This window comes from Mycobacterium sp. TY815, assembly GCF_030755135.1.
GTDB lineage: Bacteria > Actinomycetota > Actinomycetes > Mycobacteriales > Mycobacteriaceae > Mycobacterium.
In genome coordinates, this window is the sequence record NZ_JAUFRX010000002.1 from 459114 (window position 1) to 1374122 (window position 915009).

793 protein-coding genes, 6 tRNA genes, 3 rRNA genes, 17 pseudogenes and 2 riboswitches (1 of these 821 cut by a window edge) are annotated in these 915009 nt (G+C 67.0%); of the genes and pseudogenes, 372 read left to right on the plus strand and 447 right to left on the minus strand.

Features of this window, described 5'->3' with window-relative positions:
• On the plus strand, nucleotides 1–1316 hold the 3' portion of the coding sequence (locus tag QXK92_RS21715) for a class I adenylate-forming enzyme family protein (RefSeq protein ID WP_306245116.1). Its footprint begins 208 nt before the window's first position; only the last 1316 of its 1524 coding nucleotides appear in the window; the start codon falls outside the window, past its left edge; it ends in the stop codon at nucleotides 1314–1316.
• On the opposite strand, the gene QXK92_RS21720 is transcribed toward QXK92_RS21715, so the two are convergent.
• The 6 genes from QXK92_RS21720 to fabG form a co-directional block, all read right to left on the minus strand.
• On the minus strand, nucleotides 1292–1651 hold the full coding sequence (locus QXK92_RS21720) for a hypothetical protein (RefSeq protein WP_306245117.1): 360 nt from the start codon (nucleotides 1649–1651) through the stop codon (nucleotides 1292–1294). The genes QXK92_RS21715 and QXK92_RS21720 overlap by 25 nt on opposite strands.
• Nucleotides 1652–1717: 66 nt before the next feature.
• On the minus strand, nucleotides 1718–2398 hold the full coding sequence (locus QXK92_RS21725; RefSeq protein ID WP_306245119.1) for a GntR family transcriptional regulator: 681 nt from the start codon (nucleotides 2396–2398) through the stop codon (nucleotides 1718–1720).
• Nucleotides 2399–2402: 4 nt separating this feature from the next.
• Nucleotides 2403–3596, minus strand: a complete 1194-nt coding sequence (locus tag QXK92_RS21730) for an acyl-CoA dehydrogenase family protein (RefSeq protein ID WP_306245121.1) — start codon at nucleotides 3594–3596, stop codon at nucleotides 2403–2405.
• A gap of 14 nt (nucleotides 3597–3610) precedes the next feature.
• Nucleotides 3611–4813 (minus strand): CoA transferase, encoded by a 1203-nt coding sequence (locus tag QXK92_RS21735; protein WP_306245122.1) that lies wholly within the window; start codon nucleotides 4811–4813, stop codon nucleotides 3611–3613.
• Nucleotides 4810–6051, minus strand: coding sequence for an acetyl-CoA C-acetyltransferase (locus tag QXK92_RS21740; RefSeq protein WP_306245124.1), 1242 nt, complete (start codon nucleotides 6049–6051; stop codon nucleotides 4810–4812). Before QXK92_RS21740 ends, QXK92_RS21735 begins: the two co-directional genes overlap by 4 nt.
• Nucleotides 6048–6812, minus strand: coding sequence for a 3-oxoacyl-ACP reductase FabG (gene fabG, locus QXK92_RS21745; RefSeq protein WP_306245126.1), 765 nt, complete (start codon nucleotides 6810–6812; stop codon nucleotides 6048–6050). The genes QXK92_RS21740 and fabG overlap by 4 nt, the downstream gene beginning before the upstream one ends.
• 88 nt (nucleotides 6813–6900) lie before the next feature.
• On the opposite strand from fabG, the gene QXK92_RS21750 reads away from it, so the two are divergent.
• The 3 genes from QXK92_RS21750 to QXK92_RS21760 all read left to right on the plus strand — a co-directional run bounded on the left by QXK92_RS21750 (nucleotide 6901) and on the right by QXK92_RS21760 (nucleotide 9344).
• Nucleotides 6901–8070 (plus strand): acyl-CoA dehydrogenase family protein, encoded by a 1170-nt coding sequence (locus QXK92_RS21750; protein ID WP_306245129.1) that lies wholly within the window; start codon nucleotides 6901–6903, stop codon nucleotides 8068–8070.
• Nucleotides 8071–8186: 116 nt separating this feature from the next.
• Nucleotides 8187–8624 carry a hypothetical protein gene (locus QXK92_RS21755; protein WP_306245131.1) on the plus strand — a complete coding sequence of 146 codons (438 nt, stop codon included), beginning with the start codon at nucleotides 8187–8189 and terminating at the stop codon, nucleotides 8622–8624.
• A 12-nt stretch (nucleotides 8625–8636) separates the two neighbouring features.
• Entirely contained in the window at nucleotides 8637–9344 is a 708-nt protein-coding gene (locus QXK92_RS21760; RefSeq protein WP_306245133.1) for a TetR/AcrR family transcriptional regulator, read from the plus strand.
• On the opposite strand, the gene QXK92_RS21765 is transcribed toward QXK92_RS21760, so the two are convergent.
• On the minus strand, nucleotides 9345–10412 hold the full coding sequence (locus tag QXK92_RS21765) for a phosphotransferase family protein (RefSeq protein ID WP_306246396.1): 1068 nt from the start codon (nucleotides 10410–10412) through the stop codon (nucleotides 9345–9347). It abuts the gene before it with no gap.
• Between the two features lie 82 nt (nucleotides 10413–10494).
• Nucleotides 10495–11115 carry a TIGR03085 family metal-binding protein gene (locus QXK92_RS21770; RefSeq protein ID WP_306245135.1) on the minus strand — a complete coding sequence of 207 codons (621 nt, stop codon included), beginning with the start codon at nucleotides 11113–11115 and terminating at the stop codon, nucleotides 10495–10497.
• 121 nt (nucleotides 11116–11236) lie between these two features.
• Between QXK92_RS21770 and QXK92_RS21775 the strand changes: the two genes are divergently transcribed.
• Nucleotides 11237–11455: a DUF3072 domain-containing protein gene (locus QXK92_RS21775; RefSeq protein WP_306245136.1), complete on the plus strand. Its 219-nt coding sequence runs from the start codon at nucleotides 11237–11239 to the stop codon at nucleotides 11453–11455.
• On the opposite strand, the gene QXK92_RS21780 is transcribed toward QXK92_RS21775, so the two are convergent.
• The 3 genes from QXK92_RS21780 to QXK92_RS21790 form a co-directional block, all read right to left on the minus strand.
• Nucleotides 11452–12678: a fatty acid desaturase gene (locus tag QXK92_RS21780; RefSeq protein ID WP_306245138.1), complete on the minus strand. Its 1227-nt coding sequence runs from the start codon at nucleotides 12676–12678 to the stop codon at nucleotides 11452–11454. The two genes, QXK92_RS21775 and QXK92_RS21780, sit on opposite strands and share 4 nt — an antisense overlap.
• Before the next feature lie 27 nt (nucleotides 12679–12705).
• Nucleotides 12706–13836: a ferredoxin reductase gene (locus QXK92_RS21785; protein WP_306245140.1), complete on the minus strand. Its 1131-nt coding sequence runs from the start codon at nucleotides 13834–13836 to the stop codon at nucleotides 12706–12708.
• A gap of 127 nt (nucleotides 13837–13963) precedes the next feature.
• Nucleotides 13964–14046: transfer RNA gene (locus QXK92_RS21790), tRNA-Leu, on the minus strand.
• Nucleotides 14047–14228: 182 nt separating this feature from the next.
• Between QXK92_RS21790 and QXK92_RS21795 the strand changes: the two genes are divergently transcribed.
• On the plus strand, nucleotides 14229–14612 hold the full coding sequence (locus QXK92_RS21795; RefSeq protein ID WP_306245141.1) for a hypothetical protein: 384 nt from the start codon (nucleotides 14229–14231) through the stop codon (nucleotides 14610–14612).
• A complete protein-coding gene (locus QXK92_RS21800; protein ID WP_306245144.1) occupies nucleotides 14609–14959 on the plus strand; it encodes a DUF3817 domain-containing protein in 351 nt (116 codons plus the stop codon). The genes QXK92_RS21795 and QXK92_RS21800 overlap by 4 nt, the downstream gene beginning before the upstream one ends.
• A gap of 19 nt (nucleotides 14960–14978) precedes the next feature.
• Here QXK92_RS21800 and rdgB read toward each other — a convergent pair whose 3' ends face one another.
• The 10 genes from rdgB to clpS form a co-directional block, all read right to left on the minus strand.
• Complete coding sequence (gene rdgB / locus QXK92_RS21805) at nucleotides 14979–15575, minus strand: RdgB/HAM1 family non-canonical purine NTP pyrophosphatase (protein WP_306245146.1); 597 nt, start codon at nucleotides 15573–15575, stop codon at nucleotides 14979–14981.
• A 68-nt stretch (nucleotides 15576–15643) separates the two neighbouring features.
• Nucleotides 15644–16423, minus strand: a complete 780-nt coding sequence (rph, locus tag QXK92_RS21810) for a ribonuclease PH (RefSeq protein ID WP_306245148.1) — start codon at nucleotides 16421–16423, stop codon at nucleotides 15644–15646.
• 129 nt (nucleotides 16424–16552) lie between these two features.
• Entirely contained in the window at nucleotides 16553–17332 is a 780-nt protein-coding gene (locus QXK92_RS21815) for a cyclic nucleotide-degrading phosphodiesterase (RefSeq protein WP_306245150.1), read from the minus strand.
• Nucleotides 17333–17402: 70 nt separating this feature from the next.
• Nucleotides 17403–18218 carry a glutamate racemase gene (gene murI / locus QXK92_RS21820; protein ID WP_306245152.1) on the minus strand — a complete coding sequence of 272 codons (816 nt, stop codon included), beginning with the start codon at nucleotides 18216–18218 and terminating at the stop codon, nucleotides 17403–17405.
• Nucleotides 18215–18874 (minus strand): rhomboid family intramembrane serine protease, encoded by a 660-nt coding sequence (locus tag QXK92_RS21825; protein WP_306245154.1) that lies wholly within the window; start codon nucleotides 18872–18874, stop codon nucleotides 18215–18217. Before QXK92_RS21825 ends, murI begins: the two co-directional genes overlap by 4 nt.
• A 40-nt stretch (nucleotides 18875–18914) precedes the next feature.
• On the minus strand, nucleotides 18915–19205 hold the full coding sequence (locus tag QXK92_RS21830) for a MoaD/ThiS family protein (protein WP_306245155.1): 291 nt from the start codon (nucleotides 19203–19205) through the stop codon (nucleotides 18915–18917).
• A gap of 23 nt (nucleotides 19206–19228) precedes the next feature.
• Entirely contained in the window at nucleotides 19229–19669 is a 441-nt protein-coding gene (locus QXK92_RS21835; RefSeq protein WP_371934577.1) for a Mov34/MPN/PAD-1 family protein, read from the minus strand.
• Entirely contained in the window at nucleotides 19653–20690 is a 1038-nt protein-coding gene (locus tag QXK92_RS21840) for a P1 family peptidase (RefSeq protein WP_306245156.1), read from the minus strand. The genes QXK92_RS21835 and QXK92_RS21840 overlap by 17 nt, the downstream gene beginning before the upstream one ends.
• 25 nt (nucleotides 20691–20715) lie before the next feature.
• Nucleotides 20716–21297 (minus strand): DUF2017 domain-containing protein, encoded by a 582-nt coding sequence (locus tag QXK92_RS21845; RefSeq protein ID WP_306245158.1) that lies wholly within the window; start codon nucleotides 21295–21297, stop codon nucleotides 20716–20718.
• A 9-nt stretch (nucleotides 21298–21306) separates the two neighbouring features.
• Nucleotides 21307–21612 carry an ATP-dependent Clp protease adapter ClpS gene (gene clpS / locus QXK92_RS21850; RefSeq protein WP_055579620.1) on the minus strand — a complete coding sequence of 102 codons (306 nt, stop codon included), beginning with the start codon at nucleotides 21610–21612 and terminating at the stop codon, nucleotides 21307–21309.
• 54 nt (nucleotides 21613–21666) lie between these two features.
• Here clpS and QXK92_RS21855 point away from each other — a divergent pair, with 54 nt between their 5' ends.
• A complete protein-coding gene (locus tag QXK92_RS21855; protein WP_306245159.1) occupies nucleotides 21667–22965 on the plus strand; it encodes a nicotinate phosphoribosyltransferase in 1299 nt (432 codons plus the stop codon).
• A gap of 4 nt (nucleotides 22966–22969) precedes the next feature.
• Nucleotides 22970–24949 (plus strand): ATP-dependent DNA helicase, encoded by a 1980-nt coding sequence (locus tag QXK92_RS21860; protein ID WP_306245162.1) that lies wholly within the window; start codon nucleotides 22970–22972, stop codon nucleotides 24947–24949.
• A gap of 80 nt (nucleotides 24950–25029) precedes the next feature.
• Here QXK92_RS21860 and QXK92_RS21865 read toward each other — a convergent pair whose 3' ends face one another.
• On the minus strand, nucleotides 25030–27609 hold the full coding sequence (locus tag QXK92_RS21865; protein ID WP_306245164.1) for a glycosyltransferase family 1 protein: 2580 nt from the start codon (nucleotides 27607–27609) through the stop codon (nucleotides 25030–25032).
• Nucleotides 27610–27867: 258 nt separating this feature from the next.
• Between QXK92_RS21865 and QXK92_RS21870 the strand changes: the two genes are divergently transcribed.
• Both QXK92_RS21870 and glgB read left to right on the plus strand, forming a co-directional pair.
• Nucleotides 27868–29955 carry an alpha-1,4-glucan--maltose-1-phosphate maltosyltransferase gene (locus QXK92_RS21870; protein WP_306245166.1) on the plus strand — a complete coding sequence of 696 codons (2088 nt, stop codon included), beginning with the start codon at nucleotides 27868–27870 and terminating at the stop codon, nucleotides 29953–29955.
• Between the two features lie 6 nt (nucleotides 29956–29961).
• A complete protein-coding gene (gene glgB, locus QXK92_RS21875) occupies nucleotides 29962–32157 on the plus strand; it encodes a 1,4-alpha-glucan branching protein GlgB (protein ID WP_306245168.1) in 2196 nt (731 codons plus the stop codon).
• Nucleotides 32158–32243: 86 nt separating this feature from the next.
• Here glgB and QXK92_RS21880 read toward each other — a convergent pair whose 3' ends face one another.
• Together QXK92_RS21880 and QXK92_RS21885 are read right to left on the minus strand one after the other, a co-directional pair.
• On the minus strand, nucleotides 32244–33191 hold the full coding sequence (locus QXK92_RS21880; protein WP_306245169.1) for a tetratricopeptide repeat protein: 948 nt from the start codon (nucleotides 33189–33191) through the stop codon (nucleotides 32244–32246).
• Between the two features lie 176 nt (nucleotides 33192–33367).
• Complete coding sequence (locus QXK92_RS21885; protein WP_306245170.1) at nucleotides 33368–34549, minus strand: acetyl-CoA C-acetyltransferase; 1182 nt, start codon at nucleotides 34547–34549, stop codon at nucleotides 33368–33370.
• A gap of 82 nt (nucleotides 34550–34631) precedes the next feature.
• Here QXK92_RS21885 and mce point away from each other — a divergent pair, with 82 nt between their 5' ends.
• Nucleotides 34632–35090, plus strand: a complete 459-nt coding sequence (gene mce, locus QXK92_RS21890) for a methylmalonyl-CoA epimerase (protein WP_306245172.1) — start codon at nucleotides 34632–34634, stop codon at nucleotides 35088–35090.
• Nucleotides 35091–35097: 7 nt separating this feature from the next.
• Here mce and QXK92_RS21895 read toward each other — a convergent pair whose 3' ends face one another.
• Both QXK92_RS21895 and nucS read right to left on the minus strand, forming a co-directional pair.
• Nucleotides 35098–35379 (minus strand): hypothetical protein, encoded by a 282-nt coding sequence (locus QXK92_RS21895; protein WP_306245173.1) that lies wholly within the window; start codon nucleotides 35377–35379, stop codon nucleotides 35098–35100.
• 1 nt (nucleotide 35380) lies between these two features.
• Nucleotides 35381–36043, minus strand: coding sequence for an endonuclease NucS (gene nucS, locus QXK92_RS21900; RefSeq protein ID WP_306245175.1), 663 nt, complete (start codon nucleotides 36041–36043; stop codon nucleotides 35381–35383).
• Nucleotides 36044–36170: 127 nt separating this feature from the next.
• Here nucS and QXK92_RS21905 point away from each other — a divergent pair, with 127 nt between their 5' ends.
• The 6 genes from QXK92_RS21905 (at nucleotide 36171) to QXK92_RS21930 (ending at nucleotide 43777) form a co-directional block, all read left to right on the plus strand.
• Nucleotides 36171–37817, plus strand: coding sequence for an adenylate/guanylate cyclase domain-containing protein (locus tag QXK92_RS21905; RefSeq protein WP_306245177.1), 1647 nt, complete (start codon nucleotides 36171–36173; stop codon nucleotides 37815–37817).
• A 161-nt stretch (nucleotides 37818–37978) separates the two neighbouring features.
• On the plus strand, nucleotides 37979–38299 hold the full coding sequence (locus QXK92_RS21910; RefSeq protein ID WP_306245179.1) for a hypothetical protein: 321 nt from the start codon (nucleotides 37979–37981) through the stop codon (nucleotides 38297–38299).
• Between the two features lie 56 nt (nucleotides 38300–38355).
• A complete protein-coding gene (locus tag QXK92_RS21915; protein WP_306245180.1) occupies nucleotides 38356–39981 on the plus strand; it encodes an adenylate/guanylate cyclase domain-containing protein in 1626 nt (541 codons plus the stop codon).
• 99 nt (nucleotides 39982–40080) lie between these two features.
• Nucleotides 40081–41718 carry an adenylate/guanylate cyclase domain-containing protein gene (locus QXK92_RS21920; protein ID WP_306245182.1) on the plus strand — a complete coding sequence of 546 codons (1638 nt, stop codon included), beginning with the start codon at nucleotides 40081–40083 and terminating at the stop codon, nucleotides 41716–41718.
• 80 nt (nucleotides 41719–41798) lie between these two features.
• Entirely contained in the window at nucleotides 41799–43283 is a 1485-nt protein-coding gene (locus QXK92_RS21925) for a DNA-3-methyladenine glycosylase 2 family protein (protein WP_306245184.1), read from the plus strand.
• Nucleotides 43280–43777 carry a methylated-DNA--[protein]-cysteine S-methyltransferase gene (locus QXK92_RS21930; RefSeq protein WP_306245186.1) on the plus strand — a complete coding sequence of 166 codons (498 nt, stop codon included), beginning with the start codon at nucleotides 43280–43282 and terminating at the stop codon, nucleotides 43775–43777. The genes QXK92_RS21925 and QXK92_RS21930 overlap by 4 nt, the downstream gene beginning before the upstream one ends.
• Before the next feature lie 131 nt (nucleotides 43778–43908).
• On the opposite strand, the gene rrf is transcribed toward QXK92_RS21930, so the two are convergent.
• The 4 genes from rrf to murA all read right to left on the minus strand — a co-directional run bounded on the left by rrf (nucleotide 43909) and on the right by murA (nucleotide 50662).
• Nucleotides 43909–44022: ribosomal RNA gene (gene rrf, locus QXK92_RS21935) — 5S ribosomal RNA — on the minus strand.
• 95 nt (nucleotides 44023–44117) lie between these two features.
• A 23S ribosomal RNA gene (locus QXK92_RS21940) occupies nucleotides 44118–47227 on the minus strand.
• A 273-nt stretch (nucleotides 47228–47500) separates the two neighbouring features.
• A 16S ribosomal RNA gene (locus QXK92_RS21945) occupies nucleotides 47501–49030 on the minus strand.
• Together the 16S, 23S and 5S rRNA genes form the textbook arrangement of a ribosomal RNA operon.
• Before the next feature lie 378 nt (nucleotides 49031–49408).
• The gene (murA, locus tag QXK92_RS21950) at nucleotides 49409–50662 is read right to left on the minus strand and encodes a UDP-N-acetylglucosamine 1-carboxyvinyltransferase (RefSeq protein ID WP_306245188.1); all 1254 of its coding nucleotides are present in this window, start codon (nucleotides 50660–50662) and stop codon (nucleotides 49409–49411) included.
• Between the two features lie 83 nt (nucleotides 50663–50745).
• Here murA and QXK92_RS21955 point away from each other — a divergent pair, with 83 nt between their 5' ends.
• Nucleotides 50746–51333 (plus strand): cob(I)yrinic acid a,c-diamide adenosyltransferase, encoded by a 588-nt coding sequence (locus tag QXK92_RS21955; RefSeq protein WP_306245190.1) that lies wholly within the window; start codon nucleotides 50746–50748, stop codon nucleotides 51331–51333.
• Nucleotides 51334–51405: 72 nt separating this feature from the next.
• Here the strand turns inward: QXK92_RS21955 and QXK92_RS21960 are convergent, their stop codons facing one another.
• The 15 genes from QXK92_RS21960 to rpmE form a co-directional block, all read right to left on the minus strand.
• On the minus strand, nucleotides 51406–51849 hold the full coding sequence (locus tag QXK92_RS21960; protein WP_306245191.1) for a DUF2550 domain-containing protein: 444 nt from the start codon (nucleotides 51847–51849) through the stop codon (nucleotides 51406–51408).
• Nucleotides 51850–51857: 8 nt separating this feature from the next.
• Nucleotides 51858–52223: a F0F1 ATP synthase subunit epsilon gene (locus QXK92_RS21965; RefSeq protein ID WP_306245193.1), complete on the minus strand. Its 366-nt coding sequence runs from the start codon at nucleotides 52221–52223 to the stop codon at nucleotides 51858–51860.
• 57 nt (nucleotides 52224–52280) lie between these two features.
• Complete coding sequence (gene atpD / locus QXK92_RS21970) at nucleotides 52281–53732, minus strand: F0F1 ATP synthase subunit beta (protein WP_306245195.1); 1452 nt, start codon at nucleotides 53730–53732, stop codon at nucleotides 52281–52283.
• A gap of 22 nt (nucleotides 53733–53754) precedes the next feature.
• Nucleotides 53755–54666 carry a F0F1 ATP synthase subunit gamma gene (locus tag QXK92_RS21975; protein ID WP_306245197.1) on the minus strand — a complete coding sequence of 304 codons (912 nt, stop codon included), beginning with the start codon at nucleotides 54664–54666 and terminating at the stop codon, nucleotides 53755–53757.
• A gap of 6 nt (nucleotides 54667–54672) precedes the next feature.
• Nucleotides 54673–56337: a F0F1 ATP synthase subunit alpha gene (gene atpA, locus QXK92_RS21980; protein WP_306245199.1), complete on the minus strand. Its 1665-nt coding sequence runs from the start codon at nucleotides 56335–56337 to the stop codon at nucleotides 54673–54675.
• 59 nt (nucleotides 56338–56396) lie between these two features.
• Nucleotides 56397–57737 (minus strand): F0F1 ATP synthase subunit B/delta, encoded by a 1341-nt coding sequence (locus QXK92_RS21985; RefSeq protein ID WP_306245200.1) that lies wholly within the window; start codon nucleotides 57735–57737, stop codon nucleotides 56397–56399.
• A gap of 7 nt (nucleotides 57738–57744) precedes the next feature.
• Entirely contained in the window at nucleotides 57745–58275 is a 531-nt protein-coding gene (locus QXK92_RS21990) for a F0F1 ATP synthase subunit B (RefSeq protein WP_306245202.1), read from the minus strand.
• Between the two features lie 9 nt (nucleotides 58276–58284).
• Nucleotides 58285–58530 carry a F0F1 ATP synthase subunit C gene (locus tag QXK92_RS21995; RefSeq protein WP_003406686.1) on the minus strand — a complete coding sequence of 82 codons (246 nt, stop codon included), beginning with the start codon at nucleotides 58528–58530 and terminating at the stop codon, nucleotides 58285–58287.
• Nucleotides 58531–58575: 45 nt separating this feature from the next.
• Complete coding sequence (gene atpB, locus QXK92_RS22000; RefSeq protein ID WP_306245203.1) at nucleotides 58576–59328, minus strand: F0F1 ATP synthase subunit A; 753 nt, start codon at nucleotides 59326–59328, stop codon at nucleotides 58576–58578.
• Nucleotides 59321–59827 (minus strand): ATP synthase subunit I, encoded by a 507-nt coding sequence (locus QXK92_RS22005; RefSeq protein ID WP_306245205.1) that lies wholly within the window; start codon nucleotides 59825–59827, stop codon nucleotides 59321–59323. The genes atpB and QXK92_RS22005 overlap by 8 nt, the downstream gene beginning before the upstream one ends.
• Nucleotides 59828–60054: 227 nt before the next feature.
• Nucleotides 60055–61263 carry a UDP-N-acetylglucosamine--decaprenyl-phosphate N-acetylglucosaminephosphotransferase gene (gene rfe, locus QXK92_RS22010; RefSeq protein WP_306245207.1) on the minus strand — a complete coding sequence of 403 codons (1209 nt, stop codon included), beginning with the start codon at nucleotides 61261–61263 and terminating at the stop codon, nucleotides 60055–60057.
• A gap of 148 nt (nucleotides 61264–61411) precedes the next feature.
• Entirely contained in the window at nucleotides 61412–62092 is a 681-nt protein-coding gene (locus QXK92_RS22015; protein ID WP_306245208.1) for an L-threonylcarbamoyladenylate synthase, read from the minus strand.
• Nucleotides 62085–62945 (minus strand): peptide chain release factor N(5)-glutamine methyltransferase, encoded by an 861-nt coding sequence (gene prmC / locus QXK92_RS22020; protein ID WP_306245209.1) that lies wholly within the window; start codon nucleotides 62943–62945, stop codon nucleotides 62085–62087. Before prmC ends, QXK92_RS22015 begins: the two co-directional genes overlap by 8 nt.
• On the minus strand, nucleotides 62942–64018 hold the full coding sequence (gene prfA, locus QXK92_RS22025) for a peptide chain release factor 1 (protein ID WP_306245211.1): 1077 nt from the start codon (nucleotides 64016–64018) through the stop codon (nucleotides 62942–62944). Before prfA ends, prmC begins: the two co-directional genes overlap by 4 nt.
• Nucleotides 64019–64105: 87 nt before the next feature.
• On the minus strand, nucleotides 64106–64339 hold the full coding sequence (gene rpmE, locus QXK92_RS22030; RefSeq protein WP_055580753.1) for a 50S ribosomal protein L31: 234 nt from the start codon (nucleotides 64337–64339) through the stop codon (nucleotides 64106–64108).
• 255 nt (nucleotides 64340–64594) lie between these two features.
• Here rpmE and QXK92_RS22035 point away from each other — a divergent pair, with 255 nt between their 5' ends.
• A complete protein-coding gene (locus QXK92_RS22035; RefSeq protein WP_306245214.1) occupies nucleotides 64595–65161 on the plus strand; it encodes a hypothetical protein in 567 nt (188 codons plus the stop codon).
• On the opposite strand, the gene rho is transcribed toward QXK92_RS22035, so the two are convergent.
• The 6 genes from rho to argS form a co-directional block, all read right to left on the minus strand.
• Nucleotides 65158–67140 carry a transcription termination factor Rho gene (gene rho, locus QXK92_RS22040; RefSeq protein WP_371934578.1) on the minus strand — a complete coding sequence of 661 codons (1983 nt, stop codon included), beginning with the start codon at nucleotides 67138–67140 and terminating at the stop codon, nucleotides 65158–65160. The genes QXK92_RS22035 and rho overlap by 4 nt on opposite strands.
• Nucleotides 67141–67398: 258 nt before the next feature.
• Nucleotides 67399–68358: a homoserine kinase gene (gene thrB / locus QXK92_RS22045; protein ID WP_306245216.1), complete on the minus strand. Its 960-nt coding sequence runs from the start codon at nucleotides 68356–68358 to the stop codon at nucleotides 67399–67401.
• Nucleotides 68358–69440, minus strand: a complete 1083-nt coding sequence (gene thrC, locus QXK92_RS22050; protein ID WP_306245218.1) for a threonine synthase — start codon at nucleotides 69438–69440, stop codon at nucleotides 68358–68360. The genes thrB and thrC overlap by 1 nt, the downstream gene beginning before the upstream one ends.
• Nucleotides 69437–70771: a homoserine dehydrogenase gene (locus QXK92_RS22055; RefSeq protein ID WP_306245220.1), complete on the minus strand. Its 1335-nt coding sequence runs from the start codon at nucleotides 70769–70771 to the stop codon at nucleotides 69437–69439. The genes thrC and QXK92_RS22055 overlap by 4 nt, the downstream gene beginning before the upstream one ends.
• A 3-nt stretch (nucleotides 70772–70774) precedes the next feature.
• Entirely contained in the window at nucleotides 70775–72193 is a 1419-nt protein-coding gene (gene lysA, locus QXK92_RS22060) for a diaminopimelate decarboxylase (protein WP_306245222.1), read from the minus strand.
• On the minus strand, nucleotides 72190–73842 hold the full coding sequence (argS, locus tag QXK92_RS22065) for an arginine--tRNA ligase (protein WP_306245224.1): 1653 nt from the start codon (nucleotides 73840–73842) through the stop codon (nucleotides 72190–72192). Before argS ends, lysA begins: the two co-directional genes overlap by 4 nt.
• Nucleotides 73843–73957: 115 nt before the next feature.
• Here argS and QXK92_RS22070 point away from each other — a divergent pair.
• Nucleotides 73958–74030: transfer RNA gene (locus QXK92_RS22070), tRNA-Arg, on the plus strand.
• Between the two features lie 240 nt (nucleotides 74031–74270).
• Entirely contained in the window at nucleotides 74271–74756 is a 486-nt protein-coding gene (gene rimI / locus QXK92_RS22075) for a ribosomal protein S18-alanine N-acetyltransferase (protein ID WP_306245225.1), read from the plus strand.
• A 2-nt stretch (nucleotides 74757–74758) separates the two neighbouring features.
• Here the strand turns inward: rimI and QXK92_RS22080 are convergent, their stop codons facing one another.
• From QXK92_RS22080 to QXK92_RS22090, 3 genes are read right to left on the minus strand one after another with little or no spacing between them, the layout of a single operon-like run.
• A complete protein-coding gene (locus QXK92_RS22080) occupies nucleotides 74759–75058 on the minus strand; it encodes a hypothetical protein (RefSeq protein WP_306245226.1) in 300 nt (99 codons plus the stop codon).
• Between the two features lie 26 nt (nucleotides 75059–75084).
• A complete protein-coding gene (locus tag QXK92_RS22085; protein WP_306245227.1) occupies nucleotides 75085–75936 on the minus strand; it encodes a virginiamycin B lyase in 852 nt (283 codons plus the stop codon).
• 7 nt (nucleotides 75937–75943) lie between these two features.
• Nucleotides 75944–76792, minus strand: a complete 849-nt coding sequence (locus QXK92_RS22090) for a DMT family transporter (protein ID WP_306245229.1) — start codon at nucleotides 76790–76792, stop codon at nucleotides 75944–75946.
• A 95-nt stretch (nucleotides 76793–76887) separates the two neighbouring features.
• Between QXK92_RS22090 and QXK92_RS22095 the strand changes: the two genes are divergently transcribed.
• The 9 genes and pseudogenes from QXK92_RS22095 to QXK92_RS22135 all read left to right on the plus strand — a co-directional run bounded on the left by QXK92_RS22095 (nucleotide 76888) and on the right by QXK92_RS22135 (nucleotide 83747).
• Nucleotides 76888–77412 (plus strand): hypothetical protein, encoded by a 525-nt coding sequence (locus tag QXK92_RS22095; protein ID WP_306245231.1) that lies wholly within the window; start codon nucleotides 76888–76890, stop codon nucleotides 77410–77412.
• Between the two features lie 233 nt (nucleotides 77413–77645).
• Nucleotides 77646–77921, plus strand: coding sequence for a DUF732 domain-containing protein (locus QXK92_RS22100; RefSeq protein ID WP_371934307.1), 276 nt, complete (start codon nucleotides 77646–77648; stop codon nucleotides 77919–77921).
• 161 nt (nucleotides 77922–78082) lie between these two features.
• Nucleotides 78083–78427, plus strand: a complete 345-nt coding sequence (locus QXK92_RS22105; RefSeq protein ID WP_306245235.1) for a helix-turn-helix transcriptional regulator — start codon at nucleotides 78083–78085, stop codon at nucleotides 78425–78427.
• Nucleotides 78424–78750 (plus strand): annotated as a pseudogene (locus QXK92_RS22110) (hypothetical protein); the annotation flags it as partial. The gene QXK92_RS22105 and the pseudogene QXK92_RS22110, both read left to right, overlap by 4 nt.
• A gap of 166 nt (nucleotides 78751–78916) precedes the next feature.
• On the plus strand, nucleotides 78917–79402 hold the full coding sequence (locus tag QXK92_RS22115) for a hypothetical protein (RefSeq protein WP_306245237.1): 486 nt from the start codon (nucleotides 78917–78919) through the stop codon (nucleotides 79400–79402).
• A gap of 398 nt (nucleotides 79403–79800) precedes the next feature.
• Nucleotides 79801–80787: an alpha/beta fold hydrolase gene (locus tag QXK92_RS22120; protein ID WP_306245239.1), complete on the plus strand. Its 987-nt coding sequence runs from the start codon at nucleotides 79801–79803 to the stop codon at nucleotides 80785–80787.
• Between the two features lie 65 nt (nucleotides 80788–80852).
• Nucleotides 80853–81584, plus strand: a complete 732-nt coding sequence (locus tag QXK92_RS22125; protein ID WP_306245240.1) for a DUF998 domain-containing protein — start codon at nucleotides 80853–80855, stop codon at nucleotides 81582–81584.
• Nucleotides 81581–82423: an alpha/beta fold hydrolase gene (locus QXK92_RS22130; protein WP_306245242.1), complete on the plus strand. Its 843-nt coding sequence runs from the start codon at nucleotides 81581–81583 to the stop codon at nucleotides 82421–82423. Before QXK92_RS22125 ends, QXK92_RS22130 begins: the two co-directional genes overlap by 4 nt.
• A 154-nt stretch (nucleotides 82424–82577) precedes the next feature.
• Nucleotides 82578–83747: an SPFH domain-containing protein gene (locus tag QXK92_RS22135; RefSeq protein WP_306245243.1), complete on the plus strand. Its 1170-nt coding sequence runs from the start codon at nucleotides 82578–82580 to the stop codon at nucleotides 83745–83747.
• A 1-nt stretch (nucleotide 83748) separates the two neighbouring features.
• On the opposite strand, the gene QXK92_RS22140 is transcribed toward QXK92_RS22135, so the two are convergent.
• Complete coding sequence (locus tag QXK92_RS22140; protein WP_306245245.1) at nucleotides 83749–84048, minus strand: hypothetical protein; 300 nt, start codon at nucleotides 84046–84048, stop codon at nucleotides 83749–83751.
• Here QXK92_RS22140 and QXK92_RS22145 point away from each other — a divergent pair.
• Together QXK92_RS22145 and QXK92_RS22150 are read left to right on the plus strand one after the other, a co-directional pair.
• The gene (locus tag QXK92_RS22145; protein WP_306245247.1) at nucleotides 84026–85183 is read left to right on the plus strand and encodes a hypothetical protein; all 1158 of its coding nucleotides are present in this window, start codon (nucleotides 84026–84028) and stop codon (nucleotides 85181–85183) included. The genes QXK92_RS22140 and QXK92_RS22145 overlap by 23 nt on opposite strands.
• A gap of 3 nt (nucleotides 85184–85186) precedes the next feature.
• A complete protein-coding gene (locus QXK92_RS22150; protein ID WP_306245249.1) occupies nucleotides 85187–85693 on the plus strand; it encodes a hypothetical protein in 507 nt (168 codons plus the stop codon).
• Here the strand turns inward: QXK92_RS22150 and QXK92_RS22155 are convergent.
• Entirely contained in the window at nucleotides 85683–86645 is a 963-nt protein-coding gene (locus tag QXK92_RS22155; protein WP_306245250.1) for a 2-hydroxyacid dehydrogenase, read from the minus strand. The two genes, QXK92_RS22150 and QXK92_RS22155, sit on opposite strands and share 11 nt — an antisense overlap.
• Before the next feature lie 71 nt (nucleotides 86646–86716).
• Here QXK92_RS22155 and QXK92_RS22160 point away from each other — a divergent pair, with 71 nt between their 5' ends.
• The 5 genes from QXK92_RS22160 to QXK92_RS22180 all read left to right on the plus strand — a co-directional run bounded on the left by QXK92_RS22160 (nucleotide 86717) and on the right by QXK92_RS22180 (nucleotide 89790).
• The gene (locus QXK92_RS22160; protein ID WP_306245252.1) at nucleotides 86717–87070 is read left to right on the plus strand and encodes a VOC family protein; all 354 of its coding nucleotides are present in this window, start codon (nucleotides 86717–86719) and stop codon (nucleotides 87068–87070) included.
• A 192-nt stretch (nucleotides 87071–87262) separates the two neighbouring features.
• Nucleotides 87263–87979: a thioesterase II family protein gene (locus QXK92_RS22165; RefSeq protein ID WP_306245254.1), complete on the plus strand. Its 717-nt coding sequence runs from the start codon at nucleotides 87263–87265 to the stop codon at nucleotides 87977–87979.
• A 51-nt stretch (nucleotides 87980–88030) separates the two neighbouring features.
• A complete protein-coding gene (locus tag QXK92_RS22170; RefSeq protein WP_306245256.1) occupies nucleotides 88031–88561 on the plus strand; it encodes a M15 family metallopeptidase in 531 nt (176 codons plus the stop codon).
• A gap of 7 nt (nucleotides 88562–88568) precedes the next feature.
• Nucleotides 88569–89351: an alpha/beta hydrolase gene (locus tag QXK92_RS22175; protein ID WP_306245258.1), complete on the plus strand. Its 783-nt coding sequence runs from the start codon at nucleotides 88569–88571 to the stop codon at nucleotides 89349–89351.
• A 103-nt stretch (nucleotides 89352–89454) separates the two neighbouring features.
• The gene (locus QXK92_RS22180) at nucleotides 89455–89790 is read left to right on the plus strand and encodes a DUF732 domain-containing protein (protein WP_306245261.1); all 336 of its coding nucleotides are present in this window, start codon (nucleotides 89455–89457) and stop codon (nucleotides 89788–89790) included.
• Nucleotides 89791–89852: 62 nt separating this feature from the next.
• On the opposite strand, the gene QXK92_RS22185 is transcribed toward QXK92_RS22180, so the two are convergent.
• Together QXK92_RS22185 and QXK92_RS22190 are read right to left on the minus strand one after the other, a co-directional pair.
• Nucleotides 89853–90317 carry a hypothetical protein gene (locus QXK92_RS22185; RefSeq protein ID WP_306246401.1) on the minus strand — a complete coding sequence of 155 codons (465 nt, stop codon included), beginning with the start codon at nucleotides 90315–90317 and terminating at the stop codon, nucleotides 89853–89855.
• A gap of 116 nt (nucleotides 90318–90433) precedes the next feature.
• The gene (locus QXK92_RS22190; RefSeq protein ID WP_306246403.1) at nucleotides 90434–90919 is read right to left on the minus strand and encodes an NUDIX hydrolase; all 486 of its coding nucleotides are present in this window, start codon (nucleotides 90917–90919) and stop codon (nucleotides 90434–90436) included.
• A gap of 118 nt (nucleotides 90920–91037) precedes the next feature.
• Here QXK92_RS22190 and QXK92_RS22195 point away from each other — a divergent pair, with 118 nt between their 5' ends.
• Both QXK92_RS22195 and QXK92_RS22200 read left to right on the plus strand, forming a co-directional pair.
• Nucleotides 91038–91394, plus strand: coding sequence for a VOC family protein (locus QXK92_RS22195; protein WP_306245263.1), 357 nt, complete (start codon nucleotides 91038–91040; stop codon nucleotides 91392–91394).
• 142 nt (nucleotides 91395–91536) lie between these two features.
• On the plus strand, nucleotides 91537–93276 hold the full coding sequence (locus tag QXK92_RS22200; protein WP_306245265.1) for an NAD-binding protein: 1740 nt from the start codon (nucleotides 91537–91539) through the stop codon (nucleotides 93274–93276).
• On the opposite strand, the gene QXK92_RS22205 is transcribed toward QXK92_RS22200, so the two are convergent.
• On the minus strand, nucleotides 93277–94155 hold the full coding sequence (locus tag QXK92_RS22205; RefSeq protein ID WP_306245266.1) for an LLM class flavin-dependent oxidoreductase: 879 nt from the start codon (nucleotides 94153–94155) through the stop codon (nucleotides 93277–93279). It lies immediately after the preceding gene.
• Nucleotides 94156–94194: 39 nt separating this feature from the next.
• On the opposite strand from QXK92_RS22205, the gene QXK92_RS22210 reads away from it, so the two are divergent.
• Entirely contained in the window at nucleotides 94195–94608 is a 414-nt protein-coding gene (locus QXK92_RS22210) for a VOC family protein (RefSeq protein ID WP_306245268.1), read from the plus strand.
• A gap of 110 nt (nucleotides 94609–94718) precedes the next feature.
• Nucleotides 94719–95105, plus strand: a complete 387-nt coding sequence (locus QXK92_RS22215; protein ID WP_306245270.1) for a VOC family protein — start codon at nucleotides 94719–94721, stop codon at nucleotides 95103–95105.
• Here the strand turns inward: QXK92_RS22215 and QXK92_RS22220 are convergent.
• The 3 genes and pseudogenes from QXK92_RS22220 to cysD (QXK92_RS22230) form a co-directional block, all read right to left on the minus strand.
• On the minus strand, nucleotides 95102–95581 hold the full coding sequence (locus QXK92_RS22220) for an RrF2 family transcriptional regulator (RefSeq protein WP_306245272.1): 480 nt from the start codon (nucleotides 95579–95581) through the stop codon (nucleotides 95102–95104). The genes QXK92_RS22215 and QXK92_RS22220 overlap by 4 nt on opposite strands.
• A 35-nt stretch (nucleotides 95582–95616) precedes the next feature.
• Complete coding sequence (gene cysC / locus QXK92_RS22225) at nucleotides 95617–97461, minus strand: adenylyl-sulfate kinase (protein WP_306245274.1); 1845 nt, start codon at nucleotides 97459–97461, stop codon at nucleotides 95617–95619.
• Nucleotides 97461–98458: pseudogene (cysD, locus tag QXK92_RS22230) on the minus strand (sulfate adenylyltransferase subunit CysD). The gene cysC (QXK92_RS22225) and the pseudogene cysD (QXK92_RS22230) overlap by 1 nt, the downstream one beginning before the upstream one ends.
• A 135-nt stretch (nucleotides 98459–98593) precedes the next feature.
• Between cysD (QXK92_RS22230) and QXK92_RS22235 the strand changes: the two are divergent.
• The 4 genes and pseudogenes from QXK92_RS22235 to QXK92_RS22250 form a co-directional block, all read left to right on the plus strand.
• Nucleotides 98594–98671: pseudogene (locus QXK92_RS22235) on the plus strand (PaaI family thioesterase); the annotation flags it as partial.
• Between the two features lie 158 nt (nucleotides 98672–98829).
• Nucleotides 98830–99315 (plus strand): RimK/LysX family protein, encoded by a 486-nt coding sequence (locus tag QXK92_RS22240; RefSeq protein ID WP_306245279.1) that lies wholly within the window; start codon nucleotides 98830–98832, stop codon nucleotides 99313–99315.
• Complete coding sequence (gene rimK, locus QXK92_RS22245) at nucleotides 99312–100217, plus strand: 30S ribosomal protein S6--L-glutamate ligase (protein WP_306245281.1); 906 nt, start codon at nucleotides 99312–99314, stop codon at nucleotides 100215–100217. Before QXK92_RS22240 ends, rimK begins: the two co-directional genes overlap by 4 nt.
• Nucleotides 100214–101224 (plus strand): succinylglutamate desuccinylase/aspartoacylase family protein, encoded by a 1011-nt coding sequence (locus tag QXK92_RS22250; RefSeq protein ID WP_306245282.1) that lies wholly within the window; start codon nucleotides 100214–100216, stop codon nucleotides 101222–101224. The genes rimK and QXK92_RS22250 overlap by 4 nt, the downstream gene beginning before the upstream one ends.
• A 40-nt stretch (nucleotides 101225–101264) precedes the next feature.
• Here the strand turns inward: QXK92_RS22250 and QXK92_RS22255 are convergent, their stop codons facing one another.
• Nucleotides 101265–101756 carry a carbonic anhydrase gene (locus QXK92_RS22255; protein ID WP_306245284.1) on the minus strand — a complete coding sequence of 164 codons (492 nt, stop codon included), beginning with the start codon at nucleotides 101754–101756 and terminating at the stop codon, nucleotides 101265–101267.
• Nucleotides 101757–102713: 957 nt separating this feature from the next.
• On the opposite strand from QXK92_RS22255, the pseudogene QXK92_RS34130 reads away from it, so the two are divergent.
• The 6 genes and pseudogenes from QXK92_RS34130 to QXK92_RS22280 all read left to right on the plus strand — a co-directional run.
• Nucleotides 102714–102932 (plus strand): annotated as a pseudogene (locus tag QXK92_RS34130) (PE family protein); the annotation flags it as partial.
• A gap of 1509 nt (nucleotides 102933–104441) precedes the next feature.
• Nucleotides 104442–105857 (plus strand): annotated as a pseudogene (locus tag QXK92_RS34135) (PE family protein); the annotation flags it as partial.
• Between the two features lie 268 nt (nucleotides 105858–106125).
• Nucleotides 106126–107103, plus strand: a complete 978-nt coding sequence (locus QXK92_RS22265) for an ABC transporter permease (RefSeq protein ID WP_306245286.1) — start codon at nucleotides 106126–106128, stop codon at nucleotides 107101–107103.
• Entirely contained in the window at nucleotides 107100–107990 is an 891-nt protein-coding gene (locus tag QXK92_RS22270; protein WP_306245287.1) for an ABC transporter permease, read from the plus strand. The genes QXK92_RS22265 and QXK92_RS22270 overlap by 4 nt, the downstream gene beginning before the upstream one ends.
• Nucleotides 107987–109822 (plus strand): ABC transporter ATP-binding protein, encoded by a 1836-nt coding sequence (locus tag QXK92_RS22275; protein ID WP_306245288.1) that lies wholly within the window; start codon nucleotides 107987–107989, stop codon nucleotides 109820–109822. Before QXK92_RS22270 ends, QXK92_RS22275 begins: the two co-directional genes overlap by 4 nt.
• A gap of 25 nt (nucleotides 109823–109847) precedes the next feature.
• The gene (locus QXK92_RS22280) at nucleotides 109848–111482 is read left to right on the plus strand and encodes an ABC transporter family substrate-binding protein (protein WP_306246405.1); all 1635 of its coding nucleotides are present in this window, start codon (nucleotides 109848–109850) and stop codon (nucleotides 111480–111482) included.
• On the opposite strand, the gene QXK92_RS22285 is transcribed toward QXK92_RS22280, so the two are convergent.
• The 4 genes from QXK92_RS22285 to QXK92_RS22300 form a co-directional block, all read right to left on the minus strand.
• Complete coding sequence (locus QXK92_RS22285) at nucleotides 111472–112713, minus strand: alpha/beta hydrolase (protein WP_306245289.1); 1242 nt, start codon at nucleotides 112711–112713, stop codon at nucleotides 111472–111474. The two genes, QXK92_RS22280 and QXK92_RS22285, sit on opposite strands and share 11 nt — an antisense overlap.
• An 81-nt stretch (nucleotides 112714–112794) precedes the next feature.
• Entirely contained in the window at nucleotides 112795–114375 is a 1581-nt protein-coding gene (locus QXK92_RS22290; RefSeq protein ID WP_306245291.1) for a GMC family oxidoreductase, read from the minus strand.
• A gap of 64 nt (nucleotides 114376–114439) precedes the next feature.
• A complete protein-coding gene (locus tag QXK92_RS22295) occupies nucleotides 114440–117070 on the minus strand; it encodes an AAA family ATPase (RefSeq protein WP_306245292.1) in 2631 nt (876 codons plus the stop codon).
• Nucleotides 117067–118215 carry an exonuclease SbcCD subunit D gene (locus QXK92_RS22300; protein WP_306245294.1) on the minus strand — a complete coding sequence of 383 codons (1149 nt, stop codon included), beginning with the start codon at nucleotides 118213–118215 and terminating at the stop codon, nucleotides 117067–117069. Before QXK92_RS22300 ends, QXK92_RS22295 begins: the two co-directional genes overlap by 4 nt.
• Nucleotides 118216–118491: 276 nt before the next feature.
• Here QXK92_RS22300 and QXK92_RS22305 point away from each other — a divergent pair, with 276 nt between their 5' ends.
• Complete coding sequence (locus QXK92_RS22305) at nucleotides 118492–118968, plus strand: histidine phosphatase family protein (protein WP_306246407.1); 477 nt, start codon at nucleotides 118492–118494, stop codon at nucleotides 118966–118968.
• Nucleotides 118969–118975: 7 nt separating this feature from the next.
• On the opposite strand, the gene QXK92_RS22310 is transcribed toward QXK92_RS22305, so the two are convergent.
• Nucleotides 118976–119518 (minus strand): DUF3558 domain-containing protein, encoded by a 543-nt coding sequence (locus QXK92_RS22310; RefSeq protein ID WP_306245296.1) that lies wholly within the window; start codon nucleotides 119516–119518, stop codon nucleotides 118976–118978.
• Nucleotides 119515–120048, minus strand: coding sequence for a DUF3558 domain-containing protein (locus QXK92_RS22315; RefSeq protein WP_306246408.1), 534 nt, complete (start codon nucleotides 120046–120048; stop codon nucleotides 119515–119517). Before QXK92_RS22315 ends, QXK92_RS22310 begins: the two co-directional genes overlap by 4 nt.
• A gap of 209 nt (nucleotides 120049–120257) precedes the next feature.
• Here QXK92_RS22315 and QXK92_RS22320 point away from each other — a divergent pair, with 209 nt between their 5' ends.
• From QXK92_RS22320 to QXK92_RS22380, 13 genes are all read left to right on the plus strand, one after another.
• The gene (locus QXK92_RS22320; RefSeq protein ID WP_306245298.1) at nucleotides 120258–122006 is read left to right on the plus strand and encodes an ABC transporter ATP-binding protein; all 1749 of its coding nucleotides are present in this window, start codon (nucleotides 120258–120260) and stop codon (nucleotides 122004–122006) included.
• Nucleotides 122003–123904, plus strand: a complete 1902-nt coding sequence (locus tag QXK92_RS22325; protein ID WP_306245299.1) for an ABC transporter ATP-binding protein — start codon at nucleotides 122003–122005, stop codon at nucleotides 123902–123904. The genes QXK92_RS22320 and QXK92_RS22325 overlap by 4 nt, the downstream gene beginning before the upstream one ends.
• An 80-nt stretch (nucleotides 123905–123984) precedes the next feature.
• Complete coding sequence (locus QXK92_RS22330) at nucleotides 123985–124731, plus strand: LppX_LprAFG lipoprotein (RefSeq protein WP_371934579.1); 747 nt, start codon at nucleotides 123985–123987, stop codon at nucleotides 124729–124731.
• 29 nt (nucleotides 124732–124760) lie between these two features.
• Nucleotides 124761–125129 carry a DUF4189 domain-containing protein gene (locus QXK92_RS22335; RefSeq protein WP_306245303.1) on the plus strand — a complete coding sequence of 123 codons (369 nt, stop codon included), beginning with the start codon at nucleotides 124761–124763 and terminating at the stop codon, nucleotides 125127–125129.
• A 117-nt stretch (nucleotides 125130–125246) separates the two neighbouring features.
• On the plus strand, nucleotides 125247–125957 hold the full coding sequence (locus QXK92_RS22340; RefSeq protein WP_306245305.1) for a C39 family peptidase: 711 nt from the start codon (nucleotides 125247–125249) through the stop codon (nucleotides 125955–125957).
• Nucleotides 125958–126297: 340 nt separating this feature from the next.
• Nucleotides 126298–127458: an ATPase/transcriptional regulator EmbR gene (gene embR, locus QXK92_RS22345; protein ID WP_306245307.1), complete on the plus strand. Its 1161-nt coding sequence runs from the start codon at nucleotides 126298–126300 to the stop codon at nucleotides 127456–127458.
• Between the two features lie 372 nt (nucleotides 127459–127830).
• Entirely contained in the window at nucleotides 127831–129666 is a 1836-nt protein-coding gene (locus QXK92_RS22350) for a serine/threonine-protein kinase (protein ID WP_306245309.1), read from the plus strand.
• Between the two features lie 79 nt (nucleotides 129667–129745).
• Nucleotides 129746–131434, plus strand: coding sequence for a serine/threonine-protein kinase (locus tag QXK92_RS22355; RefSeq protein ID WP_306245310.1), 1689 nt, complete (start codon nucleotides 129746–129748; stop codon nucleotides 131432–131434).
• Nucleotides 131435–131481: 47 nt separating this feature from the next.
• The gene (locus QXK92_RS22360; protein WP_306245312.1) at nucleotides 131482–134073 is read left to right on the plus strand and encodes an ATP-binding cassette domain-containing protein; all 2592 of its coding nucleotides are present in this window, start codon (nucleotides 131482–131484) and stop codon (nucleotides 134071–134073) included.
• A gap of 143 nt (nucleotides 134074–134216) precedes the next feature.
• On the plus strand, nucleotides 134217–134939 hold the full coding sequence (locus QXK92_RS22365) for an LppX_LprAFG lipoprotein (RefSeq protein WP_306245314.1): 723 nt from the start codon (nucleotides 134217–134219) through the stop codon (nucleotides 134937–134939).
• 45 nt (nucleotides 134940–134984) lie between these two features.
• Nucleotides 134985–135374, plus strand: a complete 390-nt coding sequence (locus tag QXK92_RS22370) for a DUF4189 domain-containing protein (RefSeq protein ID WP_306245315.1) — start codon at nucleotides 134985–134987, stop codon at nucleotides 135372–135374.
• Nucleotides 135375–135440: 66 nt separating this feature from the next.
• Nucleotides 135441–137990 carry an ATP-binding cassette domain-containing protein gene (locus tag QXK92_RS22375; protein ID WP_306245317.1) on the plus strand — a complete coding sequence of 850 codons (2550 nt, stop codon included), beginning with the start codon at nucleotides 135441–135443 and terminating at the stop codon, nucleotides 137988–137990.
• 118 nt (nucleotides 137991–138108) lie between these two features.
• Nucleotides 138109–140019, plus strand: a complete 1911-nt coding sequence (locus QXK92_RS22380; RefSeq protein ID WP_306245319.1) for a sensor domain-containing protein — start codon at nucleotides 138109–138111, stop codon at nucleotides 140017–140019.
• Nucleotides 140020–140032: 13 nt separating this feature from the next.
• Here QXK92_RS22380 and QXK92_RS22385 read toward each other — a convergent pair whose 3' ends face one another.
• Both QXK92_RS22385 and QXK92_RS22390 read right to left on the minus strand, forming a co-directional pair.
• Nucleotides 140033–140593 (minus strand): hypothetical protein, encoded by a 561-nt coding sequence (locus tag QXK92_RS22385; RefSeq protein WP_306245321.1) that lies wholly within the window; start codon nucleotides 140591–140593, stop codon nucleotides 140033–140035.
• 384 nt (nucleotides 140594–140977) lie between these two features.
• Complete coding sequence (locus QXK92_RS22390; RefSeq protein ID WP_371934290.1) at nucleotides 140978–142105, minus strand: adenylate/guanylate cyclase domain-containing protein; 1128 nt, start codon at nucleotides 142103–142105, stop codon at nucleotides 140978–140980.
• A gap of 33 nt (nucleotides 142106–142138) precedes the next feature.
• On the opposite strand from QXK92_RS22390, the gene QXK92_RS22395 reads away from it, so the two are divergent.
• Nucleotides 142139–142639: a DNA-deoxyinosine glycosylase gene (locus QXK92_RS22395; RefSeq protein WP_306245325.1), complete on the plus strand. Its 501-nt coding sequence runs from the start codon at nucleotides 142139–142141 to the stop codon at nucleotides 142637–142639.
• Here QXK92_RS22395 and QXK92_RS22400 read toward each other — a convergent pair.
• Nucleotides 142634–144022: an amidase gene (locus tag QXK92_RS22400; protein WP_306245326.1), complete on the minus strand. Its 1389-nt coding sequence runs from the start codon at nucleotides 144020–144022 to the stop codon at nucleotides 142634–142636. The two genes, QXK92_RS22395 and QXK92_RS22400, sit on opposite strands and share 6 nt — an antisense overlap.
• 157 nt (nucleotides 144023–144179) lie before the next feature.
• Here QXK92_RS22400 and QXK92_RS22405 point away from each other — a divergent pair, with 157 nt between their 5' ends.
• Both QXK92_RS22405 and QXK92_RS22410 read left to right on the plus strand, forming a co-directional pair.
• The gene (locus tag QXK92_RS22405; protein ID WP_306245327.1) at nucleotides 144180–144608 is read left to right on the plus strand and encodes an HIT family protein; all 429 of its coding nucleotides are present in this window, start codon (nucleotides 144180–144182) and stop codon (nucleotides 144606–144608) included.
• A 150-nt stretch (nucleotides 144609–144758) separates the two neighbouring features.
• Nucleotides 144759–148727, plus strand: coding sequence for a diguanylate cyclase domain-containing protein (locus QXK92_RS22410; RefSeq protein WP_306246410.1), 3969 nt, complete (start codon nucleotides 144759–144761; stop codon nucleotides 148725–148727).
• A 17-nt stretch (nucleotides 148728–148744) separates the two neighbouring features.
• Here the strand turns inward: QXK92_RS22410 and QXK92_RS22415 are convergent, their stop codons facing one another.
• Genes QXK92_RS22415 through QXK92_RS22425 form a run of 3 tightly spaced genes read right to left on the minus strand, consistent with a single transcriptional unit; the run spans nucleotide 148745 to nucleotide 151758 of the window.
• Entirely contained in the window at nucleotides 148745–149776 is a 1032-nt protein-coding gene (locus QXK92_RS22415) for an LLM class flavin-dependent oxidoreductase (RefSeq protein WP_306246412.1), read from the minus strand.
• Between the two features lie 39 nt (nucleotides 149777–149815).
• Nucleotides 149816–150934, minus strand: a complete 1119-nt coding sequence (locus QXK92_RS22420) for an FAD-binding protein (RefSeq protein WP_306246414.1) — start codon at nucleotides 150932–150934, stop codon at nucleotides 149816–149818.
• A 2-nt stretch (nucleotides 150935–150936) separates the two neighbouring features.
• Nucleotides 150937–151758, minus strand: a complete 822-nt coding sequence (locus tag QXK92_RS22425) for a uracil-DNA glycosylase (protein ID WP_306245330.1) — start codon at nucleotides 151756–151758, stop codon at nucleotides 150937–150939.
• A 60-nt stretch (nucleotides 151759–151818) separates the two neighbouring features.
• Between QXK92_RS22425 and QXK92_RS22430 the strand changes: the two genes are divergently transcribed.
• On the plus strand, nucleotides 151819–153066 hold the full coding sequence (locus QXK92_RS22430) for an MFS transporter (protein ID WP_306245333.1): 1248 nt from the start codon (nucleotides 151819–151821) through the stop codon (nucleotides 153064–153066).
• Here QXK92_RS22430 and QXK92_RS22435 read toward each other — a convergent pair.
• Nucleotides 153063–153647 carry an SHOCT domain-containing protein gene (locus tag QXK92_RS22435; protein WP_306245335.1) on the minus strand — a complete coding sequence of 195 codons (585 nt, stop codon included), beginning with the start codon at nucleotides 153645–153647 and terminating at the stop codon, nucleotides 153063–153065. The genes QXK92_RS22430 and QXK92_RS22435 overlap by 4 nt on opposite strands.
• A 143-nt stretch (nucleotides 153648–153790) precedes the next feature.
• On the opposite strand from QXK92_RS22435, the gene QXK92_RS22440 reads away from it, so the two are divergent.
• The 3 genes from QXK92_RS22440 to QXK92_RS22450 all read left to right on the plus strand — a co-directional run bounded on the left by QXK92_RS22440 (nucleotide 153791) and on the right by QXK92_RS22450 (nucleotide 157056).
• Nucleotides 153791–155110, plus strand: a complete 1320-nt coding sequence (locus QXK92_RS22440; RefSeq protein WP_371934308.1) for an FAD-binding oxidoreductase — start codon at nucleotides 153791–153793, stop codon at nucleotides 155108–155110.
• Between the two features lie 114 nt (nucleotides 155111–155224).
• Complete coding sequence (locus QXK92_RS22445; RefSeq protein WP_306245339.1) at nucleotides 155225–156466, plus strand: cytochrome P450; 1242 nt, start codon at nucleotides 155225–155227, stop codon at nucleotides 156464–156466.
• A complete protein-coding gene (locus tag QXK92_RS22450; RefSeq protein ID WP_306245341.1) occupies nucleotides 156466–157056 on the plus strand; it encodes a TetR/AcrR family transcriptional regulator in 591 nt (196 codons plus the stop codon). The genes QXK92_RS22445 and QXK92_RS22450 overlap by 1 nt, the downstream gene beginning before the upstream one ends.
• A gap of 69 nt (nucleotides 157057–157125) precedes the next feature.
• Here the strand turns inward: QXK92_RS22450 and QXK92_RS22455 are convergent, their stop codons facing one another.
• From QXK92_RS22455 to QXK92_RS22475, 6 genes are all read right to left on the minus strand, one after another.
• On the minus strand, nucleotides 157126–161886 hold the full coding sequence (locus QXK92_RS22455; RefSeq protein WP_306245343.1) for a PE family protein: 4761 nt from the start codon (nucleotides 161884–161886) through the stop codon (nucleotides 157126–157128).
• A gap of 301 nt (nucleotides 161887–162187) precedes the next feature.
• The gene (locus tag QXK92_RS22460) at nucleotides 162188–162898 is read right to left on the minus strand and encodes a siderophore-interacting protein (RefSeq protein WP_306245345.1); all 711 of its coding nucleotides are present in this window, start codon (nucleotides 162896–162898) and stop codon (nucleotides 162188–162190) included.
• An 88-nt stretch (nucleotides 162899–162986) separates the two neighbouring features.
• Complete coding sequence (locus QXK92_RS22465; RefSeq protein ID WP_371934580.1) at nucleotides 162987–168095, minus strand: PE family protein; 5109 nt, start codon at nucleotides 168093–168095, stop codon at nucleotides 162987–162989.
• Entirely contained in the window at nucleotides 168092–168904 is an 813-nt protein-coding gene (locus tag QXK92_RS34140; protein WP_371934581.1) for a PE family protein, read from the minus strand. Before QXK92_RS34140 ends, QXK92_RS22465 begins: the two co-directional genes overlap by 4 nt.
• 127 nt (nucleotides 168905–169031) lie before the next feature.
• Nucleotides 169032–170168, minus strand: coding sequence for an acyltransferase (locus QXK92_RS22470; RefSeq protein ID WP_306245347.1), 1137 nt, complete (start codon nucleotides 170166–170168; stop codon nucleotides 169032–169034).
• Entirely contained in the window at nucleotides 170165–171880 is a 1716-nt protein-coding gene (locus QXK92_RS22475) for a DEAD/DEAH box helicase (RefSeq protein ID WP_306245349.1), read from the minus strand. Before QXK92_RS22475 ends, QXK92_RS22470 begins: the two co-directional genes overlap by 4 nt.
• A gap of 72 nt (nucleotides 171881–171952) precedes the next feature.
• Here QXK92_RS22475 and QXK92_RS22480 point away from each other — a divergent pair, with 72 nt between their 5' ends.
• Complete coding sequence (locus QXK92_RS22480) at nucleotides 171953–172546, plus strand: LppP/LprE family lipoprotein (protein ID WP_306246416.1); 594 nt, start codon at nucleotides 171953–171955, stop codon at nucleotides 172544–172546.
• Between the two features lie 10 nt (nucleotides 172547–172556).
• On the opposite strand, the gene QXK92_RS22485 is transcribed toward QXK92_RS22480, so the two are convergent.
• Complete coding sequence (locus QXK92_RS22485; protein ID WP_306245352.1) at nucleotides 172557–176549, minus strand: PE family protein; 3993 nt, start codon at nucleotides 176547–176549, stop codon at nucleotides 172557–172559.
• 410 nt (nucleotides 176550–176959) lie between these two features.
• Entirely contained in the window at nucleotides 176960–177364 is a 405-nt protein-coding gene (locus QXK92_RS22490) for a hypothetical protein (RefSeq protein WP_306245354.1), read from the minus strand.
• Between the two features lie 160 nt (nucleotides 177365–177524).
• Between QXK92_RS22490 and QXK92_RS22495 the strand changes: the two genes are divergently transcribed.
• Nucleotides 177525–180929, plus strand: coding sequence for a TM0106 family RecB-like putative nuclease (locus QXK92_RS22495; protein ID WP_306245355.1), 3405 nt, complete (start codon nucleotides 177525–177527; stop codon nucleotides 180927–180929).
• 3 nt (nucleotides 180930–180932) lie between these two features.
• Here the strand turns inward: QXK92_RS22495 and QXK92_RS22500 are convergent, their stop codons facing one another.
• Nucleotides 180933–182642 (minus strand): MFS transporter, encoded by a 1710-nt coding sequence (locus tag QXK92_RS22500; RefSeq protein ID WP_306245357.1) that lies wholly within the window; start codon nucleotides 182640–182642, stop codon nucleotides 180933–180935.
• 196 nt (nucleotides 182643–182838) lie between these two features.
• Here QXK92_RS22500 and QXK92_RS22505 point away from each other — a divergent pair, with 196 nt between their 5' ends.
• Together QXK92_RS22505 and QXK92_RS22510 are read left to right on the plus strand one after the other, a co-directional pair.
• On the plus strand, nucleotides 182839–183603 hold the full coding sequence (locus QXK92_RS22505) for a hypothetical protein (protein WP_306245359.1): 765 nt from the start codon (nucleotides 182839–182841) through the stop codon (nucleotides 183601–183603).
• A gap of 193 nt (nucleotides 183604–183796) precedes the next feature.
• Entirely contained in the window at nucleotides 183797–187585 is a 3789-nt protein-coding gene (locus QXK92_RS22510) for a multifunctional oxoglutarate decarboxylase/oxoglutarate dehydrogenase thiamine pyrophosphate-binding subunit/dihydrolipoyllysine-residue succinyltransferase subunit (protein ID WP_306245361.1), read from the plus strand.
• A 31-nt stretch (nucleotides 187586–187616) separates the two neighbouring features.
• Here QXK92_RS22510 and QXK92_RS22515 read toward each other — a convergent pair whose 3' ends face one another.
• Entirely contained in the window at nucleotides 187617–190877 is a 3261-nt protein-coding gene (locus QXK92_RS22515; protein WP_306245363.1) for a LuxR family transcriptional regulator, read from the minus strand.
• 252 nt (nucleotides 190878–191129) lie between these two features.
• On the opposite strand from QXK92_RS22515, the gene QXK92_RS22520 reads away from it, so the two are divergent.
• The gene (locus QXK92_RS22520) at nucleotides 191130–191954 is read left to right on the plus strand and encodes an SDR family oxidoreductase (RefSeq protein ID WP_306245364.1); all 825 of its coding nucleotides are present in this window, start codon (nucleotides 191130–191132) and stop codon (nucleotides 191952–191954) included.
• On the opposite strand, the gene QXK92_RS22525 is transcribed toward QXK92_RS22520, so the two are convergent.
• The 3 genes from QXK92_RS22525 to QXK92_RS22535 form a co-directional block, all read right to left on the minus strand.
• Nucleotides 191951–192805, minus strand: coding sequence for a glycine betaine ABC transporter substrate-binding protein (locus tag QXK92_RS22525; protein ID WP_306245366.1), 855 nt, complete (start codon nucleotides 192803–192805; stop codon nucleotides 191951–191953). The two genes, QXK92_RS22520 and QXK92_RS22525, sit on opposite strands and share 4 nt — an antisense overlap.
• On the minus strand, nucleotides 192802–193983 hold the full coding sequence (locus QXK92_RS22530; RefSeq protein ID WP_371934291.1) for an NADP-dependent malic enzyme: 1182 nt from the start codon (nucleotides 193981–193983) through the stop codon (nucleotides 192802–192804). Before QXK92_RS22530 ends, QXK92_RS22525 begins: the two co-directional genes overlap by 4 nt.
• Before the next feature lie 166 nt (nucleotides 193984–194149).
• Nucleotides 194150–195139: a malate dehydrogenase gene (locus QXK92_RS22535; RefSeq protein ID WP_306245368.1), complete on the minus strand. Its 990-nt coding sequence runs from the start codon at nucleotides 195137–195139 to the stop codon at nucleotides 194150–194152.
• Nucleotides 195140–195326: 187 nt separating this feature from the next.
• Here QXK92_RS22535 and corA point away from each other — a divergent pair, with 187 nt between their 5' ends.
• A complete protein-coding gene (gene corA / locus QXK92_RS22540) occupies nucleotides 195327–196427 on the plus strand; it encodes a magnesium/cobalt transporter CorA (protein ID WP_306245370.1) in 1101 nt (366 codons plus the stop codon).
• A 97-nt stretch (nucleotides 196428–196524) separates the two neighbouring features.
• Here corA and QXK92_RS22545 read toward each other — a convergent pair whose 3' ends face one another.
• The 6 genes from QXK92_RS22545 to QXK92_RS22570 are packed head-to-tail and all read right to left on the minus strand — an operon-like array spanning nucleotide 196525 to nucleotide 201922.
• Nucleotides 196525–197094, minus strand: a complete 570-nt coding sequence (locus tag QXK92_RS22545) for a suppressor of fused domain protein (RefSeq protein WP_306245372.1) — start codon at nucleotides 197092–197094, stop codon at nucleotides 196525–196527.
• The gene (locus tag QXK92_RS22550) at nucleotides 197091–198263 is read right to left on the minus strand and encodes an ABC transporter ATP-binding protein (protein WP_306245374.1); all 1173 of its coding nucleotides are present in this window, start codon (nucleotides 198261–198263) and stop codon (nucleotides 197091–197093) included. The genes QXK92_RS22545 and QXK92_RS22550 overlap by 4 nt, the downstream gene beginning before the upstream one ends.
• Nucleotides 198264–198267: 4 nt before the next feature.
• A complete protein-coding gene (locus QXK92_RS22555) occupies nucleotides 198268–199101 on the minus strand; it encodes a carbohydrate ABC transporter permease (RefSeq protein ID WP_306245377.1) in 834 nt (277 codons plus the stop codon).
• Entirely contained in the window at nucleotides 199091–199960 is an 870-nt protein-coding gene (locus QXK92_RS22560; protein ID WP_306245378.1) for a carbohydrate ABC transporter permease, read from the minus strand. The genes QXK92_RS22555 and QXK92_RS22560 overlap by 11 nt, the downstream gene beginning before the upstream one ends.
• A gap of 39 nt (nucleotides 199961–199999) precedes the next feature.
• Nucleotides 200000–201406: an extracellular solute-binding protein gene (locus tag QXK92_RS22565; RefSeq protein WP_306246419.1), complete on the minus strand. Its 1407-nt coding sequence runs from the start codon at nucleotides 201404–201406 to the stop codon at nucleotides 200000–200002.
• Nucleotides 201407–201922, minus strand: a complete 516-nt coding sequence (locus tag QXK92_RS22570; protein WP_306245380.1) for a general stress protein — start codon at nucleotides 201920–201922, stop codon at nucleotides 201407–201409.
• 173 nt (nucleotides 201923–202095) lie between these two features.
• On the opposite strand from QXK92_RS22570, the gene QXK92_RS22575 reads away from it, so the two are divergent.
• From QXK92_RS22575 to QXK92_RS22595, 5 genes are all read left to right on the plus strand, one after another.
• A complete protein-coding gene (locus tag QXK92_RS22575; protein ID WP_306245381.1) occupies nucleotides 202096–202800 on the plus strand; it encodes a DUF4190 domain-containing protein in 705 nt (234 codons plus the stop codon).
• Between the two features lie 253 nt (nucleotides 202801–203053).
• Entirely contained in the window at nucleotides 203054–204361 is a 1308-nt protein-coding gene (locus tag QXK92_RS22580; protein ID WP_306245383.1) for a magnesium transporter MgtE N-terminal domain-containing protein, read from the plus strand.
• Nucleotides 204358–204876, plus strand: coding sequence for a DUF1003 domain-containing protein (locus tag QXK92_RS22585; RefSeq protein WP_306245385.1), 519 nt, complete (start codon nucleotides 204358–204360; stop codon nucleotides 204874–204876). Before QXK92_RS22580 ends, QXK92_RS22585 begins: the two co-directional genes overlap by 4 nt.
• A gap of 116 nt (nucleotides 204877–204992) precedes the next feature.
• Nucleotides 204993–206420, plus strand: a complete 1428-nt coding sequence (locus QXK92_RS22590) for a lytic transglycosylase domain-containing protein (RefSeq protein ID WP_306245386.1) — start codon at nucleotides 204993–204995, stop codon at nucleotides 206418–206420.
• 45 nt (nucleotides 206421–206465) lie between these two features.
• The gene (locus QXK92_RS22595; RefSeq protein WP_306245389.1) at nucleotides 206466–207617 is read left to right on the plus strand and encodes an Mrp/NBP35 family ATP-binding protein; all 1152 of its coding nucleotides are present in this window, start codon (nucleotides 206466–206468) and stop codon (nucleotides 207615–207617) included.
• Between the two features lie 17 nt (nucleotides 207618–207634).
• On the opposite strand, the gene tatB is transcribed toward QXK92_RS22595, so the two are convergent.
• The 4 genes from tatB to sigE form a co-directional block, all read right to left on the minus strand.
• The gene (tatB, locus tag QXK92_RS22600; RefSeq protein WP_306245390.1) at nucleotides 207635–208036 is read right to left on the minus strand and encodes a Sec-independent protein translocase protein TatB; all 402 of its coding nucleotides are present in this window, start codon (nucleotides 208034–208036) and stop codon (nucleotides 207635–207637) included.
• Nucleotides 208037–208142: 106 nt separating this feature from the next.
• A complete protein-coding gene (locus tag QXK92_RS22605; protein ID WP_306245391.1) occupies nucleotides 208143–209654 on the minus strand; it encodes a S1C family serine protease in 1512 nt (503 codons plus the stop codon).
• A gap of 164 nt (nucleotides 209655–209818) precedes the next feature.
• The gene (gene rseA, locus QXK92_RS22610; protein ID WP_306245392.1) at nucleotides 209819–210205 is read right to left on the minus strand and encodes an anti-sigma E factor RseA; all 387 of its coding nucleotides are present in this window, start codon (nucleotides 210203–210205) and stop codon (nucleotides 209819–209821) included.
• Nucleotides 210206–210359: 154 nt separating this feature from the next.
• The gene (gene sigE, locus QXK92_RS22615) at nucleotides 210360–211127 is read right to left on the minus strand and encodes an RNA polymerase sigma factor SigE (protein WP_306245394.1); all 768 of its coding nucleotides are present in this window, start codon (nucleotides 211125–211127) and stop codon (nucleotides 210360–210362) included.
• A gap of 203 nt (nucleotides 211128–211330) precedes the next feature.
• On the opposite strand from sigE, the gene QXK92_RS22620 reads away from it, so the two are divergent.
• Complete coding sequence (locus QXK92_RS22620; protein ID WP_306245396.1) at nucleotides 211331–212005, plus strand: O-methyltransferase; 675 nt, start codon at nucleotides 211331–211333, stop codon at nucleotides 212003–212005.
• Between the two features lie 3 nt (nucleotides 212006–212008).
• Here QXK92_RS22620 and QXK92_RS22625 read toward each other — a convergent pair whose 3' ends face one another.
• Both QXK92_RS22625 and QXK92_RS22630 read right to left on the minus strand, forming a co-directional pair.
• Nucleotides 212009–213772: a PE domain-containing protein gene (locus tag QXK92_RS22625; RefSeq protein WP_306245397.1), complete on the minus strand. Its 1764-nt coding sequence runs from the start codon at nucleotides 213770–213772 to the stop codon at nucleotides 212009–212011.
• Nucleotides 213773–213867: 95 nt separating this feature from the next.
• On the minus strand, nucleotides 213868–214470 hold the full coding sequence (locus QXK92_RS22630) for a TetR/AcrR family transcriptional regulator (RefSeq protein ID WP_306245399.1): 603 nt from the start codon (nucleotides 214468–214470) through the stop codon (nucleotides 213868–213870).
• 25 nt (nucleotides 214471–214495) lie between these two features.
• On the opposite strand from QXK92_RS22630, the gene QXK92_RS22635 reads away from it, so the two are divergent.
• Nucleotides 214496–215260, plus strand: a complete 765-nt coding sequence (locus tag QXK92_RS22635; RefSeq protein ID WP_306245401.1) for an SDR family NAD(P)-dependent oxidoreductase — start codon at nucleotides 214496–214498, stop codon at nucleotides 215258–215260.
• A 16-nt stretch (nucleotides 215261–215276) separates the two neighbouring features.
• Here the strand turns inward: QXK92_RS22635 and QXK92_RS22640 are convergent, their stop codons facing one another.
• Nucleotides 215277–217427 carry a PPE family protein gene (locus QXK92_RS22640; protein WP_306245403.1) on the minus strand — a complete coding sequence of 717 codons (2151 nt, stop codon included), beginning with the start codon at nucleotides 217425–217427 and terminating at the stop codon, nucleotides 215277–215279.
• Between the two features lie 182 nt (nucleotides 217428–217609).
• Here QXK92_RS22640 and QXK92_RS22645 point away from each other — a divergent pair, with 182 nt between their 5' ends.
• The 5 genes from QXK92_RS22645 (at nucleotide 217610) to QXK92_RS22665 (ending at nucleotide 223251) form a co-directional block, all read left to right on the plus strand.
• Nucleotides 217610–218248: a TetR/AcrR family transcriptional regulator gene (locus QXK92_RS22645; RefSeq protein ID WP_306245405.1), complete on the plus strand. Its 639-nt coding sequence runs from the start codon at nucleotides 217610–217612 to the stop codon at nucleotides 218246–218248.
• The gene (locus QXK92_RS22650; RefSeq protein WP_306245407.1) at nucleotides 218238–219167 is read left to right on the plus strand and encodes an ABC transporter ATP-binding protein; all 930 of its coding nucleotides are present in this window, start codon (nucleotides 218238–218240) and stop codon (nucleotides 219165–219167) included. Before QXK92_RS22645 ends, QXK92_RS22650 begins: the two co-directional genes overlap by 11 nt.
• A complete protein-coding gene (locus tag QXK92_RS22655; RefSeq protein WP_306245409.1) occupies nucleotides 219164–220792 on the plus strand; it encodes an ABC transporter permease in 1629 nt (542 codons plus the stop codon). Before QXK92_RS22650 ends, QXK92_RS22655 begins: the two co-directional genes overlap by 4 nt.
• A complete protein-coding gene (locus QXK92_RS22660; protein WP_306245411.1) occupies nucleotides 220789–221463 on the plus strand; it encodes an isoprenylcysteine carboxylmethyltransferase family protein in 675 nt (224 codons plus the stop codon). Before QXK92_RS22655 ends, QXK92_RS22660 begins: the two co-directional genes overlap by 4 nt.
• 108 nt (nucleotides 221464–221571) lie before the next feature.
• Complete coding sequence (locus QXK92_RS22665) at nucleotides 221572–223251, plus strand: CocE/NonD family hydrolase (protein WP_306245413.1); 1680 nt, start codon at nucleotides 221572–221574, stop codon at nucleotides 223249–223251.
• A gap of 46 nt (nucleotides 223252–223297) precedes the next feature.
• Here QXK92_RS22665 and glgC read toward each other — a convergent pair whose 3' ends face one another.
• On the minus strand, nucleotides 223298–224512 hold the full coding sequence (gene glgC, locus QXK92_RS22670; RefSeq protein ID WP_306245415.1) for a glucose-1-phosphate adenylyltransferase: 1215 nt from the start codon (nucleotides 224510–224512) through the stop codon (nucleotides 223298–223300).
• Between the two features lie 168 nt (nucleotides 224513–224680).
• Here glgC and glgA point away from each other — a divergent pair, with 168 nt between their 5' ends.
• Nucleotides 224681–225844 (plus strand): glycogen synthase, encoded by a 1164-nt coding sequence (glgA, locus tag QXK92_RS22675; protein ID WP_306245416.1) that lies wholly within the window; start codon nucleotides 224681–224683, stop codon nucleotides 225842–225844.
• 24 nt (nucleotides 225845–225868) lie between these two features.
• Here the strand turns inward: glgA and QXK92_RS22680 are convergent, their stop codons facing one another.
• The 7 genes from QXK92_RS22680 to QXK92_RS22710 all read right to left on the minus strand — a co-directional run bounded on the left by QXK92_RS22680 (nucleotide 225869) and on the right by QXK92_RS22710 (nucleotide 231704).
• Nucleotides 225869–226036, minus strand: coding sequence for a DUF3117 domain-containing protein (locus QXK92_RS22680; protein ID WP_003406247.1), 168 nt, complete (start codon nucleotides 226034–226036; stop codon nucleotides 225869–225871).
• Nucleotides 226037–226212: 176 nt separating this feature from the next.
• On the minus strand, nucleotides 226213–226806 hold the full coding sequence (locus QXK92_RS22685) for a DNA-3-methyladenine glycosylase I (protein ID WP_306245419.1): 594 nt from the start codon (nucleotides 226804–226806) through the stop codon (nucleotides 226213–226215).
• The gene (locus QXK92_RS22690; protein WP_306245421.1) at nucleotides 226803–227168 is read right to left on the minus strand and encodes a DivIVA domain-containing protein; all 366 of its coding nucleotides are present in this window, start codon (nucleotides 227166–227168) and stop codon (nucleotides 226803–226805) included. Before QXK92_RS22690 ends, QXK92_RS22685 begins: the two co-directional genes overlap by 4 nt.
• Before the next feature lie 39 nt (nucleotides 227169–227207).
• Complete coding sequence (locus QXK92_RS22695; RefSeq protein ID WP_306245423.1) at nucleotides 227208–228155, minus strand: glucosyl-3-phosphoglycerate synthase; 948 nt, start codon at nucleotides 228153–228155, stop codon at nucleotides 227208–227210.
• On the minus strand, nucleotides 228152–228976 hold the full coding sequence (gene folP / locus QXK92_RS22700) for a dihydropteroate synthase (protein ID WP_306246421.1): 825 nt from the start codon (nucleotides 228974–228976) through the stop codon (nucleotides 228152–228154). Before folP ends, QXK92_RS22695 begins: the two co-directional genes overlap by 4 nt.
• A 351-nt stretch (nucleotides 228977–229327) precedes the next feature.
• Nucleotides 229328–231100: a long-chain-acyl-CoA synthetase FadD6 gene (gene fadD6, locus QXK92_RS22705; RefSeq protein ID WP_306245425.1), complete on the minus strand. Its 1773-nt coding sequence runs from the start codon at nucleotides 231098–231100 to the stop codon at nucleotides 229328–229330.
• Nucleotides 231101–231146: 46 nt separating this feature from the next.
• Entirely contained in the window at nucleotides 231147–231704 is a 558-nt protein-coding gene (locus QXK92_RS22710; protein WP_306245427.1) for a TIGR00730 family Rossman fold protein, read from the minus strand.
• A 63-nt stretch (nucleotides 231705–231767) separates the two neighbouring features.
• On the opposite strand from QXK92_RS22710, the gene QXK92_RS22715 reads away from it, so the two are divergent.
• Entirely contained in the window at nucleotides 231768–233894 is a 2127-nt protein-coding gene (locus QXK92_RS22715; protein WP_306245430.1) for a GTPase domain-containing protein, read from the plus strand.
• On the opposite strand, the gene dapE is transcribed toward QXK92_RS22715, so the two are convergent.
• Nucleotides 233891–234955 (minus strand): succinyl-diaminopimelate desuccinylase, encoded by a 1065-nt coding sequence (gene dapE / locus QXK92_RS22720; protein WP_306245432.1) that lies wholly within the window; start codon nucleotides 234953–234955, stop codon nucleotides 233891–233893. The two genes, QXK92_RS22715 and dapE, sit on opposite strands and share 4 nt — an antisense overlap.
• 79 nt (nucleotides 234956–235034) lie before the next feature.
• Between dapE and dapD the strand changes: the two genes are divergently transcribed.
• On the plus strand, nucleotides 235035–236024 hold the full coding sequence (dapD, locus tag QXK92_RS22725) for a 2,3,4,5-tetrahydropyridine-2,6-dicarboxylate N-succinyltransferase (protein ID WP_306245434.1): 990 nt from the start codon (nucleotides 235035–235037) through the stop codon (nucleotides 236022–236024).
• On the opposite strand, the gene QXK92_RS22730 is transcribed toward dapD, so the two are convergent.
• Nucleotides 235985–237289 (minus strand): MFS transporter, encoded by a 1305-nt coding sequence (locus tag QXK92_RS22730; protein ID WP_306245436.1) that lies wholly within the window; start codon nucleotides 237287–237289, stop codon nucleotides 235985–235987. The genes dapD and QXK92_RS22730 overlap by 40 nt on opposite strands.
• Nucleotides 237290–237407: 118 nt before the next feature.
• Nucleotides 237408–237911, minus strand: coding sequence for a MarR family winged helix-turn-helix transcriptional regulator (locus QXK92_RS22735; protein WP_306245437.1), 504 nt, complete (start codon nucleotides 237909–237911; stop codon nucleotides 237408–237410).
• Nucleotides 237912–237986: 75 nt separating this feature from the next.
• Between QXK92_RS22735 and QXK92_RS22740 the strand changes: the two genes are divergently transcribed.
• Nucleotides 237987–238232 carry a hypothetical protein gene (locus QXK92_RS22740; RefSeq protein ID WP_306245438.1) on the plus strand — a complete coding sequence of 82 codons (246 nt, stop codon included), beginning with the start codon at nucleotides 237987–237989 and terminating at the stop codon, nucleotides 238230–238232.
• An 87-nt stretch (nucleotides 238233–238319) separates the two neighbouring features.
• Here the strand turns inward: QXK92_RS22740 and QXK92_RS22745 are convergent, their stop codons facing one another.
• The 6 genes from QXK92_RS22745 to QXK92_RS22770 form a co-directional block, all read right to left on the minus strand.
• The gene (locus tag QXK92_RS22745) at nucleotides 238320–239723 is read right to left on the minus strand and encodes an acyl-CoA synthetase (protein WP_306245440.1); all 1404 of its coding nucleotides are present in this window, start codon (nucleotides 239721–239723) and stop codon (nucleotides 238320–238322) included.
• Nucleotides 239724–239733: 10 nt separating this feature from the next.
• Nucleotides 239734–240546: a triacylglycerol lipase gene (locus QXK92_RS22750; RefSeq protein WP_306245442.1), complete on the minus strand. Its 813-nt coding sequence runs from the start codon at nucleotides 240544–240546 to the stop codon at nucleotides 239734–239736.
• Between the two features lie 2 nt (nucleotides 240547–240548).
• The gene (locus tag QXK92_RS22755; protein ID WP_306245444.1) at nucleotides 240549–241457 is read right to left on the minus strand and encodes an alpha/beta fold hydrolase; all 909 of its coding nucleotides are present in this window, start codon (nucleotides 241455–241457) and stop codon (nucleotides 240549–240551) included.
• A gap of 114 nt (nucleotides 241458–241571) precedes the next feature.
• The gene (locus tag QXK92_RS22760) at nucleotides 241572–241781 is read right to left on the minus strand and encodes a hypothetical protein (protein WP_306245445.1); all 210 of its coding nucleotides are present in this window, start codon (nucleotides 241779–241781) and stop codon (nucleotides 241572–241574) included.
• 88 nt (nucleotides 241782–241869) lie between these two features.
• Nucleotides 241870–244113, minus strand: coding sequence for a CaiB/BaiF CoA-transferase family protein (locus QXK92_RS22765; RefSeq protein ID WP_306245447.1), 2244 nt, complete (start codon nucleotides 244111–244113; stop codon nucleotides 241870–241872).
• Nucleotides 244110–245603 (minus strand): aldehyde dehydrogenase family protein, encoded by a 1494-nt coding sequence (locus QXK92_RS22770; RefSeq protein ID WP_371934292.1) that lies wholly within the window; start codon nucleotides 245601–245603, stop codon nucleotides 244110–244112. Before QXK92_RS22770 ends, QXK92_RS22765 begins: the two co-directional genes overlap by 4 nt.
• A gap of 165 nt (nucleotides 245604–245768) precedes the next feature.
• Here QXK92_RS22770 and QXK92_RS22775 point away from each other — a divergent pair, with 165 nt between their 5' ends.
• The 12 genes from QXK92_RS22775 (at nucleotide 245769) to QXK92_RS22830 (ending at nucleotide 256984) form a co-directional block, all read left to right on the plus strand.
• Nucleotides 245769–246944: a cytochrome P450 gene (locus tag QXK92_RS22775; protein WP_306245448.1), complete on the plus strand. Its 1176-nt coding sequence runs from the start codon at nucleotides 245769–245771 to the stop codon at nucleotides 246942–246944.
• 4 nt (nucleotides 246945–246948) lie between these two features.
• Nucleotides 246949–248151 (plus strand): acyl-CoA dehydrogenase family protein, encoded by a 1203-nt coding sequence (locus QXK92_RS22780; RefSeq protein WP_306245450.1) that lies wholly within the window; start codon nucleotides 246949–246951, stop codon nucleotides 248149–248151.
• Complete coding sequence (locus QXK92_RS22785) at nucleotides 248148–248690, plus strand: MaoC family dehydratase N-terminal domain-containing protein (protein WP_306245452.1); 543 nt, start codon at nucleotides 248148–248150, stop codon at nucleotides 248688–248690. Before QXK92_RS22780 ends, QXK92_RS22785 begins: the two co-directional genes overlap by 4 nt.
• Nucleotides 248690–249097: a Zn-ribbon domain-containing OB-fold protein gene (locus QXK92_RS22790; protein WP_306245454.1), complete on the plus strand. Its 408-nt coding sequence runs from the start codon at nucleotides 248690–248692 to the stop codon at nucleotides 249095–249097. Before QXK92_RS22785 ends, QXK92_RS22790 begins: the two co-directional genes overlap by 1 nt.
• 2 nt (nucleotides 249098–249099) lie before the next feature.
• Nucleotides 249100–250215 (plus strand): acyl-CoA dehydrogenase family protein, encoded by a 1116-nt coding sequence (locus QXK92_RS22795; RefSeq protein ID WP_306245456.1) that lies wholly within the window; start codon nucleotides 249100–249102, stop codon nucleotides 250213–250215.
• On the plus strand, nucleotides 250212–250664 hold the full coding sequence (locus QXK92_RS22800) for a MaoC family dehydratase (protein ID WP_306245458.1): 453 nt from the start codon (nucleotides 250212–250214) through the stop codon (nucleotides 250662–250664). Before QXK92_RS22795 ends, QXK92_RS22800 begins: the two co-directional genes overlap by 4 nt.
• The gene (locus QXK92_RS22805) at nucleotides 250664–251833 is read left to right on the plus strand and encodes a lipid-transfer protein (protein ID WP_306245460.1); all 1170 of its coding nucleotides are present in this window, start codon (nucleotides 250664–250666) and stop codon (nucleotides 251831–251833) included. The genes QXK92_RS22800 and QXK92_RS22805 overlap by 1 nt, the downstream gene beginning before the upstream one ends.
• A gap of 8 nt (nucleotides 251834–251841) precedes the next feature.
• Nucleotides 251842–252468, plus strand: a complete 627-nt coding sequence (locus tag QXK92_RS22810) for a TetR/AcrR family transcriptional regulator (protein WP_306245462.1) — start codon at nucleotides 251842–251844, stop codon at nucleotides 252466–252468.
• Between the two features lie 143 nt (nucleotides 252469–252611).
• Nucleotides 252612–254918: a xanthine dehydrogenase family protein molybdopterin-binding subunit gene (locus QXK92_RS22815; protein ID WP_306245464.1), complete on the plus strand. Its 2307-nt coding sequence runs from the start codon at nucleotides 252612–252614 to the stop codon at nucleotides 254916–254918.
• Nucleotides 254915–255463, plus strand: a complete 549-nt coding sequence (locus tag QXK92_RS22820) for a (2Fe-2S)-binding protein (RefSeq protein ID WP_306245467.1) — start codon at nucleotides 254915–254917, stop codon at nucleotides 255461–255463. Before QXK92_RS22815 ends, QXK92_RS22820 begins: the two co-directional genes overlap by 4 nt.
• Entirely contained in the window at nucleotides 255460–256446 is a 987-nt protein-coding gene (locus tag QXK92_RS22825) for a xanthine dehydrogenase family protein subunit M (RefSeq protein ID WP_306245469.1), read from the plus strand. The genes QXK92_RS22820 and QXK92_RS22825 overlap by 4 nt, the downstream gene beginning before the upstream one ends.
• A 4-nt stretch (nucleotides 256447–256450) precedes the next feature.
• Nucleotides 256451–256984: an NTP transferase domain-containing protein gene (locus QXK92_RS22830; RefSeq protein WP_306245471.1), complete on the plus strand. Its 534-nt coding sequence runs from the start codon at nucleotides 256451–256453 to the stop codon at nucleotides 256982–256984.
• Nucleotides 256985–256986: 2 nt separating this feature from the next.
• On the opposite strand, the gene QXK92_RS22835 is transcribed toward QXK92_RS22830, so the two are convergent.
• Nucleotides 256987–257955 (minus strand): proline dehydrogenase, encoded by a 969-nt coding sequence (locus tag QXK92_RS22835; RefSeq protein WP_306245472.1) that lies wholly within the window; start codon nucleotides 257953–257955, stop codon nucleotides 256987–256989.
• Nucleotides 257955–259586: an L-glutamate gamma-semialdehyde dehydrogenase gene (pruA, locus tag QXK92_RS22840; RefSeq protein ID WP_306245475.1), complete on the minus strand. Its 1632-nt coding sequence runs from the start codon at nucleotides 259584–259586 to the stop codon at nucleotides 257955–257957. The genes QXK92_RS22835 and pruA overlap by 1 nt, the downstream gene beginning before the upstream one ends.
• A gap of 83 nt (nucleotides 259587–259669) precedes the next feature.
• Between pruA and QXK92_RS22845 the strand changes: the two genes are divergently transcribed.
• The 6 genes from QXK92_RS22845 (at nucleotide 259670) to QXK92_RS22870 (ending at nucleotide 265874) form a co-directional block, all read left to right on the plus strand.
• Nucleotides 259670–261238 carry a CdaR family transcriptional regulator gene (locus tag QXK92_RS22845; RefSeq protein ID WP_306245476.1) on the plus strand — a complete coding sequence of 523 codons (1569 nt, stop codon included), beginning with the start codon at nucleotides 259670–259672 and terminating at the stop codon, nucleotides 261236–261238.
• Between the two features lie 95 nt (nucleotides 261239–261333).
• The gene (locus tag QXK92_RS22850) at nucleotides 261334–261786 is read left to right on the plus strand and encodes a DUF4190 domain-containing protein (RefSeq protein ID WP_306245477.1); all 453 of its coding nucleotides are present in this window, start codon (nucleotides 261334–261336) and stop codon (nucleotides 261784–261786) included.
• A gap of 96 nt (nucleotides 261787–261882) precedes the next feature.
• Nucleotides 261883–262686 (plus strand): Stf0 family sulfotransferase, encoded by an 804-nt coding sequence (locus QXK92_RS22855; protein WP_306245479.1) that lies wholly within the window; start codon nucleotides 261883–261885, stop codon nucleotides 262684–262686.
• Complete coding sequence (gene cysD, locus QXK92_RS22860; protein WP_306245481.1) at nucleotides 262683–263597, plus strand: sulfate adenylyltransferase subunit CysD; 915 nt, start codon at nucleotides 262683–262685, stop codon at nucleotides 263595–263597. Before QXK92_RS22855 ends, cysD (QXK92_RS22860) begins: the two co-directional genes overlap by 4 nt.
• The gene (gene cysC, locus QXK92_RS22865; RefSeq protein ID WP_306245483.1) at nucleotides 263597–265513 is read left to right on the plus strand and encodes an adenylyl-sulfate kinase; all 1917 of its coding nucleotides are present in this window, start codon (nucleotides 263597–263599) and stop codon (nucleotides 265511–265513) included. The genes cysD (QXK92_RS22860) and cysC (QXK92_RS22865) overlap by 1 nt, the downstream gene beginning before the upstream one ends.
• 70 nt (nucleotides 265514–265583) lie before the next feature.
• Nucleotides 265584–265874 carry a hypothetical protein gene (locus tag QXK92_RS22870; protein WP_306245484.1) on the plus strand — a complete coding sequence of 97 codons (291 nt, stop codon included), beginning with the start codon at nucleotides 265584–265586 and terminating at the stop codon, nucleotides 265872–265874.
• A gap of 21 nt (nucleotides 265875–265895) precedes the next feature.
• Here QXK92_RS22870 and QXK92_RS22875 read toward each other — a convergent pair whose 3' ends face one another.
• The 4 genes from QXK92_RS22875 to fdxA form a co-directional block, all read right to left on the minus strand.
• Nucleotides 265896–267191 (minus strand): alpha/beta hydrolase fold domain-containing protein, encoded by a 1296-nt coding sequence (locus QXK92_RS22875; RefSeq protein ID WP_371934582.1) that lies wholly within the window; start codon nucleotides 267189–267191, stop codon nucleotides 265896–265898.
• Nucleotides 267192–267242: 51 nt separating this feature from the next.
• On the minus strand, nucleotides 267243–269621 hold the full coding sequence (locus tag QXK92_RS22880; protein ID WP_306245486.1) for an APC family permease: 2379 nt from the start codon (nucleotides 269619–269621) through the stop codon (nucleotides 267243–267245).
• Between the two features lie 96 nt (nucleotides 269622–269717).
• Complete coding sequence (gene dapC, locus QXK92_RS22885) at nucleotides 269718–270803, minus strand: succinyldiaminopimelate transaminase (protein ID WP_306245488.1); 1086 nt, start codon at nucleotides 270801–270803, stop codon at nucleotides 269718–269720.
• 14 nt (nucleotides 270804–270817) lie between these two features.
• Nucleotides 270818–271144, minus strand: a complete 327-nt coding sequence (fdxA, locus tag QXK92_RS22890; protein WP_306245490.1) for a ferredoxin — start codon at nucleotides 271142–271144, stop codon at nucleotides 270818–270820.
• 188 nt (nucleotides 271145–271332) lie between these two features.
• On the opposite strand from fdxA, the gene QXK92_RS22895 reads away from it, so the two are divergent.
• The 3 genes from QXK92_RS22895 (at nucleotide 271333) to QXK92_RS22905 (ending at nucleotide 274064) form a co-directional block, all read left to right on the plus strand.
• A complete protein-coding gene (locus tag QXK92_RS22895; RefSeq protein ID WP_306245491.1) occupies nucleotides 271333–271482 on the plus strand; it encodes a hypothetical protein in 150 nt (49 codons plus the stop codon).
• A complete protein-coding gene (locus QXK92_RS22900; protein ID WP_306245493.1) occupies nucleotides 271479–273515 on the plus strand; it encodes an NADPH-dependent 2,4-dienoyl-CoA reductase in 2037 nt (678 codons plus the stop codon). The genes QXK92_RS22895 and QXK92_RS22900 overlap by 4 nt, the downstream gene beginning before the upstream one ends.
• A gap of 216 nt (nucleotides 273516–273731) precedes the next feature.
• Nucleotides 273732–274064, plus strand: a complete 333-nt coding sequence (locus QXK92_RS22905) for a hemophore-related protein (protein WP_306245495.1) — start codon at nucleotides 273732–273734, stop codon at nucleotides 274062–274064.
• A 231-nt stretch (nucleotides 274065–274295) separates the two neighbouring features.
• Here the strand turns inward: QXK92_RS22905 and QXK92_RS22910 are convergent, their stop codons facing one another.
• Nucleotides 274296–276932, minus strand: a complete 2637-nt coding sequence (locus tag QXK92_RS22910) for a bifunctional FO biosynthesis protein CofGH (RefSeq protein ID WP_371934583.1) — start codon at nucleotides 276930–276932, stop codon at nucleotides 274296–274298.
• A gap of 210 nt (nucleotides 276933–277142) precedes the next feature.
• Here QXK92_RS22910 and QXK92_RS22915 point away from each other — a divergent pair, with 210 nt between their 5' ends.
• Nucleotides 277143–278018 carry a PE family protein gene (locus QXK92_RS22915; protein WP_306245499.1) on the plus strand — a complete coding sequence of 292 codons (876 nt, stop codon included), beginning with the start codon at nucleotides 277143–277145 and terminating at the stop codon, nucleotides 278016–278018.
• A 7-nt stretch (nucleotides 278019–278025) separates the two neighbouring features.
• Here QXK92_RS22915 and QXK92_RS22920 read toward each other — a convergent pair whose 3' ends face one another.
• Nucleotides 278026–278487, minus strand: a complete 462-nt coding sequence (locus QXK92_RS22920; protein ID WP_371934294.1) for a hypothetical protein — start codon at nucleotides 278485–278487, stop codon at nucleotides 278026–278028.
• A gap of 103 nt (nucleotides 278488–278590) precedes the next feature.
• A complete protein-coding gene (gene mshB, locus QXK92_RS22925; RefSeq protein ID WP_306245501.1) occupies nucleotides 278591–279490 on the minus strand; it encodes an N-acetyl-1-D-myo-inositol-2-amino-2-deoxy-alpha-D-glucopyranoside deacetylase in 900 nt (299 codons plus the stop codon).
• An 84-nt stretch (nucleotides 279491–279574) separates the two neighbouring features.
• Here mshB and QXK92_RS22930 point away from each other — a divergent pair, with 84 nt between their 5' ends.
• Entirely contained in the window at nucleotides 279575–280189 is a 615-nt protein-coding gene (locus QXK92_RS22930; RefSeq protein ID WP_306245502.1) for a TetR/AcrR family transcriptional regulator, read from the plus strand.
• A 23-nt stretch (nucleotides 280190–280212) separates the two neighbouring features.
• Here the strand turns inward: QXK92_RS22930 and QXK92_RS22935 are convergent, their stop codons facing one another.
• The 9 genes and pseudogenes from QXK92_RS22935 to QXK92_RS22975 all read right to left on the minus strand — a co-directional run bounded on the left by QXK92_RS22935 (nucleotide 280213) and on the right by QXK92_RS22975 (nucleotide 295236).
• Entirely contained in the window at nucleotides 280213–281328 is a 1116-nt protein-coding gene (locus tag QXK92_RS22935) for a PE family protein (RefSeq protein WP_306245504.1), read from the minus strand.
• 235 nt (nucleotides 281329–281563) lie between these two features.
• Nucleotides 281564–283699, minus strand: a complete 2136-nt coding sequence (locus QXK92_RS22940; RefSeq protein WP_306245505.1) for a PE family protein — start codon at nucleotides 283697–283699, stop codon at nucleotides 281564–281566.
• A 226-nt stretch (nucleotides 283700–283925) separates the two neighbouring features.
• A complete protein-coding gene (locus QXK92_RS22945; protein ID WP_306246429.1) occupies nucleotides 283926–285824 on the minus strand; it encodes an ABC transporter family substrate-binding protein in 1899 nt (632 codons plus the stop codon).
• A gap of 23 nt (nucleotides 285825–285847) precedes the next feature.
• The gene (gene typA, locus QXK92_RS22950; protein ID WP_306245507.1) at nucleotides 285848–287737 is read right to left on the minus strand and encodes a translational GTPase TypA; all 1890 of its coding nucleotides are present in this window, start codon (nucleotides 287735–287737) and stop codon (nucleotides 285848–285850) included.
• A gap of 70 nt (nucleotides 287738–287807) precedes the next feature.
• Nucleotides 287808–288545, minus strand: a complete 738-nt coding sequence (gene narI, locus QXK92_RS22955; protein WP_371934584.1) for a respiratory nitrate reductase subunit gamma — start codon at nucleotides 288543–288545, stop codon at nucleotides 287808–287810.
• 6 nt (nucleotides 288546–288551) lie between these two features.
• Nucleotides 288552–289205: a nitrate reductase molybdenum cofactor assembly chaperone gene (narJ, locus tag QXK92_RS22960; RefSeq protein WP_306245509.1), complete on the minus strand. Its 654-nt coding sequence runs from the start codon at nucleotides 289203–289205 to the stop codon at nucleotides 288552–288554.
• Nucleotides 289202–290824 carry a nitrate reductase subunit beta gene (narH, locus tag QXK92_RS22965; protein WP_306245512.1) on the minus strand — a complete coding sequence of 541 codons (1623 nt, stop codon included), beginning with the start codon at nucleotides 290822–290824 and terminating at the stop codon, nucleotides 289202–289204. Before narH ends, narJ begins: the two co-directional genes overlap by 4 nt.
• A pseudogene (locus QXK92_RS22970) lies at nucleotides 290825–294465 on the minus strand (nitrate reductase subunit alpha).
• Nucleotides 294466–294852: 387 nt separating this feature from the next.
• Nucleotides 294853–295236 carry a (deoxy)nucleoside triphosphate pyrophosphohydrolase gene (locus QXK92_RS22975; RefSeq protein WP_306245514.1) on the minus strand — a complete coding sequence of 128 codons (384 nt, stop codon included), beginning with the start codon at nucleotides 295234–295236 and terminating at the stop codon, nucleotides 294853–294855.
• 27 nt (nucleotides 295237–295263) lie between these two features.
• Here QXK92_RS22975 and QXK92_RS22980 point away from each other — a divergent pair, with 27 nt between their 5' ends.
• Nucleotides 295264–295545 (plus strand): 4a-hydroxytetrahydrobiopterin dehydratase, encoded by a 282-nt coding sequence (locus QXK92_RS22980; protein ID WP_306245516.1) that lies wholly within the window; start codon nucleotides 295264–295266, stop codon nucleotides 295543–295545.
• Nucleotide 295546: 1 nt separating this feature from the next.
• Here QXK92_RS22980 and QXK92_RS22985 read toward each other — a convergent pair whose 3' ends face one another.
• Nucleotides 295547–296785 (minus strand): mannosyltransferase, encoded by a 1239-nt coding sequence (locus QXK92_RS22985; RefSeq protein WP_306246433.1) that lies wholly within the window; start codon nucleotides 296783–296785, stop codon nucleotides 295547–295549.
• Nucleotides 296786–296977: 192 nt separating this feature from the next.
• Here QXK92_RS22985 and QXK92_RS22990 point away from each other — a divergent pair, with 192 nt between their 5' ends.
• Entirely contained in the window at nucleotides 296978–297775 is a 798-nt protein-coding gene (locus QXK92_RS22990) for a hypothetical protein (RefSeq protein WP_306245518.1), read from the plus strand.
• Nucleotides 297776–297827: 52 nt separating this feature from the next.
• Nucleotides 297828–299006, plus strand: coding sequence for a hypothetical protein (locus QXK92_RS22995; protein ID WP_371934585.1), 1179 nt, complete (start codon nucleotides 297828–297830; stop codon nucleotides 299004–299006).
• Between the two features lie 96 nt (nucleotides 299007–299102).
• Here the strand turns inward: QXK92_RS22995 and QXK92_RS23000 are convergent, their stop codons facing one another.
• From QXK92_RS23000 to QXK92_RS23015, 4 genes are all read right to left on the minus strand, one after another.
• Complete coding sequence (locus QXK92_RS23000; protein ID WP_063892814.1) at nucleotides 299103–299249, minus strand: hypothetical protein; 147 nt, start codon at nucleotides 299247–299249, stop codon at nucleotides 299103–299105.
• Entirely contained in the window at nucleotides 299246–299857 is a 612-nt protein-coding gene (locus tag QXK92_RS23005) for an HhH-GPD-type base excision DNA repair protein (RefSeq protein ID WP_306245520.1), read from the minus strand. The genes QXK92_RS23000 and QXK92_RS23005 overlap by 4 nt, the downstream gene beginning before the upstream one ends.
• A 111-nt stretch (nucleotides 299858–299968) precedes the next feature.
• Nucleotides 299969–300160, minus strand: a complete 192-nt coding sequence (locus QXK92_RS23010; RefSeq protein ID WP_306245522.1) for a DUF5302 domain-containing protein — start codon at nucleotides 300158–300160, stop codon at nucleotides 299969–299971.
• Nucleotides 300161–300202: 42 nt separating this feature from the next.
• Nucleotides 300203–300646: a PPOX class F420-dependent oxidoreductase gene (locus QXK92_RS23015; protein ID WP_306245524.1), complete on the minus strand. Its 444-nt coding sequence runs from the start codon at nucleotides 300644–300646 to the stop codon at nucleotides 300203–300205.
• A 55-nt stretch (nucleotides 300647–300701) separates the two neighbouring features.
• Between QXK92_RS23015 and QXK92_RS23020 the strand changes: the two genes are divergently transcribed.
• Nucleotides 300702–301217 carry a DUF1697 domain-containing protein gene (locus QXK92_RS23020; protein WP_306245526.1) on the plus strand — a complete coding sequence of 172 codons (516 nt, stop codon included), beginning with the start codon at nucleotides 300702–300704 and terminating at the stop codon, nucleotides 301215–301217.
• Nucleotides 301214–302047 (plus strand): class I SAM-dependent methyltransferase, encoded by an 834-nt coding sequence (locus QXK92_RS23025; RefSeq protein ID WP_306245528.1) that lies wholly within the window; start codon nucleotides 301214–301216, stop codon nucleotides 302045–302047. The genes QXK92_RS23020 and QXK92_RS23025 overlap by 4 nt, the downstream gene beginning before the upstream one ends.
• A gap of 15 nt (nucleotides 302048–302062) precedes the next feature.
• Here QXK92_RS23025 and QXK92_RS23030 read toward each other — a convergent pair whose 3' ends face one another.
• Nucleotides 302063–302428, minus strand: coding sequence for a GntR family transcriptional regulator (locus tag QXK92_RS23030; RefSeq protein WP_306246436.1), 366 nt, complete (start codon nucleotides 302426–302428; stop codon nucleotides 302063–302065).
• Between the two features lie 37 nt (nucleotides 302429–302465).
• Between QXK92_RS23030 and QXK92_RS23035 the strand changes: the two genes are divergently transcribed.
• On the plus strand, nucleotides 302466–303188 hold the full coding sequence (locus QXK92_RS23035; protein WP_306245531.1) for an NAD-dependent deacylase: 723 nt from the start codon (nucleotides 302466–302468) through the stop codon (nucleotides 303186–303188).
• Between the two features lie 96 nt (nucleotides 303189–303284).
• On the opposite strand, the gene QXK92_RS23040 is transcribed toward QXK92_RS23035, so the two are convergent.
• From QXK92_RS23040 to QXK92_RS23050, 3 genes are read right to left on the minus strand one after another with little or no spacing between them, the layout of a single operon-like run.
• Complete coding sequence (locus QXK92_RS23040) at nucleotides 303285–303914, minus strand: bifunctional 2-polyprenyl-6-hydroxyphenol methylase/3-demethylubiquinol 3-O-methyltransferase UbiG (RefSeq protein ID WP_306245532.1); 630 nt, start codon at nucleotides 303912–303914, stop codon at nucleotides 303285–303287.
• On the minus strand, nucleotides 303911–304609 hold the full coding sequence (locus QXK92_RS23045; protein WP_306246438.1) for a TetR/AcrR family transcriptional regulator: 699 nt from the start codon (nucleotides 304607–304609) through the stop codon (nucleotides 303911–303913). Before QXK92_RS23045 ends, QXK92_RS23040 begins: the two co-directional genes overlap by 4 nt.
• A 1-nt stretch (nucleotide 304610) precedes the next feature.
• Nucleotides 304611–306974 carry an MMPL family transporter gene (locus tag QXK92_RS23050; protein ID WP_306245534.1) on the minus strand — a complete coding sequence of 788 codons (2364 nt, stop codon included), beginning with the start codon at nucleotides 306972–306974 and terminating at the stop codon, nucleotides 304611–304613.
• Between the two features lie 256 nt (nucleotides 306975–307230).
• Here QXK92_RS23050 and QXK92_RS23055 point away from each other — a divergent pair, with 256 nt between their 5' ends.
• A complete protein-coding gene (locus tag QXK92_RS23055; protein ID WP_306246515.1) occupies nucleotides 307231–307362 on the plus strand; it encodes a hypothetical protein in 132 nt (43 codons plus the stop codon).
• A 176-nt stretch (nucleotides 307363–307538) separates the two neighbouring features.
• On the opposite strand, the gene QXK92_RS23060 is transcribed toward QXK92_RS23055, so the two are convergent.
• Together QXK92_RS23060 and QXK92_RS23065 are read right to left on the minus strand one after the other, a co-directional pair.
• Nucleotides 307539–308291, minus strand: coding sequence for a 3-hydroxyacyl-CoA dehydrogenase (locus tag QXK92_RS23060; protein WP_065050124.1), 753 nt, complete (start codon nucleotides 308289–308291; stop codon nucleotides 307539–307541).
• A 43-nt stretch (nucleotides 308292–308334) separates the two neighbouring features.
• Nucleotides 308335–309411: a CaiB/BaiF CoA-transferase family protein gene (locus QXK92_RS23065; RefSeq protein ID WP_306245536.1), complete on the minus strand. Its 1077-nt coding sequence runs from the start codon at nucleotides 309409–309411 to the stop codon at nucleotides 308335–308337.
• Between the two features lie 106 nt (nucleotides 309412–309517).
• On the opposite strand from QXK92_RS23065, the gene QXK92_RS23070 reads away from it, so the two are divergent.
• Both QXK92_RS23070 and QXK92_RS23075 read left to right on the plus strand, forming a co-directional pair.
• The gene (locus QXK92_RS23070) at nucleotides 309518–310330 is read left to right on the plus strand and encodes an enoyl-CoA hydratase (protein WP_306245538.1); all 813 of its coding nucleotides are present in this window, start codon (nucleotides 309518–309520) and stop codon (nucleotides 310328–310330) included.
• A 69-nt stretch (nucleotides 310331–310399) separates the two neighbouring features.
• Complete coding sequence (locus QXK92_RS23075; protein ID WP_306246439.1) at nucleotides 310400–311770, plus strand: DUF2867 domain-containing protein; 1371 nt, start codon at nucleotides 310400–310402, stop codon at nucleotides 311768–311770.
• Here QXK92_RS23075 and QXK92_RS23080 read toward each other — a convergent pair whose 3' ends face one another.
• Nucleotides 311771–312496, minus strand: a complete 726-nt coding sequence (locus QXK92_RS23080; RefSeq protein WP_306245541.1) for a CPBP family intramembrane glutamic endopeptidase — start codon at nucleotides 312494–312496, stop codon at nucleotides 311771–311773. It lies immediately after the preceding gene.
• On the minus strand, nucleotides 312493–313641 hold the full coding sequence (locus QXK92_RS23085; protein ID WP_306245543.1) for an NAD(P)H-binding protein: 1149 nt from the start codon (nucleotides 313639–313641) through the stop codon (nucleotides 312493–312495). Before QXK92_RS23085 ends, QXK92_RS23080 begins: the two co-directional genes overlap by 4 nt.
• Before the next feature lie 125 nt (nucleotides 313642–313766).
• Here QXK92_RS23085 and QXK92_RS23090 point away from each other — a divergent pair, with 125 nt between their 5' ends.
• The 3 genes from QXK92_RS23090 to QXK92_RS23100 are packed head-to-tail and all read left to right on the plus strand — an operon-like array spanning nucleotide 313767 to nucleotide 316425.
• On the plus strand, nucleotides 313767–314909 hold the full coding sequence (locus QXK92_RS23090) for a type III polyketide synthase (RefSeq protein WP_306245546.1): 1143 nt from the start codon (nucleotides 313767–313769) through the stop codon (nucleotides 314907–314909).
• Complete coding sequence (locus QXK92_RS23095) at nucleotides 314903–315412, plus strand: isoprenylcysteine carboxyl methyltransferase family protein (protein WP_306245547.1); 510 nt, start codon at nucleotides 314903–314905, stop codon at nucleotides 315410–315412. Before QXK92_RS23090 ends, QXK92_RS23095 begins: the two co-directional genes overlap by 7 nt.
• Nucleotides 315409–316425: an NAD(P)/FAD-dependent oxidoreductase gene (locus QXK92_RS23100; RefSeq protein ID WP_306245548.1), complete on the plus strand. Its 1017-nt coding sequence runs from the start codon at nucleotides 315409–315411 to the stop codon at nucleotides 316423–316425. The genes QXK92_RS23095 and QXK92_RS23100 overlap by 4 nt, the downstream gene beginning before the upstream one ends.
• Here the strand turns inward: QXK92_RS23100 and QXK92_RS23105 are convergent.
• The 3 genes from QXK92_RS23105 to QXK92_RS23115 form a co-directional block, all read right to left on the minus strand.
• Nucleotides 316422–317225 (minus strand): crotonase/enoyl-CoA hydratase family protein, encoded by an 804-nt coding sequence (locus tag QXK92_RS23105; protein ID WP_306245550.1) that lies wholly within the window; start codon nucleotides 317223–317225, stop codon nucleotides 316422–316424. The genes QXK92_RS23100 and QXK92_RS23105 overlap by 4 nt on opposite strands.
• On the minus strand, nucleotides 317222–318370 hold the full coding sequence (locus QXK92_RS23110) for an acetyl-CoA C-acyltransferase (RefSeq protein WP_306245551.1): 1149 nt from the start codon (nucleotides 318368–318370) through the stop codon (nucleotides 317222–317224). Before QXK92_RS23110 ends, QXK92_RS23105 begins: the two co-directional genes overlap by 4 nt.
• A gap of 170 nt (nucleotides 318371–318540) precedes the next feature.
• Nucleotides 318541–318891 carry a nuclear transport factor 2 family protein gene (locus tag QXK92_RS23115; RefSeq protein WP_306245553.1) on the minus strand — a complete coding sequence of 117 codons (351 nt, stop codon included), beginning with the start codon at nucleotides 318889–318891 and terminating at the stop codon, nucleotides 318541–318543.
• 89 nt (nucleotides 318892–318980) lie between these two features.
• On the opposite strand from QXK92_RS23115, the gene QXK92_RS23120 reads away from it, so the two are divergent.
• Both QXK92_RS23120 and QXK92_RS23125 read left to right on the plus strand, forming a co-directional pair.
• Complete coding sequence (locus QXK92_RS23120; RefSeq protein WP_306245555.1) at nucleotides 318981–319799, plus strand: MerR family transcriptional regulator; 819 nt, start codon at nucleotides 318981–318983, stop codon at nucleotides 319797–319799.
• The gene (locus tag QXK92_RS23125) at nucleotides 319796–320557 is read left to right on the plus strand and encodes an SDR family oxidoreductase (RefSeq protein WP_306245557.1); all 762 of its coding nucleotides are present in this window, start codon (nucleotides 319796–319798) and stop codon (nucleotides 320555–320557) included. The genes QXK92_RS23120 and QXK92_RS23125 overlap by 4 nt, the downstream gene beginning before the upstream one ends.
• A gap of 3 nt (nucleotides 320558–320560) precedes the next feature.
• Here QXK92_RS23125 and QXK92_RS23130 read toward each other — a convergent pair whose 3' ends face one another.
• The 9 genes from QXK92_RS23130 to QXK92_RS23170 all read right to left on the minus strand — a co-directional run bounded on the left by QXK92_RS23130 (nucleotide 320561) and on the right by QXK92_RS23170 (nucleotide 330906).
• Entirely contained in the window at nucleotides 320561–321778 is a 1218-nt protein-coding gene (locus tag QXK92_RS23130) for an RNA polymerase sigma factor (RefSeq protein ID WP_306245559.1), read from the minus strand.
• Nucleotides 321779–321794: 16 nt separating this feature from the next.
• Nucleotides 321795–322145 (minus strand): YciI family protein, encoded by a 351-nt coding sequence (locus QXK92_RS23135; RefSeq protein WP_306245561.1) that lies wholly within the window; start codon nucleotides 322143–322145, stop codon nucleotides 321795–321797.
• 93 nt (nucleotides 322146–322238) lie between these two features.
• Nucleotides 322239–323723 (minus strand): aldehyde dehydrogenase family protein, encoded by a 1485-nt coding sequence (locus tag QXK92_RS23140; RefSeq protein ID WP_306245563.1) that lies wholly within the window; start codon nucleotides 323721–323723, stop codon nucleotides 322239–322241.
• A 110-nt stretch (nucleotides 323724–323833) separates the two neighbouring features.
• Nucleotides 323834–325051, minus strand: a complete 1218-nt coding sequence (locus QXK92_RS23145) for a cytochrome P450 (protein ID WP_306245564.1) — start codon at nucleotides 325049–325051, stop codon at nucleotides 323834–323836.
• Nucleotides 325051–326052 carry an SDR family oxidoreductase gene (locus QXK92_RS23150; protein ID WP_306245566.1) on the minus strand — a complete coding sequence of 334 codons (1002 nt, stop codon included), beginning with the start codon at nucleotides 326050–326052 and terminating at the stop codon, nucleotides 325051–325053. The genes QXK92_RS23145 and QXK92_RS23150 overlap by 1 nt, the downstream gene beginning before the upstream one ends.
• Nucleotides 326045–327187, minus strand: a complete 1143-nt coding sequence (locus QXK92_RS23155) for a spirocyclase AveC family protein (protein ID WP_371934309.1) — start codon at nucleotides 327185–327187, stop codon at nucleotides 326045–326047. The genes QXK92_RS23150 and QXK92_RS23155 overlap by 8 nt, the downstream gene beginning before the upstream one ends.
• The gene (locus QXK92_RS23160) at nucleotides 327165–328283 is read right to left on the minus strand and encodes an ABC transporter substrate-binding protein (RefSeq protein WP_306245569.1); all 1119 of its coding nucleotides are present in this window, start codon (nucleotides 328281–328283) and stop codon (nucleotides 327165–327167) included. The genes QXK92_RS23155 and QXK92_RS23160 overlap by 23 nt, the downstream gene beginning before the upstream one ends.
• A gap of 85 nt (nucleotides 328284–328368) precedes the next feature.
• The gene (locus QXK92_RS23165) at nucleotides 328369–329205 is read right to left on the minus strand and encodes a CbbQ/NirQ/NorQ/GpvN family protein (RefSeq protein WP_306245571.1); all 837 of its coding nucleotides are present in this window, start codon (nucleotides 329203–329205) and stop codon (nucleotides 328369–328371) included.
• A 48-nt stretch (nucleotides 329206–329253) separates the two neighbouring features.
• A complete protein-coding gene (locus QXK92_RS23170) occupies nucleotides 329254–330906 on the minus strand; it encodes a nitric oxide reductase activation protein NorD (RefSeq protein ID WP_306246442.1) in 1653 nt (550 codons plus the stop codon).
• A 143-nt stretch (nucleotides 330907–331049) separates the two neighbouring features.
• On the opposite strand from QXK92_RS23170, the gene QXK92_RS23175 reads away from it, so the two are divergent.
• From QXK92_RS23175 to metE, 5 genes are all read left to right on the plus strand, one after another.
• Nucleotides 331050–332204 carry an acyl-CoA dehydrogenase family protein gene (locus QXK92_RS23175; protein WP_306245573.1) on the plus strand — a complete coding sequence of 385 codons (1155 nt, stop codon included), beginning with the start codon at nucleotides 331050–331052 and terminating at the stop codon, nucleotides 332202–332204.
• A complete protein-coding gene (locus QXK92_RS23180) occupies nucleotides 332201–333286 on the plus strand; it encodes an acyl-CoA dehydrogenase family protein (protein ID WP_306245575.1) in 1086 nt (361 codons plus the stop codon). Before QXK92_RS23175 ends, QXK92_RS23180 begins: the two co-directional genes overlap by 4 nt.
• A gap of 220 nt (nucleotides 333287–333506) precedes the next feature.
• Complete coding sequence (locus QXK92_RS23185) at nucleotides 333507–334769, plus strand: TetR/AcrR family transcriptional regulator (RefSeq protein WP_306245576.1); 1263 nt, start codon at nucleotides 333507–333509, stop codon at nucleotides 334767–334769.
• A gap of 17 nt (nucleotides 334770–334786) precedes the next feature.
• Entirely contained in the window at nucleotides 334787–335434 is a 648-nt protein-coding gene (locus QXK92_RS23190) for an SDR family oxidoreductase (RefSeq protein WP_306245578.1), read from the plus strand.
• A gap of 51 nt (nucleotides 335435–335485) precedes the next feature.
• Nucleotides 335486–335688, plus strand: a riboswitch (cobalamin riboswitch).
• Nucleotides 335689–335835: 147 nt separating this feature from the next.
• On the plus strand, nucleotides 335836–338115 hold the full coding sequence (gene metE, locus QXK92_RS23195) for a 5-methyltetrahydropteroyltriglutamate--homocysteine S-methyltransferase (protein WP_306245580.1): 2280 nt from the start codon (nucleotides 335836–335838) through the stop codon (nucleotides 338113–338115).
• A gap of 50 nt (nucleotides 338116–338165) precedes the next feature.
• Here the strand turns inward: metE and QXK92_RS23200 are convergent, their stop codons facing one another.
• Both QXK92_RS23200 and QXK92_RS23205 read right to left on the minus strand, forming a co-directional pair.
• Entirely contained in the window at nucleotides 338166–339467 is a 1302-nt protein-coding gene (locus QXK92_RS23200; RefSeq protein ID WP_306245582.1) for a cytochrome P450, read from the minus strand.
• 349 nt (nucleotides 339468–339816) lie between these two features.
• On the minus strand, nucleotides 339817–341547 hold the full coding sequence (locus QXK92_RS23205) for a DUF3556 domain-containing protein (protein WP_306245584.1): 1731 nt from the start codon (nucleotides 341545–341547) through the stop codon (nucleotides 339817–339819).
• A 116-nt stretch (nucleotides 341548–341663) separates the two neighbouring features.
• Between QXK92_RS23205 and QXK92_RS23210 the strand changes: the two genes are divergently transcribed.
• Nucleotides 341664–341885, plus strand: coding sequence for a hypothetical protein (locus QXK92_RS23210; protein ID WP_306245586.1), 222 nt, complete (start codon nucleotides 341664–341666; stop codon nucleotides 341883–341885).
• 7 nt (nucleotides 341886–341892) lie between these two features.
• Here QXK92_RS23210 and QXK92_RS23215 read toward each other — a convergent pair whose 3' ends face one another.
• The 3 genes from QXK92_RS23215 to prpD all read right to left on the minus strand — a co-directional run bounded on the left by QXK92_RS23215 (nucleotide 341893) and on the right by prpD (nucleotide 346125).
• Nucleotides 341893–343368, minus strand: coding sequence for a cobyric acid synthase (locus QXK92_RS23215; protein ID WP_306245588.1), 1476 nt, complete (start codon nucleotides 343366–343368; stop codon nucleotides 341893–341895).
• 88 nt (nucleotides 343369–343456) lie between these two features.
• Entirely contained in the window at nucleotides 343457–344581 is a 1125-nt protein-coding gene (locus QXK92_RS23220) for a bifunctional 2-methylcitrate synthase/citrate synthase (RefSeq protein WP_306245590.1), read from the minus strand.
• The gene (prpD, locus tag QXK92_RS23225; protein WP_306245592.1) at nucleotides 344578–346125 is read right to left on the minus strand and encodes a 2-methylcitrate dehydratase PrpD; all 1548 of its coding nucleotides are present in this window, start codon (nucleotides 346123–346125) and stop codon (nucleotides 344578–344580) included. Before prpD ends, QXK92_RS23220 begins: the two co-directional genes overlap by 4 nt.
• Before the next feature lie 119 nt (nucleotides 346126–346244).
• Between prpD and QXK92_RS23230 the strand changes: the two genes are divergently transcribed.
• Both QXK92_RS23230 and QXK92_RS23235 read left to right on the plus strand, forming a co-directional pair.
• Nucleotides 346245–347675 (plus strand): short-chain fatty acyl-CoA regulator family protein, encoded by a 1431-nt coding sequence (locus tag QXK92_RS23230; RefSeq protein ID WP_371934297.1) that lies wholly within the window; start codon nucleotides 346245–346247, stop codon nucleotides 347673–347675.
• A 120-nt stretch (nucleotides 347676–347795) separates the two neighbouring features.
• On the plus strand, nucleotides 347796–349148 hold the full coding sequence (locus tag QXK92_RS23235) for an FAD-dependent oxidoreductase (RefSeq protein ID WP_306245596.1): 1353 nt from the start codon (nucleotides 347796–347798) through the stop codon (nucleotides 349146–349148).
• Here the strand turns inward: QXK92_RS23235 and QXK92_RS23240 are convergent.
• From QXK92_RS23240 to QXK92_RS23250, 3 genes are all read right to left on the minus strand, one after another.
• Nucleotides 349145–350326 carry a PPE family protein gene (locus QXK92_RS23240; RefSeq protein WP_306245597.1) on the minus strand — a complete coding sequence of 394 codons (1182 nt, stop codon included), beginning with the start codon at nucleotides 350324–350326 and terminating at the stop codon, nucleotides 349145–349147. The two genes, QXK92_RS23235 and QXK92_RS23240, sit on opposite strands and share 4 nt — an antisense overlap.
• Nucleotides 350327–350426: 100 nt before the next feature.
• A complete protein-coding gene (locus tag QXK92_RS23245; protein WP_306245599.1) occupies nucleotides 350427–351722 on the minus strand; it encodes a PE family protein in 1296 nt (431 codons plus the stop codon).
• 24 nt (nucleotides 351723–351746) lie between these two features.
• On the minus strand, nucleotides 351747–353474 hold the full coding sequence (locus QXK92_RS23250; RefSeq protein WP_306245601.1) for a PPE family protein: 1728 nt from the start codon (nucleotides 353472–353474) through the stop codon (nucleotides 351747–351749).
• Nucleotides 353475–353824: 350 nt separating this feature from the next.
• Here QXK92_RS23250 and QXK92_RS23255 point away from each other — a divergent pair, with 350 nt between their 5' ends.
• Together QXK92_RS23255 and QXK92_RS23260 are read left to right on the plus strand one after the other, a co-directional pair.
• The gene (locus QXK92_RS23255) at nucleotides 353825–357082 is read left to right on the plus strand and encodes a LuxR C-terminal-related transcriptional regulator (protein WP_306245603.1); all 3258 of its coding nucleotides are present in this window, start codon (nucleotides 353825–353827) and stop codon (nucleotides 357080–357082) included.
• A 107-nt stretch (nucleotides 357083–357189) separates the two neighbouring features.
• Nucleotides 357190–359931: a PE family protein gene (locus tag QXK92_RS23260; protein ID WP_306245604.1), complete on the plus strand. Its 2742-nt coding sequence runs from the start codon at nucleotides 357190–357192 to the stop codon at nucleotides 359929–359931.
• A gap of 9 nt (nucleotides 359932–359940) precedes the next feature.
• On the opposite strand, the gene QXK92_RS23265 is transcribed toward QXK92_RS23260, so the two are convergent.
• Nucleotides 359941–360450 (minus strand): DoxX family protein, encoded by a 510-nt coding sequence (locus QXK92_RS23265; RefSeq protein ID WP_306245606.1) that lies wholly within the window; start codon nucleotides 360448–360450, stop codon nucleotides 359941–359943.
• 99 nt (nucleotides 360451–360549) lie between these two features.
• Between QXK92_RS23265 and QXK92_RS23270 the strand changes: the two genes are divergently transcribed.
• A complete protein-coding gene (locus QXK92_RS23270) occupies nucleotides 360550–362172 on the plus strand; it encodes a pyruvate, phosphate dikinase (RefSeq protein WP_306245608.1) in 1623 nt (540 codons plus the stop codon).
• Nucleotides 362169–362774 carry a MarR family transcriptional regulator gene (locus QXK92_RS23275; RefSeq protein ID WP_306245610.1) on the plus strand — a complete coding sequence of 202 codons (606 nt, stop codon included), beginning with the start codon at nucleotides 362169–362171 and terminating at the stop codon, nucleotides 362772–362774. Before QXK92_RS23270 ends, QXK92_RS23275 begins: the two co-directional genes overlap by 4 nt.
• Before the next feature lies 1 nt (nucleotide 362775).
• Here QXK92_RS23275 and QXK92_RS23280 read toward each other — a convergent pair whose 3' ends face one another.
• Together QXK92_RS23280 and QXK92_RS23285 are read right to left on the minus strand one after the other, a co-directional pair.
• Nucleotides 362776–363999 (minus strand): wax ester/triacylglycerol synthase domain-containing protein, encoded by a 1224-nt coding sequence (locus tag QXK92_RS23280; protein ID WP_306246444.1) that lies wholly within the window; start codon nucleotides 363997–363999, stop codon nucleotides 362776–362778.
• Between the two features lie 17 nt (nucleotides 364000–364016).
• Nucleotides 364017–364934: an alpha/beta fold hydrolase gene (locus QXK92_RS23285; protein ID WP_306245612.1), complete on the minus strand. Its 918-nt coding sequence runs from the start codon at nucleotides 364932–364934 to the stop codon at nucleotides 364017–364019.
• Between the two features lie 181 nt (nucleotides 364935–365115).
• Between QXK92_RS23285 and QXK92_RS23290 the strand changes: the two genes are divergently transcribed.
• Together QXK92_RS23290 and QXK92_RS23295 are read left to right on the plus strand one after the other, a co-directional pair.
• Nucleotides 365116–366237, plus strand: coding sequence for a PPE family protein (locus QXK92_RS23290; RefSeq protein ID WP_306245614.1), 1122 nt, complete (start codon nucleotides 365116–365118; stop codon nucleotides 366235–366237).
• Complete coding sequence (locus tag QXK92_RS23295; protein WP_306245616.1) at nucleotides 366237–366836, plus strand: TetR/AcrR family transcriptional regulator; 600 nt, start codon at nucleotides 366237–366239, stop codon at nucleotides 366834–366836. The genes QXK92_RS23290 and QXK92_RS23295 overlap by 1 nt, the downstream gene beginning before the upstream one ends.
• Nucleotides 366837–366838: 2 nt before the next feature.
• On the opposite strand, the gene QXK92_RS23300 is transcribed toward QXK92_RS23295, so the two are convergent.
• The gene (locus QXK92_RS23300; RefSeq protein ID WP_306245617.1) at nucleotides 366839–367312 is read right to left on the minus strand and encodes a VOC family protein; all 474 of its coding nucleotides are present in this window, start codon (nucleotides 367310–367312) and stop codon (nucleotides 366839–366841) included.
• 101 nt (nucleotides 367313–367413) lie between these two features.
• On the opposite strand from QXK92_RS23300, the gene QXK92_RS23305 reads away from it, so the two are divergent.
• The 4 genes from QXK92_RS23305 (at nucleotide 367414) to QXK92_RS23320 (ending at nucleotide 370948) form a co-directional block, all read left to right on the plus strand.
• On the plus strand, nucleotides 367414–368286 hold the full coding sequence (locus QXK92_RS23305) for an SDR family NAD(P)-dependent oxidoreductase (RefSeq protein WP_306246446.1): 873 nt from the start codon (nucleotides 367414–367416) through the stop codon (nucleotides 368284–368286).
• A 123-nt stretch (nucleotides 368287–368409) separates the two neighbouring features.
• Entirely contained in the window at nucleotides 368410–369477 is a 1068-nt protein-coding gene (locus QXK92_RS23310; protein ID WP_306245619.1) for a dihydrodipicolinate reductase, read from the plus strand.
• Nucleotides 369474–370094, plus strand: coding sequence for a TetR/AcrR family transcriptional regulator (locus tag QXK92_RS23315; protein ID WP_306245621.1), 621 nt, complete (start codon nucleotides 369474–369476; stop codon nucleotides 370092–370094). The genes QXK92_RS23310 and QXK92_RS23315 overlap by 4 nt, the downstream gene beginning before the upstream one ends.
• Nucleotides 370091–370948, plus strand: a complete 858-nt coding sequence (locus QXK92_RS23320) for an alpha/beta fold hydrolase (RefSeq protein ID WP_306245623.1) — start codon at nucleotides 370091–370093, stop codon at nucleotides 370946–370948. Before QXK92_RS23315 ends, QXK92_RS23320 begins: the two co-directional genes overlap by 4 nt.
• 124 nt (nucleotides 370949–371072) lie before the next feature.
• Here QXK92_RS23320 and gnd read toward each other — a convergent pair whose 3' ends face one another.
• Entirely contained in the window at nucleotides 371073–372095 is a 1023-nt protein-coding gene (gene gnd, locus QXK92_RS23325) for a phosphogluconate dehydrogenase (NAD(+)-dependent, decarboxylating) (RefSeq protein WP_306245625.1), read from the minus strand.
• A 136-nt stretch (nucleotides 372096–372231) separates the two neighbouring features.
• Here gnd and QXK92_RS23330 point away from each other — a divergent pair, with 136 nt between their 5' ends.
• Nucleotides 372232–373059: an adenylate/guanylate cyclase domain-containing protein gene (locus tag QXK92_RS23330; protein WP_306245627.1), complete on the plus strand. Its 828-nt coding sequence runs from the start codon at nucleotides 372232–372234 to the stop codon at nucleotides 373057–373059.
• Here QXK92_RS23330 and QXK92_RS23335 read toward each other — a convergent pair.
• Nucleotides 373008–373217 (minus strand): hypothetical protein, encoded by a 210-nt coding sequence (locus QXK92_RS23335; protein WP_306245629.1) that lies wholly within the window; start codon nucleotides 373215–373217, stop codon nucleotides 373008–373010. The two genes, QXK92_RS23330 and QXK92_RS23335, sit on opposite strands and share 52 nt — an antisense overlap.
• A gap of 32 nt (nucleotides 373218–373249) precedes the next feature.
• Here QXK92_RS23335 and QXK92_RS23340 point away from each other — a divergent pair, with 32 nt between their 5' ends.
• A complete protein-coding gene (locus QXK92_RS23340) occupies nucleotides 373250–373945 on the plus strand; it encodes a guanylate cyclase (protein WP_306245631.1) in 696 nt (231 codons plus the stop codon).
• A gap of 2 nt (nucleotides 373946–373947) precedes the next feature.
• Here QXK92_RS23340 and QXK92_RS23345 read toward each other — a convergent pair whose 3' ends face one another.
• The 5 genes and pseudogenes from QXK92_RS23345 to QXK92_RS23365 form a co-directional block, all read right to left on the minus strand.
• Complete coding sequence (locus QXK92_RS23345) at nucleotides 373948–374469, minus strand: OsmC family protein (protein WP_306245633.1); 522 nt, start codon at nucleotides 374467–374469, stop codon at nucleotides 373948–373950.
• A 326-nt stretch (nucleotides 374470–374795) separates the two neighbouring features.
• Nucleotides 374796–375337, minus strand: a pseudogene (locus QXK92_RS23350) (hypothetical protein); the annotation flags it as partial.
• 280 nt (nucleotides 375338–375617) lie between these two features.
• Entirely contained in the window at nucleotides 375618–376451 is an 834-nt protein-coding gene (locus tag QXK92_RS23355; protein ID WP_306245634.1) for an alpha/beta fold hydrolase, read from the minus strand.
• Nucleotides 376451–376804 (minus strand): VOC family protein, encoded by a 354-nt coding sequence (locus QXK92_RS23360; protein WP_306245635.1) that lies wholly within the window; start codon nucleotides 376802–376804, stop codon nucleotides 376451–376453. The genes QXK92_RS23355 and QXK92_RS23360 overlap by 1 nt, the downstream gene beginning before the upstream one ends.
• Nucleotides 376805–376981: 177 nt before the next feature.
• Complete coding sequence (locus QXK92_RS23365) at nucleotides 376982–377941, minus strand: helix-turn-helix domain-containing protein (RefSeq protein ID WP_306245636.1); 960 nt, start codon at nucleotides 377939–377941, stop codon at nucleotides 376982–376984.
• A gap of 454 nt (nucleotides 377942–378395) precedes the next feature.
• On the opposite strand from QXK92_RS23365, the gene QXK92_RS23370 reads away from it, so the two are divergent.
• Nucleotides 378396–378785, plus strand: coding sequence for a DUF732 domain-containing protein (locus QXK92_RS23370; protein WP_306245637.1), 390 nt, complete (start codon nucleotides 378396–378398; stop codon nucleotides 378783–378785).
• A 238-nt stretch (nucleotides 378786–379023) separates the two neighbouring features.
• Here QXK92_RS23370 and QXK92_RS23375 read toward each other — a convergent pair whose 3' ends face one another.
• From QXK92_RS23375 to ychF, 3 genes are all read right to left on the minus strand, one after another.
• Nucleotides 379024–380265 carry an HNH endonuclease signature motif containing protein gene (locus QXK92_RS23375; protein WP_306245638.1) on the minus strand — a complete coding sequence of 414 codons (1242 nt, stop codon included), beginning with the start codon at nucleotides 380263–380265 and terminating at the stop codon, nucleotides 379024–379026.
• A 126-nt stretch (nucleotides 380266–380391) separates the two neighbouring features.
• Nucleotides 380392–380790 carry a VOC family protein gene (locus tag QXK92_RS23380; RefSeq protein ID WP_306245639.1) on the minus strand — a complete coding sequence of 133 codons (399 nt, stop codon included), beginning with the start codon at nucleotides 380788–380790 and terminating at the stop codon, nucleotides 380392–380394.
• 110 nt (nucleotides 380791–380900) lie between these two features.
• Complete coding sequence (gene ychF, locus QXK92_RS23385; protein ID WP_306245640.1) at nucleotides 380901–381974, minus strand: redox-regulated ATPase YchF; 1074 nt, start codon at nucleotides 381972–381974, stop codon at nucleotides 380901–380903.
• Nucleotides 381975–382058: 84 nt separating this feature from the next.
• Between ychF and QXK92_RS23390 the strand changes: the two genes are divergently transcribed.
• A complete protein-coding gene (locus tag QXK92_RS23390) occupies nucleotides 382059–383315 on the plus strand; it encodes a DUF6542 domain-containing protein (RefSeq protein ID WP_306245641.1) in 1257 nt (418 codons plus the stop codon).
• A 5-nt stretch (nucleotides 383316–383320) separates the two neighbouring features.
• Here QXK92_RS23390 and QXK92_RS23395 read toward each other — a convergent pair whose 3' ends face one another.
• Complete coding sequence (locus QXK92_RS23395; RefSeq protein WP_306245642.1) at nucleotides 383321–384334, minus strand: 4-hydroxy-3-methylbut-2-enyl diphosphate reductase; 1014 nt, start codon at nucleotides 384332–384334, stop codon at nucleotides 383321–383323.
• A gap of 89 nt (nucleotides 384335–384423) precedes the next feature.
• Between QXK92_RS23395 and QXK92_RS23400 the strand changes: the two genes are divergently transcribed.
• Genes QXK92_RS23400 through QXK92_RS23415 form a run of 4 tightly spaced genes read left to right on the plus strand, consistent with a single transcriptional unit; the run spans nucleotide 384424 to nucleotide 387662 of the window.
• Complete coding sequence (locus QXK92_RS23400; RefSeq protein WP_306245643.1) at nucleotides 384424–385035, plus strand: lipid droplet-associated protein; 612 nt, start codon at nucleotides 384424–384426, stop codon at nucleotides 385033–385035.
• Nucleotides 385032–386282 (plus strand): exodeoxyribonuclease VII large subunit, encoded by a 1251-nt coding sequence (gene xseA, locus QXK92_RS23405; protein WP_306245644.1) that lies wholly within the window; start codon nucleotides 385032–385034, stop codon nucleotides 386280–386282. Before QXK92_RS23400 ends, xseA begins: the two co-directional genes overlap by 4 nt.
• A complete protein-coding gene (locus tag QXK92_RS23410; protein ID WP_306245645.1) occupies nucleotides 386272–386517 on the plus strand; it encodes an exodeoxyribonuclease VII small subunit in 246 nt (81 codons plus the stop codon). The genes xseA and QXK92_RS23410 overlap by 11 nt, the downstream gene beginning before the upstream one ends.
• Nucleotides 386518–386570: 53 nt before the next feature.
• On the plus strand, nucleotides 386571–387662 hold the full coding sequence (locus QXK92_RS23415) for an NAD-dependent epimerase/dehydratase family protein (protein WP_306246448.1): 1092 nt from the start codon (nucleotides 386571–386573) through the stop codon (nucleotides 387660–387662).
• A gap of 7 nt (nucleotides 387663–387669) precedes the next feature.
• Here QXK92_RS23415 and QXK92_RS23420 read toward each other — a convergent pair whose 3' ends face one another.
• A complete protein-coding gene (locus QXK92_RS23420; RefSeq protein ID WP_306245646.1) occupies nucleotides 387670–389205 on the minus strand; it encodes a carboxylesterase/lipase family protein in 1536 nt (511 codons plus the stop codon).
• A gap of 75 nt (nucleotides 389206–389280) precedes the next feature.
• Complete coding sequence (locus QXK92_RS23425) at nucleotides 389281–389877, minus strand: TetR/AcrR family transcriptional regulator (RefSeq protein ID WP_306245647.1); 597 nt, start codon at nucleotides 389875–389877, stop codon at nucleotides 389281–389283.
• 124 nt (nucleotides 389878–390001) lie between these two features.
• On the opposite strand from QXK92_RS23425, the gene QXK92_RS23430 reads away from it, so the two are divergent.
• From QXK92_RS23430 to QXK92_RS23445, 4 genes are all read left to right on the plus strand, one after another.
• Nucleotides 390002–391378, plus strand: a complete 1377-nt coding sequence (locus QXK92_RS23430; RefSeq protein ID WP_306245648.1) for an aromatic ring-hydroxylating dioxygenase subunit alpha — start codon at nucleotides 390002–390004, stop codon at nucleotides 391376–391378.
• The gene (locus tag QXK92_RS23435; protein WP_306245649.1) at nucleotides 391375–391899 is read left to right on the plus strand and encodes a hypothetical protein; all 525 of its coding nucleotides are present in this window, start codon (nucleotides 391375–391377) and stop codon (nucleotides 391897–391899) included. Before QXK92_RS23430 ends, QXK92_RS23435 begins: the two co-directional genes overlap by 4 nt.
• Nucleotides 391896–392369 carry a hypothetical protein gene (locus QXK92_RS23440; RefSeq protein ID WP_306245650.1) on the plus strand — a complete coding sequence of 158 codons (474 nt, stop codon included), beginning with the start codon at nucleotides 391896–391898 and terminating at the stop codon, nucleotides 392367–392369. Before QXK92_RS23435 ends, QXK92_RS23440 begins: the two co-directional genes overlap by 4 nt.
• 62 nt (nucleotides 392370–392431) lie before the next feature.
• The gene (locus QXK92_RS23445; protein ID WP_306245651.1) at nucleotides 392432–393550 is read left to right on the plus strand and encodes an AI-2E family transporter; all 1119 of its coding nucleotides are present in this window, start codon (nucleotides 392432–392434) and stop codon (nucleotides 393548–393550) included.
• Between the two features lie 90 nt (nucleotides 393551–393640).
• Here the strand turns inward: QXK92_RS23445 and QXK92_RS23450 are convergent, their stop codons facing one another.
• The 3 genes from QXK92_RS23450 to QXK92_RS23460 form a co-directional block, all read right to left on the minus strand.
• The gene (locus tag QXK92_RS23450; RefSeq protein ID WP_306245652.1) at nucleotides 393641–394234 is read right to left on the minus strand and encodes a PE family protein; all 594 of its coding nucleotides are present in this window, start codon (nucleotides 394232–394234) and stop codon (nucleotides 393641–393643) included.
• A gap of 235 nt (nucleotides 394235–394469) precedes the next feature.
• A complete protein-coding gene (locus tag QXK92_RS23455; RefSeq protein WP_306245653.1) occupies nucleotides 394470–395267 on the minus strand; it encodes a dienelactone hydrolase family protein in 798 nt (265 codons plus the stop codon).
• Nucleotides 395268–395289: 22 nt separating this feature from the next.
• A complete protein-coding gene (locus QXK92_RS23460; RefSeq protein ID WP_306245654.1) occupies nucleotides 395290–395934 on the minus strand; it encodes a DUF4245 domain-containing protein in 645 nt (214 codons plus the stop codon).
• Nucleotides 395935–396009: 75 nt separating this feature from the next.
• On the opposite strand from QXK92_RS23460, the gene glpX reads away from it, so the two are divergent.
• From glpX to QXK92_RS23475, 3 genes are all read left to right on the plus strand, one after another.
• The gene (gene glpX / locus QXK92_RS23465) at nucleotides 396010–397086 is read left to right on the plus strand and encodes a class II fructose-bisphosphatase (RefSeq protein WP_065048844.1); all 1077 of its coding nucleotides are present in this window, start codon (nucleotides 396010–396012) and stop codon (nucleotides 397084–397086) included.
• Between the two features lie 26 nt (nucleotides 397087–397112).
• The gene (locus QXK92_RS23470) at nucleotides 397113–398528 is read left to right on the plus strand and encodes a class II fumarate hydratase (RefSeq protein ID WP_306245656.1); all 1416 of its coding nucleotides are present in this window, start codon (nucleotides 397113–397115) and stop codon (nucleotides 398526–398528) included.
• Nucleotides 398529–398624: 96 nt separating this feature from the next.
• A complete protein-coding gene (locus tag QXK92_RS23475) occupies nucleotides 398625–399650 on the plus strand; it encodes a hypothetical protein (RefSeq protein WP_306245657.1) in 1026 nt (341 codons plus the stop codon).
• Here the strand turns inward: QXK92_RS23475 and QXK92_RS23480 are convergent.
• The 5 genes from QXK92_RS23480 to glyA form a co-directional block, all read right to left on the minus strand.
• Nucleotides 399619–401079 (minus strand): adenylate/guanylate cyclase domain-containing protein, encoded by a 1461-nt coding sequence (locus QXK92_RS23480; RefSeq protein WP_306246450.1) that lies wholly within the window; start codon nucleotides 401077–401079, stop codon nucleotides 399619–399621. The genes QXK92_RS23475 and QXK92_RS23480 overlap by 32 nt on opposite strands.
• A gap of 52 nt (nucleotides 401080–401131) precedes the next feature.
• The gene (locus tag QXK92_RS23485; protein ID WP_306245658.1) at nucleotides 401132–402007 is read right to left on the minus strand and encodes a polysaccharide deacetylase family protein; all 876 of its coding nucleotides are present in this window, start codon (nucleotides 402005–402007) and stop codon (nucleotides 401132–401134) included.
• Between the two features lie 127 nt (nucleotides 402008–402134).
• Entirely contained in the window at nucleotides 402135–403436 is a 1302-nt protein-coding gene (locus QXK92_RS23490; RefSeq protein WP_306245659.1) for a PhoH family protein, read from the minus strand.
• Nucleotides 403437–403666: 230 nt separating this feature from the next.
• Nucleotides 403667–404494 carry an acyl-ACP desaturase gene (locus QXK92_RS23495; protein WP_306245660.1) on the minus strand — a complete coding sequence of 276 codons (828 nt, stop codon included), beginning with the start codon at nucleotides 404492–404494 and terminating at the stop codon, nucleotides 403667–403669.
• A gap of 154 nt (nucleotides 404495–404648) precedes the next feature.
• On the minus strand, nucleotides 404649–405929 hold the full coding sequence (gene glyA, locus QXK92_RS23500; RefSeq protein ID WP_306246452.1) for a serine hydroxymethyltransferase: 1281 nt from the start codon (nucleotides 405927–405929) through the stop codon (nucleotides 404649–404651).
• 133 nt (nucleotides 405930–406062) lie between these two features.
• Between glyA and coaA the strand changes: the two genes are divergently transcribed.
• The gene (coaA, locus tag QXK92_RS23505) at nucleotides 406063–407001 is read left to right on the plus strand and encodes a type I pantothenate kinase (RefSeq protein ID WP_306245661.1); all 939 of its coding nucleotides are present in this window, start codon (nucleotides 406063–406065) and stop codon (nucleotides 406999–407001) included.
• A gap of 6 nt (nucleotides 407002–407007) precedes the next feature.
• On the opposite strand, the gene QXK92_RS23510 is transcribed toward coaA, so the two are convergent.
• The 9 genes from QXK92_RS23510 to QXK92_RS23550 all read right to left on the minus strand — a co-directional run bounded on the left by QXK92_RS23510 (nucleotide 407008) and on the right by QXK92_RS23550 (nucleotide 432131).
• Complete coding sequence (locus QXK92_RS23510) at nucleotides 407008–408705, minus strand: PE family protein (protein WP_306245662.1); 1698 nt, start codon at nucleotides 408703–408705, stop codon at nucleotides 407008–407010.
• Between the two features lie 280 nt (nucleotides 408706–408985).
• Nucleotides 408986–409399, minus strand: coding sequence for a hypothetical protein (locus QXK92_RS23515; protein ID WP_306245663.1), 414 nt, complete (start codon nucleotides 409397–409399; stop codon nucleotides 408986–408988).
• 148 nt (nucleotides 409400–409547) lie between these two features.
• On the minus strand, nucleotides 409548–410642 hold the full coding sequence (locus tag QXK92_RS23520) for a methyltransferase (protein WP_306246454.1): 1095 nt from the start codon (nucleotides 410640–410642) through the stop codon (nucleotides 409548–409550).
• 29 nt (nucleotides 410643–410671) lie between these two features.
• Complete coding sequence (locus QXK92_RS23525; RefSeq protein ID WP_306245664.1) at nucleotides 410672–412042, minus strand: hypothetical protein; 1371 nt, start codon at nucleotides 412040–412042, stop codon at nucleotides 410672–410674.
• A 121-nt stretch (nucleotides 412043–412163) separates the two neighbouring features.
• Nucleotides 412164–416624 carry a PPE family protein gene (locus tag QXK92_RS23530; RefSeq protein WP_306245665.1) on the minus strand — a complete coding sequence of 1487 codons (4461 nt, stop codon included), beginning with the start codon at nucleotides 416622–416624 and terminating at the stop codon, nucleotides 412164–412166.
• A 93-nt stretch (nucleotides 416625–416717) separates the two neighbouring features.
• On the minus strand, nucleotides 416718–420389 hold the full coding sequence (locus QXK92_RS23535; RefSeq protein ID WP_306245666.1) for a PPE family protein: 3672 nt from the start codon (nucleotides 420387–420389) through the stop codon (nucleotides 416718–416720).
• Nucleotides 420390–420482: 93 nt separating this feature from the next.
• The gene (locus tag QXK92_RS23540; RefSeq protein WP_306245667.1) at nucleotides 420483–425087 is read right to left on the minus strand and encodes a PPE domain-containing protein; all 4605 of its coding nucleotides are present in this window, start codon (nucleotides 425085–425087) and stop codon (nucleotides 420483–420485) included.
• Between the two features lie 81 nt (nucleotides 425088–425168).
• Nucleotides 425169–430838, minus strand: a complete 5670-nt coding sequence (locus QXK92_RS23545; protein WP_306245668.1) for a PE family protein — start codon at nucleotides 430836–430838, stop codon at nucleotides 425169–425171.
• A gap of 504 nt (nucleotides 430839–431342) precedes the next feature.
• Entirely contained in the window at nucleotides 431343–432131 is a 789-nt protein-coding gene (locus tag QXK92_RS23550) for a (2Z,6E)-farnesyl diphosphate synthase (RefSeq protein WP_306246456.1), read from the minus strand.
• Between the two features lie 145 nt (nucleotides 432132–432276).
• Between QXK92_RS23550 and QXK92_RS23555 the strand changes: the two genes are divergently transcribed.
• Complete coding sequence (locus QXK92_RS23555) at nucleotides 432277–433017, plus strand: hemolysin III family protein (protein ID WP_306245669.1); 741 nt, start codon at nucleotides 432277–432279, stop codon at nucleotides 433015–433017.
• Nucleotides 433018–433067: 50 nt separating this feature from the next.
• Here the strand turns inward: QXK92_RS23555 and QXK92_RS23560 are convergent, their stop codons facing one another.
• From QXK92_RS23560 to mca, 4 genes are read right to left on the minus strand one after another with little or no spacing between them, the layout of a single operon-like run.
• The gene (locus QXK92_RS23560) at nucleotides 433068–433451 is read right to left on the minus strand and encodes a nuclear transport factor 2 family protein (RefSeq protein WP_306245670.1); all 384 of its coding nucleotides are present in this window, start codon (nucleotides 433449–433451) and stop codon (nucleotides 433068–433070) included.
• Nucleotides 433452–433464: 13 nt separating this feature from the next.
• The gene (locus QXK92_RS23565) at nucleotides 433465–435477 is read right to left on the minus strand and encodes a thioredoxin domain-containing protein (protein WP_306245671.1); all 2013 of its coding nucleotides are present in this window, start codon (nucleotides 435475–435477) and stop codon (nucleotides 433465–433467) included.
• Nucleotides 435464–435757, minus strand: a complete 294-nt coding sequence (locus QXK92_RS23570; protein ID WP_306245673.1) for a hypothetical protein — start codon at nucleotides 435755–435757, stop codon at nucleotides 435464–435466. Before QXK92_RS23570 ends, QXK92_RS23565 begins: the two co-directional genes overlap by 14 nt.
• A complete protein-coding gene (mca, locus tag QXK92_RS23575; RefSeq protein ID WP_306245674.1) occupies nucleotides 435754–436623 on the minus strand; it encodes a mycothiol conjugate amidase Mca in 870 nt (289 codons plus the stop codon). Before mca ends, QXK92_RS23570 begins: the two co-directional genes overlap by 4 nt.
• Before the next feature lie 105 nt (nucleotides 436624–436728).
• Between mca and QXK92_RS23580 the strand changes: the two genes are divergently transcribed.
• Together QXK92_RS23580 and greA are read left to right on the plus strand one after the other, a co-directional pair.
• Complete coding sequence (locus tag QXK92_RS23580; RefSeq protein WP_306245675.1) at nucleotides 436729–437175, plus strand: DUF4307 domain-containing protein; 447 nt, start codon at nucleotides 436729–436731, stop codon at nucleotides 437173–437175.
• 212 nt (nucleotides 437176–437387) lie between these two features.
• The gene (gene greA, locus QXK92_RS23585) at nucleotides 437388–437882 is read left to right on the plus strand and encodes a transcription elongation factor GreA (RefSeq protein ID WP_065137229.1); all 495 of its coding nucleotides are present in this window, start codon (nucleotides 437388–437390) and stop codon (nucleotides 437880–437882) included.
• Between the two features lie 83 nt (nucleotides 437883–437965).
• On the opposite strand, the gene QXK92_RS23590 is transcribed toward greA, so the two are convergent.
• The 4 genes from QXK92_RS23590 to QXK92_RS23605 form a co-directional block, all read right to left on the minus strand.
• On the minus strand, nucleotides 437966–439120 hold the full coding sequence (locus QXK92_RS23590) for a cystathionine gamma-synthase (protein ID WP_306245676.1): 1155 nt from the start codon (nucleotides 439118–439120) through the stop codon (nucleotides 437966–437968).
• 105 nt (nucleotides 439121–439225) lie between these two features.
• A complete protein-coding gene (locus tag QXK92_RS23595) occupies nucleotides 439226–439960 on the minus strand; it encodes an RDD family protein (RefSeq protein ID WP_306245677.1) in 735 nt (244 codons plus the stop codon).
• Between the two features lie 89 nt (nucleotides 439961–440049).
• Nucleotides 440050–441444, minus strand: a complete 1395-nt coding sequence (locus QXK92_RS23600) for a cystathionine beta-synthase (RefSeq protein WP_306245678.1) — start codon at nucleotides 441442–441444, stop codon at nucleotides 440050–440052.
• Between the two features lie 52 nt (nucleotides 441445–441496).
• Nucleotides 441497–442564, minus strand: coding sequence for an alpha/beta hydrolase (locus tag QXK92_RS23605; RefSeq protein ID WP_306245679.1), 1068 nt, complete (start codon nucleotides 442562–442564; stop codon nucleotides 441497–441499).
• Between the two features lie 223 nt (nucleotides 442565–442787).
• Here QXK92_RS23605 and QXK92_RS23610 point away from each other — a divergent pair, with 223 nt between their 5' ends.
• The 3 genes from QXK92_RS23610 to QXK92_RS23620 all read left to right on the plus strand — a co-directional run bounded on the left by QXK92_RS23610 (nucleotide 442788) and on the right by QXK92_RS23620 (nucleotide 446116).
• Entirely contained in the window at nucleotides 442788–443720 is a 933-nt protein-coding gene (locus QXK92_RS23610; RefSeq protein WP_306246458.1) for an SGNH/GDSL hydrolase family protein, read from the plus strand.
• Between the two features lie 44 nt (nucleotides 443721–443764).
• A complete protein-coding gene (locus QXK92_RS23615) occupies nucleotides 443765–444982 on the plus strand; it encodes an acetyl-CoA C-acetyltransferase (protein ID WP_306245680.1) in 1218 nt (405 codons plus the stop codon).
• Nucleotides 444983–445249: 267 nt separating this feature from the next.
• The gene (locus tag QXK92_RS23620; RefSeq protein ID WP_306245681.1) at nucleotides 445250–446116 is read left to right on the plus strand and encodes an endonuclease domain-containing protein; all 867 of its coding nucleotides are present in this window, start codon (nucleotides 445250–445252) and stop codon (nucleotides 446114–446116) included.
• A 304-nt stretch (nucleotides 446117–446420) separates the two neighbouring features.
• On the opposite strand, the gene QXK92_RS23625 is transcribed toward QXK92_RS23620, so the two are convergent.
• Nucleotides 446421–447260 carry a Bax inhibitor-1/YccA family protein gene (locus QXK92_RS23625; RefSeq protein WP_306245682.1) on the minus strand — a complete coding sequence of 280 codons (840 nt, stop codon included), beginning with the start codon at nucleotides 447258–447260 and terminating at the stop codon, nucleotides 446421–446423.
• Between the two features lie 250 nt (nucleotides 447261–447510).
• On the opposite strand from QXK92_RS23625, the gene QXK92_RS23630 reads away from it, so the two are divergent.
• From QXK92_RS23630 to QXK92_RS23640, 3 genes are read left to right on the plus strand one after another with little or no spacing between them, the layout of a single operon-like run.
• Nucleotides 447511–448572: an enoyl-CoA hydratase/isomerase family protein gene (locus tag QXK92_RS23630; protein ID WP_306245683.1), complete on the plus strand. Its 1062-nt coding sequence runs from the start codon at nucleotides 447511–447513 to the stop codon at nucleotides 448570–448572.
• Nucleotides 448573–448583: 11 nt separating this feature from the next.
• On the plus strand, nucleotides 448584–449357 hold the full coding sequence (locus QXK92_RS23635) for an enoyl-CoA hydratase (RefSeq protein WP_306245684.1): 774 nt from the start codon (nucleotides 448584–448586) through the stop codon (nucleotides 449355–449357).
• Nucleotides 449354–451096, plus strand: coding sequence for an alpha/beta-hydrolase family protein (locus QXK92_RS23640; protein ID WP_306245685.1), 1743 nt, complete (start codon nucleotides 449354–449356; stop codon nucleotides 451094–451096). The genes QXK92_RS23635 and QXK92_RS23640 overlap by 4 nt, the downstream gene beginning before the upstream one ends.
• A gap of 67 nt (nucleotides 451097–451163) precedes the next feature.
• On the opposite strand, the gene QXK92_RS23645 is transcribed toward QXK92_RS23640, so the two are convergent.
• Both QXK92_RS23645 and QXK92_RS23650 read right to left on the minus strand, forming a co-directional pair.
• Nucleotides 451164–451577: a rhodanese-like domain-containing protein gene (locus QXK92_RS23645; RefSeq protein ID WP_306245686.1), complete on the minus strand. Its 414-nt coding sequence runs from the start codon at nucleotides 451575–451577 to the stop codon at nucleotides 451164–451166.
• Entirely contained in the window at nucleotides 451577–452146 is a 570-nt protein-coding gene (locus QXK92_RS23650) for a cysteine dioxygenase family protein (protein WP_306245687.1), read from the minus strand. Before QXK92_RS23650 ends, QXK92_RS23645 begins: the two co-directional genes overlap by 1 nt.
• Before the next feature lie 103 nt (nucleotides 452147–452249).
• On the opposite strand from QXK92_RS23650, the gene QXK92_RS23655 reads away from it, so the two are divergent.
• Entirely contained in the window at nucleotides 452250–452684 is a 435-nt protein-coding gene (locus tag QXK92_RS23655; protein WP_306245688.1) for a lipoprotein LpqV, read from the plus strand.
• Nucleotides 452685–452778: 94 nt separating this feature from the next.
• On the plus strand, nucleotides 452779–453828 hold the full coding sequence (locus QXK92_RS23660) for a patatin-like phospholipase family protein (protein WP_306245689.1): 1050 nt from the start codon (nucleotides 452779–452781) through the stop codon (nucleotides 453826–453828).
• Nucleotides 453829–453874: 46 nt separating this feature from the next.
• Here QXK92_RS23660 and QXK92_RS23665 read toward each other — a convergent pair whose 3' ends face one another.
• From QXK92_RS23665 to QXK92_RS23695, 7 genes are all read right to left on the minus strand, one after another.
• The gene (locus QXK92_RS23665) at nucleotides 453875–454744 is read right to left on the minus strand and encodes a patatin-like phospholipase family protein (RefSeq protein WP_306245690.1); all 870 of its coding nucleotides are present in this window, start codon (nucleotides 454742–454744) and stop codon (nucleotides 453875–453877) included.
• The gene (locus QXK92_RS23670; RefSeq protein WP_306245691.1) at nucleotides 454741–455622 is read right to left on the minus strand and encodes a class II glutamine amidotransferase; all 882 of its coding nucleotides are present in this window, start codon (nucleotides 455620–455622) and stop codon (nucleotides 454741–454743) included. Before QXK92_RS23670 ends, QXK92_RS23665 begins: the two co-directional genes overlap by 4 nt.
• A 3-nt stretch (nucleotides 455623–455625) precedes the next feature.
• Nucleotides 455626–456102 (minus strand): SRPBCC family protein, encoded by a 477-nt coding sequence (locus tag QXK92_RS23675; RefSeq protein WP_306245692.1) that lies wholly within the window; start codon nucleotides 456100–456102, stop codon nucleotides 455626–455628.
• Nucleotides 456102–457172: a dihydrodipicolinate reductase gene (locus QXK92_RS23680; RefSeq protein ID WP_306245693.1), complete on the minus strand. Its 1071-nt coding sequence runs from the start codon at nucleotides 457170–457172 to the stop codon at nucleotides 456102–456104. Before QXK92_RS23680 ends, QXK92_RS23675 begins: the two co-directional genes overlap by 1 nt.
• Before the next feature lie 99 nt (nucleotides 457173–457271).
• The gene (locus QXK92_RS23685; RefSeq protein ID WP_306245694.1) at nucleotides 457272–458903 is read right to left on the minus strand and encodes a fatty acid--CoA ligase; all 1632 of its coding nucleotides are present in this window, start codon (nucleotides 458901–458903) and stop codon (nucleotides 457272–457274) included.
• A 109-nt stretch (nucleotides 458904–459012) separates the two neighbouring features.
• Nucleotides 459013–460182 (minus strand): YncE family protein, encoded by a 1170-nt coding sequence (locus QXK92_RS23690; RefSeq protein ID WP_306245695.1) that lies wholly within the window; start codon nucleotides 460180–460182, stop codon nucleotides 459013–459015.
• A 415-nt stretch (nucleotides 460183–460597) separates the two neighbouring features.
• On the minus strand, nucleotides 460598–460936 hold the full coding sequence (locus QXK92_RS23695; protein WP_306245696.1) for a helix-turn-helix transcriptional regulator: 339 nt from the start codon (nucleotides 460934–460936) through the stop codon (nucleotides 460598–460600).
• A 138-nt stretch (nucleotides 460937–461074) separates the two neighbouring features.
• On the opposite strand from QXK92_RS23695, the gene QXK92_RS23700 reads away from it, so the two are divergent.
• On the plus strand, nucleotides 461075–462940 hold the full coding sequence (locus tag QXK92_RS23700; RefSeq protein ID WP_306246460.1) for a heavy metal translocating P-type ATPase: 1866 nt from the start codon (nucleotides 461075–461077) through the stop codon (nucleotides 462938–462940).
• Here the strand turns inward: QXK92_RS23700 and QXK92_RS23705 are convergent.
• From QXK92_RS23705 to QXK92_RS23735, 7 genes are all read right to left on the minus strand, one after another.
• The gene (locus QXK92_RS23705; RefSeq protein WP_306245697.1) at nucleotides 462933–463697 is read right to left on the minus strand and encodes a DUF427 domain-containing protein; all 765 of its coding nucleotides are present in this window, start codon (nucleotides 463695–463697) and stop codon (nucleotides 462933–462935) included. The two genes, QXK92_RS23700 and QXK92_RS23705, sit on opposite strands and share 8 nt — an antisense overlap.
• Nucleotides 463694–463969, minus strand: a complete 276-nt coding sequence (locus QXK92_RS23710) for a DUF6295 family protein (RefSeq protein WP_306245698.1) — start codon at nucleotides 463967–463969, stop codon at nucleotides 463694–463696. The genes QXK92_RS23705 and QXK92_RS23710 overlap by 4 nt, the downstream gene beginning before the upstream one ends.
• Before the next feature lie 7 nt (nucleotides 463970–463976).
• A complete protein-coding gene (locus QXK92_RS23715) occupies nucleotides 463977–464435 on the minus strand; it encodes a dienelactone hydrolase family protein (protein WP_306245699.1) in 459 nt (152 codons plus the stop codon).
• A 26-nt stretch (nucleotides 464436–464461) separates the two neighbouring features.
• Complete coding sequence (locus tag QXK92_RS23720; protein ID WP_306245700.1) at nucleotides 464462–466051, minus strand: esterase-like activity of phytase family protein; 1590 nt, start codon at nucleotides 466049–466051, stop codon at nucleotides 464462–464464.
• 55 nt (nucleotides 466052–466106) lie between these two features.
• Nucleotides 466107–466889 (minus strand): hypothetical protein, encoded by a 783-nt coding sequence (locus tag QXK92_RS23725; RefSeq protein WP_306245701.1) that lies wholly within the window; start codon nucleotides 466887–466889, stop codon nucleotides 466107–466109.
• Nucleotides 466890–467059: 170 nt separating this feature from the next.
• Nucleotides 467060–468400, minus strand: a complete 1341-nt coding sequence (locus QXK92_RS23730; protein ID WP_306245702.1) for a hypothetical protein — start codon at nucleotides 468398–468400, stop codon at nucleotides 467060–467062.
• Nucleotides 468390–469541 carry a sulfotransferase gene (locus QXK92_RS23735; protein ID WP_306245703.1) on the minus strand — a complete coding sequence of 384 codons (1152 nt, stop codon included), beginning with the start codon at nucleotides 469539–469541 and terminating at the stop codon, nucleotides 468390–468392. The genes QXK92_RS23730 and QXK92_RS23735 overlap by 11 nt, the downstream gene beginning before the upstream one ends.
• A 99-nt stretch (nucleotides 469542–469640) precedes the next feature.
• On the opposite strand from QXK92_RS23735, the gene QXK92_RS23740 reads away from it, so the two are divergent.
• Nucleotides 469641–470669 (plus strand): TIGR03617 family F420-dependent LLM class oxidoreductase, encoded by a 1029-nt coding sequence (locus QXK92_RS23740; protein ID WP_306245704.1) that lies wholly within the window; start codon nucleotides 469641–469643, stop codon nucleotides 470667–470669.
• Here the strand turns inward: QXK92_RS23740 and QXK92_RS23745 are convergent.
• The 20 genes from QXK92_RS23745 to QXK92_RS23840 form a co-directional block, all read right to left on the minus strand.
• Complete coding sequence (locus tag QXK92_RS23745) at nucleotides 470658–471122, minus strand: MarR family winged helix-turn-helix transcriptional regulator (RefSeq protein WP_306245705.1); 465 nt, start codon at nucleotides 471120–471122, stop codon at nucleotides 470658–470660. The genes QXK92_RS23740 and QXK92_RS23745 overlap by 12 nt on opposite strands.
• Nucleotides 471123–471193: 71 nt before the next feature.
• Entirely contained in the window at nucleotides 471194–471538 is a 345-nt protein-coding gene (locus QXK92_RS23750) for an MmpS family transport accessory protein (RefSeq protein WP_306245706.1), read from the minus strand.
• A gap of 180 nt (nucleotides 471539–471718) precedes the next feature.
• Nucleotides 471719–472174: a type II toxin-antitoxin system Phd/YefM family antitoxin gene (locus QXK92_RS23755; protein WP_306245707.1), complete on the minus strand. Its 456-nt coding sequence runs from the start codon at nucleotides 472172–472174 to the stop codon at nucleotides 471719–471721.
• Nucleotides 472175–472251: 77 nt separating this feature from the next.
• Nucleotides 472252–473802, minus strand: coding sequence for an MCE family protein (locus QXK92_RS23760; RefSeq protein WP_306245708.1), 1551 nt, complete (start codon nucleotides 473800–473802; stop codon nucleotides 472252–472254).
• Nucleotides 473796–474941 carry a virulence factor Mce family protein gene (locus QXK92_RS23765; protein ID WP_306245709.1) on the minus strand — a complete coding sequence of 382 codons (1146 nt, stop codon included), beginning with the start codon at nucleotides 474939–474941 and terminating at the stop codon, nucleotides 473796–473798. The genes QXK92_RS23760 and QXK92_RS23765 overlap by 7 nt, the downstream gene beginning before the upstream one ends.
• Nucleotides 474938–476488: a virulence factor Mce family protein gene (locus tag QXK92_RS23770; RefSeq protein WP_371934594.1), complete on the minus strand. Its 1551-nt coding sequence runs from the start codon at nucleotides 476486–476488 to the stop codon at nucleotides 474938–474940. Before QXK92_RS23770 ends, QXK92_RS23765 begins: the two co-directional genes overlap by 4 nt.
• Before the next feature lie 29 nt (nucleotides 476489–476517).
• Nucleotides 476518–477939, minus strand: a complete 1422-nt coding sequence (locus QXK92_RS23775; protein ID WP_306245711.1) for a virulence factor Mce family protein — start codon at nucleotides 477937–477939, stop codon at nucleotides 476518–476520.
• Nucleotides 477936–478976, minus strand: coding sequence for a virulence factor Mce family protein (locus tag QXK92_RS23780; RefSeq protein ID WP_306245712.1), 1041 nt, complete (start codon nucleotides 478974–478976; stop codon nucleotides 477936–477938). The genes QXK92_RS23775 and QXK92_RS23780 overlap by 4 nt, the downstream gene beginning before the upstream one ends.
• On the minus strand, nucleotides 478973–480280 hold the full coding sequence (locus QXK92_RS23785) for an MCE family protein (protein ID WP_306245713.1): 1308 nt from the start codon (nucleotides 480278–480280) through the stop codon (nucleotides 478973–478975). Before QXK92_RS23785 ends, QXK92_RS23780 begins: the two co-directional genes overlap by 4 nt.
• Before the next feature lie 5 nt (nucleotides 480281–480285).
• Complete coding sequence (locus tag QXK92_RS23790; RefSeq protein WP_306245714.1) at nucleotides 480286–481146, minus strand: ABC transporter permease; 861 nt, start codon at nucleotides 481144–481146, stop codon at nucleotides 480286–480288.
• 1 nt (nucleotide 481147) lies between these two features.
• Nucleotides 481148–481924, minus strand: a complete 777-nt coding sequence (locus QXK92_RS23795; protein WP_371934595.1) for an MlaE family ABC transporter permease — start codon at nucleotides 481922–481924, stop codon at nucleotides 481148–481150.
• A gap of 447 nt (nucleotides 481925–482371) precedes the next feature.
• Nucleotides 482372–483043, minus strand: coding sequence for a TetR/AcrR family transcriptional regulator (locus QXK92_RS23800; protein ID WP_306245716.1), 672 nt, complete (start codon nucleotides 483041–483043; stop codon nucleotides 482372–482374).
• A 134-nt stretch (nucleotides 483044–483177) separates the two neighbouring features.
• Nucleotides 483178–483495, minus strand: a complete 318-nt coding sequence (locus tag QXK92_RS23805; RefSeq protein WP_306245717.1) for a hypothetical protein — start codon at nucleotides 483493–483495, stop codon at nucleotides 483178–483180.
• A gap of 141 nt (nucleotides 483496–483636) precedes the next feature.
• Complete coding sequence (locus QXK92_RS23810; RefSeq protein WP_306245718.1) at nucleotides 483637–484005, minus strand: hypothetical protein; 369 nt, start codon at nucleotides 484003–484005, stop codon at nucleotides 483637–483639.
• 192 nt (nucleotides 484006–484197) lie between these two features.
• Nucleotides 484198–484932 carry a hypothetical protein gene (locus tag QXK92_RS23815; protein WP_306245719.1) on the minus strand — a complete coding sequence of 245 codons (735 nt, stop codon included), beginning with the start codon at nucleotides 484930–484932 and terminating at the stop codon, nucleotides 484198–484200.
• A complete protein-coding gene (locus QXK92_RS23820) occupies nucleotides 484929–485855 on the minus strand; it encodes a vWA domain-containing protein (protein ID WP_306245720.1) in 927 nt (308 codons plus the stop codon). Before QXK92_RS23820 ends, QXK92_RS23815 begins: the two co-directional genes overlap by 4 nt.
• On the minus strand, nucleotides 485852–486823 hold the full coding sequence (locus QXK92_RS23825) for a hypothetical protein (protein WP_306245721.1): 972 nt from the start codon (nucleotides 486821–486823) through the stop codon (nucleotides 485852–485854). The genes QXK92_RS23820 and QXK92_RS23825 overlap by 4 nt, the downstream gene beginning before the upstream one ends.
• Nucleotides 486814–487287 carry a hypothetical protein gene (locus QXK92_RS23830; RefSeq protein WP_306245722.1) on the minus strand — a complete coding sequence of 158 codons (474 nt, stop codon included), beginning with the start codon at nucleotides 487285–487287 and terminating at the stop codon, nucleotides 486814–486816. Before QXK92_RS23830 ends, QXK92_RS23825 begins: the two co-directional genes overlap by 10 nt.
• Entirely contained in the window at nucleotides 487277–488143 is an 867-nt protein-coding gene (locus QXK92_RS23835; protein ID WP_306245723.1) for a DUF58 domain-containing protein, read from the minus strand. Before QXK92_RS23835 ends, QXK92_RS23830 begins: the two co-directional genes overlap by 11 nt.
• Nucleotides 488144–488152: 9 nt before the next feature.
• Complete coding sequence (locus QXK92_RS23840; protein WP_306245724.1) at nucleotides 488153–489154, minus strand: MoxR family ATPase; 1002 nt, start codon at nucleotides 489152–489154, stop codon at nucleotides 488153–488155.
• Nucleotides 489155–489209: 55 nt separating this feature from the next.
• Between QXK92_RS23840 and QXK92_RS23845 the strand changes: the two genes are divergently transcribed.
• Complete coding sequence (locus QXK92_RS23845; RefSeq protein ID WP_371934586.1) at nucleotides 489210–490517, plus strand: sorbosone dehydrogenase family protein; 1308 nt, start codon at nucleotides 489210–489212, stop codon at nucleotides 490515–490517.
• Between the two features lie 17 nt (nucleotides 490518–490534).
• Here QXK92_RS23845 and QXK92_RS23850 read toward each other — a convergent pair whose 3' ends face one another.
• Nucleotides 490535–491101: a dihydrofolate reductase family protein gene (locus QXK92_RS23850; RefSeq protein WP_306246462.1), complete on the minus strand. Its 567-nt coding sequence runs from the start codon at nucleotides 491099–491101 to the stop codon at nucleotides 490535–490537.
• 170 nt (nucleotides 491102–491271) lie between these two features.
• On the opposite strand from QXK92_RS23850, the gene QXK92_RS23855 reads away from it, so the two are divergent.
• From QXK92_RS23855 to QXK92_RS23885, 8 genes and pseudogenes are all read left to right on the plus strand, one after another.
• Entirely contained in the window at nucleotides 491272–492525 is a 1254-nt protein-coding gene (locus QXK92_RS23855) for a hypothetical protein (RefSeq protein WP_306245726.1), read from the plus strand.
• 123 nt (nucleotides 492526–492648) lie between these two features.
• Nucleotides 492649–493194, plus strand: a complete 546-nt coding sequence (locus QXK92_RS23860; RefSeq protein ID WP_306245727.1) for a hypothetical protein — start codon at nucleotides 492649–492651, stop codon at nucleotides 493192–493194.
• Nucleotides 493195–493205: 11 nt separating this feature from the next.
• Nucleotides 493206–494543, plus strand: coding sequence for a serpin family protein (locus tag QXK92_RS23865; protein WP_306245728.1), 1338 nt, complete (start codon nucleotides 493206–493208; stop codon nucleotides 494541–494543).
• A 38-nt stretch (nucleotides 494544–494581) separates the two neighbouring features.
• A pseudogene (locus QXK92_RS34145) lies at nucleotides 494582–494707 on the plus strand (zinc-ribbon domain-containing protein); the annotation flags it as partial.
• Nucleotides 494708–494881: 174 nt separating this feature from the next.
• A complete protein-coding gene (locus tag QXK92_RS23870) occupies nucleotides 494882–496321 on the plus strand; it encodes a DUF6777 domain-containing protein (RefSeq protein ID WP_306245729.1) in 1440 nt (479 codons plus the stop codon).
• 98 nt (nucleotides 496322–496419) lie between these two features.
• Complete coding sequence (locus QXK92_RS23875) at nucleotides 496420–497241, plus strand: hypothetical protein (RefSeq protein WP_306245730.1); 822 nt, start codon at nucleotides 496420–496422, stop codon at nucleotides 497239–497241.
• 438 nt (nucleotides 497242–497679) lie between these two features.
• Nucleotides 497680–497991, plus strand: a complete 312-nt coding sequence (locus tag QXK92_RS23880) for a hypothetical protein (protein ID WP_306245731.1) — start codon at nucleotides 497680–497682, stop codon at nucleotides 497989–497991.
• Nucleotides 497992–498193: 202 nt separating this feature from the next.
• Entirely contained in the window at nucleotides 498194–498898 is a 705-nt protein-coding gene (locus QXK92_RS23885; protein WP_306245732.1) for a hypothetical protein, read from the plus strand.
• Nucleotides 498899–499114: 216 nt separating this feature from the next.
• Here QXK92_RS23885 and QXK92_RS23890 read toward each other — a convergent pair.
• A tRNA-Leu gene (locus QXK92_RS23890) sits at nucleotides 499115–499188 on the minus strand.
• Between the two features lie 362 nt (nucleotides 499189–499550).
• Here QXK92_RS23890 and QXK92_RS23895 point away from each other — a divergent pair.
• The 6 genes from QXK92_RS23895 to QXK92_RS23920 all read left to right on the plus strand — a co-directional run bounded on the left by QXK92_RS23895 (nucleotide 499551) and on the right by QXK92_RS23920 (nucleotide 505201).
• Complete coding sequence (locus QXK92_RS23895; protein WP_306245733.1) at nucleotides 499551–500432, plus strand: PE domain-containing protein; 882 nt, start codon at nucleotides 499551–499553, stop codon at nucleotides 500430–500432.
• A 52-nt stretch (nucleotides 500433–500484) separates the two neighbouring features.
• Nucleotides 500485–501672 carry a PPE family protein gene (locus tag QXK92_RS23900; protein ID WP_306245734.1) on the plus strand — a complete coding sequence of 396 codons (1188 nt, stop codon included), beginning with the start codon at nucleotides 500485–500487 and terminating at the stop codon, nucleotides 501670–501672.
• Nucleotides 501673–501791: 119 nt separating this feature from the next.
• A complete protein-coding gene (locus QXK92_RS23905) occupies nucleotides 501792–502088 on the plus strand; it encodes a WXG100 family type VII secretion target (RefSeq protein ID WP_055581207.1) in 297 nt (98 codons plus the stop codon).
• Between the two features lie 32 nt (nucleotides 502089–502120).
• Nucleotides 502121–502405 (plus strand): WXG100 family type VII secretion target, encoded by a 285-nt coding sequence (locus QXK92_RS23910; RefSeq protein ID WP_055579135.1) that lies wholly within the window; start codon nucleotides 502121–502123, stop codon nucleotides 502403–502405.
• A gap of 488 nt (nucleotides 502406–502893) precedes the next feature.
• Nucleotides 502894–503667, plus strand: a complete 774-nt coding sequence (locus QXK92_RS23915) for a response regulator transcription factor (protein WP_055581208.1) — start codon at nucleotides 502894–502896, stop codon at nucleotides 503665–503667.
• 7 nt (nucleotides 503668–503674) lie between these two features.
• Nucleotides 503675–505201 carry a cell wall metabolism sensor histidine kinase WalK gene (locus QXK92_RS23920; RefSeq protein WP_306245735.1) on the plus strand — a complete coding sequence of 509 codons (1527 nt, stop codon included), beginning with the start codon at nucleotides 503675–503677 and terminating at the stop codon, nucleotides 505199–505201.
• On the opposite strand, the gene QXK92_RS23925 is transcribed toward QXK92_RS23920, so the two are convergent.
• Complete coding sequence (locus tag QXK92_RS23925) at nucleotides 505198–505902, minus strand: DUF6611 family protein (protein WP_306245736.1); 705 nt, start codon at nucleotides 505900–505902, stop codon at nucleotides 505198–505200. The two genes, QXK92_RS23920 and QXK92_RS23925, sit on opposite strands and share 4 nt — an antisense overlap.
• A gap of 297 nt (nucleotides 505903–506199) precedes the next feature.
• Here QXK92_RS23925 and kdpF point away from each other — a divergent pair, with 297 nt between their 5' ends.
• The 6 genes from kdpF to QXK92_RS23955 are packed head-to-tail and all read left to right on the plus strand — an operon-like array spanning nucleotide 506200 to nucleotide 514217.
• The gene (gene kdpF, locus QXK92_RS23930) at nucleotides 506200–506289 is read left to right on the plus strand and encodes a K(+)-transporting ATPase subunit F (RefSeq protein ID WP_306245737.1); all 90 of its coding nucleotides are present in this window, start codon (nucleotides 506200–506202) and stop codon (nucleotides 506287–506289) included.
• Nucleotides 506289–507959, plus strand: coding sequence for a potassium-transporting ATPase subunit KdpA (kdpA, locus tag QXK92_RS23935; protein WP_306245738.1), 1671 nt, complete (start codon nucleotides 506289–506291; stop codon nucleotides 507957–507959). The genes kdpF and kdpA overlap by 1 nt, the downstream gene beginning before the upstream one ends.
• Complete coding sequence (gene kdpB, locus QXK92_RS23940; RefSeq protein ID WP_306245739.1) at nucleotides 507959–510064, plus strand: potassium-transporting ATPase subunit KdpB; 2106 nt, start codon at nucleotides 507959–507961, stop codon at nucleotides 510062–510064. The genes kdpA and kdpB overlap by 1 nt, the downstream gene beginning before the upstream one ends.
• A gap of 1 nt (nucleotide 510065) precedes the next feature.
• Nucleotides 510066–510968, plus strand: a complete 903-nt coding sequence (locus QXK92_RS23945) for a potassium-transporting ATPase subunit C (RefSeq protein ID WP_306245740.1) — start codon at nucleotides 510066–510068, stop codon at nucleotides 510966–510968.
• A gap of 10 nt (nucleotides 510969–510978) precedes the next feature.
• A complete protein-coding gene (locus QXK92_RS23950) occupies nucleotides 510979–513540 on the plus strand; it encodes a sensor histidine kinase KdpD (protein WP_306245741.1) in 2562 nt (853 codons plus the stop codon).
• Nucleotides 513537–514217 (plus strand): response regulator, encoded by a 681-nt coding sequence (locus QXK92_RS23955; protein WP_306245742.1) that lies wholly within the window; start codon nucleotides 513537–513539, stop codon nucleotides 514215–514217. Before QXK92_RS23950 ends, QXK92_RS23955 begins: the two co-directional genes overlap by 4 nt.
• 78 nt (nucleotides 514218–514295) lie before the next feature.
• Here the strand turns inward: QXK92_RS23955 and QXK92_RS23960 are convergent, their stop codons facing one another.
• The 9 genes from QXK92_RS23960 to mfd form a co-directional block, all read right to left on the minus strand.
• Complete coding sequence (locus QXK92_RS23960; RefSeq protein WP_306246464.1) at nucleotides 514296–514556, minus strand: hypothetical protein; 261 nt, start codon at nucleotides 514554–514556, stop codon at nucleotides 514296–514298.
• A gap of 263 nt (nucleotides 514557–514819) precedes the next feature.
• The gene (locus QXK92_RS23965) at nucleotides 514820–515350 is read right to left on the minus strand and encodes a TetR family transcriptional regulator (protein ID WP_306245743.1); all 531 of its coding nucleotides are present in this window, start codon (nucleotides 515348–515350) and stop codon (nucleotides 514820–514822) included.
• A gap of 511 nt (nucleotides 515351–515861) precedes the next feature.
• On the minus strand, nucleotides 515862–516812 hold the full coding sequence (locus QXK92_RS23970; protein ID WP_306245744.1) for a Ppx/GppA phosphatase family protein: 951 nt from the start codon (nucleotides 516810–516812) through the stop codon (nucleotides 515862–515864).
• A complete protein-coding gene (locus QXK92_RS23975; RefSeq protein ID WP_306245745.1) occupies nucleotides 516803–517294 on the minus strand; it encodes a DUF501 domain-containing protein in 492 nt (163 codons plus the stop codon). Before QXK92_RS23975 ends, QXK92_RS23970 begins: the two co-directional genes overlap by 10 nt.
• Entirely contained in the window at nucleotides 517287–517973 is a 687-nt protein-coding gene (locus QXK92_RS23980; RefSeq protein ID WP_371934587.1) for a septum formation initiator family protein, read from the minus strand. Before QXK92_RS23980 ends, QXK92_RS23975 begins: the two co-directional genes overlap by 8 nt.
• 1 nt (nucleotide 517974) lies before the next feature.
• Nucleotides 517975–519264, minus strand: coding sequence for a phosphopyruvate hydratase (eno, locus tag QXK92_RS23985; RefSeq protein ID WP_306245747.1), 1290 nt, complete (start codon nucleotides 519262–519264; stop codon nucleotides 517975–517977).
• A 53-nt stretch (nucleotides 519265–519317) separates the two neighbouring features.
• Nucleotides 519318–520049 carry a lytic transglycosylase domain-containing protein gene (locus tag QXK92_RS23990; protein ID WP_306245748.1) on the minus strand — a complete coding sequence of 244 codons (732 nt, stop codon included), beginning with the start codon at nucleotides 520047–520049 and terminating at the stop codon, nucleotides 519318–519320.
• Nucleotides 520050–520236: 187 nt separating this feature from the next.
• Nucleotides 520237–521295: a nucleoside triphosphate pyrophosphohydrolase gene (locus tag QXK92_RS23995; RefSeq protein WP_306245749.1), complete on the minus strand. Its 1059-nt coding sequence runs from the start codon at nucleotides 521293–521295 to the stop codon at nucleotides 520237–520239.
• Entirely contained in the window at nucleotides 521295–524951 is a 3657-nt protein-coding gene (mfd, locus tag QXK92_RS24000; RefSeq protein WP_306245750.1) for a transcription-repair coupling factor, read from the minus strand. The genes QXK92_RS23995 and mfd overlap by 1 nt, the downstream gene beginning before the upstream one ends.
• 107 nt (nucleotides 524952–525058) lie before the next feature.
• On the opposite strand from mfd, the pseudogene QXK92_RS24005 reads away from it, so the two are divergent.
• Nucleotides 525059–525838 (plus strand): annotated as a pseudogene (locus tag QXK92_RS24005) (diaminopimelate decarboxylase); the annotation flags it as partial.
• A gap of 14 nt (nucleotides 525839–525852) precedes the next feature.
• Here QXK92_RS24005 and QXK92_RS24010 read toward each other — a convergent pair.
• The gene (locus QXK92_RS24010) at nucleotides 525853–526131 is read right to left on the minus strand and encodes a hypothetical protein (protein WP_306245751.1); all 279 of its coding nucleotides are present in this window, start codon (nucleotides 526129–526131) and stop codon (nucleotides 525853–525855) included.
• Nucleotides 526132–526233: 102 nt separating this feature from the next.
• A complete protein-coding gene (locus tag QXK92_RS24015; RefSeq protein ID WP_306246466.1) occupies nucleotides 526234–526827 on the minus strand; it encodes a TetR/AcrR family transcriptional regulator in 594 nt (197 codons plus the stop codon).
• A gap of 166 nt (nucleotides 526828–526993) precedes the next feature.
• Between QXK92_RS24015 and QXK92_RS24020 the strand changes: the two genes are divergently transcribed.
• From QXK92_RS24020 to QXK92_RS24040, 5 genes are all read left to right on the plus strand, one after another.
• Nucleotides 526994–527065, plus strand: a tRNA-Gln gene (locus QXK92_RS24020).
• A 150-nt stretch (nucleotides 527066–527215) separates the two neighbouring features.
• A complete protein-coding gene (gene glmU / locus QXK92_RS24025) occupies nucleotides 527216–528679 on the plus strand; it encodes a bifunctional UDP-N-acetylglucosamine diphosphorylase/glucosamine-1-phosphate N-acetyltransferase GlmU (protein ID WP_306245752.1) in 1464 nt (487 codons plus the stop codon).
• 73 nt (nucleotides 528680–528752) lie between these two features.
• A complete protein-coding gene (locus QXK92_RS24030; RefSeq protein ID WP_306245753.1) occupies nucleotides 528753–529733 on the plus strand; it encodes a ribose-phosphate diphosphokinase in 981 nt (326 codons plus the stop codon).
• A complete protein-coding gene (gene arsC, locus QXK92_RS24035) occupies nucleotides 529734–530090 on the plus strand; it encodes an arsenate reductase (glutaredoxin) (RefSeq protein ID WP_306245754.1) in 357 nt (118 codons plus the stop codon).
• A 17-nt stretch (nucleotides 530091–530107) separates the two neighbouring features.
• Nucleotides 530108–530749, plus strand: a complete 642-nt coding sequence (locus QXK92_RS24040) for an LpqN/LpqT family lipoprotein (protein ID WP_306245755.1) — start codon at nucleotides 530108–530110, stop codon at nucleotides 530747–530749.
• A gap of 173 nt (nucleotides 530750–530922) precedes the next feature.
• Here QXK92_RS24040 and QXK92_RS24045 read toward each other — a convergent pair whose 3' ends face one another.
• From QXK92_RS24045 to QXK92_RS24060, 4 genes are read right to left on the minus strand one after another with little or no spacing between them, the layout of a single operon-like run.
• Complete coding sequence (locus QXK92_RS24045) at nucleotides 530923–534261, minus strand: LuxR C-terminal-related transcriptional regulator (RefSeq protein ID WP_306245756.1); 3339 nt, start codon at nucleotides 534259–534261, stop codon at nucleotides 530923–530925.
• 58 nt (nucleotides 534262–534319) lie between these two features.
• Complete coding sequence (locus QXK92_RS24050) at nucleotides 534320–534763, minus strand: nitroreductase family deazaflavin-dependent oxidoreductase (protein ID WP_306245757.1); 444 nt, start codon at nucleotides 534761–534763, stop codon at nucleotides 534320–534322.
• 54 nt (nucleotides 534764–534817) lie between these two features.
• Nucleotides 534818–538123, minus strand: coding sequence for a LuxR C-terminal-related transcriptional regulator (locus QXK92_RS24055; RefSeq protein ID WP_306245758.1), 3306 nt, complete (start codon nucleotides 538121–538123; stop codon nucleotides 534818–534820).
• A 48-nt stretch (nucleotides 538124–538171) separates the two neighbouring features.
• A complete protein-coding gene (locus tag QXK92_RS24060) occupies nucleotides 538172–541480 on the minus strand; it encodes a LuxR C-terminal-related transcriptional regulator (protein WP_371934588.1) in 3309 nt (1102 codons plus the stop codon).
• A gap of 140 nt (nucleotides 541481–541620) precedes the next feature.
• Here QXK92_RS24060 and QXK92_RS24065 point away from each other — a divergent pair, with 140 nt between their 5' ends.
• The 6 genes from QXK92_RS24065 to QXK92_RS24090 all read left to right on the plus strand — a co-directional run bounded on the left by QXK92_RS24065 (nucleotide 541621) and on the right by QXK92_RS24090 (nucleotide 547563).
• Complete coding sequence (locus tag QXK92_RS24065) at nucleotides 541621–542856, plus strand: cytochrome P450 (RefSeq protein WP_306245760.1); 1236 nt, start codon at nucleotides 541621–541623, stop codon at nucleotides 542854–542856.
• Between the two features lie 4 nt (nucleotides 542857–542860).
• Nucleotides 542861–543730: an oxidoreductase gene (locus tag QXK92_RS24070; protein WP_306245761.1), complete on the plus strand. Its 870-nt coding sequence runs from the start codon at nucleotides 542861–542863 to the stop codon at nucleotides 543728–543730.
• 231 nt (nucleotides 543731–543961) lie between these two features.
• Nucleotides 543962–544627, plus strand: a complete 666-nt coding sequence (locus tag QXK92_RS24075) for a 50S ribosomal protein L25/general stress protein Ctc (protein WP_306245762.1) — start codon at nucleotides 543962–543964, stop codon at nucleotides 544625–544627.
• Between the two features lie 6 nt (nucleotides 544628–544633).
• Nucleotides 544634–545209: an aminoacyl-tRNA hydrolase gene (gene pth / locus QXK92_RS24080; protein ID WP_306245763.1), complete on the plus strand. Its 576-nt coding sequence runs from the start codon at nucleotides 544634–544636 to the stop codon at nucleotides 545207–545209.
• A gap of 34 nt (nucleotides 545210–545243) precedes the next feature.
• The gene (locus QXK92_RS24085; RefSeq protein ID WP_306245764.1) at nucleotides 545244–546212 is read left to right on the plus strand and encodes a hypothetical protein; all 969 of its coding nucleotides are present in this window, start codon (nucleotides 545244–545246) and stop codon (nucleotides 546210–546212) included.
• Between the two features lie 88 nt (nucleotides 546213–546300).
• Nucleotides 546301–547563, plus strand: a complete 1263-nt coding sequence (locus QXK92_RS24090; RefSeq protein ID WP_306245765.1) for an SLC13 family permease — start codon at nucleotides 546301–546303, stop codon at nucleotides 547561–547563.
• Between the two features lie 155 nt (nucleotides 547564–547718).
• Here QXK92_RS24090 and QXK92_RS24095 read toward each other — a convergent pair whose 3' ends face one another.
• The 6 genes from QXK92_RS24095 to QXK92_RS24120 form a co-directional block, all read right to left on the minus strand.
• A complete protein-coding gene (locus tag QXK92_RS24095; RefSeq protein ID WP_306245766.1) occupies nucleotides 547719–548666 on the minus strand; it encodes a DUF302 domain-containing protein in 948 nt (315 codons plus the stop codon).
• Between the two features lie 155 nt (nucleotides 548667–548821).
• Nucleotides 548822–550456, minus strand: coding sequence for a fatty acyl-AMP ligase (locus QXK92_RS24100; RefSeq protein WP_306245767.1), 1635 nt, complete (start codon nucleotides 550454–550456; stop codon nucleotides 548822–548824).
• A gap of 249 nt (nucleotides 550457–550705) precedes the next feature.
• Nucleotides 550706–551668 carry a 4-(cytidine 5'-diphospho)-2-C-methyl-D-erythritol kinase gene (locus QXK92_RS24105; protein WP_306245768.1) on the minus strand — a complete coding sequence of 321 codons (963 nt, stop codon included), beginning with the start codon at nucleotides 551666–551668 and terminating at the stop codon, nucleotides 550706–550708.
• A gap of 60 nt (nucleotides 551669–551728) precedes the next feature.
• Entirely contained in the window at nucleotides 551729–552685 is a 957-nt protein-coding gene (gene rsmA, locus QXK92_RS24110) for a 16S rRNA (adenine(1518)-N(6)/adenine(1519)-N(6))-dimethyltransferase RsmA (RefSeq protein WP_371934310.1), read from the minus strand.
• A complete protein-coding gene (locus tag QXK92_RS24115; protein ID WP_306245770.1) occupies nucleotides 552649–553776 on the minus strand; it encodes a resuscitation-promoting factor in 1128 nt (375 codons plus the stop codon). Before QXK92_RS24115 ends, rsmA begins: the two co-directional genes overlap by 37 nt.
• A 216-nt stretch (nucleotides 553777–553992) precedes the next feature.
• Nucleotides 553993–554847 carry a TatD family hydrolase gene (locus QXK92_RS24120; RefSeq protein ID WP_371934301.1) on the minus strand — a complete coding sequence of 285 codons (855 nt, stop codon included), beginning with the start codon at nucleotides 554845–554847 and terminating at the stop codon, nucleotides 553993–553995.
• Nucleotides 554848–554897: 50 nt separating this feature from the next.
• Here QXK92_RS24120 and metG point away from each other — a divergent pair, with 50 nt between their 5' ends.
• The 3 genes from metG to QXK92_RS24135 all read left to right on the plus strand — a co-directional run bounded on the left by metG (nucleotide 554898) and on the right by QXK92_RS24135 (nucleotide 557659).
• Nucleotides 554898–556466: a methionine--tRNA ligase gene (metG, locus tag QXK92_RS24125; protein WP_306245771.1), complete on the plus strand. Its 1569-nt coding sequence runs from the start codon at nucleotides 554898–554900 to the stop codon at nucleotides 556464–556466.
• Nucleotides 556467–556635: 169 nt separating this feature from the next.
• Nucleotides 556636–557001, plus strand: a complete 366-nt coding sequence (locus tag QXK92_RS24130; protein WP_306245772.1) for a PAS domain-containing protein — start codon at nucleotides 556636–556638, stop codon at nucleotides 556999–557001.
• A 106-nt stretch (nucleotides 557002–557107) separates the two neighbouring features.
• A complete protein-coding gene (locus QXK92_RS24135) occupies nucleotides 557108–557659 on the plus strand; it encodes a serine acetyltransferase (RefSeq protein WP_306245773.1) in 552 nt (183 codons plus the stop codon).
• 2 nt (nucleotides 557660–557661) lie between these two features.
• Here QXK92_RS24135 and QXK92_RS24140 read toward each other — a convergent pair whose 3' ends face one another.
• Together QXK92_RS24140 and QXK92_RS24145 are read right to left on the minus strand one after the other, a co-directional pair.
• Nucleotides 557662–558372: a TetR/AcrR family transcriptional regulator gene (locus QXK92_RS24140; RefSeq protein WP_306245774.1), complete on the minus strand. Its 711-nt coding sequence runs from the start codon at nucleotides 558370–558372 to the stop codon at nucleotides 557662–557664.
• A gap of 139 nt (nucleotides 558373–558511) precedes the next feature.
• Nucleotides 558512–559189 carry a TetR/AcrR family transcriptional regulator gene (locus QXK92_RS24145; RefSeq protein ID WP_306245775.1) on the minus strand — a complete coding sequence of 226 codons (678 nt, stop codon included), beginning with the start codon at nucleotides 559187–559189 and terminating at the stop codon, nucleotides 558512–558514.
• Between the two features lie 409 nt (nucleotides 559190–559598).
• On the opposite strand from QXK92_RS24145, the gene QXK92_RS24150 reads away from it, so the two are divergent.
• The 11 genes from QXK92_RS24150 (at nucleotide 559599) to QXK92_RS24200 (ending at nucleotide 572128) form a co-directional block, all read left to right on the plus strand.
• Complete coding sequence (locus QXK92_RS24150) at nucleotides 559599–559898, plus strand: PE family protein (protein ID WP_306245776.1); 300 nt, start codon at nucleotides 559599–559601, stop codon at nucleotides 559896–559898.
• 18 nt (nucleotides 559899–559916) lie between these two features.
• Nucleotides 559917–561074 (plus strand): PPE family protein, encoded by a 1158-nt coding sequence (locus QXK92_RS24155; protein ID WP_306245777.1) that lies wholly within the window; start codon nucleotides 559917–559919, stop codon nucleotides 561072–561074.
• Between the two features lie 227 nt (nucleotides 561075–561301).
• A complete protein-coding gene (locus tag QXK92_RS24160) occupies nucleotides 561302–562102 on the plus strand; it encodes a glucose-1-phosphate cytidylyltransferase (protein WP_306245778.1) in 801 nt (266 codons plus the stop codon).
• Entirely contained in the window at nucleotides 562099–562755 is a 657-nt protein-coding gene (locus QXK92_RS24165) for a PIG-L deacetylase family protein (RefSeq protein ID WP_306246470.1), read from the plus strand. The genes QXK92_RS24160 and QXK92_RS24165 overlap by 4 nt, the downstream gene beginning before the upstream one ends.
• Before the next feature lie 7 nt (nucleotides 562756–562762).
• Nucleotides 562763–563614, plus strand: coding sequence for a WecB/TagA/CpsF family glycosyltransferase (locus QXK92_RS24170; RefSeq protein WP_306245779.1), 852 nt, complete (start codon nucleotides 562763–562765; stop codon nucleotides 563612–563614).
• Nucleotides 563615–563631: 17 nt separating this feature from the next.
• Entirely contained in the window at nucleotides 563632–565137 is a 1506-nt protein-coding gene (locus QXK92_RS24175) for a sugar transferase (RefSeq protein WP_371934311.1), read from the plus strand.
• Nucleotides 565138–565139: 2 nt separating this feature from the next.
• A complete protein-coding gene (locus tag QXK92_RS24180; protein ID WP_306245781.1) occupies nucleotides 565140–566663 on the plus strand; it encodes a flippase in 1524 nt (507 codons plus the stop codon).
• Nucleotides 566660–568627: a glycosyltransferase gene (locus QXK92_RS24185; protein ID WP_306245782.1), complete on the plus strand. Its 1968-nt coding sequence runs from the start codon at nucleotides 566660–566662 to the stop codon at nucleotides 568625–568627. The genes QXK92_RS24180 and QXK92_RS24185 overlap by 4 nt, the downstream gene beginning before the upstream one ends.
• Before the next feature lie 53 nt (nucleotides 568628–568680).
• Nucleotides 568681–569934, plus strand: a complete 1254-nt coding sequence (locus QXK92_RS24190; protein ID WP_306245783.1) for a class I SAM-dependent methyltransferase — start codon at nucleotides 568681–568683, stop codon at nucleotides 569932–569934.
• Nucleotides 569931–571043, plus strand: coding sequence for a transferase (locus QXK92_RS24195; RefSeq protein ID WP_306245784.1), 1113 nt, complete (start codon nucleotides 569931–569933; stop codon nucleotides 571041–571043). Before QXK92_RS24190 ends, QXK92_RS24195 begins: the two co-directional genes overlap by 4 nt.
• A gap of 11 nt (nucleotides 571044–571054) precedes the next feature.
• Nucleotides 571055–572128 carry a glycosyltransferase family 4 protein gene (locus QXK92_RS24200; protein ID WP_306246473.1) on the plus strand — a complete coding sequence of 358 codons (1074 nt, stop codon included), beginning with the start codon at nucleotides 571055–571057 and terminating at the stop codon, nucleotides 572126–572128.
• Here the strand turns inward: QXK92_RS24200 and QXK92_RS24205 are convergent.
• The 7 genes from QXK92_RS24205 to QXK92_RS24235 form a co-directional block, all read right to left on the minus strand.
• The gene (locus QXK92_RS24205; RefSeq protein ID WP_306245785.1) at nucleotides 572080–573450 is read right to left on the minus strand and encodes an HNH endonuclease signature motif containing protein; all 1371 of its coding nucleotides are present in this window, start codon (nucleotides 573448–573450) and stop codon (nucleotides 572080–572082) included. The genes QXK92_RS24200 and QXK92_RS24205 overlap by 49 nt on opposite strands.
• A 45-nt stretch (nucleotides 573451–573495) precedes the next feature.
• Nucleotides 573496–574359, minus strand: a complete 864-nt coding sequence (locus QXK92_RS24210; RefSeq protein WP_306245786.1) for an FkbM family methyltransferase — start codon at nucleotides 574357–574359, stop codon at nucleotides 573496–573498.
• Entirely contained in the window at nucleotides 574356–575429 is a 1074-nt protein-coding gene (locus tag QXK92_RS24215; RefSeq protein WP_306245788.1) for a glycosyltransferase family 4 protein, read from the minus strand. The genes QXK92_RS24210 and QXK92_RS24215 overlap by 4 nt, the downstream gene beginning before the upstream one ends.
• On the minus strand, nucleotides 575429–576874 hold the full coding sequence (locus QXK92_RS24220) for an O-antigen ligase (RefSeq protein ID WP_306245790.1): 1446 nt from the start codon (nucleotides 576872–576874) through the stop codon (nucleotides 575429–575431). Before QXK92_RS24220 ends, QXK92_RS24215 begins: the two co-directional genes overlap by 1 nt.
• 32 nt (nucleotides 576875–576906) lie before the next feature.
• On the minus strand, nucleotides 576907–578412 hold the full coding sequence (locus QXK92_RS24225) for a polysaccharide biosynthesis tyrosine autokinase (RefSeq protein ID WP_306245793.1): 1506 nt from the start codon (nucleotides 578410–578412) through the stop codon (nucleotides 576907–576909).
• Between the two features lie 165 nt (nucleotides 578413–578577).
• A complete protein-coding gene (locus QXK92_RS24230) occupies nucleotides 578578–580197 on the minus strand; it encodes a hypothetical protein (protein ID WP_371934312.1) in 1620 nt (539 codons plus the stop codon).
• Nucleotides 580198–580284: 87 nt separating this feature from the next.
• Nucleotides 580285–582147 (minus strand): bifunctional diguanylate cyclase/phosphodiesterase, encoded by a 1863-nt coding sequence (locus tag QXK92_RS24235; protein ID WP_306245797.1) that lies wholly within the window; start codon nucleotides 582145–582147, stop codon nucleotides 580285–580287.
• A gap of 284 nt (nucleotides 582148–582431) precedes the next feature.
• Here QXK92_RS24235 and QXK92_RS24240 point away from each other — a divergent pair, with 284 nt between their 5' ends.
• From QXK92_RS24240 to QXK92_RS24260, 5 genes are all read left to right on the plus strand, one after another.
• Complete coding sequence (locus QXK92_RS24240) at nucleotides 582432–583226, plus strand: FkbM family methyltransferase (protein WP_306245800.1); 795 nt, start codon at nucleotides 582432–582434, stop codon at nucleotides 583224–583226.
• Between the two features lie 107 nt (nucleotides 583227–583333).
• On the plus strand, nucleotides 583334–584530 hold the full coding sequence (locus QXK92_RS24245; RefSeq protein ID WP_306245802.1) for an NAD(P)/FAD-dependent oxidoreductase: 1197 nt from the start codon (nucleotides 583334–583336) through the stop codon (nucleotides 584528–584530).
• The gene (locus tag QXK92_RS24250) at nucleotides 584527–585432 is read left to right on the plus strand and encodes an RNA polymerase sigma-70 factor (protein WP_306245805.1); all 906 of its coding nucleotides are present in this window, start codon (nucleotides 584527–584529) and stop codon (nucleotides 585430–585432) included. Before QXK92_RS24245 ends, QXK92_RS24250 begins: the two co-directional genes overlap by 4 nt.
• Before the next feature lie 44 nt (nucleotides 585433–585476).
• Nucleotides 585477–586733 (plus strand): aminodeoxychorismate synthase component I, encoded by a 1257-nt coding sequence (locus tag QXK92_RS24255; RefSeq protein WP_306245807.1) that lies wholly within the window; start codon nucleotides 585477–585479, stop codon nucleotides 586731–586733.
• Nucleotides 586734–586881: 148 nt separating this feature from the next.
• Complete coding sequence (locus QXK92_RS24260; RefSeq protein ID WP_306245809.1) at nucleotides 586882–588237, plus strand: hypothetical protein; 1356 nt, start codon at nucleotides 586882–586884, stop codon at nucleotides 588235–588237.
• Between the two features lie 25 nt (nucleotides 588238–588262).
• On the opposite strand, the gene rsmI is transcribed toward QXK92_RS24260, so the two are convergent.
• Nucleotides 588263–589126, minus strand: coding sequence for a 16S rRNA (cytidine(1402)-2'-O)-methyltransferase (gene rsmI, locus QXK92_RS24265; RefSeq protein ID WP_306245811.1), 864 nt, complete (start codon nucleotides 589124–589126; stop codon nucleotides 588263–588265).
• A 24-nt stretch (nucleotides 589127–589150) separates the two neighbouring features.
• Here rsmI and QXK92_RS24270 point away from each other — a divergent pair, with 24 nt between their 5' ends.
• Entirely contained in the window at nucleotides 589151–590743 is a 1593-nt protein-coding gene (locus tag QXK92_RS24270) for a dolichyl-phosphate-mannose--protein mannosyltransferase (protein WP_306245813.1), read from the plus strand.
• 75 nt (nucleotides 590744–590818) lie between these two features.
• On the opposite strand, the pseudogene QXK92_RS24275 reads toward QXK92_RS24270, so the two are convergent.
• Together QXK92_RS24275 and arcA are read right to left on the minus strand one after the other, a co-directional pair.
• Nucleotides 590819–591666 (minus strand): annotated as a pseudogene (locus QXK92_RS24275) (hypothetical protein).
• Nucleotides 591667–591823: 157 nt separating this feature from the next.
• Nucleotides 591824–593032: an arginine deiminase gene (gene arcA, locus QXK92_RS24280; RefSeq protein WP_306245815.1), complete on the minus strand. Its 1209-nt coding sequence runs from the start codon at nucleotides 593030–593032 to the stop codon at nucleotides 591824–591826.
• An 81-nt stretch (nucleotides 593033–593113) separates the two neighbouring features.
• Between arcA and QXK92_RS24285 the strand changes: the two genes are divergently transcribed.
• Entirely contained in the window at nucleotides 593114–593722 is a 609-nt protein-coding gene (locus QXK92_RS24285) for an alpha-ketoglutarate-dependent dioxygenase AlkB (protein WP_306245817.1), read from the plus strand.
• Here the strand turns inward: QXK92_RS24285 and QXK92_RS24290 are convergent.
• Genes QXK92_RS24290 through QXK92_RS24300 form a run of 3 tightly spaced genes read right to left on the minus strand, consistent with a single transcriptional unit; the run spans nucleotide 593719 to nucleotide 596099 of the window.
• Nucleotides 593719–594378, minus strand: a complete 660-nt coding sequence (locus QXK92_RS24290; RefSeq protein WP_306245819.1) for a DUF5642 family protein — start codon at nucleotides 594376–594378, stop codon at nucleotides 593719–593721. The genes QXK92_RS24285 and QXK92_RS24290 overlap by 4 nt on opposite strands.
• 22 nt (nucleotides 594379–594400) lie before the next feature.
• Nucleotides 594401–595066 carry a DUF5642 family protein gene (locus tag QXK92_RS24295; RefSeq protein WP_306245821.1) on the minus strand — a complete coding sequence of 222 codons (666 nt, stop codon included), beginning with the start codon at nucleotides 595064–595066 and terminating at the stop codon, nucleotides 594401–594403.
• Between the two features lie 37 nt (nucleotides 595067–595103).
• Entirely contained in the window at nucleotides 595104–596099 is a 996-nt protein-coding gene (locus tag QXK92_RS24300) for a GNAT family N-acetyltransferase (protein ID WP_306245822.1), read from the minus strand.
• A 145-nt stretch (nucleotides 596100–596244) separates the two neighbouring features.
• Here QXK92_RS24300 and QXK92_RS24305 point away from each other — a divergent pair, with 145 nt between their 5' ends.
• Nucleotides 596245–596991: a class I SAM-dependent methyltransferase gene (locus QXK92_RS24305; protein WP_306245824.1), complete on the plus strand. Its 747-nt coding sequence runs from the start codon at nucleotides 596245–596247 to the stop codon at nucleotides 596989–596991.
• Nucleotides 596992–597073: 82 nt separating this feature from the next.
• Here QXK92_RS24305 and QXK92_RS24310 read toward each other — a convergent pair whose 3' ends face one another.
• Nucleotides 597074–597865: a DUF4239 domain-containing protein gene (locus QXK92_RS24310; protein WP_306245826.1), complete on the minus strand. Its 792-nt coding sequence runs from the start codon at nucleotides 597863–597865 to the stop codon at nucleotides 597074–597076.
• 74 nt (nucleotides 597866–597939) lie between these two features.
• Between QXK92_RS24310 and QXK92_RS24315 the strand changes: the two genes are divergently transcribed.
• Nucleotides 597940–598482 (plus strand): hypothetical protein, encoded by a 543-nt coding sequence (locus QXK92_RS24315; protein ID WP_306245828.1) that lies wholly within the window; start codon nucleotides 597940–597942, stop codon nucleotides 598480–598482.
• Here QXK92_RS24315 and QXK92_RS24320 read toward each other — a convergent pair.
• Both QXK92_RS24320 and QXK92_RS24325 read right to left on the minus strand, forming a co-directional pair.
• Nucleotides 598474–600417: a SpoIIE family protein phosphatase gene (locus QXK92_RS24320; RefSeq protein WP_306245830.1), complete on the minus strand. Its 1944-nt coding sequence runs from the start codon at nucleotides 600415–600417 to the stop codon at nucleotides 598474–598476. The two genes, QXK92_RS24315 and QXK92_RS24320, sit on opposite strands and share 9 nt — an antisense overlap.
• A 52-nt stretch (nucleotides 600418–600469) precedes the next feature.
• A complete protein-coding gene (locus QXK92_RS24325) occupies nucleotides 600470–601426 on the minus strand; it encodes a helix-turn-helix transcriptional regulator (protein ID WP_306245833.1) in 957 nt (318 codons plus the stop codon).
• A gap of 161 nt (nucleotides 601427–601587) precedes the next feature.
• Between QXK92_RS24325 and QXK92_RS24330 the strand changes: the two genes are divergently transcribed.
• From QXK92_RS24330 to QXK92_RS24340, 3 genes are all read left to right on the plus strand, one after another.
• Nucleotides 601588–602169 (plus strand): TetR/AcrR family transcriptional regulator, encoded by a 582-nt coding sequence (locus QXK92_RS24330; RefSeq protein ID WP_306245835.1) that lies wholly within the window; start codon nucleotides 601588–601590, stop codon nucleotides 602167–602169.
• Nucleotides 602166–602990: a hypothetical protein gene (locus QXK92_RS24335; RefSeq protein WP_306245837.1), complete on the plus strand. Its 825-nt coding sequence runs from the start codon at nucleotides 602166–602168 to the stop codon at nucleotides 602988–602990. Before QXK92_RS24330 ends, QXK92_RS24335 begins: the two co-directional genes overlap by 4 nt.
• A 185-nt stretch (nucleotides 602991–603175) precedes the next feature.
• Nucleotides 603176–605668 carry a PE family protein gene (locus QXK92_RS24340; RefSeq protein ID WP_306245839.1) on the plus strand — a complete coding sequence of 831 codons (2493 nt, stop codon included), beginning with the start codon at nucleotides 603176–603178 and terminating at the stop codon, nucleotides 605666–605668.
• An 18-nt stretch (nucleotides 605669–605686) separates the two neighbouring features.
• On the opposite strand, the gene QXK92_RS24345 is transcribed toward QXK92_RS24340, so the two are convergent.
• The 6 genes from QXK92_RS24345 to QXK92_RS24370 all read right to left on the minus strand — a co-directional run bounded on the left by QXK92_RS24345 (nucleotide 605687) and on the right by QXK92_RS24370 (nucleotide 611047).
• Complete coding sequence (locus QXK92_RS24345) at nucleotides 605687–606496, minus strand: sulfotransferase (RefSeq protein ID WP_306245841.1); 810 nt, start codon at nucleotides 606494–606496, stop codon at nucleotides 605687–605689.
• 199 nt (nucleotides 606497–606695) lie between these two features.
• A tRNA-Ala gene (locus QXK92_RS24350) sits at nucleotides 606696–606768 on the minus strand.
• A gap of 50 nt (nucleotides 606769–606818) precedes the next feature.
• Nucleotides 606819–607886 (minus strand): gephyrin-like molybdotransferase receptor GlpR, encoded by a 1068-nt coding sequence (glpR, locus tag QXK92_RS24355; RefSeq protein WP_306245843.1) that lies wholly within the window; start codon nucleotides 607884–607886, stop codon nucleotides 606819–606821.
• A gap of 257 nt (nucleotides 607887–608143) precedes the next feature.
• Nucleotides 608144–608797: a GNAT family N-acetyltransferase gene (locus tag QXK92_RS24360; protein WP_306245845.1), complete on the minus strand. Its 654-nt coding sequence runs from the start codon at nucleotides 608795–608797 to the stop codon at nucleotides 608144–608146.
• A 14-nt stretch (nucleotides 608798–608811) separates the two neighbouring features.
• Nucleotides 608812–610092 (minus strand): gephyrin-like molybdotransferase Glp, encoded by a 1281-nt coding sequence (gene glp, locus QXK92_RS24365; protein WP_306245847.1) that lies wholly within the window; start codon nucleotides 610090–610092, stop codon nucleotides 608812–608814.
• A gap of 43 nt (nucleotides 610093–610135) precedes the next feature.
• A complete protein-coding gene (locus tag QXK92_RS24370) occupies nucleotides 610136–611047 on the minus strand; it encodes a UTP--glucose-1-phosphate uridylyltransferase (protein ID WP_306245849.1) in 912 nt (303 codons plus the stop codon).
• Between the two features lie 101 nt (nucleotides 611048–611148).
• Between QXK92_RS24370 and QXK92_RS24375 the strand changes: the two genes are divergently transcribed.
• From QXK92_RS24375 to mscL, 4 genes are all read left to right on the plus strand, one after another.
• Nucleotides 611149–611742, plus strand: a complete 594-nt coding sequence (locus tag QXK92_RS24375) for a 5-formyltetrahydrofolate cyclo-ligase (RefSeq protein ID WP_306245851.1) — start codon at nucleotides 611149–611151, stop codon at nucleotides 611740–611742.
• A gap of 75 nt (nucleotides 611743–611817) precedes the next feature.
• Nucleotides 611818–612150, plus strand: a complete 333-nt coding sequence (locus tag QXK92_RS24380) for an FmdB family zinc ribbon protein (protein ID WP_306245853.1) — start codon at nucleotides 611818–611820, stop codon at nucleotides 612148–612150.
• A gap of 62 nt (nucleotides 612151–612212) precedes the next feature.
• On the plus strand, nucleotides 612213–612881 hold the full coding sequence (locus QXK92_RS24385) for an SAF domain-containing protein (protein WP_306245855.1): 669 nt from the start codon (nucleotides 612213–612215) through the stop codon (nucleotides 612879–612881).
• Nucleotides 612882–612946: 65 nt separating this feature from the next.
• The gene (gene mscL / locus QXK92_RS24390) at nucleotides 612947–613411 is read left to right on the plus strand and encodes a large-conductance mechanosensitive channel protein MscL (RefSeq protein ID WP_306245857.1); all 465 of its coding nucleotides are present in this window, start codon (nucleotides 612947–612949) and stop codon (nucleotides 613409–613411) included.
• Between the two features lie 6 nt (nucleotides 613412–613417).
• Here the strand turns inward: mscL and QXK92_RS24395 are convergent, their stop codons facing one another.
• From QXK92_RS24395 to rpmF, 5 genes are all read right to left on the minus strand, one after another.
• Nucleotides 613418–613963, minus strand: coding sequence for a molybdenum cofactor biosynthesis protein B (locus QXK92_RS24395; protein ID WP_065045409.1), 546 nt, complete (start codon nucleotides 613961–613963; stop codon nucleotides 613418–613420).
• Nucleotides 613963–615426 (minus strand): S1C family serine protease, encoded by a 1464-nt coding sequence (locus QXK92_RS24400; RefSeq protein WP_306245860.1) that lies wholly within the window; start codon nucleotides 615424–615426, stop codon nucleotides 613963–613965. The genes QXK92_RS24395 and QXK92_RS24400 overlap by 1 nt, the downstream gene beginning before the upstream one ends.
• Nucleotides 615427–615541: 115 nt before the next feature.
• On the minus strand, nucleotides 615542–617098 hold the full coding sequence (locus tag QXK92_RS24405) for a HAMP domain-containing sensor histidine kinase (protein ID WP_306245862.1): 1557 nt from the start codon (nucleotides 617096–617098) through the stop codon (nucleotides 615542–615544).
• Nucleotides 617098–617784: a two-component system response regulator MprA gene (gene mprA / locus QXK92_RS24410; RefSeq protein WP_055576902.1), complete on the minus strand. Its 687-nt coding sequence runs from the start codon at nucleotides 617782–617784 to the stop codon at nucleotides 617098–617100. Before mprA ends, QXK92_RS24405 begins: the two co-directional genes overlap by 1 nt.
• A gap of 261 nt (nucleotides 617785–618045) precedes the next feature.
• Nucleotides 618046–618219 (minus strand): 50S ribosomal protein L32, encoded by a 174-nt coding sequence (rpmF, locus tag QXK92_RS24415; RefSeq protein ID WP_055576903.1) that lies wholly within the window; start codon nucleotides 618217–618219, stop codon nucleotides 618046–618048.
• A gap of 263 nt (nucleotides 618220–618482) precedes the next feature.
• Between rpmF and QXK92_RS24420 the strand changes: the two genes are divergently transcribed.
• The 9 genes from QXK92_RS24420 (at nucleotide 618483) to QXK92_RS24460 (ending at nucleotide 629610) form a co-directional block, all read left to right on the plus strand.
• Nucleotides 618483–620165 (plus strand): acyclic terpene utilization AtuA family protein, encoded by a 1683-nt coding sequence (locus QXK92_RS24420; protein ID WP_306246476.1) that lies wholly within the window; start codon nucleotides 618483–618485, stop codon nucleotides 620163–620165.
• Nucleotides 620162–621310, plus strand: a complete 1149-nt coding sequence (locus QXK92_RS24425; RefSeq protein WP_306245865.1) for an acyl-CoA dehydrogenase family protein — start codon at nucleotides 620162–620164, stop codon at nucleotides 621308–621310. The genes QXK92_RS24420 and QXK92_RS24425 overlap by 4 nt, the downstream gene beginning before the upstream one ends.
• 49 nt (nucleotides 621311–621359) lie before the next feature.
• Nucleotides 621360–622955, plus strand: a complete 1596-nt coding sequence (locus QXK92_RS24430; protein WP_306245867.1) for an acyl-CoA carboxylase subunit beta — start codon at nucleotides 621360–621362, stop codon at nucleotides 622953–622955.
• Nucleotides 622956–622960: 5 nt separating this feature from the next.
• On the plus strand, nucleotides 622961–624943 hold the full coding sequence (locus QXK92_RS24435; protein ID WP_306245869.1) for a biotin carboxylase N-terminal domain-containing protein: 1983 nt from the start codon (nucleotides 622961–622963) through the stop codon (nucleotides 624941–624943).
• Nucleotides 624940–626106: an acyl-CoA dehydrogenase family protein gene (locus QXK92_RS24440; RefSeq protein ID WP_306245871.1), complete on the plus strand. Its 1167-nt coding sequence runs from the start codon at nucleotides 624940–624942 to the stop codon at nucleotides 626104–626106. Before QXK92_RS24435 ends, QXK92_RS24440 begins: the two co-directional genes overlap by 4 nt.
• Nucleotides 626106–626891, plus strand: a complete 786-nt coding sequence (locus tag QXK92_RS24445) for an enoyl-CoA hydratase family protein (RefSeq protein WP_306245873.1) — start codon at nucleotides 626106–626108, stop codon at nucleotides 626889–626891. The genes QXK92_RS24440 and QXK92_RS24445 overlap by 1 nt, the downstream gene beginning before the upstream one ends.
• An 84-nt stretch (nucleotides 626892–626975) precedes the next feature.
• A complete protein-coding gene (locus QXK92_RS24450; protein WP_306245875.1) occupies nucleotides 626976–627578 on the plus strand; it encodes a DUF1707 domain-containing protein in 603 nt (200 codons plus the stop codon).
• A gap of 101 nt (nucleotides 627579–627679) precedes the next feature.
• Complete coding sequence (locus QXK92_RS24455) at nucleotides 627680–627970, plus strand: WXG100 family type VII secretion target (RefSeq protein WP_306245877.1); 291 nt, start codon at nucleotides 627680–627682, stop codon at nucleotides 627968–627970.
• On the plus strand, nucleotides 627967–629610 hold the full coding sequence (locus QXK92_RS24460) for an alpha/beta hydrolase (protein WP_306245879.1): 1644 nt from the start codon (nucleotides 627967–627969) through the stop codon (nucleotides 629608–629610). The genes QXK92_RS24455 and QXK92_RS24460 overlap by 4 nt, the downstream gene beginning before the upstream one ends.
• A gap of 10 nt (nucleotides 629611–629620) precedes the next feature.
• On the opposite strand, the gene QXK92_RS24465 is transcribed toward QXK92_RS24460, so the two are convergent.
• From QXK92_RS24465 to QXK92_RS24495, 7 genes and pseudogenes are all read right to left on the minus strand, one after another.
• Entirely contained in the window at nucleotides 629621–631594 is a 1974-nt protein-coding gene (locus QXK92_RS24465) for a VWA domain-containing protein (RefSeq protein WP_306245880.1), read from the minus strand.
• Complete coding sequence (locus QXK92_RS24470) at nucleotides 631587–632969, minus strand: ATP-binding protein (protein WP_306245882.1); 1383 nt, start codon at nucleotides 632967–632969, stop codon at nucleotides 631587–631589. Before QXK92_RS24470 ends, QXK92_RS24465 begins: the two co-directional genes overlap by 8 nt.
• 461 nt (nucleotides 632970–633430) lie before the next feature.
• A pseudogene (locus QXK92_RS24475) lies at nucleotides 633431–633931 on the minus strand (PPE family protein); the annotation flags it as partial.
• 170 nt (nucleotides 633932–634101) lie between these two features.
• Nucleotides 634102–635667 (minus strand): bifunctional phosphoribosylaminoimidazolecarboxamide formyltransferase/IMP cyclohydrolase, encoded by a 1566-nt coding sequence (gene purH, locus QXK92_RS24480; protein WP_306245884.1) that lies wholly within the window; start codon nucleotides 635665–635667, stop codon nucleotides 634102–634104.
• On the minus strand, nucleotides 635664–636293 hold the full coding sequence (purN, locus tag QXK92_RS24485) for a phosphoribosylglycinamide formyltransferase (protein ID WP_306245886.1): 630 nt from the start codon (nucleotides 636291–636293) through the stop codon (nucleotides 635664–635666). The genes purH and purN overlap by 4 nt, the downstream gene beginning before the upstream one ends.
• A gap of 104 nt (nucleotides 636294–636397) precedes the next feature.
• Entirely contained in the window at nucleotides 636398–637702 is a 1305-nt protein-coding gene (locus QXK92_RS24490) for a DUF6350 family protein (RefSeq protein WP_371934589.1), read from the minus strand.
• Between the two features lie 81 nt (nucleotides 637703–637783).
• The gene (locus tag QXK92_RS24495) at nucleotides 637784–638692 is read right to left on the minus strand and encodes a DUF5336 domain-containing protein (RefSeq protein WP_306245888.1); all 909 of its coding nucleotides are present in this window, start codon (nucleotides 638690–638692) and stop codon (nucleotides 637784–637786) included.
• A 167-nt stretch (nucleotides 638693–638859) separates the two neighbouring features.
• On the opposite strand from QXK92_RS24495, the gene QXK92_RS24500 reads away from it, so the two are divergent.
• Nucleotides 638860–639708: an LLM class F420-dependent oxidoreductase gene (locus QXK92_RS24500; protein WP_306245890.1), complete on the plus strand. Its 849-nt coding sequence runs from the start codon at nucleotides 638860–638862 to the stop codon at nucleotides 639706–639708.
• A 115-nt stretch (nucleotides 639709–639823) separates the two neighbouring features.
• On the opposite strand, the gene QXK92_RS24505 is transcribed toward QXK92_RS24500, so the two are convergent.
• Nucleotides 639824–641350 carry an acetyl-CoA acetyltransferase gene (locus QXK92_RS24505; protein WP_306245893.1) on the minus strand — a complete coding sequence of 509 codons (1527 nt, stop codon included), beginning with the start codon at nucleotides 641348–641350 and terminating at the stop codon, nucleotides 639824–639826.
• A 146-nt stretch (nucleotides 641351–641496) separates the two neighbouring features.
• Between QXK92_RS24505 and QXK92_RS24510 the strand changes: the two genes are divergently transcribed.
• The 3 genes and pseudogenes from QXK92_RS24510 to QXK92_RS24520 form a co-directional block, all read left to right on the plus strand.
• Nucleotides 641497–642921, plus strand: a complete 1425-nt coding sequence (locus QXK92_RS24510; RefSeq protein WP_306245896.1) for a PE family protein — start codon at nucleotides 641497–641499, stop codon at nucleotides 642919–642921.
• Nucleotides 642922–643085: 164 nt separating this feature from the next.
• Nucleotides 643086–644411 carry a PE family protein gene (locus QXK92_RS24515; protein WP_306245898.1) on the plus strand — a complete coding sequence of 442 codons (1326 nt, stop codon included), beginning with the start codon at nucleotides 643086–643088 and terminating at the stop codon, nucleotides 644409–644411.
• 107 nt (nucleotides 644412–644518) lie between these two features.
• Nucleotides 644519–645934 (plus strand): annotated as a pseudogene (locus tag QXK92_RS24520) (PE family protein); the annotation flags it as partial.
• A gap of 69 nt (nucleotides 645935–646003) precedes the next feature.
• On the opposite strand, the gene sucD reads toward QXK92_RS24520, so the two are convergent.
• Nucleotides 646004–646906 carry a succinate--CoA ligase subunit alpha gene (sucD, locus tag QXK92_RS24525; protein ID WP_306245902.1) on the minus strand — a complete coding sequence of 301 codons (903 nt, stop codon included), beginning with the start codon at nucleotides 646904–646906 and terminating at the stop codon, nucleotides 646004–646006.
• 19 nt (nucleotides 646907–646925) lie between these two features.
• Nucleotides 646926–648089, minus strand: a complete 1164-nt coding sequence (sucC, locus tag QXK92_RS24530; RefSeq protein WP_306245904.1) for an ADP-forming succinate--CoA ligase subunit beta — start codon at nucleotides 648087–648089, stop codon at nucleotides 646926–646928.
• Nucleotides 648090–648380: 291 nt separating this feature from the next.
• Here sucC and QXK92_RS24535 point away from each other — a divergent pair, with 291 nt between their 5' ends.
• Nucleotides 648381–649442 carry a M23 family metallopeptidase gene (locus QXK92_RS24535; protein ID WP_306245906.1) on the plus strand — a complete coding sequence of 354 codons (1062 nt, stop codon included), beginning with the start codon at nucleotides 648381–648383 and terminating at the stop codon, nucleotides 649440–649442.
• A 3-nt stretch (nucleotides 649443–649445) separates the two neighbouring features.
• Complete coding sequence (locus QXK92_RS24540) at nucleotides 649446–650087, plus strand: hypothetical protein (protein WP_371934303.1); 642 nt, start codon at nucleotides 649446–649448, stop codon at nucleotides 650085–650087.
• Between the two features lie 76 nt (nucleotides 650088–650163).
• Here QXK92_RS24540 and pcrA read toward each other — a convergent pair whose 3' ends face one another.
• Entirely contained in the window at nucleotides 650164–652497 is a 2334-nt protein-coding gene (pcrA, locus tag QXK92_RS24545; RefSeq protein ID WP_306245909.1) for a DNA helicase PcrA, read from the minus strand.
• A 52-nt stretch (nucleotides 652498–652549) separates the two neighbouring features.
• Nucleotides 652550–654544, minus strand: coding sequence for a PPE family protein (locus QXK92_RS24550; protein WP_306245911.1), 1995 nt, complete (start codon nucleotides 654542–654544; stop codon nucleotides 652550–652552).
• 343 nt (nucleotides 654545–654887) lie between these two features.
• Here QXK92_RS24550 and QXK92_RS24555 point away from each other — a divergent pair, with 343 nt between their 5' ends.
• The 3 genes and pseudogenes from QXK92_RS24555 (at nucleotide 654888) to pgi (ending at nucleotide 657663) form a co-directional block, all read left to right on the plus strand.
• A complete protein-coding gene (locus QXK92_RS24555) occupies nucleotides 654888–655202 on the plus strand; it encodes a chorismate mutase (RefSeq protein WP_306245914.1) in 315 nt (104 codons plus the stop codon).
• Between the two features lie 38 nt (nucleotides 655203–655240).
• Nucleotides 655241–655879: pseudogene (locus tag QXK92_RS24560) on the plus strand (alpha/beta hydrolase-fold protein).
• Nucleotides 655880–656001: 122 nt separating this feature from the next.
• The gene (gene pgi / locus QXK92_RS24565; RefSeq protein WP_306245915.1) at nucleotides 656002–657663 is read left to right on the plus strand and encodes a glucose-6-phosphate isomerase; all 1662 of its coding nucleotides are present in this window, start codon (nucleotides 656002–656004) and stop codon (nucleotides 657661–657663) included.
• A 77-nt stretch (nucleotides 657664–657740) separates the two neighbouring features.
• Here the strand turns inward: pgi and QXK92_RS24570 are convergent, their stop codons facing one another.
• The 7 genes and pseudogenes from QXK92_RS24570 to cobF all read right to left on the minus strand — a co-directional run bounded on the left by QXK92_RS24570 (nucleotide 657741) and on the right by cobF (nucleotide 664583).
• Complete coding sequence (locus QXK92_RS24570; RefSeq protein ID WP_306245917.1) at nucleotides 657741–658490, minus strand: SDR family oxidoreductase; 750 nt, start codon at nucleotides 658488–658490, stop codon at nucleotides 657741–657743.
• 16 nt (nucleotides 658491–658506) lie between these two features.
• Nucleotides 658507–658974: a zinc finger domain-containing protein gene (locus tag QXK92_RS24575; RefSeq protein WP_306246478.1), complete on the minus strand. Its 468-nt coding sequence runs from the start codon at nucleotides 658972–658974 to the stop codon at nucleotides 658507–658509.
• A 153-nt stretch (nucleotides 658975–659127) separates the two neighbouring features.
• A pseudogene (locus tag QXK92_RS24580) lies at nucleotides 659128–659370 on the minus strand (DNA-formamidopyrimidine glycosylase family protein); the annotation flags it as partial.
• A 24-nt stretch (nucleotides 659371–659394) separates the two neighbouring features.
• Nucleotides 659395–660885, minus strand: a complete 1491-nt coding sequence (locus QXK92_RS24585; RefSeq protein WP_306245919.1) for a PE family protein — start codon at nucleotides 660883–660885, stop codon at nucleotides 659395–659397.
• A 120-nt stretch (nucleotides 660886–661005) separates the two neighbouring features.
• The gene (locus QXK92_RS24590; RefSeq protein ID WP_306245921.1) at nucleotides 661006–662652 is read right to left on the minus strand and encodes a PE family protein; all 1647 of its coding nucleotides are present in this window, start codon (nucleotides 662650–662652) and stop codon (nucleotides 661006–661008) included.
• Nucleotides 662653–662779: 127 nt separating this feature from the next.
• Complete coding sequence (locus tag QXK92_RS24595) at nucleotides 662780–663655, minus strand: PE family protein (protein WP_306245923.1); 876 nt, start codon at nucleotides 663653–663655, stop codon at nucleotides 662780–662782.
• A gap of 139 nt (nucleotides 663656–663794) precedes the next feature.
• Nucleotides 663795–664583: a precorrin-6A synthase (deacetylating) gene (gene cobF / locus QXK92_RS24600; protein ID WP_306245924.1), complete on the minus strand. Its 789-nt coding sequence runs from the start codon at nucleotides 664581–664583 to the stop codon at nucleotides 663795–663797.
• A gap of 126 nt (nucleotides 664584–664709) precedes the next feature.
• Between cobF and QXK92_RS24605 the strand changes: the two genes are divergently transcribed.
• From QXK92_RS24605 to QXK92_RS24620, 4 genes are all read left to right on the plus strand, one after another.
• Nucleotides 664710–665615, plus strand: coding sequence for a diiron oxygenase (locus tag QXK92_RS24605; protein WP_306245926.1), 906 nt, complete (start codon nucleotides 664710–664712; stop codon nucleotides 665613–665615).
• A 212-nt stretch (nucleotides 665616–665827) separates the two neighbouring features.
• Complete coding sequence (locus tag QXK92_RS24610; RefSeq protein ID WP_306246480.1) at nucleotides 665828–666769, plus strand: DUF4873 domain-containing protein; 942 nt, start codon at nucleotides 665828–665830, stop codon at nucleotides 666767–666769.
• A 260-nt stretch (nucleotides 666770–667029) separates the two neighbouring features.
• Nucleotides 667030–667794 carry an STAS domain-containing protein gene (locus QXK92_RS24615; RefSeq protein ID WP_306245928.1) on the plus strand — a complete coding sequence of 255 codons (765 nt, stop codon included), beginning with the start codon at nucleotides 667030–667032 and terminating at the stop codon, nucleotides 667792–667794.
• Nucleotides 667795–667848: 54 nt separating this feature from the next.
• Nucleotides 667849–668718, plus strand: a complete 870-nt coding sequence (locus QXK92_RS24620) for a TIGR03619 family F420-dependent LLM class oxidoreductase (protein WP_306245930.1) — start codon at nucleotides 667849–667851, stop codon at nucleotides 668716–668718.
• A gap of 3 nt (nucleotides 668719–668721) precedes the next feature.
• On the opposite strand, the gene QXK92_RS24625 is transcribed toward QXK92_RS24620, so the two are convergent.
• Nucleotides 668722–669537 (minus strand): enoyl-CoA hydratase/isomerase family protein, encoded by an 816-nt coding sequence (locus tag QXK92_RS24625; protein WP_306245932.1) that lies wholly within the window; start codon nucleotides 669535–669537, stop codon nucleotides 668722–668724.
• Nucleotides 669538–669593: 56 nt separating this feature from the next.
• Here QXK92_RS24625 and QXK92_RS24630 point away from each other — a divergent pair, with 56 nt between their 5' ends.
• Nucleotides 669594–670511, plus strand: coding sequence for a class I SAM-dependent methyltransferase (locus QXK92_RS24630; protein ID WP_306245934.1), 918 nt, complete (start codon nucleotides 669594–669596; stop codon nucleotides 670509–670511).
• Here the strand turns inward: QXK92_RS24630 and QXK92_RS24635 are convergent.
• The 3 genes from QXK92_RS24635 to QXK92_RS24645 are packed head-to-tail and all read right to left on the minus strand — an operon-like array spanning nucleotide 670503 to nucleotide 676350.
• The gene (locus QXK92_RS24635) at nucleotides 670503–672119 is read right to left on the minus strand and encodes a PE-PPE domain-containing protein (RefSeq protein ID WP_306245937.1); all 1617 of its coding nucleotides are present in this window, start codon (nucleotides 672117–672119) and stop codon (nucleotides 670503–670505) included. The two genes, QXK92_RS24630 and QXK92_RS24635, sit on opposite strands and share 9 nt — an antisense overlap.
• A complete protein-coding gene (locus tag QXK92_RS24640) occupies nucleotides 672116–674053 on the minus strand; it encodes a fumarylacetoacetate hydrolase family protein (protein ID WP_306245939.1) in 1938 nt (645 codons plus the stop codon). Before QXK92_RS24640 ends, QXK92_RS24635 begins: the two co-directional genes overlap by 4 nt.
• Nucleotides 674050–676350: an ATP-dependent DNA ligase gene (locus tag QXK92_RS24645; RefSeq protein ID WP_306245941.1), complete on the minus strand. Its 2301-nt coding sequence runs from the start codon at nucleotides 676348–676350 to the stop codon at nucleotides 674050–674052. The genes QXK92_RS24640 and QXK92_RS24645 overlap by 4 nt, the downstream gene beginning before the upstream one ends.
• A gap of 24 nt (nucleotides 676351–676374) precedes the next feature.
• On the opposite strand from QXK92_RS24645, the gene QXK92_RS24650 reads away from it, so the two are divergent.
• From QXK92_RS24650 to QXK92_RS24665, 4 genes are all read left to right on the plus strand, one after another.
• Nucleotides 676375–677328, plus strand: coding sequence for a carbohydrate kinase (locus tag QXK92_RS24650; RefSeq protein ID WP_306245943.1), 954 nt, complete (start codon nucleotides 676375–676377; stop codon nucleotides 677326–677328).
• A 4-nt stretch (nucleotides 677329–677332) separates the two neighbouring features.
• The gene (locus tag QXK92_RS24655; protein ID WP_306245945.1) at nucleotides 677333–678274 is read left to right on the plus strand and encodes a Ku protein; all 942 of its coding nucleotides are present in this window, start codon (nucleotides 677333–677335) and stop codon (nucleotides 678272–678274) included.
• 47 nt (nucleotides 678275–678321) lie between these two features.
• Nucleotides 678322–679446, plus strand: coding sequence for a phosphate ABC transporter substrate-binding protein PstS (pstS, locus tag QXK92_RS24660; RefSeq protein ID WP_306245947.1), 1125 nt, complete (start codon nucleotides 678322–678324; stop codon nucleotides 679444–679446).
• 263 nt (nucleotides 679447–679709) lie between these two features.
• Nucleotides 679710–681821 carry a serine/threonine-protein kinase PknD gene (locus QXK92_RS24665; RefSeq protein WP_306245949.1) on the plus strand — a complete coding sequence of 704 codons (2112 nt, stop codon included), beginning with the start codon at nucleotides 679710–679712 and terminating at the stop codon, nucleotides 681819–681821.
• Between the two features lie 6 nt (nucleotides 681822–681827).
• Here the strand turns inward: QXK92_RS24665 and pstA are convergent, their stop codons facing one another.
• Genes pstA through pstS (QXK92_RS24680) form a run of 3 tightly spaced genes read right to left on the minus strand, consistent with a single transcriptional unit; the run spans nucleotide 681828 to nucleotide 684838 of the window.
• Nucleotides 681828–682739, minus strand: a complete 912-nt coding sequence (pstA, locus tag QXK92_RS24670) for a phosphate ABC transporter permease PstA (protein WP_306245951.1) — start codon at nucleotides 682737–682739, stop codon at nucleotides 681828–681830.
• Entirely contained in the window at nucleotides 682736–683707 is a 972-nt protein-coding gene (pstC, locus tag QXK92_RS24675; protein WP_306245952.1) for a phosphate ABC transporter permease subunit PstC, read from the minus strand. Before pstC ends, pstA begins: the two co-directional genes overlap by 4 nt.
• Before the next feature lie 12 nt (nucleotides 683708–683719).
• The gene (pstS, locus tag QXK92_RS24680; RefSeq protein ID WP_306245954.1) at nucleotides 683720–684838 is read right to left on the minus strand and encodes a phosphate ABC transporter substrate-binding protein PstS; all 1119 of its coding nucleotides are present in this window, start codon (nucleotides 684836–684838) and stop codon (nucleotides 683720–683722) included.
• Nucleotides 684839–685036: 198 nt separating this feature from the next.
• Between pstS (QXK92_RS24680) and QXK92_RS24685 the strand changes: the two genes are divergently transcribed.
• The 10 genes from QXK92_RS24685 (at nucleotide 685037) to QXK92_RS24730 (ending at nucleotide 693566) form a co-directional block, all read left to right on the plus strand.
• Nucleotides 685037–685279 (plus strand): hypothetical protein, encoded by a 243-nt coding sequence (locus QXK92_RS24685; RefSeq protein WP_306245956.1) that lies wholly within the window; start codon nucleotides 685037–685039, stop codon nucleotides 685277–685279.
• A gap of 524 nt (nucleotides 685280–685803) precedes the next feature.
• Nucleotides 685804–686226 carry a PIN domain-containing protein gene (locus QXK92_RS24690; RefSeq protein WP_306245958.1) on the plus strand — a complete coding sequence of 141 codons (423 nt, stop codon included), beginning with the start codon at nucleotides 685804–685806 and terminating at the stop codon, nucleotides 686224–686226.
• A gap of 123 nt (nucleotides 686227–686349) precedes the next feature.
• Complete coding sequence (locus tag QXK92_RS24695) at nucleotides 686350–687141, plus strand: SDR family oxidoreductase (RefSeq protein ID WP_306245960.1); 792 nt, start codon at nucleotides 686350–686352, stop codon at nucleotides 687139–687141.
• Between the two features lie 10 nt (nucleotides 687142–687151).
• The gene (locus tag QXK92_RS24700) at nucleotides 687152–688231 is read left to right on the plus strand and encodes a diacylglycerol kinase (protein ID WP_306245962.1); all 1080 of its coding nucleotides are present in this window, start codon (nucleotides 687152–687154) and stop codon (nucleotides 688229–688231) included.
• Between the two features lie 95 nt (nucleotides 688232–688326).
• Nucleotides 688327–689034, plus strand: coding sequence for a flavodoxin family protein (locus QXK92_RS24705; protein WP_306245964.1), 708 nt, complete (start codon nucleotides 688327–688329; stop codon nucleotides 689032–689034).
• Between the two features lie 70 nt (nucleotides 689035–689104).
• A complete protein-coding gene (locus QXK92_RS24710; RefSeq protein WP_306245966.1) occupies nucleotides 689105–690340 on the plus strand; it encodes an Nramp family divalent metal transporter in 1236 nt (411 codons plus the stop codon).
• Nucleotides 690341–691411 carry a poly-gamma-glutamate hydrolase family protein gene (locus QXK92_RS24715; RefSeq protein WP_306245968.1) on the plus strand — a complete coding sequence of 357 codons (1071 nt, stop codon included), beginning with the start codon at nucleotides 690341–690343 and terminating at the stop codon, nucleotides 691409–691411.
• Nucleotides 691412–691417: 6 nt separating this feature from the next.
• Nucleotides 691418–692242, plus strand: coding sequence for an LLM class F420-dependent oxidoreductase (locus tag QXK92_RS24720; RefSeq protein WP_306245970.1), 825 nt, complete (start codon nucleotides 691418–691420; stop codon nucleotides 692240–692242).
• 49 nt (nucleotides 692243–692291) lie between these two features.
• Nucleotides 692292–692364 (plus strand) — tRNA-Arg (locus QXK92_RS24725).
• Nucleotides 692365–692612: 248 nt separating this feature from the next.
• Entirely contained in the window at nucleotides 692613–693566 is a 954-nt protein-coding gene (locus tag QXK92_RS24730) for a Rieske 2Fe-2S domain-containing protein (RefSeq protein WP_306245972.1), read from the plus strand.
• Between the two features lie 145 nt (nucleotides 693567–693711).
• On the opposite strand, the gene QXK92_RS24735 is transcribed toward QXK92_RS24730, so the two are convergent.
• The 3 genes from QXK92_RS24735 to QXK92_RS24745 form a co-directional block, all read right to left on the minus strand.
• Nucleotides 693712–694470, minus strand: coding sequence for a YoaK family protein (locus tag QXK92_RS24735; protein WP_306245974.1), 759 nt, complete (start codon nucleotides 694468–694470; stop codon nucleotides 693712–693714).
• Nucleotides 694471–694591: 121 nt separating this feature from the next.
• A complete protein-coding gene (locus tag QXK92_RS24740) occupies nucleotides 694592–695752 on the minus strand; it encodes an acyl-CoA desaturase (protein ID WP_306245977.1) in 1161 nt (386 codons plus the stop codon).
• Nucleotides 695753–695761: 9 nt separating this feature from the next.
• Complete coding sequence (locus tag QXK92_RS24745) at nucleotides 695762–696862, minus strand: ferredoxin reductase (protein ID WP_306245978.1); 1101 nt, start codon at nucleotides 696860–696862, stop codon at nucleotides 695762–695764.
• 84 nt (nucleotides 696863–696946) lie between these two features.
• On the opposite strand from QXK92_RS24745, the gene QXK92_RS24750 reads away from it, so the two are divergent.
• From QXK92_RS24750 to QXK92_RS24780, 7 genes are all read left to right on the plus strand, one after another.
• Entirely contained in the window at nucleotides 696947–698149 is a 1203-nt protein-coding gene (locus tag QXK92_RS24750; RefSeq protein WP_306245980.1) for a CdaR family transcriptional regulator, read from the plus strand.
• A 101-nt stretch (nucleotides 698150–698250) separates the two neighbouring features.
• Nucleotides 698251–698481 carry a hypothetical protein gene (locus tag QXK92_RS24755; protein ID WP_306245982.1) on the plus strand — a complete coding sequence of 77 codons (231 nt, stop codon included), beginning with the start codon at nucleotides 698251–698253 and terminating at the stop codon, nucleotides 698479–698481.
• 180 nt (nucleotides 698482–698661) lie between these two features.
• Nucleotides 698662–698838 (plus strand): hypothetical protein, encoded by a 177-nt coding sequence (locus tag QXK92_RS24760; RefSeq protein ID WP_306245984.1) that lies wholly within the window; start codon nucleotides 698662–698664, stop codon nucleotides 698836–698838.
• A 56-nt stretch (nucleotides 698839–698894) separates the two neighbouring features.
• Nucleotides 698895–700073, plus strand: coding sequence for a PPE family protein (locus tag QXK92_RS24765; protein WP_371934596.1), 1179 nt, complete (start codon nucleotides 698895–698897; stop codon nucleotides 700071–700073).
• 298 nt (nucleotides 700074–700371) lie between these two features.
• Nucleotides 700372–701601 carry an acetyl-CoA acetyltransferase gene (locus QXK92_RS24770; protein WP_306245987.1) on the plus strand — a complete coding sequence of 410 codons (1230 nt, stop codon included), beginning with the start codon at nucleotides 700372–700374 and terminating at the stop codon, nucleotides 701599–701601.
• A gap of 1 nt (nucleotide 701602) precedes the next feature.
• Entirely contained in the window at nucleotides 701603–703129 is a 1527-nt protein-coding gene (locus tag QXK92_RS24775; protein ID WP_306245989.1) for a carotenoid oxygenase family protein, read from the plus strand.
• Nucleotides 703130–703133: 4 nt separating this feature from the next.
• Complete coding sequence (locus QXK92_RS24780; RefSeq protein ID WP_306245991.1) at nucleotides 703134–703607, plus strand: VOC family protein; 474 nt, start codon at nucleotides 703134–703136, stop codon at nucleotides 703605–703607.
• 21 nt (nucleotides 703608–703628) lie between these two features.
• On the opposite strand, the gene QXK92_RS24785 is transcribed toward QXK92_RS24780, so the two are convergent.
• Together QXK92_RS24785 and QXK92_RS24790 are read right to left on the minus strand one after the other, a co-directional pair.
• Nucleotides 703629–704147 carry a VOC family protein gene (locus QXK92_RS24785; protein WP_306245993.1) on the minus strand — a complete coding sequence of 173 codons (519 nt, stop codon included), beginning with the start codon at nucleotides 704145–704147 and terminating at the stop codon, nucleotides 703629–703631.
• A gap of 24 nt (nucleotides 704148–704171) precedes the next feature.
• On the minus strand, nucleotides 704172–704768 hold the full coding sequence (locus QXK92_RS24790) for a hypothetical protein (protein WP_306245995.1): 597 nt from the start codon (nucleotides 704766–704768) through the stop codon (nucleotides 704172–704174).
• A gap of 135 nt (nucleotides 704769–704903) precedes the next feature.
• Between QXK92_RS24790 and QXK92_RS24795 the strand changes: the two genes are divergently transcribed.
• On the plus strand, nucleotides 704904–705554 hold the full coding sequence (locus QXK92_RS24795) for a TetR/AcrR family transcriptional regulator (RefSeq protein WP_306245997.1): 651 nt from the start codon (nucleotides 704904–704906) through the stop codon (nucleotides 705552–705554).
• A gap of 10 nt (nucleotides 705555–705564) precedes the next feature.
• Here the strand turns inward: QXK92_RS24795 and QXK92_RS24800 are convergent, their stop codons facing one another.
• The 9 genes from QXK92_RS24800 to QXK92_RS24840 form a co-directional block, all read right to left on the minus strand.
• Nucleotides 705565–705993 carry a hypothetical protein gene (locus QXK92_RS24800; protein WP_306245998.1) on the minus strand — a complete coding sequence of 143 codons (429 nt, stop codon included), beginning with the start codon at nucleotides 705991–705993 and terminating at the stop codon, nucleotides 705565–705567.
• A gap of 36 nt (nucleotides 705994–706029) precedes the next feature.
• Complete coding sequence (locus QXK92_RS24805) at nucleotides 706030–706803, minus strand: VOC family protein (protein ID WP_306246000.1); 774 nt, start codon at nucleotides 706801–706803, stop codon at nucleotides 706030–706032.
• Nucleotides 706804–706874: 71 nt separating this feature from the next.
• On the minus strand, nucleotides 706875–707348 hold the full coding sequence (locus tag QXK92_RS24810) for an SRPBCC family protein (protein WP_306246002.1): 474 nt from the start codon (nucleotides 707346–707348) through the stop codon (nucleotides 706875–706877).
• 5 nt (nucleotides 707349–707353) lie between these two features.
• Nucleotides 707354–707533: an antitoxin gene (locus tag QXK92_RS24815; RefSeq protein ID WP_306246004.1), complete on the minus strand. Its 180-nt coding sequence runs from the start codon at nucleotides 707531–707533 to the stop codon at nucleotides 707354–707356.
• Between the two features lie 64 nt (nucleotides 707534–707597).
• Entirely contained in the window at nucleotides 707598–708506 is a 909-nt protein-coding gene (locus QXK92_RS24820; protein ID WP_306246006.1) for an amidohydrolase family protein, read from the minus strand.
• A 19-nt stretch (nucleotides 708507–708525) separates the two neighbouring features.
• On the minus strand, nucleotides 708526–710910 hold the full coding sequence (locus QXK92_RS24825) for a cation-translocating P-type ATPase (protein ID WP_306246008.1): 2385 nt from the start codon (nucleotides 710908–710910) through the stop codon (nucleotides 708526–708528).
• Nucleotides 710907–712490: a serine hydrolase gene (locus tag QXK92_RS24830; RefSeq protein ID WP_306246010.1), complete on the minus strand. Its 1584-nt coding sequence runs from the start codon at nucleotides 712488–712490 to the stop codon at nucleotides 710907–710909. Before QXK92_RS24830 ends, QXK92_RS24825 begins: the two co-directional genes overlap by 4 nt.
• Nucleotides 712491–712525: 35 nt before the next feature.
• A complete protein-coding gene (locus tag QXK92_RS24835; RefSeq protein ID WP_306246012.1) occupies nucleotides 712526–713644 on the minus strand; it encodes an MBL fold metallo-hydrolase in 1119 nt (372 codons plus the stop codon).
• Nucleotides 713645–713649: 5 nt separating this feature from the next.
• Nucleotides 713650–714384 carry an enoyl-CoA hydratase gene (locus QXK92_RS24840; RefSeq protein WP_306246015.1) on the minus strand — a complete coding sequence of 245 codons (735 nt, stop codon included), beginning with the start codon at nucleotides 714382–714384 and terminating at the stop codon, nucleotides 713650–713652.
• Nucleotides 714385–714412: 28 nt separating this feature from the next.
• Between QXK92_RS24840 and QXK92_RS24845 the strand changes: the two genes are divergently transcribed.
• The gene (locus QXK92_RS24845; protein ID WP_306246017.1) at nucleotides 714413–715909 is read left to right on the plus strand and encodes a carboxyl transferase domain-containing protein; all 1497 of its coding nucleotides are present in this window, start codon (nucleotides 714413–714415) and stop codon (nucleotides 715907–715909) included.
• Here QXK92_RS24845 and QXK92_RS24850 read toward each other — a convergent pair.
• Nucleotides 715894–716439: a TetR family transcriptional regulator gene (locus QXK92_RS24850; RefSeq protein WP_306246019.1), complete on the minus strand. Its 546-nt coding sequence runs from the start codon at nucleotides 716437–716439 to the stop codon at nucleotides 715894–715896. The two genes, QXK92_RS24845 and QXK92_RS24850, sit on opposite strands and share 16 nt — an antisense overlap.
• Before the next feature lie 98 nt (nucleotides 716440–716537).
• Between QXK92_RS24850 and QXK92_RS24855 the strand changes: the two genes are divergently transcribed.
• Nucleotides 716538–717665: an NAD(P)/FAD-dependent oxidoreductase gene (locus QXK92_RS24855; protein ID WP_306246021.1), complete on the plus strand. Its 1128-nt coding sequence runs from the start codon at nucleotides 716538–716540 to the stop codon at nucleotides 717663–717665.
• Between the two features lie 3 nt (nucleotides 717666–717668).
• On the opposite strand, the gene QXK92_RS24860 is transcribed toward QXK92_RS24855, so the two are convergent.
• The gene (locus QXK92_RS24860) at nucleotides 717669–718721 is read right to left on the minus strand and encodes a PPE family protein (protein WP_306246023.1); all 1053 of its coding nucleotides are present in this window, start codon (nucleotides 718719–718721) and stop codon (nucleotides 717669–717671) included.
• Nucleotides 718722–718842: 121 nt separating this feature from the next.
• Here QXK92_RS24860 and QXK92_RS24865 point away from each other — a divergent pair, with 121 nt between their 5' ends.
• The 5 genes from QXK92_RS24865 (at nucleotide 718843) to prrB (ending at nucleotide 724140) form a co-directional block, all read left to right on the plus strand.
• Nucleotides 718843–719466 carry a TetR/AcrR family transcriptional regulator gene (locus QXK92_RS24865; protein ID WP_306246025.1) on the plus strand — a complete coding sequence of 208 codons (624 nt, stop codon included), beginning with the start codon at nucleotides 718843–718845 and terminating at the stop codon, nucleotides 719464–719466.
• A gap of 104 nt (nucleotides 719467–719570) precedes the next feature.
• Complete coding sequence (locus QXK92_RS24870) at nucleotides 719571–720185, plus strand: TetR/AcrR family transcriptional regulator (RefSeq protein ID WP_306246027.1); 615 nt, start codon at nucleotides 719571–719573, stop codon at nucleotides 720183–720185.
• A gap of 94 nt (nucleotides 720186–720279) precedes the next feature.
• Nucleotides 720280–721953, plus strand: a complete 1674-nt coding sequence (locus QXK92_RS24875; RefSeq protein ID WP_306246029.1) for an FAD-binding dehydrogenase — start codon at nucleotides 720280–720282, stop codon at nucleotides 721951–721953.
• Between the two features lie 119 nt (nucleotides 721954–722072).
• Complete coding sequence (gene prrA / locus QXK92_RS24880) at nucleotides 722073–722774, plus strand: two-component system response regulator PrrA (RefSeq protein WP_036364553.1); 702 nt, start codon at nucleotides 722073–722075, stop codon at nucleotides 722772–722774.
• A 25-nt stretch (nucleotides 722775–722799) separates the two neighbouring features.
• Nucleotides 722800–724140: a two-component system sensor histidine kinase PrrB gene (prrB, locus tag QXK92_RS24885; protein WP_306246482.1), complete on the plus strand. Its 1341-nt coding sequence runs from the start codon at nucleotides 722800–722802 to the stop codon at nucleotides 724138–724140.
• Nucleotides 724141–724180: 40 nt separating this feature from the next.
• Here prrB and QXK92_RS24890 read toward each other — a convergent pair whose 3' ends face one another.
• The 3 genes from QXK92_RS24890 to QXK92_RS24900 are packed head-to-tail and all read right to left on the minus strand — an operon-like array spanning nucleotide 724181 to nucleotide 727150.
• Nucleotides 724181–724867, minus strand: coding sequence for a hypothetical protein (locus QXK92_RS24890; protein ID WP_306246483.1), 687 nt, complete (start codon nucleotides 724865–724867; stop codon nucleotides 724181–724183).
• On the minus strand, nucleotides 724867–726108 hold the full coding sequence (locus QXK92_RS24895; protein ID WP_306246031.1) for a hypothetical protein: 1242 nt from the start codon (nucleotides 726106–726108) through the stop codon (nucleotides 724867–724869). Before QXK92_RS24895 ends, QXK92_RS24890 begins: the two co-directional genes overlap by 1 nt.
• A 13-nt stretch (nucleotides 726109–726121) precedes the next feature.
• A complete protein-coding gene (locus QXK92_RS24900) occupies nucleotides 726122–727150 on the minus strand; it encodes an OmpA family protein (RefSeq protein WP_306246033.1) in 1029 nt (342 codons plus the stop codon).
• 99 nt (nucleotides 727151–727249) lie between these two features.
• On the opposite strand from QXK92_RS24900, the gene QXK92_RS24905 reads away from it, so the two are divergent.
• Together QXK92_RS24905 and QXK92_RS24910 are read left to right on the plus strand one after the other, a co-directional pair.
• Nucleotides 727250–727513, plus strand: coding sequence for a DUF2630 family protein (locus QXK92_RS24905; protein WP_306246035.1), 264 nt, complete (start codon nucleotides 727250–727252; stop codon nucleotides 727511–727513).
• A 9-nt stretch (nucleotides 727514–727522) separates the two neighbouring features.
• Nucleotides 727523–729073: an NAD(P)/FAD-dependent oxidoreductase gene (locus QXK92_RS24910; protein ID WP_306246037.1), complete on the plus strand. Its 1551-nt coding sequence runs from the start codon at nucleotides 727523–727525 to the stop codon at nucleotides 729071–729073.
• A gap of 148 nt (nucleotides 729074–729221) precedes the next feature.
• On the opposite strand, the gene QXK92_RS24915 is transcribed toward QXK92_RS24910, so the two are convergent.
• Nucleotides 729222–730514: a citrate synthase gene (locus QXK92_RS24915; RefSeq protein ID WP_306246039.1), complete on the minus strand. Its 1293-nt coding sequence runs from the start codon at nucleotides 730512–730514 to the stop codon at nucleotides 729222–729224.
• Between the two features lie 194 nt (nucleotides 730515–730708).
• Here QXK92_RS24915 and QXK92_RS24920 point away from each other — a divergent pair, with 194 nt between their 5' ends.
• Complete coding sequence (locus tag QXK92_RS24920; RefSeq protein ID WP_306246041.1) at nucleotides 730709–733897, plus strand: AAA family ATPase; 3189 nt, start codon at nucleotides 730709–730711, stop codon at nucleotides 733895–733897.
• Here the strand turns inward: QXK92_RS24920 and QXK92_RS24925 are convergent.
• On the minus strand, nucleotides 733886–734665 hold the full coding sequence (locus QXK92_RS24925) for an acyltransferase domain-containing protein (RefSeq protein WP_306246043.1): 780 nt from the start codon (nucleotides 734663–734665) through the stop codon (nucleotides 733886–733888). The genes QXK92_RS24920 and QXK92_RS24925 overlap by 12 nt on opposite strands.
• Nucleotides 734666–734731: 66 nt before the next feature.
• The gene (locus tag QXK92_RS24930; protein WP_306246046.1) at nucleotides 734732–737347 is read right to left on the minus strand and encodes a LuxR family transcriptional regulator; all 2616 of its coding nucleotides are present in this window, start codon (nucleotides 737345–737347) and stop codon (nucleotides 734732–734734) included.
• Between the two features lie 190 nt (nucleotides 737348–737537).
• On the opposite strand from QXK92_RS24930, the gene QXK92_RS24935 reads away from it, so the two are divergent.
• A complete protein-coding gene (locus tag QXK92_RS24935; protein WP_306246048.1) occupies nucleotides 737538–739103 on the plus strand; it encodes a PE family protein in 1566 nt (521 codons plus the stop codon).
• A 399-nt stretch (nucleotides 739104–739502) separates the two neighbouring features.
• On the plus strand, nucleotides 739503–739742 hold the full coding sequence (locus tag QXK92_RS24940; RefSeq protein WP_306246050.1) for a hypothetical protein: 240 nt from the start codon (nucleotides 739503–739505) through the stop codon (nucleotides 739740–739742).
• On the opposite strand, the gene QXK92_RS24945 is transcribed toward QXK92_RS24940, so the two are convergent.
• Together QXK92_RS24945 and pdxH are read right to left on the minus strand one after the other, a co-directional pair.
• Entirely contained in the window at nucleotides 739702–740976 is a 1275-nt protein-coding gene (locus QXK92_RS24945) for an MFS transporter (protein WP_306246051.1), read from the minus strand. The two genes, QXK92_RS24940 and QXK92_RS24945, sit on opposite strands and share 41 nt — an antisense overlap.
• Before the next feature lie 56 nt (nucleotides 740977–741032).
• Complete coding sequence (gene pdxH, locus QXK92_RS24950) at nucleotides 741033–741659, minus strand: pyridoxamine 5'-phosphate oxidase (protein WP_306246485.1); 627 nt, start codon at nucleotides 741657–741659, stop codon at nucleotides 741033–741035.
• Between the two features lie 106 nt (nucleotides 741660–741765).
• Between pdxH and QXK92_RS24955 the strand changes: the two genes are divergently transcribed.
• On the plus strand, nucleotides 741766–742887 hold the full coding sequence (locus QXK92_RS24955) for a citrate synthase 2 (protein ID WP_306246052.1): 1122 nt from the start codon (nucleotides 741766–741768) through the stop codon (nucleotides 742885–742887).
• Nucleotides 742888–743023: 136 nt separating this feature from the next.
• Here QXK92_RS24955 and QXK92_RS24960 read toward each other — a convergent pair whose 3' ends face one another.
• The 4 genes from QXK92_RS24960 to QXK92_RS24975 all read right to left on the minus strand — a co-directional run bounded on the left by QXK92_RS24960 (nucleotide 743024) and on the right by QXK92_RS24975 (nucleotide 745529).
• Nucleotides 743024–743557 (minus strand): PE family protein, encoded by a 534-nt coding sequence (locus tag QXK92_RS24960; RefSeq protein ID WP_306246053.1) that lies wholly within the window; start codon nucleotides 743555–743557, stop codon nucleotides 743024–743026.
• A gap of 142 nt (nucleotides 743558–743699) precedes the next feature.
• Nucleotides 743700–744452, minus strand: coding sequence for a sterol desaturase family protein (locus QXK92_RS24965; RefSeq protein ID WP_306246054.1), 753 nt, complete (start codon nucleotides 744450–744452; stop codon nucleotides 743700–743702).
• Nucleotides 744453–744462: 10 nt separating this feature from the next.
• Nucleotides 744463–745074 carry a TetR/AcrR family transcriptional regulator gene (locus QXK92_RS24970; RefSeq protein ID WP_306246056.1) on the minus strand — a complete coding sequence of 204 codons (612 nt, stop codon included), beginning with the start codon at nucleotides 745072–745074 and terminating at the stop codon, nucleotides 744463–744465.
• A 122-nt stretch (nucleotides 745075–745196) separates the two neighbouring features.
• Nucleotides 745197–745529, minus strand: a complete 333-nt coding sequence (locus QXK92_RS24975; protein WP_306246058.1) for an SDR family NAD(P)-dependent oxidoreductase — start codon at nucleotides 745527–745529, stop codon at nucleotides 745197–745199.
• 210 nt (nucleotides 745530–745739) lie between these two features.
• Here QXK92_RS24975 and QXK92_RS24980 point away from each other — a divergent pair, with 210 nt between their 5' ends.
• On the plus strand, nucleotides 745740–746192 hold the full coding sequence (locus tag QXK92_RS24980) for a VOC family protein (protein WP_306246059.1): 453 nt from the start codon (nucleotides 745740–745742) through the stop codon (nucleotides 746190–746192).
• Nucleotides 746193–746209: 17 nt separating this feature from the next.
• On the opposite strand, the gene QXK92_RS24985 is transcribed toward QXK92_RS24980, so the two are convergent.
• Both QXK92_RS24985 and QXK92_RS24990 read right to left on the minus strand, forming a co-directional pair.
• Nucleotides 746210–747904 (minus strand): FAD-dependent oxidoreductase, encoded by a 1695-nt coding sequence (locus QXK92_RS24985; RefSeq protein WP_306246061.1) that lies wholly within the window; start codon nucleotides 747902–747904, stop codon nucleotides 746210–746212.
• A gap of 19 nt (nucleotides 747905–747923) precedes the next feature.
• Complete coding sequence (locus QXK92_RS24990) at nucleotides 747924–748961, minus strand: diiron oxygenase (RefSeq protein ID WP_306246063.1); 1038 nt, start codon at nucleotides 748959–748961, stop codon at nucleotides 747924–747926.
• 204 nt (nucleotides 748962–749165) lie between these two features.
• On the opposite strand from QXK92_RS24990, the gene serC reads away from it, so the two are divergent.
• Both serC and sepH read left to right on the plus strand, forming a co-directional pair.
• Nucleotides 749166–750296 (plus strand): phosphoserine transaminase, encoded by a 1131-nt coding sequence (gene serC, locus QXK92_RS24995; protein WP_306246065.1) that lies wholly within the window; start codon nucleotides 749166–749168, stop codon nucleotides 750294–750296.
• A gap of 178 nt (nucleotides 750297–750474) precedes the next feature.
• Nucleotides 750475–751254 carry a septation protein SepH gene (gene sepH / locus QXK92_RS25000; RefSeq protein ID WP_306246066.1) on the plus strand — a complete coding sequence of 260 codons (780 nt, stop codon included), beginning with the start codon at nucleotides 750475–750477 and terminating at the stop codon, nucleotides 751252–751254.
• Between the two features lie 14 nt (nucleotides 751255–751268).
• Here sepH and QXK92_RS25005 read toward each other — a convergent pair whose 3' ends face one another.
• From QXK92_RS25005 to QXK92_RS25015, 3 genes are read right to left on the minus strand one after another with little or no spacing between them, the layout of a single operon-like run.
• The gene (locus QXK92_RS25005; protein WP_306246068.1) at nucleotides 751269–751553 is read right to left on the minus strand and encodes a DUF2537 domain-containing protein; all 285 of its coding nucleotides are present in this window, start codon (nucleotides 751551–751553) and stop codon (nucleotides 751269–751271) included.
• A gap of 9 nt (nucleotides 751554–751562) precedes the next feature.
• Nucleotides 751563–752387, minus strand: coding sequence for an RNA methyltransferase (locus QXK92_RS25010; RefSeq protein WP_306246071.1), 825 nt, complete (start codon nucleotides 752385–752387; stop codon nucleotides 751563–751565).
• Nucleotides 752384–752815, minus strand: a complete 432-nt coding sequence (locus tag QXK92_RS25015) for a MarR family transcriptional regulator (protein WP_306246073.1) — start codon at nucleotides 752813–752815, stop codon at nucleotides 752384–752386. The genes QXK92_RS25010 and QXK92_RS25015 overlap by 4 nt, the downstream gene beginning before the upstream one ends.
• Before the next feature lie 80 nt (nucleotides 752816–752895).
• Here QXK92_RS25015 and QXK92_RS25020 point away from each other — a divergent pair, with 80 nt between their 5' ends.
• Nucleotides 752896–753165 (plus strand): DUF2530 domain-containing protein, encoded by a 270-nt coding sequence (locus QXK92_RS25020; protein WP_306246074.1) that lies wholly within the window; start codon nucleotides 752896–752898, stop codon nucleotides 753163–753165.
• A 14-nt stretch (nucleotides 753166–753179) separates the two neighbouring features.
• Nucleotides 753180–753635 (plus strand): SRPBCC family protein, encoded by a 456-nt coding sequence (locus QXK92_RS25025; protein WP_306246076.1) that lies wholly within the window; start codon nucleotides 753180–753182, stop codon nucleotides 753633–753635.
• A gap of 777 nt (nucleotides 753636–754412) precedes the next feature.
• Here QXK92_RS25025 and QXK92_RS25030 read toward each other — a convergent pair.
• Nucleotides 754413–755189: pseudogene (locus tag QXK92_RS25030) on the minus strand (DUF3027 domain-containing protein); the annotation flags it as partial.
• A gap of 157 nt (nucleotides 755190–755346) precedes the next feature.
• On the opposite strand from QXK92_RS25030, the gene QXK92_RS25035 reads away from it, so the two are divergent.
• Entirely contained in the window at nucleotides 755347–757014 is a 1668-nt protein-coding gene (locus QXK92_RS25035; protein WP_306246487.1) for an MFS transporter, read from the plus strand.
• A complete protein-coding gene (locus QXK92_RS25040) occupies nucleotides 757011–757496 on the plus strand; it encodes a DUF2771 domain-containing protein (protein ID WP_306246078.1) in 486 nt (161 codons plus the stop codon). The genes QXK92_RS25035 and QXK92_RS25040 overlap by 4 nt, the downstream gene beginning before the upstream one ends.
• Nucleotides 757497–757508: 12 nt before the next feature.
• On the opposite strand, the gene QXK92_RS25045 is transcribed toward QXK92_RS25040, so the two are convergent.
• Nucleotides 757509–758513: a glutathione S-transferase family protein gene (locus QXK92_RS25045; RefSeq protein WP_306246080.1), complete on the minus strand. Its 1005-nt coding sequence runs from the start codon at nucleotides 758511–758513 to the stop codon at nucleotides 757509–757511.
• Nucleotides 758514–758678: 165 nt separating this feature from the next.
• A complete protein-coding gene (locus tag QXK92_RS25050) occupies nucleotides 758679–759098 on the minus strand; it encodes a cold-shock protein (protein WP_055580606.1) in 420 nt (139 codons plus the stop codon).
• Nucleotides 759099–759261: 163 nt separating this feature from the next.
• Here QXK92_RS25050 and QXK92_RS25055 point away from each other — a divergent pair, with 163 nt between their 5' ends.
• The 4 genes from QXK92_RS25055 (at nucleotide 759262) to QXK92_RS25070 (ending at nucleotide 762309) form a co-directional block, all read left to right on the plus strand.
• Nucleotides 759262–759651 carry a YccF domain-containing protein gene (locus tag QXK92_RS25055; protein ID WP_306246082.1) on the plus strand — a complete coding sequence of 130 codons (390 nt, stop codon included), beginning with the start codon at nucleotides 759262–759264 and terminating at the stop codon, nucleotides 759649–759651.
• The gene (moaA, locus tag QXK92_RS25060; protein WP_306246084.1) at nucleotides 759648–760715 is read left to right on the plus strand and encodes a GTP 3',8-cyclase MoaA; all 1068 of its coding nucleotides are present in this window, start codon (nucleotides 759648–759650) and stop codon (nucleotides 760713–760715) included. The genes QXK92_RS25055 and moaA overlap by 4 nt, the downstream gene beginning before the upstream one ends.
• Complete coding sequence (locus tag QXK92_RS25065) at nucleotides 760708–760986, plus strand: MoaD/ThiS family protein (protein WP_306246086.1); 279 nt, start codon at nucleotides 760708–760710, stop codon at nucleotides 760984–760986. Before moaA ends, QXK92_RS25065 begins: the two co-directional genes overlap by 8 nt.
• A 215-nt stretch (nucleotides 760987–761201) precedes the next feature.
• Nucleotides 761202–761409: riboswitch (cyclic di-AMP (ydaO/yuaA leader) on the plus strand.
• A gap of 9 nt (nucleotides 761410–761418) precedes the next feature.
• On the plus strand, nucleotides 761419–762309 hold the full coding sequence (locus QXK92_RS25070) for a transglycosylase family protein (protein WP_306246088.1): 891 nt from the start codon (nucleotides 761419–761421) through the stop codon (nucleotides 762307–762309).
• 31 nt (nucleotides 762310–762340) lie between these two features.
• Here QXK92_RS25070 and QXK92_RS25075 read toward each other — a convergent pair whose 3' ends face one another.
• Genes QXK92_RS25075 through QXK92_RS25090 form a run of 4 tightly spaced genes read right to left on the minus strand, consistent with a single transcriptional unit; the run spans nucleotide 762341 to nucleotide 763952 of the window.
• Nucleotides 762341–762766 (minus strand): molybdenum cofactor biosynthesis protein MoaE, encoded by a 426-nt coding sequence (locus tag QXK92_RS25075; protein ID WP_306246090.1) that lies wholly within the window; start codon nucleotides 762764–762766, stop codon nucleotides 762341–762343.
• A complete protein-coding gene (locus QXK92_RS25080; RefSeq protein ID WP_371934590.1) occupies nucleotides 762763–763254 on the minus strand; it encodes a molybdenum cofactor biosynthesis protein B in 492 nt (163 codons plus the stop codon). Before QXK92_RS25080 ends, QXK92_RS25075 begins: the two co-directional genes overlap by 4 nt.
• Complete coding sequence (gene moaC, locus QXK92_RS25085; RefSeq protein WP_306246094.1) at nucleotides 763239–763751, minus strand: cyclic pyranopterin monophosphate synthase MoaC; 513 nt, start codon at nucleotides 763749–763751, stop codon at nucleotides 763239–763241. Before moaC ends, QXK92_RS25080 begins: the two co-directional genes overlap by 16 nt.
• A 9-nt stretch (nucleotides 763752–763760) precedes the next feature.
• Entirely contained in the window at nucleotides 763761–763952 is a 192-nt protein-coding gene (locus QXK92_RS25090) for a hypothetical protein (protein ID WP_371934305.1), read from the minus strand.
• A 72-nt stretch (nucleotides 763953–764024) separates the two neighbouring features.
• On the opposite strand from QXK92_RS25090, the gene QXK92_RS25095 reads away from it, so the two are divergent.
• Both QXK92_RS25095 and QXK92_RS25100 read left to right on the plus strand, forming a co-directional pair.
• Entirely contained in the window at nucleotides 764025–766283 is a 2259-nt protein-coding gene (locus QXK92_RS25095) for a helicase-associated domain-containing protein (RefSeq protein ID WP_306246096.1), read from the plus strand.
• An 83-nt stretch (nucleotides 766284–766366) separates the two neighbouring features.
• Complete coding sequence (locus tag QXK92_RS25100; protein WP_306246098.1) at nucleotides 766367–768016, plus strand: DNA repair helicase XPB; 1650 nt, start codon at nucleotides 766367–766369, stop codon at nucleotides 768014–768016.
• Between the two features lie 71 nt (nucleotides 768017–768087).
• Here QXK92_RS25100 and QXK92_RS25105 read toward each other — a convergent pair whose 3' ends face one another.
• Nucleotides 768088–769233 (minus strand): thiolase family protein, encoded by a 1146-nt coding sequence (locus QXK92_RS25105; RefSeq protein WP_306246099.1) that lies wholly within the window; start codon nucleotides 769231–769233, stop codon nucleotides 768088–768090.
• Between the two features lies 1 nt (nucleotide 769234).
• The gene (locus QXK92_RS25110; protein ID WP_306246490.1) at nucleotides 769235–769663 is read right to left on the minus strand and encodes a Zn-ribbon domain-containing OB-fold protein; all 429 of its coding nucleotides are present in this window, start codon (nucleotides 769661–769663) and stop codon (nucleotides 769235–769237) included.
• Between the two features lie 146 nt (nucleotides 769664–769809).
• Between QXK92_RS25110 and QXK92_RS25115 the strand changes: the two genes are divergently transcribed.
• Nucleotides 769810–771705 (plus strand): serine/threonine-protein kinase, encoded by a 1896-nt coding sequence (locus tag QXK92_RS25115; RefSeq protein WP_306246101.1) that lies wholly within the window; start codon nucleotides 769810–769812, stop codon nucleotides 771703–771705.
• Nucleotides 771706–771709: 4 nt separating this feature from the next.
• The gene (locus tag QXK92_RS25120; RefSeq protein WP_306246103.1) at nucleotides 771710–773593 is read left to right on the plus strand and encodes a serine/threonine-protein kinase; all 1884 of its coding nucleotides are present in this window, start codon (nucleotides 771710–771712) and stop codon (nucleotides 773591–773593) included.
• Here the strand turns inward: QXK92_RS25120 and QXK92_RS25125 are convergent.
• Nucleotides 773590–774573 carry an LLM class F420-dependent oxidoreductase gene (locus tag QXK92_RS25125; protein WP_306246105.1) on the minus strand — a complete coding sequence of 328 codons (984 nt, stop codon included), beginning with the start codon at nucleotides 774571–774573 and terminating at the stop codon, nucleotides 773590–773592. The two genes, QXK92_RS25120 and QXK92_RS25125, sit on opposite strands and share 4 nt — an antisense overlap.
• A gap of 138 nt (nucleotides 774574–774711) precedes the next feature.
• Between QXK92_RS25125 and QXK92_RS25130 the strand changes: the two genes are divergently transcribed.
• On the plus strand, nucleotides 774712–775575 hold the full coding sequence (locus QXK92_RS25130; protein WP_306246107.1) for an LLM class F420-dependent oxidoreductase: 864 nt from the start codon (nucleotides 774712–774714) through the stop codon (nucleotides 775573–775575).
• A gap of 75 nt (nucleotides 775576–775650) precedes the next feature.
• On the opposite strand, the gene QXK92_RS25135 is transcribed toward QXK92_RS25130, so the two are convergent.
• The 3 genes from QXK92_RS25135 to QXK92_RS25145 form a co-directional block, all read right to left on the minus strand.
• Nucleotides 775651–777795 (minus strand): 3-hydroxyacyl-CoA dehydrogenase NAD-binding domain-containing protein, encoded by a 2145-nt coding sequence (locus QXK92_RS25135; RefSeq protein WP_306246109.1) that lies wholly within the window; start codon nucleotides 777793–777795, stop codon nucleotides 775651–775653.
• Nucleotides 777796–777810: 15 nt separating this feature from the next.
• Entirely contained in the window at nucleotides 777811–779022 is a 1212-nt protein-coding gene (locus QXK92_RS25140; protein ID WP_306246110.1) for an acetyl-CoA C-acetyltransferase, read from the minus strand.
• 114 nt (nucleotides 779023–779136) lie between these two features.
• A complete protein-coding gene (locus tag QXK92_RS25145) occupies nucleotides 779137–779298 on the minus strand; it encodes a hypothetical protein (RefSeq protein WP_306246112.1) in 162 nt (53 codons plus the stop codon).
• Between QXK92_RS25145 and QXK92_RS25150 the strand changes: the two genes are divergently transcribed.
• Entirely contained in the window at nucleotides 779288–780460 is a 1173-nt protein-coding gene (locus QXK92_RS25150) for a pyridoxal phosphate-dependent aminotransferase (protein WP_306246113.1), read from the plus strand. The genes QXK92_RS25145 and QXK92_RS25150 overlap by 11 nt on opposite strands.
• Here the strand turns inward: QXK92_RS25150 and QXK92_RS25155 are convergent.
• From QXK92_RS25155 to QXK92_RS25170, 4 genes are read right to left on the minus strand one after another with little or no spacing between them, the layout of a single operon-like run.
• A complete protein-coding gene (locus QXK92_RS25155; protein WP_306246116.1) occupies nucleotides 780429–780896 on the minus strand; it encodes an SRPBCC family protein in 468 nt (155 codons plus the stop codon). The two genes, QXK92_RS25150 and QXK92_RS25155, sit on opposite strands and share 32 nt — an antisense overlap.
• A 38-nt stretch (nucleotides 780897–780934) precedes the next feature.
• The gene (locus tag QXK92_RS25160) at nucleotides 780935–781390 is read right to left on the minus strand and encodes an SRPBCC family protein (protein ID WP_306246118.1); all 456 of its coding nucleotides are present in this window, start codon (nucleotides 781388–781390) and stop codon (nucleotides 780935–780937) included.
• A gap of 57 nt (nucleotides 781391–781447) precedes the next feature.
• A complete protein-coding gene (locus QXK92_RS25165) occupies nucleotides 781448–782527 on the minus strand; it encodes a CaiB/BaiF CoA-transferase family protein (protein WP_306246120.1) in 1080 nt (359 codons plus the stop codon).
• Between the two features lie 6 nt (nucleotides 782528–782533).
• Complete coding sequence (locus tag QXK92_RS25170; protein ID WP_306246122.1) at nucleotides 782534–782977, minus strand: SRPBCC family protein; 444 nt, start codon at nucleotides 782975–782977, stop codon at nucleotides 782534–782536.
• A 66-nt stretch (nucleotides 782978–783043) separates the two neighbouring features.
• On the opposite strand from QXK92_RS25170, the gene QXK92_RS25175 reads away from it, so the two are divergent.
• Nucleotides 783044–784711 carry an alpha-keto acid decarboxylase family protein gene (locus tag QXK92_RS25175; RefSeq protein WP_306246124.1) on the plus strand — a complete coding sequence of 556 codons (1668 nt, stop codon included), beginning with the start codon at nucleotides 783044–783046 and terminating at the stop codon, nucleotides 784709–784711.
• On the opposite strand, the gene QXK92_RS25180 is transcribed toward QXK92_RS25175, so the two are convergent.
• The 8 genes from QXK92_RS25180 to QXK92_RS25215 form a co-directional block, all read right to left on the minus strand.
• On the minus strand, nucleotides 784706–787390 hold the full coding sequence (locus QXK92_RS25180; RefSeq protein WP_306246126.1) for a cellulose binding domain-containing protein: 2685 nt from the start codon (nucleotides 787388–787390) through the stop codon (nucleotides 784706–784708). The genes QXK92_RS25175 and QXK92_RS25180 overlap by 6 nt on opposite strands.
• 132 nt (nucleotides 787391–787522) lie before the next feature.
• A complete protein-coding gene (locus QXK92_RS25185; RefSeq protein ID WP_306246128.1) occupies nucleotides 787523–787741 on the minus strand; it encodes a (2Fe-2S)-binding protein in 219 nt (72 codons plus the stop codon).
• Nucleotides 787742–787753: 12 nt separating this feature from the next.
• Complete coding sequence (locus QXK92_RS25190) at nucleotides 787754–788383, minus strand: fatty-acid--CoA ligase (RefSeq protein WP_306246130.1); 630 nt, start codon at nucleotides 788381–788383, stop codon at nucleotides 787754–787756.
• 8 nt (nucleotides 788384–788391) lie between these two features.
• On the minus strand, nucleotides 788392–789015 hold the full coding sequence (locus tag QXK92_RS25195) for a twin-arginine translocation pathway signal (protein ID WP_306246132.1): 624 nt from the start codon (nucleotides 789013–789015) through the stop codon (nucleotides 788392–788394).
• Nucleotides 789012–789887, minus strand: coding sequence for a hypothetical protein (locus QXK92_RS25200; RefSeq protein ID WP_306246134.1), 876 nt, complete (start codon nucleotides 789885–789887; stop codon nucleotides 789012–789014). The genes QXK92_RS25195 and QXK92_RS25200 overlap by 4 nt, the downstream gene beginning before the upstream one ends.
• Nucleotides 789888–790234: 347 nt before the next feature.
• Complete coding sequence (locus tag QXK92_RS25205; RefSeq protein WP_306246136.1) at nucleotides 790235–791674, minus strand: FadD3 family acyl-CoA ligase; 1440 nt, start codon at nucleotides 791672–791674, stop codon at nucleotides 790235–790237.
• Nucleotides 791671–792861 carry an amidohydrolase family protein gene (locus tag QXK92_RS25210; protein ID WP_306246138.1) on the minus strand — a complete coding sequence of 397 codons (1191 nt, stop codon included), beginning with the start codon at nucleotides 792859–792861 and terminating at the stop codon, nucleotides 791671–791673. The genes QXK92_RS25205 and QXK92_RS25210 overlap by 4 nt, the downstream gene beginning before the upstream one ends.
• Before the next feature lie 106 nt (nucleotides 792862–792967).
• On the minus strand, nucleotides 792968–793387 hold the full coding sequence (locus QXK92_RS25215; protein WP_306246140.1) for a lipoprotein LpqH: 420 nt from the start codon (nucleotides 793385–793387) through the stop codon (nucleotides 792968–792970).
• A gap of 131 nt (nucleotides 793388–793518) precedes the next feature.
• Here QXK92_RS25215 and QXK92_RS25220 point away from each other — a divergent pair, with 131 nt between their 5' ends.
• Nucleotides 793519–794283 carry an enoyl-CoA hydratase/isomerase family protein gene (locus QXK92_RS25220; protein WP_306246141.1) on the plus strand — a complete coding sequence of 255 codons (765 nt, stop codon included), beginning with the start codon at nucleotides 793519–793521 and terminating at the stop codon, nucleotides 794281–794283.
• On the plus strand, nucleotides 794280–794705 hold the full coding sequence (locus tag QXK92_RS25225) for a hypothetical protein (RefSeq protein WP_371934591.1): 426 nt from the start codon (nucleotides 794280–794282) through the stop codon (nucleotides 794703–794705). The genes QXK92_RS25220 and QXK92_RS25225 overlap by 4 nt, the downstream gene beginning before the upstream one ends.
• Here QXK92_RS25225 and QXK92_RS25230 read toward each other — a convergent pair.
• Nucleotides 794621–795317: pseudogene (locus QXK92_RS25230) on the minus strand (TetR/AcrR family transcriptional regulator). The gene QXK92_RS25225 and the pseudogene QXK92_RS25230 overlap by 85 nt on opposite strands.
• A gap of 204 nt (nucleotides 795318–795521) precedes the next feature.
• Between QXK92_RS25230 and QXK92_RS25235 the strand changes: the two are divergent.
• Nucleotides 795522–796793 (plus strand): cytochrome P450, encoded by a 1272-nt coding sequence (locus tag QXK92_RS25235; RefSeq protein ID WP_306246145.1) that lies wholly within the window; start codon nucleotides 795522–795524, stop codon nucleotides 796791–796793.
• A gap of 5 nt (nucleotides 796794–796798) precedes the next feature.
• On the opposite strand, the gene QXK92_RS25240 is transcribed toward QXK92_RS25235, so the two are convergent.
• The 4 genes from QXK92_RS25240 to QXK92_RS25255 are packed head-to-tail and all read right to left on the minus strand — an operon-like array spanning nucleotide 796799 to nucleotide 799199.
• A complete protein-coding gene (locus QXK92_RS25240; RefSeq protein ID WP_306246147.1) occupies nucleotides 796799–797083 on the minus strand; it encodes a cytochrome C oxidase subunit IV family protein in 285 nt (94 codons plus the stop codon).
• Nucleotides 797084–797671 (minus strand): cytochrome c oxidase subunit 3, encoded by a 588-nt coding sequence (locus QXK92_RS25245; RefSeq protein ID WP_306246149.1) that lies wholly within the window; start codon nucleotides 797669–797671, stop codon nucleotides 797084–797086.
• Nucleotides 797668–798423 carry a hypothetical protein gene (locus QXK92_RS25250; protein ID WP_306246151.1) on the minus strand — a complete coding sequence of 252 codons (756 nt, stop codon included), beginning with the start codon at nucleotides 798421–798423 and terminating at the stop codon, nucleotides 797668–797670. The genes QXK92_RS25245 and QXK92_RS25250 overlap by 4 nt, the downstream gene beginning before the upstream one ends.
• A complete protein-coding gene (locus tag QXK92_RS25255; protein ID WP_306246153.1) occupies nucleotides 798420–799199 on the minus strand; it encodes a hypothetical protein in 780 nt (259 codons plus the stop codon). The genes QXK92_RS25250 and QXK92_RS25255 overlap by 4 nt, the downstream gene beginning before the upstream one ends.
• A gap of 165 nt (nucleotides 799200–799364) precedes the next feature.
• Between QXK92_RS25255 and QXK92_RS25260 the strand changes: the two genes are divergently transcribed.
• Both QXK92_RS25260 and QXK92_RS25265 read left to right on the plus strand, forming a co-directional pair.
• A complete protein-coding gene (locus QXK92_RS25260; RefSeq protein WP_306246494.1) occupies nucleotides 799365–799877 on the plus strand; it encodes a TetR/AcrR family transcriptional regulator in 513 nt (170 codons plus the stop codon).
• Between the two features lie 59 nt (nucleotides 799878–799936).
• Nucleotides 799937–800224, plus strand: a complete 288-nt coding sequence (locus tag QXK92_RS25265; RefSeq protein WP_371934306.1) for a hypothetical protein — start codon at nucleotides 799937–799939, stop codon at nucleotides 800222–800224.
• 13 nt (nucleotides 800225–800237) lie between these two features.
• Here QXK92_RS25265 and QXK92_RS25270 read toward each other — a convergent pair whose 3' ends face one another.
• Nucleotides 800238–800642, minus strand: coding sequence for a hypothetical protein (locus QXK92_RS25270; RefSeq protein ID WP_306246155.1), 405 nt, complete (start codon nucleotides 800640–800642; stop codon nucleotides 800238–800240).
• A 175-nt stretch (nucleotides 800643–800817) separates the two neighbouring features.
• Between QXK92_RS25270 and QXK92_RS25275 the strand changes: the two genes are divergently transcribed.
• The 3 genes from QXK92_RS25275 (at nucleotide 800818) to QXK92_RS25285 (ending at nucleotide 802650) form a co-directional block, all read left to right on the plus strand.
• Entirely contained in the window at nucleotides 800818–801540 is a 723-nt protein-coding gene (locus QXK92_RS25275) for a hypothetical protein (RefSeq protein WP_306246157.1), read from the plus strand.
• Nucleotides 801541–801599: 59 nt separating this feature from the next.
• Nucleotides 801600–802061, plus strand: coding sequence for a twin-arginine translocation pathway signal (locus QXK92_RS25280; RefSeq protein WP_306246159.1), 462 nt, complete (start codon nucleotides 801600–801602; stop codon nucleotides 802059–802061).
• A 73-nt stretch (nucleotides 802062–802134) separates the two neighbouring features.
• Nucleotides 802135–802650 carry a hypothetical protein gene (locus tag QXK92_RS25285; RefSeq protein ID WP_306246498.1) on the plus strand — a complete coding sequence of 172 codons (516 nt, stop codon included), beginning with the start codon at nucleotides 802135–802137 and terminating at the stop codon, nucleotides 802648–802650.
• 10 nt (nucleotides 802651–802660) lie between these two features.
• Here QXK92_RS25285 and QXK92_RS25290 read toward each other — a convergent pair whose 3' ends face one another.
• The 10 genes from QXK92_RS25290 to QXK92_RS25335 form a co-directional block, all read right to left on the minus strand.
• Complete coding sequence (locus tag QXK92_RS25290; protein ID WP_306246161.1) at nucleotides 802661–804298, minus strand: MCE family protein; 1638 nt, start codon at nucleotides 804296–804298, stop codon at nucleotides 802661–802663.
• On the minus strand, nucleotides 804298–805566 hold the full coding sequence (locus QXK92_RS25295; protein ID WP_306246163.1) for an MCE family protein: 1269 nt from the start codon (nucleotides 805564–805566) through the stop codon (nucleotides 804298–804300). Before QXK92_RS25295 ends, QXK92_RS25290 begins: the two co-directional genes overlap by 1 nt.
• Nucleotides 805563–806972 carry an MCE family protein gene (locus tag QXK92_RS25300; protein WP_306246165.1) on the minus strand — a complete coding sequence of 470 codons (1410 nt, stop codon included), beginning with the start codon at nucleotides 806970–806972 and terminating at the stop codon, nucleotides 805563–805565. Before QXK92_RS25300 ends, QXK92_RS25295 begins: the two co-directional genes overlap by 4 nt.
• The gene (locus tag QXK92_RS25305; protein ID WP_306246167.1) at nucleotides 806969–808051 is read right to left on the minus strand and encodes an MCE family protein; all 1083 of its coding nucleotides are present in this window, start codon (nucleotides 808049–808051) and stop codon (nucleotides 806969–806971) included. The genes QXK92_RS25300 and QXK92_RS25305 overlap by 4 nt, the downstream gene beginning before the upstream one ends.
• Nucleotides 808044–809075, minus strand: coding sequence for an MCE family protein (locus QXK92_RS25310; protein ID WP_306246169.1), 1032 nt, complete (start codon nucleotides 809073–809075; stop codon nucleotides 808044–808046). Before QXK92_RS25310 ends, QXK92_RS25305 begins: the two co-directional genes overlap by 8 nt.
• Nucleotides 809072–810331: an MCE family protein gene (locus tag QXK92_RS25315; RefSeq protein ID WP_306246171.1), complete on the minus strand. Its 1260-nt coding sequence runs from the start codon at nucleotides 810329–810331 to the stop codon at nucleotides 809072–809074. The genes QXK92_RS25310 and QXK92_RS25315 overlap by 4 nt, the downstream gene beginning before the upstream one ends.
• 19 nt (nucleotides 810332–810350) lie before the next feature.
• Nucleotides 810351–811196, minus strand: a complete 846-nt coding sequence (locus QXK92_RS25320; RefSeq protein ID WP_306246173.1) for an ABC transporter permease — start codon at nucleotides 811194–811196, stop codon at nucleotides 810351–810353.
• Between the two features lie 43 nt (nucleotides 811197–811239).
• Nucleotides 811240–812046, minus strand: a complete 807-nt coding sequence (locus tag QXK92_RS25325; RefSeq protein ID WP_055580562.1) for an ABC transporter permease — start codon at nucleotides 812044–812046, stop codon at nucleotides 811240–811242.
• Between the two features lie 277 nt (nucleotides 812047–812323).
• Nucleotides 812324–813529, minus strand: a complete 1206-nt coding sequence (locus QXK92_RS25330; protein WP_306246175.1) for a CaiB/BaiF CoA-transferase family protein — start codon at nucleotides 813527–813529, stop codon at nucleotides 812324–812326.
• Nucleotides 813526–815052, minus strand: coding sequence for an aldehyde dehydrogenase family protein (locus QXK92_RS25335; protein ID WP_306246177.1), 1527 nt, complete (start codon nucleotides 815050–815052; stop codon nucleotides 813526–813528). Before QXK92_RS25335 ends, QXK92_RS25330 begins: the two co-directional genes overlap by 4 nt.
• Before the next feature lie 254 nt (nucleotides 815053–815306).
• Between QXK92_RS25335 and QXK92_RS25340 the strand changes: the two genes are divergently transcribed.
• From QXK92_RS25340 to QXK92_RS25350, 3 genes are read left to right on the plus strand one after another with little or no spacing between them, the layout of a single operon-like run.
• Entirely contained in the window at nucleotides 815307–816026 is a 720-nt protein-coding gene (locus QXK92_RS25340) for an SDR family NAD(P)-dependent oxidoreductase (RefSeq protein WP_306246500.1), read from the plus strand.
• Between the two features lie 14 nt (nucleotides 816027–816040).
• Nucleotides 816041–816235 (plus strand): ferredoxin, encoded by a 195-nt coding sequence (locus tag QXK92_RS25345; protein ID WP_306246179.1) that lies wholly within the window; start codon nucleotides 816041–816043, stop codon nucleotides 816233–816235.
• Nucleotides 816236–816255: 20 nt separating this feature from the next.
• On the plus strand, nucleotides 816256–817614 hold the full coding sequence (locus tag QXK92_RS25350) for a cytochrome P450 (protein ID WP_306246181.1): 1359 nt from the start codon (nucleotides 816256–816258) through the stop codon (nucleotides 817612–817614).
• Nucleotides 817615–817687: 73 nt separating this feature from the next.
• Here QXK92_RS25350 and QXK92_RS25355 read toward each other — a convergent pair whose 3' ends face one another.
• Both QXK92_RS25355 and QXK92_RS25360 read right to left on the minus strand, forming a co-directional pair.
• Entirely contained in the window at nucleotides 817688–818863 is a 1176-nt protein-coding gene (locus QXK92_RS25355; RefSeq protein ID WP_306246183.1) for an acyl-CoA dehydrogenase family protein, read from the minus strand.
• Nucleotides 818847–819845, minus strand: a complete 999-nt coding sequence (locus QXK92_RS25360) for an acyl-CoA dehydrogenase family protein (RefSeq protein ID WP_306246184.1) — start codon at nucleotides 819843–819845, stop codon at nucleotides 818847–818849. The genes QXK92_RS25355 and QXK92_RS25360 overlap by 17 nt, the downstream gene beginning before the upstream one ends.
• A 97-nt stretch (nucleotides 819846–819942) precedes the next feature.
• Here QXK92_RS25360 and QXK92_RS25365 point away from each other — a divergent pair, with 97 nt between their 5' ends.
• From QXK92_RS25365 to QXK92_RS25375, 3 genes are read left to right on the plus strand one after another with little or no spacing between them, the layout of a single operon-like run.
• Entirely contained in the window at nucleotides 819943–820443 is a 501-nt protein-coding gene (locus tag QXK92_RS25365) for a nuclear transport factor 2 family protein (RefSeq protein ID WP_306246502.1), read from the plus strand.
• Nucleotides 820440–821537: an NAD(P)-dependent oxidoreductase gene (locus QXK92_RS25370; protein WP_306246186.1), complete on the plus strand. Its 1098-nt coding sequence runs from the start codon at nucleotides 820440–820442 to the stop codon at nucleotides 821535–821537. Before QXK92_RS25365 ends, QXK92_RS25370 begins: the two co-directional genes overlap by 4 nt.
• Nucleotides 821534–822514 carry an NAD-dependent epimerase/dehydratase family protein gene (locus QXK92_RS25375; protein WP_306246188.1) on the plus strand — a complete coding sequence of 327 codons (981 nt, stop codon included), beginning with the start codon at nucleotides 821534–821536 and terminating at the stop codon, nucleotides 822512–822514. The genes QXK92_RS25370 and QXK92_RS25375 overlap by 4 nt, the downstream gene beginning before the upstream one ends.
• A gap of 46 nt (nucleotides 822515–822560) precedes the next feature.
• On the opposite strand, the gene QXK92_RS25380 is transcribed toward QXK92_RS25375, so the two are convergent.
• Nucleotides 822561–823196, minus strand: a complete 636-nt coding sequence (locus QXK92_RS25380) for a nitroreductase family protein (RefSeq protein WP_306246190.1) — start codon at nucleotides 823194–823196, stop codon at nucleotides 822561–822563.
• A gap of 105 nt (nucleotides 823197–823301) precedes the next feature.
• On the opposite strand from QXK92_RS25380, the gene QXK92_RS25385 reads away from it, so the two are divergent.
• The 8 genes from QXK92_RS25385 to QXK92_RS25420 all read left to right on the plus strand — a co-directional run bounded on the left by QXK92_RS25385 (nucleotide 823302) and on the right by QXK92_RS25420 (nucleotide 830044).
• Entirely contained in the window at nucleotides 823302–824432 is a 1131-nt protein-coding gene (locus tag QXK92_RS25385) for a phosphotransferase (RefSeq protein ID WP_306246192.1), read from the plus strand.
• A 200-nt stretch (nucleotides 824433–824632) separates the two neighbouring features.
• On the plus strand, nucleotides 824633–825025 hold the full coding sequence (locus tag QXK92_RS25390) for a DUF4189 domain-containing protein (RefSeq protein WP_306246194.1): 393 nt from the start codon (nucleotides 824633–824635) through the stop codon (nucleotides 825023–825025).
• Nucleotides 825026–825114: 89 nt separating this feature from the next.
• Nucleotides 825115–825495 (plus strand): carboxymuconolactone decarboxylase family protein, encoded by a 381-nt coding sequence (locus QXK92_RS25395; protein WP_306246196.1) that lies wholly within the window; start codon nucleotides 825115–825117, stop codon nucleotides 825493–825495.
• Between the two features lie 4 nt (nucleotides 825496–825499).
• Nucleotides 825500–826384 (plus strand): NAD(P)-dependent oxidoreductase, encoded by an 885-nt coding sequence (locus tag QXK92_RS25400; protein ID WP_306246198.1) that lies wholly within the window; start codon nucleotides 825500–825502, stop codon nucleotides 826382–826384.
• Nucleotides 826385–826497: 113 nt separating this feature from the next.
• Nucleotides 826498–827595, plus strand: a complete 1098-nt coding sequence (locus QXK92_RS25405; protein ID WP_306246200.1) for an amidohydrolase family protein — start codon at nucleotides 826498–826500, stop codon at nucleotides 827593–827595.
• Nucleotides 827596–827627: 32 nt separating this feature from the next.
• Nucleotides 827628–828773 (plus strand): amidohydrolase family protein, encoded by a 1146-nt coding sequence (locus QXK92_RS25410; protein WP_306246202.1) that lies wholly within the window; start codon nucleotides 827628–827630, stop codon nucleotides 828771–828773.
• Nucleotides 828774–829166 (plus strand): Rieske 2Fe-2S domain-containing protein, encoded by a 393-nt coding sequence (locus QXK92_RS25415; RefSeq protein ID WP_306246204.1) that lies wholly within the window; start codon nucleotides 828774–828776, stop codon nucleotides 829164–829166.
• A gap of 11 nt (nucleotides 829167–829177) precedes the next feature.
• Nucleotides 829178–830044 carry an alpha/beta fold hydrolase gene (locus QXK92_RS25420; RefSeq protein WP_306246206.1) on the plus strand — a complete coding sequence of 289 codons (867 nt, stop codon included), beginning with the start codon at nucleotides 829178–829180 and terminating at the stop codon, nucleotides 830042–830044.
• A gap of 5 nt (nucleotides 830045–830049) precedes the next feature.
• On the opposite strand, the gene QXK92_RS25425 is transcribed toward QXK92_RS25420, so the two are convergent.
• A complete protein-coding gene (locus tag QXK92_RS25425) occupies nucleotides 830050–830523 on the minus strand; it encodes a hypothetical protein (protein ID WP_306246208.1) in 474 nt (157 codons plus the stop codon).
• Between the two features lie 27 nt (nucleotides 830524–830550).
• Between QXK92_RS25425 and QXK92_RS25430 the strand changes: the two genes are divergently transcribed.
• The 7 genes and pseudogenes from QXK92_RS25430 to QXK92_RS25455 all read left to right on the plus strand — a co-directional run bounded on the left by QXK92_RS25430 (nucleotide 830551) and on the right by QXK92_RS25455 (nucleotide 836291).
• Nucleotides 830551–831813, plus strand: a complete 1263-nt coding sequence (locus QXK92_RS25430) for an NADH-ubiquinone oxidoreductase-F iron-sulfur binding region domain-containing protein (protein ID WP_306246210.1) — start codon at nucleotides 830551–830553, stop codon at nucleotides 831811–831813.
• Nucleotides 831810–832106, plus strand: a complete 297-nt coding sequence (locus tag QXK92_RS25435) for a ferredoxin (protein ID WP_306246212.1) — start codon at nucleotides 831810–831812, stop codon at nucleotides 832104–832106. Before QXK92_RS25430 ends, QXK92_RS25435 begins: the two co-directional genes overlap by 4 nt.
• The gene (locus QXK92_RS25440) at nucleotides 832103–833767 is read left to right on the plus strand and encodes an OB-fold domain-containing protein (RefSeq protein ID WP_306246214.1); all 1665 of its coding nucleotides are present in this window, start codon (nucleotides 832103–832105) and stop codon (nucleotides 833765–833767) included. Before QXK92_RS25435 ends, QXK92_RS25440 begins: the two co-directional genes overlap by 4 nt.
• Nucleotides 833768–833788: 21 nt before the next feature.
• Nucleotides 833789–833864, plus strand: a pseudogene (locus tag QXK92_RS34150) (hypothetical protein); the annotation flags it as partial.
• The gene (locus QXK92_RS25445) at nucleotides 833864–834784 is read left to right on the plus strand and encodes an alpha/beta hydrolase (RefSeq protein ID WP_306246216.1); all 921 of its coding nucleotides are present in this window, start codon (nucleotides 833864–833866) and stop codon (nucleotides 834782–834784) included. The pseudogene QXK92_RS34150 and the gene QXK92_RS25445, both read left to right, overlap by 1 nt.
• A 116-nt stretch (nucleotides 834785–834900) precedes the next feature.
• Nucleotides 834901–836106 carry a cytochrome P450 gene (locus tag QXK92_RS25450; RefSeq protein WP_306246218.1) on the plus strand — a complete coding sequence of 402 codons (1206 nt, stop codon included), beginning with the start codon at nucleotides 834901–834903 and terminating at the stop codon, nucleotides 836104–836106.
• The gene (locus QXK92_RS25455; protein WP_055580544.1) at nucleotides 836103–836291 is read left to right on the plus strand and encodes a ferredoxin; all 189 of its coding nucleotides are present in this window, start codon (nucleotides 836103–836105) and stop codon (nucleotides 836289–836291) included. Before QXK92_RS25450 ends, QXK92_RS25455 begins: the two co-directional genes overlap by 4 nt.
• An 87-nt stretch (nucleotides 836292–836378) precedes the next feature.
• Here the strand turns inward: QXK92_RS25455 and QXK92_RS25460 are convergent, their stop codons facing one another.
• The 7 genes from QXK92_RS25460 to QXK92_RS25490 form a co-directional block, all read right to left on the minus strand.
• A complete protein-coding gene (locus tag QXK92_RS25460; RefSeq protein WP_306246220.1) occupies nucleotides 836379–836567 on the minus strand; it encodes a ferredoxin in 189 nt (62 codons plus the stop codon).
• 10 nt (nucleotides 836568–836577) lie between these two features.
• Nucleotides 836578–837855, minus strand: a complete 1278-nt coding sequence (locus QXK92_RS25465; RefSeq protein WP_306246222.1) for a cytochrome P450 — start codon at nucleotides 837853–837855, stop codon at nucleotides 836578–836580.
• A 101-nt stretch (nucleotides 837856–837956) separates the two neighbouring features.
• Nucleotides 837957–838460: a hypothetical protein gene (locus QXK92_RS25470; RefSeq protein WP_306246224.1), complete on the minus strand. Its 504-nt coding sequence runs from the start codon at nucleotides 838458–838460 to the stop codon at nucleotides 837957–837959.
• Nucleotides 838457–839065, minus strand: a complete 609-nt coding sequence (locus tag QXK92_RS25475) for a TetR/AcrR family transcriptional regulator (protein WP_306246226.1) — start codon at nucleotides 839063–839065, stop codon at nucleotides 838457–838459. The genes QXK92_RS25470 and QXK92_RS25475 overlap by 4 nt, the downstream gene beginning before the upstream one ends.
• 97 nt (nucleotides 839066–839162) lie before the next feature.
• Entirely contained in the window at nucleotides 839163–840311 is a 1149-nt protein-coding gene (locus tag QXK92_RS25480) for a thiolase family protein (RefSeq protein ID WP_306246228.1), read from the minus strand.
• A 93-nt stretch (nucleotides 840312–840404) separates the two neighbouring features.
• Nucleotides 840405–841571, minus strand: a complete 1167-nt coding sequence (locus QXK92_RS25485; RefSeq protein WP_306246230.1) for an acyl-CoA dehydrogenase family protein — start codon at nucleotides 841569–841571, stop codon at nucleotides 840405–840407.
• Nucleotides 841572–841660: 89 nt separating this feature from the next.
• Nucleotides 841661–842959 (minus strand): amidohydrolase family protein, encoded by a 1299-nt coding sequence (locus QXK92_RS25490; protein ID WP_306246232.1) that lies wholly within the window; start codon nucleotides 842957–842959, stop codon nucleotides 841661–841663.
• A 304-nt stretch (nucleotides 842960–843263) separates the two neighbouring features.
• On the opposite strand from QXK92_RS25490, the gene QXK92_RS25495 reads away from it, so the two are divergent.
• Genes QXK92_RS25495 through QXK92_RS25525 form a run of 7 tightly spaced genes read left to right on the plus strand, consistent with a single transcriptional unit; the run spans nucleotide 843264 to nucleotide 848916 of the window.
• On the plus strand, nucleotides 843264–843815 hold the full coding sequence (locus QXK92_RS25495) for a carboxymuconolactone decarboxylase family protein (RefSeq protein ID WP_306246234.1): 552 nt from the start codon (nucleotides 843264–843266) through the stop codon (nucleotides 843813–843815).
• A gap of 2 nt (nucleotides 843816–843817) precedes the next feature.
• A complete protein-coding gene (locus QXK92_RS25500) occupies nucleotides 843818–845113 on the plus strand; it encodes an aromatic ring-hydroxylating dioxygenase subunit alpha (RefSeq protein WP_306246236.1) in 1296 nt (431 codons plus the stop codon).
• Nucleotides 845094–845420 (plus strand): hypothetical protein, encoded by a 327-nt coding sequence (locus QXK92_RS25505; RefSeq protein ID WP_306246238.1) that lies wholly within the window; start codon nucleotides 845094–845096, stop codon nucleotides 845418–845420. The genes QXK92_RS25500 and QXK92_RS25505 overlap by 20 nt, the downstream gene beginning before the upstream one ends.
• Before the next feature lie 3 nt (nucleotides 845421–845423).
• Nucleotides 845424–846638 carry an amidohydrolase family protein gene (locus QXK92_RS25510; protein ID WP_306246240.1) on the plus strand — a complete coding sequence of 405 codons (1215 nt, stop codon included), beginning with the start codon at nucleotides 845424–845426 and terminating at the stop codon, nucleotides 846636–846638.
• Nucleotides 846622–847041 carry a nuclear transport factor 2 family protein gene (locus tag QXK92_RS25515; RefSeq protein WP_306246242.1) on the plus strand — a complete coding sequence of 140 codons (420 nt, stop codon included), beginning with the start codon at nucleotides 846622–846624 and terminating at the stop codon, nucleotides 847039–847041. The genes QXK92_RS25510 and QXK92_RS25515 overlap by 17 nt, the downstream gene beginning before the upstream one ends.
• Nucleotides 847038–848126 (plus strand): acyl-CoA dehydrogenase family protein, encoded by a 1089-nt coding sequence (locus QXK92_RS25520; RefSeq protein ID WP_306246244.1) that lies wholly within the window; start codon nucleotides 847038–847040, stop codon nucleotides 848124–848126. Before QXK92_RS25515 ends, QXK92_RS25520 begins: the two co-directional genes overlap by 4 nt.
• A 1-nt stretch (nucleotide 848127) precedes the next feature.
• Nucleotides 848128–848916, plus strand: a complete 789-nt coding sequence (locus tag QXK92_RS25525) for an acyl-CoA dehydrogenase family protein (protein ID WP_306246246.1) — start codon at nucleotides 848128–848130, stop codon at nucleotides 848914–848916.
• A gap of 120 nt (nucleotides 848917–849036) precedes the next feature.
• On the opposite strand, the gene QXK92_RS25530 is transcribed toward QXK92_RS25525, so the two are convergent.
• On the minus strand, nucleotides 849037–850212 hold the full coding sequence (locus QXK92_RS25530; RefSeq protein ID WP_306246248.1) for an acyl-CoA dehydrogenase family protein: 1176 nt from the start codon (nucleotides 850210–850212) through the stop codon (nucleotides 849037–849039).
• 210 nt (nucleotides 850213–850422) lie between these two features.
• Between QXK92_RS25530 and QXK92_RS25535 the strand changes: the two genes are divergently transcribed.
• The 4 genes from QXK92_RS25535 to QXK92_RS25550 all read left to right on the plus strand — a co-directional run bounded on the left by QXK92_RS25535 (nucleotide 850423) and on the right by QXK92_RS25550 (nucleotide 854201).
• Nucleotides 850423–851076, plus strand: coding sequence for a TetR/AcrR family transcriptional regulator (locus QXK92_RS25535; RefSeq protein WP_306246249.1), 654 nt, complete (start codon nucleotides 850423–850425; stop codon nucleotides 851074–851076).
• Nucleotides 851077–851294: 218 nt separating this feature from the next.
• Nucleotides 851295–852497 carry a cytochrome P450 gene (locus QXK92_RS25540; RefSeq protein ID WP_306246251.1) on the plus strand — a complete coding sequence of 401 codons (1203 nt, stop codon included), beginning with the start codon at nucleotides 851295–851297 and terminating at the stop codon, nucleotides 852495–852497.
• Nucleotides 852498–852515: 18 nt separating this feature from the next.
• On the plus strand, nucleotides 852516–853355 hold the full coding sequence (locus QXK92_RS25545) for a mycofactocin-coupled SDR family oxidoreductase (protein ID WP_306246253.1): 840 nt from the start codon (nucleotides 852516–852518) through the stop codon (nucleotides 853353–853355).
• 9 nt (nucleotides 853356–853364) lie between these two features.
• Nucleotides 853365–854201 (plus strand): SDR family NAD(P)-dependent oxidoreductase, encoded by an 837-nt coding sequence (locus tag QXK92_RS25550; RefSeq protein WP_306246255.1) that lies wholly within the window; start codon nucleotides 853365–853367, stop codon nucleotides 854199–854201.
• A gap of 3 nt (nucleotides 854202–854204) precedes the next feature.
• Here the strand turns inward: QXK92_RS25550 and QXK92_RS25555 are convergent, their stop codons facing one another.
• The 6 genes from QXK92_RS25555 to QXK92_RS25580 all read right to left on the minus strand — a co-directional run bounded on the left by QXK92_RS25555 (nucleotide 854205) and on the right by QXK92_RS25580 (nucleotide 861950).
• The gene (locus QXK92_RS25555) at nucleotides 854205–855014 is read right to left on the minus strand and encodes an SDR family NAD(P)-dependent oxidoreductase (RefSeq protein WP_306246257.1); all 810 of its coding nucleotides are present in this window, start codon (nucleotides 855012–855014) and stop codon (nucleotides 854205–854207) included.
• A gap of 82 nt (nucleotides 855015–855096) precedes the next feature.
• Nucleotides 855097–857475, minus strand: a complete 2379-nt coding sequence (locus QXK92_RS25560; protein ID WP_306246260.1) for a CaiB/BaiF CoA-transferase family protein — start codon at nucleotides 857473–857475, stop codon at nucleotides 855097–855099.
• Nucleotides 857472–858440 carry an enoyl-CoA hydratase/isomerase family protein gene (locus QXK92_RS25565; protein ID WP_306246262.1) on the minus strand — a complete coding sequence of 323 codons (969 nt, stop codon included), beginning with the start codon at nucleotides 858438–858440 and terminating at the stop codon, nucleotides 857472–857474. The genes QXK92_RS25560 and QXK92_RS25565 overlap by 4 nt, the downstream gene beginning before the upstream one ends.
• A gap of 3 nt (nucleotides 858441–858443) precedes the next feature.
• Nucleotides 858444–859562, minus strand: a complete 1119-nt coding sequence (locus QXK92_RS25570) for a Xaa-Pro peptidase family protein (protein WP_306246264.1) — start codon at nucleotides 859560–859562, stop codon at nucleotides 858444–858446.
• Nucleotides 859552–860796 carry a Xaa-Pro peptidase family protein gene (locus QXK92_RS25575; RefSeq protein WP_306246266.1) on the minus strand — a complete coding sequence of 415 codons (1245 nt, stop codon included), beginning with the start codon at nucleotides 860794–860796 and terminating at the stop codon, nucleotides 859552–859554. The genes QXK92_RS25570 and QXK92_RS25575 overlap by 11 nt, the downstream gene beginning before the upstream one ends.
• Nucleotides 860793–861950: an amidohydrolase family protein gene (locus QXK92_RS25580; RefSeq protein WP_306246268.1), complete on the minus strand. Its 1158-nt coding sequence runs from the start codon at nucleotides 861948–861950 to the stop codon at nucleotides 860793–860795. Before QXK92_RS25580 ends, QXK92_RS25575 begins: the two co-directional genes overlap by 4 nt.
• Before the next feature lie 245 nt (nucleotides 861951–862195).
• Between QXK92_RS25580 and QXK92_RS25585 the strand changes: the two genes are divergently transcribed.
• Entirely contained in the window at nucleotides 862196–863404 is a 1209-nt protein-coding gene (locus QXK92_RS25585; protein WP_306240110.1) for an IS110 family transposase, read from the plus strand.
• 23 nt (nucleotides 863405–863427) lie between these two features.
• Here the strand turns inward: QXK92_RS25585 and QXK92_RS25590 are convergent, their stop codons facing one another.
• From QXK92_RS25590 to QXK92_RS25620, 7 genes are all read right to left on the minus strand, one after another.
• The gene (locus QXK92_RS25590; protein ID WP_371934597.1) at nucleotides 863428–864660 is read right to left on the minus strand and encodes a cytochrome P450; all 1233 of its coding nucleotides are present in this window, start codon (nucleotides 864658–864660) and stop codon (nucleotides 863428–863430) included.
• Between the two features lie 15 nt (nucleotides 864661–864675).
• Entirely contained in the window at nucleotides 864676–864870 is a 195-nt protein-coding gene (locus QXK92_RS25595; RefSeq protein ID WP_306246272.1) for a ferredoxin, read from the minus strand.
• Nucleotides 864867–865538: a TetR/AcrR family transcriptional regulator gene (locus tag QXK92_RS25600; RefSeq protein ID WP_306246274.1), complete on the minus strand. Its 672-nt coding sequence runs from the start codon at nucleotides 865536–865538 to the stop codon at nucleotides 864867–864869. Before QXK92_RS25600 ends, QXK92_RS25595 begins: the two co-directional genes overlap by 4 nt.
• Nucleotides 865539–865584: 46 nt before the next feature.
• Nucleotides 865585–865995, minus strand: a complete 411-nt coding sequence (locus QXK92_RS25605) for a hypothetical protein (RefSeq protein ID WP_306246504.1) — start codon at nucleotides 865993–865995, stop codon at nucleotides 865585–865587.
• A 5-nt stretch (nucleotides 865996–866000) separates the two neighbouring features.
• Nucleotides 866001–866825: an SDR family oxidoreductase gene (locus QXK92_RS25610; RefSeq protein WP_306246276.1), complete on the minus strand. Its 825-nt coding sequence runs from the start codon at nucleotides 866823–866825 to the stop codon at nucleotides 866001–866003.
• A gap of 62 nt (nucleotides 866826–866887) precedes the next feature.
• The gene (locus tag QXK92_RS25615) at nucleotides 866888–867706 is read right to left on the minus strand and encodes an alpha/beta hydrolase (RefSeq protein ID WP_306246506.1); all 819 of its coding nucleotides are present in this window, start codon (nucleotides 867704–867706) and stop codon (nucleotides 866888–866890) included.
• Between the two features lie 210 nt (nucleotides 867707–867916).
• Nucleotides 867917–868726 carry an SDR family NAD(P)-dependent oxidoreductase gene (locus QXK92_RS25620; protein WP_306246278.1) on the minus strand — a complete coding sequence of 270 codons (810 nt, stop codon included), beginning with the start codon at nucleotides 868724–868726 and terminating at the stop codon, nucleotides 867917–867919.
• Nucleotides 868727–868811: 85 nt separating this feature from the next.
• Between QXK92_RS25620 and QXK92_RS25625 the strand changes: the two genes are divergently transcribed.
• The 3 genes from QXK92_RS25625 to QXK92_RS25635 all read left to right on the plus strand — a co-directional run bounded on the left by QXK92_RS25625 (nucleotide 868812) and on the right by QXK92_RS25635 (nucleotide 873231).
• A complete protein-coding gene (locus QXK92_RS25625) occupies nucleotides 868812–871604 on the plus strand; it encodes a LuxR family transcriptional regulator (protein ID WP_306246280.1) in 2793 nt (930 codons plus the stop codon).
• Nucleotides 871605–871726: 122 nt separating this feature from the next.
• Nucleotides 871727–872497, plus strand: a complete 771-nt coding sequence (locus tag QXK92_RS25630; RefSeq protein WP_306246282.1) for an SDR family oxidoreductase — start codon at nucleotides 871727–871729, stop codon at nucleotides 872495–872497.
• An 11-nt stretch (nucleotides 872498–872508) separates the two neighbouring features.
• Nucleotides 872509–873231: an SDR family NAD(P)-dependent oxidoreductase gene (locus tag QXK92_RS25635; protein ID WP_306246283.1), complete on the plus strand. Its 723-nt coding sequence runs from the start codon at nucleotides 872509–872511 to the stop codon at nucleotides 873229–873231.
• A gap of 8 nt (nucleotides 873232–873239) precedes the next feature.
• Here QXK92_RS25635 and QXK92_RS25640 read toward each other — a convergent pair whose 3' ends face one another.
• Both QXK92_RS25640 and QXK92_RS25645 read right to left on the minus strand, forming a co-directional pair.
• Nucleotides 873240–874115 carry a PPE family protein gene (locus tag QXK92_RS25640; protein ID WP_306246285.1) on the minus strand — a complete coding sequence of 292 codons (876 nt, stop codon included), beginning with the start codon at nucleotides 874113–874115 and terminating at the stop codon, nucleotides 873240–873242.
• A 233-nt stretch (nucleotides 874116–874348) separates the two neighbouring features.
• Entirely contained in the window at nucleotides 874349–874957 is a 609-nt protein-coding gene (locus QXK92_RS25645) for a LuxR family transcriptional regulator (RefSeq protein WP_306246287.1), read from the minus strand.
• On the opposite strand from QXK92_RS25645, the gene QXK92_RS25650 reads away from it, so the two are divergent.
• From QXK92_RS25650 to QXK92_RS25660, 3 genes are all read left to right on the plus strand, one after another.
• Nucleotides 874956–875579, plus strand: a complete 624-nt coding sequence (locus QXK92_RS25650) for a serine hydrolase domain-containing protein (RefSeq protein ID WP_306246289.1) — start codon at nucleotides 874956–874958, stop codon at nucleotides 875577–875579. The two genes, QXK92_RS25645 and QXK92_RS25650, sit on opposite strands and share 2 nt — an antisense overlap.
• Nucleotides 875580–875991: 412 nt before the next feature.
• On the plus strand, nucleotides 875992–878748 hold the full coding sequence (locus QXK92_RS25655) for a PE family protein (protein ID WP_306246291.1): 2757 nt from the start codon (nucleotides 875992–875994) through the stop codon (nucleotides 878746–878748).
• A 132-nt stretch (nucleotides 878749–878880) separates the two neighbouring features.
• A complete protein-coding gene (locus tag QXK92_RS25660) occupies nucleotides 878881–880515 on the plus strand; it encodes a multicopper oxidase family protein (protein WP_306246293.1) in 1635 nt (544 codons plus the stop codon).
• A 1-nt stretch (nucleotide 880516) separates the two neighbouring features.
• On the opposite strand, the gene QXK92_RS25665 is transcribed toward QXK92_RS25660, so the two are convergent.
• From QXK92_RS25665 to QXK92_RS25680, 4 genes are read right to left on the minus strand one after another with little or no spacing between them, the layout of a single operon-like run.
• The gene (locus QXK92_RS25665) at nucleotides 880517–881287 is read right to left on the minus strand and encodes a glucose 1-dehydrogenase (protein WP_306246294.1); all 771 of its coding nucleotides are present in this window, start codon (nucleotides 881285–881287) and stop codon (nucleotides 880517–880519) included.
• 20 nt (nucleotides 881288–881307) lie between these two features.
• Complete coding sequence (locus QXK92_RS25670; RefSeq protein WP_306246296.1) at nucleotides 881308–882075, minus strand: glucose 1-dehydrogenase; 768 nt, start codon at nucleotides 882073–882075, stop codon at nucleotides 881308–881310.
• A complete protein-coding gene (locus tag QXK92_RS25675) occupies nucleotides 882075–882872 on the minus strand; it encodes an SDR family oxidoreductase (protein ID WP_306246298.1) in 798 nt (265 codons plus the stop codon). The genes QXK92_RS25670 and QXK92_RS25675 overlap by 1 nt, the downstream gene beginning before the upstream one ends.
• A complete protein-coding gene (locus QXK92_RS25680; protein WP_306246300.1) occupies nucleotides 882869–883825 on the minus strand; it encodes an alpha/beta hydrolase in 957 nt (318 codons plus the stop codon). The genes QXK92_RS25675 and QXK92_RS25680 overlap by 4 nt, the downstream gene beginning before the upstream one ends.
• A gap of 120 nt (nucleotides 883826–883945) precedes the next feature.
• On the opposite strand from QXK92_RS25680, the gene QXK92_RS25685 reads away from it, so the two are divergent.
• Nucleotides 883946–885349, plus strand: coding sequence for a wax ester/triacylglycerol synthase family O-acyltransferase (locus QXK92_RS25685; protein ID WP_306246302.1), 1404 nt, complete (start codon nucleotides 883946–883948; stop codon nucleotides 885347–885349).
• A gap of 21 nt (nucleotides 885350–885370) precedes the next feature.
• Here QXK92_RS25685 and QXK92_RS25690 read toward each other — a convergent pair whose 3' ends face one another.
• Genes QXK92_RS25690 through QXK92_RS25725 form a run of 8 tightly spaced genes read right to left on the minus strand, consistent with a single transcriptional unit; the run spans nucleotide 885371 to nucleotide 894482 of the window.
• On the minus strand, nucleotides 885371–886192 hold the full coding sequence (locus QXK92_RS25690; RefSeq protein ID WP_306246305.1) for an alpha/beta fold hydrolase: 822 nt from the start codon (nucleotides 886190–886192) through the stop codon (nucleotides 885371–885373).
• Complete coding sequence (locus QXK92_RS25695) at nucleotides 886189–887178, minus strand: cyclase family protein (RefSeq protein ID WP_306246307.1); 990 nt, start codon at nucleotides 887176–887178, stop codon at nucleotides 886189–886191. Before QXK92_RS25695 ends, QXK92_RS25690 begins: the two co-directional genes overlap by 4 nt.
• Nucleotides 887178–887990 carry a coniferyl-alcohol dehydrogenase gene (locus tag QXK92_RS25700; RefSeq protein ID WP_306246309.1) on the minus strand — a complete coding sequence of 271 codons (813 nt, stop codon included), beginning with the start codon at nucleotides 887988–887990 and terminating at the stop codon, nucleotides 887178–887180. Before QXK92_RS25700 ends, QXK92_RS25695 begins: the two co-directional genes overlap by 1 nt.
• Nucleotides 887991–888010: 20 nt before the next feature.
• Entirely contained in the window at nucleotides 888011–889315 is a 1305-nt protein-coding gene (locus tag QXK92_RS25705; RefSeq protein WP_306246311.1) for an LLM class flavin-dependent oxidoreductase, read from the minus strand.
• Between the two features lie 2 nt (nucleotides 889316–889317).
• Entirely contained in the window at nucleotides 889318–891042 is a 1725-nt protein-coding gene (locus tag QXK92_RS25710) for an FAD-binding protein (RefSeq protein ID WP_306246313.1), read from the minus strand.
• Entirely contained in the window at nucleotides 891042–891959 is a 918-nt protein-coding gene (locus tag QXK92_RS25715) for a 3-carboxyethylcatechol 2,3-dioxygenase (protein ID WP_306246315.1), read from the minus strand. The genes QXK92_RS25710 and QXK92_RS25715 overlap by 1 nt, the downstream gene beginning before the upstream one ends.
• Nucleotides 891907–893619: a bifunctional 3-(3-hydroxy-phenyl)propionate/3-hydroxycinnamic acid hydroxylase gene (locus QXK92_RS25720; RefSeq protein ID WP_306246317.1), complete on the minus strand. Its 1713-nt coding sequence runs from the start codon at nucleotides 893617–893619 to the stop codon at nucleotides 891907–891909. Before QXK92_RS25720 ends, QXK92_RS25715 begins: the two co-directional genes overlap by 53 nt.
• On the minus strand, nucleotides 893619–894482 hold the full coding sequence (locus QXK92_RS25725; protein ID WP_306246319.1) for an alpha/beta fold hydrolase: 864 nt from the start codon (nucleotides 894480–894482) through the stop codon (nucleotides 893619–893621). The genes QXK92_RS25720 and QXK92_RS25725 overlap by 1 nt, the downstream gene beginning before the upstream one ends.
• A gap of 115 nt (nucleotides 894483–894597) precedes the next feature.
• On the opposite strand from QXK92_RS25725, the gene QXK92_RS25730 reads away from it, so the two are divergent.
• Both QXK92_RS25730 and QXK92_RS25735 read left to right on the plus strand, forming a co-directional pair.
• Nucleotides 894598–895263, plus strand: a complete 666-nt coding sequence (locus tag QXK92_RS25730; protein ID WP_306246321.1) for an IclR family transcriptional regulator — start codon at nucleotides 894598–894600, stop codon at nucleotides 895261–895263.
• Nucleotides 895264–895277: 14 nt separating this feature from the next.
• The gene (locus QXK92_RS25735; protein WP_306246323.1) at nucleotides 895278–896912 is read left to right on the plus strand and encodes an FAD-dependent oxidoreductase; all 1635 of its coding nucleotides are present in this window, start codon (nucleotides 895278–895280) and stop codon (nucleotides 896910–896912) included.
• Here the strand turns inward: QXK92_RS25735 and QXK92_RS25740 are convergent.
• Nucleotides 896902–898119: a sensor histidine kinase gene (locus QXK92_RS25740; protein WP_306246325.1), complete on the minus strand. Its 1218-nt coding sequence runs from the start codon at nucleotides 898117–898119 to the stop codon at nucleotides 896902–896904. The genes QXK92_RS25735 and QXK92_RS25740 overlap by 11 nt on opposite strands.
• 95 nt (nucleotides 898120–898214) lie before the next feature.
• Here QXK92_RS25740 and narL point away from each other — a divergent pair, with 95 nt between their 5' ends.
• The gene (narL, locus tag QXK92_RS25745) at nucleotides 898215–898868 is read left to right on the plus strand and encodes a two-component system response regulator NarL (protein WP_306246327.1); all 654 of its coding nucleotides are present in this window, start codon (nucleotides 898215–898217) and stop codon (nucleotides 898866–898868) included.
• Nucleotides 898869–898889: 21 nt separating this feature from the next.
• Here narL and QXK92_RS25750 read toward each other — a convergent pair whose 3' ends face one another.
• From QXK92_RS25750 to QXK92_RS25770, 5 genes are all read right to left on the minus strand, one after another.
• Nucleotides 898890–900104, minus strand: a complete 1215-nt coding sequence (locus QXK92_RS25750; protein WP_306246329.1) for a sensor histidine kinase — start codon at nucleotides 900102–900104, stop codon at nucleotides 898890–898892.
• A 13-nt stretch (nucleotides 900105–900117) separates the two neighbouring features.
• On the minus strand, nucleotides 900118–901320 hold the full coding sequence (locus QXK92_RS25755; protein WP_306246508.1) for an MFS transporter: 1203 nt from the start codon (nucleotides 901318–901320) through the stop codon (nucleotides 900118–900120).
• 127 nt (nucleotides 901321–901447) lie between these two features.
• Nucleotides 901448–902689 (minus strand): MFS transporter, encoded by a 1242-nt coding sequence (locus tag QXK92_RS25760; RefSeq protein ID WP_306246510.1) that lies wholly within the window; start codon nucleotides 902687–902689, stop codon nucleotides 901448–901450.
• A gap of 509 nt (nucleotides 902690–903198) precedes the next feature.
• Entirely contained in the window at nucleotides 903199–903501 is a 303-nt protein-coding gene (locus QXK92_RS25765) for a PE family protein (protein ID WP_306246332.1), read from the minus strand.
• 355 nt (nucleotides 903502–903856) lie between these two features.
• Nucleotides 903857–910537 carry a PPE domain-containing protein gene (locus QXK92_RS25770; protein WP_306246334.1) on the minus strand — a complete coding sequence of 2227 codons (6681 nt, stop codon included), beginning with the start codon at nucleotides 910535–910537 and terminating at the stop codon, nucleotides 903857–903859.
• A gap of 735 nt (nucleotides 910538–911272) precedes the next feature.
• On the opposite strand from QXK92_RS25770, the gene QXK92_RS25775 reads away from it, so the two are divergent.
• The 3 genes from QXK92_RS25775 (at nucleotide 911273) to QXK92_RS25785 (ending at nucleotide 914940) form a co-directional block, all read left to right on the plus strand.
• Nucleotides 911273–913228, plus strand: coding sequence for a PPE family protein (locus QXK92_RS25775; protein ID WP_306246513.1), 1956 nt, complete (start codon nucleotides 911273–911275; stop codon nucleotides 913226–913228).
• 45 nt (nucleotides 913229–913273) lie between these two features.
• Nucleotides 913274–913966, plus strand: coding sequence for a TetR/AcrR family transcriptional regulator (locus tag QXK92_RS25780; RefSeq protein ID WP_306246337.1), 693 nt, complete (start codon nucleotides 913274–913276; stop codon nucleotides 913964–913966).
• Nucleotides 913967–914370: 404 nt separating this feature from the next.
• Nucleotides 914371–914940, plus strand: coding sequence for a TetR/AcrR family transcriptional regulator (locus tag QXK92_RS25785; RefSeq protein WP_306246339.1), 570 nt, complete (start codon nucleotides 914371–914373; stop codon nucleotides 914938–914940).
• The last annotated feature ends 69 nt before the right edge of the window (nucleotides 914941–915009 follow it).

Genomic DNA, 915009 nt, shown 5'->3' on the forward strand with positions numbered 1-915009 from the left:
CCGTCGCGGTGACCCGCATCGGCGCGGTGCTGGTGCCGCTGAGCACCCTGCTGCGGCCCGCCGAACTGCTCGTGCAGCTGAAGACGGCCGCGGTGCAGGTCCTGGTGAGCGTCGACGAGTTCCGTGGGCACCGCTACCTCGACGCCGTCCACTCCGCCTCGTGTGCCGAACTTCCCGCGCTACACGATGTCTGGCCGGTTGACCTGCTGGATCGGGCACCCGCGGGCGGACCGGCCCGCCGGATCGTCGAAGCGATGGCGCAGGCGGTGACCCCGGCGGACCCACTCGCCATCATCTTCACCTCGGGCAGCAGCGGTGCGCCCAAAGGCGTCATCCATTCGCACGGCAACGCCCTAGGCGCCGTGCGATCAGGCTTATCAGCGCGCTGCATCACCTCGGACACTCGCCTGTATCTGCCCATGCCGTTCTTCTGGGTAGGCGGCTTCGGCAGCGGAATCCTGTCCGCTCTGCTGGCCGGCGCCACCCTGGTGACCGAGCAACGGCCGGAGCCGGCGACCACGCTGCGGCTACTGGAGCGCGAGCGTGTGACATTGTTTCGGGGCTGGCCCGACCAGGCCGAAGCGCTGTCGCGGCACCCGGACCGGGCTGATGTCGACCTCTCCGCGCTCAGGCCAGGCAGCCTGGAGGCACTGTTGCCCGTCGAGCAACGTGCGCCGGCCGGCGCGCGGGCGACGTTGTTCGGCATGACCGAGGCATTCGGACCGTACTGCGGCTACCCCGCCGACACCGACCTGCCCGTACCGGCGTGGGGTAGTTGCGGAAAGCCATTTCCCGGCATCGAGATTCGCATCGTCGATGTGGACTCAGGTCAGCCGGTCGCAGCCGGGACCGTTGGCATGATCGAGCTCCGGGGACCGCACATGCTGCGCGGGATCTGCCGGCGCAGCCGGGAAGACGTGTTCACCGCCGACGGCTACTACCCCACCGGTGACCTGGGCCGGCTCGACACAGACGGATTCCTGCACTATCACGGTCGATCCGATGACATGTTCAAGGTCAGCGGCGCCACGGTCTATCCCGGCGAGGTCGAACGGGCGCTACGCACCATCGCGGGTGTCGACAACGCCGTCGTCACCGGGGTGGACGGTCAGGTGGGCGCGGCGGTGCGCTGCAGTGGCCTCGACACCCGGCAGTTGCGGGATGCGGCACGAGAAGTGCTGAGCGCGTTCAAGATACCGACCGTCTGGCTGCTGCTGGACGCTGATGACGACCTACCGCGCGGCGGTACCGGAAAGGTTGACATCTCCCGGCTGCGTGAGCTGCTGATTACTCAGGGCACCCGCGTCCATGGCTGACAGTTCTGCGACTCGAACGCCTTTACCGAGGTGTTGATGTTCGCGAACATCGGGCCGACAGAGATATTCGTCTGCAGCACGTGCTCCTTGTTCGCATCGGGTGTGCTGTAGGTGAACCACGCGCACATCGAGTCCTGGGTCGGCACGTTGTTGATCCACACCCCGAACGTGGAAGCCGAGCCGGCGGTGCGGTAGAGGCCGGGCGCGATGTCGGTTCCGACCACGAACACACCGTTGCCCGGGATGGGATCCAATGGTTCGGCACCGGCCGGCGGCGCCAGCGCGACCGCTGACACGCAGGTCATGAGCACCGCGGTGGTGTGCAATACGCGCATTGACGTCCCCTGTCCTGCGACCCGTACCGGCAGCGTATGTCCTGCCGCCACGCGAGGACAAGGCTGTCAGTGTTCGCCCCGCACCACCACACCCCGTTCGATGAGGTGGTCGATCAGCGGAATCGCGCTGGCGGCCAGGTGTTCTGACATGGCAGCACGGGCCTGCTGCTCGTCGTGCCTGCCCAGCGCGTCGAGCACCCGCCGATGGTCCTTTACCGCCTGGTCGGGCCAGTGCTCGATCATCGGGAACAACGACTCGGGTGCGTAACGGGTGATCTGCGACATCAGCTGCGCCAGTTTCGCCGAGTCCGCGGCGATGTTGATGGCGCGGTGGAACTCGTGGTTCAGCCGCACCGTGCGCTCGTCGTCGTCGGCGGCGTAGGCGGCTTCGAGCTGGTTCTGGATATCTTGGAGTTCACGCAACTGATCGTCGGTGATGTTCAGCGCGGCGCGCGCCGCGAGCTCCCCGCCGACGTGGGCCTGAACGTTGGCTACATCGGCAAGGTCACGCTGGGTCAGCGGCAGCACCACGAAACCGCGGCGGGGTTGTTGGGCGACAAGGCCTTCCGCCCGCAACGCGAACAGCGCCTCACGCACCGGCGTGACACTGATGCCCAATTCCATGGCCAGCTGGTCCAGCCGCACATACTGGCCGGCGGCGTAGGTACCCTCGAAGATCCGCTTGCGGACGAAGCTCGCGACATCCTCGGACAGCTGCGGACGCGCGCCGAAGTCGGGAACCGTCATGGCGTCACACCCGGTACTCGTCGAGCAGGCGCTTGCTGATGATGGACTTCTGGATCTCGCTGGTGCCTTCTCCGATGAGCAGGAACGGCGCATCCCGCATCAGCCGTTCGATCTCGTATTCCTTGGAGTAGCCGTACCCCCCGTGGATACGGAAGCTCTGCTGGGTGACCTCCGAGCAGAACTCGCTGGCCAGATATTTCGCCATTCCCGCGGCTACGTCGTTACGTTCCCCGGAGTCCTTCAGCCGGGCGGCATTGACCATCATCAGATGAGCCGCTTCGACTTTGGTGGCCATCTCGGCCAGTTGGAACGCGATGGCCTGGTGGTCGGCGATCGGCTTGCCGAACGTCTGCCGTTGCTGGGCGTAGCGGACGGCCAGTTCGAAGGCGCGCAGGGCGATCCCACAGGCGCGGGCCGACACATTGACCCGGCCGACTTCGATGCCGTCCATCATCTGGAAGAAGCCCTGCCCCGGCTTCCCGCCCAGGATGTCGTCAGCGCTCGCGCCGTAGCCGTCGAAGATGAGCTCGGTGGTGTCGATGCCCTTGTATCCGAGCTTGTCGATCTTGCCCGGGATGATCAGGCCGGGCACCACTTCACCGAAGCCCGTTGGCTTCTCGACGAGGAACGCCGTCAGGTTGCGGTGCGGCTTGTCCGCTCCTTCGTCGGTGCGCACCAGGACGGCGACCAGCGTCGAGCTACCCCCGTTGGTCAGCCACATCTTCTGGCCGTCGATGGTGTACGTGCCGTCGGAGTTGCGGGTGGCGCGGGTGCGGATCGCGGCCACGTCCGAACCCAGTTCCGGCTCTGACATCGAGAAGGCGCCGCGGGTTTCGCCGGTGGCCATCCGCGGCAGAAATCGTTGCTTCTGCTCGTCGGTGCCGTGCTGGCGCAGCATGTAGGCAACGATGAAATGGGTGTTCAGCACACCCGATACGCTCATCCAGCCGCGGGCCAGCTCTTCGACGCACAGCGCGTAGGTCAACAGAGACTCCCCCAGGCCGCCGTACTCCTCGGGGATCATCAGGCCGAACAGTCCCATGTCGCGCAAGCCGTCGACGATCGTCTGGGGATAGGTGTCGCCGTGCTCGAGTTCCTGGGCGTTGGGAATGACTTCCTTGTCCACGAATTGGCGCACCGTTGCCACGATTTCGGTCTGGATGTCGGTGAGACCGAGGGTCTGGGCGAGCTTGGTCATGCGGCGAATTCCTCTCAGCCTGCAATGGTTTTGGCGTCGGCGAGCCGAGCGATGTCGTCGGCGGTCAAACCCAGGTACTCCGCCAGCACGCCGGTGGTGTCCGCGCCGAGCGCCGGCGCGGGTGCACTGGCGGGGTGCACGCCGTCGAACGCGGCCGGCATCGCCGGGACCAGATAGTCACCGACCCCCGGCTGGTGCATTCGGGAGAAGAGCGGATTGGCAGTCACTTTCGGATCGGCGGCGACCTCGGCGAAGGTGCGGTACCTTTCGTGCAGCACCGTGGTGGCGGCCAGCGCCGCGCTGATCTGCTCGGCATCGTGGTCGGCGAACCAGGTGGCGAACAGGCCCGAGAGCACGTCGCGGTACCGGTAGCGGTCTCCCTCGGACCCGAAGTCCACGTGCAGCGCCTCGGCCAATGCGGCTACGGCCGCACCGGTGCCGGTCACCTCCACCAGGTCACGAAAATGGCGTCGAGTCAACAGGACAACCATGAACCTGGCTCCGTCCCGGCTGACGAAGTCCTGACCGTACTGGCCGAAGATGGAGTTGCCCACCCGAGGCCGCTGGGTCCCGAGCACCTGGGGTTCGGTCAGCAGGCCGAGGTTGCCTGCGGTGGCCAGCGCGACATCCTCGAGCGCGATGCTGACGCGGGCGCCCTCGCCGGATTGGTTCCGGCGGTGTACCGCCGACACCACGGCGAGCGCGGCGTACAGACCGCAGCTGACGTCCCAGGCTGGCAATACATGGTTGATCGGGCCGGCGTGCTCGGCCGGACCGGTGACGAGGGGGAAACCCACAGCAGCGTTCACGGTGTAGTCCACCCCGGTGGACCCGTCCCTTCGGCCGAGCAGCTGCACATGTATCACGTCGGGACGCTGGGCCGCCAGGGCGTCATACCCCAGCCACGTCATTCCCGCGGCGTTGGTGACGACAATTCCGTCGGACTCCACGACCAGGCGCTGGACCAGCTCCCGGCCCTGGTCCGAGCGCAGATCGACGGTGACCGAGCGCTTTCCTTTGTTCAGCCCGGTCCAGTAGATCGAGGTGCCGTCGTCGGCCAGCGGCCAGCGCTGCACGTCCGCGGCGCCGCCGATCGGGTCGATGCGAATGACGTTCGCGCCCAATTGGTTCAGTGTCATGCCGCACAGCGGCGCGGCGACGAAGCTGGACACCTCGACGACGGTGATGCCGACCAGCGGCAGCGCGGGACGGCTCATGTCACCCTCTCGAAAACGGCTGCCAGCCCTTGGCCGCCGCCGATGCACATGGTCTCCAGCCCATAGCGCGCCTGGCGGCGGTGCAGTTCGCGCGCCAGGGTGGCCAGCATCCGTCCGCCGGTGGCCCCGACCGGATGTCCCAGCGAGATTCCGGAGCCGTGCACATTGGTCCGGTCCTGGTCGCCGGCGCCGAACTTCCATTCCCGCATCACCGCGAGAGCCTGGGCGGCAAAGGCTTCGTTCAGTTCGATGAGGTCGATGTCGTTCAGCCGCAGGCCGGCCTTGGCCAGCGCGACCTCGGTGGCCGGCACCGGGCCGATGCCCATGATCTGGGGCGCCACCCCGGCCTGGCCCCATGACACCAGCCGCACCAATGGGCTCAGGCCAAGCTCGGCCGCCTTCTCGGGGGTGGTGACCACGCACATCGATGCGGCGTCGTTCTGCCCGCTGGCGTTGCCCGCCGTGACGGTGGACTCGGGATCCTGTTTGACGAGAACTGGTTTCAGTGTGCTGAGTGACTCAACGGTGGTGTCGGCGCGCGGGTGCTCGTCGGTGTCGATGACCTCTTCGCCCTGACGGGTGCTCACCGTGACCGGAATGATCTCGTCGGTAAGGATGCCGTTCTGCTGTGCCGCGACGGCGCGCTGGTGTGACCGCACCGCGAGCTCGTCCTGTTCGCGGCGCGAGATGCCGTACTGGCGGCGCAGATTCTCGGCCGTCTCCAACATGCCACCGGGCACCGGATAATGACGGCCACCGGCGGTGGTGCGTCCGCGGGCCAGCCCGTCATGCACGCGGACGCCGGAACGCGCTGCGCCCCAGCGCATATCGGTTGAGTAGAAAGCTACGTTGCTCATGCTTTCGCAGCCACCGGCGATCACCAGGTCGTTGTCGCCGGAGCCGACCTGCAGGCACGCCTGGATCACCGCCTGCAGGCCCGAGCCGCACCGCCTGTCGACCTGCATTCCCGGTACCGTCACGGGCAGGCCTGCGTCCAAGGCCACCACCCGTCCGATGGCGGGTGCCTCGCTACTGGGATAGCAGTGGCCGAGGATGACATCCTCGACGGCGTCGGGGGCAACGCCGGTGCGCTGCAGCAGACCTTCGAGCACCGCGACCCCGAGGTCAACCGCGCTCAGCGACTTCAACATTCCGCCGTAGCGTCCGATCGGTGTCCGGACGGGCTCGCAGATCACCGCATCCCGCCGAGAGGTCCCCTGCCTCGCGCCACTGGTCACAGGTGTCGGCCCCCGGTGATCTCCATGACGGTGCCGGTCATGTACGACGACAGGTCCGAGGCCAGGAACAGAGCGACACTGGCCACCTCGCTGGGTTCACCCGCGCGGCCCATCGGAACTTCGGCGACCTTGGAGTCCCAGATGCGCTGCGGCATGGCCTCGGTCATCGCCGAGCGGATCAACCCGGGGGCAATCGCGTTCACCCGGACACCCAGGTAGGCAAGCTCTTTGGCGGCGGCTTTGGTCATCCCGACGATGCCGGCCTTGGCAGCCGAGTAGTTGGTCTGGCCGATCATCCCGACCTTGCCCGACACCGACGACATGTTGATGATGGCCCCGCGCTTGTTTTCCCGCATGATCGCGGCAGCCAGCCGGGTGCCGTTCCAGGTGCCCTTCAGGTGCACGTTGATGACCTGGTCGAACTGCTCTTCGGTCATCTTGCGCATGGTCGCATCACGGGTGATCCCGGCATTGTTGACCATGATGTCCAAGCCGCCGAACCGCTCGACGGCGGTGTCCAGAAGTGCTTGCACCTCATCGGCTTTGGTGACATCACAGCGCACGGCCACCGCGACGTCGTCGCCGCCGAGCTTCTGGGCCGCCGCCTCGGTGGCTTCCAGATTCACGTCACCGAGGACCACGCGGGCACCCTCGGCGACGAATCGCTCGGCGATCGCGAACCCGAGTCCTTGCGCCGCCCCCGTGACCACCGCGGTTTGACCGTCCAGCAACGACACCTGAATCACGCACCCCTTCGTCATGCCCGCAGCCGGGCCCGAATCTCGCTATATCGTATTTCATATATGATATAGCCAGCGTTGCCAACCGGCCCGGAAGGAGCTCCTCACCATGACTTCAGAGGTCGCCGAGGTCCCCGACGAGGATTTTCAGGAGATCCTGGCGCAGACCCGCCACTTCATCCGGACCGCCGTCGTCCCGCGCGAACAGGAGATCCTCGATGACGACCGGGTGCCCGATGATCTGCGTGACCAGGCCAAGAAGATGGGCCTGTTCGGCTATGCGATCCCGCAGGAATTTGGCGGCCTCGGCCTGAACCTGGTCCAGGACGTCGAGATGGCGATGGAGCTGGGGTATACGTCGCTGGCGCTGCGCTCGATGTTCGGCACCAACAACGGCATCGCCGGGCAGGTCCTGGTCGGCTTCGGTACCGACGAACAGAAGGGCCGCTGGCTGGAGTCGATCGCATCCGGCGACACGGTGGCCTCCTTCGCGCTGACCGAACCCGGAGCCGGATCCAACCCGGCCGGGTTGAAAACGAAAGCGGTTCGCGACGGCCAAGACTGGGTGATCAACGGGCAGAAACGCTTCATCACCAACGCGCCCGTCGCCGACCTGTTCATCGTCTTCGCCCGGACCAGGCCCGCCGACGACCAGGGCCCTGGAATCGCCGTCTTCCTGGTTCCGGCCGACGCGCCCGGCGTGGAGGTGGGCGTGAAGGACGCCAAGATGGGCCAGGAGGGCGCCTGGACCTCTGACGTCAGCTTCACCGACGTCCGCGTCGACGACACCGCGCTGATCGGCGGCAATGAAGACATCGGCTACCGCGCGGCCATGACCTCGCTGGCACGGGGACGGGTCCACATCGCCGCCATTGCGGTGGGTGCGGCCCAACGCGCCCTCGACGAATCCGTGGCCTACGCCGCGACCGCCACCCAGGGCGGCACGCCGATCGGCAGCTTCCAGCTGGTGCAGGCGATGCTGGCCGAGCAGCAGACCGGGGTGCTGGCCGGACGCGCCCTGGTCCGCGACACCGCCCGTCAGTGGGTGGACAACTCGGATCGGCGCATCGCGCCGTCGGCGGCCAAGCTGTTCTGCACCGAAATGGCCGGCAAGGTGGCCGATCTCGCGGTGCAGGTGCACGGCGGCAGTGGCTACATGCGCGGCGTCCCGGTGGAGCGCATCTATCGGGACGTACGGCTGCTGCGACTCTATGAGGGCACCAGCGAGATTCAGCAACTGATCATCGGGTCCAACCTGGTCAAGGCGGCACAGCGGTAACGGCCGCTTGTCCTCACCGGAGAATCGTTTCCACTTTTAGACCGCTGGTCTAAAATATTAGACCAGCGGTCTAAAACCGGCCGCGGTTTATCAGCATGGGGACAGCAGTGATCACAATGAACAGCCTCGCGAACCTGACCGACAGTAGCCAGCGCACCCGCTCCTTTGCGCGCGTGCTCGGACCGTTCATCGCCGTGGTCCCGGCCATCGTGGCCATCAGGGCCGCCGAACTCGACGGCCTCTTGTCGACCTTCGCCAAAGACCCCATGTGGCCATGGGCGACGGGCGCCCTGCTGTTCTTCTGCGGGCTGTTCATCGTTGCGTTCCATCAGTATTGGCGCAGCCTCGCCGCGGTGATCATCTCCCTGTTCGGCTGGTTTCTGCTGTTGCGGGGTTTCGCGTTGCTCGCCATGCCGCAATTGATCATCGACGCCGCCGAAGCCTCCACCCGACCCTCGGGTTCCGCCATCACCCGGGTGCGGATCGGATTCGGGCTGCTCGCAGTGTGCGGTCTGTATCTCGCCTACGTCGGCTGGGCGAAGAAGTCCGACTGATCCGCCACCACGATGCCACGCGTCGTCAAGCAGCGAAGCGTCCGACAGGCCGAAGTGCTCGACCAGGCACTGGCCCTGTTTCTCGAACGCGGCTACGAGAACGTCAGCCTGAACGATCTACTCGCCACCGCAGGCACGTCCAAAGGCGCCTTCTATCACTACTTTCCGTCGAAGGAGGCACTGGTCGAAGCGCTCGCCCGGCGCAGTGCCGAGGAAGCGTTCGAGGCGTTGCGCCCGGTGTTCGCCCAGCCGGGCACCAATGCGCTGGAACGGCTCAATGCCGGACTCGCGGCGAGCTACCAGGTCAAGATGGCCATGGGAGCCCCGGAACAGATCGCGGCGATGAGATCACTGCTGACACCGCAGAACCGGCCGCTGTTCCAGAGAATCGTCGCAATCTGGGAGGACCTGTTCCGTCCGGTTCTGACCGAACTCATCACCGACGGGGTGCAGCAGGGCGTGTTCGACACCTTTGATCCCGAGGGTGTCGGTGACATGATTCAGGGGTTCGCTGCCAGCATGGACACGCACGTCATTCGCATCATGGACGCACCGGACACGAGGACTCGCCGCCGGGCCATCGATGACGCGGTCAAGCGGCTGAAACTGTATGGCGTTGCGACGGACCGGATCCTGGGGCTGCCCGATGGGTCGACGGTGGTGCTTGACCGCAAGCAGGTAGTGCAGATGGTCGCGCCCCTCGCGAAGCGCCCGTCCTGATCAACCGATCAGGTCCAGCGTCCCCAGGTCGCGAATCGCCTGACACCCCCGGGTGAGCATGGTCAGCACCATGTCGTCGCCGCGGTCGGTCGACGAGGCGAATGCGAATCCCAGAGCTGAAATCAACGGTGCTTGAACGACTCCCAGCCGATAGTCACGCCAGCAGGCGTCGCGGTCGTAGCCGGAGACGCCGTGGCCGAGCAGCGCCAGGTGATAGTCATCGACCAGGCTTTGCTCGATGACCGGCCGCAATTGCGAGTCGAGGCTGGTGGCCGTGAAGTACGCGAGATCTCGCGCCGGAAGTCCGATCCCGAGCGTCTGCCAGTCGACCACGCAAACCCGGGTGCGGCCGGGGTCAAACAACAGGTTGTCCAGACGGTAGTCACCGTGCAGCAGCGCATACCGGTCGTGCTCGGCAAGTAACCATGGTGTCACCAGACGCATTGTGTCGCGGAAAGTCTCACGGTCCTGCTCGGTCATCCGGTCACCGAGCTTGTCCAGCGTGATGTCCGCGCTCATCTGCGCCACGTCACCGAGCCCCTTGGCCGACTCCTCGTCGGGGCGCCCGAAAGCGATGCCGGGCAGATCCAGCCATCTCGGGTCACACCAGGTGGGTCCGTGCAGGCCGGCCAGCGCGGTCACCGACAGGCGTGCCTCCCGCTCACCGCAACCCACGATCTGGTCGCCCTGCACCGCGGGTGCCTGATCAGCCAGCAACAGCGCGTATTCCATTGCGTCGTCGGTGATCTCACAGTAGAAACACTCGGGCACGGGGACCCGCACCCGGTCGGCCACGGAGTTGTAGAACGAGCACTCGCTGCGGTAGCCGAACACCACCCGATCCCGCACGGCGTCATCCTGAGCCGGCAACTTGATGACGAACGTCAGCGGCAACCCTGCGGGGTCCGACCGATACGTGGCCGTTACCCGGTAGGTGGCCCCGGTTTGTCCGGTGCCGATCGCCACCACCTCGGCGTCGGCAACCTCGACGGAGGTTCCGCGCGCGCTGAGCACCGTCGACAGCCACTCCGGCGTCACATCGGTGGGGTACCGCGGGATTGACAACAGGGCACTCACCACACGCCTCCAGCCAGGTTACGAACTACCTAGGAGACTGTAAGGCATACGGCATCGGCTTCCGTACTCCGCGCTAGAAGCCCTTGGGAGCCTCCCGGACGGCCCGCACCGCTGATTCGTCGCCCTCGAAGTCGACCCGGGCGGCCCGGCCCACCGCGAACAGCAGCAGTTCCTCGGGTTCACCCGTGACCGTGACGGCCGGTCCGTTTCCCGCGGTCAGCAACGTCTTGCCCTCGGTGGTCCGTAACGCGACCCGCCCGGGAACCTTCGCCAGCGTGAGGCGCCCCATCAAGGGGACAGTCCGGGCGAGCCGGTTTTTCAGGCCGGGTTCGAGCTTGCGGGGCTCCCAACTCGCGCCGGCGCGACGAACGTCCTCGTGGTGAATGAACATCTCGGCAACGTTGATCACCGGGTCCAGCACCTTGAAGGGAGAATAAGCCGGCGGGCCGGACGCGACCTTGCCCACCAGTTCGTCCCAGCCCGTGTGCTCGGCGACCTCGTTCTGCACCTTTTCGGTGTGCCCGGCGAAGAACGGTATGAGGATGCCCGGGGCGGCGTCCAACCGGTATTCCCTGATCACCAGGTGTGCCGCCAGGTCGCGGGTTGTCCACCCCTCACACAGGGTGGGCGCCTCGGGCCCCACAGCACGGATGGTCTCCACCAGCGCGGCTCGTTCGCGTTGTGCAATGGACACAGGATCTCCCGTCGGGTTCAGGGCGGATTGCGCACACGTTCCTGTGATCGTATCGACTGACCGCCGGCGGCAGGTTTCGAAAGTTTGTGCGATGGCTATCCGGGGTGCGGAGGTGACAGACATGAGCAACAACGAAGCAGTGCAGGCCCCCCAGGAGAACCCGGAGAAGGACCCTGCGGACTGGGTGACCGGCGATGAACCGATGACCGGTCCCCAGCGCAGTTATGTGCAGACCTTGGCCCAGGAGGCCGGCGCGGATGTTCCCGACGACCTGACCAAAGCGCAGGCATCCCAGGTGATCGAGGAATTGCAGCAGCGGACCGGTCGCGGCACAAGTTAGGCCGCCGCGGAACGCAACTCGCGCAAAGCGGTGCGCAAACCGCGGCGCCGGCCTGTCTCGGGATCAACGAAGCTCTCCTTCAGGCCGGCGCGTACGCGAAATTTCAACTCCGAACGCGTCTCCGGCGCGTCATCGGAAGTCGCCTTGAGCATGCTATCCGGCAACGCGAGCTTCAGAATCGTCCAGAACGACTGAAAGTATTGGCGGCCAAGGGATCCCGTCGTGTAGGGCAGATCGTATTTCTCGCACAGCTCGCGCACGCGTACCGAAATCTCCGCATACCGGTTGCTGGGCAGGTCCGGGAACAAGTGGTGCTCGATCTGATAGCACAGGTTGCCGCTGACGAACGCCATCACCGGTCCGGCATTGAAGTTCGCCGATCCCAGCATCTGGCGCAGGTACCACTCTCCCTGCGTCTCGTTCTCGAACTCCTCCTTGGTGAACTTCTCTGCGCCGTCCGGGAAGTGGCCGCAGAAGATGACCATGTACGACCAGTAGTTGCGGATCAGGTTGGCCACGACATTGGCCTTCATGGTCTGCTTCCAGTTGCGCCCGGCCAGCGCCGGGAACACCAGATAATCTTTGCCGGCCTGCTTGGCGACCTTCGTGCCGATCACTCGGAGGTCCTTGCGCGCCTCGGCCCAGGTCTTCTCCTTCTTGCGGAGCTTCTTCGACTCGATGTGGTGCAGCGCGACGCCCCACTCGAACAGTGTGCCGAGCAGGATGTTGTAGATCGGGTTGCCCAGATAGTAAGGCTCCCAAGGCTCGTCACGAGTGACCCGCATGATGCCGTAGCCGACGTCGGCGTCCAGGTCGACGACGTTGGTGTACTTGTGGTGGACGAAGTTGTGGGAGTGCTTCCATTGCACGCTCGGGCAGGTGGTGTCCCACTCCCATTCGGTGGAATGGATTTCGGGGTCATTCATCCAGTCCCATTGCCCATGGATGATGTTGTGGCCGAGCTCCATGTTCTCGATAATCTTTGCCATTCCGAGCATTCCGGTTCCGGCCAGCCACGCGAACTTGTTTCGGCTGGCGAACAACGCGATTCGGCCGCCGGCGGCCAGCGCGCGCTGCAGTTGAATAGAGCGTCGGATGTAGCGCGCGTCGCGTTCGCCGCGGGACTCTTCCACTTCGGCACGGATCGCGTCCAGCTCCTGCGCAAGCTGCTCGACGTCCTCGGCGGTCAGGTGGGCGTATTCCTTGATATCGGTGATGGCCATTGTTCCTCTATTCCTCGGAAGATTGAGTCAGATCTTGAGCGTGCAGTCGCCGGAGGCGGTGGAGATGCAGGTCTGGATGCGGTCGCCTTCCCGGTGTTCGGTTCCCGACCGGAAGTCGCGGACATGCCCCGATTCCAGCGGCAGTACACAGGTTTGGCAGATCCCCATACGGCAACCGAAGGGCATCTGAATGCCTACCTGTTCTCCTGCGTCCAGAAGCGATGTGGCGCCGTCGATTTCGACCGTCTTGTCCGAGACCGAGAAGGTGACCGTCCCACCTTCGCCACCTTTGTCGGTAGCGGCGATCGTGAAGCGCTCCATGTGCAGCTGATCTCCGAGATCGGCTTTCTCGTAGAGCTTCTCGGCGTCATCCAGCAGCGCGGAGGGACCGCAGACCCAGGCGGGGCGTTCTTTCCAGTCGGCTGCGATGTCGGCCAGCTCGTCCAAATTCAGATGACCCTGAGTTCCGGTGAGTTGCAGATGCAGCCGGTAACCAGGCTGGGATCTCTCGAGTTCGCGCAACTCGTCGTGGAATATCACGTCCGATTCACTCGGCGCTGAATGAATGTGGACGATGTCCGCCTGCTGTCGGCGCGACTGAAAGGTTCGCAACATGGCCATCACCGGCGTGATGCCGCTACCGGCGGTGATGAAGAGGATCTTCTCCGGCGGCGGCTCGGGCAGCGCGAAATCCCCCTTGGGAGCCGCCAGTCGCACGATGGTGCCGGGTTTGACGCCGTCCACCAGGTGCGTGGACAGGAAACCTTCGGGCGTGGCCTTCACCGTGATGGTGATGTGCTTGTTGTCCCGGCGGGGAACCGAGGTCAGCGAGTACGACCGCCAGTGCCAGCGACCGTCGATGCGCAGACCGATGCCCACGTATTGACCGGCCTGGTAATCACCGGAGAACCCCCACCCTGGCTTGATCGTCACGGTCGCCGAGTCTTCGGTTTCCGGTTGTACACCGACAATCAGGCCCCGCAGCTCGCGCGCCGACCAGAGCGGGTTGAGGAACTTCAGGTAGTCGTCGGGGAGCAGGGGCGTGGTCGCCCGGGCAGCGAGCCCGCGTGCCACGTTCGCCCACGGCGTTGACGCTGTTGACACGCCTTCTGCAGGCGCTTTACTCCATTGCAGGACACTGCGAAGTGTCGAAGCCATAGTTCGTCCCGGGGGTGTCGGAAGGTTCCGTGAAACGGTTGAAGCACGGTAAGTAGCCAACTTCCCGATCTGGGCTTTCAATAAACACTCGTTCGCTGAAATGAGCGAACCGCTTAGCAGTTACGAGTGCGGGCGGAGGGACTCGAACCCACACGCTCTAAGAGCACCGGCACCTAAAGCCGGCATGTCTGCCAATTTCATCACGCCCGCTGCGTCGGTCGATCGTACCGCTCCGGATTTCGACCAGGCCGCCACGCGGACACCGAGCTTGAACCGACGGCGGAAATTCGGCGAAAATTCGGCAAGAATCTCGCCCCTGGTTCACGCCCGGCGACTGCGCGGCACGCTCGAGGACTTCGTGGCCGAAAACTCGTACGCGGTACCGTCGTAGGGTGTCCACCCCGGTCCGCACGAGGCGCAGACGGCCCGCAGCCATCGCGCTCGTTATCTTCGCTGCCTGCGGCTGCCTGGCGCTGGGCTGGTGGCAGTGGACCCGGTTTCAGTCGGTGTCGGGGACCTACCAGAACCTCGGCTACGCCCTGCAATGGCCGATGTTCGCCGCGTTCTGCATCTATGCGTACCGCAAATTCGTCCGCTACGAAGAGGCGCCGCCGGCCCCCCGGGACACCGTCACCGAGATTCCTCCCGGGCTGCTTCCCGAGCGACCGAAGCCCGCACCCCAACAGCCTGACGATCCCGCGCTACGCGAGTACAACGCCTATTTGGCCGAACTCGCCAAAGACGATGCTGAACAGCAGAAAAGGACGACCGCATGAGCACACCTGAGACGCCCGAACGCAGCGCTTCGGCGTTCCCCGCCGACAAGATCCGCTCCGCGTTGTTGGCTTACCGGGTGATGGCGTGGACGACCGGTATCTGGCTGATCGTCTTGTGCGGCGAGGTCGTTTCGCACCTGGTGTACCACCGCGAGGTCCGGTGGATCGAAGTCGTACACGGCTGGGTGTATTTCGTCTATGTGCTGGCTGCGTTCAACCTTGCGATCAAAGTTCGGTGGCCGATCGGTAAGACCATCGGCGTGCTGCTGGCCGGCACCATTCCGCTGCTCGGGATCATCGTCGAGCATCGGCAGACCAAAGAGGTCAAGGCCAACTTCGCGGTCTGAGCGGTCTGAGGGCTCTGACCTACAGGGTCCGCAGCGCCGGCAGCAGCAGGGCCAGCGCGCGACCACGGTGTGACACCGCGTCTTTCTCTGCCGCGCTGAGTTGCGCTGCAGTGCGGCCATCCCCTTCAGCGGGAAGAAACACCGGGTCGTAGCCGAAGCCCCCGTCGCCGCGCGGCTCGTGCGCGATGGTGCCGGGCCACTCGCCGCGGACCACGACCTGCTGTCCATCGGCGACCAGCGCGCAGGCCGAGACGAACGCTGCGCCGCGCCGCTCGTCGGGCACGTCGCGCATCTGCGCGAGCAGCAGTGCGGTGTTGGCGCCGTCGTCGCCGTGATTGCCCGACCAGCGTGCGGACAGCACGCCGGGCATGCCGTTCAGCGCGGCGACTTCCAATCCGGAGTCGTCGGCGACACTCGGCAGGCCGGTCGCGGCGAACGCGTCGCGCGCCTTGGCCAGCGCGTTGTCTTCAAACGTCGCACCGGTTTCCGGTGCCTCGTCGAAGGGCGGCACATCATCCAGCGATACCAGCGTCACCCCGGACAACCCGGCGCCGTCGAGCACCCGCTGCAACTCGGCCAGCTTCTTGCGGTTGCGGCTGGCCACCAGCAGCCGCAAGCCCGGCGGAGCCGGGCGCTGGGGGCACCGCCCGCTTGCGGGGGACGGGTCAGCACCGTCCGGCATGCTCAGCTTCCGAACGCTTTCGATGCCTTCGGCCCCTCGGGCAGCACGCCGGGGTACGGCAGCGCCAACGCCTCGCGCTGGGCGGCGAATAGCTTGTCGCATGCGCCCAGCGCCATGTCGAGCAGTTTGTCCAGGGTCGAGCGCGGGAAGGTCGCGCCCTCGCCGGTGCCCTGCACTTCGACCAGCGTGCCAGTGTCGGTCGCGACAACGTTCATGTCGACCTCGGCGCGCGAGTCCTCCTCGTAGGGCAGATCGACGCGGACCCGGCCGTCGACCACACCGACGCTCACCGCGGCGATCGCGCAGGACAGCGGGCGCGGGTCGGAGAGCTTGCCGGCCGCCGACAGGTAGGTGACGGCGTCGGCCAGCGCCACATAGGCACCGGTGATCGCCGCCGTCCGGGTCCCGCCGTCGGCCTGCAGCACGTCGCAGTCGACAGCGATGGTGTTCTCGCCCAGTGCGCCCAGGTCGATGCACGCCCGCAGTGACCGGCCGACCAATCGGCTGATCTCCTGCGTACGTCCGCCAACGCGGCCCTTGACGGATTCCCGGTCCGAGCGGGTGTGGGTGGCGGACGGCAACATCGCGTACTCCGCGGTGAGCCAGCCCAAGCCCGATCCCTTGCGCCAGCGCGGCACCCCCTCGGTGACGCTGGCGGTGCACATGACCTTCGTGCCGCCGAATTCGATCAGCACCGAACCCGCCGGGTGGTCGGTGAATCCGCGGGTGATGGTTACCGGGCGAAGCTCGTCGTCGAGGCGGCCGTCTTCTCGTTTGGACACAAGGTCCACCCTATCGCCGGGCCTCTGGTGCGCTCGGACGGCACTGAGTGTGCGGGCACTGCTTTCGGTGCGCGCTCACCGCGGCGATAGGTCGAAAATCGCGCGGTCACGGCACACTCGGTGGCACTCTCAGCCGGCGCGCCGGACTTCGATCGTCTCGCCGGGCACCACCGCGTGCACGGGCCCGTCGAACTCGGCCTTGGCCTCGCTGATGACATCCTCGCGAGAGGTCCAAGGCGGGATGTGCGTCAGCAGCAACTCCCGCACGCCGGCCGCAGCCGCGGCCCGACCGGCTTCGGTGCCCGACAGATGAAGGGCGGGCGGATTTTTCGGCGAGTGCGTCCAGGAGGCCTCGCACAGGAATACATCGGCGCCGCGGGCCAGTTCGACGAGTTGGTCGCATTCCCCGGTGTCCCCGCTGTACACCAGCGAGGCCCCGCTCGGGTCGGTGAAACGCAGGCCGAACGACTCGGTGGGGTGCGCGACGACCCGCGGCAGCACGCTCAGGGCGCCGATGTCGACCGCCTCGCCGTCCACCCAGTGGCGAACGTCGAAGATGTCCGAGCAATCGTCGATTTCGCCACCGTAGGGGGACGACGCCGCCCCCAGCCGCGACCACGTGTCGCTCGGCCCGTACAGCAACGCCTTGCCGTTGGGTTTGGCGGTCGGGTGATACCGCCGCCACACGAAAAGACCGGGCACATCCAGGCAGTGGTCGGCGTGCAGATGCGACAGCAACACGTGGACCGAACCCGGATCGGCATGTCTTTGCAGTGCGCCCAACACCCCCCCGCCGAAGTCGATGACAAGCGGCGGAGTGTCCGGTGCCCGGAGTAGATAACCCGACGCGGGCGAGTCCGGACCCACGACGCTGCCAGAGCATCCGAGCACGGTTAGTCGCACGGACACCACTGTGCCATGCCAGTTAGCACGATGGGGAAAACATCGCCGCATTGGGCCATCAGAATCGTCGGCTTTTTCACGAGACGGGAGCCTGTCGGGCGGGTTCGACCCCCACCACCGCGGGCCCGAGGAATCGGGAGGCGAGTTTGGTGAACGCCTCGAGGTCACCGGTCGCCTCGAAGACCCGCGTGGCCGGCGGTCCCTCGTGCGGACGCAACAAGTCGCGTTCGGTGAGCACGCGCAGCACTTGCTTGGCGGTCTCCTCGGCGCTGGAGACCAGAGTGACGTCCTCCCCCATCACGAGTTGGATCAGTCCGGACAGCAGCGGGTAGTGCGTGCACCCCAACACCAGCGTGTCGACCTCGGCGCGCTGCAGCGGTTCCAGATAACCCTCGGCCAGACCCAGCACCTGCCGACCACTGGTGACGCCGCGCTCGACGAAGTCGACGAACCGGGGGCAGGCCACCGCGGTGATCTCGGTGTCGCGCGCGGCGGCGAACGCATCCTGGTAGGCGTGGGAGTTGATCGTCGCCCGCGTGCCTATCACCCCGATGCGGCCGTTGCGGGTGGCGGCCACCGCGCGGCGCACCGCCGGCAGGATTACTTCGACGACGGGCACGTCGTACCGTTCCCGCGCATCCCGCAGGCAGGCGGCGGAGGCGGAGTTGCACGCAATCACCAATGCCTTGACGCCGCGGCTGACCAGATCGTCTCCGATGGCCAGCGCGTGGGCACGGATCTCCGGGATGGGCAGCGGTCCGTACGGCCCGTTGCCGGTGTCGCCGACGTAGATGATGTCCTCGTCGGGCAACTGGTCGATGATCGCCCGCGCGACCGTGAGTCCTCCGACACCGGAATCGAAGACTCCGATGGGAGCCAGGGGCGAACTCATGTCTTCAGGTGCGGTGCGCCCAGGGCCCTCTTCCGCTCGCGGGCCTTGCGTTCGGGAGCCGACAACAGATAGGCCGCCACCACGCCGGCGATCGCGCCGCACAAGTGGCCCTGCCAGGACACGCCACCGCACACGCCCAGGACGGGCAGGGCGCCGAGCAGCACACCGCCGTAGACGAACAGCACGACCAGGCCGATGATGATGTCCCACACTTTGCGCACGAAGATGCCGAATACCAGCAAGAAGGCAAGCCAGCCGAAGATCAGCCCCGATGCGCCGATGTGGTCGGTCGGGCCGCAGCTGCTGCCGACGTTGCCGATCAGCCAGGTCCCGAAGCCACCCAGGATCCAGATGATCGCGGTGGCCCACACGAACCGGGACAGTCCGGCCAGTGTCATCAGGAAGCCCAGCACCAGCATCGGCACCGTGTTGGCGATCAGATGCTGCCAGTTCGCGTGCAAGACCGGGGCGAAGACGATCCCCCACAGGCCGTCGGTGGTCAGCGGCCGGATGCCGTTGCGGTCCAGCCGGCCACCGCTGAGTTGATCGATCAGCTCAACGACATAGAGCAGGGCCACGAAGGTGATGATCGTCGTCGCGCCGATCACCCAGCCCGGCTTCTTGTTCGACTGGTTCGCCGGCGCCGGTTTGTTCATGCGCCGATCCTCCTCATCGCCCTGGGTCCAAAGGTCCAGGCTACCGGTAGACCTCGCCTTGACCGCCCGCGACCGCAGGCAGGATGGTGACCGAGTCGCCGTCCGCGACGGCGGTGTCCAGACCGCCGGAGAAGCGCACATCCTCGTCGTTGACGTAGATGTTCACGAAGCGGTGCAGGCGGCCGTTATCGATGAGCCGATCCGAGATGCCCGCGTAGTTGGCTTCCAGGTCTGTGATGACGGCACCCAGCGTGTCGCCACTGGCCGAGACGCGCTTCTCGCCACCGGTGTGGGGTCGCAGGATGGTCGGAATGGAGACGGTGACGGTCATGCTGGCCTTTCTGTCGCGTGGGCTCAGTACTGCTCGACGATGTCAACAGGTTCCTCGCTGACGACACCGTTGACAATGCGGTAGCTGCGCAGTTCGTGCCGGTGCGGGTCTCGGGTGGACACCACCACATAGTGCGCGCCGGGTTCGGCCGCCAGGTCGATATCCGTGCGACTCGGATACGCGTCGCTGCCGGGGTGGGAGTGGTAGATGACGACGGGGCCCTCATTCGCGCGCTCCATGGCCTGCCACACCTCGAGTTGCTGGCCGGAATCGAATCGGTAGAACGTCGGCGACCGTTCCGCGTTGACCATGGGAATGTGTCGCTCCGGACGGTCCGAGCCGTCGGGACCGGCCAGTACACCGCAGGCTTCGTCGGGGTGGTCCCGGCGGGCATGGGCGACCATCGCGTCGACGAGATCGGCACGGATCACCAGCACCGCGATGCCTTCACCGCCGGAACGCACCCGGCAGCACGTCGCGGTACGCCGGTATCGCGGCCACCGATTCCGCGGCGATGACTCCGTCGAGCACCGCCCGGGCCAGGCAGTCGGCGGCGGCCGCGCCCACCGTGGTGAGCAGACCGGTCTCCGGCGACAGCGCGGCCGGGGTCTTGGCGGACGGTGGCACCTCGACGGCGCCGGTCGCCAGGGCGAAGACGGTGTCGCCGTCCAGGGGGGTGTGAGCGGGCCGCAGCGTCCGGGCCAGACCGTCGTGGGCGGCGATCGCGACGCGACGGCACCCCGCGGGGCTGAGCGCCGCATCCGTGGCGACCACGGCGATCGTGGTATTCAGCTCGCTCAACGGGGACGGTAACTGCGCCAGCGCCGCGATCTGCTCGGACGGCGGTGGCGTCAGCGCGAACTGGTCGGTCAACTCCGCCATCCACGGCAGGCCGGTCGCTGGGTCGACGGCTTCGCCGGCCGCGTTCACCACGGCCAGCGCCCCGACGGTGATGCCGGAGGGAAGCGTGACCGACGCGGTCCCGACGCCCCCTTTCAGCACTCCGACGCGCGCCCCGACGCCGGCGCCGACCGTCCCGACGGCGACTGGCGCCGCGTCGCCGGAGCCGTCGGCCGCCACGCATGCGGCGTAGCCGAACTCGGCCGTCGGCCGGCAATCCCAGGCTCCGACCGGAAGATCGAAGATCACCGCCCCTGGGACGATCGGCACCACACCGTCACCCATCGCGACGCCGCGCTGACGTTCCTCCAGCCAGCGCATGACGCCGTCGGCGGCGGCGAGCCCGAACGCACTGCCGCCGGCCAGCAGCACCGCGTCGACGTAGCGCACGCTGTTGACGGGGTCGAGCAGGTCGGTCTCTCGCGTTCCCGGCGCACCGCCGCGGCAGTCCACGGCGCCCACCGTGCCCGGGGGCGGCAGCACCACGGTGACGCCGCAGGCCCACCCGCCCCCGAGGGACGCGTCGGGGTCCAGCCGGTGGTGATGGCCGACGCGGATTCCGCCGACGTCGGTGATGGAGTTCATCTGACCGTCTTGCCTTTTACAGGGGTCATCGTGGCCCCATCAGCACCAGCACCAGATACTCCTGCAACACCGTCAGCCACTGATAGACGTCGAAGTGGGCGGCCAGCGGGTGGTCGGCGGGCAACCGCTCCGGGCCTTGCGGCCCGATCTCGAGCATGACGCCCAACGTCAGCCGCAGATCGTTGACGGCCGAAATCCAGGCGTTGGCGCTCTCCTCGGTCAGCTCGAACCTGCCGCCGTTGACCGGCAACGTATCCAGCAACTGTTGCGCCGCAACCCGTTTGGCCTCGATGATCTCCGGCTCGTGCAGACTGCGCAGCGCCGAGTTCAGGGCTTCGGAGGCCTCCAGAGTCAGTGGATCGCCGTCGTCGTTGCGATAGAAGTCCGGTAGCAGGCGCCCGAGTGTCGCGTCCGCCGGACGCTCGGAATGTCCGGTCTTGATACCGGTGATCTCTTCGAGTTCGTCAGCCGGCGACGTGGCCTGCCGCTCGTCGAGCAGGCCGGCCATCGCACTCACCAGGTTCTGCAGCAGAGCCGCCTCGTGCGGGGCCAGCGACGACCGGAAACGAGGTCCGTTGCGGGTTTCGACGCGCTTCCATTTGCGCACTATCAGAACTCAGCGGTCCTGCTGCATGGTCGCCCACAACCCGGCGGCATGGAGCTTGGACACGTCGACCTCCATGGACTCCCGACTGCCTGACGACACCACGGCCTTTCCTTCGTTGTGCACCTGCAGCATCAGCTTGGTGGCGTGCGGTTCGCTGTACCCGAACAACTTCTGGAAGACATACGTCACGTAGGTCATCAAGTTGACCGGGTCGTCCCAGACGATGGTCACCCATGGACTCGTCGTAGCTTCGACCGGAGCGGATTCTCGTTGCCCGGTGCTGCCCGGCTTGGCCGGCGCGATCGCTACAACCATGGCGTAAGGATACCGAGCCAGGCCGGTATTGCAGCCAGCCGATACCTTTGCGATGTGAACGACTCGGTACTTGCTGGGCTGCTGACCGACAAATACGAGTTGACCATGCTGGCCGCGGCCCTGCGCGACGGTACCGCGCACCGGCGCACCAGCTGGGAAGTGTTCGCGCGGCGGCTTCCGGCGGGCCGGCGCTACGGGGTGGTCGCCGGAACCGGCCGGCTGCTGGAAACCTTGCCGCAGTTCAGGTTCGACGGCGACGCCTGTGCGTTGCTGTCGGAGTTCCTCGACGCCGACACGGTGGAGTATCTGCGGGACTTCCGCTTCCGCGGGGACATCGACGGGTACGCCGAGGGCGAGCTGTACTTCCCGTACTCCCCGGTGTTGACGGTGCACGGCAGCTTCGCCGAATGCGTGCTGCTGGAAACCCTGATCCTGTCGATCTTCAACCACGACACCGCGATCGCGTCGGCGGCCGCGCGCATGGTCAGCGCGGCCGGCGACCGCCCCGTGATCGAAATGGGTTCGCGGCGCACCCATGAGCAGGCGGCGGTCGCATCCGCGCGGGCCGCCTACATCGCAGGATTCGCCGGGACATCCAACCTCGAGGCGCAGCGTCGATTCGGTGTGCCGTCGGTGGGAACCGCCGCGCACGCGTTCACCATGCTGCACACCACCGATCAGGGCCCCGACGAGTTGGCGGCGTTCCGCGCGCAGGTCGCGGCACTGGGGCCGGATACCACGCTGCTGGTCGACACGTACGACGTCACCACCGGGGTGGCCAACGCCGTGGCCGCCGCCGGTACGGCGCTGGGTGCCGTCCGCATCGACTCCGGGGACCTGGCGGTGCTGGCCCACCAGGTGCGTGCCCAACTCGATGAGCTGGGTGCCTCGAAGACCCGCATCGTGCTGTCCAGCGATCTCGACGAGTTCGCCATCGCGGGCTTGCTCGCCGCTCCGGTGGACAGTTACGGGGTGGGCACCTCCCTGGTCACCGGCTCGGGTGCGCCGACGGCGAGCATGGTCTACAAGCTGGTGGAGGTGGACGGCATCGCGGTGCAGAAGCGCAGCAGCCAGAAGGAGTCGCACGGCGGCCGCAAAGCGGCGCTGCGGTTGTCGCGGCCGACGGGCACGATTACCGAGGAGGTCGTGCATCCGTTCGGGCGCGCGCCGTCGGTCAGCGAGCCGCACCGTGTCCTGACCACGGCGCTGGTTCACGGCGGCGAGGTCCTGATGGACAGTGATTTGACAGTGGCGCGGAACTTGGTCGCCGCCGGGCAGCGCAGCCTGCCGTGGGAGGGACTGGCCCTGTCGCCCGGCGATCCGGCGATCCCGACGCGAACCATTCCGGCCTGAACCGATGACCGAGTCCGTCCCGGCGTTGCTGGCGATCGCGGTATCGGCGCTCGGCGGCAGCGAGCGCAGCGGTCAGGTGGAGATGGCCACCGAGGTGGCGCGCGCCTTCGACACCGGCGAGCACCTGGTTGTGCAGGCCGGCACCGGCACCGGAAAGTCGTTGGCGTACCTGGTTCCGTCCATCGTCCGGGCAATCGAGGACGACGCACCCGTGGTCGTGTCGACCGCCACGATCGCATTGCAGCGCCAGCTCGTCGACCGCGACCTGCCCCGGCTGGCCGATTCACTGGCCGGCGCGCTGCCCCGGCTACCGACCTTCGCGCTGTTGAAGGGCCGACGAAACTATCTGTGCCTGAACAAGATTCATAACGGTAGCGCCGGGGACGACACCGACGACCGGCCGCAGGAGGAACTGTTCAACCCGATGGCGGTCACGGCGCTGGGCCGCGACGTGCAACGGCTGACCGAGTGGTCGGCCGAAACAGACTCCGGTGACCGTGACGACCTGAAGCCCGGTGTGCCGGACCGGTCCTGGTCGCAGGTCAGCGTTTCGGCGCGGGAATGCATCGGGGTGGCGCGCTGCTCGTTCGGCGCGGAGTGTTTCTCCGAGCGCGCACGGGCGCGGGCCGGAACCGCCGATGTCGTCGTCACCAACCATGCGCTACTGGCGATCGATGCCGTATCGGACTCCGCGGTGCTGCCGGAACATTCCTTGCTGGTGGTCGACGAAGCGCACGAACTGACCGACCGGGTGACCTCGGTGGCCACCGCCGAGCTGACGTCGGCGACCCTCGGGGTGGCCGCACGCCGCGTCGCCCGACTGGTCGGCCCGGAACTGGTCCATCGCCTGGAGGCAGCCTCGGCCACCTTCTCCTCGGCGATCCACGACGCCGCGCCGGGCCGTATCGACCACCTCGACGACGAGCTGGCAACGTACCTGACCGCATTGCGCGACGCCGCCAACGCGGCCCGGTCGGCGATCGAGAGCACCAGCGACGCGCGGGCGGCGGCGGCACGCGCGGAAGCCGCCTCAGTGCTGATCGAGATCTCCGACACCGCGGCGCGGATGCTCGTTTCGTTCGGTCCGGCCATCCCCGATCGCACGGACATCGTCTGGCTGGATCACGAGGAGATCCGCGGTACGCCGCGCGCGGTGCTGCGCGTGGCGCCCTTGTCGGTGGCCGGCCTGCTGGCCGAGAAGGTGTTCTCGCGTGCCACGACCGTGCTGACATCGGCGACCCTCACCGTCGGCGGCGCTTTCGACGCGATGGCGCAGGCCTGGGGCCTCACCGAAGCAGATACGACGTGGCGGGGTATCGATGTGGGATCGCCGTTCAGCCACGCCAAGTCGGGGATCCTTTACGTCGCCGCGCATCTGCCGCCGCCCGGTCGGGACGGCACCGGCTCGGCCGAACAACTCAACGAGATCGCGGAGTTGATCACCGCCGCGGGCGGTCGCACACTGGGGCTCTTCTCGTCGATGCGCGCGGCGCGGGCCGCCGCCGAGGCCATGCGTGAGCGGCTGGCCACCCCCGTTTTGTGTCAGGGCGACGACAGCACCTCGGCACTGGTCGAGCAATTCGCCGAGGACCCCGAGACATCGCTGTTCGGGACGTTGTCACTGTGGCAGGGCGTCGACGTCCCGGGTCCGTCGCTGTCCCTGGTGCTGATCGATCGCATCCCGTTCCCCCGCCCCGACGACCCACTGCTGAGCGCGCGCCAGCGCGCGGTGGCCGCCCGCGGCGGCAACGGATTCATGGCGGTGGCGGCCAGTCATGCGGCGCTGTTGCTGGCGCAGGGTTCGGGCCGGCTGCTGCGCCGGGTCTCTGACCGCGGTGTGGTCGCGGTGCTGGACTCGCGCATGGTGACGGCACGCTACGGCGACTACCTGCGCGCGTCGCTGCCGCCGTTCTGGCAGACCACCAACGCCCAGCAGGTCCGCGCCGCGCTGACGCGTTTGCGCGAATCCCCGCCGCCGCGCTGACTCGCTTGGCGCGAACAGAGGCGAAATCGCACGATTCTCCGTGGCTAGAGTGCGATTTCGCGTCTGCTCGCGGTGGAGACTCAGGCCAATGTGACCAGGCCCAGCTCGCTGCTGGCGGCCAGCATCGGGTGACGCGGCAGCACCCGCACCGTGTAACCCAGCGCCCCGGCCAGGGGCAACGGCGTCGTCGTGGAGAAGACCTGGTTGCCACCCTCGGCGCTGCCGGTATAGGTCATCTCCACGGTCAGCGGGTCGAGCAGCTCGTCGCCGCTGTCGACCCGGCCCAGCACCGCCTGCACCGTCACCTCATCGGGCGCCAGCCCCGCTAACTGGACGGTCGCGGTCAACGTCAGTTTCGACCCGAGCAGCGGAGTGTCGGGCAGTCCGGTGCTGTCGACATCGGTGACGACGATCCGGGGCCACGCCTCCTCGGCCCGCCGCCGGTATGCCGTCAACTCACGAGCCGGCTCGAACGCGTCCGCGATGGTGCTGCGTCGCGACTGGGCCGCCGGGGTGTAGTAACGCTCGACGTAGTCGGTGACCATCCGGGAGGCCAGCACCTTGGGGCCCAATGTCTGCAGGGTGTGTCGCACCATCTCGATCCAGCGCGGCGGCACCCCATGCTCGTCGCGTTCGTAAAACTTCGGGGCCACCGCCTGCTCCAGCAGGTTGTAGAGCGCGGTGGCCTCCAGGTCGTCACGCCGGTCCTCATCGGCGACACCGTCGGCGGACGGTATCTCCCAACCGTTTTCGCCGTCGTACCACTCATCCCACCAGCCGTCGCGGATCGACAGGTTCAGGCCGCCGTTGAGGGCGCTTTTCATGCCCGACGTGCCGCAGGCCTCCAGCGGCCGCAGCGGGTTGTTCAGCCACACGTCGCAGCCCCAGTACAGCAACCGCGCCATCGACATGTCGTAGTTCGGCAGAAACGCGATCCGGTGCCGCACCTCCGGCCGGTCGGCGAACCGCACCACCTGCTGGATCAGCGCCTTGCCGCCGTCGTCGGCGGGGTGCGACTTGCCGGCGACTATCAGCTGAATCGGGCGTTCCTCGTCCAGCAGCAGGCGCTCCAGCCGGCTCGGGTCGCGCAGCATCAGGGTAAGCCGCTTGTACGTCGGGACTCGCCGGGCGAACCCGACCGTCAGCACATTGGGATCGAATGCCTTTGCGATCCAACCTAACTCGGCTTCAGATGCGCCCCGCTCAAGCCACGACTGCCGCAGCCGCGCCCGAACGTCCTCGACCAGCAGCTCGCGCAGCTGGGACCGGATCCACCACAGATGCCCCGGGTCGACCTGCTGCAGCCGCAACCACACGGCGGGCTCGCTGAACGAGTCGGACCCCGCCAGCTCGCGGCCCAGTTGCAGCCACTGGGGCGCAGCCCAGGTACGCGCGTGCACGCCGTTGGTGATCGACCCGATCGGCACCTCGGCGGGGTCGAAGCCAGGCCAGAGTTCATTGAACATCTCCCGGCTCACCTCGCCGTGCAACAACGACACCCCGTTGGCCCGCTGCGCCAAGCGCAGCCCCATGTGGGCCATGTTGAACTTCGCAGGATCCTCCTCGGCGCCCAGGGCGAGGATCCGCTGTGTCGGTACGCCCGGCAGGAGCGTGGTCACGCTGTCGCCTTCGTCGTCGAAGTACCGCTGCACCATCTCCACCGGGAACCGGTCGATGCCGGCCGGGACCGGGGTGTGTGTGGTGAATACCGTGCTGGACCGCACCACCGTCACAGCGGTGTCGTAGTCGAGTCCCGCCTCGGTGACCAGCTCGCGGATGCGTTCGGCACCGAGGAAGCCGGCGTGGCCCTCATTCATGTGGAACACCTCGGGGGCCGGGCGACCCTCGATCGCAGTGAACGCACGGATCGCCCGCACCCCGCCGATGCCGGCCAGAATCTCCTGCTTGATGCGGTGTTCCTGATCGCCGCCGTACAGACGGTCGGTGACGCTGCGCAGATCATGCTCGTTCTCCGGCACATCGGAATCCAGCAGCAGCAGCGGCACCCGGCCGACCTGCGCCACCCACACCCGCGCCCGCAGCCGCGCGGAATCCGGCAACGCCAATTCGACCAGCACCGGGTCACCGGTGGCGTCGGTCAGCAACCGCAATGGCAATCCCTGCGGGTCCAGCGACGGGTAGGTCTCCTGCTGCCAACCGTCGGCGGTCAGGGACTGCCGGAAGTAGCCGGAGCGGTAATACAGGCCGACCGCGATCAGCGGCAACCCCAGATCCGAGGCCGACTTCAGATGATCACCGGCCAGGATCCCGAGGCCACCGGAATAATTCGGCAGCACTTCCGCGACGCCGAATTCCATCGAGAAATAGGCGATCCCGGTGGGCATCACGACCCCGGCCGCTTCCTGTTGCTGATACCAGAGCGGACGGGTCAGATAGTCGTTCAAGTCGGCTGCGAGTTCGTCGAGCCTACGCAGGAAATCCTCGTCGGACGCCAACTCGTCGAGCCGCGCAGGCTTGACGGCGCCCAGCACCGCAACCGGGTCCTTGCCGCATTTGAACCACAAGTCCGGGTCGATGCTCGCGAACAGGTCCTGCGTGGGTTTCTCCCACGACCAGCGCAGGTTGGTCGACAGCTGGTCGAGCGCAGCCAGGCGGTCAGGAAGGTGGGCGCGGACGGTAAAGCGGCGGAGGGCTTTCACGCATCTCAACCTTAGTGCGGTTTTCGCTGCGTGCAGCGTTCCGTGGCCTGCACGTGCCGAGTGTGCTTCAGCACCCGCCGGTGTAGCAGGACACTAGGGTGGGTATGGGGCGCAAAGAGGCGACAGACATCGAGCTGACGAATAACACCTCAACGACGACCGTGCGGCCGCCTGGGGTGACGAATCCGGAACGCCCCGGCGACGACGCGGCGCAACGACGGGCCGCCGAAGAGCCGGGAAATCGAATGGAGTGATTGGGTGCCCGGTCGTATCGAGATCGACGACGTTCAGCCCGTGGTCTCGTGTGGTACGTATCCTGCCAAGGCGGTGGTCGGTGAGGTGATTCCGGTCAGCGCGGCGGTGTGGCGCGAGGGGCACGAGGCGGTGGCGGCGACCCTGGTCGTGCGCTACCTCGGCAGCCGCTACCCCCACGTCGCCGACGCGCGCGGGATGAAAGCCGTGCAAGCCGCCGCCGAGCAGGAGACTGGGGGCGTCGAAGTCGCCGAGAAGGTCAAACCGCGGCAGTTTCCGATGACGATGGGCCTGGAGCCATACGTGTTCCACGGACAATTCGCGCCGGACAGGGTGGGATTGTGGACTTTCCGGGTAGACGGATGGGGTGACCCGATTCATTCCTGGCGCCACGGACTGGTCGCCAAACTCGATGCGGGCCAGGGCGAAAAGGAACTCTCCAACGATCTGCTGGTGGGCGCCGCACTGTTCGAACGCGCCGCCACCGGCGTCCCGCGCCAACAGCGGAACCCGCTGCTCGATGCCGCCGCGGCTCTGCGCAAGCCCGGTGATCCGTTGACCCGCACCGCGTTGGCACTGGCACCCGACGTCGAGGACCTGCTCGACCAGTTCCCGTTGCGCGAGTTGGTCACCCGTGGCCAGCAGTACGGCATCTGGGTGGACCGGACCCTGGCTCGTTTCGGGTCGTGGTACGAGATGTTCCCCCGCTCCACCGGCGGCTGGGACGCCGAAGGCCGCCCGGTGCACGGTACGTTCGCCACTGCCGCGGCGGCGCTGCCCCGGATCGCCGATATGGGATTCGATGTGGTTTACCTGCCGCCGATCCACCCGATCGGCAAGGTGCACCGCAAGGGGCGCAACAACAATCCGACCGCCGCCGCGGGCGACGTGGGATCGCCCTGGGCCATCGGCAGCGACGAGGGCGGCCACGACGCCATCCACCCGGCGCTGGGCACGATCGACGACTTCGACGACTTCGTCTCGGCTACAAGAGAATTAGGCATGGAGGTGGCGCTGGACCTGGCGCTGCAGTGCGCCCCGGACCACCCGTGGGCCCGGGACCACCGCCAGTGGTTCACCGAACTGCCCGACGGCACCATCGCCTACGCGGAGAACCCGCCGAAGAAATACCAGGACATCTATCCGCTCAACTTCGACAACGATCCCGCCGGGCTCTACAACGAGGTGCTGCGGGTGGTGCGTCACTGGATTCAGCACGGGGTCAAGGTGTTTCGGGTGGACAACCCGCACACCAAGCCACCGGACTTCTGGGCCTGGCTGATCGGCCAGGTGAAGGCCGTCGACCCCGATGTGCTGTTCCTGTCCGAGGCGTTCACCCCGCCGGCCCGCCAGTACGGGCTGGCCAAGCTGGGCTTCACGCAGTCCTACAGCTACTTCACCTGGCGCACGGCGAAGTGGGAGCTCACCGAGTTCGGCAACGACATCGCCAAGCTCGCCGACTTCCGGACGCCGAATCTGTTCGTCAACACCCCGGACATCCTGCACGAGGTGCTGCAGCACAACGGTCCGGGCATGTTCGCCATCCGCGCGGTGCTGGCGGCAACGATGAGCCCGGCGTGGGGGGTGTACTCCGGCTACGAGCTCTTCGAGCACCGCGCGGTGCGCGAAGGCAGCGAGGAATACCTCGACTCGGAAAAGTACGAATTGCGGCCCCGCGACTTCGCCGGCGCGCTGGCCGAAGGCCGGTCGTTGGAGCCGTTCATCGCCCGGCTCAACGAGATTCGGCGGCTGCACCCGGCTCTGCAGCAGCTGCGCACCATCCACTTCCACACGGTGGACAACGACGCGCTGCTGGCTTACAGCAAGTTCGACGCGGAAACCGGCGACTGCGTGCTGGTGGTGGTGACGCTGAACGCATTCGGGCCCGAAGAAGCGATTCTGCACCTGGACATGGCAGCACTGGGCATGGAGCCCTACGAGCGCTTCTGGGTGCGCGACGAGATCACCGGCGAGGAATACCAATGGGGGCAATCCAATTACATCCGCATCGACCCGGGGCGCGCCGTCGCCCACGTCATCAACATGCCGCTCGTACCCGAAGAATCCCGAATCACGCTGCTACGCAGGAGGTGAGGGCAAGTGAATCACACCGATGAACTCGCCAATACGCATCTGGCGCCCGATCCCGCCGAACTGGCCAGCCTGATAGCAGGTACCAATCACAACCCACACGGCATTCTAGGCGCGCACGAATACGGCGACCACACCGTCATCCGGGCGTTCCGTCCGCACGCGGCCAGCGTCGTCGCCCTCGTCGGCGAAGACAGAGTGCCCCTGGAGCACATCGATTCTGGGGTGTTCGCCGTCGCCCTGCCGTTCGCCGACCTCGTCGACTACCGGCTCGAGGTGACCTATGACGGGTCCGAACCGCACACGGTGGCCGACGCCTACCGGTTCCTGCCCACCCTGGGCGAGGTCGACCTGCACCTGTTCGCCGAGGGACGCCACGAACGCCTCTGGGAGGTGCTGGGCGCCCATCCCCGTTCGTTCACCACGCCCGACGGCACGGTCAGCGGCGTGTCGTTCGCGGTGTGGGCACCGAATGCCAAGGGCGTCAGCCTGATCGGCGAGTTCAACGGCTGGACCGGTACCGACGCCCCGATGCGGACGCTGGGTTCCTCCGGCGTCTGGGAGCTGTTCTGGCCCGACTTTCCGATCGACGGCCTGTACAAGTTCCGGGTGCACGGCGCCGACGGCGCCGTCACCGATCGTGCCGACCCGTTCGCGTTCGGCACCGAGGTGCCGCCGCAGACCGCGTCGCGCGTGACGGTGAGCGAGTACACCTGGAACGACCAGGAATGGCTGCAGCAGCGCGCCCAGCGCAACCCGGTTTTCGAGCCGATGAGCACCTACGAAGTGCACCTCGGCTCGTGGCGTCCCGGACTCGGGTATCGAGAGCTCGCCGAGCAGCTAACCGAATACGTTGTCGAACAAGGGTTTACCCACGTCGAACTGTTGCCCGTCGCCGAGCATCCCTTCGGCGGGTCCTGGGGATACCAGGTGACGTCGTACTACGCACCCTCGTCCCGCTTCGGCACTCCGGATGAATTCCGGACGCTGGTCGACGCTCTGCACCAGGCCGGCATCGGCGTCATCGTTGACTGGGTGCCGGCGCACTTCCCGAAAGACGCATGGGCACTGGGGCGCTTCGACGGAACCCCGCTCTACGAACACTCCGACCCCAAGCGCGGCGAGCAATTGGACTGGGGTACCTACGTTTTCGACTTCGGACGTCCGGAAGTACGGAACTTCCTGGTGGCCAATGCCCTGTACTGGCTACAGGAGTTCCACATGGACGGCCTGCGGGTCGATGCGGTCGCGTCGATGTTGTATCTGGATTACTCGCGCCCCGAGGGGGGTTGGACGCCGAACATCTATGGCGGTCGGGAGAACCTGGAGGCGGTGCAGTTCCTGCAGGAGATGAACGCCACCGCGCACAAGGCCGCGCCCGGTATCGTCACCATCGCCGAGGAGTCGACGTCGTGGCCGGGCGTCACCCGGCCGACCAGCCTTGGCGGGCTGGGCTTTTCGATGAAGTGGAACATGGGCTGGATGCACGACACGCTCGACTACTTCAGCCGCGACCCGATCTATCGCACCTACCACCACCACGAGATGACCTTCTCGATGCTGTATGCGTTCAGCGAGAACTACGTGCTGCCGCTCAGCCACGACGAGGTGGTGCACGGCAAAGGCACGTTGTGGGGGCGGATGCCCGGCGACAACCACGCCAAAGCGGCCGGGCTGCGCAGCCTGCTCGCCTACCAGTGGGCCCACCCCGGCAAGCATTTGCTGTTCATGGGCCAGGAGTTCGGCCAGCGCGCCGAGTGGTCAGAGGAACGCGGCCTGGACTGGTGGCAGCTCGATGAGCAGGGTTTCTCCAACGGCGTGCTGCGCCTGGTCCGGGACATCAACGGGATCTACTCGAGTCACCCCGCACTGTGGAGCAGGGACACGACACCCGAGGGCTATTCGTGGATCGACGCCAACGACTCGGGCAACAACGTGCTGAGCTTCCTGCGCTACGGCAGCGACGGATCGGTGCTGGCGTGTGTGTTCAACTTCGCCGGAGCTGAACACGGCAACTACCGCCTGGGCCTGCCCCAGGCTGGCCGCTGGCGCGAGGTGCTCAACACCGACGCGACGGTCTACAACGGTTCGGGAATCGGCAACCTCGGCGGCGTCGACGCCACCGACGACCCGTGGCACGGTCGCCCCGCATCAGCGGTGCTGGTGTTGCCACCGCTGTCCGCGATCTGGCTCGAACCCGCCTAGGCCCGGCTCCCCCTTGGCGAGCAGACACAAAATCGCCCTGGAACGCGCGTTCCAGGGCGATTTTGTGCCTGCTCGCGGAAAACCTGTCAGTACAGCGCGTTGGCCAGGTTGCGGCGGCCGGCGACCACTTCGGGGTCGGCCGGGTCGAAGAGTTCGAACAGCTCGATGAGCCGGGTGCGCACCCTGCTGCGGTCATCGCCCGACGTCCGGCGGATCAGTCCGATCAGACGGTCGAAGGCGCCGGTGACATCCTGGCTGAGGATCTGGACGTCGGCGGCGGCGAAGGCCGCATCGATGTCGTCGGGGGCCGCATCGGCCGTCGCAACCGACTCGGGCGGATGCGCGGTCGCGCGGCTGAGGAATCCGATCTGGCGGATGGCTCCCTTGGCTTCCACGCTGCCGGGGTCGGACTCCAGGACTGCCTCATAGGACCGTTTAGCCGCGTCGAAGTCGCCGGCCTCGAGTTCCTGACGCGCCTGCGCGACCACCGGATCGACTTCCTCCGGCTGCCCGGAGCCGGAGCCGCCCCGGAGCTTCCCGGCCGTGGCGTCGAGCAGCGAGTCGATCCAGCGCCGCAACTGATCAGCCGGCTGCGGCCCCTGGAAGCTGGAAACCGGTTGCGCCGCCGCCAGAGCCACTACGGTCGGGACCGCCTGCACGCCGAAGATCCGGGCTATGCCGGGCGCGGCGTCGACGTTGGCCGCGGCCAGCGCCCACGTGCCGTTGTCGTCGGCGGCCAGGCCGGCGAGCGTCTCGAGCAGGTCGACGCACACCTCGCTGCGGGGCGACCACAGCAGCACCACGACCGGGATCTCGTCGGACCGGTTGATGACCTCGTCCTCGAAATTGGCCTCGGTGACCTGAATGATGCCGGGACCACCGGAGCCGCCGGGACCGCCGGAGCCACCAGTACCACCCGGGCCACCGGAGCCGCCCGGAGGCGCACTGGCCTTCTGCTGTGCGCGTTGCTTGAGACCGGACAGGTCGACCGCACCGGCCAACGCAGGCCCGATCGAGGGTCGGGGACGTGTCACGGTCTCAAGTCTGTCACGCCGTCAGGACCTGCTCGCGGCGACCTCCTGCGCGGAAGAAAAGTAGCCGGAATTCGGCTTCGCATGCCCTCGGGCCGGAGCTATGACCAATCTCACAGTAATGCCGACAGTATCCGCCACGGCACCATGCCAGCAAACTCGCCAGCCGGGCGGGCCGGTTACCCGGCCCGCAGAATCAGTGCGTCACCCTGCCCGCCGGCGCCACACAGCGCCGCGACACCGTAGCCCGATCCACGACGCGCCAATTCCAGCGCAACGTGCAGCGTGATGCGTGCTCCCGACATTCCAATGGGGTGCCCGACGGCAATCGCACCGCCGTTGACGTTGACGATGTCCGGGTTGACGCCGAGTTCCTTGGTCGAGGCCAGAGCCACTGCCGCAAAGGCCTCGTTGATCTCCACCACGTCAAGCTGGTCGACCGAGATCCCCTCGCGGGCGAGCGCCTTCTTGATGGCGTTGGCGGGCTGGGACTGCAGCGTGGAATCCGGCCCGGCCACCACGCCGTGTGCGCCGATCTCGACCAGCCAGGTCAATCCGAGCTCCTGAGCCTTTTCCTTGTTCATGACCACGACCGCGGCCGCACCGTCGGAGATCTGCGATGCCGAACCGGCCGTAATGGTGCCGTCCTTGCGGAACGCGGGTTTGAGCACGGCCAGCGAGTCGGCGGTGGTGTTGGCCCGGATGCCTTCATCCTCGCTGAACTGCAGCGGATCGCCCTTGCGCTGCGGGATCTGCACTGGGACCACCTCGTCGGCGAACACGCCGTCTTTCCATGCGGCAGCGGCCTTTTGGTGCGACTGCGCCGCGTACTCGTCCTGTTGCTGGCGGGTGAACTTGTCGACGTCGTTGCGCTGTTCGGTCAGCGCGCCCATGGGCTGGTCGGTGAACACGTCGTGCAGGCCGTCGTAGGCCATGTGGTCGAGCACCGTGACGTCGCCGTACTTGTAGCCGGCCCTGCTGTCCATCAGCAGGTGCGGCGCCTTGGTCATCGACTCCTGGCCGCCGGCGACCACAACGTCGAACTCACCGGCGCGAATCAGCTGGTCAGCCAGGGCGATGGAGTCGATTCCGGACAGGCACATCTTGTTGATGGTCAGGGCCGGGACGTCCCAGCCGATGCCGGCGCCCACGGCCGACTGACGCGCCGGCATCTGCCCGGCACCAGCGGTGAGCACCTGCCCCATGATCACGTACTCGACCAGCGATGCCGGCACGTTGGCCTTTTCCAGCGCGGCCTTGATCGCGATGGCACCGAGGTCGCTGGCACTGAAGTCCTTGAGTGAACCCATCAGTTTGCCGATGGGCGTCCGAGCCCCAGCAACGATCACCGACGTCGTCATGAAACCTCCTAAACGGCACGGGAACGGCTGATCGGGCCAACCCGGAGAAGCGGATTCTTTCTGATGAGGTTACCGTTATGTAATGACGACCGATCAAGTTGACGCCCGTCCTACTCTGGCTACGTCACTGGTGACAGGACTCGATCACGTCGGCATCGCAGTCGCCGATCTTGACGCCGCGATCGAGTGGTACAACGACCACCTCGGCATGATCCTGGTGCACGAAGAAATCAACGATGACCAGGGCATTCGCGAAGCGATGCTGGCCGTCCCGGGTACCAGCGCCCAAATCCAGCTGATGGCGCCGCTCGACGAGACTTCGGTGATCGCGAAGTTCATCGACAAGCGCGGACCGGGCATTCAGCAGCTGGCCTGCCGGATCAGGGACCTGGATGCCATGTGCGAGCAGCTGCGCTCCCAGGGTGTGCGGCTGGTGTACGAGAAGCCCCGCCGCGGCACCGCGAACTCGCGCATCAACTTCATCCACCCCAAGGACGCCGGCGGAGTCCTGATCGAGCTGGTCGAGCCCGCGGCGCACTAGCTTTTCTTCAGGACCATTTGCGGGTAGGACCGCGAGTGGCCCGATTGGTCCAACACGGCGTGTGCCAGTGCCTGCGGTCGTCCACGGCCGCTGCCGCCCCTACCGGCCATACCACCACATGGGAAGTGCCGGAGCGGATTTCGTGGTCGCAGCCGGGGCACCGGTAGGTCTTGACGGCGCGCGCCGCGGGAATCGGGCGAACCTCGTACTCGTAGCCGTCGGCTCCGGTCTCGACCCGCGCCGGTAGCCGCAAGGGCTGCCGGGGTGGCGGTCTGCGACGCCGAGCCATCTCAAAACAACCGGTACTCGTCGCTGTCCATTCCGCGCATCTTGTCGTAATCCAGTGTCAGACAACGGATTCCACGGTCAGTAGCCAGCGTGCGGGCTTGCGGCTTGATCTGCTGGGCGGCGAACACGCCCTTGACGGGCGCAAGGACGGTGTCGCGGTTCAGCAGTTCCAGGTAACGGGTGAGCTGCTCGACACCGTCGATCTCGCCACGCCGCTTGATCTCCACAGCCACCGAGCCGCCCTTCTCGTCCCGGCACAGCAGGTCGACCGGTCCGATGGCGGTCATGTACTCCCGGCGGACCAACGTGAAACCCTCGCCCAGCAGGCCGACGTGTTCGGCGAGCAGCGCCTGCAAGTGCGCCTCGACGCCGTCCTTGACCAGACCTGGGTCGACGCCCAGATCGTGGCTGGAGTCGTGCTCGACGGCCTCGACGGTGATGCGCAACTGTTCACCGGTCTTGTTCTCGACCACCCACACCGGGCCCGGCTCTTCGGTCAGCCAGCACGGCGGGCTCATCCAGTTCAATGGCTTGTACGCGCGGTCGTCTGCATGCACGCTGACCGAACCGTCCGCCTTGAACAACAGCAGTCGGCGCGCGGACGGCAGATGCGCGGTGAGACGGCCAACGTAGTCGACGGTGCACTGGGCGATGACGAGACGCACCCGACCACCTTAAAACGTGCCCGGGAGGTAGGTCGCGAGCGTGCCCGCGCGGTCAGCCGCGAGAGTGCCCGGCCACCCCGACGAAATGTGACCTATCCCGCAAACGAAGAACTAGGCTGTCGCCACCATGTCGACCACGCGCACTCCCGAGAAGGGCCCGTCGCTCTGGGGCCGGTTCGTCGAGCGGGTAGCCCCTCGGGGTGAGCGGCGGTCGGCCAAGGAGGCGTATGGCACCTGGTTGCTGGGCCAGGTCACCGAATCTCAGTCCCGCCGGCGCCGGCGCATCAAGCTGATCGCCTGCCTTTACAGCTTGCTGGCGAATCTGACCGGCGTCGGATTCGTCGTGCTGATCCTGTGCCTCGCGTTTCCGGCACCCAACATCTATATCGACGAATCCCGTTGGCTCACTTTCGGATTGGCGCCGATGTGCGCGATGCTCGGCGCTACCGTGTGGATCACCGCACGGATTCTCACCGAATCCAGCCGGTGGGCGGTCGAGGAACGTGAGCCCACCACGGCCGACGGGCGAAAGACGCTGGTGGCCCCGTTCCGGGTAGCAGTCGTCCACTTCATTCTCTGGAATATCGCGGCCGCGTCGCTGGGTGCGCTCTACGGGACCATCGACCGCGTGTTCTTCTCGATCGTCTATCTGACGGTCGCGATCTGCGGCGCTCTGGTCGCAACCAACAGCTACCTGGCAACGGAGTTCGCGTTGCGGCCGCTGGCGGCGCAGGCACTGGAGGCCGGCCGCACGCTGAGACGGTTCAACCCCGGCATGATGACCCGGACGATGAACGTCTGGCTGGTCGGCTCGGGTGTGCCGCTGGCCGGCAACGCCCTGATATCGGTGATATCGCTGGTGGTCGGGGACCTGACCGAGACCCAGTTGGAAATCGCGGTACTGATCATCTCGCTGGCCACGCTGGTCTTCGGATACATCGTCATGTGGATCATGTCGTGGCTGACCGTGACGCCCGTCCGAGTGGTGCGCGCGGCGCTCAAACGTGTCGAGGAGGGCGACCTGGACGGCGAGCTGGTCGTCTTCGACGGAACCGAAATCGGGGAATTGCAGCGGGGTTTCAACGCCATGGTCGACGGGCTGCGCGAGCGCGAGCGGATCCGCGACCTGTTCGGCAGACATGTCGGCCGCGAAGTCGCCGCCGCCGCGGAGCGGGAGCGGCCCAAGCTCGGCGGCGAGGAACGCCACGTCGCCGTGGTGTTCATCGACATCGTCGGGTCCACCAAGCTGGTCCGCAGCCGGCCACCGGTGGACGTCGTCGATGTGCTCAACAAATTCTTCACGATCGTCGTCGAGGAGGTGGACTGCCGCCAGGGGCTGGTCAACAAGTTCGAGGGTGACGCATCGCTGGCGATTTTCGGCGCCCCGAATCATCTGGATTGCCCCGAGGACGCCGCACTGGCCACCGCACGAGCGATCGCCCATCGGATGGCCACCGAGATGTCGGAGTGCCAGGCCGGCATCGGCGTGGCGGCCGGAACCGTCGTGGCCGGCAACGTGGGTGCCAAAGAGCGCTTCGAGTACACGGTTATCGGGGAGCCCGTCAACGAGGCGGCCCGACTGTGCGAGCTGGCGAAGTCCCACGACGACAGGTTGCTGGCGAGCTTCGAAATGCTGTACAGCGCAAGTGAAGACGAGCGCGCTTTATGGTCGCCCGGCGGAACGGTGACCCTTCGTGGCCACGACCAGCCAACGCAGCTGGCTCATCTCCTTCACCCGACCCGGCCGCAATCGCTGTCTCGCGAATTAGGCTGACGCCGCCGTGTCGAACGAAGAGGTCCCAGCAACGCGTACCGGGAAGCGCCTGGCCACTTCCTGGAAAGGCTGACCCGTCAAGGTGCCCGGCCGAACATTCCCGCCTACGTTCTTCGGTGCTCGGGCACGTCTCGGAAGATCAGGCCTGCCGGCAGGTTCGCATGTTCGCCATCGTGGTCGACGAGGTCGACGAGGTCGACCGAAACTGCCGGCTGGACAACAAGTTCGAAGGTGATCCCGCGCGGGAGATCGTGGCAGGCAACGTCGGCGCCCATGAGCGATCCGAATACACGGTGATCTGCGGCCGGTCCACCAAGCAGCCCGGTTCTGCTCACTGGCGACGTAGCACTACCCAGATACTGTTGACGAACTCGGCGACAGTACAGAGCGCAAACGAAACCGAAAGTCGCCTTGGGGATTTAGGCGAGACGGTGACGCGGCGCAGCCATGATGATCCCATTCAGCTGGTGCATCCCTGCTGAATCATTTCCCGCTCGCTCTACCCAAAAACGTGTCAACCCGGCTAGGCTCCGCCACCATGACAGCGAGGGATAACGCTGCCCAGCGCCTGACCAACGCGCTCGGGACCGTGACGCGTTACGGCATCCCCCCACCCGAAACGACATCGTATGGCTCCTGGCTGTTGGGTAAGCGGTCGGACAGTGAGCACACGACACGCATCCGCTTGCAGGCAATGCTGACTCTTGTCGTCGCGGTTGCGAACCTCATCGGAGTCGGCGTAATGCTGACACTGATTGTGTCGGTGCCGGTGCCGCCCGCCAGAACCAAGATCCAGCCCTGGATCGAGTTTCTCGTCGGACCGTTCTACCTAGCGGCCAGCCTCGCTGTGGGCGGTATCTGGCTTACCTCGCGGATTGTGCGATCACTGCGGTGGGCGATTCAAGGAGACACACCCACCCTTCGCGATCAGCGGAACACGCTACTGATTCCGTGGCGACTCGCCGTTTTCCACCTCGTCTTCTGGGGAATTTGGACAGCCCTGCTGACCTACGTCTACGGGATTTACAACTCGTTGCTGATTCCCCGAATGCTTTTCGCGACAGGCATATCCGGCCTTGGTGTCGCCACCGGCTGCTACCTGTTCGCTGAGTTCGCGCTGCGCCCGGTGGCCGCCCGCGCACTGGAGGCGGGACCGCCGCCGCGCCGGCTGGCCTCGGGAATCATGAGCAGGACGATGACCGGCTGGCTCATCACGGCCGCGGTTCCCACGGTCAGCGTGTCGCTGTTGGCGATCCTCGATCTGACCTTGCGCGATATCACCGGCGCCCAGTTTGTCAGGTGGGTGATCCTCGTGACGGCACCGACGCTCCTCTTCGGATTCGTCCTCATGTGGGTGTTGGCCTGGCTGACGGCCACGCCGGTGCGGGTGGTGCGTGCGGCTCTCAAACGCGTCGAGCAGGGTGATCTGCACAGTGACATGGTGGTCTTCGACGGGACCGAATTGGGTGAACTGCAGCGCGGATTCAACAACATGGTCGACGGTCTGCGTCAACGTGAAAGTGTGCGCGACCTGTTCGGCCGGTACGTCGGCCGGGAGGTGGCGGCCGCGGCCGAACGGGAACTGCCGAAGCTCGGCGGCGAGGAGCGTCACGTCGCGGTGGTGTTCATCGACATCATCGACTCCACCAAGCTGGTCACCAGCCAGCCTCCGGCCGAGACCGTCGCGCTGCTCAACAGGTTCTTTGCCATCATCGTGGAGCAGATCAATGCTTTCCAGGGACTGGTGAACAAGTTCGCGGGCGACGCGTCACTGGCCATCTTCGGAGCCCCCAACCACCTCGCTTGCGCCGAAAATTCAGCGCTCGCCGCCGCGCGTTCAATCGCCGACCGACTGGTGAACGAAATTCCAGAACTCAAAGCCGGAATCGGGGTGGCCGCAGGCCAGGTCGTTGCAGGCAATGTGGGCGCCAACGAGCGTTTCGAGTACACCGTGATCGGCGGGCCGGTGAACGAAGCCGCGCGGTTGTGCACCCTGGCCAAGAAGTACCCCGGATATCTACTGGCATCTTCGGACGCCGTGCGTGGAGCTGACGAAAACGAGTCTGCCCGTTGGCGTTTGGGCGAGTCGGTGGTGCTTCGCGGATACGACCAGCCCACCCGGCTGGCCTCGCCAGTACAGCCGGCGCAAAGAACCGGCTGCTGATTCCTTAATCCCGGCCCGTCCTGCTCAATCGGCACCGACGGTGCCGGAGCGGGCCCGGCGTCATCGGGATCGCCACGCAAGAATTAGGCTGACCTCACCATGTCGCCCAACACGGCCCCCAGGAAAAGCGTCGCGCAGCGTCTGGGCCGGGTCCTCGAGAAGGTGACCCGACAGAGCGGTCGACTGCCGGACACTCCCGCATACGGTTCCTGGCTGCTCGGGCGGGTCTCTGAAGACCAGCACCGTCGTCGGGTCCGCATCCAGGTCATCATGACGGTCCTCATCGTCGCCGCGAACCTGATCGGTATCGCCGTCGCGGTTCTGCTGGTGACGGTGGCGGTGCCGGTGCCCAGCGTGTTCGACGACGCCCCGCTCTGGATATCGATCATCGCGGTCCCGGCGTACATCGTCGCGGCGTTGGTCGTGGGCGCTTACACAATCACCCGCGGAACGGTGGAAGCGCTGCGCTGGGCGATCGAGGAACGCAAGCCGACCGACCGGGACGAGCGCAACACCTTCATGGCGCCGTGGCGCGTCGCGGTCGGCCACCTCATTCTGTGGGGCATCGGCACGGTGCTGACGACCATCCTCTACGGCGTCGCGAACACCATGTTCATCCCCCGCTTTCTGGTCGCGGTGAGCTTCTGCGGCCTGCTCGTCTCCACCGGCAGCTACCTGCTCACCGAGTTTGCCCTGCGACCCGTCGCCGCCCAGGCGCTGGAGGCCGGGCCGCCGCCGCGGCGACTGGCCCCGGGAATCATGGGCCGGACCATGATGGTGTGGCTGCTCGGTTCCGGGGTGCCGGTCGTGGGCATCGGCCTGATGGCGTTCTTCGAGATGACCCTGCAGAACCTCACGCAGACGCAGTTCGCGGTCGGGGTGTTGATCATCTCGGCGGCTACCTTGATCTTCGGGTTCATCCTGTTGTGGATTTTCGCCTGGCTGACCGCGACACCGGTGCGGGTGGTGCGCGCCGCGCTCAAGCGCGTGGAGCAAGGCGACCTCCGCGGCGACCTGGTGGTGTTCGACGGCACCGAACTCGGGGAATTGCAGCGGGGTTTCAACGCCATGGTCGACGGACTGCGCGAACGCGAGCGCGTCCGGGACCTGTTCGGCCGGCACGTCGGACGCGACGTGGCACTCGCGGCCGAACGCGAGCGACCCAAGCTCGGCGGGGAGGAACGCCACGTCGCCGTTGTCTTCATCGACGTCATCGGCTCGACCAAGCTGGTGACCAGTCGTCCACCCGTGGAAGTCGTTCATCTGCTCAACCAGTTCTTCACGATCGTCGTCGAGGAGGTCGACCGTCACCACGGGCTGGTCAACAAGTTCGAGGGTGACGCGTCGCTGGCCATCTTCGGCGCACCCAACCATCTGGACTCTCCCGAGGACGAGGCCCTGGCCTGTGCGCGGGCCATCGCCGACCGGCTGGCCGACGAGATGACCGAACTACAGGCCGGCATCGGGGTGGCGGCCGGAACGGTGGTGGCCGGCAACGTGGGTGCCAAAGAGCGCTTCGAGTACACGGTCATCGGTGAGCCCGTCAACGAAGCGGCCCGACTGTGCGAACTGGCGAAGTCTCGTCCCGGAAAGCTGCTGACCACCGAGCAGACCCTGGACGGCGCCGGCGAGGAAGAGGCCCAGCGGTGGACGCTGGGTAAGAGCGTGAAGCTCCGTGGACACGATCAGCGCACCAAGTTGGCGTCTCCGGTGGAACCGGCAACGCCACGCCGCTGATTCCGGCCGCCGACGCCCAGCCAGACATTGATGTCGGTTTTCCGCCAGTCTCGTCGCCCCAGGGGTGTAACTGTGGAAGCGTGCATGAGGATTTCGAACGCTGCTACCGGGCGGTCCAGGCCAAGGACGCCCGGTTCGACGGCTGGTTCGTCATCGCAGTCCTGACCACCAGGATTTATTGCCGGCCCAGTTGTCCGGTACGGCCGCCGTTCGCGCGCAACGTGCGATTCCTGCCGACGGCCGCGGCCGCCCAGCGTACGGGTTTCCGGGCCTGCAAGCGGTGCCGTCCGGACGCGTCTCCGGGTTCTCCGGAATGGAACATGCGCGGTGACGTCGTTGCGCGGGCCATGCGACTCATCGCCGACGGCACGGTGGACCGCGAAGGTGTGACAGGACTGGCCGCCCACCTGGGCTACACCACCCGCCAGCTGGAGCGGTTGCTGCAAGCCGAGGTCGGAGCCGGTCCGCTCGCGCTGGCCCGCGCGCAGCGGATGCAGGCCGCCCGGGTGTTGATCGAGACCACCGATCTGCCGTTCGGCGACGTGGCGTTCGCCGCCGGGTTCTCCAGCATTCGGCAGTTCAACGACACCGTTCGGCTGGCGTGTGACAGCACGCCATCGGAGTTGCGCAAGCGTGCCGCGGCGCGCTTCGGTACCGCCACGTCAGCCGGCGTGCTGTCGCTGCGGTTGCCGGTCCGGACGCCGTTCGCCTACGAAGGTGTCTTCGGACATCTGGCTGCCACTGCGGTGCCCGGATGTGAAGAGGTGCGCGACAGCACTTATCGGCGCACTCTGCGGCTCGCCTGCGGCAACGGTGTGGTGTCGCTGACGCCGGCGCCGGACCACGTGCGGTGTCTGCTGGTACTGGACGATTTCCGGGACCTCGCCGCCGCGACGGCCCGGTGTCGACGGCTGCTCGATCTCGACGCAGATCCCGAAGCCGTCGTGGAGGCGCTCGGCGCCGATCCGGAACTTGGTCCTGTCGTCCGCAAGTCGCCGGGTCAGCGGATACCCCGGACCGTCGACGAAGCCGAATTGGCCGTGCGGGCGGTATTGGGTCAGCAGGTATCGACCAAGGCCGCCCGCACCCACGCCGGCCGGCTCGTCGCCGCCTACGGTCAGCCGGTGGAGGACGCCGCGGGTACCTTGACCCACACGTTCCCCTCCGTCGAGCAACTGGCCGACATCGATCCGGTCCACCTGGCCGTCCCCAAGTCACGTCAGCGCACGGTGAGCGGGCTTGTGGACGCTCTCGCGGCCGGCAGCGTCACCCTGGATCCCGGATGCGATTGGACGCGGGCACGCAGCCAGCTGCTGGAACTGCCGGGAATCGGGCCCTGGACGGCGGAAGTGATCGCCATGCGCGGGTTGGGTGATCCCGATGCGTTCCCGGCCAGTGACCTGGGGCTGAAGCTGGCTGCCGAGCAGCTGGGCTTGCCGAAGCACGAGCGCACGTTGCTGGAGCACAGCGCCCGCTGGCGGCCATGGCGTTCCTACGCCACCCAACATTTGTGGTCCACCCTCGAGCATCCGGTTAACCATTGGCCACCCAAGGAGGTCGCATGATTCGCTTTCGCACGATCGACAGCCCGATCGGTCCGCTCACCCTGGCCGGCCGCGACGGAGTGTTGACCAATCTGCGGATGGTCGACCAGACCTATGAACCCAGCCGCGCGGACTGGACTCCGGACGACAGCGGGTTTACCGAGGCGGTGCACCAACTCGACGCATATTTCGCCGGCGAGTTGTGCGATTTCGATGTGCCGCTGGACCTGCGTGGTACGGAGTTTCAGCGGCGGGTCTGGGAGGCGCTGCTCACCATTCCTTACGGCGAAACCCGGTCTTATGGACGGATCGCCGAACAGATCGGTGCGCCCGGCGCTGCGCGTGCTGTCGGATTGGCCAACGGACACAACCCCATCGCCATTATCGTGCCGTGTCACCGCGTCATCGGGGCGGCCGGAAAATTGACCGGTTACGGCGGCGGACTGGATCGCAAACAAACGCTGCTCACTTTGGAGAAGCGGCGGGCGCCGGCCGACCTCACGCTGTTCGACTAATCCCCGCGCGAGCCGACGCAAAAGCCCCCTTTTCGATGTCGAATCGGGGGCTTTTGCGGCTACTCGCGCATGATAGCGCGTCTCTTAGAATGCAAAAACACCCCCAAATGAATGGGGGTGTTTTTGTGTATGTTCGGCGGTGTCCTACTTTTCCACCCGAAAAGGGCAGTATCATCGGCGCTGACAGGCTTAGCTTCCGGGTTCGGGATGGGACCGGGCGTTTCCCTGTCGCTGTGGCCGCCGTAACTCTATTTAAATTTGTGTTGGTGGGGGGTGTGGTGTCGCGACAAGTCTGTTTTACCAGATTCGTCGTGACGAGATAGTGGTTGCGATTGGTTGTGTTGGTAAGTTTTCGGCCGGTTAGTGCCAGTTCCCTGCACTCATTACTGAGCTTCCAGGTCTGGCCTATCAATCCAGTGTTCTGCTGGGGGCCTTATCCCTCCTAGAGGGTGAGAAACCTGATCTTGGAGAAGGTTTCCCGCTTAGATGCTTTCAGCGGTTATCCTGTCCGAACGTAGCTATCCAGCGGTGCTCCTGGTGGAACAACTGGTGCACTAGAGGTTCGTCCGTCCCGGTCCTCTCGTACTAGGGACAGGTTTCCTCAAGTTTCTGACGCGCGCGGCGGATAGAGACCGAACTGTCTCACGACGTTCTAAACCCAGCTCGCGTGCCGCTTTAATGGGCGAACAGCCCAACCCTTGGGACCTGCTCCAGCCCCAGGATGCGACGAGCCGACATCGAGGTGCCAAACCATCCCGTCGATATGGACTCTTGGGGAAGATCAGCCTGTTATCCCCGGGGTACCTTTTATCCGTTGAGCGACACCCCTTCCACTCAGAGGTGCCGGATCACTAATCCCGACTTTCGTCCCTGCTTGACTTGTAGGTCTCGCAGTCAAGCTCCCTTGTGCATTTACACTCAACACCTGATTGCCGTCCAGGTTGAGGGAACCTTTGGGCGCCTCCGTTACATTTTAGGAGGCAACCGCCCCAGTTAAACTACCCACCAGGCACTGTCCGTGAACCGGATATACGGTTCGACGTTAGGTGTCCAATACGATCAGAGTGGTATTTCAACAACGACTCCACCTCAACTGGCGTCGAGGTTTCACAGTCTCCCACCTATCCTACACAAACCGTACCGAACAACAATACCAAGCTATAGTGAAGGTCCCGGGGTCTTTTCGTCCTGCCGCGCGTAACGAGCATCTTTACTCGTAGTGCAATTTCGCCGAGTCTATGGTTGAGACAGTTGAGAAGTCGTTACGCCATTCGTGCAGGTCGGAACTTACCCGACAAGGAATTTCGCTACCTTAGGATGGTTATAGTTACCACCGCCGTTTACTGGGGCTTAAATTCTCCGCTTCACCCTTGCGAGTTAACGGGTCCTCTTAACCTTCCAGCACCGGGCAGGCGTCAGTCCGTATACATCGTCTTGCGACTTCGCACGGACCTGTGTTTTTAGTAAACAGTCGCTTCTCACTGGTTTCTGCGACCGGCTTCCGCTCCCACCGAAAAGGTGTTCACGATGTGCCGGCCCCCCTTCTCCCGAAGTTACGGGGGTATTTTGCCGAGTTCCTTAACCATAGTTATCTCGTACGCCTTGGTATTCTCTACCTGACCACCTGTGTTGGTTTGGGGTACGGGCCGTGTGTGAACTCGCTAGAGGCTTTTCTTGGCAGCAGAGGATCACCGAATTCGCCTCAATCGGCTATGCGTCACCTCTCAGGATTTAATGAGCGACGGATTTGCCTATCGCTCTCCCTACGGGCTTGCCCCAGTATTACCACTGACTGGTACGGCTACCTTCCTGCGTCACCCCATCGCTTGACTACTACCAACCGGGGTCCCACGCAGCCGGTCACCGTCGCACCCCGAAGGGATTGATCAGCGACCATTTGGGTGGTTAGCACAATTGATTCATCACGGGCGCGCACACACGGGTACGGGAATATCAACCCGTTGTCCATCGACTACGCCTGTCGGCCTCGCCTTAGGTCCCGACTCACCCTGGGCGGACTGGCCTGGCCCAGGAACCCTTGGTCTTTCGGCGGGCAAGGTTCTCACTTGCCTATTCGCTACTCATGCCTGCATTCTCACTCCCCCATCCTCCACCTACGGTTACCCGACGGCTTCGCTGAATGAGGGACGCTCCCCTACCCACACCTACTTACGTAGATGTGCCGCGGCTTCGGCGGTGTGCTTGAGCCCCGCTACATTATCGGCGCACAATCACTTGACCAGTGAGCTATTACGCACTCTTTCAAGGGTGGCTGCTTCTAAGCCAACCTCCTGGTTGTCTCTGCGACTGCACATCCTTTTCCACTTAGCACACGCTTTGGGGCCTTAGCCGGCGATCTGGGCTGTTTCCCTTTCGACGTACGGAGCTTATCCCCCGCCGTCTCACTGCCACGCTTTACACCACGGCATTCGGAGTTTGGCTGACGTCAGTAACCTAGTAGGGCCCATCGGCCATCCAGTAGCTCTACCTCCGTGGTGAACCACGCAACGCTGCACCTAAATGCATTTCGGGGAGAACCAGCTATCACGGAGTTTGATTGGCCTTTCACCCCTACCCACAGCTCATCCCCTCAGTCTTCAACCTAAGTGGGTTCGGGCCTCCACGCGGTCTTACCCGCGCTTCACCCTGGCCATGGGTAGATCACTCCGCTTCGGGTCCAGAACATGCCACTACACCCCTTACGGGGATACGCCCTATTCAGACTCGCTTTCGCTGCGGCTACCCCACACGGGTTAACCTCGCGACATGTCCCTGACTCGCAGGCTCATTCTTCAAAAGGCACGCCATCACCCCACGAGGAGGCTCTGACGGATTGTAGGCGCACGGTTTCAGGTACTCTTTCACTCCCCTCCCGGGGTACTTTTCACCATTCCCTCACGGTACTAATCCGCTATCGGTCATCGAGAAGTATTTAGGCTTACCGGGTGGTCCCGGCAGATTCACAGCAAATTCCACGGGCTCGCTGCTACTCGGGAGGTTGATCAAGGCAGGTGTCGAGTTTTCGCGTACCGGGCTCTCACCGTCTGCGGCAGGCCGTCCCAGACCACTTCCGCTAACTACGACACTTTTTTACTGCCTCCCAGCCAGGTAGAGCTGAGAAGATCATTCCCACAACCCCGCACACACAACCCCTACCCGGTATCACATGCATGCGGTTTAGCCTTTTCCGCGTTCGCTCGCCACTACTAGCGGAATCACAATTGTTTTCTCTTCCTACGGGTACTGAGATGTTTCACTTCCCCGCGTTACCTCCCGCACCCTATATATTCAGATACGGGTAACACGACATCACTCGTGCTGGGTTTCCCCATTCGGAAATCCTCGGATCAACGCTCGGTTGACAGCTCCCCGAGGCATATCGCAGCCTCCCACGTCCTTCATCGGCTCTCGATGCCAAGGCATCCACCATGCGCCCTTAGACACTTACAAACACTACAAAAACCAAAGAATAAAATTGCACAAAAAGAACACGTTGCCGCGAACGGCAACGCATACATTTTGATGCTCGCAACCACTATCCAGTTCTCAAACACCACACCCCACCACCAAGATGGAGGGACAGCACCCGAGGGTGTTGCCTCAGGACCCAATAGTGTGTCTGGCTTAGCTTGTTGTCGTGCACCCGGTCTTCGTCCACTACAGACGATGACCCCTCACGGCTCGCACTCCACCAATTGGAGTGCTCTTCGTGGTGCTCCTTAGAAAGGAGGTGATCCAGCCGCACCTTCCGGTACGGCTACCTTGTTACGACTTCGTCCCAATCGCCGATCCCACCTTCGACAGCTCCCTCCCAAAGGGTTAGGCCACTGGCTTCGGGTGTTACCGACTTTCATGACGTGACGGGCGGTGTGTACAAGGCCCGGGAACGTATTCACCGCAGCGTTGCTGATCTGCGATTACTAGCGACTCCGACTTCACGGGGTCGAGTTGCAGACCCCGATCCGAACTGAGACCGGCTTTAAAAGGATTCGCTTAACCTCGCGGCATCGCAGCCCTTTGTACCGGCCATTGTAGCATGTGTGAAGCCCTGGACATAAGGGGCATGATGACTTGACGTCATCCCCACCTTCCTCCGAGTTGACCCCGGCAGTCTCTCACGAGTCCCCGGCATTACCCGCTGGCAACATGAGACAAGGGTTGCGCTCGTTGCGGGACTTAACCCAACATCTCACGACACGAGCTGACGACAGCCATGCACCACCTGCACACAGGCCACAAGGGAACCGACATCTCTGCCGGCGTCCTGTGCATGTCAAACCCAGGTAAGGTTCTTCGCGTTGCATCGAATTAATCCACATGCTCCGCCGCTTGTGCGGGCCCCCGTCAATTTCTTTGAGTTTTAGCCTTGCGGCCGTACTCCCCAGGCGGGGTACTTAATGCGTTAGCTACGGCACGGATCCCAAGGAAGGAAACCCACACCTAGTACCCACCGTTTACGGCGTGGACTACCAGGGTATCTAATCCTGTTCGCTCCCCACGCTTTCGCTCCTCAGCGTCAGTTACTGCCCAGAGACCCGCCTTCGCCACCGGTGTTCCTCCTGATATCTGCGCATTCCACCGCTACACCAGGAATTCCAGTCTCCCCTGCAGTACTCAAGTCTGCCCGTATCGCCCGCACGCTCACAGTTAAGCCGTGAGATTTCACGAACAACGCGACAAACCACCTACGAGCTCTTTACGCCCAGTAATTCCGGACAACGCTCGCACCCTACGTATTACCGCGGCTGCTGGCACGTAGTTGGCCGGTGCTTCTTCTCCACCTACCGTCAATCCGAGAAAACCCGGACCTTCGTCGATGGTGAAAGAGGTTTACAACCCGAAGGCCGTCATCCCCCACGCGGCGTCGCTGCATCAGGCTTTCGCCCATTGTGCAATATTCCCCACTGCTGCCTCCCGTAGGAGTCTGGGCCGTATCTCAGTCCCAGTGTGGCCGGACACCCTCTCAGGCCGGCTACCCGTCGTCGCCTTGGTAGGCCATCACCCCACCAACAAGCTGATAGGCCGCGGGCCCATCCCACACCGCAAAAGCTTTCCACCACAGGACATGTGTTCTGTGGTCCTATCCGGTATTAGACCCAGTTTCCCAGGCTTATCCCGATGTGCAGGGCAGATTACCCACGTGTTACTCACCCGTTCGCCACTCGTGTACCCCGAAGGGCCTTACCGTTCGACTTGCATGTGTTAAGCACGCCGCCAGCGTTCGTCCTGAGCCAGAATCAAACTCTCCAAACAAAAACCCCTCGATAACGAGGTGAATTTACAATCAGAGAAAATCTGATCTAACAAAAAGACACCAAAACTGGCATCAATGATTTGCGACTACACCCACACACGGGGAGTGCTAGGTGCAGTCAAAAAAACAACAACAAACAATTCACCAAACACACTATTGAGTTCTCAAACAACACTTCTTGCACTGTTTTGCCCTGTTTTGGGGCAACCCTGCCAGCTTAATATTTCTCCGGCCGGGGTGTCAACTCGATCGTGAACTTCTCGGGAGAGGCTCGCTTTCGGGCAACCCTGCCAGCTTAGTACTGATCTGGCTTGGTTGTCAACCCCTGGTTTTGATCTTCTTTGGGAGATGATCACGCCTCGGGGCGTTGACTCGGGTTACTGTACCCGCTCGATCTCCGCTCCCAAAATCGCCAGGTTCTCGACGAACAACGGGTAGCCCCGATCGATGTGAAAAACGTCGTGGACCTCGGTTTCTCCGTCTGCGACCAGACCCGCGAGCACCAAGCCGGCTCCGGCCCGAATGTCCGAACACCACACCGGAGCGCTCGACAACTGCGGCAGCCCGCGCACCACGGCGTGGTGTCCGTCGGTGCGGGCGTCCGCACCCAACCGGATCATCTCCTCGACGAACCGGAAACGCGCTTCGAACACGTTCTCGGTGATCATCGAGGTGCCGTCGGCGATCGAAGCCAGCGCAATTGCCATGGGCTGCAAGTCCGTTGGGAAACCCGGGAACGGCAGCGTCGCGACGTTGACCGCCTTCGGGCGTTCGTACTGAACCACCCGGAAGCTGTCGTCGGTCTGGGTGACGGTGGCACCCGCGTCGTGGAGCTTGTGCAGCACCAACTGCAGGTGGGACGGATCTATTCCCGTCACCGTGATGTCCCCGCGGGTCATCGCCGCGGCGATCCCCCAGGTCGCGGCGACGATTCGATCCCCGATGACGCGGTGCTCGGTCGGATGCAGTCGCGGCACGCCGGTAATGGTCATCGTCGGCGAGCCGGCGCCTTCGATCTGGGCGCCCATCTGGTTGAGCATCGTGCACAGGTCGACGACGTCAGGTTCGCGTGCGGCGTTGTGAATGATCGTGACGCCTTCGGCGACCACCGCGGCCATCAAGATGTTCTCGGTGGCACCTACGGACGGGAACTCGAGCTGAATCTCGGCCCCGCGCAAGGTTTCTGCCTCGGCAACGACGCAGCCGTGCTCGATATTGCACTGTGCACCCAGCTGCCGCAGGCCCGCTTGGTGCATGTCCAGGGGGCGGGATCCGATCGCATCGCCGCCCGGAAGCGCGACTCTGGCCTTCTTGCACCGGCCGACCAGCGGGCCGAGCACACACACAGAAGCCCGGAACTGTCGCACTGCCGCGAAGTCCGCGTCGTACTTGGGTTCATCCGGCGAGGTGATGCGGGCCACGTCGCCGTCCAGCTCGACGGTCGCGCCCAGGCCGCGCAGCACTTCTGCCATCAACGGCACGTCGAGAATGTCCGGGCAGTTCGTGATGGTGCTGGTGCCTTCGGCCAGCAACGTCGCGGCCATGAGCTTCAGCACGCTGTTTTTGGCGCCCCCAACTGCGACTTCGCCTGACAACCGGTTGCCACCAGTCACCATGAATCGCTCCGCCACCCGGGTCAGTCTAGTGAAGCGCTATCGCATTGTCAGTCAGCCGACCCGCATTGGAGTGACCCGACCCAGGTACCGTTTCGCCCATGGCAGTCCATCTGACCCGCATTTATACCCGGACCGGCGACGACGGCACGACGGGATTGAGCGATTTCTCACGAGTGGCCAAGACCGACCCGCGATTGGTGGCCTATGCGGATTGTGACGAGGCCAACTCGGCGATCGGGGTGGCGGTCGCGCTAGGTGCTCCGACGGAGCAGATCGCGGACGTGTTGCGGCAGATTCAGAACGACCTGTTCGACGCCGGTGCGGACCTCTCGACACCGGTGGTGGAGAACCCCGAGCATCCTCCGCTGCGCATCACACAGGCCTACATCGATCGGCTCGAGGGTTGGTGTGATACCTACAACGAAGGCCTGCCGGCGCTGAATTCCTTTGTGCTACCTGGTGGTTCGCCGCTGTCGGCGCTGCTGCACGTGGCCCGCACGGTGGTGCGCCGGGCCGAGCGGGCGGCTTGGGCCGCGGTCGATACGCACGCCGACGTCAGTGCCCTGCCCGCGAAGTACCTCAACCGGCTCTCGGACCTCTTGTTCATCCTGTCGCGGGTGGCCAATCCCGACGGCGACGTGCTGTGGCGACCGGGCGGCGGCGCCAGGGAGGGCGAGCAGACGTAAAGTCCCTTCATTCCGGCCCGGAATGGAGGACTTTACGTCTTCTCGCGAGTCAGAGGTGCGCCGCAATCCCCGTCACACGCTGCGGCGGCGAGCGCGCGGCGAGGGCCGTGACTCCAGCCACGACATGAACGCCGTCAAAGCGCCTCTGTCCAGAGCGATCTCGTATCCCAGGCGCCGTTCCTGGGTGGTGTCGCGCAGCTCCAGCACCACGATTTCCTCGGTCATGATGTCGAATTCGTCGCCGCGCGGCGCACGCCTGGCCACGACCTCCACCCCGCGCCGGCTCAGCCGGCGGTCCGGCCACAACCGCAAGCTCGACAGCCGGTAATACGCCGCTTCACCGCCGCGGTAACGAATCACACCGTGGCGCCAGCCGTGCCCGCCGACTGCGGGGATATCCCGCATGATCGCAGCAGTACCGCCCCGGCGCAGCTTCCACAGCCGGAAACTCAGAGCGAGAACGGCCGCTCCCAGCAGGACGACGAGCGCGACCATGCCGACCATGGGCGCGCTCATCGTCGGAATCAGTCGAGCGCGCCGACGGCGCGCAACCTGGCACGCCCTCGGGCCGCGACCTGGGGGTCGTCCGATTCGGAATCCTGCCGGGCAGCGCTCTCGTCGATGTCCTTCTCAAACTCCGCAGACTCGGCGAGAACGCTGACGCCCTCTTCGGTCACGGTGAGGAAGCCACCGTCGACCGCGATCCGCAAATCGTCCTTGCCTTCGCGTTCGACACGAACCATCGCGTCGTCGACCAGCTGGGCGACCAGCGGGATGTGGTGGGGCAGGATGCCAATCTCTCCCGCGGTGGTGCGGGTGAAGAGGAACGTCGCCTCGCCCGACCAGATCTCCCGGTCGACGGCCACGATCTGAACGTTCAATTCAGCCATGCCACACCACCTTCGTATCTTTCCCGGTCAGACCCGGAGTCTTTCTCATAGCTGAAGTCATAGCTTGACGTCGAAGGTCTCGGCCTTCTTGGCCAAGTCGTCGAGGCCACCGATGAGGAAGAACGCCTGCTCAGGCACGTGGTCGAAGTCGCCCTTGGCGAGCCGGTCGAACGCCTCGATGGTCTCCTTGACCGGAACCGTCGAACCCGGCTGGCCGGTGAACTGCTCGGCCGCCATCATGTTCTGCGACAGGAACCGCTCGATGCGGCGCGCCCGGTTGACCAGCTGCTTGTCCTCCTCGGACAGCTCGTCGATACCGAGAATCGCGATGATGTCCTGAAGGTCCTTGTAGCGCTGCAGGATTCGGATGACTTCCTGCGCCACCCGGTAGTGCTCGTCGCCCACGACGCTGGGGTCGAGGATGGTCGAGCTCGATGCCAGCGGGTCCACCGCGGGGAAGATGCCCTTGGAGAACACCGACCGGGAAAGCTCGGTGGTGGCGTCCAGGTGGGCGAACGTGGTGGCCGGCGCCGGGTCGGTGTAGTCGTCGGCGGGCACGTAGACGGCCTGCATCGAGGTGATGGACCGGCCACGGGTCGAGGTGATGCGCTCCTGCAGTTCACCCATCTCGTCGGCCAGCGTCGGCTGGTAACCCACGGCGGACGGCATACGACCGAGCAGGGTCGACACCTCCGAGCCGGCCTGGGTGAACCGGAAGATGTTGTCGATGAACAGCAGCACGTCCTGGCCGGCTTCGTCGCGGAACCACTCGGCCATGGTCAGCGCGGACAGTGCGACCCGCATACGGGTGCCGGGCGGCTCGTCCATCTGACCGAACACCAGAGCGGTGTCCTTGAGCACGTCTGCTTCCTTGAGCTCGACCCACAGGTCGTTGCCCTCACGGGTGCGCTCCCCCACGCCGGCGAACACCGAGGTACCACCGAAGTTCCGGGCGATACGGTTGATCATCTCCTGGATGAGCACGGTCTTGCCCACGCCGGCACCACCGAACAGGGCGATCTTGCCTCCACGCACGTAGGGAGTCAGCAGGTCGACGACCTTGAGGCCGGTTTCGAGCATCTCGGTGCGAGGCTCGAGGTCTTCGAATTTCGGCGGCTTCCGGTGAATCGACCAGTGGTCGAAGTCTTCTCCGTAGCCTGGGTCGTCCAGGCAGTAGCCCAGTGCGTTGAAGACGTGGCCCTTGACCTGCTCGCCCACCGGCACCGAGATCGAGGCTCCCGTGTCGGTGACCTCGGTCCCGCGCACCAGGCCGTCGGTGGGCTGCAGCGAAATGGTGCGCACCAGGTTGTCACCGAGGTGCTGCGCCACCTCCAGCGTCAGCGTCTTCTTCAGCGATTCGAACGGGATGTCGGCGTGCAGCGCGTTGAACAATTCCGGAATGGAGCCCCGCGGAAACTCGACGTCGACGACGGGGCCGGTGATCCGAACCACGCGCCCGTTGGTGTCGGAGCCCGACTTCTTGTCAGTCTTCTCGTCTACAGCAGTCATATTTTTTCGCTTCCTCGTGGGCTTACTTGGAGGCGTCGGCGAGCGCGTTTGCGCCACCGACGATTTCGCTGATCTCTTGGGTGATCTGGGCCTGCCGCTCGCGGTTGGCTTGCAACGTCAGGTCCTTGATGAGGTCGTCGGCGTTGTCCGTCGCCGATTTCATGGCGCGCTGGCGCGACGCGAGTTCCGAAGCCGCCGATTCGAGCAGGGCCGCATAGACCCGGGTGGTCAGGTACCGCGGCAGCAGCGCCTCGAACAGCGTCGTCGCGTCCGGCTCGAACGAGTACAGCGTGTGCGGGCCGGTGTCTTCTTCGACGTACTCCACCACCAACGGCGCAATGCGGTGGGCGACAGCGGTCTGCGACATCATCGACTTGAACTCGGAGAAGACGATGTGCAGTTCGTCGACGCCCTGCCCCTCCTCGTCCTCGTCGTCGCCGGTGCCGGCCATGAACGCCTCGACCAAGGTCTCGGCGATCTCCGAGGCGTTCTCCACCTGGGGCTGCTCGGAGAAGCCGGTCCACGACTCTTTGATGTCCCAGTTGCGGAACGAGAAGTAGTTCAAGGCTTTTCGACCCACCGTGTACAACACCGGGTCCTTGCCCTCTTCCCGCAGCAGCGAAAAGAGTTCCTCGGAGCGACGGAAGATGCTCGAGTTGTAGGCGCCGCACAGACCGCGGTCGGACGACACCACCAACACACCGGCCCGCCTGGGGTTCTCCCGCTCGACGAGCAGCGGGTGGTCCAGTGCGGCCTCGGCGGACAGCGTGGTGAGCATCGACGTGATCTGAAAGGCGTAGGGGCGGGCCGATTCCAGCCGCGCCTGCGCCTTTCCGATGCGCGATGTGGCGATGAGCTCCTGGGCCTTGGTGATCTTCTTGATCGACCCCGCCGACTTAATTCGTCCGCGTAGTTCGCGAAGTGTGGCAGCCATTGTTAGCTACTTCTTGTCCTTCTTGGAGTCCTTTTTGGGCTTCTCCTTCTTGACCTTCACCGACTCCTTGCCGAGTTCCTCTTCGTCCATCGCCTCGACGTGCTCGTCAGGAACCACCGACTCGCCAGAGCTGGCCGCGAAGCCCTTCTTGAACTTGTTGATGATCTCGGTGAGCTTTTCCTCGTCTTCCTCACCGAGCTTGCCGCTGCTGCGGATGCCTTCGAGGAACTTCTCCTCGGAGGCTCGCATGTGGTCGAGCAGCTCGGCTTCGAAGCGCTTGACGTCCTCCACCGGCACCGAGTCGAGGTGACCGCCGGTGCCCAGGAAGATCGAAACCACCTGCTCCTCAACGGGCAACGGGGCGAACTGCGGCTGCTTGAGCAACTCGACCAACCGCTCACCACGCGCCAGCTGCTTCTTCGACGTCTCGTCCAGGTCGGACGCGAACGCGGCGAAGGATTCCAGCTCGCGGTACTGCGACAGGTCCAGACGCAGCGAGCCCGCCACCTCTTTCATCGCCTTGATCTGGGCGGCACCACCGACTCGGGACACCGACACACCGACGTTGATGGCCGGCCGGACACCCTGGTTGAACAGGTCGCTCTCCAGGAAGCACTGTCCGTCGGTGATCGAGATGACGTTGGTGGGGATGTAGGCCGAGATGTCATTTGCCTTGGTCTCGATGATCGGCAGACCGGTCAGCGAACCGCCGCCGAGCTCGTCGGACAGCTTGGCGCAACGCTCCAGGAGCCGCGAGTGCAGGTAGAACACGTCGCCCGGGTAGGCCTCGCGGCCCGGCGGACGGCGCAGCAGCAGCGAGATCGCGCGGTAGGCCTCGGCCTGCTTGGTCAAGTCGTCGAAGACGATCAGAACGTGCTTGCCCTCGTACATCCAGTGCTGGGCGATGGCCGAACCCGTGTAGGGCGCAAGCCATTTGAAGCCGGCCGAATCGGAAGCGGGTGCCGCGACGATAGTGGTGTAGTCCATCGCGCCGCCTTCGTCCAGCGCGCGCCGGACGGAAGCGATGGTGGTGCCCTTCTGGCCGATTGCGACGTAGACGCAGCGGACCTGCTTCTTCTCGTCGCCGGTCTCCCAGTTCTGCCGCTGGTTCAGGATGGTGTCGACACAGACGGCGGTCTTGCCCGTCTTGCGGTCACCGATGATCAACTGCCGCTGGCCACGCCCGATCGGGGTCATGGCGTCGATGGCCTTGATGCCGGTCTGCAGCGGCTCTTTCACACTCTGCCGCTCGACCACCGACGGGGCCTGCAGTTCCAGCGCACGGCGGGTGTCGGTCTCGATGTCGCCGCCACCGTCGATCGGCTGACCGAGGGGGTTGACCACACGACCCAGGAAGGCATCGCCGACCGGCACCGACAGCACGTCACCGGTCCGCTTGACCTGCTGGCCCTCTTCGATCTTCTCGAAGTCACCGAGGATAACGGCGCCGACGCTGTGCTCGTCGAGGTTCAGGGCGACGCCGAGGACTCCACCGGGGAACTCCAACAGTTCCTGGGTCATCACGGACGGCAACCCTTCGACGTGCGCGATACCGTCTCCGGCATCCACCACGGTGCCGACTTCCTCGCGCGAGGTGTCGGCGGTGAAGGACTCTACGTATTCTTCGATGGCGCTCTGGATGGCATCAGCGGAGATTGTCAACTCGGCCATGGCTTTTCGTCTTCCTACTTCGTTGTGTTGACTAGGTCGGGTTTCCGTCGGGCTTTGAATCAGTCAGGCAACTGGGCTTCGGCAGCGGCCAACCGTGACTTGAGCGTGCCGTCGATCACCTCGTCGCCCACCGAGATGAGCAGACCGCCAAGCAGGTCGGAATCGACCTGGAGCTGGACCGCCACCGGGTGGCCGTAAATGCGGCTGAGCACCTCACTGAGCCGGGTGCGCTGGGTGTCGCTGAGTTCTGCGGCAGCACTGACCTGCGCCACCACTTCGCCGCGGCGGGCTACCGCCACCTGGGCGAGCAGCAGTACGGCTTCTTCGGCCGGCACACCCCGCAGCAGCTCGACCGTCTGGGACAGCAGCGCGAGCGAAACCGGGTTCACGTCGCTGCCCGAGCTGTCGAGTACCTTGCGCAGCAACCCGACTCGCCGGTCCGCGTCGGTCGTGTAGTCACCGAGCAGAATCCCGAGCCGCGGCTGTGCGTCGAGGATGCGGGAGAACCGGAACAACTGGTCTTCGACTTCGTCGACGCTGCCGTCCTTCTCGGCGACCGCGAGCAGCGCCTGGCGCGAGACGTGCTCGATGGCGTCGACCAGGTCTCCGTTCGCCGACCAGCGCTCGGACACCGCGGTCCGCAGCACGTCGAGGGTGGGGTCACCGACTTTGCCCTCGAGCAGCCGCTCGATCAGTTTGACCCGGGGTGACGCGTCTTCAGCCGGAACGGTGAGGTAGCGGGTGACCACGACCTCCTGGTTCAAGATCTTGGCCACCGACACCAGTTCGTCGGACAGAGTGGTCAAGCCCTTGTTGTCGAGATCTTCGGCGAGCGAGTTGAATCGGTCCACCAGATTGCTCACCGCGCGCCGGCTGGCCGAACGCATCCTGGCCAGCACCGGGTACTCGACCTCGACCGGTTCGGGCGCCATGTCGTCGAGTTCATCGAGGAAACGATCGACCGTCGATGCCTGCTGCTGGGCGTCGGCCACGTAGCTGCGCACCAAATCGCTTGCCTGGCGCACCGATTCGTGACCGAGCTCCAGCCGGAGCTGGCGGGTCAGCTGCGCCCGCAGCAGTTCGGTCTGACGGGCTCCCTGGGCCTTGATGCGTTCCGCCTCGCTCTCGGCCTGGGCCCGCATCTGTTCCTCGATGCGCTCCGAGTCGGACTTGGCCTCTTCGACGAGCTGCGCAGCCTCTTCCTTCGCGGCTTGCACGGCCTTGCTGTGCGCCGTGGTCGACTCGGTGAGGCGCTTGGCTGCCTTCGCCGAGTCTTCCAACTGCTGGCGCACAGTCTCCTGGCGGGCAGTCATGAGCCGTCGGACCGGCGGAACGACATACCGCCAGACCAGCAGCACGATGGCCGCGAACCCGATCAGCTGTCCGATAAATGTCGACATTTAGTGGCTACCTCGTCGCTTTCGAAGTCGCTTCTGAGGTCGATGGGCTGACTTCGACGCCGAGCACCCGAGAGGCCAGGGTCGCCGAGATGGTGCCGACGTTGGCACGCAGATCAAGTTCCACGGCGTCGCGCTCCCGCTTCAATTGCTCGTTGGCCTGGGCCAGCATTTCTGCGACCTGCTGCTCGGCGTCCGCCCGCGCGTCGTCGATGACCTTGCGACCCTCTGTCCGCGCGTTGTCGCGGAAGGCGCCCGCTTCGACACGGGCTTCTTTCAAGGCCTTCTCGTAGTCGGCTTCGGCGGCGGCGAACTGCTCGGCCGCCTTCTTGCTGTCGGCCTGGGTCTTGGCGACCATGGCGTCGCGTTCCTTGAGCACCTTCAGGATCGGCGGCACCACGAAAGTGCCGATCACTCCGAGCACCACCAAGAAGATGGCCAGCACGAAGAAGAAGGTGCCGTTCGGGATGAGGAAGTTGCTTTGGCCGCCTTCCTCTGCTGCGAAACTCACAGCCGAAGCAAGAGAGGTCGGGTCACCCATCACAGCGAATTACTTGACGGGCGTGGCGAAGACGAATAGCGCCATGAACGCCAGGTTGATGAAGTACGCGGCTTCGACCAGACCGACCGTGATGAAGAACGGGGTGAACAGACGTCCCTGTGCCTCAGGCTGACGGGCGACACCGGAGATCAGCGCGTTACCGGCAACACCGTCACCGATACCGGCACCGATGGCGCCACCGGCCATGATCAGTCCACCGCCGATGAGGGCGCCGGCTGCGATAGTGGGGTCCATTTTTATCCTCCTTGATAACTCTGGTAGCGGTTTACCAGGATTTTTTTAGTGGTGGTCCTCTTCTAGTTCCATCGCCTGGCTGAAGTAAAGGATCGTCAACAGCGCGAAGATGAAGGCCTGGATGGCGCCGACGAAAAGGTCGAACGACTTCCAGATCGCGTTCGGCAGCCACATCACGTACGGCGGGAAGAGCGCGATCAGCGCGACCAGGATGCCGCCGGCGAAGATGTTGCCAAAGAGTCGCAGCGACAACGAAATCGGCTTGGCCAGTTCCTCGACGACGTTGATCGGGGCCAGGATCGCCACGTGGCCCTTGAGCACCTTGATCGGGTGCCCGACGATGCCGCGGCGCCAGATGCCGGCCGCGTGGTAGCAGACGAAGACGAACAGGGCCAGCGCCAGCACGTAGTTGATGTCAGCCGCAGCCGACGAGAGCAACTCGGTGGTCTTGCCTTCTTTGTCGGTGTACTGCAGCGGCAGCACCGACAGCCAGTTGGAGATCAGGATGAATACGAAGATGGTCACTGCGAGCGGCAGCACGAACGGCGCGATCCGCATGCCGATGGCGGACTCGACCTGGCTGCGCATCTGGATGGTGATCGCCTCGAAGAACAGCTGCACACCGCCGGGCACGTCGGTCGACGTGACCTTGGACTTCAGGTAGAACGCCAGCGCGATCACGATCAGCGCGGCAATCGCCGTCGACAGTATGGTGTCGGTGTTGACTGTCAGACCAAACCAGGTGGCGGTGTGGTGCTCGCCGACCTCGATCTGAGCGGCCAGGATCGACTCAGTCATCGCCGGCGCTCCTCCCTTCCGTGCCTTCTGATCCAGTCACTACTGCACCCTCTTGTGCACCCGCTTGGCCCTCGAGCGGGCCGTCGGCCTCGCCGGTCCGCAGCTTCTTCCAGACCGGCAGCGCGGTCGATGCCACCAGTAGCACCTGGAAGAGTGCCAGGCCGAACACCACGCCCAAACCTTCGGGCCGGAATATGAAGGCGATGATCAGCGCCAGGATGGTGATGATCGCGACGCGGGAGGCCGAATTGATGGCCATCGACCGCTTCAGCGGGTGATCGCGCGCGGTGATCGACTCCACCGAGCGCCGCACCATGAGCGCGTTGAGCAAACCCAGCAGCAAACCGATACCAAAGAACGCCCCGACCACCGGATGACCGGCGTAGCCGGCGACCAGGGTCGCCACCGCCGTCACTCCCAAGCTGATGAGGAACAGCCGTACGGGACGGAACGCAACAGCGGGAAACACCAACGGCGCGTCCTGCGCTGGTGTCGTCACTGCAGCACCTCAATCCAAGGTTGGTGGAGCGGAAACCACGCGATCGACTGATCCGTGGCCCGCCGAGCGTATCGCAAGGGTCACGCTGGATTTACCCAAGGGGTAGCTCCCTGTGTCGGTCTAGCGCCGGCGGCACCGGAAACCCATCCGACGGGCCGGGGAACCGGCAACCCGCGAGGTTTATTTCGGGGTTCTACCAGCACCGTACCACACGGAAGCCCGATCTACTACTGATCGTCGTAGTAGTCGTCGCGGCGGCGCAGCAGCGGAATCACCGTCGCGACGCCCGCGACGGCGATTGCTCCGAGCATCACTGCCGCGGTGTGGCGGGGGTCGAAAAAGATCGTGCTCGCGGCGCCGAAGGCGACGATCCCGACCCACAAATAGATGAGCAGCACCACCCGGCGATGGGAGTGGCCGATCTGCAGCAGCCGGTGATGCAGGTGCATTTTGTCGGGCGTGAAGGCACTGCGTCCCGCGCGCGTGCGCCGCACGATCGCCAGTAAAAGGTCCAGCATCGGCACGAACATGACAGCCACCACCAGCAGGAACGGTGACAGCAGAGCAAACACGTCGCGAGCGCCGTAGGCGTTCTGCGAGATCGGGCCGGCGGCGGTGGTCGAGGCAGCGGCCAACATCAGGCCGATCAGCATGGATCCGGAGTCGCCCATGAAGATGCGGGCCCGGTGGAAGTTGTGCGGCAGGAAGCCCAGGCAGGCACCCGCGAGGACCACCGAGATGACCGCGGGCGGGTAGTAAAGCACGTCGCCGCCGTGGTCGCGCAGCAGACCCACCGAGAACATGCAGATGGCCAGGGCAGTGATGAGCCCGAGCCCGGCCGCCAGCCCGTCCAGGCCGTCGACGAAGTTCATCGCGTTGACGATCGAAACGGTCAGGGCCAGCGTCAGCAGGATCGACGAGGCCTGGTCCAGCACGATGGTCCCCACGCCGCCCACCGGGATGTACAGCACGCTCCAGGCCACTCCCATGGTGACGAGCACGCTGGCGGCGGTGATCTGGCCGGCGAACTTGGTCAGCGCGTCCAGACCCCACCGGTCGTCGATCAGACCGATGCCCATGATCACCGCGCCGGCGACCAGCACGGCCGGCATGCCGGTGGAATAGACGAAGCCCCGGGTGAGCGCCGGCAGTTGCGAGGCCAGAAAGACGGCCGAGCCCACGCCGAGGAACATCGCCAGGCCGCCCATCCGGGGCGTCGGCGTCACGTGCACGTCGCGCTCGCGGGGGTAGGCGACGGCACCGAGGCGGGTGGCGAGCACGCGCACCGGACCGGTCGCGAAATAGGTGATGATGGCGGCGGTCAGGCCGACCAGAGCGAGCTCACGCAGCGGAACTCCGGCGCTGCGGTCGGACAGAGCGAGCAAACCGCCGGCAAGGCTGGCCACATCGCTGGACACGTCGAGACCGTACTTCACCAACCTGAGAGCGCTCGCCTTCGGTCGTCCCGTTTGGTCGTCCCCGTGGTCGCCCCGTTTGGTCGTAACCGGCCGCCTCGCGCCGCCTGGAGCCGTCTTCGGTCGCCGAACGTGAACTCAGGGTGAGATTCGGGCCGGATTTTCGCCGTCAGTTCACTTTCGGCGACGGAGGGGCCGGCTCAAGCAGGGTGGCTGCGTCGACGCCCAGCACGTCCGCCACGCGAGCGGTGCTGACGGGCCCCTCCCGCAGGATGCGCGGGGTGCTTCCGCTCAGGTCCACGATCGTGGAGGCGGCTTGTTGCGCGGCAGGTCCGCCATCGAGATAGACGTCGACGCGGTCGCCGAGCTGGCGCCGCGCCTCCGCGGCGTCGACAGCGGCGGGCTGGCCGGAGACGTTGGCGCTGGAGACCGCCATCGGGCCCACCTCACGCAGCAATTCGATGGCAACCGGATGCAACGGCATCCGCAGCATCACGGTGCCGTGCGCGTCGCCGAGATCCCATTGCAGCGACGGCGCCTGCAACACAACCAGGCTCAGTGCGCCCGGCCAGAACGCCCGGACCAGGTCGCGCGCCCCGTCCGGCATGCCGTAGACCAGGCCCTCGATGGTGTGCCACGAGCCGACGAGCACGCCCACCGGCATGTCGCGACCGCGACCCTTGGCCGCCAGCAGCGCGTCAACCGCGCTGCGGTCGAAGGCGTCGGCCCCGAGCCCGTAGACGGTGTCGGTGGGCATCACGACCAGCCGGCCGGCCTTGAGCGCCCCCACCGCGGCGGTGATTCCGCGTGCCCGCCGGTCGGGGTCAGCGCAGTCGAAAACCTCAGCCATCCAGCGCCACTCCCCCTTCGAGCCTCTGTGCCGTCACGAACCTCGGGCGTCCGGCCAGATCGTTGCGGGCTTCGACGTGGTGGAAAAGTCCAGTCTCGGCAAGGCACGCCACGGTCAGCGCCGATGTGGTGTCGTCATGCTCGACGGCGAACAGGCCGCCGGGGCGCAGCCACCTCGCGGCGCGCGCGGCGACGGCCGGTATCACCGCCATGCCATCCGGGCCGCCGAACACAGCGTGTGACGGATCATGTTGGGACACTTCGGGTTCCAGTACGGCATCGTCGGGAACGTAGGGCGGGTTCGAGACCAGCAGGTCCACCCGGCCGTCGAGTTCGGACAACAGACCGTCCGTCGCGATGTCGGCGCACACCAGTTCCACGCCGGTGCCCTCGGCGTTACGGCGGGCGTAGTCCAGGGCCGTCTGGGAGTCGTCGATCCCGATGACCCGGGCGTCAGGCCACCGCCGCGACAGCGCAACGGCCAGGGCGCCGGAGCCGGTGCACGCGTCGACGATCATCGGCTGCGCCGGAAGTGATTGCGCCGCAGCCCATTCCAACATCGATTCGGTCTCGGGACGCGGGATGAAAACGCCCGGACCGACGTGCAGCAGCACGGGCCCGAAGCCGACCGTCCCGATGAGGTGCTGCAGCGGGACTCGCCGGGAGCGCTCGCGCACGGCGTGGCGGAAGCGTCCGAAGAAGTCGTCGTCCGGTGTCTCCAGGAAGCGCAGCCGGCCGCGGTCGGTGCCGGCCAGATGGGCGGCCAACTCTTCGGCGTCCCAGCGCGCGGAGTCGATTCCCGCGTCGGCCAGTTGCGCCGCAGCGGAGTCGATCGCCTGCAGGAGGGGGCTCACGTCGCCTGTTGTAGCCGAGCCTGCTTGTCGGCTTCGCTCAACGCATCGAACAACGCGTCCAGGTCCCCGTCGAGAACCTGGTCGAGGTTGTGCGACTTGAAACCGATCCGGTGGTCGGTGATGCGGTTCTCGGGGAAGTTGTACGTCCGGATGCGTTCGCTGCGGTCGACGGTGCGGATCTGGCTGGCGCGGTCCGCCGAGGCGTCGGCGAGTGCCTGCTCCTCGGCCAGCACCTGCAGGCGCGCGGCGAGCACCTGCAGCGCACGGGTCTTGTTCTGCAGCTGCGAGCGTTCGTTCTGGCAGGTGACGACGATCCCGGTGGGCAGGTGGGTGATCCGGACCGCCGAGTCGGTGGTGTTCACGCCCTGCCCGCCTTTACCCGAGGATCGGTAGACGTCGATCCGCAGGTCAGACTCGTCGATCTGCACCTCGCCGACTTCTTCAGGCTCGGGGTAGACCAGCACGCCGGCAGCCGACGTGTGCACGCGTCCCTGCGACTCGGTCACCGGTACCCGCTGCACGCGGTGCACGCCGCCCTCGAACTTCATCCGCGACCACACCCCGTCGGCGCTGTCGCCCTTGCTCGCGATGGCCAGTGTCGCGTCCTTGTAGCCGCCCAGATCCGAGGTGGTCTCGCCCAGCACCGTCACTGTCCAGCCGTGCCGCTCGGCGTAGCGGATGTACATCCTGGCCAGGTCGGCGGCGAACAGGGCCGACTCCTCGCCCCCTTCACCGGATTTCACCTCGAGCACGATGTCGTCGGCGTCATGCGGGTCACGAGGCGCCAGCATGTCGGTGAGCTGGGTGTCCAGCTCGGCGACGCGTGCCTCCAATTCAATGACCTCGTCGGCGAACGAGGAGTCGTCGGCGGCCAGTTCGCGTGCAGTCTCCAGGTCTTCGCGCGCCGACACCAGTTTGCGGTGGGTCGCGACGATCGGTGCCAGCCGCGCGAAGCGGCGCCCCGCTTTGCGCGCTTCGTCGGGCTTGCTGTGCAGGTCGGGATCGGCCAGCGCCTGCTCGAGTGCCGCGTGCTCGGCGAGCAGGACGTCAATCGTCTGCACCGGCTGGCTCATGGTCACCTCCCTACTGACTGCTCTGCCCCGAACGCGAACCGACGCCCGGCCTGTGCAGATCGCACAGTTCGGGCGTCGGAAAGGCAGCTATTTGTCGGCCGCGGCTTTGTCCGCGTTGCGCTTGCCGTAGCGCTTCTCGAAGCGCGCGACCCGGCCGCCGCTGTCGAGGATCTTCTGCTTGCCGGTGTAGAAGGGGTGGCACTGCGAGCAGACCTCGGCCACGATCCGGCCACCGGGCTTGGTGCTGCGGGTGGTGAAGGAGTTCCCGCAACCGCAGACCACGGTGGTCTCTTCGTACGCGGGATGGATGTCAGTTTTCATGCTGTCCTCTTCATCGTCTGCCACTCGGAACCCTGATCGGTCCGGCGGCCCAACACGAGCTTCGTGAACCTGAAGTGGTTCCGAGTGATCGACCGTCGATTATGCCAGGTCAACCGCTGCCAGCCTAAACGCCGGGGTGGGTGTCCATATTCCCGCTGCTCCGCACGGGACGCCCGCCGCACTCGCCCGGGCCTGTGCCATCCGATCCACCGTCAACCGTTGCCAACAGCCGCCGGCGTGACGTAAGAGAAGCTGATGAAACTGCGGCTGCCCACCATCGCCGGCCTGTTCGCCATCGGGGCCGTCGCCGGCCTCATCGGCGACCACGGTCATGTCGTCACCGCGACTCTCGAGTACCTGCCCGCGGCGCATCGTGTGCCGTTCGTCTGGACGAGCCCGATCTGGTTTCCCGTCCTCGTCGGCATGGCCACCATCCTGTCGGCCGAGCTGCGGTTACACCTCGGGACGGCGCGCACCTCCGTGACCGCACGCCAGGGATTCGGCGGGGTCGCTGCTGTCGTCGGCGCCTACGCCTTCACCGCGTTGGCGCACACGGCGCCGGTGTTCGTGACAACGGTGCTGATCAGCACGATGGCAGCGATCACCTGGTCGGTGCTCGGCGATCGCGCCGCGATCGTATGCGGGGTAGCGGCCGCAGTCGTCGGTCCCGCGGCCGAAGCCGCCCTGGTGGCCGTCGACGTGTTCCGCTACACCCACGGCAACGACGGCCTGCTCGGCGTCGCGCCGTGGTTGGTACCGCTGTACTTCGCCTTCGGCGTGGTGGCGGCGCTGCTCGCCGAGATAGCTGCCGAACCGACCTAGTCGTTGTCCATGTTGCCAGGTGTCGTCTTGGACACCTGCACCAGGAACTCGTAGTTGGTCTTCGTCTTGCGCAGCTGCGACATCAGCAGGTCGATGGCCTGGTGGGAGTCCAGACCCGACAGCACCCGGCGCAGCTTGTGCACGATGCCGAACTCGTCCGGGGAGAGCAGCAGTTCGTCCTTGCGGGTGCCCGACGGGTTGACGTCGACCGCGGGGAAAACCCGGCGTTCGGAGATCTTGCGGTCCAGCTTGAGCTCGGCGTTACCGGTGCCCTTGAACTCCTCGAAGATCACGGTGTCACCGGTGGATCCGGTCTCGACCATCGCGGTCGCGATGATGGTCAGCGAGCCGCCCTCTTCGATGTTGCGGGCCGCGCCCAGGAATCGCTTCGGCGGGTACAGCGCGGTGGAGTCGACACCACCGGACAGGATCCGGCCCGAGGCGGGCGACGCGTTGTTGTACGCGCGGCCCAGGCGGGTGATCGAGTCCAGCAGCACCACAACGTCCTTGCCCTGCTCCACCAGGCGCTTGGCGCGCTCGATGGCCAGTTCGGCGACCGAGGTGTGGTCTGACGGCGGCCGGTCGAACGTCGAGGCGATGACCTCGCCCTTCACCGAGCGGGTCATGTCGGTGACTTCCTCGGGCCGTTCGTCGACGAGCACGACCATGAGGTGGCACTCGGGGTTGTTGCGGGTGATCGCGTTGGCGATGTCCTGCAGGATGGTCGTCTTACCGGCCTTGGGCGGCGACACGATCAGCGCACGCTGCCCCTTGCCGATCGGCATGATCAGGTCGATGACCCGCGTGGTAAGGCGATCGGGCGTGGTCTCCAGACGCAATCGCTGGTTCGGGTACAACGGCGTCAGCTTGCTGAACTCGGGCCGCTTCTTGGCGTCCTCGATCGATCCGCCGTTGATGCTGTCCAGGCGCACCAGCGGGTTGAACTTCTGCCGCTGGTTGGGCTGTTCGCCGTCCTTGGGCACGCGTACCGCGCCGGTCACCGCGTCACCGCGGCGCAGGCCGTTCTTGCGCACCATGTTCATCGACACGTAGACGTCGTGCGGTCCGGCCAGGTAACCGGAGGTGCGAACGAACGCGTAGTTGTCCAGGACGTCGAGAATTCCGGCGACCGGTTGAACGACGTCGTCCTCACGCAGTTCGGATTCCCCGGCCTCGCCGGTGCGCTCGCCGCGCCGGCGGCGGTCACGGAAGCGGCGTCCCCGCCGGCCCTGCCGTCCATCGCCGTCGTCGTCGGCGCCGCCTCCGCCGCGCTGCTGGTCACCGCTCTGATCGTTGCCCGAGTCGGCGGAGCGCTCGTCGTTCTTGGCGTCTTTCTGGCCCCGCTCGCCCTGGCCGCGCTCGTTCTGGCCGCGCTCGCCCTGGCCGCGCTCGTTCTGACCACGCTCGCCCTGGCCGCGCTCGTTCTGACCACGCTCGTTCTGACCGCGCTCGCCTTTGTCGCGGGCGGGCTCTTTGTCGGCGTCGCCTTTGTCGCGGGCCGGTTCTTTGCCGGCGTCCTCGGAGTTCTCACTCTTGTTGCCGCCGGCCGATCCGGCCTGGCGGGACGCGCCGCGGCGTTCCCGGCGGGGCGGCTCGGCAGCGTCCGGCACCTCCGCGGGCGGCGCCTCGGGGGCGATCACCTGGGCGGTCGGGGTCTGGGCAGCGGTGTCATTCTGGGCCGGCGCATCGGCTTTGGCCGATTCCTGCACCGACTCGCCGGCACCGGAGGACTTGCCGTTCGCCTGTCCCGTGCTCTGCTGGATGGCGGCGATCAGCTCGCTCTTACGCATGCCCGACGTCCCCTTCACGCCGGCCCGATTGGCCAGTGCGCGCAGTTCGGGCAGCACCATGGTCGCCAGCGAAGCGGACGGCGCATTGGATTTGACGTCCGAGACATCGGAAGCGTCTGAGTTCACGGAGTGCGACACCTTGTCGGCGTCGGTGCTTTCGCCAGCCGTGATGAGGTCCGTATCAGTCACGGATTTCCTTTCTTGCCCCGCTGATCAGGTCAAGCGGGGATTCCTGCATCAGGTCAAGCATTCAGGCAAATTGCTGAGTGCGCCCAATAATCGACTCTGAAACGGTGATCGAACAGCGAACCGCGTTCACGAGAAGAATTGGTGGTTGTCTCAGCGTCAAGGCAGTTTGTGCAGAGCAGATGCTGCAATTGCTGGACGGGTCCGAGGATAGCCCGCTTCCTGGCCGGAAGCAAGCAAACCCGCCCGCCACGCTGTGGATCAACCTGCGACGGTTACGCCTGGTTTCCAGCGAACTCCGTCGCCCACCGCCATCTTCCTGATCATGAATCCATTCGCGGTTCCGTACTCGACCACTTCAGCAGGCAACTCCGGCTCGGTGCCCAGCGCGATCAGCGAAGGACCAGCCCCGGATAGCGTTGCCGCAATCTTATGACGCCGCAGCAGCCGCAAATATTCCGCGGACGACGGCATAGCCGATGCACGTTGTGGTTGGTGGAGCACATCTTCGGTGGCGGCCATGAGCAGATCCGGCCGCTGGGTCAGCGCCACCACCAGCAACGCGACGCGGCTGATGTTGAATCGCGCATCCTCGTGGCTGACCTGGGCGGGCAACAACACCCGGGTCTCCGCCGTCGACGATCGTTCCTCGGGAATCGCAGCGAACAGGTGGATGTCGGGATGAAGACGCAGCGGGACTGCGGAGTAGTCCGGCCGGCCGCTGGTGCGGTCGGCCCAGGAAACCACGGCGCCACCCAACACGGCAGCCGACGCGTTGTCGGGGTGCCCTTCGAACTCAGATGCCAGCTGGATCAGCTGGGTTTCACTGAGCGGAGCCGAATCCGTTTGAGCCACAAGGCCGTTCACCACGGCCAGGCCACTCACCACGGCCGCGGCTGAGGACCCCAGGCCACGGGAATGCGGGATGTCGTTGCGGCAGCGCACCGTCAACCCGGCCGCGCACACGCCGGCGGCTTGCAGGCCACGCTGGATGGCGCGGACCACGAGATGCTCGGGCCCCAACGGAACCTGGCCGGCCCCTTCGCCTTCGACCGTGACCACCAGCCCGGAATCCGTTGTCTCGACCACGATCTCGTCGCACAGCTGCAACGCCAGACCCAGGCTGTCGAAACCCGGGCCCAGATTGGCGCTGGAAGCCGACACCGTCGCGCTGGCCACCAGCCCCGCGGGCAGAACCGAGCCCGCCGAACCGGTTTCCACTAGCCCAACCCCAGCTGCTCTACGACGAGGACCGGGTCCACCGGCAGCGGAGACACGTGCGGCATGTCCTTGAGCGCGGTGTCGGGATCCTTGAGGCCGTTACCGGTGACGGTGCACACCACCGTCGAGCCGCGCTCCACCCAGCCGTCCTCGACGGACTTGAGCAGGCCGGCGATGCTCGCCGCCGACGCCGGCTCGACGAAGACGCCTTCGGCGCTGGCCACCAGGTGGTACGCGGCCAGGATCTCCTCATCGGTGGCGGCCAGGAAACGTCCGTTGGACTGCTGCTGCGCCTCGACCGCCGAGGTCCACGACGCCGGGGCGCCGATGCGGATGGCGGTGGCGATGGTCTCCGGGTTGGCCACCGGTTCACCGTGCACCAGCGGCGCGGCGCCGGCCGCCTGGGTGCCCAGCATCCGGGGCAGCTTGTCGATGATGCCGTCGCGGTGGTACTCGGTGTAGCCGCGCCAATACGCGGTGATGTTGCCGGCATTGCCCACCGGCAGCGCGTGAATGTCGGGCGCCGTCCCCAGCGCGTCGACGATCTCGAAGGCGGCCGTCTTCTGCCCCTCGATGCGGACCGGGTTCACCGAGTTGACCAGAGAGATCGTCGGGAAGTCGTTGGTCATCTTGCGGGCCAGTTCCAGGCAGTCGTCGAAGTTGCCGTCGATCTGGATGATCTTGGCGCCGTGCATGACAGCCTGCGCCAACTTGCCCATGGCGATCTTGCCGGTCGGAATCAACACCGCGCAGGTGATGCCGGCACGCGCGGCGTATGCGGCGGCCGATGCCGAGGTGTTTCCGGTCGACGCGCACAACACCGCTTTCTGGCCGCGGGCCAGTGCGTCGGTGACGGCCATCGTCATGCCCCGGTCCTTGAAGGAGCCGGTGGGGTTGAGGCCCTCGACCTTGAGATGGACTGTGCAGCCGGTCTTCTCGGACAGCCGCGGTGCCGGGATCAGCGGGGTACCGCCTTCGAGCAGGGTGACCGGGGTCCAGTCGTCGCCCACCGGCAGCCGGTCCCGGTAGGCCGCGATCAGGCCCGGCCAGGGCTGGTGAATCGCCGTTCGTGGGGCGCTCATTCGTCGGTCCCTTCCAGTCGCAGCACGCTTTCGACGCTCTGCACCACGTCCAGGTCAGCCAGTGCGTCAACGGTCTCCGACAGCGCGGCGTCGGTGGCCCGGTGGGTGACCACCACGATCCGGGCACCCACCCGTTGACCGCCCTCGTCGACGACGCCTTCCTGGCGCACCTCGGCGATGCTCACCTCGCGCTTGCCGAATTCGGCTGCCACCGCGGACAACACGCCGGGCTTGTCCGCGACGTTCATGCTGACGTAGTACCGGGTTTCGATGAATCCCATGGGGGCCACGGGAAGGCGAGCGTAGCGGGACTCACGCGGGCCCCGGCTGCCGAGCACCCGGTTGCGCGCGGCCATCACCAGGTCGCCGGTGACGGCCGACGCGGTGGGCGCACCGCCGGCGCCCTGGCCGTAAAACATCAGCCGCCCGGCTGCCTCGGCCTCGACGACGACGGCGTTGAAGGCACCGTTGACCGACGCGAGCGGATGCGTCAGGGGCACCAACGCGGGATAGACGCGGGCTGAAACCCGCTGCTGCCCTTCGTCAGTGGTGATGCGCTCGCAGATGGAGAGCAACTTGATGGTGCAGCCCAGCGACTTGGCCGACTCGAAGTCTTCCGGGGTGATCTTGGTGATGCCCTCGCGGTAGACGTCGTCGGCGGTGACGCGAGTGTGGAAGGCAATGGACGCCAGGATCGCCGCCTTGGCCGCGGCGTCATACCCCTCGACGTCGGCGGTGGGGTCGGCCTCGGCGTATCCGAGGGCACTCGCGTCGGCCAGTGCCTGCTGGTAATCGGCTCCGGTGCTGCCCATCTCGGACAGGATGTAGTTGGTGGTGCCGTTGACGATGCCGGCCACCCGCAACACCGTGTCGCCGGCCAGCGACTGGGTCAGCGGCCGGATGACGGGGATCGCTCCGGCGACCGCCGCCTCGAAATACAGGTCGACGGCCTCTCTTTCGGCGACCGCTGCGAGTTCGCCACTGGCGACGGACATCAGCGCCTTGTTCGCCGTCACGACGGACTTGCCGTGTGCGAGAGCGGTCAGGATCGCCTTGCGGGCGGGTTCGACGGGACCCATCACTTCCACGACGATGTCGACGTCGTCGCGGCAGGCGAGTTCCTCGATGTCGTCGGTGAGCAGTTCGAGCGGCACGCCCCGGTCGCCGCCCAGGCGGCGCACTCCGACGCCACGCAATACCAACGGGGCGCCGATGCGGCCTGCCAGATCGTCGGCACTTTCGTTGATGATGCGTACGACTTCGCTGCCGACCACGCCCAACCCAAGTACCGCCACGCCGACGGCCTTTACGTCCTTGTCGTTACCGGGCACGGTTCACCTCACTTCCAGACTCAGCAGATCGTCGACCGTCTCGCGGCGCAGGATCAAGCGGGACTCCCCCGCTTTCACCGCGACCACCGCCGGGCGGCAGATCATGTTGTAACGACTCGACAGGGAATAGCAGTAGGCGCCGGTCGCGGCCGTGGCGACCAGGTCACCGGGCCCGACGTCGTCGGGCACCCACGCGTCGCGCACCAGGATGTCGCCGGTTTCGCAGTGCTTTCCGACCAGCCGGGCCTGGGTGGCAGGTGCATCGCTGAGCCGCGAAACCAGGCGGACGTCGTACTGGGCGTCATACAGGGCGGTGCGGATGTTGTCGCTCATGCCGCCGTCGACGCTGACGTAACGCCGGTTGGCGGTCGCACTCACGTCGACGTCCTTGATGGTGCCGACTTCGTAGAGCGTGATGGTGCCCGGCCCGGCGATGGCACGTCCGGGTTCGACCACCAGCCTCGGCGTGGGCAGGCCCACGGCCGCCGATTCGTTGCGGACAATGGCGCTCAGCTTCTCCGCCAGCTCGGCGATCGGTGGCGGGTCGTCCGGTGCAAGGTACGAGATCCCCAGGCCGCCACCGAGATCCACTGTCGACACCTGCGCGGTCTTGTCGACGCCAAATTCGGCGACGATGTCGCGCAGCAACCCGATGACCCGGTGTGCGGCGATTTCGAAGCCGGCGACATCGAAGATCTGCGACCCGATGTGGCTGTGCAGCCCGACCAGCCGCAGGTTGTCGGCGGCGAACACCTGCCGCACCGCGGCCATGGCCGCGCCGCTGGCCACCGAGAGCCCGAACTTCTGGTCTTCGTGTGCGGTGGAGATGAATTCGTGGGTGTGCGCCTCCACGCCGACGGTGAGCCGGACCAGCACATCCTGGACGATTCCGGCCTCGCCGGCGATCGCGTCGAGCCGCTCGATCTCGATCAACGAGTCCAGAACGACATGGCCGACGCCGGCTTTCACCGCCGCGGTCAGCTCGGCCACGGATTTGTTGTTGCCGTGCAGGGTGATTCGTTCCGGCGGGAAATCCGCGTTCAGCGCGACGGCCAGCTCGCCGCCCGAGCACACGTCAAGCGACAGGCCTTCCTGCTCGATCCACCGGGCGATCTCGGTGCACAGGAACGCTTTTGCGGCGTAGTGGACGTTGGCGCCGCCGCCGAAGGCCGCGGCCGTCTCCCGGCAGCGGGACCGGAAGTCCGCTTCGTCGATGACGAACAGTGGAGTGCCGTACTCCCGGGCAAGGTCGGTCAGCTTGACACCGGCGATCTGGACAATCCCGTCGTCGCCGCGAACGGTGTTGCGCGGCCACACATTCGGTGCCAGGCGCAACAGCTCTTCGGGCGACTGCGGGCGCGGCGGGCTGTTGGCCGGCCGGGTCTCCTCGGCGTGCCGGGGTCCGGCGGGGTGGACGTTCACATTCTCTCCGGGGCGCTGACTCCGAGGATGGCCAGTCCGTTGGCGACGACCTGGCGGGTGGCCTGGCACAGCGCCAGCCGCGCGGTGTTCAGGTCGGTGGGTTCTTCGTCGCCCTGCGGCAGGATCCGGCAGGCGTCGTAGAACCGGTGGTAGTCGCCGGCGAGATCTTCCAGGTAGCGGCAGATGCGGTGCGGTTCGCGCAATGCGGCCGCGGTCTTGAGGACCCGCGGGAATTCGCCGATGGTGCGCAGCAGCGTGCCCTCTTTGTCGTGGCTCAGCAGTTCCAAGTGCGCCGTGTCCGGGATGAGGCCCAGTTCGGCAGCGTTGCGCGCCAGCGCGGAAAGCCGGGCGTGCGCGTATTGCACGTAATAGACCGGGTTTTCGTTGGACGCCGAGGACCACAGGGCCAGATCGATGTCGATCGGGGTGTCCACCGAGGAGCGGATGAGGCTGTACCGGGCGGCGTCGACGCCGATGGCCTCGACCAGGTCGTCGAGGGTGATGACGGTGCCCGCCCGCTTGCTCATTTTCACCGGTTGGCCATCGCGGACCAGGTTGACCATCTGCCCGATCAGCACCTCGACGGTGGCCGGGTCCTCGCCGAAGGCGGCCGCGGCGGCCTTCAGGCGCGCGATGTAGCCGTGGTGGTCGGCGCCGAGCATGTAGATGCACAGGTCGAACCCGCGTTGCCGCTTGTCCAGGTAATAGGCGAGATCACCGGCGATGTAGGCGGGGATGCCGTCGCTCTTGATCACGACGCGATCTTTGTCGTCGCCGAAAGCGCTGGTGCGCAACCAGGTTGCGCCGTCCTTCTCGTAGATGTTGCCGGTATCGCGGAGTTTCGCGATGGCCTGCTCCACCCGGCCGCTGGTGTGCATCGAGTCTTCGTGGGTGTAGACGTCGAAGTCGGTGCCGAACTCGTGCAGCGATTCCTTGATGTGGGCGAACATCAGGTCGACGCCGATCTGACGGAACGTCTCGTGCATCTCGGCGTCGGGCAGGCTCAGCGCCTCGGGTGCCTTCTGCAGGACCTGAGCGGCGATGTCGTTGATGTAGGTGCCCGCGTAGCCGTCCGCCGGTGCGGGCTCACCCTTGGCCGCGGCAACCAGCGAGTTCGCGAACCGGTCGATCTGCGCGCCGTGGTCGTTGAAGTAGTACTCACGGACCACCTCAGCGCCCTGGGTGGTGAGCAGCCGGCCCAGCGCGTCGCCGACGGCGGCCCAGCGGGTGCCGCCGATGTGGATGGGTCCGGTCGGGTTCGCCGAGACGAATTCCAGGTTGACTTTTTGGTTGTCGAGGACGTGGGAGTGGCCGAATTGGTCGCCTGCGTCGATGACGTCGTTGACGATCTTGGCCTGCGCCGAGGCCTCGAGGCGCAGGTTGATGAAGCCAGGGCCGGCCACCTCGGCCGAGGCGATGCCATCGGCCTGCGCCAGCGCTTCGGCGAGACATCCGGCCAGCTCACGAGGGTTGGCGCCGACCTTCTTGGCCAGTTGCAGGGCCAAGTTGGACGCATAATCGCCGTGATCAGGATTACGCGGACGCTCCACGGTGACCGTCGGCGGCAGTGCGGACACGTCGAGGTCGTGCTCTGCAAGCACCGCGGTCGCGGTGGTTTTGAGCAGCTCAGCGAGGTCGGCGGGGGTCACGAGCGTCCATCCTATTGGCTGGGGTGCCCGCGCCCCGAATCCATTACCGGTGCTCGGTTGGTCACCGGGATGCGCTACTCTGGCGGGGCCCAATGGCGCAGCGTTCCGCTAGTGCGCCCCCGTAGCTCAGGGGATAGAGCGTCTGCCTCCGGAGCAGAAGGCCGCAGGTTCGAATCCTGCCGGGGGCACCCACCGTCGACCAACGAACCGACGACGTTGATCGCGAACCCGTTCGCGCCGTTTCCGTCCGCAATCTCCACCCCGCTCATCGCGATCTGGACGAAGCGCATCCACGTCAGAACAAAGGCGCAAGACCGCCTCCATGACCGTGTGCTCTACTTCGAGAAGCAAGCTGCCGACGACAAGAAGGCCGTGTTGAAGTCGTTGATCTCGATCCCAAGCTCTCGACGTCCGGCCGTCGCGAGCCGATGACCGAGCCCATGGAGCCGGTGGTGATCGGTGCGCTGTTACCGGCCGACGTCGACAGATGCGCCGAGTTGGACGCCGTTTTATTCGCCGGTGAACAGCCGTGGTCGGCGGCCGTCTTCGCCCGCGAACTGGCCAGTGAGGACAGTCTTTTCGTCAGCGCGCGCACGGGCGGGACGCTGATCGGCTACGGCGGAATCGCGTGTTTGGGTTCCACGGGTTTTACTGGTGTGTCGTTCTACGAGGTGCGCAATATCGGCGTGGACCCCGCATTCCAAGGGCGCGGCGTCGGCCGCCGCCTGTTGGACGAGCTGCTGACGTTCGCCGGGGGCGGCGCGGTGTATCTGGAAGTTCGCTGGGACAACGAAGCGGCTATCGCGCTGTACCGCGACGTGGGATTCGACCAGGTGGGCGTCCGTCCGGGGTACTACAACGGCGTCGACGCGTTGACGATGCGGCGCGAGCCGCGGGCGTGCACGCAAACCTAGCTCTACTGTCGCCGGTAGCGCCGAACGGGCACATGGCCCCTGACTTTGACTTCGACGTCGGCGCCGGCTCCCCCGACTTCCTTCACGGTGAACGTGTACAGATCACCCAACGGGCTACCGAGCATGGGCTCCCCCAGCGTCTCGACAAACCACTGGACTCCGGGCTGGTCGCACGGCGGCCTCGATGCCCTGTTCTCGTCGAAGTGCCATTTCACATCCGGGTTGCCCACCGGGAATTCGATGTTGTCGTCGCGCCGGATCTCCGCGGCGGGAATGGTGTCAAAACCCTGGCCCATGGTCACCGCTACGAGATTAGTCGTGAGGGCCCTCAGACCGTCGGCAACCGCATCACATACCCCGCCTCCAGCGCCGCCCACAACGCACCGTCCGGTCCGATCGCCAGGCCGTGCGGCTCGCTGCCGGCAGGCAGGTCGATCAACGACACGTCACCATCAGCGGTCACCCCCGCGATCTGGTCGGAACCCCACAGGCTCACCCACACGCCACCGGTTGGATTGGCGATCACCGCATGCGGTTTGCCCGGCAACTCCAGTTCCTGGATGGCGTCGTCGATCGGGATACGGCCGAGCTTGCCGGCCCGGATCTCGGTGAACCACACGGCGTCGTCGTGGGTGGCAGCGATGCCGACGGGCCCGGCGCGCGGTGTCGGCACGTCGCGCAGCGTCACACCACCCGACGGCTCCAGCCTGCCGATCGCATTGGCCTCGTTGAGCGTGAACCACAGCGCGCCGTCCGGGCCGGCGGTGATCATCGACGGTGTGCCGCCCGGGAACGCTACGTCGGTGACCACCCCGTCGACACCGATCCGGCCCACCACTCCGGACGTCATCGCGGTGAACCACAGCGCCCCATCGGGTCCCGCAACGAGGCCGAATGGTGCACTGCCACCGCGCAATTCGAATTCAGAGAGATCACCACCGGTGGTAATCCGCCCGATCCGATCGTCACCGTTACGGGTGAACCACAGTGCGCCGTCGGGTCCCGCAGCGATGATCGACGGCTTGCTCTCCGGCGCAACGGGATACACGTCGAGGCCCCCGCCGCCGGTCACACGGGCGATCTCGCCGCTGTGCACCAGCGTCACCCACATTGCGCCGTCCGGCCCCGCGGCCAGCGCGTACGGGCCACCCGCGACGGCCACATCCAGAATGCGACTCATCGGAGACCTAAACCGTTTCCGGACTGGGTGTTTCGCCGAACCGGGCCAACACCAGCGTTGCCGCCACCGCAATCCCCAAACCCGCGGCCACCATCCATCCGAGACCTTCTCGAGTTTGGTCGCCGAGCCAAACCACGCCGATGATGGCCGGCAAGACGGTTTCACCGACCACCATTCCCGCCACCGCTGTGGTCACCGATCCACGATGCAGCGCGGAGGTGAGCAGCAAGAATCCGGCGATTCCGCCGACGGCACTGGCGTACAAGGCCGGGTTCGCATAGAAGGCGGCCTTGGTGGGATCGATCGAGTCGATCAGGTTCACGCCGACCTCGACAAGGCCGAAGCCGGTGCCGGCGCTGAGCCCGAGGGCGAGTGCGCGCGGACGGTCGGGCAACCGGCCCGCGGCGGCCCCGGCGATGAAGACCAGTGCTGCGACGGCCAACAGCGCCCACGCCAGTCCCTGGGGGCCGTGCCCTTCGCCCTCCGGCCCGGCCGCGATGCCGAGCATCGCCAGGCCGGCACATACCACCCCGACAGCCGTCCATTCGGCTCGTGACAGCCGCACCGACAGCATCCACGCGGCCACGATGGCCGTGACCGCGATCGAGGCGGCCAGCGCAGCAGCGACAACGTAGATCGGCACCAAGCGCAGCGCCACCACCTGGAACGCAAAACCGAGTCCATCGAGACCCACACCTACCAGGTAGCGCCACTGCCGCAGGGCACGCATCAGCAGGACTGCGTCGACGCCGGACCCGCTGCCGGCTTCCACCGACCGCGCTGCCGCGGCCTGCAACACCGACGCAGTTCCGTAACAGACGGAGCAGGCCAGGGCGAACAACAGTCCGATCAGCACCTACCGACGATACGAGAAGGAAGGTCGCACCTCTTGCATTGGTTTGCCTCAGAGCACACGATCAGGTGGGGCGCAATTGAACGAAGGCAGCCACCATGAGTATCTGTCGCATTCTTCTAGCGGCTATTTCCGCGACCATTTTGGGACCGGCGGCCGCCCTGGCCACCCCTCTCGTTGCCTCGGCTTCGGCGTTGGCTGACGGCATGTACCGGTTCGATTTCGACGGGAGTAAGCAGACGATCGACGGCGTACCGAAGCCGACCGGCGCGTATTCCACCGTGATCGCGATGCGCTCCGCGTGCCCACCCGCCGGGTGCGTCGCGACGGCATGGGACACCTCGATCGGCCCGACGTGGCCGCAGCCGCCCGAGGAGGGTGCGCTGGTGTTCCGCGAGAACCGAGGCCAATGGCTAGCGACCAGATGGAAGATGTTCACCTGCAACAACTCCATGAAGCAGGGCACCGAGACACTCTCATTCCAGGTGAAACCGGACGGAACCTTCGTGGGAGTAAGTACGCAGTCGGAGGCGCCGTGCGCCCCGATAATCATCCCGTTCGTCGCGACGCGCGTGGGCGACATTTCGCCGGATGTCCAGGTCGCCGACCCGAACTCCGCATAAGCTCTGCCGCACAACAGGATTCGCAGCCATCATCCGAACGGCCACCACTCAGGCCGCAGTCGGATCGATGCGGGTTGGCAGCGCGGGGCGTAGTCCCCAGACGACTCGATGATGCGCCGGCTGAGCACTTTTTTTCTTCCCCTCGCGATCCGGCCCCGAGACGCCCATACTTTGCTGGTAGCAAACACCCCGACAGAAGGAGGGCGAGCGTGATTTCGCTTCGCGGACTACGCCTGCTGTGTATCCCTGCCGTTGTCGCCACGGCTTTTTCCCTCAGTAGCGGCATCGCCCTCGCGGACGATGACGCCTATCTGGCCCAGATGGGCAAGCTGGGATTCTCCGGTGACAAAGACACGATGATCGCGCTCGGACACGCTATTTGCGCTGACCGCAGCCAGGGTTACACCCCCGACCAACTGGCCCAGGTCGTCCAGACGAAATTCAGCAACGCTACCTACCAGGACGCCACCGCGGCCGTAAGCGCGGCGGAATCGGCTTATTGCCCCTGAGTGGGTAACGGCCGGCGAGAGCCGGCCGAAGGTTCGCATGTCGACTGAAGGCGGCAAACGTTCAACGGTTCATTGTGCGGTTGCTGTGGTTGGCAGGTGGTAGTCAGCCCGCGCGGAGACACAGAATCCATTGATACAGATTTTGCTGTACTATCTCGGGCATGGCGACGCTAACCCACGTCGACGCCTTGGCCCGTCTCGGTCACGCGCTCTCTGACAACACTCGAACGCGGATCCTGCTACGGCTCAGTCGCGAGGCGGGCTATCCGGCCGAGCTGGCCGATGCCCTCGGCGTGTCCCGCCAGATCCTGTCGAACCACTTGGCGTGCCTACGGGGATGTGGTCTCGTTGTCGCGGTCCCTGAAGGCCGTCGCATGCGATATGAGCTGGCCGATCAGCGCATCGGCCGGGCGCTCGACGACTTGATGGGGCTGGTGCTCGCAGTCGATCCTGACTGTGTCTGCCCAGGCACCAACGGCAGCGGCTGCAATTGCGGGTGCGAATGACGACAGCCGAGCGCCGACAAGTGCTTTCGCGCCGCATCCGGTGGTTCGTAGCCACGACGATCAGCTACAACGTCGTTGAGGCGATCGTCGCCATCGCGGCCGGCACAGTCGCCGACTCGACGGCTCTGATCGGACTCGGGCTCGACTCGGTGATCGAGGTGTCATCCGCTGCCGCGGTGGCCTGGCAGTTCGCCGGCCGTGACCACGAAGCGCGCGAACGAATCGCGTTGCGCATCATCGCGTTCTCCTTCTTCGGGTTGGCCGCCTATGTGACAGCCGAATCGATCCGTTCCCTGCTGGGCGCAGGCGAAGCACGGCCGTCCCGCCCGGTGCGCAGGCACACGACTGCTGCGACGACTGAGTTTCACGCATAGTGATCTGAATCGGAAACCGCCGAGCCGCTGCGCGCTCGCCGGCAGATATTAATTTTCTATGAGCCTATTGTAAAAATATTCTGACCTGGTCTTTCACCGATACCCTTCAGCCATAGTGTCCAACGGCAAGGAAGCCGTGGCGGGAGGGGAAACGGTGCGCGTCAACTTGCCGCTAGCAGCAATTGCATTATCATCAGGCACCCTGATCGCCATATCTCCGGCAGCCGGGGCCGAAGTCCCCGCCACCGAAGGCGTCTACGCCTACATGGAGGGGCCCGTCCCAGCGGGCACCTGGACCATCAGGACGACGTGCACGCCGCAGTGCGTAGCCCACGTGACGACGTCCCCCGGTCATGGTTTCTCTGCCCCCTTGGTCGACGGCCGGCACCTGGTGACGCGGACGGTCCCTGACGGCGTGACATGTCCGTTGTACTTCCTCGGCGACAACGGGTCCTCATGGGGAGGCGGCGCGCATCCCGTAACCGTCCGCCAGTGGTGGGACCCGGCCACGCTCGAGGGTGGCGTGGACTTCCTGAGCAGCCCCGCACCCTGCGGCATCCCCAACCCGCGCAACTCCTTCACCCTGGTCAGGGTTGGATAGCGTCCCTCGCAGGCTGGCCCAGCCGCATCGTCACTTCGCACGGGTCAGGCTGGGCCGCAAGGCGCTCAGCACAGCGCGACTGGGTTCTTATACGCGTAGGCCCCTATAAGCCGCCGCATGCCGTCGAGCCTGTAAACCTGCAGCGAAAGTGCGAGTAGAGCTCTGCAAATCTGCAGGCTCGACAAAGCCAAGCCACCGCCGGCCGGCGTCGGCGGCCGCATGCCGTCGAGCCTGTAAACCTGCAGCGAAAGTGCGAGTAGAGCTCTGCAAATCTGCAGTCTCGACAAAGCCAAGCAGCCCCTCGCCCCGGCGCTTCAAGAATTCTCCAAGAGCCCCCCGGCAAGCTTCTCCGCAATACCCCGCCTCGGCGGTGGAGACGACGCAAAGGGGACGAGACAATGACCAACCGTTCACGCCGCCACCTACGGCCCGTACGGGATGTCACCGCGCCGGCACTGCAGTTCCGCACCATCCACGGCCACCGGCGCGCCTTCCGTATCGCCGGGTCCGGCCCGGTCGTCGTGCTGCTGCACGGTGTCGGCGACAGCTCGACGACGTGGGAACCGGTGCACGCCAAGCTTGCCCAGCGATTCACCGTCATCGCGCCCGACATGTTGGGCCACGGCGAATCGGACAAGCCGCGCGCCGACTACTCGCTGGCCGCGTTCGCCAACGGCCTACGCGACCTGCTGACGGCCCTCGAAATCGACCGGGTCACCCTCGTCGGGCACTCTCTCGGCGGCGGCCTCGCGGCCCAGTTCGCTTACCAATACCCGCAATTCGTCGAGCGGGTGGTGTTGGTGAGCGCCGGCGGCGTCACCACGGAGGTGAGCGCGGCCCTGCGCTTCGCGGCGATGCCCATGGGCGCTGAGATGCTCTCTGCGCTGCGACTGCCCGGCGCGGTCCCCGCTCTGGGCCTGGTCAGCCGCGCGGTCGGTCACGTCGCCGGCTCCACCCGGCTGACCCGTGACGTCGCCAGCCTGCCGCGACTGGTGGGCGGGTTGCGCAAACCCGGCGCCGTCGAAGCGTTCGCCCGCACCCTGCGCGCAGTCGTCGACACCCGCGGCCAGTACGTCACCATGCTCGACCGCACCTACCTGATGCACGACCTTCCCGTCCAGATCATCTGGGGCGAGGACGACCTGATCATCCCGGCCCACCACGCCCGGGTGGCCCACGAACAGATCCCCGGCTCGCGCCTGGAAATCTTCGAGGAGTCCGGCCACATGCCGCACGGTGACCACCCGGACCGTTTCGTGGAGGTCGTCCAGCGCTTCATCGACTCGACCGCTCCCTACGAGCACCAGCCGGAGCTGATGCGCAAGGCACTGCAGACCGGTGTCCGTCAGTACGCCGACGTCGACGCGGAATCCGACCTGGCATAGCGAAACACGGCGCGCCAGGTTCCCGAAGACCCGCCGCAACGTGCCGACCACGGCATGATGGCGGTATGGCAGTGCGGCCACGCTCCGCCCTCGTGGCGGAGATCAGTCACGAGTCGTTGTCCGCGCTGCGATGGATCGCCTCAGCCGGTTCGGTGGCCGGCGCCGTGCTGTATTCGAACTGGATCCTCGAGAACTACCTCACCCGCAGTCTGCTGCCGGATCCGGACATGTACATCAGCGAACTCTCCGCGGCCGACCAACCGTATGGCGAGTGGTTTCGCATCTGCGACCGGGCCTGTGCCGTCGTCCTGGTCGTGGCGACCGTCGCTGCGCTGATCGGCGTCCGGGGCAGCCGGTGGAGCAAGGCAGGCTGGGGCGCACTCGGGGTCTTCGCTGTGGCGACGGGCCTGGACAGCACGGTGTGGACGCTGGTGTGCGCGCCGAGTTCGGATGCCGCGTGCGCGGCCCGCGAGGCCGCAGGGACCGTGCCGCTGAGCCACCAGCTGCACTGGCTCAGCAGCGGGATGGCGCTGGCCGCCGCGATCGCGTCGCTGTTGGCATTTGCGATCGCCGACTACCGGGAAGGCGCCTCAGCCCCGATCTGCCGCACCGGACTGCTCACCCTGACGGCGTTGGTCGGCACCGCGATCTGGACCGGCGTGGCGATCCTCATCGACCACACGGACGTCGTGGGCATGGTGGGCGTCGCGCAGCGGGCCGAGCTGGTGGCGTTCGCCTCCTGGCTGATCTACGCCGCCCTGCGCACCGCCCGGGTACCCAGCGCAACCGGCCCGTGAGCCACGGCGCCGATGTCGAGGTCGGCGGCTACCGGGTACGCATCCTCGTCGACGGCGACAGCGGTCCGGTGGTGGTGTTGTGCAGCGGCCTGGGCGGGCGCGCGCTGCACTGGAGCGACACGGTGGCGGACCTGGCCGGCGACCACACCGTGCTGCGCTTCGACCGGCCCGGCACACCGGTGACCCCACCTCCGTTGCCGACGGTGCAGGCTGAGGCGGACAGGATCGCGGCCGTCCTGGACGCCGTACCGGGCGCCGAACGCGCCGTCGTGGCGGGACACTCGGTCGGCGGCTTCTACGCCGAAGCATTCGCGCGTCTGTACCCGCACCGCACCCGCGCCGTGCTGTTGCTCGATTCCAGCATCGCCACCGAGCGCCGCCGGCCCGCGCTGCCGTTACCGGCCAAACTCACCGCCGCCCACGCCGGTGCGGCGCTCCTGCGCACGCTGCACCTCGACGAACCGGTGGCCGGCGTCGGCCTCGCGCTCGCGCAGCGGCGACGGCCGGGCGGGCTCGACGCGCCCATGCGTGCCCAAATATGCAGTGCAGCAAGTGATCCCGAATTTCTGCCCGCGCTGTTCACCGAATATGTCGGATACCACGAGCTTGCGGCCGAGCTGTACCACCTGCGGATCCGTCATCCGCTGCCACCGGTGCCACGCATGGTGGCGACCGCGCACACGGGTTGGCGCACCCGGCGCTGGCGCGCCCAGCAGCTCGAGCTGGCCGCAGATCTCGGAGCAGACCACGTCACCGTCGCCCCGGCCGGGCACCTGGTGATGATCGAACGGCCGCATCGCGTCGCCGGCCTCATCCGGACCCTCGCGCGCGGCGCCTAGCCGGGCTCCAAGAATTTTCCAAGAACTCTCCTGGAATGTTGTCGTCGGCCACCCGCTGCGGCGGAGCAGGGCTTTGCCGTAACCGCCAGCTGAACAACCGCGTCGCCGCGTAAGATTCGCCGAGATATCGAAGGCCGAGGAGGGGACCGACACCATGGGCATGCGCGACATGATCCGGGGCGAGTTCGTCGACATCATCGAATGGCTCGACGACACGAACACCACCTTGGCATGGCGGTTTCCACGGTATGAGAACGAGATCAAGAACGGTGCCCAGCTGATCGTCCGGGAAGGCCAGCGGGCGATGTTCGTCTACCGCGGGCAGCTGGCCGACCAGTTCACACCCGGCCACTACACCCTCACCAGTGAGAACATGCCGATTCTGGGCACGCTGCAGGGATGGAAGTACGGGTTCAACAGCCCGTTCCGCTCCGAGGTCTATTACGTCAACACCCGCCCGTATCCCGACTTGCGTTGGGGCACACCGCAACCCGTGACCGTGCGGGACCCGGACTTCAAGATGGTGCAGGTGCGGGCCAACGGCACCACGGTGGTGCGGGTGACCGACCCCACCGTCTTCCTGCGCCAGGTGCTGGGCACCCAGAGCGTGGTGGACATGGATCAGATCACCGAGCTGATCCGCCGCAACATCGCCCTGGCGTTCAACGACATGGTCATGGGCAGCGGCCTGGGCGCGATCGACCTGCAGGGCCGCCAGGTGGAGTTGTCGGACAAGCTGCGCGAGTTCGTGGCGCAGCGGGTGCAGGGCTTCGGACTCGGGATCGACGCCGTCACCATGACGATCTCGCTGCCGGAAGAGATCCAGCAGGCGATGACCCGCGGCGTCGCACGCGGCCTGGAAGAGAGCAGCTTCCTGAACAACGTCGGCGACCTCAACCGTTACGAGCAGGCCCGCCGGGCGGACGCGATGCTGGCCGCGGCCCAGAACGAAGGTGGCGGCGCAGCCGGCTCGGCCATCCAGGCCGGGCTCGGTGTCGCGCTGGGCGCGCAGATGGCCAATGCCGCTCAGCCGCAGGCCCAACCACAGCAATTCGCGGCCACCCAGCAGCCGATGCAAGGGGCACCCCCGCCGCTGCCCACCCAGCAGCTCTTCCACTTCGATCAGGGTGGTCAACCCGCTGGCCCCTACCCCGTCAGCGCGCTGCGGCCGTTCGTCGCCAGCGGTCAGCTGACCCGCGACACCGTGGTGTGGACCGAGGGCATGGCGAACTGGGCGCCGGCGTCCAGCGTGCCGGCCCTGCAGTCGTTGTTCAGCACCCCGCCCCCGCTGCCCGGCACGCCGCCTCCGCTTCCGCAGCAATGAGTTACGACCCGGGCGACCCGCGCCCTCCCCATCCGCAGCCGCCACCGTTGCCTCGCCCCCCGAGCGGTCCGCCCCCGCTGCCGCCCCGGAACGCGGGACCACCGCCGCTGCCGCCACGGCCCGCAGCTCCGCCGCCGTTGCCGCCACGTCCGGCCGGTCCCCCGCCGTTGCCGCGGCCGCAGGCCAGTCCGCCGCCACTGCCGCCACGCCAGGCTCCGGCGCCCGCCCCGGCCCCGCCGCCCGTGCGCCCCTTCGCCGGTCCCCCGGCCGGCCCGGCGATGTTCCACCAGACCGAACGCACCCTCACGTACCCGTGCGCGTCCTGCGGCGGGCAGCTCAATTTCGACATCGCCAGCCAGAAGATGCGCTGCCCCAGCTGCGGGAACTACTCCGACATCACCGCGCCGAATACCCCGGTCAGATCGCGGGAATTGCGTGGCGCGATGCACCAGCTGCGCGAGTCGCAGCGCGGCCAGGAGGGCCCGAGCGTCTCCGGCATGCGCGAAGTCAAGTGCCAGAACTGCGGTGGCACAACAGAATTCGCCGGGAGCCTGACCTCTACCAAATGTCCCTACTGCGCGACACCGATCCAGCGCGACGATGTGCACAACGCTCCGGCGCGGTTGCCGGTGGACGGGGTGGTGCCGTTCCGCATCGACGAGAAACAGGCCCGCCAGCTCATCGAAAAGTGGGTTACCAAGCGCTGGTTCGCGCCCACCGACTTCAAGAAATACCGCGAGATCGGCGCCTTCTCCAGCTTGTACACCGCCTACTTCACTTATGACGCCAACACCGACACCTGGTACGAGGGAGAGCGCGGCGAGGACTATCAGGTGCGGGTGGGCACCGACAGCGACGGCGACCCGATCTACGAGACCCGCACGTCGTGGTATCGCGTTGCCGGACAAGTGAATAACGTGTTCGCCGACCTGCCGGTGCTGGCCAACGACAGCGAGAACCTCAACCGCAAACGAATCAAGCAGCTCGAACCGTGGCCGGTGGAGCAGGCACGGTCCTACTCCCCCGAGTTCGTCGCCGGCCACCTGTGCCGCACCTACGACAAGGATGCCGAACAGGCGCTGCCGGAGGCGCAACAGGAGATGGAGCAGGCCGTCGAGCGGACGGTGCGATCCGACATCGGGGGTGACCATCAGCGGATCCACCAGCTCCGCACCAACTGGAACTACCTGGGCTTCAAGCACATTCTGCTGCCCATCTGGCTGCTGACGGTTATGTACAGCAACCGCCCGTTCCAGGTCGCCATCAACGGCCTGACCGGGGAGGTGGCAGGCGATCGGCCGTGGAGCAAGGTCAAGCTGGCGATTGCCATCACCTGTGCGGTCCTGGTCGTGATCCTGGTGATCGCGATCTGGGCGTACTTCCATTCGCACGGCCATCATTCGAGCCGAACGCCCAGCCGCGTCCACCGGAGGTAATCGATGGAAATCGTCGTAGCGGTGATCCTGATCCTGTTCCTCCTCGCAGGGGTTGCGGCGGCGGCTGTCGCGGTGGTCCATCACCGCCAGCAGCGGGCGATCACCGACGCCAACCAGCTGATCCCGGGCCGGCCCACCCGCGCTCCCCGATCGTGGGCGGTCTCGCACGACCCCGAAGCGCGGCTGCACCGCAGACTGCGCGACGCCATGACCGCCCTGTACGCCGTCAACGCCATCGACACCGGGACGACGATCGTGTTGCGCGCCGACCTGGAACAGACCGCACTGGACCTCGACGACCACCTGGTCGCCGTCGCCCAGCTCGCACCCAGCCACCGCGACGAATTACTCGCGACCATCACCGCGACGGTGGAGTCGATCGAGGCCGCGGTGGCGCGCTACGCCACCGCCGCAACCATGCCCGACGCCGGCACCCTGGAAGCCGACCTCGCCACCGTCCAGCAGCATCTCGACGTCACCCGAGAGGTGCAGCGCAGGCTCACCGCCTGACCGGGCGCAGCACGGGTGTCACCAGCTCACCGGTGCTCAGGTAGCTGTCCAGGTTGCGGATCGCCAGCAGCGCCATCGCCCGGCGGGTGCGGGCCGTCGCACTGCCGATGTGCGGAAACAGCACCACGTTGTCCAGGCTGCGCAATGCGGCGGGCACGTGCGGCTCGTCGGCGAAGACGTCCAGGCCTGCCCCGGCGAGACCGCCGCTGCGCAGCAACTCCACCAGCACGTCCTGGTCCACGACGATGCCCCGGGCGATGTTGATCAGATAGCCGTCCGGACCCAACGCCTGTAGGACGGCCCGGTCAACCAGGTGATGATTCCCACCGTCACCGGTGGTGGCGACGACCAACACATCGACCGACTCGGCCAACTCCACGGCCGATTCCGCATACCGGTATGACGAGCCGTCGATGCGGTGGCGGTTGTGATAGGCGATGGCACAGTCGAATCCACGCAGCCGGGTCGCGATCGCCGACCCGATGCGCCCCAGGCCCAGGATCCCGACCTGAAGGCCGCTCACGTCGCGCGCGTAGCCGAACGGCCCGTCGCTCGCCCACCGCCCCGCCCGCACATAGCGGTCCGCGGCGCCGAAACGGCGCAGCGTCATGAGGATCAGCCCCAGCGCGGTGTCGGCGACGGTGTCGGAGAGCACGTCGGGGGTGTTGCTGACGCCGATGCCGCGACGCTCGGCCGCCTGCAGGTCGATCGCGTCCACCCCGGCCCCGTTGTTGACGATCGCTTCCAGATTGGGCAGGGCCGCGATGGTCTCGGCGTCCGCGCCGGGGCCACCCGAGGTCACCAGCACCCGGATCTCGGCGGCGTGCTCGGCGAGGAACGCGGCCCTCTCCGGACCGGCTGGGAGCGTGGCGAATTCGTAGCGTTTGGACAGTTCGCTGCTGAATGTCGGCTCGAACGGGCCGATCCCGAGTACCTCACGCGATTTCTGCACCCTGCCATCTTGTCCCACGCCCCTGGCGGTGCGGTTTACCGTTAGCGGCACGACGATTCCCGGAGGTGGCGATGAGCACACAGGAAGTACGGATGATCGTGTTGTCGACGGACGATCTGGACGAATCGATCCGCTTCTACTCCGAAAACCTGGGAATGGCGGTCAAGTTCCGCGACGGAGACCATTTCGCGGCCCTCGACGGCGGATCGATCACGCTGGCACTCGCCACGGCGGTGGACCACCCCATCCCCGGGCAGGTCGTCGTCGGCATCAAGACCTCGGACGTTGACGCGGCGGCCAGGGCCATCGAGGCCAGCGGCGGCGGAATCGTGCGGGCGCCCTATGACGACGCGCACGAGCGCCGCGCGGTGGTGTACGACAACAAGGGCAACGGTCTGGTCTTCTACAGCCCACTGTCCCGGTAAGTTTCACCCGCGGAGCGGGTCTGCTTGGGGGTAAGCCGATCGAAAGCGGCCTGTCGGCGGGCGTCCCCAGCCTCGAACTCGTGCGCGTGCTCGAGGCCACCAGCGTCGCCCGGCTCCGCTATCGAGTCATCCGGTAACGCGCAAGATTCCCGCAAGAATCCGCCAAGGATCCGTTGAGGTCCGTCCCCGATCGTGAGCTTCACCAGCCACGAGAAGAAGGCGACGACCATGAGGATGTTCTGTTTCCACCACGCCGGCGGCGGCAGCCTGACATTCAAAGCCTGGCAGAAGGCCCTCGCGCCGGCCGTCGAGGTGATTCCCGTCGAGATCGCCAATCGCGAGCGGTTCGCCACGATGCGCGATCTGGTCGACGAGGTCAACGAGCAGCTGCGCCCCTACCTCGACGAGCCGCACATGTTCTTCGGACACAGTTTCGGCGCGCTGCTCGCCTACCGGCTGGCGTCGGTGCGGGCGGCGGCGGGCCTCACGCTGCCCCGCGCGGTGTTTCTGTCCGCCTACGCCCCTCCCCACCTCCCGCCGCCGCTCCATCTGGTGGACGGACTCGACGACGAGCAACTGGTGACGTTGTTCTCCGACCTGGGCGGCTGGCCCAGCGGGTTGACCCGCTGGCCCACGCTGCACGAGCGGGCCGTCAGCACCACCCGCCACGACCTGAAGCTGTGCGCGACCGACCGGGAGGAGGACACCGCCGGGCTGCCCTGCCCGATTCACGTGTTCGGCGGCAGCGAAGACCCACTGGTCAGCGAATCGGACCTGCGCGAGTGGCGCTCGCGCACCACCGCGGACTTCTCGGTGCAGATCCTGCGTGGCGGCCACTTCTACCTGCGCGACCGCCAGCCGTTGTTCGAGACGCTGAAGCCGCTGGTCTCGACGGTGCTGGCCGCGTGAGAGAGCGGCCCAGCTTGACGCGTGTAGCGGGAATCGCCAAGGTACAAGGCGATGATTCGGAAATGGCTTCTGTCGGCGGCTGCGGGTGTGATGCTCGCCGCCGTCGCCCCGTCGGCGCCGGCCACGGCCGCGCCCGGCGGCGACGACACCGCTGGCGGATGGGTGCCCGACGGTCAGGAACTCAGCACCTTCGACATGGCCGACCCGGCGGTCAACCGGCTCACCCCGGCGCTGTTGCAAGCGATCCAGCAGGCCGCGCGCGGCGCCAAGGCCGACGGCATCACGCTGGGCCTCACGTCGGGTTGGCGCTCGCCGGAGTTCCAGCAGCAGTTGTTCAATGACGCCGTCGCCCGCTACGGCAGCGCGGCCATCGCCAGCGAATACGTCGCCTCCCCCGAGACCTCCAAACACGTCATCGGCCACGCCGTGGACGTCGGGCCCACCGTCGCCGACACCTGGCTCATCCGCAACGGCTCGGAATACGGGCTGTGCCAGATCTACGCCAACGAGATCTGGCATTTCGAGTTGGCCTCCGACTACGGCGGTACCTGCCCGCCATTGCGGCCCAACGCAGCGGGCTGACAACCGCATGCTCGACGTCATCGACAAGGGTGATCCCACCGACGAGCATCCCGTGCCGCTGCTGTTCGTTCACGGCGCCTGGCATGCGGCGTGGTGTTGGGACGAACACTTCCTCGACTACTTCGCCGGCCAGGGATACCGCGTGGTGGCCCCGAATCTGCGCGGCCATGGCGGAAGTTCCGGCGCCCTGCGGGGGGCCCGGATCCGGGACTACGTCACCGACGTCGCCTCGGCAGCGGAGTCTCTGCCGAGGGCCCCGGTGCTGATCGGGCATTCGATGGGCGGCTTCGTGGTGCAGCACTACCTGACCCGGCACGCCGCCGCCGGGGCCATCCTGCTGGCCTCGATCCGGCCCACAGGCGTGCTGCGGGTGACCGGGCACATCGCCCGCCGCCACCCCGTCACGTTCGCCAAGGTCAACGCCCAGAGGCGGCTGGGACCATTGGTGAGCACACCCGACCTGGCCAGAGAGCTGTTCTTTTCCCCCGGGATGCCCGAGGCGGACGTCGTCGCCTATCAGCGGCGACTCCAGGACGAGTCCTACCGGGCTTTCCTCGACATGCTCGCCCTCGACCTGGTCGACACCGAACGGGTGAAGCGGGTGCCGTTGCTGGTGCTCGGCGCCGAGCATGACGCCATTGTCACAACACGCGAAACCCGTTCTATTGCAACAACGTACGGAACCGAGGCGGAAATATTTCCGGACCTGGCCCATGACGTGATGCTGGAGCCCGGGTGGCGGGGGGTGGCCGAGAGAATGCGGCGCTGGCTCACGGCGCACGCCCTCTAGGTCAGCATCAAGAATCTATTGAGAACTTCACAAGCCGTGCGCAAGAAGCTTGGTTCAACGCAAACCAGCGTCCACCACCACCCTCAGTAGCACGGAGATAGCAATGTTCACTCGTCGTTTCACCGCTTCCCTGGCCGGCACCGCTCTGACCGCCGCCACGCTCGGACTGGCCGCCCTCGGCCTGGCCGGCACCGCTGGCGCAAGCACGGTCGACGACGCCTTCATCGCGCAGATCAAGGCTGACGGGATCACCCCGCCCAGCAGCTCGCGAGCGATCAGTGAGGCGCACGCCGTCTGCAGCGCCCTCGACGCCGGGCAGTCCAGCAAGCAGGTCATCAGCGGAGTGGCCCAGCGGACCGGCCTGAGCAGCAGCGGCGCCCACACCTTCGCCGTCGACGCCGCCAGCGCCTACTGCCCGCAGTACGTCACCACCACCTGACCCCTCACCCGAATCGCCGCCTCACAGATCCTGTGGGGCGGCGATTCGCTGTGCGGCGTGGGTCAGGCGCGAAACGCCGCCACCGGCATCTCGACGCTGCCCTGGCACGGACCGCCGGCGATGTCGGTGTGCCAGGTGCCGCGCAGCGACCCGTCGGACTGCGGGGTGTAGAACGCCCACGATGTGGCCGGAGCCCAGACTTTCGGAACACCTTCGCCCATGTAGCAATCCCATTGAAAGTCGAAGCGCTCGACCCACCGGGAGCCGTCCCAGGTGTAGTGCGACGGCACCGAGATCGTCGGGTTGTTGGGCTTGGGCCCGTTGTTGGCGGTGGCGACACACGTGGCGGCCGAACACGCCGTCGAGAAGACATAGTCTGCGCTGAAGCTGGCTTCGGCCTGGGTTGCGGCCACGCTGGTGCCGGTCTTGCTAGCCGCGTACCGCACCAGCGAGTATTTGCCGTTCCACGACGGTGTCGCCGCGTGTGCCGCCGGCACAGCGACCACCGCGGCGCACCCGACAAGCATTGCGAACAGCCATCCCAGACGCACCGCGTCCATGGTGCCGGTTCGATGACGCGACGGGATATCGGCGCGGATACGATCCCCGCTCGGTCCAATTAGAGCCCGGTCGCGCCGTGCATTCATCGCCCCAGCAACAGAAACAGGCCGTAGGCGGCGATCGACTGCGCGTCGGCGATGACACCGTCGCGCATCATCTGCTCGACCTCTCCGCGCGGGAACCAGGCGCTGCGCATGTCCTGTTCCTCGTGCTCGCGGTCAGCGTGCCCCTCGGTGATGCCGGTCGCCAGGAACACCCATCCGCGCTGACTGCTCATTCCAGGCGCGACGTCGAGCTGCCCGAGTGCCTCGAACGACGTTGCCCGCAGCCCCGTCTCCTCCCGCAACTCCCGCTCGGCAAGCGCGGCGGGTTGCAGGTCCGCCAGATCGGGGGCGGTGCCCTGCGGAAACTCCCAGCGGCGCGCGCCGACGGGATACCGGAACTGCTCGACCAAGCGGAACCGCGTTCCGTCGTAGGGCATGACGAGCGCATAGGTCGGCTTGTCCACAACGGCATAGATTCCCGGGCTGCCGTCGGGCCGGCGGATGTCGTCTTCGCGGAGCACCATCCACGGGTTGCGGTAGGCCTCGCGCGAGGCGACGGTTTCGATGAAAGGCACCTTGACAGTATTGGCGCGGCATCAATTCGTCGTGCCGCGGGTAACGCCTGAGGGAAAGGAGCTGACGATGTTGACGTTCGACGAGATCTGTATCGACGCGGCGGATCCCACCACCCTCGGACAGTGGTGGGCGCAGGCGCTGGGGTGGCCACACGAGATCGACGAGGAGGGTGACGTGCGGCTGTCGGCGCCGCACGGTGAGGGCCCGAGCTGGATGTTCCTGCGCGTCACCGACGAGCGAGTCGTCAAGAACCGCATTCACTTCGACTTCCGTCCCGACGACCAGGAGGCGGAGGTTGCCCGACTGCTCGAGTTGGGTGCGCGCCATGTCGACATCGGTCAGGGCAGGCAGAGCTGGGTGGTGCTCGCCGATCCGGAAGGTAACGAGTTCTGTGTGCTGGCGGCCGGCCGGGACGACGATTAAACGCTGCGATTGCGGCCTGCGGCGCACGGGTTCAAGATGAGTTCCGGTCGACGCGCAGGCGCGTCGTGCTGGCGTTAACCGGCGCGGTGATCGATAGTCAGTTCAAGCCGGCCGACGCCCATTTCACCGGGAGTGGGTGTTAATGCGGGACAACTCATGGCGGAGCGGGCGGGACATGGTGCGCCACATCATCGTCAGCGGTGACGACGCGTTGGCTGCGACGATCATCGAGGAACTCAACAAGGTCGGCGCCAACGTCGCGATGCTGACCGGCGAAAACTTGGCCGGCGTGGACCTCAGCAATGCCGACGCCGTGGTGTGCGTCGGTGACGACGACGCCAAGAACCTCGAAATCGCTTTGCTCGCAAGGAAAGCCAACCCTCATGTGCGGGTGGTTGCCCGGCTGGCCAACGATGTTTTGCGCGAGGCGATGGCCGCAGACAACGGCCCGGGCGCAATCCTGGACGTCGCCGACCTCGCCGCGCCCTCGGTGGTCGAATCGGTGCTGGCCTATACCGCGCACCCGTTCGAGGCGGCCGGCATCCACTTCGTGGTCTCGGGGTCCGAAGCGCCGCGCGACGCCACCTTGCGCGAAATCTACGGCGACCTGGCGCCGGTAGCGGTGATCGGCGGCAAGAACTCCCCTGCTCCCGGTGAGGTGGTGGCGTGTCCCGGCCGCGACCTGCAGGTCCACGCCGACGACTGGACGGTGATGATCGGCACCGCCGAGGAGGTCACGGCCCGCGGCCTTCAGGTTCCCCGCCCGGTGCCCACCCGCTCCGGCCGGCCCCGGATGCACCGCGGCATGGATGCCGTGCGCACGGTGCGTGACGAAGTGAACCCGATGTTCTACCGGGCGCTGGGAGCGGCGCTGGGTCTGCTGGTGGTGTCGACGGTGGTGCTGCGCTTCTGCTACCGGATGCCGGGCATGAACTGGATCGACGCCCTGTACTTCACCACCGAGACCATCGCGACGGTGGGTTACGGCGACTTCAGCTTCGCGAACCAGCCGATCTGGTTGCGGCTGTTCAGCATCATGTTGATGTTCGCCGGCGTCACCACCACCGCGTTGCTGGTGGCCTTCGTCGCCGACCTGTTGTTGTCGCGCCGTTTCGTCCGCTCGGCCGGGCGCTCCCGGGTGCGCCACATGCGCAACCACATCATCGTCGTCGGGCTGGGTTCTTTCGGCAGCCGCGTGGTCAGCGACCTGGTCACCGCCGGATGCGACGTCGCCGTGATCGAACTCGACGAGAACAACCGGTACCTGGCCTCGGCAGCCGAACTCGATGTCCCGGTGATCTTCGGCGATGCGACGCTGCGCCAGACACTCGAATACGCCGGGATCGAGAAGGCCCGCGCGGTCGCCGTGCTGACCCAGGACGACATGGTCAACATCGAGGTGGGCATCGTCCTGCGGGAGATGCTGAACGCCCGTCCGCACCGCAAAATGCACCACAAGCACGTCCCGCTGGTGCTGCGGGTGTACGACCGCTCGCTGGGATCCGCGGTGGCCCAGCGGTTCGGGTTCAACCACGTCCGCTCGACGGTCGATCTGGCGGCGCCCTGGTTCATCGGCGCCGCGATGGGGCTGCAGGTACTGGGGACGTTCTCCGTCGGGCAACGCTCGTTCATGGTGGGCGGGATGTGCGTCGCCTCCGGCAGCGAACTCGACGGCAAACCCATGCACGAGCTCTCCACGCAAACCCGCGTCATCGCGATCACCGGGCCCGACGGGCAGGTCAAGCTGCATCCGCGCCGCGACGCGCGCCTGGAAGGCGGCGACACGGTCTACCTGGTCGGCCCGTACCGCGAACTGCTGGCCACCCTGCGCAAGGGACTGCCGACAGGTCAGTCCGCCGTTAGCGAAGCGGCCGCGGGCTGACTACAACGCGGCGATCACGTCGGCCGCGCGGCGCACCTGCTCGATGTCCGAGCTGGTGGGAATGAGCTGCACTTCGTGCGTGCCGATGTCGGCAAACCTCTTGAGCACCGCGACCAGTTCGTCCTCGCTGCCCGCCCAGCCGGTCATCGGCGCCATGGCGTCGACGTACTCGGCCGGGATCCAGTTCATGTAGCGCCGCAGGTGCCGATGCACCTGGCCGCGGGCCTCGTCCGCCGGGCCGAACGCGAACCAGAACGACGTCGCCAGGTGGGGTTCCGGTTTGCCGGCCTCGGACCAGGCCGCACGGGCCACGTCGAACAGCTCGTTCTGCTTGGCCACGTCGAGGTCCAACGTGGTGCCGGCCATTCCCTCGGCCCAGGCGGCGGCACTGCGCACGGTCTTGGGTCCGATGGTGCCGACGTGCAGCGGCGGCCCACCTTGCTGCACCGGCGAGGGTCCGACCGGCCGCACCGAGTCGGTGGTCTTCTCCCCGGCCCACACCCGCTTCATGACGGCGACCCGTTCGGCCATGCCGCGGATCGTCTGCGTCTTGGGATCGGCGCCGACGGCGTTGTAGTCCTCGTGCCGGCCGCCCACGCCGATTCCCACCGTCAGCCGACCACCACTGAGCATGTCGCCGGTGGCCAGGCCCTTGGCCAGCATCACCGGGTCGTGCAACTGGGGCACGATCACCGTCGTGACCAGCCGCACCCTTTGCGTCCATGCCGAGATGGCGCCCAGCAGCGTCAGGCTGTCCGGATTGTCGAAGGCGATGCGCTCGCCCCAGCACAGCGACGAGAACGGGCCCTCGTCGATCGTCTGCGCCCACTGGCGCAGCAGCGCCGCGTCCAGGTCCGGCTCCATCACTGGCATCGTCATACCTATCTGCACGTAAGTGATTCTGGCAGCATGGGATGGATGGCCTTAACGAGCACGTCAATTGCCCACGTCCGGCTCACCGTCACCGACATCGAGCGGTCGCGGCAGTTCTACGAGAGTGTGTTCGACTGGCCGGTGCTCATCGAGGCTCCCGACAATGCCGACGAAGCGACCCGGCGCCGGTTGGGCTTTCTGTTCGGCGGCGTCATCTACGACATGGGAGGCGGCCTGCTGGGTCTGCGGCCGGTAGCCGATGACCGCTTCGACGAGAACCGGTGCGGTTTGGACCATATCGCGTTCCGCGTCGGCAGTAAGGCCGAATTAGACTCTGCCGCAGAACATCTCGATGAGCTCGGCATTGCCCACGAGCCCATCAAGGACATCGGGCCGTCGTACATCCTGGAGTTCCGCGACCCGGACAACATCGCTTTGGAGCTGACGGCGCCGAAGTAGGTCACGGGTCGATCCCTCGGGGCGCGAGCGTGCGCAAAATGCCAGAGCCAGCGGCGTGTCGCTGTGCATCTGTGCACGCTCGCGGCGCAGCGGGGACACTGGCGAGAACCATGAGTATCAGTTTCAACCACACCATCGTCGCGTCGCGCGACAAGCGAGAATCCGCCGGGTTCCTGGCCGAATTGTTCGGCCTGCCCAGTCCGACGTCGTTCGGCCCGTTCCTGGTCGTCGCCCTGGATCACGGCGCCAGCCTGGACTACGCCGACGTCGCCGACGGCGAGGAGATCCGGCCGCAGCACTACGCGTTCCTGGTTTCCGAGGAGGACTTCGACGCGATCTACGGCAAGATCAAAGACCGCGGCCTGGCCCACTGGGCGGACCCACGCGCCCAACGACCCGGCGAGATCAACACCCGTGACGGCGGGCGCGGCGTGTACTTCCGGGATCCGTCGGGGCACGCCATGGAGATCCTGACCCGGCCCTACGGCTCGGGCTAACCGCGCGCGGCTCCGTGCCGCTGGCTCTCCTGATCGCGGTAGTCATCGGCCATTCGCGCGACATGCTCGGGCAGGGCGCCGTTGGCGACGTCGGCCACGGTCGTCTCTTCCAGCACCGACCGCATACTGGCGCGCAGCGCCCGCCACACGTCGGTGAGCGCGACGGTCGGCCCCGAATAGGGCAGGTCGCCCAGTCCGATGTCGCGGACGCTGGCCAGCGGCCCGTCGATGCACCGCAGGACGTCGGCGATGCTGATCTCGGTTCCGGGGCGCGCGAGCTCGTAGCCGCCCTCGCGTCCGCGGTGGCTGCGCACCAGGCGGTCGGTGCGCAGGTTGGTCAGGATGTCCACGAGAAACTGCGGCGGGATGCCCTGAGCCTGGGCCAGCTCGTCGGTCTTGACCAGGGTGCCGCTGGGAACCGTTGCGAGCTGGACCATCGCCCGCACGGCGTATTCCGCCTTGGCCGACATCCGCATGCCCTGGATTGTGCCAGCCTCGGCAGCCGGGCTCCTTAGGCGCGCACTTCCAGCATGTCGATCACGCTCTGCGCCTGCTCTTCGACGCTGCGGTCGGCGGTGAGCCGCAAATCGGGGTTCTTGGGCCGCTGGTACGGGCTGTCGATCCCGGTGAAGTGCGTGATCTCCCCCGCGCGCGCTTTGGCGTACAGCCCCTTGGGGTCGCGCCGTTCACACTCTTTGAGCGGGGTGTCGCAGAACACCTCGAAGAACTCGAAACCGGCGTCGGCGTGCACCTTCCGGGCCATCGCCCGGTGTTCTGCCAGCGGGCTGATCGCCGGCACCAGGACGATCTGACCGGAATCCGCCAGCAAGGTGGCGACATGCGCCAGCCGGCGCAGGTTCTCAGCCCGGTCGGCCATGCTGAAGCCCAGATCGGCGTTCAGGCCGTGCCGCAGGTTGTCACCGTCGAGAACGTAAGCGGGAATACCCTTTTCGAGCAGCTTCTGTTCGACCAGCATGGCCACCGACGACTTGCCCGCACCGGACAAACCGGTGAGCCAGACCGTCCTGCCCTGTATCGCCCGATCGCCGGCGGTGACCAGCGACTTGTGCCGCACCGTGTTCGGGCTCGCCTTCTGGGCCGCGACATCGCGCAGCACCATGCCCGCGGCGACCGTGCCGTTGGTGTCGGGATCGATGAGGATGAAGGACCCCGTGCTGGCGTTGCGCGAGTACTCGTCGAGCAGCAGGGGCACCTGGGTACGCAGCGAAATGCGACCGAGTTCGTTGAGTTTGAGCGCCGTCGCCGTCTTGTCACGGTGCAGGGTGTTGACGTCGAGCCGGTAGTCCAGTCCGGTGATCCGCGCACGGGTCGTCCGGGTGGTGTGCTTGATGACGTAATCGCGGCCGGGTTCCAGCGCCGACCCGTCGGCCATCCAGCACACGGTCGCGTCGAACTGCTGGGTGACCCTGGGCTGGTTGTTGGTGCGGGCGATCATGTCCCCGCGCGAGATGTCGATGTCGTCAGCCAGGCTGATCGAGACGGCCATCGGCGGAAATGCTTCTGCGACAGGACCATTCGGTCCTTCGATGGCGGCGATCCGGGTGGTCTTGCCGACGGGAAGCACCACCACCTCGTCACCGGGGCGCATCACGCCGCTGGCCACGGTGCCGGCGTAGCTGCGGTGGTCCTGGTGCTCGAGGGTGTGCGGGCGGATCACGTATTGAACGGGGAACCGCACGTCCACCAGGTTGCGGTCACCGGCGATGAACACCTCTTCCAGGTGAGACAGCAACGCCGGCCCCTCGTACCAGGGCGTCTTGTCGGACTTGGTCACCACGTTGTCGCCGTGCAGTGCGGAGATCGGGATGGTGGCGACATCCTGCACGTCCAGCCGCGCCGCGAAGGCGTGGAAGTCGTCCCGGATCGCCTCGAATTGTTCTTTGTCCCAACCGATCAGGTCCATCTTGTTGACGGCCAGCACGATGTGCTGGATGCCCAACAGCGACGCCAGGAACGCGTGCCGCCGCGACTGCTCCAGCAGGCCGTGCCGCGCGTCGACGAGCACGATCACCAACTGAGCGGTGGAGGCGCCGGTCACCATGTTGCGGGTGTACTGGATGTGGCCGGGGGTGTCCGCGATGATGAATTTCCGCTTGGGAGTGGCGAAATAGCGGTAGGCGACGTCGATGGTGATGCCCTGCTCGCGCTCGGCGCGCAGGCCGTCGGTGACCAGTGCGAGGTCGGTGTACTCGTGACCGCGGTCCTTCGACGTCTTCTCGACGGCCGCCCACTGGTCCTCCATCACCGCCTTGGAGTCGTAGAGCAGCCGCCCGATCAGAGTGGATTTGCCGTCGTCGACCGAGCCTGCGGTCGCAAGGCGCAACAATGTCGTCATCAGAAGTACCCCTGCCGCTTCCGGTCTTCCATGCCGGCCTCCGATATCCGGTCGTCCGCCCTGGTGGCTCCGCGTTCTGTCAATCGTGACACCGCGGTCTCGGCAATGACCTCCGACACGGTGGCGGCTTCGGATTCCACGCATCCCGTGCACGTGACGTCGCCGACGGTGCGGAACCGCACCGAGGTCTCGAACACCTTTTCATCGGCGCGCGGCTGCAGGTGCCGGTGCACCGCCAGCAGCATCCCGTCGCGCTGAAACACCTTGCGGCGGTGGGCGAAATAGATCGACGGCAACTTGACCTTCTCCGCGCCGATGTAGGACCAGATGTCGAACTCGGTCCAGTTGGACAGCGGGAAGACCCGGATGTGCTCACCCTTGTGGTGGCGCCCGTTGTAGAGGTTCCACAGTTCGGGCCGTTGCGCCTTGGGGTCCCACTGGCCGAACTCGTCCCGGAAGCTGAACACCCGCTCCTTGGCCCGCGCCTTCTCCTCGTCGCGGCGAGCGCCGCCGAACGCCGCGTCGAACTTGTTCTCCGCGATCGCGCGCAGCAGCGTGACGGTCTGCAGCGGATTGCGCGACGGGATGGTCTCCACCACCCGGCCGGCATCGATGTCGTCCTGCACCGACGCCACCACCAGGCGCACCCCGGCTTCGGCGACCAGCTCGTCGCGGGTCTGCAGGACCTCGTCGAAGTTGTGTCCGGTGTCCACGTGCATGACCGGGAATGGGAGGCGGCCTGGCCGAAAAGCCTTGAGTGCCAAGTGCAGCATCACGATGGAGTCCTTGCCGCCGGAGAACAGCAGCACGGGCCGCTCGAACTCGGCGGCCACTTCTCGGATGATGTGAATCGCCTCGGCCTCGAGCGAGCGCAGGTGGCTCAACTCGTACTGACCGGCGGCGGGGGCGGCTTTGACGTCAGTGGTCATCAGCATCGTTTCCCGGTTAAGTTGGTTGGATTGACCAGATTTACTGTTATTAGAAGATATAGAACCAGCCCGGATTGCCGGTGTCAACGGTTAGTGCCCCGGGCGAGCTGGGGCACCTTCCCGTGGCGAGCAGACGCGAACTCGCACAGGTTGGCGACAGATCGTGCGAGTTCCCGTCTGCTCGCGCCCGGTGCGCGACCATGGGCAACTGCGAGGCCGAGATCGTGGACCCCCAGGGCGCGCTGCTCGCGAAGGCGCTGACGGTCTACAAGGTGGGCTGACGCCGGCCCGGTGGGGCGAGGACGCGCCGCAGGAAAGCGACCGGGGCGCCCCGCTTCGCGTCCGTACGGGTGATAGATTCCGGCTTCTACGCCGACGCCGATCGCGCGACCCTCGGCGCTCCTGTCCAACACGTTTCCGGTCGGAGTCTCACAGGTCCATGGCGGGCAATATCGATAACGGGGAATGCGCGCTGCTCGGATGGCGCGAGTGGGTGTCGCTTCCCGACCTGGGGATTGAACACATCAAATGCAAGGTGGATACCGGTGCGCGGACCTCCGCGCTGCACGCGTTCTTTGTGGAGCCGCTAGTCGAGAACGGGCGGCGACGGGTGCGATTCGGGATGCGCCCGCTGCAGCATGACGCGAGCGTCGAACGCATCTGCCTCGCCGACGTTTTGGACGAGCGCATGGTCGCGGATTCGGGCGGGCACCGGGAGCGGCGCTTCGTCATCGAAACCACGGTCGAGGTGTTCGGCGAGCGCTTCCTCGCCGAGATCACCCTCACCGACCGAGAAACCATGCGTTTCCGGATGCTGCTCGGGCGAACCGCGCTGCGCGGACGCTTCCACGTCGACCCGGCCCGCTCCTATCTGTCAGGACGACCGCGCCTGGGCGCCGACCGGCTGCCGAAAGAACAATCATGAGAATCGCGATCCTGTCCCGCAATCCGAAGCTGTACTCCACCCGGCGGCTGGTCGAGGCCGCAGAGCAGCGCGGCCACGACGTCGTGGTACTCGATCACCTCAAGTGCTACATGGACATCGCCTCGCACGATCCGGCCGTCCACTACCGCGGCGAGGAGCTCGAGACCTTCGACGCGGTGATTCCCCGGATCGGCGCGTCGGTGACGTTCTACGGTTCGGCGGTGGTGCGTCAGTTCGAGATGATGGGCACGTACTGCCTCAACGAGTCGGTCGCGATCACCCGGTCACGCGACAAGCTGCGCTCGCTGCAGATCCTGGCGCGCGCCGGAATCGGGCTGCCGGTCACCGCCTTCGCGCACTCCACCGACGCCACGTCCGAGCTGATCGAAATCGTCGGTGGCGCGCCGCTGGTGGTCAAGCTGCTGGAGGGCACCCAGGGCAAGGGCACCGTGCTGTGTGAGACCCGTTCTGCGGCCGAGGCGATCATCGAGGCCTTCCGGGGGCTGCAGGCGAACTTCCTGGTTCAGGAGTACATCAAGGAGGCGCACGGCGCGGACCTCCGCTGCTTCGTGATCGGCAACAAGGTGGTCGCGGCGATGAAGCGCCAGGCGAAGCCCGGCGAGTTCCGCTCCAACCTGCACCGCGGCGGCGCTGCCTCGCTGATCCGGCTCACCCCGGAGGAGCGCTCGACCGCGGTGCGCGCCGCGCAGCGCCTGGGCCTGAACGTCTCCGGCGTCGACATCCTGCGCTCCAACCACGGTCCGGTGGTTCTCGAGGTCAATTCGTCGCCCGGCCTCGAAGGCATCGAAGAGGCGACCAAGCGCGACGTCGCCAAGCTCATCATCGAATTCATCGAGAAGCACGCCCGGCACGGCAAGACCAACACCCGGGGTAAAGGTTGAGCACCGACGTGGTGATCGGCGGCGAGTCAATCGCCCCGGGCACGCGCGCCACCATCGAGCTGCCGATCCCGCAGCTCTACACCCACACGCCACTGACCATGCGGGTGCAGGTGGTGCGGGGCCGGCGGGACGGCCCGCGGCTGTTCGTGTGCGCCGCGGTACACGGCGACGAGCTGAATGGAGTCGAGATCATCCGCCGCCTGCTACGCCGGCCGGCGCTGGCGAAGTTGCGCGGAACGCTGATCGCGATCCCGATCGTGAATGTGTATGGGGTGCTTCACCACTCGCGGTATCTTCCCGACCGGCGCGACCTGAACCGCTCGTTCCCCGGCTCGGGGCGGGGGTCGCTGACCGCCAAGCTCGCCGACCGGTTCATGACCGACATCGTCGCCAATTGCACCCACGGGATCGACCTGCACACCGCGGCCATCCATCGCGACAACCTTCCGCAGATACGCGGCAACCTCGACGACCCCGAGACCCTCGCGCTGGCACGCAGCTTCGGGGTGCCGGTACTGATCAACGCCGCGGTCCGCGACGGCTCGCTGCGCGAGGCGGCCGCAGCGTTAGGGATCCCGACGCTGCTCTACGAGGCCGGCGAGGCGCTGCGCTTCGCCGAGCTGGCCATCCGCCCTGGGGTACAGGGCATCGTCAACGTGATGCGTGCGCTCGGCATGCTCCCGTCGTCACGCCGGCACCGCGCCGGCGCCGAGCCGTTCGTGGCGCGCTCGAGCGCCTGGGTGCGCGCGCCGGAGAGCGGCATGTTCCGCGCCGCGAAGCCGCTCGGTGCCCGGGTCGCACGCGGCGAGCAGATCGGCACGATCAGCGATCCCTACGGCGACGCCGAGATCGCGGTGAGCGCGGACCATTCCGGGCTGGTGATCGGGCGGAGCCAGCTGCCCATCGTCCACCAGGGTGATGCGCTGTTCCACGTCGCGCGTTTCGAGCACGTCGTCGAGGTGGCGCAGCATGTAGAGGACTTCCAGGCCGCGCACGACGACGGCTGATCGACGCCGCTTGCGCGCAGGACCCTCGCGAGCAGCCGCGCTATAGGGTGACCTCTTCGAGCTTGCCGGTCGCGACGTCGAAGATGAACCCGCGCAACGACTCGTGCTTGGTGACGAAGGGACTGTTCTCGATCCGGCGCAGCGACTGGCGGACGTCCTCGGCGATGTCCGGGAAGGCCTCGGCCGCCCACGGCGGCTTCACGCCGGTCTCCTCCTGGATGCCGCGCTTGAACTCGTCATCGGTGAAGGTGAGCATGCCGCAGTCGGTGTGGTGGATCAGGATGATCTCTTTGGTCCCCAGCAGCCGCTGGGAGATCGCCAGCGACCGGATGGCGTCGTCGGTGGCCACCCCGCCGGCGTTGCGGATGACGTGCGACTCCCCCTCGTTGATCCCGAGCGCCCGGTACACGTCGAGACGGGCATCCATGCACGCCAGCACCGCGACGTGTTTGCTCGGCGGCAGCGGCAACGGGCCCTGGAAGCTGCTCGCGTAGTTGGCGTTGTTGGCCAGGTAGTCGTCGGTTACGGTCACGCAAGTCTCCCGGATATCGCAGTGCGGAAATTCGCCAGGCAGAGCGAGGCGCGAGGAAGCCTAACAATAGGCACCCAGCGTTTCACTGGTCAAAATCACCGCGCGCATAACGCGCACTCACTGATTCGTCCGTGGACACCGTCCCCCGGGCACTTCGTGCAGATCCGCAGCGATGACCGAACCCCTTTGCCGTCGTGCATGCCATCCAGTCGCGCGTCGGCATATTCACGCCACGGCCGTCCGGGCGTTGCAGGCGGGGCGCAACTCCTCGATCAACATCACCGGTGCCAACCCGAACCGTCCCAGGGGCCGTCCCCGACACCCAGAGATCCTGATTGATCTCAGCTTTTAATCCGATTACTTAGCCGAGTGCCGAAGCTCAGGCGGAAATACGCGGACTGGGGGTCGCTTCGTCGCGGCATGGGACGCAAGCTGATAACTGCCTTGATTTGACGCAGCGTGGGCTGGGATGGGGCAATTTGGATAAATCGAATTGGTATGGCGCATCACATTTTCACCCCAGCCGTGCTTGCATCGCCTTGTGCCGATATGCCACGCGATGATTCGCGCGGTTCAATTCCGGAGGAGGTCCGGCGGCCGCCTCTTGCGCCTCTTCCGCCACCGCGTTGGCGGCAGCTGACCGAGCTGCCGACGTGACCGAAGGCCTGATAGCCACTGCACGCGCCCTCGGTGGACGACGCTGTCAGACCGCCGCCTTCGCCGGATCCGCAACACCGATCGAGGCACGGCGTCATGATTCGCCTCACTGCGGCACAAACGCGCGTCAGATGATGCAAATTTGTGCGCGCCAAAACAAAAAGAATTCGAATTAGGCGAACCCGATTATAACGTTTGCATAACACCACCGTTAGTTGTTCCCTTGTCTGCACCATCTGGATACCCTGGGTCAGCTTGTCTGCCTGCGTTTACCAAACCCAAAAAATGAGGGGTCGCCGAATGTCCTACGTAATCGCCACGCCAGAATTGTTGACATCGGCCGTCGGGGATTTAGCGAATATCGGGAATGCAATCGGACAAGCCGCCGCTTCGGCGGGTGAGCCGACGATTTCAGTACTTACCGCCGCAGCCGATGAGGTGTCGGTCCAGATAGCGGCACTGTTCACCACACACGGTCAGTCTTTCCAGACAGTCAATGCCCAAGCCGCAGCGTTTCACGCGCAATTCGTGGCGGCCTTGCAGTCGAGCGCCAACGGATATGCAAGTGCCGAGGCCGCTTCGCAGAGTCTGCTCGGCGTGGTCAACGCACCTACCCAGGCGTTGCTGGGCCGACCGCTGATCGGCAACGGCGCCAACGGCGCCGCGGGCACCGGCGCGAACGGCGGCGACGGCGGGATCTTGATCGGCAACGGTGGTGCAGGCGGATCGGGTGCTAGTGGCGCCACGGGCGGGGCCGGAGGCCGCGGCGGTGCCGCAGGATTGCTGTTCGGCACGCCCGGCAGCGGCGGTGCGGGCGGCCACGGAGCAGCCGGGTTTGGCGGTGCCGGCGGTCAAGGCGGGGCCGCTGGGCTATTCAGCGTCGGCGGAGTTGGCGGCGCCGGCGGCGTGGGCACCACCGGCGGGACCGGCGGCGCGGGCGGCGTCGGCCTGTTTGGCGACGGCGGAGCTGGCGGCGAAGGAGGGTACAACTTCACCCCTGGCGGCAGCGGCGGAAAGGGCGGCGCCGGCGGGGCGAGCATGTTCGTCGGCAACGGTGGAGCGGGCGGCCTCGGCGGTGGCGGGCAGGCGACCGGCGGCGCGGGCGGGCAGGGCGGCAATGCCGGCGCGTTCTACGGCGATGGCGGCGTTGGCGGCGCCGGCGCTGCCGCCGCCAATGCGCCCGGCACTACCGGCGGAGCCGGTGGTGCCGGCGGCAACGCCGGCTTATTCCACGGCGACGGCGGCTCCGGCGGCGCCGGCGGGGTCGCCGGAGCCGCCGGTGGAGCCGGCGGGTCCGGTGGCAACGCCGCCACGCTCTCCGGCACCGGCGGGACCGGCGGCGCCGGTGGCACCAGCTTCGGCATCGGCGGGGCGGGCGGACTCGGCGGGAAGGCCGGCGCACTGTTCGGCACCGGCGGAGCTGGCGGAGCAGGAGCCTTCGGCCAAGTCAACGGCGGAGCGGGCGGCGCCGGCGGCAACGGCGGCACGCTGCAGGGCGACGGCGGCATTGGCGGCGCCGGTGGTGTCGGCGCCACAGGTGCCGGCGGCAATGGCGGCAGCGGCGGCAATGCCGCAACCCTCTTCGGCACCGGCGGGGACGGTGGACACGGCGGCTTTGGCAATACGAGCGGTGGGGCGGGCGGCCGCGGCGGCAACAGCGGCGGCCTTGCCGGCTCCGGCGGAGCCGGCGGAAACGGCGATAGCGGCGCAGTCAGCGGCGCCGGGGGCGCCGGCGGCAACGCCGTTGGCCTGTTCGGTGACGGCGGCACCGGCGGCAACGGCGGTCTGGCCGGGAGCGGCGGGGGTGGCACCGGCGGGGCCGGCGGCAAGGCCGCGTTGATCGGCAATGGCGGCGACGCCGGCGCTGGTGGCGAAGGTGGCCCCTTTGCCGGAGGTAACGGTGGCCGGGGCGGCGACGCACAACTCATCGGGTTGGGCGGCAACGGAGGCAATGCCGGGCCGGGCACCCCGGCCGGCACTACTGGGGCCAACGGCGCCGCCGGGATCGCCACCTCGAATAAAGCTCTGCTCGATGTCATCAACGCACCCACCCAGGCACTGCTCGGACGCCCACTGATCGGTAATGGCGCCAACGGGGCACCGGGAACCGGTGCCGCGGGCGGAGACGGCGGAATCTTGATGGGCAACGGCGGAGCCGGAGGTTCCGGGGCGATTGGCGTTGACGGTGGGGCTGGGGGCAGGGGCGGATCCGCCGGACTGTTCTCCGGCACGGCTGGGTTCGGCGGCGACGGCGGTACCGGGGCCGGTCTAGGTGGCGCCGGCGGCCAGGGCGGGGCCGGCGGGCTATTCAGCGCCGGCGGCTCCGGCGGGAGCGGCGGAGTTGGTGGCGGCACAGGTGGAGCCGGCGGCAGCGGCGGTAGCGCGCTCTTGGCCCACGGCGGGCACGGCGGCACCGGAGGACCGAGCCTTGGCACCGGCGGTGCCGGTGGAAACGGCGGGGCCAGCCTTATTTCCGGCAACGGCGGGACCGGCGGCGTCGGCGCCCTCGGCGGATCCGGAGCCGGCGGAGCCGGCGGAGCCGGCGGCAACGCCGGTCTGTTGTCCGGTAACGGCGGCGCCGGCGGAACAGGTGGCAGCGCACCCGCCGGCACCGCCGGAGGTGCCGGCGGCCACGGCGGTAACGCCGGCTCGTTCTCCGGCACCGGTGGTGCCGGCGGCAGCGGCGGCGCAGGCCAGACCGTCGGTGGGGCAGGAGGAATCGGCGGTGATGGCGCCGCCCTGTCCGGTACCGGCGGGGCTGGAGGAGCGGGCGGCCTTGGACTTAACACTGGCGGGGTCGGCGGCGCCGGAGGCTCCGCGAACTCATACTTCGGCAGCGGCGGGGCCGGCGGGGCAGGCGGTGTCGGCGTTGGTGCAGGCGGCGGTGCCGCTGGCGGCAACGGTGGCAATGCGGGGACGTTCTATGGCACCGGCGGGGCTGGCGGGGTCGGTGGCGGTGCCACCACCGGCCTCGGCGCGAACGGCGGACGCGGCGGTAACGGCGCCCTGCTCACCGGCAACGGCGGAAGCGGCGGAAGCGGCGGTTACGGCTTAGTCGCTGGCAGCGGCGGCAACGGCGGCGGCAGCGGCATCTACGGGAACGGCGGTGCCGGCGGGAACGGCGGAGTCGGCGGTGTTGGCGGAGTCGGCGGTGCAGGTGGCACAGCCATCGGCCTCCTCGGCGACGGCGGGACCGGGGGCGCCGGGGGCGCCGGCGGCGTCTTGAGCGGCTTCGGCGGCGGCGGCGGGCGGTCCGGACTGTTCGGTGATGGCGGGAACGGGGGCGCGGGCGGGAATGGCATCGGGGCGGTGCCCGGCGGCAAAGGCGGCTTTGGCGGCAACGCCATTGTCCTAGGCACCGGCGGCAACGGAGGAAACGGCGGAACCGGTACGCCGCCAGGTCCGTCCGGCATCAACGGCCCCGACGGGGTGCTGCAGCGGTAGATCAGGACAACCGGACTGCCACCCTGTCGCTCACTGGGCAACCGGGCGGAGTGGGAGGGGGCTACGGCCCCCTCCCACTCCCACGTGTCAGCTTCGGCGGTGGCCAACGGCAGCACGGCCATCCGCCGCCGTGCTACCGCCCTGTGGAAAGCCGCAGGAAGGTTGGGGGCAGGTCTTGCCAACACCGATGCGTTCGTGGACGCGGGCGGCGACAGGCTCTCCGCCGCAGGGATCGTTACCCTGTCCCAATGCGGCAGGGTGGTAGGGCGTGACGCGTTTTCTGCTGCGCCGGCTGGCGAAGTACGTCGTGCTGCTGGCGCTGGCGTCGTTTCTGACCTTCTGCCTCACCTCGGTAGCGTTCTCGCCGCTGGAAAGCCTGATGCAGCGCAGTCCGCGGCCCCCGAAAGCGGTGATCGACGCCAAGGCTCACGACCTCGGCCTTGATCGGCCCATCCCGATCCGGTACGTGAACTGGGTATCCCACGCCGCGCACGGTGATTTCGGCAAGACGATCACCGGCCAGCCCGTCGGCGTCGAGTTGGGACGTCGCATCGGAGTGACCCTGCGATTGCTGCTCGTCGGCTCGGTGCTGGGCACGCTGCTCGGAGTGACGCTCGGAGCATGGGGCGCGATACGCCAGTACCGGCTCAGCGACCGTGTCGTCACCGTCACCGCGCTGCTCATCCTGAGCACGCCGACCTTCGTCATCGCCAACCTGCTGATCATGGGGGCGCTGCGAACCAACTGGGCTTTGGGCGTTCAGCTCTTCGACTACACCGGCGAGACGTCACCGGGTGTGATCGAGGGCAGCTGGGCCGCGGTCGCTGACCGGTTGAAACACTTGATCCTGCCCACGCTGACCCTGACGCTGAGCGCCGCGGCCGGCTACAGCCGCTACCAGCGCAATGCGATGCTGGATGTCCTCGGTCAGGATTTCATCCGCACCGCCCGCGCCAAAGGCCTGACGCGTCGCCGCGCACTGGTCAAACACGGGCTGCGCACCGCGCTGATCCCGATGGCGACGCTGTTCGCCTACAGTGTCGCCGGTCTGGTCGGCGGCGCGGTGTTCGTCGAGAAGATCTTCGGCTGGCACGGCATGGGTGAATGGACCATCCGCGGCATCGCCACCCAGGACACCAACATCATCGCGGCGATCACGCTGTTCTCCGCCGCCGTCACGTTGTTGGCGGGGCTGTTGTCCGACATCCTGTACGCCGCGCTGGACCCACGGGTGCGGGTGTCATGACCGCGGTCGAGACCACCGAATTCACCTCGCGCCGCACGCTGGTGCTGCGCCGGTTCCTGCGCAACCGGTCGGCAGTGGTGGCGCTGGCGTTGCTGGTGCTGCTGTTCATCGGCTGCTACGCGCTGCCACCGCTGCTGCCCTACTCCTACCGCGACCTCGATTTCAACGCGCTGCTGCAACCGCCCAACGCCCGGCATTGGTTGGGCACCAACGCAATCGGCCAGGACATGCTGGCGCAGACGCTGCGCGGAATGCAGAAGTCGATGTTGATCGGCCTCTGCGTGGCGGTGATCTCGACCGGTATCGCCGCCACGGTGGGATCGATCGCCGGCTACTTCAAGGACTGGCGCGACGGGCTGCTGATGTTCGTGGTCGACCTGATGCTGGTGGTGCCCAGTTTCATCCTGATTGCCATCGTCTCACCGCGAACCAGGAACTCGGCCAACATCATGTCGCTGGTGTTGCTGCTGGCCGCCTTCAGCTGGATGGTCAGTTCCCGCATGGTGCGCGGCCTGACCATGAGCCTGCGCGAGCACGACTTCATCCGCGCCGCACGGTATATGGGCGTGTCCAGTCGCAAGATCATCGTCGGCCACGTGCTGCCCAATGTGGCGTCCATCCTGATCATCGACGCCACCCTCAACGTCGGGTTCGCCATTCTGGCCGAAACCGGCTTGAGCTTCCTGGGTTTCGGCGTCCAGCCCCCCGACGTGTCGCTGGGCACCCTGATCGCCGACGGCACCCAGGCCGCCACTACCTTCCCGTGGGTCTTCCTGGTTCCGGCCGGGGTGTTGGTGCTGATCGTGTTGTGCGCCAACCTGACCGGCGACGGGCTGCGGGACGCGCTGGATCCGGGCGCCCGGACCCTGCGACGGGGTGCCGAATGAGTTCGCTGCTGGAAGTCGCCGACCTGGCGGTCACCTTCCCCACCGACGGCGTCCCGGTCACCGCGGTCCGCGGCATCAGCTACCACGTCAACCCAGGCGAAGTGGTGGCGATGGTCGGCGAATCGGGATCGGGCAAGTCGGCCGCGGCGATGGCGGTGATGGGCCTGCTGCCGGAGTACGCGACAGCGAGCGGCTCGGTGCGGCTGCAGGGCACCGAACTGCTGGGGCTGGGCGACGACGGGATGTCGCGGTTTCGCGGCAAGTCGATCGGAATGGTGTTCCAGGACCCCATGTCGGCGCTGACCCCGGTGTATACCGTCGGCGATCAGATCGCCGAGGCGATCCGGGTGCACCAGCATGACGTCGGCAAGAAGGCCGCCCGCGAGCGCGCGGTGGAACTTCTCGAACTGGTCGGTATCTCCCAGCCTGCGCAGCGGGCGCGCGCCTTTCCGCACGAGCTGTCCGGCGGGGAACGGCAACGGGTGGTGATCGCGATGGCGATCGCCAATGACCCGGACCTGCTGATCTGCGACGAACCCACCACCGCGCTGGACGTGACCGTGCAGGCGCAGATCCTCGAGGTACTCAAGAAGGCGCGCGACGTGACCGGCGCAGGTGTCCTCATCATCACCCACGACCTCGGTGTGGTCGCCGAGTTCGCCGACCGGGCTCTGGTGATGTACGCCGGGCGGGTGGTCGAGTCGGCCGGGGTCGGCGACCTCTACCGTGACCGTCAAATGCCCTACACCATCGGATTATTGGGCTCGGTGCCGCGATTGGACGCCCCGCAGGGCACCCGGCTGGTGCCCATCCCCGGCGCGCCGCCGTCGTTGGCGGGGCTGGAGCCGGGGTGCCCGTTCGCGCCGCGCTGTCCGCTGGCCATCGACGAATGCCGTTCGGGCGAGCCAGAATTGACCGAGGTGGGGCCGGAGCATCGGGCGGCCTGCATCCGCACCGACAAGGCCGCCGGGCGCAGCGCGGCCGAGATCTACGATGTCGCCACCGAACAAGCGGTCGCCGCACCCGACCACTCGACCGTCGTCGTGCGGGTGCGGGATCTGGTCAAGACCTATCCCCTGACCAAGGGCGTGGTGCTGCGCCGCACCGTCGGCGAAGTCCGGGCGGTCGACGGCGTCAGCTTCGAACTGCACCAGGGGCGCACGGTGGGCATCGTCGGCGAGTCCGGTTCGGGCAAGTCGACCACGCTGAACCAGATCCTGGAACTCACTGCGCCGCAGTCGGGTTCGATCGAGGTGCTGGGCACCGATGTCAGCACGCTGCGCCCGGCCGGCCGCCGGTCGTTGCGCCGCGATATCCAGGCGGTGTTCCAGGACCCGGTGGCATCGTTGGACCCTCGACTGCCCGTCTCCGAGCTACTGGCCGAACCGTTGCGCGCCAACGGATTCAGCAAAGGCGACAGCAATGCCCGGGTAGCCGAGCTGCTCGACATCGTGGGCCTGCGCCGCGCCGACGCCAACCGTTATCCCGCCGAGTTCTCCGGCGGACAGAAACAGCGCATCGGGATCGCACGCGCCCTGGCCCTGCAGCCCAAGATCCTGGCGCTCGACGAACCCGTGTCGGCCCTCGACGTTTCCATTCAGGCCGGGATCATCAACCTGCTGCTCGACCTGCAGGATCAGTTCGGTCTGTCCTATCTCTTCGTCTCCCACGATCTTTCGGTGGTGAAACATCTGGCGCATCAGGTGGTGGTGATGTTCCGCGGCGCGGTGGTGGAGCAGGGCGAAAGCCGGGAGGTGTTCGGCAATCCGCAACACGAGTACACGCGCCGGCTACTGGGCGCGGTGCCGCAACCCGAGCCGGGCCGTGCGTAGCCGGGCGGGCCGGGTCGCGGTGGCGATGCTGGCGGCGGTGTTGGTGTTGTCCGGGTGCTCGACCGGCGGCCAACTGACACCCGCCGGCCGCGGCGCCGTCGGCACCGCGAGTGACCTCAACCCGCAGAACCCGCAGACCCTGCAAGAGGGCGGCAACCTGCGGCTGGCCCTGATCGACTTTCCACCCAACTTCAATATCCTGCACATCGACGGAAACTCCTCGGAGACCGCCGGGATGATGAAGGCCACGCTACCCAGCGCCTTCACCATCGGGGCCGACGGCTCGGCGACCGTCAACACCAACTACTTCACCAGCGTCGAGCTCACCGGCACCAACCCGCAGGTCATCACCTACACCATCAATCCCAAAGCGGTCTGGTCCGACGGCAGCCCCATCACCTGGCGCGACATCGCCAGTCAGATCCACGCCACCAGCGGCACCGACAGCGCCTTCGAGATCGCCACCACCAATGGCGCCGACCGCGTCGCCTCGGTGACCCGCGGCGTCGACGACCGCCAGGCGATCATGACTTTCGCCAAGCCTTACGCCGAGTGGCGTGGCATGTTCGCCGGCAACGGCATGCTGCTGCCCGAAAGTGTGACCGCCACACCCGAGGCGTTCAACAAAGGCTGGCTCGATGCGCCGGGGGTGACCGCCGGACCGTTCATCATGAGCACGCTGGATCGCGCCAAGCAGCGAATCGTGTTGACCCGCAACCCCAGATGGTGGGGCACCCAGCCGCGGCTGGACTCCATCACCTATCTGGTGCTCGATGACCCGGCCCGGCTGCCGGCGCTGCAGAACAACACGATCGACGCGACCGGGGTCGCCTCGCTCGACCAGCTCATCATCGCCGAACGCACGAAGGGCATCTCGATCAGGCAGGCACCGGCGCCGGTGTGGACGCACTTCACCATGAACGGCGCCAAGGGGTCGATCCTGTCCGACCAGTCGCTGCGCCTGGCGGTCAGCGAAGGGATCGACCGGCGCACCATCGCCAACGTTGCCCTGCACGGACTCACCCGCGACCCGGTGCCGCTGAACAACCACATCTTCGTGGCCGGGCAGGAGGGCTATCAGGACAACAGCATCCCGTACGACCCGCAGCGGGCCGCACGCGAACTCGATGCCCTGGGCTGGAAACTCAATCCTGAGGCCGGGTTCCGCGAGAAGGACGGTCGGCAACTCGTGGTGCGGATGCTGTTCTACGACGCCCAGAGCACCAAAGCGGTCACCCAGATCGCCCAGCACAGCCTCGCCGAGATCGGCGTCAAGCTGGATCTGCAATCACGTTCCGGCAGCGGCTTTTTCCGCGACTACGTCAACGTCGGCGCGTTCGACATCGCGTTGTTCGGCTGGGTGGGCGACGCGTTCCCGTTGTCCGGGCTCACCCAGATCTACGCGTCCAACGGAGACAGCAACTTCGGCAAGATCGGCAGCCCGGAGATCGACGACGCGATCGAGCGGACGTTGAGCGAGCTCGACCCCGGGAAGGCCCGGGCGCTGGCCAACGACGTCGACCGGCTCATCTGGGCCGAAGGATTCAGCCTGCCGCTGATCCAGTCCCCCGGCCCGGTGGCGGTGCGCAGCAAGCTGGCGAACTTCGGCGCCCGCGGGTTGGCGGACCTGGACTACACCGCGATCGGGTTCATGCGCTAACGCGGTGCAGCAGCGGCGGCACCGCCGCCTCCACGGTGGCCGCGACGTCAATTGCCTTCCACAGCACGCGCATCGGCAGCCGGGGCGGCAGCGTGTCCAGCTCCTCGGCGCGTCCGGCCAGCCCGTCGACCTCGCCGCGGCACACCGCCCCGGCGATCGCCAGCGCGGCCGGCTCCCGGAAATCCAGCGCACTGTGCGCCATCGTGGGCAATTGCAGCAGCTGCGCGTTGGGCAGCAGCGACATCGCCCGTTCGGCCACCGCCAGCGGCGTGATCAGGTCACGCCCGCCGGCGATCACCACGGTGGGCCAGTCGAATCTCGGCAGTTCGGCTATCAGATCGTACGGCTCGGCTTCGAATTCGGCTGTCTTGACCAGTGTTTCGCGCACCGCCGCGGCCGGGTCGAGGGGCAGTCCGTCGGGTTCGGCGGCGTAGTCGAGCTCGCGGAAGGCGATGCGGCTCACCAGGTCGGATTCGTACCGGTAGGGCACCTTCTGGTTCACGCTCATGGTGGTGAAGCGAACCAGCGCCCGCCACAACATCCTGCGCCCGGTGAGCAGCAGGTCGAGCTGATGATTGAGCATCGGCGCCCCGCCATAGCCGTACACCGTCGCGGCGACCTGCCCCGCGGACGGGGTCATCACCCCGGCATCGACCAGACGCCGGATCTTGGGCGCCAGCTCCGCGGTGTCGGGGCTGTCGCCGGTCAGCAACACACCCCGGATCGCGTCGCGCACCGCGACGATGTCGCGCGCGGACAGCACGGGTGAGTCCAGGACCATCGCGTGCACCCGCGCGGGATGACGGACACCGACACCCGCGGCGATGTAGCTGCCGTACGAGGAGCCGTAGATGACCGCCGAGTCGACGTGCGCGTCGTCCAGCACGGCAGCGACGTCGTCGACCACCTGCTCGATGGTCATTGCCTCCGGCGGCAGGTCGGCGCCCGCGTCATCGTGGCGCGACATGCCCAGCCCGCGGTGCTCGATCATGATGATGTCCAGACCGGCGGCGGCGGCGCGGCGGCGAAATCCCTGGTAGAGCCGCAGAGATGCCACCCCGGGACCGCCCGGGATGACCACCAGCGGGTGCGCCGACTTGTGGCCGGTGCGGACGTAGAACAGGTCGAATTCCTCGTCGCTGCCGGGGGTTACCGGACGGCGCACCGGCCGCACCCCCGGCCACTTGGCCAGTTTGTCGTGCACCCGGCGCCGTTTGGCGTTCATGGTCATCGGAGGCAGCCCGTCATGCGTGCCATCATGCGTGCCATTGTGCACAGATCAGCAGTGCCCGGCACGTCGGTTGGCTGTGCGTTAGCTGCGGATCAGATCGGCGGCCTTCTCCCCGATCAGCACTGAGGGAGCATGGGTGTGCCCGCGAATGGTGCTGGGCATCACTGAGGCGTCGGCGACCCGGAGGTGGTCGACTCCCCGCACCTTGAGCTGCGGGTCCACCACGCTGGCGTCGTCGCTGCCCATCCGGCAGGTGCCCATCGGGTGGTAGAGGGTGTGCGAGCAGAGATTCAGGGCCTGTTCGAGGGTCGCGTCGTCGAGTTGAGCACAGTTGCGTGGCCGCACCACCGGGCCGAGCACGTCGCGCAGCGAGGGGGCCTGGGCCAGTTCCGCGCAGATGCGCAAACCCACCATCATCGCCTCGCGATCCCGGGGGTCGGAGAGATAACGCGGATCGATGAGCGGCTTGTCGTAGGGATCGCCGGAGCGCAGCGTGATCTGGCCGCGGCTTTCGGGGGCCACCAGGATGGGCCCGAAGACGACGCCGTGCCCGGCCGCGGGCTGCAGCGCCTCGTCGTAAAAGGGCGCCGGGGCGAAGATCAGTTCCAGGTCGGGCAGCTCGAGATCGGGCCGGCTGCGGACGAATCCGTACGCCTCGCCCACATTGGACGTGAGCATGCCGCGCCGCCGCAGCAGGTAGTTGATCAACTGTTTCGGCTTCTCGGCGGCGAACAGGCTGCCGTCGTCGACGTCGAAACCGACGGGCGTCACCAGGTGGTCGATCAGGTTCTGACCCACCTCGGGTGCGTGGTGCACGACCTCGATGCCGTGCTCGTCCAGCTGGTCACGGTCGCCGATGCCGGAGAGCATGAGCAACTGCGGGCTGTTGACGGCTCCGCCGCAGAGCACCACTTCGCGACGGGCGTGCACCACGTGACTGTGGCCGGCGCGCTGGTATTCCACGCCGACTGCGCGGGTGCCCTCGAAGATGATGCGGGTAGCGGTGGCGTCGGTGAGCAGGGTGAGGTTCTTGCGGCTCATCGCCGGCTTGAGGTAGGCGTCGGACGTGCTGAACCGGGCGCCGCGGCGCTGCGTGACTACGGTTTCGCAAAACCCTTCGGGTGATGACGAATTCGGGCGCGCGGCGGGGTAGCCGCACTCGCGTGTGGCGGCCAGCCAGGCCGCGGTCAGAGGGCGGGGACTGCGCTGGCGGGAGATGTGCAGCGGACCGGTGACCCCGCTGTCGTCACCGCTGACGAAGTGCCAGGCCGCGGTGACGTCCTCGATGCGGCGGAAGTATTCCAGCGCGGCGGAGCCCGACCACTGCTCGTCGGCGCGCCGGGCCCATTCGTCGTAGTCCGCGCCGAAACCGCGCACCCACATCATTGCGTTCATCGATGAGCAGCCACCGAGGACTTTCCCACGGGGCCAATAGATTTGGCGTCCGTCGAGCTCGGGTTGGGGTTCGGTGAGGTAATCCCAGTCGACCTCGGTGCGGAACAGCTTGGAGAAGGCGGCGGGGATTCCGATGAATCTGTTGGTGTCGCCCGGCCCGGCTTCCAACGCCACCACCTCGGTGCCCGCATCAGCGGTGAGCCGATTGATCACCACGGCCCCGGCCGAGCCGGTTCCGATCACTACGTAGTCAGGCTGAATGTCCATCGCCCATCCGTGTGCCGCAGATCCTCACCATGGGCCCGAGTGTATTCCCGCGTGACCGCGATCACTATGCGTTCAGATCGATGCGATGCGCACCCGTGACACCGTCGTATCTGGTAGGGCTGCACGTCAACACGATCACCTGTCCGTGCGCACCCACGCTGTCGAACACCTCGCCCATCTTGGCCAACCGATCGGGGTCGGCGAATCCCAGGGCGTCGTCGACGATGACGGGGACGGTGTCCTCCTTGGCGACCAGTGCCGCGCCCGCCAATCGCGCCAGAATTCCGAGTTGCTCTTTGGCGCCGCCCGACAATGACTCATACGGCACGGTGACGCCGCCCAAGGTTCGGTTGAGGATTCGCAGGTCACTGTCGACGTCGATCTCGAACGTCGGACCGAACACCGGGCGCCCGAGCCGCTGCAGTTCGGCGCGATAGGGCTCGACATACCGCTTGCGGGTGTTGTCGCGATGACGGCACATCACCGACCGCAGCAGCTGTGCGGCCCTGGCCCGGTCCCCCACCCGGGCGTGCTGGCTGGTGGCCTGTTCGAGCTCCGTCTCGGCGGCGTCGAGCCTTCCCTTTCTCCCCTCGCTGCGCAATACCGCGAGCTCGATGGTGATCTCCTGCAACGCGGCCTGCACGGCATCGCGGCGCTCGCGCAGCGCCTCGGCCTGCTGCTGCGCCTCGGCGAGTTCGGCGGCGATCCGGTCCGGATTCGCGGCGGCCAGGACCTGGTTCAGCTCGGCCAGACGCAGCTCGGCGGTATGAGCCACATGACGCTCGGCCTCGGCCTTGGCCGCCAGCGCATCGTCGCTCAACGTCGCCCGCTCACCGGCCAGCCTGGTCACAGCGGCATCGAGTTCGGCGCGTTGAGTAGCGGCGTCGTTACCCAATATCGCAGCCCGCGTGCTGATTTCGGCGAGACTGCGCGTGGCGGCTGTCGCGATCTCGCGCCGGTGTTCGCACTCTTTCTGGGCTATCGAGCGAGCCGCCTCAGCGGCCTCGCGTTCGGCCCGGGCGCTACCGGTGTCGGTGGCGAACAGGTCGGGCTCGGCCGGTTGCCCGGCCTGCAACTGCGCCAGCCTGACGCGCAGTTCGGCGGCGTTCTCATCGCCGCACAGCCCGGCCAGCGTCGCGGTGAGGCGGTCGCGGGTACTGCACAGCTCGCGTCGCCGCTGATGAACCAACCGTGCCGCCGCAACGTCCGCCACCCCGCCCGCTTCCAGGGCTGCGGCGAGTTCCTGTTGCGCGGCAACATATCTGGCTCGGACGTCGAGGGCGCTCGTGCCCGGGGTGACTCGGGCGGTCAGCACACCGGCGACCTCCACGTCGGTGGGACCGGTGGCGGTGATCGACCAGCTGTGACCGGCCGGCAGCGGGACTCGCTGATCACCGACGGCAAGTTCGATATCGGCGGTAGCGGTGAATTCCACCACCGCGGAGACCATCTCGAGCTGATCGCCGGCCCGGTCGACGGACGCGGCAGCCTGTTCGATGCGGTGCAGCATCTGGTCGGTCAGCACGATTCCGGAGAGCTCCTGACGGATCGGATCGAGGTCACGTTCGAGTCCGTCGATCTTGGCCAGGCGGGCGCTCACCCGGTCGGCTTCCTCGCGCTCGGCGATTCTGTCGAGGGCCCGGCGCGCAGCTTCGGTGCGCTCCTGCGCCGCGGCCAGAATCGCGACAGCCTCGTGCGCCGCGGCGTCGCAACCCGCGGCTTCACGGGCCGCCGCCGCCTGTTGACTGACGGCCTCTTCGGCTTCGGCGACCAGCGCGGCGATTGTTGCCACACGGGAGTCGATTTCGGCGATCAGTGCGACACGGCCGGCATGCGCGGCGGCTGAGGCGGTGCTGTTTGCGGCGGCAGCGGCAGCGATCAGCGTGGCCTCGCGCACCTCGTCGGTGAGCGCCTTGACGCGATCGGCGGCGGCCAGCGCCGCGGTCAGCCGCGGCCCGGTGGCCGCACACTGGCGGGCCAGCTCGGCCGACTGCCGCGTCAACTCGGCGTGGCGATGCACCCGATCGTCGACCTCGGCCATTGCCTTCGCACACTCCGCCGCCGCGGCTTGGGCGTCTGCCAGACGAGTCCGCGCGGCAGCCCACTCCCCGGTCGGGCGGCCGGTAGCGGTGAAATAGCGCGCATATTCGGCGTCGATCCGCTCGATCAGCAGCGGCTCGGTGCCCGACAGCGCGGCGTCGCCAACCGATTGCGAGGCGGCGACGTCGAGAGCACGCGACAACGCGTCGCAACCCGACAAGTCCACCGCGGCAGTCGACGACGATTGCAGCACCCGCTGCGCGCGCCACAGCCCGGTGTCGACCGTCTCGGCCAATATGGCGCGGACCCGCTCGTGCGCTTCGTCGCCGGTGAGTTGTTCGCGACGCGGCGCCAGCACCGTCAATTCGGTCTCGCACTTCTTGTGGAACCGCTTGCGATAGACGAAACGGTAACGACCACTGCTGATTTCGGCTGTGATCTCCGAGCCGACGTCGGCATTGGCCGGCTTGACCTGCTTGACATCTTTCTTCGTCGAGCGGTCCTTGGATTCCAGCAGCAGATCCAGCGCCTCGATCATCGAGGATTTGCCGATCTCGTTGGCGCCGTAGACCACCACGACGCCGTGATCGGGAAATTCGATCTCGCGGTGGGCGATACCGCGGTAGTTCGCCAGGACCAGCCGGTGCAACTTCATGCCGCACCCCGGTCAGCCAGACGCAGCAGCAAGGCCAGCGCCGCTTGGGCGTCGGCGGCATCGTCGGTTCCCGCACGCGCCGTTGCCACCAACTCCTCGACCGCCGAGGCCGCGAATCCGCCGATGCCGAGGTCGTCGAACTCGCCGTCGGCGGGGATGACGGCCAGATCGGTGTGCCGCTCCCACAGCCCCAGCCAGGCGAACAACCGGGAGTACCTGTCCAGGCAGGCATCGAGCGCCGCGCGGTCGGTGACTTTCAGCGACCCGGTCAATGCCAGGCGCACCACGGTGCGGTCCTTGTCGGGCATCAGGTCCAGATTCACGTCCAGATCGGCGATGCAGCGGCTGGTGTCGACCTGGTTGCGCAACGTCAGGAAACGCCACCGGCCGATGTGCCGGGCCTGGACGCTGACCGGGCGCCGCGGATCGGCCTCGTCGATGTCGACGATCAGCACGTGGCCGGGGTTGGCCTCCACGTCGTCGTAGTTGGTCACCTCCGGTGACCCGGAATACCAGACCCGGCCACTGCCGCCGACCTGGGTGAGCGAATGCTTATCGCCCAGCGCGACGTAGTGGATGACGTTGTCCGACAATGCTTTCTCGACGTTAGCGAGCCGGATTAGCGACGGCTTGTCACGGTCGGGGTCGAGCATGTCCACGCCGCCGTGGGCGACCAGGACCCGGGTGGTGCCGTCGACAGCAAGGCCGTCGAGGACTTCGGCGACCAGATCGGTGGTGGGCGCCTTGGACCGCCACGGCGCCGCGACGATCTGCACACCGGGCCGGATGTCGTGGACGCCGGCCCGGTCCAGCACAACCACGTTGTCCGGGCATTCCGAGGTGAACAGCGCGCCGGTGTAGACCGACGACGCGTCGAGCGGATCGTGATTTCCCGGCAGCAGGTAGACGGGAATACCGATGGCGCGCATGGCTTCCAGGGACTGCCCGATCACCTGCGGCGCGAGCTGGTTGTGCTCGAACACATCGCCGGACACGACGACGAATTCCGCGCCCACCTCCGTGGCCAGCGCGCCGAGGGCCGCCACCGCGTCGCGGCGGGCTGCCGAATAGCGGGGCTGGGCGTCACCGGCAAGGAAGTGGCGGGTCATGCCCAGTTGCCAGTCGGCGGTGTGTAGGAACCGCATGCCGTGACCCCCTTCTCAGTGCGTGGTTGGCGTTGCACCGGGAGTGTATGGCTGGGTGCCGACAAGCCCTGGGAACTCGCGCGGAGGGTCTGGGCCTAGTGAGCGGACGCAACCTCTTGCGTCACTCTTATCCCAGCTGCAACCGCAGGTCGGCACGACCGTGCACAAATGTACGCAGACACGCCGCCGCGGTTGGCATTTTGTGCACCTTCGCCACCGCAGCGACTCGTGACTAGATACCGTGGGCCGGTGGACGAACGGCGCACCTTGATCCTGATGCGACACGGGAAGTCGGCCTACCCCGACGGGGTCCCCGACCACGAGCGACCGTTGGCGCCGCGAGGTGAGCGTGAGGCCGGACTGGCCGGCGACTGGCTGCGCGCCCACGCGCCGGCCATCGACGCCGTGCTGTGCTCGACGGCCACCCGCACCCGAGAAACCCTGGCCTGCACCGGCATCGACGCCCCCGTCCGGTTCGTCGGGCGACTGTACGGCGCAGCGCCCGGCACGGTGATCGACGAGATCAACCGGGTCGACGACGACGTCACCGCCCTGCTGATCGTCGGGCACGAACCGACGACATCGTCGTTGGCGCTCATTCTCGCGGACACCCAGACCAGCAACATCGCTGCGGCGGAAAACATCTCGGAGAAATACCCGACGTCGGCACTCGCGGTGCTGCAGGTGTCGGGAAGCTGGTCGTCAGTGGAACCCGGCAGCGCCGCTCTGATCGACTTCCACGTGCCGCGATAGGGCGGTGCTAGGCGTTGGTCGCCAGGGTCAGCTCCATCAACTTGAGGGCCTGCCCACACGCGTCGATACCGGGCGCCTGCGGATTGATCCACCAGCCGACCACCCCCGCGGCGTCGCTGGCCACGCCACACGCGCCGTTGGGATCGTTGGGCCGCATCACAATCGAGTCGATTCCCTGGATCGAGCGGGTCTCGATCTGATACTTCAACCCCTCGGCGACCTTACGCTCGTTGCTCAAACTGCCCTGTTCGAACCAGAACCGGGTGATGTCGATCAGCCCGGCCGGGTTGGCCGCCTGCCAGCGGCAGATGGCTCCGACGAACGTGCTCTGAATATCGAGCGGATCGGCGCCCACGGTCTTGGCCAGGATGTCGGTGGTCAGGACCTCACATTCCTTGAGCAGGTTCGGATACTGCCGCTCGGAATTGTCGTTGCGCGGCACACCCGCGCCGCCGGCCTTCATGGCCTTGCCGTCGACCGATTTGGAACATCCGGTCAGGACCATCAGTACCGCGATCAGCACCGTCACGGCACGCATCGGCCGGCTCATTTCGAATTCGCTATCGATTGGCGGGCCAGCTCTTTGGCGATATCGCAGGCCGGCGGAAAGGGCTTCTGGCTGAAGCTGACCGACCACTCGATGAAGTCGTCGGAGAATTGGATTCCGACCTCACACAATGAGTCGCCCAGACTCGGTTCATTGCCGACGGCGATGAACCCGCCGTGACCGTTGATGTTGATGTCCTCGACGCTGGCACGCGAGAGTTCCTCGGTTTTGCGTTCCCGACCGATCGGGCTGCCGCGGTACCAGGAGAAGGAGAAGTGCGGTCCCGAGATGCCGCCGCCGGCCAGCCACTGGCAGCCCACGGAGTTCTTGGCGGTGTTGACCAGCCCGGCGATCTTGGTCAGCTGCGTCACCGTCTCGTCGGTGACGCCGCCGCACTGCGGGAAGAAGGGGCCGTGCTTGCCCTCGGCGCCGTTCGACGACGACGGAACTGGCCCGCCGGGCTTGTCGTCGCCGGAATTGGAGCAACCCGTGACTCCACCCAGCAGAGTCACCGAGGCGCCAACGGCCACGATTCGCGCCGCCCACTTACGCCGCACTGGGACCCACCCCATTACCCACCCATCTCTTGGGCCGCTGCCGCTCCACACGATGCACTGTAGCCGCAGCCCTGCTGGTCAACCACCGACACGCCACCTGATCAGGCATTTCGCCACAACGCGCAGGTCCGGCCGGGTCTGTTGGTGCGCAGCACTACATCCACCGGGTGTGACACAGTTACCCCATGCTCCTGGCACTGCTGCGCCAGTACATCCTGCCGTATCGCGCATTCGTGGCGGTGTTGATGGTGCTGCAGTCGATCAGCACCCTGGCTTCGCTGTACCTTCCCACCGTCAACGCCGCGATCATCGACGACGGCGTCTCCAAGGGCGACACGACCACCATCATGCGGTTGGGGGTGGTGATGCTGGTGGTCACCGGCCTGCAGGCGGCGTGTGCGGTCGGTGCCACCTACTTCGGCTCGCGCACCGGAACCGGGTTCGGCCGGGACCTGCGCGCGGCCATGTTCGACCAGGTGCTGCGTTTCTCCGAGCATGAGACGGCCCGCTTCGGGGCGCCGTCACTGTTGACCCGCAGCACCAACGACGTCCGGCAGATCGTGTTCCTGGTGCAGACGAGCGCCACCGTGCTGGTGACCGCGCCGATCATGTGCGTCGGCGGCGTCATCATGGCCATCCACCAGGAGGCGGCGTTGACCTGGCTGTTGCTGGTCAGCGTTCCCGTCATGGCAGCCGCCAACTACTGGATCATTTCGCACATGCTGCCGATGTTCCGCAGCATGCAACGCCTGATCGACGGGATCAACCGGGTTATGCGCGATCAACTCTCCGGTGTGCGGGTGGTCCGGGCGTTCACTCGCGAAGGTTTCGAGCGCGACCGGTTCGCCCGGGCCAACATGGCGCTGTCGAATGCCGCACTGGGCGCCGGCAACTGGCAGGCACTGATGCTGCCGGTGACCACCCTGACCATCAACCTGTCCAGCGTCGCGCTGATCTGGTTCGGCGGTCTGCGCATCGACGCGGGCCAGATGCAGGTCGGATCGCTGATTGCGTTCCTGGCGTATTTCGCCCAGATTCTGATGGCGGTCCTGATGGCGACGATGACGCTGGTGGTCCTGCCGCGGGCGTCGGTGTGCGCCGAACGCATCACCGAAGTGCTGGACACCGAACCCGCGATCACCAGCCCGCCGCAGCCCCGGTTCCCGGCGCATCCGATCCGTGGCCTGGTTCGTCTGGACGGCCTGACCTTCACCTATCCGGGCGCTGATTATCCAGTGCTGCAAAACATCTCATTGACCGCCCGGCCCGGTACCACGACCGCGATCGTCGGCAGCACCGGTTCGGGCAAATCGACGCTGGTGTCGCTGATCTGCCGCCTCTACGACGCCACCGCCGGCACCGTCACGATCGACGGCATCGACGTGCGCGACTATGACACCGAGCGGCTGTGGGCAGCGATCGGTCTGGTACCCCAGCGCGGGTACCTGTTCACCGGCACCGTCGCCGACAACCTGCGCTATGGGGCGGTGCCCGGACAACCCGTCACCGACGAGCAGATTTGGGAGGCGTTGCGCATCGCTGCCGCAGCGGAATTCGTGCGTCCGCACGGGCTGCAGATGCGCGTCGCCCAGGGCGGGATCAACTTCTCCGGCGGCCAGCGTCAGCGGTTGGCGATCGCGCGGGCCGTGATTCGCCGCCCCGCGGTCTACCTGTTCGACGACGCGTTCTCGGCGCTCGATGTGCACACTGACGCCCAGGTGCGCAAGAGTCTGCGCGAGGAGGCCGGCGAGGCGACCATCATCATTGTCACACAAAGGATTTCGACTGCCGCCCAGGCTGACGAGGTGATCGTGGTCGACAAGGGCGGCATCGTCGGCGCAGGCAGCCACGAAGCGTTGCTGACCGGGTGCGCCACCTACGCCGAGTTCGCCGCATCCCAATCGGTGAGCGCCGCAGTGGGAGGCGTGCAGTGAGCGCCCCGATGAGCGCACGCCCCCGCGGCGCGGCCCCGGCGCCGCCCAACATGCGCTCGCGGGACTTCTGGGGATCGGCGCGCCGGCTGCTGGGACGACTGACTCCGCATCGCGGGTTGAGCGTCGCCGTCATCTCGCTCGGGATCGTCGGAACCGCTATCGGCGTGGTCGTGCCCCGAATCCTCGGACACGCAACCGATCTGCTGTTCAACGGCGTGATCGGCCGCCGGCTGCCGCCGGGCATCAGCAAGGCCCAGGCGGTGGCGGCGGCCCGGGCACGCGGTGACAACGCCTTCGCGGACCTGTTGTCCGGGATGAACGTGGTGCCCGGCCATGGAGTGGACTTCGGCGCGGTGGGACGCACCTTGCTGCTGGCACTGGTGCTGTATCTGATTGTCGCCGCGATGCTTTGGGGCCAGGCGCGGCTGCTGAACATCACCGTGCAGCGGACCATCACCAGGTTGCGTGCCGACATGGAGGACAAATTGCACCGCCTGCCGCTGTCCTACTTCGACCGGCAACAGCGCGGCGAGCTGCTCAGCCGGGTCACCAACGACATCGACAACATGCAGACCTCGCTGTCGATGACCATCAGCCAGCTGGTGACGTCGATTCTCACCGTGCTCGGCGTGCTCGTCATGATGGTGTGGATTTCGCCGCTGCTGGCACTGATCACCGTGTTCACGGTTCCGCTCTCCCTGTTGGCAACCCGCGCGATCACCCGCCGTTCCAAGCAGCTGTTCATGGCGCACTGGACCAGCACCGGACGTCTCAACGCCCACATCGAAGAGACCTACAGCGGCTTCACGGTGGTCAAGACGTTCGGCCACCAGGCCGCCGCGCGTGCACAGTTCCACCAGCTCAACGACGATGTCTACCGGGCCAGCTTCGGCGCCCAGTTCTTCTCCGGATTGGTGGCGCCGGCAACGGGTTTCATCGGCAACCTCGGTTACGTCGCGGTCGCCGTCGTCGGTGGCCTGCAGATCGCCGCGGGGCAGATCACGCTGGGCAGCATTCAGGCGTTCATCCAGTACGTGCGGCAGTTCAACACCCCGGTGGGCCAGGTCGCCGGGATGTACAACACCCTGCAGTCCGGGGTGGCCAGCGCGGAGCGGGTGTTCGAGTTGCTCGACGAGCCGGAGGAGCCGGCCGACCGGCAACCCACGCCGGTTTCGCCGGGACCTGGACGGGTCGAGTTCGAGCACGTGAGTTTCGCTTACCGGCCTGACCATCCGGTGATCCACGACCTGTCGCTGGTGGCCGAGCCGGGCAGCACGGTCGCCATCGTGGGTCCGACCGGCGCCGGCAAGACGACGTTGGTGAATCTGCTGATGCGGTTCTACGACGTCGATTCTGGCCGGATACTGATCGACGACGTCGACATCGCGACCCTGAACCGCCAGGCGCTGCGTTCCCGCATCGGCATGGTGCTGCAGGACACCTGGCTGTTCGACGGGACGATCGAGGAGAACATCGCCTACGGTCGCCCCGACGCCAGCCCGGCCGAGATCGTGGCGGCGGCACAGGCGGCGTATGTCGACCGGTTCGTGCACACGCTGCCGGCCGGCTACCAGACTCCGATCAGCGGGGGCGGCGGCAACATCAGCGTCGGCGAGAAACAACTGATCACCATCGCCCGGGCCTTCCTGGCCCGCCCGCAGCTGCTGATCCTGGACGAAGCCACCAGCTCCGTCGACACCCGCACCGAACTGCTGATCGCCCGGGCCACCCGCGAACTTCGTCGCGATCGCACCAGTTTCATTATCGCCCATCGCCTTTCGACTATTCGCGACGCCGATCGCATCGTCGTCGTGCAGGGCGGCAGGATCGCCGAACAAGGCAGTCACACCGAACTACTGGCACGCCGCGGCGCCTACTACGAAATGACCCGGGCCTGAGCCAGACTGCTCAGACGGCTCTCCACATCGACCCCGCCTCACTAAGCTCGGTGGTCGGCCGTCGGGCCAGACAATAGGAGATGTCGATGAAGCCTCGTCTCTACCGGCAACTGATCGCCGCAGTCGCTGTCGCGTTCGCCGTCGTCCTCACCGTCGGTGGATGCGGAAGCAAACCGTCGAACGGCGCCAAGAGTCCCGGCAGCACGGCCAACGCCACCAGTGGAGAGGCGGCGACCCTGCTCAAGCAGGCCGCCGAGGTGATGCGCAAGACCACCGGCATGCACGTCGCCGTCGCAGTCGACGGTGATGTGCCCAACATGCGAGTGACCAAGCTCGACGGCGACGTCTCCAATACGCCACAGACGGTCGCCAGGGGCGTGGCCACGGTACTGGTGGGCAGCAACGCCGAAGAAGCCCAATTCGTCTTCGTCGACGGGCACCTCTACTCCGACCTCGGACAGCCGGGGACGTACACCGACTTCGGCAACGGCGCCTCGATCTACAACGTCTCGGTGCTGCTGGATCCCGACAAAGGCCTGGCCAACCTGCTGGCCAACCTCAGGAACGGTGCCGTGGCCGGCAGCCAGCAGGTGAACGGCGTCGCAACCACCAAGATCACCGGCAACTCGTCAGCGGCCGACATCGCCACACTGGCCGGCACCCGGGTGACCGACGAGACCGTCTCGACGGTGCCGACCACCGTGTGGACCGCGTCGGACGGTTCCTCTCACCTGGTGCAGATCCAAATCTCCCCGACCGCAAACACTTCGGTGACGCTGACCATGTCCGACTGGGGCAAACAGGTCACCGCGACCAAACCCGTCTAGCCCAGGCTCTCGGAAAGGTAGGACTTCCCATGACGACGACCAACCGTCGACGGCGATTGGCGGTCGCCGCCGCCCACGTGGCTGCCGCCGCCGCCCTTGCCATCACGCTGGCGCCCACCGCCGCGGCGGCCGACTCTTACGGTGCGATCGCCTACTCCGCCAACGGTTCCTGGGGACGATCGCACGCCTACCCCACCAAAGCCGCCGCCGAAGCGACAGCCGTGAAGTCCTGCGCCTACCCCGACTGCAAGGTCCTGACCACCTTCACCGCGTGCGGGGCCGTGGCGGCCAAGGACCACGAATACAAGGGCGGCACCGGGGCGGACCTGAGCGCTGCGATGAAAGACGCCTTGAGCAAGCTGCCGGGCGGTTACATCGACACCTGGGCCTGCAACTGAAGCCTCTGGCCGTAGGTCACTCCAAGAATCCGTAGAGATAACAAAAAGGCCACCATTCGATTCTTTGTTCAGCACGGCTTCCGCAGAAGGCGGAGCACGAGAGCAAAGGACACGAGCATGAAGAGCCTCAAGGTCTCCTCGATCGCGAAGACCGCCCTGCTGGCCGCCGCCGCCGGCGTCATGGCGCTGGGGTTGGCCGGCCCGGCCGAGGCTGGCACGGGCACCATGTACGGCGACCCGACCGCCGTCGCCAAGTACTGGGTTCACCAGAACTACGACGACTGCGCCATCATGTCCAGCGCCGATGTGGTCGGCCAGATCACCGGCAAGCTGCCCTCGGAGCGGTCCATCATCAAGGTCGCCCAGTCCACCCCGAGCGCAACGCACCCGGGCTCGATCTACGTCAAGCCCGCGGACAAGAACGACCCCAACTCCGGCATGGGCACCGACCCGGACGACCTGCCGACCCTGTTGGCGCACTACGGAATCCACGCGACCAACACCGACGCGGACACGGCCGGCAAGACCGGTGTCGCCACCGGCATGGAAGCCCTCGAGCAGTACCTCGGCAGCGGTCACGCCGTCATCGTCGGACTCAACGCCGAGATGATCTGGAACCAGCCGATCGAGAACACCGGTAAGGACGGGCAGCCGCGCGCCGACCACGCCGTGGTGGTGACCGGTGTCGACACCGGCAAGGGCATCGTGCACCTCAACGACAGCGGCAGCAAGAACGGCAAAGACGAGCAGATCCCGATGGCCGTGTTCGTCAAGGCATGGGCCACCAGCCACAACTTCATGAGCGTCACCCAGGAGACGCGCAAGTGATCTGATGCCTCCGCGGGCAGCCGACCAATCCGGTTGACTGCCCGCTTTGGCGTGCTGATCCGCCGATCATATTGTGCTTCAGCATGATTGCCGTGCGTTCCGGAAGATCGCATTGGCGCGAACGGCTTTTCAATCGATCGACGAGAGCTCGGCGGTTAGCGACGTGCACCAGCCGGGAGGGCCGGATCCGCGAACTTCACCCGTGCATGACGCACAATAACAAGCTGTACGGCACCCAGGGTTTACAAGACCGACAACGATGAAGACACAATAATGAAGGAACAAGGTCCCGTGCCGGCACTTCTAATCGGAGGGCACAGGCGACCGCGGAGGACCCGGAATGGCTGGTAGCGCGATGATGGACACACATCTCGAGTTCGGTGTGCTCGGACCGCTGGAGATGAAGATCGACGGGGGCTTGGTCTCCCTCGGCACCCCCAAGCAGCGTGCCGTGCTGGCCATGCTGGTGATCAACCGGAACCGGCCCGTCGGAGTCGACACGCTGATCACCGCCCTGTGGGACGAGTGGCCCCCCTCGGGTGCGCGGGCCAGCATCCACTCCTACGTGTCGAACCTGCGCAAGCTGGTCGGCGCCGCCGGCGTCGATCCCCGGCTGGTGCTGGCCGCGGCACCACCCGGATACCGGCTCACCATCCCCGAAAACACCTGCGATCTCGGGCGGTTCATCGCCGAGAAGACCGCGGGTGTCCATGCCGCCGCCGCGGGCAGCTTCGAACAGGCCAGCCGGCATCTGTCGGCGGCGCTCAAGGAATGGCGCGGACCGGTGCTGGACGACCTGCGGGACTTCCCGTTCGTGGACTCGTTCGCCACCGCCCTGGTCGAGGACAAGATCATCGCGCACACCGCCAAGGCGGAAGCGGAGATCGCCTGCGGACGGGCATCGGCGGTGATCACCGAACTCGAGGCGCTGACCGTCGAGCACCCGTACCGGGAGCCGTTGTGGGCGCAGCTGATCACGGCGTACTACCTCACCGACCGCCAATCCGACGCCCTCAACGCCTACCGCCGGGTGAAGACGACGCTCGCTGACGACCTCGGGATCGATCCGGGCCCGACGCTGCGGGCGCTCAACGAGAAGATCCTGCGCCAGGAGACCCTGGACGTGAAGCAGAACGCCAAGGTGACCGCCGTAGGAACGGTCACCGTGCTGGACAAGCGCACCATGGCCGCCACTCAGAAGGTGGCAGCGTACCTGCGCGACGTCGCCACCGGGCGCGACTACCCGCTGCGTTCGGCGGCGACCCGGATCGGCCGCCTCAGCGACAACGACATCGTCCTGGACAGCGCGAACGTCAGCCGCCACCATGCGGTCATCGTCGACACCGGGACGAACTACATCATCAACGACCTGCGGTCCTCCAACGGTGTGCACGTGCGGCACCAGCGGATCCGCACCGCGGCCACCATTCACGACGGCGACCACATCCGGATCTGCGACCACGAGTTCACCTTCCAGATCGCCGCGCACACCCAGGCCTGAGCCGGTGGCCGGCCGGCACGTGAATGTGGCTGGCTCACAAGCACTTTGATGCGCATTGAGGCGGGTCGCGGCTGCCCGCGCCGGCCGGTACGGCAGCGAAGTGACCAGCGGCCACATCAGCGGGGGCATTACCATTCGCCGCAACCGTTTTCGCGGTCAACGGCGATTGCGTTCCTGTCGGAGCCGACCGGTACCGTCACCCCCACAGGAAAATGTGCCGTTTTTCGGGTCGGTGTGTTGGCAGTCTTATTGGCAAGCGCCCACCGTCCCGATTACCGTCATGGTTGCTGAGGCCGGTGGTTGCGCTCCATGCGATACCTGAAGGCTGTTGATAGTGTCGGCGGGATTCGGGTTGGTTGAGGAGGATCAGCGATGAGCGAGGCACCAGACTCGCGGGTGGGCTCGATGTTCGGGCCCTACCACCTCAAGCGGTTGCTGGGCCGCGGCGGGATGGGCGAGGTCTACGAGGCCGAGCACACCGTCAAGGAGTGGACGGTCGCCGTCAAGCTGATGACCGCGGAATTCAGCAAGGACCCGGTGTTCCGCGAGCGGATGAAGCGCGAAGCCCGCATCGCCGGTCGCCTGCAGGAACCCCACGTCGTGCCGATCCACGACTACGGCGAGATCGACGGCCAGATGTACCTCGAGATGCGCATGATCGAGGGCACCGACCTCGACAGCGTCCTCAAGCGTTTCGGTCCACTCACCCCGCCGCGCGCGGTCGCGATCATCACCCAGATCGCCTCGGCACTCGATGCCGCCCACGCCGCCGGGGTCATGCACCGCGACGTCAAACCGCCCAACATCCTGGTCACCCGCGACGACTTCGCCTACCTCGTGGACTTCGGCATCGCCAGCGCCACCACCGACGAGAAACTCACCCAGCTGGGCACCGCCGTCGGCACCTGGAAATACATGGCGCCCGAACGGTTTTCCAACGACGAGGTGACCTACCGCGCCGACATCTACGCGCTGGCGTGCGTGCTCTACGAATGCCTCACCGGCAGCCCGCCATATCGCGCCGACAGCGCGACGACGCTGGTTACCGCGCACCTGATGGACCCGGTGCCGCAGGTCAGCGCCGCGCGTGCGGGCATCCCCAAGGGTTTCGACGCGGTCATCGCCCGCGGCATGGCCAAGAGGCCTGAAGACCGCTACGCCAGCGCGGGAGACTTCGCGCGGGCCGCGCACGACGCGCTGAGCGACCCGGACCAGGACCACGCCGAGGACATCCTGCGCCGCAGCCGTGAATCGACGCTGCCGGGCACCGCGGTGGCGCCGTCGGTGCCCACCGGCGGTCAGCAGCCGGGCACGCCGCCGCCTCCGCAGTACTCGCCGCCGCCGGCGTACGGCGACCCGATCGGCTCGGGGCCGATGCAACGACAGTCGCCGACGAATACGCCGTCGTGGACTCCCGCGAGCGGCCCCATTCCGGCGAGCGGCCCGATCCCTGCCCAGGGCCAGCCCACCCAGGCGCCGCAGTATTTCGGGCAGAGCGGTGGCTGGGGCGGTACGCCGTCCGGTCCGCAGCAGCCCGGCGGCCCGCCGAACTGGAACCAGGGTGGTCCGCCCTCGGGCGGCAAACGCAGTCCCTGGCCGATCGTGGCCGGTGCCGCCGCGGTCGTCGTGGTGCTGATTCTCGCGGGGGTCGGCATCTGGTTGGCCACCCGGCCGAGCGACAACACACCGGCGAGCGACACGAGCACGTCGGCCACGGCCACCTCCGGCAAACCGACCACCACCAAGAGTTCACCTTCGACCACCACTTCCGGTGGTGACCCGCAGAGCAGGCTGCTCTCGATGCTGCCCTCCGGCTACCCCACCGGCACGTGCACACCGACCACACCGAAGCCGAACAGTGTGTGGACCGGCACCATCGCGATGGTCGACTGCGGGCAGAACACCAACCAGGGTGGTCCGAGCCGCGCGATCTACGGGCTGTTCCCCAACCTCGATGCGCTGAAGCAGGCCTTCAACGACGACATCGCGGCGGTTCAGTTGGCGAACTGCCCCGGCGAGGGACCCTCGCCGGACGGCTGGCACTACGACCGGGACCCGACGGTCACGGCCGGGATGATCGCCTGCGGCACGTACAAGAACCACCCGAACGTGATCTGGAGTAATGAGGGCAAGCTCATGCTCAGCGACGTCTTCGGGGACCCCGCGACCATCGACGACCTGCACAACTGGTGGGCCAAGTACGGCTGACCGAAGCCGCGCGAGAGACTGCCGATCAGCCGCATAAGCGTCCAATGTTCAAGCGGCACAACGCTACTGGATGGCCGCGATGAGCGAGGCGCCAGGCTCGCGGGCTGGGTCGACGTTCGGGCCGTACCACCTCAAGCGGTTGCTGGGCCGCGGCGGGATGGGCGAGGTCTACGAGGCCGAGCATTCGGTCAAAGGCTGGACCGTCGCGGTCAAGCTCATGTCCGAAACCGTGAGCAGCGACCCGGTGTTCCGCGAACGGATGAAGCGTGAGGCACGCATCGCGGGGCGACTGAAGGAACCGCACGTCGTGCCGATCCACGACTACGGCGAAATCGACGGGCAGATGTTCCTCGAGATGCGCCTCATCGAGGGTACCGACCTCGACAGCCTGCTTACCCGCTACGGCCCCTTGCCGGCGCCGCGCGCCGTCGCCGTCATCACCCAGATCGCCTCGGCGCTCGACGCCGCCCACGCCGCCGGAGTCATGCACCGGGACGTCAAACCGCCGAACATTCTGGTCACCCGCAAGGACTTCGCCTACCTCGTGGACTTCGGCATCGCCAGCGCCACCACCGACGAGAAGATCACTCAACTCGGCACCGCGGTGGGCACGTGGAAATACATGGCGCCCGAACGATTCTCCAGCGACGACATCACTCACCGGGCCGATATCTACGCGCTGGCCTGCGTGCTGTTCGAGTGCTTGACCGGCAGTGCGCCATACCCGTCCGACAATGCCGGGGTACTGATCAGCGCCCACATGATCAACCCCATCCCGCGCCCCAGCGCCGCGGGACCCGATGTCCCCAGGTCCCTGGACGCCGTCGTCGCACGCGGCATGGCCAAGCGGCCGGCGGACCGCTACGGCAGCGCCGGTGAGCTGGCGCGGGCCGCGCACCAGGCACTCAGTCACCCCGACCAGGAAAACGCCGCCGCCATCGTGCGCCGCAGCCAGGAATCCGCCATCCCGGAAGGGCTACTGAATCCGCCTCCGGCGCAGCGATTTTCGCCTCCCGGCCCGGTCGCGCCGGTGCGGCCGCCGGCGCCCCTTCTGGCCGGTCCACCAGGTCCCCTGAACCCTCCGGCGCCGGCCCCGGCATCTACCGGCCCATGGCATCCCACCAACCCGCCTGCGCCACCACCCGGCCGCAGCCCGTGGGCGATTGTCGCCCTCGTCGCCGCCGTCATCCTGGTGGTCATGCTGGGCGGTATCGGCATCTGGGCACTCAACAAGGACGACGACAAACCGCAGACCTCCGCAAAGCGGACCACCACCACCCGGGCCACCACGTCGACCAGCACCCGGACCACGACGGCGCCGTCCACTACGGCACCGCCGCAGGCGCAGACCCGGTTGATGAGTCTGCTCCCGGCGGGCTATCCCGCCGGAGCCTGCACGCCGGACACCAAAACGATGCCGGGAGCCCTGGTCTCGGTGTCGTGCGGGCAGAACACCGACCCGAACGGCCCGAAAGTCTCTGCCTACGGGCTGTTCCCCGACGTGGCGTCGCTCAAGAGCGCCTTTACCGCATTCACCGGCACCTTCAGCCTTCAGCAGTGTCCGGGCGGCAAAGCGTCCCCCGGCAATTGGTGGCATACCCAGGATCCGAAAACGGTCCTGGGGCAGATGGCTTGCGGTATCTACAAGGGCAGCGATCCGCAGGTGATGTGGAGCAACGAACAGACGCTGGTCTATGCCCTCGTCGGTGGGAAGCAGCAGGTGCCCAGCCTCGACCAGCTCTACAAGTGGTGGGCCAAGCACTCATAGGCCGATCGCCGTAGCATCACGGACCGCGGGAGTAACGGAGGCGTGGGATGGGCGTGGTGACGGGGTTGGTGGTGCGTGGGGGTGGGGGTAGTTGGCGGGTGGGTGCGGGGCGGGTGTGGACGGTGGGGCGTTCGGGTGAGTCCGATATTCAGTTGGACAATCCGCGGATCTCGCGGGTGCATGCGGTGTTGGAGGCCACCGAGTCGGGGTGGGTGTTGTCCAATCGCAGTAGCAACGGCATGTATATGGGGGGTGAGCGGGTCGAGCAGGTGGTGGTGGGTGAGCGGCCGGTGACGGTGGTGCTGGGGTCGCTGAGTTCGGGTGAGCGGCTGCACTTCGAGCCCGGCGGGCCAGGCGAGGCGGGCGAGGCGGGCGGTCCGGGCGAGGCGGGCGGTCCGGGCCAGGCGGGTGAGCCGGGCGGTCCGGGCGAGGCGGGCGGGCCGGGGCAGGCGGGCCAGGCGGGGCCGGTGGGGATCGGGGAGGCGACCACCACGGTGGCCCCGCTGCCGCCGCTGGCGCCGGTCCCGGCCAACGCGCAGCAGACCACTGAGATCGCGGTCCCGCCGCTGCCCAACGACGAGCTGGGGCTGGGGGCGCCCACCGGTTCGACCACCTCCCTGCGCACCCCGACCGCCGTACACGCCATCGACCAGCAGACCGTGAGCATCGGCCGGGCACCACAGAACACCGTGGTCCTGCACGACCTGCTGGTCTCGCGCCGCCACGCCCTGCTGCGCCGCAGCACCACGGGCTGGGAACTGATCGACAACCACTCCGCCAACGGCACCTACGTCAACGGCACCCGCATCACCCGCGCCCTGATCGGGCCCCACGACATCGTGGGCATCGGCCACCAACTGCTGCACCTGTCCGGCGACCGCCTCGTCGAATACGTCGACACCGGCGACATCTCCTATGAAGCCGCCCACCTGCACGTCGAAACCGGCCACGGCCCAGGCAAAGGCAAGGTCCTGCTCGATGACGTCAGCTTCGTGCTGCCCCAACGCTCCCTGCTGGCCGTCGTCGGCCCCTCCGGGGCCGGCAAATCCACCCTGCTGGGCGCCCTGACCGGGTTTCGCCCCGCCACCACCGGCACCGTGCGCTATGACGACCGCGACCTCTATGACAACTACCCCGAACTGCGCCACCGCATCGGATTCGTGCCCCAAGACGACATCCTGCACACCCCCCTGACCGTGCGCCGCGCCCTGAACTACGCCGCCCAACTGCGCTTCCCCCACGACGTCTCCACCACCGAACGCCGCCAGCGCATCGAGGAAGTCCTGACCGAACTCGGCCTCAGCGCCCACGCCGACCAACGCATCGACTCCCTGTCCGGTGGGCAACGCAAACGCACCAGCGTCGCCCTGGAACTACTGACCAAACCCTCCCTGCTGTTCCTGGACGAACCCACCTCCGGACTGGACCCCGGCTACGAGAAATCGGTGATGCAAACCCTGCGCACCCTGGCCGATGACGGCCGCTCGGTGGTCGTCGTCACCCACAACATCGCCCACCTCAACATGTGCGACCGCCTGCTGGTCCTAGCCCCCGGCGGACGCCTGGCCTACTTCGGCCCACCCCAACAAGCCCTGCCCTACTTCGGCTGCACCGACTTCGCCGACCTATTCATCCTGCTCGAAAACGACACCACCACCGACTGGCCCACCCGCTACACCAACTCCCCCCTGCACGCCGCCTTCACCCCCACCCCCCAACCACCCACCACCCCCACGACCACGACCACGACCACGACCGGCAAACCCAAACCCAAAGCCCAACAAAGCCCCCCAGCCCAATTCAGCATCCTGTGCCGGCGCTACCTCGCCGTCATCGCCGCCGACCGCCAATACACCCTGTTCCTACTCGCCCTGCCCCTACTCCTCAGCCTGTTCACCTACGCCGTCCCCGGCGACGCCGGACTCTCTTTGGCCGAGGCGATCACCCAGCAATCCAAGCAACCCACCCAGTTGCTTGTGCTGCTCATCATCGGCGGGGCGCTGATGGGCTGCGCCGGCTCGATCCGGGAAATCGTCAAGGAACAGGCGATCTACCGGCGCGAACACGGCATCGGACTCTCCAGCGGCGCCTACCTGGCCTCCAAACTCGCCGTCCTGGGCGCCATCGCCACCACCCAGGCACTGATCCTCGGATTCCTCGGCGTCGCCTTCCTGCCCCCACCGGACGACTCGCTGCTGGTGCACTCCGGCAGCCCCGACATGCTCCGCCATATCGGCTCCGCCGAGGTCGCGGCCGCCGTCGTCGCCGTGACCGTGGTTTCGATGATCCTGGGCCTGCTGATCTCGGCGCTGATCAGCAACGCCGACCGCGGCATGCCCCTGCTCGTCCTGGTGGTCATGGCGCAGCTCGTCCTCTGTGGCGGCATGTTCGCCGTCAACGACCGCGTCCCGCTCGAACAACTCTCCTGGCTCTCCCCCTCCCGCTGGGCCTACGCCATGGCGGGCTCCTCGCTCGGGGTGAACTACATCCGCCTCACCGACCCCGATCCGATGTGGACCCACGACCGCGCGCACTGGCTGACCGGGCTGGGGATGTGTGCGGCGTTGGGTGTGGCGATGGTGATACTTCTCGCGGCACGACTGCGCAGTATCAACCGGCAGCGCAGGGCCCGCCGGTAGGCAAGAGAGTTTGCTTCGGCCCCCAGAATGAGGTCTGGCCAAGTGAAACCGGCAGCCTTACGCTATTCGCTGGCTTTGGTGCGTCCTCCAGATGTGTTTGCCCCGTGGCGACGTTCCGGTTGCCTCGAACGAAGGAGATGTCTATGAAACTGAAGCTCTGGTCCCGGGCCGCCGCAGCGGTCGCGGTGACGGCGCTCGTGCTCACCGGCTGCGGAAGCCCGAAGAACAACAGCTCCGGCAGCGGATCCAACGCACCTAACGTCGACGCCGCGAGCACCGTCAAGCAGGCCGCCGAGGCCATGCGCAAAGTGACCGGAATGCACGTCAGCCTCACGGTGCAGGGAGCGGTACCCAACCTCGAGGTGACCAAGCTCGACGGCGACGTGTCCAACACTCCGCAGACCGTGGCCAACGGCACCGCGACGTTGACCGTCGGAAAGAGTCCCGTCGACTCGAAGTTCGTCTTCGTCGACGGCCACCTGTACTCCGACGTTGCCGAGCCCGGCAAATTCACCGACTACGGCAACGGAGCGTCCATCTACGAGGTCTCCACGCTGCTCGATCCCGACAAAGGCCTGGCCCACCTGCTGGCCAATCTGCAGAACCCCAAGGTCGGCGGCAGTGAGCAGATCAACGGCATCGCGACCACGAAGATCACCGGAACGTCGTCGACGGACGACGTCGCCACGCTGGCCGGGTCGCGCCTGAGCCCGCAGAACGCGCCACCCACTCCGACCACTGTGTGGATCGCCTCGGACGGCTCCTACCACTTGGTCAAGATCGAGATCACCCCGGTGGAGAACGGTGCGGTGTCGATGACCATGTCCGAGTGGGGCAAGCAGGTCACCGCAACCAAGCCGGTCTAGCACTTCCCGAAACCCCGTCTTCTTCAGTCGCCGAAAGGAAACATCATGGGATTGACCGCTTTTCAGGCGCGGTTTCCGGGCGCAGCGGCGGTCGTACTGACCAGCGCCGCGGCGGTGACGGCGACGCTGATCGCGCTGGCCCCCGCTGCGAAGGCCGACGGCAACTACGGCGCGATCGCGTACTCGCCGTCGGGCCAGCTGTTCGGCCGGACCAAGGACGCCCCGTCACGCGCCGCCGCGGAGAGCGCAGCGATGGGGGCGTGCGGCAAGTCCGACTGCAAGGTTCTGGTCTCCTTCTCGGAATGCGGCGCGGTAGCCGAGAACAACGCCGGCGACCACGCCGGAGGCTACGGTTCCACCCTGTTGGCCGCCGAGCAGGACGCCATGCGGCGGCTGGGCACTGCGGGGTGGATCGGCACCTGGCTCTGCAACTGAAGTCGATGCGCTCGCCCGCCCGGGGGCTCGCCGGGGCGGCGTAGTCGGTGTGAGCGGAGGCGTGGGATGGGCGTGGTGACGGGGTTGGTGGTGCGTGGGGGTGGGGGTAGTTGGCGGGTGGGTGCGGGGCGGGTGTGGACGGTGGGGCGTTCGGGTGAGTCCGATATTCAGTTGGACAATCCGCGGATCTCGCGGGTGCATGCGGTGTTGGAGGCCACCGAGTCGGGGTGGGTGTTGTCCAATCGCAGTAGCAACGGCATGTATATGGGGGGTGAGCGGGTCGAGCAGGTGGTGGTGGGTGAGCGGCCGGTAACGGTGGTGCTGGGGTCGCTGAGTTCGGGTGAGCGGCTGCACTTCGAGCCCGGCGGGCCAGGCGAGGCGGGCGGGCCGGGCGAGGCGGGCGGTTCGGGCGGGCCGGGCCAGACGGGCGAGGCGGGCCAGCCGGGTGAGCCGGGGCCGGTGGGGATCGGAGAGGCGACCACCACGGTAGCCCCGCTGGCGCCGGTCCCGGCCAACGCGCAGCAGACCACTGAGATCGCGGTCCCGCCGCTGCCCAACGACGAGCTGGGGCTGGGGGCGCCCACCGGTTCGACCACCTCCCTGCGCACCCCGACCGCCGTACACGCCATCGACCAGCAGACCGTGAGCATCGGCCGGGCACCACAGAACACCGTGGTCCTGCACGACCTGCTGGTCTCGCGCCGCCACGCCCTGCTGCGCCGCAGCACCACGGGCTGGGAACTGATCGACAACCACTCCGCCAACGGCACCTACGTCAACGGCACCCGCATCACCCGCGCCCTGATCGGGCCCCACGACATCGTGGGCATCGGCCACCAACTGCTGCACCTGTCCGGCGACCGCCTCGTCGAATACGTCGACACCGGCGACATCTCCTATGAAGCCGCCCACCTGCACGTCGAAACCGGCCACGGCCCAGGCAAAGGCAAGGTCCTGCTCGATGACGTCAGCTTCGTGCTGCCCCAACGCTCCCTGCTGGCCGTCGTCGGCCCCTCCGGGGCCGGCAAATCCACCCTGCTGGGCGCCCTGACCGGGTTTCGCCCCGCCACCACCGGCACCGTGCGCTATGACGACCGCGACCTCTATGACAACTACCCCGAACTGCGCCACCGCATCGGATTCGTGCCCCAAGACGACATCCTGCACACCCCCCTGACCGTGCGCCGCGCCCTGAACTACGCCGCCCAACTGCGCTTCCCCCACGACGTCTCCACCACCGAACGCCGCCAGCGCATCGAGGAAGTCCTGACCGAACTCGGCCTCAGCGCCCACGCCGACCAACGCATCGACTCCCTGTCCGGTGGGCAACGCAAACGCACCAGCGTCGCCCTGGAACTACTGACCAAACCCTCCCTGCTGTTCCTGGACGAACCCACCTCCGGACTGGACCCCGGCTACGAGAAATCGGTGATGCAAACCCTGCGCACCCTGGCCGATGACGGCCGCTCGGTGGTCGTCGTCACCCACAACATCGCCCACCTCAACATGTGCGACCGCCTGCTCGTGCTGGCCCCCGGCGGACGCCTGGCCTACTTCGGCCCACCCCAACAAGCCCTGCCCTACTTCGGCTGCACCGACTTCGCCGACCTATTCATCCTGCTCGAAAACGACACCACCACCGACTGGCCCACCCGCTACACCAACTCCCCCCTGCACGCCGCCTTCACCCCCACCCCCCAACCACCCACCACCCCCACGACCACGACCACGACCACGACCACGACCACGACCGGCAAACCCAAACCCAAAGCCCAACAAAGCCCCCCAGCCCAATTCAGCATCCTGTGCCGGCGCTACCTCGCCGTCATCGCCGCCGACCGCCAATACACCCTGTTCCTACTCGCCCTGCCCCTACTCCTCAGCCTGTTCACCTACGCCGTCCCCGGCGACGCCGGACTCTCCCTCACCAAAGCCATCGAGAAGATGTCGACACAGCCGGGTCAACTGCTGGTGTTGCTGGTCATCGGCGGGGCGCTCATGGGCTGCGCTTGCTCGATCCGGGAAATCGTCAAGGAACAGGCGATCTACCGGCGCGAACACGGCATCGGACTCTCCAGCGGCGCCTACCTGGCCTCCAAACTCGCCGTCCTGGGCGCCATCGCCACCACCCAGGCACTGATCCTCGGATTCCTCGGCGTCGCCTTCCTGCCCCCACCGGATCAGTCGGTGGTCGTGCCCTGGCCCCGGTTCGAAGTGGCGCTGGCGGTGGTGGCCGTGACGCTGGTGTCGATGATCCTGGGCCTGCTCATCTCGGCGCTGATCAGCAACGCCGACCGCGGCATGCCCCTGCTCGTCGTTGTCGTGATGGCCGAACTCATCCTGTGCGGCGGCATGTTCCCGGTCAAAGACCGCATCCCGCTCGAACAACTCTCCTGGCTCTCCCCCTCCCGCTGGGCCTACGCCATGGCCGCCTCGACGGTCGACCTCAACGATCTGCGGCGGACCGCCAGCGGAGATCAGGATCCGATGTGGGATTACGACGTCAGTAGCTGGTTGATCGCCGCGGGAGGATGCGCCGCGCAGGCGCTGCTGCTGGTGCTGCTCATCACGGTGCGACTGCGCCGTATGGGACCACAACGACGGGCAAGGAAATAACACGGCCGGGTCGCACCGAATAGGCTGGTGGTCGCCCCAACCTGCGTTTTGCGGTTGACGGCCCTACCTGGAGGTGGTTGATAGTGTCGGCGACGTTGGTTGATTGGGAGGATCAGCGATGAGCGACACGCAGAGCTCGCGGGTGGGAACGATGTTCGGGCCCTACGAACTCAAGCGGTTGCTGGGCCGCGGCGGGATGGGCGAGGTCTACGAGGCCGAGCACACCGTCAAGGAGTGGACGGTCGCCGTCAAGGTGATGACCGCGGAATTCAGCAAGGACCCGGTGTTCCGCGAGCGGATGAAGCGCGAGGCCCGCATCGCCGGTCGCCTGCAGGAACCCCACGTCGTGCCGATCCACGACTACGGCGAGATCGACGGCCAGATGTACCTCGAGATGCGCATGATCGAGGGCACCGACCTCGACAGCGTCCTCAAGCGCTACGGACCGTTGACGCCGCCGCGCGCGGTCGCGATCATCACCCAGATCGCCTCGGCGCTCGATGCCGCCCACGCCGCGGGCGTCATGCACCGCGACGTCAAACCGCCCAACATCCTGGTCACCCGCGACGACTTCGCCTACCTCGTCGATTTCGGCATCGCCAGCGCCACCACCGACGAGAAACTCACCCAGCTCGGCACCGCCGTCGGCACCTGGAAATACATGGCGCCCGAACGGTTTTCCAACGAAGAGGTGACCTACCGCGCCGATATCTACTCGCTGGCGTGCGTGCTCTACGAATGCCTCACCGGCGGTCCGCCGTACCGCGCCGACAGCGCCGGTTCACTGGTCACGGCCCACCTGATGAACCCCGTCCCGCAAGTCAGCGCCGCCCGCGCCGGCATCCCGAAGAGCTTCGACGCGGTCATCGCCCGCGGCATGGCCAAGAAGCCCGAAGACCGCTACTCCAGCGCCGGTGATCTGGCGCTGGCCGCCCATGAGGCGCTCAGCTCGCCCGACCAGGACCACGCCGAGAACATCCTGCGCCGCAGCCAGGAAGCCACCCTGCCCGGTCCGCCGACCGCGTCGTCCAAACCCACCATGCCCGCGGTGACTCCGCCGCCGCGCCAGGGTCCTCCGAGCACGCCGCCGCCCGCATCCCGGCCGTCGGCGCCGCAATACGGCGGCGGGCCCGGGCAGTCGGGTCCCATGCCGCAACAGCGGCCGCCCAATCAGCCCGGACACCCGGCCTGGAACCCGGTCAGTGGCCCGGTGTCAGGCCCGTCCCCCCAGTACCACCAGAGTGGCGGCTGGGGCAGCGGACCGCCCAGCACCCCGATAGCTTCCGGGCCCATACCGGCGGCCTGGAACCAGGGGCATCGGCCGCCGCCGCAGCCGGGCAAACGCAATCCGTGGCCCGTCATCGCCGCCGCGGCCATCGTGGCTGTCCTGGTCGTCGGTGCGGTGGTCATCTGGATAGCGACCCGCCCCGATCCGGCGCCCAAGGTGAAACCGATCGCCGAGGACCGGTTGAGCTCGATGCTGTTGTCGTCGTCGGAGATCAACTCGGTGATGGGGTCGTCGACGATGCAACCGGGCAAGCCCATCACGACGGTGGACTCCTCGCCGGTGACGCTGTCGAATCCCGACTGCCAGGGTGCGATGTACGGCAGTCAGGGGCCGGTGTACGCGGGCAGCGGATACACCGGGCTCAGCGGGCTGGTGTCGTCCGAGCCCGGCGACAACTACGACCACTGGGTAAACCAGGCTGCCATCGCCTTCCCGACCGCCGACAAAGCCAAGTCTTTCCTGCAGTCCTCGCTGAGCAAATGGAAAGGCTGTGCGGGCAAGACCGTCACGGTCACCAACAAAGGCAAGACCTACCGGTGGACGTTCTCCGAGGTGCAGGGATCCTCACCCAGGATCACGGTGGTCGATGCCCAGGAAGGTGCCAACGGCTGGGAATGCCAACGCGCGATGGAAGTGGCCAACAATGTGATCGCCGACGTCAACGCCTGCGGCTACCAGATCACCGACCAGGGCGCGCAGATCGCCGACAAGATCGTCGCCAAGGTCAACAAGGAGAAGTAGCCACCCGACCGGGCTAGCCGGGCAGGTCAGGCCCCTGTGCGCGGAGGTCGTCGACCGCCGACATGGCCTCGCGCAGCTTGGCCAGCCACTCCTCGGTGTGCTCGCCGACCAGCTTGACCGACCAGGCCAGCGCGTCGGCGCGCGATCGCGCGACACCCGCGTCCACCAGCGTGTCGAGCACCTGGCGTTCGGGTTGCTTGAGACGCGTCATGACCGGTACTGCGATGTGGGTGAACAGGATCCGTTCGCCATTCACCTCGACGCCCCAGGAAACCTTGCGTCCGTAGCGTTCCTGCGCTTCTTCGGCGATGGCCATCCGCTCCGGCCGGGTGTCTTCGCGGAACCGCGAGACGCGTCCTTCGGCGCGCGCGGAGCTCTCGTCGGCGACCGCCGGCAGCGTGCCGACGACGGTGATCTCTTCCCGGTCGACGATGACCGTCGGGTCGCCTTCGAACCATGCTTCGGGCAGACGGCCGGCGAACCACTCGGGTGCGCCGCTGGCGTCGGGTTGCTCGGCTTGCTGCCAGCCCCCGGGGCGCCCTTGGCGGCGCCCGTGGTGATGATGGAGTTTCATGATTACATGATTACACCGTTGCACAGGAAAGCACGGTGATTTCGCCCCGGGCGAACGGTCAGCTTGGGCGAGCACTTGCTCCGGACGGCCTTAAACCGTTGCCATCAGCCATTCGCAGTTGTATTTTTAGGAGCGAAGCAGGCCCGGAAGTGACCGAATTTCAAGCGCCGGAAGAAGGGTGAAAAACGGCCGCGTAAGACCCGCATTAGTCGGAGTCGACAGCGCCCCAACGAGTCACGCCGGGCCTGCCCATGTGCCGGACATTTCAAGCCCTGTGGCGAACCCTACGGTGAACCCTGTGGCGAGCAGACACAAAATCGCACGAAAGCGCTTGGCGCCGTGCGATTTTGTGCCTGCTCGCGGAAGGTGCCCAAGCTCGCGGGGCTAGGAGGCGCGGCGGACCCGGAAGAGTTTGGTTTCGCCCTTGATCCCCTTGAGCCGGCGCGCGCCGGCGAACGACCACTGGAACCCGGCCTCGTCGCCCACGGCGTCGCACACCGCGTCGGTCGCCAGCACGGTTCCCGGGCGCGCGACCCCGGTGACCCGGCTGGCCGCGTTGACCGGGCTGCCGAACCAGTCACCCGCGCGGCTCACCGCCATGCCCGCTGCGACGCCGGCGCGGAGCCGGGGGAAGTCCTCGTCGTTGTCGACTATGTCGACCAGCTTGAGAACGGTGTCGAGCAACGGCGCCGGGTTGGGGCAGACGAACATCACCGCGTCGCCGATCGTCTTGATGAAGCGCACCGGCGGTGCCGAGAGGTCCCGGGCCAGATCGGCCAGCCGGCCGGCGAGCTGACTCAGTTCCTCGGGCGAGACCACTTCGCCCAGCTTGGTGAACCCGACCAGATCGGCGAAGGCGACCGCGACGGGCCGGGCGCCCGGCAGCGGCTTACCGGCGGCGCGTTCACCGGCGTTGACGGCTTCGGACTCCATCATGTGCCGCAACTGCAGGAACAGCATCTGGTGGATCATCGGGCCGAGCAGCGGCGCGATCTGGTTGATCAGCGCCTTGGATCCTTGCGCGATCTCCACTTCGGTGGCACCCGGCCGGATGATCGCCGCCAGTGCGGTGTACCTCATGACCTCGGCCGCATGGGACAGGCCCTCGGCGAGCACGCGCACCACGGCCACCACCTGATCGGGGTTGAGCCCCAAGTCGACGAACCGCTGGGCAAACGCCGCCGCCTCGCCGTCGGCACGCATGTGCACCACCGCGTCCGGGTCGTCCACCCGCGCCAGCCCGATGGCCCGCTGAACCCGTTGCAACAGTTCGGGATCGATGCCGTAGGTCTCGCTGATCTCCCGCGCCGAGACGTAGGTGCCGTCGTCGCCGATGATGTGGCGGGATGCCAGCAACAGGGGTGGATTGGTGGTGCGGATCTCCTCGGCGGTGACGCCCTGTTCGAGTAGCCAGCGCACCAGATCGGCGCGCTCGGCTCGTGCTTGACCTTCCAGCCCACCCAGCAGGTCGTCGAGGTCGCGGTCGTCCGCTTGATCGGTCACTGAGTCCACGTTAGAGCGTGGCCCGCGTCATCATGTGAGGTGATGACCGAACCGCTGCTCGACGGGCTTGGCCCGGTGATCGACGACCGCGCCCGGGTGCTGATCCTGGGCTCGTTTCCCAGTGTCCGCTCGCTCGCCGACGGCCAGTACTACGCCAATCCGCGCAACGCGTTCTGGCCGATAGCGGCGCAACTGTTCGAGTTCGACTGCGCAGCAGCCTATTCCGATCGACTGGCGGCGTTGCAGGCCCGCGGGGTGGCGCTGTGGGACGTGTTGCACAGCTGTCGGCGGGTGGGCAGCGCAGATGCCTCGATCGATCCGAAAACTCTGGTGGCCAACGACTTTGACCGGTTGTTCGCCGCGTATCCGAGGCTTGACCGGGTGTACTTCAACGGCGCTGCGGCAGCCCGGCTGTTCGCACGCCTGGTTCAGCACCCGGCGACCGTCACGCTGCACCGGTTGCCCTCGACCAGCCCGGCTCATGCCGTCCCGTGGGCGGTCAAACTCGTCGCCTGGGCCACGCTGATCGAGGCGGGCTCATGACACCGGCGGTCGCCGGTGAGCCCACGGCCGGGCGGCTTCGATCTGCGCGGACAACGACAGCAGCGTCGCCTCGTCGTAGGGCCGGCCGACCAGCTGCACCGACATCGGCAGCCCGTCGTCGTCGAAATCCCACGGCACCACGGCCGCGGGCTGGCCGGTCAGATTCCAGATCTGCTGGTAGGGAACCCGCTGAGCAACCAGCAGCAGCGTCGACACGCCGCCGCGCCGCTGATAGGCGCCGATGCGCGACGGTCCGGCCGCCGTGCCCGGTGTGATGACGACGTCGACGTCGTCGAAGATCGCCTGGATCCGGGCGCTGAGACCCGATTCGGCGGCCCGCAACGCGGCCATCGTCCGATCGGAGAAGAACGAACCGAGGCGGGCGATGGCGCGGGTGCGCCGTTCCAGCCGCTCGGGATGGGCCTGAGCGTCGGCGTCGTCGCTGATGCCGCGCAGGAACCGCGGCAGGTAGTTCGCATACAGCGAAGGCGGATACACGGGGTCGCGCTCGATCACCTCGTGGCCGAGATCGCGCAGCAAGGCGCCGGCCTGCTCGACCGCCGTCAGCTGCGCTTTGCCGACCCGTACCGGCATCGGAGTCGGGACCTTGGTACTCAACGCAATTCGCAGCTGACCGGGCTGTCGAGTGGCGGCAGCGGCAAACTCGCCTTCGGGGCCGGGCACCGTGTTGGTCGCGTCGAGCAGCAGCGCCGCATCCAGGACCGACCGCGCGATCGGGCCGTTGACACTCAGCCCCTGCCAGGCGTCGTCGTGCGGCTCCAGCGAGACCCGGTCACGCTGCGGCTTCAGCCCGAACAGGCCGCACCAGGTGGCCGGGATGCGGATCGAACCGCCGCCGTCGGACCCCAGGGCGAGCGGTGCCAGGCCCGCTGCGACGGCAGCGGCGCTGCCGCCACTGCTGCCGCCCGGTGTGCGCCGCGGGTTCCACGGGTTGCGGGTGGCGCCGAAGGTCAGCGACTCGGTGAAGGGCATGATCATCAGCTCGGGGACCGAGGTCTTGCCGATGATGACCGCGCCGGCCGCGCGCAGCCGGCGCACCACTTCGGCGTCGTCAGTGACGGCCGGCCCGTGCGCGCCGGTGCCGTAGGTGGTCACTTCGCCGGCGACGTCGACGTCGTCCTTGATCGCTATCGGCACGCCCAGCAGCGGGCGCCGCTCGCCGGCGTCCAGGCGCTGCTGGGCGATCTCGGCTTCCTCGCGCGCAGCGTCGTAGCGCACCACCCGGTAGGCGCGCAGGTCGCTATCCAGCCTCTCGATACGGTCCAGATAGAGCTCGAGGAGCACCGGGGCATCGATGTCGCCGTCGGCCAGCATTCGCGCCTGCTCGGCCGCTCCGGCGAACGCGAGATCGCGAGCGTCCACTGCCGCAGCGTATCTCGCGGGCCGGGAGGTGCTGATGGTGGTGGTTGTCTCGCCGAACGTGAAGCCACGGCGAAAATCGGGCTGGATTTTCGCCGTCAGTTCACGCTCGGCGCGGGAGCGCGGTCAGGCGCAACGTGCCGCCCAGTACCGTGGCGGGATGTCCTGCGTATTCTGCGCGATCGTCGCCGGCGAATCCCCGGCCATCCGGATCTACGAAGACGACAGCTATCTGGCGATTCTCGACATCCGGCCCTTCACCCGAGGCCACACCCTGGTGATTCCCAAGAAACACAGCGTCGACCTGGACGACACCCCGCCGGAGACCCTGGCCGGAATGATCACCCTCGGCCAGCGCATCGCCCAGGCGGCCAAGACGACCGAACTGGCCGATGCCACCAACATCGGCATCAACGACGGTCGCGCTGCATTCCAGACCGTTTTCCATATTCACCTGCACGTACTTCCCCGACGCAACGGCGACAAGTTCTCGGTTGCCAAGGGAGTGCTGGTACGCCGGGACCCCGACCGCGAAGGCACCGCGCAGATCCTGCGCGAGGCCCTGGCACGCATCGAGGCGAGCAGCTAGCCGCAACCCGGGTGTTGGACCCGCGCCGGTAGTGCCGACCAGACAGCGCGCCGCAGTTTATTCTGTGTGGGCGTGCGGTGAAGCTCCTAGGTCCTTCGCCTGCCTCAATGCATGTGCGAGCTGGAGCGGCGAATGAAGCGCTGGACGGGGATGCAGTGCCCGTTCACCGGGCTGACCCTGGGAGTCACCTCGTCCGTCGTCGGCGGTTACTGCCTGGCAGCCGCTCTGGTCATCGCGTCCTCGATCTGGGGCTGGCAAGGCCCCTATGCCACCCGTCCGGCCGTACAGGTCGTGACGGTGCTGCGCCTGGCCTTCGCCGCCGGCTGCGCCGGCCGCGCGGCGCGGCATGCGACCGGACGCCGCCGCGGTGGCTGGGTGGCACTGGTGGTGGCGCTGGCCGGCTGGGCTGCCGGGGAGATCATCTGGTCGGTATACGACGTGCGGCCCGAACTCGAGCACGCCAGCCATCCGGCCGCCGCGGAGGTCGTGCTGCTCCTCTATCCGCTCGGAGCGTTCACAGCGATGCTGCTGCTGTCCAATCCGCCCGGTGGTCACAATCTGTGGCGACTGGTGCTCGACGGCGTCATTGTTTCCATGTCGCTGTGGGTGGCTTCCTGGGTGTTCGTTCTCGACAAGCTGCTGAGAACCGACAGCAGTTCACGTTTGGTGACAGTGGCCCATGTCGCGGCCGACGTCGTGCTCATGACGACCGCGATTCTGCTGTTGTCACGGGATCGTCCGGGCAGACGGCGCAGCGTGAACCTGTTCGCCAGTGGCGTCGCAACGATCATGCTGGCGGACATGCTGGTGCTGTTCCAGACCGGGGTCGGCAGCTATCACACCGGTGGAGTGGTCGATGTGAGCCGTGTTGCCGGGTTGGGCCTGATGGCACTCGCCGGCCTGGTCAGCGTCCAAGAGCCAGCGGTGGTGAATACGAGTCCGGATATCAATTCGCACACCCGGTTATGGCTGCCCTACCTGCCGTTATTGTTGGCCGCCGCAGTCGGTTTGGGCAACGCGGTGCGATTCATCCGGCACGGGCCGTTGGTGGTCGGCCTGGGCATCCTGGTCGTCGCGGTGCTGGCCCGGCAGTTCGTGGTGCTGGTGGAGAACCAGAGCCTGTTGACCGAGGTGGCCGAGGAGGCTTTTCGCGACAGCCTGACCGGCCTGGCCAACCGCGCCAACTTTCTGCACAAGCTGGAACAGGCCGTCGCCCGGCGCAGCGAGGACTCCGCACCGATCGCCGTCATGTGCCTGGACCTGGACAACTTCAAGTCGGTCAACGACGCGCTCGGCCATCCCGCCGGTGACGAGCTGCTGGTTCGCGTCGCCGGCCGGCTCACCACCACCCTGGGCGAGCAGGGCACCGTCGCGCGCCTGGGCGGTGACGAATTCGCGGTACTCATCGAAGGCCCGGTTGAGGAGTCCCACGCGGCGGCCCAGCGTGTTCTCGAATCCTTCAATGCCGCAATCGTTGTCGACGGCGTTCCGTTGGCGGTCCGGCCCAGCATCGGCTTCACGGTGGCCGCCGCCGAATCCAAACACACCGTCGACGAACTACTCCGCCATTCCGATCTGGCGATGTATGCCGCCAAACGCGAAGGTGGGCAATGCATCCGAAGCTTCGTGCCGGACCTGCCGCTGCCCTACGCACTGCCAGAGCTCAACGACGAGTCGATGCTCGCCCTGAAAACCAGCCTGGAGCATGGGTTCGACGCCGGTCGTCTCTATCGAAGCACCAACTCCGCCAGCCCTTCGGTGCTGGCACGCGCGATCAAACCGCTTGCCGCCACTGCAAAGTCGGCGTCAGACGACCTTCGCGACCTACCGCACAGCCTCCGATGGCCCCCGACCGCTGTCCGAATCAGTTTGGCGGCGTTGACGATCGGTGTGCTGGTTTTCGCGTCGTCGTGCTTCCCCGACCCGCGCGCCGACCACTCCCCATTCTTCGCCAACGTCTTCTATCCGATCCTGAATTTCTCTGCGGCCGCACTGATCGCGTATCGCGCCTACCGGGTGCGGGCCGATCGGGTTGCCTGGAACCTGATCGCATTCGGTACCGCGGTCTCGGCGCTGGGCGACGTCGTCTACGCCAAGTGGGTTCCGGACGGCCAGTCACCGTCGATCGCCGACGCGGCCTATCTCGCCTTCTACCCATTCATCTATGCCGGCCTGCTGCTGTTGATGCGCTCGCGCCTGAAGCGGGTGCCGCTGCCGGTGCGGCTGGACTGCGTGGTGTGCGGGTTGGTGATGGCCTCGGTGGCCGCCGCCCTGACCGCAGGGCCCATCCACGCGGCCGCCACCAAAGCGCCGGCCACCGTGCTGGTAGGGCTGGTCTATCCGTGGCTGGACCTGGTACTGGTGGCGCTGGCTGCCGGAATGCTGCCGATCCTCGGCTGGCGCCACGAATTCCGTTGGGGCCTATTGGTGATCGGGTTCGTGCTGTTCGCCGCCGCCGACACCGCCTACCTGTTCGAGACGTCCGCCGGGTCGTACCGCGTGGGCACCATGCTCGACGCGTTCTGGCCCACGTCCTTCCTGCTGATCGCGGTTGCCAGCTGGACGGCGTGGTGTTCGACGCCCCCGATGCCCAGACGCTCGTTCGGGTCTTACGTCGCTCCGGTGGCCTGCACCATCGTCGCGCTGGCGGTCACCGCCCTGAGCGACGAGTCGCGGACCGCACCGGTGCTGGCCGCACTGAGCCTCATCGCGGTCGCGGCTCGATTCTCGGTGACTTTCCGCGAAGTCAGCATCATGGCCGAAACCCACAAGCAGGCCATGACCGATCAGCTGACCACTCTGCCGAACCGGCGCTCGCTGGCGACCACGCTGACCGCCGTGCCCCTCACGCCGCCACCGGCCATCGGGCCCGCGCTGGGCACCAGGGGCCCGGCTCGCCGAGCGCTCCTGCTGTTGCAGCTGCACGAGTTCGACGAAATCGCCGACAGCGTCGGGCACCGCTTCAGCGACGACCTGCTGAGCCAGGTCGCGAATCGCCTGAGCCAGAACGTGCGACGCGAGGACCTGCTCGCCCGTGCGGGTGACGACGAGTTCGCGATCCTGCTCGCCGAGGGCGCCGACCTGATCGCCGCACGTGCTCAGGCGGGTCGGCTCCTGGAGACGTTGAACGAACCGTTCACGCTGGATCCGATGACCGTGCAGGTCGATGCCCGGATCGCCATCGCCCTGTTTCCCGATCACTGTGACCATCCGCAAGAATTGCTCAACCGCGCCGAGATGGTTCTTCCGCACGCGAGGTCCGCCAAGAGCAGGATCGCGGTGTACGACGCGGCGTACGAGCTGTATCGCGACAACGATCCCAATATCGTCGAGGAGTTACGCGCTGCGCTGGCCGACGGCAACGAGCAGTTGACCTGCCACTACCAGCCCAAGATCAATGCGGGCGACGGCAGCGTGCACAGTGTGGAGGCGCTGCTGCGCTGGCACCATCCCCAACGCGGTTTGCTGTTGCCGGAGGAATTTTTGCCGGCCGCCGAGCGCGCCGGGTTGATGCGCAAGGTGGCCAACCGCACCGTCAACCTGGCCCTCGAGCAGACCCGGAGCTGGCGCGAACAGGGCGTGGCGCTGACCGTGGCCGTCAACCTGTCGACGACCAACCTGTTGGACCTCGACCTCGTCGGCACCATCGAGCAGCTGCTGCAGACCCATCGACTGCCGGCCGACGAGCTCATCATCGAGATCACCGAAAGCACGCTCGTCGACTCCGCGCGGTCGCGCAACACCGTGGCCGCGCTGCAGCGCCTGGGCGTCCGGATCTCGCTTGACGACTACGGCACCGGATGGTCGTCGCTGGCCCGCCTGCAGGACGTGTCGGTCGATGAGCTCAAGCTCGACCGGGTCTTCGTGGCGCGCCTGGCCCAGGATCCACGCTCGGTGGCCATCGTGCGCTCGACAGTGGCGCTGGCCGAAAGCCTCGGCGCGGACCTGGTGGCCGAGGGCGTCGAAGACGAGGCGACGTTACGGGCCCTGCGGCAGTACGGCTGCACCATCACCCAGGGCTTTGTGCACAGCCCTCCGATGCCGGCCGGCGACCTGTTGCAATGGATCGCCGAACACGCACCGGACGTGGCACCCGAGCAGGCCGTGGTCAAGGACTAGTGCCGCGCGGCCACCGTCTAAAACAGCTCTTTGGCCAGCAGTTCCAGCGTGGCCACCCGGCCCGGCGCTGTGGTCGGATCGGTGCCGCGGCGAGCCGATGCCACCGGGTGCACCATCACCTCGTCGACGTCGAACCGCTCGGCCAGGGCACGCACCTGATCGGCTGCCTCGGCGGGTGAGCCGACGACGGCCCGCCTCATCCCGCTGTCCACGATGTGCTGCTGTTGTGGCGTGAGCGTTGCCTGGTGCGCCTCTTCGACGAGCTGCACCGGACCCAACGGCTGCCCGGTACGCAACCGGGCCATCATCTGCAGGTTGGGCAACATCAATTCCCTTGCCTCCTGCGATGTTTCGGCCACCACAGCGTTCACCGTCAGGAAGGTGACCGGCTCGGAGGCGAGATCGCCGGGCCGGAAATGCTTGCGGTAGTAGTCCAGTGCCTCTTCGGTACCCTGCCCGGAGAAGTGATGGGCGAATACGTACGGCAGCCCCTTGGCGGCGGCCAGTCGCGCCGAGTACATCGACGACCCGAGCAGCCACAGCCGGGGTTCACTGGCGGCGGCCGGCGTCGCCTTGAGGGTGTAGTCCCCCGAACGCAGCGGCACCCGCACGCCGCGGGGACTCATCAAAGCCACCACGTCGTCGAGGTACTCCGGGAAATTCTCGATGTCGCGATCGTCACGCCCGCCGCGCAGGGCGTAGGACGTGACGGGGTCGGAGCCGGGGGCGCGGCCGATGCCGAGGTCGATACGACCGGGCGCGGCGGCCTCCAGCAGGGCGAACTGCTCGGCCACCGCCAGCGGCGCGTGGTTGGGCAGCATCACCCCGCCCGAGCCGAGGCGCACTTGGTCGGTCTGCGCGGCCAGGTAGGCGAGAAGGACGGGCGGGCTGGTGGCGCCCACCGAGGGCATGTTGTGGTGCTCGGCGACCCAGTATCGCGTGAAGCCCAGCCGGTCGGCGGTCTGCGCCAGGGATACCGTGGCGGCAAGAGCGTCGCTGGTGGACTGGTCACTGCGTACCGGGACCAGGTCAAGGACGGAAAGACGCACGGTCGGCACAACGCGTCTTCGCCGGGAGATGTTCCCGGGCTAGTAGTTCAGCAGCGTGAACGAGTTGACGATGAGGTCGAACTGTTCCTGGGTGATGGGGGCGCCGCCGGGAATGTTGTCGCTGGCCAGGAACTGGGTGCGCTGCGTGTAGGGATGAAAGCGCTTGAAATAGTTGGCGAATCCGAGCCCGTGATCGATGCGGGCCAATTTGAGTTCACCCGCCAGCACCGTCGCACCCAGCAACGCCAAACTGGTGCCCTGGCCGGACAGCGGCGAGGCGCAGTGCGCGGCATCACCCACCAGAGCAACCCGGCCGATGGACCAGTGGTCCATCACGATCTGCGACATCTCGTCGAAGTAGAAATCCGGGGCCTCACGCATCAGCTTCAGCAGCTGCGGACGGACCCAGCCGTCGTCGGCCATCCGCCGCTCCAGTTCGGCGAACTGAGCTTCGGTGTCGCGGTAGTCAATTCGCAGTTCGGGGTCCATGAAGCCGAGCATGGCCCGGGCCTCGGAGTTGCGGCGCGCACTGTAGATCCCGGCCATACTGTGGTCGCCGTAATGCCACTTCTGCCAGTAGTCCAGATCCAGGAAATTGGGCACGGTGAAGATCGCGGCAAAAGTGCCGAGCCGCTTGATGAATCGCTCTTCCGGCCCGAAAACCAGCCTGCGCACGTTGGAGTGCAAACCGTCCGCCCCGATCACCAGGTCGAAGCTGCGCGGCTCGGCCGTCTCGAATGTGACGTTGACGGCCGGACCGAGGTTCTCCAAAGTCTCGATGGTGTCGTCGAACAGGAACTCGGTCTTCAATTTCGTTTCGTCGTAGAGCAATCCGACCAGATCGTCGCGCAACAACTCGATGTCCGGGTTGTTGATCGGCCCACCCGTCGGCGTCGACTTGGTGTCCTCGGACAGCACATTGCCGTCCCGGTCGACCACCGACGACCCCTGGATATTCGTCTTGCAGTCCTCGGCGGCGGCCCGCAGTCCCATGCGATCGAGCACCTCCAGTGCCGGACCGCGCACGTCGATCGCCTGACCGCCCGGACGCAGCCCGGGGTAGCGCTCCACCACCGTCACCGCATAGCCGTTGCGCTGCAGCCAGTACGCCGCGGTGAGTCCGGCCACACTGGCGCCGGAGACCAGAACCGATTCCACCATTACTTGATTCCTGCCAGCTTCTTCGCGTCTGTGAAAACCTCGTCGAGCATTGCCGGAGTCAACCTACCCGTGAACATGTTCTGTTGGCTCGGGTGGTAGCAGCCCAACACCCGCAGGCCCGACGGGAGCTGCGCGACGACGCCGTGGCCGAACTTGGGCTTGAGCGTCCCGCCCGTCAGGCGCAACGCGATCTGCCACGCGAACCCGCCGAGCGCCACCACCACTCGGACATGCGGGGCCACCAGCCGCCACTCAGCATCCAGCCAGGGCGCGCAGGTATCCCGCTCCGCGGGGGTCGGAGCGTTGGCCGGTGGTGCGCAGCGGACCGGCGCTGCGATGCGAATGTGCTTGGTGCGCAACCCGTCCGCGGCGTCGACGCTGGTGGGCTGATTCACCAGCCCGGCCCGGTGCAGCGCCGCGTACAGCTGGTCGCCGGAGCGGTCGCCGGTGAACATCCGGCCGGTCCGGTTGGCACCGTGCGCGGCGGGGGCCAGCCCCACGATCAGCACCCGCGGCCGCTCCGATCCCCAACCCGGCACCGGACGCCCCCAGTACGGCTGATCGGCAAAGGCGCGTCGTTTGACCTGGGCGACCTCCTCACGCCAGGTGACCAACCGGGGGCAGGCCCGGCACACGCTGATCGCGGCGTCGAGTTCGTCGATCGACCCGGCCGCGCCCGCCAGCGCGGCGACCTCGGTGGCATCGGCCGCCACGGGCGTCCGCGGCGTCGCCTTGTCACCCGGCCACCCGGATCCGGGTGGCACCGGCGACGCGTAACTTCGGCCGGTATTGGGATGCATGAGCACACGACCATCCTGCACGCCGGAGAAATTCGGTGGTTTCTGCTACGCCATTGGCATTAGATTCAGCCGCGATATCCCATGACCGATAAAAGCCGCGGCCCGGCGTTTCTGCTTCTGTTCGCCACCTTGATGGCGTGTGCGGGTGATGGCATCTCGATCGTCGCATTTCCTTGGCTGGTGCTGCAGCGCGAGGGCAGCGCGGGTCAGGCGTCGATCGTGGCCGGCGCGACAACGCTGCCGCTGTTGTTCTCCACGCTGCTGGCGGGCACCGCGGTCGACTATTTCGGACGGCGACGGGTGTCGATGGTGGCCGACACCCTGTCGGGGGCCGCGGTGGCCGCCGTTCCGGTGATCGCGTGGGCCTACGGCGCGCAGGCGGTCAACGTGGCGGTGCTGGCGGCGCTGGGTGCGTGCGCGGCGGCATTCGACCCGGCCGGGATCACCGCTCGCCAGTCGATGCTGCCGGAGGCGGCCGCCCGGGCGGGCTGGTCGCTGGACCGGGTGAACAGCGTCTACGAGGCGATCCTGAATCTCGCCTTCATGGTCGGTCCGGGCATCGGCGGGCTGATGATCGCCACGGTGGGCGGCGTCAACACGATGTGGATCACCGCGGGGGCCTTCGCGCTGTCGATCGTCGCGATCGCGCTGCTGCGCCTGGACGGCGCGGGCAAGCCGGTACACACCAGCCGGCCAGACGGGCTGCTGTCGGGGATCTCCGAGGGGCTGCGGTTCGTCTGGAGTCTGCGGGTGCTGCGCACGCTGGCGTTGATCGACCTCACCGTCACGGCGCTGTATCTGCCGATGGAGAGCGTGCTGTTTCCCAAGTACTTCAGTGACCGCCACCAACCGGGTCAGCTGGGCTCGGTGCTGATGGCGCTGTCGCTGGGCGGTCTGATCGGTGCGCTGGGCTATGTGGGGCTGGTGAAGCGGTTGTCACGCCGGGCCATCATGTTGACCGCAGTACTGACGCTCGGGGTAGCGGCCGCGTTCATCGCGCTGTTGCCACCGCTGCCGGTGATCCTGGTGCTGGTCGGCCTGGTAGGTCTGGTGTACGGGCCGATTCAGCCGATCTACGCCTACACGATCCAGACCCGCGCACCGGCGCATCTGCGCGGCCGCGCCGTCGGGGTGATGACGTCGCTGGCCTACGCCGCAGGGCCGTTGGGGCTGTTGTTGGCCGGCCCGTTGACCGATGCCGCGGGGCTGCAGGTGGCGTTTCTCGCGCTGGCGCTGCCGATCCTGGTGACCGGCATGTTCTGCGTGCGGCTGCCGTCGTTGCGAGAGCTGGACCAGGTGCCCACCTCCGTCCAAGCACGGTCGGTCTAAGTCCCGAGAATCCGGCGCTTCTGCTGCTCGAATTCGTTATCGGTGAGCACCCCGCGGTCCTTGAGCGCCGCCAACCTTTCGAGTCGGTCGAGAACGTCGGGTTCGGGGGACGGCACGTGCATGGCCTGCATCGCCTGCTCCTGCATTTCGGCCGCGCGGCGCATCATTTCGGCGCGTAAGCCCCCGGGATCGGCCATGGCCTGCCGGATGACGTCGCCCATCGGCATACCCATGACCGAGGCGCCGCCAAGGTCGGGGCGGTTGGCGGTGATGGCGTCGATCGCCGTCTCGGCAACCGGCTGGTGATTCAGCTCGATGCGGTTGTGGTCCTTCGGGTCGTAGCGCACCGCCACCCGGGTGCCCGGCCGCGGCCACATCGATTGTGGCAGCTGCGTTTTCAGGGTCGCTTCGAAGGACAGGTCCTGCTCGGGTGTGACCCGCAGCCGCAGTGTCCAGCGCACTTGGGTGTTGCTCACCAGGTTGGGGTTGCCGACGGTGACCGAGACGACCGACTGCTCGGCCTGCAGGACGTCCGCGAACGCGCGCACACCGACTTTGTCGAGCTTGCGTTGTCCGAACAAATCGAAGCACCCATCCCTAGCACTGCAGCACCGCTCAAATTTACGCCTGTGAGCTGCCGCGCTCCGCCGGTTCCGGCGACCGTAGGATCGATCCGGTGAATACCGGTTTGCTGGAGGCGCTGATCGCCGAACTTCCCGAGGGAATGGTGGTCACCGATCCCGCTGTCACCGAGGGTTACCGGCAGGACCGCGCCCTGGACCCCTCGGCGGGCAAACCGCTGGCCGTGGTCCGCCCGCGCCACACCGAAGAGGTACAGACCGTGGTCCGGTGGGCGGCCGCGCACAAGGTGCCCGTGGTGACCCGCGGAGCGGGCAGTGGCCTGTCCGGCGGTGCGACGGCGGTGGACAACGGCATCGTGCTGTCGACGGAGAAGATGCGTGACATCGCCATCGACCCGGTGACCCGCACCGCGGTGTGCCAGCCGGGGCTGTTCAACGCCGAGGTGAAGCAGGCCGCCGCCTCGTACGGATTGTGGTATCCGCCGGATCCGTCGTCCTACGAGATCTGCAGCATCGGCGGCAACATCGCCACCAACGCCGGTGGTCTGTGCTGCGTCAAGTACGGCGTGACCACCGATTACGTGCTGGGCATGCAGGTGGTGCTGGCCGACGGCAGGGCCGTCCGGCTGGGCGGTCCGCGCCTCAAAGACGTTGCGGGACTGTCGCTGACGAAACTGTTCGTCGGCAGCGAAGGCACGTTGGGCATCGTCACGGAGGTGACGCTGCGGCTGCTGCCCGCACAGAACGCGTCGAGCATCGTGGTGGCCAGCTTCGCCTCGGTCGAGACGGCGGTGGACGCGGTGCTGGGGGTCAGCGCGCGACTGCGGCCGTCGATGCTGGAGTTCATGGACCAAGTGGCGATCAACGCCGTCGAGGACACCTTGCGGATGGACCTGGACCGTTCGGCGGCGGCCATGCTGGTCGCCGGCTCGGATGAACGTGGCCGGGCCGGCACCGAGGATGCCGAGGTGATGGCCGCGGTGTTCGCCGAAAACGGTGCAACAGAGGTGTTTTCGACCGATGACCCGGACGAGGGTGAGGCGTTCGTGGCTGCGCGGCGGTTCTGCATACCAGCGGTGGAGGCCAAGGGATCGCTGCTGCTCGAAGACGTCGGGGTGCCGTTGCCTGCCCTGGGCGCGCTGGTGACCGGCATCGCCCGGATCGCCGACCAGCGGGACCTGATGATCTCGGTGATCGCCCATGCCGGGGACGGGAACACCCACCCGCTGCTGGTGTTCGACCCGGCCGACGCGGCCATGGCCGAACGCGCCCAGCTGGCCTACGGCGAGATCATGGACCTCGCCGTCGGGCTGGGTGGCACCATCACCGGCGAACACGGGGTCGGCCGATTGAAGCGGCCGTGGCTGGCCGACTACCTGGGGCCCGACGTCATGGACCTGAACCGCCGTATCAAGGCTGCCCTGGACCCCGACGGCATCCTCAACCCCGGGTCGGGCATCTAGCGCGTGTGCTGCGGTGCGCCCACTGTGAATCCTGCGACGGATCCACCGCGTGTCGCGTCGTCAGATTCACTGTCGGCGGTTGACACGGTTGACGGTGTGTCGTACCAATAAGACATGACTGCGGTTATGTCTCACGAGGCCCCGGCGACGTTCCAGTTGGCCACCGCCGAAAGCTGGTCCAACCCGTGGCCGATGTACCGGGCGCTGCGCGACCGCGACCCGGTGCACCACGTCGTGCCGGCGGGGCATCCCGACCACGACTACTACGTGCTGTCCCGGCATGCCGACGTGTGGGCGGCCGCCCGTGACCATGGGACGTTCTCCTCGGCCGAAGGCCTGACGATCAACTACGGCGACCTGGACATGATCGGGCTGCGCGACAACCCGCCGATGGTGATGCAGGATCCGCCGGTGCACACCCAGTTCCGCAAGCTGGTGTCGCGGGGTTTCACCCCGCGACAGGTCGAGGCCGTCGAACCCACGGTGCGCGAGTTTGTCGTCGAGCGCATCGAGAAGATCCGGGCGCGGGGTGCGGGCGATATCGTCGCCGAGCTGTTCAAGCCGTTGCCATCCATGGTGGTCGCGCATTATCTCGGTGTGCCGGAACAGGATTGGGCCCAGTTCGACGGATGGACCCAGGCCATAGTCGCGGCCAACACCGCCGAAGGCGGGATCGTGGGCGCGCTGGAAACCGTCGGCGACGCGGTGGGGACGATGATGGCCTACTTCACCGCGCTGATCGAGCGACGGCGGACCGAGCCCGAGGATGACACGATTTCGCATCTGGTCGCCGCCGGAGTCGGTGCGGACGGCGACATCGCCGGCATCCTGTCGATCCTGGGATTCACCTTCACCATGGTCACCGGAGGCAACGACACCGTCACCGGAATGCTCGGCGGCTCAATGCCTTTGCTGCACGAGCGGCCCGACCAGCGTCAGCTGCTGGTCGACCGGCCCGACCTGATCCCCGACGCCGTCGAAGAACTTCTGCGGCTCACCTCGCCGGTGCAGGGCCTGGCGCGCACCGTCACGCGCGATGTCACGATCGAGGGCACCACCATCCCGGCCGGGCGCCGCGTGCTGCTGCTGTACGGTTCGGCCAATCGCGACGAGCGCCAGTATGGCGAGAACGCCGCCGAACTCGACGTCACGCGCCGGCCGCGCAACATTCTGACCTTCAGCCACGGCGCGCACCACTGCCTGGGGTCGGCGGCGGCGCGAATGCAATCACGGATCGCCCTGGGCGAATTGCTCAGCCGATGCCCGGATTTCGAGGTGGACGCGGCCAACATCGTCTGGTCCGGTGGTCACTACGTGCGGCGCCCGCTGTCGGTTCCGATCCGGGTCCGCGCCTGATGGCAGGTGATTGGCTGGGCGAACGACGCACCGAAGTCGCGGCGGACCGAATTCTGGACGCCGCCGAGCAACTGTTCACCGAACACGACCCAGCTTCGGTCGGCATGAACGAAATCGCCAGGGCCGCAGGCTGTTCCCGCGCCACCCTGTACCGGTACTTCGACAGCCGGGAGTCGTTGCGCACCGCCTACGTGCACCGCGAGACACATCGGCTCGGCCGGGAGATCCTCGCCTCGATCGAGCGTATCGACGACCCGCGGGAGAAGCTGGTCGCCAGCATTGCCGCCACCCTGCGCATGGTTCGCGAAAACCCTTCGCTGGCAGCCTGGTTCGGGTCCACCCGGTTACCGATCGGCGGAGAGCTGGCTGGACAGTCGCAGGTGATCACCGCCCTGGCCTCCGGATTCCTCAACTCGCTGGGGCACTCGCCAGGCCCCGTCGACGCCGCGGACGTCGAGCGGCGCGCCCGGTGGGCGGTGCGGGTGATCATCTCGATGCTGATGTTCCCCGGCCGCGACGAGGACGACGAGCGGGCGATGATCGAGGAGTTCGTGGTCCCGGTGGTGGCCCCGGTTTCGGCTCGTCGTTGAGGCCTCCCGGCTCCATTCCCGCAGAGGTTCAGGTTGTATGAGGTATCGCTCGAGCGCCGGCGGGTGAGGTCACGGGTTGTTGGCGCCGGCGGACCCGGTGGTTCCGGGAGTCCCGGTAACTCCGCCGTTGCCGCCGGTGCCGCCGGTGCCGCCGGCACCGCCGCCGACATTGAGCTTGCCGCCGGTCCCGCCAACACCGCCCTTGCCGCCGTTGCCGGTGCCGCCGACTCCGGGGGCGCTCCCGTTGCCGCCGTTGCCGCCGGCGCCACCGATCGAGGTCTGGTTGGTGAAGGTGCTGCCGTCATTGACACTGACAAGGCCGACACCGCCCGTACCACCAGGTCCGCCGAGCGCTCCACCGGTGCCATTGCTGCCGCCGTTGCCCCCGGTACCGCCCGTCGCGCTACTACCGGTGATACCGCTGTTCGAGGTTGCTGAGACGGTTCCGGCGCCGCCGACCCCGCCCGCGCCCGCGCCGGCCCCGCCGGCGCCGCCGGCCCCGCCCGTCGCAGAACTGTTGCTCACGGTGCCGATGCTGGTTGCACTGCCGGCAGTGATAGTGGCGGAGCCACCGGCCGCACCTCCCCCGCCGTTACCACCGGTGGCGCTGCTGGCGCTGATGTAGCTTCCCGCGCTGGTAGCCGTCAGAGACGCCGAGCCACCGGCGCCGGTGTCCGAGCCGTTCCCGCCGGTTGCGGAGCTGCCCGATACCTGAGCGCCGTTGCCGACGGTGACGGTCGCGCCGCCGCCCGCCTTGCCGGCCCCGGCGTTCCCGCCGGTGAGATGCGTATCGGCGACAGCGCCGCCCCCGGTGGCATTGATACTGGCCCCACCACCGGCGGCGCCGGCGGTGCTGCTGCCTGATGCCACGGAGCTGTCGGTGACGGTACCGCCATTGGTGACGATCTGACTGGTGTTGCCCTGGCCGCCGGTGAAGCCGTTGCCTCCGACCGCGCTGCTACCGGTGATGACGTCCCCGGCACCCTTTGCCGAGATGGTGCCCGATCCGGCATTGCCGCCGTTGACGCCGTTCTGGCCCATTCCGCCGTCGCCGCCCGCAGCGGTGCCTTCGGCGATGCTGTTGACCCCTCCCGCACTGATCACACCGGGGCGGCCCAGGCCGCCGGTAACGGCGGCGCCGCTGCCGCTGCCTCCGTCGCCGCCGCTACCAGTACCGCTGGCATGAGATCCGGCACCCAGCGTGACCACCTGCCCGAGGGACCCGGCACCACCGGTTCCGCCGTTGCTGCCCGCGCCGCCGGTGCCACCGTAGGTGTAGCCGCTGGACACCGAGTTGTCTCCGGTTGCCAGCACGACGGCCTGGCCGCCCAGACCACCGCGGCCGCCGGTGGTCGCACTGCCACCGGCCCCACCGAGGGCCTTGCCGCTGGCAGTGCTGTTGGCGCCGCCGGCGTAGTAACCCGTCTGGATCCAGCCACCGCTACCGTTGCCGCCGATGCTGCCGGCACCGTCGGCCGCCCCACCGGCACCACCGATACCGGTGCCCATGGCCTCGCTACCCGTGCGCTGGGCAAAGACCCCGCCCTGCGAACCGGCCCCGCCGGTACCGCCGTTTGTACCCGCACCACCGTCACCACCGGTGCCGGTGCCGGTAGCCGTGCTGCCGGAGGCCGTCGCGGAAACCTTGCCCTCGCCCCCGGCACCACCGATACCCCCGTCGCTACCCGCGCCGCCCTCGCCCCCGTGCGCATTGGCGCCAGTGACGGTGCCCCCGCCGCTGGCATTAAGAGTCCCGTTACCACCGGCGCCACCGATCCCACCGTTGATGTCGCCGGCACCGGCGTTACCGCCAACTGCGCTGCTGGCGCTGATGGAACTGCCGGTGCCGGTAGCGGTCACGGCGGCATTCCCACCGACACCGCTGTCTGAGCCGGTTCCGCCGGTCACGGTGGTGTTCGAGACAGTTGCCCCGCCGCTGTCCGTCACCGAGGCGGTACCACCGGCCCTGCCAGAACCGGCGTCACCGCCGGTGACGTGGGTGCCGCTGACGGCGCTGCCCGAACCGCCGGTCACGCTGATGTTCGCGCCGCCTCCGACGGCGGCTGCGGTGTTGCCGCCGGCGATGGCCGAGCTGTCGGTAATCGCGCCTCCGCTGGTGTAGAGCTGCGCACCGTTGCCGTTGATTCCTGTGATGCCGTCACCACCGGTCACGACGCCGCCGGTTATGGAGTCCCCCGCCCCCTTCACCGAGATGGTGCCCGAACCCGCATTTCCACCATTGACGCCGTTCTCGCCGATCCCGCCGGTGCCGCCGGTCGCGGTGCCCTCGGCGACGCCGTTCGCACCAGCACCCGAGGACTGTCCCGCACTCACGATGCCGCGACCACCATTGCCGCCCGTGATGCCGGCGCCCGTGCCGGCGCCGCCGCCACCCCCGGTAGCAGTGCCGCTGGCTTGGGTTCCGGTGCCCATGGCCACTACCTGTCCCAGTGAGCCCGCGCCGCCGGTGCCGCCGTTGGAGCCCGCGCCGCCGGTGCCGCCGTAGGTGTAGCCACCGGCCACCGAGTTGTCTCCGGTCGCCAAGACAACGGACTGACCGCCCAGACCACCACGGCCGCCGGTGGTCGCACCGCCACCGGCCCCACCGAGGGCCTGACCGCTGGCAGTGCTGTTCGCGCCCCCGGCGTAGAAACCGGTCTGGATCCAGCCGCCGCTACCGTTGCCGCCGATGCTGCCGACACCGTCGGCCGACCCACCAGCACCACCGATACCGGTGCCCGTGGCCGTGCTACCCGCACGCTGGGCGAAGACCCCGCCCTGCGCACCGGCCCCGCCGGTTCCCCCGTTGCTGCCCGCACCACCCTCACCGCCGGTGCCTGTGCCGCTGGCCGTACTCGCAGCGGCCGTCGCGGAAACCTTGCCTTCACCCCCGGCGCCGCCGATACCGCCGGTGCTGCCCGCTCCGCCGTCACCGCCGGTGGCGATGGCGTCGACGACGGTGCCACCGCCACTCGCGTTGAGGGTGCCGGCACCTCCTGCACCGCCGACACCACCGCCGACGTCGCCGGCGGCACCGCTCCCACCCTTGGCGGCGCTATTACTGACCGTGCTGCCTGCTCCGTCGGCGATGACGCTCGCAGCACCACCGGTGCCGCCGTGACCGCCGGACGCGGTGGTCGTTCCTGCGCCACCGGCGCCGCCCTGACCGCCGGTGGCGGTACCGCTGGCGACACCACCGTTGATGCTTTCAACCCGGGCGCCACCGCCACCGCCACCGCCACCGCCGCCGTGACCGGATGCGGAGGCGGTGCCCTCACCGCCGCTGCCGCCGGTGCCTCCTGCGCCCGCGGTCGCGCCGGTACCACTGACGGCCCCGCCGCCGCCCGCACCACCCAGACCGCCGCTGCCGCGGACGACACCCGACCCCCCGTCGCCACCGGTACCTCCACGGCCACCGTCGCCGTTGCTGACGAGCGAGGCGAAGGAGCCGCCCGCGCCGTCACCGCCGTTCCCACCCTGGCCGCCGTTGCCGAGGGCTCCCCCGCTGCCCCCGCTACCGCCGTTGCCGCCGTTGCCGCTGCTGACCGGAGAGGCGAAATCACCGTTGGCGCCCGTGCCGCCCCGACCGCCGTCACCACCGCTGGTGGCGGCAGAACCACCGCCGCCAACCATGCCGGCGGTCCCGGTGCCGGCCGCGCCACCTGTGCCTGCAGCGCCGCCGAGGCCGCCCGTCGCATGGGCGACGCCGGCGTTACCGCCGTTGCCGCCGAGGCCGCCGGTACCAAGACTGAGGGCAGAGCTGAAGTCGCCGGTCGCGCCAATACCGCCAGTTCCGCCGACTCCGGCGCTGCCGCCCGTGCCGCCGTTTCCGCCGCCACCGTTGGCCCCCAGGGAGCCGAACCAGCCGCCGGTGCCACCACCGCCGCCGGTCCCACCATTGCCCGCGGCGCCACCGTTACCGCCGTTACCGGCGTTACCGCCAATGCCGTCGCCGCCGCCGGCAAACGTGCCGGATACGCCGTCGCCACCGGTGCCGCCCGTGCCACCGGACCCGCCAACGCCGCCGGCTCCGCCCGCTCCCCCGGCCGCGAACAACGCCCGTCCGGCTCCCCCGGCGCCGCCAAGGCCGCCGGTCCCGCCACCGCCGCCGTCGCCGCCATGCAGCCCTAGGCCGGGGGTGACGCCTACGCTGCCTGCCCCGCCGGCCCCGCCTGCACCGCCGGCTCCACCGCTGCCGTAGAGCCATCCGCCGGCGCCTCCTGCGCCGCCAGTTCCGCCGGTCCCGCCATTTGCGCCACCCGCGCCGGCCCATCCTGCTCCGCCGACCCCGCCGGCCCCACCGCGGCCGATCAGGCCGGCCGACCCCCCGGCCCCACCCGTGCCGCCGGTGGTGCTCGCCGCCGTGCCGGCCACGCCGGACCCGCCTGCGCCCCCGTTGCCCCAGAGCCAGCCGCCATCGCCGCCCTTCTGACCGGTGCCCGCGGTTCCGTTGACGCCGTCGCCGATCAGCGGGCGTCCGGTCAGGAGCTGGCTAGGCGCGTTGACCACCGCCAGAATGTCCTGCTCCAGCGTCTGCAGCGGCGAGGCGGCTGCTGCCTCCGCCGCCGTGTAGGCGAGGCCGGCAGAGCTCAGTGCCTGCACGAACTGTTGATGAAACAATGCTGCCCGGGCACCGAGCGCTTGGAACTCCTGACCGTGCGTTCCGAACAACGCCGCGATCGCCGCAGACACTTCGTCGGCGGCCGCGGCTGCCACCTGCGTGGTAGACCCCGCTGCCGTCGCGTTCGCCGACTGCACTGCCGACCCGATACTGGCTAGATTCGACGACGCCGCGAACAACGCGTCAGGCGAAGCAATGAGGAAGGACATCTGCGCTCCCACACCTTCGGATGACGTCGGACGACTTGTAGCCGTCGTCCCACTTTTCAACGGGACAGAGTATTACCAAGGGCATGCGGTAGCGCTTGAAATGGGACAATCTGGCGCGTTATTGGACTCTTAAAGGTCTTTTGTTCGGGAATTACGGCACTTCCCGACCTATGTCCCGCCAATCAGCTGCTACTAGTGCATGTCCGGTCCCGCAGACCGCAGTTTGGAGTCAGACAGCCGCATTCCCCGCCAAAACGCAGAACAACGGTTGGGCAGGCGCATCAACTGCTGCTCTTGCCGGTCAGGCCACCCAGTAGGCCTGTGACTTGATGGATTTCCGCGGAATCCCGAAGTCCTCCCGCAGCACCTTGACGACCGAGCGCGTGGTTCTGCTGTCGCAGGCCACCCACCCGAAATGCTCACCCCCGTCGCACGCCGCCGACCGCACCGCCTCCAGCAGCGCCCCGCCATTGCGGTCCACCCAGGTGACATCGGCCTCGCGCGCCACCGGCAGGCGCTTGTCGTCGTCGCAGCCGGCCTCCAGGAACACTTGTGCGGGAGCATCGCCGATCGCCGCGAGCAGCGAGTTGATCGCGGGCAGTGAGGCGCAGTCGCCGACGATGATGTACCCGGCCGGGCGCGGCTCGGGGACGGCGAACTTACTGCCCATCACCGTCGCCTCGATGGTGTCGCCGGGCTGGGCGGCCCGTGCCCAGTGGGATGCGATGCCGTCGTGCAACGCGAACTCGATGTCGAAGGTGTCGGCGTCCGGGTTCGGATTGACCAGCGTGTAGCCGCGCTGGTGCGATTTGTCGCCGTCGGCGAACCACAACCGAATCCACATCGTCGGGTGCACCTCGTGGGCGGCGAGCAACCCGCCCCCCTCGAAGCTCAATCGGTGGTAGTGGTCGCTGATTGCTTCCCGACCAGTCACAGTGAGCCGATAGTCCCCCGCTCGCAGCAGCTTCAGCACCGCCCCGGCAAAGCCTCGAGACGTCTTGTGTTCGCTCAACTGTCCTGACCCTTCGTCACCATCTCGTCCAACTTAGGTTAGGGTAACCATTCCAGTCGGATCGAACCCGGGTGAGACGAACCGGGGTCTAGGCAGAGCCGGCACCTCCGGAACCACCGGAGCCGCCGGCGCCGCCGGAACCTCCCGTGGAGTTGCCGACCCCGGTCGGGGCGTCGCCGGTCTTGCCGGCAACCCCGTCACCGCCACCAGCGCCGGATTTACCACTGGAACCGCTTCCGCCGATTCCGCCGGTACCACCGGTGCCGCCGTTGCCGCCGAATCCGCCCAGGTTGCCACCGGTTCCGTTGCCGCCGGTACCACCGGTGCCGCCGGTACCACCCTGGCCGCCGGTACCGCCGGTGCCTGCCGTGTTCGCTCCGCCCGCACCGCCGGCACCGCCCTTACCGCCGTGACCGGCGTTCGCGGCGGCTCCGCCGCTGGCCGCGCCGGCCGCCCCGGCCCCGCCGGCGCCGCCCTGGCCTCCGGTGCCGCCGACGCCGGCGGTGTGGCCGGCGGTGACCGTGGCACCACCCACCCCGCCGCCGCCACCCTGGCCGCCGGCTCCGCCGACGCCCGCGGTCCCTCCGGAACCGCCGGTGCCCACGGCGCCGCCTGCGCCACCGACGCCACCGTTTCCGCCGGACCCGCCCGCGCCCGCGTTGTTGCTGCCGTCATCAGCGAAGCCGGCACCGCCGCCACCGCCCTGGCCGCCGACCCCGCCGATTCCGCCCTTGCCGTTGGTGGCACCGACGACCGCGGTACCCCCGGTGCCGCCGGCGCCGCCCTGCCCGCCGACGCCGCCAGCCGACCCCGCCCCGCCGGTCGCCCCGACGGCGCCGATTCCACCGGCACCTCCGGCGCCACCGGCACCGCCTGCGCCCGCGGTGTTGCCGGTCGTGGTGGTCGCGCCACCCTGGCCGCCGACGCCGCCCTTGCCGCCGGCCCCTGCCGTCCCCGCGCTACCCCCCGAACCGCCCGTTCCCGCCGCACCACCGTCGCCGCCGACCCCGCCGGCGCCGCCGGTTCCACCGGAGCCCGCATTGTTGGTGCCGCCGTCAGCTGAACCGGCACCACCGGAACCACCCTGACCGCCGGTACCCCCGACGCCGCCTTTGCCGTTGGTAGCCCCGGTCACCGCGGCACCACCGGAACCGCCGGCGCCGCCCTGCCCACCGACACCACCGGCCGAGCCCGGAGCACCGCTCGCGCCCATGGCCCCCGCACCACCGGCACCCCCCTGCCCACCGACACCGGCGGTGTGCCCGACGGTCGCCGTGGCCCCACCGACGCCACCGATCCCGCCCTTGCCGCCGGCCCCCGCCGCGCCCGCGCTGCCACCGGAGCCGCCGCTGCCCAGCGCGCCACCGGCACCGCCGACGCCCCCGGTTCCACCGGTTCCGCCCGCGCCCGCGTTGTTGCTGCCGTCATCAGCGAAGCCGGCCCCACCGGCACCACCCTGACCGCCGGCGCCGCCGATGCCACCGTTGCCCCGGGTGGCGCCGGTCACCGCACCACCCCCGGTACCGCCGGTGCCGCCCTGCCCGCCGACACCGCCTGCAGATCCGGCCCCGCTGGCCGAGCCCACCGCGCCGACGCCGCCGGCGCCACCCTGGCCGCCGTCGCCGCCGGCACCCGAGGTGTTACCAGCGGTGGTCGTGGCTCCACCCACGCCACCGTTACCGCCCAGGCCACCGGCCCCGGCCGCCCCCGCGATACCGCCGGAGCCGCCGGTTCCCGCCACACCGCCCACGCCGCCGGCACCGCCGGCGCCGCCGGTTCCGCCGGAGCCCGCATTGTTGGTGCCGCCGTCAGCTGAACCGGCACCACCGGTACCACCCTGACCGCCGGTACCCCCGACGCCGCCCTTGCCGTTGGTAGCCCCGGCCACCGCAGTACCACCGGAACCGCCGGCGCCGCCCTGCCCACCGACACCACCGGTCGAGCCCGGAGCACCGCTTGCACCCACGGCTCCGGCGCCACCGGCACCACCCTGCCCACCGACACCGGCGGTATGTCCGACGGACGCCGTGGCCCCACCGACGCCACCGACGCCGCCCTTGCCGCCGGCCCCCGCCGCGCCCACGGTGCCACCGGAACCGCCGCTGCCGACCGCACCACCGGCACCGCCGACACCGCCGGTTCCACCGGTTCCGCCCGCGCCGGCGTTGTCGCTGCCGTCATCGGCAAACCCGGCACCGCCGGAACCACCCTGGCCGCCGGCTCCTGCGGCGCCGCCGCTGCCGTTCGTGGCACCGGCCACCGCACCGCCGCCGGCGCCACCGGTGCCGCCCTGCCCACCGACTCCGCCGGTAGACCCGACGCCGCCGGCCGTACCCGTCGCTCCCGTCGCGCCCTGACCGCCGGCCCCGCCGGCGCCACCGGCACCAGCGGTGTGCCCCGTGGTGGTTGTCGCACCACCCACGCCGCCTCCGCCGCCCTTGCCTCCTGCGCCCGCGGTGCCGGCGCCGCCCCCGGCACCGCCGCTCCCCGCTGCACCGCCCACGCCGCCGGCACCACCGGTCCCGCCGGTTGCGCCCGCGCCCGCATTGTTGCTGCCGTCATCGGCGAATCCCGCACCGCCGACACCGCCCTGACCACCGGCACCCCCGGCGCCGCCGACGCCGTTCGTTGCGCCTCCCACCGCACCACCACCGGTGCCGCCTGCCCCGCCCTGCCCCCCGACTCCGCCAGCGGCCGCCGCGCCTCCGACGACGCCGGCGGCCCCGGTCCCGCCGTTGCCGCCCTGGCCGCCGGCACCGCCCGCACCGCCCGCCTTGCCCGCGGTGGCCGACGCGCCGCCCCCTCCGCCATTACCACCGGCACCGCCGGCGCCGCCGACGCCCGCGGTGCTTGCGGTGCCGCCGCTGCCCATCGCGCCGCCGACACCACCCACACCGCCGTTACCACCGGCGCCGCCGGCGGTCGGGGCGTTGACCCCGTCGTCAGCAAACCCGGTGCCGCCCTGACCGCCGGCGCCGCCGGTACCGCCCACGCCCCCGGCGCCGGCCGTGCCACCGGCACCCGAGTTTCCGCCGGCCCCGCCCTGACCACCGGCCGCGCCGTTGCCGCCGGTGCCGCCGTTCAGGCCTGCGGTCGTGCTGTTCTGCCCCTGCAGGCCGGCGCCGCCGGTACCACCGGCACCACCCTTGCCGCCCGTGCCATAACCGCCGTCCACGCCCGCCGCGCCGCCAGTACCGGCCTTGCCGCCGGCACCCGCGGCACCGCCTGCGCCGCCGGTGCCGCCCGCCGTGGCCGCGTTCACTCCGTTATCAGCAAACCCGGTGCCGCCCTGGCCACCCGCACCGCCGGTACCGCCGACTCCCCCGGCGCCGGCCGTGCCGCCGGTACCCGAACCACCACCGGCGCCCCCGTGACCGCCGGCACCACCATTGCCGCCGGTGCCGCCGTTGACGCCAGCGGTCGTGCTCGTCTGACCCTGCAGGCCGGCGCCGCCGGTCCCGCCACCACCACCCTTGCCGCCTGTCCCGTAGGTGCCGTCGACACCCGCCGCGCCACCACTACCGGCCTTACCGCCGGCTCCCGCGGCACCACCCTGGCCGCCGTCCCCACCGGCCGTCGCCGCGTCGACACCGTTGTCAGCAAACCCGGTACCACCCTGGCCACCCGCACCCCCGGTGCCGCCCACACCGCCGCCGCCAGCCGTGCCACCGGTACCCGAACCACCGCCGGCGCCCCCATGACCGCCGGCACCACCATTGCCGCCGGTGCCACCGCTGAGGCCCGCGGTCGTGCTGGTCTGCCCCAGCAGACCGGCGCCCCCGGTACCACCGGCGCCACCCTTACCGCCCGTGCCGTAACCGCCGTCCACACCCGCCGCGCCACCGGTACCGGCCTTCCCGCCGGCACCCGCGGCACCACCAGTACCCCCGTCACCACCGGCGGTCGCGGCGTTGGTCCCGTCATCAGCAAACCCGGTACCGCCCTGGCCACCGGCCCCACCGGTACCGCCCACACCTCCGGCGCCGGCCGTGCCACCGGTACCCGAACCACCACCGGCGCCCCCGTGACCACCGGCGCCACCGTTCCCGCCGGTACCACCGTCGAGACCCGGCGTCGTACTGGTCTGCCCCAGCAGACCGGCACCGCCGGTACCACCGGCGCCACCCTGACCGCCCGTGCCGTAACCGCCGTCCACACCCGCCGCGCCACCAGTACCGGCCTTCCCGCCGGCACCCGCGGCACCACCTGTACCCCCGTCACCACCGGCGGTCGCGGCGTTGGTCCCGTCGTCAGCAAACCCGGTACCGCCCTGGCCACCGGCCCCACCGGTACCGCCGACACCCCCGGCGCCGGCCGTTCCACCGGCAGCGGAATTGCCGCCCGCACCGCCCTGACCACCGGCTGCCCCGTTGCCGCCGGTGCCGCCATCGAGGCCCGCCGTGGTACTGGTCTGACCCTGCAGGCCGGCGCCGCCGGTGCCACCGGCACCACCCCTGCCGCCCGTGCCGTAACCGCCGGCGAGACCACCGCCGCCGCTACCCGCACCGCCGCCGGCACCCGCGGCACCACCAGTGCCGCCGGTGCCGCCGACCGTGGCGGCGTTCAAACCGTCATCAGCAAACCCGGTGCCACCCTGGCCACCGGCCCCACCGGTACCGCCGACACCGCCACTGCCACTGGCGCCGCCGGCGATGGCGGCGCCCCCGACACCACCCTGGCCACCCGCGCCACCGTCTCCACCCAGACCACCGTTGAGGCCGGCCGTCGTACTCGTCAGCCCCAGCGCGCCGGCGCCGCCGGTGCCGCCCTGGCCACCCTGTCCGCTCGCGCCACTCGCCCCGGCGGCGCCGAACAACCCGCCGGCTCCGCCGGCACCCGCTATGCCTCCGCTTCCGCCGGTGCCACCGGTTCCGCCGGTACCCGCGTTGCCCACACCGACACCGCCGGTGCCGCCCTGGCCGCCTTGGCCTCCGGCGCCGCCGGCGCCTCCGGTTCCCCCGATCAGCGACTGAACCGCGCCCCCGAGCCCACCGGCTCCGCCAGTGCCACCGTGACCTCCGATTGCGCCGCCCGGACCCGTTGCGCCGATGCCACCCGCGCCGCCGGCTCCGCCGTCACCCGCGGAACCACCGATCAGTGCGGAAACCGCTCCACCCGAACCGCCGGACCCGCCGTCGAAACCGCCGGCCGCGCCGGCCCCGCCGGCACCGCCTGCCCCACCGCTGCCGTAGATCACCCCGCTGTTTCCGCCGGCACCGCCCGCACCACCGGCACCGGTGACGCCCGCGCCACCGGCGCCGCCGCCACCGCCGTTGCCGAAGAATCCTGCGGACCCACCGACACCCCCGGCAGCGCCGGCACCACCAACGCCCCCGGTGCCCCTGCGCCGTAGAAGAACGAACCCGCACCGCCGCGGCCCCCGACCGCGCCGGCGCCCCCGATGCCGCCGTTCCCACCGGTGCCGAACAAGAAGGCGGCCGAGCCCCCGTCACCGCCTGCCGCTCCGGTACCACCGGCGCCGCCGGCGCCCCCACTGCCGAAGAAGATTCCAGCCGCGCCGCCGGTACCTCCGGCCTGGCCGGGGGCTCCGGAACCGCCGTTGCCTCCGTTGCCGAACAAGATTCCACCGGCACCGCCGGCTTGCCCGGTACCGGCTGCCCCGTTGGTGCCGTCGCCGATCAGCGGGCGGTTCAACAGGAACCTGGTCGGGGCGTTGATCACCAGCAGAATGTCGTCGAACACCGTTTGCAGTGGGTTGACACTGGCCGCCTCGGCCGCCCAGTAGGCGTTGCCCGCACCGGTCAGGGCCTGCACGAATTCGTTGTGGAATGCCGACATCTGCGAGCTGACCAGCTCATAGTCTTGGGCGAAACCGCCGAACAGCCGCGCTATCGACTCCGACACCTCGTCGGCCGCCGCGGGCAACACCTGGGTGGTTGCGGCGGCTGCCGCCGCGTTGGCCTGGCTGATCGTCGCGCCGAGCCCGGCCAGGTCCGCGGACGCCGCCGCAAAGGCCTCAGGCACAGCGATCAAGTAGAAGGACATCCGGGCTCCCCTGGCGTTCGACGGCACCAACAGCTCACGATCGTTGCAGAACTCTACGCGTGTCTGATACGGGGCTTAGCCGGAACACGAAAGACCATGAAAACGCCAAGATTTCGCTGCGGCAGACCTATCGAACCCGGGTGAACCGGTGTAGCAGCCAGGCGAACGGGATGGTCACTACGACAGTGGCGACGAACAGGTTGAGCATGGGGCCGGTGTACACGTGCGCCCGGACGATGTACACCATCGCGAATTCCATTGTCATGAAGTGGATCAGGAAGATTTCGTAGGAGATCTCACCGAGCCACACCATCGGCCGGCTGGCCAGCACACGCGAGTACCAGCCGTGGTCACCCAGGGCCAGCGGCGCCACCGCCAGCGTGGCGATCACCGCGTAGAACCCCGTCTTCCACAGCGCTTCGGGCAGCGATGCCGGCGACGTGGTGGGCGCGCCCGCAATCGGAGTGGAGACGATGAAGTAGCAGATCACCGCCAGCGGGATGGCTACGAACGCATAGCAGCGAGCCTCCATCTGCTGCAGCACGGTCAGCATCATGCCGCCCAGGAACCAGGCCAGATACGTGGGCAGCCACAACCGTGCGCCGTCGGGGAAGAAACGGTCGATGTGCACCAGTACCAGCCAGCCCGGGCTGACCAGGGTCAGCGCCGCGAGCGCGGCGAGCACCAACTTCGGCTGCCACCGTCGCCGGCTGAGCAGCACCAGCAGCAGGTAGGCGAGCAGCGGCAGCGTCACGTAGAAGGCCGCCTCGACCGCCAGGCTCCACATCTGGGTCAGGCCCTGGTGCAGGTACTTTCCGAGGTATCCGTCGGTGTAAATCTGTGTCAGGGTGAGGTTTCGGATCAGACCCAGCCACGTGTGCCCGGGATTGGGCCCCGCCTCGCGGTAGTGGTAGAGCACATACGCGATCAGCACGGTGACGACGTAGGCGGGCATGATGCGGCGCACCCGGTTACGCGCGTAGCGCCTCAGCGATGGCCACGGGCTGCCGGTCGCTGCGGATTTGACCCACGGGCGAAACAGCAGATATCCGGACAGCACGAAGAAGATCGGCACGCCGATCTCCAAACGGGCGCCGACCAGCCCCCAGTATCCGTGCGTGTATTTCCCGGTGGTGTAAGCCGCGTGGGTGCCGACCACCAGCAGTGCGGCGACAGCACGAACGCCGGTCAGCGAGGCAACCCGGTCGACGCCCGCGGTCTGCTCGAGGCCGCCTTGGGCGTCCTCGGCCTCCGACACCGTCATACGTCACGCTTCCGGCTCGGCTTTCCTTTGCCGGCGGATTGCCGCGGGGTCCGGGCTTTATCGGAGCGCCGGTCCGGTCGCAGGTTGATCAGCACGCCCGAGATCCGGGTCTGTTCAAGCTTTTTCAGCGTGGCCCGGGGCAGCTTCGCCGGAAGTTCGACCATCGAGAAGTCCGGCCCGATGGCGATATGACCGAAATCGCTGCGGTGCAGTCCACCCTCGTTGGCGATGGCGCCGACGATCGCGCCCGGGCCGATTCGGTGCCGCTTGCCCACGTCGATGCGGTAGGTCGTGAAAGGCTTTGTCTGCCTTGGCCTTTCGGGCCGATCCTGCCGGCTGCGTTGCTCCCGGCGCTCCGGCGGGGGTTCCGGCGCCATCAGGAACTCCTCACCGTCGCGCGACTGCAACGCCAGCGCCGCCGCGATGTCGGCCATCGGGACGTCGTGTTCGCGTTCGTAGTCCTCCACCAGCCGGCGGAACAGTTCGATGCCGGGGCTGCCCAGCGCATCGGTGATCGAGTCGGCGAACTTGGCGACCCGCTGGGCGTTGACGTCCTCGACGGAAGGCAGCTCGGCCTCGGTCAGCGTCTGGCGCGTGGCCTTTTCGATCGCTTTGAGCAGGTGCCGCTCGCGCGGTGAGACGAACAGCAGCGCGGTGCCCGACCGTCCGGCCCGTCCGGTGCGGCCGATGCGGTGCACATAGGACTCGGTGTCGTGCGGGATGTCGTAGTTGAGCACGTGCGAGATGCGCTCCACGTCCAGCCCGCGGGCGGCGACGTCGGTGGCCACCAGGATGTCGATCCCTTTCAGGCCGCCTTCTTTGAGGGCCGCGATCGTTCTCTCGCGCTGGCCCTGCGGGATGTCGCCGTTGATGGCCGCGGCGGAAAAGCCACGCGCGCGCAGCCTTTCGGCCACCTCCTCGGTGGCCTGTTTGGTGCGCACGAAGACGATCATCGCCTCGAACGGCTCGACCTCGAGCACCCGCGTCAGCGCGTCCATCTTGCGCGGGCCCGCCACCTGGATGTAGCGCTGCGAAATGTTCTCGGCAGTCGCCGTTTTCGCTTTGGCGGTGACTTCCAGCGGGTCGTGCAGATACTTGGCGGTGAGCTTGCGGATGGCCGGCGGCATGGTCGCCGAGAAGAGAGCAACCTGCTTGTATTCCGGTGTTTCGGACAGGATGCGGTCGACTTCTTCGGCGAAGCCCATCGTGAGCATCTCATCGGCCTCGTCGAGCACCAGGTAATCCACGCGCGACAGATCCAGCGTCCCGCGTTCCAGGTGGTCGATGACGCGCCCCGGGGTGCCGACCACAACCTGGGCGCCGCGCTTGAGCCCGGCCAGCTGCACCGCGTACGACGACCCGCCGTAGATCGGCAGCACGGTGAGGTGCCGCTGCGCGCCGTATCGGCTGAACGCCTCGGCCACCTGCAGGGCCAGCTCCCGGGTCGGCGCGAGCACCAACGCCTGGGTCGCCTTGCTGGTGGTGTCGATCTTGGACAGGATCGGCAGCGCGAACGCCGCCGTCTTGCCGGTGCCGGTCTGCGCCAGGCCCACCACGTCGGACCCGGCCATCAGCGCGGGAATCGTCGCCGCCTGGATACCCGTCGGAGATTCGTAGCCCACGGCAGCGATCGCGCGCACCACATCGGGGTGAATCTGCAGGTCGGCGAACGTCGTCACGGGCGTTTCGGGGGAGTTTTCCGGGTTTTCCATCAGGAGATGAAGTCTAGAGCGTGCGGTCCGGGCGGCCATGCCTGCCGCACCCGTGAGCCGGGTGACGGTACGGTGCCCGGTGTGTGGACCCTCCCCTTCCGTGCCGGGCCGCTGACGGTCGTGGCCGCCGTTGCGGCGGTGACGCTGACCGCGTGCGGCTCCGGGGACTCGACGGTCGCCAAAACGCCGCAGGCCACCAAACCCACCTCGGCCGCGATGACGGCAGGGCCCGCCGGCCCGCCGCCCGGCACGGCAGCCCCACCCAGTACCAGTGAGGCGCCGGCGGATCCGTGCGCGGTCAATCTCAGCTCGCCCACGATCGCCAAAGTCGTCTCGGAGCTGCCCCGCGACCCGCGCAGTCAACAGCCCTGGAATCCAGAACCGCTGGGCGGCAACTACAACGAGTGCGCGCAGCTGTCCGCGGTGATCATCAAAGCCAACACCAACGGCGACAGTCCGACCACCCGGGCGGTGCTGTTCCACCTCGGCAAGTTCATCCCGCAAGGCGTGCCGGACACCTACGGATTCAACGGCGTTGACGCGGCGCAGAGCACCGGTGACACCGTCGCGTTGACCTACGCCAGCGCGGTCGGTCTGCCGGCCACGGTGAAGTTCCGCTGGAATGGCAGTGGAGTGGAGATCATCGGCAACTCGTCGGGTCGCTGAGCATCAGGACCTACGGGATGTTGGGGGCGTCGGAGCCAGGTGTCCCGATGGAGCCGTCGGCGCCGCCGGTCCCTCCGGGCCCGCCCGCGTCGGCGACATAGACGCCGCCGGGAGTGTTCGTCGGGGTGGACTCGCCGCCGAGTCCGCCGATGCCCCCGGTGCCGGGGTGCAGGGTGTCGACATAGGTGCCACCGTTGCCGCCGGCACCGCCGTCGCCTCCCTGGGCGGTGGTGTCGGTAGAGGTGCCACCGCTGTCGGCGTAGACCTTGCCCCAACCGCCGTGGCCACCGTCGCCTCCCCTGGCCAAGCCATTGTTGAGGCCACCGTCACCGCCGTCACCGCCGATCGCGGTGCCATTGACAACCTGACCGGTGGGGTCAGCGGCATCGACATTGACCGACGTCCATCCGTCACCACCGTCGCCACCGTTTCCGCCATATCCGATGCCACCGTCACCGGCAGTCGCAGTACCGCTGACGATCGTGTTGTCCACACCGGTCACCTGGCCCCCGCCGCCGCGGCCGCCGGTTGCACCGGCGGTGGTAGCCGCGCCACCGTCGCCGCCGAAGGCGGTGCCGTCAGCCACTCCGCTACCGGTGGACAGCACCACCGCGTAGTTGCCGTTGCCGCCGTGGCCGCCGCCGCTGGCGTTACCACCATCGCCGCCATATGCGGACCCGGTTGCGTGACCACCGGATTGGCCGGTGTACCCGGCCTGGATCTCACCGGAGCTGCCGTTGCCGCCGATGCTGCCGGCGCCGGTGCCAGTACCCCCGGCGCCGCCCTTTCCGAGGCCGTCGGCGTAACCGTCGATGTAGGCGTTGGTATCGCCGATGCCGCCGTTGCCACCGACGCCGCCGTTGAGACCGTCACCGCCCGCGCCGCCGGTACCTATGCCGCTGGCGTGGCCGTTGGCACCCCACGCGTAGATGGCACCCTCCCCACCGGCACCGCCGGTGCCGCCGACAGTCGCATTGCCGCCGTCTCCGCCGTGGCCTGTGCCGCTGGCGCTGCTCCCCGGCGCGATGGCCTGTACGTCACCGTATCCGCCACTTCCCCCGGTGCCACCGGTGTCGCCGGCGCCGCCGTCGCCGCCGATCGCATGGCCGCCGGCCACGACACCGCCCTGTTCGGCCACGACGTCGGCGGCGCCGCCACCGCCTCCGGTGCCGCCGCCGGTGCCGAGCCCGGCGTTGCCGCCCACAGCCGTGCTACCGGCGACGCTGCTACCGACACCATCGGCGGTGATGCTGGCGTTACCACCCATCGCGGTCGTGCTGTTCTGCCCACCGGTGGCCCCGCTTGCCGAGATGGTGCCCCCGTTGGTGGCGCTCACCGTCGCCGCCGTCCCGATCTGCCCGCCCACCGCGTCACCGCCGGCAGCAGTGCTGTCGAGGACCGTGCCATTGACCGCCAGCACCTGACCCGTCCCACCGGAAACAGCGGACGTGGAATCACCACCGGTAGCGGTACTGCCGGTGATCACCCCACCGCTACCGGCATCACCGAACGTCCCGGAGAACACATAACCCTGACCACCCAAAGCACCCACACCGCTGCTCGAGTCACCACCGACACCCCCAGTGGCGACACTGTCGGTGGCGATGCTGCCCGTCGCATTGGCCACGATCCTGCCCTGACCCCCCGACCCACCGGTGCCACCGGAAGTCCCCGCACCACCATTGCCGCCGGTCGCCGTCCCACTGGCCTGACTGTTCTGACCGAACGCCTGCACATTGCCGATCGTGCCGTTACCACCGTGACTGCCCACACCGGTACCAGTGCCACCATCGCCACTTTGACCCGTACCGCCGGCATAAGCACCGGCATTGAAGGCACCTACCTGACCGCTACTGCCGTTGCCACCGACACCACCGAGCACACCGGCACCACCGTCCCCGCCTAAGCCACTGCCGTCGGCCACCGCACCGATACCACCGGCGACCACACTTCCGATACCGCCGTTACCGCCATGGCCACCACCGCTCGCATCACCACCGGCACCGCCGGTGCCAAACCCGCTGGCCGCCCCACCATCACCGCCAATACCCGGCCGCACAAAGCCACCCTGGATATTGCCGCTACCACCGTTGCCACCCACACTGCCCACACCATCGGCATCGCCACCCTGGCCACCCAGGCCCTCACCCGACGCGCTGCCACCAGCACCACCCTGCAAACCAGCACTGACCTCCGAAGCACCACCATGACCACCCACACCACCATTGACCCCGCCACCACCGGCACCACCAGTCGCGGTCGCATCCAACACCGACCCACCCAGGTCGGCCACCATATTGGCGTCACCACCCGCACCGCCGGTGCCGCCGCTGACACCGCCAGCGCCGCCGGCGCCACCGTGAGCACCGCTGTTGGCGGACACGATGCTGCCCGCGCCGTCTGCCGATACCGTGCCTGCACCGCCGGTACCACCGACTCCGCCCGTGGCGGCGGTGGTACCAGCCCCACCGACCCCACCTTGACCGCCATGTGCCGTGCCGAGGACGCTGCCGCCGTTGGTTTGCTGGACGAGGGCGCCGCCGCCTCCGCCGCCACCACCGCCGCCGTAGCCGGCCTGCGTGACAGTGCCCGCAGCTCCTGTCCCACCGGTCCCGCCGGCACCCTCGGTCGCACCGACCCCGAGGGCGAAGCCGTCGCCGCCTGCGCCGCCTTTGCCGCCGGCGCCGAACGCGCCGCCGTCGGTTCCGATACCACCCATTCCTCCGGTGCCGCCCGCGCCACCAGCCTGCGCGACGCCGCCGACGACACCGTTCCCGGCGCCGCCCCTGCCACCGACACCACCCGTGCCGCCGGCACCGCCGCCGGTGCCATTGATGCCGTGACCACCCGTCCCGCCGGTGCCACCAATACCACCAGCGGTACCGCCGCCGGGTAAGGCCGCGAGCTGACCAGCACCCCCAGCCCCGCCCGTGCCGCCGGTACCGCCCACACCCGCACCGCCGGCAGCGCCGTCGGTTCCGAAGAAGGCCGCAGACCCCCCTGCTCCGCCGACACCTGCGTCACCACCAGCCCCGGCGTGCCCACCGGTACCGCCGGCCATGCCGATCCCGGCGCCACCGGTACCGCCGGCGCCGCCCATGCCGCCACTGCCTCCTGCGCCGCCGGCTCCTGCAGCGGACATCAGGCCCCAGCTACTACCGCCGGCACCGCCAGTACCGCCAATCCCCCCAGCGCCGCCGGCTTCCCCGGTAGCGCCGGCGAGCGTCGCATCGGCGCCGGTGTAACCGGTACCGCCGGTCCCTCCGCCGCCGCCCTGTCCTGCCGCCCAACCGAACGGCGCTCTGCTGGTACCACCGACACCCCCGGTACCGCCGGCACCGCCGGCGAATGTGGGTCCGCCGACGCCGCCGACGCCGCCCGCACCGCCGGCACCGCCGAGGCCGCCCAACCAGCCGCCGGCGCCACCGTGACCACCGACGCCACCGGCCGCACCCGCGGCACCTACCCCGCCGGCCCCGCCCGCACCGCCATTGCCGAACAGACCGGCATCACCGCCGGCACCACCCGCGCCGCCGCCGGCCGTCCCGGACCCGCCGCTACCCCCATTGCCCCAGAGGATCCCGCCTGCTCCACCCGCCTGGCCGGTCCCAGCCGCGCCGTTGGCGCCGTCACCGATCAAAGGCCGACCCAAAAAAGCATTGGTGGGTGCATTGATAAGCCCCAGGATGTTCTGCTCCAGCGTCTGCAGCGGCGTAGCGGCAGCGGCATCTGCGGCGCCATACATCAACCCGCCCGAGGTCAAGGCGCGCACGAACTGGTCGTGGTAGGCCGCAACTTGGGAACCTAACGCCTGATATTCCAGGCCATGACCGCCGAATAACGCGGCAATCGCCGCGGAGATCTCGTCCTCAGCAGCGGCCATCAGCTCGGTCGTGGCGCCGGCAGCGGCGGCATTGGCTGCGCGGATTGACGATCCCAAACCGGCCAAATTCGTGGACGCCGCAGCCAGCTCAGCCGGAACAACCAACACAAAAGACGACATCGGAGGCCCCCTAGGTAACCGACGGGGGAATCCCCGAATCCCCCACTAGATTCGGGAACATTACGCGCCGCATTTTCCTTTTCCAACGAATTTATACAAACTTGACTGAATCAATTTTGGAGCGCCAAATCCGTTCGGCCGCAATGTAGTTACATCTCCGCGCGCACAGGAAATTCACGCTTCCGAAAATTAGCTGGGCAAATATTTAAGCTGACTTAAATTAATAGTTAAGCAGGATTAATAGTCACCTAGGACATCACACTATTTTTGCCATAGGCCAACGGCAGACAACATCCTCGATCCCGGCCGTCGACGACCCGCGGCAGGACACCGCACAACGAGAGAGGCCCGCCGAAGCGGGCCTCTCACGTCTCTCTCCTTCCAGCCTTTCCAGCAGGTCATTCCGGGGTCTACGGGAGATTCGCGCCGTTCGGAGCAACGATGATCGTTCCATCCAGGTTCTGGTGGACGGTGGCGTCGATGTTCGCCGCACCACCGGCCCCGCCGAGGACACCGGTGCCGTTGCCGCCGTGGCCACCGGTGGCGATGGTGTTGTTCGCTGACGGGAATGGAGCGGTCCCGGCAGGGAGCGTCGCCGAGATGTGGCCGAGACCGCCCGTGCCGCCAGTGCCGCCGACGTTGATGCCACTGCCGCCGGCACCGCCGGTCGCCGCTGCACCGGAGGCGGAGGTGTTGTCACCCAGCGCGAAGATCTTGCCGTCTCCGCCGGTACCGCCTCCGCTGGCGGCGCCACCGTCACCACCCGTCGGGTGTGGGACGACGGTGACAGTGCCCCGGCGAAATGGCCCACCCAACCGAGAATTTCGTTTCGCGGATATTTGCGCTCAATTAAAAATGAATTAATTAACGCGCCGGGAAATTCCTCAACGCTTCGACCGCGGGGCGGCCGGTTGCTATGACTGGCGGGCCCCTGCCGCCGTCGCACTGTCACACCCCTCGCCTACCGTTGCACCTGTGTTCGTCTCGGCCGGCACCATCGTCTACAGCGCATCGGATCTCGCGTCCGCGGCGCGGTGCGAGTACGCCCTGCTGCGCGATTTCGACGCCAAACTCGGGCGCGGCCCCGCCGTGGCGGTGGAGGACGAATTGCTGGCCCGCACGGCGGTTCTCGGCGGCGACCACGAGCGCCGCCGGCTGGACCGGCTGCGCGCTCAGTTCGGCGACGAGGTCGCCGTCATCGGCCGGCCCGCCTACACTCACGCCGGCCTGACGGCGGCAGCCGAAGCAACCAGGCGCGCCATCGCCGCCGGCGCCCCCGTCATCTATCAGGCAGCCATGTTCGACGGCCGGTTCGTCGGTTTCGCCGACTTCCTTGTCCGCGACGGCGAGCGGTATCGCGTCACCGACACCAAGCTGACCCGGTCGCCCAAAGTGACCGCGCTGTTGCAGCTGGCGGCATACGCCGACGCGCTCAGCACGGCGGATGTCGCGATAGCCCCTGAGGCCGAACTGGAACTCGGCGACGGCACGGTGGTCCGCTATCGCCTGAGTGACCTGATTCCGGTCTACCGGACGCAGCGCGCACAGCTGCAGCAGCTGCTGGACGAACATCACGCCACCGGTCGCGCGGTGCGCTGGGCGGACTCCGGAGTGCAGGCCTGCTTCCGCTGCCCCCTGTGCACCGAACAGCTGCGCGCCGTCGACGACCTGCTATTGGTCGCCGGCATGCGAGTCACTCAGCGTGAGAAGCTTATTGACGCCGGCATCACCACCATCGGCGAGCTGGCCGACCGCGATCGACCCGTCCCGGGACTGAGCCCGCAAGCTCTCGGCACGCTGACCGCTCAGGCCAAAATGCAGATGCGGCAACGCGATAGCGGTACCGCGCAGTTCGAGGTGGCCGACCCGCAGCCGCTGGCACTGTTGCCGGAACCGAACCCGGGCGACCTCTTCTTCGACTTCGAAGGCGACCCGCTGTGGACCGCCGACGGCAACCAGTGGGGATTGGAGTACCTGTTCGGCGTCCTGGAAGCGGGGCCGGCCGGCACGTTCCGTCCGCTGTGGGCGCACGACCGCATCGGCGAGCGCGCGGCGCTGAAGCAGTTCCTGGCGCTGGTGGCCAAACGCCGCAAGCGCTATCCCGACATGCACATCTACCACTACGCGGCCTATGAGAAGACGGCGTTACTGCGCCTGGCCGGCCGCTACGGTGTCGGCGAGGACGAGGTCGACGACCTGTTGCGCAACGGGGTACTCGTGGACCTGTATCCCTTGGTACGCAAGAGCATTCGGGTCGGCGCCGAAAGCCTCAGCCTGAAGGCCCTGGAGCCGCTCTACATGGGCTCCCAGTTGCGTTCGGGTGATGTCACCACCGCTACCGACTCGATCACCTCCTATGCGCGGTACTGCGAACTGGTAGCCGGCGGCCGCGCGGACGAGGCGGCGACGGTGCTCAAGGAGATCGAGGAGTACAACCACTACGACTGCCTGTCCACCCGCAAGCTCCGGGACTGGTTGTTGATGCTGGCCTGGGAATCGGGCGTCACCCCGATCGGCGTGCAGCCGGTCACCGAGCGGGACACCATCAAAGACCACGACCAGCTGGCGGTGACATTGGCGAAGTTCACCGGTGACGCCGCTGCCGACGACCGCACGCCTGAGCAGACGGCGGTCGCCCTGATCGCCGCCGCGCGGGGATACCACCAGCGCGAGGACAAGCCGTTCTGGTGGTCGCACTTCGACCGGCTGAACTACCCGCTCGACGAATGGTCGGACAATACAGACGTTTTCGTCGTCGAGGCCGTCTCCGTGGTCGCCGACTGGCACATACCGTCGCGGGCCCGCAAGCCACAGCGCCGGCTGCAGCTGCAGGGCGAGCTGGCCCGGGGTGATCTGAATCCAGAGATGTTCGCGCTCTACGAACCGCCGGCTCCGGCAGGCATGGCTGAGGATCCCGACCGCCGGGGCGCCGGGCGCGCCCAGGTCATCGGTGTGGACGACCCCAGCCTGCCCGCCACAGTGACGATCCTGGAACGAACGGGCAAGGACGGCAACACCTTCGACCAGGTTCCCGTCGCCTTGACACCCGGACCGCCGGTGAAGACGACAGCGATGCGCGAGTCCATCGCGTCGACCGCGCACGCCGTCGCCACCGCACTGCCCGCCCTGCCCCGCACGGCCCTGACCGACCTGCTGCTGCGGCGCAGGCCACGCACGCGTGGGGCCGGCGCTCTGCCGCGCAGCGGCGACTCGGTCGCCGACATCACCGCCGCGACGCTGAGCCTCGAGTCGTCCTACCTGGCGGTGCACGGGCCACCCGGTACCGGCAAGACACACACCGCCGCCCGGGTGATCAAGACCCTGGTCACCGAACACCATTGGCGCGTCGGCGTGGTCGCGCAGTCACACGCTGCGGTGGAGAACGTGCTGGACTGTGCAATCGACGCCGGCCTGGATCCGGCTCTCGTCGCCAAGAAGGCGACCCGCGGCGCGCGGTGGCAGGAGATCGACGCCAGCCAATATCGCGCTTTCATCGCCGACCATGCGGGCTGCGTAATCGGCGGCACCGCATGGGATTTCGCCAATGCGCAGCGGGTAGAGCCGGGCTGCCTGGACCTGCTGGTGATCGACGAGGCGGGCCAGTTCTGCCTGGCCAACACCATCGCCGTCGCGCCGTCGGCCACCAACCTGTTACTGCTCGGCGATCCGCAGCAACTGCCGCAGGTCAGTCAGGGCACTCACCCGGAGAAAGTGGATATCTCCGCGCTGGAATGGCTCGTCGACGGACAGCAGACGCTGCCCGACGAGCGCGGGTACTTCCTGGACCTGTCCTACCGCATGCATCCGGATGTGTGCGCCGCGGTCTCGGCGTTGTCCTACGAAGGCCGGCTGCGATCGCACGCCGAACGCACCACCGCGCGACGCCTGGCCGACTACGAGCCCGGCGTGCACGTATTTCCTGTTCGCCACCAAGGCAATTCGATCGACAGCCCGCAGGAGGCGGCCGCCATCGTGGCCGAGATAAGGCGCATGCTAGGCCGCCCGTGGACCGACGAGCACGGCACGCGGCCGCTGGCCGCCGCGGATGTGCTGGTGCTGGCGCCGTACAACGCCCAGGTGACCCTGATCCGTCACCAGCTCTCGGAGGCCGGTCTGCCGGGGGTCCGGGTCGGCACCGTCGACAAATTTCAGGGCGGGCAGGCACCGGTCGTCTTCATCTCCATGACGGCGTCCTCGATTGACGAGGTACCGCGCGGCATCTCATTCCTGCTCAACCGCAACCGGCTCAACGTGGCGATCAGCCGGGCGCAGTACGCGGCGGTGATCGTGCGATCGGAGTTGCTGACGCAGTACCTGCCCGCAACCCCGGCCGGCCTGGTGGACCTGGGCGCGTTCCTGGCGCTCACCAGCGGGCGGTGACCGTCAGATTCGGCCGGCGACCGGGTCGTCGGGATCGGACTGGGGCGAATACTCGGCCCCCGGGCGCACACGAACCCGGGAAGCGCCGTTGCGGCGGGGCACTGCGACCAGCGGTTGGGTGTTGACGTCGTAGGCAGAGTCCGGCTCCCGGCGAAGGATGTATTCGACGTAACCGTCGTCGTCGTCCAGGTCGTCGTCCGACTCGTCGGCCAGCGCGTAGCCGGCCAGGTCGTCCACTTCGCGCCGGCTCAGAGCCGAACTCACCGCGCCGACCAGGAACAGCGACGCGACGATCCCGAACAGAGCGATGAACGCAGGCAACAGCATCGACTGTGACATCGCAGCCGAAAAGGGCTCCCGCACGAAAGAGGGCAGCTGCAGGGCCGCCTCCTCTCCGTTCGATACACCCGCGCCCCCCGGCATCTCGGCGTTGATCCGCCACGTCATGAACGCGGCCATGCCCGCGCTGCCCAGCACCGCGCCCAGCTGCCTGGTCGCGTTGTAGACGCCTGAGCCGGCGCCGGCCTGCTCGATCGGCAGATTTCGGGTGGCGGTGGCGGCCAGCGGTGACCAGACGAACGCCATGCCCACCCCGATACCGACAAACGGCAACACCAGCCGCCAGACCGGGGTGCCCGGCTCCAGCTCCATCGCGAGCCACGTCATCGAGATCGCCAGCGCCGAAAACCCGAAACCCAGCACCGGCACCGGGTGCACCCTGTCGATGATGAGCCCGACGAGCGGCGCGAGCAGGCCGCTGCTGATCGCCACCGGCGCGATCAGCAGGGCAGAGCGCGTCGGAGACAAGCCGCACACCGACTGGGCGTAGAAGGTGAGCGGCAGCATCATCGCGGTCGTCGCGAACGAGATGATGGCCACTCCGATGTTGCACAGGCTGAAGTCCCGGTCGGCGAACATGTTCAGCGGCACCAGCGGTGCCCGCCGGTTGACCGACTGCCAGTAGATGAATGCCGTCATGAACCCGACGCCGGCGACCAGCACTGCCCAGATCCACGGCTTCCAGTCCGCCGATTCACCTTCCTGCAGCCCGAACACCAGCAGGAACATCCCCACGCCGGACAGCGCGACGCCGATCAGGTCGAAGCGCTGCGTGCGGAAGGGCAGGACCGGAATCAGCCAGATCGCCAGCGCCAGCGCGACCACGCCGACCGGCACATTGACGAAGAAGATCCACTGCCAGCCCAGGCCGTCGACCAGCGTCCCCCCGGCCAGCGGGCCGACCAGGCTGGCGACACCGGCCGTGGCCCCCCACATGCTCATCGCGGAGCCGCGGTGGTTCGCCGGGAAAATCCGGGTCAGCATCGACAGCGTCTGCGGGGTGAGCAGCCCGGCCCCCACCCCCTGCACCACGCGGGCCGCGATCAACATCGCCGCACTGCCGGAAAGTCCGCACCACACCGATGCGAAGGTGAAGACCACCAGGCCGATCACATAGAGGTTCTTGGGGCCGTACCGGTCGCCCAGTCGGCCGGCGACCAGCAACACCACCGCGTAGCCCAGCAGGTAGGCGCTGGTCACCCAGACCACCGTGGCGTATCCGATATGCAGCGCGGTCATGATCGTCGGATTGGCCACCGCGACGATCGTCGAGTCGAGCATGATCATGAAGAAGCCGAGCATCATCGCCCACAGCGCCGCCCAGGGGCTTCCGGAAAGGCTGTCCCCGGCCACCCGGCTCGTCGCCGTGCTCATCAATCGCACCTCGTTTCGGCTCCCGCATCGGGTCACGCGAAGTCCAGCCCGCATTATTCCCGCTGCGTTACCCGCCATGCTCTCCGGCCACGGCGGAGCAGGGCCGACGGCAGGATTATGTGAAGCTTTTCTGCCCGGCACTCATCTTGCGGGACGCGCGTTAGCCTGAAGAGACGCCGTCCCGAAGAGAGGCACTATGAGCGCTCGACGAAACAAGTCGGTACCGGACCAGCAGGCAGCCGAAAACGGAGGTTCCGGAGGCCGGCCGAAGGCATCCAGCAGGGCATTGGCCCAGATCATCGAACGCAGTTCGCGCATCCAGGGCCCGGCCGCCGAGGCGTATGTGGCACGTCTGCGCCGTGCGCACCCGGGCGCCAGCCCGGCCGAGATCGTGACCAAGCTGGAGAAGCGCTTCGTGGCCGCGGTGACGGCCAGCGGCGCGGCGGTGGGTGCCGCCGCGACGTTGCCCGGAATCGGCACCATCGCCGCGCTGTCGGCAGCGGCCGGCGAGACCGCGGTGTTCCTGGAAGCCACCGCGCTGCTGGTGCTGGCGCTGGCCACGGTGTACGGCATCCCTCTCGACCATCGGGAGCGGCGCCGCGCCCTGGTGCTGGCCGTGCTGGTCGGCGACAACAGCAAGGCCGCCGTGGCACAGGTGATCGGCGGCGGGCGGACCAGCGGGGGCTGGGTGTCGGAGAGCATGGCCTCGCTGCCGCTGCCGGCCGTATCGAAGCTGAACAACAGCCTGCTCAAGCGCTTCGTCAAGCGGTTCGCGCTCAAGCGGGGCGCCCTGATGTTCGGCAAGCTGCTGCCCGTCGGCATCGGAGCGATCATCGGCGCCATCGGCAACCGGATGGTGGGCAAGAAGCTGGTCCGCAATTCACGCTCGGCCTTCGGCCCGGCGCCGGAGCGGTGGCCCGTCACCCTGCATGTGCTGCCGCCCGTCCGGGATGCCAGCTGAACCGGATGCCGGCTAAAGCGCTTGGTCTCTCTCGCGGATCGCGGGCAAAGCGCTAGCCTTTATGGGTCAGAAACGGTCGGTACCCTTCACCGACCACCGAGGGGTGTGAGGCGCCCCGCCACCCGGGGCGCCAGGAGTGGCAGGCGTTCGCCAAAACGCTTGCAGGACACAAGAATTGAGGCGAACAGCGGCCGTGGCCAACATAAGTTCTCCATTCGGGCAAAACGAGTGGCTGGTCGAAGAGATGTACCGCAAGTTCCGCGACGACCCCTCCTCGGTCGACGAGAGCTGGCACGAGTTCCTGGTTGACTACAACCCCGAGCCGTCGGGCGAGGCGGGCCAGGACGGTCCCACGGCCACCAAGACCAAGCCCGCCGAGGCCAAGCCCGCCCCCGCCAAGCCGGCGCCAGCAGCTCCGGCCAAGCCGACGGCCGCCGCACCCGCGGAAACCAAGCCGGCAGCACCGGCGAAGCCCGCCCCGGAGCCGGTCAAGCCGGCCAAATCCACCGCCGCCGGCGCATCCGGAAACGGCGCACCCGCGCCGGCCCCGGCAGCCCCGAAGGCCGCACCTCCCCCGCCCGCCGAAGGCGACGAGGTGCAGGTGCTGCGCGGCGCGGCCGCGGCTGTCGTCAAGAACATGTCAGCGTCGCTGGAGGTGCCGACGGCGACCAGCGTGCGGGCCATTCCGGCCAAGCTGCTGATCGACAACCGGATCGTCATCAACAACCAGCTCAAGCGGACCCGCGGCGGCAAGATCTCGTTCACCCACCTGCTGGGCTATGCGCTGGTGCAGGCGGTCAAGCAGTTCCCGAACATGAACCGGCACTACACCGAGGTCGACGGTAAGCCGAACGCCGTCACCCCGGCGCACACCAACCTGGGCCTGGCGATCGACCTGCAGGGCAAGGACGGCAAGCGTGCCCTGGTGGTGGCCGGCATCAAGCGCTGCGAAGAACTGCGCTTCGCCGAGTTCGTCTCCGCCTACGAAGACATCGTGCGCCGGGCCCGCGACGGCAAGCTCACCGCCGAAGACTTTGGCGGCGTGACGATTTCGCTGACCAACCCCGGCACCATCGGCACCGTGCACTCGGTGCCGCGGTTGATGTCCGGCCAGGGCGCGATCATCGGCGTCGGTGCCATGGAATACCCCGCCGAGTTCCAGGGCGCCAGCGAGGAGCGCATCGCCGAACTGGGCATCGGCAAGCTGATCACGCTGACCTCGACCTACGACCATCGCATCATCCAGGGCGCCGAGTCCGGCGACTTCCTGCGCACCATCCACCAGATGCTGCTCTCGGACGACTTCTGGGACGAGATCTTCCACGAGCTGAGCATCCCGTACCTGCCGGTGCGCTGGAGCACCGACAACCCGGACTCGATCGTCGACAAGAACGCCCGCGTGATGAACCTGATCGCGGCGTACCGCAACCGCGGCCACCTGATGGCCGACACCGACCCGCTGCGGCTGGACAAGACCCGGTTCCGCAGCCACCCCGACCTCGAGGTGCTGACCCACGGCCTGACCCTGTGGGACCTCGACCGGGTGTTCAAGGTCAGCGGGTTCGCCGGTGCGGAGTACAAGAAACTGCGCGACGTGCTGGGCCTGCTGCGCGACGCGTACTGCCGCCACATCGGTGTGGAGTACACCCACATCCTCGACCCCGAGCAACTGCGCTGGCTGGAAGAGCGGGTCGAGACCAAACACGTCAAACCGACTGTGGCACAACAGAAGTACATCCTGAGCCGGCTCAACGCCGCCGAGGCCTTCGAGACGTTCCTGCAGACCAAGTACGTGGGCCAGAAGCGCTTCTCGCTCGAAGGCGCCGAAAGCGTCATCCCGATGATGGACGCCGCGATCGACCAGTGCGCCGAGCACGGCCTGGACGAGGTGGTTATCGGGATGCCGCACCGCGGCCGGCTCAACGTGCTGGCCAACATCGTCGGCAAGCCGTACTCGCAGATCTTCAGCGAGTTCGAGGGCAACCTGAACCCGTCGCAGGCGCACGGCTCCGGTGACGTGAAGTACCACCTGGGCGCCACCGGCGTGTACCTGCAGATGTTCGGCGACAACGACATTCAGGTGTCGCTGACGGCCAATCCGTCCCACCTGGAAGCCGTCGACCCGGTGCTGGAAGGTCTGGTGCGCGCCAAGCAGGACCTGCTCAACCACGGCGACACCGACAGCGAGGGCGAGAAGGCCTTCTCGGTGGTGCCGATGATGCTGCACGGCGATGCGGCGTTCGCCGGCCAGGGTGTCGTGGCCGAGACGCTGAACCTGGCGCACCTGCCCGGCTACCGGGTCGGCGGCACCATCCACATCATCGTCAACAACCAGATCGGATTCACCACCGCACCGGAGTACTCGCGGTCCAGCGAGTACTGCACCGACGTCGCCAAGATGATCGGCGCGCCGATCTTCCACGTCAACGGCGACGACCCGGAGGCGTGCGTGTGGGTGGCCCAGCTGGCCGTCGACTTCCGGCAGCGGTTCCACAAGGACGTCATCATCGACATGCTCTGCTACCGGCGGCGCGGTCACAACGAGGGCGACGACCCGTCGATGACCAACCCGTACATGTACGACGTCGTCGACAACAAGCGCGGCGTGCGCAAGAGCTACACCGAAGCCCTGATCGGCCGTGGCGACATCTCGCTCAAAGAGGCCGAGGACGCGCTGCGCGACTACCAGGGTCAGCTGGAACGGGTGTTCAACGAGGTCAAGGAGCTGGAGAAGCACGGCGCCCAGCCCAGCGAATCGGTCGAGTCGCTGCAGATGATTCCGGCCGGCCTGGACACCTCGGTGGACAAGGCGCTGCTGGCCCGCATCGGCGACGCGTTCAAGGCGCTGCCCGAAGGTTTCACCGCGCATCCGCGGGTGCAGCCGGTGCTGGACAAGCGCCGCGAGATGGCCTACGAGGGCAAGATCGACTGGGCCTTCGGCGAGCTACTGGCACTCGGTTCGCTGGTGGCCGAGGGCAAGCTGGTGCGGTTCTCCGGCCAGGACACCCGCCGCGGCACCTTCTCCCAGCGGCACTCGGTGATCATCGATCGCAGCAACGGCGCGGAGTTCACCCCGCTGCAGCTGCTGGCGGTGAACAAGGACGGCACCCCCACCGGCGGCAAGTTCCTGGTCTACGACTCGCCGCTGTCGGAGTACGCCGCGGTGGGCTTCGAATACGGCTACACCGTGGGCAACCCGGACGCCGTGGTGCTGTGGGAGGCGCAGTTCGGCGACTTCGTCAACGGCGCCCAGTCCATCATCGACGAGTTCATCAGCTCCGGTGAAGCGAAGTGGGGCCAGTTGTCGACGGTGGTGCTGCTGCTGCCGCACGGGCACGAGGGCCAGGGTCCCGACCACACCTCGGGGCGCATCGAACGCTTCCTGCAGTTGTGGGCGGAGGGTTCGATGACGATCGCCATGCCGTCGACCCCGGCCAACTACTTCCACCTGCTGCGCCGCCACGCCCTGGACGGTGTCAAGCGGCCGCTGATCGTGTTCACGCCGAAGTCGATGTTGCGCAACAAGGCCGCGGTCAGCGACATCAAGGAGTTCACCGAGATGAAGTTCCGCTCGGTGATCGAGGAACCGACTTACGACGAAGGCGACGGCGACCGGAGCAAGGTCAGCCGGATCCTGATGACCAGCGGCAAGCTCTATTACGAGCTGGCCGCCCGCAAGGCCAAGGACAAGCGCGACGACGTGGCGATCGTGCGTCTCGAGCAGCTCGCCCCACTGCCGCGACGCCGGCTCGACGAGACGCTGAACCGGTACCCCAACGTCAAGCAGTACTTCTGGGTGCAGGAGGAGCCGGCCAACCAGGGCGCCTGGCCGTCGCTGGGGCTGACCCTGCCGGAGGTGCTGCCGGAGCGGCTCAGCGGGATCAAGCGGATCTCGCGGCGGGCGATGTCGGCGCCGTCGTCGGGCTCATCGAAGGTGCATGCTGTGGAGCAGCAGGAGATCATCGACACCGCGTTCGCGTAGCGGCGCGTGGGGGGGCCCGCTTTCGGGGACGTCACGCCCCGTGGTTGACCGCCTGCTGCACGAGCTGAACACGCGACGCGATGCCGAGCTTGGCATAGATGTGAGTCAGGTGCGTCTGCACCGTCCGCGGCGAGATGAACAGCCGGGTGCCCACGTCTTTGTTGGACAGTCCCTCGGTAACCAGCCGCGCGACGTCACGCTCCGAAGGGGTGAGTGCGTCCCAACCGGCGGCCGGCCGTTTACGGCCGGTCTGCCCGCGCTGTCCGTAGCCGATCGCGTCCTCGCTCGACATCGACGCCCCCTCGGCCCAGGCCCCGTCGAACTCCGGTTGACTTAACGCATCGCGCACGGTCTGGACGGCGATGTCGTAGGCGGCCTGGTCAATGACGAACCTGACCGAACCCTGACGCTGCCGCGCAGTCTCTGCCATCCCGAACAGTCGCGCCGCCTGGACATGAGCACCGGAATCGCAGCTCAAGATGGCGAGGCATTCGAAGATCTCGGGAACGTCCAGGTGCGCCCCGCTGTCTTCGGCGGAGGCGAGTGCGTCGTAGGCGTCACGCTCGGCCTGTTCACGCCTGCCTTCAGCCATCGCGACCCGTGCGCGCGTGAGCAACGCGACCACCAGGTGCCGGCCACTGGTGACCTGCACCGCATGGTCGCTCCAGCGGCGCGCCGTTTCGAGATCACCGCTGGCCAGGGCAACCTGTGCGTGGATGGAACTCCGTGCCGCGGCCGTCCGCGGGACGGCCAAGGCGAGATTCCGGGACGATTCCTCACTGGCGGCTTTGGCTGTTTCAACGTCTCCGGCCGCCAGCGCCGCCCGCGCCAGCGCCGAATAGCCCATACCGGCGTAGTAGCCGCCCAGTTTTGCCGCCTCCAGCGCGCCATCTGCGGCGGCGAGCGCTTCTTTGAGCTTCCCTTGGTGTGCCAGCGCGTAGGTCAGGCCCTGCAGGCCGTTGGCCCGGTGCATGACCTCGTGAGATGCCTCTGCTTCGTCGACCAGAGCGGTGAATTGTTCGACGGCAACGGCCAGCTCCCCCCGCATCATCAGCGCGAACGCCAGGCACCAGCGACACCACATCGACGCGGTTCGGTACCCGATCTCGTCGGCGAGATCGAGCCCCTCGCTCCCCGCTTCCCCGGCAGCAACGGGGCAACCCGCCAGGAGCGCGTCGACGGCTTGCAGCGTGAGAATCTGACTCAACCGCCAGCGATCCCGCACTCCCCGAGCGAGATCGATCGCCTCGGCGAAGAACGTCGCCGCCTGCTCGGCGCTGACCACGACCATCGTGATCAAGCCGTGGACGGTGAGCGCCCAGCACTGCAGACCCGGGTTGCCGAGCTTGCGCGCGATCTGCAGCGCGAGCTCGGCCTGCTCCATGCCCGACCCCACGTCGACAAAGACGTCGAGCAGCGCCTTGTCGGCCAACGCCCGGGCTTGCACGGCGGCGGAGACCTGCTGCTGTGTCCAGCGCGGAGACCCGAAGACGCTGCCGAACCAGGCGCGTCCCTCCCCGACGCGGCCGCGCTCGATCCACACCGGCAGCAGCGACGACGCGAGCGTCAGGGCCACGTCGAACTCGGCACGCTCGCTGCTCCACAAGAAAGCCGCCCGCAGGTTGCCGAGTTCGATCTCCGCCCGGACGACGCGACGTGCGTAGTCCGGTCGCGCCGGGTCCTCCAACGAGGCGGCCATCGCCACGTAGTAGTCCCGGTGCCGTTGCCGCACCCGGTCCAGCTCGCCGGATTCGGCCAGCTTCTCCAGCGCGTAGTGACGGACCGTTTCCAGCAGGCGAAAGCACGTCCGCCCGCCCTTGTCTTCGGCCACGACCAGCGATTTGTCGACCAGCAGCGTCAGTCCGTCGAGGACCTGGTGCCGCTGAAAGTCCCCCGCCGCCGCCTGCGCAGCGTCGAGGCTGAAGCAACCCACGAAGACACCGATGCGACGGAACAGCGTCTGTTCGGGCCCGGTCAGCAGCCGATAGGACCAGTCCACCGAGGCCCACAGCGTCTGTTGCCGGGGAGCCGAGGTGCGTGCACTGCCTGTCAGCAACCGGAACCGGTCACTCAGCCCGTCGGCGATCTCGTCGAGGGTGAGCGCCCGCACCCGTGCCGCCGCCAACTCGATGGCCAGTGGCACACCGTCCAGGCCGGCGCAGATTCTCGACACCGTGGCAGCCTCGTCCTCGTTAAGGCGAAAATCCGGCCGAGCTCGCCGTGCCCGGTCGTTGAACAATTCGACCGCTTCATCGGCCAGCGACAGCGGCGGGACGCGCCAGTTCACCTCTCCGGCGATTCGCAGCGGCTCACGGCTGGTGGCCAGCAAACGCACCTCCGGGCAGCCGTCCAGAAACGCAATCGCCACTGCGGCAACCGCATCGAGCAGATGCTCACAGTTGTCCAACACCAGCAACGCGTCACTGTCGGCGAGGTAACGCAGCGCGCTGTCCAAGGTGGGACTGCCCGGCTGGTCATGAAGCCCGAGTGCCCGCGCAACCGCGATTGCGGCCAGTTCCGGCTCGCTGACCGGGGCCAAATCCACGTACCAGGCAGCGCTGAACTCTCCAGCCAGCTGCGCCGCCACCTCCGCCGCGAGCCGCGACTTGCCGACACCGCCGGTGCCGGTGAGCGTCACCAGCCGGTTGCCGGCCAACAACCCGCGGATCTGCTCGATCTGCGCGCCGCGCCCGACAAAGCTCGTCAACGGGGTAGGAAGCCAGCGTGCAACAGCGTCACCGAAGCTGCGCAGCGGCGGGAACTCGACACGCACGTCCGGATGACTCAACTGCACCACGCGCTCCGCACGCGGTATGTCGCGCAGCCGGTGGGTTCCCAGGTCGGTCAACCACGCACCGGCCGGAAGGCGATCGAGGATCAGGCTTTCCGTGGCGGCCGACATCACCGTCTGGCCACCATGGGCCAGATCACGCAGACGTGCCGTCTTGTCCACCGTGAGACCGGCATCGTTGGTGCCGCCACGCGCCCGAACCTCGGCGGTGTGCAGCGCGATGCGCAACTCGATGGGGCTCAGCGGCGCTCGCTGCAAGTCGAGCGCGGCGGCCACGGCGTCGGAGGGGCGGGCAAACGCGAGGATCAACCGTCCGGCCTCGCCCTGCTCCAGACGCCGCACGTCCCCGTAGGTGTCGATCACGTCGCACACGGCGTGATCGAGACGGGCCACGGCGGAGTTCATGGCCTGCGCATCCGTGCGCCATAGCCGGGTCGAGTCCGCCGCCTCAGCCAGTAGCCACGTCACCGTCCCGAACGGCAGCGGCTCGCCTACTTTCACAGTGCTTCACCCGTTGCATTCGTGCTCGTCAGGCTCCTGCGATCGTCGACGACGATACCGCAGACCTGCGCGCGACCCGTGCTTCGGAGGGACGCACTCTGCGGCGGTTCAGGCGTGCGCGAGGCAAGGGAGGGCGAGGTTTAGAGCCTTTACGTCCGACTTTCGGAACTCTGACACGTGGCACCCACTGATACCTCGGACCACCGGTACCGGCTAATCTCGACGCGGAGCTTCGGACAAGGGAGGGTGCTCATGGAGGGGTTCGCGGGCAAGGTCGCCGTGGTAACCGGCGCGGGGTCGGGAATTGGGCAGGCGCTGGCCGTCGAACTGGGCCGCTCCGGTGCCAGCCTGGCGATCAGCGACATCGACACCGAGGGACTGGCCGACACCGAGGAGCAGCTCAAGGCGATCGGCGTGCAGGTCAAGGCCGACCGGCTCAACGTCACTGAGCGCGAGAGCTTCCTGCTGTATGCCGACGAGGTCAAAGAGCACTTCGGCAAGGTCAACCAGATCTACAACAACGCCGGCATCGGGCACACCGGCAGCGTGGAAGTCGAGCAGTTCAAGGACATCGAGCGGGTGATGGATGTCGACTTCTGGGGTGTGGTGAACGGCACCAAGGCGTTCCTGCCGCACCTGATCGCCTCCGGCGACGGGCACGTCATCAACATCTCCAGCGTGTTCGGCCTGTTCTCGGTACCCGGCTATTCCGCCTACAACGCAGCCAAGTTCGCGGTCCGCGGCTACACCGAGGCACTGCGCCAGGAGATGCGCCAGAGCGGCCACCGCGTCGGCGTCACCACCGTGCACCCCGGCGGCATTAAGACCGCGATCGCCCGCAACGCCACCGTGGCCGAAGGGCTCGACCGCGACGAGCTGGCCCAGTTGTTCGACAAGCGGCTGGCCAATACCAGCCCGCGCAAGGCCGCCAAGATCATCCTCAACGCGGTACGCAAGAACAAGGCGCGGGTGCTCGTCGGTCCCGACGCCGTCGCGCTGGACATGATGGTGCGGGTGACCGGCTCGGGTTACCAGCGGATCGTCGAACTGGTCACCGGCCGCATCATCCCCAGCTAGCGTCCCAGCGGGTGCTCGCCCAACCACCCGTCGGCCACCACCTGCGGGTCGGCCCCGGCAGCGACCTTGCGGCGCAGGTCGGCCAGCGCGGCGGTGTCGAGCACCCCGGCAATCTCGTTGACTGCCAACAACTGTCGGGTACTCAACGCGTTGCGCCGGTACAGCGGCACCACGTTCTCGGCCTGGACCAATGAATCTTTGCTGCTGTCAGCCAACGCGATCAGGTCCGGCGGAATGCCGGGGTCGGCCGAGGTTGCCCACGCCACGGTCAGTTCGCCGGCCCGTAGTGCGGCGAACATCGTTGTGCCGTCCGGGAATTCGCGCGGGGCGGGCAGCTTGCACGAGCCCACCGGCGAGGGTGCCGGCCGTCCGGTGACCGCACCGACCGCCAGTCCGTCGCAGTGCGTGAGCAGCAGGGTCAGATCGCTACCGCCCCAGGCCGCTGAGGTCGCGGGCGTCACGATCAACGTCGGCTTGTCCTCGGCAGCGGTGGCGTAATCACCGGCGGCCACGCCTTCGGGCAGCGCGGCGTTCATGGCTTGGTACACCTGCTTGTCGGCCAGCTCGGAGGCACCCGGCTGCAACTGACGCAGCACCCGGCCGGTGTAGCCGGGAACGACCGTGAACGCACCGGAGTCCAGTTTGGCCATCGGGTCCGCGGCCGCCTCGGCGTGCGACGGAAACCCGTACGACCGCAAGGCCGAAACATACAGTGCGGCAAGTAACTTCGAATCCCCGTCCAGAGCGGATCCGACCGCCAGATCCGGGTGCCGGCGGCCGTCTTGGCCCGAACACCCGGCGACGATCAGCACCAGGCCGAGCAGCAGCGCGGCCAGCCTGCCGATGCTCACACCCAGTGGGAGTCTTCTGCGGCCAGCGCCACGGCGGTAGCCACGGCTTCTCCGACGCGCCGGTCCAGCGGGCTCGGCACGATCCGGTCGACGGCGAGGTCTTCGCTGGCCACCGAATAGATCGCCTCGGCCGCGGCCACCATCATCTTCTCGGTGATGCGGCGCGCCCCGACGTCCAGCGCGCCGCGGAAGATGCCGGGGAACGCCAGCACGTTGTTGATCTGGTTCGGGAAGTCGCTGCGCCCGGTGGCCACAACTGCCGCGTACTTGGCCGCGACGTCGGGATGGATCTCGGGGTCCGGGTTGGACAGCGCGAACACGATTCCGTCGGGTGCCATGGTCGCGATCAGCTGCTCGGGGACCAGTCCGCCGGACACCCCGAGGAAGACGTCGGCGCCGTCGAGCGCCTCGACCATCCCACCGGTGCGACCGCTCGGGTTGGTGCGCCGGGCCAGGTCCACCTTGACGCTGTTCATGTCGTCACGGCCGTTGTGCACGATGCCGCGCGAGTCCAGCACGGTGATATCCGAAACCCCGCTTGCCAGAAGAAGATTGGTGCAGGCCACGCCGGCGGCCCCGGCGCCGGAGACCACCACCCGCAGCGAGGTCATGTCCCGCCCCAGCACCTTGGTGGCGCCCATCATCGCCGCCAGCGAGACCACCGCGGTGCCGTGCTGGTCGTCGTGCATCACCGGGCAGTCCAGCGCCTCGATGACCCGCCGCTCGATCTCGAAACAGCGCGGAGCCGAGATGTCCTCCAGGTTGACGGCGCCGAACGTCGGCCGCAGCCGCACCAGGGTTTCGACGATCTCGTCGGGATCCTTGGTGTCCAGCACGATCGGGATGGCGTTCAGCCCGCCGTACTCCTTGAACAGCGCGCACTTGCCTTCCATCACCGGCAACGACGCCTCTGGGCCGATGTCACCGAGGCCGAGTACGGCGGTCCCATCGCTCACCACGGCGACCAGCCGGTTGGCCCAGGTGTAGCGCGCAGCCAGGGTGCGGTCCGTGGCGATCGCACGGCTCACCTGTGCCACGCCCGGGGTATAGGCGATCGACAGCGCGCGCTGGGTGTCGAGCGGAGAGGTCAGGCCTACCGAAAGCTTGCCGCCTTCGTGTGCCACGAAGATTTCGTCGTCCGTGACGATGACTTGGGAGCTCTCGAGGGTTTCGGACACGGCACTCAGACTACTCAGCCCGGCTATCAATCCAGAATCGCTATCGGAACGGGCATGGAAATCCCATTTCCGGCCGCGGCAGCTAGCTGCGCGAGCAGACGCAAAATCGCCTGGGAGCTGGCGCTCCCAGGCGATTTTGCGTCTCTTCGCGGCAATCCGCGGCGACTCAGATCAGCTTGAGCTCTGTCACGGCGCTGCGCTCGTCGGCCAGCTCCGCGGTGGACTTGTCGATCCGGGCACGGGAGAAGTCGTCGATCTCCAGGCCCTGCACGATCGACCAGTCGCCGTCCTTGGTGGTGACGGGAAACGACGAGATCAGGCCCTCCGGCACGCCATAGGACCCGTCGGAAACCACGGCCATCGAGACCCAGTCGCCGTCCGGGGTGCCCTGCAGCCACGAGCGGGCCGCGTCCACGGTGGCCGATGCTGCCGAGGCCGCCGAAGAGGCGCCGCGGGCGTCGATGATGGCCGCGCCGCGCTTGGCGACGGTCGGGATGAAGTCGTTCTCGATCCAGTCCTGGTCGTTGACGACCTCGGCGGCGTTCTTGCCGCCCACCTCGGCGTGGAAGATGTCGGGGTACTGGGTGGCCGAGTGGTTGCCCCAGATCGTCATCTTCTTGATGTCGGTGACCTTGGCCCCGGTCTTGCGGGCCAGCTGTGAGATCGCCCGGTTGTGGTCCAGCCGGGTCAGCGCGGAGAACCGCTCGTTGGGGATGTCGGGGGCGTTGGTCATCGCGATCAGCGCGTTGGTGTTGGCCGGGTTGCCGGTGACGCCGATGCGCACGTCGTCGGCGGCCACCGAGTTCAGCGCCTTGCCCTGGGCGGTGAAGATCGCGCCGTTGGCCTCCAGCAGGTCGCCGCGCTCCATGCCCGGGCCACGCGGCCGCGCGCCGACCAGCAGAGCGAGGTTCACGCCGTCGAAGATCTTGTTGGCGTCAGCGCCGATCTCCACGCCGGCCAGCAGCGGGAACGCGCAGTCGTCCAGTTCCATCACCACGCCCTCCAGCGCCTTGAGTGCCGGCTCGATCTCCAGCAGCCGCAGCTCGATCGGACGGTCCGGGCCCAGCAGCGAGCCGCTGGCCAGGCGGAACAACAGGCTGTAGCCGATCTGCCCGGCGGCACCGGTGACGGCGACCTTGAGAGGACTTGCGCTCACGTCGGTTCTGCTCCTTTGAGTAAGACTGGTTCGGGTCGAAACTAGCGCACCGCCGCCTCTGCGAAATCGCCGGTCCGCCGGGCAGCTGGGAAGTAGCTGCTGACAGCACCGTTACGTCTCTTTTTGTTCGGCCCGGGCGCGTACGATGACCACCGCCTACAGACCGGCGCCGTGATTGGAGGTGGATGTGTTCCCAGGGTTTGACGCATTGCCCGAAGCTCTCCGCCCCGTCGCGCGAACTCGCCAGCAGCATGTGCATCCGGTGCCCAATCCACCGGCCCAGACGTTGGTCGACTGCGGCGTCTACGTCGACGGACGCCGGCTGCCCGGAAAGTTCACCCCCGCTGACGCGCTGGCGAAGGTCCGCGACCTCGAGCAGGACGGTCAGGAGGCTTTCGCCTGGATCGGGCTGCACGAGCCGGACCAAGCGCAGATGCAAGAGGTGGCCGATGCGTACGGTTTGCACCCGTTGGCCGTCGAGGACGCCGTGGTCGCCCACCAGCGCCCCAAGCTCGAGCGCTACGACGATTCCCTGTTCCTGGTGCTCAAAACCGTCAACTATGTGCCGCACGAGTCGGTGGTGCTGGCCCGCGAGATCGTCGAAACCGGGGAGATCATGATCTTCGTCGGCGCCGACTTCGTGGTGACCGTCCGTCACGGCGAGCACGGCGGCCTGCACGAGGTCCGTAAGCGGATGGATTGCAACCCCGAGCATCTGCGACTGGGCCCGTATGCGGTGATGCACGCGATCGCCGACTACGTGGTGGACCACTACCTGGGCGTCACCAGCCTGATGGAAGACGACGTGGACGCCATCGAGGTGGTCGCCTTCGCGCCGGGCAAGAAGATCGACGTCGAGCCGATCTACCTGCTCAAGCGCGAAGTCGTGGAGTTGCGCCGGTGTGTGGCGCCGCTCTCGAATGCCTTCCAGCGCATGCAGGTCGAGAATAAGGACCTGATCAACAAGGAAGTGCGCCGCTACCTGCGCGACGTCGCCGATCACCAGACCCAGGCCGCTGAACAGATCGCCAGCTACGACGACATGCTCAACTCCTTGGTGCAGGCCGCGCTCGCCCGGGTCGGGATGCAGCAGAACATGGACATGCGCAAGATCTCGGCCTGGGCCGGTATCGTCGCCGTGCCCACCATGGTCGCTGGGATCTACGGCATGAACTTCCACTTCATGCCCGAACTCGACTCACGGTGGGGCTACCCCTCGGTGGTCGCCGCCATGGTGGTGATCTGTGTGGCCCTCTACTTCAGTTTCCGCCGCCGCGACTGGCTTTAGCGGCTCTCGCCCGTCCCGCCGCCCGTCGCGACCGTGAATTACCCGACGCTCCGGCGGCATGTCGCGTCGCGCGATTCACACTCGACGGTGCGCCCGCTCAACTGGGCTGCGCCGCAGGACGATTCGGGTCCAGCACGTCCACTCCATCATTCCGCCAGGCCTCGCGCATGGCGGCGGCGCCTTTGAGCCGGACCCAGGCCGCTTCGTTGGCCGTGATGGGTGTGGCGGACAGGAACTGCACCGGCTCGCGCGGCGGCTCCAGCGCCAGATCGGGAACGTCGCTGTGCCCCAGCAACACCGCGGTGAACGGAGCAGGCTGCCACAACGGCGCCCCCAGGTCGATCAGCGCATCGGGCACCAGCACCAGACCGTCCACCGCCGGCGTGGCGGCCAGGATCGCCATGGTGCGTACCAGCCCCTTGATCGGACCGGGGTCACGCAGGGCCAGAACCACTTCGGCGCGCGGGCCGCGTAGGTGGTCGGTGATCATCTCGGTCGGGTCGGTCATCGGGTAGCGCGAGCAGCCCAGCGAAACATAGTGCACCACCGGCTGATCCCGGAAACGCAGCACCTCGATCGGCTCCGCACCAAGGAAGGTCACGCTCGCCGAATCGGGCTGGGCGCCGAAGTGGTCGCGCAGGTGGGCGCGGACGTCGTCGAGAATCACTGCGCGGCCGGCACCGTCAGGTTCACACCGGAGTCGGCGTCGAACACAGCGAGTTTGCCGGGATCGAACGCCAACTCGATCGGTTGCCCGGTCGCCGCTTTCGACTCGGCGGGAACCCTTGCCACAAAACGGTTCTCATGTACTTCCGATTCGGCGGCCACCTCGTCCAGCCGGGCCGAATGCACCTGCGGACCCGCGGTGGTGAAGTACACGTACTTGTCGGAGCCCAGCGACTCGACCAGGTCGACGGTGACCTCGAAGGTCAGCGAGCCGATCCGCTGGTAGCCGTCGATCAGCGCCGCGTCGTGGATATGCTCGGGACGCAATCCCACGATGACGTTCTCCGGTTCGGGGTGTCCGGCGATCACCTGCTGCACCTCCGGCGTCAACGTCACCTCCCCGAACGACAGCCTCAATCCGAACGACGTCAGCGTGGCCGGGAAGAAGTTCATCGCCGGTGAACCGATGAAGCCGGCCACGAACAGATTCGCGGGCCGCTCGTAAAGCTCGGTGGGCGTGCCGATCTGCTGTGCGATACCGCCATGCATCACCACCACCCGATCCCCCAGCGTCATGGCCTCGGTCTGGTCGTGGGTCACGTAGACGGTGGTGGTGCCCAGCCTCTTCTGCAGGCGCGCGATCTCGCCGCGCATCTGTACCCGCAGCTTGGCGTCCAGGTTGGACAGCGGCTCGTCCATCAGAAAAGCCTTGGGCTGGCGCACAATCGCCCGGCCCATCGCCACCCGCTGGCGCTGACCGCCCGACAACTGCGAGGGGCGACGGTCCAACAGGTCTGTCAGGTCCAGGATCCGGGCCGTCTCCTCGACCTTCTGCGCGATATCGGCCTTCTTCATCTTCGCCAGCGTCAGTGGGAACGCGATGTTCTGCCGGACCGTCATGTGCGGATACAGCGCATAGGACTGGAACACCATGGCGATGTCGCGGTCCTTGGGCGCTTTCTCGTTGACCCGTTCACCGCCGATGCGCAACTCACCCGAGGTGATATTTTCCAGTCCGGCAATCATGTTCAGTGTGGTGGTCTTCCCACAGCCGGACGGCCCGACCAGAATCAGGAACTCGCCGTCGGCGATGGTGATGCTCAGATCACGCACCGCGGTATGCCCGTCGGCGTAACTCTTGTTGACGTGTTCCAGCACAATCTCGGCCATCGCGCTATCCCTTCACAGCGCCGGAGGTCAACCCGGCAACAATGCGTCGTTGGAATATGAGAACGAAGACAATGATCGGAATCGTGATCACGATCGCACCCGCGGCGATCGACCCGGTCGGCTCTTCGAATTGGGAGCTGCCGGTGAAGTTCGCGATCGCGACCGGCGCCGTAATCGCTGCCCGGGTGGCCGTGAGCGACAAGGCGAGCAGCAGGTCGTTCCAGGCGAAGATGAACACCAGGATGGCCGCCGTCACCAAGCCCGGGGCCGCCAGCGGGACGATCACCTTGACGAACGCCTGGGCAGGCGTGGCGCCATCCATCTTGGCCGCTTTCTCCAGGTCCCAGGGGATCTCGCGAAAGAACGCCGACAGCGTATAGATCGCCAGCGGCAAAGCGAAGGTGATGTAGGGCAGGATCAGCCCGGGCCAGGTGTTGAACAACCCGACGGCGCGTTCGATATCGAACAGCGGCGTCACCAGCGAGATCGCGGGAAACATCGTGATCAGCAGCGTCATTCCGATCAGGGCGCGCTTACCCGGGAAACTCAACCGGGCCACCGCATAGGCCGCCATCGCGCCCAGCACCACCGCGATCACGGTGGTGGTCAACCCGATGCCGATCGAATTGACCAGCGCCGAGGAAAAGAAATCACCACGGAAGATGCCGCGATAGTTGTCCAGCGTCACCGATGACGGAATCAGCTTGCCGTCCTTGACCATTGACGTCGGCTTGAGCGACAGGCTAAGGATCCACAGCACCGGCAGCAAGGCATAGCCGACCACCAGCATGTCGATCACGACCCAGAACGTCGCGCGCTTGACGGGGTCACCGGACATCTAGGTCGCTCCCCGGAGCCGATGCGCCGAACAGCTTGATGAAAACCAGCGCAATGATGCCCACGCACAGGAAGATCAGCACGCTGATCGCCGAGCCCAGGCCGAGGTTGAAGCCCTTGAACAGATTGTCGTAGCCCAGGATCGACACCGACCCGGTGTTGTTGGCGCCGGCGGTCAGCACGTAGATGTTGTCGAAGATCCGGAACGCGTCCAGCGTCCGGAACAGCACCGCCACCACCACCGCGGGCTTGATGATCGGCAGGGTGATCCTGGTCAGCCGCCGCCAGGCATCCGCGCCGTCGACCTGTGCCGCCTTCAACAGGTCCTCGGGCACCAGCGCCAATCCGGCCAGCAATAGCAGCGCCATGAACGGGGTCGTCTTCCACACCTCAGCGATCACCACCACACCGAGCGACGGAATCTGTTGCGTCAGTGGCGCACTCCCGCCAGGTAGCAGATTGGCGAGGTAACCGGTGCCCGGCGTCCAGGCGTAGTACCAGCTGTAGGACGCGACGACCGTGACGATGCCGTACGGGATCAGCACCGCGGTGCGTACCAGTCCCCTGCCGATCAGGGTGCGATGCATCACCAGCGCCAGGGACAGCCCGAGCACGAATTCCAGCGTCACCGAGACGACGGTGATCGCCAGCGTCACGGCCAGTGCGGTCCACCAGTACCGGTCGGTCAGGATCGTCTGGTAATTGCCCAGTCCGACGAACGCGGTGTCCTCGGGAGTGGCCAGGTTGTTGCGCTGCAGGCTCAGCCATATCGCATAACCGATGGGGTAGGCGGTCACCGCGAGCATCAGGGTCACCGCGGGTGCGACGAGCAGGTACGCGAGCCGCCGTTCAGACGACATGGCGCCGTTCCTCATCGCTTCGCGCTGCATGGTCGCCGTTCACGGCAGCAACCCTTTGCCGTCGATCGCCTTCTGCACCTGCACGACGAGTTCGTCGGCCGTGCGTTCCGGGTCGATCGCCGTGATCGGACTCACCACCGAAGCCAATCGGATCGACACCGCTTGGTACACCGGAGTAGCGGGGCGCACCGCGGCATCGGTGAGTTGCTGGCGGATGATGCCGTACATCGGGTACTTAGCCTGGAACTGCGGATCGGAATACAGCGAGGTCCGTACCGGAGGCAGTCCGCCTTCGATCGCGATGTACTTCTGGTTCTGCAGGTTGCGTATGCAGCGGACTGCTTCGAACGCTTCACGCCGGTGCCCGGTGGTGCTGGCCACCGCCAGATTCAGCCCGCCGATCGTGACTTTGGCCGGTTGGCCGGCCGCCACCCCGGGGTAGGGCGCGAAACCGAACACCCGCTGACTGGCCGCGTAGGCCAGGTTGAACTGCTCGTCGCTCGGCGTGAACGTACCGGCTCCGTTGACGCTGCCGGCCAGGGCGGGGTCACGGTTCAGCGGCAGGAACGCCACACCGCCTTTCACCGCGTTCTCCAGCATCGAGGCAAAGACGTAGGGCCAGTTGACCTCCAGCGCCGCCTTGCCCTGTTCGACAGCCAGCCGCGCCGCGCCCTCGTCGCTGCGGGTGATCGACGGGTCTGCCCCCGGCGCGGTGGCCACCGCCTTCAGGATCTGCAGCGCGCTCACCGTCGCGGCGCGGTGTTCGGGGGTGTCGGTCAGGGTGACGCGCTTGCCGTCTTCGGAGAGCACCTGCCCGCCCGCGCTGACCAGCAGGGTGTTGAACCAGACCACCAGCCCCTCGGCCTCGTTGGCCTGCACGGCGATCCAGCTGGGCTCACCCGAGGCCTGCAAGCGGCCCGCCTCCGCCACCATGGCAGCCCAGTCGCGCGGCGGTTGACGCACCAGATCCGTTCGGTACCAAAGCAATTGGGTGTTAGTGGTGACGGGGGCACCGTAGACGCGATGATTCCAGGTCGCCGTCTTCAGCGGACCCGGCAGGGTATCGGCGGTGGCGTCGGACTCGGTCAGTCCCGTCGGATCGTCGGACAGCGGCAGCGCCCACCCCGCTTCGGCGAACTCGGCGGTCCACACCACGTCCAGCGCCATCACGTCCAGGGTGTCGTCGTGCCCGGTCAGTCGCCTGGCAAGTTGCAGCCGTTGCTGGTCGGGCGATCTGGCCAGGCTCACATGCTCAATGCGGTACCGGCCGGCGGCCTGTTCCGAACACCGTTGGGCGACGGCGGTGAACGTCGCTGCGTCGGTGGCCGGCGTGTAGAAGCTGATCACCAGACCGTGACCGCCCGACCCGCAGGCCGAGAGCACCGAGGCGGTGGTCAACGCCGCCAGTGCGGCCGCCCCCCACCGCCGCACGCGACGGTTCACCAGTCAGATCGCCAGACGCGCCAGCAGATCTCGCGCTTTCTCGGCGTTCTGGGGGTCGCACAGCACGTCATATCGGCCGGCGACCAACTGCATGGTCGAGCTGAAGTCCCTGGTGCCCCGGGCCATGGCGTACGGCACGGCCGACGTGATCAGCCCGAAGAAAACCCCGGCGACCAGGCCGGTGATCAGCGCGCCCCACGGGTTCGGGCTGAAGAAGCCGAGCACCAGGCCGATGAACAAACCGAGCCAGGCACCGCTGAGCACTCCGCCGCCGAGCACCTTGCCCCAGGTCAGCCGGCCCGTGACGCGTTCCACCTGCATCAGGTCCACCCCCACGATGGTCACCTGCTGGACGGGAAACTCCTGATCGGACAGGTAGTCGACGGCACGCTGCGCCTCGGCGTAGGTGGGGTAGGAACCCACCGGCCAGCCTTTGGGCGGCGTCGGCAGCCCGGGCACATTTCGTCGACCCGCAGCCCCGCTGGCGGGTGGTTGTCCGGGTTGGAATGGGCTAGTCATCGGTACCTCATTCTCCTCCTGCCCGCCTTTACGCAAGCCATCGTTCCACCTACGCATCCGGGGCGCACTATCCATACCCCCGCGGGCCGCACATTTCACCTGGCCGGAGCGGGGCGCCTGCGCGCTGCATCGACGCCGTACCCACTGCCGGCCCATACGCTACGTTCATCTCCATGACAGCTCCCGGCGACTCCTCCGGCCAGGACAACGACACCGCGCAGCCCGCCCCGTCGGATCAGACGCAAGCCGCTGAGCAGCCGGTATCCGACGCTCCGTGGGTCGCGCCGTCGTCGTCTCCGGCAGCGGAGTACCCGCCACCTGCGGTCGACTACCCGCCCACTCAGGAGGCGCCGCTCCCCGGCTACCCGCCCGACTACCAGCCCAGCCCGGCGCCCGGCTACTCGCCCAACCCGGCGCCTGGCTACCCGCCCAACCCGGCACCCGGGTACCCGCCCAACCTGGCGGCCGGCTATCCGCCGCCGACTCCGCCGTCCGGCTACACACCGCCGCCGTACGGCGCCGCGGCCCCGGGTTATGGCAATCCCCCGCCCTTCTCGCCGCCGCCCCCGCCGATGCCCGGCCCGTACGGCTCGCCCCCGGCCGGTTACTACCCGGGTCCGGACTACTACGGCGGCGGGTACGGGTCCATGCAGACCGGCACCAACACGATGGCGATCATCGCGCTGGTCTGCGGCATCGTCGGCGTCTTCTGCTGTGTCGGCTCGATCGCGGGCATTGCCTGCGGCACGGTGGCGATCAACCAGATCAAGCAGACTCGCGAAGACGGCTTCGGCCTCGCGGTGGCCGGCATCGTGATCAGCGCCGCGACTCTGCTGGTCTATTTCATCGCACTGATGTTCAGTCTCGGCTCGCACTGAGTTAGGCGCCGGCCGGTCCTCCGGTGGCGACCCGCCGCGCAACCTGATGGTGGCGACCCGCCGCGCCCGGCTCCGCCGGGCTTGCGATCGCCACGCAACCTGATGGTCGCGACCCGCCGCGCCCGGCTCCGCCGGGCTTGCGATCGCCACGCAACCTGATGGTGGCGACCCGCCGCGCCCGACTCCGCCGGGCTTGCGATCGCCACGCAGCCCCAACCTGCCGCCTCCACACCCGCTGCCTACGCTCTCTCCTATGGCGTCGGTCAACAGGGTGTACGTGGCACGGCTGCCGCGCATGATGGTGCTCGGCCCGCTCGGCGAATCCTTCGGGCGCGTCCGCGACGTCGTGATCAGCATCAGCATCGTCCGCCAGCAACCACGCGTGCTCGGCCTGGTCGTCGATCTCGCCACCCGGCGCAGCATCTTCATCCCGATCCTGCGGGTCGCGGCGATCGAACCGGACGCGGTGACACTGCGGACCGGCAACGTGTCGCTGCGCCACTTCGAGCAGCGCCCCGGCGAGGTGCTGGCGATGGGACAGGTGCTCGACACCCCGGTGCGGGTCAACGACCCTGACCTACCCGACCTGGCCGGTGTTGACGTCGTGGTCACCGACCTGGGTATCGAGCAGACCCGGACCCGCGACTGGGTGGTGACCAGGGTGGCGGTACGCACCCAACGCCGGCTGGGACGTCGCGGACCAGTGCACGTCGTGGACTGGCAGAACGTGCAGGGATTGACTCCATCGGCCCTGGCCATGCCGGGTCAGGGCGTGGCGCAGTTGCTGGACCAGTTCGAGGGACGGCGGGCCGTCGACGTCGCCGACGCTATCCGGGGGCTGCCCACCAAGCGCCGCTACGAGGTGTTCAAGGCGCTCGACGACAACCGGCTGGCCGACATCCTGCAGGAGCTGCCCGAACTGGATCAGGCCGAGGTCCTGGCGCAACTGGGCACCGACCGCGCGGCCGACGTGCTTGAGGAGATGGATCCCGACGACGCCGCCGACGTGCTAGGGGTGCTCAACCCGACGGACGCCGAGATGTTGCTGACCCGAATGGATCCCGACGACTCCGACCCGGTGCGGCGACTACTCAAGCACTCTCCTGACACGGCAGGCGGGCTGATGACGTCCGATCCGGTCGTGCTCACCCCGGACACCTCGGTCGCCGAGGCGCTGGCCCGACTCCGCGATCCTGACCTGACCCCCGCGCTGGCCTCGATGGTGTTCGTGGCACGCCCGCCGACCGCCACTCCCACCGGCCACTACCTGGGCTGCGTGCACCTGCAGCGACTGCTTCGCGACCCGCCGTCCGAACTGGTCGGCGGCATCGTCGACACCGATCTGCTGACCCTGTCGCCAGAGACCCAGTTGGGTGCGGTCACAAGGTATTTCGCCGCCTACAACCTGGTGTGCGGTCCGGTGGTCGACGACCAGAACCATCTGTTGGGCGCGGTGACGGTGGACGACCTGCTCGACCATCTGCTGCCTCATGACTGGCGCGTGGACGTTCAGCAGCTCGATCCCGCCGGCAGGCCGCCACGGACCGGAGATGCCGTATGAGCAAATCCCAGACGACGCGACGGCTGTACACCCCGCGTACCTCACGCCGCTACACACCGCGGTTGGACCCCGAGACGGTGGGACAGTTCACCGAGTCCATCGCACGGTTTTTCGGCACCGGGCGCTACCTGCTGCTGCAGACGATCGTGGTGATCGTGTGGATCGCGATCAACATGATCGCCATCCAGTGGCAATGGGACCCGTACCCCTTCATCCTGCTCAACCTGGCGTTCTCCACCCAGGCCGCCTACGCCGCGCCGCTGATCCTGCTCGCCCAGAACCGGCAGGAGAACCGCGACCGGGTCGCCCTGGAAGAGGATCGTCGCCGCGCGGCGCAGACCAAGGCCGACACCGAATACCTGGCCCGCGAACTGGCCGCGCTGCGGTTGGCCATCGGCGAAGTTCCCACGCGTGACTACCTGCGTCACGAACTGGAAAGCCTGAAAAACCTGTTGGCGGACGTGCAGACAGCGGTGTCCGACGGTGCTGGGCGCCGTGCTAAGAAAACCAGCTGAGAATGAAGTCGCCCATTGCATTACTCCCGTGACGAGAGTTATGTATGGTGATCTAGTTCACGAAGCTAACAACTGGTCAGTTTCCCGGCGGCTCACAGAATTTGAGGACGGTCGAGGTGCATATTGGGGGACGCTGGGCTGACAACCCGGCCGTCGCGAAGGTGCGACAGACGGCACTTCGCGTCACCCGCACACCGGTTTTCGGCGTCGCCATGATCTCGCCGCTGATCTTCGCCAGCGCGGTCGGTGCCGCAGCGCCGTCACTGCACGGCAAGAATCAACCGCACCGCGCCGCGATCACACCGGTGGCCGCGGTCGGCCCAGCTCCGCACACCGACCTCTCCGGCCCCACCGTCATCTCCATCCAGCGGGTGCCGACCAGCTTCCACGTCGCCGCGGCCACCAGTTCCGCGCCGCCGCCCCCCACCGTCGTGAATACCCCTGGCGCACTGGGGATTCCGATCATGGCGCTGTCGGCCTACCGCAATGCCGAGCAGAAGATGTCGACCGCGCAACCTGGCTGCGGAGTCAGCTGGAACCTGCTCGCCGGCATCGGACGCATCGAGTCGGGCCATGCGGGTGGCGGCGCCGTCGACGCCCGCGGCACCGCGACCAACCCGATCTACGGTCCGGCACTGGACGGCACGCTGCCCGGCAACGAGGTCATCGTGCAGCGGGACCAGGGCAACCGGGTGACCTACGCCCGCGCCATGGGTCCCATGCAGTTCCTCCCGGGCACCTGGGCGCGCTATGCCGTCGACGGTGATGGCGACGGCATCCCCGACCCGCAGAACCTGTTCGACGCCACCCTGGCCGCCGCCCGGTACCTGTGCAGCGGCGGGCTGAACCTGCGCGATCCGCAGCAGGTGATGGCCGCGATCCTGCGCTACAACAACTCGATGTCCTACGCCCAGAACGTGCTGGGCTGGGCCGCCGCCTACGCCACCGGCGTGGTTCCGGTCGACCTGCCGCCGATCACCGGTCCCCCGCCCCCGATCGGCGACGCGCACCTCGAACACCCCGAAGGCCTCGGGCCGAACCTGCCGATGAATGTCACCGGATTGGGTGTCGGCGACCCGATGGGCCAGCACATGCCGCTGATCGACTTCGGGCAGCCACAGATCGTCGCGCAGTACCCGAACCTGTACCAGAACCCGCAGGCGCCGATGTGGCCGTGGATGCCGCCGGCCCAGGTGCCGCAGCCGGCTCCGGTGGCCACTCCGGGCTGCACCCTGATTTGCATCAGCTCGCAAACCCCTGACTCGCTGCCACCGGGCGCCGGCCCCATCCCCAACGGCGGGATCGTCATCGCTCCCGCCGCACCCCCGGCTCCCCCGGCCGCGCCGGCGTTCCCCGACCCGTTCGCCCCGCCACCGATGCCTCCGGCCGCGCCGCCGGCGCCACCCGCACCAGCGGCCCCCGCACCCGCCCCGCCGGCACCGGCGAACCGGGCACCCAACGGCGCACCGACGCCCAAGCCCGCCGGCCCGGCTCAGCCCAGCCCGCCGGCACCCGGAGAACCGGTACTGGCCCCGGTCAGCTGACCGTCGGCGAAAGCCTTGCGGCCGAGCCGCCTAGACTCGGCGTTGATGTCCGCAACCCGAGATGACGCAACCGATCTGACCACGGCTATCCGCTCAGCGCTGGGCAAGGTGATCGACCCTGAACTACGCCGCCCCATCACCGAACTGGGGATGGTCAAGAGCATCGATCTGGGCGCCGACGGAAGCGTGCACGTCGAGATCTATCTGACCACCGCAGCCTGCCCGAAGAAGAGCGAAATCAGCGAGCGGGTGACCCAGGCGGTCACCGACGTTCCGGGTACCGGCACGGTGCGGGTGAGCCTGGACGTGATGAACGACGAGCAGCGCACCGAACTGCGCAAGCAGTTGCGCGGGGATGCCGCCGAACCCGTTATCCCGTTCGCCCAGCCCAGCTCACTGACTCGGGTCTACGCGGTCGCGTCGGGCAAAGGGGGCGTCGGCAAGTCGACCGTCACGGTCAACCTGGCGGCCGCGATGGCCGCACGAGGCCTGTCCGTCGGCCTGCTGGACGCCGACATCCACGGCCATTCCATCCCCCGGATGATGGGCACCACCGACCGGCCCACCCAGGTGGAGTCGATGATCCTGCCGCCCATCGCCCACGAAGTGAAGGTCATCTCGATCGCGCAGTTCACCAAGGACAACACCCCGGTGGTGTGGCGCGGGCCCATGCTGCACCGGGCGCTGCAGCAGTTCTTGTCGGACGTGTACTGGGGCGACCTGGACGTGCTGCTACTCGATCTGCCGCCCGGCACCGGCGACGTCGCCATTTCACTCGCCCAACTGCTGCCCAACGCCGAGATCCTGGTGGTAACCACGCCGCAGCTGGCCGCCGCCGAGGTGGCCGAGCGGGCGGGCAGCATTGCGATCCAGACGCGCCAGCGCATCGCCGGTGTGGTGGAGAACATGTCCGGGCTGACCCTGCCCGACGGCTCCACGATGCAGGTGTTCGGCGAGGGTGGCGGCCGGCAGGTCGCCGAGCGGCTGTCGCGTGCGGTGGGCGCCGACGTGCCGCTGCTGGGCCAGATCCCGCTGGACCCCGCGCTGGTGGCCGCCGGCGACACCGGCGTGCCGATGGTGCTCAGCACACCGGACTCCGCGGTGGGCAAGGAGTTGGGCCGCATCGCCGACGTGCTGTCGTCGCGCCGTCGCGGCCTGGCAGGCATGTCCCTGGGCTTGGACCCGACCCGCCGCTAGGTGGCGCGAGCGGACGCTCAGGTGGCGTCGGAGTCGAACGGGGTGCGTTCGGGCGGGGCAGACGCGGCCGGCGGCTGCGGCGGCTGGGCAGGCGGCTGCTGGGCCGGGGGCTGCGGTGCCGGTGCGTCGAAGTTGCCGGTGAAGATCGAGTCGTCACCGTCGAGTAAGTGCTTGGTCAACGCCGCGCGGGGGGTCATCCCGCGCAACTTCTGCAGTTCGCTGAGCTGGCCGCGGATGTCGTCGAACTCGGGCCCCATGTCCTCGCGAAGCTGGTTGGACACACCGCTGAGGTAGTCACGCGCCTGCCGCAGGGCGCCGGCCGTCCAGCGAATCGCACCGGGAAGCCGCTCCGGGCCGAGCACCACCAGCCCGACCACCACAAGGACGAGCATCTCCCCCCAGCCGATGTTGGCGAACATCAGGTTGGATGGTGCTGACCCGCAGCGCCCGGCTGCGCCGCGCTTGCGATCATTACGGTTGGATGGTGCTGACCCGCAGCGCCCGGCTGCGCCGCGCTTGCGATCATCACGAGCTGGTGTCGGGGTCGGGTTTGACCGTCAGCGTCACATGACGCCCGTCGCGGACCACCTCGATCTGCGCGTCCTGGCCGATGGTCAGCTGCCGCACGGCGACGACGGCTTCGTCGGAGTCGGCGACCTTCCGGCCCCCGATCTTGACGATCACGTCGTTCTCCAGTATTCCGCCCTTTTGCGCGGGTCCCCCGGCCTTCACGTTGGCCACCTGCGCGCCCGAGGCGATCGCGTTGCTCACCGACCGGGTGCTGATGCCCAGCGTCGGGTGCACGATCTTGCCGTCCTTGATCAGCGTCTCGGCGACCAACTTCATCTCGTTGACCGGGATCGCGAAACCCAGCCCGCTGGCGCTGTCGGACAACGATTTGCCCGCACTGTTGATGCCGATCACCTGGGAGTCCATGTCGATCAGTGGCCCACCGGAGTTGCCGTGGTTGATCGAGGCGTCGGTCTGGATGGCGTCCAGGACGGTGTCGGTGTCAGAGCCCTCGCCCGACAACGGAACCGGGCGGTGCAGCGCGCTGATGATGCCGTGCGTGACGGTGCTGCGCAGACCCAACGGGGCACCGGCCGCGATCACCTCGTCGCCGACCCGCACCTTGTCGGAATTGCCGAGCCGCGCCACGGACAGGTTGTCGACGTTGTCGACCTTCAGGACGGCCAGGTCGGTCTTGGGGTCGCGGCCGACCAGGCTGGCGGGCACTTCCTTGCCGTCGTTGAAGACCACGGTCGTCTTGAACTGGCTGGGGTTGTTGGCGGCTTCGGAGATGACGTGGTTGTTGGTGACGATGTAGCCACGACCGTCGATGACGACGCCGGAGCCCTGCATCCCCTCCTGGTCGCTCTTGGACTCGATCGTCACCACCGAGTCGGCGACGGCGGCCGCGACCTTGGTGAACCGCCCGGCCGGCTCTTCGGCATTGCCCGCGGTGGACAGCGTCACCTTCGAGGTGGTGAACGCCTCGACCACTTCGGCGGTCTTGCGGCCGATCACCCCACCGATCGCACCGATCGCCAGCGCGATGATGAGCAGCACGGCCAGCGCGAGATACGACACCTTGCCGCCGAACAGCACATCGCGGACGCCGAGCTTGCCGCTGTGGCGCAGTTCGCCGTGGGTGACGATCGGAGGCAGCGCCGGAGTTCCCAGCGCAGCGGCCGCGTCCGGATCGCGCCAGGGATCCTCGGGCTCGTCGGGCTCACCATTCTTCTCGCCGGCCAGCGCAGCGGCATCGATCGGATGACGCTGCAAAGTCTCGGTGCCGCCGAACGGACGACCGAAGGCCTCGGCGAGCACCGGGTCGGACGGCTTGTCGTGCGGCCGGAACTCGGACTGGTCCCGATACTTCTGCGGACGCACCCGATCGGCGACGAAGGAACCCTGCTGCCCGGCCGGACGTCCGAACGTCTGACGCGAGCCAGGGTCCACCGGCGGCCGGTAAATGGGACGCGGCGCCAGCCGTTCGGTTTCCTGGCCGCTGTTGTTGCCTTCGTCGGAGCTCACGGTTCCTCTTCTAGATCCGTTTCGGGGCCCGGCACCGGGCCGGCCGTATACGCAGCGAAGAACCGCACGGCCCTGGAAGTTGTGCTGTCCACCCTAGTATCCACGGATCCCCGCCGGTCGGCATGAACCCACGCGAGGGCCCGCGCAGGCACCCAAACCCCAAGCTAGCGGCGCTTCCGGTGATCATCGCGCTCGGCAAAGTCATCCGAGAGCGGCAGGGTTTCCTCGTGTGGGTAGTGCGGAATTTCGGACAGCAACCCGAGCAACGAGCTGGGAATGCGGATCGGGTGGGAGTCGCGCAGCGCAGCCCGCGCGCGGCTGTGGTCGTCCACCTCGGCCGCGCACTGGGCGCAGAGCGAGAGATGGTGCGCGGCGCGCAGGTGTGCGTTCATCCTCAGCTCGCCGTCGACGAACGCGGCGATGGCCTCGATGGAGAGGTGCTCCGTGGAACCGAAGCGGCGCGGCGCACCTACCGGGGCATCGCTCTGGGAGGCGAATTGGGCGGGTAGCCACGAGAACGCACGCCGGAACACATCTCCCCGGTCGGCCATTACCAGCTCCTTCCGCACCCTATTGAGCCATTTGTATCTCGAATGTAGCGCGGTGTGCTGCTTGATAACCATGATCGGACCTTTAAACCCCGGAATTTGGGATCAGTTGGCAACCGTGCAGTGGCCGAAACGATGATCAGCCTGCGCCGGTGACTCAGCTGGCCGACCGCATCGAGCGGTCGTCGTGCAGGCCGAGTTCGGGATGAGCGGCCAGGTAGTCGCGGAGCGCTTGGCGCCCCCGGTGAATCCGGCTGCGCACGGTGCCGAGCTTGACGCCCAGGGTGGCGCCGATCTCCTCGTACGACAGGCCTTCGATATCGCACAGCACCACCGCGGCGCGGAACTCCGGTGGCAGCGAGTCGAGCGCTGCCTGCAAGTCCGGACCGAGCCGCGAGTCGTGGTAGATCTGCTCAGGGTTGGGCTCGTCGGCCGGCACCCGGTCGTAGTCCTCGGGCAGCGCCTCCATGCGGATGCGGGCGCGGCGCCGGACCATGTCGAGGAACAGATTCGTGGTGATGCGGTGCAGCCAGCCTTCGAAAGTGCCGGGCTGGTAGTTCTGCACGGACCGGAACACCCGGATGAAGGTTTCCTGCGTCAGGTCCTCGGCGTCGTGCTGGTTGCCCGAGAGCCGGTAAGCCAGCCGGTAGACGCGGTCGGCGTGCTGACGCACCAGTTCGTCCCAGGACGGCATGGTGGCCTTGTCGCCGGTCGCGTCGAAAATCGCGGTACCAAGCAACGCGTCAGATGATTCCACCCAGTCGCTCTCGGCAACCTGTTGCGGGTGCGACATGGTGGTCGGGCTCAAAGTAGTGATGGTCAATTCCTCCGGCTTTCCCCTGCCATCCAGGGTCGGCATTTCCTCACTCGCCGAAACACGAAGTTCCCATCCCGTATTCCCGCTCCAACCTCCGCCGCGTTCCATACGGCCTACCGTCGCGTACCCGAGTGTGGGCCAGGTATGAGCAGTCTGAGCTTTAGCTGAGAAACCATACTGTTACCTGGGTTGTCCAGGGGTTATGGAGTTTGCTATGAGGTGCGTCGCCCGGCCGGGTCCGGGCGTGTCGGCGCCGGTTCCCACGGGCGCGCCTGAGCGACGCCTCCGGCGGTTGGGCATACTCTGCGGACATGGAGGGCACGTCCAACAACAGTGACGAGACTGGCCACGCGACTCGGAGCAGGGCGGATTCGCTTGTGGCGCACGCCGAAGAGTCGATATCGGAGGACGCGATCCTGGCCGGCACCCGGGAACGCGCCGTCGACAGCGGCGCCGGCGCGGTCACACCCGCGGTGGGAGCGCTGCTGAGCCTGCTGGCGAAGCTGAGCGGCGGCAAGGCGGTTGCCGAGGTCGGCACCGGGGCGGGCGTGAGCGGGCTGTGGTTGCTGTCGGGCATGAGCGACGACGGCGTCCTGACCACCATCGATATCGAACCGGAATATGTCCGGCTGGCCCGTCAGGCGTTCGCCGAGGCGCACATCGGACCGTCGCGCACCCGGCTCATCAGCGGGCGCGCTCAGGAAGTGCTCACCCGGCTCGCCGATGACTCCTACGACCTGGTGTTCATCGACGCCGATCCGATCGACCAGCCGGAGTACGTCGTCGAAGGCGTCCGTCTGTTGCGATCCGGCGGAGTCATCGTCGTGCATCGCGCGGCACTGGGCGGGCGGGCCGGCGATCCCGAGGCGCGGGACGCCGAGGTGGCAGCCGTCCGTGAGGCGGCCCGGTTGATCGCCGAGGACGAACGGCTGACGCCCGCGCTGATACCGCTGGGTGACGGCCTGCTGGCCGCCGTCCGCGACTGAGCGTCAGGCGCCGAGCAGGGTTTCGGCGACCGCGAACGGGAAGTGGACGGTCGCGGTCGCGACTTCGCGGACGCCGTCGCGAACCGCGTTAACGATCGTCGCCGGGTTGCCGGTCAGCAGGGCCGCCCCGACGTCGTAACCCGCGTACTGCGGTGCCGTGACGAAGTTGCGCACGTCGACGAACAACTGGGTCGGCAGGTCCGCCGGCCCCACCGGGGCGCCGTTGTAGCTCACCATCGTCCAACCTGTTGCGGGGCTGCCCTGGACCACGACGACACCGGTGTTCGGCAAGCTCCGGGTGAGCAGGAACAGCGGGTTGGGGTTGTCGACCATCATCATGGTCCCGGTCTCGATGGTCAGGGCGCTGGAATAGGCGACGACGGCGTGGCTGGGAGCCGACGCGCCGACGTTGTACATGGTTTGCACCGCGGAGTCGAAACCGGCGGCGAAGTTGAGCCCGGTCGGGTTCGTCGACAGCGGGGCCAGCATCGGGAACGCCGGCAAGCCGAGAGTCCACACCAGCGGGCCGCCCAGATACAGCAATCCCGCCGGAATCTGCGGCAGGTCCTCGAACAATCCGGCGTTGATCTCGTTGAGACCGGGCAGCACGACCGCGGCCGGCTGTCCCAGGTAGGCCACCAGCGCCGCTGCCGTTTCCTGGGTCCTGATCATCTGCGAGTCGAAGATGCCGGCGAAGATGCCCTGGCCGTTGAGCACATTGGCGACGTTGGCCGCTTGCAGCACGCCCGTTGCGTCCAGCGGCGGGCCGGGCACGGCTGTATCGAGAATGCCTGCCACGTTGCTGGCCGTCTGGCCGTGCCGCACGAACTCGATGGTCACCAGTTGGTCGTTGAGGACGGGGACGGTGGAACCGCCCAAGCCGATGAACAGACCCGGGAATCCGCGGGCGCCGCTGGCCCCGGTGGGGGTGCCGGCCCCGCCGGCGCCGCCGTACCCGCCGTCGCCGAACAGCAACGCCTGGCCGCCGGCCCCGCCGGCACCGCCGGGATCGCCCAGGAGCAACGCCGCACCGCCCAGCCCGCCCCGGCCGCCATTGCCCATCAGCAGGCCGCCGACACCCCCGGCGCCGCCCGCGCCACCGGCCCAGCCCGTCCCGCCGGTGCCACCCGTACCGATCAAACCGGCATTGCCGCCAATTCCACCGTTCAGCGGCAGCACACCCCCGGTCGGTGAATAGCCGGACCCGCCGTCGCCGAACAGCAAGCCGCCCGCTCCACCGTTGGGGCTGAGCGCGGTTCCGGCGACGCCGTTACCGATCAGGTCGCGCCCTAACAACGCCTGAGTGGGTGCGTTGATGATCGGGTCGACCGCCTGGCCGAGCGGGCTCGCGATCCAGGTCTGCCCGGCTTGGTGAATAGGCTTGTAGATAAGGGCCTGGAATGCGCCCGAGGTGATTTCGTTGAGTGCTTCCAGCGGAGCGGAGGCGGCACCCCCACCGAGCAGTGTGGCCTCCAACTGCGCGAGGATCGCCGCTTCGGCGCCGCCGTAGGAGGCCGCGGCGGCGCCGAGGTTCCGCACGAATTCCTGGTGGTACACCGCCGCCTGCGCCGCCGCCGCCCGGTAGTCGTTGGCGTGCGTTCCGAACAAGCTCGCGATCGCGACGGACACCTCGTCGGCAGCGGCCGCGGCCAGTCCGGTGGTGGGGATCGCCGCGGCCAGATTGCCGGCTCCGACCGCCGCTCCGACCTGCGCGGCATCCGCCGACGCAGTTTCGATCATGTCCAGTGCCGCGACCACAAATGACATTTCGCTACTCCTCGATGCGTAATTCGGCCCGACCGACATCTTGGCACTGGATACGGAAAAAAGTCGGGAAATCGGCGGAGTTTTGGCCGTCGCCGTCAGGAGCCGCGCAGCCCCGCGATCCCGGTGTCCAGGGCCGCTTCCAGATACGACAGGTCGCCGGTGGCGAGCATGATGCCGACGCCGCCCTGAATTCCCGCCAGCAGTGCCGCCGCGGCCTGGTCCGGGTCTACGCGTGCGGACACCTTGCCGCTGTTCTGCATCGAGCGGATTCCGGTGGCGATCGCATCGTGCCATTGCGAGATCAGCTCGACGGTGACGGCCTGTGCGCCAGGGGTGGTCCGGCCGATCTCCGACATCAGCACCGCGATCGGGCAGTTCTGCCCCTGACGGCGGTAGCGGTCCACCACGGCGTCCCGCCATCGTTGCCAGGCCGCCCAGGAGGTCAGGGCTCCCAGGTGTGGTTGCTGGTCTTCGATCACCATCGCCGACTCGTATGCGGCGACCGCCAGCAGCAGCTGGTCCTTGCCTTCCGGGAAGTAATGGAACAGCTGGCTCTTGGACGTGTGGCTGCGGGCCATGATGTCGTCCAGCGTGGTCATCGCGATGCCGTGGGCCCGGATCTCGCCGGCCGCGCCCTCGATGATGCGCTGGCGGGTGGCCCGGCCCTTCGCGGTCAATTTCTGGACTTGTGAGTCCATTTCGAAAACGGAACTCTGTGGACTCATGAGTACAAACAGTACGCAGTTATCCGAACGCACGGCATTGGTCACCGGTGCCACCGCCGGTCTGGGCGCCGCCATCAGCCGTGCGCTCGCCGCCCACGGCGCGCATGTGATCGTCAACGGGCGCAACGCTTCCCGTGGCGAAGCCGTCGTCAATGACATCGTCGCGTCAGGCGGACGCGCGACCTTCGTCGACGGCGACCTGGGAGCGGGCACCGACGGGATCGCGGGCATTGCCGAGCGCGCCATGAAAGCCGCCGACGACCACCTCGACATTCTGGTGAACAACGCCGCCACCCTGCTGATGCCCACCGCCACCGCCGATATCAGCGAGCAGGAGTTGACCGATGCGTTTGCCGTCAACGTGTTTGCACCCTTCCTGCTGACCGGCCTGATCGCGCCGCAGATGGCCCGGGCGGGCCGGGGTGCGATCGTCAACATCGGTTCCATCACCGGCCTGCGCGGGTCGGCCGGTTCGGCCGTCTACTCCGGCACCAAAGCGGTTCTGCATTCCTTCACCAAGTCGTGGGCCGACGAATACGGACCGGCCGGGGTGCGGGTGAACGCCGTCGCGCCCGGACCGATCGCCACTGAACGCGCGCTCGAATTCGCCGACAATGTCGGGCCGATGCTGGCGCGCATCCCGTCGCGCCGGATGAGCACTCCGGCGGAGGTGGCCGCTGCAGTGGTGTTCCTGAGCGGCAACGACGCCGCCAACATCCACGGCACCATCCTCAGCGTGGACGGGGGATGGGCGGCAGTGTGAGCCCATCCCCTGCGATTCAGGCGCGGTTGAAGAAGCCGGACTGCCCGACGCCCGCGTTGAACGCACCCGAGTCCGCACCCGGACCGGTATTGCCCACACCCGAGCTGTGCTGGCCGGTGTTGAAGAATCCCGTGTTGTAGTAGCCGGCATTGCCGAAGCCGATGTCGTGGTTGCCCGCGTTGAAGAAGCCCACCTTCAGTCCACCCGCGCCGCGGTTGAAGAATCCGGTGTCAGTACCGGCGTCGCTGGCGTTGAAGAAGCCCGCGTTGTCCTCACCGCCGCCGGAGTTGCCCCAACCCGAGGCGTAGCCACCGGCGGATGTGTTGTTCAGACCCGAGTTGAAGTTGCCGAAGTTGAAGAAGCCGGAGTTGCCCGTGCCCGAGTTGCCGAAGCCCGAGTTGCCGGTGTGAATACCGGTGCCGCCGAAGCCTGTATTGACGTCACCCGAATTGAACAGACCGGTGTTGGTGTCACCGGAATTGAACAGACCCGTATTGGTGAAGCCGGTATTGAAGAAGCCGGTATTGCCGGCCAGTCCCAGGAAGCCCTGACCGAACACGGGATCCGTACCGCTGCCCCCGGCGTTGAAGCCGCCGGTGTTGCCAATGCCGGTGTTGGACCAACCGACGTTGCCGAAGCCGGCGTTGAACGAGCCCACGTTGTGATTGCCCGCGTTGAACAAGCCCACGTTGTGGCCGAACAGCGAAGTACCGCCGGAGTTGAACGCCCCCAAATTGCCGTTGCCGGAGTTGGCCAGCCCCATATTCGTACTGCCGGCGTTGAACGACCCGGTGTTGAAGCTGCCGGCATTGAACAACCCGGTGTTGGTGCTGCCGGAATTTCCGAGGCCGAAGCTAGTGGCACCGGAATTGAGCAGCCCGACGTTATGGACGCCGGTATTGCCGAAGCCCAGGTTTGCGCTGCCGGAGTTGAAGAATCCGGAGTTGCCGGCGCCGGAGTTGAACAGGCCGGTGTTGGCGCTGCCGGAGTTGAAGCCGCCGAAGCCGATCTGGTTGTCGCCGGTAAGCCCGATGCCGATATTGCCGTGCCCGGTGTTGGCGAGCCCCAGATTGCCGTCGCCGGTATTGGCGAAGCCGGCGTTGAAGCTGCCGTTGTTGCCCAGCCCGAAATTCCAGGCGGCGTTATTGGCGTTGAGCCCTCCGATGCCCATCTGGTTGTTGCCGGTGAGACCGATACCGATGTTGTTGTTGCCGACATTGCCCAGACCGAAGTTGTTGAGGCCGATGTTTCCGATGCCGGTGTTGTAGCTCCCGAGGTTGTTCAGGCCCACGTTGAAGGCAGAAGCCGTTCCGGTTACCGCCCCGGCCAAATTCCCGTTTCCGAAACCGAGATTGCCGGTGCCGACGTTGCCCAGTCCGACATTGAACTGACCGATGTTGCCCAGTCCGATGTTGTAGGTAGCCGCACCGGGATACGGCGCGCCGGCCGCGCCCAGAGTCGCGTTCCCGTTGCCGGCACCGATATTGAACGAGCCGTAGTTGCCCAGGCCGAAGTTTCCGGTGCCGTTCCCCGGGCCGCTGTTGCCCGCGCCGACGTTGAAGCTTCCGACGTTGCCGCCCCCGACGTTGAAGTCTCCGATATTGCCGATCCCCAGGTTGAGGCCTTGATTGAGGCCCACGTTGAGGCCCTGTGCGAGCTGCTGAAACGGTGCCAGCTGCGCGGCGGCGGCGGACACCCCGGCGTGGTAGCCCGACATCGCGGTCACATCCTGGGCCCACATCTGTTCGTACAGCGCCTCCGCAGCCGCAATCGCCGGTGCGTTGAAGCCGAAGATGTTCGACCGCACCAGCGAAACGAACTGAGTCCGATTTGTCGCCACCAATTGCGGATGCACCGTTGCCGCACGCGCCGACTCGAATACCGCAGCCACCACATTGGCCTGACCGGCCGCCGCTTGGGCGTGGGCCGCCGCCGTGCTCAACCATGACGAATACGGCGCGGCCGCGGCGGCCATCGCCCTCGAGGCGGCGCCCTGCCAGGACGCCTGCACCACATCCGACGTCACCGAGTTGAAGGACTCCGCTGCCAACGCCAACTCGGCGGCCAGCCCGTCCCAGGCCGCCGCCGCTGCCAACATCGGCCCCGAGCCTGCCCCGGAGAAGATCTGCGCCGAAGTGATCTCCGGCGGCAACATCAAGAAACTCATCACGCCCCCACGAATTTTCGGGCCGACTTATTCGCCCCTGGCCGCTGCCCCCGCACGACCCGGGACAAACCGTACCGAAAAGCAGAGTGCTGCGGACCATTTCGCGTGATCTCCGGTCCGTCCACGTCTAGCTGGGGCCTACCCCCTTGACCGCGGCTGAACGCTCGTTTAGTGTACTGAACATGCGTTCAGCCGATCTGACTGCCGTGGCCCGGATTCGCGATGCGGCCATCGCGCAGTTCGGTGAGCACGGATTCGGCGTGGGAGTGCGCCGCATTGCCGAGGCAGCGGGCGTGAGCGCGGCTCTCGTCATTCACCACTTCGGTTCCAAAGAGGGCCTGCGCAAGGCTTGCGACGAATACGTCGCCGAAGAGATCCGCAGCAGCAAGTCAGAGGCGATCCAGTCCAACGACCCCGCCACGTGGCTGGGACAAATGGCCGAGATCGAGTCCTACGCACCCTTGATGGCCTACTTGGTGCGCAGCATGCAGTCCGGCGGCGAACTCGCAAACATGTTGTGGCAGCGGATGATCGACAATGTCGAAGCATATCTCGAGGAAGGCGTGCGGGCCGGCACCGTCAAGCCGAGTCGTGACCCGCAGGCCAGGGCCCAGTACCTGGCCATCACCGGTGGTGGCGGCTTTCTGCTATACCTCCAGATGCATTCCACCCCAACGGATTTACGCACAGTATTGCGCGACTACGCAAACGACATGGTGTTGCCCGCCCTCGAGGTGTATTCCGAGGGCCTGATGACCGACCGCACCATGTACGACGCGTTTCTCGCAGCGGAGAACCAAGGAGGGTCACATGACAACTAGCCACCAGGCGCCCATCGATGTTCGCGGTCTCACCAAGAACTTCGGCAGTGTGCGGGCACTCGACGGCCTCGACCTCACCGTGCACGAAGGCGAAGTGCACGGCTTCCTGGGACCCAACGGCGCCGGCAAGTCGACGACCATCCGCATCCTGCTCGGTGTGGTCAAGGCCGACGGCGGCGCGGTGCGGCTACTGGGCGGGGACCCGTGGACCGACGCCGTCCAGCTGCACCGCCAGATTGCCTATGTGCCCGGGGATGTCACACTCTGGCCGTCGCTGACCGGCGGTGAGACCATCGATCTCCTCGCACGGATGCGGGGTGGCATCGACCAGCGGTTGCGGGCTGAGCTCATCGAGCGCTTCGAGTTCGACCCCACCAAGAAGGTGCGCACCTACTCCAAGGGCAACCGGCAGAAGGTTTCGCTGATCTCCGCGTTCTCGTCGCGGGCCCGGCTGTTGCTGCTCGACGAGCCGACCAGCGGGCTGGATCCGTTGATGGAAAACGTCTTTCAGCAATGCGTCGCCGAAGCACGCGACCGGGGCGTCACCGTTCTGCTGTCCAGTCACATCCTGGCCGAGACCGAAGCGCTCTGCGAGCGGGTGACCATCATCCAGGCGGGCAGGACGGTCGAGAGCGGGTCACTGGAATCGATGCGCCACCTGAGCCGGACGTCCATCAAAGCCGAATTGATCGGCGACCCGGGCGATCTCTCCCGGATCAAGGGCGTGGCGGACGTCAGCGTCGAAGGCAACACGGTGCGCGCCCAGGTCGACGGCGAAAGTCTCGGCGAACTGATCCGGGTGCTCGGCGACGCGGGCGTGCGCAGCCTCGTCAGCCAGCCGCCCTCACTGGAGGAACTGTTCATGCGCCACTACAGCACCAACGGCGACCGCGACGCGAAGGAGGTGGCCGCGCGATGAGCACCGCGCATGCAGACCGGCCAACCGTTGTGCCGCAACGTGGTTCGCTGCTCGCGGGGACATTCGGATTGTTGCGGCTCTACCTGCGCCGCGACCGGGTCGTCTTGCCCCTGTGGGTGCTGCTGCTGTCGCTCCCGTTGGGAAGCGTGTATATCGGCAGCATCGAAAAGGTCTACTCCACCGCGGCCGAGCGAGCCGGGTTTGCGGCGTCGATCATGGCAAGTCCCGCGCAGCGCGCGCTCTACGGCCAGATCTACAACGACGGGCTCGGCGCGGTCGGCATCTGGAAAGCCGGGATGTTCCACACGCTGATCGCGGTCGCGGTGATCCTCACCGTGATCCGCCACACCCGGGCCGACGAGGAAACCGGTCGCGCCGAACTGATCGACTCGACCGCGGTAGGCCGGTACGCCAGCCTCACCGCCGCGCTGTTGTTGGCGTTCGGCGCCTGTGTGGCAACCGGTTTGATCGGCGCCGCGGGGCTGCTCGCCACCGACGTCGCGCCGGGCGGTTCGGTGGCGTTCGGCGCGGCGCTGGCCGCGTCCGGGCTGGTCTTCACCGCCGTGGCGGCGGTCGCCGCGCAGCTCTCGCCCAGCGCCCGGGTGGCCCGGGGCTTTGCGTTCGCGGTGCTCGGCGCGGCATTCACGCTGCGCGCGGTCGGCGACGCAGGCTCGGGCGCTCTGTCGTGGTTGTCTCCGCTGGGCTGGTCGCTGCAGGTGCGTCCGTACGCCGGTGACCGCTGGTGGGTGTTGCTGCTGCACCTGACGACGACGGCGGTGCTCACCGCCCTCGCGTACCGGCTGCTGGCCAGCCGCGACGTCGGTGCCGGACTGTTCGCCGAACGCAGCGGCCGTCGTACCGCCTCAGCGGCGCTCGCGGGAGTGTTCGGCCTGGCGTGGCGCCTCGATCGCGGCGCACTGGTGGTGTGGACGGTCGGGCTGTCGTTGTACGGGCTCCTGATCGGCAGCGTCACCCACGGGATCGGTGACGAGCTGGGCGGCGCGGCCGGACGGGATATCCTGGCGCGACTGGGTGGAACCAGCGCGCTGGAAGAGGGATTCATCACCGTCGGGTTCGGCATGCTGGGCATGATCGCGGCCGCATTCGCGATCTCGTTATCGCTGCGGGTGCACCAGGAGGAGACCAGTCAGCGCGCCGAAACCCTGCTCTCCGGATCGATTTCGCGCACCCGCCTGCTGGCAAGTCATCTGCTGATGGCACTGGGCGGGTCAACGTTGGCCATCATGCTGGCCGGTGCGGCCGGCGGGCTGGCCTACGGCATGGCCGCCGGCGACGTCATGGGCAAGCTGCCCACCGTGGTGGGCACCGCGGCCGTGCAACTGCCCGCCGTGTGGCTGCTGTCGGCAGTGACACTCGTATTGTTCGGCCTGACACCGCGATTCACATCCGGCGCGTGGGGTGTGCTGGTCGGATTCGTCGCGCTGTACCTCCTCGGTTCCCTCTCGGGATCGCCGCAATGGATGCTCGACCTCGAACCGTTCGCGCACACCCCGCGCGTGGGCGGGGATTTCACCGCAGTGCCGCTGCTGTGGCTGCTGGCCATCGACGGCGCATTGATTGCGCTGGGCGCCATGGCTTTCCGTCGGCGGGACCTGCGGTCATGAAAACGGTCGTCAAAATAGTCGCGTCGCTGCTGTACGGGGTGGTTCTCTACAGCGTGCTGGTGTTCGTGCCGGCCGGGACGTTGCATTACTGGCAGGGGTGGGTGTTCGTCGCAGTCGCGATGGGCGCGACAACGGTGTCCACCGTCCGGCTGGCGGTGACCAACCCGGCGGCGTTGCGGCGACGCATGCGGGGTGGACCGCGCGCCGAGGGCCGGACCGTGCAGAAGGTCCTCGTGACCGGTTTGTTCCTGGCGTCCATGGGGGTGATGGCATTCAGCGCGTTCGACCACCGAATGGGCTGGTCCTCCGTCCCGGCGTGGGTGTCGGTGGTCGGCGACGTGATGATCGCCGCCGGACTGGGTGTGGCCCTGCTGGTGGTGATCCAGAACAGTTATGCCGCGGCAACGATCACGGTCGAGCAGGGGCAGACCCTGACCTCCGACGGCCTGTACGGGATCGTCCGGCACCCGATGTACAGCGGGTCGCTTGTCATGATGCTGGGCATCCCGTTGGCCCTCGGCTCGTACTGGGGGCTGCTGATCGTGCTCGCGGGTGTCGCGGTGCTGGTGCTGCGGATCCTCGACGAGGAGAAGCTGCTCAACACCGAGTTGGCGGGATACCGCGAATACACCCGGCAGGTGCGCTACCGCCTGGTCCCCCACGTCTGGTGACGGGCGCCCCGGTGGGCCGAGCAGACGCAAATTCGCGCTGGAACAGGCGTTCCAGCGCGAATTTGCGTCTGCTCGCGCGGGGCACCGCGGCGCGTCTAAGGTAACGGCGTGGCCAGAGACCCGGCACCCGCCCTCGACCGGCCCTGGCGGCGGCCCGACGCCGCGAAGTATGCGCGGCAACGGCTTCGCAGTATCGCCCGGCCGCCGGTCACCGTCACCGATCCGCCGTCGGACATCGTCGTCGACCGCGACATCGAAGTGCCGACCCGCGACGGAACTGTGTTGCGGATCAACGTCTTCCACCAAGGTGAGCGAACGCCACGGCCCGTCCTGCTGAGCATCCACCCCTACGGCAAAGACGACCTGCCCCGGCGCCGGCGCAACCGCTGGACGTTCTCTCCGCAGTTCCGCGCGCTGCGTCAACCCGGACCGCTGACCTTCTCAGCCCTGACCGGATGGGAAGCCCCCGATCCGGCGTGGTGGACCGGGCAGGGCTTCACGGTCGTCAACGCCGATTCGCGCGGATGCGGGCACTCGGACGGCACCGGCAAGCTGCTGTCTCATCAAGAGGCCGAGGACACCTACGACCTGGTGCAGTGGATCGCGGACCAGCCGTGGAGTGACGGCCGGGTCGTCATGCTGGGCGTCTCGTACCTGGCCATCAGCCAGTACGCCGTCGCCGCCCTGAACCCGCCCGCGCTCCGGGCCATCTGTCCGTGGGAAGGACTCACCGATCCCTACCGCGACCTGACTTTTCCCGGCGGGGTCCGAGAGTTCGGCTTCACCAGATTGTGGTCATTCATGGTGAATCGGACCCGGCAAACCTACAGCCTGAAGGAACTGCAGGAAGAGCATCCGCTGCGCGATGACACGTGGCGAGCGCTGACGCCCGATCTGCCGGCCATCACGGCACCGATGCTGGTCTGTGGCAGTTTCTCGGACAACAATCTGCACACCCGCGGGTCGATCCGGGCCTTCACCCAGGCCGGTTCCAGCTTCACGCGGTTGTACACCCACCGCGGCGGCAAGTGGCGGGAGTTCTACTCCGAGCACGCGCTGAGCGAGCAGCTGCGGTTCTTCCGGACCGCGCTGGACGGCGCACCGGTGTCGCGCAGTGTGCGGCTGGAAGTGCGCGAGGACCGCGACACCATAGTCTCGGTGCGCGAAGAGAACGAATGGCCGCTCGCCCGGACCCGCTGGCGACGGCTGTATCTGTCCGCTGCCGGAGCCCTGTCCCCCGAGCCGCCCACCACTGCGGGCAGCATTACGTTCCAAACCCACTCTCGTGCAGCATCATTCAACTGGACGGTGCCACAGGACATCGAGTTGAGCGGCCCGATGGCGGCGCGGCTGTGGGTGCAGTTGGACGGCTTCGACGACGCCAACATCTTCGTAGGCGTGGAGAAGTGGCGCGACGGGCGCTACGTCGGGTTCGAAGGTTCGTACGGCTTCGGCCGCGATCGGGTCAGCACCGGCTGGCAGCGGGTGTCGTTGCGCGCAATCGACCCGGAGCTCTCCACGCCGTGGGAGCCGGTCCCGGCCTGCGACCGAGCGCAGCCGGTGCGTCCGGGTGAGGTGATCGCACTGGACGTGGCGCTGGGCCCGTCGGCGACCCTGTTCCGCGCCGGTGAGCAGCTGCGGTTCGTGGTCGGCGGACGCTGGTTGTTCCCGCGCAACCCGCTCACCGGCCAGTTCCCGGCGGCCTATCCCGATCCGCCGCGCGGTCTGGTGACTTTGCGCTGGGGCCCGCGCTATGACGCGCACCTTCTGATCCCCGAGATCCCCTAGGCGGCGCCACTGCCCGGCGAGCGAGGGGTCCGGTGCCGCGCGTCCGCTAGATCCAGACGCCCTTGCCCACCGCGACCACGCCGCCGGCGCTGATCGCGAAACGCTCCCGGTCCTTCTCCAGGTCGACGCCGACCATCTCGCCGGGCCCGACGACCACGTTCTTGTCCAGGATCGCGTGGCGCACCACCGCGCCGCGGCCGACACGGGCCCCCGGCATGATCACGCTGCCCTCGACGATCGCGCCGTCGTCGACCACGACGTTCGACGACAGCACGGAGTTACGCACCGACGCCGCCGAGATGATGCTGCCGGCACCCACCACGGATTCCTGCGCCGAGCCGCCGTTGACGAACTTGGCCGGCGCCAGGTTCTCCGACTCCCCGCGGATCGGCCAGCGCTTGTTGTACAGGTTGAACACCGGGTGCACCGACACCAGATCCATGTGCGCGTCGTAGAACGCGTCCAGCGTTCCCACATCGCGCCAGTAGGCCCGGTCGCGGTCGGTGGCACCGGGCACCTCGTTGTCGCTGAAGTCGTAGACGGCGGCCAGCCCGTCCTCGACTAGTCGCGGGATGATGTCGCCGCCCATGTCGTGGTCGGAGTGGTCGTCGTCGGCGTCCGCGCGGATCGCGTCGATCAGCACCTTGGTGGTGAAGATGTAATTCCCCATCGACACGAACGTGCTCGACGGGTCGTCGGGGGTGCCGGGCGGATCCAGCGGCTTCTCGATGAAACTCCGGATCCGGCCCGACTCGTCAGAGTCGATGCAGCCGAAAGCGCTCGCCTCGGTCCGCGGCACCCGGATGCCGGCCACGGTTGCGCCGGCCCCACTGTCGATGTGGAACCGCACCATCTGCTCGGGGTCCATCCGATACACGTGATCGGCTCCGAAGACCACGATGTAGTCCGGGTCTTCGTCATGGATGAGGTTGAGCGACTGGTAGATGGCGTCGGCCGAACCCGTATACCAGCGCGGCCCGAGGCGTTGTTGGGCGGGAACCGGAGTGATGTACTCCCCGGCCAAACCCGACAGACGCCAGTTCTGCGAGATGTGACGGTCCAGCGAGTGCGACTTGTACTGGGTGAGCACACAAATCCGCAGATAGCGGGCGTTGACCAGGTTGGATAGCACGAAGTCGATCAGCCGGTAGGCCCCGCCGAAGGGAACCGCGGGCTTGGCGCGGTCGGCGGTCAAGGGATAAAGCCGTTTGCCCTCACCACCGGCCAGCACGATGCCGAGCACGTGCGGCGCTTCCCTCATGGCACAAACCTATCGGCAGCCACGAACCGCTGCCACCGGTAGGTCCCCGAATGTCCATTGGCTAGATAAACGAATATTTAAATAAGTTGGCGCAGTTCCAGCCCTTTCCGGCGCGCTCGTCAGCAGCCCGCCCTGCGGGCTGCATCGTCGCCGAACTACGGTTCGGGTATGCGGGTGGCGATGATGACTCGGGAATACCCTCCGGAGGTCTACGGCGGAGCCGGCGTACACGTCACCGAACTGGTATCCCAATTGCGCAGGCTGTGCGCTGTCGACGTGCACTGCATGGGAGCCGAACGCCCCGGCGCCTTCGCCCACCAGCCGGATCCCCGCCTGCGCGGTGCCAACGCGGCCCTGTCCACCCTGTCGGCGGACTTGGTGATGGCCAACGCGGCCAACGCCGCGACCGTCGTGCACTCCCACACCTGGTACACCGGCATGGCGGGCCATCTGGCCAAGCTCCTGTACGACGTCCCGCACGTGCTGACCGCTCATTCACTGGAACCCCTGCGGCCGTGGAAGGCCGAGCAACTCGGCGGCGGCTACCAGGTGTCGTCTTGGGTCGAGCACACGGCCGCACTGGCCGCCGACGCGGTCATCGCCGTCAGCTCGGGCATGCGCGACGACATTCTGCGGGTGTACCCCACCATGGACCCCAACGCGGTGCACGTGATCCGCAACGGAATCGACACCGAGTTCTGGCACCCGGCCGGTCCCGTCCACACCGGCTCGGTGCTCGCCGAGCACGGGGTTGACCCGAACCGGCCCATTGTCGCGTTCGTCGGGCGCATTACCCGCCAGAAAGGCGTCCCTCACCTGGTGGCGGCGGCGCATCAGTTCAGCCCAGAGGTTCAGTTGGTCCTGTGTGCCGGCGCTCCCGACACCCCGGAAATCGCGGAGGAAGTGCGCTCGGCGGTCGCCAGGCTCGAACACAGCCGCACCGGGGTGTTCTGGATACGCGACATGCTGCACAAGACGAAGCTGCGCGAAATACTCACGGCGGCAACAGTTTTCGTCTGCCCGTCAGTGTACGAGCCGTTGGGCATCGTGAACCTGGAGGCAATGGCCTGCGCGACGGCGGTGGTGGCCTCCGACGTGGGCGGTATCCCCGAGGTGGTTGCCGACGGCGTCACCGGGTCATTGGTGCATTACGACGCCGACTACCCGGCGGCGTTCGAGGCGCGGCTGGCCGAGGCGGTCAACGCACTGGTCGCCGATCCCGACCGGGCGCAGCAATACGGCTACACGGGTCGTCAGCGCTGTATCGAGGAATTCTCGTGGGCCCACATCGCCGAGCAGACGCTGGACATCTACCGGAAGGTGTGTGCCTGAGCGGACGGGTGAACCGTCCGCGGGTCAGCTGGTGACGCCCTTCAACTCGTCGCCCAGCGCGGCAGCCTCGTCCGGCGTCAACTCGACCACCAGGCGACCGCCACCTTCAAGTGGTACCCGCATCACGATGCCGCGCCCCTCTTTGGTTGCTTCAAGTGGACCGTCACCGGTCCGGGGCTTCATCGCCGCCATCGAGCGCTCCCTCCAGATTCGAGCTGGCCCGCACCCGCGGACCTGGTCGGCGCCGAGCACGCCCCGCCAGTGGATTTCCAGCCATACCCGACATTGAACTGCCAAATCACCCCACCATTGTTCCCTATCGGGGAGACCAGGTGCACTTAGACCCGCTTGTGAGGCCAACCTGAGGCCTACCTGAGTTGTCCAGAACCGCCCGCCGGCACCCAGCACGTGCTGATGTGATCGTCGACCATGCCGGTCGCCTGCATCAGTGCGTACGCGGTGGTGGGGCCGACGAATCGGAAGCCGCGACGCTTCAACTCCCGTGCCATCGCCGTGGATTCCGGGCTGGTAGAGGGAATTTCGGACAGCTCGGCAAACCGGGGGCGGGGCGGCGGCGCGAACGACCACAGCAGGTCGGACAGGTCTTGGGGCGATCCCAGATCCAAGGCGGCACGCGCGTTGGCAATCGTCGACTCGATCTTTGCCCGGTTGCGCACGATGCCGTCGTCTTCGAGCAGCCGCTGCACGTCGGCGTCGGTGAAGCGGGCGACCTTCTCGATGTCGAAGCCGTGAAACGCGCGCCGGAAGTTCTCCCGCTTGCGCAGGATGATCAACCAGGACAGCCCGCTCTGGAACGCCTCCAGGCTCATCCGCTCGAACAGCGCCGTGCCGTCGGTGAGGCGGTGGCCCCACTCCTGGTCGTGATAGTCGCGGTAGAGGTCGGCATCGGGCCCCGGCCGCACGACGGCCCAACCGCAGCGGACCAGGCCGTCCTCGCTCATGTCGGCCCGGAGCGGTCTACCGCGACGACGTCGACGTCGGAGGCGTCCACGTCGTCGGCCGGTGGCGCCTCGGTTCCGGAGGCTTGCAGAGCGGCCACCTGGCCGCGCAGCGCCTCCAACTCGCGGGCCAGCCGGTCCAGCACCCAATCGACCTCGCTGGTCTTGTATCCGCGCAGCACCTGGGTGAACTTGACGGCCTCCACGTCCGCAGCCGTGACGCCGTACGCCGGCAGCACCGTCGCCGTCGTCGCCCGCGGCAGGGGCGGCAATTGCTCGCCGCGACCGAAAAGCAGGCTGGCGATGCCGAACAACACGACGGCCACGAGGATCAGAACCACCAGGTAGAGCAATACCAACGCCACGAGACTCGATCTTGCCCTAAAGCACTGACAGGGCGGCGATCAGCAGGGTCTGAGCACGCTCATCGGCGGGCGATCTTCCAGCGAAACCGGCAGGGTGTGCGGGGTATAGCCGTCACCGACCGGGAAGAACTGGGTCAAACCGACACCCGAGTCGGGAATGCCACAACGCGACAGCAACGTCGCGATCACCTGCCGGCTCATCACGCCCAACTCCTCCAGCGGCCGGTTGCGGTGTGCCCGTACGCCCAGATTGACCTGGGCGATCGCGTCGAGTCCGAGCCGGTCGAAGGTGTCCACCAGCAGCCCGATCTCCACGCCGTAGCCCGGCGCGAACGGCAGCGACGTCAGCAGCTCCCGGCTGGCCGCATACTCCCCACCCAGCGGCTGCAGCACCCACCCCAACTCCGGACGCAGCGCTGCCAGCAGGGGCCGCGCCACCAGCTCGGTGACCCGGCCGCCCCCGGTGGAGCCCGCGTCTCCGCTCGCGTCGCCGATCTTCAGCGGCCGCCGGTAGAACCCCTTGACCAGGTGAATGCCCTCACCGGTGAGCAGCGGCCCGACCAGGTTCGGCACGAACATCGGATCCGGGTCGATCAGGTCGGAGTCGATGAACACGACGATGTCCCCGCTGGTGGCCGCCAGTGAACGCCACAAGGCCTCGCCCTTGCCGGGCCGGGGCGGCAGCTCCGGCACCGCCTGCTCGCGACTGACGACGCGCGCTCCCGCCGCGATAGCCCGGATCTCGGTGTCGTCGGTGGACCCGGAGTCCAGCACGATCAACTCGTCGACCAGCCCGTCGACCAGCGGCGAGATGCTGTCGATGACGGAGCCGACGGTCTCTTCCTCGTTGAGAGCCGGCAGCACGACCGAGATCGTCCGGTCGGCCTTGGCCGCGACCAGTTCGCTGACGGTCCAGCACGGCCGATTCCAGCTCCGGTCGGCGAGGTCGCCGACGAGATCAGCCCCGACCAGCTCGGATGCCGTCATGCCAGTCCCCTCACCGTGCGCGCCGGCGGGCGGGTCCCCTGAATCGAGGCCACCATCTCCAGCACCCTCCTGGTCGCCGCCACCTGGTGGACGCGGAACATGCGGGCTCCGGCGGCGGCGGCCAGAGCCGTCGCGGCCAGCGTCCCTTCGAGCCGTTCGGTCACGTCCACGCCCAGAGTCTCCCCGACGAAGTCCTTATTACTCAAAGCCATGAGCACCGGCCACCCGGTCTTAACAAGATCGGCCACGTGCCGCAACAGGAGCAGACCGTGGAAGGTGTTCTTGCCGAAGTCGTGGGCCGGGTCGATCAGTACCCGGTCGCGGGCTACTCCGGCCGCGACGGCCCGCTCGGCGGCGGTGGTGACCTGGCGAATCACGTCGTCCACCACGCCGCGGGTAGTCGTACCGTAACTCACCCGGAACGGTCGGGTGCGCGGTAGCGCTCCCCCGGTGTGCGCGCACACCAGGCCCGCGCCGAACTCGGCGGCCACCTCCTGCAGCTGAGGGTCCACGCCGCCCCAGGTGTCATTGATGATGTCCGCGCCTGCCGCGCAGGCCAGCCGGGCCACCTCCGACCGCCAGGTGTCGACGCTGATCAGCTGGTCGGGATAGGCGCCGCGCAGCCATTCGACAAAGGGCACCAACCGCTCGATCTCGGTGCCGGGATCGACCGTCTCGCCGGGACCCGCCTTGACCCCGCCGATGTCGATGACGTCCGCGCCCTCATCGACGGCACGGTGCACGGCCTCGCGCGCTGCGTCGTCGGCGAATGTCGCGCCCTTGTCGAAGAACGAATCAGGGGTGCGATTGATGATCGCCATGATCAGGGCGCGATCGCCCGCGACCGGGCGACCGCACAGGGTCTGCTGGCCGGCTGACGCCGGCGACGTCGAACGCACGCTTCCATAGTGCCCGCTCAATTCCGGTTGCCGGCGTCGAGTGTGCGGTGGCTGCATCGCGGGTGGGCTCACCGCGGCAAAATCGCGATTTCAGCGCTGCAGCCGCACACTCGATGCGGCCAGAGCACACTCGCCGGCGCGCTCCCCCAGCGCTGTCAGCCCTGCGGTCGCTTACCGGCCCCGCCCGATTCGCCGGCGCGCTCCCCCAGCGCTGTCAGCCCTGCGGTCGCTTACCGGCCCCGCCCGATTCGCCGGCGCGCTCCCCCAGCGCTGTCAGCCCTGCGGTCGCTTACCGGCGGCGACCTCGGCGGGGTATTCGTCGTAGAACGGCACGAAACCGTCTTTGCGGCCCGCCAAGACATACAGCGGGTCGTCCACGTCTGAGCCGTACGCCTGCTTGCGCAGCTCCACCTTGCGGCTCTTGAACGTCGTGGTGTGCTCGAGCGACTCCACCAACCGCACGAACAACGGCAGCGCATACGCCGGCAGCTTGTCGTACACCGCGCGGGCCAGCGAATGACCGTCGAATTCGGCACCCTCGCGCAGCTTGATCGCGGCCATGCCGGCACGGCCGCCGGTGTCGGGCACCTCCACGCCGAAAACGGTGCACTCCTCGACATTGGGATCGGTCGCGACCGCGGCCTCGACCTGCGTCGTCGCCACGTTTTCACCCTTCCAGCGGAAGGTGTCGCCCAGCCGGTCGACGAAGGCGGCGTGGAACATACCCTGCGGGCTCATCACGTCGCCCGTGTTGAACCAGCAGTCGCCTTCTTTGAAAGCGTTGCGCACCAACTTCTTCTCGGTCGCCGACTTGTCGGTGTAGCCGTCGAACGGCTGCAACCGGTTGACCGGGCTCAACAACAGTCCGGGTTCGCCGGCGGGCACGCGGCGCACCCGCCCGTTCTCGTCGCGGACGGGTTCACCGGTGTCCGGGTCGTACTCGACATAGGCCAGCGGCATCGGCGAAATTCCGGTGCTGCGAGCAACGTTGAAGACGTTGATGAACGCCGTGGTGCCCTCGCTCGCGGCGTAGAACTCGCAAACCCGGGCGATGCCAAAGCGTTTGGTGAACTCCTCCCAGATATCCGGACGCAGGCCGTTGCCGGCGATGACGCGGATCTTGTGCTTGCGGTCGGTCGGCTTGGCCGGCTGGTTGAGCAGGTAGCGGCAGACCTCGCCGATGTAGATGAACGCCGTCGCGCGGTGTTCGATCACCTCGTCCCAGAACCGCGACGCGGAGAAGGACTTACCCAGCGCCAGCGTCGCCCCGGAGTTGATCACCGACGACACCGCGACCGTCAGAGCGTTGTTGTGATAGAGCGGCAGACAGCTGTACAGCGTGTCCGAACTCTTCAACCGCAGCCCGAGTCCGCCGAAGGCGCCGAGCGCCTTGAGCCAGCGGTAGTGCGTCATGACGCTGGCCTTCGGATAACCCGTGGTGCCGGAAGTGAAGATGTAGAACGCAGTGTCCTTGGCCCGCACCGCAGTCGACGTCGCCGGGTTGGTGGCCGGGGCGGTGGTGGCGAACCGCGCCAGGTCTTCCACGGTCAGCACGTCACCGACCGAACCGCCGGATTCGCTGACGGCACTCACCAAGTCGGACTCGGCGATCAGCACCTTGGCATCCAGCAGACCCAGGCTGTGCGCCAGCACGTCACCGCGCTGGTGGTAGTTCAGCATCCCGGCGACCGCACCGCACTTGACCACGGCCAGCATCGTCAGCACCGCGTTCGGGGAGTTGCGCAGCATGACGCCGACGACGTCGCCCGGCCCCACCCCGCGCGCGGCCAGCACGGCGGCATACCGGTTCGCGGTGGCGTTGGCCTCACGGTAGGTCAGCTGTTGATCCCCGAACCGGAGGAAGACCCGGTCGGCGTACCGAGCGGCGCGGTCCTGGAACACCGAGGCGATCGACGTCTTGGAACTGGGCCGGGCCAGCAGGCCGCTGACCCCACGCGCGATCGACGGCGCGTCGGCGATGAGGCCTGGCACCTGCAGGGCGATGTCGGTGAGCTTGACTCGTGCGCGTGCGCCTTGATCGGACACGTGATCCCTCGCTATCCCTGGCTTCGTTAAAAACCCACTTCGCCCGTCAGCCGGGCGCGCACGCGTTGAGCGCATCGCCGACTTTATCGACCACCATCAGCCGGTCGACGGCGGCCTGTGAGATGTAGCCGCTATCGATCAGTCCGTAAACCCAGGCGCGCACACCGTCGTAGTGTCCCCACGGGTCCAGCAGCACGATGGGCTTGTCGTGCACGCCGAGATACCCCTCGGTCCATGCGCTCAGCAATTCGTCCAGGGTGCCGACGCCGCCCGGCAAGGCGATGAACGCGTCGGCACGCTCCTCCATCACCTGCTTGCGCTCTCGCAGCGTGTCCGTGACGATCAACTCATCCGAATCATGGTCGGCCAGTTCACGTTCCAGCAACATGGTGGGTATCACCCCGACGGTCCAGCCACCGTGGGCCCGGGCCGCCGACGCCACCGCACCCATCGCCGAGACGTGGCCGCCGCCCCACACCAGCGTCCAGCCCCGCTCGGCTATGGCGGCTCCGAGCGACGCCGCGAGCTCCATCAACTCCGGGTGCGTCGGCGAGGCGGCGCAGTACACCGCGACCGTCCACCGGCCGCTGGTTGCGGAAGGCATATCCGAAACGTAGACCAACCCTGCAGAGACTGCGTACCGAACGCGGGCCATAGACTCGCAACGGTGCCGATTCGTTGGAACGTCCCCCAGCACACGGCCGCTTTACAGCGGCTCACCGCCGCATTGGCCGAACAAGGTGGCGCCGTCGTTCTTGGCCCCGACGGCGTCGGCAAGTCAACCTTGGCACGCTTGGCCGCTGAGGAGTTCTGTGCGCAGCACCCGGGCACGACAACCCGCTGGGTCATCGGCACCCCGGCCGAGCGCGTCGTTCCGTTCGGCGCCTTCGGGCATCTCATCGGGATCGCCGACATCGGCAAACCGGCCGCGTTGTTGCGCGCCGCCCGCACCTCGCTGACCCGCGCCGCACAGCAGGGCGATCTGCTCCTGATCGTTGACGAGGCCCACGACCTCGACATCCTGTCGGCCACCCTGGTCTACCAACTGGCCCTCACCCGGGCAGCACGGATGATCGTCACCGCCCGCGCCGACGCGGCCCCTCCGGCGATCGCGGCGTTGTGGACTGACGGTCTGCTCGAGCGCATCGACCTGGAGCCCCCCGGTGGGGTAACGACGCCGGCCGAGGTCGACGAGTTCCTCGCGGAGTTGCCGGGGCCGGCACGGTCGGTGGTGGAATTCCTGTCCATCTTGGAACCACTGACCCTCGACGATCTCAACGTCCTGGCCGGCGACGGTGCGGTCAGCCAGGCCGAGGAGTTGGGAGCGGCCGAGACCCGGGTGCGCAACCACGACGATCAGCGTCCTGTGGTCTACACCGCGCACCCGCTGTTCGCCGTGCGCGCGCGGGCGGCCCTGGGCGCCGACGGAATACGACGCCGGCGCACCGAATTGGTCAGGCTGCTGGCGCAGCATCCGGCCGAGCACCTCAGCGACCGGCTCCGGTTGGCGTCGTTGGCGCTGGATTGCGACGCACCCCAACCGGTGGCGGAGGTGACCGAGGCCGCGCAACAGGCGCTGCGTCTCGGCGATCTACTGCTGGCCGAACGGTTGGCCCGTGCTGCCGTGAATCAATCCAGCGCAGTAGATGCGCATCTCGTGCTGGGTCAGGCACTTGCGTGGCAGGGACGCGGCCGAGATGCGGGCGCGGTACTGGCGGCAGTGGATCCGGCCGCGCTGTCGGAGTCGGAGTTGATGGCGTGGGCGGTGCCGCGGGCCGCCAACCAATTCTTCATGCTCGGTGAGCCCGAGAAGGCTACAGCTTTTCTGCAGACCACCCGCAGCCGGCTCACCGACCCGGCGGCCCGCACCGTACTGGACGGGTTGAGTGCCACGTTCGCGATGAATGCCGGAAATCTGCAGCGCGCAATGACTTTGGCTAACGAAGTGCTGTCCGGATCCTCGGCGAGCGACATGGCGGTGTCCTGGGCGGCGAGCGCGGCCGCATTGTCCTCAGCCCGGATGGGCCGCTTCGGTGACGTCGAGCGACTGGCGGGACAGGCTGCGGCCGCCGAACATCCCGGCCTGTTGCGGTTCACCATGGGTTTGAGCCAGGTCACCTCGCTGCTGATGGCGGGCGAGGTGGCCCAAGCGCAAACACTGGCGCAGCAGTTCACCGACTTCGCCGAACTGCAACAACCGGGCCGGGCTATCGGTGAAGTGCTGTTGTCCTATGTGCTGTTGGCCAAGGGCGAATATGAAACCGCAGCAACGCTTTTGGAGCCTGCGGCAGCCGCGTTGGAACGTACCGGCTATTCGTGGGGCCCGTTGTCGCTGATGCTCCTGACGATAGCGATCGCCCGCCAGGGCGACATCCCGGGCTCGGCAAAAGCGTTGCGGCGTGCGGAATCCCGGCACGGGACGAAGTCGGCTCTGTTCACCCCCGAACTCGGGATGGCGCGCGCCTGGACCCGCGCGACGGCACGCGACCAGACCGGCGCGGTCACGGCGGCACGCGAGGCGGCCCGTGCGGCCGAACGGGCCGGACAGTCGGCTGTGGCACTGCTCGCCTGGCATTGCGCCGTGCGACTGGGTGACCGGCGTGCAGCGGAACCCGTCACCCGGCTGGTCACTGAAATCGATTGCCCGGTAGGGCATCTCGTGTCCAGGCACGCCAGCGCCCTGGTTGCCGGCGACTCGGACGCTTTGACGGCAGCGGCTGACGAACTGGCCGCGATCGGGATGGGTGGCGCGGCCGCGGATGCGGCGGCGCAGGCCAGGCAGTTCAGTCGCTAGCCGGTCAGATACCCCCGGAGCATGTCCACGGCCGCGGTGATCGCCGCGACCGGCACCCGTTCGTCACGCTTGTGTGCCAGGTTCGGGTCGCCCGGTCCGTAGTTCAGCGCCGGAATGCCCCGCGCGGCGAACCGGGAGACGTCCGTCCAGCCGTACTTCGCCCGGACCTGCCCGCCGGCGGCTTCGACCAGAGACTTCGCCGCCGGCGCCGACAGACCCGGCAAGGCACCGGCCGCGGAGTCGGTCAGTTCGATCGACACGGCCAGTCCGTCGAGCACCTCGTGCACGTGCTGCAACGCGGCCTCCGGCGAGCGGTCCGGCGCGAAGCGAAAATTGATCGTCACCGAGGCGGCATCGGGAATCACGTTGCCTGCCACTCCCCCGTCGATCCGGACGGCCGAAAGGCCCTCGCGATAGACGCAACCATCGATGTCAACACTGCGCGGCCGATAGGCGGCCAGCCGGTCCAGCACCGCACCCAGCTTGTGAATGGCGTTGTCCCCCAACCAGGATCGCGCCGAATGCGCGCGGCTACCGGCGGCACTGACGACCACCCGCAGCGTGCCCTGGCAGCCCGCCTCGATGAAGCCGCCGGTGGGTTCGCCCAAAATGGCGACGTCGGCTGCCAGCCAGTCCGGCAGCTCGCGCTCCAGTCGGCCCAAACCGTTTGCCGCCGACTCGATTTCCTCGCAGTCGTAGAACACCAGTGTGAGGTCGTGCGCCGGTTGCGCGACCGTGGCGGCCAGGTGCAGGAAGACGGCGTCACCCGCCTTCATGTCCGAGGTGCCGCACCCGTGCAGTTCGCCGTTCTCGATGCGGCTGGGCAGGTTGTCGGCCACCGGGACGGTGTCCAGATGTCCGGCCAGCAGCACCCGCGACGGCTTGCCGGATGCCGTGCGCGCCAGCACCGCGTTGCCGTTGCGAATGATCTCGAACCCGGATGTCTGGGCGCGCAGCGCAGCCTCGACCTCGTCGGCGATGCGCGCCTCGTCGCGCGACTCGCTGGGGATATCCACCAGCGCCGCGGTCAGCTCAACAGGGTCTCCGCGCAAATCCAGCACGGGTTCAGCCTAGTCCGGCGAGCTGGGGGGACCTCCCAATGGCGAGCAGACGCGGAATCGCACTCGAGCGAGCTCGAGGATGCGATTCCGCGTCTGCTCGCCAGTCCCAGTACCCTTAGCGGTCGTGACTGGAGCTGCAGGCATCGGCCTGGCGACCCTCGCTTCCGACGGATCCGTCCTGGACGCGTGGTTTCCCGAACCCGAGCTGATCGAGTCGGAGACCACCGCCACCGCGCGGCTGGCATTGTCGGATCTGCCCGCGGTGCTGGGCGCGCTCGTCGGCCGCGACGACGACCGTCAGACCGAGACGATCGCGATCCGCACGACCATCAGCTCGCTGGACGAACCGGCCGCCGACGCCTACGACGCCTACCTGCGGCTGCACCTGTTGTCGCACCGCCTGGTGGCGCCGCACGGGCTGAACGCCGGCGGCTTGTTCGGGGTATTGACCAATGTGGTGTGGACCAACCGGGGCCCCTGCGCGGTCGAGGGCTTCGAAGCGGTGCGGGCGCGGCTGCGCCGGCTCGGACCGGTGACCGTCTACGGCGTCGACAAGTTCCCCCGGATGGTCGACTACGTGCTGCCTTCCGGCGTGCGCATCGCGGACGCCGACCGCGTGCGGCTCGGCGCGCACCTGGCCCCGGGCACCACCGTGATGCACGAGGGCTTCGTCAACTTCAATGCCGGGACCTTGGGCGCGTCCATGGTGGAGGGCCGCATCTCGGCGGGTGTCGTGGTGGGCGACGGCTCCGACGTCGGCGGCGGCGCCTCGATCATGGGCACGTTGTCCGGCGGCGGCGAAGAAGTCATCTCCATCGGCAAGCGCTGCCTGCTGGGCGCCAATGCCGGACTGGGCATCTCACTGGGCGACGACTGCGTGGTGGAGGCCGGGCTCTACATCACCGCAGGCACCAAAGTCACCACGCCCGACGGGAAGACGGTCAAGGCCCGGGAACTGTCCGGCGGCAATAACCTGCTGTTCCGCCGTAATTCGCTGACCGGCGCGGTCGAGGTGGTGTCCCGCGACGGTCAGGGCATCGCGCTCAACGCGGAGCTGCACGCCAACTGAGCCGGCTCCGCCAGGACCGTCCCGCTGGTTTCCGGCAGCAGGTACGTCGCGGCCAGGCTGACCAGCGCCAGCGTCGCCATCATCAACCCGATCGCCCAGCTGCCGTAATCGGAAAGCAGGGGCCCGGCGAGCAGCGGGGGCACCGCACCGCCCAGGATGCCGGCGAGGTTGATCGAGAGCGCGGTGCCCGTGTAGCGATACCGGGTCGCGAACAGCTCCGGGACGAACGAGGTAACGGGACCGAAAACGGCGCCGTCGACGGCGAACAACCCGGCGATCGCCACCGCGTACAGGGTGACATTGCGCGAGTCGATGAGCGGCATCACCAGCAACGCCCACGGCACACCCACCGCCCAGCCCACCAGAATGACTCGGCGGCGCCCGAAACGATCGCACAGCACCGAGGTGAGCGCTGCGGCCGCAATGCAGGTGAGCCCACCGAGTGCGCCCACCAGCAGAGTGACATTGCGCGAGTAGCCCAGATGCGTGACGGCATAAGCGGTCAGGTAGGTGCTGGCCAGATAGACCAGGCCGAAGCAGCCCAGCACGCAACCGGCGGCCAGCACGATCTCACGGCGCTGCAGGCGTAGCACCTCCGCGAATGGCGTTGCGCCAGCTGCATTCCGGGGCGTCTGCTGGGCGAATACCGGAGTCTCCCCGATGTTCAGGCGCACGTAGAGCGCGATGGCGATCAGTACCCCGCTGAACAGAAACGGGATGCGCCATCCCCAGGTCATAAACGCCGAACTGCCTTCTCCGATGGTGAAATTCACGCCGAGGAAGGTCAGACTTGTCAGCACCAGCGCGATTCCGCCACCGATCACCGTGAACATGCCGTACCGGCCGCGCTGGCCGGCGGGAGCCGTTTCCGCGCTGAGCAGCGCCGATCCCGCCCACTCCCCGCCGACGGCGAAACCCTGCAGCAGTCGCAAGGTGATCAGGATCAGCGGGGCTGCCACCCCCACCGTCGCGCTGCCGGGAACCAGTCCGACTGTCACCGTGGACAGGGCCATGATCAACAGAGTGGCGACCAGAGTCCTCTTGCGGCCCAACCGGTCTCCGAAATGCCCGAAGACGGCGGCACCGAGCGGCCGGGAGAGAAAGGCGGTCGCGAATGTTCCCATCGACGCGACGGTGGCCATGGCCGGGCTCAGATGCGGATAGAACACGGTGGGGAACACCAGTGCCGCGGCCGTTCCGTAGATGAAGAAGTCGTAATACTCGACCGCCGAGCCCACCAGACAGGCCAGGGCAACCCGTCTCATGGGCGAAACGTAGGGGTCAACAAATGATCGACGCACAGCGTCTGAGACTAGGGCGTCAAATCCCCTCTACCGCCGTGAAAAAGCTGCGAAGATGCTGGTTCTTCGGGATAGATCCCGGCTATCCCCAGAGCTTGGGCGACCGGTAGACGTTGCTGGGGTCGTAGTCGATGCCGGCCGTGGACACGTCGCCGACCGCATGCAGTAGCCGCTCCAACTCGGCCAGGCCGGTGTCGCCGATACGTTCGGCGATGGCGTTGTCGAGGTCGGCCGCGGCGCGCCGCCGCGCGGTGACGTACTCGATTGCCTTCGGCGTCAGTACGACCACCTTCTCGCGCTGGTCTGTGGCCGACACCTCGGTCTCCACATAGCCGTCGCGGCGCAACTCTCCCACCACCTTGCTGGCCGCCTGCCGTGAGACGTCGAACTGCCGCCCCATCTCCGATATCGTCATCGGCCCCGGCTGCGCATAGAGGGCGAACACGTAGTTCATCGCGAAGCGCCGCTCCGGAAAGCCCGCTTCTTCCATGTCCTTGTCGATCCGAGTGACATAGCTCCACCAGGCCATCCGCATGCCCTGGCCAAGCTCGGTCTGAGGCGATCGCGGACTTTGCTCGTCAACCACCATTGACAAGGTACCGGACCCCCTCTTATAGTCGTAACTGTCAACCATGGTTGACGATCACGAAAGGAGCATGAGATGTCGAAGATCCGCGTCATGTCGGCCGGGGTGTTGTGTGCCGCCGGCCTCTCCCTGGCGGCTGCTCTGGCAGGACCGGCTGTGGCGACCGCCGCCCCGGGACAGCCCAATGTGGGCCCGATCCACTCCCCGGTGGGTCCGATGCGGCCCACCCCGCCGCCGACTCACCCGATCTACCACTACACCGACGATCTGACTCACCCGGTCTGGTCGGTCACTCATCCCTTCTGGGCGATGGTTCCGTAACCACGCACTCGTGCGTCGCCGGGGCCGCACACATCGCCGACAAACCGTTTCGCGGTAGCTGTGCGCACCCCCGGCGGCCGGCGGGCATCAGCCTTCGGCCAGCAGTTGCTTCTTGAGCACCTTGCCCAGCGCGTTACGCGGCAGCGACTCGACGAAACGTACCTCACGTGGTCGCTTGTGCACCGAAAGCTGTTGCGCGACATAGTTGATCAGATCATCGGCAGCGGCGGAGCCGACGACGTACGCGACGATCCGCTGCCCCAGATCCTCGTCCGGCGGGCCGACCACCGCGACTTCCTCCACACCGGGATGACCGAGCAACACGGTCTCGATCTCCCCCGCGCCGATCCGGAATCCGCCGGACTTGATCAGGTCGACGGACTCGCGACCGACGATGCGGTGCATGCCGCCGCCGTCGACGACCGCCACGTCGCCGGTGCGGTACCAGCCGTGCGGGTCGAACGCCTCGGCGGTGGCCTCCGGACGGTTGAGATAGCCGTTGAACAGCGTCGGACCCCGAACCAGCAGCTTGCCCACCGTCTCTGCGTCGTGCGGAACCGGTTCGCCGTAGTCGTCGATCAACCGGGTCTGCACGCCCCGCAACGGCAGGCCCACCCAGCCCGGACGCCGTTCCCCGTCGGCGCGCGTCGACAAAGTGATCAGTGACTCCGAGGCACCGTAGCGTTCGATCGGCCGGTGCCCGGTCAGCTGCTCGAGGCGCTCGAAGACCGGCACGGGCAGCGCGGCGCTGCCGGAAACCAGTAGGCGCGCCGGGCGCAGCGCCTCGGCGGCCGCACCGTCGGCGACCACCCGCGACCACACCGTCGGCACCCCGAAATACAGCGTGCCTCTGGCCGCGGCGTAGCCGTCCGGTGTCGGTTTTCCGGTGTGCACGAAGCGGTTTCCCACCCGCAGCGATCCCAGCAACCCCAGCACCAGGCCGTGGATGTGATAGAGCGGCAACCCGTGCACCAGCACGTCGTCCGGTGTCCACTGCCAGGCTTCGGCGAGCGCGTCGAGGTCGGCGGCGATCGCCCGCCGGCTGACCTGCACGCCCTTGGGCAGCCCGGTGGTACCCGAGGTGTACACGACCATCGCCACCGAATCCGGTGACGGCTCGGCATACCGGTGCCAGGACCGCGCGTGCAGCCGCACCGGTATGTGCGGCAGACCCTCCGGATCGTCGGGCGTCGGCCCGAGCCACGCCTGGGCGCCGGAGTCGGTGAGCATGTGGCGGCGTTCAGCCACCCCCACGTCGGCCGGCACCGGCACCACGGGCACACCCGCGATCAGGCATCCGGTGATCGCCAGCACCGTCGATGCGGTCGGCGCGGCCAGCACCGCCACCCGGTGCGCGCCGGCCACCCGTTCGGCCACCGACGTCGCGGCACCGACCAGGTCGCTGCGACTCAGGGTGAACCCGTCGATCCTGACCGCGTCGGGGATGTCGGTGGCGGCAACGGCCGAGGGGTTCAGCGACGTCAGCAACACGTCTGGGACGTTACCTGTGCGGCTCGGGGAACAACGGGCGCAGTGCCGCCGGCGGCCGGAAGGGGGCCCAGCTGCCGGCCGGCTGTGCGAGCCGGTCCGCGATGGCCCAGATGGTGGCCGGGTGGTGGCCGTAGCCGATGTGGCTGCTGAGCACCGCGATGTTCTCGGCGCGGTCGGAGGTGGCGTCGACACACGTCTGCCAGGCGACCATGCCGTCGTAGCGCGAATAGATCGAGGTGGCCGGCACCAACAGAGGCTCGTTTTCCATGGACAGCGGCAATTCGTGCCGCTCCGCGTGCAGACGCGCGAACAGGTTGAAGTGGCGGGCGGCGCGGGACTGGCCTTCGTGCTGCATGCGGTACGGGCTGCCGAGCGTGATGACCTGCCGCACCGCCGCGGGATTGCGGCGGGCCAGCCTGCGCGCGAAGATGCCGCCCAGGCTCCAGCCGATCAGGCTGACCGGAGTGTCGTGCCGTTGGTGCAACTCGTCGAGCAGCGCGGACATACCGGCCACCACCTTGGTGGTCGGCCCGACGTTGACGCCCAGCCCCCAGCCGTGTGCCTGATAGCCGAGGCGAGTGAGCAGGCGCCGCAATGTCCAGGTGGTGCCGTCGCCGGCAAGCAGTCCGGGCAAGACCAAAACGGGATGTCCGTCGCCGGTCGGTAGCTTGCGCCGTAACGGCAGGGCGGCGACCAACTGGCCGTATTCCACGACGGCGCGCGGGATGTCGGTGAGCCAGAGTCCCAGCCCGGGGGCTTCGGCGGTGGCGTGACCCGACCAGGCGGGACGGTCGACGCCCGGGTCGGCGGCTTCGGTCAGCATGATCAAGCCTCCTCGTCCCACACCTTCATCAGCGTGGCCAGAATCTCCTCGCCGCGGCCGAGTCCGGCGAGGTGACTCTCGCCGGGCAGGTGGAACAGCTCGGCGTTGGGCAGGCGGGACACGACGTGCTCGCCGTGGGAGAACGGGATGATGTGGTCGTGGTCGCCGTGCCACCAGCGGACCGGGACCGTCACCTCCTCGAGCCGGAAGCCCCAGTCGCGGGCGAAGACGATGACGTCGTTGAACGGCGCGGCGAGCTGCTTGCGGCTGCCGTTGAGCAGATCGTCGAGGAACATCGCCTTGAATTCCGGCCGGGTGAGCAGATGGCGGTCGGCTTCGGGCGAGAGCAGCGCATAGACGTCCAGCGCCGGGGAGGCGATGGGGCGAGCGGCGCGGATCATCAGGCTCGCGCCGAGCCGCAACGGGTTACCGCCCAGCCGCAGCAACGGCGCGACCCGCAGCCCCAGGTTCATCAGGCCGCCGCTGATCGCGTCCGGCCCCTGGGTCGGCGCCACCCCGCCGAGCACACCGGCGGCCACCACCCGGTCGGCCAGCCCGGCGGCGCACGCGAGGGCGTACGGCCCCCCGCCGGACAGCCCGACGACGGCCATCTTGTCGATGCCCAGGGTGTCGGCGATGGCGCGCAGGTCGTCGGCGAAGGCCGAAACGGCCTCGTACTGGTAGGGCGTCGACGAGCCGATGCCGGGCCGGTCGACGCCGATCAGGCGGATGTTGTGGTGGTCGGCGTAGACCCGGGCCTCGGTCGGGATCTGCCGGCGGGCGCCGGGTGTGCCGTGCAGCCAGAAAACGGCGCGTCCCTGCGGCGCGCCGAACTCGGCGAAGCCGATCTGCCGGTCTTCCCCGACGGCGATGCTTCCTTCGATCTTGGGACGGGCGATCGCGACAACCATGCCGTGCAGCTTGTCATGCGGATGGGGCGCGATGCACCCCTTTCGAGCGGTTTCGGGACGTGATATCCGATACACTCTCGCATCGGATCACGGATTTGTGCAGCTCAAAGGGTTTCAGTCGTTGGCCAGGTAGACGACGCGGTACCACTGCCGGGGTGGGTGCCCGCCGGTGTCCGCCTCGTCCAGCGGGGTGGCCGACGCCAGCCTGATGTCCGTCAGCTGCGGGTTCTGCATGCGGATGTAGTCCTCGAGCTGGGCGTCCCGCGCGTCTTCACCGAGGGCACTGTCCGCGACCGCCCTGCCCTCGCACCTCTTCCACGTCACTCCGTCACGGTAGATGGCGCCGTCACGGCAAACCGCGCCGACCGTGAAGCTGGCTTCACGCCCGGCAGCGCGAACGGCAGGCTGAGTGTCAGTCGCCGGGCAGCCGCTCCCCGATGACCCGTTGCGCGCGCAGGGCGGCGAGCTCGTCGTCGGACAGGCCCAGCCCGCGCAGGATCTCGTCGTTGTGCTGGCCCAGGGTCGGCGCACCGGCGCGGTGGTGGCTCGGCGGCCCGGGCGTGATGCGAAACGGCCACCCCGGATAGCGCCGCGGTCCGGTGACCGGGTGGGTGAACTCTTGGTAGAACCGCCGCGCGTCGAGTTGGGCGAAGTCGTACATCCGGTCGCCGGTGGCCAGCTCTTCGGCCGGGATACCCTGTGCGCGAAGCGATTCGACGATGTCGGCGGAGTTTCGGGTACGCGTCCACCCGGCGACGAGGTCGTCGAACATGTCGTGGTCGAGCAGGCCTTCGTCGGGCAGCGACACCGCGACCCACACGTCCTCGTCGATCGTCGGGTACACGCCCTGCAGGTAGCCGCGCAGCCGGTTGCCGGGGCGCGGCAGCACGACACCGTTCATCGAATACTCGATCACCGGTTCGGGGGTCACGCACGCGGCGACCTCGATCTGGGCGATCTCGATCAGCTGCCCCTCGCCGGTCCGGCGCCGGTGCTCCAGCGCGGCCAGTAGTGCCACCCCGGCGTGCACACCGACGACGGGGTCGGCCGGACCCTGCAGGTTGCACGGCGGCCCCTCGGCGTAGCCGGTGGCTGCTGTCATCCCGGATGCCTGTTCGATGTTGAGTGCCCACCCGACGTAGTCGCGCCAGGGCCCTTCCAACCCGAAGCCGGGCATCCGTACCGCGATCACGTCCGGCTTGATCGCGATCAGGGACTCGTAGTCCAGCCCGAACTGTTCCACCACGCGCGGCGAGAAGTTCTCGACGACGACGTCGGCGTCGGCGGCCAACCGGTGAGCGATGTCGCGTCCGCCCTGTGCGGTGAGGTCGAGGGTGATGTCTTTCTTGTTGAGATTGGTCGCCTGCCACAGGGCGCTGCGCTCGTACCAGTCCTCACCTTCGAAGGGGTAGGCGCCCGAGTAGCGGTGCCCATCGGGACGCTGAATCGACTCGACCTTGATGATGTCGGCTCCGAAGGCGCCCAGATAGCAGGTCAGATAGGCGCCGGCCCAGAAGGTGCTCAGGTCGAGCACTCGCAGTCCGGCAAACGGCATGGAACCCGTTGCGGGCGGCCAGGGTCGGCCGCTGCCCGACCACCGCGCCCGGCCACCGGGCCGCGGTGCCGGTTCGGGTTGCGCCACAGGGGTTTTGGACATCCGGAACGGCGCACCGGGACGCCGGAAGCCAGCGGTCTCGATGAAGAAGCCGCGCTTGGCGTACTGCGGGCAGTCCAGCACGGTGGCGCCGTCGTGGACCGGTGCGGCCGGTATGCGCATCGCCTGACACAGGTCGACGGTTTCGGCGACGGTGCGCTGTATCAGCAATGGCTCTGCCGCGGCGAAGAACTCGGCGCGTTCGGGACCGCCGAGCATGATCGCGATCTGGTGTTCGCCGTACTCCGGTAGCCCGAGCATCGCGCACACGTCGAGCCAGTGCTGCCCGGTCAGGCAGTTGATTCCCACCCAGCCGTCGGCCGCCCGCACCACGCCCAGCATCGGCGCGGACCGCTGATTCGGGGGCAGCCCCAGACTGCGCATCCGCTCGGACATCAGCATCGGGTAGGGCAACGTCGAGAGCAGCGCTTCGAACTCCGATACGTCGACCACGCGGCCGTCAAGCCGCAACGCCGTCAAGGCCCCCAGCGCGGCGTAGGCCCCGGCGACGTACTCGGAGATCCGGGCACCGGCCTGCACCGGCGGGCGGTCCGGGTCGCGGGCGCTGATCCACCCGGACACCGCCTGCATGGTCAGCGGGGTCGCGGCCCGATCACGCCACGGCCCGGTCCGACCGAAATGAGAAATGCTGACCTGCAACGCTTGTGAGGGCTCCAGCCCGAACTTCTGCAGCACTCCGGGCGGCAGGTTCTCGATCAGGACATGCGCCCCCGCGACGAGTTCGCGGGCGCCCGCCTGCCCATCGGGCGTGGCGAGATCGAAAGTGGCACCGCGTTTGCCGGCGTTGAGATACTCGAACAGACCACCGTGGCGGCCGGCGGCGGGCTCGGGGAACGGCCCCCAGAGCCGTAGTGAATCACCCTCGGGCGGTTCGATTTTGATGACCTCAGCACCGAGGTCGGCCAAAAGCTTTGCGGCGTAAGGACCGGAGATTCCGGTCGCGATTTCGACGACGTGCAGCCCCGTGAGGGGACCACTCACGCGGGCACTCCGATAGCCATCTGTTCCATGTACTGATACACCCCGCCGATTCCGCCGCCCTCCCGACCCAGGCCGCTGAGCTTGAAACCGCCGAAGGGTGCGGCGCCGGGGCCGCAGCCGTTGACCGCAACCTGCCCCGTGCGGATGCGGCGGGCCACGCTGACCGCGCGGTCCAGGTCGCCGCCCCACACCGAACCGGACAGGCCGTAACGAGAGTTGTTGGCGATGGCGACCGCATCGTCGTCGTCGCGGTAGCGCAGCACGCTCAACACCGGCCCGAACACTTCCTCCTGGGCGATCGCGGAATCGGGCTTGACGCCGGTGAGGACCGTCGGCTCGAAGTAGAAGCCGGTGTCCAGGCCAGCCGGCCGTCCGCCACCGGTGGCCAGCTCGGCGCCCTCGCGCAGCGCTCCGGCGACGTGCGCCTCCACCCGGCCGCGCTGGGCGTCACTGATCAACGGACCCATCTGCACATCGAGATCGGCGGGATCCCCGACCTTGACGTCCCGGGCCAGTCCCACCAGCCGCTCGACGACCTCGTCGTGCAGGGAATCGGGCAGCAACAGCCGGCTCTGCAGAATGCAAGCCTGGCCGGAATGCATTGAGCAACAGTCGAACAGCATCTTCTGCAGCATGTCGTCGGTGACGTCGGCGTCGTCGAGGACGATGCACGCCGACTTGCCACCGAGCTCCAGCAGCAGCCGCTTCAACGAGTCCCCGGCGGCGGACATCACCTGGCGGCCGACGACCGTGCTGCCGGTGAAACTGACCATGTCGATCCGCGGATCGGTGGTGAGCAGCTGGGCCGCCTCGAGTCCCGACGGGGTGACCACATTGACCACACCCGGCGGAAAGTCGGTGTGCTCGTCGATGAGTCGCGCGAGGGCGAGCCCGGCCAGCGGGGTCAGCGGTGACGGCTTGAGGACAACGGTGTTGCCCGCAGTCAGCGCATGGTTGAGCTTCATGACGTTGAGCAGGTGCGGGAAGTTCCAGGGTGTCAGGACCGAGACGACGCCGAGTGGCACGTGGCGCAGCACCGTCTTCCCGGCGCCGATCCCGGTGACGGTCTCATCGGCGAGCTGGGTGGCGAGTTGCGCGGCATGCATGGACATGAACGCGGCACCGTCGATCTGCATCATCCGTTCGTTGGCTGTGCAGCCCCACTCCACCTGGGACAGCGCGAAGAAGTCGTCGGCATATTTGAGCAGCGCGTCGCCCAGTTGGCTGAGACAGTTCGCGCGCTCCTGCGCACTCATGGTGGCCCACGGCCCCTCGTCGAACGCCCGGCGCGCGGCACCGACAGCATCACTGACCTGACCGACGCTCGCGTCCGGTGCGGTGGCGATGACCTGTTCGGTGGCCGGCGAGATGTCGTCGTAGCGGCCGTCTTCGGGTTCCACCCAGGTGCCGTCGATGTACAGCTGATAGGTGTCGATCAGTCCACTGGGCGGTAGTTCGGCCATCTGCTTCCTCACCCCAACGTCGGTCATCTATCAACCTGGTGTACACCCGCCGGGACCCGTGGTCAATGATCCCCATGATGAATTGCAGGCGATTTCAAGGCGTTGTCTTGCTGTTGACAGCGCAGCGCGACCCAGAGTAGACACGAACCACAGGACACTTTGTGGCAATGTGTCGGATTGCAGGGAGGCGCTGTGCTCACCGATGTTCCCCTGCACTCCCCCGATTTCTACGCCGGCGACCCCTACCCGGCCTACCGGGAGCTGCGCGCGACCTCGCCCGTGCACTGGAACAACGACACCGGATTCTGGGCGTTGTTGAAGTACGAGGACATTCGCTACGTCTCCGGCAACCCCGCGCTGTTCACCTCGACCAAAGGCATCTCGATACCGGATCCGAACGTGCCGAACCCGGTGCAGGAGGGCAACCTCATCTTCACCGACCCGCCGCGGCACCGGCAGATGCGCAAGCTGATCAATTCCGGTTTCACCCGGCGGCGCGTCGCGGTCCTCGAACCGAAGATCCGCGAAATCGTGGGCGGCATCCTCGATCGGATCGAACCGGGCTCGGTGTACGAGTTCGCCGAACAGATCGCCGCCCCACTGCCCACCCGGATGATCGCCGAGCTCATCGGCGCCCCCGCCGAGGATTGGGAGCAGTTCCGGGCCTGGTCGGACGCCGCCACCGGCACGGCTGATCCCGAAATCGAACTCGACGCCTTCGTGGCCATCGGCCAGCTCTTCGAATACTTCCAGAAGCTCATCGCGGCACGGCGCGTCGAACCGCGCGACGACCTGCTGTCAGTGCTGGCCGATGCCGAGATCGACGAGCACCGCCTGACCGACGAGGACCTGCTGAACTTCTCGTTCCTGTTGCTGGTTGCGGGAAATGAGACCACCCGCAACTTGATCGCGCTGGGCACCCTCGCGTTGATCGAGCACCCCGACCAGTGCCGCCTGCTGATCGAGGACCCGACGCTGATTCCCGGTGCGGTGGAGGAGATGTTGCGCTGGACCAGCCCGGTGGTCAGCATGTCGCGGGTGGCGACCGCCGACACCGAGATTCGTGGCCGGCTGATCCGCGAGGGTGAGGTGGTAACCATGTTGTACGGGTCCGCCAACCGCGACGAGGATGTCTTCGGCGCTGACTCAGAGGACTTCAGGGTGACGCGTCACCCCAACCCCCACATCGCGTTCGGATGCGGCGAACACTCCTGCATCGGAGCGCAATTGGCACGGCTGGAAGCGACGGTCTTCTTCCAGGAGTTGCTGCGCCGCTATCCCCGGCTCGAGCTGGCGGGTGACGTCGACCGGATGAAAGCCACCATGGTGCCCGGGGTGAAGCGGATGCCCGTTCGGCTGGGGGCCTGAGCCGGTGCACCTGGAATACACGCCCGAGCAGGAGCAGCTGCGTGCGGAGATACGGGCCACGCTGGAACAGGTGATGACGCCCGAGCGACTGGCAGCGATCGGCGAGAACATCGAGGGCGGACCGGCGGTGCGCGACACCGTGCGTGCACTGGCGCAGGCCGGCCTGCTCGGCGTCGGCTGGCCGAAAGAATATGGCGGACGCGGCTTCTCGGCGATTGAGCAGTTCATCTTCTCCGAGGAGGCCCGCCGGGTCGGCGCGCCGATCCCGCTGGTGACACTCAACACCGTGGGCCCGACCCTGATGCAGCAGGGTACCGAGGAGCAGAAGCAGCGGTTTCTGCCCGCGATCCTGGACGGCAGCGTCGAATTCGCGATCGGCTATTCCGAACCCGGAGCCGGCAGTGATCTCGCGTCGATACGCACCACCGCCGTCCGCGACGGTGACGAATACGTGATCAACGGCCAGAAGATGTTCACCAGCGGCGCCGCCTACGCCGACTACGTCTGGCTCGCCGTCCGCACCGACCCGAATGCCAAGAAGCACAAGGGCATTTCGATTCTTATCGTGCCGACCTCGTCGCCCGGGTTCTCGTGGCAGCCGCTGCACACCATGCCCGGCATCTCCACGTTCTACACGTTCTACGACAACGTCCGGGTGCCGGTGAGCGCACTGGTCGGTGAGGAGAACCAGGGCTGGCAGCTGATCACCACCCAGCTCAACTTCGAACGCGCCGCGCTGGGCAACCTCGGGGCACTGGAGCCGCTGTGGGAGAAGACGCTGCAGTGGGCCCGCGAGACCGAACTCGACGGGGGGCGGGTCATCGACCAGCCCTGGGTTCAGCTCGCGCTGGCCCGGGTGGAAGCTCAGGTCGCCGCCTACAAGCTGGTCAACCTGCGGGTGAACGCGGCCTTGACGAAGGGCATTCTGAATATGGGCGAAGCGTCGGCGGCCAAGGTGTTCGGCACCGAGCTCACCCAGCAGGTCGCCCGGCAGCTGCTGGAGGTGTTGGACGGCAACGGGATACGTCGCGGCAAGCAGGCGCCACTGCGGGGCGCGCTGGAATCGGCGTACCGGCAGGCGGTGATCAACACATTCGGTGGCGGTGCCAACGAAATTCAGCGTGACATCATCGCCATGGCCGGCCTCGGCATGCCGCGGGCCCCGCGTGATCTTCGAGCAACCGAGAAGTCAGGAGGAACTCAGTGACCGACGCTGAGCTACAAGCCAAGGTGCGGGCCCTGGTCGGCCAACCCACTGGAGGCACCGGAAAGGCCCAGCTGGCGCCCGATCCGGTCAATCAACCGATGATCCGGCACTGGGCGCACGCGCTTGCCGACTTCAATCCGGTGTACCTCGACCCGGATTTCGCGGCGACGTCACGGTTCGGCGGCATCGTGTCGCCGCCGGTGATGCTGCAGACCTGGATCATGCCGTCGCCGAAGCTGGAGGGGATCGGCGAGCGCGGCGGCGCCCCGGTCGAGATCGCCGCGAACCCGACGGCGTTTCTGGATGAGGCCGGATACACCAGCACCGTGGCCACCAACTCCGAGTTCGAGATCGAGCGTTACCCGCGGTTGGGCGACGTCATCAGCTCCACGGCGGTGTACGAGTCGGTGTCGGAGGAGAAGACGACCGCGCTGGGCACCGGCTTCTTCCTCACCTGGCTGACCACCTATACCGACCAGCACGGTGAAGTGCTGGGCCGGCAGCGATTCCGGGTCCTGCGATTCAAGCCGGCCAACTGATGGCCACCCGACTGCCGCCAACGGTCAGCCCGGACTCCGAGTTCTACTGGAACGGGTTGCGGGACAACAAGCTGCTGATCCAGCGCTGCAGCGGCTGCGGCACCCTGCGCCATCCGCCCCGGCCGATGTGTCCGCACTGCCGCTCGCTGGAATGGGAGGCGGTCGAGTCGTCGGGCCGCGGCACCGTCTACAGCTATGTGATGCCGCACGAGCCCCGATTCCCGTTCTTCGAATACCCCTACGTGGTCGCCCTGGTGGAACTCGAGGAGGGCATCCGGGTGGTGTCGAACCTGACCGACGTTGAGCCCGCCGAGGTCACTGTCGGTATGCCTGTCGAGGTGTACTTCCAGAGTTTCGACGGGGCCAGTGGAGACCTGGTGTTGCACCAGTTCCGGCCGAGCGGCTAGTCATGGACTTCACCTTCACCGAAGAGCAGGACACCGTAGCCAAGCTCGCCCGCGAACTGTTCGAGCGCCGCGCCACCCCCGAGCGGCTGACCGAACTGGAGGCCGGAGTGCGCTTCGACCAGGCGCTCTGGAAGGAACTGGCGGCCGCCGACCTACTCGGCACCGCTCTGCCGGAATCAGTGGGCGGCAACGGCGGCGGCTTTGTGGAACTCGGAGTGCTGCTGGCCGAGGTCGGGTGGGGCGTGGCCGCGGTGCCCGCCTATGCGACCTTGGTTCTGGGCGCCGATCCCATTGCACGCCAGGGAAATCCGGAGCAGCAGCGCCGCCACCTGCCCGGTGTCGTGGCCGGCGACCGTATCCTGACGGCGGCTCTGGCCGAACCGGGACGCTCCGATCCGAGGTTTCCGGCCACCACCGCCCGGCGCGATGGGACGAGTTGGCGCCTGGACGGTGTGAAAGAGCTGGTACCCGCCGCGCAACTGGCCGACACCATGCTGATCCCGGCTGTGACCCCGGACGGCGATACGGCGCTCTTCCTGCTGGCCACCGACAGTCCCGGTGTCGACGTCCGTCCCGTGCCGACCACCAGCGGCGAACCGCATGCCGATGTATTCCTCGACGGCGCAGTGGTTTCCGGGCAGGACCGGCTCGACGGCGACATCGAGTCGCTGCACACCCGCGCCCTGGTCGCCCTGTGCGCCATCCAGCTCGGCGTCGTCGACCGGGCTCTGCACATCGCGGCCGGCTATACCAGTGAGCGTGAACAGTTCGGCCGGCCGATAGGCAGCTTCCAGGCCGTGCAACAGCGCATGGCCGACGCCTTCATCGACGTCGAAGCGATCCGGTGGACCACCTGGCACGCGGCGTGGCTGCTCGCCAACGGCCGCCCGGCCGACCGCGCCGCCCACATCGCCAAGTTCTGGGCAGCCGAGGCAGGCGCCCGGGTGGCCGCCACCGCCCAGCACGTGCACGGCGGCATCGGGATCGACACCACCTATCCCCTGCACCGTTATTTCCTGTGGGCCAAGCACAACGAACTGACCCTCGGCCCGGCGTCCCAACAGCTTGCCCACCTGGGCGCGACGTATGGCGCGACCTATCCGGAAGGACCCGCATGACCGCCACCCACACCCGCACCACAACCCTGCGCTGGCAGGACATCTCCGAGGGTGACGAGGTCACACCCATGGACATCCCGATCACCACGACGATGATCGTCGCGGGCGCGATCGCCTCGCGGGACTTCATGCCCGTGCATCACGACCGCGACTACGCCAACAAGCAGGGGTCGCCGAACCTGTTCATGAACATCCTGACCAGCAACGGCTACTGCGTGCGGTTCCTCACCGACTGGGCCGGACCCGAGGCGATGGTCACGAAGTTGTCGATTCGCCTTGGCGTGCCGTGCTTTCCGGACGACCCGTTGCGCTTCACCGGGACGGTGACGGGCAAGACCGAAGGTACCGGGGGCGAGAACTTCGTCGAAGTGACGTTCCAGGCCGCCAACAGTCTCGGCAACCACGTCTCCGGCACCGCGATGCTCAGCCTGCTGGACGGAGCCGCCTGATGAGCAGTGCCCTGCCCGGCGCGGCGGCCATCGTCGGGATCGGCCAGACGGAGTTCTCGAAGGAATCCGGGCGCAGCGAACTGCAATTGGCGTGCGAAGCGGTCAGCGCGGCGCTCGATGACGCCGGGCTGGCGCCCAGCGACGTCGACGGCATGGTCACGTTCACCATGGACTCCAGTGACGAGATCGAGATCGCCCGCAACGTCGGCATCGGCGACCTCAGCTTCTTCAGCCGGGTGCATCACGGTGGTGGCGCCGCTGCGGGCACGGTCGTACACGCGGCGATGGCGGTCGCCACCGGCGTTGCCGACGTCGTGGTGTGCTGGCGTGCCTTCAACGAACGCTCCGGCTATCGTTTCGGCGGCAGCGGTCGCACCGACCTGGGGACGCCGCTGTTCATGGCGCACTACGCGCCGTTCGGATTGCTCACGCCGGCAGCATGGGTGGCGATGCACGCGCAGCGGTACATGTCGACCTACGGGGTCACCAACGAGGATTTCGGCCGCATCGCCGTCGTCGACCGGGCGCACGCCGCCCGCAACCCCGACGCGTGGTTCTATGAACGCCCCATCACCCTGGAGGATCACCAGAATTCGCGCTGGATCATCGAACCGGTGCTGCGCCTGCTGGACTGCTGTCAGGAGAGCGACGGCGGCGTCGCGATGGTGATCACCAGCGCCGAACGCGCGCGGGACCTGCGTCAGCCGCCGGCCATCATCACCGCGGCGGCCCAGGGTGCGGCCGCCGACGGCGAAATGATGACGAGTTATTACCGCGACGACATCACCGGGCTGCCCGAAATGGGCGTCGTCGCCGAGCGGTTGTGGCGTGATTCGGGGCTCAAACCGGCCGACATCCAAACCGCGTTCATCTACGACCATTTCACCCCGTTCGTGTTCACCCAACTCGAGGAGCTGGGCTTCTGCGGACGCGGCGAGGCCAAGGACTTCGCCACCATCGAAAGGCTGTCGCTGGGCGGCGATTTCCCGATCAACACCAACGGCGGGCTGCTCGGTGAGGCGTACATCCACGGCATGAACGGCATCACCGAAGGCGTCCGCCAGGTGCGCGGCACGTCCTACAACCAGGTGCAGAACGTCGAACACGTTCTGGTCACCTCGGGTACCGGTGTGCCCACCAGCGGCCTGATCCTCGCTGGGGCCGATTAGGTGCGGTCATGACCCAGGCGTCCACTTCAGCTGCGGGAACCGATACCCGGGAGGTCATCCTCGACGCCGCGTACGCCTGTTTCCGCAAGCAGGGCCTGCTCAAAACGACGATCGTCGACATCGCGAGGGAGGCCACCGTCTCCCGCAGCACCATCTACGAGTACTTCCGCGACAAGGGTGCCATCCTGGAAGCCTGCGCCGAGCACGCCTCCGAGCAGTTCTACCGCGAGATGTCGCGGGCCATGGCCCGGGGCGCTTCACTGGAGGAAAAGCTCTCCAACGCAGCGGTATTCGTCACCCAGGCGCGCCGCGCCATCGCCTCCGAGGAGTACTTCGACGAAGACGCGATCAGCCTGCTGCTGACCAAGGACGCCGCCCTGCTGCTGCGCGAATGCGTCGACTTCTTCGCGCCGTACCTCTCGGCCGCCAAACTCACCGGCGAGGTACGCAAGGACCTCGACATCGAGGCAGCCGGGGAATGGTTCGCGCGCATCCTGTTCTCGCTGTTCAGCACCGCGTCGCCGATTCGGGATATGGACGATCCCGGCGTGGTGGCCGCGTTCGTCAGCGCCTTCGCGGTACGTGGCTTCGCCGGCGATCGCCCCCGGCCGCGCCGGGTCACCGAAGGCCATTGACCCGCCTGCAAGCTTCTCGTGCAGTCGCACACCCTGACACCCCGTCGTACCCTGTTGGGACACGTTCGGCAGGATCCTTGGCAACGTGGCGGATGCGGGACGGCTGATCCAGAACCGGCTGCAGCACGGGAGGGGTGAGCAGCGTGTCAGAAACGGCGATCGGTCGCCCCGTCGACAGGGTGGACGGCGTCGACAAGGTGACCGGGGCGGCCCGATACGCTGCCGACACGGACGTAACTGGGCTGCGGTACGGCGTGCTCGTGCAGGCGGGCATCTCGCATGGCCGGGTCACTCGAGAGTCGCTGGAGTCCGCGGCCGCCGCCGCCAGTGCCGCGCCCGGCGTGGCCTGTGTCCTGACGCCGCTGAATTGCCCTGCATTACAAGCCGTTCCAGGTGATATCAGCTGGGATCTGCCGGTGGAGCGTCGCCCGCCGCTGGCAGATCTCACGGTTCAGCACTACGGCCAACACATGGCTCTGGTGGTTGCCGACACATGGGAGAATGCCACACTCGCCGCGTCCTCGATGCAACTGGAATACCGCGAACTTCCAGCAACACTCACGGCGCAGCAGGTGGTGCTCGATAACCCGGAACCCGCACGCGGCGGCGGTGACGCCATGATCCGCACCGGCTGGTATCGGCCCGACCATTTTGTGAAACTGCCGGAGGAAAAGCTTCAGGACCGCCGCGGCCCTGCAGACGAGCCGAACACCGGGACCCGGATCAGCGCGCGGTTCACGACACCCGAGAACGCACACTATCCGATCGAACTCGCGTCCTGCATCGCATCCTGGGAGGGCGATCGGCTGACGATCCACGACAGCACGCGCTGGATAGCCGGCGAACGTCGGGTCCTGGCAGCGCATCTCGGAATCTCCACCGACCAGATCCGGATCATCTCGCCGGTAGTGGGCGGCGCATTCGGATCGAAGAGCTTCCTGTGGATGCATGTGGTGCTGTGCGCGCTGGCCGCGAGAATGGCACGCAGCCCGGTCAAGCTGGTACTGAGCCGCGACCAGATGTTCACCTCGACCGGGCATCGTCCGCCCACCGAACAGGATTTGCGACTGGTCGCTGACGACAGCGGCCGGTTGGTCAGCATCGAGCACCACACCCTGACCACCACCTCGACCGTCGCGCACTTCTGCGAACCGGCGGGACTGTCCACCCGCTTCCTGTATCAGTCGCCGCGGCTGGTGGTCTCCCACACCGTCGGCAGAACTCACACTCCGACACCATGTTTCATGCGAGGGCCGGGCGAGGCTCCCGGTCTGTTCGCGCTCGAGGTGGCGATGGACGAGCTCGCCTACGCGCTCGGGACGGACCCGGTGCACTTGCGGTTGCTCAACGACGCACCCCAAGACCAGGCAACCGGCAGGTCGTGGTCTCAGCGCCATCTACTGGACTGCTATCGCCAGGGCGCCGAACGGTTCGGCTGGCCGTCACGACCCGTGTCGCCTCGTTCACTGCACCGCAATGGAATTCAGGTCGGGTGGGGTATGTCCACCGCCACCTATCCCGGGCGCAGGATGCCGGCGGGCTGCCGCGTCACCACCGACCGCGATGGTCATCTGATCTTCGCTTCGGCCACCCACGAGGTGGGCAATGGCGTGCGAACGGTCATGTGCCAGCTCGCCGCGGATGCCTCGGGCATGCCGCTGGACCAGGTGTCTTTTGTATCCGGAGACTCCTCTTTCCCGGAAGCGCCGTACAGCGGCGCATCGCAAACCACCGCGACCGTCGGTTCCGCGGTCTACGAGGCCGCGCAAGAGTGGAAGCAACGCCTGCTCTCGCTGGCCGTGACGGATCCGCAGTCTCCCTACTTCGACTGCAATCCGGGCACTCTCGACGTCAGAGCGGGAGCGGTGGTCAGTTCGGACGCGGCGATGCGTCCCATGCAAGTCACCGCGCTACTGGCCACCGCGTCGCCTGAGCTGCTGGCGGGTTTGGACTTCGTGCGGGTCAGCGATGGAGGTCCCACGGACGGGCCCGTCCCGCAGTCTTTCGGTGCTCACTTCTGCGAGGTCGAAGTCGACGAACAGATCGGCCGCGCGACGGTCACACGATGGGTCGGGGTGATGGACTGCGGCACGGTCATCAACCCGAAACTGGCTCGTAGCCAGGTGATCGGGGGAATCACCTTCGGACTCGGCATGGCGCTCATGGAACACGTGCCGTACGACCCGGACACGAATCACGCATTGGGCGAGTATTACGTCCCGACCCACGCGGACGTCCCTGATTTCGACATCTCTTTCATCGACAGCGCCGATCGCCAGCTCGATGCGTTCGGGGCGCGGGGCATCGGCGAGATCGGCATATGCGGCGTGCCCGCGGCGGTAGTCAACGCCATCTTCCATGCCACCGGCCGACGGCTGCGCGACCTGCCGATCACCCTGGAAAACCTGATGTCCCCGTTCACCTCCGAGGTCGAAGAGGTCCGCCGATGACTCCTGCCGCTCACCCGCACCCCATCGAGTTGACCGTCAATGACACCCCGCACACCGTCGCCGCCGACATCCGGTCCACCCTGCTCGACCTGCTTCGGGAACACCTGCACCTCACAGGCACCAAGAAGGGCTGCGACCACGGGCTCTGCGGGGCCTGCACGGTAGCGATCAACGGCGAACGCGTACTGAGCTGCCTGACACTGGCGGCAACGATCGACGGAGCCGACGTCACGACCATCGAGGGCCTCGCCGATGGCGACCGGTTGCACCCGCTGCAGGAAGCGTTCATCGAGCACGATGGATTCCAGTGCGGATACTGCACATCCGGGCAGATCAGCTCCGCGCACGCACTGCTGCGCGAACATGCCCGCGGCGACCTGTCGGTGGCCTCCTTCGACGAAACTCCGGCCGACATCGCCGAGGGCCCGGAGCGGCTGACGCACAACGAGATTCGGGAACGTATGGCGGGCAATATCTGCCGCTGCGGCGCGTATCCCAATATCGTCGCCGCGATTGCCTCCTGCCTGGACGGCCGCGATCGATGAGAACGTTCGAGTTCTACCGTGCCGCTTCGACACAGGACGCCATCGCCCGCGCCGCGACCGGCGCAACGTACTACGCGGGCGGGACGAATCTCCTCGATCTGATGAAACGGGGAGTAGAAGAACCCGCATCCCTGGTCGACATCGGCAGGCTGGATCTGCGCCACATCACCACAACTGAGCGCGGCGGCGTGCTGATCGGCGCCGGCACCACCAACAGCGCCATCGCCAATCATCACCTGATCCGCAGCCACTATCCCGTTCTGTCCCAGGCGATCCTGTCCGGCGCCACCACCCAGCTGCGGAACATGGCCACCGCCGGCGGCAATCTCATGCAACGGACCCGCTGCGCCTACTTCATGGACCCGGCGTTCCCTGCCTGCAACAAGCGGCAGCCCGGCTCAGGGTGCGCGGCACTCACCGGCTTCAACCGTGAACACGCGCTGTTCGGTGCCGGCGACACATGCGCCGCCGTGCACCCGTCCGACATGGCCGTCGCGTTGGCGATTCTGGACGCAGTCGTGCATGTCGAGTCGCCCGCGGGGACCCGCGTCATCCCGATCGGAGAATTCTTCCGGCTGCCGCACGATGACCCGCAGCACGACAATTCGACACGGCCGGGCGAACTGATCACCGGGATCGAGCTTCCTCCCTCCCCCTACGCGCAGAACTACTGGTATCTCAAGGTGCGTGATCGACACAGTTACGCGTTCGCCCTGGTATCGGTCGCTGTCGGACTCGCCGTCGTCGACGAGACGGTCGAATCCGTATCGATCGCCCTGGGCGGGGTGGCCGCCATGCCTTGGCGCGTAACGGAAGCCGAGGCGGCCCTGACGGGGAAGGCGCCCGTTGCGGAGCACTTCCTGGCGGCCGCCGAGCTTGCGCTCGAAGGCGCAGTCCCGCTGAGCCAGAACGGCTTCAAAGTGGATCTGGCCAAGCACAGTGTGATGCGGGCACTTCACCGCGCGGCAAACCGCACCGGATGACGCGATGCCTGTCATGACGCTGGGGGTGGTCCTGGCGGCAGGCGCCGGCAGCCGTTACGGCTCGCCAAAAGCCCTCGCCGAGAACTGGCTGCAACGCGCCGTCTCGGCGCTGGCCGCCGGTGGTGTCGGCGAGGTGCTGGTCGCGCTCGGCGCGGCCGACGTGCCCGTCCCCCGCCCGGCGACGCCGTTATGGGTGCCCGATTGGGCCGACGGCCTGTCTGCAACAGTCGCCGCCGCGATCCATGCGGCGCAATCCAAACCCGGTGTCGAGGCGTTGCTGCTGCACACCGTTGACACTCCCGACGTGGGACCCGCCGTCATCGAGCGGGTGCTGAGGTCAAACGCCGCCGGGCTGACGCGCGCGGTGTATCGGGGACGCCCCGGCCACCCCGTCGTCGTCGGGAGAGCGCACTGGCACGCGCTGCTCGACGAGCTGTCCGGTGATGTCGGCGCGGGGCCGTTCCTCGAGGCTCACCCCGATCTGGTGCGGGTGGAGTGTTCCGACCTCGCGAGCGGCGTGGACATCGATGCGCGTTGAGCTCAGTGACCTCGTTCGGCCAGGGCCCGCAGGAAGAAGCCGAGATTGGCCGGCCGCTCCGCCAACCGCCGCATGAAGTAGCCGTACCACTCGGTGCCAAACGGCACGTACACCCGCACCCGGTTGCCCGCTGCAGCCAGTCGCAACTGCTCGTCGTCGCGGATTCCGTACAGCATCTGGTACTCGAAACCGTCTGTATTACAGCCGAATTCGTGGGCCAGGGCCGGTACCGCCGCGATGATCGCCGGGTCATGTGAGGCCACCATCGGATACCCGCGACCGGCCATCAGCACCCGCAGGCAGCGCAAGTAGGACTCGCTGACGTCGGCAGCGGCCCGGTAGGCCACCGAAGCCGGTTCGTCGTAGGCACCCTTGCAGAGTCGGACGCGTGCTCCCACGGCGGCCAGCTCCGCACAGTCACCCTCGGTGCGACGGAGGTACGCCTGGAGAACCGTGCCGAGCCAGGGGAAATCGACCCGCAGATCACCCGAGATCGACAAGGTCGAATCGGTGGTGGTGTGGTCCTCGGCATCCACCGTCACCCAGGCGCCGATCGCTTCGGCCCGCTCGCAGATGGTGCGGGCGTTGTCCAGTGCGACCTTCTGCCCGTCACGTTCCAGCGACTGCCCCAGCGCCGAGAGCTTGACCGACACTTCCAGCGGCCGCACCCCCTCGGAAACGCAGTCACCCCGGCGCCCCAGCGCATCGAGCAGATCCAGGTAGGCCTGCACAGTGGCCGCCGCGTCGTCGACGTCGGTGACGTTCTCACCCAAGTAGTCGATGCTGAGGCAACGTTCGGAATCCCTCAGCGCGGCAACCACGTCCAGCACACCGCCCAACGTGTCCCCCGGAACGAACCTGCGCACCACCCGGCGGGTGAGCGGCGAGCGTTCCACGGCGCGGCGCAACCCGTCGGCGCGGCCTGCCGCCAGCATCGCCGGGCGCAGCGTGTGCGCGAATACCCCGGCCATTACTCTGCCGCCATGTGCGGGTAGGCGTGGTCGGTGGCCGGGACGAAGGTCTCCTTCACCGTGCGTGCCGACGTCCAGCGCATCAGGTTCAGAGGCGAGCCGGCTTTGTCGTTGGTGCCGGACCCGCGTGATCCACCGAACGGCTGCCGGCCCACGACGGCGCCGGTCGGTTTGTCGTTGACGTAGAAATTGCCTGCGGCGAAACGCAACCGGTGCTGGGCGGTCAGGACGGCGCGGCGATCGTCGGCGATCACCGCTCCGGTCAACGCATAGCGCGATCCGGTGTCGATCACATCGATGATCCGCTCGTACTGGTCATCGGGATACACGTGCACCGCCAGCAGTGGGCCGAAGTATTCGGTGGCGAACGCCTCATCGGTGGGATCGTCGGACAGCAGCACGGTAGGTCGCACGAAATAGCCGTCACTGTCGTCGTATTCGCCACCTGCCGCGATTGTCACGCCTGCGGCACCCTTGGCCCGCTCGATGGCGTCAACGTTCATGGTGAAGGCTCGCCGGTCGATCAGGGCGCCGCCGAAGTTCGACAGGTCGGTGATGTCGCCGTAGCGCAACGAACCTACGGTCCCCAGGAAATCGTCGCCCATCTGCTGCCACACCGAATGGGCGATAAATGCGCGCGATGCGGCCGAGCACTTCTGACCCTGATAGTCGAAGGCACCACGAATCAGCGCCGTAGTCAACACATCCGGACGCGCCGACGCGTGAGCAAGCACGAAGTCCTTTCCGCCCGTCTCTCCCACCAGACGCGGGTAGCTGTGATAACCGCCGATATTCGCGCCGACCTGTTGCCACAGGTGCTGGAATGTCGCCGTCGACCCGGTGAAGTGGATGCCGGCCAACCGTGGATCGCGCAGTGCCACATCCGATACGGCCAGGCCGTCCCCGGTCAGGAGGTTGATCACGCCGGGCGGCAACCCGGCCGCCTCCAACAGTTGCATGGTGAGGTAGGCCGACAGCGTCTGGGTGATGGACGGCTTCCAGATGACGGTGTTGCCCATCAGCGCCGGAGCGGTCGGCAGGTTGGCGGCGATGGACGTGAAGTTGAAAGGAGTTATGGCATAGACGAAGCCGTCCAGCGGACGATAGTCGCTGCGGTTCCACTCACCCGGCCCGCTGATCGGCTGCTGCGCCAGGATCTGCCGGGCGAAGGCGACGTTGAACCGCCAGAAGTCGATCTGCTCGCACGGCGCGTCGATCTCGGCCTGGTACACCGACTTCGATTGACCCAGCATGGTGGCGGCCGCGATCTTCTCCCGCCAGGGCCCGGCCAGCAGGTCCGCCGCCCGCAGGAACACCGCGGCGCGTTCGTCGAACGGCGTGGCCGCCCAGTCGGCCTTGGCGGCGGTGGCCGCTTCGATGGCGGCGCACGCGTCCGCGTGCACGGCATTCGTCAGCGTCCCCAGGGCCGCGGCATGTCGGTGCGGCTGCACGACCTCGATCCGCTCGCCATCGCCCATCCGGTGTCTGCCGGCGATCACGTGCGGCAGGTCGATCGGGTGGTCGGCCAGCGCCGCCAGTTCGGCACGCAGTCGCGCACGTTCGGGCGAATTCGGGGCGTAGTCGTGGACCGGCTCGTTGGCCGGCAACGGCACCTGTGTGATTGCGTCCATTCCGCCAGGATGCCCGGCGCGGGCTGCCCTTTGATTGGCCGATCAGCCAAGCTTCGGCCATATCGCTAGTAAGATCCGACAATATGGGTATCGGCCTGGGGCAACTGTTGCTCGCGCTGGACGCGACGATGGTCACGCTGGTGCGAGCACCCCGCGGTCTGGATCTGCCGGTGTCCTCGGCAGCCCTGATCGACTCCGACGATGTGCGCCTCGGGCTGGCGCGGGCCGCCGGCTCGGCCGACGTGTTCTTCTTCGTCGGGGTGACCGGTGACGAGGCGGCACGCTGTATCGGCAGCCAGGTCAACAGCCCGGTGGCGGTCTTCATCAAAGAGCCGTCGGAGGCGCTGGTGACCGCGGCCGTGCGGGCCGGCGCGGCTGTGGTGGCCGTGGAGCCCCAGGCGCGTTGGGAGCGCGTCTACCGATTGGTGAACCACGTCCTGGAGCACCACGGCGACCGGGCCGGCCCGCACGAAGATTCGGGTACCGACCTGTTCGGCCTGGCGCAGTCGCTCGCCGACCGCATTCACGGCATGGTCAGCATCGAAGACGCCCAATCACACGTGCTGGCTTACTCGGCCTCCAGCGACGAAGCAGACGAGTTGCGCCGGCTCTCCATCCTGGGCCGTGCCGGCCCGCCCGAGCACCTGCAGTGGATCGGGCAGTGGGGCATCTTCGACGCTCTGCGGGCCGGCGGCGACGTGGTACGCGTCGCCGAGCGTCCCGAGTTGGGACTTCGCCCCAGACTTGCGATCGGGATCCATCGGTCGGAGCCGCCGACGTTCGCGGGCACCATCTGGGTGCAGCAGGGTTCGCAGCCACTGGCCGACGACGCCGAGGAGGTCTTGCGGGGTGCCGCGGTCCTGGCCGCCCGGATCATGGCCCGGCTGGCGGCACGGCCGTCACCGCACGCTCAGCAGATGCAGCAACTCCTCGGACTCGGTCAGGGCGAGCCCGGTGATCTGTCCGCCGTCGCACGCGAGCTGGGGCTGCCAGCCGACGGGGCCGGCGCGTTGATCGGCTGGGACACCATCGGCGACACCGACCGGCAGTCCCGGCTCGCCGAGGTTGTGGCGTTGAGCGCCAGTGCCTTTCGGCCCGATGCACAGGTAGCGTCGAACGGTTCGCGCATCTATGCGCTGATTCCGCAGATCTCGAAGACCCGGTCGGTCTCCTCCTGGGTGCGCGGCACGATCAGCGCGCTGCGAACGGAATTGAACGTCGAAATGCGGGCGGTCATCGCGGCACCGGTCAACGGCCTGGCCGCCGTGGCGGCAGCTCGCTCCGAGGTGGACCGGGTGCTGGACAGCGCAGCACGCCACCCCGACTCATTCGGCCGGGTGACATCGCTGGCCGAGGCGCGCACCACGGTGTTGCTCGACGAAATCGTCACGCTGGTCGGCGCCGACGAGCGACTCGTCGACCCCCGGGTACGCGAGCTTCACGCACGCGACCCGGTGCTGACCGAGACACTGCGGGCCTACCTGGACTGCTTCGGCGACATCGGCGCAGCGGCGAGCTGGCTGCAGGTGCACCCCAACACAATCCGCTACCGGGTGCGCCGTATCGAGCAGTTGTTGGGCACGTCGCTGGCGAATCCCGATGTGCGACTGCTGTTTTCGCTGGGCATCCGGGCTACCGGGCGGCCGGCCTAGGCCACTACCCACAAGGTTCGCCGCAACCCTGCCCGCGCGGGGTAGAGTTTGGGACGCTCAGCGAGAGAAGGTGCGCAAGCCGTGTGGAGGTCACCGTGACGGAACAACCGCCGAATTGGCCGCCGCCGGAGTACCCACCGCCGAACCCCGGCGGTTACGGGTATCCGCCACCGAACTATCCACCACCGGCACCCGGTGGCTACGGCTACGGCTATCCGCCACCGGTCTACTCGGCGCCCAGGACCAACGCGCTGGCCATCGCATCGCTGGTGACCTCGTTGGCGGGGTTCTTCACCTGCGGCATCGGGAACATTCTGGGCCTGATCTTCGGCGTGGTCGGCCTAGTCCAGATCAGACGGTCCGGCGAAGGGGGCCGCGGACTGGCGATCGCCGGAGTCGTGATCAGCGCGCTCACATTCGTGGGCCTGTTAATGGCACTCATCATCGGAACCGTCAACCGCCACGCACGCGAAGAATACGATTACAGTTCCCAGCCCGCTGTGGTCGAACAGTGGTCCGCGCCGGTCGATCTCATGTCCTGCCACTGAGGCCCACGCGGCGGCCCGCGCCGGCGCAATAGTTATTCTCACGGTGAAGGTAACCGCAAGTGTTGCACCGGATTTCCGTGCGGTTAGGCTTCGTTGGTGGCCGATCATCCGTCGTCGTACCTGGTGCTGGCATCCCAGCGCAGCGGCAGCACCTTACTGGTCGAATCCCTGCGCGCGACGGGTGTGGCCGGTGAGCCTCAGGAGTTCTTCCAATACCTGCCTACCACCAGCCAATCCCCGCAACCACGCGAGTGGTTCGCCGGGGTCGAGGACGAGTCGATCCTGAAGCTGCTGGATCCGTTGGACGAGGGCAAGCCCGACCTGGCACCGCCCGAGATCTGGCGCGACTACATCCGCACGGTGGGCCGCACGCCCAACGGGGTGTGGGGCGGGAAACTCATGTGGAACCAGACGCCGTTGCTGCTGGACCGCGTGGCCGGCCTCAAGGAACGGTCGGGCGATGGCTTGCTGGCCGCCATCCGCGACGTGGTGGGTGAAGATCCGCTGCTGATCCACATCCACCGCCCCGACGTCGTATCCCAGGCCGTGTCGTTCTGGCGGGCCGTACAGACCCGCGTGTGGCGGGGCAGGCCGGACCCGGTTCGCGACGCGCGCGCCACCTATCACGCCGGCGCGATCGCTCACGTCGTGCGGATGCTGCAGGCGCAGGAGGAGGGCTGGCGGAACTGGTTTGCCGAGGAGAACGTCAAGCCGATCGAGATTTCCTATCCGGTGTTGTGGCGCAACCTGACTGAGGTGGTCGGCAACATCCTCGAAGAACTGGGCCTAGACCGGCGACTGGCACCCGAACCGGTGCTGCAAAGGCAGGCCGACCAACGTTCCGACGAGTGGGTGGACCGCTACCGGGCGGACGCCGAAAGAGAGGGGCTACCAACGTGACGCTCACGGATACAACTCACGTCGACGAGCTGCGCCTGCTGGAAGCCGAGGCGGTGCACATCATCCGTGAGGTCGTCGCCGAGCTGGAGCGACCGGTGCTGCTGTTCTCGGCAGGAAAGGATTCCATCGTTCTCCTTCGGTTGGCGGAGAAGGCTTTTCGTCCGCTGCCGCTACCCTTTCCGGTGATGCACGTCGACACCGGACACAACTTCCCCGAGGTGATCGAGTTCCGCGACCGCAGGGTGACCGGCCAGGGGCACAAACTCATCGTGGCCTCCGTTCAGGAGTCCATCGACAAGGGGCGCGTGCCGGACCCCGGGCCCAGCGCTTCCCGCAACCGTGCCCAGACCCGCACGCTGCTCGATGCTCTCGAGGAGGGCGGCTTCGATGCGGCATTCGGCGGCGCCCGTCGTGACGAGGAACGCGCCCGCGCCAAAGAACGCATCCTGAGCTTCCGTGACGAGTTCGGCCAGTGGGATCCGCGGGCGCAGCGCCCGGAGCCGTGGAGTCTCTACAACGGCCGGATCAAGAAGGGCGAGCAGGTCCGGGTGTTCCCGCTGAGCAACTGGACCGAGATCGACGTCTGGCGTTATATCGAGCTGGAAAACCTTGAAATACCGTCGATTTACTACGCACACGAACGGGAGGTGTTCGAGCGCGACGGCATCCTGCTGGCGGTCTCGGAGTACACCAGCCCGATCGACGGTGAACGAGCCGCGGTGGAATGGGTGCGCTACCGCACCGTCGGCGACCTGACCATCACCGGGGCGGTGCGCTCAGAGGCCACCGACATCACCCGGGTCATCAGCGAGATCTCGGCGGCGACGGTGTCCGAGCGCGGTGAGACCCGCGCCGATGACCGCACGTCGGCCGCTGCGATGGAAGACCGTAAGCGAGAGGGGTACTTCTGATGACCACCACCGAAGAGGCCGGAAAAGCCTCCCCGGGCCGGGGTTTGACGCGGCAGCTGCTGCGCATCGCCACCGCCGGCTCAGTGGACGACGGCAAGAGCACCCTGATCGGGCGCTTGCTGCACGACACCGACAGCTTGCCGCTGGACCACCTGGAGGCGGTGACCGACGAGGAGGGCGTCGCCGACCTCGCGGCCCTGTCCGACGGGCTGCGGGCCGAGCGCGAGCAGGGCATCACCATCGACGTCGCCTACCGCTTCTTCTCCACCGAGAACCGCAGCTACATCCTGGCCGACACCCCCGGGCACGAGCGCTATACCCGCAACATGTTCACCGGTGCCTCCAACGCGCACGTGGCGATCCTGCTCGTCGATGCGCGGGCCGGCGTGCTGCGCCAGACCCGCAGACACGCGCGGATCGCAAAACTGTTGGGTATCAAGCACTTCGTTGCCGCAGTCAACAAGATCGACCTGATCGACTTCGACCAGGACGGCTTCGCCGAAGTCGAGAAGGAACTGGGCCACGTCGCCGCGCGGCTCGGCGAAGTGGACCTGACGGTGATCCCACTGGCCGCCAAACTGGGCGACAATGTCGTGCACCGTTCCGACAACACGCCGTGGTACAGCGGGCCCACCCTGCTCGAATATCTGGAGACCGTGGAACTGGTAGCCCCACAGGCCGAGGCGTCGCGCCTACGCCTGCCCGTCCAGTGGGTCTCGCGGCCCACCGCCGAGGTGCGCCGCCGCTACACCGGCCGTCTCGCGGCCGGGACGCTCAGCGTCGGCGATCCGGTGATCTCGCTGCCCGCCGGCACCCGCTCCACGGTGACGGCGCTGGATACCCTCGACGACGAACGGACGACAGCTGTTGCCCCGCTTTCGGTTTCGATCGAACTCGCCGATGACATCGACGTGGGCCGGGGCGACGTGTTCATCAGCGGCGCCGAGGACGCGGTGCCGCCGGTGCTGGCCCGTGAACTCGACGCCATCGTGTGCTGGTTCGTCGATTCCCCGCTGCGGGCCGGTGATCGGCTCGCCCTCAAGCAGACCACCAAGAGTGTGCGGGCAACCGTGCAGGAGCTGCACTCCCGCCTGGACCCGGAGACCCTGGACGAGCTCGACGGTCCAGTTGAGTTGGTACTGAACGACATCGGCACAGTCACGCTGCGCACCAGCTCGGTGGTCCTGGCCGACCCCTACGACGAGAACCGGGACAGCGGCGCCTTCATCCTCATCGACGAGACGACCAACGACACCGTCGGAGCCGGCACCATCGTCGAGGCCAGGGAGGTCAAGCCCGGTAGCCACCAGCGCACTGACATCCGTTGGCACCCATCGGCTCTGGATCGCAAGCACCGCTGGACCGCTACCGGCCAACCAGGAGCGACGATCTGGTTCACCGGCCTGCCGGCGTCCGGCAAGTCCACCGTCGCGGTAGCCGTCGAACGCGCACTCGTCGAATCGGGCCGGGTGGCCTACCTGCTCGACGGCGACAACCTGCGCCACGGCCTGTCCGACGACCTCGGCTTCTCCCCCGGTGACCGTGCCGAAAACATCAGGCGGGTCGGGCATTTGACCCGTCTGCTGGCCGACGCGGGTGTGGTGGCGCTGGCGTCCCTGGTATCGCCGCTCAAGTCGGACCGGGAAACCGCTCGCGCCCTCAGCGTGGCCGCCAAGCTGCCGTTCCTGGAAGTCCACGTGGCCACGTCGCTCGCGGAGTGCGAAAAGCGGGATCCCAAGGGGCTTTACGCGCGGGCCCGCAGCGGTGAACTCAAAGGCCTGACCGGAGTCGACGCGCCCTATGAGCCGCCGGAGAGCCCCGACCTGGTGCTGGACACCACCAACGCCGACATCGACGAACTCGCCGCGCAGGTCATCAGCCTGCTCGACGAGGTCAGCCCCCGGCCGCCCCGGTAACAGTTCCCCAAAAACTCCGGTTCAGCGGTAACGTCGGTGGTAACCAACCGGTCCGCCGACGGGAGAAACCATGAGGCACCGCATCGTCGCAGGGCTGGCCGCTGTGCTGATGGCCGGGGGACTGATCGCCGCGGCGCCGCCGGCCAGCGCCGGCTGCCAGTACGGCGGCGGCTTCCTCAGTAAATGCGACGGACCGATCCAGCCTGACGGCACGTGGCAACGGTGCGTGGCGGTGACCCGGCTGGTTCCCAACGGCGCCAGTTCGTATCTGGTGCCGGACAAGCGCTGCGACGTGATGGGTCCCGGCCAGAACCCAGGCGATGTCGCCTTCGGCGACCCGCCGACGCACATCGACGACTGAACCGGCCGGCGCCCGATTCCGCTAACCGACGCGCCGTCCGTCACGCGACACGGTGACCCGGTCGCGCGCGTAGACCTCCGCCAGGAACTGTTCGACGGCGACCGCCGTGTGCGCCGCGCGGGCCGAGCCGAAGATGTCGAAAGCGTGCTGCGCCCACGGCATCTCGGCGTATACCACCGGATTGCGGCTCACCTCACGCAGCCGTGTGGTGAAGGCGCGCGCCTGCTCGACCGGGATCAGCGAGTCGTTGGTGCCGTGCAGCACGAAGAATGGCGGCGCATCCTCGGAGACGTGGGTGATCGGCGAGGCGAGCCGGAACGGCTCGGCAATCTCGTTGCGGCCCAGCTTGAAAACCCGTTTGGCCATCATGGCCGGCATCATCGGATGCACCGCGTCGTCGCGGGTGAAGTCGTAGAACCCGTAGAACGGGATCGCGGCCTGTACCCGGGTGTCCGCCTCCTCGAAGCCGACCTGAAACCGCGGCTCGTTAGGAGTAAGTGCCGCAAGGGAAGACAGATGTCCCCCGGCTGACCCACCGGTGATCGCAATCCATTCCGGATCGCCGCCGTACTCGGCGATGTTCTCCTTCGTCCAGGCGATCGCCCGCTTCACGTCGACGATCTGGTCGGGCCAGGTCGAGCGCGGGCTCAGCCGATAGTTGACCGACACGCAGATCCAGCCGAGTTCGGCCAGGTGGCTCATCAGGGGGTGGGCCTGTCCCCGCTTGTTGCCCACCATCCAGGCACCGCCGTGCACCTGCAGCAGCACCGGTGCGGGCTCGTCGCGGTCGAGGTCAGGCCGCCGCCAGATGTCGAGATGATTGCGCGACCCGAATTCTCCGTAACTGATGTCGACGTCGTGGGCGTAATCGCGCCAGATGCGCAGCATCCGCGCCGGGCCGGGCTTCTTGGCGGTGGCGCCGTCGGGCGCCGGCCGCTTCCACAGATCGCCGGCCCCGGTGCGCCGGTCTGGTCCCAGGCCCTCGTCCAGCGCAGCGGTCAGCACCTCGTCGGCGGACCGGCCGCTGCGGTGCAGCCCGAGGAGCCCGAGCCCGGACACGGTCGCCAGCAACCAGCTGACCAGGCGTGTGCGGCGCGGCACCTGAGGAGTTACCGCCGCGAGCGCGGCAAACTGTGCAGCGAGCGCCGGCACCGGGAGCTCGGTTGCGAACAGGCCGTAGCCGAACGCATGCCCTGCCAGGTAGCCGCGCTTGCTCACCGGTCGGTAGCCGTTGACGGCGAACAACAGCCCAGCCAGAGATACCAATATCGCCGCTATCCGCTTCATCGACTTGTCCTCCCCGTCGACCTCGGGCATCACCCGCCCGATGCTTCTTTAACTAACCTAACTGCCCGGCTTAAGGCACCTTTAACCGGTTTCCCCCGCCTCGCCGGCGCCGCCGGCGTCGTGTGTCTCCGGCGGCTGCTGCAGCACCTGATAGGCGGGGTCGACCATGGTGATCGGCCGGTTCCCGGTCTGCCGGGCCTTGCCGGTGATCCGCAGCACCTGGCCGGGCTGAATGTCGCCGCCGCCGTGGCCGGGGCGGAACGTGACGGCAAGGTCGCCGGTATCGTCTCCGATCACGATCCGCCGCAGCGTGTGCCGCCGCTCGCTGACGTCCTCGACCTCGCGCACCCGGCCTTCGATCGTGGCGCGTTGCCCCGGTACCAGCCCGGCGACCGTGATCACCGAGTCGGGCCGCTGCGGGTGTTCGTATGCCTCGACGTTTCGGTCCTCGCCCTGGGACACCCACGCTTCGATCTTGTCCAGCCGACGGGCGAGCCGCTGCTCGAAACGGTCGGGATAGGCCTCCTTGATCCGGGATTCCACGTCGTAGGGCACGATCGTCGCCGCCGCATCGGGGATGAGGCTCACCGCGCGGGCGATCTTGTCGGCGGTGCGGTCGTGCAGCAGCCGCCCGAGCAGCGGCGCATAGGTCCGGCGCGGCAGCAGCACCGTCACATTGGTGTCGGGATGCTCCTTGCTCGTTTTCGCCACCAGGATCTGCGCGGCGCGGTTGATCCGCCGGTCCGGGCAGTCCACGATGCGCAGCCGGGTATCGAGACCGAAGTCATCCCAGCGCTTGCGAAGGTGTGCGGCATGGGCCGCGTCGACCATGAAGTGCACCGCGATCAGCTCGTCGGCCCGTAATCCTTTGCCATATCGCAGTCCTTCGATCACGGCGAGGTCGACCGAGTTCACCAGGATGTACACCCGGTGCCGGGCGTACTTCACCATTTCCGGTCTATCGGTGCGGAACATCTCGAGAATGGCTGCCTCGGCGCGGTATTCGCGGTTGAGCCGGATCAGCATGAAGACCAGCAGCGGGAACACCACGACCACCAGCCAGGCGCCTTCGGTGAATTTGGCGACCGCGAAGATGCCGACCACGATCGTCGACAGAATGCCCGCCGAGAGGTTGATCGCCAGCCGGTGTCGCCAGCCGGGTTCCCGGTGGGTCAAGTGATGTTTGGTCATCCCGTAGCCGGCCATCGAGAAACCGGTGAACACGCCGATCGCATAGAACGGCACCAGAGCGTTGACCGAACCGCCGGTGGTCACCAGCAGCACCACCGAGAGCGCGGTGAGCGCGATGATGCCGTTGGAGAACACCAGGCGGTGCCCGCGCTTCATCAATTGCCTTGGCAGGAAACGGTCTTCGGCGACAAAACTGGCCAGCGCCGGGAAGCCGTTGAAGCTGGTGTTGGCGCCGGTGAACAGAATCGCCGCGGTAGACGCCTGCACCAGAATAAAGAAGACGTTCCCGATCATGCCGTTACCGAAGACCGCCCGCCCGATCTGGGACAGCACCGAGGGGTACTCGGTGAGATACGGCGTGGCGTGGGTGGCGTAGGCGAGATAGGCCACGCCGGCCAACAGGAACCCGAGAATGCACGCCATCGCGGTCAGCACCCGACGCGCGTTGCGGCCCTGCGGTTTCTGGAACAGGTCGACCGTGTTGGAGATCGCCTCCACGCCCGTCAGCGACGACCCGCCGTTGGCGAAGGCACGCAGCAGCACCAGGATCGTCGCGCCCATCACCAGCCCGTTGCCCTGGTGAACCGGGACCGTGCCGGGCAGTCGTCCGGGGTCGTAGACCGGCAATCCCCAGAACAGCTGGCGGACCACGCCGACCACGATGGTGCCGGCGACCATGACGATGAAGAAATAGGTTGCGGCGGCGAAAGGTGTTCCCGCTTCCCGCATTCCGCGCAGGTTCAGATAGCAGATGAGGATGACCACACCGATGGTGATCTCCAGGCTGTACGGTCCCAGGGCGGGAAGCGCCGAGACGACAGCGACCGTTCCGGCCGCCGATTGCACCGCCACGGTGACCACGTAGTCGATCAGCAGCGCCGCGGCCGCGATCTGCGCCACTCGCGGACCGAAGTTGTCCCGCGCCACGATGTAGGAGCCACCCGCCCGGGTGTAGGCCATCACCACCTGGCGGTAGGACGCCGCGACCAACATGAGGATCAGCAGGATGACGCCGGTGACCGGCAGCAGGAGCGCGAACGCGGCCAGTCCGGCGTTGGGCAGCAACTCGATCAGGATCTGTTCCGGGCCGTAGGCGGTCGAGGAGATCGCATCCGGCGACAGCGCACCCAGCGCCACTCCGTTCGATAACCGCTCACCGGCCAGCTGCTCGGTGATCAGCGGCTTGCCCAGAAACACTCGCTTGAGGACGTCGCCGACGGTCAGCGGGATACGCAACCTGCTCACCGACTTGCCCGCCGGACTAGCCAAGTCCACACCCCCTGCCTCGTTGCTCGCCGAGCAGACACAAAAGCGCCCAAAAACCGCCGATAAAAGGTGATTTTGTGTCTGCTCGCGCTAGAAAGGCTAGCCCAGGCGGGCGGCGGCGGCGTTGATTCGCTCGTCGGTGGCAGTCAGCGCGACGCGGACGTGCCGCGCGCCGGCGGGACCGTAGAAATCGCCGGGCGCCACCAGGATGCCGCGTTCGGCGAGCCACTCGACGGTGTCCCGGCAGTCCTGGCCACGGCTGGCCCACAGATACAAACCGGCCTCCGAGTGGTCGACGGAGAAACCCGCGGCCCGCAGCGCCGGCAGCAGTACGGCACGACGCCGTGCATACCGCTCGCGCTGCACCTTCTCGTGGTCGTCGTCGTCCAGGGCGGCCACCATCGCGGCCTGCACCGGCGTCGGCACGATCATCCCGGCATGCTTGCGCACCGCCAGCAGTTCGGCGACCACATCCCCGTCTCCGGTCACGAAGCCGGCCCGGTAACCGGCCAATGACGAACTCTTCGACAGCGAATGCACCGCGAGCAGCCCGGTATGGTCGCCGTCGCACACCGAGGGGTGCAGCACCGAGAGCGGTTCGGCCTCCCAGGCCAACCCCAGGTAGCACTCGTCCGAGGCCACCAGCACGCCGCGTTCCCGGGCCCACCCCACGACCTTGCGCAGGTGGTCGATTCCGAGCACCCGCCCCGTGGGATTGCTCGGCGAGTTCAGGTAGATCAGCGCCGGGGACTGCGGCCCGAGTTGGGTCAGCGAATCGGCCCGGATCACCTGCGCCCCGGCCAGTCGCGCACCCACGTCATAGGTGGGATACGCCAGTTCCGGCACGACGACCACGTCAGCGCCGCCCAGCCCCAGCAGGCTCGGCAACCAGGCGATCAGTTCCTTGGTACCGATGACGGGCAGCACCGCGGACTCCGGCACGCCGGTGATACCGAACCGGCGGGACAGTGCCGCCACGGCCGACTCCCGCAACTGCGCGGTACCGGCGGTGGCGGGATAGCCCGGCGCCGCGCTGGCCGCGGCCAACGCCTCACGGATCAGTGGCGCGACCGGGTCTACCGGGGTGCCGACCGACAGGTCAACGATGCCGTCCGGATGGGCCGCGGCAGTGGCCTTCGCCGCGGCCAGAGTGTCCCAGGGGAACTCCGGCAGCGACGCCGACACGTGCTGTCGCGCGCTCAGTCGTCCTCGCCCTGCGGCGGCAGGTCCTTGACCACTTGCGGGTCGTTCTCGGTCATGCCGACCTTCGCTGCGCCACCCGGCGAGCCCAACTCGGCAAAGAAGTCGGCGTTGATCTGGGTGTACTGGCTCCACTGGTCCGGCACGTCGTCTTCGTAATAGATCGCTTCGACAGGGCAGACCGGTTCACATGCTCCACAGTCGACGCATTCGTCGGGGTGGATGAACAGCATCCGGGCGCCCTCGTAGATACAGTCGACCGGGCACTCTTCGATGCACGCCTTGTCCTTGATATCGACGCAAGGCTGGGAAATCACGTACGTCACGGACGTCTCCTCAACGTGTCCTCCATGAACGGGCTGCGGGTCGCGTCACCCCAGGGGCTTCGAGGGTGAGCGTTCGGTTACTGATACTAAACGTCGCACATACAACTCCGGCAATTGGCACGCCCGTCGCCCCCACACCGCGGAGAACGACGTTGCGTCCCCGCGTCCGCCGCCCTTAAGGTTCGCGGGTGGCGCTGCCCCGCGCAATCCTGGTTTCGCTCAGCGAACACGCCGGTTCGGGCTCCGGACTGGCCAGTCTTCCCTACCGCTCGATCTCCACCGCCTCCGGTCCCACCATCGGGGTCGACGCAGCGCGGGCGGAGCGCGCCGGGCCATGACGCAGTACCCGCACTTGTCCGCCCCGTTGGATCTCGGCTTCACCACCCTGCGCAACCGGATCACGATGGGTTCGATGCACACCGGGCTGGAGGACCGGGCCGCCCACACCGACCGGCTCGCCGCGTACTTCGCCGAACGGGCCCGCGGCGGTGTCGGCCTCATCATCACGGGCGGCTACGCGCCCAACCGCACCGGATGGCTGCTGCCGTTTGCCGCGCAGCTGGTTTCCCCGGCCGAAGCGCGGCGCCATCGGCGTATCACCAGGGCAGTGCACGACGAGGGCGCCAAGATTCTGTTGCAGATCCTGCACGCCGGCCGCTACGCCTACCACCCGCTGTCGGTGAGCGCATCGTCAATCAAGGCGCCTATCAACCCCTTTCGCCCGCGGGCGCTGAGCGCACGCGGCGTCGAGTCGACCATCGCAGACTTCGTGCGGTGCGCCCGGCTGGCCCGCGAGGCCGGATACGACGGCGTCGAGATCATGGGCAGCGAGGGATATCTGATCAATCAGTTCCTGGCCCCGCGCACCAACAATCGGACCGATTCCTGGGGCGGTTCGCCGGCCAACCGGCGCCGGTTCGCGGTGGAGATCGTGCGCCGCACCCGCGCCGCAGTCGGGCCTGACTTCATCATCTGCTACCGGCTGTCGATGGCCGACTACGTCGACGATGGGCAGAGCTGGGACGAAATCGTGGCGCTGGCACAGGAAGTGGAGGCCGCCGGCGCCACCCTCATCAACTCCGGGTTCGGTTGGCATGAAGCGCGAATCCCGACGATCGTCACCTCGGTGCCCAACAGTGGCTTCGCCGACATCAGTAGCGCCCTGGCCGAACAGGTCGGAGTTCCGGTCATGGCCTCCAACCGCATCAACATGCCGCAGGCCGCCGAGCGGATCCTGGCCGAGACCCACGTGCAGTTGATCTCGATGGCACGGCCGTTGCTGAGCGACCCGGACTGGATGCTCAAGGCGCAGTCTGAGCGGGAGAACGAGATCAACACCTGCATCGCCTGCAACCAGGCCTGCCTGGACCACGCCTTCGCGAAGAAGGCGGTGTCGTGTCTGCTCAATCCGCGCGCGGGACACGAGACAAAGCTGGTGCTGTCGCCGACACGGCGCGCCCGCACGGTGGCTGTTGTGGGCGCCGGACCGGCCGGGCTCGCCGCCGCGGTCGGCGCCGCGCAACGAGGACACCAGGTCACCCTGTTCGACGCCAACGATTTCATCGGCGGCCAGTTCGACCTGGCCCGCCGTATCCCCGGCAAGGAAGAGTTCAGCGAGACCATCCGGTACTTCTCGACCATGCTCGGCAAACACCGGGTCGACGTCCGGCTCGGTACCCGGGTCACGGCCGCCGATCTCACCGGATGCGGACCCGGATACGACGTGATCGTGCTGGCCACCGGCGTCGCGCCGCGCCGGCCGAGCATCCCGGGCATCGACCACCCGAAGGTACTGACGTATGCCGAGGCGATCACCGGTATCCGGGCGGTCGGCCGATCGGTCGCGGTGATCGGCGCGGGGGGCATCGGGTTCGACGTCAGCGAGCTGTTGGTCACCGATCAGTCGCCGACGCTCAACCTCGAGGACTGGCGAGCCGAGTGGGGCGTGCTCGACCCGGGCGAAGCCCCCTCCGCGCGCGGGGGGATCACCACAGCCGTGCCGGCGCCCCCGGTTCGCGAGGTGTACCTGCTGCAGCGCACGGCCGGGCCGCAGGGCAGACGACTGGGCAAGACCAGTGGGTGGGTACACCGGGCGTCGCTCAAAGCAAAGGGCGTCCGCCAACTTTCCGGGGTGCGCTACGAGCGCATCAGCGACGACGGCCTGCACGTCAGCGTCGGCGCGAACCGGACCCGGTTGCTGCCGGTGGACAACGTGGTGCTGTGCGCGGGCCAGGAGTCGGTGCGCGACCTGGAAGGCGAATTGACCCGGGCCGGCGTGCCGGCGCACGTCATCGGCGGCGCCGCGGTGGCCGCAGAATTGGATGCCAAGCGCGCCATCCGGCAGGGCACCGAACTGGCGGCCCGGCTGTGACCGGTGCCCGGGGACCCGATTTCGCTCACCGCGAAACGGCGGTTTACACGGTTCTGACCTGGGAATAGTTACATCCGCACAAAGCCGTGCGATATCAATTTGCGTAGGAGCAAGTCCAGGGGGCCTGGTAGCCTTGACCGCAGACGGCAACCGCTGGGCAGATGTCGTCGCCGTTGAAGCTAGCGGTGCAAAAAGTTTGGGGAAGGTGTCCACACAATGAGGCTGTCGTTTATCGGAATGGGTGTCGCCGCTGGCGCCGCCGCCATGTCTTTGGGTTTGGGAGCCGGCGTCGCCTCGGCAGACCCGTTCGACGGAGTCGTCAACACCACCTGCACGTACCCGCAGGTGATCGCCGCGCTGAACGCAACCAACCCGGGTGCCGCGGCGCAGTTCAACTCGTCGCCGATCGCGCAGAGCTACCTGCAGCGGTTCCTGGCTTCGCCGCCGCCCGCTCGGGCGCAGATGGCAGCCCAGCTGCAGGCTATGCCTGGGGCTGCGCAGTATATCGGCGTTGTCGGTGAGGTCGCCGGAGTCTGCAACAACTACTGAGATCGACCCGCGAGCGTAACGCCGCGGCGCTACTCCTGCGGGAGTGGCGCCTGCGTTACGCTCGCGGTTTTTTTGGCGCCTGATCGGTAGCCGCTCAGCGAGCGGCGCGTCCGGCGCACAGTCTGCGGACCGACTCGACCGCAAGCTCCGCGACGGGTCCCGTGGGCCAACCTCAGAGCATCAACCGCCGGCGCGGCACGGTCGCTGCCGGAGTATTCGCTGACGCGCCGGCTAGGCGACCAACGTGGCGTACGTCGTCGTGCGCTGACGCGCCGGGCGGCCGATGCCCTCCGCGATCGCGGCCAGCTCGGCCGCCGATTTCGCCGATCCGTGTTCAGAGCCGGCCATCCGCGAAATGGTCTCCTCCATCAGCGTGCCGCCCAAGTCGTTGGCACCGCCGTTGAGCATGACCTGGGTGCGCTGCACGCCGAGCTTGACCCAGCTGGTCTGAATGTGCGAGATGCGCCCGTGCAGCATGATTCTGGCCAACGCGTGCACCGCGCGGTTGTCGCGGTGAGTCGGTCCCGGCCGCGCGGCCCCGGCCAGGTAGAGCGGCGAATTCTGGTGCACGAACGGCAGCGGCACGAACTCGGTGAAACCGCCCGTGCGGTCCTGAATGCCGCGTAGCACGTTGAGGTGCCCGACCCAGTGCTTCGGAGTGTCGACGTGGCCGTACATCATCGTCGACGACGACCGCAGACCCACTTCATGTGCGGTGGTCACGATCTCCACCCACAACGACGTCGGCAGCTTTCCCTTCGTGAGTACCCACCGCACCTCGTCGTCCAGGATCTCCGCGGCGGTGCCCGGAATGGTGTCCAAGCCCGCCTCGCGAAGTCCGGTCAGCCAATCGCGGATGCTCAGCCCGCTCTTGGTCACGCCGTTGGCGATCTCCATCGGGGAGAACGCGTGCACGTGCATCGAGGGCACCCGCGCCTTGACCGCCCGCACCAGATCCGCGTAACCGGTGACCGGCAACTCGGGGTCGATACCGCCCTGCATACAGATCTCGGTGGCCCCCGCGACATGGGCCTCCCAGGCCCGGTCGGCCACCTCCTGCGCCGACAGGGAATACGCGTCGGCGTCCCCCTTGCGCTGAGCGAACGCGCAGAATCGGCAGCCGGTGTAGCAGATGTTGGTGAAGTTGATGTTGCGGTTCACCACGTAGGTCACGTCGTCGCCGACCACCTCGCGGCGCAGCGAGTCAGCCAGTGCGGCAACGGCTTCCAGCGCGGGGCCGTCAGCGGTGGCCAGGGCGAGGTACTCGTCGTCGGTACAGCCGCCCGGGTCGCGCTCGGCCGATCGCAGCGCCGCCAGGACATCGGTGTCGATCCGTTCCGGTGCCCGGGAGGCCAGTTCGTGGACACGCGACCGGATGGACTCCCAGTCTCCGAAGGCACTGTCGAGGTCGCTGCGGGCCTCGGTGTTGCGGCCTTCGGTGTCGATAGCGGCGCCGAGGTCCACCCGGCCCGACGACGCGACCTCGTCGGGTTCCTGCCACGGCAGACCCTGAGGATTAACATCGCGGGCCAGCCCGGTAGCCGGATCGGCAAGTGCCACAACATGTCCGCGTACGCGCGGATCGATCCACGCCGCACCCGCCTGCACATACCTGGGCTGCGCGGTCAGTCGCTGCACCAGGTCGTACCCGGCCTGCTCGGTGACGGCGGCCAGGTCGTCCAGGGCCGGCCAGGGCCGTTCGGGGTTGACGTGATCGGGTGTCAGCGGCGAGACGCCACCCCAGTCGTCGACACCGGCCGCGACCAGTGCCAGACATTCGTCGCGGGACACCAGGTTCGGCGGCGCCTGGATGCGCATTGCGGGTCCCAGCACCAGCCGGGCCACCGCGACGGTCGCCAGGTAGTCCTCGATGCCGGCGTCGGGCACGTCCGCCATCGCGGTGTGTTCCTTGGCCCGGAAGTTCTGCACGATCACTTCCTGAATGTGGCCGAATTCCTTGTGCGACTTGCGAATCGCGTGCAGCGTATCGGCCCGCTCGGCCAGCGTCTCGCCGATTCCCACCAGCAGCCCCGTGGTAAACGGAATGGACAACCGGCCGGCGTCGGTCAACGCGCGCAACCGCACCGCCGGGTCTTTATCGGGACTGCCGTAATGGGCCAGACCCTTGGTCTCGAACAATCGCCGTGACGTCGTCTCCAGCATCATTCCCATCGACGGTGCCACCGGCTTGAGACGAGACATCTCCGACCAGGTCATGACGCCGGGGTTCAGGTGCGGCAGTAATCCGGTCTCTTCGAGCACCCTGATCGCCATCGCCCGCACGTAGGACAGGGTCGAGTCGTAGCCCCGCTCGTCGAGCCATTCGCGGGCCTGCGGCCAGCGGTCCTCGGGACGGTCACCGAGGGTGAACAACGCTTCCTTGCAGCCGAGCTCGGCACCGCGGCGGGCGACATCGAGAATCTCGTCCGGTTCCATATACATGCCGATGCCCTGGGCGCGCAGCTTGCCCGGGACGGTGACGAACGTGCAGTAGTGGCAGGTGTCCCGGCACAGGTGAGTCACCGGGAGGAATACCTTGCGCGAGTAGCTGATCGGCAACCGGCCGTTGGGCACGCGACGCCCCGCCGATTCCAGGCCGGCGTCCCGGACCCGCGCCGCACTGGCACACAGGTCGGTCAGGTCGTCGCCGCGTGCCGACATCGCGACGGCAGCCTCGTCGAGGTTCAGCACGACCCCGTCCCGGGCCCGGCGCAACACGCGGCGCAACGCCGAGCTACTGACTTTGGGTGGCACGACGGGACTGGGCAAAACCGTCGGCTCCGGTGGCCCCGGTGTTACTGGCACGTTGGTGTAACTTCCCCGCTCTCCGATTTCATCCGCACGTCCCACCCTGTGAGACCGTTCCATGCCGCGAGAATCCTCTGTATCCCCGGTCCCCCGCAACAGTAGCGGCAGGCGGCGGCCGGCACGCGACTGACTAACGGGGGCGGGGCCCCGGGGGCCATTTGACCAAGTAGCGCAACTACCGGCGGCGATCGGGATAAAATCGGTGCCTGTCCGCCCAGCCTGACCATGGCTGGGCATCGTCGACCCGGTATCGAATAGGAGGTGAGTGGGATGTCCTTCATGCACGCGGATCCGGAGGCGCTGAAGGCGGCCGCCTCCAGCATTGCCGGCATCGGCTCCGAGATCAGCTCGGCCAACGCGGCGGCGTCACTGCCCACCACCGGCGTGGTGGCCGCCGCCGCGGATCAGGTGTCCGCCCAGGTCGCGGCGCTCTTCTCGTCGCACGCACAGGGATACCAGCAGCTCAGCTCGCAGATTTCGGCGTTCCACGAGAAGTTCGTCCAGGCCCTGGGCACCAGCGCCGCGTCCTACGCCAACGCCGAGAGCAGCGCGGCACAGACCCTGGCCAATGCGGTCAATGCCCCGGCTCAGCAACTGCTGGGACACCCGTTGACCGGGCCGGCAGCGCCGAGTCTGGCCGCGGCGGCCGCCCGGGCGGCGACGCAGGTGCAGGGCGTGTTGCAGGGCGTCGGGGCCGGCAACCTGCTGGGCGCGCTGGGCCTGACCCCGACCGGCGGTATCGGCAGCGTGGCCGCCACCAGCGCGCTGCTGGGTCCGATGGCCGCGCAGGCGGCACCGGCGGCGGTGATACCCGTGTCGTGGGCTACGGCCATCGAGAACTTCTACAACTTCGTCGAGCCGTACGTGGCGTACGGCTTCAACCTGGCCTCCTACCTGGTCGGCTGGTTGCCGTACGTGGGGATTCTGGCGCCGCAGATCAATTTCTTCTACTACCTCTTCGAGCCGATGGTCCAGGCCGCCCTGTTCAACTCGCTGGATTGGCTGAGTGGAACGATCAGCTTCAGCCAGGGCCTGGCCAACTTCTGGTCGGTCACGTCGGCGTCGATCAACCAGTTCATCAATACCGAGATCTACTGGTTCCTCAGCTTCTTCCCGCCGCTGCCACCGTTCCCGCCGCTGCCGTAACTCCGGCTCACGGATGGGCCCGGCGGCGCCACAGCACCCACACCGGGGGCACCACGCCGAGCACGATCAGCACCAGGGCCGCGTAGGCCATCACACCCTGGCCCCCCAGGATGATGTCGCCGCCGGGACCACCCAGGCTCGCTACGGCCACGGTGAGCAGCCAGGTCCACAGCGGGAGCGCGGCCATTCTCGGTGAGGTGGTCCATCGGCTCGCGGCCCACACCAGGGCGGCGTTGACCAGTCCACTGATCAACGCGCTGATCGGGAAGGGAACTGAGCCGATATAGGAGGGCAGGAGCAACGCCCCGGCCAGCGCGGAGAGCACCCCATCGACGGCCAGCAGCGCCAGGACAACAAAACGTATCGCCGGATCTGTCGCGCCGGTCTCCTCACTCAAGACGGCGCGTGGCTGGGTGTCGGTCAGGTTGGGACGCTGTCGATCTGCGAGGCGATGGAACCGAGTACCCACTGCAGGCTGTCGAGTCGGTCCTGCCAGTGCTGCAAGTTAGGGTCCAGATCGGGGTCCATGCGCGTTCCTTCCTCTTCCTTTTCGAGGCGGCCTGAGCTAAAGCCTAGTTGTCAGACCCGGTGATGCCCAGACCGGCAAGCAAATCCGTTTCCCACCCGCGTTCGTCGCGCTCCCCCGCCGCACCCGCGACGAGAATGTAGTGCTCGTGCGAGAGGATAGGCAGGGCAAGGTTATTCGACAGTGCGCAGGCCCGCCCGGTTGCGCCGACAGTGAGCTGGGTGGCGTGCGCGGCGAGCGCGGCGACCTTGGCTGCGTGTGCGTCCGCACCGGCCTCCACCACGGCGTTGATGTCCTCGTCGGGGAAGGTGAAGGGAATGTCCTCGGGCGGCAGTGTCCACTCGGGTCGCAGGTCTTCGGGGACGAGTGCCCGCAGGCCGGCGGCAATCGCGTTACGGGCCAGGACCGTCCAGTAGAACTTCGGCACCGGCCACGGGTCGCCGGGGAAGTCCTCCGCGTGGCCGGCCGCGGCCACGGCCGAGGTGGTGATCGCGTGAGTGCGGATGTGGTCCGGATGGCCGTAGCCGCCGTTGGGGTCGTACGTCACCACCACGTGCGGGCGCAGCTCACGGATCAGCGCGACCAGGGCGCCGACGGCTTCCCGCTCGTCGGCGTCGACGAATCGGCGCGGGCTGCGCGGCTCGGTGCCGGCCATGCCGGAATCGCGCCACCGTCCCGCACCACCGAGATACACAGGGCCACGGACGCCCAGCGCGTGCAGCGCGCGGCTGAGTTCGCTGATGCGGTAGCCACCGAGTTGGTCGGCATGGTCGACGGCGAGTTGCGCCCACCGGTCCCCGACCACCTCACCCTCCTCACCCAGGGTGCAGGTCACTACGTGCACCTGCGCTCCGCGCGCGGTGTAATGCGCGATGGTGGCGCCGTTGGCCAGGCTTTCGTCGTCAGGATGTGCATGAACGAACAGCAGCCGCGGCGTCTCAGGCATGGACGAACCCTACCGCCGACTGGTCGTCAAGCCGAAAAACCGCCTTCGGCAGCCGATAGGAACGCTTACGGCTACTATCGACCAATGCCGCAGGGGACCAAGACCACACCCGGCGCCGGCCGCAGCCGGCGGCGCGGCGAAGTGCTCGAACGGGCGCTCTACTCGGCGACTTTGGCCGAGCTGGCCGCGGTCGGGTACGGCGGTCTGACCATGGAGGGCATTGCGGCACGCGCACACACGGGCAAAGCAGCCCTGTACCGGCGCTGGGCCAGCAAGCATGACCTCGTGCAGGCCGCCATGACACACAACGTGCCGCCACTACCGGAGCCACGCCCCAGCCGGTCGACCCGGGAGAACCTGCTGGCGGTTTTCACCGCCCATCGTGATGTGTTGGCGGGCAAGACGGATTTCCCCGGTCTCGAGATCATCAGTCAGCTGATTCACGAGCCCGAACTGCGCGCGATCTTTGTCGATGCGGTGGTGGTCCCGCGCGTGAAGATCGTCGAGTCGATTCTGCAGACCGCGGTTCACGACGGTGACATCGATGCGGCGACGATTACCCCGCTGACCGCGCGGATCGGGTCGGCCCTGATCAACCAGCACTTCATGCTGACCGGAACGCCGCCGACCCGCCGCGAACTGGCACTCATCGTCGATACCGTGATACCCCCGAAAGCCTCTGCAACGCGTGTGAATTGACATGCGCTGCCGAGTCAGGCGTCCTAGGTACCGGTGATCAGACCGGCCAGGTCCAGGCCGGCCGCCATGCTCTGATCGAAAGCACCCAGCAGGCCTCCGATCTGGCCACCGTTGAACGGCTGAGCCGCGGTACCGAGCAACAACCCCGAGTTGAAGTTCACCGGCACCTGCGCCCCGGAGAACAGGTTGAACGCCTGCTGACCGGCACCCAGCAACATGTTCCCGACATTGAAGCTGCGGTTGAGGAAGCCGTTCAACGCGCTGTCGGTGTGGAAAACCTGCTGCTCCCAGGCGACCTCGTTGGTCACCAGATTCTGGTTGAAGGTGGTCTCGCCGTTCACCAGATTGGTGTTGAAGTTGATCTGGGCCGTTTCGATCTGATGCAGGAAGCTGGCCGGCGAACCCAATAGCGACTGCGCGGGCGCGGGAAGCACGCTCAGCAGCGCCTGCCCGGGCGGACTTCCCACGAACAATCCGGCGAAGTTCGCACCGGCCGCCAGGGTTTGATCGAATGCGCCCAGCGGGCCACCGATGGCGCCACTGTTGAAAACCTGTGCGGCACTGCCGGTCAACAGGCTCGACGTGAAACTGGCCGGAACTTGAGCGCCCACAAGCGCATTGAATGCCTGCTCCCCGGTGCCCACTAACAGATTCCCGGCGTTGAAGCCACGATTGATCACGCCATTGAGCGCGGTGTCGCTGCCGAAAATGCTTCTTTCCAAGGCGAGTTCGTTGGCCACCAACGCGTTGTTGAACGACAGTTCGTTGGCCACCAGGTTCGAATTGAACGCTATCTGCGCCTGCTCCAGCTGCTGCATCGGAGACGTCGCCGCGGCAATCGCCTGCAGCGGTGACACATTGGCGGCTTCGGCGCCGGCGAAGGCAGCCCCTGCCGATCGCATGGTCTGTACGAACTGTTCGTGGAACCGCGCGGCCTGGGCGTTGAGAGTCTGGAAAGCCTGGCCATGTGCGCCGAAAAGTGCTGATATGGCTGCGGATATCTCGTCGGCGCCGGCCGGCAGCACCGATGTCGTCGCCGCGGCCGCGGACGATCCGGCCGCGCCGATCGACGAACCGATGCCGGCCAGATCGTTTGCCGCAGATGCCAGATACTCCGGCATGATGGTCAAAAAGGACATCGAACACCTCCCCGTTCCTGCGCGACGGCCTTCCCCGTTCGGCCGCCTGAATCGCCAGGATGTGCCGATCGTAAGCAGATCAGGATTCAGTGCTTAAGCGTTTACTATGAATAGAGCGGTTGCCGCGCCTAACAATTCGTGGCGCGGACATTTATTCGCATTACGCACCTTTCAACACCGATCGGCCCGCCACCACAGGTGACGGGCCGATCAGGGGATGTACTCAGCGCAGCTGCTATAGGTTCGTGTCGATATCTCCACCGATGGTGCCGCCGACCGTGCCGCCGATGGTACCGGTGCCGGTGAGGACGCCCGTCAGTGTGGCGTTGATGTTGGCGAGCAGGCTGGGCAGACCGCCGGTGAGCGTCACCTGGATCGGGGAGAAGAGACTGCTCAGCACCGCCGCGTCGAACAACCACTTCTGCTCGAACGCGCCGAGCAGGCCGCCTGCGGTGACGCCGCCGAAGACGTCGCCCGGAGCGGTGACCAGCAAGCTGCCTGTCAGGTCCACGGCCGGGGCGCCCAGCAGGGCATTGACGACTCCCTGCGGTGTACCGACCAGGAGCAGGTTCAGGCCGTTGAAAGCGTTGTTCACCGCCCCGTTGAGAGCACCGCCCGTCCCGAACACCATTGTCTGGAACAACTGCTCATTGGCCACCAGGTTGGCGTTGAACGCCAGCTGGCTGTCCACCAGTCCCTGCAGGCTGGCGGGGGTGAGGTTCAGCTGCGCCAGCAATGACGTGTCGAGCCCCGGCACACCGCCCACCGCCGTGTTCAGCGAAAGCAGCTGGTGGGCAACGCCGGTCAGACCACCACCGATCGGGAAGTCAGGCGCCTCCAGCGCGCCGTTGACGATCAAGCTACTGGTCAGGCCCGCCGCCGGCGCACCGATGACCGCATTGACCAGCTGCTCACCGGTGCCCACCAATAGGTTGCCCGCATTGACGGCATATCCCAGTGGCCCGGCCAGCGCCGGTGCCCCGAACAGCGCGACCTCGTTGGCGACAAGCGCTTCGTTGAAGGCGATTTCGTTGCTGACCAGCCCGCCCAGCATGCCGCTCTGCAGCTGCTCGAAGCCGGCCAGGCCCGTCGTCGGAAGCGCCGCCACAGCATTCACCAGGGCGGTGACGCCGGTGGTGTCGCCGTTGAAAGCTCCGCTCAGCGCGGCACTGACCTGCCCACCGAGCGCGGGCAGGCTGAGATTCAGGTTGGCCAGACCGGTACTGATGTTGCCGGCCAGCGTGGCGCCGGCTTGCGTCAAGGCGGCGAAGTTCGGCACCGCGAAGTTGAAGTCCGGCAACGCGAAGTTCGGCAACGCGAAGTTGAAGTTCGGCAGCGCGAAGTTGAAGTTCGGCAATGCGAAGTTGCCCGACAGCGCCCCGTTGAGCGCGGCGCTGAGCTGTGTGCCCAACCCGGAGAAGCCGCCGGTGATATCGGCAACCAGCGCAGGCAGATTCGCGGTGAAACCGCCGGTCAGAGCGGGCAGGGTGATGTCGAAGCTCGGCAGCCCGGTCAGCGCGGCACTGAGGTTGGCTGCCAACGTGCCGCCGGTCTGGGCCAGGCCGGCCAGGCCAGAACTCAGGCTGGTCGCCAGCATCCCGCCAGTCTGGGCGAGACTGGTGAGACCGGCATTCACGTTGGCCGCGAAGGCATTACCCAGAGTGCTGAAATCAGGCAACCCGCCACTGAGGCTGCCCGACAGGGCAGCGTTGAGCTGAGCGCCCAGGCCGGACAGCGCGCCGCTGAAAGCGCCGGAGAACAGTCCGGGCCCGACATTGGCGTCAAGGGCACTGTTGATGACCAGACTGGTATTGAAGTTGGCCGGAACCTGTGCTCCGAGAAGCAAATTGACGGCCTGCTGACCGCCACCCACGAACGAGTTCGCAAAGTTCAAGCCGGTGTCGACAGCATTGGACACCGCGTTCCCGCCGCCGAAGAGAGCCTGCCGCAGCGCCACCTCGGTACCCACCAGCGACTGATTGAAGGACACCTGGGCATTGACGATGTTGGCGGTGAAACCGGCCCAGGCCTGGCCCAGCCCCTCAAACGACACGCTCGGGGCGGCCAGCCCGTTGACCAATGCCTGCACCGTATTCGCTTCTGCCGCAGCATAAGCGCCGGCACCCGCGGTCACGGCTTGCACGAAACGTTCGTACGAGGCCGCGACCTGCGCGCTGACCTGTTGATACCCGGCTGCGTTCTCTGAGAACAGTGCGGCGATCTGCACCGACACCTCGTCGGCAGCCGCGGATAGCACGCCCGTTGTCGACGCAGCTGCTGTCGCATTGGCGGCGCCGAGCGCCGAACCGATACCGGACAGATCTGCGCCGAACGCCGACATTATTTGTGGCTCGACAAAAACGAATGACATGGACCGACCCCTCACCGCAAGATTGCTGGCTTACCCCGGCCCGATCAGGTGCCCTCTACCCCCGACCGAAGCGTATCGCGGGGGTTGACCGGAGCATGCGATTTTCAAACGTAGATTTTTGTAACAATTTGTTGCGCGCCCGATTGGCCGGTCTCCACTAAGGCGAGCACCATGCGAGCAGTTTCCAGATCGTGCCGAAATGATCTGTATGGCATGGATTTCGGGGTTATTGCCCGGTCTTCACCCACTGACCGGCATCACCGACGATGCCGACCGGCACCGCTCCGGTCAGGCTGACGTTCTGCACGCTGGGTCCCGCTCCCACGATCGTGGTGTCCTGCAGGATCGGCAGCACGGTCGACATATTCCACAGGCGCGGCTCCACCGCGGTGATCACGTCGTTGATGTTCTTCGACCCGTTGAGGGCGGCGTCGATGTTCGATTCGACGCTGCGGTCGCAGATCCCAGTGAGGTTCGACGGTGCTTTGACCAGTGCACCGGGTTCGGGCTGGCGACTGGGCGTCGTCGGCACAGACGTGGTGTCCGGTGCCGCCTGCGTCGTGGCGGCTGCGGATGTCGGGGACGTAGTAACGGTAGGGGCCGTCGGTGCCGGTACCTCGGTCGCCTGCAGTGCCGGGCATCCGAACCGAGAAGCCAAGGAGGTGGCCAGGTTTCCGCCGGCCTGATGCCAACCCACCAACGCGTCCACCTGGTGGTTGTTCAGCGCGTCGCGGTAGAGCGTCACCGGATCCAGCGCCAGCACACTCGCGGCGATACCGACGTTGCGAAGCTGGTCTGCGGCGGTATTGGCCACGGCCACCGACGTCGGGTCGTTGACCGCCACACCGATCACCAGCGATAACTGTTTGCCGTCCTTGCTGATTCGGCCCCGGATCACTTCCGGCGGTCCGGTGCTCACCGGCGCGGTCGTGGAATTGGGTGCCGGGGAAACCGATGTGCTGCTTTCGATCTGGAAGCCGGCGGCCTCAAGCAGGCCCATGGCGGCGGTGGTGCTCATGGCGGGCGGCGCGGTGGGCACATAGCCGGGGTCACTGGGCGAGCGGATCTGCGCCTGGGCCAGGGTGACGGTGTTGTCGCTACCGGCCCCTACCGCGGCGAGCAGGTCGACGTCGACCAACCCCAGGATCGCCTTGCGGACCTGCGAGTCGGCCAGTTTCGGCTCGTTCGCCCGCAGCGTCAACTGCATCACGCGGGGCGTCACGATGCGGGCGGTCCGCACATCGGGGATCGCCGACAGCTGAGCGAACGCGGCCGAACCCCCGTGCACCTGAGCCACCTGGGTGTCGCCGTTGCGCACCGAGTCGGCCAGCGCTGCTGGAGCGCCGGCCCGCCGGAACTGGATGAGCGCCGGCTTGGCGGGCGGCCCCCAGTAACGATCGTTGCGGGCGATCAGGATCTCGTCGCGCTGCGGATCGATGTTCTCCACCCGGAACTGCCCTCCGGTAACCGGCAGGGCACGCGCCAACCCCGAGGAGAACCCGCCCGGCACGTCCTTGACGATGTGTGCCGGCAACAGATTGTTGAACAGTTCCCGCCACGCCGGGTACGGCTGCGCGAACGTGACAACGGCTTGCTTGCCACCCTCGAGCGACTGGACATTGGTAATGAGGTCATAGCCGGCCGGGTCCACCACCCCGGGCTGACTGACCATCTGCCGCCACAGATACCAGAAGTCGTCCGCCGCGATCGGGGCGTTGTCGGTCCACTGCGCCTCGGGCCGGATCTTGTAGGTGACCGTGAACGGGTTCTCGCTCGTCACGTCCGCGGACACCAGCAAGGTGGGGTCCATCTCCCAGCGCGAACCCGTCGACGAATTGGGGTCGGGCACCGGACGGAACGCGCTGGGCAGCACCAGGGCGCTGATCGCCGCGTTCACCGGCGACAGGTCCGACAACAGGTGGGGGTTGAAACCGGCCCCGATCGAGTCGATACCCATGATGATCTGGCTGGGATGCTGCGGCGGCGGCGGCGTGTTGTGGGGCGTGTCCGTGCTCTGCGGCGCCGGCGGCGGGCTGACCGTGCACCCCGACAACACCAGCCCGATGGCCGCGACCAGCACGCCGATAGCCACCAGGACGTGGCGGGCTCGATGCAGCACGCCAATCAGGGTATCGACGCGCACGTGGCCTACCCGCGTGCCTTGGCGCGCGAGCGGCTGCGGGCGCGGGAGGTGGCGTCCAGCTCGACCTTGCGCACCCGGACGATCTCCGGGGTCACCTCGACGCACTCATCCTGCGCGCAGAACTCCATGGCCTGCTCGAGGTCGAGCTCGAGCGGCTTGGCCAGGGTCTCGATGACGTCGGCCGTCGACGACCTCATATTGGTGAGCTTCTTCTCCCGGGTGACATTGATGTCGAGATCTTCGGCCCGTGGATTGATTCCGACGACCATGCCCTCATAGGTGTCCTGGCCCGGTTCGACGAAGAACTGGCCACGGTCGGCGAGCTGAATCAGTGCGAAGGGGGTGATGACGCCGGCGCGGTCGGACACCAGTGAGCCGGTGTGACGGGCCCGGATCTCACCGGCCCACGGGCGGTAGCCGTCAAACACCGCGTTGGCGATGCCGGTGCCGCGCGTCAGGGTGAGGAAGTCGGTGCGGAAGCCGATCAGGCCACGGCTGGGCACGATGAAGTCCATCCGGACCCAACCGGCGGCGTGGTTGGTCATCTCCTCCATGCGCCCCTTGCGGGCGGCCATCAGCTGAGTGATCGCGCCGACGAACTCCTCGGGGCAGTCGATGGTCATCGCCTCGTACGGCTCGTGCAGCTTGCCGTCGATGGTCCGGGTGACCACCTGCGGCTTGCCGACCGTCAGCTCGAATCCTTCGCGACGCATCGTCTCGACCAGCACGGCCAGCGCCAGCTCGCCGCGACCCTGCACCTCCCAGGCGTCGGGCCGGCCGATGTCGACGACCCGGATCGACACGTTGCCGACCAGTTCGGCGTCCAGCCGGTTGCGGACCATGCGTGCGGTCAGCTTGTGCCCGGAGACCTTGCCGGCCAGCGGCGAGGTATTGGTGCCGATGGTGACCGAGATGGCTGGTTCGTCGACGTGGATCCGCGGCAGGGCGTGGGCATGGTCTGGGTCGGCCAGGGTGTCGCCGATCATGATCTCGGGCAGCCCGGCGACGGCCACGATATCGCCTGCCACGGCCTCGTCGGTGGGGCTGCGCTCGACACCTTCGGTGGCCAGCAACTCGGTGATCTTGGCATTGGTGATGACGGGCACTCCGTCCACCTCGCGCATCCACGCCACCTGCTGGCCCTTGCGCAGCTTGCCGTTATAGATGCGGATCAGGGCGAGTCGGCCGAGGAAGGCCGATGCGTCGAGGTTGGTGACCAGCGCCTGCAACGGCGCCTCCTGGTCACCTGAGGGGGCCGGGATGTGCTCCATCAGCACCTCGAAGAGCGGATCGAGGTTGTCGCCGGCCGGGGCCTCACCGTCGGCGGGCTGCTCGGTGCTGGCGATGCCGGCGCGCCCGGAGGCATACAGCGTCGGGAGGCCCAGCGCGTGCTCCGCCGCCGCAGCCGCTTCGGGGTCGAGGTCGGAGGCGACGTCGAGCAGCAGGTCGTGACTGGCGTCGACCACCTCGCCGATCCGGGCGTCGGGCCGGTCGGTCTTGTTGACGACGAGGATCACCGGCAGATGCGCCTGCAGCGCCTTGCGCAGCACGAACCGGGTCTGCGGCAACGGGCCCTCGGACGCGTCGACCAGCAACAGCACCCCGTCGACCATGGACAGACCGCGTTCCACTTCGCCGCCGAAGTCGGCGTGGCCGGGGGTGTCGATGACGTTGATCACGGTGAGCGTGCCGTCCGCGTTGTGACGGTGCACGGCCGTGTTCTTGGCCAGAATGGTGATTCCTTTTTCCTTCTCCAGGTCACCGCTGTCCATGATGCGTTCCTGGGTGTCGTCACCACGGTGGGTCAGCGCACCGGACTGCCGCAGCATCGCGTCGACCAGGGTTGTTTTGCCGTGGTCGACGTGGGCGACGATGGCGACATTGCGGAATGGCACGTCGGTGATTGTGGCAGCGGGGCCGGTTAATAGCGAACCGGGCAGGTCACCACCGGCCCGGCCGGCGTGCTCACCAGCCCCGTCGGCGCGGTGCCGAACCGACCAATTGGTGTTTCTCCGCCGTGTCTCGGCTGCGGTAGACGATGTAGGGCCGGAACAGATAGCCGATCGGCGCGCTGAACGCGTGCACCAGCCGGGTGAACGGCCACAGCGCGAACAGCAGCAGCGCGATGAGCACGTGGATCTGGTAGTACGCGGCCGCCTGCACCATCAGATCTCCGCGCGGGTCGAGTAGCCAGATCGACCGGAACCATATGGACACCCGCTGCCGGTAGTCGTGCAGTTCACCGAAGTGTGTGAGGCCCATCAGCGTGCAGCTCAAACCCGCCACCAGTGCGCACACCAGTACGAGGTACATCAGTTTGTCGTTGCGGGTGGTGGCCAGGGACACCGCCGCGCGGGTGCGCCGCCGATAGATCAGCAGCCCGATGCCCAGCAGGGTGGCGACGCCGGCCGGCACGCCGAGCAGCACCGCTTGCATGTGATAGAGGTGATCACTCATCCCGACCGCCCTGGTCCAGGACTCGGGAATGAACAGCCCCATCACGTGGCCCATGATCACCGCGAGGCTGCCGAAGTGGAACAACGGGTTGGCGATCGACAACAACCGCGACTCGTAAAGCTGCGACGAACGGGTGGTCCAGCCGAACTTGTCGTAGCGGTACCGCCACCAGGTGCCCACCACCGCGATGGAGAGCACCACATAGGGAATGTCGTCCCAGAAGATCTCCAGCAATTTCAGGTGCACCCGACGTCAGCCTCCCTCGGCGCGCCGCGGCGGCACGGTCAACGTAAACGGTTGCAGTCCAACGGATTCGACGGGCGGCCCGGCGGCGGCAAGCCGCCGCGCCCGGCTCGACTCCGCTTCGGTGCCGGCCGGCAGCGTCCCGCACACCGCCGCCACGGTGTGCGCATAAGGCGATCCGGCGTCGGCCAGCGCGCCGCGGAGCACCTCGATCGGGACACGGTGCTCGTGCAGCAGGCGGCGGCCGGCTTCGGCATCGACGGTGGCCGCGAACTCCAGCACCACGGGCAGGAAATCCGGCGCCTCCGAACGTGGCGGCTCGACGCCGGCCTGCCGATATGCCGTTGCAAATGCCAGCATCTCGCGGCCGCGGTTGCGGGTGTCCCCCGCTGTCCAGTAGGTGAGATACATGGTGGCCCGCCGCCCCATGTCGAACGTTTCGACGTAATGCGCCGCGGCGGCCATTGTCGAGCGGGAACGCAACGCAGCGGCTGTCCGGCCCAGCAGCGCCGCCGCGGTGCCGCTGAGATGACTCAGCAGCTCGTCGACCATGTCCAGCCGCGCTGGGTCATCGGGATAGGCCAGCAGCAGGGAGGCCCCCTGCCACACCAGGCGGTCTCGCATGGTGTCGGCGGACGCGCGGGCACGGGACAGCAGCTTCATCGGTGGACCGGCCCGGCTTCCGGGAACAAGCTCTCGGGCCTGCCTCTGCCGTCCCAGTTCAGCAGGTTTGTCTGTCGCCGCCGCAGCGCGTGGAAGGTCTCCACGGCGACCGGGACAGGGTGGCCGCTGCCCTCGCCGAACGGACCTGACTCATACATTCCCGGTCCGCCGTCGAACGACAGCGAACATCCCATCTCATCGGATGCGGCGCCCGGGTGCAGATCTGGCGCGTATGCCGTCGGAATCACATACCGCTCTTCGTATTTCGCGATGGCGAGCAGGCGGTACATGTCGTAGATCTGCTCTTCTGTCATCCCTACCGCATGGGCGATATGCGGCTGGGTCTGACGGCCCAGATTGACGTCACGCATGTATGAGCGCATCGCCGCCAGCCGCCGCAACACGCCGGCGACCACCTGCGTGTCACCGGCGGTGAACAGCTCCGCCAGGTACTCAATGGGGATGCGCAGTGCGTCCAGGGCACCGAACAAGTTGCCCAGATCCTCGCCATCGTGACCGTCGTGGCTGACCGCGTCGACCACCGGGGACAGCGGCGGGATGTACCACACCATCGGCATCGTCCGGTATTCCGGGTGAAGGGGGAGCGCGACTTTGAAGGTGTTGATCAGCGCGTACACCGGCGAGCGCTGCGCGGCCTCGATCCACTCCTGCGAGATGCCCTGCGCTCGGGCACCGGCGACAACCTCGGGATCGCCGGGGTTCAGGATGATGCGGCGCTGCGCTTCATAGAGGTCGGTGTCGCTTCGCACCGACGCCGCCTCGAGCACCCGGTCGGCGTCGTAGAACACCAGACCGAGGTAGCGCAACCGGCCCACACACGTTTCCGAGCACACCGTCGGCAATCCGACCTCGATGCGCGGGTAGCACAGCGTGCACTTCTCGGCCTTGCCCGTCTGGTGATTGAAATACACCTTCTTGTAGGGACATCCGGACACACACATGCGCCAGCCCCGGCAGCGGTCCTGGTCGACCAGGACGATGCCGTCCTCGGTCCGCTTGTACATCGCACCGGACGGACAGGACGCCACGCATGACGGGTTCAGACAGTGCTCGCAGATCCGCGGCAGGTAGAACATGAAGGTCTCTTCGAGCTTGAGTTTGACCTCTTGGTTGACCTTTTTCAGGATGGGGTCGTCCGGCACGATCTCCGTTGAACCGGCCAGGTTGTCGTCCCAGTTCGAACCCCAGGAGACCTTCAAAGGCTGACCGGTGAGCGCGCTGCGCGGGGCGGCGGTGGGAAAGGTGTCCCCCGCCGGCGCCCGGGTCAAATTCTCGTAGTCGTAGGTCCAGGGCTCGTAGTAGTCGGTGATGGTGGGCAGGGTGGGGTTGGCGAAGATGCGCAGCAGCTTCTGGAATCGGCCGCCGTCGCGCAATCTCAGCCGCCCCTTGCTGTCACGCAGCCACCCACCGCGCCAGCGGTCCTGGTCTTCGTAAGTGCGCGGATAGCCCACTCCGGGGCGGGTTTCCACGTTGTTGAACCACACGTACTCGGTGCCCGGACGGTTGGTCCAGGCCTGCTTGCACGTCACTGAACAGGTATGGCAGCCAATGCATTTGTCGAGGTTCATCACCATCGCCAGCTGCGCCATGACTCTCATCTAGTAGGTCACCTCCTGGCTGCGGCGGCGCACCATCGTCACCTCGTCACGCTGATTGCCGGTGGGCCCCAGATAGTTGAACCCGAACGTGTGCTGGCCATAACCACCGGCCAGGTGGCTGGGTTTGATCCGCACCCGGGTCAGCGCGTTGTGGTTGCCACCACGCTTGTTGTTGGTCTCGGTTCGAGGCGTATCGACGGTGCGCTCCTGCACGTGGTAGACGAACACCACACCGTCTGGCATCCGGTGTGACACGATCGCGCGGCACACGAAGATGCCGTTGGCGTTGACCGCCTCGACCCAATCGTTGTCGCGCACTTCTATTTTCGCGGCATCACCGGGACTCATCCACATGGTTGGACCGCCGCGGGACAGGGAAAGCATGTACAGGTTGTCCTGATATGTGGAGTGAAACGACCACTTCGAATGGGGCGTCAGATAGCGCACGGTAAGCCCGATCCCGTCACCCCCGAGCTGAGGCTGATTGAACAACCGCGCCATATCGAGCGGCGGCCGGTAGACGGGCAACTGCTCGCCGAGTTCCTCCACCCAGTCGTGGGCGAGGTAGAAATGCATTCGCCCGGTCAGCGTATGGAACGGCTTGAGGTGTTCGATGTTGATCGTGAATGGCGCGTAGCGACGTCCACCGGTCTCGCTGCCGGACCATTCCGGGCTGGTGATCACCGGCACCGGACGGGCTTGGGTGTCCGCGTAGCTGATGCGTTTGTCCTCGCTGCCCTCAGCCAGTTGCGCCAGCCGTGCCCGGTGCGCTTTTCCAGTTCCAGGAACCCTTCCACCGCGAGTCGGCCGTTGCACGTTCCCGACAGAGTGAGAATGGCGTCTGCCATCCGGTGGGCGCTGGTCAGCGCCGGGCGCCCGGCTGCGACACCGGAATTCATCACCCCGAACTTGGCGGCCAGCTCGCTGCACTCACGGACCGGGTAGACCGTACTGCCCTTGACCGTCGTGCCGAACGTCTCGACTAGCGGCCCCAACGTCACCCATTTGTCGTAGGTGGCCCCATAGTCACGCTCCACCACGGTGAGCCTGCCCATGGTGCGGCCCGGCACCGGAACCTCGCCGGTACTCAGCCAATCACGCTGCGTGCCTTCCGGATACGCCATCGCGTCCGGACTGTCGTGTTGCAGAGCGGTCATCACCACATCGGTGCGCGTACCCAGATGTTGTGTGGCCAGCACACTGAAGGCGCGTGCAATCGCGGCGAATGCGTCGTAGTCCGAACGGGTTTCCCACGGTGGGTCGATCGCCGGACTGAACGCGTGCACATACGGGTGCATATCCGTGCTGGACAGGTCATGCTTCTCGTACCAGGTCGCCGCGGGCAGCACCACGTCGGACACCAGCGTCGTCGACGTCATCCGGAAGTCGATCGACATCATCAGATCCAGCTTGCCCTCGGGCATGCCGGCACCGGGCGCCTCGGCCTGCACGTTGGAGTCGGTGCCCAGCAGATGCCGCAGGAAGTACTCCCCGCCCTTGCCCGACGAGCCGATCAGGTTCGCGCGCCACACGGTGAGCACCCGCGGCCAGTTGGCGGGGTTGTCCGGATCGCCGGCCGCCAGGTTCAGGGTCCCCCCGCTCAGTTGTTCGGCGACGAACTCAGCGATATCGCGGCCGTCCGCCTTCGCCTCATCGGCGACGTCGAGACTGGACCGATCGAATTGCGGGTAGAACGGGCTCCATCCCATGGCCGCCGCCGATTTGAGCAGATCCATGGTGTGCCTGCCGTCGAAGCGCCCGCGTCCCACCGGACTGGCCAACTTGTCGGCCGAGTACTCGTCGTAGCGCCACTGGTCGGTGTGGGCGTACCAGTACGAGGCGCCGGGAACCTGCCGCGGCGGCCGCACCCAGTCACCGGCGTTGGCCATGGTCTGCCACCCCGTCAGTGGCCGGACCTTCTCCTGGCCGACGTAGTGGGCCCAGCCGCCACCGTTGCGCCCCATCGATCCGGTCAGCATCAAAAGCGCCAGCACCGCGCGGTACATCACGTCGCTGTGGAACCAGTGACAGATCCCTCCGCCCATGATCACCATCGATCGACCGCCGGATTCCTCAGCGTTGCGGGCGAATTCCCGGGCGACGCGGACGGCCTGCACGGCCGGAACCCCGGTGATGGCCTCCTGCCAGGCGGGGGTGTTCGGCCGGGCGGGATCGTCGAAGCCGGTCGGCCAGTCGCCGGGAAGGCCCCCGCGGGCGACGCCATAGTGCGCCAGCATCAAGTCGAACACGGTGCACACCAGATGCGTGCCGACACGGCGCACCGGCACCCCTCGCGACACCGTCTCACCGTGACCGTCGACGGTGTCGAAACTGGGCAGGTCCACCAGGACGGCCCCGTCGCCACCGTCGACGCTCAGCGCCGGTATCACCGCGCCCAGGTCCAGGTTCCACTTCCCGACGCCATCCTCGCCGAAGCGGAAACCCAGCGACCCGTGCGGTATCACCACGCGTCCGGTGACCTCGTCGAGCAGCGCCGGCTTGAAGGCCGCGTTCTCGACTTCCCGGCCGATGTCGGCAGCGGTGAGGAACTTCCCGGGCACAAACGTGTCGTCCCGCTGCTCGAGCTTGATCAGAAACGGCAGATCGGTGAAGCGCCGCACGTAGTCGGTGAAGAACGGAACCTGCTTCGTGACAAAGCATTCGGTGAGAATGACGTGTCCCATCGCCATGGCCAGTGCCGCGTCGGTACCGGCGGCGCAGCGTATCCACTCGTCGGCGAACTTGGTGTTGTCGGCGTAGTCGGGGCTGACCACCACCACCTTGGTCCCGCGATAACGCACCTCGGCCATCCAGTGCGCGTCGGGAGTGCGGGTGATCGGCACGTTGGAACCCCACATCACCAAATACGAGGCGTCCCACCAGTCTCCGGACTCCGGCACGTCGGTCTGGTCGCCGAAGACCTGCGGAGATGCCACCGGAAGGTCGGCGTACCAATCGTAGAACGAGGTCATCACGCCGCCGATCAGCTCGATGAACCGCGATCCGGCGGCATGGCTGACCATGGACATGGCAGGTATCGGTGAGAATCCCGCGATTCGGTCCGGGCCGTAGGTCTTGATCGTGTGAACGTGCGCGGCGGCGATCATCTCCGTCGCCTCAGCCCAGCTCACCCGGATCAAACCGCCTTTGCCCCTGGCTTTTTGGTAGCGACGGCGCCGCTCGGAGTCGGCCTGAATGTCTGCCCACGCCAGCACAGGGTCACCGAGCCGTGCCTTGGCCTCCCGGAACATCTCCACCAGCACGGCGCGGGCATACGGATAGCGCACCCGCGTCGGCGAATAGCTGTACCAGGAAAAGGACGCACCCCGGGGACATCCGCGCGGCTCGTATTCGGGACGGTCCGGGCCCACCGACGGATAGTCGGTCTGCTGCGTTTCCCAGGTGATGATCCCGTCCTTGACGTAGATCTTCCAAGAACATGACCCGGTGCAGTTGACCCCGTGGGTGGACCGGACGACCTTGTCGTGGCTCCATCGATCGCGGTAGAACACATCGCCTTCGCGCCCCCCGCGGCGGGTGACGGTGCGCAGGTCCGCGGAGAACTCCCCGGGTGTGAAGAATCGCCCGCTGCGCTCCAGGATTTCCTCGAGGTGCCCACCGATATGTGGCGTGGCAGTCAAGAGATTCAGGCCTCCTACTCACTCGCGGCGCGCCGCCGGGTGTGAACCGGCCGGGGCGGCCGGCAATTCCAAACCAGGGGTAGGTCAGGGTCCTTCAATCCCCAGTTGACGACGCGTACCTTCCGAGACGCTGTGCGTTCACCGAAATGCGGCTGTGAGTAGGCATCAAAGTTGCTGTGTGCGTCTTCGATCGGCGGTCTCGTTACCGCCGTGGCGTTCGGCCCCCGCATCGCATGGTCGGCAATGCCCCGACCCGATCGAGCAGCGCACACCCGCCGCGGCTGCCGGCCCAATGGCCAGGATTTCGCGGTAGCCTAAAAGCGTTGTCATCCAATCGAATCGGCCAGGCCACGGGTCTGCAACTGCGAGGTGCTCGACGACGGCTCGTCAGAGCGCAGCCGCCAGATCGGGGAGCCACGCGCGATCGGCCGGTACCCAGTCGACGTCATCGAGCTCGGCGGCCGTCACCCAGCGCAAGGCCTGGTGATCGCGCGGGTGCGGTTCGCCGCTCACCAGGCGGACCCGATAGGCCCGCAGGGTGATGGCCTCACCCAGAAGAACGTCACCGCCGAGGCGCTCCCCAACGGTGGTGTCGATTCCGAGTTCTTCAGCCAGCTCGCGGGCCAGCGCAGCGGGCTCGGTTTCACCCTCGGCCACCTTTCCGCCCGGAAGTTCCCAGCAGCCGGCCAACTCCGGGGGCCGGATGCGTTGCGCCACCAGGACCGCGCCACCGCTGATGATGGCACCGGCGACGACGATCTGGGTCGGCATGGCCACTGACGGTATACCTTCGGAGTTATGGCTGTTCTCACCGATGAGCAAGTTGACGCCGCACTACCGGACGGTTGGGAGCGCGCCGATGGCGCGTTGCGCCGCTCAGTCAAATTCCCGGCATTCTTGGCCGGCATCGACGCCGTGCGCCGGGTGGGCGAGCACGCTGAAGAGCAGGATCACCATCCTGACATCGATATCCGTTGGCGGACCGTGACTTTCGTGTTGGTCACGCATTCCGAGGGTGGGATCACGCAGAAGGACCTCGATATGGCGGGTGAGATCAACGGGATCGTCGCCGCGGGGTAAATCAACGGGGCTCGGCGACACCCGCACGCCGGCGTGAACCCCGAGCCGTTCGCGTCGTAGCCACCCAACCCAGCGTCGCCAGCGCCGCGACCACATACACCGATCCGGCCCAGGCCAGGTACCACGGGCGGCTGATCACCCAGATTGTCGGCTGCTCGAAGCTCAGTAGCCACGGCACGCCGATCACGGTGAGCACCAGCCAGCCCCAACCGAGCACTCGCGCTGCCAGACGCTCGCGCAGCGGCCCGTGAATCAGCCACACCATCAGCGGGACCAACCACACCCAGTGGTGCGTCCAGGAAATGGGTGAGAGCAGCAGGCCGAACAGTTCGACTACCAGCAGCCTGCCCAGAGCATCAGAGTTGTCCAGCGCACGCCATGCCAGCACGGCAACGACGGCCGTGACGACGAGCGCGGCCAGCACCAGCGGTCCGTATCCGGCGTCGTAGCCGACAATGCGCGAAATCGCGCCCCGCCAGGACTGGTTGAACGAGGTGGCGATCGGCCCCACCCGGTGCGCGTCGCCGAGCAGGTCGGTGAAGTAGTAGCGGGCCTGATCGCCGACCACGAACAGCGACACCCCGATCGTGAGCAGGAACACCGCCAGCGAGAACAGCGCTGCCGACCAGCGGCGCGCGCCCAGCAGATAGATGCCCGCGACAGCCGGGGTCAGCTTGACCGCGGCGGCCAGACCCACCAACGCCCCGGACAGCCACCATCGCGTCGTGTACACCGCCCACAGCACCGCGAGCACCAGGAACACGTTGATCTGCCCGTAGTCGAAGTTGCTGCGCAGCGGTTCGATCCAGATGCCGACCGCGGTCCACAACATCGCGGCCGGGCGGTCCGCGGCGGTGCCGATCAAGCGTTGACTGACTCGCACCACGCCGTACAGCGCCGCCACGATCGCGACGTCCCAGAGGAACGCCAGCACCCCGAACGGCACGAAGTGAAGCGGGTAGAGGAGCACCGCAGCAAACGGCGGATAGGTGAACGGCAGCGGGAAATCCGGGGTCTGGTCGGCGTAGACATAGCTGTACAGGGTGCCGGGATGATCCAGTGCCGCGGCACCGCCAACGTAAACGTGCAGGTCGACGAAGTTGGCCCCATTCGGCGCCAGATAAGTCCACGCGAACCGTGCGGCGATGCTGAGAACCAAAAGTGGCAGCGCCAACGTCTGCAGCAAGCTGCGACGGCGCCGGGGAGTTACTGCCGCATCGGCGGCCGAAGTCGTGTCTATCGGCCCGACTTTACCGACCCGGCAGCGCGCCGAGCCTTTTGTAACGGCGCGAACACGATTCCCAGGTCGCCGGTCACCGCCCTCACTCGTATCGGTAACGATCGCATAAATGCCACACGTGTCACTTGAGTCACTTCTGTACCAAGCTAGCTTCGGCTCTGGGACCAGTCATCGATCAACTCAGGGAGAGTCATGCCAACCATGTGGACTTACGTCCGAGCCGCCGCCGTCCTGGTCGGCTCATCCGCCGCGCTGCTGACCGGCGGCATCGCCCACGCCGACCCCGCGCCCGCTCCGGCCGAGACCAACATTCCTCAGCAGCTGATCGCCTCAGCGGCCAACGCTCCGCAGATTCTGCAGAACCTGGCGACCGCGCTGGGTGCCACCCCGCCGGCGCCTCAGGGAGTGCTTCGTTCACCTGACCCGGCGCCTGCCGCTCCGGGTGGGTTGAACCTGCCTTCCGTCCTGCCCGGTGCAACCGCTCCGGCTCCGGCGGCCGCCCCCGCGGCCACGCCGTCCATCCCCGGCGTGAACGCCCCGCTTCCCGGCCTCACCGCTCCCGCCGCCCCGGCCGCCCCGGCCGCGCCGGCGTCGGTTCCGTCGATCCCCGGCGTGAACGCCCCGCTGCCCAGCCTGGCCGCACCGGCCGCTCCGGCCGCACCCGCCGCGCCGGCGTCGGTTCCGTCGATCCCCGGCGTGAACGCACCGCTGCCGGGCCTGACCGCGCCGGCAGCTCCGGCGGCACCCGCTCCCGCGTCGCTTCCGATCCCGGGAGTCACCACCCCGATCCCGGGTGTCACGGCTCCTGCCGCTCCTGCCGCGCCCGCTGTGCCCGCGACGCCTGCCTCGTCGTTGCCTGGTTTGGCGACCGCGATTCCGGGGCTCGCCCAAGCCGCGTTGCCGGCTATCACCTCAGGTATTCCGGGTCTCGCGGGTGCCGGTGCTCCCGGCGCGAGCGGTCCGCAGACCCTGCTCGCCGCACTGCCCTGAGTCCGGTAATCACCGACGGCTGACCTACCACCAACAACCGGGAGAAAACACCGTGGCAAGCACTTGGAGTCTGTCCAAAGGTTTGGCCGCAGTCGTCGTCACTTCGGCTGCCGCGCTCATGCTCACCCCGAGCGCGGCAGCCGACCCGGCGCCGACGCCGCCCAACCCCGCTCAACAGCTACCGGGGCTGCCGGCGTTGACCGAGTTGAGTCCGATAATCCAGCAGGCAGCCGGTAATCCGGCGCAGGCGACGCAGCTGCTCATGGCCGCGGCGCAGGCTTTCACCCACAATCCGACCGCTCCCAGCGAGGCCAAGAACGTCGCCGCGTCGGTCAACCAGTTCGTCGCCGACCCGGGCGGTAGCCCGCACTTGAGCACCCAGGTGCCGCCCGGCGGCACTCCGCCCGAGGGCGCGCCGGTGCCGCATGTCCCGCCGCCCGGCGTCGAGCCCGGCTCGCTTCCGCATCTGCCGACGGGCGTCGACCCGCATCACGCGGCGGGTCCCGCACCCGAGGGCGACGTTCCCTCCGTGGTCAATCCCCGGCCGGTCGATCCGCCCCCTCCCGGCCCGGAACCGGCGCCCCGCGCGGTGCCCGCGCCCGCTGCCGCGCCGGCGGCGTTACCCGCACCTGCTCCGGCCGCTGCCCCCGCTCCTGCTCCTGCTCCGGCCGCCGCGCCGGCACCGGCTCCGGCCGCTGCCCCCGCCCCAGCACCCGCACCAGCCGCCGCCCCGGCACCAGCACCCACACCAGCCGCTGCCCCCGCACCGGCACCTGCGCCCGGTGCGGCGCCCGCGGCCGCAGCTCCGGCTTTCGGTCCTGACGCGCCGCCCACCCAGGACTTCATGTACCCCTCGATCGGGACGAACTGCCTTGGAGACGGCACCAACGCCCTGGCAACAGCGCTTTCGGTGGCGGGACCGGCTCCGATCCCGACACCGGGACCAGGTCCCGGCCAGACCGCTTACGTGTTCACCGCGGTCGGTACCCCTGGGCCCGCGGACGTGCAGCGCCTGCCGCTGAATGTCACGTGGGTCAACCTCACCACCGGGAAGTCAGGCAGCGCCACGCTCAAGCCGCGCACCGATATCAACGGTGAGGGCCCCACGACGCTGACCGCGATCGTGGACACCGGCTCGGGCAGCATCATGTCGACAATCTTCGGGCAGGTCACCACCAAAGACCGTCAGTGCCAGTTCATGCCCACCATCGGCTCGACGGTGGTGCCTTAAAGGCATAGCGCTGCCGCACCGGCCCGCGAGCGTGCGCGGATGTACATCGGCCACGGCGTGTCGTTGTACGAATGCGCACGCTCGCGGCGCGCGGCGTCAGTACGCCATGAACAGGATCGCGTCCCGGTCGTAGTCCAGACCCGGGTGCACGCTGGCGAGGTGGGCCTGAGTCAGCTCCACCAACTCGTCCTCATCCTTGCCGACGATGGCTTCGCCGCACGGACACGTTATGTGTGTCTTCACGTTGCCGCCTTTCCCTTCCCAGAGGCTTTCCCCGAGGCTTTCCCCGAGGCAGCAGCCTTCATCTGCTTCTTATACGACCGCACCTGACTCAGCGACTCGGCATCGACGATATCGGCAATCGACATGTGCGTGCCCGCCTTGCCGTACGCCCCCGCGGCGGCGCGCCAACCGGTGGGCGTCACGCCGTATTGCTTGCCGAGCAGCGCGAGGAAGATCTGCGCCTTCTGCTCGCCGAAGCCGGGCAGTGCCTTCAGCCGCCTCAGCAACTCCTTGCCGTCCGGGTCTCCGGCCGTCCACAGCGCCGCGGTGTCCCCGTCGTAGCGGTCGACGATAATCTGCGCAAGCGTCTGGATGCGCTTGGCCATTGACCCCGGAAAGCGGTGAATGGCAGGCTTTTCCGAGCAGAGCGCCGCAAACTTGTCCGGGTCGTGATCGGCGATCTCGGCGGCGTCGAATCCCCCCATCCGATCGGCGATCTTCTTGGGGCCGGCGAATGCCGTTTCCATGGGAACCTGCTGGTCAAGCAGCATCCCCACCAGCAACGCAAAGGGATTGGATTCCAGCAGCGCGTCGGCGGCCGGGTCTTGAACAAGCTGCAGTTTCGCCACGCAGCCAGTTTAGATCGGCGTGGCGGGCGGGCCTTCGGAGCGTCGCCGGGCACTTGGACCCGGTTCGCCGACAGCTCGAATTCGGTTCGCCGACAGCGCTATTCGAGTCGGCTAGCCGCTCTTGCGGCGGAACTCCCGGCGGTTACCGGCTGCGCCGTGCGCCCGCGACTGCTTGCCGCCGCTGTCCTTGTGGTCGGAGCCGCCGGACGACTTCGCCAGCTTGCGTTCGAGGGCTTCGCGGAACTTGCGCTTGTTCTCGTCCTCTGGCTGTTCAGACGATTCCGGGGCGTTCGTTTCGGCCATACCGGCAGCCTAATGGGTGAGGCGGCAAGCCGGTACGCAATATCACCGGCGGCCCGGTGGCATCCCGTACACATGCGAGATCGGCATGGTCAGCAGCACCCGCCGATCGGTGACCATGGCTTCGCGGTATTCATCCCAATCCGGGTGCTCACCAGCGATGTTGCGGTACAAGGCAATCAGGGCCTCAACGGTGTCGTCGCCGGGCGCCATGGCCGGCGGAGTCAGTTCCGCAGTCCCTTCCGCGACCGCATACGACCACCCGTCATCGGCATCGACCAACAACGATGCACGCGGGTCACGCCGCAGATTGCGGGTCTTGGCGCGCGGCTCGGTGATCGACACCTGCAACACCAGACCGCGGGCGTCGAAGTAGTACTGCACGTTCGACAGCTGCGGCCGGCCGTCGCGCTTGATGGTGGCCAATACTCCGATCGAGTTGCAACTGATCACGGCCAATAGCTTGTCGTCGAAGACGTGGCGTCCCATGCCGAAAGCCTACGTCGCGTTGCATCGTTGTTTGAGGGCCTGCTGGAATCGACTCATGACCAAGTACGCGGCATTCCTGCGCGGTGTCAACGTGGGGGGCGTCAACCTGAAGATGGCCGAGGTGGCCGACGCACTGACCGACGCCGGATTCACCAACGTCCGCACCATCCTGGCCAGCGGCAACGTGCTCATGGAGTCATCGGCCAAGGTCGCCACAGTGCGCACAAAGGCCGAAGCCGCGCTGCGCGAGAAATTCGGCTACGACGCGTGGGTGCTGGCCTACGACCTGGACACCGTGCGTGCGATCGACGACGGCTATCCCTTCGAGCGCGAGGTCGAGGGCTTGCAGTCCTACGTCACCTTCGTCACCGACGCGGACATTCTCGACGAACTGGCGCGACTGAGCCCAGGCCCTGACGAGAAGATCCAGCGCGGCGAGGGCGTCATCTACTGGCAGGTCCCCAAGGGCAGCACCCTGGACAGCGGCATCGGCAAAACGATGGGAAAGAAGCGCTACAAGTCCTCGACCACGTCGCGCAATCTGCGCACCCTGGCCAAGGTGCTCGCATGAGCGACTCCCCGTCCGGGTCCCACAAGGTCGCTCTGACCGGCGTCTCGGAAACCGCGCTCCTGACCCTCAATGCCCGCGCGACCGAAGCGCGCCGCGGCGACGACCGGCTCATCGACGACCCGATGGCGGTGCAGCTGGTCGACTCCATCGATTTCGACTTCGCCAAGTTCGGCCCCACCCGTCAGGACATCGCAATCCGGGCGCAAGCCTTCGACCGCGCCGCGAAGGCTTACCTGAGTGCTCACCCGGCGGCCACCGTGGTGGCGCTGGCCGAAGGCCTGCAGACCAGCTTCTGGCGCCTGGATGCCGCCCTCCCCCAGGGTCAGTTCCGTTGGCTGACAGTTGATTTGCCTCCGGTCATCGATATCCGCAAGCGGCTGCTGCCGTCGTCACCGCGGATATCGGTGCTCGCCCAGTCGGCGCTGGATTACAGCTGGATGGACTCCGTCGACTCCTCGAACGGGGTGTTCATCACCGCCGAGGGACTGCTGATGTACCTGCAACCCGAGCAGTCGCTTGGGCTGATAGCGGAGTGCGCGAAGCGATTCCCCGGCGGCCAGATGCTCTTCGACCTGCCGCCGCGCTGGTTCAGTGTGTTCAGCCGGCTGGGCATCCGCACCTCACTGCGTTACAAGGTGCCGGCGATGCCGTTCAGTCTGTCGCCCGCCGAGGCGGCCGATCTCGCCGCGACGGTGCCGGGCGTCACCGCGGTCCACGATGTGCGGCTGCCGAAGGGGCGCGGGCTGATCTTCAACACCGCGCTGTCGGCGGTGTATCACGTTGCGCTGCTCGATCCGCTGCGCCCGAACCTGACGCTGCTGGAATTTTAGGACGACGCCGGAGTTCTAGTCGTCCGGCACGTTGGTCAGGTAGCGCATGGCGTCGGACTTCGTGAGCCCCAGCGCCCGAGCAACTTCCACGTATTCCTTGGCCGCCGCCGCCATCGCTGCATCGGTGGGGTCGAAGCGGGAGATGAAAGTGCCGAAACGCCCGCGAGTTTCGACGATCGCCGCAGATTCCAGCTCACGGTAGGCGCGGGCGACCGTGTTGGCGGCCACCCCCAGCTGGCCCGCCAAGTCGCGCACCGTCGGCAGCCGGGTGCCCGGCGGCAACGAACCGGTCCGGACCCCGTCGATGACTCCGGTTCTGAGCTGGTCGAATATCGGCTTGCCCGCCTTCACGTCGACCTTCAATAAATCGCGCAACTCCACATAACCAGTATTGCCCACACGCGGCTATCTTTGTGGGATGCGAGTGACGGTGCTGAGCGGCGCGGGTATCTCGGCGGAGAGCGGCGTCCCGACGTTCCGTGACGACAAGAACGGATTGTGGGCCCGCTTCGACCCGTACGAGCTCTCCAGCGTCCAAGGCTGGGAACGTAATCCCGAGCGCGTGTGGGGCTGGTATCTGTGGCGCCACTACCTGGTGGCCGACGTGCAACCCAACGCGGGGCACCGGGCCATCGCGGACTGGCAGCAACATCCTGACGTCACTTCCGTCACCGTCGTCACCCAGAATGTCGACGACCTGCATGAGCGGGCCGGCAGCACCCCGGTACACCACCTCCATGGCAGCTTGTTTGAATTCCGTTGCGCGCGTTGCGGAATGGCATACACCGACCCGCTCCCGGTGATGACGGAGGCCGCTATCGAGGTGGAGCCACCGGTGTGCCGCTGCGGCGGCCTGATCCGGCCCGACATCGTCTGGTTCGGCGAAGCGCTGCCGCAGGGACCGTGGCAGAGTGCGCTCGACGCGACCGAGAACGCCGACGTGGTGGTGGTGGTCGGCACGTCGTCGATCGTCTATCCGGCGGCCGGGTTACCGGAGATGGCGCTGGCCCGCGGCACCGCGGTGATCGAGGTCAACCCCGAAGCCACTCCGCTGTCGCAATACGCCACGCTCTGCGTGCGGGAGCCGGCCAGCCAGGCGTTGCCCGGGCTGTTGGAGCGACTGCCCGCGCTGTTCAACTAGGTGCCGCACGCCGTGTCGGCCGCGAAGGTGAGGCGGACGACGCCACTGCGGCGTGTCGCGTCGGAGAATTCCCGCTCGGCGATTGACCCGGGGGCGCTACGGGCGGTGCGCCCGGCCCAGCGCCAATTCCGACACCGGCAGTGGCGCCCACGCCGGCAACGTCCACTCCCGCCGGGCCCGGTGCACTTCGAATCCAGCGTCGACGATCGCCCGCTCGGTCTCGCGATGTGTGTGGCAGTTGCCGAACATCCTGGGCCAGAACGTCGCATCGGCAAACTGCTGAAATCGGCCGCGGGCACCGGCGCTGGCGACGTGCTCCAGGTACCGCAACTCGCCGCCCGGCCGCAGCAGCGAGTGCAGCCGTCGCAGCACGCCCAGCTGGTCGTGCACCGAGCACAACACCAGCGAACAGACCACGGCGTCGAACGGCTCCACGTCGCCGAGCTGCTCGGCGGTCTCGTGGGTCACCTCCACCGGGATCGGCGCCTCGGCCGCCGCTTGTCTGGCGATGTCCACCAGTCGCCTCTCGGGCTCCACGGCCAGGACGTGTGTGACGGCATCCGGGTAGTAGGCGAAGTTGGTCCCGCTGCCGGCACCGATTTCGAGCACCCGACCCGCCAGGCCGGCCAGATTCTCCCGGCGCAGCACCCGGACCGATTCCGCTTCGTGGGCGGCGAAGACCGGCCACACCCGAGCGAAAAAAGGATTGTCGACACTCGGCGTCATGTTTGCGCCTCCCCTGCGGGGCGCTGCTCGAGCACCCAGTCCACCAACTGCCGGGACGTCGCGTCGGCGCCGACGAGCCCGGCAACCATATGACCGCACAGTACCGCGCCCAGAACCCGCTGAGCGAACGCATCGACGTCACCGAAGGGCAAGTGCGGCTTGGCGATCAGAATCGCGGCCACGCCGTGCGCGGCGGTCCACAGTTCCAGGGCGATCATGGTTGGGTCTTCGGCGCGGTAGACACCCTCGTCCATCAGCGACTGCACCGACACACGCATGTGCTTGAACGCCGAACTGTCCAGTGCCATATCGACATTGCTTCCGGGGCGCCATTCGCCCATGGTGGCGAGCCGGTAGAGCTCCGGGGTCTGCAGCGCGAACCGCACGTATGCCATGCCCTGGGCGCGCAGAACCTCGACGGTGCACGCGCGCCCTACCGCCGCCCGCTCCATCGCCTCGTCGAGGCGTGCCAGATAGCGCGCGCACACCGCATCCAGTAACGCGTTCTTGTCCTGGAAATGCAGGTAGATCGACGGCGACGTGACCCCGACGCGTTGTGCGACCGATCGAATCGACACCGCCCGCGCTTGCCCGGTCTCCAGCAGCAATTCCGTTGCCGCATCCAGGATTTCGTGCCGAAGCCGGTCGCCCGACCCGCGCGGGGCGCGCTGGCGGCGCAGCCCGTGCACGGACACGTCAACCACGGCGCGTCACCGAGGCGTGCACGTCGCGCCCGTTGCGCTGGGACGGCATCTTGGCGGTGTCCGCCTCGCTCGGCACCCGGTGGCCGGCAGGCTCGGCGGGCTCCTCGAAGTGGCCGCCCTCGCTGATGCCGAACCGCTCGTGGACCCACGCCAGCGGCTTGGGCGCCCACCAGTTCCACCTGCCCATTACGTGCATGAAGGCCGGGACCAGGACCATCCGAACCAGGGTGGCGTCGGCGAATACCGCAAGAGTCAGGCCCAGTCCGAACATCCGCATAAAGGACACGTGCGCCGCGATCAGCGCCGCAAACGACATGGACATGACCAACGCCGCAGCGGTGATCACCCGGCCAGTACGAGCCACGCCGAGCGCCACGCTCTCGTCGTTGGCGGCGTGCGCCTGTGCCGGGCTCGGTGTGGCGGGCCGGGCGGCCCCGGACGCCAGCCAGTACTCCCTGATCCTGGAAACCAGGAACACCTCGTAGTCCATCGACAGCCCGAAGGCGATGCAGAACAGCAGCACGGGCATATTCGCGACGAGCGTGCCGCTCGGCGTGGTCCCCAGGGCGCCGAGGTGGCCATCCTGGAAGATCCACACCAAGGCGCCGAACGCAGCGCTCAGCGAGAGCATGTTAAGGATCAGAGCCTTCAACGGCAGGACCACGCTGCCGGTCAGCAAGAACAGCAGGACGAAGGTCACCACGGCCATCAGCCCCAGGACCAGGGGCAGGCGATCGGTCACCGCGTCGACGCTGTCCCGGTTGACCTGCGCGACGCCGGCCATCTCCACGCTGCGCCCGCCCGGCCCGGCCACCTGATGCAGCCGCTTGAGCTGGTTGTCCGAGGCTTGTGAAAACAGCGGCGCGGTGCTGCTCACGGTCAGCAGGGCGCTGCCGTCAGCCATCCCGGTAGCCCCGACCGGCGGGCCGGATGGCTTGCCGTTGATGAACGTGCCGGTCGGCGCCGACACCGCCGACACGTCGGGCACCAGGGACAGCCCAGCGGCGTACTGGCTCAGATCGTCCGGCGTCAGGCCGCGGGCGTCGGGAACAACGACCGGCACAGCCGTCGCCGAGTCGCGCGCGAAGTTGTCACGCAGCTGGTTGCCCACCTGGTGCGACGAGGCCGAGCTGGGCAGCACCCGGTCGTCCGGGAATCCCCATTTCACCGAGAGGAACGGCAGCCCCAGGAGCAGCAACAGCGCCACGACGGCCGAACCGATCGGCAGCCAGTAACGCATCACGAACTTGCTCGAGCGGTACCAGAACAGCTGCTCGACCGGCTTGTGCACCGGCTCGGGGCGCCGGAAAACCCGGCGCAGCAGGCGCCGCACGTCGAATGCATCGATCCGCGGACCCATCAGCACGATCGCGGCCGGAGTGATCACGATGGACGCGGTTGCCACGAAAGCTACCGTCGCCACACCGGCGTACGCGAATGACTTCAAGAAGTACATCGGGAAGGCGACCGTCGCTGCCATGGACAACGCCACCGTGACCGCCGAGAACAGCACCGTGCGACCGGAGGTGGCCATGGTGCGGATCAGCGCCTGTTCCCGGTCGCAACCTTCGGCCAGCTCGTCGCGATAGCGGCTGATGATCAGCAACGTGTAGTCGATGGCCAGCGCCAGTCCCAGGGCGGTACTCAGGTTGAGGGCGAATATCGAAACCTCGGTGGTGAAGGTGACCAACCGCAACACCGACATCGACCCGACCACGGCCAGCGCACCCAGCGCCATGGGGAGCGCCGCCGTCAGCAGCCCGCCGAACACCCATACCAGCACCAGGAAACTGAACGGGATGGCGATCATTTCCATCACGAGCAGGTCGGCCTGGTTCTGTTTGTTGATCTGCGCGTATTCCATCGCCGATCCGCCCGCCTGAACGGTGACGCCGTCGTGGTCGTGAACGAACTGGTCGGCCAGGGTCTGGGCGTTCTTCTGCGCGTCGTTTTCACCGCCCTTGAGGTTGACGACGATCAACCCGGACTTCCCGTCCTTGCTGATCAGATCGGCGGCGGCTTCCGGTGGCGCGGTCCAGGGCGAGGTCGCGTTGTAGACCAGAGGCGACTTCGCGAGCTGTTCGACCAGATCGGTGCCTGCGGTACGGGCCTGATCGCCACGGGCTCCGCCGGGCGCAGTGACCAGGATCAGCATCTGCTGGCCACTCTGGCCGAACTTGGCGGTCAGCTGAGTGATGGCACGTGCCGACTCGGAGTTGGGATCCTGAAACCCGCCCGGTGACAAGCTGTTGGCGACCGGGATGCCGAAGACCGCGGCGGCGATGAAGACCAGAAGGGCGATGCCGATGATGCGTCGCGGTGCCGCGATGGCCAGTCGAGCAATCCCCTGCAGCATGTCGTGTCCCTCCGGCCGGCCAGCGCGCGCCATCCCGGGCAACCGCACACTATCGGCGCTAACTTAGCAACGCTAACTTACAAGTGTCAAACAAGACCCCTGCAGTGACACGGCCGCAGGTAGGCGATGGTTCAACGGGGCGCGAAATGGGTAATCTCGCGCAGCTCGGCGGCACCCTACCCACCGGTAAGAATTGCCACCAATTTCCGAATCGTGACTCACTGATTCCTTAATGCTGGCTCTTACGCTCAGTGTCATGTGGATCGACGACACCAATGCCGATGTCATCAAGGCTGACTTCGAGGCTCTCTACCACGGCGACATGCTCGTCGAGGGTGAGTGTTCAGAGCAGTTCGAAGAATGGCAACCGCTTCCTACAGCGAGCTGAGGTAACACCATGGGCGTAATTGCACGATTGTTGATGGCCGAACCCACCGTTTCCCGATGGTTTCGTCGATAGCCACCTAGTGGTTCCGATGTAAGCCCCCCGCGACCGCGGGGGGCTTCTTCGGTTTCTGGGGCACGTTCTCGACAAGCCACGGGTGGCTGTCTTGGCCCCGAGGCTCAGCGCGGCGCCATCCGGATGGCACCGTCGAGCCGAATCACCTCGCCGTTGAGCATCGGGTTCTCGATGATGTGCACGGCCAGCGCACCGTACTCGTCCGGGTCGCCCAACCGCGCGGGGTGCGGAACCTGCTTGCCCAGCGACTTCTGCGCTTCCTCGGGAAGCGAGCCCAGCAGCGGGGTCTTGAACAGTCCCGGCGCGATGGTCACCACGCGAATGAGTTCGCGCGAGAGGTCCCGCGCGATCGGCAGCGTCATGCCCACCACTCCGCCCTTGGACGCCGAGTAGGCGGCCTGGCCGATCTGGCCGTCAAAGGCGGCGACCGAGGCGGTGTTGATGATGACGCCCCGCTCTTCTCCCACCGGCTCCGTCTTGGCGATCCGCTCCGCGGCGAGGCGCAGCACGTTGAACGTGCCGATCAGGTTGACCTCGACCACCTTCTTGAAGCCCTTGAGCGGGAAAGGTCCGTCCTTGGACAGCGTCTTGATGGCGTTGCCGATGCCGGCACAGTTGACGTTGATGCGCACCGGGCCCAGGGACTCGGCCAAATCGAGCGCCTTGGCAACCCCGTCCTCGTCGGTGACATCGGTCTGGGCGAAGTGCGCGCGGTCGCCCAGCTCGGCCACCGCCTCCTCACCCCGCAGATCCAGCACCACGACTTGCGCGCCGGCGTCGAGCAGCCGCTTCGTGGTGGCCAATCCCAGGCCTGAGGCTCCCCCGGTGACGACTGCGACGGCGTCCCTGATCTCCACGCCAAAACCCCTTCCATTGTCCCAACCTACTGGTTGGTTGGGACTATACCCAGTCGGAGAGAACCGCTTCGATGTCCCCCACCGCTTCGGCCGGGTGCGGTGTCTCGGCCGGGGTGCGGGAGAAGCGCGGGGCGGGCATCGGCTGCAGATGACCATTGACCTCGTAGAACGTGTTGCGCTCGGTGATGTGGGGTTCGGTGTGCGCTTCGCCGAACGCCAGCACCGGCGTCACGCACGCGTCGGAGTCGGCGAACACCTTGGCCCAGTGGTCGCGGTCGCGGCTGCCGAAAGCTTCGACCAGGCGCGCCCGCAACTCGGGCCAGCGCGCGACGTCGTTCTGCGGTGGCAGGGTGGCCGGGTCCAGCCCCAAGCCCTCGAGCATGGCGGCGTAGAACTGCGGTTCGATGGCGCCGACAGCGACATAACGCCCGTCGGCGCATTCGTAGGTGTCGTAGTAGGGCGCACCACCGTCGAGCATGTTGGTGCCGCGCGCGTCGGTCCACATGCCCGAAGCCCGCATCTGCCACATCATCTGGATGAGCACGCTGGAACCGTCGACCATCGCGGCGTCGACCACCTGCCCCTTGCCCGAGGTCTGCCGCTCCCACAGCGCCGACAGGATGCCGAGCAGCAGGAACATCGAGCCGCCACCGAAGTCGCCGACCAGGTTCAGCGGCGGCACCGGCCGCTCACCGGCCCGTCCGATCGAATGCAGGATGCCGTTCAGCGAGATGTAGTTGATGTCGTGACCGGCCTGCTGGCTGCGCGGGCCGGTCTGCCCCCAACCGGTCATCCGCCCGTAGACCAGCCGTTCGTTGACCTTGGCGCAGTCCTCAGGCCCCAGGCCCAGCCGCTCGGTAACTCCTGGGCGGTAGCCCTCGATCAGCACGTCAGCCTTCGCGACCAGCTTGAGCACCAATTCGCGGCCTTCGGCGGATTTGAGGTCGGCGGTGACTATGCGCCGGTTGCGGCTCATCGAATCCTTGACCGGGCCACTGGGACCGGGCCGGTCGACCCGCACCACGTCGGCGCCGAGGTCGCCCAGGATCATCGCGGCGTGCGGGCCGGGCCCGATCCCCGCCAGTTCGACAACACGTAATCCACTCAGCGGTCCCGCCATGGGTGCACCGACCTTTCGTCTGCTCTGACGCCCTAACAACCGGTTGATTGCATCTTCGCAGCCGCCTCGGGCGACCGTGCAGCCCGGGTCGCTTACTGTGAATCGCATGTCCGAATCTGGAATTGCCGCTCTCGCCCCTGTCGCGGGCCTCGACGTCGACCTGACCGACGGCGTGCTGTCGTTGACGATCAACCGGCCCGACAGCCTCAACTCGCTGATCATTCCGGTGATCACCGGCCTGGCCGACGCAATGGAGGCCGCCGCCACCGACCCCGCGGTGCGGGTGGTGCGACTCGGCGGCGCCGGTCGCGGCTTCAGCTCCGGGGCCGGCATCAGCGCCGACGACATGTCCAGCGGCGGCGGCGTCCCGCCGGACGAGATCATCCTCGAGATCAACCGGCTGATCCGGGCCATCACCGCACTGCCGCACCCCGTGGTTGCCGTCGTACAGGGACCTGCGGCCGGCGTCGGCGTCTCCATCGCACTTGCCTGTGATGTCGTATTGGCTTCTGAAAAAGCGTTTTTCATGCTTGCGTTCACCAAGATCGGGTTGATGCCCGACGGTGGGGCCTCGGCTTTGGTCGCTGCCGCGGTCGGCCGGATCAGGGCGTTGCGGATGGCGTTGCTGCCCGAGCGGCTCACGGCGACCGAGGCGCTGTCGTGGGGTCTGGTGAGCGCGGTCTACCCCGCCGACGACTTCGACGCCGAGGTGGCCAAGGTGGTCACCCGCCTGCTGACTGGCCCCGCGGTGGCGTTCGCCAAGACCAAAGCCGCGATCAATGCGGCCACACTGACCGAACTCAGCCCCACCCTGGACCGGGAGTTCGACGGTCAACGAGGCTTGTTGCAGGCACCCGACTTCAAGGAGGGCACCCGGGCATTCCAGGAGCGCCGCTCCCCCAATTTCACGGACTCCTGAGTTGCAGGATTACCAATCCGTTCTGGCGTCTACTCCGAATAATTGGTGACTGTGAGCGAACGGGGTCCTGTGGCGGCTGAACCGATTCATTGCTTGGTGACCGGAGCGACCGGTTACATCGGCGCGCGGCTGGTGCCGCGCCTGCTTGACGAGGGCCATCGCGTGCGCGCGCTGGCACGCAACCCCGGCAAGCTCGACGACGTGCCGTGGCGATCCGACGTCGAGGTGGCGCGCGGCGACCTCGGCGACGTCGACTCCCTCATCAAGGCATTCGACGGGATCGACGTCGTCTACTACCTGGTGCATTCCATGGGCGGTGGAGCGAAAGACTTTGCCGCCGAGGAAGAACGCGCGGTACGCAACGTGGTGACGGCCGCCCGCCGGGCCGGGGTGCGCCGGATCGTCTATCTGAGCGGTCTGCACCCCGAGGACAAAGAGCTGTCTCCGCACCTGCGGTCCCGCAAGGCGGTGGGCGATCACCTGATCGACTCTGGAATCGAAACCGTGGTGCTGCAGGCCGGTGTGGTCGTCGGGGCGGGTTCGGCGTCGTTCGAGATGATCCGGCACCTGACCGACCGGCTGCCGGTGATGACCACCCCGAAGTGGGTGCACAACAAGATCCAGCCGATCGCGGTGCGCGACGTGCTGTACTACCTCGTCGCGGCCGCAACGGCGCCGGTGCCGTCCTCGCGCACCTGGGACATCGGCTGTCCCGACGTACTGGAGTACGGCGACATGATGCGGATCTACGCCGAGGTGGCGCGCCTGCACAAGCGCTACCTCATCGTGGTGCCGTTCCTGACGCCGACGATCGCCAGTCTGTGGGTGGGCACCGTGACACCGATTCCGCCCGGTTTGGCACGCCCGCTGATCGAGTCGCTGGAGTGCGACGCGGTCATGCACAACTGCGACATCGACTCGATCATCGAGCGACCCCCGGGCGGGCTGACGGGATACCGGCGCGCCGTCGCGGTGGCCCTCAATCGCGCGTTCGCCGGCCTGCCCGATCCGACCTGGGACTCGCTGGACTCCGAGCCGGCCGAGCTGTTGCCCAGCGACCCGGATTGGGCCGGCGAGATCATCTTCGACGACGTGCAGTCAGCTGCGACCTCAGCCGGGCCCGATGAACTGTGGAAGGCCGCGGAAAACGCCGCCAACCGCGGCCGGTGGTATTCGTTTCCGCTGGCGCCGCGACGGCGCTACTCGGCCACCCGGTGGAGCGTCGCGGCGAGCGAACCGGGCGAGAAGCTGCGGCTGCGGGCGGAAGTGCGCGCACCGGGACAAGCCTGGCTGGAGATCACCACCGCGCCGGGCAGGTACACGCAGCGGGCAATCTTCTACCCGCGCGGCATCCCCGGCCGGTTGTACTGGTTCCTGTTCCGGCCGCTGCACATGGCTGAACTCCGCAAACTGGCGCGCGACGTCGTCGCCGGCCAGTAGCTACAAAACGCCGAACATCGGCGGCAGCGCCAGCACCATGATCAGGCCCCAGACGAAGTGGGTCAGCATGGGCGCCAGCACGCCGCCGGTGGCACGCCGGGACAACGCGTTCACGGTGCCCAGGATCACCCCGGCGAACCCGAGCATCGGGTTTCCGCTGGCCATGGTCGCGGCGACGTACAACACCGTCGAGATAACCACCGGATGGTGCCGGCCCAGCGCCGTGTAGAGGGCGCCGCGGAAGAACACCTCCTCGGTCACCCCGTTGACCACGGTGATCAGCACGATCAGCAGGAACGGCCCCTGGTGTGCGTACTGCAGCACGCGGGTGATCCACGTGTCGATCGGCTGGATCTCCCGGACGATCAGGCCGCCCACCACGAAGATGCCGCCGAGGATCAGACCGATCGTGGTGCCGGTGATGACGGGACGCTGATTGCGGCCACGCCAGCAGATGCCGCCCAGGTGCAGGGGTCCGGAGGCGAACGCGCCGAGCAACCACACGGCGGCCAGCGCCAGCGTCAGCCAGTAGAAGCTGGCCTCGCCCGGCCGGGTCCGCAGCGAGATGCCCAGTATCGCGGCCCCGAGCACCAGCGTGATCGCGACGACGATGCGGCGGCGAAGCACGACGCCGGGCGGTTCATGATGCGGCACCGCGACTTTGACCATCGCGCGGCGGATCTCCTGGAAGGCGCTGGTGCGGTTGGGGGTAGCAGTTTGGGTCATGCCGTGCGGATCCTCGGGGTGAGCGTTAGCAGGATGTCCAGGCTGGTACGCAACGCACCGGCAAGGGGGCCGGGGACGATGTTAACCAGTCGGAGGGTGGGCCGCACGATGGGCGGCGTGACGGTCCGGGCGAGCCGGCGGATGCGTAAGGCGTCCCCGCCCGCCCATATCGGGTCGCTGTCGGCGAGATGGTGCGGGTCGGCCAGCGCGCTGACCGGGCGGGGCGGGTGATCGGTGTGGCCCGACAACGCCAGCGAAATCGCCTCATCGATGCCCAGCAGGCCGCCCGGCGGGTCGGGCACCTTGTTCTGCAGACCGCTGCCCGACGCGCGCATCGGATGGTCGAGCGACTCCACCAGGTCCCCGGCCAGGCCCCTGGGCACCGGCAGCGCTATCGCCGCGAACAGCGACGCGATCGAGGTGTCGATGCCAGGGACACGGCATGCGGCATGCCATCGGCCGGAAATGTGCGCGTATCGCTTGAGCAGGTCGCGGTAGGAGGTTGTTTCGGGGCCGCTGATGTCGTAGGCGCCGGCCGGGACCTTGTCCGGGTCGGCCGCAGCCACCAGGTAGTGCAGGACGTCGCGGATCGAGATCGGATCGAGCGGGTTGTGCATCCAGCTCGGCATCGGCATGACGGGAAACCGGTCACCGACGTAACGCAGGATCTCGAACGACGTCGACCCCGCTCCGATGATCAGTGCCGCGCCCAGCCACACCAGCTCCGGGCCGTTGTCGACGGAAAGGGACTCGGCCACCTCGGCACGGCTGGTCAGATGTTCCGACAGCGCTTCGTCGTCGGGTACGAACCCGCCCAGGTAGACGATGCGGCGCACCCCGGCGTCGCGGGCCGCGGTGGCGACGTTGGTGGCCGCCGCATTGTCGGCTTCGCGGAAGTTCGCCTGACCGATCCCGTGCACGAGGTAATAGACCACCTCGACGGGGCCGGCCGCGTCGAAAGCGGCCCGCGCCGACGCCGCATCCGCCGCGTCCAGCTGGACCGCCGTCACGTCGTCTGACCAGCCAAAGCGCTTGAGGCTGCTCGGGTTTCGGCTGGCGGCCACTACCTCGTGACCAACGTCCAGCAGTGCTGTGACCAGACGTGAACCCACATACCCGGTGGCGCCTGTCACCAGAATCCGCATATTCCCAACCTAACTGTCGCGTTCGGGGTCGTTGTAAGGGCCGAAAGCCCCGCGTTGCAGGGCAACTGTCCCCAGTCAGGTACCCCAACCCGGGCCTCGGCAAATCGGTGCAGGTCAACGGGTCGGTGAACCGCGACGACAGCGGCACCGTGACTGGCTACATGAGCATTACCTCAGGGGGAGATTCGGCACGTCCCGTCACACAGCTTTCCGTTGCCGAGAACACGCCATCAGTCGCGGGGGTTGCCGTGCAGTTCCCGCAGCACCTCAACAGCCAAGAGGACACCATCGCGGCACTGACCGACTTCGCCGGGCCGGAGTTCCGGCGTTTCGCCCTGAGCAGCGGCGTGCAAGCTCGGCACACGGCTCTGCCGCTCTCGCGCTACGCCGACCTCAGCGGGTTCAGCGAAGCCAACGACACCTTCATCGGGGTGGCACTTGATCTGGCCGAACAGGCGCTGCTCCGGGCGCTGGACACGGCCGGGGTGCGCCCGTGCGACGTCGACATCGTCTTCTCGACGACCGTCACCGGACTCGCGGTGCCGACCCTGGAGGCGCGTCTGGCCAAACGAGTGGGACTGCGCCAAGACGTCAAACGTGTCCCGCTGTTCGGCCTGGGATGCGTCGCGGGCGCGGCCGGCGTGGCCCGGATGCACGACTATCTGCGGGCATTTCCGGACCAGGTCGGCGTGCTACTGGCGGTCGAGTTATGTTCTCTGACGATTCAGCGCGAAGATAGCTCCGTGGCTAATCTTGTCGCATCCAGCCTGTTCGGTGACGGCGCGGCCGCCGTAGTGGCCACCGGTGCCCGCCGTGCGACATGTCGGGCCGCTCATGGCCCACAGGTCCTGGCCACCCGCAGCCGCATCTATCCCGACACCGAAGAGGTGATGGGCTGGAAGATCGGCAGTGACGGCTTCCGGATCGTGCTGTCGGCCGATGTGGCGACGGTCGCCGAGAAGTACCTGGGCGAGGACGTGCGGACATTCCTCGCCGACCACGGGCTGACCCCGGAGGACGTTTCGACGTGGGTCTGCCACCCGGGCGGGCCCCGGGTGATCGAAGCGGTGGAGAAGGGATTGGGACTGCCCGGCGATGCCCTGGATTACACTCGGAAGTCATTGCGCAGCAACGGAAACCTGTCGTCGGTGTCGGTACTGGACGTGCTCGCCGCCAATATGGCCGATCCCCCGCCGGCCGGGTCGATCGGACTGATGATCGCGATGGGGCCGGCATTCTGCTCGGAATTGGTACTGCTCCGATGGTAGGTCCTTATTACCTCCTGATCCTGGCGGTCGTGCTGGAACGGCTGGCCGAGCTTGCGGTGTCCCGTCGAAACGCGAAATGGTCATTTGCCCAGGGCGGCAAGGAGTTCGGTCGGCCGCACTACGTCGTCATGGTCATCCTGCACACCGCCCTGCTGGTCGGCTGCCTGGTGGAACCGTGGGCATTGCACCGCCCGTTCATCCCGTGGCTCGGCTGGTCGATGGTGGTGGTACTGGCACTCTGCCAGGGGCTGCGCTGGTGGTGCATCACGTCGCTGGGCAAGAGGTGGAACACCAGGGTGATCGTGCTGCCGCACGAACCGCTGGTGAAGAAGGGCCCCTACCGATTCCTGCACCACCCGAATTATGTTGCGGTGGTGGCCGAAGGCATCGCCCTGCCGATGGTGCACACCGCATGGCTGACCGCGATCATCTTCACGCTGGCCAACGCCGCGCTGCTGACGGTCAGGTTGCGCGTGGAGAACTCGGTGCTGGGTTACGCATGACGGACTACGACGCAGACCTGCTGGTGGTCGGGGGCGGCCCCGGCGGCCTGGCCACCGCGCTACATGCACGCGCACAGGGGCTTTCGGTGATCGTGGCCGAACCCCGGGAGGGCCCCATCGACAAGGCGTGCGGGGAAGGACTGATGCCCGGCGGCCTCGCCGAGCTCACCTCACTCGGCGTCGACCCGGTCGGCATGCCCTTTCGCGGAATCGCGTATGCCAACCAGCATCGCCGGGCCGAAGCGTTGTTCCGCACCGGCCCGGGCCGCGGGGTACGGCGCACCACGTTGCACGCGGCACTGGCGGCACGCGCCAAAGAGGTTGACACCGAGTGGATCCGGACGAAGGTGAGCACCGTCGCGCAGGACTCTTACGGTGTGTCGGCGGCGGGCGTGCGGACCCGGTGGCTGGTGGGCGCCGACGGGTTGCATTCGGCGGTGCGCCGCGCCGTCGGGATCGCCGCGACGCGCGGCACCCCGCGTCGCCACGGACTGCGCTGGCACTACCGGGTGCCGGCCTGGTCGGAGTTCGTCGAAGTGCACTGGTCGCGCTGGGGCGAGGCGTACGTGACGCCGGTGGAACCGGATCTGGTAGGCGTCGCGATCTTGTCCCGCCAGCGCCCGGAGCTCGACTGGTTCCCTTGGCTGGCAGCGCATTTGGACGGGGCCGACCGCACGCCGGCGCGCGGCTGCGGGCCGTTGCGGCAGGTGGTTTCCCGGCGCGTGGCAGGCCGGGTGCTGCTGGTCGGCGACGCCGCCGGGTACGAGGATGCGTTGACCGGTGAGGGCATCAGCCTCGCGGTCAAGCAAGCCGCCGCGGCCGTCGGCGCCCTCGTCGACGACGCCCCACAGGCCTACGAGCGTGCCTGGCACCGGGTGACCCGCGATTACCGGCTACTCACCCGGGGTCTGGTACTGGCCAGCACCCCCCGCGTGGTGCGCCGGGCGCTGGTGCCGGCCTGCACGGCGATGCCGCCCCTGTTCCAGTGGGGCGTCAACGTGCTCGCCTCCTAGCGCGCCTTCCACACCGGATCGCGCTTTTCGGCGAACGCCAGCGGCCCTTCCCGGGCGTCCTCAGACCTGATCAGCGAACGCATTTCGCGCATCGTGCGGTCCCAGCCCACTTCCTCGGCGGTGATCACGCCCTCGTCAACGCCGTAGGCGATGCGCTTACTGGCCTGCACCGACAGCGGCGCATTGACGGTCACCCGGGCGGCCAGGGTCAGGGCGGCATCCAAAACCGTGCCCTCCTTCACCACCTGGTTGATCAGGCCCCACTCGTAGGCGTCCGACGCCGTCAGTGGCTCGCCGGTCAACAGCAGCTCCATCGCGACCTTGTGCGGCAACTGGTCCATGATCCGGAACACGCCACCGGCAGCGGCGATCAAGCCGCGTTTCACCTCGGGCAAACCGAACTGGGCACGCTCGTCGGCCACCACCAGGTCACTGGCCAGCGCCAGCTCGGTGCCGCCGCCCAGTGCCGTCCCGTTGACCGCGGCGATGGTGGGCTTGTCGATGAAGTGGTGCACGTAACCGGCGAATCCCCACTCCGGACGATCCGGGTGGTAGATGTTCTCCCGGCGCGAGATCGCCTTGAGGTCGGCACCGGCGCAGAACGACTTGTCGCCTGCGCCGGTGATCACGACCGCCCGCACCTCGGGATCCTGCTGGGCTTCCTCCAGCGCATTACCGACCCCGATGCTCACCGCGCCGTTGACCGCGTTGCGGGCCTCCGGCCGGTTGATGGTGATGATCATGACGTTGCCGCGGCGCTCGACCAGAGCGCCGGGCGCTTCGTTGGGAACGTGGGTCACAGGAGCTCTAAAATGGTGGCGTTGGCCTGCCCGCCGCCCTCGCACATGGTCTGCAAGCCGTAACGAATTCCCTTGTCCCGCATGTGGTAGAGCAGTGTGGTCATGATGCGGGCACCGGAGCCGCCGAGGGGGTGGCCGAGGGCGATCGCCCCGCCGTTGGGGTTCAGCTTGGTCTCGTCGGCACCGATGTCCTTGAGCCAGGCCAGCGGAACCGGCGCGAACGCCTCGTTGACCTCGTAGGCGCCGATGTCGCCGATGGACAGGCCGGAGCGCTTGAGCACCTTCTGAGTGGCCGGGATGGGCGCGGTCAGCATGATCACCGGGTCCGCCCCGGCCAGCGTCGCGGTGTGCACCTTGGCGATCGGCTTCATGCCCAGTTCCTTGGCCTTCTCCGCAGACATGAAGAGCAGCGCCGCCGAGCCGTCGGAGATCTGCGAGGAGTTGCCCGCGTGGATCACGCCGTCCTCCTTGAAGGCGGGCTTCAGCGAGGCCATCTTCTCCATCGGGGTGCCGCGGCGGATGCCCTCGTCCTTCAGAACCACGTTCCCGTCGCCGTCCTTGATGCCCACGATCTGGTCGTCGAAAGCACCGGCATCCTGTGCGGCAGCGGCCTTTTCGTGCGAGTCCAGGGAGAACTGGTCGAGGTCGAGGCGGGAGAAGCCCCACTGCTCGGCGATCATCTCGGCGCCGATGCCCTGGTTGGGGATCTTGCCCTCGTAGCGGCTCAGGAAGTTCTCCGGGTAGGGGCGGCCACCGTTGGCCAGCGAAGCGCCCATCGGGGTCCGTGACATCGACTCCACACCACCGGCGACCACCACGTCGTAGTGGCCGGCCACCACACCGGCCGCGGCGAAGTGCACCGACTGCTGGCTCGAGCCGCACTGGCGGTCCACGGTCACCCCGGGCACCGATTCCGGCCAGCCGGCGGTCAGCAGCGCCGTCCGGCCGATGTCGAGGGCCTGCTCGCCGGCCTGCATCACACAGCCCCAGATGACGTCGTCGACGAGCTCGGGGTCGATGCCGGCTTTGGTGACCAAACCGTTGAGGACCTGCGCGGACAGCTCGGCCGGGTGCACCCCGGACAGTCCTCCGTTGCGCTTTCCGATGGGGGAACGCACTGCCTCGACGATGACGGCTTCAGCCATGAGATGTCTCCTTTGACAATAAGTAATTCCTTAGATTGTCAACCATCCGGTTGGGAGGGCGCGGGGCGGGGTGTCATTTAGCTATAGAACCTATGCATCCGGCCCGGTCACAGCGCCGGCGGCCCGTCCTTGTCGAACTCTTCGAGCAACCGCACCGGACGGAGGCACGTTCAGCCGCGATTGAAGACGATGAACAGGCCGGTGATCAAATCGTCTCGAGCGACGATGTAGTTGGTCAGAACCAGTTCGTCGGGTAGGCCCGTCTTGTCGAAGTCACCGTCGTAGCGGGCCCGAAGTACGGTCAGCCCGGAGCGGTCATCGGTGTCCAACACCTCCATGGTCACGCGGTCACCGACGATCTCCGCGGCCACCCAGCCTTCGATGGCAGCCGCGGTGGCGAATTCGCGCTGGTTGTCGTTGACGACCGCATCGGGGGCGAACGTCCGCATGACGGCGTCGATGCTGAAAGCGTTGACAGCTGCGACGTAACGTTGAGCGACGGAGTGCGTGTGAGTAGTCATGCACCAACCGTGGGCGCCGACGCCGCGGGAGAGTCAAGGCGGTTTGGCGGCCTTGACTCTCCCGCAACGGGAGACTTCACAATGAGCCCATGACCACCGGCATATCGATTGGCGACTTCTCCCGGATGACGCAGTTGCCGGTCAAGACGCTGCGCCACTACCACGAAGTCGGTTTGCTCGAACCGCATCGTGTCGATCCGGCCACCGGCTACCGGTACTACAGCACCGACCAGGCGCCGACCGCCCAGGTAATCCGACGCCTACGCGACCTCGGGATGCCGTTGGCCGACGTTCGCGCCGTCCTCGTCTCCGCACCGGCCGACCGGAACGCACTCATCAGCGCTCACCTGGCACGCCTCGAAGACCAGCTCGCCGCAACGCGGAGCGCCGTGGAATCGCTGCGGGCGATTCTCGATGCCCCGGCTCGCGATTCGCGGATTGAACACCGCACCGTCGCCGAGACCCCCGCCGCCGCGATCACCGCGACCGTCGATCGCGACGATCTGCTGCCCTGGTGGCAAGGTGCGGTGGGCGAATTGCGGGCGACGGTGCAGGCTGACCGTCTGCTCGCTCCGACCGGGGTGCCCGGGTCCTTGTTCGACTTCGACATCTTCGCCGGTGACCGGGGCGGTACGACCGTGTTCATCCCGGTCTCCGGGGCGGTGCGAGCGGTCGGGCGAGTGAGGCCGATGACCATTCCGGCAGCCGAATTGGTGGTCATCTCACACCGCGGTCCGCACGACGACGTCGACGTCCACTACAGCGTGCTGGGCGAGTACGCGACGCGCCACGAGATCAGCGTCGAAGGCCCGCTGCGCGAGTACTACGACCGGTTCGCCTGGGACACTGACGATTCCGCGGACTGGTTGACCTCGCTGTGCTGGCCGGTGTTTCGGGCCGACGCATGACCACGCTGCAGGGCCGGCGTGCGGTCGTCACCGGGGGCACTAAGGGGACCGGCGCCGCGGTCACCGCCTGGCTGCGTTCGCGGGGAGTGCGCGTCACCACGGTGGCTCGTCAACACAGCTCGGACACCGACGATTTCATCGCCGGCGACCTTTCGTCGCCGGCCGGAGTAGAGCAGGTGGCCGCTCGGATCCGTGAACGCGGCGGACTCGACATCCTGGTGCATGTGGCGGGCGGATCCGGTGCACCCTCGGGCGGCTTCGCCGCACTCGACGATCGACACTGGACCGACGAGCTCAACCTGAATCTGCTGGCAGCGGTCCGCCTGGACCGTGCGTTGCTGCCCACGATGATCGAAGCGGGCGCGGGGTCCGTCGTGCACGTCGGCTCGATTCAGAGCAGGATGCCGCTTTTCGACGGCACCCTGGGGTACGCCGCGGCCAAGGCCGCGCTGCGCGCGTACAGCAAGGGTCTGGCGAACGAGCTGGCGCCCAAGGGTATTCGCGTCAATACGGTGTCGCCGGGGTTCATCCAGACCAACGCCGCCGAGGATCTCATCACCCGGATCGCCGCCGCCGGCGATGGCGACCGCGACGCCGCCCTGCAATCGATGATGAACGCGCTCGGCGGCATTCCTCTCGGTCGGCCCGCACGCCCCGAGGAGATAGCCGCGGTCGTGGGCTTTCTCATCTCCGATGCCGCGGCCGCGGTGGTCGGTGCCGACATCGTGGTCGACGGCGGCACCGTAGCGACCGTGTGAGACTCAGATATTTGCCTGCCACTCGGCAATCCGCCGCTCGCGGTACCGGCGCTCGGGCTCGGCGACCGCCTCGGTGAGTGACGCGCGCGTCGCCTCCACCGCTTCGGCGAATCTTCCTTCCCTGGAAAGCAATTCGCCGCGTACGGCATACCAGCGCTGGTCCGGTTCCAGGGGCGCCAGTGCCTGCAATCCCGCTGCGGGCCCGTCTCGTTCAGCGATCGCGACGGCTCGGGCCAGGGCGACGGGAGCACTCGGCCGCACCGACAGCAGCAGGTCGTAGAGCCGGACGATCTCGGCCCAGTCGGTGGCGTGATAGGACGCGGCCCGGGCGTGCTCCGCGGCGATCGCGGCCTGCAGCTGATAGGGGTCGGCGACTCCCCCGGTGCGCCGCAACGAGTCGTCGAGCAGCCCGAGCGCTTCGGTAATCGCGGCGGTATCCCACAGTGTGCGGTCCTGGTCAGACAGCGGAATCGGCTCGCCGGCCTCGTCCAGGCGCGCGGCCCGGCGCGCCTCGGTCAGCAGTTGCAGTGCCAGCACGGCCATCGGCGCGGGCTCGTCAGGCATCAACTCGTGCACCAGGCGGGCCAGTCGCAGCGCCTCCCGGGTTCCGTCGACGTCGGTCAGCCGGTCACCGCCGGCCGCGGTGTGGGCGATCGTGTAGGAGGTGTGCAGCACCGCGCACACCGCCGCCAGGCGCGCCGGCAACTCGTCGTCTGCCGGCACCCGATACGGAATCGCCGCCGCAGCAATCTTTTTGCGGGTCCGGGTGAGGCGCTTGGCAACGGCCGCCTCACTGGTCAACAACACCGCCGCGATCTGCGCCGGCGACAGGCCGCACAGGGTGCGCAGCGCGAGGGTCACCTGCGCCTCCAACGCGAGTGCCGGGTGACAGCAGGTGAAGATCAGCCGCAGCCGGTCGTCGGCCACCACGCTGTCCGGCGGCAGGTCGGGAACCGACAGTTCCACGCTGGCACGCTCCTTCTGCGCCCGGGCGCCTTCCCGGCGCAGCAGGTCGATGGCGACCCGGCGCGCGGTCACCGTCAACCAGGCGCGCGGTTCGGCAGGCACCCCGGTGCGGGGCCAGTCGCGCATTGCCCGCAGCGCGGCCTCCTGCACCGCGTCCTCGGCGAGCTGTAGCGATCCCACCGTCCGGATGAGGGTCGCCAGGATGCGCGTGCCCTCCATCCGGACGGTTTCGGCGAGTGCAGCGTCGGTATCCATCAACCGACCGGGGGCATCAGCCGCCGAATTCGATGACCGGACGCACCTCGACGGCCCCGTCCCAGGCGGCCGGGATGTCGGCGGCGATGCGCAGGGCCTCGTCCAGGTCCGCCGCCTCGATCAGGTAGAACCCGGTCAGCGCTTCTTTGGTTTCGGCATAGGGCCCGTCGCTGGTGACGACGTCGCCACCACGCGCGCCACTGACGCGCACCGTGGTCGCGGTACCGGTGGGATACAGGGCGGCTCCGCCCCGGATTGCGGCCCCGTGGTCTTGGCCGAATTTCATGTATTCGGCCATGTCGGCGGCCTGTTCAGGGGCCGACCAGTCGACGTCCCTGGTGTAGGTGAGCGCGGCGTATTGCGGCATGGTGTCCTCCTGTACCGATCATGATGCGGGCATTTCCCGATCTCACCAACAGGACGATTGCCGCGATACCGAAAAGGACACTTGGCCCGAAAATTATCCGACCGGGTAGCCCACCGATTTGATCTCGGTGTACTGGTCGAATCCGGCGATGCCGTTCTGGCGTCCCACGCCGCTCTGCTTGTAGCCGCCGAACGGCGTGTCCGCGCCGTAGGGGGCGCCGCCGTTGACGCCGATGAAGCCGGCCTTGATGCGGCGCGCCACCGCCAGTGAGTGCTCCAGCGAACCCGACATCACATTGCCCGCCAGGCCGTACACGCTGTCGTTGGCGATGCGGATCGCGTCCTCCTCGTCGTTGAACGGGATGACCGACAGCACCGGCCCGAAGATCTCCTCCTGGGCGATGGTCATGGAATTGTCGACGTCGACGAAAAGCGTTGGGCGGACGAAGAATCCCTTGTCGAAGCCGGTGGGCGCGTCCGGTCCGCCGACCAGGGCGGTGGCCCCCTCCTCGACGCCCTTGCGGATGTAGCCCATGACGCGGTCGCGCTGACGCTCGGAGATCACCGGGCCGCACAGGGTTCCGGGGTCCTGGGGATCACCGCAGGTGACGTTCTCGTAGATGCTCTTCAGAATCGCCACGCCCTCGTCGTAGCGCGAGCGCGGCAGCAGCATCCGGGTCGGGTTGGCGCAACCCTGGCCGGCGTGCATGCACGGTGCGATGCCGATCGCGCAGGCCAGGCCGAAATCGGCGTCCTCGAGCACGATGGTGGCCGACTTGCCGCCGAGTTCGAGGAACAGCCGCTTCATCGTCGCGGCGCCCTTTTCCATGATCCGTTTGCCCACCACCGTGGAGCCGGTGAACGAGATCAGGTCGACCTTCGGAGAGAGCGTAAGCTCCTCTCCGACAAAGTGATCGGACGCGGTGACGACGTTGACCACCCCGGCGGGGATGTCGGTCTTCTCGGCGATCAGCCGGCCCAGTCGGGTGGCGTTGAACGGGGTGTTGGGCGCCGGCTTGAGCACGACCGTGTTGCCGGTGCCCAGCGCTTGGCCGAGCTTGTTCAGAGTCACCTCGAACGGGAAGTTCCACGGCACGATCGCGCCGACCACGCCCACCGGCTCCCGCCACACCTTGATGGACGTGTTCGCGCCGGTCAGGCTGATGACCCGGTCGCCGAGGTCGGTCTCCCAGGCGTACTCGTCGATGAGCCGGGCCGGGTACTTCAGCCCGTCTTGGAGCGGGGCGTCCAGCTGCGGGCCGAAGGTGATGGCGCGCGGCGAACCGACCTCGAGGATGAGTTCCTCGCGCAGCTCCTCCTTCTCCTCTTCGATCGCGTCGTGCAGCTGCAGCAGGCAGCGCTTGCGCAGCTCCCGGTTGGTCGACCAGTCGGTCTCGTCGAAGGCGCGCCGCGCGGCGTCGATGGCCCGGTGCATGTCCTCCTTCGAAGCGTCGGCGACCTCACCGAGCGACTCCTCGGTGGCCGGGTTGATGTTGGTGAACGTGCCCGCCTGGCCGTCGACGAGCTTGCCGTCGATCATCATCTTCGGCTCGAACCGGACCTTTACAGTGTCAGCCATATTTGTTCAGCTCTCTTTTGACAAGGCGCTGGTGAGAGCGCCGGGACGTAAACGGCCACCCGCTAGACACTAACTCTACGGTGAGCCTTACCGGAAAGCACCCGGTTGGTCTACTGCGGATCGAACAGCACCGGTACCGAGGTGGGCGACCGGAAGACCTGTCCGCGAATGTGGGGGTCGTCGGCGTCGGGATCCAGCCGCAGGTTCGGCAGCCGGTCCAGCAACAGGTTGATCGCGGTGCGCATCTCCAGCCGGGCCAGGTGCATGCCCAGGCACACGTGTACGCCGTGACCCCAGCCCAGGTGCGCCCGCGCCTGCCGGTGGATGTCGAAGGTGTCCGGGTCGGGATAACGATCTTCCTGACGGTTCGCCGAACCCAGCATCGGCATCACCGTGGCGCCGGCCGGGATCGCCACCCCGCCGAGTTCGGTGTCGCGGGTGGCCACCCGGGTGATGGTGAGCAGCGGCGGCTCCCAGCGCACACCCTCTTCGATGGCCTGCGGCAGCAGCGACCGGTCCGCGCGGATCGCGTTAAGTTGCGCGGGATCGGACAGCAGCGCCAGCAGCAGACTGCCCAGCGCGCGGTACGTCGTCTCGACTCCGGCGGGCAGCAGCAGCCGCAGGAACGAAAAGATCTCCTCGTCCGCCAGCTTTTGTCCGTCAATCTCGGCCGCGGCCAGGGCACTGATCAGATCGTCTTTCGGTTCGGCGCGCCGGGCTTCGAGGATGGGTGCGAAGTATTCGCACAACGCCGCCGCGGCCGCGAGCCCACGTTCCGGGTTCATCAACCAACTCAGTAGCGAGATCGACCACCGCTGGAACTGGGGGTAGTCCTGCTCGGGCAGGCCCAACAGGCCGGCGATGATCTGACTCGGGTAGTCGAAGGTGAACTCCTTGACCAGGTCGGCTCGGCCGTTGGGCGCGAAGTTGTCGATCAGGCTGTTCGCCACCCGGGCCACCAGTTCGTCCTGGTACCGCGCCAATGATTTCTGCGAGAAGGCTTTTGACACCAGTGACCGCAGTCGGCCGTGCACCGGCTCGTCCATTCCGAGCATCACGTGTTCGCCGAGCACCGGGCCGAATGCGGCAATGACGGCGGCCGAGGAGAACGTCTCGTTGTCGCGCAGCATCTGCTGGACGTCCTCGTGGCGATACACGATGAACATCGGCAGCGACTCCTCGTGCGGAAGCGCCCCGGAGGTCTCGAGGCGCTGCACGGGTTCCTCGCGGCGCAACCGGGCCAGCTCCGTGTACGGGTCGCGGACGTCACCGGAGATGGCGTCGTCGAAGGCGCCGAAGTCTTCCAGATCGTCGAATAGCTGTTCCATTACTGCCTTTCACTCCCCTTGTTACGCTTCGCCACCAACGACGCCACCCGCTGCAGTAGCGGCTGCGGCACCACGCGTGCGGTGAATACCATCGCCCGTTGCGCAGTCGTCAACGGATATGCTCCGCCCCGCATCGAACCCTGCTTTGGTATGCCCAACACCAGCCGGGAGGCATGGTGCATGCCGGCGGCGGGCAGGATCCTGTTCAGCGCCAACAACATTGAGGCATCCAGGCCCACCCCGCGGCGACGGAACGGCTTAGTGTCGCCGAGCGCCGTGAGCAGCCCGTCGGTGAACCGTTCGGGTGGTCTGGCCAGTTTCATCGCTAGCCGCCCACGGGTGTTCATGGTCTGGTGCACGCGGGCGTACGGTCCGCCGAGATCGCGGTTGTCGGTGGTGCCGGCATCGGTGATGATCTCCGTGTCGTAGGTGCCGGCCACCAACACCGTGACGCCCAGACCGAATGGAGCGATCTCGCATGCCATCGACTCGCCCCAGCGCTCAAGGGCCCCCTTCGCCGCCGAGTACGGGGCGGTAGCCGGTTGGCCCCGAACCCCGGCAGCGCTGGATACCAGCACGATGCGACCCACACCCGCTGCCCGCATCGACGGCAGCAGCGCCTGGGTCAGCAGGACGGGGCCGAGGACGCTGGTGGCGAACATCCTCTGCCACAACGCCCTATCTGTCTCCTCGACCACTCCCGCCGCCGAGATGCCCGCATTGTGCACCAATGCGTAGGGTGTCCCGACGGTCTCTTCGATGGCCTTGGCGGCGGCCGTGATCGACGCGGGGTCGGTGAGGTCCAGCTGCACCGGGACCAGCCGGTCCAGCCGGTCCACGTCTTGGGCCGCGCCGGTTGCCTGCTGTAGCAACGGGAGTGCGCGGTCCGGGTCGCGCATGGCCGCGACCACCCGCCACCCCTCGCGGTGCAGGCGCACTGCCGAAGCGAAACCCAGCCCGCGCGATGCACCGGTGATGACGACGGTGCGGGGCTCAGTCATGCTTGGCCGCGCAAGGGCCTTCGCCCGCCGGCGGCGGGTCGACGTGCGGCCGGCCGTCGGGCATTCCGCTCATCCAGGTCGACCAGATGCCGACCGAGTAAGGGCCCGGCGCCCCTGCGCGCTCGTAAAATCCCTGTGGGTCATAGACTTTGGCTTCCGGATAGGGCCATGGGCAGGCGACGGAGGTGGCCGCCTTGGTGGCCTTGATGACGGCGAACCACGCGCCGTAGGCGAAATAGGACACGTTGATGATGGCGAACATGACCACGAACGTTCCGAGCACCGGGCGGCTGGGAAACAGCCTGGCCTTCGCGGCGAGCTTCTCGGCCACCGATTTGCCGGTGTCGTCGCGGTAGCACAGGATTGCGGCGGGAACCATCACGAACGTCACCGAGAACGATTCCCAGATCAGCGGGAACTGAAAGGTGGTCCCAGTGAACACCGAGCCCCAGGGAATCACCTGCGAGTAGATGTACATGCCCATGTGGACGAGCTGAATTTCCAGGAACGCGTCGAAGACGAAGCCGATCGCGCACGTCAGCAGACCCAGGCTGAGCAACGGGTGGCGCGACACGAAATGCTGCGGCCCCTTGCTGGCCTGCCACCTGCGCAGGATCCAGACGGCCGGGAAGTACGGGCCGAAATAGAACGTGACGTAACCGAACACCACGAAGGGTTCCACGGTCGGCGACAGCGACACCAGCGGCCAGGACTCCGGCCAGTGCGTGAGGTCGGGGTTGTAGACCGCGAACGGCGCCCAGTTCATGATCGGGTCCTGCCACACGATCAGCGTGGTGCACAGGAACATCAGCATGACCGGACTGCCCGGGTTGCGCCGCCATCCCCTGATGAAGACCACGAGCAGGACGATCAGCATCGCGATGGTGGAGATCTCGAGGAAGGTGATGTAGTCCAGGCCGAAGACGAAGCGCACGGGGCGCGGCCGCCCCTGCACATTCGGATTCGCCACTCGCGGATCGAGCGCCGTGCGGCAGTTCGCGAGGAAGAACAGCGCAAATGCGGCCAACGCAACCGCGGCAATCCAGCTGCCCCAGTTAATGTTCCGGCGCCGCAGGTCGGGCTCGGCGGTCTTCACCGGTGCGGCCATGTCGTCATCCGTCCTCTCCGAAGCGATCGACCAGGTGCGAGTTGACCCCGTCAGCATCCAGCGTCCGCGCGACCAGATAGCCCGCCCCCATCCAGGCCCGGCGGGTCCACTTGCCGAACGACACCCGCGTGCCGGGCGCCCCGGCCGCGGCCGGCATCATCTTCACCCGCTCGAGCGCCTCTTTGACGCCGCGTGGACTGAGGGGGTGCGCGTCGGCGAACGCGCGCACCAACGTCTCGGCCACGTCGCGATTGACCGGCGGCACACAGTATTCGGGACGGCGTCCGTCGTATCTATTGGCGTAGCGGTCCAGGAATTCCTGCCCGACCTGATTCGCCTCGTCATACTGATCCACGCCGATCCAGCCCATGAACGCGTTCCACATGATCGGGTTCACCCAGGCGTTCTGGAAGGCGGTGGTGGTGAATCTCGGGGGATCCCAATCGACGGCCTGCAATGCCGGGTTGATGAAGACGATCCCGAATCCGAACCCGAGATGAACGATCGCTTCAGCCTTCGCGTCGTGCAGGGTGCGCACGGCGTCGTTGATGTCCTGGGCGGTCTGCGCGATCGGCGCCTCGGCGACGATCCGAATACCTTTGCGCCGCAAAGCGTTCCGGAGATTTCTCAGATAGCTCTCACCGATCAGGTTCTGCTCGACCAGAACTCCGATCTGGGTGAACCCGCGTTTCGCCACCAGGTCCGCAAGGAAGATCGGCTCGTCGGTCATCGAGCCCTGCGGGAACGCGAATGTCCACTCACCCAGCCAGTCGTCGGTGCCCGTCACACTGATCGCCGGAACCTTGAACCGCTCCTCGATCGCCTCCCGGGTGGGGACGCAATTGTCGGTGATGTGCGGGCCGAACACCACCAGGCATCCTTCGTCGACGAGGTCGCCGAACGCGTCGATCACCGCCTTGACCGATCCCTTGGGCAGGCCCTCGACTTCGCGGTAGATCATCTGCACCGGGCGGTCCAGCTGACCGTTGGCCAGGGCCTCTTCGAAGACCAGGTCGAAGCAGCGGGTGAAGTCCGCCAGCATCTCCTCGGGAAAGCCGGGCGGCAGCGTGAAGTCCATCAGGTAGCCGACCTTGATCGGCTCTGCACTGCTCTCGTAGGACATCCGGCCTCCCCAGCTCACCGACTCCCCGGAGGGTGTAAAACCTAATATTTGTTCAGACGCTAGCGGTGGTCCTCAGTAGCGTCAATCATCGGCCATCCTCGCCCAGGTAGAGCTCGATCATCTCGTTGAGCGCCCTGCTCACCGCCGGGTCGTCGGTCAGCGGCCCGGCGATGGCGGCACGGGCCGCCTCGGACCGGCTCAGCCCTTCCGCGATCAGCCGGCCCGCGGCGATCAACACGCGGGTCGAGGCAACCTCACGCAGACCGCCGGTTTCCAGACGACGAACGGCCTGGCCCAGGCGCACCAGCTCAGCCGCGGTCCCATGGTCCACACCAGCTTCGTGCGCCACGATGCCCTGTTCGATATCGGCTGGCGGAAAACCGAATTCGAGAGCCACCATGCGCTGGCGGGTGGAGTCCTTGAGATCCTTGAGGACACTCTGGTAGCCGGGGTTGTACGACACCACGAGGCCGAATCCCGGCGCCGCATCCAGGGTGACGCCGAGGCGCTCGATGGGCAGCTGACGCCGGTGGTCGGCGAGCGGGTGCAGCACCACGGTGGTGTCCTGCCTGGCCTCCACCACTTCGTCCAGGTAGCAGATCGCACCCTCGCGCACCGCTCTGGTGAGCGGACCGTCCACCCACACCGTTTCCCCGCCCTGCAGCAGATAGCGACCGACCAGGTCCGCGGTGGTCAGATCGTCATGGCACGCAACGGTGATCAGCGGCCGGCCGACGTCGTGAGCCATCGCCTCGACAAACCGGGTCTTGCCGCAACCCGTCGGCCCTTTGAGAAGCAGGGTCAGGTTCTGCCGGTAGGCGGCCTTGAAGACGGCCTCTTCGTTACCGACCGCCCGGTAGTACGGCCGCGCCCGGTCCGCCCCGGGCTGGGCGTGGTGAACGAGCGCGGTCTCGTGGGCCATGACTTCCCTTCTGCCGTTGCCCGGAGACTAACCGGAACAGATGTTTGTTTACAACTCTGGCGCACCGGCGAAGGACTTCCGGCGGGCCTCTGCGGAGCGCAGTGCGGACCGGAACAGCGGCCCGATCACACCGGCAAGTTGATCCGGGCGCGCGACGATCGCGTGCGCGGTGTCGCCGAACACCCGGCGCAGGGACGGCCCGCCGGTTCCGACGGTCAGGCACACGCAACCGGTTCCGCGACGCCGGCTTTCGGTCAGCGCGCGGCGCGCGTCCGCTGCACCGTAGGGGCGCTCGTAGCCATGGTCGAAGGCGAGCCCGTCGGAGACCACCACCAACAACCGCCGCGAAGTACCGCCCCGTGATTCCAGCACCGCCGAGCCGTGCCGGACAGCCGCGCCCAGACGCGAATACGCGCCGGGCTGCAGGCTGTTCAGTCTCCTGATCACCCGGGCGTCCAGACGGTCGTCGAAGCGCTTGACAGCAAGCATGCTCACCGCTGCCCGGCCCTGCGAACAGTAGGCGTAGACCGCCACCCGATCACCCAGATCATGCAGTGCCACAGTCAGATTGGCGACGACCGCGCGCTGCTGTTCGTGCACCGTCCGGCCCAGCGTTCCCGGCTCGGCCGCCGACCCCGACACATCGAGCAGCAGCAACACCGACAGGTCGCGCCGCCGTCGCAGGCTGTCGAAGTACACCGCCTCGCCGGGGACCGAGCCGGCCAGCATCCCCACCCGCTCTTCGACCGCGGCGTCGATATCGATGTCGTCGCCCTGCGACTGACGGTGACGGCGGTGCAATCCCATACCCAGCCGCGACAATGGCCGCCGCACGGCGATTGCATCGTCGATTGCCTGGTTTGCCGTCGCGTCGATGGTCGGTTCGGTCTCTCGCACGGTGCACCAGGCGGGGCGGTAGCGCCGGCGGGTGACGTCCCACTCCGGGTACCGGACACCGTCCGGCGCGGCAGGGCGGTCGTCGACCTCCTTGCTCCGGGTCGCGGCCAGTGACCAGACGGCGTGCGATCCACGCCTGCCGGAGTTGGTCCGGTGCGTCGGGCTGTCCGCGCCGGGCGGTCCGCCACCGCTACCGGTCTTGCGCGCGGAGGAAAGCATCTTCTTCAGCCAGGTACCGATGAAACCTCCGCCACCGACCGGGCTGGTAAACGGATCGTCGAAGTCCTCGGTCTCGCCGTCATCGAGCTCGTCGAGCTGCCGCCTGCCGTCTCGTCGGGGCGTGTGTTGCGGACTCGACGAATCCTGTTGGGCGGACTGCCGGTCACGGAGAGCCAACACCTTCGACGGGCGGATCACACCGAAACCCGCCACCTCGTCGATCGCCGCGGATCCGCCGGCGATGCGCAGCGACCGTTGCGGGCAGTCGGTGTGGCCGGCGACCTCGGCATCGCCCAGGTCCGTCAGGATGCCCGGCAGCAGAGCGGCATTGGCGACCAGGGCACGGTGGCCCTCGATCGCCAGATAGCGCCTGGCCAGCCGACGGTGCCGCGCCAGGGACCGCATCACGTGGCTGTCCAGGCTGCCCGCGGCAATCAGCGAGGCCTGCACCGCGACCGCCTCGAGCCCTGCCCGCTGTCCCGCAGTACCGTCCACGAAGATCGTCTGGCCGTCGGTCCAGGCGGGTGCGCCCGGCTGGGTGTGTGCCACGGCGACGGGCCTGCCTGCCCATGCGGAAGCCAACATGCCCAGCGCCTGCTGCCGGTGAGCCTGCGGGTCGTCCACGCGCCCACCTCCGAACGACCGGCCGGATTGACCAAATATCTGTTCCAACGTAAAGTTCGGCTTGGCTGCAGTCAATCACGCGCAGACGGGGTTCGAACGCAAACGTGGATTTCTCCTATCCGGCCGAGGTCGAGCGGTTCCGTGCTGAGCTGCGTGTGTGGTTGTCGGCCAACCTGACCGACGATCTGATCGCGGCGCGGCGACCCTCCGGCCGCGACGAAGCGGCGTTCGACAAGCTGCGCGCCTGGAATGCGACCATGGCCGACGCGGGCTGGGCGGCGGTCTCCTGGCCCGTCGAGTACGGCGGCCGCGGTGCGACGGTGCTCGAACAGCTCGTCTACACCGAGGAGACGACGCGGGCCCGAGCGCCGTTGCCGCTCAACGTGATCGGCATGAACAACATCGCACCGGCGATCATGCAGTACGGCACCGAAGCACAGAAGACCACGCTGCTGCGCCGGATGATGCGGGCCGACGACATCTGGTGTCAGGGCATGTCGGAACCCGAGGCCGGATCGGACCTGGCCGCCCTGCGCACCCGGGCGGTGCGCGATGGCGACGACTTCGTCGTCACCGGGCAGAAGATCTGGACTTCGCTGGGACACAAGGCCAAGTGGTGTCAGCTGTATGTCCGCACCGATCCCGACGCGCCCAAGCACAAAGGCATCTCCTGCCTGATCGTCGACATGACGCTGCCCGGCATCGAGGCCCGTCCACTGGTAACCCTCAATGGCGACGCCGATTTCGCCGAGGTCTTCTTCCACGATGTGCGGGTGCCCGTCGATGCGCTGCTCGGCCCGCTCAATGGCGGCTGGCAGGTGGCGACCACCACCTTGAGCCATGAGCGCGCCGGAGCGGCCCGCCTCTACGCGGAGTTGGAACTGCGGCTGGACGAATTGGTGGCCGACTTCGCCGATGTCGGCGATGCCCTGACAGATCCGGTGGTGCTGAGACGATTGGGTGAGATCGCGGTCCGCATCAAGTATCTCGAAGTCCTGTGCCAGCGGTCCATTTCGGCGGCGCTGCACGGAGGTCCGGAAATCACCGCGTTCGGGTCGGCGAGCCTGGCCAAGACGGTGTGGGGCGAGATCGGCCAGGAGCTTGCCGCGCTGGCGTTCGACGTGCTCGGCACCCGCGGGGTGCACGGCAGGTGGAGTGACTACCGGCTGACGTCGCGATCGCTGACCATCGCCGGCGGCACCACCCAGATCACCAAGAACATCACCGCACAGCGGGTCCTGGGGTTGCCGCGCAAATGAACCTCGAACTGGACGACGAGCGAATCGCGCTGCGGGACACGGTACGACGCTTTCTTGCCGAGCGGGCATCGATTGCGGGCCATGTGCGCCCGATGCTCGACGATCCCACCGGCACCACCGATGCGGTGTGGAGCGGCCTCGCCGATCTCGGAGCGACCGGGGTACTGGTGCCGGCCGAACTCGGCGGCGCCGGCATGACGATGGTCGACGCGGGCATCGTCGCCGAAGAACTCGGCGCCGCCCTGCATCCCGGGCCTTGGTTGTCCACGGCGGTGGCGGCGACCCGGCTGTTGACCGCCACCGGTGGCCAGGCGGGCGCCGACATCCTCACCGCAATCGCCGACGGCACCTGCACAGTCGCTGTCGCCGGGTTGGCCGAGCAGACAGAAAGGCCCCGCGTTTCGGCACGAAACGGGGCCTTCAGTGTCTGCTCGGCACCGGTGGCCACGCCGGACGCGGCGGCTGCGGATCTGCTCCTGGTTTTCGACGGCACTGCGCTCTTCGCCGTCAGGGCCGACGACACCGGTGTCTCGGTGACCGCCGAGCCCGGTATCGACCCGACCCGCAAGCACTTTCGCGTCGCTTTCGCCGATGCCGGCGCCCAGCGACTGGGCGCCCTGTCCCCCGACGACGTCCAGGCGGTCACCGAGGATGTGCTGATCGCCGCGGCCGCCGACGCCCTGGGTGCCGCCAGTGCCGTCATGCACATGGCGATCGAATATGCCAAGACGCGCAGCCAGTTCGGAGCACCCATCGGTTCGTTTCAGGCGGTCCAGCACCTGTGCGTCGACATGTTCGAGACGGTGGAACTGGCCCGCAGCGGCGTGATCCACGCTCTATGGGCGGCGGGGAACTCACCCGGCGAACGTCAGCTGGCCACCATCCGGGCGAAGGCCTTCGCCGGACGGCTGGCCACCGTCGGCGACACCGCAATCCAGGTTTTCGGGGGTATCGGCTACACCTGGGAGCACGACGCCCACCTCTATCTCAAGCGCCTGTTGAGCTGGAGCTCGTTGCACGGCGGACCGGACCGGTATCTCACCGAAGTCGGTGCGCGGCTCGCCAAGAAGGCACAGCGGTGACCGCTTCCCTCGACTTCGCGGGACAAGTCGCGATCGTCACCGGGGCGTTGACGTCGGCGTCTGAGCATGGAGCGCTCTAGGATGTGGCCCACAGCCCCGTCGGCTTCCTCAGCAGCGCGTTTGGCGCGGCAGGTCTGATAGCCTCTACCAAAGATTTGGTTCAGCAGGAGGACGACTTGCGCACGTTGCCGGCACCGCTGTCCTTCGCTGCCGACCGGCCATGACCGACAGCGCAACCGAAACCGGAACGCGCCGAACGGAGATACTCGAGACCGCGGCGTCGTTGATCGCCTCGTCGGGTCTGCGCACCTCGCTGCAGGAGATTGCCGACGCGGCAGGCATTCTCCCCGGCAGCCTGTACCACCACTTCGAGTCCAAGGAAGCGATCCTTGTCGAACTCATCCGCCGCTACCAGGCCGACCTCGCCCGGATCGGCGAGCGCGCCCAGGCCAAGCTGGACGAACCGGACTCGCGCCCCCCGGCCGAGAAGATCATCGAGCTGGGATCGGCGATCGCCAACTGTGCGGTGCGGCATCGGGCCGCGCTGCAGATGTCCTTCTACGAGGGCCCGAGCGCCGATCCCGAACTGATGAAGCTGACGCAGCAGCGGCCCGTCGCCATCCAGGAGGCGATGCTGCAGACGCTGCGTGCGACGCGCTGGAGTGGCTACATCAAAGCCGACATCGACCTCCCGACGCTGGCCGACCGGATCTGCCAGACCATGCTCCAAGTGGGACTCGACGTCATTCGGCACAACTCCTCCGCCGACCAGGTAGCCGCCCTGATGTGCCGGATCATCCTGCAGGGGTTGGCGTCCCGGCCCCCTACCGACGGGGCACTGGACCGCTCGAAAGCGTTCGCCGCCGCGGGCTCCGTCATCGCCTCCTGGGCCGACGACAGCGAAGCCGACCCACGCGACAAAGCGGCACACCTGCGGGCGGTGGCACGAACAGAGTTCGGCCGCAAGGGATATGAAGTCACCACGATCCGGGACATCGCATCGGCCGCGGGCCTGGGAACGGGCACCGTATACCGCGTAATCGGGTCCAAGGACGAACTCCTGGCGTCGATCATGCGTTCCTTCGGCCAGAAGGTGGAAGCGGGCTGGGTGGACGTGCTGCGCTCCCCGTCCACGCCGATCGAGAAGCTGGACGCGCTGAGTTGGGTCAATGTCAATGCGCTCGACCAGTTCTCCGACGAGTTCCGGATCCAGCTCGCCTGGATGCGCCAGTCACCCCCGAACACCGCCAACCCCGGCTGGTTGTACACGACTCGGCTGCGTCAAATGAAATCGCTTCTCTCCGAGGGTATTCGGTCATCGGAAATCCGGGTCGACGCGCCCGGCATCACGATGCTGGCCCGCAGCATCATCGGCATGCAGTGGATACCGGAGAACATCCTGCGCGCGATAGGCACCCGCTCGTCGCTCATCCTGGCTCGTGACACTGTCCTGCGCGGAGTAGCGATCCGCGCCAAGCCGTAGCGGGGTAGCGTCGAATTATGGCGCACATCATTGTCATCGGCGGCCACGGCAAGGTCGCCCTGCATCTGGCCCGGATCCTGACTGGGCGCGGCGATCAGGTCAGCTCGGTATTCCGCAATCCCGACCACGCCGACGAGGTCGCGGCCACCGGAGCCACGCCGATCACCGCCGATATCGAGCACCTCGACACCGACGCCCTGGCAGACCTGCTGAGCGGGCACGACGCGGTCGTCTTCACCGCCGGCGCGGGCGGTGGTGACCCGGCACGGACATACGCGGTGGACCGCGACGCCGCCATCCGGGTGATCGACGCCGCCGGCCGGGCCGGCGTCAGGCGATTCGTGATGGTGTCCTATTTCGGCGCGGGCCCCGGACATGGCGTCTCGCCGGAGAATTCGTTCTTCCCCTACGCCGAGGCCAAGGCCGCCGCCGATACCCACCTGCGCGCCAGCGACCTCGATTGGACCGTGCTCGGGCCGGGACGACTCACCCTGGACCCGGGCACCGGACACATCGCGGTGGGCAAGGCCAAAGGCGAGGTGTCGCGGGAGGATGTGGCGGCCGTCGTCGCGGCCGCGCTAGCTGAGGACGCGACGATCCGCCACACGATCGACTTCAACAACGGGGACGTACCGATCGCCGTCGCGGTGGCGACCGCGCGGTAACAGACGCGCCGCACGGGGTAGCCTGGGCCTCGCAACTGGTCTGCAGGCGCCCCCGTGGCGTCGGCATCGAGCAAGGCACACGCGCCTTGTGAGAGGGAACCCGGTGAGAATCCGGGACTGTCCCGCAGCGGTATGCAGGAACGACCGCCGTCATCGGCACTGGTCCAATCGGACTGGGAAGCGACGGCCAGTAGGGGCACCTTTGCGGTGCGCGCCTGTGAGTCCGAAGACCTGCCAGCTGTGCCGGGCGCGCCGCGCCTGGCGGCACATCGCCTCGTGGAATGGGCGTTTGGCCGGCCAGCTGTGGTGGTACGCGGGCTCTGGAGAGCACATGCGCATCGCCCCGACTGTCGGCTGCGCGTCCGCGGGCGGTGTCCATACCGTCGAATGAAGGACCGCTCGTGACCGCTCCAGCTAGTTTTCCGAAATTCACCGCAACCATCACCGGAACCCCCCGGATCGGCCCGCGCCGCGAACTCAAGCGCGCGACCGAGGGATACTGGGCCGGCCGAACCAGCCGCTCCGACCTGGAATCCGTCGCTGCCACGCTGCGCCGCGACACCTGGGCCGACCTGGCCGCCGCCGGCCTCGACTCGGTGCCGATCAACACCTTCTCCTATTACGACCAGATGCTGGACACCTCGGTGCTGCTGGGAGCCCTGCCGGCCCGGGTCGCCGGGATCTCCGACGATCTGGACCGCTACTTCGCCGCCGCGCGGGGCAATGACGACGTCGCCCCACTGGAGATGACCAAGTGGTTCGACACGAACTACCACTATCTCGTTCCCGAAATCGGTCCCGCGACCCGATTCTCGCTGCACCCCGACAAGGTGCTCTCCGAGCTGAAAGAAGCTCAAGAGCAAGGCATTCCGGCGCGTCCGGTGATCATCGGGCCGGTCACCTTCCTGCTGCTGAGCAAGGCGGTGGACGGCGGAAGCCCACCGGTCGAGCGGCTGCAGGAGCTGGTGCCGATCTACTCCGAACTGCTCTCGCTGCTCGCCGGCAACGGCGCTCGGTGGGTGCAGTTCGACGAGCCGGCGCTGGTCACCGACATCTCCCCGGACGCACCCGCGCTGGCCGAGGCCGTCTACAACGCGCTGGGTGCGGTGGCCAATCGCCCGGCCATCTACGTCGCGACGTACTTCGGCGACCCGGGTGCCGCGCTGGCGGGGCTGGCCCGCACACCGGTCGAGGCGATCGGCGTCGACCTCGTCTACGGTCCTGACACCGCGCTGGCGGCAGTACCGGAGTTGGCGGACAAGACGCTGGTGGCCGGGATCGTCGACGGCCGCAACATCTGGCGCACCGATCTGGACGCGGCCCTGGGCAGGCTGGCGACGTTGCGGAATTCGGCTGCAGCCGTGGCGGTTTCAACGTCGTGCTCAACGCTGCATGTCCCGTATTCGCTGGAAGCTGAGACCGGTCTGGATGACAACCTGCGCAGTTGGCTGGCATTCGGGGCCGAGAAGGTGCGCGAGGTGGTGGTGCTGGCCCGGGCGCTGCGGGACGGCCGCGAGGCGGTGGCCGACGAGATCGCGGCCTCCAACGCGGCCGTGGCCTCGCGCCGGAAAGACCCACGGCTGCACAATGACGAGCTCCGGGCCCGCATCCAGTCGATCGTCGCGTCCGGCGTCCACCGCGGCGACCCCGGCGAGCGTCGCGCCAGCCAGGACGCGCGGTTGCAGCTGCCGGTGCTGCCGACCACGACGATCGGTTCCTACCCGCAGACCTCGGCGATCCGCATCGCGCGGGCCGCCTTGCGCTCTGGTGAGATCGACCAGGCCGAGTACGAGCGCCGGATGAAGCAGGAGATCGCCGACGTGATCGCACTGCAGGAGCAACTGGGCATCGACGTGCTGGTGCACGGTGAGCCCGAGCGCAACGACATGGTGCAGTACTTCGCCGAGCAGCTGGAAGGCTTTTTCGCCACCGACAACGGCTGGGTGCAGTCCTACGGCAGCCGCTGTGTGCGTCCGCCGATCCTGTTCGGCGACGTGGTACGCACCCACCCGATGACGGTCGACTGGATCACCTACGCGCAGTCGCTGACCGACAAGCCGGTGAAGGGCATGCTGACCGGACCGGTCACCATCCTGGCGTGGTCGTTCGTCCGCGACGACCAGCCGCTGGCCGACACCGCCAACCAAGTGGCGCTGGCGATCCGGGACGAGACGGTCGACCTGCAGTCCGCGGGCATCGCCGTGATCCAGGTGGACGAGCCGGCGCTGCGGGAGCTGCTGCCGCTGCGCCGGGCCGATCAGGACGAGTATTTGCGTTGGGCCGTAGGCTCTTTCCGGTTGGCCACCTCTGGTGTCGCCGATTCGACCCAGATCCACACTCACCTGTGCTACTCGGAGTTTGGTGAGGTGATCGGCGCGATTGCCGATCTGGACGCCGACGTCACGTCCATCGAGGCGGCGCGCTCGCACATGGAGGTGCTCGACGACCTGAACGCCATCGGCTTCTCCAACAGCGTGGGCCCGGGCGTCTACGACATTCACTCGCCGCGGGTGCCGAGCACCGACGAGATGGCGGCGTCCTTGCGGTCTGCGGTTAAAGCGGTTCCGGCGGAACGTATTTGGGTTAACCCGGACTGTGGCCTGAAGACCCGGAATGTCGGGGAGGTGACCGCATCGCTGCGGAACATGGTGGCCGCTGCGCAGCAGGTGCGCGCGGAGTAGGGCGGGCTTGGGGGCACGCCGCTTGAGTGGAGGCGTGCCCCCGCCCGTGGCTAGCTCCGGCTGCGCAAATCGGTGCATGCGGCGATGTCGACAAACAAACCGGGCCAGGGCCGCAGCGCCGCGATGTTGCGAGCCTCGATGCGTTGTGCGGGTAGTCGGAGCGTCGTTCTTGCGACGAGTCGGGCGATCATTGCGGTCATCTGGGTGATCGCCATCGCCGAGCCGATGCAACGATGCACACCACGGCCGAACGGGATGAATTCGTAGGGCGTCGGTTTTCGGTAATCGGGTGCGCTGGAGTCCCAGCGTTGAGGACGGAATTGCCATGGGTCGGGCCACAACTCGGGAAGCCGGTGGGTGACGTAGGCGCTGAACACCAGGCGGTGCCCCGCTCGGATGGGGTGCCCGTCGAACCACAAGTCACGCTTGACTTTTCGTGCGGAGTTCGTCGTGCATAGCCGCACCGTCTCGTGCACGACGCCGTTGATGTAGGTCAGCTCCCGAAGGGCGGCCGGGCTCGGTGGGCCCCCGGCCAGTACGCGGCGCACCTCCGCGGCGGCGGTGTCCCAGGCGCCTGGGATGGTCAGCAACGCGTAGATCGCCCACGCGATCGCGCCGCTGGTGACGTCGTAGCCATCCGCGATCAGGGAGACAATCATGTCACGAATCTCTTTGTCGCTCAGCGATTCACAACGACCATCGCGGCCGTTGACCATCGTCGTCAGCATGCCGTCGTCGACTCTGGGCCGCAGGCGGCAATCGGCGATTGCGGCGTCGACGAGTTGGTCGATCCGTTCGCGAGCGGCCATCGCCCGTCGCGACAAGGGCGACCCGAGCCGGCGGTGTAGTCGCCGCTTCCTCGGGTCCAGATTGGTCAGGTCGATCAGAGGCTGAAGTTGTTCACCGAGGAAGTCGGCATGGTCAGCGATGCGCGGGCCGAACAGACACTCGGCGGTATTGCGCCGGACCACCGAACGCAATTGCTCGTAGATTTCGACCCGCGCCCCGGGCCGCCAGGTGTCGATGACCGCGTCCGTGTTGTCCACGATGGTGTGCACGTAATCCCCGACCCGCCGGTGTTGCAGCGCCGGGATCGCGAAGCTTCGCCGCCGGCGGTGGTCGGCGCCGTCGCTGACGATCAACGCCGTCGGGCCGTCAACCGGGATCAGCGCTTCGAACGCTTCCTTCCAACTGAAGGCATCGGAATGGGTGAACACGAACTCGTTGGCCTCGGCGCCGAGCAGGATCACCGTATTGCGTCGGCGGACATGGATAACGGGGCCTTGCTGCCGGTAGAGCGCCAGCAGCGCGTCGCATGGCGGAAACGCAAATAGCCGAGGCTGTTTCTCCACGTCGGCTCCCTTGACGGACATCAACCTGCGGCAGGCTACCGCTCGACTGTTGAACGTGGTAATCTCCGCTATACGAATCTATCAGATTCACTATGCGGATCAAGAAGGAAAATTTCAGCCATGACTCACGAAGTTCTGTTCTCCGAGGACGAGGCGGCGTATGCGATGCCGCAAGCCACATTCAACGCGTACAACTGCGAATAGACTCCACCGCTGCGGCTCCCCGGCGAGCAGACGCAAAGTCGCGTTCCGGCGCGCCGGAACGTGCGATTTTGCGCCTGCTCGCGCCCTAACTGGACCGCTCGCGCCCTAACTGGACCGCTCGCGCCCTAACTGGACCGCTCGCGCCCTAACTGGACTCCACCACGACGGGGATGTCGTCGGCCCAGGGCTGCCGCGTCACCATGTCGGCCACCCGGACGTAGCCGTGCTCGAATTCGCCTGTGGCAGCGTCGACCAACCGGTAGCGCTGGATCTGGCGGTGGATCGGTTGCGCGTCCAGCAGGACGACGCGCACCTCCCCCGGCTCGAATCGGCAGCGCCGTTGCATCGCGGCGATCAGTTGCTCGTTGTGCATATGGCCGTCACCGAAGTTCCAGCCGATGGCGGTGCTGCAGATGCGTTCACCGTCGGTGATGACATAGTCGTCCTCGTTCTGTCCGGCCATCGCGCGGTGCGCCAGCGTGAACAACGCGCGGCCGTGAGTGTTCATGGCGCGGAACGCATATCCCAGATACATCGGGATCTGCGCGCGATCCTTGCCGTAGAACCGCTCCAGCTGAGCCTGCGGCATGCTGGCGATCGCGACGATGCCGCGGGCGATCTTCTCACTCGCCGACGGCTTGATGCACCACAGCGTCGTGTCCCAGTTGCCGGCGTAGTAGCGCATGCCGGGCAGGAAGGAGATCTTGCGCGGGAACATGTTGCCCAGGATCACCGTGCCCACCAGCACGGTGAACAGAATGGCAACCGGTGCGAGGTTTTGCACGTCGCTGATGCCCAACTTCGCGTGGCCCACGAACAGCGCGAAGACGCCGAAGATCATGAACACGTTCCATTCCAGCGGCACTCCCATCGGAATCGCGGTCAGGATGCCCAGGTGGAAGCACACCATCACAATCGCAGCGACGGTGGTCGGCCACCCGCCGTGCGAGAAGAACAGGGCGAGCGGCACGAACATCTCGATGAAGGTGCTGACGTGAGCGAACAGCCGCGACAAGAGCCCGGGCCGAAGGTCGTCGGGAAACTTCTCGAAGAACATGCGCTTGATGAACCGCGGCCGGAACAAGGGGTTGTTCGACATCATCGTGGAGATCACGAACGGAAAGTGCTTGTTGAGTTTGGACGTCGCCGCGCCCATCCAGATCACCAGGAATACCAGTTTGGCCGCGACGATCATGTCGATGGCGTTCCAGGCGCCGAACAGGAACGTGACGGTCAGCGACCCGTACACCTCACCGCGGGCGGCCAGGAAGATCACCTTGTCGCGCAGCCCGGCAGCGGCCAGCACCAGCAGGATGGCCACGATCTGCCACGTCGGCAGCAGCCCGACCTGAGTGCCGAGCGCCGGGATCGGCCCGGTGCCGTCGGTGAACAGCGCGGCCGTCAGCAACACCAGCAGCAAGGCATAAAGCGCGACGTCCACCGGCTTGCGCTTGGTGCCGAAGGTCAGCGGGACGCGATCCGGCCAGGGTGGCAGCCGGATGGTGCCGAACCGCAGCCAGTAGAGAATCGAGCCCATCGGCGGGAAGAACCGGTTGTTCAGCGGTCCGAAGCCGCAACCCAGCCCGACCACCTCGAACAGCATCGTGTACAGCACGACCTTCTCGAAGACGATCGGCTCGGCGTACCAGGCCCGAACATTGGTGAACCCGTCAATCCCTTTGGTGGTCAAGACGATCAGCCAGGCAACCAGGATGTACAGCAGAATCTTGACGACGTAGAACAGGTGCATCACCACTGGCGTGCCGAAGCCCACCTCGGCCCAGTGCCGGGCCATCGGGCGGATCTTCTCGCTGCGGGTGCCCTTGCTCCACTCGGCGATGTCGACCTCGGGCAATTGGGGCTTGAGAAATCCCATGGTTTCACAGATTAGAACGTGTTCTAGCTATCTGCCCAGCCCCCCGCTCCGAATCCGTGGTCAGCGGCTGCCACGAGCGATAACGTGAGGTGAAGGTGCCGAAGGGAGTGGGGAGCATGCGTGCAGCCCGATACCTGAAAAGGGCGGTCGCCGGGGCCGCCATACCAATCGCATTCGTCCTCGGCAGCGCCCCCGCGCAGGCGCAAGCGCCGTCCCCGGGTGATGCGTGCACGGTGCTGCACGCCACCACCCAGGACGCCGACGGCAAGACGATGTGGTGCAACCCGACCATGACGGGCAGCCACAGCCTGGTGTGGCAGTACGGCGGACCTGGCTAGACGATCCTCACGGTGCGCCGGGCGCCAGGAACGGCAGGGCCGGCGGGCAACCACTGCGCGCCAGTTCGAGCACCGCGTCGACGTCGAGGTGACGTTCGATCAGGTCGCCGAGCAGATCCAAGCGCCGCTGGCGGGCGACCGGGAAGCTCACGGCCGACGGTGTGAGCCCGAGCGTCTCGCACAGGAACGCCCGGCGCAGTGCGTCGCCTTCCAGCGAGCCGTGCCACATGGTGCCGAACACCTGGCCGTCGCGGACGCCGCCGAGAAACTCCTCCCCCGCGTGGCCCCGGGCGATCCTGCCGTGATGGATCTCGTATCCCGACGCCACCACGCCGAGTCCCTCACCCTGCGGTAGCCGCAGCACCTTGTCGGCGCCGAACACCGTCTCCACGTCGAGCAATCCCAGGCCGTCGACCTCGGCCACCGCCCCTTCGACACCGTGCGGGTCGCGAATCGTGCGGCCCAGCATCTGAAATCCGCCACAAATGCCGAGCAGTGGCTTCCCCGCGGCGGCGTGTGCGAGCACCGCACGGTCCAGTCCCCTGGCCCTCAGCCAGGCGAGGTCGGCGATCGTGGCACGCGTGCCCGGCAACACGATCAGGTCGGCATCGCCCAACGCGCGAGGGTCGGAGACGAACACCACATCGAGGTCGGGTTCCAGGCCCAGCGCGTCGACGTCGGTGAAGTTGCTGACCCGGGGCAGCCGCACGACGGCCACCCGGCGGGCACCGGTGGCGGCCGTTCGTCTGCCTTCCAGATCCAGGGCGTCCTCGGAGTCCAGCCACAGGTCGGGATGCCACGGCAGCGTGCCGTACACCTGCCGCCCGGTGACCCGTTCCAGGTCGCGCAGACCCGGCGTCAGCAGTGCGAGATCGCCACGAAACTTGTTGACCACGAACCCCGCAACCAGCGCCTGGTCCTCGGCAGACAACAGGGCGACGGTGCCCAGAAATGCCGCGAACACCCCGCCGCGGTCGATGTCACCGACCACGACGGTCGGCAGCTCCGCGTGCCGCGCGAGGCCCATGTTGACGTAATCGCCTGCGCGCAAGTTGATTTCGGCCGGGCTGCCGGCACCCTCGGCGACGACGACGTCGTACCGGGTGGCGAGGTCGTCAAAGGCGCGGTGTGCCGCCTCGCCCAGTGCCCGCCGACCGTCCAGCCAGTCCGATGACACGACCTCGCCCCACGGTCTGCCCATCAGCACGACGTGGCTGCGCTGATCGGCGGACGGTTTGAGCAGGACCGGATTCATGGCGGGTTCGGGTGGGACTCCGGCCGCAAGAGCCTGCACCCATTGCGCCCGGCCGATCTCCACGCCCGCGCCGTCCGGCCCCGCGCAGACCATCGAGTTGTTGGACATGTTCTGCGCCTTGAAGGGCGCGACCCGCACCCCGCGCCGAGCCAGCGCGCGGCACAGCCCGGCCGTGACAGTGGTCTTGCCGGCGTCGCTGGTCGTGCCCGCTATCAGCAGACCCGGCACCGGGTGGCCCCTCGGGAAATCGTTGTTGTGCTCACCGCCCGCTATGGTCTCACCGCCCGGGATCAACGCCCCTGTCGGACTCTGGCAATCACCTCAGGGCACGCTGAGGCGGTCCCACATACTCGCTGAGCGGGCGGATCAACGCGTTCGACGCGGTCTGCTCCATGATGTGGGCGGTCCAGCCGGTGATCCGGCTCATCACGAAAATCGTTGTGAAACAGGCGATGTCGAAGCCCATCAGGAAGTACGCCGGACCGGTCGGGAAGTCGAGATTCGGCTTGATGCCGGTGGCGGCCGCCATGCCCTGTTCGAGAACGTGGTAGATGTCGAGCCAGCGCCGGCCGTCACGCGCCGCAGCCACCCGCTCCAGCGCCTTCTTCATGGTCGGCACCCGCGAGTCGCCGTTGCGGTACACCCGGTGGCCAAAGCCCATGATCTTCTCTTTGCGGGAGATCCTGTCCTGCAGCCAGTCCGCCGCTTGGTCCGCGGTGCCGATCTGCAGCATGTCGTGCATCACGGCCTCGTTGGCGCCACCGTGCAACGGACCCTTGAGCGCGCCGATGGCGGCCGTGACGGCGCTGTAGATGTCGGACCCGGTGGAGGTGACCACGCGTGCGGCAAACGTGGAGGCGTTGAAGCTGTGCTCGGCATAGAGCACCATGGACTGCTCGAAGGCATCGACGATCACCTTCTCGGGCACATCCCCGAAGCACATGTGCAGGAAGTTCTGCGCGTAGTTCATGTGGCTGTGCGGGGCAATGGGTTCCAGGCCGCGCCGGCGTCGCATGTCGGCTGCGACGATGGTCGGGAGCACCGCGTACATTCGCACGGCCTTCGCGTAGTTCGCCTCCGCGCTGCTGTCGTCCTCCTGCGCGTCCTCGGCGCCGAGGTAGCTGATCACCGTGCGCACCACGTCCATCGGATGACAGGTGTCCGGCTGCTTGACGATCAGTGACAGCAGCGAGCGATCCAGCCGGCGGTTGGCGCGTTCTCGCTGGATGAACAGGGCCCGCTGTTCCTCGTCGGGCAGCTCACCGTGCCACAACAGATACGCCACCTCCTCGAAGCTGCAGCGGGAAGCGAGATCCTGGACCGGGTAACCGCGGTAGGTCAGCGAGTTCGTCTCGGGCACCACTTTGGAGATGGCGGTGGTGTCCACGACGACTCCGGCAAGGCCCTTGAAGATTCGCGGCCGCTCTTCGATCGTGCTCATGGCGTGACTCCTTGCCGGGTGAATGTGTTGACGCCGGAATCGAAGATCCCCGGCGGGACTATCGGCGCCCTGTTCAGCACGTCAGGATTGGCGATCAAGTTCAACGCGCCGAGTCCGCCGGCCTGCAGTTCGGGCAAGCCTTCGACCACGGACAGAAACCGTTGCCGCTCATCGTCGTCGATCACACCCCCGGCCAGCTCGGTGAACTTTGCCACGTACTGCTCACGCCCGAAAGGCCTGGCGCCCAACGGGTGTCCATCGGCAACGCCGATCTCGTCGACGATCACCTCGCCGCTGCGCAGCGTGACCTCCGCGCGGGCGCCGAACGCTTTCTCCGCGGGGTCGTCCGAGTGGTAGCGGCGGGTCCATTCGGGATCTTCGCGCGTCGAGATCTTGTGCCACAGCTCGACGGTGTCCGGCCGGTGCGACCGCTCCGGGGCGTAGGACCGTTCGTGATGCCAGGCGCCGTCCTGCAACGCCACCGCGAAGATATACATCACGGAGTGATCCAGGGTCTCGCGGGACGCATCGGGATCCATCTTCTGCGGATCTCTTGCGCCGGTACCGATGACGTAGTGGGTGTGGTGGCTGGTGTGCAGCACGATCGTCGCGACCTGCTCGAGGTCCCCGATCCGCTCCCGCAAGCGGCGGGCCAGGTCGATCAGCGCCTGGCTCTGGTACTCGGCCGAGTGCTCCTTGGTGTAGCTGTCCAGGATGGCGCGCTTGGGCTCCCCCGGCTCGGGCAGCGGCACCCGGTAGGTGTGCTCGGGACCCGAGAGCAGCCAGGCGATCACGCCGTCCTCGCCCTCCCAGATGGGTGCCGGGGCGCCTTCCCCGCGCATGGCGCGGTCGACGGCCTCGATCCCGACCTTGCCTGCCCAGGCGGGAGCGAACGCTTTCCAGCTGGAGATCAGGCCCTTGCGAGACTGGCGGGTGGACGTCGTCAGGTGCAGGGCCTGGCCGATGGCCTGATAGATAGTCTCCTGGTCCAGCCGCAGCATCGTCCCCAGGCCGGCGGCCACCGACGGGCCGAGGTGCGCGACGTGGTCGATCTTGTGCTCGTGCAGGCAGATTCCCTTGACCAGGTCGATCTGGATCTCGTAGGCGGTGGCCAGGCCGCGGATCAGGTCGGCGCCACCGATACCGAGGTGCTGGGCGACCGCCACCAGGGGCGGGATGTTGTCACCCGGGTGGGAGTAGTCGGCGGCCAGAAACGTGTCGTGGAAGTCCAATTCGCGCACCGCCACGCCGTTGGCCCAGGCGGCCCACTCCGGGGAGTAGCTGCCCTCGACGCCGAAGACTCTGGCGCCGTTGACCGCAACGGGATGCGCGAGCGCTTGGGCCCGTGCGGTGGCGACCGGCCGCCTGATCACCGAGGCCGCCGAGACGGCGGCGTTGTCGATGATGCGGTTGATCACCATGGCTTCGGTGTCCGGGGGTACGGCGACTGGGTCGGCCGCAACGTCGGCGATCTTGGCGGCCAGGTGTTCGCGGCGGGGGAAGTCGTCGGCGCTGCGCCGCGCCCTGACGTCGTGAATGCGCATAACACGCACAGTACGCAGCCACCCAGCTGCGGTAAATCCACTGTAAGAGCGTAATTTTGCGTCCTTGGACTTCATGGTTTGCGAATGTTGTGAACGATGGCTGGCGTACTGTGTCCACCGTGGCGAAGACCTTCGCCGGCGCTCGTTTGCGGCGGCTACGCGAAGACCACGGGTTGACCCAGGTGGCACTGGCGCGTGCGCTGGGGTTGTCGACCAGCTACGTCAACCAGATGGAGAACGACCAGCGCCCGATCACCGTGCCGGTGCTGCTGACGCTGACAGATCGGTTCAACCTGCCCAACACCTACTTCGCGCCCGATACGGACGCCCGGCTGATCGCCGACCTGAGCGAGGTGCTGGCCGAGGGACCTGCCACGGCCGCGCAGATCGAGGAACTCGTCGCGCGAATGCCGGCGGTCGGTCAGACGCTGGTCAATCTGCACCGACGACTGCACGACGCCACCAGCGATCTGGAGGCTCTGCACGGTCGGGCCAACGTCGATTCGTCGACGACAGCACAACAACCGATGCCCTTCGAGGAAGTCCGCGACTTCTTCTACGACCGCAAGAACTACATCGCCGAACTGGACGTCGCGGCCGAGCGAATGTTCGACGAAAACCGTTTGCGCGTCGGCGGACTCGACGTTCAGCTGGCCTCACTGCTCTCCGCAGAGCTGGGCGTGACCGTCGTCATCGACGACGGAGAGATGCTGAGCCCCAACGCCAAGCGGCACTTTCGCCCGGAGTCCGGGAGGCTGCATGTAGCGCGTTGGCTGCATCCCGGACAGCGCGCCTTCCAGCTGGCAACCCAGATCGCCTTGCTGACCCAGAATTCGTTGATCAGCGGGATCATCGCCGCCGACGATCAACTCAGCGACGACGCACGCGGCGTGGCCCGCATCGGCCTGGCCAACTATTTCGCCGGGGCGCTGTTGTTGCCGTACCAACGGTTTCTCGAGGCAGCCGAGTGCGTGCGCTACGACATCGACCAACTGGCACGCCGATTCGAGGTGGGATTCGAGACCATCTGTCATCGGCTGTCCACCTTGCAACGCCCCAGTGCGCGCGGTGTGCCGTTCATCTTCGTCCGTGCCGACATCGCCGGTAATATTTCAAAGCGACAGTCGGCCACTGCTTTTCATTTTTCACGCGTGGGCGGAAACTGTCCGTTGTGGGTGGTTCACCATGCGTTCGCCCGGCCCGGTCAGTTCCTGACGCAGGTCGCTGAGATGCCGGACGGGCGCACCTATTTCTGGGTGGCCCGAACCACCACCACCGAACCAAGTCGGTACCTGGGTCCTGACCGGAGTTTCGCCGTCGGGCTCGGCTGCGACGTGGCCCACGCCGAAAAGCTAATCTATTCAGTGGGAATCGATCTGGCCGACGCCGAGGCGACGGTTCCGATCGGCGCGGGTTGCAAGATCTGCGACCGCCCCGCCTGCTCGCAACGGGCCTTCCCCTATCTGGGCACTCCGGTGCATGTCGACCCGCATGTCAGCACCGACCTCCCCTATCCACCGGTGACCACCGGTCAGACCTCCGTCGGCTGAGTTTCATTCGGCGACAGGCAAACCCGCTGACAGAAGCGTCAATATCGCGGAATCGTTTCGGCGGTGCCGGGATCGGTGTAGCTTGCTGCTGGGGCGGCACGGCGTCAACGAGGAGCCAGCATGACAGATGTCGACTATTGCGTTGTCGGAGCCGGCTTCGCGGGACTGACGGCCGCGCTGCGCCTGAAGCAGGCGGGTCACTCGGTGGCACTGCTGGAGGCCCGCGACCGAGTCGGCGGCCGTACCTTTACTGTGACCCGCGACGACGGGGTATGGATCGATCGCGGGGGTGCCTGGATCGGACCGGGCCAGGACCGCATCTACGCGCTGATGCAGGAATTCGGCGTGCGGGAATACAAGCAGCACAACGACGGTGACGCCATGATGATCGTCGACGGCAAGAAGCGCCGCTACGGCGGGAAGCTGCCGTGGACGATGAGTCCGTGGGCGGTCGCCAACCTGGGCATCGGCCTGATGAGCATCGAGCAGATGTGCAAGTCGATTCCGCGCGAAGCACCGTGGGAGGCCGAGGAGGCCGCCGAGTGGGACCGGATGAGCATCGGTGACTGGCTGGAGCGCAACGTACTTTCCCGGCCGGCCCGCGAGATGTTGGACATGGTGCTGGGCGGTACGTACACCTCGACGGCTTCCGAAGTCTCGTTGCTGTGGATGTTGTTGCAGATGTCTTCGGCGGGTGGACCGACCTTCGTCATCTCCGGCAAGGGCGGCTCGCAGGATGCCCGACCCGTCGGCGGGATGGGCGCCATCTACCGCCCGATGGTGGCGGAACTTGGCGACGCACTCCACCTGTCGCGGCCGGTGCGGACCATCATTCAGGACACCGACGGCGTCACCGTCCAATCCGACGGATTTTCCGTGCGCGCATACCGCGCCATCGTCGCTATCCCGATGGCCATCGCCAGTTCGATTGTCTATGAACCGGCACTTCCTGCGGACCGCGCCTTTCTGAATCAGCGCATGCCCAGCGGCGCCGTCATCAAGACCTCCGTCATCTACGACGAACCGTTCTGGCGTACCGACGGGTTGTCGGGCCAGACCACCGCGCCGGGAACACCGGCCACACTGACCATCGACGCATGCACCGATACCGGCAATCCAGGGATCCTGTGCGCCATCACCGAGGGGCCCGCCGCGCGCCGCCTCTCCGACCTCAGCGACTCCGACCGCAGAGCCGCCATCATCGGCGAACTCGTCGAGCGGTTCGGCGAAAAAGCGCGTACGCCAGTGGAATACCACGAGCAGAACTGGTCTCTCGAGCACTATTCCGGCGGCGGGATGATCAGCCACACCCCCACCGGCGTGCTCACCGAATACGGGCACGCGCTGCGCGTGCCCTGCGGGCGGGTGCACTGGGCCGGCACCGAAAGCTCAGCCGTCATGTGCGGGTGGATCGACGGCGCGATCCGCTCCGGTGAGCGCGCCGCGGCCGAAGTGGTTGCGGCGCAGACCTAGCCGACCCCGGTACGCGGAATCACGCTGGGCCGGTTCTGCGTCACGTGCGGACTCGCGCCGCCGCGGCCCGTCATCCCGCCGGGCATTCCGGCACCCGCGGCGCCGGCGCCCATCGGCATCGGCATCATCGGCATCCCGCCGCCGGTGGGAGATCCCGTCGGCACGGAGGCAGCGCTGGGTATCGCACCCAAGCCGTGCATCGCCGAACTGGCCATGCCCTTGGGCGCCGATCCTTCCCATGTCGGCGGCACCGACATGGCACCCACCATCCGCGCCTGACCCAGGCTCCCGGACATGCCTGCCCCCAGGCCGGCACCTCCGCCGAGTCCCTTCATCGCCGGAGCGGTGTCCCCGACGAATTTGGTCGCGTCGGCCACACCCGTTGTGGCACCTGCCAATCCGGCTGTGCCGGCAGTGGCCGACTGCCCCGCCTGCATGAGCGGGCCGATCATCATGCTGGCCGGCATGGCGCCCAGCTGGGCCACCGACGCGATCGACTGGATCGGCAGAGCCGACGCCGCCGACTGCACCCCTGCCACCAATCCAGGCGCTGCCGACATCACGCCTTGCAAAGCCGGGCTGATCGCGGCCGACGCGGTGCTCGCCAGGCCGGTGACCTGAGCACCGATATTGGCGGCCAGGCCGGCCAGATCGACCGGCGGGACAGCGAACGGTGTCAGGCTCGCGGCCACCGCCGTCGCACCACCGTGGTAACCGACCATTGCCGCGACATCCTGCGCCCACATCTCCGCGTAATCGAACTCATTGGCCGCAATCGCCGGCGTGTTGAACCCCAGGAAATTCGTCGCGATCAACGTCATCAACGACACCCGGTTGGCCGCTACCACCGCCGGATGCACCGTCGCCGTCAACGCGCCCTCGAACGCCGTGGCGGCCTCTCGCGCCAGTAGTGCCGCCGTGTCCGCCTGACCGGCCGCCGTCGTCATCCAGTCCTGGTACGGCAACGCCGCGGCCGCCATCGCCGCCGACGCCGGCCCCGCCCATGGCCCACCGGTCAGACCTGTGATCACCGCGTTGAAGGACGACGCCGACGCGGCCAGATCCGCCGCCAAACCGTCCCAGGCCGCCGCCGCCGCATGCAGCGGACCCGGTCCCGCCCCGCCGAAAATCCGCAACGAGTTGATTTCCGGCGGCAACCACGCAAAGTCCAAAATCATCACAACCCCAACCCCCGCGAGCGGTATCTCACTACTGTCGCCACTTGTCGCCTCGCACGGTCATAGATTCAGCGGACTTTCAGCAACATCCCAGGCCGTCTCAAGGCAGTCCCGCCCCGCCGCCGATCGCCGCCGCAAGCTGTTCAGGCAGGAAGGTCAACAGGCCCGGCACGATGCCACCGAAGCTCGTACCGAAAAGTGGGATCATTCCGGTCATCCCGAAGATCTCCACTGTCAGCGACGCGGTTTGAGCTGGAGTGAGTATCCCGCCAAGGGGCACGTTGGTGGTCGTGGTCAGTTCTCCGAGTGAGACCGAAAGTGGCAGAGTGGCCTGGCCGTTGAGAAAACCGTTCAGCACCGTCGCGGGTGCGTCGAACAGCGCGGCGCCCGCGCCCAGGACGTCGCCGGTCTGCAGCGCGCCGAGTACGGCGTTCGCGCTGGGGCCGACCGCGTTGAACGTGGTGACGACCGGACCGATCGCTTCCAGGCCCAGGACCAGTGGCAGGCCCACCTGCAGGTCGCCGGTGACCAGGTCCAAGGTCTGCGAGGTGTCGGTGACCGTGGTGATCACATTGGTGAGATGCTGCGAGATCTGGGCGGGAATCGACCCGGCGGGGAGCAGGTCGGTGACGTTTTGCGCCATCTGGCCCGGGATGGCGAGAATCGGCAACAGGTCAGCGATGGTGCCCGTCGGGGTGATGTTGATCAGCATCGTCTCCATGTCCTGGTTGGCCACCAGGCCGGTCAGGAACAGGTTTCCGAATCCGGTCGCGACGCCGCGTGCCGCTCCCGTCACGTCGCCCGTCGCGAGCTGCTGCGCGGCGGTCTGCAATGTCGCCGGAAGGGCGTTCGCGTTGGCACTGAAGTCCAGGGCGGCGTTGCTCAGCGCGGTGGAAACCGTTTGGCCGTAGCCGATTTGCTGATTGACGATGGTTTGCAGAACAGCCGCCGGGTTGGCGGGTATTGCGAGCGGGGTGCCGAGTGCTGTGGCGATCGTCTGCCCGAAGCCGGTCTGATTGCTGACGAACTGGCGCAGCACCGGCGCTGGATTGGCGGCGACAGCGTCGTGCAGGATCTGCAGGTTGGTGGTTGTTTGGGTGAAAAGTGTTTGATAGGAGGACCATTCGGCACTCGCGTAGGCCGCCGCGGCGGTGTCGAGCGATCGGGTGAAACGCTCGCCGAACGCGAGCGCTTGAGCATGGACGGCTTGGAACTCGGCACCGAAACTGCCGAACATCGATGCGATCGCCGTGGAGATCTCGTCCTGGGCGGCGGCCGCGATCCCGGTTGTCGGGTCGGCCGCGGCGACGGCGGCCCCGCTCAGCGCGGCCCGGATGCCCATCAGATCCTGCGCCGCGCCCTGCAGTAGCTCGGGCGCCGCGGTCACATACGACATGTGAACCCCCCTCGAATGATTGAGTTAGTTGAAGAGACCCGACTTCGCATCGCCCTTGTTGAAGAACCCCGAGTCGTCGTTGCCGGAGTTGCCGATGCCGGAATTGAACACGTTCGAGTTGCCGATGCCGATGTTGTCGAAACCGATGTTCCCGATGCCGGCCAGGAAACTTCCGTGGTTGTTGAAGCCGACATTGTTGCCGTTGCCGGAATTGCCGAAGCCGGACTCGAATGCCAGACCGGTGTTCATGAATCCCGAACTGCCGCCGCCGGTGTTGAAGAACCCCGACGAGTCCAGGCCGGTGGTGCCGAAGCCGGAGTTCTTGACCCCGGCCGGTGTGATGACGCTGCCGAAACCGGTGTTGAGGTTGCCCGAGTCGAAGCCTCCGGTATTGCTGCGGCCGGAATTGGCCCAACCGGTGTTGATATCACCGGCATTGAAATCACCGGTATTCAGCGAGCCGGCGTTCATGCTTCCGGTGTTCTGGAATCCGGAGTTTCCGTAGCCCAGATTCTGCGAGCCGCCATTGCCGATGCCCATGTTGTTCGCACCCGCGTTCCCGGCGCCGAAATTGTTGAAGCCCGCGTTGAGCGCGCCGGTATTCCCCTGGCCCGCGTTGGCGAAGCCGGTATCGAAGCTGCCCGAGTTCTCCAGGCCGAAGCTGTGGTTGCCCGAGTTGAAGATGCCGACGTTGCCGGTGCCCGAGTTGAAGAACCCGATATTGCCGGTGCCCGAGTTGCCGAAACCGAAGTTTCCGGTGCCGGAGTTGAGTGCGCCGATGCCCACCTGGTTGTCGCCAGTGAGGCCGAAACCGATGTTGTTGTTGCCGGTGTTGCCGAATCCGATGTTGTGGTTGCCGGTATTGGCCAGCCCTACGTTGTTGCTACCCCGGTTGCCGATGCCCATGTTGGCGTCGCCGCGGTTGCCGTTGCCGACGTTGGAACTGCCTAGGTTCCCGTTTCCGAGGTTGGCGTTGCCGAGGTTGCCACTGCCGATATTGGCCTGGCCCGAATTTCCCGCACCGGTATTGCCCAGGCCCGAGTTGCCGCTGCCCACATTCTGATTGCCCCGATTGCCGTCGCCGACGTTGCCGTTGCCGGAGTTGCCGCTGCCGAAGTTCACATCACCGAAGTTGCCGTTGCCGACGTTGCCGCTGCCGTGGTTGCCGCCGCCCAGGTTCGGGCCGCCGATGTTGCCCAGCAGCGCCTGTACCTGAGCCAGACCGGGCAGATTCGGCAACGTCTGCTGCAGCGGTGCGAGTTGCGCGACGGCTGCCGCCGCCCCGCCGTGGTAGCCCACCATCGCCGCCACGTCCTGGGCCCACATGTCCTCATAGGCAGCCTCGGCCGCGGCGATCGCCGCTGCGTTCTGGCCGAACAGGTTTGAAAGAACAAGCGAGACAAAGTGATTGCGATTCGCCGTAACCATTCCCGGATGGACCGTGGCCGCCACCGCCGCCTCGAACGCCGACGCTGCGGCCCGCGCCTGCCCGGCCGTGCCCTGCGCCTGGGCCGACGCCACCGACAGCCACCCGACATAGGGCGCGGCGGAACGGGCCATCGCGGTCGCCGCCGGACCCTGCCACAGCTCACCGGTCAGCCCTGACGCAATCACCGAAAAGGAACGCGCCGCCGTGTCGAGTTCGCCGGCCAGTGCGTCCCATGCCGTCGCAGCCGTCAACATCGGCCCCGGCCCCGCACCCAGATACATCCGCGCCGAATTGATCTCCGGCGCCAGCACCGCGAAATTCATGTCCCGTCGTCCCTCCTTGCGGAGTCCCACGATGCGCGGCGGTGGCTGAAGGAACGTCGGTTACAGGGCGTAAACCGGCGCCTCGGGGGGTCGTACATCGGGCGGGGTGAGGGTCGTACGGTGTGCGCGGCCCCACCGCGAGCGACCGCAAAATGCCACCCGCGGCGGCATGTCACCGGCAACACGCGGGCGCTCGCGGATCGGGGGCAGGACACCCGGCGGCGCGCAGGAGCCCCGCGGCCGGATAGCGAACTTTTTGCACCCATGTTGAACCGTGACCGGCCTGCGTGCGTGACACTGGGAGTCACCGGCACGGCATGAGGGCAGTGTGAATCGGGTTTGAGATGTGCGTGAGCGAGTTCCTGCCGACGAGAACAGTGACCCTGTTGCTCGCCGATGCCGAGCGCTCGGCGCCGCCGTGGGACGACCTGCCCGAGACGAGCGCAGGCGACCGGGAGCGCGTCCACAACACCGTCTCGGACATCATCGCCACCCATAGCGGGTTGGGTCCGGTCACACCACATGCCGAAGACAGCAGTGCCGACTCGTTCCTGGCCGTTTTCGCCCGGGCCACCGACGCACTCGCCTGTGCGATCGATTTGCAGCAGGCGCCGTTGGCTCCGATTCAACTGCGGGCCGCGGTGCACACCGGCGAGGTGCAGGTAGCCGGTTCTGGCACCTACACGGGTCCCACCGTCGACCGCGCAGCGCGGCTGCGAGATCTGGCACACGGCGGCCAGGTGGTGGTCTCGGGCACCACCCACGACCTGGTTGTCGACCACCTCCCGGACGATGTCTGGCTGGCCGACCTCGGCACCCATCAGTTGCGCGACCTGCCCCGTCCCGAGCGCGTGACGCAGCTGTGCCACCCCGACCTGCGCATCGAATTCCCGCCCCTACAGATTGCCAAAGATACTGCGCCACTTAATGTTCCAGCGCAGTTGACGCGCTTCGTCGGCCGCGCCGCGCAGATCAACGACGTACGCAAGTTCCTTGCCGACAACCGGCTGGTCACCCTCGCAGGTACCGGTGGTGTGGGCAAGACCCGGCTTGCGGCGCAGATCGCCGCGCAGGCGGCCACCGAGTTCGGCGGCGGCGTGTGGTTCGTGGATCTGGCACCGGTCAATCAGCCCGAGCTGATGCCGGTGGCCGTGTTGCGCGCGCTGGGATTGCCCGACCAGCCGGGCCGGTCGGCACTCGACACGCTGTTGCGCTACCTCGGCAACCGGGACGCGCTGGTGGTGCTGGACAATTGCGAGCACCTGATCGATGAATGCGCCGCGGTGGCCCGTGCGCTGTTGGGCGAGTGCCCGCGGCTGACCATCCTGGCCACCAGCCGGGCACCCATCGGGATACCCGGCGAGCTGACCTGGCGGGTTCCGTCCCTGTCACTCCCCGACGAAGCCCTCGAACTATTCGTCGACCGCGCCCGGCTGGCCCGGCCCGACTTTGCTATCACCGCGTCCGACGCCGCAGCGGTGCAGGATATCTGCGGCCGACTGGACGGCCTGCCGTTGGGAATAGAGCTCGCGGCCGCGGCCGTGCGGGTGATGTCACTCGGCGAAATCCTGGACGGGCTGCGCCACCGCTTCCGGCTGCTCACCGACGGCGGTGCCGCCCGTCGCCGCCAGACCCTGGGCGCATCGGTCGACTGGTCGCACGCCCTGCTCACCGAGCCCGAGCGGATGCTGTTCCGCCGGCTGGCCGTGTTCAGCGGAGGCTTCGACCACGAAGCCGCGCGGGCGGTCTGCGCGGACGATCAGCTGGCGCCGCATCAGGTTTTCGATCAGCTCGCCCTGTTGGTGGACAAATCACTGGTGCTGGCCGAGAACACCGATGACCGCACGCGCTTCCGGATGCTGGAAACGGTGCGGCACTACGCGACGGAACGGCTGCACGAATCCGGTGAGGCCGAGGCGCTGCTCGCCCGCCATCGAGAGCACTACGGGCGGATGGCCGCGCTGCTGGACAGCCCCACCGATGGCGAGCACCAGCGCCGGATCGAACAGGTGGAGCGCGAGATCGACAATCTGCGCGCGGCTTTTGCCGGCTGCCGGGGCAACCACGAACTCGAGCCCGCCCTGGAACTCACGTCGGCGCTGCAGCCGCTCTGGCTGACGCGCGGGCGCATCCAGGAAGGGCTCGCATGGTTCGACGGGGCGCTCTCCGACCGCTCCGCCCTGTCCGCTGTCTCGGCAGTGGTGCGCGGACGGGCGCTGGCCGACAGGGCAGCCCTGGACGCCTCGCGCAGCGTTCACGACAACCTCGAACAGGCGCAGCAAGCGGTCGCGATCGCGCGTGAGATCAACGATCCGGCCCTGCTGGCGCGCGCGCTCACCTCGTGCGGCGCGATCAGTTCCTACAGCGCCGAGGCGGCCCGCCCGTATCTGTCGGAAGCGATCGGCATCGCCCGGGATCTCGGCGACCGGTGGCGCCTGACGCAGATCCTGACGTGGCAGGCATACGGCGCGTTCTATGCCGGTGACCCGACCGGCGGGCTTGCGGCTTCCCGGGAGGGACGCGACCTCGCCGAGGAGATCGGCGATCAGTTCCACGCCCGCTCGTGCCGCTGGACGCTGGGCCTGGCGCAGATGATGAAAGGTGCTCTCGCCGAAGCGATCACACAATTCCGCGCCGTCACCACCGATGCCGATGCGGCGCACGACGTGCTGTTCAGGTGGGGCAGCCGACTCGCGCTGTGCAACGCACTCGCGTTCCGCGGCGACACCCAAGCGGCCAAGGCCGCAGCACAGGCATCTCTGGCGGCCGCTGCGGACCTGTGGCCGCACAACCAGGGCTTCAGCTATGCGGTCCTGGCGACCGCGGCCGTGGCCGCCGGTGACGTCCCGGCCGCCGCGACGGCCAGCGAGGCGGCCCGGGAACTCCTGAGCGTGCAGGGTGAGCTGGCCGGCGCCAATACCAACCCGATGGCCGAAGTGGCCTTGGCACGTGGCGATCTGATCACCGCGGGACGCTGGGCCGACCAGGAGGTCGCGGCGTCCTCGGGCTGGCATCTGGCGCGGGCGTTGACGACGCGTGCCCGCATCGCAATCGCCAAAAATGAACCGGATCAGGCCGAACGCGACGCCCACAAAGCGCTCGCCGGCGCGGCCGAGTATCAGGCGCACCTGGCCGTGCCGGACATCCTCGAGTGCCTGGGCCGGCTGGCCGCGGACGGCCAGGGCCATCGGGATGCAACGCGACTCTTCGCCGCGGCCAACGCTATTCGTCACCGTCTGGGTTGCGTCCGGTTCAAGGTCTACGACGCCGACTATCAGAACACCATCACGAATCTACGGGAAGCTCTGGGCGACAATGGGTTTGGTGAAGCGTGGCGGGAAGGCGCCGGCCTCTCCCTGGACGACGCCATCGCCTACGTGCGGCGCGGGCGCGGCGAACGCAAACGCCCGTCCAGCGGCTGGGCGGCACTGACCCCCACCGAGCGCGATGTGGTCCGCCTCGTCGCGGAGGGCCTGGCCAACAACGAGATTGCCGCGCGGCTGTTCGTTTCCCGCCGGACGGTGCAGACCCACCTCACACACGTGTACGCCAAGCTGGGCATCAGCTCCCGGGTACAGCTCGCCCACGAAGGTGTTTCCCACGGCTGACGCCGATATACGACCCCTGCGCCGCACGATCTACGTCCTTCGACCGACGTTCTGCACCGCACCCTCGCGCACTGTCGAGTCATTCCTCGAGGTTCAGGAGTGCAGAAATGTCGTTCGTATCGGTAGCCCCGGAGATGGTGGCGGCAGCGGCCGCGGATGTGCAGAGCATCGGAACGGCGCTCAGTGCCGCCCACGCGGCGGCAGCGGGCCCGACCGTCGGGGTGTTGGCGGCCGGGGCCGACGAAGTGTCCGCGGCCATCGCCGCCCTGTTCTCCGGCCACGGGCAGACCTATCAGGCGCTCAGTGCCGAGGCGGAACTGTTCCATCAGCAATTCGTGCAACTGCTCAACGCCGGCGGCGCCATGTACGCGAGCGCGGAGGCGGCCAACCTCAATCCGCTGCAGAGCCTCCTCGACGGCATCAACGCCCCCGTCCAGGCCGCCACCGGTCGTCCGCTGATCGGAAACGGCACCAACGGCGCGGCGGGGACCGGACAGAACGGCACCGCCGGCGGGTGGTTGATCGGCAACGGCGGCGCCGGCGGGTCCGGCAAAGCCGGTACCGACGGCGGGGCCGGCGGTAACGGCGGAGCGGCGGGACTGATCGGCCTGGGCGGCGCCGGCGGAGCGGGCGGGGCCGCGACCACGGGAACCGGCGGCACCGGTGGTCAGGGCGGGGCCGCCGGCCTGTTCGGCAGTGGCGGCTCCGGCGGCGCCGGCGGCGGATCGATCCAAGGGGCGGGCGGGGCGGGCGGCGCAGGCGGCAACGCAGGACTGCTGTTCGGGGCGGCCGGAACGGGCGGTGGTGGCGGCGTCACGCAGAGCTCGTCCGCACCCGGTGGCGCTGGCGGCGCGGGCGGTGCGGGCGGGCTGTTCTCCACCGGCGGCGCCGGAGGTGCCGGGGGATTCACCGAGGGCGGCGCCGGCGGGGTCGGCGGCGCCGGTGGGGCCGGCGGGGCCGGCGGGATGTTCGGGGCGGGGGGCACCGGCGGAGCCGGCGGCGAAAGCCTGGGCGGCAAAGGCGGACTCGGCGGCGCCGGCGGGGCGGGCACCATGTTCGGTGCCGGCGGTACCGGCGGCAGCGGCGGACACGGCGCAACAGCGGGAGGCGCGGGCGGCGCCGGCGGCGACGCCGGGATGCTCAGCCTCGGGGCAGCGGGCGGGGCCGGCGGCACCGGCGGGGAGGGCGTCACCCCGGGCGGACTCGGCGGGGCCGGCGGAGCCGGTGGCCGTGGCGGCATGTTCTTCGGCGACGGCGGCGCGGGCGGCAATGGCGGCTTTGGTGCCATGAACGGCGGGAAGGGCGGGGCGGGCGGCAACGCCGGCATGCTGACCGGCTCCGGCGGAGCCGGCGGCACCGGCGGGGCGGGCAACACCACACTGGGCGGCGCGGGCGGCGCCGGCGGCAACGCCGGGATGGTGGGCAACGGCGGAAACGGGGGCAGCGGCGGCGCCGGCGGTACGGGGGCCGGTGGCACCGGCGGGGCCGGTGGCAACGCGGTGTCGATCGGCGACGGCGGGAACGGCGGCAACGGCGGGACCGGCACCACCCTGGGCAAGGCCGGCCCCGGCGGCATCGGTGGGCAGCTGCTCGGGCTCGACGGGTTCAACGCCCCCGGCAGCACCTCACCGCTGCACGCGATGCAGCAACAAGTTCTCAACGGGGTCAACACGCCGGTTCAGGCGATCACCGGGCGCCCGCTGATCGGCAATGGCGCCAACGGGGCGGCCGGGACCGGGGCGCCCGGCGGCGACGGTGGGATCCTGTTCGGCAACGGCGGCCTCGGCGGTTCGGGGGCGGTGGGCTCCACCGGCGGCAACGGCGGCGCCAGCGGGGTCCTGTTCGGGTCGGGCGGCGCCGGCGGAGCCGGCGGACCATCGGCGGCCGGCAATGGCGGGGCCGGCGGCAACGGCGGGTCGAGCCTGCTGTTCGGCTCCGGTGGAGCCGGCGGCGCGGGCGGGAAGACGTCGGGCACCGGCACCACAGGCGGGGCGGGCGGCGCGGGCGGCAACGCCGGCGGGCTGTGGGGTGCCGCCGGGACCGGAGGGGCCGGTGCCGGCACCGGCCGGGGCGGAGCCGGCGGCGCAGGTGGCAACGGCGGGCTGTTCGCCAACGGTGGTGCCGGAGGGTACGGCGGGTTCGGCGGCATCGCCGGGACCGGCGGCGCCGGTGGAACCGGTGGACTGTTCGCCGCCGGGGGCGACGGCGGGGCCGGTGGGTCCGGCACCACCCTCGCCGGGACCGGCGGGAGCGGCGGCAACGGTGGGCTGTTCGGCGCCGGCGGCATCGGCGGCGTCGGCGGTTTCAACCTCTCCGGCGTCGGCGGAACCGGCGGATCAGGGGGCAACGCCGGCATGCTGAGTCCCGGGGCGGCCGGCGGCACCGGCGGCACCGGCGGAGCCGTGTTCAGCGGCACCGGCGGAGCCGGTGGCAGCGGTGGTAGCGGCGGACTCGTCTTGGGCGGCGGCGGAGCCGGCGGCAGCGGCGGCGCAGGCGTGTTCAACGCGAACGGTGGCGCCGGCGGCAGCGGCGGTAGCGCCGGAATCCTCAACGGGTCCGGAGGCACCGGCGGGGCGGGCGGCGCGGCCGGGCTCAGCGCCCTCACCAGCGGCGGGGCCGGCGGAACCGGCGGCAAGGCCGGGCTGATCGGTGACGGCGGCGACGGCGGCGCCGGTGCGGACGGTCACGGCGGCGCGGGAGGGGCCGGCGGAAACGGCGGCAACGCGGTCCTGATCGGCGACGGGGGCAACGGCGGCAACGGCGGCACGGGCACGCCTCCCGGCAAACCCGGCACCGGCGGCAAGGCCGGCTTGCTGCTGGGCCGGGATGGCAATATTCAGACGGCCTGACCCTGCGGGCTACCCGGCTTGTTTGGCCGGCGGCCGGTAGAAGATCAGCAACTGGCCGACAGCCCCGGCCAAACCCAGGCCCACCGAGATAGCCAGACCCTGCCAGCCGTCGAACCAGTTCTTGCCGAAGATCAGGTGATCCAGGCTGAGCTTCCCGGCACCCAGGGTGGCGACGACCACCGCGGTCACCGCCAGCACCAGGTTGTACTCCCAGCCCTCCTTGACGATGAAGAACCCGTTGACCCGGTGCACCGTCCACGCCGCCACCAGCATCAGCGAGACGAATCCGGCCGCGGGAATCGGCGTCAGCAACCCCGCCGCCAGCCCCAGCCCGGCCGCCGTCTCGGTGGTGGCGGCGACGGTGGCGTGGAACTTGCCGGGCTTCATCCCGATGCTTTCGAACCAGCGCGCGGTACCCGGTATCCGCCCACCACCGAAGAATTTGTTCAACCCGTGCGCGGCCATGGTCAGACCCAGCACCAGCCGCAGGATCAGCAACGCGACGTCATAGGGAGTCATACCGTCAAAACTAACGGGTAAGCAACAGCGGCGAGCAGCCGAGCCCGGTGATCGGTATGGGACCATTGCGGCGTTCCGGCAACGACGAGGGGGTGAATCTTGGCTGGTGTGGCGCACGGCCGGCACTCCCCCGCGCGCACGCTGACGAACGCTGTCGTCGCGCTGGACGGCCGATCGAGCCATCCGCGGGAAATCCTCGGCAACAAGGGCCACGGAATCGACACCATGCGCCGTCACAACCTGCCGGTGCCCCCCGCATTCTGCATCACCACCGAGGTGGGCCTGCGCTATCTGACCGACCCCGGGCCCACCATCGATGCGATCTGGGCGGACGTGCTCGATCGGATGCGCTGGCTGGAAGAGCAAACCTCGCGCACCTTCGGACGAGGACCGCGTCCACTCCTGGTCAGCGTGCGCTCCGGGGCCACCCAGTCGATGCCGGGCATGATGGACACGATTCTGGACCTCGGCATGAACGACGACGTCGAACGTGCACTGGCCGAACAGGGCACCGTCGAGTTCGCCCGCGACACCCGCCGCCGGTTCACCGCGATGTACCGGCGCATCGTCGGGGCCGACGCGGACCCGTCCGACGACCCGTACACCCAGCTGCGCACCGGCATCGAGGCCGTATTCGCCTCCTGGAACTCTCCGCGGGCGCTGGCCTACCGCGATCACTACAGCCTCGACGAACGTCAGGGCACCGCGGTGGTGGTGCAGGCGATGGTGTTCGGCAACCAGGCGGCCAAGTCGGGCGCCGGCGTGCTGTCCTCGCGCAACCCGATCACCGGAGCCAACGAGCCCTTCGGCGAATGGCTGCCCGGCGGCCAGGGTGACGACGTGGTGTCCGGCCTGGTCGACGTCGAACCGATCACCGCGCTGCGCGACGAACAACCCGCCGTTTTCGACGAGCTGATGGACGCCGCCCGCACCCTCGAGCGACTCAATGCCGACGTCCAGGAGATCGAGTTCACCGTCGAAGACGGCAAACTGTGGCTGCTGCAGACCCGGGGCGCCGAACGTTCGGCGCACGCTGCCGCGCGGCTGGCGCTGCAACTCCGCCATGAGGGACTGATCGATGACGTCGAGACGCTGCGGCGGGTGACCCCGGCCCACGTCCAAGCTGTGCTGCAACCGTCACTGCAACCCGAAACCCGGCTCAGCGCACCACTTCTGGCCCGAGGTCTGCCCGCCTGTCCCGGCGTGGTGACCGGCACCGCCTACACCGACGTCGACGAAGCTCTCGACGCCGCCGACCGGGGCGAGCCGGTCATCCTGGTCCGCGATCACACCCGGCCCGAAGACGTGCAGGGCATGCTGGCCGCACAGGGCATCGTCACCGAAGTGGGCGGGCCGGCCAGCCACGCAGCCGTCGTCAGCCGCGAACTCGGCCGCGTCGCGGTGGTGGGTTGCGGCCAGGGTGTCGCCACTTCGCTGGCCGGCCGGCAGATCACTGTCGATGGGTACGAAGGCGAAGTGCGAGAAGGGATTCTGAGTCTGACGGCATGGTCGGAAGACGACACGCCGGAGTTGCGTGAGCTGGCCGGGATCGCCCTGCGCGTCAGCCCGCTGCGTGCGCACGCGAGCGGCGACCATCCGCGCCTCGACGACTACTCCGACGAGGCCTTGCAGGCGGCCATGGCCGCCGGACACCTCGACGTCGTCTCGGCAACGCCGCTGATCACCATGCTCAACGCGATACGGTTGCGGGCCGGCTCATGACGGATCTGCCCGTGCTGCAAGCTGTCCGCCTGAAAGGCCGGGTCAGCCCCGCCGACCTGGCCCGGACCCTGGATGCCGATGACGCTGAGACCGAGGCTGCGGTGCGCCGGCTGGTCGACGCGGGCCTGCTGATCGCGGGCCCCACCGTGCGGATCAGCCCCGACGGGCGCGCCCGCCTCGCCGAGTTGCTGGCCGCTGAGCGGCAGGACGTCGAGTCCGCGACGATCGACGCCGCCTACCACGAATTCCGCTCGGTCAACGCGGATTTCAAAGCCCTGGTCACCGACTGGCAACTCCGCGACGGCCAGCCCAACGATCACCGGGACGCCGAATACGACGCCGCGGTGCTGGCCCGCCTCGACGACGTGCACCAGCGGGTGACGCCGATCATCGCGGCGGTCGCCGCGCAGCTGCCCCGCCTGCGCGGCTACCCGGTAAAACTCGCCGCCGCGCTGACAAAGGTGACGAACGGCGAAATCGCTTGGCTGACAGGGCCACTCATCGACTCCTACCACACCGTGTGGTTCGAGCTGCATGAAGAGCTGATCCTGGCCGCCGGTCTGACCCGCGAACAGGCGGCCCGATCGGGCGACGCGCAGTAACTCACAGCGCAGCCTCCAACCGCCGCAGATACCCGTCGATGTCCGGCATCGCCGACTCCGCCGCATGCACACTGATCGCGATGATGTCACCGATGCCGTGCACGCCGTGGGTCAGACCCATCACCGGCGAAAGGGCCGGATAGCCCGCCGTCAACACCACCGGCACATCGCCGAAGCTGAGATCGGCGGCGCCGCGGTGCACGCTGGACACCACCGTGTTCCCCGATACCTGCTCGGGGCGCACCTCGACATCGAATTGGCTTACACCCCAACGCAACAGCACCGCCGGCACGGCGGCGAACGCCGCGTCGGAGGCGCGCGTCGCCGGATGCTCGAAACGGCGCCGGCCATTGGCCAGGTCGGCGGCGATGCGCTGCACTCTGTCGTCGTGCCCGAGCGCCGGGTACAGCCCCACCACGATGTTCCCGAAGTGGTTGAAGCCCAACGGCACACCCGGCTTGGCCATGGGTACCTCCGCAGCCAGCGACGCCGCCGACTCCCCCAACACGTCGGACAGCGCCGTGGATATGGCGGACAGCGCCGCAACCGTGACCGTCGGGCCGTTGAGTTGCCCGCGGCGGCGCACCACCGTGCGCATCATCCGGGTGCCGCCCGGTGCGGAATTGGTGGCCAGCAACGGCCGCGATCCCAGTCCCGGCGCCAGAGATCCGCCGGCGGTGTCACGGACGAACCGGCGGTGCGCCCGGGCCGCGAGCACGCCCCGCCACGGCAGGAAGCCCGCCCGCGTCCGCACGGCCGGCACCGGATCCTGCCGGCCGAACAACCACGCCGCCATGGCCGACGCCCGAGCGCCGTCGGCCAGCGCATGCGCGGCCTGCAACACGGCAACGATGCCCCTGCCCTGAACCCCCGGGATCCCGCTTACGGATGTGAAAACATGTAATTGCCAGGGTTTTTCGCGGATGTCCAGTTGGTGACCCGCCAACCCGGCGACAGCGTCCAGGCAGCCCGCCCAGCCGTTGTCGGGTAATTCGTGCCGGGTCACCCGCCCGGCGTCGACCGGCGCCCGCACCCACCTCGGATACGTCAGCGGGCCACCTTCCTCGGCCACCAGCCCCAACTCCGGGCAGGCGCGGGCCCGGCGCACCACCTGCGACACCGCGGCGTCGAGGTCGGCGGGTTCGCCGCCGAAGGCATAGAGCAGGAACTCGTCGTTGGGGATCTTGGCCGACATCCAGTAGAACTGCGCGTCGACGGCGGCCATCCGCTGCCCGGCGGCCACTAGGGCTTTGCAGCGCCGGGTGAGCCGATGAAGGACAGGACCGACTCCGCGACCTGGTCGGGCTGCTCGAGCTGCAGGAAGTGACCGGCGTGCGAGACGATGGACACCTCGCTGCCGGGCGGCAGGATGGGTTCGACCCAGTGCGCGAACGCCGCGGTCATGCAGCCGTCGTCGCGCCCGTGCAGATATAGGGTCGGCAGCTTCGGCGGCTGGGTCCAATACCGGTGCAATTCGGCGTACTGCGCCGGCGGCCGCGTATTGCGGATCGTGGCGCGGTAATAGCCCAGCGCCGCGCGCCAGCTCTCCGGCGTTCCGATCGCGGCGTCGACATGACGCAGGTCCTCCTCGGCGTGGTAACCGGGCGACCACCGGCGCCACAGCAGCGGCACCACCCATGAGGCGGATCGTTCCGGCAGCAACGGCAGCTGGAAGTAACTGATGTACCAGCTGCGCAGCAGCTGGCGGGAGAGTTCGGCGGCCAGCCGGCCACGGTCGTCGAGCCGGCCCAGCGGCCGGAACGCGCCCGACGGCGGCACCGACATGATCACCGCTTTGGCGAACGGGCTGTCCGGCATCGCGGCCAGCCCGGTGGCGGCGATCGCTCCCCAGTCGTGACCGATCACCACATCGCGCTCGGAGCCGCCGGCGGCCGTCCGGACCCGTAGCGCGTCGTGCATCAGGGCGCCCACGTGGTAGCTCCCGTCCACCGGAATGGACGAGGGCGCGTACCCCCGCATGAATGGCGCCACCACCCGCCAGCCGGCCTCGGCCAGTCGGGGCGCAAACTTGCGCCATCCGTACGCGGTATCGGGAAAACCGTGCAGGCACAACGCAATCGGGCCGTCGGCGGGGCCCCAGGTCAGAGCTTTGAGGTCACCGTTGGGGCCCTTCACGTCGATCCACCGTGGTTCAGACAACTCGACTCCTGTTCGCCGTGTACAGCCCGCACCGTCCAACGTAACCGGCCGCACGGGGGACAAGAAGCCCGTCGATCGGGGGACACGAATTTCCTCCCCCGGTGTAGCCGCTCGGCCGACAGACTGCAGCCCCTCGTCACGGGAGCCTTAGTGCAAGGGCGCAGAGGGAGGAGCAGCAACGATGATGTTCGCCGCCTTACCACCGGAGATCAACTCCGTTCGTATGTACACCGGGCCGGGTCCCGGCTCGATGCTCGCCGCCGCGGCGGCCTGGGAGCAGCTGGCCGCCGAGCTCGAATCGACCGCAGCCTCATTCGACGCGGTGATCACCGACTTGATCGCTGACCCGTGGCTGGGCGCCGCCGCGACGACGATGGCCGCCGCCGCGGTGCCGTACCTCGGATGGCTCACCGCCACCGCCGGGCAGGCCGCTCACACCGCCGGCCAGGCCAAGGCGGCCGCCGCAGCCTACGAGGCGGCCTACGCGATGACCGTCCCACCGGCGCTGGTCGCCGCCAACCGCGCTCAGCTCGCGGCGCTGACCGCCACGAATTTCATCGGCCAGAACACCCCGGCCATCGCCGCCACCGAAGCCCAGTACGGCGAGATGTGGGCGCAGGACTCAACGGCGATGTACATCTACGCCGCCGCCTCGACGGCCGCCGGCAGGCTCGCACCCTTGACCGCACCGCCGCGGCCGGCCAATCCGGCCGCTCCGGCTGCGCAGGCGGTCGCGCAGGCCGGCGCGACCTCGGTGACGGCCGAGATCATGAACGCGTTGTCGCAGCTGATCGAGGCCATCCCCACCGTGCTGGGCGGCATCGGGTGGAGCGGGCTGCCCGATTGGGTGAGCGACCTGCAGACGATGATGAGCATTTTCGGCACACCGTTCTTCGCCACGACCTCACTGGCGGGCCTGGGGATGTCGATGATGTCCACCCTGAAGGGCCTGGCCCCCGCGGCAGCCGCCATCGGCGGCCAGATCGCCTCGTCGGTGGCGCCGGCCCTCACCGCGAGTTCGGCGTCCCTGCCCGGCGCGGTGTCGGCCGGCCTGGGCAAGGCGGCCGGCGTCGGGGCGCTGTCTGTACCGCGCGCCTGGACGTCGGCGGCACCGGTGCTCTCCGGGGCCACCGCGCTGCAGGGCAGCCCCGCCGGTGCCACGGTCCGTGCCCTGGACAGCGTCCGCCCCGAAGGCCTGCTGGGTGGGTTGCCGCTGACACAGATCCCCGGCCGGACGATGACGACATCCGAATCCCGGCTCGAACTCCCCACCCTGCGAATCCTCCCGGAGGCGGTTGGCTGATGGCAGACATGACTTCGTCAGCACGGGCCCGCCGCTGGGCCAAGACCGACGAGACCCAGCGCCGGATACTTGACGCGGCGACCCAGGTATTCGCCAACAAGGGCTTCACCGCCGCGACGATCGCCGAAGTGGTTTCCGGCTCGGGAGCCAGCATCGGCAGCATCTACCACCATTTCGGCGGCAAGAGCGAACTGTTCATGGCGATCTTCGAGCAGATGGCCGATACCGTCGACCGACGTATCCGGGCCGCGTTGAGCGGACCCGGCTCAGCCACCCAGGACCGGCGCCGCCTTTTCCAGCTGCACGTGCGGGCCTACCTGGCCGGGATGTGGGAAAACCGCCACGCGGCGCGGGTGCTGTCGTCCGGAGATACTCCCCCGGGTTTCGAGGTAACCCGTCGCAAGCGCCTGGCATCGGTCCTGCACAACTGGATGGAAGCGCTCGACATGGACACCTCACCGCGTCAGCAGCTGATGGTCCGCGTCCTGATCGCGACGGTCGCCGAGTCGACGCTGATGGTCATCGGCTGCGACGACCCGACCGAGGTGCCGCCGATCATCGACGCCACGATCGAATGGATCGACCAGATCACCGAGTGAGCTCACACGGCCGCGGCGGCCTGCTCCAGCTCGGCGACGACGATCTTTCGCATCCCGTGCATGGCCTTGGTGGCCGCGGTGGCGCGGGCCGGGTCGGGATCGGACACCAACTCATAGAGCCGGTCCGGAATGATCTGCCAGCTCAGCCCGAAACGGTCCTTGAGCCAGCCACATTGCGATTCCTCGCCGCCGTCGGTCAGCCGCTGCCAGTAGTAGTCGACCTCGTCCTGGTCCTTGCAGTGGACGGTGAAGGACACCGCCTCGCTGAAGGTGAACGCCGGCCCCCCGTTGATGCCGATGAACCGGATCCCGTCCAGGACGAACGTGCCGCTCAGCGCCGTCCCCGGTTCGTAGGGTCCGGCGTCGGTGCAGCGGTTGATCTGCTCGACCTTCGAGTTGGGGAACACCGAGGTGTAGAACTCGGCCGCCTCCTCGAGGTTGTTGTCGAACCACAGTGAGGGCGTGATCGCCGGCATGAACGTCTCCTAGCTGTCGGGGTCTGTGCAGGGATAGACCACCCGCGGACGGTGAACTCACCGCACTTGCCCAGAAAGATTACGGATGTAATTATCTGGTGGTGGGGTTGCTGGACGGCAAAGTCGCCGTCGTCACCGGGACCAGTCGTGGCGTGGGCGTGGGCATCGCACATGAGTTGCTGCGGGCAGGGGCCACCGTCGTCGGGTGCTCCCGATCGCCACTGGACCAGTTGCCCGGCCTCAGCGGCCCCGACGCGGAGCCGGATTGGACCCGGCGCTGCGCCCAAATGGTCTGCGATCAAGGCGATTACCGCGCCATCGACGCTTTCGTCAGCCAAGTCGTGGACCACTACGGCCGCATCGACATCCTGGTCAACAACGCCGGAGGCACGGTACCCGCCCCGCACGTCGAAGACATTCCCGAACTGGTGCAGCGTCTGCAGGGCGCGCCGCGCAGCACCGACGATTTCGAACGCACCGCGTTGTTCCACGCCTTCGCGGTTCAGATGAACCTGATCAGCCCGTTGTGGTTCGCCATCCGCGTCTACCGGCAGATGAAGACACAGGACGGCACGGGGTGCATCGTTAACATCTCCAGCGGCGCCGGGCACCCAGCTGGCGCGCCCACGCTGGTGTCCTACGGCGCGGCCAAGTCCGGGCTCAACCATCTGACACGTTCGCTGGCTCAGGAATGGGGCCCGAAGGTGCGGGTCAACTGTGTGGCGCTGGGACCGACCATCACCGAGAACTTCCGCGCCTTCGTGCTGCCCAAGGACGACCCGACCGGCACCGAATATTTCGCGAAGGTCCCGATGAAGCGCGGCGGTGAGCCCGCCGAAGTGGGTCGCACCGTTGTCTTCTTAGCTTCGGGCACAGTCGATTTCATCAACGGCACCACCATCGAGATCGACGGCGGCATGCTGCCGGGAGTGCTCTATGACGCGGGCCTGAAGACGATCACCGACCTGATGTGAGGAGCATCCCGTGACATATGACCGTGCCGATTTCGACGCGTTCTGGGAGGACTGGCAGCCCGGTCACTACCGGTCCTGGTCCGAGATGAGCGCACCGCTGTGGCCGGTTCTCCAGGTGCTGTCATGACTCGCGTCATCCAGTACTCGACCGGAAACGTCGGCCGGCACGCCCTGCGCATGCTCATCGAGCGGCCCGACTTCGAACTGGTGGGTGTACACGCCCGCAGCCCGGACAAGGTGGGACGCGACGCCGCCGAACTGTGCGGGCTGACAACGCCATCAGGCGTCACGGCCACCGATGACATCGATGACCTACTGGCACTGAACGCCGACTGCGTGGTCTACACCTCGCAGGCCGAGACCCGGCCCAAAGAGGCCATCAAGGAGATCAGCCGCTTCCTGCGCGCCGGCACCAACGTGGTCGGCTCGTCGTTCGTGTGGATGGTGGCCCCCGAGCAGGCCGGCGACTGGCTGCGCGATCCGCTGCAACAGGCCTGCGCAGACGGCGACGCGACGCTCTACATCAACGGCGTCGACCCGGGCTATTCCGGTGACACGCTGGCCTACACGGCGTTGAGTCTGACGGAACGCGCCACCAGTGTCACGGTGCAGGAGATCTGCGACTACGCCAGCTACGACGATGCCGAATTCACCGGTGTCAGTTTCGGTTTCGGCACCGACCCGGATCACACGCCGGTCATGTTCCTGCCCGGCGTGCTGACGTCGATGTGGGGTGTGCAGGTGCGCAGCCTGGCGCAAGACCTGGGAGTCGAACTCGACGAGGTACGGGAGCGGTGCGAAAAATGGGTGACGCCCGTACCGATCGACTGCACGATGATGCATGTCGATCCGGGACAGGTCGCCGCGGTGCGGTTCGGCGTCGAAGGCCTGCGCGGCGGCGAGGTCGTCATCACCATGGAGCACGTCAACCGCCTGGGCCCGGACACCGCACCGGACTGGGCCTATCCCCCCGACGGCCGCGCCGGCGTGCACAGGGTGATGGTGACCGGCAGTCCGGGTGTGGAGATCAACACCCACCTGGGCGGCGAGATCGACCACAACGAGGGCGGCGTGATCGCCACCGCCGCGCGCGTGGTCAACCTGATCCATGCGGTGTGTGCCGCTCCCAGCGGCATTTTGGCCGCCCACGATCTGCGGCCACTCGACCACCTCCGCGGCGTGATGCGTTGACAGCCCCGCGCCGACCCGCCAGCGGTGGACAGGCCCGCGCCGAACGCAGCCGCCAGGCCGTCATCGACGAAGCCGTCCGTTACATCCTCAAGGAGGGCTTCGCCCCGCCCAGCGTGCGCCAGATCACCGAACGCGCCGGATTGACCTGGGGCGTCGTGCAATACCACTTCGGCGATCTCAACGGGATTCTGATGGCGGTGCTGGACAAGGGTTTTGCCGACCTTTTGGAGACTCTCGACCAGCTGCCCGCTCAGGCCGCGCAGGTCTCGCCACAGGACCGCCCGGCTTTCGTCGTCGACGCGGTGTGGCGGGCGTTCTCAAGCCCGACCTCGATGGCGGCGCTGGAGATCCTGATCGCCACCCGCAGTGCGCGTACCGACAAGGCCAACGCCCACCTCGCCGCCATGACAGCCCGGATGACCGAGATCGGCGAACATCTGGGCAGCGGGATCGCCCCGGCCCAGGCGACCCGGCTGGGCAATCTGATCTGGGCCACCATCCGCGGGCTGGTGGCCGTGCAGCTGACGTGGCCCAGGCCGTTGGACAGCACCCGGGATCGAGCGATGCTCGCCGAAGTCATCACCGCGTACCTGGCCTCAACCCAAGGAGATTCATGACCATGACAGGCAGCCCCGAGACAGTGGAATTCGCCGGGGTGGACGGGATCACGCTGGTCGCCGACGAATGGAACCGCGGTGCCGCTGATGGTCGGCCCACCATCTTGATGCTGCACGGCGGCGGCCAGAACCGGTTCTCCTGGAAGAACACCGGGCAGGTGCTGGCCGACGACGGCTACCACGTCATCGCCCTCGACACCCGCGGCCACGGCGACAGCGACCGCGCACCGGACGCCGACTACGACGTGGAGACGCTGACCGCCGACGTCATGCACGTACTGGAGGCGATCGGGCGACCGGTGGTGATCATCGGCGCCAGCATGGGCGGACTGACCGGGATCCTGGTCGCCGACCGGGCCGGGGCGCAGCGGGTGACGAAGCTGGTGCTCGTCGACGTGGTGCCCCGGTTCGAGAAGAACGGCAGCGCCCGCATCCGCGAGTTCATGATGACCAACATCGACGGCTTCGAGTCGCTGGAGGACGCCGCCGAGGCGGTCGCCGCCTACCTGCCGCACCGCACCAAGCCGCGCAGCCCCGAGGGCCTGAAGAAGAACCTGCGGCAACGCGACGGACGCTGGTACTGGCACTGGGATCCCGCGTTCATGACCAAGCCCGGCGACGATCCCGAGTTGCGCACCGAGGGTTTCGAGGAAGCCGCCGCCAACCTGGCCATCCCGGTGCTGTTGATCCGCGGAAAGCTGTCCGACGTCGTCAGCCTGGAAGGCGTTGAGCATTTCCTGTCCCAGGTACCGCGTGCGGAGTTCGTCGAGCTGTCCAACGCGGGGCACACCGCCGCGGGTGACGACAACGACGCGTTCAGCGACGCGGTGGTGGCCTTCGTCGAACGGGCCTAGGCCCGGAGCGCCGGCCCCGTCCCCCTCACCCGCCACCTCACGTTCGCGCCGACTGTGAACCTCACGACGCGACACGCCGGTTGCAGCGTCGCGTATTTCACGCTCGGCGGCGGAGAAGAGGGACTCAGTTGGCCGGTTTCTCCGCATGGCCGCCGAACTGCTTGCGCATGGCCGACAGCGCTTTATTGGCGAAGTCGTCGAGGTCGCGCGACGCGAAACGGGACTGCAGAGCGGTGGTCAGCACCGGCGACGGCACCCCCTCGTCGATGGCCGCGATGGCCGTCCAGCGGCCTTCGCCCGAATCGGAGACCCGACCGGAGAACTCGGCGAGGTCGGCCGAATCGTGCAGCGCGATCGCGGTGAGATCCAGCAGCCACGAACCGATCACGCTGCCGCGGCGCCACACCTCGGCGATATCCGGGATGTCGAAATCGTATTGGTAGCACTCGGGATTGGACAGCGGAGCGGTCTCGGCGTCACCCTCCTGGATGCGAGTGCCGATGTCGGCGTTGCGCAGGATGTTCAGGCCTTCGGCAAGCGAGGCCATCATCCCGTACTCAATTCCGTTGTGCACCATCTTGACGAAGTGCCCCGCCCCCGCCTGGCCGCAATAGAGATAACCCTTCTCCGGCTGGGCCACCTCACCGTCACGACCCGGCGTGCGCGGCGCGGCGTCCACGCCGGGCGCGACGGTGGCGAAGATGGGTTCGGCGTGCTCGAAGGCATCCGGATCGCCACCGATCATCAGGCAGTAGCCGCGCTCCCGCCCCCACACGCCGCCGCTGGTACCGCAGTCGAGTAACCGAATATTGTTCTTCGCCAACGACTTTGCGTGCTTCATATCGTCGCGGTAGTAGGAGTTGCCACCGTCTATGACGATGTCGCCGGCCTCCAGCGTATCGGCCAGTTCCTCGATCACCCCGGTCGTGATCGTGCCTGCGGGCACCATCACCCAGACCACCCGTGGCGCGGTGAGCTTGTCGCGCAACTCCGCGAGCGAGGAAACCCCGGTGATGCCGTCCTCACCCGCCATCGCCTCGACGGCCTCGGCGCTGTGGTCGTAGACCACACATTCGTGCCCACCGGTGACCACACGGCGCACGATATTGGCACCCATCCGACCGAGACCGATCATCCCGAGTTGCATCTTGTTGCGTCTCCTTCAAGTCCTTGATGGTCCGGTTACTTGAGGTGGTGCTTCCCCGCGATGGGCGAACTCAACCCTAAACACTGCGTTATCGGCCGGACAAGGCTGCTGAACTGCGGCCTGTCAGGATGGGGGTATGGGTGATGCGCTGCATGTGGCGGTCTACGTGCTGGCCGGCATCGCGGTGATCGAGGCGGGGGGCCTGATCGCGCTGTGGCAACTACTCGAGCGCAGCCGACGGGAAGTCGAGGAACTGCAGCAGCGCGCCGACGTCCGCAACCGGCTGTGGACCGGTGGCCGCGAGGCCGTCAAAACGGTCTGGAACACCGCGAACCTGATGCGCAAGGAGGGATTCGGCGCCGCCGTGCGCAGCTCGATCGAGGACCTGGCCGACTGGGCCGAGGTGGAACGGCCCGACCTGGCCAGGGTCACTCCGGACGGCAGAGTGGTGATTTTGTTCTCCGACATCGAGGAGTCCACCGCGCTCAACGAGAAGATCGGCGACCGCGCCTGGGTGAAACTCATCGGCGCCCACGACAAGCTGATGCACCAGCTCGTGCAGCGCCAGTCCGGCCATGTCGTCAAGAGCCAGGGCGACGGATTCATGGTCGCCTTCGCGCGCGCCGAGCAGGCGGTGCGTTGCAGCATGGATCTGCAGAAGGCGCTGCGTAAGGAAGCAAAACGTAAGCGGCATCCGGAAATTCGCGTCCGCATCGGCATTCACATGGGCCGATCGGTGCGTCGCGGCGATGACCTGTTCGGCCGCAACGTCGCCATGGCCGCCCGCGTGGCCGGCCAGGCCGTCGGCGGTCAGATTCTGGTGAGTGAGCCCGTGCGGGATGCCGTCCGTGACTGCGAGGGCATGAGTTTCGACGACGGACGCGAGGTGGAACTGAAGGGATTCTCCGGCAGTTACCGCTTGTACGCGGTGGAAGCCGAACCCGACGCCGAGCGGGAGCCGTAACCCTCCGCGTCGGAATCGGCCAGCCGCTGGTGCAACCGCGCCCGGATCTCGTCGGGCGTGTAGGCACGCCGTTTCCGTTGGTCGCGCACCACCAGCGCACCACCGGCGACGACGCCCGCCACTCCGGCCAGTCCGATCCACTTCCAAACGTTGCGCATCGGCACAGGCTATCCCCCTCTAGAGTGCTTGCGTGAACTCCAGCACGCTCACCCTGGATCAAGCGCTCGAAGAAACCCGGACCGGCGACCTGTGGCTGTTTCGCGGCGGTTCGGGACCCGACCGCGCGATCCAGACACTGACGAACGCACCGGTGAATCACGTCGGTATGACGGTGGCCATCGACGACCTGCCGCCGTTGATCTGGCATGCCGAGCTGGGCGACAAGCTCGTGGACATGTGGACGGGCACCAACCACCGCGGTGTCCAGCTCAACGACGCCCGGGATGTCTTTCTGCAGTGGACCGGGCGCTACCAACAGCGCTGCTGGCTACGGCAGCTGGCGCCGCACGCCAACCACAAGCAGGAGAACGAACTGCTGCGGGTGATTGCGCGGATGGACGGCACCGCCTTCCCGACCACCGCCAAGCTGACTGGCCGTTGGCTGCGCGGCCGGTTACCCACCATCAACGACTGGTTTCGCGGAATACCGTTGGTAGAGAACAAGGTTCGAGAGCACACCGAGCGCCGCAGGACGGAGCGGCGCAAAATGGGCCTGGCGACGGCGTATTGCGCGGAGACGGTGGCCATCACCTACGAGGAGATGGGGCTGCTGCGCACGGACAAGGACACCAACTGGTTCGACCCCGGAAAGTTCTGGAGTGGTGACACGCTGCCGTTGGCGCCGGGCTATGAACTGGGCAAGGAGATCGCGGTAATCGCCCCCTGAGCTCAGCCGATTTCGACTCGGGTCACCACCGGAGTCGGGTTGCGGGTCAGATCCAGCACCGGACAGTGCGCGTCCACCGCGTCCTGCAGCTCGCGGTAGCGCTCGGCGGTGTCCGGTCCGCTCACCCGTACCACCACCCGGACTTCCTGGAAACCGGCCCGAACAGTCTCGGCGGCGTCCCCCAAGCCGAAGAAGCCACGCACGTCGAGGTCGCCTTCGGCGCGGGCGGTGATCGAGTCCACCGCGATGCCCAGCTTTTCCGCCCAGAACCGCCACGTCACGATCTGGCAGGACAGCAGCGAGGCGAGGTAGTACTCCACCGGGTTGGGCGCTTTGGCTTCCCCGCCCAGCGGCGGCGGCTCGTCCACCTCGACGTGATACCGGCCGAGCGTGACGGTGCTGGCGACAGCGTCGTGGGCCACAGCCGTCGCCTCGAAGACGGCGCGCGCCTTGGTGGAGTCCGCACCGACCGCATTCGCGGTGGCCTCGATGATGTCGCCCAGATGGGTAACCGAAGTCGTCACAGCAGCAGTCCTTCCCGTCGCCGCAAAGCTACCGTGCCGCGGCGCGGCGATCGACGGTCCGGCTCGCCCTGAACCGAACATCTAATTGCGACGCATACTTCCGGCCGGAAAGTGGTATTCAGATCGAATAATTCCCGACCCGGGAGTTTGCTGAATTGAATGACGCAAGCCACACCCGTCGCGCATTGTGATCTGATCCACAAATGCGCGCGCCGGATGTGGCTGCGGTTTTTCAGTAAATGTGTGATCTGGGTCGCAGGACCGGTTTACGAATCTGCCATTGCCGGGTCGGCGGGCGGAGCGGGCTCGGGAGCCTGCTCGGGCGCCGGCGGCGCGGCGTCAGGCGCCGGGGGAAGCATTTCCGGTGCCGGGTCGGGAGCGACGGCATCGACCAGTTGCACCGGCGCGTCCGGAGCCGGCAGACCCTCAGGAAGGTCGAGGTCCTCGACCGACAGGAACATGTGGTGAGTGAATTGTGGCTGGTAGGCACCGCCGCCACCGATGCGGACACCACCGCCCTCACCACTGGAGACGGGAGTTCCGTCGGGCAGGGTCACGGCGGTGTGGCCGCCGTTCCAACCGATCACCACTGCGTTGGGAGCGGTGCCGTGCTGGAAGCCGCGGGCCGCCAGCGCAGCCTCCTCATTGCCAGTATTGAACCGGCTTCCGAAAACCGGTCGATCGGCTGCCGCATTTGCGACCCACGACGCGAGCCCTGAACAGTCGGTCCCGGCAGGAGAATCGCCACCCGGAATGTACGGGGTGCCGGAGACCTGATTAACGAGTGCCAACAGCGTTGCTAGAGCAATCATGGCCAGAAACCTACCGACCATATGCATAGGAAATCAAAATTTGTGGCACTAATCACGCGAATTCGAATAGGCCCATTGACCTGCGTATACCGCGTCTATGTCACACGATAATCTAGAAAGTGGAACAGAAGTGATTACTGTGAATGCAGCTATTCAATGGCAAATTACGCTACCAACGACTCTGACCTGCTGAACAGCTACGATGATCTGGTTGACAATGGCATAGCAATCTCCATATTCCACATTCAATGCATAGGAACGTCCGATACTCACTGCCACCCCGGTTACATTCCGGTCTCAGACGTGGCCCAGGCCACAAATTCGAGCCGCCGGGCGCTACGGATGCCGGGCCCACCAATCGAGCAGCAGCTCGGCGACCGCGTCGGGCTGCTGGTCCGGCATCCAGTGGGACGCACCGGCGAGCACCTCGAACCGGTAGTGCCCGGTGACGTAGCGGCCAGATCGGCGAGCGGCAGCTTCCAGGATGTACTTGTCGCGATCGCTCCAGACGAACATGGTCGGAACAGTCACCCGGCCGGTCCGGCCGGACAGCGGCGCGGCCCGATACCAGTTCAGGGCGGCCGTGTAGGCCCCAGGTTCCGTCATGGCCCGCACGTCGCGTTCGGCGAGCTCAGCACGCTGGCCACCCGCATGCAACATGCGTGACAACCTCGCGCCTTTGCCATTCTTTCCCAGGTAGAACCGCTCGGGCAGGCGCGGCAGCAAGAACGCGTAGGCGTACCAGGACGCTAGGCCCTGGCGGCCGGTGACCATCGCCGTCTGCAGCGCGGTCGGGTGAGGCCCGGACAGGGCGCACAGTGTGCGGACCCGATCCGGAAGTTCCGCCGCGACGGCCCATGCCACCAGCGCACCCCAGTCATGGCCGACCAGGTGAACGTCCTTGGCGCCGCTGGCATCGATCAGGGCGCCGACGTCGTCTACGAGTTCCGGCATCCGGTAGTCCCGACGGCGCGTTGGGCGCGCCCGCGGGGAGTAGCCACGCTGGTTCGGGGCCAGGCAGCGGTAACCATGTACGTGGAGCCGCGGAATGAGCTCGTCCCATGCGGCATTCGTCTGCGGGTGGCCGTGCAGTAACACGACCACCGGCCCCTCGGCGGGACCGCGGTCAACCACGTCGAAAACGAGGTCTCCGCGCCGAAACTCCTCCATCAGTCGCGATGGGAGACGATGTTGAGGACGTTGCCGTCGGGCGCCCGAACAAAGAACCGGCGCACGCCCCACGGTTCGGTCGTCAGCGGATGAACGATGTCGTAGCCCCGTTGCCGGGCCTCCTCGTAGGCACCCTCGACGTCGTCGGTGTGAATCGAAGCGACCGAATCCTCTGCGGCGGTTGCGTCCCCGGTCACCAACTGCACGTTCGCTCCGGAGTCGGGGTCGGTGTAGCGGGCGACCCAACCCATGTTGAACTCCTCGTCGCTGAGCCCGAGATAGTCCGTGTAAAAGCTCTTCGTCGCCTCGATGTCAGCGACCCGAAGATTGGGCGTGATGCGCTTTGACCGCATGCATTCTCTCCTCCCGACCGGGCGGCTCTCGGTGGGCCGCCGGGAGGGTCGTCATGCGAGCCACCAATGTCGCTGCGCGCGTTGGCATATCGCGTCCGAACCCATTCCTCGCATCGTTCCCCCGATGAAACCTGTGCCTTTCACTGTAGTGAACCCGGGGATCGCGCGGCGTGGTCGCTAGCGACGAAGCGTGACTTGCGGGCTCTCCCCGTACTCGCGGCGGTAGGAGGCAGCGAAGCGACCGAGATGGGCGAAGCCCCACCGGGCGGCGACCGCGCTCACGGTGCACGTTTCACTGCTGGCTTCAAGAAGCTCGAGGTGTGCATGATGCAGGCGGACCCGGCGCAGGTACTCCGTTGGTGTGCAGTCACGGTGCTTGCGGAACATGTACTGCAGCGCCCGGGGCGTGATGCAGGCGGCACGCGCGATGTCGACCAGCGAAATGTCGTTGTGTGCGTTGTCGTCGATGAACGTGATCGCGCGCCGCAGCAGGACCGGCGTCGAGTCGTGGCGGTCTTCGATTGTCGGCTCGAGCACCGCGGTGTGCGGAAACGTCGCCAACATGCTCGCCGCGAGAAATCGCCGCACCGCACCGACGATCAGCAGGCTCTGCGCGACGTGCGAGTCCGCGGCGACGTCATTGCAGACATGGTCGACGGCATGGACGAGAAACCGGTTGGCCTCAGGCGTCACCGCGGCATTCGCGGTGAGTCGAACGGGTGCGCCATCGTGGGAGGCGATGTTGGAAGCAACTTCTCCGAGCGCACTCCGGGCGATGGACACCAGAACGTAGTGGCAGTACGAGACCGTGCCGAACATCGGCAGTGCCTCGAGGGCGCCGGCCGCGGCCACCTCGCCGGGACCGAACAACCTGGGCTCGAGGCCCGGTTGATCCACCGACATTGCCCCGGAGTAGACCCGTCCGAGCAGGATCGTGTCCAACGGCTCCATCTGGTAGGTCACGTCGAGGCCGAAGTTGACATCGTCCACGAGCGTCGAACACAGCTGAGATCGCGTGATCCGGGCATGCACGTTGGTCTCATCGGCGGGACGTACCAGTCGCACATGCGAATAGCTGGCAGTTACCGCGTGTTCGACTTCACCGAGGTCGCTTGTGTCGACCACCACGGTGCTCATCTGCGATAACCCGTCAAGCGGTGTGGTTGTACACCCCGTAAAGCCGTCGGCGCCGGCGTTAGCCAGCACTCGGCGGTCTGTTGCATTGGCCCATAGTATCCACCGCAGTCAATTGCCGGTGGCTCGTCCGCGGCGCGGGCGGGGCGCAGTTGCGGGACTACGTCGCTGCAGCAACGGGTTTCACCCAAGCGCACGCCGGATTTCGGCGTCGTTTAGCTCGCAGCAACCTGCTCGGGCTCCGCTTGTTCCGCCTTGCAATCGCTTGCCTCAGTAGCGCACCGACCAAGCCCGCCCGAAGCGTCGGCGCGGTCCCCGTAGACCACCGCTGATCTGAAGCGCCGCGGGACAAAAGCGATGGATCTGCCGGCAGGGCCGTGCTCCGGTAAAATCCCAGGAAATCGTGTTGCGCCTGCGGGTCGTCGGGCGTACGGAGTCAACCAGGGAGGGGCACGCCATGCTGGCGAGAGCCATCGCGTTGTTAGTCCTTTCCGTCGGGTTCGCCGCACCGGCCTCCGCGGACTCCACCGACGACGCGTTCATCATGAACCTCAACACCTCCGGCATGAATTTCGGAGCTCCCGACAAGGCCATCCAGGTGGCAAAAACGGTGGTCTGCGGCTCGCTCAAGGACAACCCCAGCACCACCAACGCAGAGCTGACCACCAAGGTCACCAACGCAACGAACTGGCCGGCTCTCAACGCCGCCTACTTCACCGGTGCCGCGATTCAGGCCTACTGCCCGCAGTACGGCTCCCTCACCCCGCCCAGTGTGCCCAGCAAGGTTCCCACCGCCCCCAGCACGGCTCCGCCGACTCCGTCGACGTCTCCCGTTCAGAGCGCGTAGGCGCGTCAATCTCGCTGCCTCCGAACCTGATTCAGAGGGCGAGGGTTCTCGGCGACGATCGCATAGCGGCCAGGTGGCCCTCCGCCGAGACACCCGGCGGGCGTCGTCGTCTTGCTTTCGTCTGAGCAGGCTGGGGCCCGACAGCACTTCGTGACGCCAACGGCTGCATGCACTTACCAGCGAGAGATCACCCACCGGCCGGCACAGTTGGCCGCCCTGGCGCGCACCAGAATTCACCCTAGCTATTGGTGGGTGGTGGTTGGGGTTCGAAGGGGGTGTACCACTTCCATTGGGCGCGTTCGCCGCTGGGCCCGCGGTAGGGCGGGACCTGGGGTGGGGTGCTGGTGGGTGGGCGGGCCAGGGACCCGGGGCGCAGGATGTCGCCGTCGCGGTCGGTCACGGTCAGGTGCTCGGCGTCACCGGAGATGGTGATCTCCCCGCGGTGATGCAACCGATGGTGATACGGGCAGACCAGGATCAGGTTGATCAGCTCGGTGGGGCCGCCGTTCTCCCAGTGCCGGATGTGATGGGCGTGCAGGCCGCGGGTCGCCCCGCAACCGGGCACCGCGCAGCAGCGGTCGCGGTGTTCCAGCGCGCGGCGCAACCGCCGGTTGACCGTGCGGGTGCTGCGCCCGGCCCCGATCGGCCGGCCCTCGCGCTCGAACCACACCTCACAGGTGGCATCACAAGTCAGGTACTGGCGCTGGCCCTCACTCAACAACGGGCCTAGGTGCAGCGCGCCCGCGGGCTTGTCGACATCGACGTGCACCACCACCGTGGTGTGCGCGGCGTGCGGACGCGCGGCGGCCTCGGCATCCCAACCCGCCTCCACCAGCCGCAAGAACGCATCCAGCGTGTCCGGCATCGGCGGTGCGGACTCCGACTCACCGCGTGCGGCGCGATCACTCTTCCATTCGGCGACCAGGGCCTCCCGATGCGCGCCCAGCGCCGCCTCAAACGTCGCCGCCTCGGTGTGCGGCAACGTGATCCGCCAGCACGTGGACTCCTCGGTGGCGGTCTTGACGATCGCCGGCTGCCGGCGCGGATCAGGCTTAGGCCGCGGTTCACACTTGATCGCGGTGCGCAGCTGATTGACCGAGGCATGCCTAGCCAACTGCTCATAATGGGCATCCGAGCCGTCCCCAGCCCGCGCCGCGATCACCCCCACCTGATCCAGCGACAACCGCCCCTCCCGCAGACCCGCCACACACCGCGGAAACTCCGCCACCCGATGCGCCACCGCCGTCACCGTCTGCGCGTTCGCCGGCGAGCACCCCAACTTCCACGCCACCACCGCCGCCACCGACCGCGCCCCCGTCATCCCACACAACCCGTCACGATCCAACTCCGCGACGATCTCCACAATCCGCCCATCAATCGCGTTGCGCTGCCCCGCCAACTCCGCCAACTCCTCAAACAACACATCCACACGCTTCACCGCAGGCCTCTGAAAAGAGCCCGCCAAGGCCGTCACCGACATAACCCCATCCTCCCAGCGAGGTACGACAAACAGCCCGCCGCCGAATCGCGGCAGTCGCCAATTGCCAAGCTGAACAACGTATTCACCGCTTCATGCCACCAGCGGACCCGCTGGCATCGTTCGGTGTCACATCCCGAACTTGGCGCGCGCCGCATCAGTCACCGGGGTGAAAAGGTTAACGAGATTTCCGTCGGGATCCCTGAACAACAGCGCACGGTTTCCCCACGGCATCGTCGTCGGTTCGGTGACCAACTCGGAGATCTGCCCGCGAAGCCGCTCGTACTCGGCGTCGACGTCGTCGACGATGAACTCGACGATCGCGCTCCGATTGGCCGCCGGCTCGGCAGATCCCTGCCCGAACAAGGGAACGGTCTTGTCACTACCGATAGCCAGCGCTGCGACGGGTGTCGGAATTTCCGCGAAGAGTTCGTTGCCCCAGATGGCGGTGACGCCGGTGACCATCTCATAGAAGGCGACCATTCGTTTCACATCTGCAGTGATGACGCGGATCGAAACCAATCTCATGGGACCTCTACTCACGGACGCCACCGGATAACCGGCGGATGGGCTCAGTGAGCTGAACGCTAGTTACACACCCCGACAAGCCGGTCCACGTCACATCTTCGCCAGCCGGCTCAGACGTTGAACCGGAACTCCACGACGTCCCCGTCGGCCATCACGTAGTCCTTGCCTTCCATCCGGACCTTGCCGGCCGCCTTGGCCGCCGCCATCGACCCGGCCGCGATGAGGTCGTCGTAGGAGACGATCTCGGCCTTGATGAAGCCCTTCTCGAAGTCCGTGTGGATCACGCCGGCCGCCTTGGGCGCGGTGTCGCCCTGGTGAATCGTCCAGGCGCGCGCCTCCTTCGGGCCCGCGGTCAGGTAGGTCTGCAGCTTCAGCGTATGAAATCCGGTGCGCGCCAACGCATCCAGGCCGCGCTCGGTCTGGCCGATGGACTCCAGCAGTTCCGCCGCGGACTCGTCGTCGAGTTCGATGAGCTCGGATTCGATTGCGGCATCCAGGAACACGGCATCCGCGGGTGCGACGAGCTCGCGTAACTCGGCGATGCGTGCGGCATCGGTCAACACCGACTCGTCGGCGTTGAACACGTACAGGAACGGCTTGGTGGTCAGCAGGTTCAGCTCGCGCAGCAAAGATGTGTCCACCTGCGCAGCAAACAGCGTCTTGCCGCTGTCGAGGATCTGCTGTGCCGCGACGGCGGCCTCGTGCACCGGTTTGCGCTCCTTGTTGGTGCGCGCTTCCTTCTCCAGCCTGGGCAGGGCGCGCTCCAGCGTTTGCAGGTCCGCCAGGATTAGCTCGGTCTCCACGATCTCGATGTCGGAGCGGGGGTCGACCTTGCCGGAGACATGCGTCACATCGTCGTCGGCGAACACCCGCACCACCTGACAGATCGCGTCGCATTCGCGGATATGGGCGAGGAACTTGTTGCCCAGTCCGGCGCCCTCCGACGCCCCTTTGACCAGCCCGGCGATGTCGGTGAAGGTCACCGGCGCCGGCACGACGCGAGCAGATCCGAAAAGCTCTGCCAGCTTGTCCAGGCGCGGATCCGGCAGCGAGACCACACCCTCGTTGGGTTCGATCGTTGCGAACGGATAGTTGGCCGCCAACACGTTGTTGCGGGTCAGCGCATTGAACAAGGTCGATTTTCCGACGTTGGGCAGACCCACGATTCCCAGGCTTAGGCTCACGGGAAACCAAGTTTAGGGGGCACGCCAGCGATCACTGTCCAGCGATATACGGGCCTTTGGCCGGACAGCCGGTACGGTCATTATGTGTCAGCGCAGCGGGAGAGAGCGGCGGTGGAGGCAAGCCACCGCTCCATCGTGCCCAGCATCCCAGGTGTGCCGTGGTGGGCGGCGGTTCTCATCGCCGTTGGAGCAACGGCTTTGGGGTACGCGTTCGACGCCGGCCACAAGGAGCTGACCCACACTTTCGCCAGCCTGTACATCGCCGGCTGCGTGGCGGCCGTCCTGGCGGTACGGCAGGCGGCCGTGTTCACCGCGGTCATCCAGCCGCCACTGATCCTGTTCTGCACCGTGCCCGGCGCTTACTGGCTGTTCCACGGCGGCAAGGTGGACAAATTCAAGGACCTGTTGATCAACTGCGGTTATCCGCTCATCGAGCGCTTCCCGCTGATGCTGGGCACCGCAGGATTCATCCTGCTGATCGGCCTGATCCGCTGGTACCTGGGCAAGAACAGCCGGACCGCCGTCGAAGGCGCGGATGCGGCGACGAAAGACACCCCGGCGGATCGGCCGCCCTTGCTCAGCGGGTTCGTCGCCAAACTGAGCTCACTGTTGGCCGGCGACTCCTACGACGACCCCGACGCGGACGCGGCGCCGGCCCACTCGAAAGGCCGCGCCGCCCGCACCAGCCGGACCACCCGGAGCACCAGCCGCTCGGCGCAGCGCCCGGCCCGCACCCGGTCGCGGCACGCACGACCGGAGGACGCCTACGAACCGGGCGGGGAACGTCCGCGCCGCAGTAGCCGCAGGAGCACGGTTCCGCCTGCCGACACCACCGAGTACGACCGGTCCGACGTGCCGCCGCGGCCGCGTCGCCGGCGCCCGGACGGCGATTCGGACCTGGGGGCACACCCGCCCCGGGAAATGCGCCGCGAGCCGCACCCGCGGCGCAGCCCCTATGAGCGGCCGCGCTCGACCGAAAGGCCGACTGAGCGGTCCTACGAGCGGCCTGAGCCCCGCAGCAGCCGGTTCAACCCGTACGAAAGCTACGAACGGCCTCAGCCCTCCCAGCCCTCCGAACGTGGTGAGCGCCGCAGCCGCCACGAGCGCCGCGGGAGCGGCTACGAGCCCTACCCGCCCTATGAGCCGCCGTACGAGTCGCGCAGCAGGCGCACCAACGGGTCTAACGGCGCCAATCCGACGCACCACCCGATTTCCCAGGTTCGCTACCGCGGCGAGGCTCCGCGCAGCGAACCGCGCGACGAACGCCGTGACGAACCGCGTTCGGACCGCCGGAGCCGGCCGCGCACGCCGCGCCGCCCGCAGCCGGAGTCCTGGGAGTAGGTCGGCTACGCGCGCGGCCGGGCCGGCCGGATTTCCCGGGGCAGCGCGAACACCAGCGTCTCGTTGGCCGTCGTCACCGGCTGCACCATGTCGTAGCCGTACTCGGCCAACCGCTCCAGCACTCCGCTGACCAGCACTTCGGGTACCGACGCCCCGGACGTCACGCCGACGGTGGTGACGCCGTCCAGCCAGGCCGGGTCGATGTCGTCAGCCCAGTCCACCAGGTGCGCCGCGCGCGACCCCGCATTCAGCGCCACTTCGACCAGGCGCACCGAGTTCGACGAGTTACGGGACCCGACGACGATCACCAGCTCGCATTCGGGCGCCATCGCCTTGACCGCGACCTGGCGGTTCTGCGTCGCGTAGCAGATGTCGTCACTGGGCGGATCCTGCATCTTGGGGAAACGCTGCCGCAGCCGCTCGACGATCTCCATGGTCTCGTCGACCGACAGGGTGGTCTGGGAGAGCCACACCACCTTGTCCTCGTCACGGATGGTGACCTTGTCGACGGCCTCGACACCGTCGACCAACTGCACATGGTCGGGAGCTTCCCCGGCCGTGCCGACGACCTCCTCGTGACCCTCGTGACCGATCAACAGGATGTCGTAGTCGGCACGGGCGAAGCGCTTGGCCTCGTTGTGCACCTTGGTGACCAGTGGGCAGGTGGCGTCGATGGTCTGCAGGTTGCGTTCGGCAGCGGCCTCGTAGACCGTCGGGGCGACGCCGTGCGCGGAGAAGACGACGATGGCGCCCTCCGGGACCTGGTCGGTCTCCTCGACGAAGACCGCGCCCGCCCTGGCCAGCGTGTCCACCACATGCCGGTTGTGCACGATCTCGTGCCGCACGTAGACGGGAGCGCCGTGCTTCTCCAGCGCACGCTCCACCGTCTCCACGGCCCGGTCCACCCCCGCGCAGTAGCCGCGTGGCTCGGCCAGCAGCACCCGCTTGCGATCCGGCGTGCCCTCGGAAGCCACCGAACTCACCGCACCGGGAATCCCCATGTCAATAGTCGGCGCCATGCCCATCAGGGTACGTTCCACCGACACGGATCCGCTATTTCATGGCCGCCAGCTTGGAGTTAGCCGCTGCTTGAGGCAGGCTGGGACGCATGGCTACTGCACCGTACGGGGTTCGGCTGCTCGTCGGCGCGGCAACAGTCGCCGTCGAGGAGACGATGCGGCTCCCGCGAACCATCCTGATGTACCCGATGACGCTGGCCAGCCAGGCGGCGCACCTGGTGATGCGTTTTCAGCAGAACCTCGCCGAGCTGGTCATCAAGGGTGACACGACACTGGAGAACATCTTCCCGCCCAAGGACGAGCAACCCGAGTGGGCCACCTTCGACGAGGATCTGGAAGTTATCGACGGCGGCGCCGGCGGGTTCTCGAGCATTCCGGTTGACGGCGTCGAGGAACGCCGCGCCGAGGGCCGGTTCGCGTTGTACTCGGTGTCCGACACCGCCGAGTCCGGCTCCCCGGATGCCCCGACCCAACCGGTCTCGACGCGCCAGAAGTCGGCCGCGGCGGCTAGCGTCCCGGCACCCGCGGTAGCTAACGAACTCGACTACCCCCAGCTCACTCTGGCGCAGTTGCGCGCCCGCCTGCAGTCGCTGGATGTCGCCGACCTCGAAGCCCTGCTGGCTTACGAGCAGGCCACCAAGGCCCGCGCACCGTTCCAGACGCTGCTCGCCAACAGGATCACCCGCGCGACCGCGAAGTGAGCGGCGCCGTCGCTAACTCGGCTGAGAATCCGTTCCCGGTTCGCGCGGTCGCCATCCGGGTGGCGGGCTGGATCGACAAGCTGGGCACGGTCTGGGTGGAGGGCCAACTGGCCCAGATCAACATGCGGCCCAACTCCGGCACCGTATTCATGGTGTTGCGCGACCCGGCGGCCGATATGTCCCTCACCGTCACGTGTTCGCGTGATCTGGTGCTCAACGCGCCGGTGCGTCTGACCGAGGGCACCCAGGTGGTGGTCTGCGGTAAGCCGTCCTTCTATACCGGCCGCGGCACATTCTCGTTGCGGCTCAGCGAAATTCGCGCCGTCGGTGTGGGTGAGCTGCTGGCCCGCATCGAGCGGTTACGCCGGCTGCTGGACGCCGAGGGTTTGTTCGACCCCCGACTCAAGCGCCCGATCCCGTTCCTGCCCAACATGATCGGGTTGATCACCAGCCGGGCCAGCCACGCCGAGCGAGATGTCACGACGGTGGCCGAAGCACGCTGGCCCGCAGTGCGATTCGCGATCCGCCACGCCGCCGTGCAGGGGGTGAACGCCGTCGCGCAGGTCGTCGAGGCGCTGCGCGAACTCGACGGGCACCCCGAGGTCGACGTGATCGTGATCGCCCGTGGCGGCGGCAGCGTGGAGGACCTGCTGCCGTTCTCCGACGAGACCCTGTGCCGGGCAATCTCGGCCTGTCGCACACCGGTGATCAGCGCCGTGGGGCACGAGCCGGACAATCCGCTCTGCGATCTGGTGGCCGACCTGCGCGCCGCCACCCCGACCGACGCGGCGAAGAAGGTGGTCCCCGATACCTCGGCCGAACAACGCCTGATTGCCGACCTGCGCCGGCGCAATGCCCAGGCGCTGCGCAACTGGGTGTCCCGGGAGGAGCGGTCGCTGGCCCAGTTGCGCAGCCGTCCGGTGCTGGCCGACCCGCTGCGGATGGTCACCAGCCGCAGCGACGAGGTGCACCGTGCCCGAACCGCGCTGCGCCGCGACATCAACCGCATGGTCGCGGTGGAGACCGAGCGGGTCGGCCACCTGAGCGCGCGGCTGTCCACCCTGGGCCCGGCGGCCACTCTGGCCCGCGGCTATGCCGTGGTCCAGGTCCTGTCCGAAGACCCGTCACACGAGGACGGGCAGATCCTGCGTTCCGTCGACGACGCGCCGGCCGGCACCAGGCTGCGGGTGCGGGTCGCCGACGGCGCCGTCACCGCGGTGAGTGAAGGGCGTTCCGATGGTTCCTGACGACCAGCAGAAGGCGTCGCCGATTACGCCTATTAGTCAGCTTGGCTATGAAAATTGCCGAGATGAGCTAATCGAAGTGGTGCGACTTCTCGAGCAGGGCGGGCTCGATCTCGACGCGTCGCTGAAGCTCTGGGAAAGGGGCGAGCAACTAGCCAAACGGTGCGAAGAGCACTTAGCTGGCGCCCGCCAACGCATCACCGACGCCCTGGCCTCCGGCGACGCCGCGGAAAGCTGACGTCAGCAAAACTCGTCCGCTAACTTGGTTCCGAACTGGAACACGTTTCAGTTATTCTCTCCGGCATGGGTGATCCATCACTGACAACCGACCTCGGCAGCGTCCTGGTCACCGGAGGCTCCGGCTTCGTCGGCGCCAACCTGGTGAAGACCTTGTTGGAGCGGGGCCATCGGGTCCGCTCCTTCGACCGCGCCCCCTCGCCGTTGCCGCAGCACCCGAAACTGGAAGTGCTGCAGGGCGACATCACCGACAAGGCGGTCTGCGAAGCGGCGGTCGACGGCATCGACACGATCATCCACACCGCGGCCATCATCGACTTGATGGGCGGCGCATCGGTGACCGAGGAATACCGGCAGCGCAGTTTCTCGGTCAACCTCGGCGGCACTCAGAACTTGGTGGAAGCCGGCCAGAAGGCCGGCGTCAAACGGTTCGTCTACACCGCCTCCAACAGCGTGGTGATGGAAGGCCAGAACATCGCCAACGGCGACGAGACGATGCCCTACACCAAGCGGTTCAACGATCTGTACACCGAGACCAAGGTGGCCGCCGAGAAGTACGTGCTGTCCCAGAACGGTGTCGACGGGATGCTCACCTGCTCGATCCGGCCCAGCGGCATCTGGGGCACCGGTGACCAGACGATGTTCCGCAAGCTCTTCGAAAGCGTGATCAAGGGCCACACCAAGGTCCTGGTCGGGCCCAAGTCGGTGAAGCTGGACAACTCGTACGTGCACAATCTGATTCACGGCTTCATCCTGGCCGGCGAGCACCTGGTGCCGGGCGGCAGCGCGCCCGGTCAGGCGTACTTCATCAACGACGGCGAACCGATCAACATGTTCGAGTTCGCCCGCCCGGTGGTGGAGGCGTGCGGCGAGAAATGGCCCACCATACGGATTCCGGCACCACCAGTGCGCCTGGCGATGACGGCATGGCAACGGCTGCACTTCCAATTCGGTGCTCCCGCACCACTTCTCGAGCCGTTGGCGATCGAGCGGGTGGCCATCAACAACTACTTCTCGATCGATAAGGCCCGCCGCGACCTGGGCTATGAGCCCCTGTTCACCACCGAACAGGCGCTCAAAGAATGCCTGCCGTACTACGTCGACCTGTTCCACAAGATGAAGGCCGAGGCAAAAGCGAAGAAATAGCGGGCGATTACCGGAAGCTCACCATCTCAGCGCCCCAGGCATCCCGGATCCGCGCGTCGACGTCGCGCCTGATGGTGTCGACCTTGTCGATGACCAGGCACGCCCGGTCAGTCTCGTCGTAGCGCGGCCACGGCAGTTCACCGGACGGGCCGGCCGGCTCACCGTCGGTGGCGAAATTGATCCACCGGGTCTGCATCCGCGTGGACACCGCCGTCGCGGTTCGCGCCCCGCCGAGCTTGAGCGTCACATCCTGGGGGCCGCCGAGAGTGCCCCAGACGTACGGCAATTCGGTGGCATGGGCGGCGCGCACCAGAAGCAGCTTGAACAGCGGTGTCGAGTAGTCGAACCGGTACAGGTACACCGGCGCCACCGCGCTGTGCCCCTGAGCCAGCCACATCGTCGGCAACCGGAAACCGATGTCGGTCGCCATGCTCACCACCCGGGACTTGTGCCGGCCCGAGTATGCCGACCCGATCTCGTCCACGGTCGGCAGCTGTAGGTCGGGCTGCTCGGCGGCGATCTGGTCGAACATCGACGTGATGGCGCGCGGGGTGATCGGCATCAGCGGCGAGCGCATCAACTTGAACAGCGCCGCCTCGTTTTTGTTGGTTCCGATCACCAACGGGACGGGCAGCAACCGTCCTTCCTGCGCCAGCTTGACGGGATAATCCTGCAGCAGGTCTCCGTCGACGATCGGGACGAAGGCCAGCGTGCCGGGATTGCGCACGGGCACTTCGTTGAACACCTCCTGCGTGGCCGCGACCAGCGCCTCTGTAGGCACCTCGGTCAGCTTCTGCAGCTCCGATGCGCCGATATCCAGCTTCTCCAACAGGGTGAGGGCGACCCGGTGCCCCCGCTCCCGGTCGTACACCGAGGTGGCCGGGGAACTCTGCGCTATCGCGCGCACAAACAGACCCTCGGCGGCCGGGCTGGCGAGCAGCGTGGTGACCAGGCCGGCGCCCGCGGATTCGCCGAAGACGGTGACGTTGGCCGGGTCACCGCCGAACGCCGCGATGTTGTCGCGAACCCACACCAGCGCGGCCAGCACGTCACGCAGCCCGATGTTCGAGTCGAAACGTCGCTGCCCGGTAGTGAACGACGACAGGTCCAGGAATCCCAGCGCGCCGATCCGGTAGTTGAGCGTGACCACGATGACGTCACCGGTGCCCGCCAGCGCGCGGCCGTCGTAGAGCGGCTGGCTGCCCGAACCCAGTACGTACGCGCCGCCGTGCAGCCACACCATCACGGGCTTCCCGGCACCGGGCTGTGCATCCCGTGGTGCCCAGATGTTCAGCCGCAGGCAGTCCTCACCCAGCGGCGCCCCCAGATCCAGGGGCATCCTCGGGACCACCGGCTGAGGGCAGGCCGGGCCGTATTCGGTGGCGTCGGCGACCTCGGTCCACCGCTGCGGGGGCTCGGGCGCCCGGAAACGCAGGTCACCCAGCGGCGGTGCCGCGTACCGGACGCCTTTCCAGAACTTGACGCGACCGTCGTCGCCACCCCGGACCGGGCCATATCCGGTTTCGACTACCTCGGTCGCCATCGCGCTCGAACTCCTCTTCCCGTGCACCGCCCCAGACATCCGTTGACCACGGCTGAAGCGTCCAAACCACTTTAATCACCGGCCGCCGATGCTGGAGACGATCAGCTCGAGGTACGGGCGATAGAGGTCTTCCCCGTCAAGATGACTGCCGAGAGTGATGCCGTCATTGACGGCCAGAATCACCCGGGCCAGCGTTTCGGCCGGCATGGTCAGCGTCGCGCCAAGGCGTGCCACGTTGGTGCTGATGAACTCCCCCAGCGACCGCACCGTCTCCCATCTCTGCTCGGCGAGTCGCTCTCGCGCCTGCGGATTGCGCAGCAGGAAGAGCGTGAATTCGTATCCCAGCGCCGCGCGGTCGGTGCCCTGGCTCATGTCCCGCCACCGGTTGGCGAGTTCGTCCAGATCGATGTCGCTGCGCCGGTGGAAAGATTCGATGACCTCGGTGAACCCGTCCAGGAATCGCTGGCGCTGGCGCTCGATGACGGCCAGGAAAAGTTCTTCCTTCGTCCCGAAGTGGGAGTAGATCGCTCCTCGCGTGTAGCCCGCGGCCTCGGCGATGTCTTCCAGTGCCGACCCCACCAGTCCCTTGCGCGCGAAAACTTCCTCCGCCGCGTCCAGCAACAGGTTCCGGGTGTGCTCCAGACGTCGCTCCCGGGTCCACCGCTGCGGCACGGTCCGATCCTTCCACATCGACGATATACATCGGCGTCATTCATATACGGCCTTGTATAAATTATACGCGAATGTATTCTAGTGTTCGGGATCACCGGTGCTTCCAGACAAGGAGCGTGCAACGTTGACACAAGCACTTCGGCCGGGACGGTGGGTTGACCCCCACTCGGGCCTGGGCCTCGGACTGGCCGACATCGGCGGCGACACATTCAACATGCGGATTTCCACCGACCGATACACCTCGGCCGAATACGCGGCGGTGGAGCGCGAGCGGATCTGGATGCGGGTCTGGCAGATTGCGGGCCGGGTCGACGAGCTTCCCAGGGTCGGCGACTGGAAGCAGTACCGGATACTCAACCAGTCGTTCCTCATCGTCCATGGCAAAGACGGCACGCTCCGTGGATTCGTCAACGCCTGCCGGCATCGCGGCAACACGCTGTGCACGGGCCGAACCGGAAATGCCAAGCGCGGACTGCTCTGTCAGTACCACCTGTGGTCCTACGACCTGGACGGGCGACTGCGGGGCATGCTGCGCGAGAGTCTGGCCGGCCCGATCGACAAGGGCGAGAACTCGCTGCTGCAGGTGCCGGTCGACACCTTCGCCGGATTCATTTTCATCAACCCCGACCCGAACGCGCAGCCGCTGCGCGAGTTCCTGGGGCCGGAGGTGGTCGAGCTGCTCGCGCCCTACCACCTGGACGAGATGGTCGCCGTGATGGATGTGCGGGAACCCTTGGACTGCAACTGGAAGGTCGTCATGGACGCCTTCGAGGAGGGCTATCACATCAACGGCATCCACCCACAGCTGCTCGGCGTGCTGACGATCGACCCGGCCACCACGCGCTACCGGTTCTTCGAAAACCACTGTGTCGCAGTGGCACCCTTCGAGGTTCGGGGCGCCAGTGCGGACAAGCAGGTCGAGGGCATCCTGGACCTGCCCGAGACGTTCCCGTCCACCGCTGCGGTGATCCCGCGGTTCCAGGAACTGGTCGCCGGGTATCGGCGGGCGGACGGGTCCGTCGACTTCCCGGCCGATGTCACGGCGCGAAAGTTGTTGCAGCAGGCCACGCGTGACACGCTGACCGCGATGGGCCTGGATGTCAGCGCCCTGACCGACGACCAGATGAGCGACAACCAGGGCTGGGTGCTGTTCCCGAATTACTTCATGACGGTCCGCGCCGGCGAATGCCACGTGATCATGGCCGTGCCACACCCTGACGGCGACCCGAACCGGTGCCTGTGGCATGTCAGCAGTTACATGTTCCTGCCGGCAGAGCACCGCGACGCATTCCACGTCGAGCTGACCGATGTCACCGAACCGGGTAGTTACAAGTATTTCGAAGCGCTGCAACAGGATTACGAGCAGATGCCGCGCCAGCAGCTCGGGCTTCGCAACAGCCGGCTGAACCACATGTCCCTGGTGCGCGAGGAGATCGTCATCGGCCACTACCACTCGGTCATCGACCGGTACATGGCCGGCAGTACGGAGGAAGAGCGATGAATCTGCAAGAGCGCATTGCCCATCACGGCCGCATGGCCGAGGCCTATCGGGATGCATACCTGCGCCAGGGGGTGCAGAACGGCGAGGCGTTCGCGCAAGCGTGGACGTTCGCCGAGGACGGCGTCTACGTCTCGCCGTATTTCACCGGTGATCAGGTGTTCCGGTTCAGCGAGTTCCCCGAAGACACCGCACGGGCTTCGACGCTGGAAGCCAAGGTCTACTCGCTGAGCTTTCCGGACTGGAAGCCCAGCGACTTCAAATACTGGCCCGCCGCCAACGGGCTGGTGATGAAAACCCGGTGGGAGGGGCACACCACCGACGGCGTCCAGATGGGCTTCTACTCCTACAGTTTCATCGAAACCAATGACGCGGGTGAACTGACTCGCTGGGAGACCCACGTCAACGACGAATACAACGCATTCCTCGATATCGCGATCGGCGTACACGGCCCGTTCCAGGGCACCAGCGAATACGTGGAACTGCTCGAACTCCGGCTGGCGAAGTCCGGGGAATCCCGGTGAACCAGCAGGTCGACCGTCAGGTAGCCGACGTCATCGGCGACTACACCGGCCACGCCCGCACGGTGCTCGAATACTGCATGACGGTCGATCGTCTTGTGCACGAAGCCAAAAGCCCCGGCTTCGGGGTTCAGAACTGGGGCGCTCTCGCCGAGCTCGTCGCCGTCGATGAATTCGAACGGGTGGGCGCGTTCAAGGAGGTGATGGACTGGCCGGCGTACACGGACTTCCTGACCACTTGGGCGACGTCGTCGACCTGGCGGTGCTCCTTTCGACGGCTCACCGAGGCTGCGGACTTGATCTTCCTCGAGCTCGAAGAGCACAGTGCCGTAGGCGATTTCACCAGCGTGGTGAATTCCCTGTCGGTTTACCGGTTCAACGACACCGGCCAGATCACCCGCATCGACCTCTACCTACAGATGGAGCTGCCGGACCCGGAACTGCTGAAAAGCTTTGAAGGAGTTGACCCCTGATTCGGTCCCGCTGCCGCTAAAGTTGCCTCAACACTGATGCGGAGGGCGGTCTCGGTCCAGGCATGAACACCGAATTCACGCTCACCCAGAAACGCGCCCTGGCAGTGTTCACCCTCGTCGCCCTGGCGTTCGGGGCGTACTTCCTGCGCAACTACTTCGTCCTCATCGTGGTGGCCGCGGTCGGCGCGTATCTGTTCACGCCCCTGTTCAACTGGTTCAACAAGCGCCTGGGCACTGGTCTGTCGGCGGCCGCCACCCTGCTGTCGGCACTAGCCATTGTGATCGTGCCGGTGGGACTGCTGGTGACGCTGGCCATCGTGCAGATCGCCCGGATGATCGACTCGGTGGCGGGATGGGTCCGCTCGACCGATCTGAGCAGCCTCGGCGACAAGACCCTGCACCTGGTTAACGAGTTCCTGTCCCGGGTGCCGTTCGTGCATGTCACCGTCACCGCGGAGACGCTGCGCAAGGCGATGGTCTCGGCCGCCCAGAACGTCGGCCACTGGCTGCTGGGCATCCTGCAGAACACGGCAGGCAGCCTGGCCGGCATGATCACCTCGGCGATCATCTTCCTGTACGTGTTCATCGCTCTGCTGGTGCACCGCGACAAACTGCGGACGCTGATCGGGCAGCTCAACCCGCTCGGCGAAGAAGTGACTGATCTGTATCTACAGAAGATGGGCTCGATGGTGCGCGGCACCGTCAACGGCCAGTTCGTCATCGCCTTCTGCCAGGGTGTCGCGGGCGCCGCGTCGATCTATATCGCGGGCTTCCACCACGGTTTCTTCATCTTCGCGATCGTGCTGACCGCGTTGTCGATCATCCCGCTGGGCGGCGGCATCATCACCATCCCGTTCGGGGTGGGCATGATGCTGTTCGGCAATATCGGCGGCGGGCTGTTCGTGGTCCTCTTCCACCTGGTGGTGGTCACCAACATCGACAACTTCCTGCGGCCGATCCTGGTGCCGCGGGATGCCCGTCTCAATTCGGCACTGATGTTGCTGTCGGTGTTCTCCGGGATCTCGATGTTCGGCCCGTGGGGAATCATCATCGGCCCGGTGCTGATGATCGTCATCGTCACGACCATCGACGTCTATCTCGCGGTCTTCAAGGGGGTCGAGCTCAAACCGGTGCCCGAGGACAAGCCCGCTCGACGCAAGTGGCCGTGGCCGGGCCGCTGACTGTGAATCTGACGACGCGACACGCCGGTGACGCGTCGGGGGATCCACACTCAGTGCACGGAGGCCGGCTTCCGCGAAAGTCGACAGCACTCAGGCAATCGCGGTTAACGCACCAAAAATAGGAGAAAAGGATAATGCCCTCAGGGTAGGGGAAATGGCTTCCAACAATACCGGCAAGACGTATAAGAAAAACACGAGGAGCGAAACAGCCAACACGGCGATGAAAACAATAGCAGCTATACCCACCGGAGCCAGCAGGTACGGACCCAAAGGATTATCAAAGAAAACTGCCTTGCCCAGCTGGTAGGAAAGAGGTGCCCACAAATCGTAGAGCGGTGCCGGCAAGCCTTCAAATCCGATAATCGGGTTCAAAATCGAAGCCAAGGGCTGCAACAACGTTACATTGACGGCCTCCGCGCCGGCGTACATCCCCGCACTCACGTTCAAATGCTGCGCAAACTGCTCGTGAAACACCGCGGCCTGCCCAGCCAGTTGTTGGTACTCTTTACCGTAATCGGAGAACACGTGTGCGATATTCGCCGATACTTCGTCGGCGGCGGCGGGCAGCACCGCGGCGGTTGAATCTGCTGCCAGCGTGTGCGCCTCGTAGAGGGCTGAGCCAATTGTCTCCAGGTCCGCAGCTGCCTGCGCCATAATTCCTGGCGCGGTGATTACAAGCGGCATGTCTGTCCTCACCCTTCGCTCATCGGAACGTGCTCAGATGGACCCGCAATGCTGATCACGGTCTTGTGCGGCGATCAAATGTTGCCAAAACGAGTGTCGCCCGGATCGACGAGGGGGGCTTGAGTATGCGACTACTCAATTCTGAGCGGGTGCCTGCCGAAAGGTTCCGGTTCTCGCCCGATTTTCGGGTAAGCAGCGACTCTCCATCAGAACCTCACCCGCTTCTTCGCAAGTGCTAACTCAGCCGCTCCCTGAGGAATTCGACCACCCGCTTGCGCGCCTCGTAGGCCGGCTGGCCGTCGATCTCGCGGACCTCGTCGGTGAGCACCGAATGCGCCATGCGGCCGAAGCCGTGCTCGTTGCCCGGGCCGGAGTCGATCTCGATCACCTCGAACGCGTCGCCGAGCCGCTGCTTGAGCGTCTTGAAGCGCTCGCCGGGAGCCATCCGGTCGCCGCTGAACCGCAGCCCCAGCGCGCACAGGTCGTGATTGGCGCAACGATCGGCCACCACCCTGAGCTCCGCCTCGCTCATTCCGGGATCGCGGCGGTGCTTGGCGGTGAGCGGGAACGGCACCGAGGGCTGGCTGAGCACGGGGGCCAGCACGCTGTCATCGACGGCGGCAGCCAGGGCGAAGCCGCCGGTGAAACACTGTCCGATCACTCCGACACCCTTGCCGGGAGTCTTCTCGTTGAGGTCGCGGGCCCGGGCGCGCAGAAACAGCGAGACCGGCCGCTCCTTGTTGGTGGCCATCGCGGCGAATTCCTTGGCCACGCAGCCGCGGCTGATCTCGGCCACGATGTAGCCCGGTGTTTTCGCCTTGCCGGGCTGCCCGAACAGTGACGGGATGGCCACGGTGAACCCGTTGTCGACCAGATGGTTACCCAGACCCAGCACCCCCGGATGGATACCCGGCATCTCCGGGATCAGCACGACGCCGGGGCCCGATCCTTTGCGGTAGACGTCGTAGGTGAAGCCGGCGCCGGTGAACGGCGCCGCCGACCACCCGGAGAGATCTGCTTCGGGTGCGGTCACGAGAGACGTCCCTTCTGTCGGCCTAACGGCTCGGTAGCGGCTGCGCCGACTCCGTCGCGACCGCCAGTGTGCGGAACTGATCCGGTGTGCCGGCACCGGTGATCGCCACCTGGGTCGGGCCGGCCGGGCTGGCGAGCCTGGTGGTCCACACCGGCTCGACAGCGCCGTTCTGGTCGGCACCCTGGTAGATAACCCAACGGGTGCCGTTCACGTCAACGGTGCCGCTGGGAAACATGCCGGAATGGATGGAGCCGACCAGCTTGTCTTCGTCGGCATTGCTCTGGGTCAGGCTTAGGTACATCCCGGTCGGGCTGATGTAGCCGACGGTCGAGGTGGCCGCGTGCAGCCGCTGGCCCGCCGAGGCGTCGCTACGTCCGGCGTCGATGCCGCCGCGTCCGCCGGAGTTGGCTTGCCAGCCCGGCGGCAGTTGCGGCATCCGGATCGGGAACCCGAGCGTGGCGGCGTCGGCCTTGAGCGCCGCGGCCGCGTCGTAGGACGGGATCCGTCCCCGGTTCGTCCCGCCCGGGGCGATCGAGCACATCCCGACCATCCCTGCGAGCACGATGCACCCGATCACCAGAGGCAGCAGCGACCAGAACATGTCGCGTCCGTCCTGCAGCAACCGCGGCTTGGCCGGCTTGGGGGCAGGCTGGGGCTCCGAGGTCACTCCGCAAGTATCCCAGCTCCAGTCGAGCGTTCCGCTTCTGGGACAATCTGCAACCATGAATGAAGGGCGCCAACCATGACTGCACAGGGATCAGGCTCGTCGCCGACCGTTGCGACACCGTCGCACGCCCGACCGCGTGGCGAAGCCCCCGACCGAAACCTGGCTCTCGAGTTGGTGCGCGTCACCGAGGCCGGCGCCATGGCCGCCGGTCGCTGGGTGGGCCGCGGCGACAAGGAGGGCGGCGACGGCGCGGCCGTCGACGCGATAAGAGAACTGGTCAACTCAGTCTCAATGCGCGGCGTGGTGGTCATCGGTGAAGGCGAGAAAGACGAAGCCCCGATGCTCTACAACGGCGAGGAAGTCGGCAACGGCGACGGCCCCGACTGCGACTTCGCCGTCGACCCCATCGACGGCACCACGCTGATGAGCAAAGGCATGCCCAACGCGATCTCGGTGCTGGCCGTGGCCGACCGCGGGGCGATGTTCGACCCCTCGGCGGTGTTCTACATGAACAAGATCGCCGTCGGCCCTGATGCCGCCCACGTGCTGGACATCACCGCCCCGATCGCCGAGAACGTCCGGGCGGTCGCCCGGGTCAAGGAACTGTCGGTGCGGGACATGACTGTGTGCATCCTGGACCGCCCCCGGCACGCCCAGTTGATCGCCGACGTCCGCGCCACCGGCGCCCGGATCCGGCTGATCACCGACGGGGACGTCGCCGGAGCCATCTCGGCCTGTCGCCCGGGTTCGGGCACCGACATGCTGGCCGGTATCGGCGGAACCCCGGAGGGCATCATCACCGCGGCGGCGATCCGCTGCATGGGCGGCGCCATCCAGGCACAGCTGGCCCCCAAGGACGACGCCGAGCGCCAGAAGGCCATCGACGCCGGCCACGACGTCGGGCGGGTGCTGACCACCACCGACTTGGTGTCGGGCGAGAACGTGTTCTTCTGTGCCACCGGAGTCACCGACGGCGACCTGCTCAAGGGAGTCCGCTACTACCCGGGCGGGTGCACCACGCAGTCGATCGTGATGCGGTCCAAGTCGGGCACCGTGCGCATGATCGAGGCCTACCACCGGCTGTCCAAGCTCAACGAATACTCGGCGATCGACTTCACCGGCGACAGCAACGCCGCCTATCCCCTGCCCTGACACCTATAAAAGCAAGGATCTTATCTATGGCCGATTCAGGCGCTCCCGAAGGCGAATACCGCATCGAGCACGACACCATGGGCGAGGTCCGGGTGCCGGTGAACGCGTTGTGGCGCGCGCAAACCCAGCGCGCGGTGGAGAACTTCCCGATCTCGGGTCGCGGTCTGGAGCGCACCCAGATCCGCGCGCTGGGTCTGCTGAAAGGCGCCTGCGCGCAAGTGAACAAGGACCTCGGACTGCTGGCCGCGGAGAAGGCCGACGCCATCATCGCCGCGGCCGCCGAGATCGCCGACGGCAAGCACGACGACCAGTTCCCCATCGACGTCTTCCAGACCGGTTCGGGCACCAGCTCGAACATGAACACCAACGAGGTGATCGCGTCGATCGCGGCGGCCAACGGGGTGAAGGTGCACCCCAACGACGACGTCAACATGTCGCAGTCGTCCAACGACACGTTCCCGACCGCGACCCACATCGCGGCCACCGAGGCCGCGGTGCGTCATCTCATCCCCGCCCTCGAGGTGCTGCAGGGCGCGTTGTCGGCCAAGGCACTCGAGTGGCAGACGGTAGTCAAGTCCGGACGCACCCACCTGATGGATGCCGTCCCGGTGACTCTCGGCCAGGAGTTCAGCGGGTATGCGCGCCAGATCGAGGCCGGCATCGAGCGGGTGCGGTCGACCCTGCCCCGGCTGGGTGAGCTGGCGATCGGCGGCACCGCGGTCGGCACCGGCCTCAACGCCCCCGAAGGATTCGGCGTCCGGGTGGTGGCGGTGCTGGTCGAATCGACGGGACTGTCCGAGTTGCGCACGGCGACAAACTCTTTCGAGGCGCAGGCGGCCCGCGACGGGCTGGTCGAGGCGTCCGGCGCGCTGCGCACCATCGCGGTGTCCCTGACCAAGATCGCCAACGACATCCGGTGGATGGGCTCGGGCCCGCTGACCGGCCTTGCCGAAATCCAGCTGCCGGACCTGCAGCCGGGCAGCTCGATCATGCCGGGCAAGGTGAATCCGGTTCTGCCCGAAGCGGTTACCCAGGTGGCCGCGCAGGTGATCGGTAATGACGCCGCGGTCGCGGTCGGCGGCTTGTCGGGCGCCTTCGAGCTCAACGTCTACATCCCGATGATGGCCCGCAACATCCTCGAGTCGTACAAGCTGCTGACCAACGTGTCGAGGCTGTTCGCGGACCGGTGCATCACCGGACTGGTCGCCAACGTCGAGCACCTGCGCGAGCTGGCCGAGTCCTCGCCGTCGATCGTGACCCCGCTGAACTCGGCCATCGGGTACGAGGAGGCGGCCGCGGTGGCCAAGCAGGCCCTCAAGGAGCGCAAGACGATCCGCCAGACCGTCATCGACCGCGGCCTGATCGGCGACAAGCTGTCCGAAGAGGAACTCGACCGCCGCCTCGACGTGTTGGCGATGGCCAAGGTCGAACCGGTCGATTAGGCCGGATGTTGCCGAGCCGCAGGTACCCTGCGGTGGACGCGGTTGTGTGGCTATCTCAGCGTGGAGGCGGCCGGTGAGAGTAAGGGTGATTCAGCAATGACGGTTCCCCCCGGCGGTCCCTACGGTCAGGATCCTTACGGTCAGGACCCCTACGGCGCGAATCCGTATGGGCAACAACCGTATTGGGGCGGTCAGCCGCAGGGCCAGCCACCCGGACAGCCGCAGGGCCCACCCCCCGGGCAGCCGCAGGGCCCGCCTGGCTCCTACCCCTATCCCCCGCCGGGCGGTCAGTACCCGCCGGGCACCGACCCGTACGGCGTCCCCGGCGGCTACCCGCCCCAGCAATTCGGTCCGCCCGGACAGCCCGGCTGGCAGCCGGGGGGCTACCCGCCGGGTCCGCCGCCGTCGGGCGGGAATTCCAAGCTGCCGTGGCTGATCGTCGCCGGCATCGCGGTACTGGGCGTCATCGTGCTGGTCGTGATCCTGGTGGTCTCCCTGGGCAGCAAAGGAAACGAGTCGCCGACGGCCGGCCCGTCCGGGACGACGAGCGCACAGACGTCGGGGCCGGATACGTCGATGCAGACCGCGACGGACTGCACTCCCAACGTCTCCGGCGGCAACAAGCCCACCGGCGACACGGTGTCGGCCGGCAAGCTGTCGTTCCCCACGAGCGCGGCGCCCGGGTGGCAGCCGTACGTGGACGACCAGAACCCCAACTTGATCGACGCGGTCGGCCTGGGCGCGGAGGTGCCTAACGCGAGCCAGTGGATGATGCAGGTCGAGGTCGCCGTCACCAACTTCGTCACCAGCATGGACGTCAACGCACAGGCGTCGAAGTTGATGGACTGCGTCGCCAACGGCCCCGGCTACGTGCAGTCGAATCCCACGCTGGGCCCGAAGAAGACGTCGTCGATGACGGTCGACGGGGTCAAGGCCGCCCGGGTCGATGCCGACGTCTCGATCGCCGACACCACCCGCGGGGTGAAGGGCGACACCGTGACGATCATCGCCGTCGACACCAAACCGGTCACCATCTTCCTGGCCGCGACTGCGATCGGGGACAAGGCTTCAGCGGCCATTGTCGACAAAGTCATTGCGTCACTGAAGGTTTCAAAGAAATAGTCGGCGTCCACACGTGCGTCGGCTCGGACCGGCCGCGCAGCACCGTGGAATAGCATTCGTCCCAGCGTGCGCGCTCGGACTGCCCGGCGCGGTCGATCGCCGCACCTGAGCACAGGATCCGGCGGTCGGAGGTCTTGGCGAGGTCGGCCAATCGCGCGGCCTCGTTGACCGCGTCACCGATCACCGTGTATTCGTAGCGGTTTTCGGCACCGATGTTGCCGGCGAAGACCCGTCCGGCGGAGACGCCGATACCGAAGTCCACCATCGGCAGCAGACGCAGTTTGTCGCCCAGGGCACGCCCGGTGCCCAACGCCGCCGCAGCCGGCTCATTGGTGCGCAGTGGCGCGCCGAAGATGACGAGTGCGGCGTCACCCTCGAATTTGTTGATGAGGCCGCCGAATTCGTCCACGGTGTCCACGACGATGCGGAAGAAGTCGTTGAGCAACTGGGCAACCTGTTGCGGCGGAAGGCTTTCGGTGAGCTTGGTGGAACCGACCAGATCGATGTAGAGGACCGCGGCTTCCACCACATCGCCGGACAGGGTGGCGCCCTCCTCGAGGGCACGCCGCGCGACGTCGGGCCCGACATGTCGGCCGAACAGATCCCGGAGCCGGTCGCGTTCCTCGAGCCCGCTGACCATCCGGTTGAATCCGCTTTGCAGTCGCCCGATCTGGGACCGCTCGTATACGCCCACGTGCGTGTCGATGTGGCCGTGCTCGACCTCGGCCATCGCGTCGGCGACTTCGGCGACCGGGTCGGAGATCGACCGCGATGTCAGGATCATGGTCGGCATTCCCAGCAGGAGCGCCGCCAGCGACACCACCAGGATCGGCACGTCCAACGAGTTGGACCGCTCGACCAGCCAGCCGGTGGAGCGCATCACCACGAACGCCGCGATCACCCCGATTGGCAATGCGCTGCACAGAAACCAGAGCAGAACGAGCCGCGCGAAGACGCCCGGCACCATCAGTCGCGGCTCGCAACCGCGCGTCGCGGCGCTCATGATCGGCCGCAGGGTGCGCTGGGCGAGTAATAGACCCGTACCGGCGGCCGCGGCACCCCCGATCAGCACGCCGAGCGAGATTGGCACCATGACGGCGGTTCCGCCATCGGTGTTCGGCAGGATGACGATCACGCCGCACACAGCCCACGTCCCCGCCAACAAGGCCGATTGCCGCCCCGCGAGTTTCATCGCCGCGTCGCGTTGCGCGGGTGTCGGTTCGTGACCGGCGGTGTACCAGCGCAGCGTGGGCGCCAGAATCATGGGCCCGATGACCGCAACCGAGATGGTTCCCAGCACGATCAGCACCGCCACCAGGCCGGTGTTCTTCTCGGCGAAGTCGGCGTTGGCCACCGCAGGGCTATGACCCCTCATCGGGATCAGGATGGCGGCCGAGTCGGCCACCGCGATGATGTAGCCGAGCGCCAGGTCGATGGCGTATTGGATTGACAGCCGCAGAGCAGACTTCGGCGACGCTGCCCTAGGCACCGTTGTTCGGCCCGCCCGAGTTCTGCCCGGGAATGTCGGTGATCGGGAAATTGGGCATCGGCTTGGGCGAGGGGGTGTTGGGCAGGGGCGGGATATCACCGGGAGGAATATCGTGCAGCTCGTTGACCGGCGGCCCGTTCTCCCGGCTGCCGTAGCTGCTGCCGGGCGCCCGCGGCCCCAGCAACTCGCTGACCGTCACCATCCGGTAGCCGTTCGCCTTGAGTACCGGGATGAACTGATAGATCAGATCGACGGTGCTCGAGTAGGTGTCGTGGAACAGCACCACCGAGCCAGGTTTGATCTGCGCCATCAGCACCTGTCGCGTCGCCGCGGTGTTGGAATCGTTAGCCCAGTCGAAAGGGATCACGTCCCAGAGGATTTCCGCGAGGCCGAAGGTTCCGGCCGTCTGCCGGACAGCCGGGTTCGACAGCCCGCCGGCGGGCCGGTACAGCGACGGCTTGCGGCCGGTCGCGGCGACGATCGCGTCGTTGGCGCGGGAGAACTGGCCGGCGATGTCCTCGGGCGGGATCGTCGTCATGTTGGGGTGTTCCCACGTGTGGCTGCCGAGCTCCATGCCGGCGTCCACGACCCGTTTCGCCCCGGCCGGATTCGCCGCCACCTTGTTGCCGATCTCGAAGAACGTCGCTTTGGCGTCGTTGTCCTTCAGGATCTGCAGCAGCCGGTCGGTGTAGGGGCTGGGGCCGTCGTCGAAGGTGAGCGCGACACACTTGACCGCGGCGCAGCTCTGGTCGTCAGCACGCGTGACGTGGCCGGTGAGACCACCGATCACCAGCACCCCGGCCGCGACAACGACGCCGAAGACCATGCGCCAGTAGCGCCAGGCCTGATTGTCGGGTCGTTTCGGCACCAGGGAAGTTTACCGAACGTCTCGCACCGAACCCTGAAGACGAACGTGCCGTGACGGCGTTGAGCCTGCGTAATGGGTGCGATTCGCGCGGTTTTCCCGCCTTGCACGCAGAGTCAACGCCCAGGTATCAGTGTGGCCCGGCGATTTCCTCGAGCATCTCGGTGACCAGCGCGGCGATCGGCGACCGCTCGCTGCGCAGCAGCGTGATGTGGGCGAACAGCGGGTGCCCCTTGAGCTTCTCGATCACCGCGGCCACCCCGTCGTGGCGGCCGACCCGCAGGTTGTCGCGCTGCGCGATGTCGTGGGTCAACACCACCCGCGAACCGGTGCCCAGCCGGGACAGCACGGTCAGCAGCACGTTGCGTTCCAGCGACTGGGCCTCGTCGACAATGACGAACGAGTCGTGCAACGACCGGCCGCGGATGTGGGTTAGCGGCAGGACCTCGAGCATGCCGCGGGACAGCACCTCGTCCAGCACGGCCGGGCTGGCCAGCCCTTCGAGGGTGTCGAAGACGGCTTGGGCCCAAGGGCCCATCTTGTCGCTCTCGCTGCCGGGCAGGTACCCCAGTTCCTGGCCGCCGACGGCGTACAGCGGGCGGAAGACGACCACCTTGCGCTGGGTCCGCCGTTCCAGCACCGCTTCCAATCCGGCACACAGCGCCAGAGCGGACTTTCCGGTGCCCGCCTTGCCGCCGAGCGACACGATGCCCACCGATTCGTCCAGCAGCAGGTCCAGAGCCACCCGCTGCTCGGCGGAGCGGCCGCGCAGGCCGAAGACCTCGCGGTCACCCCGCACCAGTTGTACGCGTTTGGCCGGGGTGACCCGGCCCAGCGCGTGCGAGCTGCCGCCCAGCAAGCGAATCCCGGTGTGGCACGGCAGGTCCCGGGCCTCGGCCAGGTCGATCTCCCCGTCGGCGAACAGGGCGGCGATGTCCTCGGCAGCGGTCTCGACCTCGCGCATGCCGGTCCATCCGGACACCACGACATCCTGCGCGTGATACTCGTCGGCCGGCAGACCAATCGCAGCGGCCTTGACCCGCAGCGGAATGTCCTTGCTCACCAACGTCACTCGCTTGCCTTCGGCGGCGAGGTTGGCGGCACAACTCAGGATCCGGGAGTCGTTGCTGTCGGTCCGGAAGCCCGAGGGCAGCACCGACGGGTCGGTGTGGTTGAGTTCGACGTGCAGTGAACCACCCTCTGCACCAACCGGAATGGGCTGGTCGAGCCGACCGTGTTCCAGCCGCAGATCATCGAACAGGCGCAACGCCTGACGGGCAAACCAACCCAGTTCGTGGTGGTGGCGCTTGGCTTCGAGTTCGCTGATTACCACCAGCGGAACTACCACCTCATGCTCGGCGAACCGGCTGCAGGCCCACGGGTCGGACAGCAGAACGGAGGTGTCGAGCACGTACGTCCGGGTTTCGGTCACGGGGCGCTCCTCGAGCGAATGACGCTCGGGCGGACCCACGCGAGCGTGTCGGCGGGGGCCGCGGCACCAGGACCGGGGCCGGTCCTGCCGTTGGTGTGACGAAGGTGCCGCCCTGGCAGCAAAGCAGATCGCTGGCCATCACCGGCGACGCTACTCCGGTGGCCACGCCCCTGCAGTGCAGGCGCGCCGAGACGCTATCGAGACACGCAAACGCAACAAATGCCGGCGGGCTAGTCGGTGACGAACTGCTTGAGCGCCGGCTCGTCGGCCAGGCCCCACGCGGTGATGCGCTCGGAGATCACCTGCTGTAACTGACCGCGGTCGAAGATTCCCGCCTCGGCCACCGCCTTGATCTTGTCCTGGTAGGCGTCGATGTCGGCGCCCGGGACGTCGAGGTCGGCAGCGCGGGCGGCGATCGCGGCGATCACCTCGTCACGGGAGTAGTCCAGCAGGTGGGCGACCAGGTTGGCGAAGAACTCCTCTTGCCGCGCTTCGTCCCTGGCGATCCGGTCGATCAGACCGGCCAGGATCGGCTCCTCGATTTGAGCGGCGAGGTTGCGGCAGAAGGTGCCGTAGGTGCGCTCCGAGAAGGTCATGTAGACCAGCGTGTCGATCTGCGAGTACTTCTCGGTGCGGTAGCCCTTCATCACGTACTGGACGCGGGCGTTCTCGTTGGCGGTCGGGTCGACCTCGCGGGTCACCACCAGGTACTCCCGCAGCGCGATGGCGTGCAGGTGCTCCTCGGCGGTCCACCGGCCGATCCAGCGGCCCCAGTAGTCCTCGAGGATGAAGGCCTCGACGAACTCGCGGTGGTGGGCCGCCAGGTTGTCCTTGAGCAGCAGCATGATCTCGCAGGCGTCCGTGATCGGGCGAGGCAGCGTGGCCTGGGACGGGTCCCAGTCGCGCCCGCCGAGGAACGCGAAGTTCTCGCCGCGGTCGAACGGTACGTAGTCGTGGGCGAACCAGATCTCTTCGGTGGCGAGGTGGTGGGCCAGGAGGGACTCCACCAAGGGCTCGAGTTCGAGAGTCAGCGCATTAGCGACAGGTTTCTGTGCCATGCGGTTACTGTAACCCGCATTCACAGGTTCTTTCAAATTTCCGCGGGCGTGTCGCGCCTCACTGTCGCGACCAGACGCAAAGTCCCCCTTTTCGCACGAAAAGGGGGACTTTGTCGCGTGGTAGCTCCCGCCTGCGCGGGACTGCCCGGCAGGCTCAGCGCCCGACGAGACCCCAATCCTCGATCCCCTCGTACAGCGGGAACTCCCTGGCCAGCCGGGCCACCCGGGCGCCCAGTTCGGCGACGTCCGCCGCGCCGCCGGCGGCCAGCGCGGTCGCGATGATGTCGGCCACCTCGGAGAACTCGGCGTCCCCGAAACCGCGGGTCGTCAAAGCCGGCGTCCCGATCCGCAAACCGGACGTCACCATCGGCGGCCGCGGGTCGTTCGGGACGGCGTTGCGGTTGACCGTGATCCCGACCTCGTGCAGCAGATCCTCGGCGGCCTGACCATCCAGCGGGGAGTTACGGAGGTCGACCAGGACGAGGTGCACGTCGGTGCCGCCGCTGACCACCGACACCCCCGCTTTGGCGACGTCATCGGCCATCAGCCGGTCGGCGATGATGCGCGCCCCCGACAGGGTGCGCTGCTGACGCTCGGCGAACTCAGGTGTCGCGGCGATCTTCAGCGCCACGGCTTTGCCGGCGATGACATGCATCAGCGGTCCGCCCTGCTGGCCGGGGAACACCGCCGAGTTGATGGCCTTGGCGTAATCCTGCTTGCCCAGGATCATGCCCGAGCGGCCGCCGCCGAGCGTCTTGTGAATGGTGGTCGACACCACGTCGGCGTACGGCACCGGCGAGGGGTGCAGGCCGGCGGCGACCAGACCGGCGAAGTGCGCCATATCGACCCACAACTTGGCATCCACCTCGTCGGCGATCGACCGGAACGCCGCGAAGTCGAGAATCCGGGGATAGGCGGACCAGCCGGCGATCAGGACCTTGGGACGGAACTCCAGCGCCTGAGCCCGCACGGCGTCCATGTCGACCAGATGCGTCGTCGGATCGACACCGTAAAAGGCGTTCTCGTACAGCTTGCCGGAGAAGTTCAGCCGCATGCCGTGGGTCAGGTGGCCGCCGTTGGCCAGGTCGAGACCAAGGAGCCGCTCGCCCGGTGACATCAGCGCGTGCAGCACCGCGGCGTTGGCCTGCGCACCCGAATGGGGCTGCACGTTGGCGAAGTCGGCGCCGAACAGCGCCTTGGCGCGGTCGCGGGCGATGTTCTCTACCACGTCGACGTGCTCGCAACCGCCGTAGTAGCGCCGGCCGGGCAGGCCCTCGGCGTACTTGTTGGTGAGCACGCTGCCCTGCGCCTGCAGGATCGAGCGCGGCACGAAGTTCTCCGACGCGATCATCTCGAGGGTGTCGCGTTGCCGCCCGAGCTCCTTACCCAGAAGCTCGGCGATATCGGGGTCGACCTCGGCGAGCGGTGCGGACATAACGGACGAAGCGACGCGGGCGCCAGGAGTAGCAGTCACGGAGTCAGTCTATCGAGACACGTGTTTCCCAGCCGAGTCGCGTTTTGACCAGCCCCACCGTCAGTGCCGCCTTCGTTACTGAGAGACTGGCACCATGCCGCGGCCGAGCGAGCCGAGCCCCTATGTCGAGTTCGACCGACGGCAATGGCGCGCGCTCCGGATGTCGACGCCACTGGCACTCACCGAAGAAGAACTGGTCGGGCTGCGCGGCCTCGGTGAGCAACTCGACCTGCTGGAAGTCGAAGAGGTCTACCTTCCGCTGGCCCGTCTGATCCACCTTCAGGTGGCTGCGCGGCAGCGGCTGTTCGCGGCCACCGCGGAATTCCTCGGCGAACCGCAGCAGAACCCGGACCGCCCGGTGCCGTTCATCATCGGGGTCGCGGGCAGCGTGGCCGTGGGCAAATCCACCACGGCGCGCGTGCTGCAGGCGCTGCTGGCCCGCTGGGACCACCATCCCCGGGTGGACCTGGTGACCACCGACGGATTCCTCTACCCGAACTCCGAGTTGGAACGACGAAACCTGATGCACCGCAAGGGTTTTCCGGAGAGCTACAACCGCCGGGCGCTGATGCGATTCGTCACGTCGGTGAAGTCCGGATCGGATTACGCCTGCGCGCCGGTCTATTCACACCTGCGCTACGACATCATTCCCGGCGCCAAACACGTGGTGCGGCATCCCGACATCCTGATCCTGGAAGGGCTCAACGTCCTGCAAACCGGGCCGACACTGATGGTGTCGGACCTGTTCGACTTCTCGCTGTACGTCGACGCCCGGATCGAGGACATCGAGCAGTGGTACGTGTCGCGGTTCCTGGCGATGCGCAGCACCTCGTTCGCCAACCCGGAGTCGCACTTCCACCACTACTCGGCGCTGTCCGATTCGCAGGCGGTCGTGGCGGCGAAAGAGATCTGGCGGTCGATCAACCGGCCCAACCTGGTCGAGAACATCCTTCCGACGCGGCCCCGGGCCACCCTGGTGCTACGCAAGGACGCCGATCACGCCATCAACCGGCTGAGGCTGCGCAAGCTGTAGGCCGGGTCAGCCGTGAGCGCCCGGTTGGCCGAACAGAATGCCAGCGATGCCGCCATTCGCGCCTGCGCCCGCATCCCCGGACGGAGCACCGAGGCCGCCGGCACCGCCGGACCCGCCGGCCCCGCCGTTACCGATCAGCCTGGCGTTGCCGCCCGCTCCGCCGTCGCCGCCGTCGCCGCCTTGCGCGGCCAGCCCCTGGAAGAGCCCACCGGCCCCGCCGCCGCCACCGGCGCCGCCATTGCCGTAGAACAGTCCGGCAACACCGCCGACGCCGCCGTTGCCACCGTTGCCGGCGCTGATACCGGTGCCGAAGACCGCGCTACCACCCAATCCACCAAAGCCGCCGGCCCCGCCGCTGCCGAAGAGCAGGCCGGCGTTCGCGCCGTTACCACCATTTCCACCCACCCCACCGGTATTGGACGTCTCGCCGGTACCGCCGTTGCCACCGCTGCCGCCGTTGCCCCACAGCCGGGAGACACCGCCGTTGCCGCCGTTACCCCCGGCCAGGGCCTGGCTCGCATTGATCGCGCCGCCCATGCTCCCGCCTGCGCCGCCGTTGCCGCCGTTGCCGAAGATCGCAACACCGCCGTTTCCACCGCTGCCAGGCGCGGCGTTATCTCCGTCGCCGCCGTAACCGCCGGAACCCGCGTCGCCGAACAAACCGGCATTGCCGCCGTTGCCGCCTGATCCACCGGTACCGCCGAACTGGGCGGTTGCGCCGTTACCCCCGTGTCCACCGGCACCGTAGAGCCAACCGGCATCGCCACCCAGCCCGCCGTTGCCGCCGCCGCTCGAGATGCTGGCGAGACCGCCGGCGCCACCTGCTCCGCCGTTGCCGATCGTCCATGCGTGGCCGCCGACGCCACCCGCGCCAGCTCCGACACTGGCCCCGCCCAGGCCGCCCGTGCCGCCGGCACCTCCGTCGCCGTAGAGATACCCGCCGTTGCCACCCGCGCCGCCGGCCCCACCGGGCCGACCTGCTCCGGTGCCGCCTTCGCCACCGTGCCCACCGATGCCACCGCTACCCCACAAGCCCGCGTTGCCGCCGGCTCCACCGACACCGCCGGCACCCGCACCGAAGAACGCTCTGGGTCCGGCGTCGCCGCCATTCCCGCCGCTTCCGTATAACCACCCGCCGTTGCCACCTGCGCCGCCGTTCTGGGCGTTACCCGTGACGGTGTTGGTTCCGCCTGCTCCGCCGGCGCCGCCGTTGCCGATCAATCCGGCGTTTCCGCCGGCGCCGCCGGCCTGGTTGGCTCCGCCGGTGCCCCCGGCACCGCCGTTGCCGTAGAGAATTCCGCCATCACCACCACGCATCCCGGGGCCGCCGTTCGCGCCATCCCCGATCAGCGGGCGATTGAACAGCGCCATTGTCGGAGCGTTGATCACACCGAGCACGTCGGTCGGCAAGCTCTCGGCGGCGTTCAACGCCTCGGCGGCGGCATAAGCACCACCGGCACCGGTCATGGTTGCCACGAACTGCTGATGGAATGCCGCCGCCTGGGCGTTGACCATCTGATATGCCTGCGCGTGCCCGGAGAACAAAGCCGCCAGCGCCGCAGACACCTCGTCCGCGCCGGCAGCGGCGACCGCCGTCGTAGGTGCGGCCGCCGCCGCAGCGGCCTCGCTGAGCGAAGAACCGATTCCTGCCAGATCGGACGCAGCCTGAGCCACGAATTCTGGGGCGGCAATGAGAAATGACATCGCTTGTCCTATCGCTATCGTCGAGCCGGCACGCGAAAATCACCCGAAGTATGGACTGTTCGCGGCGCCATCGTCGTGAATTCGACAGGTCACTAATAAACCCGTAGAAATTCGGTACTGCAGACACAGATTGACCCAGCGGGCACCGCCGTGGCATCGGGCAGAGTGCACAAATCCGATTTGCGTCGACGTGCACTGTGCACAAGTGCTTCAACAGGCCGAGCGGGGCTGCGCACCGCAACGCTCAGGCGGTGGCAACCCCGCTCGGCGGGAAGGGGAATCACGCTGCCAGGCGGCGCACTCCCAGGTACTGCAGGCCCGCGAACACCAGCGTGTAGAGCCCGCTGGCCAGCGTCGCGGCCACCCCGATCGATGTCATCGGCACCAGCTCCGCGGCGACGACCGCCGCGACGGTGTAGACCAGGTTTGCCGCGACGACGCCGAGTCCAGCGCGCCGCAGGTTCGGCAGCGCGGCCAGGCTGAACACCGCCAGTCCGTACAGAACGAAAAAGGCGCCCATGCTGTATTCCTGGCCGGACGTCAGACCGGTCAGCCGCGAAACGGGATCGGCGGCGACGGCGACGGCCAGCCCCATCAATCCGGTCAGGGTGGCATCAGCGCGCATCGCGAATCGAAGCAGCGAGTCGTTGGAGTCGGATAGCGGGCGGCGCTGCACACCGGAAATTGCGGTCATGTTCGGATCTCCTCGGCATTGGGGCGTTGATACGGGTCGAACACGTCCGACGGTGCCGGTTATCCACTGCCAGATCGACGCATGGCGCTGCCAGTTACTGCCACCAAACTGATGACCAGGAGTTTTCTCCGAATTTTTGGTCGGCCGGTCAGACGGCCCGCGCCTCCACGATCCCGAAGGGCGAGGCGGTTTCCACCACTCGCGTCATCTGGAAGCCGGCCCGTTGCAGGAGGCGGCCGTACTCGGACTCGGTGCGCTCGCGGCCATCGACCATGACCAGCATCTCCAAGTCGATCCACTTCGCCGGGATGTCGCGGTCGTGATCGGGAATGACCTGCTCCAGCAGCAGGACGTGGCTGCCCGGCGCTGCCGCCTTGCGCACGTTGGCGAGAATGCGGACTGCCTCGTCGTCAGGCCAGTCGTGAATGATGTTCTTGAGCACGTAGACGTCGCCACCGCCCGGTAGGTCGTCGTCGAAGAAGGATCCCTCCGCGATGCGCACCCGGTCTTCGACCCGGTGTTCGCGAAGTTCGGCCGGGGCGCCGGCAACCACCTGCGGTTGGTCGAAGAGGATGCCGCGCGCGTGCGGCGCCGAGTTGAGAATCGCGGCCAGCAGCCGGCCATGCCCTCCCCCGACGTCGACGACGGTGGAGTAGCCGCCGAAGTCGTATGCCGCGACCAGTGGCGCGATCGACAGGTCAGAGGTGCTTGTCATGGCCTGGTTGAAGATCTCCGACAGTTGGGGCTCGCTGGCCAGGTATTCGAAGAATGGCTTACCTCGTAATTCCGAGACCACGGAACGTCCGCTGCGAATAGCGTCGGCCAGCCCGCTCCAATGCTCGCGTTGCTGCGGCGCGCCCACAAACCGGGCCATGCCGGCCAACGACACGTCGGCGTCCGTGCGCAACGCCTCTGCCAAGGGATTCAACTCAAAGCGGCCGTCGCGTCGCTGCCGGAACACACCACGGCCGATCAGCGCCCGAAGCAGGCGACCGACCGCATCGGCGTTCGCGCCGACCGCCTCCGCGAGTTCGTCGGGAGTCAACGGACCGGCGGCCAGGGCGTCCGCAATGCCGAGCTCGGCCGCCGCGGCGACCGCCTGGGCTACCCACGCGTTCAGAATCAGTTCCATCATCGCAGCCGGGGCCGGCACCATCCGCCGGTGCAGGCGGGCCAGCCGGTCGCGGAGCAGCTCGACTGCTCGGACAGCGCGGGCGGGCGGCATTTTGTCTGGCACAGAAATCTCCGTGGTGTCGGCGGGTTGCGCCGGGATCAGTCGCTGGAAACCGTGACCCGGCCGCGTAGGTCGGCGGCGATCAAGCGCGCTGCCGCGTTCTGCCAATTGTGCAATGAGCGCTGCGGTACCTCGGTGACCAGCCACTGCCAGGCCTGTCGCGCCGTCGGATCCAGCCCGGCGGCCGTCGCGTTCTGCGCGTACGCGCGCACGCCGACGACGTAAGGGAAATACAGCGAGTTGTAGTAGCGCCACTCCTCCGTGGTGCCGAAGTCGCCGGCGTCGCGGGGCTTGAGCCTGGCGATGCCGTCCGCGAGCACTGCCTTGAGTTCGTTGGCCCGCTCCACCGGATGGTCGGGCGCGCCGCGGGCGGCCAGGCGCTCGTCGATCACCGGCAACGCCGTGAGCGGGCTCGCGACCAGTTTGGTCAGGTCGCGGTAATGGCCCAACGCGCGACGGGTGAGCCGAACGAATGAGTCGTCGTCCACCTCGACCAGAGGGTCCTTCGAGCGCAACGGCAGTGCCGCCCCTGCGTCGCGCAGCACCGCCCGGTCGGCCCGCAGCTCGGGTGAGCGGGAGAACGCCAGCCGGTCCAGGACCGCGGCGAGCGGGTCGGCCAGCACCTGGACGGTGATCGCCACCGCCAGGCTGGTGAACAGCAGCACCGTCATCGCGGTCTGCGCCGTGGGTTCGGCGCGGGTGACGGCGAGCCCGATCAACGCCTGACCTCCGAACAGCACCGAAACCGCCGAGCAGCCGACGAAGGAGCGCAGCATGTCGGCGCGCAATGCCTGCCCTTCGTCGAAGGCGTCCCAGACGGCCACCGCCACCCCGAGCAGCAGCACGTCGAATCCGGTGGACGCCAGCGCAATCCAGCTCGGCACCAGCCCGAGCGGGATGATCAGGATGGCATTGGCCAGCGCGAAGAACAGCGTCGCGATCACCACGGCTCCGGTCACGGGCGCGGGCCGCGCGGGCCGCAGGACCTTCGCGGCCATCGCTCCCAGCGTGGAGACCGAGATGACCCCGAACATCAGCCAGTGCCCCAGCCGGAGCGGTCCGGTGACACTGCCGGCCACGTTCGCGGCCACCAATGTCAGCGCCGCGACGGTGCCGATCAGGAGCACCTCGCCGGTTCGGCCCCGGGTGCTGTCGGCAGGGCGGGCCAGTTCGACCAGCACCGCAAACCAGGCGACGCTGGGGACCGCGACCAGGTACACCTCAAGCCGACTCAGCAGCTCGGCGTGCGTGAGGCTGGTGGTCCGCACCGCGTCCAGGGCCACCACCGACGCGAAGCCGCAGAGCCCGATCGAGGCCAGCACGAGCACCGGCTTGCGCGGGTCGCGGGCCAGCAGATACAGCCCCAGCCACCCGCTCAGCGTGAACACCACCGCCGACAGCGCAGCCATGGATCCAGTCTGTCACGCCGCTCTTCGCCACTCTCTGAGTGCGGCTACCCGACCGGTGCGCGGCCCACACGCCTAACCAAGGCGCGCCTACCGACTGCACCCACTGCCGCCCCACGCGCCGCTACGTTGTGGTGACGACGAGGCCACCCTGGATCGGCGAGATAGCCGCCAGCGCCGCCTGCAGCGCCTCCATTTGGCCGTTCCAGAAGCCGGAGACCTGGCTGCCGATGTTGCCGACGCCGGAGATCAGGGCCGAGGTGTTGGCGGCCAGCGTGCTGGTGTTGGCGACACCGGAGATGGCGGTGCCGAGGTTCTGGAAGCCCGACAGCACCGAACCGGAGTTGTACCAGCCCGACGTCAGCGCCCCGTTGGCGTTGGCGAAGCCCGAACTCAGATCGCTGGAGTTGAAGAAGCCGGAAGAACCGATGGCACCTCCGTTGAAGTACCCCGAGGACACCGACGAGTTCCCGATACCGATCTGCCCCGGCAGCGTCACGTTGAGCCGGCCGAGGAGCGTCATGTCGAAAGGTATCCGTATGTCCGCGCCGACCACGAGACTTTCGAAGACGATCGCATTGACGCGGATGGGGGTTATCGATGGGGACAGGAGGGTTCCAGCGACAGGGATATTCCCGACAATAGGAGCGGTTACCGTCACGTTGACCGCGATGTTGAACTGAGGGATCGGTTGGATGGTGATGGGGTCGATCTGACCGGTGATCGGGATCGCTAGGTTGGTAGCCGCCACCAGGTTGATCGGAATCGCCGGGAGATCGATTGCGATGGTCGGACCCTGCAACCCTTGGCCGTCGGCCAGATGGAAGGAACCGACGTTCGTGCTGCCGGTGTTGAAGGAACCGGTGTTGAGGTCGCCTGAGTTGGCGAAGCCGGTGTTGATGCTGCCGCCGTTGAAGCTTCCGGTGTTCAGATCGCCCGGGTTGGCATCACCGGTGTTGAAGCTGCCGGCGTTGAAACTGCCCGTGTTGTTGCTGCCGGTGTTGCCGAAGCCGGTGTTGTAGCTGCCGGTGTTGCCGATACCGGTGTTGCCGACGCTGGTGTTACCGATGCCGGTGTTGTAGTCACCGGCGTTGCCGATGCCGGTGTTGCCGGTGCCGGAGTTGAAGAAGCCGCGGTTACCGGTGCCCGAGTTGAACAAGCCGACGTTGTCGGTGCCCGCATTCAACCCGCCGAAGCCCGAGTTGCCGCTACCGAGCAACCCGATACCGGAGTTGTTGTCACCCCAGTTCGCCAAGCCGATGTTGCCGTTGCCGAAGTTGCCGAAGCCGATGTTGCCGCTGCCGGTATTGCCGAACCCGATGTTGCCGCTGCCGGAGTTGCCGAAGCCGATGTTGCCATCACCGAGGTTGCCGAACCCGAAGTTGTTGCTGCCCAGATCGCCGAACCCGAAGTTCAGGTTGCCCAGGTTGCCGCCGCCGAAGTTGTTGGCGCCCACGTTGCCCAAACCGAAGTTCAACTGCCCGATGTTGCCCCCACCCACATTCAGGCCACCCTGGTTGCCCAGGCCGATGCTCAAGGTGGTGAAGTCGGTCACCGCGTTGTGGAAGACCCCAGAGACCTGGCTGCCGACATTGCCGAAGCCAGAGATGACCGCCGCCTGCGACGCCTCCAACGAACTCGCGTTGAACCAGCCCGACATGCTGTTGCCCAGGTTGCGCATGCCCGACGCCAAGTCGCCCACGTTGCCCATACCCGAGGCACCCAGCCCCATGTTCTGCCACCCCGAACTGCCCGCGCCCACATTGAAGAAGCCCGAGGAACTGCCCGTGCCGCTGTTGAAGAATCCCGACGACGGGGCACCCGTCGTGTTACCGATGCCCGGGCCCGCCGGGATCGAGATCGGAATATCGATCGGGCCGACGGTGCCGGAGATGCCGGCAAACAGTGTGTATGTCGGGCCGCCGACGAGCAAGTTCAGCCGTGGTCCGCTGATCGTGATGGTCGGAACATTGATGGGACCGACGGTGGAGTTGGCGGTCACGTTGCTGATACCGGTGATCGCGATCTGGGGAACGGTGAACGGCACAGTGGTGATGTCGAATGTGCCACCGGAGATCGTCGCGCTCAACGGGACTCGCAGGCCGAAGTCCACGGGAATCTGGTCGATGTGGATCGAGTAGGAAAAACCGGTCATGCCCTGGGCGTCGCCCCGGACGAAAATCCCGTTGTTCATGTTCCCGGGGTTGAACAGGCCGGTGTTGATGTCCCCGGAGTTGCCGATGCCGGTATTCAGGTTGCCGGTGTTGAACCACCCGGTGTTGGTGTCGCCGCTGTTGAAGTCACCGCTGTTGAAGCTGCCCTCGTTGAAGCTTCCGGTGTTGTAGCTGCCGCGGTTACCGATCCCGGTATTGAAGTTGCCCGGATTGAACAGACCTGTGTTGGCGGTGCCGGAGTTACCGATGCCGGTGTTGTAGCTACCGGTATTGAACAACCCCGAGTTGCCCACGCCTTCGTTGAAAATGCCGCGCAGATCAACCCCGGAGTTGGCGATACCGATGTTGCCGTTACCGGTGTTGCCGAATCCGATGTTGTTATCCCCGGTGTTGCCGAACCCGATATTGCCGGTACCGGTGTTGCCGAAGGCGTCGGCGACAGCGGCCGTCGCAGCAGCAGGACTCACCGCCAGCAGACCGTTCAATTTGGCCGACAGACCCGTCCCGCTCAGCACGCTACTGATGGCCGGGTTGCTCAACAGGCTGCCAAGGTGCCCGGAGTTGAGCAGGCCGCTCACCGAGGGGCTGCTCAGCAGCGTGCTGACCACCGGGCTGCTCAACAAGGTGCTCACCGAGGGGCTGCTCAGCAGTGTGGTCACCGCCGGGCTGCTCAGCAGATTGGTCACCGCCGGGGTGCTGAACTGGCTGACGAACGCCTCGGAATACACCCAGGCGTTGAACACCGGCGAACTCGACAAGTTGGTCACCACGGCCTCGAGGCCACCGTGGGAGTTGACGTAATTGGTGATCTGGTTCAGCGAGAAGTTCCCCCACGGCGTCGACAACGTCTGCGCGGCCGCACTCGCCCCGCCCGTGCCACCCACCCCCCACTGCGACAACAAGTTGCTCAGGCTGCCGCCGTTGGTCAGCTGCACACCACTGAGCAGGCTGCTCACCGTCGGATTGCTCAACAACCCACTCAGCGCCGGGCTGCTCAACACGCTGCCCACCGTCGGGCTGCTCAACAGGGTGCTCACCGTCGGACTGCTCAACACAGCGCTCACCGCGGAGCTGCTCAGCAGATTGGTCACCGAGGAACTGCTCAGCAGATTGGTCACCGCAGGGCTGCTCAGCTGGCTGGCCAACGCACCGGAATTCACCCAGGCGTTAAACGCCGGCGAGTTCGACAAGTTCGTTAACACGGCCTGCAGACCACCGTGAGAGTTGACGTAGTTGGTGATCTGGTTCAGCGAGAAGTTGCCCCACGGAGTCGACAACGTCTGCGCGGCGGCACTCGGCCCGCCGGTGCCCACACCCAATTGGTTCAGCGCACTGCTCACGTCGCCGGTGCTCAGATGCAGGCTGCTCAGCAGGCTACTCACCGACTTGCTGCTCAACAGACTGCTCAGGCTCTTGCCGCTCACCAAGCTGCTCACCGCCGGGCTGCTCAGCAGGCTGCTCACCATCGGACTGCTCAACAAGCCGCTCAGGCCGCCAGTGCTGATCACGCTGTTGAGGACCCCGCTGCTCAGGACGCCACCGAGACCACCGGTGGACAGACCCGTCACCAGCGACTGCATGTTCGAGCCGCCGAAGTGACCCCACGACCCGAAGTTGTGGCGACCCCACTGTGCCGCGGCCGCCGCGCCGCCGGTGCCGATGCCACCCAGGTTGTGCAGGTTCAGGTTGGCGAAGGTTCCGGTGCCGAGCCGCAGACTGCTCAGCACACCACCCAGGTTGAAACCGCCCAGCAGGCTGCCCAGCTTCAGCCCGCCCAGATTCCCCGAACCCAGGCTTGCGACGACGGCCTTGACGCCCGCGCCGCCCCCGGCCAAGCCGGACAGCCGCGAGACCGCCGCATTCATCAGACCACCCGCCCCGGCCAACTGACCCAACGTCAACTTAGTGAACGGCGTCAGCGCCGCCGCCGCCGCCGCAGCCCCACCGTGATAGCTCAACATCGCCACCACGTCCTGAGCCCAGAACTCCTCGTACACCGCCTCCGCCGCCGCGATCGCCGGCGCATTCTGCCCGAAGATATTCGACAACACCAACGACACGAACGAATTCCGGTTGCCCGCGATGACCGCCGGATGCACAATCATCGACCGCGCCGCCTCATACACCGACACCACAGTCCGAGCTTGGGAGGCCGCCTGCTCAGCCGCCGCACCCGCCGCACTCAACCACGCCGCATACGGCGTCGCCGCCGACCTCATCGCCACCGACGCCGGGCCCTGCCAGTATCCGTCAACAAGCCCCGAAGTCACCGACTCGAAAAACGACGACGCCGAACCCAACTCGGAAGCCAACCCAGACCAGCCCGCCGCCACACCCAGCAACGGAGCCGACCCAGCGCCGGCAAGAATCCGCGCCGAATTGATCTCGGGTGGCAAAGTCAGAAAACTCACCGGCTCAGACCTCTTCCTTACATAGCAGGAAAGCTTCTCTGGGGTAATGGGTGCTGCAGAACAACGCCCGGCCGTCCGGGGCGGGGAAGTACGTCATCGGCTGGCCACCCAGTCCGCCAGCGTCTGCTGCAACGCATCCATCTGGCCGTTCCAGAAGCCGGAGACCTGGCTGCCGATGTTGCCGACGCCGGACATGAACGCCGCGCCGTTGACGGTGCTGGTGTTGGCGACACCGGAGATGGCGGTGCCGAGGTTCTGGAAGCCCGACAGCACCGAACCGGAGTTGTACCAACCCGACGTCAGCGCCCCGTTGGCGTTGGCGAAGCCCGAACTCAGATCGCTGGAGTTGAAGAAACCGGAAGAACCGACCGAACCGCCGTTGAAGTAGCCCGAGGACACCGACGAGTTCCCGATACCGACCAGCGGCGGGAACGTGAGGTTGAGTCGGCTGGGGCCCCCCAACTGGAGGGGTACCTGTACGTTCGCCCCGACCATGAGGTCGTTCAGGACGATCGGGTTGACGACGATGGGACCTATCGGTGGGACCACTAGGGTTCCATTGAAAGGGATATTGATAGTGAAAATGATCGTGGCGCTTGCCACCACGTTGACCGGGATCGAGAGCTCAGGGGTAAAGACGGTGATCGGGTCGATCTGACCGGTGATCGGGATCGCCACGTTGGCACCCGCCGACAGGTTGATCGGAATCGCCGGGACATCGATCGCAATGGTCGTACCCATCTGGCCGTCGGCCAGATGGAAGGAACCGACGTTCGTGCTGCCGGTGTTGAAGGAACCGGTGTTGAGGTCGCCTGAGTTGGCGAAGCCGGTGTTGATGCTGCCGCCGTTGAAGCTTCCGGTGTTCCGATCGCCCGGGTTGGCATCACCGGTGTTGAAGCTGCCGGCGTTGAAACTGCCCGTGTTGTTGCTGCCGGTGTTGCCGAAGCCGGTGTTGTAGCTGCCGGTGTTGCCGATACCGGTGTTGCCGACGCTGGTGTTACCGATGCCGGTGTTGTAGTCACCGGCGTTGCCGATGCCGGTGTTGCCGGTGCCGGAGTTGAAGAAGCCGCGGTTACCGGTGCCCGAGTTGAACAACCCGACGTTGTCGGTGCCCGCATTCAACCCGCCGAAGCCCGAGTTGCCGCTACCGAGCAACCCGATACCGGAGTTGTTGTCACCCCAGTTGGCCAAGCCGATGTTGCCGTTGCCGAAGTTGCCGAAGCCGATGTTGCCGCTGCCGGAGTTGCCGAACCCGAAGTTGCCGTCGCCCAGGTTGCCGAACCCGAAGTTGTTGCTGCCCAGGTCACCGAAACCGAAGTTGTAGTCGCCGAGGTTGCCGCCGCCGAAGTTGAAGCCGCCCACGCTGCCGAAGCCGACGTTCAGGTCGCCGATGTTGCCCCCACCCACATTCAGGCCACCCTGGTTGCCCAGCCCGATGCTCAAGGTGGTGAAGTCGGTCACCGCGTTGTGGAAGACCCCAGAGACCTGGCTGCCGACATTGCCGAACCCCGAGACGACCGCCGCCTGCGACGCCTCCAACGAGCTCACGTTGAACCAGCCCGACATGCTGTTGCCCAGGTTGCGCATGCCTGACGCCAAGTCGCCCACGTTGCCCATACCCGAGGCACCCAGCCCCATGTTCTGCCACCCCGAACTGCCCGCGCCCACATTGAAGAAGCCCGAGGAACTGCCCGTGCCGCTGTTGAAGAATCCCGACGACGGGGCACCCGTCGTGTTACCGATGCCCGGGCCCGCCGGGATCGAGATCGGAATATCGATCGGGCCGACGGTGCCGGAGATGCCGCCGAACAGGGTGTATCCCGGGCCGCCGACGACCAAGTCCAGCCGTGGCCCGCTGATCTCGATGGCCGGAACATTGATGGGACCGATGGTGGAGCCGTTGTTGATGGCGCTGAGAGGGCTGAGATTGATCGCCCCGATGGTGTACGGCAAAGTGCTGATGGGGAATGTGCCACCGGACAACGTGAAGTTAAGCGGGACTCGCAGGCCGAAGTCCACGGGAATCTGCTCGATGCGGACCGTGTAGGAAAAACCGGTCATGCCCTGGGCGTCGCCCCGGACGAAAATCCCGTTGTTCATGTTCCCGGGGTTGAACAGGCCGGTGTTGATGTCCCCGGAGTTGCCGATGCCGGTATTCAGGTTGCCGGTGTTGAACCACCCGGTATTGGTGTCGCCGCTGTTGAAGTCACCGCTGTTGAAGCTGCCCTCGTTGAAGCTTCCGGTGTTGAAGCTGCCGCGGTTACCGATACCGGTGTTGAAATTGCCCGGATTGAACAGACCTGTGTTGGCGGTGCCGGAGTTACCGATGCCGGTGTTGTAGCTACCGGTATTGAACAACCCCGAGTTGCCCACGCCCTCGTTGAAAATGCCGCGCAGATCAACACCGGAGTTGCCGAAGCCGATGTTGCCGTTACCGGTGTTGCCGAACCCGATGTTGTTATCCCCGGTATTGCCGAACCCGATATTGCCGGTACCGGTATTACCGAAGACGTCGGTGACCGCGGCCGTCGCGGCCGCCAACGGACCGCCACCCGTATAGCCGGCACTCAGGCTCTGCAACAGGCCGCTCAGCTGCAGACCACTGCTCGAGCTCAGCACGGTGCGGACCAAGCTGTTCAGGCCACCGCTGTTCACCACGGCTGTCGCGGTCGTCGAATTCAGCACGCTGCTCAACAAGCCGTTCGCGCCAGGGTTTGACAGCGCCGCGCTAACGGCGTTGGTCAGCACGGGGCTGTTTGCGGCGGTGTACACCGCCTGACTGACCGCCTGGCTACTGAGCACGTTGGTCAGCGCCGTCGTGAAATTGGCATTGCTGAGCAGGCCAGTCACCATCTTGGTCAGACTGGGGCTGTTGAGCACCGTGGTCACCAGGCCAGTCACATTCGGCGAGCCGGCTACCTGAGTCAGCAGGTTCTCCCAGCCGCCGACGCTGAGCTGACGACCCCACGAACCACCAAAGGACGCGAAGCCGCGACCGGAGGACGCGGCCGCCGCGAGCACGCCGCTACCCGTGCCGCCCCAACCGAAGGCCTGCAGGTTCAGATTCGCCAGGCCCCCGGTGCCCACACCGCGCAAAATGCTGCCCAGGTCAACCCCACCGACCTTGATACCGCCCAGCAAACTGCTCAAGTTCCCGGATCCACCACGCGCCGCAGCTGCGACGGCGGTCGCCAGCCCCGACGCCTGCGCGGCTACCGCCTTGACCACGCCACTGCCGCCCAGGGCCAGCGGCAACTTCGTGAACGGCGTCAGCGCCGCCGCCGCCGCCGCAGCCCCACCGTGATAGCTCAACATCGCCACCACGTCCTGAGCCCAGAACTCCTCGTACACCGCCTCCGCCGCCGCGATCGCCGGCGCATTCTGCCCGAAGATATTCGACAACACCAACGACACGAACGAATTCCGGTTGCCCGCGATGACCGCCGGATGCACAATCATCGACCGCGCCGCCTCATACACCGACACCACAGTCCGAGCTTGGGAGGCCGCCTGCTCAGCCGCCGCACCCGCCGCACTCAACCACGCCGCATACGGCGTCGCCGCCGACCTCATCGCCACCGACGCCGGGCCCTGCCAGTATCCGTCAACAAGCCCCGAAGTCACCGACTCGAAAAACGACGACGCCGAACCCAACTCGGAAGCCAACCCAGACCAGCCCGCCGCCACACCCAGCAACGGAGCCGACCCAGCGCCGGCAAGAATCCGCGCCGAATTGATCTCGGGTGGCAAAGTCAGAAAACTCACCGGCTCAGACCTCTTCCTTACATAGCAGGAAAGCTTCTCTGGGGTAATGGGTGCTGCAGAGCAACGCCCGGCCGTCCGGGGCGGGGAAGTACGTCATCGGCTGGCCACCCAGTCCGCCAGCGTCTGCTGCAACGCATCCATCTGGCCGTTCCAGAAGCCGGACACCTGGCTGCCGATGTTGCCGACGCCGGACATGAACGCCGCGCCGTTGACGGTGCTGGTGTTGGCGAAGCCCGAGATCGCGTCGCCCACGTTCTGCCAGCCCGACAACAACGAACCGGAGTTGTACCAACCCGACGTCAGCGCCCCGTTGGCGTTGGCGAACCCCGAACTCAGATCGCTCGAGTTGAAGAAACCGGAAGAACCGACCGAACCGCCGTTGAAGTAGCCCGAGGACACCGACGAGTTCCCGATACCGGGCTGCCACGGCAGCGTGACATTGAGTCGGCCGAGGATCGTCAAGTCGATGGGCAGCGCAAAGTCCGCCCCGAAGACGACGTCCATCAGGCGGATCGGGTTGATGACGATGGGGTCCACTATTGCGGACGGGACGATTCCAGCGACATTGATAGTGATAAGAACGGTAGCGCTGATGTTGACCGGGACATCGACAATGATCGGGTAGACGGTGATCGGGTCGATCTGACCGGTGATCGGGATCGCCACGTTGGTAGCCGCTACCAGGTTGATCGGAATCGCCGGGAAATCGATCGCGATGGTCGTCGCACTCTGCTGGCCGTCGGCCAGATGGAAGGAACCGACGTTCCTGCTGCCGGTGTTGAAGGAACCGGTGTTGAGGTCGCCTGAGTTGGCGAAGCCGGTGTTGATGCTGCCGCCGTTGAAGCTTCCGGTGTTCCGATCGCCCGGGTTGGCATCACCGGTGTTGAAGCTGCCGGCGTTGAAACTGCCCGTGTTGTTGCTGCCGGTGTTGCCGAAGCCGGTGTTGTAGCTGCCGGTGTTGCCGATACCGGTGTTGCCGACGCTGGTGTTACCGATGCCGGTGTTGTAGTCACCGGCGTTGCCGATGCCGGTGTTGCCGGTGCCGGAGTTGAAGAAGCCGCGGTTACCGGTGCCCGAGTTGAACAAGCCGACGTTGTCGGTGCCCGCATTCAACCCGCCGAAGCCCGAGTTGCCGCTACCGAGCAACCCGATACCGGAGTTGTTGTCACCCCAGTTCGCCAAGCCGATGTTGCCGTTGCCGAAGTTGCCGAAGCCGATGTTGCCGCTGCCGGTATTGCCGAACCCGATGTTGCCGCTGCCGGAGTTGCCGAAGCCGATGTTGCCGTCGCCCAGGTTGCCGAACCCGAAGTTGTTGCTGCCCAGATCGCCGAACCCGAAGTTCAGGTTGCCCAGGTTGCCGCCGCCGAAGTTGTTGGCGCCCACGTTGCCCAAACCGAAGTTCAACTGCCCGATGTTGCCCCCACCCACATTCAGGCCACCCTGGTTGCCCAGGCCGATGCTCAAGGTGGTGAAGTCGGTCACCGCGTTGTGGAAGACCCCAGAGACCTGGCTGCCGACATTGCCGAAGCCAGAGATGACCGCCGCCTGCGACGCCTCCAACGAACTCGCGTTGAACCAGCCCGACATGCTGTTGCCCAGGTTGCGCATGCCTGACGCCAAGTCGCCCACGTTGCCCATACCCGAGGCACCCAGCCCCATGTTCTGCCACCCCGAACTGCCCGCGCCCACATTGAAGAAGCCCGAGGAACTGCCCGTGCCGCTGTTGAAGAATCCCGACGACGGGGCACCCGTCGTGTTACCGATGCCCGGGCCCGCCGGGATCGAGAACAACGGAATATCGATCGGGCCGACGGTGCCGGAGATGCTGCCATACGTTGTGTATCCCGGGCCGCCGACTGTGAAGTTCAACCGTGGTCCGCTGATCGTGATGGTCGGAACGTTGATGGGACCGACGGTGCCGGACGTGCTGCTGAGAGGGCTCAGGTCGATCGCCCCGATGGTCCACGGCTGAACGGTGATGTCGAATGTGTTACCGGATATCGTCGTGTTCACCGGGAATCGCATGCCGTAGTCCACGGGAATCTGGTTGATGTGGATCGAATAGGAGACACCGGTCATGCCCTGGGCGTCGCCCCGGACGAACATCCCATTGTTCATGTTGCCGGAGTTGCCGATGCCGGTGTTGATGTCCCCGGAGTTGCCGATGCCGGTGTTGAGGTTGCCGGTGTTGAACCAGCCGGTGTTGGTGTCGCCGCTGTTGAAGTCACCGCTGTTGAAGCTGCCCTCATTGAAGCTTCCAGTGTTGAAGCTGCCGCGGTTACCGATACCGGTGTTGAAGTTGCCCGGATTGAACAGACCTGTGTTACCGGTCCCGGAGTTACCGATGCCGGTGTTGTAGCTACCGGTATTGAACAACCCCGAGTTCCCCACGCCTTCGTTGAAAATGCCGCGCAGATCAACACCAGAGTTGGCGAAGCCGATGTTGCCGTTACCGGTGTTGCCGAACCCGATGTTGTTATCCCCGGTATTGCCGAACCCGATATTGCCGGTACCGGTGTTACCGAAGGCGTCGGCGACAGCGGCCGTCGCAGCAGCAGGACTCACCGCCAGCAGACCGTTCAACTTGGCCGACAGACCCGTCCCGCTCAGCACGCTACTGATCGCCGGGCTGCTCAACAGGCCGCCAAGATGCTCCGAGCTGAGCAGGCCGCTCACCGACGGGCTACTCAGCAGCGTGCTGACCACCGGGCTACTCAACACAGCGCTCACCGTCGGGCTGCTCAGCAAAGTGGTCACCGCCGGGGCGCTCAACAGGCCGCTCACAGCAGGGCTGCTGAACTGGCTGACGAACGCTTCAGAGCTCACCCAGGCGTTGAACGCCGGCGAACTCGACAAGGTATTCAGCACGGTTTGCAGTCCACCGTGGGAGTTGACGTAATTGGTGATCTGATTCAGCGAGAAATTGCCCCACGGAGTCGACAACGTCGACGCCGCCGCACTCGCCCCGCCCGTGCCACCCACCCCCAACTGCGACAACAAGTTACCCAGGCTGCTGCCGTTGCTCAGGTGCACACCACTGAGCAGGCCGCTCACCGTCGGGTTGCTCAACAACCCACTCAGCGCCGGACTGCTCAACACGCTGCCCACCACCGGACTGCTCAACAGGGTGCTCACCAACGGGCTGCTCAACACCGCGCCCACCGCCGGGCTGCTCAAAACAGCGCCCACCGCCGGGCTGCTCAAAACAGCGCTCACCGAGGAACTGCTCAACAGAGTGGTCACCGACGAACCGCTCAACTGGCTGGCCAACGCACCCGAATCCACCCACGCGTTAAACGCCGACGAGCTCGACAAGTTCGTCAACACGGCCTGCAGACCACCGTGAGAATTGACGTAATTGGTGATCTGGTTCAACGAGAAATGGCCCCACGGAGTCGACAACGCCGCCGCCGCACTCGCCCCACCGGAACCGGTGGCACCCACACCCAACTGCGACAACAGGTTGCTCAAGCTGCTGCCGTCGCTCAAGTGCAGACTGCCGACCAGGCTGCTCACCGCCTTGCTGCTGAGCAGGCTGCTCACCGTTGGGCTACTCAACAAGCTGCTCACCGTGGTGCTGCTGAGCAGGGTGTTGACCGCTGAGCTATTCAACAGACCCGTTACCGCCGGACTGCTCAGCAGGGCGCTTACGCTGCCGCTGCTGATGGCGTTGCTCACGACGCCGGAATTCAGCAGGCCGGTCAGGAAGCTCAGGCCGCGGCCCGAGCCACCGAAGCCACCGAAGCCATGGCCCCATGAGCCGCCCCAGTGATGACCCCAACCCGCGGCCGCCGTCGCCCCGGTGGTGCCGGTGACACCCAGCTGGTTGAGCACGGCGCTGAGGTTGGCGGTGCCCAGATTCAGACTGCCCACCAGGCTGCTCACCGCCGGGCGGCTCAGCAAGCTGCTCAGACTGCCGCTGCTCAGCGCGGCGCTGATGCTTCCGGAGTTGGACAGACCAGCAGTCACCAGGTTCAGGCTGGCGAGGTTTCCGGTGCCGAGCTGCAGGCCACTGAGCACCCCGCTGAGGTTGAAGCCGCCCAGCAGGCTGCCCAGCCTCACATTGCCCGATCCAAGTGCGGCCCTGATGCTGCCGCCGCCCTTGTTGAAAGTGCCAGAAAGGCCGGCAAGTTGGGTCGCTGCGGCGTTGACGAAGCCCCCCGCGCCGGTCAACTGACCCAACGGCAACTTGGTGAACGGTGTCAGCGCCGCAGCCGCGGCCGACGCGCCGCCGTGATAGCTCAGCATCGCCACGATGTCCTGAGCCCAGAACTCCTCGTAGGCCGCCTCCGCCGCCGCGATCGCCGGCCAGTTCTGCCCGAACAGATTCGAGATGGCAAGCCGCACCAGCGCATTGCGATTGCCCGCGATCAGCGCCGGGTGCACGATCATCGACCGCGCGGACTCATATGCGGCCACCACCACCCGAGCCTGCGCGGCGGCCTGCTCAGCCGCCGCACCCGCAGCGCTCAACCACGCCGCATAGGGCGAGGCCGCGGCCCCCATCGCCGCCGCGGCCGGGCCCTGCCAGGCGCCGTCAATCAAGCCGGAGGTCACCGACTCGAAGAACGACCCGGCCGAACCCAACTCGGACGCCAAGCCGTCCCACGCCGACGCCACCGACGCCATGGGCGCCGATCCCGCGCCGAGCAGCATGTTCAGCGAGTTGATCTCAGGTGGCAAGGTCAGGAAACTCACCGGCTCAATCCTCTTCCTAACATTTCAGACGATCGCTGTTCGACGTGTGTGGAGTAGTACCTAGCAGGCCGGGTTGAGTTCTTACGTGCCGTTGGGGCCGTTGGTGCCCGGAATGCCCGCGGCGCCGCCCGTACCCGGCGTGCCCGCCGCACCGCCGCCGCCGCCCGTACCGGGGTTACCGTTGGTGCCGTTGCCGCCGTTAAGCCCGCCGCCCAGGCCGGTTCCGCCGGTACCGCCGGTGGCGTGGTTGCCGCCGGCGCCGCCGTTCGCGCCGTTGCCAGCCCCTCCACCGATGCCGGTGCCCGTCGGGGTGCCACCGCCGCCGCCGGCACCGCCCTGCCCGCCGTTGCCGGAGTTGCCGGCGTTTCCACCGGTCCCACCGCCGTTGCCGTCGCCGCCTTCGCCGCCGGCACCGCCAATGCCGCCCGAGCCGGCTGCGCCGGCAGCGCCACCGGCACCACCATTTTGGTTGGTGCCACTGCCGTTGCCGCCTTTACCACCGCCACCCGAGGTGCCGCCTGAGCCGGCTTGCCCGCCGTTACCACCGGCTGCGCCTGCGGTGGTGGTGGTGCCATTACCACCAGCACCGCCGGCGCCACCGGCACCGCCGTTACCGCTTTGGCCACCGTTGCCGCCCAGGCCGCCGGGGTTGGTACCGCTGCCGTTGCCGCCAAGGCCACCGGTACCGCCTGCTCCGCCCGTACCGCCAGTACCACCGTCGCCACCGGCACTCGCCACACCGTTGGTGCCGCCGCCGATCGCGGTGCCACCGGACGCGCCGTCGCCACCGGCGCCACCCGCACCGGCGCTGCCACCGGCGCCACCGGCGCGGGCATCGCGGTTGGCGGCCGTGGTGCTGGTTTGGCCATTACCGCCCGTAGCACCGTTACCGCCGTTGCCGGCCTGGCCACCGTCACCGGCGCTACCCGCGGCGCCACCATTCTGGCCATTGCCACCGGCACCCGCGTTACCGCCGGCGCCGCCGTCACCGCCGGTACCACCGCCGCCACCGTTGCCACCGGTCGTACCGGTGGCGGCTCCACCGGTACCCCCGACGGATCCGATGCCACCCTTGCCACCGTTGCCACCAGCGCCACCGTCGGTGGTCGCTGTGCCGGTACCACCGGTACCACCGGCGCCGCCGGCGCCACCATCGCCACCAGCACCGCCGGTGCCGCCGTTGGTGCGGTTGCCGGTGCCGTTACCGCCGTTGCCGGCCGTCCCGGCGTTGCCGCCGTCGCCGCCGTTACCGGCGTTACCGGCCGTGCCGTTGTTGCCGACCGTGGCCGTACCCGCGGCGCCGCCGTTGCCGCCGGCTCCACCCTTGCCTCCGTCGCCGGCTGCACCGCCGGTGCCAGCCGTGCCATTGGCGGTACTGGAGTTGGAGCCAGCAGCGCCATTACCACCCTGGCCGCCCTTACCGCCGTTACCGGCGTTACCGCCATTACCCGCGTCACCAAGGACGGATCCGCCAGCACCGCCGGCGCCACCGTTTCCGCCCGCGCCGCCGGTCCCGCCAACGGCGCTGGCGCCACCCGTGGCGCCGGTCCCGCCGTTGCCACCGCTGCCGCCGTTACCGCCGTCACCGTGCGAACCGCCGGCACCACCCTTGCCGCCGCTGCCGCCGGCCGCACCGGTGGTGTTCGCGGCGTTGTCGAAGCCGTTGCCACCGGCACCGCCGTGGCCGCTGTTGGTGGCGTCAGCGCCGTTAACGCCGTTGGAGCCTGCGGTCGAGCCGGTGCCCGCCACGCCACCCGTCCCGACGAGGCCTGCGTCACCGCCCTGACCGCCATTGCTGCCGTTGATGACGCCCGCCGTGCCGTTGGCACCCTTGCCGCCGTCACCGCCGTGGCCGGCTCCACCACCGGCGCCGCCGTCTCCGGCAGCACCCACGATGCCTGCGGTGGCGGCACCACCGTTGCCGCCGGCACCACCCTGGCCGCCGGCACCACCCTTACCGCCAGCACCGCCAGCCGTGTTCGGGTTCGTCGAGTCGGTGGCATTGCCGCCCGTTCCGCCCTTTGCACCAGCGCCACCCGTACCGCCGGCCCCGCCGTTACCGGACACCGTGCCACCGGCACCGCCGTTACCACCGTGACCACCGAAGCCGCCGGCAACTGCGTTGCCGCCGTTGCCGCCCGAGCCGACCCCGGCCGTACCGTCCTTGCCCGGCAGACCGGCGCCACCGGTGCCGCCTGCCCCGCCGTTGCCGCTCTTCCCGGCATCGCCACCGTCGCCGCCGGCACCGCCACCGGCCTGGCCGATACCACCGGTCCCACCGGCGCCACCGTCACCAGATGTCGCACCGCCAGCACCGCCATGACCACCGGCACCGCCGATACCCAAGGGCGATTGACCAAGTCCACCGGTCCCACCGACGCCGCCGGTGCCGGTCGTCCCGCCAGCGCCACCTACGCCACCGGTTCCACCGTTGCCGGCCTGCGCTCCGCTGACGCCACCGTCACCGCCGGCGCCACCAGCACCGCTGCCATCGCCCGCTCCACCAACACCGCCGGTACCGCCGTTACCCAGCACACCGCCGGCACCACCGGTGCCACCAACGCCACCGGTTGCGTTGGAGCCCGCTTCAGCGTCGAAGCCCGCACCGCCGGTGCCGCCGTCACCACCGAAGGTGGCCGCAGTACCCGTGCTTCCCTTGGCACCGGCGACAGAGCCGGAGCCGCCGTTACCGCCAACCCCTCCGGTACCCGGGTTACCACCCTGACCACCTGCACTGCCGTCGATGTGCATGTCGGTGCCGGCGGCGCCGTCGCCGCCCCTCCCGCCGATGCCGGCAGCACCACCGTTACCTCCGGCGCCACCCACGCCGACAGTTCCCTTTCCAAGCGTCACGCCGCCGCCATTGCCGCCGAGACCACCCTGACCACCGACACCACCTTGGCCGGCTGCGCCACCAGCAAGATTCGGGTCAGTCGAGTCGATGCCGGCCGCGCCGGTTCCGCCTTTCCCGCCGATACCGCCGGCACCACCGGCACCGCCATTGCCGGATGTCGAGCCACCTTGTCCGCCGGCACCACCCTGGCCGCCGACGCCGCCGGTCCCACCGGTTTCAAACTCGGCGGCACCCGTGACGCCCTGGGCACCATTGCCACCAATGCCGCCGGCACCACCGTTACCGACCGCGCCAGCCTTGCCGCCGGCGCCACCGTTACCGCCTGCCAGGCCGCTGGCGGTGGGGTCGGTGTAGCCATTGCCGCCGTTGCCGCCGTTGCCACCGCTGGTGGCCGCGGCACCGCCCGCACCGCTGGTGCCAAAGCTTGATCCGACGCCACCTTGTCCGCCGGCGCCGCCAGTGCCCGGGTTACCGCCGATGCCACCCGCGCTGCCGTTGAAGAGGGCGGCGGTCCCAGCGGCACCGTTGCCGCCGTCGCCGCCGAGGCCGGCGGACCCACCGGCACCGCCGTTACCGCCCGCACCCAAGTTTCCGAGGGGATTCGGAGCGTTGCCGCCGTTACCGGCGTTACCGCCGACACCGCCGTTGCCACCCTTACCACCCGTGCCGCCGATCTGGTCCGGTCCCGCTGCGTTGGCCCCGGTCGCGCCGGTACCGCCTTGCCCGCCGATGCCGCCGTCGCCACCTTTACCGCCGAAGCCGGCGGTTGTCCCGGCCACACCACCATCGCCGCCGCGACCGCCGTTGCCGCCGGTACCGCCGTTGCCGCCGGTCTGGGTCGGGTCGGTGCCGGCGGCGCCGATGGCGCCATTACCACCGACACCGCCATCGCCACCGTTACCGACGAGACCGCCGGCGCCGCCGCGCCCGCCGTTACCGCCGTTGGCGCCCGGGGTTACCGCATTCCAGCCCGCGCCGCCGGTGCCGCCGTTGCCACCGGTCAGCGGGACCGCACCCGCCGCACCGGAGGCGGAGACGCTGGTTCCGGTGCCGTTCACTCCGCCGGCCCCGCCGGCCCCGCCTACGCCGGGATTTCCGCCCTGGCCGCCAGTACCGCCATTGCGCACAGTCTGGCTGCCGGCGCCGCCGACCCCGCCGTCGCCGCCCACCCCTGCCGCACCGCCCTGGCCGCCTGCGCCTCCGACGCCGGTGACCCCACCAGTCCCACTGCCCAGCGCGACACCGGCGGCCCCGCCGGCACCGCCGTGACCACCCGCGCCGCCATTGCCGCCGAGGCCGCCGGTTCCGCCGGTGGCTCCCGCGACAGTTGCGTCGGCCCCGGTCGCTCCGGCACCGCCGGCTCCACCGAGACCGCCGACGCCACCGGCGCCGCCGTTTCCGCCGTTGCCCGATACGGCACCGCCGCGGCCACCGACACCACCGACGCCACCGGTACCGCCGACCGCGCCCGCGCCGCCACCGGCACCCGGGGTAGCGCCGTTCGCCCCTGCGGCACCGACCACACCGGCACCGCCCGCACCACCGTTACCGCCGTTGCCCGTTAAGCCGCCGTCGCCGCCGGCACCACCCGTACCACCGACCACGCCGAGGCCACCGGTACCGCCGTTCCCGCCCGCTCCGCTGCCGTCACCGTTTCCGCCGGCGCCACCGACACCACCGTGACCAGCCGTCCCCGCATTGCCGCCGGCCCCGCCGTTACCGCCGGCCGCATTCGACCCACCGGCGGCAGTGAGGCCCAACCCACCGGCACCGCCGTTGCCGCCACTGGTGGCCGCGGCACCCGCGGCGCCGTTTGCCGCGCCGAGCGAACCCGCTCCGCCCACACCACCGATGCCGGGGTTACCGCCCAGGCCACCGGAACCACCGTGAATGTTTCCGATATCGCCATCGCCGCCGACACCGCCCGCGCCCCCGAGTCCGGCGGCACCACCTGCACCACCCACCCCGCCGGCGCCGAACATGCCGGTGCTGCCGGCAGCGCCGCCGGCACCACCATTACCGCCAGCACCGCCGACGCCTCCCGTCGCGCCACCCCCGACGCCGTCGAAGCCGGTGCCTCCGGTACCACCGGCACCTCCCGCGCCACCGGCGCCCGCCGTGCTGAATATCGCCCCGCCGTTACCGCCGAGGCCGCCGACACCGCCGTTACCGCCGGCGGCACCGGACAACGGGTCGCCGGCGCCACCGGCACCGCCCACGCCGCCCGCGCCGCCCGCTCCGAAGAAGCCGGCGTTTCCACCGATACCGCCCGCACCCCCGGTCAGGCCTGCGGCGGCGCCGACGCCGCCCGTTCCGCCGATACCGCCGTTGCCGAACAAGATGCCGCCGGAGCCGCCGTTTCCGCCGGCGGCGCCGGCTCCACCCGTACCACCGATGCCGCCGGTGCCGAAGAGGCCGGCGGCGCCGCCGTTACCACCGACCTGGCCCGCCGCACCGGATCCGCCCGCGCCACCGTTGCCCCACAGCAATCCGCCCGCTCCACCATTCGCGCCGGTCCCTGCAGCCCCGTCGGTGCCGTTTCCGATCAGCGGCCGCTGAAACAGTGCCTGGCTCGGCGCGTTGATCAGGTCCATCACACCCTGCAACGGAGATGCGTTCATCGCCTCGGCGGTCGAGTACGCGTTGCCCGCAGAAGTAAGGGTTTGCACAAATTGTTGGTGGAAGGCCTCCGCCTGAGAGCTCAGGGCTTGATAGCTCTGAGCGTGCGAGCCAAAGAGCGCGGCGACGGCTGCCGACACCTCGTCCTGGGCAGCCGGCAGCAACGCAGCTACAGGTCTCGACCAGACCCCATTGGCCTCGTTGATCGACGCACCCAGACTCTGTAGGTTCGCCGCCGCGCTAGCGAACAGGTCGGGGGCAGCCGCCAAATACGACATCGCTGAAACTCCTGTGGTTCAAGGCCGATGGATGGACACGCGATTGGGAATGTACCTGCGCCGATTACGGAAACGCCAGATCTGACAACACCAATTTTCAGATTTTTCTGGGAGGTCCGCTGGCCGCATGGTTTGACGTCGTTAGCCGAATGTTGAATAGCTAACAACCGATTTTGAATTCAAATTATCAAACGCATGATCACTTAGGTGAGGTCGGCTAAAGGGGCTTTCGATAGCCGAAATCAGTTGCGCTACAGAATATTTCGGACGTTATTAGACACGGCCTACCGATGAGTAACCCGATGCCGATCGGCGGCAATTCCTGCCTACCTATGCGTTGTCTTTGAACCCAATGGGGCGTCTGCGCGCAGGAATGAAGAGTGAAAAGTTTGCTACGGCACGCTGAAAGGTCGCCTTGCAGAACGAAATGACACACCGGGTGTGACAAAAGATCGGCGTGGCGACACGCCAAGGCCGACGTGTCGCCACGCCGATCGGGTGCCGCTACTTGCCGTAGCGCCGGTTCCTCATGCTGTAGTCGCGCAGGGCGCGCAGAAAGTCGACGCGACGGAATGCGGGCCAGTGCGCCTCGGTGAACCACATCTCCGAGTAGGCGCTCTGCCACAGCAAAAATCCGGACAGCCGCTGCTCCCCCGAGGTCCGGATCACCAGGTCGGGGTCGGGTTGCCCGGACGTGTAGAGGTTCTCCGAGATCCCTTCGACGGTCACCGCGTCGATGAGTTCCTCGGCGGTGGCACCATCGGCCAGTCGCTTGCCCAGCAGCGCGCGCACCGCGTCGACAATTTCCTGACGACCGCCGTACCCCACCGCGACATTGACGTGGAACGACGCGTTCTGGGGAGTGGAGTCCACGGCACCACGCAGCCGGCGGGCCTGTGCCTCGCCCAGCAACTCCAGATCACCGACGGTGCGGACGCTCCAGTGATTGGCCGGAGCGCAGATTTCCTCGACAACGTCGGTGATGATTTCGATCAGCGCGGCCAGCTCTTCAGGGTCACGCTGCAGGTTCTCGGTGGAGAGCAGATAGACGGTGGTCATCTCGATGCCGGCTTCCTGGCACCAGCGCAACATCTCGGCGATCTTGACCGCACCCATCCGGTAGCCGACGCTGACGTCGTCGTATCCCAGGCTGCGCGCCCAGCGGCGGTTCCCGTCGCACAACACCGCGATGTGACGCGGCAACTCAGATCGCGAGGCGGCCAGACCCTGCCGCAGTCGCAGCTCGTACAGCCGGTACAACGGCTCCTTGATCCGCGGCGGGATGATCTCCACGGAATCCCACACTACTGTGACCGACACCAATTTCCGGCTGCCATTTCCGGCAATATCACGCCAAGTCTGACGGGGTTCTCTCAGCCAGTCCCGTTACCCTGAACGGAAGACACCAACGACCGACAAAGGCGGGGCAAGGGGACAGATGAGCAGCCAAACCAGCACGCTCACCAGTACACAACCGGAACCGGACGGCCCATCGCCGGCCAACGCGGCCCACCATATTGCCGAGGGCGTCGCCAAGGTTCTCAAGAAGCCGCGCTTCCGCGGCTGGATCCACGTGTACTCAGCGGGTGCCGCCGTGTTCGCCGGCGCATCCCTGGTCGCCGTGTCCTGGGCGCTGGATTCCACCAAGGCCGGCCTGGCGACGATGCTCTACACGTTCGCCACCATCATCATGTTCACCGTTAGCGCCACCTATCACCGGGTGACCTGGAAATCAGACACCGCACGCATCTGGATGAAGCGGGCGGATCACTCGATGATCTTCATCTTCATCGCGGGCAGTTACACGCCGTTCGCGCTCCTGGCGCTGCCCGGCCACGACGGGCACGTCGTGCTGGCGATCGTGTGGGGCGGTGCGCTGGCCGGCGTCACGCTCAAGATGCTGTGGCCGACCGCTCCACGCTGGGTGGGCGTGCCGCTCTACATCCTGCTGGGCTGGGTAGCGGTCTGGTACACCGGCTCGATCCTGCACAACGCCGGGGTCGCGGCCATGGTGCTGCTGTTCGTCGGTGGCGCCCTGTACAGCATCGGCGGGATTCTCTACGCGCTGAAGTGGCCGGACCCTTGGCCGTCGACCTTCGGATACCACGAGTTCTTCCACGCGTGCACCGCCGTCGCGGCGATCTGCCACTACATCGCGATGTGGTTCGTCGTTTTCTGACGCTTGGACGCGACGCCGATCGTGACACCACGTTCGGCGTGCGATCACCCTCAGAGTTGCGTCACATCCGCCGGTGACCAGTAGGCCTTCATCGCGGTGACCTTGCCGTCGGCATCGAAGACCATCGTCTCAATCGGTTCGATCCGCATCTTGTGGTCACCGGCGGTGATCGTCAGCCGGAAATGGAATGCCGCCTCATTGCCCGAGACGCGCAGCGTCACCAACTCGCAGTCGCGCTGGACGCCCGTCACCGAGGAGTAGAAACCCTTGATGGCCTGGGTACCGATGTGCACCTCGCCGCCAACTGGATCCTCGAGCGTGGCGTCGTCGGCGTAAAAAGCGGCCAGGTCTTCGGCGGTGCCGCTGGTAACCGTGGCGATGTAGCGGTTGACCGTATCGGTGATCGCTTGCGTCTTGTCAGCGGTGTTCGGCATGTGACGCACGCTACTACCCGGGAATTCCCAGGGCGGCGGCGAGTTGATCTGCGCTGGTCACCGGCAGGTCGCAGAGCCGGCCCCGGCACACGTAGGCCGCGTCGGCCCCGGCCACCAGGTCGCGTCCGGCCAGCAGCGACGACGAATCCCGGGCGCCCCCGACGACGATCGCCCCACCGGGAGCCAGCCGGCGGGCATCGGTGAGCAGCGGCGACGACGGGCCAGCGCATGCGACGGCGATTTGCAGCGGACCGCGCACCGCGGCCTCGGCAACCGCCAGCCAATGTCCGGCCGAGCGGGGGGCGCGCGCCAGCAGCACCGAATGCGCGTCCAGGGTGTCTCCGACCACCTGCAGATACCGCTCGGCCCGGTCGCCGTCAGCCAGGTGCGCGGCGGTGAGCAGCGCCTCGGCGATGGCCGACGCCCCGGACGGCGTCGCCCCGTCGAGCGGGTCGGCGGGCCGCAGTAGGAGTTGCTCGGCATCGTCGGCGGTGTCGAACCAGCGCCCGGGGCGCTCCGGGTCGCTGAAATGCCGGACCGCGGTGTCCAGCAGGCCGGTCGCTGCGGCGAGCCAGCCGTCGTCGGGGCTCAACTGGTACAGCGCCAGCAGGCCGGTCACCAGCATGGCGTGATCCTCCAGGATGGCGGCGCTGTCCCCAACCACCCCGCCCAGGCTGGCGCGCCGCAGCCGCCCATCGACCACATGCAGATTCAGCAGCGCGGTGGCGCAGCGCTGCGCGGCCTGCGCCAGCTCTGGGTCGTCGAGCGCCACACTGGCTTCGGCCAGTGCCGTGATCGCCAGACCGTTCCACGATGTCACCACTTTGTCGTCGCGTCCGGGCTGCGGCCGGGTCAACCGGGCGCCCAGCAACGCGGCCCGTACCCGGTCCAGACGCGCTGAGTCATCAGGGTCGCTGCGCAACTGCAGCACGGATGCGCCGTGCTCGAAGGTGCCCACCCGCGTCACTCCGTAAACCGTTGCCGCCCAACGGCCGTCGTCGACGCCCAGGACGTCGGTCAATTGCGCCGGGGTCCACACGTAGGTCGAGCCCTCGCGGCCGTCGGCGTCGGCGTCCAGGGAGGAGACGAACATATCGCCGTCGGCCAGGTCGTCGAGCAGGAACCGCGCGGTCTGTGCGGTGACCCGGCGGGCCAGCGGATCCCCGGACCGGCGGGCCCAGTGCGCATAGCAGCGCAGCAACAGGGCGTTGTCGTACAGCATCTTCTCGAAGTGCGGCACCACCCAGGCGTTGTCGACGCTGTAGCGGGCGAAGCCACCGGCGAGTTGGTCGTACATCCCACCGCGCGCCATCGCGTGGCCTGCCCGCGACACCGCCTGCAATGCCGCGGATGACCCGGTGCGTTCGTAGCTGCGCAGCAGACCCTCGAGCAGGGCCGACGGCGGGAACTTGGGCGCACCGCCGAATCCGCCGTGCACGGTGTCCTGATCGCGCAGTACCGCAGCGACGGCGTCGTCGCACACCTGCGGTGCGATCGCCGGTCCGCCACCCGGCAGACCCGACGCCATCGAACGCAACTCGCCGGCGATGTGGTCCGACGCCTGCTCCACCTCGCCACGGCGCTGCGCCCACGTCTCGGAGATGGCTGAAAGCAGTTGCAGGAAAGCATCTTTGGGGTAGTAAGTACCGCAGAAGAACGGCCGCCCATCGGGAGTGAGGAAGCATGTCATCGGCCAGCCGCCCTGGCCGGTGAGCGCGACGGTGGCGTTCATGTAGACCGAGTCGATGTCCGGGCGCTCTTCGCGGTCCACCTTGACGCAGACGAACCCGGCGTTCATGACGGCGGCCACCTCGTCGTCCTCGAACGATTCGTGGGCCATCACGTGGCACCAGTGGCAGGCGGCGTAGCCGATCGACAGCAGAACCGGCACGTCGCGTGCGGCCGCGTCGGCGAGTGCTTCCGGACTCCACTGCTGCCAATGCACCGGGTTATCGGCGTGCTGGCGCAGGTACGGGCTGGTTGCCTGGCCGAGGGTGTTGGTCCCCGCCTGCTCAGCCGGGCTCATGGGCCGAGCCCGGGGGGCGGTTGCGGTCGGCCTCGGGGGCGGGGTCCTCGGCCGTGTCTACCGCGTCGGTGCCTTCGTCGGCGGCCTGATCCGGCTCGGGGTGCTGGCGATCAAACGACTCCGGCACCTTCTTCAGCTGCCTGTTCATCGAACGGACCAGGAACACGGTGGCGACGATCAGCAAGACGACCACCACCAGTCCGAGGGGACTGGCCTTGCCGAAATCCGGGCCGTTGTTCTTCGGTCCGGCAGCAATCACGCTGAGCAGAAAGTGATTCACCGTTCCTCGATCCCCTCGAACAGATCGGTCTCCGGCAGGCGAGCCGGTACCCGCGAGCGGGCCAGCTCGAACTCCTCCGTCGGCCACAGCCGCTCCTGCCATTCGATCGGCGCGGCGAAAAATTCGGCATTCGGGTCGATCTGAGTAGCATGCGCGATCAGAGCGTCGTCGCGTTGACCGAAGTACGCGGAGCACTCCACCCGGGTGGTCACCCGCTTCTCGAAATGGTCGTTCTGGGGCAGCCAGTGCTCGAGCCACTTCCCGAACGGACCCTCCTGCCCGTTCTTGGCGAATTCGTCCTGCAGCAGCTGCATCCGCGCCCGCAAGAAACCGTGCACGTAGTAGAGCTTGGACACCGACCATGGCTCCCCGGCGTCAGGAAACCGGCGATAATCGCCGGCCGCCTCGTACGCGCTGACCGACACCTCATGGCAGCGGATGTGGTCGGGGTGCGGGTAGCCGCCGTTCTCGTCGTAGGTGATCATCACGTGCGGCTGGAACTCCCGGACCACGCGCACCAACGCTTCGGTGGATTCTTCCAGCGGCACCAGGGCGAAGCAGCCTTCCGGCAGGGGCGGCGGCGGGTCGCCCTTGGGCAGGCCGGAGTCGATGAAGCCCAGCCAGTGGTGTTCCACCCCGAGAATCTCCGCGGCTTTGGCCATCTCGTCCCGGCGAATCTCGTGGATGTGGCCGTGCACGTCAGGCAGGTCCATGGCCGGGTTCAGGATCTCGCCGCGTTCCCCGCCGGTCAGCGTCACCACCATCACGCGATGGCCCTCGTCGGCGTAGCGCGCCAACGTTGCGGCGCCCTTGCTGGATTCATCGTCGGGGTGGGCATGCACCGCCATCAATCGCAGTTTGCTCACGAGCTCCCTTGTATCTGTTATTCCGAGTCCGTCCGTTGGCCGCCCACCGACCCTGTGAGTGCCTCCTATACTTCCAGTTCTCTGTACCCCACAACTCCCGAGGGCATGACTGAGCACGTGACCGATGATTCTTTCTCCCGGCCCGAGGCACGTTACGGCCGCGATCGGCTGTCCCGCAGATCGCGGCGCCGCATCGTCATCGGCCTGACCGTGCTGGTCCTGGCTGCCGGGGTGGGAATCGCGAGCGTGGCCTATCGGCAGATCGGCGCCGCCCCGGTCAAAGGCACCCTGGCGGGTTACCAGTTGATCGACGACGAGACGGCGTCGGTGACCGTCAGCGTCTACCGCCGTGACCCTTCGCGTCCGGTGGACTGCATCGTGCGCGTCCGATCCAAGGACGGCAGCGAGACCGGCCGCCGAGAGGTGCTGGTGCCCCCGGCCGACCAGCAGACCGTGCAGGTGACCGCCACGCTGAAATCCAGCAAGCGTCCGGCCATGGCGGACGTCTACGGCTGCGGGGCAGACGTGCCCGCGTATCTGCGGTCGCCGTGACCGCGGCAAAACGCCGAACTGCGGATATGTCGGTCATTTAGTGTTTGCGCGGTGGTAACATGGGTGAATGCACGGTCCTGCTTGGGACCGTGTATTGCTGCATTAGAGGCCGTGAGAAGCACGGAGTTGCAGCACCCGGGGTGGGGACCCGCAGACGCCCAACATCGGGACCACACTTTGCGCGGAACAACAATCACAAGGAGCGCCACGAGATGACGGACACTCAGGTGACCTGGTTGACCCAGGAATCACATGACCGACTCAAGGCCGAGCTCGACCAGTTGATCGCCAATCGCCCGGTCATCGCCGCCGAGATCAACGACCGCCGCGAAGAGGGTGACCTACGCGAGAACGGCGGGTATCACGCTGCCCGCGAGGAGCAGGGCCAGCAGGAGGCCCGCATTCGCCAGCTGCAGGATCTGCTCAACAACGCCAAGGTCGGCGAGGCTCCCAAGCAGTCGGGCGTCGCGCTGCCGGGTTCGGTGGTGAAGGTCTACTACAACGGCGACAAGGACGACAGCGAGACCTTTTTGATCGCTACCCGCCAGGAAGGCGTCAACGACGGCAAGCTCGAGGTCTACTCGCCGAACTCACCGCTGGGTGGTGCATTGATCGATGCCAAGGTCGGCGAGACGCGCAGCTATAAGGTGCCCAGCGGCAACACCGTCGAGGTGACGCTGGTCAGCGCGGAGCCCTACCACTCCTGAGGCTTGCGGCTGCACCGCCGAGTGTGCAGCCTGCGACGCATTTCCGGCGCGTCGCGTCGCCAGATTCCCAGTCGGCGAAAGTGTCAGCTCAGGGCCTGGCCCAGGTCGGCCAGCAGATCGGCGACATCCTCGATTCCGACCGACAGCCGCACCAGGTCGTCGGGAACTTCCAGCTGTGAGCCGGCGGTGGACGCGTGCGTCATCGCGCTGGGGTGCTCGATCAGCGACTCCACCCCGCCCAGTGACTCGGCCAGGATGAAGACGCTGGTTTGCGCGCACAGTTTCTCAGCGGCGGCGCGCCCGCCACGCATTCGCACCGAGACCATGCCGCCGAAGCCGCGCATCTGCCGGGCGGCGATCTCATGTCCGGGGTGGCTGGGCAGACCCGGATAGAGCACCGCGCTCACGGCGGGATGGCCCACCAGGAATTCCGCGACGGCCGCCGCGTTCTCGCTGTGCCGCTGCATCCGCAACACCAGCGTCTTGAGGCCGCGCAAGGTGAGGTAGGCGTCAAACGGGCCGGGCACCGCGCCGGCCCCGTTCTGAAGGAACGCGAACGCCCGGTCCAGTTCTTCGTCGTTGGTGACCAGTGCGCCGCCGACGACGTCGGAGTGGCCGCCGATGTACTTGGTGGTCGAATGCAGCACCACATCGGCACCCAACGTCAACGGCTGCTGGAGCGCGGGCGAAGCAAAAGTGTTGTCCACCAATACTTTTGCGGAGCTATCGGCGCCGATCTGGGCGATCCCGCTGATGTCGGCGATCGACAGCAGCGGGTTGGTGGGCGTCTCGACCCAGATCAATCGCGTCCGCGGCGTGGTCGCGGCGCGCACGGCGTCCAGGTCCGACAGCGCGACCGGTGTGTACGCGACGCCCCACTGCGTGAAGACCTTGTCGATCAGCCGGAAGGTGCCGCCGTAGGCGTCGTCGGGGATGACGACGTGGTCGCCGGGGCGCAGCAGCGCCCGCAGCGCGCAGTCGCTGGCCGCCATGCCGGAACTGAATGCCCGCCCGTAGGCGCCGTCCTCCACCGCCGCCAGCGACGCCTCCAGCGCGGAGCGGGTCGGGTTGCCGGTGCGGGCGTATTCGAACCCGCCGCGCAAGCCGCCCACGCCGTCCTGGGCGAAGGTGCTGCTGGCATAGATCGGCGCGTTGACGGCGCCGGTCGCCGGATCGGGACGGTAGCCGGAGTGGATGGCTTTGGTGGCAAGTCCTTGGAATGCGTGGTTCTCGCTCATCGACCGCCAGCCTAGTTGGCACCGGGGCGCCGTTGACTCTGCGGTGAGGGCGACGAAGTGCCAGTGGCCTCGGCCGTCAACGCAGACTCAACGTCACGGGTCTGATCAGAGCGGCAGGCACACCGTCGTCATGATCTTGTCGGCCAGGGTCTGACGCTTGCTGTCCCACAGCGGGAACAGGAACCCGATGTAGCAGATGATCGCGTCGACGAAGTGCGCGAGCTGCCGCACCAGCGACATACCGAACCCGAGTGGCTCTCCGGTGACCTCACTGACCACCTTGAACTTCAGGATCGACTTGCCGATGCTCGAGCCCGTCGTGCCCTGCCGATATCCGTAGTTCCAGACCACATACGCCAGGATCAGCAGCGAAGCCAGGCCCTGCGCCAACACCCCGATGATCGAGCCCTGGGTGTAGCAGTACTGCGCGACGTCGTACTGGTTGACGCTGGTGACGCAGGACTCCTCTTGCGTGAGCAGGTCGACCACCTGGGCGATGCCCAGGACGACGAGGATCGGCGCGTAGTCGATGAGGAACGCCAGGAAGCGGGTAAGCCAGGGCGTGTAGGCATCGGTCGCCAAACCCTTGACAGCGGGTCCCGGCGGCGGCGGCGCATATCCTCCGGCGGCCGGGGGTGGTGGCGGGTAGCCGCCCGCGGGCGGCGGCGGCGGAGGAGGCGGCGGGGTGGAGCCGCCGACGGACTGCGAGAAGTCGCCGCTGCTGCCCGGCGGAGGCGGCGCGGACGGCGGAAGGTGACCACCGGAGGGTGCAGCGCCGGACGATCCAGGAGGCGGCGGTGGCGGCGGGTAAGACCCGCCGGCTGGCGGCTGATCGGTCATGAGGCAACCTTCCGGGCTTCCTAGAGCTGACTTTTGCTGAACTAAGCCGGATACAGTACCCCAGGCTCGAGAGCCACGTCACAGCCCCACTAGCGGCGTCGCGTCCCTTCGGACAGGAAGCCGAGCAGGTCGTAGCGGGTGATCACGCCGACCGGCTTGCCTTCCTCGACCACCATCAGGGCGTCCTGATCGCGCAACGCCTTTCCCGCCACGCTGACCAGTTCGCCGGCCCCGATCAGCCGCAGCGGCGGGCTCATGTGCTGCTTGACGGCGTCGGCCAGCTTGGCGCGGCCCTCGAACACCGCCGACAGCAGTTCGCGTTCCGAGACGCTGCCGGCGACTTCCCCTGCCATGACCGGCGGTTCCGCTCCCACCACCGGCATCTGCGAAACCCCGTACTCCCGCAAGATCCCGATGGCGTCCCGCACGGTCTCCGAGGGGTGCGTGTGCACCAGGTCGGGCAGCGCGCCGGACTTGCGGCGCAGGACGTCGCCGACCGTCGACTCCGCGGCCGTGCCGTCCAATCGGGTGCGCAGGAATCCGTAGGACGACATCCACGCGTCGTTGAAGATCTTCGCCATGTAGCCGCGACCGCCGTCCGGCAGCAGCACCACGATCAGTGCGTCCGGACCCGCGTGCTCGGCGACCTTGAGCGCCGCGACGACGGCCATCCCGCACGAGCCGCCGACCAGCATGGCCTCCTCGCGGGCCAGCCGCCGCGTCATCTCGAAGGAGTCCGAGTCCGAAACCGCGATGATCTCGTCGGGCACCGAAGGGTCGTAGGCGGCCGGCCAGAAGTCTTCGCCGACGCCCTCGACGAGGTAGGGCCGACCGGTGCCCCCGGAGTACACCGACCCCTCCGGATCGGCGCCGATGACGCGCACCCGCCCGTCGGACACCTCCTTGAGGTAGCGGCCGGCGCCGGTGATCGTGCCGCCGGTACCGATGCCGGCGACGAAGTGGGTGACCTTGCCGTCAGTGTCGGCCCAGATCTCGGGGCCGGTGGTCGCGTAGTGGCTGGCCGGCCCCTCCGGGTTGGAGTACTGGTCCGGCTTCCAGGCGCCGTCGATCTCGCGGACCAACCGGTCGGACACGCTGTAGTAGCTGTCCGGGTCCTCGGGCGGCACCGCCGTCGGGCAGACGACAACCTCGGCGCCGTAGGCGCGCAACACATTCCGCTTGTCCTCGCCGACCTTGTCCGGGCAGACGAACACGCACTTGTAGCCGCGGCGCTGAGCCACCAGGGCCAGCCCGACGCCGGTGTTGCCCGACGTCGGCTCGACGATGGTGCCCCCGGGCCGCAACGCCCCGCTGGCTTCGGCGGCGTCGATCATCCGCTCGGCGATCCGGTCCTTGGAGCTGCCGCCGGGGTTGAGGTACTCGACCTTCGCGGCCACGATGCCCGCGCCTTCGGGGACGACGGAGTTCAGCCGAACCAGGGGCGTCCCGCCGATGAGGTCACTGAGGTGCTGAGCGATCCGCATGCGCCTATCGTCGCAGGCGTTGTCACACGGCGCGCAACCGCTCGGGCGGGTGCTACCCGGTGGCCTCGCGGATGTACTCGCCGATCTGACGCAGCGAGCGCACGGCTTCCGGCAACAGCGGCCCGGCGACCTGGAAGTCGTGCACCTGACCCGGCCACACGCGCACTTCGGCGGGCACTCCGACCGCCGCGAGCCGGCTCGCCGCCAGCTGCGCGTCGTGCAGGAGCACCTCCGACCCGGACACGTGAATCAGCGTCCGCGGCAGGCCCGGCTCGATGTGATCCAGCGGCTCGTAAATCTCTTCCGGCTGACCGTTCACGGTGTTCTTCGCGGCACAGCTAGCAACCAACGCGCCGAGCGCGTCGAAGGCTCTCGCGGGGAACATCGCGTCCGTTTTGATGTTGGGATGAGACTGCTTCGCTTCCTTTGCCAGCTGCAGCAGTGGCGAGATCGCGACGAGGGCTGCGGGCTCTTCTCCCTCCCGCAGCAGACGCTGCGCCAGAGACAGCGCAAGGTACCCGCCGGCTGAGTCGCCGCCCAGCACAATCTGGTCCGGGTCGTACCCCAGGAGCCGAAGCCACCGGTAACCGTCGTGGCAGTCGTCGAGCGCCATCCCGATTGAATGCTTGGGCATCAACCGATAGTTGACCACCAGAACTGGTGCGTCAGCGAACTTCGAGAGCGATTCGACCAATCGGCCGTGGGAGTTTGCTCCACAGGTCAGGAATGCCCCGCCGTGCAGGTACAGCACCACTCGCCGGGTGCCGTCGGCCGGCAGCACGCCTGTCGCGCGAACCAGCTGAGCAGACGCATTCGGCAAGGTCACCTCGGCCCTGACGGTGCTCGTGGCAGGTAGGAGCACGCGCGCGGCATGGTCAATGAGACCCCACGGCCAGGGAAGATGAGGAACATAGCTGCCGGCCGCCAGAACCGGCCGGATCGCCACACGCGAGGCCAGCGTGGCAAACCGGGCAGCAATGCTCGGGCCGGACTCGACAACTTCTACGGGAGCCCCGTCGCTGATCGCGAACCTGCGTGCTTCGAGTCTACGAGCCTTCAGCGCATCGCGCGGGCGAATGGCGACTCTAGGTGCGCCAGAGACCTTACTGGGTGCGGTCATGCTCAACACTTCCTACGCCGTTGTAGTCCGATACAGCATGCGACGAAGAAGCTGAGCTATCCGTTCAGCCAACCTCGCAGACTTAGCTTGACAGTCCTTTACCCACTCAACTTTCAAGTAATCGGTTTCGATACCACATCTGTTTCACACCGTAACCGGTTTGTTTGTCAGCTACCCCCGAAATCAGCACAACCGTCCTAAACTAATGCCCGTGGGCGTGCATGTGCCGCGGCGTTCGACGATCGCTTTGGCCACAGCGGGTGCACTCGCCTCGACAGGCTCGGCCTATCTGGGCGCACGCAACCTGCTGGTTGGTCAGGCGATGCATGTGCGCACCGTGATTCCGAAATCCTGGGAACCGCCCCCGCGCGCTGACGGCGTCTACAGCCGCGGTGGCGGCCCGGTGCAGAAGTGGCGGTACGGCACACCTTTCGATCTGCACATCATGATCTTCGGCGACTCGACGGCGACGGGTTACGGGTGCGCGACCGCCGAGGAGGTGCCCGGCGTGGTCATCGCCCGCAGGCTGGCCGAGCTGTCCGGACTACGAATCAGGCTGAGCACTAAAGCGATCGTCGGCGCCACGTCCAAGGGCGTCATGGGCCAGGTCGACGCGATGTTCGTAGCCGGGCCCCCGCCGGACGTCGCGGTCATCATGATCGGCGCCAACGACATCACCGCACTCAACGGCATCGGACCTTCGGCGCAACGACTCGGCATGTCCGTGCGCAGGCTGCGCAACCGGGGCGCGGTGGTGGTGGTCGGCACCTGCCCGGACTTCGGGCTCATCACCGCGATCCCGCAGCCGCTGCGTTCGCTGGCACGGACCCGTGGACTTCAACTCGCGCGCGCGCAGGCCGCCGCCGTCCGGGCGGCCGGCGGGGTGCCGGTGCCGCTGGCGCATCTGCTCGCCCCAAAGTTCCGCGAGATGCCCGAGCTGATGTTCTCCTCCGACCGCTATCACCCGTCGGCGGCCGGTTACGCCGAAGCGGCCGAACAGTTGTTGCTGACGCTGTGTGAAGCGCTCAGCGAGAAGATTCCCGCATTGGCGCCGCCGGCGGCGGTATCGGCCGCGGCACCCCGGCGGAGCATCGTGTCGCGGTTGTGGTCCCGCCCATCGCCGGTGCGCGTGACCGCCGCGGTCGCCACTGGGTAGGGCGCGTTAGGCTCGGCTTCGCACACGCCAATCGAGGAGCCGTCATGCCCGAAGCCGTCATCGTTTCCACTGCCCGCTCGCCGATCGGGCGCGCCATGAAAGGGTCGCTGGTCAGCATCCGGCCCGACGATCTGGCCGCTCAGATGGTCCGCGCCGCGCTGGACAAGGTTCCCGCGCTCAACCCACACCAGATCGACGATCTGATCATGGGTTGCGGCCAGCCCGGCGGTGAGTCCGGCTTTAACATCGCGCGGGTTGTCGCGGTGGAACTCGGCTACGACTTCCTGCCCGGCACCACCGTCAACCGGTACTGCTCGTCCTCGCTGCAGACCACCCGGATGGCTTTCCACGCGATCAAGGCCGGCGAGGGCGACGTCTTCGTCTCCGCCGGGGTGGAGACGGTGTCCCGGTTCGGCAAGGGCAATGCCGACGGCTGGCCGGACACCAAGAACCCGCTGTATGACGCCGCTCAGGAACGCACCAATGCCGCGGCGGCGGGAGCCGACGAGTGGCATGACCCCCGGGCGGACGGCAATCTGCCCGACATCTACATCGCCATGGGCCAGACTGCCGAGAATGTCGCACTGCTGACCGGCATTTCGCGGGAGGACCAGGACCACTGGGGCGTTCGCAGTCAGAACCGCGCCGAGGAAGCGATCAAGAGCGGCTTCTTCGAGCGCGAGATCACGCCGGTCACGCTGCCCGACGGCACGACGGTCAGCACCGATGACGGGCCGCGGGCGGGCACCTCGTACGAGAAAATCAGCCAGCTCAAGCCCGTGTTCCGCCCCAACGGCACGGTGACCGCAGGCAACGCCTGCCCGTTGAACGACGGCGCCGCGGCGGTGGTGATCACCAGCGATGTCAAGGCCAAGGAGCTGGGGTTGAAGCCGCTGGCGCGCATCGTGTCCACCGGCGTCAGCGGGCTGTCGCCGGAGATCATGGGCCTGGGCCCGATCGAGGCCACCAAGCAGGCGCTGTCCCGGGCCGGCATGTCGGTGGGCGACATCGACCTGTTCGAGATCAACGAGGCCTTCGCGGTGCAGGTGCTCGGGTCGGCGCGCGAGCTGGGTATCGACGAGGACAAGCTGAATGTCTCGGGCGGCGCGATCGCTCTGGGCCACCCGTTCGGTATGACCGGGGCCCGCATCACCGCCACGCTGCTCAACAACCTGACCACGCACGACAAGACCTTTGGCGTGGAGACCATGTGTGTCGGTGGTGGTCAGGGTATGGCGATGGTGATCGAGCGGCTCTCCTGACGTTTCGCACATTGGGCCTGCGCTGAGGGCGGCGGCCACTCGAGGTTTGTCGCCCTCACCGCAGACCCAGTTCTAGTGCGGGCGCCCTGGCGCTGACCCTGCGCTCAGGGCGGCGGCCACTTGAGGTCTGCCGCCCTCACCGCAGAACCAACTCTGGCGCTGGCGTATTTGGCGCTGACCCTGCGCTCAGGGCGACGGCCACTCGAGGTTTGTCACCCTCACCGCAGACCCAACCGCGCTGTCAGTGCCAAGCACCACCATGGCGGCATGAACAGCGCGCAACAACCTTTTATTGGCAGTGAGGCGCTGGCCAACGGCATCCTGACACGGCACGAGCTGCGCACCTACTACCGCGCGATCATGCCGAACGTCTACCTGGACAAGCGGGTCGAGCCGACGTTGATACAACGCACCGTGGCGGCGTGGTTGTGGTCTGGGCGACAAGCGGTGGTTGCCGGCGCCTCCGCATCAGCGATACACGGATCCAAGTGGGTCGATGATGCGGCTGCTATCGAATTGATCTGGCGCAACGCAAGGGCACCGCAGCGCGTCATCACCCGAGACGAGCTTCTGTTGGAAGGCGAAACCCAACTAATCAAGGGTATTTCGGTGACGACGCCAGAGCGCACGGCATTCGACGTCGGCCGGCGCGGCCCATTGGTCCGCGCCGTTGCCAATCTCGACGCGCTGGCGGCCGCGACAGATTTCAAGGTGCCCGACGTCGGCGACTTGGCAGCCGGCCATCGACACGTACGGGGTTTGCGCCAACTGGAAGCCGCACTGCAACTGGTCGATGCAGGTGCCCAATCGCCCAAGGAGACTTGGCTGCGCTTGCTGTTGATAAGGGCGGGTTTTCCCCAGCCTCGGAAACAGATTCCGCTGATGAACCAGCACGGTATTCCTCGCTACTTCCTGGATATGGGTTGGGAGGACGTCATGCTGGCTGTCGAATACGACGGCGACCAGCACTGGACCGATCCAGCGCAGTACGCGCGCGACGTCGATCGGCAGGAGTACATCGCCAGCATTGGCTGGACAGTCGTCCGCGTAGTTAGCAGACACCGTCCCGGCGACGTGATCCGACGAGTCCAGAGCGCGTGGGACGCCCGAACGCGAGGTCGACTCTGCGCGTAAGGCGACAACGCGCGAGTGACCGCCACCCTCAACGCAGACCCAACGCCAAGGAGCGGGCCAAGAGCGCTCGCCGAACGCGCCTGCCGAGCGCCCACCACCCACACCGTTGACTCTGCGTTCACGGCGACAAACCGCGAGTAAGAACCACCCCCAACGCAGGCTCAACCCAACACCGCACGCGCCCAACCAACACCGCACGCGGACTCAATCCAGCCCCGCGAGACCCAACCCATCAGCGCGCAGGCCCCCCGCAAAAGGAAAAGCCGGCACACCGAAACGGTGTGCCGGCTTGCCCGTCGAGGGATTAGTCGTTCTGCAGATAACTCAGCAGACGCAGGATCTCCAGGTACAGCCAGACCAGGGTCACGGTCAGGCCAAGGGCGATGCCCCACGCGGCCTTCTCCGGCGCGCCCGCGCGGATCATCTGGTCCGCCGCATCAAAGTCGATGAGGAAGCTGAAGGCCGCGATACCGATGCACACCAGCGAGAAGATGATCCCGATCGGTCCGGCGCTGCGCAGGCCCAGACCTTCGCCGCCGCCAACGTGGAACAGCGCCAAGACGAAGTTGCCGAGCATCAGCACCAGCACGCCAAACATCGCGGCGACCAGCATCCGGGTGAACTTGGGCGTCACCCGAATGGCGCCGGTCTTGTAGACGACCAGCATCCCGAAGAACACCCCGAGCGTGCCGAGTACCGCCTCGCCGATCAGCATCCCGGCATTGGCCGAACCCACCGAGAAGTTCGCGAGCAGGAACGAGATGGCACCCAGGAACAGGCCCTCGAGCGCCGCGTAGCTCAGCACGATCGCCGGGTTGTCCTGCTTGCGGCCGAACGTGGCGATCAGCACCAGAGCCAACCCGCCGAACGCGCCGACCATGGTCAGCGGCATCGCCAGGCTCAGGTTGGTCGCCACCAGGAAGTAGGAGACGATCGCCGTGGTCGACAGCATGGCCAGCGTCAAGCCGGTCTTGGTGACGACGTCGTCGATGGTCAGCGGGCGCGAGACGCGAGCCTCACGTCCCTGCTGGTAGGGAGCGTAGGGGTCGGCCGGATAGCCCGACTGCACGCCGGGGCCGAATTGCGCGTATCCGCCCGCCTGCTTCGGCAGCGAACGAAATACCGGGTTACTTGTCTCCCGCACCGTCGGATCCTCTCTAAAATTTCTGTGGCTTCGAACGTGCGAACAATCGCTCAACGAGTGGTGGTCCGCCCGAGTTCCCGGCGGAGCTGGCGTTTCGTATTCAGTCAGGGACCCGTATAGCTCGTCCGGATCACCCTAAACCTTAGACCCGCGGAGATCCGCGAGCGAGTAACGATCTAGATTGCTCGTCAAACTCATGGCCACGTCGGCCCGAGTGGTGGAGCGGATTGCGGCGAGGGGAGACAAGCGCATGACCGGGGTCGTCGAGGGGGCCGTAACAGGGGAATCCGACGAAGTCCTGACCCGCGTTGTCGACGGCGTCGGTTACGTGACCCTCAACCGGCCCAAGGCAATCAATTCGCTGAACCAGACCATGGTGGACCTGCTCAGCACCGTGCTCGTCAGGTGGGGACGCGACGACGCGGTGCGTGCGGTGGTGCTGACCGGGGCCGGCGAGCGCGGACTGTGCGCCGGCGGCGACGTGGTGGCCATCTATCACAGTGCGCGCAAGGACGGGGTCGACGCCCGCCGGTTCTGGCGCGATGAATATTTGATGAACGGTCTGATCGGCCGGTTCACCAAGCCGTACGTGGCGGTGATGGACGGAATCGTGATGGGCGGTGGCGTCGGCGTCAGCGCACACGCCAACACCCGCGTGGTAACCGACACTTCGAAGGTCGCGATGCCCGAGGTGGGCATCGGCTTCATCCCCGACGTCGGCGGGGCGTACCTGCTGTCCCGCGCGCCTGGAAAGCTGGGCTTGCACGCCGCACTCACGGGCGCGCCGTTCAACGGCGCCGACGCCATCGCGCTGGGATTCGCCGATCACTACGTACCCCACAGCGAACTCGACGCGTTCACCGCAGCCGTCGCGACCAACGGGGTCGAAGGTGCACTCGCCCGGCACGCAACAGAACCGCCGCCGAGTGAACTTGCCGCACAGCGGGAGTGGATCGACGAGTGCTACTCGGCCGACAGCGTGGTCGACATCGTGGCGGCATTGCAAAACCACGATGCCGAGGCGGCCAACGCAGCCGCCAAGCTCATCGGCACCCGCTCCCCCGTCGCCTTGTCGGTGACCTTCGAGGCGGTGCGGCGCGCCGCCGATCTGGAAACGCTGGAAGACGTTCTGGTGCAGGACTATCGAGTCTCAAGCGCTTCGCTACGTTCACACGACCTGGTGGAAGGGATCCGGGCACAGCTGGTGGACAAAGACCGAAACCCCAAGTGGTCACCGGCATCGCTGGCCGAGGTCACCGTGGCCGACGTTGCCGGATACTTCGCGCCCGTCGACGACGACCTGAAGTTCTAGAGAGGTAAACCATGGCGTACGAAACCATTCTCGTCGAACGCGAAGAGCGGGTCGGCATCATCACACTCAACCGGCCCAAGGCACTCAACGCCCTCAACAGCCAGGTGATGAACGAAGTCACCAGCGCTGCAACAGAATTGGACCAAGATCCAGCCATCGGGGCGATCATCATCACCGGCTCGGAAAAGGCGTTCGCCGCTGGGGCGGACATCAAGGAGATGGCCGGGCTGACGTTCGCCGACGCCTTCGGCGCCGATTTCTTCGCTCCCTGGGGCAAGTTGGCCGCCGTGCGCACCCCGACCATCGCGGCGGTCGCCGGGTACGCCCTCGGCGGCGGCTGCGAGCTGGCGATGATGTGCGACCTCCTGATCGCCGCTGATACAGCGAAATTCGGCCAGCCGGAGATCAAACTCGGTGTGATTCCTGGGATGGGCGGCTCGCAGCGACTGACCCGGGCCATCGGCAAGGCCAAGGCGATGGACCTCATTCTGACCGGCCGCACCATCGACGCCGCGGAAGCCGAACGCAGCGGCCTTGTTTCGCGGCTGGTGCCGGCCGACGACCTGCTCAACGAGGCGAAGGCCGCCGCCAAAACCATCTCGCAGATGTCGCTGCCGTCCGCTCAGATGGCCAAGGAGGCCGTGAACCGGGCATTCGAATCGACACTGGCCGAAGGACTTCTCTACGAGCGCCGGCTCTTCCACTCGACCTTCGCCACCGACGACCAGACCGAGGGCATGACGGCCTTCATCGAAAAGCGCCCGCCCGACTTCACCCACCGATGAGCACTTCCCCGGCCGCGGAGACCACCGACGAGGACGTACCGGAACCCACCAAACCCGCGGAGAACGCACCTTGGTGGCACCGGTACCGCGGCCGCTGGTGGGTCCGCCACTACACCTACACCGGGACCCTGTTCGGCTTGATTTTCGTCTGGTTGTCGCTCACCCCGTCACTGCTGCCCCGCGGTCCCCTGTTCCAGGGGGTGGTCAGTGGCTGCTCGGGTGCCATCGGGTACGGCCTGGGTGTGTTCGCCGTGTGGCTGGTCCGGTACATGCGGTCACAGAACACCAGTCCCCCTGCGCCGCCCTGGGTTTGGCCGCCGCTGATCGTGGTCGGCGCAATCGGGGTCGTCGTCATGGCGATCCGCTTCCACGTGTGGCAGGACCACGTGCGCGACATGATGGGTGTCGAGCACCTGAAGTGGTATGACTATCCGCTCACCGCGGTGCTCGGGGTGATCGTGCTGTTCTCGCTGGTCGAGATCGGCCAGCTCATCCGTCGGCTGGTCATTGTTCTTGTCCGACAAGTAGATCGGATCGCGCCCTTCCGGGTGTCGGCGACCATCGTGGTGATCGGGCTGATCGTGCTGACGATCACCTTGCTCAACGGTGTCGTCCTGAAATTCGCCATGCGTTCCATGAACGGCAGCTTCGCCGCGGTCAACAACGAAATGGACCCTGGCTTCAGTCCACCCAAGTCCAAACTGCGCTCGGGCGGACCGGAATCACTGGTGTCCTGGGAGTCGCTGGGCCATCAAGGCCGCATCTTCGTCGAGGGTGGGCCTGCGGTCAGCAAACTGAGCGCGTTCAACGGCAGCCCGGCCGTCGAACCGATCCGGGCCTACGCCGGCCTGAAATCCGCCGAAGACATCGACGCGACCGCCGAACTCGCTGCCCGGGAGTTGTTGCGCACCGGCGGATTACAGCGCGCGGTGGTCGCGGTGGCAACCACCACCGGAACCGGCTGGATCAACGAAGCGGAAGCCTCGGCGCTGGAGTACATGTACAACGGCAACACCGCGATCGTGAGCATGCAGTACTCCTTCCTGCCCAGCTGGCTGTCGTTCCTGGTGGACAAGGAGAACGCCCGGCACGCCGGGCAGGCGCTGTTCGAAGCCGTCGACAGGCTGATCCGGCAGATGCCGGAGTTCAAGCGGCCCAAGCTCGTCGTCTTCGGCGAGAGCCTTGGTTCGTTCGGTGGTGAGGCGCCGTTCATGAGCATCAACAACGTTCTGGCCCGCACCGACGGCGCCCTGTTCAGCGGGCCGACGTTTAACAACACCATCTGGACTCAATTGACCGCCAACCGCGACAGCGGTTCGCCGGAGTGGTTGCCGATCTACGACGACGGCCGCAACGTACGATTCGTGGCCCGACCGGAGAATCTGGACCGCCCCCAGGCGGCCTGGAATCACCCGCGGGTGGTCTATCTGCAGCACGCATCCGACCCGATCGCCTGGTGGACCCCCGACCTGTTGTTCAGCAAGCCGGACTGGCTACGCGAGAAGCGTGGCTACGACGTGGTGCCCGAGATGCGCTGGTTTCCGTTGGTGACGTTCCTGCAGGTGTCGGCCGACATGGCAGTCGCCGTCGACGTGCCCGACGGACACGGTCACCGCTACGTCGCCAATTGCGCGGACGGGTGGGCCGCGGTGCTGTCGCCGCCAGGCTGGACGTCCGAGAAGACCGCGAAGCTGCGTCCGCTGTTGCATGCCGATTCCACGGCCGGCACCTCGGGATAGCTCTCGGGAGAAGCTGAGCGGAATTGACGGCGCTGGTGATCCCACCACCGGAACCGGAGGGCTCGTGCTAGGTCAGGACGGGCTCACGGGCTTGCAGTAGCCGCGCGGTCTCGGCCAGCACATCCGCGGCGACCAGCGCGTGGTATCCCCCCACCACGTCCGTCGCCCGGTACAACCCGAGATCCAGCAGCGCGGCCGCGGCCAGGCTCGAGGTGTATCCCTCCGAACACAGGATCACCCACTCGACGTCGTCGTCGGCAGCCTGTGGCAGCCGGGCCTCACTCGTCGGGTCGCAGCGCCATTCCAGCACGTTTCGCTCGATCACCAGCGCTCCGGGCACCTCGCCCTCGCGGGCACGCTGGGCGGCCGGCCTGATGTCCACCAGCAACGCTCCGCGCCGCACCGCCTCCGGTACCTGCTCGGCCGGCAGCCGCTGGTAGCGCTCACGCGCGGCCTGAAGAATCCGGTCAATCCTGCTCATCACGGTCCTTCGGGTTGATCGGTCAGTTCGGTGCGCTGCCGGCGCAGCGTATTGCGTTCGGTCACGTCGTAGTACGACATCGCGGTCAGCGGCGGTGAGTAGGCGTGCACACTCAACGTCGGCTGCACCGGCGCCGGACTCGTGACGGAAACTGCAGCAGGGCGTGGCGCCCACACCACATCGTGCACCCACCCCAGCGGAAACCCCGCCTGGTCACCGGCATCCAGTCGGCGACGGCGCAATCGCAGACCGTCCCAACGGAATTCGTTGAGCGAACCGGACAGCACGGTCAGCGCCCCGAGGGATCCACCGTGATCGTGTAATTCGGTGGCGTGGCCCGGAACCCAGCTGATCAACCAGATGTCGAGCTCGTCGTCGCCGTGGATGCGGGTGAACCAGCGCCCGTTCTCCGGCACACCGCCGTCAGGCAGCAGATGATCGCAGCGCCCGCTCAGCACGTCGTCGGCAGCCAGGTCGGTGGCGTGCAGCAGATCCGGAACCCGCAGCCGGGTCGGTCCCGAGTGGGGAATAGTCGGCCTGAGGTAGGGGCGAGCGAGCGCAGAAGCCATCGAAGAACTCCGGTGTGTGAAAGGAACAGGGCAAGCGGCGGCGCGTCAGGGCCGACAACACTCGCAAGAGAACCGTTCCGTCACGCAGTCAGTGTTGCATAGATTGGGACTTGTGCGCGCACACCGACGATGGGGATCCTTGCTCGCCGCGCTCGCGTGCCTAACGGCCGTCGCCGGGTGCGCGCACGGCGGGAGTGGCGGCAGAACGACGTCCTCGCCGGCCGGCTCGTCGACCGCGACCAGTTTGCTGCCGGCAGGCGCCATCGGCGTCTCCCCCGGCGGCGTGACCACCCGGGTGGACGCTCCGGCCGAGTCCACCGAGGAAGAATATTTCCAGGCCTGCCATGCCGCCAAGGAGTGGATGGACGCCCAGGGCGGCACTGGCGAGGCGCAGATCGAGCCGTACCTGGCGATGGTGCAGGCGACCGGCCCCGGCTTTGCGGGTAGCTGGAACAAGCGCTGGGCGGAACTGGGCCCGGAACGTCAGGCAGCGGTGATCGTCGCGGCGCAGGCTGCCGGCCGGGGCGAGTGCGGCTGACGGTTCCCACCACCGGTGTGGCAATTCGGATCAGGCCTGAGCAAAACCGTCAGCCGGTTCGGCGGGGCACCCCGTCACCAAGCACAATGATGGGATGTCCGGACCAATACCCCTGCGCCCCCGCGCGTCCTCAGGAAGTCGCGTCGCGTTGGCACTGGGCAGTGGCGGTGCCCGCGGCTACGCCCACATCGGCGTAATCCAGGAGCTGCAGGAGCGGGGCTACGAAATCGTCGGCATCGCCGGATCGTCGATGGGTGCGCTGGTGGGCGGGGTCCAGGCGGCCGGACGTCTCACCGAACTCGCCGATTGGGCCCAATCGCTCACGCAGCGCACCATTCTCCGATTGCTCGACCCGTCACTCACCGCGGCCGGTGTGCTGCGGGCGGAGAAGATCCTGGACGCGGTCCGCGACATCCTCGGCCCGGTCACGATCGAAGAGCTGGCGGTCCCCTACACCGCGGTGGCCACCGACCTGCTGGCCGGCAAGTCGGTGTGGTTCCAGCGCGGCCCGGTGGACGAGGCCATCCGCGCCTCGATCGCGATCCCGGGTGTGATCGCGCCGCATGAGGTGGGCGGGCGCCTGCTCGCCGATGGAGGCATCCTCGATCCGCTGCCGATGGCGCCGATCGCGGCCATCAACGCCGATCTGACCATCGCGGTCAGCCTCAACGGCAGCGAACCGGGCGCCACCCGCGACGCGGAACCGGGTATGACCGCCGAGTGGCTGAACCGCATGCTGCGCAGCACCACCGCGCTGCTCGACACCAACGCGGCCAAGTCGCTGCTGGATCGGCCGACGGCCCGGGCGGTCCTGAGCCGGTTCGGAGCGTCGATCCCGGAGTCCGATGACTGGTCAGACGATGGCGAGGACGCCGCCGACGAGGTGCCCGAGGTGCCGAAGCTCGGCGGCTTCGAGGTGATGAACCGGACGATTGACATCGCCCAGTCGGCGCTGGCCCGCCACACGCTGGCGGCCTACCCGCCGGATCTGCTCATCGAGGTGCCACGGACCACGTGCCGAAGCCTGGAATTCCACCGCGCGGTCGAAGTCATCGGTGTGGGAAGGACTTTGGCCGCTCGCGCGTTGGACGCATTCGAGAACGCCGGCACCGAGGAAGCCGAGGCACCGGCAATCGAGGGCTGACAGTCCCGGATAACAGCGCGAACGCCGACAGATCAGACGCCGATGATCAGACGTCGAGAAAACGCGCGACGGCCTCTGCTTCCCGGCGTCCCTGTGCACGCCCGGCCTGAGCCGAGCCGATCCGGCAGCGCGGATCGAGGGGGTTGGCGCCGAACGCCGCGAGTGATGCGTCGTCGGCGAAGACGCTGAACGTATCCCCGGCGAACGCGGCGATCTCACCGGCGGGACCGGGGCCGAGAGGTGACGGGGTATCGACGCCGGAAGGGACCAGCACCACGGCAACGTCGCAGTCGCCGGCGACCTCGATGTTGACCGAGCTGTTCACCCCGCCATCCATATACCGCCGGCCGGCGATCGTCACCGGCGGCCACGCCCCCGGCACCGCGCAACTGGCCGCCACCGCATCGACCAACCCGACCCCGCAGTGCCGATCGAAGACCACCAATTCCCCTGTCGCCGTGTCGATTGCGACGATTCGCACGGCACGGTCCGACCACTCGTGCGAGGGCAGGCGTTGCTCGATCACCGCACGCCGCACCGATTCCGGCACGGTGTCGGTGGCCAGCGCCACAGCACCGATCCGCTGCAGGCGGCCCCGGGTCCGGTCCCAGCCAGGGGTGCGGGGTTCACGCAGCGCGTCCAGGAACAGTTCGGTGATCGTGTCGATGTCGACACCGGGGTCGATCTCGGCCGAATTCTCGGCGACCTGGCGGTCGTACAGCGATTCCAGCGAGCAGCCGCTGCTGATCTGCGCCGCGACCGTCGAACCCGCGGAGGTGCCGACCAGGACGTTGGACTCCACCAGGCGTTGCGCCGCCGCCGGTGATTCATCGGAGATACCGCGCAAAATACCTGTCTCCCAGGCGATTCCCGCCACGCCGCCGCCGGCCAGCACCAGCGCTCGTCGGGCCGTCACGGTCGGTGCCGCGTTCCGGGGAGGGCGTGCTGGGCACGGAAGACCGGCTGACTCAGATCGTCTCTGCGCACCAGATGCCGGGGCGGATCGGGAAGCACCATGGTGCGGTTGATGTTCAGACCCGCGTTGACGTAGATCAACTCCCCGGGCTCGAGAAGACACCAACGCGTGTCGTCGTCCATCGGTTCGGTCGCGAACACCACCGAGGAGCGTTCGGTAAGTGTCGGGCTCTGCGCGTGAATCCTGCTGGTGCTCATATCGAAATCGGGGACGCCGTCAACCCGCCGGTCCAGCATGAACAGCTGATGGGTGTCCGGGTAGCGCAATGCCCACATCTGCGTTCCCATGCACAACAGGATGTTGACGGCGTAGACGGGCACGTTGTCGGCGAGCCAGCTGACGGCGTCCACGATTCCGGCCGATACGTCGCCGCCGTGCGCGCGAATGCCCGCGGTGATCAATGCGAACACCCGCTCGGAATCGGTCTGTCCCAGTACCAGATCGAAGGTGCCGAGCTCACGAAGCCGGTCTTCGACGACGTCGAGACCCTCGATCATCCCGTTGTGCGCGAAGATCCGGCCGTCCTGCAGGAACGGGTGGGTGTTGCGCACATCGAGCGATCCCGTCGTGGCGTAGCGAACGTGGGCGATGAAGGTGGTGCCGTCCAGCTGATGCGCTTCGGTGGCGAACGTCGCGTCCTGCCAGGCCGCTATCGGCTCCTTGTACAACTGCGGCCGGCCGTGCTCGTCGAACACCCCCAGGCCCGTGCCGTCGGGATTCTTGCGGCTCTGCCGGGCAAGACTGTCCGGCGCCTCGAGCAACCAGAACGTCGCGGCCACGACTTCCGTCCCGGCATGTAGGCCGAAGAGTCGACACATGGGTCAGTCGGTCACCAGTTGCGCGGAGAGCTTTTCGAGCACCACCCGCGCATACCCTTTCCACATCTTTCCGAACACCGGCAGCAGGGGCGCCGAGGCCGACGACTTCGGGTGCAGCGTCCACTGCCAGCTCACCCGGGTACCCGTGCCGGCGGGCGCGAACGACCAGACGCCGTCCACCGAGCTCACCAGCGTGGCCAGCGGTCCGCTGATGTCCGAAAGGGTGTACCCGAAAGACCGCGGCGGGTCGACGGTGGTCAGCCGCTCTTTCACCCGGCCCCCGCCCACCATGAGGATGGTGCGGGTCTGGCCGGGCGCATCCCAGTCGCCGACCTGGTCCCGTACCTCTTTGATGGGCGGAATGATTCCGTACCACTGGGCGCAGATGACCGGCAGCGATATGGGCAGCGTCTGGGCGAACGCGTCCTCGACCGAGATGGGGATGGCGCGTGACTGCTGGACTACGACGGACTTCGGCATCAGATCCCCTCGTGGCGTGACAACCGGGGCGCGGCCCGGCCGGTGATGAGCGGCAGGTCGAAAAAGCTCTGGATTCCCGCCGGAGCTGCGCAGGTGGCCGGAACCGCGTTGACGCAGTGCGCCGCGGTCGCGACGACACCGGGATTGCTGACCAGCCCGGCCTGCACGCTCTCCGGCTGCCATCCCTTGATGGTGACGAAGGTGTCCGGGTTACCCCGCACCTCGATCTCGTACCGCTCCCCTGCCGGCCCGAAAGACCATGGCGGATCGAGGTTTTCCTCACCCATCAGCCAGTTCACGGTGATCTGGACGACTGGGGTGTCGCCGACGAGCGCCTCCCAGTGGAAGCGGCGTCCCGCGACCTGACCGGGTTCGATCATCCCGATCGGTGAGTCGATGGGCGCGGTCGCGACGGCCACCTCTTGCGTCGCGCGGATCTCCGGATCGGCGGCGAAGCCGATTTTGTCGACGCACAGCCGCACCGACTGGAAGAAGCCGCCGTTCAGCAACTTCTGCATCGGTCCGGTCAGCGCGCTGTCCGGGGTCCCGCCGAATCCCATCACGTAGCGCAGCACATCCGGTGCGCCGTAGGTACGCAGATCGGAGAACTCCTCGGCGCGAACAAACGTCACGCCGGTGGACATCACCGAGAGCAGCAGCGGAAACAGCTCCGTGGCCGCACCGGGTCCGATTCCGGCACCGTGCAGCGTGGTGTTGCCTCCCTGGGCGGCGACTTCCAGTGGAGCGCCTTCTTTTTCGGTCGGATAGAACCAGCCGAGTGGGGTGACGACGTTCTTGCCCGAACGCAGCAGCGCCGCCACTTCGTCGACGCTGGGCAATAACGGCGCGTAGATCACCGCGTCGGCATCGAGCCTCAGGATGTCGTCGATGTCGGCGGTCGCGGTGACGCCCAGCGCCGGCCCGCCGATGATCTCGCCGACGTCTTTGCCGCTCTTGGCTTCTGAATGCACCCAGCAACCGACGAGTTCGAGTTCGGGATGCTCGAGGATTCCTTTGATCGCGGCCACTCCGACCGATCCGGTTGCCCACTGGACGACCCGCAGGCTCATGGTGCTGGTCCCCTCTCCCTCGCGAGCAGACACAAAATCGCGTGTTTCGGGCCTCGGAAGTGCGAGTTTGTGCCTGCTCGCGATCAGTCGATCAGTCGCTCAGTCGTGCGCTTCGACGACCTCGTAGTCCCCGTCGTTGTAACGCGACCGGATGGTCTTCTTGTCGTACTTGCCCACACTGGTGCGCGGAACCTCGTCCGCAAACGCCCACCGCTCGGGCAACCACCAGCGAACCACCTTGTCTCCCAGAAACTTTCGCAGATCCGACGCTTGCACGTCGGCTCCTTCCCGGGTGACGACGACGGCCAGCGGCCGTTCCTGCCAGCGCTCGTCGGGCACCCCCACGACCGCGGCTTCGACCACATCGGGATGACCGATCAGGCAGTTCTCCAACTCCACCGATGAGATCCACTCCCCGCCGGACTTGATCACATCCTTGGCACGATCGGTCAGCGTGATGAAGCCCTGCTCGTCGATGCGCCCCACGTCGCCGGTGCGCAACCAGCCGGAATCGAACTTGGACTCGTCATAGCCCTGGTAGTAGGCGCCGGTGATCCACGGACCCCGCACCTCCACCTCGCCGACGGCCTTACCGTCGTTGGGCAGCACCTTGCCGTCGTCGTCGACGATCCGGGTCTCCACGCCGCACACCGGCTGCCCTTGGGTCACGCGGAATGCCCAGTGCTGGTCGTCCGGGGTGCCCGGCGGCGGCCAGGCCATGGTGGCCAGCGGTGAGGTCTCGGTCATCCCCCACAGCTGCCGGATCTGCACGCCGTGTTTGTCCTCGAAGGTGCGCATCAGCGATTCCGGAACGGCGGAGCCGCCGCAGGCGACCATCTTCAGCGACGACATGTCGCGCCCGGGCTCCTTGTCCAGGTAGTGCATGACGTCGTTCCAGATGGTCGGCACCGCACCGGCCCTGGTGGGACGCAGCGTCTCGACCATGTCGACCAGCGACCGGGCGTCCAGATGACGGTCGGGCAGCACCAGGTCGGCCCCGGCCATCAAGGCCGCGTACGGCAGGCCCCAGGCGTTGGCATGAAACATCGGCACGATCGGCAGCACCCGGTCGCTGGAACCCACCCCGATACCGTTGACGGTGCAGGCCGCCATGGAATGCAGGAAACTCGAACGGTGGCTGTAGACAACGCCTTTCGGGTTACCGGTGGTGCCGCTGGTGTAACACATGGCGGCCGCGGAGTTCTCCTCGATCGTCGGCCAGTCGAATTCGGTTGATTCGCCGTCGATCAGCTCGTGATAGCGCACCACCGTCTTGCCGCCGTCCTGCAGCGGCGTGATGTCGCCGTCGCCGACCGCGACCACGGTGTGCACGGTCTCGAGTTCGGCCAGCACCGGCCCGAGCAATTTGGCCAGGGACACGTCGACCAGCACCACCTGGTCCTCGGCTTCATTGGCCACATAGGCGATCTGGTGTGGGAACAACCGGATGTTGAGGGTGTGCAGCACCGCGCCCATCGAGGGGACCGCCAGATAGGTCGCCAGGTGCTCGGCGTTGTTCCACATGAAGGTGGCCACCCGCTGATCGCCGGTGACGCCGAGGCCGCGCAGCGCATTCGCGAGTTGGGCAGCCTGCTGTCCCAGTTCGCGATAGGTGATGCTGCGGTAGCCGTCACCGGTCGCGGTAATGACCTCGCGCAGTCCGTGGACTCCGCAGCCGTGCCGCATGATCGCGGTGATCGTCAGCGGAAATTCCTGCATCGTGCTGTACATCGATGTACCGCCTCACGCGTCTCGGCGCAGCACCGCCTGTCGGTTCCCGTGGCCGAATGCTATCGCCGCGGCGCGGGCTCGCGAACGTCGGGCCGACGCGCGGCCGGTGTCAGACGAGGGCGGCGTCGTACTGCAGCAAGTCGGGCACGAACAGGTCCACCGAACGCCTGCTTTCCAGTGCCGCCTGCTCGATCCGCGTCTCGGCGTTCACCGCGACCGGTGCCACGGTGACGGCACCGGAATAGTCGGCGACATACAGCGAGGTGCCGTCGGCACTTTCGGCCACACAGGACGGCTGGCTCGCGACGTCCACGCGGTCGATGACGTCCTGAGTGAGCGTGCACACCACGGTGACGCTGTCGTCGCTCACCAGGTAGGCGCGGTCGCCGTCAGCGCTCAGCGTGAGCCGGGTGACCAGGCCGGTCACCTCGGCGATCTTGCGGGTCCCGGCGATCTTGTTGGTGCGGGTGTCGACGACGTCGAGCACCGCAGCCTCGGGGCCGCTGCTGGCGACGTAGACCAGACCGCCGTTGGGGCCGATGGCAACGTCGCGGACGGGCAGGCCGATCTCGACGGTGGCGATCACCGACGGGCTCGCAGCCTGCGCCGACGTCTTGGCCACCAACTTGGAGCTCTTCGCGGGCTTCCCGCTCTTGCGACGCCATCGGGCACGTCCGGCGGGCTCGTCCGGATTCAGCCCGGTGTCGATGACGACCACTTGGCCCCCGCGCGGACCGTTCACACCGACGTACAACCGGCCGCCGTCAGAACTCGCCTGGACGGATTCCGTGGTGGTACCGGCGGTGCGCGCGATGTCGACGACGTGCATCCGCCCGGTCTCGACGTCCAGGATTGCGACGTCGGCGCCGCGCGCACCGTTGCGGCTGATGTACACGTGCTTGCCGTCGCCACTCACAGCGAGGTCGCTCACGCTCAAGGCGACCCGGTGCGAGGCGATGACAGTGTTGGTGGCCAGGTCGATGACCTGAATCGCGTCGTAAGCCGGGGATGCGGTGCTCACGTACGCACGATCCGCGGTGAGGGCGATTGCGAACGGTTCGGCCAGGCCTCCGATGGCGTCCACCACCCGGCAGCTGTCGGCGTCGATGACCGAGACGCTGTCGCTGCCGTAGTTGGTCACCAGCAGGCGGCCGCCGGCCGGGCTGGCCGCAATGCCGCTGATGGGCCCCCTGAAAACCGGGATCTGGACGGCAACCGGGCTAGCCCCGAGCTCGAGGACCTCTGAAACCCGGCCGTTCACCTTGCTTTCGAAGCTCACGCTGGCACCGCCTCTACTCTGTTGGTCGAACTCTCCGGACGGCTGACCGCAATCGCGCGACTATGTACGAGCGGTCATCCGATAAAGCGCATAACAGCACCGGAAAGTGCTGCTTCAACACACGTTTAACCGCTATTCTAGCCGCCGAATTCCAGCTAAAAAGAATTCAAATTCGCGGCTGTTACCTACATCACGTGGACATCTAAGTATACGCTCAGGATGACCGGCGATGACGCTCGGGCATACCCGCTCCAGCAAAGCCAAGACACCTTTTGACGTGCAGAATCAATCTCCCAGCGAACGAATGCGACCGCCGCGGCGCCAGCTTCAAATAAGAATTTCTTATTATTTACCGCCCAACGAGGCGAATATCACATCCGGTGGCGCCGCGTGTCGCCGAGAATTGTGCCGGTCGCTAGGAACCGGGAGCAGGGCGATTTTCGCTCAGGTCGGCACCGTCGAGGGCCTGACTGAGCACCCGCAGAATGTCTTGATCGGCCGGCGAGTAGTAGACGAAGGTCCCTTCGCGACGGGCCTTCACCAGCCCGGCCAGTCGCAACTTCGCCAGGTGCTGGCTGACGACGGTGGGCGCCACCTGAGCAAGATCGGCCAAGCAGGCCACCGACGTCTCGCCCTGCAGTAACGCCCAGAGAATCTTGACCCGGGTGGGATCACTGAGCATGCGAAATGTCTCTGCGGCACGGGTCACTCGTTCCTCGGAAGGCATGGAGAAGCCGGCGATCGACGAATGCACGGGGCCAATCGTACCGTTGACCTGTGCAATTACGCATCCATCTGGAATCGCAGTTGCATACCTTCACACATATGCAGCTATAGTGGCCGCGTGTCTGCAACCGCGGTCCGCCCTACCGCCGATGCGGCGCATCGGGCGCTGCCCGGTGTCGCGTCGATATCCGAAGTTCGCTGGGCCCTGATCGCGACCGCGTTCTTCGTGTTCGGGCTCACCGGCCAGCTCGCCGGTGTCCCCGGCTGGCTCGTCTGGGTGCTGTATCTGGCCTGCTACGCCGCCGGCGGATGGCAGCCGGGCCTGGCCGGGCTGGACGCGCTGCGAAACCGGGTACTGGACGTCGACCTGCTGATGGTTCTTGCAGCGATCGGCGCCGCCGCGATCGGCCAGGTCTTCGACGGCGCGTTGCTGATCGTCATTTTCGCCACCTCCGGCGCCCTGGAGGCCGTCGCGACCCGGCGCACCGAGGACTCGGTGCGCGGACTGCTGCGCCTGGCGCCCGAAACCGCCACCCGTGTCGATGATTCCGGTGCCGAAGAGGTGGTGGACGCCGCGCGGCTGGCGGTGGGGGACGTGCTGCTGATCCGCCCCGGCGAGCGCGTCGGCGGTGACGGCGTGGTGCTCGAGGGCGCCAGCGCGGTCGATCAGGCCACCATCACCGGAGAACCGCTGCCGGTCGAAAAAGCCACTGGTGACGAAGTTTTCGCCGGCACTGTCAACGGCACCGGCACGCTGCTGGTCCGGGTGACGCGGCCGAGCGCCGACTCTGTCATCAGCCGCATCGCGGTGATGGTCGCCGAAGCCAGCGCGAGCAAGGCTCGCACTCAACTGTTCATCGAGAAAGTAGAGCAGCGCTATTCGGTGCTCATGGTGGCGGCGACCGTCGCGTTAATGGTGATTCCCCTGCTGGCGGGCAGCGATCTGCGCTCGTCGCTGCTGCGCGCGATGACGTTCATGATCGTGGCCTCACCCTGCGCGCTGGTGCTGTCCACGATGCCGCCGCTGTTGGCGTCGATCGCCACCGCCGGCCGACACGGCGTGCTGGTGAAGTCGGCCGTGGTTCTGGAGAAGCTCGCCGGGGTCAGCCATGTCGCGTTCGACAAGACCGGCACCGTGACCAAGGGAACGCCGCAGGTCAACAGCCTTCACCCGGAGGCCGGGTACACCTGCACCACCCTGCTGTCGCTGGCCGCTTCGGCCGAATACCACTCCGAGCACCCCGTGGCCCGGGCCATCGTCGCCGCCGCGCGCAAGGCGGGCGCCGCGGTCCTGCCGGCGACGGAGTTCACGTCCGCGCCCGGACGTGGCATCCGCGCACGGGTGGGCCACGACACGGTCGAGGTGGGCAGCCCCGCACTGCTCGGCCACCACGGCGCCGTCGTGCAGTTGGAACAGACCGGCCACACCGCGGTCGTCGTCGCCGTCAACGGCACTCATGCCGGCGTGCTCGGGCTCACCGACGACCCGCGCGAGGACGCGAGAGGCGCCGTCGCAGAGCTCGAATCCCTTACCGGCACAACACCGTTACTGGTGACCGGGGACAACCCCCGGGCCGCCGGGCGGCTCGCCGCCGACGTCGGGATCACCGACGTGCACGCCGGCCTGCTGCCCGAGGACAAGGTCGGCGTGGTGCGCGCACTGGAGGCGCACGGGGCCAGGGTCTTGTTCGTCGGCGACGGTGTCAACGATGCTCCCGCGATGGCCGCCGCGCACGCGGCGGTCGCCATGGGCCGTTCCGGATCCGACCTTGCCCTGGAAACGGCCGACGTGGTGATCACCCGCGACGACCTGGCCGCGCTACCGGCCATCGTCGTACTGGCCCGCCGGGCCCGGCGCGTGGTCGCCGCCAACCTGGTGATCGCCGCGACCTTCATCGTCGTCCTGGTCACCTGGGATCTGCTGGGACACCTTCCCTTGCCCCTGGGAGTGGCGGGGCACGAAGGTTCGACGGTCCTCGTCGGCCTCAACGGCCTGCGCCTGCTGCGCGATCGTTGCTGGCGGGCTAGCTGAACTGGGTCCGCGGGCGGGGCAGGGCGACACCGTCGACGATGATGTCGAGTTTTTCGTTGTAGAAGGCCACCAGTCCGGCGATCGGCGCGACGGCCGGCAGCGGGTAGTGGTAGGTCCACGCCAGGTCCGGATGCAGCGTCTCGCCCACCCGCACCGACCAGTAACCGGATGTCACCCCCTTGTAGGGGCACAGCGACTGCGTGGCGGTCGGCTCCAGATACTCGAACGCGACATCCGTCGGATCGAGGTAATACCTTGTGGGCAGACCTGTTTCGAAGAGCAGGACCGGAGACCGGGTGTCGGCGAGCAGTACGCCGTCCAGCTCCACGCGGACGTGCCGGTGCGAGCGCAGCGCATCGACCCGCGCATACGGATTGCGCGGATGTCCGTAGATCTGCTCGTCCTCCTCGAACCAGCGCAGCGGATCCCAGTCGAATCGCACCAGGCCGGCGACCGGACCGTCGCTGTCTGCGTCGAAAACCCTTGCAGCAGAGGGGTGTTTCTGACCGGCACCCACCAGGGAGTACAGCCGGGACGGCCCGAGCTGGACCCGCTGCGGATGGTTCTCGTCGTCGAGGAACTCGGTGCGCACATCAGTCAGCGGGATGTAATACGCCGGGTAGTAAGGGAACTCCCACACGTAGCGTGCGGCGGTGGTGTCGAATAGCAGTTCGGCGCCGAGGTAGCCGCGCACCCGCCGCGGTGCGGGCTCGATCCGCCCTCGCGCAGCGGCCATCTGCGGAAAATCGTTGCTCATGACTGCTCCCTGGAGGCCAGGCCGGCCGGCGCGTGCGCGACGGCCGCACGGATCGCGTCAGCCAGTGCCAGTGCACTCTCCTCGGTGAGTTCCAGCGCCACCCGCGCGGACGGCCCCAGATCGGGATTAATGACGTCGATGTTGACCGTGTGCCCGTACTGCGCATGCACGGGATGGTCGACGTACACCGTCGCGCGGCTGGCTCCGAACCATCCCGTCGCGCCCTTGCCACTGCCCTCGATCTCGACGTGTTCGGTGAGATACGTACACATGGCCGACCTAGCCTTTCAGGTGGGTGGCGAAGAACGCGTCGATGCGGCGCCACCCGTCCACCGCGGCCTCGGGCCGGTAGGCCGGGCGGTCGACGGAGAAAAAGCTGTACCCGTTGGCTCCTGGCAGTGACCGCAGGTGCTCGACCGCCCCGGCCACGTCGCCCACCAAACGCTCGTCGGGCACCCCACCCGCCGCCCGGGAAGCCGCGGCGGCGTCGTCGGGTGCGGCTCCGGGAGCTTCGCGGGAGTACAGGTTCGGCGCTACCGTGTGATACCCGGAGACGGCCAGGCGCCGCACGAATTCCTTTGTCTGCCGGTCATATCCGGGCATGTGGTGAATCCACACCACCGAACCGCGCGAGCCGTCGGCCAGTGGCATGGCCCGGTACGCCTCGATCTCGTCACCGCCGTGACCGGTGAAGCTGACGGTTTCGGCCTGGATTGCGTCTGGACTATGAGGATTCACGCCGTCACCTTGCCTCCGAGACCCGTTCAGCCGACCTTGATGGCGACGGTCATCTTCTCGGTTTTGGCCGGCAACTGGTCGGTGTCGACCGCCAGGATCTCGCCGCTGTCCTGGGTTCCGTTGGGCAACGTCTTGGGCTTGAGCCGGAACGGCGGGGTGTCCGAAGCCAGTCCGGCCAGTCCGAAGTCGCTGTCGTTGGCCAGCATCAGCGTTTTCCCGCCGTCGCGGGTGGCGATGCCCTCGATCTTGTCGTGCCCGAAGAAGTCCCCCTTGGGCGAGAGCGAGCGCAGCAGCGCCGCCACATCGAGTTGCAGAGTCTTTGTGGCTGCGGTGATTCCGGCGCCCTTGAGTTTGGCCAGCGCCTCGGCGTCGGTACTGACGCCGACCAGGGTCTCGATCGGCATCTTGTTGACCAGCAGGCCGCCGGCAGCGGCGTCGTAGGTGGCACCCGGGACGGTCGAGTTCGGCCCGACATCGGTGGCCGCGGCGATGTCGGCGATGTAGATCTTCGCGTTGTTGTCCGGTGGGTTCTTGCTGTTGCGCTCGTCGATGAGGAAGGTGGTGGCGCTGAGCGCGCTGATCTCCGATACCCCGACCTTGGAGTCCTGCGGGTTGGCCAGCGGATACAGGTACTCATGCATGATGGTCCGGTTCACCAGGTTGATGGTGACGATGCGGGCGATCGGGACGGACTTGGCCGGGCCCTGCAGGCCCGGGGTCTGCAGCGCCGACTGCATGACGGCCACCAGCGTGTTGCCGTCCGGGGTGATCGTCAGCCCCTCCAGGCCCTGGTTGGGAGCGCGCAGCGAAAGCTCCCGGGGCAGGGTGTCGTCGTACGGCGAAAGACGTTCCAGCTCTTTGCCGGTGGAGTCGAAGTGGACGATGTAGGGGCCGTACTCGTCGGACACCCAGAAGTTGCCGTCCAGCGTCGCGACCAGGCCCTCGGGATCGATGCCGTAGTCCGCGGGCGGCAGGGGTGTGCCATTGAGGTCGACCATGGACTCGCCGGGAACGGCATGCGGGTCGAGCAGCCCCTCCAGGGGATGACCGTCCGGCCCCTGCAGCATGATGGTCCGCTCCACGGTGGCTACGCCGTCGTCGAGTTTGAGCTTGGCAATGTGCGGGTGAAATTCGGGGACCGGGAAGACGATCTCGTTGGGTGTGCGACCTTCGACGTTGGGTCCGCGGTCGGTGAGCCCGTAGATCTCGTTGGCACTGCCGGGTATGAGGGCGATGCCGGACCCGTGGGCGCTGGCCTGGATGTCGATTCCGCCCATGGTGGCCAGCGGCAACTGGTCCTCGGAATAGAGCTTGACGGCACGACTGACGGTGACCGGCAGTTCGTCGTTGCCCTTGTAGCCGGCGTCGGGGGTGTAAATCACCGCACCTTTGGCTCCATAGCTGATCTTGCCGTGCGCGGGCTTACCGAACGCCACGGGCGTGATACCGCCGGTGGCGGCCAGCATGCGGTCCGGGGTGATGGTGAGCGGTTTGCCGGCCGACGCGCTGATCTCCGCGTTGCCAGTCGGTGACGACGGCTTGGCGCTCTGTGCGCAACCCGCGACCGTGACCAGCACCGTCGCCAGCACGGCAAAGGTTCTTTGTGTGCGTTCCATATGCAACACCTAGCAAGCCAAGTTGACGTGCCGGTATACGCCGGCCGGAGCGTCGCTAATGCTTCTTGTCCCTGACCTTGTAGGTGGACGGCCACGATTTTCGCGACTCGTCGCCGGTCAGCGGGGTACCCATGCCGCCGACCTTCACGTTGTAGGCCTCCTTACCTGGTCCGACTTCCCGGTTGGCGTGTTCCTGAGCCAGGTAATACAGCTCGTCGATGGTGGCTTCGTCGTACGCGACGAAGGAGGTCTCCCGCGCGATGTCGTCGATTCCGGCCAGCATCCGCTCCGGCAGGGAGCGCGAAGCGAGCGCCGCCGCGCCGAGAAGTGAGAATGGGATGACCCAGTAGCAGATGAACGACAACGGCGTCTTGGTGTCCAGGATCGTCGCGTTCCCCTGCACGATCGGCGGGATGGCCGAGGACAGCGTCATACCGCCGAACGCGGCGACCCAGACCCAGGTCAAGACCGTTGTCACCCGCCGGAACAAGTCGGTGTTGACGACGTCGGGAGGTTGTTCGGCCGCGGCGAAGTCACGCACGAACGGTTTGCCGATCAGCACACCGACCAGCGCGACCAGGAATATCCCCAGGTTGCTCAGTGGCTGGATCCAGCGCGCCATGAACTCCTCGCTGAGTGCGAAGGTCAACACCGCCAGCACCACAAAGGTTGCGACAGCTCCGATTTCGAGTGTCCGCCCGGGTTTGCCGGTGGCGCGCCCGACGGCGAACACCGCGACGGCCATCAGCAGCGCGATCGAGACAGCGGTGTCGAATGGGACGTTACCGACCAGGACCCAGTAGACGATCCACGGCGCAAAGCCAAAAAGCATGCCCACGATGGGCCAGTGTATGGCCCGTCGCACCGCGGCGTGGGCAGCAGATCAGTTGCGATACCACCTGCTTGCCGTTTGCCATGACCCGGCATCGAGGGCTTCCCGATTCGGTGGGGTGCGGCTGCCCGTCCATCACACCAGGTTTCCGGCTCCTGACCTGCAGTTCAACCGCCTCAGTACTGCCGATACCGGCGGGCGACGTGCTCCTGCCGCAGCTCGATCTGCGCGGCGCGCTGTTCGGGACTCACGGTTGGGGTACCAGACGGCAACCGGCCCCGGACCTCGGATAGCGCGATCGTGTGCACGGCCGTCGTCGGCATCTGCTCCGGTGGCTTCGGATAGGTCCAGCGCACGGTGAGGAATCCGGTGCGATGCCCCACGGTGTCCAGCCAATTCGGCACACCCGGATCGCGGTGCGCGATCACATAGCGCCGGACCCCGTCGGGGTCCGTCACGGTCTGGAATGCGTTGAGGCTGCTGACGTGGTTGGCGTAGTCCAGCGACTCGCCCCAGACGTTGGACAGGTGGAAGCCCAGGTAGGCGGGGTCGACGGGAACGGTGAGCTCCACCAGCAGGGCCTCGTCCTCGTCGAGCTCGAACACGCCGCCGGAGTAGACGTTGGTGCTCTGCCCGCCGCCGGAGGCGAGATTGGCCGCCGCGGGTTCGTTGAGCCCGTTGTGTGGCATGAAGGTGACGCCGTCGCCGTTTTTGTCGCCGTTGGACTCCAGCACGATGTCGTAAAACTCGTTCCAGAACCGCATCTGGTGCTCGACCAGCTCGCCGACGCGCCGCAGCGCGGCGGCCGTGGCGTCCGGACCGGCCGGGGCCGGGTGCGTCGCGCCTCGGGCGATCGGCACGATGCGCAGCTCCGGTGACACCTCGTTGGCCCAGTCGTGGAACAGCGACCGCACGATCAGATACTGCGCGGTGTCCGTGCCGTCCTTGCCGGTGGCGATGAAGTTGCCGGTGTGAGAAGCCGGACGATCGGGCGCGCAGAGGATCTCGAATCGTCCGTCCGCATCGACGACCAGGTCGGTGCTGTCGAGCAGGCCGGTCACCACCCGTCCGCCGGGCGCCAGTTCCATCAGGCTGCCGGTATCGCCCGCGTACCTGCTGTGTGCCTCGAAGACGATGTACTGGGGCGCCACCGGCCCCGACGCCCGGGCGGCGCCACTCCAGTGCCGGTGGTCGGCGACGCGTCCGGTGATCCGGTAGCTGCGGGTCCCGTCGATCCGCGCCGACAGGTATAGCGCGTCGGCGTTGTCGATGGTGGCCTTGTCCTGCGGCTGAATGGCCCGCCGGAAGTAAGGGAATTCGGGGTCTTCGAAACAGGCTCGTTCGATCGAGCTGAACAGGAAGCCGAGCACGTAGCGATGTCCCTCGGCCAGCCCCTGTTCGGTCGGCGGCGGCGCGTGCAACCCCGGCGAGTCGACGTGGTCGCGGGCCCGGTTGATCGCGCCGATCATGTCCGCCCAGGCCGCCTGCAGCGCGCCGCGGGTGTGCTCAGTTGACATTCGCTCTCCCCTTTTCTTCAGCATCCCAACCGAATTCGTCGAACAACGAAGCCAGGCGGGTCCTGATGTCGGCCGGGTCCAGACCGAACTCAGCGAGGCTGTAGCGGTGCGCCGTCTCGTGGCCGTTCCGGCGCCCGGCGGCCTCGAACTCGGCGGCCGCCTCGGGTCCCAGACGCAGCCCCAACTCGTCGTAGACCCGCCGCATGGTGGCGGTGGGTGCCGCCACCAGGTCGCGGTAGTCCACCACGCAGGACCGCACTTCTGGATGCTCGGAGAGCACCTCCAGCGGATGGGTGTAGGAGTGGATGGACTGGTCGGCGAGCACCCGCAGCGACTGCTCGATGAGCCGTTCGTCGCGGCCACGCAGGCGCCATTCGGTCTGCATCATCTTCAGCAGGCTGGGAATGGTCTCGTACGGATTACGCATCGGCACAATGAATCTCGCATCCGGGAACGCTTCGATCAGTGCCTCCACCCGGCCGCAGAAGGTCGGGTTCTTGCTCAGGTGGATGCCGCCGCCGTTCAGCGCCAGCTGCCGGCGGACGCATTCGCGGTAGAAGCTCATCAGGCGCTGGCGCCTGCGCGCAGGCCATCGATCGACGTGGTAGAAATCCAGCTCACCCATGTAGGGGAACATCACGATCCAGAAGCCGGAGCTCAGCGACCAGGTCAGGAAGAAGTCGTCCTCCTCGGGAACGAAGAACCCGGTCTTGTGCATGTCGTCGGTCTCGGCGAACATCTTCTCTTCCGCGGCGTCGAGGCGGCGGCGCAAAGGTGCGCCGAACCTGGCATCGATGCTCAGGATCAGGCGCAGCAATCGTTTCTGCAGCAGCGACGGAAAAAAGAGTTCGTACATCAGCGCGTAGCTGAACTGAGGGTCGGCTGCCATCAACCGGTGCAGGTATGTGGTGCCACTGCGGGCGTGCCCCACGCTGAACGTCGGTGCCCGAACCTCGTTGCGCCGCAACGACGGGAAGAGCACCGGGTCGAGCGCGAAACAGACGGCGTGAAACGCCGCGATGATCGGCATGGCGATCATGAACGTCAGGTAGCGCTTGCGGGGCGTCGCTGGATCGTCACGGAGCAGCCGCAGCATGGTGGCGAAATTGGACCAGTCGAAAAAGAAGCGCGACCCGTACATGAAATTCCCTCACCCACACAACCTTTAGCCGGGAGCGTATGCCCAGATATTTGACATTGTCAAATATCTGGGCATACACCTTTCGGCTAGGGTGCTGGCATGCAGGTGTTCGCCGCGATGGCCCCGGAGTTGCCGCTGTCTGAAGTCGGCGGTTACGTCCGCCGGATGGAACGGCTGGGCTTCGACGGCGTCCACATCGCCGAGACGATCCACGATTCATTGACGGTTGCCGCCCTGGCCGCCGAGCACACCACCCGGATGACCATCCGCACCGCAGTGACGCTGGCCTTCGTGCGCAGTCCCACGCTCACCGCCTACGCCGCGTGGGATCTGGCGAAACTGTCGGGCGGTCGTTTCGAATTGGGCCTGGGCAGCCAGATCAAACAGAACATCGAAGACCGCTTCGGGATGCCGTGGTCGGAACCGCAGGCCCGGATGCGCGAGTACGTCGAGGCGTTACAGGCATTGTTCGCCGCCTTCCGCAGCGGCGGGCCGGTGCACTACGCCGGGCAGAGTTACCGCGTGACCCGGTTGCAGCCGTACTTCAACCCGGGCCCCGGCGATGTCACGCCGCCGCCGATCTGGCTGGGCGCGGTCAATTCGGGTATGTGCGAGCTGGCCGGCCGGATGGCCCATGGCGTGGTCACCCATTCGACGAATTCCGATCCCGACTATCTGCGCGACGTCGTGCATCCGGCCCTGCAGCGCGGCGCCGAGGCGGCCGGTCGCGGCAGGCCGTTGCTCGTCGTGTCAACGGCCATCGCTACCGGCAGCACCGATGGCGAGGTGGACGGCGAATGTGAACGGCAACGCCGAATGCTGGCCTTTCTGCTCTCCACGCCGGCGTATGCGGGAGCGCTGAAGAGGCGCGGATGGACATCGTTACCCGATCGGCTGCGCGCGCTGACCCGAAGTCAACGCTGGGAAGAGTTACCCGCCGTCCTCGACGACACCGTGCTGGAAGCACTGGTGGTTCGTGGCCGGTATGACCAACTCCCCCAGCTGCTCCGGGACAGGTACGGGCGCATTGCCGACGGTGTGGTGCTGCCACCGCCAGCCAGCGCAGACGACGAGTCGCTGGAACGTTGCATCCGGGACCTGCGGAAGCGCCCGGCGTCAGTCGATTGAGGTCACGGTGGTGTCGGCGAGGAAGCGGGACAGCAGCCGGTCGAACTGTCGCAAGTCGGCAGCCGACCACTGCACCAGTGCCCGCGCCAAATGTTCACGGCGCACGTCCTGCAGGGCGCGCGCAGCCCGTTCGCCCGCCGCGGTGGCTTCCACCAGGGTCTTGCGGGCATCTTCCAGATCCGACTGCCTGACGACCATCCCGTCGCCCTCCAGACTCTGCACCCGCCGGGCGGCCATGCCCAGATCCATGTGTGCCAGGCGCGCCAGCCGGCCCATTGGCAACGGCCCCTCATCGGCCAGCACCCGCAGCAGGACGTAGGACGGTTGCGACAGCTCCACCGCCGCGGCGGCGGCCTGCCGCTTGAACATCGCCCGGCTACCGCTCAGCCGCATGATCCGCGCAATGGTCGCGCTGATCGAGTCGAGCGTATCGCGCTTCCGTGCAGTGGCCACCAGGCAACTTTACTTGACTTAGTCAAGCATGAGCGCCGCGAAGACGCCTGCGCTAAGCGGCTTTTCGCTGCTCAGCGCGTGTAGATGCAGTGCGCCGAGCCACCGACGGGCTGCTGGGCCACCACTTGACCGCCGACCGTGATGCGACATCCGGGAGGAGTGGTACCGGTTCCCACCACCACGACCTGGAACAGGGTGACGTCCGGAGCCGCCTGGATGGTCCGGCTCCAGGGCAGCGGCGCGTTGTAGACACGATCGACCGCCGGGTCGGTGTCGATCGTCAGGGCGGTGCCCGTGCCCAACGCCTCGAATACCACGGTGTTCGGGTCGGCCGATGCCGGCGGCGCCGTCATAAACAGTCCGGATAATGCCGTTATGGCCAGCGCCGATCCAGCGGCTCGGGTGACACGCTTCATTCGAATCAGACCCCTTGAGTTCGGGCGGGTATTGATCGCCAATTGTCACCGACCGCACACGTTACGAGCTGGCGTTTCCCTTTTCGATGGGATGACCCTTACCCGAGTCGGTCGGAAAGTAAACATCCGCGGTGCCAAGCCGGCGAGCGAAACCGGGTTGTCTCGATTGCGTGGCCGGGATCAGGCGACGGACACGATGCGAGCGACGACCTTGCCGCCGCGACTGACCTCGATGGTCTGGCCCGCCGCGGCCCGATCGATGTAGCGGCCCGCGCGATTCCGCAGCTCGTCGAGTTCGATGCGCTGACCGGCATCCGCCGGCACCGCGGCCGCACCGGCTGCGACGATGCGGGCCAGAATCCGGCCGCCGCGGACCACATAGAGGGACTCGCCACCAGTCACCCGGTCGAAGCACCGCCCGGCGCGGGTGCGCAGTTCGTCGAGACCGACCCAACCCCGCTCCGCAGCGTTGACGGAACGGGCCGGGATCGGAGCCACCCGCCAGTCACCGACCGGCTGGATGTGCGCAACCAGCTTGCCGCGGCGGACGATATCGAGTGTCTCACCGGCGGCGACCCGTTCGAGGTACGCGCAGGTATCACTCCGGAGTTGGCCCAGGCCAATCACTTCCGGCATCTCACCTCGATCCTCGAACGCACCCGGCACCGCCGGCTACCCGATCATTATATGACCGTACGTCCGGTCAGTGTCAATCAGTTGTGCGGCGACAGCATGCCCCGCCATCCGTCGTCTCCGGTGCGCGTGGAGTTCTCGACGGTGTACCTGACCCCGTCCGGTCCGACCAGTTCACCGCTCTGTGGACTATAGACAGCTACCGGAGGCTCATTTCCGGTGTAGACGCAGGGATTTGGCTGTTGGCCGTTGCACACCACCGAGCCGGAATGCGGCCGCGACAGCGGGTCACTGACCGGTGGTGGCGTGCCGGGTACCCGGTCGGCCGGAGCGGGGTTCATGCCGTTGTTGATCGACGGAGCGGGGATCACCTGCCCCGGCTTGACCGGTTGGTCGCATCGGGCGGCGGCTGCCGGGCAGGTCAGGATCTGGTTCGGGTCGCCGTACCAGGGGTTGGTGCCCAGTGGCTCATAGGGTTTGGAGTCGCGGCATTCGCGCGGCGTCGCAGCGCGTTTACCCGGCACATCGACACATGGCAGGTTGCGCGCTCCGCGCACGGCATTGGACGGAGTGTCCTGCGGGATCTTGCAATACGTGCCCGACGGCATCGGTTGCAGGCTGGTGTCTGCCGGGGACCGCCACTGCGGCGCCGGGAGGAAACCGGTCAGACACGGCGGCGGCTGGTTGATCGTCAGGTGCGTGCCCAGCGAGGCAAAGCCAGGAAAGGCCGACGTCACCGTCTGGCCTTCCGACGCGCCCTGCGGATAGGCGACCAGCAGTTGCTCGACGCCCTTGTGATAGCGCTTGAGCATTTCCAGCACGATCTCCAGGTTCGCCAGCGTCTGCGGGAGCGACTCGCGAACATCGTTGAACACGGCATCCACCAGATCGGTCGTCGGCGTCGCCTGGTTCAGAATGCTCTGTACGTGTGGGTCATTTTCCGCGGCCTGCGCGGCCAGCGTGTCCAGGTTGTGCGACCAGCGTCCGATCGCGTCGCCCGAGGTGACCTGGCTGTCGATGACCGGACCCGAGTTCTGGATGATGTCGTCGATGTCGGAGATGTTGGCCTTGAAGTCGCCGGCGATCGCCTGCGTCGCGTCGACGAGCCGCTGTAGCGCAGGGCCCAATCCACCGACGGCTTGGGCTGTTTCGTCGAGCAATTGCGGGATCTTGCCGGTGGGCAACGCGGCCAGGCCCCGGTTGGCGGCGTCCAGCGCCGGCCCGATCTCGCTGGGCACGCTGCCTTTCGTGATGGTCTGTCCCGCCGCGAAATACCGGCCCGGATTGCCCGACGACACCAGGTCCAGATACTGCTCGCCGACCGCCGACATGGAACGGACGTTCGCCGACGCGTCGACCGGGATTTTGAAGCGGTCCGCGATGCTCATCCGCACCAGCGCGCCGTTCTCGGTCGGCTCGACGGAAGTGACCGTGCCGATGGTTTCCCCGCGATAGGTCACGTTGGCCGTCTTGTACAGACCACCCGATACGGGCAGGGTGGCGTTCAGCGTGTACTGGCCGACGCCCGCAGCGGTGGGAATCCGTAAGTAGTACCAGCCCAACGCGATTGCCGTGACCAGACTGATCAGAGTGAACAGGAATATCTGGCGCCAGATCAAGCGGGTCAGCATTGCCTGTCCGCCCTTTCGACCAGCGGGCCGCCCGGGGCGTCATTGGGGTTGGGTGTGTACCGGACGTCGGGGATCATCGTTTCCGGGTCACGGCCCCAGGATTGTTCCAGTGCGCGCAGGGCTCCGGAGAAGCCCGTCCCGGTGAGGACGGCGTTGTCGACGGCGCTCATGGTGAGGTCGAGCGTCAGCGACAGGTTGAAGTAGTCGCCGCGGAACGCCTTGGGCACGGAGTCGACGTCGAACGGCCGGACCAGCATCAGCTTCAGCGCCTGGATCAGATACGGTGCGCCGCGGCCGAACTCCCGTAACGGACACTGCAGCGCAACAAGGTCCTGGTGCAGATCGCCCCGCGACGGAGACAGATACTGGTTGGCGACGCCGCCGAGCCGCCCTACCGAGTCGACCGCATTGATCAGCAGGTTCTGCTTGTCCGCGAAATGTTTGAGCAGTGGTGGGAATTCGGTGAGCACCCGGTTCAGGACGTCCGAGCGCCGGCCCACGTAGCCCAACAGCCGGTTAGTGGAATCGATCGCCCGGGTGATGTCGTCGCGTTGCTCGTCGAGTTGGGCGGTGAACGTGTCGAGTTTGCCGAGGAATGCTCTGAGCTCGTTGGCCCGACCGTGCACGATGTCGTAGACCTCGTTCTGCAACACTTCCACGTTCGGCACTCCGCCCCCGCGCAAGATCATGGCCAGGCTGGCCAGCGTCTGCTCGGTCGTCGGATAGGTCGACGAATTCTTCAGCGGGATGGTGTCTCCCGGCCGTAGCGGCTCGGGAGACGGATCGGGTGGCGCGGCCAGTTCGATGTGCTGTGAGCCCAGCAGGCTGGTCTGCCCGATCTTGGCCGTCGCGTTCCGCGGTAGTTTGACGCCCTTGTCCAGTCGAAGGGTCAGCGTCGCTACCCAGTTCTTCAATTGGATCGCGCGGACCGTGCCGACAAACACGTCGGCGACCCGGATCCGGCTGTTGGTATTGAGGGCCAGAGTGTCGGCCATCTGCACGTACACGGTGTAGGAGCCGGACCCGCTACCCGGACCGCCGGGCATCGGAATGTTCGCCACGCCACGCCAATCCGCGCACGACGTGAGTGTCAGCGTGCAGACGAAGATGGCCAGCGCCGGGCGGATTCGGGCTTTCACGAGCCGGCCCCTGTCGCCACGGCCGCTTCCGCGGGCAAGGGTGGACCGGGAGCCGCGGGCATCGGTGCGGCCGGCCCAGGGACTACGCCCGGCCCGGGCGGCGGCGGCGGAATGGGCACCTGCGCCTGCAGGCCGATCGGCGGCAACACCGGGTATTCGTCGTACGCGTTCGGCGGACCGGGCGGGGTCTGCAGCCCCGACTCTGGTGGTGCGATGTCCGTGCCCCCCATCAGTTCGGCCAGGGATTCGGGGGTCAGCAGGCCCGCCGTGATCGGCCCCACCTGGGTACCCTGCATGCCCGGCGCGACCACCCAGCCGGGCTGGGTGTTGCGGTGCGACAACGGGGTGTCGGGCACCCAAATCCCCGGGACCGTGGTGTCTTTGTAGCCGTTCGGCGGTTGCAGCCGGGGCTCGGAGTACGCGACCTCTTTGGGCAGCACCTCGGCGGTGCTGAACAGGTTCAGCCCGAAGGGCAGATAGTTGAACTTGATCGCGTCGAGCACCGGCGCCAGGTATTGCGCGCACAGCTCAGCGGAGTCCTGGTAGCCCAGGCGGCTACCAGCCTGAATCATGCTGCACATGAACTGCATTGGGTTGGCAAAGTTCGGGATGGCCGGGATCGACATGACCGCGCCGTGGGACGGGTGGTAGATCTGGCTGAGGTTGGTCTCCAATGTCGGCAACACGTGCAGGGCGGTTTCCAAACCGTTGAGTGGTTCGGGCTGGACCAGCGCGGTGGTCAGGGTGGCGAGGTTGCCGACATCCTGAGCGAGCACCTCGCGGTTCTCGGTCAGGAACGGCCGCAGCGTGGCGAGCAGCCCGTCGAACTGTTGAATGGCATCGGCGAGCGCGCGGTCGGAACTGGTCAGTCTGTCGGTGAATTGGGCCAGGTTGGTGTTCAACGCGACGAACTGCTTGTCGTCCTTGTGCAGGGCGTTGACGAACCGCGCCAGACTGCGCACCACCGCGAAGAAGTCACCCCGGCCTTGGTTCAGGGCGGTCAGCGCCCGCGACAGGCTGTCCAGCGTGGTGTTGAACTGCTTACCCTTGCCGGCCAGCCCGTCGGCGAAAGACTCGATCAGGTCACCGAACGGGCCCTTGGGCTGCTCGGGTGTGGGGCCCAGCTTGTCGATGATATTGGCGACGCTGGCGCGCAGTTCATCCCATTCCGTCGGCACCTGCGTGCGCTCGATGGGAATCACCGCGTGATCGGACATCACCGGACCGCCCCGGTAGGGCGGCTCCAGCTGAATACTGCGGGACGCCACCAGAGTTGGGTTCACGATCACCGCCGACGCGTTGGCCGGCACCTTGTACTTGTTGGCGTAGTGAAACGTCACCTTCATCTTGTCGCCGGCCGGTTCGATGGAGTCGATGGCGCCGACACGTACGCCCATGATCTGGACTTTGTCGCCGGAGTACAGCGCGATCGCCGCAGGCAGATAGGCGACCACGGTGTTGTTGCTCATCTTCTGGTAGAGCTGCCAGCCGACGAAGGCGGCGACCAGGCCGACGATCACGACGACCGTTGCGACCACGCTACGCAGCTTCGGCTTGGGAAAAGCGAAACCGTTGCTCAACTCTGGCCTCCCGTCGTACCTTCGGTGCGCGCTCCGGGCGGCGCGTTGGGCGGCAGCGGCACCGGCGTGCCCGGGACATCCGGGGGCGCCTCACCCGGCCGCCCCGCGATCGGGATTCCCGGCGTCGGGGGCACGCCGTTGGGATTCGGCGGCGACGCCTGCACATCGAGGGGGGCCGGGAAGCTGCCGCCGAACGGGCCGACGTCAACGCCCGCGCAGGGCAACGGATTCCACGGCCGGGGCAGCGCATCGGGCGCCGGTGTGTACGAGCACGCCGATCCCGGCGGGACGGCCGGTCCGGGATGCTCCGGGGTGCCCTCCAGTACCTGCGGCGCGGGTGGCGGTGCGCCGTTGGGGAACCGGGTGCCGTTGGGATCGGGGAAGCGGAATGCGGGCAGGCCCGCGCTACGCCAGAATTCTTCCGGATCCAGACCGCGCTTCTTGAACGCGGCATCGACGAACGGCTGCAGCATCCAGTACGGCAGTAGGTTGGACAGAACGATCTTGAAGAACGGTCCCGACGCGACGGACTCGCCCAGCCCGGCCGCGAATTGGCTGACGAACGTGAGCGTTTGAGCAAGGTCGTCCTTGCGCTGCACCAGCACGTCGGTCAGGGCGTGCAGTTGCTCCAGCGCCGCGTTCAGGTTCGGGTTGTCGTTGATGAAGCCCTTGATCTGCGCCGCGACGCCCGAAATATTCTGCAGCAGAGCGTCGATGGCCCGGCCGCGTTCGTTGAACGCGACCAGCAACGTCTTGGCGTTGACCAGCAACCGGTTGATCTGCTCGCTGCGGTCGCCGAGCACGCTGGCCACCTGGTTGGCCTGCGCGAGCAGATGTTTGATCTCGTCATCGCGCTTGCCGATGGTGTCGGAGAACCTGGCCACGCCGTCGAGCGCGGCGCTGATGTGCGGGTAGGTCTGATCGATGGTCTCAGAGAGCACATTCAGCGATTGTTTGACGGTGTCGATGTTCCATCCGGTTGCGGCCCTGGTGATGTCGAAGTTCGCGTCGTAGAGCTGGTAGGGGGTGGTGCTCTGGCCCAGTGGCAGCACCCCGCTGGGCCGCAGGACTTTGGCTCCCCGCGGCTCGATCTCGAGCACCTTCTTGCCCAGGATGGTGTCGGTTTTGATCGCCAACCGGCTTTCGGTGCCGATGGTGTTGGCGCCGATGGTGAACTTCACCAGCACGTGGTCGCCCTCGACCTCGATGCCCTCCACTTTGCCGACATTGACTCCGGTGATGCGCACCTTGTCGTTCTTGTTCAACTGACCCGATTCGGTGAACTGCCCGTAATAGACCGGGGCCGCGAACATCATCGGCACGCTGGTGAAACTCTGACCGACGAGGACGACGAGCACCAGCACCCCGATGCCCATCAAGCCGACGCGGTTTCGGTTGAATTCGGTGAGTGTCCTCATTGGGGCGTGCACCTGCCCGTCGGCTGCTGCCAGATCCGGACCGTGCGAACCGGACCGCCGCCCTGCAATCCGTTCCACCGGATCGAGAGGTCGCAGACGTAGAAGTTGACCCAGTCGCCGTAGAGACCGATGCTGCGCCCGATCAGGTTCAGCGCGGTGGGGGTCTTGTGGATCAGGTCGCTGAGCTGGTCGCGCTGATCGATCAGCGGCTGCTGGAAGGCCTGCAGGTAGTTGATCTCCTTGTGCAGCAGCGCGCGGTTGTCCGCCAGGAGTTCCGACACTGTGCCGGCGGCGTTGCTGATGTTGGCCAGTCCGGTGGCCAGCGGGTCGGCGTGGTTCTGCAGACCGGTGATCAACCTCTCGAAGTTGTCCACCGTTTCGTCGAACTCCTGGCGATGCCGGACCGTGGTGTCCAGCACGATGTTCAGGTTCTTGACCACCTCACCGATCGCCCGATCGCGTTCGGCGATCTGCGAAGTGAGCTGCGCGGTCTGGTCGAGGATGTCGTTGATCGTTCCGCCCTGGCCCTGGAATACGGTGATGATCGACGAGGCGATGGTGTTGACCTTGTCCGGTTCCAGGGCCTTGAACAACGGCTTGAATCCACCGATCAGCGCGTCGAGGTCCAGGGCCGGTGTAGTCCGGGACAGCGGAATCAGTCCGCCTGCCGGCAGGATCTGATCTGCTCCGTCACCCATCCCCCGCTTGAGCTCGACGAAGCGGTTGCCGAGCAGGTCGAGATAGCGGATCTGCGCGGTGGTCGACTGGTACAGCTGGATCGAGCGGTCGATGGCGAAGTCGACCCGCACCCGGTTGCCACCATCGATCAGGTTGACGGATTTGACCTTGCCGATCTCCACTCCGGAGGCGCGCACGAACTGGCCGTCTTTCAGGCCGCTGCCGTTGGCGAACTCCGCGGAATAGGTGTTCGTGCTGATGAAACGCATCTGAGCGAACACCACCACGATCGACACGACGATCAGGGACAGCACCAGGGAGACGATGCCGAGTTTGATTGCGCTGCCGGTGATTTTCATGGGTTGATCGTGTTGTCCCCGACTTGGCGGCCCCACACGTACTCGAGCGCGTATGGCGAGCCGGTGTCCACGTGGTTGTACGGTGCGAGGCTGGCGCCGGTGTCCACCACCAGGCTCGGCGCCGGCCAGAAGTCGTGATTGATCGGCTGCCAGCAGCCTGGTGCGCCGCCCGGTCCGCCACGGGCGTTCACCCGGGGCAGATTCTCCGGATAGGTATAGGGATTGGGTGCGCCGCCGACCAGTCCGGCCACACCCAGGAGTCCCTGCGAGAGCACCGCGCCGGTCAGCCCGGGCAGCGTCAGAATGCCACCCAGCCCGGATGTCAGTTCGGTCATGGTTTTCAGTCCGTAGCCGTTGCCGCCGCCCGTCGTCGCATATGCCGCCGGCTCGGCGTCGCGGTAATTCCGGATCGTGCAGAAGATTTCGGGACTGTAGGCGTCGAACAGCTGGGCGGTGGGCAGTAGATCGGAGATGCCGCGCTGCAGGTAGGGCCCACCCCGGGCGAAGATGTCTGCACCGGTGTCTCCCAAGCCGGCGGCGGCCAGCAACGCCGAATCCAGTTCGGCTTCCTGGCGGTGCAGCGTGCGCGCGGTGACCACCGCGTGGTCCAGCGCGTCGAAGAGATCCGGCGCGGCGTTGTTGTAGGTGTCGGCCAAGGCGGCGAGCTGTTGAATGTCGTGCCGTACCTGCGGCATCCGGGGGTTGATGTCGTCGAGGATGGCATTGGCGTTGACAATCGACTGGCCGAACTTGTCGCCCAGTCCGGCCAGGGCCTGCGCGGCCGCGGACAACGTCAGATTCAGCTTGATCGGATCCACCTTCTCGGCGATCGCGGTGAGGGTCTCGAACAGGGTGTTGAACTCGGTGGTCACCGACCGCGCATCGATCTCGGTCTTCGATGAAATACGCTGTGGTGTAGGATTTTTCGGCGAGGTCAGCGACACGTACTTGTTGCCGAAGACGGTGGTGGCCTTGATGTTGGCCTCCACATTGGCCGGAATCAGCCTGATGTACTCCGGATTGATTTCCATAGAGAACTTCGCCACCGGCACGCCGTCGCGCTGGATCTCCGAAATGTTGGTGACACGACCGATTTCCACCCCGTTGTAGGTGACCTTCGATCCCGGGTCCATCACCAGGCCGGCCCGGGGGGCCACCATCGTCAACGGCGTCTTCGGCGTCAGCTTGCCCCGGAACTGAAACCAGACGAATCCCAGCACCACGGAGAACACCACCAAGAAGACCACCGCCGCGGTCTTGTAGGGCGGGATGCGTGGCGGGTTCTCCTTCACCGGCATGGTCATGTCGGCTACACCGTGAGGTTGAAGTTCGGGTTTTTGCCGTAGACGGCCATCGCGGTCAGCACGACCACGACGACGATGGTGATCAGCGACAGCCGCATCGACCGGCCGACCGCCTCACCGACGCCGACCGGCCCGCCGTGGGCGGTGTAGCCGTAGTAGGAGTGGGTGGTCATCACGACCAACGCGACCAGGATCACCTCGGCGAACGACCAGCCGACGTCGTTGAGGCGCAGGAAGGTATGGAAGTAGTGGTTGTACGTGCCGGCGGACTGTCCGTACAAAAAGACGGTGGTGACCTGCGTGGACACGAAGGCCATGGTGATCCCCAACGCGTAAAGCGGGACGATGACGATGAGACCCGCCACCACCCGGGTGGACGCCAGGAAAGCGACCGACCTGACACTCATCACCTCGAGCGCGTCGATCTCTTCGCTGATGCGCATGGCGCCCAGTTCGGCGGTGGCGCCGGCACCCACCGTGGCTGCCAGCGCCTGACCGGCGGCCACCGGCGCCACGAACCGAACATTGACCATGGCGGCCAAGAAGCCGGTGAAGGCCTCGACACCGATATTCCCCAGTGACGCGTAGCCCTGGATGGCGACCAGCGAACCCGCGGATAGGGTGATGAACCCGACGATGGCGGCCGTGCCGCCGGCCACGGCCATCGCACCCGTCCCCATCCCCATCTGGGCGACCATGCGTATCAGTTCTTTGGGGTAGCGGCGCAGGGCGAACGGAATCTGGGCGACCGCCGTCACCGCGAACCAGACCATCTGCCCGATCTCCAGCAACAGCTTGACCGGGGCTTCGCCGTATCGACCGAGGTTTGCCCGGGGAAGCTTGAGATGTGTTGTAGCCGTTGCCATATCAGCGCCCCGTTCCGAATCTGACGCCGATCGTGGTCAGTGCCGCGTTGACCGCGAACAGCGCGATGAAACACAGCACCACCGTCTCGTTGACGGCGGTGCCCAGACCCTTGGACCCGCCGCGGACGATCAAGCCGCGGTAACACCCGACCAGGCCGGCGATCAATCCGAACGTGGCCGCCTTGATATTGGCGATCACCACTTCGGGCAGGCCGGTGAGAGCGGTCAATGTGGAGAGATAGGCACCGCTCGAGACGTTCTGCAGGTACACGCTGAACAGGTATCCGCCACCCAGGCCGACGGCAATCACCAGGCCGTTGAGCAGGACCGCGACGATGGTCGAAGCGACGACGCGGGGCAGCACCAGCCGGTGGATCGGGTCGATGCCGAGCACTTCGAGGGCATCGATCTCCTCGCGGATGGTGCGCGCCCCGAGGTCGGCGCAGATGGCGGTGCCCCCGGCGCCGGCGACCACCAGCACCGTCACGATCGGGCCCAGCTGGGTGACGGCACCGATGCCCGCACCGGCCCCGGAGACGTCGGCCGCGCCGAACTCGGCGAGCAGCACGTTGAGCGTGAAGATGAGCAGCACGGTTTCGGGGATCGACACCGCGATCGTGGGCAGCAGCGACACCCGCATCAAAAACCAGCCGATCCAGATGAATTCGCGCCATTCGAAGGGCCGTTTCAGTGCCTTGGCGGTCAGCACGCACATCCGGAAGAAACCGCCGGCCACCTCGGTGCCCGGCCGTATCCTGTTGCCCACTCGGCGGGCCATGGTGTGCGAGGCAGTCATCGGCGCGAACTTCCGTCGGAGGCCGGCCGAGCAGCGCAGTGAAACCCACTATTGCTCAGCGTATTTCGGGGAGATCGAGTGAGGTGCACGCCTGCCGTCGCACCCTGCCGCAGCGTTACGCGGTGCGGGTGACCGACAGTCCCGGTCCCCACCCTTCGGCTCCATGCCGCCCACGGTTGCGCCACGCCGCAACTATGTCACTAGACCGTACGTGCAGTCAACAGAATCAGAAATACGAATGTCGCGCGGAAGTGACCGCGCCCTCATCGTGGTGAATGACCTGCTGTTTTATGGCGGGTGACCCCTTGGTGGGCGTGCCTCGATACGCCGTGACTAACTACACGTACAGTCAATCAGACCGGGTGTTGCCGGGCGCGCACGCGCGACGCCAAAGTTCTTTTAGCCGTAGGTTTTCGGTGCGCTGACGAGTCAGCCCGGGCCGCTCGTGACCACGGTCAGGCATTCGCGCACCACTGAGACGACGTCCGATGACGGGCTCGCCCACTTGGTCAACCCCAGCCGGTCGAGCAGCAATCCGCCAAGGAACACATCCACGAATGCGGCCCCTACCCGTTCGGGCGTCCGAGAGTCATTGGGGTCGAACCACACCCACATCCACTCGAGCGATCCCCACAGCTGCAGCGCAGCCAGATCGACGTCGACGCTTCGGAATACACCGGATTCGACTCCATTGCGGATCTCATCGATGGTGAGCGCCTGCAGTTGGTGGCGCAGCTTGCGTACCTGTTGCATGGCCGGGTCTTCGGACAACTGCACCACCTCGCGCTGGCTTGCGACGGTGGCGTCGCGGGCCATCACCTGCAGCAGTGCGGAGGTAAAGATGATCGCGGCGATGCGCTCGTGCGGTGCGGATACGCGGTCCCAGACCATGCGCAGCACGTCGAGTTGGTTGGCGAGGTGGGTTTCTTCCAGTTCGCGCAGCATCTGCGCTTTGGTCCCGAAGTGGTGAACGATGGTGCCCTTCGACATGCCGAGTTCGTCGGCGATGTCACCGATATTGGTTCTCTCATAACCACGTTCGGCGACATAGCGGACAAACGCATCGAGGATCTCGCCACGCCTGCCAGGCGATCTGGGCATTGGACACCTTCGGCTTAGACTAACCGTACGAACGGTCTATCATAACCATCGCCGAGTGACCATCCCCTTCGCGACGTCGCCGTTCAGGGCCGATCACGAAGAATCGCGCGTGAACCCCCTTTGGGGACTCGCGGTTACAGAGCCTGCAACGGCCTGCTGCGATTCGTCGGTTCCGGCGCGGTGACGACGTACATGTTCGCGCCGGGAGCTGCCTTGATTTCGCCGGCGGTGTACATCGTCAACAGTTCCCTTCCGTCGCTGTCGGCAATGCACACATAGGTGTCCGTCTCGGGGTCGTAGTCGAAGCTGTCCCAAGCCAGAACGAACGCCAGACAATTGCCGTCGCGATCGGCGACGACAAGTTTGTGCGCGCCGGACTTCTTCAGTAGCTCTGCGTCCTGCGTGCGCCGCTGAGAGACCCCGTTCTTGTGCATCGGTACGCTGTTCAACATCTGTGTGCTCCCTTAGCGAGGTTGTCTCCGTCTGGCCCGGGCGCTCAAGACAATCCCGACCTGGCGGTATTTCGGACATTACCCCGCAATACCGGGCGCTACCAGGGCATTAAGGCCCCTGTCAAGGGGTCGTTCGTCGCCCTAGTCCCCGGATTTCTTCGAGTCCTTTTCGGAATCGTCGTCCTCGTCGTCGTCCTCGTCGTCCGAGTCGTCCTCGTCGTCCGAGTCGTCGTCCTCGTCGTCGTCGTCCGAGTCGTCGTCCTCGGAGTCGTCTTCGTCGTCTTCATCGTCGGAGTCGTCTTCGTCTTCGTCGTCTTCATCTGCGTCGCCCGACTCCCTAGCTTCGTCCAGTTTGTCGGCGTACTTCGTCAACAGCCCGGCGAGCTGACGGGCCTCGTCGGGTTCCAGCGCATCATCGAACAGTTGCTCGTCGCTCTCCGAGACCCGCTCCAGGTACACCGCGTTGTTCTCGACACCGACATCCCAGCGGCCGCCCTCTTGATGAACCATTCGATGCCCTCCCTGTTAGTCGCCGGATCCAAGGCGCGGCAGGCCCGCGCTGGCAACGTGATTACCCACTTCTGCCCGGGCGCAGTCGCCAGTCCCGGCGGCATTGAGACTGCGCCGGCGGCGGCCGCCACTCGCACGACCCTCAGCGCAGGGTCAACCCAGGAGCGGCGCAGGGTGAGCCCAGCAGCGGGCCTAACCCGGCGGGGCCGCTCCCGCCGCGTCCTGCAGCACCTGCTGCAGCTTGTCCAGCGGATCGCCGTCGGTCGGGTCGAGCCGGCGTGGCGGGATATCGCGGCCGTCGGCCGATACGGCGACCGGCAGTGGGAGCGCCACCGGGGCGGGCGGCGGAGGCGGCGGCGGGGCCTGCGCGGGCGCGGCCGGCGGGGCATTCAGCGCATTCCGCTTGTCGGCCAAACGATTTGCGGCATCGCGGCGGATGGTCTGCCGCCGTGTGTCCGGGTCGCTGTTGTCGGCGAAGCACACCGGCGGCGCGTCACCGACGACGCTCAGCGCGCTCGCATATCGTTCGTCGGCGCGGGATCGGTCACCGGCCGCGGCGGCGCGGTCACCCTGGGCTTCGCGGACCAGTTCCAGGTTGACCCGCACCGGACAGGAACCTGCGACATCGGTGCGCGCGAGAGCAGCGGTGAAGTCCGCGTCCGCCTCCTCGAGCCTTCCGTCGAGCACGGCGGCGGCGCCCGCGGCAAACGACGCCTTCGCGGGCTCGACCAGGTTGGCCACGCCCAGCACCGCCGCATCGTCGCGCACCGCACCCGCGTCGCCGCGCCCGAAATCCGAAGCCGCCCAATCCCCGGCCACCACAACCGATATCAGCTTCGCCGCTACCAGCACCATGAGTAGGGCCAGCGGCGCCGAGTAGATCAGCAGCCGCCGTCGCAGCCGCAGCCGTGCCGGTCGCAGCGTCATGCCATGTCCCGCCGGGTCAGGCGGCCGCGCCGGAATTCGCGGACCGACAGATAGATTTCGCCCAGCAGCAATACCGCCGCAAGCAGCGCGGGCAGCCAGTACAACTCGAGCGCGGCGCCGGCCTCGGCCCGGGTCCCGGCGCCACTCGGCCGATCGGGCAGGTCCGGCTGGAAGGGCTGACCGGGTTCGCGGTGCTGGTAGGGCACGACGAGTTGGCCTGCGATCTTGCGCAACTGGGCTTCGTCGATGGTGCGGCCGTAGCCGAGCACTGCTCCCCCGTCGACCGAAACGCTGGCGAAGTCGCCTTGCGGTACGGTCGACCCGGGTGCACCGGAACCGAAATACAGCACGACATTTCGCGTACCCGGATACTGTTGGGCCGCTTGGATGAGCTGGTAGCGCAGCACGTTGCCGGCGGCCGAGGCATCGACGTCGACTCGCGCATTCGGACCGCCGCGGTAGGCATCCAGCGCCGCGATGGTGGGTCGCAGACTCCAAACATCCTCGGACAGCGGCCAGTCCAACGTGGCCCGCGCGGCGAAGTCGATGAGGGCATACCGCGCCGCCGGATAGCGCTTGATCAACGCCGCGATGTCGTCACGCATGCCGGCGATCCGGGCCTGGTCGCCATAATCATCGACGCCCGAGTCCACAGACCGGTCCACGATCAGAAAGACATTGAGGTTCTCCCCTGCCGCGGCCGTGGTGCCCGCGCGGGTTCTGTCGTCGGGGAGTGCGGGCCGGGTAGCGGCGGCGATCACCAGCAGCACCGCCAGCGTCACGCCGCCCCAGCGCAGCACGGTGCGGGTACGGCGGCTTCCCGCCCCGAGCAACACCTGGCGCAGCGCCACCAGGCGGGCCAAGACCAGCGCGCCGGCGACGACGGCGAAAATAGGCCAGGGCAGCACGGGTTCAAACGTCATCGGCGCAACCCCATCAGCGCCACGGACAGCACGGTCGCCGAGAACAACGCGATCGCCAACGGCACCACCGGAGCATCCGCAGCGTCCGCCGTGGCAACCGCGCCGCCCGCCGGGCGCCCTGACCGGGTGTGCGAGCGGATGTCGTCGAGGGCCCCGGTCACCGACTCCGGCACCAGGTAGCGCCCGCCGGTCTGCTCGGTGAGCGCGAGCAATGAGCCGCTCTTCGGGGAGGGAGCCGTGTCGACGACGTTGAGTTGGACTCCGCCCCGCTCGGCCAGCTGCCGCACCGCGTCTCCGGTGAACAGCGCGGCACGTTGTTCGCCCGGCACGCGCATATCCGACGGGCCCAGATAAATGACCGAACGCCGGTGCGTGCCGCGCTGCTCGAAATGCGGGAAACCCGAGATACAGAGTGCCAGAACATCTTCCACGCTGGTCGCATAGTCGGTGTACGGCACCGCCGGAGCGAACGACGCCGACTGCAATCGCGGTGCGCGGGCATACTCGCCGAATCGTGAGACGGCATATTGGTGATCGCGCGTCAACGGCACCAACCGGCGGTTCACCGACGTCAGACCGATACGTTGAGTTTGCGGCGACGAACCGGCCTGCTGCGCAAAGTAGTCGAGCATCTCCACCGTCGCACGATCCGGCAGCGGCTGCCCGACACACAGCATGATGTCCTCGGCGGGCGCGGCGTCGAAATCCTCACCGGCCGCGGCCGGACGGGAAGCCGCCCACATGGCCGCGCAGAACATCACCGTCAGCACGACCAGGGTCACGATCGTCGACAGGGAGCGCAGCCGGGCAACCTTGGCGTATTCGGGCAACCGGGTCAGTCGTGCGATGTTGGCCAGTGGACGTAACCGCCGGCGGGCAGCGGTCATCGGCAGCACCGCAGCCAGCACGACGACGATGACGAAGCAGCCCGATCCGACGGCTGCTAACGGCCACCACTTCAGGTCCACGAGCGGATCAACTCCTGCGCCCTGGAACTGACCTCGCCGATGTCCACGGAGGTCTCGGTGTTGAACTGCGCATCGTCGAGCAGTGTCAGCAAGGGTGCGGCCGCCCCGAGCTCCCCGTCAGCCAGCGCGCCGACATGCAGATACTGGGCCCTGGTCCCCGTCGCCTGATGCAGAAAGCTGCGTACCGCCTGGCTGATCGCCGCGCCGGTCTGCGGCGTCGACAAAAGTCCGGCGTGGTGCTCGGAGGCAAGGCGCTGCACGCGGCGGGCGAAGCGTTCCCGGATCACGCGGGCGTGCATCCGCCGTACCACAGGGATGCGACGCAACCGGTGCGATGGCAGCGTCCACACGAAAACTCCTGCATACCAACCACATACCGCCAGCACCAGCAGCACCGCCCACACCAGCCACTGCGACGAGTAGGGCTGCGGACCGAACACGTAGTGCAGCAGGTCATCCGGCACGGCCGGCCGCCTCGGTCAGGCCGACGAGTTCGCGGCGGATGTCAGCACTGCCGGCGATCGTGGCGTGCGTGATCGCCCGCCGGGTCAGGAACTTTGCGAGGCGCTCGCGCCGGGCGGCCTCGGCTCGGCGGTAGGCGGCGACGACTCGCGGACCGAGGTCGGCGCCGTTCAGGACGAAGCGGCCGGTGGCGACGTCGTAGCCGTCGGTGTTGTCGGGACCGACCGCGGGCATGTCCGACACCATCGCCCAGAGGATGTCGTGGCGCCCGCTCAACCTGATGAGTACTCCGTTGAGTTCCTCGTCGACATCGGGTTCGTCGGAGACCACGACGATCAGCATGGTGTGGCGGTAATGCGTTGCGACGTAATCGAGTTGAGCGGCGATGCGGCTGGGACCGGGGCCGGTCATGGAGTGCTGGTACCAGCGGTGCAGCAGTCCCTCCACGTGCATTTCGCCGCGGCGCTGCGGGATGTTCACCGAACCGCGGCTGTCACCGAAGACCATCCCGATCTGATCGGAACGGCGCAGGCCGATCAGGCCGATCGCACCCATGACGTGCGCGGCGACGTCACGCTTGTACTCGCCGCTGGGGGCCAGTGCCGACATATTGCGGCCGGCGTCGGCGACCAGCAGGAGCTTGTGGTGTTTCTCGGAGACGAATCGTTTGATGAGGACGCTGCCCGAGCGGGCCGAGGCCTTCCAGTCGATGTCGCGGACGTCGTCGCCGGGAACGTATGGACGTAGATCGTCGAATTCCATGCTGCGCGTGTGTGACAGGGCGTAGCGGCCGCCTTCGAGCAGACCACGGGTGTCGGTGCCGAAGTGCGCCTTGGCCCGGTTGAGATGTTTGCCCAAGGCCGGGACTCAGGGCACCCGGACGGCCCGCAGCGCGGCGTCGATCACGGTCTCGGGAGTGACGTTGGCACTGGCGGCTTCGAATCCGAGGATGAGCCGGTGCCGCAGCACCCGGTGCGCCAGCTTGGCGATGTCCTCCGGCAGCACGTGGGCGCGCCCGGACAGCACCGCCTGGGCACGCGCCGCTTTGCAGAAGGCGATCGTCGCGCGCGGGCTGGCCCCGTACTCGACCAGGCGCGCGATCTGCTTGGGCAATGCCTTGCCGGGGTGGCGGGTCACGTCGACCAGCTGGCTGGCGTACAGCATCAGCGCCCGGTCCATGTAGACGTGGCGAACCACGTCCTGCAGACGCAGCACGTCATCGAGGCTGACGACCGGCGCGGCGGTCCGCCGCGTGTCATAGACCCCGGCGTCGATCCGCGACATCACCTCCACCTCTTCCTCGGGCGAGGGGTAGCGCACGATCTCCTTGAGCAGGAACCGGTCGGTCTGCGCTTCCGAGAGCGGATAGGTGCCTTCCTGGTCGACGGGATTCTGGGTGGCGATGACCAGGAACGGGTCGGTGAGTGGATGCACCTGGCCGGCGATCGTGGTCTGGCGCTCCTCCATCGCCTCGAGCATGGCGCTCTGGGTCTTGGCACTGGACCGGTTGATCTCGTCCAGCAGCACGACGTTGGCGTGCACCGGGCCCAGCTGGGTGACGAACGAACTCGTCGCCGAGTCGTAGATCTGCGTGCCGATGATGTCGCTGGGCAGCAGGTCGGGGGTGCACTGGATGCGTTGGAAGCGGCCGTGGATGGACTCGGCGAGCACCTTGGCGGCGGTGGTCTTGGCCAGTCCAGGGACGCTTTCCAGCAGGACGTGGCCACCGGCGAGCAGTCCGATCAGCAGCGATTCCCGCAGGTCAGGCTGCCCGACGATCTTTGCGGCGAACGCCTCCGAGATGGCGTCGACGATCTGCCGGATGCCGTCGAGCTCGCGCTGATCCGGTTGCGTTCGCGATGTAGTCATATGCCCGCCTTTATACCCGGGCGCCCGGCTGCCACACATCGGCTTGCTCGTGTTGATGACGGTCGCCCCGGGTATCCCTGCTGACGTGCGAGTCCCGCCGCGTGCACTGCCGGCCATCTCCCTGATCGCGATCCTTGTGCTGGCGGGGTGCTCGAATCCGCGACAATCCGCATCCCCATCCGGGGTTCCGGCGCCGGCGTCAGGCAGGCTGGTGGCCGCTCCCGTCGCCGTCGCCCCCGATCTCGCGCAGGCACCGCTGGACCGGCCCCGCCAGGCGCTGATCCCCGACGGTTGGACGATCGCCGTCTGGGCGCGAATTCCTAAGGCGCGCTTGGAAACATGGACGCCCGACGGCGCGCTGCTCGTGTCGGTGCCGAGCCGTGGGCAGATCGTCGAGTTGACACCTGGCGCCGCACCCCGACAGTCGACGCTGCTCGTGGGTCTTGATCAGCCGCACGGCATGGCATTCGCGGGTTCGACGCTCTACGTCGCGGAGAGCGATCAGATCGACGCCTACGACTACGCCGATGGCCGGGCCGTCAACGGCCGGACCGTCGCAGCCGGTCTTCCCGATGCGCGCAGCCCCGATCTGCACGGCGCCTACGCACACGCGCTGAAGAGCGTGACCGTCGGGCCCGACGGCGCGGTGTACTTCTCGGTCGGTTCGACGGGAAACATCACGGCGCAGGACCGTACCGCGAACCCGCCCAGGGCGACGATTATGCGGATTCCGCCCGGCGGCGGGCCGGCGCAGCCGTTCGCGACGGGGGTGCGCAACGGAACCGGCCTTGCCGTCGCCCCGGACGGCTCGGTGTGGACGGCGGTCAACAACCGCGACAACACGCCTGACCCGCATGGCCGCGTCGACGTCGGCTACGTCAACGACCATCCGCCGGAGTCACTGGCACGGTTGACGTCCGGCCGCGACCTGGGCTGGCCATTTTGCAATCCCGACGGGGGGCCGGCGAATCTGCCGTTCGTGCGCGACATGTCGACCAACAAGGACGGATCCGCGATGGACTGCCAGGCCCTGCCGCCGGTAGAGCAGAGCATGGGCGCTCACTCGGCGCCACTGGGTTTGTCCTTCACCACCGGCGTGTTGCCGCCGCCGTATGCGGACGGCGCGCTGGTCGGCATTCACGGGTCGTGGAACCGCAAGCCGCCGCGCGCGCCCGAGGTGTCGTTCTTCCCGTGGCGCCATGGCGGCCTCGGCGACCAGCAGACCCTGGTGGGTGGCTTCCAGACCGACGACGGTTCCCGATGGGGCCGCCCGGTGGCCGCCGTGGTGGGGCCGGACGGTGCGGTGTACATCAGCGACGACGACGCGGGCGCTGTCTACCGGTTGGCGCCGCCGGGACGGTAAACCACCCCGGCGCCCGATCAGTCGTTTTTCGCCTCGTAGCGCAGCAGTACCGCGCCGCCCGGGAAGGTGCGGTTCTCCAGCAGTCGCAGTGAGATCCATGACGGCAGTGCCGGAAAGAACGGTGTGCCGCCGCCCACCGCGGTGGGCGCGATCACGATGCGGTACTCATCCACCAGTCCGGCCTGCACGATCGGTGCGGCCAGCGTCGCGCCAACCACCTCGAGCCTGCCGTCGGTTTCGGCTTTCAGCTTCGTCACCACCTCGACCGGGTCACCGCGTTCCAGGCGCGAGTTCCAGTCGACGGACTCCAAGGTCCGCGAGAACACCACTTTGGGCATGTCGCGCCAGATGTGGGCGAAGTCGACGATCAGCGGAGTGGCGTCCGGTGCCTTGTCGGCGGTCGGCCAATAGGCGGACATCAGTTCGTAGATCCGGCGTCCGTAGAACGACAGGGCGGTCTCCCGCTCGAAGTCGTTCCAATACTGGTGCAGTTCTTCGCTCGGTTCGGACCAGTCGATGCCGCCGTGCGCGTCAGCGATGTACCCGTCCACCGACACGTTGAAGCCATAGATGAGTTTGCCCATACAGATCAGACTGCCCTGGCGGACAAAACTCATTGCGGCGCGTTGAGTACGTGCTCCTCCGTTGACCCGCGGGGCCGCTTCCGACGGCCAGGCTGAACAGCTCCAAAGTGGCCGTACTGATTCCCACGACTTCGAATGCGCACAGCCAACACGGCGTTACGGTGATGGCCATGAACACGGCGCACCGTGGTCGGTGGGCTGCACTGCTAGCCGTGCTGGTACTGACCGCGTGTCAGCCGGCGAGCAGGACCAACCCGACCACCACGCCCACGGACACAACAGCGACGTCTGCGACGACTGCCCCGAAGATCGCGGGCGCCTTGTTCTACACGAAAGCCGGGGCGCTGTATGTCAGCGAACCCGCCGGCGCCCCCGGCCGCAAACTGACAGACGGACCGGCAGACGCGCAACCGGCGCCCTCCCCCGACCTCGCGCACGTGGCCTTCGTCCGGAAAGCAACAGCCTCCGACTACGGCGGTGAGCTGTGGGTGCTCGACCTTTCACCGCAACTCACACCTCTCGCGCCACCCCGGCGCCTGGTGGACCCGGCCGGCCTTCCGCATGGCAGTGGCGACCGCCCCCCGATGGTCGCCAGGCCCCGATGGTCGCCGACCGGACAACATGTGGCCTTCGTCGGCAACCCGACTGACGGGGCGGTGGAGGGAGGCATCCTGCTCGTCGCGGCGGCCAACACGGGAGAGATCACGCCCAGACCAAAGGCTGCCTCCGAATCCGCCACCGCCTGGGCGCCGTTCGCCGAACCCGCCTTCGCGTGGGCACCCGACGGCAGCCACATCGCCTGGTTGGACGAACGCAGCGACGTCCGGCCGACGAACGTCAACGCCCTGGCCGTCGGCGGCGAATCCACGCCTGTCGCCACCGGTACGAACGCCTCCTCGGTGATCTACGCCAGGGATGGGCGGACGATCCTGTTCACCAACGGGGACACCTCGGATTCGGTCATGTTCCCCAAGAACCCCTTCACCCTGCGCACGGGTGGCGTCTATTCGGTCGCCGCCTCCGTCGAAACCGGTGCGACACCGGCCGCGCCCACTCCGCTGTTCACCGCTCAGGGTTGGTCGTATCGCGACATGACGATCCTGGACTCCGGTGCGGTGGCCTTCACGGCACAACGAGTCGGGCGAAATGCCCCTACTTCGAAGGCGATTCAGGTGCTCGACAAAGGTTCGTCGGTGCCACGCACGACGGTTTCCGAAGTCCCGACCACGTCGATTTGTCAGAGCACCCCGCGGGGTGGACGGGTTTGTTACGCCGGCCAGGAACCAGCGTGGGGCGCCGGCAACGTCCTTGCCTACCTTGATAATTCGCCAGAAGTGCACCTCATCTTCACCGATGCCGAAGGGCGTGACCCAAAACAGGTCGACACCGGTGTGGACAGCTTTGCCTTCCCGCCAGTTCCCTGACGATCGCAAATAGGGTCCTTAAGCCCTATCGGTGGCACAAACTGCGTCCTTAGGGTGAGCGGTTGTCGAGGGGTTGCGGAAAGGCGGCTGCCGTTGTCCGGATCAGTATTCAGAGCCTTCGCTGTGACCGTGGTGGGGGCGACCGCGTTACAACTCGCCGGCTGCACGAGTGGCAACCGCCCGGCCGCACCATCGACGCCGTCCACGTCAGACAGCACACATTCGATCTCGATAGCATCCTCATCCACCGATGGCAGTCCGGCGAGCTTGCCCGCCCACTTAGAAATCCGGAACGGCGATCTGGTTTCCGACTGCCGAATCAACGCGAATTTGTTGACCTGCAACGAAACTCTCAAGAACCTCAAGCCGACGCAGTCGTACACGGGCACGATGACCGGGAAGGTGTCCGGGTTCACGGCGAACGGGTCCGCGAGGTCGTACGCGACGAACCCAGATCCGCAGAGCCCCGAATGCACCAGCACCACCGAAATGTCGGGCCCCATCACCTATGTCTTTCGCCCCGATGGAACCCTTTCGGCGCGTTGGGGTCCGTACCAGCGGAAGTTCACCAACAGTTGCCTCACCGCCCAGCCGGAACCCAATCCGGGTGAAGACCCGACCCGCGAACCGATATCTGAGTGGACCGCCACGTGGGCGCCCATCACGTAGGTGCCCAGCCGATGAAGCGGATCAACGAGGCACTTCGCCGTCGACTTCATCTTCTCGTCGCGGTGTGCGTCGCGCTGTCCGCGGTCGGCTGCACGACGGGTGGCCAACACGGTCCAGGTGCGACGACGACGGGGGCACAGCCACAACACACCCGGTCGAACCTGCCCTACAACGACAACCCCAACGTGTCGGCGGCCGATGAGCAACGTTTCATCAACGGCGCCAACGCTTTTGGATTGGACGTCTTCAGACGAGTCACGGCAGGTGGCAATGTCGTATTTTCCCCGCTGAGCCTCAGCGTCGCGATGTCGATGGCCTACGCGGGTGCCGCCGGCGACACCGCCGCCCAGATGAAATCCGTTCTGCGCGACCCGTTCGGCGACGACACCTATTTCCGCGCGGTCAATCAGCTGCTGATCGCTCTGCGCTCGCGCAGCCGGGGCGGAATCTTCGAGGGTGATCCCCGCAGCATCGAACTGTCGCTGGTGGACGCGACCTTTACGGCACGCGACCTCTCGACCCGCCCTCGATTCCTCGACATCCTCTCGACGCAGTACAACGCCGGGGTACACGCGGCCGACTTCAAAGCCGACGCCGAGGGCGAGCGGCTCAACATCAACAAATTCGTCAGTGCGGCGACCAAGGACCTGATCACGGATCTGATCCCGCGAGTCGATCCCCCGCTCATCGACCGCAACTCTCGCGCGGTTCTGGTCAACGCCGCGTACCTCAAAGCAAGCTGGCGAAAGTCCTTTGATCCGAAGCTGACCGCCGACGGCGCCTTCCGGATCGCGCCAGGGTCACCGGTCACCGTGCCGATGATGCATGACCCGGTGCGGTCGATGCCCTACTTCTCCGGTCCGGATTTTCAGGCCGCGACGTTGCCGTATATCGGCGACGATCTCGAGATGATGATCGTGCTGCCAACCGAGGGAAGGCTTGCGGCGGTTCGCAACAGCATGGACGACATCTGGATGCGCAATGTTCTCGGCTCCCGCACGGATACTTACGTCGACTTCCGAATGCCCAAATTCCGGGTTACCTGGGGCAGCGAGATCTTCGACCAAACTCTGATCGACATGGGCATGCCCACCGCGTTCGACCGCCAACGGGCGGACTTCTCGAACATGAGCGATGAGCAACTCGCGATCTCCTCGGTCCTGCAGAAGGCTTATGTGGGGGTCGACGAACTGGGAACGGTCGCGGCGGCCACATCGGCGGTCACCGGAGGAGGAATGGGACCAACACCCGAGACGATCACTCTGAATATCGATCATCCGTTCCTGTTCGCCATCGTCGACAAGACGGGGGCCGTCTTGTTCACGGGACAGGTGACCGACCCTCGCTGATCGCGTCAGTCGGCCGGGGGACGGGCACGGGCTTTCAGATGACCTTGGTCTCTATTAACCCGACTGATCAATGCTTACCTTCGGCCTGTGTGACGGATCGTTTCTGTTCCTCCTGCGGTACTCCGCACCAGCCTGACGCGCAGTTCTGCGCGAACTGCGGGCATGCGTTGGGCGAAACCCCCTCGGCTGAGCCCCCGGCCCCGTCCCCTGCGCCCAGCGCAGAAACCGCGCCCCCAGGGCCCTCCGCGCAGACCGCCGATGACGCGTCGGGTCGGCACACGCGCCGAACCCGGCTTCTCTTCGCGGTTGCGCTGATACTCATCGTCGGTCTCGCCGCCGTGATCACGCTGTACTTCACCCGTTCCTCCCGCCAGTCCGGTGAGCTCTTCCTCGAGTCCGCGACCTCGACCGGCGCCAATCCGTTCACGGACTCGACCGCCGCAGCGACCGGGTCGGCAGGGACGACAGGGACGACAGGGACCACCCCGACCAGCGCCGGAACGACACCCACCGGAGGCCGGACGGTCGTCGGGACAGTCGCCGGAAACACCGTCGGCCTCTATGGCGGCACCCTCAGCGAGGCGTCCTGTGACCGCGAGAAGCAGATCGCCTTCCTTCAGGCCAACCCCGACAAGGCCGCCGCCTTCGCTTCCGTCCTCGGCATCACCCCCAGCCAGATACCGGACTATCTGCGCAGCCTCACCCCCGTGGTGCTACGCCAAGACACCCGGGTCACCAACCACGGCTTCGTGAACGGAACGGCCAGCGCGTTTCAATCGGTGCTCCAAGCAGGCACCGCCGTACTGGTCGATAAGCACGGGACTCCCCGGGTCCGCTGCATGTGCGGCAACCCGCTCACACCCGCCGCGGCGATCGAAGGTGATGTGCGCTACCGGGGGCAGACCTGGCCGGGATTCGCCCTGAACCGGACGGTCGTGGTCAACAACGACCTCACCATCAACATCGATATCTTCGTCCTCCTGGACACCGTGACCGGCGGTTGGTTCGACCGGCCCGCCGGAACGGACGGCGACCTGGACAGACCACACGACGGCGGCGGAACGACCACCGGCGGGTCCGGCACGGGCGGAGGCGCCGGACTCTGCGCCGACACGTACGAGGGCGCGGTGAATCGACTGCTCGCCTTCCGACGCAACAACGACCGGGCGGGCGCCGGCATGTGCGGTTCAATCCCGGTTCTTGACTACTTGTGGCGCCTGACTGACGATTTCGCCCGCACCTTGCGGATCGACCATTGCGAAGAAGGCAATAAGGGGCTGCTGCCGCCGAACATCCAGGGTTACGCCTGCACCATGTCGAACAATGCGATCTTCGTCGTCGAGTTGGTGCCCCAGGGTCCTCGGAACTGGATCGTCACCTACGTCGCCCTGGTCGAAGGTCGTACCTCGACGACGGGCACGCCCCCGGCCGAGTCGGGCTGCGGATCGCCGCATGCATCCTTCAGCCCCACGACCTCCGACGAGAAGACGCTCGTCAGCTATTTCACGGCGATCAACGGCAAGGACTACCCGACGGCGTGGAACCTTCTCGGCAGCAAGCTCCAGTCCGAGTGGGGGTCCCAGCAGGCGTTCGCAGCCGGGATGGCCGAGCACATCAGCTGCGTTCGTGTGCTCGACATCAAGGCCGTCGGCGATCACGAGTACCAGCTGCAATTCGCGGCCCTGTACAACACGCCGTTCCCTGCGGGCAGCGGGCAGCTCCAGACCTTCTGGACGGTGTCCGGCGGCAAGATCGTCTCATCCGGCACCGGACCCTAGGAATCTTCGCCATGCTGGGAAATCGTCACGTTTGCATTCAAGGCGGGTGCGGTCGTCGCCGCCTTCAGCCCGCTGCGGGCGCGATTCTGGCCGTTGCCATGGTGGTGATCGCGAGTTGCACCCATGCCGGTAACGACCACCCCGCCACTACGACGAGCCGGCAATTCACCCACCCCGGTGGCGCCGACGAAGTGGTGATCGAAGTCTCCCGCGGCGGCGGGCTGGTGCTGCCCGTCGTGCGCGTCGGCGACACGCTGCCCCGCGTGTGGATCTCGGGGGACGGCCACTACCTCCGGCAGGTCGCCGGAGCGACCGACAACCCGGCACTCGTCACGTTGGAGGATCGACGAATCCCCGAAGCCACCCTGCAGAACCTGCTCACGGAGGCGAACAACGCCGGACTCCTCGCCGACTCACCAGACTTCGGCGCTCCGAAAATCTTCGATGCCGTCAACACCCGCATTCTCGCCGTCACCGACGGCAAGCGCCACAACGTGCTGGTACGCGCGCTGGGGTATCCCGTTTCCGATCTCGACGCCGCCACCGTCGCCGCGCGTGAGCGCGTTTCGCGCTTCATCGACCTGCTCGAGCATCCGGAGCGCATCGCCGGTGCCGGCGCTCCGCACACCTACACACCGGCGGGCGTGTCGGTGTGGGTGCTCGGACCGGCACCGGCCTCGACGTCCGCGCCTGCGGCGACGTGGCCGCTCGGCGACCTGGCCACGGTCGGCACGCCGACAGACTGGCCCGCTCCGTCGGCCCGGTGCCTCGTCGTGGCCGGCGACGACCTTCGCGCCGTGGACGCGTCGGCGGCCGGGACGAGCCGCAGCGCGCCATGGCATTCAGGCAATGGACTATGGCAGATCGCGATGCGGCCGCTGCTGCCGGACGAACACACCTGCGCCGACGTCGGGAAGTAACAACACGGCCAGCAACCACGTCACCTACATCCCCGGCCTTGCTGGGCGGTAGTGACGGTCAGCCGAAAGTTATTACGCTACAGCATAATTGGCTGAAATCCGGCAGCGGCGACTGGGCCGGATGGGGCCGGTCGCCTGATCCGCCGGGGCTGCGCCGCCGTGGGTGCAGCAGACGCTGGTGCCCCGAATCGTCGACTCGAGGCATTAATCACCATTCTTTCGCTTTGCAACGCAACGGTTTTGGTCATCGGAATCGAGCCGCCGACCCTCGTGTCCGCTACGTCATCGCCGACGACGTCGCAAATACCAATCTTCTTGCAGACAAGGGCCACACGTTCGCCGTCTCTGAGGCTTCCCGCAGATAGGGACCAATGTCCCTATTTGCCGAGTGGGTCTCATCGTTAGCTTGGGCGGTGCACGGCAAATCGAGGGAGGAACATGTCCGCAAAGTTCGTGTCAAAGTCCACGGTCGCCGCGGCTGCTGTGTCCGGGATCATTGCGTTCGGGATCGGCATGGCCGTCCCATCGGGTATCGCGGCGGCCGAGCCGCCGGGTTGCGTGGAGTCTGCAGGGCTGACGGCATTCGGACTTCCGTTGGAGCCGGAGTCGATCTCGTCCTGCGAGTCGGAGCGAGACACCTGTCTGGCCATGCACCGAAAGGAAGACGTCTGGGGCAACCCCTACATCCCAGCCGACGACTACAGCACCTGCATGAAGGGCTACTGGTACTGCAAGAACAATCAGGGCTGACATCTCCATCCCCGCGTTGCTGATCACGCCGATCGCCCCTACGTGAGCACCCATGACTTCCAACGGGACCGTCATGCCATGGCGGGCGCGAATACGGCAACATCACGGCCCTGGACTCGGACCCCCACGGCGCTGCGGCACTCCGAGAGTTGTTCGATAGCAACGGGTTGTACGACGGGACCATCATTTACGCTCCGAAGTTGTGAGCCAACCTTCGCTCGTTAGGCCAATTTGGGCGGCTCGGTCGTCACTGCGCGCGGTCTGGGTTGCAGCCGGCGAGTCCACAGAATGGATTGCTCGTCGTACAGACACCTTGCTTGTCGAGTTGGGGGCGGCGTTGGAAATTTCCGGGTGGGAAACGCCCCAGCATGAACGCTGGGAAGGGCCGTTGAATGCGCTGATCGGCGTTGTGGAGAGACACGTTACGGTCGGCACATTCGGAAACAAGGAACCCGAGAGTGGCTATCTGTTCACAGTGTCAGGTATCAGCCAGCAAATCGGGCTCCACGTCCAGGTCTCAGCGGGTTCGCAATCGACGGGCAGGCGCATTCCGCTGCATTCCTTGACCGTCGATCTGCGCGAGCTGGTGTCCGGCGGCGTGACGGGGCCAGTTGGTGACACATTGTGCGCGGCTGTGGCCGAAACATGGAAACCGCTGACCCTGAGTCTGTCCGACCCGCTAGTGAATCGAACAGCTCGTCGAGGCGGATGGAGGATCCCCGTTGGTTACCGAACCTGGGTCAACGCGGAGGTTGGAACACTCAACCATCTAGAGGAGGGTCTGGCCTCTTTTGGGCTAGCCGCAGGAACGCTCATCTCGGCCCCCGATGATTGGTCCGCAGACCGCGTCGTGGCGGCGATGACCGCAACACTGGCCGCCAATGGCCTGGACGAAATCCCTCACTAAGTCATTCGAGCAAAGAGGTCAAACGAACAGCGGCTGGGCCACAAGACGGCCACTCTGGCATTGGACCGCTACGGCCACCTCTTTCCCGACGACCTGGGCAGTATCGCGGACGCTTCCGACGCTGCCGCAGAAACTGCTGAGGACGATCTCCGGACGAATCTCGCTCTGCGGTGAGTCACGTCCGACGAAAAACTCGCCTGAACAGTACTTTTCTCGTGCCCCCAGTCGGACTCGAACCGACACTGGGCGGATTTTAAGTCCGCTGCCTCTGCCAATTGGGCTATGGGGGCTTGCACGACAAACAGTGGCGAATCTAGCGTGCGCAGGCCAGATCCGGGACGCTGCATACCCCCGAAACGCTAGCGTGCGCGACAACCCCTTTCTATGTAAGATCGCGCGCCGCGCGCCCACCGAGGCCGCCGGACCCCCTCGGCAAGATGACACGGCCGTATCGCCCGCCAAGAGCTTGTTAAAACTGCGAGCGCCCTCGTTAAGAAGCCGTAAACGTCCGTCACCCTGCGCTTTTCGACCATAACTGTGGAGCCCGGGCTAGTTAGCGTTACGCCAACGCACAGGGGCCGGTACGCAAACACACAGGGACGACCAGGGGATTTCAACGGTCGTCATGTCTTTCACACCAAAGGAGCAATAGATGTCATTTCTGACAGCAGTGCCCGCAGAATTGGCCGCCGCGGCGGCGCAGCTCGGAGCGATCACCAGTAGCCTTGCGGCGCAGAACGCAGGTGCCGCGGCCCCGACCACCGCGATAGCTCCCGCCGCCGCTGACCAGGTCTCCATCATGCAATCGGGCATCTTCACCGCTTATGGCGCGCTCTACCAGCAGATCGCCGCGGAAGCCCAGGCCTTGCAAGAGCAGTTTGTGCAGACGCTGGGGCTGAGCAGTGGGACCTACGAGTCGTCCGAGGCGGCGAACGCGGCCGCGGCTACCTTGACTGACGCCGCGTCCGCCGCGGCCGCCGCACCGGCAGCCTCTTCCCCGGTCGACGACTTCATCACCCAGGTCGCCACACTGCTAGGCGGTCCGGTTACCAGCTTCGGCGGTCAGCCGCTGAACCCGTCGAGCAACATGGCCAACATCGCGAGCTACGAAATCGGCAACTTCGCCTCGGCCTCGTCGAACATGTTGGGCCTGACCAGCGGTGGCCTGTTCCCAGAAGGCTTCGGTGTCCCCGAGGACATCGCGGCCGACGCGGCCATCGAGGGCGCCGCGATCGAGGGCGGCCTGACGGGCGCTGGTGGCGCCGTCGGCCCCGTCGCTGCCAGCGTCGGCAGCTCCACGCTGGTCGGGGCGATGTCGGCCCCACCGAGCTGGGCCGCCGGAGCGACCCTGGTGTCCAGCACCGCACCTTCCGCGCTGTCCAGTGCCGGCATCTCGGCTGCTCCCGCGGCCGCGGCCGGCGGCATCTACCCCGGCGTCCCGGGCCTGGCCTCGGCCGCGCGCAACAGTGCAGGTTTCGGCGCACCGCGCTACGGCGTGAAACCCATCGTCATGCCCAAGCTGACGGCCGTCTAAGCCGACGCACCCACCAGCGACCACCAACAAGCCGACAGAAACGGGATAGCAAATGTCTTACGCAGGTTTTCCCCCCGAGATCAACTCCGGGCTCATGTACAGCGGCGCGGGAGCCGGACCGCTGATGGCTGCTGCCGCGGCCTACAACAACCTGGCCGCGGAGGTGAGCACGGCAGCTGCCCAGTACGAGTCGATCATTACGACACTCACCACCGAGCAGTGGACCGGCGCCGGATCGACATCAGCGGCCGCTGCCGCTCAGCAGAATGTGCAATGGTTGACCACCACCGCAACGGCCTTGGAGCAGGCGGGTATCCAGGCCGCCGCGTCCGCAGCCGCCTACGAAGCGGCATTCACCGCGACGGTGCCCCCGCCGGTGATCGCGGCCAACAGGGCTCTGCTGGCCGCGCTCGTCGCCACAAACTTCCTGGGTATCAACACGCCCGCGATCATGGCGACCGAGGCGCAGTACATGGAGATGTGGGTCCAGGACGTCGTCGCGATGACCACCTACCAGGCCAGCGCAGCGGCAGCGGCGGTTCTTGACCCAATAACTCCGGCGACGCCGAGCACCAACCCCGGCGGTGCGGCCGCCCAGGCCGCCGCCGTGTCGGCTGCCCAGGCGGTCGGCCCCGCTGCGTCCCTGGGCGACATCGTCACCGGCCTGCAGTCCGAGCTCAGCAACCTCGCGCTAGGCACCTCGTCGATCGGGACCGGCCTGTGGAACGCCTTGCCGGTCCCGGTTCAGGAGTTCCTCACTGCGCTGGACGGCTTCCTCGGTACGCCGTTCATCTTCAACGGCATCCAGCAGATCGGTGTCACGGCGTCGTGGTTCATGTTCGCCGCCATCCCGAACGGCATCTTCGCCGCTCACACCATTGACGCCAACATCGCGGCGGCTGCCGCGGAGGCGGCAGTTCCGGCGGCAGCCGCGGCCGAGGGCGCCGCGGCTGGACTGGCCAGCGAGGTGGGGGCCGCCGGTGCGGCAGCCAGCCTGGGCGAGGCCTCTCTCGTCGGCAGCCTGTCGGTGCCGGCCAGCTGGGCCGGTGCCGCCCCGGCAGCCGAGGCTGCTGGAACGGCGCTGGCGGGCAGCGGGTGGACTGTCCCCGAGGAAGCCGCTGCACCCGGAATGATGGCCGGCATGCCCGGCATGGCGGCGGCCGCCAAGGGCGCCGGCGCGGCCGCGGGCCCGCGGTACGGGTTCAGGCCGATCGTTATGCCCAAACAGGTCGTTGTGTGACGCCAGAAAAAAGGGGGGGACAAGTCACTCGTTTAGGCCAGTAATCTGCCGCCGACCCGTAATCTCTACCGCTGGACGGCAAGCTAACGCACGATCACATTCGAGATAGGAGACGAAATATGACAACACGTTTCATGACCGACCCGCACGCGATGCGCGACATGGCGGGCCGTTTCGAGACCCACGCCCAGACCGTCGAGGACGAGGCCCGCCGCATGTGGGCGTCCTCGCAGAACATCTCGGGTGCGGGCTGGAGCGGTCTGGCCTCGGCCACCTCGCTGGACACCATGGGCCAGATGAACACGGCGTTCCGCAACATCGTCAACATGCTGCACGGCGTTCGTGACGGACTGATCCGCGACGCGAACAACTACGAGCAGCAAGAGCAGGCCTCGCAGCAGATCCTCAGCAGCTAAGACTTCAGCAGCCAAGAAAGGGACTTTGGAAAATGACGATCAATTACCAGTTCGGCGACGTCGACGCCCACGGTGCGCTGATTCGCGCCCAGGCCGCCAACTTGGAGGCCGAGCACCAGGCCATCGTTCGCGATGTGCTGGCTGCCGGTGACTTCTGGGGCGGCGCCGGTTCGGTGGCTTGCCAGGAGTTCATCGCCCAGTTGGGCCGCAACTTCCAGGTGATCTACGAGCAGGCCAACGCCCACGGCCAGAAGGTTCAGTCAGCCGGCAGCAACATGGCGCAGACCGACAGCGCCGTCGGGTCCAGCTGGGCCTGACATACGCCTGATCGACGGCGTGGCCGCACACCATCGGTGTGCGGCCACGTTGTTTTCCCGGCGCTTGCCCGTCGGGCCTCGAGTTTGCCAGCAGGCGTCGTCGCGAGCGCCGATCACGATCGGCTCCTAGCCGGACGCGGGTCAAGGTGCCTGTCACCGCACCCGCGGACCGGCCGGCGCACCCGGGTTTCAGGAAGCCGCTGACTCCACGTTCCGCCCAGCAATCGACACAGGTCTGTCGCGCTGGCGATCGATGCTCCCGTTACTTGCCGGCGATTGCCGCCCTTGACTTCACCTCGCGCGCCGCGGCAACCAAAGCTTCTGCATGCCAGCGTTATTGGCGAAAACCACCACATACCGCGGCACGGGCCACGGCGTTAGCCGGCCCCCTGTGACCGCCGCAAGGGAACCGTCAACTAATGTCATTACATTTGAGAAGTCTATGAACGCCGTGACAACCATATGTGTGGTTGAAAGAATGGTCCAATATGACGGCAATGCAGGGATACGCGCGCAGCCAACGTCCACGACAAGCGATCCTGGGCCAGCTGCCCCGGATTAACCGGGCTGACGGCTCACCAATTCGGGTGTTGCTGGTCGACGACGAACCGGCCCTGACCAATCTGGTCAAAATGGCCCTGCACTACGAGGGCTGGGACGTCGAGATTGCGCACAACGGGCGCGAGGCCATCGCCAAGTTCGACCGGATCAACCCCGACGTGTTGGTCCTCGACATTATGCTGCCGGACGTGGACGGTCTGCAGATCCTGCAGCGAGTCCGCGAATCCGAGTCGTACACCCCCACGCTGTTCCTCACCGCGCGCGACTCCGTCATGGACCGGGTCACCGGCCTCACCGCCGGCGCGGACGACTACATGACCAAGCCGTTCAGCCTCGAGGAGTTGGTGGCCCGGCTGCGCGGGCTGCTGCGCCGGTCGAGTCATCTGGCCCCGCCCGCCGACGAGTCTCTGAAGGTGGGCGACCTCAAACTGGACGCGGCCAGCCGGGAGGTCACCCGCGGCGGCACCCCGATGTCGCTGTCGTCGACCGAGTTCGAGCTGCTGCGGTTCCTGATGCGCAACCCGCGACGCGCACTGAGCCGCACCGAGATCCTCGACCGCGTGTGGAACTACGACTTCGCCGGGCGCACCAGCATCGTCGACCTGTACATTTCGTACTTGAGGAAGAAGATCGACGCCGATAGAGAGCCGATGATCCACACCGTTCGTGGCATTGGATACATGCTCCGACCACCGGAATGAGCCTGGCATGACGGGGGACCGCCACATCCCGCGGTGGCTCCCCCGTTCCCTGCGACGGCAGCTGCTGCTGGGCGTTCTAACGGTGGTGACGCTCGTGTTGGTCGCCGTCGGTGCCGTCTCGGTGCTGACCCTGAGGGGCTATGTCACCGCGATGAACGACGCCGAAGTCGCCGAGTCGATGCACGCATTCACCCACGCCTACGCCAGATACCGCAACGGCGAGCACACCTCGATTCATCGCGGCATACCGCCGGTCTCCCAGGCCCTGCTGGAGTTCACCGGGCAGACACCCGGAAACCTGATCGCGGTCGTCCGCGATGGGAAAGTCGTTGCCTCGGCAGTCTTTTCGGAGTATGAACCGAGGCCCGCACCGCCCGATGTCGTCCGCGCCATCGAAGCGCAGTCTTGGACCGATGGCCCGTCCCGCATCGAGAACCTGGGCAGCCTCGGCCCGCACCAGGTCGACAGCCGCACCGCCGGGTCCGATCGCCTGGTGGTCGGGGTGTCGCTGAGCCTCGCCGACCAGATCATCGCCCGCAAGCAACTCACCACCACCGCACTAGTTGCCACCGCGCTGGTGATCACGGCCGCGCTGACGGCCTGGGTGGTCGGCTACGCCCTGCGCCCGCTGAGCCGGGTCGCCGCCACGGCCGCGGAGGTCGCCGCCATGCCGCTCGCCGACGAGGATCACAAGATCAGCGTGCGGGTCCGCCCGGAAGACACCGACCCGGACAACGAGGTCGGGATCGTCGGGCACACCCTGAACAAACTGCTCGACAACGTCGACAGCGCGCTGGCACACCGCGTCGAATCCGATTTGCGAATGCGCCAATTCATCACCGACGCGAGCCACGAACTGCGCACGCCGTTGGCGGCGATTCAGGGTTATGCCGAACTGACCCGTCAGGATTCTTCAGCGCTGCCCCCGACCACCGAATACGCCCTGGCGCGCATCGAGTCCGAAGCGCGGCGCATGGCCTCGCTGGTGGACGAATTGCTGCTGCTGTCCCGCCTCGGTGAAGGGCAGGACCTGCAAACCGAGGACCTGGACTTCACCAACCTGGTGGTGAACGCGGTCAACGACGCGGCGGTGGCGGCGCCGACGCATCAGTGGGTCAAGAAGCTGCCGGAGCAACCGGTGTGGGTCAACGGAGACCACGCCCGTCTCCACCAGGCGGTCAGCAACTTGCTCACCAACGCGTGGGTACACACTCCCCCGGACGTCACGGTCACCACGGGCATCACCTGCCATTACTCGGCGGGACCGGACGGCCTGAGCGCGCCGTACGTCGAATTGACGGTCACCGACGATGGACCCGACATCGATCCCGATGTGCTGCCCAGGCTGTTCGAGCGATTCGTTCGTGCCGACAAGGCCCGCTCCAACGGTGCCGGCCACGGCCTGGGCCTGGCGATCGTCAATTCGATCGTCAAGGCGCACGGCGGCACGGTCTGCGCCGAATCCGCTAACGGCGAGACGGTCTTTCGCGTGCGGATCCCGATGATTACCAGGCCCCGCGCGACCACCTCCTAGGGCCGCACGCCGCTGTTTCGCGAGCTTGACCACTCCGCCAGGCGGTTGTAGGCCTCTCGCCAGATCGCCTCGTGTCGCACAGCAGAAATATCGCCGGCCACCAACCGGTGGTCGGCATCGGTCAGCATGTCGACAAGCGCCCGCCAGTAGGTGTAGCGGCACAACGCTTGCACGTCAGCGGTTCTGGGCATCAGAACGACTGTCATGGATCTGACCGGAACGCGGGCCGGGCCGCCACGAAGGAACAGAAGCGCACCAGCGGCCAGGTAGATGCCCGCAGCGAATACGAACACGACACCAATCGACGCCACCACATCACCGAGCAGCATCTCCGCCAACACGACGAGCGTCGCGCCACCTATCGGCCAGCACTGCCACAGGCGCGCGGCGCATCGATCATCGACACCAGTCCCGGGTGGGTAGATCCTCAGGCGATAGTGACGGACGCCGTACTGGCCGACGACCGCGTCGAATGAGCCCCAGGAACGGCTGCCATCGGGTAGGCGCGACCCGGCCGGCAATGCTGGGGTTGTGTCGCCGATCGGTTGTGGCGGAATCTGTTCGGCGACTCGGTGCCGCGTGATGTGCATCCCCCTGGTGTACGCCGGGCATGCGATGAGCACTCGATTCCGCACAGCATCTATACGTGCAAACGGCAAAACTTTACGAAATTTTGCCGTCTCGACGCCGTCGAACGGCACCGGCAGACCCTCCCGGTGACCGTCGCCACAGAGGTCAATGCGGGGCCGTAAATATTCCGTAAAGGCGCGCCTCGAGATCGTTAGGAAAGCGTCAACCAAAGGCCCTAGCTGGGCAGCGCCGGTTAGCGTCACCCTGACCTTGCCTCCGAGTGCGCCGCTCGAAGGCTGACTTGACGAGACCATCTCGTATACGGGACAAGCTCCGAACGGAGACATGATGGGCGTGCTGGCATTTGTCGTGCTCACACTGGCTGTATTCGCCGTGCTGGGCATGGTGCAGAAGTTGGTCGAACGACTATGAGCTACCAGAACATCGTCGGCCTGGTGCTGGCGGGCCTGCTTGCGCTGTTTCTCGTTGCCGCGCTGCTGTTTCCGGAGAGGTTCTAGTGAGCACGATGACAGCGGGGATCATCTTCCTCGCCGCCCTGATCGCTGCGCTGGCACTGGTGCACGTACCGTTCGGTGACTACATGTACCGGGTCTACTCCTCCGAGAAGGACGCACGGGTCGAGTCGCTGATCTACCGCCTCATCGGTGTCGATGCCCGCTCGGAGCAGACCTGGGGCGCCTACGCGCGCAGCGTGCTGGCGTTCTCCTCGATCAGCATCCTTTTTCTGTTCACCTTCCAAATGGTTCAGGGCGGGTTACCGCTAAACCTGCACGACCCCGCCACGAAGATGACACCCGGGCTGGCATGGAATACCGCGGTCAGTTTCGTCACCAACACCAACTGGCAGGCCTACTCCGGCGAGTCGACGCAGGGTCACCTGGTCCAGATGGCGGGCCTGACGGTACAGAATTTCGTCTCGGCGGCCGTCGGTATGGCGGTGGCGATTGCCCTGGTGCGCGGGTTCGCCCGTAAGCGCACCGGCGAACTGGGCAACTTCTGGGTGGACCTGGTGCGCGGCACCTTGCGGATTCTGCTCCCCATCGCCGTGGTCGGCGCCATTGTGCTCATCGCGGGCGGGGCGATCCAGAACTTCCACCTGCACGACCAGGTGGTCACCACCCTGGGCGGCGCCCAGCAGACGATCACCGGTGGCCCGGTGGCAAGTCAGGAAGTCATCAAAGAACTGGGCACCAACGGCGGTGGCTTCTACAACGCCAACTCCTCGCACCCGTTCGAGAACCCCACCGCGTGGACGAACTGGCTGGAAATCTTCCTGCTGCTGGTGATCAGCTTCTCGCTGCCGCGCACGTTCGGGCGCATGGTCGGCAGCAAAAAGCAGGGCTACGCGATCGCGGCCGTCATGACGACGCTGGCCGGCATCAGCGTGTCGCTGATGATGTGGTTCCAGCTGCAACACCACGGCACCGTACCCAGCGCGATCGGAGCGGCTACCGAAGGCGTCGAGCAGCGGTTCGGCGTCGCGGACTCGGCCGTGTTCGCCGATGCCACCACACTCACCTCCACCGGCGCCGTCGATTCGTTCCACGACTCCTACACCAGCCTCGGCGGCATGATGACCATGTTCAACATGCAGCTCGGGGAGGTCGCTCCCGGCGGCACCGGTTCGGGCCTCTACGGCATGCTCATCCTCGCGCTGATCACCGTCTTCGTCGCCGGACTGATGGTGGGCCGCACCCCGGAGTACCTCGGCAAGAAGATCAATCCGCGCGAAATCAAGCTGGCGGCAAGCTATTTCCTGGTGACACCGCTGATCGTGCTGACCGGCACCGCCATAGCGATGGCGCTACCGGGCGAACGGGCCGGCATGCTCAACGGCGGGCCGCACGGGCTGTCCGAGATCCTGTACGCGTTCACCTCGGCGGCCAACAACAACGGGTCGGCGTTCGCCGGGCTCAGCGTCAATACCGACTGGTACAACACCGCTCTGGGCCTGGCCATGCTCTTCGGCAGGTTCCTGCCCATCGTCATCGTGCTGGCCCTGGCGGGCTCCCTGGCGAAACAGGGCACCACCCCGGAGTCGGCGGGCACGCTGCCCACCCATCGGCCGCAGTTCGTCGGAATGGTCGCCGGCGTCACGTTGATCCTGGTGGCGCTCACGTTCCTGCCCATGCTCGCGCTCGGGCCCCTCGCTGAAGGAATCCACTGATGACCGCGACCACCAAGCGGCTACCTGGCGGCATGCTTGACCCTGCGATGCTGTGGAAGTCGGCACCGCAGGCGCTGAGCAAACTCGACCCGCGCACGCTGTGGCGAAACCCCGTCATGTTCATCGTCGAGATCGGCGCCGTCTGGGCGACCGTTCTGGCGATCACCGGCCCGAGTTGGTTCGCCTGGTTGATCGTGGCATGGCTGTGGCTCACGGTGCTGTTCGCCAACCTGGCCGAAGCGGTCGCCGAAGGCCGCGGCAAGGCACAAGCCGAAACCCTGCGCAAGGCCAAAACCCAGACCATGGCGCGGCGCCTACCCGGCTGGGCACCCGGCCGGCCGCTGGTCGAGGAGGAAGTCGCCGCCCCGTTGTTGCAGCAGGGTGACATCGTGGTCGTCGAGGCCGGCCAGGTGATCCCGGGCGACGGCGACGTCGTGGAAGGCATTGCCTCCGTGGATGAATCGGCGATCACCGGTGAGTCAGCGCCGGTGATCCGGGAGTCCGGCGGCGACCGTTCAGCGGTCACCGGCGGCACCACCGTACTGAGCGACCGCATCATCGTCAGAATCACCCAGAAGCCCGGCGAAAGCTTCATCGACCGCATGATCGCGCTCGTGGAGGGCGCCAACCGGCAGAAGACGCCGAACGAGATCGCGCTCAACATTCTGTTGGCCGCGTTGACGATCATCTTCGTCTTCGCCGTCGCAACCCTGCAGCCGCTGGCGATCTACTCGAAGGCCGACAACCCCGGTGTGCCAGATACACAGGCGCTCAATGGAAGTGGTGTCACGGGCATCGTGATGGTGTCACTGCTGGTGTGCCTGATCCCCACGACGATCGGCGCGCTGCTGTCCGCCATCGGCATCGCCGGCATGGACCGGCTGGTGCAGCGCAACGTGCTGGCGATGTCCGGACGCGCGGTCGAGGCCGCCGGAGACGTCAACACCTTGCTGTTGGACAAGACCGGCACCATCACCCTGGGCAACCGGCAGGCCGCCGCCTTCATCCCGGTCGACGGAGTCTCGCCGGAAGAGTTGGCGGACGCCGCGCAGCTGTCCAGCCTCGCGGACGAAACACCCGAGGGCCGTTCGGTCGTCGTGTTCGCCAAGGAGCGCTTCGGCTTACGCGCACGCACGCCGGGTGAACTCACGCACGCCCAGTGGGTACCGTTCTCCGCCTCGACGCGCATGTCCGGCGTCGACGTCGACGGTCACCAGTTGCGCAAGGGCGCGGCCAGCTCGGTCGCGGAATGGGTGCGCGCACAGGGCGGTAAGGTGCCCAGTCAGCTCGGCGTGATTGTCGACGGCGTGTCAGCAGGCGGGGGTACACCGCTGGTCGTCGGCGAATGCCGTGGCGGCGAATCGGCGGTACTCGGAGTCATCCACCTCAAAGACGTCGTCAAGCAGGGCATGCGCGAGCGTTTCGACGAGATGCGCCGGATGGGCATCCGCACGGTGATGATCACCGGCGATAACCCGTTGACCGCCAAAGCGATTGCCGACGAGGCCGGAGTCGACGACTTTCTCGCCGAAGCGACGCCGGAAGACAAGCTCGCGTTGATCAAGCGGGAGCAGGAGGGCGGCAAGCTGGTCGCGATGACCGGTGACGGCACCAACGACGCGCCGGCGCTGGCCCAGGCCGACGTGGGGGTGGCCATGAACACCGGCACGTCGGCCGCCAAGGAGGCCGGCAACATGGTCGATCTCGACTCCGACCCCACAAAGCTGATCGAGATCGTCGAAATCGGCAAGCAACTGCTGATCACCAGGGGCGCACTGACGACATTCTCCATCGCCAACGACATCGCCAAATACTTCGCGATCATCCCGGCGATGTTCGTCACCCTGTTCCCCGGCCTGGACCTGCTGAACGTGATGCGGCTGCACAGCCCGGAATCGGCCATCCTGTCGGCGGTGATCTTCAACGCGATCATCATCGTGGCGCTGATCCCGCTGTCGTTGCGCGGTGTGCGCTACACCCCGAGCAGCGCCTCGAAACTGTTGAGCCGCAACCTCTATGTCTACGGACTCGGGGGCATCATCGCGCCGTTCATCGGAATCAAGCTGATTGACCTGATCGTCCAATTCGTCCCGGGGATGTCCTGACATGAAGCTCTCCTCTTTTTTGCGCGTCCACTGGGCCGCGGCCCGCGCTCTGCTGGTGCTGACCGTGATCACCGGCCTGGCCTACCCGTTGTTCATCTGGCTTGTCGCGCAGCTCCCCGGGCTGCACGACAAGGCTGAGGGGTCGATCGTCAGTGCCGGCGGCAAGCCGGTGGGCAGCCGGCTGATCGGTCAGCTGTTCACCGACTCGCGCGGCAACCCGCTGCCGCAGTACTTCCAGAGCCGTCCGTCGGCGGCCGGCGCCGGCTACGATCCGCTGTCGACCGGTGCGAGCAACCTGGGACCGGAGAGCATCGTGGACACCCTCGCCGCTACCGAAGACGGTTTCAAGCCCAGCCTGCTGACACAGGTGTGCTCACGCAGCGTGGCCGTGGCCCGGACCGAGGGTCTGGGGCCGGACGCCGCGCTGCGTCCGTTCTGCACCGGCGACGGTGTCGGGGCGGTGCTGTCGGTGATCGGTCCGCGCGACGCCCGCGGTGCCGTCCTGCACCCCACCCGGGTGGTCAGCGTCAACGAGCCGTGCCAGAAAACCGCGGCACCGTTCCTCGCCAGCTATGAAGGAGTGCGGGTGGAGTGCGCGAAGGCCGGCGAGGACTACTCCATCGGCCAGATCGTGCCGATCCGCGGCGCCGCGCCCGCCAGCCCCGTCGTGCCGGCCGATGCAGTGACCACCAGCGCCAGCGGACTGGACCCGGACATCTCGGTCGGCTACGCCGACCTTCAGGTGCCGCGGGTGGCCAGGGCCCGCCACATCAGCCCGGATCAGGTCCGGGAGGTGCTGGCCCAGTACCGCACCGGGCGCGCACTCGGCTTCTTCGGCGAACCCAGCGTCAACGTCCTGCAACTCAACCTGCAACTCGACCGGCGATACCCGGTCACCGGCTAGGCGCGGGGGGATGATGGTTGACGTGACCGACGTCAACCTCGGCGAGCCCCGCGCCAAGCGCGGAGAGCTGCGTATCTACCTCGGCGCGGCACCCGGAGTCGGTAAGACCTACGCGATGCTCGGCGAAGCGCACCGGCGCTTGGAGCGCGGCACCGATGTGGTGGCCGCCGTCGTCGAGACGCACGGACGCGCGAAAACCGCTGAGCTGATTCGCGGCATCGAGACCATTCCGCCGCGCTACATCGACTATCGCGGCGGCAGTTTCCCCGAGCTGGACGTGGCGGCCGTGCTCGCGCGCCATCCGCATGTGGTCCTGGTCGACGAGCTGGCCCACACCAACACGCCGGGCAGCAAGAACGCCAAGCGCTGGCAGGATGTCGAAGAGCTCCTCGACGCCGGCATCACGGTGATCTCCACGGTCAACATCCAGCACCTGGAGAGCCTGAACGACGTCGTCGCCCAGATCACCGGTATCGAACAGAAGGAGACCATTCCGGACTCGATCGTGCGGCAGGCGTCCCAGGTCGAGCTCATCGATATCACCCCGGAAGCGCTGCGGCGCAGGCTTTCTCATGGCAATGTCTACGCACCGGAACGAGTCGACGCGGCGCTGTCCAATTACTTCCGCCCCGGAAACCTCACGGCGCTGCGCGAATTGGCGTTGCTGTGGCTGGCCGACCAGGTCGACACCGCGCTGGCCAAATACCGCGCGGAGAACAAGATCACCGCGATGTGGGAGGCCCGCGAGCGTGTCGTGGTAGCCGTCACCGGCGGCCCGGAGTCAGAGACACTGGTGCGCAGGGCTTCTCGGATCGCGTCGAAGTCCACTGCCGAGCTGATGGTGGTGCACGTCGTGCGCGGCGACGGCCTCGCCGGCCTGTCCGAAGCCCGGATGGCCAAGATCCGCGAGCTGGCGAACAGTCTCGGCGCCTCGCTCCACACCGTCGTCGGCGACGACGTGCCCAGTGCTCTGCTGGATTTCGCACGCGAGATGAACGCCACCCAGCTGGTGGTCGGCACCTCCCGCCGGCCCCGGTGGGCACGCATCTTCGACGAAGGTATCGGGCCCGCGATCGTCGAGCACTCCGGCAAGATCGACGTGCACATGGTCACCCACGAGGAGTCCAAGCGCGGAATTCGCACCGCCTCGATGTCGCGGCGCGAGCGTCGGGTGGCGTCGTGGCTAGCGGCAGTCCTCGTGCCGTCGCTGATCTGCGGTGTGACGGTGGTCTGGCTGGACCGGTACTTGGATACCAGCGGTGAGAGCGCGTTGTTCTTCGTCGGAGTGCTACTTGTTGCCTTGTTGGGCGGGGTGGGGCCGGCGGTGTTTTCCGGAGTGCTGTCCAGCCTGCTGCTCAACTACTTCCTGACCGATCCCCGCCACACGTTCACCATCGCGGAGCCGTCGGCGGCCGTCACCGAGCTGGTGCTGCTGGTGATCGCAGTCGCGGTCGCGGTACTCGTCGACAATGCGGCCAAGCGATCGCGTGAGGCTAGGCGCGCATCGCAGGAGGCCGAACTGCTCACGCTGTTCGCCGGATCCGTACTGCGCGGTGCCGATTTGGACACCTTGCTGGAGCGGGTGCGCGAAACCTACTCGCAGCGGGCGGTCAGCATGTTGCGCGAAGACACCGTCGAAGGCCGTGCGCGAAGCCAGGTGGTCGCCGCGGTCGGCAAGGATGCCTGCACCACGGTCGATTCCGCCGACACCGCGATCGAGGTCGGGGACGACGAGTTCTGGATGCTGCTGGGTGGCCGGCGGCTTTCTGCCCGGGATCGCCGGGTGTTGCATGCCGTCGCGACCCAGGCGGCGGGCCTGATCAAGCAACGAGAACTTGCCGACGAAGCCAGCCGCACCGAAGCGATCGTGCGCGCTGACGAACTTCGGCGCTCGTTGCTGTCGGCGGTCAGCCACGACCTGCGAACACCGTTGGCGGCGGCCAAGGTTGCGGTGTCCAGCCTGCGGTCCGGCGATGTCGCCTTCTCTCCCGAGGACACCGCTGAGCTGCTGGCCACCATCGAGGAGTCCATCGACTCGTTGACCGCTTTGGTGGGCAACCTGCTCGACTCGTCGCGGCTGGCCGCCGGGGTGGTCCACCCCGAATTGCACCGGGTGTATCTCGAGGAAGTGGTGCAACGCGCGTTGGTCAGTATCGGCAAGGGGGCCACCGGATTCTTTCGGTCGGCGATCGACCGCGTGAAGGTCGACGTCGGGGACGCGGTAGCCATGGCCGATGCCGGGCTGCTGGAACGGGTGCTGGCCAACCTGATCGACAACGCGCTGCGCTACGCGCCCGACTGTGTGGTGCGAGTGAATGCGGGCCGGGTGGGCGAACGGGTGCTGATCAACGTCATCGATGAGGGCCCGGGCATCCCGCACGGGGCCGAAGAGCAGATCTTCGAGGCCTTCCAGCGTCTCGGCGATCACGACAACACCATCGGCGTCGGCCTGGGCATGTCGGTGGCCCGTGGCTTCGTCGAGGCCATGGGCGGCACGATCACCGCCGGCGACACGCCCGGCGGCGGGCTGACCGTGGTGGTGGATCTGGCCGCGCCGCAGGAGATCTCATGACCCGCGTACTGGTCATCGACGACGAGCCACACATCCTGCGGGCGCTGAAGATCAACTTGACGGTCCGCGGGTACGAGGTGACCACCGCGTCCACCGGCGCCGGGGCGTTGCGCGCGGCCGCCGAGCATCCCCCCGACGTGGTGATCCTCGATCTCGGGCTGCCGGACATCTCGGGGATCGACGTGCTGGCCGGCCTGCGCGGCTGGCTTTCCGCCCCGGTGATCGTGCTGTCGGCGCGCAGCGACTCGGCGGACAAGGTGGAGGCCCTGGACGCCGGAGCCGACGACTACGTGACGAAACCCTTTGGCATGGACGAGTTTCTGGCCCGGCTGCGGGCGGCGGTGCGGCGCAATACGGCGGCCTCCGAGATCGACCAGCCGGTGATCGAAACCGCGGCTTTCACCGTCGATCTGGCAGCGAAAAAGGTGACCAAGGACGGCGCGGAGGTGCATCTGACACCGACCGAGTGGGGAATGCTGGAGGTGCTGGTCCGCAATCGAGGGAAGCTCGTCGGTCGCGAGGAACTGCTCAAGGAGGTGTGGGGTCCAGGGTATGCCACCGAAACCCATTATCTACGAGTCTATTTGGCGCAGCTACGGCGCAAACTCGAGGCCGACCCGTCGCATCCCCGGCATCTGCTGACCGAATCGGGGATGGGCTACCGCTTCGAGGCCTGAGTCGCACCCGCCACGTCAGTCTCTATCCAACTCGTTTCCTGATGGCATCGAGCACTCCGAGATCCCGCATCGTGATTGCTAATCCTCGGACGAGGCGCATTCGCGATCGTTGATCGCGTCGCCCGTCACTCGGAGGTCCTTGGTGTCAACGAACACCAGCGACCCGTCGTCGAGGAGGACGGCCCAGCGACGACTTGCGTCGACGATATGAACGTCACCGATTCGGACGGCGTAGCCGGCGGTTTCGGCGAAATCCTCCACGATCGTCCCGTCGCGATCGCCATCGCTGCCGCGACAGACGAGGACACGTTGACCCGTCAGAAATTGACTATCGTCCATGGTTGTCAAATTTACTGTGCGATGCCCGGTCCCGTCTGCAGGATATGCGAGACGATTCGATTACACCTCTTGATTACCGAGCCGGACGTCGAGAATTGACGAGACTTTACCCTTATCAATGCCGAGCGCTCGGAGTATATTTTCGAAATTGAGATAATGTCGCTTTTGAAGTCGGATGCGCCGGCTGAGGACAACACCATTCCGGCTAGCCGGAAAGATGCCCGACAAAGATCGCACGGGCGCCGGACGATCCTTTCCGCGAGCTATCTCCCATTTCGCTCGACTAGCGGGGCTATCAACCTGGCAAGATCCGCTGCCACGTCCCGGCCGGGCTCGGGGGGCGTGGAGATGTAGCTCAGGCACAGCCTGGCGATCGCCCGGGTCACGACACCGGCGTCGTCGTCCGCACCCACCGGCCAGGTCTGGTCGAACGCGATGAGTAGTCGCGTCGACGCCCGGCTGACGATAGGCGCGCTGTCCGTGGTGACGAGCTGCAGCAGGTCTGGTTTGGCGACGCCGGTCAATAGCGAGATCACCAGAGGGTCGGCCGCCGACTCGGTGAAGAATGCCCGGAAGGCATGCAAGAGGGCATCGTGGATATTGCCGCTCTTGGCGTCCAGAGCGGCCTTTACGGAGTCGACGAGCTGGTCAGCCAGTCGCAGCGCATAACCCTGCGCCAAGCCCTGGCGGGAGCCGAACTCGTTGTAGATGGTCTGCCGGCTGATCCCCGCCGAGCGCGCGACATCGGACAGCGTGATAGCGGACCAATCGCGGGTGAGCAGCAGCTGCCGCATCGCGTCCAGTATCGAATCGTGCAGAACAGGGGTGCTCCCGCGCCGCAATGCAGCGCCTGCATCAGAGAGTCTGATCACCGCGTCCCCCCGATGCCAGGTGCGGCAGGTGAGGCCCCGGCACCGGGCGGTTCTTGCACACCGGAATTTCCTACCCGCCAGCGAGTAGCAGATAATTCATACACTGGCGCCTCCTCGTCTTCCGTATCCACTTGGCCAGCTCACCCGAGGCGAATGGCAGAATACAAGCACGGTAGATAAATCGAACTAGGTCGGCGATGACGAACGGCCTTTGTTCGCGCTCGTCCACAATGTTTTCCCAGATCAACAGAATGCCTCGGTGATGTTGAGGACCGATCGTACAGCATGCAAACAACCCGGCGACTGAAGATTATCTTCGGTGTTTTAATTTGATCAGTTCCGGCACCATTAAGACGGAGCTGTCTTATCTTTGACGTAATGGTTTCGGCGGCCTGGTTGCCCGGTGGTGCCCGAAGGAGGCCGGGCCCGGTGACTACGCGATCGACAGGACAATTCCGTCCAGGATGTCGTGTTCACTGACGACCAGCTCCGAAATGCCGGTCTGCGAACGCAATTCCCGCGCCAATTCCTGAACCACGATCGCCCCGCCACCGATCACGTCGACGCGGCCCTCATGCATCGGTCCCAGCGCGGCCCGCTCCGCCCTGGTCATGGTGATCAGCCGGTCACACACCGCCATCAAATCGTCCAACGGCACCCGCGAAAGATGAATCACCGCAGGGTCATAGCGCGTCAGACCGTGCGCCAGCGCCGACAGCGTGGTCATTGTCCCGGCCAGCCCGACCCACGTCCGCGCCCCGGCCACCGGTACCGCGCGCAGCGCGACGTCGAGTCGCTCGCGGACCACCTCGCGGGCCGCCGCCACCTCGTCCGGCGCCGGCGGATCGGAATGCAGACACCGTTCGGTCAACCGGACACAACCGATGTCAGCCGAGTAGCTGGCCACGATGTCATCGGTCGACTCACCGAGCACAATTTCCGTCGACCCCCCACCCAGGTCGACTACCACGAAAGGCGCATCCGCCCGGTCCAAGTCGCCGACCGCGCCGCGGAAGGACAGTGCGGCCTCCTCGGCGCCGGTGATCACTTCGGCGATCGACCCCGGAATCACGGCGCCCAGCACGTCGGCGGTCATTGCGAAGAAGACGTCACGATTAGCGGCGTCCCGAGTCGCCGATGTCGCGACCATCCGTACCCGCGAGACATCATGCGTCCGAAGCAATTCGGCATAGTCGACCAGCGCCGCGCGGGTCCGGGCAATCGCCTCGGGGGCGAACTCGCCGGTCGCGTCGACGCCCTGACCGAGCCGCACGATGCGCATCTCGCGATGCACGTCGTGCAGCCGCTCCCCCTCGACGTCGGCGATCAGCAATCGAATCGAGTTGGTACCACAGTCGATACCGGCGAGTCTCGTCACAGCCACTGCCTCCCGATCAATGCGGCCGCCGCACCGGACTCCGCGGCCAGCAGCGCCAGCGCCTCGTCGCCGAAGGGATTGAGACCCGGGCCCTTGGCCAGTGAGTGCGCAATCAGCACATGCAGGCATTTCACCCGGTCCGGCATACCGCCACCGGAGAAGGTGGTGCCCAACGACTCGATCGCGTCCCGCTCGGCCAGATAGGACTCGTGCGCGCGTCGGTATGCGGTGGCCAAATCCTCGCTACTGCAGAGCCTTTCGGTCATATCCCGCATCAGTCCGGTCGTTTCCAATCGGCTCGCTGCCGCGGTGAGCACCGGGTGCGTCAGGTAGTACAACGTCGGAAACGGAGTGCCGTCGGGAAGTTTCGGCGCGGTCTTCACCACCCCCGGCTCACCGTCTGAGCAGCGGTAGGCGATCTCCAGCACACCACGAGGCTCGCGACCCAGCTGGCGGGCTACCGCCTCCAGGTCAGCCGGATCAACCACCGGGCGACGGCGGGTTGGGCGGTGCCGGCTCGGGAGCCGGCCCGGCCGCCGGCGGCAGGTGCGGCGCGTCGGCGATGGTGTGCCACAGCGAGGTGTACCAGGGCTCGTTCTTCGGAGCGCCACCCACTTCCGCGCCGGGCTGCGGGGTTGGCGCCGTGCCAGGCGGAAGCTGGACCTGGAACGGAATGTCTCCGGGCTTGACGAACCCGAGGCGCTCGCGCGCCTGCGCCGCGATATACGCGGGGTCTGCCAACTGGCCCTTGCGTTGTTCCAGATCCGCGATCTGGCGACGCAGCGCGGCCTCGGTCGCCGACAGTTGCGCCATCTCGGTGCGCTGGGAGAAGTACGTTCGCACCGGTCCGGCGATGGTCAGCGTCAGCACACACACGACCGCGGCCAGGATCGCGGCCCGCCGCGCCGTGAATCCCAGCCGCTGATCCGATCTCTGCTCAACGGATTCGGTAAATGACCGCTTGATCGGGTCCACGACGTGCTCGTGCAACGAGCCGGTGGAACGGCTTTCGTCGGGAGCCGTCTGCGCGGGCTTCGAGACGGGCCGCGAAACAGGACTGGCGTAGGACTTCGAGGCACCGCCCGAACGACGTGCCCGAGCCGAATCACCCGGCTTCCCCGGCCGGGAGGCCGGGGCACGCCGCTTCGGATCGGGCTTGGGAGACAAGCTACTTGGGGTCCTCTGCGTACCGCGGGAACGCCAGATCGCCGGCATAGCGGGCCGCGTCGCCGAGCGCCTCTTCGATCCGCAGCAGCTGGTTGTACTTGGCGACCCGCTCGCTGCGGGCCGGCGCGCCCGTCTTGATCTGGCCGCTGCCGACCGCGACCGCCAGGTCGGCGATGGTGGTGTCCTCGGTCTCGCCGCTGCGGTGACTCATCATCGTGCGGTATCCGCTGTGGTGCGCCAGGGCCACCGCATCCAGCGTCTCGGTCAGCGTGCCGATCTGATTCACCTTGACCAGCAACGCATTTGCCGCCCCGCGCTCGATACCTTCTTCCAGGCGCTCGGGATTGGTGACGAACAGGTCGTCGCCGACGATCTGCACCCGGTCACCGATACCTGCCGTCAGGGCGGTCCAGCCGTCCCAATCGTCCTCGGACAGCGGGTCTTCGATGGACACCAGCGGATACGAGTTGAGCAGTCCGGCGTAGAACTCCGTCATCTCGTCGGCGGTGCGGGTCGAACCCTCGAAGCTGTATCCGGTGCCGTCGGTGTAGAACTCGGTGGCCGCGACGTCCAGCGCCAGGGCGACGTCGACTCCGAGTTTGAAGCCTGCCGACTCGATGGCCCGGCTGATCAGGTCGAGCGCCGCGGTGGTTCCCGCCACATCCGGGGCGAATCCACCCTCGTCGCCCAATCCGGTGGACAGCCCCTCCTTCTTCAGCACCGACTTCAGCGCGTGGTACACCTCGGTGCCCCAGCGCAGCGACTCGCTGAAGCTGGGGGCGCCGATGGGCGCCACCATGAATTCCTGAACATCGACCCCGGTGTCGGCGTGCGCGCCGCCGTTGAGGATGTTCATCATCGGCACGGGCAGGATGTGGGCGTTCGGTCCGCCCAGGTACCGAAACAGCGGCAGAGCGGCACTGTCCGCCGCCGCCTTGGCCACGGCCAGCGAGATACCCAGGATCGCGTTGGCCCCCAGGCGGGACTTGTCGGGGGTGCCGTCGAGGTCCACCAGCGCCTGATCGACCAGCCGCTGGTCGTCGGCGTTGAGCCCGATGACGGCGGGTCCGATCTCGTCCAGTACCGCCTGAACGGCCTTCTTCACGCCTTTGCCGCCGTAGCGGTCGCCGCCGTCGCGCAGTTCGACCGCCTCGTGCTCGCCGGTCGACGCGCCCGAAGGCACCGCCGCACGCGCGAATGTTCCGTCGATCAGCGCGACCTCGACCTCGACGGTCGGGTTACCGCGGGAATCGAGGATCTCGCGGGCTCCGACCTGCTCGATAATCGGCACTGGGTTCTCCTTTGCGCTCGTGGCCCTGCTGCGGCCCCCGGCGGTACATCTTTCTACAGCGGATGCCCCGCAGCATAGGCGGTCGCCCAGTCCCGCACCGCCCGCGCGTAGACCCCGGAGTTGTTGTAGGCCCGCAACGCATTGATCCAGCCGCGCGGCGTTGCGAGATCCTTTCCGCGCCAACATAAATAGCCTGCGGCCGACAGTGCGGCGTCATCGATGTTATCCGGGCTGGCAGTGCCGTCGTTGTTGGCGTCGACGCCGTAGAGCCGCCAGGTCTCGGAGATGAACTGCATCGGGCCCATCGCGCGCTCCACGCCGTTGTCGCCGTCGAGCAGGCCACCGTCGTTGTCCACAATGCGCAGGTTGCCACCGCTGCCGTCGAGCCGGACACCCCGGATGGGCGGCCTGACATCGCCGTTGGGCGCTATCGTGGCGCCGCGATAGGTGCCGTTATGGCTCTCCACCTGCCCGATTCCCGCCAGCGTCGTCCAGGCGATATGGCACTTCGGGTTTTCCACTTCGGCGACGCGCGCCGCGTAGGCGTAGGCCTCCAGCGCGACGACCGGCATCTCCAGGGCCGGAGCCCGCGCCTGCGCCCACTCCCGAAGTTGGTCGGCGGGGCGGCCGACGGCGTGGGTGTCCACGGGCGGCACCGGGTCCCCCGCCGGCGGCGGCACGCCCTCGGGGATGAACAGGCTGAGTTGCCACGTGCAACTGGACGCCAACAGCATCGCGGTCGCCCCTATCACGGCGACCGCGCGCAACCAGCGTCTCGGCGACACGAACTCTCCCTGTCGATCTCCCTATTGGGGGCATCTCACCCTTTTCGGCCTAGATCATCGTCCCATGAGTCGCGGCGGTGCCCGGCTCGCCGAACCGCATAGCACACAACGCAGTAGCGGTCATCGACCCAGGAGCTGGCTGTTTGTGGAGGTTCTCTGAGTTGTCGCAAACCTGGCCGAAAACCCCTCAGCGGCGCCCTTTGCGCTTTTTGGGGCGCGACTCCTTCGGCGTTTCCGGCAGATCGCCGATGACATCCGAGTCCGATTCCACCGCGGGCGATTCAGGCTCCGGGTCCGCGATCGGCTCGCTCGACGGCCAGTGCGCCCGCCATTCCTCCTCGGTGACGAAGCCCAGTGGTGTCATGTCGAGTTCTTCTGCGATGCTGTCGCCGCGGCGGGTGGCGGCGATCGCCTTCTCGACACCGAGGACCACGTCCACGAAATCCAATACGGCTGCGCGCAGCGTGTTTTCCGCGTCGACGTCGGGTGAGAGCCTGACGGTGGTGAGCTGAGCGGGAATGAACTCTTCAGGCAGACCGGCCTGGCACACGCGCTGAATGACCTTCTGCGCCAGCGCCAATGCCGGCTGCCCGGTGTGAACGTCGTCCAGCACCGAGTTGCGCGACTTCTTCGACCGCTCCGACGCCTTGGCCTCCTCCCACTGGGCCAGCTGGTCCTGCAGCGAAATCTCCTCGCCCGCAAGCACGCCCGGCACCCGGTTGCCCAGTTTGCGCATCAGCGTGTCGGCAACGTCGTCGATGGTGAAGGGAAGCAGCGCCGCATCCTCGGCGATGCGCGAATGGAAGAGCACCTGCAGCAGCAGGTCGCCGAGTTCCTCGCGGAGCTGGTCGACGTTGCCGCTGTGCACCGCGTCCAGCAGCTCGTAAGTCTCTTCCAGCAGATATCTGCGCAGCGAGTCGTGGGTTTGCTCGCTCTCCCACGGCCCGGCGGTGCGCAGCTTGTCCATCATCGCGACCGCGTCGATCAGACGCTCGCCGCGCTGACGTTCGGGGGCGGCGATCAAACGGGCGCCGGCGGCCAGCCGTGCGGTGACCGCCGGATGGTTGGGGTCCGACGACAGCAGCACCGGCGCGTCATCCCCGGTGTACGCGGGGTGCGCGTCGGGCAGCGACCAGGGCACCGCGATCGGCATCTCTTCGGTGTACTGCACGGGCCCGGACAGCAACTCGATGGCTTCCACCGGCACCAGCGCCGGACGGCGCGGGTCGACCAGAACGACAATCATCAGGCCCGTCGCTCCTTCACCGGCGTGTTCGTCATACCAACATCTTGCTGCGGTTTCCCGGCCAGCGCAGTCACCAGATCGGCGACCATCTGCACCAGCTCGACATCGCGGATGTGCCCGGCGCCGATCCCGCCCGCGCGCGGGATCGGAACCTGCACCGTCGACGTCGTCGCACGGTAGCGGCCGCCCGGGTACATCCGGGCCAGGCGAACCTGGGCGGAGTCCGGCAATGTCATAGGTGTCAGCCGCACCACCGCCGCCGAAGTCGCCGAGGTGGCGCTGACCTCGGTGATCCCGGACGCCTTGCACAGCAACCGCAGCCGCGCCACCGCCACCAGCCGTTCGGCGGGCTCGGGCAGCGGGCCATACCGGTCGATCAGCTCTTCAACGACAGCTTCGATGTCGTTGTCGCAGGTGGCGGAGGCCAGACGGCGGTAACCCTCCAGCCGGAGCCGGTCGCTCGCGATGTAGTCCGGCGGCAGGTGCGCATCGACCGGCAGGTCGATGCGCACATCCTTGGGCTCCTCGGCCGTGGTGACCGTCTGCCCGTCAGCGGCGGCCCGGTAGGCCTCCACCGCCTCGCCGACCAGCCGCACGTACAGGTCGAACCCGACACCGGCGACGTGGCCGGACTGCTCGACGCCGAGCACGTTGCCCGCCCCCCGGATCTCGAGGTCCTTGAGCGCGACCGCCATGCCGGCGCCCAGTTCGTTGTTCTGGGCGATCGTCGCCAACCGGTCGTAGGCCGTCTCGGTCAGCGGCGCATTCGGCGGGTACAGGAAGTAGGCGTAGCCGCGCTCCCGGCTGCGGCCCACCCGGCCACGCAACTGATGCAGCTGGGAGAGGCCGAACGTGTCGGCGCGTTCGACGATCAGGGTGTTGGCGTTGGAGATGTCCAGGCCGGTCTCCACGATCGTGGTGCACACCAGGATGTCGTATTCGCGGTTCCAGAACCCTTGCACGGTGCGTTCCAGCAGGTCTTCGGGCATCTGCCCGTGTGCGACCACCACCCGCGCCTCGGGCACCAGCTCCCGAACGTGGGCAGCGGCCCGGTCGATGGAGCTGACCCGGTTGTGCACGTAGAACACCTGCCCGTCGCGCAGCAGCTCCCGCCGCAGGGCCGCGGCGATCTGCTTGTCGTCGTGCGGGCCGACGTAGGTCAGCACCGGGTAGCGCTCTTCGGGTGGGGTCAGGATCGTCGACATCTCGCGGATGCCGGCCAGGCTCATCTCCAGCGTGCGCGGGATCGGGGTGGCGCTCATGGTCAGCACGTCGACGTGGCTGCGCAGCGCCTTGATGTGTTCCTTGTGCTCGACGCCGAACCGCTGCTCCTCGTCGACGATCACCAGACCGAGGTCTTTCCAGCGCACCCCGGTCTGCAGCAGCCGGTGGGTGCCGATGACGATGTCGACCGATCCGTCGGCCATACCCTCGACCACCTTGCGGGACTCGGCCGGGTCGGTGAACCGGGACAGGCCCTTGACCGTCACCGGGAAGCCGGCCATCCGGTCGGTGAAGGTCTGCAGATGCTGGTCGGCCAGCAGCGTGGTGGGCACCAGCACGGCGACCTGCTTGCCGTCCTGGACCGCCTTGAACGCCGCCCGCACGGCGATCTCGGTCTTGCCGTAGCCGACGTCGCCGCAGATCACCCGGTCCATCGGGACCGGCTTCTCCATGTCGGACTTGACCTCGGTGATCGCGGTCAGCTGGTCCATGGTCTCGGTGAAGCCGAACGCGTCCTCCATCTCGGCCTGCCACGGCGTGTCCTGGGCGAACGCGTGACCGGGGCTGGCCTGTCGTTTCGCGTAGAGCGCCACCAGCTCACCGGCGATCTCGCGGACGGCGCGGCGCGCTTTAGTCTTGGTGTTGGTCCAGTCGCTGCCGCCCAGTTTGCTCAGCGCGGGCGCCTGTCCGCCGACGTAGCGCGACAGCTGGTCGAGCGAGTCCATCGGGACGTACAGCTTGTCCGAGCCCCCGCCCCTCTTGGACGAGGCGTATTCGAGCACCAGGTACTCGCGGCGCGCACCGCCGACCGTGCGTTCCACCATCTCCACGAAGCGACCGATGCCGTGCTGGTCGTGGACCACCAGATCGCCGGCGGTCAGCGCCAGCGGGTCGACCGTGTTGCGCCGCTTGGCCGCCAGGCGTTTGCCCTCACCGGCCGTGGCCCGGCTGCCGGTCAGATCGGCCTCGGTGATGACGACCAGGTTGGCACCCGGGACGACGACGCCGTCGTGCAACGGCCCCCGCAGGACACCGACGACTCCGGGCTTGGGCGGCTGGCCGGGTTCCAGCATCGCCGCGGCGATATCGGACTCGGCCAGGCGCTCGACCATCCGGTGCGCGGTCCCGGTACCGGGCGCCACCATCGCGGCGTAACCGCCGGTGGACACATGCGCGCGCAGCATCGCGAAAATGCCGTCGATGTCGTGCTGGTGCCCCCGCGCCGACGGAGCGGACCGGATATCCAGTTCCACCGCCGATTCGTCGGAAAGCTGGCTCAGCGTCCACCACGGATGTCCGGCGCGGCGGGCCGCCTCCTGAGCCTCGTCGAGTTCGGCGAAGCCGGACCCACCGAGTTGTTCGACATCGACCGGCGCATCGGTGCCCAGGGCCGCGACCGACCAGGACGCTTCCAGGAACTCCCGGCCGGTCTTGATCAGGTCGGCGGCCCGGGTGCGCACCTTCTCCGGGTCGCAGACCAGCACCGGAGTGCCGGCCGCCAGCTGATCGGTCAGCAGGGCGTGCGCCCCGTCCTCCGAGGGCTGCAACACCGACTGCAACGCCTCCATGCCGTCGACCGGGATGCCTTCGGCCAGCTTGGCCAGCATGTCGATGATGCTGCCGGTGACGGTGTTTTCCGATGCGGGATGGTGCCCGGCCAGCTCGGCCGCGCGGGCCCGGACATCGTCGGTCAGCAACAGCTCGCGACACGCGACCGCGACCAGCGTGTCGACGGCGATCTCGGGGATCGAGCGCTGGTCGGCGACCGAGAACATCCGCATCTCGGTGATCTCGTCACCCCAGAATTCGATCCGCACCGGGTGCTCGGCGGTCGGCGCGAAAATGTCCATGATGCCGCCCCGCACCGCGAATTCCCCGCGCCGCCCGACCATGTCGACTCGGGTGTAGGCCAGCTCGACGAGCCGTTGCGCGACCTCCTCGAACGGAATCTCGTCGCCGACCGTTAGGGCCAGCGGTTCCAGCCGGCCGAGTTGCGGCGCCATGGGTTGCAGCAGGGACCGGACGGCCGTCACCACGACCCGCAGCGGTGGGCCCAGGCGGGCATCGTCGGGGTGGGCCAGCCGGCGCAGCACCATCATCCGGGTGCCGACGGTGTCGATGCCGGGCGAGAGCCGTTCGTGCGGCAGCGTTTCCCAGGACGGGAAGACCGCGACCGCGTCGCCGTAGACCCCGCGTAATTCGGCGCTCAGGTCATCGGCTTCCCGGCCGGTCGCCGTGACCACCAGCAACGCCCCGTGCTCGGCCAGTGCACTGGCCACGAAGAGGCGCGCACTGGCGGGTCCGACCAGCGGCAGGTGTTCGGGTCGATCGGAGGCGCGCTCGATGAGCTGTTGAAATGTCGGCGCCGTGAGCGCCAATTCGACGAGCCCCGCGATCGGGGTATCTGGGCTTGCAGTCCCCGGTGCGGTCATGATGTGCACCATTCTAGGGCGCGGCACTTCGTCAATATTGCGCCCCGCTGCGTCAAGAAAGCGTAAGGAAAGACCCATTCGAGCCGGCATCGGCGCAGTTTGGAGGCATGACTCTGCTGCACATGCTGCCTTCGGCCGGCCGGGCAGCCCCGCGACTTCTGGGCCGTGCCATCGAGCAGATGACGGGTATTTGTGACGAAGCCGACTTCCGGCATCGCATCCGTCGCGACCATAAAGCGTTGCGGGGGGTCGAGATGGTTTATGCGGGCAGGTCACTGTCGACCGCGACGGTGGCCCGCTGGGTCCGCGAGGAAGGGCTCGGCGTCGACGTCTGCTCGTCCGGCGAACTGGCGGTCGCCCTGTCCGGCGGAATCGACCCCGGCCGCGTCATCCTGCACGTCAACGCGATGTCCCTGGACGAGCTAGGTGGCGCGGTGGCCGCCGGGGTGGGCCGCATCGTTGTCGACGACCCGCTGGAGGTCGGCTACCTGGCCGGTCTGGTCCGCCACCAGCGGGTGCTCATCGAGGTCATTCCGGACGTCGACATCCACGGGAACCGCAGTGCCGGCATCTGCGACCAGGAGTTCGGGTTCACGGTGGGCGGCGATCACGCCGCCGACGCCGTGCGGTGGGTGCTCGCGCACCGCACTCTCGACCTGGTCGGCATGCACTGCCATATCGCCGACCCCTCCAGGTGTGGCGAAGCGATCCGGCGGATGATCGCCGTACTGGCCGACGTCCGCGCCCACCACAGCGTCATCCTCACCGAACTGAGCCTCAGCGGCCTCGGCAGCGGTGATGCCCGCGACCTGGCCGTTGTGATCGAGGACGCACTCGACGAAGGCTGTGCGGCCGAGCATTTCCCCCGGCCCGCCGTCGTCGTCGAGGTACCGGCCGGTGACTACCAGGGCATCGTGGCCCAGGAGTAGAAGGCTCCGGTGCCCACGTCGTGCACTCCGTAGGAGTCCCAGTAGTAGTCGTGGCAGACGCTGCCGTCCCACGGCACCGGCCGTCCCGCCGGGTTGGGGTCGCCCGGGCACCAGGTGGTGCAGGCCTGCAACCGCGGGCAGTTGCCTTGGTCGGCGTGAGCGGGGGGCGACAGCGTCAGGCCCACCGATACCAGCAGTGTGATCGCGAGGCCGGTGATGCCGTTGGACAGCGCGGGGAACAGGGAACGCATGATGAGCCTTTCGTTCGGGTTGGTGCACAAGTGCACACGGCTCGGGCTGCTACCGATCACAACAACAGGCGCTTGCGAAGTTCTTGCATGCGTGCGCAGGGGCTACTCGTCCTGCAACTGCGGGTCGGCTTCCAGATGGGTGAGGCCGTTCCACATCAAATTGACCAGGTGCGCGGCCACAACTTCCTTTTTGGGTTCGCGGGTGTCCAGCCACCACTGAGCCGTCATCGAGACCGAGCCCACCAGCGCCTGGGCGTACAGCGGCGCCAGGTCGGGGTCGAGCCCGCGGCGCGCGAAATCGCCGGCGAGGATGGAGCTGACCTGGCTGACGGCGTCGTTGAGCAGGCTGGAGTAGGTGCCCGAATTGATCGCGGCCGGGGAGTCGCGGATCATGATGCGGAAGCCGTCGGTGCGTTCCTCGACGTAGGTGAGCAACGCCAGCGCCACCCGCTCGACCCGGACCCGGGACCGGTTATTGGTCAGCGACGAGGTGATGCCGTCCAGCAGGGCCGACATCTCCCGGTCCACCACGACGGCGTAGAGGCCTTCCTTGCCGCCGAAATGCTCGTATACGACCGGTTTGGACACGTTGGCCCGCTGGGCGATCTCCTCGATCGAGGTGCCCTCGTAGCCGCGTTCGGCGAACAGCGACCGGGCGATGCCGATGAGTTGGCGCCTGCGCTCGCTGCCGGTCATCCGGGCGCGCGGAGTACGTGGTTCAGCCACGCGATCAGGGTATCGGGGTGCCGGGTGTGCACCAGCCGCTTTGCGTGTGCGTCTACCGTGGTTGAGCCGCGATCCGGCGACAGTGGACGCACACTCAGAGCGGTAGCCGCAGACTCGACTAAAGTCTCAGGAGCAATCCGTCGTGGTGTAATCGGCAGCACCTCTGATTTTGGTTCAGATAGTTCAGGTTCGAGTCCTGGCGACGGAGCTCTAACCGGGCTTCCCCCACTTGCAACTCACTTCCAGCCGGCTTTCCCGGCGCGTATTTTTGCCCCGAGCCTCATATGAATGTCACTCTTGACGGCGTGTCAGCGCACCAAGAGGGCACGGCGGGCATTGCAAGACGTGAGGAGAGTCGATGACGTTTCGAGGTGACACCGCGGTTCTGGTCCTGGCGGCCGGGCCCGGCACCCGGATGCGGTCCGACACCCCCAAAGTGCTGCACGCGCTGGGCGGACGCAGCATGCTGTCGCACTCGCTGCACGCAATGACCAAGCTCGCGCCGCAGCATCTCGTCGTCGTGCTGGGCCATGACCATGAGCGCATCTCGCCGCTGGTCGCCGAGCTGGCCGACAGCCTGGGCCGCACCATCGACGTGGCGCTGCAGGACAAACCGCAGGGCACCGGCCACGCGGTGCTGTGCGGCCTGTCCGCGCTGCCGCAGGACTACGCGGGCATCGTCGTCGTCGCCGCGGGTGACACCCCGCTGCTCGACGCCGACACCCTGGCCGACCTGATCGCCACGCACAGATCGGCCGGTGCGGCCGTCACGGTGCTCACCACCACGCTGGACGACCCGCACGGCTACGGCCGCATCCTGCGCACCCAGGACAACGAAGTGATGGCGATCGTCGAGCAGACCGACGCGACGCCGTCCCAGCGCGGGATCCGCGAGGTCAACACCGGCGTCTACGCCTTCGACATCGCGGCACTGAAGTCCGCGCTGAGCCGGCTGAGCTCCAACAACGCCCAGCAGGAGCTCTACCTCACCGACGTCATCGCCATCCTGCGGCGCGACGGTCACACCGTCAGTGCCCAGCACATCGACGACAGCGCCGTGGTCGCGGGCGTCAACAACCGGGTCCAGCTCGCCGAGCTGGGCGCGGAGCTCAACCGCCGCATCGTGGCCGCCCATCAGCTGGCCGGCGTCACCGTCATCGACCCGGCGACGACCTGGATCGACGTGGACGTGACCATCGGCCGCGACACCGTCATCCACCCGGGCACCCAGCTGCTCGGACGCACCCAGATCGGCGGCCACTGCAGCATCGGGCCCGACACGACGCTCGCCGACGTCAGCGTCGGCGACAAGGCCACCGTGTGCCGCACGCACGGCAGTTCCGCGACCGTCGGCGGCGGCGCCACGGTCGGTCCCTTCACGTTCCTGCGGCCGGGGACGGTGCTGGGCGCCGAGGGGAAGCTCGGCGCATTCGTCGAGACCAAGAACGCGACGATCGGCGCCGGGACCAAGGTGCCGCACCTGACCTACGTCGGCGACGCCGACATCGGCGAACACAGCAACATCGGTGCGTCCAGCGTGTTCGTCAACTACGACGGCACCAGCAAGAGCCGCACCACGATCGGTTCGCACGTGCGCACCGGCTCGGACACCATGTTCGTCGCACCGGTAACCGTCGGTGACGGGGCCTACACCGGCGCGGGAACCGTCGTCCGCGAAGACGTCCCACCGGGTGCGCTGGCGGTGTCGGCTGGTCCGCAGCGCAACATCGAGCACTGGGTGCAGCGCAAGCGGCCCGGCACGGCGGCCGCCGAGGCCGCTGATCGGGCCATCCGCAACTCCGAAGCCGGCGAGACACCGTGATTTCGTTTTTCGGTAACCCGGCTACGATGGGGCGTTCCTTTTCATTCGATCCCGACACGGCGAGGGCAGCCCGGTGAGCCACGACTGGACCGATAACCGCAAAAATCTGATGCTCTTCAGCGGCCGGGCCCACCCGGAACTGGCGGAGCAGGTCGCCAAAGAACTCGACGTGCACGTCACCGCTCAGACGGCCCGGGATTTCGCCAACGGCGAGATCTTCGTGCGCTTCCAGGAGTCGGTGCGCGGATGCGACGCGTTCGTGTTGCAGTCCTGCCCGATGCCGGTGAACCAGTGGCTGATGGAACAGCTCATCATGATCGACGCGCTCAAGCGGGGCAGCGCCAAGCGGATCACCGCGGTCATGCCGTTCTACCCCTACGCCCGCCAGGACAAGAAGCACCGCGGCCGCGAACCGATCTCGGCGCGTCTGGTCGCCGACCTGCTCAAGACGGCCGGGGCCGACCGGATCGTGACCGTCGACCTGCACACCGATCAGATTCAGGGCTTCTTCGACGGACCCGTGGACCACATGCGCGGGCAGAACCTGCTCACCGGTTACATCCGGGACAACTATCCCGACGGCAACATGGTCGTCGTCTCCCCCGACTCCGGCCGGGTGCGCATCGCCGAGAAGTGGGCCGACGCCCTGGGCGGCGTGCCGCTGGCCTTCATCCACAAGACGCGCGACCCGCGGGTGCCCAATCAGGTGGTGTCCAATCGGGTGGTCGGCGAGGTCGCCGGTCGCACCTGTGTGCTGATCGACGACATGATCGACACCGGTGGAACGATCGCCGGCGCGGTCAAGCTGCTGCATGACGACGGAGCCAAGGACGTGATCATTGCGGCCACCCACGGCGTGCTGTCCGACCCGGCGGCCGAGCGGCTGGCCTCGTGCGGCGCCCGCGAGGTGATCGTGACCAACACCCTGCCCATCGGCGAGGAGAAGCGGTTCCCGCAACTGACCGTGCTGTCCATCGCGCCGCTGCTGGCCAGCACGATCCGTGCGGTCTTTGAAAACGGCTCAGTCACAGGACTGTTCGACGGGGACGCCTAGATGACGGGCAAGGGGGGCAAGACCGTCATCTACCACAACCCCAAATGCAGCACGTCGCGCAAGACGCTGGATTTGTTGCGGGACAACGGCATCGAGCCTGAGGTCATTCAGTACCTGAAGACGCCGCCGTCGCGCGCCGAGCTGGTGCGGTTGATCCGCGACGCGGGCATCGAGGTGCGAGCGGCCGTGCGCAAACGCGAGTCGCTCTACTCCGAACTCAACCTGGCCGACGCCGGTGACGACGAATTGCTGGACGCCATGGCCGAACACCCCATCCTGATCGAACGCCCGTTCGTGGTCACTCCGAAGGGCACCCGGTTGGCCCGGCCGATCGACACGGTACGCGAGATTCTGTGACGCGCCGGGTTATTCGCATGTGTGCGACCGCCGCCGGGGTGGCCGCACTGACCTTGACGGCCGGGTGCGGCCCGAAAACAGCCGACTACCAGTCGATCTGGACAACGCCGTCATCGGCAACCAGCGCCCCAGCAACCCCCACCGAGCCTCCGGTACCGCTGTCGAAATATCTGGAAGGCGAAGGGGTGCAGGGTGACCCGGTGCTGCCGAGTGAGCTGACCGACATGGTCGTCTCGATCCCGACACCGCCGGGCTGGAAACCTCGCGCCGTCGACTCCAAGACCAGCCCGAAAGCGGTGATGATCTCCAAGGGCGACAGCTATCCCGCGGCGATGCTGGTGGTGTTCAAACTGCGTGGCGAATTCAAACCCACCGAAGCGATCAAGCACGCCAACGCCGACCTGCCGGACAGCTTTCACCAACTCGACGCCTCGACTGCCGACTTCAACGGCTTTCCCTCGTCGATGGTCCAGGGCACCTATGAACTCAAGGGCGCGCGGATGCGCAGCTGGAACCGGGTGGTGCTGCCCACCGGCCCCGCTCCGGACAACCAGCGGTACCTGGTTCAGCTGATCATCACCAGCCTGGCCGAACAGGCCGTCTCGGAGAGCAACGACGTCGAGGCGATCATCCGGGGATTCGTGGTCGCCCGGAAGTAGGTTGCCCTTCTGGCGTTTTGGCTGCGCTGGCCGGCGAGATTGCCGCCACGGTCGTGATCAGGGCGCATGCACAGCCCTCACGGCAATTTCGACATCCCGAACGTCTAGGAAGCCAGCCTCGCGGCCCCTACCGGGGATAACATCCGCCAGAGCGCGCAATCCCCGGCGGGGGCTCAGGCGCGTCGGCTGGCTTCTTGGACCAATTGCACCCGCGACGCCAGACCCAACTTGGCGTAGACGTGCCTGAGATGGCTCTGCACCGTCCGCGGTGAAATGAACAGTCGCGCGCCGACATCCTTGTTGCCCAGGCCTTCAGCAACCAGACGCACCACGTCAAGCTCAGTGGGCGTCAGCGAGGCCCATCCGGTGGCCGGACGTTTACGTTCACCGCGACCACGTTGTGCATAGGCGATAGCCTCTTCGATGGACAAGGCGGAGCCTTCGGCCCATGCACCGTCAAAGTTACTGTCCCCCAAAGAGTCACGAACAGTGGCGACGGCGGCATCATGACCGGCCTGGTACATCGGGAAGCGTGCGTGCCCCTTGCGCTGCCGAATGCCCTGTGCCGCACCCAGCAGGCGCGCGGCATATGCCATGTTGTTTTCGTCAGCGGCCAGGCGCGCCAGGCATTCCAATGTGCTGGCCACCTTCATGTATCCCTGCGTCGCAGCCGCTATCGTCAGCGCTTCGTGAGCGTCCCGTTCGGCCTGTTCGGGCTCACCCTGGGCGAGTGCGATGTAGGCACGCACGGTCAGCGCTGTCGCTTTGAACAAAGCCGGAAGAAGGGGGATGCACTCGTCGGCCCACTGCCGTGCGGCATCGAAATCACCCCACGCGAGCAGCGATTCGGCCAGCGGTGCGACACTGCGGGTGAACGCTTCGCGGTCTGGAACTATGTACCGCAAGGCTTCCCGGGATGCCAGCACGGCCGCCTCGGCGTCACCGCCGGCAAGGGCGGCGTGCGCAATCGCTCCGTTCACCGTGTCTTCCGTCATCCCACCCACACTGTCCGACGCAGCCGATGCGGCCTGCGCGGCAGAGCGCGCCGAAGCGATGTCTCCTTTAAACGCGAGCGTTCCGCTGAGGCAGACTTGCCCGAAGATCGTGGCGGACGGGTCTGCTGCCGCTTCGGCCTCCGCGACCACGGAGCGAAGAACCTCGATAGCCTCGTCGAGGTCTCCGTGGAACCACAAACCACAGCCAAGCCAGGCCCGGTTATTGCGCGAGAAAAAGCCATCGCCCAAGGCGTCGGCGAGATCACGTCCCGCTGCGGCCGCCGCGATTGCCGCCTTCGGTTCTCCGGCGACAACGGCGGTGGTGGCCTGATAGCTGAAAATCGGCAAGAGGCGCCACGCGTCTCCGGCGGCACGAGCCATGTCGATCGCTTCGGTGAAGTAGGCCTGCGCCACCTCCGCGTTGTAGAAGGTCACGATGCCGCATGCACCGAGCGCGCGGGCCACCAGCGCCGGATCATCGAGGTTGCGGGCAACCTCGAGCGCCTTATATGCCAGATCTACGTGGCCATAGGCGCCCGCCCATCCCGCGATCGTGCACTGGTCGGCGATCGCGGCCACCCAGACACTCGGCGCAATCTCCTCGGGCCGGCGGTCGGTCAGGACTGCGTCGAACGCCGCCAGCGCTTCGCGGAAAATTCCGGTGCGCAGCCAGAAATCTTGCAATGCCGACGCCAGACGCATTGCCGATTCGCGGTCGGAACTGTCCAGGCTCCATGCGAATGCCGTTCGCAGGTTCTCACTTTCGGCGCGCGCCCAGGTCAGCAACCTCTCGACGCCGGCCAGTCCCTGCGACGCCAATTCCGTTGCCGTCGAGGTGTAGTAGTCGCGGTGCCGAGTGCGCGTCTGTTCGGCCTCGCCCGACTCGCCGAGCTTTTCCTGCGCGTACTGGCGCACCGTCTCCAGCAACGAGTAACGCATTCCGCTGTCAGTGCCGGCGTGGGTGCTTGTTTCGGTGCTTGTTTCGGACGCGACCACCAGCGATTTGTCCACCAATAAGCTCAGCTGGTCCAGAAGTTGGTAGCTCTCCATCTCGCTGCCGGCACCGATCGCTTGGGCTGCCTCGAGATCGAACCCTCCGGTGAACACCGCAAGCCGCCGGAACAAGACCCGTTCCGGCTCGGTCAGCAGCGCATGCGACCAATCGACCGATGCCCGCAGTGTCTGCTGCCGTCGCACCGCTGTGCGCGCTCCTCCGGTCAGCAACCGGAACCGGTCATGCAGGGAGCTGCCGATCTGTTGCAACGACAGTGCCCGGATGCGTGCCGCGGCAAGCTCGATCGCCAAAGGCATGCCGTCGAGGCGCTCGCAGATATCCCTCACGAGCGGCGTATTCGCCTCATTGACAACAAAAACCGGGCGAGCTTGACGAGCGCGGTCGGCGAACAGCTCGACGGCCTCATCGGCCAGCGAAAGCGACGGCACGCGCCAGGTCAGCTCACCGGGCACACCGAGCGGCTCACGGCTGGTGGAAAGGATCGTCGCATGCGGGCAGGAGCCCAGCAATTCCACCACCAGGTCTCCGCAGGCATCGAGGAGATGTTCGCAATTGTCCAACACCAGCAACATGGTTTTTTCGCCGACAAAGCGCACCAGCAGCTCCATCGTGGAGCGTCCGGGCTGATCGGGCAGCCCCAGGGTCCGCGCGACGGTCAACGGCGCGACGGCGGCGTTTGTGATCGGCGCCAGATCCACATACCAAATGCCGTCCGGGAATTCGGAACTCAGCAGCGAGGAGACCTCGACGGCCAGACGCGTCTTCCCGACGCCGCCGGCGCCGGTCAGCGTCACCAACCTGTCGCCGATGACCAGCTGCCGCACTTCCGACACTTGCGACTGGCGCCCGACGAAACTGGTCAGCTGTACCGGGAGATTGTGCGACGCAACCTCCGTGCGAACCCGCAGTGGCGGAAACTCGTTGCGTAGGTCCGGATGGCACAGTTGGGCCACCCGCTCCGGTCGCGGCACACCCCGCAACGGATAACTACCGAGGTCTATCAGCCACGCCGCCTCGGGCAACCGGTCTACCACGAGTGACTCGGTCACCCCGGACATCACCGTCTGACCGCCGTGGGCCAGATCGCGGATTCGGGCCGTTCGGTTGATCGTCGGCCCCGCGTAATTGCCCTCATCGCGCAGCTGAATCTCACCGGTGTGCAACCCTATTCGAATCCGGATCGGTGCCAACGGCGCCCGCTGCAGCGCCAAGGCACACGCCACCGCATCCGACGCCCGCGCGAAAGCGGCAACGAAGCTGTCACCCTCACCCTGCTCGACCGGACGCACGCCGTCATACGCGGCGACGGTCTCGTCCACCGTTCGGTTCAGCAGTCCCAACGCAGCCGTCATCTGTTCAGGCTGCGATTCCCACAACGCCGTCGAGCCTTCGACGTCGGCCAGCAGCAACGTCACCGTCCCCGTGGGCAGCAACTCGCTCACACTTAACTCACCCCAGGTCAGCGCCGGCATCTCTGCGTGTTGGCTCATGGTAACCAGCATCGCGCCCGTTGGCGCCCACAACATCCGCCAATAGGCGCAATTGCCGGGTGCGAGCGATTCAGGGCCTGGGCGTCAGGACAATCACGGGAATCGGCCGCGACGTCTTCTTCTGGTACTCGACATACCGGTTGGCGTTGTTCTTGTTGACCAGCTTCCACAGCCGCGCGTAGTCAAGGCTGTCCGGCAGGACCGCGCGCGCAGTGACGGCGAAACGCCTTGCGCCGACGTTGATCTCGACATCGGGATTTGCCTTCAGGTTGTGATACCACCCGGGCGCTTTGGGATAGCCGCCTTTTGACGCGACGACCAGATAGTCGTCGCCATCCTCGGCATACGTCAGCGTGTTGGTGCGCGCTTTTCCCGTCTTCGCACCGACGGTGTGGAGAAGCAAATTAGGTGGCATACCCGGCACCCGGTGCCCGATCCGTCCGTTCGTCGCCTGATAGATCTTGTCGTGCAGACTGAGGAACTTGAACATCACTTGCTCGGCCCTGGACGTCATCTTCCCAGTGTCGCCCAGTGATGTCGGGTCGCGCTAGCCGCCTGCCGGAGCAGGTCAGGTCCGTCGGCCGCTCTCTTGGACCAGCTGGACACGGGAGCTCAACCCGAGCTTGGCGTAGACATGGGTGAGGTGACTCTGCACCGTGCGCGGTGAAATGAACAACCTTGCCCCAATGTCCTTGTTGCCCAAACCTTCTGCGACCAGCCGTACCACGTCGAGCTCCATCGGAGTCAGAGAACCCCAACCGGTGGCCGGACGCTTGCGCTCGCCACGGCCGCGCTGGGCATAGGCGATGGCCTCTTCGACCGACAAGGCTTCCCCTTCGGCCCACGCACGATCGAAATCGTCCTGCCGCAACCTTTGCCGAACCTTCTCAACCATCGCGTCGTGGTTCGCCTGATACATCGGTAAGCGGGGTTTCTCGGTGCGCTGACGAAGGCCATGCGCGGCCCCGAGAACCCGCGCCGCACTGGCGTAGTTGCCACAGTCGGCCGCCACTCCGGCAAGTATTTCCAGAGAATCGGCTACCCATAGATACGCTCGGGTCCGCGCGGCAACGACAAGCGCCTCGTGGGCGTCTCGTTCGGCCTGGTCCGGCTCACCCTGCGCGAGAGCGACCCGGGCGCGCGCAGAAAGGGCCAGCGCCTGGTGACACCCTGGGGCGACTGCGACGGTGTCGTCCGCCCAGCGCCGTGCAGCATCGACTTCGCCGCAACCCAGAACCGCGTCGGTCATGGGGAGGATGCTTCTGGTGAATAGCTCCTTCAGCGGATACGTATGCCGCATCGCCGCCTCACAGGCGCGTCGCGCCGCCACCGCGTCCCCATCGGCCAACGCGGCACTGGCCAGGGATGCGTAGGCGGTGTCCTCGTGAAAGCCGCCGATGGCAGCAGCGGCTTTGAGAGCCGCCGCCGCTGCGTCGTGCGCCGGTGCGACGTCACCCCTCAGCGCCAGCACTTGCGCCAGCGTGACGAGACCAAACGTCTCCATCGCGCGATCTCCGGTGGTCCGCGCCTCCTCCACCAGTGACTGTGAAACGTTCACGGCCTCGGTCAATTTGCCTTGCATACTCAGCGCAGTGCTGAGAAACGTCTGACAGTAGCGGGACATGAACGTGTCGCCGACGGCGTCGGCGAGGACTCGTCCTTCCTTCGCGGCCGCCTGAGACGCTTGCGGATCGCCGACGACACTGAACGCGAAGGTTTGGTACCCGCGGAGCTCGCATTGGACAAACAGGTCACCCGATGCGCGAGCCAGTTCGATCGCCTCGTCGAAATACCTCTCCGCATCGTAGAAGCTGAGCATGCCGCAGCCCATCAGGATGCGCGCCACGAGTGCAGGGTCGTCAAGTTTGCGCGCGACGGCCAAAGCCTTCTCCGTTCGCTGCAGGCTGGCCGGGACGGAAGCCCAGACCGCCAGAACCGCCGCGTCAGCGACTGCGCGGACCAGAATGGCCGGCGCGATGTCGCTCGACTCGTAGAGATGGTCAGCGAACACGGCATCAAAGGCGGCCAGCCCCTCACGAAACCGCCCGCGCGTCAGCCAGAACTGCTGCAACGATGCCGCGAGCTCAAGGGCCTTTCCGGCCTGCGCGCTCTCGCGACTCCACGCATGAGCCGCCCGCAGATTGTCCATCTCGACTTCAGCCCACTGGACGAGCGGAGTGCCTCGGCCCTGCTGTTGTGACGCAAGGGCTGCCGCGGTCGCCGTGTAATGGTCCCGGTGCCGGGTGCGCACCACATCGGCTTCGCCCGACTCGGCGAGCTTTTCAAGTCCATATTGCCGCACCGTTTCCAGCACGCGGTATCGCATGGTGCCGTGGAGTTCTTCAGCGATGATGAGCGACTTGTCGACCAACAGTCCGAGAACATCGATCAGCTGAAATCGCTCAACCTCGTTCTTGGCCCCCACCGCGTGCGCGGCGTCCAGGTCGAACCCGCCCATGAAGACCGTGAGGCGGCGAAAGAGGATGCGTTCGGGGTCGGTGAGCATCGCGTGCGACCAGTCCACGGACGCCCGCAGCGTCTGCTGGCGGCGCACCGCGGTGCGCGCTCCCCCGGTGAGCAACCGGAACCGGTCGTGCAGGCTGTCGAAGATCTGTTGCAGCGACAGCGCCCTGATACGTGCTGCGGCCAACTCGATTGCCAAGGGCATGCCGTCGAGGCGTGCACAGACCTCTTCGATGAGCGCCGTACTGGTCTCGTCCACAACGAAATCCGGCCGGACGCGGCGGGCCCGGTCAACAAACAGATCGACCGCCTCGTCGGCCAGTGACAATGACGGCACCCGCCAGGTCAGCTCGCCGGGCACTCCCAGTTGCTCCCGGCTGGTGGCCAGGATCGTCAGGTGTGGACATGCCGGCAGCAACCCGACAACAAGCTCCCCACACGCGTCGAGCAGATGCTCGCAATTGTCGAGCACCAGCAGCACCTTCTTCGGGCCGAAGAACTGCAGCAGCAGTTCCTTCGTCGACCTTCCCGGTTGATCGGGCAATCCCAGCGTGCGCGCGATGGTCACCGGCACCACGATGGGATTGGCGATGGGGGCCAGGTCGGCATACCAGACACCATCGGCGAACTCAGCGGCCAGTTGCCCCGCCAGTTCCACCGCAAGTCTCGTCTTGCCCGCGCCCCCGGCGCCCGTCAATGTCACCAACCGGTTGTCGGTGATGAGCCGACGCAGCTCGGCCATCGGCGCTTGACGGCCGACGAAGCGCGTCAACTGTGCCGGAAGATTCTGCGACGCAACAATTTTGCGTACTCGCAACGGCGGAAATTCCTTGCGCAGATCCGGGTGACACAACTGCAACACTCGCTCCGGTCGCGGCACACCCCTCAGGGGATAACTACCCAGATCGGTGAGCCACACCCCCTCGGGTAATCGATCGAGCACCAACGATTCGGTCACCCCCGACAGCACCGTCTGGCCGCCATGGGCCAGATCGCGGATCCGGGCGGTCCGGTTGATCGTCGGACCCGCATAGTTACCCTCGTCCCGCAACTGAATCTCACCGGTATGCAAGCCGATCCGAATCCGAATAAGACTCAACGGCTTCTGTTGCAACGCCAGCGCACAGGCCACGGCATCCGAAGCCCGCGCGAAAGCGGCGACGAAGCTGTCACCCTCGCCCTGCTCTACCGGGCGCACTCCTTCGTAGACGCCGACGGCTTCATCCACTGTCCGATTCAGCAGCGCCAGTGCGGCGGTCATCTGCCCCGGCTGGCTCTCCCACAACCGCGTCGAACCCTCGACATCAGCCAACAGCAACGTCACCGTCCCCGTCGGCAGCAACTCGCTCACACCCCACTCACCCCAGGTCAGCGACGAAATCTCCGCATGTTGGCTCATAGTAGCCAGCATCGCGCCCCGGATCGGGCAATAACATCAGCCGAAGCGCGCAAATACCGGCTAGGTGCGGCGCCCGGCCTCCTGCGCCAACTGCACCCGCGACTCCAAACCCAACTTGGCGTACACGTGGGTGAGGTGGCTTTGCACCGTGCGAGGCGAGATGAACAGCCGCGCACCGATATCCCTGTTACCCAAGCCTTCGGCGACCAGACGCACCACGTCGTGCTCCATCGGAGTCAACGCACCCCAGCCGGTAGCCGGACGTTTGCGCTCCCCGCGACCACGCTGCGCATATGCGATCGCCTCCTCGATGGACAAAGCGGCACCTTCGGCCCACATGGCGTCAAAATCATTCTGTCCCAAGGTTTCTCGCAACCTCTCCGTGGCGAGCTGATAGCCGGCCTGATACATCGGATAGCGAGCATGGCCCAAACGCTGCCGGATGCCGTCGGCCGCACCGAATAGACGGACCGCGTACGGGTGGTCACCATCGTCGGCTGCGAGTCGAGCGACGCATTCGAACGTGTCGGGAACCCGCAGGAACGCACCCTTCTGCGAGGCCGCCGCTAGTGCGTCATGAGCGTCGCGCTCGGACAGCTCACGGTCACCTTGTGCCAACGCGACGAAAGCTCGCACCGTCAGCGCCACAAACCGGTGCCAGCCCGGGACCGACGCGACGGCGTCATCCGCCCACGAACGGGCCATAACCAGATCACCGCTCGCCAACGCGGCCTCCGCCATCGGCACGATACTTTTGGTGAATACCTCTCGCTGCGGATATGTGTAGCGCCAAGCGCTCTCACACCACCGCATCGCGCCAGCACTGTCGCCGTCGGCCAGAGCGGCCTGAGCGAGGATCCCGTACGCCGTGTCTGCACCCACACCCCCGAGGCCCTGCGCGATCACCACCGCGGATTCCGCGACCGCCCTGGCCGCGGCCGATCGGCCCTGGGCGACCAGAACGAGGCCGTGGGTTATGTGGCCGAAAAGGGTATGGATGGAGTCCCCCGCCATCTCGGCTTCCGGCGCAAGGCGACCGGCAACGCGTTCCGCTTCGTCGAGACGCCCCCGCATCATCAACGCAAGACCCAACCATGTTCGGATGTCGAGGGAGTAGAACCAGTCGCCGCAGCTATCGGCGATCTCTAGTGCAGCTTCCGCAGCGGTCAGCGCCGCGACGGGCTCGCCGGCCACACACTCGACTGCCGCCCGGCTGGTGGCCAATTGGCACTGGACCCACCGCTCACCGCCGGCGGCGGCCAGCTCGTACGCTTCAGCCAGGTAAGCCTGCGCCACCTCTGGGCTGAACATGCTGCTCATCCCGCAGGCGTTGAGGGCTCGGACAATCAGTGACCGGTCGTCCAGTTCGCGTGCGACGGCCAGTGCCTCCCGGGCCCGCGCAATGTCTACGGGTAAGCCGCCGAAGGTGGCCAGAGAGCATCGATAACTCTCGGCAGCTGCCCACACCGCGGGCGAGATATGCGCCTGGCCGTACTCGAGAAGGATGGCGTCCAAAGCGGCCGACGCTTCCGCGACGCGCGAACCGCGTACCCATAACGGGCCGAGTGACAAGATCAGTCGCAGCGCTGTATCGAGGTCAGAGTTCTCGCGGCTCCAGGTGAACGCCGCCCGGAGATTGTCAATCTCGATTTGTGCCCAGCGCAACAACCGGTCCTCGGCGGGCTGACCCTGCGCGTACATCTCGGCGGCGGTGTTCGCATAGTGATCGCGGTGGCGGGTTCGCACTTGGTCGGCCTCGCCCGATTCGCCAAGTTTTTCCTGCGCGTATTGGCGCACAGTCTCGAGCAGTCGGTAACGCATGCCACCGTGGACATCGTCGGCAACTACCAGGGACTTGTCGACCAGCAGACCGAGTTGATCCATCAGCTGATAGCTTTCGACCTCGTTGCTGGCGCCCACCGCCCCGGCCGCATCCAGGTCAAATCCGGAAGCAAAGACCGACAGCCGGCGTAGCAAAGCCCGTTCGGTTTCGGTGAGCAGCGCATACGACCAGTCCACCGAGGCCCGCAGTGTCTGCTGACGGCGCACCGCCGTACGGGCTCCTCCGGTCAGTAGCCGGAAGCGGTCGTGCAAGCTGTCTCGAATTTGCTTCAGCGACAGCGCCCGAACCCGTGCGGCGGCCAGCTCGATGGCCAACGGCATGCCGTCTAGTCGTTCACAGATCTCTCGGACCAGCGCTGTGTCGTCCTGAGTGACAACGAATTCCGGCCTGATCCGACAAGCGCGGTCGGCGAACAACTCAACCGCCTCGTCGACAAGCGACAAGGAGGGGACCCGCCAACTCAGCTCGCCGGGGACCCCCAGCGGCTCGCGACTGGTTGCCACGACCGCCAAACGCGGGCACGACGCCAGCAGCTCCACCACCAGCGCCCCACAGGCATCGAGCAGGTGCTCGCAATTGTCCAGCAGCAGTAAGGTTTCCTTCTCACCGAAGTACCTGACCAGCGTCTCCACGTTGGACAGGCCCGGCTGATCCGGAAGGCCCAGTGTGCGGGCCGTGGTAACGGGCACCACCGCCGGATTCGTGATGGGCGCCAGATCGACGTACCAGATCCCGTCGGAGAACTGGGCGCCCAACTGGGCGACCGCCTCAACGGCGAGCCGGGTCTTGCCGGCCCCTCCTGCGCCGGTCAAGGTCACCAACCGGTTGCCGACCACCAGGTGCCGCACTGCAGCCATCTCCGCCTGGCGTCCGATAAAACTCGTCAGTTGAGCCGGAAGATTATGCGCGGCAACCACACTGCGTACCCGCAACGGCGGAAACTCATTGCGCAAATCCTGGTGGCACACCTGCACCACCCGCTCCGGACGCGGCACCCCCCGCAACGGATAACTGCCCAACTCGGTCAACCATGCGCCCTCCGGCAACCGATCCACCACCAACGCTTCAGTCACGCCGGACATCACCGTCTGACCACCATGCGCCAGATCCCGGATACGGGCCGCGCGATTGATCGTCGGCCCCGCATAGTTGCCCTCATCACGCAACTGGATCTCACCGGTATGCAACCCGATCCGCATCCGGATCGGCGCCAACGGCGCCCGCTGCAACGCCAACGCACACCCCACCGCGTCCGAGGCCCGCGCAAACGCGGCCACAAAGCTGTCCCCCTCGCCCTGCTCCACCGGACGCACCCCACCAAACGCCGCGACCGTCTCATCCACCGCGCGACTCAACTGCGCCACCGCCGCCGTCATCTGCTCCGGCTGGCTCTCCCACAACCGCGTCGAACCCTCGACATCAGCCAACAGCAACGTCACCGTCCCCGTCGGCAGCAACTCGCTCACACCCCACTCACCCCAGGTCAGCGACGGCATCTCCGCATGTTGGCTCATAGTAGCCAGCATCGCCCCCGCAACCCAGAAACAACATCCGCGCATCCGCGCAAATCGGGGCAGCGAGCACGCGCAATGTACGCCGTTCAGCGCGCAGAATTGCGCGCTGCGGCGGATGGTCTGGACCGCCGTCCGCCGAATAGTCGGTAGCCATGAGCATCCCCACCTCCCTCCGTTGCCCGAGCGTTTTCGAAGCCGGTCTGCCCACCATTACCTACGACCACCTCACCGATCCGGCGGCGGCGCACCGCGTCCTCGCCGAAGCCCGCGATCAGGCGCCGATAGCCGTCGGCCCCTACGGACCCGAGGTCCTCAGTCACGACCTGGTTCGCCAGGTGTTGCGAGACAACCGATTTGTCACGGCGCACGGCCTGGGGCTGGGCGCTCGCGGAATCACTTCAGGACCGTTGTGGGACAGGGCGGTCAGCAACATCCTCGGCCTGGACGGCGCCGAGCATCATCGCCTGCGCCGGCTGGTGTCCAAAGCATTTTCGCCGCGGGCTGCGGAGCGGCTGCGCGCTCTGACCGTCGACATCATCACCGGATTGGTCGAGCGCCACGTCGACATTGGCCGTTGTGACGTCGTCACCGACCTCGCCGCGGGTTTTCCGGTGACGATCATCTGCGCGCTGCTCGGCGCGCCCGCCGCGGACCGGCAGCTGTTCTCGGACTGGACCGACGACATCAAGAAGCTGTTCGAGGCCACCGTCGCGCAGGACGCTCCGCGGATCCTCACCGCCTGGCAGGAACTCGACTCTTACCTCGAAGGCCTGATCGCCTCAAGGCGCAAGTCGTTGACCGACGATCTCATCTCCGACCTCATCCGCGCCGAGGATGACGGCGACCGGCTCACTCATGCTGAACTGCTGATGCTGTGCGCCACCTTGCTGGGCGCCGGCACCGACACCACCCGCAATCAACTCGCCGCCGCGGTGCAAACCTTGGCCGCCCACCCCGCCGAATGGGCTATGGTGTCCCGTCACGCGGAGATAGCCGACGCCGCTGTCCACGAGTTGATGCGTTACAGCCCAATCATTTTCGGCACCCTCCGGCAGGCCGCCGAGGATGTCGAGCTGGCCGGTGTGCGGATCCCCGCGGGCACCCTGGTGCTGGCCAATACCGCCTCGGCCAACCGGGACGGCAACGCCTACCCAGATCCCGAACGTCTGGACATCGCCCGGGTAGGCCCGGCGCCGATCCTCAATTTCGGCGGCGGCGTCCACTATTGCCTCGGTGCTCACCTCGCCCGTCTCGAACTCACCGAAGCCCTTCGCGTCATCACCGCCCGCATGACCAACCCACGCCTCACCGGTTCCGGCCCGTGGCGCGCCATGAGCGGCATCACCGGACCCCTGAGCGTGCCCTTGGAGTTCGACGCCGCAGACTGAGACCATGACCAATTGGACAGCGGCTGACCTTCCCTCGTTCGCCGGACGCACCGTCGTCATCACGGGCGCCAACAGCGGACTGGGCGAGGTGACGGCCCGGGAGTTGGCCGGGCGCGGGGCCACGGTCATCATGGCCGTCCGCAATACGGCCAAAGGCGAGAAAGCGGCAGCCGGCATCCGCGGCCTGGTGCAGGTTCGGGCACTCGACCTGCAGGACCTGTCGTCGGTGCGGGAATTCGCCGAGGGTGTCGAGAGCGCCGACGTCCTGATCAACAACGCCGGCATCATGGCCGCGCCGTATTCGCTGACCGTCGACGGCTTCGAGAGTCAGATCGGCACCAACCACCTCGGCCACTTCGCGCTGACCAACCTGCTGCTGCCGAAACTCAGCGACCGGGTGGTGACGGTGTCCTCGATGGCGCACTGGCCCGGCCGGATCGACCTGGCTGACCTCAACTTCAAGAACCGCCGCTACTCGCCGTGGCTGGCCTACGCACAGTCCAAGCTGGCCAACCTGCTGTTCACCAGCGAACTGCAGCGCCGACTCGACAGGGCGGGTTCGTCGCTGCGTGCGCTGGCGGCGCACCCCGGCTACTCGCACACCAATCTGCAGGGCGCCTCCGGGCGCAAGCTCGGTGACGCGATCATGTCGGCGGCCACACGCGTCATCGCCACCGACGCCGACTTCGGAGCCCGCCAGACGCTGTACGCCGCCTCCCAGGACTTACCCGGCGACTCGTTCATCGGGCCCCGATTCGGCTACGTGGGCCGGACCCAGCCGGTCGGTCGTAGCGGCGCCGCCCGGGACACGAAGACCGCCGCCGCGCTGTGGGACCTCTCTGAGCAGCTCACCGGCACCTCGTTTCCGCTCTGACCCCCCCGCTGAGCAGACGTGAACTCGCACTGGAACGCGCGTTCCAGTGCGAGTTCACGTCTGCTCGCGCCACTGGGCGACCCCCGGGGGGATTTCCGCTCTGGCCCGCCGGTGGGATAACCTGACCCGGCGTCACGGCGAGGGTGGCTGGGCAACAGACCAGCACCGTTATCGACGGAGACCGGCATTCTGTCGCGATCCCTGGCCGTGCCTTACACACAGGAGCGACACATGGCCAAAGCAACAGTCAACCAACTCGCCGTCACGGTGCGTACCGAGACCGGCAAGGGTGCATCCCGCCGGGCCCGCCGCGAAGGCAAGATTCCCGCCGTCCTGTACGGCCACGGCAGCGACCCGCAGCACCTCGAGCTGCCCGGACACGACTTCGCGGCAGTGTTGCGGCACTCCGGCACCAACGCGGTGCTCACCCTGGACATCGGCGGCAAGGAGCAGCTCGCGCTGACCAAGGCGATCGAGATCCACCCGATCAGGCGGACCATCCAGCACGCCGACCTGCTGGTCGTGCGGCGCGGCGAAAAGGTGACCGTCGAGGTCAACGTCGTCGTCGAGGGTGAGGCGGGTCCGGACACCCTGGTCACCCAGGACGCCAACACCATCGAGATCGAGGCCGAGGCGCTGTCGATTCCCGAGCAGCTGACCGTGTCGGTCGAGGGTGCCGAAATAGGCACCCAGTTCACCGCCGGCCAGATCGAGCTGCCCCGCGGCGTGAACCTGATTTCCGACCCGGAACTGCTCGTGGTCAACGTGGTGCAGGCGCCGACTGCCGAGGACCTGGCCGAAGAGGGTGCGGGCGAGGAAGGCGAGGCCGCGGCAGCAGAGGGCGAAGCCGGCGAAGAAGCGGGCGAGGCCCAGGCAGCCGAAGCCGAGTCCGAGTAGCACACCGTGGCCGAACCCCTTCTGGTGGTCGGCCTGGGCAATCCGGGCGAGAACTACGCCCGGACCCGGCACAATGTCGGGTTCATGGTTGCCGACGTCCTCGCCGCCCGGCTTGGTGCGAAGTTTAAGGCGCACAAGCGTTCCGGCGCCGAGATAAGCACCGGCCGGTTGGCTGGACGTCCGGTGGTGCTGGCCAAGCCACGCTGCTACATGAACGAGTCGGGCCGCCAGGTGGGTCCGCTGGCCAAGTTCTACTCGGTGCCGCCGGCCGACATCATCGTGCTGCATGACGAACTCGATCTCGATTTCGGGCGCATCCGGCTCAAGCTCGGCGGTGGCGAAGGAGGCCACAACGGGTTGCGCTCGGTGGCTGCCGCCCTGGGCAGCAAAGACTTTCACCGCGTCCGGATCGGGATCGGCCGCCCGCCCGGACGGAAAGATCCGGCAGCCTTCGTGCTGGAGCCGTTCAACGCCGCCGAGCGCGCCGAAATCCCCACCATCTGTGAGCAGGCGGCCGACGCCGCAGAGTTGCTCATCGAATTCGGGCTCGAGCCCGCCCAGAACCGTGTCCACGCGTGGTAGGCCGGCCAACAGAAGTCCCGTAACGTCGGCCTGGATGCACACCTTGCGAGACGGGGCCGCATGCCTCCTGCTGGCCACGGCTTTCCTGCTGGCCACTACGGGGTGTGCGCCGGCGCCGAACCCGCCGCAATCGCGGATCTCCGATCTGTGCGCGGCGCTACCGATCGCCGATGTCCAGACCACGTATCACCGCCTCACCCCGCAGATTCTGGCGACCAAGCGGCTGGACACTTCGACGTTTCACGCGGCCGGCATGGCGTCGTGCCATTACGGGCCGAAGGACGACCTCGGCGGTGTCGTGCTCAGCGTTCCGATCGGCGGGCCGGTGTCCGACGTCGCCGATCTCATCGGCGGCCGCCGCGTCCGGAACAGCCAGGACGTCACCGTCGATTCCGACAAAGCGTTCTTCGTGCGCGCGGAAACGGAGTCGGCGATCGCCGTAGACCATGGTTCGACCCAGTTCGTGCTCACCTGGACGCCCCTGCTGGGCGCACCCAACGAGATGGTCACCCAACAGCAACTGGTCATCCTGGCCCGGATCGTGGCCAACAAGTTACCGACGGACTTCGCTGCGCCGCAACAGGATATCGCTCCCGAATGCGCCGGCGTGCGGGTCGCCGATCACCTGGTCGGCGGGAAGGTGAAGATGGCGCGCGGCACCGCCGACCACGACATGCTGAACTGCCACTACCTGGGTCCTACCGGCATTCTCCGGGCAAGCGCTACCCGGGAAGCGGACCACTTCGTCGATGACCAGATCCGCATCCTGCGCACCGGCTCGCACAACCTCGTCGACCCGCCGGTCACCGACGACACCGCGCTGGTCACCCTCAGCGCCACCAGCATGTACATCGAGGGCTACCTCACGGACTGCTGTTCGCTGAATTTCGAGCACCGGGCGGTCAACGACGCGATGGACTACAGCAGCGAATTCGACTCGGCACAAAGAGATTTCGTCACCACATTTGTCGCGGCGGCGCGCGATTGGTCACACCGCCGTTGACGGAGTCCGCGCGCGACCCACAGCGCATGCACGGTGCCGGATCCTCGGGTATCGTTGACCGACTTGTGTGAGGCGGGGGGCCAATCGGTTGAGTCTAGTTGTAGCCGAGTCGATTTCGGCTGTGCTGCTGGCGCTGGTCTTGACCGCTGCGGTAATCCGGCCATTCGGCTGGCCGGAGGCCGTGATCGCAGTGCCCGCGGCCGCCGTCGTGGTCGGTATCGGAGCGGTTTCGTTTGCTGACGCACGCAGCGAAGTGCTCGAGCTGGCGCCGGTCGTCGGGTTTCTGGCCGCCGTCCTGGTGCTGTCGCAGGCGTGCGCGGAGGAGGGGCTCTTCACGTGGTGCGGCGCCTGGATCGCCCGCGCTGCCGGCGGGGGGTCCGGGCGTTTGTTGTTCGCGGTATTCGCCGCGGCCTCGTTGGTGACGGTCGTCTTCAGCCTCGATGCGACGGTCGTGCTCCTCACCCCGGTGGTGTCGGCCACTGCAGCGCAGTTGCGGGTACGGGCCCGTCCGCACCTCTACGCGTGCGCCCATCTTTCCAACAGCGCTTCGCTGTTGCTGCCGGTGTCGAATCTGACCAATCTGCTGGCGTTGTCGGCGACCGGTCTGAGCTTCACCCACTTCACTGCCCTGATGGCGCTGCCCTGGGTTGCCGCAATCGGCGTGGAATATCTGGTGTTTCGACGGTTCTTTCGCGAAGACCTGGGGGCCGCCGAGCCGCAAGCGCCGCCTGCCGACGAGCCGATGCCCACTCCCCCGAAATTTGCCATCGCCACCGTGGCCGCCACCCTGGCCGGCTTCGTCGTCACCTCTGCCGTGGGCGTCAATCCCGCATGGGCAGCCGCCGCGGGCGCCCTCGTTCTTGCCGTGCATGCGACGGCGTCACGCAAGACCGGCGTTGTCGCGATGGCCCGCTCCTCGGACATCCCCTTTCTCATCTTCGTGCTCGCCCTGGGCGTGGTGGTGCGGGCCGTCATCGACAACGGGCTCGACAACGCGCTGCGCAGCCGGCTTCCGCATCCCGATGGACTGCTCGGATTGCTGGCCATCGCTGCCGTTGCCGCGGTGGCGGCGAATGTCGTCAACAACCTGCCCGCGGTATTGATGCTGGTTCCGCTGGTGGCGCCCGCCGGTCCCGCCGCCGTCCTGGCGGTTCTCCTGGGGGTCAACATCGGCCCGAACCTCACCTACACCGGGTCACTGGCGACCATGCTGTGGCGACGCGTCCTGCACCAGCGCGGGCACTCCACCAAGCTGGGCGAATTCACCAAACTCGGGTTGCTCACCACGCCGGTCGCGGTCGTCGCGGCGGTAGTGGCGCTGTGGGCGTCGTTACGTCTGATCGGAACCTGATCAGTGCCGAAATCAACTGCGCCACTAGTTAAGTCATGTGACGCAGCAACTGTGGCGAGCCACCTTCCTGCCACCCGACTTCCGGGAGACTGCCGATGACGTCCACCAGTGTGAGCGCCAACCTTCTCAGTGGCTGACCAACCGAGACCAGCGCGTCACGGCTTGCCGGCCGCGGTGTCGACCGTCGCGCGGATCGCGTCCGAAATCTTCCTCCCCGCGTCGGCGAGGGCCGGATCGACAGCGGTGAACTCCGGGGCCGGATCGAAGTAGCTGATCGAAGCCGGACCACCCCGGTCGCTCGCCCACACCGTCACCCGCACCGGAACCACCACCCCGATCGCCTGGTTAGCGCCGAACAGCGTTTTGCCGATCTGCGGATCACCGAGGAAGAAACTGTGCGCGTGCTGGGATTGCACCCCCACCGCCTTCAACCTTGTCTCTTCGTTCAAGTCACCGAGGATGACCATGCCGTGTTTGTCGGCGGCATCGTGCAGCGCGCCGATCGTCGCCTCGTATTCACCGTTGGCCGTGACCGTGACGAACCGGGTTTCGACCGGGGTTGTGGTCATCGGACCGCCGGCGGCAGCTTCGGCAATGGTTCGGATCTGCTGAGAGATCTGCTGTCCGCCGTCGCCGAGTCCGGGATCGACGGACGCGAACTGCGGTGCCGGATCGAAATAGCCGATGTGGGCCGGACCGTCTGCGTCAACCCACACGTGCATACGGACCGGGACAACCGCGCCGATGGCTTTGGTGGCATCGAAAAACGTTTTGCCGAGCTGCGGGTTGCCGACGAAGAACGTGTGCGCTCCGGGCAGGCGCAGCCCGTTCGCCGCCAATTCAGCGTCCTGGTTCACTTCGCCGACGATCGTCATCCCGTGCTCGGCGGCCGCCTTCGTCAACGCAGCTACCGTGGCTTCGAATCCCTGGTTGGCGGTGTAGCTGACGAACTTGGTCGAAACGCCGCGTGAGCCGTCGGCGGGGCCGGCGCTGGTCGGCTCCCCGGTGGGCCCCATGCTGCGGCCGTCGTGGCAACCGGCCACCGTCGCAGCGACAAACCAGACAGTGACGACTGCTAGTAACACTCGGATTGGCGACGACATCCCTGTGGCTCCCCTCGGAGACGGGCAACGACCATCCAAAAAGATGGCATTACGAGAATTGCCCAGGAGGTGGCTCGAGCTCAAGAGCCGACAGCCACGAAGCGAAAGAGAAGAAGCCACCCGGCGCGAGCCGGAGGCACTATTCGGCGCGCTGCCTAGGTGACCAGGGTGACGGAGTTCGACCGGCGCAGCTTGCCCGACGGTGTCTTCGGAATGGTCCCCGGGCCCAGCACCACGACGTTGCGCGGCCGCACGTCGACCTCCTTGACGACTTCGTGCGCCACTTGGTGTTCGATGCGGCGTACCTCGGCCGGGTCCTCGAAGGCGTTCGACTCGACGGCGACGGCGAACGATTCCCGGGAATGCCCGGCGTCCAGACGCACTGCTACCGCGCAGCCAGGGCGGACGCCGTCGACGCGGCCCGCGGCCCGCTCGATGTCGGTCGGGTAGATGTTGCGGCCGGCCATGATGATGACGTCCTTGACGCGGCCGCACACCACAACATGACCCTCGTCGGTGAGATAGCCGAGGTCGCCCGTGTCGTACCAGCCGTGCTCGTCCTGTGCCGGGATGAAGCCACCCATGGTGGTGTAGCCCGGGGTGAGGGACTCACCACGCAACTCGATGACCCCGACGCCGCGGGCCGCCATCACGTTGCCGTTCTCGTCCACCACCCGAGCCTCGAGGTCTTTCAGCAGCGGCCCGAGCGTAGCCAGCCGGCGGGTATTGCCCTTGGTGGCGGGAACGGCCCGGCGCAGCGCGGCCATCAGATCGGCGTCGACCTCGTCGACGACCAGGCCCGAGTTGCACTTGGAGAACGACACCGCCAGCGTGGTCTCGGCCATGCCGTAGGCCGGCAGGATCGCCGACGACCGCAGGCCGAACGGCTTGCCGGCGTCGAGCAGGTCCTCGACGTCGGCGGGTTCGACGGGCTCGGCGCCGGACAGCGCGAAGCGCAGCGTCGAGAGGTCGAAGTCGCCCGGCTTGGCGTTGCGGCGCAGCCGCTTGGCCAGCAGGGCGTACGCGAAGTTGGGCGCCGCGGTCATCGTGCCCTTGTACTTGTCGATGAGCTTGGCCCACAGCAGCGTGTCGCGCAGGAAGTCCATCGGCGTCACCTTGACCAGCTCGGCGCCGAAGTACATCGGGATGGTGAGGAATCCGACCATGCCCATGTCGTGGAAGCAGGGCAACCAGCTGACCATGACGTCCTTGTCGACGTCGTACTCGGCGCCGATGAACATCGCCTCGGCGTTGGAGTAGATGTTGCGGTGGGTGATCTGCACCGCCTTCGGGGAACCGGTGGATCCCGACGTCAGCTGCATGAGCGCCAGTTCGTCCTCGCCGACCTCGATCGGATCGATCGGTTCCGACGCCAGCAGGTCGGCCACGGTGAGAACCGTGATGCCCTTCTCCTGCAGCACCGGGATGGCCACCGTGAACGGCTCGGAGACGATGACGGCCTTGGCCTCGATCATGCCGATGACGGTCATGGTGTCTTCCGCCCACACGGCCAGGTCGGTGCGCGGCGTGGGCTGGTGCAGCATGGTCAGGCTCGCCCCGCGCATCCACAGGCCCTGGGCGGTCGGAGCGATCTCCACAGGGAATCCGGCGAGGACGCCGACAGCGTCGCCGAGTCCGACGCCCGCGGCGGCCAGGCCGCCTGCGATACAACGAGCGCGCTCGTGCACCTCGCCCCAGGTGTGACGGACAGGTTCGTGGGGTTCACCGGTGACCATGCCCGTTGTCGCCGTTCGGGCATTGCGGAACATCTTCTCGGTAAACCTGCTCACGCAAACCTCCTCGGTACTAGCGCTGTCCCCAAGGTCCGAGCTTTCATGTTGCACTTGCCACATCACGCTTGTAGGCAGGCGCGCGCACACGTTGAGGAGCGGTTAGGTCTCGATTTGATAGAGAGCTGCGGCCCTGCGTTGGGCTGCCGGTACTCGCCACCGCGGATTATCTTAAGCAATCCTTAAGTAAGTGCCAAACGGTAACGCGACATGAGTGCGATGTCACAGCCGCGTTAACGGCCCTGCGATTCATTCGCCATGCGTCGCGGGCGCGGGGACGACACGGGCACCCGGCACCGGCCCGGTGGCGACGCGGACGGTGCGGCACACGCCCGCCCCGGACAACTGGGTGCCGACGTCCACCGCGGAGTCCGCCGATTCACACAGGAAGGCGCAGGTGGGACCCGAACCGGACACGATGCCGGCCAGTGCCCCCGCTTCCACTCCCGCGCGCAGTGCCCGCCGCAGCGCCGGATCCAGGCTCACCGCCGCGGCCTGCATTTCGTTGCCCAGCAGCGGCGCGAGTTGCTGGGGGTCACCGGCCGCCAACGCGGCCAGCACCGGGCCGGGCTCGTCCAGCCGCGGCGGATCCCCGACCTCGCGCAACCGGTCCAGCTCCGCATACACCGCCGGCGTCATCAGCCCACTGTCAGCGAAGGCCAGCACCCAGTGAAAGGTGTTGCGGGACAACACGGTGGCCAGCTCCTCACCACGCCCGGTGCCCAGCGCGGTCCCGCCGTGCAACGCGAACGGGACGTCGCTGCCCAGCTGGGCGGCCATCAGCCGCAGGTCGCGGCGGGGCAGGTTGAGCTCCCACAAGGCGTTCATCGCCACCAACACGGCGGCCGCATCGGCGCTGCCGCCGGCCATGCCTCCGGCCAGCGGAATCGATTTGTCGATCAGGATCGACACGTCGGGAGCGCGCCCGACGTGATCGGCCATCAGCTCGGCCGCCCGCCAGGCGAGGTTGCGTTCATCGGTGGGCAGCGTGTCGGCGCCCTCGCCGACGTGCTCCAGCGAGAGCACATCGGCATTGCGGACCGTCACCTCGTCGAACAGCGACACGGCGTGAAAAACCGTCGTCAGCTCGTGGTAGCCGTCGTCGCGGCGGTCGCCTACGGCCAGGTAGAGGTTGACCTTCCCCGGCACCCGAACGGTGGTTGACCCGGTGGGCACCCACAGCTCGGCGGTGTTGCCGTCAGATGCTGACACCGCAGCAGACTATCGCTGCCCGCGGCGAACCACACGTAGCGGCACCCCCGCTGTGTGTGCTCACCCAGTGGTTGCCGGAACGGGATCCGGCGCCGCGCCGTTCCCGAGGTCCCCGTCACCGGATCGCTGCAACAGCCGGACGAAGTCTTCGATCGACAGCGTCTCGCCGCGGCGGGCGGGGTCGATGCTGGCGGCCAGCAATCGGCGCGCCGATTCGTTCCCCGATCCGGCCCACTCTACGAACGCATTGCGCGACGTCTTGCGGCGCTGCGCGAACGCGATGTCGATCAGCTCGAAGACCCGCTTGCGAAATCCTTCGTCGGTGGGCCACGGCGACGTCTCGTAACGGTCGATGCGCACCAGGCCGGAGTAGACACGCGGGATGGGCCAGAACACCGTCGGCGACACCGTGCCGCAGCGCCGCACCCGGCCGTAGAAGTTCACCTTGACGCTGGGCACACCGTATTCCTTGCCGCCCGGCACGGCGGCCAGCCGCTCGGCGACTTCGGCCTGCACCATCACCGTCACGGTGCGGATGGAGGGAAATTCGGCAAGCAGATGCAGGATCGCCGGAACCGCGACGTTGTACGGCAGATTGGCCACCACCGCGGTCGGTTCGGTGGGCAACTGCTGAGCGAGGTCTCCACGGCGCAGCGTCAGCACGTCATGGTGCAGCACGGTGAGCCGCTGGGCTTCGCTGTTGGAATGCTCGGCCACCGTCTGGGGCAGCCGGGCGGCCAGCACCGGATCGATCTCGACGGCGGCCACGGTCGCGCCGCGATCAAGCAGCGCGAGCGTCAGCGAACCCAGTCCCGGGCCCACTTCCACGACGACGTCGGACTTGCCGATGCCAGATGCCGTGACGATCCGGCGCACGGTGTTGGCGTCGTGTACGAAGTTCTGTCCGAAGGACTTTCGCGGCCGGAAATCAAGCTCCTTGGCCAACCGCCGGATCTCGGTGCGCCCGAGCAGCCGGATCGTCAGCGGGCACCCACTCGTCCACTGCACACGGGCCAGGCGCCCCAACCCTGGCGCTGCCGGGTCACTTCGGCGATCGCGATCTGCTCCTCGCGGGTGGCCATGTCAGCGCGCGGGGCGTAGCGCAATCCGCCGTTGGCCTCCCAGGTGCCCTGGTCGAACTGCACACCGCCGAAGAACCCGTTTCCGGTGTTGATGGCCCAGTTGCCACCGGCCTCACAGCCGGCCAGCGAGTCCCAGATGGTTCCGTCGCTGACGGGCGGCACCTCGGTACCGGGCTTGGCGCCGACCCGCACCACGGCTTCGCGGGCCGGGGTCACCACCACATTGGCGATCGGCAGGCGACCGGTCTCGACACCGTTCACCTGGGCCACGGAGAACGTGACGTCCTGCATGCCCGGTGCGCCCGGATCTTCGACGACCTCACGGCTCATGTTCATCTCGGGGTCTTCGATGCGGCGCGCCGGCGGAGGAAGCGGCACGCGCTCGGTGACGCGCTCGATCCGGTTGCGGGTGACCTGGATCTGCATGCCGTCGGTGATCGGTGTCGCCGGAGCGGGGATCACCTGGTCGCTGTCCTGCAGCGGCGCGCCGGCGGCGTTGAGCAGTTCGGCCACGTTCGGCGCGGGCAGGTGCACCGTGCGGACGGTGCCGCCGTCATCGATCTGAACCGTCTTGGCACTGACGACGGGCAGGGCCATCCCCGCCAGCGGGACACGGCTGGCGCGCGACGCCGCGGCGGGCGCGGTGTCGGTCAGGGCCAGCTGCGCCAGCGCCTCGTCCACCGTCGAGGCCGTGGTCCACACCTGCCGCGAGTTCTGGCCGTCCAGCGTGATCTCCAACGGCCGGCTGCGACGCAGCACGATCGTGGCCGAGTCGCCGACGGTGACGTCGGCAGCGGGGTACAGGTCGTCGCGCTCCTCGACGGCGAAACCGTTCTCCCGGACGATGTCGATCACCCGCGACCTCATCGTCTGCACCTTCATCGAGGTGCCGTCGATGGTCAGCGTGACGGTCTTGGATGCGGACACGGCGTATCCGCCGGCGAATGTGAGTGCCAACAGCAGGGCGCCAACCAGCAGGCGCAATGTGGGCGATTCAGTTTGATGAAGTTTAGTAAGCAGATTCAATGTCAATCCCAGTCAATCTCTACGTATCCCAAGTCTGTTCCGACCTACCACGACCCTTACGCAGCAACAACGCAGCAAAAGTTCGAGACGAGCTACCGACCATATTCAGCTGAAATAACAAATGGGCCCATAGGCCCACCCGTTCGATCACAAGACGGTAACGAACCGGCGAGTGCTGAGCAACTCCTACTGAAAGATTCTGTGCCGGTTCAGGAGCTAGGAAGCCTCCACTTCATCCAGCCGGTACGCCCGGCGAGCGTTGCTCGTGGTGATTTCCGCTAATTCCTCGGGCGGGCGATTCACCAGTTCAGCAAGGGCGCGCACGGTGTAGGGCAGGCAGTAGGACTCGTTCGCTGCGCCCCGATATGGATGCGGGGTGAGAAATGGCGCGTCGGTTTCCACCAATATCTGGTCCACCGGTATCAGCGGAACGGCTTCGCGCAGGTCGCGGGCGTTACGGAAGCTGATCGTCCCGGACAGGCTCAGCAACCATCCCGCCGCCGAACAAGTGCGAGCCATCTCACTGCCGGATGAGAAGCAGTGAAAGATCACAGTCTCCGGCGCGCCCTCCGCGCGCAGCACGTCAAGCACCTCCCGGTCGGCGTCGCGGTTGTGAATCATCAGCGGCTTGCCGGTCCGCTTGGCCAGGTCGATATGCCAGGCGAAGGCTTCACGTTGCACATCCGGCGGCGCGCATCCGTCGAGCCGGCCCGGCCAATACAGGTCCATGCCCGTCTCGCCAACCGCCACCACGCGGGGGTGGTTCGCCAATCTCTCGATCTCGGCGCGCGCATCCGGGGTCAGCGCGCCCGTGCGCGTCGGATGCAGGGCGACCGCGCCGTAGGCACGTGGATCCCACTCCACCGCGCGCGTCACCCAGCGCGCCGATTCCAGGTCGTCGGCGATGGTGACCACCGCGGCGACGCCGACGGCCGCCGCGCGGTCGAGCAGGGCACGCACTCCCGGCGCGTCGGAAACCCCGCAGGCGTCCAGATGGGTATGCGCGTCGATCAACGGCGAAAGCGGCTCCGGCGGCGGCGGTGCTTCTCGTCTGGCGCTCACGCCGCCCACGATATGTGCACACGCGGGGCACCGGGCGACCCGATTAGGGTGGAGCCGCAATGAACCAACACCTGCCGAAGCCGTATTACGTCACCACCGCGATCGCCTATCCCAACGGCGCGCCGCACATGGGTCACGCGTACGAGTACATCGCGACCGACGCCATCGCCCGCTTCAAGCGACTCGACGGCTTCGACGTGCGTTTCCTGACCGGAACCGACGAGCACGGCCTCAAGGTCGCCCAGGCCGCCGCGGCCGCCGGGGTGCCGACCGCGCAACTGGCGCGCAGCAACTCCGACGTTTTCCAGCGCATGCAGGAGAAGCTCAACATCTCCTTCGACCGGTTCATCCGCACCACCGACCCCGACCATCACGAGTCGTCGAAGGAAATCTGGCGGCGCATGGAGGCCGCCGGCGACATCTATCTGGACAACTACGCCGGCTGGTACTCGGTGCGCGACGAGCGGTTCTTCGTCGAATCGGAAACCCGCCTGCTCGAAGACGGCACCCGGATCGCGGTCGAGACCGGCACGCCGGTGACCTGGACCGAGGAGCAGACCTACTTCTTCCGGCTGTCCGCCTACGCCGACAAGCTGCTGGCGCACTACCGGGACAACCCCGGCTTCATCGCCCCCGAGACCCGGCGCAACGAAGTCGTCAGCTTCGTCTCCGGCGGTTTGGACGACCTGTCCATCTCGCGGACGTCGTTCGACTGGGGTGTACAGGTTCCCGGGCATCCGGACCACATCATGTATGTCTGGGTCGACGCGCTGACCAATTACCTGACCGGCGCCGGCTTTCCCGACACCGACTCGGAGTTGTTCGCCCGCTACTGGCCCGCGGATTTGCACATGATCGGCAAGGACATCATCAGATTCCACGCCGTGTATTGGCCGGCTTTTCTGATGTCGGCCGGAATCGAGCTGCCGCGCAGGGTTTTCGCGCACGGGTTCCTGCACAATCGCGGCGAGAAGATGAGTAAGTCGGTGGGCAACATCGTCGATCCGGTGGCGCTCGTCGATACCTTCGGCGTGGACCAGGTCCGCTATTTCCTGTTGCGCGAGATACCTTTCGGGCAAGACGGCAGTTACAGCGACGAATCGATCATCACCCGGATCAATACCGACCTGGCCAACGAACTCGGGAACCTGGCTCAGCGTTCGCTGTCCATGGTGGCCAAGAATCTGGGCGCGGTGGTGCCGGAACCAGGTGAGTTCGTTGCCGCGGACACTGAGCTGCTGGCCACGGCCGACGGGCTCTTGGATCGCGTCCGTGTCCATTTCGACTCGCAGGCAATGCATTTGGCGCTCGAGGCGATCTGGCTGATGCTGGGCGAGGCGAACCGGTACTTCTCCGCGCAACAACCCTGGGTGCTGCGCAAGAGCGAAGCGGAGACAGACCAGGTACGGTTCCGGACCACCCTTTACGTCACCTGCGAGGTGGTCCGCATCGCGGCGCTTCTGGTCAGCCCGGTGATGCCGGATTCGGCGAGCAAGTTACTCGACCTGCTCGGCCAGACCGACGAGCAACGGACGTTCGCCGCGGCCGGCGCCCGGCTGGCCCCCGGAACGGCACTGCCCGCACCGTCCGGGGTGTTTCCGCGGTATCAAGCACCCGAGGCGGAGTGACAGCAAGTGGGTTTCCGGGCCAGTCGTCAAGTAACAAATACGAAGCCGGACGGCCACATTACGAACCGCGGTTCAGGTTTTCGGGGTAAGCGGTGTGAGACGTGCCGCAGCGATAGGCCATAATCGCCAAGTGGAGCGAAGACGGAATCGGCAGCCCAGCCAATCCCCGATGACCACCTTGAAGCAGTTGCCTGCGCTGGTGGTGCTCGAACGGATCCCGGTTCCCGTTCTCGCCATCGCGGATGACGGCAGCATCCTGTTCACCAACACCGCATTTGCCCAGATGGTGGGTTGCGATCCGGAAGAGGTGCTGGCACTGCGGTTTCACGAGATCTTCCACCAGGCTCCGGAGTCGGAGTCCTCGCTGCTCTCGTTCGTGCACGCCCTGGCCAACATGGTGGTCGAGTTGGCGCACAAGGACGGCTCGGTGGTGCGGGCGCTGATGAGCAGGTCGGCGGTGATGCGCGCTGACGACAAATTTGCCCTGGCCGCTTTCCGGGACCTGACCGAACAGTTGTGGGAAGAGGAGCGCTAGGCGCCGGCCGGCCCGGGCACGCCCCGGACCGGTGCAAGATATGAATTCACCTAGACTTGCGGTATCCAGATAGGGCATTCTTGATACCTGTAGTATGGTTTCAGGTGTGATCAAGACTCGCAACGACTTGGAGTCCTACCTCGAGGCGGACTTGCATGCGCAAGGACTTGAGCGCTGGCGGCATCACTACCGGATCATGCACCGGGCCCCTTACTTCCAGCGCATGCTGCGCAAGACGGAATATTGGACGAATACCGCGCGGACGCCGTTCGGCCACCTCGTCGCGGGCTATCTTCGCCTGCGGCTGAAGTTCCTCGGCGAGAAGCTGGGATTCGGCATTCCGCTCAACGCCTTCGGACCCGGCCTCTCCGTCGCCCACGTCGGCTGGGTACACGTGCATCACCGGGCCAAGATCGGAGCCAACTGCCGCATTCACCAAGGGGTGACGATCGGCGAGGGTCGTCCGGGCGAGTACCCCAGCATCGGCGATGACGTCTTCATCTACCCGGGCGCGATGGTGCTCGGCGCCGATGTGGGCAGCCGCGTCGGCATCTACGCGGGTGCGGTCGTGACCAAGCCGGTGCCCGACGACGTCGACGTTGCCGGCGTTCCGGCGCGCATCGTGAAGGACCGGCGGGCGCGCGCCGTCAGCGCCTGACGCTAGATACCCTCCGGAGCTCCGGCCGCGGCACCTGCCGACGCGCTGGACCGCGTGTGCCGCAGTGCCTCACGGGCCAGGAACTGCTGGAAGTAGGGCAGTGACGCTTCGGCCGCGACGCCGGGAAGCAGAAAAATCCAGATCTTGCTCAGCTGCCCGTTGAGCTCGTCGAGCATGCCGTCGCTGCGCCGGCTGCGGGTCACCGCGATGGACAGCAACCGGGTGCCGAACATGGCGCCGACGATGGACTCCGCGAGGGACTGTGGGTCGACGTCCTCGCGCAGATCGCCTTCGTCGATCGCCTCGCGGGCCTGCGCGGCCATTTCTGCCACCCACCCCGCGCAGCAGCGCGCGGCGGCGTCATTGAACCCACTCAGGGCCGCGATCAGCTGCTCGGCCGCGCGTGCCGTCTTGTCGGTGCTCAGCACGTTGGCGATGGCGAAGGTGCCGTGGATCATGTTCTCCAAGGCAGGCGACGCAGAACCACACACGTTGCGAAAAGCTCCGAGGAGCACCTCGGCGCCCTCGTCGATGATGTCCGACGCCAGCGCCTCTTTGGAATCGAAGTGATGGTAGAGCGCGCCTTTGGTCATGCCGGTTCGCTCGATGATGGTGCCCCACCCGGCGGCGGCGTAGCCGACCTCACTGAAGACGTCGATCGCCGCGTCCAGAATCTTCCGCCGGGTTACCTCGGATCGAACCTGGCGCGCCATTGGCCATGCCTCCCCAGTGATGTCAATCCGGTTCAGCTCCGGACCTCGGCGTCTTGTTCTTGCTGGTCAGCCGGATAAGCCTAACAGCCGCCGGCGCAGGGTTTCCGATCACGCGTGCCAGATCGCCGCCGGTGCCGGCTCATGTAGCGCTCACCTGGGCCGGGGCGGCCTTCACCGCCAGCGCGGTCCGCCGCCGGAGGAATTGGCCGAAGTAGTCGGCCCGGTCGGGCTGCAGGACTGCGGCCAGGATCAGAACCCAGTTTCTTTCCAGGTCGAGCAGAAATCCCCGTGGGTCGTCCAGGTCGCTGGTTTGGCGCAGCCCCAGATACATCGACACGATCAGGCGGCCGACGTCGCGCGGCTCCCACCGCTGGGCGATATCCCCCTCCCGGATCGCGCGTTCGGCGACGCTGGCCAGGGCGTCGACCCAGCCTCCGAGCAGCGCGGACTGCAACCCTTCGGTGCGGCCCACCGACTCGATGAGGTGCAAAGCGGCCCTGGCCACATCCTTCGAGATGTCCTGCACCGCGATCAGGTAGGAGATATCGATCAGGGTTTCCAGGCCGGAGAGCTGCCGGGACAGCAGGTCCTCGACGGCCGCGCGGCCCCCTGACGTGTGTTGTTCGATGATGGCCACCGCGAGCGCGTGTTTGGAGCGGAAGTGAAAGTACATCGCGCCCTTGGTGAGCTCGGCTTCGGCGAGAATGTCGTCCAGCCCCACGTCGTGATACGCGCGGCGGGCGAACTGGTGTGCGGCCGCCCGCAGAATCTGTTGCCGGGTGCTGTCAGCTCGTCCGTCGGCCGATTCAGTCGACATCTAGCCGCAGGACACTTCCGGGCGTGCTGAATATCGGCCAGCAGCGTTGAGCGGAGCGATCACCTTCATCATCGCGATGCCTTCCTCGACCTGGTGGCCAGACCATCGGATGGTGAGCCGCCCACCGGCGTGTGTCTCAGGCGGCACTTTGGCTGCCACCTGTGAGGTTATCAAGTTCGCAAAGACCTGCATGGTTACACGCCGACATGACTGCATCGACGCGCTGGCAATACCTAAGGTCGGTTCTGAGGCTGCACTACGTTCTAAAAGTATGTAGAATGGGTATAAGCCTGATCTGTTGGTCTGCGGGGGGCAGGAAAACGGGTCTGAACTACGAGTTTGGACTCTTTGCAATGACTGCCTCCCTCACGCCGCTGCATCGTCAACCGTTTCGCGTTAGGAGAGGCGCATGTCGTTCGTCACCACGCAGCCAGAAGCACTGGCGGCCTCGGCCAGCACGCTGCAGGGCGTGGGCAGCGCCGTGGGCACGGCGAGCACGGCCGCGGCCGTTCCGACCACGGCCATCGTGCCCGCCGCCGCCGACGAGGTGTCCGCGCTCACCGCAGTGCAGTTCGCCGCACACGGCCAGCTCTACCAGGCGGTGAGCGCACAGGCAGCCGCGATTCACGAGATGTTCGTCGAGGCGCTGAGCACCAGTTCAAGTTCCTACGCCGCCACCGAGGCGGCCAACGCCGCTGCGGCACGCTGACGATCGGGGGCTGGACACATGGACTTCGGCGCACTGCCACCGGAGATCAACTCGGCGCGGATGTACACCGGCGCAGGTCCGGAGCCGCTGCTGGCGGCCTCCGTCGCCTGGGATCAGCTGGCCACCGAGCTGGCGACGGCGGCATCGTCCTACTCATCGGTGATCGCGGGCCTGACGAGCGGCCCCTGGCTCGGCCCGGCAGCGATCGCCTCGGCGGCTGCGGCCCAGCCCTATGCGGTGTGGATGGGCGCGACGTCCGCCCAGGCCGAGCAGGCTGCTGCCCAGGCCCGTGCCGCGGTGAGTGCTTACGAAGCGGCGTACGCGATGACGGTCCCGCCGGCGGTGATCGCTGCGAACCGGACGCTGCTGGCGGCGCTGGTGGCGACCAATTTCTTCGGCCAGAACTCGCCCGCGATCGCCGCCACCGAGGCCCACTACAGCGAGATGTGGGCGCAGGACGCGGCCGCCATGTATGGCTATGCGGCCAGTTCGGCATCCGCGTCGACGCTGACGCCGTTCGAGGCGCCACCGCAGGTCACCGACCCTGCCGGAGCCGCAGCGCAGGCCACTGCGGTATCGGCGGCGACCGGCGAGGCCGCGGCGACTCAAGCGACGCTGGCCTCGCTGGTGAGCGCGGTCCCGTCCGCGTTGCAAGGCATGGCGATGCCGGCATCGCTGGCCACGGCCGCCGCGGGCGTACCGATCAGCACCACCTCCACCGGTGACATCGCCAACCTGCTGAACATCGCCGTGATGCCGCTGTTCGCGATCAGCAGCGTATTGGGCATCGCCCAGACCATGCAGGGCATGGCAGCCGCCGCCACCCAGGTGGGCGAGGCGGCGGCGGAGGCTGCCGAGGCCGCCGCCGGTGCGGCCACCATCGGCGCGGAGGCAGCCGGCGGTGCTGCACTGGGAGCCATGGGCCAGGCCGCCAGCCTGGGATCGCTGTCGGTTCCCCCGGCCTGGACCAGCGTCATCCCCACGGCACACCTCGCCGGCGTCAGTTCGGCCCTGCCGGGGGCCACCCCGGGCGCGGTCGGCAATGTGCCCCCGAGCCTGTTGGGCGGGGTGCCACGAGCGGCGGCGAGCCAGGGTCCCGCAGCCGGACCCAGGTACGGACTGGTCCCCACGGTGATGGCCCAGCCGCCCTCCGCCGGGTACGGAGCTCTCCTCTGACGCTGGTACGGCACGTGTGGTGGCTCTCGAACCAGCAATCCTCGAAAACGCGCCATAACAAGTTACAAGTTCAAGAAGTTCTGAGTTGGGGTACTTGTAGTCATAATTTAAGCGTCTATTCGTTCAAATAGTATGTAATAATGGAGTTTGTAAGTAGTTGGGTTTGAAAGTTCGATGACCGGTCGAAGGAGAACAGCAGTGAGCGGTTTGCAGCGGGGGGCAGGCAAATGAAGGTCGTACTGTTCTGTGGCGGTTACGGCATGCGGATGCGCAGCGCCGCCGGTGACCTCATCCCGAAGCCACTTCAGATGGTCGGGCCCCGACCGCTGTTGTGGCACGTGATGCGCTACTACGCGCACTACGGTCACACCGAGTTCATCCTGTGCCTCGGCTACGGCCAGTCCATGGTGAAGGACTTCTTCGTCAACTACCGCGAGACCGAGTCCAACGATTTCGTCATGCGGGGCGGAAAGGTCGAGCTGCTCGACTCCGACATGTCGAACTGGACGATCACCTTCGTCGACACCGGCCTGGAGTCGCCGATCGGCGAGCGGCTGCGCCGCGTTCGCAAATACCTCGGTGACGACGAGTACTTCCTCGCTAACTACGCCGACGTCCTGACCGACGCGCCGCTGGACACGATGATCGATCGTTTCCACGCCGCCGGTGCGGCCGCGTCGATGCTTGTCGTGCCGCCGCAGTCGTCGTTCCATTGCGTCGACGTCAGCACTCAGGGCGACATCAAGGAGATCGCGCCCATCGCCAAGTTCCCGATCTGGGTGAACGGCGGCTACTTCGTGCTCCGCCAGGACGTCATCGACCTCATCCCCGAGAACGGGGACCTCGTCGGCGACGCGTGCATGGAGCTTGCCGGCACCGGGCGGTTGCTGGGCTACCAGCACGACGGCTTCTGGAAGCCGGCAGACACCTTCAAGGAGCGCGCCGAACTCGACGCCGACTACAACCGCGGTGTCCGCCCGTGGGCGGTCTGGGAGGCACCCTCGGCTTTGGCGGAAGCGCCGGCATGATCCCGCTGACTTTCTCCGGGGCGGGCATCGGCTCGGTCGCGGTGGTCGGCGCTCACTGCGACGACATCATCATCGGCGCCGGAGCCACCCTGATGCAGCTCGAGCGCAGCAATCCCGGCCTCGTCATCCACGCACTCGTCTTGACCGGCGCCGGCACCGAGCGCGAGATCGAGGAGAAGAGCGCCTTTTCGGCCTTCTTCCCGCAGGCCGACGTGCGCTTGACCGTGGCCGACCTGCCCGACGGGCACCTGCCCGAGCACTGGGGTGCGGTCAAACGGCACCTCGCCGCGTTCCGGCGCAGTTGCGAGCCCGACCTGGTGCTGGGCCCTCAGCGCGAGGACTACCACCAGGATCACCGTCTGCTGGCCGAGCTGATCCCGACCGAGTTCCGGGCCCATCTGGTGCTGGGCTACGAGATCCTCAAGTGGGAGTCCGACCTGCCGAATCCCACTCTCTACGTGCCCATTTCGGCTGAAGTCGCGGCGCAGAAGGCACGGCTTCTCGCGGAGTGCTACCCGTCGCAGGCAGGACGGGACTGGTTCGACGGCGAGACTTTCCTCGGTTTGATGCGGGTGCGCGGCGTGCAGAGCCGCGCCCGCTACGCCGAGGGATTCGTGGTGGAGAAGGCCGTGCTGAGTCCGGCCGCAGGGTAGTTCGACCATGCCCGAGAACACTCTCCCCCAGGCGCCGGTGCGAATGGTCGTCAGCGGCAGCATCGTCGAACGCTGCGACATCCACGAGGTGCTGTCGATCGTCGACTCGCGCCTGCGGTCGCAATCGGGTCGCGGCTTGGCGGTGGGATCGGTGAATCTGGACCATCTGCACCACTTCCGCGTTGCGGACACCGCCCCCAACGGATTGGTGGAATGGCTGTTACTGGCTGACGGCATGCCGATCGCCTGGCGGGGCAAGTTGCTGACCGCCCGGCCGTGGCCCCGCGTCACCGGCGCCGACCTGCTGCCGTCCATCCTGGCGCTGGCCGAAGCGAACGGCCACCGGGTCGGGTTCTTCGGCGGCAGCCGGGAGACTCACCACCTGCTGGCCGGGCACCTGCAGGCTCAGTACCCTCGCCTGCTGGTCTCCGGCATGTGGGCACCCGACCTCGAAGACATCGAATCGCGTTCGGAGGCTTTGTGTTCCGCGATTCGGGCGGCTCGTACCGACCTGCTGGTCGTCAGCCTGGGTAAACCGCGCCAGGAGCGGTGGGTGGACCATTACGGACATGCCACGGGCGCACGGGTTTTCCTGCCCTCCGGCGGCGCCATCGACTTCCTGGCCGGAATGACAAGCCGGGCGCCGCGCTGGATGCAGCGCTCGGGGCTCGAGTGGCTGTACCGATTGACCCGCGAGCCACGCCGCCTCGCGCGGCGCTACCTGCTGCAGGGACCGATCGCGCTGCTGCGCGCCGCGCGGGCGCAGCTCATCTGCTACCCGGGTGTCCATTACGTCGGCACACCCGCCCGTGAGTACGACCAAACCCCGAGCGCTACAACGGAAGCGGTGTCCGCATGACCGAGAGATCGGCCAGCATGACGGCCACCCTGCACGCGAGGGTCAGCCGTTCCCGCCTTGTCGCCGTGCCGGCGCAGGGTTCGGGCGTCAGCACCGTTCCCCGCTGGCAGCAACAGTATTCGGCACGCTTGCGGATCACCGACACGGTCATCGTCTGCGCGGCAATCATGCTCGCGCAGTTCGTCCGGTTCGGCGACTCACCGAACATGTCGGGCTATCCCGGCCCGGTGATGACACTGTTCTCCTGCCTGTTCGCACTGCTGTGGCTGACCTCGATCTCGGTGTTCCACACCCGGTCGCCCCGCATCATCGGCGCCGGCATCGACGAGTACCGGCGGCTGGCCAGCGCGTCATTCTCGGTCTTCGGGATCATCGCGATGGTCACATTGCTGGCCAAGATCGATCTGGCCCGCGGCTACCTGGCGGTCGCGCTCCCGGTCGGCACGCTGGGCCTGCTCGCCAGCCGCAACCTGTGGCGTAAGTACGTGTGGCGCATGCGCGCCCGCGGTCAGTACCAGACCATGGTGCTGGCGATCGGTGACCGCTCCGGCGTCACCCACCTCGCCCACGAGCTGATCCGTAATCCCCGGGAGGGTTATGTCGTTGTCGGCGTGTGCATCCCGGGCTACGGGCCGCAGCGCGACGAGACGCTGAAGGTACAGGGCCGCGAGATCCCGATCCTTGGTGACGAAACCCGCGCGGTGGCCGCGATCGGCATGTGCGGGGCCGACACCGTCGCGGTGACCCGCACCGAGCACTTCGGCGTCCACGGCATCCGCGACCTGATGTGGCGGCTGGAGACAATGGACGTCGACCTGGTGGTGTCACCCGGCGTCATGGATGTGGCGGGCGCGCGGCTGACCATGCGGCCCATCGCCGGTTACCCGCTGTTGCACGTCGACAAGCCACAGTACGAGGGCACCCAGCGCCTGCAGAAGCGCGCCTTCGACTTCTGTTTCGCGCTGGCGGCGTTGCTGGTGACCGCACCACTGCTGGTCGTTGCGGCCGTCACGATCAAGTTGACCAGCAAGGGTCCCGTCTTCTATCGCGCCGAACGCATCGGCCTGGACGGCCAGCCGTTCACCATGCTGAAGTTCCGCACCATGGTCGATGGCGCGGACAAGCAAATCGACCGGTTGTTGCCGCTGAATCAGGGCGCCGGCGGGATGCTGTTCAAGATCCACCAGGACCCGCGCGTGACACCCGTTGGAAAGGTGTTGCGCCGCTACAGCATCGACGAGCTACCGCAATTCATCAACGTGCTCAAGCAGGACATGAGCGTGGTCGGCCCGCGGCCCCCGCTGCGGCGCGAAGTAGAGAACTACGACGGTGAGGTCAAGCGCCGGCTGCTGGTGAAGCCCGGCGTCACCGGGCTGTGGCAGGTGAGCGGGCGATCCGATCTGTCCTGGGAGGACTCGGTCCGGCTCGACCTGTCCTACGTCGACAACTGGTCGATGGCAGGCGACCTGGTGATCATCGCCCGAACCCTCAAAGCCGTTCTGGCCAGCGACGGAGCGTACTAGACATGAAGGGCGGCAGCGTGATCGAGCCGACGGCGCAGGAGCCGGCGGCGGCACCGGAAGAGCCGGCGGCGGCACCGGACGAGCCGACCGCGGCACCGGATGTGCCGCCGTCACGAATCGCGCACGCGTTCTCGATCCAGCTCGTCTGCCGGGTGCTGGGGATGCTGGCATCGGTGGTTTCGGTGTCGATGACCGCCCGCTATCTGGGACCCGGCCGCTACGGACAACTGATGGTGGCGGTCGCCTTCATCGGAATGTGGACCGCCGCAACCGACCTCGGCATCAACACGGTCATCGTGCGCCGGGTCACGGCGGGTCGCGGCGCGCTGGAGCGCCTGGTCCGCGTGAACAGTGGTCTGTCCCTGATGTATTGCGTCCCGCTGGCGGTGACGGCGGGTGTCACCGGGTGGTTGATCTATCGCGACGCCGACGTGCGGGTGATGCTGGTGGTGTTGTCCGGGCAGTTGCTGCTGCTGACGGTGCGGACGCGGTTCGAGCCCGTCTTCCTGTCCATGGTGCGGTTCTCCGCGGTCGCCGTCTCGGATGTCGCGGGCCGGATCGGAACGCTGGCGATGGTCAGCTGGCTGGTCGCGACGCAGGCCAACATCATCTGGTTCGCGGTCGCCCAGCTGATACCTCCACTGGTGCAGCTGGCAATTCAAGGCTCCGCGGCGGCGCGGCACGTGTCGCTGCGCCCGGTGTTCTCCACGCGCGAGTCCCTCGATCTGCTGCGCGAGAGCCTGCCGCTGATGGGCGTCGCGCTCGTCGGCATCCTGTACTGGCGTGCCGACGGGGTGATCCTGTCCCTGCTCAACAGCCATGCCGAGGTGGGCGTCTACGGGCTGGCGTACACCATCGCCTTCAATACCGAGGCGTTGTCCATCTTCTTCCAGAAGTCCACGCTGTCGACGGCTACCGGTCTGTATGCGCGCGACATCAACGCATACAACGCTTTTCTGCGCCGCAGCGTGGAATTGATGAGCTTCCTGGCCTTCCCGGTGGCCGTGGTCGGCACCTTGCTGGCCGGTCCGCTGATCAAGCTGTTCGGCGACGCCGAGTTCGTGACCCGCGGGGCGCCGACTCTCGCGCTGCTGCTCATCGCCGCCTCGTTGCGGTTCGTCACGGGCACCCTGGGGCAGGGGCTGTTCGCCTGCCACGAACAGAAATTCTTCTTCCGGCTGTCCGTCGGCGCGCTGGCGGTCAACGTGGCGCTCAACCTGTGCCTGGACGGCCGGTTCGGCGCGGTCGGTGCCGGCGTCTCGCTGGTGTGCACCGAGCTGATCGGATTGACGTTCGCCAGCTGGCGGCTGGGCAGCCACTGCGGTTACCGCACGCCGATGAGCTTCCTGATCCGGCTGCTGATCCCGACCTCGGCCAGCGCCGCTGTGGCGCTGCTCCTTTCGAACCAGAACGTGGTGTTCGCGCTCGCCGCCGCCGCGGCCACCTACCTGGCCGTCAACGTGGTGGCCGGTCCCGTCAACTGGTCCACACTGACCTCGCTCTTCCAGAAGAAGGTGACCGCATGAGAACCGAACGGCCCCTGTCGGTGCTGATCGTGACCTACAAGAGCCACGACCTGTTGGAACAGTGCCTGGCCAGCGTCGCCGAATACGCGCCGCAGCTGCCCGTCTACGTCTACGAGAACAGCGGTGACGAGTACCCCGGGCGTGAGGAGCTGGCCGCGCGCCATCCGGACGTGCACTGGGTGCTCGGTCCGGTGAATCTCGGCTTCGGGGCGGCCTTCAACGCACTGGCGCGGCACACGCCCGACGACACGGATTTCCTGCTGCTGAACGCCGACACCCGGCTGACCGGACCGCTGACCCGGACGCTTGAACTGTTCCGCCAACCCGGTGTCGCCGCCGTGTCGCCGCTGATTCAGGACCCCGGCGCGCCCGGCCCGCGGTTGTGGGACATCGCGACCAAGCACCGCACGCTGACCCGGTCGGTCGTGGCGGCCGCCGGTTATTCCGACCGGCTGCGCGGCACCCGGTTCTCCCACCTCTACCGCGAGCAGCCGGCCGAATCCGAAAGCATCGACGGCTACATGGCCGGCATCTGCCTGGCGATCAACCGCGACGCGTGGAACGAGATCGGCGGCTTCGACGAAGAGTTCTTCCTCTACGGCGAGGAGACCGACTGGCAGGAGCGGGCCAGCGCCGCGGGCTGGCGCATCCTGCTGGCCGACGAGCTGAACGCCGAGCACGGCAACCCGGCGGCCGGCACAGTCGCTCGCGAATCCGTCTTCACGCACGGCGCGGAAGTCTCCACGGTGGAACGCTTCCGCAACCGGGATCTGTTGCGCTCCAACATCGCTCTGCTGCTGGAGCGTCAGGACAGTGTTCATCATGCCGACGTATTCCTGGCCGCCACCTCCGTGCTGGACCGGGTTCAGCGGTCCAAGCGGGGCGCCCGCAAGCGCGCGATTTCGGCCCGCCGGACCGACAAGCCCTCGATCGTGATCACCACCAACCGCCTGGTGTACGGCGGTGCGGAGCGTCAAAAAGCAATGTTGGCAAGCGAATTGGATCGCCGCGGCTATCCGGTCACCGTCGTCTGTATGCAGCGGTTCGGGCCGCTGCTCAAGGAGATTCCGCACAGTGTGCGGGTGGTGCGCCAACCCTGGTGGGCGCCGATGGTCGATCTGCCCGACGGCCCGTCGGTGTTGATCACTGGCGACACCAACACCGAGACCGGCTTTGCAACGCTCTGGAAGGCCGCCGGGAGAGCCGCCTCGAGCCGCCGCTGGCTGGTCGCCCCGCACGTGCCGCCGGAGTCGGACCGGCCGATCTATTCCCGGCCGCTGACCGCCGCGATGAATCGAGCCGACGGTTTCATCGTTCTCGCTCAACGCCATTGGGACATGCTCACGCCGTACCACAAGATCAAGGGCCGCCACTTCGTGGCCCCCAACGGCGTGGCGGTCTCCGGCGAGCCCGCCGAGCGGGTTCGCGCAGCCGGGGAGCCGCCGCACCTGGTGATGCTGTCGCGCATCATGGAGCACAAGAACCCTCACCTGCTGATCGAGGCACTCGGTGGCCTGACGGACCTGCCCTGGCGGCTCTCGATCTTCGGTGACGGCCCGGACCGGGAGGCGCTCGAAGCCCGCACGCCGGAGTCGTTGCGCGACCGCGTCCAGTGGCGCGGCTGGTCCCCCGGGCCGGGCCCGGCGCTGTCCGACGCCGACCTGCTGTGTGTCCCGAGTCGCTCGGAGGCCTTCCCCATGGCGATTCTCGAGGCCATGGCGCGCGGGGTTCCGGTGGCCGCCTCCGGCATCTGCGCGGTTCCGGAAATGCTGGACTTCGGCAAAGCCGGCTTCGTCGTCGAGCCGGTCTCGGTGACCGCGTGGCGAGACCAGCTGGGCGAGATCCTCAACGATTCCGAGTCACTGCCTGAGGTCGGCTGGCGCGGATTCGAACGTTTGCAAACGCATTACACCGTGGAGGCGATGACCGACGCCTACCTCGATGCGATCGGCGCGGTGATGTGAGCCGACTGCCTGACCCGTCCAACATTCATCAGACCTAACGAATCGAGATGTACATGAAGTGCCGCCTCTGCGACTCGCACCGCATGCTCAGTGTCCTGGACCTGGGTGCGACTCCGCCCTGCGAAAAGATCCTCTCCCCTGAGGAACTCGACCTGCCGGAGCCCACCTACCCGCTGCACCTGCGGCTGTGCGAAGACTGCCTGTTGCTGCAGATTCCCGCGCTGATCACACCCGAGGAAACCTTCACCGAATACGCCTACTACTCCTCGTATTCCGACAGCTGGGTCCAGCACGCCGAAACCTTCGTCAATCAGGCGGCCAAACGCCTCGGGCTGGGACCCGACTCGTTCATGGTCGAAGTCGCCAGTAACGACGGATATCTGCTGCAGCACGCGGTCGCCCGGGGCATACCCTGCCTGGGCATCGAACCCTCGATCAACGTCGGCGCCGCAGCCACCAAACGGGGCGTGCCCACCGTGTCCGAGTTCCTCAACCCGGCACTGGCGCGCCGCGTCCGCGCCCAGCACGGGTCGGCGAACCTGGTGGTGGCCAACAACGTCTACGCGCACATACCGGACCTGCGGGGCTTCACCCAGTCGCTGCGCGGGTTGCTCGCCGACGACGGATGGCTGAGCATCGAGGTGCACCATGCGCTGAATCTGGTCTGCCTCGGCCAGTTCGACACGATTTACCACGAACACTTCCAGTACTACACCGTGTTCTCGGCCCAGAACGCGCTCGCCAGCGCCGGCCTTGCCGTCGTCGATGTCGAACTGCTGCCCACCCACGGCGGGTCGATCCGGGTGTGGGCCCGGCCGATCGAGGTCGCCGGACCTCCCACCGACCGGGTGAACAAGATCCTGCGGATCGAAGAGGCCGCGGGCCTGCACCGTCCCGAGGGTTACCTCCAACTGCGGCACCGCACCGAAGAGATTCGCCACGACCTGCTGCGCTTCCTGCTGCAGTGCCGCGCCGAGGGCAAGCGTGTAGTCGGCTACGGGGCGCCGGGCAAGGGCAACACGTTGCTCAACTACTGCGGAATCCGCACCGATCTGCTGGAATACACCGTCGACCGAAACCCCTACAAGCACGGGCACTTCACCCCGGGCACCCGGATCCCGATCCACGACCCGGACATGATCGCCAAGGACCGTCCGGACGTGGTTCTCGTGCTGCCCTGGAACCTGGAAAACGAACTCACCGAACAACTCAGCTACGTCACCGAGTGGGGTGGCCAGATCGTCTACCCCCTCCCGAACCTGCACCTGGCGACGAACGTGAAATCGCAGGGTGCCGCCGTCGGGTGAGCCACTGCCGGGGCTGCGGCGACGCTGAGCTGACCCAGGTCCTCGACCTGGGCAGAGCGCCTGCGGCCGAACACTTTCCGCTGGCCGGCGAACCGCTCACCCCCCGGGAGACGATGCACGCGCTGACCATGGAGCTGTGCGGCTGCTGCGGCCTTGCCCAGCTCGGCGGCTACGACCCGCTGGCTCCTCTCGACCTCACCGAGGAGCAGCAGAGCGTCGAGCCACAGGCGATGCGTGACCAGGCCGCGGACGCGGTGCGCCGGGCCGAAGAAGGCGGCTGGCTGCGCGGGAACACGGTTCGGGAGTTCGGCAGCCCGCACGGTGGAACGTGGTTGCCGCTGTTCACCGAATGCGGTTATCGCGAGGCCGAGATCGCCGACGTGGTGCTCGATACCTTCGGCCTCATGCACGACGCCGACCAGCAAGCCGCCTTCGAGCTCCGCGCGAAGGCGACCGCGCCGGACGGAGTGCTGCTGATACAAATCCCCTCGCTGATGGCGATGGTCGGCCAGGGACAGTGGAATCTGCTGCGTCACAGCCACTTCGGCTACCACTCGCTGACCGCGCTGACGAATCTGCTCGGCGCGGTGGGGATGAGCGTGGCCACCGTGTGGGAATTCGATCTGCTCGGCGGCACATATCTGGTCGCGGCGGTACACGGCCGGGTGGAACGAGACCAGCGCGCCGAAGAGATCCTGAAGCACGAAGGGCAGTTCGGGGTGACGAAGCCCTACGTTCTGCGGCGGATGCAGCAGGCGGTCGACACTCACGTCACGCAGCTGCGCCAGTGGCTGGAAGCGCAGGCTGACCAACGGCTTTCGGTGTATGCCTACTGCGCCGGATCACGCGTACCCGGATTGTTCAGCGTGGCGAACATCGATCGGCGGCTGATCAAGGGAATCGCCGACGCCTCACCCGACAAGCATGGGCGCCGGATCCCGGGGACCGACATCGAGATCATCTCCCCCGATCAGCTCATCGCCGCCGATCCCGACCGGGTCTTGTTGACGCTGCCCTATCTCTACGATGAGGTACAGCGCAGCTACCCGCAGCTCGACGGCCGGTGGTGGGTGGACCACGGCACGTCGGTGACTCAGGGCCGGTCGTGAAAAGCCCCCGGATTCTCTGGCTTTCGCCGTGGTTGCGCCCGTTGGCGCGAGTTCAGGCGGAGGCATTGCGCCGCCACGGTGCTGACGTGCTGCTGGTGACCTCCGACCAGCACCCGGAATCCGATGCCCCCCGTGACTACGAACTCGTGCTCGATCCGCGGTTCCGCACCGCGGCGACGTGGCGGCCGACCTTCAGCGCGCGGCAACGCATCCGCCGGTACCGTCCGGACGTGGTGGTCACCGAGTTGGTCCGCGACCCGCGATGGATCGCACTGGCCGGCCGGGTCCCGCGAATTCAGTTGATCCACGACGACCGTCCGCACGACGCCGCCGAACAGCGGCCGTCCTATGAACTCGCGGTATTCGACCGCTGGGGTGCACGCTCGGCGGCCACCGTCGCCTATAGCGACTACGTCGCGGCGCGGATCACCATGCGCCGCGACGTGGCCGGCACGCCGGTGCACGTGCTGCCGCTGACGAGCGACCTGGACCCGGCCGTGGTCTCCGAACCGGTCGGCCCCGGGAATCGCCGCGATTTCGTGATGATCGGCCGCCTGAATCCCTACAAGAACCTGGACGTGGTACTGCGTGCGTGGCAGCAGCACGTCGACGGAAACGGTTGGCGCGGCGACAAACTGGTGCTGATCGGCGACGGGTCGATCGACGCTGCGCGGCTCCCGGCGCATACTGAATGGCGGTCAGGGCGCTACCGCTACGCCGACGTGATCGGCACACTCGCCGCGGCGAAAGGTTCGGTGGCGCATTACCGGCGCGCCTCGCAGAGCGGAGTGCAGGTCCTGTCGATGCAGCTCGGCGTGATGCCGATCGTGTCCGACCGCGGCGGCCTGCCCGAATACCAGCCGCCGGAATGCCGCGCCGTCGGAGTGGACGATTCCGGTGGGCTGGCAGCCACTTTCGACGAGCTGGCCGACCCAGGCGCGGCGGCCCGCCTCGGCGACGCAGCGGCGCGCCACTACGCGCAAAGGTTCTCCGCCGACCACGCGGCGGCGCGGCTGATGGATGTGATCAGCAGCATCTATCCACCCTCGCCGTCATTCCCGGCCCCCAGATGCTTGCCCGGGTGATGCAGACAATTGACGCGCGGCCGCCCGAAGTCTAGGTGTTTGGGTGGGATCCATTCGGCGATGCCGTGGATGTTGCGGCGGGTGGTGTATTTGTGGAGTTCGACGAGGCGGTTGTCTGGTGGGCAGGCGAGTGCTAGTTCGTCGATGTGGGTGCGGCGGGTGTTGATCCAGCCTTCGAGGTGGTGGACCTGGGTCCAGTAGCCGGGCACGGTGCAGCCGGGGCGGGTGCAGCCGCGGTCTCTGGCCAGCAGGGTCAGGCGTTGTTCGGGGGAGGCCAGGCGTTTGCCGTGGTAGAGGGCCAGGGTCTTGTCTTTGTCGAAGATCGCCAAGTAGTGATGGGCTGGCGAGGCCAGCCGGAGGACGTCGGACATGGGTAGCAGGGTGCCTCCGGCGGTCAGGGCTCGTCCGGCGCCGGCTTCGAGTTCGGCCAGGGTGGTGGTGACGACGATGGTGGTGGGTAGCCCGTGGTGTCGGCCCAAGGTTGTGGATTCCAGCAGCGTGCGCAGTCCGGTGTTCAGGGCGTCGTGGGTGCGTTGGGCGTGGGTGCGGGTGTCGCGGTCGACCGCGTCGGCGGGCGCTTTGCCGTCGGTGACGGGGTGTTCGTCGTCGGGGTTGCACATGCCGGGGGCGCCGAGTTTGGCGACGACGGGTTCCAGGGTGGCGCGCAGTTCGGGGGTGATCAGCCCGCGGATCTGCGACATGCCGTCGGGTTGTTGGGCACCGAGGGTGATGCCGCGTGATCGGGCGCGTTGCTCGTCGGCGAAGTCACCGTCGGGCACCAGGTAGTTGTGCAGAAGCTTGGCGTAGTCGGCTAATTCGTCGGGCCGGTATCCGGCGGCGGCTTTGCCGGCGAGGTCGGCTTCGGCCTGGTCCCGATCAGCGGCATCGACAGTGTTCGGCAATTTCTTGAAGAACGTGCGGATCTGCTTGACATGCCCGGCCCCGACGAGGCCGCGGCGTTGGGCGGCGGCGGTGGCCGGCAGCAGCGGCGGTAAGGGTTCGCCGGTCAGGGCGCGGCGTGGGCCGAGTTCGGCGGCATCGGCGATGCGCCGGTCGGCGTCGTTTTTGACGATCCGCAGTCGATCGGCCAGCGCCTGGCCCAGCGTACCGCCCAACTCGGCCGCAGTGGCCTGTGCGGCAAGCTGATTGATCAGCACGTTGCTCGCCACCGGGATGCGTCGGCACTGCACTTCCAGCTCGCCCAACGTCGTGATCAACTCGGGGCTGGTCAACCCATCCGCGGTGAGGTCCAGCAGCCGCGACACCGACTCGCCAAGCGCGCCCAGCGCCTCGGCCCAGTCGTCCCGCGTGCTGCAATTCACACTCGAATTCTATTGCGGGGCACTGACAACCACCGGACGACAACGTCAGCCGCAGAACCCCGCCACCAGCTCCGGTGACCGGACCGCTACGAAGTCGTGCACGTAACCCGGCGGCATCGCAAAGGGATGAAACTCCCCAGACCCCGAGCCCGACAGGAAGTCCATCTGGTCGCGCTGCACCTCGAACTCAGCGACAGGGCGCAGCGCCGACTCGGTGACATAAAACAGTCGATAGCCCAGGCCCTCGATCTGACCGAACACATCGCCGATCGGCACCGAAAGATGGCGCTGCTCGATCTCGATCAAAATCGCAGGGCCACAACGTCGGAACGTCTCGGCACCGCCGCGCAGCACGGACATCTCGTGCCCTTCGACGTCGATCTTCACGAAATCGACGTCGACACCTTCGAGCACGTCGTCGAGTCGCACCAGGGGCACCTCGATCTTGCGAACGTCCACTCCCTGCCCGTCGAACCCGTGCGCCAGACTCCCCTGCGCCGTCACCTGCCGGTGGCGGTGTTCGGGCACCAGCAGTTGCGCCGTGCCGGTCTCATCGGACACCGCGGCCTGGCTGAAGTGGACGTTGGGTCGTGTCCGGCCGAGCTTGCGCAGCATCGGAGCATTGTCGGGATGCGGTTCAAAGCTGTAGAGCTGTCCGGACTTTCCGACGCGGCGGGCCAGGTGGTAGGTGAACAGGCCCCAGCTGGCGCCGACGTCGACGACGGTGGCGCCGCTGGGAGCGAAGTGATCGGCCACCGTCATGGCCAGGTCCTGGGTGAGTCGCCGGCGCCACAGCGCCTCGGTCGCGGCCGTCATCGCGTTGCGGCCCAGCAGCCGTCCTACGTTGCGAACCGTCACATACCTGGCCGCCCAGTTGGCCGCTTCGCTCTGCAGCAGAGCACCTTTCATCGTCGAACCGCCTTTCCGTCGAGATCGGTCCACAGCCGCGTCAATTGCTCATACCAACGGTCCAGGCCGAAGTCGCAAGCGCGGCTGCGCGCAGCGGTGCCCAGATCTGCCCGCAGATCAGCGTCTTTGAGTAGTTCATGCAGCGCGTCGGCGATCTGCTCGGGACGGCCGGGCGCCACCACCAGCCCGTTCACCCGGTCGGTAATCGCCTCGGAGATGCTGCCCACCAACGTCGTGACCGGCGCCAGGCCGTACGCCATCGCTTCCAGCAATGCCATGGGCAGACCCTCGTCATAGCTCGGCAGCACGAAAATCTGTGCGGTGCACAATAATTCATCACGCGCGCCCGGATCCAGCCAGCCCGCAACATGAATAGTGTCGCCCAGCCCGGCTGCGGCCACCGCAGCACGCACCTCGTCCACTTCCCCGTCACCGGCCAACGTCACCCGCAGTCGGCTACGCGCGTCGTCGCCCAGCGCCCCGACGGCGCTGATCAGGTCGTAGCTGCCCTTGCGCACTCCGAGCCGGCCCAGCGAAACGGCGTGCACCGACGGCGCATCCGATTGTTCGACCGCCGTCTCCGGGATCGCGACCGCGTTGTTCAGCACGGCGATCCGCTCGGCGGGCAGCCGCAGTCGACTGGCGTACTCCCCGACGTGACGCGTCCCGAGCACCAACCATCGATCGGCGACCAGCACGCGCCTGACCAATCCCTGCACGGCCGGTCGCAATCCGTCGAACCAGCCGGCGAAGTCATAGCTGTGGGCGTGCACAACGGTCGGAACACGCGTCCACCGGGCGACGGCCAGCGGCAGCGCCTTGCGCACCACGCTGCCGCCGTGCGCTAGGTGCACGTGCAACACGTCGACCCGCCGGCGCGCGACCAGCCAGGCGGCCCGCAGCATGCCCGAACCACCGATCCAGAGCCGAAACCACAGCGGCCCTTCGATATACGTCGGAACCGTGATGATGCGCGCCGCCGGATGGGCAGCCATCAGCGTGATCACGGTCGCCATGCCGCCACGGCTGGCCGCCTGCGCGGGCGCTGGGCCCACCACCAGAACCCGCATCATCGCACCGCCCCGGCGGGCGTCAGCACTTCGTCCGAAACCTCTGCCACAGCTGCACTCTCGTCGCCGCGACGTCCGGCCATGGCGAACGCCAGCGCGCCGCCGAGCGTGATGCCGAGGGTCATCGCGTTCGTCGGTTCCTCCGGCAGCGGGTCGATGATGCACATCACCATCAGACCGGTGCTCACCGCCGCGCTGATCTTGGCCGGCACCGACGCGCTGCGCAGCGCCCGCACTAGGGGCGTCAACGCGAAGACCGCGAAACCCGCCATCCCGACCGCGCCGGCTTTGGCCAACCACCAGAGGTAGAAGTTGTGCGCGTAGGTGGTGCCGAGTGACTGGGTGAATTCGGTGGGATCGTCACCACCGAACGGCAATTGGTAGGCATAGCCCAGCCCGTGCCCGAACAGCGGTGCCTGGGCGATCGCTTCGTTGAGATGCCGGTCTTCCTCGAATCGCGCCAGCGTCGAAGGATCCTGGGTGAGCGCGGCGCCGGATGATCTGCCGAGCACGCGGTGACTGAATCCGGTGATCTGATTGGCCAGCCACACCCCCGCCGACGAGTCCCCGAGCAGGAACAGTGCCAGCGGGATGGTCACCGCCAGAATCCCGGCCGCGGTGATCGCCAGCCGCGCCGCCCGTCGCACCGCCGACCAGCCCATGCTGGCGAAAAACGCGACCACAGCGGCGACGCCGATGGAGATCAGGGTGTTGCGGGTGAATGCCAGCACCGCAACCACCAGCGCGGGCGGACCAAGTAGCAGGTAGGTGGCGGGCTTCACCCGGCCCAGGATCTGCGCGGCGACCAACGCGGTCAGCACGGCGATGGCCGGTATCAGCGCGGAGGTGATGATCCGGTTGGCGTCGTCGCCGGTGTCCATCTGCAGGCTCTCGGTACGGCCGGCCAGCCGGATGCCACCGGAAGAACCCAGGACGGCCATTCCCGCCGAGAACCACAGCGTGAAGGCGATGGCGTGCACCGACAACATGACGTAGTCGCCGTACACCACCACCAGCGCGAGCACGAAGCCGGCCAGCATCTCCAGCAGGAACGTCGTCTCGCGGACCACGATCGCGGTGCTGTGGCCCATCGAAAAGCCAACTGCCGCAGAGTAGATGACGAAGAGCCCGAACATGCCCGGAAGCAGGTAGTCGGACATGCGCAACCGCACCACGGGCAGCACGAAACAGATGGCCAGCACCAGCACCACGTGTGACGCGTAAATGGACACGGGGCCAATCACTTTGCCCACATGCAGCCCCTGCGGCAATGCCGCACATCCCAGGAACAGCGCCAGCCCGATCATCAGTTCCGGTTTGGCCCAGTACACGATCAGAAAGAACGTCAGGCCGACCAGCAGGATGCCCTGGGTGGTGTTACGAACCGACAGCGCACCGTAAACGAAGCACCCGAACAGGAAGAGCGCCAACACAACTGCGGCCATCACCAGACGGTGGCGACTCCGCAGGTAGCGGATCATGCCGGTCCGCTGATCTTGGCGCGGTACGTTTTCGTCGACGCCCTGGTGTGCCGGGCGATCCGGGCATCGGTCAGCACCGTGCCCACCACATTGGCACCGGCGGCACGCAACGCGGTCAACGCGTCGGCGAGTTCGTCCTCCGTGGTCCGCCCGGCCCGCAGCACCAGCACCGTGGCGTCCACCGCCCCACCGAGCAGACCGGAGTCGGCACTGGCCAGCACCGGCGGCCCGTCGACGACGGTGCGCTCGAAAGTCTTTGCCACGTCCCGCAACACCTTGTCCAGCACCTCCGGCACGTAGGCGCTGGTGGGCAGGGTCTCCTTGCGGATCGAACGCGCCGCCAGGACGAACAGCTTGGGAATCGAGGTCGGTTTGGTGGCCTCGGTGGCGATCTCGGGATTGGAAAGGGCATTGGACAAGCCCTCACCCGACTCGACTTTCAGCAACCCGGCGATCACCGGCCGGCGGGTGTCACCCTCGATCAGCAGCACGTCCTCACCCAATTCGGCGAAGGCCCGGGACAGGTTGATCGCGGTCGTCGTCGTGCCCTCGCCGCCGAATGGCGCCGTCAACAACACCCGGTTGGCTCCCGGACCCATGGCCCGCAGCAGCCGGGCGCGCAGACCGCGCACCGCGTCGTCGAAGGAGATGTCGGTACCGAATCGCGGAGCACTGCCCCGGTGCCCGGGCAACTCGGCCAGGGTGGGCAGGCCCGACAGAGTTTCCAGTTTGGCGCGGTCACGAACCGTGCGGTCGGCGGCCTCACGCGTCAGCGCCACACCGGTGCCCAGCAACAGCCCCGCCACCAGGCCCATCGCCATGTTGCGCACCGGGACCGGCTTGACGGGCTTGTCGGGTACACCGGGTTGCTCTACGACCGTCGCCCTGGCGACCGGCGGCTGGGTACCGGAAGAGGGTGCCTGAGCCGCCGGGTCGGTCGGCGTGGACGTCGCCACCGGCGTCTCGCTGGGCTGGCTGGTCGGTTGCTCTCCATCCGACACCGGAGCCGCTGCGACAGACGGCGTGGTGGTGGGTGTGGTCGTGGGTGCCGCCGGCGCTTTCGGGGTGGCGCCGAGCGAGCCGACCATGATCGTGAACTCGTCGGCCACCCCTTTGGCCAGGGTTGCCGCGCGCTGCGGGTCGGTGTCGGTGACCGTGATGGTGAACAGCGTGGTCTTGGGAGTGAACGCCACTTTGGTCTGGTTGGCCAGCTGGTCGGCGCTGACCGGGAGGTGGAACTGGGTGACTGCCTTCTCGGCCACGGCGTGGCCGCCAGCTATCGCCGCATACGACGACAGCCGCTCCTGGGCGGCCTGAGTGCCCTGGTAGACCTGCATGAGGTCGGTCTCACCGGAGAACGAGATCAGCACCGTCGCCGACGATTCGTAGCTCTTGGTCTGAAACGCCGTGATCGCCGCCGCGCCGGCCAGGCAGGCCAGTACGGCGCCCAGAAAGAGCTTCCAGTGCAGCAGCAGGGTCCGGACGAACGTTCGGAAATCCATCTCATGCCTCTCCGGGGCCTCACTGGGCGCTTCCAGGGCGCCCTTCGACCGTGCGGCCGACTCAGCGTGCAGAGGACACCGTTTGTCCCCCCATGAGTAATTTACCTACTTTTAGTACGGTAAACAACCTGACAACAGTCTACCGGTATGGGCAGGCGCTCGGGCTCACGTCTTCGGGGAGCCCGCCAGCACGTCACGCGGCACGTCGAGCGTGGCGACCGGGTAGAAACCGGAGTCGTCACGGCCGTCGCGCGCCAGTTGCATGGGCGGGTAGTTCACCGCGTGTGTGCCGTTCGGCTTGTGCTGCTGCCACTCGACCGCGGCGCGCACCGTGTAGTGCCCGGGCGCCAGGCCTTTGAGGTCGATGTGGACGCTCTCGGTCGCCGACGCCGGCGGCGGCTGGTCGATGCTGCGGTCCCCGGACGAGTCGGGCACCAGACCTTTCAGGTCGACGGTGGCAGGCAGCGTTCGCACCGTCTGCCCGGCGAAGTCGACCAGGCGGTAGCCCGCTACCCACCTCTCGGTGGCCGCCGCGGCGCCGTAGTTGGTCCAAGTGACCGAGATGGACGCCACCTGGTCCTGCAGCGACTGCGATCCGGCCCGGGCTTCCACCGAGTAGCGGTAGCCGGCGACGGCGTTGGCCTGTGCCCACAGCACGTACAGCTTGGGATCCATCGGCGAGGTCGCATCCTGGTCCGGAAAGTTGACGCTCGACGTCATCGAGACGTGGTAGCGGATCACGTCGTGCAGGCCCTTGTCGTAATAGGACTGTGGTGTGGTGCCGTCGGGCAGCTGGCACCATTCGGTGATCACGGGCGCCTTGCCGAGGCGATCCTTCAGCGCGCCGACCAACGGGTCGGAGGTCTGGACATAGTGTCCGGACTCGGCCCAGACGGGCAGGGGCGCGTAGACGCCCAGACAGTCCGAACGAATGCCGACCGGGGCGGCCAGCTTCTTGGTGACGTCATCGGCCAGCAGTTCGCGCATGATCTCGGGATTGTTGGGAGTGGCCACCAGCTGGGTGTGCGGAAAGGCGCTGACGTTGGCGGTGACCAACTGCTGGATGGACGCCTTGGTGATGTTCTGGTCGCGGAACTGGCTGTAATAGCCCAGCGCCGCCTCGCTCTGGTCGGGACTCGGACCGGGTGCGTTCAGCGAATCACGCAGATAGGCCACGTGGTTCTCGCTGAAATCGCCGTATCCGGAGAACTCGAACACACTGAGCCGCTCGTCGTTGTCATAGCGGCGCCCCAGCGCCGCCAGCAGCTGCCCGAAGTCACCGAGATAGGTGGGGTCGTTGAAGTTCGGCACCACCTGGACGGGCCCGTTTCCGGCGGCGGGATAGCTGGTGCTGGTGCCGGGCTTGGCGCGTTCCCAGTCGGGGATCTCGATGTTGGTGTTGTTCGGATAGCTGGCATTGCAGCACGAGTTGTACGACTGCACCCGCAGCGTCAGCCGCATCCGGCGCTCGGCCAGCTTGTTCAGCGCGTCGTCGATGACGCTGAAGTCGAACTTGCGGTCATCGGGGGCGTCCGGGGGCAGCGTGGCCGGGTCGGTGGGCTGCAACTGCCGCCAGGTGACCCGCAGGCTGGCGTCGTAGGACGCCGGCCAGGCCGGGTAGCGCTGCTGGGCCGGTTCGCCCTGCGGAAAGAGCGGCTCCAGCAGATCCTCGTACTGCCCGCGCAGCGGATTGGAAATCTCCTGGGCGGCAGGTGGAATGGCGGGGCTCACCATCGCCGCCAGCGGGCCCGGGTCGGTGTGCTGGCGGCTGCAGGCGCCGATCATCAGTGCCGCACCGGCAACGAGGACAGTCACGCACGCGACAGCGACAAGTGTGATTTTCCTAATGGTTCGAACCAATCTCTGCGTGAGCTAGATTGCGCCGAGCGTCAGCGCCTCACGGTCGGCGAGGAACGGCATCGGCATCCAGCGAGCGGCCAGCAACGCCTCCATGGCGTTGCCCGGAACGGGGCGGGACAACAAAAATCCCTGCGCCCGGTGACAACCATGTTGCATCAAAGTCAGTGCGGCGGCCGGAGTCTCGACGCCCTCGGCGACCAATTGCAGGCCGAACGCCTCGGCCAGGCCGATGATCGCGCGGACGATCGCCAGGTCACCGGCGTTGGTACCGAGGTCGCGAACGAACCCGGTGTCGATTTTGAGCATGTCGACCGGAAGGGACTTCAGGTGCGACAACACGGCGTAACCGGTGCCGAAGTCGTCGATGGCGATCTGCACCCCGACCTCTTTGAGCTCGGACAGCGTCTTGCGGGTGGCTTCGATGTCGTGCACCACCGCGCGCTCGGTGATCTCCAGGCAGACCGAGCCGCCGTCGATCCCGAACTCCTCGATCGTGTCGGCCACGCTGCGGACTAAGCCGCGGGTGATCAGTTGCACGGGCGAGACGTTGATGCGCAGGACCGCGCTCTGCCCCACGCCGTTGGACCGCCACCGACTGAACTCGGCGCAGGCACTGCGCATCACCCAGCGCCCGAGCTCGCCGGCGAGGTTGGTCGACTCGGCGACCCCGATGAACGAATCCGGGAGCAGCAGGCCCCAGATCGGGTGCCGCCACCGCACCAGCGCCTCGGCGGCCACGATGGCGCCGGTCCACAGGTCGACCTCCGGCAGGTAGTGCAGCAGCAGCGCCTCGCTGTCGATGTCACCCTGCAGGTGCAACTCGATGTCGTTGCGGAACGCGCTCTTCAGGGACATGTCGTCGGTGGACAGCGCCACCTGATTACCCCCGGCACGCTTGGCCGTCAGCACCGCTTCGTCGGCGCGGCGCAACAGGTCGGTGCTGTTGTCGCGGCCGGGCATTCCGACGGCCAGCCCGATGCTCACCGTCCGGGTGATCTGGTGGCCACCGATGGCCAGTCGCTCGCGCAGCATCGTGCCCAGGCGACGCGCGAACGACTCGGCGGCCGCGCTCGACATCGTCTGGTCCGGGATGACGACGAACTCGTCGCCGCCCAGCCGGGCGATCATGCTCTGGCTGCCGGCACACACCCGCAGCCGTTGGGCGAAGACGCGGATGAACCAGTCGCCCGCGGTGTGCCCCAGGTAGTCGTTGATGGATTTGAGCCGGTCGAGGTCCATGTAGAGCACCGCGACGGGGCCGGGGTTGCCGGCCGCCAGCCGGTCGGACAGGTGCGCAACCAGGGCCCGGCGGTTGTACAACCCGGTCAGGTCATCGTGCTCGGCCAGGTACCGCAGCTTCTCCTCGGCGGCGATCCGGGCCTGCAGCTGCGCGAACAACGCAGCGACCGCCTCGAGGGTGTTGATCTCTTCCTGTTTCCACTTACGCGCGCCGAATTTGACGAAGCCCAGCACGCCGGTGGTCATCTCCCCGGACACCAGCGGCGCGGCCGCCACCGACGGCGATGCCGTCTGCTTGGCGCCGCCCACCCAGCGCAGCGACCGGTTGTTCTGATCGGGGCGGATCACCACCGGCTTGCGGCCGTGCTCGCACTGGGCGAGCACCGGGTCGGCACTGGTGAAGTGCACGACAGCCTGTGGGTCGGGGTCCGGGATGTTGGTGCGCGGGGGCCATTCGGCCACCAGGACCGAGGCGCGGATGTCGTGGTCGTGGTGCCGCAGGAAACTGGCGTCCACGTCGAACTGCTCCACCAGCTGTGCGAGGACCCGTTCACTCACCTGCGTCGCGGTGGACGCGGTCGCTTCCATGAGCTGAGTAGCTACGGAGGTGACGACGAGGTCCAAGCTGCGCGGCAACGAGACCTCCGATGTTGTGCACGTGTTCAACGACTGCGTCAATTATGGGTGACCGGCCCGGTCGGCGGACCGTATTGGCGGCCGCCGTTTTGCCCGTCTTCCGATGCCCACCGATGCGCATCGAAGTGGCCGATTACCCCGGACCGGCGCAGGTCACGGATGGAATTCTGGTTACCAGAGACTAGCATGCGAGCGGTCTGCTCCCCCTGCTGAAAACCAGCTGACCTGCACGATCGTCCTGGGCGGGAGCGGCCGATTCCAGGATTTCGGCTAGGGTCGGGCAGATGTCTGTCGCACGATCGGCCAAAAGGTTGCTCGCGCCCGCGGCGAAGACCGTCGCGCCACATATGTTCTGGAAGCGCAAATTCAAGATCCTGCAACGACTCGGGGAGTCGCGTCCGGATGTGGTGCTGGTGGCCTCGCTCTGCGACCCCGACCGGGTGTCGCTGGACATCGGCGCCGACGTCGGTGAGTTTTCGATCGCGATGCTGCCCACGTCGCGCTCGGTGATCGCCTTCGAGCCGCGCCCCGCCCAGGCTCGCGAACTGGCGTTGATGTTCACCGCCGTCGGAGCGCCGGTGCGCATCGAGGCGGTGGCACTGTCCGACCAGCCCGGCATGACGGCGATGCGGGTGGTGGAATCCGACCCGGGCCGCAGCACGATCGACCAGCAGAACGTGCTGGACACCGCGGTCGGTGGCCCGGTCGCGACCATCGACGTCCCGGTCAAACGTCTCGACGACCTGAAGCTGGACAACGTCGGCCTGGTGAAGATCGACGTCGAGGGCCACGAACTGGCCGTGCTTCGCGGCGCCGTCAACACGCTGCGCCGCAACCGCCCGAAAATCGTCGTGGAGGCCGAGGAACGTCACCACGCCAACGCCGTCGCCGACATCACCGACCTGCTGCGCGGGCTGGGTTTCCGCGGCTATTTCTGGCTGGGCGATCAGCGCCGGCCCATCGAGGAGTTCGACGCCGCCGCCCACCAGGATCCGGCCAACATCGGCGGCGCCGAGGACGACTGGGCGCCGCGCGGCGTGTACGTGAACAACTTCGTCTTCGAACCGGCGGACGCCTGAGGGTGCCCTCCGCACGTGAGACAGCTCACACTTGCCGCTCCTTCTGTCACGGACCGCCGGCCCACGGTGTCTGAAGGGTGTAACCGCACACCGAGAAGGAGACAACGATGTCTGAACGACCGAATCCCACCGACCGGAAGGCGCACGTCGTCGTGCTCGGCGGCGGCTACGCCGGGACGATGGCGGCCAACCACCTTCGGCTGCGTACCGACGTCGACATCACCATGGTCAACCCGCGCCCGCAGTTCGTCGAGCGGATCCGGCTGCACCAACTGGCCGCCGGCACTGCTACCGCCACCGCCGACTACGGCACGCTGCTGGGCACGGGTGTCCGGCTGGTGGTCGATACCGCCGATCACATCGACGCCGCCGCGCGGCGGGTCCTGCTCGCCTCGGGTGCCGCGCTGGACTACGACTATCTGATCTATGCGATCGGCAGCACCGGCGCCGCACCCGTCGCGGTGCCCGGCGCCACGGAGTACGCCCACGTCCTGGCCGAGCTGGAGGGCGCGCAGAAGCTGCGCTACGCACTCGCGGACCTGCCATTGCAGGCGCCCGTCACCGTCGTCGGCGCCGGCCTGACCGGCATCGAGGCCGCCGGCGAACTCGCCGAACAGGGCCGCGCGGTGACCCTGGTCTGCGGTGGGATCCTGGGGCCGTCGCTGAGCGGCCCGGGACGGCGTTCGGTCGCCAAGCAGTTGCGCAAACTCGGGGTGAACATCCTGGAATCCGCCACCGTCACCGAGGTGCGCTGGGATTCGGTCGCGCTCGGCGACGGCACCATGCTTCCCAGCGCAGTGACGGTCTGGACGGCGGGCTTCGGCGTCCCCGACCTGGCCGCACGCAGCGGGCTGCACACCGACTCGCTGGGCCGGCTGCTCACCGACGAAACATTGACCAGCATCAGCGACGAGCGCATCGTCGCCGCCGGCGACGCCGCCGCGCCCTCCAACCAGCCGCTGCGGATGAGCTGCCAGGCGGCCATTCCGCTGGCCGCCCAAGCCGCCAACACCGTGTTGTCCCGCCTCGCCAGAACCGCTCCGGCGCTGCTCAACCAGGCATTCACCGGGCAGTGCATCAGCGTCGGCCGCACCTTCGGCACCATCCAACTGGCCCGCACCGACGACACCCCGGTGAACCTGTACATCGGTGGGCGCACAGCGGCGTCGATCAAGGAGCTGGTCTGCAAGGGCACGCTGTGGGGCCTGCGCAAGGAAGCCGCCAAGCCAGGCTGGTACCGCTGGCTCAAGGGTGGCAACCGGCCCGCGCGGCTGAGCGCGGACGAGCAGGCCGCACTGCGGTGACCGACGCATCGGACAGCAGCGGGCACGCGGAACGCTTCACCCTGCTGCGCCCGCTGCTGTTCACCATCGCCTACGAGATTCTGGGGTCGGCAACCGAAGCCGACGACGTGCTGCAGGACAGCTACCTGCGGTGGGCCGACGTCGACCTGTCGACCGTTCGGGACACCAAGTCCTACCTGGCCCAACTGGTCACCCGGCAGGCGCTCAACGCGCTGCGGGCCCAGGCGCGCCGCCGCGAGGAGTACGTCGGGCCCTGGCTGCCCGAACCACTGCTGCTCGAGGACCAGGACGCCTCGGCCGATGTCGTCCTGGCCGAGTCGGTGTCGATGGCCATGCTGATCCTGCTGGAGACGCTGACCCCGGACGAACGCGCGGTGTTCGTGCTGCGGGAAGTCTTCGGCTTCGACTACGCCGAGATCGCCGAATCCGTCGGCAAGCCCGCGGCCACGGTGCGACAGGTCGCCCACCGGGCGCGCGAACACGTGCACGCGCGGCGCAAGCGCTTCGGGTCGGTCGACTCCCGGCGCAACGCGGAGATCACCGCACAGTTCCTGGCCACGGCGGCCAACGGTGACGTCGAGGCGCTGGTCGGCATGCTGGCCCCGGACGCCGTCTGGATGGCCGACGGAGGCGGCAAGGTCAGCGCGGCCCGCAAGCCGGTGGTAGGTGCCGAAAAGGTGGCCAGGGCCATCGTCGGCCTGCTGCGCAAGACGCACGCGCAGCTGCATGTCGAGACGGTGAACTGCAACAGCGCCCCCGCGGTGGTGCTGTACCTCGCCGGCCAGATGGAGGGCGTCATCACGGTCGAGATCGTCGACGACAAGATCACCAACTTCTACGCGATGCGCAACCCCGACAAGTTGGTGGCGCTGGGCAACGCCCGGCAGATCAGTCGGCGCTGACCTTCGGCTCGTGCCGGAATCCCCCGTTCTGACAAGCTAGAGCGGTGCGAATCGACCGGCTGGGCGATCTGGGTGGCGCGCCGCAGGTGCTGCGCGCCATCGGCCGCGCCACCAGCCGGCTCGGCTTGCCGCCGCCGGCCGCACTGACCGGTGAGTGGTTCGGAGCGCTGGCCGTGATCGCGCCCAGTGTGCCGGTGCGCCCGGTTGCGGCGGGCGAGGTGTTCTCCGCCGGCACCGAGCCGACGACAGAGTCCCAGCTGGGTGCGGTAGGCGGGGGCTGGATCGGGTTCCTGTCTTACCCCGACGCCGGAGCCGACGGGCGGCCCCACCGCATTCCGGAGGCCGCCGGCGGCTGGACCGACTGCGTCTTGCGCCGGGATCGGGACGGACAATGGTGGTACGAGAGCCTGTCCGGTGCGCCTCTGGCGGCCTGGTTGGCCGATGCCTTGGCGCCAACCCCCAGAACGGCACCCACGTGCCAGATCGAATGGGTGGCCGGGGACCGCTCAGCACACCGCAATGGTGTGCTGGCGTGCCTGGAGGCGATCGCGGCAGGCGAGGTTTACCAGGCTTGTGTGTGCACTCAGTTCACCGGGACCGTCAGCGGATCGCCGCTGGACTTCTTCATCGACGGCGTGGCCCGGACCTCCCCCGCCCGGGCCGCGTTCGTCGCTGGACCATGGGGGGCGGTCGCCTCACTTTCGCCGGAACTGTTTCTGCGCCGCAGGGACGACGTGGTGACGTCCAGCCCGATCAAGGGAACGCTGCCGCTGGATGCCTGGCCGTCGGCGCTGCGGGCGTCGCCCAAAGAAGTCGCCGAGAACATCATGATCGTCGATCTGGTCCGCAATGACCTTGGGCGAGTGGCGATTACCGGTACGGTAACCGTTCCCGAACTGCTGGTGGTGCGGCGCGCACCCGGAGTGTGGCACTTGGTGTCGACGGTGTCGGCGCAGGTGCCCGCCGAGCTCCCGATGGCGCAGCTGCTGGACGCCACCTTCCCACCGGCGTCGGTCACCGGAACCCCCAAACTACGTGCCCGCCAGCTTATTTCGCAGTGGGAACGCAATCGTCGCGGAATATATTGCGGGACAGTCGGAATGGCATCACCAGTGGCGGGCTGTGAACTCAACGTGGCAATCCGCACCGTCGAATTCGACGCACTCGACAATGCCGTGCTGGGCGTCGGCGGCGGCATCACAGCAGACTCCGACCCGGACGCCGAGTGGGCCGAGTGCCTGCACAAAGCCGCGCCCGTGGTAGGGCTGCAAACGTCCGCGACGGCGAGCCGGGTGAGTTAGCTCAGCAAATCTGCGAACGCATAGTTGACTGGTGCGAATTTTTCCGATCGGCCACATGGGCCGCCGGGTACGCATAAGCTTCTGCCATCGACGCGTGTCTTTCGCGCGTCAGACGCGAGGGGTTCCGAAGGGTCGGGAGAGGATTGTCATGAGAGTTGCCATCGCGGGCGCTGCGGCTGCCGCCGTGTTGGGTGGTGCGCTGGCGGTTGCGCCGTTGACGATCTCCAACCAGAGCCGGACGACGGTCGGCGGGACCTGCAGTGCAGGTCAGCAGTGTGACAAGTTGGCATCGGTCCTCATGCCCGAAACCGGCAAGCCCCCCGCCGCAACCTCCGGTGGTGCCCCGTCGGCCCTTGAGCCGCCGCAGCCACCATCGTCGGCGGTAGCGCCCCGTCCGCCCGCCGAGCCGGCGGCCTACACGCCTCCGGGTCCGTCGCCCGCCGGACCGGGGCTGCTGCCCGGTTCGGACAACACCGTCACCCCCGCCTCGCCTCCCGCCAGCGCGCTGCCACCGGGCTTCGACCCGAACGCCGCGGCGCTTCCCGGCATCGGTGACGTTCCCGGCATGGGCATCCCCGGCCTACCCGACCTTTATGGCTATGCCGGCGGGGTTGCCGGCCTGGCCGGCGTGCCTTACGGGGTGAACGCGGCCTCCGCCGTCGTCAACGGCGTCCTCGGCGTCGGAAACACGGTCGCCAGCGTGGTGTCCACCAGCGCGCTCGCCGTCACCTACGTGGTGTTGGCCTATAACGCCCTGCAGTCCTCGGGCATCCTGCCCGCGGCGCAGGGCACGATCAACTCGCTCAGCTCGATGCTGCTGCCCTCGGCAGCCGCGGCCCTGCCGGCCGCCGCCCTGCCCGCGCTGAGCCTGCCGGGCCTGCCCGCCCTCAGCATCCCCGGCCTGCCGGGTATCTCGCCTGCGGGTCTGATCGGCCTGGCCGCGGCCGGTGGCCTGCCCGGCATCAGCCTGCCGGGCCTGCCCGACATCTCGCCGGCGAGCCTGATGGCGCTGGCCTCGTCCGGCCTGCCCGGCCTGCCGGGTGTGTCGCCGACGGACCTGCTGGCGCTGGCCGCCGCCGGCGGTATCCCGGGTCTGCCGAGTCTGCCGGGGGTGAACCCGGCAGCGCTGGTTGCCGCCCTGCCGGCGATCGCCGCCGGTATCCCGGGTCTGCCGCCGCTGCCGGGGATCGACCCGGCTGCGCTGGCGGCCGCGCTGCCGGCCCTGACCGGTGGCGGTATCCCGGGGGTCAATCCCGCGACGCTGGCGGCGGTGCTGCCCGCGCTGCTCGGCGGTGCGCCGGCGCTGCCGGGTGTGGACCCGGCCACGGTGCTCGCCGCGCTGCCGGCCATGGCCGCCGCGGCCGGCATCCCCACCTCGCTGCCCCAGGGTCTGCCCCCGCTTCCGCAGGGTCTGCCCCCGCTGCCGGCTCCGCCGCCGCTGCCCGCGCTGCCGGCGATTCCGCACCCGCCGCTGTGCCCGATCCCAGGCGGCCCCTGCTTCTGAGCAAGAGGCCTGTTCCTGGCTCTTCCTAAGCCTCTGGCTCCATCTCGCGACGGGACTTGAGCACAGCGTCGTAGAGCTGTCGCGACCGCACATCCGGGTATCCGGCGGCTACGTGGCTGCACGCGTCCTTGATGCGGATGCCACCGGCCACCAGATTCTCCACCTCGGCGACCAGGTCGCCGACCAGCGTCGAAAGATCGGCCCGCGGCGTTGCCCCGGCCAGCACGACGGTGACCTCGCCGAGCACGCCGTCGGCCGCCCAGGCCGCCAGCTCGTCGAGTGATCCGCGCACCACTTCCTCGTGCACTTTGGTCAGTTCCCGGCAGATCGCGGCCTGCCGGGCGCCGCCGAGCTGCTCGACCGCGTCGCGCAGACACGCTGCCAGCCGGCGCGGGGATTCGAAGAACACGCAGGTGCGCCGTTCGTCGGCCAGGCCGGCCAGCCAGGTGCGGCGCGCCGATCCTTTGCGGGGCGCGAAGCCCTCGAAGCAGAACTTCTCGGCCGGCAGCCCGGACACCACCAGCGCAGTCGTCACCGCCGACGGGCCGGGCAGGCACTGCACCGGCAGACCCGCTTCGATGCAGGCGGTGACCAATCGGTAGCCGGGATCGCTGATTATCGGCATCCCGGCATCGCTGACCACCAGCACGGTGGCACCGGAACCGATCGCGTCCACCAGCGTCCCCACCCGGGTGCTCTCGACCCGGTCGAACAGGCTGAGTACCCGGCCCCCGATCGTGACATCGAGGGCCTTGGCCAGGTTTCGCACCCGCCGGGTGTCCTCGGCGGCTACCACATCGGCTTCGGCCAATGCTTCGATCAGGCGTGGCGACGCATCCGCAGGCTGCCCCAACGGCGTCGCACCCAGTAACAGGCGCCCAGTGGTCATGACGGACAGCCTACGATCGACGTGATGACCGCCCCGCCCCAAGAAACCTCCATCCGCGAGGCCGGCCCTGACGCGGAGGTCGGCGTTGGGCGCGCGGACCCCGGCCCGTCAGCCACGGTCAGCCCGGCCCCCCTGGTGCCCGTCGCCGACTTCGGGCCGGTAGATCGGTTGCGCGGCTGGCTCGTGACCGCCGTGATCGCCGTGCTGGCGACGGCGACCCGCTTCCTCAATCTGGGCTCGCCGACCGACTCGGGCACACCGATATTCGACGAGAAGCACTACGCCCCGCAGGCCTGGCAGACCCTGCACAACCACTGGATCGAGGACAACCCGGGGTTCGGGCTGGTCGTGCATCCGCCGGTCGGCAAACAGCTGATCGCGATCGGTGAGGCGCTGTTCGGTTACACCGGAGTGGGCTGGCGGTTCACCGGCGCGCTGCTGGGCGTGGGTCTGGTGGTGCTGGTGACCCGGATCGTGCGGCGCATCAGCCGGTCGAGTCTGGTCGGCGGCATCGCCGGGGTGCTGGTGATCTGCGACGGAGTCAGCTTCGTGACGGCCCGGACGGCACTGTTGGACGGATTCCTCACGTTCTTTGTGGTGGCGGCCTTCGGCGCGCTCGTCGTCGACCGGGACCAGGTTCGCGCGCGGATGCACAACGCCTACCTCGAAGGGCGCTGCGCCGAGACGGTGTGGGGTCCGCGGCTGGGGGTGCGCTGGTGGCGCTTCGGCGCCGGGGTGCTGCTCGGCCTGGCCTTCGGGACCAAGTGGTCCGGCCTGTACTTCATCGCGTTCTTCGGCGTCATGTCGCTGGCCTTCGACATCGCCGCCCGGCGTCAGTACCAGGTGCCCCGACCCTGGCTGGGAACGCTGAGGCGCGATCTCATCCCGTCTCTGTACGCATCGGTGCTGATCCCGTTCGCCGTCTATCTGGCGAGCTATGCGGGCTGGTTCGCCTCGGAGACGGCGATCGACCGCCATCAGGTGGGCCAGACGATCGGGCCGAACAGCGAAGTGCCGCTGCCCGACGCCATCCGATCGCTGTGGTACTACACCGCGAAGGCTTTCCACTTCCACGCGACCCTGACCAATTCCGCGGGCAACCACCACCCTTGGGAATCCAAGCCGTGGAGCTGGCCGATGTCGCTGCGGCCGGTGCTGTACGCCATCGACCAGAACAATGTGCCCGGCTGTGGGGCGCAGTCCTGCGTCAAGGCAGTGATGCTGGTGGGCACCCCGGCGTTGTGGTGGCTGGCGGTACCGGTGCTGCTCTACACCACATGGCGCATGGTGGTACGCCGCGACTGGCGCTACGCGGTGGTGTGGGTGGGCTACTGCGCCGGGTGGCTGCCGTGGTTCGCCGATATCGACCGGCAGATGTACTTCTTCTATGCGGCGACGATGGGTCCGTTCCTGGTGATGGGCATCGCGCTGATCCTCGGCGACATCCTGCACCAGCCGGGACAGAACAAGGAGCGGCGCACGCTCGGGCTGATCCTGGTCTGTTGCTATGTGTCGCTCGTGGTGACGAACTTCGCCTGGCTGTTCCCGGTGCTGACCGGTCTGCCGATCTCGCAGCAGACCTGGGATATGGAGATCTGGCTGCCCAGCTGGCGGTGACCTTTTAGCGCCGAAATTGCCGTAGCGGTCGCGTCTCGCCCGCTTGTCGCGACCGTGGCCGCAATCTCGGGGACGTCAGGTCGCGAATCCGCGGGCTGCCAGCGCGTCCCGCACGCGCTCGAGGATGCGGCTGGGCCGGTCTTCCTTGACCACCCTGACGACCCGCCAGCCGAGATCTTCGACCATCTCCCATCGCCTGATGTCTTTCACGTACTGCCCGCGCTCGGTGCGGTGCTGGTCGCCGTCGTACTCGACCGCGACCATCGGCCCCTCCCAGCCCAGATCCAGATACGCCAACAGGTGGCCTGTCGCGTCCCGCACTGGGATCTGAGTGGCGGGTCGCGGTAGGCCACCGTCGATGAGCAGCAGCCTCAACCAGCTTTCCCGCGGGGACGCAGCGCCAGCGTCCATCAGGCACAACGCTTTTCGGCATGATCGCGTCCCCTGGCCCCCTGGTATCGAGCGAACAGCGGCTGCACGTCGTATTCGACCAGCCCAGTCGCGGCGCACAGTGCGTCGAGGTGCCTGACGGCCAGGTTGCGCGGGAGGTGCCGGCCCAGATCGAAAGCCGTTCGCGCCGGCGTCGTCACGGGGACGCCGGCCAGCTCCGTGATCTCCTCGGCGATGATCCGTTCCCGGCGAACGATCACACCGGGCGGCGGATGATTGAAGGGGCCTAGCAGCTCGACCGGCGCGAAGTCGTCAACCCACTTCGCTCCGTGCAGTGCCGCGGCCGCACGACCGGTGATGACTCCCCGGCGGCCCGACCACAGCCATGCCGCAGAGATGTTGTCCCACAGCGTCCTGGATGCGTCTTTCGGCAGATATACGTCGTGATGGATTTTTCGGTAGTTCCAACGCAATTGGCCGCGGGTGAGCGCGCCGCCGGCGAGCGCTTCGCTGCCGCGAAAGACCTGTGACACGTGCCGATCGTGCGGGAATCACCTCAGCTCGCCCAGCCAGGAAGCCGCCGGCTGTTGATAACCCGCTACGACGGCGCGAGGGTCACCCAGATTGCCATGGCGGCTGCGAAACCCACCACTGGTGCGACCCCCACGGCAATCTCGGCGCGACAACGACTTAGAGCGGATCGCGGGCGGCCGGGCAGGACATGCACCGTGGCCCGCCGCGCCCAGTGCCCAGTTCCGAGCCCGAGATGGTGAGCACCTCGATGCCGGCGTCACGCAGCCGGGCATTGGTCGCGACGTTGCGCTCATAGGCGACGACGACCCCCGGCGCCAGAGCAAGGGTGTTGTTGCCGTCGTCCCACTGCTCGCGTTCGGCGACGACGGGGTCGCGGCCGGTGTCGATCACACGAAGTTTCTCGATGCCGATCGCGGTGGCGGCCGCCTCCGCGAACGGTTCGGCGTCCGCGATCACCACACCGGCCGCGGTGCGCCGCAGGGTGAACGCCGACAATGTGTCGACGACGTTGGCATACATCACCACCGTGTCGGTGTCGACCATCGTGCAGACGGTGTCCAGGTGCATCTGCGCGCGCTTCTGGGCGATCGGCACAGCGAGCACGGTGTGCGCCAGATCGTCGTCGAAGAGGCTGCGCGCCAACGCTTCTGCGCCCGCCGGCGTGGTCCGCTCCCCTACGCCTACCGCAATGACGCCCGGAGCGAGCAGCAACACATCGCCGCCCTCAACCGGGGCCGTGCGCGACTCGTAGGCCCGCCGCACGCCGGTGAACCGCGGGTGGTGCGCGTAGATGATGTCGGTCAGCGAAGCCTCGCGCCTGCGCGCCCGCAACGCCAGCGACGGGATCACCACCCGGGGCCCGATCCAGATCGACGAGTCGCGGGTGAACACCAGGTTCGGCAGCGGTTCGATGACGAAATCCGCGCCGTGGTGCATCCGCAGTACCAGCGACACGCCACTGCGGGTGCTCGGCGGGAGTTCCTCGAAGGTCATGCCGGCGGTGAGCACGTCGGCCAGCGCGGCCGGCTCGAGACCTCTCAGGTACTCCGAAAGCTGTTGCGCCAGAATGGGTCCCAGCCGTCGGGCATCGACCGCCGCTGCCACGCCCTGCATCCGCGCGGCACCGCTGTGCTGCAGCGCCTCGGTCAGCAACTGCGACAGCAGCAGCACTTCCACACCGCGGCTGCGCAGCAACTCGGCGAACTGGTCGTGCTCGTCCTGCGCCCGCGCGACCCAGGGCAACCCGTCGAACAACAACTGGTCGTTGTTGCTGGGGTTGAGCCGGCACAGTTCCGCACCCGGGCGGTGCAGGATGGCAACCCGCAGCGCGCCCACCTCGGAATTGACGCCCAGCTCCACACCCACAGATCAAACCGTAGCCGCGCGGGCCGTATCGGGCGCGCCACACGCCGGATGATCGAACTGGTGTGCGATAGACTGGGGTCCGTGGCGATCGCGGCTCAGGGCTCGCTCTTCGAGCACAACGAACGCAGGCAACTCGGTGACGGCGCCTTCATCGACATCCGGGCGAACTGGCTGCGGGACGGCCCGTTTGACGGGCTCGAGCTGCTGCAGGCGCTGCTGCGCACGGTGCCCTGGCGGGCCGAACGCCGGCAGATGTACGACCGGGTGGTCGACGTACCCCGGCTGGTCAGTTTCCATGACTTAGCGGTCGAAGCTCCGCCGCACCCCGCGCTGTCCCGCCTGCGCCGCCGGCTCAACGACATCTACGGCGGCGAGTTAGGGGAACCCTTCACCACCGTCGGTTTGTGCTGTTACCGCGATGGGTCGGACAGCGTGGCCTGGCACGGCGACACCATCGGTCGCAGCAGCTCGCAGGACACCATGGTGGCGATCGTCAGCCTGGGCGCCACCCGCACCTTCGCGATGCGCAGACGCGGCGGCGGCCCCTCTCTGCGATTGCCCCTGGCCCACGGTGACCTGCTGGTGATGGGCGGATCGTGCCAACGCACCTGGGAGCATGCGGTTCCCAAGACCACCGGGGCAGCCGGCCCACGGGTCAGCATCCAGTTCCGGCCCCGCGACGTGCGTTAGCCGCGGACCGCACTGACCGCCTTGACCAGCAGATCACGCGCCCGCTGGGTATCAACCTTGGCCACCGGCTGTCCGGGCACCACCAGCGGGTTGGCGATCACGATCACCTGGTAGTCGCCGAATTGGGCGGAATAGTCGTAGAGCTCCCCGGTGCGCGGCGCCCCCTCGACCAGCGCCTGCAGCACCCGGTGCACGGCCTGAGTGTGGACGCCGTCGATCTTCGGGGCATCGACGACCTCGATGGCACCGCGCAGCTGGGCGCCGGAAAACCCGACTTTGGCGCAGTCTTTGCCGGGGTCGGTGAGCGGTAGCGGCTTGGAAGTCTCGACGGCGAGAGCCACGAAGCGGTTGCCGTTGCCCTCGGCGGAGATGGCGGCCATGTTGCCTTCGACCCCGGCCGGCATTTCGGGGCCGACGGCCGCCTTGGCGCAGTTCGCGGGGTCGAAGGTGAGCCCGTCAGGCAGCTTGCGGGACGCGAAGAACTGCGGGTCGATCGCGCGCGGGGTGATGTCGGTGACCTTGAATTCCGGCCCGAAGCTCGACTTGAGGTCGGTGATTCTGGCGATGTCGCCCTTGGTGGAGCGCCCGGGATCGGCTCCCGGGGAGCAGCCGACGAGCAGGCACACCGATCCGAGTGCGAGCATCAGCTTCAACATCGTGGCCAATCTACCCAACCGTTCAGCCGCGCAGCGTCGAGACCGTTTTGACCAGGAGATCGGCCGCGAACTGCGGCGGCAGCGGTGGCAGCATCGATCCGGGATCGGTGGTGAGCGTGGTGAAGGCGTAGTAGTCGCCCAGGTAGGCGATGAATGTGTATGCCCGTGAATCGATTTCGCTACCAGACTCGACGGCCGCCCGGATGTCCGCAAGCATGCCGAGGGTTGTCGCGCCCTCCACCTGGGGGGCATCGATGAGCCCCACACTCACCACGGTGCGCCCGGCGGTCAGGTCCCAGTGCCCGCAGGCGGCCACGACGTCGCGCGGCAGTGCCGCCGGTGCGGCCACCACGACCGCGTCGACGATTCCGCCCGGCCCCGATCCGGAGACGCCCTGAGCGGGCTGATCGCGGCCGGCCGCGGGTTCGGCCAGCGGGAGGCACTCCGGAGGGCTGGCCGCCGCGTGGTCGCCCAGACCCCAGATGGCGCGTGGCGACGGGGCGCGGGCGATGTTGGACACCTCGTAACCGGCCGGCAGCTCACGCCCCACGCGGCGGATGTTGCCGGGCGTGATCCCCGCAGCGTGCACGGTCGGAGTCGGCGAGGTCACCGACGGAGCGGGCGCGGGCGAGGCCGCGCAGCCCGCCAGCATCAGGACCGGCAACGGGCCAAACCAGAACGGCCGCATGCCCGTTCATATCACGCCGGGGCGGCTGCCACGGTGATCAACTCACCACCTCGATCACCTGCCGGGCGACTTGCTTGATCTGCTCCTCCATGGCGTGCCCGAAGCCGAGCTCGCTCGGCACGTCGATGACGGTGGTGATGACCCCGATGTCCTCGCGCTGCCAGACAGCGCCGTGCTGGTCCATGATGGTGCGCATCGGCAGGTTGTCGGAAAGCATTCGCGCAGAGAATCTTTCGACACCGTCCACCCGGGCGGCGACGGCCAGCGCGCCGATCAGAAAGGTTCCGATGCCACGTCCCTGGTACGCGTCGGCCACGGTGAACGCAATTTCGGCGACCGTCGGATCGTTCTCGTCGCGCACGAAGCGGGCATCGGCGACCGGGTCGCTGCCGTCGACCATGACCCAGACGAAATGGTCTACGTAGTCGACCTCGGCCAGGTAGTGCATCATCGCCAGGCTGGGCACCCGCGCAGACATGAAGCGCCGGTAGATCGTCTCGCTGGAGAAATGAATATGCCCGTGTACGGTGCGCTCGCTGTCACCGGGGAGAACGGGACGCAACATCAGTTGGCTGCCGTCGCGCATCTGCACCGGGATCGGTGTTATGAAGGCCGCCAGACGCTGGCGGACGGTGCGGACCAGCCGGTCCATGATCCCGGGGACATGCACCATCTGGGTCAGCGCCTCTTTGCCGCCGATCCAGCCGGTCACCGGTTCCAGCGTGGTGACCGTCGCGGTACGCGGGATGTCGCGGAGCAGCGCGATCTCCCCGACGATCATGCCGGGCACCAGTTGTTCGACGATCACCGTGTCGTCGTCGCCGACGTGCATCACCTCGGCGCTGCCGGAGTTGATCAGCAGAAAGGAGACGGCCTGCTCCCCCTGGCGCATCAGCATCTGCCCGGCCGGGGCCTGCAGCGGGGCAAGACAGGACGCCAGTGGTAGTAGATCCTCGGCCGGACAACCCTTGAAGATGTCCATTGCCGCGAGTTCTTCGGCCCCCACGCCGCTCAATTCGGCCATCCCGTCCATGCTTACCCGTTTTGGGCCCAGCTTTGGGTCCGATCCGCCTCAGGTTATGGCGTCAGCCACCGCCCCTGCAAGGAGTCCGCAGGCGCTCGCATTAGCCTGGCAGCAGGTCGCCGGCAAGACGTGAGCCTCCCGAAATGGACCAGAAATGATCGATAACCAGGACCGGGTCGAACTGACCCGAAGTCTGCTCAGCAGGCCCGCCACGCTGCGGCACGGCTACCTCGACGTGCTGGGCGAGTCGACGGCCGCCCCGGTCCCGACGTTTGCGCAGCGCGCCATGAACAGCCCGTTCGTCGCGGCGGTCTACGAAGGGCTGTGGCGGCCAACGTCCTTCTACCTGGCCAGCGGCGTCACCACCCAGGCCGAGGAGCGTCGCGCGGCCTCGGCGCTGCACCTGCGCAGCGCCACGCGGCTGCTCGACGTGGCCTGCGGGCCAGGCAATTTCACCGCACCTTTGGCCGCTCAGCTGTCCACCGGAAGCCTCGCGGTGGGCTTTGACATCTCCGAACCGATGCTGACCCGGGCCGTGCAGGACAACAACGGGCCACGGACCTGCTATGTCCGCGGCGACGCACGCGACTTGCCGTTCGGCGACGAAACCTTCGACGCGGTGTGCTGTTTCGGCGCGCTGTATCTGATACCCGAACCGTTCCGGGTGGCTCGCGAGATGATCCGGGTACTACGGCCCGGTGGTCGCATCGCCATTCTGACCAGTTACGCCGGCCAGCCGCCGCCGATCAACCTCGCGCTGAACACGACCGCACGCCTGATCGGACTGACCATGTTCGACAAGGACGCCTTCGTCGATCTGTTCAGCGAGGCTGGCTTGACCGACGTCGAACAGCAGACGCAGCGGGCGCTGCAGTTCGTCACGGCGACCAAACCGGCCTGACGCTAGGACGCGGCAGCCTCGCAGACACCGAACAACCGGACCAGTGCTTGGTGGAACTTCATCAGGCGGCGCGCCGCACGGTCTAGTTCGACGCTGTCAGGACGGTGATCACGTCGCGCAGCGGGTCCGGTGAGGTCGCCATCTCCCCCAGGAAGGGGTGCGAGAGCTCGAGGACGAGGAACAGGTTCACGGCCACCAGCACACCCACGGTCGCGACCATCACGCTGTGGATTCGCGGGTGCTCGACGCCGTAGATGATCGCGCAACTGAGCACCAGCCCGCTGGTCAGCAGGATCACCGTCCATAGCGCGAATGACGGCCCCGTGTTGGTCTGCGCCTGCATCACCCGCTCCGTGCGCGCCTTACTCATCTTGTCGAGGGTTCCGAAAGATGTTGCCAGGAAGGATTTCTGGTTGTCGTTGTGCGGCTGCACCTGTTGGTATGCGAGGTAGACGCGCTGTAGCGCCTTGTCGGCCGGTGGGTATTCGTAACCACGGACCGCCAATGGCCACTCGGTCAGCGCGGCGCGCTCGTAGTCCAGCAACGCTTGTCTGATTCGATCGGCGTCCGGCCCGTCGAACGCCGTGAGGTCCCTGGCCAGCTGAATTCCGGCGGTGCCCTCGTCGCGCGCCTGGCCGTCCTCGGTATTGATCTGGCTCCACATGCCGGAGACGACGAACCCGATGAAGAACGCGTAGACGAAGCCGACGACGCCGTACGCGAACCGCGTGGCGTCGTTGTGATCGCCGTCGGCGAGCTGCGGGTACTTGCGGCGGACGAGTTTGCGGGCCAGCACCGCACCGCCGGCGATGCAGATGACCAGCACGATCAGCAGCAGCCACGATGGAACATTGGCGACGATCCAACTACTCACTCGCCCCACTCCTTCCCCCAACGCACCGACTCTAACCAGTAGCGTTGACCCGTGGTCGATTTCTGGAGTGCGCAATGAGCGTCGCGGGGTTCGTTCTCGGCGTGGTCGCCACCGTGCTCGCCGTGGTGTCGCTGGGCTGGCAACTGATCGGCTACCGCAATCAGCGACCCCGCCCGAAGCTCAGGCCGGTGATCGGGCGGCTCACGCCTGACGGGCTGGTGACCAACGACGCGAGTTCCGACGTGCGCGAGTCGCTGGCCGCGGTCGCGGACCTCCTCGAGGACGTTCCGCTGATCATCGGCGTGAAGGTGGTCAACGCCGGCAGGAGCCCGTTCCACGTCGCGGGCTGGGCCATCCGCACCGATCCCGACGGCACCTCGCTGGTGCCGGTCGAGAAGCCGATCGCCGGCGCCGACGTCCCCCACGAGATTCCGCCGCAGGGCAATGCGGTCTTCCTCACCGAGTTGCGGCATGCGCAACGGTTCGCCAGTGCCGCCAACAACGCCGCGGGTTCGGAGGACCCACCGCCGCGCATCGTGCTGACCGTGTCCTCGGGCACGCGCACCTATCGCACTAAATCCATTGCGCCAGAATTGTTTTCACTCGAATCAGAGTAGCTGCGAGTCTGCCGGTTCGTGCGTCGCCGGCAGGCCCACCATGGCGAGGATGTCGTGTGCGACACCACCCGGAACCGCTACCAGGGTGCACGTCGTGCGTTGCCGGTCGGCAAGATCGCACGCGTCGGCGAGCACGCTGACGGCGGCGGAGCCGAGGTGGGTGACCGCACTCAGATCCACCTGGATAGATCTGGTGCCGGCCCGGCTGCGCACCGAGAGGACCTCCCTCAGTTCGGGGGCGGCGAGCGTGTCGACGTCACCCACGACGACGATGTAGCCGTCCTCGGAGGTGCCGACGTCGAACGTCGTGGGCGCGCTGACCCGTGGGGCGGGCACGGCCAGCTCGGTGTAGACCGATTGCCGCGTCAGGATGTGGGTGGCGGTGGCGGTGGTGCCGTCACCGCTGTGCGTGACGATCGTGTCAGGCACGGCCGCTCGCGCAATCGCCAGACCACGGCCCCGGTGGGCACCGCTCTCCGCATCCTTCCAGGTGCCGGAATCGGCCACCACGACGCGCACCCGGCCACCGAAGTCGAGTTCCGCATCGATGGAGAAGTCACCCGGCGATGCTGAGTCGTAGGCGTGTTCGGCCACGTTGGCGACCAGTTCACTGACGGCGTGCACCAGGGACTGGGTGTTGCCGGCATCGGCGCCCATCCCCGCCAGCCACTGACGCAGCGAGGCCCGGACGGTGCGCTCGGCGGTCTCATCGGCCCGGCTTTCGATGTGCAATGCCGGCGGCGGTGTGCGGCGCTGGGCGGCCAGCAGCGTGATGTCGTCGCTGTAGCCGGTGGTTCGCACCAGCAACTCGACCGCGTGTGAACACAGTCTGTCCACGGGCGTCTCGGCAGGGTCGAGCGGAAACGGCTTCCCGCTCGCGACGCGCGCCGTAACCTCGGCCACTTCCGCGGCACTGGCGGCAAGATCGCGACCCGGCCGTTCGATGATTCCGTCGCTGTAGAGCATGACCAGGTCGCCGACCGCCAGGGTGGCCCTCCGGGTGCCGAAACCCCGCCCGCTGCCCAGGGGGCCCGATCCGGTGCTTTGCAGATACTGCGCCTTGCCGCGGGCGGGAATGACGAGCGGCGGCGGATGCCCGGCTGTGCAGTATTCGAATTCCCCTGTCGCCGTGTCCAACCGGCCGACGCACAGGGTGGCCGACTTTGCCCCCGGTATCTCCGCGACAAACCGGTCCACTGCCGCGAGGCTATCGAGAATGCTCGCGCCACTGTGGAATTGCATTCGCACCGCGGTACGCAGCTGTGCCATGACCGCCGCCGCTTGCACGCCGTGCCCGACCACGTCGCCGACGACCAGCAGCAGTCGCCCGGCAGGGTCGGTGAGGGCGTCGAACCAGTCGCCGCCGGCCGCTGTGTCCTGGGTCGCCACCAGGTAGGCGGCGGCGATCTCAGCGCCCGGCAACACCGGCACGCTCGGCGACAGCAACGCCCGCTGCATGACGCCGGCGGCAGCACGCGCCGACTGGTAACGGCCCGCCATCTCCCGGGCCCGTTCTTCCGCCGCCAGCCGAGCCTGTACCGACTCGGTGGTGTCGGCGCCGACGATCACGACACCGGTGATCTCGCCGCGCGAATCGCGTTGGGCGACCGCGGTGATGTTGACGAACCGCTCCCGGACCCCGCTGCCGTCCAGATCGACCTGGACACGCACCTCGGCGACGTGCAGTGGTTCCCCGGTCTGATAGACCCGGTCGTACATGTCCAGGATGCCTTGCTCACGCAGCTCGGGCCCGAAATCGTCGGCTGCCACGCCCAATAGCGCGTTCGGGTAGAAGGCGCGGTGCGCGGCGTTGCAGGCCACCAGCCGCAGCTGCGGCCCGGCCAGCGCGCACGCGATCACCGGCAGGCCGTCGAAGGTTGCACGCACCGTCTCGTCGTCACCACAGGGGCGGCCGACGTCAGGATCGGTACTCATCGCAACCCTTGTACCCCTTGCGCTGTCTTCTCAAATCGGCAGGGGATGCCGCCTAGCCGCGAAGCGTGACGTGCGGACTCTGGCCGTAGTGCTGCCGATAATAGACGGCGAAGCGACCCAGGTGGCCGAATCCCCAACGACGGGCGACGCCACCTACGGTCGCCGTCGCCTGGTCGCCGGTGACGAGGTCGAGATGAGCCTGATGCAGCCGGACGCGGCGGACGTATTCCATCGGCGTGCAGTCGCGGTGCTTGCGGAACATGTACTGCAGCGCGCGCGGTGTGACATAGACAGCCCCCGCGATGTCGGCGAGCGAGATGTCGGTGTCCGCGTTTTCCTCGATGAAGGCGATGGCACGGCGCAATAAGACGGGAGTGCTGTCGCGCCGGTCCGCAGCGATCGGTTCCAGCACCGCGGTGTTCGGAAACGTGGCCAGCATGCTGGCCGCGATGTAGCGCTGCGCCGTCCCCACGACGAGCGGATTACGTTCCGCATCAGAGTCTGTAGCCACCGTTGCGCGCACGTGGTCCAGGGCGGCCACCAACTGCGCGCCGGCAGCCGGGGATATCGGCACCGAACCGGTGAGCCGCACGTGGTCCTCAGAATCCGGCGAATCCGCAGCCACATGGCTGAGCAGGGCCCGGTCGACCGAGTACAAGTCAGTACTGGCATGGCGACACATCCCGATCAGCGACTCACCCGCGATGGCGCCGAACGCCCCGACCTGACCGGCCCGGAATCCCTCGAAGGCGCCGCGATCGATCCGCGCGTCGATGCCGCCCGACCGCACCCGCACGAGCAGGATCCGCTCCGGGGGGACCATGGCGTAGCTGAAAGTGAAGTCGAAATCCGCGACGTCGACACTCACCGATCCGACCATCGCACGCTCTATGCGGCTCCTGGTCGGGACACCGTGCTCACCGACAGCCATCCGGACACGCCCGAAGCTGGCGCTGACGACCTCCTCGGCTTCGCCGAGGTCGGCGGTGTCGAGCAAGACAGTGAACATGTGCGCGGGCTTTCGACGTAGACCACTACCGCGGCTTCGTGTGGAACCGACGAGATCATTATCCAACAAGCGTTGTGTTAATCCATAGCGACCTGCCGCGGCGCAAACTTCACTGACAGGTGTCATTGACGGCCGTCAGTGAACAGGCGTAGCGTCTTCGCATGGTTTCCGCTCCGCCGTCCGCCAGGGAGGCTCGGCGACTCGAGACGCGGACGCGATTGTTCGACGCCGCCCTGGCCGAGATTTCGGGCCGGGGGCTGGCCGCCGCCGATGTCAGTGCCATCGCCGCTGCGGCGGGGGTGGTGCGTGGCACGTTCTATTTTCATTTCCCCACCAAGGAGCACGTACTGGTAGAGCTGGAGCGCAACGAGGAAGCACGGATCGCCGACGAACTCGCTGCGGTCGAGGGCGATCTGGAATCGGTGCTCAGGCGACTGGTCCAGCGCGTGTTGGACGCCGAAAGCCGGTTAGGCACAGTTGTTTTCCGTGACATGCTGGGCCTGCACTTCGCCTCGACCCATCCGGCCGATAACGATCTGGCCCAGCATCCGCTCCTTGATTTTCTGACCGCCGTAATCAGCCGGGCACAACAGGCGGGGGACGTCTGTTCGGATGGCGACCCCGGAGAACTCGGAACCTTTTTCCTCACCGGGCTTTTCGCCCTGCTCGCCACCGGGGCGCACGACGCCGCACTGTTACGCCGTTATGTGGCAACAATTGTCAAAGGAATGGAGAAGCGATGAACCGCAACGGGATCGAAGGCTACCGGGAATTCCTGGCCAGGCGTGACGGCGAAGCCGACCTGCTCAACCGAAAGCTCGCGAACCGCGAGCAGTTCTTCCACGACCTGGAAGCCAACCCGGTCCGGTCCGTACACCCCGCGGATCGCGCGACATTTCTGCGCAATCTACGCCGCCGGCGGCCCGAACCCGGGCTGGACAGGAAAATGCTGTTCCTGCTGGCGACCGCCAAACTGAACCAGGCAGAGCGCTTCGGCGTCGGGCTAGGTGAAACCTACGGGCGCAACAGCGACGAGAACCTGCCGCCGGAGAACGTCTACCTCGAACTCGAGGAGCACTACCACACCCGGCTGCTGGCCTACGCGCTCGACGTCTTCGATCTGGCGTTTCAAGTCGTGCCACCGCCTTTCGTGATGCGGCAGTTCGTCAAGACCGGCGTCTTCATCCCTCAACGGCTCGGCTTCATGTTCGTCGGAGCCGCGGAGATGGCCGGCTGCGTCATGTTCGACGAGTTGCGGCGGGCCGGGGCAGAGTTGTTTGCGGACGAACCTGAGGTGGCAGCTCGTATCGAACTGCTCTACAGCGAGATCCTGACCGATGAAATCGGGCATGTCGGGTACTGCGCGTCACGCTGCACCGCCGGCGAGCGGGCGGTGATGCGGCGGATCTATCCGTGGATCGGCCGGCTGTTCGCCCGCCAGACCGCGGAGATCAGCCTGTTGGTCGACGTCAAGGCGCTGCACGCTCGGTTGGACCGCCCGTTTGATGTCGACGAGCTGACCGCCGGCCTAGACAACGAGACGTACCTGGTGATGCATCCATGACCTGTTTGCTGCGGGTCGACCTGTTGGCTCGCAACCAGGTGTGACCAAAGTCCCTAATCCACGGGACGTGTGTCATCGGATCGTCGCGAGGCGGGCGGTGATTCGAGCGGGCGGGCTTACCCTCTCAAAACGGTCTTGAGGGTTCTTCTCGCAGATGGGCCGCCCGCTCGCAGTAGGGGGTCACGATGTCATCTTTTGTGTTCGCCGCGCCCGATGAGTTCGCCGCAGCGTCTTCCAGCCTTCGCGACCTGGGATCGTCGATCAGGGCGGCCCATGCGGCCGCGGGTGGCTCGACGATGTCGATCGTCGCGGCCGCTGAGGACGAAGTGTCGGTGGCGGTCGCGACGTTGTTCGGTAGTTACGCCCAGCAATTCCAGGCGCTCGGCGCGCAGGCGTCGCTGTTTCATTACCAGTTCGTGCAGTCGCTGAATAGCGGTGGGTTCTTGTATGCGGCCGCTGAGGCCGCCGGCGCCTCGCCGCTGCAAGCGGCCGCGTCTGCGGCCGCGGGGTTAGAAGACGCCATCAATACTCCGGTCCAGCAGCTCACCGGACGTCCGCTGTTTGGGCCCGGCACCAATGGGGCACCGGGCACCGGGCAAGCCGGTGGGCCCGGCGGATGGCTATGGGGCAATGGCGGTGATGGCGGGTCGGGCACGCCGGGTACGGCCATTAGCCCCACCGGTGGCAGTGGTGGGGCCGGCGGGTCAGCCTTCCTGTTCGGCTCAGGCGGTCACGGCGGTTCGGGCGGGACCGCCTATGCAGCCAGCGGTGCCGCCGGCGGTACCGGAGGGAACGGTGGCGCCGGTGGGCTGATCTTCGGCGGCGGCGGGGCCGGTGGTGTCGGCGGGCTCGGTGCGGCCGGTTCTGCAACCGCGGCAGCAGGCATGGGCGGTCACGGCGGGGCCGGCGGCACCAGCTATCAGCTCTGTGGAGCCGCCGGCGCCGGTGGTGCCGGCGGGCAGGGTGGCTACGGCTATGACGCGACCGCCGACCCGATGGCCGCGCCCGGTGCGTCTGGCGGCCGTGGCGGCCCAGGCGGGGTCGGTGGTGTCGGCGGCCACGCGGTCGGGCTGTTCGGGAGCGGCGGGGGCGGCGGTGTCGGCGGGGACGGCGGCGTGGGCGGCACCGGCGCGCAGGGCGCCTCAGGCACGCAGTTCGCCTCGGCCGGTACCGGCGGTCATGGCGGTGACGGTGGCACCGGTGGCGTCGGCGGGGCCGGCGGTTCCGGCGGATTCTTGGGGTCCGCCGGCGCCACCGGCGGTGCCGGCGACGGCGGCAGGGGTGGCACTGGCGGTCTGGGCGGAGCCGGGACTTCCACGAGCACCGGCGCGGCCGGCGGCACCGGCGGCCGGGGTGGCCTTTCCGGCGGCGCCGGTGGCACCGACGGCGCTGGCGGGGACGGCGGCAACGGAGGCAGCGGCGGGGCTGTCGGTACCGGTGCGACCGCAGGCATCGGCGGGGCCGGCGGCGCGGGCGCCGCAGCCACCAGCGGAGGGCCAGGCTACGGCGGCGGTGGCGGCGGTGGCGGCGGGGGGGCCAGGATGCTACCCAGCAGCGGCGGCGCCACCAGCGGTACCGCCACCGGCGGTGACGGTGGCGCCGGTGGCGCCGGCACCACCGTGGCCGCGGGCGGGGTTGGCGGCTCCGGAGGCAACGCAACCCTCGCCGCCAGCGGCGTCGGCAGCTCCGCCAGTGGTACCGCCACCGGCGGTGTCGGCGGGGCCGGCGGCACCAACGACGCCAGCGGTGGCCGCGGAGGCAACGCCACCCTGAGCGCGAGCGGGGGCGCCACCATCACCGGCACGGCCATCGGCGGCGTCGGGGGCGCGGGCACCACCAGTGGCCGCGGCGGTGGCGGCGGTGGCGGCTACTTCTTCGCCAGCGGTGCTGGCAGTTCCGGTAGCGGCACCGCCAGCGGCGGCGACGGGGGCGCGGGCACCAATGGCGGCCGCGGCGGCTACGGGGGCGGCTCCCGGATCGGCGCTTATAACGGCGGCACCGCCACGGGCACGGCCACCGGCGGTCTGGGGGGCGCAGGCACCACCAACGGCCGCGGCGGCGGCGGCGGGTTCGCGATTGTCACCGCTTACGGCGCGGGTAGCAACGCCAGCGGTAGCGCCATCGGCGGCGCTGGAGGTGCGGGCAGCACCGGCGGCTACGGCGGCAACGGAAACTACGGCGGAATCAGAGGCGCCAACGGCGGCACCGTCACCGGCGGCACGGCCGCCGGCGGTGACGGAGGCGCGGCCACCAACGGCCGCGGCGGCTACGGAGGCAGGGCCACCGTCCTGGCCGGTGGCGCGGGGAGCTCAGTCACCACTGGCACCGCGACTGGCGGGGTCGGAGGGGCTGGCAGCAACGGCGGCATCGGCGGCGCCGCAAGCAACGCCCTGATCAACGCCACCGGGGGCGGCACCGTTTCTGGCAGCGCCACGACCGGTGGGGACGGCGGTGCCGGCATCGACAACGGCGTCGGCGGCACCGGCGGCCAATCGTTCTTCACCGCCAATGCCGGCGGCACCATCACCACAAGTACCGGCACCGGCGGCACCGGCGGTAGCGGCACCGGCCTGGGCAGCACCGGCGGTGGGGGTGGCGCCGCCGACCTGACAGTTCCCCCTCCCGCCGTTGTGACGGGAGCGGTCGTCACCGGAACGCCCGGCGTGAATGTGCCGTAATAGTGTTCCCTGACAGCCTCACACGACCCTCAGCCCGTCGGGAATCCTCTCCGGGTCGCGCCAGAAGGCGTCGTGGATGAAGCGGTTGAACAGATCCGGCGGTAATAACGTGTCGCGCGGTTCGGCCCTGACGGTCGGGCGCACGGTGTGCAGTCCCGGTGTCCCGGCGCGCTCGTCGAACTCGGTGACGTCGTACTCGACATGGCCGAAGTCGTGGTCGAAGACCGGCTCACCGAGAAACGAGTAGATGGCCTGCATCGCCCTGGCCGGGTCGGTGCTCAGGGTTTCGTACTGCAGCAACAGAAGTCGATCGCGTTGCGCGCCGTAGCATGCCTGCCGCAGGGCATCGTAGGGCCCTCCGACCATGCCATCCGGCGCCACCACACTCGTTGCGCGGCTGAAGACCGTGCCGCCGGCGCTGTAGTTGAAGATCGACGACGGGCTGAAGACGTTGCGTTGGATCAATCGCTCGATGCTGTCCACCACCCACTGCAGTTCACGCACGCAGGCAATCACTTTCGCCTCGGGAAACAGCCGCGCAATCGCCGGCATCCATGCACACCAGCCGCGGTTGGTATCGAAGATCACCTCGGCGGTGGAGTCCGCATAAAAATCTTCGAACAACCCGCGCAGGATTCGCTCTCGCTTGGCGTCGTCGATGAACACCGAAAATTCGTTGCGCCCGCCCATTTCGTCGAGCAGCGCGCCGAACAGGCCGGCCAGCGGACCCGACATCCCCGCCTGGAACCGCGGATTTTGGCGCAGCAACGCGGCCAGCAACGTCGAACCCGAGCGCGGCAGACCCGAGATGAAATGGATGGCTACCACGACAAGCCCCGCCTACTTCCCGCACCTAGATGCCCTGCGACCTGTAATCCGTGCGATGCCGTGATGCTAACGGATTGAGAATTCCGTAATCGGCTGATTGCACATGGACGCGGCCGCCCACCACGAGCCAAGCCCGTCACCATCGGGGCCGGCGCACCAGCAAAGGAAGTACTGCGCGATTGACAACGCCTCGAACCGGTGGAGCTAGGGAGATTCGAACTCCCGACCTACTCGATGCGAACGAGTCGCGCTACCAACTGCGCCATAGCCCCTGATCGCTAAGCAGGCTACCAGCCGCGACCGCGAAGGTACGAACCGCGCACTACTGCCCGACCGCGCGCGGCAGGTCGCGGGGCCAGCCGTAGTTGCGCATCGGCACCGCGTAGTCCAGGTGCTCGAAGATCGGGTCCTCGTCGTCGATCTCCAACACCACCGCTCCGGGACGGCGCAACCGCGACGGGACCAGGTCGTATTCGCGGTCCTGAGTGTTCTCCACGCCCAGTCGGCTGCGGGCCATCCGCTGCATCCGGCGCCGCCGTACCTGCTCCTCGATCTTGGTCTGCCGCCGCAGGTAGAACAGGTACATCAGGGTGACCGTCGTCGCGGCGGCACACAGCCACCAGGCCATCGGCGTCACCTCGAAGGCGGCGATCGCCGAGCCGACCAGGACCACCGCCATCGCCACCAGCACCCTCTTGCGGAACGCGTACTTGCGGGCGCTGACCGCGGCGGCGGTCTTGTTCTCGAACCTGCGCCGCCTGTTGACGCCCACCGCGTAGGCCGGCGGCGCGTCGTCCCCCTCGTCGTCCTCCTCGGGTTCCAGACCGGAAGAGTCGTCGACATACTCGTACTCGTCATCGGCGAGGTCATCGTCGGAGTCGTCCTCGTGCGCGTCGACCGCCTCGGCTTCCACCGCGGCCAGCGCCGGCCCCTCCGTCTGGGACCGCGCCTCGCCGGCACCCACCGGCAGGGCGGGCGCGTTCTCGTCGATCACGTCGACATCGAGATAGTCGGGCTCGGCAACCTCGGCGACCTCCGCGACCTGTTCGGCACGGGCCATCGCGGTGACGACCGACCGGGGCCGCATCAGCTCGTCGGTGTCGGCGTCGTCAGCGGCATGGTCCTTGTCCGCATCGGCGAAAGCACCGTCGATCGGCTCGGTGTCCCAGTCTTCTTCCGGCTTCCAGTCAGGGTTGCTGCGGTGACCCGCCGCCGGACCGGTTCGCTTGAGCAGGCGGGAACTGGCACCGCCGTTGAGCACTCTGGTGGCAAGCGCCACATCGCTGGTGCGCCGAACGGCGTCGCGCTTGCTGATCAGCATCGGCACCAGCACGAACAACCACAGGACCACGAGCGAAATCCACAACAACGATTGCGGGATGCTTGGCATGATGACCTGCTCTCTTCGGTTGCGATCCCCGCGAGGCCTGATCCGCCTGCGTGGCCGGGTCGCTGCGACCAGGGCAATTACACACCTGTAATTTGCCTCTTTCAAGCATCACACGCCACATATGTCACGCTAGCCACAATTTTATTTCGGTTGGTCACCGATCCCGCGTGTGAAGTCATCGAGATTGCCGTGATGGTCGCGACCAGCGCCCCGAGCACAACCGTGACGGCAATCTCGGCGGAGAAGAACCAGGAGAGCTACACCCAGCTGGCGCGCCCGGCACGCACCAGCGTCGAAGCCACCGACCCGTAGACCTCTTCGACGGTGATCGCCACCAGCAGATGGTCGCGCCACCCGCGGTCCACCTCGAGGTAGCGCCGCAGCAGGCCCTCTTCGCGAAAACCGTTCTTGGCCAGCACGGCTCGGCTGGCGGCGTTCTCCGGACGGACGGTCGCCTCGACGCGATGCAGCATCACCGGCCCGAAGCAGTGGTCGAGCCCCAGGGCCACCGCCCCGGTGGCCACCCCGCCGCCGGTGTGCTCGCTGGACACCCAGTAACCGATCCATGCCGACCGCAACGCCCCGTGTGTGACGTTGCCGATGGTCAGCTGACCGCAGAACTGCCCGTCGAGTTCAATTGCGTACGGCAGCATCCGGCCCTTGCGCGCCTCCGCCCGCAGTCCCGAGCACACCGCCGGCCACGCGGCCACCGAATGACGCACCGACCATTCGCCGTCGGTGCTGGGCTCCCATGGCTCCAGCTGCGCACGATCGGCCAGCCGAATCCGACTCCAGGGCGCGCCGTCGCGCATCCGTACCGGCCGCAACCGGATCACCCCGGCCGCCACCCGCAACGGCCCCATACTCATCGGCCAGCCGGGATGACGGGAATTGGATCGCAACAGGTTCACGAGCCGGGCCGCAGTCAGCCGTGCTGAGCCAGAAAGGCGACGTCGACGATCTCGCCGGTGCGGATCTGCTCGGCGCCGCTGGGCACCACGACCAGACAGTTCGCTTCGGCAAGCGTGGCCAGCAGATGCGACGACGCCCCCGGCGCTCCCCCGAGCGCCTGCACCAGGTATTCGCCGCTCTCCTGATCACGCATCAACTGGCCGCGCAGAAACCCTTTGCGCCCACTGACCGACGTGATCGGCGACAGGGTGCGGGCCTGCACGATACGTCGCATCGGATGGCGCTTGCCCAGGGACAGCCGGATCAGGGGCCGCACCATCACCTCGAAAACCACCAGCGCGCTGACCGGGTTCGCCGGCAACAGAAACGTCGGCACGCCGTCGCGGCCGAGCTGCCCGAAGCCCTGCACCGATCCCGGGTGCATGGCCACCCGCACGACCTCCATGTCGCCCAGTTCGGACAGCACCGAGCGAACGGCCTCGGCCGCGGCACCGCCCACCCCGCCGGCGATCACCAGCACCTCAGCCCGGTTGAGCTGCCCCTCGACGATCTCGCCGAGTTCCTTCGGGTTGTTGCTGACGATCCCGACGCGGTTGACCTCTGCCCCGGCATCGCGCGCCGCGGCGGCCAGGGCGTAGGAGTTGACGTCATAGACCTGCCCGTTGCCCGGGCTGCGGGAGATGTCGACCAGTTCGCCGCCGACCGCCATCACCGATACCCGCGGGCGCGGATGCACCAGCACGCGTTCGCGGCCGACCGCCGCGAGCAGGCCCACCTGCGCCGGGCCGATGATCGTCCCGGAACGCACCGCCACGTCGCCGGGCTGCACGTCGTCACCGGCGCGCCGCACGTACGCGCCCGAAGGCGCCCCGCGCAGAATGCGGACCCGGTTCATGCCGCCGTCGGTCCAGCGCAGCGGTAGCACGGCGTCGGCCAGAGTAGGCAGCGGCGCCCCGGTCTGCACCCTGGCGGCCTGGCGCGGCTGCAGCCGGCTCGGCGTCCGCGCGCCGGCCTCGATGGTGCCCATCACCAGCAGGGTGACAACCTCGCGCACCTCGGCCACGCCGTCGTCGCCGACGGCTTCCAAGGGTCCGGAATCACCGACCCCCATCACGTCGACACTGCGCACCGCGTAACCGTCGATGGCGGCCTGGTCGAATCCGGGAAGCGGGCGTTCGGTCACGACCTCTTCGGCGCACAGCAGCCCCTGGGCTTCGGCAATCGCGACCTTGATCGGCCTGGGGGCCACCGCTGCCGCCGATATCCGTGCCTGTTGCTCCTCCACAGAACGCACAGTGCGCCTTCCTGCCGTCCAGCCAGGCGAACTGAGCCGCCGGTTACTGTTCGGTCAGGCCCAATCGCGCCACCAACCACCGCCGCAGTTCCGGGCCGTAGTCGTCACGATCCAATGCAAAGTCAACCGCAGCCTTGAGGTACCCGCCGGGATTTCCCAAGTCGTGTCGGGATCCGCGGTGCACCACCACGTGGACCGGATGGCCCTCGGAGATGAGCAGCGCGATGGCATCGGTGAGCTGCACTTCGCCGCCGGCGCCGCGGTCGATGCGGCGCAGCGCGTCGAAAATCGCGCGGTCCAGCACGTAGCGTCCGGCCGCCGCGAACAGCGACGGCGCGTCCTCCGACTTGGGCTTTTCGACCATGCCCTTGACACGCAGCACGTCCTGGTTGCCGCCGCCGGGAATCGGTTCGACGTCAAAGACGCCGTAGGCGCTGATCTCTTCGGGCGACACCTCAATGGCGCACAACACCGTGCCGCCGTGCTCGGCGCGCACCTGCGCCATCGTCTCCAGCACGCCGGCGGGCAACACCAGGTCGTCGGGCAGCAGCACCATGACCGCGTCCTCGTCGGCCGCCAAGGTGGGCTCTACGCAGCTGATCGCGTGCCCCAGCCCGAGCGGTTCGGCCTGCACCACGGACTCGACTTTGATCAGGGCCGGAGCCCGACGGACCTTGGCCAGCATGGCTTTTTTGCCGCGGGCCTCCAGGGTGCCCTCGAGCACCAGGTCCTCGACGAAGTGCGCGACGACCCCGTCCTTGCCCTCGGAGGTGATGATCACCAGGCGCTCGGCGCCGGCGTCGGCGGCCTCGGCGGCCACCAGCTCGATGCCGGGGGTGTCAACGACGGGCAGCAACTCCTTGGGCACCGTCTTCGTCGCAGGAAGAAAACGGGTCCCCAAGCCGGCGGCGGGGACGATCGCCGTGAACGGAATCGCTACTTCTGGTCGTGACATCGATTCACACCATAGCCTTATCGGCCTTATACAAACCCTCTGGCGGGGAGAACGCGCGGATCGCCAATGGTCTGACCCGGTGGTCTGACATCGTTGACGCCATGGCTACCGCGACCAAGTCGGCCTGGCGGCGACGGATCAGCACGGCGCGGCGCCTCGTCACCGATGAACAGCACCGCGCCGAAGCACGGATGCTGCGCAGCCACCTCGAGGCGGTCGTGACGCCCGGTAGCACCGTGTGCGCATACGTGCCAGTGGGTTCGGAGCCGTGCACCGTCGACATGCTCAATGAACTGCTGCAGTTCGCGGACCGGGTGCTGCTGCCGGTGGCCCGCATCACGCACGACGAGGAGCCGCTGCCGTTGTTGTGGGGCCGGTACTGCGCCGGTGAACTCATCACCGGACTATGGGGCCTGAAGGAACCACCGGAGCCCTGGCTGCCGGAATCCGCTTTGGCCGAGGCGGAATTGGTGCTGCTGCCGGCGCTCGCGGTCGACCGCCGCGGCACGCGGTTGGGGCGGGGCAGCGGCTTCTACGACCGCTCCCTGGGCTTCCGTGACCCGCAGTCGCGTCTGGTGGCGATCGTGCGGGACAGCGAGCTCGTCGACGAGTTGCCCTCAGAGCCGCACGACGTCCCGATGACGCACGCCCTCACGCCCGGACGCGGACTCGTGACGCTCCCCACCCGGGAATGATCCTCACCACGTGGCGGTTCTAGCACTTGAAACGGTAGAGTGCTAACTCAGACTTAACATCATCCGGAGGTTTTTGTGCCGACGTACAGCTACGTGTGCACCGAATGCGGAGACCGCTTCGACAAGGTGCAGGCCTTCACCGAGGACGCGCTGACCACCTGCGAGAAGTGCTCTGGCCGGCTGCGCAAGCTCTTCAACTCGGTCGGAGTCGTGTTCAAGGGCAGCGGCTTCTACCGCACCGACAGCCGCGAGGCCGGCAAGAAGGACAAGGGATCCTCCAACGGCTCGTCGTCGAGTTCCAGCTCGGGCGACTCGGGGTCCAGCTCCACGTCCAGCGAAAGCAAGTCCTCGAGCTCCGGCGAGAAGGCCGGCAGCAGCACCGCGTCCACCGCGGCCGCATCGAGCTAGTTATCCACAACTGACGTTCGCACCGGCAATGACCGGTGTGTCCGCGCGCCTAGCGTGACGGCGTGCGGGAACCTTCGCTGAATCCGACCCTGCTCAGTCGCATCGCGACAACATTGCGTCCGGACTGGACCAGAACCGTCCGGGCCCGGCGAATCGCCGCGGGCGGACTGGTGGTGCTGTCCGGTATCGCGGCGCTGCGCTCCGACCCGGAGGGCGACCGCGTCGATGTCGTGGTGGCCGCCCGCGACATCGGTCCCGGCACCGCGCTCAACGAAGGCGATGTTCGCGTCGAAAAGCGCTCGCCGACAACGGTTCCCGACGGATCGATAACTGACCCCGGGCGGGTGGCCGGTGCGACGCTGGCCAGTCCCACGCGTCGCGGCGAGGTGCTCACCGATGTCCGGTTGCTGGGCAGCAGGCTGGCCGAGTCGACCGCCGGCCCCGGGGCGCGGATCGTGCCCCTGCACCTAGCCGACGGCGCGCTGATCGACCTGATCCGGGTCGGAGACGTCGTCGACGTGCTGGCCGCCCCGGGCGGCGAACTCCAGCAACCCACACCGGCGGTCAGCAAGGTGATCGCCACCGACGCCGTGGTGGTGCTCGTGTCGGCGAAAGAGAAACTGCGGTCCAGCGAAGCAGACCGCGTAGTCTTGGTTGCGCTGCCGGCTCGCGTGGCGAACACGGTGGCTGGCTCGGCGCTAGGTCAGACGGTCACCCTCACCCTGCACTGAGTACTCAGCCACCGCTGAGCGCGTGGTCGGCAGCAAAGCCTGTCCGATCAAGAAGGGACATCCCCATGCTCAAAGGGTTCAAGGAGTTTCTCTCGCGGGGCAACATCGTCGACCTCTCGATAGCGGTGGTCATCGGGGCGGCGTTCACCACGTTGGTCAAAAGCTTCACCGATGGCGTCGTCAACCCACTGGTGAGCTCGATCGGCATGGACCAGAAAGAGGAGCACGGCATCCTCAAACAACAGATCCCGGGCACCAATCAATTCATCAACCTCAATGACGTGCTCTCGGCGGCGATCAACTTCATCCTGGTCGCGGCGGTGCTGTACTTCCTGATCGTGCTGCCCTACAGCAAGCTGCGTAAGAAGGGCGAGGTCGAGCAGGCCGACGACGCGCAGGTCGTCCTCCTCGAAGAGATCCGTGACCTGCTCGCGCAGACCAACGGCAGCTCCTCAGGCAGGCACGGCGGGGCGCCATCAGGTGTACCGCTGTCAGGACCCCCGGAACACGGACCGCGCGCCGAGAACTGAGCCGCCTCAGATCTCCAGGCTCGACAGCTGGCCGATGATGTGCGCGGCCAGCGGGTTGAGCGTCGCCATGCCGTCGCGCACGGCGTAGCGCGAGCCGGCCAGGTTGACCACCAGCGTGCTGCCCGAGACCCCGGCCAGCCCGCGCGACAGGCCGGCGTCGGTGATTCCCGCGGACAGGCCCGAGGCGCGGATCGCTTCGGCGATGCCCAGGATCTCCCGGTCCAGGATGTCGCGGGTGGCCTCCGGGGTGACGTCGCGCGGCGTCACCCCGGTGCCGCCGACCGACACCACCAGGTCCACCCCGCCGATCACGGCCGTGTTCAACGCATTTCGGATCTCGACCTCGTCAGCCTCGACCGCCACCACACCGTCGACCACGAACCCGGCTTCGGTGAGCAACTCGGTGACCAACGGCCCGCTGTGGTCCTCGTCGCCGTGCGCAGTCCGGTCGTCCACGACGACGACGAGTGCCCGCCCGACTACCAACTCCGCACCCTGTTCCATGGGTGCAACCGTATAACCGAGGTCGGAGAGCTGCCCTTCGACCTTCATCAACTGTCCGCCTTCCCGAGCGTGACCTGCACCGTGCGACTGCCGCCGGCCGGATCCTGATATGTCAGCGCCACCTTGTCGCCGGGCGCCTTGGAGCGCACCGCGGCGACGAGCGCGTCGGCGCTGTTGATCGGACGGTCGTCGACCTTGGTGACGACGACACCCTTGGGGACGCCGGCGTTGGCTGCCGCGCCGTTGCCCACGACCTCCATCACCTTCGCGCCGGGAACACCCTTGTCGGTGGTGACCTGCACGCCCAGCGAGGCGTGGGTCGCCTTGCCGGTGCTGATCAGTTCGTCGGCGATGCGCTTGGCCTGGTCGACCGGGATCGCGAAGCCCAGACCGATGGAGCCGCTCTGCGCGTCCCCGGAGTCGGCGCCCAACGTGGCAATGGCCGAGTTGATGCCGACGAGTTGCGAGTTCATGTTGACCAGCGCACCACCGGAGTTACCGGGGTTGATCGCCGCGTCGGTCTGAACCGCGTCCAGCACGGTGTTCTGGTTGCCGGCCTCACCGGTGGTCGAGACGGGCCGGTTGAGCGCGCTGACGATGCCGGTGGTGACCGTGCCCGCCAGACCCAGCGGTGAACCGATGGCCACCACGGGCTGACCGACCTTCAGGCTCGCCGAGGACCCGATCGCGATCGGGGTGAGACCGGAGGCGCCCTGCACCCGGACCACGGCGATGTCGCTGGTCGGGTCGGCCCCGACCACGGTGAACGTCGAGGTGCGACCGTCGTAGAAGGTCACTGTCGTCTTCGGCGGCGGACTTCCGGCCGGCGGCTTGGCGGCCGCCGCGACGACGTGGTTGTTGGTCAGGATCAGCCCGTCAGCCGACAGGATGACGCCGGAACCCTCTTCGGACTGCCGGCCCAGATCGGTCTCCAGCATGACGACGCTGGGTACGACCTTGGACGCCACCTGCTCCACCGACCCGGGCGGCATGTTGGCCGCCGGCACACCCGGCGCCCCACCCGAGGCCGCGGTGGTGCCGCGGCTGGCGCCGGACTGGTGACCGAGTTCCACCACCGTCGCCGCCGCGCCGCCGATGCCGGCGGAAACGACCGCGATGGCCAGCGCACCGAAGATCAGCCCGGCCGAGCGCCGCCGCTGCCGGGGCGGCGGGGACATCGGCGGCATCATTCCGGGGATCGGCCCGGGGCCGGTCGGCATCGGACCGGCACCGGTGGCGCCCGGTATCGGCCGGGAACCGGTGCCGCCCGGGATCGGGCCCCCGCCCGTGTTGCCCGGAATGGGGCCGGACCCGGTGGGTATCGGGCCCGCTCCGGTGCCGCTGAGCGGGTCATAGGAGGACCGGTACTGCTGCTGGGGTTGGTACCGCCAGTCGAACTGCTGGTTGTAGCTCTGCTGCCCCTGGGCATAGGCGGGCGGCACCGGCTGACTCTGCGTGGCACCGTATCCCGGCTGCTGCGGCGGTGGCGAATACCTCGGGTGATTCGTCATGTCGCTAAAACGTTCTTCCTCTACCTTGGGGGCTTACTTCAAGCCGACTCGGCCATGCGTTGCTTGCATGACGCTGAATTTCAACACTAACTGCCAACTACCTTGCGTGCGCGGACTAAGAATCGACTGAGATGACATTCGTGGATCCCCGTGATTTTGCGCTGTCCGCAGTACGTCTAACGGAGGTCCCCCGCGTGTCGGTTCCCGCATCGCGCTCGGCCACGGCGCCGGACGACGGGTGTGCGGCGGCCGGCATCGGACGCCCGGGTAACAGCACATAGATCGACGTTCCCGGGGGTTGGCCGCCGGGCTCGGTGTCTTCGACGCGCAACGACCCGCCGTGGTTGAGCACCACCTGCTTGACGATCGCCAGGCCCAGGCCCGAACCCGGCATCGCCCGTGCCGACGTCGAGCGGTAGAAGCGTTCAAACACCAGCCGTCGTTCCTGCGGCGGGATTCCCGGCCCCCGATCGGACACCACCAGCTCGGCGTGCGACGGATCGAGCTGGCGCAGCGTGACACCCACGTGCCCGCCGGGTGGACTCCACTTGGCCGCGTTGTCCATCAGGTTCAGCGCCGCGCGCGACAGACCCGCGGAGTCGCCGTACACCTGCCAGGGGACCACCTCGACATCGAAGTGAATATCGTTGCGGCGCCGCCGAACCCGCTCCAGGCTTCGATCGATGACCTCGGCCATGTCCACCGGCTCGTGCACGGCATGGCCGGCGTCCCCGCGCGTGAGGTCCACCAAATCGCCTACCAGCGTGGACAATTCCTCGATCTGCGCGATCACATCCGCTTGCAGGTCGACCATCTCCTGCTCCGGCAGCCGGGGCGCTCCGGGCGCCATCGAGGCCATCAGCAGCTCGACATTGGTGCGCAGCGACGTCAGCGGGGTGCGCAATTCGTGGCCGGCGTCGGTAACCAGCCGGGCCTGCCGCTCCCGGGATTCGGCCAGCGCCCGCAGCATCAGGTTGAACGCCTCGGTGAGCCTGGCCAGTTCGTCACTGCCGAATACCGGGATGGGGCGCAGGTCGTCGGTTCGGGCGACCCGCTCGGCCGCTTCGGTGAGCCGGCCCACCGGGCGCAACCCGGCTCGGGTCACCATGCCACCGGCCACGGCCGCAATCGCCACACCGACCCCGCCGACCATCAGCAGGACGAAACGCAGTTTGCTCATCACGTGCTCAGTGGGCTTGAGGCTCTTGGAGATGAGCAGCGAGCTGCCGTTGTTGAGGTGGATGGCCAGCACCCGCTGATCGGAGGCGGTGCGCCGGGACATGAACAACTCGCCGCGGATGACGGCCTTCTCCGGCGCGCCCACCGGCAGGGTCTGGCCCGGTTGGTTGGCGGTGTAGATGGATTTGCCGGGGTTCACCAGCATCGCGTTGACGTCGGAGTACGCGGTGCCTTCGATCGCCTTGCCGGGATCCGCCGCCAGCGACCCGCTCGCGATCAGCAGTTGCGCACGACTCTGCAGCTGGTTGTCGATGTCGCTGTAGAGCGCGGCGGAGATCACCGCGTAAACGGCGAGGGACATCAGCACCACGACCATCGCCACCATGGACATCGCCAGCAGCATCACCCGCCAGCGCAGCGACAGCGAACTGGTCGCCCGCAGCGGTGCGCGGCCGGCGCGGCCAGGGCGGCCAGGGCGGCGGAACCAGGTCATCAGGGCGGCGTTTCGCGTAGCACGTAACCCACCCCGCGCACGGTGTGGATCAGCCGCGGCTCGCCGTCGGCCTCGGTCTTGCGGCGCAGATAGCCGACGTACACCTCCAGCGCATTACCCGAGGTGGGGAAGTCAAATCCCCACACTTCCTCGAGAATGCGGCTGCGGGTCAGCACCCGTCGCGGGTTGGCGATCAACATCTCCAGCAGGGCGAACTCGGTGCGGGTGAGGCTGATCCGGCGCTGGCCGCGGATGACTTCGCGGGTTACCGGGTCCAGGCTCAGGTCCGAGAAAGTCATCGCCACCGACTCGGCAGCATCTTCGGGCTTGGTGCGACGCAGCAGGGCGCGCATCCTCGCCAGGAGTTCTTCCAGCGCGAACGGCTTGGGCAGGTAGTCATCGGCACCGGCGTCCAGGCCGGCAACCCGCTCGGAGACCGAGTCGCGCGCGGTGAGCACCAGGATGGGCAGGTCGTCGCCGGTGCTGCGCAGCTGCCGGCACACCTCGAGGCCGTCCAGTCGCGGCATCATCACATCCAGCACCACGGCGTCGGGCCGGTCGCTGGCGATCAGTTCGAGCGCCTCAACCCCGTCATGGGCCAACTCCACGGAGTAGCCGTTGAAGGAGAGCGACCTGCGCAGCGACTCGCGCACGGCACGATCGTCGTCGACGACAAGTATTCGCACGGAGCCTAGTTTCGTACGAAGGCCTGAGAGCGGCCTGAGAGGCGCGCCGCGATGGCGCATTTCAGGGTGCTAAGCACGTCACATCCGTCACGCTGTTCACTGGCCGAACCGAAGCACTTCGTGCCCGGCTCACAACGACGGATGCCCAGCTCACCGGGAAAGATGCCCGGCTCACTGGGACAGCGGAGTTGTCGCTCTTAGGCGGGCGACATGATGCCCACCGGCGCAGAAACTCCTGCGACGGTTGTGACTGACGGGACGTCAGCGCTTGTCGAGGTCCACCAGACCGAGACGGGCAGCCTTGAGCAGGCGACGCGGCACCTTGTGCTTCTGGCCGGCTACGTTCACGTTGACCAGCCCGGTCGCGGTGGCCTTCCACTGCGAACGCCGGCTGCGGGTATTCGAGCGCGACATTCTGCGCTTAGGTACGGCCATGGTCGGGCCTAACTCCTCGTGTGGGGCTTCTGGTCGGGCGTGTCGCGCTCCATGGCATTGCGGCCGGACGGCGACGGTTGACCTCAAGGGTAGTGGGTGGACCCGCTGGTCACCAAAATGGCCTCGGACAGCGGTGCGCTGAGCCGGTTGACGCGGCGCCTCCCGCACCCGCTAACCTACCGGTTGGTTGGTTGATCCGGCCGCCGAATCGTCCCAATGGAGGGAGGACGGGCCCATTGTCTTCCGAGGCCCCTTCTGGTGCCGTGCGTATCGCGAACTGCTCCGGTTTCTACGGCGACCGGCTGTCCGCGATGCGCGAGATGCTCACCGGCGGCGAAGTCGACTACATCACCGGCGACTATCTGGCCGAATTGACCATGCTGATCCTGGGTCGGGACCGGATGAAGAATCCCGAACGCGGCTACGCCAAGACCTTCCTCACCCAGCTCGAAGAGTGTCTGGGACTGGCCCACGAGCGCGGCGTGCGCATCGTTACCAACGCCGGCGGCCTCAACCCCGCGGGACTCGCGGCCGCGGTGCGCGCGTTGGCCGAACGCCTGGGCATCCCGGCGCGGGTGGCCCACGTGGAAGGCGACGACCTACAAGCGCGCGCGGACGGACTCGGACTCGGCTCGCCGCTGACCGCCAACGCGTACCTGGGCGGTTGGGGGATCGCTGACTGCCTGAGCTCCGGAGCCGACGTCGTGGTCACCGGCCGGGTCACCGACGCCTCGGTGATCGTCGGGTCGGCCGCCGCACACTTCGGCTGGGGACGCACCGACTACAACCAACTCGCCGGTGCGGTCGTCGCCGGACACGTCATCGAATGCGGCACCCAGGCGACCGGCGGCAACTTCTCGTTTTTCACCGAGATCGCCGACCTGACCTACCCGGGCTTTCCCCTGGCCGAGGTCTTCGAGGACGGATCGTCGGTGATCACCAAGCACCCCGGCACCGGCGGCCTGGTCAGCGTCGACACCGTCACCGCCCAACTGCTGTACGAGATCACCGGCGCCCGCTATGCGAACCCGGATGTGACAGCCCGGATGGACAGCATCCACCTCTCCCCCGACGGTCCCGACCGGGTGCGTATCAGCGGCGTGGTCGGTGAACCGCCACCGCCGACGCTCAAGGTGTCCCTGAACAGCATCGGCGGCTTCCGCAATTCGATGACGTTCGTGCTGACCGGCCTGGACATCGACGCCAAGGCAGAGTTGGTGCGCCGCCAGCTGGAAGCCACGCTGACGGTCAAGCCCGCCGAGCTGGAATGGACGCTGGCCCGCACCGACCACCCCGACGCCGACACCGAGCAGGGCGCCAGCGCGTTGCTGAGTTGCGTGGTCCGCGACCCGGACCCGGCGAATGTGGGACGCAAATTCTCCGCCGCCGCAGTCGAATTGGCGCTCGCCAGCTACCCGGGCTTCACCTCCACCGCCCCGCCGGGTGACGGCCAGGTGTACGGCGTCTACACCCCGGGCTACGTCGACGCCCGGCTGGTGCCGCACGTCGCCGTGCACGCCGACGGCACGCGCGTCGACATCCCCTGCGCCACCGAGACTTTGGTGCTGGAGTCGGCCAACGCCCCTGAGCTGCCCGAACCGCTGACCGATGAGCCCACCCGTCGCGCGCCGCTGGGCCTGATCGCCGGCGCCCGCAGCGGCGACAAAGGCGGCTCGGCCAACGTGGGGGTGTGGGTCCGCACCGACGAACAGTGGCGGTGGCTGGCCAACACGCTGACCGTAGAGCTGCTCAAGAAGCTGCTACCCGAAGCGGCCGAGCTGCCGGTCACCCGGCACGTGCTGCCCAACATCCGGGCGGTGAACTTCGTGATCGAGGACATACTCGGCCAGGGCGTGGCCTACCAGGCCCGTTTCGATCCGCAGGCCAAGGGGCTGGGCGAATGGTTGCGCAGCCGTCACGTCGACATTCCGGAGAAGTTTCTATGAACATCTGGACCACACCCGAGCGCGAACAGCTGCGAAAGACGGTGCGCACCTTCGCCGAACGCGAGGTGCTGCCCAACATCGACGAGTGGGAACGCACCGGCGACCTGCCGCGGGACCTGCACCGGCGCGCCGGCGAGGCGGGCCTGCTGGGCGCGAACTTTCCGGAGTCGGTGGGTGGCGGTGGCGGCGACGGTGCCGACGCGGTGATCATCTGCGAGGAGATGCACCAATCAGGCGCTCCCGGAGGCGTTTTCGCGTCGCTGTTCACCTGCGGCATCGCGGTGCCGCACATGATCGCTTCGGGCGACCAGCGATTGATCGACACCTACGTGCGGCCGACGTTGGCCGGCGAGAAGATCGGCTCGCTGGCCATCACCGAACCCGGCGGCGGATCCGACGTCGGACACCTGCGCACCTCTGCGGTCAAAGACGGCGACCACTATGTGATCAACGGCGCCAAGACCTACATCACCTCCGCGGTGCGCGCCGACTTCGTGGTGACCGCGGTGCGTACCGGCGGCCCGGGCGCGGCAGGGGTTTCGCTGATCGTGGTGGACAAGGGCACGCCGGGCTTCGAGGTGTCGCGCAAGCTGGACAAGATGGGCTGGCGTTCCTCGGACACCGCCGAGCTGTCCTACACCGACGTGCGGGTTCCGGTGGAGAACCTGGTCGGGGTGGAGAACACCGGCTTCGCCCAGATCGCCCAGGCCTTCGTTTCCGAGCGTATCGCCCTTGCCGCCCAGGCGTATTCGAGTGCGCAGCGCTGCCTGGACATCACCGCGCAGTGGTGCCGCGACCGCGAGACCTTCGGCCGCCCGTTGATTTCACGGCAGTCGGTGCAGAACACGCTCGCCGAGATGGCGCGCCGCATCGACGTCGCGCGGGTGTACTCGCGCCGAGTGGTGGAGCGCCAGATCGAAGGTGACACCAATCTGATCACCGAGGTCTGCTTCGCCAAGAACACCGCCGTCGAGGCCGGTGAGTGGGTGGCCAACCAGGCCGTCCAGTTATTCGGCGGCATGGGCTATATGGCCGAATCCGAGATCGAGCGCCAGTACCGCGACATGCGCATCCTGGGAATCGGCGGCGGCACCACCGAAATCCTCACTGCGCTGGCCGCCAAACTCCTGGGATACCAGTCATGATTACACCTCCTCCTCCTCATCGCTCCGCGCTGCATCGTCGGAGCTGGTCATGAGCGCTCTGAAGTCCACCCTCGACCCGAACGGGCCCACCTTCACCGAGGCGGCCGCCGCGTCGACCACCAAGCTCGACGAGATCGCCGCCGAGTTCGCCAATGCCGTCGACGGCGGCGGGCCGAAATACGTTGAGCGTCATCATGCTCGTGGCAAGCTCACTGCACGCGAACGCATCGAGTTGCTGGTCGATCCCGACTCACCGTTTCTGGAATTGAGTCCACTGGCGGCCTGGGGCAGCGCATTCAAGGTCGGGGCCAGCACGGTTACCGGCATCGGCGTCGTCGAGGGTGTCGAGTGCATGATCGTCGCCAACGACCCCACGGTCAAAGGCGGCACCAGCAACCCCTGGACGCTGAAAAAGATCCTGCGAGCCAACCAGATCGCCTTCGAGAACCGGCTTCCGGTGATCTCTCTGGTGGAGTCCGGAGGCGCCGACCTGCCGACCCAGAAGGAGATCTTCATCCCGGGCGGACGGATGTTCCGCGACCTGACCCGGCTATCGGCCGCCGGAATCCCCACCATCGCACTGGTATTCGGCAACTCGACCGCGGGCGGCGCGTACGTGCCCGGCATGTCCGACCACGTGGTGATGATCAAGGAGCGCTCCAAGGTGTTCCTGGCCGGTCCCCCGCTGGTCAAAATGGCCACCGGTGAGGAATCCGACGACGAGTCCCTGGGCGGGGCCGAAATGCACGCCCGCATTTCGGGATTGGCCGACTACTTTGCGCACGACGAGCTGGACGCGATCCGCATCGGGCGCCGCATCGTGGCCCGGCTCAACTGGGCCAAGCAAGGGCCGAAGCCCAAGCCGGTCACCGAGCCGCTCTTCGACACCGAGGAACTGATCGGCATCGTGCCGGCCGACCTGCGCATCCCGTTCGATCCGCGTGAGGTGATCGCCCGCATCGTCGACGGCTCCGACTTCGACGAGTTCAAGCCGCTCTACGGCTCGTCGCTGGTGACCGGGTGGGCGCAACTGCACGGCTACCCGATCGGCATTCTGGCCAACGCACGCGGCGTGCTGTTCAGCGAGGAATCGCAGAAGGCCACCCAGTTCATCCAGCTGGCCAACCGCTCCGACACGCCACTGTTGTTCTTGCACAACACCACCGGCTACATGGTGGGCAAGGACTACGAAGAGGGCGGCATGATCAAGCACGGCTCCATGATGATCAACGCCGTGTCCAACTCGACCGTGCCGCACATCTCGCTGCTGATCGGCGCCTCATACGGCGCGGGCCACTACGGCATGTGCGGCCGCGCCTACGATCCGCGGTTCCTGTTCGCCTGGCCCAGCGCCAAATCCGCCGTCATGGGCGGGGCGCAGCTGTCCGGGGTGCTATCCATCGTGGCCCGGGCGGCCGCCGAGGCCCGCGGCCAGCAGGTCGACGAGGCGGCCGACGCGGCGATGCGGGCCGCCGTCGAAGGCCAGATCGAAGCCGAGTCGCTGCCGTTGGTGCTGTCCGGAATGCTCTACGACGACGGGGTGATCGACCCGCGCGACACCCGCACCGTGCTGGGAATATGTCTGTCCGCCATAGCCAATGGCCCGATCAAGGGGACGTCGAACTTCGGCGTCTTCCGGATGTGAGCTTCATGGGGATCTCGAAAGTACTGGTTGCCAACCGCGGCGAGATCGCCCGGCGGGTGTTCGCCACCTGCCGCAGGCTGGGTATCGGCACCGTCGCCGTCTACACCGAACCCGACGCCGCCTCCCCGCATGTCGCCGAGGCCGACGCCCGGGTGCGGTTGGCGCAGACCAATGACTACCTCAACGCCGAGGCCATCATCGCCGCGGCACGCGCGGCAGGTGCCGACGCCGTGCACCCCGGCTACGGATTTCTCTCCGAGAACGCCGAATTCGCGGCAGCCGTGCAGGAAGCCGGTCTGACCTGGGTCGGACCACCGGTGGACTCGGTGCGTGCGATGGGGTCCAAGATCGAGTCCAAGAAGCTGATGTCGTCAGCCGGGGTGCCGGTGCTCGAGGAGCTCGACCCGGACACTGTGACGCAGGCTCAGCTGCCGGTGCTGGTCAAGGCATCCGCCGGCGGCGGTGGGCGCGGTATGCGTGTGGTGCGCGAATTGTCCGCGCTGGCGGGCGAAGTCGAGGCGGCGCAACGCGAAGCGCAGTCCGCGTTCGGCGACCCGACGGTCTTCTGCGAGCGTTATCTGCCGACCGGGCACCACATCGAGGTGCAGGTAATGGCCGACACGCACGGGACCGTGTGGGCCGTGGGCGAGCGGGAATGCTCGATCCAGCGCCGGCACCAGAAGGTGATCGAAGAGGCGCCGTCACCGTTGGTCGAACGCACCCCGGGCATGCGCGACAGGTTGTTCGAGGCCGCTCGGCTGGCCGCGGGCGCGATCGGTTACACCGGCGCCGGAACGGTGGAGTTTCTCGCCGATGATGACGGCGAGTTCTTCTTCCTGGAGATGAACACCCGCCTGCAGGTCGAGCACCCGGTCACCGAGGAGACCACCGGTCTGGACCTGGTCGAGCTGCAGCTGGACGTCGCCGCCGGTGGCCATCTGGGTGCCGAACCCCCTGCAGCGCAGGGACATTCGATCGAGGTGCGGCTCTACGCCGAGGATCCCGCGCACGGCTGGCAGCCCCAGGCCGGGACGGTGCACAGCATCCACGTGCCGTCGGTGCGCACCGAGTTCAGCTCGCTGGGGCACCGGACCGGGATCCGGCTGGATTCCGGGATCGTCGACGGCTCGGTGGTGTCGATCTTCTACGACCCGATGCTGGCCAAGGTCATCTCCTACGCACCGACCCGGCGGCAGTCTGCGCTGGTGCTCGCCGACGCGCTGGCCCGCGCCCAGGTACACGGCCTGCGCACCAACCGCGAGCTGCTGGTCAACGTGCTGCGGCACCCGGCTTTCCTCGACGGGGCCACGGACACCGCGTTTTTCGACACGCACGGCCTGGCCGAACTGTCGGCGCCGCTGGCCGACACGGCAACGGTGCGGATGTCGGCGATCGCCGCCGCACTGGCCGACGCCGCGCACAACCGGGCCACCGCCGGGGCGTTGGGCTCACTGCCCTCCGGCTGGCGCAATCTGTCCTCCGGTTATCAGGTCAAGACCTACCGGGACGACACCGACACCGAACAACGTGTCGAATACCGCTTCACCCGAACCTCGTTGGTGTTGCCACACGACACGTCGGTGCAGCTTGTGTCCGCATCACCTGAGCAAGTGGTACTGGCCGAGAACGGGGTGGCCGTCAGTTTCGCCGTCGCCCGGTTCGGCGATGACGTCTACGTCGACTCCGCGCGCGGCCCGGTGCACCTGGCGGTCGTGCCGCGGTTCCCCGAACCGGGATCGGCCGTCGAACAGGGATCGCTGGTTGCGCCCATGCCCGGCAACGTCATTCGGATCGGTGCCGAGGTCGGCGCCACCGTCACCGCCGGGCAGCCGCTGATCTGGCTGGAAGCCATGAAGATGGAGCACACCATCACCGCGCCGAACGACGGCGTGCTCACCGAGATCAATGTGCAAACGGGCCAGCAAGTCGAGGTGGGCGCTGTACTGGCCAGAGTGGAAGCGCCTGAATCAGAAGGAGATCCGTCATGACCGATACCAGCTTCATCGAAAGCGAAGACCGCCAGGCGCTGCGCAAGGCGGTACGCGAGTGGGCGTCCGGCTACGGTGCCGAGTACTACCTGAAGAAGGCCCGCGCCCAGGAGCACACCACCGAATTATGGTCCGAGGCAGGCAAACTCGGCTTTCTCGGGGTGAACCTGCCGGAGGAGTACGGCGGCGGCGGGGCCGGCATGTATGAGCTCGCGCTGGTCATGGAGGAGATGGCGGCCGCAGGCAGCGCGCTGCTGCTGATGGTGGTCTCACCGGCCATCAACGGCACCATCATCAGCAAGTTCGGCACCGAGGAGCAGAAGAAGCGCTGGGTTCCTGCCATCGCCGACGGCACCCTCACCATGGCCTTCGCGATCACCGAACCCGACGCCGGTTCCAACTCGCACAAGATCACCACCACCGCCCGCCGCGACGGCAGCGACTGGATCCTCAAGGGCCAGAAGGTCTACATCTCCGGCGTCGACCAGGCCCAGGCGGTGCTCGTGGTCGGCCGCACCGAGGAGGCCAAGACCGGCAAGCTCAGGCCGGCGCTGTTCGTGGTGCCCACCGACTCCCCCGGCTTCACCTACACGCCGATCGAGATGGAGCTGATCAGCCCCGAGCGCCAATTCCAGGTGTTCATCGACGACGTGCGGTTGCCGTCGGACGCGCTGGTCGGAGCCGAAGACGCGGCGATCGCACAGCTTTTCGCGGGCTTGAACCCCGAGCGCATCATGGGCGCGGCCAGTGCCGTGGGCATGGGCCGGTTCGCGCTCGACAAGGCCGTCGACTACGTCAAGACCCGCAACGTCTGGGGCGCTCCGATCGGATCGCACCAGGGCCTGGCGCACCCGTTGGCGCAGTGCCACATCGAGGTCGAGCTGGCCAAGCTGATGATGCAGAAGGCGGCGACGCTCTACGACGCCGGCGACGACGGCGGCGCGGCCCAGGCCGCCAACATGGCCAAGTACGCGGCCGGGGAGGCTTCCACCCGGGCCGTCGACCAGGCCGTGCAGTCGATGGGCGGAAACGGGCTGACCAAGGAGTACGGCGTGGCAGCCATGTTGACCGCTTCGAGGCTGGCGCGGATCGCACCGATCAGCCGCGAGATGGTGCTCAACTTCGTCGCGCAGACGTCACTGGGCCTGCCCCGCTCGTACTGATGGACACCCTCGTCGAGTACGCCCGGGACGGCGTGGTTGCCCGGCTGACACTGAACTCGCCGCACAACCGCAATGCACTGTCGACCACGCTGGTCACCCAGTTGCACGAGGGACTGCGGGCCGCCGCGGCGGACCCGGCGGTGCGGGTCGTGGTGCTCGGGCATACCGGCGGCACCTTCTGCGCGGGCGCCGACCTCTCCGAGGCGGGTGGGGGCGACCCCTTCGAGCTGGCCGTGGCCCGGGCGAAGGAGATGACCGCGCTGCTGCGTGCCATCGTCTCCTCCCCGCGGCCGGTGATCGGCGCCATCGACGGCCACGTGCGGGCGGGCGGCTTCGGCCTCGTCGGGGCGTGCGACATGGTGGTGGCCGGGCCGCGCAGCACGTTTGCCCTGACCGAGGCGCGCATCGGCGTCGCGCCGGCCATCATCTCGCTGACATTGCTGCCAAAGCTGTCCGCGCGGGCCGCCGCACGCTATTACCTCACCGGCGAGACATTCGGCGCCAGCGAAGCCGAAGCCATCGGATTGATCACGCTGGCCGCCGACGACGTGGACGCCGCGGTGGCCGGACTGGTCGCCGACGTCGGGCGCGGATCACCGCAGGGCCTGGCCGCATCCAAGGCGCTCACCACCGCCGCTGTGCTCGAGGGCTTCGATCGCGACGCAGAGCGGCTCACCGAGGAATCGGCCCGGCTCTTCGTGTCCGAAGAAGCACGCGAAGGCATGCTTGCTTTTCTGCAGAAACGTCCCCCCAGCTGGGTCTCCGACACCGACCGCACGTCCTGACGGGGCTGCTGGGAACCTGTCAAGGTTGCAGTTCAGCCAACTCCTTTTGCAGCAAACCGTGAAAGTCGTAAGCTCGCGGGTGAGATGACCAACCCAGCCCAGCGTGATGTGAAGGCCACGCGTGACGAGACGTCGCGCGCAGAGGACACCGACCGCATCCAGATTGCGCAGTTGCTGGCCTATGCGGCCGAACAGGGCCGCCTCCAGCTCAACGAATACGAAGACCGACTAACCAAGGCTTACGCCGCCACCACCTATCAAGAGTTGGACCAACTGCGGGCCGACCTACCCGGCACGGCGGTCAGCCCCCGGCGCGGCGGCAACTGCAATCCGGCACCCTCCACGCTGCTGCTGGCCATCATGAGCGGTTTCGAGCGCCGCGGCCGATGGAACATCCCGAAGAAGCTGACCACCTTCACGTTCTGGGGCAGCGGCGTCATCGACCTGCGTTATGCGGACTTCACCTCCACCGAGGTCGAGATTCACGCCTACTCCATCATGAGCGCGCAGACGTTCCTGTTGCCGCCCGAAGTCAATGTCGAGATCCACGGCCGCGGCGTGATGGGCAACTTCGACCACGAAGTCGTCGGTGAGGGCACCCGGGGCGCGCCCACCGTAAAGATCAAAGGCTTCTCACTGTGGGGTGGCGTCGGTATCAAGCGCAAGGCGCGGAAGGCTCGCAAGTAGCCAACCCGCGCCCCACGCCGCCTGTGGAAAGCTGAGTCGCCGGCCGCCGATTGCGGTGCCACACTTCGCCCAACGTTCGCATCGGCGGAAGGCGAATTCCAGTGGCACCAAACTTGCGGGCAATTCCTGACGCGCTTTTCAGGGCGAGCATCGAACTGGCCGATCACGGCCAGATCCTTCTCGATCTACAGACGTCCTGTCACCGGGACGTGGATGACGCGCAACGAGGCTGGGTGGGATCGTCGGCCGTGGCGCTGTCGGGACTGCTGGACCGATGGGCGGCAGCCACCGCCGGACAGCTCGCCCGATTCGGTGAGCATGCCGGCAGCCTGCGGGTCGCCGCTGCCGGCTTCAGCGCGATGGAGCGCCATAACGCCGCCACGCTGCGATGACGTTGACCCTGGCCGATATCGAACGCTGGGATCCGGCGGCCATCACCACCGTCTTCGACGCGGCGATCAAACGGGCACACGGGACCCGGACCACATCCGCGGTGGTCACCGAGTTGATGCGGCTGCTGGCATTCGGAGGCGACGCCGCCGACGCGGCACGTGCAGCCACCGGTCAGACCATGCTCGTGCTGGACGACCACGCGGACGCCTGCGCCGCGGTCGCGCATGCCGCCGAACAATCCGCCGAGGAGGTCGGCGCGCTCAAACAGCAGCTGCAGGCGATGCGGGAGGGGGCGCGGCAAAGCCATCTGGTGATCGATGAGGCCGTCGCGATGGCGCTGCCGCCGTCGAACCTGCCCGCCTTCACCGCCGCCCAGCAAGAGGCCATCCTCGATGCGGCGGTGCGGCTGACCGAAGGCCTGCGCCGGTTGTTGGCCGATGCCGAGCGCGCCGACGAAGACCTTGCAGCCGCGATCCGCGGCGCCGAAGGTGACCTCCACGCCGATCGGGTCGAGTCGCAACTCAGCCACCGCCAACCGAGCCCGCCGCAACTGCCGGCCCCGGACGCCGCTCCGGCGGCCGTCGCGACGTGGTGGCATGCCTTGACGCCGTGGCAACAAGACCGGGCCAGGCAGAATTGGCCCGACGCGCTGCGCAACCGGGACGGCATACCGGCCACGGTCCGCAACGAGCTCAATATCCCTGTGCTGCAACGAGAGCTCGACCGGTTGCGGCAGGGCTGGATCGACTCGTACGGCTGGCACACCGACCCCGGCGCATTGGCAGACCTCACCGCGCTGCATGACAGCCTGGCCGAGAATCCGGATGCCGGTCTGCTCTTGCTGGATACCGCAGCCGTCCCGGGAAAGGTGCTCGCGGCCGTCGCGATCGGCGACGTCGACAACGCCGAGCGGATCGGGGTCACCGTCAACGGGCTGACCACGAGGGTGAGCGCGAGCACCGGGAAGATGGTGCGAGAGGCCCGGTTTCAGCGCGACGAGGCGAGACTGCTGCGGAGCCGCGCCGGCGTCGCCCATCCCGACGCGGTGGCCTCGATCGCCTGGCTCGGCTACGACGCCCCGGACAGCCTGCGGGATGTGGGACACGACTGGCTTGCGCGCGACGGCGCCCGCGCCCTGAACAGCTTCTACCGCGGTCTGGCCGCGGCCGGCAACACCGCAGAGCCGGGCATCGCCGCGTTCGGGCACTCCTACGGGTCGGTGACGACCAGTCTGGCTGTGCAGCAAGGTGCGCCGGTCAGCGACGTGGTGTTGTACGGCTCGCCTGGGGCCGAACTCACCGACGCCTCGCAGCTCGGCGTCCCCCGGGGACATGCGTACTACATGGTCGGGACGGATGACATTGTCTCCGAACTGATTCCGGGATTGCGCGCCTTCGGCGCCGCCCCGCAGGAGGTGCCCGGGATGACTGAACTGTCGGCGAACACCGGGTATGCGATGGACGGCCGGTACGGCGACGGTCAATTGCACGAACGCGCTTACGGGCACTCGGAGTACGCCGAGCCGGGCAGCAACGGGAACCTCCGGATGAGTGCCTACAACCTCGCGGTTGTGCTGGCCGGTCTCCCGAAAGACCTCATCACGCCTGTCGTGGCCGGCATGAACAGGCGACCCGGCTAGTGGTCGCGCACTAGCGGCGGCGGCGGCGCGACTTCAGGTAGTCGCCCACGACCGCGGCACCCAGGCCGTCGAGATCGGGCACCACCACCCGCCCCTCGACCCGGCGGGCGATCTTGTCGAGGAACCGGGCCAGGCCGGGGTCACTGCCCAGCCGGAAGATGGTGATCTGCGCGCCCAGCCGGGCCATGTCGTCGAATCCCTTGACGGTGAAGGAAATCGTGCGCGGGTTCGGCGGGTAGTCGAAGAAGACCGACGTGCCGTCTCCGTAGTCCTCCAGATGCGCGGTGGGCTCCCCGTCGGTCACCACCAGCACGACGGGCTGGGCGTTGGGATGCCGGCGCAGGTGACGGCCCGCCAGCGCGAGCGCGTGGTGCAGGTTGGTGCCCTGCTCGTAGACGCCCTCCAATCCGGTCAGCTCGGCGGCCGACACGGTGCGCGCGTAGCGGCCAAAGGCGATGATCTGCAAGGCATCTGACCGGAACCGGGTGCTTACCAGGTGGTTGAGCGCCAGCGCCGTCCGTTTCATCGGCAGCCACCGGTTCTCCATCACCATCGAGAACGACGTGTCCACCAGCAGCGCGACCGCAGCCTGCGTGCGCATCTCGGTCTCGGAGACCTCCACGTCGTCGACCGTGATGCTCAGTTGCCCATCCAGCGTGCGGGTACCCGATTGCCGCAGTACGGCATTGGTGAGGGTGCGGGAAATGTTCCAGGGCTCGGTGTCGCCGAACTGCCACGGCCTCGTCGCGCCAGTCAACTCGCCCGCCGCACCGGCCCGACGGTGGTCACGTTCGCCGTGGCGTCCCGAAAGTTGTTGTGCGACATCGCGTAATGCCGTCTCGCCGAGCCGGCGCATGGCTTTGGGAGACAGTCGCCACTGACCGTCGGACCCGCGGTCGAGAAAACCCTGATTGAGCAGCGCCCGTTCGAGTTCGGCCAGCGTCCTGGCATCGACGGCGGCGTCGTCACCGAGTTGCCGGGCCAACGCGTCGAGGTCGACGTCATCCATGGTCGCGCCCGGGTATGCCTGCGACAGCTGCTCGGCCAGCTGCTCCAACTCCCCGATGTCGGCCAGCGCCTGCGTACCCTCGCCCATGCCCATGGGATTGTCGCCGGAGAATTGCTGATCCCCGGTCCAATCCTCGCCCGGCCGGGCCGCCTGCAGGTGCGCGTCCAGACGATTCAGGGCGTTCATCAGCGACGGGGACCCAAAGGCCTGCTGCGCCAGGGCATCCAGCTCGTCGCGCTGCTCCTGGCTCAGGCTATTGCGGAACCGCTGGGCCGCCGCGGCCCGTTTGGCCAGCGAATCCAGCAGCTCCTCGACGTTGCGCGGGTTCTCCGGGAAGAACTCGCCGTGCTTGTTCATGAAGTCCTGAAAGTCCTGCTGGGTGTCTTCACCGCGAGAGTGCTTGTCCAGCAGGTCGTTCAGGTCGTCGAGCATCTCGTTGACCCGCTGGCGGTCCTCGTCGGTGGCGCCTTCCAACGCCTGCTTCATACCCGCGAACCGCTGGTCGAGCATCTCGCGGCCGAGCAGATCCTTGATCTGTTCGTACTTCTGCCGGGCCTCGGGGCTGCGCCACTGATATTCGGACAACTCCTGCACGGCCTTGGCCGGCGACGGCGGCAACGACTCCAGCTGCAGCTCGGAAAAGCGGGCGTCGTCGTCGAGGGCACGGGCCAGTTCCTTGCGCTCGGCCAGCACCGCCTCGTCGAGCAGCTTCTTGATCTCCTGCAGGGTGCCGTCCAAGTTGTTGCGGCGCAGCAGATCCCGTCGCTTGCGGTTGGCCTCGGCGGCCAGCCGGTCGGCACCGCGCATGTTCTCGGAGCCGCGGCGCAACAACTCCGACAGGGCCCGCCGCGGTGAGGTGCCCGCCATGACGTCCTGCCCGATCTGTTCGAGCGCCTCACGCAGATCCACCGGCGGAGCCAGCGGATCGGGCCCGCCGGTGTACGCCGAGTAGCGCTGCGAGTGAGACCTACCCATAAACCGTCTGCCCCTCCCCGGATACCTTGTCGACCCGCTTGGCCAGATACAACGCTTCCAGCGCCAGTTCCAGTGCCGCCGCGCGCTCCCCTTCGGACTCGGCACCCAGTTTGGCCGCGATCTTGTCCACCACCGGCAGACCGGGCACCGCGGCCAGCACATCCTTGGCCGACACCCGCTCCCCCGTCGTGACCGCGGATCCCCTCTCGACCGCCGAGACCAGCGTGCCGACGTCGATGCCGCCAAGCACCCGAGATGCGGTGTCGGCGGTGGCGCGGCGCAGCAGGTGCTCGAGTACGGCCTGCTCGCGGCCTTCCTCGCCGGATTCGAACTCCAGCTTTCCGCGCAGCACGTCGATGATCGTGCCCAGGTCGACTACGCGGGCCACCGGGTCGGTCTCCCCGAGGATCGCGCCGCGGTGCCGGGCCGCGGCCGCGACCGTCTCGGCCGCCGCGATCGCGAACCGTGCCGACACCCCGGAGCGCTGGTCGACGGAGCTCGACTCACGCAGGTAGCGGGCGAACCGCGCGATCACCTGCAGCAGATAGTCGGGCACCTGCGCGCTCAGGTGCGCTTCCTGGGCGATGACGCCGACTTCGGCCGCCAACTCCAGCGGGTAGTGGGTGCGGATCTCGGCGCCGAACCGGTCCTTGAGCGGGGTGATGATGCGCCCGCGGTTGGTGTAGTCCTCGGGGTTGGCACTGGCCACCACCAGGACGTCCAGCGGCAGCCGCAGCGTGTAGCCACGGACCTGGATGTCGCGCTCCTCCATGACGTTGAGCATCGAGACCTGGATCCGCTCGGCCAGGTCGGGAAGCTCATTGACGGCGACGATGCCGCGGTGTGCGCGCGGAATCAGGCCATAGGCAATGGTTTCCGGGTCGCCCAGGCTGCGCCCTTCGGCGACCTTGATCGGGTCGATGTCACCGACCAGGTCGGCGACGCTGGTATCGGGAGTGGCCAGCTTCTCGGTGTAGCGCTCGCTGCGGTGCTTCCAGGCCACCGGCAGGTCGTCCTGCAACTGGGCCGCGCGGCGGATCCACTCGGGTGTGATCGGCGTGTACGGATGTTCGCCCAGCTCGGATCCGTCGATCACCGGAGTCCACTCGTCGAGCAGGCCCGTCAGCGCCCGCAGCAGCCGGGTCTTACCCTGGCCGCGTTCCCCCAGCAGCACGAAGTCGTGGCCGGCGATCAGTGCCCGCTCCAGTTGCGGGATCACGGTGTCGTCAAACCCCAGGATGCCGGGCCATACCTCGTCGCCGTCCGCCAAAGCGGTCAGCAGATTTTCGCGGATCTCCTGCTTGACCCCCCGCTCACGGTGACCGGAGGCCCGCAGCTCGCCAAGGGTTCGGGGCAGATTGCTCGGTGAAGTCACCTCTCCAAGCTACGACGCCAGCTCTCGTTGTGCCGACGAGAGTGACTTTCCCGGCCCACATTCCCGGCGTGTCGGTCGCGGATTTCACTCTCGGCGCAAGCGTAAGCGGCTGAGCGCGGGCGGGCAGATCGCCTGGTAGCGAGAATCTGCGAGCACGATCAGAGCCTGCGGATGATGCCTATGCCTCCCCCGGGCGCAATGATCGGTATTCCATTCGGGACGATCTGCGCGAGGTTGCTCTTGAATTCGTTGACCACGGGTGCGTTCACGGCTTTATTGATCTCGTCAACGATGTGTTGGACGTCGCGAACAAACCCCGCACCCAAGGCATCCTCGCGTCTTCTGATCTCGCCGCCCAATTTCTCATCGGCTTTTCTCAGGCGATTGACGGCCTTGGGAAGGCGCTTGAACAATGTCATGAGGTTACGCAGGACTGCCGCACCGCCGGTGAACTTGCCCGCGGCCGGCAATGCCGCCGCGGCTTGGGATGCCCCAGCGTGATAGCCGATCATCGCGTCGACATCTCGCGCCCACATTTCTTCGTATACGGACTCCGTTGCCGCAATCGCGGGCGCATTCTGGCCGAACAAGTTGGACATGACCAACTGCACAAAGCCATCGCGGTTGGCCGCGATGGCTGCGGGATGCACCATCGACGCCTGTGCCGTCTCGAATACGCCCGCCACCACCCGGGCCTGCTGACCGGCCGTCGCGGCATGCTCGGCCGCGGCGTTCAGAAACAACGCGTACGGGGCCGCCGCCGCCGCCATCACCTGAGAGGCCGCACCCTGCCACGCCTGACTGGTCAAGCCTGACGTCACCGACGAGAATGACGACGCCGCAGCACCCAATTCGGCGGCTAAACCGTCCCATGCCGACGCGGCACCCAGCATCGGGGCCGAGCCAGCGCCGATGTGCATCAACATCGAGTTGATTTCCGGCGGCAACATCAAAAAGCTCATCGGGAGTCCTTCTACGCGCGTCCGTCACAATGCGTCGCGAACAACCCGGGCGTTCGCAGATCCCGACGCGTACACATTAGAGCGGTCGCAGCGGACCCAGCAGCGTTTTGGCGGGACTCCCCTGATTCGGGAGGGTGCCGCAGACCAGCCGCACCTGCACCTGGGAGGCCTCAGTGCGCGAAGTGCCGTGCACCAGTGAGGTATAACGTGACACCGGCCTTGGCCGCGGCCGCGGTGACTTCGTCGTCGCGTACCGAACCGCCCGGGTGCACGACGGCTTTGACGCCCGCGGCCGTCAGCGTCTCCAGTCCGTCCGGAAACGGGAAGAACGCATCGGACGCGCCGACGGCGCCCTTGACGCGGTCGCCGCCGCGTTCCACCGCGAGCCGCGCGGCGTCGACGCGGTTGACCTGCCCCATGCCGACACCGATGGTGGCGCCACCCGCGACGATGACGATCGCGTTGGACTTCACCGCGCGGCAGGCCCGCCAGGCGAACACCAGGTCGGTGAGGGTGGCGGGGTCGGCGGGTTCGCCGGTGGCCAGCGTCCAGTTGTTCGGGTCGTCGCCGGCGGCGTCGAGCTGGTCACGTTGCTGGATCAGCAGGCCGCCGCTGATCGGGCGCAGCTCGTGGCCGCCCTCAAGCGGCTCGGAGGCGAGCAGTACCCGGATGTTCTTCTTGCGTGTCAGCACCTCGAGGGCGCCCGGCGCGTACGCCGGCGCCACGATGACCTCGGTGAAGATGGTGCTGACATACTCCGCCATCTCGACGCTGACTTCGGTGTTGGCGGCGATCACGCCGCCGAAGGCGCTCAGCGGGTCGCAGTCGTGGGCCTTGCGGTGCGCGTCGGCGACCGAGACGTCGGAGATCGCGATGCCGCACGGATTGGCGTGCTTGATGATCGCCACGCACGTCTGCTGGTGGTCGAAGGCCGCCCGCCAGGCCGCATCCGCATCGGTGAAGTTGTTGTAGGACATCTCTTTTCCGTGCAGCTGCTCAGCCTGCGCCAGACCCGGCCAGGCGCCGGGATCGAGGTAGAGGGCGGCCTGCTGATGCGGGTTCTCGCCATAGCGCAAAGTCGCCTGGCGGCGCCAATTCTTGGCGAAGAAGTGCGGGAATTCCTGCACGGGCTCCTCCGGGGCCAGGGTGGACTGCATCCAGGTCGCCACGGCGATGTCGTATTCGGCGGTGTGCTGAAAAGCCAACGACGCCAGCTTCTTCCGCTCGGCGAGGGTGAATCCGCCGTGCCGCACCGCGGCCAGCACGCCGTCGTATCCACGGGGGTCGGTGACGACGGCGACGCTGGGATGGTTCTTGGCGGCGGCGCGCACCATCGACGGCCCGCCGATGTCGATCTGCTCGACACACTCGTCGGGGCTGGCGCCGGACTCGACGGTCTGGGTGAACGGGTAGAGGTTGACGACGACGAGTTCGAAGGCGGCGACGCCGAGCTTCTCGAGCGACTCGCGGTGCTCGGGTTTGCGCAGATCGGCGAGCAGACCGGCGTGCACCTTGGGGTGCAGGGTCTTGACGCGCCCGTCGAGCACCTCGGGAAATCCGGTGAGCTCCTCGACGCGGGTGACCGGAATCGCTTTGTCCGCAATGGTCTTGGCGGTCGAACCGGTCGAGACGATCTCGACCCCGGCGGCGGTCAGGCCCTGCGCGAGTTCGACCAGTCCGGTCTTGTCGTACACGCTGATCAGTGCGCGACGGATCGGCTTCTTGTCGATGTTCATCCCAGGGTCGCCTTTCGCTCGGTGACCGTCACGCCGCGGGTCGCGATCGCGGCCACCACATCCACCAGGAGTTGGCGTTCCACGACCTTGATGCGTTCATGCAAGGTCTCTTCATTGTCGCCGTCGCGCACGTCGACGGGCTGCTGCGCCAGTATCGGACCAGTGTCCACGCCGGCGTCCACCAGGTGCACCGTACAGCCGGTGACTTTGACGCCGTAGGCCAGCGCGTCGCGAACGCCGTGCGCACCGGGAAAGGCGGGCAGTAGCGCCGGGTGGGTGTTCAGGATGCGGCCGTTGAACCGCGAAAGAAATTGCGGGCCAAGGATTCTCATGAATCCCGCGGACACCACCAGGTCGGGGTGGTGGGCGGCGGTGGCCTCGGTGATGGCGGCGTCCCAGTCGTCGCGGGTGGGGTGCTCGCCGACACGGACGGCGAAGGCCGGGATCTGGGCGTCAGCGGCGATCTGGGTGGCCCGGCAGTCGCGATCGACGCCGACGGCCACCACGCGCGCGGGATAGTCGCCCCGGGCCGCGTCCAGCAGGGAGTTGAGCAGCGATCCGGTTCCCGACGCCAGCACCACCAGCCGCGCCGGTGCACTCGGGGGTACACGGAGCGGTTCCTGCACACGGAGAGCCTAGTCGGTCCCCCGGCATCGAGATGGCGCCCACGGCTGTTCCGCCGCGCTCATCGCAACCCTCGCCGCACCCTCGACGCGCACGCGCACGGGAACTAGTCGTCTTCAGTCGGGTGGCGCGGCTGCTCGGCTTGCTCGTCGGGCATCGGGGGCTCCTCGACGTCCTCAAACTCGTCGTCGTCGAAGGCGTCCGTCAACGGCTCTTCTGCGGCGACCGGCTCCGGTGCGACAGCAGGTTTGACCCGCCGCCGCCGCGGGCGCCGCCGAATGCCTCCCGTCATCACCACGGTGACGCCCCCCACCACGGTGAACCAGAACAGCACGCCGAGGAACATGGCCCCGTGGTCGACACCGACGTCGCCGAAGTTGCCCAGTTTGCCGCCCCCGCCATAGCCGAGCAGCGTCATCGTCAGCGCCGCCACCAGAGCCGCGACCAGCAGTTTGGCCAGCGCGGGGATCAGGGGCAACGCACGACGGGCGCACTGCTGTCCGACCGCGACACCGGCGGCCGCGCCGATGATCAGCAGCGCAACCCACACCGGTCCCAGCGGCGGGGTCGGCGCTGCGGCCAGGATCGGCAGGGCCGGCACGTCGCCGCCGAAAACCGTGAACGAGCTGAATGTCGCGAACCCGATGTGGGCGCTGGAACCCACCGCCACGGCCGCGGCACCGACGATCACATTCGGCGCATAGAGCACCGACAGCGCGGTGAGGTTGAACTGTCCCCAGATGGAGTCGGTGATCCCGTACAGGTCCTGCATGGTCGACCAGTGCACGACCAGCGACCCGGCCGTCACCATGCCGGAAAGCCCGAGCAGGGCGAGAACGCCCGCGGCAGCGGCTCGTAACGAGTCGCCCAGCCAGTTCGGCAGGACAGAAGCGGCCAGCGCCCGTCGCCCCGCTCGTGACCAGACCCCGATCGCGGCCCCGATGGCATGCACCACCAGCACACTGGTGAAAGCGCGCAAGGCACTGGGGGTCTGCAACTCGGTCAGCACCGACGACGCGTCGTGAATCACCGCCAGCGCAATCGCGGCGATCAACAACGGACCGCCCAACGCCGACGCGATGACCCATCGAATCACCAGCCACGAGGAGTACGGCGAAGTTGCGCGCGCCGTCGTCCGTGCGGTGCCCCACACCATCAACAGGACCGGCAATAGTGGCATGACGCCCAGTTCCCGGCCGCCGATCGAGATGGGAACCTGGTGCACGCCCAGCCACATGCTGGCGATGGCGCCCAGGGCGCCGGTCATGTCGCTGTTGGCGATCAACAGCTGCAACAGCGTGACGGCCGCGATGACGACCAGCGCCACGACAGCGGGCGCGAAAGCGACCCTCACCAGGTCGCGCGCTTGGCGGGCGCCCGTTTCTCCGTTTCTTGCCGACACCCTTGTCACTCTTGGTGGGTCACTCTTGGTGGGTCACTCTTGGTGGGTCACTCTTCGCGCACGAGCCTGACTAGGCGCGCGGGCGCGCGGTTAGACCGGCGCCGAACCAGGGGACGCCTGCTGACCCTGACCGTAGGACGACTGCTGGCCACCACCGGCGTTGTTGCCGTAGTTGACCGGGGCAGAACCACCCTGCGATCCGGTGCCTGCACTGACCGGCGGAGGCGGGCTGAAACTCGGGAAGCCGGTGGGCGGGGTGTGTGTCTGCCCTTGCTGCTGGGGCACCTGCTGCGTGGGCTGCGCCTGAAAACCACCGGACTGCGGGTTGGGGTTCGACGAGTAACCACCGCCGTACTGCGAGCCGTATCCCGACGACTGACCCGGATTCTGCGCGGGCTGCTGTGCACCCGGCTGACCGTAGTACCCGCCCGGCTGGCCCCCGTATTGGCCGTACTGTCCGTACTGTCCGTAGCCGCCGCCGAACGGGTCGTACTTGGGACGCGGCGCCGGCGCGGTGATCACGCCCGACTCCAGCAGCAACGCGCCGACCGCGGCCACCGCCTGGAACACGATGCAGAACAACACGACCCACAGCGCCCAGCCGGTGGAGAACGAGCTCGGCTTGTTGAACGTCCCGCTGATGATCAGCAGCACCCCCAAAATCGAAAGCACCGCGACAATAGGCACGTAACTCTTGGCCTTCGGCAACAGCCCGAGGCCCGCCAGCATCCCTGCAACCAAGGCGACGGCGACCGATAAGCCGGTGTCACCGGAGACGTCAATGCCGGACCCGCCCATGTCCGAGGTGTAGCTGAACATCGGGCCGAAGCTGAAGAAGTAGGCCAGCAGGCCGAAGGCCGAGACCGCGATGGCCAGGTACACCCCGAGCTTGCTTTCGCCGGGCTCAGCCTGGGGGGCGGCCGGGGCGGCGCCGCTGCCATAGGAGCCGGCGGGCTGCTGCGCGGATGGATATCCGGGACTACCGGGCTGGTAGGTCATGAGTCCTCCTGTTGCTTCCGGTGCCGTCACGGCCCCTCTACTGCGGAGCGACGCGGTGCCGCGTGCGACGCATTCGATCAACCACGCTAGCGCACCTCGGCGAAGTAATGCCCGTCGCCGCAGGGGGCCGCGTGCGGCCAAAAGTAGAACACGTTCTAAATTGGGGCATGGACTACGGCCTCGTTCTGTTCACCAGCGATCGCGGCATTTCCCCGGCGGCCGCCGCGAAACTCGCCGACACACATGGTTTTCACACGTTCTACGTGCCCGAACACACCCACATACCGATCAAGCGGGAGGCGGCGCACCCCACCACCGGTGACGAGTCGCTGCCCGACGACCGATACATGCGCACGCTGGATCCCTGGGTGAGCCTCGGGGCGGCGTGTGCGGTGACGTCGCGGGTGCGCTTGTCCACGGCGGTGGCGTTGCCGGTCGAGCACGACCCGATCACCCTGGCGAAGAGCATCGCGACGCTCGACCACATGTCCGGCGGGCGCGTCAGTCTGGGTGTCGGTTTCGGCTGGAACACAGACGAACTGGCCGATCACAACGTGCCGCCCGGACGTCGTCGCACCATGCTGCGCGAGTACCTCGAGGCGATGCGCGCGCTATGGACCCAGGAAGAGGCGGAATACGACGGCGAGTTCGTCAAGTTCGGCCCGAGCTGGGCGTGGCCCAAGCCCGTGCAGGCGCACATTCCCGTCCTGGTGGGCGCCGCGGGCAACGAGAAGAACTTCAAGTGGATCGCGCGCAGCGCTGACGGCTGGATCACCACTCCACGGGACTTCGACATCGACGAGCCGGTGAAGTTGTTGCAGGACGTCTGGGCCGCGGCCGGCCGTGACGGCGCCCCGCAGATCGTGGCGCTGGACTTCAAGCCGGACGGCGAGAAGCTGGCGCGCTGGGCCGACCTCGGTGTCACCGAGGTGCTGTTCGGGCTGCCCGACAGCGACGAGGACAAGGTGGCCGGCTACGTCGAGCGACTGGCCGGCAAACTGGCGTCGTTCGCTTAGCGGCACCCGGCCGTTCAAGTACGGCTGGCCATGCCCTTGCACCGAAACTGACACCAGGGCGACGGTCCCCGGCGTGTCGCGTACCTGGCTGCAGTGTCGCGCATGCCGTTCGGAGTCAAGCCAGCGTGCAGCGGTTCCCGTATTCGAACGAGCGCACAAGCACCTGTTGTCCGAGCGGGTCTCCGTCGGTCAACAGGGACACCAGCTCGTCGTCCTCGGTGGTGGCCAGGAAACGGCTGTCGTCGGCGGTGAGCCGGCCGATGATGATGCCGGTCGGGCGGCCGTTATCGCGGCGCACGGTGTACGTCTCGATGGTCGCCGGCCCGTCCGGGGTCTCGGTGACCGGCACGGCGGGCCCGTTGTCGACCTGCTCCTGCAATTGCGCGCTGCGATCGGGTTGCCATGGCGCCGCAGCGGTGGAGTACACCCCCACCGAGTACTTGCTCTGAATGCCGCCGTTTGCCCCGACCAGCCCGAATTGCCCAGGGGCGCTTCGCATTCGGTGAACTGTCTCGGCGACGCCGTGCATCGAGTAATTGTTGCCCGCGCCGCCGAAGAACGGCAGTCCACCGGTCAGGGTCAGGCCGCGCGGGTCGTCGGGGGCGATACCCAACCCGTCGCAGATGTTGAACACCGCGATGGGGAAGCAGCTGTAGAGGTCGAAAGTGGCGACGTCGTCGACACCGATGCCGGCCAGATCGAGCGCTTCCCGGACGGCCGCGACCGCCGATGGGGCGTGACCTAGACCCGGACGTTGCAGGAACGCTGGCGCCTCCAGGCCGGCGTGGCCGCGCAGAAACACCCACTTGTCCTCGGGAACGCCCAACCGGCGCGCGGCCCCGACCGACATCAGCAGGGCGGCGGCGCCCTGGTTCACCTGATCGCGGGCCACCAGCAACCGCGGATAAGGCTCGGCGATCATCCGGTTGCTCTCGGTCACGGTGACCAGTTCGTCGACCGTCCGCGCCACCGGCGCAGCGGAATAGGGGTTACCCGCGGCAACCACGCTGAACGGAGCGAACAGCTCGGCCATCTGCCGCAGGTACTCGGCCGGCCCGAGGCCGGTCGCCGCGCGTCGGGCGTTCTCCATCAGGGCGTACTGAGTCGGCGCATCCACCAAGCCGTGGATCACCGTGTAGCGCGAGATGTACTTCTCGATACCGGGTCCGCGGTCTTCGAGGTCACCGTCGACGGTCTCGCTGAAGTCCGGCTTGTCGTCGCGGCCCGCGAAGTACCGCAGGGTCGACGTGGCGTCTGAGCCGAAGACCAGCGCGACCTCCGAGCGCCCCGCGGCGATTTCTCCGCACAGTTCGGTGATCAGCTGCTGGGGCCCCTGCCCGCCGACACTCTCCAAGATCGCGCGACGCGGTTCGGCGCCGATGCGCTTGGCGACCGAGCGCGGGTAGTTGTTGGACCGCCCGAGCGGCGCATTGGCCGTGGGCCCCGAGATCTCGAACTGCCGTAGCGCGGCGATGGTGTCGACCTCGGCGGCCACCGCGGTCGCACCGCAGTCGTCCAGCGCCGCCTGGGCCGCCGCAGCGGCCAGTTCAACGGGTGACATGGCCCGGTAACCGGGGTCGTCGATGCGCTCGGCGGCCTGCCCGACGCCCACCACCACCGGCGTTCGCGGATCAAGATTCATAGTCTTACTATCTACCGGATCTGCCGTCCGGCCCGCTCGGCGGGTCCTGCGAAACCAGGCTCGCCCGCAGCGCGACCGCGATACGCTGAGCACCTCCCGAAGTCGCCCTACCAGGGACGCTGACCCCATATCGGGGAGGTGACCTCATGTCATTCGTCACCACGACGCCGGACCTCGTCACGGCAGCCGCCGCTGATCTGGCCAACATCGGCTCGGCCATCACAGAAGCCAACGCTCTGGCTCTGACGCCGACGTCGACCGTGCTGGCCGCCGGTGCGGACGAAGTCTCAGCGGCGATCGCCGCCTTGTTCGGCGTGCACGCCCAGGCGTACCAGTTGCTGAGCGCCCAGGCGGCGGCGTTCCACAACCAGTTCGTCGCGTTCATGGGCGCAGGGGCGGCGCAGTACACCGCGGCCGAGGCGGCAGCCGCCTCGCCGCTGCAACTCGTCGAGCAACAGATACTCGGCGTGATCAATGCGCCGACCCAAGCGCTGCTGGGCCGACCGCTGATCGGCAACGGCGCCAACGCGGCACCGGCGAGCGGGGCCAACGGCGGCGACGGCGGCCTGCTGTGGGGCAACGGCGGCGCCGGTGGAAGCGGCTCGGCGTTGCGCAGCGGCGGGAACGGCGGCGCCGCCGGGCTGTTCGGCACCGGCGGAGCGGGCGGCAACGGCGGAGACGGCGGGAACGGCGGGAATGGCGGGGCGGGTGGGCTGATTTTCGGTGCGGGCGGTGCCGGCGGCGTGGGCGGCGGGTCCGCGCTCGGCGGTCAGCCCGGCGGCGTGGGCGGTGCCGGCGGAGCGGCCGGACTGTTCGGCATCGGCGGCGCCGGCGGCACCGGCGGGACGGGCCAGGTTGCTATCGGAGGCATCGGGGGCACCGGCGGCGCGGGCGGCGCCGGTGGCATGTTGTTCGGCGCGGGTGGCAGCGGAGGCGCCGGCGGAAGCGGTGGCGTCGTCGTAGGACCCGCCGGCGCCGGTGGCGCGGGCGGCAATGCCGGTCTCACCGGTTTCGGGGGCGCGGGCGGGGCCGGTGGCTTCGGCCTCGTCGGCAACGGCGGGGCGGGCGGTAACGGCGGCAACGGCGGCACCCTGCTGGGCATCGGGGGTCACGGCGGCGACGGCGGCTCCACCCCGATCGCGAGCGCCGGCCTCCGCGCCGGCAACGGCGGCGCGGGCGGCAGCGGCGGTTTCGTCATCGGCATGGGCGGCGCCGGTGGAGCCGGCGGCATCAGCGACGCCGGCGGAACGGGCGGGAACGGCGGCGCCGGCGCCTTCTTGTCCGGCTCGGGTGGAGCCGGCGGCGGCGGCGGTTTCGGCACCACCTTTGGGGGAGCCGGCGGCAACGGCGGTGACGGCGGCACCCTCACCGGCGACGGCGGCGACGGTGGTGCCGGCGGCCGGAAAGCCGCCCCCGCGGGTGTCTTCGGAGCGGGGGGCACGGGTGGTTCGGCCAAGGTAATCGGCAACGGGGGCAACGGCGGCAACGCCGGTGGCACCGGCGGTGTGGTCGGACAGGGCGGCACAGCAGGGCTGCTCCTCGGCGCCGACGGCCTGCCCGGCCGGAACTGAACGCGGCCGCCCAGCCTCGTTGCGCCCAGCCTCGTTGCGCGAGCAGTCGCAAAATCGCACCTTTCCGCCCGCGTGTCATGCGAGTTTGCGTCTGCCCGGAACAGGGCCTGGACTTGCTGTGAGCGCGTAGGATTGAGCATCCCTGCAGTTGGGGAGGTGGCCATATGTCATTCGTCACCACGGCGCCCGGAATGGTCGCGGCCGCCGCGTCAGATCTCGCGTCCATCGAAGCGGCCGTCAGCCGGGCCAATATCGCCGCCCTGACACCGACGGCGAACGTCCTGGCTGCCGGCGCCGACGAGGTCTCGGCGGCCGTCGCCACCCTGTTCGCCCAATATGGACTGGGATACCGAGCGCTGAGCGAGCAGGCGGCCGCTTTTCACAGTCAGTTCGTTCAACTCCTCAACACGACTGCAGGGCAGTACGCCCTCGCCGAGGCGGCCGCCGCAACGCCGCTGCAGACCCTCGAGCAGCAGATACTCGACGTGATCAACGCGCCGACCCAGTTGTTACTGGGACGTCCCCTGATCGGCAACGGCGCGAATGGGGCTCCGGGCGCTGACGGCCAGGCCGGCGGGCTGTTGATCGGCAATGGCGGCGCCGGCGGCGCGGGCACCGCGGCTCATCCCGCCGGTGGGAACGGCGGAGCCGCAGGGCTATTCGGCAATGGCGGCGCCGGGGGGCCCGGCAGGGTCAACTCCAACAGCGCTCCCGGCGGCAACGGCGGCGCCGGGGGGCTGCTGATCGGCAACGGCGGAGCCGGGGGCACCGGCGGGTCGGGCATCGGCGGCATCGGTGGGACCGGCGGTGCCGCTGGGTGGCTGTTCGGGACCGGCGGCACCGGCGGCGCCGGCGGCACGTCGGTGACGGACGCCGTGGGCGGGACGGGCGGTGCGGGTGGTGCCGGCGGTTTGTTCGGCACGGGCGGCGCGGGTGGCCGCGGCGGCGGTTCGCCGGCCGGGTTGGGCAAAGGCGGCAGCGGCGGAGCGGGCGGCGCGGGCGGCGCCGGCGGGATCGTGTCCGGCGCCGGCGGGGCCGGCGGGGCGGGCGGTGACGGCACCGTCGGTACCGGTGGCACCGGCGGCGTCGGCGGCGTCGGCGGCTTCCTCAACGGGGCCGGCGGCGCGGGCGGCACGGGCGGATTCGGTCCCGCCGGCGGGGCCGGCGGCGCGGGTGGGGCGGGCGGCACGCTGTCCGGCTCGGGCGGAGCCGGCGGCCTCGGCGGTTTCGGCGGCGCCAACGCCGGCGGTGCCGGCGGAGCAGGTGGCGACGCGGGACTGCTGTTCGGCGACGGCGGGGCCGGGGGCTCGGGAGCGCCGAGTGCCGGCGCCGCCGGCGGAAACGGCGGCAACGGCGGACGAGCCGCACTCCTGATCGGGTTCGGCGGAGCCGGCGGTAACGGGGGCACCGGGCCGACCAACGGGACCGGCGGCCAAGGCGGCGACGGCGGTCAAGTCATCGGCGTGCCCGGCGCCCGCGGCCTCCCCTAACTGGCGCGAACAAAACGCAAATGCAGTAGTCCGGTACTCAATCCGGGCCACGGCCACCCAACGATGCTGGCGATCACGATCGTGACTTCTTCTCGTGGAGGTGCCGGATGTCTTTCGTGATCGTGGGACCTGATTCGTTAGCCGCGGCGGCTTCGGATCTGGGCAACATCGGCGCGGTGATCAGCGATGCCAATGCGGCGGCGTTCGCCCCGACGACGGGAGTTCTCGCCGCCGGAGCGGACGAGGTGTCGGCGGCCGTCGCGGCGTTGTTCGGGCTACACGCGCAGGCCTATCAAGCGCTGAGCGCTCAGGCCGCCGCCTTTCACGACCAGTTCGTGGCACTGATGAGTGCCGGTGCGGGGCAGTATGTCGCTGCCGAGGCTGCGGCCGCCTCGCCGTTGCAGTCTGTCTGGGAGCAACTACTGGGAGCGGTCAACACGCCCACGCAGCTGCTGCTGGGTCGCCCCTTGATCGGCAACGGCGCCAACGCCGCTCCGGGCAGCGGCGCCAAGGGCGGCGATGGCGGGCTCCTGTTCGGCAGCGGCGGGTCGGGTGGGTCCGGCGGAGTGGCCAACCCGAACGGCGGTGCCGGTGGGGCAGCCGGGCTATTCGGCAACGGCGGCGCCGGCGGACGCGGCGCGGTGGGCGGCAACGGCGGGACCGGAGGCCTGCTCTTCGGCACTGGCGGAAACGGCGGTGCCGGCACTCTCACGGCCGGAAACGGAGGCGCGGCAGGACTGTTCGGCAACGGCGGCGTCGGCGGTCCCATCGGAATATCGACCGACGGCACAGCCGGGAAAGGCGGCACCGGCGGCGCCGGCGGAATGATCTTCGGTTCCGGCGGAGCAGGAGGTGCCGGCGGTTCGTCCTTCTCGACCGCTGCACAAGGGGTGGGCGGCATGGGCGGAACCGGCGGAGCTGCGGGTCTGTTCGGATTCGGCGGCGCCGGTGGCACCGGCGGGTTCGGGCCACACGCGGGCGGCACCGGCGGAGCGGGTGGCGCGGGTGGAACCCTCCTGGGCGTCGGCGGCACCGGGGGAATCGGCGGCGCCAGCGCCACCGGCGGCGCCGACCCGCAAGGTACCGGTGGCGTCGGCGGCATGGGCGGCAGTGGAGGGTTCGTCTACGGGACCGGTGGCGCCGGTGGGACGGGCGGATTCGGCTGGTTCGGGGGGAGCGGCGGTGCCGGCGGCTCCGGTGCTGTGATCGCCGGCGACGGCGGTGACGGCGCGGTAGGCGGATTCGGTTACTTCCGTGGTGGCAATGGCGGTGCCGGCGGTCACGCCGGAGCCCTCATCGGCTCCGGCGGCGTTGGCGGGGCCGGCGAAAGGTCTTCTGTCATTGGTCCGTTCAACTCCGGCGGTGGCGCTGGCGGCGACGGAGGTGATGCGGGCTTGTTCGGAAACGGCGGCAACGGGGGTAACGGGGGGTTTGTCACCTCGCCGGCCTTCGGCGGCGCCGGCGGCGCCGGCGGGACGGGCGGCCCGCTGTTCGGCGCCAACGGCCTGCCCGGGCTGCACGGCTGAGGGTGCGGGCAGTCGCAAAAGCCCCTCATCTCCACAGGGAATGAGGGGCTTTTGCGACTGATGGCGCTACAGAGTCTTCAAGATCTCCCGCGCCAGGGCGGCGGTCTCAGACGGCGTCTTGCCGACCTGAACACCGGCAGCCTCCAGCGCTTCCTTCTTCGCGGCGGCGGTGCCCGACGAGCCGGACACGATGGCACCCGCGTGACCCATCGTCTTTCCTTCCGGCGCAGTGAAACCCGCGACGTAGCCGACGACCGGCTTGGTGACGTTGGCCTTGATGAAGTCGGCCGCGCGCTCCTCGGCGTCACCGCCGATCTCACCGATCATCACGATGAGCTTGGTGTCGGGGTCCTTCTCGAACGCCTCGATGGCGTCGATGTGGGTGGTCCCGATGATCGGGTCGCCGCCGATGCCGATCGAGGTGGTGAACCCGAAATCGCGCAGCTCGTACATCATCTGGTAGGTCAGGGTGCCGGACTTGGACACCAGCCCGACCGGACCGGGACCGCTGATGTTGGCCGGGGTGATGCCGACCAGCGACTGTCCCGGGCTGATGATGCCCGGGCAGTTGGGCCCGATGATGCGGGTCTTCTGCCCTTTCTCGACGTTGTACGCCCAGGCATAGGCGCTGTCCTGCACCGGGATTCCCTCGGTGATGACCACCAGCAGCGGGATCTCGGAGTCGATGGCCTCGATCATCGCGTCCTTGGCGAACACCGGCGGCACGAAGATGATCGACACGTCGGCGCCGGTCTTCTCGATGGCCTCGACGACGCTGCCGAACACCGGCAACTCGATCGGGTTGCCGTCGGCATCCTTGTGCGCGACGGTCGTGCCCGCCTTGCGGGCGTTGACGCCGCCCACGATCTGGGTGCCGGCCGCCAGCATGCGCGCGGTGTGCTTGGTGGCCTCCGCGCCGGTGATGCCCTGGACGACGACCTTGTTGTCCTTGTTCAGGAAGATAGCCATTTCAGTGGTCCTCTCGGGCTCAGGCGCTCGCCAGCTCAGCGGCTTTGTCGGCACCGGCGTCCATGGTCTCGGCCTGGATCACCAGCGGGTGGTTGGCCTCGGCGAGGATGCGACGACCCTCTTCCACGTTGTTGCCGTCCAACCGGACCACCAACGGCTTGTTGGCCTCGTCGCCCAGGATCTCCAGGGCTTTGACGATCCCGGCCGCCACCGCGTCGCACGACGTGATGCCGCCGAAGACGTTGACGAACACGCTCTTGACCTCCGGGTCGCCCAGGATCACGTCCAGGCCGGCCGCCATGATCTCGGCCGAGGCGCCGCCGCCGATGTCCAGGAAGTTGGCCGGCTTCACCCCGCCGTGCTTCTCACCGGCATAGGCGACCACGTCCAGCGTCGACATCACCAGGCCCGCGCCATTGCCGATGATCCCGACCTCGCCGCTGAGCTTGACGTAGTTCAGGTCGTGTTCCTTGGCCTTGAGCTCCAGCGGGTCGGTGGAGGCGCGGTCCTCGAACTCGGCGTGCCCGGGCTGGCGGAAGTCGGCGTTCGCGTCGAGGGTGACCTTGCCGTCCAGCGCCAGAATCTTGTCGTCGGGCGTGCGGACGAGCGGGTTGACCTCCACCAGGGTGGCGTCCTCGCCAACGAACACCCCCCACAACTTCTCGATCGTCACGGCGGCCGCATCCAGCACATCGGCCGGCAAGTGGCCCTGCTCGGCGATGGATCGCGCGAAGGCCAGGTCGACACCCTTGACCGCGTTCACCGGCACCTTGGCCAGCCGGTCGGGCTTGGTGGCGGCGACCTCCTCGATCTCCATGCCGCCCTCCACCGAGCACATCGCCAGGTAGGTGCGGTTGGCACGGTCGAGCAGGAAGGACAGGTAGTACTCCTCGGCGATGTCACTGGCTTCGGCAACCAGCAACTTCTTCACGATGTGGCCCTTGATGTCCAGGCCCAAGATGTTCTTGGCGTGCTCGTAGGCTTCCTCGGCGTTCGCGGCGTATTTCACGCCACCCGCCTTTCCGCGGCCGCCGGTCTTGACCTGGGCCTTGACCATCACGGGCGCACCGATCTCCTCCGCGATGGCCTTCGCGCCTTCAGCGGTGTCGGTGACCCGGCCCTGCGTGCCGGGTACGCCGTGCTTGGCGAACAATTCCTTAGCTTGATACTCGAACAGATCCATGGGGCGTCACTGCCTTTGCTCGGCTTACTTGCTAGGCCAACTAGGGTGGCGTTACCGGTACTAGGCCAGTACTCGGCAACTCGCACGGAGGAACTGTATCCACCCCGAAAATCGGCCCTGCCGCCGCATCCCACCGCTGTGGCACACGTCACGTATCGAACCGGGACACGAAACGTGACCCAAGTCACAAAAATGACCGGATTTGATACTGAGGTTGCCAGCCGCCTACGTTTGCGGATACCTTCTCAAGGTCCAGATAACGTTATGGTCACGATCCAAGGACATTTCAGGTTGTCCCAGCACCTTTTCGCTCGCTCCGCCGCCGCTCTATCGGCGCGCGCACCCCGGGAACGCTGGCCCCATCATCGCAACGAGATCACCGAGATCATCCCGTTAGACGGGTTTGATGAACTCGATGACATGGAGCTGGCCGACCTCGACGAGTTGGACTTCGGCGACTCCGAGTTCGCGTTCGACGACCTGCTGTTGCAGGCACCCGAACTGGACGACCTCGACGACACCGACGATCTGACGCCGTTGTGGCTGTCCGCCCCGTCCACCGAGGTGTTGCCCCGCGTCTCCGCCGAGATCACGCAACCGATCACCCACGTCATCGACGTCACACCCGTCCCGCGTCGCGGCGGCAGCCACCGCAAGCAGCCGACCAGCGCAGCCAAGGGACGTCTGCTGATCGGGGCGATGGCCGCCGGCGCCGCAGCGGCAGCGACACACACCGCGATCAACCAGTCCGACACCACCAAAATCGAGACGGTGCTGACGGCCAACGCCTCGACCCTCTCGGGCGGATCGGGCGGATCGGGCTCCACCGCGACGCGCGGCGTCCAGGTGATCGCCGCACAGCCCGCCAACGTGGCGGTGCACAACGAAGAACTCGCCCGCGGGGTGGCCTTCGCGCAGGAGCGCGCCCAGCGCGAGGCGCGCCTGCAGCAGCCGCTGTACGTCATGCCGACGAAGGGCATCTTCACCTCGAACTTCGGTTACCGCTGGGGAGTGCTGCATGCCGGCATCGACCTGGCCAACGCGATCGGGACCCCGATCTACGCGGTCTCCGACGGCGTGGTCATCGACGCGGGCCCCACGGCGGGCTACGGAGCGTGGGTCAAGCTGCTGCACGCTGACGGCACCGTCACGCTGTACGGCCACGTCAACACCACACTGGTCAGCGTCGGTGAGCGCGTGATGGCGGGCGACCAGATCGCCACCATGGGCAACCGCGGCAACTCCACCGGCCCGCACCTGCACTTCGAGGTGCTGCTGGGCGGCACCGAGCGCATCGACCCCGTGCCGTGGCTGGCCAAGCGTGGATTGTCCGTCGGCAATTACGCCGGCTGACCGGTGACCGGGCCGAACGTTCCGTCCGCAAGCGAGAACCCGCCCCAACCCGCTGAACCTGCCGAGCCCGGCGCGTCTGTTGCACCCGCCGAGCCCGGTGCACCTACTGAACCTGCCGAACCGCCCCCCGAGCAGCGGACCAAGATCATCCGGCGGGCGCCGACCGGTCCGCTGCCCCCGATAGCAGCTCAGCCGACTACCCAAATCCCCCGTAGCGCAATGCCTTTGGATGCCTCCATGCGAGGGGGTATTCCGCCGCTGCCCGCAGTGCTGCGGCAGGAGCCCAGCGCCGGGACGGCGGTGGCGGCCAGCGCGGTGAGCATCGTCAGTGGGTGGGCCACCTCGGTAGTCACCACCGATCTGATTGCCGGCTGGTGGCAGACCGACCGGCTGTTCTGCATCGCCGTCGGATTCCTCGCACTCGTCTTCGCGCTCACCACGATTTGCGGCGTGATCATGGTGCTGTTGCGCCGGCCGTACGGGCGGTACCTGATCGTGGCGGGCGCGGTCGTCGCCCTGTTGACCTACCTCGGGGTGTTCATCGCGGGTGCCCGGGTGGGGTGGATCGTGCACCTGCTGCCGCTTCTGCCGGTCGCCAGCGTGGTGCTGGCCATGCTGCCGGACACCAAGCGCTGGGCCGAATAGCCGGGTCCACCGAACGTGAACTGGCGGCGGCTTTTTCGCGGTTTTTTCGCCGTGCCTTCACGCTCGGCGGCGGGTTTTAGAGCTTGCTGATCGGCGCGTGGTTGTGCATCAGCTTGACCCGGCCGGCACTGCCGAAGTCGATCAGCGACATCGCCGATTCGCCGACGCCGGACACTTCCTCGACGCGCCCCAGGCCGTACTTGTCGTGCGTCACCCGATCGCCGGGCTCCAGCACCACCAGCGGCCGCTTGCTCGCGCCGGAACGGGTGGGCGCCGACCGCGGCGTACCGAACCGCCCGGCGCCGCTCACCGGCGCGCTGAACGACGCCTTGGGCGCGACCCGGCGCCAGTCGATGAGCTGTTGCGGAATCTCGCGCAGGAAGCGCGATTCCGGGTTCAGCATCGGCTGGCCCCAGGAGGACCGGACGATGGCCCGGCTGACGTACAGCCGTTGCCGGGCCCGGGTGATGCCGACGTAGGCCAGGCGCCGTTCTTCGGACAGCTCCATGGGGTCGTCCAGCGCCCGCATGTGCGGGAACATGCCGTCCTCCCAGCCCGTCACGAACACCACCGGAAATTCCAGGCCCTTCGCGGTGTGCAACGTCATCAGGGTGACCAGGCCGGCGCCGTTCTCCGGGATCTCGTCGGAATCGGCGACCAGCGACACCCGCTCCAGGAACGCCGCCAGCACACCAGTATCGGGGACGTCCTCGTCCTCCGGCGCGTCATCGGCCAACGCGGCGGCGTTCGCCAGGTCGGTGCTGAATTCGTGTGCGACGCTGACCAATTCGTTGAGATTGTCCAGCCGCGCCAGCTCCTGCGGATCGGTCGAAGATTCCAGCTCGCGGCGATACCCGGTGCGCTCGAGCACCGCCTCGACGAGCTCGCCCAGATCGTCGTCGAGGTGCCCGCGCAGCTCGTCGAGCATCTCCACGAAGCCGGCGATCGCCTTCTCGGCGCGGGTGTTAAGCATCGGCACCTTGCCCTCGGCGGCCGCCTGCAGGGCGTCGGCGAAACTGGCGCCGGTGTTCTCGGCATGCACCGCGACGCACGCCTCGGCCCGATCCCCGATGCCGCGGCGCGGGGTGTTGAGAATGCGCCGCATGCTCACCGCGTCGCCCGGGTTGTCCAGCACCCGCAGGTAGGCGACGATGTCGCGAATCTCTTTGCGCTCGTAGAAACGCACTCCCCCAACGACTTTGTACGGGATGCCGGCGCGGATGAAGACTTCTTCCAGCGAGCGCGACGAGTTGTTGGTGCGGTAGAAGACGGCGACGTCGTTGTAGGTGATGTCGCCCCGGTCGGCCAGCGCGTCGATCTCGTCGGCGACGAACCTGGCCTCATCGTGCTCGTTGTCGGCCACGTACCCGACGATCAACTCGCCCTCGCCGGCATCGGTCCACAACCGCTTCTCGCGGCGCCCTGTGTTGCGGGCGATCACCGAGTTGGCCGCCGACAGGATGTTCTGCGTCGAGCGGTAATTCTGTTCCAGCAGAATCGTTGTCGCGTCCGGGTAGTCGCGCTCGAAGTCCTCGATGTTGCGGATCGTCGCGCCGCGGAAGGCGTAGATGGACTGGTCGGCGTCGCCGACGACGCACAGTTCGGCGGGCGGCACGTCCTGCTCGGCATCCACCGATCCATGCCCCACCAGTTCCCGCACCAGCATGTACTGCGCGTGGTTGGTGTCCTGGTACTCGTCGACCAGCACATGGCGGAACCGCCGCCGGTAGTACTGCGCGATGTCCGGGAAAGTCTGCAGCACGGCGACGGTCTCGCCGATCAGGTCGTCGAAGTCGAGCGCGTTCGCCGCACGCAACCGGCGCTGGTATTCGCCGAACACCGATGCGACCGTGCGGGCCAGGTCGTCGGACTCGTCGGTCAGGTTGGCCACCGCCTGATGCGGGTCGATCAGTTCGTTCTTCAGGTTCGAGATGGCGTTCGCCAGCAGGCGCGGCGAGTACCGCTTGATGTCCAGGCCCATGTCGCGGCCGATCATCTGCAGCAGCCGGCGCGAATCGTCGGCGTCGTAGATGGAGAAGTTGGAGTTGAGGCCCTCGATCAGCGACGCCTGGTTGCGCAGGATCCGCACACAGGACGAGTGAAACGTCGACACCCACATGTAGCGGGCCCGGTCGCCGACCAGACCCACCACCCGCTCCCGCATCTCGGCGGCGGCCTTGTTGGTGAAGGTGATGGCCAGGATCTGACCCACGCTGACGCCGCGTTCGGCGATCAGGTAGGCGATACGGCGCGTCAGCACCGCCGTCTTACCGGAACCGGCGCCGGCGACGATCAGCAGCGGTGAACCTTGGTGCACCACCGCCTGGCGCTGCTGCGGGTTGAGGCCGTCCAGGAGTTCATCAACCGCGCTGGGACGGGGGTACTTGGCTTGGGTCGCGTGCACACTCATGTCGGTCCAAACTTACCGCCGCCCGGCGACAGCGGTGCCGACCAGCCTGGGCCTACTGGCCGAATCCCGATTGCTTGACGCCGGAGTGGTTGGATCCCGAACTGTCCGTGCCCGAGTTTCCGAAGCCCGAGTTGCGCGTACCGGAGTTGGCATACCCGGCGTTGTCCGAGCCGGTGTTCATGAACCCGACGTTGCCGGTGACACCGCCGTTGGCGTAGCCGACGGAGAAGTTGGCCGTATTCGAGATACCGATGCTGTTGACGCCGGAATTGAAGAAGCCGGTGTTGCGGGTATTCGTGTTCTGGAATCCGGTCTGGAAATTGCCGACGTTGCCGTAGCCCTCGCTGTTGTTGCCGACATTCTCGAATCCGGACGTGTTGTTGCCGTTGTTGTTGAATCCCGACGTGCCGGTACCGGTGTTGCCGAAGCCGGAACTGGACAGCCCTGTGTTGATCGCACTTCCGAAGCCGGTGTTGACGAATCCCGCGTTTCCCGCGCCGGTGTTGATGTTTCCCGAGTTCCAGAAGCCGGTGTTGGTGTTACCCGAATTCCACAACCCGGTGTTGCCGGTTCCCGAGTTGCCGTAGCCGACGCTGCTGGCACCGGAGTTGCCGAAGCCGACGGTTCCGGTGGTACCGGAGTTGAACGCCCCTACTGCCTGTCCACCCCCGTTGCCGAAGCCCACGTTGTTGCTGCCGGCGTTCCAGAAGCCCAGGTTTCCGTTGCCCGAGTTGCCGAACCCCACATTGGTGCTCGTCGTGTTGGAGAACCCGGTGTTGACGTTGCCGGAGTTCCAGAAGCCGGTGTTGGTGTTGCCGGTGTTGCCGAACCCCGTGTTCACGTTGCCGGAATTGCCGATGCCCCAGTTACCGTCGCCCGAGTTGAAGAACCCGACGTTGTTGTTGCCGGAGTTGAACAGGCCGATGTTGCCGACCCCGCCGTTGAGACCGTTGAGGTTGATGCCGAACTGATTGTCGCCGGTGAGCCCGATGCCGAAGTTATTGTTGCCGTGATTCCCGAAGCCCAGGTTGTTGTTGCCGAGGTTGCCGAAGCCGATGTTGAAGCTGCCCTTGTTGCCGACGCCGACGTTCGTGCTGCCGAGGTTGCCGTTACCCAGGTTCGCATTGCCCCGGTTGCCGAAACCGTAGTTGCCGGTGCCGGCATTTCCGCTGCCGACATTGAGGTTGCCGGTGTTGCCGTTTCCGATATTGCCGCTGCCGCTGTTGCCGCTTCCGATATTGCCGCCGGCAGTGGCCTGCGAATTGCCGAAGCCGATATTTCCGTTGCCCCGGTTGCCGCCACCGAGGTTCCGGGTCCCAGTGTTGCCGCTGCCGAGATTGAAACTGCCGGTGTTGCCGTCGCCGAGGTTGAGGATTCCGTTGAGGTTGCCGCTGCCGAGGTTGAGATTGCCCTTGTTGCCGCTGCCCAGGTTGACGTTGCCGGTGTTACCGCTGCCGAGGTTGAGGTTGCCGATGTTGCCCAGGCCCAGGTTCCCGGCGCCGATGTTGCTGACGGCGGAGAACAATCGCGGCAGTAGCTGATCCCACGACGGCAGCGCCTCCGCCACCGCTGACGCCCCGGTGAGGTATCCGACCATCGCCGCGACGTCCTGGGCCCACATCTCCTCGTAGACCGCTTCGGTGGCCGCGATCGCGGGGGCATTCTGGCCGAACAGGTTCGACAGCACCAGGTGCACGATCTGAGAACGATTGGCGGCCACAGCGATTGGTTGAATCATTGCCGACTGCGCGGCCTCGAACACGCCGGCGATCGTCCGGGCGTGGCCCGCCGCACCGGCGGCCTGCTCGGCCGCCAGGTTCAGCCAATTCGCATAGGGCACCGCCGCGCCCGCCATCGCCGCCGACGCCGGGCCCTGCCACGCCTGACCCACCAGTCCCGCCGTGACCGCACCGAACGACGATGCCGCGGCGCTCAGTTCCCCGGCCAGGCCGTCCCAGGCCGTCGCCGCTTCCAGCAGCGGACCCGGCCCCGCCCCGGTGAACATCAGCATTGAGTTGATCTCTGGCGGCAACACCGAAAAATTCATCACAGCCCCTCCGAGCGACCCCAACCACGGCGAGTAGAGAGCCTACGACCATGCCGGTGCCGCTTCCGGTATTTCCGCGATTTCAGTTCGCTTGCCGCACAACACCCGACGTCCGGTTGACCGCACGTCGGGCGCGCGCTCCGGACCCACCCTTCAGGTCACTTCCTGACGCGTGTTTTTGCACCCGTAAGCCAGTTGGTGGCACACTCGGTGCGTGCTCAACACGCAGCCCCGATTTTTCTACGGGTACCGGCCAGCGGTGCCCGTGGTCTAGCTGCTTTCGCAGAGCCCCGTGGTCCGCTTCCGGATTCGGGGCTCGTCTCTTATGTGAGGCCCACACCGGATGAGACCAGAACCACCACCTCACGAGAACGCGGAGATTGCAGAAATGAACACCGAGACCATCGCTGCCGAACAGCTCAGCATCGACGAGTTGCGCGGAGAGATCGACCGGCTGGATGCCGAGATCCTGGCCGCGGTCAAACGGCGCGCCGAGGTATCCCAGGCGATCGGCAAAGTCCGGATGGCCTCCGGCGGCACCCGGCTGGTGCACAGCCGCGAAATGAAGGTCATCGAACGCTACAGCGAACTGGGTCCCGAGGGTAAAGACCTCGCGATGCTGCTGTTGCGTCTGGGCCGGGGACGACTCGGCCACTAAACGACTACTACCGTCATTACTTTCGGCGAATTCCGGCTTTGCCGGGGTACATTTCGCCGGATATAGGCACGGCATCGCCACCTGCTGTTTCGTGGTTACGCCGGCTGATATCGCTGTCAGCCGCAGCGTTGCTCGCCGCGCCGGGCAGGGTCCCGGGACAATCGGTTACGGCGTCGGCATGGTCTCGGCAGGGCACACCGATCGAGTACCTGATGGTCCCGTCGGCGTCGATGAACCCTCGGGTCAGGGTGGAGTTTCAGGGCGGAGGCACCCGTGCGGTGTACCTGCTCGACGGCATGCTGGCCCGCGACGATTTCAACGGCTGGGACATCCACACTCAAGCTGGTACCGGCCGGCGGTCGGCGGCAAGGGCACCTTCAGCTAGAAGTGGGAAACCTTCCTCACCGAGGAGTTGCCGGCCTGGCTCGCGGCGAACGGGACGATGAGCGCCTCCGGCAACGCGGTGGTGGGCGCGTCGATGTCCGGTTCGGCCGCCCCGCATCTGGGTGTACACGGGCAACGGCCGCGGCTCGGATCTATCCGCCAAGCTGGACGCAAGCCTGCTGGAAAGCGCCACGCGCATCAGCAACACGGTCTTCCAGTCCAGATACCAGGCCACGGGCGAGCGAAACGGTGTCTTCAACTTCCCGGCCAGCGGAACCCACACCTGGTCTTAACGGGGCGAGCAACTACAGGCGATGCTGCCGGACCTGCAGCGGGTGCTCGGCGGTGGCCCGCGCTGAGTCCCCGGATTCTCCGGCTCGGTGGCAGCCGCGGGAGCTCGCACTAGGGTCGAAATATGACCTCCGAATCCATTCCCGACATCACCGGCACTTCGGCGTGGGATGCCCTGCGCAAGCATCACGATCAGATCGGAGCCACCCACCTTCGCGAACTCTTTGCCGAGGATCCCAACCGCGGCCGCGACCTGACCCTCACCGTCGGTGACCTCTACATCGACTACAGCAAACATCGCATCACCCGCGAGACGGTGCGGCTCCTGGTCGACCTCGCCCACGCGGCGAACCTGGAAGAACGTCGCGACGCCATGTTCGCCGGCGCCCACATCAACACCTCGGAGGACCGCGCGGTGCTGCACACCGCGTTACGGCTGCCCCGCAACGCCGAGCTGATCGTCGACGGCCAGAACGTCGTCCGCGACGTGCACGAGGTCCTCGACGCCATGGGCGACTTCACCGATCGGCTGCGCAGCGGCGACTGGAAGGGCGCCACCGGCGAGCGGATCAAGACCGTGGTCAACATCGGGATCGGCGGTTCGGACCTGGGCCCGGTGATGGTGTACCAGGCGCTGCGCCACTACGCCGACGCGGGCATCTCCGCGCGGTTCGTCTCCAACGTCGACCCGGCCGATCTCGTCGCCACGCTCGCCGACTTGGAGCCGGCCACAACGCTTTTCGTGGTCGCATCAAAGACGTTCTCCACCCTTGAGACGCTGACGAACGCCACTGCCGCGCGGCGCTGGCTGACCGATGCGCTCGGCGACTCCGCGGTGGCCAAGCACTTCGTCGCCGTGTCCACCAACAAGCGGCTCGTCGACGAGTTCGGGATCAACACCGACAACATGTTCGGGTTCTGGGACTGGGTCGGCGGCCGCTACTCGGTGGACTCGGCGATCGGGCTGTCGGTGATGGCCGTCATCGGCCGAGAAGCGTTCGCCGACTTCCTATCCGGTTTTCACATCGTCGACGAACACTTCCGCACCGCCCCGCTGGAGTCGAATGCGCCTGCGCTGCTTGGCCTTATCGGTTTGTGGTACTCCAATTTCTTCGGCGCGCAATCACGCGCGGTGTTGCCCTACTCCGACGACCTGGCCCGCTTCGCGGCATATCTGCAGCAGCTGACCATGGAATCCAACGGCAAGTCCACCCGTGCCGACGGCTCGCCGGTGACCACCGACACCGGCGAAATCTATTGGGGCGAGCCGGGAACGAACGGCCAGCACGCGTTCTACCAGCTCCTGCACCAGGGCACGCGTCTGATCCCCGCCGACTTCATCGGATTCAGCCAGCCGCTGGACGACCTGCCGACCGCCGAGGGCACCGGCAGCATGCACGACCTGCTGATGAGCAACTTCTTCGCCCAGACCCAGGTCCTGGCCTTCGGCAAGACCGCCGAGGAGATCGCCGACGAGGGCACCCCGGCCGACGTGGTGCCGCACAAGGTGATGCCCGGAAACCGGCCCTCCACCTCGATTCTGGCGACCCGGCTCACCCCCTCGGTGCTGGGCCAGCTGATCGCGCTCTACGAGCATCAGGTGTTCACCGAAGGCGTGGTGTGGGGTATCGACTCCTTCGACCAGTGGGGAGTCGAACTCGGCAAGACGCAGGCCAAGGCGCTGCTGCCAGTGATCACCAGCGACGCGGCGCCAGAGAAACAATCGGACAGCTCGACCGATGCGCTGGTGCGCCACTACCGGGCCGAGCGCGGCCGATCGCAGTAAAGCCCACCGCGAGTGTGGATTTCACGACGCGACACGCCGGTGGAGCGTCGTGAAATTCACACCCGAGCAGGAGAGATCTAGGCGAAGCGCTTGGTCAGCGGCGGCGGTAGCACTCGCATCAGCTGAACTAGCGGCGCCCACGGCCACCACGGGACGGCGGCCCGGCCAGGCTCACTTTCGATGGCGGCGACGAGCTTGCGGACGCCGGTTTCGTTGTCCACCATCAGCATTGTGGTGCCGGACTTCGCCGTCATCTCCGACTCGATGTAGCCCGGCTCCATCACGGAGACCTTGATCGGACCTTTGGCGTACTCGGCACGCAGCGATTCACCCAGTGAGCTGAGTCCGGCTTTGCTTGCGGCGTAGGCGGCTTTGACGCCGGGGACACCCTTGTTGCCAAGCACCGACGAGATGAGCACCAGGTGGCCCGAACCGCGCTTGTTGAACATCTCCAGCGCGGTTTCGATCTGGACCAGTGCCGCGATCAGATTGGTTTCCAGGGTCGCCTTATTCGCCCACAACTTGCCAGAGCCCAGGCGAGCCCCCTTGCCGATACCGGCGTTGACGATGATGCGGTCGATCCCGCCCAGTTCGTCGCTCAGCTCGGCGAACACTTTCGGCACCTGGTCGTGGTCGTTGACGTCGAGCTGCGCCACCGCGATCTTGATCGACGGATACTGTTGCGACAGTTCGTCTTTAAGCTCGTCCAGGCGGTCGGTGCGGCGGGCGCACAGTGCCAGGTCACGGCCCTTGGCAGCGAACGCGCGGGCCATGCCGGCGCCCAGGCCGGAACTGGCTCCGGTGATGAGGATTTTCTGGCGGGTCACTCAGGCAGCATATCGATCACTTGAGCAGCCGGGACATGCGCCGGTCGGCCAGCACCTTTCCGCCGGTCTGGCATGTCGGGCAGTACTGAAAAGACTTGTCCGCGAAAGACACTTCACGCACCGTGTCGCCACACACCGGGCAGGGCAGGCCGGTGCGGGCATGCACCCGCAGCCCCGAGCGCTTCTCGCCCTTGAGCATGGCGGCGCCCTGGCCGACGGATCGGCTCACGGCGTCGGTGAGGACGGAGATCATCGCGTCATGCAGGGTGGTGAGCTGTTCGGCGGACAGTTTGGCGGCGGTGGCGAACGGCGACAGACGCGCAACGTGCAAGATCTCGTCGCTGTAGGCGTTGCCGATTCCGGCGATGACCTTCTGGTCGGTGATGACGGTTTTGATCCGGCCGGTGTTGCCGGCCAGTATCCGGGCCAGGTCATCGGGGCCGAGTTCCAGGGCGTCCGGCCCGAGCGAGGCGATCTGCGGCACCTGTTGCGGGTCGCGAACCAGCCACACCGCCAGGCGCTTCTGAGTGCCGGCCTCGGTGAGGTCGAAGCCCGGCGCCTCGCCGGGAGTGCCCAGGTGCACGCGCAGCGCGATCGGCCCCTTGCCCGGCCGCAGCGGCGCCGCGGCAAGCTTGTCCGACCAGCGCAACCAGCCCGCGCGCGACAGGTGCGTGATCAGCCACAGGTCGCCCGCCTGCAGACCGAGGTATTTACCCCACCGCCCGGCGCCCAGGACGGTCTGCCCGTGCAGGGCGGTGAGTGGCGGATCGAACGTCTTGAGCACTGACAGCGCGGCGACGTCGACACGGCCGACCGTCAGACCGACGGCGTGCCGGCGCAGGTGGTCGGCCAGCGCTTCGATCTCGGGGAGTTCGGGCACGAGTCCAGTCTGCCGGACGTGCGGTTACAGAGCGGCGCCCGGCGTCCCGGGCGTTCCGGAGATCAGGCCCTTGGCGCCGCCGCTGCCGGCCACCAAACCGTCGCCGCCGTCGCCGCCGTTGCCATACAGAGTGGCGTTCCCGCCGGCGCCGCCGTTGCCGTTGACGCCGGCCAGCGGGGTCGGCAGACCTGTCCCCTGACCCGCCGGCCCCCCATAGCCGCCGTTACCGCCGGCTCCGCCGTTGCCGGTCAGTCCTGCGGCGCCACCAGCGCCGCCCGACCCGGCCGCGCCACCGTCACCCGCGGCATTGGATAGCGCGGCGACACCCATGTTCCCGCCCCGTCCGCCGTCGCCCCCGAAGCCGCCGGCGCCACCGTCGCCGAGGAAATATCCGCCGCGGCCACCCACACCCCCGAAGCCGCCGGCACCGCCGTCGCCGCCGTCGTAGTACCGGGCACTGCCGCCGAATCCGCCCAGCCCGCCGTTACCGCCGGCACCGCCCCTACCGAACAGTCCGGCGTCGCCGCCCGCGCCGGCAGTCAGACCGGCCGATCCGCCGTTGGCACCCAGGAAGACCTGCGGACCGCCACCGACCATCCCGCCGCCGTTCCCGCTGTCTCCGCCGTCGCCCCCGTTGCCTGTCAGCCAGCCGGCGTGACCGCCGTTGCCGCCGATTCCGCCGCTGCCGCTGGTGCCGGGGGTCGACGACGGGCTGTTGCTGGTGGTCCCCGTGGCCTGTCCGCCGGTGCCACCGGCCGCGCCGCTGCCGCCGTCACCGAACAGGAAGCCACCCCGGCCGCCGGCCCCGCCATTGCCGCCGGTGCCGCCGTTGGCGCCCGCTGCGCCGGTGCCGCTGGTAATGACACCCGCACTTCCGCCCAGGCCGCCCGTGCCACCCGCCCCGCCGTGGCCCCAGATCCAGCCACCGGCCCCGCCGACACCACCGTTGCCGCCGGCCTGGCCCGCGACTCCGGCCGCGCCGTTGGCTCCGGCCCCGCCGGCCCCGCCGGCACCGCCGTTGCCGAACAATCCGGCCGACCCGCCGTTACCGCCGGCCACGCCGGCAGCCCCTGCCGCGCCGTTCCCGCCGTTGCCCCACAGCAGGCCGCCGTCCTGTCCGCTCGCACCGGGAGTCGCGCCGTTCGCGCCGTCGCCGATCAGCGGCCGATTGAGCAGTGCCTGGGTCGGTGCGTTGATCACGCCGAGGGCTTGCTGCGCGGCGGTCTGCAGTGCGTTCGACGCTTCGGCGCCCGCGTACTGCGCGGCGCCCCCGCTCATCAGGGCAACGAACTGCTCATGGAACAGCGCCGCCTGGGCGCTCAGCGCTTGATATGCCTGGGCATGACCGGCGAACAAGCCGGCGATCAGGGCTGACACCTCGTCGCCACCGGCGGCCACGACGGCTGACGTTGGGAAGGCGGCGGCGAGATTCGCCTGGCTGATTGTGGACCCGAGACTGGCAAGATCCGACGCGGCTGCGGTCACGAACTCCGGCGATGCGATAACGAACGACACTGCCCAACCCCCTCGGCCCACCGCGCCGTTCCCCCCGGGGCGGTAGCACCCACGATAGTGCGATCAAGATCACATTTCGTGGCTTTCGGCCGTAATCCGATTGAGCCGTAATCAAACCCCTCAGGGCGGGCCGGCCGCTCCGGGCTGGCCGAACAGCTTCCCGCCGGTCCCTCCCGGGCCACCTTTGCCGGTGCCGATCCCGACACCGCCGTCGCCGCCGTTGCCGATCAGGACCGCGTTGCCGCCGGCGCCGCCGTTGCTGGCGTTGCCACCACCGCCGCCGTTGCCACCGGCGCCGCCGTTGCCGAAGAACAGGCCGCCGTTGCCGCCGGCCCCGCCGTTGTTAGTCGAGACGGTCAAGTTTTGTCCGTTGGTACCGCCGCTGGCCCCGGCGCCGCCGTTGCCGAACAGCTGTGCCGAGCCCCCAGCGCCCCCTTCACCGCCGGGGCCGCCCTTGCCTTGGAAGGCCCCGGTTCCAGCGCCACCACCGTCACCTCCGGCGCCCCCGGCGCCGCCAGAACCGCTCAGGAATCCGCCGCTCTGGCCCACGCCGCCGGCGCCACCGGCGCCGCCGTTACCACCAATCGTGCCAGGAGCGCCCGACGACGAGCCGCCTCCACTTGCCGACCCGCCTGCTCCACCGGCCCCGCCTGCCCCATGCAGCCATCCGCCGATTCCACCCCCGCCACCCATGCCGCCGTCGCCACCGTTGCCGCCGCGGAAGTGCGCTGACGCGCCTGCGCCGCCGCCTCCGCCGGCGCCGCCGTGACCGCCACTCCCGATCAGCCCTGCGTTGCCACCAGCCCCAGCCAACGCGCTGGCGCCACCGTTGGCACCGTTCGAAGGAGTCGTGCCAGGTGTGCCGACGCCCCCCGAACCACTGTTGCCGCCGGCCCCACCGTCGCCGAAGAAGAACCCAGCGTCTCCGCCGCGGCCACCCACACCTCCACCGCCACCGGTGCCGCCGACGGCGGATGCGCTCTGGCCACTGGTAGCCGTTCCGCCATCGCCGCCGAATCCACCGGCTCCACCGGGTCCGCCGAGAAGGCCGCCATGTCCGCCGATACCGCCCGCACCACCCGCGCCGCCGGCCCGGCCCGCATCGCCGAGGTAACCGGCCGCGCCGCCCACCCCGCCGGCCCCGCCGGCACCGCCCGCACCGAACAGCCAGCCCCCGGCTCCGCCGGCACCACCATTGCCGGCCGCACCACCGACGCCGGTCGCCACAGACGAACCCGGCACACCGGCGCCACCCGCCCCGCCAGCCCCACCGTTACCGAAAAGCCCTGCCGCACCACCGCTTCCGCCGTTCTGACCGGCCGCGCCGGAACCGCCCCGGCCGCCGTTGCCGACCAGCAGACCACCGGCCCCACCATTGCCGCCGGTTCCGTCGACCCCGTCGGCACCGTTGCCGATCAGCGGCCGACCCAAGATCGCCTCTGTCGGTGCGTTGATGAGGTTCAGCGCCTGCTGGATCGGTGCCGCGTTGGCCGCCTCCGCGCTCGCGTATGCGCCGGCGCCCGCGTTCAGCAACTGCACGAATTGCTGATGAAACGACGCGGCCTGTGCGCTCAGCGCCTGATAGGCCTGCGCGTGCAGGCCGAACATGGCCGCCACTGCCGCCGACACCTCATCGGCGCCGGCGGCCAGCACCGCCGACGTCGGCGCCGCCGCGGCAGCACTTGCCTCGTTGATCGACGAACCGATGCCTGCCAGCTCCGTCGCCGCCGCAGCGACCCATCCCGTCGACGCGTACACGAAGGACATGCGGCAGCCTCTTCCCGATCAGACGTCAGCCGAACTTCACGTGGAAGCGGATGCTACCGCCGTGAGCGGGCGGTCGACCCGGAATCGGCCGAACTCTGGGCCCGAACTCGGGGCCCGAAAATCGGGCCTAGGCGGGTGCAGCGATACCCAGCACGCCGCCGGCGCCGGCGCCGCTGTGGCCGAACAGTCCGGGGCCGGCATCACGTGCGACGGGCGCGAAGACGCTGTCGGCGCTTTCGAGCGGCCGGGCGGACAGGGGAGCACCGTCGCCATGGAGCCAGCCGACCCGGTCGCTCTCGGCGACGACGGCAGCTTCGCTGTGATGAACGTGCGCGACCGGATGCGCGTCATTGCCGCCCTTGGCGGGCTGACCGGCGGCCTGAACGTTGGCAGCACCGAGGGCGGCGCCCCCGCCGAAGAAGCCCGGGGCAAACGCTTGCGGGGAGCCGGCGTCCGCAGCCGCGACGTCACACGCCGGCGCCACAGCTGGCTGACCGCCCAGCGCGCCCACGGCGCCGCTACCGCCACCGCCGAACAGTCCTGCCGATGCCGCCGGTGCCAGGGCGGTGGCAGCGCGGGTGCCGAACACCGAAGCACCACCACGGGCGGCGGCCACGGCGGCATTGACGCGATTGGCGTTTCCGGCGCTCGCCGCCTGCGCGGCCGCCATCACGGCCGGCTCGCTGGATACGGTGGTCCCGCCGCTCTGCATCGGCGTCGCGTTGGCCGCTTCGGCGCCCGCGTACAGATTGGCGCCGGAGGTCATCAGCTGGACGAACTGCTCGTGAAACATCGCCGCCTGTGCGCTGAGCTGCTGATATGCCTGGGCGTGTGCACCGAACAGCGCCGCGATCAGCGCCGAGACATCGTCAGCTCCTGCCGCCATCACCGCCGACGTGGGCATGGCCGCTGCGGCGCTGGCCGCGTTGATCGTGGACCCGATGCTCGCCAAATCCGTGGCCGCCGCGGCTACCCACTCCGGCGTGGCGAACACATAGGACATGCAGCAACCTCTTCCCGACCGATGCGTTGTGACGTAGCTATCACGTGTTTAGCACGTGGAAACGAATCGTAGCGCGGGAATCGGTACCCGGAGCGCACGTTCTTTTATGAGAAGTCGCCCAGAATCCGACGTTGGAGCGTTATGCCGGGGGTTCCGGCCTTGCCAAGAATGCCGCCGGATCCGGCCCGCCGCCCGGGCGCAGCAGGTAGGTGTCCATGATCCAGCCGTGCCGCGCTCTGGCCTGCCCACGCAGTGCCGCGATCTCGGCCCCCACGGCCCCGACGGTTCCCGCCAGCAGAAGTTCGTCGGGGGTGCCAAGGTACGCGCCCCACCAGATCTCGGTCTCCGGTGCACAGGTCTGAAATGAGCAGTCGCCATCGAGCATCACCACGGTCGCACCGGCCAGCCCGCCGGCACGCAGACGACGGCCCGTGGTGATGAGCACCGGCGCCCCGATGTCGTTGAGCGGAATCCGGTGGCGGGCGGTCAAGGCCTGTATCGCGGTGATGCCGGGGATGACGTCGTAGGTGAAGTCGACCTCGGCGGCCACCGCGTCCAGGATCCGCAGCGTGCTGTCGTAGAGCGACGGATCACCCCAGGCCAGGAAGGCACCCACGCCGGCTGGCGGCAGTTCGGCCGCGATCGCGTCTGCCCAGACCCGGGCGCGCGCGGCATGCCAGTCGGACACCGCCTGCCGGTAGTCGCCGCCGACGGCGCGCTGGGGATCGGCCAATTCGACGAACCTGTAGCCCGGCTCGCGGATGAACCGCGCACAGATCTGCTGCCGCAACGCGACGAGGTCACTCTTCGCCTCGCCCTTGTCCATCGCGAAGAACACCTGCGTGTCGTTGAGCGCGTTGATCGCCTGGACGGTCACATAGTCGGGATCGCCGGCACCGACGCCGATGACGTGGATGTGACGAGTCATGGCGCCCAAGCTAATTGAGACGGTGCAATTTCTACCTGGGACCACCGGTACCCGGTACCAAGGGTATTGACTAAGCGGTGTGATCTGCCTAACGTTGGAGCTACGCGAGCGAAGGGACGGTCAACGATGACCACTGCGGTGCGCCCGAGCGGGCCCAGTCGTGAAGAGTTCTCCGAGCGGCTGCTCAAGGGCTCGGTGAAGAAGTCCTACGAACCCGTCGTCGACATCGACTGGGACGCCCCCCTGGACCCGGACAAATTCTTCCTGCCGCCGCGGCTGGTGTCGCTCTACGGCACCGCGATGTGGGACGAGATGACTCGCGAGCAGCAGATCGAATTGTCCCGCCAGGAGCTGGTCAACACGCTCTCGGCCGGCATCTGGTTCGAGAACATGCTCAACCAGTCGCTATTGCGCACCATCCTGCACGAGGATCCCACCAGCCGGTCGACGCACTACAAGCTGACCGAACTCGGCGACGAAACCCGGCACATGGTCATGTTCGGCAAAGCGATCGAACGGATCGGCGCAAAACCCGTGCAGCCGAAACGCTTTCACCGCTACGTCATCAACACCCTGCCGCTGGCGTTTCAGCGCGGGTCGATGCTGTGGGTGGCCGCGCTGATCGGTGAGGAGATCTTCGACTCGCTGCAGCGGCAAATGATGGATGACCCGGAATTGCAGCCGATCATCCAGCGGCTCATGCGAATTCACGTCACCGAAGAAGCCCGCCACATCCAGTTTGCGCGGGACGGCGCACGCAAGCGTGTCGCCGAGATGCCGCGCCTCAACCGCTGGTTCATGGCCAACATCAACGGACTCGGCGGATACTTCTTCAACTACCTGTTCAGCAACCCGGTCCCCTACGCCCGCACCGGGCTGGACCCGATGCGGGCCCGGCGCGCCGCTCGCACCAGCGAGCACCGCCGGGAGATCCAGGTCGCCGGATTTGCGCCTCTTGCAGCATTTCTCACCGAAGTGGGGCTGATGGGGCGGATTGCCCGCCGGGGCTGGAAGCGCAGCAGGTTTCTGTGACGCATCCGGTGGTCATCGTCGGCGCGGGAACACGCGCCCGCGGCGTGCAGAACGCCTTGCAGGCGTCCGGCATCGCCGGCATCGAGATACGCGACGACGTGCGGCGTGCGGCGTTCGACGAGGACACCGACAGCTGGGCGTTGCACACCGACCACGACGTCATCCGCACCCGGGTGGTGGTGGCCGCGCAGCCGGCACCCGTCGCCCCGTGGATACCAAACCTCGCCGGGTGCAGTGACTTTCGCGGTGAATCGTTTCATGCGGCACAGTGGGACAACAACTTCCATCCGGCCGGCAAACGCATCGCTGTCGTCGGGACCGACTCGTTCGCCGGCCACCACCTGGGCCGCCTCCGCGAATCAGCGAGTTCGGTAACCGTTTTCCCGCACGCGCCGCGGCGAGTGACCATCGAGATCGAGCACTGGCCGACCCGCGCCAGACGCCGGTTACTGCGCCACACCCGTAGCGGGCCCCCGGTGGCGCCGTCCATCGAAGCGATCACCGCCACCGGCATCCGCACCATTGACGGCGTAGAGCACCCCGTCGACGTCATCATCTACGGCACCGGCTTCTCGGTCGCAAACGACCCGCCGCTGGCCGGCGCCGGTGGCCTGACCCTGCAGCAGGCATGGACCGCGGGCATGGAGCCGTTCTACGGCGTGGCTGTGCGCGGTTTTCCCAATTACTTCTTCATGGCCGGCCCCGACGTGGGCGTCCAGGCGCGCTACATCGCGCAATGCGTGGCGATGATGCACCGCACCGGCAGTCGCCGCATCGAGGTGCGCCACAGCAGCCAGCAGGTGTACAACGAACGCGCCCAACTCGCGCCCCCTCCGCCGCCACCAGCGGCGTCGGCATTCGACCTGTCATCCCACGCGCCGGATTACGAGGACACCTACGACGGCGAGGCGACACTCGAAATCGGCGGCACCCGCCATCCGGTACACGTGCGACTGGTCGGCCACCTCGACCCGCTCGACGGTAATTACCACTGGCAAGGGACCGTCTTCGACGTCGCGGAACTCTCCCGCGAGCGGGTCGGCACGCTCTCGGTGGGACAGCACAGCGCGCCCGCCCGCATCGTCGAGCGGACACCCTGGGGCACGCATTCGGTCGCCGGAGTCGGGGCGCCTCCCTACGCCCGCCACGGCTGACCAGACACAATTCCTGCACCTGCTCGGCTCTGGGTGCCATTAGGCTTGATCTGATTTGAGGTTGACCGCGCGCGTGTAGTGGGTACCCCCGCCTGTGATGCGTGCTGCGGCGGGCGGCAAAGCGGCGACGCGGGAAGTACCGCACTTTCGCAAAATGGTGCGCTTGGCCGAAGATGGAGCTTCTTGCGGCATTGGGCGACGGGGCAGAGGTTCGAGGAGCTGGACATGGAACCGGACAACACGATCGGACTGGCATCCCGATGAGTGCCGTCGCCAAGTCCTCCAGCTCGCTGGCCCTGGCATCGCGAACCGAGGATTCGGTGGTGTTGCTGACCGCCGAAGGCGTGCTGGACGCCGGAAACTCCGCGGAACTGCGCGACACCATCACCAAGGCCACCCTCGATGTGCCCGCTGCTGTCATCGTCGACGTCAGCGCGCTCCAGGTGCCCGACGAAGCCGCGTGGTCGGCGTTCGTGAGCGCGCGCTGGCAGTTGAACACCCGCCCAGACGTGCCGATCGTCCTCGTCTCGACGAACCGCGCAACCCGCGAGGCGATCACCCGCAGCGGCGTCGCCCGCTTTATGCCCGTCTACCCGACCGAGAAAGGGGCGATCAAAGGCGTCGCCAAACTCGGTCGCCGCAAGCTTCAGCATTCCCAGGCGAAGCTGCCCGCGAACCTGACCAGTCTCCGCGAGTCGCGCCAGTTGGTCCGCGAGTGGCTCACGACGTGGTCCAAGCCTGGCCTGATCCCGGTAGCCCTCGTTGTAGTCAACGTCTTCATCGAAAACGTGCTGGAACACACCGGCAGCGACCCCGTGATGCGCATCGAGTGCGAAGGCCAGACCGCGACGATCGCCGTCTCCGACGCCAGCGGCGCGCCGGCGCTGCGGTTGTCCTCGCCGTCGAAGGGCATCGACGTCTCGGGGCTGGCCATCGTCGAGGCGTTGTCGCGGGCCTGGGGCAGCACGCCGACCTCGTCGGGCAAGACGGTGTGGGCCGTGATCGGGCCGGAGAACCAGCTCTAGGCACCCACGTTCTACTGTCGGGGGACGCGTCCCTTCGACGAAAGCAGACATGACGTGCGGTTCAGCTACGCCGAGTCGATGACCGACCCCTCCTTCTACATCCCGCTGGCCAAGGCTGCCGAGGCGGCCGGCTACCAGAGCATGACGATCGCCGACAGTCTCGCCTACCCCTACGAATCCGACTCGAAGTACCCGTACACCCCCGACGGTAACCGCGAGTTCCTCGACGGCAAGGAGATGATCGAAACTTTCGTCCTGACAGCGGCTTTGGGTGCGGTGACTACGACGCTGCGGTTCAATTTCTTTGTGCTCAAGCTGCCGGTGCGGCACCCGGCACTGACGGCCAAGCAAGCCGGCTCACTGGCCGCGCTGATCGGCAACCGCGTGGGGCTGGGCGTCGGCACCAGCCCGTGGCCGGAGGACTACGAGCTGATGGGTTTGCCTTTTGCCAAGCGGGGCAAGCGGATCGACGAATGCATCGAGATCGTTCAAGGTCTGACCACCGGCGACTATTTCGAATTCCACGGCGAGTTCTACGACATCCCCAAGACCAAGATGAGCCCGGCACCGTCGCAGCCGATCCCGATTCTGGTGGGCGGACACGCCGACGCCGCGCTGCGGAGGGCGGCCCGCCTCGACGGCTGGATGCACGGCGGGGGCAGCGACCCGGCAGAGCTGGACCGACTTATCGCCCGCGTCAAACAGTTTCGGGAAGAGGCGGGCAAGAGCGGTCCGTTCGAGATTCACGTCATCTCCGCGGACGCCTACACCGTCGACGGCATCAAGCGCCTCGAGGACAAGGGCGTCACCGATGTCATCGTGGGCTTCCGCTGGCCCTACATCAAGGGACCCGACCTCGAGCCGCTGGACGTCAAGATCGGGCACCTGGAGAAGTACGCCGACAAGGTGATGTCGAAAGTCTAATTGTCACAGCGGATCCCACCTGGGTGCGCGCTTCTCGCGATGCGCCTTCGCGGCCTCGGTGGGATTGTTCGTGAAGCCGGTCAGGATCTGGGTGCGGTTCTCCATCTCGATGGCGTGCCGCAGGCTGGGCGCATCCAGCGCGGCGTTGAGTCCGATCTTGGTCTGCCACACGCCGAAGGCGTTGTTCGCCGCGATCTCGCGCGCCTTGGCCAGTGCCGCGGCCATGAGGTCGTCGGGTGAGACCACTTCGTGGACGAGCCTGATGCGGTAGGCCTCCTCCGCGTCGATGATGCGACCGGTCAGCATCAGTTCGCGTGCGACACCGGCGCCGACGATCTTGGGCAGCAGATAACTGGTCCCCATGTCCATCGACGAGAAGCCCGCCTTGATGAAGACCGAGCCGAATCGCGCATTCTCGGAGGCGATCCGGATGTCGGAGTGCAGCGCGAACGCCAGCCCACCCCCGACGGCCACCCCGTTGACCGCGGCGATCACCGGGATCGGCAGCTCGTACATCCGGACGAATAGCTCGGCCAGCCGCACCTGGGCGTCGTAGCTCACCTTGAACGCCGGCGTAGCCGGTTTGACGTCGGTCCACGCCTCGCCGGTGCCGCTCAAGTCGGCTCCGGCACAGAACCCGCGGCCGGCCCCGGTCAGGATCGCGACCCGAAAGTCGCCGCGGCCCAGCGTGTTCAGTGCATCGTCAACGCCCTTGATCAGCGATCCGTCGATGGCGTTCAACAGCCGCGGACGGTTGAGCGTGATGCAGGCGATGTTGTCCTCGAGGGTTTCCAGGGTGACTGCGGGTTCGGGTGCCATACCCGAACGGTAAGCGACTTCAGCGGACTTCCAGGTACCGGGCTTACGGTAGGTCCATGGCGCGCGCCGACGACGACAGCTGGGACCTGGCCAACAGTGTGGGGGCCACCGCCACCATGGTCGCGGCCGCCCGGGCGGCCGCGAGCAGACGCCATCAGATAGTGATCAATGACCCGTTCGCCGAGCCGCTGGTGCGGGCCGTCGGAGTGGAGTTGTTCAGCCGTCTCGCTGCCGGCGAGCTTGACGCGGTCGATGCCGCGGGCAACCTCGGCTTCCCCCGGATGATCGACACGTTCGCCGCCCGCGCCAAGTTCTTCGACGACTATCTCGCCGAAGCCGGCAGCATGGGCGTGCAACAGTTCGTGATTATGGCCTCCGGCCTGGATTGCCGCCCCTACCGGTTGCCCTGGCCAGGCCGCAGCAGGGTGTTCGAGATCGACCAGCCCGAGGTCATCGAGTTCAAGACCTCGACGCTGCGCAAACTGGGTGCCAGCGCCGACGTGGACCACCGCACTGTCGGGATCGATCTGCGGGACGAATGGCCGGCGGCTCTGTTGGCCGCGGGGTACGACACCGAACAACCTACGGCCTGGCTCGCCGAAGGCCTGCTGATCGGCTTTCTGCCCCAGGAAGCCGAGGTCCGGCTGCTGGACAGCATCATTGCGCTCAGTGATTCCGGCAGCTGGCTGGCGGCCGACTACGGGCAGGTGGCCGGCCGGTCTTCTGCCGACCAGCAGCAGGCTCAGCTGATGACCGACCGGTGGCGCGAGCTCGGCCTCGATCTGGACATCGCCGGCCTGACCTACCCCGGCGAGCACACCGACGTGGCGGCGCACCTGTGGGCGAACCGGTGGAACACGATCACCTCCGACCTCGCCGAGCTGTTCAGCGCCGCGGGGCTGGCGCCGTTGGGGGACGCGGCTCGCAGTGGGCCGGCGGCATCGATCGGGTTTGTGCGGGCGTCGTCAGCCTGACGGATACCAGGCACCGGTGAGCACCAGCGCTTCAAACCCGGTGAGTAACACCCCCAGGCCGACGGTTGCGGCGATCGGCATGCCGATGGCGTTGATCAGACCCTGCACGGGCTGGCCGCCGGTCGCCTGGCCGATTCCGTCCATGAACAGCTCGAAGCCGTAGGACGGGACGGTCGCCACCAGCCCGGTCGCGAGGTTCACGGTCGGCTGGAACTTGGCGAAGGCGGTATTGAAGTCGGTGTAGGGCTTCAGCAGCGAACCCACGTCGGAGAAAAAGGTGGCCGGCGACAACGGGGGCAACGGCTGGGTCGCCAACGCCTGCAGGTCGCCGGCGAAGGCGTTAATCCCCTGCTGGGTTCCAGCGCTCAGCGCGGAGAACACCGTCTGCGGCTCAACCGGCGGGAACAGCCCGAACGGGGTGCGAATGTCGGCGGGGCCGGTGGAGTAGCCGTGCGCTACGTCGCCGTAGCCGAGATTGACCAGTACTCGCAGGTCCGGTTCGATCAGGTCCGCGATCGGGTTGCCCAGCAACGGCATTGCGCGCAGTGGCTCCAGCAGCGGCAGATGCGGAATGGTGATCACCGAGTACGCGGTGTTGCCCGTGTATCCCGCAGACGTCGGCAGCTGCACGATGTTGTACCCCGCCGGCAGCGCAGCTGGATTCAGGTTCGGATACGTGGGATGCACGTAGTACAGACCCGCGAAGGCGTTCAGATCGGACAGAAAGTTCAGCGGGTATTGCGGCCAGTCGGCGATGCCGTCGTATTCCAGCGTGTAGATGTGCGTCGGCCAGGGTGTGTCGGCAGGTGTCGCGCCGTAAAACGTCATCCCCAGGCTGGGCAGCGCCAAGTTCGGGAAGCGGGCCAGCAGCCCGCCGTTGGGATTCATCGGATCACCGAGCAGCACGAAGCCGAGCTGCGCGGCGGTCGGCGGGGTGGGCATCGCCAGCAGGTTCTGCATTTCCAGCGACGCGATGATCGCGCCCTGCGAAATACCCTGCACCACAACGGGCTTTCCGCCGGGCTGAATCAGGCCCAGCTGACCCAGTCCGGTCCCGAAAAGCGTGGTGTCCAGGATTGAAACGCCCTGGGTGATCGAATCGTTGAGCGTCAGGACCGTGGTTCCGGTCAGCGGGTACAGGCCTGCGGGGGTGAACAGGGCCAGCGCGTTGACGACGTTGCCGCCCGGGAAATTCGGCAGCACGAAATTGGCGAACACGGTGGCCATGTACGACGCGCTGGGCACCGGTATCCCACTGCCAGAGATGTACACCGACGTGTAGTTGGCCGGAAAGACGAACGGTGGAATTGCGGCTGCTGATGCGACGTTGGCCAGCTCCGCCGACACGTAGCTGCCAACGGCGGCTTCCAATGCCTGGCTGAAGTGGGCATGGAAGGCCGCCGCGTGCCGCATGACGCTCTGACACTCGTCGCCGATTGCATTGAAAAACCTTGCCGTAGCTTCAGATATCTCGTCAGCCGCGGCGGCCGGAACACCTGTGGTCAGTTTCGCGGCGATCGCGTTAGCTTCGCTGACAGACGCTCCAAGACCCGCCACGTCCGCCGCGGCGGCCGTCATCCACTGCGGTTGCGCGAGCATGCCGGTCATGATCCACTCCGCTTCGCCAGCCACTCGGCCTGCATCACCACCAACCCCAGCACCTCCTGCGCCGGCGTATTGGGATCGAGCTCACAGTAGCGCTTGTACATGTTGACGACCACCCGCTCGGAGTCCAGCCAGGACGCGTATTCACCGAGGTCGATGGCGTCGATGGCCTCGGCGAACGACAGGCCCTTGGCGTGCAGGGCGTCGGTCTGCTCGGTGATGTAGACGAAATAGTCACGTACGGCGCGGATTCCGTCAGGGTCGGTGACCGGGCCGTGGCCGGGCACCACCGTGGGCGCGTCTAACGCGATCATCGTGTCGCACGCCGCGATCCAGTTGGCGATCGGGCCGTTCCACACGATCGGCGTGCAGCCGATGAACAACAGGTCGCCACCGAACAGCACCCCCGCATCGGGCACGTGGACCACCGAATCGGCCGCGGTGTGTGCGGGACCGAGGTTCAGCACATCGACTCGCCGGCCTCCGACCTCGATGCTCAGCTCCCGGTCGAAAGTCTTGTCCGCATTGCGCACCGATATACCGCGAAAATCGAAGTAGCCGAACCGGTCTCGCACAAAACGCGTCGTCACCGGCCCTAGGTCGGCCACCTGGATGGTGATCAGCTGATCGGCAGTGTCGTCGTGCGCGATCTCCTCGGCGGTGTCGGCCGCGGCGATGATCCGGACGTTGGCGTCCAGTAACTGGTTTCCGTGGGTATGGTCGCCGTTGGAGTGGGTGATCACCGCGTCGGTGATCGGTGCACCATTGGTGATGGGCACCATGGCGTCCAGCATCTCGCGCGTCAGCGGCAGGTCGAACAACGTGTCCACCAACAGCGATGCGCCATCGCCGGCCACCAGACCGGCGTTGCTCCAACCGAATCCACCGTCCGGGAGCGTCCACGCCCAGACCCGGTCGGCGACCTCGTGCAGCCCGCGGGTGTAGGGGACCTTGGCCGGTGCCGGGTTGACTCGGGGCAGCGCCGGCGCAGCCGACGGACGCGGCCGCGGCGCCAGCGGGACCGGCGCCGGGGTGAAGCGCACGGTCTGCCGGGTCTCGCCCAGACCTTCGACCTGCAGCGTCACCACGTCGCCGTCGCGCAGCCAACCCGGGAAAGCCTCCGGCCTGGTCAGGTGCTCGACGAGGGTGCAGGTGGGCACGGTACCGGAGCCGATCACGTCGCCGGGCCGCAAGGTGACACCGCGCGAGGCATAGGAGATGACTTCGCCGAAGGTCCAGTCCATCGCCCCGGTGGACCCCGTCCCGATCACGTTGTCGTTGACCAGCGCCCGCACGTCGAGACTGAGTTTCCCGTCCCGAAAATGGGCCGCCAGCTCGTCAGTGGTGACCAGGTACGGGCCCAGCGTCACGCCGCTGTCCTTGCCCTTGGCCTGCCCGATCCGCAACTGTCCTTCCAGCATCTGCAGGTCCCGCGCCGACCAGTCGTTGAAGATCGTGTAGCCGATGATCGCCTGCTCCGCCTGCTCGACCGTCAAGTCGCGGCCCTCCACGCCGATGACCGCGGCGATCTCCAGTTCAAAGTCCTGCCAGGCGCTGCCGGGCGCTGACGGCGCGTCGTCGTACGGACCCAATATGGTTGCCGGGCAGGCGAAATAGAACGCGGGGATGCGATACCAGGTGTCAACCAGCTCGCGGCCTGCGCCGGTCGCCTCCTGGCAGTTGCGCATATGGTCCAGGAAGCACAGGCTGTCCCGGACCGACGGCGGTCGCGGAATCGGCGCGGCCAGCGAGACATCCGCGAGCGCCACCACCGTTGCGGGCGACGCCAGCGCCGCCTCACCGGCCGTCCGCAGTCCGACAGGTCCCTGACTGACTAACTCCAGCAGCGTCGTTCCCGGCCCGACAGCGTAAATCTCGTTACCAGAGAGCACCCCGGTCCGCTCACCCTCGGGACTGCGATAGGTAACCCACTTCATTCGCGCACCACCTCATTCGGATTTTTGTCGGGCCGTAACCCACGCCAGCTGGGCTGGCGAAGCCTGTTGTCCGGAGTCCACTCGCTATAGCGCACCTCACCGACCAGAGTCGGCTGCACGAACGTGACTCCGCGGGCGTCCCGGGCGGGAAGCTTTGTGCTGAACGGAGATTCGTCGGTGTGCAGCGGCGCTAATGTTTTTTTGAGGTTCGCCAGGTCGCGGTCGGTGAACCCGGTGCCGACCCGTCCGGCGAACTGCAAACCGTCCGGTCCGGGGATGCCCACCACCAGCGCACCGATCCCGCCGCCGCGGCCGCCCTCCCCCTGCCGCCAGCCGCCGATGACGACTTCCTGGGTGTTCCAGTGCTTGTCTTTGATCCAGGACGCGGAGCGCCGCCCGGGTTGGTAGGTAGAGTCCCGCTTCTTGGCGACCACCCCCTCCCAGCCGTGCTTGGCCGAGTACTCCAGCGCCTCGTCACCATCACCGGGCAACAGTTCGGGAACGATAAGGTTGCCTGCCTCGCCCAGGGTTTCCAGCAGCCGCCGCCGGTCGGAGTACTTGGCCCGCAACAGCGACCGGCCGTCCAGGTAGAGCAGGTCGAACGCCCAGAACTCGACGCGGGTGGCACGGACCCGGTTCTGCATCTGGTGGAAGCTGGGCACGCCATGCTCGTCGAGAGCCACCACCTCACCGTCGAGCACCACATGATGGTCGGCGAGATCGGCTGCCACCGAGCGCAATTGGGGGAACTCCTGGGTGACGTCACGACCACTGCGGGAGCGCAACGCCAGGGTACCGTGGTCGGCGTCGACCAGTAGCCGATAACCGTCCCACTTGCCTTCGAAGGCCCACTGGCCTTTCTTCAGGCCTGCGACGGATCCGTGGGTGGTGAGCATGGGAGCGAGCCCGTCGAAGTCGAAGACCTTCTGGTCTTTCATCCGGTGCGCCAGCCATTGGTCACCGTTGGTCTGGATCAGTGCGTACCGTCCGGAGATTCGGCTGCCGTGCAGCGTGACGATCACCTCCCCTTTTTCCGACCCCTTTTCCGACCCCTTTTCCGGACCGTCGCGGAACTTCTCGGCCTCGTAGGTGCCGGCATCCCAGATGATCACCTTGCCGGCGCCGTACTCGCCCTTGGGAATGGTCCCCTCGAAGCCGCCGTACTCCAGCGGATGGTCTTCGGTGTGCACGGCCAGGTGGTTCACCGACGTGGTCTCGGGCAGGTTTTTCGGGATCGCCCAGGACACCAGCACCCCGTCACGTTCCAGACGAAAATCGTAGTGCAGCCGGCGGGCGTGGTGTTCCTGGATGACAAATGTATTGCCCTGCCCGGTAGCGGGTTTCGCCTGCGGCACCGGCTCGGGAGTCTTGGACGCATCACGCATGCTGCGGTACTTGCTCAAGCGATCCGCTACCGGGGCGCCGACGTCGAGATCGGCGAGCAGATCGCCGTCGCGGGCCACCCGGTCCAGCACCTCGGTATAGCTGAGCTGACGCAGCTCCGGGTCGTCGAGTTCCTCCCACGTGCGTGGCGCCGCGACGGTGGGGTGCTCGCGGCCGCGCAGCGAATACGGCGCGATGGTGGTTTTGGCGCCGTTGTTCTGGCTCCAGTCCACGAAGACCTTGCCCGCCCGCAGGCTCTTGGTCATGGTCGAGGTGACCAGCTTCGGCATCGTCTTTTCCAGTTGCTGCGCAACACGTTTGGCCAGCACACTCGCGCCGCGGCTGCTCACCGGCTCGTCCAGCGGGCTGTACAGGTGCAGGCCCTTGCTGCCGCTGGTCAGCGGATAGGTCCGCAACCCGATGCCGGCGATCAGGTCCCGCACGTCGCGTGCCACGTCGGCCAGTTGCGCCATCGTTACGCCTTCGCCCGGATCCAGGTCGAAGACCAGACGGGTCGCCGGGCCCGGTTTGAGGCTTTCACCGGCCCGGGTCCACTCCGCGACGAATCGCCACTGCGGCACGTGCACTTCCAGGGCTGCCTGCTGCGCGATCCACGCCAGCCCGTCCACGCTGTCGATGATCGGGTAGGTCGTGGTACCCGAGCGGTGGCTGATACTTGCGCGCGGCAGCCAGTCCGGGGCCGAGGAGGCCAATTGCTTTTCGAAGAACGAATCGTGGTCCACACCGTTGGGCCAGCGTTTGCGGGTGGCCGGGCGGCCGGCGATATGCGGCAGCATCACTTCGGCGATACCGGTGTAGTAGTCGAAGATGTCGGCCTTGGTGGTCCCGGTCGCGGGATACAGCACCTTCTCCGCGTTGGTCAGCGTGACCTGCTGCCGTGACGCCGTACCCATGGGTCTCAACGTAACGTGTCGGACATGGCGCGTGGCCTGGTTATCGGCGAAGCCCTGATCGATATTGTCGGCGGACGATCCGAGCACGTCGGCGGTAGCCCGTTGAACGTCGCGGCCGGCCTGGCCAGGCTGGGACGCAGCGTCGACTTCCTCACGCACATTGGCACCGACGCCCACGGCCGCCAGATCGCCGACTATCTCAAATCTGCTGGCGTACATCTTGTTCCGGGCAGCACCGACGCCGAGCGGACACCGACCGCCATGGCCACCGTGGCCGCCGACGGCTCGGCCAGCTACGAGTTCGACCTGGACTGGCGGCTCTCGGGCACTCCGCCCGTTGCGCCACCGCTGTTCGTGCACACCGGATCCATCGCCGCCGTGCGCGAGCCGGGCTGCTTGGCCGTCGCCGCGCTGCTCGACGCGTACCGGGTGTCGGCGACCATCACCTTCGACCCCAATGTGCGCCCGTCGTTGATCGCCGACCGCGACCTGGCGCGCGCACGCATCGACAAGCTGGTTGCCCGCGCCGACGTCGTCAAAGTCAGCGACGAGGACCTGCGCTGGCTGGTGCCCGGTCGCGCGCCGCTGGACACGGCGCGCAGCTGGCTGGCCTGCGGCCCCGCGATAGTGGCGGTCACGCAGGGCAGTCAGGGGGCGTCGGCGTTCTGCGCGGCCGGTGACACCGCGGTGCCCGCCAAGCCGGTCGAGGTGGTCGACACCGTCGGTGCCGGCGACGCCTTCATGGTCGGTCTGCTCGACACACTCTGGGAATTGGACCTCCTGGGCGGCGACCGGCGCGATCACCTGCGCCGGATCGGGCTCGACACACTCGCGTCGGCACTCGATGTCGCGGCGACGACGTCCGCGCTGACGGTCGCACGCGCCGGTGCCGACCTCCCGGACCGCGCCACGCTGCAGGCGGGCACGTTCGGCCCGGCGGTGTCACGGGGTTACCCGGATACGCACGGGGCATACTGACAAAATGCGCTCCATCTGGAAGGGCTCGATCGCTTTCGGGCTCGTGAATGTGCCGGTCAAGGTGTACAGCGCCACCCAGGACCACGACATCAAGTTCCACCAGGTGCACGACAAGGACAACGGCCGCATCCGCTACAAACGCGTGTGCGAGGTGTGCGGAGAGGTCGTCGAATACAGCCACATTGCCCGCGCCTTCGAATCCGACGACGGCAAGAGTGTGATCATCACCGATGACGACATCGCCACCCTGCCCGAGGAGCGCAGCCGCGAGATCGAGGTGCTCGAGTTCGTCCCGGCCAGTGAGGTCGACCCGATGTTGTTCGACCGCAGCTACTTCCTGGAGCCCGATTCGAAATCGTCGAAATCCTATGTGCTGCTGGCCAAGACGCTCGCCGAGACCGATCGCATGGCGATCGTGCACTTCTCGCTGCGCAACAAGACTCGGCTGGCCGCCTTGCGGGTCAAGGATTTCGGCAAGCGCGACGTGATGGTCATCCACACACTGCTGTGGCCGGACGAGATCCGCGACCCGGACTTCCCGGTACTGGACAAGGAAGTGGAGATCAAGCCGGCCGAGCTGAAGATGGCCGGCCAGGTGGTGGAGTCGATGGCCGATGACTTCGACCCGGACCGCTACCACGACACCTACCAGGAGCAGTTGCAGGAGCTCGTCGACGCCAAACTCGAAGGGGAAGAAGCGTTTACGGTCGAGGAGCAACCGACCGAACTCGACGAGACGGAAGACGTTTCCGATCTGCTCGCCAAACTGGAGGCCAGCGTGAAGGCGCGCTCGGGCGCCGCGAAGGAGTCGGCCAACAAAGAACCGGCCAAGAAGGAACCGGCCAAGAAGGCCGCCGCCACAGCGGCGAAGAAGGCGCCGGCCAAGAAGGCACCCGCCAAGAAGTCTGCGGCCAAGAAGGCCGGCACCAAAGCCACCAGCAAATGAGCGCCCGGAGTAGGCTCATCGTGCTGCCGACCCCTCGAGGAGTTGCCGTGAAGTTCACTCGATCTGGCGTCGCGCTCGGCCTGCTGCTTGTCAGCGCACTGGTGCTGTCGGGATGTGGCGGCAACTCCGGCAAATCGGCGTCGTCCTCATCGAGTGCCGCGCCCGTAGTCCCGGTCAACTGCGGCGGCAAGAAGAAGATCCTCGCCGGCGGCTCGACCGCGCAGAAGAACGCGATGGAACAGTTCGTCTACGCCTACATCCATGCCTGTCCCGGCCACACCCTGGACTACGCCGCCAACGGCTCGGGCGCGGGGATGAAAGCGTTTCTCGGCAACGAGACGGACTTCGCCGGCTCCGACTCCCCGATGAACCCCGACAAGGGCGAGCCGGACCGGGCGCGCGAGCGCTGTGGTTCCCCGGCCTGGGACATTCCCGTCGTCTTCGGCCCGATCGCGGTGACCTACAACATCAACGGGATCAATTCCCTGAGCCTGGACGGACCCACCATCGCCAAGATCTTCAACGGCGCGATCACCAAGTGGGACGACCCGGCCATCAAGGCGCTCAATCAGAGCACCAACCTGCCGCCCACGCCGATCCACGTCGTGTTCCGTGCCGACCAGTCCGGCACCACCGACAACTTCCAGCGTTATCTCGACGCCGCCTCCAACGGCGCCTGGGGCAAAGGCACGGGACAGGCCTTCAACGGCGGCGTCGGCGAGGGCGCGGCGGGCAACGACGGCACGTCGCAGGCCATGAAACGAACCGACGGGTCGATCACCTACAACGAATGGTCGTTTGCGGTGGGCCACCAGCTGAACATGGCCCAGATCATCACCTCGGCCGGTCCGCAGGCGGTGTCGATCAGTGCGGAGACGGTGGGCAAGACGATCGCCGGAGCCACCTTCAAGGCCGGCAGTGACACCAACGACCTGATCGTCGACACGTCATCCTTCTACAAGCCGACTCAGGCGGGCGCCTACCCGATCGTGTTGGTCACCTACGAGATCGTCTGCTCGAAGTACCCCGACACTCCGACCGGCCAGGCGGTAAAGGCGTTCATGCAGGCCACAATTGGCGACGGACAGGTCGGTTTGGACGAGTACGGGTACATCCCGCTGCCGAACTCGTTCCAGTCCAAGCTGGTGCCGGTGGTCAACGCCATCGCGTGACCGGGAGTCATCGGGACACGTTGCGGGGCGGCAGGTTTAGCCCCAGGCAATGACTGTCATTGGCCAGCAACGGATTTCAGCGCGTATAATCTGGCGGCGGCGGCCGTGGCCCGGGGCGGGCCGTTACTCACTCGTGATTCAAAATTCATCCCGAGTCGCCGGATTTTGTTGTGTGCCTCCTCTCGGAGGATTTACCGTGTGTTAACCATCAGTTTCGGCGCGACGGCGCCGGTGGCGTCTGCCGGGCGAAGGGAGCATCGACGGTGACCAACACCGGGTCGGAATCGCGGGTGGGGTCACGCTTCGGGCCCTACCAGTTGGTGCGCCTCATCGGCCGCGGCGGCATGGGTGAGGTCTACGAGGCCGAGGACACCCGCAAGCACCGGGTGGTCGCACTGAAACTGATCTCCACGCAGTTCTCCAACAACCCGGTGTTCCGGTCCCGGATGCAACGCGAGGCCGACATCGCCGGTCGGCTCAACGAGCCGCACATCGTGCCGATCCACGACTACGGCGAACTCGACGGACATTTCTTCGTCGAGATGCGCCTGATCGACGGCGTATCGCTGCGGTCCTTGCTGACGCAGTTCGGGCCAATGGCCCCGGCCCGGACGGTCGCCATCATCCGCCAGGTCGCCGCGGCGCTGGACGCCGCGCACGCCAGCGGCATCACCCACCGCGACGTCAAGCCGGAAAACATTCTGGTCGCCCAGAACGACTTCGCCTATCTGGTGGACTTCGGCATCGCCCGCGCCGCGCACGACCCGAACCTGACGCAGAGCGGGATGGCGGTAGGTACCTACAACTACATGGCGCCGGAACGGTTCACCGGTGACGACGTCACCTACCGGGCCGACATCTATGCACTGGCGTGCGTGCTGGGTGAGTGCCTCACCGGGGCGCCGCCCTATCGCGCTGACAGCGTCGAACGACTGATCGCCTCGCACCTGATGGAGCCGGTCCCGCGGCCCAGCGTGATCCGCCCCGGCCGCGTTCCCGCCGCACTGGACCAGGTGATCGCCAAGGGCATGGCGAAGAACCCGAACGAGCGCTACATGACCGCCGGCGACCTGGCCATCGCGGCACACGAAGCGCTCAGCACGCCCGAACAGCGCCAGGAAGCCACCATCCTGCGTCAGGGCGACAACGAGACGTTGATGCTGCCGGCGGTCGATCCGGGCGCCGGTGGCTGGTCCAGCCAGGGCGGCTCCGGTTCGTACCCCAGCAGCCCGGCGACCATGCGGGCGCCGGTTCCCCCGTTCCGCACCGGCGACGAGACCATGGCGCAACCCTTGCCGTCCAACACCGGCGGGTGGCGCGAGCGACCCCGCAACAACTCCGACCAGTTCACCCAGGCCGCCCCGGTAGCGGCGGCCGGCTGGGCGAGCCATCCCGGCGTCGCGCCGTCGGGCCCGGTACCGATGGCCGCTCCGCCGCAGTATCAGCAGCCTTCCCAGCCGCACCCGACGGCGCCACCCGCGAAGCGCAAGTCCCGCAAGGCCCTGATCATCGGCGCCGCCGCCGCAGCCGTGCTGCTTGTGGTGATCGCTGCCACCGCGTTCTTCCTCACCCGGCCGGACGGCGGCGGGCCTTCGACGCAGAACGCGAAGGGACAGCAGGTGATGCCGTTCAACGGGCTGAACTTCCGCTTCGCCCCGGGCGGGGTCGCGGTGGACGGCAGCGGCACCGTCTATGTCACCAACCAGACCATGTACGGCCGCGTCGTGACATTGCCGGACGGATCCAACTCTCCGACGGTCAAGCCGTTCAACGGGTTGTACGAACCGCAGGGCATCGCCGTGGACGGCGCCGGCAAGATCTACGTCAGCGACTTCAACAATCGGGTGGTGGCACTGGCCGGCGGGTCGAACAACCAGGTGGTGCTGCCCTTCACCGGGCTCAACTACCCCGAGGGTGTCGCGGTGGACCCGCAGGGCAACGTCTACGTCGCCGACCGCGGCAACAACCGGGTGCTCAAGCTGGCGGCGGGCAGCAACACCCAGACCGAGTTGCCGTTCAACGGCCTGAAGAATCCCGACGGGGTGGCCGTCGACAGCGACGGCAACATCTACGTCACCGACACCGACAACAATCGCGTGCTGAAGCTCGATGCCGGGACCAGCAACCAGTCCGAGTTGCCGTTCACCGGAATGAGCGCGCCGTGGGGTATCACCGTCGACGGCGCGGGCAACGTCTACGTCACCGAACACGACAACAACGTGGTGGCGAAGTTGCCCGCCGGCGCGACGGCCTCGGTGGAGCTGCCGTTCAACGGCCTGAACACCCCGTTGTCGGTGGCCGTCGACAAGAAGGGCAACGTCTACGTCGCCGACCGCGGCAACGGCCGGGTGTTGCGACTACCGCCCGGTTCCTGAGCCGGGTCAGCGCTTCCGGGTGGCCAGGAACCGCATGCCCGCGGCCGAGAGGTTGATCGCGGCGACGATGATGATCAGGGTCAGCGCCGCCCCCCAGACGCGCAGGAAACCCGCGCGTTCGGGGTTGGTGAGCTCGGTATAGATCAGCAGCGGCAGCGAGGCCATGTTGCCATTGAAGATGTCGTAGTTGATCGACCGGCTGTAGCCCACCAGCACCAGCACCGGTGCCGTCTCGCCGATCACCCGGGCGACCGCCAGCAGTACCCCGGAGATGATGCCCGGCGTCGCGATGGGCGCCACGATCCGTACGATCGTCTTCCACTTCGGAACGCCCAGCGCATAACTGGCTTCGCGCAGTTCGTCGGGCACCAGCCGCAGCATCTCCTCGGTGGAGCGCACCACCACCGGCAACATCAGCAGGACCAGGGCCAATGCCACCGCGAACGCGCTCTGCTGGAATCCGAGCGTCGCGATCCAGAGGCTGAAGATGAACAAGGCAGCCACGATGGAGGGCACCCCGGCCAGCACGTCGACCATGAACGTCGTCACCCGTGCCATTCGGCTGGTGCCGTATTCGACCAGATAGACCGCGGTCATCAGCCCCAGCGGCACCGCGATCACCGCCGCCACTCCGGCCTGGGCCACCGTCCCATACAACGCCTGATAGACCCCGCCGCTGAACTCCTCGGGCAGCACGCCGCGCAGTGAATGCGTCCACCAGTCGGCCTGGACGACCGCGCGCCAACCACGTTCGATCACCACCCACAGCACCCAGATCAATGGCACCAGCGCGATGAGGAACGAGGCGAAGAAGAACACCGTCGCGGCGCTGTTCTTGATCCGGCGAGCCAGGCTCAACGGCCGGAACACCACCACCTTGACCGGCTGTTCGAGCGCGGTGGCACTGGGCTGGCTCATCCGTTGACCTTTCCGCCGGCGATCGCGCGAGCCGCGGCGTTGACCATGAATGTCAGCACGAACAAGGCGAAACCCGCGGAGATATACGCACCGGTCGGCAGCGGCGCACTGAATTCCGAAGCGGCCGAAGCGATTTTGGAGGCGAACGTGTAACCACCGTCGAACAGCGACCAGTTGCCCGGCTTGGCGGCCGATCGCAGGATGATCAGCACTGCCACTGTTTCGCCCAGCGCGCGACCCAGCCCCAGCATGGACGCGGCGATCACACCGCTGCGGCCGAACGGCAGCACGGTCATCCGCACCACCTCCCACTTCGTCGCGCCCAACGCCTGCGCCGCCTCGATCTGCATGGGCGGGGTCTGGCGGAACACTTCGCGCGACACCGAGGTGACGATCGGCAGGATCATCACCGCAAGGACGATGCTCGCGGTGAAGATCGTGCCGCCTCCGGCCAGTGAGACATTGCCGCTCTTGAATAGAAACAGCCATCCCAGGTTGTCGTTCAGCACCGTCGCGAGGGGCAGCAGCTTCGGGGCCAGAACGAAGATCCCCCACAAGCCGAAGATGATCGACGGCACCGCGGCCAGCAGATCGACCATGGCGCCGAATGGCCGCGCCAGCCGCTTGGGGGCGTACTGGGTGATGAACACGGCGATTCCGACGGCGATCGGCACCGCCAGCGCCAGGGCACTGATGGAGCTGAGCACGGTGACCATGAACAGGTCACGGATGCCGAAGGCCAGCTTGTCGGAGGAGGTGTCGAACTTCGCGCTGGTGAAGAAGTTCGCCTGATTGGCGCGCAACGACGGAATCGCCTTGATCAGGAGAAACACCGCGATCAGCAGGATTGCTGCCACGATGGTCGACCCGGCCGCCGAGGCGACCAACCTGAACAGGCGATCCGCCCGTCTTGCTGCGCGCGCATCCACCTCCGCTAGCGCATGCTTTGCTAGCGGGGCTTTGACCACGTGAACCTCAGATCAGGAGATCGCGTTGACCGCGGTCGACAGCCTCGACTTGAACGAGTCCGGGATGGGGACGTAACCGTTGTCACCCAACCCATTCTGGCCACCGCCGATGGTCGACTGCAGGAACGCCTTCACCGCCGTCCCGACCTGGGCGTCCGGGTACTTCGAGCAGACGATCTCGTAGGTGGCCAGCACGATCGGGTACGAACCGGGCTGGGTGGGCCGGTAGAACGAGAGCGTGTCGAGCACCAGGTCATTGCCCTGACCGGAAATTGTGGCCCCGGCGATCGTCTTACCCACCGAGTCGGTGCCGATGGCGACCGGCTCCGGGCCGGCCGAGGTGATGATCTTGGCCATGTTCAGGCGCTGGCCCTGGGCGAACGACCACTCGTTGTAGGTGATCGAGCCTTCGGTGTTCTTGATGGCAGCCGAGGTGCCGTCGTTGCCCTTGGCGCCTTCGCCGACGCCGCCCTTGAACGCCTTGCCGGCGCCCTTGCCCCATGCGCCGTTGGACGCGGCGTCGAGGTAGCGCTGGAAGTTGTCGGTGGTTCCCGACTCGTCGCTACGGAACACGACGTGAATCGGCGTGGCGGGCAGGTTCGTGCCCGAGTTGATGGCCGCGATCGCCGGGTCGTTCCAGCTGGTGATGGCACCGCTGAAGATCTTGGCCAGCGTGGGCCCGTCGAGATTCAGCGAACTGACGCCACCGATGTTGTAGGTGACCGCGATGGGCCCGAACACCACCGGCAGATTCCACGCCGGCGCGTCGCCGCAGCGCTTCTGCGCCGCCGCCGCCTCATCCTTGCTGAGCGGAGAGTCGGAGCCACCGAAATCGGTTTGGTTGCCGTTGAATTCGCTGATTCCGGCACCGGACCCGTTGCCGGTGTAGTTCAACGTCTGCCCGGGGCAGGCCGATTCGAACGCTTTGACGAACCGGGTCATCGCGTTGGCCTGAGCGGTGGAGCCACTGGCCTTCAGCGTCTTCTTGCCGCCGCAGCTCACGCTGCCCGACGAACCGCCCGACGTGCCTTGACCTCCCCCACCAGCGTTGTTGTCGCTACCGCATGCTGACAACACCAGTGCGCCTGAAGCCAGGACACCGAGCGCGGCGCCAAATCGGTTGAGTTTCAATTCACTTCCTATCGGTAGACATGAAACATACTAACCGCCGTCCCTCCGCCACGGCTTGTCCGACCAGACCCTTTCCTCACTCCCTTGCCGCTACATTAACAACCGGTAACGTACGGTGAAAGAGTCGACGAAAGCGACGTTGCGACCCTCCCGCACCCATCCCGCGACGGCAGGCTCGCCGGGCAGGACGCAGCCGGAATGGCACTGTCGGCGGAATACGTTGCGGCCAAACGTGATTCACGATATCCGATCTGGCCAACCAGCGGTGCGCAAGCTGAAGCCACCGGGCCGCGCCGTTGGCACCGGCGCCCGAACATTGGTGGCTTTCTCCTTCGCCAGAGGGACCCGTTGTTCCCCCTCGCGCTGTCGATCGATAAAACGACGTCGGGCCAATCCATTTCCGGCCTTCAATTGAATACCGGACGCGATTTCCAATCGTGACACCGTGGCCACGTGGGTGTCGATTCCGCGGGGACGGCGCGACCCAGCGCAGCTGCACACCCTTCCAGATGACAAAAGACTATGCACCAGTCCCGATTCAGTACATCATTACGACAGTGGAGGTTGGCCGCCGCAGATGCGCAGCAGCGCGGGACCACGTGGGAAGCATTACTTCCGCGCCACTTTTGTCCACGATCTGTGCAGCACCGCGCGGAGCAGTCGGAGTGTCCGGCCTAATTCTGCGCACCATTTCTCATTAGTCATGTCCATATCGTTTACAATGACTGCCGGTCATATAACTTTTCAATAACAAAGCCATTCCCATTCGCCGCTATTCGCGACATGCCCACTAACTTGGACGCTTACCCGTTCGGCTCAATGACGACCGACGGGAACCCGCTCGCGGGCATCTCCGCGACGTTCCGACATTCGCCCGCAGCGCCGTAGTTGCAGGGACGCGCCATTGTCGAAATACGCACTCACAGAGGGGAATTGATGATGCGCACCAAGAGAGGCGGCTCCGCGTGGCGTTGGTAGGGCGCTACCTCATCGACACCAGTGCCGCCGTCAGGATGTACCACCCGGAGGTGTCGCGCCGGTTGCGCGCGCTGCTCGACACCGGGGTTGTCGCCACCACCGCATCACTGGACGCGGAAGCGCTGTCCGCAGCCGAGGGGTTTGACGAATACGAGCAGCGGTTGGCCGAACACCGCACGACCCGCGAATATCTGCCGACCAATGACGAACACTGGCATACCGCCCTGGGCGCGCAGCGGGCATTGGCGAAAGCCGGTGCGCACGACGCGGTCGACATCACCGACCTGCTGACTGCCGCGCTGGCGTCGGCGCACAAAGTCGTCGTGGTGCACTACGACGACTGTTTCGAGACGGCCGCGACGGTATTGACGTTCCAGCACCGGTGGGTGATGCCGCGCGGCACCATCTAGCCGCGGCGGCAAGAGGCCTCCTGCGTTACGTTTCCCGGGCGGTGTGACAAAGTAGAACCTGTTACAGAAATCCTCCCGGGACGGCACACACCCGTTTCGGCCGTCAACTGAAGCGAGGCCCTCGTGATCCTCGACAGGTTCCGTCTGGACGACAAGGTCGCCGTCATCACCGGAGGCGGCCGCGGCCTGGGTGCGGCCATGGCACTGGCTTTCGCCGAAGCAGGCGCCGACGTCGTCATTTCGTCCCGAACACAGTCCCAGCTCGACGAAGTGGCCGAGCAGGTCCGGGCGACCGGCCGCCGCGCCCACGTCGTCACCGCCGACCTGGCACACCCGGAGGACACCGCCAGATTGGCGGGCGAGGCCGTCGAGGCGTTCGGCAAACTAGACATCGTCGTCAACAACGTCGGCGGCACGATGCCCAACACGCTGCTGACCACGTCGACGAAAGACCTCAAGGACGCGTTCACGTTCAACGTCGCCACGGCGCACGCCCTCACCGTCGCTGCCGTGCCGCTGATGCTCGAGCACTCCGGCGGAGGCAGCATCATCAACATCACGTCGGCCATCGGCCGGCTGGCCGGACGGGGTTTCGCCGCCTACGGCACCGCCAAGGCCGCGCTGTCCCACTACACCCGCCTGACGGCGCTGGACCTGTGCCCGCGCATCAGGGTCAACGCGATCGCACCGGGATCGATTCTCACGTCGGCGCTCGACGTCGTGGCGGGCAATGACGAGCTCCGGACACCGATGGAGAAGGCGACGCCACTGCGCCGTCTCGGCGATCCGGTCGATATCGCCGCTGCTGCAGTCTATTTGGCTTCACCCGCCGGCGGCTTCCTGACTGGGAAGACGCTTGAGGTCGACGGCGGCCTCACCTACCCCAACCTCGACATCCCCGTCCCCGATCTGTGAGGAGCCGACCATGGCAATACGCGTCGCCCAGCTTGGCACCGGCAATGTCGGCATCCATTCACTGAAAGCGCTGATCACCAACCCGGAATTCGAGCTCACCGGCGTCTGGGTTTCCTCGGATGCCAAGGCGGGCAAGGACGCCGCCGAACTCGCGGGCCTCGACGGGGCAACGGGAGTGCTGGCCACCACTGACCTGGACGCCGTACTGGCCACCAAACCACAGTGCGCCGTCTACAACGCCATGGCTGACAACCGCCTGCCCGAGGCGCTGGAGGACTACCGCCGCGTTCTGGCGGCCGGCGTCAACATCGTCGGCAGCGGCCCGGTCTTCCTGCAGTACCCGTGGCAGGTCTTGCCGGAGGAGCTGATCAAACCGATCGAAGACGCTGCACGCGAAGGCAATTCGAGCCTCTTCGTCGGCGGCATCGATCCGGGCTTCGCCAACGACCTGCTGCCGATGGCCTTGGCCGGCACCTGTCAGAGCGTCGAGCAGATCCGTTGCATGGAGATCGTCGACTACGCGACCTATGACAGCGCCGTCGTCATGTTCGACGTGATGGGTTTCGGCAAACCGCTCGAGGAGACTCCGATCCTGCTGCAACCCGGGGTACTGAGTCTTGCCTGGGGATCGGTGGTGCGCCAACTTGCTGCGGGCCTTGGCATTTCGCTCGACGAGGTCACCGAGAAGTATCAACGGGTGCCGGCGCCGGAGGCCTTCGACATCGCCTCGGGCCACGTCCCCGAAGGCAGTGCCGCGGCGTTGCGGTTCGAGGTGCTCGGCATGGTGGACGGCCGCCCGGCGGTCGTCCTCGAACACATCACGCGGTTGCGGGAAGACCTGTGCCCGGACTGGCCGCAGCCCGCGCAGCCCGGGGGTTCCTATCGGGTCGAGATCACCGGTGAACCGTCGTATGCCATGGACATCTGCCTGAGCAGCCGGCGCGGCGATCACAACCATGCCGGGTTGGTCGCCACCGCGATGCGGGTGGTCAACGCGATTCCTGCGGTGGTGGCCGCGCCTTCCGGGATCCGCACCACCCTTGATCTGCCGCTGATCCCCGGTCGCGGTCTCTATCTGCCGGCTGACTGATTGCCCGCCCCCGGGCTTGGTGGCCGCGGTTCCGGACACCGGTATTCTCACCGCCAAAACGCCACCACTAACCCGGACGGGCAGGTAAGCACACCTTGACTTCTGACAACAGCCTCCGCGCCCTGTTCATCAACGCGACCCTGAAACGCTCACCGGAACTCAGCCACACCGACGGCCTGATCGAACGCAGCGCCGGCATCATGCGCGAGCAGGGCGTCGAGGTCGACAGCCTGCGCGCAATCGACCATGACATCGCCACCGGGGTATGGCCGGACATGACCGAACATGGTTGGGAGACAGACGAATGGCCCACCCTCTACCAACGGGTGTTGGCCGCCGACATCCTGGTGCTGTGCGGGCCCATCTGGCTGGGCGACAACAGTTCGGTGATGAAGCGCGTCATCGAGCGTCTTTACTCGTGCTCGCACCTGCTCAACGACGCGGGGCAGTACGCCTACTACGGACGGGTGGGCGGGTGCCTGATCACCGGCAACGAAGACGGCGTGAAGCACTGCGCGATGAACATTCTCTACAGCCTGCAACACCTCGGGTACACGATCCCACCGCAGGCCGACGCGGGCTGGATCGGCCCGGCCGGCCCGGGGCCGTCCTACCTCGATCCCGGCTCAGGCGGCCCGGAGAACGACTTCACCAACCGCAATACGACGTTCATGACCTACAACCTGATACACGTGGCGCGGATGCTGAAGGCCAACGGCGGCATCCCTGCCGAGGGCAATCAGCGCACCGAGTGGGACGCCGGCTGCCGGCCGAGTTTCGCTAATCCCGAATATCGGAGCTGACCTGCCCGATGCCGGTGGCCGTCCCGGTTTCGGCTAACCTAACTTTTTACTTCGAACGGCAGGTCCACAGTTGGCGCAGGACACCACGGTCACCGGCAGCACCGATAGAGCGGGCTGGTATCTGCTGGGTCCTGCCTTCGTCGCCGCGATCGCCTACGTCGACCCCGGGAACGTCGCCGCCAACGTCAGCTCGGGCTCCAAGTTCGGCTACCTGCTGCTGTGGGTCATCGTCGGCGCGAACGTGATGGCCGGCCTGGTGCAGTACCTGTCGGCCAAGCTCGGGCTGGTCACCGGGCATTCGCTCCCGGAAGCGATCGGGCGTGGAATGGGGCGGCCCGCCCGGCTGGCGTACTGGGCGCAGGCCGAGATCGTCGCCATGTCGACCGATGTGGCAGAGGTGATCGGTGGCGCCATCGCGCTGCGCATCCTGTTCGGGTTGCCGCTACCGCTCGGCGGGCTGATCACCGGCGCCATCTCCCTGGTGCTGTTGCTGATCAAGGACCGCCGGGGCCAGCGTCTGTTCGAGGCTGTCATCACCGGATTGCTGTTGGTGATCGCCCTCGGTTTCACGGCCAGCTTCTTCGTCGCCACCCCACCGGCGGGCGAGGTGATGTCCGGGCTGGTGCCACGCTTCCAGGGAACGGAAAGCGTGCTGCTGGCCGCCGCGATTCTGGGCGCCACCGTGATGCCGCATGCGGTGTACCTGCATTCCGGACTCTCCCGCGACCGGCATGGGCGGCCCGAGGCCGGCACGCCGCGACGGCGGTTGCTGCGCATCACGCGCTGGGACGTCGGGGTGGCGATGGTGATCGCCGGCGGGGTGAACGCGGCGATGCTGCTGGTCGCCGCATACAACATGCGCGGCCACGGAGACGTGGCCTCCATCGACGACGCGTACGCCGCGGTGCGCGACACGATGGGGCCGACCATCGCGGTGCTGTTCGCCATCGGATTGTTGGCATCGGGTCTGGCGTCGTCCTCGGTGGGCGCCTACGCCGGAGCGATGATCATGCAGGGGTTGCTGCACTGGTCGGTGCCGATGGTGGTGCGCCGCCTGGTGACGCTGGGTCCCGCGGTGGCGCTGCTCGCGTTGAACGTGGACCCCACCCGCACGTTGGTGCTCTCCCAGGTGGTGCTGTCATTCGGGATTCCGTTCGCGGTGTTGCCGCTGGTCCGTCTCACCGCCAATCGGAAACTGATGGGCGCTGACGCCAACCACCCCGCCACAACGGCCGTTGGATGGGTGGTCGCGGTGATGATTAGTCTGCTTAACGTGGCACTGATCTATCTGACGGTGACAGGCTGAATGCCGGTCCGCCGGCACCTGTATTTCGCATACGGATCGAACCTGTGCGTGCGGCAGATGGCGGCACGCTGTCCCGATGCCGGTGACCCTCGCCCGGCGGTCCTCTCCGATCACGACTGGCTGATCAACGAGCGCGGCGTGGCCACGGTCGAACCGTGTGCGGGAGGTGAAGTGCACGGGGTGCTCTGGCGGCTCTCCGATCGTGATCTGACCGTCCTGGACAGCGCCGAGGGTGTACCGGTGCGCTACCGGCGCGACCAGATGAACGTGCACACCGACTCGGGGCCGTCACCGGCGTGGGTCTACATCGACCATCGGGTGACACCCGGGCCGCCGCGGCCGGGTTACCTCTCGCGCATCATCGACGGCGCTGTTCACCATGGGCTGCCGCAGCGCTGGATCGATTTTCTGCGCCGCTGGGATCCGACCCGGTGGCCGACGCCCCTGTCCTCCGATGGGACTGGGCCACAGTCTCTTTCGGAGTTGTTGAGCGAGCCGGGCATGGTGGAGCTGAGCCGGTTGCGCTCGCGGTTCGGCTTTCTCGCCATCCACGGCGGCGGGCTCGAGCAGATGACCGACATGATCGCCGAACGTGCCGCCGAGGAAGCCGGCGCCTCGGTGTATGTGCTGCGCCATCCCGACCGCTACCCGCACCACCTGCCGTCGTCACGGTTCGATCCGGCCGAGTCGGTTCGGCTGGCCGAGTTCCTCGACCACGTCGACGTCGTCGTCTCGCTGCACGGCTACGGCAGGATCGGCCGAAGCACGCAACTGCTTGCCGGAGGACGCAACCGCTCGCTGGCTGCGCACCTGGCCGGACATGTACGGCTGCCGGGTTATGAGGTCGTCACCGATCTCGACGCCATCCCTTCGGCCCTGCGAGGCCTGCATCCGGACAACCCGGTGAACCGGGTCCGGGGCGGGGGCGCACAGCTGGAACTGCCGGTTCGGGTCCGGGGTTTGAGCCCGCGCAGCCCTCTCCCGGGAGCGGACGGCTGGTCGCCGGTCACGTCCAGTTTGGCGCATGGGTTGGCGGCGGCGGCGCGTTCCTGGCAGTTGGCTACGGATTGATGGAGGTTGTTGGTGGACAAGGATTTTCGTTTCGGTTTGAGCATCCGATACTTCAGGTCGCGGGAGGCGCTGGTGGACATCGCCAAGCGGGCCGAGGACGTGGGATTCGACGTGCTGTGCGTACCAGACCATCTGGGTGCGGCCGCACCGTTTCCCACGCTGACAGCGGCGGCGATGGTCACCGAGCGCATCCACCTGAGCATGTACGTGCTGAATGCCGCGTTCTACAAGCCGGCGCTGCTGAGCCGCGATATCGGGGCGCTGGACATTCTCAGCGATGGACGGCTGGAGGTGGGACTCGGAACCGGTTACGTCCGAGAGGAATTCGAGGCTGCCGAACTTCCGTATCCCAGTGCCGGTGCGCGCGTTGACTATCTGCAGCACATGACGGAATACCTGACCGAGCATCACCCGCGGGTCCCGATCATGATCGCCGGTAGCGGCGACCGGGTGATGAGACTGGCCGCCCGGCATGCCGACATCATCGGACTCACCGGCGCCAAGGTGCGCGACGTCGAAGACCCGCTGGCCGAGCGCATCGAGTTCGTCCGCACTGCGGCGGGTGACCGGTTCAGCGCGCTGGAGCTGAATCTGGTGATCACCGCGGTGCCCGGCCAGGGTGAGACCATGCCCAATCTGTCCCTGACCCGCCGCAACGCACCGGATCTCCCCGAGGAGGAGTTGCTGGCCATGCACTCGGTGCTCAGCGGATCACCGCGCGAGATGGCGGAGAAACTGGTGGGCCACCGGGAGAAATACGGCGTCACCCACTTCACGGTGCAGGACAACCACATCGACAACTTCGCCAATGTGATCGCCGAACTGCGCTGATCAGTGAGCCGTCGGCGGCCGGCGGCCCGCCCGGTAAGCTCAGCCCGTCGCCCCCGTAGCTCAGGGGATAGAGCACGGCTCTCCTAAAGCCGGTGTCGCAGGTTCGAATCCTGCCGGGGGCACATTTTGCCTGTATTAGCTCGGCTGATGCGTGACATTTCGCCTCCGGGTGATGCCTGACAGTGTTTCGGCTGATGCGTGACAGTTGTTTCGGTTGATTCGTGACACTCCCCTGATGAGGGAGCTGAGCGTCGCCGCGCCGCCATATCAGTCGCTATCAGCGGATCCGCCAGCATCCGGCCCCGCATCCCCCGCCCGCCTAAATTTACTATTATAGGAAAATTGGGCAACCGGCCGGAAAGGTCGCACCATGTCGCAGCGCTTTCCCTTCGCGGACTATCCCAAGGGATGGTTTCAGGTCGCCTACAGCCACGAGGTCACCGAGGGCGCCGTCATCTCGCTGCGCTACTTCGGCACGCAGCTCGTCTGCTATCGGGGCGACTCGGGCACCGCACACGTCCTCGACGCCTACTGCCCACATCTCGGCGCAGATATCGGAGTCGGCGGCACCGTGCGCGAGGACTGCGTCGTATGCCCCTTCCACGGCTGGTCCTTCGACGGCAACGGGAGCAACGTCGATATCCCCTACACCAAACGGCCCAACCCGACTGCCAGACTCCGCAGCTGGCCCACCGCCGAGCGGGCCGGCATCATCTTCGTCTGGCATTCGTCCCGCAGCGGGGAGCCCGAGTGGGAGTTGCCCAAAATACCGGAGGCCGACGATGCGGGTTTCACCTTCTACGCGCCCGACCACGCACGGTGGAGATTTCGCTCGCACCCGCAAGAGGTCTTCGAAAACACAGTCGACATAGCCCATTTCGCCACCGTGCACGGAGTCTCGGCGTTCGGCGCCCTCGACGTCGAACAGGACGGACACCTGTTCCGCGCGGTCGCCGAGGTCAACTTCGAGACGCCCCGCGGCCCAGTGTCCGGCGCGGTGGACTCCGAGCTCTTCGGGATGGGCATTGACGTCGTGCGGCATCGCGGCCTGGGTCGTTCGTGCACCATCCTCACCGTCACCCCCATCGACGGCGAACACGTCGAAGCGCGTTACACGTTCTTCGTGGCTGTGCAGCCCGATACAGGCGAGATGACGAAGATGGGGATGGGTTTCGCGCGCGACTTCTGCAAACAGATCGAGCAGGACATCCCTATCTGGGAGAACAAGATCTACCGCGATCGACCGAAGCTGGCGCAGGGCGAATCAGCGATCATGCAGTTCCGAGAATGGGCCCTGCTCTCCTACGAACCAGGCGGACACTGACCGGCGGCCTCGAATCGGCGATCGATTCGCCGAACGTGAACTCTGGGAGAGAATTTTGGCTCGCGGCCGCCGTCACGTCACGCTCGGCGAATCGGCGAATCGGCGAAGCGGCGAAGCGGCGGCGACGCGGTCACGATGACGCCGTTCAGGCGTTCACCGACTCAGCCGCGGCTTCGTCGGATTCGCGGCGACGGCGGCTGTGCAGCAGGCAGCCGGCGGCGACGGCAACGCACGTTACTGCGGGAATGATCAGCGCGTATCCACCCAGTGGGCCACCGACGAGCAGTCCGATCACGCCCCCGGTAAGGAAGAGCACGAACGTCACGGACAGCACCGCGCCCTTCCACTTCTCCAGCCCGTGCTCGCGACTGCGGCCGATCATCAGGCCGAGATCGGTGATGGTGCCGGTGAAGTGGGTGGTGCGCACCGCCATGCCGCGGAAGCTGGACGTCAACCCGTTCTGCATACCGAGGGCGGTGGCGGCACACACCGCCTGAACGATGGGTTGCTCCATACCGAGGGTGTCCAGCAGCGCCCTGACCGGAGTGTCTTCCAGCCCGGCGGCAGCCAGAGCGAGCAGCGTGGCCTCGAAGATCAACAGCGCGGCATGGCGCGGACCAGCCTGCGCCCGCGTCGGGGCCAGCACCGCTCCCGCGATTGCCGCCCCGAACAGAAACCCGAAAATGATGGCAGCGAGCAAATGGCCCTCGTAGAGCCAGGGATTCGCCGTATTCATTCCCAGCTGGGTCGTGGCCGCGGTCACGTTCGCCACCGGAAACGCCAACAACAAGATGGCGACCGCGTTGACGAAACCCGCCGTCAGGGCGAGCACCGCGCTGTAACCGAGGACAACCCAGCGGGGAAGCGTCCCGCCTTCATCGGCAGGTTCCATCCACCACTGCATTTCCGGAAGATACCCACACGCTTTGGTACCTAATCGTTTTCGGTCGACAAACCTTCGGTAAACGGCTTGTTTCCGAATATCAGAATTTGGCCTGAATTGATTGACTCGGGAATGCCCCGGGTCAGGCGGCGAGCGCTTCCCGCCGCGGCCTGGCGAAGATCACCTCGCGGATTACCGAGGGTCGCATGGCTTCCGACGCCTTACGCCCGAAGTCGTTGGGCAGCGACAGCCGGAAGACCTTCTTCCATGCCGACGCGACTTGGCGCGGCAGTGAGCCGGTGGTGTAGGTCAGCCCGTAACGCTCGAACAACTCCTGCACCTTCGGCGCGATCTCCTGATAGCGGTTGCTGGGCAGATCTGGGTACAGGTGGTGTTCAATCTGGAAGGACAGGTTGCCAGTCATGAAGTGCAGGAACGCATTTCCCGAAATGTTGGCCGATCCGAGCATTTGCCGCAGGTACCACTGACCACGGGTCTCACCGTCGATGGAGGTCTTCTCGTAGGTCTGCACGCCCTCGGGGAAGTGTCCACACATGATCACCGAGTGGGTCCACAGATTGCGCACGAGATTGGCGGTGAGGTTGGCGGTCAGGGTCGTGACGGCCGAGGGGCCGGACAGCACCGGGTGCAGCACGTAGTCGCGCAGCACGTGCTTGCGCACCTTGGCCAGCACCTTCTTACCCTGCCGCCGAAATTCCTCTTTGTCGCTGCGACCTTGCAGGTACTTGCCGATTTCCAGGTCGTATGCGGCTATTCCGTACTGGAAAAGGCAAGCATTGATGAAATTCCACAACGGTTGGGCCACATAAAATGGCTTCCACCGCTGATTCTCGTCGACCCGCATGATTCCGTACCCCAGATCGTGGTCCTTGCCAAGGACATTGGTGTACGTGTGGTGCACCTCGTTGTGCGAGTGCTTCCACATCTCCGACGGCGAGGCGTTGTCCCATTCCCAGGTTGTCGAGTGGATCTTCGGATCGCGCATCCAGTCCCACTGACCATGCATCACGTTGTGGCCGATCTCCATGTTCTCGACGATCTTCGAGATCGACAGTCCCACAGTGCCGATCAGCCAGGCGGGCGGAAACATCGAGAACAGCAGCACAGCGCGACTGGCCAGTTCCAGGCGCCGCTGGCCGTCGATCACGCTGCGGATGTAGGCGGCATCACGCTCGCCCCGGCCCGCCAACACATTCTCGCGGATGGCGTCGAGTTCGCGACCCAGGCTCTCGATGTCCTCGTCGGACAGGTGGGCCGTCGGATTCGTTTGCATTGCAGTCATTTCGGCTCCTCAGAGGTCGAGCTCGCAGGCGCCCGCGGCAGCGGACACACAGGTCTGGATTTGTACGTTGTCGCCCGGGTTGGCCGTGGTGACGTCGCCATTACGCAGGTCGCGCACCGCACCTCGGCGCAATGGGACGACGCACCCGAAGCACACGCCCATCCGGCAACCCGACGGCATCAACACCCCGGCAGCTTCTCCGCTGTCCAGTAAGGTCTGGGATCCGCCGGCCTCCACCACGCTGCCGCTCTTGGCGAAAGTCACGGTGCCGCCTTCGCCGGCGGTGATGATGGCCGGGCGGAACCGCTCGATGTGCAAGCGGTCGGCGACACCGTCTGCGGCCCAGCGCTGTTCGACCGCGTCGAGCAATCCGGCAGGCCCGCACGCCCAGGTTTCCCGATCGGCGAAATCCGGGACCAGGTCGGCCAAGCGTGCCAGGTCGAGCATCCCGTCAGTGTCAGTGTGCTTCTCCACCAGCCGAATTCGGCGCTCTCGGGCGAGCATGCGCAGTTCCCAGCCGAAGATGACGTCGTCCGCAGTGGGCGCGGAGTGCACAACCACGATGTCCGGGTTCGGCCCTCCGAGACCTGCCATGTTGCGCAACATCCCCATCACCGGGGTGATGCCGCTGCCGGCGGTCAAGAACAGCATCTTGGCGGGAACCCGGTCGCCCAGGGTGAATTCACCTGCGGGCTGATCCAGCTGGATCAGCGTCCCGACAGTGGCCCGCCGCACCAGATAGTTGCTGACCACGCCGTCGGGGATCGCCTTCACGGTGACCGCGATGCATCCGTCCCGTCGTTGAGTCTTCGAGGTCAGCGAGTAGGCCCGCCACTGGCGGACGCCGTCCACGTCCACGCCGATGCGCACGTACTGGCCGGGGACATGCGGGCGCCAGCCCCGACCGGGCTTGATCACCACGGTCGCGGCGTCGCGGGTCTCGGGATGGATGGCGACGATGCGTCCACGCAGGTCCGTGGCGGACCGCAGCGGATCGATGATGTCCAGGTAGTCGCTGGGAACCAACGGAGTCGTTACCCGCTCGGCAAGCTTCAGCACTCGTTCGCGCAATGCACCGACGACGGTGGGTCGGGTGGCAACGGTTGTCATGACTCCATGGTCGTTGTCACCGGATGTAAAGTCTTGACTTGTCGGTGCAAAAAAATGGCTCGTATTTGTTCGTAAGGGATAAAAATGCCAGATCCGTCACCTCGACTCAGCGGACTACAGCTCGACGAACCCGTGGTCACGGCATTGGAATCCATCCTGCCCGCGATGGCGGAGCGGACAGTGACCGCGATCACCGTGGCCGTTCCGAGCTACGCCGATGCGTTCAGCGGCCGGATGGGCCAGATCATCGAGAATGCAGTGCAGACCTCCCTCGGGGTGTTTTTGCGACTTGCGACCCGACCGAAGGACACCGATCCCGGGACCTCTCTGTTCCAGGCCATCGACGGCGCCTACGAGCTCGGACGAGGGGAAGCGCGTCAGGGCCGCACGATCGATGCCCTACTGGCGGCCTACCGCGTGGGGGCACAGGTGGCCTGGCAGGAGCTGTCGGCGATCGCCGTCGCGGCGGGCCTTCCCGCGTCCACCATCGCCAGGTTCGCCGAGTTGGTGTTCGCCTACATCGACGAGTTGTCGGCGTCCAGCGTGTCCGGCCACGCCGACGAACTGGCCACTACGGGCCGGGCCCGGCAGCGCTATCTCGACCGGCTGAGTCAGGACCTGCTGGCCGGGGGCACGGCCGCCGTGCTGGCGGCGGCCGCCGAACAGGCGGGCTGGCAGCCGCCGCGCACGCTCACCGCGGTGCTCGTGCCGTTGGCGCAAACACGCGGGCTGGCAGCACAATTCGGTCAGTCCACATTGCAGCTGGCCGAGGACCTCCCCGACGTCGACGCTTCGGACTCCCTCGCCGTCCTGTTGGTCCCGGACGTCGCGGGCACGGCACGGCGCCAGTTGCTGTCAGCCCTGGGTGCCAGGAAGGCTTTGGTAGGTCCGGCGCGGCCGTGGATGGACGTCCGGTCGTCCTACTATCGCGCCCTGCGCGCCCGGGACCTGCTGAGCGCGAGCGAATCCAGCGTCATCGACACCGACGACCATCTGGTCGAGCTGGTGCTCGGCGCGGACCTCGAAGCTGCCGGTGACCTTCGCGCCCGGGTGTTGGCGCCGCTGTCCGAGCTGCCCCCGAACACCGCCGAACGCCTTACCGAAACGCTGCGTTCGTGGGTGCTGCACCAGGGCCGCCGCGACGCAGTGGCGGCCGATCTGTTCATTCACCCGCAGACGGTCCGCTACCGGATGAGCCAACTGCGCGACCTGTACGGCGACCGACTGGCGGAACCTCGGACCGTGCTGGAGTTGACCGTCGCCCTCGGCCTGGACCAGACCGCTTAGACGAGCTCATTCGTGCTTGCCCGGCGCCCGAACAGGGATTATCGTGATCCGTAATACGGATACAAAAGATTCGTATTGCGGTCCGAACGAGGAGAACTGACATGAGCGGCCCAACGATCAAATACGTCGGCATCTACTGCGCCTTCGCGGCAACCGCCATAGCGCTGACGGCAACCCTGGGCCTCGGCTCGGACAACCAGCAGGCGACCTCGATGAACGACACCACGGCGACCCCGACAACCACGCTGACGCCGCTGACCACCCTCACGCCGCCGTCGACCCTGGACGCTCCCCCGGCCCTCTCGGCTCCGCCCGCACCACCGCTGCCCTGACGCACAGCGGCAAACCGATTTCTTCACAAGATCGCCGCCAAACCTGAAGCCGTTAGGTCACCAAAGCAGTAACCTGCAGCTAGGACGTGCCGGCGTCCGGGACTGGCCATCACCCCCGTGATTTCCAATTTCCGTACGGCGCAGGCACTTCGGTTCGGCCATCGGTCAAAGGAGACTCGGATGTCGTTTGTGGTCACGCACCCGGAGACGTCGGCATCGGCTGCACGCAACCCGCAGGCGATCGGGTCGACCGCGGCCGCTCACCACATGGCCGCCTCCGCGGCCGTCGCGGCACCGGCAGCCGACGCCGGTTCGTATGCAACGACCGAGGCCGCCAACGCGACCTCGGCGCGATAGGAACCGAGTTGGCCACCGACTTCGGGCTGTTGCCGCCGGAGGTTAATTCAGCCCGGATGTACGAAGGTCCGGGGGCGGGATCGATGCTGACCGCGGCAAACGCCTGGGACGGGGTGGCCGCCGTGCTGAATTCAGCCGCGACCTCCTACGCCACCGTGCTCGCCGGCCTGTCGGTCGAATCGTGGCTGGGTCCGGCGTCGGCCTCGATGGCGGCCGCGGTCGCACCGTATGCGGGGTGGCTGAGTACGGCCGCCTTGCTCACCGAACGTACGGCCACGCAGGCCCGAACCGCCGCCGCGGCCTACGAGACGGCGTTCGCGATGACGGTGCCACCGCCCTTGATCAGCGCCAACCGCGAACAGTTGATGTCGCTGGCCGCGACCAACCTGCTGGGCCAGAACAGTCCCGCGATCGAGGCGCTGCAGGCGGAGTACGCCGAGATGTGGGCACAGGATGCGGCCGCGATGTTCGCCTACGCGGCCTCGTCGGAGGCGGCGGCGGCGTTGCCGTCCTTCACCGCCCCGGCTCAGGCCGCCGACCCGGCGGGCCCGGCGGCCGCGGCGGCGGCAGCGCAGCAAACCGCGATGGGCTTGCTGTCGTCGATCTCGGCCCAGACGCTGCAAGGACTTGCCGAGCTGATATCACCGGCCGCGTCGCTGACCCAGGCGTCGGCCGCAGCGATCCCGACCCCGATCGGGGACCTGGACATCGCCGCCGCCTACATCGCGATCACCGCCACGGCCAGCTTGTCGCTGTCCGCGGTCAACACCGCCCGACCGTGGATCTACAGCTATGGCAACACGAGCAAGCCACAACCCGGCGATGACGCGGTGCAGCCCACCGAAGGCAGCACACTCGGATCCCGGCGCGACGCCGAACCCAGCGTGGGCACGGCGCCGGCGGCCGCCGGCGTGGGCCAGGCCGCATTGGTGGGTGCGCTGACCGTCCCGCACAGCTGGACGGTGGCCGCTCCGGAGATCCGGCTGGCGGTCCAGTCACTGCCCGGCGCCGGGGCCGCCGTAGGCCCCGCGCCGGTGAACCTGGGAGCGGCGCCGGCGGCCCTGCTGGGCGGCATGGCTCTGGCGGGGATGGCCGGCCGTGGCGGCACGGGTCCGGGTCCGGCGAGCCCTGAGGTTCAGACCGAAGAAGACGGGCAGCCCAAGCGCAAGCCCACCGTCGTGGTGATCCAGCAGCCGCCCGCCGGCCCGGGCCCGATGGGCAACCGTCCGCAATAAATCACAGTCGCGGTGTGAAAACTTTTGTCAACAGTTGCTCCGCCCCAATGTTCTTCGCGTTTCTACAGTTCGGCGTCTACTTCGGCGCAGCGGAGCAGACGTTGTCAAGAAGAGATGTTTGTCTTTCGCCAGAGATGGCAATGATGAAACGGAGGTGGGCGTATCGGCCGGCCTATATGCCCACCCAGGTCCCGTCGGTTCAGCCCGAGAGCCGACGGGACCGCTTTATTTCGGCCTTTTCCCACTCGCCCGCCTATGCCGTGGATGCGTGGTCCGACCTGGGAGTACCGTGCCGCGTATGGGTGGCTCATCTGCTGGCATATGGATTCTGGGTGGCTATCAAAGTGACTTCGCTCGCAATCTCACCCGGGAGGGGCGCGACTTCGCCGCGCTGACCAGTGAGGTCGTGGACGGCATACTCGAGCAGGCGCGTGTGGACGCCGCGACGGTCGGAGTGGTCCATGTCGGCAATGCCTTCGGTGAGATGTTCGCCACACAAGGACATCTGGGCGCGATGCCCGCCACGGTGTGTGGCGACCTCTGGGACACGCCCGCGTCGCGACACGAGGCGGCGTGCGCGTCGGGCAGCGTAGCGGCCCTGGCGGCGATGGCCGACCTGCGATCCGGGGCGTATGACAGCGCACTGGTCGTCGGACTCGAGTTGGAGAAGACCGTGCCCGGTGACACCGCCGCTCAGTATCTGGGAGCAGCGGCCTGGACCGGACACGAGGGCGCCGACGCTCGGTACCCGTGGCCGTCGATGTTCGCGGAGGTCGCCGAGGAGTACGACCGGCGCTACGGACTGGACGACACCCATCTGAGGGCCATCGCTGCGGTCAACTACGCCAACGCGCGCCGCAACCCGAATGCGCAGACGCGGGGCTGGACGGTTCCGGATCCGATCACCGACGACGACGAGACCAACCCGATCACCGAGGGGCGGTTGCGGCGGCTGGACTGCAGTCAGATGACCGACGGCGGCGCGGGCGTGGTCCTGGTCAGCGACGCCTATCTGCGGGATCACCCCGACGCGCGGCCGGTGGGTCGCATCGACGGCTGGGGCCATCGCACTGTCGGGCTGGGGTTGCGCCAGAAACTCGACCGCGCGGCCGACGATCCTTACGTGCTCCCCCATGTGCGAGCCGCGGTACTGGACGCATTGCGCCGCGCCGAAGTCACGCTGGACGACGTCGACGGTTTCGAGGTGCACGACTGCTTCACCCCGAGCGAGTACCTGGCCATCGATCACATCGGGCTCACCGGACCCGGCGAGTCGTGGAAGGCCATCGAGAACGGCGAGATCGAGATCGGCGGGCGACTTCCGATCAACCCCAGCGGCGGCCTGATCGGCGGTGGGCATCCGGTCGGGGCATCGGGGGTGCGGATGTTGCTCGACGCGGCCAAGCAGGTCAGCGGCGCGGCCGGCGACTATCAGATCGACGGCGCGAAGACCTTCGGCACGTTGAACTTCGGCGGCAGTACCGCCACCACGGTCAGTTTCGTTGTCAGCACTACGCGAGGAATGTGACATGGACGTCGAGGTGATTGGCAAGTACCTGTCGACACTGCCCGAGGATGACGACCACCCTTACCGCACCGGCCCGTGGCGACCGCAGACCACGGAGTGGGACGCCGACAACCTGACCGTGGTGGAGGGTGAGATTCCGGCCGATCTGGACGGCATCTATCTGCGTAACACCGAGAACCCACTACACCCGGCGTTCAAGACCTACCATCCTTTCGACGGCGACAGCATGGTGCACGTGGTGGGATTTCGCGATGGAAAGGCGTTCTACCGCAACCGATTCGTACAGACCGACGGTTTTCTGGCGGAAAACGAGGCGGGGGAACCCCTGTGGCCGGGCCTGGCCGAGCCGGTGCAGTTTGCCAAACGCGAAAAAGGCTGGGGCGCACGCGAGTTGATGAAGGACGCGTCGAGCACGGATGTCATCGTGCACCGCGGCGTCGCCCTCACCAGCTTCTACCAGTGCGGCGACCTGTACCGGGTAGACCCGTATACGGGTGACACGCTGGGAAAGGAGAGCTGGAACGGCGGATTCCCGGCGGACTGGGGCGTCTCGGCGCATCCCAAGGTGGACAACAAGACCGGCGAGTTGTTGTTCTTCAATTACAGCAAGCAGGACCCGTACATGCGCTACGGCGTAGTCGACGAGAACAACGATCTTGCCCACTATGTGGACATACCGCTGCCGGGTCCCCGGCTGCCACACGACATGGCGTTCACCGAAAACTACGCCATCCTCAACGATTTCCCGCTCTTCTGGGATCCCGGACTGCTGGAGCACAAGGTTCATCTGCCGCGCTTCTACCCGGAGATGCCGTCACGCTTCGCGGTGATTCCGCGGCGCGGCTCGAGCAGGGAGATCCGGTGGTTTGAGGCGGACCCGACGTTCGTGCTGCACTTCACCAACGCCTATGAGGACGGCGACGAGATCGTGCTCGACGGCTTCTTCGAAGGCTCACCCCAACCTCAGGAGAGTGGCGCCGGGCCGGCTGGGAAGTGGGAGAAGCTGTTTCGGTTCCTGGCGTTGGATCGGATGCAGGCCAGGCTGCACCGGTGGCGGTTCAACCTAGTCACCGGCGCGGTGAAGGAAGAGTCACTGTCAGAGTGCATCACCGAATTCGGCATGATCAACGCTGACTACGCGACTTCCCCGTACCGGTACGTCTATGCCGCTTCGGGCAAGCCGGGCTGGTTCCTGTTCGACGGTCTGGTCAAGCACGATCTGCTCACCGGCCGCGAGGAGCGCTACTCGTTGGGCGACGGCGTCTACGGCAGCGAGACGGCGATGGCTCCCCGCGCGGGCGCCAGCGGCGCTGAGGATGACGGCTACCTGGTGACCCTGACCACCGACATGAACGCCGACGCATCGTACTGCCTGGTGTTCGACGCGGCCCGGGTCGGCGACGGTCCGGTGTGCAAATTGGCGCTGCCGGAACGGATTTGCAGCGGGACGCATTCGACCTGGGTGCCCGGCGGGGAATTGCGCCGGTGGAATCACGCCGAGACGGCCGCAGGTGCGGTCGGGCTCTAGTCACATGGGCAAGCACCGCACTACTCACTGGCCACTGTCGTTGGCGCCGATCGGCTCCATCCGATTCGCCCGTCGTTCTTCTCATTTCACGGAAACGGTGCGGTTCTACCGCGAATTGGTGGGGCTGCCGTTGCACGAGACGTTCGGTGACAGCTACGGCAGCAACGGCGCCATCTTCGGACTGCCCAGCTGGAACCTGACGATGGAGATCGTGGAGTCCGTCGAACCCGTTGCGGTGGACCCGCACGAACAGTTGTGCCTGTACTTCCCGGATCAGCAGGCCCAGCAGGCGGCGATCGCACGCCTGGAAGCGGCCCAGTGTCCACGCGTCGAGCAACATCCGTACTGGGCGGCGATGGGCGCGGTCACCTATCAGGATCCCGATGGCCGCGAGGTGGTCTTCGCGCCCTTCGTCTACGGCGTGAACGAGCCGGACGGTAGTTCGGCGTCGGGCACACACGAGTTTCCGTCGAACTAGCGGCAGGACGGCTGCGTGTCCTCAGCCGAGCTGACGGAGCGGCTCGGCACCGTCCCAATTCAGCGCCGCCTCGCGGACAAGGTCGTGGATGGCTCCGAACTCGTTCTGCGCGCCCAAATCCGAGATCTCGAAGGCTGATCCATCCACGGCGTCACAACCGAAGTAGGCGAACCGGGCTCCACCGAGGATGGCGCCTTCGCAGTCGGGCATCCGCTCTCGCTGCCTCAACTCACCCATGACACCGTCGAAACGGTCCGTCCACGCCGAAATATGGTGCAAACCGGCCTTTTTAATTTCCGCGAAGTGGCGATACGGTGACGGGGCCTCGTTGTGCTGCTCGATCAACTCCAGCTGAAGCTCACCCATGTTTCCCAATGCGATGCTGATATCGGGTTCACTCGGCCGACCGTGGTACGTGAAATATTCCAGAGGTACATGGCGGATGACGAAAAAGGGCCCGGCGCCGAGTGTTTCGACGAAGTGGTCGATCGCCCTGTCGAGATCCGCCACGATCATGCCGTTCTGGCGGGCCGCACCCAATGCGCGACTCATGTCAACCGAACCTCAGCACGCCGGTTCGAAGACCGGCAATGCGCGCTGTAGCGGCAGCAGCTTTTCGCGGGCCTCCTCGATCGTGATGTACTCGTCGGCCGGGATCTCGATGAGCTGCGAACTGTGGGCGTGCTCGTAGACATGCTCACCGGCCAACCGGCCACGCTCGTCGTATGGCCAGATCATCGCGATCAACTGACGATGAATATAGAACTTGCCGGGGTCGGCGCTGCTGTCGACGAAGTCCGGCACCATCGATCCGGGCATGAATCGATTGAAGATCGCTTCCGACGCGAAACCCCAATCGGCGACCGCGAGCTTCTCGTTCTCGACGACCATCACGGTCGATTCCTGTTCCTGCAGCGAGGTGTAGAACGCGTAGACCTCATCGAATCCGTTGAGCGTCAGGCTTATTGAGTTCCCATTGACGTAGTAGACCGGCTCTTCGACAGTCATGTCAGGTGTGAAGATCTTGTCCTTGTTCCCGGTGATCTCGAAAATCGCGTGCCGGCGATAGTTTTCGATGATCTGGCGGTGCCTCGGGTTATCCAGGGTGGCGAGAAAGTCGTCGATCCCGCGAATCTGGGTCGTGATGTCGAGTTTGGCCATGACTGGCTCCTGCAATCGGTACTGGGGTGTGCGTCTGAGCGTATGGCTCTCTCGCCAGCCTGTCAACACATAGTGTGCAGCACATACTGTGCAATAACAGGGGCCTTGCTACCGTAACCGCTCGAGGAGGTTTCGATGCCATCTGTGACCCGCCGGTCGACGGCCAATCGACCCGAACGCGGGCACCGACAGGCCGTGATTGAGCAGCGTCTCCTGGAGGCCACCGAACGGCTGATGGCTGAAGGGGCCACCTTCACCGAACTGAGCGTCGACCGGCTTGCCAGTGAGGCCGGCATGTCACGTCGCACGTTCTACGTGTATTTCCGGGATAAAACGCAACTCTTGCGCCAACTCACGTTGCAGGTGTTCGTCGAGCAAGAAGCCGCTGCCCGCCAATGGTGGGAGTCGGCCGACCGGCACGAGTATGCCGACCTGCAACGCGCCATCCGCGGGATACTGGCCAGCTACCGGCGCCACCAGGCGCTGCTGACCGCCGTGATGGAAACAGCCACGTATGACCCGGAGTTCGGTGACAGCTACCGGGCACTCATGGACCGCACGACGGCAAACGTCGAACAACTCGTCATCGAAACCGGCAAAGCCAAAGGCATCATCCGGCAGTCCCTACCCAGCCATGAAGTGGCCGCGTCGCTGACCTGGATGCTGGAGCGCGCCTGTCACCAGATCCTGCGGTACGGGGGCGACGGGGTCGATGAGCGACTAGCAGACTCCCTCGCGCAGATCATCTGGGCGTCGCTGTATCTGCACGCGCCTCCTACCGATTGACGGGGCACCCTCAGCGGCGTCCGGCGAACGCCGCGGCAGCCACCGCCCACAACGCACACAGCACGGCGCCCCCTGCGGCGGCCGCCCCGACATACAACCCGTACTCGGCCGACACCGGCGCATTGACGTTGCGCTGGTAGTACAGCACCATCAGCCCACCGATCAGCAGCGAGATGACCAGCGCAGCAATGGAAGCCGCCCGTACCGACAGGCCGCGGCCAACCATTGCGCCGGCCACCAGCAGCGTCGACGACAGCAACACGATGAGCTGGCCGGCCCCGAAGCCGCGCGGGAGTTCGAGGCTGCCGTGCGTGCCCCCGATCGCATTCGCCCAGCCGCCGCCGTTGACCTTCGTCGCCAACCACGGCATCCAGGCGCTGCCCAGCACCGCGGTCGCGAACAGCGCCACCAACCAGCCTGGGTCCGGACGGCGACTCATGGTTGCGAGGCTAGTGCACGGCGCCCCGACCGTCCCTCAACCCTCCAACGAGGACAGGTTGAAGGCGACTCCGGTCGGATCGGTGGCTGCCGCCAGCCGGCCGTACGGTGTGTCTTCGGCGTCGCGTAGCACCGCCCCACCGTTGTCGGCGATCACCCGCAACGTCTTGTCGACGTCTTCGGCCCCGAAGAAGATGCTCCAGTGCGACGGCACACCCTGCGGCAGGCATCCCGCTCCGTCCATCACGCCGAGCAACTGCTGATCGTCGAACCATGCCGTGGTGTAACGGAATTCGTCGGTGTCACTGACCTGCTCGGTGTGCCAGCCGAAGACCTCACGGTAAAAGTCGACGGCGGCGCGGAAGTCACGCGTGGTCAACTGGTGCCAGACGGGTGCGCCGGACTCGCCGGTCACCTCGAACCCGCGGTGCTGCGCGGGCTGCCACAGGCCGAAGGCGGCGCCGGCCGGGTCGGTGGCCGTCGCCATGACACCTTTGCCCGGAATCTCCATGGGCTGCAGGCAACCTGAGCCGCCGGCAGCGTCGATCGCCGAGACCGTCGCATTGATGTCGGCGGTGTGGAAGTACGTGGCCCAGTTGTCCGGAGCCTGCCACTCGGGATTGTTGGCCATCAGCCCGGCTACGGCGCGACCGTCCTTGGCGGCATTGACGTAACCGCCGTAGTCGGGTCCGGCGGACTCGAACGTCCACCCGAAGACGGTTCCGTAGAAGTCTTGCGCAACCTCAACGTCGGATGTGGTCAGGTCGATCCAGCAGGGGGCGCCGAGTGGCGCGTCGTTACGGGTGGGCACGAGGTCCTCCTTGGTCGGTGAGTACTTCGATATCGACCCGACCCGAGCCGGAAAGTCATCGCACCGGCCTGTCAGCGATGCAGGACGCGATCCCCGTTGGTCCCTGGGTCGGGGCGCGCGAACACCCTGACGAAGTTCTCCAGAGATTCGCGGATATCGCTGCGCAGCGCGGCCGCGACCACCATCCCGATCGGTCCGAACAGCGCCGGCCCCCCGAGATGCACGTCGAAGCTGACGACCGAACCCTCTTCTTTCGGGGCGACCTTGGCCATCAATTTCACCTTGACGCCGCCTACGCCGTCACCGTTGAGCGTCATGCCCTCCGGTGGTTTGTAACGCACGATCGTCCACCTGATGCGGTTGGGCATGCCCTTGACCTCGACGTAGGACTCGATGACAGTGCCCTTCTCGAGCACGTCAGGCAATTTGCTGCGCCAGACCTTGTGGATGGTCAGCCACTCCCGGTACCGGTTCAGGTCGGAGGCGTGTGTCCAGGCCTGTTCCGGCGGCAGCGGTACGTCGATGGATCCGGAAAGTTTCGCCATGTTCGTTAGCTCTGCTGGCCGCCGTTGTCGACGATCTTCTTGGCTTCCTCCTGCACCTTGTGAATGGTGTCGGTGTACTTGCCCTGCGTCTTGTCGTCGACGAACTCACCGGCCTTGGTGATCGCCGTCTCGACCTTGTCGGCGTTCTGCGACAACAGGTCCTTGGCCTTGTCCAGCAGTCCCATCTGCGCTGTCCCTTCCCCAGGGGGTTCCCCACCGTCGCGCGGGAACCCGGTGTTGGAAAAAACCCTACTTGGTCGGGGTGGACGGTCCGAAAAGTGCATGTGCGTTGTCATGGAGCACTTTCCGCAGCCAGTCGTCGTCCACGCCGTCGATCTCGGTGACCGCGGTGAGCGCCTCGGCGTAACTGTGCGGGATGTTGGGAAAGTCGCTGCCGAACAGGATCTTGTCTCCCAGGTCGCGCACGCGCGGCAATTCCGAGGCCGGGAACGGCATGGTCTCCTCGATGAAGGCGGTGAAGGCCATCGTGGTGTCGAGTCGCACGTTGTCGCGGGTCGCGCAGATGTCGGCGAACTCGGCGTACTCGGGCATGCCCATGTGCGCGATGATCAGCGCCAGCCCCGGGAACCGGCGCAGCACCGCGCGTACTGGGCCGGGGCCGGTGTAGCGGCCTGGCACGGGCCCGGAGCCGCTGTGCAGGACCACCGGGATCCCGGCGTCGGCGATGGCGCCCCACACCGGATCGAGCAGCGGGTCGGACGGGTCGTACTGGCCAACCTGGACGTGCGCTTTGAAGACGCGGGTGCCGGCTTCGATGGCGTCAACGACGTAGCGCGCCGCGTCCGGCTCGGGGAAGAAGGTGGCCGTGGGCAGGCAGTCGGGTGTCTCGGCGGCGAAAGACCGGGCCCATTGATTCAGCCAGGCAGCCATGTCCGGCTTGTGCGGGTACACCAGCGAGCTGAATCGGACGACACCGAAGTCGCGAAGCGCCTGCACCCGGCGTTGTTCATCGGCGCGGTACACGATCGGCCAAGCCCGCCCGACCAGGGGGCCCGCCGAGTCGAAGTAAGCCCACACCTTGTCCATCACCCGCCGCGGCATGAAATGGGTGTGCACGTCGAAGACGCCGGGTAGTCCCAGGGCACGCCAGATCCGTTGCACGGGTTCAGGATCGACGGCTTCGTTCCAGGCTCTCACACCCCCGTCCGCGCAGCAGTCAGCCACTGGCCACACGCCACACTTGCGGTTTTACTCCGAGCATCCTGCCCCGGATCCACCACATGGTTTCGATCGCCGCGGCCCCGAGCGCACCGATGCCGAGCGCGGTCGATGTGATCCACGGATTCGACGGGTCCAGGAAGAACTTCTGTTGCGTCCACGGCAGGCTGAAGATAAGCACGTATGCCAGCGCGGAAGCGATCACCAGCGCCAACCGCCACCACTGGTAGGGACGTGCCGCAATCGCAAGAACCCAGACCGCGGTCACCAGCAAGGTGATCAGCGCCGCGGTGGACGCCTGGTCCTGCTGCACCGACGTGGCGTGCCGTCCGTGATACGCGGTCAGGTAGGTCGCGAACGTCGCGATGCCGACGATCAGGCCCGCCGGCAGCGCGGAGGTCAGCACCCGCCGCACGAAACCCGGGTAAGCGCGCTCGTTATTCGGCGCCAACGACAAAATGAACGACGGAATTCCGATGGTGAACCAGGCCGCGATGGTGACGTGGATCGGCTGGAACGGATAGAGCAGCGGCTCGGCCCCCAGCGGCTTGGCCAGTAGACACTCGAGTCCCACCAACAGCGCCAGCAATGCGGAGTAGACCGTCTTGGTCAAAAAGAGGCTGGCGACCCGCTCGATGTTGCCGATCACCCGGCGGCCTTCACCCACGACGTACGGCAGCGTGGCAAACCTGTTGTCCAGCAACACGATCTGCGCGACCGCCCGGGATGCGGGGCTGCCCGCGCCCATTGCCACGCCGATGTCGGCGTCTTTGAGGGCCAGCACATCGTTGACGCCGTCACCGGTCATCGCCACGGTGTGGCCGTGCGATTGCAGGGCGTGCACGATGGCGCGTTTCTGGTCCGGCCGGACCCGGCCGAATGTGTTGTGCGAGTCCAGCGCGTCGGCCAGTTCCGCTTCATCCGAAGGCAGCCGGCGGGCATCCATCGCCTGACTGTGCAGGCCGAGTTGGTCGGCCACCGCCCCGACCGACACCGCGTTGTCACCGGAGATCACTTTCACCGACACATCCTGAGCGGCAAAGTATTCCAGTGTCTCGCGAGCGTCGGGGCGCACCTTCTGCTCCAGCACCACCAACGCCACCGGGGCCACAGAACCCGGGGCATCCGGAGCGTCCACCGGGCGGTCGGCCGAACCCAGCAACAGCACCCGCAACCCTTGCGCGCCAAACCGCTCGGCCTGCTCGGCCGCCGGGGACTGCGGGTCGAGCAGGACATCGGGTGCGCCGATAACCCAGTTGCCGTGATCGCCGAACGACACCCCACTCCATTTGGTCGCCGACTTGAAAGGCGCTGTCGCGCTGGGGGTCCAGTCGGGAGTCGTGTCATAAGCCTGGGATATCGCGAGCATGCTGGCGTTCGGGCGGGGGTCGGCAGCGGCCACCGCGGCGAGCACGTCGCCGACACGCTCCGCCGCCGAGTCGAGCTCCCGCACTTCGGAGACCCGCATACCGGTTTCGGTCAGCGTTCCCGTCTTGTCGGCGCACACCACATCGACTCGGGCCAGCCCCTCGATGGCAGGCAACTCCTGCACCAGGCACTGACGCCGGCCCAGTCGGATCACCCCGACGGCGAACGCGATCGATGTCATCAGCACCAGACCTTCGGGCACCATCGGCACCAGCGCGCCCACCATGGCAAGCACCGACTCGCGCCAGCCCACGTTCGTGGTGAACAGCTGGGTGTAGATGGTCAGCAGGCCCACCGGGATCAGCAGGTAGGTGATGAACTGCAGGATGCGGTTGATGCCATTGCGCAGTTCGGATTTGACCAGAGTGAACTTGCTTGCCTCGGCGGCCAGTTTGGCCGCATAGGCATCGCCGCCCACCTGCGCCGCGCGGTAGGCACCACTGCCGGCGACGACGAAGCTTCCCGACATCACCCCGTCGCCAACGTCTTTGGCGATCGGATCGGCTTCCCCCGTCAGCAAGGATTCGTCGATCTCGAGGTTGCGCTCCTCGACGACCTCGCCGTCGACCACGATCTGATCACCCGGGCCCAGTTCGATGATGTCGTCGAGCACCACCTGCGCCGGGGCCAGGGTGACGGTTCCGGATTGTCTGCGCACCAATGGTTTTGCCTGACCAACGATCGCCAGCCGGTCCAGGGTCTGCTTGGCGCGAATTTCCTGGACCATGCCGATGACGCTGTTGGCGACGATGAGCATACCGAACAGCCCGTTGATCAACGATCCCGTCAGCAGCACGATGCCGAATAGCACGCCGAGGATCGCGTTGATGCGGGTGAAGACGTTGGCCCGGACGATATGAGCGATGCTGCGGGTGGCGCGCTCGGGAACGTCGTTGGCTTTGCCTTCGGCAACCCGTTGCGCTACCTCGGCATCGGTGAGGCCAACGACGGTCATCGCGTAAAGGTCCCCATGCCGTTCGCGTCGAAATACTCGATTTTCAGCGCACTGCCGTTGAACACTGCCGTGGACACCGATCCGGGCAAGGCGTTCTCGGTGGCCAGTGGGAACGTGAAAGTGTCACCGTCCCAATGCGTCAAGTCAAAGGATTGGTTCTTCGGCCCCAACGACAGCTGCAATTGTCCGTCATGGTCGGTGACCGCTGCCGGCCCCCAGAAGTCGTTGTTGTAGACGCCGACGTAGTCGCTTACCGGTCGGGCCGGTGCCGGGCTGACGGGAGGCTGCTTGCCGACGAGGGCGCCCTCCGGGTTGTTCATCGGTGCCAGTTGTTGGCGGTACAGATTCGCCCAGTCCTCACGCACCTGGCCGTACTGGACCAGATCCATGAACTCGGCGTTCAGCGCCTCCGGTACCCCGTACGGCGCGGCGTTGGTCAGGGTGATGATGCCGAGGTCCTCCGACGGCAGCACCGCGAAATTCGTTGCAGCGCCGAGGCCGAACGCTCCGGAGTGGCTGTACATCGTGCGGCCGGACGAGGTTACCGAGGTGTTGAAACCATGACCGTAGGTGCCGGCTCTGGCATCCGGTTTTCTGGCGGCAGTGGAGATGACCTGCGGGGTGATCGCGGGAAGCAGCGCCTCCGGCGAGGTGATCCGCTGACCGTTGTAGGTGCCGTTGGCCATCACCATCATCAGCCAGCGCGCCATGTCGTTGACTGACGAACTCACTCCGCCGGCCGGCGTCTGGGGGTCCGGGTCGCGCTGAAATCGCGCTTCCCACTTGTCACCCACCTTGATGTGGTTGACGGCGTGGTTGGGCCTGGCCAGGAAATCGGCGAATTTCGAGCTGGTCGACGTCATCCCCAGCGGTCGGTACAGCACCTCGTCGGACAGGTCCTCCCAGGACTTGCCGGCTGCCGCAGCGACCGCCTCGGCGGCCGCGGTCACGCCGAAGTTGGTGTAGGCGTAGCTGATCCGGAAGGGGGCCAGGGGCAGGTATTTCAACCGCTCCAGCACCTGCTGCCGGTCGTAACCCAGATCTTCGAGCGCGTCACCGGCGTGATCGGGCAGGCCGGAGCGGTGCGAGTAGAGGTCGGCGACACTGACGTGCTCGGTGACGTATGGATCGATGAGGGTGAAACCCGGCAGCTTGGTGGCCACGGGCGTGTCCCAGGTGATCGCCCCTTCGGTCACCTCGTGTGCCACTACCGTCGCCCCGACCGACTTGGATACCGACGCGAGCTGAAAGACCGTGTCGGCGTTGACCTTGTTGTCCGGATTGTCCGCCTTGCCGACATCCTTGATGCCGAAACCTTTGGCGTACATCACCTTTCCGCCATGGACGATCGCGACAGCGAGTCCGGGAATACCAGAGCCCTTCATCAGCTCGGACACCAGGCCGTCGACCTTGCCGACGGCGTCGTCGATGCGCCCAGCCGGGATCTGCACTCCCGAGAACTCGTTGGGCGGAACCTGCGCCGGCGGGGAGGACGGACTGGATGCCGGCTGCGCATGACCACAGCCGACCAATCCCGACAGCATCAGCACGACTGCGGCTGCTGCCGCGCGTTTCGTCATGCGCGAACTTTAGCCCGGCGACGATGCGCGCCCGGTTACAGACGCCACCACGGATTGAATCGCAGCGGGCTGACCGTGTCGATCCGCTGACCGGGCAGCGGCACCGCCACCTGAACGCCATCCGGCTCGGCGGCTGTGAGCACCCGCTCGACCGGCTCCGCCCACGGGTGCGGTGCCAGCCGGAACGTGCCCCAGTGAATCGGCACCAACAGCCCCGAGCCCGAGTCCGTGACATCAAGGTGTCCCCGGACCGCCTCCTCGGGGTTCATGTGGATATCGGGCCAGGCGGTGTTGTACGCGCCGATCGGCATCAGGGTCAGATCGAACGGTCCGTGGTCAGCACCGATCTGAGCGAAGCTCTTGGTGTAACCGGTGTCGCCGCCGAAATACGCGCGATGGCGCGGGCCGATGAATGCCCATGAAGCCCACAGGGTGTTGTTGCGGCTGAAGAACCGCCCGGAAAAGTGCCGGGCCGGCATGCAGACGATGGTCAATTCGTCGACCTGGGCACTCTGATTCCAGTCCAGTTCCACAATCCGCTGCTCGGGTATCCCCCACGCCCGCAGGTGCGCTCCCACCCCCAGCGGCACGAAGAACGGCGCCCGTTGCGTGCGGGCCAGCGCACGCACGGTGTCGATGTCGAGGTGGTCGTAGTGGTCGTGGCTGATCACCACCGCGTCCACCGCCGGCAACCCCTCCAGCAGCACCGGCGGCGGATGCAACCGCTGCGGTCCCACAATGTCCGACGGTGAGCAACGGTCACTCCACACCGGATCCGTCAGCACGCGATAACCGTCGATCTCCACCAGCGCCGTCGAGTGCCCGAACCAGCTCACCGCCAACTCGGCGGGCTCGCCCTGGTAGATCGACGGCGAAGCCAGCGGAATCGGTTTCGCGGGCAGGCTGGCGCCGCGATTCCCGATCAACTCCCACGCAATCTGCCGCATCTCCTCGCGGTTCATCACATAGAGCGATGAAGGGTCGAGGTTGATGAACACACCCTCGCGATAGTTCGGCGATCCTTCGGACACGGCCGCGATCGCCGCGGGGTCGGCGCCCAGCGCTGCCGGTGCGCCGTGCAGCGCCCGCAACAGCCAGCCCCCCGCCGCCAGAGAGACGGTACCGCCAGCAAGTCGCAGCGCCCGGCGCATCATGACGGTTACGCCCCCTGAAAGTTCGGCGGCCGCTTCTCGATCCGAGCGACCTGCGCCTCGATCACATCCTGACTGCCCCAAGCCTTGTCGAACAGATCTTTGTGCTCGGGCATCGGTTCTTCGATCGAGCCGTCGTCGTTGAGTACCCGTTTCGCGTGCTGGATAGCCAGCGGCGCGAGACCAGAGATCTCCGCGGCCCACTCCTGCGCATCGGCCAGTGTGCCGATCCGGTTGGCCATTCCGGTCTGCAGCGCCACATCGGCGGTCAGCTTCTCGGCGGTCAGCAACATGGCCCGGGCCCGTCCGTGACCAACCAGCGACGACAGTCGACGGATGCTCCAGTTATCCAGAGCCAGACCGTATTTCGACGTCGGGAACTGGAAGAAGGCATCTTCGGCGACGACCCGCAGATCGCACTGCATGGCCAATTGCAGGCCTGCGCCGATGGCGGGTCCATTGATGGCGCCGATGATGGGGACCGGAACGGCGTCCATGACCCGGTGCAACTCGACCAATCGGTCGGGGTAGTCGGCGGCGAAGGCGTCCCCGGACAGGTCGGCGCCGGCGCAGAACGCCGTGCCCTGCCCGGTCAGTACGACAGCCCGCACCTGGGCGTCGCTGCTGGCTGCCACGAGAGCCTCTCGCAACTCCTCGACGAGCTGGGAGTTCAGGGCGTTGCGTCGGTCGGGCCGCTGCAGCTCAATGGTCGTCACGGCTTCGGTCTGGGTGATACCGATCATGGGGGCCAGGATATATAGCCTCGTCCCTGTGAGCCGGATCACGACCGATCAGCTGCGCGATGCGGTGCTTGACGAGGGATCCTTCGTCAGCTGGGACATCGAACCGGTACCAGTGCCTTTGTCCGACGGTTATGCGCGCGAATTGGCCGGCGCGCGCACCGCCAGCGGCCGCGACGAATCGGTATCGACCGGCGAGGGTCGGGTGTTCGGACGCCGGGTCGCGGTGGTGGTGTGCGACTTCGCCTTCCTCGCCGGCTCGATCGGGGTGGCGGCCGCCGAACGGATCACCGCCGCGGTGGAGCGCGCGACGGTTGAGCGGTTGCCGCTGCTGGCTTCGCCGTGCTCCGGCGGCACCCGCATGCAGGAGGGGACGGTCGCGTTCCTGCAGATGGTCAAGATCGCCGCGGCCGTCAAACTGCATCGGCAGGCCCATCTGCCCTACCTGGTTTACCTGCGCAATCCGACCACCGGCGGCGTCTTCGCGTCCTGGGGCTCGCTGGGCCACGTCACCGTGGCCGAGCCGGGAGCGCTGATCGGATTCCTCGGCCCCCGGGTGTACGAATTGCTGTACGGCCAGCCCTTCCCCAGCGGCGTCCAAACCGCGGAGAACCTGCAGCGTCACGGCGTCATCGACGGCGTGGTGGCCCTTGCCGATCTGCGGGCGACGCTGCACCGTGCGCTGACCGTCCTCGCGGATGTTCCCGGCCCGCCGCCGGCCCGTCCGCGTCCCGAGCCGATCCCCGATGTGCCTGCCTGGGATTCGGTGGTCGCATCCCGTCGCGCCGACCGCCCCGACGCGCGCTTCCTGCTGCGCCACGGCGCCACCGATCGAGTGCTGCTCTCGGGCACCGGCCAAGGCGAGGCGGCGACGACCTTGCTGGCACTCGCCCGCTTCGCGGCCCAACCCGTCGTCGTCCTCGGCCAGCAGCGCATCGAGGGCGGCGGCAACACCGTCGGACCCGGATCACTGCGCGAGGCCCGGCGTGGCATGGCGTTGGCCGCCGAACTGCGCCTGCCCCTCGTGCTGGTGATCGACACTGCCGGCCCGGCATTGTCCGCCGAAGCCGAGCAGGGGGGTCTCGCCGCGCAGATCGCTCAGTGCCTCGCCGAGCTCGTCACGCTGGACACACCGACCGTGTCGGTACTGCTGGGCCAGGGCAGCGGCGGGCCGGCACTGGCGATGGTGCCCGCCGACCGGGTGCTGGCCGCGCTGCACGGTTGGTTGGCGCCCCTGCCACCGGAAGGCGCCAGTGCCATCGTTTTCCGCGACACCGAGCACGCCGCGGAACTTGCCGCAGCACAAGGCATCCGATCGGCCGACCTGATGGCATCGGGCATCGTCGACGCTATCGTTCCCGAGCATCCCGATGCCGCCGACGAGCCGGTCGCCTTCTCTCTCCGGCTGGCCGCGGCCATTGCCGGTGAAGTCCACGCGCTGCGCGAAATACCCGGACCACAGCGTCTGGCCGCGCGCCTGCGGCGCTACCGAAGCATCGGGTTGCCCCCGGCTCAGCCGTCCAGGTAGCGCTGGATCGTCGGGCCGAGCCACTCGATCACCTCGTCCCGGCTCAGGTCGACCACGGGCGGCAGCCGTAAGACAAAGCGGCACAACGCCAAACCCAGGATCTGGGTGGCGATCAGCCCGGCCCGCCGCGCCGCCTCGCCGGCCGGCGCCCAGCCCGCCACCAGGGGCTGCAACTGGACCCCGAAGATCTCCCGCATCCGTTGCGCCGCTTCGTCGTTGGTGGCACTGCAGCGCAGCAGGATCACCAGGGCGTCGTCGCCGCCCTCCCAGCGCCGCAGAAAGTGGCCAACCAGCAACCGGCCCAGTTGGCCGCGATCTGCCGAAGCGAAATCGGGTAGTTGCAAATCGAATTCGGCCGCAGCCGCGAACAGTTGATCCTTGCTGCCGAAGTACCGCATCACCATGGCGGGATCAACGCGGGCGTCGGCGGCGATCGCGCGGATCGTGGCGGCCTGGAAGCCCGACGTCGCGAACCGTTCGCGCGCCTTGGTCAGGATCACGGCCTTGGTTTCCGCCGACGTCCGCCTCATGTCAACAACTGTAGGCCAACAAGTGTTGACATACGTGCCGCGACGCGCGCATGATGGCCATGTCAACAGTTGTTGACTTAGCTGACGAGGAGGTCACCATGAACGACACCGATGTCCTGGTAGTGGGTGCCGGGCCCACCGGGCTCACCTTGGCGGGCTCGTTGGTCACCCGCGGGGTCGATGCGGTGGTGGTCGACGCACTGCCCGCCGGCGCCAACACCTCCCGTGCCGCCGTGGTCAATGCCCGCAGCCTGGAACTGCTCGAAGAACTCGATGTTTCCCGGCGTCTGGTCAAGGCCGGACTGGCGGCGCCGCGATTCACCATGCGCCAGGGATCGCGCGTACTGATTCCAGTCGACTTCAGCGACCTGCCGACCTGTTATCCGTACAGCCTGATGATCTCGCAGGCCGAGACCGAGCGGGCGCTGGAAGAACGCCTGAATGAATTGAACGCCAATGTGATTCGGCCCAAGAAGCTGAGCCACCTCAAGCAGGACACGACCGGCGTCACAGCCACTTTCGACGACGGTGACACCATCCGCGCCGGCTACGTCGTCGGCGCCGACGGGATGCACAGCACCATTCGGCAGCAAGCCGGAATCGGCTTCGCCGGAGGGGAGTTCGCCGAGTCCTTCGCCCTGGCCGACGTGCGCGTCACCGGCGACGCGCCGGTCGACGAGGTGATCCTCTTCTACGGCAGCGAGGGCTTGACGGTGCTGGCGCCGCTGCCCGACGGCATCTACCGCATCGTGGCCCCGTCGGCGCAGGCCCCCCGGGTACCGACGATCGAGTTCGCCCAGAGTTTGCTGGACAGCCGCGGCTTCGGACCCGGACGCACCGTTGTCACCGAGTTGGTCTGGGGATCGCGCTTCCGGATACAGCATCGCGTCGCCGACACCTATCGGGCGGGCCGGCTGCTACTGGCCGGGGATGCCGCTCATGTGCACAGCCCGGCCGGCGGCCAGGGCATGAACCTGGGCATCAACGACGCGGTGGCGCTGGCCGAAGCGTTCACCGACGGATCCGAGTCCCGACTCGACGCCTACAGCGCGACGCAGCGAGAACGGGCCCGGCAGGTGCTGAGGCTGACCGGGCGCCTGACGAAGGTGTCGAACATGCCCCGCCCGCTGCGTCCGGTGCGCAACTCGGCCCTGCGCCTCGCGGCGCACGTTCCTGCGATACGGCGGCAACTGGCGTGGCGGCTGAGTGGCCTGGTCAACCGGTGACCGTCACACCCCGACCCGGGGAATCACGCTCGGCCGCTGCTGCACGACATGCGGGCTGGCGCCACCTCCGATACGGCCAGGCATCCCGCCGTTAGCACCGCCCCCAGTCGGCATCGGCATCATCGGCATCCCGGCACCCGCACCGGCAGCCGCCTCGGCACCGGCGAGCGTTGCGGCACCGGCCAGGCCGGTGCCCGGCAACGCCGACACGCCCCGCGCCTCAGGAACCGACCCGACCCAACTCTGCGGCACTGATAACGCACCGACGGTGCGCGCCTGACCCAGACCCGCTGCCGCACCAAACCCGGCTCCACCCCCCGGCCTGGTAGCTCCCGCCGCCGCGATGAGAGGCACCTCCGACGACTCCGAGGCGCCTGCCAGTGCGGCACCGCCCGGCGCTGCACCGCCGCCAAAACTGGAAAGCGGCGTCATGGCCATGCCGACCGCGGTCGACACCAGTTGCACGCCCTGCGACACGGCATCCAGCGGGATCGCCTGCGCCACCGCCACCGCCTGCGATGCCATGCCCGCGAGGTCGGCGGGCAACGCACTGAACGGCGTCAAAGCGACGGCGACCGACACCGCGTCGGCAAGGTAGCCCACCATCGCGAGCACGTCCTGAACCCACATATCGACGTACACGAAGTCCGTTGCCGCGATCGCCGGCGTGTTCTGGCCCAGGAAGTTGGTCGCGATCAGTGCCAGTTGCTGCATCCGGTTGGCCGCTACCTCCGCTGGATGCACCGTCGCCGACCGAGCCGCCTCGTACGCCGTCGCCGCCGCACGAGCCTGCATCCCAGCCATCTCGGCGATGCCGGACGAGGCACTCAGCCACCCCACGTAGCCCGACGCGATGCCGACCATCGCTGCCGCCGCAGATCCGGCCCACGAGCCGTCGATCAGGTCGGCAATCACCGAATCGAAGGACGACGCCGACGCCTGCAGCTCAGCGGCGACCCCATCCCAGGCCGCCGCCGCCGAGAACAACGGACCCGCTCCCGCCCCGCCGTACATCCGCGCCGAGTTCACTTCCGGCGCCAGCATCTCGAAACCCATCACATCCACCCACCTCCATCGATCACTATCCAAAACATACATTTGTGTATACGATGCGTCAATACATTTTATGCTACTGTGTATCTGATACCTGCATGGATCACTGGAAGGTGAAGGACCGATGTCATCAGCGAGCACCGCAAAGGCGACGCGAGTAACCAAACGCCGCGCTGAAACCCGGGGGCGGCTGATCGACGCGGCAATAGAGGTCTTCGCCCAGAAGGGCTACGGACAAGTGACCATCAAGGACGTGTGCACCGCCGCCGGCTACACGCGCGGCGCGTTCTACTCACAGTTCGAAAGCCTCGAAGAGCTGCTGTTCGTCATCTATCACCAGTGGACGAGCCAGATTGCCGAACAGGTGCGCAGCGCCGTGCACGCCGGCGACCCGGTCAACGATCTGCCCGGAATCGTCGCCACCATCGTGGAGACCCTGCTGCTCGAGCGTGAGTGGCTATTGATCAAGGTCGACCTGCTGGCGGTGGCCGCCCGGAAGCCAGAGCTGGCCCAGCGCTGGTCGGTCCACCGCGGCAAGCTGCGGACGACCATCGAGGAGCTGCTCACCGCCCGCGGCATCGGATCGCACGAGTCGATCGGCACGGCAAGCGAGACGGCCCAGGCCATCATCGCCCTCTACGACGGTCTGGCCACTCAGTTACTCCTGGAGAACGACGACGGCGCAGCCCGCGCCAGGCTCATCCAGCTGCTCAACGTAGTGCTGACACCCAGCCGAACCGAGTCCTGAAACCGCGGAGTTTCGGCAAGTCGGTGACATTCACCCCCCAATGTGGCACGTCACGTATCCGATGTGGCAATGTATCGGCTACATAGCGAACAGGGGGTGCACTTATGTCCACTGCAACCACCGCTGCAAAGCCGCCGCGCGTCACCAAACGCCGGGCCGAGACCCGCGCCCGGCTCATGGATGCGGCGTTCCGGGTATTTGCAGAAAAAGGCTACGGCCACGTCACGATCGAGGACGTGTGCGAGGCCGCCGGCTACACCCGCGGCGCGTTCTATTCGCAGTTTGAGAGTTTGGAGGAGTTGTTCTTCCTCCTCTACGACGAGTGGGCGGGCCGCACCGCGGAGCAGGTCCGGGCCGCCATGGAAGGCGCCGACGCGGTCGTCGACCTGTCAGGAGTCGTGGAGCGAATCGTCGACACACTGCTTCTCGAGCGCGACTGGCTGCTGATCAAGTTCGATTTCCTGCTGTATTCGGCGCGCAATCCCGAACTGGCGCACCGCTGGGAGGTCCATCGTGCGCAACTGCGCAAAGTCATCGAGGAACGGCTGATTGCCAGCGGCATCGGCTTCCACAAGGCGATCGACAGCGTCACCGATACGGCTCGCGCCATCATCGCCGCCTACGACGGAGTCAGCGTTCAGCTACTGCTGGACAGTGACCAGGCGGCGGCGCGCGCCTGGCTGACCCAGCTGATGAATGTCGTGCTGACTCGCGATTGACCACCGGTAACGACCCTTCCGATGCGTCTCTGAATATGATACGTTGGTGTATCTAGTTCGTTGGTGAGCGTTTTGCGCACGGAAGGGCTGTCTCATGGACGCTGATGTCATCGTTGTCGGTGCGGGTCTGGCCGGGTTGGTCGCCACCCACGAACTGACCCGGCGCGGCAAGAAGGTCGCGGTGGTTGACCAGGAAAACAAGGCCAACCTGGGCGGTCAAGCGTTCTGGTCGTTCGGCGGCCTGTTCTTGGTCGACACCCCCGAGCAACGCGTGCTGGGGATCAAGGACTCCCTCGAGCTGGCCTGGAACGACTGGTCCGGCAGCGCGGGATTCGATCGCCTCGACGACGAGGATGTATGGGCGGCCAGGTGGGCGCGGGCGTACGTCGAGTTCGCCGCAGGTGAGAAGCGGTCGTACCTGACCGACCTCGGCATCAGGTTCATGCCCACGGTGGGGTGGGCCGAGCGTGGGGATCTGCGTGCCGACGGACACGGAAATTCGGTGCCGCGTTTCCACGTCGCCTGGGGGACGGGCACCGGAGTTGTTGAGCCCTTTGTCAACTCGGCCCTCGACGCCGCACAGGACAACCAGGTCGCGTTCTATCACCGCCATCGCGTGGACGAGCTGGTGTTCACCGACGGCGCGGTCACCGGCATCAGAGGCGCGGTGCTGGCCCCCGACGACGCGGTGCGGGGCGCACCGTCTAACCGCGACGTGGTTGGCGAATTCGAACTGTCGGCGCAGGCCGTGATCATCACGACCGGTGGCATCGGCGGCAATCACGAGATGGTTCGGCGGTACTGGCCGGAGCGGATGGGCACCCCACCGTCGTCGATGATCACCGGAGTCCCGGAATACGTCGATGGACGCATGCTGGACATCGCCCATGACAGCGGCGTCCGCCTCGTCAACCGGGACCGGATGTGGCACTACACCGAGGGCGTCAGGAACTGGGATCCGATCTGGCCCAAGCACGCCATCCGCATCATCCCGGGGCCGTCGTCAATGTGGTTCGACGCGCTCGGCCGCCGGCTGCCGGCGCCGTACCTGCCCGGCTACGACACCCTGGGCACGCTGAAGTACCTGCGAACCAACCCCGAAATCGCGAAGTACGACCACTCCTGGTACGTGCTGACGCAAAAGATCATCAAGAAAGAGTTCGCCCTGTCCGGTTCGGAACAGAACCCCGATATCACCGGGAAGAGCCTGATGAAGGTGCTGCAACAACGCTTCTTCAACAAGGACGCGACGGGTCCGGTGGAGGCGTTCAAGGCCCACGGCGCCGACTTCGTGGTCGCTGACAACCTCGAAGATCTGGTCGCGAAGATGAACGCCCTGACCGACGAACCACTGCTGGACCCGGCCGGCATCCGCGCCCAGCTCGAGTCCCGCGACCTGCAGATCGCCAACCCGTTCTGCAAGGACGTTCAGGTGCAGGGCATCCGCAACGCCCGGCGGGCGCTGGGCGATCGACTGGGCCGGGTCGCCGCGCCGCACCGCATCCTGGACCCGAAAGCCGGGCCGCTGATCGCCGCTAAATTGCACATCCTGACCCGAAAGACGTTGGGCGGCATACAAACTGATTTGCGCTCACGCGCCATGGGCAACGACGGTCAGACCCCCATCCCTGGGCTGTACGCGGCTGGCGAGGTCGCCGGATTCGGCGGCGGCGGGGTGCACGGATACAACGCCCTGGAGGGGACGTTCCTGGGCGGCTGCATCTTCTCCGGCCGGGCCGCGGGCCGCGGCGCCGCGGACGACCTCTAACCCTCGCGAGCAGACACAAACTCCCACCTTAAACGGGTTTTCCGTGCGAGTTTGTGTCTGCTCGCCGGCGGGAGGTGCGCCTCCCACCGCCGTCGCGCACAATCAGGCAAGATAGGCGCATGGACACTGGTGTGAACTCACCTCGGGTCTTGGTGGTCGACGACGACTCCGATGTGCTCGCTTCGCTGGAACGTGGTCTGCGGCTGTCCGGATTCGAGGTGTCGACCGCGGTCGACGGCGCCGAAGCCCTGCGCAGCGCCACCGAGACCCGGCCGGATGCGATCGTTCTCGACATCAATATGCCCGTGCTGGACGGTGTCAGCGTGGTCACCGCGCTGCGAGCCATGGATAACGACGTGCCCGTGTGTGTGCTGAGTGCCCGCAGCTCCGTCGACGACCGGGTGGCCGGGCTGGAAGCCGGCGCCGACGACTACCTGGTCAAGCCATTCGTACTGGCCGAGTTGGTGGCGCGGGTGCGCGCTCTGCTGCGCCGGCGCGGTGCCACCGCCACCTCATCCTCGGAAACCATCACGGTGGGTCCGCTGGAAGTGGATATCCCCGGCCGTCGCGCCCGGGTCAACGGCGTCGACGTCGACCTCACGAAGCGGGAGTTCGACTTACTGGCCGTGCTGGCCGAGCACAAGACAGCGGTACTGTCCCGCGCGCAACTGCTGGAACTGGTCTGGGGCTACGACTTCGCCGCCGACACCAACGTCGTCGACGTCTTTATCGGATACCTGCGGCGCAAGCTGGAGGCCAACGGCGGCCCGCGGCTTCTGCACACCGTCCGCGGAGTCGGTTTCGTGCTCAGGATGCAATGAGCGCGGTAGGTGCCTGATGGTGGCAGTGAATATCCTGTCGCGAATCTTCGCCCGCACGCCGTCGCTCCGGACTCGGGTGGTGGTCGCGACGGTCATCGGCGCTGCCATCCCGGTGCTGATTGTCGGCGCCGTCGTCTGGGTGGGCATCACGAAGGACCGCAAGGAACGCCTCGACCGCCGGCTGGATGAGGCCGCGGGCTTCGCCATCCCGTTCGTGCCCCGTGGCCTGGATGAGATACCGCGCTCCCCCAACGACCAGGACGCGCTGATCACCGTCCGCCGTGGCAACGTGATCAAGTCGAACACCGACATCAACCTGCCGAAATTGCAGGCCGACTACGCCGATACCTTCATCCACGGGGTGCGTTACCGGGTGCGCACGGTCGAGATTCCGGGCCCGGAACCCACCTCGGTTGCCGTCGCCGCGACGTATGACGCCACCTATGCCGAGACCAACAACTTGCATCGGCGCGTGCTGTTGATCTGTACCTTGGCCATCGGCGCAGCAGCCGTATTCGCTTGGCTGCTCGCTGCTTTCGCGGTGCGACCATTCAAACAACTCGCCGAACAGACTCGGTCGATCGATGCGGGTGACGAAGCCCCGAGGGTTGAAGTGCATGGCGCCAGCGAAGCCGTCGAGATCGCCGAAGCCATGCGGGGGATGCTGCAACGCATCTGGAACGAGCAGAACCGGACGCAGGAGGCGCTGGCCTCGGCCCGCGACTTCGCCGCGGTCTCCTCGCACGAGCTGCGTACCCCGCTGACCGCGATGCGGACCAACCTCGAGGTACTGGCGACCCTCGACCTACCCGACGACCAACGCAAAGAAGTGCTCAGCGACGTGATCCGCACCCAGTCGCGGATCGAGGCGACGCTGAGCGCGCTCGAACGGTTGGCCCAGGGCGAACTGTCCACCTCCGACGACCATGTGCCCGTAGACATCACCGATCTGCTCGACCGCGCGGCCCACGACGCTACCCGCATCTATCCCGATCTCGATGTCTCCCTCGTGCCTTCGCCGACCTGCATCATCGTCGGGATGCCGGCCGGGTTGCGGCTGGCAGTCGACAACGCCATCGCCAACGCCGTCAAGCATGGTGGCGCCACCCACGTCCAGCTGTCCGCGGTCAGCTCGCGGGCCGGGGTCGAGATCGCCATCGACGACGACGGCAGTGGGGTGCCCGAGCAGGAGCGCCAAGTCGTGTTCGAGCGGTTCTCCAGGGGCTCGACGGCGTCGCATTCAGGGTCCGGTCTCGGGCTGGCTCTGGTCGCCCAGCAGGCAGACCTGCACGGGGGGACCGCATCGCTGGAGAGCAGCCCGCTGGGCGGGGCGCGCCTGGTGTTGCGGCTTCCCGGGCCGAGTTAGCGGCTCGCGCCATACCCCCCGCGCCTGGGACGTCTCCGGGTCAGCCTTTTCGCGTGCTCCTGCACCATGGCGTGAAAAACGCGCGGGTGGCGAATCCCTCGTCCTGGAACCAGACTTGGGCTTCCGTGTCGTCGTAGCACTCGTCCTCGGGGGTAAAGAAGAGCCGAGAATCCATGCGTCCCTTGATCGTCCACCCCTCAGGCCCGCTGCCGTCGAGGTTGGCGCGCATCGAACCGGGACCGTAGGGCGCGTACGGCATCAGCGGGAGCACCACCGTCTGCGCCTCACTGCTGACGGGAATCTTCTCCGTTTCGGCATCTTTCGGCACCGGCCTGCGCCTGGGCGGAGCACCTTTTGGCCTCGCCTTCTTGGCGGGTACCTTCTTTGCCGGCCTCTTGCGCGGGACCGGAATCCGTTCCGTCGCAGGATCATTGGAGATAGCGATTCGTTCTGTAGCCGCGTCGGCGGAAATTGGCTTTCGTTTTCTCGGCGGCGCCTTGGAGACGGCTTTCTTCTTCGCCGGTCCCGGTTTGGCGGCGGGCAGCTTCTTCGTCGGCGCTTCGACGGCAGCGCTTTTCATCGCCGGCTCAGGCTTGGGGCGCGGTCGCGGTTCGGCAAGAACCCAGGCCGGCACCTGGGTTTTGGTGGGTCGCACCATCAAAGTGAACGTCAGTACCATGCCGAGTCCGAACGACACGCCTGCCAGCCACCAATGCACGTGGGCGATCACCGCTTCACTCCGATTCCCGGCCATTGAGACGGCGGGCCCGGCCATTGTGGCTGCCGCATTTCGGATTCGGGTGTTTCGGCCTCGTCGTCCTCGGCCGCGTCGGGGCTAGGCCACTGCGACGCGGACCCGGACCACTGCGGCTCTAACTGTTCGGGCTCGGGGTGTGACGCATCGGACACCTCGGGCTCAGGTGCCGGCTCTGGTTCCGGTTCCGGTTCCGGCTCCTCGGCAACTTCGGCAAGCGACTGGACAATCTCCGGCTCCACGGCCTGCGAACCGGGCCATTGCGAGGTGGGTCCGGGCCACTGCGGCTGCGGCAGCACCGGGTGGGATGCTGGCACCTCCGCAACCTCGGGCACGGGCTGGGGTTCGGGTTCGGGCTCGGGCTGGGGTTCGGGTTCGTCGGCGACTTCGGCTACCGGCTGCACGATCTCCGGCTCCACGATCTGGGGGCCTGGCCATTGTGGCTGCGCGAGCTCCGGCTCGGGTTCATAGACCTCGGCGACCTCGCGGGTCTCAGGCGCGACTTCCGGCTGTGGCGCGGGCACGGGTTCCGGCTCTGCGACGTCAACCGCCGGCTCCGCACTCTCCGGCTCCACGATCTGGGGGCCGGGCCACTGCGGCCGCGCCAACTCGTGCTCGGGTTCAGCTACCTCCGCGACCTCGAGGGGTTCAGGCGCGGATTGCGGTCCTGCGACCTCTTCCGGCGGCTCAGCGATCTCCGGCTCGACGGTCTCAGGTTCCGACCCGGCAGCAACCGCAGGCTCAAGCTCAGCGGCCTCAGACTCGGCCTCGGGTTCCGGCTCGGGCTCGGGCTCGGGCTCCGCGACCTCCGCAACCGGCTCTGCAAGCTCCGCCTCAACCGTCCCAGGTTCCGACGCCTCGGCAACCTCGGACTCGGCATGCGAGGGCTCGGACGCCGGTACCGCGGCATTCTCGGTGGCCGGCTGGACGGAGTCAGGCCAGAGCAACTGCTCAAACGTCTCGGACTCTTCTGCCGACGCCACAACGGGCCCGGTGAGCAGAGGCTGCGGCACCCCGCTCTCGGTCACGGACTCGACGGCCGGCTGCGGTTCGGCCGCCTCGGGAACCGCTTCCGCGACTGGCTCGGGGGCAATCTCCTCGGGCGCCGGTTTCGGCTTGTCGGACTTGATCAGCAGGGCGGCGATCCCGTAGGCAACGGCCGACCCGGCTACGAAAGCAGCCAGGTAGACCAACCACTGGATCAGGAAACCCATGCTTGATTCTCCCCTAGCTCACCACAAGCTCGGCGCGCCGGTTCTTCGCGCGCCCCTCGGCCGTGTCGTTACTGGCTATCGGATTGGAGGAGCCCAGACCCTTGGCCGTCACGCGATCGCGGGATACCCCGTTGGCGATGAGGTACTCGGCGACGGCGGTGGCCCGCTGAGCACTCAGCGGAATGTTGATGCCTTCGGCGCTGGCGTTGTCGGTGTATCCGTTGACCGTGATGCGGGCGGCCGGGCATGCCTTCAGCTGGTCGGCAACCCGGATGAGGATCTGGTTGTCGTCCGGAGTGAGGCTCACCCCGTCACTGCCGAAGGAGAGCGGACCACCCGTCATCTTGTTGAGAACCGCCTGCAGGTCGTTGCACGCCCCCGGGCCGGGAGGGGGCACGGCAGTCGCCTGCGGCGCGTTCGGGGTGATCTGGCCCCTGGCCACGATCGCGTTGGCCACGTTCACGCCCGGCCAGACGCTGACCACCGCACGTTCCACGGCGTCCTTTTGATCCGGCGATGCGGTGCCGCCCAGCGTGACGGTGTCTTTCTCGACCTTCAGGCTGAAATCGGGGATCGGCGCGCCCGCGGTGAAGACCGGTTCTGCGTTGGTGAAGTCGAGGGTGCGCACCAGGGGGTCGATATGAATCTGGTCGATGACACTGACGCCGGGCGGCATGAGCGCTTTGAGCGCTTTCATCAGAGCCGCTTTAGCGTTGTCATCCGGGAAGTCGCCGATCAGTGTGATGCTGTTGCCGCTGCGGCTGATCGAGACCAGCGACAGCGACAGGCTGGGGGCGCTCGAGTTGTTGTTCGGACCGACAGGCGCAGCGGTGAGTGTCGGTAGGTCACCGGTCGGCGCGTTCACGCCCATCGGCCGCTCGTATGCGCCAAATCCGATCAATGCCAGCAGAAACGGGATGACTGCGACACCGATCAACCAGGGGCGGCCGGGCCGCTGACGGCGATACCGCGGGGTGCGCTGAGCCTGGTCAATGTGACCAGCGGGCGCGGGCGCTTCGTCCACCCCCACATCTGGACCCACCATCGCTCCTCACTAAACCGCCGTCATTCGCGCTTCCAGGCGATATGAGCCTACCGAGTCCCCATACGATCCCGGGGGAACGTGGGGCAGACTGGTGCGATGGCCGACGCAAACAAATCGACGGACAGTGACGCCCTGGCGCATATCCGCGAACTGGTCGCTCAGGAAAAGGCGCTGCGCGCGCAGGTGCAGCAGGGCGCGATCTCCAGCGAAGAGGAACAAGAGCGGCTCCGCCGCCTGGAAGTCGAGCTCGATCAGTGCTGGGACTTGCTGCGGCAGCGCCGGGCCCTGCGGGAAACCGGCGGAGACCCGCGTGACGCCACCGTGCGTCCGGCCGACGAGGTCGAAGGCTACATCAATTAGCGCCTGCCGATGGCTGACGCCGATTTCGATGTAGTCATCGTCGGTGGCGGCCACAACGGCCTGGTCGCCGCCGCCTATCTGGCCCGGGCGGGCTTACGGGTCCGACTTCTCGAGCGGCTGCCACAAATCGGCGGGGCCACGGTGTCTGCCCAGCTCTTCGAGGGTGTCGACGTCCGGCTGTCGCGTTACTCGTATCTGGTGAGTCTGCTGCCATCGCGCATTCTCGACGACCTCGGCGCGCGCGTGCGACTGGCCCCGCGGCCGTACTCGTCTTACACACCGGACCCGGCAACATCTGGACGCACGGGTCTCCTCGTCGGGCCGGCCGGCAGCTTCGGCGCGGTCGGAGCGGCGGACGATGAGCGCGGTTTCGCCGCCTTCTACCAGCGGTGTGGGCTGGTCACCAGGCGCCTGTGGCCCACCCTGCTCGAACCGTTGCGCACCCGCACGCAGTCCCGCCGACTCGTCGAGGCCAACGGTGATGCGGACGCGGCAGCAGCTTGGCGTGCGATGGTCGACGAACCGATCGGGCACGCCATCGCCGACGCCGTATCCAGCGACCTGGTGCGCGGCGTGATCGCCACCGACGCGCTGGTCGGCACCTTCGCACGCCTGGATGACCAATCACTGATCCAGAACATCTGCTTCCTGTATCACCTGCTCGGCGGTGGCACCGGGGACTGGAATGTCCCGGTGGGCGGCATGGGCGCGGTGTCGTCGGCACTGGCCGCCGCCGCCACCCGGTACGGAGCCGAGATATCAACTGCCGCCGAGGTTTTCGCGCTCGATCCCGCTGGCGAAGTGCGCTTTCACAGCCGTGGGGACGAACACCGGGTCCGCTGTCGTTTCATACTGGCCGGCGTCGGACCGGCGGTGCTGGCCCGCTTGCTCGGTGAGCCGGTGCCACCGGTGGCCCCGGGTCCGCAAGTCAAGGTCAACATGGTGCTCCGCCGACTGCCGCGCCTTCGCGACCGCAGTGTGCGCCCAGAGCATGCTTTCGCCGGCACGTTTCACGTCAACGAGACCTGGTCCCAACTCGATGCCGGCTACCTGCGTGCGACGTCGGGTCAGCTGCCGGATCCGTTGCCATGCGAGGCCTACTGCCACTCGCTGACCGATCCGAGCATCGTCTCGCCCGCACTGCCCGGCGTCCAGACGATGACAGTGTTCGGCTTCCACGCCCCGGCGGCCGGGACGCCCGACCCCGGCCGGTGGCGCCAGCAGCTCACTGAGGCGGTGCTGACTTCGTTGAATTCCGTTCTGGCCGAACCGATTCAGGATGTCCTGCTGCCAGATGCGCACGGCCGACCCTGTCTGGAAACAACCACCACACTGGATCTGGAGGACCGGCTGGCGATGACCGCGGGCAATATCTTCCACGGTGCGCTGTCGTGGCCGTTCGCGGAAGACGACGACCCGCTGGACACACCGTCCCGGCGGTGGGGCGTCGCCACCGCACACGATCGAATCATGCTGTGCGGTTCAGCAGCCCGCCGCGGCGGGGCGGTCTCGGGCATCGGCGGGCACAACGCCGCCATGGCCGTGCTGGCCTCGCTGTAATGGGACGGCCATTCCGCGGGCGCCGCCCCTTCCCGCCACCACAAGCAAAAGCGCCCCGGAACGCATGTTCCAGGGCGCCTTGGCGTTCCCCCGCGAGCGGGTGAGGGTACCTCCTGTAGGGGGCGTGCCCCTTGCTCGCGCTGCGTGACTAGCGGCCGTCGATCCCGACGTAGTCACGCTCGGTGTAGCCGGTGTAGATCTGGCGCGGGCGGCCGATCTTGCTGTCGCCCTCGTCGTGCATCTCACGCCAGTGCGCGATCCAGCCCGGCAGGCGGCCCAGCGCGAACAGCACGGTGAACATGCGGACCGGGAAGCCCAGCGCCCGGTAAATCAGGCCGGTGTAGAAGTCGACGTTCGGGTAGAGCTTGCGCTCGATGAAGTAGTCGTCGGTCAGCGCCGCTTCTTCCAGCTGCTTGGCGATGTCCAACAGCGGGTCGCCGCCGAGCTTGGCCAGGATCTTGTCGGCCTGCTCTTTGACGATCCGGGCCCGCGGGTCGTAGTTCTTGTAGACGCGGTGGCCGAAGCCCATCAGCTTGACACCGGCCTCGCGGTTCTTCACCTTGCGGACGAACTCGCCCACGTCGTCGCCGCTCTCGCGGATCTGCTCGAGCATCTCGAGCACCGCCTGGTTGGCGCCACCGTGCAACGGGCCCCACAGGGCGTTGATGCCGCCGGAGATCGACGTGAACAGGTTGGCCTGGGAGGACCCGACGAGCCGCACGGTCGACGTCGAACAGTTCTGCTCGTGGTCGGCGTGCAGGATCAGCAGCATGTCGAGGGCGCGGACAACCTCGGGGTCAGCCTGATACGGCTCGGCCGGCAGCCCGAACGTCATCCGCAGGAAGTTCTCCACCAGGGTCAGCGAGTTGTCCGGGTACAGGAACGGCTGACCCACCGACTTCTTGTAGGCGTAGGCCGCGATGGTCGGCAACTTAGCCAGCAGCCGGATGGTGGACAGCTCGACCTGGTGGTTGTCGGTCGGGTCGAGCGAGTCCGGGTAGTACGCCGACAGCGCGTTGACCGTGCTGGACAGCACCGGCATCGGATGAGCGTTGCGCGGGAATCCGTCGAAGAAGCGCTTGAGGTCCTCGTGCAGCATCGTGTGCAGCTGGATGCGCTGGGTGAACTCGGCCAGCTGGTCGGTGGTTGGCAGCTCGCCGTAGATCAGCAGATACGAGACCTCGATGAAGGTGGACTTCTCGGCCAGCTGGTCGATCGGGTAGCCGCGGTAGCGCAGGATGCCGGCGTCACCGTCGATGTAGGTGATCGCGCTCTTGCAGCTGGCGGTGTTGACGAAGCCGTTGTCGAAGGTGGTGTGCCCCGTCTTCGACAGCAGCGGACCCAGCGCAATGCCGTCGGCACCTTCGGTTGCATGGACGACCTTCAGGTCGATCTCGCCCCCCGGGTACTTCAGAGTTGCGGTGTCGTCGGTGTCGCCCACGAGAACCCCTTTGCGCTCAGGCTTTGATATGGCTGGCCGCCCTAGGTCCGGCATCGGTGCACTAGGTGCGTATAGGTGAAGGTAGTCGTTATCTCGACGGCGTGCCTTCCCGGGGTCGGATCTGCACGCCAGGCGCTCGATGCAGAAACCAGAACTTGCGTCAACGTGCTGGTTAGCGCGCCTATCCTTGGGCAATGACTGCGTGCGGGTCATGCGGTAACGACCTGCGGGCGAGCGCCCGGTTCTGCGACCAGTGCGGTGCCCCCGCGGCTCTTCCAGGCGACACCGCCAACTACAAGCAGGTCACGGTGCTGTTCGCCGACGTGGTGCGCTCGATGGACCTGGCGGCCGCCCTGGACATCGAGCGCCTGCGTGAAGTGATGACCGAGCTGGTGCAGCGGTCGGCGGCGGTAGTGCAACGCTTCGGCGGGACGGTGGAATACAACGGCGACGGCGTGATGGCACTGTTCGGGGCACCGGTGGCGTTGGAGGATCACGCCCTGCGTGGGTGCCTGGCCGCGCTGGCCATCCAGGACGCGGCTGCCGCGCTGGCGGCCGAGGTGGCGCGTCGGGACGGCGTGAACCTGCAACTGCGAGTGGGCCTGAATTCGGGCCGGGTCATCGCGGGTGAGATCGCGCTGGGATACGCCGCGACCGGAGAATCGGTCGGGCTGGCGCAGCGGATGGAATCCGCCGCGCCACCGGGCGGGATTCTGCTGTCGGAGTCAACGGCGAGACTGGTCGAAAACGCCGCTGTGCTTGGTGAGCCGGAGTGGGTTCGCGTCAAAGGGGCCGAGGAGCCGCTGCCCGCGCGTCGACTGTCGGCGATTTCCCGCCGGGATGCTTCCGCAGGTCGGGCCGAGGCGAACCTGGTCGGCCGGCGCTGGGAGATGGCGGCCCTGGACGCCATGGTGGACCGGGCGGTCGGAGGATACGGCGGCGTCGTGACGGTGGTGGGACCGCCCGGCATAGGCAAGAGCCGGGTCGCCCGCGAGGTCGCGGCACGCGCCGCCCACCGCGGGGTCGAGGTGTTCTGGACGTTTTGCGAGTCGCACGCCGGTGACGTCTCCTTCGGCGTGGTGGCACGGCTGCTGCGAGCGGCCAGTAACTCCGCCGACCTCGACGGCGAGGCCGCCCGGGTGCAGTTGCGGGCAACCGTGCCGCCGAACATCAACCCGCAGGACCTGTTGCTGCTCGACGATCTGCTGGGCATCGCGGATCCCGATGTGGCCCTGCCTCAAATCGACCCCGATGCGCGGCGGCGCAGATTGACCGAACTGGTCAACATGACCTCGCTTGCGCGCACTGCGCCAGCGCTTTTCATCATCGAGGACGCACACTGGATCGACGCGGCCAGCGAGTCGATGGTGGCCGACTTTCTGAGCGTCATACCCCGCACCCCATCGCTGGTGCTGATCACCTATCGCCCCGAGTACGAGGGAATGCTGACGCGCGTTGCCGGCGCGCAGAGCATCTCGCTTGCGCCTCTGGCCGATTCGGACACCGCGGCGTTGCTGGACGAGTTGCTGGGCTCTCATCCGTCGGTCGGCGACCTTGCGCCGATCATCGCCGACCGAGCCGCGGGAAACCCGTTCTTCACCGAGGAGATGGTGCGCGAGTTGGTGCAGCGCGGAGCGCTGGCCGGTAAGCGCGGCAGCTACGTCTGTTCCGCCGGTGTCGCCGAACTGAGTGTGCCGGCCACCGTGCAAGCGGCCATCGCGGCACGCATCGACCGGCTGAACCCGGCTACACGGCAGACATTGAACGCGGCGTCGGTGATCGGTGCCCGATTTGAGGCCGAACTGCTTTCGGTGCTGGGCATCGAGCCGTGGGTCGAGGAGTTGCTTCATGCGGAACTCATCGAACAGGTGCGATTCGACCGCAACGCCGAGTACGCCTTTCGCCATCCGCTCATCCACGCGGTGGCTTACGAATCGCAGTTGAAGGCCGATCGCGCTGAGTGGCACCGGCGACTGGCGACCGCCATCGAGTCGACCAGCAAGATCATGGCCGACCAGAATGCCGCACTGATCGCCGAGCACTGGGAGGCCGCCGGCGATCTGGCCGCGGCGTACGCCTGGCATATGCGCGCCGGAGTGCGGTCGGCCACCATCGACGTTCGCGCCGCGCGGGTCAATTGGGAACGGGCGATGCGCATCGCCGACCTGCTTCCCTCTGAAGAACCCGATCAGCAGGCGATGCGGATCGCACCCCGCATGATGCTGTGTGCCGTCAGCTGGCAAGCCATCCAGGAATCTCGCGGACTTTTCGAGGAGCTGCGGGAGCTGTGTACCGCGGCCGGAGACAAGGTCTCACTGGCCATCGGCATGACCGGACTGGAAACGGAGTTGATGTACAGCGGGCAGACCCGCGAGGGATCGCGGCTGGCATCCGAACAGATGGCGATGCTCGCGTCAATCGATGATCCCTCTCCGACAATAGGTTTGGCGTTCATCGCGTTCAACAACTGGTTCGACGCAGGGGAATTCGGTGAAATCGTGCGATGGTCGCAGACCGTCATCGAACTGGCTGACGGCGATCCCGTCAAGGGTGCCGAGTTCGGTTTCGGATCACCCCTTGCGGCAACGCTGGCGTGGCGCGGCGTTGCCGGATGGTGGGTGGGCCTGCCTGGCTGGAAACAGGATCTGCTGGCCGCCTCCGACATGGCCCGGCAAAGCGATCCGACAACTCACGCCATGGTCGCGGGCTGGACCCACGGCCTGCCGATCACCTACGGGGTGTTACGACCGGAAGACTCCGCAATGCACGAACTCGAGGCGGCGGTGCAGACCGCCGAGGGGTCCAGCGCCGCCGCGCTGAGCATCGTCAAGTACGGACTGGCGATCGCGCTGCTGCACCGTGACACCGAAGCCGAGCATGACCGCGGGCTGGAACTGATGCTGCAGGTCCGCGAGATGTGGTTGCGCGAACCCATTCCCTTCCTGGTTCCGGTCGCTGAGTTGTGGGTCGCCCGGGACAAGGCTCGCCGGGGTGAATTCGACGCTCCTATCCAGGTGATGCGCAAGACGGTCGACGAGTTACGCCGGGCGGGTCGGCCCTTCTTCGAACTTCTGGGCATCGGCTTTCTGGTGGAGACGCTGCTGGAGCGCGGCGCAGACGGTGACGTGGCCGAAGCGCAGGGAGCGTTGACACGCTTGGAAAGCATTGGTGCGCCAGAGGATTGGGCCATGCGCAAGATCACGCTGCTGCGGTTGCGCGCGCTGATGGCTCGTGCGTGCGGCGACGACGACGCTTACCGGAAGCTGTTGGATCGCTATCGCAGCATGGCCCAAGCGCTTGGCTTCGACGGGCATATCGCGTGGGCGGATGTCATGGCCGCCAGAACTGCCGATTACCGGAGTGCTCATCGGTCAGATACCTGAAGGCCCGGCAGCAATCACGGTGGAGACCGCACGCTCCCCCAAGAACTGCTCGATGCCGGCAATCAGCGCCGGGTGCGGGCTGCATTCCAGGAAAGTCCGGTAGCCCCTTGTACATGACCACCGCACGGCTTCGTTGAACAGGGGGGCTTGCCCCATGTTGGCCAACCAGTAGTCGGCGTCGAGGATCGCCGTGTCCAGACCGGCGCCAGTGACCGACGAAATGAACGGGATGTCAGCGCTTCGAGGCCGCATTCGGGAAAGGGACGTGCGCAACCTCTGCCGCAGCGTGTCCACATCGACGCAATCGTTGTCCGGAGCAGGTCCAATCACATTGCTGCACAGAGTCACTACTCGCGCGGCGTCGCGCAGCGATAACCCACCCGCAACGTATGCCGCCGCGACTTCACCCAGGCGCTGACCTATCACCGCGTCCGGATGTATTCCCATCGCACGCCACTGCGCAGCAAGCGACACCGTCACCCCAAACAGCACCGGCGGTGCCACATCGACGCGATCCGGCACGGGACAACCAGCGCCGCCGAGCACTGTCTCGAGCAGCGACCACTCGACGAACTCGGCGAAAGCGTCGTCGCAGAGCCGCAGTTGGGCCCTGAAGGCGTGCGCGGATTCCACCGCCGCGATTGTGCCGCGAGCCGGCCAGGAACCCTGGCCGGGGAACACGAACACCGTTCCGCCGGCCGCAATGGCCTTCTCGGTCGGATGTTCGGTACCTACACCCGTAAGGGCGGTGAAGGTCGCTGCGTTCACAGGCCTCAATTGGCGGCTCACGCAGTCAGCATGTCCGCGTCCGCGTCGGGCCCACGCAGTATTCCGCTACTCAACTTGCCGATGCGACACCAGCGCGGCGAGTTCCTCGCGGGTGGTGGTGCCGGTTTTCGACATCGCCCGGTAGATGTGGCTTTCCACGGTGCGTACCGAAAGCGTCAGCCGATCGGCTACCGCTCGGTTGGACAATCCGGCACCGATCAGCATGACGATCTCGCGCTCCCGATCGGTGAACGGCAGCGGTTCGCTTGCCTGGCGACGCGCCGGAGTCGACACACCGCCCCACTGCTCGGCCAAGGCATCCGCCCTTTCCGCACTGCCCAAGGCCGAGCCCCGTAAGCCCTGATTGCGGTATGCGACGGCGGCATGAGCGGCAGCGTCGATGGCAGCAACGTAGTCACCGATCTGTTCGAATTCCTCCGAGGCCGCCGCCAGTCCGCCGGCGTCGCCTGCATGCAGGGCGGCCGAGAACCGCGCCGCGACACCGACCCGTGGTCCCTCGACGACCGCTTCGAGCTCACGCAACCTGGACGTACCCGAATGATCGCCAAACTGCGCGGCGGTCTGCAGACACAGCACCTCTGCCCCAAATTGGCCTTTGGTCGAGGCATTTTGGGCCGTCGCCAGCGCGATCGAGATCGCTTCGGACACAGCACCCTGGACGGCGGCCACCCACGCCCGCGCCAAACCGCGCTCGTAGGCCAACGACCGGAAAGGGCGACGCTGTCTGTCCAGCGCGGCGAGTTCGGCGGTCGCCTGCTTGATGGATCCGCTGAGCGCCAGGGCAGTGACGCGGGCGATGTCGTAGCGGTATCCCCAGCCCAACGCGTGGGTGGCGGTCAGTCCCGCCACCGCGCTTTCGAGCAGCGGAACCGCGGATCGCACATTCCCCGCTCCGAGTGCGGCCCTACCCCTGATCGCGGCGCCCAGCAACTGAGCAGCCCCCGGCATGTCAGCCGCGCGTCGGCTCACCCAGTCGGCGACGTCGAGGGCCTCGGTGATCCGGCCCGCCAGCAACAGCGCGCTCACGTGCGAATCCGCGATGTTGAATGCCATCTGCGGTGCATCGAAAGAGCGCGCCGCACTGGCATATCCGGCCTCCGCGAGAGCTGCTGCTTCGCCGGCACGCCCCGCATCCGCGCTTATCGTGGCAAGGACCCAAGCGATCTCAGCGCCGACGACAGCGGGTAACTCGGTCAGTTCCAAGCTCGTCGACGCGTGCAGTGCGGCATCCGGTTCGTCGGTCGCAAACCAGTAGACCGTCAGGAAGGCATCGATATAGCTCCGCACGTGCGGTGCCGCGGTCGAAACCGCGTCGTCGATGATCTCTTTGGCGTGCACGGGGTCGCCCAGTGCCCACAGCACATTGCTGGCCCGTAGGAACGCCAGCCGGGCACGCTCGATATCGGTCAACTGGCTGGTGTCGAGACCGGCGAGCACCGCGTCGGCCTCGGCCCCCCGACCCAACCATGAAAGTGCGTGCGCGCGAACGAAACTTGCATCGGCTCCGGCGCCGGCACGCAGCGCGGCATCGCCAAGCCGATCTGCGAGTGGCAGATCCGCCAGCCAGACGGCGCCATGAGCCGCGCTGACCAGGAGGTCCGGGTCGGGTGTGAGATCGGACTCCAGACTCAGCGTGGCGCGCCGCACCACGACCTGGATGTCATCGCGGCCCTCTGACGTGGCGAGTTCAGCGGCAACGAGTCCGCGCAACCTCCGTAACCGTGTCGAGGGCGCGCGCCGCCGCCGAACCTCACCGTAGAGCGGGTGCGCCAAGCGGACCTGGACACCGCCGTCGGAGGCCTCGAGAGAGATGAGGGCACGCGTGTCGGCATCCTCTATCGCCGCCGGGTCAGCGATGCGCCTCAGGTGAGCCAACTCGAGTGGCTCGCCGACTGCGACCACGTCGACCACGTCGCTGACCGGCGCGGGTAGCGCTCCGATGCGGGACTCGATCAACTCGACCAGTCCCGGCGGCATGACGGGATCGCCGAGCCAGCGCCAGTAGCCGTCCCGGCAGATGATCCGCCGATCTGCAACCTCCTGCTCGACGATATTGCGCAGATACAGCAGGTTGCCGCGGGTGAGCCGCCAAAGCCGCTGAGTGGCAATCGGATCCACAGGGCCGCCCAGGGTGGCTGAGAGCAGCGAGCCGGCTTCCTCGAGGGACAACGGCTCCAGGTCGATTCGTTCGAATTGACCAATCCCCCATACCTCCTGCACCGCAGGGGGAATGGGCTCGCCTGCGCGGACGGTCAGCAGTACCTTCGCAGCTTCCCGCTGCACAACCTGATGGAGCACGAAAATCGAAAGGTCGTCGAGCAATTGAACGTCGTCGACGGCCAGCACCACCGGAACGCCCGCGGGCGCCGCCGTCAGTGCTTGCATGACTGCGCGCGGCAACTGCACGACGTCGTTGACTCCTGGTTGAGCCCACTCTGTGAAGGCGCCCAGCGGAATTGCCCGCGCCGCCGAGGTGCCGACGGCCCACCGGCCCTCCCAACCCCTGGCCACGGCGGCGGACAGCGCCTCACGAGCGATCCGACTCTTACCGACCCCCGCTGGACCGCATACGACGATGCCGGGGGTGTCCGAGGCCGCTAGAGCAGCTTTGATAATCCGCAGCTGCTCCAAGCGGCCGACCAGCGGCCACGACAAGCGCACGTGCGTAGCGTAAGGGTAAGCGCCGCCGATTCTCAGGTTTATCGGGCGGACCGGTGAGTTCAGGATCCGGTGCTGTCGCCACGCACGATTAAGTATCCGTCTACCTAATCCTGAGCCGCCGCTACCCGTCAGGCTGGGTCGAACGCCCCGTCCCTTCCGGTGCGCCACGCTCAATAGTTGGGGGACCGACATGTCCTACGTGACGGCAGCACCGGATTTGATGATCGCGGCCGTAACGGATTTGGCCGCTATCGAGTCGGCGCTCACCACCGCCAACACGGGCGCGTCGGCCGGGACCACGGCGGTACTCGCCGCGGGGGCCGATGAGGTGTCGGCCGCGGTCGCCGCACTGTTCTCCACCCATGGCCGGCAATATCAAGCGCTCAGCGCCCAGGCCATGCGGTTCAATGATCACTTCGCGCGCATCCTGGCAGCCGGCGCGGACTCGTACGCGGGCGCGGAGACCGCTGTCACCCGGCCCCTGCAGGGCCTGCTCGACCTCGTCAACGCGCCCTTCGTGACCCTGACCGGACGCCCGCTGATCGGCAACGGAGCCAACGTCTCCGCGCGGCCAGGACCCGCGGCTAGCGTCCAGGAGCTGCTGGCCAACCTCGGCCTGGGCAACAAGGGCGTCTCCAACGTCGGCAACGGCAACACCGGCAACAGCAACTTCGGCAGCGGCAACATCGGCGATCAGAACATCGGCGGCGGAAACACCGGCAATGCCAACCTCGGCAGCGGCAACACCGGCAGCCGAAATTTCGGCTCCGGAAATGTCGGGGACGACAACATCGGCTTCGGAAATGTCGGCACCAACCTGTATGGGGCCGGCACTCATAACGTTGGGCTGGGCAACACCGGTAACGACAACATCGGCCTGGGAAACAGCGGCAACGGAAACAGAGGCGGCGGAAACACCGGCAATTTCAACACCGGGGCCGGGAACACCGGCAACAACAACATCGGCTTCGGCAACTCCGGAAACAACAACATCGGGATCGGGCTCACCGGCAACAATCAGGTGGGCATCAACCTGGCGGGACTGCTGAACTCAGGCAGCGGCAACATCGGATTGGGGAACTCCGGTACCAACAACATCGGGCTCTTCAACTCCGGCAGCGGCAACGTCGGGATTTTCAACGCGGGCAGCAACCTCGGACAATTGCCTGGCGTCCACAACAACTTCGGCATCGGAAACTCCGGTGCCGGGAGTTTCGGCATCGGTAATACAGGAGCACTGAACACCGGCATCGGAAACGCGGGCATCGTCAACACCGGCTTCGGGAACTCCGGCAGCTATAACACCGGTATCGGCAATACCGGCGCCGTCAACAGCGGCTTCTGGAACGCAGGTCACTACAACACGGGAAACGGGAATTCAGGCGACACGAACACCGGCCTGTGGAATGCGGGTAACGCCAACACTGGTATCGGATCGGCTATCAACACCGGGCTCACCAACTCGGGCTTCAACAACACGGGCACCAATGTGTCGGGCTTCGGTAACACCGGCTCACAGATGTCGGGTCTGCTGAACACCGCCAAGGGCGGCAGCATCGAGAATCACGGAATTTCGGGCATCTCCAACCTGGCCACCGGTGGCTCAAACATCGACGGCCGGATGTCCGGCTTCTTCAACACCGCCGTGACCGCCGCGATCGCGGGCCAACCGATCGGCCGATTGAGTGGCTACAGCTCGGGCTTACTGAACATCGGCACGGGTGTAGCAGGCATTTTCGGCCTCGGTCGACTGTGAGGTCAGGCAATTCCGAAGACAGCCCCGATACCCGCGGCAATGAACGTCGCATGCGCCATCGCGGCCTCCCTCGTTTCATGCGCATCACCGGTCCCGTCCCGGCGGAAACTTCCTGCGCACCAAGCGTCGCCCCGGGCCGGTGCGATGGAAATCAGTAGTCGGGTACTCAAACCTTGTGTCGCCGGCGCCCGCGGAAGAGGCGTCGTTCCCGCACCCTCATTTAGGTAGCTGACTACTCAAGCCCGCCTCGTCGATGCGAGCGAACCTCTGTACCAGAACCGACACCACCATCCAGGGCGAACGCGACGAGCAGCAGCACGGCAGAGCACGTCAAACCACGCATCAGGAGTTGGGCAGTCATGGGACCTGTTGCCAGAGGCAGCAATTCACATCGAGGCGATGCACAGGTTGAGCGACCTGGGTGCCGTGGTCACGCATGTCGTGTGCGCGACGTCGCGCGAAGGCCTCGAGGCCGAATGGCGCGAGATCAGCGTTCTCGCCTTTGACGGTGACCGCATCAGCCGATGTGAAGTGTTCGCCGAGACGGATCTCGATGAGGCGCTCGTTCGATTCGACGACCCGCAGCCATACGACGAACTCACCGCCCGCCACTGCCAATCGGGACCCGATACCGCATGAAAGCCGGCGCGACGAGCGCCGCAACCAACACACCGGCCACCACAAGCGCACCGCCGCCCGCCGCGGCCGCCGTCGTGCCAACGACTGCCGCCGCTGCGCCGTGCACCGTGTCGGCCAACCGGGGCCCACCGCCGACCACCACGGTGAACACCCCCTGCAGCCGTCCCACCAGCTCAGCGGAGGCCGCCCCCTGCAGGATCGTTTGCCGGAATGCGGCCGACACCATGTCCGCCGCTCCGCCGACCGCGAGAAACGCCACCGCCGCCCACAGCATCGGACCCGCCCGGCCGTGCGCCGTGCCGCACACCAACCCGAAGCCCACCATCGCCAGCCCCCACACGACTATCGCCGCGACAATCGTCAGACCCTGCCGCCGGATTCTGGGCAACCAGCCGGAGAACACGCCGCCGGCCACTGCGCCGGCAGAGATAGCTGCGGCCAACAGCGCCATCGCCGAACCGCCCTCGATCGGACCGCCGAAGCTTTCGTGAGCGATCTGCGGGAACAACGCCCGCGGCATCCCGAAGACCATCGCGATCAGGTCGACGACGAACGACATCAGCACCACCGTGTTGCCGGCCAGATAGCGGAAACCGTCCAGCATCGCACCGATCCCCCAGCCCGCCGTCCCGGGCGGCTCCAGCGCCGGCATCGGCGACAGCCGGATCGTCGCCCAGATCGGCGCCGTGCAGGCCACCGCGTCGACCAGATACAACGTGGACAGGTCGACCCAATTCAGCAGCAGCCCCGCCAGCAGCGGGCCGACGATCGCGCCGAACTGACTGACGGTCATGTTCAGCGCGTTGGCTGCCGGCAACTGCTCCCCCGGCAGCATCCGGGGGATCGCCGCAGACCGGGCGGGCGAGTTGACGGCGAAGAACCCCTGCTGCACCGCCAGCAGGCACAGCACCACCCACACATTGTTCAGAGAGAGCGCAGCCTGCAGCCACAACAACAGCGAGCCCGCCGCCAGCCCGCAGGAGGAGAGGATCAGCAGCAGCCGCCGGTCCATGGCGTCGGACCAGGCGCCACCGAGCAGACCAAACACCACCAGCGGCACCAACGCGAACAGTCCGGCCAGCCCGACGTATGCGGAGTTTCGCGTCAACGCATAGATCTGAACCGGGACGGCGAAGATCGTCAGATTCGCGCCGATGACGGTGGGAATGCCGGCCACCCAGAGTCTGCGGAAGTCGGCGGTGCGCAGCGGCGTCGTATCCGCAAGGAGGGGCATCGTTGGCGAGCGTAGCCAGACGCGGTCACGGATAAACGTGACGGCGAGCAAACGAGCTAGGGCTGCAACCGCTCGATCTGCCCGTCGATCACCCGAATGCGGTTGTGCAGCCGGTTTTCCCGGCCTTGCCAGAATTCGACCACTTCGGGAGCGATCAGGTATCCGCCCCAGTTCGGCGGCACCGGGATCTGCTCGGTGTCGGCGAAGCGGGCGGTCACCTCGGCGAGTTGGTCGAGCAGGGCCGCGCGCGACGCGATGGGCTGCGACTGGTGTGAAGCCCAGGCCCCCAGCTGCGAGCCGCGTGGCCGCTTGGACCAGTACTCCTGGGTGTCCCGCGGATCGACTTTGCTCACCGCGCCCCGGACGTGGATTTGCCGGCCCAGCAGGTACCAGGGGAAGGTCGCCGACGCGTACGGGGTTGCCGCCAGGTCGAGGCCCTTGGCCGAGTCGTAATTGGTGTAGAAGGTGATCCCCGCCTCGTCGGCGCTCTTGCACAACACCGAGCGGCTGACGGGCCTGCCGTCAGCGACGGTAGCCACCACCATGGCGTTCGGCTCGGCGATGCCGGCTTGCTGAGCGTCATCAATCCACTTGCGGAACAACGTAAGCCAGCCGTCGGCAAGCCAGTCCGCGTCGAGGTCGGGGCTGCCGTCCTTCTCGACGGATCCGTACTCCACCCGCATCCCGGCCAGGTGCTGCCCATGAGGTTCGGTCACCGCCCCAACGCTACTCGGCGGCTGTTACCGGCCGGTAGTAAGCGGTGCGGACACAGGTGCGAGAATTTGCCCCATGACTGTGGTTCCGGAGGATTTTGTCCCAGGCCTCGAAGGCGTTGTGGCCTTCACCACCGAAATCGCCGAACCCGACAAAGACGGCGGCGCGCTGCGCTACCGCGGCGTCGACATTCAGGATCTGGTGAGCCAGCGGGTCACCTTCGGCGACGTTTGGGCGCTGTTGGTCGACGGTGAGTTCGGCCGCGGACTGCCGCCCGCCGAACCGTTCCCACTGCCGATCCACACCGGCGACGTGCGGGTGGATGTGCAGGCCGGCCTGGCGATGCTGGCGCCGATCTGGGGATACCAGCCGCTGCTGGACACCGAAGAAGCGGTCGCGCGCGACCAGCTGGCCCGAGCCTCGGTCATGGCGCTGTCGTACGTCGCACAGTCGGCGCGCGGTATCTACCAGCCGGCCGTACCACAGCGCGTCATCGACGAATGTTCCACTGTCACAGCACGTTTCATGACTCGCTGGCAGGGCGAACCGGATCCCAGGCATGTCGAGGCGATCGACGCCTACTGGGTGTCAGCCGCTGAACACGGCTTGAACGCCTCCACCTTCACCGCCCGCGTGATCGCCTCGACCGGCGCGGATGTCGCCGCAGCGCTGTCGGGTGCGATCGGAGCGATGAGCGGCCCCTTGCACGGTGGCGCGCCGGCCCGCGTGTTGCCGATGATCGAAGAGGTGGAACGCACCGACGACGCGCGCGGTCTGGTCAAGGGCATCCTGGATCGCCGCGAGAAGCTGATGGGTTTCGGACACCGGGTCTATCGGGCCGAGGACCCGCGGGCGCGAGTCCTGCGGGCGACCGCGGAACGGCTGAAAGCACCCCGTTACGAGGTGGCCGTCGCGCTCGAGCAGGCGGCGCTGGCCGAGCTCCGGGAGCGCCGGCCGGACCGGGCGATCGAGACCAATGTGGAGTTCTGGGCCGCGGTCATCTTGGACTTCGCCGAGGTTCCGGCCAACATGATGCCGGCGATGTTCACCTGTGGACGCACTGCCGGTTGGTGCGCCCACATCCTCGAGCAGAAGCGGCTGGGCAAACTGGTCCGCCCCTCGGCCATCTACGTGGGACCGGGCCCGCGCAGCCCGGAATCGGTCACGGGCTGGGATCGGGTACTCACCGACGCATAGACGGGCGTCACCTTCGCCGTCTTCCGCCGCTTGACGGCGCCGACAAGCGCACGCGGTGCCGTTGGTGACGGCAGTTTTCGCTAGAGCTTGTTCGATGGGGACGATCGAGACAGCCGTCCGGCGGATCGGGATCGTCTCAATCCAGGTACGGGTGAAAAGGCATGTCTACGTACGGGTAAGAAATAGGTTGCCCGCCGATCACCTCGCCGAACAGCGTCAAGAATTGTTGGAGAACCAGGAAGGGGAAGAGGGGCAAAAGCGGCCAGAAGAGGGGAAAGAGCGTGAATGCCATTACCTGCAAAGGCAACAAGGTGATCATGTTGGTCAATGCGTTTCCAGCACGGGTGTAGTAGCGCAGCTCCTCATTCACACCCTGCAACAACGAAGCGATCACATCTTCAGCGCTGGCATACGACGCCGCGCTCGCACTCAGGTGGTGCACAAGGTGCTGCTGGAAACTCGCCGCCTCCCCTGCCGCCGCCCGATAGTCGTGAGCGTGCTCCGAATACAGGAGCGCTATGCTCGCCGACACCTCGTCGGCGGCCGCTGGGGCCATCGTGAGGATCGACGGGACCGCCGACCTGTGGGCTTCATCGAGCGCGGAAGCGATGTGGTCCAACTCTGCCGCTGCGGCCTCCATGGCCTCTGGCAACACCCTCACATATGACATGCCCGCTTACCTCCGCCACTTCCGACAGTCCGAGAATGTCAGCGGTCGACGGTGCGAGCTGCAGTAGTGGACTACTCAAATCACGCCGACCGTGCCTGCCCTCGGGCTGCCGAACTGGCGACTCAGGCGAGATCTGCGACGGCTACGAGGCCACCGGCAAAGCCGCGATTTCCGGCTTTTTGTACGTACCAAACAGCTTGTCGCCGTATGTCATCACGACAGACAGGTTGGTGGGCCGCTTTTCGGAGTGATGTAGTTCGTGGCCCGACGCCGCAGGCAGCAACCAACGGGGATAGAAGGTCATGTCGTAGCCGCTGTGAGTGATCACCATGGCGGTGGTGTTCGCCACCGCATAGGCGACCACGATCATCGGATGCGCCCCGAACACCAATGGCGGTACATACAGGCACAGCATCACCATCAGGCCCTCAACCGGGTGCACCACGAAGTTGGTCCAGATGGTCAGGGGTGATTGCACCCGATGGTGCAGGTAATGCACCTTCTGAAAGACGAATCGGTTGCCGTGCTCGAGCCGGTGCCACCAATAGGTGAGAAACTCCCCGATCACCATGAAGCACACGAGCTGGGTGACGAAGGCGACCAATGTCGGTGCTGCGGTGGGCACTTCGGCCACCCATGGATGAAATATGCGGTGCAGGACGAAGAATGCCACCGCCGCACCGACGTAGGTCGACATGATCCGCAATCCCAGCTTGGTCGCCGCCCGGGCCGAGATCCGGTGGTAGACGGCGACGTCGAAGACCGAATAGACGACGCCGGTCAGCAGCACGACCGCGACCACAACCGGCAAGAAATACAATGGGAATTCGAAAAAACCGACGCCGAGGTGATGCAGCATCCAGTCCCAGACTGGTTGCAGCGCAGTGCTATTCATGGTGTCGCTCCTACTCGTGTGAAGTGTCGGTCAGCAGGCGCCGGGCGGCCAGTCCCAGTTCGGCGATGCACTGCTCGACGGTGATGTCGCCGACTCCGAGCAATGCCAGATCGGCGAAGAACACCCGTCCGAGCACCGTCATGGCCGGGTCGAGCGACGAGAGTTCGTGCACGTCGTGCGGTACTCCCGTCGCTCCTCCCAGTAGGTCCAGGAACATCTGCCGAACGCCGAGGCGGAACGCGTCAGCAACCGGACCCTGAGCCAGGACCGAGGCCATGGTCGCCCGGACCATCGGCAGGTCCGACGCAGCCTCCCGGACGACCTGCTCAATCGCGACGTCGATTGCGCTGGCCGGAGACGCTGCCGCGATCGCTTGCGGAATGCGCTGCGCCACATCATGACCCCAGGCCAGCGCGGCCTCGCACACCACATGCTCCTTGGACGCGAAATAGCGGTATGTCGTCGCCCTGGAAACGCCGGCGGAGCTGGCGATCTGCTCCATACCCACGGACTCGTGGCCGTGCTCGCGAATCAATTCGCGGGCGGCCGCGAGCAAGCGTTCGCGCACGTCGCGCTGGCGCGCGTCCAGTGTGCGGTGAATCGTCAGAGTCGTAGGACCCACGCGGTCGTCCTTTTCAGCCAGGTTCGAGACAAAAGCTGATACAGATGTCTCATCCAGAGGTGAGACGACTGTATCAGCACCAGTAGCGCGCGGCAATACCCGCTGCTTGCCGTGCCGTGACGTCAGATCGTCGTGTGGTTATAGGAGGAGCCCCGGATCACCGAGCTGATGGCGCGCCCGAAGCGGCGTTCCACCGAGCTGATCAACTTCATCACCTGGGCTTGATCGGTGCTGTCCGCGGCGACCGCGAAGACCCGCGACGCGCTGTAGCCGTGCACGACCCTGGTCAACTGACTCACGTTCCGCCCCGACACCGCTACGCAGTAGCCGGCGGCCAGCAACGCCCGCGCGGCGAAATAGCCGGAGTCCGACCCCGCATCCATGACCAGGAACAGCTTGGGTTGATCAGCGGGCAGCGGCCGCGTCCCGGCGGAGGCTGGTGCGATGGGCGACATGCACCCAACGTAGAGATCGTCCCGACGTTCCGGAATCCACCGATCGGACGTTTGCGGACGAATTCGGCCTCAGCCGATCGGAGGCACGCAGCGTCCTCCGATCGTCGGCTGTCGGAGGTCCCGATTACGGTTCGCGATGAGAATTGCCGTCAGGGTTGGTCAGTACGTATGAGCCCGGGCGGGCGATACCACCAACCTGAAGGAGTGCCCATGGCCATCAAGGTCGAACCTGCAGTGATCCCCCACCTCGTCGTCGATGACGCCGCTGCCGCCATTGACTTCTACGTGCGGGCGTTCGACGCCGTCGAAATGGCCCGCATCCCCGGCCCCGATGGCCGGCTCATCCATGCCGCGGTGCAGATCAACGGCTCAATGGTGATGCTCAACGACGACTTCCCGGAAATGTGTAACGACCAGTCGATGACCCCCAAGTCCTTGGGAGGCACACCCGTGACCATCCACCTCACGGTCACCGATGTCGACACCAAGTTCCAGCGGGCAATCGACGCCGGCGCCACCGTGGTGATGCCGTTGGAGGACCAGTTTTGGGGCGATCGTTACGGTGTGGTGGCCGATCCGTTCGGGCACAACTGGGCGCTCGGCCAGCCGGTCCGCGAGGTCAGCATCGAGGAGATCAAGGAGTCGATGTCGGCCCAGGCCTGACGGCGATCTCGCAACATCTAATCCCGCGCGCGCAACCGGGTCAGCAGGCGCCGTCCCCGTGGCGGCGCCTGCGGCGCGGTGCCCGCAGCAGCGAGCATGTCGGCGACATCGGTGAACTTGCGACGCGGACGGCCATCAGCGTCACCACGCGCCACTTCGGCCGCGTCGATGGCTCGCCACCCGGCGGAGTCGACGACATCGGGCTGGCGCTCGGCCACCAGGTCCACCAGCGACGCCGGCGTGCCCACCGGGTCGGTCAATGCGCCGGAGTTGAAGTCGGCCACCAACGCCTGAACGGTCTGGAAGGAGCAGGACTTGTTGGTGCCGATGAAGCCGGTCGGCCCTCGTTTGATCCAGCCCGCGACATAGGCGCCCGGCACCGGCCGGCCGGACACGGGTTCGACGACCCGTCCGCCGTCGTTGGGAACGACGGCCTTCGACTTGTCGAACGGCAGGTCACGAATGTGCTTGCCGCGGTAACCGATCGACGTGAGCACCAATCCGGCATCAATCCGGCGGGGTGCGCCGGTCTCGGTCACCGAGAACTCGACCCCGACGGCGCGCTCTTCACCGAGGATGCGCTGCGGCGTCAGCCCGTAGGCCAGCCGGATGCGCGGCCGCGCGGATGGCGTCGAGCCATCACCCAGCCCGCTCAGGATCTGCAGCTTGTGCCTGGTGAATGGGTCCGTCGCGGTGGCGAGATCGGCATGCACCCAGCGCTGGTCCTCAGGGCTCAGCACGACCTCGCACGCACCGGTGAGCCCGATCAGCTCGGGCAGGGTGAATGCCGAGTGGGCGGGTCCCCGGCGAGCCGCGATCACCACCTCGCGAACGGCCGACTTTCGGAATGCCTTCAGCGCATGGTCGGCGATGTCGGTGCGGCCCAACTGGTCGGGGTCTGCGGTGAGTACCCGGGCCACGTCGAGCGCCACGTTGCCATTGCCGATGACCACCACCCGTTCGTGGCTGAGATCGACTGACAGATGGGCATATTCGGGATGACCGTTGATCCACGCCACCAGCTCGGTAGCGGTGCCGACGCCCGGTAGGTCGGCCCCTTCGACATCGAGCCGACGGTCGTCGGGTGCACCGACGGCATACAGCACGGCGTGGTGGTGGGCGAGCAATTCGGCGTGACTGACGTGCCGGCCGACCTCGACGTTGAGAAAGAACCGAAATCGGCGGTCGTCGGCCACCCGATCGAACAGCCGGGTGACGTTCTTGGTGTGCTGATGATCGGGCGCCACACCGGCACGCACCAGACCGTAAGGCGTGGGCAGCTTTTCGAAGACGTTCACCCGCACGCCCTGTTGCACCAGGAGTTCGTCCGCGGCGTACATCGCCGCGGGTCCCGACCCGACGACGGCAACCGTCAGCGGGCGGCGCCGGGGGCGCACCTGCGCGGCCGGGATCACCGGCGCCAGCTTCGATGTCGGCGGCAGCTTGGCATCGGCGGGCCGTTCCGGGTAGAACGACGCGTTTATCTCGACGAACGGCAGTTGACCGGCATCCAGCTTGCTGTCCGGGACGATCGCACCGACCGGGCAGGCACTGACGCAGGCGCCACAGTCGACACATGCCACCGGATCGATGTAGAGCATTTCCGTTGTGGCATAGCCTGGCTCGTCGGGTGACGGGTGAATGCAATTGACCGGACATGCGAAGACGCACGACCCGTCATTGCAGCACGATTGCGTGATGACGTGCGGCATAGAGGAACTCGCAGACTGATCAGGCAGCCGGCGCAGTAGCCAGGTGCTGGCGCTGCGGCTCGCTGCGGTAGCGCGACGGCTTGCCGTTGATCCTGCAGATCCGCCACATCAGCCGGGCTGAACGGTTCTCCATCAAACCGGTGTCGTAGGCCAGCATCCGGACGTCGGCGAACATGTCGCGCAACCACTTCCGCGATTCGGGTGATCGGAAGAACAATTCCTTCTTCACCGAACGCGGAATGTCGAACTCCTGCCAGAATGCCTTCGGTGGGATCAGGATCGCATTGCACAGGGTGCGCATGGTCAATGGGAAGAATAGCGAAGTCCAGAAGCGTTGCCGGCGGTTCAAATTCGGCAACCGCCGGCGCAGAAACTCGTGAGCGAACGAGATGTGGCGGGCTTCCTCTGCCACGTGAATAGCCATTACCCGTTCCATGACCGGGTGCAGCGCCTTGCCTTCCCGCAGCACCTGCTTCTGGGTGTGGTCGATCGGCTCCTCGCCGGCCAGCACCCCGATGAAGAACGCCACCGGCATCGGGCCCGCCACCAACGGAACCAACGGCGAAAGCCAGCGCAGCCGGCGCGGCATCCCCGGGACGTCGGCGCCCACCCGGTTCACCATCTCCTGGAACATCATGGTGTGGTTGCACTCTTCGACCGATTCGTGCAGGCAGTACCGGTATTCGGGCGATCCGTTGGGCACCCAGAAGGTGTAGTTCATCAACCCGCGGATCAGGATCGACTCGAAATGCAAGCCCACCTTGGCGACGTTGGCCTGCCGCCACATCCCGATCTTGATCTTCTTCTCGTCAGGCTGTGCCTGATACCAGGGATGCCGGCCCAGCGGGTCGGTCGCCGGGAGGATCCACCGGGGATCGTTGTCGGTGACAGCGAACTCCGGTGACTCCCAATCGATATCGGTGTACGGATTGAAGTTCCGCCGCACAGACCCCTCGGACAGTGTGGCGAGCAATTCCACGTACTCCGCGTCGTCCCGCACCTCCATGTTGCGGCGCCAACGTCGAACCATGCGCGTCCTGGCAGTCGTAGCAACCATCAGAAGCCTCCCCAGCGAGGTTGAGATCCGGACGAATAAAGAACACGGTACCGCCGGTACTGGGAATTCTCCAGACCGGTTCAGGGGCTGTGGCCCACGCCGCATCGCACATCGAGTGTGTCCTGGCTCACAGTGGGTGTCGCGACCAGGCGTTATCCCGACCGCTTGGTTTCCGGCCGGCGTCCGCTCACTACCCTGTTCACCATGGCTGACCAGCTCACGACTTCCCTCGAGATTCCCGCTGACCTCAAGCCGCGCGACGGCCGCTTCGGCTGCGGCCCGTCGAAGGTGCGGCCCGAACAGCTCCAGGCGCTGAGCACCACCGCCGCGGCGCTCTTCGGCACATCGCACCGGCAGGCGCCGGTGAAGAACCTGGTGGGACGCGTCCGCTCGGGCCTTTCTGACCTGTTCTCCCTGCCCGACGGATATGAGGTCATCCTGGGCAACGGTGGCGCGACGGCGTTCTGGGATGCCGCTGCATTCGGTTTGATCGACAAGCGCTCGCTGCACCTCACCTACGGCGAGTTCAGCTCGAAGTTCGCGTCCTGCGTGGCCAAGAACCCGTTCGTCGGCGACCCGATCATCGTCAAGGCCGACGCGGGTTCCGCTCCGGAACCGCAGTCCGACCCGTCGGTCGACGTGATCGGCTGGGCCCACAACGAGACCTCGACCGGCGTCGCGGTGCCGGTGCGCCGCCCGGCCGATTCGGGGGATGCCCTCGTCCTGATCGACGCCACCTCGGGCGCCGGTGGCCTGCCCGTCGATATCAACGATGTCGACGCCTACTACTTCGCGCCGCAGAAGAACTTCGCCAGTGACGGCGGCCTCTGGCTGGCCGTCATGAGCCCGGCCGCCCTGGCCCGCGTCGAGGCCATCGCCGCCTCGGGTCGCTGGGTGCCGGACTTCCTGTCGCTGCCGATCGCCATCGAGAACAGTGTCAAGAACCAGACCTACAACACCCCGGCGATCGCCACGCTGGTGCTGCTGGCCGAGCAGCTCGACTGGCTGCTGGGCAACGGCGGCCTGGACTGGGCGGTCAAGCGCACGGCGGACTCGTCGCAGCGGCTGTACTCCTGGGCCGAAGAGCGGCCCTACACCACGCCGTTCGTCACCGACCCGGCCCTGCGTTCGCAGGTGGTGGGCACTATCGACTTCGTCGATGACGTGGACGCCGCCGCGGTGGCCAAGACGCTGCGAGCCAACGGCATCGTCGACACCGAGCCGTACCGCAAGCTCGGCCGCAATCAGTTGCGGATCGCGATGTTCCCGGCCGTGGACCCCGACGACATCAGTGCGCTGACCAACTGCATCGACTGGGTGGTGGAGCGGCTTTAGCGCGGCGACGATGCGGGCCGGACCCGGCCCGCGGAGGAGCAGCGCAATCCGATTCAGCCCTGTTCAGCGCAGTCGCAACCGTCCAGCGTGTCAGTACCGGGTTACCGGAGTTCGCTGCACTAGAGTTCGCACGTAACGGTTCCGTTGCTGGCCTGCACGGAGTCTGCGAGGAGAAGCCATGCGGGAACTCAAAGTGGTTGGGCTTGACCCCGACGGCAAATTCGTCCTCTGCGAGGGTGCCAGCTCAACCGAGAAGTTCCGACTACCCGCCGATGAACGGCTGCGGGCCGCGCTCGACGGCAAGCAGGTGCCGCCCGAGCAGCCGGCGCTGGATATCGTCGTCACGAACATGTTGAGCCCCAAGGAAATCCAGGCCCGAATCCGCGCAGGCGCGTCGGTCGAGCAGGTCGCCGCGGCGTCTGGCTCCGACGTCTCGCGGATCCAGCGGTTCGCCAATCCGGTGTTGCTCGAGCGGTTCCGCGCCGCCGAGCTGGCAACCGCCGCGCATCCGGTGCTGGCCGACGGGCCCGCGGTGTTGAGCCTCTTGGAGACCGTCACGGCGGCGTTGGTGGGACGCGGCCTGAGCCCGGAGAAACTGACCTGGGATGCCTGGCGCAACGAGGACAGCCGCTGGACGGTTCAGCTCGGCTGGCAGGCTGGTCGCTCGGACAACGTCGCGCACTTCCGTTTCACGCCGGGGGCGCACGGGGGCACCGTCACCGCGATCGACGATGCCGCCAGCGAGCTGATCGACCCGGACTTCAAGCCCCGCCAGCTCGCGCCGGTGGCGCGACTGGCCTTCGAGGCCGCGGCGGAGCCTGCCCCAGCCGCTCCGGCGGCGCCGCCGAGCGCGCCGGAGGCACCTGCCGAGCAGCCGGCCAGCAGCCGCCGCGGCAAGCCGGCGATCCCCGCCTGGGAGGACGTGCTGCTCGGGGTGCGCTCCGGCGGCCAGCGCTGAGCGCGATCCCAGACCTAGCCGGGGCTGGCGCCCATCAGCATCACCGCGAGTAGCGCCACCCACGCTCCGGCCACCCCGATCGCTGCCCCCAGCACGAACCACCGCAGCACCAGGGCCCGTCGCCAGCCCCACAAGGTCGGTGCCAGTCCTCCGACCGCCACCACATTGAGGCCCACGGCCAACAGCGGGTGCACCCGGATCAGGCCGAGGCTGAGCACCACGATCGCAGCGCCGGTGACGGCCGCGACAAAACCGGCCACCGCCAAACCCGTTGCCCAGGGCACGGACTCATCGTTCACGTCGCGAGCCTAGCCCGAGCACACTCGCTCGTAGAACGCCACCGCGGCCGCCGTCGCCACATTGAGCGAGTCGGTGCCGCGCGACATCGGAATCCGTACCCGCATATCGCTGATCCGCAGCGCGGCCGTCGTCAGGCCGGGTCCCTCGGCGCCCACCAGCACCGCGACCCGCTCGTCGCGCACCGCGGCCATCGCATCGCGCAGGGCGAGTGCATCGCCGTGCGGAGTCATCGCCAGCAGCCGGAAGCCGCGCTCGCGCAGCGCTACCAGCTCGGCCGGCCAGTCGGTGGCTCGCGCGTACGGCACCAGCAGCGCGTGCCCCATGGACACCCGGACGGCCCGACGGTAGAGCGGGTCAGCGCAGCCACTGCCGAAGACCACCGCGTCCACCCCCAGGCCGGCGGCGTTGCGAAAGATGGATCCCAGGTTCTCGTGGTCGTTGACGCCTTCGAGCACCGCGACGGTGTGTGCGCCGTCGACAACCTGGGCCACGCTCGGCTCGATCACCCGGCTGGCGCTGGCCAACACCCCTCGATTGAGATGAAAACCCACGGCTTGCGCCATCACCTCGGCCGATGCCCGGTAATACGGCGCCGGGGTGCCCGTGAGATCGTCCCTGAGCTCGGCGAGCCTGCGGTCGGTTCCGAGCAGCGCACGGGGGGTGAACCTCGACGCCAGCATGCGCTGGACCACGAGCACACCCTCGGCGATCACCAGGCCTTTGCCGGATGGCAGGTCGGGACGGCGGTCGACGCTGTTGAGGTCGCGGAAATCGTCCAGGCGGGGGTCGTCGGGATCGGTGACGTCCTGGACATTGATGTCCGGCGTCGTCACGGGCTTTCGTCGACCAGGGCCGAGATCAGGTCGGCCGCACTGCGCAGGACGTCGCGTTGGGCGTCGTCCAGCGTCGCGAGCCGCTCGGCCAGCCACTCCTGACGGGCCTGACGCGCCGCTCTGACCAGTTCCGCACCGGATTCGGAGACCGACACCAGCACCTGCCGGCCGTCCACCGGATGCGGGGCGCGATCGACGAGGCCCTCGTCGGCCAGGGATGCGATCACCCGCGTCATCGATGGCGGCCGGACCCGTTCCCTGATGGCAAGCGCGCCGGGGGTCATCGCCCCCTCGTTGGCCAGTGTCGTCAGCGCCGAGAGCTGAGTCAGCGATACCGGTGAGGAAGCGTTCCGGAACCGGAGTTGCCGAGCCAGCCGCATAACCGCCAACGACAAGTCTGCGGCCAACCGCGCATCGCTGTCGGGCACAGCGCGAGGTTACAACGGAACGACTGAGACGGGTATCAGAAACGGCGAACGATGAGCGCGACGGTATGTTGAAAAACGCAATGACTGACCAGCCCGCCCCCGAACCACCACCGTTGCCGCCGGCGCTGCTGGCGGTGTGGCCGATCATCCTGGTCGGTGCGCTGGCCTGGCTGGTGGCGGTCGCGCTCGCGTTTCTGATGCCAAGCCTGGAGACGCTGCGCCCGGTGGCTCTCGCTGGACTCGGCGTGGGCGTGCTGGGGACCAGCATCTTCGTTTGGCAACTCGCCGCCGCCCGGCGTGGTGCCCGGGGTGCGCAAGCCGGACTGGAAACCCTGCTCGATCACCAATAACCCAAGGAGGACGCATGGCCGCCCCGCTACTGCAGGCTTCGATCGACATCGGAGCGCCCCCCTCGAAAGTGTGGGAGCTGATCTCTGATTTTCGCCGCATGCCGCAGTGGAGCCCCCAGTGCCGGTGGATGCGGCAATTCGGCCCGCTGCGCAACGGCACCCGCACGCTGAACCTCAACCGGCGCAACCGGCTGTTCTGGCCGACGACCTCGACCGTCGTCGAAGTCATTCCGGAGAAGAAGCTCGCGTTCCGGGTGGACACCAACCGCACCATCTGGAGCTACGAACTCGAGCCGCATGGTGAGGGCACCCGCGTGACGGAGAGCCGCCACGCGGAAAACGGCACCAGCGCGGTGTCCAACCTGACGGTGAACGCGTTGCTCGGCGGGACCGAGAACTTCGAGCGGGAATTGGTCGAGGGCATGAACGCCTCGCTGGCACGAATAAAGGCAGCCGCCGAGAAGGGCTGAGGCGGTCTTACATCGCCGTTCGACCTGCCCGGCCCGGCGATCCGCCGGAACCACGGCAGGTCGGCGGTTGACCACTTGCGTTGCAGCACTACGTGATTCGTGCCGCTGAAGTATTCCGACGGCCGGCCGGCACGAAGGTCCGACATACCTCGGCACTTCCGCATTGGCAGCGCCCCCTGTCTTGACGGCGATTCCTCCTCGGCATATTGTCAATCATGGTTGACATTATCATCAGAAGGGGTTGCCCGATGTCTCTTGAAGAGTTGTTCTCAGAGCGCGAAGTGTCGTATGTGTTGTGCACCATCAGCTTCAACGCCACCGAGATCGCGGAGTAAACCACGGGTTCAGCGATAGCCGCTGAACCACAACAGGTTTCGTCGAAAGTACGGAACGCGTTCGGCCGTCGTGCGGTCAGCCGAACTCGGGACCGTCGCGCTGCGCGTCGGGTACCTGCGGCTCGGCAGAGTCCGACGGCTCGGACGGGTCAACAGTCGCAGCCGGCTCGGATGGTTCCGCCGGCTCGGACGATTCCGCGGGCGCGACGGGCTCCAGCAGCTCGGCCATTTCCGGGTTCTGGGCGGGTTCCGGCTCCGACGATTCGGCAGGCTCGGATTGCCCGGCATCGTCGGCCGGCTCCGGCACCGACGACTGAGCGGTCTCGGCAGGCTCTGATTGCTCGACTTCGTCGGCACCCTCAGCCGCCTCCGGCACCGACGACTCTTCAGCCTCGCCCGATTCCGACTCCGACGGTTCGGCAGGTGCGACAACCTCGGCCGTCGGCTTTTCGGAAACGTCGAGCACCCCGTCGTCGAACGGTTCGTACATCGGAGAGCCGGTACCCGCCGGGGCGGGCGTATCGGAGTGCGCACCGCACCCGTAGAACTTGTCGACCACGTGCCCGTCGGCGGACAGTTCATTGCCGCAGACGCCGAACATCTCCCCCAGCGATCCGGCGAGCGGCAGGAAGAAGCCGCAGTCGCGGCACACGCGCTTGGTCGCACGCGACATCGCGGAGTCGGGTCCGTAGTCACCCTCGTGCCAGCGCTCAGCCGCCTCGGCGCGGCCCCAGGCGCTCATCACCCAGCGCCGGCCCAGGCCGAGTTCGACCGCGACCTCGTCCACGAAGGGATCCCCACTGGCCGTATATCCCGGGACCAGCCGCGGATCGTCCTTGGCCGGGGCCAACAGGTCCCCGGGGCCGAGGTCACCGGGTCGCACCCGCTGGTCCCAGGGCACCCATTCCGGCGCAAGCAGGGCGGTCGGACCGGGGATCAGCACCACCTCGCTGATCGTGGCGTGCTCGGCACCGGCGTAACCGGCGACGACGACGGCCCACTGCCACCCCTGATAGCCCGGCACGTGGGCCAGGAAGCGGTGGGTCGCGGCGTTCGGGTCTTCGTAGCTGACGCCCAGGTAATCCCCCACGGCATCCGCCCCGCTGAACTCTGCAACGGCGGTCCTGGCCTGCTCAACCGCACCCGTAAGCACCCCCGCGAGCACCTCGGGCCACTCAGCCACGGTCGCTACGGAGGACTCCTCCATGGGTCCGGTCACAGTGTCACCTTAATGTCACCTTGTTCATGCCGATCTTTCGTGCGCCCCCATACTGCCGGAAGACACGATGACCGAGCCACACCGGATTACTCCGCAGCGACTCGGCATAGGACAGAATTGAAGCGTGTCCGGACGGCGAGGTGATCATGCGGGCCGGATGGCCCCACCCCCGGGCCGCCGGACCCCATCGGCGAATGAACATCCGGGCATGGCCAACTATCCGGCCGACCACCCTGCCCAAGACGACGACTATCGCCGGTCCCGCCGTCCCCAGCCGCCACCCAGCGCGAACCGCTATCTGCCACCGCTGGACCATGAGCCGCCACCGAACCGCGGCAGCGAACCCGAATCCCCGCGCGGTCTCAACAACGGCGAGCGCATCACCGTCACGCGGGCCGCGGCCATGCGTAGCCGCGAAATGGGTTCCCGGATGTACTGGATGGTGCAGCGGGCCGCGACCGCCGACGGCGCCGACAAGTCCGGGCTCACCGCGCTGACCTGGCCGGTGATGGCCAATTTCGCCGTCGACTCCGCCATGGCGGTGGCGCTGGCCAACACCCTGTTCTTCGCGGCCGCCAGCGGTGAGAGCAAATCGAAGGTCGCGCTGTACCTGCTGATCACCATCGCGCCGTTCGCCGTCATCGCGCCGCTGATCGGCCCCGCGCTGGACAAGCTGCAGCACGGCCGGCGGGTCGCGCTGGCGTTGTCGTTCGCGCTGCGCACCGCGCTGGCGTTGTTGCTGATCATGAACTACGACGGCGCCAGTGGCAGCTTCCCGCCGTGGGTGTTGTACCCCTGCGCGCTGGCCATGATGGTGTTCTCCAAGTCGTTCAGCGTGCTGCGCAGCGCGGTGACGCCCCGCGTCATGCCACCGACCATCGACCTGGTGCGGGTCAATTCCCGGCTGACCGTATTCGGGCTGCTCGGCGGAACCATCGCCGGCGGCGCCATCGCGGCGGGCGTCGAGTTCGCGTGCACTCACATGTTCAAATTGCCCGGGGCCCTCTTCGTCGTCGTGGGCATCACGATCGTCGGTGCCCTGCTATCCATGCGCATTCCGAGCTGGGTAGAGGTGACCGCGGGCGAGGTCCCGGCCACCTTGAGCTACCACCGGCACAGCGACCACCTGCATCAGAGCTGGCGGGAGGAAAGCGGAAAGGTCGGCGGGAAGCTGCGACAACCGTTGGGCCGCAACATCATCACCTCGCTATGGGGCAACTGCACCATCAAGGTGATGGTGGGTTTCCTGTTCTTGTACCCGGCTTTCGTGGCCAAGGCTCACGACGCCGACGGGTGGGTGCAGCTGGCCATGCTGGGCATGATCGGCGCCGCCGCCGCGATCGGTAACTTCGCCGGCAACTTCGCCAGCGCGCGCCTGAAACTGGGCCGGCCGGCCGTTTTGGTGGTGCGGTGCACCCTGGCCGTGACTGCCTTCGCCATCGCTGCCGCAGTCGGCGGGAACCTGATCGTGGTCGCGGTCGCCACCTTGGTCACGTCGGGATCGAGCGCCATCGCCAAGGCTTCGCTGGATGCCTCGCTGCAGGACGATCTGCCCGAGGAGTCGCGCGCCTCGGGCTTCGGGCGGTCGGAGTCCACCCTGCAACTGGCATGGGTGCTGGGTGGCGCGGTCGGGGTGTTGGTGTACACCGAATTGTGGGTCGGCTTCACCGTCATCAGCGCGCTGCTGATCCTTGGTCTGGCTCAGACGATCGTCAGCTTCCGTGGTGACTCGCTGATTCCCGGCCTCGGTGGCAACCGGCCGGTCATGGTCGAGCAGGAGGGCCGGCGCGCCGGCGCCCCGACGCCAGGAGTGATGCCGCGGTGAAGCGCACAGTGGCCGCGCTGGTTGCGGTCGTCGTGGTGGCGCTGGCCGCCGGAGCCGGTCTCGGAGCGTGGCTGCTGAGCCGCGACCGAGGCCCGCACTTCCCTGAGATCAGCGCCTACTCACGCGGTCACACCGTCCGGGTGGGGCCGTACCTCTATTGCAACGTGCTGAACCTCAACGACTGCCAGACTCCGCAGTCGCAGGGCGAATTACAGGTGAGCGAACGCTTCCCGGTGCAGCTCTCGGTGCCTGAGGCCATCGGCCGGGCCCCCTGGCGGCTGTTGCAGATCTACGAGGACCCGACCAACACCGCAACCACCTTCTTTCGCCCCGACACCCGCCTCGCGGTCACCATCCCCACCGTCGATCCGCACCGGGGGCGGCTGACCGGTGTGGTGGTGCAGCTGTTGACCCTGGTAGTGGACGACGGTGAACTCCGCGAAGCGCCGCACGCCGAATGGTCTGTGCGCGTGACCTTTTGAGTTGCGCCGGCCTCACGCCCCGGGACCGGCCGGCACCCGCTCCCCCTCGGCCGGCGCTCCGGGCGCAGTCCCGTCACCGAAGGGCCTGCCACCCAACGCTTCCCGGCCGTGCGGTGTGAGCCAATTCGACAGGTCAGGTCCTTTGGGCACGATGCCGGTGGGATTGATGTCGGCGTGCACGATGTAGTAGTGCTGTTTGATCTGAACGAAATCCGTGGTGTCGCCGAAACCGGGTGTCTGGAACAGGTCTCGCGCATATGCCCACAACACTGGCAGTTCTGACAACTTGGACCGGTTGCATTTGAAGTGGCCGTGATACACCGGGTCGAAACGGGCCAGCGTGGTGAACAAGCGGACATCGGCCTCGGTAATGGTGTCGCCCACCAGGTATCGCTGTTGCGCCAATCGGTCGCTGAGCCAGTCCAGCGCGGTGAACAACCGGTCGTATGCGGCTTCGTAGGACTCCTGCGAGCCGGCGAACCCGCACCGGTACACCCCGTTGTTGACCTCGGTGTAGATCCGCTGGCTCACTTCGTCGATCTCGTCCCGCAGCTCCTCGGGATACAGCTGCGGCGCCCCCTCCCGGTGGTACGCGGCCCATTCGGTCGAGAAGTCGAGCGTGATCTGCGCGAAGTCATTGGTGACGACGGCACCGGTTGGGATATCGACGATCGCCGGGACCGTGATGCCCTTGGGATAGTCGGGGTCACGCTTGAAGTAGGCGTCCTGCAACCGTGGGATCTTCAGCACCGGATCAACGCCGCCGGGATCCAGGTCGAAGGTCCAGCTGCGCTCGTCATGGGTTGGTCCGCAAAAGCCAATGGAGAGAACCGATTCCAATCCCAGCAACCTGCGCACGATAATGGTGCGGTTGGCCCACGGGCAGGCGCGGGCGACCACGAGCCGGTACCGGCCGGGCTCCACCGGATAGCCGTCACGCCCGTCCGCGGTGATGCGGGTGGTGATGTAGTTGGTGTCGCGGTTGAATTCGCCTTTGCCGGCAACGTAGGAGCCCATTAATCCATCCTGCCGCACGGACGCACTGGTGAGCCGACGGGCCAGGTTGCTGAAATGCCCTCACGAAAGTGACCTTCGCCCAACCGCTTTGCCGGGTGTGCCGTCGCGGCCGGCTCGAGACCGCTACCCGACCGGATACGCCGAGCGACGGGCAGTACCAGAGGGTTACGCCTCGAACTCCCGCGCGACGGCCTTGACCACCTCGGAGATCTGGCGGGCGGTCTTGCGGTCCGGGTAGCGCCCCTTGCGCAACTCCGGCTGCACGGTGCTCTCCAGCAGCGTGATCATGTCTTCGACCATGCCGTGCAGCTCGTCGGGACTGTGCTTGTGCTCGGCCGGCGCCTCACGACGCGGCCGGGCAGCCGACCGGGCCAGGCTGGGCGGCGGGTCGATCAGCTTCAGGCTCAACGCCTGCGGTCCGCGCCTACCGGAGGCGATGCCGAACTCGACCTTCTGGCCCGCCTTGAGCCCCTCGACACCCGCGGGCAACGCCGAGGAGCGGACGTACACGTCCTCGCCATCCTCCTGCGACAGGAAGCCGAACCCCTTCTCGGAGTCGTACCACTTCACTTTGCCGGTCGGCACTGCTCTCACCTGCTTGTCTGATGGATCACTGATATGCGACATAGAAGACGCGTCCCGCCTGCGCAGGACGCGATGACGATCACAGATCCTACTCGGGTGCCTGGCCGCCGAGCATCCCGGTTTAACCGGTACTCGGTAGGCTTGCATTACCGCTGGAGGAAAGATGCGCCTGATCCTGAACGTTATCTGGTTGATTTTCGGTGGCCTCTGGCTGGCCCTCGGCTATCTACTGGCGGCGCTGGTCTGCTTCCTGCTGATCGTCACGATTCCTTTTGGCTTCGCTGCGCTGCGGATCGCCTCATATGCACTGTGGCCGTTCGGGCGAACAATCGTCGAGAAGCCCGGCACCGGGACGGGCGCGCTGATCGGCAACGTCATCTGGGTCCTGCTGTTCGGGCTGTGGCTGGCAATCGGCCACCTGGCGAGCGCAATCGCAATGGCCGCCACAATCATCGGTATTCCCCTGGCATTGGCGAACCTGAAGCTGATCCCGGTGTCCCTGGTCCCGCTCGGCAAAGAGATCGTTCCCGCCGACGCACGGGTGACCGCATGACGCTGACCGCGCTCGGCGTCCCGAGGGTGCGCAGGCAGGATGCCTCACCAGGCCCCCTGGAAGGACCGCTGCTGGACAGCTATGGCCGCGTCGCCACCGACCTGCGGGTCTCGCTCACCGACCGCTGCAATCTGCGGTGCAGTTACTGCATGCCCGAGCAGGGTCTGAACTGGCTGCCCGGCCACCAGTTGCTCCAGCCGGACGAGTTGGCCCGGCTGCTTCGCATCGCTGTCGGCAGGTTGGGAGTCACCAACGTCCGGTTCACCGGCGGCGAACCGCTACTGGTCCGGCACCTCGAAGAAGTGATCGCCGCGGCTGCCGAACTCACGCCACGCCCGGAGATCTCGCTGACCACGAACGGTGTGGGACTGGCGCGGCGTGCAGCGGCGCTGGCGGCGGCGGGCCTGAACCGGGTCAACGTCTCGTTGGACAGCGTCAACGCCGCTCACTTCGCGGCGATCACCCGCCGGGATCGCCTCGATGACGTTCTGGCCGGCCTGGCCGCCGCCAAGGCCGCCGGCCTGCAGCCGGTGAAGGTCAATGCGGTGCTGGATCCTCATACCGGCCGCGAGGACGTCGTCGAACTTCTCCGCTACTGCCTGGCGCACGGCTACCAGCTGCGGGTCATCGAGCAGATGCCGCTGGACGCCGGGCACCAGTGGCGCCCCGGCGCCGCTTTGAGTGCCGACGACGTCCTTGCGGCGCTGCGCCCGCACTTTCGCCTCGAGCCCGACCCGGCACCGCGCGGCTCGGCGCCTGCTCAGCTGTGGCTCGTGAGTCCCGGTCCGGACACCCCGGGCGGCAAGGTCGGCATCATCGCGTCGGTGTCGCATGCGTTCTGTTCCACTTGCGACCGCACCCGGCTGACCGCCGATGGCCAGGTCCGTAGCTGCCTGTTCTCCAGCGAGGAAACCGACCTGCGCGGGCTTCTTCGCGGCGGCGCCGACGATGCCGCCATCGAAGCGGCTTGGCGCGCCGCGATGTGGGCCAAGCCGGCCGGACACGGGATCAACGAGCCGGGGTTCATTCAGCCGGACCGTCCGATGAGCGCGATCGGTGGCTGAGGCCTCTCCACAGGCCACCGGCATCGCGGTGACCGTCCGCTATTTCGCCGCCGCCAGAGCGGCGGCAGGCATCGAATCGGAAACGCTGATGTTGCCGATCGGCACGACGGTAGCGGAGCTGATTGAAGACCTGGGCAATCGGGGTATACAGCTGGCACAGGTGCTGAGCCGATGCTCATATCTACGCGACGGAATTGCCGTCCGAGATGAGGCCTCGGCGTTATCCGCCGGCGACACGATTGACGTACTCCCCCCGTTCGCCGGCGGGTAAAAAGTGTGAGTTATCTCACGTCACGGAACGATAACAACCCGGCCACGCTCCGGTGTCGGGTGTTATGAGCTGCGCAAACGCCAGTGATTCCTGGCGTTTTGGCGCGCTGGTGTGACGAAAACGCCGATCAATTGCACACGTGACGGGATCGCCGGAAACCGCTACCGTCTCGGGAGGCTCGTCAAACCCAACCCGAGCGATGAGCCCTCCTTCACCTACAGCGCGCTGAGCTCCATCCGGTAGGCGAGGGATTCCGACCCGCGGATGGAGGCGGGGGACCCACCAGGTCCGCCGAGATCGGACCGGGGCCGTCAAGGCTCCTTGGGGTGAAGCCAGGTCGTATCAACGGTGAACGACTGGCCGGGTGACCTCTCCCATCCGAACCCGACAGCTGACCTCGCAAGCGTGTTACCGAGAGGAATTACCGAGCGTATGACTGGACGTCACCGCAAGCCCACTACCTCGAGCGTCAGCGTCGCCAAGATCGCCTTCACCGGTGCGGTCCTGGGCGGCGGCGGCATCGCCATGGCCGGCCAGGCCGCGGCTGCCACCGACGCCGAATGGGACCAGGTAGCCCGTTGCGAATCTGGCGGCAACTGGGCGATCAACACAGGTAACGGGTTCTACGGCGGCGTGCAGTTCGCGGCCGGCACCTGGGCCTCGCACGGCGGCACCGAGTTCGCCCCGTCGGCCCAGCTGGCCACCAAGGACCAGCAGATCGCCATCGCCGAGCGCGTGCTGGCCACCCAGGGCCGTGGTGCCTGGCCGGTGTGCGGGACCCCGCTGTCGGCCCCGTCGCCGCGTAACCCGGAGCCCGCCGCGCTGAACCAGCCGGTGGACGCTCCCGCACTCAACGGTGAGCAGATCCCGGACGCACCCCCGCCGGTCGAGGCCCCCGCACCCGAGGTGCAGATGGCCGGCAACGACCTCGCGCTCGCGCCCGCTCCGGTCGAGCTGCCCCCGGCCCCCGCGGAGCTGCCTCCGGCTCCCGCGGCCGACCTGCCGCCGGTCCCGGCCGACCTGCCGCCGGCCCCGGCTGACCTGCCTCCGGCTCCCGCGGCCGACCTGCCGCCGGCCCCGGCCGACCTGCCTCCCGCTCCCGGCGACGTGCCGGCTCCGCCGGCGCCCGTGGTCGTCGACACCGGCTTCCAGCCCGCCCCTCCGGCAGACGTCCCGCCGGCCCCGGCGGACGAGAACGCGCCGGTGGAGATCCACCAGGTCGCGGAGGTCGGCTACCACCAGCAGCTTTGGCAGGCCATTGTGGGTCAGGACATCGCCGGCAACGACGCGCTCGACGCGCTCGTGGCGGGTCCCGTCAGCTGACGTCGTTGGTTGAGGCCTGAGCCGGCGAGGCTCAGGCCGAACCCACCCATTCTTCCGACCCGTCGTCGAAGAACTGGTGCTTCCACACCGGTAACCGCTCCTTGATGGTGTCCACCAGGCGCGCACAGGTGTCGAACGCCGCTTGGCGATGGTCGGCCGCCACGGCGGCCACCAGAGCCGCCTCCCCGATGTGCAGCACACCGATGCGATGGCTGGCCGCCACGGCCCGCACGCCGCCGGCCTGATCGGCTACCTCTGCCACGACCTCGGCGAACACATCCTGGGCGGACGGGTGCGCGGAATACTCCAACCGCACCACCTGACGGCCCCCGTCGTGGTCGCGAATCATGCCGACAAAGCCCACCACGGCACCGGCGGACTGGTGGTTGACCAACGCCTCGTGCTCGGCAAGAGAGATCGGCTGATCGGTCACTGCGGCACGCAGGACCACCGTCATCGCGGGTGGTCTCCGCCGGCAAGCTGTTCGAGAGCGTGGATGAGCACGTCTGCGAGCACCCCGAGACCGTCCCGCACGCCACCGGGTGAGCCCGGCAGATTGATGATCAGCGTCTTGCCTGCAACGCCGCACACACCGCGCGACAGCACGGACGTCGGCACCTTCGGCAATCCCGACTGGCGAATCGCGTCGGCCAGCCCGGGGATCATGTAGTCCAGCACCGCCACTGTCTGTTCCGGCGTGGTGTCGGTCGGCGCGATGCCGGTGCCTCCGGAGGTGATGACCACGTCCACCTCAGCCTCCAGGGCGTCGTGCAGCGCGTCGCCCACGTCGTTCCCGTCGGCCACCACGCGGGGCGCGGTAGGCAGGAACCCGCGCTGTTCGAGCCATTCGGCGATGATCGGTCCGCATTCGTCGGAATACACACCCGTGGCGGCGCGGGTCGAGGCGATGATCACCCGTGCGGTGCGGCTCACGGTTGTGACCAACTTCCGCGGCGGCCGCCCTCTTTGCTGAGCACCCGGACACCGTCAACACGGGCAGCCGGGTCGACCGCCTTGATCATGTCGTACAGGGTCAGGGCCGCCACACTGACCGCGGTCAAAGCTTCCATCTCCACCCCCGTTCGGTCGGTGCTGCGCACCGTCGCTCTGATCTCAACATCTGACTCCCCCACGGTGAAGTCAACATCGACCTTGGTGAGGGCAAGCTGGTGACACAGTGGAATCAGGTCGCTGGTGCGTTTGGCGGCCAGGATTCCGGCCACCCGCGCGGTCGCCAGCGCATCGCCCTTCGGCAGACCACCCGCGGATATCAGCTCGACGACGTCCGCCGTCGTGCACAGCAGGCCGGCGGCGACGGCGGTGCGGCGAGTCGTCCCTTTTTCGGTGACGTCGACCATGTGCGCCGCCCCGCGCTCATCCAGGTGCGACAGCGCCGACCCGGGGGCCTCAGAGCGCTCATCAAAGGCGCCAGACCCCGACATCCCGACGGCCTACCAGGTGGCGACCGTCACCGGATGGACATAGGGCAATTCCTCGGCGGGCACCGGAAACACCACTTCGCCGAACGGCGAGAGTGCACCCGTGCGGTCGGTCACGAGTTCGCTCACCGCGTGGTCGTCCGGGTCCGTGGTCGGCCAGCCGGGGTCCACATACTTCTCTTTGCGCGCCTTCGAGTCAGCCACGCGCTCTATTCTGACAGGTCGCGTGACCATCCGCGGCGGAAGGTTGAACCTCACGCCTAGGCTTGATCAGCAATGACCGAACACACCCCGGATATCCCGCTGGGGTCCTGGCTGGCCGACCTGCCCGACGAGCGGCTGATCCTGCTGTTGGAGCTGCGCCCGGACCTCGCCCAGCCGCCGCCCGGCAGCATCGCGGCGCTGGCCGCACGCGCGCAGGCGCGTCAGTCGGTCAAGGCCGCCACCGACGACCTGGACTTTCTCCGCCTGGCAGTTCTGGATGCCCTGCTGGTGCTGCACGCCGACGCCGAACCGGTCCCGGTGATCAAGTTGACGACCCTGATCGGCGAAATCGCTCCGGAGGCCGATGCCACGGCCGCGCTGGACGACCTCAAGAATCGCGCCCTGGTGTGGGGCGGCACGGCAGTGCGGGTGGCCGCCGACGCCGGAAGCGCCTTGCCGTGGCATCCCGGGCAGATCACGCTCGAGGACCGCACCCATACCGGGGAGCAGATCGCCGCCCTGATCGCCGAGGCCGACGATGCCCAACGCGACGTCCTGGAGAAGCTGCTCGAAGGCTCCCCGATGGGACGCACCCGCGACGCGGCCCCCGACGCGCCGCTGGACCGCCCCGTGCCGCAACTCCTGGCCACCGGCCTGCTGCGGCGTATCGATGACGAGACGGTGATCCTGCCCCGCCATGTGGCGCAGGTCCTGCGCGGCGAGACTCCCGGGCCGTTGCAGCTGACCGAACCCGATCCGGTGGTATCGACTGTCGCGGCGGCCGACGCCGACGCGGCAGCCGCGGGCGCCGTCATCGACCTGCTTCGCCAGGTCGATGTCCTGCTGGAGAACCTCAGTACCGCGCCGGTTTCCGAGCTCCGCAGCGGCGGGTTCGGTATCCGCGAACTCAAGCGGCTGGCCAAGGTGACCGGAATCGAGGAACCCCGTCTGGGCCTGATTCTGGAGATCGCCGCCGCGGCAGGGCTGATAGCCAGCGGCATGCCCGATCCGGAACCGGCACACGGCGAAGGACCCTACTGGGCGCCGACGACGACAGCCGACCGGTTCAGCACTCTGTCCGCTGCCGATCGCTGGTACCTGCTGGCCACCACGTGGCTCGACCTGACCTGCCGGCCGACTCTGATCGGCAGTCGCGGTCCGGATGGCAAACCGTATGGCGCGCTGTCGAATTCATTGTTCTCCACTGCCGCTCCGCTGGACCGCCGATTGCTTCTGACGCTGCTCGCCGGGCTGCCCGGCGGCGCGGGTGTGGATGCGAAGTCCGCGTCGGCGGCCTTGATCTGGCGGCGGCCACGCTGGGCCCGGCGGCTGCAGCCCGAGCCGGTCGCCGATCTGCTGGACGAAGGCCACGCGTTGGGGCTGATCGGCCGTGGGGCGATCAGCACGCCGGGGCGTGCACTGCTCCAGGACCACGATGATCCGGGTGTGGTCGTCGACGCGATGACTCGGGCACTGCCCAAACCCATCGATCACTTCCTGGTCCAGGCCGACTTGACCGTCGTGGTGCCGGGTCCGCTGGAACGCGACCTGGCTGATGACCTGGCCACTGTCGCCACCGTCGAATCGGCCGGTGCGGCAATGGTTTACCGGGTCAGCGAACAGTCGATCAGGCACGCTCTGGATATCGGTAAAACCCGCGACTGGATGCAGACCTTCTTTGCCGAGCACTCGAAAAACCCTGTGCCGCAAGGACTCACCTATCTCATCGACGACGTGGCCCGCCGGCACGGTCAGCTCCGGATCGGGATGGCCTCGTCGTTCGTGCGCTGCGAGGACCCGGCACTGCTGGCGCAGGCGGTGGCGGCGCCGGCCACCGAGGGCCTGCACCTGCGGGCGCTGGCACCGACGGTCGCGGTGTCACCGGCAACCATCGCCGAGGTGCTCGCCGCACTGCGCACGGCGGGATTCGCTCCCGCCGCCGAAGACTCCACCGGCGCGATCGTCGACGTGCGCACCCGCGGCGCGCGAGTGGCCGCGCCGCCGCAGCGCCGTACCTACCGGCCGGTCCCCCGCCCCAGCCCTGAAACGCTGAACGCCGTGGTGGGGGTACTACGCAAGGTCACCGCGGCCCCGTTCGGGAATATCCGCGTCGACCCTGCGGTTTCCATGTCGCTGCTGCAGCGGGCCGCCAAACAACAGGACACCGTCCTCATCGGCTACCTCGACGCCGCGGGGGTGGCCACGCAGCGGGTGGTGTCCCCGATCGTCGTCCGGGGTGGCCAGCTGGTGGCCTTCGATTCGGGGTCCGGGCGGATGCGTGACTTCGCCATCCACCGCATCACGTCGGTGATGTCGGCGGACGACGGATAATGAACCCGACGCGTGCCGGCGACGACGCAGAGGGGAGCGACGTGGGAGTACCACCCGCTTGCGGGAAAGAGGAGCGACGCTAGATGACTGACGGGCCCTTGATTGTGCAGTCCGATAAAACGGTGCTGCTCGAGGTGGATCATGAGCTGGCCGGCGCGGCGCGCGCCGCCATCGCTCCGTTCGCCGAACTGGAACGCGCGCCCGAGCACATCCACACCTACCGCATCACGCCGCTGGCGCTGTGGAACGCACGCGCCGCCGGCCACGACGCCGAGCAGGTGGTCGACGCACTGGTCAGCTTCTCCCGTTATGCCGTGCCGCAACCGCTGCTGGTCGACATCGTCGACACCATGGCACGCTACGGCCGCCTCCAGTTGGTCAAGCATCCCGCGCACGGCTTGACGCTGGTGAGCTTCGATCGTGCGGTTCTCGAAGAGGTGCTGCGCAACAAGAAGATCGCGCCCATGCTCGGTGCCCGCATCGATGACGACACGGTCGCCGTACACCCCAGCGAGCGCGGCCGCGTCAAGCAGATGCTGCTCAAGATCGGCTGGCCCGCAGAGGACCTCGCCGGTTACGTGGACGGTGAGGCACACCCGATCACCCTGGAACCCGACGGGTGGGAGCTGCGTGACTACCAGCAGTTGGCCGCCGACTCCTTCTGGGCCGGCGGCTCGGGCGTCGTGGTGCTGCCCTGTGGGGCCGGCAAGACGCTGGTCGGGGCGGCCGCGATGGCCAAAGCACAAGCGACGACTCTGATTCTGGTCACCAATATCGTGGCGGCCCGGCAGTGGAAGCGCGAGCTGGTGGCGCGGACGTCGCTGACCGAGGACGAGATCGGCGAATACTCCGGGGAGCGCAAAGAGATTCGGCCCGTCACCATCTCGACCTATCAGATGATTACGCGCCGCACCAAGGGCGAGTACCGGCACTTGGAGCTGTTCGACAGCCGCGACTGGGGCCTGATCGTCTACGACGAAGTACACCTGTTGCCGGCGCCGGTTTTCCGGATGACCGCCGACCTGCAATCCAAGCGCCGACTGGGCCTCACCGCCACGCTGATCCGCGAAGACGGCCGCGAAGGCGACGTGTTCTCCCTCATCGGGCCCAAGCGGTATGACGCGCCGTGGAAAGACATCGAGGCCCAGGGCTGGATCGCACCGGCCGAGTGCGTCGAAGTGCGGGTCACCATGACCGACAACGAGCGGATGATCTATGCCACAGCCGAGCCCGAGGAACGCTACAAGATCTGTTCGACGGTGCACACGAAAATCGCGGTGGTGAAGTCGATTCTGAAGAATCACTCCGGTGAGCAGACGCTGGTGATCGGCGCCTACCTCGATCAGCTCGACGAACTGGGTGCCGAACTCGGTGCCCCGGTGATTCAGGGGTCGACCAAAACCCGGGAGCGCGAGGACCTGTTCGAACAGTTCCGGCGTGGTGAGATCGCGACCCTGGTGGTGTCCAAGGTGGCCAACTTCTCCATCGACTTACCGGAAGCCTCTGTCGCAGTCCAGGTTTCGGGCACCTTCGGATCACGCCAGGAGGAAGCACAGCGGCTCGGCCGATTGCTGCGCCCCAAGGCCGACGGGGGCGGTGCCATCTTCTATTCAGTGGTCGCACGCGACAGCCTGGATGCCGAGTACGCCGCACACCGCCAGCGCTTCCTGGCCGAGCAGGGCTACGGGTACATCATTCGCGACGCCGACGACCTGCTGGGCCCGGCCATTTAGGACCGCGAGCAGACGCAAAATCTCCTCGGAACGAGTGCTCCACGGGGATTTTGCGACTGCTCGACAGGAGGCTAGAGCGACAGAATGGTTGCCGACGCGGTTCCCGGCGCACCGTACACCTGCGCCAGCCCCACCCGCGGGTTGCCCGGCACTTGACGTTCACCCGCCTCCCCGCGGAGCTGGCGCACCAACTCGTGCATCTGCCGTAGTCCGGACGCGCCGATGGGCTCACCGTTGGCGATCAGACCCCCGTCTGTGTTGACCGGGATCGAGCCGTGGATCTCGGTGGCGCCGTCGGCAACCAATTTCTCCTGTTCCCCGTCGGCGCACAGACCCGTCTCGGCCATGTGGATCACTTCAGCGCCGGCATCGGTGTCCTGTAACTGAGCCACGTCGACGTCCTCGGGTCCGATGCCCGCGGCCTCGTAGGCGGCCTGGGCCGCATAGACCGTCGGCGACGCGTCACCGTCCAGCGGAGCGAACGTGGCGTGCACCTCGTACGCACCGTAGCGGCGGGTGCGAATCTCACAGGCGCGCACATAAACCGGCTTGTCGGTGTACTTGTGCGCCATATCGGCCCGGCACATGATGACCGCCGCGGCGCCCTCGTCAGGGGCGCAGAACATGTATTGCGTCAGCGGATAGTTGAGCACCGTCGAGTTGAGGATCTCTTCCTCAGGAATAGCCTTGCGGCGGAATGCATTCGGGTTGATCGCACCGTTGCGGAAGTTCTTGGCGGCGACCTTCGCCAACGTCGCCTGAGAGATGTGGTGGTCGTGCAGGTACTTGTTGGCTTTCATGCCGAAGAACTTCGTGGTGACGAACTGCCCGTTCTGCGCATACCACTGCGGCAGTGCGAGTTTCGCGGGATCGTCGGTGAACGCACCGCGCGGGTGCTTGTCCAAACCGATCGCGATCCCGAGGTCGTATTTGCCCAGCCGAATGGTGTCGGCCGTCTGTTGAATCGCGCTGGCCGCGGTGGCACAGGCGTTGAAGACGTTGGTGAACGTGATGCCGGTCAGGCCCACCAAGCGGGTCACCGCGTCCGGGTTGGACACCTCGTGACTGCCGCCGAACCCGAATTGGATGTCCTGCCACGCGACGCCGGCATCGGCCAGCGCAGACTGGATCGCCTGTGCACCCATCTCCATCGCGGTCTTGTCGAATCTGCCGAAGGGGTGCAGGCCCACGCCGATGATGGCGACATCGTTGGTCATCTCATGCTCCTGTTGTTGCGACCGGCTGGAACGCGAAGGTCATGACGTCAACACCGTCGTCGTCGCGGTTCAGCGGCACCATGGTGAGCTCGACCTCCTGCCCGAACTGCAGCTTGGCCGGATCGTTCTCGGTAAGCCTGCCTTCCACCCGGATCACGTCCCCGAGCTGCACCAGGCCCACCCCGAACGGCACGAAGTCCTTACCGGTCGGCCCGGCATAGGGGGCGCCGGGCGGGAAACCCTGGGTAGTCCACGCAACCAGCGTGCCGCGACGGGGCAGCAGTACCTCGGTCATCTCGCCGCGACTGCAGCGCGGACAGAACTGCTGCACCGGAAACGTCGTGGCACCGCAACCGCCGCAGCGACTACCGATCAGCTGGGGGTTCTCGTCGGGCCAGGCGGAGATTTCAGGGGCCAATGCCTTCTGCATCGAGGGTCCTCCGTCGAGCACGAGAAAAATCGAACTCACCCAAAGGTACAACAGCATTCCGCAAAAGTGGAAATCACATTCTCATCCCGGCGGATAAGACAACTCGTTCGGTGCCGTCGGAAATTGACACCCACTACGATTTGGCCATGTCTTTAGAGGTTGGCCAGGTATTCGCCGGATACACCATCCTGCGAGTGCTGGGCGCCGGCGGGATGGGCAGGGTCTACCTGGCGACGCACCCGCGCCTGCCGCGCGAGGACGCACTGAAAGTGCTGCCCGCCGAGTACACCGATGATCCCGAGTACCGAATGCGCTTCGCCCGCGAAGCCGACGTGGCCGCGGGCCTGTCGCATCCGCACATCGTGCGGATCTACGACCGCGGCGAAAATGACGGCCAGTTGTGGATCTCGATGGATTACGTGCCGGGTACCGATGCCTCGCATCTGCTCCACGAGCGCTATCAGAGCGGTCTACCCGTCGACGAGGTGATCGCCATCATCTCCGCCGTCGCATCCGCACTGGACTACGCCCATCACCGCGGCCTGCTGCACCGCGACGTCAAACCGGCCAACATCCTGCTCACCGAACCCGACAACGTCCAGGGTCGCCGGATCTACCTCGCCGACTTCGGTATCGCCCGCCTCATCGACGACGCTTCCGGCCTGACGGCCACCAACGTGGCGGTCGGCACGGTGGCCTACGCGGCACCCGAGCAACTCAAGGGCGATCCGGTCGACGGCCGAACCGATCAATATGCGTTGGCCTGCACAGCCTTTCACCTGTTGACCGGCGCTCCGCCCTTCGCCGACACCAACCCCACGGTGGTGATCACCCAACACATCAGCGCACCCCCGCCGTCCATCGCCTTACGCCGGCCCGAGTTGTCCTCACTGGACCCGGTCTTCGCCATCGCCATGGCCAAGGACCCGAACGGCCGTTACAGCAGCTGCAGCGATTTCGCTCTGGAACTGAGCAAGCACCTTGCAACGCAGGACTACGACACCCCAATCAACCTGCACGCCAGGCAAACTCAGCCGTCAATTCCCATGCTTGCAGCGCACGAGCCGGAGTCGAAAAGCTGGGTCCGGCGGCCTGCCGTGTTGATCGGCGCCCTGGTGGCCGTCGCGCTGCTGCTTGTCGGCAGCGTCTTTGCCCTCAGCCGGTTCACCAGCAGCCGTAAGCACACGGCCGCACCGCCGGGATCGTCGACGGCGGTGCCCCAGGGCACGTCTGCGGCTGCACAAGGCCCGTTCACCGGGACATACCGCGCCGATTTCGGCCCGGCCACTCTCCTGGACGGCGAATCAGTTCCGACTGCGCAACCCACCACGGGCACCTACGGTGTGCGCTCGATGTGTGGAGGCGCCGGCTGCGTGGCAACGGCTTCGCGCCTGAAAGGTGAAAGAGCCTTCGCTTCGACCATGGTGTTCGACCAGCTGGGCAGCAGCTGGGTGGCGGTGGTCCTGTCGACGCAGCCCTGCAAGGCCAATACCGTCGAGATCTGGGAGGTCTTCACGCTGGAGGCGCGTCCCGACGGAACTCTGGTCGGCGATCAAACGCGCACTGCCCGGAACAATTGCCAAGAGCGGCGTACCGTGACCTTCACCCGCACCGGCGATCCACCTGGCGGACTCCCCGACCCGGCGACTTTGCCGCCGCGGGTGCCGTCAATGGCCGAGGCTTTTCGCGGCCACTATCAGCAGACCCTTACGTTGCCGGGCCAAGGTCCTCAGCAGAAGGGCGATTCGGCGGTCGTCACCAATTGCCTGCGTACCGGTGATCGGTGCATGAGCTACTTCCACACCGGATCGGGCGATGTCCCACTGATTTTCGCAGGCGGCGGCTGGACATGGGACGAGGTGAGCAGCGGCAAGTGTCCGGACGGGAGTCCGACGACGCTGCGCATCAGCGCCACTTTCCCGCTGCCGCAACCACCGGCGGATCCGCTGCCGTCGCTGCCGGGCCGCGGGCACTGGGCGCAAACCGGCACGTGCTCGACCGACGTAGATTTTGACGACACGTTCACTCGGACAGGCGATTAGCAGCGTGTCCCTGGATGTCGGCCAGGTGTTCGCCGGATACACGATCCTGCGCGTACTGGGAGCGGGCGGCATGGGCACGGTGTATCTGGCCACACATCCGCGACTGCCGCGCGAGGATGCTCTCAAGGTTCTCCCGGCGGAGTTCGCCAACGATGCGGAGTATCGGGCGCGATTCACCCGCGAGGCGGACCTGGCCGCGGGCTTGTCCCATCCACACATCGTCGGGGTTCAGGACCGGGGCGAATTCGACGGCCAGTTCTGGATCTCGATGGATTACGTGGCCGGTACCGATGCGTCCCGGTTGCTGAAGGACCGGTACCCCTCGGGCATGCCCGCCAATGAGGTGTTGACCATCATCGACGCGGTCGCAGCCGCGCTGGATTACGCGCACGAACTCGGGTTGCTGCACCGCGACGTCAAACCGGCGAATATCCTGCTGGCCGAAGCCGACGGGCAGGACCGGAGGGTTTATCTGGCCGACTTCGGCGTCGCGCGTCGCATCGACGATTCGGCCGGGCTGACCGAGACCAATGTGGCGGTTGGCACCGTCGCCTATGCCGCGCCCGAACAACTCAGGGGTGATCCGGTCGACGGTCGAGCGGACCAATATGCGCTGGCGTGCACGGCCTTTCATCTGCTGACGGGTGCGCCACCCTACCCGGACGCCAATGCCGCGGTCGTCATCACCCACCACCTGTACGCTCCGCCCCCGTCCTTGGGATCGTCCGACGATGAGCTGAGCAAGCTGGATCCGGTCTTCATGCGCGCGATGGCCAAACAACCGTCCGACCGCTTCGCCACCTGCAGTGAGTTCGCCGCCCAATTGCGCAGGCACTCCGAGGCTGCCCCCCGGATCAATGCACCGGACCACCTCGTCACCGCCCCGATCGAACGGCCGCCGCGGAAATCACCCCGTGCTCTGATCGCCGCGCTGGTCGCCGTCGTGCTGCTTATCGGTGGCGGTGTTTTCACCGGCGTGAAGCTCATGCACAGGCCGGCCGCCGTCGCCTCCACGCACACTACTTCCGCCACCACGTCGACCGCGCCGGCGAGCACGCCGACCACGACCTCGGCCGCGCCGCTGACTCCTGGCCCGTTGAATGGCCGCTACAAGGCGGATTTCGGCGCCGCCACCGATCTCGACGGCAACGGCCACGGTGCGGGGCCGGCCACTGTCAGCTACGGCCTTCGCTCGGCGTGCAGGGGCGCCGAATGCGTGGCGACGGCCGAATCTCTGGGTCGGCCCAATGATTTGGCCAAGACGATGGTGTTCGACGAGGTCGGCGGCCGGTGGCTGGCGGTGGCGCTGATCACCGATGAGTGCCTTTCGAGCAAATCCGAGTTCTGGCTGGCGTTCTCCCTGCAATTGGGCCCCGACGGAACGCTCTCCGGCGAGATGACCCGCACCAGCGTCACCAACTGCCGGGACAAGCGGCCGGTAACACTCACCCGCACAGGCGATCTCGACGTCGACACGGTGGCCGACCCGGCCACCGTCACACCGCGGGTGGCGTCACCGGCCGAAGCGTTGCACGGCCGCTACCAGGTGCTGCGAACCTATTCCGCGCCCATCCCCACTCAGCCCGCGGACTCCGCCGTCGTCACCGACTGTCTGCGCACCGGCGAACGGTGCATGAGCTACTTCCACGGGGCGGCAGGCGACCAACCACTGGTCTACCAGAACGGCACCTGGGCTCTCACCGCGAACGCCGACTACCCGTGCCCGAAGGGAGGCACACTGCATTTCAGTGTCATCGCGGAGTTTCCGCTGCCACAGCCGCCGCAGAATCCCATCGAGCGACTCACCGGGCACGGGCGCCAGGAGCAGACCGGCCTGTGCGGGGTCAACGCGGCCTTCGATCAAACCTTCACCCGCACCGGAGATTAACTCAGCGCGGGAATGACCTCACGTTCGAACAACTCGATACCGGAGCGGTCGTACGCGGCCTCAGGGAAGTAGCAGATCGCGTATTCACAGCCGAGATCGCGGACCTTGGTGAGCCGCTCGATCACCTGCTCGGTAGTGCCCATCGCCGAATCCGGCATGCCACCCACCATCGAGTCCGCCACCGCGTCCGGCACATAGCCGTTCAGGCGGCCGCGAACCTGCTGCTTGCGGTCATTGACGTCGGCTTCCGAAATGCCCACCACGGCGGTGAAGTTGGCCGACCGCACGATCGCGTCGTAGTCGGTGCCGAGCGTGCGGCAGTGCTCGGCCAGTATCTGCGACTTGTGGGCAAATGCTTCGGGCTCCGGGGTGAAGTTGGTGTACTGCGCATACTGGGCCGCGATGCGCAACGTCACCTTCTCGCCCCCGCCGGCGATCCACAGCGGAATGCCATTGGCTTGCAACGGCTTCGGCGCAACGATCGCGCCGTCCACCTGATAGTGCTTGCCCTCGAAGCTCACCTTGCCGTCGCGCCAGGCGTCGCGCATGATCTGGACGCCCTCGTCGAGGCGTGCCAGCCGCACACCGGCTGACGGGAATCCGTAACCATAGGCACGCCACTCGTGTTCGTACCATCCGCCACCGATGCCCATCTGAACGCGGCCGCCGGAGATGATGTCGGCGGTGGCTGCCACCTTGGCGAGATAGACCGGGTTTCGGTAGCTCATCGCGGTGCACATCTGGCCCAGCTTGATCCGCGAGGTGACGGCGGCGTAGGCCGACATCAACGACCACGCCTCGTGGGTGGCCTCATCGCTGGGCAGTGGCACGGTGTGGAAGTGATCGTAGACCCATAGCGAATCCCAGGCGCCGCCGTCGGCGTAGGTGGCCAGATCGCGCATCACCGCCCAGTGCCGCTCGGGTTCGATGCCAACGAGATCCATCCGCCAGCCTTGCGGAATGAAGAGACCGAAGCGCATAGCGTGACTCTAACCCCGCGGGACCTCGCCGCCGCACTCGACGTGGATCGCCTTCGACGCGCCGAATCACCGGACGGCCGCGTTTGGCACCATGGGACAGGGGTCGCCACGATAACCGCGGACGAGAGGGTGGACTGAATGGAACTGTCCGGTATCGGAATCTGGAGCAGCCAGTTGCGCTACGGTGACGCATCCGAAGCCGCCGATGCTGCAGCGGAATTGGATGAACTCGGGTTTCCGGCGCTCTGGATTCCAGACGTGGGCGGACCGGTGCTCAAGGCCGTCGAGAGCCTGCTGGCGGCCACCAAGAGCACCGTGATCGCGACAGGAATTCTGAACCTGTGGATGCACTCGTCCGACGATGTCGCCGACGGTTATGCGCGACTCGTCGCCGAACACGGGAACCGGTTCCTGCTCGGCATCGGGGTCAGCCATGCGCCGCTGATCGATGCCAAAAACCCGGGCCGTTACCGCAAACCGCTGGCCGCGACGGCGTCGTTCCTGGACGGACTCGACGCGGCAGCGCAACCCGTGCCCGCCGAGGTGCGGGTGCTGGCCGCGCTCGGGCCCAAAATGTTGGAGCTGTCGGCCAAGCGTGCCCGCGGCGCTCACCCCTATCTCGTCACGCCCGAACACACTGCCACGGCGCGCGCCACATTGGGGCCGGGCCCGCTGTTGTTGCCAGAGCAGACCGCAATCCTGACCGACGACGCCGACACGGCGCGCCGCATCGGAACCGATTGGATCCGGGGCTATTTGGCGATGCCGAACTACGCGAACAACCTGCGCCGCAGCGGGTTTTCCGACGACGACCTGACCCAGATCAGCGATCGGCTACTCAATGCGATCATCGTGTGGGGCGACGAAGAGGCGATCTTGCGCCGGGTCGCAGAGCATCACTCGGCCGGTGCAGATCACGTCTGCGTTCAGGTGCTCGACACCGATCCCAAATCGTTCCCCCGGGAGCAATGGCGCCGCCTGGCCGCCGCCATCTCGGCGTAGCGACGCGCGAGCCGAGCACCTGACAGACGCGAAAACCCCCGAAACGCCGTTGTTTCGGGGGTTTCGCTGCTGAACCTAGGTCAGCGAGTCCGGCGGCAGGAAGCGGTCGCCGTACTTCTCGGCCAGCTCGCGGGCGCGGGCCACGAAGGCCTCCTTGCCCCGGCCGAGCGGACCCTCGTAACCGACGATGTACTGCGCGCTACCACCGGTCCACGGCGGGAACCCGATGCCCATGATCGACCCGATGTTCGCGTCGGCCGTGGTCATCAGCACGTTCTCGTCGAGGCACTTCTGGGTTTCCAGCGCCTCGGCGAACAGCATCCGGTCGATCATGTCCTGCAGCGGCAGCTCAACCGAACCCGACTTGAACGTCTCCCGCAGGCCCGGCCACAAACCGGACCGCTTACCCTCGGGGTACTCGTAGAAGCCGGCGCCCTTGAGACGGCCCGACCGTCCGACCTCAATCATCTTCTCCACCACGGCTTCTGCCGGGTGCGGCTCATACTTGCCGCCGGCGTCCTCGACACCCTTGCGGGTAGCGACCGCGATCTTGTGCATCAGCTCCAGGTTGAGCTCGTCGGAGAGCTGCAACGGCGGCGCCGGGTAACCGGCCTGCGAACCCGCCTGCTCGATGCTGGCCGGCTCGACACCCTCGCCCAGCATCGCCAGCGCCTCGTTGACGAAGGTGCCGATCACGCGTGAGGTGAAGAAGCCGCGGCTGTCGTTGACCACGATCGGGGTCTTGCCGATGGCCAGCGTGTAGTCGAACACCCGGGCCAGCGCCTCGTCAGAAGTCTTCTCGCCCTTGATGATCTCGACCAGGGGCATCTTGTCGACCGGCGAGAAGAAGTGGATCCCGATGAAGTCCTCCTGCCGCTTGACGCCGGTCGCCAGACCGGTGATCGGCAGCGTCGAGGTGTTCGAACCCAGCAGCGCGTTGGGCTCGACGATGTCCTCGATCTCCTGGAAGACCTTGTGCTTGAGCTCCTGGCTCTCGAACACGGCCTCGATCACGAAGTCGACGCCCTTGAAGTCGGCGGGGTCGGCGGTCGGAGTGATGCGCGCCAGCAGCGCGTCGCTCTTCTCCTGCGTGGTGCGGCCCCGCTCGAGCGCCTTGGCTTCCAGCTTCTCGGAGTAGCCCTTGCCCTTCTGCGCGGCCTCGATGCTGACATCTTTGAGAACCACGTCGTAGCCGGCCTTGGCCGAGACATAGGCGATACCAGCGCCCATCATGCCTGCGCCGAGCACGCCGATCTTGTTGATCTTGACCGGCTCGATGCCATCCGGGCGAGACTTGCCGGCGTTGATGGCCTGCAGGTCGAAGAAGAACGCCTGGATCATGTTCTTCGATACCTGGCCGGTGACCAGCGTGGTGAAGTATCGGCTCTCGATGCGGCTGGCCGTGTCGAAGTCCACCTGGGCGCCCTCGACCGCGGCCGACAGGATCGCCTTCGGCGCCGGCATCGGCGCACCCTTGATCTGCTTACGCAGCAAGGCGGGGAACGACGGCAGGATCGACGCCAGCGCCGGCGACGACGGGGTGCCGCCGGGCATCTTGTAGCCCTTCTTGTCCCACGGCTGTTCGTGGGAGTCCGGGTTGGCCTTGATCCACGCCTTGGCGGCCGGCACCAACTCCTCGACCGTCGGCAGCAGCTCGTCGATCAGACCCAGCTCCTTGGCCTTGGCCGGCTTGAACCGCGTGCCCTGCGACAGGATGTTGACGAAGGCATTCTGGATGCCGAACATCCGGACGCTGCGAGTCACACCGCCGGCACCCGGCAACAGACCCAGCGTCGCTTCGGGGAAGCCGAACTGCGATCCCTTGACGTCGGCCGCGATCCGGTGGTGGCAGGCCAGCGCGATCTCCAGGCCGCCGCCGAGCGCGGCGCCGTTGAGGGCTGCCACGACCGGCTTGCCCAGAGTCTCGATCGTGCGTAACTGCTTCTTGACGTTCTCAACCAGATCGAATGCCTCGCCGGCATTCTCCGGGCCGATCTGGATCATGCTCTTGACGTCACCGCCGGCGAAGAAGGTCTTCTTGCCGCTGGTGATCACCACGCCGGTGATCGAATCCTTCTCGGCGACAAGACGATCCACCGCCTTGCCCATCGACTCGATGTAGGCCTCGTTCATCACGTTGGCCGACCCCGACGGGTCGTCCAGCGTCAGGGTGACGATTCCGTCGGCATCCTTGTCCCACTGAATTGTGTTGTCGGACATTCTACTTAAACCCTCTCAGACTCGTTCAATGATCGTCGCGACACCCATGCCGCCGCCAATACACAGCGTCACCAACGCGCGCCGGGCGTTACGGCGCTCCAGCTCGTCGACCATGGTGCCGAGAATCATGGCGCCGGTGGCACCCAGCGGGTGACCCATGGCGATCGCGCCGCCGTTGACGTTGAGCTTCTCGTCCGGGATGTTGAGGTCCTTCTGGAACTTCAGCACCACTGAGGCGAAGGCCTCGTTCAGCTCGAACAGGTCGATGTCGTCGACGGTCAGGCCGGCGCGGTCGAGCACCTTGCGGGTGGCCGGGGTGGGGCCGGTCAGCATGATGACCGGGTCGGCACCGCTGGTCGCGGTGGCAACGATGCGGGCGCGCGGGGTGGCGTTGATGGCCGCCCCGGCCTTCTCGTTACCGATCATGACGAGCGAGGCGCCGTCGACGATGCCGGAGCTGTTGCCACCGGTGTGAACGTGGTTGATCTTCTCGACATAGTGGTACTTCTGCAGCGCCACATCGTCGAAGCCACCCATGGCCGCGAGGGCCTCGAAGGCCGGCTTGAGCTTGCCCAGGCCTTCCTTGGTGGTGTCCGGGCGCATGTGCTCGTCGTGGTCGAGGATCAGCAGGCCGTTCTGGTCGCGGACCGGCACCACGGACTTGGCGAAGTAGCCGCCCGACCACGCCTCGGCAGCCTTCTCCTGGCTGCGCAGGGCGTAGTTGTCCACGTCGTCGCGGGTGAAGCCCTCGATGGTGGCGATCAGGTCGGCGCCGATGCCCTGCGGAACGAACATCACGTCGTAGTTGGTGGCGGGGTCGAGGCCCATGGCGCCGCCGTCGGATCCCATCGGCACGCGGCTCATGGACTCCACACCACCGGCCAGCACCAGGTCGTCCCAGCCCGAGCGCACCTTCTGCGCGGCGGTGTTGACGGCCTCGAGGCCCGATGCGCAGAACCGGTTGAGCTGAACGCCGCCCGAGGTGACGGGCATGCCGGAGGCCAGCACCGCGGCGCGGGCGATGTCACCGCCCTGGTCGCCCACGGGTGAGACACAACCCAGGATGACGTCGCTGATCAGGTTCTCGTCGAGGTCAGGGTTGCGCTTGCGCAGCTCCTCGATGAGGCCCACGACCAGGCTCAGTGGCTTGACTTCGTTCAGCGCGCCGTTGCGTTGCTTGCCGCGCGGCGTGCGGATGGCCTCGTAGATGAAGGCTTCTTCGGACATGTCGGTTTCCTGTTCCAAAAAGGGAGGGTTTGGATCCGTCTTAAAGAGTAGGTCCAGGAAAGGAACACTAACAGGGGCCTCGGCCAACCTGTTGGTTGGGAGGGAGTCCGCAGGTCAGGGTGCTGGACGCGCCGACGCACCTGGCGCGAACGTGAAGCTGGCCGCACGCTCGGCGCCGAACGTGAAGCTGGCCGCACGCTCGGCGCCGAACGTGAAGCTGGCCGCACGCTCGGCGACCGGCGAGCTCCCAATAAGCTCGACCACCATGACGGTCACGCGGCTGCAGCCCTACGCGACCACGGTGTTCGCCGAGATGTCGGCGCTGGCCGCGCGGATCGGCGCGGTGAACCTCGGCCAGGGCTTTCCCGACGAGGACGGTCCTCCCGCAATGCTCAAGGCGGCGCAGGACGCCATCGCCGCGGGGGTCAACCAGTATCCGCCCGGATTGGGTATCGGGCCCCTGAGACAGGCCATCGCCGCACAGCGTCGCCGACGTTTCGGTATCGAGTACGACCCCGACGCCGAGGTGCTGGTGACGGTCGGCGCGACGGAGGCTATCGCCGGCGCTGTCCTCGGACTGGTGGAACCCGGGTCGGAGGTACTGCTGATCGAGCCGTTCTACGACTCCTACTCACCCGTGGTGGCGATGGCCGGCGCCCACCGGGTCACGGTGCCGCTGGTAGCCGACGGCCGCGGTTTCGCCCTGGACGCCGACGCACTGCGCCGCGCGGTCACACCCCGCACCAGGGCCCTGATCGTCAACTCGCCGCACAATCCCACCGGGGCGGTACTGAGCGCGTCCGAGCTGCAGGCGATCGCCGAAGTCGCGGTGGCCGCCGACCTGCTGGTGATCACCGACGAGGTCTACGAGCACCTGGTCTTCGACAACCACACCCATATACCGCTCGCCGGGTTCGACGGCATGGCCCAACGCACCGTCACCATTTCGAGCGCGGCCAAGATGTTCAACTGCACCGGTTGGAAGATCGGCTGGGCGTGCGGTCCGGCACATCTGATCGCCGGTGTGCGCGCGGCCAAGCAGTACCTGAGCTATGTCGGCGGGGCGCCGTTCCAACCGGCGGTGGCGCTGGCGCTCGATACCGAGGACGAGTGGGTGGCGACCCTGCGCAATTCCCTGCAGGCCCGGCGGGATCGGCTGGCAACGGGGCTGTCCGATATCGGTTTCGGCGTTCACGACAGCTACGGCACCTACTTTCTGTGCGCCGACCCGCGACCGCTGGGCTACGACGACAGCTCGGCATTCTGCGCGGCGCTGCCGGAGAAGGTCGGTGTGGCGGCGATCCCGATGTCGGCCTTCTGCGATCCGGCCGCCAAACATGCCGACCTGTGGAATCACTTGGTGCGCTTCACCTTCTGTAAACGTGAGGACACCCTGGATGAGGCGATCAGCCGCCTCGGCGCGTTGCGGGAGGGCTAGCCGCGCTTCCCATCACCCGGCGCCGCAGTCCCTCGGTCGCCGCGTCGAGGATTTTCTTGCGGGCCCGGTTGACCAGAAATTCGGGTAGCGGCGCAGAAGGTTCGACGGTGATGGTGAATCGCACCCTCGTCTTCTCGTCACCCTCGCGACTCAGGTTGTATTCGCCGTGCTGACCGTGTTGCTGCTTGGTTTTCTTGGCATCCCACACGACCCAGTCCGGGCCCCAGTGGTACTCGAGTAGTTCGCGGTCCAGGATGCCGACGACCTTGATGGCGACCTTCACGTAACGGGGCCGGCCGTCCGGCCACGTCTCCACGACTTCGGCCCGCTTGTGCACCGACGACCACGACGGCACCGCCTGCATATCGGCCAGCGCGTCGATGATGACGTCCGGCGGTGCGTCGATAACGACTTCAGTCGATGCTTGAATGGCCACTGTCGTTCAAAATAGCAATCATCGGCCGGTCAGAAACGTCACTTTTCGTCCTGATCCGACGTGTCGCCCATGACGCGCTTCTGCAAGCCCTTGGCCGCGGCTTCCAGAATCTGCTCACTCGCCCGTCGGACGATGAATCCGGGGATCGGGCCCGATGGTTCCACAGTGACGTCGAACCGAACCCTTGTCTTGTCGAGACCTTCTGGCGTCAGCTTGTATTCGACGTGTTGACCGTGTTGCTGGAAGGTCTTGTCGGCATCCCAGCACACCCAGTCCGGACCCCAGTGGTATTCGAGAATCTCCTTGTCGACCAGGCCCAGAATCTTGACCGTCGCCCGCACGTGGTGTGGCCGCCCGTCGGGGTAGTAGTCGATCACTTCCACGCTTTTGTGCAGCGAGGACCACGACGTCAGATTGCTGACGTCTGCCAGCGCCTCCATGATCACTTCCTGGGGCGCATCAATGACGAATTCTCGCGACGCTTTTACAGCCACCGACTTCAAGCTAGCAACGCCGCGGCTAACCCGGATACGGTTCAGGCAAATACCTTGTTACCAGCCTATTTCGGTGAGTGCTGTCGTCTGCGCCGGCGACCGCCCCACTGGCGGGGCCGGCGTCCTGGAGAACCGCGGTGCCGGCGCGGCCTGCTCGACGCCGTGCGCAGTGATCACCGTCGACCGACCCGTCAGATGAGCGTCGCACGCGGCTTCGGCCCAGTTCAGCACGGGTGTCACGCAGGCATCGGTGCCGGCGAAAACCGCGGTCCACTCGTCGCGGGTGCGGCTGGCGAACTTCTCGGTGAACAACTCCCGCATCCGCGGAAAGGAGCCGGCATCGAGTTGCGCGGGCACCTCGTCGGCTGACAACCCCAGGCCGGCGAGCAGCGCCGCAAAGAACTGCGGCTCGATGGCGCCGACGGCCATGTACTTGCCGTCGGCGGTCTCGTAACACCGATAGAACGGAGCACCGCCGTCGAGCAGGAACGATTCGCGCTCGTCGCGCAGCGCGCCGGTCGACTTCATCGTCCACATCATCTGGGCGAGCACGCTGACGCCGTCGACCATCGCAGCGTCGATCACCTGCCCGAGGCCCGAGCGCTCGCGCTCATAGAGCGCGGTCACGATGCCCAGCAGCACCAGCATCGAACCGCCGCCGAAATCGGCCACCAAGTTCAGCGGCGGCATCGGCGGCCGGTCCCGATAACCCAGCGCGGACATCGCGCCGGTCTGGGACAGGTAATTAATGTCGTGGCCCGCCGTCATCGCCAGCGGCCCATCCTGCCCCCAGCCGGTGATGCGCGCATAGACCAACCGGGGATTGACGGCCCCGCACTCCTCGGGGCCGACGCCGAGACGCTCGCAGGTGCCCGGCCGGAAGCAGTCCAGCAGCACGTCGGCCTTGGCCGCTAACTCCAGCAGTACGCCGGGCTGCGTCTTGACGTCGAGGTCGACGATCCGCTTTCCGCGGTGCAGCAGGTCACGGTCTTCGGCCGGCATCTGCAAGCCACCTGGCCGGCGAACCCTGACAACATCCGCGCCGAGATCGGCCAACACCATCCCGGCATGCGGCCCGGGACCGATGCCGCCGAGCTCAATGACCTTGACCCCGGCCAGTGGCCCCCCGCCAACCACAGTCGGCTACTTGCCCTTCTTCACCTTCAGCACGCGTTCGCGCAGATCCTTGGTGGCCGAATCGATCGTGCCCTTCACCGCCCGCTTCAAGACGAACCCGGGCAGCGGCACGTTCGGGTCGGCGAGGAGATCGAACTTCACCAGCGTGGAGTCACCCTTGGGCACCAGGACATATTTTCCGTCCTGGGCCTTCTGCTGGGCAGAGCTGACGAGTTCCCAGCTCACCTCGTTGTCGCTCCACGTGTAGGCCACGACTTGCTCGTCGGTGATCCCGGCGACTTTGACCTTCATCTTGACCTTGCTGGGCCGCCCGTCGGCGCCCGTCTCGAGTACTTCTGCGCTCTGATGCGGCTCGGACCACTCGGGCATCGCCTCAAAATCAGCGATGACATCCAGGATCTCCTCGGGACTGGCTTCGATGACGATCTCGCGGGATTCTTTGATTGCCATGGCCCGCACGATATCGCGGGCAGCGCCCGGCGGGAATAGGCTCTTTCCAGGCGTACCGTCGTTTCCGTGACTGATCCCGCATACACCGTCGGCGATTATCTTCTCGACCGCCTTGCCGAACTCGGCATCTCAGAGATCTTCGGCGTTCCGGGCGACTACAACCTGGCGTTCCTCGACCACGTCGTGGAACATCCGAAGCTGCGCTGGGTCGGCAACGCCAACGAACTCAACGCCGGCTATGCCGCCGACGGCTACGGACGCCTGCGCGGATTATCGGCTGTGGTAACGACTTTCGGTGTCGGTGAGCTTTCGCTCGCCAACGCCATAGCCGGCAGCTACGCCGAACACGTGCCCGTTGTCCACATCGTCGGCGGGCCGTCGAAAGACGCGCAGGCCACCCGCCGTGCCCTGCACCACTCGCTCGGCGACGGCGACTTCGAGCACTTCCTCCGGATAAGCCGCGAAATCACCTGCGCTCAAACCAATCTCATGCCGGCGACCGCATGCCGGGAGATCGACCGGGTGTTGTGCGAAGTCCGGGAACAGAAGCGTCCCGGCTACATCCTGATGTCCACCGATGTGGCGCGCTTCCCCACCGAACCCCCGGCCAACCCGTTGCCGAGCAACTGCGGCGGCACTAGTCCCCGCGCGTTGTCGATGTTCACCGAGGCCGCCGCCAAGCTGATCGGTGACCACCAACTGACGGTACTTGCTGACCTGTTGGTGCACCGTCTGCAAGCGGTCGACGAACTCCAATCCCTTTTGGACGCAGACGTTGTGCCGCATGCCACGCTGATGTGGGGCAAGAGCCTGCTCGACGAAAGCTCGCCCAACTTCATGGGTATCTATGCGGGCACGGCCAGTACCGAGCGGGTCCGCACGGCCGTCGAAGAGGCGCCCGTGTTGGTGACGGCGGGGGTGGTGTTCACCGATATGGTCAGCGGCTTCTTCAGCCAGCGGATCGACCCGGCTCGCACCATCGACATAGGCCAGTACCAGAGCAGCGTGGCCGACGAAGTGTTCGCGCCCCTGGAGATGAGTGCCGCACTCACCGCGCTGACGGCGATCCTCACCGAACGCGGAATCACGTCGCCGGCCGTCCCGGCACCGGCGGACCCGCCACCGGCGCCCATGCCCGCGCGTGACGAGCCACTCACCCAACGAATGCTGTGGGACAGGCTCTGTGCGGCACTGACGCCCGGGAACGTGGTGCTGGCCGATCAGGGCACGTCGTTCTACGGGATGGCCGACCACGTGCTGCCTCAGGGGGTCACCTTTATCGGCCAACCCCTGTGGGGCTCAATCGGTTACACGTTGCCGGCAGCCTTCGGCGCGGCGGTGGCGCATCCGGAGCGCAGGACGGTGCTGCTGATCGGCGACGGCGCGGCGCAGTTGACCGTGCAGGAACTCGGCTCCTTCTCCCGCGAAGGACTCTCGCCCGTCATTGTGGTGGTCAACAACGACGGTTACACCGTCGAACGTGCGATCCACGGCGAAGCCGCCCCCTACAACGACATTGTCGGCTGGAACTGGACTCAGGTGCCGGCCACCCTGGGGGTGGCCGACCACCTCGCGTTCCGGGCGCGAACCTACGGCGAACTCGACGACGCACTCACCGCGGCGGCCGAGCACCAGGACCGCATGGTGTTCGTCGAGGTGGTGCTGCCGCGACTCGAAATTCCGCCGCTGCTGGGCCAACTCGTGGGAAACATGCACCCGGCGCCGCGCTCATAACCGGGACGCGCCTTCGATCTGCTCGAAGATCTTCGAGAACTGGAACGGCGTCTGCACAATCCCACTTCCGTCGACTGCATCGACAGCACCCAACGTGCCCGAAACGTCGCGTGGCAACTCCCACATGGACAGTTCGCCGATGTGGTTCTGCACTGCGAAGGTGGTCAGCTTCTGGGCGTCGGCCAGGGTGAAGATCTCCAGCGGGTCGTCGTTGATTCCCACCAGTGGCGTCACCCCGAGCATCGACCAGGCCTGCTGGCTCGACATCGACGGGTACAGCGTCATCAGTTGACCGTGGGTGGCCGTCGCCGCGTCGATCGCGTACTGACCCATGCCCGGATTTCCGGCCTGGTCGAAGCCCGGACCGTAGTCCATGGCCATGATGTTCACGTGTGAGATGTTCACGCCGTTGGCGGTAGCGGTCTGCAGCACGTTCAATCCCCCGCCCTGCCCCGGGACCAAACCGGTCGGCAGCACCGGGAGGGTGTAGGAGACGGACACGGGTGTGCCGTTGGCCGCCATCTGCTGCTGCAGCAGGGCGATCGCTTTCGACTGGGTCGACATCGCTTGCGTGTTGCCCTGCAGGGCGCCTTCGACGTCGAAGTCCAGGTTGTAGATGTGATAGGTGTTCACCACCGACGCGTACTGCTGCGCAAGGGCAGCCGGGGTCTGACCGCTGACTGCGGACAGGTCGGTGCCGAATGCGCCACCGAACGAGAGGGTTCCGGTGATGCCGGCGCTACGCATGCTCGCGATCTGGTTGTCGATGAATGCACTCTGCGAGCCGCCCGTGACGTCGTATGCGGAGTAGCCACCCCAGGCCGCGTGGCCTGAGGGGTCGGCATTGATGAACGCAAGCGTCGCGTGGGTGACGCCGTTCTGCGCAGCGGTTGCGAAGTCGTAGCCGTTCGGCCCGGGCCACAGCGTGATGTCGACATACGGCGAGTACACGCCGGTGCCGGTCGTTCCCCCGGTCGGCGTGCCCCCAGTGCCGGTCGTTCCCCCGGTGCCGGTCGTTCCCCCGGTGCCGGTCGTTCCCCCGGTCGGCGTCCCGCCGGTCGAGGTCCCGCCGGTCGAGGTCCCGCCCGTCGAGGTCCCGCCGGTCGAGGTCCCACCGGTCGGGGTGCCACCCGTCGACGTACCGCCGGTCGCGGTGCCCCCTGCGCCGGCGACCGGCTGTCCGTTCAGCAGCAGGTTGGTGGGCGCAGAATAGGAGCCGGTCTGGGTCGCCTGGAACCCGACGGTGACCGAGCCACCGGGAGCGATCGTCTGGGTCCACGACTCGGGGGTCACGGTGTAGTGCGTGCCCGAGTGCGCGAGTTGACCGCTCCAGGCGCTGGTGATGGATTCATTTGCGGGCAAGTCGAATTGCAGTTGCCAGTTGGTCACCGGTGCGGTGCCGGTATTGGTGATCTTGTAGTCGGCGATGAAACCGTTGTCCCAGTGCGAGGTTGCGGCGTAGGTCGCCGTCAGGCCAGTGCCGGCAGAGTTGGTTCCGCCACCCGTCGTTCCGCCGGTGGTACTCGTACCCGTGCTGCCGGTGCCCGTACCGGTGCCGGCGCCCGTGCCCGTCCCGGTCCCCATGCCGGTTCCAGTTCCGGTGCCCGTCCCCGTGCCGGTTTCCGTTCCAGTTCCGGTGCCCGTCCCCGTGCCGGTCCCCGTTCCGGACCCTGTCCCGGCTCCCGCGCCGGTTCCGGTGCCTGCGCCCGTCCCGGACCCGGTGCCCGTGTCACCGACCGGGTGACCGTTCACCAGGAGATTCGTGGGCGGCGAGTACGACCCCGAGTGCCCTACCTGGAATCCGACATTCACAGAACTTCCGGGGGCAATAGTGCCGTTATAGGTTTCCGGCGTCACCGTGTACTGGGTGCCCGATTGCGACACGTGCCCGTTCCACAAATTGGTGATGGATTCATTTTCAGGCAGGCTGAATTGGAGCTGCCAGTTGCTCATCGGGGTAGTCCCCGTGTTGGTGATCGTGTAATTGGCGACAAACCCGTTATTCCACTGCGACGACGTCGCATACGTGGCGGTGAGGCCCCCGCCGCCGGCCGCGGTCGTCGCTGCACCGGCCGTCGCCACCGATGGCGTAGTGACGGCTGTCGCCGCCCCGGCAACCGGTGTGCCGGCGCCATTCACTCCCGTGCTCGCAGCAGTGCCGGCAGATATGGCGGCGCCGGCCGCCCCAGCGGTGCCGGCGTTCGGTGTTGCGGCGCTCGACGAAAGCGGTGTCGACACGCTCGCGCCCGCGGCCGGCGAGCCCGCACTCACCTGCGCTTTCGCTGCCTCGGCCGGTGTCGACGCGGCCGCGGCGGCACTACCGCCACCACGGCCGGTCGCGGCGTTCACGGCGCCGGCCACCTGTTGGCCCAGGCCCCGCAGCAAGGACGCACCGTCCGCCTCGGTACTGGCGTACGCCCCGGCGGCGCTCGTCAAGCCCTGCGCTACGCGGGCACCGAACGCCGCGGCTTCGCCGCTCAGCACCTGGTACTCGAGGGCATGGGAGTTGAACAAGCCCGCGATCGCTCCGGACACCTCATCGGCAGCAGCCGCCAGTATCCTTGCCGTGGGCGCCGCCACCGCGTTATTCATGACACTTAAATTAGAACCGATTTCTGAAATAGAATTAGCAGCGAACGCCAGCGCTTCCGGCGTTGTTAGCAGGTATGACATGCCCATCTTCCTTGATCACGTGCCAATAACTTATTTATAACGAGAACATCACAAGGAGAATTGCGGACGCGCCACAGCGTGTCAACTATTTGACGGGGCGAGAATTCCTAAGGGTTTCGTAAGCCGTGGTCAGACCACTCAGACACCCGGGCCGCGGCGGCATGGCGGTGCCGCAGATTCGCCGCCGGACCGGTCCGCGCTGCCAGACATGATGATGGCCCTGACGGTGTGCCGGCAACGCCCGCAATCGGCACCCGCACCGCAGGCGGCCGCGACCTGATTCGTCGTTGCCGCTCCGGCCGCAACGGCCTCAGCCACCATCTGACTGGTGATGCCGTTACACAGGCACACGAACATCGAGTGATCCGATCACTCCGACTCGATCCGCATCATGTCGAAATAGCGGCCCACGAACAGCGGCGGGTAGGCGCCCACTCCGGCGCCGCCGCCCATCCACTGAGCGGTCGAGTCGGGATGATCGATCCACTGACGCGCACTTTCTTCGTCGGGGAACTCCTGCAGTATCAACACTTCATGGGAATCGTCGAAGGCCTGAAACACCCAGGTCTTCCGCACACCGGCGGCGGTGAATCTGTCCATCGCATGCCCGACCTGGGCGGTCAGGTTCGACACGTCGTCGACCGAGGCGAATGCGGCCAGCACCACACCGGGAGCCTTGGGCACGGCGGGTGCGGTAGTGATGAAACGTTCGACGATCTCTCCGGCGAACACCGCCGGTATGTCCTCGACACCGGCCTCGTCGAACCAGTCGAAAAATACTCGGGAACGCAGCAGTTCCACGATCGGCTCGCGGCTGTGCACTCCGATCATGACCAGGACGCGACCGTAATCGTGCGTCGACACATAGACCAGGACATGGTGCGCGCCGATGTCGGAGAGAGCTGCTCTGTTGCGTTCGAGTAGCGGCCACACCCGGGTGGGATCCGGTATCCGGTAGTCCGACGCGATCACCATCGAGTGAATATCGCCGTCGCTCATCGCACCCCCTACGCCGGATTGAACTGCGAAATGAGCCACTTTCCATCGGCTTTGGTCAACGTGACCAGCACGCTGCTCGACGTCGTGCTCGGCTCCGGCCGATCACGGCTCTGCGTGCTCTGGTTGATGAACAGCAGAACGGTGGCCGAATCGGGATGGAAGTCGGTGAGCGCGCTCCGCAGCACCACGGCGGTCGTCTTCACTGCCTTCTGCTTGGCCGCCGGGGCGACGATCTGCTGGGTGAATTGGTCGTAGTACGAGAGGAAGTCACCCGTCAGATGGGACCTCGCGGTGGAGAAGTCGCGGTCCAGGGTGTCCGGTGAGTACGAGAGGATCGCGATCGTTCCCTCGCTGGCGGCCGCGATCGCCGACTTGGCTGCCGCGGCATCGACTGCGCGATCCGGCCGGTAGTAGAACCAGAACGCTCCTCCCAAAATCGAAAGCGAAGCCACGACAATCAACGTCAGAACGGCCGCGCCGATCTTTCCCGACCACTTGTCCGGCGTCCTGGACGACCGCTTCTTCACCCGTTCGGCGAGGCCGCTGAACCGCCCGGTCCGCGATGCCTCGGGCTTCTCGGTGACATCCGGCTCGTCGGTGTCCACAACGCTCGTCGACTTCTTCGGGCTCACGGGACAAACTCGACTTTCGACATCTTGAGCTGTCCGCCGTCCCGGGTCATCGTCACGATCAGCCGGTATTTCCGCGGATCCTGTTTTGCGCCAGCCGCGTTGGTGACTTCCGACGTGCTGGCGACGAGTACCGCCGCCGAGTTGTCGGTCATCGAATCGAGGTCCACCGCGGCGGCCTGAACGGAGCCCTGCGACACCACCTTCGACTGTTCGACGACGTTGGTGAAGTCGTCGGCCATCTTCAGGAAGTCATCCTTGAAGGTTCCGGTGGACACTTCGACGATGCGCTGCACTCCCTCCTTGGCGTGCTCAAAGTCCAGTGACGTCAACGTCACGACACCCTGCCGGGCCGCCGCGGCGTACTCGGCCACCTGCTGACGCTCCCGCTGCGCATGCTTGTGCAACACGGCCATCTCCACGCTGGCACCCACGGCGACAAGCGATATGAGGACGGCGAACACCGCCGCAACCGCCGACAGTTTGGGACGGCCGGGCCACCGTCGGCGTGATTCGGAGGCCGCGGTGTCCGAGGAGTCATCGTCAGAATCCGGCGAATCGTCTCCCGCCTCGGCCTCGCCGGATTCGGTTGCGGACTCGGCATCCCCCGCGTCGGCTGCCGAGGTTTCTTCGACAACAACGGTTTCCGCCGGCTCATCTTCGCCCGGTTCGTCCTCGGACGCCGGTACATCGCTGATGTCTTCTTCGGCAGGCTTTTTGGTCTCGACACGCTGCGCCTCGCGACGCAGTCTGATGGCGCGGGCCCGGGCGCGTGCAGCGGCAGCGATCGCTTCGGCTTCGGCTGCCTCCGCCTCGGCCTGATCGGCAAGAGACCGGATCTCCGCGGCAGTCTGAGGTGTGTCGCCCTTTTTCACCGCAACCAATTTCGCGTGAAGACCGGGGAGTGCGCCGCCCACCTCAACTCACCGGCGCGAGAACGAGGCTGCTCGTCGCTCAATCTGAACTCCTCTACCGCTTGCCGGTGACAAATCAGCGGGTAGCCGCCGGAACACGAACGGCGCCGCCGTTGGCCAAACCCTACTCGGCACCGGCAAGGGCGGCGAGCAATCGGGCGGCCTGCGACCACTTCCGTCGGTAGCCCGCGGAGAGGCAGATTATCACCATCCACCGCACAGACTACCGGCGGCGGCACAGAACACCCTGGCGAAAACCTGACAAGCAGGGGAAATAGTGTTCTCAATTCAAACATACGGCCGCTTTCTCACCGCAGGAGGTCCTTGACCACCTTGCCGGTCGCGTTGAGCGGCAACGCCTCCAGGAACTCCACTGCACGCGGGACCTTGAAGCCCGCCATGCGCTCCCGGCACCAGTCGATCAATTCCGTTGCGTCGACTGGACTTTGTCGTACCACGAAGGCCTTGCCGACTTGACCGAGCCGCTCGTCGGGCACACCGATGACTGCGGCTTGCGCCACCGCCGGATGCCCGATCAGAAACCCTTCGATCTCGGCGGGGTAGGCGTTGAATCCTCCGACGATGAACATGTCCTTCTTGCGGCCGACGATGCGCAGTCGCCCGGCTTCGTCGAAGTTCCCCAGGTCTCCGGTATGCAGATAGCCGTGGGCGTCGATCGCCTCCGCGGTCGCGACCGGATCGTCGAGATAGCCCTGCATGACGCCGTAACCGCGGACCAGCACCTCGCCGTCGTCGGCGACGCGAACCTCGACGCCCGCACAGGGCACCCCCGCCGTGGTGGCGACATCCTCGAAGGAGTCGCCGGGCCGCGAGAGCGTGACATTGCCGGCTTCGGTGAGCCCGTAGCCGGTCATCAATGTCTGGAACGGGAGTTCGCCATGGATGCGACGGACCAGTTCGACGGGAATGTCCGCAGCCCCCGTCACCCCGGCACGCAACGTCGACAACCGGGTTTTGTCGCCGACCGTCAACAACGAGTGATAGAGCGTGGGTGGACCGGGCAGCATCGTGACGCGCTCGCGCTCGATGAGATCCACCACCGTGTCGAGGTCGAACGCGGCGACCGGCAGCATGGTCGCGCCGCGCAGAAAAGACGTGACGAGACCGGCTTTCAATCCGAACGTGTGAAAGTAGGGATTGATCTGCAGGTAGCGGTCACCTTCACGCAGGTCCGCCAGGGTCGCCCATTCCTCGTACATCCGCAGCGTCTGACGATGGTTCATCATCGCCCCCTTCGGACGACCGGTCGTCCCCGAGGTGAAGATGATGTCGGAGATGTCACTGCCACTGACCGCGGACTCGAAAGGTGCACCGCTGGAAAGGAAATCGGACTTGAGGTCGATCACCGGCACCCCCGCTGGCGCCCGGTACTCCTGCCCCAGGAACCCCTGCTGAACCAGGACCGCCCGAACCCCGCTGCGGACAATGATGTCGCCGGCCTCGTCGGCCTTGAACCGGGAGTTCACCGGCACCAGCACGCCGCCGGCGGTGAGCAGCCCGAACGCTGCGACGATCCATTCCGCCGAGTTGGGTGCCCAGACGGCCACCCGATCTCCCCTGCCCACCCCGAACTCAGCGAAAGCACCCGCCGCGCAACGTATTCGGTCGACGATCTGGTCGAAGGTGTAGCGCAGCGGGCCGTCCACTACCGCTTCGGCATCCCCGAATCGCTCTGCCGCACTCAAGACCATCTCGGGGATGGTCTGCCAGGGTGACTGGCCCGTCACACCGTGACGAGCCGACCGAGGTTGCCGCCCATGATCTTCGCCTGCGACTCGACGGGCAGATGCGACAGTGCGTTGATGTAGTAGGTCGGCTCCGCCAGGCCCTCTGGGTGCGGCCAGTCCGATCCGTACAGCACCTGGTCCACCCCGACGAGGTTGATCAGATCGTCGATGCCTTCCTCGAAGAACGGGCTGACGTAGATCCGGTTCTTGACGGTCTCGACCGGGTCGCTCGGGAAAGCTTCCGGGGCTTTCCGGAAGACCTCGGCCAGCCCGTCCAGCAGTGGGTTCATCCATTTCGAACCGGCCTCGACGATCGCCACCTTCAGCTTGGGGTGGCGGTAGAGCGCGCCGTGAATCACCCAGGAGCCCACGGCGTCCTGGATCGGCCGCCACTCATTGAGGATGCCCATCGCGTTGGTCTGGAACGGCAGCATCTCCTGGTCGGCGCCGTCCCACTCGGAGGTATACCGGGAGTAGCCGCTGTCGCTCGAGTGCATACCCACCAGCAGGTCGTACTCGACGACCCGCTCCCAGAACGGGTCGAACTCGGGCAGAGCGAACGACCGGGGGCCGCGGAAGCCGGGGACCGGAGCCGGGCGGATCAGGATGCAGCGCGCACCACGCTTGACCACCCACTCCAGCTCCTCGATCGCCTTCTCCACGATCGGCAGGGTGATGACCGGGGTAGTGAAGATGCGGTTCTGGTAGTTGAAGCCCCAGACCTCGTCGAGCCACTGGTTCAATGCGTGGATCAAGACGTGGATGGCGACCGGGTCGTCGCGCAGCCGTTCCTCGATCAGACTGGCCAGCGTCGGGAACATCAGAGTGCGGTCCAGGCCCAGCTCGTCCATCTTCTCCAGGCGCGGGCCCGGTTCGAAGAACGCCGGGATGGCGCGCATCGGCTCGCCGAACAACTCGCGCTTGCTCTTGCCTTCCGGGTTGCCGTACTTGAAGTACTCCTCCCAGGCGCCCGGGCGGGCCACGACCTCGAAGGTCGGGTTGGGAATGTAGTTGCTGATCACGCCGCGCAATGCGATCTTGGTGCGCCCGTTGATCTGCACGTACTGCACGTAGTCCTTGTACTGCTTGGGCAGGAACTTGGTCAGCGCCTCCGGCGGCTCGTACAGGTGGTTATCCGCGTCAAACAGCGGGAACGGGACATCCTCCCGATGCGACAACTGCCCCATGAAATCCTCCTTCGCGATTTATGAGAATACTATTCTCTGATGCTGGCCAGCGCAACGACGGTCGGCGCGAGGCGCCTCCCGGCTGCTCCCGGCTACGGGACAGGTGTCAGCACGTGGCCCTGATCTTGAAATCCACCGTCGCCGCTTCGTTCGGCTTGGCGCTGGTGGCTCCGTTGGCGGTGCCACTAATCACGAAGTTGCCGCCGTCGAAGCGCGTGTCAGCGGCGTCACCACCGCCCGGCGCGGCCGTGGTGGTGCCGGTGAAGCCGCCCAGATTGTGAAAACGCACGGAGATGGTGGTCGCCGGATGGTGCCGCTGATCCAGCACCGCCGTTGCGCCGGACTCGTCGTTACCCAGAGCGATCGTCCGGTACCACTCCTGCTGATAGCAGCGGACCAGATCGGGCCGCACTTCGGTGCCATTGATGTTCACGGTTGCGGTACTGGCGAGCTGGCCCTGGGAGGGCGCGCTGCAGGCACTCGCGCTACAGGCACTGAGGATGGCCGCCGCGAAAACTGCCGGCATCACCGTTCGCTTCTGCACCTGGCACCCCCATAGACGACTTCTGTCAACTTCTGGACCTGCACTGATGATGCTATTCTCCGGGAACGAGAATGCCAATATCGCTGTTCTGGCGGCCCGAGGAGTGATCGCGCATGGTCGAGCTGGAGTTCGACGAGGTCGACACCGGCGTCGCCGTGCTCACCATCGATCGCCCGCACGCCCGTAACGCGATCGCGCTCGAGACCATGGGGCAACTCGAACAAGCACTGCATTCGGCCGCCGGCGCCCGTGCGTTGGTCATCAAGGGCGCGGGCGATCGTGCCTTCGTATCCGGCGGTGATCTCAAGGAACTCAGCGCGCTGCGCACCGAGTCGGACGCCGCGGCGATGGCGAGACGGATGCGGGCGGTGTGCGATCAGATCGCATCATTCCCCGCACCGGTGATCGCCGCGCTCAACGGCCACGCCTTCGGCGGCGGCGCGGAAGTCGCTGTGGCCGCGGATATCCGGGTTGCGGCCGACGACATCAAAATCGCCTTCAATCAGGTGCAGCTGGAAATCATGCCGGCATGGGGCGGTGCCGAACGCCTGGCCGCACTGGTCGGCAGGAGCCGGGCACTGTTGTTGGCCGGCAGCGGAACTGCGCTCGATGCCGCCGATGCCGAACGCATCGGCCTGGTGGACGTGGTGCTGCCGCGGGCGTCCTTCGACTCGCCGGACAAAGGCTGGCGCGCGGTGGCCACCTCATTGGCCCGCCGTCCTGCCGCCGAGATAAAGCGGGTAATCAGCGGAGTTTCCGCTGATGAGGCGATAGCATCGTTTGCACGGTTGTGGGTGGCAGACGCGCACTGGCAAGCCGCAGAGCGGGTCATGAAGCGCACAGCCAATCCGCGCCCGGCCGCCGGAGGAGCGATATGACAATCACGGCAATCCAGAAGCTGGGCGTCACCGCAGCGGTCCTGCTGGCGGCATCACTGGGCGGCCCCGTGCCGGCAAGCGCCGACGACGACCCGCCGATGCATCAGGTGGTCTACACCATCTCGGCCAAGAACCCGATCTACGCCGACATCTACTACCAGGACCAGGACCCGAGCAAGTATTCCGACTACAGCCACAACCCCTACACGTTCACCCCGAACATTCAGGCCGACATCGCCCCGGGCAGGCCCTGGAGCCAGCAGGTGATGCTGATCAATCCCGACGCGTGGGCGATGGTCAGCGTCAGCACCGGTCGGCAACCCGGCACGCCCGGGTTTCACTGCACCGTCTCGGTGGACGGGAATGTCGTCGTATCCAAGGACGGCGCCAAGGGCGTGCTCTGTTCACTGCGGACCTGGTGAGGCGCTCCGCTCCCCGAACATCTCCGTCATCGGCTCGCCTTCCAACCGGCGCAGGTGACGCTCGACGAACTCCGTGGTTTCGGCGTGACCATCCGACATGCCCAGCGCCTGCTCGAGCACCAGAAACCGCGACAGACTCGTCATGAACACCGTCCACACCATCGGCGGCACATCGTCGGTGTTCACCGCGTAACGCTGCAACGCCGCGGCCACGGCCTGACGCTGTTCGTCGCGGAAACGTTCCGCGTAGTAAGCGATTTCGGCGCGCATATCCTTGCGGTGATTTGCCAGAGCCATGAATTCCATGGAGATCCGGGCGAACCCGGGGTCGGACCCGAACTTCCACAGCGCCCATAGCGGCTGGGGCGATTGCAGCAGCCGGGCCTGCGCTTGCAGGCCCGCCTCGGCACGGCGGCGGAAAACCGCCAGGAACAGCTCTTCCATGGTGCGGAAGTAGTAGTGCACCAGCTGGGGTTTGAGTCCGGCCTCATTGGCCAGCCGTCGGGAAGTCACTGCGGCGTAGCCCTCTTCGAGCATCAACCGCTCGGCCGCGTCGAGCAGCAACCCCCGATTCTTCGCGTCCGGTGCCCCGATCCTGCGGGCCGATGTCATCGCTGTACTCCGTACTGTGTGCACTCACCTGGCGGTTAGGCCGATCGTAGTCACCGGACCCGGCAGGTCCGGCCGCGCGACCTTGACCCTGACATTACCGCCATGCTAAGCAAGTGCTCAGCAGAGCATCTCATTCGGGCGGCGCCAGCTCTCGTCGCCGACTCAGCATTGGCACCACGTGGGGCCGGCTTCAGGAGGCAGGACATGAGCAACTACGACACCATCGACTTCTTCACCGATCCGTCACTGGTCCCCGATCCGTACCCGTACTTCGATTACCTGCGCAGCCAGAACCCGGTGCTGCGCCTGCCGCACTACGGGGTCGTCGCCGTCACCGGGTACGAAGAGGCCACCGCCGTCTACAAGGACACCGATTCCTTCTCGAATTGCGTTGCGCTAGGCGGCCCGTTCCCCCCACTGCCGTTCACACCCGAGGGCGACGACATCAACGCCCAGATCGACGCACATCGGGAGAGCTTCCCGATGTACGAGCACATGGTCACGATGGACCCGCCCGACCACAGCCGCGCGCGCTCGATCCTGAGCCGGCTGCTGACTCCGAGCCGCCTCAAGCAGAACGAGGAGTTCATGTGGCGCCTGGCCGACCGTCAGCTCGACGAGTTCCTGGTCAACGGCGCCTGCGAGTTCATCGGGGAGTACTCAAAGCCGTTCGCCACCTTGGTGATTGCCGACCTGCTCGGCGTCCCCGAGGAGGACCACAAGGAGTTCCGGGTCGTCCTGGGCGCCGATCGCCCCGGCCGGGTCGGAGCGCTCGACCATGAGTCGGTAGGCGTCAACCCGCTGGAGTTTCTCGACGAGAAGTTCTCCTCCTACATCGAGGACCGGCGCGCGCATCCGCGCGACGACGTGCTGACCGCGCTGGCCACCGCCAAGTACCCGGACGGGTCCACGCCCGAGGTGATCGACGTAGTGCGTTCGGCCACCTTCCTTTTCGCTGCTGGTCAGGAGACCACGGCCAAGCTGCTCAGCGCGGCGCTTCAGGTGATCGGCGATCGGCCGCACATCCAGCAGCAGCTCCGCGACGACCGCAGCCTGATTCCCGGCTTCATCGAGGAGTCGCTGCGGATGGAAAGCCCCGTCAAGAGCGATTCGCGCCTGGCACGCCGGAACACCCGGGTGGGCGGAGTCGACATTCCCGCGGGCACCGTCGTGATGGTGCTGCCGGGCGCGGCCAACCGCGACCCGCGCCGGTTCGACAACCCACACGAGTTTCAGCTCGACCGCAAGAACGTCCGGGAACACATGGCTTTCGCGCGCGGCGTGCACTCCTGCCCGGGTGGCCCACTGGCCCGAGTGGAGGGCCGGGTGTCCATCGAACGGATCCTGGACCGCATGGCCGACATCGGGATCGACGAGGCCGAGCACGGACCGGCAGACGCTCGTCGTTACACCTACGAGCCGACGTACATCCTGCGCGGCCTCAACCAGCTGCACCTCACGTTCACACCGCAGTAGCCGCGTCAGCGCACCGCCAGGCCGACGAAGTAGCTGCCGAACAGCCCGGCGGCGATTAGCAGCACCCAGGCGTCGGTCAGCCGGGCGAGCAGTGCCGGAGCCTGCCTGACCTCCATGAACTCGCGGAAGATGATGCGCACCTTGATCAGTGCGATGACGATGACGCTCGATGTGACGACCACATTGGATCGCGGCGACCCGTCGGCGGAGTGGTCGATCCACAGATAGCTCGCGGTCAGCAGCGCCAGCACCACCCAGACGATGAGTAATCTCTTGTCGGTCCGCACCATTCACCTCACCACGTACAACAGCGCGAAGATCAGAACCCACAGGAAATCGACTGTGTGCCAATAGGTTGCGCAGGTTTCGATGAGCACCTGGGATTCGGGGGACCCGCGCCTGGAAGCGCCGAGCCGATATCCGATGATGCCGAGTGCGACAAAGCCGATCAGCAGATGCACGAAATGGATTCCGGTGAGGAAGAAGTAGTAGGTGAAGAAGTCGTTGCTGTCCAGACCATTTCCCGTCGCCACCAACCGGGCCCATTCGGACACCTTGAACAGCAGGAAGACTGCCGTGAATACGGCAGTGACGATCAGATCCCGAAGTGCCACGCGGTGCGCTCCGGAGCGGGAGGACTGCACGCAACGCGCGACCGACCAGGAACTCAACAGCAGGACCAGGGTGTTGAGCACACCGACGCGCAGATCCAGCTGCGCCTGAGAGTGCACGAACAGCTCGGGGCTGCGGGCCCGGTAGAACAGGTAGAAGCCGAAATACGCGGTGAACACCAAGGTCTCGAACAGCACGAAAACCCACATGTCCGGCTGGCCCGGAACGGATTTCGGCCGAACGGCCTTCTCGGTGTGATCGGTCATGACGCGATAGCTCGTTTCCGGGGCAGTTCCGGCAGTGGCCCGGTGCCGAAGTCTTCCCGCCGGATCAGCTGATAGAGCATGACGATGAACGTCACCTGGTAGACCCCGAACACGACCATGTCCAGCCACCAGGCGATCTGGCCGTTCCAGGCCAGCACACCGCGTCCGAAAATCCAGCAGGGCGCTACGACCACCTCGGTGAGCGCATTGCACAGGTTGAGGTAACCGAACCACTTCGGAAACACGCGGTTCTTGTCGATCAGAATCGCGACCATCCAGATCAGCGAGCCGATCAGGAACACTCCCATGGTTCCGTCGAACGACAGGAAGGCGAAGTCATAGAGCCAGCCGAGCGCCGTGGGGTCTCGGTGTGGCCGCAGCGTCCCGACGATCAGCGCGATGCAGAGCAGCAGCAGACCGGGAACCGCACTGAGCGAATAGATGATCAGGTAGGAGTATCCGAAGATGCGACTGACCGACATGCGGCGCATCGAATAGGCGATGAGTGCGTTGTTGACCGCGGTCATCCCGGTGATGGCGAAAATGATGCCGAAGCCGATGGGAATCCCGAGGCGGCGTTCGTGGAACCAGTGCACCTGCGTCGCGAGGTCCCAGGTGGGCTGTGGCGGGGGCTGCACCTGTGCCACGACGAAAAACACGGGGAAGAAGATGTTGTAGAAGACCACCAATGTCCACCACGCCAGCCACAACTCGCGCTTCGAGTTGTGCCGCAGGTTCGCCAGCACGATCACGGGCCGCGCAGTTCTGCTGGGCGCGTGAGAGTCTCGGCCCGCTCCCGGTAAACCGCCCGGCCCAGGGCGACGCCCATCACCACGATCCAGACGCCGATGGCGATGTTCTTCACCCAGAACGACAACAGTCCGTCCCACGCCAGCGGGCCGGACAGGGACACGCCGGCGAAGGCTGCCGGCACCAGGGCCGCGGCGACGAGCAGATTGAAACCGGCCACCCAGCGACCGAATACCGGTTGCGGTTGATCGTCGAAATAGATTGCGACAGCGAGGATCACGCTCTGTCCGATCAGGAAGGGAACCAGGACGGTGAAGGTCATCCACGCGAAGTCGTTGAGCAACTGCGTCAGTTCCGGACTTCGCTCCGGGCGGAACGCGGCCAGCAGCCAGCAGACGTTCGCGACGAGGAACAACGTCGGAGCACCGGCCACGCAACCGAGCATCGCGTAGGAGAAGATCGGCGTGCGATGCGCCATCCGCCGGATCTGCATCACGATCAGCGTCAGAACCGGGACGAGACAGACACCGAACCAGTTGAAGAGGATCATGCTGTAACGGATTTCGGGCAGGTGCGCTGGATCGCGGTAGAACGCGGCAACCTGCTCCGCCGTCATGGCCGGCGACATCGGCGGGTTGAAGCCGGGAAACAGCAGGAAGGCGGCGACCCAGATCACCACGGTGACCGGCAACGTCCACAACAGAATCAACTCGCCATCGGTACGCCGCAACCACACTCGCGGCGGTCGGGGATCATGGGTCGTGCCGATGCCCGTCATCACTGAATCCTTCCCGCGCACCCGTGCGTCTCGGCCCAGGTCCCGAAGCTAGCCGATCGGCTAGCTTCGGGTCAATAGCCGATCGGCTACGCTGCGCGTGTGGCCGAAGCGACACCCCGGAGCCGTTTCCGGTTCATCACGCACAGCGCCGCCCAGACGCGCATCCTGGATGCCGCGCTGCAACTGATTGCCGAGCACGGTGTCGGCGGGACCTCACTGCAGATGATCGCCGACGCGATCGGGGTGACGAAAGCCGCTGTCTACCACCAGTTTCGCACCAAAGAGCAGATCGTTATCGCGCTCACCGAGCGGGAATTGGGCGGCCTGGAGGAAGCGCTGGAGGCAGCGGAAGCACACGACCAGCGGTCCGAGGCTCGCGACGTACTGCTGGCGCGGGTCATCGATGTCGCCGTTCAACGGCGAGGTGCGGCGAGCACCCTGCAGTTCGACCCCGTCGTCGTGCGACTGCTCGCCCAGCACGAGCCTTTTCAGCACTTCATTCAGCGACTTTTCGGAGTACTGGTCGACGACAGTGCCGAAGACGCGCGGGTTTCGGCGGCGATGCTGTCCGGGGCCATCGCCGTCGGTGTCATGCATCCACTCGTGGCCGGCATCGACGACGAGTCACTGCGCGGCCAGTTGTTGCGCATCACCCGGCGACTCTTCGATGCGGATTGATCTGAAATGATTCTCGCCGTTCCATTTTCATAATCGGCCCGCTCGGATACCGTTTTCCTATGGATAGTGTCAGACGTCTCGCGGCCGTGGCGATCATGGTCACCAGCGGCTTCGGACTGGCAAGCACGGCCACGGCCGCGGCTGACGACGACCTTCCCTGGCCGTGGGTGGGATACCACTGGTGCCCCGGTCAGCCCTTCAACGCGGGAGCCTGGGGACCGCAGTTCGACCCGACCACCTGCCACGACGCGCACCACCGCGACATGGACGGCACGATCCACAACCGGGATTACTTCGGCCCCAGTCCCTTCCAGGATTGGCCGGAGATTCCCAACAACCGGCCGTGAATCGGTCCCGGGCCTAGGTGTCGCCGCGCTCCCAGACCTTCTTGCCGTCGTGGGCGGTGCACACCAGGAAGAGGCCGTCGGGAGCCTGGGCAACGTAGTACTCGGGATAGTCGACACACGAGGAGTTTTCGATCTTCACGCCGGCCATCGGCGGCGAACGGAACCAGCGGGGCTCATACCGTCTCGGCGAGCCGCAGAACATGAGCCGGCCCGGCTCGGTAGCGAAGGACACGTAGTAGTCAGCGGTGCCGAACACGTAGTAGATGGTGTTGTCACACGGCGCACCCAGCACGACGTGCCCGGTGATACCGGGCGTGCAGTCCGGGTAATCGCAGATCGCCGGGTCGGCGGCCGCCTGCGGCGCCGCCACCCCACCGAGGCCGAGCAATGCGGCGATCGCTGCCACAATGAATCGCACCTGCTTAATTTGCCACAGCTGGAAAGAAAATTCATTATGTTGGCGACAGATGGTAAGAAAATTCTCTCATTCGGAGAGGGAGCTCAGAGCCCAGGCATCGATCCGATCGACACGGGCGTCAACGCGTGTCGGTGATAATGTGCTCTCTCATAGTTGCGGGGCGAGGAGGTGATTCATGCCGCCACGCGAAACTCCGGCTGAAGCGCTCGAGGCCGACGCCGTGCCGGACCAAGCGGACGCCCCAGCGGCCACTCCGGACGATCTCGCCGAAGTGGAAGCTCGCGCCGAGGCCGCCCGTGCCCGCGCGCGCGAACTGCGCCGGCAGGCGGAGGCGGCTTCTTCGTCCGACGGCGGTGAATCGTCCGATGATGCGGTGGCGGCACCCCCGCACCGATTCCGGCTCCGTTTGCATCGCCCGAGCCGAAAGGCTCTGGTCGCCCTGGTCGCGCTGGTGGTTTCCGGTGCCGCGCTCACCGGCAGCGGCTATTTGATGTGGCACCACCGGCAAGTCGTGCAGCAAACCCAACGTTCGGCGGAATTCGCCGCCGCTGCCCGCCAGGCCGTGATGCTGATGATGTCGATCGACCCGAATAAAGCCAGAGAAGACATGCAACGTTTCGCCGACGAAACGACCGGTCAATTCAAGGCCGGCGTTTTGATGGGCGCCGAAGATATGGTCCGGGCGTTGGAACAGTCCAAGGTCGCCGCCAAAGCCGCAGTGCAAGCCGTCGGGGTGCAATCGATGACCGAGGATTCCGCGGTGGTCCTGGTGGCGGCGAAGTCGGAGATCATCAAGGCCGACCAGCCGAAGCCGGAGACGCGGACGTGGCGCCTGGTCGTCGACGTCCTGCGGGAGGGTGGCCAGCTCAAAATCTCCAAGATCGAGTTCGTCCCGTGACAGGCGCTGGGACCGATCGGCCCTGGCTGCGTCGCGGCCTGTCCCGGTGGCGGGCAATCGTGCTGACGATTGTGGTTGTCGGGACGACCGGGTTCGCGGCCGGTTACTTCTACTTCGTCTACCGGCCGGACATGCAGACCGATCGCGCGGTCACCCGCGAGGTGGTCAAGGCCGCCAGCGACGGCGCCGTGGCGCTGCTGTCCTACTCGCCCGACACCCTCGGTCGCGATATGGACAACGCCAAATCCAGGATCACCGAGAATTACCTGCGCTATTACCAGCAGTTCGCCGATCAGATCGTCGGCCCGTCGACGCAGCGCGCGCAAGTCACCACCAGCGCCACCGTCGTCAAGGCCGCGGTCGCCGAACTGAATCCGAATTCGGCCGTCGTCCTGGTTTTCGTAAAACAAAAGACGGCGAGCAAAGAAAAGCCGGAACCGGTGGTGACATCAAGCAGCCTTCGGGTAACGTTGAAAAAGGTCAACAGTTCGTGGCTTATTGAGAAATTCGAGAGCATGTGAGCCCGCGTCCTCTTTCGCTGTGAACTTTTGACTGGGAATTTCCGGAATGCGACGCGTCGAGGAGCAGCAGGTGATGCGTTCAGTAGGTGCGACGGTCGGTGCGGCGCTCGCGGTCGGTGGGTTCACCGTCATGCTTCACACGGCTCCGACAGCCTCGGCCTACAACCCGGCCGTCAACGGCAGATTCACCGCGACGCTGATCGGCGACTGGGCCCGGACCAGAACCGTGTACCACGACGAAGCGGTGGTGCAGAGCACGTGGACGATCAGCTCTTCCTGTTCGACCGCTCAGGATTGCACGGGTCAGGTGGTCAGCGATCAGGGCTGGACCGCACCGATGACCATGCACGACGGGATGACCTGGTACGTCAAGCGAGACGTCCCGAACTGGGAGACATGCGACGACGGAACCACATTCACCGGCCACGAAGTCTTCTACTTCTATCCCGCCAACCCGGAAACCGGTGAAAATGTCCTCGGCTCAGCCGTTCTGGCCGGACGGGAACACATAGCGGGCGCCAGTGGAGCCTGCGGGACCAACGCCCCGCTCTACATTGAGCAGCCATTCCGGCTGGATCGGATCGGCTGACCCGACCGCCTCAGATGGCGAACATGTCCTTCCACGTCTTAGGCGCTTTGGGAGCAACCAGATCCGTCTGACGGAAAACCTGTCCATCCGGAGTCATATAACTCCCGGTCTCCGGGCTGTACTGAGCGAAAGCCACCGAGGGCCCGGTGGGTAATCCGTTGCGGCCGAACGCACTCGGAGCCGCTGACGGTGCTGCGCTGGGCGCCGCGGCCGCCGGTGGCGGAGCGGCGCCGCCCGCCGTGTCAAGCGGCGCGATGGACGCGACCTGACCCATCGGTGCCTGCGGGGTGACTCCGGGCGCCACCGGCGCTCCCGCCGGAGGTGGCACCACGCCGGGCGGCAGCGGCGTTCCGTCCACCGGCCCGAAGATCCGTTCCCGGTTCCAGTTGACCCGGTCGTCCGGCGGGATGCCCTGCGCGAGCAGGTTCGGGTCCAGCGGGTAGGTGCCGAAGGCGTGCTGCCGCATCGCCAGCGGCATGAAAGGCTTGTCGCTGTCGCAGATTTCGACGGTCGGCGCCCGCTTTCCGGGGTGCCCCATGCAGGGGTAGTTGCGCGCACCACGCACTCCGATCGGGGAGTCCTGCGGGAGCCTGCAGTACAGGCCGTCGGGCGTGTCGATGGTGGTGGTGTCGGCCGGCGAACGCCATTGACTCGGCGGCAGGAAGCCGACCGTACAGGCGGGCGGGTCGCTGATGATGAGATTGAAAGCGCCCGTGGCTAATCCGGTCGGACTCTTGGTGCCGAGGAATGACTGGATCGCGGCGGTGAAGGGCGGCAACAACACCAGCACCTGCTCGAGTGACGCATGGTAGGTCACACCGATCTGCCCGATGGTGGTGAGGTTGGCCAACAGCACCGGCAGCGTCGGCTTGATCTGATCCAGCAGGCGTGAGGCCTCGTTGAGTGCTTCGGGGCCGTTCTCGAGCAGCGTCCGCACCTGCGGATCGTTGGTCGCCAGTTGTCCGGTGAATCCGGCCAGGCTGTGAGCCCACCGCCGGATCGAGCCGGCAGTCTGCGCCTGGCTGTCCAACAGCGGCCCGGTGTCCTCGGTCAGGCTGCGCGCCCGGTCGGCGATACCGTTGAGGTCACCGGAGATCTGTGCCGAGGAATCGAAGAGCGAGCCGAAATCGTAACTGGCGCCGTTGAATGCCTTGAACGACTCGTCGAGCAGCTGGGTGAGCTTGCCTTGCGGGATGCTGTTGAGCAGGGCGCTGGTCTGGTCCAGCACGGGACCGATCGGTTGCGGGGTCTTGGTGTCCTTGGCGGAAATCACCGAACCGTCGTGCAGGTAGGGTCCCGAGTCGGTTCGTGGCCGCAGGTCCACGTACTGCTCGCCCACCGCGGAGATGCTGCGCACCTCGGCATCCAGATCCGCCGGGATCTTCGGCGAAGTGTCAAGCCTCATCGTGGCTTTCGCTCCGCGAGGGGTCAGGTCGACGCCGGTGACCTTTCCGATCTGCACGCCGCGGTACGTGACATTGCTGAAGCGGTAGAGGTTTCCGGTCTCACGCAGTTCCAGGGTGACGGTCATCTTGCCGATACCGAGGAGCGTCGGCGCCTGGACGTAGTAGATGACCATCACGAACAGACCGATGACTCCGACGATCGCGAAGATCGCCAACTGGATACGGATGAAGCGGGTCAGCATCAGCCATTCCCCTCCGCCGGTGCGACAGCGGGCGGCAACCCGTTGGGCAGCGTCGCACTCTGGTCGGTGGCCGGCGCCGACGCAGGTGGCGGTCCCGGCGCGGCCGCGGGCGGCGGACCGGGTGCCGCCGCGGGCGGCGGACCGGGCAGGTAGGAACCCGGGGCCCCCGGCGCGCCGAACCGGAACTGCAGGTACTCCGGATCGCCGGGGGCGGGCACACCTTCGGCGCCCATCCGTTCCCAGTGGGTGCCGCGCAGGATGCTCTTGCGCAGACCGGAATTCGTCAGGTCGATGATGAAGTAGCCGTTGACGTAGTCGCCGCGGACATAGCGGTCGATGAAGCCCTGAGTGAACGGGAAGGTCGGCGCATACGCAAGGGCCGCATCGAGATCCGGGCCCACATCGGCCAGCGCGCTGATCGTCGGTTCGAGATTCTTCAGGTTGTTCACCAGGTCGTCACCCGCGTCGTTGACCAGCCGGGTTGCCGTGTTGCTGAACGTACCAAGTTTGTTGAGCGCGGTGGTGATGCGCGGCCGTTCCCGGTTCAGCACGTCGAGTGCCGGCGGAATCTTGTTCAGCGCCTGGGTAATCACATCGCGCTGCCCGGCCAGCGTTCCGGAAAGCCGGTTCAGCGCCTGGACCGACGCGACGATGTTGTCACGTTGGGCATCGAAGGTTCCGACGAAGCGGTCGAGCCGATTCAGCAGATCACGGACGTCACCGGCGCGCCCGGACAGGGCGGCGTTGAAGTTGTTGATGATGTCCCCGATCTGTCCCAGCCCCCCGGCATTGAGAACCACTGACAGCGAGGACAGCGTCTGCTCGGTCGACGGATACGTCGAGGACCGGTTGAGCGGGATGGTGGCGCCCGGTTGCAGCCGCCCGGTCGGCTTCTGATCCAGCGGCGTATTCAGTTGCAGGTGCATCGATCCGAGCAAGCTGGTCTGACCGACACTGGCGACCGCATTGGCCGGAATGACCACGCCGGGCTGCACGGAAACCTCGACGTCGGCGTGCCAACCGCGCACCGTCAGCTTCCGGATGCTGCCGACGATGACATCGTTGATCATCACCGGCGAATTCGCTTCCAGCGTGCCCACGTTGGCTATCTCGACGTGGTAGGTGCTGGATCCGGGCCCTCGTCCCACGGCACCCGGTAGCGGCAGCGAGTTCAGTCCGCTGAATGCGCACCCGGTCGAGGTGAGCATGACGCACAGGCCGGCGCCCAGGATCATCCGAATGCGCCGCAGGGCGCCGGGCGTCCTCATGATTGCGGCCTCTCGGCGGGCAGCAGCAGTTCCGGCACGCTCTGCGGCGCGGGCGCCGGTTCGGGCGGCACGCTCGGCGGCGGCGGCTCGGGCATGGCGGCTCCCGGTATCCGTGCGGGGGGCCCGGGTGGTGGCGGCGCCTCCGGGGTGTCACCCGGCAAGCCGGTGTAGGCCGACACCGCGGGCGGCAGCTCCGGCGCCGTCGGCTTGGGCCCCTCGCCGCCCGGTGCCAGGCGTTGTTCGGTGTAGACGACGTTCTTCGGGTCGAACGCCGGCGCCAGGATCGGGTTCACCGGAATCGGAAGGTAGTTGAAGTTGAAGTAGGTCAGCGGGTTGAACACCTTCAGCGCGGGACTGAGATACAACCCGCACAGCTTCCCGGTCTCGACCGACGTCACGTTCTCCAACGCGCCGATCTGCGAGCAGAAGGCGTTTGTGGGGTTACTGAGGTTCTGCACGCCGACGCCGCCGCGGACGTTGCCGACATCGGGGTCATAGTCGTTGTAGGCGTTGGCAATCGCGTTGGGCGCGACGTGCAGCACGTTCTGCAGGGCCATCTTGTTGTCGACGAGGATCTGGGTGAGGTCGGCCAACCGGGTGATCTGCTCGGCGGTCTGGTCCCGGCTGCCCGCGATGAACCGCTGCACCTCCCCGACCGCACTCGACAAATCCGTCAGCGCCGCATCGAGGTTGGCCTTGTTGTCGTCGAGCACGCTGGTGAGGGTGGCCAGCCGATCGTTGAACTGCACCAGCTGGACGTTGCTGTCCCGCAGGGCACCGACGAAGGTCTGCAGGTTCTTGATGATGTCGACGAGGTTGCCGCTGCCGTTGGCGAAAATCCTTCCCACCGCCGACAGTTGGGCCAGCGTCTGGCGCAGCTTGTCGCCGTTGCCGCCCAGGGCGTTGGCCGCGGCGTCGATGAACCGCGCCACCGATGGCGTCGACACCCTGCTGTTGGGCCCGAAATCGGTTGCCAATCGCATCAATTGGTCTTTGATCTCGTCCCATTCGACGGGAGTCGCCGTCCGGTTGACCGGTATCACCGCGCCGTCGGCCATGGTGGGACCGGCGGAGCGGTAGGCGGGGGTGAGTTGGACATACCGCGCCGCCACCAGGTTCTGGGCGACGATGACCGCTTTCGCGTCCGCCGGGATGGAGATGCCGTGATCGACGTGCATGACTATCTTGGCCTGGGTTCCGGCCGGCTTAATCGACTCGATGGTGCCGACTTTCAGTCCCGACACCCGCACATCGTCACCGGGGTAGATGGCGGTGGCGGTGTGGAAGTAGGCGACGATCGTGGTGGGCCGGAAGAACGTGTTGCGGATCGCGACGCCCGCGCCGACCACGAGCAGCAATGCCAGCACGATCGCCAGTACGAGCTTGACACCCCTGCGCCGCATCATCGCGACCCTCCCGGGTTCTGGTTGAACGGGAACGGCAGCAGAGCCCGTGGGCCGGCGTTGTCCGGCGGTTGTCCCGGCGCCCCGTAGGCGCGGAAGCCGAAGGCGTAGTCGAACAACCACTGGAAGAACTGCAGCGTGAAGATGTTGGGGATGAACGGGTTGTAGTAGAACCCGCTGGACACCGTCTCGCCCTGGGTCAGCTCGAATTTGGCCAGTCCGGGTATGGCTTTACCGAGGTTGTCGCGGTTGTCCTCCAGCATCGCGGTGACGGAGTTCAGTTTGGTCAGCGTCGGCGCCAGCTTCGCCTCGTTGTCGTGCACCAGACCGGAAAGCTGTTTGGCCACCGCGGAGGTGCTGGCGAGCAACCGCACGATCGCCTGCCTCCGCTCCACCAACATGGACAGCAGGTCGTCGGCGTTGAGGATCAGCGTGTTCAGCTGGTTGCTGCGCTCGGACAGAATGTGTGTGACATCGGCTGCGCCCTTGAGTAACTCACTGAGGGTCTGATTGCGGTTGTTAAGCGTCGACGACAACCGAGTCACCCCGTCAAATGTTGGGCCCAGTTGCGGCGCAATCTGATTCAGCGTGTTCGACAGCGTGTCCAGGGACTGGTTGAGGGTGTCGGTGTTGGTTCCGGCGATGTCTGTGGCCAGGTCGCCGACGGCCTCGGACAACGAGTAGGGCGAGGAGGTACGCGACAGCGGGATGACCGCCATCGGGCGCATGTTGCCGCTGCCGGTGGACTCGACGGTGAGCACGCGCTGGCCCAGCAGCGAACCGGTGCGGATGTGGGCGGTGCTGGCCGACCCGAGTTGCACGGCGCCCTTGACGGTGAAGGTCACCAGCACGTCGCCGTTCTGCAGCGACATTCCCGACACGCTGCCGACTTTGATCCCGGACACCGTCACGTCATTGCCGGTCACCAGCCCGCCGGCGTCGGCGAACACCGCCTGGTAGCGCACCGTGGTGGCCCGCTGCAGCAACTGGTCCGGTGACAGACCGACGGCGATGACCAGAATGATCAACACGACGCCGATGAATCCGGCTCGAATGAGGCGCGCTCCGCGGTACTTAAGCATCGGGTTCCGCACACCTTCCGGTGACCTGGTGGGTGACGCCCACCTCTACCGTTCGGTACTGCAGGTCGGAGACCCGCAGCGCGAGGCCGCACAGGTAGTAGGGGAACCAGGCGCCGTACGCGCCGAGCCTAGTCAGCTTGCGGTAGTTGTTCGGCAGCTTCTTCAGTGAGATGTCGATCAGGTTCTTGTCCTTGTCCAGCAAGGGAGCAAGCCGGTTGAGTTGGTCGATCGTGCCCGACAGCGGCGGACGGGCACGGGTGAGCAGATCCGCGATCGAGGCGGTTCCGTTGTCCAGAGCGGTGATTGCGGTGCCGATGGTGTCGCGGTCGGAGGACAGTCCGCTGATCAGACGCTCCAGCCGGTCGATCGCACCGGAGAACTTGGTGCCCTCCGCATTCACGGTGCCGACCACGGTGTTGAGGTTGTCGATCAAGGCCTGCACCGTTTCGCTGTTGTCGGCCAACGTATTCGAGAACGACGAGGTCTTGGACAACAGCGACTGCAGGGTGCCGCCCTCGCCCTGGAACACCTCGATCAGTGACGCACTCAGCGCATTGACGTCTTCGGCCTTGAGGCCCTTGGTAACCGGCTTCAGCCCGCCCAGCAGCAGGTCGAGGTCGAGAGCCGGTGCGGTGCGGTCGATCGGAATCTCCGACCCTCCCGGCAGCGGCCTGGTGTTGCCCGGTCCGTCCATCAACTCGAGATAGCGGTCACCGACCAGGTTCAGATAGCGGATCACCGCGCGGGTGCCGCCGGTGAGCACCACATCGCGGTTGGCGTCGAATTTCACCAGGACCTTTTTGTCGGCCCGCAATTCGACGCTGTTCACCGTGCCCACCCGCACGCCTGCGACCCGCACCGTCTGCCCCTCTTTGAGACGCGACACGTCGGTGAAGAGCGCGGAATACTCAGTGGTGGAGCCGGTTTGGTACTGGCCGAAGATAAAGAACAGAGAAATGGTCAGCAGCACCATGACCAGCGCGAAGGCGCCGAACTTGATGATCATCCCGCGTGAGTTGCTCATCCGGGTTGTCCAATTTGCATCGTGTTGCGCGGTGGCCCGTCGATCGGCCCGTACAGCAGTTGCTTGAGCGCATCGGAGTTCAGCAGCAACTGCGGGTTGCCGTACTCCATCGGGTTGGCGCCCACGTCGGCCACCACGAACGGCGGCGCAACGTCGTAGGGCACTACCGGCAGTGTCTGACACTGGGGACCGCCGGTTGCCGCCACCTTGGGCAGGTTGCTCGGATAGCGATAGCGTTCGGCACCGAAACCGAGGTACACCAACACCTTGATCATCGGCTCGGGCAGGTTGGGCGCGTGCAGGTTCACCAGCGAGCCCGACAGTCCGCACCACAGCGCCTGGTGGTACTCGTTGGTCAGGTTGGTGGTCGGCAGCAGCAGGTGCAGGTCGTCGGTCAGGGCTTGCCGATTCCCGCCGATCACTTCATTTCCGATGTCGGCCAGGCCGATTGAGCTGATCAGGAAGGCGTCCAGGTTCTGCTGCTCTTCGACGACAGACTTGCTGATCCTGATCGCATTCTCGGCCGACCCGATCAGGTCGGGTGCGGCGTCGGCGTACGCGTTGCTCACCACGGGCAGGACGGAGAGGTCGTGGTTCAGTGCGGGCAGCGCCGGATCCTGCTTGGCCAGAAACGCGTCGAGGTCAGACAGTGCCTGCCCGATCTTGTGGCCGCGGCCGTTCACCGCCGAAGCGATGGCGCCGAGCGTTTCGTTGAGCTTCGCGGGATCGATGTTCGACAACAGGTTGGTGAGCTGTTGGAAGACGGTGTTGACCTCGACGGTGACGAACTTGCCCTCGAGCACCTGATGCGGTTGCAGGCTCTGCTGTGAGGGTTGGTCGGGCGGTATCAGCTCGACGAACTTGGCGCCGAAGACCGTCGTGGAGGCGATGTCGACAAGCACATTGCGGGGAATGAGCCGCATTGCCGACGGCTGCATCGCCAGGTGCAGAACCGCCTGACCGTTGGGGCGTTCCTCGATGGACTCGACCTTGCCGACCATGACCCCGCGCATCTTCACTTTGGCCTCGGGGTTCATCACCAGGCCGGCGCGCGGCGAAACGACGGTGACGGGCACGCTTTCGGTGAAGTCCCCCTGGAACAACCCGATTGACACGGCGACGATCGCGAGAATCACGAGGACGGTGGTAAGGCCCATCAGCGGGCGCACATAGCCGCGCGGTTTGGGCCGCCCGGAATGGTGCGACCGACCCTTGGGACTCGGGCCGTGGCGGCCCGCCGGCACGTTAGCTGTCACTGAACTCTGCGCACCTCCCCTAGCCCGACAGGTTGAAGTTGCCGTTGGAACCGTAGATGGACAGCGAGATCAGCAGGGTCACCGAGACCACCACGATCAGCGAGGTCCGCACCGCGTTACCGGTGGCGACACCGACACCGGCCGGCCCGCCCGACGCGAAAAAGCCGTAGTACGTATGGATCAGCAGAATGGTGATCGCCATCAGCACGGCCTGCAGGAAGGACCACAGCAAGTCGATCGGGTTGAGGAAGGTCGTGAAGTAGTGCTGGTACAGACCACCCGACTGGCCGAACAGGATCACCGTGGTGAACTGACTGGCCAGGAACGACAGGCTCACCGCGATGCTGTAGAGGGGAGTGATCGCCAGCATCCCTGCAACGATCCGGGTGCTGACCAGATACGAAACCGGCCGGATCGCCATGGATTCCAGCGCGTCGATCTCTTCGTTGATCCGCATGGCGCCCAGTTGCGCCGTCACCCCGGCACCGAAGGTGGCCGCCAGGCCGATGCCAGCCACGATCGGCGCCGCGATGCGGACATTGATGAACGCCGCGAGGAATCCGGTCAGCGCCTCGATACCGATGTTGCCCAGCGAGCTGTACCCCTGGACCGCCAGCGTGCCGCCCGCGGCCAGGGTCAGGAAGCCCACGATCACCAGCGTTCCGCCGATCATCGCCAAAGTGCCTGCACCCATGCTGATTTCGGCGATCAGCCGGATGATCTCGCGACCGTAGCGGGTGACGGCGAACGGGATACCGCCGATTGCCTTGCCGTAGAACAGGGTGTGATCGCCGATTCGGCCCAGGCTGCCGACCGGTCTCTGGAATTGCCGCGTCAGACGCGGGTAGACGGCTCTCAGCGCCACAGTCTGTGCCTACACCTCCCTCGCCACATCGACTCCGCGGTATCTACTTCGCCGACATTCGGATGCCGATGGCGGTGACCACCACGTTGACCACAAAGAGCGACATGAACGCGTACACCACCGTCTCGTTGACGGCGTTGCCGACCGCCTTGGCGCCGCCGCCGGTGATCGTCAGGCCGCGATAGCAGGCCACCAGGCCGGCGATCAGCCCGAAAAGCGCTGCCTTGACGCAGGAAATGATCACCTCAGGCACGCCGGTCAACAGGGTGATGCCGGCGGCGAATGCGCCGGGGTTCACGTCCTGGACGAACACCGAGAAGATGTAGCCGCCCAGGATCCCGATGATGACCACCAGGCTGTTCAACAGCAATGCCACCAGGCCGGAGGCCAGCATGCGGGGCGTCACCAACCGCTGAATCGGGTTGATGCCCAGGACCTCCATCGCGTCGATCTCCTCGCGGATCGTGCGCGAGCCCAGGTCGGCGCACATCGCCGTGGCCCCGGCGCCGGCCACGATGAGCACCGTCACCAGTGGCCCGACCTGAGTGACCGCACCGAATGCCGCACCCGCACCCGAGAGGTCGGCGGCGCCCAGCTCCCGCAGCAGGATGTTCAGGGTGAAGCTGACCAGGACGGTGAACGGGATGGCTACCAACAACGTTGGCGCGAGAGCGACGCGGGCAACGAACCACGACTGCTCCAGGAACTCACGCCACTGGACCGGTCGCCGGAACGCGAATTTGATGGCGTCGGCCGACATCGCGAACAGCGCGCCGACGGCCTCCATGGGTTTGGAACCACGACCCAGCACGATGCCCGGGGTCCAGCGCTCCGCTCCCTTACTCGCCATAGGACTGAGATCCTCTCCGGATCGTGTTGTGCGCAAAGGAAATCCGGATGGCAATCGCCATTATCAACGCTGGCTGCGCCGTTCCGGCGCCCTCGACACGCGCTATCAACCTCACGCTGGTTTCTCCATTCGGTTGCGTGAGCTGCCGTTTCCAGACCAGGTCAGCTGCCCGCGCGCCAACCCTGGAAGCGTTCGGCGATTATGACTCATGCCGCGTCCCGTGGGAACCGAAATCGCACAACCGTTATCTGCACGCACGTCGTTGCCACCCCAGGCCCTAGGTGACCGCGCCGGCGGTCTTGAGTTCGATGATCCGATCCCAGTCCAGGCCCAACTCCAAAAGGATCTCGTCGGTCTGCTCGGCGAATCCCGGAGCCGGCCCGGTCTGCGGCGCGGCGACGTCGAACTGGACCGGGTTGGCGACCAGTTCGAGTTCGCCTGCGCGCAGCACGTATTCGTTCGCCCGGATCTGCGCGTCGTCGGCCGCTTGCAGGGTGTCCTGCACCGGCGCCCATGGTCCTGCGAGCGTCGCAAAGCGTTCGCTCCACTCCGAAAGAGTGCGGGTTGCGAAGACTTTGGTCAAGATCTCCACCGCATCTGCGGTATTGGCGGCGATGGTCTCGCCGTCCGCGAAACGCGGATCGTCGATCAGCTCCGGACGGTCGATGTGGCGGCACACGTCGGCCCAGAACTTGCCGGGCTGCATCATCACCAGCGAGATGTAGCGTCCGTCGGACGTGGGGTAGACGCCCACCAGCGGATTGACCGGCGAACCATGGATGCCGGGCGGCGGTGCCTGCATCAGCTGGCCCAGGTGTTTGGTGAGTGCCACCGTGTGGCCCAGCGCCCACAGGCCACTGCCGAGCAACGACACGTCGACGACCGATGGTTCGCCGGTGCGTTCCCGTTTGAGCAACGCCGCCGCGATACCGCCGGCGAGGTTGGTGCCGGAGATGGTGTCGCCGTAGGCCGGCCCGGGCGGGTTGATCATGCCTTCATAGCCCATCGGAGTGATGGTGGCCGCGGTTCCGGCTCGACACCAGAAGGCGGTCATGTCGTAGCCGCCCTTTGTCGCTTCATTGCCGCGTGGCCCGAGCGCACTCCCGCGCGCGTAGATGATCTGCGGGTTCACCGCCCGGATGTCGTCGATGTCGATCCCGAACTTCTGCCGGTGGTCGGGCAGGAAGCTGGTGAGGAAAACATCGGCGCGGCGGGCGAGTTCGTAGAGCACCTCCTTGCCTTCCGGTACCGACATGTCCAAGCCGATGCTGCGCTTGCCGCGGTTGGCGTGCTCGATATTGGGGTTGGGGTCGCCCTCGACGCGCAGCATGCCGGTTTGGCGGAGTCCGCGTTGCGGGTCGCCGGTCACCGCGTGCTCGACCTTGATGACGTCGGCACCCCATTCCCGCAGCACCGCACCGGCCGAGGGGACGAATCCGTACATGGCGACTTCCAGGATGCGGATTCCTTCGAGTGGTCTCATGCGCCGGCTCCTGCCACCGGTACCGCAAAAGTCTTGCCCTCCAAGAACTCCTCCATCCCGGCCACTCCCATCTCGCGACCGACCCCGGACTGCTTGAAGCCGCCGAACGGGCTGTCGGCGCCGAAGTAGTTGCCGCCGTTGACCGAGAACGAGCCGGCGCGAATCCGGCGTGCCACCGCCAGGGCACGGTCCTGGTCACGGCTGAACACCGCGCCGGCCAGACCGTAGATCGAGTTGTTGGCGATGCGCACCGCGTCGTCGTCATCGTCGAAGCCGATCACCACGAGCACCGGCCCGAACACCTCGTCCTGGGCGATCTCGGCATCCGGATCGACATTGGTGAGCAGCGTCGGTGCGTAAAAGAAGCCGGGATCCAACCGCTTGCCACCGGTGACCAGCGTGGCGCCCGCGGCCACGGCCCGCTGCACCATGCCGTCGACCTTGTCGCGCTGGCGCTCGTTGATCAGCGGTCCCATATAGGTTTTCGGGTCGGCGGGATCGCCGTGCCGGACCCGGGCGAAGTTCTGCGCGATCAGTTCGACGATCTCGTCGTGGTGCTTCTTGGGAACAAGCAACCGGGAAGTCAGCGCGCAGCCCTGGCCGGCGTGGGTGACCATGCTGAACGCGGCGAACATGGCCGCGCCGGCGAAATCGGCATCGTCGAGCATGATCACCGCGGACTTGCCGCCCAACTCCAGGAACACGCGTTTGACGGTGTTGCTGGCCGCGGCCATGATCTTGCGCCCGACCGCCGTCGATCCGGTGAAGGTCACCACGTCGACGTCGGGGCTGGTGGTCAGCGCTTCGCCCACCCCGGGGTCGGACGAACTGAGCACGTTGACGACGCCGGCCGGGATGTCGGTGTGGTTGGCGATCAGCTCGCCCAGAGCCAGGGTGACCAGCGGGGTGTCCGGCGCTCCCTTGAGAACGACCGTGCAGCCGGCGGCGAGCGCAGGAGGCAGCTTGGCCAGTGCCAGCTGGTTCGGGTAGTTGTAGGCGATGATGGCCGCGACCACCCCGGCGGCCTCTTTCTCGACCCAGCGGTGGTGACGCATGCCGCGCGACTCTTTTTCCCCGAGGTCTTCGGAGAACTCGTAGGTGCGCAGGAGGTCGGCGTAGTACCGGACGATGCCGATGGGTTCGTCGAGCTGCGCCCCGTGGGTCAGCGCACGGGTGGCGCCGACTTCGGCAATGGTCAGCTCGCGCAACTCCTCGGCGTGGTCGAGCAACGCCTGGTGCAGCTGATCGAGGCACCGGATCCGGAACTCGACGTCGGTGGACCAGGTTGTGTCGTCGAAGGCACGCCGGGCCGCCGCGACAGCGCGCTCGGCCTCTCGCACCCCGGCGTCGGGCGCATATCCCAGCACCTCGCCCGTCGCGGGATTGACGGTGGCAAAGGTCTTCTCCGTCGCCACCAGCTGCCCGTCGATCAGCAATCTGCGGGCCGGCCGGCTGCCGGACTCGGCGCCGTCCCGTGTCGGTTGATCGCCGACGTCGGTCTCCGCCGTGTCCTGCACTGACATGGGCCCCTCGCGCTCGGTGTGGTGGGTGTCACGATAATTTCATTCTCATCTCCGGCGAATCTTACATTCGAGAGGTGAGAAGACAAGCCGGTTAGCCCCGCTGATTGCCCAGGTCAAAGGCTGAGCGATCGCTCAGCGAGTGGTCGTCCGCGTGTCTTGCCGCAGGCCCGGCACTGTTTTGCGGGTCGCTTGCACCGGGGTTTGCCGTGAGAGTACGATTCTCATAATTGCGAGGGAGATTCTTTGTGGATGAGATCGGCGACGTGGCAGCCACCAGGACGGCGGTGGTCACCGGCGGTGGGTCCGGCATCGGGTTGGCGGTTGCGCAACGTCTGCGTGCCGACGGCCGCAACGTCGCCACCATCGATCTCAAGCCTTCCGACGACGACCTCTGCTACACCGCGGACGTCACCGACCGCTCCCAGATCGACGCCGCCCTGTCGGCCATTCGCGAGCGCCTGGGGCCGGTCACGATCCTGGTCAACGCGGCCGGCCTGGACGGCTTCAAGCGATTCACCAACATCACGTTCGAGGACTGGCAGCGAGTGATCGACGTCAATCTGCACGGGGTGTTCCACATGACCCAGGCAGTGCTGCCCGACATGCTGGACGCGGGCTGGGGACGAATCGTCAACATCTCGTCGTCGAGCACCCACTCCGGGGTGGCCTACATGTCGCACTATGTCGCGGCCAAGTCAGCGGTCAACGGGCTGACCAAGTCGTTGGCCCTCGAATACGGACCCAGCGGCATCACGGTCAATGCCGTGCCCCCCGGCTTCATCGACACCCCGATGCTGCGCAACGCCGAGACCCAGGGGTTCCTCGGCGATGTCGAGCAGAACATCGCCCGGACACCGGTACGGCGAATCGGCAAGCCCGAGGACATCGCCGCGGCATGTGCATTTCTGTCCTCGGACGAAGCGGGTTACATCACCGGTCAGATACTGGGTGTCAACGGCGGCCGAAACACCTGAGCGATGGAGGTCTCGTGAAGGTCTGGGTAGATCCGGAACGCTGCCAGGGGCACACGCTGTGCGCCATGATCGCGCCGGATTCGTTCCAGCTCAGTGACATCGACGGCAGTTCGTCGGCAGTAACCGAGGTGGTGCCCGCCGATCAGGTGGACCAGGTCCGCGAGGCCGCCCAGTCATGCCCCGAGCAGGCCATCATCCTCAGCGACTGATTACCAAGGGAGACAACGCTTTGAGCGTCGATGACGTCGCGGCCGGCGACCGGAGGAAGCATAGTTACCACTTCGACCGCCACTCCGCGGAGTACCGCTCACAGTTCAAGGCGATCACCGAGGAGATGCACGCCACGTGCCCGATGGCCTGGACCGAGACCTACGGCGGGCACTGGGTCGCGGCGGGCAGCCACGAGGTGTTCGAGCTCGCCCGTTGTCCCGCGGTGTCCAACGACCACGACATCCGTGGCGAACGCAAGGGATACAAAGGCATTTCGATTCCCACGGCCCGCCGGGTCAGCGTGGTGCGTGGCGGCATCCTGGAGATGGACGATCCCGAGCACCGCATCTATCGCACGGTGCTCAACCCGTATCTGTCGCCGGCGGCGGTCAAGCGCTGGGAGCCGTTCATCGACGACGTGACCCGCGCCTGCCTTGACGAGAAGATCGAGACCGGCCGGATCGATTTCGTCGACGATCTGGCCAATGTCGTTCCGGCGGTGCTGACTCTGGCCATGCTCGGCATCCCGCTGGAGAAGTGGAATCTCTACAGCGAACCGGTCCACGCGGCGGTCTACACGCCCGAGCACTCCCCCGACATCGAACGTGTCACCGAGATGCACCGCCAGATGGGCCTCGACATGGTCAACAACATGATCGAGATCCGGGAGAACCCGCGACCCGGGCTGGTCAACGCGCTGCTGCAGATGCGGATCGACGGCGAGCCGGCTCCCGATCTGGAGATCCTCGGCAACCTCGGTCTGGTCATCGGGGGTGGCTTCGACACCACGACGGCGCTGACCGCGCATTCGCTGGAATGGCTGTCGGACAATCCCGAACAACGGGAGCGGTTGCGGCGGGAGCGCGACACCCTGCTGGACTCGGCGACCGAAGAGTTTCTCCGCTATTTCACGCCGGCGCCTGGAGATGGCCGCACCTTCTCCGACGACATCGAACTCGACGGCACGCGGTTCAAAGAGGGCGAGCGGCTGTGGATCTCCTGGGCCATGGCCAACCGCGACCCAGCGGTGTTCCACCACCCCGACGAGGTGCTGATGGACCGGAAAGGCAACCGGCACTTTAGCTTCGGCATCGGCGTGCACCGTTGTATCGGTTCGAATGTGGCGCGCACGGTGTTCAAGTCGATGCTCAACGCGGTGCTCGACCGGATGCCCGACTACCGCTGCGACCCGGACGGCACCGTGCATTACGAGACGATCGGCGTGATCCAGGGCATGCGCAAGCTGCCGGCTACGTTCACTCCCGGCCCCCGCGTCGGCGCGGGTCTGGACGAGACGCTGGAGAAGTTGCAACGCGTCTGCGACGAGCAGGAACTCGCGCGACCCATCACCGAGCGCAAGGAGTCCGCGCAGCTCTGACCCCGCGAGCAGTCGCAAAATCGCACAATCGCGAGCGATTTTGTGCGATTTTGTGTCTGCTCGCGGGGAGAACTCAGCCCCGCGGCAGGCCGAGGATCCGTTGGGCGATGATGTTGCGCTGAATCTCAGACGTACCCCCGGCGATGGTGCCGGAGAAGCTGCGGGCGTAGCGCTCGAACCAGCTCGCGAAGTAGTGGTCCAGGTTCATCGGCGCGTACGGGCCGGTGAGCCCGGGCTGAATCAGGCCGTCACCGCCGGCGGCCTCCAGCGCGTGCTCGCTGATCCGCAGTTCGGCCTCCGAGCCGAGCAGTTTGAGCACCGAGATGGCCGAGGTGTCGTCTTCACCGCGCGACGCACGGGCCAGGGCCACCGAGCCCAGGAGGCGCAGGGCCTGCTTGTCCATGATGGTCGTCGCGTAACGATCGCGGTCGAGTTCGCTGGCGGGCCGGAAGTCGGCGAGCATGTTGTCCATCCGGTCGGCGAACCCGAGCCACATCATGGTGCGTTCGTGGCCCAGGGAGCCGTTCGCCACCCGCCAGCCCTGATTCAGCTCGCCGACCAGATTCTCGGCCGGCACCCGCGCGTCGGTGAAAAACACCTCGTTGAAGTCCAGGTCGTCGGCGCCGCAGATGGACGCGAACGGCCGGCGCACCACGCCCTCGATGTCGGTGGGTATCAGTAACACGCTGATGCCCTTGTGTTTCGGCGCGTCGGGATCGGTGCGCACGAACGTCAACAGCACATCGGCGTCGTGGGCACCGGACGTCCACACCTTCTGGCCGTTGACGACGTAGTGGTCGCCGTCCCGCACCGCCCGGGTGCGCAGCGATGCCAGGTCCGAGCCGGCGCTCGGTTCGCTCATGCCCAGCGACGCGGTGATCTCGGCGCGCAGGATCGGCACCGCCCAGCGGTGTTTCTGCTCCTCGCTGCCGAACGAGATCAGAGAGGCCGCAACGATATTCACGCCTTGCGGATTGAAGCTGTGGTAGATGCGGCGGCGGCACAGCTCCTCGAGGTAGACGTACTGCTGCAACACCGTCGCATTGCGCCCACCGAACTCGGGGGGCTGGGTGGGCAGCAGCCATCCGTTGTCGAACAACAACCGCTGCCACCGGCGCGCCCACTCCGGCATGTGCGACACCGAACGGGGCCGCTCGACCGTTTCGGTTGCGTCCGGCAGGTTTTCGTCGAGAAACGCCGCGAACTCGGCACGGAACTCCTCGACGTCACTGTCAAAAGTCAGCTGCACGGTACTCCTCGGCGATCCGCGCACGATGCTCGGCAGCGCCACCAAGCATCAGTTCGCCCGCCTTCGCGCGCTTGAGCGCGAATTGCAGGTCGTTCTCCCAGGTGAATCCCATTGCACCGTGCAGCTGCAGCCCGTGCCGGAAGACCAACGACTGGCACTCCCCTGCTGATGCCTTGGCCATCGCGGCCGCCAGCCGGCGGCGCGGATCGTCCGCGGAGATGGTCAGCGCCGCGAAATAGGCCAGCGCCCTTGCCCGTTGCACCGCGACGTGCATGTCGGCCGCCTTGTGTTGCACAGCCTGGAAAGAGCCGATGGGGACGCCGAACTGGTGCCGGCTTCGGACATGCTCGAGCACCAGATCCAGGATGCGCTGGCAGGCACCGACCATCATGATGGCCATTCCGGTCAGGGCGACGTGGTGCGCGCGTTCGCGGTCAACGGTCATCCGGTCGCTGTCGGGCACCCGCACGTCGCGAAAGGACAGATCGGCCACGTGCAGCACCGGGTCGAACACCGATTCGCGCCGGGCCGACAACCCGGTGGCGTCGGTGAGGAACACGCCGGCTTCGGTGACCACGGCGACCCGCTCGGCCCGGTCGCCGTCGAGAACATGACGGGCGGTACCGTCCAGCACCCAGCCGTCGGCGTCGCGGCGCGCCGACACCCCGCCATAGACGGCGGTGCCGGACTGGTTCGGATCGAACCGATCCCCGGCCAGCGGAGCGAACTGGCTCATGGTCGCCAGGAACGGGGTGGGGTCGGTAGCGTGACCGAGCTCTTCCAGCACGATCGCGAGCTCGACCGCGCTGGCGGAATCGTGCAGTTCGGTCCAGCCGAGCTGGCGATACAGCTTCCACAGCGGCTCGGCGTCAGCGCCGTCCTCGGCCACGCTCCGGACCAGGGAGGCAGGACATTGCTTGGTCACGACGTCGCGGACCGCGTCCTGCCACAACCGCTGATCAGCATCAAACTCCAAGAGCATCCGGGCCGCCTCCCGTCACGATTACCTGGTGAGAATATCATTCTCTTTGGTGGAAGTAGTAATCTCAGAATCTGCCTACGACCTACGGGGGGCCCGCATGCCGGATACCGCAGCCGCGCTCTGGGACATCGAGGCGATCAAGGTGCTCAAAGCCCGGTACTGCCGCTTCCTGGACACCAAGCAGTGGGATGACTGGCGGCACCTCTTCACCGACGACTTCCTCAGCGACACATCGGCTTCCGGCGGCAAAGTGATCAGCGGGGCAGATGAGTTCGTGTCTTTCGTCCGTAGCACGCTGGGCAAGCCGTCCCAGCCCACCGCCCACCAGGTGCACGCCCCGGAAATCGAGCTGACGTCGGAGACCACGGCCACCGGTGTGTGGGCACTCGAGGACGTGGTCCGGCTCGGTCCCGGCCTCAATCTGCAGGGACGCGGGCACTACCACGAAACCTACGAAAAGGTCGACGGTCGCTGGTTGATCAAGTCCTCGACGCTCACCCGGTTACGTGAGGACGTGTTCAATCCGGTCATCTCCGTGCGTGTTTCGCCCCGGCTCCGTAGCGCCGGCGCCGCGCTGGCCCGCAGGTTCGGCAAATGAGCCGAACCACACTGATCACCGGCGCGTTCGGACAAGTCGGCAGGCGCTGCGCAGAGATCCTGCTGCGCCGGGGGCACACCGTGATCGCGGTGGACCTGGACAACGAAGCCTCCGCCGCGGCCGCCGGCGCCCTGGCCGGCGCCGGCCACCCGGGCAGCCTCATCGTGGAATTCGCGGACCTCACTGACAGCGAGGCCGTGGGCACCGTTGTGCGCCTGCACCAGCCCGCCGCGATCGTGCACCTGGCCGCGATCGTCTCGCCGCCTTCCTACCGCAACCCGCGGTTGGCCCGCGAGGTCAACGTGGGGGGCACCCGCAACCTGGTGACGGCGGCACAGGCCTTGCCCGACCACCCGTTGTTCGTATTCGCCTCCAGCGCAGCGGTTTACGGATCCCGCAATCCGTACCGGCAGCCGGAGTTGATCACCGCTGACACACCCGTGAACCCGATCGATCAATACGGCGAAGACAAGGTCCTGGCCGAGCGGGTGATCGCCGAAAGCGGGCTGCCCCATGTTCTGCTGCGACTCGCTGCGATCGTCTCGCCCGACGGCGCGACCACGATGGACAGCGATTACCTGGTGCTCGTGCGCGCCACGCCGGTGGACAACCGTATGCACGCGGTGGACGCCCGCGACGTGGCGCTGGCATTCGCCAATGCCGTGGAGCGCCGGGCGGCCGTCGACGGCAAGATCCTGGTGATCGCCGGCAACGACACCAATCTGCTCACCATGAGTGAGTTGCAGGACGATGTCATGGCTGCGGTCGGTGTCGGCCGGCTCGGCCGGGCGGCGGGGCTGCCCGGCAATCCGGATGACGACCGCGGCTGGGCGTTCACCGGCTGGTTCGACACCGCGGAATCCCAGGCACTGCTTGATTATCAAGAGCACGATTGGCCACAGACCGTCGCCTGGGTGAGCGCGTCGATGGGCCATCGCCGGCTGCTGCTGCACGTCCTGGGACCGGTGATACGCCCGGCGATGCGGGCGCTGCTGGCGGCCCAGCGGCGCCGCGAGCACCGGGGACCCTATGCCGACCCGTGGACGTTCATGAGCGGGAAGTACGGCCCCGGCATGCTTGCGCAGGCACGATGAAGAAGCTCGTCATCGGCGCCAGCGGCTTCCTGGGCTCCCATGTCACCCGGCAACTCGTCCAGGCCGGCGAAGACGTCCGGGTCATGGTGCGAAAGACCAGCTCTACCAAGGGCTTCGACGACCTCGACGTACAGCGCTGTCATGGCGACGTGTTCGACGACGCGGCCCTGCGCAATGCCATGGCGGGTTGCGACGTCGTCTACTACTGCGTCGTCGATGCCCGGATGTGGCTGCGCGACCCGGCACCCTTGTTCCGCACCAATGTCGAGGGACTGCACCATGTGCTCGACGCGGCGGTGCAGTCCGGTCTTCGCAAGTTCGTATTCACCAGCAGCACAGGGACCCTGGCGATCAGTGACAGCCGCCCGGTCACCGAGGACGATCCGCACAACTGGGACGATGGCGGTCCCTACATCGCATCCCGGGTGGCGGCCGAGGATCTGGTGCTGCGCTACGCGCGCGAGCGGGGTCTGCCTGCCGTGGCCCTGTGCATCTCAACCACCTACGGCCCACGAGACTGGGCGCCGACTCCGCACGGCGCGCTGATCGCCCGTGTCGCCGCCGGCCGCTTCCCGTTCTACCTGGGCTTCTCGTCCGAGGTCGTCGGCATCGAAGACGCAGCCCGCGCGATGCTGCTCGCCGCGGAAAACGGAAGGGTCGGACAGCGCTACATCATCTCGGACCGCTACCTCAGTACCCGGGAGGTGCATGAGATCGCGGCCCGGGCCGTCGGCAGGCCCCCGCCCCGTATCCCGATTCCGATGTCTGTCATGTACGCGGCCTCCCGGGTCAACGATGCCGCCGCACGGCTGTTGCGCCGCGATCTGCCGATGGCGTACGTCGGAGCGCGGATGGCGGACCTGATGTCACCGCTGGACCACAGCAAGGCCGAGCGTGAACTCGGCTGGACGCCCGAACCGGTCGAACAGTCCATTGAGCAGGCGGCGAAATGGTTTGTCGCACAGGCCGCCCGGTGACGTTCGCATCGACGCATCATCGGCGGGCGCGAGCGGCCCCGGGTCCCTAGAGCGGGAAGGGCTCGTCCCAGTGGTCGAGGTTCACGGCCTGAGCGAGCGGGCGCCGCCGCACCGGTCCGTGCCTGCCCTTGGGCCAGCCGACCACGATGTGGCCGGCCAACATCCAATCGTCGGGCACGCCAACGGCTGCACGCAGTATCGGCTCCCCGCCGTAGGAGGCCCAACTGGTCATGCAGGCACCGAGTCCCTGGGCACGCGCGGCCAGCAGGAAGTTCTGCATGGCGGGATAGATCGATCCACCCAGCAGCAGTTCCGACGCCGTCGGATAGTGGATTTGCGCGAACAACACAGAGGTGAATTCCCCTGCCCGATCGTGTAGTTCGTACGTGGCGCGGTTGTTGCGCGCCTGGCGGCTCTGGTCGTCGGCAACGGGCCGGCTCATGCCGTAGACCGGCTCGATGACCGCCAGAGCCTGCGCGGCGGCCCTGGCCACCGCCGCGCGTGCCTCGGGCGAACGCAACACGATGAAACGCCACCCCTGTGCGTTGGCCCCCGACGGTGCCCATCTCGCCGCGTCCAGGCATCGCGTCAACGTGGCGTCGTCGATCGGTTCGTCGGTGAAGCGCCGGATGGTGCGCGCGGTCGACAGCACCTCCCAGACGTCGGTGCTGGCTCCGGCCATGGACTCATCCCCCTCACCGGCGGCGTGACAAACTCGGCCACTTGTGTAAAGTGTGCGCAGTCTACCAACTATCGCCAGGACGGTGCGGGCAAGAACAGGAATGGCATGAAAAGCCCAGTAGCACAGGCACGCTCAGCCATCGAGCTCGCCGCTCACCTGGGCCGCGGCATCGGCCGGGTCGCCACAGACGGGATGCTCGGCGGTAGGGCCGGCCTGCCACGCACCGTCGACCAGATCGATGCCGGCGTCCTGTCCGACGTGATGGGCACCGAGGTCACCTCCGTCACCATCCTGGACACCGACGCGGGTACGTCGTCGCGGGCGCGCCTGGCCCTGACCGGAGGCGGCGTCCCGGAAACCGTCTTCGTCAAGCTCGCGGCCCGGACTGCCGCAACCCGGTTGATGGGCGAACTCGGCAGGCTCGGGCACACCGAGGTGCGCTTCTACAGCCAGCTCGCCCCCGAGCTCAGCGGGGTTCCGCTCGCCTACGGTGCCGCTTTCGACTCCTGGACCGGGCGCTACCTGCTGATCTTGGAAGACCTTCCCGCCGAGGAATGCGTGTTCCCCGATACGTTGCACCCGCTGTCCATCGACCAGGCCCGACTGATCGTGGAGCTACTGGCCAGGCTGCACGCCGCCTTCTGGGGCAAACTGGGCGCGCACGGGAAGTTGGGGTGGCTCTACACGCCATCGGGCGACGCCACCTCTCTGCTGACCGGCGCCCTGATGAATACCTCGATCAAGCGACTCGCCGCCCGCACCGACATTGCGGTCGAGCGAGGCCGATTCATCGCCGACAACTATCGCGCCCTCGCCGCTCTGATCGACGCTCCCCCGCACACCGTCATGCACGGTGACGCCCACCCGGGCAACGTCTACTTCCGCGACGGCAGGCCGGGACTCTTGGACTGGCAGGCCGTTCGCCGCGGGCATCCCTCGCGCGAGCTGGCCTACACCCTGGTCACCAGCCTGACGGAACCGGACCGCCGAGCGGCCCAGCGTGAACTGCTCGACACCTACCGCCGCGCACTGGCCGCCGCCGGCGGCCCCGGGCTGGACGGCGACAATCTCTGGCTGCGGTACCGACAGGGCGCGATGTATGCCTACGTGGCGGCGCTGATCACCGCGGGGATGGGCGGAATGCAGGTCGAGGGCATCGCCCTGGCAGGGCTGCGGCGCGCTGTCACCGCCATCGAGGACCTGGAAACGATTGCCGCGCTTCGTACTTCACGTTGAATGAATACGGCAGCGGTCCAGCAGGATCTGTGCCGTGGGGCGCGGTTGGCTGTACATGAGGTCGTGGCAGGTGACGAAGGGGCACCGGCGAGCCCTTTCGGCGGATGATCTCTGGGCTGGTCGCCGGTATTGTAGAAGTTGGATATTTCGTCCTCGTAAATTTGTCCTCACACAGGCCACGCCTGGGAAAGGTCAAGACAATGACGACACGACAACGGCGTCGCGTCGCACTGGTGCTCGCCAGCCTGCTAGCAGCCGCCGCCACGGTCATGCTCATTCATCCGGCCGACGCCCGTACCCATCCCGGCAATCTGCCGCCGTACCACACCTTCTACGGCGCCATCGCCTACGGCCACGACGGCTCATCCGGCAAAGCGTGGCGGCAGAAGAACAAATCGATGGCGGAGCGACTCGCAGTGCAGCGCTGCGGCGTCGACACCTGCACCGTCGTAGCCAGCTTCACCCAATGCGGCGCGGTCGCCCACAACGGCACGACCTATCACGGCGGCGTGGGTCTCTCCCGGCAGGCGGCCGAACAGCGCGCGATCGCCAATCTCGGCGGCGGCTGGGTCGTCAATTGGGCGTGCCACTGAGCTGGCGGCTCAATCCCGTTTCCCAGCAAGATAATTCGCCGGCCGCCTAGACTCCTGGCTACTCGCACTCGTAGCAAAGGAGCACGGCAGTGGACAGCGAAACCTATCAGCGGGGACGGCAGATCCGCTCGGAAGTCCTGGGTAAGGAGTACGTCGACAACGCGATCGCGCAGGCCGACGACTTGACCGGGCCCCTGCAGGATCTGGTGACCGAGTATTGCTGGGGTGCGGTATGGGGGCGGGACGGCCTGACACGCAAGACTCGCAGCATGCTCAACCTGGCCATGACGTCGGTGCTCAACCGGCCGCACGAGCTGCGCACGCACCTGCGGGCCGCCCTGACCAACGGCGTCACGCGCGACGAGATCCGCGAGGTCTTCCTGCAGGTCGCCATCTACGCCGGGGTTCCGGCGGCCGTGGACAGCTTCCGCACCGCGGGTGAAATCTTCGCCGAACTGGACGAGGGTTAGCAGGGTGACCATCGGCTTCATCGGGCTGGGCAATATGGGCCTGCCCATGGCGCGCCGTCTCGTCGAGGCGGGCCATGAGGTCGTCGCGTTCGACACGCGCGCCGAGGCAGTGGCGCGACTCGGGGCAGCGGCCGCAACATCGCCGCGCGACGTCGCCGATCGTGCCGAGACCGTGCTGGCGAGTCTGCCCACCCCGGCCGTCAGTCTCGAGGTGGCCACCGGGGCGGCCGGAGTGATCGAAGGCTCGCTCGTCAAGCGCTACGTCGATCTGTCCACCGTCGGCAGCCGCGCGGCGGCCCAGATCCACGACCGCCTCGCGGAGCGTGACATCACCGCGCTGGACAGTCCGGTCAGTGGCGGTGCCGGCGGCGCCGAACGCGGCACGCTCGCGCTCATGGTGTCCGGTCCGCGCGCCGAATTCGATGCCCTCAGGCCGGTGCTGGATGTGCTGGGCCGCCCCCTCTACGTCGGCGCCAAACCCGGTTCCGCTCAGACCTTGAAACTCGCCAACAACATCCTGGCCGCCAATGTGCTGGTCGCCACGGCTGAAGTCGTGGTGATGGGGGTCAAGGCGGGCCTGGACCCGGCCGTCATGATCGACGTGCTCAACGCAGGGTCCGGCGCGACCAGCGCGAGCCGCGACAAGTTCCCGCGGGCGATCCTGCCGCGCACCTTCGACTACGGGTTCGCCACCGGACTGATGGTCAAGGATGTGCGCCTCTTCCTGGAGGAGGCCGCCGCACTCGGTGTCCCGGTGGAGATCGCCGAGGCCGTGGGACGGCTCTGGGAAGCGGCGGCACAAAGCCAGGGACCGGATTCCGACTTCACCTCCGTGATCAAACCGTTCGAGGAGGCCGCCGGCGTCAGGGTGGGACCGGTGCCGCTGTGAGTTACATTTCTTGCAGAGAATGTTATTATCCGGATTCAAGAACAATGCTCACAATTTGACAGCAAAAGCGCCGTTACCAGGACAGATGCAGCTACGGCGGGAGGATGGATCTCGTGATCGAACGCGCTGACGGGACGCGTACGCCGGTCATCGACGCCAGCGTTCACATCTTCTTCCCCACCAACAAGGACCTGCGCAACTTTCTGCGTGAGCCATTCAAGAGCCGGGGCTTCCCGGACTACGAGATGGACTGGTACGGCGCTCCCGGCAGCGAATACGCACCCGATACCGAGGGACCCGAGCGCGGTCGCCGCTATCCCGGTTCGGACCCGGATTTCGTTGCCGCTGAGCTGTTTTCGAAGCGCGGGGTGGACGTGGCGATCCTGCACCCGATGGGGCGGGGCATCATGCCGGACCGCCATCTGGGCACCGCACTGCACGCCGCCCACAACGAGATGATGGTGTCGCGCTGGCTCGAGCATCCCGAGTTCGGTGACCGGTTCCGCGGCACCATCCGGGTCAACCCCGACGACATCGCCGGCGCGGTGCGTGAACTCGAGAAGTGGCGCGGGCATCCGAGGGTGGTGCAGATCGGCGTTCCCCTGCAGTCGCGCGAGGTCTACGGCAAACCCCAGTTCTGGCCGTTGTGGGAAGCGGCGGCCGACGCGAACCTTCCGGTGGCGGTGCACATCGAGTCGGGCGAGGGCATCGGATTCCCGCCGACCCCCTCCGGGCACACCCGCACCTACGAGCAGTACGTCAGCTTCATGGCGCTGAACTACCTGTATCACCTGATGAACATGATCGCCGAGGGTGTGTTCGAGCGCTTTCCGGCGCTGAAGTTCGTGTTCGCGGACGGCGCCGGAGATTTCGTCACGCCGTTCATCTGGCGGATGGACACCTTCGGCCGCCCGCACCTGGAGCAGACACCCTGGGCGCCGCGGATACCGAGTGACTACCTGCCCGGCCACGTGCACTTCGTGCAGGGCGCCATGGACGGCCCCGGTGACGCCGATTTCGCCGGTGATTGGCTGCGTTTCACCGGCAAGGACGACATGGTGATGTTCGGGTCCAGCTATCCGCACTGGCAGTGTGCCGACGTCACCGCGCTGCCCCAGGCACTTTCGGCGGAGCAACACGAAAAGTTGTGCTGGCGCAACGCGGCCGGGCTCTACGGCATAGACATCGCCGTCGGCTCGGGCGCACAGTAGAAGTGAGTGAGACCTATGGCAGGGAGATGGCAATGTCGCTGACTCACATCCATGAACGGGTTCCCGCCGCCGAGCGCATCGCCGTCCGGTGCGTCGACTCCGACGTCCACCCGGTTCCCAAACGCGGGGAGATCACCCAGTACATCCCCGAGCCGTGGCGCAGCAAGTTCTTCCTCGACCACAAGGTGGGCGAGTTGATCTACTACGACGCCCCCGACTACGCACACTCCTTCGCCATGCGGGTCGACACGTTCCCGCCGGACGGCGAATTCCCGGGCAGTGACCCGGACATGGCGTTCCGTCAGCTGATCATGGAGGCCGGTTCCGACATCGCGATCCTGGAGCCGGGCGGGCGCACCCCGCGGCTTCCCGAGGCGCACCAGGCCTACTCGACCGCACTGAACCACTGGCAGGCCAACCATTGGCTGGACAGCCACAACAACTGGCACCAGCGCTGGCGCGGGTCGATCTGCGCGGCCGTCGAAGACCCCGCGGGCGCCGCCCGCGAAATCGAGGAGTGGGCCGGCCACCCCTATATGGCGCAGATCCTGATCAAGGCCGAGCCACGCCCGTCATGGGGTCACCCCATGTACTACCCGATCTGGGAAGCGGCCACCAAGCACGACATCACCGTGAGTTGCCACCTGTCCCGCAGCAACTACGAGATGCTGCCCACCCCGCCGGTCGGCTTCCCCAGCTACAACCACGATTTCATGGTCACGTACTCGCTGCTGGCCGCCAACCAGGTGATGAGTCTGATCTTCGACGGCGTCTTCGACCGGTTCCCGACGCTGCGCATCGTCTTCGTCGAGCACGCCTTCACCTGGATTCTGCCGCTGATGTGGCGGATGGACGCGATCTACGAGGCCCGCAAGTCGCGCGTCGACATCAAGCGCAAGCCGTCGGAATACGTCAAGGAACACATCAAGTTCACCACCCAGCCGCTGGACTATCCCGAGGACAAGACCGAACTCACCCGCATGCTGGAGTGGATGGAGTGCGACAAGATCCTGTTGTTCTCCTCGGACTACCCGCACTGGACCTTCGACGATCCGCGCTGGCTGGTCAAGCATCTGCCCAAGGGCGCACGGGATGCGGTGATGTACAAGAACGGCATCGCGACCTATCACCTGCCGGAGACCGTCCCGGTCCTCGAGGGTCAGGTTCGGGTGCTCTGAATGCCGGAGGAAAAGCCGCGACCCCGCCTGGCTCAGGGTCGCGAACACGTTGTCGCGACGGTGGACGAAATTCCGCCCGGCACCCATAAACTCGTGCCGATCGGCCGCCACGGGGTGGGTGTCTACAACGTCAACGGAACCTTCTACGCGATCGCCAATTACTGTCCGCACCAGGGTGGCCCGCTGTGTTCGGGACGGGCGCGGGGGCGCACCATCGTGGACGAGACCGCCGCCGGTGACGCCGTCATGGTGCGCGACCTGGAGTACATCTACTGTCCTTGGCATCAATGGGGTTTCGAGTTGGCGACCGGTACCACCGCGGTCAAGCCGGAGTGGAGTATCCGCACCTACCCGGTCCGCGTGATCGACAACGATGTGCTGGTGCAGGCGTGATGAAACCGGGCGTGTCTTCGATCGAGGTCAACGGCGGCAACGTCGTCTACGAAATCCTCGGTGAATCAGGTGATCTCATCGCACTGACGCCCGGGGGCCGGTTCAGCAAGGACATCGAGGGACTACGTCCGCTGGCCGACGCCCTGGTCGACGGCGGCTACCGGGTACTGCTGTGGGACCGGCCCAACTGCGGCGCCTCCGATGTGCAGTTCTACGGTCAGAGTGAATCCCACATGCGCGCCGAGACACTGCACAAACTGGTGACGAGCCTGGGCTTCGAGCGATGCATCCTGGCCGGAGGCTCCGGTGGCGCAAGGGATTCCATGCTCACCACGATGCTCTATCCGGAGATGGTCACCAAACTGGTGGTGTGGAATATCGTCGGCGGCATCTATGGCACCTTCGTGCTGGGTTCCTTCTATATCGTCCCGAGCATTCTCGCGGTGCGGGGAACCGGGATGGACGGCGTGATCAAGGTGTCGGAGTGGCGCGACCGGATCGCGGAGAACCCGGCCAACAAGCAGCGGTTCCTCGACTTCGACTCCAATGACTTCCTCAAGGTGATGCTGCGCTGGCTCAATGCATTCGTTTCCAAACCGGGCCAGACGATTCCGGGCGTCGAAGACGAGATGTTCGACCGCATCAAGGTTCCCACGCTGATCATCCGCGGCGGCGAGAACGACATGGATCACCCCAAACGCACGTCGCTGGAAGTCCATTGCCTGATCAAGGGATCGGAGCTGATCGACCCGCCGTGGCCGGAGGACGCGTGGGAACGCGCGTCCGAAGATCGCGCGGCGGGCCGCGTCTCCCACTTCAACATGTTCGACACCTGGGTGCAGGCCGCGCCGGCGATCCTCGAGTTCCTGGATCGCTGATGCGTTCAGCTGGTGCGGATGTGGACCTCGCAGTTGAGCGAGGCCTCGAGCGCGGTGTGGATCCGGCTTTCCGGGACGCGATCGAGGTCGGCTTCGCGCAGCGTGACATAGACGATGTCGTAGCCGTCGTCACCGGGTTGCCGCGTGATGTCGCCGGCGAGGCCGAACGCCGAGAGCACCCCGTGGGCGTCGTCGTCAGTCCCCCGGCTGATGAAGGTGACCACGCCAACCGCCGGAGCGCTGCCGAAAGCCTTGCTGCACAGGTCTATTGCCATCGCCTTGGTCGCTTCGACATCATCACCGACGATCAGCAGCTCGACCTCACGCCGGTGGGGCGGGCGGTTCGCGAGGTCGTTGTCGACGACGTCGGCACCGATTTCCCGAGTGAGACCGAGGAGCGTGGCCATGCCCTCACCTAACTGCGCCGGAGTCAGTGCACCGGTCTGGTCGACGTTGACGCGTACCACCGCAGTCCGCATGCGGCCAAGCCTAACGGGAGCCGGCCGATGACCACCGCGGACGTTGCGATCAGTACCGTTGCCTGGCCCGGCTTCCCGCCTCGGCTACTCGTGGACGGCCGAGAAGATCTGTCCGCCTACCGCGAGCGCGGCGGCTACCGGCTGGTTGTCAACGCCGATGAGCTACTGGCCGAGGTCGACGCCAGCGGACTGCTCGGCCGGGGCGGGGCGGCGTTCCCGCTTGCGGTGAAAATCCGGGCGGTGCGCGCCAACGGCCACGGACCCGTCGTCGTGGCCAATGGTGAAGAGGGCGAACCGGCTTCGGTCAAAGACCGCTGGTTGCTGCGCAACCGGCCGCATCTGGTGCTCGACGGACTGCGGTTGGCGGCGGCGCTGGTCGGTACCACCCGCAGCTATGTCCTTGTCTCCGATCCCGACTCGGCGCGCAGCGTGGAATCGGCGTTGAGTGAACTCGACTCTCGCGACGTCGAGGTGTTCTCGGTGCAGCCGGGCTATGTGGCCGGCGAGGAAACCGCCGCCGTGCAGGCCATCAACGGCGGACCGGCCAAGCCGACCGACAAGCCGCCGCGCCCCTTCGAATCCGGAGTCGACGGACGGCCGACGCTGGTGAGCAACGTCGAGACGCTGGCCAATCTGGCCTACGTCCACGGCCACGGCTCGGCGGTATTTCGGGCGCAGGGCACGACGCAGTCCCCCGGTACGTTCCTGGCCACCATCACCGGCGCGGGCCGAGCAGCCGTCCTCTACGAACTCCCGCACGGCCTACCTTTCACCGAACTGCTTGCCCGGCATGGCGTTTCGCCGGACGACGTGCGCGGCGTGCTGATGGGTGGCTATTTCGCCGGCCTGGTGAACCGCCGGGTACTGGACACCACGCTCGACCATGAGACGATCCGCGGCATCGGAAGCGGACTGGGTTGCGGCGCAATCTCGTTGATCACCGACGAATGCCCGGTCGCGGTGGCGGCCGCGGTGGCAGCGTATTTCGACCGCGAGAACGCCGGGCAGTGTGGTTCGTGCTTCAACGGGACCGCGGCCATGGCGGCCGCCGCGGGTGCCCTGCGCGACGGTGTGGCGACGACCGAGGACCTCGACCGGTTGAAGCGCTGGTCGGTGGTGCTGCGCGGGCGCGGCGCCTGCGGAACTCTGGACGCCGCATGCAATGTCGCCGCCACCCTGCTCGACCAGTTTCCCGACGAGGTGGCGCGCCATCTCGAGGGCGCCTGTCCGGACTGCAGCCGCGGCGCGTACCGCGCCGAACGCCCCTACGAGGCCATTGGGGGATCATGAAGATTCGTCTGGACCGCACCGTCTGCGACGGCTTCGGCCTGTGCGGCAAGCACGCACCCGGCTACTTCTCACTCGACGACTGGGGCTACGCCTGCCTGATCGGTGACGGCACCGTGCCGGAAGAAGACCACGACAAGGTCATGCGGGCGCTGCTGGATTGCCCGGTGCACGCCATCACCGAGATCGGTGAGCCCAAGCCGAGCATCCCGCACCCCGAACTGCACGAGGAGGACGATCCCGCCTCACACGTCAAGACCGAGGACAACGAAGCGGAGTGGGGATTCATCCGGTGACAGGCGCGTCGGCGGCACCGGGGCGGCCGCTCCCCCAGCTCACGGACGAGAACGAATTCTTCTGGAAAGCAGGCGCCGACAACGTATTACGCTTCCAGGAGTGCCGGACCTGCCAATCGCTGATCCACCCGCCCGCACCGGTGTGCCGCTATTGCCGCGGCCGCGACATCGGTGTGCGCGACGTCTCCGGTAGGGCGACACTGGCCGGCTTCACCGTGAATCACCGGTTCAGCCTGCCCGGCATGCCGGCGCCGTATGTGGTCGCGCAAGTCGCCATCGTCGAGGACCCGCGGGTTCGGTTGACCACCAACATCATCGAGTTCGATCCAGCCGAATTGGAGCTGGGCCAGACCGTCGAGGTGGTGTTCGAACACATCGAAGACGTGTGGCTGCCGCTGTTCCGCCCCGCTCCCGACGCCGAGCCGGGCCCGCTGCCCGAGGACGAGATCGCGCCGGAGCGCTTCGGCGAATATGTCCGCCCAATGCTGACCAGCCAGAAGTTCGAAGACAACGTGGCCCTGACCGGAATCGGGATGTCACCGATCGGTCGCCGCCAGATGGTGCCCGCGTTGGCGCTGACCGTGCAGGCCTGCGAGGCGGCGATCGCCGATGCCGGCCTGACCTTCGCCGATATCGACGGCCTGTCCACCTACCCCGGCGGCGGCAACTTCGGCGGATTCGGCGAAGGCGGGGTCACCGCCCTGGAAGCGGCCTTGGGCATCCGGCCGGTCTGGCACAACGGCGGCATGGAGACTTTCGGCCCGGGCGGTTCGGTGATCGCCGCCATGCTCGCGGTCTCGGCCGGCCTGGCGCGTCACGTGCTGTGTTTCCGGACGTTGTGGGAGGCCACCTTCAACGAGCTGATGAAGCAGGGCAGGATCACCCCCTCGGGCGGCCGCACCGCGAGCTGGCAGTGGCCGTTCGGCGCCACGTCGGCCGCCCACACGCTGGCACTCAACGCGCAGCGGCACTTTCATCGGTACGGCACCACCAAGGAGACGCTGGGCTGGATCGCGCTGAATCAGCGTGCCAACGCCGCACTCAACCCCACCGCCGTCTACCGCGACCCGATGACCATGGAGGACTACCTGAACGCGCGGCCGATCACCACGCCGTTCGGCCTCTACGACTGCGACGTCCCCTGTGACGGCGCCATCGCCGTCATCGTCTCGGCCGTCGACGCCGCCCGCGATCTGGCCAAGCCACCGGTCCTGGTCGAGGCGGTCGGGACCCAGATCATCGAGCGCATCGACTGGGACCAGAGCACGCTCACTCACGAGCCGCAGGTGCTGGGGCAAGCGGCGCATCTGTGGACGCGAACGTCGTTGCGCCCCAGCGACGTCGACGTGGCCGAGCTCTACGACGGGTTCACCATGAACTGCCTGTCCTGGATCGAGGCGCTCGGATTCTGCGGCATCGGCGAGGCGCGTGAATTCCTGGACGGCGGCAAGAACATCGCCCGCGACGGCGTCATACCGGTCAACACGCACGGCGGCCAGCTCTCGCACGGCCGCACCCATGGGATGGGCCTGCTGCATGAGGCCGTCACACAGCTGCGCGGCGAGGCCGGCGCGCGTCAGGTCGCCGACGCCCGCGTCGGAGTAGTCAGCAGCGGCGGCCTCACGCCGAGCGGCGTGATCCTGCTGCGGAGCGGCGCATGAGTCCGCGCCGGCGACGATGCAGTGGGGGCACCACCCGCTTGCGGGGGACGCAGCGATGAGGTGGGGGCACCACCCGCTTGCGGGGGAGAGCGGCGCATGAATCCCCGCCCGAGAGTCGTAATCGTCGACGGCGTACCCATGTCCGGGGTGATCGCCGAGGCCGACGAGCCCAAGGCCGTCATCGTGGCGATCCACGGCGGCGGCACCACCGCCGTGTACTTCGACTGCCCGGGACACCCCGAGTTGTCGCTGCTGCGACTGGGTTCGGAGTCGGGCTACACGGTCATCGCGCTAGACCGGCCGGGGCACGGCAGTTCAGCCCCTTATCCGGAAGCGGTGCAGACCCCTGAGCAGCGCGTTGATCTCGCTTACGGTGCCGTGGAACGCATTCTGGGCGAGCGGGCACGCGGCGCCGGGTTGTTCGTGCTGGGCCATTCCGGCGGGTGCGAGCTGGCGACGCGGATGGCCGCCGACGACCGGGGTGCCGATTTGTTGGGTCTGGAACTGGGCGGCACCGGCAGGCGCTACCACGACGCAGCCAAGGAGATCATGCGGGCGGCGGCCGTGAAAGAGCGTCCGCCCGGTACCCGCGAGCTGCTGTGGGAGCCGATGCGCCTGTACCCGCCCGACATCCTGCGCGGGGTGACGAACTCGTCGACGTCGCCTGCCTACGAGCGGGACGTGGCGGTCAACTGGCCGCACCGCTACTTTCCCGAGTTGGCGCCCGCGGTGCGGGTGCCGGTGCGGTTCACCATCGGCGAGCATGACCGGGTGTATCGGGGCGACGACGAGAATCTGGCCGAGATCGCCCAGATGTTCTCCGGGGCAGCCGCTTTCACCAGCAACCGGCATCCTGACGCGGGCCACAACCTCAGCCTCGGCCGCAACGCCGCCGACTACCACCGCAGCGTGTTCGCGTTCGTCGACGAATGCGTGGCGACACACGCAGCCGGCGTGCAGCGGGCCGCACCGTCGGACTCGAGCGTGAAGCCGGCTGCACGCCCGGCGGAGGACTGAGGAATGGGGACCTTGTGCTCCTTTCCGCCGCGCCCGGAAGCCGCTACCGTTAGCGTTACAGTCAGGCGTTCGGCTGTAATGGCCCCAGCCCGCAGCTCAGCAGCAAGGAGCGTTGCATGACCAAATCGAAGGTCACCTTCGATCCGTTCTCCGAGGACTTCTTCAACGGCGCCTGGGACACGTACCGGCGCATGCAGGAGGAGGCGCCGGTCTACTACAGCGAGGAATACGACTTCTATGCGCTGACGCGTCATGCCGATGTGGCGGCGGGTCTTAAGAATTTTCAGACGTACTCCTCCGCCTACGGCATCGACCTGTCGATGGTGCGGACAGGCAAACCGCCGGACGTGAAGTCCATCATCTTCATGGACCCGCCCGACCACCGGCACATGCGCAGCCTGCTCAACAAGGTCTTCACGCCGCGGGCCATCCAGGCCCAGCGCGAGATGGTCGGCGAGAAGATTGACAAGTATCTGAGCAGGGTCGATCCGGACCGCTTCGATGTGGTGCAGGACTTTTCGGGGCCGTTCCCGGTCGAAGTCATCACCACGATGCTCGGTGTCCCCGAGGAGCACGCACAGCGGGTGCGCCACCTGATCGACGAATCGCTGCACCGTGAGCCGGGGCAGGTCGAGGTCGGCGAGCGCGGCATGCAGGCCAACATCGAGACCGGGATGCTGTACTACGGCCTGCTGCAGGAGCGTCGCGCCGAACCGCGGGACGACCTGTTCACCAAGCTGATCAACGCGGAGATCGAGCGCGAAGACGGCCAGATGACCAAGCTGGACGATATCGAGATCGCCGGATTTGCAACCCTTTTGGGCGGCGCAGGTGCAGAGACGGTGACCAAGCTGCTCGGCAATGCGCCGGTGGTGTTCGCCCGCTTCCCCGAGCAGTGGCAGAAGCTGCTGCAGGACCGCAGCAAAATCCCCGCCGCGGTGGAGGAGCTGCTGCGCTATGAGGCGCCGTCCCAGTATCAGGTGCGCTGTTCACTGAAAGATGTTGAGCTGCACGGCGTCACGATTCCGGCGATGAAGCCGGTGTTCCTGATCAACGCCGCGGCCAACCGGGACCCGTCGGCCTGGACCAATCCCGACGAATTCGACATCGACCGGGACCGGCACCAGGCGCTGAACCTGAGCTTCGGCTACGGAATACACAGCTGCCTCGGCGCGGCCCTGGCGCGCATGGAGAGCTGCATCGCGCTGGAAAAGCTGCTGGACTTCATGCCCCGTTATGAGGTGGACTGGGAGAACTGCAACCGCGTCCACATGCAGAATGTCGCGGGTTGGAAGAACGTACCGGTAAGGGTGCTGCGATGAGAATCGAAGTTGACTGGGACCTCTGCGAGAGCAACGCGGTGTGCATGGGCATCGCGCCCGACGTGTTCTTGCTGGGCGATGACGACATGCTGACCGTCCTGCAGCCGGAGGTCACTCCGGAGAACGAGGAACTGGTTCGCGAAGCGGTGCGGCAGTGCCCGCGGCAGGCGATCTCGATCGTCTAGGCTCCCGACCGCGCGCCGAGCGTGAGCTGGTGGCGATCGCGGGACGAAAATCTCTCCGTGAGTTCACGTTCGGCGACGCCGAGCCGCTCACCGCTCCTTGATCGCCTGCTCCGGACAGCACTCGATGGCCTCGCGGGTGGCTGCCTCGAATTCCGCCGGCACCTCGCCCGTTATCGCCTCGGCGTAGCCGTCGTCGGTCAGGCTGAAGACTTCCGGGCACAGCGTCAGACACATGCCGTGGCCACGGCAACTCCCGTCGTCGACCCACACCCTCATGCCAGACCTTTCATGCCGACGTGAACTCCAGGTGCAGTTCGGTCAGCCCGCGCAGGATGTAGGTCGGAACATATTGATAGCGGCGGTCATTCGCCGGACCGTGTTCCCGCTCGTTGAGCCGGATGTCCGAGGTCCGGTCGAGCAGGCGCTCGATCGCGACCCGGGTTTCGGCGCGCGCTAGCGGAGCTCCCGGGCAGCTGTGAATCCCGCGTCCGAACGAGAGGTGTTGCCGCGCGTTCTTGCGCGCCGGGTCGAAGGTGGCCGGATCTTCGAAGCGGCGCGGATCGCGGTTGGCGGCGGCCTGCAGGATCATCAGGGTGGTGCCGGCCGGAAGGTCCACGCCGCCGACGTTGACGGGCACCCGGTTCAGCCGGAAGTCGCCTTTGACCGGACTTTCGACGCGCAGCGCCTCCTCGATGAAGTTGGGGATCAGGCTGCGATCGCGACGCAGCTGCTGCTGAATGTCGGGCCGCTCGGCCATGATCTGCAGCGCCGCGCCCAGCAACCGGACGGTGGTTTCCTGCCCCGCCGAGAACACGTTGCTGGCGACGCGGGCCACGTCTTCGATCGCCGGTGTCGAACCGTCGGGGTAGGTGGCCGTCGCCAGGCCGGTCAGGACGTCGTCGCGGGGCTCACGACGGCGGTCCCGCACATAGTCGGAGAACAGCCCGTAGAGAAATTCCAGCGGGCTGTGCGCCAGCGATTCCTTGCCGGTGCTTCCGATGCCGCCGCCCGAGTGCTGGCGGATGCCTTTGACGAAGGAGTCGCGATCTTCCATCGGCACGCCGAGCAGGTCGGCGATCACCAGCAACGTGAACGGTCCGGCGAAGCCTTTGATGAACTCCCCTTCACCCGGCGCCAGAAACCCGTCGAGCACCTGATCGGCCAGCACCCACATGGCGTCCTCGTTCTCCTTGAGGCGCTTCGGGGTGATCAGCCGCATCAACAACGAACGGTGGTTGGTGTGGGTCGGCGGATCGAGCGTGGGCAGCTGGTCGCTGAAGGGCAGTTCGTCACGGTGCTGCTCGATCAGCTCGGTGATGTCGGTCTGGCCGGTCAACGGCACCGGGAATCCCGGGAACGGGCCGGTCACCGAGATGCACGAGGAGAAGGTCTGCGCGTCGTTCAGCACGGCACAGGCCTCGTCCCAACCGGTCACCATGGCAACACCGTGGTGCGGTTCGCGGGCGACCGGGCACTGCTGTCGCAGCGCCTCGTAGTACGGGTAGGGATCCTCGACGAGCCTGCGGTCGCGGAAGAAATCCAGTTCGGTGAAGTCATCCACCATGTCGTGCTCCGTTCGGATCTCGGCTCGCGAGAATGCGCCTCTCACTTATGAGTATTACATTTCCACAGGACGTGCTGAACCGCAACGCCGCCCGGAGCGGGTCAGACCGGTAGCAGATCGGCCGCTACCGACGGGCACGCCATCGCCCCGCTGCGGAACGTCTCGACGGGTCCGACGGCCTCGACCGGCACTGCCGCGGCAGCCAGCGCTTTAGCCTTGAACGTCTGTGCGGCCATGCTCAACCGGTGCTGAACGCGCCCAACGCTGTCGTCGAGTTCGGCCGGCCAGGTGGTGCCCCAGAGCGTCACTTCGGTGACGCCGTGGTCGAGGGCTTGCAGCACCCCGGCGCGGACCCGCGGGTCCGAGCCGAGCAGGTCCGCGGCGGCGGCCAGGGCCTGGGGACGCGGATGCGATCCCACCGAGGTCAGCACCGATTCCAGGTCGCGCGTCCGAGCGCCCAGGATGTGCAGCGGACGGTCGTCGGGGTGGTCGGTGAGCAGCACCGTGACATCCCAGCCCGCCATCGAACGGTCGAACAACCAGCCGCCGGCGAACTTCACCACGTCGACCACGCTGGACGCCACGACGTCGAGCCGGTACCTCATGTCGTGCTCCCCGACGGGGAGAAGTCGCGCGCCAGTGCTTCCGCGTACTCCTTGAACACCTCGGTCAGGGGTATCGACGGGTCGAGCAGCCATGTCATTTCCATTCCGTGAATGAAGGCGAGGATCTCTACGGCCTTGACGGCAGGGTCGATGTCGGCGCGATACCGGCCGGCGGCCTGGCCGCGGCGGATACCGGCGGCGACGATCTCGGTCGCGTCCCGCTGGCGGTTCACCAGGCGGTCGTGCAACGGAGCGTCGGGCGCGATGTTCTCCACCAGGAGAACGGTGAAGGTACCGACCAGCTCGGGTTGCCGGCTGAACCGGTCGGCAACCTGGGCGATCTCGCCCAGCAGATCACCGCCCCGGTCGGAGTGCGTGTCGTCGTCGACGTCGCGCGCATCCAGCACCGCGTGCAGCAGCTGCTCCTTGGATTCGAAGTGATGCAGCAGGCCCGCAGGGGTCACCCCCGCCTCGCGGGCGATCTGGGCCAGCGTCGTGTTGCGCCAGCCGTTGCGTGACAGCAGCCGCTGCGCCACCTCGAGGATCCGCTGTTTGCGGTCTTCCCCTTTGGCGAGAAGCGTCTCGTAAGGCCGTACGTCGGGCACCGAACTTCCTCGTCGAACCGTCGGGGTAACCAACCTAGTGAATACACAGTAGGTTGGTTTGCCGGACGAGACAAGGGGGCCGGATCGGGGTACCGGATTAGCCCACCAACTCCACCAGCGTCGCGTTGGCGGTGCCGCCGCCCTCGCACATGGTCTGCAGCCCGAAACGAATGCCGTTGTCGCGCATGTGATGCACCATGCGCGTCATCAGCACCGCACCGGACGCGCCCAGCGGGTGGCCGAGCGAAATCGCGCCGCCCAGCGGGTTCAGCCGCTGCGGGTCCGCGCCGGTTTCGGCGAGCCAGGCCAGCGGCACGGGCGCGAAGGCTTCATTGACCTCGAAGACACCCACCTCGTCGATCCGGACGCCGGACTTCCCCAGCACCTTCTCGGTCGCCGGGATCGGGCCGGTCAGCATCAGCACCGGGTCCGCACCGGCGACCGCGCCGGCGCGATAACGCACGATCGGGGTCAGACCCATTTCCAGGGCCAGCTCCGACGTCGTCACCAGCAGCGCGGCGGCACCGTCGGATATCTGAGAAGAGTTGCCCGCGTGGATGACGCCGTCGTCGGCGAACGCCGGCTTCAGTCCGGCGAGTTTGTCCACGGTCGTCCCGCGCCGTACGCCTTCGTCCTGGTGCACGATCGAACCGTCGTCGCAGAACACCGGAACGATCTGTTCGGTGAACGCGCCGCTGTCCTGGGCCGCGGCCGCGCGTTCGTGGGACTGGGCGGAGTATTCGTCGAGCCTGGTGCGGGACAGGCCCCACTTCTTGGCGATCAGCTCCGCGCTGATGCCCTGATTGAACGAGAAGTCGTCATAGCGAGCAAGCACTTTGGGCCCGTACGGCATGCCGGTCGCCCGGGCCGCACCGAGGGGCACCCGGCTCATGACCTCGACACCCCCGGCCACCACCACATCCTGCTGACCCGACATCACGGCCTGTACCGCGAAGTCGAGGGCCTGCTGGCTGGATCCGCATGCGCGATTGACGGTGGTCCCGGGAATGGTCTCCGGCCAGCCGGCCGCCAGCACGGCGTAGCGCCCGATGTTGGCGGACTGGTCGCCGACCTGACTGACGCAGCCCCAGACCACGTCGTCGACCAGCTCAGGGCTGACGCCGGCACGGTCCATCAGTTCGTTGAGGACGACGGCGGACAGGTCGGCGGGGTGCACACTCGCGAGCCCGCCGTTGCGCTTGCCTACCGCCGTACGCACCGCCTCGACAATGACTGTTTCGCGCATGCTTCACTCCGCCTCTCGATCGCCGAACGTGAAATGACGGCGGAAAAAACGCGGGAAAAGCGCCGTCACTTCACATTCGATGATCAACCTACGTCAGTAGCTTCTGGGCAGCTTCAGCGCATGCGATCCCAGGAAGTTCAGGATCATCTCCTGGCTGATCGGCGCGATCTTCATCAGCCGCGCCTCACGGAAGTAGCGCGTGACGTGGTACTCCTCGGCATATCCCATGCCCCCGTGGGTCTGCAGCGCTCGGTCGGCGGCGGCAAATCCGGCGTCGGCGCACAGGTACTTCGCTGTATTGGCCTCGCGCCCACAGGGTTTGCCGTTGTCATACAGCCACGTCGCTTTGCGCAGCATCAGCTCGGCGGCGTCGAGGCGGGCCAGCGAATCCGCCAGCGGGAACTGAATGCCCTGGTTCATCCCGATCGGCCGGCCGAAGACCTCGCGCTCGTTGGCGTACTTCACGGCCCTGTCCAGCGCCACCCGGCCGATGCCCAGCGCTTCGGCCGCGATCAGCATCCGCTCCGGGTTGAGTCCGTCGAGGATGTACTGAAAACCCTTGCCCTCCTCGCCGACTCGGTCTTCGACTGGGATTTCGAGGTTGTCGATGAACAGCTCGTTCGAGCTGACGGCGTTGCGGCCCATCTTGTTGATCGGGCGGATGTCGACCCGGCTGCGGTCGAGGTCAGTCAGGAACAGCGTCATGCCGTCGGTCTTCTTGGCGACTTCGTCGTAGGCCTGGGTGCGTGTCAGCAGCAGGATCTTGTCGGATTCCATTGCCTTGGAAATCCACACTTTTCGGCCGTTGACGACGTAGTGATCACCGTTGCGCTTGGCGAACGTGGTGATACGCGAGGTGTCCAGCCCGGCCCCGGGCTCGGTCACCCCGAAACACACGTGGACTTCTCCGGTCGCCACCGGAGGCAGGGTGCGCGCCTTGAGTTCGTCGGAGCCGTGCACTACGACGGGCTGCATGCCGAAGATCGACAGGTGGATCGAACTCGCCGCGTTCATGGCGCCGCCGGATTTGGCGACCTCTTCGAGCAGAATCGTCGCCTCGGTGATGCCCAGCCCGTGACCGCCGTACTCGGTGGGAATCGTCATGCCCAGCCAGCCGCCGTCGGCGATGGCGCGATAGAACTCCGCCGGAAACTCGTGCGCCTGGTCTTTTTCCATCCAGTAGTGGTCGTCGAACTTGGCCGCCAACTCGGCCACCGACCGCCGGATCAGCTCCTGATCCTCGGTGAGCTCGAACTCCATTGCCGCGCCCCTTTCCCTGCGCGAGCAGTCGCAAACTCGCACGATCGCGGGTCAGATAGTGCGAGTTTGCGACTGCTCGCCGTAGAACGTCAGTCCGTATTGCCGGTCAGCGATTTCGCGTTGGCCGCGAAGTCGGCGAACGACGACCCCGCCCGGACGTCCTTGTGGTGACTCGACGCCCGGATGGACACGTCATGTCCTTCGGCGGCCTTCCGCAGCGCGCCGACGGTAGCCTGCTCGGGCGTGATGTGGGTGAACGGATCGAACGAGTACCAGCGCATCGCGTTCTGGTGGGTGATCTTGTTGATCTCATCGTCAGGTACGTCGTTCAGTGATAACACGTCCCACAACTCCTCGGGCGCGCCCGGCCACATCGAGTCGCTGTGCGGGTAGTCAGCCTCCCAGCAGATGTTGTCGATCCCGATCATGTTGCGCAGCGCGACGCCCACCTTGTCGCTGATGAAGCAGGTGAGGAAGTGCTCGCGGAAGACCTCGGACGGCAACTTCCCGCCGAAGTTCTGGTGCGTCCAGGTCGAGTGCATCTCATAGGTGCGGTCGGCCCGCTCCAAGAAGTAGGGAATCCACCCGGTGCCGCCCTCGGACAGCGCGACCTTGAGGTCCGGGTACTCCTTGATCGGCCGCGACCACAGCAGGTCCGCAGCGGCCTGCACGATGTTCATCGGCTGCAGCGTGATCATCACGTCCATCGGCGCGTCCGGCGCCGTGATCGCCAGCCGGCCCGAGGACCCGATGTGCACGTTCATCACGGTGTCGGTGTCGCACAAGGCTTTCCACAGCGGATTCCAATATTCGTTGTGGAAGCTGGGGTATCCCATCGCGGCCGGGTTCTCGGTGAACGTCAGCGCGTGCACGCCCTTCTTGGCAACCCGGCGCACCTCGGCCGCGCACGCCTCGGCATCCCAGATCACCGGTATCGCCATCGGGATGAACCGCGCCGGATACGCGCCGCACCACTCCTCGATGTGCCAGTCGTTGTAGGCCTGCACCAGCGCGATCGAGAATTCCGGATCGTCGGTGGCGAACAGGCGTCCCGCGAAGCCGGGGAAGGAGGGGAAACAGATCGACGCCAGGATGCCGCCGGCGTTCATGTCCTTGACGCGCTCGTCGACGTTGTAACAACCGGGCCGGATCTCGTCGAGGCCGGCGGGCTCGATTCCGTACTCTTCCTTCGGCCGGCCGGCGACCGCGTTGAGCGCCACGTTCGGGATGACCGTGTCGCGGAACTTCCACATGTCCGAGCCGTCGGCGTTGTGCACCAGCCGCGGCGCGTCGTCCAGGTACTTGGACGGCAGGTGGTTCTTGAACATGTTCGGTGGCTCGACGGTGTGGTCGTCCACGCTGATCAGGATCATGTCCTCTTTGTTCACGGGTATCCCCTTCTCATCTGATCCACCTGATCGGGTGTGTTGAGCAGGCTTCAAGCCGCAGAGCAGAGCCCACCTGCGCCGAGCTCCCTATACGTTGAAAACTATCTTCTCGCCAAGCGAGAATCAACATCCAGCATAGGCGTCCGGGCGCTCGGCGGCCCGCTTCGTGCCGCAATCCGCCGGTCGCGGTTGCCGCCCATCGCGCCAGCATTGACCCGTCGCCCGTTTCATGCAAGTCTATTAGTTGGAAATGAGAATATGATTCTCTCTAAGCGAGAGGATGCACGTGAGAAGGACCGGACCGATGCGTTTACCCCCGCTGCCCGCAGATCAGTGGGACGAGGCTGTCGACGGGGCGCTGGCCGTCATGCTCCCGCCGGAGCGACGCAATCCTCGCGATGCCTCCAACGTCCTGTCGACGTTGGTCAACCACCCGGTCCTGACCAAAGCGTTTCTGAAGTTCAACGTCCACCTCTTGTTCTCCTCCACCTTGCCGCCGCGCATCCGCGAACTGGCGATTTTGCGCGTCGCGCACCGTCGCGAATGCGCCTACGAATGGACGCACCACGTGGATCTCGCCAAGCGGGAGGGCATTACCGACGCGGAAATCGACGCGGTGGCACGGGGTGACGGCGCATTCGACGAATTCGAGCAGGCGGTGATCACCGGCGTCGACGAGCTCGATGAGAAGTCCCAGTTGTCCGACGCGACTTGGGCTGCACTCGGCACCCGACTCGACGAACGCCAGCGCATGGACTACGTCTTCACGGTCGGCTCCTACACCATGCTGGCCATGGCGCTCAACACATTTGGCGTTGCGCTCGAGAACGACGCCGACCTTCAAGAGAAGAGGTAACAGTGGCCCACTTCCCCAAACCAGCCGCCGGCAGCTGGACGAAGAACTACCCCGAACTGGGCACCGCACCCGTCGATTACAGCGACTCGATCGATCCCGCGTTCTTCGAAGCCGAGCGCGAAGCGATCTTCAAGCGCACCTGGCTCAACGTGGGCCGCGTCGAACGGTTGCCGCGCACCGGCAGCTACTTCACCAAGGAGCTGCCCTCGGCCGGTAAAGGCATGTCGGTGATCGTCGTCAAGACCAAGGACGGATCGGTCAAGGCCTTCCATAACGTCTGCCGGCACCGCGGAAACAAGCTGGTGTGGAACGACTTTCCGAACGAGGAGACATCCGGCACCTGCCGGCAGTTCACCTGCAAGTACCACGCCTGGCGATACAGCCTCGACGGCGACCTGACCTTCGTCCAACAGGAGGACGAGTTCTTCGACCTCGACAAGGGCGACTTCGGCCTGGTGCCGGTGCGCTGCGAGGTGTGGGAAGGTTTCATCTTCATCAACTTCGACAAGAACGCGCAGCCGCTCGTCGACTATATGGGCCCGATGGGCAAGGGCATCGAGGGTTACCCCTTCCACGAGATGACCGAAACCTATTCCTACCGAGCCGAAGTCGGCAGCAACTGGAAGCTGTTCATCGACGCGTTCGCCGAGTTCTACCATGCCCCGGTGCTGCACCAGGGGCAGTACACGAAGGAAGAAGCCGCCAAGATCATCAAGTACGGCTTCGAGGCGCTGCATTATGAGCTGGCCAGCCCGCACGGAATGATCTCGACCTGGGGAGGTCAGGCCCCGCCGGTGGACATGAGCATGGTCAAGCCGATGGACCAGGTGCTGCGCAGCGGGCTGTTCGGCCCCTGGGACAAGCCGGAAGTGATCGCGAACCTTGACACGCTGCCGCCGGGCGTGAACCCGAAGAAGGTCAAGCAGTGGGGCGTCGACTCCTGGCACTTCTATCCGAACTTCATGTTGCTGATCTGGGAACCGGGTTGGTTCCTCACGTACCACTACTGGCCGACCGCCGTGGACAAGCACATCTTCGAGTGCACGCTGTACTTCGTCCCGCCCCGAAATGCCCGGGAGCGCCTGGCACATGAGCTGGCCGCGGTGACGTTCAAGGAGTACGCACTGCAGGATGCCAACACCCTGGAAGCGACGCAGACCATGATCGGCACCAAGGTGGTCAACGACTTCCCGTTGTGCGATCAGGAGATCCTGCTGCGCCATCTGCACAAGGTGACCGGCGACTACGTAGCCAACTTCGCGAAGGAGAGCCAGAACAATGGCAAAGTTACCGTCTGAATTCGCCGAACTGGAGCCATATCTGGACTGGGATCTGGCCACCGAGCCGGAGCGGTACGCCAAGCGCCTGGCCTCGACGATGGGCCAGATGCAGGAGTTCTACGACGCTGCCTTCCCGCGTCTGAACGACGTCATCGCCTACTGTGACAGGTACCCACTGGACGATCTACCCGAGGACGCGCGGTCGCTGATGCACCTGATGCAGTCACTGGTGATGGTGTCGTTCCCGATCGAGGCGTGGAAGCAGCCCCGGGTTCCCGACAGCGGCGCGGCATGGGTGGAGTGCATCAGGGAACCGGTGATCTGAAGGGTGTTGACGCTCAAGGCAGCTGGGCTACTCGACGTCGACGCCGGCGAGATCGTCTCGCCGGGCATCATCCGGGTCGACGGCGACCGAATCGCCGGCATCGGAGGTGAGCCCGAGGGCGACCTGATCGACCTGGGCGACCAGGTCCTGATGCCCGGGCTGATGGACATGGAGGTCAACCTGCTGATGGGTGGCCGCGGCGAGAAGCCGGGGTTGTCCCAGGTCCAGGATGACCCGCCGACCCGGGTGCTGCGCGCCGTCGGCAATGCCCGGCGCACCCTGCGCGCTGGCTTCACCACGGTGCGAAACCTGGGACTGTTCGTCAAGACCGGCGGGTATCTGCTCGACGTCGCCCTAGGCAACGCCATCGACGCGGGCTGGATCGAAGGGCCCCGCATTGTGCCTGCCGGACATGCCATTACACCCACCGGCGGGCACCTGGACCCGACGATGTTCGCCGCCTTCGCGCCGCACGTGCTGGACCTGACGATCGAAGAGGGCATCGCCAACGGCGTGGACGAAATCCGACGGGCCGTGCGCTACCAGATCAAGCACGGCGCCCAGCTGATCAAGGTGTGCTGCTCCGGTGGGGTCATGTCGCTGACCGGACCACCTGGCGCCCAACACTATTCCGACGACGAGTTGTGCGCCATCGTCGACGAGGCACACCGGCGCGGGCTGCGCGTGGCAGCACACACGCACGGCGCCGACGCGGTCAAACACGCGGTGGCGGCCGGCATCGACTGCATCGAGCACGGATTCCTGATCGACGACGAGGCGATCGCCCTGATGGTCGCGAACGGCACTTTCCTGGTGAGCACCCGGCGACTGGCCGAGGGCATGGACGTCTCGCACGCGCCGCCCGAACTTCAGGCCAAGGCCGCCGAGATGTTTCCGAAGTCGCGAACCTCCATCCTGGCGGCCTACGAGGCCGGCGTGAAGATCGCGGTCGGCACCGACGCGCCCGCGATACCGCACGGCCGTAACGCCGATGAGCTTGTCACCCTGGTGGAGTGGGGGCTACCGCCGCTGGCGGTGCTGCGTGCGGCGACCGTGACGGCCGCGGACCTGATCAACTCCACCGAGCTGGGACGTCTGGCCGCGGGCATGCTGGCCGACATCATCGCGGTGCCCGGAAATCCGTTGGAGGACATCACGGTCACCCGCAACGTCCGCTTCGTGATGAAAGGCGGCAAGGTGTATGCCAACCAGAACTGACGACCTGGTGGAGATCCAGCAACTGCTCGCCCGGTACGCCGTCACCATCACCCAGGGCGACATCGAGGGACTAGTCGGTGTGTTCACGCCGGACGGCACCTACAGCGCGTTCGGCGACACCTACACACTCGACCGGTTCCCGGAGCTGGTGGCCGCCGCGCCCAAGGGCCTGTTCATGACCGGCACCTCTCTGGTTGAGCTGGACGGTGATTCGGCCACCGGCACCCAACCGCTGTGCTTCATCGAGCACTCGGCGCACGACATGCGAATCGGTTACTACCGCGACACGTACCTGCGCACCGCCGACGGCTGGCGCCTGAAAACCCGCGCCATGACCTTCATCCGGCGCAGTGGGGTGCATGATTCGGGACGGCCGCACGCCGTGGGGCGCCCCTCCCCGTGAATGTCGACGAGTTCCGGGCGGGCTTGTGCGCATGGCTCGACGAGCATGACCTGACGCCCGGGCCGGAGCACTCGCTGCAGGGCCACCTGCGGCAGTTCGCCCGAGTCAGCGAAGCGTTGTACGAGGCCGGCTGGATGCGCTACGGCTGGCCCACCTCGGTGGGCGGACTGGGCGGGCCGGCACTGCTGCGCGCGATCGTCGGCGAGGAAGTGGTGGGCCGCCGCCTGGCCGAACCCGGCCCCTACTCGATGGTGGAAGTACTGGCCCCCACCATGATCGACTACGCGCCAACCGAACTCGCCGCGGAGATGGTGCCGCGGCTGCTCAGCGGCCGCGAGCAGTGGTGCCAGGGCTTCTCGGAACCGGGATCCGGCAGCGATCTGGCGTCGTTGTCGACCCGGGCGGTCCCCGACGGCGACAACTGGATCGTCAACGGGCAGAAGGTCTGGACCAGTTTCGCGCAGTTCTCCACCCGGTGTGTGCTGCTCACCCGCACGGCGCCGGGCCATGACGGCATCACCGCGTTCTTCGTCGACCTGGACACCCCGGGCATCACGATCCGCCCGTTGCGCACCATGCACGGTGTCGACGAGTTCTGCGAGGTGTACTACGACGACGTGGTGATCCCGTCCAGCCGCATGCTCGGCAAGCCCGGGGACGGCTGGCGGCTCGCGATGGATCTGCTGCCCTACGAACGGTCGACCTGCTTCTGGCAGCGGATCGCCTACCTGTATTCGCGATTCGACGCGCTGATCGCCGAAGTGACCGAACCCGACGAATCAGCCTTGGGCGCTGCCTATCTCGCGCTGCATACCCTGCGCTGCCGATCCCGCGCGACCCAGCACCGGCTGGCCGACGGGGCGCGGCTCGGACCGGACACCTCCATCGACAAGGTGTTGCTGGCCGGCGCCGAACAACGCCTCTACGACACCGTCCGCGACCTGATGCCGGGCGCGCTCGAACTCGACGACACGGCGTGGCGTCCGGAGTACCTCTACTCGCGCGCGGCGACCATCTACGGCGGCACCGCGGAGATCCAGCGCAACATCATCGCCCGGCGGCTGCTCGACCTCGGGAAGGAGTGACATGGACCCGGAGCTGGCGTTGCTGGCCGAGTCGTTGCGGACGGCGATGACCGCCGCCGGCGGCGCCGTGCTGGACGCCGCCCTGGCCGAACTCGGCTGGCTGGACATGCTCGACGAAATTCCCTCGACCGCAATCCCTCTGGTATTCCGGCTACTCGGCGAGACGGGTGCGCACGCGCCGGTGCTCAACGACGTGGTGCTGCGGGCCGCCGGCCGGACGGGCGGCGGTACGGTGCCACTGCCGTATGCCGGTGGCTCCTGGGTGATCTGGGAGCGCGGTGACCGGGTCTCATCCGCACTGGACGACGAACTTCCGATCCACCGGGTGGCGGCCGGCGATCCTGTGCCGCTCGGCGCCGGCCGGCAGGCGCTGGGCTGGTGGCTGGTCGGCACCAGCCGGGCCATGCTGTCGCTGGCCCGGCGTCACGCCCTGGATCGCATCCAATTCGGCAGGCCTATCGCGTCTTTCCAGGCAGTGCGCCACCGGCTCGCCGAGACGCTGGTTGCCATCGAGGGCGCCGAGGCGACACTGCAGGCCGCCGCCGACCAGCCGGACGAGTTCGTGTGTCTGCTGGCCAAGGCCGCGGCCGGCCAGGCAGCACTGACGGCGGCGCGGCATTGCCAACAGGTGCTCGGAGGCATCGGCTTCACCGCCGAGCATCAGTTACACCGCCATGTGAAGCGGGCACTGGTGCTGGACGGATTGCTCGGCAGCTCGCGGGAACTGACCCGCGAAGCGGGAGCCCACCTCCGCGCCGTGGGCTCGGCTCCCCGGCTGGTCCACCTTTAGGCTCTGGGCTTCAAGCGCCGTTGGCCCACCCCTAGGCGCCGAGTGTGAATGTCGCGACGCGACACGCCGGGGTGGCGTCGTCAGATTCACAGTGGTGCAGGCTTTTCCGAGCACGCACGACTATCCGCGCGGCATCCCGAGCACCCGCTCGGCAATGATGTTGCGCTGGATTTCCGACGTGCCACCGGCGATGGTCCCGGCGAAGCTTCGGGCGTATCGGTCGAACCAGCTGCCATAGTGGGCGTCGAGGTTCAGCGGGGCAAACGGCGCGGTGATCGCGGGATGGATCAGGCCCTCGGCGCCCTTGGCGTTCAGGGCGTCCTCGGCGGCGCGCTGCACGGCCTCCGAACCGAGCAATTTGAGCACCGACTGACCGGGCACATCCTCTTCACCGCGCGCCGCCTTGGCCAGGGTCACCGAACCCAGCAGCCGCATCGCCCAGGCATCCATCACCAGCGTGGCGTAGCGGTCCCGTTCCAGCACGCCAGTCGGCGTGAAATCGGTTGTCTGCTGGTCCAATAGATTGGCGTAGTCGAGCCACAGCATGGCGCGCTCGTGGCCGAGCGCGCCGGTCGCCACCCGCCAGCCACCGTCGAGTTCGCCGACCAGATTCTCGGCGGGCACCCGCGCGTCGGTGAAGAACACCTCGTTAAATTCGACGTCGTCGTGGTCGCACACCGAGGCGAACGGCCGGCGCACGACACCCGGGTTATCGGTCGGAATCAGCAGCACGCTGATGCCCTTGTGCTTGGGGACATCCGGATTGGTGCGCACGAAGGTCAGCAACACATCGGCGTCGTGGGCCCCCGACGTCCACACCTTCTGGCCGTTGACCACAAAGTCGTCGCCGTCGCGCACCGCGCGCGTCTTCAGAGACGCCAGGTCCGAACCGGCTCCGGGTTCGCTCATCCCGAGCGACGCCGTCATCTCCGCGCGCAGAATCGGCACCGCCCAACGCTGCTTCTGCTCGGTAGTCCCGAAAGACAACAACGACGCCGCGATGATCCCGACGCCCTGCGGGTTGAAGCTGCGGTAGATACGCCGGCGCGCCATCTCGTCGGCATGCACGTACTGCTGCAGCAGCGTCGCGTTTCGTCCGCCGAATTCGGGCAGGTTGCCCGGTAGCAGCCAGCCGTTGTCGAACAACAACCGCTGCCAGCGGGCCGCCCACTCCGGCACGTGGGAGCACGAGCGCGGCCGCAGCACGCCGTCCGCCTCATCGGGCAGATGCTCGTCGAGAAAGGCGACGAATTCCGCGCGGAATGCCTCGACGTCGGCATCAAAAGTCAGCTGCACAGAATCTCCTCGCGGCTTCTCCCGGCTACCGGGTGTGCACTCTCACGAATGTGCTTCCCAAACACCCGTGCAAGAGAATATTATTCTCGTCGTGAGGAAGTTACAATCTCCAAGACATCGTCCGTGAGGAGGTCGAGCGCACCGATGGCCCGACGTTCTCCGGTACAGTCCAACCATGTTCTCTCCTCGCGGCAATCTCCCGAGCCGCCCGTGACCAGCCCGGGCGAAGAGCCGGCCTGGAAACAGCGGGCCGTCGAGCGATCCATCAAGACCGCGAAACTGCGGGCGGCGCAGCGCGTGCAGCGCTTCCTGGACGCCGCGCAGGCCATCATCATCGAGAAGGGCAGCACTGACTTCACGGTGCAGGAGGTCGTCGACCGCTCCCGGCAGTCGTTGCGCAGCTTCTACCTGCAGTTTGACGGCAAACACGAGTTGTTGCTCGCCTTGTTCGAGGATGCGCTGAGCCGCTCCGCCGACCAGATCCGGGCCGCCACCGAAAGCCACACCGATGCCCTGGAGCGGCTCAAAGTCGCCGTGGAGCTGCTGTACGAGGCCTCCCGCCCCGACCCGACGGCCAGGCGACCGCTGTTCACCGATTTCGCGCCGCGGTTGCTCGTCACACACCCGGCCGAGGTCAAGGTTGCGCACGCGCCACTGCTGGCTTTGCTGACCGAACTGATGGAAGCCGCTTGCGACGCCGGAAAGCTGCGGACCGGCGTCAACCCCAAGCGGATGGCCGCCATGACTATGCAGACAGTGATGTTCATCGCACAGTCCAGCGGCGGTTCCGACGACGCGACGGTCCACCCGATCAGCGCCGACGAGGTCTGGGATTTCTGCTCACGCGGATTCGCAGGCAACTAGCGTTCGGCCGTTTCCGGTCATTTCGATCTTCCGACGAGCGAATATCGCACCACTTCGCGGCTACGAGAATCATATTCTCTGAAAAATAGAACCTCAAATAGCCGAAACGGATTCCACGTTGACACTCGTTGGTGGGTAATGACAGAGTTCTAGAGGCGGCATGAACGCGCAGCCCGAATCAAACGGGCGGCGCGTAACCGGCGAGAGGGCAATCACCCGTGACAGTAAGCGCAGCCAGCGACGTCTATTTCGACCCGTACGATGTCGAGCTCAACGCTGATCCCTACCCCATGTTCCGGCGGCTGCGCGAGGAATCGCCGCTCTACCACAACGAGCAGCACGACTTCTATACGCTCAGTCGGTTCGCCGATGTCGACAACGCGATCGTCGACTATCAGACTTTCAGCTCTGCCCGCGGCGCGATCCTCGAACTCATCCGGGCCAATATCGATATGCCACCGGGAGTGCTGATCTTCGAGGACCCGCCCGTCCACGACATTCACCGTAAGCTGTTGTCGCGCATGTTCACTCCGCGCAAGATCAGCGACCTGGAGCCCAAGATCCGGGAGTTCTGCGCGCGCAGCCTGGATCCGCTGATCGGTACCGGCAAATTCGACTTCGTCAACGACCTCGGCGCGCAGATGCCGATGCGGGTGATCGGAATGCTGCTGGGTGTACCGGAGGAAGATCAGGAAGCCGCAAGGGATTTCGCCAACGCCCAGATGCGCACCGAGGCCGGCAAGCCGATGGAGTTCTCGGCCGAATCCATGCTCAGCGGCGAGTTTTTCGGCCGGTATATCGATTGGCGTGCGGATCATCCGTCCAACGACATCATGACCGAATTGCTCAACGCCGAGTTCGAGGACGAGACCGGAACCGTCCGGCGCATGCGGCGCGATGAACTGCTTACCTACGTCACCGTCGTCTCCGGCGCCGGTAACGAGACCACCACCCGGCTGATCGGTTGGGCGGGAAAGGTTCTAGCAGAGCACCCGGATCAGCGTCGCGCACTGGTGGAGAATCCGGCGCTGATACCCGCTGCTGTCGAGGAGTTGTTGCGCTACGAGCCGCCGGCACCGCACGTGGCCCGCTATGTCACCCGGGACGTCGAGTATTACGGCCAGCGGGTGCCCGAAGGCAGCGTGATGATGATGCTGATCGGTGCGGCGAACCGCGACCATCGCCAATTTCCGCCGGATGGCGACGTTTTCGACATCCGCCGCGAACCGCGCCAGCACCTGACGTTCAGCGTAGGAACCCACTACTGTCTCGGCTCGGCGCTGGCCCGTCTGGAGGGCCGTATCGCGCTCGAGGAGATTCTGAAGCGCTTCCCCGAATGGGACGTCGACCTTACCAGCGCCACGCTTTCCCCGACGTCGACCGTGCGGGGCTGGGAATCCATGCCGGCCGTCTTCGGCTGAATCACGCAGGAGGGAAACATGACTGGACGCGTAGCGGGCAAAGTTGCCTTTGTCACCGGTGCGGCGCGGGGCCAGGGACGCAGCCACGCGGTGCGGTTGGCCGAGGAAGGCGCCGACATCATCGCCGTCGACGTGTGCAGGCCGATCGTCAAGAACACGACCATTCCGGCGTCGACGCCGGAGGATCTGGCCGAGACCGCCGACCTCGTCAAGGGCCTGGATCGGCGGATCGTCACGGCCGAAGTCGACGTGCGCGACTTCGACGCCCTCAAGGCTGCCGTGGACAGTGGCGTGGAGCAGTTGGGCCGGCTGGACATCATCGTGGCCAACGCCGGTATCGGCAACGGCGGCGACACGCTGGACAAGACCAGTGAATACGACTGGCAGGAGATGATCGACGTCAATCTGTCCAGCGTCTGGAAGTCGATCAAAGCCGGTGTGCCGCATATCCTTGCCGGAAAGCGGGGTGGTTCCATCGTACTGACCAGCTCGGTCGGGGGGCTCAAAGCCTATCCGCATTGCGGCAGTTACGTCGCCGCCAAGCACGGCGTCGTGGGCATCATGCGGTCGTTTGCGGTTGAGTTGGGGCAGCACATGATTCGCGTCAACTCGGTGCATCCCACGCACGTCGCCACGCCGATGCTGCACAACGAGGGCACCTTCAGGATGTTCCGTCCGGACCTGGAGAATCCCGGCCCGGACGACATGGCACCGATCTGTCAGATGTTCCACACGCTGCCCATTCCGTGGGTCGAACCGCAGGACATCAGCAACGCCGTGCTGTTCTTCGCATCCGACGAGTCTCGGTACATCACCGGTGTCACCCTGCCGGTGGATGCGGGGAGCTGCCTCAAATAGGGTTCGTCCATGGACGGATTCGAGGGACGCGGAGCGGTCATCACCGGTGGCGCGAGCGGTATCGGCCTGGCCACCGCCACCGAGTTGGCTCAGCGCGGCGCCCGGGTGGTGCTCGCCGACGTCGACCAGCCCGGGCTGGAATTGGCGGTCACGCACCTGCGGGGTCAGGGCTTCGACGCCCACGGGGTGATGTGCGACGTCCGGCATCTCGAAGAGGTGGTGCGTCTGGCCGACAAAGCCTTCCGGTTGCTCGGCCAGGTCGACATCGTGTTCAGCAACGCGGGCATCGTGGTGGCCGGACCGATCGCCGAGATGACGCACGAGGACTGGCGCTGGGTGATCGACATCGACCTGTGGGGATCGATCCACGCCGTCGAAGCGTTTCTGCCGCGACTGCTCGAGCAGGGCACGGGCGGCCACATCGCGTTCACCGCCTCCTTCGCCGGCCTGGTCCCCAATGCCGGTCTCGGTGCCTACGGCGTCGCCAAGTACGGTGTCGTCAGCCTGGCCGAGACGCTGGCCCGCGAGGTGAAGGGCAACGGCATCGGAGTCTCCGTGCTATGCCCGATGGTCGTGGAGACCAAGCTGGTGTCCAACTCCGAGCGGATCCGCGGCGCGGACTACGGTCTGGCTTCCACACCGGACGTGACCGGGTCGCTGGGAACGCTGCCCGAGCAGGACGACACGCTGGGCGTCCGCGAACTCGCCCGCCTGACGGCTGACGCGATCTTGGCCAACCGCTTGTACATCCTTCCGCACGAGGCGTCCCGGGCGTCGATCCGGCGCCGGTTCGACCGCATTGACCGGACGTTCGACGAACAGGCCGCCGAGGGCTGGCGCCACTGAGCGTCAGGAACTCGGCCCCAGGCGGTAAGCGCCCGTCCGCGGGTCGTGGTACCACCCGCCCGCGGCGTGCGTTCCGCCGTCGACATGCAACGTCTGGCCCGTGATATATGCCGCCATATCAGAAGCGAGAAATACTGCCACGCTGGCTGTTTCGTCGACGTGGCCGGGGCGTCCCCAGGGCACGACCGCGCCAATGGTGGCGGTGGCGTCCTCGCCACCGAGCTGCGCCAGACCTTCGGTCAGGGTGATGTCGGGCGCAATCGCGTTGACCCGGATGCCGTGCGGCGCCAGTTCCAGCGCGGCGGTCTTCGTGTAGTTGATGACGCCGGCCTTGGCGGCCGCGTATGCCGCGTAGCCGGGCGCGGCCCGCACCCCCTCGATCGAGGTGACCGCCATGATGCTGCCGGGCAGACCCTCGTCCACCATCCGTCGCGCAACTCGCTGGGTACACAGCAGCACGTGCCGCAGGTTGGCCCGATACAAGGCGTCCCAGCCGTTTTCACTCGTCTCGAGCAGCGGCGAGGAGAACACTCCGCCGGCGTTGTTGACCAGGATTGTCGGCGTCCCGAGTTCAGCAACCGTCCGCGCCAGGGCCGCACCGACCTGGCCGCTGTCCCGGACGTCGACGGTGATACCCAGTGCACCAATCGATTTCGCGGCCTGCGCGCAGGATTCGGGGTTGCGTTCCCAAATGGCCACCCGCGCACCGAAGGCCGCGAAGCCCGCAGCGATGCCGCGTCCGATGCCGGCTCCCCCGCCGGTGACGACCGCGACGCGGCCGGTGAGCAGGATGTTCGACGGATCAACAGCCACGGCTACCCCCGGCGAGCAGACGGGAAATCGCACGCGCGGAGACCGCGCAGTGCGAGTTCGCGTCTGCTCGCGCCACCTGGTGTCACCCCGGGCTCCGGCCGATCACGCCGTCAGCTTCCAGCTCCGCGATTTCCGCGCCGGTCAAACCCAACTCGGTCAACAGCTCGTGATTGTGCTGCCCCAGCAGCGGTGCCGGCCGGGTGTGGAATCGGCACGGGCCACCGGACAATCGCATGGGCACGCTGCTGAGCCTAGCCGGGCCGCACACCGGATGGTCGACGACTTCGAAGAAGCCCCGGGTCGCCAGCTGCTCCAACTCCGTCTGGCGGTGCGGCTGCATGACCTTGGCGACCGGCACACCGGCGTCCCACAGGGTCGCCACGATGTCGTCCCGCGTGCGGCCCGCGCACCACTGCGTGAGGCGTTCGTCGATCAGATCCTCGCGGGTACGCCGGCCCTGGACGGTACTCAGCGCCGGATCGGTTGCCCACGAGGGCGATCCGAGCGCACGGCACAGCCGGCACCACTGCTCGTCGGTGGCGACCGCGATCGCAATCCAGCTGTCGAGGCGGCCGAACTCGTCGACATCAGCGCTCAGATAGAGATTCTGGGGCACGGCCGCCGGACCGCGGTTGCCGGCCCGCTCCAGCAGGGCGCCGTACGCGGAGTATTCGATGACCTGCTCGGCAGCGATGTTGAGGGCGGCATCGACCATGGCGGCTTCCACCATGACGCCCTCTCCGGTGCGGCGGCGGTGCTCCAGCGCCAGCAGTAGCGCGTTCAGTGCGTGCACACCGGCGTTGGGGTCGCCCACGGAATACGGCTCGAAGGGGGTGCGGTCGGGATAGCCGGTCAGCCAGCTCAACCCGGACGCCGACTCGATGACGTAAGCGAACGCCGGATTGTCGCGCCAGGGTCCGTCCAGTCCGAAGCCGGGCATGCGCAGCAGAATCGCCTCGGGCCGAACCGCCTGCACGGCAGCGAAATCCAGGCCGATGTGATCGAGTACCCGAGGAGTGAAGTTCTCCGCGATCACGTCACAGGTGCCGATGAGTTCGAGCAGCAGTTCCCGCCCCCGCGGTCGCTGCAGGTCCAGGGTCAGGCCCTTCTTGTTGGTGTTGAGGGCGGCGAAGATCGGCGACTTCTCCCACCATTGTTCCTCGGTGACCGGGATCCCGGCGATGAGCCGGGTGCCGTCCGGCCGCCGCGCGGACTCGATGTGAATCACCTCCGCGCCCAACAGAGCCAGCAGGTGCGTGCAGGACGGCCCGGCCCAGAACGCGGTCATATCCAGCACTCGAATCCCGCTCAGCGGCAATTCTTTTGACGGCTCAGCCGACACAGTTCGCGGAACCAGGGTGGCCGCCCGGTAGTGCGCGGTGTGTTCACCAAGCCTGGGCGCCACCCCGGGTTGCCGTAACTGCGCCGGGTGCAGCCGGTACGGGTGGCCCGGCTGCTGAAACCCTTCGCGGGGATTGGGATGAAACGAACCGCGCTCGACGAAGTGATCCAGCGCAACGATAGTGGCGCCGTTGGCGACCGGGGCGTTGGGTATCCGGAAGGCGGTGGCCAGTTCCCGGATCTCGTCGGCCGGGTGGTTGTGCACCCACTCGTAGATCTCGTCGGCGTAGACGTTGGCCAGTTCGGTGATCGACAGCGGAGAATCTTCGTCGATCCACTCCGGGTGCCCGACCATCGCGCACAGATCGAACCACTGTTGGGCGGTCCCGCAGCCGAGATCCACCAGGCCGTCCTGCGCCGCGGCCACGCCGGGGACGGTGAGCCGGCGCGCGTCCCGCCATGGCCGGCCGAGCATTTCGAAATACGTCACCGGGTAGTACGTCAGGCCCAGAATCTGGGTCTCCAGCATCGACAGGTCGATGAGCTGGCCCTGACCGCGACCGGCGAAAAGCGCGGCTATTGTCGCCGCACTGGTGTAGGCACCGGCGAGGTACTCGCCGACCTGACCGCCGACGAACACCGGGGCGCGATCGGCCACCCCCCGCCCGAGGCCGATGATTCCGCCCGACCAGGCCTGCAGCGTGAACTCGGTCGCGGGCCGTTCCCGCCACGGGCCCTCCAGACCGAACGGTGTGATGGACGCGACGACGAGGTGCGGACAACGAGCAAGAATTTCCCGCGGCGAAAACCGTTCCGCCACTGCCGAACCGGCCGACCACACGACCGCATCGGCCGCGGCCAGCAACCGCTCCATGAACTCGGCGTCCGCCTCGGGGTCAACGACCACGCTGCGTTTCGATCCGGCCAGGAAGGTGAACAACGCACCATCGCCGTCCGGGTGAGACCGCGACGCCGACCACGACCGCAGCCAATCGCCCTCCGGTGACTCAATTTTGACGACGTCGGCGCCACCGTCGGCGAGCAGCTTCGTGCAATAGGCGCCCGCAATGCCGGACGAAACGTCGACGACGGTATACCCGGACAGCGGTGGTTGGGTCACTCCCGCTTGGCCTTCCGCTGATGACGGCGCGCCTTCTTGCTCAGCCGCCACTCCGGCGGGAACTTGTCGTCGTTGGCACGGACGGCGTCGCCAAGGCCGCGGTTGATCGCGTCGTCGAGCTGGAAGTCATCGCCGTCGGCGCGCACGCTCCCACCGGCGGATTCGAAGAAGCCGCTGAGCAGGCTCCCCAGGTACTCGCCCTGGAACTGTTTCATGATCTCGAAGAAGGTCTTCTGCATGAAAACGGTGTCGGTAGGGCGGTTACGGGCGCACGCCAGCGCGTACTTCGCCACCTCGGCCTCCAGCCCGGCGCGGGGCACCACACTGTTGAGGAAGTTGCAGTCGTACATCTCGGCGGCGGTGAACGCCCGCCCGGTGAAGACCATCTCCTGGAACTTACGGATGCCCATGGTCTGCGCCCACCACCACATCCGCGGACCCCAACCGTAGTAACGGAAGGACGGATGCCCGAAAAGGGCGTCGTCCGAGGCTATTACCAGGTCGGCGTCCGCGGCCTGGTAGAAGTGCCAGCCGTAGCAGTAGCCCTTGACCTCGAGGATGGAGATCTTCTTGAAGTCCTGCAGTCCGCGGATTCCCGAGTTCGGGTTGGCGTACCACTGGCCGATGGCGGCGCCGTGCCGAAACGATCCCCGGGGCGGATAGCTGACGTCGCCGGTCCCCAAGCCGAATTCGGCCAACAGGAGTGCGGGATCATCGGAGTCCTTCGCGCGCATGAACTCTTCGAGGTCCGCGCCGGATCCCAGATCGTCACCGGCTCCGCGGATCACGACCACCTTGACGTCGTCGTCGATGCCGGCCCGGTGCAACAGGTCGGCATAGCGTCGCCGTGCCGCGATGGTCGGCGCGTTCAGGTACTCGGGCCGGTCGAACGTGATGGTCGCGATGCGGGTGCTGACGTCCTTCTCGTAGCGAATGATCCTCTTGGCCTTGGAATCAGAGGCCATGACCTAGGCCCGCCAGAATGGGCTGGTGGTCAGCACCTCCGGGCCGTCTGCGGTGACCAGCACGGCTTCGCGCCCGAATACCGCACCGACCCCCTGCTCCCAGACGTAGCCGGTGACCGCCAGCACCATGCCGGGCTCGAGCCGCTCCTGCGCCGCGGTGCGGGGCAGACGTGCGGAAATGACCGGCGGGTCGAAGCCCATGCCCAACCCCCGCGCTACGGGCATCGATGGCGCCGGCTCGCCCGCGGCGGCGTAGGCGGCCAGCAGCTCACCCGCTCCCGCGCCCGGACGGCACACGGCAATCAACATGTCCCACAACCGTTCCCAGCGTGCGAACAACGCGGCGGCACCGGGCACGTCCCCGACCGGCCAGGTGCGGCCCACCTCCCCGATGTAGCCGCCGGCCAGGACACCGGACGACAGCGCGACCAGGTCGCCGGACTGCACACGCCCGTCCCCCGCGGCGCGCCGCCAGGGATGCTCACCCGAGGTCACCCAGGCCACATCCTGATTCGACGGCGTGCTTACCCCGCCGGCCGCGACCGCCTCCAACAACACCCCGGACAGCTCCTGTTCGCGCACACCGGGCCGTAATTCGGCCACCGCCGCCGCCAAGCCGGATTCGGCGACCGCCACGGATTCGCGTAACGCACCGATCTCCGCGTCGGTTTTGATCCGCCGGGCCGCGCGCATGGCCAGTTCGCCGTCCACCAGTTCGGCGCCGGGAAATGCGGTCGGCAGCAGCTGTGCGAAAACCGGTGACAGCGCATCGGTTCCGACCCGCCGCGCCGTGGCCGCGCCTTCGATCCGGCTCAGCGCGGCGATGGTGTTCGCCGGATTCCAGGAGATGCCGTACAAGTTGTCCCGGGGGATGTCCTCGGGGATGCCCTCATCCCAGGTGCTCAGCAGATGCACCGCGCCGGTCGCGCGCACCAGCACACAGGTGGGCCCGAACGGCCGTGTCCCGGCCACCCAGAGTTGCGGTGCTCCAGTCACATAGCGGACATTGGCCTGTCGCCCCAGCACCAGGACGTCGAGATCGTGGGCGGCCATCTGGGCCAGGGCACGCTCCCGCCGTCCCAGGCGCAACGCCCGCGCGTCGGGAAGGACTTCAGTCGACATAGGGGTCATAGGGGTAGTCGGTCAAGCGAATCGAGCCTTCCTCGGTGATCACCAGTACCTCTTCGCTGCGATAACCACCGGTGCCGTCCTCCCAGACAACCGGTTCCAGCACCAGCACCATGCCCGGCCGCAGCACGAAGTTCTCGTCGAACTCCTCGCCGAGATCCGTTCCGATCATCGGCATTTCAGCCGCATTGACGCCGATGCCGTGGCCCAGGTAGAAGTGCGGGAGCCAGGGTCGGGTTCCGCCGTTGGCCGCGATCGCCGCGCGGCCCAGATCCGCGGCGGTGGCTCCGGCGCGGGCGACGCCCAGCACAGCGTCCATGATCGACCGCCACCGGTGAAACTGTTCCTGCTGGCGCGGGGACGGATCCTGTCCGACGATCCACGTGCGGCCGAAATCGGAGCAGTAGCCACAGTAGGTGATGCTGACGTCGGTCCACAGCACGTCGCCCTTGACCAGTTCGCGTTCGGTGCTCAGCAACGGCAGGGCGAGATCCCCGTGGGTGGTCCAGACACCCTCGGCCCTGCTGCGCGGCATCACCTGCCAGATCGGTTCCAGCATGCTGGTCATCGCCCCCAGCTCGAAGGCCCGGCGTACGAAGCGTGCCGACAGGTCGATCTGGCGGATCCCGGGGGCCAGCGCCTTGTGGACCTCGACCATCGCCTCGTCGGTGATGCGCACGGCGGTGCGAATACAGGCCAGCTCGTCCGGAGTCTTGATCACCTTGGCGGCACTGATCACCGCTGCCGCGTCGCCGGGAAACCCGCCGGGGAACAACGTGGTGCGGGCACGTGACATGGCGCCGGTCAGTTCGTCGGCCGCCACGGTGGCGCCCTGCGGAACCAGCTCGGCCAGCACTCGCGCGAAATCGGCGACCCCCTCGTCGAATTCGAGGTACACCGGGCCGTGCAGGTGGTCGGCCGGCAGCTCGGACTCCTGCGCCGCACCCTCGCGGAACGGCAGGAACAGGTGCGGCCACTCGTCATCGGCAAGCACCACCGCCACCGGCCGCTCCACATAGGACAGGCCGGCGTCACCCAGGGGCCAGCTGGTGCCGGTGGCGTAGACCACCGCATTGTTGCCGAGCAGCACCAGGGCGTCGATACCGCGTTCGGTCATCGCCGCGCGCAACCGCGCCCCGGTCTCGCGGCGCATACGGGACAGATCGGGCGTGTCCGGTATCGCCAGTCCGCTGTCCTGTTGCGCGAAAATGGTCCCGAAAGTACTCATAGCCCGAGGAATTCGCGGATATTGCCGCTGACGATCCGGGCCGCGTTGTCCGGGCCGACGGCCTCGACGACGGCCGCCAGCGACTTCTCGGAGTATCCGTAGGTGCTTTCGTTGTGTGGGTAGTCCGATGACCACATCACCTTGTCGACTCCGATGCGGTCGATCAGCTCCAGGCCCAGCGGGTCGACCATGAACGAGGCGCTCATGTGGGTGTCCCAGTAGTAGCGGACGTCGTGTTCCAGCGGCCGGTTGAACATGTGCTGATAAGACGCGACCAGATGTTCGGCGTCCTGCAGGGCCCAGGGCACCCAGGCGATACCGCCCTCGAACCAGCCGATCCGCAGCCCGGGGTGCTGGTCGAGGATGCCGCCGAAGATGTACTTGGAGAACGTTTCCCGGAAGCCGTCGATGTTGATCATCATGCCGACGACGACGCTGTTGAACTCGCACGGACTCTTCGGCGGGGTCTCCCCGATGTGGTGGGTGATCGGCAAACCTGCGGCCTCGATCTCATCCCACACGGCGCTCATGGATGTGCAGGAGTAGTCGATGGGGTTGCCGTCGTCGTCCTTGCCGGGGTTGAGCGGCATCAGAAATGTCCGCAATCCAAGGGATTTCAGCTCGGCGAGGGTCTTGCGGGTGCCTGCCGGGTCCCACCAGTTGATCAGGCCGGCGCCATAGAAGTGGCCGTTGGACCGCTCCTGCAGCTCGGCGATGTACTCGTTGTAGATGCGGAACGTGAGCTCGCGAAGCTTTTTGTCCGGGTAGTGGAACAACGCCAGGACCGCATTGGGAAACGCGAGTTCTTTGTCGACGCCGTCCTCGCGCAGCTCCTGAATCCTGGCCTCGATGTTGGTGCTCGCCGCACCCGGCAGGTCGTCGTACTGCATCAGCACCGCGCTGAAGTCGCCGGGCAGGAAGGACTGGCCCTTACGACCGACCTGGTATGCACCTTCCTCGTACCAGATCCGGGGCGCCTTGTCCTTCAGGTCTTCGGGAAACCGTTCGTAGAAGATATCGGCCGCCAGTGAGATGTGGTTGTCGGCCGAGAACACCTCGGTCCCGGCGGGCAGTCCCACATTGCTGCCGATCGCGTGTCCCTTGCGATCCTTCGGTGCGCCAAAGCCTTTGGGCGGGTACAGGGTGCTTGTCATCGTTGACCTTAAGTTCGTAGTTGCAGTTACTTCGTGTTGTTACGTTGTGCTGTGACCCGGGTGGGCCGGGTGAGGCTGTCATGTTGTTGTCGGCCCGTGGGTGCGGCTTGAAAGGACTGGCCGCCCGGTCTGCTTGGACTTCTCTGGCCGCTGATTGAGATCTGCGATGTGATCGCTTGTTTAAGGACATGCTGGCGGGGTCGTCCGTGGGGATCATGTTGGGCAACAAGCGAAGAGGAGGTTCGATGGCGGCGAGCCAGTTGTGGGCTGGTGTGGATGTCGGCAAGGAACACCATTGGGTGTGCGTGGTCGACGATAAGGGCGCCGTGGTGCTCTCGCGCAAGCTCGCCAACGATGAGCAATCGATTCGCGAGCTGATCGCCGAGATCGAAGGGGTGGCCGGACAGGTGGCCTGGACGGTGGATTTGACCACGGTGTACGCCAGCCTGCTGTTGACGGTGCTGGCTGACGCCGGCAAGTCGGTGCGCTACCTCGCCGGCCGTGCGGTCTGGCAAGCCTCGGTGACCTACCGCGGCGGCGAAGCCAAGACCGACGCCAAGGACGCCCGGGTGATCGCCGACCAATCGCGGATGCGTGGTGCTGATCTGCCGATCCTGCATCCTGACGACGACCTGATCACCGAACTGCGCATGCTCACCGCCCATCGTGCGGATCTGGTGGCCGACCGCACCCGCACCATCAACCGGCTGCGCCAGCAACTCATCGCGGTGTGCCCGGCCTTGGAGCGGGCCGCTCAGATCACCCAGGATCGCGGGTGGGTGGTGCTGCTCTCGCGCTATCAAAGACCGAAAGTGATTCGTCAGAAGGGGCTTTCGCGGCTGACCCGGATACTGGCCGATGCCGGGGTCCGCAACGCAGCCGCGATCGCTGCGGCGGCGGTCACCGCCGCCAAGTCTCAGACGGTGCGCCTGCCCGGCGAAGAGGTCGCTGCCGCCCTGGTCGCCGAATTGGCCCAGGGGGTGATCGCCCTCGATGACCGCATCAAGACCACCGATACCGACATCGAGGGCCGATTTCGCCGCCATCCGCTCGCTGAGGTGATCACCAGCCTGCCCGGCATGGGCTTTCGGCTCGGTGCAGAATTCCTCGCCGCCGTAGGCGATCCCGCGCTGATCGGATCGGCCGACCAACTCGCCGCCTGGGCCGGACTGGCCCCGGTATCCAAAGACTCCGGAAAACGCACCGGACGACTGCACACCCCCAAGCGCTACAGCCGTCGACTCCGCCGCGTCATGTACATGTCCGCACTGACCGCGATCCGCTGCGACCCCGACTCCAAGGCCTACTACCGGCGCAAGAGAGACGAAGGCAAACGAGCGATCCCGGCCACAATCTGCCTGGCCCGACGCCGCACCAACGTCTTCTACGCACTCATCCGCGACAACCGCACCTGGCAACCCGACTCACCACCCATCACTGAATCGGCGGCTTGACTTCTTCATTGAGAGTCCTTTCGTTACCAGGTGACCGGCAGTTCGTAGACGCCGTAGGCGAGGCGGTCGTGCTTGAAGGGAATGTCGTCGAGCGCCGCAGCCAGTTGCAGGGTGGGGATGCGGCGGAACAGCGTGCGAAAGACGATCTGCATCTCCGCGCGGGCCAGCTGCTGGCCGACGCACTGATGACGGCCGTAGCCGAAGGCCACGTTGCGGTCGGCACCGGAGCGGTGCAGATATAGGCGTTCGGGTTCGGTGAACGCGTGGGCGTCCCAGTTCGCCGGGGCCAGGTCGATGATGATGCCGTCGCCGGCGCGGATCATCTCGCCGGCGACGGCGATGTCCTCGACGGCAACGCGACGCTGGCCGTTCTGGATGATGCTGAGGTAGCGCAGCAGTTCTTCGACGGCATTGGCCACGATCTTGGGATCGTCGGCGTCACGGATTGCGGGCAACTGGTCCGGGTTTTCCAGCAGCGCAAGCACTCCCAGGCCGAGCATGTTGGCGGTGGTCTCGTGCCCGGCGATCAGCAGTCCGGTAGCCAGCTGCGCCGCCTCCTTCACGCTGAGCTCACCGGCGTTGACCCGCTCGGCCAGATCGGACACGGCATCCTCGGCGGGGGCTTCCATCTTGGCCCGCACCAGGTCGGCCAGGTACTTGTTCAGACTCATCGCGCCTTTGACGGTGTCGTCGCCCGTCGCATAGCGCGCCAGCCCGACATTGGCGTGGTGCTGGAACATTTCGGCATCTTCGTAGGGGACACCGAGCAGCTGGCTGATCACCAGCGAGGGCACCGGCAGCGCGAGAGCGCCGACGATGTCGGCCGGTTTGGGCCCGGCCAGCATCGCGTCGATGTGCTCGTCGGTGATCTGCTGGATGGCGGGCCGCAGTCCCTCTACCCGCCGGAACGTGAAGGGTTTGGACAACATTCGCCGAAATCGGGTGTGCTCCTCGCCGTCTGACGTGAACACCGATCGGGGTCGCTTGTGCACGGTCGCCACCATCCCGGCGTTCCAGTGCGGGAAGCCGGGGACCCGGTCGTCGACGCTGACGCGAGAATCGGAGAACAGCTCGCGGCACTGCTCATATCCCGTGATGAGCCAGGGAGTGCTGCCGTCCCAGATCCGCACGCGCGATAGCGGTCTGGCTTCGGCCAGCGCCAGCACTCCCGGTGGTGGCGCGAACGGGCAGCCGGCCGCACGGGGCATCGGATACTCGGGGACGTCGGCCGGCGTTTCGGTCGAGGTACTCGCCATCGTCTCGGACACGCCTCACTCCTCAATATGGATGGCCAGGGCCGGGCAGAACGCGGCGGCTTTACGGGCGGCCTCGGCCTGATCGGCGGCTGGATTCGGGTTGAGCAGCACCACGACACCGTCCTCGTCGCGCTGGTCGAAGACTTCCGGCGCGTTCATCACGCAGTTGCCCGACGAGGCGCAGACATCCTGATCGACAGTGACTTTCATCGGACCGGCTCGCCATCCGCCAGGGTCACGGGGGCCAGCCACAGGCCGACGATGGCATCGATGAGGCCGGTCGCGGCGGCTCGCCAGGACGGTCGTGGCATCGAGGTGCCTTCGGCCAGCGCACGTTCGAAGTCGGCGCTGGTATGCATCAACAGGTTGCGCGCCATGATGTTTCGCTCGAAGCGGACCGCCACCGGCAGTTCCGGCAGGCAGCTGTTGATGCCGTCGATCACCTGAACCAGTGACGGCGAACTGAGCGCGTCCTTGACCACGATGTTGTGATATGCCGGGTCGGTCATGGCCTGGGCGGCGAAACGGGCGTACCAGGTCGGATTGCCGAGCACCTCCAGATGCTCGGTCAGCGGGCAGACGAGGCAGGCCACCCAGTCCCGCATGCCTGCCGACTCGGGCAGGGCAGCCACCATCTGCTCGCGCAATTGCTCGACGGGTCCGCGATGTTTCTCCTCGATCGCCCGGACCAGGTCGGCCTTGGTGCCGAAGTGATAGCCGACGGCGGCGTTATTGCCTTGCCCCGCGGCCTCGCTGACCTGGCGGTTGGACACCGCAAACACTCCGTGTTCGGCAAACAGTCGCTCGGCGGCGACCAGGATGGCCTCTTGCGTGGAACTTGCCCGCTCGCCGCGAACAGCCCGCCCGACTGTGGTCATAACACCCAGTCAACCGCGCCCATCGCTATTAAGTCAAGCGATTGATTTAAATGACATGACGCCGGTCGGCCCGTCTCCGGTACGCGGCCCACGCCCCCGTGCACCAGAGCGCCCAGACCACCAGCAGCGGCTGGAACAACAGCCGGATACCCCGGGCCAGATCCGAGTCGAGGCCGAAAGCGTTGGCGTGCGAGGTGAATTGGGCGATATTGCCGGGAAATACCAGCACGAAGAAGAGGCCCACCACCCACCCCATAGTGACCTGCCACCGCGTCAGCACCAGCAGGGCCAACCCGAGAACGATCTCCACCACCCCGGACGCGATCACGACGAAGTCGGCGCTCAGCGGCAACCACCGCGGCACCTGGGCATAAAACGAGGTGCGCGCGAAGCTCAGGTGAGCGACTCCGGCAAAAATCAGGAAGCCGCCGAGTGCCAGACGGGCGACGGTCCGAATGTTCACTAGCGTCCGGATTGGAATCGTGCGGTCATCGGACCGAGGATGCGCTGGTAGCCCGTCGGGGCCAGCCGCACCAGCAGGCTGTAGGCCTTGGCGTCCGGCCCCACCACCACCCGCCCCTTCTTCTTTCGGACCGCCTTGAGGATGATCCGCGCGGCCCGCTCGGCACTGGTGATCGCGACCTTGTTGAAGACCCGCACGCCGGCCTCTTTGTCGAGGCCTTCGACATGCCCGGCGTTGGCCGCGATCGCCGTCTTGACGTAGCCGGGGTGGACCACCGTGACCGCGACCGGGTGGCCGGCGACCGCCATCTCCTGGCGCAGCGACTCGGTGAAACCGCGCACCGCGAATTTGGCGGAGTTGTAGGCGGCCTGACCGGGGACGCCGAACAGGCCGAACATGCTGGACATGTTGACGACATGGCCGTCGCCGGATGCGATCAGGTGCGGCAGGAAGGCCTTCGTTCCGTTGACGACGCCCCAGTAGTCGACGTCCATCACTCTTTCGATGTCTTTGAACTGGCTGACCTCGACGTCGCCGAGGAACGCAATGCCCGCGATGTTGTAGATCTGGTGCACGATGCCGAAGTGGGCACTGACCGTGTCGGCGTAGGCGAGGAATGACTCGCGTTCGGTGACGTCGAGGCGGTCCGCCCGCACCGGCGCTCCGATGCGCCGGATCAGTGCCTCGGTCTGCTGGAGGCCCTCGACGTCGACGTCACTGATCGCCAGCCGCGCACCCGATCGGGCCAGTTCCACCGCCAGCGCCCGGCCGATACCCGAACCGGCTCCCGTGACCACCGCGACCTTGCCGGCGAAACCGTCCATGGCTGACCTCCCGACCATCGAGTACACCGCACGTCGATGCACCGATCAATACGATGCGCCGATCAACCGGTCGCCCGCTCGACGTGCATGGCGATGCGGGCGTACGTGTCGCGCGTGACGTCGGCCGCGTTACTCATGATGTTGTAGCCGTGGTCGACCCCGGGCACCTCGAGATACTCGGCCAGCGCTCCGACGGCACCCAGCTTGTCGGCGTATCTGCGGGCTTCGCCGCGAAGCCGGTCGTGTTCGGCCGTGATCACCAGGGCGGGCGCGATGTCCGCAATCCCGTCGGCGTTGCCGCCCCAGGCCGGCGATGCGAGGCGGTCGCGCCGCTGTGCGGGCTCGGGAATGTAGGCGGTGTCGAAGATCTCGCCCATCCACGGCTTCATGATCGCCCGCCGACCGATCGTCGACGGCTTGGCCCCGGTCGGGGTGACCAGGTCAAGCGGTGCGTAATGCAGCACCTGCAGAGCGATGCGGGGGCCGTGGTTCTCCAGCGCCAACCGGGCGGCCGCGGCGCTGAGGTTGCCGCCGGCACTCTGGCCGCCCACGCACAGTCGGGTCCCGTCCCACTCCCGCGCGGGGTCCGCGGCCCAGCACACCACGTCGTAGACCTGTTGCGGCGCAGCGGGAAAGCGGTGAGCGGGAGCCAGCACGTAGTCGACGTTGACCACCACCGCGCCGGTGTTGGCGGCCAGGTACCGGCACCAGGGGTCGTCCTGTTCGGGGTGGCCGATGACGAAGCCGCCGCCGTGGACGTTGACGTAGACCGGCGGCCGCGTCGCCCCGTCAGCCGGGTGATAGAGGACCGCGCGGGCATCGCCGTAGCGGGTCGGGATGCTGACTTGCGATGTGCGACCGGCAATTTCCGGGAAACGCACGGCGGGCTTCGGAGCCGGGCGCACGGCGGCGGCGAACACCCGCGCCAGCGCGTCGGCGACAACGTGATTCGATAGCAGCGACAATGATCAATCCCTCCCCCGGCGTCAGACTCTACATTGCCATAGCCGGGCGACCGCCCTCCGCCGAGCGTGAAGTGTGGGCGGTGAAACCGCCAAAACGCCGCCGTGAGTTCACGTTCGGCGTGAACGTCAGGACGGCTGCCGACGCGGCCTGTTCACCTTGCCCGCGACGGTTCCGCCGTCGACCGGAAGAACCGTGCCGGTGACGTACCGCGATCGGTCGGTGGCGAAATACAGGGCCGCCTCGGCGACGTCGTCGGGTGTGCCTTCGCGCTTTAGCGGCCGGTCGTCACGCATTCCCTGCCGGATCCGGGCCTCGAAGCGTTCTAGTTCCGCAGGATCGAGATCCCCAGCCGACGAGGCCAGGATCGGTGTCGGGATATTACCCGGCGCGATCGCGTTGACGCGAATCTCGTTCTGGGCCAACTCGATTGCAGCTGATTTGGTGAACTGGATGACCGCGGCCTTGGATGCCCGGTACACCATCACACCGCCGCCCGCCTGAATGCCGCCGATCGAAGTTACGTTGACGATGGAGCCGCCGCCATGAACGGCCATGTGCCGCGCGGCATCTCGGGTTCCGGCCATCACTCCCAGGACGTTGACCCCCATGACCCGGTGGAAGTCGGAGAGGTCGTCGTCGAGCAGACGGCGCAGCGTGCCCGATACTCCGGCGTTGTTCACCATGACGTGCAGACCGCCGAACTTGGCCACCGTGGCCGCCACCAGAGCGCCGACTTCGCCGGGTTCGGAGACGTCCGTGCGCACGAAGAACGCGTCCGGCCCCAGGGCGGCAGCCAGTGCCTCGCCTCCGTCGGCGTCGACGTCGGCGATGACTACGCGCGCACCCTCGGCAGCGAAGCGCTGGGCTATCCCACGGCCGAGGCCCGACGCCGCTCCGGTGACGACCGCGACCTTCCCCAGCAATTCGTTGACCACTCGTCGAGTTAATCGGGGCCGCCACATTAAGTCAAGCAGTTGATTTAAACCATTCGCGCTGGAGGTCGGTAAGGTCAACGTTCAGGTGAACAACACTGTTCAAGCACTGCGTTTACGGGGGCGGCGCGCGGAATGCACGGCCCTGGAACGCCTGACGTCCCATGCCCGCTCCGGCGAGAGCCAGGTGCTCGTCCTGCGCGGCGAAGCCGGCATCGGCAAGACAGCGCTGCTGGACTTCGTCGCCGAATGCGCACAGGGTTTCCGGACCGCCCGCGTGTCGGGCGTGGAATCGGAGATGGAACTCGCGTTCGCCGCGCTGCACCAGCTCTGCCTGCCGTTGCTGGACTGTCTCGAGGAGTTGCCGGCGCCGCAGCGCGAGGCACTCGACATTGCCCTGGGCCGTAGCGCCGGTCCCGCTCCGGACCGTTTCCTGATCGGCCTCGCCGTGCTGAACCTGATCGGGAGTTCCAGCCAGGCCAGACCGCTGCTGGTCCTGGTGGACGATGCGCAGTGGATCGACCGCGTGTCGGCCCAGACGTTGGCGTTTGTCGCCCGCCGCCTGGTCGCCGAACCCGTGTGCCTGGTCTTTGCCATCCGCGACGGGCTCGGCAACGACGAGTTGACCGGCCTCGCCGAACTCAGGTTGCAGGGACTGAACTCCAGCGACGCGCGCGCGTTGCTGGACTCGGCTGTCCTGGGCCGGCTGGACAACCAGGTGCGCGACCGCATCGTCGCGGAGACCCGCGGCAATCCCCTGGCTCTGCTCGAGCTGCCGAAAGGCTTGACGACTGAAGAGTTGGCCGGCGGATTCGGGCCACCGGATCCGCGGCCGCTGGCCGGTCAGATCGAGCACACCTTCCTGCGGCGGATCGAACAATTGTCCGGCCACACTCAGCAATTGCTGCTGGTCGCCGCGGCGGAACCGGTCGGTGACGCGGCGCTGTTGAGACGGGCCTCCGATGCGCTGGGTCTACCGCACGATGCGGCCGCGGCCGCCGAGGCCGCAGGACTGATCGACGTCGCCACGACGGTGCGGTTCCGTCACCCGCTGGTGCGGTCTGCCGCCTACCGGGCGGCGGGCCCGATCGAGCGCCGGCGTGCGCACCGGGCGCTGGCCGAGGCCACCGACGGTGCAGTCGATCCGGACCGTCGCGCCTGGCACCTGGCGATCGCCGCGAACGGCCCAGACGAGGCCATCGCGGTTCAACTGGAACGCTCCGCCGAACGCGCGCAGGCCAGAGGCGGGGTGGCGGCCGCCGCGGCATTCCTGGAACGAGCCACTCAACTGACCGACGACCCGGTCCGCCGCGCGACCCGGGCGCTCGCGGCGGCCCAGGCCAAGCGGGACGCAGCCGCGTTCGACGCGGCCGACGAGCTGCTGACCATCGCGGAGTCGGGCGCCTCGCTGGACGATCTGCAGCGCGCCTGCCTGTCGCGCTTGCGCGCTCAGATCGCGTTCGCCCGCAGCCGCAGCGGCGACGCCGACGCCCCAACGGTGTCCGATTCCGCCGTCGGCCTGCTCGATGCCGCGCGCCAGCTCGCCGGACTCGATGTCGCACAGTCGCGGGAGACCTATTTAGAGGCGGTGGGGGCGGCTCTGTTCGGCGGACGGCTCTGCCCGCACGGCGGCATCCGGATGACAGCGGCTGCCGCCCGCGCCGCCCCGCCGGGGCCGGAACCGGCGCGGGCGGTCGACCTGCTGCTGGACGGGATCGCCATCCGCGCCACCGCCGGTCACGCCGCGAGCCTGTCGACGCTGCGGGACGCGCTCGCCCGGATCCGCACCGCGGCCGCGGCCGGTGACGAGGGCGTCATGGGGTGGTTCTGGCAGGCCTTCCCGATCGTGCAGGAGTCGGCGGCGCACGAAGTCTGGGACGACGAGGTCTGGCACCAGCTTGCCGCCCACGCGGTCCGTCTCGCTCGGGACGCCGGCGCACTGGCCGTTCTGCCGCTGGCGCTGGTCTACCGCGCCGGGGTACACGTCCAGGCGGGTGAGTTCGCCGCTGCCACCGCGCTCATCGAGGAAGCCGACGCGATCACCACCGCCACCGGCTACGCGCCGGTCAAGTATCACTCGGTATTGCTGGCGGCCCTGCGCGGCATCGAGTCGGACGCGTTGAGCCTGATCGAGTCGGCGCGTCACGACGGCACCGCCCGGGGCGAGGGGCGGGTGGTCGGCCTGACGAACTTCGCTGTCGCCGTGCTCTACAACGGCCTGGGCCGCTACGAAGATGCCTTGGCCGCCGCGCGACAGGCGTGTGAGGACGAGGACCTGGGCCTGTTCGGCTGGTGCCTGATCGAGCTCGTCGAAGCCGGTGCGCGAAGCGGGGACGTCCAGGCCGCCCGGGACGCGCTGGCGCAACTGGAAGAGCGCGCGCAAAACAGCCGAACAGATTGGGCGACAGGGGTTCTGGCCCGATCGCAGGCTTTGCTGGCGGACGACAGGAAGGCCGAAAGGTTTTATCTGCAGGCGATCGAGTGCCTGGGCAACACCCGGATCGCCGTCCAGCTGGCCCGCGCTCATCTCGTCTACGGCGAATGGTTGCGCCGCTGCAATCGCCGCGTCGATGCCCGCGCCCAGCTGCACACCGCCCATGAGATGTTCAGCCGGATGGGCGCGCACGCCTTCGCCGAACGGGCTCGCCGCGAGTTGCTGGTCACCGGACAGAAGGTGAGCAAGCGCTCGAGTGCGCCGGCCGGTGAGCTCACTGCGCAGGAGTCGCAGATTGCCAAGCTGGCCGGTGCGGGGCTGACCAACCCCGAGATCGCCGCGCAGTTGTTCATCAGCACCCACACCGTTGAGTGGCACCTGCGAAAGGTGTTCGCCAAGCTCGGCATCAAGTCGCGCCGCCAACTACGCAACACGGCCATGGACTGACCAGGGACTGACTGACTAGGGACAGTCAAGTAACTGACTACGGACTTTCAAGGGCTCGACCGGCCCGGTGGCCGGGTCATGCTGAGGACGCCAGTTCATCGGGAATCTTGGAAGGCGGGGCAATGAAGATTTTGGTTATCGGCGGTACTGGGCTGATCGGGTCGCAGGTGGTCGCCAACCTCACCGAGCTGGGGCACGAAGCCGTGCCTGCCTCGCCGAGTTCGGGGGTCAACAGTGTGACCGGCGAAGGCGTCGCCGACGCGATAACCGGCGCCGACGTCGTGGTGGACGTGTCCAACGCGCCCTCGTGGGCCGACGACGAGGTGATGAACTTCTTCACCACTTCGACCCGGAATCTGCTGGAGGCCGAGCAGGCTGCCGGCGTCAAGCATCACCTCGCACTGTCGATCGTCGGCACCGACCGGGTACCGGCGAGTGGTTACCTGCGAGCCAAGGCGGCCCAAGAGAAGCTGATCACCGAATCCGGGGCGCCGTACTCGATCGTGCGGGCGACCCAGTTCTTCGAATTCGCCTTGGGCATCGCCGATTCGGCGACCGAGGGCAACACGGTGCGCCTGTCGCACGAGGCGGCCATCCAGCCGATCGCCGCCCGGGACGTCGCCACGGCGGTTACCCGCGCGGCAGTGGCAGAGCCGCTCAACGGCATCACCAACATCGCCGGGCCGGACAAGTTCGGCATGGACGACCTGGCCCGGATCGCGCTGGCCGCCCACGGCGACTCGCGCGAGGTGGTCACCGACCCGTCGGCCGAATACTTCGGCGCTCAGCTCGACGGCCGCAGCATCGTTCCGGTTGAGGGCGAAGAGCTGACCATCTACGAGACCCGCTTCAACGAGTGGGCCCCGGCTCACCTGACCAGCCCGGCGCGCTGAGGGTCACGTCGATGGAACTGATCGACCAGACGGCGGTCGTCACCGGGGGAACGGCCGGCATCGGGCTGGAATCCGCGCGGCTGCTCGCCAGCGAGGGCGCCACCGTCGTCATCTCGGGTCGCGACCGCGCCCGCGGTGAGCGGGCGGTCGAGGCCATCGGCCGGAACGCACGGTTTGTTCAGGCCGACATGGCCGACGCGGAGTCGGTCAATGCGCTCGTGCAGCAGTGCGGCCAAGTCGACATCATCGTCAACAACGCCGCCAGCTTCCCGTCGGCGCTGACGGTCGATCAGGACCCGCACACCCTCGCGGCGATGTTCGACACCAACGTCCGCGGCGCCTACTTCCTGGTCGCGGGCCTGGTGCCGGGCATGTTGCAGCGCGGCCGGGGCAGCGTCGTCAACATCACCAGCATGGCCGCCTTCAAGGGCATTCCGGGCGCGTCCGGCTACAGCGCCTCCAAGGCCGCGCTGGAATCCCTGACGCGGACCTGGGCCGCGGAGTTTGGAGCGAGTGGGGTGCGGGTCAACAGCGTGGCGCCCGGCCCCACCCGCACCGCCGGCGTCGCCGCCGAATGGGGTGAGATCAACGACGAACTCGGCAAGGCGCTGCCGCTGGGCCGCACCGCCTACGCGGCCGAGATCGCGGAGGCGGTGCTGTTCCTCAGTTCGCCGCGGGCCAGCTTCATCACCGGCTCGACCCTGCACGTGGACGGTGGCGGCGCGGCGGTCTGACCCGCCGCTCAGGCGATGGCCCGGACCGCACCCATCGCCACGCCGCCCCAGCCGGGCGGCACCACCAGTCGGCCGACCACCACGCCCCGTCCGAATGCCGCAGCCGTTCGAGCCGGCTCGGCCAGCGTGGGCGCTGTGCCGGCCGCGGTCATGCTGCGCGGCGAGCTGATGGCCGAGGCGAACGCCCGCACGGGGGAGGCGAATTTGCACTGTCGCAGCAACCGGGCGATCACCGAATTCGCCGCCGCCGAGCGCACCGGACGGGCCAGGCTGCGCAACGCCTGGGGTATCGCCGGCATCGCGGGAGCCGCCAACTCCGGCGCTTCGTCGTCGTCGCCGGATCCCATCAGCGCCGGCATGTTGTAGCCGAGCGTCGGAGGCTCCAGCGACGGCAGTGCGGCGGCGGTCGACGAGGCCGCCGCGTAGCGATACATCGCCGCGGCGTCCTGCGCCCACATCTCGCCGTACTCGGCTTCCAGGGCGGCAATCTCCGGGGTGTCGTGACCGGTCGGGTTGGTGGCGGCGAGCGCGGAACGCCGCGCGCGGTTGGACGCGATGGCCGCCGGCGGCACGACGGCGGCAAAGGCGTCTTCGAAGGCACCGGCGGCCGACCTGGCCTGACCGGCGATCTCGTCCGCCTTCGCGGCGGTACGGGTGAGCCAGCGTAGATACGGCGCGACGGCCAGGGTCATCGCCTCCGCCGCCGAGCCCTGCCAGCCATCGGCGTTCAGCGTCGCGATGGCCGTGCGGTATGAGGACACCGTGCCGTAGAGCTCGTCGGCGAGCCGCTCCCAGGCGTCGGCCGCCTCCAGCATCGAGCGGGAGCGTGGGCCGTCGTACATGCGCGCGGAGTTGACCTCCGGGGGCACTTCTGCGAAATCCATTCCGTCACCTCCGCGCGTGGGCACCGGCTGGGCCGCGCACACCCCAGTCCCGTTGCTGCCGTGGTCAAGTCGCGGCGAGCGGCCGTGCCCCGTCAACTCGGTTGTTCGTCATCATGCGGTGCGCCGGTTACCCGGAGCCCCGGATTGGTGTTCATCTTTCGTTAACCTTGGGTTAAGTCAACGTTAGCCTACCCCCGGCCAGGCCGGTGGACCTCACATGAGACTCAAACGAGCTAGGTTTGCCGCACCGTCTCCTGAGCGAGCTGCACCCGCGACGTCAACCCCAATTTGGTGTACACGTGCGTCAAGTGCGCTTGCACCGTGCGGGGCGAAATGAACAGCCGCTCCGCGATGTCCTTGTTCGTCAGTCCGTCACTCACCAGTCGGGCCACGTCGAGCTCCGTGGGAGTCAGGGACGCCCAGCCGGTTGCGGGGCGCTTACGCTCCCCGCGCCCGCGCAGCGCATAACCGATGACATCGTCGGTCGACAGAGCCGCACCCTCGGCCCACGCCGATTCAAAGTCGTTGTTCCCCAATTCTTTCCGGCAACCGGTGAGCAACGCCGAATACGCGGCCTGGTAGAGCGGGAATCGAAATTCGCCGGTTCGGTGCCGCATGGCGTCGGCCGCTCCGAGCAGCCGGGCCGCGTCGGTGTGGCTTCCGGTGTCTACCGCCAGCCGGGCGAGCAGCTCCAAGGTCGAAGGCACCGCCAGACAGCACCCTTTGTCGGCGGCGATCGACACGGCTTGCCGGGCATCGCGCCGGGCCTGCTCGCGCTCGCCACGGTCCGCTGCGACGTAAGCCCGGATGCTGAGAGCAAACAACTTGTGCCAGCCCGACATGGTGGCGACGGCCGTCCGCGCAGAAATCGCGCGTCCGCTGGGCGCCGACATCCAGATCGGTGCGCTACCGGAGGACGACAGCCGCATCGCCGAGCTGATCCCGCCCCCGCCCCTGGACGTGCCCCTGGACGCGGTGCCCGAGGACCATCCGATGCGCAAGACGTTCGGAATGCTCGCGCCGAACGCGGAAGCCGCGCTGACGGCCCAGACCACTGCGTGGCGCCGCGCGGACATCGGCGCGGCCAACGGTCACGGCAATGCCCGCTCACTGGTGCGCGCATTGTCGGCGATCTCGTTGGGCGGCGAAGCCGGCGGGGTCCGACTGCTGCAGCCCGGCACCATCGATCTGATATTCCGGGAGCAGGCCAACGGCATCGACCTGGTACTCGGTATGCCCGCCCGCTGGGGCATCGGCTTCGCTCTCCCGAAAGCCGAAGCGGTACCCGATATCCCGGACGGCAGGATTTGCTACTGGGGCGGCTGGGGCGGCTCGATGGTGGTGATGGACACCGATCGCCAGATGACGTTCTCCTACGTGATGAACAAGATGGGGCAGGTGACCTCGGCAGGGTCCGACCGAACACAGAAGTACACCCGGCTGATCTACGAGACGGTCCGGTGAGCGGCGGCGCGCTACTCGAACGCGCCGCGCGCGGCAGTCGACCTCGGCAGAGCAAGGCATCTTCGCGAGCAGCGCGGCGCGCACGAGGCGTGGTTCAGACCGCGGGGCCGTGCACGTGAGGACCGACGCGTGAACATCGCGCCCGCGATGTCAAAGGCCAGAACGATTACGCCAAAGATGTTCAGCAAATAGGCATCTAGTCCGTCAACGTTCATTTCGCACCGAGAATATAATTTAAATCGCCCTGATTTGCGTAAATGATTGCAGCACAGTGATTCTGACGCGTCTCCGCCGCCAGTAAACCGACATTCGAAGCGCCATGGTCAGCCAATCTGCAAAAAGCTCCCAGCAGTCCACAATGGAGCGGTACTCTTTGCCCGCCGAATTGTCGTGGCCCATCGGGAGGTCGAATATGTCGTTCGCATTCGTGGTACCGGACATGTTGGGAACAGCGGCCACCGATCTGGCCAGTCTCAGCTCGGCGCTGAGCGCGGCTAACGGCGCGGCCGCGGCTCGGACGACGGGGGTCCTGGCCGCAGCGGGTGACGAGGTTTCGAGGGCGATCGCGGCCCTGTTTTCCGACCATGGACAGCGCTACCAAGAGATCAGTGCCCAGGCGGCGTCTTTTCAGGGGGCGTTTGAGCACGCGATGAATTCGGCTGCGGGCCGATATGCTGCCGCCGACGCGGCAGCGGCATCACCACTGCAGAGCCTGCTCGACGCGATCAACACACCCGTGCAGGCCGCCACCGGACGGCCACTGATCGGCAACGGCGCCAACGGGGCCCCGGGAACTGGAGCTGCGGGCGGGGCCGGCGGGTGGTTCTACGGCAACGGTGGTGCCGGCGGGTCGGGCGCGCCGTCGACCACGGGAGACGGCGGTGCCGGAGGGGCCGGCGGCGTCGCCGGACTGATCGGTTCCGGCGGCGCCGGCGGCGCCGGCGGGTCCTCCTCGGTTGGTCTCAGTGGAGCGGGCGGCGCCGGCGGCAACGCCGTGTTGTTCGGGGCCGGAGGGGCCGGCGGCGCGGGCGGGATCGGCCAATTCGGCTCAGCCGGTGTCGGCGGTGCCGGTGGGGCCGGAGGCAACGCAGGCCTGCTCTTCGGCGCCGCTGGGGCCGGCGGGGCCGGTGGCCTCACCCCGACCTCCGGACCGGGCGGCGCCGGTGGGGCCGGCGGAATGGGCGGCCTGTTCAGCGGCGGCGGGACCGGTGGCGCCGGCGGACAGGGCGCCGCCGCCGTTGGCGGGGCCGGCGGGGCCGGCGGCGCCGGCGGGCTGTTCGCCGACGGCGGGACTGGCGGCACAGGAGGGACCGGCAGCGCCGCAAACGGCGGAGCCGGCGGAGCCGGAGGGCCGGGCGGGTGGTTTGGCGCGGGCGGCAACGGCGGCGGCGGCGGCAACAGCCCGCTGTTCGCTGTGGGCGGTGACGGCGGCGCCGGTGGTCATGCCGGCATGTTCGCGTTCGCCGCCGGGGGCACCGGCGGCGCGGGCGGATTCGGTGGAACCGGCGGGGCCGGGGGGGCCGGGGGAAACGGCGGTCCGCTGTTCGGCGACGGCGGCGCCGGAGGTGCCGGCGGCAATGGAGACATCGGCGGGCATGGCGGGGCAGGCGGGGGTGCCGGCGCTCTGGCCGGCTCGGGTGGCGCCGGAGGCTCCGGCGGCTTCACGAACGCCGCCATCAACGTGGGCGGGGCGGGCGGCAGTGGCGGTAAGGCTGGGCTCATCGGCAACGGCGGTAACGGCGGCAGCGGCGGAGCCACACGGACGCTGGGCACCGGCGGGGCGGGTGGCAGTGGGGGCAACGCCGTGGCTATCGGCAACGGCGGCAACGGCGGCAACGGCGGGACCGGTGTGACCGCGGGCGCCACCGGCGCCGGGGGCATCAGCGGCATCCTGCTGGGCGCCGACGGATCCAACGCGCCGGCCAGTGGTGCCCCGCTGCACACGCTGCAGCAACAAATCCTCGCCGCGATCAACGCGCCTACCCAGGCACTGACGGGACGGCCCCTGATCGGCAACGGCGCCAACGGGGCGCCGGGGACCGGGGCGGCCGGCGGCCCTGGCGGGTGGGTATTCGGCAACGGCGGCAATGGCGCGTCCGGCACCGCGGGCTCTCCTGGCGGGGCGGGCGGCGCCGGCGGGGCGGGCGGGATCCTGTTCGGCGCTGGCGGTGCCGGCGGGGCCGGCGGGGCCGGCGGGGCAGGCGGAACCGGCGGGGCAGGCGGCGCCGGCGGGGCTGGCGCCTTTCTTGGCGCCGGCGGAACTGGCGGAGCGGGTGGCCCCACTTCCCTGGTCTTCGGAGCGACCGGAGGCGTCGGCGGCCCCGGCGGCAACGCCGGTTTGCTACGAGGTGCCGCGGGAGTCGGCGGGGCCGGCGGTTCGGGCTCCTTGGGTGGAGCGGGCGGGGCCGGCGGAGCCGGCGGGTTGTTCGTGGCCGGCGGAGCCGGGGGGTCCGGTGGCTTCGGGTTCTCTGGGCCCGGCGGAACCGGCGGGGCCGGTGGGGCCGGTGGACTGTTCGGTGCCGGAGGCGAGGGCGGAGCCGGGGGCAGCGGCACCACCGGCGGGGCGGGCGGTAACGCCGGCGCCGCCGGGCTGTTCGGTGCCGGCGGCAACGGCGGGGCCGGCGGGTTCGGCTCGCTCACCGGCGGACACGGGGGGACGGGCAGCAACGCCGGCCTCCTCGCTGTGGGTGCCAGCGGTGGCGGGGGCGGCGCGGGTGGCAGCGCCGCCAGTGGCGGCTCCAGCGCGGGAGCGGGCGGGACGGGCGGAGACGCCGGGATGTTGGCGGGTTCCGGTGGCGCAGGCGGTGCCGGCGGATTCAACGGCAATGGCATCGGTGGGCAGGGTGGCGCGGGAGGCAACGCCGGACTGCTCATCGGCGCCGGCGGAGCTGGCGGCGCCGGCGGGGCCAACGGCGGCACAACGCTCCCCGGCGGAACGGGTGGCGCCGGCGGCAAGGCCGGGCTCATCGGCAATGGCGGGGACGCGGGCGCGGGCGGCGAGGCCGACGGCAAGGCCGGTGGCAGCGGCGGACTCGGCGGCAACGCCGTGCTGATCGGCGTAGGCGGCAACGGCGGCAACGGCGGAATCGGCACACCCGACGGCGACGGCGGCGCCGGCGGAACCGGCGGCCTGCTGCTCGGCGCGGACGGACTCACAGGCTGGTCGTAGCCGGGTTCGACGCTATTCGTGTTGTTCACCTCGCGCTGGCACGATGCCCACGGGAACCGGTTGCCAACCATCCAGGTGATGAGCAGGGTGGAGGGCGGTGAACGTCCGACGAATCCGGGGAGGGAGCAGTCAATGCCGGCAATGCCGATGAGCGGTGAGCCATTTGACCGGGCAAGCCTCAGCAGGCGGGGCTTCCTCGCCGCCGGAATCGCCGGTGGATTCGCACTGGCCGGATGCAGTCAGTCGAAGTCGTCGAGTTCGCCGATGACCGCGGCGATCGACGCGGCCGAGGCCGCCCGTCCCCACAGCGGACGCACGGTGACCGCCAGCCTGACACCGCAAGCCGCGAAGGTCGATATCGGCGGCCGGATCGTCGACACGCTGGCCTACGGAGACGCCATTCCGGGGCCGGTACTGCGCGCCAGCGTGGGCGACGAGGTCGTCGTCTCCGTCTCCAACAAGCTCGACCACCCGACGTCGGTCCATTGGCATGGCATCGCGCTACGCAACGATATGGACGGCGCCGAACCGGCCACCCCGAATATCCCTGCGGGACAGGACTTCACGTATCGGTTCTCGGTGCCTTACTCCGGCACCTACTGGGCGCATCCGCATACCGGACTGGACGGCGACAAGGGCCTTTACCTTCCGTTCATCGTCGACGACCCGACCGAGCTGGGCCGCTACGACACCGAATGGATTGTCGTTCTGGACGATTGGACGGACGGCGTGGGCAAGTCCCCGCAGCAGCTGTACGACGCCCTGATCAACAAGCCGCCGGCGCCGGAGACCCCCGCATCCACCTCCCCGACCACCACCACCTCATCGCCGTCGACGACCGGCAGAACCCCCACCGGCACTTCCACTTCTGCATCATCCAGTTCCGCAACGTCGACCCCTGCCGGCCCGACCACCACCATGCCGGGGATGCCTGGCATGGGTGAGGTGGGTAAGAGCGACCTGCTCGGCGGCGACGCCGGGGACATCGCCTACCCCTACTACCTGATCAACGGACGGATTCCCGAAGCAGCAACCACGTTCAACGCGAAGCCCGGTCAGCGAATCCGGATTCGCATCATCAACACCGGCTCGGACACCGCCTTTCGCGTGGCGTTGGCGGGGCATTCGATGACCGTCACCCACACTGACGGCTTCCCGGTGATCCCGACACAGGTCGACGCCTTACTGGTGGGTATGGCTGAGCGCTATGACGTCATCGTGACCGCCGCCGACGGAGTCTTCCCACTGGTCGCCTCTGCCGAAGGGAAAAACGCCGTGGGCCGGGCGTTGCTGGTGACCGGCAAGGGCAGCGCACCCGACCCGCAGTTCCGCCCCGGCGAACTCACCCGCCGGGTGGGCACCGTCGAGATGTTCACCGCGGTGACCGCCGCCAATCTGGGTCGTCCCGATCCGACCCTGAACCTCCCTGTCGTACTCGGCGGCACGATGGCCAAGTACGACTGGACGATCAACGGTGAGCCGTACAGCAGGACCAAGCCATTGCACGTGCGGGAGGGCCAGCACGCGACCCTCAACTTCGACAACGCCACCATGATGTGGCACCCGATACATCTGCACAGCCACACTTTTCAGGTGATCAGACCCGACGGCACGCTCGGCGCCCGCAAGGACACCGTGATCGTCCTGCCCAATCAGAAGCTGAGCGCCGTTCTGGTGGCCGACAATCCGGGAACCTGGGTCATGCACTGCCACAACACTTATCACCAGGAGGCCGGCATGCAGACGCGGATCGACTACGTGTTCTGAGCTACTGTCCCATGACGTATTTCATGGTCGGCCCGGCCGTCCAGCCACCGTCGACCGCGATCTCCGCCCCGGTGGTGTATGCGGCATCGTCGGACAGCAGATAGCAGACGGCACCGGCGATTTCATCGGGTACGCCGATGCGGCCCATCGGGACGTTGGGATAGTTGCCCTCACCCACCCGAACTCCGACCGGTTCGGTCATCGGCGTGTGGGTCATGCCCGGGTGTACGGAGTTGACGCGGATGCGGTCACCGGCGAGCTCGACCGCGGCGACCTTCGTCAGGCCGCGCACCCCCCACTTCGACGCACCGTAGCCGGCGGTGAACGCGAGCCCGAAAAGGCCCGCCGCAGAGGAGATGTTGACAATGGAGCCACCGCCGGCGGCCCGCATCGCGGGAATCACGGCCTGGATTCCGTTGAACACGCCTACCAGGTTGACCTCCAGCACCGCCCGGAAGTGGTCGACGGGTTCATGCTCGATGAACTGACCGGTCGACACTCCGGCATTGTTGACCAAACCGTCGAGGCGGCCGAAAGCGTCGGTGGCGTGCTGCACCGCTTGGGTCCATTGCGCCGGATCGGTCACATCGAGGTGGACGAAAAGCGCTGAGGTGCCGTGTTCGTCCGCCAGGGACCTGCCCTCGTCATCGAGCACATCGGCGATCACCACGCGTCCACCCCGTGCGACGACCCAGTTGCCGAAGGCGGCGCCGAGCCCCCGGGCGCCACCGGTGACGAGGACGACCTTGCCGGCCAGCTGGGTCGAAGACATCTGCGAACTCTCCTGTGTGTTCATGGTGTGGGTGTCGGGATTCTGCCTGCGCTGGCGCCGCCGTCGACGGCGAAATCGGCTCCGGTGATGTAGGACGACGCGTCGGAAGCGAGAAATGCCGCTACCCGTGCGACTTCCTCGGGCGCACCCATGCGGCCCAGTGGGGCTCCGGGATGACCTCCCGGTCCGCGCTGCACGTCGAGATGGCCGATCATGGGGGTATCGATCATGCCCGGGTAGACCGTGTTGACCCGAATTCCGCATGGGCCCAACTCGATCGCGGCAACCTTGGTCAACCCGCGCAGTCCCCACTTGGACGATCCGTAGGCACCGTAGCCCGCCAACCCCTGCAACGCGGCCTGAGACGATATATTGACGATCGATCCGCCCCCAGCCGCCTTCATCGGTTCGATGACCGCCTGTATTCCCAGGAACGGACCGACCAGGTTGGTGCGCAGCAACCGCTCGAATTCGTCGACAGGCTGGTCCGCGATGGGCCGGTTGACACAGGCGGCCGCGTTATTGACCAGCACGTGGACCCCGCCGAACTCCCCCGTTGCCACATCGACTGCCGTGTGCCAGTTTTCGGCACTGCCCACATCGTGCCGCACGAAGCGCGCAGCGGGGCCGATCGAAGCGGCGAGGTCGCGGCCCTCGGCTTCGAGAATGTCGGTGAGAACGATCCGCGCCCCCAACATCGCGAACAGCCGGGCTTCCGCGGCACCCTGGCCCCGTGCGGCGCCGGTGATGATCGCGACCCGGCCTGAGAGATCCACCAAGGGTTCCATCAGTCGGCGCTCATGTCGATCCCGGCAAGCATGGCCGCACTCATCCGCCGCGGCAGCTCGGTGAGGAACGCCGACGCCGCGATGCGCCGCGGCAGTGTCACGTACCGCCGTCCACCCTCGATCGCGTCGGCGATCGCCACGGCTACGACTTCGGGTTCCAGGTCCTCGCGGGGCAGCATGTGCAGCCGCTGGGATCGTTCGATGGCCCGGCGGGCCGGCCCGAATCTCCGGATGCCGTCCAGCATCTCCGTTTTCACAGCGCCGATCTGGACCAGTGTCGTCCCGACCGGTGTGCCACGCAGCTCCTGTCTGATACCGGCGGTGAAGTGACTGAGGCCGGCCTTGGATGTCGCATACACGGTGACGCCGGGGCTGACGCTCACCGCGCCCATCGACGAGACGTTGACGATGTGTCCCCGGCCGCGCGCCACCATCCGCGGCATCAATTGGCGGCAGAGCTCCATCGGCGCTAACAGGTTGACCTGCAACAGGTCTCGCATCTCCTGCGCCGACGTGTCGGGCAGCAGCCGGACGCAGTCCAGGCCGGCATTGTTGACCAGCACGTCCACCGGGCCGTCGGCCTCCACCCGATCGGCCAGGGCGCCGACGGCTTCCGGGTCGCAGAGGTCGGTGGGATATGCCCTGCCGCCCAGCTCCTTGGCCAGCAGCGTCAAGGCTTCACCGTCGCGAGCCACCAGCGCCACGTCGGCGCCGCGGCGGGCGAGTACCTCGGCAACGCTGCGGCCCAGCCCCCGACTGGCTCCGGTGATCAGTGCGCGGGTGTTGTTGAGCCTCATGAGCACTCCTTCTGGCGGTCCAGGATGTCGCGTACTGCCAGGCACGCGTCCGCGTTGGCTTGCTCCGCGGCCGGGATGTCGTCTGCCAGGTTGAAGAAGCCGTGGAACATGCCCGGGTAAACCTCGACCGTGGCGGCCACGCCCGCGGCGCGCAACCGGCGCCCATACTCGTCGTTGTCGTCGCGGTGCGGGTCGAGTTCACCGGTGACGATATGCGCCGGGGGCAGTCCGCCCAGGTCGGCGAGAATCGGTGACACCCGCACATCGGCCGGGTCGCCGCCGAGCCCCAGGTACTGCGCGGTGAACCAGCGCATGTGCTCGAGGGTCAGCACACCCGCCGCCGACCGCTGTTGTGCGGCAGACGGCTTGCGGCGCTGGTCGACGACCGGGTAGATCAACAGCTGCGATGCGATGGCCGGGCCGCCGCGATCGCGGGCCAGCATGCACACCACGGTGGCCAGGTTGCCGCCCGCGCTGTCACCAGCGACCACCAGGCGCTGCGGGTCGCCACCGAGCTCGCCGCCGTGCGCCGCCACCCACCGGGTTGCGGCGAACGCGTCGTCGAGCGCCGCGGGGAAAGGGTGCTCGGGGGCCAGGCGGTAGCCGACCGACACGACGATCACGCCCGCGCCGTTGGCGAGCCGGCGACAACACGCGTCATGCGAGTCCAGGTCGCAAACGACGAATCCCCCGCCGTGCAGATACACCATCAGCGGAATTCCGGGGGCGTCAGTCGGATAGTAGATGCGCACCGGGATCTCGCCGCGACCGTCCGGACCGGGGATGGTCCGGTTCGTTATCCGCGCGACCGGAATATGCCGGCGTGGCTTACGGCTGGCCCGCAGGCTCTCCCGCACCTCGACGGGATCGGCGCCGCCGCCGCGAAAGGAGCCGAATGCCGCGGACATACGCTGTGCCAGTTCGACTCTCGTGTCGTCGGTGGCGGCATTCACGCTCCGCACTGTATGGACGCCGCCGACTCCGTGGGTGTACACCTCCCGCTCTCCGGGAGAGCGGGCGCCCGGACCCCGGTCGAGGGGGTTGGCTGTCGGCAGCTGAATGGAGGTGACCGGATGCGCCGTCTGACCGGGGTCGACAACTTATTTCTCAAACAGGAACGCCGCACCCAGCCGCAGCACACCATCAAGGCCGTGGTGCTCGGCCCTGCGCCGGCGGGTGAGTCGCTGAGCTTCGAAGCGGTGCGTTCGGCCGTCCCGGCGCTGGTCGCCCGAATCGCCCCGCTGAGATGGCAGCTGATGAAGCCGACCTGGGGCCGGCCCTGGTGGATCGAGCGTCCGCCCGTCGATCTTGACTATCACGTCAAACGGGCCTGCGTGCCGGCGCCCGGCGGCGACCGGGAGCTGTCGGCTCGGATCAACGAGATCAATGCAGGCGCCCTGGACCGTGGCCGGCCCGTGTGGCAGCTGTGGTACCTCGACGGCCTGGCCGACGGCCGAATTGCTTTGGTGCTCAAGCTTCACCACGCGGTGGCCGACGGCATGGCTGCGCTGCGCCTGCTCGAGTGCATCTTCAGCTCCGATCCTGCCGCGCCGCTACCGACCACTACCGCCATACCGTCCGACGAACCACGGCCCAACGCACTCGCTTGGTATCGGACGGTTTTGGCGCATCAGGGTCAGGCCGCGGCGCGGTTTCCCGGCGTGCTGAAGCGGTCGGCGCGCACCGTGCAGACGGTGCGGGCCCGCCACCGCGCCGGTCGCCCCGGCTTCGCCGCCGCGTTCGCCGCGCCGCCGGCTCCATTCAACGCACCGTTCACCGCTGGGCGCGAGTTCGCCTACATCACTTGTGATCTCGCCACGATCAAGGCGATCAGAAGCGCCTTCGGAGTCACGGTGAACGATGTCTATCTTGCAGCGTGCAGCGGCGCGGTCAGGTACTATCTGGAACGACGCGGCGCCTTGACCAGCCAGCCACTGTCCGCCGTCGTGCCGGTGGCGATCAGACCACCCGGCGGGGAGACGGACTGGGGTAATCAGGTAACCACCTGGTACGCCTCGCTGGCCACCGACGAGGCCGACCCCGTCGAGCGCCTTCGGCTTATCTCGGCGAACACCAAGGCGGCACGTGCGGTGCACGACGAGCGAGACCTGTGGCTGTTCGGTGACTGGATGGAGTACTGGCCACTGTTCTGGTTCTATGGCCGGGCTCTGCCGATTGTCGGGGCGGCCACCACCAAGCGGCCGACCTACAGCCTGATCGCCTCCAATGTCCCGGGCCCCACGAAGCGCCTGTATTTCGGCGGGGCCCCCGTCGAAAAGTTGATCTCGGTGGGCCCGATCGTCTATCCCTACGGCCTGAACTTCACCGGCTGGAGCTACGGCGACGAGATGACCGTCGGCATGCAGGCATGCAGTGACCACATCCCCGACATCTGGGAGATCGCCGACGGCTTCGCCGGGGCGCTGCACGAATTGGCCGAAGCCAGAGCAGCTCTCGAGCCGACCGGGGCGGGCTGATTCAGGCCGCCGCGCTGGGCACTACCGCCCGAAGAAGTCCAGCAGCAGCTCGTTGACGACCGCCGCCTGCTCGATCTGTGGGCAGTGCCCGGCGCCGTCGACCACCACCGACCGGGCGCCGTCGATCCGTTCAGCGATCCGTGCCGCCCACCCGGGCGGCAGCAGTTTGTCGCCGCGCCCCTCGACGACCAGCGTCGGCACCCGTATCCGCTCGTATGGCCGGGTACTCGACGGTGCCGCGGGCGCGGCGGCGTTGGGGCGGCGGAAACGGGCCGCTGCCACCGCCTCCCACGCCCCGGGCGCGGTACTCGACGCGAAGCGGCGCCAGACGTAATCCTCGTCGGCCGGGTACGCGGGGTCATAGAACAGCGCTTCGACGATGTTGCGCATCGCGGGCAGCGTCGCGTCGTAGTGCTGCAGAGCGTCGAAGTGGTGATTCTGCTGGATCTCCCCACCGCCGCAGATGATCGCCATGCTGCGCACCGGCAGCACCGGCGCCTCCGACGTCGCGTCGACGAGCAAATTGATGGCGCCCATGGAGTTTCCGGCGAAGTGCGCCGACTGGACTCCCAGCACCTCACAGAACCGTGCCACGTGCCGGATCCGCATGGCCCGGCTGTTGACGAAATCGATGACTTTTGCCGACTCACCGAAGCCGAGCTGGTCCGGCGCGAGCACCCGGAAGCGCGCTGCGAGCGGCCCGATATTGCGTTCCCAGGCCAGCTCCGCACTGGCCCCGAATTCACCGCCGTGCAGCAGCACGACCGGGTCACCGTCGCCGGCCTCGAGGTAGCTGGTTGCCAGACCGTCGATCTCGACGCTTCGGCGGTGTAGCTCCCTCACTTGATCGCGATCGGGTTCACCGGGGATCCGACCGCGCCGGTGAATCGCAGTGGCGGTGCGATGAGCTGGAACTCGTAGACGCCGTCGGCAGCACAGTCTTCGGCCAGCGCGGTGAGATCCCAATACTCGCCGAGCATCATCCCCATGTCGCGCAGGCACAGCAGATGGAACGGCAGGAACAATCCGTCGACACCGGACACCGGGTCCTCCACCTGAAGGTTGTCGGCGGCCACCGCGGCGACTTCGTGGTCGTGTAGCCACTGGGCACAACGCCAGTCCAGGCCGGAGTACGGCTCGATCTTGTCACCGGTCATCAGAAACCTTGTCCACCAACCCGTTCGGATCAGGACGATGTCGCCCCTCTCGATCCGCACGCCCTGCGCGCGGGCCACGTCGTCCAGTTCCGCCGGCATGATCGGGTTTCCGTGTTCCAGAAACACTTCCGCCCCGCGGTGGCGCACCAGGTCCAGCAGCACACCGCGGGAGGTGATGCCCTTGACGTCGACCTTGTCGATGCCGCAGTGAAACGCGCCCAGGCTGGTTACCGAATCCGCCGGGAAGCCGTTGTAGAGCTGGTCCTCGTAGTACACGTGGGACAGGGCGTCCCACTGGGTGGCGGCCTGCAACGGCATGATGACCATGTCGTCGTTGAAGCGGAACGGACTGTCGGTCACATAGCTGCTCAGTTGCGCGGCGGTCGGATTCTTGTCCCACCCGGGTCCGTACTGTGTCAGCGAGTTCGCGTCACCGCCGTCCACCGTCATCACGTGAATGGGGTTGTGCCGGAAGCCGAAAGCGCCCTGCGGACCCGACGAACCGAAGTCGACGCCGAGCGGGAACACGTTGCCGTGCCGGACCAGGCCGGCTGCCTGCCGGACCTTCTCCGGGGTGATGAAGTTCAGGGTGCCGAGTTCGTCATCCGGGCCCCACCTGCCCCAGTTGCTCAGATCCTTGGCGACCCGCCGGAAGTCGGTCATGTCGGCCATCAAGCCTGTCCTTCCTGCAATTCGGCGGCGATGGTGGCGCCCACATTGCCGCCGTCCACCCAGACGACCTGGCCCGAGATATAGCTGGCGGCACGGCTGTTCAGGAACAGCAGCACCGCCGCCTGTTCGGCTGGGTCGCTGACCCGCCCCAGCGGCTTGGCGATGTCGTCCAGCAACGCCGGATCGTATGCGGCACGCAGCTGCTCGAGGATGGGGGTTTCGGTGACCCCGGGCCCGGTGCAGTTGATCCGGATGCCACGCTTGCCCAGTTCGACCGCGCTGCCCATGGTGTAGAGAATGATCGCTTCCTTGGACAACTCGTAGCCCTTACCCAACGTCTCGGGGTGGCTTTCACACCAGCTCACGCCCTCGGGCATCGTCGCGGTACGCAGCAGCGGTGCGACCTGCTGCCCGTGCTCCCGGTAGGCCGCCGCCGCCAGCGAGGACACGCTCACAATCGACGAGCCGTCGGGCATCGACGGAATCAGTGCCTCGGTGAGGTGGCGCAGCCCCAGGAAGTTGATCGTCACCACCAGCAGCGGGTCACCGATCCCCGAGGACACACCTGCCACGTTGAACAGCGCGTCGACCGGGCCGGCGATGCCGGCCACGGCCTGGTCGATCGATGCCGGATCCGACAGATCGACCTCGTGAAAGTCGTTGACTCCCGGGGCGGGTGAGCGGTCGAGGCCGGTCACGTGCGCACCGAGTTCGCGCAGCTGCCGCGCCACCTGTGCGCCGATGCCCGACGCGCACCCGGTCACCACGGCACGACGACCGTCGTAGCGCCACAGCTCCTCGATTCGCGCCAACGGTCAGCCGACCTTCGGTGTCACTTGGCCTGTTGCTCCTTCAACCGCTGCGCTGCCTGGACCCGGCCCTCGTTGATCTCGGCCATGGCCTCGGGGATCTCGCTGGCGGTGAATTTACCGCCGCGCCCGGTCGGCAGGCCACCGAACGAGTAGTTTTCGTCGAACGGCGGAATCGTCGACTCGGGCCGGCGCGCCTCCACTTTCTCGATCACCGGAGCCAGTCTGGCGGCCTTCTCGGCGACCGCCCTCTCGTCACGTTCGATGAACTCGGGCAGCACCTCCTTGCCCATCAGCTCAATGGATTCCATGGTGCCCTCATGACTGCGCGGGTTGAGCAGCAGGATGATCTCGTCGACGCCGCTCTCCTCGTAGCCACGCAGGAACTCCCGCACGGTGGACGGTGAGCCGATCGCGCCGCGGCCGGGACCGTACGCGAGTGTCGGGTCCTTATCGACCTCTTCGAGATAGCGTTCCCAAACGCCGGTACGGCCCGGTGTGTGCACACCGGTCATGTAGTAGTGCATGATGCCGAACGAGAAGAAGCCGCCGCCCTTTCCGAGCCGCTGCAGAGCCAGCTCGTCGGTTTTGGCCACCATCATCGACAGGTCACCACCGATGGCCAGGATGTTCGGATTGATCCGCGGGGTCACCGGGACGCCGTTCTCTTCCAATTCCTTGTAGTAGCCGTTCACGCGCTCGGTGAGCGGGCCGGGGCCGGTGTAGGCGAAACTCAGTGCGCCGATGCACTTCTGGGCCGCCATCTGGACGCTGGCCGGTCGCGTGCAGGCCACCCATACCGGCGGGTGCGGCTGCTGCAGCGGCTTGGGGATGACGTTGCGGGCCGGCATCTCGATGTGCTGGCCTTTGAAGCCGGTGAACGGTTCTTCGACCATGCAGCGGATCGAGACCTCCAGGGCTTCCTCCCATTGCGCCCGCTTGTCGGCCGGGTCGATGTTGAAGCCGCCGAGTTCACCGACGGAGGAGGACTCACCGGTGCCGAATTCGACTCGGCCATTGGAGATCAGGTCCAGGGTGGCGATGCGTTCGGCGACCCGGGCCGGGTGGTTCACGGCGGGCGGCAGGTGCATGATGCCGAAGCCCAGCCGGATGTTCTCGGTGCGCTGACTGGCCGCGGCCAGGAACATCTCCGGCGCGGTGGAGTGGCAGTACTCCTCGAGGAAGTGATGCTCGGTCAGCCAGACGGTGGAAAAGCCGGCCTTATCGGCCGCCTCGACCTCGTCGAGGCAGTCCTGCAGCATCTGCCGCTCGTCGTCGGGAACCCAGGGCCGCGGCAAGGCGAACTCGTAGAACAGCGAGATCTTCATGACTACCTCCTATGAGAATTAAGGGTCTGTGCTGCAAGATGTTTGGCCGCGACGAAGCCGAAGGTCATGGCGGGCCCGATGGTCGCCCCCGCACCGGCGTAGCTGCGGCCCATGACCGGCGCCGAGGTGTTGCCTACCGCGTAGAGCCCCGCCACCACCGTGTCGTCGGGACGCAGCACTCGGGCGAACTCGTCGGTGCGTAGGCCCCCGGAGGTGCCGAGGTCGCCGGGCACGATGCGGAACGCGTAGTACGGCGGGCCGCCCAGCGGATACAGGTTGGGGTTGGGCAGGGTGGGGTCGCCGTAGTAATTGTCGTAGACACTGTCGCCGCGGTTGAAGTCGTCGTCGTGTCCGGCGCGGGCGAGTTCGTTGAACCGGTCTGCGGTGGACCGCAATTGGGCCGCCGGCACCTCGATCTTGGCCGCGAGTTCCTCCCAGCTGGATCCAGCTTTGACGACACCGGACTCCAGCCATGCCTTCGGAACCTTGCGTCCGGTGGGCACCGGCGCCCCGGGAATTTTCGGTATCGGCAGGTGCCCGCCGACGACATAACGGTTGAAGGAGCGGTGATCGGTGATGAGCCAGCACGGGATGTGCGTGACACCGGACTTGTGGCCCTCGATCATGGCGTGACCGAAGTCCATGTACGGCGCCGCTTCGTTGATGAAACGCTTGCCGTCGCCGTTGACGATGAACTGCGCGGGCATCATCCGCTCGTTGAGCATGAATTGCATTCGCCCGTCCGGCCATTGGATGGCGGGAAACCACCACGCTTCGTCGAGCAGGTCCGCGGCGGCGCCGACTTTCCGCCCGGCCCGGATACCGTCACCCATGGCTGCCGGGTTGCCGAAGCTCCAATCCTGCTCCACCACCGGTTGATGCTCTTTGCGCCAGGCCATGTCGTGGTCGAAGCCGCCGGAGGCCAGGATCACCCCGCGGCGCGCCCCGATCAGATGCCGGCTGCCGCCGCGGCGCACCGACGCGCCGATGACCGACCCGTCAGCGTCGGTGACCAGGTCACACATCGGCGTGTCCAGCCACAGCGGGATATCGCGCTGCGTCATCGCCAGCCGTAGTCGCGCGGCCAGGGACTGCCCAATGGCAGCGATTCGTTCGCCGAACACCCGGGCCCGCACCATCCGCGAAATCAGCTTCACCAGAACGGCTTTGCCTGCCCATGACTGCCTGATCCGGTAGAAGGAACGCAACTCCTTGGGTCCCAGCCATATCCCCTTGGGGGCCAGCGCCAGCGGCTGCAGCAGCGTGGGCTCGTCGTCGCCGAGTTCTCTCAGGTCGATCGGCGGCACGTTGATGGTGCTGCCGAGTTCGGAGCCACCCGGCAGTTCCGGGTAGTAGTCGGCATAGCCCGGCTTCCAGACGAATTCGAGCCAGGGGCTGAGTCCTTCTAGGAACTCGAGCATCTGCGGTGCCGATTCGACGTACTGCCGGATCCGTGCCTCGCTCACCAGGCCCTCGGTGATCTGTTGCAGATAGCGGACCGTCGCCTCCGGTGACGGCGCGTAGCCGGCCCGCCGCTGCGCGGGCGCACCGGGCACCCAGATGCCGCCGCCCGACAGGGCGGTGGAACCACCAAACTGGGGCGACTTCTCGATGACCAGGGCATCGAGACCGCAGGACGCCGCGGTCAGTGCGGCCGTCATGCCGCCTGCCCCGGAACCGACGATCAGCACGTCCACCACGCTGTCGAAGTTTTCGAACGAGGTCATCAGGCCGCCACCGCCGTCCGGATGGCGAAGCCGGCGATCAGGTCTGGAGCCTGTCGGTAATACCGGACCGTGGTGCGGTACCGGCCCGCCGTCGCCAGGGCCGCGAATGCCGCTATCCAGGTGCGGATTTCATGCGCGGAGCTGCCCCCTTCACGGGTCACGGACGCGTTCGACCACTGATCGAGCTCGTCCAGGTGCCCGCTGTCGAGGATGTCGAGGAAACGCTGGTCCCAGGCGGGGTTGAGCGGCTGCAGATCTCCGGCACCGCCGGCGAAGCTCCTGGCCGCCTCGATCACCTGGGCCTGCCGGGCCTGGCGCTGTTCGGTGGTCATGGGTTGGCCGTGCACGATCCGTTGCATCTGGGCCGGTGCGGCGTTCGCCAGAGTCGGTACCGGGGGGCTGTGGGACAGCCCACCCGACCCGAGCACCAGCACCCGCTGATCCAGGGTGGCCAGGAAACTGCCGACGGCGGCACCCAGTGCCCGGCAACGATGCAGGGGGCCCAGCGGCTCCGCGACAGCGTTGACGAAGACCGGAATGACGGGTCGGGCAGTGGCACAACCGAAGAGCTTCTCCAGCGGCTGGACGGTGCCGTGATCGACATCCATCCCGGCCGACACCGCAATGTCGACGCCGGCATCGAGCACCGCCGTCGCGCACTGGCCTGCGGCGCCCTCCGCGACGGGCAGCGGGCCCGCGTAGGTGCCGTAGTCACCGACGGCATCGGCCCGCAATCCGATACAGAACGGCGGCATCACCTTGTAGAAGAAGCCGTTGTAGTGGTCCGGGGCGAAGACGACGACCAGTTCGGGGTCGAAGGCGGTGACGAAGTCTCGGGCCTTGGTGATCGCGGCGTCGACGTCGTCAAGCAGATCCTGCGGCGGCCCCGGTAGATTCAGCAGCGGGCTGTGGGACATACAGCAAAGAGCCAGTGGCACTGTCCGATTCACCCCCTCCCGGCGTCAGGGACAGGGCGTCGATCAGCGCGGTGCTCAATTCGGGCGATCGCTGGGCGATGCACGCCCCGGCGATGCACCGGTCGGGACGCAGGAACACCACCGACTCTTCGTGATCGTCGAACCAGGCTTTGAGGTGGCCGGCGCGGTCCCCGACGACCACCACGTCGGGGTCGTCCTGGCCGGTCCAGCTCAACTGCGTCGACGGGCGCAGCGCAACGAAATGTGCCCCCAGCGCTTTCCAGTCGTGAAAGGCGCGCTCGCCGAGGATCTTGCGCGGGTTGTTGTTCCAGCACAGCACGGCGAACCAGCTGCCGAGCACATCATCGAGCAGCACGTCGCGCCGGGTGCGGGTGTCGACCCGGGGCTGAATGAACAGCGTGCCGGTCGGCGAGCCCGGCCGCGGTGCCGCGCCGGCCGGGTGAGCCACCGCGCCGTGCTCGTAGCGGGGCATCGGCTTGAACCTCATCTCCAGCACATACCGCTTGAGGGACGGCACAATTGAGGCTGAACGGATGACCGCATCGCGTGCTCTGGCGACCCGGCGGTTGGTCGGCGAGATGACCTTGCCCACCATGGTGGACAGGTCGATCATCGACCGGGCATGCTTGCGCCGTTCCATGTCGTAGGTGTCCAGCAGCGCATCAGCGGCCCGGCCCCGCACTACCGCGGCCAGCTTCCACCCGAGATTGGCGGCGTCGCGGATGCCGCTGTTGTAGCCCTGCCCCTGCCAGACCGGCATCAGATGTGCCGCGTCCCCCGCCAGCATCATCCGGCCATTGCGGAAAGCACCGGCGATCCGCGAGTGGTGGGTGTAGACGCGGCGGCGGATGACCTCGACGCGTTCCGGATAGGGCACCATGCGCGCCAGCATCTGCCGCAGGAACGCCGGGTCTTCGGCCTGCTCGTCGGTCTCGTCGGCGTGAATCATGAACTCGAAGCGGCGAATTCCGTGTGCAATGGAGATCGAGGCATACGGTCGTTCCGGGTCGGCGCCGACCTCGCTGTTCGGGTGACCCAGCGGGTCGTTGGCGATGTCGACCACCAGCCACCTGGTCGGCGACGTGGTTCCGTCGAAGGAAACGCCCATCATGCTGCGGGTGATGCTGCGCCCCCCGTCGCAGCCGACGACGTACCGTGCCCGCACCATCGACGGATGCTCGCCGTCGAGTTGGGCGCACACCACGTCGTCGTCTTGGCTGCAGATCACCAGCGGGCTGTTCCACCGCACCTCGACATGGTCGAATCGGTCCAGCCCGCGCAGCAGTTCGGCGTCCACCAGCGGCTGCACGAACCCGTTGCGCTTGGGCCAGCCGAATCGCGAGTCCGGCGGCGCCATCTCGGCGAGCACCCGGCGCTTGGCGTCGTAGAACCGCAGGATCTGGTTGGGGACGGTGTGCGGCAGGACCTGGTCCACCAGCCCGATGGACTGAAAGGTGCGCAGGCCCTCGTCATCCAGCCCCACCCCGCGGGGATAGTCGATCAGGCTCGAGCGTTCCTCGGCCACCAACGTCCGGACCCCCTGCAGGCCAAGGATATTCGCCAGCGTCAGTCCGACCGGTCCGGCACCGACGACGAGTACGTCATATTGCTGCGGCCCTTGGCCGTCATGCCCGCCCATCAGCGGCCCAGCAGGAATTCGAGGTGGAGGCGGTTGAACGTCTTGGCGTCCTCGTACTGGGGCCAGTGACCGCAACCCGCCATCACCTCGAAGCGGGCACCGGGGATCATCGACGCCATGCGGCGCCCCTCGGGCACGTCGGCGGTGGGATCATCGCTGGTCCACAGCACCAGCGTGGGCGCGGAGATGGCGCCGTAGTCGGTCGGCCCCAACAGGTTTCGGGCCCGGATCTCCGGGTCCTGCAGCGCCATGATGTCGCGCATCGCCGATACGAAGCCGGGCTGCCGGTAGATGCGTTGCCGGCTGGCGACCAAGTCGTCGTAATCCTTCGACTTGTCCGCCATCAGCCATTTGATCCGTGCCTGCACGGTCTCCCAGGTCGGGTCCTCGGCAGCGGCCATGGACAGCGTGATGATCCGCTTCATTACCACCGGGTCGGCCTGCGAGCCACCCGCGGTGTTGAGCACCAGCCGGTCGATGACGTCCGGGTGGTCGATGGCCGCGCGGGCGGCCACCCAGCCGCCCAGAGACTCGCCGCTCAGATGGATGCGGTCGGCCCCGATCGTGCGCACCACCGCCATCAGGTGGTCGACGTAGTGGCCGACCTCCAGCGGATGTCCCGGCTTGTCGGTGTACCCGTGGCCCAGCATGTCGATCGACCAGGTCCAGAAGTGCTCGGCGTGCGCGGCCAGGTTGCGGATGTAGGCCTCCGCGTGCCCGCCGGAACCGTGCAACAGGATCAGCACCGGCCGGTCCGGCTCGCCCGCCCGCAGATAGCGGGTCCGCACGCCGTCGGCGTCCAGGTAGCCCTGCGAGAAAGCGACTCCCTGCAGATCGCTCCACACGCTTTCGAACTCGGTCACGATTCCTTCCGGCGGAAATACGGTTCTCGTTTTTGACACATTATGTGTGCTAATATCGCACATTGATGTGCGTTATATATAGAGCTTGGCTCTCGCCGGATGGTCTGTCAAGACCATGACGGGTTCCCAGACGCTGGCCAGAGGCCTGACGGCGCTGCAACTCGTGGCGGCCTCCCCGACCGGGCTGACCATGCAGGAAGTCGCCGACCAGGTCGGAGTGCACCGCACCATCGCCTACCGGTTGCTGGCCACCCTGGTGGAGTTCCGGCTGGTCTCCAAGGGCGACGACGGCCGCTTCCGGCCGGCCGCGGGCCTGGCGACCCTGGGCGCGTCTTTCGACCACAACGTGCGACAACTCTGCCTGCCGACGCTGCGCTCGCTGGCAGACAAACTGGGCACCACGGTGTCGCTGTTGGTCGCCGAAGGCGACGAGCAGGTGGCAATCGCGGTGATCGTGCCGACGCAGGTCGCCTATCAGCTCGCGTTCCACGAGGGCAGCCGCTACCCGCTGGACCGCGGCGCGGCCGGGATCGCGCTGCTGGCGAGCATGCCGCCGCGGCCGGGTGAGCGGGCCCTGGTGACCGAGGCACGCCAGCGCGGGTGGGTCACCACCCACGGTGAGATCGAGCCGAACACCTACGGGCTTGCGGTGCCGGTCCGCCGTCCGGTGCCGGCGCCGCCGACGTGCATCAATCTGATCTCCCACCGCGAGGACGTGGTGATGCGCGGCAAGGACGCGGTCGTCAGCGCCGCGGGGCAAATGTCCGCGCTGCTGAGCTGAGAGGACTTTCGGGTATGCGGCAGGGTGAGAACTGGGACCACGAATACGACGTCGTCGTGCTCGGCAGCGGCGGCGCCGGCCTCACGGCCGCGCTGACGGCCGCGGTCGCGGGAGCCACGGTGGGCGTGTTCGAGAAGTCGGCGACCATCGGGGGCACCACCGCGGTGTCCGGCGGCATTGCCTGGATTCCGGCGCATAACCGTTGTCCAGCAGGAGAATTGACGGTGGATGACGCGTTGCAATACTTGCGCGCGCAGTCCTTCGGGTCCATGGACGACACGCTGGTCGAGACGTTCGTGCGAACCGGACCGTCGATGCTCGACTTCGTGGAGCAGTACAGCGGCCTGCGCTTCGAGATCGCCGACGGCTTTCCCGACTACCAGCCCGAACTGCCGGGGGGGCAACCGTCCGGCGGCCGTTCGCTGAGCGCGGCCCCGTTCGATCTGAGCCGGATCGGCGACTGGGCCGACCGCATCACCGCGTTCCCCGCCGACTGGTCCAACGTCGGGTTCGACGCCGAGACGAGGGCGCGCCTGCACGCCGACATCGAGCGTTCCGGCGACCTGTGTGTGGCGGGCACCGCGCTGATCGCGGGCCTGCTCAAGGGTCTGTTGGACGTCGGGGTGGCACCGTGCGCAAGCTCCCGGGCCACCGAACTCATCGTGCGCGACGGAACCGTCACCGGCGTCCGGATCACCGGTCCCGAACAGAGTATGGACGTCGGCGCGCGCCGCGGCGTCATCCTCGGCACCGGCGGTTTCGAATGGGATCCGTTGCTGGTCAAAGCTTTTCTGCGCGGACCCATGCACGGTGCCGTGTCACCGCCGAACAACACCGGCGACGGGCTGCGGATGGCGATGGCGCTGGGCGCCGACCTGGCCAACATGGGCGAGGCCTGGTGGGTGCCGATCGTGCGCATCCCCGGAGACACCATCGACGGCAGGCAGCGCAGCCGCAGTGTGCGGCTGGAGCGCACCCGCCCCCGCAGCATCATCGTCAACCGCGCCGGGCTGCGGTTCGTCAACGAGGCCGGCGAGTACAACTCGATGGCCGGCGCCTTCCACTATCTGGATCCGCGAGGCGGCTACGTGAATGATCGCGCGTGGATGGTATTCGACTCGGTTCACCTGCGCAGCTACGGATTCCTCGGTGTCGCGCCGGGGCAAGCGGTCCCGGACTGGTTCTGCGAATCAGCCGATCTCGCCGAGCTGGCCACCAAGACCGGCATCGACGCGGCCGGGCTGACCCGCACCGTCGACCGGTGGAACCGTGACGTCGCCGCCGGCGCGGACCCCGATTTCGGGCGTGGTTCCAGTGCCTACGACGGCTACTGGGGGGATGACCGTGCTACCACCCTGGCCGGAAAGACGTTGGGGCCCATCGACACCGCCCCGTTCTATGCCGTACCTGTATGCGTGGGGTCCATGGGAACCAAGGGCGGTCCGCGGACCGACCCCGACGGCCGGGTGTTGCACGTGAGCGGCCAACCCATTCCCGGCCTGTTCGCCGCGGGCAACGCGATGGCCGGGGCAACCGGCCGGGCCTACGGCGGCGCCGGCGGAACATTGGGCCCGGCAATGGTTTTCGGGTACCGGGCCGGTTATGCGGCCGCGCGCAATTTTTGCGAAGGCGAGTCTGTCAAGGCTTGAGGGGCACCTCGACACACACGTGCGTGCCGGTGGGGGCTTCGAGGAACACAAAGGTGCCGCCCGCGGCGTCCACCCGGGCGCGGTGCGAGGCCAGACCGATGTGCCCCTCCCCCAGCCGCCGCGCCATGGTCTCGCCGTTGACCCCCACCCCGTCGTCGCCGACGGTCAATACGCACATCTCGTCGGTGATACCGAGCATCACCGAGGCGTTCTCCGCCCGGGAATGATGCACCACGTTGGACAACAGCTCTCGCACCACACCGAATACGATCGGGTCGATCGCGTTGCGAATCGGGTAGTCGATGTCGGTGGTGACCTTGATGCCCGAGCGCTTGGCGGTGAATCCGGCCAGCTGCTCCACCGCTGCCCCCAACCCGACCTCCTCGAGCACGGCCGGGTGCAATTCGAAAGTGGCCTGCCGCAAGCGTTCTGACGCGCTCTGCAGACCCGCCAGCGCCCGGCTCACCCGGTCGTCGTCGGGGTGGTCGAGCTCCAGCTCGATGAGTTCCTGACGCGCGGCAAGCACATCCTGCAGCGGCCCGTCGTGGATGGACTCCGAGATGCGGCGCTGCAACACTTCAGAGGCGGTCATCGTCTGCGCCAACAACTCCTCGCGCAACGCGCTCAGGCCGGCGACCGAGTGCGCGTGGCGTTCCTCGATGCGCACCACGACCAGCGCGGTACCGCACAAGAACCCGTACAGGGCGAACCGGAAGACGGCTTCGGGCCAGCCGATCGCCCTGACCATCACCGGATCCTGGACGACAGCCAGGGCGAATCCCACCAGGGTGAAGGCCAGCACCACCGCCGCCCGCCGCGTCGACACATCGAGGCCCACCAGTACCGGCAACAAGGTCATGATCAGCAGCGGATAAATCCCGTCGGTGGACAGCATCTGGTAACCCGTCAACGCCACCACGTCGATGGCGGTGAAAGCGAAAGGTTCCAGCCGGCGCATTCCGACCAGGGGCCCCATGCCGACCCAGGCACGCGAGGGCGCGAAAGCCAACACCAGCGAGCACAGTGCGATTCCGGCGTAGAGGCCGATCAGGACGCTTTGCTGAGCCCACTCAGACCGGCGGGTGCCGATGACCATGGCGGCGATCATCAGCGCGACGACCCCGACGCGCAGCACCGAGGCGATCCGGTACGAGCGCAACCGGTGCACTCTGCGCACCCGGTCCAGTTCGACGTCACTGGTCGCCACAGGAACACCGTACTCACCGGCACCCGAAGGGCTGCCACGCCGCGGAGGTAGCCAAATGTAAACGGATCATTGCGGGCAGCCGCTACACTTTCGCCATGGTCGGCACTGCGGCCTCTGAGAAGGTCCGTGTGGTGGTCGGTGACGATCACCCGTTATTCCGCGAGGGCGTGGTGCGCGCGCTCTCACTGAGCGGTTCGGTGAATGTGGTCGGCGAGGCCGACGACGGTTCGGCCGCACTCGAGTTGATCAAGGCGCACAAACCCGATGTCGCCCTGCTCGATTACCGCATGCCGGGCATGGACGGGGCGCAGGTGGCGGCCGCGGTGCGCAATTGCGACTTGCCGACCCGGGTCCTGTTGATTTCGGCGCACGACGAATCGGCGATCGTGTACCAGGCGCTGCAGCAGGGAGCCGCCGGTTTTCTGCTCAAGGATTCGACGCGCACCGAGATCGTCAAGGCGGTGCTCGACTGCGCCAAGGGCCGAGATGTCGTGGCCCCGTCGCTGGTCGGCGGGCTGGCCGGGGAGATCCGTCAGCGCGCGGCCCCCAGTGCTCCGGTGCTCAGCGCGCGGGAACGCGAAGTGCTCAACCGCATCGCCCGCGGCCAGAGCATTCCGGCGATCGCTGCCGAACTGTATGTGGCGCCCTCGACGGTGAAAACGCATGTGCAGCGCCTGTACGAGAAACTCGGCGTCAGTGACCGCGCCGCGGCGGTAGCCGAAGCGATGCGCCAGAAGCTGCTCGACTGAGCACGGCGGCGCACACCGCAGTCATTTCTTCAGCGGCACCTGCACGCAGACGCGGGTACCGCTGGCCGCTTCCAGAAAGACGAAGGCGCCGCCGGCGGCTTCGACGCGGGTCCGGTGCGACGCCAGGCCGATGTGTCCTTCCCCCAGGCGGCGCGCCATGGTGTCACTGTTGACCCCCACCCCGTCGTCGGCCACGTTCAACACGCACATGTCGTCGGTGATGCCCAGCGTGACCCAGGCGTGGGAGGCCCGGGAGTGGCGCACCACGTTGGACAGCAACTCCCGTGCCACACCGAAGACGATCGGGTCGACATCATTGCGAATCGGATAGTCGATGTCCGTGGCCACCTCGATGCCCGAGCGCTTGGCGGTGAATCCGGCCAGCTGCTCGACCGCCGCCCCCAGCCCGACCTGCTCGAGCACAGCCGGATGCAGCTCGAATGTGGCCTGCCGCAGGCGTTCCGACGCGCTCTGCAACCCGGTCAGCGCACGAGTGACCCGGTCGTCATCGGGGTCGTCGAGTTGCAACTCGATGAGCTCCTGACGCGCCACCAGCACGTCCTGCAGCGGACCGTCGTGGATGGACTCCGAGATCCGGCGCTGCAGCACCTCCGAGGCGGTCATCGTCTGCCCCAGCAGTTCCTCGCGCAGTGCGCTCAGCCCGGCGATCGAACGGGCATGGCGTTCTTCGATGCGCACCGTCACCAACGCGGCGACGCACATGAACGCGTAGAGCCCGAACAGGAACACGGTGTCCGACCACCCGATCGCCCGCTTCTGCAGGTGGTCCTGGACGCTGGCCAGGGCGAACCCGACCACGGTGAAGGCCAGTATCGCCGCGGCCCGCCGGGTCGACATGTCGACGCCCACCAGCACGGGCAGCAGGATCATAATCAGCAGCGGATAGATCCCGTCGCTGGAGATGAACTGCAGGGCCGTCAGCACGATGACGTCGATGACCGTGAACGCGAAGGGTTCCAGTCGACCTATCCCGAAGCGGCCCATACCGAGTCGGTCGAACCGCGTGAACGCCAGTATCAGGGCCGACACCGTGGCGAAAGCGTAGAGGCTGATCAAGGCGATATGGCTACCCCATTCGTACGGGGGTGCGGCCACGACCATGGCACCGACCACGAAGGCCAGCACACCAACCCGGAGGACGGCTACGACTCGGTAGGAGCGCAGTTGGTGAATGCTGCGCACCCGGTCGAGTTCCGCGTCGCTGGCGAATGCCACCGAAACACCTTACTCAGCGCTCGTTCGGGCCGGAAACCGAACGCGCCAGTGGTGAGCAGGATGCCGCGCCGAGCAGTCCGACCACGACGATGGCGACCGCCAGCACCGGACGCCCGCCATGCGGCAGTGCGCATGTCACCAGGATTGGTGCGACGATCGACGCGGCGGCGGCGGTCATCGACCAGATTCCTTGATAAAGGCCGCTATTGGCGACGGGTGCGATGCGGTGCACGACGCCGGCGGCGACGACGAACCAGGCGATCTCGGCGGGTGAGCAGGCGGCCGTGGTCACGGCGAAAACCGCTGTGGTGTGCGCGAGCGTCACCGCTGCCATGCACAGCGCCAACCACGCGCCGGCGACCGCGAGGATGTCCAGCCTCGGACCGTTCGCCAGTCGCGCACTCAGCCACGGCGTGAGCACGGGCGTCAGCACCACCACCGCCAGGGCATTGACAAACTGCACGAAACCGTAAGCGCCGGAGCCCAATCCGGAATCGGACATCAGCATCGGCACGGCGACGAGAATGCCCATCAACGCTGTCAGGGTCGCCAGGCTCGAACCCACCAGCAGCATCAACCGGTGGTCTGAAAGCGCCTGCCGGTAGCGGTCTTTGACGTTGAGCCCGGGTGTGGCCCGCGACGTGCGGCGCGGAATGCAACAGGCCGCCAACACGGCGAAGCCCGCGCAGGCGATGCCGTTGACCCAGTAGAGCACTGGGGTACCGCACCAGCCCCCCACCAGCCCGCCCACTCCACCGGTGATGGCGGCACCAACATTGATCGCCCAACCGAACCGCCAGCCGTCCAGTCGAGCCCGCTGCCGCGGATCGGTCACCAGTTCGGTGATGGCGGCGCCGAGCACCGGGCGTGGGGCGTCGCAGACCAGACCGGCGATCAGAGCGCCGGACAGCAGCATCGGCAAGGAGCGCGCTTCGGCCATCAGCAGCAGCACTGTCGCCGCCACCGACATGGTGGACACCAGGGTGGCGCGAGCGCCGATGCGGTCCACCAGCCACCCGGTGACCAGTTGGCCCACCGTCCAGCCGATGCCGTACGCCGCCAGCACGGCGCCCACCGCGCCCGCGGCATAACCGCGGCCCGCGACGTGATACGCGAGGAACGAGTAGGCGAATGCCGCCGACCGCACCACCAGGTTTCCCGCCAGCAGCAGCCAGATCACCCTCGGAACGCCCTGTTCGCGCGCGTGGTCGGGCACCCGATCATGGACTGCGGTGGCCGCCGGTGTCGTCACGAAATTGAAGGTAGAGGCAACGGCGTGCCGGCAGTACCTCCGATCGGTCCCAAAGAGTGACGAAAGCCTGTCCCCCGATCAGGGGACAAAATCAGGAGGTTGAGCCGCTCAGGGTGCGGGCCAGCGGCAGGCACAGGGCGGCGCCCAGCGCTCCGGCTGACAACGTGACGATCGCGACGAGCTGGTGACCACCATGGATCAGGCTGTAGGAAGCGAGGATTGGAGCGATCACCGACGCCACCGCCACCGACATCGACCAGATCCCGTGGTAGCGGCCACCGGTGGCAGCCGGCGCGATCCGGTGCACGACACCGGCCGCGATGACGAACCAGGCCACCTCGCCGGGGGTGGACAGGGCGGTAGCCAGACTGAAGTCGAGAGTGGTGTGAGCCAGAGCCGCCCAACCCATGCTGACTGTGGTCCACAGTCCGGCCAGAGCCAGGATGTCGAGCCGCGGCTGGAACCGGGCGGCCACCTTCTTCCCGATCCACGGGGTGATCACCGGGGTCAGTGCAAGGCCCGCCATCGCGTTGGTCAGTTGTGCCCAGCCGAATTGACCGGCGCCCAGACCGCGGTCGGCCATCAGCATGGGAATGGCCGCGTACAGACCGCGGACCGCGATCAGCGTGGCCAGACTCGAGATGCACAACAATGTAAGACGGTGATCGGCGAATGCTTTGCGATAACTGATGTCTCGCGCTCCCGCGGCCGCCTTCACCCCTCGGCCACGGCGTCCCGGGATACAGCATCCGGCGACAAGGGCGAATGTCAGGCAGCCGGCGGCGTTGATCCAGAACAGGACCGGGACCCCCACGACACCGACCAGCATGCCGCCGATCCCGCCGGTGATGGCCCGTCCGATGCTAACGACCCAGCCGAAGCGGAAGGCGTCCAGTTTGGCGCGCCGTTCCGGGTCGGGGACCAGGTCTGTGATTGCAGCACCCAACACCGGCCGCGGTGCGTCGTACACGATGCCCGTGATCAGCGCCCCGCAGAAGAGAGCGGGCACGCTGCACGCCTGCGCCATCAGGACCAGCGCGGTGCCGGCCACCAACATGGTGGACACCAGGGTCATGCGGGCCCCGATCCGGTCGGCCAGCCAACCGCACAGCAACTGGCCGATCGCCCAGCCCACACCGAAGGCGGCCAGCACCGCACCCACCGCGTCGGCGGTGTGGTGGCGGCCGGCGACGTGGTAGGCCAGGAACGGGTAGGCGAAACCCGCGCCGCGTACCACGAAGTTGCCGCCCAGCAGCAACCAGATGACCGCCGGATAGCGATCGCGGCTTTGCTGCCCATGCACCTGATGCCGCAGGAGCCGGGCGCTGCGCAACGCCTTTGCGGCCCGGGCCTTTCGGGTTGGCCGCAGGCCGCCGGCACATACCGCCCGGCGGTAGTCGATCGGCTCGTCGAGAGTCTGGAGGTTGGCTGCACCTGGCACCGCTGTCGTCACTCTCCGAACGTTAGGGACGATCACGGTTCGATAACTCCACCGATCGGACGCAAGAGTGGCGGAGGGGAACCGGCCGATCGGTGGACACTGTCACCTACTCGCAGCTACCCGATGAGGCTCGGCAAGACCCGCAGCGGCGCGATGCCGTCTGGGGTGGTGGCGCCGGTCGAACCGGCCCGACCGTCATTGCCCGGCAACGGAAGCCCGCCCAGCAGGCCGTCGGCGGGTTGCCGATCGAGGTAGTGATCAGACTGCTCATGGTGCCCGGCAACGCCGCTACGGCGGCATGGCTCAGTGCCGGGCCCGAAGCCGCCGATGATGGCAAAACCGTAAGCCCGCCAACAGATTCCATGACACCTAGACCCAGTCGAAGCCTGTGTTTCGGAGTGTCAGCCGACCGCTACCGCGTTGGCGGCTTCGGTGTCCGCGTAGCTGCCGGCGTTGCCGGCCAGGGTGTTCACGAACAGCTCGTGAAACGCGGCCGCCTGAGCGCTGACCGCCTGATACATGGCGCCGTGCGCAGCGAACTGTGCTGCTGTCAGGGCCGACACCTCGTCGGCGGCGGCCGGCACCACGCCGGTGATAGGGGCAGCGGCGGCGGCGTTGCCGGCGTCCATCGCAGCGCCGATCGAACCGAGGTTGGCTGCGGCTGCGCTCAGCAGTTCGGGCTGGCAGTTCACAAATGAGGACATGCCAGTCAGATTGCCGTCGCGCGGCGTTGCTGTCTGTCGGCTGAGCGGCCACTAACCGGGTTGAATCACCCTGTCCTCCGATTACAGGATGTGCCGTCCCCCAGTCCTGCCGATCTTTGGGACGGCGTACCTGTGCGGCGACCGCATAGCCGAACGGTTAGGTGTCCGCCGGTAACGCTACGACGACAGAGTCGACCGGCCCAGCCTGTTGCACCCCGGCTCAGGCTTCGCGTCGTGCGCACGGAGCAGGACGCTCGCCAGCGCCGCCAGAGCGGCGGCGAACCCACGTGGCAGCATGAGCGGTTCCATTGTTTCCCTTTCGCTGTGAAATTGGCCGACTCTTCGGCGAGGTCGATCAGGCCGCGGTGCTGAACAATCCGGCGAGGCTGTTGCTGATGTTGGTGAAGACCGACAACAGACTTGTCACCGCGAGCGCCCCGGTGTTGGCGATCCCTGAGACGCCGCTACCCAGATTCGAGAAGCCGGAGTTGAGGTTGCCGTAGTTCTGGTAGCCCGAACCTCCGAAGACGCCAGCAGGGTTGCTGTTGTACCAGCCCGAGAGCCCCAACCCGTTGTTGCCGTACCCCGAGCTTCCGCCCGCGCCGCTGTTGAAGAAGCCCGATGACGGAGTGGCGCTCGTGTTGAGGTAACCGGGACCGCCGGGGATGTTGATGGCCGCGATGGTGGTGCTGGGCAGATGAATGCTCGGGATGGTCAATGGCGGCGTGGTGAATGACGCCAAGCCGATCGGCGGGATGGTGAACGGCTGGGTGGTGAACGCCTGGGTGGTGATTGCGGGCAGGGTGAACGCACCCAATCCGAGGGGCCCGAGTGTCAACGGCGGCGTCGTGATCGCCGGAGTCGTGATGTCCGGCAACGTGAACCCACCCACACCGATCGGACCCAGCGTCAGCGGCGGCGTCGTGATCGCCGGAGTCGTGATGTCCGGCAACGTGAACCCACCCACACCGATCGGACCCAGCGTCAGCGGCGGCGTCGTGATCGCCGGAGTCGTGATGTCCGGCAACGTGAAACCACCCACACCGATCGGACTGATCGTCAAGGCCGGAGTCGTGATGTCCGGCAACGTGAACCCACCCACACCGATCGGACTGATCGTCAACGGCGGCGTCGTGATCGCCGGAGTCGTGATCGCCGGCAGTGCAAATCCGCCCACGCCGATCGGACTGATCGTCAACGGCGGCGTCGTGATCGCCGGAGTCGTGATGTCCGGCAACGTGAAACCACCCACACCGATCGGGTTGATCGTCAAGGCCGGAGTCGTGATCGCCGGCAGCGCGAATCCGCCCACGCCGATCGGACTGATCGTCAACGGCGGCGTCGTGATCGCCGGAGTCGTGATGTCCGGCAACGTGAACCCAGCCACACCGATCGGACTGATCGTCAAGGCCGGAGTCGTGATCGCCGGCAACGTAAACCCACCCACACCGATCGGACTGATCGTCAACGGCGGCGTCGTGATCGCCGGAGTCGTGATGTCCGGCAACGTGAACCCACCCACACCAATCGGACTGATCGTCAACGGCGGCGTCGTGATCGCCGGAGTCGTAATCGCCGGCAACGTGAACCCACCCACACCGATCGGGTTGATCGTCAACGCCGGAGTCGTGATGTCCGGCAACGTAAACCCACCCACACCAATCGGACTGATCGTCAACGGCGGCGTCGTGATCGCCGGAGTCGTAATCGCCGGCAGCGCGAACCCAGCCACGCCGATCGGGTTGATCGTCAACGCCGGAGTGGTGATGTCCGGCAACGTGAATCCACCCACGCCGATCGGACTGATCGTCAACGGCGGGGTCGTGATCGCCGGAGTCGTGATCGCCGGCAGTGCGAATCCGCCGACGCCGATAGGACTGATCGTCAACGGCGGAGTTGTGATCGCCGGAGTCGTAATCGCCGGCAGCGCGAACCCACCCACACCGATCGGGTTGATCGTCAACGCCGGAGTGGTGATGTCCGGCAACGTGAACCCGCCCACACCGATCGGACTGATCGTCAACGGCGGCGTCGTGATAGCCGGAGTGGTAATCGCCGGCAATGCAAAGCCGGCCACACTGATCGGCGGGATTGTCAAGGCTGGCGTGGTGAGGTCCGGCAGCGCAAACGCCCCAACGCCAATCGGGTTGATCGTCAACGCCGGAGTCGTAATCGCCGGAGTCGTGATGTCCGGCAGGTTGAACGCCGACACACCAATCGGATTGATCGTCAACGCCGGAGTCGTAATCGCCGGAGTCGTGATGTCCGGCAAGTTGAACGCCGACACACCAATCGGATTGATCGTCAACGCCGGAGTCGTAATCGCCGGAGTCGTGATGTCCGGCAAGTTGAACGCCGACACACCAATCGGATTGATCGTCAACGCCGGAGTCGTAATCGCCGGAGTCGTGATGTCCGGCAAGTTGAACGCCGACACACCAATCGGATTGATCGTCAACGCCGGAGTCGTAATCGCCGGAGTCGTAATGCCCGGCAAGCTGAATCCGCCTACCGAGATCGAGGGCACGTTGAGCGCCGGGGTGGTAATCACGGGGGTGGTGATATCGGGCAGATTCAGCGCGCCCACACCGATCGGGTTGATCGTCAACGCCGGAGTGGTAATCACCGGGGTGGTGATATCGGGCAGATTCAGCGCGCCCACACCGATCGGGTTGATCGTCAACGCCGGAGTGGTGATGGCCGGCGTGGTGATCGCGGGCAAGGTCAGCGCGCCTACCGCGATCGGATCGATCGCCAGCGGCGGAGTGGTAAATGCCGGCGTGGTGATGTTCGGCAGCGTGAACGCGTCCACGCCAATCGGGTTGATGCTGAACGCCGGGGTGGTGATAGCCGGGGTCGTGATTCCCGGAAGGCTGGAACCGACCACGTAGATCCCACCTACGTCGATCTGCTGAGTGGTGATCGCCGGGGTGGTGATCGCGGGGAGCGTGAACCCGCTGGCGCTAATCGGAGGAACCGTGATCGGGGGCAAGGTCAACGCGGGAAGCGAGAAACCTGACACCGTCAACTGGGGAAGTCTGAAGCTGAAGCCATCGACCCTGAAAGGATCGATCTTGATGGGCCCGAAGATCGCGAAGGCTTCACCCTGGGTACCGGGTAACCCATTTCCAATTTGGGGATTTATAAATGCTTGACCGGTTTGCAAGAACGTAATGTTATTCGGTATTACGAGCCATATATTTCTTATTTCAACCCTAGGCAGAGTTACGGTTGGAAATTGAATATACCCAGAATTACCCGCTGCTACTTCAATTGCCGGAGTACTGAACGATGTGACGTTTATGGGATTAACAACAATGGGCTGCGTGGTCAGTCCGGGTAGGCTAAATGCACCTACGGTGCCACCCGCGGCCAGCGTAATCGGAGGAATCGTCAATGCCGGTACGGAAAACGGTGGCAGGGTGAATGTGTCGAAAGTGGCGCCAGCTGGAATACCGAAAGACGGGATCGTCACGGACGGCACCGACAATGTCGGCAGATTAAACGAACCCAACGCCGTTCCCGCGGGAATGGAAACCGAAGGGATTGTCAACGACGGCACCGTCAAGGCCGGCAAATCAAAACCACCCACTGCGGTACCAGCCGGAATCGACAATGGTGGGATCGTCACGGACGGCACCGACAAAGTCGGCAGATCAAAAGCACCCAACGCCGTCCCCGCCGGAATACTCAACGACGGAATCGTCAACGACGGCACCGACAACGTCGGCAGATCAAACGCACCCAACGCGGTACCGGCCGGGATGGTGAACGACGGGATCGTCACCGGGGGAACCGCAACTGGCGGCAGCTGGAAATCGGTCACTACCGTGCCCGGCGGAATGTTCAGCGACGGAATCGTCAACGACGGCACCGACAGCGTCGGCAGATCAAACGCACCCAACGCCGTCCCCGCCGGAATCGACAACGACGGAATCGTCAACGACGGCACCGACAACGTCGGCAGATCAAACGCACCCAACGCCGTCCCCGCCGGAATCGACAACGACGGAATCGTCAACGACGGCACCGACAACGTCGGCAGATCAAAAGCACCCAGAGCCGTCCCCGCCGGAATACTCAACGACGGAATCGTCAACGACGGCACCGACAACGTCGGCAGATCAAAAGCACCCAGAGCCGTCCCCGCCGGAATACTGAACGACGGAATCGTCAACGACGGCACCGACAGAGTCGGCAGATCAAACGCACCCAACGCCGTGCCCGCCGGAATCGACAACGACGGCACCGTCAACGACGGCAGATCAAACGCACCCAGAGCCGTCCCCGCCGGAATACTGAACGACGGAATCGTCAACGACGGCACCGACAACGTCGGCAGATCAAACGCACCCAACGCCGTCCCCGCCGGAATCGACAACGACGGAATCGTCAACGACGGCAGATCAAAGGCACCCAACGCCGTACCCGCCGGAATGCTGAACGACGGAATCGTCAACGACGGCACCGACAGAGTCGGCAGATCAAACGCACCCAACGCCGTCCCCGCCGGAATACTGAACGACGGAATCGTCAACGACGGCACCGTCAGCGTCGGCAGATCAAACGCACCCAACGCCGTCCCCGCCGGAATCGACAACGACGGCACCGTCAACGACGGCAGATCAAAGGCACCCAACGCCGTACCCGCCGGAATACTGAACGACGGAATCGTCAACGACGGCACCGTCAACGTCGGCAGATCAAACGCACCCAACGCCGTCCCCGCCGGAATCGACAACGACGGCACCGTCAACGACGGCAGATCAAAGGCACCCAACGCCGTCCCCGCCGGAATACTGAACGACGGAATCGTCAACGACGGCACCGTCAACGTCGGCAGATCGAAGGCACCCAACGCCGTGCCCGCCGGAATACTGAACGACGGAATCGTCAACGACGGCACCGTCAACGTCGGCAGATCAAAAGCACCCAACGCCGTCCCCGCCGGAATCGACAACGACGGAATCGTCAACGACGGCAGATCAAAGGCACCCAACGCCGTACCCGCCGGAATGCTGAACGACGGAATCGTCAACGACGGCACCGTCAACGTCGGCAGATCAAAGGCACCCAGGGCTGTGCCCGCCGGAATGCTCAACGACGGCACCGTCAACGACGGCAGATCAAACGCACCCAACGCCGTCCCCGCCGGAATGCTGAACGACGGAATCGTCAACGACGGCACCGACAGCGTCGGCAGATCAAAAGCACCCAACGCCGTGCCCGCCGGGATACTGAACGACGGAATCGTCAGCGACGGCACCGTCAACGTCGGCAGATCAAACGCACCCAACGCCGTGCCCGCCGGAATGCTCAACGACGGAATCGTCAACGTGGGCAGATCAAAGGCACCCAGAGCCGTCCCCGCCGGGATACTGAACGACGGAATCGTCAACGACGGCACCGACAACACCGGCAAATCAAACGCACCCAGCGCCGTCCCCGCCGGGATACTGAACGACGGAATCGTCAACGACGGCACCGACAACACCGGCAAATCAAACGCACCCAGCGCCGTCCCCGCCGGAATACTGAACGACGGAATCGTGAACGACGGAACCGACAACACCGGCAAATCAAACGCACCCACAGCGGTCCCAGCCGGAATATTCAAAGGCGGAAACGAAACGGCAGGAATCGACAACGCCGGTAGATCGAACCCGGAGAACGTCGTCGCAGGTATGTTGAGGGGCGGCAAGGTGATATCCGGTGTCGTTATAGCGAACGACAGACTTCCTTGACCAACGCCGCGATAGAATACGCCGTTGTTCATATCCCCAGTATTGAACAGGCCGTTATTCATATTCCCGACGTTGAAGGCGCCGGTGTTGATGCTGCCCCCATTGAACCAGCCGGTGTTGGCCGCACCTGTGTTGAAGCTACCGCTATTGGACCCGCCGACGTTGTAGTTGCCCATGTTGTAGCTGCCGGGGTTCAGGGTGCCCGTGTTGGCGCTACCGGCGTTGAACGCGCCGGTGTTGAAGGACCCCGAGTTGAAGAAACCGGTATTGCCCTGGCCGGAATTGAAGAAGCCCGTGCCGGCGTCTCCCGAGTTGAAGATGCCGAAATTACCGTTACCGGAATTGAAGAAACCGATGTTGCCGTTGCCGGAGTTGAATAGGCCAAGGTTGCCGATACCGGAGTTCAGCCCGCCGATACCGATCTGGTTATTGCCGCTGAGTCCTATTCCGATATTGCCGGTACCGGTATTCGCAAAGCCGATGTTGCCAAGCCCGATGTTGGCAAGTCCGGTGTTAAGGCTGCCGACGTTGCCGAAGCCTTGGTTACCAGACCCCGCGTTCCCGGCACCGAAGTTGTTTCCACCCCAGTTTGCCCAGCCGAAATTGGAGTTGCCGAAGTTGCCACCACCGATGTTGCCGAGACCGTTGTTGGCGTTGCCTACGTTGCCGCCGCCGACGTTGCCGACGCCTAGATTCACGGCCAGTGTCTCGGCAGCCGCGGGGGAGGCGCTCCCCAGTGCCGCGGCCACCTGGGCCGGCATGCCGGCGAGTTGCGCCAAGGGCGCGCTGAAGGGACTCAGCGCCGAGGCGATCGCCGAAGCTCCGGCATGGTAGGCGGTCATGGCCGACACGTCGAGCGCCCACATCTCCTCGTAGGCGGCTTCTGTCGCTGCGATCGCAGGGGCATTCTGGCCGAACAGGTTTGACAGAATCAGTGACACCAGGCCGGACCTGTTCGCCGCTACGAGCACCGGTTCGACGACCGCAGACCGGACCGCCTCGAACTCGATCGCCATGGCCTCGGCTTGAGCGGAAGCGAGTTCGGCTCGAGCGGCCGTCGCCGAAAGCCAGCCCGCGAACGGTGCCGCCGCAGTCGCCATCGCCATCGCCGACGGTCCTTGCCACGCGCCACCCACCAGTCCGGACGTCACCGACCCGAAGGAGTCGGCTGCCGAACTGAGTTCTTCCGCCAACTCCGCCCAGGCGTCAGCGGCGGCCAGCATCGGCTGCGATCCCGCGCCGGCAAGAATCAGGGCCGAATTGACCTCCGGTGGCAACACAGAAAAATTCACAGCCTGAACCTCTCTCAACGCGCGGTCGACTCCGGAACGCGACGGGGTTTCGAACTACGGCCCGCTGCCGGGAAATAATGGCCACGCCGCCACTATCACTGCATTCGATTTTGGTCTTGAACATCGTGCTGGCGTTCTCCGGATTCGACCCTGGCGTATAGGCAAGGCGTATGCGGATTTGGACTATTGCCAGGCCGCGATGTTAGCGGCGAGTCGCCGGGATTCGCAGGCGATTCTGCAAAGCGAAAGGCCATTGTCACGCGCGATACAGTCACGTCGCGCACGTGACGGCAGGGTCTCAAGCTGCGGCTGGTAGGCAGTGCTGTCCGCAGCGAGACAGCCGCGTCACACTCAGGACAGAAAGGTCTCGACTTGGGAGTTGGTCAAGAAAAATCTATCTCAGATACCAAGCGCTGGTTAGCATTCGGACGTGCTTCGCGCTCCACGATCCGCTCAAGAGAAAGGGACGACCATGGAACCTAGGCACTGGCGAATGATGTTCAAGCCTCGGGCTCTGGGCACGGTCCTGGCTCTCATCTTTGTATCTGCGTCGCTTCATGGCTGGCAGAAGTAGAGGGGTCGTGATGCCACTCTGCATAATTTACCGAACCGCAAATTAGTTCACAACGTTCAATCTCAGCCGACGGCGATAATCCGCCCGTGCGTTGAAAGAGATTGCACCAATACGTGATCTTTCCAGAAAAGGACAGTGCATTGACTGCGCCGCATTTTTCGATGCTGCCACCCGAGGTCAATTCGGCGCGAGTGTTCAGCGGCACCGGGCCGGCGCCGATCCTGGCGGCGGCGACTGCCTGGGACGGACTAGGCGCAGAGTTGAGCACCGCTGCGACGTCTTTCGGATCTGTGACGGCGAATCTGGCAAGTGGGACGTGGCATGGCGCCGCATCGAGCGCGATGATGAGCGCGGCGGCGCCTTACCTCGAATGGTTGAGCATGTCGGCCGCCCAAGCCGAGGACGTCGCTGGTCTTGCGCGGGCCGCAGCCGCAGAGTTCGAAGCGGCGCTGGCCGCATCCGTGCATCCAGCAGAGGTAGCGGTCAATCGTGCCCAGGTAGTCGCGCTGGTCGCCGGCAACCTTTTCGGGCAGAACACCCCGACGATCGCCGCCATTGAGTCCTCCTATGAGGAGATGTGGGCCCAGGACGTGTCAGCGATGGCCTGCTACCAAGCCGGGTCCTCGGCCGTGGTGGCACAGCTCGCGCCCTGGCAGGAGCAGTTGCAAAGCACGCTCGGATCCGCACGTGCTGCGTGGAGCATATCGCCCCCGAACACGAGCGCTCTGGCCCGCACAGCTGAGAACGCAGTCATTGCAAACGCGGCTACGACACAGACTGTTGGGTTGGTTATGGGAGGTAGCGGCCTGCCGATCCCGTCGCCCGGGTATGTGCAGCGGGCCAATGACCTCTACATCAGCCGCGGTTTTCCCGGCGTGCTCGCGCAGGCACTTTTCACGCCGCAAGGGCTCTACCCGGTGATGGCGGTCAAGAACCTGACTTTCGACGTATCGGTGGCCCAGGGCGTGAGCATCCTCGAAAGTGCGATCCGGGACCAGATTGCTGCCGGCAGCAACGTCGCCGTGTTCGGATACTCCCAGAGCGCCTCGATCTCGTCGTTGACGATGGCCAACCTTGCAGCGTCCGTCAATCCGCCTACCCCAGATCAGCTGTCTTTTACCCTGACCGGCAACCCCAACAACCCCAACGGCGGCGTCGCCACGCGATTCCCCGGAATCGCATTTCCCAGTCTTGGGGTTACGGCCACCGGCCCTACGCCGGACAACCTTTACCCGACAAAGATCTACACACTCGAATACGACGGCGTTGCTGACTTCCCGCGCTATCCGCTCAATGCTCTGTCCACCCTCAACGCGCTGGCCGGCATCTATTACGTGCACAGCGACTACTTGACTCTCACTCCGGCACAACTCGATTCGGCCGTCCAGCTGACCAACACAGTGGGCCCGACGATGACGGAGTACTACGTCATCCGCACCGAAAACCTCCCCCTGTTGGAGCCGCTGCGCGCGGTGCCGGTTTTGGGGGAACCGCTGGCCAGCCTGCTGGAACCGAACCTCAGGGTGATCGTCAACCTGGGGTATGGCGACCCCGGCTACGGGTATTCGACGTCACCACCGAACGTCGCCACTCCGTTCGGCTTGTTCCCCGAGGCCGAGCCAACCGCGATTGCGGCGTCGCTCGCCGCCGGTACCCAGCAGGGCATTGCCGACTTCAGCTACGAGATGGCACATCTGAACCTTCCACATCCGTCTGATTTCTCCAGCCCGGCGACGGATGTGATGCCAGCCTTCTCGGGAAGCGGTCCGAACCTACCGCCGGTGTCACTGAACAGCCTCATCGACCAGCTACAAACCGCCAATACCAACCTCGCAAACACGATCACCAAGGTAGCCGCGACGAGTTATGAAACCTTGCTGCCCACAGCCGATTTCGCGAATGCGGTGGTCACGACCGCGGTGTCCTACAACATAAACCTCTACCTGGAAGGAATTCAGCAAGCGCTTAACGGAGACCCGATGGGGCTCGTCAACGCAATCGGGTATCCCCTGGCGGCCGACGTGGCTCTTGTCGGTGCGGTAGGGCTTCTTCAGGTCCTGGTTTTCGTAACCGCCGGCCGAAGGATCGTCGCTGACATGTCAACACTTATCTCCTGATCACCCCGTTCAGGACGCCGAAAACACACGCGAGGAAGAAATCGAATGGACCAAGACCGACTGCTTCGTGGTGCTGCGGCCTTCCTGGGCAGGCGACCGAATGCGACTCAAGACGAGATTGCCGCTGCCCTCGGCATCAGCCGTGCGACGCTGCATCGCTACTTCGCGGGCCGGGCTGCGCTGATCGAGGCATTGGAACAACTCGCGCTCGCCCAGGTGCGGCAGGCGCTCAACAATGCCCGCTGGCGGGAAGGGCCGGCAGCGCAGGCCTTGCAGCGATTGGTGGCGGCATGCGAACCGGTGTCCGGCTACCTCACACTCCTGTACACCCACAGCCAGGAATTCGACAACGAAGACCTGAAGCAGGGCTGGGCGGAAATCGACGCCGAAATCAGGGAACTGTTTCTGCGCGGCCAACGAGACGGTGAATTCCGGCCCGACCTCACCGCTACCTGGCTGACCGAGGCTTATTACAACCTGGTCGCGGGCGCCGGGTGGTCCATCCGGTCCGGACGAGCCGCGCCCCGCGACTTCACCAACATGATCACCGAGCTCCTGTTGCGCGGGATATGCGCCCATGGCATGCTGCCGCACAGCTCTCCCCAATACGTTGCAGCGCATCGGCATTCGGTTCACCGCCGTCCAGCCGCCGTGCATGTACCCGCGCACGAGGCCGCCAACGGAGAGCCCGTCGTTGAATTCGCCACCAAGCCGAAGGGAAGGCCGGCCATCCCCTGACCTTCCTTAATCGGCGGCTGAACGAATCCGACCTGTCAGGCCCCTTTTTGCCGACTCTTTCGGATCAGCGCTGGAAAGCGCATCCGCGGAGAGCCACCGGCCTGGTCGGACGGGCTCAAGGCTCGGGGATCCGGGATCGGTTTTTTGCTTTGGACCGTCCTGGCCTAGGTGTACATTCGGGCGCGTCGCCCCGCGAAGCGCCGAAGATCGTTAACTCCGCGAACGATTTCCCTACGACTTAATTAAGAATTTTCTGTATTTTGAAGCAATTCCCTAGCCCGTGGCTCGTACAACGATGACGATGTACGGGCCCGGGGGACTCCGCTCCAAGAAGGGTCGACTTCCATCGAGAACAACTCCCGTACGCCCCGAACGTCACAGAAAAGGGTCGCACCTGGACTCTCATGTCACTGATCAAGGACCATCGGTCGGCCCCGGTGGATCACGAGCGCCTGTTGCGATCGGCTGCGGCGTACCTGGGTCGGCGGCCGGAAGCGACGCAGGACGAGATCGCCACTGCCGTCGGCGTCAGTCGCGCGACCCTGCATCGCTACTTCGCGGGACGAGCCGCGCTGATCGAGGCACTGCAACATCTCGCGCTCGAACAGGTTCGCCAGGCAGTCGACAATGCCAGTTGGCAGGAAGGGCCGGCCACGCAGGCGTTGCTGCGTCTCGTTACTGAGTGCGAGCCGGTATCCGGCTACCTCACGCTCCTCTATACCCACAGCCAGGAGTTCAGCAACGAGGAACTGCAGCAGGGCTGGGCTGAAATCGACGATCAAATCAAAGGACTTTTCCTTCGCGGCCAACGAGACGGTGAATTCCGGCCCGACCTCACTTCCACCTGGCTGACCGAAGCCTTTTACAACCTGGTCGCCGGAGCCGGCTGGTCCATCCGGACCGGACGAGCCGCGCCACGCGACTTCAGCCCTATGGTCACTGATCTTCTGCTGGACGGGGTGTGCAGATCCTGATGTTGTCGATAGCCCGCATAGGGTGCTGGTCACGGAGTTGTGCCCAGACAATCTGCCCGCGCGCGCAAA

Coding starts and splice junctions, on each gene's coding strand:
- QXK92_RS21720 (WP_306245117.1), bottom strand. CDS start 1,651: ATGCGCGTATTGCACACCACCGCGGTGCTCATGACCTGCGTGTCAGCG.
- QXK92_RS21725 (WP_306245119.1), bottom strand. CDS start 2,398: ATGACGGTTCCCGACTTCGGCGCGCGTCCGCAGCTGTCCGAGGATGTC.
- QXK92_RS21730 (WP_306245121.1), bottom strand. CDS start 3,596: ATGACCAAGCTCGCCCAGACCCTCGGTCTCACCGACATCCAGACCGAA.
- QXK92_RS21735 (WP_306245122.1), bottom strand. CDS start 4,813: ATGAGCCGTCCCGCGCTGCCGCTGGTCGGCATCACCGTCGTCGAGGTG.
- fabG (WP_306245126.1), bottom strand. CDS start 6,812: ATGACGAAGGGGTGCGTGATTCAGGTGTCGTTGCTGGACGGTCAAACC.
- QXK92_RS21750 (WP_306245129.1), top strand. CDS start 6,901: ATGACTTCAGAGGTCGCCGAGGTCCCCGACGAGGATTTTCAGGAGATC.
- QXK92_RS21755 (WP_306245131.1), top strand. CDS start 8,187: ATGAACAGCCTCGCGAACCTGACCGACAGTAGCCAGCGCACCCGCTCC.
- QXK92_RS21760 (WP_306245133.1), top strand. CDS start 8,637: ATGCCACGCGTCGTCAAGCAGCGAAGCGTCCGACAGGCCGAAGTGCTC.
- QXK92_RS21775 (WP_306245136.1), top strand. CDS start 11,237: ATGAGCAACAACGAAGCAGTGCAGGCCCCCCAGGAGAACCCGGAGAAG.
- QXK92_RS21780 (WP_306245138.1), bottom strand. CDS start 12,678: ATGGCCATCACCGATATCAAGGAATACGCCCACCTGACCGCCGAGGAC.
- QXK92_RS21785 (WP_306245140.1), bottom strand. CDS start 13,836: ATGGCTTCGACACTTCGCAGTGTCCTGCAATGGAGTAAAGCGCCTGCA.
- QXK92_RS21800 (WP_306245144.1), top strand. CDS start 14,609: ATGAGCACACCTGAGACGCCCGAACGCAGCGCTTCGGCGTTCCCCGCC.
- murI (WP_306245152.1), bottom strand. CDS start 18,218: ATGAGTTCGCCCCTGGCTCCCATCGGAGTCTTCGATTCCGGTGTCGGA.
- QXK92_RS21825 (WP_306245154.1), bottom strand. CDS start 18,874: ATGAACAAACCGGCGCCGGCGAACCAGTCGAACAAGAAGCCGGGCTGG.
- QXK92_RS21830 (WP_306245155.1), bottom strand. CDS start 19,205: ATGACCGTCACCGTCTCCATTCCGACCATCCTGCGACCCCACACCGGT.
- QXK92_RS21840 (WP_306245156.1), bottom strand. CDS start 20,690: ATGAACTCCATCACCGACGTCGGCGGAATCCGCGTCGGCCATCACCAC.
- clpS (WP_055579620.1), bottom strand. CDS start 21,612: ATGGTTGTAGCGATCGCGCCGGCCAAGCCGGGCAGCACCGGGCAACGA.
- QXK92_RS21860 (WP_306245162.1), top strand. CDS start 22,970: ATGACCGAGTCCGTCCCGGCGTTGCTGGCGATCGCGGTATCGGCGCTC.
- QXK92_RS21885 (WP_306245170.1), bottom strand. CDS start 34,549: ATGACGACGTCGGTGATCGTTGCTGGGGCTCGGACGCCCATCGGCAAA.
- mce (WP_306245172.1), top strand. CDS start 34,632: ATGACGACCGATCAAGTTGACGCCCGTCCTACTCTGGCTACGTCACTG.
- QXK92_RS21895 (WP_306245173.1), bottom strand. CDS start 35,379: ATGGCTCGGCGTCGCAGACCGCCACCCCGGCAGCCCTTGCGGCTACCG.
- QXK92_RS21905 (WP_306245177.1), top strand. CDS start 36,171: ATGTCGACCACGCGCACTCCCGAGAAGGGCCCGTCGCTCTGGGGCCGG.
- QXK92_RS21910 (WP_306245179.1), top strand. CDS start 37,979: ATGTTCGCCATCGTGGTCGACGAGGTCGACGAGGTCGACCGAAACTGC.
- QXK92_RS21915 (WP_306245180.1), top strand. CDS start 38,356: ATGACAGCGAGGGATAACGCTGCCCAGCGCCTGACCAACGCGCTCGGG.
- QXK92_RS21920 (WP_306245182.1), top strand. CDS start 40,081: ATGTCGCCCAACACGGCCCCCAGGAAAAGCGTCGCGCAGCGTCTGGGC.
- QXK92_RS21930 (WP_306245186.1), top strand. CDS start 43,280: ATGATTCGCTTTCGCACGATCGACAGCCCGATCGGTCCGCTCACCCTG.
- QXK92_RS21955 (WP_306245190.1), top strand. CDS start 50,746: ATGGCAGTCCATCTGACCCGCATTTATACCCGGACCGGCGACGACGGC.
- QXK92_RS21960 (WP_306245191.1), bottom strand. CDS start 51,849: ATGAGCGCGCCCATGGTCGGCATGGTCGCGCTCGTCGTCCTGCTGGGA.
- QXK92_RS21965 (WP_306245193.1), bottom strand. CDS start 52,223: ATGGCTGAATTGAACGTTCAGATCGTGGCCGTCGACCGGGAGATCTGG.
- atpD (WP_306245195.1), bottom strand. CDS start 53,732: ATGACTGCTGTAGACGAGAAGACTGACAAGAAGTCGGGCTCCGACACC.
- QXK92_RS21975 (WP_306245197.1), bottom strand. CDS start 54,666: ATGGCTGCCACACTTCGCGAACTACGCGGACGAATTAAGTCGGCGGGG.
- atpA (WP_306245199.1), bottom strand. CDS start 56,337: ATGGCCGAGTTGACAATCTCCGCTGATGCCATCCAGAGCGCCATCGAA.
- QXK92_RS21985 (WP_306245200.1), bottom strand. CDS start 57,737: ATGTCGACATTTATCGGACAGCTGATCGGGTTCGCGGCCATCGTGCTG.
- QXK92_RS21990 (WP_306245202.1), bottom strand. CDS start 58,275: ATGGGTGACCCGACCTCTCTTGCTTCGGCTGTGAGTTTCGCAGCAGAG.
- QXK92_RS21995 (WP_003406686.1), bottom strand. CDS start 58,530: ATGGACCCCACTATCGCAGCCGGCGCCCTCATCGGCGGTGGACTGATC.
- atpB (WP_306245203.1), bottom strand. CDS start 59,328: ATGACTGAGTCGATCCTGGCCGCTCAGATCGAGGTCGGCGAGCACCAC.
- QXK92_RS22015 (WP_306245208.1), bottom strand. CDS start 62,092: ATGGCTGAGGTTTTCGACTGCGCTGACCCCGACCGGCGGGCACGCGGA.
- prfA (WP_306245211.1), bottom strand. CDS start 64,018: ATGAGCCAGCCGGTGCAGACGATTGACGTCCTGCTCGCCGAGCACGCG.
- rpmE (WP_055580753.1), bottom strand. CDS start 64,339: ATGAAAACTGACATCCATCCCGCGTACGAAGAGACCACCGTGGTCTGC.
- QXK92_RS22035 (WP_306245214.1), top strand. CDS start 64,595: ATGAAACTGCGGCTGCCCACCATCGCCGGCCTGTTCGCCATCGGGGCC.
- thrC (WP_306245218.1), bottom strand. CDS start 69,440: ATGAGCGCCCCACGAACGGCGATTCACCAGCCCTGGCCGGGCCTGATC.
- rimI (WP_306245225.1), top strand. CDS start 74,271: ATGACCGAGCCCATGGAGCCGGTGGTGATCGGTGCGCTGTTACCGGCC.
- QXK92_RS22085 (WP_306245227.1), bottom strand. CDS start 75,936: ATGAGTCGCATTCTGGATGTGGCCGTCGCGGGTGGCCCGTACGCGCTG.
- QXK92_RS22095 (WP_306245231.1), top strand. CDS start 76,888: ATGAGTATCTGTCGCATTCTTCTAGCGGCTATTTCCGCGACCATTTTG.
- QXK92_RS22105 (WP_306245235.1), top strand. CDS start 78,083: ATGGCGACGCTAACCCACGTCGACGCCTTGGCCCGTCTCGGTCACGCG.
- QXK92_RS22120 (WP_306245239.1), top strand. CDS start 79,801: ATGACCAACCGTTCACGCCGCCACCTACGGCCCGTACGGGATGTCACC.
- QXK92_RS22125 (WP_306245240.1), top strand. CDS start 80,853: ATGGCAGTGCGGCCACGCTCCGCCCTCGTGGCGGAGATCAGTCACGAG.
- QXK92_RS22135 (WP_306245243.1), top strand. CDS start 82,578: ATGGGCATGCGCGACATGATCCGGGGCGAGTTCGTCGACATCATCGAA.
- QXK92_RS22145 (WP_306245247.1), top strand. CDS start 84,026: ATGTTCCACCAGACCGAACGCACCCTCACGTACCCGTGCGCGTCCTGC.
- QXK92_RS22150 (WP_306245249.1), top strand. CDS start 85,187: ATGGAAATCGTCGTAGCGGTGATCCTGATCCTGTTCCTCCTCGCAGGG.
- QXK92_RS22160 (WP_306245252.1), top strand. CDS start 86,717: ATGAGCACACAGGAAGTACGGATGATCGTGTTGTCGACGGACGATCTG.
- QXK92_RS22170 (WP_306245256.1), top strand. CDS start 88,031: ATGATTCGGAAATGGCTTCTGTCGGCGGCTGCGGGTGTGATGCTCGCC.
- QXK92_RS22175 (WP_306245258.1), top strand. CDS start 88,569: ATGCTCGACGTCATCGACAAGGGTGATCCCACCGACGAGCATCCCGTG.
- QXK92_RS22180 (WP_306245261.1), top strand. CDS start 89,455: ATGTTCACTCGTCGTTTCACCGCTTCCCTGGCCGGCACCGCTCTGACC.
- QXK92_RS22185 (WP_306246401.1), bottom strand. CDS start 90,317: ATGCTTGTCGGGTGCGCCGCGGTGGTCGCTGTGCCGGCGGCACACGCG.
- QXK92_RS22190 (WP_306246403.1), bottom strand. CDS start 90,919: ATGGTGCTCCGCGAAGACGACATCCGCCGGCCCGACGGCAGCCCGGGA.
- QXK92_RS22195 (WP_306245263.1), top strand. CDS start 91,038: ATGTTGACGTTCGACGAGATCTGTATCGACGCGGCGGATCCCACCACC.
- QXK92_RS22200 (WP_306245265.1), top strand. CDS start 91,537: ATGCGGGACAACTCATGGCGGAGCGGGCGGGACATGGTGCGCCACATC.
- QXK92_RS22205 (WP_306245266.1), bottom strand. CDS start 94,155: ATGACGATGCCAGTGATGGAGCCGGACCTGGACGCGGCGCTGCTGCGC.
- QXK92_RS22210 (WP_306245268.1), top strand. CDS start 94,195: ATGGCCTTAACGAGCACGTCAATTGCCCACGTCCGGCTCACCGTCACC.
- QXK92_RS22215 (WP_306245270.1), top strand. CDS start 94,719: ATGAGTATCAGTTTCAACCACACCATCGTCGCGTCGCGCGACAAGCGA.
- QXK92_RS22220 (WP_306245272.1), bottom strand. CDS start 95,581: ATGCGGATGTCGGCCAAGGCGGAATACGCCGTGCGGGCGATGGTCCAG.
- cysC (WP_306245274.1), bottom strand. CDS start 97,461: ATGACGACATTGTTGCGCCTTGCGACCGCAGGCTCGGTCGACGACGGC.
- QXK92_RS22240 (WP_306245279.1), top strand. CDS start 98,830: ATGGCGGGCAATATCGATAACGGGGAATGCGCGCTGCTCGGATGGCGC.
- rimK (WP_306245281.1), top strand. CDS start 99,312: ATGAGAATCGCGATCCTGTCCCGCAATCCGAAGCTGTACTCCACCCGG.
- QXK92_RS22270 (WP_306245287.1), top strand. CDS start 107,100: ATGACCGCGGTCGAGACCACCGAATTCACCTCGCGCCGCACGCTGGTG.
- QXK92_RS22275 (WP_306245288.1), top strand. CDS start 107,987: ATGAGTTCGCTGCTGGAAGTCGCCGACCTGGCGGTCACCTTCCCCACC.
- QXK92_RS22280 (WP_306246405.1), top strand. CDS start 109,848: ATGCTGGCGGCGGTGTTGGTGTTGTCCGGGTGCTCGACCGGCGGCCAA.
- QXK92_RS22285 (WP_306245289.1), bottom strand. CDS start 112,713: ATGACCATGAACGCCAAACGGCGCCGGGTGCACGACAAACTGGCCAAG.
- QXK92_RS22290 (WP_306245291.1), bottom strand. CDS start 114,375: ATGGACATTCAGCCTGACTACGTAGTGATCGGAACCGGCTCGGCCGGG.
- QXK92_RS22295 (WP_306245292.1), bottom strand. CDS start 117,070: ATGAAGTTGCACCGGCTGGTCCTGGCGAACTACCGCGGTATCGCCCAC.
- QXK92_RS22300 (WP_306245294.1), bottom strand. CDS start 118,215: ATGCGGTTCCTACACACCGCCGACTGGCAACTGGGCATGACCCGCCAC.
- QXK92_RS22305 (WP_306246407.1), top strand. CDS start 118,492: ATGCGACACGGGAAGTCGGCCTACCCCGACGGGGTCCCCGACCACGAG.
- QXK92_RS22310 (WP_306245296.1), bottom strand. CDS start 119,518: ATGAGCCGGCCGATGCGTGCCGTGACGGTGCTGATCGCGGTACTGATG.
- QXK92_RS22320 (WP_306245298.1), top strand. CDS start 120,258: ATGCTCCTGGCACTGCTGCGCCAGTACATCCTGCCGTATCGCGCATTC.
- QXK92_RS22330 (WP_371934579.1), top strand. CDS start 123,985: ATGTCGATGAAGCCTCGTCTCTACCGGCAACTGATCGCCGCAGTCGCT.
- QXK92_RS22335 (WP_306245303.1), top strand. CDS start 124,761: ATGACGACGACCAACCGTCGACGGCGATTGGCGGTCGCCGCCGCCCAC.
- QXK92_RS22340 (WP_306245305.1), top strand. CDS start 125,247: ATGAAGAGCCTCAAGGTCTCCTCGATCGCGAAGACCGCCCTGCTGGCC.
- embR (WP_306245307.1), top strand. CDS start 126,298: ATGGCTGGTAGCGCGATGATGGACACACATCTCGAGTTCGGTGTGCTC.
- QXK92_RS22350 (WP_306245309.1), top strand. CDS start 127,831: ATGAGCGAGGCACCAGACTCGCGGGTGGGCTCGATGTTCGGGCCCTAC.
- QXK92_RS22355 (WP_306245310.1), top strand. CDS start 129,746: ATGAGCGAGGCGCCAGGCTCGCGGGCTGGGTCGACGTTCGGGCCGTAC.
- QXK92_RS22360 (WP_306245312.1), top strand. CDS start 131,482: ATGGGCGTGGTGACGGGGTTGGTGGTGCGTGGGGGTGGGGGTAGTTGG.
- QXK92_RS22365 (WP_306245314.1), top strand. CDS start 134,217: ATGAAACTGAAGCTCTGGTCCCGGGCCGCCGCAGCGGTCGCGGTGACG.
- QXK92_RS22370 (WP_306245315.1), top strand. CDS start 134,985: ATGGGATTGACCGCTTTTCAGGCGCGGTTTCCGGGCGCAGCGGCGGTC.
- QXK92_RS22375 (WP_306245317.1), top strand. CDS start 135,441: ATGGGCGTGGTGACGGGGTTGGTGGTGCGTGGGGGTGGGGGTAGTTGG.
- QXK92_RS22380 (WP_306245319.1), top strand. CDS start 138,109: ATGAGCGACACGCAGAGCTCGCGGGTGGGAACGATGTTCGGGCCCTAC.
- QXK92_RS22385 (WP_306245321.1), bottom strand. CDS start 140,593: ATGAAACTCCATCATCACCACGGGCGCCGCCAAGGGCGCCCCGGGGGC.
- QXK92_RS22395 (WP_306245325.1), top strand. CDS start 142,139: ATGACCGAACCGCTGCTCGACGGGCTTGGCCCGGTGATCGACGACCGC.
- QXK92_RS22405 (WP_306245327.1), top strand. CDS start 144,180: ATGTCCTGCGTATTCTGCGCGATCGTCGCCGGCGAATCCCCGGCCATC.
- QXK92_RS22410 (WP_306246410.1), top strand. CDS start 144,759: ATGCAGTGCCCGTTCACCGGGCTGACCCTGGGAGTCACCTCGTCCGTC.
- QXK92_RS22430 (WP_306245333.1), top strand. CDS start 151,819: ATGACCGATAAAAGCCGCGGCCCGGCGTTTCTGCTTCTGTTCGCCACC.
- QXK92_RS22440 (WP_371934308.1), top strand. CDS start 153,791: ATGGTGGTCACCGATCCCGCTGTCACCGAGGGTTACCGGCAGGACCGC.
- QXK92_RS22445 (WP_306245339.1), top strand. CDS start 155,225: ATGACTGCGGTTATGTCTCACGAGGCCCCGGCGACGTTCCAGTTGGCC.
- QXK92_RS22450 (WP_306245341.1), top strand. CDS start 156,466: ATGGCAGGTGATTGGCTGGGCGAACGACGCACCGAAGTCGCGGCGGAC.
- QXK92_RS22455 (WP_306245343.1), bottom strand. CDS start 161,886: ATGTCCTTCCTCATTGCTTCGCCTGACGCGTTGTTCGCGGCGTCGTCG.
- QXK92_RS34140 (WP_371934581.1), bottom strand. CDS start 168,904: ATGTCCTTCTACTTGATCGCTGTGCCTGAGGCCTTTGCGGCGGCGTCC.
- QXK92_RS22470 (WP_306245347.1), bottom strand. CDS start 170,168: ATGACGGTGTCGGAGGCCGAGGACGCCCAAGGCGGCCTCGAGCAGACC.
- QXK92_RS22475 (WP_306245349.1), bottom strand. CDS start 171,880: ATGGAAAACCCGGAAAACTCCCCCGAAACGCCCGTGACGACGTTCGCC.
- QXK92_RS22485 (WP_306245352.1), bottom strand. CDS start 176,549: ATGTCGTCTTTTGTGTTGGTTGTTCCGGCTGAGCTGGCTGCGGCGTCC.
- QXK92_RS22500 (WP_306245357.1), bottom strand. CDS start 182,642: ATGAGCACGGCGACGAGCCGGGTGGCCGGGGACAGCCTTTCCGGAAGC.
- QXK92_RS22505 (WP_306245359.1), top strand. CDS start 182,839: ATGAGCGCTCGACGAAACAAGTCGGTACCGGACCAGCAGGCAGCCGAA.
- QXK92_RS22520 (WP_306245364.1), top strand. CDS start 191,130: ATGGAGGGGTTCGCGGGCAAGGTCGCCGTGGTAACCGGCGCGGGGTCG.
- QXK92_RS22550 (WP_306245374.1), bottom strand. CDS start 198,263: ATGGCCGAGATTGTGCTGGAACACGTCAACAAGAGTTACGCCGACGGG.
- QXK92_RS22555 (WP_306245377.1), bottom strand. CDS start 199,101: ATGTCCGGTGACCCCGTCAAGCGCGCGACGTTCTGGGTCGTGATCGAC.
- QXK92_RS22560 (WP_306245378.1), bottom strand. CDS start 199,960: ATGTCGTCTGAACGGCGGCTCGCGTACCTGCTCGTCGCACCCGCGGTG.
- QXK92_RS22570 (WP_306245380.1), bottom strand. CDS start 201,922: ATGACTAGCCCATTCCAACCCGGACAACCACCCGCCAGCGGGGCTGCG.
- QXK92_RS22575 (WP_306245381.1), top strand. CDS start 202,096: ATGACAGCTCCCGGCGACTCCTCCGGCCAGGACAACGACACCGCGCAG.
- QXK92_RS22580 (WP_306245383.1), top strand. CDS start 203,054: ATGGCGTCGGTCAACAGGGTGTACGTGGCACGGCTGCCGCGCATGATG.
- QXK92_RS22585 (WP_306245385.1), top strand. CDS start 204,358: ATGAGCAAATCCCAGACGACGCGACGGCTGTACACCCCGCGTACCTCA.
- QXK92_RS22595 (WP_306245389.1), top strand. CDS start 206,466: ATGTCCGCAACCCGAGATGACGCAACCGATCTGACCACGGCTATCCGC.
- tatB (WP_306245390.1), bottom strand. CDS start 208,036: ATGTTCGCCAACATCGGCTGGGGGGAGATGCTCGTCCTTGTGGTGGTC.
- rseA (WP_306245392.1), bottom strand. CDS start 210,205: ATGGCCGACCGGGGAGATGTGTTCCGGCGTGCGTTCTCGTGGCTACCC.
- sigE (WP_306245394.1), bottom strand. CDS start 211,127: ATGGAACGCGGCGGAGGTTGGAGCGGGAATACGGGATGGGAACTTCGT.
- QXK92_RS22620 (WP_306245396.1), top strand. CDS start 211,331: ATGGAGGGCACGTCCAACAACAGTGACGAGACTGGCCACGCGACTCGG.
- QXK92_RS22625 (WP_306245397.1), bottom strand. CDS start 213,772: ATGTCATTTGTGGTCGCGGCACTGGACATGATCGAAACTGCGTCGGCG.
- QXK92_RS22630 (WP_306245399.1), bottom strand. CDS start 214,470: ATGGACTCACAAGTCCAGAAATTGACCGCGAAGGGCCGGGCCACCCGC.
- QXK92_RS22635 (WP_306245401.1), top strand. CDS start 214,496: ATGAGTACAAACAGTACGCAGTTATCCGAACGCACGGCATTGGTCACC.
- QXK92_RS22640 (WP_306245403.1), bottom strand. CDS start 217,427: ATGAGTTTCTTGATGTTGCCGCCGGAGATCACTTCGGCGCAGATCTTC.
- QXK92_RS22645 (WP_306245405.1), top strand. CDS start 217,610: ATGCGTTCAGCCGATCTGACTGCCGTGGCCCGGATTCGCGATGCGGCC.
- QXK92_RS22650 (WP_306245407.1), top strand. CDS start 218,238: ATGACAACTAGCCACCAGGCGCCCATCGATGTTCGCGGTCTCACCAAG.
- QXK92_RS22655 (WP_306245409.1), top strand. CDS start 219,164: ATGAGCACCGCGCATGCAGACCGGCCAACCGTTGTGCCGCAACGTGGT.
- QXK92_RS22660 (WP_306245411.1), top strand. CDS start 220,789: ATGAAAACGGTCGTCAAAATAGTCGCGTCGCTGCTGTACGGGGTGGTT.
- glgC (WP_306245415.1), bottom strand. CDS start 224,512: ATGAGGGAAGCGCCGCACGTGCTCGGCATCGTGCTGGCCGGTGGTGAG.
- glgA (WP_306245416.1), top strand. CDS start 224,681: ATGCGGGTGGCGATGATGACTCGGGAATACCCTCCGGAGGTCTACGGC.
- QXK92_RS22680 (WP_003406247.1), bottom strand. CDS start 226,036: ATGGCGGCGATGAAGCCCCGGACCGGTGACGGTCCACTTGAAGCAACC.
- QXK92_RS22685 (WP_306245419.1), bottom strand. CDS start 226,806: ATGAGCGAGGACGGCCTGGTCCGCTGCGGTTGGGCCGTCGTGCGGCCG.
- QXK92_RS22695 (WP_306245423.1), bottom strand. CDS start 228,155: ATGACGGCATCCGAGCTGGTCGGGGCTGATCTCGTCGGCGACCTCGCC.
- folP (WP_306246421.1), bottom strand. CDS start 228,976: ATGGCGATCATCAATCGCACCCCTGATTCGTTCTTCGACAAGGGCGCG.
- QXK92_RS22710 (WP_306245427.1), bottom strand. CDS start 231,704: ATGCCTTCCGCAACCAGCGGCCGGTGGACGGTCGCGGTGTACTGCGCC.
- dapD (WP_306245434.1), top strand. CDS start 235,035: ATGCGATTCCGCGTCTGCTCGCCAGTCCCAGTACCCTTAGCGGTCGTG.
- QXK92_RS22730 (WP_306245436.1), bottom strand. CDS start 237,289: ATGAGACGGGTTGCCCTGGCCTGTCTGGTGGGCTCGGCGGTCGAGTAT.
- QXK92_RS22740 (WP_306245438.1), top strand. CDS start 237,987: ATGTCGAAGATCCGCGTCATGTCGGCCGGGGTGTTGTGTGCCGCCGGC.
- QXK92_RS22750 (WP_306245442.1), bottom strand. CDS start 240,546: ATGCTGACCGAAGCCGCCGACCCGGGCGTCGACCGTCCCGCCTGGTCG.
- QXK92_RS22755 (WP_306245444.1), bottom strand. CDS start 241,457: ATGGTTGTCGCGATCGCCCGTCCCAAGATCGAAGGAAGCATCGCCGTC.
- QXK92_RS22770 (WP_371934292.1), bottom strand. CDS start 245,603: ATGACCGACGTTGGGGTGAGGAAGCAGATGGCCGAACTACCGCCCAGT.
- QXK92_RS22790 (WP_306245454.1), top strand. CDS start 248,690: ATGGCCACCCGACTGCCGCCAACGGTCAGCCCGGACTCCGAGTTCTAC.
- QXK92_RS22795 (WP_306245456.1), top strand. CDS start 249,100: ATGGACTTCACCTTCACCGAAGAGCAGGACACCGTAGCCAAGCTCGCC.
- QXK92_RS22800 (WP_306245458.1), top strand. CDS start 250,212: ATGACCGCCACCCACACCCGCACCACAACCCTGCGCTGGCAGGACATC.
- QXK92_RS22805 (WP_306245460.1), top strand. CDS start 250,664: ATGAGCAGTGCCCTGCCCGGCGCGGCGGCCATCGTCGGGATCGGCCAG.
- QXK92_RS22810 (WP_306245462.1), top strand. CDS start 251,842: ATGACCCAGGCGTCCACTTCAGCTGCGGGAACCGATACCCGGGAGGTC.
- QXK92_RS22820 (WP_306245467.1), top strand. CDS start 254,915: ATGACTCCTGCCGCTCACCCGCACCCCATCGAGTTGACCGTCAATGAC.
- QXK92_RS22825 (WP_306245469.1), top strand. CDS start 255,460: ATGAGAACGTTCGAGTTCTACCGTGCCGCTTCGACACAGGACGCCATC.
- QXK92_RS22830 (WP_306245471.1), top strand. CDS start 256,451: ATGCCTGTCATGACGCTGGGGGTGGTCCTGGCGGCAGGCGCCGGCAGC.
- QXK92_RS22835 (WP_306245472.1), bottom strand. CDS start 257,955: ATGGCCGGGGTATTCGCGCACACGCTGCGCCCGGCGATGCTGGCGGCA.
- pruA (WP_306245475.1), bottom strand. CDS start 259,586: ATGGACGCAATCACACAGGTGCCGTTGCCGGCCAACGAGCCGGTCCAC.
- QXK92_RS22845 (WP_306245476.1), top strand. CDS start 259,670: ATGGGTATCGGCCTGGGGCAACTGTTGCTCGCGCTGGACGCGACGATG.
- cysC (WP_306245483.1), top strand. CDS start 263,597: ATGACCACCACCGAAGAGGCCGGAAAAGCCTCCCCGGGCCGGGGTTTG.
- QXK92_RS22870 (WP_306245484.1), top strand. CDS start 265,584: ATGAGGCACCGCATCGTCGCAGGGCTGGCCGCTGTGCTGATGGCCGGG.
- QXK92_RS22875 (WP_371934582.1), bottom strand. CDS start 267,191: ATGCCCGAGGTCGACGGGGAGGACAAGTCGATGAAGCGGATAGCGGCG.
- QXK92_RS22900 (WP_306245493.1), top strand. CDS start 271,479: ATGACGCAGTACCCGCACTTGTCCGCCCCGTTGGATCTCGGCTTCACC.
- QXK92_RS22905 (WP_306245495.1), top strand. CDS start 273,732: ATGAGGCTGTCGTTTATCGGAATGGGTGTCGCCGCTGGCGCCGCCGCC.
- QXK92_RS22910 (WP_371934583.1), bottom strand. CDS start 276,932: ATGGAACGGTCTCACAGGGTGGGACGTGCGGATGAAATCGGAGAGCGG.
- QXK92_RS22915 (WP_306245499.1), top strand. CDS start 277,143: ATGTCCTTCATGCACGCGGATCCGGAGGCGCTGAAGGCGGCCGCCTCC.
- mshB (WP_306245501.1), bottom strand. CDS start 279,490: ATGCCTGAGACGCCGCGGCTGCTGTTCGTTCATGCACATCCTGACGAC.
- QXK92_RS22930 (WP_306245502.1), top strand. CDS start 279,575: ATGCCGCAGGGGACCAAGACCACACCCGGCGCCGGCCGCAGCCGGCGG.
- QXK92_RS22935 (WP_306245504.1), bottom strand. CDS start 281,328: ATGTCCTTTTTGACCATCATGCCGGAGTATCTGGCATCTGCGGCAAAC.
- QXK92_RS22940 (WP_306245505.1), bottom strand. CDS start 283,699: ATGTCATTCGTTTTTGTCGAGCCACAAATAATGTCGGCGTTCGGCGCA.
- narJ (WP_306245509.1), bottom strand. CDS start 289,205: ATGAAGCTGCTGTCCCGTGCCCGCGCGTCCGCCGACACCATGCGAGAC.
- narH (WP_306245512.1), bottom strand. CDS start 290,824: ATGAGAGTCATGGCGCAGCTGGCGATGGTGATGAACCTCGACAAATGC.
- QXK92_RS22975 (WP_306245514.1), bottom strand. CDS start 295,236: ATGCCGACCCAGATCGTCGTCGCCGGTGCCATCATCAGCGGTGGCGCG.
- QXK92_RS22980 (WP_306245516.1), top strand. CDS start 295,264: ATGGCTGTTCTCACCGATGAGCAAGTTGACGCCGCACTACCGGACGGT.
- QXK92_RS22990 (WP_306245518.1), top strand. CDS start 296,978: ATGCCAACCATGTGGACTTACGTCCGAGCCGCCGCCGTCCTGGTCGGC.
- QXK92_RS23010 (WP_306245522.1), bottom strand. CDS start 300,160: ATGGCCGAAACGAACGCCCCGGAATCGTCTGAACAGCCAGAGGACGAG.
- QXK92_RS23015 (WP_306245524.1), bottom strand. CDS start 300,646: ATGGGACGCCACGTCTTCGACGACAAGCTATTGGCCGTGATCAGTTGC.
- QXK92_RS23020 (WP_306245526.1), top strand. CDS start 300,702: ATGACCAAGTACGCGGCATTCCTGCGCGGTGTCAACGTGGGGGGCGTC.
- QXK92_RS23025 (WP_306245528.1), top strand. CDS start 301,214: ATGAGCGACTCCCCGTCCGGGTCCCACAAGGTCGCTCTGACCGGCGTC.
- QXK92_RS23035 (WP_306245531.1), top strand. CDS start 302,466: ATGCGAGTGACGGTGCTGAGCGGCGCGGGTATCTCGGCGGAGAGCGGC.
- QXK92_RS23040 (WP_306245532.1), bottom strand. CDS start 303,914: ATGACGCCGAGTGTCGACAATCCTTTTTTCGCTCGGGTGTGGCCGGTC.
- QXK92_RS23050 (WP_306245534.1), bottom strand. CDS start 306,974: ATGCTGCAGGGGATTGCTCGACTGGCCATCGCGGCACCGCGACGCATC.
- QXK92_RS23055 (WP_306246515.1), top strand. CDS start 307,231: ATGTGGATCGACGACACCAATGCCGATGTCATCAAGGCTGACTTCGAG.
- QXK92_RS23065 (WP_306245536.1), bottom strand. CDS start 309,411: ATGGCGGGACCGCTGAGTGGATTACGTGTTGTCGAACTGGCGGGGATC.
- QXK92_RS23070 (WP_306245538.1), top strand. CDS start 309,518: ATGTCCGAATCTGGAATTGCCGCTCTCGCCCCTGTCGCGGGCCTCGAC.
- QXK92_RS23080 (WP_306245541.1), bottom strand. CDS start 312,496: ATGACCCAAACTGCTACCCCCAACCGCACCAGCGCCTTCCAGGAGATC.
- QXK92_RS23085 (WP_306245543.1), bottom strand. CDS start 313,641: ATGCGGATTCTGGTGACAGGCGCCACCGGGTATGTGGGTTCACGTCTG.
- QXK92_RS23095 (WP_306245547.1), top strand. CDS start 314,903: ATGGTAGGTCCTTATTACCTCCTGATCCTGGCGGTCGTGCTGGAACGG.
- QXK92_RS23100 (WP_306245548.1), top strand. CDS start 315,409: ATGACGGACTACGACGCAGACCTGCTGGTGGTCGGGGGCGGCCCCGGC.
- QXK92_RS23110 (WP_306245551.1), bottom strand. CDS start 318,370: ATGGCTGAAGCCGTCATCGTCGAGGCAGTGCGTTCCCCCATCGGAAAG.
- QXK92_RS23115 (WP_306245553.1), bottom strand. CDS start 318,891: ATGACTACTCACACGCACTCCGTCGCTCAACGTTACGTCGCAGCTGTC.
- QXK92_RS23120 (WP_306245555.1), top strand. CDS start 318,981: ATGACCACCGGCATATCGATTGGCGACTTCTCCCGGATGACGCAGTTG.
- QXK92_RS23125 (WP_306245557.1), top strand. CDS start 319,796: ATGACCACGCTGCAGGGCCGGCGTGCGGTCGTCACCGGGGGCACTAAG.
- QXK92_RS23130 (WP_306245559.1), bottom strand. CDS start 321,778: ATGGATACCGACGCTGCACTCGCCGAAACCGTCCGGATGGAGGGCACG.
- QXK92_RS23135 (WP_306245561.1), bottom strand. CDS start 322,145: ATGCCGCAATACGCCGCGCTCACCTACACCAGGGACGTCGACTGGTCG.
- QXK92_RS23140 (WP_306245563.1), bottom strand. CDS start 323,723: ATGGCTGACACTGTAAAGGTCCGGTTCGAGCCGAAGATGATGATCGAC.
- QXK92_RS23145 (WP_306245564.1), bottom strand. CDS start 325,051: ATGGAACAGCTATTCGACGATCTGGAAGACTTCGGCGCCTTCGACGAC.
- QXK92_RS23150 (WP_306245566.1), bottom strand. CDS start 326,052: ATGACTGAGCCCCGCACCGTCGTCATCACCGGTGCATCGCGCGGGCTG.
- QXK92_RS23160 (WP_306245569.1), bottom strand. CDS start 328,283: ATGTCCTACGAGAGCAGTGCAGAGCCGATCAAGGTCGGCTACCTGATG.
- QXK92_RS23165 (WP_306245571.1), bottom strand. CDS start 329,205: ATGGCCCACGAGACCGCGCTCGTTCACCACGCCCAGCCCGGGGCGGAC.
- QXK92_RS23170 (WP_306246442.1), bottom strand. CDS start 330,906: ATGTTGGCTTCCGCATGGGCAGGCAGGCCCGTCGCCGTGGCACACACC.
- QXK92_RS23180 (WP_306245575.1), top strand. CDS start 332,201: ATGAACCTCGAACTGGACGACGAGCGAATCGCGCTGCGGGACACGGTA.
- QXK92_RS23185 (WP_306245576.1), top strand. CDS start 333,507: ATGACCGACAGCGCAACCGAAACCGGAACGCGCCGAACGGAGATACTC.
- QXK92_RS23190 (WP_306245578.1), top strand. CDS start 334,787: ATGGCGCACATCATTGTCATCGGCGGCCACGGCAAGGTCGCCCTGCAT.
- QXK92_RS23205 (WP_306245584.1), bottom strand. CDS start 341,547: ATGGGATTTCTCAAGCCCCAATTGCCCGAGGTCGACATCGCCGAGTGG.
- QXK92_RS23210 (WP_306245586.1), top strand. CDS start 341,664: ATGCGTGCAGCCCGATACCTGAAAAGGGCGGTCGCCGGGGCCGCCATA.
- QXK92_RS23220 (WP_306245590.1), bottom strand. CDS start 344,581: ATGAGCACGATCGAAGAGCGGCCGCGAATCTTCAAGGGCCTTGCCGGA.
- prpD (WP_306245592.1), bottom strand. CDS start 346,125: ATGCGCATTCACGACGTCAGGGCGCGGCGCAGCGCCGACGACTTCCCC.
- QXK92_RS23235 (WP_306245596.1), top strand. CDS start 347,796: ATGACAGATGTCGACTATTGCGTTGTCGGAGCCGGCTTCGCGGGACTG.
- QXK92_RS23240 (WP_306245597.1), bottom strand. CDS start 350,326: ATGATTTTGGACTTTGCGTGGTTGCCGCCGGAAATCAACTCGTTGCGG.
- QXK92_RS23245 (WP_306245599.1), bottom strand. CDS start 351,722: ATGTCGTATGTGACCGCGGCGCCCGAGCTACTGCAGGGCGCGGCGCAG.
- QXK92_RS23250 (WP_306245601.1), bottom strand. CDS start 353,474: ATGAATTTCGCGGTGCTGGCGCCGGAGATCAATTCGGCGCGGATGTAT.
- QXK92_RS23260 (WP_306245604.1), top strand. CDS start 357,190: ATGTCGTTCGTATCGGTAGCCCCGGAGATGGTGGCGGCAGCGGCCGCG.
- QXK92_RS23265 (WP_306245606.1), bottom strand. CDS start 360,450: ATGACTCCCTATGACGTCGCGTTGCTGATCCTGCGGCTGGTGCTGGGT.
- QXK92_RS23275 (WP_306245610.1), top strand. CDS start 362,169: ATGACGGATCTGCCCGTGCTGCAAGCTGTCCGCCTGAAAGGCCGGGTC.
- QXK92_RS23280 (WP_306246444.1), bottom strand. CDS start 363,999: ATGGCCGCCGTCGACGCGCAGTTCTACTGGATGTCGGCCAAGATCCCC.
- QXK92_RS23290 (WP_306245614.1), top strand. CDS start 365,116: ATGATGTTCGCCGCCTTACCACCGGAGATCAACTCCGTTCGTATGTAC.
- QXK92_RS23295 (WP_306245616.1), top strand. CDS start 366,237: ATGGCAGACATGACTTCGTCAGCACGGGCCCGCCGCTGGGCCAAGACC.
- QXK92_RS23300 (WP_306245617.1), bottom strand. CDS start 367,312: ATGCCGGCGATCACGCCCTCACTGTGGTTCGACAACAACCTCGAGGAG.
- QXK92_RS23310 (WP_306245619.1), top strand. CDS start 368,410: ATGACTCGCGTCATCCAGTACTCGACCGGAAACGTCGGCCGGCACGCC.
- QXK92_RS23320 (WP_306245623.1), top strand. CDS start 370,091: ATGACCATGACAGGCAGCCCCGAGACAGTGGAATTCGCCGGGGTGGAC.
- gnd (WP_306245625.1), bottom strand. CDS start 372,095: ATGCAACTCGGGATGATCGGTCTCGGTCGGATGGGTGCCAATATCGTG.
- QXK92_RS23330 (WP_306245627.1), top strand. CDS start 372,232: ATGGGTGATGCGCTGCATGTGGCGGTCTACGTGCTGGCCGGCATCGCG.
- QXK92_RS23335 (WP_306245629.1), bottom strand. CDS start 373,217: ATGCGCAACGTTTGGAAGTGGATCGGACTGGCCGGAGTGGCGGGCGTC.
- QXK92_RS23355 (WP_306245634.1), bottom strand. CDS start 376,451: ATGGAGGAGTTTCGGCGCGGAGACCTCGTTTTCGACGTGGTTGACCGC.
- QXK92_RS23360 (WP_306245635.1), bottom strand. CDS start 376,804: ATGCGGTCAAAGCGCATCACGCCCAATCTTCGGGTCGCTGACATCGAG.
- QXK92_RS23365 (WP_306245636.1), bottom strand. CDS start 377,941: ATGAGCACCGTGGTGGTCGACACAAGCGACCTCGGTGAAGTCGAACAC.
- QXK92_RS23370 (WP_306245637.1), top strand. CDS start 378,396: ATGCTGGCGAGAGCCATCGCGTTGTTAGTCCTTTCCGTCGGGTTCGCC.
- QXK92_RS23375 (WP_306245638.1), bottom strand. CDS start 380,265: ATGTCGGTGACGGCCTTGGCGGGCTCTTTTCAGAGGCCTGCGGTGAAG.
- QXK92_RS23380 (WP_306245639.1), bottom strand. CDS start 380,790: ATGAGATTGGTTTCGATCCGCGTCATCACTGCAGATGTGAAACGAATG.
- QXK92_RS23395 (WP_306245642.1), bottom strand. CDS start 384,334: ATGGCGCCGACTATTGACATGGGGATTCCCGGTGCGGTGAGTTCGGTG.
- QXK92_RS23400 (WP_306245643.1), top strand. CDS start 384,424: ATGGCTACTGCACCGTACGGGGTTCGGCTGCTCGTCGGCGCGGCAACA.
- QXK92_RS23410 (WP_306245645.1), top strand. CDS start 386,272: ATGGTTCCTGACGACCAGCAGAAGGCGTCGCCGATTACGCCTATTAGT.
- QXK92_RS23420 (WP_306245646.1), bottom strand. CDS start 389,205: ATGGCGACCGAGGTAGTCGAAACCGGATATGGCCCGGTCCGGGGTGGC.
- QXK92_RS23435 (WP_306245649.1), top strand. CDS start 391,375: ATGAATCTGCAAGAGCGCATTGCCCATCACGGCCGCATGGCCGAGGCC.
- QXK92_RS23445 (WP_306245651.1), top strand. CDS start 392,432: ATGAACACCGAATTCACGCTCACCCAGAAACGCGCCCTGGCAGTGTTC.
- QXK92_RS23450 (WP_306245652.1), bottom strand. CDS start 394,234: ATGCCGCTTGTAATCACCGCGCCAGGAATTATGGCGCAGGCAGCTGCG.
- glpX (WP_065048844.1), top strand. CDS start 396,010: ATGACTGCACAGGGATCAGGCTCGTCGCCGACCGTTGCGACACCGTCG.
- QXK92_RS23470 (WP_306245656.1), top strand. CDS start 397,113: ATGGCCGATTCAGGCGCTCCCGAAGGCGAATACCGCATCGAGCACGAC.
- QXK92_RS23475 (WP_306245657.1), top strand. CDS start 398,625: ATGACGGTTCCCCCCGGCGGTCCCTACGGTCAGGATCCTTACGGTCAG.
- QXK92_RS23495 (WP_306245660.1), bottom strand. CDS start 404,494: ATGGCACAGAAACCTGTCGCTAATGCGCTGACTCTCGAACTCGAGCCC.
- glyA (WP_306246452.1), bottom strand. CDS start 405,929: ATGTCCGCACCGCTCGCCGAGGTCGACCCCGATATCGCCGAGCTTCTG.
- coaA (WP_306245661.1), top strand. CDS start 406,063: ATGCCGCGGCCGAGCGAGCCGAGCCCCTATGTCGAGTTCGACCGACGG.
- QXK92_RS23510 (WP_306245662.1), bottom strand. CDS start 408,705: ATGTCATTTCTCATTGCCGCCCCAGAATTCGTGGCTCAGGCTGCGTCC.
- QXK92_RS23515 (WP_306245663.1), bottom strand. CDS start 409,399: ATGACCGCAATTTCCGGTGTGCAGCGCCGCCCGCTATCCGACTCCAAC.
- QXK92_RS23525 (WP_306245664.1), bottom strand. CDS start 412,042: ATGGCTGCGCTGTCGGCGGTGGTGTTCACGCTGAGCGGGTGGCTGGGG.
- QXK92_RS23545 (WP_306245668.1), bottom strand. CDS start 430,838: ATGTCGTATTTGGCGGCTGCCCCCGACCTGTTCGCTAGCGCGGCGGCG.
- QXK92_RS23555 (WP_306245669.1), top strand. CDS start 432,277: ATGAGCAGCCAAACCAGCACGCTCACCAGTACACAACCGGAACCGGAC.
- QXK92_RS23560 (WP_306245670.1), bottom strand. CDS start 433,451: ATGCCGAACACCGCTGACAAGACGCAAGCGATCACCGATACGGTCAAC.
- QXK92_RS23565 (WP_306245671.1), bottom strand. CDS start 435,477: ATGAGCCCGGCTGAGCAGGCGGGGACCAACACCCTCGGCCAGGCAACC.
- QXK92_RS23580 (WP_306245675.1), top strand. CDS start 436,729: ATGACTGAGCACGTGACCGATGATTCTTTCTCCCGGCCCGAGGCACGT.
- greA (WP_065137229.1), top strand. CDS start 437,388: ATGACGGACACTCAGGTGACCTGGTTGACCCAGGAATCACATGACCGA.
- QXK92_RS23590 (WP_306245676.1), bottom strand. CDS start 439,120: ATGAGCGAGAACCACGCATTCCAAGGACTTGCCACCAAAGCCATCCAC.
- QXK92_RS23595 (WP_306245677.1), bottom strand. CDS start 439,960: ATGACCGATCAGCCGCCAGCCGGCGGGTCTTACCCGCCGCCACCGCCG.
- QXK92_RS23600 (WP_306245678.1), bottom strand. CDS start 441,444: ATGCGGATCGCTCAGCACCTCAGTGACCTCATCGGCGGGACGCCCCTG.
- QXK92_RS23605 (WP_306245679.1), bottom strand. CDS start 442,564: ATGACCGCACCCAGTAAGGTCTCTGGCGCACCTAGAGTCGCCATTCGC.
- QXK92_RS23615 (WP_306245680.1), top strand. CDS start 443,765: ATGCCCGAAGCCGTCATCGTTTCCACTGCCCGCTCGCCGATCGGGCGC.
- QXK92_RS23620 (WP_306245681.1), top strand. CDS start 445,250: ATGAACAGCGCGCAACAACCTTTTATTGGCAGTGAGGCGCTGGCCAAC.
- QXK92_RS23630 (WP_306245683.1), top strand. CDS start 447,511: ATGACCGGGGTCGTCGAGGGGGCCGTAACAGGGGAATCCGACGAAGTC.
- QXK92_RS23635 (WP_306245684.1), top strand. CDS start 448,584: ATGGCGTACGAAACCATTCTCGTCGAACGCGAAGAGCGGGTCGGCATC.
- QXK92_RS23640 (WP_306245685.1), top strand. CDS start 449,354: ATGAGCACTTCCCCGGCCGCGGAGACCACCGACGAGGACGTACCGGAA.
- QXK92_RS23645 (WP_306245686.1), bottom strand. CDS start 451,577: ATGAGCAGGATTGACCGGATTCTTCAGGCCGCGCGTGAGCGCTACCAG.
- QXK92_RS23650 (WP_306245687.1), bottom strand. CDS start 452,146: ATGGCTTCTGCGCTCGCTCGCCCCTACCTCAGGCCGACTATTCCCCAC.
- QXK92_RS23660 (WP_306245689.1), top strand. CDS start 452,779: ATGTCCGGACCAATACCCCTGCGCCCCCGCGCGTCCTCAGGAAGTCGC.
- QXK92_RS23670 (WP_306245691.1), bottom strand. CDS start 455,622: ATGTGTCGACTCTTCGGCCTACATGCCGGGACGGAAGTCGTGGCCGCG.
- QXK92_RS23675 (WP_306245692.1), bottom strand. CDS start 456,102: ATGCCGAAGTCCGTCGTAGTCCAGCAGTCACGCGCCATCCCCATCTCG.
- QXK92_RS23680 (WP_306245693.1), bottom strand. CDS start 457,172: ATGAGCCTGCGGGTCGTCCAGTGGGCAACCGGATCGGTCGGAGTGGCC.
- QXK92_RS23685 (WP_306245694.1), bottom strand. CDS start 458,903: ATGTACAGCACGATGCAGGAATTTCCGCTGACGATCACCGCGATCATG.
- QXK92_RS23705 (WP_306245697.1), bottom strand. CDS start 463,697: ATGAGCAACGATTTTCCGCAGATGGCCGCTGCGCGAGGGCGGATCGAG.
- QXK92_RS23710 (WP_306245698.1), bottom strand. CDS start 463,969: ATGTGTACGTATCTCACCGAACACGTCGAGATCGAGGGCAGTGGCAAG.
- QXK92_RS23720 (WP_306245700.1), bottom strand. CDS start 466,051: ATGGAACGCACACAAAGAACCTTTGCCGTGCTGGCGACGGTGCTGGTC.
- QXK92_RS23730 (WP_306245702.1), bottom strand. CDS start 468,400: ATGTCAACTGAGCACACCCGCGGCGCGCTGCAGGCGGCCTGGGCGGAC.
- QXK92_RS23735 (WP_306245703.1), bottom strand. CDS start 469,541: ATGTACGGGTCGCGCTTCTTTTTCGACTGGTCCAATTTCGCCACCATG.
- QXK92_RS23740 (WP_306245704.1), top strand. CDS start 469,641: ATGCAGGTGTTCGCCGCGATGGCCCCGGAGTTGCCGCTGTCTGAAGTC.
- QXK92_RS23750 (WP_306245706.1), bottom strand. CDS start 471,538: ATGAAGCGTGTCACCCGAGCCGCTGGATCGGCGCTGGCCATAACGGCA.
- QXK92_RS23755 (WP_306245707.1), bottom strand. CDS start 472,174: ATGCCGGAAGTGATTGGCCTGGGCCAACTCCGGAGTGATACCTGCGCG.
- QXK92_RS23760 (WP_306245708.1), bottom strand. CDS start 473,802: ATGCTGACCCGCTTGATCTGGCGCCAGATATTCCTGTTCACTCTGATC.
- QXK92_RS23775 (WP_306245711.1), bottom strand. CDS start 477,939: ATGAGGACACTCACCGAATTCAACCGAAACCGCGTCGGCTTGATGGGC.
- QXK92_RS23780 (WP_306245712.1), bottom strand. CDS start 478,976: ATGAAAATCACCGGCAGCGCAATCAAACTCGGCATCGTCTCCCTGGTG.
- QXK92_RS23785 (WP_306245713.1), bottom strand. CDS start 480,280: ATGACCATGCCGGTGAAGGAGAACCCGCCACGCATCCCGCCCTACAAG.
- QXK92_RS23790 (WP_306245714.1), bottom strand. CDS start 481,146: ATGGCAACGGCTACAACACATCTCAAGCTTCCCCGGGCAAACCTCGGT.
- QXK92_RS23795 (WP_371934595.1), bottom strand. CDS start 481,924: ATGGCCCGCCGAGTGGGCAACAGGATACGGCCGGGCACCGAGGTGGCC.
- QXK92_RS23800 (WP_306245716.1), bottom strand. CDS start 483,043: ATGCCCAGATCGCCTGGCAGGCGTGGCGAGATCCTCGATGCGTTTGTC.
- QXK92_RS23805 (WP_306245717.1), bottom strand. CDS start 483,495: ATGTTGAACAGCGTACCGATGCACAAGAACGGGGTCTCTCAGCGGCGC.
- QXK92_RS23810 (WP_306245718.1), bottom strand. CDS start 484,005: ATGGTTCATCAAGAGGGCGGCCGCTGGGATGTCGGTGTCGAGAACAAC.
- QXK92_RS23815 (WP_306245719.1), bottom strand. CDS start 484,932: ATGACGCTGCGACCGGCACGGCTGCGGCTGCGACGGCGGCTGCTGATC.
- QXK92_RS23820 (WP_306245720.1), bottom strand. CDS start 485,855: ATGACGTTTGAACCCGTGCTGCCCTGGCCTATTTTCGCCGTCGTCGCC.
- QXK92_RS23840 (WP_306245724.1), bottom strand. CDS start 489,154: ATGACTACATCGCGAACGCAACCGGATCAGCGCGAGCTCGACGGCATC.
- QXK92_RS23845 (WP_371934586.1), top strand. CDS start 489,210: ATGACGGTCGCCCCGGGTATCCCTGCTGACGTGCGAGTCCCGCCGCGT.
- QXK92_RS23850 (WP_306246462.1), bottom strand. CDS start 491,101: ATGGGCAAACTCATCTATGGCTTCAACGTGTCGGTGGACGGGTACATC.
- QXK92_RS23855 (WP_306245726.1), top strand. CDS start 491,272: ATGAACACGGCGCACCGTGGTCGGTGGGCTGCACTGCTAGCCGTGCTG.
- QXK92_RS23865 (WP_306245728.1), top strand. CDS start 493,206: ATGAAGCGGATCAACGAGGCACTTCGCCGTCGACTTCATCTTCTCGTC.
- QXK92_RS23875 (WP_306245730.1), top strand. CDS start 496,420: ATGGTGGTGATCGCGAGTTGCACCCATGCCGGTAACGACCACCCCGCC.
- QXK92_RS23880 (WP_306245731.1), top strand. CDS start 497,680: ATGTCCGCAAAGTTCGTGTCAAAGTCCACGGTCGCCGCGGCTGCTGTG.
- QXK92_RS23895 (WP_306245733.1), top strand. CDS start 499,551: ATGTCATTTCTGACAGCAGTGCCCGCAGAATTGGCCGCCGCGGCGGCG.
- QXK92_RS23900 (WP_306245734.1), top strand. CDS start 500,485: ATGTCTTACGCAGGTTTTCCCCCCGAGATCAACTCCGGGCTCATGTAC.
- QXK92_RS23905 (WP_055581207.1), top strand. CDS start 501,792: ATGACAACACGTTTCATGACCGACCCGCACGCGATGCGCGACATGGCG.
- QXK92_RS23910 (WP_055579135.1), top strand. CDS start 502,121: ATGACGATCAATTACCAGTTCGGCGACGTCGACGCCCACGGTGCGCTG.
- QXK92_RS23915 (WP_055581208.1), top strand. CDS start 502,894: ATGACGGCAATGCAGGGATACGCGCGCAGCCAACGTCCACGACAAGCG.
- QXK92_RS23920 (WP_306245735.1), top strand. CDS start 503,675: ATGACGGGGGACCGCCACATCCCGCGGTGGCTCCCCCGTTCCCTGCGA.
- kdpF (WP_306245737.1), top strand. CDS start 506,200: ATGAGCTACCAGAACATCGTCGGCCTGGTGCTGGCGGGCCTGCTTGCG.
- kdpB (WP_306245739.1), top strand. CDS start 507,959: ATGACCGCGACCACCAAGCGGCTACCTGGCGGCATGCTTGACCCTGCG.
- QXK92_RS23945 (WP_306245740.1), top strand. CDS start 510,066: ATGAAGCTCTCCTCTTTTTTGCGCGTCCACTGGGCCGCGGCCCGCGCT.
- QXK92_RS23950 (WP_306245741.1), top strand. CDS start 510,979: ATGATGGTTGACGTGACCGACGTCAACCTCGGCGAGCCCCGCGCCAAG.
- QXK92_RS23955 (WP_306245742.1), top strand. CDS start 513,537: ATGACCCGCGTACTGGTCATCGACGACGAGCCACACATCCTGCGGGCG.
- QXK92_RS23960 (WP_306246464.1), bottom strand. CDS start 514,556: ATGGACGATAGTCAATTTCTGACGGGTCAACGTGTCCTCGTCTGTCGC.
- QXK92_RS23965 (WP_306245743.1), bottom strand. CDS start 515,350: ATGCGGCAGCTGCTGCTCACCCGCGATTGGTCCGCTATCACGCTGTCC.
- QXK92_RS23995 (WP_306245749.1), bottom strand. CDS start 521,295: ATGATTGTCGTTCTGGTCGACCCGCGCCGTCCGGCGCTGGTGCCGGTG.
- mfd (WP_306245750.1), bottom strand. CDS start 524,951: ATGACCGCACCGGGGACTGCAAGCCCAGATACCCCGATCGCGGGGCTC.
- QXK92_RS24010 (WP_306245751.1), bottom strand. CDS start 526,131: ATGCGTTCCCTGTTCCCCGCGCTGTCCAACGGCATCACCGGCCTCGCG.
- QXK92_RS24015 (WP_306246466.1), bottom strand. CDS start 526,827: ATGACCGGCAGCGAGCGCAGGCGCCAACTCATCGGCATCGCCCGGTCG.
- glmU (WP_306245752.1), top strand. CDS start 527,216: ATGACGTTTCGAGGTGACACCGCGGTTCTGGTCCTGGCGGCCGGGCCC.
- arsC (WP_306245754.1), top strand. CDS start 529,734: ATGACGGGCAAGGGGGGCAAGACCGTCATCTACCACAACCCCAAATGC.
- QXK92_RS24040 (WP_306245755.1), top strand. CDS start 530,108: ATGTGTGCGACCGCCGCCGGGGTGGCCGCACTGACCTTGACGGCCGGG.
- QXK92_RS24045 (WP_306245756.1), bottom strand. CDS start 534,261: ATGCTGGTTACCATGAGCCAACACGCAGAGATGCCGGCGCTGACCTGG.
- QXK92_RS24050 (WP_306245757.1), bottom strand. CDS start 534,763: ATGACGTCCAGGGCCGAGCAAGTGATGTTCAAGTTCCTCAGTCTGCAC.
- QXK92_RS24055 (WP_306245758.1), bottom strand. CDS start 538,123: ATGCTGGCTACTATGAGCCAACATGCGGAGATTTCGTCGCTGACCTGG.
- QXK92_RS24060 (WP_371934588.1), bottom strand. CDS start 541,480: ATGCTGGCTACTATGAGCCAACATGCGGAGATGCCGTCGCTGACCTGG.
- QXK92_RS24065 (WP_306245760.1), top strand. CDS start 541,621: ATGAGCATCCCCACCTCCCTCCGTTGCCCGAGCGTTTTCGAAGCCGGT.
- QXK92_RS24070 (WP_306245761.1), top strand. CDS start 542,861: ATGACCAATTGGACAGCGGCTGACCTTCCCTCGTTCGCCGGACGCACC.
- QXK92_RS24075 (WP_306245762.1), top strand. CDS start 543,962: ATGGCCAAAGCAACAGTCAACCAACTCGCCGTCACGGTGCGTACCGAG.
- QXK92_RS24085 (WP_306245764.1), top strand. CDS start 545,244: ATGCACACCTTGCGAGACGGGGCCGCATGCCTCCTGCTGGCCACGGCT.
- QXK92_RS24095 (WP_306245766.1), bottom strand. CDS start 548,666: ATGTCGTCGCCAATCCGAGTGTTACTAGCAGTCGTCACTGTCTGGTTT.
- metG (WP_306245771.1), top strand. CDS start 554,898: ATGAACCAACACCTGCCGAAGCCGTATTACGTCACCACCGCGATCGCC.
- QXK92_RS24130 (WP_306245772.1), top strand. CDS start 556,636: ATGACCACCTTGAAGCAGTTGCCTGCGCTGGTGGTGCTCGAACGGATC.
- QXK92_RS24140 (WP_306245774.1), bottom strand. CDS start 558,372: ATGGCGCGCCAGGTTCGATCCGAGGTAACCCGGCGGAAGATTCTGGAC.
- QXK92_RS24145 (WP_306245775.1), bottom strand. CDS start 559,189: ATGTCGACTGAATCGGCCGACGGACGAGCTGACAGCACCCGGCAACAG.
- QXK92_RS24150 (WP_306245776.1), top strand. CDS start 559,599: ATGTCGTTCGTCACCACGCAGCCAGAAGCACTGGCGGCCTCGGCCAGC.
- QXK92_RS24155 (WP_306245777.1), top strand. CDS start 559,917: ATGGACTTCGGCGCACTGCCACCGGAGATCAACTCGGCGCGGATGTAC.
- QXK92_RS24160 (WP_306245778.1), top strand. CDS start 561,302: ATGAAGGTCGTACTGTTCTGTGGCGGTTACGGCATGCGGATGCGCAGC.
- QXK92_RS24165 (WP_306246470.1), top strand. CDS start 562,099: ATGATCCCGCTGACTTTCTCCGGGGCGGGCATCGGCTCGGTCGCGGTG.
- QXK92_RS24170 (WP_306245779.1), top strand. CDS start 562,763: ATGCCCGAGAACACTCTCCCCCAGGCGCCGGTGCGAATGGTCGTCAGC.
- QXK92_RS24175 (WP_371934311.1), top strand. CDS start 563,632: ATGACGGCCACCCTGCACGCGAGGGTCAGCCGTTCCCGCCTTGTCGCC.
- QXK92_RS24180 (WP_306245781.1), top strand. CDS start 565,140: ATGAAGGGCGGCAGCGTGATCGAGCCGACGGCGCAGGAGCCGGCGGCG.
- QXK92_RS24185 (WP_306245782.1), top strand. CDS start 566,660: ATGAGAACCGAACGGCCCCTGTCGGTGCTGATCGTGACCTACAAGAGC.
- QXK92_RS24190 (WP_306245783.1), top strand. CDS start 568,681: ATGAAGTGCCGCCTCTGCGACTCGCACCGCATGCTCAGTGTCCTGGAC.
- QXK92_RS24210 (WP_306245786.1), bottom strand. CDS start 574,359: ATGAAAGGTGCTCTGCTGCAGAGCGAAGCGGCCAACTGGGCGGCCAGG.
- QXK92_RS24215 (WP_306245788.1), bottom strand. CDS start 575,429: ATGCGGGTTCTGGTGGTGGGCCCAGCGCCCGCGCAGGCGGCCAGCCGT.
- QXK92_RS24220 (WP_306245790.1), bottom strand. CDS start 576,874: ATGGCCGCAGTTGTGTTGGCGCTCTTCCTGTTCGGGTGCTTCGTTTAC.
- QXK92_RS24225 (WP_306245793.1), bottom strand. CDS start 578,412: ATGGATTTCCGAACGTTCGTCCGGACCCTGCTGCTGCACTGGAAGCTC.
- QXK92_RS24230 (WP_371934312.1), bottom strand. CDS start 580,197: ATGATCGGCGCCTGCAGCCGCCAGCACACCGACCCGGGCCCGCTGGCG.
- QXK92_RS24240 (WP_306245800.1), top strand. CDS start 582,432: ATGTCTGTCGCACGATCGGCCAAAAGGTTGCTCGCGCCCGCGGCGAAG.
- QXK92_RS24245 (WP_306245802.1), top strand. CDS start 583,334: ATGTCTGAACGACCGAATCCCACCGACCGGAAGGCGCACGTCGTCGTG.
- QXK92_RS24260 (WP_306245809.1), top strand. CDS start 586,882: ATGAGAGTTGCCATCGCGGGCGCTGCGGCTGCCGCCGTGTTGGGTGGT.
- rsmI (WP_306245811.1), bottom strand. CDS start 589,126: ATGACCACTGGGCGCCTGTTACTGGGTGCGACGCCGTTGGGGCAGCCT.
- QXK92_RS24270 (WP_306245813.1), top strand. CDS start 589,151: ATGACCGCCCCGCCCCAAGAAACCTCCATCCGCGAGGCCGGCCCTGAC.
- QXK92_RS24290 (WP_306245819.1), bottom strand. CDS start 594,378: ATGTTGAAGCTGATGCTCGCACTCGGATCGGTGTGCCTGCTCGTCGGC.
- QXK92_RS24295 (WP_306245821.1), bottom strand. CDS start 595,066: ATGCGGCCGTTCTGGTTTGGCCCGTTGCCGGTCCTGATGCTGGCGGGC.
- QXK92_RS24300 (WP_306245822.1), bottom strand. CDS start 596,099: ATGGACGGGATGGCCGAATTGAGCGGCGTGGGGGCCGAAGAACTCGCG.
- QXK92_RS24305 (WP_306245824.1), top strand. CDS start 596,245: ATGATCGATAACCAGGACCGGGTCGAACTGACCCGAAGTCTGCTCAGC.
- QXK92_RS24315 (WP_306245828.1), top strand. CDS start 597,940: ATGAGCGTCGCGGGGTTCGTTCTCGGCGTGGTCGCCACCGTGCTCGCC.
- QXK92_RS24320 (WP_306245830.1), bottom strand. CDS start 600,417: ATGAGTACCGATCCTGACGTCGGCCGCCCCTGTGGTGACGACGAGACG.
- QXK92_RS24325 (WP_306245833.1), bottom strand. CDS start 601,426: ATGTTCACTGTCTTGCTCGACACCGCCGACCTCGGCGAAGCCGAGGAG.
- QXK92_RS24330 (WP_306245835.1), top strand. CDS start 601,588: ATGGTTTCCGCTCCGCCGTCCGCCAGGGAGGCTCGGCGACTCGAGACG.
- QXK92_RS24335 (WP_306245837.1), top strand. CDS start 602,166: ATGAACCGCAACGGGATCGAAGGCTACCGGGAATTCCTGGCCAGGCGT.
- QXK92_RS24340 (WP_306245839.1), top strand. CDS start 603,176: ATGTCATCTTTTGTGTTCGCCGCGCCCGATGAGTTCGCCGCAGCGTCT.
- glpR (WP_306245843.1), bottom strand. CDS start 607,886: ATGCCAAGCATCCCGCAATCGTTGTTGTGGATTTCGCTCGTGGTCCTG.
- QXK92_RS24370 (WP_306245849.1), bottom strand. CDS start 611,047: ATGTCACGACCAGAAGTAGCGATTCCGTTCACGGCGATCGTCCCCGCC.
- QXK92_RS24375 (WP_306245851.1), top strand. CDS start 611,149: ATGGCTACCGCGACCAAGTCGGCCTGGCGGCGACGGATCAGCACGGCG.
- mscL (WP_306245857.1), top strand. CDS start 612,947: ATGCTCAAAGGGTTCAAGGAGTTTCTCTCGCGGGGCAACATCGTCGAC.
- QXK92_RS24395 (WP_065045409.1), bottom strand. CDS start 613,963: ATGAAGGTCGAAGGGCAGCTCTCCGACCTCGGTTATACGGTTGCACCC.
- QXK92_RS24400 (WP_306245860.1), bottom strand. CDS start 615,426: ATGACGAATCACCCGAGGTATTCGCCACCGCCGCAGCAGCCGGGATAC.
- QXK92_RS24405 (WP_306245862.1), bottom strand. CDS start 617,098: ATGACCTGGTTCCGCCGCCCTGGCCGCCCTGGCCGCGCCGGCCGCGCA.
- rpmF (WP_055576903.1), bottom strand. CDS start 618,219: ATGGCCGTACCTAAGCGCAGAATGTCGCGCTCGAATACCCGCAGCCGG.
- QXK92_RS24425 (WP_306245865.1), top strand. CDS start 620,162: ATGAACATCTGGACCACACCCGAGCGCGAACAGCTGCGAAAGACGGTG.
- QXK92_RS24430 (WP_306245867.1), top strand. CDS start 621,360: ATGAGCGCTCTGAAGTCCACCCTCGACCCGAACGGGCCCACCTTCACC.
- QXK92_RS24435 (WP_306245869.1), top strand. CDS start 622,961: ATGGGGATCTCGAAAGTACTGGTTGCCAACCGCGGCGAGATCGCCCGG.
- QXK92_RS24440 (WP_306245871.1), top strand. CDS start 624,940: ATGACCGATACCAGCTTCATCGAAAGCGAAGACCGCCAGGCGCTGCGC.
- QXK92_RS24445 (WP_306245873.1), top strand. CDS start 626,106: ATGGACACCCTCGTCGAGTACGCCCGGGACGGCGTGGTTGCCCGGCTG.
- QXK92_RS24450 (WP_306245875.1), top strand. CDS start 626,976: ATGACCAACCCAGCCCAGCGTGATGTGAAGGCCACGCGTGACGAGACG.
- QXK92_RS24460 (WP_306245879.1), top strand. CDS start 627,967: ATGACGTTGACCCTGGCCGATATCGAACGCTGGGATCCGGCGGCCATC.
- QXK92_RS24465 (WP_306245880.1), bottom strand. CDS start 631,594: ATGGGTAGGTCTCACTCGCAGCGCTACTCGGCGTACACCGGCGGGCCC.
- purH (WP_306245884.1), bottom strand. CDS start 635,667: ATGAACATCGACAAGAAGCCGATCCGTCGCGCACTGATCAGCGTGTAC.
- QXK92_RS24495 (WP_306245888.1), bottom strand. CDS start 638,692: ATGACCTACCAGCCCGGTAGTCCCGGATATCCATCCGCGCAGCAGCCC.
- QXK92_RS24500 (WP_306245890.1), top strand. CDS start 638,860: ATGGACTACGGCCTCGTTCTGTTCACCAGCGATCGCGGCATTTCCCCG.
- QXK92_RS24505 (WP_306245893.1), bottom strand. CDS start 641,350: ATGAATCTTGATCCGCGAACGCCGGTGGTGGTGGGCGTCGGGCAGGCC.
- QXK92_RS24510 (WP_306245896.1), top strand. CDS start 641,497: ATGTCATTCGTCACCACGACGCCGGACCTCGTCACGGCAGCCGCCGCT.
- QXK92_RS24515 (WP_306245898.1), top strand. CDS start 643,086: ATGTCATTCGTCACCACGGCGCCCGGAATGGTCGCGGCCGCCGCGTCA.
- sucD (WP_306245902.1), bottom strand. CDS start 646,906: ATGGCTATCTTCCTGAACAAGGACAACAAGGTCGTCGTCCAGGGCATC.
- sucC (WP_306245904.1), bottom strand. CDS start 648,089: ATGGATCTGTTCGAGTATCAAGCTAAGGAATTGTTCGCCAAGCACGGC.
- pcrA (WP_306245909.1), bottom strand. CDS start 652,497: ATGAGTGTGCACGCGACCCAAGCCAAGTACCCCCGTCCCAGCGCGGTT.
- QXK92_RS24550 (WP_306245911.1), bottom strand. CDS start 654,544: ATGAATTTTTCGGTGTTGCCGCCAGAGATCAACTCAATGCTGATGTTC.
- QXK92_RS24555 (WP_306245914.1), top strand. CDS start 654,888: ATGAGACCAGAACCACCACCTCACGAGAACGCGGAGATTGCAGAAATG.
- pgi (WP_306245915.1), top strand. CDS start 656,002: ATGACCTCCGAATCCATTCCCGACATCACCGGCACTTCGGCGTGGGAT.
- QXK92_RS24590 (WP_306245921.1), bottom strand. CDS start 662,652: ATGTCCTTCGTGTACGCGTCGACGGGATGGGTCGCTGCGGCGGCGACG.
- QXK92_RS24595 (WP_306245923.1), bottom strand. CDS start 663,655: ATGTCCTATGTGTTCGCCACGCCGGAGTGGGTAGCCGCGGCGGCCACG.
- cobF (WP_306245924.1), bottom strand. CDS start 664,583: ATGACTCGTCACATCCACGTCATCGGCGTCGGTGCCGGCGATCCCGAC.
- QXK92_RS24605 (WP_306245926.1), top strand. CDS start 664,710: ATGACCACTGCGGTGCGCCCGAGCGGGCCCAGTCGTGAAGAGTTCTCC.
- QXK92_RS24615 (WP_306245928.1), top strand. CDS start 667,030: ATGAGTGCCGTCGCCAAGTCCTCCAGCTCGCTGGCCCTGGCATCGCGA.
- QXK92_RS24625 (WP_306245932.1), bottom strand. CDS start 669,537: ATGGCACCCGAACCCGCAGTCACCCTGGAAACCCTCGAGGACAACATC.
- QXK92_RS24630 (WP_306245934.1), top strand. CDS start 669,594: ATGGCGCGCGCCGACGACGACAGCTGGGACCTGGCCAACAGTGTGGGG.
- QXK92_RS24635 (WP_306245937.1), bottom strand. CDS start 672,119: ATGACCGGCATGCTCGCGCAACCGCAGTGGATGACGGCCGCCGCGGCG.
- QXK92_RS24640 (WP_306245939.1), bottom strand. CDS start 674,053: ATGAAGTGGGTTACCTATCGCAGTCCCGAGGGTGAGCGGACCGGGGTG.
- QXK92_RS24645 (WP_306245941.1), bottom strand. CDS start 676,350: ATGGGTACGGCGTCACGGCAGCAGGTCACGCTGACCAACGCGGAGAAG.
- QXK92_RS24650 (WP_306245943.1), top strand. CDS start 676,375: ATGGCGCGTGGCCTGGTTATCGGCGAAGCCCTGATCGATATTGTCGGC.
- QXK92_RS24655 (WP_306245945.1), top strand. CDS start 677,333: ATGCGCTCCATCTGGAAGGGCTCGATCGCTTTCGGGCTCGTGAATGTG.
- pstA (WP_306245951.1), bottom strand. CDS start 682,739: ATGAGCCAGCCCAGTGCCACCGCGCTCGAACAGCCGGTCAAGGTGGTG.
- QXK92_RS24685 (WP_306245956.1), top strand. CDS start 685,037: ATGGCACTGTCGGCGGAATACGTTGCGGCCAAACGTGATTCACGATAT.
- QXK92_RS24700 (WP_306245962.1), top strand. CDS start 687,152: ATGGCAATACGCGTCGCCCAGCTTGGCACCGGCAATGTCGGCATCCAT.
- QXK92_RS24715 (WP_306245968.1), top strand. CDS start 690,341: ATGCCGGTCCGCCGGCACCTGTATTTCGCATACGGATCGAACCTGTGC.
- QXK92_RS24730 (WP_306245972.1), top strand. CDS start 692,613: ATGTCGCAGCGCTTTCCCTTCGCGGACTATCCCAAGGGATGGTTTCAG.
- QXK92_RS24735 (WP_306245974.1), bottom strand. CDS start 694,470: ATGCAGTGGTGGATGGAACCTGCCGATGAAGGCGGGACGCTTCCCCGC.
- QXK92_RS24740 (WP_306245977.1), bottom strand. CDS start 695,752: ATGACTGCAATGCAAACGAATCCGACGGCCCACCTGTCCGACGAGGAC.
- QXK92_RS24745 (WP_306245978.1), bottom strand. CDS start 696,862: ATGACAACCGTTGCCACCCGACCCACCGTCGTCGGTGCATTGCGCGAA.
- QXK92_RS24750 (WP_306245980.1), top strand. CDS start 696,947: ATGCCAGATCCGTCACCTCGACTCAGCGGACTACAGCTCGACGAACCC.
- QXK92_RS24755 (WP_306245982.1), top strand. CDS start 698,251: ATGAGCGGCCCAACGATCAAATACGTCGGCATCTACTGCGCCTTCGCG.
- QXK92_RS24760 (WP_306245984.1), top strand. CDS start 698,662: ATGTCGTTTGTGGTCACGCACCCGGAGACGTCGGCATCGGCTGCACGC.
- QXK92_RS24765 (WP_371934596.1), top strand. CDS start 698,895: ATGTACGAAGGTCCGGGGGCGGGATCGATGCTGACCGCGGCAAACGCC.
- QXK92_RS24770 (WP_306245987.1), top strand. CDS start 700,372: ATGGGTGGCTCATCTGCTGGCATATGGATTCTGGGTGGCTATCAAAGT.
- QXK92_RS24775 (WP_306245989.1), top strand. CDS start 701,603: ATGGACGTCGAGGTGATTGGCAAGTACCTGTCGACACTGCCCGAGGAT.
- QXK92_RS24780 (WP_306245991.1), top strand. CDS start 703,134: ATGGGCAAGCACCGCACTACTCACTGGCCACTGTCGTTGGCGCCGATC.
- QXK92_RS24790 (WP_306245995.1), bottom strand. CDS start 704,768: ATGGCCAAACTCGACATCACGACCCAGATTCGCGGGATCGACGACTTT.
- QXK92_RS24795 (WP_306245997.1), top strand. CDS start 704,904: ATGCCATCTGTGACCCGCCGGTCGACGGCCAATCGACCCGAACGCGGG.
- QXK92_RS24800 (WP_306245998.1), bottom strand. CDS start 705,993: ATGAGTCGCCGTCCGGACCCAGGCTGGTTGGTGGCGCTGTTCGCGACC.
- QXK92_RS24810 (WP_306246002.1), bottom strand. CDS start 707,348: ATGGCGAAACTTTCCGGATCCATCGACGTACCGCTGCCGCCGGAACAG.
- QXK92_RS24815 (WP_306246004.1), bottom strand. CDS start 707,533: ATGGGACTGCTGGACAAGGCCAAGGACCTGTTGTCGCAGAACGCCGAC.
- QXK92_RS24825 (WP_306246008.1), bottom strand. CDS start 710,910: ATGACCGTCGTTGGCCTCACCGATGCCGAGGTAGCGCAACGGGTTGCC.
- QXK92_RS24830 (WP_306246010.1), bottom strand. CDS start 712,490: ATGACGAAACGCGCGGCAGCAGCCGCAGTCGTGCTGATGCTGTCGGGA.
- QXK92_RS24835 (WP_306246012.1), bottom strand. CDS start 713,644: ATGATGCGCCGGGCGCTGCGACTTGCTGGCGGTACCGTCTCTCTGGCG.
- QXK92_RS24840 (WP_306246015.1), bottom strand. CDS start 714,384: ATGATCGGTATCACCCAGACCGAAGCCGTGACGACCATTGAGCTGCAG.
- QXK92_RS24850 (WP_306246019.1), bottom strand. CDS start 716,439: ATGAGGCGGACGTCGGCGGAAACCAAGGCCGTGATCCTGACCAAGGCG.
- QXK92_RS24855 (WP_306246021.1), top strand. CDS start 716,538: ATGAACGACACCGATGTCCTGGTAGTGGGTGCCGGGCCCACCGGGCTC.
- QXK92_RS24860 (WP_306246023.1), bottom strand. CDS start 718,721: ATGGGTTTCGAGATGCTGGCGCCGGAAGTGAACTCGGCGCGGATGTAC.
- QXK92_RS24865 (WP_306246025.1), top strand. CDS start 718,843: ATGTCATCAGCGAGCACCGCAAAGGCGACGCGAGTAACCAAACGCCGC.
- QXK92_RS24870 (WP_306246027.1), top strand. CDS start 719,571: ATGTCCACTGCAACCACCGCTGCAAAGCCGCCGCGCGTCACCAAACGC.
- QXK92_RS24875 (WP_306246029.1), top strand. CDS start 720,280: ATGGACGCTGATGTCATCGTTGTCGGTGCGGGTCTGGCCGGGTTGGTC.
- prrA (WP_036364553.1), top strand. CDS start 722,073: ATGGACACTGGTGTGAACTCACCTCGGGTCTTGGTGGTCGACGACGAC.
- QXK92_RS24895 (WP_306246031.1), bottom strand. CDS start 726,108: ATGGGTTTCCTGATCCAGTGGTTGGTCTACCTGGCTGCTTTCGTAGCC.
- QXK92_RS24905 (WP_306246035.1), top strand. CDS start 727,250: ATGGCCGACGCAAACAAATCGACGGACAGTGACGCCCTGGCGCATATC.
- QXK92_RS24910 (WP_306246037.1), top strand. CDS start 727,523: ATGGCTGACGCCGATTTCGATGTAGTCATCGTCGGTGGCGGCCACAAC.
- QXK92_RS24920 (WP_306246041.1), top strand. CDS start 730,709: ATGACTGCGTGCGGGTCATGCGGTAACGACCTGCGGGCGAGCGCCCGG.
- QXK92_RS24935 (WP_306246048.1), top strand. CDS start 737,538: ATGTCCTACGTGACGGCAGCACCGGATTTGATGATCGCGGCCGTAACG.
- QXK92_RS24940 (WP_306246050.1), top strand. CDS start 739,503: ATGCACAGGTTGAGCGACCTGGGTGCCGTGGTCACGCATGTCGTGTGC.
- QXK92_RS24945 (WP_306246051.1), bottom strand. CDS start 740,976: ATGCCCCTCCTTGCGGATACGACGCCGCTGCGCACCGCCGACTTCCGC.
- pdxH (WP_306246485.1), bottom strand. CDS start 741,659: ATGCGGGTGGAGTACGGATCCGTCGAGAAGGACGGCAGCCCCGACCTC.
- QXK92_RS24955 (WP_306246052.1), top strand. CDS start 741,766: ATGACTGTGGTTCCGGAGGATTTTGTCCCAGGCCTCGAAGGCGTTGTG.
- QXK92_RS24960 (WP_306246053.1), bottom strand. CDS start 743,557: ATGTCATATGTGAGGGTGTTGCCAGAGGCCATGGAGGCCGCAGCGGCA.
- QXK92_RS24965 (WP_306246054.1), bottom strand. CDS start 744,452: ATGAATAGCACTGCGCTGCAACCAGTCTGGGACTGGATGCTGCATCAC.
- QXK92_RS24975 (WP_306246058.1), bottom strand. CDS start 745,529: ATGTCGCCCATCGCACCAGCCTCCGCCGGGACGCGGCCGCTGCCCGCT.
- QXK92_RS24980 (WP_306246059.1), top strand. CDS start 745,740: ATGGCCATCAAGGTCGAACCTGCAGTGATCCCCCACCTCGTCGTCGAT.
- QXK92_RS24985 (WP_306246061.1), bottom strand. CDS start 747,904: ATGCCGCACGTCATCACGCAATCGTGCTGCAATGACGGGTCGTGCGTC.
- QXK92_RS24990 (WP_306246063.1), bottom strand. CDS start 748,961: ATGGTTGCTACGACTGCCAGGACGCGCATGGTTCGACGTTGGCGCCGC.
- serC (WP_306246065.1), top strand. CDS start 749,166: ATGGCTGACCAGCTCACGACTTCCCTCGAGATTCCCGCTGACCTCAAG.
- sepH (WP_306246066.1), top strand. CDS start 750,475: ATGCGGGAACTCAAAGTGGTTGGGCTTGACCCCGACGGCAAATTCGTC.
- QXK92_RS25020 (WP_306246074.1), top strand. CDS start 752,896: ATGACTGACCAGCCCGCCCCCGAACCACCACCGTTGCCGCCGGCGCTG.
- QXK92_RS25025 (WP_306246076.1), top strand. CDS start 753,180: ATGGCCGCCCCGCTACTGCAGGCTTCGATCGACATCGGAGCGCCCCCC.
- QXK92_RS25035 (WP_306246487.1), top strand. CDS start 755,347: ATGGCCCCACCCCCGGGCCGCCGGACCCCATCGGCGAATGAACATCCG.
- QXK92_RS25045 (WP_306246080.1), bottom strand. CDS start 758,513: ATGGGCTCCTACGTTGCCGGCAAAGGCGAATTCAACCGCGACACCAAC.
- QXK92_RS25055 (WP_306246082.1), top strand. CDS start 759,262: ATGCGCCTGATCCTGAACGTTATCTGGTTGATTTTCGGTGGCCTCTGG.
- moaA (WP_306246084.1), top strand. CDS start 759,648: ATGACGCTGACCGCGCTCGGCGTCCCGAGGGTGCGCAGGCAGGATGCC.
- QXK92_RS25070 (WP_306246088.1), top strand. CDS start 761,419: ATGACTGGACGTCACCGCAAGCCCACTACCTCGAGCGTCAGCGTCGCC.
- QXK92_RS25075 (WP_306246090.1), bottom strand. CDS start 762,766: ATGACGGTGGTCCTGCGTGCCGCAGTGACCGATCAGCCGATCTCTCTT.
- moaC (WP_306246094.1), bottom strand. CDS start 763,751: ATGTCGGGGTCTGGCGCCTTTGATGAGCGCTCTGAGGCCCCCGGGTCG.
- QXK92_RS25095 (WP_306246096.1), top strand. CDS start 764,025: ATGACCGAACACACCCCGGATATCCCGCTGGGGTCCTGGCTGGCCGAC.
- QXK92_RS25100 (WP_306246098.1), top strand. CDS start 766,367: ATGACTGACGGGCCCTTGATTGTGCAGTCCGATAAAACGGTGCTGCTC.
- QXK92_RS25105 (WP_306246099.1), bottom strand. CDS start 769,233: ATGACCAACGATGTCGCCATCATCGGCGTGGGCCTGCACCCCTTCGGC.
- QXK92_RS25110 (WP_306246490.1), bottom strand. CDS start 769,663: ATGCAGAAGGCATTGGCCCCTGAAATCTCCGCCTGGCCCGACGAGAAC.
- QXK92_RS25115 (WP_306246101.1), top strand. CDS start 769,810: ATGTCTTTAGAGGTTGGCCAGGTATTCGCCGGATACACCATCCTGCGA.
- QXK92_RS25125 (WP_306246105.1), bottom strand. CDS start 774,573: ATGCGCTTCGGTCTCTTCATTCCGCAAGGCTGGCGGATGGATCTCGTT.
- QXK92_RS25130 (WP_306246107.1), top strand. CDS start 774,712: ATGGAACTGTCCGGTATCGGAATCTGGAGCAGCCAGTTGCGCTACGGT.
- QXK92_RS25135 (WP_306246109.1), bottom strand. CDS start 777,795: ATGTCCGACAACACAATTCAGTGGGACAAGGATGCCGACGGAATCGTC.
- QXK92_RS25140 (WP_306246110.1), bottom strand. CDS start 779,022: ATGTCCGAAGAAGCCTTCATCTACGAGGCCATCCGCACGCCGCGCGGC.
- QXK92_RS25150 (WP_306246113.1), top strand. CDS start 779,288: ATGACGGTCACGCGGCTGCAGCCCTACGCGACCACGGTGTTCGCCGAG.
- QXK92_RS25170 (WP_306246122.1), bottom strand. CDS start 782,977: ATGGCAATCAAAGAATCCCGCGAGATCGTCATCGAAGCCAGTCCCGAG.
- QXK92_RS25180 (WP_306246126.1), bottom strand. CDS start 787,390: ATGGGCATGTCATACCTGCTAACAACGCCGGAAGCGCTGGCGTTCGCT.
- QXK92_RS25185 (WP_306246128.1), bottom strand. CDS start 787,741: ATGTTCGTGTGCCTGTGTAACGGCATCACCAGTCAGATGGTGGCTGAG.
- QXK92_RS25190 (WP_306246130.1), bottom strand. CDS start 788,383: ATGAGCGACGGCGATATTCACTCGATGGTGATCGCGTCGGACTACCGG.
- QXK92_RS25210 (WP_306246138.1), bottom strand. CDS start 792,861: ATGGGGCAGTTGTCGCATCGGGAGGATGTCCCGTTCCCGCTGTTTGAC.
- QXK92_RS25215 (WP_306246140.1), bottom strand. CDS start 793,387: ATGCCGGCAGTTTTCGCGGCGGCCATCCTCAGTGCCTGTAGCGCGAGT.
- QXK92_RS25220 (WP_306246141.1), top strand. CDS start 793,519: ATGGTCGAGCTGGAGTTCGACGAGGTCGACACCGGCGTCGCCGTGCTC.
- QXK92_RS25225 (WP_371934591.1), top strand. CDS start 794,280: ATGACAATCACGGCAATCCAGAAGCTGGGCGTCACCGCAGCGGTCCTG.
- QXK92_RS25235 (WP_306246145.1), top strand. CDS start 795,522: ATGAGCAACTACGACACCATCGACTTCTTCACCGATCCGTCACTGGTC.
- QXK92_RS25240 (WP_306246147.1), bottom strand. CDS start 797,083: ATGGTGCGGACCGACAAGAGATTACTCATCGTCTGGGTGGTGCTGGCG.
- QXK92_RS25245 (WP_306246149.1), bottom strand. CDS start 797,671: ATGACCGATCACACCGAGAAGGCCGTTCGGCCGAAATCCGTTCCGGGC.
- QXK92_RS25255 (WP_306246153.1), bottom strand. CDS start 799,199: ATGACGGGCATCGGCACGACCCATGATCCCCGACCGCCGCGAGTGTGG.
- QXK92_RS25265 (WP_371934306.1), top strand. CDS start 799,937: ATGGATAGTGTCAGACGTCTCGCGGCCGTGGCGATCATGGTCACCAGC.
- QXK92_RS25275 (WP_306246157.1), top strand. CDS start 800,818: ATGCCGCCACGCGAAACTCCGGCTGAAGCGCTCGAGGCCGACGCCGTG.
- QXK92_RS25285 (WP_306246498.1), top strand. CDS start 802,135: ATGCGTTCAGTAGGTGCGACGGTCGGTGCGGCGCTCGCGGTCGGTGGG.
- QXK92_RS25290 (WP_306246161.1), bottom strand. CDS start 804,298: ATGCTGACCCGCTTCATCCGTATCCAGTTGGCGATCTTCGCGATCGTC.
- QXK92_RS25295 (WP_306246163.1), bottom strand. CDS start 805,566: ATGAGGACGCCCGGCGCCCTGCGGCGCATTCGGATGATCCTGGGCGCC.
- QXK92_RS25300 (WP_306246165.1), bottom strand. CDS start 806,972: ATGATGCGGCGCAGGGGTGTCAAGCTCGTACTGGCGATCGTGCTGGCA.
- QXK92_RS25305 (WP_306246167.1), bottom strand. CDS start 808,051: ATGCTTAAGTACCGCGGAGCGCGCCTCATTCGAGCCGGATTCATCGGC.
- QXK92_RS25310 (WP_306246169.1), bottom strand. CDS start 809,075: ATGAGCAACTCACGCGGGATGATCATCAAGTTCGGCGCCTTCGCGCTG.
- QXK92_RS25325 (WP_055580562.1), bottom strand. CDS start 812,046: ATGGCGAGTAAGGGAGCGGAGCGCTGGACCCCGGGCATCGTGCTGGGT.
- QXK92_RS25330 (WP_306246175.1), bottom strand. CDS start 813,529: ATGAGACCACTCGAAGGAATCCGCATCCTGGAAGTCGCCATGTACGGA.
- QXK92_RS25335 (WP_306246177.1), bottom strand. CDS start 815,052: ATGTCAGTGCAGGACACGGCGGAGACCGACGTCGGCGATCAACCGACA.
- QXK92_RS25360 (WP_306246184.1), bottom strand. CDS start 819,845: ATGCTCTTGGAGTTTGATGCTGATCAGCGGTTGTGGCAGGACGCGGTC.
- QXK92_RS25365 (WP_306246502.1), top strand. CDS start 819,943: ATGCCGGATACCGCAGCCGCGCTCTGGGACATCGAGGCGATCAAGGTG.
- QXK92_RS25370 (WP_306246186.1), top strand. CDS start 820,440: ATGAGCCGAACCACACTGATCACCGGCGCGTTCGGACAAGTCGGCAGG.
- QXK92_RS25375 (WP_306246188.1), top strand. CDS start 821,534: ATGAAGAAGCTCGTCATCGGCGCCAGCGGCTTCCTGGGCTCCCATGTC.
- QXK92_RS25380 (WP_306246190.1), bottom strand. CDS start 823,196: ATGGCCGGAGCCAGCACCGACGTCTGGGAGGTGCTGTCGACCGCGCGC.
- QXK92_RS25385 (WP_306246192.1), top strand. CDS start 823,302: ATGAAAAGCCCAGTAGCACAGGCACGCTCAGCCATCGAGCTCGCCGCT.
- QXK92_RS25390 (WP_306246194.1), top strand. CDS start 824,633: ATGACGACACGACAACGGCGTCGCGTCGCACTGGTGCTCGCCAGCCTG.
- QXK92_RS25410 (WP_306246202.1), top strand. CDS start 827,628: ATGTCGCTGACTCACATCCATGAACGGGTTCCCGCCGCCGAGCGCATC.
- QXK92_RS25415 (WP_306246204.1), top strand. CDS start 828,774: ATGCCGGAGGAAAAGCCGCGACCCCGCCTGGCTCAGGGTCGCGAACAC.
- QXK92_RS25425 (WP_306246208.1), bottom strand. CDS start 830,523: ATGCGGACTGCGGTGGTACGCGTCAACGTCGACCAGACCGGTGCACTG.
- QXK92_RS25430 (WP_306246210.1), top strand. CDS start 830,551: ATGACCACCGCGGACGTTGCGATCAGTACCGTTGCCTGGCCCGGCTTC.
- QXK92_RS25435 (WP_306246212.1), top strand. CDS start 831,810: ATGAAGATTCGTCTGGACCGCACCGTCTGCGACGGCTTCGGCCTGTGC.
- QXK92_RS25445 (WP_306246216.1), top strand. CDS start 833,864: ATGAATCCCCGCCCGAGAGTCGTAATCGTCGACGGCGTACCCATGTCC.
- QXK92_RS25450 (WP_306246218.1), top strand. CDS start 834,901: ATGACCAAATCGAAGGTCACCTTCGATCCGTTCTCCGAGGACTTCTTC.
- QXK92_RS25455 (WP_055580544.1), top strand. CDS start 836,103: ATGAGAATCGAAGTTGACTGGGACCTCTGCGAGAGCAACGCGGTGTGC.
- QXK92_RS25460 (WP_306246220.1), bottom strand. CDS start 836,567: ATGAGGGTGTGGGTCGACGACGGGAGTTGCCGTGGCCACGGCATGTGT.
- QXK92_RS25465 (WP_306246222.1), bottom strand. CDS start 837,855: ATGGTGGATGACTTCACCGAACTGGATTTCTTCCGCGACCGCAGGCTC.
- QXK92_RS25470 (WP_306246224.1), bottom strand. CDS start 838,460: ATGAGGTACCGGCTCGACGTCGTGGCGTCCAGCGTGGTCGACGTGGTG.
- QXK92_RS25480 (WP_306246228.1), bottom strand. CDS start 840,311: ATGCGCGAAACAGTCATTGTCGAGGCGGTGCGTACGGCGGTAGGCAAG.
- QXK92_RS25485 (WP_306246230.1), bottom strand. CDS start 841,571: ATGGAGTTCGAGCTCACCGAGGATCAGGAGCTGATCCGGCGGTCGGTG.
- QXK92_RS25495 (WP_306246234.1), top strand. CDS start 843,264: ATGCGTTTACCCCCGCTGCCCGCAGATCAGTGGGACGAGGCTGTCGAC.
- QXK92_RS25505 (WP_306246238.1), top strand. CDS start 845,094: ATGGCAAAGTTACCGTCTGAATTCGCCGAACTGGAGCCATATCTGGAC.
- QXK92_RS25515 (WP_306246242.1), top strand. CDS start 846,622: ATGCCAACCAGAACTGACGACCTGGTGGAGATCCAGCAACTGCTCGCC.
- QXK92_RS25525 (WP_306246246.1), top strand. CDS start 848,128: ATGGACCCGGAGCTGGCGTTGCTGGCCGAGTCGTTGCGGACGGCGATG.
- QXK92_RS25545 (WP_306246253.1), top strand. CDS start 852,516: ATGACTGGACGCGTAGCGGGCAAAGTTGCCTTTGTCACCGGTGCGGCG.
- QXK92_RS25550 (WP_306246255.1), top strand. CDS start 853,365: ATGGACGGATTCGAGGGACGCGGAGCGGTCATCACCGGTGGCGCGAGC.
- QXK92_RS25565 (WP_306246262.1), bottom strand. CDS start 858,440: ATGGCCTCTGATTCCAAGGCCAAGAGGATCATTCGCTACGAGAAGGAC.
- QXK92_RS25570 (WP_306246264.1), bottom strand. CDS start 859,562: ATGTCGACTGAAGTCCTTCCCGACGCGCGGGCGTTGCGCCTGGGACGG.
- QXK92_RS25575 (WP_306246266.1), bottom strand. CDS start 860,796: ATGAGTACTTTCGGGACCATTTTCGCGCAACAGGACAGCGGACTGGCG.
- QXK92_RS25580 (WP_306246268.1), bottom strand. CDS start 861,950: ATGACAAGCACCCTGTACCCGCCCAAAGGCTTTGGCGCACCGAAGGAT.
- QXK92_RS25585 (WP_306240110.1), top strand. CDS start 862,196: ATGGCGGCGAGCCAGTTGTGGGCTGGTGTGGATGTCGGCAAGGAACAC.
- QXK92_RS25590 (WP_371934597.1), bottom strand. CDS start 864,660: ATGGCGAGTACCTCGACCGAAACGCCGGCCGACGTCCCCGAGTATCCG.
- QXK92_RS25595 (WP_306246272.1), bottom strand. CDS start 864,870: ATGAAAGTCACTGTCGATCAGGATGTCTGCGCCTCGTCGGGCAACTGC.
- QXK92_RS25600 (WP_306246274.1), bottom strand. CDS start 865,538: ATGACCACAGTCGGGCGGGCTGTTCGCGGCGAGCGGGCAAGTTCCACG.
- QXK92_RS25610 (WP_306246276.1), bottom strand. CDS start 866,825: ATGGACGGTTTCGCCGGCAAGGTCGCGGTGGTCACGGGAGCCGGTTCG.
- QXK92_RS25630 (WP_306246282.1), top strand. CDS start 871,727: ATGAAGATTTTGGTTATCGGCGGTACTGGGCTGATCGGGTCGCAGGTG.
- QXK92_RS25635 (WP_306246283.1), top strand. CDS start 872,509: ATGGAACTGATCGACCAGACGGCGGTCGTCACCGGGGGAACGGCCGGC.
- QXK92_RS25640 (WP_306246285.1), bottom strand. CDS start 874,115: ATGGATTTCGCAGAAGTGCCCCCGGAGGTCAACTCCGCGCGCATGTAC.
- QXK92_RS25650 (WP_306246289.1), top strand. CDS start 874,956: ATGGTGGCGACGGCCGTCCGCGCAGAAATCGCGCGTCCGCTGGGCGCC.
- QXK92_RS25645 (WP_306246287.1), bottom strand. CDS start 874,957: ATGTCGGGCTGGCACAAGTTGTTTGCTCTCAGCATCCGGGCTTACGTC.
- QXK92_RS25655 (WP_306246291.1), top strand. CDS start 875,992: ATGTCGTTCGCATTCGTGGTACCGGACATGTTGGGAACAGCGGCCACC.
- QXK92_RS25660 (WP_306246293.1), top strand. CDS start 878,881: ATGCCGGCAATGCCGATGAGCGGTGAGCCATTTGACCGGGCAAGCCTC.
- QXK92_RS25665 (WP_306246294.1), bottom strand. CDS start 881,287: ATGTCTTCGACCCAGCTGGCCGGCAAGGTCGTCCTCGTCACCGGTGGC.
- QXK92_RS25670 (WP_306246296.1), bottom strand. CDS start 882,075: ATGGAACCCTTGGTGGATCTCTCAGGCCGGGTCGCGATCATCACCGGC.
- QXK92_RS25675 (WP_306246298.1), bottom strand. CDS start 882,872: ATGAGGCTCAACAACACCCGCGCACTGATCACCGGAGCCAGTCGGGGG.
- QXK92_RS25685 (WP_306246302.1), top strand. CDS start 883,946: ATGCGCCGTCTGACCGGGGTCGACAACTTATTTCTCAAACAGGAACGC.
- QXK92_RS25695 (WP_306246307.1), bottom strand. CDS start 887,178: ATGGCCGACATGACCGACTTCCGGCGGGTCGCCAAGGATCTGAGCAAC.
- QXK92_RS25705 (WP_306246311.1), bottom strand. CDS start 889,315: ATGAAGATCTCGCTGTTCTACGAGTTCGCCTTGCCGCGGCCCTGGGTT.
- QXK92_RS25710 (WP_306246313.1), bottom strand. CDS start 891,042: ATGACCTCGTTCGAAAACTTCGACAGCGTGGTGGACGTGCTGATCGTC.
- QXK92_RS25715 (WP_306246315.1), bottom strand. CDS start 891,959: ATGTCCCACAGCCCGCTGCTGAATCTACCGGGGCCGCCGCAGGATCTG.
- QXK92_RS25720 (WP_306246317.1), bottom strand. CDS start 893,619: ATGGGCGGGCATGACGGCCAAGGGCCGCAGCAATATGACGTACTCGTC.
- QXK92_RS25730 (WP_306246321.1), top strand. CDS start 894,598: ATGACGGGTTCCCAGACGCTGGCCAGAGGCCTGACGGCGCTGCAACTC.
- QXK92_RS25735 (WP_306246323.1), top strand. CDS start 895,278: ATGCGGCAGGGTGAGAACTGGGACCACGAATACGACGTCGTCGTGCTC.
- narL (WP_306246327.1), top strand. CDS start 898,215: ATGGTCGGCACTGCGGCCTCTGAGAAGGTCCGTGTGGTGGTCGGTGAC.
- QXK92_RS25765 (WP_306246332.1), bottom strand. CDS start 903,501: ATGTCCTCATTTGTGAACTGCCAGCCCGAACTGCTGAGCGCAGCCGCA.
- QXK92_RS25775 (WP_306246513.1), top strand. CDS start 911,273: ATGCTGCCACCCGAGGTCAATTCGGCGCGAGTGTTCAGCGGCACCGGG.
- QXK92_RS25780 (WP_306246337.1), top strand. CDS start 913,274: ATGGACCAAGACCGACTGCTTCGTGGTGCTGCGGCCTTCCTGGGCAGG.
- QXK92_RS25785 (WP_306246339.1), top strand. CDS start 914,371: ATGTCACTGATCAAGGACCATCGGTCGGCCCCGGTGGATCACGAGCGC.